The organism is Tsuneonella mangrovi, from assembly GCF_002269345.1.
Taxonomy (GTDB): Bacteria; Pseudomonadota; Alphaproteobacteria; order Sphingomonadales; family Sphingomonadaceae; genus Tsuneonella; species Tsuneonella mangrovi.
Genome location: NZ_CP022889.1, coordinates 1414014 through 2205000 on the forward strand (window position 1 = coordinate 1414014; position 790987 = coordinate 2205000).

The window sequence follows — 790987 nt, forward strand, 5'->3', positions numbered from 1 at the left end:
ACCGCTCTGCCATTTCACCAAGCGCGGCATTAATGCCGGAAACATGCAGCCAACTCACACCGGCGAGCGCCTCATCCCAGTTCCATGCGTCAGACTTGGCTTGCTGGAACGACGTGGCGTCGCGGTCATAAACAACTTGGCTGGGTCTTGCACCAGCGCCGCCAGTTACGAGATACAAGCCCAGCCGACCATGCAATCGCAGAATATGGCGAGTATCGACGCCCTGTTCTCGAAGCTTGCCGCAGACGCCATCACCAAGTGCATTGGGTGGCACTGCAGAGATCATCCTTGCTTCGTGACCAAGGCGGGCCAGCTGGCACATAACATTAGCTTCGGCACCACCGACATAGGTGCGCAGTTCAGGTGACTGAAATGGCAATTCGTGATTGGGAGGAGAAAGGCGCAGGAGAACCTCGCCGAACGCAGCCAGGGTCATGGCAGTGCTTCCGCAGAACGCAAAGCAGTAACATATTCCGCTGCTCGATTTCCAACTTTGCGCGCACCTGTCCCGGGCTTGTATAGCCCGGAGCCCAGACCAAAGCCGGCGGCACCGGCTGCTGTCCATGCTCCCATGCTTTCCGGATTGATCCCCCCCACTGGCAAGACAGGCAAGTCCGGCGGAAGAACAGTCTGGAGAGCACTAAGATACTCCGGGCGGACAACATCAGCGGGAAACAGCTTCAAACCGTTCGCGCCCGCGGCAATCGCATCGAACGCCTCTGTCGGACTCATGAAACCGGGGAGACAAGCCATATCGTTGGCCACCGCTTTGGAGATGACCGACACATCAACATTGGGGCTGACAACGAGCTGTCCGCCAACGTCACGGAGCGTTCCGATTGCCGATGCCGACGTCACCGTCCCTGCTCCGATCAAGGTCTCTGCCGGTAACGCCTTGACCAGCCGGGCGATGCTTTCGAACGGATTAGGCGAGTTCAGTGGCACCTCGATGATGCGGAATCCTGCCGCGAACAGCGCTTCGCCGATCGGAATAGCCTCGTCTGGCTTGATACCGCGAAGTATTGCGACGAGCGGACATACCTCAAGGGCTGCCTTGAGCTTCTTGTCGCTCATCTATCGTCCCCAAATCCAAAGGCCGACCTAGCAATCTCGCCAACCCCGGCCACGAGAGCTTCTCGTACTCCAAGTGGCACAACCTCGCCGCCAAGGGCGACGATCGCAGCACGATAGAGCGATGCGAGAATCTCGTCGGCGACGAGGCAGACCCTGCAATCTCCCATTAGCCGTCCGCGGACCTCAGCTCCGATAAGAAGGCCACTCGCATATGCAGAAGCACGCGCATTATCCCAGCCAAGCAACAACGTTCCAGCCCGGACACGAAATAGTTCGTTCAGCGCTTCGCTTTCTGCCGAATGCGCGACCCCTTGTTCGAAATACGAATTCGCCTCCACCTTGCCGCCGAGGGCCGCGGCCAGGACTGAATGCGATTTCAGCAAGCCAAACACTTCCCCCGTCATACTGGTCGCGAATTCCAGAATTTTTCCATCGACCAGCTTTGCCCACTTTGAATGTGTCCCCGGTTGGCAAAAGATAAATGGCGCCTCACTGCCAAGCAACTTGGCGGCACCAAAGAACTGGACCTCTTCTCCGCGCATCACATCGGGAGAGGTGCTGTCCGCCTGCGCGACACCTGGCACGATGGCGGTGCGCGGATCGATCCAGAATAGTTTGCCCGCTAGGCTGTCCTGGTTGACCGGGACAAAGCAATAGTCAGCTTCGATCCACCCAACGGTGGAGCCGACCATGCCAGAAAGGAGCATGGGCAGGTCACCAAGCTCGGCACGTATGCCGGCGACTACTCCCGCGAAATCGTCCTTCCCGAGATGAAGCGCGCCAGGCAATCCATTGAGCGAGCGCACGCACGCTCCATCACTTATGAGATAAGCCCGGCAATTTGACGTACCCCAATCGACTGCGATGAAACTAGAAGGGATCATTGTCCATAAGCTAGGTAGACGCTGCGCTTTTGCAGGTAGTTCTCTAGGCCGTATGGTCCGTCCTCGCCCCCCAGACCGCTGCGCTTGTGCCCATTGTGATAGCCGTGGAACGATCCGCTGATACCCTTGTTGACGAAGACCGTACCTGTCTCGAGTTCGTCGATCGCTCGGTTGATCGTGCCGTTGTCGTTCGTCCAGAGATATGCTGAAAGGCCGTCGTCGCGCTCGTTTACAATGTGAACCGCCTCATCGAAGTCCTCGATTGGCAGGATAGGGAGTACCGGACCGAAGATCTCATCGCGAATCAGCGGCATACTGGCGGAACTTCCCGAGATTACCGTCGGCTTATACCAGTATCCGTTCTCGAGGCCTTCGGGGCGGGCGGCTTCACCGCCAATTAGAACTTGGGCACCATGTACGCGTACCTCGTTGACCATGGCAGCAATCCGGTCGCGCGCGCCAGCAGTCGAGATCGGACCCATCCCAGGATTATCCATCGGATCGCCCAGCGTGATAGCTGCGACCCGCTTAAGCAATTTGTCCGTGAACTCAGCGACAATTCGCCGATCGATGAATGCCATTTCATTGCAAATGCAAACCTGACCGCTGTTGGCGAAACGGGCCACAGTTGCAGCCTCAACCGCAGCGTCAACATTGGCATCGGCCATAACGATGAACGGCGCCTTCCCGCCCAGCTCGAGAACCAGAGATGCGAGGTTCTCAGAGGCGAGCTTCGCTACGCGTTGTCCCGCCGCGATACTACCGGTGAGAGTTACCAGCCGCGTCCGCCGGTTGGACACGAGGCCGGCCCCGACGTTTGCGCCGTATCCGGTGACAAGGCTGACGACCCCCTTGGGGAGGCCAACTTCATCGACGAGGCGGCAGAATTCAGACGCAGTAACAGGTGTTGCCTCATGCGGCTTGATTACGACTGTATTGCCAGTGACCAATGCCGGACCGACCTTGCGACCAATCAGGGCCAGCGGGTAATTGTACGCGCACAGCGCTACGCAGACACCGTAAGGAACCTTGAAGGTCATCAGGCGTTCGTTCGGGTTGTCTGCCGGTAGGATGTCTCCTCGCAGCCACCGCGCCGAATGCGCAGCATACTTCATATAGCCGATCGTGTCGGCGACTTCGCCGAGCGCCTCTTTATAGGTCTTGCCCTGTTCCATCACGATCAGACGGGCGAAGTGTTCCATTTCGTCTTCGAGTTTGCGGTTCAGTGCTTCGAGGTATTTAGCTCTTTGCATCGGAGTCAGTGCCCGCCAGCCCCCGCCCGCGCGATCGCAAGCGGCCAACGCCTCTTCGCATTCCTCCACTCCACAATCCGGGACTTCGGCCCAGACGGCATCGCTCGCTGGATTGTGAACAGCGATACGACGCCCACTTGAGCCATCGACCCAGCGTCCATCAATATATGCACGAAAGAAGGCCGGTGAGTTCATAGTTGGTCCATTCGCAAGTCCATTCATCGCAATTGTCGAATGTTGACAACTTTGTCAAGGATCGGCGCAGGCTATTTAGCTCGACAGCAAACACGTTGGTCGATTGCTTCGACGGTTCGCCCAACAGCAGGCCAGCCAAACCAACCTAACCGTAGCCACCTTCAATTATTGTCAACATTTGACGATTGACAGTAATCGAAGGCGTGAACTATTGTGCTGCATGCGCTTCCCCGATCACGAAGCCAGCGAGATTGGGTTTTCAAGGTTCCTAGACGATGTGGCGCGGATGGCTCTTCGTCACTTTTGGCATGGCGGCCAACCGGATAGAGAGGCCCCGCGGGCCGTCTGCAATCTTGGTTGTTAAATCTTTAAAGACCGGAGAGTCCCAATGATCAGTACTGCGTCGAAAGATTCTGCCTCTGTCCCTAGCGAAATTCGACGACGGTTCGAAAGGGACGGATTTGTTGCACCTCTCCGCGCAATCGAGTCAGAAGAGGCGGCATCGATCCGAACCAGCCTTGCCGAACACGAGAACCGTCATGGTCCCTTGAGTCGAGAGCAGCATAACAATCCGCACCTACTATTCACCTGGGCCGATCGTCTTGTCAGGGACCCTCGAATAACTGACCGCGTTGCGGAGCTCTATGGCGAGGATCTGCTTGTCTGGGGCAGTACACTCTTCATCAAGCCGCCCCATCATCCCGGCTTCGTTTCCTGGCATCAGGACTCAACTTATTGGGGCCTAGATCCGGCGGACGTAGTTACAGCATGGGTCGCATTAAGTGACAGCCATGCCGACAATGGTGCCTTATGTGTCGTGCCAGGCAGTCATCTCCAGGAGCAATTGGCGCATCGCGATACCTTCGACCCCGACAATATGCTGTCGCGCGGACAAGAAATCTCGGTGGAAGTCCACGAGGACGAATCCCACTGCATAGAGCTTAACCCAGGTGAAATGTCGCTACATCATGTGCGCATGGTCCATGGATCAGGACCGAACACTTCCGACCGACCGCGCATCGGCTTTGCGATCCGCTACCTGCCGACCCGGGTTCGCCAGATCGGGGCCGTGAGGGACACGGCCACACTTGCGAGAGGAATTGATCGCTTTGAGAACTTCGACCCTGAAGTAGCACCGGAAAGCGATTTCGCCCCTGAAGCGGTCGTCTTCCATGACGAGGTCGAGGAGCGACTGAAAAAGATAATCCTGCAATAGCGCAGCATGGCAGCCTGCTTGATCACCTGGAAGACAACGCGCATCTTCCTAGCGTGCTTGCTGCTTACGGCAGCAATAGGAGGTGAAGCGTCACCTCAATCGGTAAGGCCACCTGCGCCACCGGTTGCAGCCAGTGCTTACTTCATCCACCTGCATAACGACCGGGTCGCATCCAACCCTCTGGTCCACTGGCACAACATTGGCCCAGGTATGTCAGGCTACAATGAGAAGCTCTGGCCGCACCCCTCCGACCCCGAAACCGTTCTGATGGGTCCAGACATGCACGTCAGCTACGGCACTTGGAACGGCGGGCAATCATGGCAAAGCCTCCAAGATGCCGATGGAACAGGCAATGATATGAAGCGCGTCATCGACGTGGACTTTTCGCGCCAGGACCCGGACTTCGGCATGGCCATCGATTGGAACGGCTGGGCCTATATCACACATGATCGTGGCCGAAGCTGGACCAAAGCAGCAGAACTAACTCCCGGCGCACAAGAGCTCGGCTATAATCCCTACGACCCCACCGCCTTTGCAAAGGGCTGGTATGACGAGCAACTCGGGACTCGGTTGTCGGCCATTGCGGTGGATCCAACGAACGACCGCACTTGGTATATCGGCCCAGGTAACTTCTTCGATGTGAAGGGCAACCACCGCTCCCGCGCACATCCGGCAGGCGAACCGGTGGCTTATGCGGACTATGGTTACATCCTCAAGAGCACTGACGGCGGAAAGTCCTGGCACAAGATAGACGAAGGCCTGCCGAAGGACCTTGATGTCGGAAAGATCATCGTCGACCGGTCAGACCCGGCCCATGTAGCGTTGCTAAGCAACCACGGCGTACTCCTTAGCAGTGACGGCGGTCTGACTTGGGACGGAAATGTGGCCGGCTTGCCCAGCAATCTACCTCGCGACCTAGTATCATCCACCGATCCCACGACTGGGCGGACCATCCTCTTCCTTGTCGACCAGACCGTGTTCGAGAGCAAGGGTCGCACGGTGCGCTCAAAAGGAGGCGTCTTTCGCAGCAACGATTTCGGACGAACCTGGTCCTCCGTTACCGGAGATCTGGCATTCGACCTTGCCAACATACATTATCCGCTGGAGGTCGCACGATACTACCGGACCATCGGTTACTGGTTCGGCATTACTGCAGATGCGGCGCGAACAAGCTGGCCGGATCTTCCGCATTCCATACTCCCCGTCTTCAATCGCATTGCAGTCAATCCTCGCAATCCTGAGGAAATCTACGTCACCTACAACAAGAAGCACGACTATACGTTCGGCCCCGGGGACGTGTGGCGCACCCTCGATGGGGGCCATCACTGGGAGGTCGTGGCACGCTACGGCAAATACTGGCGCAGTGGGAGGGACAACAGGTTCTGGCGCAAGCGAAACAACCCAGTCGGCGCCAATGTGACCTTCTCGCACTTGCAATCGATTCTCGACTCCGGCGCGGGATTGTCCGGGAACAGACTGCTTGAGATCGGCCCGACTGGCGATGTCTACATCAGCATCGACCAGCAAACCCTTCGCTCGCGGGATCGCGGCAGGAGCTGGCGGCAAATCGACGACGATGCGCTGGGAAACAGCGTCTGGATCGGGCGCGGCGACAGTGACCTTCCGGGGCGCGAGATGTTGCTGAACACCGGTGCCCCGAATAGACGGCTTTTTGCCAGCGGAGAGCACGGGATCTGGGAAACCGTGCCTCCGCCGGCCGGAAGATCGCTTGGCGAAGTCCCGGTTCGCCAAATCGAAGGTCAGGTACATGGCGATGGCATGACATCAATATCCACCATGGCTGTCGCACCAGGTAATCCCGATTCGATATACGCGCTCTCATGGCGGCAGGATCATGCAGGAAGGCTCAGACATACCACCGACGGTGGACGCAGCTGGAGAGACATCGCGACGATCTTCGAACCTTTGAGCCTACAGAGAATGTCGAAGAGGGAGCGACTCAGGGTCCAAGCCTTGGCGTCGAGCGGAAAGGGTCCGCCCGGACTGCTCCCTGCTCAGAATTCCCTGACGATCGATCAGCAGGATCCGCGCTTCATGTACTTCGTCAGCACACGGGATGCCGCATCCGAAGTCTACCGCGGCCCCCGCATGGCAAGCGCCAAGGCTGGATTTGGCTTCTATCGCTCGTCGGACGGCGGCCGACATTGGAAACTGACGGGCGCCGGCTTTCGCGAGGGTGCCAGCCTCCGACGGCTCATTGCAGATCCAGACCACCCCAGGATACTGTACATTGCCGCGAACGACGACAATGGCGGCCTTTACAAGTCGATGGATCGCGGAACGACATGGCACAAAGTTCCGCTTCCAGGTACCATAAGGGCTGTAAACTGCGTTTCCATCGACCGGCACTCCCATGCGATCTACGTCGCCACCGGACGTTATTATGCGGGCGGAATGGACGCGGGCGGCGTTTGGACAAGCGCAGATGATGGCGCGACATGGAATCGGATCTTCGCGGCACCCCTCGTTACACAGATTGCAACTTCGCCGATCGATCCTGATATCCTGCTCGTCACCGTTACAAGCCAGTTGACCCTAAAACGACGCTTTATGAATCCCGGCCTTTTTCTGTCTCTCGACAGAGGCAAGAGCTGGCGAAAAATCAACCTAGGGCTAGCCAACCACGACCAGATCGTCGATGCGCAACCTGACCCCTTCAACCGCAACGTGCTCTGGGCGGCGGGATGGGGTAGCGGATGGTACGTCGGCTACATCGGGGACCAGGAAGCGAAGGGGTGGCTTCCATCAGGCGGGTGACCTGGTGGTGTCTAGCGAATGTTAGCTTTCAACGCGTCAACCGCGCCCTTCGCGTCACCGCGTTTGATCGCCTCGAATATTGCGTCGTGCTCTTCGATTGATTGGGCTGGTGTCGACAGGCGTCGATAGTTCATTCGCATCCGCATGATCACCGGCTGCCACAGCGTGAGAAGGTCTTCGCCTCCCGCCGCGGAGATGATCACACGGTGGAATTCGATGTCGGCCTTTGTGATCTCCGCGAAGTCGTCGGATTTCAGGCATTGTGAGAGCTTGTCCAGAGCTTCCTCGAGCGCCGACAGCAACACCTCGCTCGGTGCCTTTGCGACCTTGTTAATCGCAAATGTCTCGATGGTCAGGCGCAGCTTGACCATCAATGCCTGAAGGTCAGGTGGCGCAACATCATTTACTGTCGTGCTCTTGTTGGCACGAGTGACCAGCAGCCCCTCTTTGGATAGCTCAAGCAGGACATCACGGATTCGGCCACGAGAAACACCAAAGCGCTGTGCAAGCACCTCTTCAGTCAGCTTCTGGTTCGGAGCCAGCTCACCAGAGATGATTTCTGAACGCAGAATCTGTGCGATTTGCTCCCTGACCCCGATCACCACCGATTGCGCCATCTACACCTTCCGCTCTTCATTGCTGCCAAACGAAACTCTCTCTAGCCGACCCACCAAGACGGCATAGGAGAAAATCCCCCCAAGTGCTACCAAACCGACGTATATCAGGCCGCGAGAAAAGTCGTGCCCATCGATCAGATAACCGATCACCACGGGCGTAACCACTGCTGATAGGCCGCCGATGAAATTGAACACTCCACCTACCAAACCCAACTGCTCCGGCGGGGCAAGAAGTGACACGAAGACCCAGCTTATTGATGCCATCCCGTTACCAAAAAAGCCGAGAGACATGAAGAAAAGGACTTGAAAATCGCTGGTTGCTATGAGCGACCCAAGAATGCCGGCCGACAGCGCAAGACCGACAAGGACCGGGCCCTTCCGCGCATTTCCTTCGCTCACTCCCCTTCGTACCATCCAATCCGACATGACGCCTGACAGGACAACACCTGCCAATGCGGCGATGAACGGGACAGATGCCGTGAACCCGATTTGGTCAAACGAGATTCCCCGGTCTTCGACAAGATAGGTGGGGAACCAAGTGAGGAAAAAAATGCTGACTGAACCAATGCAGAACTGACCGATGTATATGCCCCACAGCTTGCGATGACGGAATGCAGCGACCAGCTCTGACAAATCGAACCTTTCTCTGTGCCCACCTATCTCGCCATCCGGATCAATCGCCGCTCCACCGGCTCGAAGAGCAACAAGTTCTTCGTCTGAAACCCTCGGATCGCTGTCGGGATCGCGATAGAGCCAGCGGAACACTCCGGCCCAGACCAGACCAAGGGTCCCGGAGACATAGAATAGTGCACGCCAACCAAACGACGCCTGGAAAGCGACCAATATTGGCGCAAGAACGGCAAGCCCGAGAAACTGTCCGGACGTGTAAAAGCCGATCGCTCCAGCCCGCTCCGCCGAGGGAAACCAGGTCGTCGCGATACGGTTGTTTATCGGGTATGAGGGCGCTTCGAACAAACCTAGCATAGCACGGCAAACGATCAGCAACCCGATCGTGCCGGCGAAGCCCTGAAGGATCGTGACCACGGACCAGAGGGCAAGAAGTACAGGATAAAGTGTCCGCGCCCGCACCTTGTCGGCAAGAAAACCGCCGGGAATCTGACAGAGGGAATAGGTCCAGGCAAAGGCCGAAAAGACAAGTCCAGTTTCGACTTTCCCCAGCCCAAGATCGTTAGTCATTCCAATTGCCGCGATCGAAATATTGGTCCGGTCGAGATAATTGACCACCACTGTCACGAACAGCACGATCAGAATGGTGAAGCGGCGACTGGGCATCTTGCCTTACCAGTTCGTGTAGGAACCATCGGGCTTGTAGCGCCGCGGGGGTTCCCAAAAGGCGAACTGCGCCGCATTCAGCGCATCCTCGTCAACTTCTATTCCAAGCCCGGGTTCCTGCGGCAATTCGAAGCAAGTTCCACTTAGCACTGGTCGATTGGGGAACAGGCGATCGTAATCCCGCGTGTCAACACTGTATGGATCGACTTCCTGCCAAGCGAGGTTCGGTACGGCCGCTGACATGTGAATGGTCGCGGCCGTGCAAACCGGACCAAGCGGGTCATGCGGCATGATGTCAATGTAGTAAGCTTCCGCCATTGCGGCGATCTTCATCGCTTCGGTAAATCCGCCGACGTTGCAAATGTCGATCCGCGCGAAGTTGGTGAGTCCACTTTCGATGTAGGGCAGAAAATCCCACTTCGAAGCGAATTCCTCCCCAATTGCGAACGGCACTTCGCACATGGCTCGCAGTGCCTGGTAAGCGGCGGGCGACTGCTGTCGGATGGGCTCCTCAAGGAAATCGAGCGTGCCAGGAACGATGCGCTGGCAGAAGGAAGCGGCTTCGGCAACCTGCAGACGATGGTGGAAGTCGATCCCAAGTGCGAAACTGCTTCCATTTGCCTGACGGACTGCGCTGAGCGCATCGGCCGCTTCAGCCAGTGCTTTGCGCGGATCATAGGTCGAGGGCCCTGCGGCCGCCTCGCCCACTGTGGCGCGGATGCATTCCCACCCAAGCCTGCGGAGAGCGGTAACGTCCTCGACCAGCGCTTCACCATGCGCCGCGGTACTCGTAATGAAGCAAGGAATCCTATCCCGTTGGGCCCCACCGAGCAGCCTGTGTACCGGCACGCCGAGAGCCTTCCCCGCAATGTCCCACAATGCGATGTCAATTGCCGAGATCGCTGCCGTGATCGTGCGACCTCCCTCAAAGTACTGACTGCGATACATCTCCTGCCAGAGCGCACCGATGGAAGTCGGATCCTTGCCAATCAAGAATTCACGAAAATGGCCTATCATAGCGGCCACCGCCTGCTCACGTCCGGACAATCCGGATTCGCCCCAGCCGACGATTCCATCGTCGGTCTCTACCTTCACCAGGCAAAGATTGCGATGGCCCGCCCAAACGGCATAGGCAGTTATCGCAATTATCTTCATGCCCCATCCCCCGTGCAAATCTATTTCAGTTCATCATCGCGACAGAGCTGAGCAGCCATGCCATGGTCGGCAACCAGATCGGCGCCAGTTATTGCCTTCGAAGCGTCGGAGACCAGGAAGGCGGCTACTCCGCCGATCTCTCCGATCGTAGCAAAGGCGCTATCGGCATGCATCGCGTTGAAGCCGCGTTCAAGTTCGGGACTTGCGTTGATCACCTCTTGCACAGCTTCGGTACGGGTCAGTCCCGGGCTGAGTGTATTTGCCCGAATTCCCCGCTGGCCCAGACTCCACGCCATCGCGCGCGTCATCGCCGAAATCGCCCCTTTAGTTCCCGCGTACATTTCGTAACCCGCGACGCTGGAGACGGAATGGTTCGACGAGACGTTCACTACTGCCGAGCCGTGCGGCATCGCCGGAACGAGCGCCTGCGTGAGCAGGAAAATCGAACGCACGTTGGTAGACCAAAGCCGATCTAGGTCGGCGAGCGGGAACGTCAGAAAATCGCCTTCGATGGTAACGCCTGCATTGTTGATCAGGCCATGTACGGCGCCATAGCGCTCGATAGCTGCGTCAGCGAATGCGGAGATGCTCTCGGGCGACGAAATGTCGCAGACCATGAATTGAGCATCGTGACCCCGTCCGCGAAGTTCGGCCGCCTTGGCTTCCCCCTCATCGCTTCGCTGGCAGAAGAAGACGCGCGCACCTTTCTCGCAGCACGCCTGCGCGATACCCCAGCCTATTCCCGCACCGCCACCGGTAAGCACGATTGTCTTGCCAGCGAGTATGTCGCTGCCCGTCATGATGTTGCTTCTCCCTTTGCGGCCAGTTCGGCGGCAACGTCTTCAATCGATCGCCCACGTGTTTCCGGCAGCATCTTCCATAGTACGACCAGTCCGATGGTCACGCAGGTCGCATAAGTTCCGAACACCGAAGCGGCTCCGAATGTGACAAGCTGCCAAGGGAACAGCTGCTGCACGAAGTAGTTCACTATGCTGGTAATCAGCGCGCATGCCGGGATCGCAACGCCGCGGACGCCCGTCGGGAATATCTCTGACAGGATCACCCACAGTATTGGCCCGATTGAAAACTGGAACGCGGCAATGAACGCAGCGATTCCGAAAAGTACCAGCCCTATGTCCATCTTCGTGGCTGTCTTGAGCAATGCAGCTTCGTTGGCTTGAGCCACTTCAACACCGAGCGCTTGATTGAGCGCCTGCTTCAGTTGGACATCGCTGGCAAACTGTTTTCCGACAATTGGTCGCAATTCGGTCCTGTCGATCTGGACCGGAAGTTCGGCGACCTTGGCCGGATCAATCCGGTAGGTCGCATGGGCGAAGGCCCAAGAGCAAGCGACAAGACTGATCGCCGCGACTGCAAGACCGCCGAGTAGCATTGTGCGACGACCAATGCGGTCGATCAGCACCAGAGCCAGCGAGGTCGCGATGATGCTGAAAACCCCATTGATGACCGGCACGAGAAATGAAGCATCGACCCCAACACCGACCTGCTCGATCACGTAGGGCGCGTAAAACATAATCGCATTGATCCCGGTTGCCGGCTGAACCGCCGCGATCACCACGCCTATGATCGTCGCGCGCAGGATTTGTGGCGAGACCATCTGCGCAAGCTTGTGCGCAGTTGAACCCTGACCGTGCACAATATCGGTTTCCAACGTCTGCTCAATTTCGGCCAGTGCCGGTTCGACATTGTCTGAATCGATCAACCTCTCCAAGACTTTGCGGGCTTCCTCGGGGCGGCGCTGGAGCATCAGCCATCTCGGACTCTCGGGTATCCGCAATAGGAAGACCACCCACATGATCGATGGCGGAATTTGCACCCCCAACATCCATTGCCACGTGAAGCGGTCCATTCCCAGCACGTGCGCAATACTTGCATCGCTGCTGACCCAACCTTGGATGAAATAGTTGGCAAGGTAAGCGACGAACAGACCAAACACGATATTGAGCTGGTTGACCGCAACGAGCAACCCGCGCTTTGCCGGTGGAGCGATTTCGCCGATGTACATCGATGAGACTGACAACGATGCGAAGGCCAACCCGCCCAGGAACCGCGCCGCAACCAACTGGTAGATGTTTTGCGAAAGCACGGCGCAAGTTGCTGAGAGCAGGTAAAGCAAGGCAATGATTTGCAATGTCTTCCTGCGCCCTATGCGATCGCAGATCGTACCAGTCACGAGCAAGGCGAGCACCACGCCCAGCCCCGGCGAACTGACAGCATAGCCGTAACCGATGGCATCGGTATGGAGGCTCTCGATCACATAAGCCTTCGTCCCCGATACAAGCGCAGCATCGAGGCCAAAGACGAATCCGCCGAAGCAGACCATGATCGCCAGCAGAAGCGCGCGGCGGTTGGTCTCGACACGGTTGGCGCCCGGCTGCAAGCCGGTGGCGGCGGGGCCGGCCATGCTATTTGCCGTAGCGCCGCTGATAGAGGCCGTAGTTCACACGTTTGGCAGCCTCGACCATCTCTGGATACGGTCTGTCCGTGTTCGTAACCCAGCCCACATTGTAATTTTCGCCATCATATGCCCGTCCGGTGACGTTGTCGTCCACGTACTGGAACCAATGCGCCCCAACCATAACCGGATTGTCGATGACGCTGTTCATGTACTGCTCGTACATCCTCGCGCGATCTTTCTGGTCGGTCGCCTCGACGATACCTGGATGGTAAAGGCCAGTATCCGATGTCGACCCGATATGAAATTCCCCGATTATCGTCGGCTTGTCGAGCTTCGCAAGGAAGCCCCAGGCCTCAGGATGCATGACCTCCTTGTAGTTATTGAAACTCAGCACATCCGAGTGCTTGAGCGCTGCGCGGATAATCTCCTCCGGCATGCCCCACTGAGCCATGCGCACACCCATGTATAGATGATGCGGCATGACACGCTTCAATTCGCTGCTGACCGTAGCGAAATAGGTCTCGCCATAGTCACTCAACATTAGCGAGAGATCTTCTCTGGCGGCTTCGAGATCGGTCAGCTTTGCGCCAACTGCGAAGGCATCCCAACTGGCAAAGTGTGTCTTCCACTTGGCGTTGAGCGCTGCCACGGACTTGTAGCGTTGCTTAAGCATTACAGTGAAGTGCGCCTTCGCGGGGCTATCCTTGCTCGACTTCGAAAGAGCGTCCAGAATCAACCCATAGTGGGTCTGGAGGTTGTCATTTCGTCCCCAGCTCTTTTCGTTGTCGACAAAAACCCCGACGCACCATGGAGATCCTTGCACTTCCCGCGCGATTTCCTCGACGGTCAATCTTGCCCGGCGCTTAAATTCAGGATCGTAAACATCGGGCATGGGAGACCAGACATCTTCGCCTGTCGACAGCGTCTTGTAGTCACCGATAATCCAGCCGTTGGCGAAATAGGGAATACGGTCGCTCTGGTAAAACTTAGGATCAACCCAGTTTCCAAACGAAGTCATGCCCCAGTCGCGCATACGCTCGATGGTCACTTCACGCCACTTGGCCATGTAGTCCGCGCCATATCGACGCTCCAAATTGGCCTTGTAAAAGCTGTAAATCTCTCCGTGTTCCATGGCCCCGCGATGGGCCGAGCGACGGTATCCGTAAGCATCGCCGAGCGGATCATCGTAGGCTGGCAGCCATTCGAACATCGAGCGCCGAAGCGGCGAGGCCAAGAAACGGCTTTCGCGATATTGCGGCGCGACAGGAACGATGTCGATCGAATCCTCCGGCGTCAGCGCTTCTGGATCGGTCTTGCGCACGTCCGGGGCGGAAAAGTCGTAGCCCGTCATCGTGCCAAGATTGGCCATTCGGACGTTCGCCACCCCACTCGAGAAGAACAAATAGCCGTCTGGATCGACCAGCCACCATTTCCCCTTAACCTTTTCTGTTCGAAAATAGCCCGTAGCCTTTAGCTTAGGGCCATTCGCCCATCCCCCGAATCGCGACCTTCCTGGAGGCCCCTTGGAAGCTGCGAGCTCCGCCAGTTCCTTCTTGGCCGCAGCCAGCAACTCCGCATCAGAATGCACCTTAAGAGGATATTCCAGCTTGGCCGCCTGTCCGTATCGGTCGACCAGATCGGTCAGGAAAAACGGATCGGCCGGAGGATTTTTACGCAATCGAATATTGTCGATTAGAATCTCTCGGGCGCTCGGATTAGCGTGCGTCTCAAACGTAATCGATGTAAGTTGTGTCGGGTCGATTGTGCCCAGGTAGTTCCGCCCGAACAGTTTCGTGTCGCTCGTCTTCCAAGCTGGCGGAATCTCGCGCATGCCTGTTTCAACATTCGCTTCATAGCCCGAAAGAACGGCATACATGGTCTTGGTCTCGCCCGGACCGACCACTCCCATTCCCTGCCGAGACCTGCCGTCTGCCGCCCGCAAGCTGACAAAGATCTGGACCGAGACCTGACTCAGGTTCGTGACGTCAAATGCCAGGTTGGAATCACCAAGGCTATCTGCGCCAACTGGTCGGGAGACCGGAATCGTGATCGAATCTTCGTCGTGAGCGGAGAGGTGTACGTCGAGCACCCGCTTGCCCTGCGTCGCCTTACCAGAAGTGACGATCTGAGCAGAAGCGTTGGAAGAATGTATAGTCCCTGACGCGCCTTCGAAGCCGTCGACCAAGATCTCCTGCGCGTGAAGGGTGGCTGCACCTGACAGGATGGCGATCGCAAGAAGCGAGGCTGCGACACGAGGTTGGAAATACTTGTTCATGATCCTCTCTCACCTTTGTTTCGGCGACGTTGTCTGAATGAGTCAATAATGTCAACTGTCAACAATATGGACTAACCGAGGGTCAGGAGAATGCGACCCCGCGCGCGCTCGTCCTGATACGCAGCAGCAAGTCGTCCGCCGTGATGAAGAGCGTACTCCCATCTTCCCCAAAGCAACAATTCCCGGTCGCCCGGCCCGTCACTAGACGACCCAGAGGTTCTCCCTTTTCGGACAGGATCGCGATCCCGCCGGGGGCTGCAATAAACAGCGTGCCATCGCTGGCCACGTCCATGCCATCTGGCATCCCGGCGCTGCCATCATGCTGGAAGACCCGCATATCAAACCAACAATCGCCGTCACGTCGCCAACCATTTCCCTCCGCCGTGAATCGAACCACTCGCGGCCAGACCGGGTCGGAAATCGACACATAGAGGTGCCCGCCATCCGGTGAAATTCCAATGCCGTTTGGAAATTTGAGGCTGCCGTCGATGAGTTCGATTCGCCCATTACTAAGGCGCCGGTACACACCGCTCACCTTGCGCGGCGTTTCCGGGCGCGCCTTACCCTCCACGAAACCAAATGGTGGGTCGGTGAAATAAAGCGAACCGTCACGCCCCATGACAAGGTCGTTCGGACTGATGAAGGGATCACCCTCAGGCCCCCGAACAACAACCCTCGCCGGCCCGCCATCCGGATCGTAGGCCAGGATCGAGCGGCTATCCTGATCGCAAACAAGCAGCTCGTCCGACGATGAGGAATAAAGCAGACCATTGCTACCGGGCATGACGAAATCGGGCGCGCCGCCAGAACCGGCTGGTTCGCGCCACACACCAAGACCCAGGGCTTTGCTCCAATAATTGATGCGATTGTTCGGGATGTCGGAGAAATAGAGCCGTTCGCGCTTCTGGTCCCAAGTGGGGCCTTCAGCCCATTCGAATCCGCTCGCCAAGATCTCCATCGAAGCGCTGCTTGGAAGAATTTGCGCAAGTCGGTCATCGAATCTTTCGACCGAGACAGGGGGCAATCCACTCGGCGGAGCCGTCCGTGCATCCGCTCTTGCTATCGCCGGTAAATTGAAGGTGGCAGCGCCAAGCACGCCCCAGATCACCACCTCACGCCGGTTGAAAGTACAAGATTTCACCATTTTCAGAGTCCTCTCACCGCATGCTTGGAAGAGCATTGGTCGACAATCTGCAATATCATCTTGACGCAATTGTCAACATTCGACAATAAAGAAAGGCATGACCGATGTTTCAGATCCGGGGCGGGTGGCTCTCGATGCCAGGCAACAGAGCGCGGGAAGTCCGATCGTCGCGATCGAGCCGGCGCATTATCGTATCCCGCTCGATGAAGCGCTGGTCGATGCTGGCCATGGTCTGCATACCCATTTCGAGATCGTTACCTGCAGGATCGTCTGCGCCGACGGTGTCGAGGGCACGGGCTACACTTACACGGGCGGCCGCGGAGGCAGTGCCATCGCATCCATGCTGCGTGACACGCTTGCACCTTTACTCATAGGTCAGGGCTCCGCCGCACTCGAGGATCTTTGGCGGATCCAGCGTCGCGCAGTGCACTATCTCGGCCTCGGGGGCATTTCAGGATTCGCCGTCGCGGCGAGCGACATCGCGCTGTGGGACCTTCACTGCAAACGGGAGGGGCTGCCTCTTTGGAAGGCCACTGGCGGACATTCAGACCAAGTGGCCTGCTACCGCGGACTGATCGACCTAGGATACCCGGAAGACAAGCTCCTTGAAGCAGTCGCGAACGAAATGGCCAGCGGCCACGTCGGAGTTAAGCTCAAGGTTGGTCGACCAGACATCGCGCGTGATGTGAGACGCGTCCAAAGTGTGCGCGATCTCATAGGACCTGAAAAGGCGTTGATGGCTGACGCCAACTATTCATGGGAAGCCGACCAAGCCATCGCCTTCGCCAAAGGTGTCGAAGATTGCGGCCTGACCTGGTTCGAAGAACCGGTCGCACACGACAACTTTGCGGGATACGCGGCGGTCGCTGCCACGAGCGACATACCACTCGCTTCCGGCGAGAACCTGCGAACACTTGGAGAATTTCGTACCGCTATCGACTTTGCTCATTTGTCCTACTTGCAGCCTGATGCGTCCAACATCGCTGGCATTACAGGCTGGCTGCAAGTCGCTGACCTCGCTCGAGACAATAACCTACCAATTGCTTCGCACGGCATGCATGAACTTCATGTATCTCTCATGGCAGCCCAGCCGAACGCCTCCCTGCTCGAAGTCCATTCCTTTCCAATCGATGCTTACACCACCGCACCCTTGCGGGTTGAAAATGGGGTTGCACTTGCTCCTCACGAGCCAGGCATCGGCGTCAACTTCGACGCAGATCTGCTCCGCCCCCATCGGTGCGTCTAATTTCTGGAGTCCTCATGAAAAGCGCAGTCTACGTCGCCAAAGGCCATTTCGAAGTCGCGGAAGGCCGGCGACTCAACCCAGGAACCGGGGAAGTGACCGTAAAAGTCGGGTTTGTCGGTCTGTGCGGAACTGACTTGCACGTCTATCATGGACACATGGATCACCGCGTCTGCCCGCCCGGAATAATCGGGCATGAGATGTCGGGAGTGGTCGAAGCGATCGGCGACGAAGTCGAAGGATTTGCACCAGGCGAAAAGGTCGTCGTTCGACCACTGGACTACTGCGGAAAATGCCCGGCGTGCCTCGCCGGCCACTCACACATCTGCCACAACCTCAAGTTCATGGGCGTCGATACGACTGGGGCGTTGCAGTCCTATTGGACGGTCAAGGCTCGCACTCTTCACAAACTGCCAAACGGCATCGACCTGCGTCGCGGCGCCCTTGTCGAGCCGCTGGCGGTAGCGTGTCACGACGTCGCTCGTGCAAGGGTCGCCACCGGCGACAAGGTCGTCGTACTGGGAGGAGGCCCGATTGGCCAACTCATCGCACTGGTTGCGCGGGCGAAGGGTGCAGACGTTCTCGTTTCCGAACCCGCAGCCGTGCGACGCGAATATTCCGCCAAAGCCGGTCTCGCTTCGTTCGATCCTGCTTCTGGTGACCTCACAGCTCACGTTATGGACTGGACAAATGGCAAAGGCGCGGACGTAGTGTTCGAAGTCGCCGGAGTCCAGGCGACAGTGTCGACAATGACCGATATCGCCGCGGTCCGGGGACGGATTTGCGTGGTCGCAATCCACTCGTCCAAGCCACAGGTAGACCTGTTCCGCTTCTTCTGGCGCGAACTCGAACTTGTTGGCGCACGGGTTTACGAAGCCGTCGATTTTGACGATGCGATCGAGTTGATCGCGAACGGAGAAGTCGATGTCGACGCGTTGATCACCCAGGTACTGCCTATTGAGCAGGTTCAGCATGCCTTCGAAACGCTCGACAGCCCCGATCCCGGTATGAAGACATTGCTGGAGTGCAACCATTGAGCAGTCTGTTCCGTCTTTCCGACAAGGTCGCACTCGTTACAGGATGCAGGCGCGGCATCGGGATGGCGATGGCCATTGGCCTGGCCGAAGCGGGAGCCGACATCATCGGAGTCTCGGCGAATCTGGACCCGGACAACGACGACGTCGCCACAGCTGTCCGGGCGACCGGTCGCAGCTTCACAGGATACCGCTGCGACTTCGCGGATCGCACTGCGCTCAAGGCAATGATCGCCAATATCCTCAACGAGCACTCTTACATAGATATCCTCGTGAACAATGCCGGGACGATCCTGCGTGCACCGGCTGCGGACCACTCCGATGAATTTTGGGATGGGGTCATCGAAGTCAACCTGTCTGCCCAGTTTCTTCTCACGCGCGAGATCGGTCGCCGAATGATCGAGCACGGCTCTGGCAAGATCTTGTTCACCGCGTCGCTGCTGTCCTATCAAGGTGGCATCAACGTTCCAAGCTATGCCGCGAGCAAGGGCGGCATCCAGCAACTCACCATGGCATTTGCCAACGAGTGGGCATCCAAAGGGATCAATGTCAACGCGATTGCTCCGGGCTACATCTCAACCGACAACACCGAAGCCCTGCGAGCAGATCCCGCGCGCGCCGACGCAATCCTTTCTCGCATTCCGGCGGGTCGCTGGGGCGAGCCGGACGACTTCAAGGGGCCCGCGGTCTTCCTGGCCTCGAGCGCGTCCGATTATGTCAACGGGGCCACGTTGCTTGTCGATGGCGGTTGGATGGGTCGCTAGATTTCAGAAGTACCACTCTAGCGACGGAGGCTACTTAACCCTCGTGCCTAGGAAATCGTCGTCCCGTCCTGTGTGATCGTGACCGGCCATCCTGGAAACTGCCCGGTGCCGTCCCGAAGCAAGGCATTGCCCAGAAAGGTGAATGCGCTGAGCCGATAGGTGAGATTGAGGGTGTCGAACTCGACAAACCCGAACCCGCTCCCCTTTTGGTGCGCCTTAAGATACCGGTGCGGCTCGGTTCCCACTTTAGGATTGCCGACCGCGTATACGTAGACCGGATTGCCAAAGCAGTCGCTGTACTCGCCGGTGTTAGCCAAGCCATGAGCTGGGCGCTTTCCAACCGGAAGGCCAACCTTTTCCGGCAGCCACCACCGCGGCCAACCGGCAGCAATGGCGGGTGTGCAGAACGCCCAATTTCCGTCGTGCTGTTGCTCGACACCATACTGGACGAGGCTGGCCAAGTGGGTGTCGCCGCAGATGTGCAGCGCCTTGGCCTGCTGCATCAATCGGACGGCACGATTGCGCGCACTGTGCGGCCAGCCACTGCTGTCGAAGTCGCACTTGAGGTAGCGATCGGGTTCTGGCTGGTGGGTTGAGACGCAAGCAAACAGCGTCTGGCTCAATACAGCCTTAAGCCTATGGCCACGCCAGTCCGCGCCCCAGCGATCGAGGAATTCCTCCTGCCGCTTGCCGAGCAGATCAAGATCCGCCCGGTCATAAGCTGGGTTCACATAGGTTGGCGGCTCGTTCTGCCCCGTTTCCCCAACAATAATCCCAAGCTCCTCAGGGCCGGATTTCCATTGGCGATCGCCCAAGATTGCGAAGCCCACGCCGCCGAAAACCAGCTTAGTGTAATAAACACTGATGCCCTGCTTTGCTGGACTTGGGTCGACTGGGTCAGGCAGGTGCGCGACGTTGGTCCGGTGAATCGCGTTGATCACACGCGCGGGTTCTACATACCCCCCCGCCGCATCAGTCCGCCCAGTCGCGACCGCCGCTGGCGCCATTGGCGCGCCGCCCTCCCCCCAGAGGTTGCCCTGAAGAACATCGTGATCGTCGGGCAGGCAAACCGTAGGCGCATGTCGCATGGTCTCGCGAAACGCCCAACCGAACTGATAGAACTTGCGCAGGTAATTGAGGATTGCCCGATCCGCTGGAGCCCGGATGACCCCGAAACCTCCATGATCCTCGTAAATCTGGTCGCCAGAGAAGTAGAGCAGGTCCGGTTTCAGGGCGAGGAGGTTGTTGACCACCGGTTCATAGGGAAACGCATAGTCGTTTTGGCAGGTCAGCGCGGCCATCCGCAGCGTCTGGCCTGACGGGTTTGCCTTGATAGTCCCTTCGTAGACATCGGCTTCGAATCTCCCTTCGCGCAAGCGCTCGCGGTAGACGAGGCGATAGGGAACGTCTTCCTTTGCATCCCATCTGGGAACGCGGAACACGGCGACCCACGCATCGTGATCCAGTCGGCTCGAACCGAGCGACACCCAACGCCCGCCCCGTCTTACCTCAAGCTCAACCTCATTACTGTCCTGACTCCCCATCGGGCCGGTCAATACGCTCAGCTTTACGACGAAACCCTCTTCCGTTCGCGTATCGTCCAGCGTGTACATGGCCCAGAGGATCGGCCCGAAGCGCTGGGCGGGTGTGTCTAGGATGGCAGAGCCATCCAATTGCCACGACTTGAAGCGGTAACGAGACCCTTCTCCAGCTGCCGACACTTCCGACGCGTGCGAGAAGTTGCTGACGATCGCGATGTTTCCAATCACCTCGTCAGACGGAACCTCGCGGGAGATACTTCCCAATTTCTCGCCGGTGGTTCCTGACCTGACTGTTAGTACGAGAGTGTAGCTTCGCGCGCCTGGTTCGCCCGCCAATTCCAGCACGTAGTCGCCGGCCTGGCCTACACGAGGAAGCGGCTCGGAATCGGGGCCGAGCACAATCCGGCCGCGAAGGACGCCGGCATCTATCCCGTGCTGGACGAAGCAGTTGCTCCGATATTCGTTCAACTCGCTTTTCACACCGATGCGGATCGCCGCTCCCCCTTCGTTGGCCATGCCGCCGATCTGTTGGACACGGACAGAGGTCCAGAACGCCCCAGTGACATCGGTCAACTGGTGTCGCAGCGAGTGAATGCTTCTATTGCCTCCAGTGGAGCCGCATTCCGCCCACCCCTCTGAAATCATCCAGTCTTCCATGGGATTTGCCCAGAAGTCGCCTCCTAGCCAGACGCGATCATACCTTGACGACCAACCATCGACGAACCTCCCGGACATTGGTCGACCCGAAGGCGCGCCGGCCAATGCAACTCTCGAAGTGCCGGTAATGGCGGAAGTGGCCAAACCAGCTGCGGCGATCCGCAGGCCTTCGCGACGGGAAATGCCGCCTACCATGATGCGCTCGCGGCAAGATCTTGCAGGGAGTAGTGGCACGCACATACACTCTTACGATCAAACTGAGGGAGTGTGGATTGGTTGCTTTTCATGACGCCGTTCATTTTTGAGTTGATTCCCTATGCCTCCATCAATCCATAGTTGTCAATTGTCGACATTTATGCAAGTAGGCCGAATGGATGATCAGCCTGAGATTTTCGATCAGCGACGCTGCGAACTTGGCGAATCTCCCCTTTGGCACCCTGAACTTCAGACCCTGTTCTGGGTGGATATTCTGAGAAACGCGGTACTTTGGAACGGCCAGGTAGGCATCGGAGAAGCCATCTTCGAACGGCCCGTTTCGGCGTTGGCCCATGCAAATCGCGGCGACTTTGTAATGGCCGACGATGCCGGTCTGTTTCTCTGGTCGCACATCTCACAGGATACCTCTCCTATCGTCGCTCTTGAAGCAGACGTCACATCCAATCGTGCCAACGATGGTCGGGCCGACCCATGGGGCGGCTTCTGGATTGGCACCATGGATCGGGAAGCGAATGGCCCTACCGGCGCGATCTACCGCTGGTTCAAGGGTGACCTGCGCCGCATTGTCGATGCGATCACGATCCCGAACGGGCTTTGTTTCGACCGTGCACGGAATCGGGCATATTTCACCGACACTCCTACCCACCGGATTTTCAGGGTCGATTGCGATGACTCTGGCTGGCCGATCTCTGTGCCAAGAATCCACATCGATCTTGGCCCGGAGTCACTGTTAGTCGACGGTGCGGTGATTGACCGTCTAGGCAATATCCGTGCCGCTTGCTGGGATGCGAGCGTCGTCATCGCGGTTTCACCTGACGGAGAGCTAGTCGGCCGTCGGATCATGCCGACACAACGTCCGACAAGCGTCGTATTCGGTTCCAACAAGGAGAAGGAACTGTTTGTCACAACGGCTGCTATCGACTTACAAAATGATCTGTCGGCCGGAATGACATTGCACTGCAAAGATAAGATCGGTGGATTTTCCGAACCTCACGTCATCATCCCGTAGTCGTCGCAATCAGGATGCAGGTGGCCATTTGCAACAAGCGGGACCAACGTTCCTTACTTCTTCAGGTAGTGTGCCTGATATTTCTATTCGCCCATTTGTCAAACGATGGCACCAATAGTTGAATGACCAAGAGTGCGGTGATGTAAGCGATTGAAGCGCCCCAGAATATTGAGCGGAATGAGCCGGTTGCATCCAGCACAGTGCCAACCAGCAGCGCCATGAGCATGCCACCGATAGCTCCAATTGTCCCTCCAAACCCGGCTACCGACGCCGCTTGTTGGTTAGGGAACAGGTCTGACACGATTGTCAGTAGATTGGATGACCACGCCTGGTGGGCGGCCACTGCCAGACTAATAAGCAACACTGTGGTCCACAGGCCGGAAACGGCTGGGGCAATCGCCACAGGCAGCGCAGCGCAAGCGCATCCAAGCATGGTCAACTTGCGCGCGCGATCAACTGACCAACCTCGGGCGATCAAGGCGGATGATGACCAGCCACCGACGACGCTTCCCAAGTCGGCCAGAACATAAACCACGAGGAGTGGAAGGCCGAAATCGGCGACTTCGACGTGGTAATTCGTGTGCAGGAAGTCCGGCAGCCAGAAGAGAAAGAACCACCAGACCGGATCGGTCAGAAACTTCGCCAACGCGTAGGCCCATGCACCACGCGACTTTATCAACTCTCGGAAGGCGACGGGCGAAGGGGCTGGCAGGGCCCTCCCAACGGGCGCGCTCGTAGAGTGAAATGCGAACCAAAGGACGAGCCAGATCAATCCTGGTATGCCGGCAAAATAGAACGCCCAGCGCCAGCTAAAATGAGAAAGTATGATCGGCACAAGAAATGGGGCCACGATAGCACCGACGTTTGAGCCGGCATTGAACAGGCCGGTCGCGAACGCCCTTTGCCTTTGCGGGAACACTTCGGCCACCGTTTTGACCGCGGCAGGATAATTTCCGGCTTCGCTGAGCCCCAGTGCGAACCTTGCTGTCATGAAGCCCCCAACTGACGTCGTGAGGCCATGCGCCATGATCGCGAGGCTCCAAGCTCCGGTGGCTATAGCATATCCAATTCGCGTCCCTATCCGGTCGAGCAACCACCCGGCAGACGTCAGCCCAATGGCGTAAGCGGCCTGAAAGGCGAAAACGACGGCGCCGAAGTCTTTCTCCGACCAGCCAATCTGGTGGTCGAGGACCGGCTTGAGCACGCCGAGGAGTTGCCGGTCCATGTAGTTGATCGTGGTCGCAAAGAACACCAGCGCACAGATTCGCCAACGTGTACGCTGCTCCATAAATCCTGCACCCAAATTGCCACTCTCCATGACGCATGGCCTAGCATGCGTGATTAATGTCGACAATCGACATTTTGGCTTGTGTTGAGTCTCGAGATTTGCTTCGCAGTTCACAAGACACCGACAGATGGGCCGATTTCGGACCATCAGCTTGAGGTCTGACAATTGGAGGAACCGACGTTCAGCAAAGCTGCAGGGTTTCGAGATGTCGAGCTTCCACTGACGGAAGACCCATGAATGGTTCTGTAATTCTTATTAGTCAGGTGCGAGCAGGATGTTGTCGAGTAGCATGTCAAAAATGACCTTAGCGGGCCAACGATTGCCTGAGGTCCTAGAAGCGATGAGCTGCGTCTTTCTCCTGATCCAGGGCTTCGAATTCTGGAACCACAGCGCCATCGCCGAGTCGCCTGACGCAGTGCCTGATGAGCCGCGAGCGCTCCAGTCGCTGGATCACTCAGGGACAAACATGACCCCAGCTAATGCGACCCGGACGAACAATTCAGGCTCGTCACGCGCGAGCCCAGCCAAGGAGAGACTCCGAGAGACCTTCCACTTCGTCTCTCCTACCTTGTCCTCTACTTCAGCAGGGGCCATTTTCCTCTCTCCGTAACAAGAAAGTGGGGCCCGTTTGATGGATGAACCGACGCACGCCAAGGGAGTGATCGGATTGCTCTCGCCGGCCGAGAAAGCTGCTCTGAAGAGCCTGATCGCCGGTGAATCTTTGGTGGAGCTTGCTCGTCGCCGAGCCATCACGACCGAAGGAGCCTATGATCTCTCGAGTTCTATGAAGCTTAAGCTGGGCGTTACCCAAAACGCGGCGGCCGTTCGCATCGGGCTGATGGCTGGACTGACCTGACTTCCCCGTTAGGAGCGCCGCAGCACAGCCACACGAGAACGAATGGCCCACAAACCAACTATCTCGCTTGCACCAAGCAAAAACAGTTCTAGCGGACAGCCATGAACCTGGACGACCTCCTACATCGCTACTTCGCCTCGAGCGAACCTTCGAACCAGCCTGCCGATGTTCAGGCAGTAGGCATCGAAAAGATCCTCGTCGACTTCGGGCTCGAGCGCGATCGCGGCAAGCGCTTTGCCCTCTGGTGTCTGTTTCAGATGCTGGGTGCCGCGCCTGATCTCGATGTTGCGGTCGAAAATCCCGCCGATCGCGATGCCGCGCGCAACTTCATGGACCTGCTGGCGGCTAGCGAGGAGTAATATCTGCTCCAGTAGCCCGACTAGTAAGTTGGATTTGAGCGACCCAATGTGGGCCGGTAACGGAACGTCGGGTTCTTTCTGGTGATCAGCAAAAAGCAGCCAGACTCTACACATCAACCTGATCACCCTGGATCAAGATCGTCCAAATTGTTGAAGCTTGCGAGGAGATCGGCTCGGCGCACACGCTCAAGCGTTTCCTCAAAGTCCTCATTGGAGCTACCTGGCGGAATGTGATGCCGGATATCATCATAATGCTTGCGCGCCGCAACCCGCGATACCGAGCGGGTCAAATGGAGGCGAAGCGCCAAGCTTTCGGGGCTATCGCAGCCTTCACGCACTACCCCGCTAAGGGTGGCCAGGACAGAGGGTACGGGTCCATCGTCTCCAGCAGCTCGTTGCCGCGCCGCGAGCAAGCGCCCGGGAAGGCCAGCCAAGAATGCAAGATCCGGCACAAGTCGCGAGGCGAAATGACGCGCATTTTTGCACTGCTTGAGGTTCGCAGTGTTGCCGAGAAATGCCTTTTCAAGATCACACAACGGCATGCCGGACATCCAAACTGGCCAAAGTTTCCGCAACCACGACAGCGCGTGTTTCCCGCGTGCGATATCGTCGGTTAGGCTTCTGTAGGGAGCACCGAACATCTCTTCGAGGCTTTCCGGTCGCAACAGGTAAAGCAAAAGGCTCGGATGCTCGTCGAGCCAGTCGAGCAGCGCATGCACCACTTCGACAGACGTTCCTGAAAATGCTCCGGCATCTAAACGTTCAACGATTTGTCGAAGCAACACGATGGATAGTCCCGTTGCTCCAGACACCTGCTCGATCCAGTGGTCGGCGTCAGGAACGTCTTGCGCCGCACGCGCGGTGAGAGCTGATGCGATCCTACTGCTTAGCCAGTCAGCATCGCCAGCGACCATCGCGCGATACGCACTGAAGCTTCTATTGAGAAGCGCGGCGGCCGGATCGAGTTCGGCACCCGCAACCGCCAAGGGTAACTTGCTTATGAGATACGCTGACAGGCCAGTTTGGGTGACACCATCGTGGATGCGGTCGAGCACTATTTTCAGCGGGTCTTCGATGACGAGGCACTGATCGGCCTGCTCAAATATTGCTTGCAGCTCCATCCAGTGGCCGCTGATCTGATTGTTCTGATCATCGAAGTCGATCACTTTGCTAGGCACCAGCAAGACGAAGCCCTGCGAACCCTCGCCTGCTCGCCCGGCCCGCCCAGCGGCATTTAACAACTCATGGGCCTCAAGCTTTTGCATCTTGTCGGCTTGGGGGTCGAAGCGACTATCACCCGAGATGATGACCATTTCGCTCGGCAGGTTCATCCCCTGAGCAAGTGTAGAGGTTGCGAACAGCACCTTGATTCCGTCCGGACGACGAAACAGGCTCTCATGAAGTTCGCGTTCCTCACGGAGCAGCAGCGCGTGGTGGCTGGCCGCCCCTGTCCGAAGTGTACCGTCGGCTGCGAGTTTCATGAAGCAGTAGGCGGCTCCGCCCATCTCCTCTTCGGCAAGAGTGCGCCATTTTTGCTCTTCATCCGTGAGCACGATCTTGCCGGCGGCAAGACGGCTTGGGAATTTCTTTACGCAGCTTTCACAAAAGACGGTGGTCTGCACGAAAACCAACGTCTTCATGCCGGCACTGGCCGCGGCAGCTGCAATAGCGCCGCTGGTTTCATTACCATTTGGGGTCAGATACCAGTTGCCGCCTTGGGAACGACCGCTCGAAAGTAAGCTTGTATCGGACAGCAACTGGAGGAGCGCATAGTCGCTACGATCGGTTGTCGACCAGGTTTGAAGCAGACTGAAAAGTCCAAAGGGTTGCGCGAGGAGCGCATTCTTCACCCCGACCGGCGGGCTGTGGTGATCTGGATAGTCCAAGCGCGCTTGCGCGAGGATAGATTTGAGCGAAGCTATTTGCTCGGCAGGGTAAACGACACAGCCACGTACTTGCCTGGTCGGCTTCCAACTCAAGTCGAGTGTCAGGCACGAACGCCCCGTCAGATATGCGACCCAGCCGGCGATCTCTTCCGTGTTCTTCATCATTGCGGAGAGCAGCAGCAAGTCGGCGGCTGGCGCGATGCGCGTTAGGTTGAGAATAGCCAGCATCGCATCCAGCCCACGTCGGCTGTGATCATCCTCACGCGGATGAAGCAAATGGCATTCATCGAAGACAATAAGTCCGAGATCCGCGAATGCTTCGGGATCGACCGACAGCAGCATAAGACAGCGTTCTGGGGTCATGACGGTGACTTCGCCGAGCACGACGACATCTCCGATGCCAACGTCTTCATCAACATCGGCAAGAATACTGTAATCTTGAAAGGTTGCCTTGAGCGCGCGCTGGGTCTGCCCAACAAGGGCATGCGTTGGTGCAAGGAAAACGACCCGCTCCCCTCGCAGGAGGGAGGTGGCGATCTTAAGCTCCGCAAGCGTCGATTTTCCGCCGCCCGTCGGAAAGCTTATCGCCGAAGATACACCCTGCTCAAGATAACCCTTGTCAATTGCCTCGCGATGGTTTCGCCAAAGATAGGGCCGCTGCCGTGCCATGCGGCGAAGAACTTGCCACCACCCGTCATCATCGACGCCGCCGGGTGTTTGAATACGACTCAACGCGGTTCCTAGCAGGTCCCCCTCAAGACCAAGCAAGAGGTTCGCCAGGTGCAAAGGGCCGGGATAGAGACTGAACAGCGTCTCATCGACCAATCCCGCACCGGCGATCTCCTCGCTTGAGAGTTCGCGCACCTGCGCGAAAAGTGTGCTTGCCGGCACAACGCCCCCTGCCTCGGGAGGTACATCAACACGCAGACGTAGCTGCCGTGCGAGATTGGTGATGCCGCGCAGCAGCAGAAGGCGAAGCACGTCCAAGGCGCGAAAGCCGAGATCGTCGTCGTCGAGGTCGATCTCTGGCTCGTCGGTACTGAGAATCTCTCCGAGCCGGCCCTGTGCAAGACTGCGGATTGCGAGTAGCAGGGCGCGTTCGACAGGCCCAGCGTCAGCCGGAGGTGCAATGCGCTTGGCGGCTTCGGCCGCGTCGGCGTGCGCCTCCGCCAAAAGAAAAAGAAGCGTAGCGCAGACGTCAGGACTAACCACGGCCGTGTCGACTTGGCTTCTCGCTTCAGACGGCCTTAGCGCTAGCGAGACGGCTTGGTGTGCCGAAGCTGCGACGAACGCGGCCGAAGCGCGGTTCTCGCGGTTGGGAAGTAGTGCGGCATACGTTTCGTGAGCGGCAGCGATGCGACGAAGCTCGGCAACTGTAGCATGCAATTCGTTTTCGTCCGCTTCAGCAGACGAACCGCGTAAACGGATACGGGCCGATACGATGTCGGCGAAAGCCTCCGTTAGACGCTTCGGCAGGTTCTCCAGATCGAGGCCTTCTAGCGGAGGAGCACCACGGATCAGCGCTGAAGTGATCGGATCAAACATTGGCAATGATCTTGATTTGAGCGATCACACGCGCGGCGAAACTTGTCATCCAACTGCGCATTTCAGGGAGGTAGACGGTATCGGCTCGGCGGCGAACAACGTCCCCTGGCGCAGATTCATCGAACCCTTTGAATAAATTCGCGCGGGTGTCGGCTGTACTGTGGGTGTCGCCTATAGTTATGCTGACGCGGTAACGTCGAACTTCGTGCCAAAGCGTATTGGCGATGGCGGTGTCGATGTCGAATTCGGGATCGGCTGCAGCGCGCGCGTCGAGCATCCCGCTCACCTCTTGCGTTAGTTCGTTGAGTCGCTCCCCCTTCTCCAGTGCGATGATGCCTGGCCAGACATCATCCCGGATGGTGTCGCGAGCGTTGTCAGTAGCCTTGTCTTCGAAAACAATGACCGCTGTGACCACGGTGCCCGCAGCATTTAATTCAAGCTGCATCCCATCAAAGCCTTTGTCGGCTTTGCGGATATGCGGAATCCGCGTCAGCGAGGCAGAAGGCTGCTCATGCGCGGCGATCCATGAAATCGCTTGAAAGAGCCAGCCGTCACGGTGCCAGGGATCTTGGCCTTCTGTGAGAGTCAGCTGCTTGATGGCCGCGTTCGCTTGTTGCGCTGTGGCAGCGGGCCCTGGCACTGCTGCACCCGACAGAATCTTGGCAACATGTCGATATTGGCCGAGCACAATGCGCGCAACGCGCTCAGCCAGCAGGTCTTCATCCTCAATGGTCCATGCCCAGCCGTGGCAGAGTTGGCCATGATTCGTGGGGACAAGCGTTAGGGTCATGGAGCGCGCGACGGCCCTCCTCGACCGTTCTGACAAACCAAGACTAGCGATCCGATGCCGTTTAGAAAAGTGCTTCCCCTTCGCTCATCCGCAGGTGTTTGGAGGCATACTCAACAGCTTATACGCTATGGGGGAAGACATTTCGAAAAAACCAACGCCTCACGTGAGGGCGCGTAGTCGCCACCATAAATGGCCGGAGCAAATGGCAGCTCCTTGCATCGTTTCGAGTTCACTCGAATGACCGACTTTGGGGCGCAAAGCCGTCATTCCGTCCTGTCGTCACATTCCATTCGACTTCGCACGCGAACCGAGCATTGGTGTTCTCAAGCGATCGCCGGGAGAGTCCCGGCGATGATCCCCGAGGCATGGCGCTGACCGGGGCCTGGGGCAGTGAGGCGGCATGACGCCGTCTCCTGAACCAGGAGAACACCGATGACCGATCGGACCACCACGCCGGCGAAGGCCCGCAAGCCGCGCCGCATGGCCCGTGAGCCCAAGAACAATGCCGTCGACGCAGCCGAGCCTCATTCCGCCGTTGCCGCGATAGCGTCTGCAGCTCCGGAGAAGCGCCAGACCAAGACCGGCGTGCTCATCGACCTGCTGGGCCGCGAGGAAGGTGCTACGCTCGACCAGATGGTCGAAGCGACCGGCTGGCTTCCGCACACCACCCGCGCTGCACTGACGGGTCTCAGGAAGAAGGGACACGCTGTCGCCAGCGAGAAGATGGGCTGTACGCGCATGTACCGCATAGCGAAGGGTGCCTCGTGAAGCTCGACGAGAGGCTCGATCGGCTAACGGCGATGACACCGAGTGAAGTAAAGGCAGAGTGGCGCAGGGCGTTCGGCACCCCTGCGCCGCCAGCCTTCGGGATCGCGCTTACCACCCGCGCCATTGCCGCACGCTACCAGGAGCAGGCGCTGGGCGGGCTGACCCGCGCCGAGCTGCGCATGCTCGAGGTGCAGGCGCGCCGGAACGAACGCAAGCCGAAGACCGCACCAGTCGTGAAGCCCGGAACATGGCTCTCGCGCACCTGGCACGGCGAAGTCCACGAGGTCGTCGTGCTCGATGGTGCGTACGAGTACCGCGGATCGCGCTTTGCCTCGCTCAGCGCGATCGCGCGGGAGATAACCGGGGCCCACTGGTCGGGCCCGCGCTTCTTCGGGCTGCATAGCCCGAGGCTGGGTTCTCTGAAGGTCGACGCTGGTGCCTAGGCAGGGCCGCCCGATCCGCTGCGCGGTCTATACCCGCAAGTCGACCGATGAAGGTCTCGACAAGGCGTTCAACAGTCTCGATGCCCAGCGCGAGGCCTGTGCTGCCTACGTCATGAGCCAGCAGCACGAGGGATGGGTCCTGCTGCCCGATCTCTACGATGACGGCGGGTTCTCGGGCGGATCGATGGACCGGCCGGCGCTGCAGCAGCTCCTTGCAGACGTGAAGGCAGGCAGGATCGACGTGGTCGTGGTCTACAAGATCGACCGGTTGACCCGCAGCCTCGCGGACTTTGCCAAGATCGTCGATATCCTCGACGAGACAGACGCCTCGTTCGTCAGCGTGACGCAGGCGTTCTCGACCACCACCTCGATGGGACGCCTCACGCTCAATGTCCTGCTCTCGTTTGCCCAGTTCGAGCGCGAGGTTGGCGCCGAGCGGATCCGCGACAAGGTCGCAGCGAGCAAGGCCAAGGGCATGTGGATGGGCGGCGGTGTTCCGCTGGGATACGAGGCAAAGGACCGCAAGCTCATCGTAGTGCCGCAAGAGGCAGCGACTGTTCGGCTCATCATGGAGCGCTACCTCGAAGTGAGCTCGATCCGCTCGCTCGTCCATCAGCTCGAGGCCGAGGGTATCGTGAGCAAGCGGCGCACCTCGCGCAGCGGCCGAACATCGGGCGGGCATCCGTTCAGGCGCGGAGCACTGCTCTGGCTCCTGCGCAACCCGATCTACCTCGGCAAGATCAGGCACAAGGACAAGGTCTATCCTGGCCAGCACGAGGCCATCGTCAGCAGCGAGCTGTTCGATGCCGTGCAGGACAAGCTCGCAAGTCAGGCCTCAGAAGGATCGTCCGGCGGTCCCCATCGCCGCGTGGCCCTGCTTGCTGGAATGATCCGCGATGATCGGGGGAGAGCGATGTCCCCGGTGCACACCCGCAATCATGGACGGCGTTACACCTACTACGCTTCCAACATGAACGATGACCAGGGTGCGCCCGCGCTGCGGCTTCCTGCAGGCGAACTCGAGATGGCGACGCGGCAGGCCATTGCCCAGTGGATCGAGAGCCCTGCCAACCTGGCGAGCCTTGCGAGCGGGCTTGATGCCGATGAGAAGCAACGGCTGTTCAATACGGCATCCGGGATCGCCCGAACGGTATCTTCCGCACCGATCATCGAGGCACGCACCCAGTTCAAGCTACTCAAGCTGCAACTCACGGTGAGCAGCGAAGCGGCCAAGGTCAGCTTCGACGCATCTGCACTCCAGTCCGCGGCCGGCCTGAATGCGGAGCCGCAGCCGGTCGAGCTGGTCATCCCAACCCTGCACAGGAGCTATGGGCACGAGGCGCGTCTCAGGCTCGAACCGCCAGCCGGGACGACCACTGCAACCGATCGCGCGCTGGTCGAACTCATGGGACGCGCAATTGCTGCTCGCGACGAGCTGCTCGCGATGAACGAAGCCGAAGCCACCGCCACGCCCACCACCCGCCTGCGGCACCTGCAGCGCCTTGCCCGGCTCGCCTATCTCGATCCTGCGATCATCCGCTCGATCCTCGATGGATCGCAGCCCCGCGCCATGCAGGCACGCGAGCTGTGGCGGATGGCCGACCTGCCATTGAGCTGGGCCGATCAGCGCGCCCAGCTCGGGCTCGCCTCCGACTCCTGAAAACCACCCAGTAGGTCGCTTTCTGGCGCGCAGAGAAGCCGCGCCAGGTCTGCGGCGAATTGCGAGGTCACCTGGTCTCTCGACCTCTCTTCGGCGCGGCACACCTCCGCAAACCGCCGGAAATGCCGGAGGAATTTGCCGCAGCACAGGCGGGGCGCCGCTAGGAGGAATTTGAGGAGACTGCGTGGTGAAACGTACTTGGTTCGAAGTTTGACCTACTAATGTTGCTCAACCTGATAAGATACTGATCGGGAGACGGAACTAGTGGATTCGGCTCGTGCGAATGCCTGGCAGGCACGCGATGCGGAATGACGTGGAAGATACCGGAAGATCCACGGCTCTCACGATCTGATGATCAAGGCTGCGGATTGCGGAAAATGCCGCCTCACGAAATTCCTCAAATCCCTGCATCACCGAACTGGCAAATACCTTCATGTATCACGCTCCCTGTTCTTATGCAGGAGATAGGACTTGCTTGCCTTCGGCAGAAGACGCACAGTGCCTTACAGGTTGTGCACGCGCATGCTGCGGCCACCTGCACAAACATCCACCATCATGAGAAATGACTAGTAGGTCGCTTTTTTGCGCACAGAGAATCTGGCGGCAAAACCAGTCACTTTGGTAGGTCATTGTGTCTCTGAATCAAAGACATCGAGGCCAACGGAACCACCAAGTAGCGGAAAACTCGGCGACAAATCAGAGTGCGTGGGGTGAAAATTTACCCTTGTAAAACAAGGACTTATACGTGGTGAGCCCTGCTGGGTTCGAACCAGCGACCTACTGATTAAAAGTCAGTTGCTCTACCGACTGAGCTAAGGGCCCGACCACGAGGGCGTGCCCTAGCAGGGCGACGCAAAGGGTCAAGCGTCACGCGGGCGCGGGTGCTGAAGGCGCGCATTGAGCTGCTGCAGCGTCAATCCCGATATGGGGTCGCGCCAGCGCGGCGCAATGGCGGCGGCCGTGCCAAGCACGAAATCGCGCAGGCGGAACTGCGGGTGCGGAATGGTCAGCGAGGGCGAAAACCACGCGCCGCCGCTCCACAGAACGATATCGAGATCGAGCACCCGCGCACCCCAGCGCAGCCCGCGCTTGCGGCGACCGAATGTGCGCTCGGTTTCCCGGAATATCGCCATCAGCTGTTCGGGTCCGCGAACGGTTTCCACGACTGCCACCGCATTGGCGAAGCGGCGGCGCGAAGGACCCAGCGGCGCACTGTCGATCGTTGGGGAAAGCGAGACGAAAAGCAGCCCCAGGTCTTCGAGCATTTCCACCGCACCGGCGATCACCTGCCGCGGCAAGCCGTCGCGCGTGTTGCGCACGTTCGAACCAAGCGCGATCAGGTAGCGATGGGCGGTCAGATGTCCTCCGAGATCCGGCCATAGAGCTGCGGCCGGCGATCGCGGAAAAAGCCCATGCCTGCGCGATGCTTCGCCGCCTGCGCCAAGTCGATCGTCGCCACCAGTGCGCCTGTCTCGCCCGCGCCGAATTCCGCGACAAGATCGCCCCATTCGTCGGCGATGAAGCTGTGGCCGTAGAACGCCTGCCCGTCTTCGGTGCCGATCCGGTTGGCAGCGATCACCGGCATGCAGTTCGACACCGCATGGCCCTGCATCGCACGGCGCCACATCCGGCTGGTGTCGAGATCGGCGTCGTAGGGTTCGGAACCGATCGCGGTGGGATAGAACAGCAGCTCCGCCCCCATCAGCGCCATCACCCGCGCGGTTTCGGGGTACCATTGGTCCCAGCAGATGCCGACGCCGATGCGTGTCCCGCACACGTCCCACACCTTGAATCCGTCGTTGCCGGGCCGGAAGTAGTACTTTTCCTCGTAACCTGGCCCATCGGGGATGTGGCTCTTGCGATAGGTGCCCATGATCTCGCCGTCGGGACCGATCATCGCAAGGGTGTTGTAGTAGTGATGCCCATCGCGTTCGAAGAAGCTGGTCGGGATTGCTACACGGAGCTTCTTCGCGAGCGCCTGCATCGCGATAACCGAGGGATGCTTCATCGTCGGGCGGGCAAGCGCGAACAGCGCCTCGTCTTCGACCTTGCAGAAATAGGGGCCAGAGAACAGCTCGGGCGGGAGCACGATCTGCGCACCTTTGCCCGCCGCTTCCTCGACCAGCGCCGAGATAGCCGCGATGTTCGCCTGCTCGTCGCTTGACGAGAGATCGAGTTGCAGAGCGGACACGGTGACTTCAGCCATGTGCACGCCTTTATGCGGCCCCTTGCGCCAAGTCCATTGGCGCAAGGCGCGCGCGATCCTACATGGAAGGCGAACGAGGAGATTCTGATGAGTGAACAGGCGATCGTGGCGGGCGGGTGCTTCTGGTGCACCGAAGCGGTGTTCCGCGACGTGATCGGAGTGAGCGCGGTCGAAAGCGGGTATGTCGGCGGCAGCGTCGCCAACCCGACCTACAAGGAGGTTTGCAGCGGAGCCACCGGACACGCCGAAGCGATCCGGGTGACCTTCGATCCAAACACGATTTCGCTGCCCGAGATCTACGACGTGTTCCTCGGCACGCACGACCCGACCCAGCTCAATCGCCAGGGCAACGACATCGGCACGCAATACCGCAGTGCGATCTTCCCGCTCGGCGATGCGCAGCGTGACGAGGCCGCCGCTGCAATCGCCCGGTGGAACGCTGATCATCCCGGCCAGACAGCAGTGACCACGATCGAGGATCCGACCGAGTGGTACCCGGCCGAGGACTACCACCAGGAATACTGGGAAGGCGAAGGCCAGCGGAACCCCTATTGCCTGGCGGTGATTCCGCCCAAGCTGATGAAACTGCGCAAGAGCTTTGCAAGCAAAGTGAAGGGCTAAGGCCTCGTGCTTCGGGGGGACAGGGAAATGGCTGGCGTGCAAGACCAAACCCCGGGGGCGAACCGCGATCCGCTCGACGGGTGGAGCCTGCCCGCGTGGACTTATTCCGACCCCGAGTTCTTCGCGCTCGAGAAGGAGCGCGTGTTCGCCCCGTCGTGGCAGGTCGTATGCCACGAAAGCGACATTCCCAATGCCGGCGACTGGCGTTCGATCGAGATCGTCGGCGAAAGCGTGATCGTCGTGCGCCAGAAAGACGGCAGCTTGCGCGCCTTCGCCAACGTCTGTCGCCATCGCGGCTCACGGATCCTCGATGGCGACGGCGGCTGCGCGAAGAAGCTCGTGTGCCCCTACCACGCGTGGACCTACGAGCTTGACGGGCGGCTCACCGGCGTGCCCGATGCGGCGAGCTATGACGCGCTCGACCAGGCACAACACGGTCTCGCGCCAGTTGCACTCGATGTATGGCACGGGTTCGCGTTCGTGCGGCTGGTCGACGACGGACCTTCGGTCGCCGCGATGATGGCACCCTACGAGGAAATGGTCGCGCCCTATCGTTTCAGCGAGCTGCGCGCGCTCGGGCGGGTGACGCTGCGCCCGCGCCCGGTCAACTGGAAGAACATCGGCGACAACTACTCGGACGGACTGCATATCCAGGTGGCGCACCCCGGGCTCACCCGGCTGTTCGGCAAGAGCTACGGGGTAGAAGCCGAGCCCTATGTCGATCGGATGTGGGGCAACATGCAAGACCGCCCCTCGACCAATCGGTCAGAGCGCGCTTACCAGCAAATGTTGCCTGAATTGCCGCACCTGCCGCCGCAGAGCCAGCGCCAGTGGCTCTATTTCAAGCTGTGGCCCAACGTCGCGTTCGACATCTATCCCGACCAGGTCGATTTCATGCAATGGCTGCCACTGAGCCCGACCACCAGCGTGATCCGCGAAATCAGCTATGCCCTGCCCGACGATCGCCGGGAGATGCGCGCAGCGCGCTACCTTAACTGGCGGATCAACCGGCAGGTCAATGCCGAAGACACTGCGCTGATCGCGCGGGTCCAGCAGGGTATGGGTTCGCGCAGCTTTTCCGTCGGGCCGCTGTCCGACAAGGAAGTGTGCCTCAGGCACTTTTGCCACCGGATGCGCGAACTGATCCCGGCGGCGCGAGAGGAAACCGCACCCGGGTCCGGATGGAGCCAACGCGCGGGCTAAGTGCAATCAGCCCGTTCGCCACCGCGCGACAAAGAATCCGTCGAGACCACCTGCATCGCTGAGCATTCCCGGATCGGTGCGAAGCCAGCCTTCCGAGGTCGGCGCGAGGCCTGCCGGGAGTTCGTTCGCAAGGATCGGAACCGGTTCCAGCGCAACGTTCGCCGCTTGCTGCTCGCCTTCCTCGGGTTCGAGCGAGCAGGTCGCATAGACCAGCCTCCCGCCCGGGGCGAGCCAGCCGATGGCGCGCTCAAGCAAAGCGGCCTGCAACTCTGCCATCTCGGCAATCTGCGGGGCATGAATGCGGTGGATCACGTCGGGGTGGCGGCGGCAAGTGCCGGTGGCGGTGCACGGTGCGTCGAGCAGGATCGCCTCGTATGTCCGGCCCGGCTCCCACGTCAGCGCGTCGGCAGCGACGACTTCGGCGGTGAGCCCCGTGCGGTCGAGGTTCTCGACCAGCCGGTCGAGCCGCTTGGCGCTCTTGTCGATGCTAGTGACCCGCCACCCAGCTGCCGCCAGCTGGAGCGTCTTGCCCCCCGGCGCGGCGCACAGATCGAGCACGCTGCGGCCCTCTCCATGGCCGAGCAGGCGTGCGGGCAGCGACGCGGCGAAGTCCTGCACCCACCACGCGCCTTGCTCGAAACCGGGCAGCCGCTCGACCGCGCTGCCGCGTGCGAGGCGAACATGGCCGGGGGCGAGCGAAGTGCCGCCCAGTTCGACAGTCCAATGCTCGGTCTCGCTCCAATCGCGCAGTGCAAGGTCGAGCGGAGGCGGGGTAGCGAGTGCAGCAGCGATCCAGGCGGCTCGGCCGCCCCATCGCGCGGCAACTTCGGCGGGCAGGGTCGGCACGGCAGGCAAGGCCGCTTTCTGCTTCACCAGCGCAGAAAACACCCCGTGGGCCAGCCGCCGCGGTCCGCCGCTCAGCAATTCGAGCCCGGTGGCAATGACTGCGTGCGGCGGGGTCTCCAGCCGCAGCCACTGCGCCAGCATCATCCGCAGCACCGTGCGCGGTTTGGCGTCATCGGGTAGCCGCTGTTTCGTCGCACCGTCGATCATCGCATCGAGATCGAGCATCCAGCGCAAGCTCTCGCCGGCAATCGCCCGGGCGAACGCGCGGTCGCTCGGGGTCAGGCCCTTCGCTGCCGAGCGTTCGGCCAGGTCGAGCGTCTCGCCCCGGCGCAGCACTGCGTCGAGCATCCGGAGCGCGGCAGTGCGCGCAGGCAATCCCTGGACCTTGGCCATCGCAGCGCCCCTATCCGCGATTGCATCCGCTGGCCAGCGGGTCCATCTTGGACCCATGGCGAAGAAACCGACCAAGCGGCCCGAAAAATTCGTGAAGCCCGCGCACTGGACTGACGCGCCGCCGCCCAAGCCCAGGGCGGTCAAGGATGACGAACAGCTCAGCCCCACCCGCTATGGCGACTGGGTGAAGGACGGCATCGCGATCGATTTTTGAGGAGGGGTGGGGGTCTGCATCAAGGCCCCGGTTGGCAGCAGGCCAACCGCAAGGCCGAACGGCCGCCCGCAGGTGCCCCGCAGCGCAGAGGAGGGAACAGCACCGAGGATGCCCACCCGGATGGGTGGGCGGATATCAGAGAGCTTTGAATTCCACGTTCAATCCGTCCTTGGGCTTGGGGATCGGCCAGGCCTGCCAGTCGGGCGTGTACCCCTCGGCGATCTCGATGCGGTAGCGCTGGAGCAGCTGCGCCATCAGGATTTTCACTTGCATGTCGGCAAAGTGCAGCCCGAGGCACATGTGCGCGCCGCCGCCGAAAGGAACCCACGCGTACTTGTGGCGCGCCTTCTCCGCCTCGCGAGTGAAGCGCATCGGGTCGAACTTCTCCGGATCGTCCCAGTGCTCGGGCGAGTGGTGGACGAAATGGGTGTTGATCGACACCCCGGCGCCGGCGGGAATGGTATAGCCGCCAAACTCGAACGAACGCAGCGCGCGGCGCGGCGTGCTCGGCACCGGCGGGACGATCCGCAGCGCCTCCTTGAACGCCATTTCGGTGAGTTCCATCTTGCCGAGGTCGTCGTAGTCGAGCGGGCGCGGGTTGCCCTGCGCATCGGGTCCGCCGGTGACCGCAATCGCTTCCTGACGCAGCTTTTCCTGCCACTCGGGGTGCTTGGCGAGCAGCCAGATCAGCGTTGTCGCGCTCGAAGTAATGGTGTCGTGCGCGGCCATCATCAGGAAGTTCATGTGATCGACCACTTCGTCGACCGGCAACAGGCTGCCATCCTCGCGGGTCGCGGTGGCGAACTGGCTGAACATGTCCTGCCCGCCGCCTTCCTTGCGCCGCCGCTCGGTCTCCGCAGTGAAGTAGTCGACCAGGAACTTCCGCCCGTCGACCCCGCGCTTCATCATCGTGAAAGGCAGCGGAGAGCGCACCGGCGCGACCGAGGCCTGCACCATATCGACGAACGCAGCGTTGATCTTGTCGGCCTCGGGCCCCCACGGAATGCCGATGAAACTGTCCGCCGCAAGGTCGAGCGTGAGCGCCTTGATAGCCGGGTAGAATTTCATCGGACCGGCCCAGCGCTTCACCGTCTCGGCAATCCCGCGATTGAGCGATCCGGCATAGTGGCGCATCGGTTCGGGCTTGAAGGCAATCGACAGCGCGCGGCGATCGGCGCGGTGATGGTCGAAATCCATCAGCATCAGCCCGCGCGGGAACAACTGGTCGAGTATCGGGCCCCAGCCCTGCTCGGACGAGAACAGCTTCTCGCGGTCAAACAATACCAGCTCGTTGGCGTCAGCACCAACCAGCATCACCGCCCAGCCGCCAAACGCGCGGTTCTTGTAGACGGGCCCGTATTGCTCGACCATCGCGGTGTTGAACGCGTGCGGATCGGCCAGCATCTTGAAAGTGTTGCCGACCACCGGCCAGCCGCCGTCACCGGGAATATGCGCGAGATCGGCTTCGGTCAGTCGGTCTTCTGTCCAGTGCGTGGGCGTATGCGGCGTAGCCTCGGTAGCAGGCGGCGGGGCGGCGAGGGTGGCCATCGAATCCTTCTCCTTACTTACCGTAATGTAAGTAATTTGCGGGCCTAAATCCAGCCCGCCAATTCGCGCCTTACCAACGCTTCGAGCATGTCCATCCCCGGATCGCCCGCGTTGAGGCAGGACAGCGCAGCAAATTGCTCGCCGCCCGCTCGCTCGAATTGCTCACGGCCGCGGATCGCCAGTTCCTCGAGCGTTTCGAGGCAATCGGCAGAAAATCCCGGTGCCGCAATCGCGAGGCGCTTGGTGCCAGCCTTCGCTTCGGCTTCGAGCACCGCATCGGTCGCCGGCTCAAGCCACTTGGCACGGCCAAACCGGCTCTGGAACGTCGTGACGCAGCGCAGGCCCGGCCGGGCGAGCGCCTGCTCGAGCAGCCGCGCGGTTTTCTGGCACTGGCAATGGTAGGGATCGCCCAACTCAAGCGTGCGCGCGGGCATCCCGTGGAAACTCAGCAGTATCACTTCCGGCGCGAAATCCAGCGCATCGAGCTGCCTACCCAGATCCTTCACGAGCGCGTCGATGTAGAGCGGGTCGTCGTGATAGGCTGGCAAGGTCCGCAGCGCAGGTTGCCAACGCATTTTCCCCAGCGTTTCCGCAGCCTTGTCCACAACCGTCGCGGTCGTCGCGCCGCAGTATTGCGGATAGAGCGGCGCGAGCAGGATCCGTTCGCACCCGGCATCCTTGAGCCGGGCCATCTCTGCCTCGATCGAGGGATTGCCATAACGCATCGCCCAGCCGACCTGCACGCTATCGCCCAGCCGCGCCTGAAGTGCCGCAGCCTGGTCCGCTGTAATCACCGCCAGCGGCGAGCCGCGCTCGGTCCATACCTGGCGATAGGCGTGTGCGCTCTTCTTCGGGCGGGTGTTGAGGATGATCCCGCGCAAGATCGGTTGCCAGGCGATCGGAGGAATCTCGACCACGCGGCGATCGGACAGGAATTCGGCAAGGTAGCGTTTGACCGACTTGGGATCGGGCGCGTCGGGCGTGCCGAGATTGACCAGCAAGACACCGATACCGCCGGTCTTTACCGGCGGATGGTCGGGCGGGGGCGAAGGCGGGTTGATCATCATATCCCGTCGGAGATGAGGGGCAGGCGGCGCAGGCGCAACCCCGTCGCCGACTGCAGGGCGTTGGCGATCGCCGGAGCGGCCACGGCGACCCCGATCTCGCCGGGATCTGCCGGCAGCCCGTCAGCAGGAACGAACTCGACATCGACTTCGGGCGCGTCGACCAGCATCGGCAGTGACAGGTCGGCCAGCCGTCCGCTGACGGGCGCGCCGTTCTGGTAAGTGAAAGCGGCACCCGTCGCAGTGCCCAACCCGAACAGCAAGCCGCCTTCTATCTGTTGGCGCGCAATGTCGAGATTGACGATGCGGCCGAGGTCGACCGCTGCGGAAAGCTTGCTGACCTTCACTCCTCCGCCGCCTGCGCGCGCGGTGGCAACACAGGCGATCCGTGCGGTCGCTTCATCGTCCTTTCCGCTGCCGATGCGCCAGCAGGCGATGCCCTGCCCGCTCTCGTTAGCCCCGCCATCCCACTGCGCCATTCGTGCCGCGCGCTGGAGGCATTCCGCGAGACGCGGATCGTCGCCCAGCAACTCCATCCGGTAGGATAAGGGTTCGCGCGCGACGCGCTTGGCAAGCTCGTCCATGAAGCATTCGACCGCGAAGGCGAGATAGGCGTGGGCATTGCCGCGCATCCGCCCGCTTGGCAGGCCGACGTTCACCGGCACGTGGTCGATCGCGATATCGGGGATCGAATAGGGGACCAGCGCGCCTTCGAACGCCAGCGGGTCGGCGGTGGCATCGGTTACCCTCAGAGCCGCTTCGGCAGTGCGGTTGTCGAACAGTCGCTTGCCGAACTCGCGCACGGTCGCGGGCATCGCCACGCGCAGCCGCAAGCCTTGGGCGGAACCGTCTTCTTTCGCCGTCCAGCCGCTCGCGAGGCACGCCAGTGGCGCGCGTGGACGCCCGGCAACACCTTCTTGTCGCCGCGACCAGATCAGCTGGACCGGGCGACCGGCCGCTTGTGCCAACACCGCCGCTTCGATCGCCTGGTCGTGCTCCAAGCGGCGGTCGAAGCTGCCGCCGGCACCCATCGGGTAAACCACCACGTCGCGTTCGCTCAGGCCGACCGCTTTCGCCGCCGCGTGCCGCGCATGCTCGGGTGCCTGCGTCGCGAGCCACAGTTCAAGCTGCCCGTCCTCGAGCCGCGCGGTGGCACTTGCGGTTTCCAGCGTCGCCTGCGTCTGCGGCACGATGTCATAGCGATAGGTGCATGACGGGTCGCCGAGATGGTCGTCGCCATCGCCGCGCGTGAAGATTCGAACCGCCTCGCCCTTGGTCACCGCTTCTTCAAGCCGTTCGTCGATCGAATCGCTGCTTGGCCCACCGGACACTTTGAAGCGCGGCTTCATCAGCGTGAGCGCACGCTCTGCGGCCCACCACGTCTCGGCGAGCACCGCAACCCAGCTCGGATTCTGCACGACCTTGACGAGGCCTCGCACTTTGCGGGCTGCGTCCTTGTCGAACCCGGACAGCGTGGCATCGCCAGCCGGGGCGTGGCGGATTGCAGCGTAGACCATGTCCGGCAGGCGGATATCGCCGGCGAACAGGTAACTGCCATCGACCTTTGCCGGCAAGTCGAGCCGGGGATAGGGGATCGGCTGGTCCTGGTCCGCAGGGCCGGGCGCTTCGGCATAGGGCTGCGCACTGACAGGCGGCGGATCGGGCGGCGATTGGCGTGCAGCATCGGCGGCTAGTGCGGCGAACGACAAGTGCTTGCCGGCGTGGATTATGAACCCGTCGCGCGCCTCGCATTCCTCCCACGCGACGCCCCACCGCTCCGCCGCGACCATTGCCAGCATGGCTCGGGCAGAGGCGGCGGCATTACGCGCGGGACCTTCGAATGCCGCCAGCGAGAGCCCTTCGGCAGTGGCATTGAACGGTCCTTCCTGCGCGTAGCGGAGCGCCAGGACGCTGTCGGGCCGTTCGGCGAGACCGGGCATCACCGGCATCCACAGCGGTGCCCATTTCGCAGCCAGCGGCACGTTGGGATAGGCACCCGAGATCGGCGCTGGTTCGACTGCAACCTGCCGCCAGTCGGCACCGAGTTCGGCTGCGACCAGCTGCGGCAACAGGGTAGTAATGCCCTGTCCCATTTCGAGCTGCGGGACCGCCACGGTTACCACTCCGTCGCGCCCGATCTTGAGCCATGCGCCGAACGCCCATTCGTCACTCCCGGGCGAAAGCGGGGTCGAGAACTGGCGCGGCCACAAACCCCACGCGACGAGCAGTCCGCCCCCTGCGGCGGCACCTGCCAGCAATCCGCGGCGGGTGACCTGCATCGCTCAGCCCACCGCGACCGGCTGGCGCGCGTCGATCCATGCGCCGAGCTGCTGCGCGATAGCGGCGAAGGCCCCTGCTTGCGGCCCGTCAGCAGCTGCGGGCGGCTCTCCGCTGTCGCTGGCCATTCGGATTTCGCGCGCCAGAGGGATGCGGCCGAGGAACGCGATCCCTTCGGCCCTTGCTTCCTCCTCAACCCCGCCGACACCGAACGGATCGCTCGCTTCGCCGCAATGTGGGCAGACATACCCGGCCATGTTCTCGACCAGCCCGATCACCGGCACGCCGCCGGTTGCGAACAATTGCGCCGCGCGGCGCGCGTCGATCAGCGCGATATCCTGCGGCGTCGAGACGATCACCGCACCAGCGGGTTTGTGCTTTTGCAGCATGGTGATCTGCACGTCACCGGTACCAGGCGGCAGGTCCATCAGCAGCACCTCGACACCCGACCAGTCCGCCTCCATCAACTGGACCAGCGCGCCGCCCGCCATCGGCCCGCGCCATGCGACTGCACGGCCCGGTTCGACCAGGTGACCGATCGAGAGCATCTTTACCCCGAACTTGCTGTCGATCGGGATCAGTTGCTTGTCGCGCGCCTGCGGGCGCTGCCCCGCCGTGCCGAGCATCGTCGGCTGGCTCGGTCCATAGATATCGGCGTCGACCAGCCCGACCTTGCGTCCGGCCCGCGCCAGCGCAACCGCAAGATTGGCGGTCAAAGTCGACTTGCCGACACCGCCCTTGCCCGAGCCGATGGCGATGACGACCGGTCCCGCTGGCGGCTCCGGCCGATCGGCCATCAGCGCCACGCGGACATCCTTCACGCCATTGGCCTGCGACAGCACATCCTTGGCCGCGCGCTCGAGGTCGGCACATTCGCCCGCGCTCAGGCCCTCGGCATCGAGAACGCCCGTCGCAGTGCCATCGCGCAATGACAACGACCGCACCCGGTCGGCAATCGAAGCGGGAAGGAGGCGCTTGAGCGTGTCTTCGTCCATCTAGGCAATCCACTAGCAGCAAAATCGCAGCCGCCACCCCTGTTTTTCCCGCGATCCCCACCTATAAGAGAAGGCATGAAGATCACGGATGGGTTGGGACACATTTCAAACTGGGCTGCACACGGGCTGGCAATGGCCGGCAAGGGCAATCCCTGGGGCGGCACGTCTGGCGGCAGCGGAGATGGCTCCGATGACGGCAATGATAGCGGCGATGATAGTGGCGACGGCACGGACGGAGAAACTCCTGCCGACAAGCCGCGCGGCCCGCGCAACCCGTGGCTGCCAGGCGGCGGCGAGCCGCGCCGATCGGCTGGCATAGAAGACATCTTCCGCCATCGCGGCCCCGAGGGCCCGCGCCGCGGTGGTGGCGGCCCCGGCTTCCGCTTGCCCGATGCTCCGGGTGGCCGCAGCTGGTTCCCGCTCGCGGTACTGGCGATCATCGCCGTGTGGCTGGGCTTTTCGATGTTCCACCAGGTCGGCCCGAAGGAAGAAGGGATCGTCACCACGTTCGGCAAGTATAGCCGCACGCTGCAATCGGGCCTGAACTTCACTGCGCCGTGGCCATTCCAGGAAGTCTATGTCCAGAACGTCAGCGAAATCCGCATCGACAACATCCCCGAAGGAACCGGCCAGAAACTGATGCTGACTGGCGACCAGAACTTGGTCGACCTGAGCTATATCGTGCGCTGGAACATCAAGAACCTCGCGCAATACCGCTTCCAGCTCGACGATCCGGCGCAGACCGTGCGCGAAACTGCCGAGGCTGCGATGCGTGCTTCGGTCGGCGAACGCAAGCTCAACGATGTGGTTTCGGGCGCGGGCCGGGCGGATATCGAACAGGCCGTTAAGACCCGGATGCAGGACATCCTCAACTCCTACCGGGCGGGAGTGACGATCCAGGGCGTCGAAATCCGCAAGACCGACCCGCCCAAGGAAGTGGAGGATGCGTTCAAGAACGTGACCGCCGCGCAGCAGACGGCAGAAAGTTACGTCAACCAGGCCGAAGCGACCGCGCAGCAGGTGCTCGCACGCGCGCAGGGTGACGCGGTGGCGTTCGACAAGGTCTACGCACAGTACAAGCTTGCCCCCGAAGTCACCCGGCGCAGGATGTACTACGAAACAATGGAGCGCGTGTTGCGCGAAACCGACAAGACAATCGTCGCGGCTCCCAACGTGACGACTTATCTGCCGCTGCCCGAAATGCAGCGCGGTGCGAAGCAACAGGCGAGCACCCCGCCCGCCTCCGGCGACCAGCAGGCGGGAGGCCAGTGATGGAACAGATCTGGCAAACACACAAAGCGTCGATCATCGCCGTCGGGGTAGCGATCCTGGCGCTTCTGATGTGCTTCACGGTCGTCCCCGAGACTGAAGAGGCGGTCATCGTGCGCGCCGGGCGACCCGATCCCCAGGTGGTCAACCTCTACAAGCCGGACCAGCCGCTCAGCCATCCCGGCGCGGGGATCGTGTTCCGCATCCCGTTCTACGAGCGGTTGGTGCGGATCGACCGGCGGATACTCAACGTCGACATGGAACCGCAAACCGTGCTGTCGACCGACCAGCTGCGGCTGAACGTCGATGCCTATGCCCGTTACCGGATCATCGACCCGGTCAAGATGGTCCAGACCGCCGGAACGCTCGACACCGTCGAAACCCAGCTCTCGGCGATTCTAAGCTCGGTGGTGCGGCAGGAACTCGGCCGCCGCAGCTTCGCGTCGCTGCTCACTGCCGAACGCGGCACGACGATGCTCAACATCCGCAGGAAGCTCGATACCCAGGCGCGCGAATACGGCGCCAAAGTGATCGACGTGCGGATCAAGCGCGCCGACCTGCCCGACGGCACGCCGCTGCAATCGGCGTTCGACCGGATGCGGACCGCACGCGACCAGGAAGCCAAGACTATCCTCGCGCAGGGCCAGAAGAACGCCCAGATCATCCGTGCCGACGCCGATGCCAAGGCTGCCAAGATCTACGCCGACGCGTTCAACAAGGATCCAAAGTTCTACGATTTCTACCGCGCGATGCAGAGCTACGACACGGTCTTTTCCAACGGTGCGGAAGGATCGTCCGCGATCATCCTGGGCCCGGACAACGAATATCTGAAGCAGTTTCGCGGAAAACCCTGACGACGAGCGCCGTGTTCAAACACGGTTAAGCCCCGTCGGCGTGAGTACGCGCGCGGGGACACCGCGGACCCATCCCGCCTTTCGGGCGTTCGGGTTCGCAACGGACAAGAAGAGGAAGCAAAGGACGTGAAGCGCGTGCGATATTCATACGGACTTACTTCGGCGCTGCTGGTCGGCGGTGCCGCGATCTCGCTCATCACCGGTTACCCCGCCGGGGCGCAGGTTGCCCAGAACGACGACAGCCAGATCGCCAAGGTGGTGCCCCGCGCGGGTGCGCCCTCCGGGTTCGCGGACCTGACGGCCCAGCTCCAGCCTGCAGTGGTCAACATCTCGACCCGCCAGCGGATCCAGGTGCAGTCGCAGAACCCCTTCGCGGGCACCCCGTTCGAAGGCCTGTTCGGCACCCCGAACGGCGGCGGCCAGCCGCAGACCCGCGAAGCGCAGTCGCTCGGTTCCGGGTTCATTATCTCGGCAGACGGCTACGTGGTCACCAACAACCACGTCATCAGCCCCGAAGGCAACGGCCAGGTCGAGGAGATCACCGTCACCACTCCTGACGGGACGGATTACCCGGCAACGATCGTCGGCAAGGACGATGCGTCGGACCTCGCGGTGCTCAAGATCAAGGGCGACAAGCCGTTTCCGTTCGTCAAGTTCGGCGATTCGGCGAAGGCACGCCCGGGCGACTGGGTGATCGCGATCGGCAATCCGTTCGGGCTCGGCGGCACAGTGACTGCGGGGATCGTTTCGGCGGTCTATCGCGCGACCGGCTCGGGTTCGCCCTACGACCGTTACATCCAGACCGACGCGAGCATCAATCGCGGCAACTCGGGTGGCCCGTTGTTCGACATGCAGGGTAACGTGATCGGCATCAACAACGCGATCCTTTCGCCGTCGGGCGGCAGCGTCGGCATCGGCCTCGCCATTCCAGCCGATACCGCCGCGCCGATCGTCAAGAAGCTGATTTCGGGCGAGAAGATCGAGCGCGGCTACCTCGGCGTCCAGATCCAGCCGGTCACAGGCGACCTCGCCGATTCGCTCGGCCTGCCGCAGAATCGCGGCGAATTCGTCCAGGCGGTCGAGCCGGGCCAGCCGGCGGACAAGGCCGGCATCAAGCCGGGCGACATCGTGACCAAGGTGGGCGGCAAGGACGTGACCAACGACCAGACGCTGTCGTTCCTGGTCGCCAACATCAAGCCGGGCACGTCGGTTCCGGTCGAACTCTACCGCCAGGGCCAGCACCGCACCGTCAATGTCACGGTCGGTACCCGCCCGAGCGAGAAGGAACTCGCCCAATCGCAAATGTTCAACGGCGATGATGGCGATACGAACGACAACTCGTCCGCCCCCGCAACCAGCGAGGTTGTGACCAAGCATCTCGGCGTCCAGGTGACCCCGATCACTGCACGCATTGCCTCGCAGCTGGGCGTATCGCCCGATACCAAGGGCGTGGTCGTGCTCAGCCTCGACCCGAGTTCCGATGCGGCCCAGAAGGGCTTGCAACGCGGCGACATCATCCTCTCGGCGAATTACAAAGATATCTCAAGCGTGGCGGACCTGGAAGCGGTGGTCAGCCAGGCGATGAAGGACAAGCGCGAATCCGTGCTGCTTCGCGTACAACGTCGCGGCCGTCCGGCAATGTATATCGCATTCCGCCTGCAATAGGCAGCGCGTCAACTCTCGAAGAGCCCCGCCCGCACACCCGTGCCGGCGGGGCTTTTCATTTGTCCGCTTGAAAACCCGGACTGCAAGTGCGGTGGTTAGCCGCCGGGCTGGACCGTAACGGCGCGTGGCCCGGTTTGCTGCAACGTCGTGCGCGGGGGCGGTGCGGGCGACGCGCCCGGTCCCTTGCCGATCGCCCGATCGAGGAAATCGTCGCTTGCGGCCTGGCCATTGTCACCCGACGGCGGGTTGGGCGAATTGCGCGACGGCGCAGACTGTGCACCCGGTTCGCTGCCCGGCGGGAATGCCATCTGGCCCGGGGTTTCGGGTTTGTTGGGCTGGATCAGGTTGCCCTGCTCGTCGGTGTAATAATAGTCGCCGGGATTGCCGTCGTAGTAGTGCTCGTCGTCCGGCTCCTGCTGCCACTCGGGCAATTTGAGCTCGGTCTTGAACTGCTCCACCGGGCGGTCCTTGACTGCATAGTTCATGTAGTCGGCGAACGCCTTCGCAGGGGCCGATCCGCCGTGCAGGCCGGGCACCGGCTTGGCATCGTCGCGCCCCATCCACACCCCGGTGGTGATCCCGCTCGAAAAGCCGAGGAACCAGCCATCCTTGTTGAGGCTCGTGGTGCCGGTCTTACCCGCAACTGGGCGGCCGATCTGCGCAGCACGCGCGGTCCCCGTGGCCACGGTCGTCTGCAGCATGTCGGTCATCCCGGCAGCGACGTAGTCGGGGATCAGCTGTCCGAAGCGGCCCGGCTGGTGCTGGAACAGGACATCGCCCTTGGTGTCGGTGACCTTGACGATGCCGTACGGCTGGATCGCGAACCCGCCGTCCGAAATCTCCGCGAACGCCTGGGTCAGCTGTATCACCCGCACTTCCGATGAACCCAGCACCATCGCCGGATAGGTCGAGATCGGGGTGGTAATTCCGAACCGCCGCGCGACCGAAGCCACCGTGCCGAAGCCGACTTCGTTGCCCAATTGCGCGGCAACGGTGTTTTTCGAATAGGCAAATGCATCGCGCACGCTCATTTCGCCGGCGTACGAACCGCCCGCGTTGTGCGGCGACCAGCCGTCGATCGTCACCGGCACGTCCTTGACCCGGTCGTCGGGCGTGTACCCGGCCTCGAGCGCAGCGATGTAGACGAACAGCTTCCACGCCGAACCGGGCTGGCGCATCGCCTCGGTCGCACGGTTGTAGTTGCTGGTGACGTAGTCGGTCCCGCCGACCATCGCGAGGATCGCGCCATCGCGATCGAGCGAGACGAGCGCACCTTGCGCGCCCTTCGGCGCATTGGCCTTGATCGCTTGTGCCGCGGCATTCTGCATCCCCGGATCGAGTGTGGTCCAGACCTCGAGTGGCTCGGTCGTGTCGGGTACCATCACTTCGAGCTGCGGCAGGACCCAGTCGGTGAAGTAACGCACCGAATTCTCGTTGCTGTCCTTCTTGAGCTTGACTGTCGCCGGGTTGACCGCCGCCTCGCTGGCACTGATCCGGCCCTGTTCGCGCATCAGCGCCAGTACGACATTGGCGCGTTTGACCGCTGCATCAACGTCGGCGGTGGGCGAGAACCGGCTGGGAGCCTTGACCAGTCCGGCGATAATCGCCGCTTCGCCGACCGACAGGTGCGTCGCCGGGTGGCTGAAGAACTTGCGGCTGGCGGAATCGATACCGTAGGCGCCGCCGCCGAAATAGACCTTGTTGAGATAGAGCGCGAGGATCTGTTGCTTGGAGAACTTCATCTCCAGTGCCATCGCCAGCACCGCCTCGCGCACCTTGCGATCGAACGAGCGGTTCGAATTGAGGAACAGGTTGCGCGCAAGCTGCTGGGTGATCGTAGAGGTCGCCTGGATCCGCTTGTCGCCAGTCATCCACACGTAGATTGCACGCACCAGTCCGATCGGATCGACCCCGAAGTGCGAATAGAACCGCCGGTCCTCGACCGAGACCATCGCGTCCTTCATCACTTGCGGGATCTGGTCGGAGTTGAGCCACTGGCCATAGCTCGGCCCGAGTTCGATCAGCTCGCTACCGTCGCGGGCACGCACGACCACGGTCTGCCCCGGCTGGGTGGCTGCGAGCGAGTTGTAGCTGGGCAAGGACCGTTCGGCGAACACCACTGCCGCGCCCAGGAACAGCGCACCGATCAGCGCCAGCGCGCCGCCCCATATGACTAGCCGACGCAGCCACAGCCGCCAGCCGCTGCGGACACGCGCGCGCTTGCTTTGCTGGCTGCGTTGCTGATTCGCCGCCGCTGTGCGCCGGCTTCCCCGTTTCGCCATCTACTTACCTGGGACCCTCACCACCATTTGCAGAACCGTTGCATAGGCGAGTTGTAACCCGGCGTGAACGGGCACGGATTGACCGGCCAAGTTTCACGCATCGACCTTGGCGTAGTGCGATGGCGGCTGGATCACGTCCATCCGTTCGCTCAGCAGCGGGCGGAAGCTCGGCCGGCTCTTGAACACGGCATACCAGCTGCGCGCCTGGTCGTGACCCGCCCAATCGATCCCGCCGAGATAATCGGCGACGGAAACCTGCGCCGCCGCCGCGAGGTCAGCCAGGCTCATCGTCGGTCCGGCGAGCCAGGCACGGGTATCGACCAGCCAGTCGATATAATCGAGATGGCCGTGCGCGGCCTTCATCGCATCGCGCAGGATGCGCGAATCCGGAGGCTGTCGATGGACGATCCGCTTGAGCATCCGCTCGTGTAGCAACGGCCCAGTGACGTCGGCGTAAAAGTTCTCGTCGAACAGCGCGACCAGCCGGCGGATTTCCGCCCGGCCGGTGGCGGTGCCGTTGATCATCGGCGCCTTGTCGACCGTCTCCTCGAAATATTCGCAGATCGCCCGGCTATCGGCGATGACGATCTTCTTCTCGGGCTGCTCGATTACCGGTGTGCGCCCGGCAGCGTTGAGCTTCCAGAATTCGTCGCTCGCGTCCCACGGGTTCTCCCGCCACAATTCGTAGCCCACGCCCTTCTCGCTCAGCAACAGGCGGACCTTGCGGCTGAACGGGCACAAGGGGAATTGATAGAGGCGCCACATGCCGTCCGCTCATGCACCAGCGGCGCGCGAGCGTCCACCTGCAGCGAGTTGCCAGCACACGAAATTGTGGGTGATGCTGGCGCTCAACGGCACATCATAGGCCCGAGGCCTTGAGCAGGTCGAGGCACGGCGGCACGACCGTAGCGAAATCGGGGTCCTCGACGAGCTTCTGCGCCTGGGCCTTCATTAGCGCGGCGACCTGCTCCTGCGTCATGCCGGTCTCGTCCATCAGCTGGGCGGAGACTCGCACAAAGAAGTCCTTCCCGCGCTTGGCCATCGGCGGCCACTTCTTGCCGCCACCCGCGTTCTGGATTCCGGCGACGATCGCAAGTGCGGCAGAGCAGCGCACCGCCTCCTGCTGCTGCGGATTGAGTTGGACCGCCGGGGGTGGTGCCGATTCCTGTGCCATTGCCGGGGAAGCGAGGAACGAGACGGCAGCGAAAACGGTTGCGAGAATACGGGTCATGGCAAGCGTTCGTATTGCATTGTCTATGAACGTCAGCCGACTCCGCGCGCTAACGATCGAGACAACCGTTGCAATCGCCTGCACGAGACCCCATCGAAATGCCAACCCCGAATTGACCCGAACAGAGGATCCCCCATGACCGACTATCCTGCGCTCCACCTGTTGATCGGCGGCGAGAAGCTCTCGGGCGGTGGCCGCGACGCAATCGACGTGCTTGGCCCGGCCACCGGCGAGACCATCGGTACGCTGTCGAGCGCGACCACCGCCGATCTCGATGCCGCGCTCGACAACGCCGCGAAAGGCTTCCGCACCTGGCGCTCGACCCCGGCAGACAAGCGCGCGGCAATCCTGATGAAGGCAGCAGCCTTGATCAAGGAGCGCGCGGGCGAGATCGCGGTTGCGCTCACGCTCGAACAGGGCAAGCCACTCGCCGAAGCGAAGGGCGAAATAATCTATTCGGCGATGCTGCTCGAATTCTATGCCGGCGAGGTCAAGCGGACCTACGGTCGCACGATGGTCCGGCCCGAAGGCCAGCGGGTCGAGGTGCAGTACCACCCGATCGGCCCGGTCGCAGGCTTTTCCGCGTGGAACTTCCCCGCGCTCAACGTGATGCGCAAGATTGGCGGCGCGCTCGCGGCGGGCTGCTCGACAATCGTCAAGCCTTCCGAAGAGACGCCGGCCACCGGGATCGCGCTGGTCCAGGCACTGATCGACGCCGGCGTTCCTGGCGAAGCGGTGCAGTGCGTCTTCGGGGTGCCCGATACCGTCAGCCGCCACTTGCTTGGCTCGTCAATCATTCGCAAGCTGACCTTCACCGGTTCGACCGCGGTCGGCAAGCACCTCGCGCGGCTCGCGGCGGACGATCTCAAGGTGGCGACATTGGAGCTTGGCGGTCACGGGCCGGTGCTGGTGTTCGACGACGTCGATATCGACAAGACGCTCGATACGATGGTCGCCGCAAAGTACCGCAACGCCGGGCAGGTCTGCGTCAGCCCCACGCGGTTCCTTGTCCAGGAAGCGAGCTATGACAAGTTCCTCAGCGGTTTCATCGAGCGCGCAAAGGCGATCAAGGTCGGCAACGGGATGGATGCCGAAACGCAGATGGGCCCGATGGCAAGCGAACGGGGCCCCGACGGGATCGCTGCCAAGATCGCCGATGCGGTCGATCGCGGAGCGAAGCTCGGCGCCGGCGGCGAGAGGATCGGCAACCAGGGCTATTTCTATCAGCCCTCGGTGCTCTCCGAAGTGCCGACCGACGCCGTGATCATGAACGAGGAGCCGTTCGGTCCGATCGCCCTCATCAACCCGATGAAAGGCGAAGAGGACATGATCGCCGAGGCCAACCGCCTGCCCTACGGCCTTGCCGCATATGTCTGGACCAACGATCCCAAGCGGCGCCGCCACCTGACCGCCGAAATCGAGGCGGGAATGGTCGGGATCAACTCCGCGGTCGTAAGCACCGCCGATGCGCCGTTCGGCGGGGTCAAATGGTCGGGCTATGGCAGCGAGGACGGACGCGAAGGCGTGATGGCGTGCATGGTGCCCAAGACCGTCCACGAAAGCTGACGCCCGCTCGTCCATTCCGCTTGCGCCGCCTGAAACCGCGCGCCATCGTGCGCCCGACTCGCCAGGAGAAATGTCCGCCATGAAGACCCGCGCCGCCGTCGCCTTCGCTCCCAAGCAACCGCTCGAAATCGTCGAGCTCGACCTCGAGGGACCGAAGGATGGCGAAGTGCTGGTCGAGATCATGGCGACGGGCATCTGCCATACCGATGCCTACACATTGGACGGGTTCGATTCCGAGGGCATCTTCCCTTCGATCCTCGGCCACGAAGGGGCAGGGATCGTGCGCGAAGTGGGCGCGGGCGTTACCAGCGTAAAGCCGGGCGATCACGTGATCCCGCTCTACACCCCCGAGTGCCGCCAGTGCAAAATGTGCCTTTCCGGCAAGACCAACCTGTGCAGCGCGATCCGCGAAACGCAAGGCAAGGGGCTGATGCCCGACGGTACTTCGCGCTTCTCTTACAAAGGCGAGGCGATCTATCACTACATGGGCTGTTCGACGTTCTCGAACTTCACCGTGCTGCCCGAAATCGCCGTCGCCAAGATCCGTGATGACGCCCCGTTCGAGACCAGCTGTTACATCGGCTGCGGGGTCACCACCGGGGTCGGCGCGGTGGTTAACACCGCCAAGGTCAAGCCAGGCGATAATGTAGTGGTGTTCGGGCTCGGCGGGATCGGCCTCAACGTGATCCAGGGCGCGAAAATGGCTGGGGCCGACCGGATCGTCGGGGTCGACATCAACAATTCGAAGAAGGACTGGGGCGAGAAGTTCGGGATGACCGACTTCGTCAACCCAATGGAGACAAAAGACGTCGTCGCAAGCCTTGTCGAAATGCTCGATGGCGGTGCCGATTACAGCTTCGATTGCACCGGCAACACCGACGTGATGCGCCAGGCGCTCGAATGCTGCCACAAGGGCTGGGGCACCAGCGTGATCATCGGCGTGGCCGAAGCGGGCAAGGAGATTTCCACCCGTCCGTTCCAGCTGGTCACCGGGCGCAACTGGCGCGGCACCGCGTTCGGCGGCGCCAAGGGGCGCACCGATGTGCCCAAGATCGTCGACTGGTATATGTCAGGCAAGATCCAGATCGACCCGATGATCACCCATGTCCTGACACTTGAAGAGATCAACAAGGGGTTCGACCTGATGCACGCAGGCGAATCCATCCGTTCCGTGGTCGTGTACTGAAAAGAGAGGAATATCGTTAATGTACAGTCACATGATGGTCGGGTCGAACGACCTCGACCGATCCAAGAAGTTCTATGATGCCGTGTTCACCGCGATGGGCGGACGCGAAGGCATGGTCGATCCCAAGGGGCGGCTGGTCTACCTACATAACGGCGGTGTGTTTCTCGTCACCAAGCCGATCGACGGCGAGCCTGCAACATACGGCAACGGCTGCACTATCGGCTTTGCAATGACCCCCGAACAGGGCGATGCATGGCACGCAGCAGGCGTCGCCAATGGCGGCACCGCGATCGAAGACCCGCCGGGCGAACGCCCGGGCTCGGGAATGTATCTCGCTTACCTGCGCGACCCCGACGGCAACAAGCTCTGCGCGCTGCACCGCCTGGGCTGATGAATGCGCGACTGACCGCCAGCAGGACATATTGCCGGGGAGCCAACACATGATCCTCGGCGTGGTCCTCGCTGGCGGGCAGTCGACCCGCTTCGGCAGCGACAAGGCGCTCGCCGAAATCGACGGACGGACATTGCTTGACCTGGCGGTCGAGCGACTTTCGCGCTGGTGCGATCGCGTTGTCGTAGCGGGGCGCGAGGACGCCCCAGCACCCACCGTACCCGACTGGCCGCGCACTGGCATGGGGCCGCTGGGCGGATTGGCCGCCGCGCTGCACCTCGCCGCAAGCGAAGGCTATGAGACGGTCTTGAGCGTCGGTGTCGACAGCCTCGACCTGCCCGACGACTTGCCTCGACTTCTTTCGCCCGCCCCTGCAGTGCTGAGCGCCCAGCCGGTGGTGGGACTGTGGCCCGCCAATGCGGCACCAACGCTCGACACGATCCTGACAGGAAGCGGCAGCCACGCAATGAGGGCGCTCGCCGATGCACTCGGCGCAAGAGCGATCGAGCTCGTCGGCGAACCTGCCAACATCAATACCCCGGCAGACCTGGCCGAAGCGACCAAGCGCACATAACCGCTTGGTCGATATCGCAACAAAGACCCCGCCGGAAGCGCTCTGCTCCCGGCGGGGTCTTTGTTGGTCAGGCCTGCGAAGAACTCAGTCTTCGGCCTTGTCCTCGGTCTGCTCAAGGTAATCGCCCGCATCGGCGTCGGTGCCGTGGGTCTCGCCCTCGACCGCCGCTAAAGGCGCATCGCCCAAGTCGTCCATCGGATCGCGCTGCAGTTCCGCAGCGTGCTCTTCCTCGGCGGTGTTGGCGGCGATAATCGCTTCCTGCGCCTTCTTCCACTGCGCCCGCAGTGCGGCATCGCGACTGGAAGCGGTGACCCGCATGCGGTTCATGCCCGCACCCGTACCGGCCGGGATCAAGCGGCCGACGATCACGTTCTCCTTGAGGCCGATCAGCGAATCGCGCTTGCCTTCGACCGCCGCCTGCGTGAGCACGCGGGTGGTCTCCTGGAACGACGCGGCCGAGATGAACGAACGCGTCTGCAGGCTCGCCTTGGTGATCCCGAGCAGGATCGGCGTGCCGGTGGCGGGCTGCTTGCCCTTGCCGAGCTTGGCGTTGATCTCGTTCATTTCCTCGAGGTCGACCTGTTCGCCCGGCAGCAGCGTGGTGTCGCCACCGTCGGTAATCTCGACCTTTTGCAGCATCTGGCGAACGATCACCTCGATGTGCTTGTCGTTGATCTTCACGCCCTGCAACCGGTAGACTTCCTGGATCTCGTTCACGAGATACTCGGCCAGTGCCTCGACGCCCATGACCTCGAGGATGTCGTGGGGGTTCGGCGAGCCCGAGATGAGCGTGTCGCCCTTCTTCACGAAGTCGCCTTCCTGCACGTCGATCACCTTGGTCTTGGGGATCAGGTACTCGACGCTTTCACCTTCCTCGGGCACGATCGCGATCTTGCGCTTGGCCTTGTACTCGCGGACGAATTCGACCTTGCCGCTGATCTTGGCGATGACCGCATTGTCCTTCGGCATACGCGCTTCGAACAGCTCGGCCACCCGCGGAAGACCGCCGGTGATGTCGCGCGTCTTGGCCGCCTCGCGCGAAGCACGCGCAAGGATGTCACCGGCTTCGACGTGCTGGCCATCCTCGACCGACAGCGTGGTGCCCGGAGCCAGCATGTAACGCTGGGCTTCGGTTTCGCCATCGTCGGTCTGACCTTCGCCGAGCAAGGTCAGGCGCGGACGCAGGTCGTCCTTCTTCTTGCGGCCCGAGGTACGCAGCTCGGTCACGACGCGCTGGGCGATACCGGTGGTTTCGTCCACCCGCTCTTCCATCGTCTGTGTGTCGATTAGGTCCTGGTACTTCACGATGCCGCTGGTTTCGGTGATGATCGGCAGGGTGAACGGGTCCCACTCGGCCAGGCGATCGCCTTCCTTCACCTTGGCCCCATCCTTGAACATCAGGACGGTACCGTAAGGCACCTTGTGGATTTCGCGCTCGCGCCCTTCGGCGTCGATCACCGCCAGCTCGCCGTTGCGCGCCATCGACAGGATCTTGCCGCGCTTGTCGACGATCGTCGGCATGTCGCGGTATTCGACCTTGCCGTCGGAGATCGATTCGAGGTGGCTCGTTTCGTTGAGCTGCGCCGCGCCGCCGATGTGGAAGGTCCGCATCGTCAGCTGGGTGCCCGGCTCACCGATCGACTGCGCGGCGATCACGCCGACAGCCTCGCCGATGTTGACCGGCGTACCGCGTGCGAGGTCGCGACCATAGCAAGTCGCGCACACGCCCTGTTCGGCCTCGCAGATCAGCGGCGAACGGATCTTCGCAACCTGCACTTCGGCTTCCTCGATCGCCTTGACCATCGGCTCGTCGAGCAGCGTGCCTGCCTTGACGATGACTTCGCCGGTCTTGGCGTTGACGAGATCCTCGGCCACGGTGCGGCCAAGGATACGTTCGCCGAGCGATGCGATGACCGAACCGCCCTGCACGATCGCGCGCATTTCCAGCGCGTTGCTGGTCTTGCAGTCGTCCTCGACGATCACGCAGTCCTGCGACACATCGACCAGGCGGCGGGTCAGGTAACCCGAGTTTGCAGTCTTGAGCGCGGTGTCCGCGAGGCCCTTGCGGGCGCCGTGGGTCGAGTTGAAGTACTCAAGGACGGTCAGACCTTCCTTGAAGTTCGAGATGATCGGCTGCTCGATGATCTCACCCGACGGCTTGGCCATCAGGCCGCGCATCCCGGCGAGCTGCTTCATCTGCGCCGGCGAACCGCGCGCACCGGAGTGGCTCATCATGTAGATCGAGTTGATCTCCGCCTCGCGGCCGTCGTTGTCCTTCGGCCGGGCACGGATCTCGTCCATCATCGCGTCGGCCACCTGGTCGCCGCAACGGCTCCAGGCGTCGATCACCTTGTTGTACTTTTCCTGCTGGGTGATCAGGCCGTCCTGGTACTGCTGCTCGTAATCGGTGACGAGCGCCTTGGTCTGTTCGACCAGCTCGACTTTCGAGTCCGGGATGATCATGTCGTCCTTGCCGAACGAGATGCCCGCGCGGAACGCGTGGCGGAAGCCAAGGCTCATGATCGCGTCGGCGAACAGCACCGTGTCCTTCTGGCCGGTGTGGCGATAGACCTCGTCGATCACGTCGCCGATGTCCTTCTTGGTCAGCAGGCGGTTGATGACCTCGTAGGGCACCTTGTGGCTCTTCGGCAGGCATTCGCCGATGAGCATACGGCCCGGGGTAGTCTCGACCCGCTTCATGTACTCCTTGCCATCCTCGTCCGTCTGCGGAACGCGAGTGATGATCTTGGAGTGAAGCGTCACGCTCTTGGTGTGGAGCGCCTGGTGCACTTCGGCCATGTCGGCAAAGCGCGGTAGCTTCTCGATCTTCTCGCCGCCCTTTTCCTCGATGAACTCGGGGGTCTTCTCCTGCCGTTCCATCGACAGGTAGTAGAGACCCAGCACCATGTCCTGCGAAGGCACGATGATCGGCTTGCCGTTGGCGGGGCTGAGGATGTTGTTGGTGCTCATCATCAGCACGCGCGCTTCGAGCTGGGCTTCCAGCGACAGCGGCACGTGGACCGCCATCTGGTCACCGTCGAAGTCGGCGTTGAACGCCGAGCACACCAGCGGGTGTAGCTGGATCGCCTTGCCTTCGATCAGCACCGGCTCGAACGCCTGGATGCCCAAGCGGTGGAGCGTCGGCGCGCGGTTCAGCAGCACCGGGTGCTCGCGGATTACTTCATCCAGGATGTCCCAGACTTCCTTGCGCTCCTTCTCGACCCACTTCTTGGCCTGCTTGAGGGTCATCGACAGACCCTTGGCGTCGAGGCGCGCGTAGATGAACGGCTTGAACAGCTCGAGCGCCATCTTCTTCGGCAACCCGCACTGGTGCAGCTTGAGCTCCGGCCCGGTCACGATGACCGAACGGCCCGAGTAGTCGACGCGCTTGCCAAGCAGGTTCTGGCGGAAGCGACCCTGCTTGCCCTTGAGCATGTCGCTGAGCGACTTCAGCGGACGCTTGTTGGCACCGGTGATCACGCGGCCGCGGCGGCCGTTGTCGAACAGCGCATCGACCGCTTCCTGCAGCATGCGCTTTTCGTTGCGGACGATGATGTCCGGCGCGCGCAGCTCGATCAGGCGCTTCAGGCGATTGTTGCGGTTGATCACGCGGCGGTAGAGATCGTTTAGATCCGAGGTCGCGAACCGGCCGCCGTCGAGCGGGACCAGCGGGCGCAGTTCCGGCGGGATGACCGGGATCACCTCGAGGATCATCCATTCGGGGCGGTTGCCCGAATCGATGAAGCTTTCGACGACCTTGAGACGCTTGATGATCTTGGCAGGCTTGAGCTTGGACTTGGTGGTCGCCAGCTCTTCCATCAGGTCATCGCGTTCCTGCTCGAGGTCGAGGTCCATCAGCATGACCTTGACCGCTTCGGCACCGATCCCGGCGCTGAAGCTGTCCTCGCCGTATTCGTCCTGCGCTTCGAGCAGTTCGTCTTCGGTGAGCAGCTGGAACTTCTCGAGCGGGGTCAGGCCCGGCTCGGTGACGATGTAGCTCTCGAAGTAGAGCACGCGCTCGAGCTGCTTGAGCTGCATGTCGAGCAGCAGGCCGATGCGGCTCGGCAGCGACTTCAGGAACCAGATGTGCGCGACCGGCGCGGCGAGCTCGATGTGGCCCATGCGCTCACGCCGGACCTTGGTCACGGTCACCTCGACGCCGCACTTCTCGCAGACGACGCCCTTGTACTTCATGCGCTTGTACTTGCCGCACAGGCACTCGTAGTCCTTCACCGGACCGAAGATGCGCGCGCAGAACAGACCGTCACGTTCGGGCTTGAACGTGCGGTAGTTGATCGTCTCGGGCTTCTTGATCTCGCCGAACGACCAGCTGCGGATGCGCTCGGGCGAGGCGATGCCGATCTGGATCTGGTCGAACGTCTCGGGCTTGGCGAGCTGGTTGGTGAATTTGGTCAGTTCGTTCATTTTTCGGTCCCTCTGGGGGTGAAATTCGTACTTCGATCAGTTGCCGGTGGCTGGGAGTTGAACCCGCACCCCGTTTCCGGGGACCACTGGAGTGGTGCGTCTACCGTTCCGCCACACCGGCTCTGATCATTACTCCGCCGCAATGGCCGTCATGCCGTCGTCGTCCTCGTCCTCGCCGAGCGAGGAGAGTTCGACGTTGAGGCCGAGGCTGCGCATTTCCTTCACGAGCACGTTGAAGCTCTCCGGGATGCCGGCCTCGAAGGTGTCGTCGCCCTTGACGATCGCTTCGTAGACCTTCTGCCGGCCGACCACGTCGTCCGACTTCACGGTGAGCATTTCCTGCAGCGTGTAGGCGGCGCCGTAGGCCTGGAGCGCCCAGACCTCCATTTCGCCGAAGCGCTGGCCGCCGAACTGCGCCTTGCCGCCCAGCGGCTGCTGGGTGACGAGGCTGTACGGCCCGATCGAACGCGCGTGGATCTTGTCGTCGACGAGGTGGTGGAGCTTCAGCATGTAGATGTAGCCCACGGTCACCTTGCGGTCGAATGCCTCGCCGGTGCGGCCGTCGAACAGCGTGACCTGGCCTGAAGTGGGCAGGTTGGCCTTCTCAAGCATCGCCGACACGTCGCCTTCGCGCGCGCCGTCGAACACCGGGGTCCCGAACGGCACGCCGTTCTTGAGGTAGCCCGCCATCTCGACGATCTCTTCGGCCGAACGGCTGTCGATGTCGGCATGATACTGCTCGCCGTAGACGTCCTTCAGCTTCTCCACGACCGCGGTCGGCGCCTTGGCCGCCGTTGGATCGGGGTTGGCTTCGCGCCATTCATCGAGCGCCGCAGTGATCTGCTGACCGAGCCCGCGCGCGGCCATGCCGAGGTGGGTTTCGAAGATCTGCCCGACGTTCATGCGCGACGGCACGCCCAGTGGGTTGAGCACGATGTCGACCGGGGTGCCGTCCTCGAGGAACGGCATGTCCTCGGCGGGCAGGATCCGGCTGATGACGCCCTTGTTCCCGTGGCGGCCGGCCATCTTGTCGCCCGGCTGCAGCTTGCGCTTCACCGCGACGAACACCTTGACCATCTTGAGCACGCCCGGTGCCAGTTCGTCGCCCCGCTCGAGCTTCTCGCGGCGGTCTTCGAACTTTTCCTCGATGCCCTTCACGGCTTCATCGTACTGGGCCTTGATCGCTTCGAGCTGGCTCTGGCGGCCATCATCCGCAACCGCGAACTTGAACCATTCGAACCGGTCCACGCTCTCGAGCAACTCGTCGGTGATCTTGGTGCCCTTCTTGACGCCCTTGGGCGCGGCCGAAGCGGTCTGGCCGACCAGCATGTCCTTCAGGCGATTATAGGTCGCCCGGTTGAGGATCGCGCGTTCGTCCTGGCTGTCCTTGCGCAGGCGCTCGATTTCCTCGTTCTGGATCGCGCGGGTACGGTCGTCGACCTCGATGCCGTGGCGGTTGAACACCCGCACATCGACGATCGTGCCGCTGGTGCCCGGCGGCAGGCGGAGCGAGGTATCGCGCACGTCGCTGGCCTTTTCGCCGAAGATCGCGCGCAGCAGCTTCTCTTCCGGGGTCATCGGCGATTCACCCTTGGGGGTGATCTTGCCGACCAGGATATCGCCCGGGTGCACTTCGGCACCGATGTAGACGATGCCCGCCTCGTCGAGGTTGCGCAGCGCTTCCTCGCCGACGTTGGGAATGTCGCGGGTGATGTCTTCCGGCCCGAGCTTGGTGTCGCGGGCCATGACTTCGAATTCCTCGATATGGATCGAGGTGAACACGTCGTCCTTGACGATGCGTTCGGAGATCAGGATCGAGTCCTCGTAGTTGTAGCCGTTCCACGGCATGAACGCGACGAGGCTGTTGCGACCCAGCGCCAGTTCGCCGAGCTCGGTCGAGGGACCATCAGCGATGATGTCGCCGGCTTCGACCGTGTCGCCCACCTTCACCAGCGGGCGCTGGTTGATGCAGGTCGACTGGTTCGAACGCTCGAACTTCTGTAAGCGGTAGATATCGACGCCCGACTGGCCGGGTTCGACATCGCCGATCGCGCGGATCACGATGCGGGTCGCGTCGACCTGGTCGACCACGCCGCCGCGATTGGCGGTGATCGCCGCGCCCGAATCGCGGGCCACGGTCTCTTCCATGCCGGTTCCCACGAACGGCGCTTCGGCGCGAACCAGCGGCACCGCCTGGCGCTGCATGTTCGAACCCATCAGGGCGCGGTTCGCGTCGTCGTTCTCGAGGAACGGGATCAGCGAGGCTGCGACCGAAACCAGCTGCTTGGGGCTGACGTCCATCAGCGTGATCTGCTCGCGCGGGAGCATCACGAATTCGCCGCTTTCACGCGCCGAAATCAGCTCTTCCACGAAGCTGCCATCGGCGTTGGTTTCGGCAGACGCCTGCGCAACCGCGTGCTTCTGCTCTTCCATCGCCGAGAGGTAGACGACCTCGCCGGTCACCTTGCCGTCGATCACCTTGCGGTACGGCGTTTCGATGAAACCGTACTTGTTGACGCGGGCGAAAGTGCTGAGCGAGTTGATCAGGCCAATGTTCGGGCCTTCCGGCGTTTCGATCGGACAGATGCGGCCGTAGTGCGTCGGGTGAACGTCGCGGACTTCGAAGCCCGCACGCTCGCGGGTGAGGCCGCCCGGGCCGAGCGCCGACACGCGGCGCTTGTGGGTGACTTCCGACAGCGGGTTGGTCTGGTCCATGAACTGCGACAGCTGGCTGGAGCCGAAGAACTCGCGCACCGCAGCCACGGCGGGCTTGGCGTTGATCAGGTCGTTCGGCATCACGGTCGACACGTCGACCGAGCTCATGCGCTCCTTCACCGCGCGTTCCATGCGCAGCAGGCCGACGCGGTACTGGTTTTCCAGCAGTTCGCCGACCGAGCGGACACGGCGGTTACCGAGGTTGTCGATGTCGTCGACTTCGCCCTTGCCGTCCTTCAGGCCGACCAGTTCCTTGACCACTGCAAGGATATCTTCCTTGCGCAGCGTGGTCACGGTGTCTTCGGCGTCGAGGCCGAGGCGCATGTTGAGCTTCACGCGGCCGACGGCGGATAGGTCGTAGCGTTCGCCGTCGAAGAACAGGCCTTCGAACAGCGCTTCGGCGGTTTCCTTGGTCGGCGGCTCGCCCGGGCGCATCACCTTGTAGATCGCCTCGAGGCCTTCGTCGCGATTCTCGGCCTTGTCGACCTTGAGCGTGTTGCGGATCCACGGGCCGGTGTTGACGTCGTCGATGTCGAGCAGGACCAGCCGGTCGATGCCTGCGGCATCGAGCTTCTCTAGGTTCTCGGCATCGACTTCGTCGCCCGCTTCGATCCAGATGCGACCGGTCGATTCGTCGATCATGTCCTGCGAGGCAAAGCGGCCGAAGATTTCCTCGGTCGGGATCAGCAGGTCCTTGAGACCGTCCTTGGCTGCCTTGTTGGCCGCGCGCGGGCTGATCTTCTGGCCGGCCGGGAACACTTCCTCACCGGTCTTGGCATCGACCAGCGCGAAGGCCGGCTTCTGCCCGCGCCAGGCGTCGGCGACGAACGGGATCTTCCACCCGTCCTTGGCGCGTTCCCAGACTACCTTGTCGTAGAAGAAGTCGAGGATGCCTTCGCTGTCGAGGCCCAGCGCGTAGAGCAACGCAGTGACCGGCAGCTTGCGCTTGCGGTCGATACGGACGTTGACGATGTCCTTGGCGTCGAACTCGAAATCGAGCCAGCTGCCGCGGTAGGGGATCACCCGTGCGGCGAACAGCAGCTTGCCCGAAGAGTGGGTCTTGCCGCGGTCATGGTCGAACAGCACACCCGGCGAACGGTGCATCTGGCTGACGATGACACGCTCGGTGCCGTTGATGATGAAGGTGCCGTTCTCGGTCATGAGCGGCATGTCGCCCATGTAGACGTCCTGCTCCTTGATATCGAGGACCGAGCGGGTCTCGGTCTCGGTATCGACCTCGAACACGATCAGGCGCAGCGTCACCTTCATCGGGGCGGCGTAGGTGATGCCGCGCTGGCGGCATTCGGTGGTGTCGTACTTCGGCGGTTCAAGCTCGTAGTGCACGAAGTCGAGCTCGGCGGTGCCGGCGAAATCACGGATCGGGAACACCGAGCGCAGGGTCTTCTCGAGGCCGGAAACATACCCCGTCGACTTGTCCGAGCGGAGGAACTGTTCGTAGCTCTCGCGCTGGACCTCGATCAGGTTCGGCATCTGCACGACTTCGTGGATGTCGCCGAAGATCTTGCGGATGCGGCGCTTGGAGGTGCCGGTCTGCTTGCGGGCGGTCTTGGCCGGAGCCTTTGCCGCCGCCTGCTTCTTGGTGGTCGCCATAGGGGAATATTCGCCTTCGATTTGTGCCGCCTCCCCGAAAGGTGCGGCCGGATTGTCACTTCGCCTGCACGAGGAAGCAGCCAACCGGGACGCACGAAACCCGCAGCAAACGGCGCACTCCATCCCGGAGCGCTGCTGCAGGTCGTCGAAACGTCGCGATTATGGCTGTCGCCGCTTCCATCCTTGCCGGGCCTTCGCGCACAGGCCCCGCTTGCTCGAAGCGGTCGGTGTGAGCGCCATGTAGGAATCGTCCGCGCGCGAGTCAAGCGCTGCGTCCGGTTCGAATCGGGTGCAATCCGAGACAGCCGCATCCCACTCTCGCCGCGCGAGCGCCCGGCTCGATCAGAATTTCCGTTTTTCGATCAGCATCATATCGTTTTTCAATATTATTGATTGACAATATGGCCGACTCGGATTATTGAATATCGATATCAAGCTTATTGGAGAACGGAAAAATGACCCTCAAGACCAACCTTTTCGCAGCGGTGATCGCCATCGCGATGACCGCCCTGACCTTCCAGCAGCTGATCACGATCCCGGCCAGCGTGTCTGCCCCGGTGGTCACTCACCAGCTGCTCGCCTGAGCCACCCAGAAGGAGTGCATTCGATGAGCACCATTACCTCCGACCCGCTGCTCGCCGTGGCCAAGGGAATCCTCTATTTCATCCTTGGCGCGATCGGCATTGCCGGCGCCGGGGTCGCGATAGCCATCCCCGCCCTCGCGATCTTCAACGGCAAGGCTATTGCCCAGCTGACGCAGGCAGGCGCCCCCGGCTACACCGTCTGGCTTATCATGGCGCTACTCGCGATCGTCGTCGGCGTGCTCTATCTCGCATGGCGGTTCTTCGTGCACATGCTTCGCATCGTAAGGAGCGTCGAGGAAGGCGATCCGTTCGTCCCCGCCAATGCGGACCGGCTGACGTCGATGGCGTGGATCATGCTCGCCATCAATGTGGTCTCGATCCCGGTGGCGGCGCTCGGAGCCTATATCGCCAAGCTGGCCCATGACGCGTCGGTCAACATCGACGTCGGTGTCGGCGGCGGAGGTATCGTGCTGATCCTGACCCTGTTCGTGCTCGCCCGGGTGTTCCGCAAGGGCACCGAAATGCGCGCCGACCTGGAAGGAACGGTGTGATGGGCAACGAAACCGAAGGAAACAGGATCATGGTCAAACTCGACGACCTGCTGCACGAACGCCGCATGACCCTCACCGAACTGGCCGAGCGGGTGGGCCTCACCCTAGCCAACCTCTCGATCCTCAAGACCGGCAAGGCCAAGGCGATCCGCTTCTCTACCCTCGAGGCGATCTGCCGCGAACTGGAGTGCCAGCCGGGCGACCTGCTGGGGTACAACCCCGACTGAGGCTCTTCTTGACTTGCAGGCCAGAATCGCTAGAGGCCCGCCACTGACCGGCGGGCCTCGTGCCATTCGGTCGTCCGTCCGAGACAGTTGCTGGCCGGGATCTGCCCGACCTTAATTTGCAGCCTAGGCGGGGAACAGAGATTTACCGGGCGGTGCCGCAAGGCTCGCCCTTCGCGCTATCGGCGCACCTCCTTCCCTTGTCGATGGACTCGCCCGCTCGCGGATTTCCGTGGCGGACACGCATGAGCCGGTCGCGCGGCATTAGTCACGCGACCATAGTGAAGGAGTAAGGCATGGATCGTTCGCAAAAAGCCGACGCGGTCGCATCGCTGAACGAAGTCTTCAACGAGGTCGGCGTGGTGGTTGTCACCCGCAACCTCGGCATGACGGTGGGCCAGTCCACCGACCTGCGTGAGAAGATTCGTGACGCCGGTGCGTCGTACAAGGTCGCGAAGAACCGTCTCGCCAAGCTCGCCCTCAAGGGCACTCCCTACGAAGGGCTGGAAGAGTACCTCTCCGGCCCGACGGCGCTCGCCTGGTCGACCGACCCGGTGGCGGCAGCCAAGGCTGCGGTGGAGTACGCCAAGACCAACGACAAGCTTGAAATCGTCGGTGGTTCCATGGGTGGGCAGTTGCTCGACGAAGCCGGGGTCAAGGCGCTCGCCTCGATGCCCTCGCTCGACGAGCTGCGCGGCAAGCTGGTCGGTCTCATCAACGCCCCGGCGACCAAGATCGCCCAGGTCGTCAATGCACCGGCCGCCAAGCTCGCCCGCGTCTTCGGTGCCTATGGCGCCAAGGAAGCGGCGTAAGCGGTTTTCGTACTTTCGAACCAGACATCTGGGGCCACAAGGCCCCGCCACAATTTGGAGTAACCAATCATGGCCGATATCGCCAAGCTTGTTGAAGAACTGTCGAAGCTGACCGTCCTGGAAGCCGCTGAGCTTGCCAAGGCGCTCGAAGAAGAGTGGGGCGTTTCCGCTGCCGCTGCTGTTGCCGTTGCCGGCCCTGCCGGTGGTGGCGATGCTGCTGCCCCGGTCGAAGAGAAGGACGAATTCGACGTCATTCTCACCGGCGACGGTGGCAAGAAGATCCAGGTGATCAAGGAAGTCCGCGCCATCACCGGCCTGGGCCTGACCGAAGCCAAGGGTCTCGTCGAAGGCGCGCCGAAGCCGATCAAGGAAGGCGTGAACAAGGCGGAAGCCGAAGAGATCAAGGGCAAGATCGAAGCTGCCGGCGGTACCGTCGAGCTGAAGTAATCGATCTTCTCGATTTCGAGATCGCGAAGGGCGGTGCCGCAAGGTGCCGCCCTTTTCCTATCCGCCGCGGTGTTCAGGAGTCCCGGTTCGCCAGTCGCTGCTGCTGGCGGATCACCATCTCGCGCGCTGCACGGTAATCCCCTGCCTCAAGCTGCGCGTCGAGCCGTTCGGCATCGGTCTGGCGGTATTGATGCTCGGCTTCGTCGATGTTCTGCTGGCTGTCGCCGAGCGCATCGAGCGCGGCGCGGGCCATTGCGACTGCCGATTCCATCAATTCGCGCACGGCATAGTCGTGTGGCGCATCGCGCAAGTCGATCAACGTGCGCCGGTCGTACGCGCGCACGAACACCCGTGCTTGCGGGAACGCCTCGTGCACCGCTTCGAGCACACCCGCATCGAGTTGCTTTCCGTCGAGGCAGAAGCAGATGATCGTCGCTTCGCCGGCCCCGGCCTGTCGCAACAGGTCGATCCGTGTTCCGTCGCCGAAATAGACCTTTGAACCGAACTCGCCCGCAACGTCGATCATCTCGGTATCGGTGTCGATCAGCGTGACCGGGATGTCGCTGGCGATCAGCATCTGCGCCACGGTCTGTCCGAACCGGCCATAGCCGATCACCAGTGCGGTCGCGCCATCGGCGCGTGGCCCTTCACGCTCTTCCGTGCTGGCGGACGTACGACGCAGCGGCGCAGTGATCATCATGAGGAACGGCGTGGTCGCCATCGACAAGGTGACGACTGCGCCGAACAGGCTGGCCGCCTGCGGCTCGATCAGCAAGCCGTTTTGCGCCTGCGCGAACAGCACGAACCCGAATTCACCCCCCTGGCTCAGCAGCAGGCCAAGTGCGAGCGCGCTTCGCCACGGCATCTTCATGGCGAGACCGAGCCCGCCGATCACGATTGCCTTGGTCGCGATCAGCGCCAGCGCCATGCCGATCACGAACAGCGGCCGCTCTGCAATCGCCGAAAGATCGAGCATCATCCCGACCGAGAGGAAAAACAGCCCCAGCAGGATCGAGCGGAACGGCTCGATGTCGCTCTCCAACTCGTGGCGATAGGGCGTATCGGCCAGCATCACCCCGGCGATGAACGCCCCGAGCGCGGTCGACAGACCGAGTACTTCCATCAGCGCAGCGGATGCAATCACCGTGAACAACGCCGCGACTATGAACATCTCGCGTTCGCCGATCGAACCGATCAGGCGGAACAGCGGACGGATCAGAAAGCGGCCCGCTGCGATCAGTCCGGCAATCGCCGCGATCGTCATCAGCGCCAGCTGCCAGCCGGGAGGTCCTTCTTGCGAAGCCGGATTGCGGCTTAGCGCTGCGATCACCGTGATCAGCGGGATGATCGACAGGTCCTGGAACAGGAGGACCGAAAACGCGCGCTCGCCGAAGGGGGTCCTAAGACGCCCCGCCGATTGCAGCATCGGCAGGACCTGCGCGGTCGAACTGAGCGCCAGCGGCAGGCCCAGCGCCAGCGCTGCAGCCCATGTAAACGGAGTCGCCAGCCCGATGACAACGGTCAGTGCCAAACCGCACAGGACAACTTGCGCCAAGCCCAGTCCGAAAATTTCCCGCCTCAGCCGCATAAGCCGCGCAGGTGCCAACTCGAGCCCGACGACGAACAGCAGCAGCGTGATGCCGAAATCGGCAAACTGGATCTTGGTCTCGGCCCCACCGGCGAGCGCCAGCACTTGCGGGCCGACGACCGCCCCGGCCACGAGGTATCCCAGTGTCGCGCCAAGCCCGAGGCGGCGGAACAGCAGCACGAAGCCGAGCGCAAAGCCCAGCAGGACTAAGCCCTCGTACAGGTAGCCTGCCCCTCCCCCCTCGTGCATCGGCTCAGGTCACAGCGTCTTGAGGTAGTCGATGATCTGCTGGCGCTGAGCGGCGTTTTTCACGCCATAGAAGCTCATCTTGGTACCCGGCACGACCGTCATCGGGCTTTCGAGGAACTTGTCGAGCGAGGCATCGTCCCAGGTCAGGCCCGACTTCTTCATTGCATCGCTGAACCGGAAACCGGCGACTTCGCCCGCCTTTGTCCCGTAAATCCCTGCAAGTGACGGGCCGATCAACGTCTGGCCGGGCTTGGTCGAATGGCACGCTCGGCACTGCACGAATGCAGCCGGTGGTTTCCCGCCCGCGGCCACGGGATCGACCATCGCCGGCGGATCGGCGGTTGCAGCGGCGGGAGTAACCTCGGCGGCAGCCGTCGCCCCTGAATCGACCGACGCGGCGGAAACGGTCGAAGCGGCTGGCGCAGCGGAAGCTTCACCGGTGGCAGCGGTGGCTGTGTCGCTTGGAGACTTACCGCAAGCGGCCAGTGCAAGCGTAATGGCCAGGACTGAAAGGGTGGAGCGAATTCGGAGCATGGCAAGTTGTCCTTCGATCGTCGGGCTATGGTTGCCCCCCTTGCGCCCTCTCATACGCCGCCAGCCGAGCGCGTCAAAGGTGCAAGTTGAGCCGCAATCCGATCGTGTCGATGCCTGGGTTCTGCTCGCTATTGAACAGCCGCGCGTTCGAAATATGCACCCAGCTCGCCTCCACGGTCAGCCGCGGTGCAATGCGCGTACCGACAGCGATCTCGGGTTCGAACAGCACCCGGCTGCCGAGGTCGGTGCGATACCCGGTCGCCATGTCGACGCGGTACCCGGGCGCATCGTGGACCACCAGTCCGACGCCGGGGCGCACATAGATCAGGCCGACAGGAATCTTGCGGCTCACCCCGACACCGCCGAAATCGGTATTGCCGTCGAGGTTGACCGAACCGAATACATAGGGCTCGATCCGGAGCGGGCCGAGCACAGGGTCGAACCGGTAACCGAACTGTAGATCGGTCCCGCCTTCACCGGTTTCGAGCGTGAACGGGGTATCGACCGCGTGGGCGTAGACCCCGCCGTACACCTCCCCGGCGTGAGCCGGTGCGGCAAGGGGGACGAGGGCGAAAATCGCAGCTGCGGCAGCAATACAGGTCCTGATCATGCCGCAATCCTGCCTGTGACATGCTTGCCGCAAGCTTAAGCGATTCTTTCCGGCCGATCCGCTCCGCGCTTTCCCGGCGTGTCCGGCGCGCGTATCCGGGCCGGCTTTATGTCGCACACAGGAACCCTTGAGCGCTCTGGCGCATGGCGCAGCGAGATCGCTGCCACGCTGACGCTCGCCTGGCCTCTGGCGGCGGCGAACCTGCTGCAGATGCTGGTCTACGCGGTCGACGTGATCTTCGTCGCGCGGCTGGGCGAGCTGTCGCTCGGCGCGACCAGCCTGTCGATCGCGCTGTTCGGCACGGTCGCGTGGGCGCTGTCGGGGCTCACCGCGATGGTTTCGGCACTCATCGCCGCTGCGATCGGGCGCGGCACCGGGATCGTGCGCGAAGTGCGCCGCGCGACCCGCATGGCGCTCTGGCTAGCGGTCATGTTCGGCCTTGCGGTCACTGCGATGTGCCAGTTCGCCGAGCCGATCATGCTCGCCGCCGATCAGGAGCCGGAGATCGCCCGGCTGGCAGGCACTTTCCTGCCGCTGCTCGGCTGGGCTGCGGTGCCGATCCTGATCTCGAACGTCCTGCGCAGCTACGTCGCTGCGCTCGGCCGGCCGATCTTCGCCACGGTAATCATCGCGGGTGCGGTGCTGGTCGCCGTGCTCGGCAACTACACGTTCGTGTTCGGCCACTTCGGAGCGCCAGCGATGGGCATCCGCGGGTCGGCGCTAGCAGGCGTGATCACTTCGAGTTGTACTGCGCTGGCCTACGTGGTCGCAGTCCAGTCCGACCGGCGGCTTGCCCGGTTCCACATTTTCGGCCGGTTGTGGAGCCCCGACTGGCATTATTTCCGCACGCTGCTGATCCTCGGCGCGCCGGTGTTCGGCACGGTGCTCGCCGAAGCGGCGCTGTTCAACGGCGCGGCGTTCATGATGGGACTGATCGGCCCGGCAGAGCTTGCCGGACACACGATCGCGCTGCAGATCGCTGCTTTCGCGTTCCAGGTGCCGTTCGGCGTCGGGCAGGCGGCGACGATCCGCGTGGGCTACTATTACGGAGCGGGCGACCACGAGGGGATCCGCCGCGCAGGGACCAGCGCGATGCTGATCGGCGGCGGATTCATGACGATCACTGCATCTGCCATGCTGTTCGCGCCGCACACCCTCCTGCGGCTCTATATCGATCCCTATGCTCCCGCGAACCTCGCGATGGCGGCGTTCGCGGTACGCTTCATGACGGTCGCCGCCGGCTTCCAGCTGTTCGACGGGATGCAGGCAGTGACCGGCGGAGCGCTGCGCGGCTTGCAGGATACCCGGGTGCCGATGGCGATCGCGCTGATCGGATACTGGGTGCCGGGCCTCGGCGCGATGGTCTGGCTGGGATTCTATACGCCGCTTGCCGGGACCGGGATCTGGCTCGGCCTGCTGGTCGGGCTGGTGGCGGTTGCCGGATCGCTGTTCTTCCGCTGGACCCGGCGCGCCCGTTTCGGACTCCTGCCAAGGCGCGATACGGCGTAAAATTTCTTGCTCGCGCGGCCTTGACGGCCACCTGAACGCTGCACATATGCGCCCCGCTGGCACTCTCCATGCGGGAGTGCCAATCGCGATCATTTTACTCACGAGAGAGGTCACAGACATGGCATTCCGTCCGTTGCACGACCGCGTTCTTGTCCGGCGCATCGAAGCCGATTCCAAGACCGCCGGCGGCATCATCATTCCCGACAGCGCACAGGAAAAGCCGAGCGAGGGCGAAATCGTCGCCGTCGGTTCGGGCGCCCGCGCCGAAGATGGCAAGGTCACTCCGCTCGACGTCAAGGCGGGCGACCGCGTGCTCTTCGGCAAGTGGTCCGGCACCGAAGTCAAGATCGACGGCGAAGACCTGCTGATCATGAAGGAAAGCGACATCATGGGAGTGATTGGCTGAAGGCCGATCACGCACACCCCTGCGAAAGCAGGGGTCTCGTGCCGCTGAATTGAACATTCGAGGGGTCGCGTAGGCCCCATGCGATCCCAGCTTTCGCTGGGATGATGAAACAGGAGAAACGAAAATGGCAGCCAAGGACGTGAAATTCTCGCGCGACGCGCGTGAACGCATCCTCAAGGGCGTGGACATCCTCGCCGATGCAGTGAAGGTCACGCTCGGCCCCAAGGGCCGCAACGTCGTGATCGACAAGAGCTTCGGCGCACCGCGCATCACCAAGGACGGCGTTACCGTCGCCAAGGAAATCGAACTCAAGGACAAGTTCGAGAACATGGGCGCGCAGATGCTGCGCGAAGTCGCCAGCAAGACCAACGACCTCGCCGGTGACGGCACCACCACCGCCACGGTGCTGGGCCAGGCGATCGTGCGCGAAGGCATGAAGTCGGTCGCTGCGGGCATGAACCCGATGGACCTCAAGCGCGGCATCGACCTCGCGGTTACCAAGGTGGTCGAGAACCTCAAGGGCCGCAGCAAGGACGTGGCCGGTTCGGCGGAAATCGCCCAGGTCGGCATCATTTCGGCGAACGGCGACAAGGAAGTCGGCGAAAAGATCGCCGAAGCGATGGAGAAGGTCGGCAAGGAAGGCGTGATCACCGTCGAAGAGGCGAAGGGTCTCGAATTCGAGCTCGACACCGTCGAAGGTATGCAGTTCGATCGCGGCTACCTCAGCCCGTACTTCATCACCAACCCCGACAAGATGACCGTGGAGCTGGAGAACCCCTACATCCTGATCCACGAGAAGAAGCTGTCGAACCTGCAGTCGATGCTGCCGATCCTCGAAGCCGTGGTCCAGAGCGGTCGCCCGCTGCTGATCATCGCCGAGGACATCGAAGGCGAAGCGCTGGCGACCCTCGTGGTCAACAAGCTGCGCGGCGGCCTCAAGGTCGCAGCGGTCAAGGCGCCGGGCTTCGGCGATCGCCGCAAGGCGATGCTGCAGGACATCGCAATCCTGACGCAGGGCGAGATGGTTTCCGAAGATCTCGGCATCAAGCTCGAGAACGTTACGATCAGCATGCTCGGTGAAGCCAAGCGCGTCCAGATCGACAAGGACAACACCACCATCGTCGATGGCGCCGGTTCGGCCGACGACATCAAGGCCCGCGTCGGCGAAATCCGCGCGCAGATGGAAACCACCACCAGCGATTACGACAAGGAAAAGCTGCAGGAGCGCCTTGCAAAGCTCGCCGGCGGCGTTGCCGTGATCAAGGTCGGCGGTGCATCCGAAGTCGAAGTGAAGGAGCGCAAGGATCGCGTCGACGACGCTCTCCATGCGACCCGCGCTGCGGTCGAAGAAGGCATCGTCCCGGGCGGCGGCACTGCGCTGCTCTATGCCACCAAGGCGCTCGATGACCTCAACGGCGAGAACGACGACCAGACCCGCGGGATCGACATCGTCCGCCGCGCGCTTCAGGCGCCGGTGCGCCAGATCGCCGAGAACGCCGGCCATGACGGCGCGGTTGTCGCCGGCAAGCTTGTCGACGGCGGCGACGAGACCATGGGCTTCAACGCGGCAACCGACACCTACGAAAACCTCGTGAGTGCCGGCGTGATCGACCCGACCAAGGTCGTGCGCACCGCGCTGCAGGATGCGGCTTCTGTCGCCGGCCTGCTGATCACCACCGAAGCGGCGATCGCCGAGAAGCCGGAAGACAAGGCTGCCCCTGCAATGCCCGACATGGGCGGCATGGGGGGAATGGGCGGAATGGGCTTCTAAGCCCGAACTGCCTCACGGCCGAAACAACGACGGGCCCGGCGGGAGCGATCCTGCCGGGCCTTTCCTTTTACCGGCCCCGATTGGATCGCACGACCCCAAGATATTATAAGAATTGACATTTTTTTCAGACCCGTCACTCTCTGTCGCCGGGGGTATTGGGGCGATGGACGAAACCGGCAAACCACCGCGCGTCGTTGGCAAATTCGGCGCAACGCTGATGAGCATCAACGGAATGATCGGAGCGGGCATCTTCGCACTGCCAGCACTGCTCTATTCCACGGTCGGCAATTTCGCACCGTGGCTGTTCCTGATTTTCGGCGTGTTGTTTGGCTGTGGGACTTTGGTCGCCGCGCGCTTCGCGATGATGTTCCGCTCATCCGGTGCAGCGCAGCTGTGGACCCAAGTGGCATTCGGCCCGCTGGTCGGCTTTCTCGTCGGATGGCTACTGATCCTGGCGATGGCAGCGGGGCGCGCAGCGACGCTCTATGTGCTGGTCTCCTATCTTGCGGTGATTTTCCCGGCGATGGGCGATCCGGCAATGCGGGCGCTGACGCTCGCGGTACTGCTTGCAGCGCTGACAGCGATCACCACTTCGGGCATGAGCAAGAGTGTTGGCGGGTTAGCGGTGGGCACCGCGCTCAAGCTCGCTCCGATCGTACTTTTGTGTATGTTCGCCTTCGCCAGGGGCGGGATCGCCACCCATTTCGAGTTGCCGCAACTTGGAGAAGTGGGCAGCGTCGCGCTGTTGGTCTATTTTGCATATTCAGGCGTTGGCACAGCCACCAATTCGGCTGGCGAACTGAAAAATCCGCGCCGCGATCTGCCGGTGACAATGCTCGGTTCGCTGGCGGCGATCACGTTGTTCTACATGCTGGTTCAATGGGCCTACATCGCCGCAGGCGCTCCGCAAGGATCAGGCGACAAAACCCCGTTGGCGGCGGCTGCCGGTGCGGTGATGGGCAATTGGGGAAGCCTGCTCCTGAGCGTCGCGGCGATCTTCTCGATTGCGACGAATTCACTCAATTTCTTCATCGCTGCGCCGCGTGTGATTTATGGCATGGCCGACCGCGGCCTGCTGCCCGCCACTCTGACGCATGTTTCAACCCGCTTCGCCAGCCCTGACCGCGCAATCGCGCTGTTCGCGGTGCTGGTCGCGGCAATGCTGGGCAGCGGCGCCTTTACCTTCCTGGCCGAAGTCAACTCACTCGCCGGCACCCTGATCAGCGTGGTCTGTGTGCTCGCTTTCATCGTGTTGATGCACCGCGCCGAGAACGGCCATGACGGCCATATGGCGTGGTACTGGTGGGTGGTATTGGCCATCTTCAGCGCCTTTTGTTTCTACATCATCGCGCAAGCTCAGCTCAGCGCCTATTTGTTGCTCCTTGTGCTGCTGGTGCTTGGATACGGGCTTTATTATATCGCCCGCCGGGACGAAGTGATCGCGCCCGAGCCCGAATTCGACTAGGCGGCCATAGACACCCCCCTTGCCAGGCGCTTGTGAGCGACATCTCTCGCGCGTCCTCGACGAAGCCGACGCACTCGCCTGACGGGAATGGGATTGGGCGTGTCATACAACAGTGATACCGTTCACGCCCGGATACGAAGGAGAGGATTGATGCGAAACCAGCTCGCGATTGCGCTTGTTGCAGCTCTTTGCGGTTGCGCTTCGCTCCCGCCGGTCCAAACCGATCATCTCGCGCTGACGACCGACGAGTACCAGACCCTCATCGACGCCGCGCACAGACCTGCGGCAGACGTCGCGCGTGACGTCGATCGCAAGCCCGCCGAGCTGATGCAATTTGCCGAAATCCTGCCTGGCGAAAAGGTTGGCGACGAGATGATGGGCGGAGGATACCTGACCCGTGTCGAAGCGGCCGTGGTTGGGCCGAAGGGCCACGTCTATGCCTACCAGCCCGACGAATTCATCGCCTTCCGCGCGGCCTATGCCGACGATCAGAAGGCAATTGCCGCCGCCCTGGCGAATGTCACCGCTGTCAACGGCCCGCTTTTGGCGCAGCCATACCCGGTTCCGCTCGACACGATCATCACGGTGCAGAACTTCCACGATCTCTATCTCAAGGACCGGCCTCCCGGGACGCCCGAGAAGGTCGCCGCGAACATGTTTGCCGCGCTCAAGCCGGGCGGCACGCTGGTGGTGGTCGATCACCGGGCAAACCCGGGAGACACCAACTCTCCGAACGAGTTTCACCGGATAGAGAAGGATCGGGTCATCAAGGTCGTCGAAGCGGCGGGTTTCAAGCTCGATGCTGAAAGCGACATGTACGCCAATCCGCAGGATCCACACGATATCTCGGTGTTCAACAAGGCGATCCGGGGACACACCGACCAGTTCGCCCTGCGGTTTCGCAAGCCCGGCTAGCACCCGAATCCGGTGCAGCACCAAAGCATGATGTCGCGCGGAGGACACTTTTCATCGCCGCGCGCTTGCCGAAATCGTGCTCCACGTTAAGCCTGTGCAAACCATAAGGGAGTAACGCCGGGGGTCATGGGAATCGGATCGCACTTTGGCCGGTGGACGGCTGGCCTCGCATTGGGCTTCGGCCTCGCCTTCAGCACTGCCTTGCCGGCACATGCCAGCGGGGCGTCGAGCGTCGACCAGGCGTTCGACCAGATCCTCGGCACCGACATGCGCGCACCGCGCACGTTCGACCTCCAGTTCAATACTCCGCTCGAACAGCTCGTCGGCCAAATCGCCGATGGCTCCAAGGGACGGATCGGAGTGGCCGCGGTCGACCTTGCAACCGGCGAACAGGTCTCCGTGCTGGGTGACCAGCGCTTCCCGATGGCCAGCACCAGCAAGATCGCGATCGCCGCAACCTTCATGCAAGGGGTCGAGGATGGGCGCTGGACGCTCACAAGCGAATTCCCGATGATGGTTCCGGTCCGTTCGGAACCGTTTTCGTCGGCTGTCGCCCCGGTTCGGCCCGGCAGGTATTACCAAGCGGTCGACCTGATCGAGATGATGATCACGCGCTCGAACAACGAAGCAGCCGATGCCTTGCTCAAGGTGGTCGGCGGCCCCAAGGCGGTCAACGCCTGGGTCCACGCCCACGGGGTCGAGAATTTCCATATCGACCGCGATATCGCCACGCTGGTGCGCGATGATGGGGCAGTCGATCCGGCGAGCCACATCGAAACCCGCGATTCCGCCACGCCCAAGGCAATGGTGAAGCTGCTGACCGACCTCTACCAGGGCAAGGTGCTGAGCGATTCCAGCCGCCAGGTCATCCTCGGCGCGATGGAGCGCTGCCGCACCGGCGTGCGCCGGATCAAAGCGCTGCTGCCCGACGACGCGATCGTCGCGCACAAGACCGGATCGCTGCACAACACCTCGAGCGACATCGGCTTGGTCAAGGCACCCAACGGCCATACCATCGCGGTGGCGATCTATGTCACCGGGCAAGGCTCGCGGCTGGCTCGCGAATCCAAGATCGCACATATCGCGCTGACGCTTTATGACGGATACACCGGCGAAACCGACAGCGGTCGCCAGTATGCGTCTGCCAACTACTGAGCGACCGCGACGAAAACCGAATTTCGATTGGGCACGAAAAAAGGGCGGCACCTACCGGCACCGCCCTTGAACGTTTTAGCGGTTTGGCCGCCGAACGGCTGCTTACTGGGCAGCTGCGTCCGAAGCCATGTCCGAAGCGCCGTCCGAAGCGGTGTTGGCCATCGCGTCGGCATTGGCCGAGGTGTCAGCCATCGCCGAATCGGCGGTGGTGGCGGCAGCGTCCTGGGTCTTTTCCGAGCAGGCGGCGACCGAGAGGGCAGCACCGGCAACAGCGGCGGCGAGAAGAATCTTACGCATAATTCGATGTTCCTTTGAACAGCGTCATAACAATAGCTCGGCTCAAGGCCGTGCGGCTTGCGGGAATAATGGCCAAATTGTGGCGAAGCAAGCGGATTTGAACATTCCGGCCTGAATTTGGCCGCAATTTGCCTCGGAATTGCCGGATTCCTGCCATTCTCGAGCAAAGATTATTTCCGGCTGACCGGACACCCAAGCGCTGCTAGCAATCGGGTAATGGCAGACAAGCAGCACCTCTATCTCGTCGACGGATCGGCCTACATTTTCCGGGCCTATCACCGCCTGCCGCCGCTGACCGATCCGCAAGGGACACCGGTCGGTGCCGTCTACGGCTACACCACGATGCTGTGGAAGCTGGCCGACGACCTGCACAAGGCCGACGGCCCCACGCACCTCGCGGTCATTCTCGATGCGTCGGGCCACAGCTTCCGCAACGACCTCTACGACCAGTACAAGGCGAACCGCCCCGAGGCGCCGGAGGACTTGAAGCCGCAGTTCCCGCTGATCCGCGATGCCACCCGGGCATTCAGCCTGCCTTGCATTGAGGAGCAGGGTCTCGAGGCCGACGATCTTATCGCTAGCTACGCCAAGGAAGCGACCCGGCGCGGGTGGGATGTCACGATCGTCAGCTCGGACAAGGACCTGATGCAGCTGGTCGGTCGCTGCGCCGAACCGCACGACGGCATCGACGGCGGCTGCATCGACATGCTCGACACGATGAAGAACCAGCGGATCGAGATCCCCGAGGTGGTCGAGAAGTTCGGCGTGCCGCCAGAGCTCGTCGGCGACGTGCTGGCGCTGATGGGCGACAGCGCCGACAATATTCCCGGGATCTACGGTGTTGGGCCAAAGACCGCGACCAAGCTCATCCAGGAGCACGGCTCGCTGACCGCGGCGCTCGATGCCGCGCCCGATATGAAGCCCAGCAAGCTGCGCGAACGGCTGATCGAGGGCCGCGAAATGGCGGAGCTCAGCCGCGTGTTGGTGACGCTAAAGGACGATTGCGAACTGCCGCTGCCGCTCGATGCGTTCAAGCTGGACGCGGTGCCCAAGGAGCCGCTCGCAGCGTTTCTTGAGAAGCATGGCTTCACCAGCCTTTTGAGGCGCCTTGGCGATGGCCGTGGCAGCCCTGAACGCCGAACCGACCTCAACCCGGCGAAACAGGAAACTGCCGGAGCGCCGGCTACGCCCGACGGCAATCGCCAGCCTCTCCCCGACATGCCCCCGGTCGACCGTTCGGTCTATGCCTGCGTCCAGACCGAAGCGGCGCTGATGGACTGGGTCGAGCGTGCCTATGCCGCCCGGCTGGTGGCGGTCGATACCGAGACCAGCGCGCTCGACGCAATTTCGGCGGACCTCGTCGGGGTCAGTCTCGCGGTCGGGCCGAACGAGGCGTGCTACATCCCGCTGGGCCACGGCGGGACGGACATGTTCGCCGAAAAGCCCGAGCAAGTGCCGCTCGCCACCGCGGTCGCGCTGCTCAAGCCGCTGCTCGAGAGCGACGCGGTGCTCAAGGTCGGGCAGAACATCAAGTACGACCTCAACGTACTCGCGCGCCACGGCATCGCGGTCAGCCCGATCGAGGACACGATGATCGTCAGCTTCGCGCTCGACGCCGGGCGCGGGATGGAGGGGATCGGTGGCGGCCACGGAATGGACGAGCTGTCGGTCCGCCACCTCGGCCACACCCCGCTGGCGTTCAAGGACGTGTGCGGCACCGGCAAGAAAGCCATTCCTTTCGGCGAAGTACCGCTCGACCGCGCGACAGAATACGCCGCAGAGGATGCCGATGTTACTTGGCGGCTCTATAAGCACCTCAAGCCGCGCCTCGCAGCCGAGAGCGGGACGCGGATTTACGAGCGGGTCGACCGCCCGCTGATACCGGTGGTCGCGCAGATGGAGCGCGAAGGAATCAAGGTCGACCGGGCGGCACTCGCGCGATTGAGCGAGGAATTCGCCGCCCAGATCGGTATGCTCGAGAAGCAGGTCCACCAGCTGGCCGGCGAAGAGTTCACAGTCGGCAGCCCCAAGCAGCTGGGCGATATCCTGTTCGACAAGCTCGGCTACAAGGGCGGCAAGAAGGGCAAGAGCGGGCAATATTCGACCGACCAGTCGGTGCTCGAGAAGCTCGCTGGCGAGGGTGCGGAGATCGCCGAAAAGGTGCTCGAATGGCGCCAGTTGTCGAAGCTCAAAAGCACCTACACCGATGCGCTGCAGGCGGCGATCAATCCTGACACGGGCCGGGTGCATACCAGCTACAGTCTCGTCGGCGCGCAGACTGGGCGATTGAGCTCGACCGACCCGAACTTGCAGAATATCCCGATCCGCACCGAGATCGGCCGCCAGATCCGCGAAGCGTTCGTGGCCGAGGAAGGCAACGTCCTGCTGGCCGCCGACTATTCGCAGATCGAATTGCGGCTGGCAGCACACATGGCCGACGTGCCTTCGCTCAAGGAGGCATTCGCCGCCGGTGAAGACATCCACGCGCGCACGGCGCAGGAGATGTACGGCGAAGTTACCCGCGATACCCGCGCCGCAGCCAAGACGATCAACTTCGCCATCCTTTACGGCATCAGCCGCTGGGGGCTTGCGGGCCGGCTGGGGATCGAGCCCGACGAAGCGCAGGCGATGATCGACCGCTATTTCGAGCGCTTCCCCGGCATCCAGAAGTACATCGTCCACACGCTGGAGGGCGTTCGCGAGCGCGGCTATTCGGAGACATTGTTCGGCCGCAAGACGTGGTTTCCGCGGATCGATTCGAAGAACCAGGCAGAACGCCAGGGCAGCGAACGCGCGGCGATCAATGCCCCGATCCAGGGCACCAGCGCGGACATCATCAAGCGTGCGATGGCGCGGATGCTGCCTGCTCTCGCCGATGCCGGGCTGGGTCATGTGCGGATGCTGCTGCAGGTCCACGACGAACTGGTGTTCGAACTGCCCGAAGGCGACGTTGAGCGCGCCAGCCCGGTGATCGAACGGGTCATGGCCGAAGCCGCGCTGCCTGCAGTCAAGCTGACGGTCCCGCTGGGGATCGAAATCGGTACCGGCAAGAGCTGGGGGGCCGCGCACTGAGCGCGGTTGGCATCGAACTTGGCCCGACATAGGCTCGATCGATGAGCGAACCATCAGACGGGATGGCGATGGCCCGCGACGCCCTGCGTCGGTTTGTCCGCCAGTGGGGCAACCTGTTCGTGTTCGCAGTCATCGCCGCGGCGCTGATCGGGGCGGTCATGCTGATCTTCCAGACAGTCGAAGCCGAACGGCACGAGCGCGAACAGGTCCAGCGCACCAACCTCGTCCTGCTCCAGCTGCGCAACATCAGCCGGGCCGCGCTGAGCGCGGAGACCGGCCAGCGCGGCTACGTCATCACGCTCGACCGGCGTTACCTCGGCCCGTATCTCTCGGCCAAGGACACCTACCGCCCCGCGATCGCCCGTTTGCGCGAACTGCTCGGCCCCGGGATGACCCCGCGCCAGAGCGAACTGGTCGACCAGATCCAGACGCTTGCCGATGCCAAGTTCGCTGAAATGAACCAGACAGTGAAGCTGGTCGACACGCGCGACCTGCTGGGCGCGCGAGCGCTGATCCTGAGCGACGAAGGTCTCGAGTCGATGGGCCGCTTGAAGCTCGCGATCCGCGAGATGGAGGATATCGAGCAGCAGATCCTCAGCACTGCCACTGCCGACACCGCGCGCGCGGAAGGGCGCGTGATGCCGCTTCTCAGCGGCTTGCTGATCCTGCTCACGGTCGCGCTTGTGTTCGGCTACCTGCTGGTCGGCCGGACCGCGAAAGCCGAGGCCGAAGCGGCACAGGCTGCGGCGCTCGCCGAAGCACGCGACCGCGCGGACCTGCTCGCGCGCGAACTCAACCACCGAGTGAAGAACCTGTTCGCTGTGATCCTCGCGATCGTCCGGATGGGAGCGCGCAGCGCACCCGAAGCAAAACCGGTGACCGACGGGATTGCCGACCGGATCCACGCGTTGCTGACCGCACACGAAGTAACCCAGGGGCTGGGCGCAACCTCTGCCCCGCAGCTCCGCGAATTAGTCGAAACGACCGTCAAGCCATATCTCGCGAGCGACCGCGAAGCCCATCTGGACGGTGCGGCAATCGCACTCGACGCCCGCCAGGTGACACCGCTCGGCCTCGTCCTCCACGAACTGACGACAAACGCCGTGAAATACGGCTGTTGGGCGGTTGGGGGCCTGCTGACCGTGCGTTGGCACCTCGAAGACGGCGAAGTGCGCATCGCGTGGATCGAGCAGGGCATGGCCGACGATCAGCGCGCCGCGCGCGAGGCAGCCGCGTCGAACGAGCCCGAACGCAAAGGCTTCGGCAGCCTGCTGATCACCAGCGCCGCCCGGCAATTGGGCGGCAGCATCGAGCGCGACTTCGCCCCTTCCGGTCTTGAGGTGACAATTGCTTTCCCTGCCTCGAATTAGCGCATGATGTCTGCCAGGGCCCTTGCCACCACCGACCGGCATCCATAGGTCTCCCGCCATGTTCCGCGAACTCGACCTGACCCGATACACCCTCGACCTGCCTGCCTTGATCCATGCGGTCTCCTATGTCGTGCTGGCGGTCGCTGCCTCGTTGCTGATCCATTCTGCCGTATTTGCCTTGTTGAGGCGGATCGCCGCACGAACCGAAACCGGTGCGGACGATCTCGTTGTCGCAAAACTGCATGCCCCCAGTCGCTGGGCGATACTGGCGGTCGGGATTTCGCTGGTGGCGCAGGTCGATTCCTGGGTGGCCTACTTTTGGCTGGGCGTCAGCAAGTTCGTGGTCCCCGCGCTGCTCGGCTGGATGGCCTTCGCAATCGTCCGCGCATTCGCGCTCGTGCTCGATATTCGGGCGGAAGCGCAAGAGGAACTCGCCGCAGCGCGCAGCCAACGCACACGGATCGCGATCCTTTCGCGCACCGCCACCTTCATCATCGTGTTCATCACTGTCGGCCTGATGCTTCTGGGGATCCCCGGCGTGCGCCAGGTCGGGGTCACGCTGATGGCCTCTGCGGGCCTGGCCGCGCTGGCAGTGGGCGCGGCGGCACAGCCGGCTCTCAAGTCGCTCATCGCCGGCCTGCAGATGGCGATCACCGAGCCAGTGCGGATCGGCGATCTTGTGGTGGTCGACGGGTTCACCGGGCGGATCGAGGAAATCCGCATGAGCTTCGTGGTCGTGCGGATGTGGGACGAACGCGCCGCGATCGTGCCGACCAGTCGCCTGCTCGATACCAGCTTCGAAAACTGGTCACGCGTCAGCGAAAAACTGTCAGGGCCGGTTTTCCTGCACTTAGACCCGGCGACCGAGGTCGCGCCGATCCGCGCCGAGTTTGAGCGGTTCCTCGAGCAGCAACCCGAATGGGACCACCGCATGGGCACGCTGGTAATGACCGAAGCCCACCCCGAAAGCATCGAGCTACGGCTTGGCATGAGTTCCAACTCGATCGGCGACCTGTTCGCGCTGCGAAGCAGGGTTCGCGAACACATGCTCGACTGGCTACGGCGGGAAATGCCCGATGCGCTGCTGCGACACCGGCTGGAGGTCGAGGCGGCAAACGCCCGCGTGAGACCCTGATCCCGAGAGAATCCGGCTAGCGATCGCCTTCGGGCGGGCCGTGCTTGAACTCGCGGGTCGGCTCGAGCATTCCATCGGAGATAAAGCCGATCCTGGGATGCGCTTCGGCCGCGCGCTTCTTCAGCTCGCCGCGCATCTTCTGATATTCGGCTTCCATCTCCGCGCTGACCGTGGCGCGCGATTCCGCCAGCGCTTCGGCGAAGTCGGCCCCGGTAACGCTCTCGACTTCGCCGCCCGCACGTCGGAGCGCGTTGAGCCCCGCACGGCGTACGACATCTTCGAGATCGGCCCCGGTGAACCGGTCGGTCTTGCTCGCGATCGCGCCGAGGTCGACATCCTTCGCCAGCGGCATATTGCGCGCATGGATGCTCAGGATCCGTTCGCGGCCGGCCTTGTCGGGGGTGCCGACATAGACCAGCTCGTCGAACCGACCCGGACGCAAGAGTGCCGGATCGACCAGTGTTGGGCGGTTGGTCGCGCCGATCACGACGACCGACTGGAGTTCTTCCAGCCCATCCATCTCGGCCAGGATCGTGTTGACCACCCGGCCGGTGACCGCAGGCTCGCCCTGTCCGCTGCCGCGCGCCGGCACGAGGCTGTCGATTTCGTCGAGGAAGATCACACACGGGGCAACCGAACGGGCGCGCTGGAACATTCGCGCAATCTGTTGCTCGCTCTCGCCGTACCATTTCGACAACAGGTCGCTGGCCTTCATCGAAATGAAGTTGGCTTCCGACTCCTTGGCAACCGCCTTGGCGAGCAGGGTCTTGCCGGTGCCCGGCGGGCCGTAGAGCAGGAAGCCCTTGGCCGCGCGGATTCCCAGCCGGTGGAATGCCTCGGGGTTCCTGAGCGGCAGCTCGATCCCTTCCTTGAGCTGCTCGGTCGCCTTGGCGAGGCCGCCGATATCGCTCCAGCCAACGTTCGGCACCTGCACCATCACTTCGCGCATCGCGCTCGGCTGGACGCGCTTCAATGCGCTGAGGAAGTCGTCGCGCGTCACCAGCAGTTCTTCAAGTACCTCGGGCGGGATCGTGCGCTCGTCGAGGTCGAGCTTCGGCATGATCCGGCGAACCGATTCGATCGCCGCTTCGCGCGCGAGCGCCGCGATATCGGCCCCGACGAAGCCGTGCGTGGTGCGCGCGAGTTCGCCGAGATCGACCTTGTCGCCCAGCGGCATCCCGCGGGTGTGGATCGCGAGGATCTCACGGCGGCCCTTTTCGTCGGGCACTCCAAGCACGATCTCGCGGTCGAACCGTCCGGGCCGGCGCAGCGCTTCGTCGATCGCATCGGGGCGGTTGGTCGCTGCGATCACCACGATGTTGGCGCGCGCTTCGAGTCCGTCCATCAACGTAAGCAACTGGGCGACGAGGCGCTTTTCCGCTTCGCCGGAAACCCGGTCGCGCTTGGGCGCGATCGAATCGATCTCGTCGATGAAGATGATCGCCGGCGAGGCCTTGGCCGCTTCCTCGAACACTGCGCGCAAGTGCTTCTCGCTCTCGCCATAGCCCGACCCCATGATTTCCGGGCCGTTGATGATCAGGAAGTTTGCATCGCTTTCGTTGGCGACCGCTTGCGCCAGCCGGGTCTTGCCGGTTCCGGGCGGGCCGTGGAGCAGCACGCCTTTCGGCGGATCGACCCCCAGCCGGGTGAACAGTTCGGGATAGCGCAGCGGCAGCTCGACCATTTCGCGCAGCTGCTGGATCGTGTCGTCAATGCCGCCCACATCGTCGTAGTTGACCACCGCCCGGGCATCGCGCGGCTCTTCGTAAGCCGCGCGCAGTTCGACCTCGGTGTTTTCGTCGATGTGGACGATCCCCTTGGGGCTGGTCGATACCACGCTCAAGCGAATCTGGGTCAGGGCATAAGCCGGGGCGTTGAACATCCGGCGCACTTCGGGAGGCATGTTCTGGACCGGTTGCTGGCCGGTCGTGGCGACGATATCGCCGGCAACCAGCGGGCGCCTGAAGAAATTGCGTTGCAGCGCCTGCGTCGGCCCTTGCAAGCGCATCTCGCGCTGGGCAGGCGCGAACACGACGCGCGTGGCAGGGCGCGATTCGGCCGCCCGGATGGTGACATGTTCGCCCGAACCGATCTCGGCATTGCCGCGCTGGAGCCCGTCGAGCCGGACCACATCGAGCGTCTCGTCTTCCGGGAACGCCTGTGCGGCAACGGCGGCGGTCGCACGCTTGCCGACCACTTCGACCACGTCGCCTTCGGTTATGCCGAGCGCTTGGAACGCGGAGCGGGGCATCCGGGCGATCCCTTGCCCCGATTCCTCCTGCCGGGCCGCCGCGACCTGGAGCCTGACGGTTCGTTCCTGTGTCGCTGTGTCAGCTTCGGGCATCGCGGAAAGGCCTCCATCGCGTCATCGGTAGTGCTCCGAACTAGGGAGCGCTCGCTGATTTGCCAATGAACGAGGATCGATTAGGTGCCTCGCGCGCGCCCGGCGGGATTGGTCGCAAAGCCGGAGGCTCAAGAAAAAAGGGCTCGGAGGGGAAGCCCGCCGAGCCCTTGAAGTCTTGGGAGAGGATGCCTGAAAGGCACCTACACTGATGTCAGTAGGCAGCGATTTGTGCAAGTGCGAAATACTCATAGAGTGTTGCAAATACTGCAACTTAAATAGCAATACCTGTTTATAATCATGATTATATGACAACCGATCATACAACTCTCCCGCATCGAATCTCGAACGTTGCTGCGTCGCACAATCGATCGCCGCCGAATCTGCTGGCGCTAGGGAGCGGCGCGTGACAGGCCTGTGACCGCACGCTAAGGAACCGCCCCATGAACAAGCTCTACCCCGACGCTGCCGCCGCGCTCGACGGCATCCTCAAGAACGACATGGTGATCGCCAGCGGCGGCTTCGGCCTGTGCGGCATCCCTGAACGCTTGCTCGATGCAATCCGCGATTCGGGGGTCACCGGGTTGACCTTTGCCAGCAACAACGCCGGGATCGACAACGAGGGAATCGGCAAGCTGCTCCGCACCAAGCAGGTCAGCAAGATGATCAGTTCCTACGTCGGCGAGAACAAGGAGTTCGAACGCCAGTTCCTTTCCGGCGAACTCGAGGTCGAGTTTTGCCCCCAGGGCACGCTGGCCGAACGGATGCGCGCGGGCGGCGCGGGCATTCCGGGCTTTTACACCAAGACCGGCGTCGGTACGCAGGTTGCCGAAGGCAAGGAAACCAAGGTGTTCGACGGCGAGGAGTACGTGCTCGAGCGCGGGATCTTCGCCGATCTCGCTATCGTCAAGGCATGGAAGGCGGACGAAACCGGCAACCTCGTGTTCCGCAAGACCGCGCGCAACTTCAACCAGCCGGCGGCAACCTGCGGCAAGGTCTGCGTGGTCGAAGTGGAGGAGATCGTCCCCGCCGGATCGCTCGATCCCGACTGCATCCACCTGCCCGGGGTCTACGTCCAGCGGATGATCGTCGGCGCACCTTATGACAAGAAGATCGAGTTCCGCACCGTGCGCGAACGGGAATCGGCATGATCCGCAATTGGGCGAGGTTGTCGCTTGCCACTTTGGCCCTGACGGGGTGCGCGACCACGCCCGCCGCAGTACCCCCTGCACCGACAGCGCCAGTTGCCGCAAAGGCTGCCGCCATTGAAGGTGATTCACCCGCGCCCGCACGGATGCAGTGGCTCTACGGCTCGGCCGAAGGAGCGGCCGAATCGATCCAGGTCTATCACGCGATGGTCGATTACGTGCGGAGCGCTGTCGCCGACCGGCCGCACGATAGCGTCGTGCTGGCAAGCGACCCCGGCGACGGCCCAGCGCAGTTCGTGCCGTGCGGCGACAAGCCTTTCGCGGCGATCCTCGATGTCGACGAAACCGCCATACTCAACCTCGGTTACGAGGCGCTGCTCGCCGAAGGCAGGGCCAACCGGCAAAACCTGATCGCCTACCAGACGAGCGGGACCGACAAGGCAGCCCCCGTTCCCGGCGCGCTCTACGCGGTCAAGGCGATGCGGCAGATGGGCGTGAAGGTGATCTATAGCACCAACCGCGATGGTATTGCCGCCGCAGGCACCGCCCAAACGCTCGACAAGCTCGGGTTCGGTCCGGCAGTGCATGGCGATACGCTGTTCCTGCGCGGCGATGCCAGCAGCAATCCGGAAAAGGACGGTCGCCGCGAAACGCTGTCGCAGCGCTATTGCGTGGTCGCGATGGCGGGGGACCAGATGGGCGACTTTGCCGACCTGTTCAACGCCAAGGGACTCAACATCAAGACGCGGCGCAGCATGGCCGCGCATGGCTGGGCTGCGAAGATGTGGGGCAACGGCTGGTTCCTGCTCCCCAACCCGACCTATGGGCCGGGCCTGCGCGGGACGATGGACGAGGTGTTTCCGCCCGACAAGCGCTGGACGCCCGAAAGTATGGGCAACACAGCGGGCAAGTAATGCGATCGCGCTCGACAGCCCTCATTGGCCTTGTTGCAGGGTCGCTGCTGCTGTCGGGATGCGCAGCGGCGATGGTTCCGATCATCGCCGGAGGGGCCCTGGCCCGGACCAGCATGGACAAACATGACAAGCAGGACGCTGCGAACGCCCCGGCTACCACAGAACCAGCCGCGACATCACCCGCCACTGCAACACCAGCTGCGCCAAGCGATGCGCCGTCTCCAGTGCAAACAGCCATACCGGCGTCTTCGCCCGCGCAAGTCGCGCTGGCGGGCAAGCTCCGCCGCGACCAGGTGGAGATAGTCTCGGGCGGATTGCCGCCGCCAAGCGGAACCGCAGGCGGGATTTCCGATGGTGGCAGCATCGCCGACCCGATCGCGGCGTTCGCCGACTACGCCGACAAGGCCGGCACTGTCCCGCCGATTGGATACGAGCGCCACTCCGCCATGCTCGCAAACCCGGCCGCGCTCGACGGCAAGACCGCGGTCTGCTCGGTCCACCCGGCTGCGGTACTTGTCGACCTCGATCCGAAAGGCAGCACATTCGCCGTTCCAGAGCATCCGGCCGCCGCGCCGGGCCTTGCCACTGCACTCGCCCGCTTGCGCAACGATGGCATCACGGTCGGTTGGGCGTCCGGCGCGACAGCCGACAAGGCGGGCGCAATCTCCAGGGCCCTGGTCGCATCGGGGCTGGACCCTGACGGGAAAGACACTCTGGTGCTGCTGAGGTACCCCGACGACCGCAAGGAAACCCGGCGCCAGGACTTCGCCAAGCAGTACTGCGTGGTTGCGATTGCCGGCCAAGATCGCACCGATTTCGACGAACTCTATGCCTACCTCAAGGATCCGTCCGCCGCGCTGCCGCTGGAAAAGCTGGTCGGCAAGGGATGGTTCCTGATACCCCAACCGCTCAGTTGAAGGACGAATCGCATGCCCTGGACCCGAGATGAAATGGCCGCCCGCGCGGCGCGCGAACTGAAGGATGGCTATTACGTCAACCTGGGCATCGGTATCCCGACGCTGGTTGCCAACCATATCCCCGCAGGGATGCAGGTTACCTTGCAGAGCGAGAACGGGATGCTCGGCATCGGCCCATTCCCTTATGACGACGAAGTCGACGCGGACCTGATCAACGCGGGCAAGCAGACCATCAGCGAGCTGCCGCACAGCGCATACTTCGACAGCGCGCAGAGCTTTGCAATGATCCGCGGCGGGCATATCGACCTGACCGTGCTGGGCGCGATGGAAGTTGCCGAGAACGGCGACATCGCCAACTGGATGATCCCCGGCAAGATGATCAAGGGCATGGGCGGGGCGATGGACCTCGTCGCCGGGGTCAAGAAAATCATCGTGGTGATGGAGCACACCAGCAAGGCGGGCGATCCCAAGTTCATTCCGGCGTGCACCTTGCCGCTGACCGGCAAGAACGTTGTCGATATGATCATCACCGACCACGCGGTGTTCCACCGCGCCGATCACAGCAGCCCGTTCCGCCTGATCGAGCTGGCTCCCGGCGTAACGGCGGACGAAGTGGCGGCCAAGACGACAGCGCACTACGAAGTCGCGCTGCAACCGGCATGAACAACGCGGCCTGTCGCCTGACGGGGGCGGAGTTCCCGCTGTTCGCGTTCAGCCATTGCCGCGACGTGGTCGCCGCGGTGAGCAAGGCGGGCGGGTTCGGTGTGCTCGGCGCGACGCGGTTCAGCCCCGATCAGCTCGAGGAAGAGCTCGCGTGGATCGACGCCCATGTCGACGGCGCGCCTTATGGCGTCGACGTGCTGGTCCCCGAAACAATCGACCCGCGGGTCGCGGCGCTGCACGACAATGCCGAGCGCGCGGCGGCGATCGACCCGCAGTTCCAGGCTTTCGCTGCCGACCTGCTGGCGCAGTACGGAATCGACGCCGGACGCGAAGTACCCCAACTGCGCGAACGCATGGGGATCACGCCCGAAAACGGCCTCGCGTTGATGGAAGTGGCATTCCGCCACCCGATCCGCCTGATCGCCAATGCACTGGGGATCGCTCCGCCCGAGATGATCGCCGAAGGCCGCGCGCGCGGCGTACCGGTCGCAGCGCTCGTCGGGGCGAAGGAACACGCGCTGCGGCAGGCCGCAGCCGGGGTCGACATTATCGTCGCCCAAGGCGGCGAGGCCGGGGGGCACTGCGGCGAAGTTTCGACGCTGGTGCTGATCCCCGAAGTCGTCCGCGCGCTGCAGGCGGCAGGCCACGACACGCCGGTACTGGCGGCTGGCGGGATCATGACCGGCGGGCAGATGGCAGCGATGATGGCTGCGGGTGCGCAAGGCGCGTGGACCGGCTCGGTCTGGCTGGCGACGCCCGAAAGCGAGGCGAGCGACGCGTTCCGTTCGAAGATGGTCGCCGCGCGCAGCCGCGACACCGTGCGATCGCGCAGCCGGACCGGCAAACCCGCCCGCCAATTGAAGAGTGGCTGGCACGCGGCATGGGACGGCGACGGTAGCCCCGGCCCGCTGCCGATGCCGCTGATGGGCATGGTTTCCGAACCGGCGCTGGCGAAGATCGAGCGCGCGGTCGAGGCCGGCAACGAAGATGCGCGCGAACTGGTAACCTATTTCGTCGGGCAGGGTGTCGGCCTGGTCGACAGCGTGCGGCCGGCACGGGCAATCGTGCAGTCATTCCGCGAGGAATTCGTCGAAGCGGTGTCCGCACTCAACGCGGCATTCGAATAGGCGGCTTGCCGACGGCGCGATCGCGGCCTAGCTTCGGCATCATGTCGCGCCTTCGCCGACCATCCCCAGCGTTGGCGCTCACCCTGCTGACCGCGATCGGCACCATCGGGTTCGTTGACCGGATCGTCGTCAATGCGCTGGTCGAGCCGCTCAAGGCCGAATTCCACCTAGACGACACGCAGATCGGGTTGCTGGGCTTTGCCTATGCCGCGCTCAATATCCTGCTTGGGCTGTGGATCGCGCGGCTCGCGGAGAGGAAACGCAGGCTCTCGTTCACGGTCGTCGGCACGCTGCTGTGGTCGATAGCAGCGGCTTCGTGTGGACTGGTACAGAACTGGACGCAGTTGCTGCTGTCGCGGATCGCGGTCGGGGTCGGCGAAGCGGTCGGCCTGCCCGCCAACCAGTCGGTGGTGGCGGATTACTTCCCGCCCGAAAAGCGTGCCTCGGCGATGTCGGTCATGCTGCTCGCGCCGCCGCTCGGGATCTTCATCGGGCTCGCCGGTGGCGGCTACGTGGCGCAGCACTGGGGCTGGCGGGAGGCATTCTTCATCACCGCAGCACCGGGTGTAGTGCTGGCGCTACTGGTCTGGCTGTTCGTCAAGGAGCCGCCCCGCGGCCAGCATGACAAAGCCCACGACGACAACGTCCCTCCGATCGGCGCGGTCATCCGCCGGTTCGTCGAACTGCCTAGCGCGCGGCACCTGGTGGCCGGGTCGGTGCTCGCCTCGCTAGCCGGTTTCGGACTGAGCGCATTCTTCGCGGCGATGCTGATGCGCAGGTTCGGGATCTCGCTGGCCCACGCGGGGCTCTACGCGGGCCTGATCACCAGCTTGCCGGCGAGCCTGTCGGTCCTTTCGGGTGGCGCATTGGCAGACAAGCTCGCGCCGCGCTTCCCATCAGCCTATGCCTTGGTGCCGGGGATCAGCCTGGCGATAGGCGGGCCGCTCTATGCCTTCGCCGTGACTCGCAACGAGCTATGGCTGCTGATGGTACTGGTGGCGATCGCGGTCCTGCTGCAGTTCACCTATCTCGGGATGACCTTCGGCACCTTGCAGAACATGATGCACCCGAGAATGCGGGCAACCGCCAATGCACTGCTCAACATCATTTTCGGGTTCGCTGGGGGGATCGGCCCGGTGGTCGTCGGGGCCGCGAGCGATCGGCTGGCGGCAATGGGCATGCCCGCGGGCCACGCGCTATCGGTTGCAATGGCCTGGACAGCGATCGTCTATCTGTGGGCCGCGCTGCATTACCTGTGGGCCGCCCGCGACGTCGCCGCTGACCTGGCAATCGTGCGCGAAGGCCGGATTTAGCCGGAGGTCAGCTCACCGCTTCACGCAGGTCCGCCGCGAGATCGGTCCGCTCCCAAGGGAAGCTGTCGCCTTCCGCGGTGCGCCCGAAGTGCCCATAGGCGGCGGTGCGGCGATAGATCGGCTTGTTGAGCCCCAGCCCCTCGCGAATACCGCGCGGGGTCAGTCCGCCCAGCTTGCGCGCGGCGACTTCGCGAATTGCTTCCTCGAGCTTGTCGTCGGCAATCGTCCCGGTCCCGTGCGTATCGACATAGAGCGAGAGCGGCTCGGACACACCGATTGCATAAGCGACCTGGATCGTGCAGCGCTTCGCTAGTCCGGCGGCAACGACGTTCTTGGCGAGATAGCGGGTGACATAGGCTGCCGAGCGATCGACCTTGGTCGGGTCCTTGCCGCTGAACGCACCGCCGCCATGCGGGGCGGCCCCGCCGTAGGTATCGACGATGATCTTGCGCCCGGTGAGCCCGGCGTCGCCGTCGGGCCCCCCGATCTCGAACGAACCGGTCGGGTTGATGTGCCAATTGGTATCGTCGGAGACGAACCCTGCCGGCAGGATTTCGCCGACAACTTTCTTCACGTAGGCTTTAAGTTCGGCTTCCTGCTCACCCGCGTCGTAGCCTGCCGCGTGTTGGGTGCTGACCACCACCGCGGTACAGGCCACCGGCTTGCCATCGACATAGCGCAAAGTGACCTGGCTCTTGCTGTCGGGCTCGAGGAACGGCGCCGCGCCGCTCTTTCGGTCGATCGCCATCCGCTGGAGGATCTTGTGGCTATAGTCGATCGGTGCCGGCATCAGATCGGGCGTTTCGTCGCACGCAAAGCCGAACATGATGCCCTGGTCGCCCGCGCCTTCGTCCTTGTTGCCGCTGGCATCGACGCCTTGCGCGATATGGCTGCTCTGGCCGTGCAAGTAGTTCTCGAACTCCAGCGTTTCCCAGTGAAAGCCGGCTTGCTCGTAGCCGATATCCTTGATGACGTTGCGCACGGTTTGCTCGATTTCCTCGAGTGCGCCGTCTGCCCATGCACCATTCTCGTAAACGCCCTTGCAGCGGATCTCGCCCGCAAGCACCACGCGCTGGGTCGTGGTCAGCGTTTCGCACGCTACGCGCGCCTGGCTGTCCTTCGACAGGAACAGGTCAACGATAGCGTCGGAAACCTGGTCCGAAACCTTGTCGGGGTGCCCTTCGGACACGCTTTCGGACGTGAAGAGATAGTCGGCGCGCATGAATTTCCGATCCCGATATAAAGAGAGCTTTATGTCTCGATTTGAAGTGCGCGCAGGCCTAGCGATCCCTCCGCCGCATGGCAAGCAGCGAGAGGCCCAACAGGAGCAATGCCCAGCCGAGCGGAAGCAGGTTTCCGAGCCGGGCAAACAGCGTGGGCGGGAGCGGGAGTGGCACCTTGCCGTCGAGCCGCCCCGGCGCGTTGGCGGCAAGAACATGGCGCACGACGCCGTGTGCGTCGATCACCCCGCTGATCCCGGTGGTGGTCGCGCGCAGGATCGGCAGCCCTTCCTCGATCGCGCGCATCCGCGCCTGGGCGAAATGCTGCGGCGGGCCGAACTTGCCGAACCACCCATCGTTCGACGGGTTGAAGATATAGTCCGGGCGCACTTGCGGATCGACGACCTGGCCCGAGAAGGTGATCTCGTAGCAAATCTGCATCCCGGCCTTGCCGTAAGGCCCGAAGTCGAGCGTGCGCGGCCCGGGACCGGGAAGGAAATCGATCGCGCCCGCCACCAACCGACGCAGCCCGAGCGGTTCGAGCAGCCAGCGCATCGGCAAATATTCGCCGTAGGGCACCAGGTGCGCCTTGGCGTACGAGCCGACGATATCACCCTTGTCATCGAGCACGGTAACCACGTTGTAGGCACCAATCGCGTGTGCATCGGGCGTGCCCTTGTCGGCAATTTCGAGATTGACCGCGCCGGTCATCAGCAGGCTGCCCGGGCCGATCACCCGCGCGATCCGCTGGCGGGCATAGCGCGGGTCGCCGCCGGCTGTGGTCGCAAGGTAGTATTGCTCTGGATAGCCTTCGCGCAGGTAATCCGGCACACCCGATTCGGGCCACAGCACCAGCCTGCGTCCGTCATCATGCCGCGGCGCGGTCAGCGCAGCGAGCTTCTGGAACTGGCTTTCGTAGAGCGCCGGGTTGTCGAGCTCGCTCTGCGGAATGTCGGGCTGGACCAACGTGAAATCGACTGTGCCGGGGCGCGATGGCGGGCTAGGCAGGTACATCCCGATCGCCAGGAGCGCGAACACCGTCACGACGCGCCACCATGCGCGTGCGATGACCAGCCACGCAATCCCGCCCGCGACCAGCACCGCGAGGCCCGAGAGGCCATAGGTTCCCAGCCACGGCAGCAGTGCCGCGATCCCGGGGCGGGAGAACCCGCCAAGGAACACAAGGCCAAACGGGTCCCATGCATAGCCGGTGAACACCCAGCTCTTGAGCCATTCGGCAACGATCCAGCTACCGGCGAGGGCAAAGGCGACCGGCAGCGGGCGCTGTCCACCAATCGCGCGGGCCGCAGCGGCAGCGAGCGCCGGATAGACCGCGAGGTAAAGCGAGAGCAGCGGCACCGCGAGCCAGCCGAGCGCAGCTGGCATCGCCGCCTGGTAGGAAAACGCCGTAGCGATCCAGTTGTTGGCCAGCGAATAATGGGCAACACCGAACAGCCAGCCAATGGCCAGAGCACGACGCCAGCTGCTCGATTGGGCGACAAGCGCAGCAAGCGCAGCCATCCCGAGCAGTGCGAGAGGCCACAGGTCGAGCGGGGGGAAACCGAGCGCAGCGAGCAGCCCGGCACCGAGCGCCGCAATGCGCGGGTGGGTTGTCAGCCAGTGCGAAGCGCGTCGCACGGGAAGCTCGACGCGATCCACCGGCATTCTCCCGCTACCGGTCAGCCAACCGCCTTAAGGCTGTCGTCATCGTCATCTGCGGCCTTGCGGCGGCGGCGTGGTGCGGGCTTGCGCGGTGCTTCGTCGTCATCGTCGCTTGCACTGATCGACGGTGGCAGCGCGCTCGAATCGATTTCGCCGCCGCTGTCGCCGTCGTCATCGCGTTGGCGCGAGCGTCGGCCGGGGTTACGTTGGCTGCGGTTGCCGCGCACGAAAGGGTTATCCGACGGTTCGTATTCATTGCCGTCGTCTTCGCTCGAGTCGTCGCGATCATCGCCATCGCTCTCGCGATCGTCGCGCCGGTTGCGCTGGCGGCCCGAATTGCGGCCGCGCGACTGCTGGCGCTGGTCGCGATTGTCGAAATCGGTCTCGCCGTCGCTATCGTCACCGTCGTCGTTGTTGGCATCGCGGTCGTCGCGACTGCGGCCGCGCGCTTCGTCCTGGCGGGACTTGTTGTCGGCGATCACGCGGAAATAGTGGTCGGCGAACTGCAGGTAGTATTCGGCCTGCACGCGGTCGCCGTTGTGCTGGGCGTCCTGCGCAAGCTTCTTGTACTTGTCGAGCAGCTGCGGGGCATTGCCGCGCGCACGATTGTCGATGCGGTTCTGGTTGTTGCCGCCTTGCTGGCGATTACCGCGCCCGCGGCGACGGTTGTTATTGCGATTGTTGTTCAAGGAATCTCTCTTCCTTACCGTTGATCGACCCGGAGCAATCGTTTGCCGGGCGCTGATCGCATGACCCCTGTGGCCGCAACCGCCATTCGGTTTGCGGTGCCCCACCTGCACCTGTGCTCGGGCCCGATGCCCGGCTGGTTTGCAATTGTCGGAGCTAGGCCTGACCGGTTGCGAAACGCGCCGCTGACCGGAGACCTGAGGCAAGACGTAGTCGTGCGCGTAGCGTTTGCCAAGCCTTAAGTCAGAATCAATGCACGGTCGCGATTCGCCAGGTCCTTGCGCACCTGTACGGCAAAGCCCGATTCGCGAGCGATGGCGGCGACCGATTCCGCCTGATTTGCGCCGATTTCGAGTACCGCCACGCCGCCAGTCTCGAGCAGGCTTGACAGCTGCGGGACGAGGATCCGGTATTGGTCAAGACCATTGGGGCCTGCAAACAGAGCGCCTGCGGGTTCGAAATCGCGCACCGACGGATCGAGCGGAGCATCGTCCTCGACATAGGGCGGGTTGGCGATCACGAGATCGAAGGTGCCAAGGTCGTTTGCCCAGTGTGCTTGCGCCCAGTCGGCTTCGTGCAAATCGGCCCGTTCGCCAAGGCCCAATGCTGCGGCGTTCTCGCGGGCCACTGCGAGCGCCGCGGGCGCGCGGTCGATACCGACGCCTGACGCTTTGGGCCGCTCGGCAAGGATCGTTAGCAACAGTGCGCCGGAACCGGTGCCGCAATCGAGCACGCGGCGCGGCGCCGGGCAGGCTTCCAGCGCGGCCGCCACCACGGTCTCGCTGTCGCCGCGCGGGATCAGAACGTCGGGCGTGACCGTGAAACGCCGACCGTAGAATTCGGCGGAGCCAAGGATATAGGCGATCGGCTCGTGCGCCAGCCGACGGTCAAGCAACGCCTCAAAGCCCCCGGGCACCGGATCGCGCATATGGCGCAGCAACAGGTCCGAACGCGACACGCCCAGCGCGTGCGCCATCAGCAGTTCGGCATCGCTGCGCGCCCATTCGCCCTCAAGCTGCGCGGTGGCATCGCGCAGCGCTTCGGCAGCGGTGGTCACAACCTCACCCCGTTCGCCTCGAGCAGAGTCGAGAGGCGGTTGTGCGAACGTGTCTCGACTACGCTCGACACGAACGGATGAGCGATCCTCATTCTCCCAGCGCGGCGAGCCGCTTGGCTTGGTCCTCGGCGATCAGCGCATCGACCAGCTCGCCCAGGCCCGGCCCGGCGAGCACGTCGTCGAGCTTGTGCAGCGTCAGCCCGATGCGGTGGTCGGTCACCCGGCCTTGCGGGAAGTTGTAGGTGCGAATGCGCTCGGAACGGTCGCCGCTGCCGACCATCGCCTTGCGCGCTTCGGCCTCCGCGCCGTGGGCTTCCTCGCGTCGCTGCTCGTAGAGCCGCGCACGCAGCACCTGCATCGCCTTGTCGCGGTTGCGGTGCTGGCTGCGTTCGTCCTGCATCGCGACGACGATCCCGCTGGGAATATGCGTGATCCGCACCGCCGAATCGGTGGTGTTGACGTGCTGGCCGCCCGCGCCGCTTGAGCGGTAGATGTCGATCTTGAGGTCGTTGGGGTCGATCGTCATGTCGACCTCGTCGGGCTCGGGCAACACCGCGACGGTCGCGGCGGAGGTATGGATGCGCCCGCCGCTTTCGGTCACCGGCACGCGCTGCACGCGGTGGACGCCGCTTTCGAACTTGAGCTTTGCGAACACGCCGTTGCCGGTGACGTTGGCGACGACTTCCTTGAAGCCGCCGATATCGGACGCGCTGAGGCTGATCGTCTCGACCCGCCAGCCCTGCTCGGCGGCGAAGCGTTCGTACATCCGGAACAGGTCAGCCGCGAACAGCGCGGCTTCGTCGCCGCCGGTGCCGGCGCGGATTTCGAGCATCGCCGGTCGCGCGTCCGCCGCGTCGCGCGGCAGCATCGCGATTGCCAGCGCGCGCTCGACCGCTGGGAGTTCGTTGCGCAGGCGCATGATCTCTTCTTCGGTCAGCGCCTTCATTTCGGGATCGGAATCGTCGAGCGCTTCGAGTTCGGCCAATTCGGCCCGCATCGTGCGCGCCTGCTCCGCCGCGCGGGCGACCGGCTCGAGTTCGGCATAGTCCCGGCTCGCCTGGACGAACGCATCGCCCTCGAGCGTGCCCGACGCCATCCGCGCCTCGAGCTCGGAGAAGCGATGCGTGATCTGGTCGAGACGTTCGAGCGGGATGGTCATGGAGCGCGGGATGTCACGTTGAGATCGACCAACCCTGCCTTGACCAACTTCTGATGTGTGTCCCAGTCACACTTCACGATCATGTTGGGGAAGCCACTTTCTTCAATGACGTAGGAGATGATCGCCTCCGCACCGCTTTTCACCGCCTTGTCGAAGCGCTTTCGAGGGCTGCCGCTGGCAAAGATTTCGACGCTCACTCCGTTGGATCGAAATGTGGTGGCCGCCCACTGAGCAGCGACAAGCAAGCTTTCTGCTTCGACTACTAATGCGACCTCAAGCGGAGCGGCCTCTCGCTCCCCCACCAGCATCGCCAGCCGCTCGATCCCTGCGGCCCAACCGACCGCTGGGGTTGCCGGACCGCCAAGGCTCTCCATCAATCCGTCGTAGCGCCCGCCGCCGAGCACGGTGCTCTGGCTGCCGAGCGCGTTGGCTGCGGCCGAGCCTTCGTCGGGCACGAATTCGAACGCGGTGTGGCGGTAGTAGTCGAGCCCGCGCACGAGGCTTTCGGCGCGCGCCCACTTGACCCCCGCCGCATCGAGGCCGCTGGTCACGCTTTCGAAGAACGCCAGTGCTTCGTCCGACAGGAACGCGTCGATCTTCGGCGCATCGGCGACGAAGCGTCTATCGCGCGAGTCCTTGCTGTCGAGGATCCGTAGCGGGTTCTTTTCGAGCCGATCCTGCGAATCCTCGGAGAGGTCGCCCTTCACCGCGCGGAAGTGCTCGACCAGCGCCGTGCGCCATGCCTCGCGGCTGGCGACATCGCCCAGCGTGTTGAGCTGGAGCGTCACGCCCTCGATGCCGAGCTCCTTCAAGAGCTGGTCGGCCATCGCCAGCAGCTCCACATCCGCCTGCGGCTCGCCCGCGCCGATGATCTCCGCATCGAGCTGGTGAAACTGGCGATAGCGGCCCTTCTGCGGGCGCTCGTAGCGGAACAGCGGGCCGTGGGTCGCGACTTTGAGCGGCGCGTACTGCTGCCAGCCATCGGACAGGTAGGCGCGGGCGATCCCGGCGGTGAACTCGGGCCGCAGCGTGAGCGATTCCCCGCCGCGATCCTCGAACGAATACATTTCCTTCGAAACCACGTCGGTGGTCTCGCCGATCGCGCGGCTGAACACTTCGGTGCGTTCGAACACCGGCATTTCGACGCGGCGGAAGCGATAGAGCTTGCGCACGCGCTCGAACGTCTCGACCACGAACGCGAACGCTTCCGCGTCTGCGCCGAAAATATCCTGGGTGCCGCGAATGGCCTGGGGCGTCTTGGAACTCATGGGCTGGCGCGTTAGCGCGTTCGGTCGGCGGCGAAAAGACGCTCGTCGAACCGGTGCTTGAATCCGACGGATTGTTGAAGCATTGGAGCACCATGAAAAACCGGATCGCACTGCCGCTGGCAGCCCTCGCCCTTTCGCTCTCCACAACCCCCGCAATCGCCCAGACCGTTGAAAAGTCGCGGCCGGTCGCGGTGCAGCTCAACGATGCGACGCCGCTCCCGGCGGACACACCGTGGCCGGGCGGGACGATCAAGCTCAACATCGACGCAACCGATACGGTGCGCGGGCTCTACAAGGTGACAGAGACGATCCCGGTCCCTGCGGATACAACCAAGCTTACCTTGCTTTATCCCGAGTGGCTGCCCGGCAACCACGCCGCGCGCGGGCCGATCAACCTTCTCGCCAACATCTATTTCTACGCCGACGGCAAGCCGGTAACCTGGCTGCGCGACCCGCTCGACGTTTACGCCTTCCATCTCGACTTGCCGGCCGGCACCAAGGTGGTGACCGCCAAGTTCATCCACACCTCGCCGCTCGACCGCAGTCAGGGCCGGATTACGATGACGCAGGAAATGCTCAACCTGCAGTGGGAAAAGATGAGCCTCTATCCGGCGGGCCACTACACCCGGCGCATCGCGATCGACCCGACCGTGACCGTGCCCGATGGGTGGACGGTGTTCACTGCGCTCGACGGCAAGGCCCGCACCGGCAACACCGTGACCTGGTCGACCGTCGACTACGAGACATTGGTCGATTCGCCGATCTTTGCAGGCAAGTATGCCCAGAGCTGGGACGTCGGTAAGAACATCAAGCTCGACGTGATGGCCGACGAACCCAAGGATCTCGCGCTTGCGCCGCAGAACCTGCAGGCGTTCAAGAACCTCTACGCCCAGGCCGACGACCTGTTCGGCGCGCGGCACTTCGACCATTACGATACGCTGCTCGCGCTGACCGACCGGATGGGCGGCATCGGCCTCGAGCACCATCGCTCGAGCGAAAACCAGTTCGAGCCCAAGGCGTTTACCGACTGGGACAACATGGATTGGGACCACAACGTGGTCGCGCATGAGCTGGTCCATTCGTGGAACGGCAAGTACCGCCGCCCGGCCGACCTGTGGACGCCCGACTATCGCACCCCGATGCAGGATTCGCTGCTGTGGGTGTACGAAGGTCAGACCCAGTTCTGGGGCTACGTGCTCGCCGCCCGCTCGGGCATCCAGACCAAGGACACCGTTCTCGGCCAGTTTGCCCGCGCCGCCGCCTTTTACTCCGAGGGCCAGCCGGGCCGCAAATGGCGTTCGGTCGAAGACACGACCAACGATCCGATCGTCGACGGCCGCCGACCTCAGCCTTACCCCTCGCTGTCGCGCAACGAAGACTATTACGTCGAAGGCGCGCTGGTGTGGCTCGAGGCCGACCAGATCATCCGCAAGGGTACGGGCGGCAAGAAGGGTCTCGACGATTTCGCCAAGGTGTTCTTCGGGGTGCGCAATGGCGACTGGGGGATCAACACCTACACGTTCGATACGGTCGTAAACGACCTCAACCAGGTCTACCCCTACGACTGGGCGAAGTTTCTCAAGACCCGGCTTTATGAGCCCGGCCAGCCGGCCCCGCTCAACGGTATCGAAATGGCCGGCTACAAGCTGGTGTTCCACGACAAGCCCGACGCCTACCAGAAGGGGCTGATGGCCGCGCGCAAGTCGCTCGACCTGACCTATTCGCTGGGCATGTCGCTGGGCAAGGACGGCAATGTGAATTCGTCGCTGTGGGAAGGCCCGGCGTTCAAGGCGGGCATCGTCGATGGAGCGACAGTCGTTGCGGTCAACGGCCGCGACTACAGCGATGAGGTGATGAAGGACGCGATCACCGCGGCGGTGAACTCGAAGGATCCGATCGAGCTGCTCGTGAGACGCGGCGAGACGTTCTCGACGATCCCGATCGATTACCACGGTGGGCTGCGCTATCCGGTACTCGAGCCGGTCGGACCGGGCGAACAGGGCCTCGACAAGCTGCTCGCCCCGCGCGACTGACCACTCTCCGGCAAGGATTGGGCCGAAGCTCCGGATCTTCGGTCCAATCCCTCCGAATCATTGTTGCAGTGCAGCAATGGCCGCATTAGAGGCTGCCTCGAATCCCAGGCGCATGGCTGGGAGCGGGCTGGCACCGAGTGGAAAGCAGATGCAGATCGACAAGATTCCCGTGGGCGATAATCCGCCCGAAAGCCTCAATGTCATCATCGAGGTCCCCACCGGCGGCGAACCGGTCAAATACGAGTTCGACAAGGATAGCGGTGCGCTGTTCGTCGACCGGATCCTTCACACCCCGATGCGCTACCCGGCAAACTACGGCTTCGTGCCGCACACGCTTTCGCCCGACCGCGACCCGCTCGACGCGCTGGTGATTGCGCGCAGCCCGTTCATCCCGGGCTGTGTCGTGCGTGCCCGCCCGATCGGGGTGCTCAACCTCGAAGACGAGCACGGCGGCGACGAAAAGCTGATCTGCGTGCCGATCGACACAACCTTCCCGTATTATTCGGACGTTGCGGAAACGAAGGACCTGCCGTCGATCATCTTCCAGCAGATCGAGCACTTCTTCACCCACTACAAGGATCTCGAAGCCGAGAAGTGGGTCCGCATCGGCAATTGGGGCGATGCAGCGGATGCGCGGCGGATCGTGAGCGAAGCGATCGAACGCTATCAGACGAAGGCCTGAGCGTTCAGCCTCCCGCCACGGTCATCCCATCGATCCGGATAGTGGGCACGTTGATCGCGCGCCAGGTCTCCAGGTCGTTCGCAACGCGCATCCGGGAAAACATCTCGAGCAGGTTCCCGGCGATCGTGAATCCGGCGATCGGCCCGGTGATCTCGCCATTGACTATCCGCCTGCCCGCCGCGCCGCGACTGTAATCGCCCGTCACCGGATTGACTCCCTGGCCGATGAGGTAATCGATCAGCACCCCGTCGCGAATGTCGGAAATGAGGTCGGCGACATCGGTCTCGCTCGCGAGCAGGTCGAGATTGCTCGATCCGACCCCGGGCGATCCACCGATACCGCGGGTTGCGTTGCCGGTGAGGTCGAGCCCGAGCTGCGCAGCCGATGCGACGTTGGTCAGCCAGCCGGTGACCTGCCCGTTTTCGACCAAGGCCTTGCGCGCGGTCGGCACCCCTTCGCCGTCGAACGGCCGCGAGCGTTGGCCGCGCAGCTTGTGCGGATCCTCGACGATGCGGATATCGCTCGGGAACAGCATTTCCTTTTCGTGCCCGATCAGGAACGAGTGCTGGCGCGCGACTGCCGCACCCGACATCGCACCCACCAGGTGGCCGACGAGCGAACCGCCGACCCGCGGAGCGAACACCACCGGCATGGGTCCGCTGGCGATTGCCGCCGGATCGAGGCGCGCGACCGCGCGCTCGCCCGCCAGCCGACCGATCTCTTCCGGCGCAAGCAGGTCTTCGCGGTGGCGCATCGCGCGATAGGCGTAATCGCGCTGCATCGCTTCACCCGACCCGGCAATCACGCTCGCCGAAATTCCGAAGCTGGTCCCGCGATAGCTGGCGGCAAAGCCGTTACTGGTCGCCAGCGTGACTTGCGCTTCGCTTGCGCTCGCTCCCCCGCCTTCGGAATTGGTCACTCCCGCAACCGCACGCGCGGCATCTTCGGCAGCGAGGGCCATCTCGCGCAGTTCCTTGGGAGAGATCGACGATGGATCGACAAGCTCGAAATCGGCAGCCTCACCCTTCAGGAGGCGATCTGCCGGGGCCAGCCCGGCGTATTTGTCCTCGGGTGCGATCCGGGCCATCGCGACCGCCCTCTCGGCCAGCTCGTCGATCGCTGCCGGCGAAAGGTCGCTGCCCGATACGCTCGCGGTCCGCTGGCCGACAAACACCCTGAGTCCCGCCTCGGCGCTTTCGGACCGATCGACATCCTCGAGATTGCCGAGCCGCATCGAGATCGATTGCGACCGCGAAACGGTGTGCAACGCGTCCGCGTGGTCGGCGCCGTGGCGATGCGCGGCCTCGACGAGCGCTGCGGCAATGTCGAGGGCGGAATTGGTGGAAGGTGGAGCGATATTCATCGCTCCCGGCTAGGCGGAGTGCGTGCGGCGGGCAAGCCGGTGTTTTGAAAGCAACTCGTCAGTTGAGCGCGGAAAGCGCCTTGAACATTCCCGTAAGGAGGAACGGCAGGCCGATCGCCAGCGCCCACAGGAACATCTGGTCGCGGCGAAACGCCGGACTATAGGCCGGGTCGGCGGCATCCGCGTCGGAGATCTCCATCCAGCGGCCCTCGAACGCGCGGCAAGCGGGAATGATTGCAGCAACCAGCACGACCAGCGCGATATAAGGCAGCATCGACGCAGAGCCGCTCTTCAATGCGTGGACCGTCACGAAAATCTGCAGTCCGGTGTAAACCAGCAAGGCGTAGGCAACGTTGTTGCTCATGCTCTTGCGCCAGTCGAGCGCGGCTCCATGATGTGCTTCATGCTCTTGCGGCGCGGCGCGATCGATTGCCTTACGCATACCCGGCACTCTCCCCTGTCTCTCTCCACCGGAGAGTATTCCAGATCGAGCGCCTCGCGGCAAGAGCGCTAACCATCCGTTGCAAACGGCGCTTCGTCGAATACCATGCACGAATCTTGCCAATCTGGCGAAAACGGTCTTTTCAGGCGGCTTCGCGCTGCTACATGACTGTCACGATGGACCTGATGGAAAGCGACACCGCGATGCCCGCCGGGGCTGAACCTCCAATTTCGCAGGGCGGGCTCGAAGTGATTTCGATCGCCAAGAGCTACGACAAGCGCGCAGTGCTGACCGACATTTCGCTGCACGTTGCCAAAGGCGAAGTGCTTGGCCTGCTGGGCCCCAACGGCGCGGGCAAGACCACCTGCTTCTATTCGATCATGGGTCTGGTAAGGCCCGATGCGGGCCGCATCCTGATGGACGGCGAGGATGTGACCAAGCTGCCGATGTATCGCCGCGCGATCCTCGGGCTCGGCTACCTGCCGCAGGAAACCAGCATCTTTCGCGGCATGACCGTGGAGCAGAACATCGAATGCGTGCTCGAACTGGTCGAGCCGGATGCCGAAACGAGGGCCAGGGAACTCGACCGACTACTCGACGAATTCGGCCTCCAGCGCTTGCGCGATACGCCGGCAATGGCGCTGTCGGGCGGCGAACGGCGGCGGTGCGAGATCGCCCGCGCGCTGGCTGCAAAGCCCTCGATCATGCTGCTCGACGAACCGTTCGCGGGGATCGATCCGCTCTCGATCAGCGACATTCGCGACCTGGTGAAGGATCTCAAGGAGCGCGGCATCGGCGTGCTGATCACCGATCACAACGTGCGCGAGACGCTCGATATCGTCGATCGCGCGTGCATTATATACGGCGGGCAAGTGCTGTTCGCCGGTTCGCCCGAAGCGCTCGTCGCCGATGAAAACGTGCGACGGCTCTACCTCGGCGAAGGTTTCACGCTGTGACGACCGCGCCCTCGAAAGACTGACCGATGGCGCTGGGCCCGCGGCTCGACCTCAGGCAATCGCAATCGCTGGTGATGACGCCGCAGCTCCAGCAGGCGATCAAGCTGCTGGCGCTGTCGAACCTCGAACTCGAAGCCTTCATCGGCGAGGCGCTCGAAGCAAACCCGCTGCTCGAGGCGGGCGAGGTCCGCGCCGATGACGCCCCGATCGAACCACTGGAGGAAATGCCGCGCGAGCCTGGTGCCGATACGGTGTCGGAAGGCGAAGCGGCACTCGACATCGACCCGGCCGCGCTCGACCGCGATCGCGATACCGGCGACGGCGAGTGGGGCAGCTCGATCTCGCTTGGCGGTCTGGGCGAGGAAGGCCCGGGGATCGACGAGCGCGGCGCGAGCGAGGGCCCAAGCCTTGCCGAACATCTCCACAGCCAGATTGGCGCAGTAGCCCAGGACCAGCGCCAGGCGCTAATCGTCGGCGCGCTGGTCGACCAGCTCGACGAGGCGGGTTACCTTGCGACGCCGCTCGCGGAAATGGTGGCGATGCTGGATGCCCCGCTGGCCGAAGTTGAAGAGGCGCTGGCCGTGCTCCAGTCGCTCGACCCGACCGGGGTCGGCGCACGCACCTTGGGCGAATGTATCGCGCTGCAGGCGAAGGAAGCCGATCGCTACGATCCGTGCATGGCGCGGCTGATCGACAACCTCGACCTGCTCGCGCGCGGGGAAATCGCCCGGCTCAAGCGGATGTGCGATGTCGATGACGAAGACTTCGCCGACATGCTGACCGAACTGCGCGGCTACGATCCCAAACCCGGACTCGCGTTCGGCGAGGCGGGCGAAGCGGCGATCACTCCCGATGTGTTGATCGCTCCTGCCGCGAAGGGCGATGGCTGGGATATCCGATTGAACGAGGCAACCCTGCCGCGCGCGGTGGTCAACCGGCAATACTATCTCGAGCTGCGCGGCGGCTGTGCCGACAAGCAGTCGCGCGCGTGGCTGAGCGAACAACTGGCCGAAGCCAACTGGCTGATCAAGGCGCTCGACCAGCGCGCCCGGACGATCCTCAAGGTCGCCGCCGAGATCGTGAAGCAGCAGGAAGGATTTTTCCGCCACGGGGTGTCCGACTTGCGTCCGCTGACCCTGCGTACGGTGGCCGATGCGATCGAGATGCACGAAAGCACCGTTAGCCGGGTGACCAGCAACAAGTACCTCGCTTGCCCGCGCGGGACGTTCGAGCTCAAGTACTTCTTCACCAGTGGGGTCGGCAGTGCGGATGGAGAGGGCGCTTCGTCCGAAGCAGTCAAGGCGGCGATCAGGGAACTGATCGATGCCGAGGACCCGAAGAAGATCCTGTCCGACGATACGCTGGTGACCCTGCTCAAGGATCGCGGGTTCGACCTCGCACGGCGCACGGTGGCGAAGTATCGCGAGGCTATGGGCATCGGCAGCAGTGTCGAGCGACGGCGCGCCAAGAAGCTGGCCGGGTTGGGTCGGTGAAGTTAGGCTGCGGCCAACGGGAGAACGATTATGGCTGGGGACCTGGCTGAACGCCGCATCGCGGTGGTGCGCGATCACATGGCGCTCGAGTGCGTGCACAACTGGGACGCGGTGATCGCGACCTTCGACGGACACCCGCGCTACGAAATGGCGACCGGTCAGGTGTTCGACGGCGAAGAGGCCGTGCGCGGCTATTTCGCGGGTTCGCGCGCGGTGTTTCCCGACCAGGCCAACGAAGTGATCGCAATCGCCCACGCCGATAACACCGTGTTGGTCGAATTCTGGCTGACGGGCACACACCTGGGGGCGGTGCGGCTCGGCGATCGGACGATCGAGCCGACAGGCAAGACATTACGCGCACGAATGGCGGCAAGTTTCGAATTCGCGCCCGGCAGCGACCGGATACTGATCGAGCGACCATACTACGACCAGCTGGGAATGCTGCGCTCGATCGGCATCGCACCCTGAGCGCCGGTGTTGCGCGAAAGACTCATAACATTTTCAGCAAGGCGCTTTACCTGCTGTTAACCTTTCTCGTTCAGATGTTTTGTGGTTAATCGCAGGCAACACCTGTTTACACGGGGTTACCGCAAGAGTTCTGGGGCACAGGGGGGACCTACCCATGCGCGTATTGCTGATTGAGGACGAGCCGACCACCGCGAAGGCGATCGAGCTCATGCTCACGACGGAGGGATTCAACGTCTATGGCACCGACCTGGGCGAAGAGGGCCTCGATCTGGGCAAGCTGTATGATTACGACATCATCCTGCTCGACCTGAACCTGCCCGACATGCACGGGTACGACGTGCTCAAGAAGCTGCGCGTCGCCAAGGTGCAGACGCCGGTGCTGATCCTTTCGGGCATTTCCGAGATGGACAGCAAGATCCGCAGCTTCGGCTTTGGCGCCGACGACTACGTGACCAAGCCGTTCCATCGCGAAGAGCTGGTCGCCCGCATCCACGCCGTGGTGCGCCGTTCGAAGGGCCACAGCCAGTCGATCATCCGCACCGGCAAGCTGGCGGTGAACCTAGATGCCAAGACCGTCGAAGTCGACGGCGCGCGGGTCCACCTGACCGGCAAAGAATACGCGATGCTCGAGCTGCTTTCGCTGCGCAAGGGCACCACGCTGACCAAGGAAATGTTCCTCAACCACCTTTATGGCGGGATGGACGAACCCGAACTCAAGATCATCGACGTGTTCATCTGCAAGCTGCGCAAGAAATTGAGCCACGCATGCGGCGGTGACAACTACATCGAAACCGTGTGGGGCCGCGGCTACGTGCTGCGCGATCCGCAGGAAGAGGCCGAAGCGGCCTGATCACCCGAATACAACCCGCTCTTCTCCTCTAGGTCTTCGGAAGTGGGGGCGAACCGCCCGGTGCAGCGATGCTCCGGGCGGTTTTACTTTGGGTTGCGGACGTTCAGGTCATCGCCAGCAGCGTTAGCCGAGCCGGTTCGAACACTTCGATTACACCGTAGCTGCGCGCGATCAGGCCCTGCGCTTCGAGCGTCTTGAGCGCGGCGTTGGCGGTTGCCCGCGTGACCCCCAATAGATCGGCGATTTCCTGCTGGGTCACGCCGACCGTCCGCGGCTCGGACCCGCCACCGGCGAGGTTCGCCAGCAATCCCGCCGTGCGCGCAAACGACGTGCCGCTGCGCATCCCCGCTAGCAGGTCGAGCGTTTCCTGCAGTTGCGCCGCCATTCCGCCGAGCAGCGCGCGCATCGCCGAGGGGTTTTCCGCCAAGACCCGCTCGAACAAGGCGCTGCCTATGAAGCGCACCCGTGCCGGGCCGCGCGCGAGTGAATCGACGATCCGCGGACGGTTGGCGAGGATCGCCAGCTCGCCGTAGGAATCGCCCGGCCCGAGAAGTGCGACCGACCGGAATTCCCCGCTCCGGAGGAACTGGCCGACCGAAACGGTGCCTTCCTCGATCAGGCAGAACCCTTCCGATTCGGTGCCGCGCTGGTGGATCAACTGCCCGTCGGAAAACAATTGCGACGGGCTGCCCGCGCGCAGTTGCACCTGGATGTCAGGTGCCAGCGCTTCGAACATCATCGCCGCCAGCAGCGAGCGCAGCGGCGGGGACGGCGCAGCCTTGTCAGAAGAATGTTCGATATTTGACATTCTTCTTGTGCCGATAGCGGTATTCGGGCCCCAAGAAAAGGAGAGAGAGATGCCCCATTCGACCCTGGCCGTTGTCGCAATCTATCTCGGGTTCGCCTTGCTCGAACTCGTCGGCTCCAACCTGTTCGGCAAGCAGGAGCAGACCCGCGACGACGGGATCGTCGAGATTATCAGCATGACGATGCTGCTCGCGGTTACCCAGCCGGCAATCGTCGTGGCTGTTGCCGCGATCGCCGGAGCGGTCGCGCCGCAGTGGGCGGGAGCACTGGCCGGGATCAACGTGTTCGCGGCGATCGCGCTGTTCCTGGTGTGCGACGACATGACGCAATACTGGTGGCACCGCGCGAGCCATTCGTTCCACTGGCTCTACAACCTCCACCGCGCGCACCACAACGCGCGCTACATGTCGGTGCGGCTCGTTTACCGGAACAACATCATCTACTACGCGATGATGCCCGGCCTGTGGTTCGGCGGCCTGTTCATCTACCTCGGGCTCGGCTGGGCCTATGCCGGATACCTGGTGTTCAAGATGCTGGTGATCATCGGTGCGCACTCCGACGTTGCGTGGGACAAGCCGCTCTATCGCATCAAATGGTTGAGCCCCGTGATGTGGGTGGTCGAGCGGACCATCTCGACCCCGGCGACGCACCATGCCCACCACGGTCGCCATGCGTCCGACCCGGCAACCAACTACAAGGGCAACTACGGCAACCTGCTGTTCTTCTGGGACGTGCTGTTCGGCACCGCCAAGATCACCCGTACCTATCCGGAAAGTTACGGGGTTGAGAACCTTGCCCCCGCAACACTGGGCCAGCAGCTGCTGTGGCCGGTGTTCCCGGAGAACAAGGAAATGGACGAAGGCGCGCCGCAGCCGGTAGCCGCTGAAGCGACCGCCTGATCATTTTTCAACCAAAAGCCTGAGCGGTCGGGGTCAGACGATCCCGACCGCTTTGCCTGCCCGCTCGAACATACCGAGGATCGTCCCGACTTCCTCTTCGGAATGCTCGGCGCAGAGCGAGCAGCGCAGCAACGTCATGTTGGCAGGCGTTGCCGGGGGACGCGCCAGGTTCACGTAGAGCCCTTCGTGCAACAGCGCCTCCCACATCGCTGCGCCGCGTTCGAGATCGGGCATGATCACCGCCACGATCGCACTCTGAGGTTCCTTCGTGCCGAGCTCGAACCCGAGATCGGTCAGCCCCTTGTGGAGCCGCTTGGAATTCTCCCACAAATGCGCGCGCTTGTTGTGCCCGGTGCTCATCAACTTGCGGATGCTGGTCGCGGCAGTGGCCACAACGCTCGGCGGGAGCGAGGCGGTAAACACGTAGGGACGGCACACCAGCCGCATGATCTCGAACTTGGGGTGGTTCGAAACGCAGAACCCGCCGACCGTGCCGACGCTCTTCGAGAAAGTACCGATCACGAAATCGACATCGTCGAGACAGCCCTGGTCTTCGGCGACACCGCGACCGTTGGGGCCGATGAAGCCCATCGAGTGCGCTTCGTCGACCAGCACCATCGCGCCATGCTTCTTGGCGACCGCGATCATCTCCTTGAGCGGAGCAATGTCGCCGAGCATCGAATAGACGCCTTCGAGCACGACCAGCTTGCCCGCGCCCTCGGGAATACGGCCCAGCCGCTTGTCCATCGCTTCGATATCATTGTGCTTGAACGGCACGATTTCGGCATTGCCCATCGCGCAGCCGTCCCAGATCGAAGCGTGGCTATCGATATCGAGCACGACATAGTCGCCCTTGCCCGCGATCGTCGAAATGATCCCGAGGTTGGCCTGGTACCCGGTGGAAAACACCATCGCGTGGTCCATGCCGTAGAAGTCCTTGAGCGCGTCCTCGCACTCGCGGTGCCCCTGGTAAGTGCCGTTGAGCACGCGGCTGCCGGTGGTCCCCGAGCCGTATTCCTCGAGCGCCTTCTTGCCCGCTTCGATCACGTCGGGATCGAAGGTCATGCCCATGTAGTTGTAGGTGCCGAGCAGGATCGTGTCGCGCCCGTTGCAGATCGCGCGGGTGGGCGACAGCACCTTCTCCATCACCAGGTTGAAGGGATCTTCCAGCCCGGCATCGAGCAGGTCGGCACGCTGCTTGATCAGCGGGTCGAACTTGCTGAACAGGTCCGGCGTCTCGGCAGCTTCGCTCATTTGTTCTGCATCTCTGTTACTGCGTCGATCAGTTGGCCCCAGGTCTCGATTTCGGCCTGCTGGTTCATCGAGATGATGATGTCGAATTCGTCCTCGATCGCAGCGACGAAATCCATCACCGTGAGGCTGTCGAACTCGAGGTCACCGGCAAAGGTAGTGTCCTCGTCTAGCGTCACGCCCTTCTTGTTGAAGGGTTCGATCAGCGTGCGGATGCGGGCATCGACTTCGGCGCGATCCATCGGTGGGCCTTTCCAATATTCTTCAGGGCAGGGAATGCCTGCCAATTGCGTGGCGCTTGCCAAAGCGGTCCATCGCGCCGCTTGTCAAGCGGCAGCGGCATCGGTCACTAGCCGACCAGTTGGCGCACAGCCGCCATGAACGGCCCGATCGAGACCGGTTTGGCGAGGTAGCTGGCCGCACCTGCGTCGCGAATCTTTTCCTCGTCGCCTTTCCCCGCATAGGCGGTCACCGCCAGCACCGGCACGTCGCTCAATTGCCCGTCGCGGCCCATCGCCACGATCAGGTCGAGCCCCGAAACGTGCGGCAGCTGGATGTCCATGATCACCAGGTCCGGGTCGAACGCACGGGCGGAGTTGAGTACCAGTTCGCCGTCGGCCACCGGCTCGACCTCGAAGCCGCTGGCGCGCAACACGTCGCAGAACAATTTCCGGTTGAGGTCGTTGTCCTCGACAACGAGGATTCTCTTTGCCACTGGAATGGCTCCCTAAGCGTTTGACCAGCGCTTTATGGCCCAGCGAGGACTGACACAATCACTAGCCACCCGCCTACCCACGACCACCATTCCGGCGATGCCGACACGCTGGCCCTTTCCGCGCTCGGCTGGGTGCTATCCGACAGCCAGCGCGCCGAACGGTTGCTGGCGCTGACTGGGCTGACGCCGGAAGCGCTGCGCGACAACCTGACCGACAAGGCGACGCTGTCCGCCGTGCTCGGTTTCCTCGAATCGCACGAACCGGACCTGCTGCTCGCTGCCGACGCACTCAACGTCGCGCCTGAAGCGCTGGTAAGGGCAAATGCGGAGCTTTCGGCATGAGCCGCCCGTTGGTTATCTCCGATTGCGACGAAGTGCTGCTGCACATGATCGCCCATTTCAAGGCGTGGTTGGAGGAAGGGCAAGGTGTGACCTTCAACCTCGTCGGGAACAATTTCGCAAACGCGATGCGCTGGCAGGAAACCGGCGAGCCGGTGGGCGAGCGCGATATCTGGCGGCTGCTCGGCGGGTTTTTCGATACCGAAATGCACCGACAGGACCCGATCGAAGGCGCGATCAACGGGATCAACACTCTGGCGGAAAGCGCCGATGTCGTGATCCTCACCAACCTCAACGACGAACGCCAGCAACGCCGCGCCGAACAGCTCGCCGCCTATGGTGTGCACGCGCGGGTGTTCACCAACCAGGGGCCGAAAGGGCCTGCGCTGAAAGCGATCGTCGACGAATATGCACCCAGCCGTGCCGTATTTATCGACGACCTTGCACAGCACCACCAATCGGTCGCCGAAATCGTCCCCGGCGTGCGCCGCCTGCACCTGTGCGGCGAACCGATGCTGGCGCCGCATATCAATTGCGCCCACGAAGCGGGCCATGCCCACGCCCGGATCGACACTTGGGCGGAGGCATTGCCGTGGCTGCTCGACCAGCTGCACAATCACGATCAGGAGGAAGATGCATGAGCCACGAAGCCCGCCTAGCCGAACTGGGGATCACGCTGCCCAAACCGGCCGCGCCGGTGGCATCCTATGTCGCGGTGGTCGTTTCGAATGGATTGGCCCATGTCTCGGGCCAGTTGCCCTTCATCGACGGTGATCTCGCAAAGGGTCGCCTGGGCGAAAGCGTGACGGTCGAACAGGGCATGACGGCCGCGCGCGCCTGCGGACTGATGATCCTCGCCCAGCTCAAGGCCGCGCTCGGCTCGCTCGACCGGGTCGAGCGGGTGGTCAAGCTCGGCGCATTCGTCAATTCCACCCCCGATTTCGTCGACCAGCCCAAAGTCGCCAACGGTGCAAGCGACCTGATGGCCGAAGTGTTCGGCGATGCCGGCAAGCACGCGCGCGCGGCGGTTGGCGTGCCCGCGCTGCCGCTAGGGGCTGCGGTCGAGGTCGATGCGATTGTCGCTGTATCGGGCGCTTGACCGGCTGATCGTCCGTCAGCCCGATCCCGCGCGGGTCGGCTGGCTCCGGCAGTGGACTTATGCCCACCGGGGATTGCACGGCGAGACCGTCCCGGAAAACTCGCTGGCCGCAGCACGAGGCGCAATCGCCGCTGGGTTGGGCATCGAATGCGATATCCAGCGCAGCCGCGACGACTGGCCGATGGTGTTCCACGATTGGGAGCTATCCCGGCTGACCGGAGCGGACGGCGATACGGGAGACCTCACCAAAGAAGAGTTGCAGGGGCTACATTACACGCGAAGCGAGGAACGGCCCGCCACACTTGCTGAACTGCTCGAACTGGTCGCGGGACAGGTCCCGCTGCTGATCGAGATCAAGTCGAAGCGCGGCTACGATGTGATCCGGACCTGCCGCGAGGTCCGCGATGCCCTCACCGGCTACAAGGGCGACCATGCGGTGATGAGCTTCGATCCGCGGGTCGCCCGATGGCTGCGCCGCCATTCGCCCGGAACCGTCGCCGGACTGGTCATGCGCGAGGACAAGTACGGATATACCCAGAAGCCCTGGGAGCGGCACATGGCGCTCTGGCTCGCCCGGCCCGACTTCCTTGCCTACCACGTGGCAGCGCTGCCCAATCCGATGGTCGCGGATCTGCGCGAACGCGGCCTGCCGATCCTGACCTGGACGGTCAAGTCGCCGGATACGCGCGAAACCGCGCGCCGCTACGCAGATGCGTCGATCGCTGAGGGAGCAGGACTGGCGTGAGCGACAGCGATCTTAAGGCACGCATGGCCGGGTCGGTCGGGGAATTCAGCGCACAGCAGTGGGACAGCCTTACGGATGGCAGCAACCCGTTCGTCAGCCACGCATTCCTGACCGCGCTGGAGGATTCGGGAAGCGTCGGCGAAGGGACCGGCTGGCACCCTACCCCACTGGTGATCGAAGGCAGCGGAGAGCTGCTCGCGGCGCTTCCCGCCTACCTCAAGGGTCACAGCCAGGGCGAATACGTGTTCGACCATTCGTGGGCCGATGCCTACGAGCGGGCCGGCGGGCGATATTACCCCAAGCTTCAGGTCGCAGTGCCGTTTACCCCGGCCAGCGGGCCGCGCCTTCTGCTGCACAATACCGAGCTTGCCGCGCCGCTGCTGGGCTTTGCGGAGAAGTTCGCCGAAGCCAACCGGCTGTCGTCGATCCACGCAACGTTCCTCGAGCCCGAGCAGGTGCCGCTGTTCGAGGCGGCCGGATGGATGATCCGCAACGACATCCAGTATCACTGGGAAAATCGCGGATACGCCACGTTCGACGATTTCCTCGCCGCGCTTTCCAGCCGCAAACGCAAGGCGATCCGCAAGGAGCGCGCGGGCGCGCAGGAAGGGCTCGACATCCGGCAATTGCGCGGAGCCGACATCAAGCAGGAGCATTGGGACGCGTTCTGGCAATTCTACCAGGATACCGGCGCGCGCAAGTGGGGCCGCCCCTACCTGACCCGCGAAGCGTTCGAGCTGATCGGCGCGCGGCTGGGCGACCGGGTGCTGCTGGTGTTGGCCTTCGACGGCGGCAGGCCGATCGCAGGCGCACTCAATTTTATCGGGGGGAAGGCCCTCTACGGGCGGTACTGGGGGTGCGTCGAGGACAGGCGCTTCCTCCATTTCGAGCTGTGTTACTATCAGGCGATCGATGCGGCGATCGAGCTTGGCCTGGAGATGGTCGAGGCCGGGGCGCAAGGCCAGCACAAGCTGGCGCGCGGCTATGAACCGGTGGCGACTACCTCAGCGCACTGGATCAACGATCCCGGCTTTCGCGAAGCGGTGGCCGATTTCCTCGAACGCGAACGGGCCGGCGTGGCGCACGATCGCGACTGGCTGGGCGGTCATTCGCCCTTTCGAAAGGGTTAGGCCGGTTCAGGCGGCGCGGCGGGCATCCTGGCGGAGCCATTCGCGCGCGCGGCGCTGGGCTTCGGCGATCTCGCGAGCGGTCATCTCATCGGAAATGTCCGCGCGGCACCAGGACGCTTCTTCATGGCCACCGGCAGCGGCGAGGTTGAACCACTTGTGCGCTTCGACGAGATCACTCTCGACCCCGTGGCTACCGGTCGAGAACGCGACGCCGAGGTCGAAATAGGCCGACCTGTCGCCTTGCGCGGCGGCGGCGAGACATTGGGCCACCAGCAAATCGGCGGCTGCGGTATCCTTGGGCAGTTCGCTGCCGCCTTCGATCTTGCGCAGTTCCATTTCAATCGATCCCCCTGTTGCGGCGATCCCGTGTCGCCGACAGGCAGAGTTCAACCCTGTTATGGTCAACAAATGGTTAACAAGGCCGTCGAATTTCGGGACAGGCCCCTATTTTCGGTGGACGATCCGGGACACTTCGGGATTGCCGCTTGTGCCGATCCCAAGCGGCAACTATAGGCGCGCCAAAGCGAGCAGAACGGCGCCAGAAACCTGTGGGAAGGTGGATTGGTAAGGGGGTCGCCGGAGCGGCTGGTTGATCTGGTTAAGAGGACCGTTATGGCCACTTTGGCATCCAGCGATATCGATATTCTCGAACGGGCGAAGCGTGCCCTTGCCCCGGACTATGTTCCAAGCGAGGATGAGGAGTACATGTCCCCGTCGCAGCAGGATTATTTCCGGATGCTGCTGCTCGAATGGAAGCGCTCAATCCTCGCATCGTCGAGCGCAACCCTCCAGTCTCTCCAGGACGGTCCGCTGCGCGAACCCGACCTCAACGACCGGGCCTCGAGCGAGACCGACTGGAGCATCGAACTGCGCACCCGCGACCGCCAGCGCAAGCTGATCGCCAAGATCGATTCCGCATTGCGCCGGATAGAGGCTGGCGAATACGGATTTTGCGAGGTCACCGGCGATCCGATCGGCCTCAAGCGGCTGGTTGCCCGCCCGGTCGCGACAATGACCGTCGAAGCGCAGGAAGCGCACGAACGTCGCGAAAAAGTTTCGCGCGACGACTAGGCCTCACCGGGCGGGGTTCGCCCGGCGTTAGTCTTTTCGCAACGACCCGGCTTAAGCCTTCATTAGCGCGATCGGGACTATGTTCCGGACTACGGGCGGCGATCGTGCAGTGGCCGCCTCCGACACACGTTTGGACAAGGGAATGGTCAGCCGGATGGCAGGCGTCGATACCCGGAACATTGGGCGGGACAGCCTTCTTCTTACCGCCGAGGTTCGCCTCGAGGGCGAGGGCGACCCGGTACGCGTGAAGGTCCGCAACCTGTCGGCCGGCGGCATGATGGGCGAAGGCGACCTCAAGGTCGCGCGCGGTTCGCGCGTGGTCGTCGCGCTGCGCAACGTCGGCGAGATCGAAGGCAACGTCGCCTGGGTGCAGGGCAATCGCTTTGGCATCGCATTCAACGTGGAGATCGACCCCAAGGCCCCCCGCACAGCGGTTGCCGCGACCCCCAACGACATGGCGAGCCCGCGTTACACCCGGCCTGCCGGGATCGCTCCGCTCGGAGAAGCCGAAAAGCTCCGCAAGCTCTGAGCCGCGCGCAGGCTTCCGGGGATCGCATGAATCTTCCCCGCTGACGGCTGCCTTGCGAGGTGCTAGGCGTGCCCAATCCATGAGCCGCCGCGTTGCCTTCACACTCGCCGCCTGCACGCTTCCCGCCTTGTTGAGCGGATGCGGATCGTCGGGCAACCCGAACGAAGTGCAGATTGCCTTCATCGGCAGCCCGAAGCAGTTGGTCGAGAAGGGCCTGCGCCTTTCTCCGCCCGGCCAGCAGGTCCGCGCGGCGACCACCGCGGGGCTCGTCGCGCTCGATGCAAAGGGCGAAGTGGTGCCTGCGCTTGCCGAGCGGTGGATCGTGACCGAAGACGGGTTGAGCTACATTTTCCGGGTCCGCGATTCCGATTGGCCCGACGGAAAGCCACTCACCGCCGAACAGGTGCGCGATTCCCTCAAACTCACTTTACGGAAACTACGCGGGACATCGCTCGGCCTCGACCTGGCGTCGATCAGCGATATCCGCACGATGACCGGGCGGGTGATCGAGATCGACCTTTCCAGCCCGGTGCCCGACTTCCTCCAGTTGCTGACCCAGCCCGAGCTGGGCATCACCTACCGCGGGCAGGTAGCCGGTCCGATGGCCGTTTCGACCGCCCAATCGGACGGCGATGTGGTGCTCAAGCCCATGCCGCCCGAGAAGCGCGGGCTTCCTGCACAGCACAACTGGGAAAAATCGGTCCGCGAACTGCAGATTCGCGCCCTGCCCGCACGCGATGCGATGAAGGCATTCTATTCGGGCGATGTCGATGTCGTGTTCGACGGACGGCTGGCCGACCTGCCACTGGCCGACACCGGCCCATTGTCGCGCGGCACGGTTCGGATCGACGCCGCGATGGGCTTGTTCGGGCTTCGCGTCCTGCGCGACGACGGCCCGCTGGGCGACCCCGTCCGCCGCGAGGCACTGGCGATGGCAATCGACCGCCAGGGACTGCTTTCGCCATTCAACGTCGCCGGCTGGCTGCCGAGCACCCGGATCATCCCGGTTTCGTTGCTCGGCCCAGGGGCGAGCGAACGCTGGCCCAACCTCAGCCTTGAACAACGCCGGAATATTGCCCGCGAGCGCATCGCTGCGTGGACCCGGGCGGGCAATTCCGCCGATGTGCGGATCTCGCTCCCGGAAGGCCCGGGATCGCAGAAATTGTTCAATGAGTTGGCTAAATCGTGGGCGGCGATCGGCGTCACCGCGGAACTCGTCGCCCCCGGCAAGCAAGCCGACCTCGCGATGGTCGATGCGCTCGCGCGGTTCGGCGGGCCGCGCTGGTTCCTCGACCAGTTCAACTGCGGCGTGCGCAAACTGCTGTGTTCCCCCGAAGCCGACGCACTGGTGCGCGAAGCGGTGAACGAGGCCGATCCCGAAAAGCACCGCACCGACCTGCTCGAAGCCGAAACCCGCCTGATGGCCAACGAGGGCTTCATCCCGCTCGGAGCGCCGGTGCGCTGGTCGCTGGTGCGCGGCGATGTGCCCGGCTTTGCACCCAACCGCTGGGCTACCCATCCCTTGTTCCCGCTGGCGATCGACCCCAAATAGGGGCGATGATCGAACCGAACCCTTCGACCAGCCGCGTCCAGCGCATGCCGATCGACCTGCCGATCGGCAACGATCCGGCCTCGATCCGGCGGCGGCTGGAGGCGATGGAGCAGTTGCTCGAAAACGCCTTCGAGGTACCGGGCACGAAAATGCGCGTGGGGCTCGACGCAATCGTCGGATTGATCCCCGTGATCGGCGATCTCATCACTACCGCGATGGGCGCGTGGATCGTGTGGGAAGCGCGCAACCTCGGACTGCCCAAGTGGAAGCTGTGGCGCATGGCTGGCAACGTCGCGTTCGACACCGCGATCGGCGTGGTCCCGGTCGTCGGCGATGCGGCGGACTTCCTGTTCCGCTCGAACACCCGCAACCTGAAGATCGTCAAGCGCCATCTCGACAAGCATCACCCGGCGCAGCGCACGATCGAAGGCTAGCCGCCCGCGGGTAGTTTCAACCGCGACCGGTTTGCCCTAGAGGCGGGCGATGGCCCGCGACGTTACCTACACTTCGTACCTCGATCTCGACCGCATCCTGTCGGCCCAGCACCCTGCGTCGGGCGCGCACGACGAGATGCTGTTCATCATCGTCCACCAGGCCAGCGAGTTGTGGCTCAAGCTGTGCCTGCACGAGCTGTTCGCCGCGCGCGACCTGATCGTGGCCGACGACCTTCGCCCCGCGTTCAAGATGCTTGCCCGGGTCGCTCGCGCACAATCGCAGCTGATCGACAGCTGGGATGTGCTGAGCACGATGACCCCGCACGATTATTCGCAGGTCCGCCCGCACCTGGGGCATTCGAGCGGGTTCCAGTCGGCACAGTACCGGCTGATGGAATTCCTGCTCGGCGGGCGCAACGCGAAGATGGTGAAGCTGCACGAAGCGACGCCCGAAGTGGCAAAGGCATTGCGTGAGGAACTCGAACGCCCGAGCCTTTACGAGGAATCGGTCCGCCTGCTCGCCAAGCGCGGGTTCGCAATTCCCGAGGCGGTGCTGGTGCGCGATCACACCACGCTGTGGGAGCCATCGGGCGACGTCGAAGCCGCGTGGGCGGAGATCTATCGTCACCCGAACAAGTACTGGGACCTCTACGAGCTGGCCGAGAAACTGGTCGACCTCGAATACCATTTCCAGCGCTGGCGCTTCGGCCACTTGAAGACCGTCGAGCGGATTATCGGCTTCAAGCGCGGCACCGGCGGAACCGAAGGCGCGCCCTATCTCGAGGGGGTGCTCAAGCAGGCATTCTTCCCGGAACTGCTGAGCGTGCGGACGGCGATCTGATTGCTTCCTACTGTCCGCTGAAACGGACGCCTCATGGCGCTTGAAGCGGATGGGAGCGCGGCTTACATGCGATGCACTGCCACGGTTGGAGCAAATGACCATGCCCGGTTCGCTGAAGGATATGCTCGCGGAAGCCAACGAATGCGTGCCGAAGATTTCCGTCGATGAGGCGCAGCGCCTCGTCAGCGAAGAGGACGCATTGCTGGTCGATGTTCGCGACGCACCCGAACTGGCGGCGTCCGGCAAGCTCGCCGATGCCCTGAACGTCTCGCGCGGGATGCTGGAATTCAAGGCCGACAGTGCGAGCCCGTACCACGATCCCGAATTCCGGACCGATCGACCGATCGTCGTCTATTGTGCGTCGGGCGGGCGCTCGTGCCTGTCGGGCAAGGTGCTCAAGGACCTCGGCTATGCGCGTGTGTACAACCTGGGCGGGTTCAAGGACGCTGCCGAAACGGGTTTCCCGACGCAGGATTGCTGAGCCCGCGTCGCAAGGTGGCGCTGACATCCTGAAATCAAACGAGCCCCCCCCGGGGCTGGACACAAGACGCTCCAGGCGACAGTCTGCTCCTTGCATTCAGCAGGGGAGGCTCGATGTACCATCCAATTCCAACCGCGCTGATCGGCGCGCTCTTGCTTGCGGCCATCCCGGGCGCGAGCCAAGCTCAGGCCGAACCGTCCGGCCCAAGCGCGCAAGCCACCGACCGAACGCAGGCTGTCGTCGCTGAAATCACTGCACTCGAGGGGCAATGGTCCGACGCATTCGTGAACAAGGACATCGACTTCATCGAGCGGATCGTCGCGCCCGATTTCATGCTCGCCATCTTTGAAGGCCGACCGATCATCGTCCCGCGCAAATACTGGATGATGAACACTCGCAAGTGGGACATCCAGGCCTTCTCGGCGAAAGTGCTCGACGTTGCCGTGGCGGGAGACACCGCGGTTGCCACCGTCGAAGGCAGCTGGCAGGTGGCGGACGAAGGAAAACTGATCCGCGACGACAGTTTCTTCCTCACCGATACATGGGTGAAGAAAGGCGACAGCTGGCAAGTAATCCGCCGCCACTCGCAGACTACCGAGGATCGGATGGAGCGGGATTAATCGAGGCAAGCGGCAGGACCGGGGAGGATGGCGGACTGACCACGCAATGCAAGCAGTGAAAACCTGCAACCGTCGATCTATGCCACGCCCATCAACTTCGGCACCGTCGCGAACCACCAGCTTGAATTCCACAACATCCGGATGATCACGATCGAGATCGCCATCAGTCCCAGCCAGATGACATAGGCCCGGTGGATCCGGCGCAGGCGGACCATGTCCCAGACAAACATCGGCGTCACGATAAGGATGGGATACAGGTCGACCGTCAACGGGTCGTCGGGCAGGGTCGAGGGCAGCCAACCGATTCGCACAGTCGCCGCTGTCAGCAGGACCGTTGTTGCAAGGATCATCATGCGCTTGTGGAACGCGGGATCCTTCGATCGATAGTGCAACCCAAGCCCGATCAGGATCGGGAAGAGGATACCCGGCCTGATCAGGTAAAGGGTCGCCCTGTCATCGAAAATTGTCTCGGGCAGTATAACGCCAGGCGGCAAGTGCGGATGCGCTGCCAGTGCCTGCGCCAGATGTTCGGAATACATCGTGGGAACGAGCACGATTCCCGTCACTACGATCGCAGGAGCGAGAACTACTGCGATAACGCCAAGCTGCATGTGCCAACGCGGTTTGCCGGTCGCCATAAGGATCGTTTGCGCGAGCAGCAGCACGATCCATGCGCCCATCAACGCGGCATGAACATGAAGCACGATCGGGAGCGGGGGCCTCGCACCGGTTTCCACCGCGCGGACGAGCCTGATCGAATCCGGCACGAAGCCCGACAGCACTGTCGCGAGTATCAGCGACGCCATGAAGACCCAGATCCAGCGATCGACGAGTTGCGACACAGGTGTTTTACCGGAAGGCCGACGGATCGGCTCTTGTCCGGATTCCGAGATGCTGGTCATCGCGATTATGTCCCCTGCGCGCCTATAGCAGCAATCCGAGTTCGACGCTTGCTGCCTATTCCCGATGTCCGCAACCGGGTCGTTACCAGTCGGTCCGCTTTCGCACCTCGTGCTTCCAGTCAACTAGGTCCCCATCGGGTTCAAGGCCGCTTCTTGCACCTAAACTGCACTGCGTAACTGCCGCTGCGTGCGTTTCTTAGTTTTTGGTCGCTGTGACAAAGATCGCGCTGAGCGGCATTGATGCACCCAGTCGCTCATTCAAGACGTTTTCCATTCGTCCGCATACTGCCTCGGGATCGATTTCGCGCTCGAGCAATTCGTTGTGGAGCGGGTTGCCGTAGACAAGTCCCCTCGCAAACAACCCCGGATCGCTCAGGGTCTGAGTGTGGTGCTGGATTTCGACCTCGGAGTTTCCAAACCCCGCAAGGTCGAGCGCTTCCCTTATGGTATCTACGTCGTTGTAACTAAAAGGGACCTTGTAGAACGAAGGAGGGTTGTGAGGTACAAACTCAGCGCCGACTTCGTAAGCAATTTCTGCAAAGGGGTTCTCTGACCAACTGTTCCAGACGCTGAAGAGATATTTTCCACCTGGGTTCAGGACTCTGAGCACCTCTTCGTAGCTCGCCTGTCGATCGGGATAAAACATGATGCCGAACTGGCAGACCACTGCATCGAACTGGCTATCTTCGAAGGGTAGATCGCAAGCGTCAGCAGCCACAAATTCGAGTGCGCCAGCGCCCTCCAGCTTTTTGGCAGCGTAGTCGAGCATAGGCTGATTCAAGTCGGTTACGGTAATCGGGATGCCGGGCGCGAGTTTATCGCGAAGGCAACTGGTAACGATCCCTGTTCCGGCAGCAGTTTCAAGAACTGTCCCCGGGTTCAGTCTTGCGCTGCGCTTTGCCATTTGAAGTGCGTAAAAGTCGAAGATGAAAGGGCCCAAGCCTCGATCATAGTTCTCCGGCACATTGCCCGAGAAACGTTTCTCCAGTCCTGCCATCAGCAAATCCCCTCATCCAACGAGGGTTCCTATCATGGATGGCTTGCCCCGGCTAACTTCCGCTATCGGGTCGTTAGCGGAAGGACGGCTTTCAGCCTGACGTCACGAATGTAGCCGTTTCCCGATAACGCTGTCCTACATGCCGTCGGATCGCCATGCCGCGTGCATGGCCGTCGCTTGCATCCCGACCGGAAGATCCGCTCTCCAGAGCACCCACGCCAAGGCGGTTTTCTTGTTTCAGGACTGTGTTCCATGCGTTCCAGCCGTGGCTGGCGTGCGACGAACCGTTGCCCTTGCGGGGACCCGATCAGGCCTCCAGTTCGATGTCCCAGTAGAGCCAGTCGCGCCAGGTTTCGTGAAGGTAGCCGGGCGGGAAGGCCTTGCCGTGCTGGTGGAGCTGCCAGCTGGTCGGGCGGATCGGGCGAACCTGCAGGTGCATGTGCGCCTGTTGCGGGGTGCGCCCGCCTTTCTTGAGGTTGCACGGCGCGCAGGCGGTGGCGATGTTCTCCCACGTCGTCTTGCCGCCCATCCGGCGGGGCAGGACGTGGTCGAAGGTCAGGTCCTTCTCGCTGCCGCAATACTGGCAGGCGAAGCGGTCGCGCAGGAACAGGTTGAACCGGGTGAAGGCGGGAAACTCGCTCGGCTTCACGTATTGCCGCAGCGCGATCACGCTCGGGATCTTCATGTCGAGCGAAGGCGAATGGACCTCGCGGTCGTAGCACTCGACGATGTCCACCCGTTCGAGGAATACCGCCTTGATCGCGGTCTGCCACGGCCACAGGCTGAGCGGATAGTACGACAGCGGAGTGTAGTCCGCGTTGAGCACCAGCGCGGGGCACGAGCGCAAGTTGCGCGTCGGATCCTCGTCGGCGCTGCGAAAGCGCGCGGCCTTTTCGATCAGTTCGGCTTTGAACACTCTTGCGTGCCCTCCCTGATTGATCCGAAGGGAGCATTTGCCGATTCACGCGTCAAGACTGTTACAATCGCACAATCCACAGCAAGGGCTGCGTCTTTCTCCATTTGCGCCGAAGAGCGGTGTGGCTAGGCTGACGAGGATGGAAACCACCCGCTTCGCCCCCAGCCCGAACGGATCGCTGCACCTGGGCCATGCCTATTCGGCGATCGTCGCGCACGACCTTGCGGCCGAACGCGATGGACGGTTCCTGGTCCGGCTCGAAGATATCGACGGCGCACGCTCGCGCCCCGAGCTGGCGGAGGAGTTTGCCGCAGACCTCGCATGGCTGGGTCTCGAATGGACCGATGTTCCCGCGCAATCGACCCGGCTGGCGACCTACGCCGCTGCTGCCGAACGGCTCAAGGCAACGGGACTGCTCTATCCGTGCCAGTGCACCCGCGCCGAGATTGCCGCCGCCGCCACCGAACACGGCCCCGAAGGCCCGCTCTATCCCGGCACCTGCCGCGGGCGGCCGGTCGATCCCGAAGGCGCGGCATGGCGGCTCGACGTCAGCAAGGCGATCGCGCAAACCGGACCGCTCGAATGGATCGACGAGGTCGCCGGACCTCAGCACGCCCGGCCCGAACTGCTCGGCGATGTGGTGCTGGTGCGCAAAGATGCCCCGGCGAGCTACCACCTCGCCGCCACGCTCGACGATGCTGCCGACGGGGTGACGTTGGTGACCCGCGGGAAGGATCTATTCGCCGCGACCCACGTCCACCGGCTGCTCCAGGCGCTGCTCGGCCTTCCCGTTCCGCGCTGGCACCACCACGCGTTGCTGCTGGACGATAGCGGACAGAAGCTCGCCAAGCGGCGCGGATCGCCTTCGCTGGCCGATCGCCGGCACGCGGGGGATGACGGGCGGGCGCTGGCCGATGCGCTGCGATCGAACCGCTTCCCCGCTGGAATTTCGCTCGGCTAGCGCCTACATAAGCTCCATGAACGTCTTCCTCACCATCGTCCTCGTCGTCCTCATGGCGCTCGTCGTCATTTCGCTTGTGCGCGGGATCATCGCGTTCCTCAGGAGCACGCGCGAAGATATCGACCGCGGCGGCGATGGCACCGGTGCGACCGAGATGCAGCTGCTGCAGAACAAGATGATGTTCAACCGCGTGAAGTACCAGGCGCTGGCGATCCTGGTGATCATCATCATGCTGGGAATGTCGCGCGGCTGACCGGCGCGCACAGCGCCCGATGGTCAAGCTCAACAAGATCTACACCCGCACCGGTGACGATGGCACCACCGGCCTCGTCGATGGTTCGCGAACCGCCAAATCGTCCGCCCGGATGGAAGCGATCGGGACGGTCGACGAAGCGAACAGCGCGCTCGGGCTGGTCGCTGCGGAACTGGCGCAGAGCCACCACGCCGCAGCGGTCGCGCATGTCCAGAACGACCTGTTCGACCTCGGCGCGGACCTTGCGACGCCGGGTGACGACTTTGCACCGTCCGACATGGCCTTGCGGATGGTCGCGGCGCAGACCGACTGGCTCGAAGCGCAGATCGACGCTGCCACCGAACGGCTCGAACCGCTGACCAGCTTCGTCCTGCCAGGCGGAAGCGAAGCATCGGCGAAGGTCCACCTGGCGCGCGCAATCGTCCGCCGCGCGGAACGCACGATGGTGGTGCTGGCAGCCAGCGAGCCGGTCAACCCGGCGGCGCTGGCCTATATCAACCGCCTGTCGGACTACCTCTTCCAGCTCGCCCGCCTGCTCAATGACGACGGGCGCGCGGACGTAAAATGGGTTCCCGGCGCAAACCGCTAGCCAAGCCGCGCCGCGCCCGCTAACCCGCGCGCTTTGCTGCAAGTGCGAAGGGAAGTGCGGACATGATCACGATCGGCGTCATCGGAGCGGGTCAGATGGGTTCGGGCATCGCGCAAGTGGTCGCGCAGCACGGGATGAAGGTGCTGCTGTCCGATATCGATCTCGCCGCTGCCGAAAAGGGCAAGGCGGGCATCGACAAGGCGCTCGCCAAGCTGGTCGGGCGCGGCAAGCTCGAAGCCGCCGATGCCGAAGCCGCACTCTCGCGGATCGATCCGCTGGCAGACCTCGCACCGATGGCCGATGCGGCGTTCATCATCGAAGCGGCGACCGAACGCGCCGATATCAAGCGCGGCATCTTCGAAGCCGCCGGCAAGTTCCTGGCATCTGACGCGATCATGGCGAGCAACACCAGCTCGATCCCGATCACCCGGATGGCCAACTGGACGCCCGATCCGGCGCGGTTCATCGGACTGCACTTCTTCAATCCGGTACCCGTGATGGGCCTGATCGAAGTCATCCCGGGCCTCGCCACCGCACCCGACACCGTCGCCCGCACCCGCGAGCTTGCCAGGAACCTCGGCAAGGAAGTGGTCGAAGTGCAGGATGAACCGGGCTTCGTGGTCAACCGTATTCTCGTGCCGATGCTCAACGAAGCGGTGTTCGTGCTCGGGCAAGGCACCGCCAGTATCGAGGATATCGACAAGGGTTGCCGGATCGGCCTCAACCACCCGATGGGCCCGCTCGAGCTGGCCGATTTCGTCGGGCTCGACACCTGTCTCGAAATCATCCGGGTGCTTTACGAGACGACCGGCGACAGCAAGTATCGCCCCGCTCCGTTGCTGGTAAAATATGTCGAAGCCGGATGGGTCGGGCGCAAGGCCGGGCGCGGTTTCTACGATTATTCTGGCGAAGTTCCGGTCCCGACGCGCTGAACCGGAACGCTAGCTGAGGCCGATCGCCCCCGGCTTGAGGACCCACATCCCGACGATCAACACGATCGAACCGAAGATGACTGCGTAGGCGAGCAACCGGAACAGCATCGGCGATTCGCTATCGAGCATATGCGGGTGCAAGCGCTTGAGCGTCGCGGAAGTCCGCCGCTCGACGAAGTACGCCAGCACCGCCCCTGCAGCGATGAACACGGTCGCAATCGCGCGGGGAAGCCACCACGGCTCTAGATCGCCGAATACTGCGCGAAAGGCGAGTCCGATGCCGATCGCGGCAAACGACGTGCGAATCCAGCCGGCAAAGGTCCGCTCGACCGCCATGATGTTGCGGTCCTCGGCGAGATCGGTGCGTTCCTGCGCCAGCGAATTGTTGCTGTGCGGATCGTAGGTGTCAGGGGTTTCCGCCATTGGGCGGCAGGTTAGCACCATCAGGGGCCGGGGCAACGCTTGCATCGGGATTCTCGACCGGAGACTGTCCTTCGATGACGGTGCCTTCGTCATCGGTCATCGCATCGGGCGGCGTCGGATCGATCCCGGCAGTATCGTCGATCAGGTCGTCGTTGTCAGACCATTCGACGACAGTGCTGTCATCGCTCGGCGCGCTCGCATCGACATTCGCACCATCGCGCGGACCGGCCGCCAGACCGTCCACCGGTTGACTGGCGTCAGACGGCTTCTGCCCAGTGACAGCGCTGGCTACGCCGTCTCTGCCCATAAACGCAACGACCCCCGCCGCGAGAATCACGACGAAGAACAACGCTCCCCAGCGCTTGATGAAACTGTGCTCGGGCATCAGCGCAGGATAGGCGCCAAGCGTTAATGTTCGCTTTCGTCTGCCGTGCGCTTCAATTCGTACAGCAGATCAAGTGCTTCGCGCGGCGAAAGCGCGTCGACATCGACGCCTTGGAGGCGCTCGCGCAGCGGATCGTCGGGCTCACCCGGCTCCGATGCCGCAGCCGCGAACAAGGGCAGGTCGCCGAGGCCAACTGCCAGTCCACCGGTCTCGGCGCGGCCCTTCTCGAGCCGGTCGAGCACCGATTTGGCCCGCGCAACAACCTCTTTGGGAACTCCCGCCAGCCGCGCGACGGCGAGACCATAGCTGCGGTCCGCCGCACCTTCCGCCAGTTCGTGGAGCAGCACCAGCTCCCCCTTCCACTCGCGTGCGCGGACATGGTGCAAGCTCAGCGCATCGCAAGTCTCCGCCAGCCGCCCCAGTTCGTGGTAGTGGGTCGCGAACAGGCAGCGGCAACGGTTGGTTTCGTGGACTGCCTCGACCACCGCCCACGCCAGCGCCAACCCGTCGTAAGTCGACGTGCCGCGCCCGACTTCGTCGAGGATCACGAAACTGCGCTCGCTCGCCTGCGCGAGGATCGCGGCGGTTTCGACCATTTCGACCATGAACGTCGAGCGCCCGCGCGCGAGGTTGTCGCTCGCGCCGACCCGACTGAACAACCGGTCGCAAACGCCGATCGTCGCCGATGTGGCGGGCACGAACCCGCCGGCCTGCGCGAGCAGCACGATCAACGCATTCTGCCGAAGGAAGGTCGACTTGCCGCCCATGTTGGGGCCGCCGATCAGCCATAACCGGTCGTCGGGCGAAAGCGCGCAGTCGTTGGCCACGAACCGCTCGCCATTGGCAGCCAGTGCGGCCTCGACCACCGGATGCCGTCCGGCCTCGATCCTCAGCAATGGCTCGGCCACGATCTCCGGGCGCGCCCAGTCACCTTCCGCTGCGCGTTCGGCATGGCTGGCCGCAACATCGATCCGGGCAAGCGCAGCGGCGGTCGCGGCGATCGCCTCGCGCTCGGTATCGACGCGTTCCACCAGCAGCGCGAAGTGCGCTTCTTCGGCTGCGAGCGCATGGCCCCCGGCCTCTGCGATTCGGCTCGCTTCCTCGTGGAGGCTGAGCGAATTGAACCGCACTGCGCCGGCCATCGTCTGACGATGGGTGAAGCCGCTGTCGGGCGCCATCAACGCATCGCCATGCTTCGCAGGCACTTCAATGAAGTAGCCGAGCACGCCGTTGTGCTTGATCTTGAGCGCCGCGATCCCGGTTTCGTCGCGGTATTTCGCCTCGAGTGCAGCGATCGCACGGCGGGCATTGCCCGAAACCTGGCGCAGTTCGTCGAGCGCGGCGTCGTAGCCCTCAGCGATATATCCTCCACCGTGCCGTTCGGTCGGCGGCGAGGCGACCAGCGCGCGCTGCATCAGGTCGACCAAAGCGCCATGCCCGGCGAGACGCGGCAGCAGTTCATCGAGCAGCGCCGGGCGATCGGATTGGGACAAGAGGTAGTCGTGGATCGCCCGTGCTTCGGCGAGCCCGTCGCGCACCTGCCCGAGATCGCGCGGGCTGCCGCGCCCGGCGACGATCCGCCCAAGCGCGCGGCCGATATCGGGCAATCCGCGCAGCGCAGTGCGCAGGTCGTTGCGGAGCAACGGATCGCCGTGCAGCCAGCCGACCAGCGCCAGTCGCGCTTCGATCCGCGCCCGATCGGTCAGTGGCGAAGCGAGGTCTTCCGCCAGTTGCCGCGCCCCGGCCCCGGTCGAGCAGCGATCGATCGCAGCAACCAGCGACCCGGCGCGACTGCCTTGCTGCGACAGGAGGATCTCCAGGCTCGCGCGGGTCGCTTCATCCATTGCCAGCGTACTTCCACCCGCCCGCGCGACCGGAGGCAGCAACAGCGGCAGGGTTCCGCGCCCGACATGGTCGAGATAGCCGATCAAACCGCCTGCCGCCGCGAGCATCGCGCGGCTGAAATCGCCCAGTCCATCGAGTGTAGCGAGGCCGTGCACGGCACGCAGCCTTGCATCCCCTTCGTCGCTCGCAAACTGGTGTCGCCCGCGCGCGATTGCGCCATCGGGCGCGCCGTCCCAATCCTCGGGCACGACGACTTCGCTCGGGCCGAGCCGGGCAAGCACGGCTCCAAGTGCAGCGGGTCCGCAATCCTCCAGTTCCATCCGCCCGGTCGATATATCTACGCTGGCGACGCCGCAGGTCCCGCGCACTTCGCACACCGCGGCAAGCACGTTCGCACGGCGCGGCTCGAGCAAAGACTCTTCGGTCAGCGTACCTGCGGTGACGAACCGCACGATGTCGCGCCCGACCAGCGCTTTCGACACCGGCGTGCCTTCGCGCTTGGCGCGGGCCTTGGCTTCCTCGGGCGTTTCGACCTGCTCGGCAATAGCGACCCGGTGCCCGGCCTTGATCAGCCGCGCGAGGTATCCTTCGGCCGAATGGACCGGCACCCCGCACATCGGGATCGCTTCGCCGCCGTGCTCGCCCCGACTGGTCAATGCGATGTCGAGCGTCTGCGATGCCGCCTTGGCATCGTCGAAGAACAATTCGAAGAAATCGCCCATTCGGTAGAACAGCAAGCAATCGCCTGCCTCGGCCTTGAGCGCGAGGTACTGCTGCATCATCGGGGTGACTTTGGCCGCCATCGCGATGGGGTTAGCGGGAGGAGCGATGATTCGGAACGGGAGGTATCGGCGCTTTCCCCTGTTGCCGACGCGAGAGTTCCGTTAGGGCACGCGGGCATTCACACACGAAAGGTGCCGCTTTGGCCGACGACAAGCCCACTGCCTTTACCACCCGCGAGGCGCTGTTCTACCACGAGACGATCCGCCCGGGTAAGATCGAGATCATCGCGTCCAAGCCGATGGCCACCCAGCGCGACCTCAGCCTCGCCTATTCGCCCGGCGTTGCCGCGCCGGTGCAGGCGATTGCAGACGATCCTTCGAACGCTGCGAAATACACCGCTCGCTCGAACCTCGTGGCGGTGATTTCCAACGGCACCGCAATCCTCGGCATGGGGAACCTCGGTGCGCTCGCCTCGAAGCCGGTGATGGAAGGCAAGGCCGTGCTGTTCAAGCGCTTCGCCGATGTCGATTCGATCGATATCGAACTGGCGACCGAAGACCCCGACAAGTTCGTCGAGGCGGTCGCGTTGATGGAGCCGAGCTTCGGCGGCATCAACCTCGAGGATATCGCCGCTCCGGAATGCTTCGTGATTGAGCAGGCGCTGCGCGAGCGGATGAACATCCCGGTGATGCACGACGACCAGCACGGCACCGCGATCATCGCCGCTGCCGGCCTCATCAACGCACTTCACCTGACCGGTCGCGACATCAAGGACGTGAAGATGGTGGTCAACGGCGCGGGTGCTTCGGCGCTGGCCTGCACCGCGCTGATCAAGGCGCTCGGCGTTCCGGGCGACCAGGTGATCGTGTGCGACCGCTCGGGACCGATCTACCCGGGCCGCGAGAACGTCGACCAGTGGAAGAGCGCGCACGCCACCCAGACCAAGGCGCGTAGCCTCGAGGAAGCATTGGTGGGTGCCGACGTGTTCCTCGGCCTCTCGGCTGCCGGGGCGCTTAAGCCCGAATGGGTCGCCAAGATGGCGGACCAGCCGATCATCTTCGCGATGGCCAACCCGGACCCGGAGATCCTGCCGGAAGACGCCAAGGCTGTGCGGCCCGATGCGATCATCGCCACCGGGCGCAGCGACTATCCCAACCAGGTCAACAACGTGCTCGGCTTCCCGTTCATCTTCCGCGGAGCGCTCGATGTCCAGGCTACCGCGATCAACGAGGAAATGAAGGTCGCCGCCGCCGAAGCGATTGCCAGCCTCGCACGCGAAAGGGTGCCCGACGAAGTCGCCGCCGCCTATGGCGTCAACCACAAGTTCGGCACCGACTACATAATTCCCGCGCCGTTCGATCCGCGGTTGATGGAAGTTGTCTCCAGCGCGGTCGCGAAAGCGGCAATGGACTCGGGGGTCGCTAAGGCCCCGATCGCGGATTTCGACGCCTACCGCCTGTCGCTCAAGGCGCGGCTCAACCCGACTACCTCGGTCCTCACCAGGGTTTATGAAGACGCCAAGGCCGCGCCAAAGCGCGTGGTGTTTGCCGAAGCCGAGGAAGAGGTGGTGCTGCGCGCCGCGATCCAGTTCCGCGATTTCGGCTATGGCACGCCAATCCTGGTCGGGCGGACCAAGGCGATTGCCGACAAGATGCACATGCTCGGGGTGTCGGACCCGGGCAGTTTCGAAATCCAGAATTCGGCCGACAGCAAGCATGTGCCGGCGATGGTCGAATACCTCTACGAGCGGCTCAAGCGGCGCGGCCGGACCGAGCGCGACGTACGGCGGATGGTCAACCAGGAACGCAATATCTTCGCTGCGCTGCTGGTCGCGCTGGGACATGGCGATGCGATGATCTCGGGCCTCACCCGCCCGTTTGCGCAGACGATGCGCGAAGTGAGCCTCGTGCTGGATCCCAAGCCGGAATCGATCGCTTTCGGCATCCACCTGATGATCGGCAAGAACTACACCGTGTTCCTCGCTGACACGACGATCAATGAACGGCCGAGTGCCGAACAGTTGGCGCATATCGCCCGGGAAACCGCAGCGGTCGCGCGGCGCCTGGGCCACGAACCGCGCGTTGCGTTCCTGTCCTACTCGACATTCGGCAATCCCGAGGGTCGCTGGCTGGAGAACATTCGCGATGCGGTGCATATCCTCGACAGCGAAGGGGTCGACTTCGAATACGAAGGCGAAATGGCGCCCGATGCTGCACTCAATCCCAAAGTGATGGAACTCTATCCGTTCTCCCGCTTGTCGGCTCCGGCCAACGTGTTGGTGATGCCCGGCCTGCAATCGGCGAACTTGTCGGCCAAGATGCTGCGCGAGCTGGCCGGCGCGAGCACGATCGGGCCGATGCTGGTGGGTATGGAAAAGCCCGTCCAGATCGCCCCGATGACCGCAATCGCGCCCGATGTCCTGACACTTGCGGTGCTCGCCGCGGCCGGAGTGGTCGGCTAGGCAGGCACGGGCCATCCGCGAAGGCCCCTAAGGATATCTTTACATCGTTCGGGCAAAAGCGTTGCCTATGGCACGCAAATCTCGCCCCATGCTCGGAGTAAGGTCCGAAACGCCGCGCGCCGGCAATCGCCAGCCGGTGTCGCTCGTCGGCGAATGCAGCGTATCAGGGAGCGACCCGGTCGAGGTGACCGTGCTCGATCTCGATGCGCATGGCTGTAAGGTTCGCGGGTTGCCGCTGGGTGTCGGCAAGCATGACGATCTGGTGCTTGCCATCGGCCCTGTCGGGGCGATTCAGGCGCAATTGCGGTGGGTCAAGAGCATGATGGCCGGGCTCGTCTTTACCCGCCAGCTTTCCGCTGACGAGTTGACCCGCGCGCTAAGCGAAAGTCGGTCCTCAGGCGAAGCCCATTCTGTCCTCGCCTTTCGCCGCCGCGCCTGATCAGCGCCGCCGATAACGGAAATACCACACCTCATGGCCGAGCCTGCGGGCCTTGGCTTCGTAGCGCGTTTCGGGCCACCCGCCGGGCCTCTGCTGGAAGTCTTTCGGGCCTTCGCACAGCCATTCGAACTGGTGCGTGTGCCGCCGCATCACCATCAGCGCGTGACGCAGGTAGACCGGGTGATCGGTGCCAAATCGGAATTCGCCGCCGGGCTTGAGCTTTGCCGCGATCATGTCGAGCGGTCCGTCGTTCATCATCCGCCGCTTGGCATGGCGCGCTTTGGGCCACGGGTCGGGATGGAGCAGGTAGGCCATCGTCAACGCGCCGTCAGGGATCCGGCCAAGCACCTGCAACGCATCACCGTGCTGGATGCGAACATTGCGCAGCGCTCCGTCGCGCACGTGGGTAAGCGCCTGGGCAACGCCGTTGAGGAACGGCTCAGCGCCGATGAACCCGTGGTCGGGCAGCAGGTCGGCGCGATAGGCCAAGTGCTCGCCGCCGCCGAAGCCTATCTCGAAATGCAGCGGACAGTCGTGGCCGAACAGGCGTTCGGCGGTCACCTGTCCTTCCTCGGGCACTGCGATCTGCGGCAGGAGCGTATCGACGAGGTGCTGTTGCCCTGCGCGCAGCGGCTTACCCTGGCTGCGGCCATATAGCCGGTTGAGCGTCGTTGGATCGCCTTGCTTGTGCGCGGTCATCTGTCTCAGGTCGCCGGTGCGACGATTGCGGGCGGCGAAGTGCAAGCATCCTGCTTGGCCGATCCGCCGTCCGACAGGAACGTGATCGCCACGAACCCGCCGACCACCGCCACCACGAAGCCGATCGTCACTAGCCCGAGATACCGGTCGATGAACGCCTTGATAGGTGCACCGAACAGGCGGAACAACACGCCCACGATCATGAAACTGATCGAGCGGCTGACCACGCTCGCGAGGATAAACGGCACCAGCGCCATGTGGATGAAGCCGGCGGTGATCGTCAGCAGCTTGAACGGGATCGGGGTGGCACCCTTGATCATGATGATCTCGGCCCCGTATTCGCGCAGGTAACAGGCCGCGACCGGGAAACTTTCGGTCATCCCCAGCGCGGAGATGAGTTGCTGGCCCACCGTATCGTAGAGGGCGTAGCCGATCGCATATCCGAGCAGGCCGCCAGTGACCGATGCGAGCGTGGCGATCACCGCAAAGCGGATCGCCTTCTTCGGCTCTGCGAGGCACATCAGGCCGAGCAACGGGTGCGGCGGGACCGGGAAGAAGCTCGCTTCGACGAACGCGAACAACGCCAGCCACCATTCGGCATGTGGATGCCCCGCCTTCTCGATCGTCCAGTCGTAAAGCTTGCGCAGCATGGCCGCCTCGTCTCGCCCCCTTCGGAAATGCGTCGGGCGCGTGTAGGCGAGCGGGCACGGTGGCACAATCCACACGCAAAACTAACCTATTTGGTTTTTTATGTTGACATCGTCACGCTGTTCTGGCACATAAGTCGAACATCGCAACAGACCGATTCGAAGCGGGCGGCGCTCCCCAGCGGGAAAGCCGCCCGTTTTGCGTTGGACCGCGCGAGAAGTGGACGGGATCGACTGCATGACCAAGCCGCGCAAGAAACGCGCCCCGGCGCGCTGGAAGGCCAAGTTCCTCGATGCGCTGGCGGAAAGCTCCAACGTCACCGCTGCCGCGAAGAAAGCCGGGATCGACAAGAGCGTAGTCTACAAGACCCGCCGCAGCGACACCGATTTCAACCGCGACTGGCAACGTGCATTGGCCGAAGGCTACGACAACCTCGAGATGGACCTGCTCCACCGGTTGCGGATCGGCCAGCTCGAAGGCGGCAAGACCCAAGCGCGCCGCAAGTACGACAACGCCATCGCGTTCCGGCTGCTCATCGCGCACCGCGAGGCGGTCACCCGGCACCGCGCAATCCGCGCCGACGAGGACGAGGAAGCAGTGATTGCCTCGATCACCCGGAAGCTCGAGCTGATGCGCCAGCGCCAGCTCGCCGCCGCGGCCGACGACGCGGCATACGCTGCCAGGGCTGCCGCGAAGGAAGGCGATGAATAGCGCGCACCTGCGCGCGCTGCTCGAGGCCGAACCGGAGGAACGCGAAGCCGAAATCCGCGCGATGAGCAAGGCGGAACGCGAGACGATACGCTATCTCTGGAAGCTGTGGGCACGCCGCAACCAATTGCCGCCGCGCGGCGACTGGGACGTGTGGCTGATCTGCGCCGGGCGCGGCTTCGGCAAGACGCGCGCGGGCGCCGAATGGGTGCGGCAATATGCGCGGCACAACCCCGAAGCGCGGATCGCGCTGGTCGGGGCTTCGCTCGCCGAAGCACGCGGGGTGATGGTCGAAGGCGAGAGCGGGCTGCTTGCGATCGCCCCGCCCGACAAGGTGCCGCATTACGAGCCGTCAATCCGGCGGCTGACCTGGCCCAACGGCGCGCAGGCGTTCCTCTATTCGGCTGCCGAGCCGGAGAGCCTGCGCGGCCCGCAGCATCACGCCGCCTGGTGTGACGAGCTTGCCAAGTGGGATGCCGCTTCGGAGCGCGCGAGCCGTGCGTGGGACAACCTCGTGCTGGGAATGCGGCTGGGCGAGCACCCGCGCATCTGCGCCACGACCACCCCGCGCGCGGTGCCGCTGATGCAGGCGCTTGTCGCGCGCGAGGAAAGCGGCAAGGTCGCGGTCAGTCGCGGCACGACGAAAGACAACAAGGAACACCTGCCCGCGCGGTTCCTGCGCGAAATACGCGCCCAGTACGAAGGCACCGCGATCGGGCGGCAGGAGCTCGAGGGCGAACTGCTCGACGAAGTCGAAGGTGCGCTGTGGAGCCGGGCACTGCTCGAACGCTGCCGCGAAACCGCCCCTGCCGCCGAGTGGCAGCGGGTCGTGATCGGAGTCGATCCGCCCGCTTCGGCGCACGGCGACGCCTGCGGGATCGTGGTCTGCGCGCTCGGCGTGGACGGGATTGCAAGGGTGCTCGCCGATTGCTCGGTTGAGCGCCCGACGCCCGAACGCTGGGCCCGCGCGGTGGCCGCTGCGGCGCGCGCGTGGTCCGCCGACCGGGTGGTCGCCGAAGCGAACCAGGGCGGCGCAATGGTTTCAGCCGTGCTGCGCGCCGCCGATATCGCGCTGCCGCTCAAGCTGGTCCACGCTGCGCGCGGCAAGGTCGCCCGCGCCGAACCGGTCGCGGCGCTCTACGAAGCGGGCCGTGTGCGCCACGCAGGGCTGTTCGCGAAGCTGGAAGACGAGCTGTGCGGCCTGATGGCGGGCGGCACCTACGAGGGCCCGGGCCGCTCCCCCGACCGCGCCGACGCGCTGGTGTGGGCACTAAGCGAACTGATGTTGGGGAAGAAGGTAGGGCCGCGGGTGCGCACTCTGGGATAAACACACATCAGTCGGGTTCAATCGGAGCACCACGGGCGGATTGCTCCAACTCAGATCGCAACCTGGCGTCGATTCGTCGATTCAACGCCGGCTCTCTCAGCCATGCACGAAGGAACAGAACGAACCATGCGATCGCCCAAAATACCGGCATCCACGCATAGTAGATATAGACGCTCGGCTGGTAACCCGTTCGGGAGCCGAACTGGTCGGCGATGAATTGGAGCACCAACCGCAAGATCGGCTCGCACCAGCTGCGCCGGGAGAGCATCAGTAAGCCCAGCAATCCGAACCCGATCGTTCCGACGAGGCCGAAACCTAAAATTCCGGGGCGACTGCTTGATTGAGGCAATCTTAGTTTCATCAGACGGGTCGAGCCTCGGCGTAATCAGAGAGGAACTCGAGGATCCGCTCCAGTTCGGACTCGGAATTTCGCGTCCCGATCAAGTGCATCGCGACCGGCAAGATTATAAGCAGCGGGACAATAATTGAAAGAGCTCTCCAGTCGGCACCTGGCGCTAAGCCAGCTGGACTGAAAAGTAGTACCCAGAGGGCCAAAAAGAACACGAAGGACCAAATACCGAAAATGACCTTGACCCAGATCGGCGCACCAAAGCGCGCCCGGATTTCGGTGCTGCCAAGCCTCTCTTGAAGTCTGCCGAACAAGACGGGGCTGGCGTTGTACTGAAGATCCGAAGTGAAAAAGCCCAACCTGACAAATCCGAAATATGATCCGCCAATCACCTCGCAGAGACCGAACGGTCGATAGATTAAGCTGGCCGCCGCATTGATGCGCTTGCTGACTTCATCCGGCGAGAGCGGGGAGCGAAGCTCCAGTTTCCGGCCAACCAGGTACTCGCCGATGCGCATGACCGCTTGATGGCGGCATCCTGCTGAATTCGCAACCGAAAGGAACTCCATGTCCTTCTTCGAAAACCTCGCTTCCGCCTTCAAGGGCGGGGGCGACGCCCGTGTGCCTATAGCGCGCGGGTTTATCTCTCCGTGGGCGCTGGCCGTGGGCGACGGCGCACCGCCGCCTTACGAATACACCCGCAGCGTTCGCCGGGCCTATATCGAAAACCCGGTGGCGCAGCGCAGCGTGCGGCTGGTCGCCGAAGGCGTGGGCCGCGCGCCGCTGGCCGCGACCGACCCCGCGCTGGCGGCACTGGTCGGGGCGACGTCCGCCGGGCAGTCGCTGGTCGAAACGCTCGCCGCGCAGCTGCTGCTCCACGGCAACGGCTATGTCCAGGTGATGAAGGATGCGAGCGGCCGCCCGGTCGAACTGTTCGCGCTGCGGCCCGAGCGGGTGAGCGTGATGCCGGGGACGGACGGCTGGCCCGCTGCCTATCGCTACAAGCTTGGCGAGCGCACGATCGACATTACGCTGGAAGACGAGGCGGGCTGGCCCAACCTGATCCACCTCAAGGGCTATCACCCGGCGGACGACCACTACGGCGCGGGCTGCCTTTCCGCCGCCGAGCAGGCGGTGGCGATTCACAACGCGGCTTCGCTGTGGAACCGCGCGCTGCTCGAAAACGCTGCGCGACCTTCCGGCGCGCTGACCTTCGACGCAGGCGACGGCTCCCCTTTGAGCCCCGACCAGTTCGAGCGGCTGAAGGCAGAACTGACGCAGGCCTTTGCCGGCGCGGGCAACGCGGGCCGGCCGATGCTGCTCGAAGGCGGGCTCAAGTGGCAGAGCATGGCGCTTTCGCCGGCCGACATGGACTTCGCGACGCTCAAGGCCGCCGCCGCCCGCGACATCGCGCTCGCTTTCGGGGTGCCGCCGATGCTGCTCGGTCTGCCGGGCGACAACACTTACGCCAACTACCGCGAGGCCAACCGCGCGCTGTGGCGACTCACGCTGCTGCCGCTGGCGGGCAAGATCCTCGGCGGGCTGCAGGAAGGGCTCAACGTCTGGTTCCCCGATGCGCCGCTGGCGGTCGACCTGGACAAGGTTCCTGCTCTCGCAGAGGACCGCGAGAAGCTGTGGGCGCAAGTGAGCGCCGCGAGCTTCCTCAGCGACGCCGAGAAGCGCGCAATGCTCAACATCGGAGTGAAGCCATGACCCGCGAGGAAATGCTCGCCCGCCTGATCGCACAGGCCAATACGCAGGGCGGCGATCTGGTGACCTTGCGGGCGATTATCGAGGAAGCCAGCGAGATCGGCGCGGGCCGTGTGCTCGACCGGCTCGGCCTCGCCGACGAAGGCGCGCAGGACGACATCGACGAATTGCGGGAACTGCTCGGCGCGTGGCGCGATGCCAAGGCGAGCGCGTGGAAGGCGGCGATCGAATGGATCGTGCGCGGGGTGCTGGCGGGGCTGCTCGTGGCGATCGCGATGCGGCTCGGCGTAGCGGACCTGCTCAAGTGACCCCGGGTCCAGCCCGGGGCAGTGAGCCGCTCCGCTTCGCCGGATACGCCGCGCTGTTCAATCGGGCGGACGCGGCACGCGACACAATCGTGCCGGGAGCCTTCGCCCGCTCGTTGGCCGAGCGGCAAACGCCGCTGCCGCTCTACTGGCAACATCGGCCCGACCAACGGATCGGCTGGGTCGAGCAAGCCAGCGAAGATGCGCGCGGGCTGCGGGTGATCGCCGCGATCGACAACCCCGATGGACGCGCGGGCACGATGCTCGCCCGCCATGCGGTCAACGGCCTAAGCTTCGGCTACCGAGCGCGCGGCTTTCGCCATTCGCCCGGTGGCCGCGTGCTCGAGGATATCGAGATCTTAGAAGTCAGCCTCGTCACCCACCCGCTCCAGCATGGCGCGCGGGTCCACTTCGTCACTCCCTGACGCCCCCAAACTCCCCCCGAAGAAAGGTGAACTGCCCCATGGACAATGCGATTCCCCCTGCCGCCGACGCGGCGACTGCCGATACCCAGGCGGCTGACAGCTTCGATATCGTCGCTCGCCAGGACAAGACCGAAGCCGACGTGAAAGTGCTTCGTTCCGACGTCGATGAAGTAAAGGCCCGGCTCGACAAGGTCGGCCGCGCAGCGATCCGCCCGGCGATTGCCGGCGCGCCCGCCACCCCCGAGGTCAAGGGCTTCGTCGATGGCTACCTGCGCCGCGGCTCGACCGCCGAGGTCAAGTCGCTATCCGGCGCAGCGCCAGGTGACGGCGGCTATGCCGTCCCGCAGGAAATCGATGCAGCGATCGCCCGCGAGCTGACCGCGATCAGCCCGATCCGGGCAATCGCCCAAGTCGTGCAAACCGGCTCGGCGGGCTACCGCAAGCTCGTCTCCACCGGCGGCACCGCATCGGGCTGGGTCAGCGAAACCGCCGGTCGCCCCGAGACCGACACGCCGACATTTGCCGAGATCGCTCCGCCGAGCGGCGAACTCTACGCCAATCCGGCGGCGAGCCAGGCGATGCTTGACGATGCCGCGTTCGACCTCGAATCTTGGCTCGCGAGCGAGATCGCGATGGAATTCGCGCGGGCCGAAGGCGCCGCGTTCGTCGGCGGCAACGGCACGGACCAGCCGATGGGCTTCCTGTCCGCCCCGACCTCGCTGATCGGCGACGGCGCGCGGCCGTTCGGTACGGTGCAATATCTCGGCTCGGGCGACGCGGCGACCCTCGGCACCGAGCCCGAGACCCGGCTGATCGACCTGATCCATGCGCTGGGTTCGGGGCACCGCCAGGGTGCGAGCTGGGTAATGAACTCGGCGACGCTCGCCGAAGTTCGCAAGCTCAAGACCGCCGACGGCGCGTTCATGTGGCAGCCGGGCCTCGTCGAAAGCCAGCCCGACCGCCTGCTCGGCTACCCGGTGGTCGAGGCCGAGAACATGCCCGACATTGCCGGGGGCGCATTCCCGATCGCGTTCGGCAATTTCCGCGCCGGCTACCTGATCGCGGAACGCAGCGCGACGCAGATCCTGCGCGATCCGTTCACCAACAAGCCGTTCGTGCACTTCTACGCCACCAAGCGGGTCGGCGGCCAGGTGCTCGACAGCGCGGCGATCAAACTCCTCAAGATCGAGGCCTGATCGCCCGCACCCGCGTCGGCTCTTCCCCTGGCCGGCGCGGGTGCCCCCGCTTCTTTGACAATCCTCTGACCGGAGACCGCCGACATGCGGACAATCGTCATACCCGCGCCGCTCCCGGGCACGGCCGTCGACGACCTCAAGGCGTGGCTGGCGATCGGCTCGTCCGCCTACGACGGACAACTGACATCGCTGCTGCGGAGCGCGCTCGATACCTGCGAGGCTTTCACCGGCCTGATGCCGATCACCGCCCAATGCACCGAAATACTGCCGCTTTCCGGCGAATGGCAATCGCTGGTGACCCGCCCAGTGCAGTCGATCACTTCGGTCATTGCTGCACCCGTGACCGGTTCGAGCCAGGCGCTCGCCGCCAGTGACTACGAGGTCGATATAGATGCCGACGGCACGGGCCTCGTGCGCGTGCTGAACGGCGGCGATGCCACGCGCATCTTCGTGAGCTTTTCCGCCGGTGTATCGCCCGACTGGACGGTGATGCCGGAGCCTATCCGACAGGGGGTAATCCGCCTGGCAGCACACCACTGGCGCGAGCGCGAAGACGGCACTTCGGGCGCGCCGCCCGCTTCGGTCGCTGCACTGTGGCGCCCGTTCCGCCGGATGCGCCTCGCATGAAGACGAATGGCCTGATCGACGCTGCAACCAGCCCGAACCCGAACGCCTTTGTGGCCCGGCTGGCGGCCCAGGCTGGCCGGATTGCCAAGGCACGTGCCGAAATGGCGCTGCGCGAGCGTGGCCGCGACCCGCGTGCGTGGCGACAGGCCGGCTTGCTGTGGCCGTTGTTCGGAAAGGAGCGATAGATGGAATATGCCTTGCGCGCCGCGCTGCTCGACTGGCTCCGCTCCGGTCCAGCGCCGCTCGACACGCTGACCGCGGTCGAGGAGGAAGCCCCTGCCCGCACCACCGCGCCGTGGCTCGCCATCGCGACCAGCGCCAGCACCGACTGGAGCACCAAGGACGTGGCCGGACGCGAGGTCCGCATCGCGCTCGAGCTTCATACGCGAACCGACGATCCCGCTTCCGGCGAGTTGCTCGCCAGCGCAATCGGCGCACGTATCGAGAGCCTGCCGCGCGCGCAGAACACGTTCGAAGTCGCCACCATCCTGTTCCTGCGTACCCGCACCCAGCGCCGCGCGAACAATGCGCGCGCCACCCTGATCGAATATCGTTTCCGCTGCCTCGCAGCCTAACCGGAGTACACGCCCATGACCGCCCAGAACGGCGCAGCCTTCCTGCTCAAGATCGGTGACGGCGCCCAGCCGCCGACCTATTCGACCGTCGCCGGGATGCGCACCACGCAGATGTCGATCAACGGCGACACTGTGGTCGTCACACACAAGGACTCGGCAGGGTGGCGTGAGTTGCTGTCGGGCGCGGGTACCCGCTCCGTGACGGTTTCTGCGAGCGGCATCTTCCTCGGCAGCCAGGCCGAGAGCGACATCCGCGCCCAGGCGCTTGCGGGAACCATCACCGACTACCAACTGAGCTTCGAAGACGGCGCGAAACTGCAGGGCCGGTTTCTCGTTCAGCGGCTGGACTATGCCGGAGATTTCAATGGGGAGCGGACGTATACGCTCCAGCTCGAAAGCTCGGGCGCGGTGCTGCCCGCGTGAGCCAATTCAACATCGCCGTCACCGAACCACCCGCCAATCCGCTGCGCGGCGAAGCCTCGATCGAGATCGCCGGATCGTTGCGCCTGCTGCGCCCGACGTTCGCGGCGCTGGTCGGCGCAGAAGAAGAGCTCGGCCCGCTGTTTGCACTGGTCGAGCGAGCAGGAGACGGGCGGCTGGCGCTCGGCGAGATGGCAGCGCTGTTCTGGCATTGCCTGGCGGATCGCGATGGCCTGGCCCGCGCGGACGTGGGCGAGGCCATATCCCGACACGGCCTCGCCGCCTGTGCCAAGCCCCTGCGGGCATTGCTCGCGGCAATCCTGCAAGGGCAGCCGTGAGCGACCGCTTCGGCGCAGCAGCGATGACGCTGTGCCGTTTCGCCACCGTCGCCCTCGGCTGGCGACCGCACGAATTCTGGGCCGCGACGCCCGCCGAACTGGGTGTCTGTTTCGCCCCGCCCGATGGCTCCGCTGCCCCGCTGGGCAGGGCCGATCTCGAACGCCTGATGGAGAACAATCCCGATGGATGAAGTCGACCAGTTGCTGGTCGAAGTCCGCGCCAGCACGCAGGGCTTCGCCAGCGACATCACCCAGATGCGCGGCGCCTTCGATTCGACGCTGACCGACGGGTTTGCCAAGGCGGGCAACGTGCTCGAGACCGGCCTGCTCGGCGCAATCCGCAAGGGCAGCCTGGGTTTCGAGGATATGGGCCGGATCGCATTGCGGGTGGTCGACCAGATCGCTGCCCGGGCGCTCAAGGTCGGGTTCGACAACCTGTTCGGCAGCGTTTCCACGGGCGGCAACGCCAACATTGGCGGTTTGCTCGGCGGAGCACTCGGCGCGGTCTTTGGCCTGCCGGGACGGGCGACCGGGGGGCCGGTGTCTCCCGGGCGTGGCTACCTCGTGGGTGAAAACGGTCCGGAGCTGTTCGTCCCCACGACCGCGGGGCACATCAACGCCAATGGCACAAGCGGAGCTGCGCGCGACGTAAAGGTATCGATCAACCTGGCTGCCCCGCGGGGAACCACGGCGCCGGTCGCGCTCCAGCGGTCGAGCCGCCAGGTAGCCAGCGCCGTCGGTCGCGCCTTGCGGGAGGCCTGAGCCATGGCGTTCTGGCTCGCCCGCGAACGCAACGGGCAACAGACCGACTGGATCCAGCGGTTCGATCCGCGGTTCTGGACGGTCAACTTCCCGCGCCCGATGATGGCCTCGGTCGTCACCACCGCCGCCGATGCGCTGCGCGTGGATTGCGAATTTCAATACCAAGGCGAACTTGCCGGATTGATCTGGGCGAGCGAGGATACGCTCGACCATCCGTTGACCGCCTATGCGACCGACCGCGACTATTCGCGGACGACTCTGAGCTTTCGTTGGCGGAGCAGCGGGGTCATTCCGCTCGACGAGGTGAACGGACCGACGCTCACGGTCGAAGGACGCGATGCAGCGGGTACCGCCCGGACCTGGTACGTCCGCCTGTGGAACTATGCCACCGGCACCAACGAGGATGCCACGATCGTGCTGCCGTTCTCGCAGCTTGAGAGCGGCTGGTCCCTTCCCGGCGAACCGGTCCATCCCGCCGACATCGACCGGATGTTCATTTCGCTTGAGCCGCCGGGAAGTTTCGTTGGGAGCGGCCCTCCACCGGCAGTTCGGGTGAACGGCTGGGTCGAACTGAGCGAGATCGCCTGCGACGGCGAACGCGCGATGGCCGAAATCGGCGACGTCCTGCTGCCCCCTCACGGAGTAGGCATTGCCACTGCATACGACGATGCCTTCAACCAGACCCCGGCCCGCCTGCTGCGAACCGCGCGGGCGCTCGGCTATCGCGGCGAGTTGGTCCACTATGTCGGGATGAGCCACTTCTTCCGGCTCGGCTCCGACGGGCTTGCCTTGGCCGACGGAACGCTCTGCACTCCGGCCGAACAGTGGCACCAGAGCTTCTTTGCCAGTGCCGCCGCAATGGGATTCGAGCCGATCGTCTCGCTCAGCTTCGAATTGCTCGCCGATCATTGCCCTGACGCGTGGCAGCAACGCGCTGCAGGCGGCGAACCGGCCCGCACAGGTTGGGTGCCGCCTTCCGCGCTGCTCTCGCCTGCCAATTCCGCCGCTGTCGGCTGGTTGCAAGCGGTTGCAACGACTTTCGCAGCGCTTGCGGAGGCCGCCGGATTGCCGGTGCGCTTCCAAATCGGCGAGCCGTGGTGGTGGGTGATGTCCGACGGAAGGCCGTGCCTTTATGACGATGCCGCCAGCTACGCGTTCGGAGGTACTCCGCCGGTGATTGCCGATTTGCGCGAGACATTGGCACCCGACGAGCTCGACCTGCTCGACCAGGCCGGATCGCTGCTTTCAGCAGCAACCGATGCAATCGCACAAGCCGTCCGCACGCAAGTCCCCGGTGCCGAGATCCTGCTGCTGGTGTTTACCCCGACAGTGCTCGATCCCGCCATGCCCGAACTCAAGCGCGCCAACTTGCCGACCGATTGGGCCAGCCCCGCTTTCGACCGGCTGCAGGTCGAGGACTACGACTGGCTGACTTCCGGTGCTGAAGCTCTGCGCCGAAAGGCATATTCCGAAGTCGATGCACGCCTCGGCTACCCGCTCGCGAGCCAGGACTATCTCGCAGGGTTCGTGCTCGATCCGGCGAATGCCGATGCACTGTGGCCGCTGATCGACGCCGGACTCGACGAAGCATCTGCGCGCGGCGTCCCGCGGCGCTTCGTGTGGGCTCTGCCGCAGGTTTCGCGCGACGGCTACACCCGCCTCGCGCCTTCGCAGGAGGAACAGGTGCAAGCATTCGATGACGTGCTCTACCCGCTCGCGCTGGGCCGTGATGCCGGGGTCAGTCCCGAATTCTCTACTTCGGTTGCGGTCACCGCTTCGGGCCACGAGCGGCGCAATTCGTTGTGGACCGATGCACGGCTGCATTTCGATGTAGGCCCCGGCATTCGCTCGGAAACCGAACTGGGGGTCCTGATCGCGTTCTTCCGCGCCCGGCGCGGCGCGGCGCGCGGGTTCCGCTTGGCCGACCCGTTCGACTTCAGCTCGAGCGGGATGACGGGAACGCCGAGCGCGACCGACCAGCCGATCGGCACCGGCGACGGACTGACCGCCCGCTTCCAGCTAACCAAGAGCTATGGCGACGGAGCCGAGCCGCAGGTTCGCCCGATCACGCGGCCCCGCGCCGAATCGATCGCAGTCAGTATCGACGGGGTCGCGAGCTCGGCCTGGTCACTCGATCCGGGCGGATGGATAGTGTTCGCGGCTGCCCCTCCGACCGGGGCCGAAATCCGCGCCGGGTTCCTGTTCGACGTGCCGGTGCGCTTTGCCGAGGACCTGCTCAACGTAACCGGAGCGACCTTTGCCGCTGGCGATGCGCCGTCGGTCCCGCTGATCGAGATCCGCGAGGCGTCATGAGCCGGATATTCTTTTCGCAGGAACTTGAAGGCGTGGCGACCTTCTGGCGCATCCATCGGCGCGACGGCGTCACGCTCGGCTTCACCAGCCACGATCGCGACCTGACCTTCGGCGGGATCCGTCACCGCGCCGCGCCGGGAATGCTCCCTTCGGCGATCCGGCGCACCGCCGCACTCACCGGAGACAGCGCCGAAATGCAGGGCGCGCTGGCGCACGATTCGATCTCCGAAGAAGATCTCAAGGCCGGACTTTTCGACGCTGCGCAGGTCGAGGCCGGCGCAGTCGATTGGGAGACCGGCGAGCACGCAGTACTCTACTCCGGGACGATCGGCAGCGTTTCACAGGAAGCGGGCACGTTCTCGGCCGAGCTCAAATCCGCCAAGACGGCACTCGAAGTCGATGTCGTCCCGCGCACCAGCCCGACGTGCCGTGCGCCGTTCTGCGGCCCGGGGTGCGGGCTTTCGGCACCGCGCTTTACCCACGAAGCCCAGGTTATCGGTATCGACACACAGGCCAATCGGGTGCTCTTCGATGACCCCGCTCCATCACTGATGGCGGGCGGCTCGGTCCGCTGGATCGAAGGGCCCCACGTCGGCCTGGCGATGGACGTACTCGATGCCGACGCGACCGGTCTGCTGCTCGATTCGCGTCTCGATCCGGCCCTCGGCTCCGGCACCCGCACGGTGCTGCGCGAAGGCTGCGACCATACGCTCGCCACTTGTCACGCCCGGTTTGCCAACGCGGTCAATTTTCGCGGCGAGCCGTTCCTGCCGGGAAACGACCTGATCGCACGCTATCCGGTCGGGCGGTGAGTGCAGCCCAGGTCGCCACCAGCGCCGAAGCGCTGGTGGGCACCCCGTTCCGGCTGCATGGACGCGACCCGGCAACCGGGCTCGACTGCATCGGAGTAGTCGCGGCCGCGTTGGCGCGAGGTCACCGACCAGTGTCGGCCCCAACTGGCTACAGCCTGCGTAACCGATCGATCGTTAGCCAATTGGCTTTCGCTGAACGGGCTGGATTGGTCGAGGCGCAGGGGCAAATCGAACCCGGCGACATCGTTCTCGTCCGCCCCGGCCCGGCGCAACACCACTTGCTGGTCGCCGTCGCCGACGGAAGCTTCGTCCACGCCCATGCGGGATTGCGCCGGGTGGTCAGCACCCCGGCTCCCCTGGCCTGGCCGACCGTTCGCCACTGGCGCGTCGCGCCCTGAAAGCAAAACTAAGGAATCATGCCATGGCCACCTTGCTGCTCACAGCCGTTGGCACGATTGTCGGCGGACCGGTCGGCGGTGCGATCGGCGCGCTCGCCGGGCGTTCGCTCGACGCAGCGATTGTTGGTGGCGGGCATCGCGAAGGGCCGCGAGTCAAGGACCTGGCGGTTACCACTTCAAGTTACGGTCAGCCGATCCCGCGCCATTTCGGAACGATGCGAACCGCCGGAACGATCATCTGGTCGACCGAACTCAACGAAACCAGCGAGACAAGCGGCGGCGGCAAGGGGAAGCCTTCCACCACGACATACACTTATTCGATCTCGTTCGCAGTGGCGCTCGCCAGCCGGCCGATCGATGGCATCGGGCGCATCTGGGCCGATGGCAACTTGCTGCGCGGAGCCGCCGGCGATTTAAAAGCCGCAGGATCCCTGCGGGTCTATTCGGGATCGGGCGACCAGCAACCCGACCCATTGATGGTCTCCGCGCTTGGCCTGCAGTGTCCGGCGTTTCGCGACTGCGCCTACGTCGTGTTTGAAGACCTCTCGCTGGGCGATTTCGGAAATCGCATCCCGGCGCTGACATTCGAGGTCTTCGCCGGATCCGGCGCGTCGCTCCTGGCAGAACTGACTGCCCCCGCGAGCGCAAACCTGAACGTCGCGTCCCTGCTCACGCAGGTCGATGGATTCAGCGATGAAGGAGGGGATATTTCGACGACCCTCGACACGATCGATGCGCTCGTCCCGCTTTCCCTTACAGTCAATGATCGGCTGCTCACGCTATCCACTGCGGACAACTCCGGGCCAGTCCAGGCCGCACTCCCCCAGGCTGCGCTCGGATGGGACCAGACCGATTTCGGTAAACAATCCGGCGAAGCGCGCGACCGCAATGCCGGCCTTCCCAACCGGATTGACACCGTGCGCTACTACGACATCGCGCGCGATTTCCAGCCGGGCGTGCAGCGGGCGGGCGGACAAGCAAAGCCGGCACGCTCGCGAACCGTCGATTTTCCCGCGGCGCTCGCCGCCACCGACGCGCGTTCGCTGGCCGACGCAGCCGCTCGCCGAACAAGCTGGAAGCGCGAGACACTGCGCTGGCGTATCACCGAACTCGACCCGGCGCTGGTGCCCGGCGCGCTGGTGACGGTGCCCGGCGAGACCGACTTGTGGCGGATCGAGAGTTGGGAATGGCGTGAGCGGGGCATCGACCTTGGCCTGGTCCGCCAGCAACCATTGGCTGGACCGCAACCGGCATCGACCGACCCGGGAGCGCTACCTGCGCCGGCGGATTCCGAAGCTGCTCCAACGGTGATGCAGGTGTTCGAGACCCCGGCGTGGACCGCGTTGAGCAGCGACCAACCGCTGATGTTTGCCGCAACATCCGCCACATCGAGCGGCTGGAACGGCGCCGCCCTTTATCTCGATCGAAACGGTAGCCTCATCCCGCTCGGTGCGAGTGGGCGGCGACCCGCTGCAATAGGTGATTTGGCGACTTCATTGCCGCCATCACAAGCAGTCCGGTTCGAACCCGACGCCTCCCTTAAGGTGACCTTGTGCAGTTCGGACCTGGCGCTGGCCTCGAGCGATCTCGGCGGGCTCGCATTTGGAGCAAACCGCGTGCTGGTTGGCGGTGAGGTGCTCCAATACGCGATTGCCGAGAATCTGGGAAATGCCGTCTGGCGCTTGACCGGGCTCCTGCGCGGCCGCGGCGGGACCGAGCTTGCCGCCTTCGCCGGTCATCCCGCGGGTGAAGAATTTGCCTTGCTCGACGGCCGGCTTAACCCGCTCGACGGCTCGATTGTACCGTCGGATCCGGCCACCCGGATCGCGGCGATCGGCCTGGGTGATACCGATCCGGTCTACGCTGCGCTGGCCAACCCCGGGTTGAGCAGGATGCCGCCCAGCCCGGTTCACTCACAAGCCAAGACTGCGACTGACGGAAGCCGCTTGTTTTCGTGGGTCCGCCGCGCCCGCGGCAGCTGGGAGTGGCCAGACGGCATCGAAATCCCGCTCGTCGAGCAGGCTGAAACATATCAGGTCGGGGTCGGGCCTCTCGATGCCCCGGTTGCAAGCTGGGAGACGAACGTGCCGAGTCTTGTCCTCGACAGCGCAACGTGGAGCGACTTGCAGGTATCTGCATCGGGGGCAGCTGTGTGGGTCCGACAGATCGGCACGTGGGCCCGTTCTCCTTCACTCTTGCTCACTCATGTCGACTAGTTACCAAGGAAATCCCCTCCATGCCTGATCCGATCTCCTATACTTCGACCACGCCGCGTTATGCACTGCCTCTCCTTTACCCGGGGCAGTCACAGAAGGAAGCATTCGTCAACGCCGCGTTGGCCCTCGCCGACCTGTTGCTCCATCCCGCCATCCTCGGTGAAGCCACTGATCCTCCAGCATCGCCTGTTGAAGGTGAGACATGGCTGGTCGCTGCAAGCGCGACCGGTGCATGGGTGAACCACGACAACGATCTTGCATCGTTCCAGAGCGGCTCGTGGGCCTTTGCCAGCCCAAGCGATGGGCTGCAGCTTCTCGACCTCTCCACCGGGCAGATGGTTCGCTACCTGAATGGCTGGCAACGGCCGACTGCTCCCGCCAGTCCAGCAGGTGGCACGACAGTCGATAGCGAAGCCCGAACTGCGATCGCCGGGATGATCGATGCACTGAAAAACGCAGGGATTTTTGCCAGTGTATGATGGGAACTAATCGTGCTAGGGCGCGTTCGATTGTCACAAGGAGGGCTATAAATCCTGCATTTTTCGAGGTTGGGCCCCAAACCGATGCGTTATTGCAACAGTTTGGCTCAAAGCCCGCTTGCCCTCTCAAGAGGTAGAAGATAGGAATTAGGTTCTTCGGTGGCTCAAAATTCGCTGAAAAGGGGAATTGCATAATGCGGAAACTCGTCATCGGTATGGCGATGGCCTCTACGGCCCTTGCTGTGCCCGCGCTTGCACGAGACAATTCGTGGTACGTCGAAGTCGACGGCGGCCCGATGCTCGTGGAAGATATCCATTACAACATCGGTGGTGCGCAGGACCAAGCTATCTCGCACCAGAAAGCCGGATACGATTTCGGCGGTATCGTCGGATACGATTTCGGTTCGATCCGGCTGGAAGCCGAAGGTAGTTATCGCTCTGCCGACATCGACTCGCTGACCGTGGACGTGCTTGGTGTTCCCAACTCCGCGTACGGTACTCCCGGTCGCATCGGGATGATCCGCAGCACGCCGGGCCTCGCTGCGACGGGTAGCGCCAATGTCCTGAGCTTCATGGTCAACGGGCTCGCCGATTTCGGGCCGGACGATGGCATCCAGGGCTATGTCGGCGCCGGTGTGGGCGTTGCCCGGACCGAGATTAGCGGTCTCACCGTGCAGACCAGCAGCCCGGGTTACCTCAACGATTCGGACAGCGGCTGGGCTTGGCAGGTCCTTGCCGGCGTTCGCGCACCGATCTCGGATCACTGGGATGTCGGCCTGAAGTATCGCTTCTTCAACACCGACGGACTCCACTTGACCGATTCGATCGGGCGGGAGAACTACACCAAGTGGCGGTCGCACTCGCTGCTCGGCACGCTGACGTACAACTTCGGTGCGCCGCCGCCGCCCCCACCGCCGCCCCCACCGCCGCCGCCTCCGCCTCCGCCGCCTCCGCCGCCACCGCCGCCGCCGCCGCCGCCGCCGGCTCCGGTGTGCAACAAGGGCCCCTACATCGTGTTCTTCGAGTGGGATAAGTCGGACATTACGCCGGAAGCAGCAGCGATCCTTGACAATGCCGTGTCGGCTTACGCCAACTGCGGCAGCGCTTCGGTGATGCTTGCTGGCTATACCGACCGTTCGGGTACGGTGAAGTACAACCTTGGTCTTGCGGCTCGCCGCAACGACTCGGTCCGTGCTTACCTCTCGGGCCACGGCATCCCGGACGGCATGATCTCGAGCGAAGCCTTCGGCGAAGCGAACCCGCGGGTTCCGACTGCCGACGGTGTGCGCGAGCTTCAGAACCGTCGCGTGGAAATCACCTACGGTCCGGGTTCGGGCATGTAAGCCCGTTCCAGACGGACAAGATCAGGAGGGGCCGGAGCTATCCGGCCCCTCTTTTTGTGTTGTCCTGATTTGCAAGGAGCTCGGGACAACCAACTGCCTAGTAGAGCCGCACTTCTGACGACCTTGCGGGACGACGAAGCCCTTTGCAGCAAGCCTCAGGCCCAGAATTCTCCGCCGACGCTGACTCGCGCGTCAATTGCACAGATCTAAGAACCGCACTCTCTCAGGTACGATGATCGATCGACTGATCGGTGCGAAGGCCTCGCGCCGAACCAGGCATCAGCCAGCCGACGGCAAATTGCCGTAGCCCCGCGTCGCCACGGCAATGCCGGGCCGATTCAATTTATGCGACCAGGTCCTCTCCCGCAGCACGCGCGCGCTCGACCATCGTCCGCGCCGCTTCCGGCACGAGCCGAATTGCGAACACGAGGCAGACAAACCCGAACGGAACCGCAAGCAAGGTCGAACGCACACCGAGCGAGATGTCGCCTCCATGCGTCGCTGAAACCCAGCCAGCCATGAACGGTCCGACAGCGAGTCCAACGAGCGTTGTCGCAAGGAAGAAAGTGGCAGTCGCTACCCCACGCATCCGGGGGAGAACCAATGCCTGGCTCGTCGCAGCAGCAGCCCCGAGTGCCGTGGCGGCCAAGAACTGGCCCGATGCCGCCCCGATATAGAACACGAGCTTGTCAGGCGTAGTGTAGGTCATCCACAGGACCGGTAGCGGGGCGAGCAACCCGAACAGCACCACAAACAAACGCCCTGCCGGATAGCGGACGAACAGCCAATCAGCCGCGCGGCCGCCGGCGATGACTCCGAGGAATCCGGTGACTGCAGCCGATCCGCCGAGGATCATTCCCATCTCGGTCGCAGGTATCGAGAACCGCACCTCGCCATAGGGCGCAGCGAAGAACGAGCTGGCATACGACACGAACGAAACAATCCCGTATCCCAGGATCGTGGCGAGGAATGCCGGCGAGCCCCAAGTCAGATGAAACGTCGGCTTATCGCGCGAGCGCAGTCCGCACGCCCAGCTGAACACCGCGTAGTATCCGATTCCAAGCAGCAACCATTGGTCGGAAACCGCGTGAATGATCGAGCCAGGGCCGGCGTAGACCCAGTGGGTCAGCAGCACCGCAGCGGTGGCGAAGAAAGCAGCGCCAGCAAGGTTCACCAACAATGCCACCGGACCGCGGCGCATCGCGCCGATCACCGTGAGCGGCGGGATGATTTGCAGCAGTTCCTCGGTAAACCCGCGGAAAGGCTGCGGATCCTCCTTCGTCGGCAATCCGTCGATTGCCCCTCGGATCGGCTCGCGTAGGGTCAGAACCCAAGCGGCCAGTAACAAGCCCGGCAGGCCGACGCTGACGAAGGCCGCCTGCCAGCCAACCAGCCCGAGCGGCCCGCCGTGGGGATAGGCAGCGTCCCAGTGATCCTTGATGAAACCTCCGATCACCAGCGAAATGCCGCCGCCGAAATAGAGGCCCGAGGAATAGATCGCCAGCGCTGTCGCGCGCAGCCGCGCAGGGAACCAGTCGGAAATCAATGAATAGGCCGAGGGGCTGGCGGTCGCCTCTCCGACGCCAACGCCGATCCGCGCGACCGTCAGTGTGCCGCCGTTGCGAGCGAATCCGGACATCGCCGTCATCATCGACCAAAGCGCGAGCCCGATCGACATCAGCCGCACGCGCTTCCAGCTATCCGCCAGTTTCCCCAATGGAATCCCGAAAAGCGCGTAGAAGATCGCGAACGCAGTGCCGTAGAGGAATCCGAGGTACGCGTCGTCAACCCCGAGGTCGGCCTTGATGTCGTTGGCAAGGATCGAGAGGATCTGCCGGTCGACGAAGTTCAATACGTAGATCAGCACCAGGACGCCGAGCGCATACCAGCTGTAGGCCGGAACCTTCTGTTCGGCTGCGCTCGTGGCGCCGCCACCGTTCCCTTCGTTCAAATGACCTCTCCTGTCGGCCCGATTCAATCGGTTTTGTAGGTTACCCTATCTTCCAAACCGGCCTGCGCGAAGCCCTTTCGGCGCAAGCGGCAACTGTCGCATTCGCCGCACGCCAGCCCCTCCGACGTCGGGTCGTAGCACGACCACGAGAGCCCTGTGTCGAGGCCCAACCTCGCCGCCTCGCGAGCAATATCAGCCTTGGTCAAATGCTGTAGCGGCGCGTGGATCGCGAATGGCTTCCCTTCGACCCCGTCGCGCGTACCGAGCCGGGCGGTTTCGGCAAAGCTGGCGATGAATTCAGGGCGACAATCGGGATACCCCGAATAGTCGAGCGCATTGACCCCGATGAACACATCGTGCGCTCCCGCCGCTTCCGCGCAGGCGATTGTTAGCGACAGGAACACGAGGTTGCGCGCCGGGACATAGGTCACCGGTATGTCATCCCCGATCCCGGATTTGGGTACGTCGATCTCCGCAGTGAGCGCCGATCCACCGAACTTGCGCAGATCGAGCGGCATCACGACATGCTCGCGCGCGCCTAGCGCCGCGGCTATCCGGCCGGCCGACTCGATCTCCCGCCGATGCCGTTGGCCATAGTCGATCGTCAACGCATAGAGAGCGTAGCCCTGCTCGCGGGCGATCGCGGCCGACACCATCGAATCGAGCCCGCCCGACAGCAGGACGACTGCGAGCGGCTGGGCTGCATCTTTAGGCGAGGTCATCCGCGCGCGCTAGGCGATCCCGGCAGTCGGCACAATGGCCGCTGCTCAACCGCTTACGAGCATGAGCCGACCCGGCGCGCTTCGGCGAGGAATTCGAACGGCTGTCCGCCAGCGATACCCTGGCTGTCGACCTGGGCCAGCGTCGGGGTTTCCTGCCTGATATTGGTGCGGCCATAGCCATTGCCGCGGCAGGTGTACTGGACCGTCACTGCACTCGGTCCGTCCTCCACCACGAATCGGTTGCATGCCGCATCGCCATGCTTGAGTTGGATCAGTTCGCGACCGGTCTTGAGGCAGATGCGACGCGTTTCCCCGCTGTCCCGAAAGCGCACTTCCCACATCCCGGGTTTCAGTTTGTCGAGCATTGCCAGTGCTGGAGCCTGTGCGATCGCCGGCGCGAAGGCGAACGACAGCCCAAGGGCAGCGGCGATCATCGCCGATCGCTTACCGATTGTGCTCATCGCTCGTTTCAACGTTTGCTCCATGCCTCGAACTGCAAACAGGGCGCAGCTTTGCTACATTTGAACGGCATTGTCGGCCAAACGTTCTTTATGAACGATGAACCGTTATGCCGCGATCGGGAAAGCCCGCGAGCAAAACGCGCAATCGACCACGATCATACCGTCATCGTTGCGCATTTCGGCCCGTTCCTCTTCGGGGAACCGGGCAAGAACTTCCTCGTAGTGCTCCACCGAGCACCGGCAGCCCCGAGATATCTCTGCGCCGGGTTTGACCCGCACTTCGTCTTCTTCGTGAAACAATCGCCAGGCGAGCGCTTCCATCGACAGTGCCGGATCGAGCAGTTCGTCGTGCCGGATCGACCCGGCCATGACCGCAACGTGCTCCCACTCGGGATGGTCGTGGCGGACGTGGAGTCGCTCGCGCCCTTCCTCACCGTCGGGCAAGTGCTGGACCAGGAGGCCGGCTGCGGTCGTTTCCCCGCCAGAAGAACGCACGGCTACCCGAATCAGCGTCGGCACCTGCTCGGACTGGCTGAAATAGGTTTGGCAGGCTTCAGCAAGCGATTCGCCCTCGAGCGGAACGATGCCCTGGTAGCGGCCCTTGTCGCCGTCCATATCGAACGTGATTGCAAGATAGCCCTTGCCGAATAGCGCGTAGAGCGATGGGTTCGCGCCCAGCGATGCCAGCCGTTCGGCGTCGAAATCGACATATCCGCGCAAGTCCCCATCGCGATAGTCGCACACCAGCAGTCGCACGATGCCGCCTTCGGTCTGCGCCTGCATCGTGACCTGTCCGCTGCCCTTGTCGAGCAGGCCGCCAACCAGCGCCGCGACCACCAGCGCTTCGGCCAGCAAGTGGGTAATCGCGGGCGGATAATCGTGCGCGGCAAGGATTTCCTGCAGGACGCAGTCGAGCCTGACCACCCGCCCGCGCGCATTGCGCGAAGGGATGGTGAAGCCGAGCACACGCCCCGAATAGGTTTCGTCGGTGATGTCCATCGCGGCCAATATGGGAGCGATCGGCGTTGGTGCAATCGCCGCGCGCGAGGCCTCAGAGGAGCCCGAAGCACCACAGCAGCACGGACTTCTGCCCGTGGATGCGGTTTTCCGCTTCGTCGAACACTACCGACTGCGCGCTCTCGAACACCTCCTCGGTCACTTCCTCGCCGATATGCGCCGGCAGGCAATGGAGGAAGATCGCGTCGCTCTTCGCGCGGGCCATCAGCGCGGCATCGACCTGGTACGGCGCCATCGCCGCCAGCTTGTTATGCGCATGGTCCTGGCCCATCGAGACCCACGTATCGGTGACGATTACGTCGGCATCGTCGGCCGCCGTGCCGGCATCGTGGGTCAACGTCACGGTCGCCCCGCCGGCACGCGCCATTGCGATGAATTCCTCCTCCGGCTCGTAGCCCTGCGGTGTCGCGACCCGGACGTTGAACCCAAGCAGCCCGGCCGCCTCGAGGATCGAATGCAGCACATTGTTGCCATCGCCAAACCACGCCAGTTCGAGCCCTTTAAGGAACTTCCCGTGCTCCTCGATTGCCAGCAGGTCGGCAACGATCTGGCACGGGTGCGAGCGATCGGTCAGCCCATTGATCACCGGGACGCTGGCGTGCGCGGCCATTTCCTCGATCTTGGCGTGATCGTCGGTGCGGATCATGATCGCATCGACCATCCGGCTCAGCACACGCGCGGTATCGGCAACACTCTCGCCGCGCCCCAGTTGCATCGAGCCCGATTCCATCACCAAGGCGGTGCCGCCCAGTTGGCGCATCGCCATGTCGAAGCTGACCCGGGTGCGGGTCGAGTTCTTCTCGAAGATCATCGCCAGAACGCGGCCGGCAAGCGGCGCGTCGGTATCCGCCCGACCCTTGGGCCATTCCTTGCGCGCCGCCTTGCGTGCGTGCCCGTCTGCCAGCATCGCCGCGAGCGCTTCACTTCCCGCGTCGGAGAGGTCGAGTAAGTGCCGTTGGCCCATCACGCCCCGTCCGGAATCTGGTAGTCGGCAGCGCCCGCCGACAGCTTATCGAAGAACTCGTCGATTTCGGCATCGCCGACCACCAGCGGGGGCAGCACGCGCAGCGTATTGTCGCCTGCCGCCACGGTCAGCAAATGGTGATTGTCGCGCAAGTGGACGAAGAACGGACGGCTTTCGACTTTCATCTTGATGCCAAGCATCAGGCCCTTGCCGCGCACGAGCTCGAACAGGTCGGGATAGTTGCCGATGAACTGTTCGAGCCGGGCGCGGATCCGTTCGCCCTTCTCGCGCACTTCGGTGAGAAATTCATCGTTCGCGACGGCATCCATCACCGCCATTCCGGCGGCCATCGCCAGCGGGTTGCCGCCATAAGTCGAACCGTGGGTGCCGAACACCATGCCGCGTGCGGCCTTCTCGGTCGCAAGGCACGCGCCGAGCGGGAAGCCGCCGCCGATACCCTTGGCGGTAGCCATGATGTCGGGCTCGATACCGTACTGCTCGTAAGCGTAGAACGTGCCGCTGCGCGCGACGCCGCACTGTACTTCGTCGAGCACGAGCATCAGGTCGTGCTCGTCGGCCAGCTGGCGCAGCCCCTGCATGAATTCATCCGAAGCCGGGCGGATTCCACCCTCGCCCTGGATCGGTTCGACCAGGAATCCAGCGGTGTTCGGCCCCATCTGCGCCTTGGCGCTCTCGAGGTCGTCGAACTCGGCATATTTGAACCCGGCGAGCAGCGGCAGGAAGCCCTTGTGCATCTTCTCCTGGTTCGACGCGCTGATGGTCGCCATCGTCCGCCCGTGGAAGGCGTTCTTGAACGTGATCAGTTCGTACTTGTCGTCATTGCCGACGCTTTGGTGATAGGCGCGCGCGGTCTTGATCGCGGCTTCGACCGCTTCGGCACCCGAATTGGTGAAGAACACCGTATCAGCAAAGGTCATGTCGACCAGCCGCTGCGCCAGGGCCTCGCCCTGCGGGCTGCCGTAGAGGTTGGAAACGTGCATCAGCGTTTCGGCCTGCTTCTGGATCGCACCGATCAACCCTGCGTGGCTATGGCCCAGCAGGTTGACCGCGATCCCACTGGCGAAATCGAGGTAGCGGGTGCCGTCTTCGTCGATCAGATGGCAGTGCTCACCGCGCACGGGACGCACGCCGCACCGGGGATAGACGGGCATGAGCGGAGTGATCGACATCGGCATATTCCTTGACCAAGAGACGGGTAACGAGAAACGAAACGACAAATGGCGGCCCCGCATTGGAGCCGCCATTCGCACCGTTTAGGTAGTTGCGTCGCCGCGGTCAAACCACCGCGGTTTCGCCGGAGATCATTCCTGGACGGGCACCAGGTTGACCGCCGAATATTTCCCTCGTCGATCGACTTCGAGATCGAACTCGAAGCGCTCACCCTCGTTGATCGTCGACAGGCCCGAACGTTCGATCGCACTGATATGCACGAACGCATCCGGCTGGCCGTCGTCACGCACGAGGAAGCCGAAGCCCTTGGTGCCGTTGAAGAACTTGACCGTTCCGGTAGCCTTTTCGCCGGTCAGTTCGCGGCGCGGCTTTTCCACACGGCTCTCGACAGCAATTACGTCGCCAACGACCTGCAGGTCCTGCGCGGAAATCTTGCCGCCACGATCGACCAGGTTGAATTCCAGCTCCTGTCCTTCGGCGAGGCCCTCAAGGCCCGCGCGCTCGACTGCGCTGATGTGGACGAACACGTCCTCGCCGCCGCCATCCTGCGCGATGAAACCGAAGCCTTTCTGGCCGTTGAAGAACTTGACCGTGCCCTTGCCGGTGCCGACGACTTGCGGGGGCATGCGGTTGAAACCGCCACCGCCACCACCGCCGCCGCCTGAACGGCCGCCACCAAATCCGCCGCCGCGATTGCCGCCGCCGCCAAACCGGTCGCCACCGCCACCGCCACCGCCAAAACGATCGCCGCCACCGCCGAAACGGTCGCCGCCGCCGAAATTGTCGCGTGGGGGGAAACTGTCCTGACCGCCGCCAAAGGGATCGAAACCGTCTTCGCCAAATCCGTCGCGCTTGTCCCGGCCGCGGCGGCGCCCTCTATCATAACCCATAGTGTGAAACGTGCCTTCGTATTACTCGCCGCCCGGAATCCCTCCCCCAATCGGCGCGGGCGGTGCGCCACGGGCCGATGCGATTCGCGCCGTGGCACGATTCACACCGTTCAATCGGCGGCGGCATATAGCGCAAACCTGTGAGGTTAGCGAATTAATTCGCGGAATCGCTAGATGTGGCGTTTGCACTCGGGCGGCAGGCGGTTCCGGCGCTGGCTGTCGAGTTCGCTTGCCTCTCATCGTTCCGCGCGGCATGGCAGGCATCAAATGGAAATCTTGGCCCTCCTTTCCGATCCCGGCGCGTGGCTCGCGCTGCTGACCCTGATCGCGCTCGAAGTCGTACTGGGGATCGACAATCTGGTATTTATTGCCATTCTTTCCAACAAGTTGCCAGAAGAGCAGCAATCACGCGCGCGGCGCATCGGGCTCGCACTGGCGTTGATCATGCGGATCGCCCTGTTGCTGTTGATCGGCTGGCTGGTAACGCTGCAGGCCACATTGTTCGACCTCGGCCTGCACGGTGCGCCGGGGCCGCATGGTGAGGCCACCTTCGAAACCGCGTTTTCCGGACGCGACCTGATCCTGCTGGCCGGCGGACTGTTCCTTTTGTGGAAGGCGACCAAGGAAATTCACCACTCGATGTCGCCGGAAGACGAATCGGGCGACCTGCTCGACAAGTCTCCCGCGAAGGCAGTGGCGCAGCTGACATTCTCCAGCGCGATCGCGCAGATCATCGCGCTCGACCTGGTATTCTCGATCGATTCGATCCTGACGGCGGTGGGCATGACCGACGAGGTTGCGATCATGGTCGCTGCGGTGGTGATTACCGTCACAATCATGCTGTTCGCCGCCGATCCGCTCGCCCGGTTCATCGAGCGCAACCCGACGCTTGTTATGCTGGCGCTGGCGTTCCTGGTGATGATCGGCTTCGTACTGATTGCCGACGCGTTCGGGGTCCATGTGCCCAAGGGCTATATCTACGCGGCGATGGGATTTTCGGTCGCGGTAGAGATGCTCAACATTGCGCAGCGCAATCGCCGCATGAAAGGAAAGCGGGCATGAGCCAGTTTCGCCGCCTGTCCGACACGGTGCTTGCTAGCCCACAAATTTCGGTCGCCGACGTGTCGGCCGCACAAGCGCAAGGCGTCAGGCTGATCGTCAACAACCGGCCCGAGGGCGAAAGCGCGGACCAGGTTCCCGGCGCAATGATCGAAGCCGCCGCGCGCGCGGCGGGGATCGCCTATCTCGCGATTCCCGTGACTCATGCCGGGTTCAGCATGCCACAGGTCGAAGCAATGGCCGAGGCGCTGGCGGGGGCGGAAGGACCGGTGCTGGCGTATTGCCGATCGGGCACCCGATCGACCCTGCTGTGGGCGCTTGCACAGGCCAGCACGGGTGCCGAGCCCGGCGCGCTGTTCGCTGCGGCCGCTGAAGCGGGTTACGATCTTACGCCGATTTCTCCGGCGCTCGACGCCCTGGCGGCAGCGAACCGATAAATGGAAGCAAAGCTGATCCAGCTTGGCGCTTCGCTGCTGGCGATACTGGCGCTCGCCTGGATCGCCTATCGGCTCCACCTGGGCGGAGATGCCCGCATCCGCAACGAAGCCGACGCGCGGCGGCTGGCCGACGAAGCGGTGAGCGGTTTCGTGCCGGTCGACTTCGCTATCGACCGCGCAGGATATGCGGCGCTGCTGCGCGATGCAGCCGGGCGCGTGCTGCTGCTTCGCCGTCACGGCGCACACTTTGCGGGGCGACTGCTCGACGGGCACACCGCTTCGCGGCTCGACCAGCAGTTCCTGACTATCGGCACCAGTGACAAACGGTTCGGCAGCGTGACGCTCGACCTGGGGCCGCAGGCACAGGCTTGGGCAGCGAGCCTGCGGCGCGTATAGGATCTTCGCCATGCCCAGCTTCAACCCAGTCGATTACGCCGTGCCCGGATTCGTCCTGCTGGTTCTTGTCGAGATGGTCTGGGCGGCCAAGCAACGCCACGAAGCCTACGAGCCGCGCGACACCCTTACCAGCCTCGCGATGGGGCTCGGCAGCACGGTCGCCGGGGTGCTGACCGGCGGGGTCGTGATCGCGCTGTTCATGGCGCTATGGCAGTTTCGGCTATTCGATATCGGCTGGGCCTGGTGGGCCTGGCCGCTGTGCTTCGTGCTCGACGATTTCGCCTACTACCTGTTCCACCGCGCGGCACACCGGGTGCGCTGGTTCTGGGCCAGCCACGTCAACCACCATTCGAGCCAACACTACAACCTCTCGACCGCGCTGCGCCAGACGTGGACCGGGTTCTTCGCGGCAAACTTCCTGTTCCGCGCGCCGTTGGCGCTGATCGGGTTCCACCCGGGGATGATTGCGATCGTCGGCGGGTTCAACCTGATCTACCAGTTCTGGATCCACACCGAAGCGATCGGGCGGATGCCGCGCTGGTTCGAAGCAGTGATGAATACCCCGAGCCACCACCGGGTGCACCATGCGACCAACCCGCGCTATCTCGACCGCAATTATGCCGGGGTGTTCATCGTGTGGGACCGTATGCTCGGCACGTTCGAGCCCGAGGTGTTCCCGGAAGAAGGCGGCGAACCGATCCGCTATGGCATCGTCAAGCAGCTCGGCAGCTTCAACCTGCTGCACGCGGTGTTCCACGAATGGATCGCGATGCTGGCCGACCTGTGGCGCGCACCGTGGCGGCACAAGCTCGCATACCTGGTCAAACCGCCCGGGTGGAGCCACGATGGCAGCCGCGAGAGCTCGGACACGATCCGCGCGCGTTGGCGCGAACGGCAATCGCAAGCGCAAACCGTTTCATCGGAAAACCCGATTGCGGGCCATAGCGAAGCGGCCTAGCGAGATTCCTCGTTGCGCTATCGCCCATGTGGCGACTTGAGCGCCGAGAGGAGCAGGCAGGCATGGACGAATTCGACGTCATCGTGATTGGCGGCGGCAGCGGCGGCAGCGCCGTGGCCGGGCGGCTGGCGGAGGCGGGCAAGAGCGTGTGCCTGCTCGAGGCCGGTCCGCGCAACAACACGGTGATCATCAAGACGCCCGGCTTCATGCCGTTCATCCGCGACAAGTCGAACTATCGCTTCGAGACCGTACCGCAGAAGGGCCTGAATGGACGGATCGGCTACCAGCCGCGCGGACGCGGGCTCGGCGGATCGAGCGCGATCAACGCGATGGTCTATATCCGCGGCAACCGGTGGGACTACGACAACTGGGCCGCGCTCGGCTGCACCGGGTGGAGCTACGATGATGTGCTTCCCTACTTCAAGCGCGCCGAGCACAATGTGCGCGGGACCGACGATTTCCACGGCGCCAGCGGTCCGCTGTGGGTCAGCGACCAGCATTCGGTGAACCCGGGCAGTCGCGCCTTCATTGAAGCAGCAACCCAGCTCCAGCTGCCGCACAACCGCGACTTCAACGCCGAAAAGCAGGACGGCTTCGGGCTCTACCAGGTAACCCAGAAGGACGGCGAGCGCTGGTCCGCCGCGCGCGCCTATGTCGAACCGATGCGCTCCCACAGCAATCTCGACATCCGCATCGGCGTGACAGTGCAGCGGATCGAGATCGCCGACGGGCGTGCCAAGGGTGTGACATACACCGTTGGCGGCAAGGAGCGCACGCTCTCGGCGCGGGGCGGCGTGGTGCTGTCTGCCGGGGCGTTCAATTCGCCGCAGGTACTTATGCTGTCCGGCATCGGGCCGGCGGAGCACCTCAAGGACCACGGAATCGACGTGGTCGCAGATGTCGCTGCGGTCGGCTCGGACCTCCAGGATCACCCTGATTACGTTTCAAGCTGGTCGACCAAGAGCACCGACTTCTTCGGCACCAGCCTGAAGGGCACACTACGTATGGCCGGAGCGATTATCGAACACCGTCGCAAGCGTAGCGGACCGATGACGACGCCGTTTGCCGAGGCTGGGGGTTTCTGGAAGGTGATGGACGATGCCCCCGCACCCGACGTGCAATGGCATTTCGTCCCGGCGATGCTCGAGGACCATGGCCGCACACAAGTGAAGGGCCACGGGTTCTCGCTGCACGCGTGCGTCCTGCGTCCGGAAAGCCGCGGGACCGTGCGATTGCAATCGCGCGAGGCGAGCGATGCTCCGCTGATTGATCCCAATTTCCTCGACGAAGACCGCGATATCGCGGTGATGCGCGCTGGCGTGCGGCTATCGCACCGGATTGCCGCGGCCCCTGCGATGGCGGCCTACGATCCGCAGGACCGCCACCCGGTCGACATCGAGAATGACGACGCGCTCGACGACCTGATCCGCAGCCGCGCCGACACCGTCTATCACCCTGTCGGCACCTGCCGCATGGGGGGCGATGAGGCCAGCGTGGTCGATCCCACGCTCAAGGTGCGCGCGGTCGACGGATTATGGGTCGCCGATGCCTCGATCATGCCGCGGCTTGTCAGCGGCAACACCAACGCGCCCAGCATCATGATCGGCGAACGCTGTGCCGATTTCGTGAAGGCGGAATTAGCCTAGTCACTTCATTTCGTGCGCGCCTGCGCCGCCTCAGCAATTTTGCGACCCAAACAAAAAGGGGGCCGGAGCGGCTGGCTCCGGCCCTTGAAAGGCGTTGTTCGCAGGAGGAACATCTGATGGCGGGCCCGGGGGAGTAGGAGAGGAGAGAGGTCCCCCGGCCCCGCCAAACTGGTGATTAGTTGTAGGCGCGTTCTCCGTGTTCGCCGATGTCGAGACCTTCCTGCTCGACTTCGGGGGAGACCCGCAGCCCGGTGACTGCCTTGGCGATGTAGATCGCGATCGCGGTCCCGATGGCGGCGATAGCGATGGTCGCAACGACGGTCTGGAGCTGGATCCACACCTGGGCACCGATGCCGACCGATCCGTCGCCCGGACCGCCAAGCAGCGGCGAGTAGACGATGCCGGTGCCGATCGCGCCAACCATTCCGCCCACACCGTGGATGCCGAAGGTATCGAGAGCGTCATCGTAGCCGAGGGCGCCCTTGAGCTTGGAAACCGCGAAGTAGCAGATGATCGCGACGACGAAGCCGAGCACGATCGCGCCGAACGGACCCGAGTTACCGGCTGCCGGAGTGACCGCAACGAGACCGGCGATGATGCCCGAGCAGAAACCCAGGGCCGAACCCTTGTGGCCCATCAGGCGTTCCATCACCATCCAGCCGATGCCGGCCGCGGCGGTGGCAACAAAGGTATTGATCATTGCCAGACCGGCAGAGCCATTGGCTTCGAGCGCCGAACCGGCGTTGAAGCCGAACCAACCCACCCACAGCAGGCCGGTGCCCACGCTGGTCAGCGTCAGGCTGTGCGGCGGCATCGGCTCTTCGGGATAGCCCTTGCGCTTGCCGAGGATGATGCACGCGACCAGCGCCGAGACGCCCGAGTTGATGTGAACCACGGTACCACCGGCGAAGTCCAGGGCGCCAAGTTCGAGGAAGTGGCCGTTGCCCGCCCACACCATGTGCGCGATCGGGAAATAGACGATCGTCAGCCATACGACTGCGAAAACCATCACCGCCGAGAACTTGATGCGCTCGACAACCGAGCCCAACACAAGGGCCACGGTGATCGCGGCAAAGGTCATCTGGAAGCAGATGAACACGTATTCGCTGATCACTACGCCATCTGTGAATGTCGGCGCGGTGCTGTCTTGCGTCACTCCGTGAAGGAATGCCTTGCCGAACCCGGAGATGAAGCCATTACCGCCGTCACCAAAGGATTCGGTGTAGCCCCACATCACCCAGATGAGCATGGTCAGCGCGGCGACCGCGCCGACCTGTGTCATGACCGAGAGCATGTTCTTCGAACGGGCGAGGCCGCCGTAAAACAGGGCAAGACCCGGCACGATCATCATCAGCACGAGCAAGGTGGAAGTCATCATCCAGGCGTTGTTGCCCGGATCAGGCACAGGAGCGGCGGCAGCGGCCTCCTGCGCGAAAGCGGCGGTTGCGACGAGCATCGAGGCCCCGATGGCCCCCGCGCCGCACAGCAATTTGCGGATCATAGTCAAACCCCTCATGTCGATGAGCGCGCTCACAGCGCGGTGTCCCCGGTCTCGCCGGTGCGGATGCGCGTGGCCGATGCGAGATCGAGCACGAAGATCTTGCCGTCACCGATCGATTCGGTGCTGGCGACTTGCTGGATCGTCTCGACGACCTGCTCGGCGATCGCGTCGCTCGCAGCGATCTCCAGCTTCACTTTGGGAAGCATGTTGGTCGAGTACTCGGCCCCGCGATAGATTTCGGTCTGGCCCTTCTGGCGTCCGAAGCCCTTGACCTCGGTCACGGTCATGCCCGCGACACCGATCCCGGAGAGCGCTTCGCGCACCTCGTCGAGCTTGAACGGCTTGATTACGGCGATGATGAATTTCATCGATGCCCCCTTGCTGCTCACCGGATGAGCCCGGCGTTCGCTAGTGCAGCAAGAGGCGTGCCAGATCGTGGTTCATGCACGATTCCGGCGCATTAGCTCTTTGGTAAGGAAGATTTCGGTTCGGTTACTGCCCATAAAATAAGCTATTGCCTATTTTGCGGGCAGTACAAGCTCCGCCCAGACCGGAAGGTGGTCCGACGCCTGCGCGGCCAGTGCGCTATGGTGCACTCCGTGATCGAGCAAACGCCAGTCGTGCGAGGCGATGATCCGGTCGATCTGGGCGAGCGGCTGGCGGCTGGGGAAGCTGCGGCCGGGAACCAGCGACTGCCAATGCGGACCAAATTCGCGCATCGCCCCGGTCGCCTTGCCCCACTGATTGAAGTCACCCATCAGCACCGTCGGGCAATGCCCGTCGCAATCGCCCAAGTGATCGAGGATCGCACGCACCTGGTCGCGCCGCCGGAGACCGGACAGATCGAGATGCATCCCGACCACCCGTAGATGCTGCCCATCGACTGTGAAATCACCGCGCACCGCCCCGCGCGGTTCGAGCGTAGGCAGTTCGAGTGGATGCGCTTCGAGCAATTCGAAGCCGCGCCGCACCAGCAAGGCATTGCCGTGCCAACCTAGGCTGCGCGGCCTTCGCCCGACGGGAAGCGGGCGCCAGGGAGAGTCGTCCAAAGCGCTGCGCTCGATCACGCTGGCCCGCTCACCCAACCGGCGGTCGCATTCCTGCAATGCGATCACATCGGCATCGAGCTCGCGCAGGACAGCGATGATCCTCTCGCCATCGCGCCGCCCGTCGGTGCCGACAGCCTTGTGGATGTTGTAGCTGGCGAATTTGAGTCGCACGCCGCCGTTCGTTGTCAGCGCGCCTTAGCCACGAACTTCGCTGCTACCGAGGTATCGGTCGGTCGTGCGGATCGGCAGCCCGTCGATGCTGCGGTTGCGGCCCTGTTGCTTGGCCACCCAGGCATCGGGATCGGTCCGCGCGTGATGCTTCACCAGCGTATCGCGCTCGCGCTCGAACGCCATGAACGGAACGCCATAGCCGCAACTGGTCTGCACCGTCTCGACCGCGATCTCGAAGATCTGGCGAGTGCCGGGCAGGATCGTGAAATGCGCGGCCAGTTCGCCCCAGTCGGCATCTTGTGGAAGTACCGCGCGGCCCCGGCCATAAATCCGCAGGATCCGCGCGGGCTGGACGAAGTTGCACACCATCAGCGTAATCCGATCGCTGACCGCAAGGTGCGCATTGGTCTCGTTGCCGGAACCGGCAAGGTCGAGATAGCCGACCCGCTTGGGTCCGAGCACCCGCAGCGCATCGTAACCCTTGGGGCTGAGGTTGACCCGGCCATCCGGCGCAGCAGTTGCCACGAAGAACACCGGCTGCGCGGCGATCATCGCCACATGGTCATCGCTCAATGCGTCGTAGAAGTCGGCCATCGGCCGGCAGGTCTAGGCGCGAACGCCCGACCTGCCAAGCCTGTGCCGGGCCTCAGTCGAGCTTGTCGACCGCCGCCTTGACCTCCGCCCCGCGCGCTTCCTTGAGAGCGGCGCAGTTGCGGATACGTTCGATCGTTCGCTCCAGCGTCAGCGCGCCCGGGGTGTTAGCGAAGACCGGCCGGAAGGTCGCTGCAATCTCGTCAGCCTTTTCGGCCGAACAGAACCCGCCGAGCACCGAAGGTACGCCGCGCGCGAGGAAGATGCCGGACGTGCCCTTGAGCATTCCGGCGAGGTTCTTCGTCAGCCATTCGTAGCCGATGTCGCGGGTCTTTTCGTTTCGGGCGATCCCAAGCTTGAGGAAAAGCTTCTCGGTCTCGCGCATCCGCGGATCGTTGAAGTCGTTGAGCGCCCAGTTTGCGATATCCTTGTTGCCTGAATCGGCGATCGCACCGCCCGCCGCCGGGCGGAACATGGGATCGTCGCTGGCCACCGCCCGTTCGGCCAGGTCCTTCGCTGCCGGGAGGCCGCCCGCCTGGATGTAGGCATCGAGCGCATCGCTCAGGTAAGATGGATCGAGCGCTGCCTTGTCGCCACCCAGATACGCCTTGGCCGCCGCAACGAGCTTGGCATCGATTTCCTTGTCGTGTGCAAATACGAGACGCCCAACCATCCGCTGGCGGCGCTGCTGGACGTCCGGGTTTTCTTTCACGTAGGCACCGGCGCGCGGATCGAAGCCAAGCTTCGCCAGGTCCTGCCGGGCGATCGAGCCCATCCAGTTCCGCAGCTTGCCTTCCTCGGCTTCATCGAGCACGCCCGACGACTGCATCCATCCAAGACCACTGAATGCGGTTCCATACGCGAACGGGTCGGGATTCTTGGCAAGCTTCTCAGCCAGCGCGAACACCTGGGCAACACTGGCCCGGCCGGCGCGGAAGCTGGCATCGAGGCTGTCGGCGGTTGCCAGCGCCTCTGCCGAACCCAGGGTATCGGCGCTTGCGATAAGCTCGTTCCATTCAGCTTTCGGTAGCTCGAAGCGATAGTAACCGGTGCCGCCGGCATTGGGCATCAACGCCCCGCTGCCAGGCAATGCGAATGCCATACTCTTATCATTCAGCAGGTGGCACTCACGGTTATCCCCATGGCGCATGCACACCGGCACGCCCCAGGTCTCCGGATCGGATTCGACTCCGATCGCCCGGTAACGGCTCTGGCTTACCGTGTACTGGCCGTTCGATCCGGCAACGGTGATCAGCGGCACGCCTTGCTGGTCGGTGAAGCTCTGCATCGCCTGCGTGATTCGCGGGTCACCCGCCTGCTTCGCCATTGCGGAGAAGAAATCGGTGCTGGTTGCGTTGCCATAGCGATGTGCCGCCATGTACTTGCGGACGCCGTCGCGGAAATTGTTCTTGCCGAGGAACGCCGCAATCATCGAAACGACATGTCCGCCCTTGCCGTATGTAATCGTATCGAACGCCGAATCGACCTGGTCGTTGGTGTTGATCGCCTGGTGGATCGGACGGCCGACGGTAAGCTCGTCGGTATCCATCGCGCCGAACCCTTCGGCCAGAGCACCTTCGCCGATCTTGAGGTCCGGGCGCCATTCGCCGCCGATGGTGAAGCCCATCCAGTTGGCGAAGCTTTCGTTGAGCCAGATGTCGTCCCACCAAGTCGGCGTAACCATGTCGCCGAACCACTGGTGCGACAGCTCGTGCGCAACGACCATGCCGAATACCTGCTGCTGCCGGACCGGTGCATTCTTGTCGAGAATGATGATGTTGTCGTTGTAGAGGTCGGCCCCGGCATTCTCCATCGCTCCGCCCATCAGCGGCGAAGTGATCTGGTCAAGCTTGGGGAACGGGAACGCCTGCCCGAAATAAGCCTCCAGGTGCGCGACGATCGGCTTGGTATTATCGAGCGCGAACTGCATATTTTCGGCGTTGGTCTGGGGCGTGACGATCCGCAGCGGCAGCGGCTCGCTTCGCTCGGGCGTCGGCGGAACCTCGCCCTTGAGCACCGCGAACGGGCCCGACATCATTGCCACCAGGTAAGTGGGCAGCGGGAGGGTCGGCGCGAAGCGGTGGACCTGCCAACCGTCCTCGAGCGTGTTCGACACTTCCGGCGCGTTGCTCACCGCAGTTTCGCCGGGAGGGGTGCGGATCGTCAGCGTGAACGGCACTTTGTAGCCCGGTTGGTCGAAGCCGGGGAACGCAGCGCGGGCATCGATCGATTCGAACTGGCTCCAGCCGTACCATTTGCCACCGATCTGGGCGTGGAACAGGCCGCTGGCATTGCCTTGGTAACGGCCGGTGTAGGCAAATGAGAGCGTCGCTTTCCCGGCCGGCAGCTCGCCGTCGAACACGACGCGGGCGACGCCGGTCGGATCGAGGTCGTGCCAGGTGCCGGTGTAGGTCTTGCCGTCGACAGTCGCTGTGACCTTGCTCATCGTGAGATGGCGACCGTTGAGATCGATAAACGTCGTCGGCTTGGCGATCGTCACGTCGATATCGGTGTGGCCCGAAAAGCCATCCTTCGACGGATCGAAACTGGTGTCGATACGATAAGCCGAAGGCACCACGGCGTCGCTCAGCTTCCCGTGCGGAACCGGCGCGAGTGCAACGACCGCCGTATCGGCTGTATCTGCATCGGCGGCCCAAACCGAGGCGGGCTGGAACAACACAGCTCCGGCGAGCAGAGTGGCGGCGATCAATTTATGGCGCATGAAAATAGACCCCTGTCTTTGGCAACCTTCTATCGGCGGCGTTCAACCGCAAAGACTGCAAGGCAGCAAGCCATCGCTCGCCCGAACACGCAACGAATTCGACAAACGACATGCCAAAACCGTTTAGCGCATCAATCGCCAACACAGGCTTCGTAGCGATCGAACAACAGCTTATCCGTATCGTCAGGGAAGTCGCCGCTCGATAATCATACGACACTCGTCGAAATGTCTCGCCAGCCACCCGGGGCGAACGCTACTCACCCGCCCGCCTACACCAAGGGGGATTTTCACTGTATGTTTCGTTTCGGTCTTGCCATCACTACCAGCGCCTTGTTGCTTGCCGGTTGCGCCACGGTCCCTGTTGCCGATCATGTATCGGCCGCTCCGCCCGCGATGGCGGCGACCCCGCTTGCGGCCGACACCCCTTCCCAGCTTCCGCGCACCGCTGCGCCGAGCCACTATGCCATCCAGATCACACCCGATGCGAAGAACCTAACCTTTGCCGCCCAGTCGGCAGTAGACCTGTCGGTGTTCGAGCCGACCGACACGATCGTGCTCAACGCCCGCGACCTCAACATCACCGAGGCAAGGCTGGTCAAGGAAGGCGCGCAGGACGCGGTTCCCGTTTCGATCAGCCTCGACAAGGCGAGCCAGACCGTCACCTTCACAGCCGACAGGAAGATTGAACCGGGCAACTACACGCTCTCGACCACTTACACCGGCACGATCAATACGCAGGCCAACGGCCTGTTCGCGCTCGACTACCCCGACAAGCGCGATGGCAGCAAAAAGCGCGCGCTATTCACCCAGTTCGAAGCCCCCGATGCGCGCCGTTTCGTGCCGAGCTTCGACGAACCGAGCTACAAAGCGACCTTCGATCTCAGCGCGATCGTCCCGAGCGGCCTGATGGCGGTCAGCAACATGCCGATCGCCACGTCTGACGATCTTGGCGACGGCACCAAGAAAGTCACATTCGACACCAGCCCGAAAATGAGTAGCTACCTGCTGTTCTTCGGCTTGGGCGATTTCGAACGCGGCACCATGCCGGCTATGCCCGGTGTCGAAGCGGGGATCGTCGCACCAGCGGGAAGCGGCAGCCAGAAGGATTTCGCGCTGAAATCGCTCGCGCCTCTGATCCCATTCTATTCCGATTATTTTGGCCAGAAGTATCCCCTGCCCAAGATCGACAATATCGCGGGCCCCGGTCAGTCGCAGTTCTTCGGCGCAATGGAAAACTGGGGTGCGGTATTCACCTTCGAACGGATCCTGCTCGACGATCCCCGGATTACCAGCGCGGGCACTCGCCGCCGGATATACGAAACGCAGGCGCACGAAGTCGCTCACCAATGGTTCGGCGATCTCGTCACCATGGCGTGGTGGGACGACCTGTGGCTGAATGAAGGGTTCGCCAGCTGGATGGAAACGAAGGCGACCAATCACTTCCATCCCGAATGGTATCCGATGCTCGGCCGCGTCGGCGGGCGCGAAGCGGCGATGGGGCTCGACAGCTTCAAGACCACCCACCCGATCGTTCAAAAAATTCGCACCGTCGAACAGACCAACCAGGCATTCGACACGATCACTTACCAGAAAGGTGAAGCGGTCATCTCCATGCTGGAGGCCTATGCCACTCCGCAAGTGTGGCAAAAGGGGCTGCAGCGCTACATGGCGGAGCACAAGTACGCCAACGCCAGGACTGGCCAACTGTGGGCGGCGGTCGAGGAGGCAGGTGCGACCGGCCTTACCGGCATCGCCGAGGATTTTACCACCAAGCCCGGCGTGCCGCTGGTCGAAGTGACCGGCGAGACCTGCACCGACGGCAAGACGACGCTTGCGCTGTCCCAGAGCCAGTTCAGCAACGATGACCGGCAAGGTGTCGCCGCCAGCCCGCAAGGCTGGCGCATCCCGCTGTTCGTCTCGACCGTGGGTGGCGAACCCGTCCGCCAGGTGATGGATGGCAAGACCGCCACCGTCACTGTCGATGGATGCGGCGCGACGCTCGTGAATGCCGGACAGCTGGGCTACTATCGCACGCTCTACCCGGCCGCCATGCTCGCCACCCTCAAGGACGCGGTGCCGCAGATGAAGCCGATCGACCAGCTCGGCCTGATGCGCGACCAGCTCGCGCTGTCGTCCGCCGGATACCAGGCCTTTGCACCCTCGCTCGACCTGCTGCGCGCATTGCCGGGAGACGCCAACCCGGTGGTCGCGGCCAATGCGGTAGGGATATATGCGGGCATGTACGAAACACTCGACGGCGATGCGGCGGCACAGGCGAAGATCGCCGGCCTCGCTTCGAGCCAATTCGGCGCGCGCTTGCAGCAGCTTGGTTTCAGCCCCATCGCCGGGGAGCCACTGGTCGACGACAGCCTGCGCTCGACACTGATTTCCAACCTTGGGGCGATGGGCGACCAGAAGGTGGCCTCAGAAGCCAGCCGCCTGTTTGCTGAGCTACAGACCGACCCGACCGCGCTCGACGGGCCCCTCAAGACCACTTGGCTATCGATCATCGCGAAGAACGCTTCCGCCGACCAGTGGGAGCAAATCCTGAAACTGGCCCGCACTTCGAACAGCGCGGTCGAAAAGGCGACGTACTATTCGCTGCTGGGCAGGGCGAAGGACAAGGTACTGGCACAAAAGGCGCTAGACCTCGCGCTGACGAGCGAGCCAGGGGCGACAACCAGTGCCGGAATCATCGCTTCGGTGGCAGGCGAGAACCCCGACATGGCGGTCGATTTCTTCCTCGCCAACCAGGAGAAGATCAAGCCACTGGTCGACGATTCGGCTCGCGCACGATACTTTGCCCGACTGGCCAGCGGATCGAAGGATCCGGCGATGATCGGCAAACTGGAAAGCTACGTCAAGACGGTCACGCCAGACCAGGCCAAGCCGCTTGTGATGGTGATCGGCTTCCTCAAGCAGGCCGCAATCAGCCGCCCGCGCTCGATCGCTAGCATCAAGGAATGGCTGGCGACGCAATAAGCCACCGATTCAGACCGGAACCGAAGGCCCGACCCGGCCTGCGCAGCGGTCGGGCCTTTCGTACGGGGCCTCGCCCGGCCAGACAAGCAAGCGATTCAGCACGAACATTCCTCCGGACAAAACCGGGCAACGCCTGCGCAGACGTTGCATATGCGGGTCTCTGGCGATAGCGCTCAAGCTGGTTGATCGGATCGGGCCACCGGGTGCATGGCTTTCTCACGGGCAAGACCTGTCAGGTGGCGAGGACGATCACATCGAAACAGGGCTGATCAGTCGAAGACGGGGAGCGGAACATGACCGATAACGAACCGGCCGGAGAGGTCGACGTCACCAAGGCCTGGCAAGCGACGCAGGATCAGAAGGGCGCCGCCACACGGCTTCGCATCTTCGCCGCGATTGCCTGGGTGCTGGCCATCGGGGTCGAGATCGCCGGTATTGTCATGCTCAAACAGCACAAGTTCGACCACGGCAACATGGCACTGCTCATCGGCATCCTGGTGGTAATCGCGGTCTTCGCGATCGGCGGCAACCTGATGTGGAAGGCCGCCAACCGGCACGATCCTGCCAGCAAGGCCGAAGGGTTCCGGTTCTTCGTCCAGAACCAGCTGGGAGCGATCATCACCCTCATCGCATTCCTGCCGCTGATCGTGCTGATCTTCCTCGACAAGGACATGGACCCCAAGAACAAGAAGATCGCCGGGGGCGTCGGAGTCGTGCTGGCATTGCTGGCGACCGTAATCGGCGTCGATTTCAAGCCGCCGTCGGTCGAGCAGTACACGCAGGACATGAACGAATGCGCAGCGCAGATCAAATCGGGCCAACCGACCACTGCCTGTTCGCCTGCGGTCGCTGCGCAAGCAAAGGACATCGCCCGCGATTCACAAACCGTGGCCGATGCGACCAAGTCCGCGCAGAACCCGATGGGGCAAGACGTGGTCTATTGGATCGCGCCTGAAAACGGTGCCAAGACGTCCTCAATTCCGCACGTCTTCCATCTGTGCGCCGACGTAACCCCGCTCAAGGGCAAGACCGTAAATCACGGCTCGGTCACCGAGGCCTATGCGGAGAACGCGACCCGGATCACCAAGCAGATCCCGATGGAGCAGAAGCAATGCGGGCTCACTCCCGCGCAGTGAACCGACCTCTCGTCGTCCGGGATATTCGCTAACGGGCTGGCTGCAGCACCCCCTGACCTCGGGGAACGTAGTCGCCAGCCCCGGGCAGCACCCTCGACTTGCGCGCCGGAGCGGCTAAGGCAGGGCCGATGGGAGAGCGTAGCCCCTTCGTTTTGCTCGACGATGCCCGCGAAAGCGGTGCCGCCGACGCGCGCTACTTCGCCGCGCCATCGCGCGTGTTCGTGGCGCACCGGGCGAGCGAGGTCGCAGAGACGCTCGCCGCCGCAGATGCCGCGCGGATCGAGGGCGAGGGCACTTTGGCGGGTTACATCGCGTATGAGGCAGGGCTGGCGCTCGAACAACGACTGGTGCCACTGGCCGACAGACGCACCGGCGCAGCAGGTCCGCTGGTGTGGCTCGGCCTGTTCAGCGAAGGCGAGACGATCCCGGCAAGCGAAATGCCCGAATGGCTCGCTGCGCGTTCCGATGGCACCGCCAGCCTCGGCCCGCTCGACCCGCAAATCTCGCCGGGCGGATATGTCGCAGCGTTCGAAGCGCTCGAGGAAGCGATTCGTGCAGGCGACATCTACCAGGCGAACCTGACATTCCCGCTCGCCGGCAGCGTCCGCGGCGATCCGCTGGCGCTCTACGCTGCGCTGCGTTCGTCCGCCCGGGCCGGTTACGGCGGCGTAATTTTCGACGGACAGCACTGGCTACTCAGCCTGTCACCCGAATTGTTCGTATCGCTCAGGGACGGCACTGCGAAGGTCAAGCCGATGAAGGGCACCCGCCCGCGCGGCAGCGACGCAGCGAAGGACCGCGTGCTGGCCGAAGACCTCAGGACTTCGGTCAAGGACAAGGCCGAGAACCTGATGATCGTCGACCTGATGCGCAACGACCTCAGCCGCGTGGCGGAACCCGGGAGCGTCGCGGTCGATGCCCCGTTCGCAGTCGAAAGCTATCCGACGGTCCACCAGATGGTTTCGACGGTCCATGCCCGGCTCGCTCGCGGCAAAGGCGCGATGGACCTTGTCCGCGCGCTGTTTCCTTGCGGCTCGATCACCGGCGCGCCGAAGATCCGCGCGATGGAGCTGATCGACGCAGTCGAGCGCGACGCGCGCGGGGCGTATTGCGGGGCGATCGGGCGGATCGGGCCAGACGGCGATGCAGCATTCAACGTCGCGATCCGCACCTTGCGCCTGACCGAGATCGAGAACGGCCACGGCACCGCAGTGCTCGGTGTCGGCTCGGCAATTGTTGCCGACAGCGAAGCGATGCCCGAATGGCGAGAAAGCGTGCTGAAGGGCGATTTCGCGCGCCGCGAAGCGGGCGGCTTCGACCTGCTCGAAGCGATGCGGTTCGATCCCGAAGAGGGCATCCCGTTGCTCGAGCTGCACCTCGAACGGATCAAGGCGAGCGCGGCCGAACTGGGCTTTGCGTTTGACCGGCATGAAACCCGTAACCGCATCCAGGCGCTGTGTTTCGAGCTGGAGGCCCCGGCCAAACTGCGGTTGCGGCTCGCGCGCAGCGGTGCGACCGCGCTCGAAGCGCAGCCACTTGGCGACGCGGCGTTGCCGCGGCCGACGGTCTGCGCGGTACTTCCCCTGCCGGTCGGTGAAGTCGACTGGCGGCTGCGCCACAAGACCAGCGACCGGGGTTTCTACGAAGCGGCGCGCGAAGCGGCGCAAGCGGCAGGCGCGCACGAGGCACTGCTCATCCGCGACGACGGCCTGCTGACTGAAGCGTGCCATTCGAACCTGTTCGTCGAGCGTGACGGGATGCTGCTCACTCCTCCCGCCAGCCTCGGGTTGCTGCCCGGCGTACTGCGACGTTCGTTGATCGAGGAAGGCTCCGCACGGGAGTCGGAACTGACTATCGACGACCTGGCGAACGGGTTCCTGCTCGGCAATTCGGTGCGCGGACTGGTCCCGGCAAGGCTGCTGGCGTGATTCCGATCCTCTACGAAGACGGCGAAGCGTTGGTGATCGACAAGCCGGCGGGGCTACCGATCGAAACGCCGCGCGCGGGTGGCCCGGCATTGAGCGACCGGCTTGCGGAACTGCGGCTGGGCTTCCAGCGCGATCCGGTGCCGGTCCACCGGCTCGACACCGATACTTCGGGCTGTCTGCTGCTGGCTCGCAATCCCAAGGCGCTCAAGCGGTTCAACAAGGCGTTCGAAGACCGGTTGGTCGAAAAGCGCTACCTCGGCATTGTCGAAGGGACACCCAGCGGCGAAGAAGGCACGATCGAGCTGGCGCTCGCCAAGATCAGCTCGGCACAGGCCGGGTGGCGGATGATCCCGGCGAAGAAGGGCAAGCCCGCGATCACCCACTGGCGCGTGCTGGCGACAGCAGGCGGGGTGGCGCTGGTCGAGTTTCGCCCCGAGACCGGGCGGACCCACCAGATCAGGGTCCACGCCGCGTCCGGGCTCGGCACCCCGCTAGCGGGCGATCCGGTCTATGGCAGGCCGGGAACCGGCCCGCGCACGATGCTCCATGCCGCCGGGTTGACAGTGCCGCGCGATGGCAAGCCGCCGATCGTCGCAGTCTCTCCCTTGCCCAACGATTTCGCCCAGCTCGGCTTCGCGCATGAGTGACGCCGACGAAACCGTCGAGCGCGCGATGGCGCTGGTCGAGGAAAGCTTCATCGCCGGGACCGGGCCGGGCGGGCAGAACGTCAACAAGGTCGCGACCGCGGTGCAGCTGCGGCTCAACGTCTTTGCGCTCAAGCTGCAGCCGCAGGTCTTCGCCCGACTGAAGGCGCTGGCCGGGAGCCGGATGACCGCCAGTGGAGAGATCGTGCTCACCGCCCGCCGCTATCGCACGCAGGAAGCGAATCGCACCGACGCGCGCGAGCGGCTGGCGGACATGATCCGCAAGGCCCATGAAGCACCGCCTAAGCGGGCCAGGACCCGGCTCAACCGCGTGGGCAAGGAAGCCCGCATAAAAGCGAAGAAATCCCGCGGTGCGATCAAGGCTAACCGGGGGAAAGTCGACTGGTAGAGCGAAGGGCGCGAAAGCCCCTTGCAGCCTTGACTTTATCGCCCGTTTGCACCAATGGCCGCGCCGGACGGGCGGCGCACGTGTGCCGCCCTTGGTATTTATCGGGCCCACCCGGCCCTCTCGCACGCATCAGGACGCACACGCCATGGCGAAGCCCGCAACCGTCAAGATCCGGCTGGTCTCGACCGCCGACACCGGCTTCTTCTACGTTACCAAGAAGAACCCGCGCAACACGACCGAGAAGATGACCTTCCGCAAGTACGACCCGATTGCCAAGAAGCACGTCGAGTTCAAGGAAGCGAAGATCAAGTAAGCTGAACGCCCGGGGCCCTGCAGGTTCACGGGCAGTTCAACGCTCCGAGGTCAGCAAGCGGAGCATGACAATCTTGACCAAGTCTCGCACATTTTCCGCCCGGGCCGCCTTCGCAGGCGCGCTTGCGCTTGCCGTTCCGCTCGGCGCGGCGATTACCCTCGCACCTGCACCCGCCGCCGCCGCTTCGCCCGAGATGCTCGACACCGCGATCTCCGCGCTGCGTTCGATCTCGACGATGACTGCCGATTTCACCCAGACCGACGCAAAGGGGCAGACGGTATCCGGTGAAATGACCCTCAAGCGCCCCGGCAAGATCCGCTTCGAGTACGAAAAGAGCGCCAAGATGCTGATCGTTTCGACCGGCAAGTCGCTCTACCTGATCGACTACGCGGTGAACCAGGTCCAGCGCTGGCCAATCAAGAATTCGCCGCTTGGTGCGCTGCTCGATCCGGGCCGCGACGTCCAAAAGTACAGCACGCTCGTGCCCACCAGCACCAACGACGTGATCGGGGTCGAAGTACGCGACCCCAAGCATCCCGAATACGGAGTGATCACGCTCATCTTCCAACGCGATTCGACCGCTCCCGGCGGGTTCGAGCTGGTCAGTTGGGTAGCGCTCGATTCGCAAAATAACCGCACCACCGTGCGGCTGAAAAACCAGCGCTACGGCGTGGCCGTGCCTGACAGCACATTCAGGTTCAAGGACCCCCGCCGCTCGGGCCGTCGACCGTAGCCAACGCTTCGCCCGCAGGCCGTTCGCGCCCTGCGACAAGCCGGTACAAGGCGTTCATCCAGCGGAAAGCCGCGACGGCCTAGAACGGTCATCAGCAGGCTGGCTCGAGAGGGAGGTTTCCCCCCTGTTGCCCCCTCAATGGAAAGGCTGCCTGCCACAAGCGTGACGAACGCTCAAACGAACCCTCGTGCCAATGCCCCCGGCACGAGGGTTTTCGTTTGTCCTGGCGGATCGCGCGGCAGATCGCTTGCCGCCTGCGGGCTTCGCCCCTAAGTCCGCCCCATGCTGACTGTCGCCACCTGGAACATCAATTCCGTCCGCCTGCGCATAGATCAGGTCGTGCGGATGCTTTCCGAACAATCGCCCGACGTGCTGTGCCTGCAGGAAATCAAGTGCCAGGAGCAGCAGTTCCCGGCCAAGGTGCTGGCCGATCTGGGCTATGTCCATCAAGCGATCCACGGGCAAAAAGGCTATCACGGAGTCGCCACGGTAAGCCGGGTTCCGCTGTGCGAGTTTTCGCGGTTCGACTGGCAGGACAACGGCGAAGCGCGCCACGTCGGAGTCGAACTTACTGAAGGCGAAGGTGCCGGGCTGGTGATCGAGAACGTCTACATTCCGGCAGGAGGCGACATTCCCGACCGCGAGGCCAATCCCAAGTTCGGGCAGAAGCTCGATTTCCTCGATCGGATGACCCGCTGGTCGGAGCAGATCGACCGGCCGACTTTGCTGGTGGGCGATTTCAACATCGCCCCGCTCGAATGCGACGTCTACGATCACAAGGCCCTGCTCAAGGTGGTGAGCCACACCCCGATCGAAGTCGAAACGCTGGGGCGACTGCAAGACGCACACGGCTGGGTCGACCTTGGTCGCCAATTCATTCCCGCGCCGCAGCGCAATTACTCGTGGTGGTCCTATCGCAGTTATTGGCGACAGAAGGACCAGGGGCGGCGGCTCGATCATATGTGGGCCAGCCCTGAACTCGCACCCAAGGCGACCGCGCACCGCTTCGTCGAGGAAACCCGCAAGTGGGATCAGCCGAGCGATCATGTGCCGCTGATCACGGAGTTCGCGCTCTGACCGGCGACGCGCCTCGCCCCAGTGCGTCGCGACGCGCGGCGCAGGCGGTTGACGCGCTGCGCCATGGCTGGCCGATCGCGCTCCAAGGCGGACCGACTTTGCTGCCCGCTGAGACAGCGATTGCGTCGGGCGCCAGGTCGCGGCTCATGCTGATTTCCGCGGCCCGCGCAGCCACGCTCAAGCTCGCCAACCAGCGCGAGGCCGCCGAACCGCACGCGCCAGTGCTGATCCGCGCGGCGCAGGACTTCGACCTTGCCGCTGCGCGCGCGTTGGCCGACCCGGCGCTCGACCTCACCCACCCGCTGAAAGGTCCGTATCGCGCCGAACCGCTCGACTGGGCCGGGGCGGCACAGGTGGCGCTTGAGCTGGCGCGAGTTGCAGGGATCCTGCCGGCATACATGGTCGAAGCCGAGGATGCGGGGGAAGCGCAGCCGTTCGCCCCGGCAGACCTGGCCGCGCTGCTCGATCCGCAGCGCCTCTTCATCGCCAGCCGCGCGCGTCTGCCTATCTCGGCGAGCGAGAACGCAGAGATTGTCGCCTTTCGCAGCCCCGACGATATCCGCGAACACGTCGCACTGGTGATCGGGGAGCAGAGCAGCGACCGGGTGCCGCTGGTGCGGCTGCACTCCGAATGCCTGACGGGCGACGTGCTCGGCAGCCTCAAGTGCGATTGCGGCCCGCAACTCGACAGCGCGCTCGAGCAGATCGCTTCAGAAGCGCGCAATGGCGGGTGGGGCGTGCTGCTGTACCTGCGTCAGGAAGGTCGCGGGATCGGGCTTGTCAACAAGCTGCGTGCCTATCGCTTGCAGGACGAAGGGTTCGATACGATCGACGCCAACCGGCGACTCGGCCTACCCGACGAAGCGCGCGATTTTCCCGTCGCAGCCCGGATGCTCGACCTGCTGGGGGTGCGCGAATTGCGGCTCCTCACAAACAACCCGGCCAAGGTCGACGCGCTGCGCGAAGCGGGCGTGACCGTCACCGAGCGCGCGCCGCACCAGCTGCCCGACAACCCGCACAACGCCCGCTACCTTGCGACCAAGCGCGACCGCGCGGGGCATATCCTGCCATGAACCTGCTCGTCCGCACCGAACGGGCGGGCGACGAGGCCGACATTCGCGCGCTCACCGCTGCCGCGTTTGCCGACATGCCCCATAGCGGCGGGAGCGAACCGGCGATCATCGACGGCCTGCGTGCAAGCGGCGATCTGGCACTGTCGCTGGTCGCGGCGAGCGAGGCGGGCGAGATCGTCGGCCATATTGCGTTCTCGCCAGTGACGATCGAGGGCGGCGAAGTCGGCTGGTTCGGGCTTGGCCCGGTGTCTGCACGCCCCGACCTTCAAGGGCAGGGGATCGGCTCGCGTCTGATCGAGGCCGGGATCGATGAGATGCGGATGCGCGGTGCGCGGGGAATCGTGCTGGTCGGCGATCCACTATATTACGCGCGCTTCGGCTTTGTTCCGGACCCGCGCCTCGCTTACCCGCACCCGGGCGGCGAGTTCCTCCAGCGGCTTATCCTGAGCGGCGAGGGAACCGGGGGCGTAGTCCGATACGCTCCGGCATTCGGCTGACGGTCAGCGCTTTTCGAACGGCTTGATACCGTCGCCGAGCTTGTTGTCCTTTACCGTGATCGGATCGCCCGACCAGTCGGCCACGAATGCGCTCGACCGGGTGAGTCCCGGCACGAAGCGGGCATCGTTGCCCGCGACAAGCAGGCCGCCCGACGGATTGCCTTGGTTCTCTGCGCTCACCGCTATGAACGCGGAATAGTTTTCCTTGTCGCGGCCCTGCACGAACCAGTTGTTGGTGATCTGGCCGGTGGCGCCGTTGGGCAAATCGATCATGTAGTTGGTGGCATGGCCCGCCGAATCGTCGAAATCGCAGCTGGCGACTTCGATCCGCGCAGCTCGCGATTTCAGGTAGTGCCCGCCGGTGCCCCGTTCGAAGCGGGTGCGGGTGACCCGCAGATGGCCGTATTCGCCGACGTAGACCGAGTGCGCGCACCCGGCATCGTCGTCGCAGTTGCCGAGCCCGGAGAAGGTCGATTTGTCGATCACGATGGTCCCATTGGGATCGTCACCCGTGAGGATGCCCTGCTGGCTGTCGAGGAACCAGCTCTGCGCCACCGTCAGGTTGCCGCCCTCCAGCCGGATCCCCGCGCCGTTATGGTCGGGAACTGCGATATCGCGGAACACCAGGCCGGCAACGCGCGCCGACTGTCCGCCAAGGACCAGCGCCGCCTTGTCTTCGCATGCCTTGCCCGAAAGGACCGCCGTGCCCGGCTGGCTGGCGAGGTAAGTGATGTTGCCTGCCTCCTGCACGGCGCACTGCTTGTAAGTGCCCGGCGCAATCGCGATCGTGCCGCTGCCCGCACCGATCGCGTCCACTGCATCCTGCAACGAGCCGTAGCCCCGGCCGCTCTCGACCACCGTGAACGGTGCACTGGCATTCTGCGCGAACAGGGCTGCGGTCGGGATAGCGGCGATAGCGATCGCAGCGATCGCTCCGATCAGCAATATCGACGGGCGGCGCGGCACGCGGCAGGCGTAGTTTTCCATGCCACCCGGGCTACGCCGAATTGGTTAACGGGCGGCTAAGGCTAGGATGCCTGTGAGGCCCACGAACAGTGCGTGACCTCCGCCGTGCGCCAGCATCGCAGCGACGAGCCCGCGCCTTGCGAACAACCACCCGAACACCAGTGCCGGGATCGTGTTGCCTGCCATGACTGCCGCAAGCAACCATGCTGACGGATTGGGCACGACGGCAAACAGGAGGCCGAAGTGGCCCACAGCGAACAGCAGGGCCGAGACCAGGTTGGCGAACCAGAAGGCAGGCAGTCGGCCGAGACGTAGCTTGAGCAGCCCCAGCATGGTAAGCGACAGGACCCCGTAACGCGCGATGATTTCTTCAGCCAATCCTCCGTAGAACACCCGCGTTACAAGCGGCATCGGCAATTCGGTCACCTTCGGCGGCAATACACCCTCGGTAAGGCGCGCATATCCCAGCAAAACGCCAGCGCTGAGCACGGCACCAAGGCTCGCAGGAAGCGATGCGCGAAGCAATGGCTGCTTCCAGCCTCCCCCCTGAGCCAAACCGGCAAGCACCGGCGTTTCGAGGCCCACCTTTGGGGCAGCCCACCAGCCGGCGAGGGCAGCCAAAGCGACCAGCAAGCCTGGCTGGATCAGGAACACGGCGCGCGGAACGTCGATGCCCGGCGGGCCCAACCGTTCGAGCGGGACTGCGAGCAAAGAAGCGATGCCGACCACGCCGAGAGCGAGTACAAGCGCCAGCACACGCTTGTCGCGCGGAGTTAAAGGCCCTTGCTCCGCCATCGGCGCTACTCCCACTCGCCCCAGCGCCACCGCCAGCCGCCGCGCGTGCGCTTTTTCGAAATCGTCACGAGGGTCACGATCGCCGCGGCCATCCCGCCGAAGCGCAGGAACGGATCGAGCTCGCGCATCAGAGCGAGGCCGACGATCGCTCCGGCAAACGCAAGCAGGACCACCCAGCCCTGCCACGCGATCGGCAGGCCCGCGCCGTAGCCAAACCGCTTGGGCGCGAACCAGTCACCTTTCTCGAAGAACTTGTGCAACATCGGTCATTCCTCCTTCGGAGGGCGGCCCCGTCGCGGGGGCTTGGTGCGGGCGGGTTCGATTCCGCGCGCCTCGAGCGCTTCGCGCAGGAGCATTTCGATCTGGGCGTTGGCACTGCGCAGTTCGGCCGCCGCCAGGCGCTCGATCGCGGCGTGGACCGCCGGATCGAGGCGCAAGGCAAAGGCTTTCTTCATTGCAGCGGACATAACAAACGCGACTTACTGGTAGAGCGTTCCAGCGTTGACTACCGGCTGCGCCTCGCGCTCGCCGCATAACACGACCATCAGGTTCGAAACCATCGTCGCGCGGCGCTCGTCGTCGAGTTCGACGATGTCGTCCTCGGAGAGCTTGGCGAGCGCCATGTCGACCATGCTCACCGCGCCCATCACCAGCTTGGAGCGCGCGGCGATCACCGCCTCGGCCTGCTGGCGGCGGAGCATCGCTCCGGCGATCTCGGGCGCATAGGCGAGATGCGTGAGGCCGGCTTCGTCGACTACGATCCCGGCCACGTGGAGTCGCTCGTTCAACTCCACCCGCAGTTCGTGATTGACCACGTCGGGGCTGCCGCGCAGCGTCGTTTCCTCCGCCTCGAGGTCGTCATAGGGATGCCGTGCGCCGACGGTGCGAAGCCCGGCTTCGATCTGGATGTTCACGAACTCCTTGAAATCGTCGACATCGAACGCAGCCTGCGCGGTATCGGCGACCCGCCACACCACGTTGCACGCGATGTCGATCGGGTTGCCTTTCAGGTCGTTGATCTTGACCCGGTCCGAATGGACGTTGTGCGCACGGACCGAAATCTTCTTGCGCAGCATCCACGGCCAGATCCACCGCAGGCCCTCGGTGCGATCAGTGCCTGCGTAGGCGCCGAACAGCGTGATCACGACCGCCTGGTTGGGCTGGACCATGTAAAACCCGCCCGCGACCAGCAGCGCAACGAAGCCGGACAGCAGGATGCGGCCGACGAACAGGATCTTGACGATCTTCGCGGCACCGTATGGCGGCAAGCCGCCCGATACGAACCATAGCCCGAGCACGACCGCAGCCAGCAGTACCAGCAGCATGACGTAACCGTTGTAGGTTTTCGCCGGACCTTCCCGGCTGGTGTTCATTCCCTTGAGTTCGACAGACATGACGAATCGCTCCTCTGATATAAATATGATATCATATTTAATCCGTGCGGAGCCGAAGTCAATCGAAACCGGACTTTGCATTCGCAGCGGACCACGAAGCAATGCGGAGATGGCGGCGGCGAGACGTTGCCCGCGCAGGACATCGCGGCTAATCAGCACGGCATCCGGTCGCTGGTGGGAGCGATCCGTCAACTGGAGGACCAATCGTATGAAAAAATTCGCTCTCGCCGCCATCCCGCTGGTGCTCGCGCTCGCCGCGTGCGGCAAGTCCGAGGATGCCTCCACAGCTGCGCAAGCAGACTCGGTCGAGGCTCCTGCGGATCAGGCGATGGCCCAGGTCAGCGACGAGCCTAGCGCCGATGCCGCGGCAGCCGCCGAACCGTCCGACTCGGCGGAAGAAACCGCGGCACAAAAGTCTGCCGAAGCCGCCGGCGCGAGTGCCGCCGAAGTCGCTGCCCGTGCACAGGCCGCGGCGGCGGCCGCCAACGCCGCAACCTCAACGAACCCGGCAAACTAGGCAGCGAGAAGCGGACGCAACACCGCCCTTTCAGTGCCCTAACATTTCGTCCGCTTCCCCTTTTCGCTCGCTGCGCTATGGCATCGGCATGCGACACGCCGCCATTGCCACTGTCCTCGGCGCGACATTGCTGCTCGCCAGCTGCGGGCCGGGTGACAGCGATCCCGGCCCCGGCGGTGTTAGCGTGGGCGAGGCCAAGGCGCTCGACCAGGCCGCCGAAATGATCGAAGCTCGGCGCTTGCCGCCCGGCGCGCTCGCCAGCCCGTCCGACCAGCCGAGCGATTCCGCTCCGTCAGCAAACCCCGGAAATTGAAACCCGCCCGAGAGGAGAACACCATGAGCCAGCGCCGAGCCGCCATCGTCAGCCCCCTGCGCACCCCTGTTGGCAAGTTCCTCGGTTCGCTTGCCGCGCTCGATGCAGGCCAGCTTGGCGCTGCGATCCTCAAGGCGTTGATCGAACGCACCGGGATCGACCCGACGCGGGTCGACGATGTGGTCTTCAGCCAGGGCTACGGCAACGCCGAAGCCCCGGCGATCGGACATTGGGCCTGGCTCGCCGCTGGGTTGCCGCTCGAGGTCCCCGGCTACCAGCTCGACCGGCGCTGCGGATCGGGCCTGCAGGCGGTGGTCAACGCCGCCATGATGATCGAGGCGGGCCATGCCGACGTGGTCGTGGCGGGCGGATGCGAATCGATGTCCAATGTCGAGCACTACGCCACCGGGCTGCGAAGCGGAAAGAAGGCGGGCAACATCGAGTTGTGGGACCGCCTGACCCGCGGCCGGTTGATGAGCCAGCCGGTCGAACGCTTCGGCGTCATCAGCGGGATGATCGAGACTGCGGAGAACCTCGCCAACGACTACGGGATCACCCGCGAAGCCGCCGATGCATATGCCGTGCGCAGCCACCAGAACGCGGCGGCTGCGTGGGACGCGGGCAAGTTTGACGGGCATCTCGTCCCGCTCGAAGTGCCGCAGCGGCGCGGCGATCCGGCGGTGTTCGACCGCGACGAAGGCTTCCGCCCCGACGCGAGCATGGAATCGCTCGGCAAGCTGCGCGCGCTTGAAGGCGGGGTAGTGACGGCAGGCAATGCCAGCCAGCAGAACGACGCTGCGGCCGCCTGCCTGGTCGTGGCGGAAGACAAGCTGGATGAGCTAGGCCTCGAGCCGACGCTGTGGTTCTCCGGCTATGCCGCCGCCGGGTGCGATCCCAGCCGCATGGGTATCGGCCCGGTCCCGGCGGTCGAGCGGCTGTTCGCGCGCACCGGCAAGGGATGGGACGATATCGGGCTGGTCGAACTCAACGAGGCCTTCGCGCCGCAAGTGCTCGCAGTGCTCAAGGGCTGGGGCTGGTCGGATAGCGATAGCCGGATGGACATGCTCAACGTCAACGGGTCGGGCATTTCGCTGGGCCATCCGATCGGCGCGACCGGCGGGCGGATCCTCGCCGATATGGCCGCCGAGATGCACCGCCGCGAAGTGCGCTACGGCCTCGAGACGATGTGCATCGGCGGCGGGCAGGGCATAGCGGCGATATTCGAACGGGCCGCGTGATGGACCGTTGGGACGGCTGGATCGGCCGCGAACAGCGTGCCACCGATACGCTCGATCCCGCGCTGGCGCGGCGCTGGCTGGCGACATTCGACCTCTGCCAACCCGCAGATGGAGTCATGCCGCAAGGCATCCACCTGTGCCTGTGCACCCCGGAAGCACCAACCGGCGCCTTGGGCGACGACGGCCATCCATTGCGCGATGACAGCGCCGAAAGCTTCTTCCCGCCGATCCCCTTGCCCCGCCGGATGTGGGCGGCAAGCGAGATCGAGTTCCTTGCCCCGCTGCGGATCGGCGCGGCGATCGAACGAACCAGTCGGATAGTCTCGATCGCAGAAAAGGAGGGCAAGACCGGCAAACTGGGGTTCGTCGATGTCGAACACCTGACGATCGCTGACGGAGCGCCTGCGGTACGCGAGACGCAGACGCTGGTCTATCGCGATGCCGCCGCGCCCGATGCGCCGCTGCAACCAACAGTTGCGGGGGAAGGCGCATTCGATCCTTCGTCGTGGCAGGTCCACCGCGAACTGGTGCCTGATCCGCGCCTGCTGTTTCGCTATTCGGCGCTGACCTTCAACACCCACCGGATCCATTACGACGCGCCGTATGCCCGCGACATCGAGCGCTATCGCGGTCTGGTCGTGCACGGTCCGCTGATGGCGAGCTTGCTGTTGCAGCAGGCCGACACGGCGTTCAGCCCCAATGCGCTCGCGACATTCTCGTTCCGCGCGGTCAGCCCAGCAATCGCGAATGAACCACTGCACCTTGTCCTGCGCGAAGACGGCGGAGCGATCGAGCTGGGTACGTTTGCGTCAGATGGTCGACAGGTGCTGAAGGCTACGGCTACCCGCGCCTGAGCTGATCGGGGGCAATCAAGCCCCCGATTGCTTCCTATCAGTCGTCGCTGGGCGGTGAAGGAGGTGCAGGAGGTGCCGGGGGAGCGGGGGGCGCCGGAGGCGCATCGTCGCTCGTTTCGGTAGTGCCGCCGGTGCAGTGCAACTTGCCCGAACCCATCGACGAGACGGTGCAGGTGGCATTGCCCGCCACGGTCACATCGCCCGAACCCATGATGTTGGCCTTGACCTTGCCGTCGCTGGCGAACGATGCGCTGCCCGAACCGGCAACGTTGATTTCCGCGCTGTCGACCTTGAGCCCGGCCATGTCGGACGCGCCTGAGCCGAGTACATTGAGGTCGAGCGACTTGGCAGTGCCGGCAGCTTCGAACTTGCCTGATCCGGCAATCGTGACTTCGAGCGAATCTGCCGTAACGGTCTTGGCCTTGGCGGTGCCGCTACCGGCTATCGTCGCTTCGACCTTACCCGAAAGCGCGTCGGCTTCGATCGTGCCCGATCCGGCGACGACCAGCTTGTCGAGCGCCGGCAGCGTGACCGTCACGGTCGCTTTGCCGCCATCCTTCCAATTGCCCTTCTTGCGCATAACGCCGAGCGAATCGTCATCGAGCGTGAAGCGCAGCGCGTCGATCGCATCCTGATCGCCGCTGGTCTTGATCGTCAGCTTGTCACCCTTGTTGACGATCACCGTGTCGGGTCCGGCCAGCACGACCTCGTGCGGAGCCTTGCCGTCGATCTTCAGTTCGGAAAGCGGCACGCCCTCCTCGCCATTGATCGAAATGTGGCTGTCGCAGCCGGAAACGCCGAACGCCAGTGCCAGCGCGGCGATGGGCGCAACGCCCTTGAGAATCTTGTGAAGCATCTTTCAAGCCCTGTTCAGTTGCCTGAGTCCCGTATTGCCGATCTAATACAGCAATGACCCATTCGCAACCGTGCAAAGCAAAGGGGCCGCCCTTTCAGGCGGCCCCTGTCGATGCCGGTTCGACGTTCGTCGATCAGGCGTCTTCGGCGTTCTCGTAATACTGCGGCGCATGTTCGCGCAGCACGTCGAGGATCTTTTCGAGCGCGGTCGGCTCATCGGTCTTTTCCATCGCCGCGAGTTCACGCGCGAGGCGGCTCGAGGCCGCTTCAAAGATCTGACGCTCCGAATACGACTGCTCGGGCTGGTCGTCCGGACGGAACAGGTCGCGGGTCACTTCGGCGATCAGCACGATCTCTCCCGAGTTGATCTTCGCTTCGTATTCCTGCGCACGGCGGCTCCACATCGTCCGCTTGACCTTGGGCTTGCCCTTGAGCGTTTCCATCGCTTCCTTGAGCGTCTTGTCGCTCGACAGCTTGCGCATGCCGATCGATTCGACCTTGTTCACCGGAACTCGGAGAGTCATTTTCTCCTTTTCGAACCGGAGCACGTAGAGTTCGAGCTGCATCCCGGCGATTTCCTCGCTCTGCAGTTCGATCACACGGCCGACGCCGTGTTTGGGATAGACCACGTAATCGCCAACGTCGAAGGCGGGGGCCTGGCTTGCCATCAAAATTCCTTTCGTCGCGGCGCGGGAGAGCGGGGTGAACCGGTCAGTCGTCCTCTTTCGACCGGGCGATCAACGCTCGGCCGGATAGGTTTTCTGCCTGTTCGCTTGTTCGCTCGCGCCTTTCCTGCACTCGTCAAACCGCCGGAGAATCGATTAGAACCGGCGACTTGATCGATTATATAACACATTCGCAACAAAATTTCCACCCCGGCGCGATTGCAGGGCGGAATTGCAGGACTTGCGTGGTTAAGGCCGGATAACCAGGCTGCGAAAGATCAGTCGCCTTCGCCGGGTTCGGGCGAGAAATACTTCTCGAACTTACCCTCTTCGCCCTTGTGATCGTCGGCATCGGCGGGCGGCTCTTTCTGGCCGGTGATGTTGGGCCATTCGGCCGAATACTTGGTGTTGATCTCCAGCCACTGCTCGAGCCCGTCCTCGGTATCGGGCAGGATCGCTTCGGCGGGGCACTCGGGCTCGCACACGCCGCAATCGATGCATTCGCTGGGGTTGATCACTAGCATCGTTTCGCCTTCGTAGAAACAATCGACCGGGCAAACCTCGACGCAGTCGGTGTACTTGCACTTGATGCACGCGTCGGTGACGACGTAGGTCATGGATGCTGGCCCCTCTCAGGCAATGTGACTGTTTTTCGCGCTATCCCGCTTTGCTGCGTCGGGTCAAGCACCCGATAACAGCTTTGCGCTTCGGTGGCCGGACCACGGCGCGTCGGAAGCGTGTCGATCGCGACCACCTGCACCCCGCCGGGCAGCGGCAATGTCAGCGTATCGCCCGGTTCCACGTCCGCGCTGGCGCGCTGCACGCGCTGCCCGTTGCGGCGAATGTGCCCTCTTGCGACAAGCGCTTGGGCAATGCCTCGCGTCTTGACGAACCGCAGCTGCCACAGGAGCTTGTCGATCCGCATCGCCGCGAGGGCTACTTGCCGATCAGGTCCGCCAGCGCGGCGAACGCATTACCGGGCCTGGGCACAGCCGGTGCGGGCTTTTCGCGCCTCGGTCCCTTGGGGCGATTCCCGGTAGGCTTCCCCGCCTTTGCCTTGCTGCCATCCCACGAGGACCCCGCGTTTCGGTTCGCGCCGGGGTGCCACGACCAGCGATCTGGCGCGGGCGGCCCGAGCGCGCCCTCGGCCAGTTTGCGCCCTGACTGCCACTTGAACCCGGCAGCTCCCATCAGCCGCTTCCAGCTGTCCTCGGTCAGCCCGGTCGAGATCGCCAGCGCCGGATCGAGTACGAAGTACCTCCTCGCTGCTTTCGCCCGCGTCTCGTGCGCAGTGCGGAGTAACTTTTCGGCGACATCAACCCGCACCGCCTGTTCGCCCGCCGGGCGATAGCCCGCCGGCAAGCGTCTCCCGCCGGGTATAACCGAGCGCATCGCTTCCTCGAGCGCCCTGCGGTCCGCCCCGCTGGCGTGGAACGCGGCCCGTGCAGCGGGTTTGAGAAGCGCAGGCGCAAACACGTCTAGCGCGCCGAACACCACGCCAAGCTTGCGCAGGAACGGGCGCGATTCGCGCGGCAGGTGCTCGATCCCGGTCCGCTCGCGGGTGGCATAGCCATGCCCGTCGATCAGGTTGAGCAGGAGTGCGCGCGCTTCACTCCCGGCAGCCGGATCGCGCGATGCCGCCTCAAGCTTGGCCAGCGGTTCGAGCGGAGCAAGTTGCGCCGCCACCCATGCATTCAGCGCGGCCATGAATGCGCCCTTCTCCGGTTCGCTCAACGCCGTAACTTCACGCGTCGGTACGATCCGCGGACTCGTCGCCAGTTGGGCCGGTTCGAGGTGAGCAATGTCGCTGCCGTTCCAGCGCACCGCGCCTTCATCAAGCGTAACGCCTGCAAAGCCGCCTGCGGCCAGCGCCTGTGCGCGCTCGCCGAGCAAACGCGGCAAGGCCTTTTCAGCTGCCGACAGCAGCAAGCGGTGGTCCGCATGATTGGCACGGTGATCGACCACGAAGCGAAAACCCTCGACGCGCCCGATAGGCTCCTCTTCGACCGCAACCGTACCGTCTTCGGCGAGCGTGACCGGCAATAGCGCGGGATCTTGTCCGAGGTTCTTCATCAGGATCGCCGTCCTCCGGTTGACGAAGCGTTCTGTCAACCGTGCATGGAGTGCATCGGACAAACGCGCTTCGACCGAACGGGCGCGCGCCGCCATCTCGTCGCGCGCCAGCACCCAGTCGGGCCGCTGGCAGATGTAGGCCCAGCTGCGGATCGCCGCAATCCGCCCCTGGAGCGTGTCGATGTCGCCCTGCGTCCGGTCGAGATCGGCGATCCGCGCCGCGACGAAGTCCGCGCCGAGGTAGCCCCCGCGCAGGTCCCGCCACAAGCGCGCGACGAAGCGGGCATGGGTTTCCGGCCCGTGCTGGCGGAAATCGGGCAGGCGGCAGGCTTCCCACAACCGCCGCACCTGCCCGGGTACCTTGACGTCATTGACCGAACCATCCTCGGCCAGTCGCTTGAGTACCGCGAGGTCGGTCGCTTCGGGCGCGCGAACCAGTTCGGGTTCGGGCGGGACCGCTTCGAGGTCCTCGATCAGAGTCGCAATCGAATCGTAGCGCGGTTCGGGCTCGCGCCAGAACAGCTTCGTCAGCGGCGCGAAGCGATGCTCTTCGATCGCATAGACCTCTTCCTCGGTAAATTCCGGGCTTTGTCCTTGCCCGGCAAGCGTGCCGAACGTGCCGTCGCGGTGATGACGCCCAGCGCGTCCGGCGATCTGCGCCATCTCGGCAGCGATCAACCGCCGTTGGCGCTGTCCGTCGAACTTGGTGAGGCCCGCGAAAGCGACATGCGTGACATCGAGGTTGAGACCCATGCCGATTGCGTCGGTGGCAACGATGTAATCAACCTCGCCCGACTGGAACAGCGCGACCTGCTTGTTGCGGGTTTCCGGGCTGAGCGCGCCCATCACCACTGCCGCCCCGCCGCGAAACCGGCGCAGCATTTCGGCCACGGCGTAGACCTGTTCGGCCGAAAATGCGACGATCGCGCTGCGCGGCGGCAAGCGGCTCAGCTTGCGCGGGCTAATATGCGTGAGCGTGGAGAACCGCGGCCTTGTGACGATCTCCGCCTTGGGCACCAGTGCGCGCACTATCGGCTCGAGCGTCGATGCGCCAAGCAGCATGGTTTCTTCGCGCCCCCGCGTATTGAGCAGGTGATCGGTAAACACGTGCCCGCGCTCCCGGTCGGCGGCGAGCTGGGCCTCGTCGAGCGCAACAAATGCCAGCGGCCCGTTTGGGCCGCCTCCGCCGCGCGGCATCGCCTCCGCCGTACACAGGAAGTAACGCGCATCGGGCGGTTCGATGCGCTCCTCGCCGGTTATCAGGGCGACCGCCTTGTCGCCCCTTATCGCCACCACACGGTCGTAGACCTCGCGCGCCAGCAACCGCAGCGGGAAGCCGATCGCTCCGCTCGAATGGCCGCACATGCGCTCGATCGCCAAGTGCGTCTTGCCGGTATTGGTGGGCCCGAGGACCGCCTTGATCGTGGCATCGGTCACAATCGCAATCGTGGCACTGCGGGCCGCCTGCGGCAATGGTCTGGGCCGAGTTCCCACAGGCTGTCGCGCGTCCGACTCGGCCTGTCGCAACTTAAGCCGGAATTAACTTCAATCGGGCAGGAAAGTCAGGCAATCGGCTCGAAAGGGCCCGGGTCGCACGCACCCCGCGCGGCTCGGAATGGCGGAGGGCGCGGTGTTCACCACGCACGGACAGGATGCGGAGGGCCACGGCCCGGCCGACGGAGCGCCTTCATGGCGCACCGCGGCGCTGACGCATTCGCAGATCGTGCCCGATACGTCTTCCGCTATCCTGCGCCGGACCCGCAGTTTCGCCGAAAAATGGGATGCGCTTCGCCTGACCGCGAGCGAGCGGATCGAACGGATCGACCTCGCACCCGACCTTGCACTCAATATCGGCAGCCGCCGCTGGTTGCGCGGGTTTGCCACGTTCCTCGGACTATCGGCAGCGAGCCTTGCTTTCTGGCCCAGCTTCGCGCCGCTCGAAGCTGCCCCTGCAACCAATGTGACCGATCCGGTGCGCGACGAGTTTCGCAGCCAGATGATCATGCCGCTGGCATTGGGCGGGGACAGCGGGCGACACATGGGAGCGACCGCGTTCGTCACCCCGCTCCAGTCCGCCCCCGAGCGCCCGCAGATCGAGCTGCTCGCAACGCTCGCACAGGGCGACAGCTTCGGCCGGATGCTCCAGCGCGCGGGCGTCGGCAGCGCGGATGCCGCGCGGGTCGAAGACCTCGTCTCGCGCACGCTCCCGCTCAACCAAATCACCTCAGGCACCCAGTTCGATATCACGCTCGGCCGCCGCCCTGCCCCTGACAGCCCCCGCCCTCTCAGCGCACTCGATTTCCGCGCGCGGTTCGATCTCGCCCTGTCGATCGAACGCTCTCCGGAAGGCAATCTCTCGCTGGTCCGCAAGCCGATCAGGGTCGATGACACCCCGCTACGGATCCGTGGCAGGGTCGGCTCGAGCCTCTATCGCTCGATGCGCGCCGCCGGCGCTCCGGCAAGCGCGGTGCAGCAATACCTCAAGACACTGGGCGAACAGGTCAATCTCGACAGCGGGGTGCGTGCGTCCGACACGTTCGACATGATCGTCGACTATCAGCGCGCCGCCACCGGCGAACGGCAAGCGGGCAAGCTGATCTATGCCGGGCTCGACCGCGGCGGCAAGCCCAAGGTCGAACTGATGCGATGGGGCAGCGACGGACGGTACTATGAAGCGTCGGGCGTCGGCGAGCAGCGCGCCGGGCTGCTGCGCCCGGTGCCGGGAGAGATAACCTCCGGATACGGGATGCGCCGCCACCCGATCCTGGGGATCGTGCGGATGCACCGGGGGATCGATTTCCACGCCAGCTACGGCCAGCCGATCGAAGCAGTTGCCGACGGTCGGGTCGAATCGGCTGGGCGTGCCGGGGGCTGCGGCAACGCGGTCAAGTTGCGCCACGCCGCCGGGCTCGAAACCCGCTATTGTCATATGAGCCAGATGGTCGTTCGTCCGGGACAGAGCGTGCGCCGCGGGCAAGTGATCGGCTACGTCGGATCGACCGGCCTCGCGACCGGGCCACACCTGCACTACGAAATGTATCGCAACGGCCAGTCGATCAACCCGGCAAGCGTCAGCTATGTCACCCGCGCACTGCTTTCGGGCAAGGAGCTGCTGCAGTTCCGCTCCGTCCTCTCGCAGATCAAGGAAGTTGAACCCGGTGCCGCGCTCGCTCCGCTGACGCCTACGGCTGGGGAAGCGAAGTCTGCCGAACCCGAACGCGAGATCGACCGGCTCGATCAAGCAAACCGGCTCAAGGCAATCGGCGGCGGCAACTAACCACTGACGATTGCGCGCGCGGGCCGAATGCGGCATTGCGCTGCGCCATGACCGGTTCCTATCCCAACCTGCGGATGCGCCGCACCCGCGCCAGCGGCTGGAGCCGCGCGCTCCACCGCGAAACCGTGCTTACGTCCGCCGACCTGATCTGGCCGCTGTTCGTGACCGAAGGCAGCGGGGTGGAAGAGCCGATCGCCAGCTTGCCCGGGGTATCGCGCTGGTCGGTCGACGGCATTGCCAAGCGCGCAAAGGAAGCAGTCGAACTCGGAATTCCTTGCCTTGCGCTGTTTCCCAACACCCAACCCGAACGCCGCAGCGACGACGGGGCCGAAGCGCTCAACCCCGACAACCTGATGTGCCGCGCGATCAAGGCGATCAAGGACGCCTGCGGCAGCGACATCGGCGTGCTGACCGATGTTGCGCTCGATCCCTACACCAGCCACGGGCAAGACGGATTGCTCGACGACGACGGTTACGTCGTCAACGACGATACGGTGGCGGTGCTGGTCGACCAGGCCATCAACCAGGCCGAGGCCGGTGCCGACGTAATCGCGCCGAGCGACATGATGGACGGTCGCGTGCGCGCGATCCGCATGGCGCTGGAAATGAACAACCATCCCAACGTGCAGATCATGGCCTATTCGGCCAAGTACGCGTCCGCGTTCTACGGCCCGTTCCGCGATGCGGTGGGTTCGGGCGGCCTGCTCAAGGGCGACAAGAAGAGCTACCAGATGGATCCGGCCAACGGCGACGAAGCCATGCGCGAGATCGCGCTCGACATCGCCGAAGGGGCCGACAGTGTGATGGTCAAACCGGGCTTGCCGTATCTCGACATCGTCCGCCGGGCGAAAGAACGCTTCGCAGTGCCGGTGTTCGCCTACCAGGTGAGCGGGGAATACGCGATGATCGAAGCCGCGGCCGCTGCAGGCGCGGGTGACCGGGATGCGCTGGTGCTCGAAACGCTGATGGCGTTCAAGCGCGCCGGATGCTCGGGCGTGCTGACCTACCACGCTGCCCACGCCGCGCGACTGCTCGGTGGCTGACGCGATCATCGAGACTGAACGGCTGGTGCTGCGGCCGTTTTGCGATGCAGACCTGCCAGCCTGGATCGCACACATGAACACGCCCGAAGTTCGTGCGCACCTCGGCGGGGTCGATACGCCGGAAAAATGCGTCCAACGCTTCGAGCGGCAGCGCGACAGCTGGACCGACGAAAATGGCGGATGGCTCGCAATCGCCCGACGCGCCGATGGCGAGCTGCTCGGCAATTGCGGATTTTCGCCGATCGACACCGAGGCCGCGCCGGAAGAACTGCGCGGCGCATCCCAGATCGGCTGGGGGTTGCGCGCGGATTGCTGGGGCCGCGGCTACGCCACCGAAGCCGCCCTTGCGCTGCTGGGGCAGATGTTTACCCGCTGGAACCTGCCGGTGGTCTTTGCGCAGACGTCCGACGCCAATCGCGCGTCTTGGCGGGTGATGGAAAAGCTCGGAATGGAACGCCGCGCCGACCTCGACTACGACGATCCCGACTATCCGCCCGAAGAAAACCCGACTGTCGTCTATAGCTTGACGCGCGATACATGGGAGGCCGCGCGTGGCTGAATTCCGCCTCGAAACCGAACGCCTGGTAATGCGCGACTGGCGCGCTGAGGACTGGCCGCGCTTCTGGGAGCTGACCAACACGCCCGCAGTGATGCGCTGGCTCGGCGGGCTCGCCGATGACGAGGCCAAGGCCGGCGCGCAGCAGCGGGTCGAAGGCTATGCCCGCGACCATGGCCATACGTTCTGGCTGGTCGAACGTATGGCGGACGGCGGGCACCTATCGGGCGAGGTCATTGGCTTCTGCGGCCTCAAGCGGGCGAGCGCCACCAATTCGACGATCGAAGGCGAATTCGAAGTCGGCTGGCGTCTACGCGAGGACGCTTGGGGCCACGGCTATGCCAAGGAAGCGGCAATCGCATCGCTCGACGCCGCATTCGGGCAGTTCGAGGCTGAAGCGGTCTATGCCATTACCATCCTCGAAAACGAGGACAGCTGGGGCCTTATGGTCCGGCTCGGCATGGAACGCCGCGCAGACCTCGACTACGTCGATACCCGGTTCGACAAGCCGTGGTGCGACACGATCGTCTATGGCATCGCGCGCGCGCAATGGGAGAAGGGCGAATGAGTGCAAGCCGGCCGGGAGTGACGATCGTCCCGATCAACGGGAAGGCTCCGCAGATCGACGACAGCGCATGGATTGCGCCGGGCTGCTCGATCATCGGCGACGTCACCATCGGGGCGGATTCCTCCATCTGGTACAACTGCGTGCTGCGCGCCGACGTCAGCCGGATCGTGATCGGCGAGCGGACCAATGTGCAAGACGGCAGCGTGCTCCATTGCGATGGACCCAACCCGATCATGCCCGACGGCGCGCCGCTGATCATCGGAGACGACGTGTTGATCGGCCATATGGCAATGGTCCACGGGTGCCGGATCCACGATCGCGGGTTCGTCGGGCTCGGCGCGATCGCGATGAACAACGCGGTAATCGCTTCCGACGCGATGCTTGCCGCCGGTGCGATGCTGACCGAAGGCAAGCAGATGGGCGAGCGCGAACTGTGGGGCGGGCGGCCTGCACGCAAGATGCGCGACCTCGACGACGCGGCAGTCATGGGGATGCGGATGGGCGTTGCGCACTATGCCAACAACGCCAAGGTTCACGCCGAGGCTGTCACTGCAACACTCCGCGATGGCGCGGCCCAAAGCTGATCTCCCGCCTGCCGCAGCGATCCTTGCGCTGGTCGATGGCGAAGGGCGGCTGGCGCTGCGCGTCACGCCCGGTGCTCGCAGCGAAGGCATTGCGATCAGCGATGGGCAAGTGCAGGTGAAGGTGCGCGCCAAACCGACCGACGGCGCAGCCAACGATGCGGTGATCCGCCTGCTCGCCAAGGCACTGGCGATTGCACCTTCGCAAATCGAACTGCTGCGCGGTTCGACCTCTCGTGAAAAGCTGGTGCGGATCGCAGCCTAGCGCCGCAGTGCCTCGACCAGTCGGACGCGATTGGCACCGGATGACCCTGGCTGGATCGTCCGGCACCCGTTGCCGCTAAAACCCCAGCCTAGAGGACGAAGTCCGCTGCCTGAAGGTTGACCAGCCCGGCAAGATGGATCGCGAAATCCGCCGAGCCGTCGCCGTCGCGATCACCCTCGACATAGGTCTCGCCGCCAACCTGCACATAGTGCAACTCGCCCGACGTACCGCTGAACGCGCTGGCGCCGATGAAGGAGAAGGCGTTGTTGCCCGCCACCACCGTGCTCGCGTCGATCAGCGACAGGTCGATCAAGTCGAGACCCTGCTGGAAGTCGGTGATATAATCGGCGGTGGTCCGCAGGCCCGCGAAATCGTTGACGTTGAACACGAATGTATCCGAGCCGGCGCCCCCCGTCATGATATCGCGATCGCGCCCGCCATTGATGATATCGTCACCACCCTGGCCGTCGAGCACGTCCTGGCCGGTCCCGCCGAGCATGGTGTCGTTGCCGGCCCCGCCATAGATCGAGTCGGCTGCGTCCTGCCCGTTCAGCGTATCGTTGCCCGCCTCGCCATAGAGCACGTCAAGTCCGAGCCCACCATTGATGGTGTCGTCTCCGATACCGCCGTGAATCTCGTCGGAGCCGCCGTTGCCGTTGAGCGTATCGTTATCGGCGCCGCCATCGACGTAGTCATTACCCGCACCGGCTGTAACGGTATCGATGCCCGCTCCGCCGGTAATGGTGTCGTTGCCGCCGCCGCCGGTGAGACTGTCGTTGCCGTCCCCGCCGTCGATCGTGTCTGCACCGCCGAGACCGTCCACTGTGTCATCGCCGCCGGAGACTTGGATGACATTGCTCCCGGGCGTTCCTATGATGTTGTCAACATAGATGTTGCCAATATAGTTCTCGAAGTTCTCGTGCATGAAGCCGGTGCCGTATTGTGTGACGCCAGTTCGCATGTCGAGATCCACCGGTGCTTGCAGATCTGTCATGTCGATCGTGTCGATGCCAGCGCCGCCATCCGAGGTCGTGTACCAGGGGCCGACGATAACTACGGTGTCGTTGCCGTCTTCCCCATAGATGTCCGCACCATTCGCATAAGTTTTGATCGTATCGTTGCCAGACCCTGCATAGATCAAGTCGCCACCGGTTATGTGGACGATTTCGTCATCGCCACCACCGGCATAAACAATATCCTTGCCCGCGCCGCCTTCGATGTAGTTGTGTCCATCGTCGCCGAATAGCGTGTCGGCCTGCGCAGTGCCGATCACGCCTTCGATCGAGCTCAGTACATCGCCATCGGCATCACCGCCTGAAGCCGACTGCGAGGCAAGAAAGACCTGAACGGCGCTGGCATTGTCGGAATAGTCGACAATGTCGAACCCGTCGCCGCCATCGATGGTATCGGCCCCGGCTCCGCCATTCAGCGTGTCGTCGCCAGTCCCGCCCAACAGGCTGTCCCCGCCATCGCGTCCGTACAATGTGTCATTGCCGTCCCCGCCATCGAGCGTGTCGTTCCCGGTGCCGCCATCGAGCGTGTCGTCGCCCGCGCCGCCGAACAGGTTGTCGTCACCGCTGGCTCCCATAAGCAGGTCGTTGCCGTCGTTCCCGTGTGACGCAGTCTCGGAATCTTGCGCAAAGGTTTCTGCGCTATCCGCGTGATTGGTGACGGTGACGTTGACGAGAAATTGCTCGCCACCGTCAAACACACCGCCATCGCCCGTATCGGCCTCGCTGACCTGGATGTAATAGGTGCCTCCTCCGCCGACCGTATAGCTCAGATACGAATCGAGATTCGAAATGCTGCCAAGCCCGCCGAGGCTCGCGTTCGCGTTGTCGTTCGAGGCCAAGACGGTCGTGCCGTCGGTATCGTAGAGTGTGACGACCGTATCGGTCCCCGCCAGGGCCTGGTACCACGAGTCGACATCGATCGTGATCGTCTCGCCCGCACCAACAGCAACACTGGCCCAATAGGTCTGGCCAGCGGCGGCGGAAACGTAGTTGGTTTCGTGCGGAAGACTGTCGTCCCCGAACAGCGGATTTTCCGAAGCGGTCCACACGAGGTTGTTGTCAATGTTCAAGGCGCTGCCCTGTGACGTCCCCCAAGTCGAATAGAAATACCCCATGTCGCCAAGGACGACGTCATTGCCGCCATTGCCGTTCTGGTTCTGCGAACTGCGAACGAGAATGAAATCGTCGTCTGCAGTCCCGTCAGCAGGATCGCCGGTAAAAACAAGTGCCATGGTCGCTATTCTCCCCACCACAAAACTGAGAACAGCGCGAAGCGCGACCCGGCTTGGCTCTGATCGGCCAATTCCTTCGCGCTTGTTTGATGCACCGGACTATGGGCGCATGGCCGCGAGATGCAATGATAAATTGAACCGGAATTGAGTTTTGCAGCTCCAGTTCGAAAGAGGGCCGCTCAATTCGTTCCGGGCTGGCCGTTCACGTCCTTTGCGGCAGCAGCCTTCTTTTTTGCCGCAGCCTCCTTGGCCTTGCGTTTGGCGTCCTCCTGCACCTGCCAGGCAGCGATCGCCGGATCATAGCGCAGTACCTTGGCGTTCGGATCGAGGATCACGTGGCTGTCCGCGGAGGGCAATTCGAGCGAACCGTGCCCGTTCGCCATCGACACAGTCAGGGTCTTGTCGCCGACCTCGACTTCGACCGGCATAGCAAACGGTAACTTGGATTCTGTCTTCCAATCGAGCGACAATGTCTTGCCGGTGCGCGTCGCCTCGAGCCGTGGCAAAGCAGCAGTGCGGAAATAGGCATCGAAGAACCAACCCAGGTCGCGCCCTGTCTCCTGCTCGACGATCTTGCGGAAATCGGCGGTGCTGGCGACCTGGAGGTCGAAATTCCCCGGGCGCGGATCGGCACGACCGTAAACCAGCCGCCGGATCGATGTGAAGAACGCCTTGTCGCCGATCAGGTGGCGTAGCGTGTGCGCCACCCACGCGCCTTTGGTGTAAATATCCCCACCCCAGCCCGCTTCGCGATCTTCGTAAAGATTGCTCGAAACGAATTCCCGGGGCGCCAGCGGCACCTTCGACCTGATGCCCTTGCGCAGCTGCCACATCATCGCGGTGTAGGCCGCAGGTCCGTCTTTCCAGCCAAGATAGAGCGGCTGCATGTAAGTGCCGAGCCCTTCCTGCAACCACATATCGGCGGTCGTCTTGTTGCTCAGCTGGTTGGCGAACCATTCGTGGCTGAATTCGTGCTGCATCAGCTGGTCGTAACCCTCCGGCGCCAGCTCATACTTGTTGCCGTAGGCATTGATCGTCTGGTGCTCCATCCCCTTGTGCGGGGTCTCGACGATGCCGACTTTCTCGTTGCTCCACGGATAGGGGCCGATCGTGCTCTCGAAGAAATCGAGATAGGTTTCCATCTCGCGCACCAGCCGCTCGGCGCCTGCCTTGTGCCCGGGCAGGTACCAGAAGCGCACCGGCAGGGTGTTGCCGAAGCGGCTTTGGTAGTCGGCCTCCGCCAGCTCGTAGGGTCCGATCTGCAGCGAGATGCCGTAGTTGTTGGGTTTGCGCGCTCGCCACCGCCAGGTCGTCTTGCCGTTGGCGGTCTCGGATCCGAGCAGCAGCCCGTTCGAAGCATCGACCAGCCCTTCCGGGACAGTCACCGCCAGGTCGAGGGTGTCGACGCGCTTGGAGGGGTTGTCGAGGCACAGCCACCACAGGTCGCACCCCTCGAGCTGGTCGGTGGTGGAAATCCACGGCTTGCCCTGCTCGGTCTTGGCCCAGGTAAAGCCGCCGATCCACGGCGGGCGCGGGGCAACCCGCGGCGTCCCGCCATAGCTGATCGCAACCTTGGCGGTCTCGCCAGTAGCGAGCGACTTCGGCAGGTCGATCGAAACGAGGCCTTCCTTGCTCGACCAACTGGCTGCCGGCAGCACGACACCGTCCACTGTTACTTGCGAAATGGCCAGGCGGGGGTCGAGATCGAACTCGAACTTGGCCAACGGGCTGGCGGCGCGAATGGTATAGTCGGCTACCGCGCTGATCGTCTTGGCCTGCGGGTCGACATCGACCGCCAAAAGCAGGTGCGGCAAGTCCATCGCCTGCTGGGTCGCGTCAAGTGGAGCGCCACTCTCGGACGTGCGCGACGGCAGGTCGGCGTCGGGGCGTTCAGCAGCAAATGCAGCAGAGGCAGCCAATAGCAGGCTGCCTCCGGCAATTATCGTTGTAATCCTCATACGAGCGAGGATGGCACGATCAGCTGTCGCTGTCATCCTTGCTGTCGCTGGCCTTGGCGCCAGACTTCGGATCGGCCTTCTTGCGGGTTGCCGCAACCTTGCGCGGCTTGCGCTTGGGGCGGGCCTTCGGCGGAGCCGGGGTCAGCTCGAAGGCGGGCTTGCCGTCCTTGATGCTGACGTGGACCTCGCCGCCACCGGCCAGCTGGCCGAACAGCAGTTCTTCGGCGAGCGGCTGCTTGATCCGTTCCTGCAGCAACCGCGCCATCGGGCGCGCACCGTAGAGCTTGTCATAGCCGCGATCGGCCAGCCAGCTGCGCGCGTCGCTATCGAACTGGATGTGGACGTTCTGCTCGGCCAGCTGCAGTTCGAGCTGGATGATGAACTTGTCGACCACCCGCGCCACGGTTTCCTTGCCGAGGTAGGTGAACGGCACGATCGCATCGAGGCGGTTGCGGAATTCCGGGGTGAACATCTTCTTCACCGCCTCGTCGCCCGCGTCTTCCTTGCTGACATCGCCGAAGCCGATGCCCTGGCGCGCCATGTCGCTCGCCCCGGCATTGGTGGTCATGATCAGCACCACGTTGCGGAAATCGACCGTCTTGCCGTGGTGGTCGGTCAGGCGGCCGTTATCCATCACCTGCAGCAGGATGTTGAACAGGTCGGGGTGCGCTTTCTCGATCTCGTCGAGCAGAAGAACGCAATGCGGCTGCTGGTCGATCGCATCGGTCAGCAATCCGCCCTGGTCGTATCCGACGTAGCCCGGAGGCGCGCCGATCAGGCGGCTGACCGAGTGCCGCTCCATGTATTCGCTCATGTCGAAACGCTGGAGCGGGATGCCCATGATGCTGGCGAGCTGGCGAGCAACCTCGGTCTTGCCGACACCGGTCGGGCCCGAAAACAGGAAACTGCCGATCGGCTTGTCCGGATCGCGCAGACCCGCACGGCTGAGCTTCATCGCGGTCGACAGCTTGTGGACCGCCGCGTCCTGACCATAGACGACCTGTTTGAGGTCGCGCTCCAGGTGCTCGAGCGCCTTCTTGTCGTCCTTGCTGACCGACTTGGGCGGAATCCGCGCCATCGTCGCGATCACCGCTTCGATTTCCTTGGCGGTGATCTTCTTCTTGCGGCGGCTGGGCGGGACCAGCATCTGCATCGCGCCGACTTCGTCGATCACGTCGATCGCCTTGTCGGGCAGCTTGCGGTCGTTGATGTAGCGCGCGCTGAGCTCGACCGCGGTCTTGATCGCGTCGGGCGTGTACTTCACCCCGTGGTGATCCTCGAACGCCGAACGCAGGCCCTTGAGGATCTTGATGGTGTCCTCGACGGTCGGTTCGTTGACGTCGATCTTCTGGAACCGGCGCAGCAATGCGCGATCCTTTTCGAAGTGGTTGCGGAATTCCTTGTAAGTGGTCGAGCCGACGCAGCGGATCGTTCCGCCGCTAAGCGCGGGCTTGAGCAGGTTCGAAGCATCCATCGCCCCGCCACTTGTCGCGCCAGCACCGATCACCGTGTGGATCTCGTCGATGAACAGGATCGCATGGGGCATCTTTTCGAGTTCGGAGACGACCTGCTTCAGGCGTTCCTCGAAATCGCCGCGATAGCGCGTGCCCGCCAGCAACGCCCCCATGTCGAGCGAATAAATCACCGCTTCGAGCAGGACATCTGGGACGTCGCCTTCAACGATCTTGCGCGCGAGCCCCTCGGCGATGGCGGTCTTGCCGACGCCTGGATCGCCGACATAGAGCGGGTTGTTCTTGCTCCGGCGGCAGAGGATCTGGATCGTCCGGTCGACCTCCGGCCCGCGGCCGATCAGCGGATCGACCTTGCCTGCCTGCGCCTTGGCGTTGAGGTTGACGGTGAACTGGTCGAGCGCGGTTTCCTTCTTGGAACTGCCTTCGGTGCTCTTTTCCTCCGCCTGGCCCGATTCCTCGGAGCCTTGCGGCGGCTTGTTGCTGACCTCGCGCCCGCCCTTGCCGATGCCGTGGCTGATATAGCTGACCGCATCGAGGCGGCTCATGTCCTGCTGTTGCAGGAAATAGACTGCGTAGCTGTCTCGCTCGGAAAACAGCGCGACGAGCACGTTGGCACCAGTCACAGTGTCCTTGCCGCTCGACTGGACGTGGAGGATCGCGCGCTGGATCACCCGCTGGAAGCCCGCGGTGGGCTGCGGTTCGCTCGATTCGCCGACTTCGATCTGGCGGCATTCCTCGTCGAGATAGCGGCGAACCACGTCGCCGAGTTCGGCCAAGTCCACTCCGCATGCAGCCATCACCGCTGCGGCGTCCTCGTCGTCGATCAGCGCCAGCAGGAGATGCTCCAGCGTCGCGTATTCGTGACGCCGCTCGCGGGCAGCGTCGATCGCGGAGTGAAGGGTCCTCTCGAGGCTCTGGGCGAAACTGGGCATGCGACGTACTTTCGTGAGTAGGAACGACTATTCGTTCAAGGGAGAATATGAGCCATCATGGTTAACGCGGGTTTTACGAACTGAACGCGATGGCCGAACGGGGAGTTGAACCGAATATGGGGTTGCCCGGCAGGATTGCGAGGCACGCCGGTTCATGACGTGGGCTTTCCGAACAACGCATCGGCCGCGCTGCGATGCGCGGCGGCTTTGTCGCGATGCGCCCTGACCCGTCCAATCTCGGCTTCGAGCAGTGCGATGCGCTCGCTAAGCTCGTCCTGCGAATAAGGCGAAAGATCTTCGGCTGCGAGAAGGCTCGCTGCATCGCCCCGTGGGCGCGGCCGATCGTCGTCGTCCATGTCTGATCGGTTTCTTCGCAATGCAGCATGCTTGCTGTCAATGGGCCGCACGGCTATCCGCACAGGCGAGCCGCGCATGTATCCTCGATGCAACAGGGACAGACATGGTTGAAGCCTCCGCAGTGATGACCATCCCCCGGACTATGACCGCGATGGGGTTCGACGACCCCGGCGGGCCGGAGGTATTCCGTGCGGAGACGATCGACGTGCCGCAGCCCGGCCCGGGGAAAGTGCTGCTGAAAGTCGCCTACGCCGGGGTCAACCGGCCCGACGTGATCCAGCGGCAGGGCTTCTATCCCCCGCCACCCGGCGCATCGCCGATCCCGGGGCTGGAGGTTTCGGGCACGGTCGTCGCGGTGGGCGATGACGTGCCGCGCGAAATGATGGGCGCAGAGGTCTGCGCTCTGGTTTCCGGCGGTGGCTATGCCGAATATTGCCTCGCTCATGCAGGCCATTGCCTGCCGGTGTCGAGCGCGCTTTCGCTCAAGGAGGCAGCGGCGCTCCCCGAAACTCTGTTCACGGTGTGGTACAACGTGTTCGACCGCGGCTGGGCGAAGGAAGGTGACACGCTGCTGGTCCACGGCGGCACCAGCGGCATCGGCACGATGGCGATCATGCTCGGCAAGGCGTTTGACCTGACCGTCATCACGACTTGCGGATCGCCCGAAAAATGCGCCGCCGCGCTTGCTGTCGGGGCCGACCACGCGATCGACTACAAGGCGCAGGATTTCGTCGAAGCGGTCAAGGATCTGACCGACGGCAAAGGGGTGAACGTTGTGCTCGATATGGTTTCGGGCAGCTACGTTTCGCGCAATATCGATTGCCTTGCGCCCGACGGCCGCCACGTCACCATCGCTGTGCTCGGCGGGCTGCAGGCGGAGATTAACATGGCCAAGGTCATGGCCAAGCGGCTGTGCCTGACAGGTTCGACGCTCCGCCCGCGAACCGACGAATTCAAGGCGCTGCTGGCCGACGAGATTGCGCAAAACGCCTGGCCGCTGTTCGCCGACGGAACCTTGCGCCCGGTGATGGACGAAACCTTCCCGCTCTCCGAAGTATCCGCCGCCCACGCCCGGATGGAAGCGGGCGACCACATCGGCAAGATCGTGCTCGAGGTCGGCGGTGGATGAGGCGCTGACCCTCCACGAGGATCCGCGTAGCGGCAACTGCTACAAGATCCGCCTGACTGCCGCGCTGCTCGGCCTGCCGCTCGAGTGCAAGAAATACGACATTATGAAGGGCGAGACGCGGACCCCCGAATTCCTCGCCCAGGTCAACGCCAACGGGCGCATTCCGGTGCTGCAGGTGGGCGATCGGTTCCTGCCCGAAAGCAACGCGGCGTGCTGGTATCTCGCCGAAGACAGCGCGTTGATCCCCGGGGACCGTTGGGACCGCGCCGACATGCTGCGCTGGATGTTCTTCGAGCAGTACAACCACGAGCCCAACATCGCGACGCTGCGCTTCTGGCTCCGCTTCGTCGGCGAAGCGCACTTGTCCGAGCAGCAACGCGCGCAGATCATCGCCAAGCGGATCGCGGGCGAGGACGCACTGGCGCTGATGGACAGGCACCTGGAAGGGCGCGAATGGTTCGTCGGCGACAGCGTCACGCTCGCCGATATCGTGCTGTTCGCCTATACCCATGTCGCTGAGGAAGGTGCATTCCGGCTCGACGATCGCGCCAACGTGATGGCATGGATAAAGCGCATCAGGGCGCTCCCCGGGTTCGTGACAATGGAATGACACGGGCCGGACGAATTTCTCACGTCCGTAACCGGACTGATTCGATGGCGTAACATTCGCGTGGCATCCGCCTGACCAGCAAGGGACATTTGCTGCAGGAGCCCCGCGCGCATGACGACCGAGCCATTCGCCCCGGCAAGCGATCTCGCAGATCTTTCGAACATCGCCGATTTCAGGCCGCGCGCGCCCAAGGTGCCCGAGCCGGAAGCGATCGAGCGCAAGCGCTATCGCACGATCTGGATCAGCGACGTTCACCTGGGCACCAAAGGCTGCAACGCCGAGCTGCTGATCGACTTCCTCGACCATACCGACAGCGAGACGATGTACCTCGTCGGCGACATCATCGACGGCTGGCGCCTGAAAAAGAAGGTCTACTGGCCCGACGCGCACAACGACATCGTTTGGCGGGTGCTCAAGCGCGCCAAGCGCGGCACCCGGATCGTCTATATCCCCGGCAACCACGACGAGATGGTGCGCCAGTTTTCGGGGATGCATTTCGGCGGGGTAGAGATCCAGCGCGCGGCATTCCACACCACCGCCGACGGTCGGCGGCTGATGGTGCTTCACGGCGACGAGTTCGACGCAGTGATGCTCGCCCACCGCTGGCTCGCGTTCGTGGGCGACGCGCTTTACCACCTGGCGATGACGCTCAATCGCTGGGTCAACGCGGTCCGGCGCAAGCTAGACCTGCCCTATTGGTCATTGAGCAAGATGGCCAAGCACAAGGTCAAGAATGCGGTCGAATTCATCTCCAAGTACGAGGAAATCGTTGCCCGAGCTGCCGCCGAGCGCGGGGTCGACGGAGTGGTCTGCGGGCATATCCATACCGCCGAATTCCGCGAGTTCGCCCATGACGGTCGGTCCATCGAGTACTGGAACGACGGCGACTGGGTCGAAGGTTGCAACGCGCTGGTCGAACACTTCGACGGGCAGATGGAAATCCTCCATTGGCCCGACGAGATCGCTCGCCGCGAGGCCGAACGTAGCGGGCCCGACAGCGACAGCCCGAGGGCTGCGGCATGAACGTCGCCGCCGCCCGGATGATTCCAATCGAGGCCGAACCGCTGTGCGTCCCGCACCGGATAGCAGTGGTGACCGACGCGTGGCTGCCGCAGGTGAACGGAGTGGTCCGCACGCTGACCACGACCTGCGCGATGCTGGAGGAATGGGGTCACCAAGTCACGGTGATCTCGCCCGACCAGTATCGCTCGGTCCCTTGCCCGACCTACCCGGAGATTCGGCTGGCTCTGGCAATCCCCGGCGCGATCGGGCGGCGGCTTGCGAAACTCGCGCCCGATGCAGTGCATATCGCTACCGAAGGGCCGCTGGGACTGGCCGCGCGGCGGTTCTGCGTAAAGCACGGCGTGCCGTTCACAACCGCCTATCACACCCAATTCCCTGAATACGTTTCACGCCGGACAGGCATCCCGGCGCGATACTTCTGGCGCTACATCCGCTGGTTTCACGCACCCGCGCGGAGGATCATGGTAGCGACCGAATCGATCCGCGGCGAATTGCGCACGCAGGGCCTCACCCGGCTGCACCACTGGAGCCGCGGGGTCGACCTCGACTGCTTCAGCCCCGATGCGCCGGTGCCGCCCGAATTCGCCGACCTGCCAAGGCCAATCCAGCTCTACGTCGGCCGGGTCGCGGTGGAGAAGAACCTCGAAGCGTTCCTCGCACTCGATACGCCGGGCACCAAGGTCGTGGTGGGCGACGGGCCGGCAATGGCCGACTTGCGGCTGCGGTTCCCCGAAACGCGGTTCCTCGGGCGGCGCAGCGGACGCGAGCTTGCGGGATGCTACGCCGGGGCGGACGTGTTCGTATTTCCCAGCAAGACCGACACCTTCGGACTGGTTATAGTCGAAGCGCTCGCCTGCGGGACCCCGGTGGCCGCATATCCGGTCGCGGGGCCGCTCGACATCGTGACGGCGCACTGCGGCGCGCTGTCCGGATCGCTCGAGCGTGCGATAGCCGGGGCGCTGACCTGCTCGCGCGCGGACTGCGCCCGGGTCGGCGCGGGATACAGCTGGGAAGCGGCAACCGACCAGTTCCGTGCGGGGCTGGTTGCCTCGGGAGAAGTGCTCGCGGCCGTCTAAGCGCTTGCCGAACGGCATCGCATCGCCTAAATCGTCCCGGCAACGGCCGCTCCGCGAGGGGCGGCCCTTTACATTTTCAGGACGTTTATCATGGCCGACCAACCCACCCCGCTGATGCCCCACGCGACCGCCACCTGGCTGGTCGACAACACCGGCCTCTCGTTCGAACAGATCGCCGAATTCTGCGGTATCCACATCCTCGAGGTCCAGGCGATGGCCGACGACCTGGCGGGCGCGAAGTATACCGGACGCGACCCGGTGCATGCCGGCGAGCTGACCCAGGAAGAGATCGAGAAGGGTCAGGCCGATCCGAAGTACGCGCTCAAGATGCACAAGGCGCCGCTCGCGGTCAGCCGCACCAAGGGCCCGCGCTACACCCCGGTGTCAAAGCGGCAGGACAAGCCGGACGGCATCGCCTGGATCCTGCGCAACCACCCGGAAGTGACCGACGCGCAGATTTCCAAGCTGATCGGCACCACCCGCAACACCATCACCGCGATCCGCGAGCGCAGCCACTGGAACATCCAGAACATCGTCGCGAAGGACCCGGTGACGCTGGGCCTGTGTTCGCAGCGCGAGCTCGACGCAGTCGTCGCCAAGGCCGCGAAGAAGGCCGGGATCACCGACGAGGTAGCCTCCGACGAACGGCTCGGCAGCGACAAGGACGCGCTAATCTCCGAGCTGAAGGCCGAACGGGTCGCCGCTGCCAAAGCCGCGGTCGAGGCCGCACAGGAAGCCGAAGCCGAAGCCTGGCTCGAAGCGCGCCGTGCTGCCGAAGCGGGCGAAGAAGCTCCGGCTGCTCCAGCAGACGCGAGCGACAGCGACGCCTGATCTCTACCGGGCCCGCCATGCAGGCCCCGGTTTTCCTTGAATGAGCAGGTATTTGCGCGCATCCTGCTGACATGGATGTCAGTGGGCCGCACGGATACGCCGATCACCCGGCAGCGGATGATTACTGCCACCCGCGCCCGTGGGATGAAGACTTTCCAGCACTGACCGTTCCCGACCTGCTCGCCCGCGCGGCAGCGGCAAGCCCGCAAGCCCCGGCGGTCGATTTCATGGGTCGGACTTATTCATACGCTGCGATCCACACCGAAGCGTTGCGCTTCGCTGGGGGGCTGGCTGCGCGCGGGATCGGCAAGGGTCACCGGGTCGGGCTGTTCCTGCCCAACGTGCCGATCTATCTCTCGGCCTACTACGGCGCGATGATGGCCGGGGCGACAGTGGTCAACTTTTCCCCGCTCTATACGACGGAAGAACTGAGCGCGCAGGTCGCCGATTCGGGCACGCGGATGCTAGTGACGGTCGATGTCGCGAGCCTCTTGCCGACCGCGCTCGATGTGCTCGACAATTCGGACCTTGAAACGCTGGTGGTCGGCCGCCTCGGCGCGATGCTGCCATGGGCGAAGCGGATCGCGCTGAGCGTACTGGGGCGCAAGAGCCTCGCCAAGGTGCCGCAGCGCTCCGACCTCATCGCATGGGAAGACAGCCTCGGGATCGGCAGTGGCGACATGCCCGCGATCGCTCCCGATGACCTCGCGCTGCTGCAATACACCGGCGGCACCACCGGGCGGCCCAAGGGAGCGATGCTGAGTCACGCCAACTTGGCGACCAATGCGTTACAGGTCGACGCGATCGACCCGTTCGAAGGGCGCGACGTGATTATGGGCGTCCTGCCGCTGTTCCATGTCTTCGCCAACACTGCGGTGCTCAACCGCACGGTCGCCAATCGCGGGTGCATCGCGATGCTGCCGCGCTTTGATGCGGGACAGGCGCTCAAGACACTCGAACGGGTGCAGGCGACTTCGTTCCCCGGGGTGCCGACGATGTACCAGGCGCTGCTCGACCATCCGCGCATGGGCAAGACCGATTTCTCGTCGCTCAAGGTATGCATCTCTGGCGGGGCCCCACTCCCCGCTCCCGTGCGCGAGAAGTTCGAAGCCGCATCTGGCGCGCGACTGGTCGAGGGATACGGCCTGACCGAAAGCTCCGGCGTGGTCTCGGTCAATCCGTACGAAGGCAAGCGCAAGCCGGGCACGATCGGCCAGGTGATCCCGCGTACCCGGGTGGTGCTGCTCGACAAGGAAGATCCATCGCGGCTCGCGCCCGATGGCGAACCGGGTGAACTGGCGGTCAACGGGCCGCAAGTGATGCAAGGCTACTGGAACCGGCCCGACGCGGCGAAGGACGCCTTTGCCGAAATCGAAGGCGAGCGCTGGCTGCGCACCGGCGACGTCGCAGTGATCGAGGACGGCGGGTTCATCCGCATCGTCGACCGGATCAAGGACATGATCGCGGTCGGCGGCTTCAAGGTGTTCCCGAGCCAGGTCGAGGAAGTCCTGCTGCAGAACCCGGAGGTAAAGGAAGCGCTCGTGCTCGGCCTGCCCGATGCCTATCACGGCGAAATGCCGCACGCCTATGTCACGCTCGTTCCCGGCGCATCCGCCACCGGCAAGGAGCTCGCCAACTGGCTCAACGCCCGCGTCGGCAAGCACGAGCGGGTCACCGGCGTGGACGTGCGCGACAGCCTGCCGAAGACGATGATCGGCAAGCTCGACCGCAAGGCCCTCAAGGCCGAAGTGCTGGGACGCTAGCCGGAATCAGCCGGCGAGGTGCAGTTTGGGCTCGTCATCGCCGCCGACCTTCGGGGTGGCGGGCGTTGCAGCCGGTGCTGCCGTCGAGACCTTGCCGGGCACGCGATGGGCGAAACGCCCCTCGACCGTCGCACCCTGCTCGATCGTCAGCGTGTCGTAGTACACGTCGCCTTCGATCTTCGCGGTCTGCAGCACGACCAGTTCGCGCGCGGTGATCGATCCCGTCACGGTGCCGCCGATGCGGGCACTTTCGGCCTCGATCGCGCCTTGCACGTGGCTGCTCTCGCCCTGCACGAGGCTGGCGCAGGCGATATCGCCTTCGATCCGGCCGTCGAGATGCAGGTCGGCACTGGCCGAGATATCGCCCTTGATGGTGACGTCGCTGCCGATCACCGAAAAGGTCGATCCGCCGGAAGGTAGCTTAGCCATTTGTAGGTTCTCCGGTATCGTTGCGGCGGGCTTCTTTGAGAACATCGGGAGCCGTCTCCAGGAATGGGCGCGGATTGACCGCACGCCCGTTGATGCGCACTTCGAAATGCAGGTGCGGGCCGGTCGAGCGGCCGGTGCTGCCGATCGCACCGATCACTTCGCCCGCCTTGACCCGTTCGCCGACGTGCGCGTGGAACTTCGACATATGGGCATAGCGGGTGACGAGACCGTTGCCGTGGCTGATCTCGACGATGTTGCCATAGCCGCGAATCTGGCCGACGAAAATGACCTTGCCCTTTGCGGCGGCATAGATCGGCGCACCGCGCGGACCGCGGAAGTCGAGACCGGGATGGAATGCCGGGCGCCCGGTGAATGGATCGCGCCGCACGCCGTAGCTGGAAGTAACCATCTCGACCGACGCCGGAAGCACCTGCGGAATGCCCTGAAGTCCGCGCTCGAGCGCTTCCATCCGCGCGAGGCTGAGACCCAAGCGTTCGAAGCGGGGGTCGATCGATCCGTCGCTGCTGGTCGAAAGCGCCTCAAGCGGACCACCCATCGCCATGTGCTGTTCGGCCCGGACCATCGCCTTCGGGTCGAGCCCGAGCTTGCGGATCGCATCGGCCGCGCGGTTGGCGCGCATGTCGGCATAACGGGTCAGGCGTTCGACGAACGCGAGTTGCCGCGCTTCGATCCGCGCGAGAGCCCCGGCTTCGGGGATCGATGCGCTGACCTTGGAAACGGTCTTGGCCGCTTCGCTGCTCGAATCGGTAACCGTATCACCCTTCGTCTTCACGTCGGCCGGCAGCGAATCGACCATTTCCTCGAGGAAAGTCTGGCGACGCTTGAGGTCGCTCTCGACGGACTTGATGTTGTCGCGATACGCATCGACCCGCTCCTGCGCGGTGGCGACCCGCGCTTCGCGGTCGAGCAACGATGCGCGATCGGCCTGGGCGCGGTATTGGCTCCACGCCATCCCGGCGAGCGTCACACCCCACACCAGCAGCGCCCCGACGACCAGCGCGGCGGCGACCATCTGGATGCGCGAAGATACCTTGATAAAGCGGACCTGCCCCTGCGACCGCATGAAGAATTCGCGGTCCGGGAACATGGCGCGCAGGCGGTCAAGTTTTCCGCCGGCGGCAAATTGCATCGAAAACGACCCCCGTCTTCCGTCTGTTTGGTTGGCCGAGGTCGCTAGCAGAGGGTTCTTACCGAAGCGAATCCGGCCTCGTGATTCAGGGCGAGTCGAGCGAGTCCTGCGATGAATCGTTTCCCTAACATGGAATTAATTTTACTCTCGGTGAATCGACGTTGCGCGAGGCCATTTTTGCGATCGTGCAAAGGCCCCGCTGACTCGCCGCGCGCCGCCTGCTAGAGGCATCAATCATGGACATGACCACGACAACCAAGGATCCCGAAACGCTGGTTGCGGACCTGGCGCTTGCAGGGCGTGCGGCACAGGCGGAACTGGCGCGGATGGATGACGATGCGCGCGCTGCCGCGTTGCACGCTGCAGCTGCGGCAATCCGCGAGGATGAGGCGGAGATCCTGGCCGCGAACGCGCGCGACCTGGCGGCTGGCGAGCAGGCCGGGTTGAGCCCGGCGATGCTCGACCGGTTGAAGCTCGATGCAGCGCGTCTCGCCGGGGTTGCCGACGCAGTCGATGCGGTCGCGGACCTGCCGAGCCCGGTGGGCGAAGTGATCTCGCGGACAGAGCGCCCCAACGGGCTCGTGCTCGAACGCGTGCGGATCCCGATCGGGCTGATCGGGATCATCTACGAATCGCGCCCCAACGTAACCGCCGATGCCGCTGCCCTCTGCCTCAGGAGCGGCAATGCAGCGCTACTGCGTGGGGGCAGCGAAGCGGTTCATTCGAACCGAGCGATCGCCGCCGCCCTCGCGCGCGGCCTCGAAAGTGCCGGGGTGCCCGCTGCTGCCATCCAGCTGATGCCGACACAGGACCGCGCCGCGGTCGGCGCGATGCTCAAGGCCGCCGGAATGATCGACATGATCGTGCCGCGCGGCGGCAAGGGCCTGGTCGCGCGGGTGCAGGCCGATGCGCGCGTGCCCGTGCTCGCGCACCTCGATGGGCTGTGCCACACCTACGTCCATTCCGCCGCCGACCCGGCCAAGGCCCGCGCGCTGGCGGTCAACGCCAAGATGCGCCGCACCGGCATTTGCGGTGCGATGGAAACCTTGCTGATCGACGCCGACTTCGCCGATGCGGCTGGCGTGGTCAGCGACCTGCTCGAAACCGGATGCGAACTGCGTGGCGATGCCCGCGCGCAGCAGCTCGACCCGCGTATCAAGCCGGCAAGCGCCGAGGACTGGGACACCGAGTATCTCGACGCGATCCTGTCGGTGGCGATCGTCGACGATCTCGATGCCGCGATCGACCACATCGCCGCGCATGGATCGCACCATACCGATGCGATCGTGACCGAAGATACTGCCGCTGCCGAGCGCTTCCTCAACGAAGTCGATTCGGCGATCGTGATGCTCAACGCCTCCACCCAGTACGCCGACGGCGGCGAGTTCGGGCTGGGCGCGGAGATCGGCATTGCCACCGGGCGGCTTCACGCGCGCGGGCCGGTCGCGCTCGAAGGCCTCACCACCTACAAATGGCTGGTGCGGGGAACCGGGCAGGCGCGCCCCTAGTTGACCGCTGCGGGGGAGCGACGAGGAGATTTCACTATGCGTTACAACCGCCTCGGCTCGAGCGGGCTGATCGTTTCCGAACTGTGCCTTGGAGCGATGACCTTCGGGACCGATCCGGGCCGATTCGCCGCTGTCGCCGGGCTCGACCAGGCGGCCAGCACGGCGATGGTCAAGCAGGCGCTCGACGCCGGGATAAACTTCATCGACACCGCCAACGTCTATTCGCGCGGCCAGTCGGAACGGTTACTGGGCCAGGCCCTCAAGGATCTCGGCGTCAAGCGTTCGGATGTGGTCATCGCGACCAAGGCGATGGGCCCGATGGGCGATGGGCCGAACGATTCCGGCACCAGCCGCTATCACCTGATGGACCAGATCGATGCGAGCCTCGACCGGCTCGGGCTCGACCATGTCGACCTCTACCAAATCCACGGGTGGGACCGGCAGACCCCTATGGAAGAGGCGCTGCGTGCACTCGACGACATCGTGCGTTCGGGTCGGGCGCGTTACATCGGCGTTTCCAACTGGGCCGCGTGGCAGATCATGAAGGCATTGGGCATGTCCGAACGTTTGGGCCTCGCCAGCTTCGCTTCGCTCCAGGCCTATTACACCGTGGCCGGGCGCGACCTCGAACGCGAGATCGTGCCGATGCTGCAGAATGAAGGCGTGGGGCTGATGGTGTGGAGCCCGCTCGCCGGGGGACTGCTCTCCGGCAAATACACCCGCGGCGACGATGGCAGCAACCAGGGCGAAGGGCGCCGCGCGAGCTTCGATTTTCCGCCGGTCGACAAAGACCGCGCTTACGACGTGATCGACGTGATGAAGCGGATCGGAGAGAGCAAGGGCGCCAGCGTAGCGCAAGTCGCGCTCGCGTGGCTGCTCTACCAGCCGGCGGTATCGACAGTGATCGTCGGTGCGAAAAAGTCCGAGCAGCTGGCCGACAACATCGGTGCCTGCGATGTCGAACTGACCGCCGCCGAACTGGCCGAACTCGACAAGGCGAGCAGGCTGCCGCGCGAATACCCCGGGTGGATGTTCGCGATGCAGGGCGGCTATCGCGACGAACGCGTATCGCCTCGGCGGGAGCCCAAATAACGCATGGCAAGAGGTGCCGGTCCGCGCGTCGGCCTGCTCGGCGGCAGTTTCAATCCGGCGCACGCCGGGCACCGGCGGATCAGCCTGTTCGCAGCTCGCGCTCTCGGGCTCGACGAAGTCTGGTGGCTGGTCTCGCCCGGCAATCCGCTCAAACCCGCTAAGGGCATGGCACCGCTCAATGCGCGCCTGAAAGCGGCGCAAGCGATTGCCCGGCGCGCGCCAATTCGGGCCACAGCAATCGAGCGCGAATTCGGCACCCGCTACACGATTGAGACCGTGCGGGCGCTGTGCCAGCGCTATCCCAAGAGGCACTTCGTGTGGATGATGGGGGCGGACAACCTCGCGCAATTCGACCGGTGGAAAGGCTGGCGCGACATCGCGCGCACCTTGCCGATTGCGGTCATCGCCCGGCCCGGTTATGATGGCGCTGCCCTCGCGAGCCCCGCGATGGCCTGGCTGCGGCGCTTCCGGGTGCCTGCATCCAGCTTCAAGACAGCGGGCGAATGGAGAGTACCGGCCCTGGTAATGTTGCGTTTCGATCCCGATCCCACCTCCGCCACGGCGATCCGCCGGGATGAGCCGGACTGGGCTGCGCACTACGCCACTGCCGCTCCACGCGATGCGATCACTCACCGAATTGTCAGTGCGGAGGACAGTCCGCCCAGATGATGCGCGCCAACGAGCACGTTGCCGGTGAAACCGTGTCTTTCGCCCATCATCAAAGGAGCTTGTCCACCGCCTATGCATCAGGCGCAATCGCTGTCGGCTGCTGCCGACAAATCCCGGGGGGCCATGCCCAGCACTGACACTCCGGCCGACCGGCTGCACCGGCTGGTCCTCACCCAGCTCGACGACGACCAGGCACAGGAGATCGTTTCGATCCCGCTGGCCGGCAAATCGAGCATCGCCGATCACATGGTGATCGCATCGGGCCGCTCGACCCGCCAGGTCGCGGCGATGGCCCAGAAACTCGCCGAGAAGATCAAGCAGGAAGGCTTCGGAAACGCCCGCGTCGAAGGGCTGCCAACCGCGGATTGGGTCCTGATCGACGCCGGCGATGTGGTGGTCCACCTGTTCCGCCCGGAAGTGCGCAGCTTCTACAACCTCGAGCGGATGTGGGGCTTCGGCGACGACAAGGCCGCAGCGGCGGGAAGCGCGTAGTCTAATTTCCGCCGACCCATCCGGGCCGGCGTCCTCGGTGCTATTCCCTCCGCCCGGGCCAAACCCGGGCTGCGGGGCACCTGCGGGCGGCCGTTCGGCCTTGCGATCGACGCTTCGCCGATCGAACTGGAGCAACCCAAACGCTGTGATCAAACGCGCATTTACTGACTGGCGGTGTTCCGGGCTTGCGACCAGCAAGCCCGCAAGCGCGAACGCGCGTCGGCCGGCCAGGCCGAAAGCCAAGCGGGCCGGATGGCCCGCGCCCGGCGATTGAGGGCGCTAAAAAGATGCCTCTTCTCCACGTCATCGCCCGCGGAAAGATCGCCCGTTCGCCCGAGGCGGACCTCGTCGCGCGCTACTTGAAGCGGTTGGCGTGGCCGGTCAAACTGACCGAACTGCCGGAGGCGGGCGGCAAGGTGGGGGAGCCTCTCACACCGTGCCGCACAGTACTGCTCGACGAGCGCGGCAAGGGAGTTGATTCCGAAGCATTCGCTGAAATCCTCGGGCGGTGGCGCGATGACGGTGTGCGCGAGATCCGCTTCGTGCTGGGCGCTGCCGACGGGCATTCCGACGATGAGCGAGCCGAGGCCGACCTGTTGCTCAGTTTCGGCAAGCTGACCTGGCCGCACCTGCTTGCCCGGGCGATGCTGATGGAACAGCTTTACCGCGCGACCAGCATCCTTGCCGGGCACCCCTACCACCGCAGCGGATAATCGGGCATGAGGCCGCCTGCCATGTCGCCGCGCCGGATCATCGCCAGCCTTGTCATCGGATTGCTCGCGCTCAGCGGCTGGCTGGCATCGAGCGCCTTGGCCCAGCGCGCGCCGCAAACCTATACCTCGGTCAGCGAGACACGCTCCGCATTGGCGAAGGCCCAAGCCGACCAGCTTGCCGCAGCCGCCCGCGCCGAGAAGCTCGAACGCACAGCAAAGACCGCCAAGGCCGCAGCCTCCCGCACCCAGCAGGAAGCCGCTGCGCTTGCCGCCCGAATCCAGCAAGCCGAAGCGGGAATTTCCGCCGCCAAGGCCCGGATCGCCATAGCCGACCGCGAACGCGCCATGCTCGACAAACAGCTGAGCGAGCGGCGCGAGCCGCTGGTGCGCCTCACTGGCGCGCTGCAAAAAATGTCACTGCGCCCGCTGGTGTTCGCGGTCCTCAAGCCCGGCTCGCTGCGCGACACGGTGTATTTGCGCGCGGTGCTCGAAACCACGATCCCCGAAGTCCGCAAACGCACCGCTGCACTGCGCGGCGAAATCGCCCGGCGCGAGCGGATTGCCGCCGAAGCCGGGCAAGCGCTCGCCGCGCTCAAAGCGAACCAATCTACTCTCGATACCCGGCGCAAGCAGCTTGCCGCGCTCGAATCGCGTCAGCGGCTCGCTTCGCGCAAGGCGAGCGGCGACGCGGCGCGCGAAGCCGAACGCGCGCTGGCGCTGTCTGAAACCGCCCGCGATCTCGATGCGCTGGTCAGCCAGCTCGGCGAAGCTGGCGCGCTGCGCCAACAGCTGGCGGCGCTGCCGGGGCCGATCATGCGCCCGTCGGAGTCTGGAGCCGCTCCGTTGGTCGAACCGTCCGAAGCGGCGGACACCACAAGCGCCGTTCCGCGGGCGATGCAGTTCCAGCTTCCGGTTATCGGCCGCACCGTGACCGGGTTTGGCGAAGAGGGCGCAGACGGGCTGCGCGCCAACGGCATCTCGCTCTCCCCGGTCGATGGGGCGCAAGTGGTCGCTCCTGCAGCCGGGCGGGTGGCCTTCGCTGGGCCGTATCGCGGATTCGACCGGATCGTAATCATCGAGAGCGACGGCGGCTTCACCAGCCTGGTAACCGGACTTGCGCGGGTCGATGTGTCGGTCGGCGACCAATTGGTCGGCGGCGCGCCGTTGGGAGTCGCAGGGGCCGGGCATCCGGTAGTGACCTTCGAACTGCGCAAGGATGGTACACCGGTCAATCCGCTCGCGTATCTTCGCTAGCGCCGGTGTATTGCGATCCTCATCTGGCATTAAGGCCTGTGGCGCGATAACAAGGCGCTCGATCACCCGTTGGGAACGCTATTGCATATGAAATTTGCCGCAATCGTCCGCTCTGCCGCGTTGGTTACCGCGGTCGCCCTGATCCCGGCGACGACTGCGGGATTTGCCGAAGTCGACAGCCGCGTGAGTCCCGAATTCGCGAAGCTGTTCGCGGTCTACAACCGGATCAAGGCGAGCTACGTCGACCCGGTATCCGACCAGAAACTGGTGCGCGGCGCGATCGATGGGATGCTCGCCAGCCTCGATCCGCATTCGGCCTACCTCGACGGGTCCGATCTGCAGCGGCTCGAAACAATGATCGACGGCAACTATTCGGGCCTCGGGCTTTCGGTCGTGATGGACGATGGCGCAGTCAAGGTGGTTTCGCCGTTCAAGGGCAGCCCGGCCGACAAGGCGGGGATCAAGGCGGGCGACTACATCACGCACCTCAACGGCAAGCTGATCTACGGCGGAAGCCTCGACGACGCAGTCGCCGAAATGCGCGGGCCGACCGGCAGCAAGATCAATCTGACGATCTATCGCCCGGGCAGCGACGAGCCGTTCGACGTCACGGTGACCCGCGGCGTGATCGAGCTCGAGCCGGTAACTTCCAAGCTCGAGCCGGGCAACATCGGCTACATCTCGGTCAACGAGTTCTCGCGCGATGTCGGCAAGGACGTCTACACCGCCTACGAGAAGATGAAGGGCCAGGCCAAGGGTCGCCTCAATGGGCTGGTGCTCGACCTGCGGCGCAATCCCGGCGGCGCACTCGACGAGGCCGTTGCATTGTCCGACCTGTTCATTTCGAACGGCGTGATCGTCTCGCAGCGCGGTCGCGCGCCGGGCGAATCGGTCACTTATGATGCCGAAACGGTCTATCGCGGCGACATGGCGCAGGGCGTCCCGCTGATCGTGCTGATCGACGAAGGCTCGGCTTCGGCCAGCGAAATCGTCGCCGGCGCGCTGCAGGATCACCACCGCGCTATGATCATGGGCGAGCGCAGCTTCGGCAAGGGCAGCGTGCAAACCCTGCTACCGCTGGGCAAGGACGCCGCGCTCAAGCTGACGACTGCGCGATACTACACTCCGTCGGGCCATTCGGTGCAGGAAGGCGGGATCGAACCCGACGTAGTCGTGCCGCAGCTGTCCGATCCGGACATGGCCAAGCGCGAGAAAATGTCATTGCGCGAATCCGACCTGCGCGGCCACCTGGTCAACGAAGCGGCGCTGAAGGACAAGGATCTCGAGCAGGACAAGAAGGCCGATCCGCGCTTCCAGCAGACTGCATCAGAACTTAAGGCCAAGGGGATCGACGATTTCCAGCTGACCTACGCGCTCGACACCCTGCGCCGGACGCGCCCGGGCGCGATCGCGAGCAAGGACTGAACGAATGATCGCAAGTTCGCGTGAAAGCCGGGCACAGGCCCTGGTATTGCTGATTCCGGCAGCATTGCTGGGCGGTGCCTACATCGGGCAATACGTGTTCGGGCTCTACCCGTGCGAGATGTGCTGGTGGCAGCGCTACCCGCACTTCATCGCGTTGGGCCTCGCGCTGCTGTCGTTCGTCGCGCCCCCACGGCGCGTGTGGGTTGCGCTGGCAGCAGGCTCGATCATCGCGTCAGGCCTGATCGGCGCCTACCACGCCGGCGTCGAATACGGCTGGTGGGCTGGTGAGACGGCGTGCACCGCGGCGGCAATCGGTGGCGGCAACCCGCTCGATTCAATCATGAATGCGCCAATGATCCGCTGCGACGAAGTACAATGGAGCCTGTTCGGCATCTCGTTGGCGGGCTACAATTTCCTGATCTCCACATTCGGCGGTGCGCTGGCATTCTGGCTGCTCGGCCTGAAGAAGAAGACGGCATGACCAGGCCCGATACCGATCGGATGATCCGGGTCGATCAGGCCGGGGAATTCGGTGCGACCCGGATCTATGCCGGGCAGCTGGCGGTAATGGGCGATCGCGGACCCGATTCCGGCGAAATTTCCGCGATGGCTGCGCAGGAAGAAGGCCACCGCGCGCGATTCGACGCGCTGATGGCACAGCGCGGAGTGCGCCCGACGCTGCTCCAGCCGTTTTGGTCGGTTGCAGGGTTCGCGCTGGGTGCCGGGACCGCGCTGATCGGCCCCAAAGCGGCAATGGCGTGCACCGCCGCTATCGAGATCGAGATCGACCGGCACTACTCCGCGCAGCTCGACGAGCTCGAGGCCGATGGCAGCGATCCGGAACTTGCCGAAATAATCGCCGAGTTCCGTGACGACGAACGCGAGCATCGCGACACCGCATTGGAGCGCGGGGCAGAGCAGGCCCCGGCCTATCCTGTACTGTCCGGCGCGATCCGGCTCGGATGCCGACTTGCGATCCGGCTGGCCGAGCGTATCTAGTTCAGGAAGGCGCTGCCCAGGGGTCGGGGGGGGCGCTTCACAACCGGTTCAGTCGCCCTGTGATCTTTGCAGGGCCAACGCAATGGCTGGCCGCCGAAACGGCCGAAGGGGAATACCGATGACCACGATCCGATTGCTTGCGCTCCCTCTCCTCGCCGCATCGGCGCTGTGGGCGCTCCCCGCAGCAGCGCAGGACGCCACTTCGCCAGCAGGCACTCCAGCCGGAACGCCCGACGAAGGCTCCGTCAACATGGTCATCATCTACGGCCAGGACAAATGTCCGCAGTCGACCGAAGCCGAAATCACCGTCTGCGCAAGGCGGCCTGAAGGCGACCGTTATCGCATCCCACAGCCGCTGCGCGGATCGGACAGTCCGGAAAATACTTCGTGGACGCGGCGGGTCGAACAGCTCGAGACCGTCGGCAAGTTCGGCGCAATGTCGTGTTCGCCTATCGGCGCGGGCGGGTTCACCGGCTGCACCCAGGCGCTGGTCAACGCCGCCTATGCCGCCAAGCGCAACGGCAGCGACGTCAAGTTCAGCGAATTGATCGACAAGGCCCGGCAGGAGCGTCTGTCGACGATCGATGCGGATGCCGCCGCCGAACAGGCGCGGGTCGAGCAGATCGAGAAGGAATACATGGACCGGCTCAAGAAGGAGCGCGACGCCACCGCACCCGGCGAAAAGGGCCAGCCGGCCAGCGATCCTTCGCAGGACAACGGCGAACGCAAGACCGCCGACGTGCCCCCGCTGGCCAAGCCACCGGGTGAATGAACCGGGACCGGCCGCAAAAAGGCGCCGGGCCGCATAGGCTAATTTAAGCATTCGTGGTTAATGCGCGAGGCATGACCGCACCGCGCAAGATTCTCACAGTATTCGGGACCCGTCCCGAGGCGATCAAGCTGTTCCCGCTGGTCCATGCGCTCGACGCCGACCCGCGGTTCGTCTCGCGTGTAGCAGTGTCGGGGCAGCATCGCGGGATGCTCGACCAGGTGCTCCAAATCGCCGAAATCGCCCCGCACCACGACCTTGCGGTGATGCAACCCAACCAGACGCTCGACGCGCTCACCGCTAACCTGCTGCTCGGCCTCGGCAAGGTGATGGATGAAGAGAAACCCGACTGGGTGATCGTGCAAGGCGATACCGCCACGGCGATGGCGGGAGGACTGGCAGCCTATTACCGCCAGATCCCGGTCGCGCACGTCGAGGCGGGGCTCCGCAGCGGCAATATCTACCACCCATGGCCAGAGGAAGTGAACCGCAAGATCGTCGGCTCGTTCGCCGCGCTGCACCTGGCCCCGACGCAGACTGCCGCCGATGCGCTGCTGGCGGAGAACGCCGCAGCGGATACCGTCCACGTTACCGGCAACACCGTGATCGACGCGCTCCACTGGGTCACCGCCAAGATCGAGCGCGAGCCGCAGCTCGCGTCGGGGCTTGCCGCACTCGAAGCGCGGTTCGCGGGCAAGCGGATCATCGGCATGACCAGCCACCGGCGCGAGAATTTCGGCGAAGGCATGGAAGCGATCGCCAGCGCGGTGACCCGGCTCGCCGCACGAGACGATGTCGCGGTGATCTTCCCGGTCCACCTCAATCCCAACGTCCGCGCGGTGATGAACCAGCGGTTGGCGGGATACGACAACATCGCGCTGATCGAACCGCTCGACTACCCGCACTTCGCCCGCCTGCTGGCGATCGCGGACATCATGTTGACCGACAGCGGCGGGGTGCAGGAAGAGGCCCCCGCGCTCGGCAAGCCGGTGCTGGTCATGCGCGAGACGACCGAGCGGCCCGAAGGCGTTGCTGCTGGCACCGCAAAGCTCGTCGGAACCGATGCCGATGCCATCGTGCGCGAAACCGAGCGGCTGCTCGACGATGCTCAGGCTTACGAAGCGATGGCGCGGGCGCACAACCCGTTCGGCGATGGGCACGCCAGCCGGCGGATCGTCGAGTTGCTCGCGAGCGCCTGAACGGCGCGCGGGCTAAGTCTCAGGCCCGGCCGATACTGGTGTAGGCAAAGCCCATCGCACGCACGTCTTCCGGGCGGTAGATGTTGCGCAAGTCGACCATCACCGGCTTCTTGGCGAGTTGCTTGACGCGGGCAAGGTCGAGCGCGCGGAACGCGTCCCACTCGGTGACGATCGCAATCGTATCGGCGCCTTCGATCGCGGCATAGGGATCGCTGCACATCGTCACTTCGGGCATCAACGGCTTGGCCAGCTCCATCCCTTCAGGATCGTAGGCGGCGATTTCGACGCCCGCATCGCTCAATGCCTGGGCAATCGCGATGGCCGGCGAATCGCGCATGTCGTCGGTGTTCGGCTTGAACGTGAGGCCGAGCAGCGCGACCCGCTTGCCGCGCGCTGCTTCGGTTCCGCCGAGCGCTTCGATCACCTTGCGGCCCATCGCCCGCTTGCGGCTGTCGTTGACCTTGACCACCGCCTCGACGATCCGCACCGGACTGTCGAAGTCCTCCGCAGTCTTGAGCAGCGCGAGGGTATCTTTGGGGAAGCAGCTCCCTCCATAGCCGGGGCCGGCGTGGAGGAACTTGGCGCCGATGCGGTTGTCCATCCCGATCCCGCGCGACACGTCCTGTACGTCTGCACCGACCTTCTCGCACAGGTCGGCCATTTCGTTGATGAAGGTGATCTTGGTCGCGAGGAAGGCGTTGGCGGCGTACTTGATCAGCTCGCTCGACCGGCGGTTGACGAACAGGATCGGCGATTCGTTGAGGAACAGCGGGCGATAGACCTCGCTCATCACTTCGCGCCCGAAGTCGTCTTCCGCGCCGATCACGATCCGGTCGGGGCGTTTGAAGTCGCCGATAGCGGCGCCTTCGCGCAAGAACTCGGGGTTGGAGACCACTGCCACGCGGTGCTTGCAGCCGCTCTCGGCAATGATCCGCTCGACTTCGTCGCCGGTACCGACCGGCACGGTCGACTTGGTCACGACCACGGCATCGTTCGCGAGGCTCTCGCCGACTTCCTGCGCCACGGCATAAACGAAGCTGAGGTCCGCGTGCCCGTCACCCCGGCGACTCGGGGTGCCGACCGCGATGAAGATCGCCGCAGCATCCTTGATGCCCGCGGCAAGGTCGGTGGTGAATGACAGGCGACCTGCCTTGACGTTGGCATCGACCAGCGCATCGAGGCCCGGCTCGTAGATCGGCATCACCCCTTCGTGCAGGCGGTCGATCTTCGACTGGTCCTTGTCGATGCAGACCACGTCGTGCCCGAAGTCGGCAAAACAGGCCCCCGATACCAGCCCGACATAGCCCGAGCCGACCATTGCGATTTTCATGCGTAATTCCTCGAAACGCGTGGTGCGCGCCATCTAGGGCGCATGGCATTGCCGATCAACCGCAAGCGGCGATTAGAGGCCGTGGTAGTCCTTGTACCACGCGACGAAGGCGGGGAAGCCCTGCTCCACCGTCGTGGTAGGCGCAAAACCGATGTCGTGGGCGATCGCGTCAATATCTGCATAAGTGCGCAGCACGTCGCCCGGCTGCATTCCCAGCATCTCGACTTGCGCCTTTCGCCCGCACGCTTGCTCGATCACGCCGATGACCTTCATCAACTCTTCGGGCTGGTTGTTGCCGATGTTGTAGATCGTGTGCGGCGACACGCTGCCGCCCGGCTTGGCGGTGCCGTCATCTGCGGGCGGTGCGTCGAGACAAGCAAGCACGCCGCTGACAATATCGTCGATATAGGTGAAATCGCGCTGCATCCGGCCGTGATTGAACACCGGGATCGGTTCGCCCTTTAGGATCTTCGAAGTGAAGATCCACGGCATCATGTCGGGCCGCCCCCAGGGGCCGTAGACGGTAAAGAACCTGAGGCCGGTGAGCGGGATGCGATAGAGGTGCGCGTAGGTCTCGCTCATCAGCTCGTCGGCCTTCTTTGTCGCGGCGTAGAGCGAATATGGGTGGTCGACCCGGTCATCGACCGAGAACGGCACCTTGTCGTTGCCACCATAGACCGAGCTCGAGCTGGCATAGACCATGTGCCCGACCTCGCGCTGGCGGGCAAACTCGAGCAGGTTGAGGTGCCCGACTATGTTCGATTCGACATAGGCGTGCGGGTTTTCGAGCGAGTAACGCACCCCGGGCTGCGCGCCGAGGTGGACGATGCGCTCGAATTCCTCACCTTCGAGCGCGGCAGAAAGCGCGCCGCGATCGGCGAAGTCGACTTGCGTGAAGGCAAAATCGCCCTCCGCAGCTGAAACGCGCGCGATGCGATCGCGCTTGAGCGAAGCCGGGTAATAGTCGTTGAGGCTGTCGATCCCCAGCACGCTGTCGCCGCGCGCCGCTAGTGCCTCGCTGACGGCAGCGCCGATGAATCCAGCCGTGCCGGTCACCAGGATTCTCACGTGCCAGCTTCCTTTCCCATTGCGGCAACGCCCTTAGCCGAACCTTTCGCACCAAGCCGTTAAGCGCAAGCGCTTTCGCAGGCGCAACCCGTTCCTAAGCGCTCTCGGTAGCGGTGATTTTCGCAAGACCATCGTGCTTTAGGCGGGGCTTTATTGGCTTGCTTGCACCAAGGGGCACCGCTAAGCCGCCCGCTTGACGCACGGTAGCGGCCTGCGGCTGAATTGGGGCAAGATGGCATCGCGTCGCCGCACGGGGGGACCGAGCAAGCGAATGCGGGGAACTTTCCCCTTTCCTGAGCGCTTTGGTGCGGACGATCGGGAGGTATGACATCGTGGGTGGTAGTTCGGGGCGGCCGCGCCCCGCAATCGAATCCGTCGAGACCGGTGGCCGCTTCGAAGCCCTGGTGTTCGGCGTATTCCTGAAGCTGCTGGCGATCGACCGCCCTCGCAAGCGGCTGCTGGTGTGGGGCCTCGACCTGGTCGCCTGCACGATGGCGGTGTTCCTGGCGTTTTCGCTGCGCGTCGGCGCACTTTCGTTCCCGTTCGCGCCGCCGATGATCTTCCTCGGCGCTGCGGTGCCGCTGTTCACGGCCGTGTTCTACTGGCGTCACGTCTACCACAGCATCTTCCGCTATTCAGGGGGCCGCACGATCGCCCAGCTGGCAACTGCGGTGGCGATTTACTCGCTGCCGCTGCTGGTCGTGTTCCTGATCATCGGGATTCGCGAGATCCCGCGGACCGTGGCGTTCCTGCAGCCGATGATCTTCTTTTTGCTGGTGGCAGCGATCCGCATCGGCGCGCGCTACATCCTTACCGACCTGCTCAATGCGCGCGGGCGCGGCGGGAAGATGAAATACGTGCTGGTCTACGGCGCAGGCAACGCGGGCCAGCAGCTGGCGATGTCGTCGCGCCACGATCCCGGACTGTCGGTCATCGGCTTCCTCGACGACGACGCGCGGCTCGACGGGCAGCGGCTCGATGGGCTGCCGGTCTACCATAGCAGCGCGCTGGCAAAGCTGATCGAACGGGTCCACGTCGACATGATCCTGTTGGCGATGCCCAATACTTCACGCGCACGCCGGGCCGAAATCGTCAGCGAGCTGCGCCCGTTCCACGTCGAAGTAATGACCCTGCCCGACCTCGGCCAGCTGGTCGACGGCAAGGTCTCGGTCAGCGACTTGCGCCAGATCCAGATCGAGGATGTGCTGGGACGCGATGCAGTGCAGCCCAACGAACTGCTACTTTCGCGGACGGTCGTGGGCAAGGCGGTGATGGTCACCGGCGCCGGCGGTTCGATCGGAAGCGAGCTGTGCCGCCAGATCATTGCGCTGCGCCCCCGGATGCTGGTGCTGGTCGAAATGACCGAGCATGCGCTGTACCTGATCGAAGACGAGTTGCGCGCGTGGCTCGCGGCGAACGACCAGCAAATCGAGCTTGTCCCTGAGCTGCTGTCGGTCACCGATACCGATGGGGTTGAACGGATTTTCGCCCGCTATCGTCCGGACACGGTTTTCCACGCCGCCGCCTACAAGCACGTCCCGCTTGTCGAAGCGAACCCGCTCAACGGCCTTGGCAACAATGTGTTCGGAACGCTGGCGCTGGCTCGCGCCGCCCGCCATCACAAGGTTGGGCGGTTTATCCTGATCAGCACGGACAAGGCGGTGCGTCCAACCAACGTGATGGGCGCATCGAAGCGGATTTGCGAGCTGGTTCTCCAGGCGATCGCGGAGACGATAAAGCACGAAGGCAAAGGCGGCGAAGACGACGAGACAATTTTTTCGATGGTCCGTTTCGGAAACGTACTCGGTTCTAGCGGCTCGGTCGTCCCGCGCTTCCAGCAGCAGATCAAGGCGGGCGGACCGGTCACCCTGACGCATCGCGACGTGACCCGATACTTCATGACCATTCCCGAGGCCGCGCAGCTCGTCATGCAGGCGGGCGCGATGGCGACAGGTGGCGAGGTTTTCGTCCTCGACATGGGCGAACCGGTGCGGATTTTCGACCTTGCCCGAACGATGATCGAGCTCGCGGGATTGACCGTGCGTGACGAAGCACGGCCAGATGGCGATATCGAGATAGTCGAGATCGGGCTGCGCCCGGGCGAAAAGCTCTATGAAGAGCTGCTGATCGGCAACACCCGCGAGCCCACCCAGCATGCCAAGATCATGCGTTCGGCCGAGCATATGATCCCCGAGGCCGAACTCACTTCCAAGCTCGGGCAAATGCGTGAGGCCATTGCGGCCGGGCAGCGCGACACCGCCCTCGCGATCATGCGTAAGCTAGTGCCCGAATACGCCCCGGGTAATGCCAGCGGCGACGCGGCGGCGGCAGGTTGACGGAGAGCGCATGGCAAACGGCATAACTTCGCGTCGTCGGTCGCATCGCCCCAGCGGCTCACACGGCAGTTCGCGACATCGCAGCAAGGGCTCCTTCTTGCAGCGGCTGGGGGCGCCACGCGCGCGCTTCTGGGTTTTCGCGACCCTCGTCATCGGGGCGTTCCTGATGGGCGGAAGTGCCCGCCCGGACATTCAGTCGCTTGCTTTCCTGCGCCCGTTCGCGATCGCGCTGGGGGCCTATGCCCTGATCGTAATCGACCGCGAGACCGTGCGTCCGTTCGCTGTCCCACTGACGCTGCTCGCGCTACTCGCCATGGTAATGATCGGGCAGCTCATCCCGCTTCCGCACAGCCTGTGGAGCGGCCTGCCCGAGCGCGGGATCGTCGACCAGATCGGCACCACTATGGGGATGACGGATCTCGCCCGCCCGCTGTCGCTGGCACCCGAGAGGACAGTCAATGCCCTGATGTCGCTTTCCGTCCCGGCGGCTGCTTTGCTGCTCTATGCGGTGCAGGACCGCGCGTTCCGTAAGCGCGCGCTGTCGCTGTTCCTGATGGTTGCGATCGGCTCTGCATTGCTCGGGATGCTGCAGATATCCGGCGGAAGCGGCAGCGCGTTCTACACCTATCGCGTGGTCAACGATGGTTCGCCGGTCGGACTATTCGCTAACCGCAACCACCAGGGTGTGTTCCTTGCGTGCATGGTCTTGCTGTCGACCTGGTACATGACCGCGGTCGATCGCAAGGATGTGCGCGCGCCGATCCGATTGGCGTTCGGGGCAGGAACCTTCCTCCTGACCTTCGTACTGGTACTGGTGACCGGATCGCGAGCCGGATTGCTGGCTCTGGGGCTTACCGGCATCGCCAGCGCGTGGCTGCTATCGCACAGCGGCTTGATACCTCGCCAATTCCGCATTGCGCGGTGGCGGATCGACCGGAAGTATGTGTTGGCCGGACTAGCCACCGCGCTCGCGTTGGTGGTCGTTGCCGCCGTTATCCAGGCGCGCTCGCTGTCGATCGATCGGCTGGTCGATTCGATCGGGAGCGAGGACACCGCAGACCTGCGCGCACAACTTGTGCCAATCCTGTGGCACATGACCAAGAGCTTCCTGCCCTTCGGTTCGGGTTTCGGATCGTTCGAATACAGCTACCACCTGTTCGAACCTGTCAGCCTGCTCAGCCCCCGCTATCTCAACCAGGCGCACAACGACTGGGCACAATTTGCGATCGAGGGCGGGCTACCTGCACTACTGGTGCTGGCCGGGTTCATCGGTTGGCTGGGCGTTCGCTTGCGAGGGATCTGGCGTGCGCCGGACGGCCCGCTACGCGATCGCGGCCTTGCCGCCGGCTTTATCGTGCTGGTGATTGGCCTTGCCAGCGCGGTGGATTACCCGCTGCGAACCCCGGCAATGATGGCGTTCTTTGCGATTTTGGTTGCAGTCATCGCCGATTGCGGGTTCAGGCTGGCGCAAAGCGGACAGCGTTAAGTGCTTTACGCTGCATTTCATCACGCCTAGCATCGCGATAGTTTCAGGGATCAATACGAAAATCATGGCTTTACGCGGTTTATTGGCGCTGCTCCTCCTTGTGCTGACCGGATGTGCGGGGAATCCGCCACTCGGCGGTGGCAAGGACGTGGCGGTCGCCGACACGAACGGGCTTCCCGCACCTACCGCCGCGGACATGGTGTCCTCTGCCCGCGACTACCTCATCGGCCCGTTCGACAAGCTGCATATCGATGTGTTCGGGATAGAGGACCTCCAGCGCGACGTGCAGATCGATGCGGCGGGGCAGCTCTCGTATCCGTTGATCGGCGTAGTCCAGGCGGCCGGCCAGACACCGCAGCAGTTGGCCGCAACGATCGCCGACAAGCTGCGCGGCAAATATGTCCGCGACCCGCAAGTCACCGTCAACCTGACCGAAACCGTCAGCCAGGTGATCACCGTCGACGGCCAGGTCAACAAGCCGGGCCTTTACCCCGTCGTCGGCAAAATGACTCTCATGCGCGCGGTTGCCACGGCCGGCGGCGCAGACGAATACGCCAAGCTCGACGACGTGGTCGTATTCCGCAAGGTCGATGGCCAGCAGATGGTCGGTTTGTACAACCTTGAAGGGATCCGCCGCGGCAACTATGCCGATCCGGAAATTTATGCCAACGACGTGATTATCGTCAGCACCTCGCGCGCACGCCGCCTGTTCAAGGATATTCTCCAGGGCTCGTCGCTGATTACCACCCCGATAATCTTCGCGATCCGCACGCTCTGAGTCCCCGATCGATGACCAATCAAGTAGCCTATCCCGAAGGGTTCGACCCGGACTACGAATACCCCCCGATCGAGGAGTCGGTCGCGCACGGCAAGCCGCCACTGCTCGAAGCAGTATGGCGAGCGGTCGTCGCCAACCGGATATGGATCGCTGCGATCTTCGTCGGGTTCATCGCGCTTGGGCTGGTCGCAACGCTTCTCGCCACGCGGCAATACACCGCGGTGTCGCGGATCGAAATCAGCCGCCAGCAGGAGAACGTCACCAACGTCGCATCGGTCCAGCCGGACAATTTCGACAAGGACGAGGAATTCTACCAGACGCAGTATTCGCTGCTCGAGGCGCGCTCGCTGGCCGAACGGGTGGCGCGCGCGCTCAACCTCGCCAACGACGACAATTTCTTCGCCACGTTCAAGGTCGATCCCGACGATCTCCCGATTGCAGGCGAAGTTTCGACCACCGGACCGGCAAGCGGGGCACTGCTCGCAGCGCGGCTTGAACTGGCAACCGACATCCTGCTCAAGCATATCGAGATTTCGCCGGTGCGCGGATCGAGCCTGGTCGACGTCCAGTTCACCAGCCCGGACCGCGACCTGTCCGCGCGGGTCGCCAACACCTGGGTCCAGCAATATGTTGCCGGGACTCTCGACCGGCGGTTCAATTCGACCGAAGACGCCCGCAAGTTCCTTGAGGATCGGCTGGCGCAATTGCGCTCGCGGCTCGAGGAATCGGAACGCAACCTGGTCAATTATGCGGCCGACAAGCAGATTGTCACGCTATCGTCACGCACCGATGCGGACGGGCAGGTTTCCGACCAGAAGACAATGGTGTCGGCCGATCTCGAAGCCCTTAATGACGAACTGTCCGATGCCACTGCAGCACGCATCGCTGCCGAAAGCGTGATGCATCAAGGTGGCCCCGATGGCGACACGCTGACCAACGGCGCACTGGTGGCGCTGAGGACCAAGCGCGCCGATGTCGCCGCCCAGCGCGCACAATTGCTGACCCAGTTCGAGCCCCAGTATCCTGCAGTGATGGCTCTGACCTCACAGCTCGATTCACTCGACCAAGCGATCAAGACCGAACAGAACCGGGCAACGTCGGCCAAGGCCGATGCCTACAAGACAGCGCTTGATCGCGAAAACGAACTCAAGGCCCAGGTTGCCGAACTCAAGCAGCGTTTCCTGGTGCAGCAGAACGCGGCGATCCAGTACAACATCTTCCAGCGAGACGTGAATACCAATCGCGAACTCTACAACGGCCTGCTCCAGCGCTACAAGGAGATCGGCGTCGCCGGGGTTGGGGTAAACAACGTTTCGGTGGTCGACCAGGCAGATCCACCCAAGTCGCCGTCCAGCCCCAGCCTGCCGTTCAACCTCGCTCTTTCGCTGCTATTGGCCTCTTTGGTATCGTTCGGGGTCGTCTATGCCCGCGAGCAGATCGACCAAAGCCTGCGCGACCCGGACGATGTCCGCAAGACACTCGGCCTGGCCCAGCTCGGGCTCGTTCCCAACGTGGGAGACGACGATATCCTCGCCGATATCCGCGATCGCAAATCGATGGTGTCGGAGGCCTATTTCTCTATCGGGACCAACCTCACCTTCCTCACCAGCCACGGTGCGCCGCGGTCGATGCTGTTCACCAGCTCGCGCCCGAACGAGGGCAAGTCGACTTCGGCGTTCGCGCTGGCGGGCCAGTTTGCCCGCATGGGCAAGCGCACGCTGCTGATCGATGCCGATATGCGCAACCCGTCGGCGCATACCTTCCTCGGCATCCGCAACCACGAAGGTCTCAGCAACTTCCTCTCGGGTGATGACGACACGGCAAGACTCGCAAAGCAGACCGACATTCCCAACCTGTCGGTGATGACCGCCGGACCGCAGCCGCCGAATGCGGCCGAACTTCTGGCCGACGGCCGCCTGAAGACGCTCGCTCCGCTGATGCTCCAGCAGTTCGATCACGTGATCGTCGATGCGCCGCCGGTACTCGGTATAGCCGACGTTCCACTGCTTGCAGGCGCGGTTGAAGGCGTGATCTTCACGATCGAAGCCAACGGCGCCAAGATGCGCGCAATCCGCACTGCGCTCGACCGGATCCGTGCGGCCCACGGAACGATCTTCGGTGCGATCGTGACCAAGCTCGATTCGCGCAACGCATCATACGGCTATGGTTACGGCTACGGTTATGGCTACGGCTATGGGAACCAGCAGCCAGAGGAAGCCTGATGGACCGCGGGTCTGACGGCAATTCGCCCAGCCTCGGACGGACCTGGATTCGTGCCGGGGTCATCGTGCTCGGTGCGGCCGCGCTGGGCTGGTTCGCCAGTGTGCAGGCATTCGCGACGGCGATGGCCCAGTTCAATCCCGAACTGGCCTTTGCCGCCGCTCCCGGGAACGGCGAGGCCGCCGCTCATGAAGCGGAATTCCTGCTGACTCGGGCAACACTGGCCAATAATGGCCAGCCAACCCACGATGAAGCACGCGACGCGCTGGCAATCGCGCGTGCCAGCTTTGCGCGATCTCCGCTCGAAGTCATCGCCGTGCGCAGCGCCGGTATGGCGCGCGATGCGTTGGGCGACACCAAGATCGCTCGCGCGCTCATGCGCGAGGCCATCGGCCTGTCGGCGCGCGACACTGGTGCCAACCTGTGGCTCGTCAATGACTACGCCAAGCTCGACGACCTAAGCGGCGTGCTGCACCACTACGACCTGGCGCTGCGGACGAGTTCGAAGGCCGAAGACGTTCTCCTGCCAAAACTCGCGCAAACGCTGCAGTTGCCGCAGTTCATTGGGCCAATCGAAAAGCAGTTGGCGCAGAACCCGCCTTGGGCGACCCATTTCTGGTACACGGTGATCAATACACCCGACTCGCTCAAGAACGCTGCCACGCTGCGGATGGACCTCTACAAGGCCGGTGTTGCCATGCCGCAGGACCGGCTCGACCGGATGTTGGTCAACGGACTAGCCCGTAACAACGAATGGAACGAAGCGTTTACGCTCTATCGCCAGTTTGCTGGCAAGTCGGCACCACCGCTTGACCGCGTTGGGTCGGTCGATCTGTCCCGGGATCCGCAATTCCCGCCGGTCGAATGGGCATTCCCGACCAACGGCCTGCAATCGGGTGGGATCGATCCGGGAACCAGGCAAATGATCCTCACCGGCGGTTCGGGTTCGGTCGGGATTGGTGCCTATCGCGCGCTCAGGTTGAAACCGGGCAGATACGCATTCGACATGGCATTCGTGCCCGACCCGACCGGCGGCCAACGCCCCAACGTCGAAGCGCGCGTGGTCTGCGCGACGAGCGATTCCTCGAGCCCGGTCGCCGATTTCAAGGATACCGGGCAACCGACCGTTTCGGGTTCGTTCACAATCACCGGGGCATGCAGCGACTACCTGCTGCAACTGCGACTCAGCGTGCAGTCCGGTGGCGCAACCGATGTTGCCATCAACAAGCTGAGCCTGCAGCCAAGCTAGGCGCTCCATCGATCGCGGTGGACCGGACGAATCGATCGCCCGGACCATCCTCGACACCATGTGAGAGGTTACGGAAATGCTCTCGCGCAGGATATTCCTTGGAAGTGCATTGGCCTCCGGCGGTGCGGCCTATGCGATGATCACTGGCAATGTTGGCGCCGGTGCGTCGCAGGGCCTCGCTCCAGCCGACGACAGCGGACCTGCACTCAACGCCAAGCTCGCAGCACTGGCCGCTTCCGGCGGCGGGACCTTGCAACTTGGCGATGGGGTATACGGCACCCGCGTGCCGATCATCCTGCCCGGCGGCGTTACCATTGCGGGCACCGGAAAGACGATTGTCCGGGCGATCGCGCCGATTGGCAACGACGCGCTCAAACGCAGTCTTGTCGAAACACCCGACGGGCAGACCGGTTGCGGCATCCGCGACCTCACGCTCGACTGCGCGGGAAACGTTGCGATGGCGGCGTGGAACGCAACCGCGCCCGATACGCTGACTTGCGACGGAGTGACCATTATCGGATGGAAATACGGGCTCTACTTCGTCAGCTCCGATACCCGTCCGGCACAGAATATCTCTATCACCAACACTACTGTGCGCGATGGTGCCGGCGTGCAAATCTATCCCATCTTCGTTTCCTCCACCATAGGTGGACAGGCAGTCCGCAATGTTTCGATGGACGGGGTTACTGTCTTGGGGACGGGTGGGAGTTATTCCGCCGAGAACGCTGCCACAGCCGACCAGATCGCATTCCAGAACGTGCAGGGCTTTTCTCTGGCCAACATCGTTTCGCGCAACGGAGGGGAGAACGGCATCTCGATCGTGCGCGGATCGCGCGACGGGACCATGCGCAACGTGACCGTGACCGGCTCGGACGGGCATGGCCTGCAAATCGGCGGAGGGGGCGTGGTTGCCACAGTCGATAACCCGGCGGCCTTCCAGGCCGATACCCCGAGTCTGGGCATGACCAGCCACGGAGAAGCAAAGGTGCTGCGGGTTGTCGGCAACCAGGTCTGGCTAGGCGGGATCAAGCGACACCAGCTCCAGGTTGGCGAACGCTTGCTGGGCGCCTTTGGCGGAGCGAAAATTACCGCGCTCGAGTTCTGCCGCAATATTTCGCTCGATGGCTACGTCGCTGACGGCAACGGGCTCAACCGAGCTGGTATCCGGGGCGCATTTGCCGACCTCTACATCTCGCAGGCGGAAGACATCTCGCTGGCGGGTCTCGACTTGCGTTCACCAGCACCGACCTACCCGCTGCTGGTCAACAACAGCCGCGATGTCCCGTGCACGGTATCGACCGCGCAAGGCAGGATCGAAGCGCGTCGGACCGGTACGGTAACCTGTGCTTGACGTGCACGAGAGCGATCAGCCCGGAACCGCACCGGATGGCTGGGGTCGCGGACCGGGCGCGCGCTTACCGCGGGGCTCTCGGCGCATTTTGCGATAGACCGGACGGGCAAACACAACCCCGGGCAACAAGAGCAGCAGCAGGACCGACTCCAGCACAACCTGATACACATACGAGCCCAGCGACGTATTGAGCAGGATCGGCACCTTGGCGACGGCAAAGAACACCAGCAACGATAACCTGCGATATTCAAGCATCTTCTTCTCGGCAAGAAACACACCGACGAACATCGCAAAGCAGAACACCGCCCCCACCAGCGGACCGAACGAAAGTACCGCTTCGGACACCGCCCCCAAGGTTACGCCCGAGGTATCGACCCCGAACACTTCGGAGCTAACCATGCGACCGATGTCCTTGAAGTATATGGTGTGGTTCGGGTCGAAGGGCTCGACCAGGAAATTCAGGCTGAGGAAGTCGATCTGCCCTGCCACTCTCTGCCATTCGTAGACCGCTCCGACCTTGCTGATATTCATGAAGTACCGGGTGCTCATAACCTTATCGAGCCCGAACAGGATCGAATCGTAGAGCCCCATTCCCTGCTGGTTGCTCGCCCGGAAGATACCGATCGCAACCAGCGCGGCGGCAAACGGCGCAGCGTACATCACGAGCTTGCGGACGTTCAGGCGGCGGTAGAGCCAGGTCACGTAGATCAGCTCGAAACCGAGGACGAACAGCATCGCACGCTGCGAGAAGATCACCGAAATGACCAGCGTGACTAAGGCGAACCCGCCCACCATCACCAGGTACTTGCGGTGATGGGTCGAAAGGTAAGCCATGTAGCTCAAAGACACGAGCACGTGGCTGAACAGCGACGCCTTCAGTAAGATATACAGCAGGATACCCGAATCCGACGAGTCGAGATCGCGCTTGGCTGAAAGGTTCTGGGCGATTTCGCTGAAACCCAGGACATAGGCTCCAAGAACCGCTGCGACGACCGTCCCGGCCGCCACGAAGTAAAACGGCCAGGTCAACCGTACGACCCGATCGCGAAACTGCCGAGCGACCGGACGAAGCGGCACCAGCGCATGAGCCAGGAATGCCAGGATCAGGGCGATCGCGACCATCAGAGTGCCGTCGACCATGACCCGCACAGGATCGTATATCCCGAAATACTGGAAGCGCATTGCCGCCGGGGTGTAGGGGTCGCGATAAATCAGGACCAGGTACGGCAGGCGGATCGCAAGCTCGAATATCGACAGCGCAAAGATCAGCCACATGACCGGCGTGAACTGGTTGCTACGTTTCGGCATGTCGCTCCCAGACCGCGATGATCGCGAAGGCTGCCAAGCAGTAGACGAGGCAACTTGCGAAATACAGCGTGTAGATCGCCTCGAGCGACTGCCATCCGGCTACGCTCCGGACAACCAGGTAGATCGCCGCTACCGACGCTGCCTTCCACAGTGCGGCGGCGAGGTAATGGCGCCATGATCGCAATGCGAAGACGATCAGCGTCCCCAGCCGGTCAGCAACGATCGCAAGCACGAACAGCGCGACGGCCGCCGCCGATACCGACAAGAACGGAAACGCCAGCATGACCGCGCTGCTCCACAGGGCAGCCAGCACCCCGACGTATCCCAGCGTGCCGAGCGAGAACTGACCGGCGATCGCCGCGACTACCGGCGATTTGCCGTGCGCACCGGTCGAGTTGGCAAATAGCTCGCGAGTGCGCGTGCGATAGAGCGTCGCGAACAATAGCGAAAGCGGGCTGAGCAGAAGCAAGGTCAGTGCGCCGGAGCTGGCCAGTTCGAGGGAACGATGCACGCCGCTCAGGGCGTATTTGTCGACCTGGAACATCACTGCGCTGATCGCGAAAAATGCCAGCGAAGCGGTCCGGTCGATCCAACGGGACCGGTTCGCTTCATCGTCTGCGTGGCGACCTGCATCGTCAAGGTCACTGCGAAAGACGATCCGGTGCACCGCCAGCATTGCCAGCAGGTAAGCATAGGAACCCGCCGAAAAGGCCACCACCGGTCCCTCGCCGAGCAGGACCCAGGTCACCGCAATACGCACAACCGCCATCGCAAGCACCACGCCCGCCCAGTTCGAGGCATTGCCGGTGCGATGCTGGATCGACCCGGCGGCGGCGGTGGCATGGATCTGGCTGAACACTGTACTTGCTAGGATGACCGATTCAAACACGCTGAAATGGCGATCAGTCGCAAGTGCGATGATCGCGATCGAGGCGGCGAACTGCAAGCCTTCCTCGATCCAGGCGGAGGTTCGCGAGCGACGCTCGTCCTGGTAGATCGACAACAGGATCCGCTGCGCCATCACGGTCGATAGCGGCGAATAGAGCGCAAGGAACAGGAAGAACCCGGCGCGCGGCTCGACTCCTAAACCGCGCGCAATCAGCGAGACCGATACGAACGAGGCGACGAAACTTGCCGCCGTGTAAGAAGCAGACGCCAGCGTCCGCCGGGCGAGCGCCGTCAGGCGCGCAAGAGTTGGACGCGCCGTCAAAGGTATCCGAACTTGCGCATTGTAGTACCTTCGGCCGCCTCGATCAGCGCGATCGAGGCCGGATCGAGAGTATCCGCAAATCCGCCGACTTTCCCGCGCCGTATGAAGTTGCTTCCGCCCGCATCGCCTTCCGTTTCGCGGCGCGCGAGGATCGTCTCGATCGAATGTGTCTCGGCGACTTCCGCCAACCGGTCCGCAGCAGCCACGACCCCAACCCGTTCGAGCAATTGGGCCAACGTATCAGCCGGGTTCGAGCGGAAATCCTCATAACGGAAGATCGGCACGCCGCGCGCGCTGAAATGCTCGTAGAACGCATGCCACGAGAAGCGCGGGTAGATCGGCTGCGAGAGCTGGCGCGCTACGAAAGCCGCCAGCCGCTCGTGTTCGCTCGCGGCAGAATCGAAAACTTCCGAATGCGTCACCTCGACGATCTCGGAATTGAAGGGATCGTCTTCGAATACGGCATTCGAATGATGGAACAGCGATACGAACACGTCGCGCGGGTCGCGTACGATCACTGCGAGCGGGGAAACGCCGAGCGGCAGGCGGTGGTACTTGACGATGGCAGGGCCGGGCCGCGGGATTGCGTTGTCGTCGAACCGGTACCCGGTCACGTCGCGCAGCATCCGGCACACCCAGGTGCCGCCCGACTTGGGATACTCGTTGATGCTCAGCGTGCTGAACAGCAACGGATTGAGCTTTTGGTGCGCATAGCGCGCAGCGTGAAGCGGAACTCTCGACAGAAACACCATCTACCCGGGCACCAATCCCAATCCAGTCGCCAAGTCTAGCTGCGAGCGTGGCCGCGGTCGAACATTGCAGCGATCCGCTCGATAACTTCGCCTTGTTCAACTTCGCTCATGCTGGTGTCTGACGGCAGGCACAGCCCGGTCGCGAACAGCCGCTCGTCGAAACCGCTGCCAAAATAGCGAGTGCCGGCAAACAGCGGCTGGGTGTGCATCGGCTTCCACATCGGCCGCGATTCGATCTCGTGTTCGAGCAAGCCGGCGCGAATATCCTCACGGGTGATCCCGGCCTGCGCCGGGTCGACCGTCATCACCGATAGCCAGCGGGTCGAATGCGACCAGTTGGGTTCGGGCATGAAGGTGACCCCCGGATAGCTGCCAAGCGCATCCCGGTAGCGCTGGAAGATCGCCCGGCGTTGCTCCACCCGCTGGTCGAGCACGTCGAGCTGGCCGATCCCGATCGCCGCGGTCACGTTACCCATCCGGTAGTTGAAACCGTAGACCGAGTGTTCGTAATGCGGTGCCGGATCGCGCGCCTGGGTGGAGAGGAACCGTGCGCGCTCGATCCACTTGGAATCGCGCGAAACCAGCATCCCTCCTCCGCCGGTGGTGATGATCTTGTTCCCATTGAACGAGAGGATCGCCATGTCGCCGCCGGTTCCCGCCATCCGCTCACCGCACCGCGCCCCGGCGGACTCGGCGCTATCGACGATCAGCCGGACTCCGTATTGCGCCGCCAGCGGCTCGATCGCCGCTATGTCGCAGCTCTGCCCATAGAGGTCGGTCGGCACGATCGCCTTGGGCAGACGCCCCCCTTTTGCGGCATCGGCCAGCGCTTCGCCGAGCAGGTCGGGGTCGACCGTCCAACTGGTCGGCGAGAGGTCGAAGAATACCGGTGTCGCCTGCTCGTATAGGATCGGGAACACGCCCCCGGCAAAGGTCATCGAACTGACCCACACTTCGTCGCCCGGCCGCAGGTCCTGCATGTGGAGCGCCAGGTGCAGCGCTGCCGATCCGCTCGATAGGCCGGCGCAATGCACTCCGCCGCCGAGGTATTCCTCGAACTTGCGCTCGAACGCATCGAGCTGCGGCCCGAGCGGCGCGATGAAATTCGAAGCAAACGCCTCGGCCACATGGTCCTGCTCGGTGCCGCCCATGTGCGGTCGCGATAGCCAGATCCTCACGCGTTCGCTCCCGTATATCCGTGCCGTTCCAGAGTTTTTGCCATGTCCGGCAGCGCCTCGGCGATGGCCGCCTGCGCCTGCGGCGAACGGCTCCTGCCAACGCTGCCCGTGCGGATGCCAGAGGTTACCGCGGCAATTTCGCTGTCATCGGCGCTTACGCCGAGAAACGCCAGTATCTCTTTGAGTTTGCTGCGCGGATTTGCAACGAAATCCTCGTACCTCACCCGCAGCCAGCGATCGGCTGGCAGGGTCTGCAGGAACGCGTCGCTGCGATCGACACAGGCCGACCACTGGCGCGCGCAGATCCGCGCGAGCGGTAAGCCTTGATCGCTGGCGATCCCACGATAGCGCGGGCCCCACAAGCTCAGCCTGTCGCTCTTGCCGACAAGCTTCTTCGTCCGCGTCAGCGCGAACGCAGCCATGTAGAGCGGCAGGTCGAGCAGCGGGGTATTGCGCGCCTTGGCAAAGAAATAGTCGCCCGCATCGAGTTCGAGCTCTCCGCGCCAGCGCTTCATGGCGGACGGCACGACGTCGCGACCGTCCCGGACGATTTCGAGATAGCGCGCACCACCCGCTTCCCCGCCCAGCGCGGCATCGACGAACGGCAACCGCAAGCTGTTGGCACAGGTCTTCTCGACCACGAAACGGGTACCCGGATTGGCCCGCGCGACCTTGTCGAACGCGCGACGGATAGTCCGTTCGCCTGCAGGCGTTAGATCGGAAGGGGCGAGTTCGTCGTCGCGGCGAAAGAAATGCCCGTGTCGCCAGACCGGGTTGATCTCGTCACAGTCCCACGTCGCAAATCCGGGCAGCGCGGTGAGGCAGTCGCGCAGCATATTGGTGCCCGAGCGGCCAGCGCCGACAATCACCAGCGGAGTGTAGCGCGACGCGCTCATCGGGCCTCCTCTAGCCGCGCGAGGAGCGCAGCCCACTGGTCGAGCCGGGCCTGCGTGGACATCACCGTGTCGTAGTATTTCCTGGCCTGTTCGCGCATCGCGGGCAGCCTATCGCGCGCTGCCACCGCCTCGGCAAGCCGCGCGGCGATCGCTTTGCTGTCGCGTTCGCCGACAACGAACCCGATATCTTCCCGCACGATCATCCGCGCCAGCTCGCTCTCGGGTTCGATGATCGCAAGCAGCGGCACGCCAAGCCCAAGGTAGGTCAGAGTCTTCGATGGGTAGGCAACCCGGTAGATGTCGGGTTCGACAGAGATCAGCCCGAGGTCGTAGCGCGCGATTGCTTGCTGCGCTTCAGCGAACGGGCGGTGGTCGAGGAACCGGACCCGTTCCATCCCATGCGCTTGTGCCCGGAGCGAAGGCTTGGCCTTGCCGTCGCCCATCAGCTCGAACTCGATTCCTGCATCCGAACCCACCAACTCCATCGCTCCGACGACTTTGTCGAGCGCCTGGAACTGGCCGATATTACCCGCGAACCCGATACGGATCGGTGCCCCGGCGGCACGCTCGACGGGGGCAGGCGCTGTCTCGCCGCTGCCGTCAAAATCCTCAAGCATGAAGTTATTGACGATCTCGACCTTTGCACCGGGGGCCAGCCCCCGCGCGGTCTGCGCCATGTCGTCCGACAAAGTGACCAGCGCCGCCGCCCGGTTGCGGGTGTTTCGTTCGATCGGGGCGAGAAGGCGGCTGGCGAGCCCGCGCTCGGGCCACATCCCCATGAAGTTCGCAAGTTCGGGATAGAGGTCCTGGCAATGATAGAGCAGCCTTGCGCCGAACAACTGCGCCACGACGCGCCCGGCCCAGCCTTGCATCACCGGCGGGATCGTCGCGGTCCAGACGAGGTCGTAACGCTCGCCACCGAGACGCCGCAGCAGCGCTTTTCCGATCAGGCGGGGGACGAACGCCAACTTCCCGGCGAGCCGCACGAGGTCCGACCGGCGCGAGAACGGCAGCCGCCCCATCCGTTCGACCCGGATCCCGTCGAGCGTCTCGCGCGCCGGGGCATCGAGCGCAAAATCGCCGAGCTTGTAGCACGGCTTCTCGCACCACACCGTCACTTCGTGGCCCTCTGCAACAAGCCTCCGCCCGATCGAGCGCAGCATCGCCGCATAGGGCGGGCTGTCGGGCCAGAAATGACGGTAGAGGATGAGGATTTTCATTTCCCCGTCACCGTTCGCCAGATCAGCGAGATGTCCCCCGCGAGGCTCCAGTTATCCTGATAATCGCGATTGATCGCGACCTTGTCGGGCCAGATCACGCTGTCGTTGTAAGCCACCGGGTCGGCCTGCGCGGCAAGGATCGCTTCCTCGTCGCGGTACTTGAGCGTCGCCGGGCCGGTGATCCCGGGCCTGAGGTCGAGCACCTTGCGGTCTTCGCCTTCGAGCCGGTCGGCATAGCCGGGCACGTCGGGGCGCGGGCCGACGAAGCTCATCTCGCCCTTGAGCACGTTCCACAGCTGCGGCAGTTCGTCGATCTTCGAGCGGCGCAAGAATGCACCGAGCGGCGTGATCCGCGCATCGCCCGCCGTGGTGATGTGCGTCCCTGCGACCGCGCGCATGGTACGGATCTTGCGGATCGTGAACGGCTGTCCGCTCCGGCCGATGCGCTGCTGCGAGAAGATCCCGCTGGCTCCGGTGTCGCGCCGCGCGGCGATCGCCGCGACCACGATCACCGGCCAGGTGAATGCCAGCCCGGCTGCCGCGCCAACCATGTCGAACGCGCGCTTGATGGCTTCTTGCCTGCGGTTCATGGCCCTCGGTCGCTCAGATGTAATCGTGCATGCGAATCCCGTCCCACCCGTTCGACAGGCGGGCGGTGCCGACGATCAACTTCACGACCCGTTCGGAGGTGTTGAGGATGGCATAGTCTTCGGGCAGCGGGCAGCGCTCGCCCTTTGCCTGGCGTTCGGCGTGGATCGAAGTTACCAGGTCGACCGCTTCGCCGATGGTCCCGCTGTCGAGCCCGGTGACGACGATATTGCCGGTATCCATTGCTTCGGGACGCTCGATCGCGTCGCGCGGAGTGATCGCGGGAAAGTCGAGCATGCTCGATTCCTCGGCGATCGTGCCGCTGTCGCTGATCGCGCAGAACGCGTTCATCTGCAGGTTGTTGTAGTCGTGGAACCCGAACGGTTTCATGTCGCGAATGCGCGGATCGAGCTTGAGTCCATCCATCGCGTCGAGCCGCTTGCGGGTGCGCGGGTGGGTAGAGACGATCACCGGCATGTCGTGCCGCTCGGCCAGCGTGTTGAGCGCATTCGCGAGCTGCGCCAACCGTTCCTTGCTGTCGACGTTCTCCTCGCGGTGGAGCGAGACGATGAAATACTTGCCCTTTTCCAACCCGAGCCGGGCAAGCACGTCGGACCCTTCGATTTGCGCGCGGTAATGCTCGAGCACTTCGCGCATCGGCGATCCGGTGAGGTAGACGCGGCGGTGCTGCATTCCTTCGGACAATAGGTGCCGCCGGGCGTGCTCCGTATAGACGAGATTGAAGTCCGAGATGTGGTCGACCAGCCGCCGGTTGGTCTCTTCGGGCACGTTGCGGTCGAAGCTGCGGTTGCCTGCTTCCATGTGATAGACCGGGATCTTCATCCGCCGGGCCATGATCGCCGCGATCGCCGAGTTGGTGTCGCCCAGCACCAGCACTGCGTCGGGACGGTTGGCTTTCAGCTCCTTCTCGACCTCGACCAGGATCCCGCCGAGCACGGAGCCAAGGCTGGAGGTATCGACGCCGAGGAAATTGTCCGGCTGGCGCACCCCGAGATCGCTGAAGAACACCTCGTTGAGTTCGTAATCCCAGTTCTGCCCGGTGTGGACGATCCGGTGATCGACGTGCTCGTCGAGCCGCGCCATGACTCGCGACAGGCGGATGATCTCGGGCCGTGTGCCGAGAACGGTGGTGACCTTGAGCCTCGTCATTGTGGTGCCCCGGGATTGCCTGCAGCGGGCTTGCGGGCAGTAACCTGGATCCAGGCGCGATCGTCGCTCAATCGATCGACCCAGTCGGTCAGCCGCCACACCAGCCCCTTGATCCCCGATTGATAGCCGCTGGCGTTGGAAAATTCGAGCAGTCGCGGCGGCTTCGAATAGTCCTCGAGAATCTCGAACCCGACTTTGTCCATCATCCCGCGAAAAAACGCGCGATTGAACCCGAATCGCATATTCACGAAATTGCGCTGGATGAAGGAATTGCGTGAGAGCTTGCCCGGCCAAAGCCGTGCCATCAGCCCCGCAGCCTTGCGTAGCGAACTGTCGATGTTCTTGTAGTCGACCACGATGATCCCGCCCGGTTTGAGGACGCGCCGGCTCTCGGATAATGTGAAATATGGATCACGGTGGAGCATGAAATTGCCGAGGATCACGACGACGTCGAACGATTCCGCAGGAAGATCGACCGTGTCGAGCGTCCCGCGCACCGCGGCGATACCGTGCTTCCTTGTCAACCCTGCCACCATCGGGCTCGGATCGATCCCGATCAGGTTGTCCTTGCCGAACGCAGCGGCGAATTCGACCGTCGTGAACCCGTTGCCGCAGCCGACATCGAGCAACCGCGGTGGTGTCGGATCGTCCCGGTGCCGGGCAATCGCATCGGTAACATGGCGCGCCACCCCTTGACGTACCGATGCGTTGTCCTCCCAGTCGAAGTCGGGGTAGATATCGTCGGTGTCGGCATCGGCGATTTGCCAGGTCTCGACGAACAAGTGCATGTAGGCTTCACGATCGCCGATGTCGTCGATCCGCTTCTTGTCGAGCACTTCGTCGGCGATTTCGTTGACGTTGCTGTCGAATGTGATGCCGCATTTCAGGCACCGGCAATGACCGTAATCATGGCCGTTGAACCGGTCGAGCACCACACTGCTTGGCGCCCCACCGCTGCAAAGGTGGCATGCGGACGGGGTCGTGCACGTCTTCGGGCCGGACATGTCAGGTCTTTCCTTCAGCGGCTTCGGCGATCGGACCTACCGGATCGGCGTATGTGTCAGGATTGGCCGGGTCGAACAGCCGGTGCGCCCAGAAGAACGTGATCACCTCGCCCTCGCCACGGTTCTCGATATTGTGGGTATGCAGCGGCGGCATGTCGATCGCCGCTGGAGCGCCACCTGATACTTCGAACTCGTGGACCTCGTCGGTCAGCACCTTGCGGATGCGGATGGTAGCATCGCCGTGGACCACCAGGAACCGCTCCACCAAGTCGAAGTGGAAATGATCGCCGCGCTTCTGCCCGGGCAGGGTGGTCGAGAGAAAACTCTGCGCACAATTGCCGCCCTTCGCGCTCTCGAACAGCACGCCGCGCGGATCGGCATTGACCTTGAGCATGCGCGGGTAGTGCTGCGGATAACCGCCGGTGCGATAGGAATTGAACAGCGCGAGGTCGAACGGATCATCGAGATCGGGAAACACGTTGGCGGTATAGAGCGCGTGGAAACCGGAGAGCTTGTCGTAGAGTTCGGTAATCGCGGTATCGCGGCCTTCGGGCGCGAGCGTTCCGGCAGTGCCGTCGAGCACGGCATCGATCGCTATCTGCGCGGCGGCTCCAGCGTGGAGCAGCTGGACGCGTCCATCTGGGTTGATCGTCGGTTCTTCCCCCTGCCAGATCTGGTCGATCAGGGTGGCGGTGACGTTGTTGTAGTAGGGCCGCGCACACTCGCCGAAAATGTGCGGCAGCACCAGGTCGGTATAACGATCGGTGAACCCCGCCAGCACTTCGCCCGCAATCCGTTTCGACCGGCCATAGAACGTGTCGCGCGCGGCGTGGGTCGAATTGGCGTAGACGACATGCGGCCTCACGCCTGCTGTTTCGCACCCGGCCACCAACGCGCGGGAGATCGCGGGATTGCCCGCTTCGACCTCGTCTTCCGGGCCGCGGTTGACGCCGGCAAAGTGCAGCACTGCTTCGACCCCGTCGAGCGCTGCGGCGAGTCTGGCGGGATCGGCAAATGTCGCCCGGTCGATCGTCACCAGCTCGTGCGGCGGATCTTCCTTGCGGAAGCATGCAGCGCATGCGGTCGCGTGCAGCCGCGCCGACGCGTGCCAGCCGAGCAGGCCTTTCGCGCCGGTAACGGCAATCTTCACGCCCGCGCTTCCTTCCACGCGGCGAGTTCGGCCTCGACTTCGGGCAGGCTCAACAGCAGCGCCTTCACCCCGGCGACATCGAGCCGCTCGGCATTGTGCGAATGGAAATCTTCTTTCGCGGCGGTCGCTTGCTCGCCTTCGGAGAAATAGGCGTTGTAGTTGAGGTCGCGCTCGTCGAGCCGCAGCCGATAGTAGTCGCCGAGATCCTCGGCCGTCGTCAGCTCCTGCGCGCTGGCGAGCGTTTCGTAGAGCTTCTCGGCGTGCCGCCAGCCGATCACCTGCACTTCGTGGTTCGGCACTTCGAACAGCTCGATCAGCGCGGTCACGAGATCGGCGATGGTCGAAGCCGGGGCCTTCTTCACGAACAGGTCGCCCTGCCGCGCGTGTTCGAACGCAAAACGAACCAGCGCCACGCTGTCGCGCAGCGGCATCAGGAACCGGGTCATGTTGGGTTCGGTCACGGTGATCGGCTTGCCGGCCTTGATCTGCTGGATGAACAGCGGAATCACACTGCCGCGCGAATACATGACGTTGCCATAGCGCACGCAACTGACGGTGGTCGCGGCATCGCGCCCGATCTCGCGCGCCGCAGCCTGGGCGAGCTTTTCCATCATCGCTTTCGACATGCCCATCGCGTTGATCGGCATCACCGCCTTGTCGGTCGAAAGGCAGACGACGCTGGCGACCTTGTTGTCGATCGCCGAGCGAATGACGTTTTCGGAGCCGACGATGTTGGTCCGCACCGCTTCCAACGGGAAGAATTCGCAGCTCGGCACCTGCTTGAGCGCGGCGGCGTGGAACACCGCATCGACCCCGTGCATCGCACGGTTGACGCTGTCACGGTCGCGCACGTCGCCGATGTAATACCGCACCCGTGGATCGCCGAGCCGGTTGCGCAGCGCGTCCTGCTTTTCCTCGTCGCGGCTGAACACGCGGATCTCGCTCAAGCCCTGTTCGAGGAGGCCCGTCAGCATCGTCTTTCCGAACGAGCCGGTGCCGCCGGTAATGAGCACGGTTTGCAGGGATGAAGTCATTGCCAGCCAATCGAAATGCAGCTTGAAATTTCGTTCGCGGCTCTGCCGACTGCCCGCGGCGAGGTCAATGCCCGCGTTATCGCCTCGGTTCAGCCGAGTGCGATATCGGGCGCATCTTCCTGCTTCATGCCGACAGTGTGATAGCCTGAATCGACGTGGTGGGTTTCGCCAGTCACCCCCGATGAAAGGCTCGACAGCAGGTAAAGTGCCGCGCCGCCGACGTCGTCGATGGTGACGTTGCGGCGCAGCGGGGCGTTGTATTCGTTCCACCTGAGGATCAGGCGGAAGTCGCCGATACCCGACGCGGCCAGGGTCTTGATCGGGCCGGCACTGATCGCGTTGACGCGGATGCCGGCGGGTCCGAGATCGTTGGCGAGGTATTTGACGCTGGTTTCGAGCGCCGACTTGGCCACCCCCATGACATTGTAGTGCGGCACGACCTTTTCCGCGCCGTAGTAGGACAGCGTCAGCAGCGCCCCGCCTTCCGACATCATCGCCGAGGCGCGCTTGGCTACTGCGGTGAATGAATAGACCGAGATATTCATCGTCATCAGGAAATCGTCGAGCCCGACGTCGAAATATTTCCCGCGCAGTGCTTCCTTGTTGGTGAAGCCGATCGCATGGACCACGAAATCGATCGTCGGCCAGCGCTCCGCGAGCGTGGCGAAGGCAGCATCGAGGTTGGCCATATCGGAAACGTCGCAATCGATCAGGAAATCGCTGCCGAGCTGCGCCGCGAGCGGCTCGACCCGCTTCTTCAGCGCATCGCCCTGGTACGAAAACGCCAGTTCCGCGCCCTGAGCGTGCAGGGCCTGCGCGATCCCCCATGCCAGCGACTTGTCGTTGGCGAGGCCCATGATCAGCCCCCGCTTGCCCGCCATCAGCCCGGTCATCACGTTACCTCTTTCGCGTTGATCCCAATGTCGCGACGCTTCTCCTAAGCCGGATTAACGCGGCTTGAAAAGTGGCTTCGTCGATTTGCCGACAACGATCACACGTTGCCGAAGCACCCCGGGGCGAGCGGCACAAGTGGCTGCCCGTCGTAACGGAAGGCGCTTTCGAACTGCGCCAGCAAGGGCTGCGCAGCGTCCTTTGCGGACACGATCGGAGCGGCGCCGGGCCCCAGCCCGGGCCAGTCGATCGCGATATCCGGATCGTTCCACGCCAGCCCGCCCCCGGCTGCATCCGAATGGAATGCGGAGACTTTGTAAGCGACGTCGCAATCGGGCTCGAGCGTAAGGAAAGCGTGGCCGAACCCGGCTGGAATATAGAGCTGCGCGCCATTCTCGCGGCTCAGCTCAGCACCAACCCACTTGCCGAATGTCGGCGAACCGTCACGCAAGTCGACCGCGACATCGAAGATCCGTCCGTTTACGCACCGCACCAGCTTGGCCTGGGCATGCGGTGGGGCCTGGAAGTGGATTCCGCGCAGGGTGTGCCGCACAGCGGAGAAGGATTGGTTGTCCTGGACGAATGCATCCACGATGCCGCATTCGGCCAGAATGCGCTGGTTGTAGGTCTCTTCGAACCAGCCGCGCGCATCGCAGTGGCGGTCCGGGACCAGCAGGCGCACCGGGCCGCCCGCGTCAGCCATCTTCGGCATCCCTTTCGCCTGCGCCTGGCTTTTCGCCTTCTTCCTCGGGCGTTTCGGCAAGCGCGGCGTTGAGCTCCGCCCCGACCACCATCCCGAGCCCGACGAGGTAGAAGAAGAACAGCGAGATCATGATCCCCGCAAGGCTGCCGTAGGTCAGGTTGTAGGTGAAGAACCGGCGGATAATCGGCGGCAGCGCAATCGACACCGCGATCCACCACACCGTCGTCACCAGCGCGCCGGGCCATTTGGGATAGCGCCGCGTGCGATAGGCTGCCGGGGTCAGCGAATAGAACAGCATGTAGAGCGAGCCGTAGAGCCCGAATGCGGGCAACACGCGCGACAGCTGCAGGTCGGTGACCGCGGTGGACAGGCGCGGGAAATAAGCACCGATCACTTCCTCTGCGGTGCCGATCGCGACTTGCGCCAACAACGAGAGCATCAGCAGGACCACTGCCGCCATGATCATCCCGAACGCCAGCAGCCGCGATTGCCAGAACGCCAGCGTTGCCGGGGTGCCATAGGCGCGGCGCAGCAGGTCGCGAATGGTCTCGATCAGGCTCGAGACGGTCCACAGGCCGACCAGTCCTCCCAGCCACAGCAGCCACCCTGTACGTGCATCGACCACGTTATGCGCCACTGGGCCGATCACGTTGCCGACCATCGGCGGCAGGGCATAAAGCACCGCGTTGATCGAGGCAGCGCGCTCTCCGGGCTCGCCGACCAGCGCGAACAGTGCCGCGCCGAGTATGAAGAACGGGAAGATCGCAACCATTGCCATATAGGCAAGGTTGCCCGCGTGGATGAACCCGTCGTTATAGGTGCCCACCAGCACGCGCTTGGCGATTTCGAACGGGCGGGACCACGGGTGATCGCCCCGCTCGATCCGGCTGCGGATGCTCTCGGGGTGTTCGACCGCGTACCGCCGTCGCTCCTCGGGCGAAAGCGAATGGACCTCGCGTTCCTCGGGTTCGATATGCAACCGGTGCGGCATTGTCCCCCTTGAACGGCGAGCTTCCGGCGTATCTGCCGTCAGACCCCCAGGTCGGCGCGTGGATCGGACTGGTCCTGCCAGCCTTCGAGCCGCTTGGCCAGATCGGACAGGTCGTCGGGCAAGGCGATCTCGATATTGACCAGCTGGTTGCCGCGCTTGCCGTCCTTTTTCGAAAAGCCCTTGCCTCCAAGCCGCATTACAGTGCCGCCGCTGGTCCCGGGCTTGATGGTCAGCATCACCGGGCCGTCGACTGTCGGCACCTTCACCTTGGCTCCGTTGACGGCCTCGGAAAGGGTAATCGGCAGGTCGAGCCGGACGTTGTCTCCTTCACGGCGAAAGAACGGGTGGCTTTCGACCGAAATAGTCACCAGTCCATCGCCATTGCCGCCCGGCCCCGCTTCGCCTTTGCCCTTGAGGCGCATTTGCGTGCCGTCCTCGACCCCCGCAGGTAACTTGAGGTCGATCGTCTTGCCGTCGGCCAGCGTGATCCGCTGGTCGGCGCGGGTCGCGGCATCGACGAACGGAACTTTCAGGCGATAGGCGATATCCGCGCCCTTGCGCGGCGGGGGCGGGCGACGCTGCTGGCCACCGAAGCCGCCAAATCCGCCGCCCATGCCGCCGCGCGGCTGGCGCGCGCCGCCGCCAAACAGTCCTTCGAACAGGTCCGAAATATCGACGTCTTCCGCGCCGAATCCGCCACGGCCACCACCCATGTTGGGATTGAAGCCGCCGCCACCGAAGCCGCCGCTACGTGCGCCGCCGCCCATTCCCGCGAATGGATTGGTCGGATTGCCATCGGCATCGATCTCGCCACGGTCGAATTGGCCACGCTTGTCCGCATCGGACAGCAGGTCATATGCCTGCGTGACCTCGCTGAACCGCTCCGCGGCCTTCGGATTGTCCTTGTTGCGATCGGGATGGAGTTCCTTGGCGAGCTTGCGATAGGCGGACTTGATGTCCTTCTCGCTCGCGGAACGGGATACCCCGAGGGTCGCATAGGGATCGGCTGCCATGGCGTATTAGCTAGGTGGAGCAGTGCCCGCGCGCAAGACGGTTGCTTGCCGGGTACAGGCACGGCGGGGCTTTCCTACCGATTGAGGGCGCGATAGGGCTGACACAATGGAACTTCCGGATTCTTTCGCCTCGCGCACGACCGTCGGCATCCGCCGGGCGGTTTGCGACCCCGTTTTCTTGCCCAGGACCGTGTTCCATGTGTTCCATCGCGTGAGTTCCAGCCAATGAACGATGCCGTGAGCGAGATTCCCACCAGCGACCCGCTCGCCACGTTTGGCGCGTGGTTCGCCGAAGCGCGCGAAAGCGAACCGAACGATTCGAACGCGATGGCGCTCGCCACCGCGACGCCCGGCGGCTTGCCGTCGGTGCGCATGGTGCTGCTCAAGGAATGGGGGCCTGAAGGGTTCACCTTCTACACCAACGCCGAAAGCCGCAAGGGCGACGAAATCCGCGCCAACCCGCACGCCGCGCTGTTGTTTCACTGGAAGAGCCTGCGCCGCCAGGTCCGCATCGAAGGGCCGTTGAGCGAAGTTTTGCCTGCTCAAGCCGACGCCTATTTCCATTCGCGCCCATCGGTCAGCCAGATCGGCTCGGCAGCGTCCGACCAGTCGCGCCCGCTAGACGATCGCGCGACCTATCTTTCGAGGGTCGAACAGCTCCAGGCACAAGTCGGCGACGGCGAAGTGCCGCGCCCGTCACACTGGACCGGCTTCACGCTCGATCCGCAGCACATCGAGTTCTGGCTCGATCGGCCCAACCGGCTGCACGACCGGCGGCTGTTCACCCGCACGCCCGACGGCGGGTGGGAATCGGGTCTGCTTTACCCATGATGACCGCCGAACAGGAAGCCCGCGCGAAGCTGACCCGCAGCGCCGCGTTCGCCTCGATCTCGATGGCGCTGCTGCTCGGTGTGCTCAAGACATGGGCGGCGTGGAAGACCGGATCGACCGCTATGCTCGGCAGCCTTGCCGACACCACGCTCGACCTGATCGCCAGCATCGCCACTCTGGTTGGCGTATGGATCGCGGCCCAGCCGGCGGATGAGGATCACCGTTTCGGCCACGGCAAGGCGGAAGCGCTCGCGGCGATCTTCCAGGTCGTGCTGATCGTGATTTCGGCGCTGGGCATTGCGTACCGTGCGATCACGCACTTGCTGACAGGCGGGACGACGCAGGCCGCCGGCGACGGCATCATTGTCTCGACGCTCGCTATCCTAGGCACGTTTGCGTTGCTCGCGTGGCAGCGGCACGTCATCGCGCGCACCGGCAGCGTGGCGATCAAGACCGACAACGTGCATTACAAATCGGACCTGTTCCTCAACCTGTCGGTTATCGCCGCGCTGGTGCTCGACCAGTACCTCGGCCTCTCGATGGCCGATCCGCTGTTCGGACTGGGGATCGCGATTTGGCTGGCATGGGGGGCGTTGCGCGCTGCGAGCGAAGCGATCGACCACCTGATGGACCGCGAATGGCCCGAGGAACGGCGCGACGAATTCCTAGCCGTACTCGCCAAGCACCCCGACATTCGCGGCGTGCACGACTTGCGCACGCGGACCAGCGGGGCGGACGAATTCGTCCAGTTCCACATGGCGGTCGACCCCAACCTCAAGATCACCGAAGTCCACGACCTGATGGACGATGTCGAGGCCAGGCTTGAGAAGGACTTTCCCGGGGTCGAAGTGCTGATCCACCCCGATCCCGAAGGACTGGTGAACGAAGAAGGCACAGCGGCCGAAGAACTCCTGCCCGAAGCCAAGGAAAGGGCCCACCCGTGAAGCTTCCGTACTGGCACGTCGATGCCTTTTCCGACCGGCCGTTTGCCGGGAACCAGGCGGCGGTGATGCCGCTCGAGAGCTGGCTGCCCGATGCCACGCTGCAGGCGATCGGCGAAGAGAACAATTTCGCCGAGACCGCGTTCCTCGTGCGCGACGAAACCGGCGAGGCGGACTGGGAATTGCGTTGGTTCACGCCGGCCAGCGAAGTGCGATTGTGCGGCCATGCAACGCTCGCGAGCGGGCACGTCATGCTCGATCCGGCGAATGGTTTCGGCGGCAGCGACCGGGTGACCTTCCGCACGCGCAAGGCGGGCATCCTCGAGGTCAATCGCAGCGACGCGGGCTACGAGCTGGCGCTGCCGGCGATTGTAACCGAACCTTCGCCGTGGCCCGAAGCGGTCGCGCTGATCGGCGTGGAGCCGGCCGAAGTGTGGCGCAGCAATGACCGCTACGGGATTTACCTGTTCGCCAGCGAGGCCGAAGTTCGCGCGCTCGACCCGGACCTGCGCGGGCTGGGCGCACTGGGCGACGACCAGTTCATCTGCACCGCCCCGGGGACCCGCACCGACGTCGTAAGCCGGGTGTTCGTGCCAGGCGGCGGGGTCGACGAGGATTCGGTGACCGGCTCGGCCCATGCCGCGCTCACGCCGTTCTGGGCCGCGCGGCTGGGCCGCGAGAGCTTTTCCGCGCACCAGGCCTCGATGCGCGGCGGCGATGTCGCCTGTCGGCTCGATGGGGATCGCGCATGGCTCGGCGGGGCGTGCGTGACGGTGGTGGAGGGTAGCTTCTACTTGCCCGGATAGAGGTGGATCAGGTCCGCCATTTCGGGAAGTAGCGCCGCGCGCTCGTCGGCGTCCGACTGGCCGAGACGCACCACGGTCAGTTCGCGCGACGGATCGACGAGGATGTATTGCCCCATGTGGCCGATCGCGGCGAACAGATCGGCCGGGCCGCGCTCGGGGAACAGCGGATCCTCGCCGTCGTGCGCCGGGCGGTTGAGCCAGGTCTGCCCACCGTAGTTGGCGCTCTTCGGGCTTGGCGTGGTCATGAAATCGATCCACCGGCGGGGAACCAGCTGGCTGCCGCGATACGAGCCCTTGTTGCGCAGGAATTCGCCGAATTTCGCCCAGTCGCGCGCGGTGCCCTGGATCACGCTGCCACCGATCATCGTCCCGCTGGCGTCGAATTCGGGGACCATCGAGGTCATCCCCAGCGGGCCGAACAGGCGGCTCTGCAGGAAATCCGCCACCGCCTTGCGCCGCTGGTCGGGATCGCTCGAGCGGGTCAGGACCCGCGCGGCGATGTCGGCGAGGATGACTGTCGTGGAGCTGGAATATTCGAACTTCGTTCCCGGCTCGGCCTCGAGCGGTTGGCTCTCGGCAAAATCGGCCATGTCGTCGCGTCCATCGAGGAACAGCATCCGCACTTCGCTCGATTCGTACGGCGGGCTGCCACCTTCGGTGTGGCGCAATCCGCTGCGCATCTGCAGCAGTTCACGGAGGGTAATCTCGCCGCGCGGATCGCCCGGCCGCTGCCAGCGCGGCACCGGCGGCGCTTCGTCGAGCCGCAACCGCCCATCGGCCACCAGCATCCCAATCATCACCGCAGTGACCGTCTTGGCCATCGACCAGCTGATGAAGCGGGTATTCTTGTTGTATCCCGGTTCGTAGCGCTCGGCCGCGATGTAGCCGTCGTGCATCACTACCACCGCGCGGGTCTCGCCCACTTCGGGATCGGTGAACAGCCTGTCGACCGCACGGGCGAGCTGTTCGCGCGGGGCACCGGGGTTTTGCGCCACCGCTCGCATCGCTTCCTCGCTCACCGGAGGCGGCGCGGTGTCGCTCGCGCTGCCGCACCCGGCAAGGGCTGGCAGCAGGGCAAGCGAAGCGATAAGGGATGGCAGGCGGCGCATCGGTCGCACCGCTTCTGCATGGGGGATTCCCGCTTGGCAACGCCAAAAGCCCGTTCGACCAGATCCGCCAGCCTGCGCCACAGCAAGCTCGTCTGGATGGCTGCCGTCGCAGTGGTCTTGCTCGCGCTGTGGGCCGCGTTCGGATCGGTCGCGCTCGGCTATGCGCGGGCCGGTACCGCCTATGGCGCTCGGGTCGCGTGCTCGTGCCGCTACATCGCCGGACGCAGCCTCGATGATTGCCGGAAAGACAAGATCGCAGGAATGGAACTGGTGATGCTGTCGGATGACGACGCAGCGAAATCGGTCACCGCGCGCTTCCCGCTACTGGCCAGCGACACCGCCACGCTGCGGCCGGGATACGGCTGCGTGCTCAAGCCGTGGAATCACTGACCGACGAGCACGCTCGCCGTCGAATCGATCCACCCGCCGCCGACCACGCGATCCCCGGCATAGAGTACCGCGGCCTGTCCGGGCGCAACGCCGAACTCCGGCTCAGCGAAGCGGATCGTCGTGCTCGCCCCATCGCCCAGCGCTCCGTCGAGCGTGACCGGGACCGGCTTGGCGAGGCTGCGGACCTTGGCCGTGAGCGGGACATCCCCCGATAGCGACCCGATCCGGTTGGTTTCGACTAGCCGCGCTGACGAGACCGCCAGCATCGCCTTGGGCCCGACTTTCACTTGTGCGGCTTTCGCATCGAGCGCGACGACGTAGAGCGGTTCGGCCTGCCCGCCGATCTCGAGTCCGCGCCGCTGCCCAACGGTGAAATGGATAACGCCGCCATGCGCACCGAGCACTTCGCCGGTCGCCGCGTGCACGATCTTGCCGGGGCGAACGCCTTCGGGGCGCAGCTTGCTGACGATCCCGGCGTAGTTGCCGTCGGGAACGAAGCAGATGTCCTGGCTATCGGGCTTGGCTGCGACCCGCAAGCCCGCCGCTTCAGCCAGCTGGCGCACCTGGCTCTTGGGCAGTCCGCCCAATGGGAAGCGCAGGAATTCGAGCTGCTCCTCGGTGGTGCCGTAGAGGAAATACGACTGGTCGCGCGCCGGATCGAGCGCGCGGTGCAGCTCGGGACCCCTGACCCCGACCACCCGGCGAACGTAGTGTCCGGTGGCAAGGCAATCGGCCCCCAGCTCGCGTGCCATCCGCAGGAGGTCGGTGAACTTGGGCCCCATGTTGCAACGAATGCACGGCACCGGAGTGCGTCCTGAAAGATAGTCATCGGCAAAGCGCTCGACCACTTCTTCGCGAAACGCGCTCTCGTGATCGAACACGTAGTGTGCGATGCCCAGCCGGTCGGCCACCGCGCGCGCATCGCGGATGTCGTCGCCAGCGCAGCAGGCACCCTTGCGCCCGGTCGCCGCACCGTAATCGTAGAGCTGGAGCGTCACGCCGATCGTCTCTGCGCCGCTCGCTGCTGCCAGCGCGGCGACAACCGACGAATCGACCCCGCCCGACATCGCCACCACGATCCGGCAGTCGGTCGCCGCGCGCGGCAGGTCGAACAGCGCCGCAGCATCGGCTGCATCAAGTGGCAGGTCAGGGGCGAAAGGGGCGTTCATGACAATGTGCGGCGGCCCATACACGCGCTGTCCCCGCGAGGCCACCCGCGCGGTCGCATTCCGGTAACCCGTCCTAACCGGGCGTGAATGGCGGCTTTACCGGATGTTGACCGGTTGTCCCGTAAGAGCGCTCTCATGTTCGAAGCAACTCTTCCTGTCGCCGCGGAAAATGTGGGCGCCGAAGGTGCACCGCGCGCGTTCGATTGGGGCGAGCTCGTCGCCCGGATCAATGCCGCGCACGACGTGCACCTGCTGCTGCGTCCGCGCCACGCCAACAGGGTGCGCCACGCCAGTTTTGCCGCCCAGGCGAATAGGGAAGGTGCTGTTAACCTTGCTGCTTCAGCCGATGGCAAAGATGCCCCGGCAGAATGCATGCAGACCACAAACGATATGAATTTCGACCACCGAGGAACCCGATGATCGAGAACCAGAAAATCAGGCCAGCACAGGTAATCGGCCCGCTCGGCGAGCCGCTGACCCTTGCGGACTTGCCCAAGCCCGATACCAAGCGGTGGGTCGTGCGGCGCAAGGCCGAAGTGGTTGCCGCCGTAAACGGCGGGCTGCTGACCATCGACGAAGTTCTCGAGCGCTATGGCCTCACTCTCGAGGAATTCGCCTCGTGGCAACGTGCGGTCGATCGCTCGGGCATGCAGGGTCTCAGGGTCACCCGCATCCAGCACTATCGCGACCTCTACGAGCGCCAGCTCAAGTACTGATCGGCCGCCGTCGCAGCGGCCATCCAGCGGTAATCCTTCCAAAATCTGCTTCCGCAGCCTATCGTGGCTGCGGAGCGCTTCACCATTGCTTTCGCTGACTGAGGGTAACGGCGAACGAAGCGTCGAGAGAGGAGAACCTGCTTTATGGGTTGGATTGCAACAATCATTATCGGCGGAATCGCCGGATGGCTGGCCAGTATGGTGATGAACCGGGATGCATCGATGGGTGTCTTCCTGAACATCGTTGTCGGCGTGATCGGCGGCCTGATCGGCAGCTGGCTCGGCGGCATCGTCGGCTTCCTGACCACCGATGCCGGATGGATCATGTACCTGATTACGGCATTCGTCGGCGCGGTCGTGCTACTGGGGATCATCAATATGGTCCAGCGCGGTCGCGTCCGCTAGGCGCGGGCCGAACCTTCCGTAAATCGAGAGGGCGGTGCGGGCCTATCCGTGCCGCCCTTTTTCGTACGCCCCTCAGGCCGGGTGGAACACCATCGCCGCACCGTTCATGCAATAGCGTTTGCCGGTCGGCTTGGGGCCGTCGTTGAACACGTGACCCAGGTGCCCGCCGCAACGCGCGCACAGCACTTCGGTGCGCGGATAGCCGATCTTGTAATCGGTATCGGTCGCAATCGCGCCGGGTAGCGGCTTCCAGAAGCTCGGCCAGCCGGTGTGGCTGTCGTACTTGGTCTTCGAGGAATAAAGCGCATTGTCGCATCCGGCGCAGAAGTAGGTGCCCGGCTTGTAGAACTTGTCGAGCGGCGAGGAGAACGGGCGTTCGGTGCCGGCTTCACGCAGGATCCAGTATTGCGTCTTGGTCAGTTTCTTCCGCCAGGCGGCGTCGCTCATCGAAACCGGGAAGCTGCGCGCTTCTGCGCGGCTGCCGCACGCCGCAAGCGCGGGTAGCGCCGCTGTGACTCCCAGCCAGCCGAGCAATCGGCGGCGATCGGTCGCAGTTTCGATAGGCATGGCAAATCCCTTTCGGCCGAATTTCCTACTCTACCTATTACGCCAGGACCGCCCGAAAGGTTTCACCGGCATGCTCAAAAGTCGGTGATCTCGACCTCGAGCTTGCGGAAGCCGTGGACGAAATTGGCCCGCACGCGCACCACGTCGCCAGCCACGTGCACCCGCATCCGCCGCTTGTGCATCTCCTCGAGCAGGATGCGCAGTTGGAGTTCGGCCAGCCGGGCACCGACGCAGCGGTGGATGCCGTAGCCAAACGAGAGATGCCGGCGGGCATTCTCGCGGGTGATGTCGAGCTTGTCGGGGTTTTCGAACACCGTCTCGTCGCGGTTGGCCGAAAGATACCACAGGATCAGCTTTTCGCCCGCCTTGACCTGCTCGCCGAACAATTCGGTGTCTTCGGTCGCGGTGCGCCGCATGTGCGCCAGCGGGGTCTGGTAGCGGATGCATTCCTGCACCGCGTTGGGAATGAGGTCCGGGTTCTCCTCGAACAGCTTGCGCTGGTCGGGGAACTTGTCGAACGCGTGGACGATCCCGCTCATGGTGTTGCGCGTGGTATCGTTGCCGCCGACGATCAGCAGCACCAGGTTGCCCATGTATTCCTCGGGGCTCATCTGGTTCATCGCCGGAGAATGGATCATCATCGAGATGAGGTCGGGCGTGGGCTCCTTGTTCGCCCGCTCCATCCACAGCTGCGTGAAATAAGTCGCCATTTCGCGCAGGATACCTTGGCGCATCTCGTCGAGATCGCGGATCAGGCCGAGCTCGGTATCGCCCGCCCAGTCGGACCAGAAGGTCAGCAGGCGGCGATCCTCCCACGGGAAATCGAACAGGATTGCAAGCATCCCGGTGGTCAGCTCGATCGAGACCTTGTCGACCCAGTCGAACACCTCGCCGCGCGGCAGGGTATCGAGCAATTCGCCCGTGCGGTGGCGAATCTCGTCTTCCATGTCGGCCATGTTCGACGGAGTGAACTTGGGCGCGACGGTACGCCGCTGGCCGGTGTGCTTGGGGCGGTCCATCGCAATGAACATCGGCAGTTCGAACCGCTCGCGCCCAAGCTCCTCCAGCTGCTCGTCCGTCAGCCGGTCGAGGATAGTGATCGCGCCCTCGGACGAAAACAGTTCGGGCAGTGCCTCGATGTGCTGGATCGCCTTGTGCGTGACGACATTCCAATGGGCGCCGAACGGGCTGTTCTCGACCTTGTGCAGATCGCCCGCAGCGCGCATCGCGGCGAAGATCGGCTGCCAGCGATCCTCGACATAGATGTCGCTGCGACTGACGTCCCACTTCTCGGTATGCTCAGGCAGAGCCTGCGGGTTTTCCTTCAGCACCGCCTCGAGAACATCCACCGCGCGCGGTTCGGTCCGCCACTTGATCGGCTGTTCGGCTGCCTTGGTCGCCATCGCAATCTCTCCTGCTCGCGCGACTCCAATTCCGGTCGCATCGGTTGCGCTATATCCTGCGCTTACTTACCGTCGTGTCAATAGTCAGTTGCTTATTGCGACCGAAATTGCGCCCATTTCACCGCGCAGCGCGACGCAGCAGACCTTTGCGGACCTTGCCTTGCGGGCCGGACTTCATCGCCTTGCGGCGAAACAGCGCTGCACCGGCACGCACGAACAGCAGGACCCACAGCGCCTGCCAGCCCAGCGCGATCGCGTGGGGCCACAGCGCCGGCAACTGCGCCGCGCGGCCGATCATCGCATATGGCGAGCTGGGCGGGAGCAGGATCGCGAAAACCTCTGCCGGAGAACCGAGATCGGTGCTGGCATAAGTCGCGAGGAAATAGACACCGAGCTGGAGCATGGTCGCCGGCATCGACAGCGTCTGCACGTCGCGCACGGTTGGTGCCATCGCCCCGATCGTCAGGAATACCGAGCCGATCAACAAATACGACATCGAGAAATAGACGATGAACAGGCCAATGAAAATCGGCCAACCGACCGCCGGATCGGGGAAGGCGGGCAGTGCGCTGCCGCCCGCATAGAGGATCAACCCGACGATACTGCCCCACACCGCGATCCCGACGAGGCTGACCGCGAGCATCGCGAACAGCTTGCCCATGAACACCGCGTCCATCGGGATTGCCGCAGCAAGGATCTCGATGATCTTGTTCGCCTTTTCCTCGACCAGGTTGGACATTACCATGCCCGCGAGAAACACCGTCAGCAGGAACATCAGCGTCAGTCCGCCCGTAGCGGTCTTGCTCTGCGCGTTCTTGCGCGCGGCACCGCTGGTCGCAGTTGGGTCGAGCTTCACCGATGGGTAGGAAGCACCCTTGCCGCCCGCCTCGGCGGCAACCAGCGCGACCTTGCCGCCCCAAACCCGGATCAGCTGCGGGGTCCCGGTGAGCGCGGGCTTGGCGAGGGTCCCGGTGAGGACCGCGCCGAAATTCCGGTCGCTGCGTTCAAGGATGTGCGCCGGATCCGCCGCATCGGCATGTGGCAGGAGCACGAGGTCCGGCAAGTCGACCATTGGGTCGAGCCGGTCGCGCGCGTTGGCAAAGGCCCGTGCTTCTGCAGGGCTCAGTGCCACGCCAAGCTGCGGCGGATGGGCGTTTTGCGCTGCCTTTGCGCCAAGGGCTCCGGCCCCGCCCGAAATCGCCACCAGCAGGATCGGCCCGAGCAGGAAGAAGAAGAACGCCTTGGAAAACAGGATCGCGACAAAATCGCGGCGGGCGACGACCCACGCGGCGCGCGGGAGGGAAAGGCGGGCGGCGGGTTCGATCGCGCTCATCGTGCCTGCTCCGCGGGGCTGGCTTCCTCGAGCGCGCGCGCGGCAGCCTCGCCCGCGATGTGTACGAACGCATCGTGCAGCCCAGCACGTTCGATCGAGAGCGACAGGATCCCCGCTTCGCCTTCGATCAGCGCGCGCAGTAGCGGCTCGATTCCGCTGTCGGGGAGCGAGAAGAACCAATAGTCCCCCTCGCGCCGGGCATCGGCTGGTAGGGCATTGCGCCAGGCTCCCTCATGCGCGCGCGTCTCGAGCCGGACCTGCGCCGGAATCCGGTCGCGCGCGGCGTCGACGCTGCCCGCGTATGGCACTTTGCCCCCGGCGATAATCGCCACCCCTTCGCACAGGCGCTCGGCATGGGCGATGACGTGGGTCGAAAACAGCACTGTTGTCCCGTCTTCCGCCAGCGCGCGGATCATCCGCTCGAGCTTGCCCTGGTTGAGCGCATCGAGCCCGCTGAACGGTTCGTCGAGCACGACCAGTTTCGGGCGATGGACCAGCGTGCCGAGCAGCTGGACGGTCTGCGCCATGCCCTTCGAGAGCTGGCGGATCTGCCGGTCCGCTGCATGGCCCAGCCCGTTCTCCTCGAGCAGTTCGCGCCCGCGCGCCTTGGCCTCGGCCAGAGGCATTCCGCGCAGTGCACCGAGAAAGCCGATCGCGTCGACCGCTTTCATCGCCGGGTAAAGCCCGCGCTCTTCGGGCAGGTATCCGATCAGCCGGCCGATATCGTGCGGGCGCGAATGGCCGAACACCTTGCGCACGCCTTCGTCGGGATCGATGATCCCAAGCAACATCCGAAGCGTGGTGGTCTTGCCCGCACCGTTGGGGCCGAGCACGCCGTAGATCGCGCCTTCGCGCACGGTAATATCGACCCCGTCAACCGCTGTCGTCCCGTCGAACCGCTTGACCAGCCCGCGCGCCTCGATCGCCAGCGGGCGGGTGTCGCTGCCCGTTCCGGGTGCGGTTGCGGGCATTGCGCTTGGCGAGACGTCCATGGCGTGCGAGTTAACCGTGGTGCGTGAACGGGAGCAACCCCAAGTTTGGTAAACGGGCCGGAAATCATTGACCTTAAGGCGCGCACGATCGGCCGCGCGCGGGACGAAGGGTTCGTGGCGGTCGGCTTCGCTGCGGCTAGCAACGATCCGCTGCGCACGGCGCGCTTCGTTGAATGGCTTGGCGAGGGCTTCCACGGCACGATGGAGTGGATGGAGCGCCGCGCAGATCAGCGCCGTTCACCACAAGGGCTTTGGCCCGAGGCGCGCAGCGTGATCGCGCTGGGTATGAGCTACGCGCCCGAAGCCGATCCACTGGCACTCGAGAGCCAGCCCGACCGCGGGCGGATTTCCGTCTACGCCCAGGGCCGCGACTATCACGACACCGTCAAGAAGGCGCTCAAGCGGCTCGCCCGGTGGCTGGTGGCAGAAGCGCCCGGCGCCGAGGTCAAGGTGTTCGTCGATACCGCGCCGGTGATGGAAAAACCGCTCGGCGCGGCAGCCGGGCTGGGCTGGCAAGGCAAGCATACCAACCTCGTGAGCCGCATGCATGGCAGCTGGCTGTTCCTCGGCGCGATCTACACCACGCTGCCGTTTGTGCCCGATCCCCCGCACGAGGACCGCTGCGGATCGTGCTCGGCGTGCCATATTGCCTGCCCGACCGCCGCGTTCCCCGCGCCCTACCGGCTCGATGCGCGGCGGTGCATCTCATACCTCACGATCGAACACGCCGGGCCGATCCCCGAAGAATTCCGCAAGGCCATCGGCAACCGCATTTACGGCTGCGACGATTGTCTGGCGGTTTGCCCGTGGAACAAGTTTGCCGAGAGCGCCGCCGCCAACCGCGCGTTCCTTCCGCGGGCCGAACTTGTCGCGCCGCGCCTGTCGGAACTGCTGGCACTCGACGACGCAGGGTTTCGCGCGTTGTTCTCGGGCAGTCCGATCAAGCGCATCGGTCGCAACCGGTTCGTGCGTAACTGCCTGATCGCGGCGGGCAACAGCGGTGAGGCAGCGCTTGTGCCACAAGTGGGAAGCCTCACTGGCGATCCCGATCCGGTAGTCGCCGAAGCGGCGCGCTGGGCGCTAGCGCAGCTCCTTTAGCGGGACCTCCGCATTGGCCAGCAATGCAAGATCGGGAATTACGCGCTCCTCCACCAGCTTGCGTCCCTGCACGTAATCCTTGGTCGCATTGACGCAGTCGAGCGCGATGACCCGCCCCTCCTTGAGGTAGACGACCGAAAACTTCGCACCTGCCGGATCTCCACGCAGCACCGTGGCATCATGCCCGATCGACAGCCCGGCGGTTTGCAGCTTGAGGTCGTACTGGTTCGACCAGAACCACGGGAATGCCGCATATGGCTGCGGCTCGCCGGCGATCTCGCGCGCCACGGTAGTCGCCATATCGTTAGCGTTCTGGACCGATTCGAGCCGGATTACCGCTCCGTCGGCGAAGCGGTTGGCGTGCGCCGCGCAATCGCCGATCGCATAGACATCCTCGAGCGTGGTGCGGCAATACTCATCGACATCGACCCCGTTGGCGCCCGATGCGCCGGCCGCGATCAGCGGCCCGACCGCCGGGACGACGCCGATCCCGACCACCACCATGTCGCAATCGATCGTTTCGCCGTCGGCCAGCACGACCTTGCGCACCCAGCCGCCTTCGCCTTCGATCCGCGTGACCATTGCTTCGGTTCGCAGGTCGACACCGTGCGCGACATGCTGCTGCTGGTAGAAGGCCGAGAGATCCTCCCCGGCAACCCGGGCGAGGACGCGCGGCAATGCCTCGAGTACAGTGACCTGGCAACCGAGCTTGGTAAGCACCGCCGCCGCTTCGAGTCCGATATATCCGCCGCCCACGACTACGACCCGTTTTGCCCCGCTGTCGAGCTCTCCCATGATCCGGTCAACATCCGCCCGGTCGCGCACGGCATGGATCCCGTTGAGGTCCGAGCCAGGACACGACAGACGCCGCGGATCTCCGCCCGCCGACCAGATCAGCTTGCCGTACCCGACCTCGCTGCCATCGGCGAGCCGTACGGTATGCGCCACAGGGTCGACCGTCGTGACAACCGCGCCAAGCCGCAGGTTGACATCGCGCTCTTCCCAGAATTGCGGCGGCCTGATGTATATCCGCTCGAACGGCTTGTCGCGAGCGAGGTATTCCTTCGACAACGGCGGGCGTTCGTACGGCGGCTCCCGGTCTCGCCCGATGAGCATGATCGATCCGGTGAAGCCCTGGCTGCGCAGCGCAATCGCGGCCTGCGCTCCGCCATGCCCCGCACCGACGATGACGATGTCCGCACTCTCCATGCGGCCTGACTTGAGGCAAATCGCCCGCTCGTCAAGCAATCATGCTGCGCAAGGTCGACGAGCCGTGCCGCTTACCGCGCCAGAAGGTTGCGCGCCTGGCCGCCGATCTGCGCCAGCATGGCCGGAGCTACCGGCGAGTAATGCTGCGCACGGTCGATCATCGCCCGGAACTGCGAAACCGAGGTCGCATGTTCGTCGAGCCAGCGCCCGACCACCCCCGGCAAGTCGTCCGCAGCACCCTTGCGGCGCGAGAGGCGACGCAAGAGGTCGATGCGCATTTGCTGGAAATCGCGCGCCAGCCCGTCGACCAACAGGCGCTCCCATACGTCGGACGAATTCATCTGCGCGGCGGTGGTCTGCGCCCAGTCGATGCCCAACTCCTCGCCGATACGGGTGAAACCGCGGGTAAGGTCCGCCGGATCGATAGCGCTCTCGCGGGCGAGCTGCGCAATTCCGACCGAGCCGTCGAGATCGAACATGTGCGCCACTTCGGCAGCAAACTTGTCGGGGGCACCGGCATCGACAAAGGCCTGCCGTAACTTGCCCGATTGCGCCTTTGCCACGCCGGCCAAGAGCTGGTCGGCCGATTCGGACAGCAAGCGAACATTTTTGCCGAGGTCCTTGACGAGCGCATCGGGGGCAACCTGTCCGCCCGCTGTCCGCAGCACGTCGGAAATCAGGTTGCCGACCGCCGCACTCAAGCGATCGAACAACATCAGGCGGGCTGCTTCGGCCATCGATGCACGTTCGAGGCGACACCACAGGCCGCCCAGCTCGAACAAGCGCTCCGCAGCGACGAAAGCCGCCGCGACTTGCGCCAGCTCGACCCCTTCTTCCTCTGCCAGCTCGAACGGGTGGACCAGCCCGAGCCGGTTGACGATCCGGTTGGCGAGCTTGGTGGCGATGATCTCGCGCCGCAGGCGGTGGCCGCGGATATACTTGCCGAATTTACCCTGCATCGGCGCCGGGAACGCCTCGATCAGCATGCTCTCGAGCAGCGGATCGTCGGGCAGGTCGCTCGATTCGATCGCATCCTGCAGAGCCAGCTTAGCGGACGAAAGCAACACCGCCAGTTCGGGCCGGGTGAGGCCCACGCCCTCGCCCGCACGGCGGGAGAGAACGTCATTCGCGGCAAGCCCTTCGGTCTTTCGGTCGAGATATCCGCGCTCCTCGAGCGCTTCGATCAGCCGGACCTGCGCATTGACTGCCTGGCTGCCACCACTTTCGGCAATCGACAGCGCCAGCGCCTGCAAGCGGTTGTCCTCCAGCACCAGCTGCGCGACCTCGTCGGTCATTTCGACCAGCAGAGCATTGCGCTTGTCTTCCGAAAGGCGCCCGCCGCGCCGCGCGGCGGCCAGCGCAATCTTGATGTTGACCTCGTTGTCCGAGCAATCGACCCCGGCCGAATTGTCGATGAAGTCGGTGTTGATCCGTCCACCGGAGAGCGAAAAGGCGATCCGCCCGGCTTGCGTCGCGCCAAGGTTCGCGCCTTCGCCGATCACCCGTGCGCGCAGTTCGTCGGCATTGACCCGCAGGGCATCATTCGCCGGATCGCCGACTTGCGCGTTGTTTTCCTCCGGAGCCTTCACATAGGTACCGATCCCGCCGAACCACAGCAGGTCGACCGGGCTCTTGAGGATCGCTGAGATCAGCGCTTCGGGCTCGAGCTCGCTATCCTCGATATCGAGCGCCTTGCGGACCTGCCGCGACAGGGGGATCTTCTTGAGCGAGCGGGAAAAGACCCCGCCGCCCTTTGAAATCAGCGCTGGATCGTAGTCTTCCCAGCTCGACCGGGGGAGAGCGAACATCCGCTTGCGCTCCTTCCAGCTTGCCGCCGCGTCGGGATCGGGGTCGAGGAAGATGTGCCGATGGTCGAACGCCGCAACCAGCTGAAGCGACTTCGACAGCAGCATCCCGTTGCCGAACACGTCGCCCGACATGTCGCCGCAGCCGACCACGCGCACCGCGTCGGACTGCACATCGACGCCCATCTCGAGGAAATGTCGGGTGACCGACACCCACGCGCCGCGCGCGGTGATGCCCATCGCCTTGTGATCGTAGCCGTGCGAGCCGCCGCTGGCGAACGCGTCGTCGAGCCAGAAATCGCGGGATTCGGCGATCGCGTTGGCGACATCGGAAAAGGTCGCGGTGCCCTTGTCGGCGGCGACAACGAAGTACGGATCCTCGCCGTCGCGGATAACCACCGACTGCGGATGCACGACCTTGTCGTCCACCAGGTTGTCGGTCACCGACAGCAGGGTCCGGATGAAGATCTCGTAGCTCGCGCGGCCTTCCGCCGCCCAGGCTTCGCGGTCGCGCGCCGGGTCCGGCAATTGCTTGGGATAGAAACCGCCCTTCGCTCCGGTTGGCACGATGACCGCGTTCTTCACCCGCTGGGCCTTCATCAGTCCGAGGATTTCCGTGCGGAAATCGTCGCGCCGGTCGGACCAGCGCAGGCCACCACGAGCGATCGGTCCGGCGCGCAAGTGAATACCCTCCACCCGCCGCGAATAGACGAAGATTTCGCGCCACGGCACCGGTTTGGGGAGGCCCGGGACAAGGTGCGAATCGAGCTTGAAAGCCAACGCCTCGTGCGCGGCTGGGGCGAAAGCGTTGGTCCGCAGGATCGCCCCGATCAGCGCGTGATAGAGCCGCAGCAGGCGATCGTCGTTGATCGCGGCAACGCCGGCCAACCCGCGACGGATCGCCTCTTCGTGGCGTGTTGCGGCCTGCGCGCGATCGCCATCGAACAGCGGATCGTGCAACGCCGCGAACAGCGCAACCAATGCGCGGGTGACATCGGGCGCGCGGCGCAGCGCGTCGACCACGGTGTAGATCGTGTAGCCGATCCCCGCCTGCCGCAGGTAGCGATAGAACGCTCGCAACCAGTCGGCTTCGCGCGCCTCGATTGCGCTTGCGACGATCAGCCGGTTGAACGGATCATCCTCCGCCGCGCCATTCAAGACCGCCGCTATCGCGTCTTCGATCAGCGTACAGCGATCGAGCACCGACTCCGGAGTGACACCTTCGGGAATGCCGAGTGTGAAGTCGTGGATCGTGCCGAGCCGCCCTTCGTCGAGGAAGGTGGGCACTTCTTCCAGCACCCTGAACCCGAAATTCTCCAGCGCCGGGACCGCATCGGACAACGCCAGCGCGCCTTCAAACTGGCAAACCTTGAGCCGCAGCCGATCGGCGGGATCATCAGCCAGCCGGTACAGACGAGCGTCGCGCAGAGGTGCGCCCAACGACCCGAAATCTTCGTGATGTGCGACCAGCCGGCGCAACCGGCGGATGTCATGCGCCGCTTCGGCTGCGCCATACGCCGCCCGGTAGGCGCTCGGAAACGCCTCGGCAAAGCGTGCCGCAAGCGCCGCCGCGCGCGAACCTTCCTCTTCCTTGGCAAGTTCGCTCTCGACTGCTTCGCCCCACCCGCGCAGCATCGCCTGGATGCTCGCTTCGATCGCCCCCGCATCGTGCGTTCCCGCACCGGTCCGGTAATCGAGTACGAAGCGGATCATGGCGAGATTGCCGCCTTCGATCTGCAGGCTCCAGTCGAGCGCTTGAGCACCAGTCCCTTCTTCGAGCAATTGCTGGATCTGGGTGCGCACTTCGGTCGAGTGCATATCGCGCGGCAGCCAGACGAACGCGAACAGGTGACGGCTGAGCGGGGCCTCGACCAGCGCCAAGCGCGGACGCGGACGGTCGACCAGGCTCATCATCGTGGTCGCGACGCGTTCGATGTCGTCGTCGGAGAAACCGATCAGCAAATCGTGAGGAAGCGCGGTGAGCGCATGAACCAGCGCCTTGCCGGCATGGCCTGCGGGGTCGAACCCGAACTTCGCATTGAGTTCGAGCAGCTGGGTACGCAGACGCGGGACCGAACCGGGCGGTGTCGCCAGCGACGCGCTGGTCCACACACCCGCATGGATCGACAGCGCCGTGACCTTCCCGTCTTCGCGTATCGGCACGATAAACAAGTCGAGCGGAACCTTGCGGTGGACGTTCGACGCGCGGTTCGCCTTGATGATGAGCGGCACATGGGCACCGCTGTTTGCGGGATCGTCAAACCACGCGAATGCCCGGTCATACGAAGAGTCGGCCAGGATCGCCTTGGCGCTCTTGCGGCAAATGCCCAGCATCTGCGTGTGGGTTCCATCGCGTGACCGGTTGAGGTGGCCCAGCTGGGTCAGCATCCCGCTTTCGAGCCAGCGCAACAGCGCGGCGCCCTCGGCATCTTCGATCCGCGCTGCGTCGTCGAGCATCGCGGTGCGCATCTTCTGCCAGTCACCGACGGCAGCGCGGACATCCGCGAGAGTCGTGCGCAAATCCCTCTCAAGCTCGCGACGCTGGCGTGCATCCACCCGTGGGGTCTCGACGTAAATCATCGACTCGCGGCGAACATTCTCGCCATCCTTGCCGGGAAATTCCTTGAGGTTACCTCGCGCGCTGCGCTTCACCCTCACCACCGGGTGGACCAGCCGGTCGATCGACAGCCCGTGATCGGCGATCGTCGCCGCCACCGAATCGACCAGGAACGGCATATCGTCGTTGACCAGACCAATGCGCAGGAACCGGCGGCTGTCCGACACGGTCTGCAGAGAAATCACCGGCTCGCCGAAATCGCGCCGGGCAGCGGCATCGAGCAAGAACCGGGCGACCTGCTCCAGCCGGCCCTTCGCAAACGGTACATCCCCAGGCAGCAACGAGTCGCGAATGCGCGTGCTGAGCGCTTTCACGAGGGCGCTTCCCGATGCACGGCGATGGGGATTTTCAGCGGACGAATCAGCGGCTTCGGCGGCCATTCAGCATGCTCCGTCAGCCCGGGGCGTGGCGCGCGGGCCGTGTTATATTGTTGCCGCCTGAAGCAGCAATCTGGCGCCGATAGGCTTTTGCCGATGGTCCCGCAAGTCAGGACGTCGCCAGCCTTCCGAAACGCCTCTCCTCAATCTCCAATGCCTTACTACGCTTGGTCTCGCACCGGTGCCAATGGCAATCATGCGAACGCCTCCATGGTCAGTTCGAGCGAGCGAATGCGCGCTGCCGGATCGAAGGTTGCGCCCGATACGATGATTTCGTCCGCTTGGGTGCGTTCGACAAACGCGTCGATCGCCCCGCGCACCGTTACCGGCGAGCCAATTGCGCTCGCTTGCCCGATATGCGCGAGCAATGCCTGCGCCGGGGCGGGCAAGCCGTTGCGATACCCTTCCACTGGCGGGGGCAATTGCCCGGGATTGCCGGTGCGCAGCCGCACGAAGCTCTGTTGCTGTGAGCTGGCGACCAACTCGGCCTCTTTGTCCGTCTCGGCGGCAAACACCGTCATCGCGGCCATCGCGTGCGGCTTGTCGAGCCACTGCGACGGCTCGAACCGCTCGCGATAAAGCGCCAGTGCAGCGTCCAGGTGATCGGGGGCGAAGTGGCTGGCGAAAGCATAGGGCATGCCCAGCTTGGCGGCCAGTTGCGCGCCGAACAGGCTCGAGCCGAGCATCCACATCTCGACTTCGGCGCCGTAGCCTGGGGTCGCGCGGATCGGGAGCTCTGGCTCACCGGTCAACAGGGCGCGCAGTTCGACCACGTCATTGGGGAACATCTCTGCAGCGCGATGCAAGTCCTTGCGCAGCGCGTGCTGCAGTTCCGGCCCCGCTCCCGGAGCGCGGCCAAGCCCCAAGTCGACCCGCCCCGGAAACAGCGCGGACAGCGTCCCGAACTGCTCGGCGATAACGAACGGGTTGTGGTTGGGCAGCATGATCCCGCCCGCGCCGATACGGATCGACGACGTAGCGTTGCCTACGTGGGCCAGCACCACCGATGTTGCCCCGCCTGCGATCCCGGTCATCGCGTGATGTTCGGCAACCCAGAAGCGCTTGTAGCCCAGACGCTCGGCAGCCTGCGCCAGCGCGACCGATGCGGCATACGATTCGGCCAGTGTGCCGCCTTCGCGGACGGGAACCAGATCGAGCACGGAGAGAGGGATCATCGGGCACCTGCATCGAGCTGGGCGATATAGCCCTTCGCGGTTTTCGCCTGCGAACTATCGGGGGCCGAAGCAATCACCGACTTCCACGACCTGCGAGCAGCGTCGTCGTGGCCCGAAAGGACCGCGATCACCCCCGCTTCGAGACCGATCGCCGGATCGCTCGGATCGAGCGACGCGGCCTTCTCGATCTGCGCCTGCGCTTCCGAAAGCCGGTTCATCCTCCGCGACAGGGTTGCCGAGAGCAGCCACGCCTCTGGGCTGGCGGGCGTTTCTCCCCGCGCATTGGCGAGCGCGGCGGCCGCCTCAGCCTGTTTGCCGAGCGCAACCAGCGCGGTGGCCCTGTCGAGTTCGATCGCGCCGCGCAGTTCGGCCGTGGCGGGCTTGTCGGCCAATGCCGCATCGAGGTCGGCGAGCGCTTGCGACGGCTCGTTCGCCGCGAGCGCAACACTTCCGGCCAGCGCCCCCATCCGCGCACGAAATTCTGGGTCACTGACAGTGCTTCGGGCCGCCAGGAAGGCAGCGCGGGCAGCGTCCCATTGCCCGAGATTCGCGGTTGCGACGCCGAGGCAATGATTGCCCATCGCCTGCTGATCGCCGGTCGTGCGTGCGACCCATTTGGTCGCAATGTCGCGTGCCTTGGCGGGATCGCTCTGCGCGAGGTCGAGGCACACTTCGAGCGCAGTGTTCTGCCCCTTCACCACTGTTTCTGCCGTGCGCGGCGGAGGGCGATGGCGCATGTCGAGTTGTTGGACTGGATCGGGGGCTGCGGGCGCGCCGATGCCCACCTGGAGCATGAACGGGATGAGCAAGGGAAGCATGGACGGCCTTCAGATGGTGGCGACAGTGGCAAGCAGCAAGGCGATATCTTCCTCGCGCGACAGCCGGTGGTCGCCGTCCTTGACCAGAGTCACGTGAACGTCGCTCGAACGCAATACCCGCGCGAGCCGGACCGAGATGTCCCACGGCACGTCGGCATCGCGTTGCCCGTGAATCAGGCGAACCGGGCAATCGATCGCAATCTCGCCGGTGAGGCGCAGGCTCGCCTGCCCGTCGATCCAGAAGCCGGGATAGGTCGGAGTCGGCTCGGGACCGTAGGGATTGTCTTCGTAGACCGTCTCCCCGCGAGCGAGCTGGGTCTTGTCGGCTTCGGTCGTGCCCCATTCGGTGAAATCCGGCGCGGCGGCAATGCCGACGAGGCCGTGAAGACGGTGCCCGATCGCTTCAGCGACCAGCAGCATTAGCCAGCCGCCCATCGACGAGCCGACCAGCACCACCTGGCGGGACACGTAGGCATCGATCAGCGATGCGACCTCGTCGCGCCAGGTCGACAGCGTGCCGTCGGCGAAATCGCCGCTCGACCGGCCGCATCCCGAATAATCGAGCAGCAGGCACTCGCGCGCGTTTTCCTTGGCCCACTCGAACAGTGCGCTCGCCTTGCTACCGTCCATGTCGGACTTGTAGCCGGGAAGGAACACCAGCGCGGGGCCGCTGCCGCTGGAGTGGCGGAACGCGACCTTCCGCCCGTCGCCGAATTCGTGGAATCGGATATCGTCCATGTGGCTCCACATGACTCCTCGGGGCGGGCGGGGTCAATCGCGCAAGAAGATATCCTCGATCGGCTGGGCGAACAGGTCGGCGATGCGGAACGCGAGCGGGAGCGAGGGATCGTACTTGCCGGTCTCGATTGCATTGACCGACTGGCGCGATACCTCGAGCCGGTCGGCGAGGTCCTGCTGGCTCCAGTCGCGTTCGGCACGGAGGACCTTGAGGCGGTTCTTCACGCGCAATTCCCGGCACTGCCAAGCGTCAGCCGGTTGACCACCGAGCCGACGCCAAGCCCGAAGAACCAGATGATTCCCCACCAATAGGCAACAATATGCGCGACCAGCCCATATTGCTCGAGAAAGCCGTAGATCGTCGCCGCGGACAACGCGATGCCGGTCGCCACCAGCGCCTGCCGCACGACAAGCATGCGCATGAATTCGTCGGTTTCCTCGATCACCAGGCGACCAATCGCGACGAATACCGATGCGACCGCGAAGCCGGGCACGAGCGCCACGATCCACGCCGCAGGTCCATCGAGACCGCCGTGATCAATCAAGCGCTCCGCAGCGAACAGCGACAACAAGTAGATCGCCATCGCCACCGCAAGTCGAACGAGATAGCGGCGCTGCGCCGGGCTCTTGCGAGAAATCATCGCTCAGGCTCCCCCGCGCGATGCCGCCTGGCATCGACCGCGACCGAGATGCACCACGAACAGCGCCAACAGGACATAGAACACCGCATCGGCAGTATGATCGGCAACGCCAAGAGAACGACTGGCAAGTGCCCAGCCAAGCAAGGCGGCTGCCCAGACAAGGCCTTTGACGAGTTGGGACATGATTAGCTTCCTTTCCGATTTGTCATGCGTCCTTTACAGAACGATTCGTCGCTTTGTCAAGTGTCCACGACATTATGTCGCCGTACCTTTGCATCGCTGGCGTCTTACATTTGTCGCCTTGTGGTTCTATCGGCCGCGTATGACCGGTCGCCCATCACCTGCTCCGCCCGCTCCTTTCCCGCTGACCCGCCGTTCGTTTTTCGGCGCAGGAGCCGCCTCGCTCGGCGCGCTGGCAGCGTCTCCGCTCGCCGCACAGGACGCCTCGCGCGGCTTCACTCACGGGATCGCCAGCGGCGAACCCGCAGCGCATTCGGTGATGCTGTGGACCCGCTTCGTCGCTATCGAGCCGACGCTGGTTCGCTTCGAGGTTTCGGGAAGCGAGGACTTCGCTCGCATTGTCTCCGGCGGCGAGGTCGAAGCCGAGCTCAATCGCGACTGGTGCGCCAAAGCCGTCGCGACCGAACTCCAGCCTGGTACATGGTATTACTATCGTTTCGTCGCACCGGACGGATCGATGTCACCCGTGGGCCGCACCCGGACCCTTCCCGAAGGGCCGACCGATCGTTTCCGAATGGCGGTGTTTTCATGCTCGAACATGGGGTTCGGCTGGTTCAACGCCTACCGCCACGCCTGCGAGGCTGACGGGTTCGACCTCGCCGTCCACCTCGGCGACTATTTCTACGAATACAAATACGGCGAGTATCCGTCGCTCGCGAACGCGGTTGAAGGGCGCATCGCCGCGCCCCGTGAAGAGACGGTGCACCTCGCCGAATACCGCCTGCGCTATGCCAGTTATCGGCGCGATCCCGACCTTGCCCGGCTCCACCAGCTCTATCCCATGATTTCGATCTGGGACGATCACGAAAGCGCGGACAATTCGTGGAAGGGTGGCGCGGTAAACCACCAGCCCGACAGCGAGGGGCCGTGGGCGGTGCGCAAGGCGGCGGCGATGCGTGCGTATCGCGAATGGATGCCGGTGAGCGAGGCCAACTGGGCTCAATACCAGGTGGGCGACCTTGCCACGCTGTTCCGGCTCGAAACGCGGCTCACCGCGCGCGACAAGCAGCTCGATGTGGCGGCAGCCGTGAAAGGCGTGCCCGCCGACCGGCTCGGACAGGCGCTGGCGCAGTTCAAGACGCGCGAATGGGAGAACCCTGCGCGCGACATGATCGGGCCCTTTCAGCAGCAATGGCTGGCAACGGGAATGAAGGATTCGGTTGCTTCGGGCCGCAAATGGCAAGTGCTCGTGCAACAGGTGGTGATGGGCTCTCTCTTGCTGCCGCCGCAGATTGCGCAAGGGCTGCCGGCCAGTGCCCCGGAAGCGGTCCGCAAAGGCGTCGCTGCCGCGATGATGACTGCGAGGGCCGGGATCCCGTTCAACATGGATTCTTGGGATGGCTACCCTGCCGCCCGCACCCGGGTGCTTGGCGCGGCGAGAGAGGCCAACGCGAACCTGGTGGTCCTGTCGGGCGACAGCCACAACGCTTGGGCTTGTGAACTTCAGGGGGCAGGAATCGAATTCGCCGGACAGGCCGTCACTTCGCCCGGTTACGAATCGATCGTGACATGGAAGGCTCCCGACGAAATGGCGCGCGAACTGGTGGCGAGCAGCCCGGACCTCAAGTGGGCCGAAACCGCCAGCCGCGGATATATGGCCGTCGAACTAACGCCAGCGCGGGCCTCGTGCGAGTGGCGTTTCATGGACACTGTCCGCAAACGCTCGGACCGATTGGCGAAAACCCACACGATGGGCGCGGATTTCGGTGCGCGGACGTTTTCCGCGACTTGAGCCGTTAACCCGTTGATCCTATATCCGCCGCCGATGACACAACACCGTGCCCTCACGACTACGACTACTACCACCCCGGCGCGCCGGGGGCGGTTGGTCGCGGCCTAGCCACGGTCCACGTCGCTCCCGGGCCAAGGGTTCGGGCGGCACGGCGTCACCTCCCGAATCCAGACCAAATCAACCGATGCCTTTCGGTGCGCGCCAGCTTGTGCCATTGGCGCGCGATACCAACGGACGGACATGATGACGGAATTGCTCAAGATCGATCTCCCAGACGGCTCGGTGAAGGAAATGCCCGCCGGATCGACCCCCTATGATGTAGCCGCCGCGATCGGCCCCGGCCTTGCCAAGGCGGCGCTGGCCGCGCGGGTCGACGGCGAAGTGCGGGATCTCAATCGCCCGTTCGACGGCGATGCCAGCCTCGCGCTGATTACCGCACGCGACGAAGCGGACGCGCTCGAACTGGTTCGGCACGACTATGCCCACGTGCTGGCCGAAGCGGTCCAGTCGCTATGGCCGGGCACGCAAATCACTTTCGGCCCGGCGACCGACGACGGGTTCTACTACGACGTGAAAGCGCCCGACAGCCGTGAGCCGTTCTCGCTCGACGACCTGCCCGCGATCGAGGAAGAGATGCGGCGGATCATCAGGGCGGACAAGCCGCTGCGCCGCGAGGTGTGGAGCCGCCAGCAACTGATCGACAAGTGGCAGTCCGACGGCGAGAGCTTCAAAGCCGAATGGGCGCAGGAACTGCCCGAAGGCGAGGAACTCACAGTCTACTGGTCGGGTGACGACTGGCTCGACATGTGCCGCGGGCCGCACCTTGCCAGCACCGGCAAGCTCGATCCCGCCGCCTTCAAGCTGATGCGCGTCGCCGGGGCATACTGGCGCGGCGACCAGAACAACGCGCAGCTCACGCGCATCTACGGCACCGGCTGGCTCAACAAGAAGCAACTGGACGCGCACCTCCACCGGCTGGAGGAAGCCGCCAAGCGCGACCACCGCAAGCTCGGCCGCGAGATGGACCTGTTCCACTTGCAGGAAGAGGCGCATGGCAGCGTCTTCTGGCACCCCAAGGGCTACCTCATCTGGCGCGAGCTGGAGGCCTACATGCGCCGCAAGATCGACGGCGCGGGATACAAGGAGGTCAAAACCCCGCAGGTGATGGACGCGCGCCAGTGGGAACAGTCCGGCCACTGGGGCAAGTATCGCGAGAACATGTTCGTGATCCCCGACGAAGTGCCCAACACCGAAGACGAAGGTCCGCTGGTATCGGACGAGGCCGACTGGATGGCACTCAAGCCGATGAACTGCCCCGCGCACGTGCTGATCTTCCGCCAGGGCATCAAATCCTACCGCGACCTGCCGCTGCGGATCTACGAGAACGGCTGCTGCCACCGCAACGAGCCACACGGCGCGCTGCACGGGCTGATGCGTGTGCGCCAGTTCACGCAGGACGATGCACACATATTCTGCCGCGAAGACCAGATCGTCGAGGAAGCCCGCAAGTTCTGCGAACTGGCTGACGGGATATATCGCGATTTCGGTTTCGCCTATTCGGTCAAGCTCGCGCTGCGGCCCGACCAGCGTTATGGCTCCGACGCGGACTGGGACAAGGCCGAGGCCGAACTGCGCCAGGCGGTGGTCGATGCCGGTATGGCGAACGAGGAATACGGCTGGGAAGAGCTGCCCGGCGAAGGCGCGTTCTACGCCCCCAAGCTCGAATGGCACCTGACCGACGCGATCGGCCGCACCTGGCAGGTCGGCACGATCCAGTCCGACCGTGTGCTGCCCGAGCGGCTCGATGCAAGCTACGTCGGCGAGGATGGCGAGAAACACCGCCCGGTGATGCTCCACCGCGCGATCTTCGGCTCCTACGAACGCTTCATCGGCATCCTGATCGAGCATAACGCGGGGCGCCTGCCGGTGTGGCTCGCGCCGACGCAGGCGGTGGTCGCAACGATCGTCTCCGACGCAGACGACTACGCTGGCGATGTCCTCGCACAGCTCAAGGCCGCTGGAATCCGCACCGAAGGCGATCTTCGCAACGAGAAGATCAACTACAAGGTGCGCGAACACAGCCTCGCCAAGGTTCCGCACCTCCTGGTCGTCGGCAAGCGCGAGGCCGAGGAAGGCACTGTCGCGGTCCGCACGCTGGGCGAACAGCACCAGAAGGTGATGCCGTTGGCCGAAGCGATCGCGATGCTGCAGGCCGAAGCAACCCCGCCCGACCTGCGCTGAGCGGGCGCAGATGGAGCTTCTCGCCGGATTCACCGCCCTGCAGGTCGGCGCGGCGCTCGCGACCGCATTCGTCGCTGCGTTCATTCGCGGGTTGGCAGGGTTCGGCATGGCGATCTTGCTGGTACCCGTGCTGGCGCTGGCAGTGACGCCGATCGAGGCAGTGCTGCTCACCAATGGCGTGTCGGTGCTGATCGGGCTGAGCGATGCACGCATGATTATCCGCGATTCGGAACGGTCGGCACGGATGATCGCGGCATGGCTGGTATTGTCGGTCGCCCCGGGGTTATGGCTGCTGTCGATCACCCCACCCGACATCGCCCGTGTGCTGATCGCATTCGTTGCGTTGTCCGCGTTCGGGGCAATCCTGCTGCCGCAGCGCGCCGCCGATTTGCCTGGACACTTGCACACCGGCGCGACCGGGATCGCAACCGGCCTGCTGACCGGGTTCGCCGGTATGCCCGGTCCGCCGGTAGTGCCGTACTACGTTGGGCGGGCGATCCCGCGCCATACCGCCAAGGCTTCGATGTTGCTGGTGTTCACCATCGCGTCGTTCACCAGCATCGGATCCGGATTCGCGCTCGGGGTGCTCGAATGGCATTTCCTGGTGCTGTCGGCGCTGCTCTATCCGGCGGTGCTTGCGGGCAACTGGCTCGGCGCGAAGGCGTTCGGCAAGATCGACGACAAGTTGTGGCGCGGGTTCGTCGCGCTGCTGCTGGCAACTGCGGCCACCGTCTCTCTGATAAAGCTGCTTGGCTAGTTCAGAACGGGAGCGCGTGGCCGGCGGCGATCAGCGCGATCGCGCAGCCGCATACGATCGCCGTCCGCGCAGTTTCGACGGCGCCGACCTCAAAAGAGCGGGCGAGAGCGATTGCCTTGGCCATGCGCACATTGTGCGCGCCGAATCCTAATCGGGCGTTAAGCGAATCTATAGCCGGGGCATTTGCTGGCTGGCGCAGTGGAAGCCCCCACCTCCGCCGAGCACGGCATCGGCGGGCAAGCCGATCGTTTCGCGATCCGGGAACAGCGCCGCAATCGCTGCCACTCCGTCAGCGTCGTGAACCGATCCGAAAGTCGGCACGACGACGAGATGACTGGTGATCGCGAAGTTGGCGTAACTCGCCGGATCGACCGTTCCATCGCGCTCGAACCGTCCTGGTGACGGGATTTCGACCACTTCGACGCCGAACACCTCCGCGCGTGCCTTGGCGTCGGCATAGATGTGGGCGTTGAGATCATCTGCCCCGGTTGCGCACGGCACCGCGAGGCGGTTCGGGCCAACGAACCGGGCAAGATTATCGACGTGCCCGTCAGTATGATCGTTGATCAGCCCTTCACCGAGCCACAGCACGCGATCGAACCCGAGGTCGCGCGCCAACCGCGCCTCGATATCGGCGCGTGACAGCTGCGGGTTGCGATTGGGGTTGAGCAGGCACTGCTCGGTCGTCGCGACCAGTCCAGTGCCGTCGCCGTCGATCGCCCCGCCTTCGAGAATCCAGTCGCTCGTTACGACCGGCAACCCGGCATCTTTCGCCAGTTCGGCACCGACCTCACGATCGCCGTCCATCAGGTACTTGCCGCCCCAGCCATTGAACTTGCACCGCAGCGCCGACCCGTCGCCGCGCACCAGTGGGCCTGTATCGCGCAGCCAGACATCGCCATAGACACACCGTTCGAGCGTAACCGACGCGGAAACAAGCGACCGCGCGCGCGCTTCGTTCGCTTCGTCACGAACCAGCAGGCGTACTTTCTGCCCGCTTTCCGCCACCGCATTGGCGAGCGCGGCGATCTGTTCCTGCGCCGGCTCGAAACAGCCGACCCACTCCTCTGCGGCGTGGGGGAAGCCGATCCACAGCCAGTCCTGCGGGGCCCATTCGGGTGGCATCGTGATGAGCATGGCGGGCGTCCTGCAATGCCGCGAAGCGTCGCGCAAGTCTTGCCTCGCACCACGCGCAAGTGCAGGGCTGCGAGCGATGAGTGCGGACTGGTCTTCAGCCCTGGCGCGTGCGCGGGCACACGCCCCGTTCCTCGCCCATGCGTTGGAGCGACAGCCCGAACTGGCGGCATTGCTCGCGGCGGGCGACGGCGAAGCAGCACTCGCATTTGCCCGGTCGGTCGGCGAAGGCATTGCCGATACCGGCATTGCGCTGCGCCGCGAACGGCTGGCAATCGCGACGACGCTGGCAATCGGCGACTTGGCCGGGGCGTTCCCGCTGCTTCGGGTAACCGGCGAACTGTCGGCGCTGGCCGATCGGGCACTCGACCGGGCGATTTCCGCTGCGATCCGCATGCGCGTGCCCGACGCGCAACCGGCCGGGATGATCGCGCTGGCGCTGGGCAAGCACGGCGCAAACGAGCTCAACTACAGTTCCGACATCGATCCGATCCTGCTCTACGATCCCGCCAAGCTGCCGCGCCGCGAACGCGACGAACCGGGCGAGGCCGCCCAGCGCTACGCCCGCGAGATCGTCCGCCTGCTGAGCGAGAACACGCCCGAGGGATATGTCTTCCGGGTCGACCTGCGGCTACGCCCAGCCTCGGAAGTCAGCCCGTTGGCGATTCCCATCGATGCCGCGCTGACCCACTACGAAAGCTCCGCGCTGGCGTGGGAACGTGCTGCATTCATCCGGGCAAGGGCCTGTGCTGGCGACGTTGCGGCGGGAAAAGCATTCCTGGCGGCGATCCGCCCTTTCGTGTGGCGACGCAGCCTCGATTTCGGCGCGATCGTTGAAATCCGGCGGCTGACCGCGCGCATCCGGGCGAGCCACTCGGGACCGAAGTCGCCGCAGCCCGGGTTCAACGTCAAGCTGGGGCGCGGCGGGATCCGCGAGATCGAATTCTTCGCCCAGACCCACCAGCTAATCCATGGCGGACGCGATCCGTCGCTACGGCTTCGGGGCACGCGCGAAACGCTGGATGCACTGGCTGGCGCCGGGCTCATCGAAGCGAGTGATGCACGCATGCTCGGCGAGAACTACGACCGGCTCCGACGGGTCGAGCATCGCCTGCAGATGGTCGCCGACCAGCAGACCCATGTGCTGCCGGACGGCAAGGCGCTCGATAATGTCGCGCATCTCGACGGACTTCCTGACGGCGCGGCGCTGGTCGCGGAACTGACCGAGATCACCGGGGAGGTAGCAGCGCGATTTGACGCGTTGATCGCCGGCGACGAACCGGAACACTACGCGGTCCCGGCAACCGGCGACACTCTTGCGATCCGACTGGAAGCCCTCGGATTCGACCAGCCCACTCAACTCGCCGAGCGTATTGCAGGGTGGACCGATGGGCGTATCCGCGCGCTTCGCTCCGACGCGGCGCGCGCCGCTTTCGAGGCGCTGCTGCCCGCGCTGCTCGAGCGATTTGCCCAGGCCCCCGACCCGGTCCAGGCGCTGAACCGCTGGGAGCGGGTGCTGGCCGCAGCGCCGAGCGCGCTCAACCTGTTCCGGCTGCTCGAGGCCCGCCCGGCGCTGCTCGACCAGCTCGTTCGCATCCTCCTGCTCGCACCGCCGCTTGCCGAAGCGCTGGGGCGGCGGCCCGAATTGCTCGACACGCTTATCGACAAGTCCGCCCTCGACCTCCCGGGGAGCGTTGCCGAGATTGCCGCCAAGATGGCCCGGCGCGAAGTTGACGACGACTACGAACGCACACTCGACCGGATCCGCATCGTGACCGGCGAGCAGCGCTTTGCCCTGGGTTTACAGACCATCGCCGCGGTCCACGATCCACTAGAGATTTCGACGGCACTTGCGCGAACAGCCGAGGCAGCACTGCAGGTCGCGCAAGCAGCAGCCGAAGACGAATTTGCCCGGATTCACGGGCATGTTCCCGGGCGCGAACTGGTCGTGCTCGGGCTCGGCCGGTTCGGAGGCGGCGCGCTCACTCATGCCTCGGACCTCGACGTAATCTACCTGTTCTCGGGCGACTTCGAAGGCGAATCCGATGGCCCGCGCCCGATTGGGGTAACGCTCTATTTCAACCGACTGGCGCAACGGGTGAGCGCGGCACTGTCGGTCCCGACCGCCGAAGGGGCGCTCTACGACGTCGATACCCGGCTGCGCCCGCAAGGTGCGCAGGGGCCGCTGGCGGTCAGCTTCGACAGTTTCGCCAAGTACCAGCACGAAGATGCCTGGACGTGGGAGCACATGGCGCTCACCCGCGCCCGCCCGCTTACCGGGTCGGACGCAGCAAGGGCTGAATTGCAGGGCATTGTCGACAGTGTCGTGCAGCAGGAGCGCGATCCCGAAGTACTCAAGGCCGACGTGCTGCGGATGCGCGCCGAAATGGCCGCGCACAAACCGCCCAAGGGTCCACTCGACGCGAAACTGGCGCGCGGCGGACTGGTCGATCTCGAGTTCCTGATTCACTACCTGCAGCTGCGCGAGCGGATCGCGTTCACGCCGCGGTTGGGCGGTGCGGTGGACACGCTGGTCGAATCCGGACTGCTGCCCGCATCGCTGATCGAAGCGCGTCGCCTGATGACCCGGCTGCTGGTGGCAGGCAGGTTGCTCGCGCCCGATCTTGCCGAGCCCGGCCCCGATGCGGCCCAGGCCCTGGCCGAAGCGTGCGGCCAACCCGATTTCCCCGCGCTCTTGCGTTCGTTCGATGAGGCGCGGCAGGAAGTCGCCGCAGCATGGGCCGATTCGTTCGGCGAAAAACTGGAGACACACCCGAAATGAGCACCCCGCAAGTGGGCGACACGATGCCCGATATCGCGATGGAAACCCCCGATGGTGGCACCGTGAAGCCGTCCGATTTCAAGGGCCGCAAGGCAGTGATCTGGTTCTACCCGAAGGACAACACCCCCGGGTGCACCGTCGAGGCGAAGGATTTCTCCGCGCTGTCGAGCGAGTTCGAGAAGGCCGGGGTCGCCCTGCTCGGCGTGAGCAAGGATTCGCCCCAGAAACACCGCAACTTCATCGCCAAGCAGGGCCTGACCGCACCGCTCGCGACCGATGCAGAGGAGGGCGGGCTGTCCGACGCACTAGGCGTATGGGGCGAGAAGAAGAACTACGGGCGCACCTACATGGGCATGATCCGCAGCACCTACCTGCTCGATGCCGACGGCAGGATCGCACAGATCTGGAGCAAGGTGCGCGTGAAGGGCCACGCCGAGGAAGTGCTCGCGGCCGCCAAGGCGCTGTGAAAGCCGATCGCACCACCGTTTGCGAAGCGATCCGCGCCGCGCTGCTGACCGCAGACCCGCACGCGAAGGTCTTCGCCGCCCGCGAGGTAGCGCGCAACTGGCGGCGCGGGCGGCTGGCATTCGCGTTCGGACAGGCGATGCCCGATCGCCCTGCGCGACCGGCAGCGCCGGAGCTCCTGCCACCCAACCGGATGCCCAAGCGTGGACGCGGCGGGTCGGAGCGGGCGCGGATCGCGCTGTGGCACGCCCTCGCACATATCGAATTCGTCGCCATCGACCTGGCGCTCGACATGGCAGGGCGGTTCGGCGAAGAAATGGGGGCGGAGTTCGTCAGCGACTTTCTTGCCGTTGCCGCCGACGAAGCGATGCATTTCGCGCTACTTGATCGCAAGCTGCGTTCACTCGGTAGCCACTATGGGGCGTTGCCTGCGCATGACGGGCTATGGCAAGCGGCCGAAGATACCGCGCATGATGTCACTGCGCGGCTGGCGATTGTGCCGATGGTGCTGGAGGCACGCGGCCTTGACGTCACGCCGGCAACCCGCGACCGGGTGCGTGCTCATGGCGACGAGAACGGCGCGCGAATCCTCGAGCGAATCCTTGACGACGAGATTCGCCATGTGGCGATCGGGGCAAGGCATTTCGCAATAATCGCGAATAGGCGCGGGGAATCACCCGAAACCCTCTGGATTTCGCTGGTCAGGAAGCATTTCCGCGGCGGGCTTAAGCCTCCGTTCAACGACTCAGCGCGTTCGTCAGCCGGTTTATCGCTCCCCGCCTGCGCCGAACTTGCTTCGTAAAAGTTTCGCCGGTTTACTCACAATCGAAGAGACGGCGGGGGGTTCCGTATAGTCTCGAATAATTTTCGCGCAGCGGACGAACCGGTTCGTTGCAGGGCTCTTCGGGTAAGTTGCCGAGCGCCATGCGCCTGGCTGAAAAAGACAAGGACGGAACTCTTGGTCGCTATCAGCTTCGATCGCAAAGCCATGGCGGTGTGCGCCGCAGTTGGTGCTTTCTTCACGATGGGAATGAGCCCAGCGCTCGCCGCTTCCAGCGCGGCAGCAACCGATATCACTGCGCCAGTCCGCGAGGCCAAGGCTGCTTCGATTTCCGGCGGCGACGAGCAGTTCAAGCAGCTGTTCACTTCGTGGCAATCGCTCGACCAGAACGGCCCATCGGTTCCCCCGGTCACTAGCACCAGCGTCTCTATCCCGTCGCAAATGCCGGTCGACAGTGCGCGCACCACGAGCAATTTCGGGATGCGCGAGCATCCGGTGCTCGGCGGTCTACGCAAGCACAAGGGCATCGACCTCGCTGCCCCGGTGGGGACCCCTGTCCATGCAACCGCCGACGGCGTGGTCGAGCGAGCCGACCGCTTTTCCAGCTACGGACTATTTGTCGCAATCGACCACGGGGCGAACCTTGAAACCCGTTATGCGCACATGTCGCGGTTGGCGGTTGCCGAGGGCGAGCACGTCAAGAAAGGTGAAGTGATCGGCTACGTCGGCAGCACCGGTCGTTCGACCGGGCCGCACCTGCACTATGAAGTGCGGGTCGACGGGCAAGCGGTAAACCCCGCGCCCTACATGGTCGAAACCCCGGCGCAGCGCGGGATCCTGCTTGCCGCGCTCAACGATACCCCGCTCGACGACAACTGATCTGACCGCGAGGTCCGATTAAAAGGCGGCAGGGAGCGATCCCGCCGCCTTTTTGCTTGCCCGGTTGCTTTGTGCAACTAACCTGTGCCGCAAGGAACTCCGCCAAGCGGAGTCGCACAGGAGAGTTGCCGATGCACCCAGTCGTCCACGCACAGGAACGCGCCGATCGCCCCGCCATCATCATGGCCGGAAGCGGCGAGACCGTCACCTATGCCGAGATGGACGCCACAGCCAACCGCTTCGCGCACTGGCTCAGGGTCAACGGGTTCCAGAAAGGCGACGCCTTCGGGGTGCTGATGGAAAACAACGCGCTGTATCTCCAACTGGTCTGGGGGTCGCAGCGCGCGGGCACGATGATGGTGCCGATCTCGACGCGCCTGACTGCCCCGGAAGTCGCCTATATCCTGCAGGATTCGGGATCGCGTACGCTGATCACCACCGCCAAGTTTGCCGAAATCAGCGAAGCGCTGCGCAGCGAACTGCCGGACTGCAACCAAATGATCCTCGACGGCAGCGGTGCGGAGGATTTCGCCGACGCGCTGGCAGCTCAGCCCGCGACGCCCATCCCCGACCAGTATCCCGGCGCTTACATGCTCTACAGCTCGGGCACGACCGGGCGCCCCAAAGGGGTCAAGCCCGCCCCTCCGCCGAGCGACAACATTGCCGAGCCTACCGCCCTTGTCGGCCTTGCAGTGATGGGGGCGGGGATGCCCGCCGATGGCGAGATGGTCTACCTCTCGCCCGCGCCGCTCTATCATGCCGCGCCGCTGGCGTGGTGCACCACCGTCCACCGGCTGGGCGGGACGGTCGTCGTGATGGAGAAATTCACTCCCGAAGGCGCGTTGGCGGCAATCGAGAAACATAAAGTGACCGACAGCCAATGGGTCCCGACCCATTTCGTGCGCATGCTCAAACTCGATGAGCGGGAACGCACGCGCTACGACCTGTCGAGCCACCAATGCGCGATCCACGCTGCCGCGCCGTGCCCGGTTCCGGTCAAGCACGCGATGATCGAATGGTGGGGGCCGATCATCATCGAATATTACGCCGGATCCGAAGGCATCGGCATGACCATGATCGGCAGCAAGGACTGGCTCGCGCATCCTGGCAGCGTCGGTCGGGCGCTGCATGGCACGCTGCATGTGTGCGGCCCGGACGGCGAGGAACTGCCCGCCGGGTCAGACGGCCTGCTCTATTTCGAGAACGATATCCTGCCGACCTATCACAACGATCCGACCAAGACCGCCGAGGCGATGCACGCCAACGGCTGGATGACGCTGGGCGACATCGGCCATGTCGACGAAGACGGCTTCCTCTACCTCACCGACCGCAAGAGCCACATGATCATCTCGGGTGGGGTCAATATCTACCCGCAGGAAATCGAGAACCTGCTGGTGACACACGACAAGGTGATGGATGCAGCGGTGATCGGTGCGCCCGATCCCGATTTCGGCGAACGGGTGGTCGCGGTGGTCCAGCCGGTCGACATGGCGGACGCCGGTGAAGCGCTTGAGGCCGAGCTGCGCGAGTTCCTCGCCCCCAACCTTGCGCGCATCAAGATGCCCAAGCAGTTCGATTTCCGACCCGACCTGCCGCGCGAAGCCAACGGCAAGCTCTACAAGCGTGAACTGCGCGACGAATACGCCGCCAGGGCCGCCGGAGCACAGGGAGCCTGATCATGGCCAGCACCGCAACCCCGCTCGCATCGCCCGAAATCGCTCGCGAAGTGATCGACCCCAGATCATACGGAGAATGGGAGCACTTGCTCGATACTTTCGACTGGTTGCGCGAGAACCAGCCGGTCGCACGGATCGAGCCCGACGAGCCGGGCGTGTTCCCTCCGTTCTGGCTGCTCACCCGCTACGACGACGTGATGCGGGTATCGAAGGACAACGCGACTTTCCTCAACAACCCGCACACGGTTGTCTTCAGCCTGACCGACGGGATCGAGTTCGCCAAGGCGTTCACCGGCGGGAGCGAGCACATGGTCTCCAGCCTGGTGACCCTCGATGCGCCGATCCACATGAAATACCGCAAGCTGACGCAGGACTGGTTCATGCCAAAGAACCTGCACACGATCGAGCACGAAGTCCGCGCCATCGCAAAAGGCGCGGTGGATCGGTTGCTGGCGGCATCCGGAGACGGCAGCGAAACGGTCGATTTCTGCAAGCTGGTCGCTGCGCCCTATCCGCTCCATGTCGTCATGCAGATCCTTGGCGTGCCCGAGGAGGACGAGCCGCGAATGCTGATGCTTACCCAGCAGATGTTCGGTGGGCAGGACGAAGACCTCAACCAGTCGGGCATGAAGGATCTCAGCCCCGAAGTTATTACCCAGATCGTCGCCGGCGCAGTGAGGGACTTCGAGGCCTATTTCGCCAAGTTGACCGCCGAGAAGCGCGCGCACCCGACCGGCGATGTCGCGAGCACGATCGCCAACGCCACCATCGACGGCGAACCGCTGGGCGACCGTGACATGATGGGTTACTACATCATCGTCGCCGCCGCCGGGCACGATACCACCTCGGCGAGCACGGCAGGCGCGATGCTGGCGCTGGCGCAGGATCCGGACCAGTGGGCACGGGTCAAGGCCAACCGGTCATTGCTGGCAGGGATCGTCGAGGAAGCGATCCGCTGGACCAGCCCCGTGCAACACTTCATGCGCACCGCTGCCGAGGACACCGAAATTGCGGGCCAGCCGATCGCCAAGGGCGACTGGCTGATGATCAACTACGTCGCGGCCAACCATGACCCCGCACAATTCGACGATCCACGCCGGTTCGATGCCGCACGCAGCCCCAATCGCCACCTGGCGTTCGGCGCGGGCGCGCACCAGTGTCTCGGCCTCCACCTCGCGCGGCTGGAGATGCGCATTCTTTTCGAGGAACTGCTCGACCGGATCGAAACGGTCGAGCTCGCCGGCGAAGCGAAGCGTTCGAATTCGACCTTCGTCGGCGGGTTGAAGACGCTGCCGCTAAAGGTCTCGGCAGCCTGAAGGGAGGTCTCGCATGGCGACCGTAATCCTGCTCGTCCTCGCACTCTACGCGGTTCAGTTGTTCCTGCAGGAAACCACGCTCTACCGCTTCGACATGCGCGCAATCGTCGGCAATCGCGATCACATCCCCGAGCCGGGCGTGATTGCGGGGAGGCTGGGGCGCGCGAAAGACAACCTGCGCGAAGCCCTGCCCGCATTCATTGCGCTCGCGCTACTCTCGATGGTGCTGCGGGTCGACCAGGGGTTGGCCCTGAAAGGCGCGTGGCTGTTTCTCGTCGCCCGCGTACTCTACGTGCCAGCCTATGTCAGCGGCGTGATCCTGCTGCGCTCGGCGGTCTGGCTGGTCAGCCTCGCTGGTTTGGCAATGATGGTGAAGGCCATTATTCTGGGCGCGGGTTGAGGCGCCGCAGCCTCAGCTTTCGCCGAACAACTGGCGCTGGCTGAGCTCGATCTCTTCGGCATAGCGGCGGCGAGCGTATTTTTCGGTTACCACCCCGATCACCTTGCGGTTGGCATCGACCACCGCCAGTTCGTCGGCCGAATTGGCATCGAATATTCGCAGCACCTCGCCGATCTGCGTGGCCGGCGACAGCGCGACATCCTCCAGGGTGCTGATCGATGCAAGCCAGGCATCGGGCGCGACGTCTTCGCGGTGCGCGGTCGCGGTCGACACGATCCCGGCATATTGCCCCTGCTTGTCGACCAGGATCGCCTTGCTGGCCGAGCCGAGCGGCACGCGGCGACGAAATTCGCGCACTTTGGCGGTCTGGTCGATCGACACCCAGTCGCGCCGCATGACCCGCCCGGCGGTGAGCGAAATCGCCCAGCCGATATCGCGCGCACTGCGAACTGCCGATCCGCGCAAGTGCAGTCGCCAGGTCGAAAACGAATAGCCGAATGTTTCGCGCGTCGTCGCCGTCGAGAGGATCGCAGCAGTCAGGACAATGCCGGTAAGGGCAAAGTTATGCGTGATCTCCAGCGTCAACATCGCCAGCGTCATCGGCCCGCCGACGATCGACACGCTGAGACCGGCCATTCCCACAAGCGCCGAATCGACCGGATCGAGCGTAAAGCCGAGCCCCATGAGATTGACCGACTGGGCGAACAGCTGGCCGACCACCGAACCGAGGAAAAGCGATGCGAAGAACAGGCCTCCACGAAAACCGAAGCTAAGCGAAATGACCGACGCGGCAATCTTGCACACAACGATCACCAGCAAGACCGATATCGCGGGCAGCAGCAACAGATCGAGATGCAGCGCCCCGTGCCCCGAAGAAAGCGCTTGCGGAGAGATATAGGCGATCGGCATCAACAAAAGTCCACCTACCAGCGGCTTCCACCGGCCGAGCCATTTCATGCCCTGCACGGCCATCTCCGCGGCGGTCACCAGGCGCATGATCACGATGCCGAGCCCTGCGCAGAGCAGGCCGAGAACACCGTAGGCGATGTAATACTCGAACGTCAGCGGATGCGATGCGCTGGTCGCGATCAGGTAGGGTTCCACTCCCAACATCCGCGCAGCGACCGTCGCGGTGAGCGAAGCGGCAACGACCGGGGCAATCGCAGCCGGAACGTACGTGCCGATGACGATTTCGAACGCGTAGAACGCGCCGGTCAGCGGGGCACCGAATGCCGCTCCGATCGCTGCGCCGGCACCGGCGCCGAGCAGCGTGCGCAAGTCGTTGCGGCGCAAGTGCAGCCACTGGCCGACCACCGAGCCGAGTCCGCCGCCCATCTGCGCATAAGCCGCCTCGAGGCCGACCGACGCACCAGTGCCGTTCGACAGGATCGTCTGGAGCGCGACCACGAGGTTGTCGCGCCACGGGATGCGTCCGCCGTGAAGCGCATTCGCTTCGACTACGTCGATCGGTGCGCGGCGCCCGCGCAACAGGAAGGCGACCAGCACGAGCGAAAGCCCGCCCAGCGGCAAGGCAAGCAACCGCCAGGGATGCTCGATCGAAGCGAGTGCGCTGAGCCGGTTCTCTTCAATGCCGTAGAGGATGTGTTGCATCCCGTGAGCAAGGAACTGCTGTGTCAGCGTAAGCAGCCCTGCGCCGATGCCGACCAGTGCTGCAAGCGCAATGAAGGCAAGCTCGCTCTGGCGCAGGATGCGCCGCTGACGGACTGCCGCCACCGCCAGAATTCTAGCCAATTTTGCGCGGATCATTGCCCGACCATGTTTACGACCTGTCTTGTGCGACGCTCAAGACAGTGGTCGCGGCAAAAGATCAATACATATGCTGGCCGCCATTGATGCTCATCGTCGACCCGGTGACGAAGCCGCCCTCGTCGCTGGTCAGGAAGGCTACCCCGCGCGCGATCTCGCCGGCATGGCCAAGCCGGCCCACCGGGATCTTGGCGACGATCTTCTCCAGCACCGGTTCGGGCACGGCAGCGACCATGTCGGTGTCGATATAGCCCGGCGCGATCGCATTGACCGTCACCCCGAACCTTGCACCTTCCTGCGCCAGCGCCTTGGTGAAACCGTGGATCCCGCTCTTCGCCGCAGCATAGTTGACCTGGCCGTATTGCCCGGCCTGGCCGTTGATCGAACCGATGTTGACGATCCGGCCCCAGCCGCGCTCGCGCATCCCCGGGAAGCACGCCTTGGCCATATTGAAACACCCGCCGAGGTTGACCCGCATCACGTCGTTCCAGTCGTCGAAGCTCATCTTGTGCAGTGTGCCGTCACGGGTAATGCCCGCGTTGTTAACGACGATATCGATCTCGCCGACATCGGCGGCGACCTGCTTGCAGCCTTCGATACAGGCTTCGTGATCGCCCACGTCCCACTTGGCCACCTTGATGCCGTACTCGTCCGCAAAAGCCTGCGCTTTGGCATCGTTGCCTGCATAGTTGGCGACGACTGTCCGCCCCTGCGCCTTGAGCGCGAGGCTGATCGCCTCTCCGATACCCCGGGTTCCCCCGGTCACGATTGCAACGCGTGTCATAACTGATCCCCTGCCTCTTCAGGTTGTCCGGACTCTCCTGAAGCCTGATTAGGCCAAGCCATCGCGCGGGCAAAGCGAAACGCCGCGAAACGCGCGGCAATTCATACGAATTTACGGGAATTTCGTGCGAGGAAGAGCGGAATCCCGCTCGTGCGCGATCAGAAGCGGAACTGGGTCCCGACGTAGACCGCCTTGCTGTCCTGTACCGAATCGGTCAGCGGCGCGAGGCGATCGCGGTCCTGCTGCAGGCGCACGCCGGCGGTCACATTGAGGTTGCGCGACAGGCGGAACGCGCCGCCGAGATCGACGGTCTGCTGCCCCGCACCTTCGAGCGTGCGCGGCGCGCGACCGAGGTTGCTGTCCTGCTCGAGCGAAATGCGCGGCTGGAGACGGCCCGGCGCACTCTTTGCCCCTTCGCTCGGCTGGAAGCTGGCAAGATCGGGCATCTGGGCATCGGGCAAGTCGAGCTTGACCGTGTCGGGCTTGGCAAAGCTCTGGTAACCGCGCGCGATTCCGAGATTGTAGCGGGTCGGAGCGATGCTGGCGATCGATGTGCCGAGGCCCGCTTCGGCTTGCGCCGCAGCGATTGCGGAACGTACGGAAATTGCCCTGGCCGTCGAATCGTCGATTCGCACCGCCACCGTCATGGTCCGCGCATCGGGGCCGATCGAGCCGGCCGGCGTGAAGCGGATTGTCCGCCCGCGAGCCGCGACCTGCGCCGCCAGTTCGCGCGAAATTTCCGGGTCGCCATTGGCCGGTGTGAACGGGGCGATTGCCGCAAGCACTGAACGCGGCATGCTTGTTGCGGTTACCGCCAGCCCGGCGCTCGGGACCGCCAGCGCAATGGCAGAACCAGCCGCAAACAGGCGGGGCACGAACTTACGCACGCGCTGACCGATCCTTTGCGATGCGATGCTGGTGCCCTGCAACGCCACGACTGCCCGTCAACCTCCTGTTCGCCAGATGGCAGGCGAATCTATTGCCCCTTCCACCTGAACCCGACCTGACAACGACCGCTCGCAAACGCTAGCGACTCGAAGCCATGAAACAATATGCCAGACTTATGCCCCCCCGAGCAATATTTCCAATCGATTAGCATGCTTGAGACAAATTGGCCGCGCGAGTGTTGCACCCGGTCCACAAAACGCGCGGCTGCGGCCAATTCAGCCCGCGTTCACGGCCCGGCGGTGCATTTGCCGCGCGAGCACCTTGCCTGCCGGGGCCACGCGCTCTAGAGGCTCGCTTGGACACTTTCGAGGATAACCGACCCCCAATATGACCGTCACTTCGAACCGCCTCCGCATCGCCCGCGCCACGTTGGCTGTCGCCGCGATCGCTACGCTTGCCGCTTGCGGCGGCCATTCGCGGCCCAAGGCCGATCTCGCGGCCGCCAACGTTACGACCATCGGGGTCAATTCGTACCTCTGGCGCGCGGCGCTCGAAACGGTCAGCTTTGCGCCATTGCTTCAGGCCGACAGTTCGGGCGGCGTGATCGTTACCGACTGGTATTCGAACCCGCGCGACCCCAACGAGCGCGTGAAGGTCACTGTATCGATCCTCGACCAGGACCTGCGCGCCGATGCGCTGCGGGTCGCCGCCAGCCGCGAAGTGAAGCAGAACGGCACCTGGGTCGACGCCCCGGTGCAGGCCGCGACGGTGCAGCGCCTCGAGGATATAATCCTCACCAAGGCGCGCGACCTGCGCCGCCAGGCGATCGCGGGCTGACCGGAACGGAGTTTTTCCCATGACCGATCAGCGTTTCGATCCGTCTGCGGCGGACGGGCGCTGGCAGCGCGCCTGGGATGAAGCGGGCAACTTCACCGCCGACTCTGGCAGCAACAAGCCCAAGAGCTACGTGCTCGAGATGTTCCCCTATCCATCGGGGCGCATCCATATCGGCCATGTGCGCAACTACACGATGGGCGACGTTCTGGCGCGCTACAAGAAAATGCGCGGGCACGAAGTGCTCCACCCGATGGGGTGGGACGCATTCGGGATGCCGGCCGAGAACGCAGCGATGGAGAAGGGCGTCCACCCCGACGGCTGGACGCGGGCCAACATCGCCAACATGAAGGCGCAGCTGAAGCGCCTCGGCTTCGCGCTCGACTGGAGCCGCGAGCTCGCTACCTGCGACCCCGAATACTACGGCCACGAACAGGCGCTGTTCCTCAAGCTCTACGAAGCAGGGCTGGTCTACCGCAAGGAAAGCGAGGTCAACTGGGACCCGGTCGACATGACCGTGCTCGCCAACGAGCAGGTGATCGACGGCAAGGGTTGGCGCTCGGGCGCGGAGGTCGAAAAGCGCAAGCTTTCGCAGTGGTTCCTCAAGATCACCCAGTTCGCAGAAGATTTGCTCGACGGGTTGGCGGGTCTCGACAAATGGCCCGACAAGGTGCGCCTGATGCAGGAAAACTGGATCGGCAAGAGCCAGGGCCTGCAGTTTCGCTTTGCGTTGTCAGATGGCGGCGAGGTCGAGGCCTACACCACCCGGCCCGACACGATCTTCGGCGCCAGCTTCGTCGCGGTTGCGCCCGACCACCCGATCGCGCAGCAGGTTGCCGCAAGCAATTGCGATGCCGCCAAGTTCGTCGAACAGTGCAAGCGCGGCGCGACCACCGCAGCGGCACTCGAAACCGCCGAAAAACTCGGGTTCGACACCGGGATTGGTGCGCTGCACCCGTTCACCGGCAAATACCTGCCGGTGTTCATCGCCAACTTCGTCTTGATGGACTACGGCACCGGCGCGGTGATGGGCGTGCCGGGACACGACCAGCGCGACTTCGAATTCGCCACCAAGTACGAACTGCCGATCGAGCGCGTCGTCGCCAAGAGCCTCGAAGAGGCCGATGCGCCGTTCGTCGGCGAAGCCGAAGCGGGCGACGGGGTACTGGTCCATTCGGATTTCCTCGACGGGATGGGTGTGGCTGTCGCGATCGCCGCGGTCATCGCCCGCGCCGAGGCAGAAGGGTGGGGCGAAGGCCAGACCGTGTGGCGGCTGCGCGACTGGGGCGTTTCGCGCCAGCGTTACTGGGGCACGCCGATCCCGTTCATCCACTGCGATGCATGCGGGATCGTCCCGGTGCCGGAAAGCCAGCTGCCGGTCGAACTGCCCGAAGACGTCGACTTCCAGACGCCGGGCAACCCGCTAGAACGCCACCCGACGTGGAAGCACGTCGATTGCCCTCAGTGCGGCGGCAAGGCGACACGCGAAACCGACACGCTCGACACTTTCATCAATTCGAGCTGGTACTTCCTGCGCTTTGCCAGCCAGCCGGCGGACAAACCGTTCGACAAGGCCGAAGTCGCCAAGTGGTTGCCTGTCGAACAGTATATCGGCGGGATCGAGCACGCGATCCTGCACTTGCTCTACGCCCGCTTCTGGACCCGCGCGCTCCAGCATATCGGCATGCTCGATTTTGCCGAGCCGTTTGCCAGCCTGTTTACGCAGGGGATGGTGACGCACGAGACCTATTCGCGCCGAGAAGGCGATCGCGAAGTGTGGTTCGGGCCTGAAGAAGTCGAGCGCACAGGCAACGGCGCGACATTGAAGGCTGACGGCAAGCCGGTGACGGTCGGCAAGGTCGTGAAGATGTCGAAGTCGAAGAAGAACGTCGTCGACCCCGATGCGATCGTCGCCCAGTATGGCGCCGACGCAGTGCGCTGGTTCATGCTCAGCGACAGCCCGCCCGAACGCGACCTGCCGTGGTCGGAAGCCGGGATCGAAGGGTGCGGGCGGTTCGTCCAGCGATTGTGGCGAGTGGTTGCGAACGATCCCCAATGTGACGTCGACGCGCCGGCTAATCCTGGTCTCAAAAGACTGGCTCATCGCACGATCGCTGGTGTTGGCACCGATATCGAGGCGCTTCAGTTCAACAAGGCGGTCGCGAAGATCTATGAGTTCGTGAACGCCATCGAAAAGTCACACCCGTGTGCAGAGCAGATGGCCGCAATCGCGATCCTGCCGCGCCTCATTTCGCCGATGATGCCCCATCTGGCAGAATCGATGCGGGAAGTTCTGGGAGACCGAATTTCGTCGCAACTGGTTGCCGAATCGACTTGGCCTCCGGTTGATCCCGCTATGCTGGTCGATGACGAAGTGACCATCGCGGTGCAGGTCAAGGGCAAGCTGCGCGACACGCTGACCGTGGCCAAGGGTCTCGACAAGGCCGAGTTGGAGGCGCTTGCGCTCGCCAGCGAGAAAGTCCAGCGTTCGCTCGACGGAGCGGAAGTGCGCAAGGTGATCGTAGTGCCCGACAGGTTGGTCAACATCGTCGCATGACAGCGCTGGCGCGCCTCCTCGCCGCGGGAGCGCTGGCGATGGGCCTTTCGGCGTGCGGGTTGCAGCCGATGTACGCCGGGGGCGGCAGCGGCACTGTCGCGCGCGGGATGGCGGCAGTCGAAGTCCCGCCGATCGAAGGCCAATCGGGCTGGTTGATGCGCAATGCGCTGACCGATCGGCTCGATGCCGGCGGAAGCTCGACGCCGCGCTACAAACTGGTCGTCCGGCTCGACGATCAGCTCGAAGGGCTCGGCGTGCTGAGCGACGGCACGGTCGGCCGCGAACGCCGCACGCTGCGCGCGCGTTACCAGCTCGTCAGCCTCGATACGGGGCAGATCCTGCTTGACGCGACGTCGGGCTCGGACGCCGGTATCGACGTAGTGTCGAGCGAATACGCCACGATTGCCGCCGAACAAACCGCGCTCGAGAACCTGACCAAGGTCGTCGCCGACAAGATCGTTACGCAGGTCGCGCTCACCTTGCGCGAACAGAAGTGAAGGCGACCCAGCGCGACTTCGCCAGCATGGCCCCGCGTGCCGCCCGCAGCGCGCGCGTCTTCTTCTTCTGCGGGCCCGACGAAGCCGGCGCCAACGCCGCAGCGCAGCGCATCGCCGCGATGATCGAGAATCCGGGCGAACGGGTCGAACTGGCTGGCGGCGACCTGAGGCGCGACCCGGTCCTGCTCGACGACGAGGCCCGCTCGACTTCGCTGTTTGCGGGCAGTCGCCACATTTTCGTGCGCGCAACCGGCGACGAAGCGCACGACGCGGTTGCCAACCTGCTCGCCGCGATCGACGCGGGCGAGGGCGACCCTTGTGCCGTGCTGATCGTCGCAACTTCGGCGACCGACAAGGCGCGTACCGCCAAGCTGCTCGAGAAGCGAGACGATGCGCTGGTGGCAATGTTCTGGCCGCCAGACCTGGCGCAAGTGCGCGACGCAGTCCGCACGATGGGAGACGAAGCAGGCCTGCGCCTCAGCGGCCCGATGGCGGAGCGGATCGCGCGAGCCACCGGGCTCGACGTGCTGCTCGCCCAGTCGGAAGTCGCCAAGCTGGCGCTCTATCTCGACGCCACTCCCGAAGCACCCGCGACGGTCGATGCCGAAGCGCTCGATGCGGTGGGCGCGCGTACCGAGGAAGACGGGTTCATGCCGCTGGTCAACGCGGTCCTGTCAGGGAAGACGGCGCAGCTTGCAGGTGAACTTCACCGGATGCGCGAGCTTGGGCTCAACCCGGTCGGACTGCTGCTGGCGTTCGAACGCCGCGCTGCACAGCTTGCCCAGCTCGATGCGCGCATGGGTCCGGGCCAGAACCCGCGCAATTTCGTGCAGGGCGAAAGCAAGGCCCGGCGCGTGTTCTTCAAGGACGTGCCCGACCTGGCCGATCAGTTGTCGATCTGGCGCGGCAAGCGGCTCGACCGGCTGGTCGCGCGGCTGGTCGAACTGCACCGCGAACTGCTCGCGAACAATGCCGCCGGGGAAACCCTGCTGGCACAGGCACTTGCCGGGATTGCCATGACCGGACGCAAAGCCGCACACTAACCACTTCAATCGCCTGCGCAAATTGCCTAGGGTAAATCGGCACATAACCACAATGAGGATCGCCGCGGCATCGCCAAGCGGTGCCGCCAGAAAATGATGGACGCGGGAAGACCTGAGAGACAAGCTACGATCGCGGTTCCGATCGCATCGGTCGAGCGACGTCGCCTGCGGGCCTACATCGTGATCATGCTGGCCGATGTCGCGGCCATGTTTGGCGCATTTACGCTCGTCGGCATCGCCTATCTCGACTGGCAGCCGGTGCGGACTGCATTGGCGCAAGCGGACTTGCTGCTCCCGATCTACCTGACGCTGGCGCTGTATGAGCGCGCCTATTCACTCAAGGCGCTTGAGAATCTGGCATTCGCCATCCGCAGGGCTCTCATTGCGCTTGTCCTGGCAGCGATCCTGCTGCTGACGATCTGGTTCCTCGCCAAGTCGACCGCGGATTTCTCCCGCGTGGTCTCAGTGGGCGGCTTTGTCCTGACCGCGGCAGGGATCGTGACGATCCGGCTGGCAATGGCCCGTTGGGTCGCCGCCAAGTGGGGTGGACGGGCGTCAAATGTCCTGCTGATCGACGCCGGTGGCCCGCCAGCGAAGATCGACCACGCCCATCGGATCGATGCCGGGGCGCTTGGGTTGGCGCCCGATCGCGACGATCCGCACGCACTCGACCGCATCGGCCAGCTACTGTTGAATGTCGACCGGGTGATCGTCAGTTGCCCGTTGTCCGCGCGGCTCGACTGGGCGTTCGTGCTGCGTGCCGCCGGGGCGTGGGGGGAAATCGTGACTGACCAGGTCGCCGACCTCGAGCCGATCGGCCTCTCGGTCACACCCGAATGCACTGCGCTGGTCGTCTCCTCCGGCCCACTGGGCCTGCAGCAACGCGCGATCAAGCGCGCATTCGACCTGGCTCTGGCAATCACCCTGTTGCCGCTCTTGGCGGTGCCGATGATCGTGGTTGCCGCGCTCATCAAGCTTACCGACGGCGGGTCGGTCTTGTTCGTCCAGCAGCGGCTGGGTCGGCGCAATCGCTTCTTCGATTTGTACAAGTTTCGCTCGATGAAAGTGACCGCCAGCGGTGAAGACGGGAGCGTTTCGGCATCACGAGACGATGCCAGGGTCACCTGGATCGGGCGATTCATTCGCCGCACAAGCATCGACGAAGTGCCTCAACTTTTAAACGTGTTACGCGGCGATATGAGTATCGTCGGGCCGCGGCCGCACGCGCTCGGATCGCACGCGGGAGAAAAACTGTTCTGGGAAGTCGACCGCGCCTATTGGCAGCGCCATGCGCTCAAGCCGGGGATGACCGGCCTCGCCCAGGTGCGCGGCCTGCGCGGCGCGACGGACGCGGAAGCGGACCTTTCCGACAGGCTTACCGCTGATCTTGAATATATTCGCGGGTGGACGATCTGGCGCGACATGCTGATCGTCCTGCGCACCTTCAGGGTGCTCCTGCACCCACGCGCGTATTGACGCGAGGCTATTGATGCTCGGTCGAGTTGTCGCTCGTCTTGCTTTTCGGGACCGAAAACGATCCGGTCACCCGCCCGCCATCTGTAGAAGTATTTCCGCCGCCGACCGGCGCCGAACCGCTGGCATTACCATCGACACTCGAAACCCCGCTCCTCAGATCGATTACCAGCCGCCCGCCGCTCAGTGCATCGCTTCCCCGATTGAGCTGGACTCCGCCGGCCATCGTGATGATCTGCCGATCGAAATCGTATACTGCGACATCGCCACTGGCCCGCTCATTGCCACGCCTCACGGTAACCCCGCCAGTTGCCATGATCCGCTGGATCTTGAGCGATCCCTGATTGGTATAGTTGATGATCGTGCGCGCTGCGTGCAGCTCGAGCCCGGCCTGGGTGATGTCGACATTGCCGGTCAGCAGCACGCGGTTCTGCTTGTCCTGCAGTTCGATCCGGTCGGCCGCATAGTTCACCGGGGCATCCGAATTATGTCCGGCGATCGCTTGCGCACCGGCCTGGATGCCGGCCATCGCCACGCAAGTAAGCACGAATCCCAGCGTAGCGTGGCGTGCGGCGGTTAGCAGGTGCGGGGAAATACGGTCGTTCATGGTGTTGGCACCTCGAGTTTGCCGGGAATCATGCGCAGGCGCGCATTGCCGTCGAGCGTGATCGTGCGTTCGGCGAGGTTGGCGATGAGGCGGTCCGCCGAAAAAGTCCCGGCGGGAACTTCGCCCGAGACCCCGTCGTTGCCGACCAGGATTCGCTCGGGCAGGTTGAGCGAGACCCCGCTCGCGACGAGCTTGTAGCCATCGGCTGCGAACACCCGGATAGCACCGTCCACGGTGACGACTTCGCTGCGGATATCGTATTGCCCGGCGGGCGCGGAAATCTGCGCTGGACCGTCCGTCAGCAAGATGCGTCCGACGATCTGGCTCATCCGCACGATGCCTTCTTCGCTCGAACGCTGCACTGCACTCGCGGCAGTAAGCGAAAACGGCCGCCCGCGATTGTCCTGCCCGCGATACATCGCGTTGCTGAGCCGCAACCGCTCGTTGATCATCGCAACCTTGTTCTTGTCGAGCAGGAAGCTGACTTCGCCACGCGGGCTGAGCGGCGTGATAACCATCAGCGCCGCCACCATGCCCACCGCCATAGGGAGCGCCTTGCCCAGAAAAGTCACTAGCCGATCGTGCGATCCACCGGGCGCGGCGAAGTGCTGGCGCGCGTTGCGCAGCCGCTTGGCCTCGTCGGTCTCGATCTGCTCTTCGACTGTCATCCGTCCCGCACTCCGGGTAGTGCGCCCCTCATTCGTGACTGAAGATGTCCTTGTCCGCCCAACCGGCAATGTCGAGCCGCGCCCGGGTCGGCAGGAAGTCGAAGCACGCCTGGGCGATCTCACTGCGCCCTTCGCGATCGAGGCGTTCGGCGAGGACGTCGCGCAAGGCGTGGAGGTAGCGCACATCGGATGCCGCGTAGTCGCGCTGCGCTTCGCTCAGTTCGGGCGCGCCCCAGTCGCTCGATTGCTGCTGCTTGGAAATTTCGCCGCCGAGCAGCTCGGTGACGATGTTCTTGAGGCCGTGCCGATCGGTATAGGTCCGGGTCAGCTTGCTGGCGATCTTGGTGCAGAACACCGGCGCTGCCATGACGCCAAGATAGTATTCGATCGCTGCAAGATCGAATCGGGCGAAGTGATAGAGCTTGAGCCTTGCGGGATCGCCCAGCAGCGCCTTCAGGTTAGGCGCATCGTACGCACTGCCGACCTTGAAACGCACAAGATGCTCATCGCCGCTGCCATCGCTCAACTGCACCACGCAAAGCCGGTCGCGGTGAGTCACCAGGCCCATCGTCTCTGTATCGACTGCGATCGGCCCGCTTCCGGCCAAAACCCCGGCGGGCAGGTCTTCTTCATGGAAATGCACTGTCATCGTCGATGTCCTTAGGGCGATTGGGGATAGAGGGGAAGAGGCGCTGGCGAGCCAGTTCGTCGGGGCGTAGCGAACGGACATGGCGAGCGAAGAGATCCCTGACAGTTGGCAAGCCGCTCTCGAGCCGGTGCTCGCAACGCCGGAAGCGCGGCGGTTGGGCGGCTGGCTGCGAGCGGAAGAAGCCGCAGGCAAAGCGATCTACCCGCCGCGCGGCAGCAGGTTGCGGGCGCTCGAACTGACGCCGCTGGACAAGGTCAAGGTCGTGATCCTCGGGCAGGACCCGTATCATGGGCCGGGCCAGGCGATGGGGCTGTGCTTTGCCGTTCCGGACGGCGTACAGGTGCCGCCAAGCCTCGTGAACATCTACAAGGAACTCGAAAGCGATCTCGGAATCGCCCCGCCCGATTACGGCGACCTTTCCGCATGGGCGCGGCGCGGGGTCTTGCTGCTCAACAACAGCCTGACCGTAGAAGGCGGGAAGGCGGGCAGTCACGCCGGGCGCGGCTGGGACGCAATTACCGATGCCTGCGTGGCGGCGGTTGCGAAGCGCAGCGACCCCACCGTCTTCGTCCTGTGGGGCAGCCATGCCCAGGCCAAGGCAGCGCGGATCCCGGAATTGCAGGGCGATTCCCCGCACCTGGTCATCCGTAGCCCGCACCCGAGCCCGCTATCGGCCTATAGGGGGTTTTTCGGATCGAAACCGTTCAGCCGCACGAATGCATTTCTCGAACAAGCCGGGCGCGGTGCGATCGACTGGGATCCCGCGCACTAGCCGCCAGGCCCAGACAGTCAGGATTGCCGGTAGCGGGTCCGGTGCGTCGTGCCGAATTGGGGAGAAACACACGACGCACCGTCTGCCCGCAGTGCGGCCCGAAGGGCAGTTGCCAGTGCCCTAGGGGATGCAACTGCAACAATCATGTCATCCAATTGACCGACATCGCGTGCGGTGCAACCGTCGCAGCGCAGCACTCAGTGCGGGCGGCCCGGGTGCTTGCCGGTGACGACCAGTCCAAGTGCGAGTGCCTGGACCGCTGCCGAGGTGCGGTCGGCCACGCCCAGCTTGGCAAAGATCCGCTTGACGTAGACATCGACCGAACTCGCGGCGATATCGAGCAATTGCGCGATCACCGCATTGCTCTTCCCTTGGGCCAGGAGGTTGAGAACCTCGGTCTCCCGACCCGACAACTTGGGCATGTTCCCGGGGAATGGATCGGACAGGCGCAGGTAGCGCTGATAAGCAACCCGCGCAGACGTCTCGACCTTGAGCATCGTCGAAATATCGAACTGCGCACCCTCGAATGGCAGCCCGACACCGATAAACCCGCAGCGCGCGAACGGTCCGAAACACGGCACTGCGATGCCTCGTTCGAACCCGTGCCCTGCGCTTCGCGTCATGTAATCGCGTTCGTACGCCCGAAGCTTCGCGTCGCCAAGCTCGTCATGCCACTTGAATGCTCCGCGCCGCGTGATCGCGATGCTCGGCAAAGGATCGTTGAGATAGTCGCCCGCGCGATAGGCATCTTCCCATTCGATCGGAAAACCGCAGTTGACCATGTAACGACCGATACGAGGATCGGAAACGACTGGCGCAAGGAAGTAGGCTGCGCCAAACCCGAGGCTGCGAAACGCGTCGAGCGCGCGCGCGCGCACCTCCTCGGTCGTTGCGCCGGATTTGATGCGTTCGATGAGCGGCCAGAAGCCGTCGTCTTCCCCGTTCGCCATCTTGTCCTCCAGAAGCGGCAGATCGGCGACCTCGTTTGTCTGCGCACTATGCACCCAAATGAGGGCAGAGGGCAATCCGGACGGTTGCCAGACAAGGATAGCAAAAGGTTATCAGCGCCCTCGGGTCTTGCTGCCATTGATCGGGCGTGTAGGCTCGTGTCGATGACGGAAGACGAAGCCCGCGCTGCCTTGCTTGCCCGCCGCGAACAGCTGGCGCAGGAGGCGCGCATCAGCGCGGAAGGGCGAGCGCCCGTGACGCTGCAACAAGACAGCGTCGGGCGGCTTTCGCGGATGGACGCGATGCAGCAACAGGCGATGGCCCAAGCGCAGGATCGCCGCCGCAAGTCCGAAGCCGTGCGGATCGAAGCCGCGCTCATCCGTCTCAACGAGGGCGAATGGGGCTGGTGCGTTACGTGCGGAAACGAGATCGCCGAAAGACGGCTCGCCCACGATCCAAGCGTAGCGACCTGCGTGGCGTGTGCAGGAGGCGGGAATTGACCGCTTAGCGCGGCAGTTCGCTCGCGCCCATCAACGCTTCGTCGACCGCGCGCGCCGCCTGACGGCCTTCGCGGATCGCCCAGACCACCAGGCTCTGGCCGCGGCGCATGTCGCCGCAAGCAAACACGCCCTGCTCGCTGGTGGCATAATCCCGCGTATTTGCAGCGACATTGCCGCGCGGGTTGTATTCGACGCCCGCCTGCTCTAGCAGCCCCGCCTTCTTCGGGCCGAGGAAACCCATCGCCAGCAAGATCAGGTCTGCCGGAATGGTGAATTCGCTACCGGCGACTTCCTCCATTTTCCCGCCATTCCATTCGATGCGCACGCATTCGAGCCCGGTCACGGTATCGCCTTGACCGATCACACGCTTGGTCAGCACCGACCAGTCGCGCGCGACACCTTCCTCGTGGCTCGAGGAAGTGCGCAGCTTGAGCGGCCAGTCCGGCCAGGTCAGCAGCTTGTCTTCTTTTTCGGGCGGCTGCGGCATGATTTCCAGCTGGACGACGCTTTCCGCGCCCTGTCGGTTGGACGTGCCGACACAGTCGCTGCCGGTATCGCCACCGCCGATCACGACCACTTTCTTGCCGGTAGCGGTGAGCGAGCCGCGCGGAGCGGCGCGCACTTCGTCGTCGCCCGCGTTGCGCTTGTTCTGCTGGGTCAGGAACTCCATCGCCAGCCGCACTCCGGGCAGCTCTGCACCCGGGATCGCTAACGGCCGTGCATCTTCCGCCCCGCCCGCCAGAACCACTGCATCGAAGTTCTCCTTCAGCGACTTGAACGATACGTCGACCCCTACTTCGGTGCTGGTCCGGAAGCTGACGCCTTCGGCCTCCATCTGCACCGCGCGGCGGTTGATGAGATGCTTTTCCATCTTGAAGTCGGGAATGCCGTAACGCAGCAACCCGCCGACCCGGTCGCTCTTTTCGAACACCGTGACCGAATGGCCCGCCCGTGCCAGCTGCTGCGCGCAGGCGAGCCCGGCCGGGCCCGAGCCGACCACCGCGACCGACTTGCCTGTCTTGCGCTCGGGCACTTGCGGCGTGATCCAGCCTTCCTGCCATCCACGATCGACGATCGCGCATTCGATGCTCTTGATGGTCACCGGCTCGTCAGTGATGTTGAGCGTGCAGCTCGCTTCGCACGGCGCGGGGCAGATGCGCCCGGTGAATTCGGGGAAGTTGTTAGTCGAATGCAGCACTTCGAGTGCGTTCCGCCAATCGCCCTCGTAGGTCAGGTGGTTCCAGTCCGGGATCAGGTTGTTCACCGGACAGCCGTTGTGACAATACGGAATCCCGCAGTTCATGCACCGCGCCGCCTGCAGCCGCAGGTCCGGCTCGGCGTGCGGAATCACGAATTCCTTGTAGTGCTGCAGCCGCTCGGCCGGATCGGCATAAGTGCGATCCTGGCGCGCGTGTTCGAGGAAGCCAGTTTCCTTGCCCATTTCGTTCTCTCGCTGACCCTTATTCCGCCGCTTCCATCGCGGCTTCCTCGCGCTCGGCTTCGAGCTGCTTGAGCGCGCGGGCGTAGTCGCGCGGCATCACCTTGACGAACTTGCCAAGCGAGTTGTCCCAGTCGTCGAGGATCGCCGCAGCTTTCGCACTGCCGGTGTGCAACTTGTGCCGCTCGACCAGGATCCGCAGCCGCTCGGCATCGTGGCGCAGCGGATCGCCCAGTCCCATGTCCTCGACATTGCGCGGGCGTTGCTGCGGACGGCCGGTGCCGTCCTCTGCGTCACGCTCGGGGTTGATGCGCTCAAGATCGACCTGTGCCTGGTTGCACAGCTGCGCGAAATTGCCGCTCTCGTCATAGACATAGGCGATGCCGCCGCTCATCCCCGCGGCAAAGTTGCGCCCGGTCTTGCCAAGCACGCAGACGACCCCACCGGTCATGTATTCGCAACCGTGATCCCCACAGCCTTCCGAAACCGCGACAGCGCCCGAGTTGCGCACCGCAAACCGCTCGCCAGCGACGCCGTTGAAGAATGCTTCGCCCGCAATCGCGCCGTAGAGCACGGTGTTGCCCACAATGATGTTCTCGCCCGGATTGCGATCAACGCTCTCCGGCTGGCGAACGACGATCCGCCCGCCCGACAGCCCCTTGCCGACATAGTCGTTGGCATCGCCGGTCAGGTCGAGCGTAACCCCGTGCGCGAGCCACGCGCCGAAGCTCTGCCCGGCAACCCCAGTGAAATTCAGCCGCACCTGATCCTGGGCGAGGCCCGCATGGCCTTTTGCCTTGGCGATATGGCCCGAAAGCATCGCGCCGACCGACCGGTTGACGTTGCGAATCGCAAGGTCGGCCACCACCGTCTGGTTCTTGTCGAGCGCCGGCTGGCACAGTTCGATCAGCTTGCGATCGAGCGCCTCGTCGAGCTTGTGATCCTGCGTTTCGCTCCACGCGAGCGCATCTGCAGTGGCGGGCACGACCTGCTTGAGGATCCTGCTGAGGTCGACCCCGTGCGCCTTCCAGTGGCGCAGCGCGCGATGCATATCCAGGCGGTCGACCCGCCCGACCATTTCGCTGACGGTGCGGAAGCCCATCTCGGCCATGATCTGGCGAAGCTCTTCGGCGACGAAGAAGAAGTAGTTGATCACGTGTTCGGGCGTGCCGACAAACCGCTTGCGCAGCACCGGGTCTTGCGTCGCCACGCCCACCGGGCAGGTGTTGAGATGGCACTTGCGCATCATGATGCAGCCGGCTGCGATCAACGGCGCGGTGGCGAAACCGAATTCGTCCGCTCCGAGCAGCGCGCCGATCGCCACGTCGCGCCCGGTCCTGAGACCGCCATCGACTTGCACCGCAATGCGGGTGCGCAAATCGTTGAGCAACAGCGTCTGCTGGGTCTCGGCAAGGCCGATTTCCCATGGGGATCCAGCGTGAGTCAGGCTTGTCAGCGGAGATGCACCGGTGCCGCCATCGTAACCCGCGATGGTTACATGGTCCGCCTTGCACTTGGACACTCCCGCCGCGACGGTGCCGACACCGACTTCGCTCACCAGCTTGACCGAGATCCGCGCGTCCCCGTTCACGTTCTTGAGGTCGTGGATCAGCTGCGCGAGGTCTTCGATCGAATAGATGTCGTGGTGCGGCGGCGGGCTGATCAGGCCGACCCCCGGTGTGGCGTGACGGGTCTTGCCGATGATCTTGTCGACCTTGTGACCGGGCAGCTGGCCGCCTTCGCCAGGCTTCGCGCCTTGCGCCATCTTGATCTGGATATCGTCCGAATTGACGAGGTATTCAGCGGTTACCCCGAACCGCCCGCTGGCGACCTGCTTGATCGCCGAACGCATCGATTCTCCGTCATCTAGCGGTTTGAAGCGGCTCGGATCTTCGCCGCCTTCGCCGGTGTTCGACTTGCCGCCGATCCGGTTCATCGCGAGTGCCAGCGTGGTGTGCGCTTCCCAGCTGATCGAGCCGTAGCTCATCGCCCCGGTGGCGAAGCGCTTGACGATCTCGCTCGCCGGTTCGACCTCGTCGAGCGGCAGCGGCTCGTCAGCCTGCTTGAGTTCCATCAGCCCGCGGATCGTCAGCAGCCGTTCGTTCTGGTCGTTGATCGACTTCGCGAACGCATCGTAGCGTTCCTGCGAATTGCCGCGCACTGCGTGCTGGAGGTCCGCCACACTGGTCGGCGTCCAGGCGTGGTCTTCGCCGCGCAGGCGGAACTGGTAGATCCCGCCGACATCGAGCATGTTTTCGTAGATCGGGTTATGGCCATAGGCGATCGCATGACGGCGCACCGCTTCGCTGGCAATCTCCTTGATCCCGACGCCCTCGATCGTCGTCGCGGTGCGCGCGAAGTAGTTGTCGATGAACTCGCTCGACAGGCCGACGGCATCGAAAATCTGCGCGCCGCAATACGATTGGTAGGTCGAAATGCCCATTTTGGACATGACCTTGAGCATCCCCTTATTGACGCCCTTGATGTAATTCTTCTGGACTTCGGCAGGGTCAAGGTTGGGCAGCTTGTCGCTGCGAATTTGTTCGAGCGTTTCGAACGCCACGTAGGGGTTGATCGCTTCCGCACCATAGCCCGCGAGCGCGCAGAAATGATGCACTTCGCGTGCTTCGCCGGTCTCGATCACCAGCCCGGTCTGCATCCTGAGGCCCTGCCGCACGAGATGGTGGTGCACCGCCGATGTCGCCAGCAACGCGGGCATCGGGATCCGGTCAGGCCCTTGCGCCCGGTCTGACAGCACAAGGATGTTCTGGTCGGCCAGCACCGCTTCGGTTGCCGCCCAGCACATTTCCTTGATCGCCAGCTCGATCCCTTCGACCCCGGAGGCGGCATCCCAGGTGATGTCGATCGTCGAACAACGGAATGCGCCATCGAGCGCCGCCTCGACCGAGCGGATCTTGGCAAGATCCTTGTTTGTCAGGATCGGCTGCTCGACCTCGAGCCGCTTGTGCGTGCCCGCTTCGTGGCCGAGCAGGTTGGGGCGCGGGCCGATCATCGACAGCAGGCTCATCACCAGCTCTTCGCGGATCGGATCGATCGGCGGATTGGTGACTTGTGCGAAGTTCTGCTTGAAATAGTCGTAGAGCAAGCGCGGCTTGTCCGACAGCACCGCGAGCGGGGTGTCGGTGCCCATCGAGCCGATCGGATCGTCGCCATTGGCGGCCATCGGCTCGAGGAAACGCGAGACGTCTTCCTGCGTATAGCCGAACACCTGCTGGCGCTGGAGCAGGTCGCTGGCATCTTCTGGCACCGCCGAGAGCTCGGGCTCGATATGGTCGAGGTCGGCGAGCTTGTATTGCGCTGCGTCGAGCCATTCGGCGTACGGTTCGTCGGCTGCAAGCTGGGCTTTCAGCTCCTCGTCCTCGACGATCCGGCCTTGCTCGAGATCGACCAGCAACATCTTGCCCGGCTGTAAGCGCCATTTGCGAACGATATCCTCCTCCGCAAACGGCAGCACGCCGCTTTCCGAAGCGAGGCAGATGTAATCGTCCCTGGTCACGCAATAGCGCGCGGGGCGCAGGCCGTTGCGGTCAAGCGTCGCGCCGATCTGGCGACCGTCGGTGAAGCACACCGCCGCCGGGCCGTCCCACGGCTCCATCAGCGCTGCATGATATTCGTAAAACGCGCGGCGGGCCGGATCCATCAGCGGGTTCTTGGCCCACGCTTCGGGAATCAGCATCATCATCGCATGGGCAAGCGAATACCCGCCCAGCAGCAGCAGTTCGAGCGCGTTATCGAGGCACGCGGTGTCGCTCTGCCCGTGCGGGACGATCGGCCACAACTTGTCGAGGTCAGCGCCGAGCAGCGGCGATTCCATCGTCCGGCGGCGGGCGTTCATCCAGTTCACGTTGCCGCGAACGGTGTTGATCTCCCCGTTGTGCGCCATGAAACGATAGGGGTGCGCCAGTCGCCAGCTGGGGAACGTGTTGGTCGAAAAACGCTGGTGGACCAGCCCAAGCGCCGAAACGCAGTCTTCGTCGCGCAGGTCGTCGTAGAAACTGTCGACCTGCGTCGCGAGCAACAGCCCTTTGTAGACTATCGTGCGGCTCGAGAAGCTCGGGATGTAAAGCTCGGACAGGCCGGGCAGGTCGTGTTTGACCTCCAGCTTCTTGAGCGGGTTCTGTACCTGCTTGCGGATCACGATCAGCTTGCGCTCGAATGCGTCCTGGTCGGCGCAATTGTCTCCGCGCGCAATCACACATTGGCGCATGACGGGCATCGAAGCGACCACCGCTTCGCCCAGGCCATCGAGCGTGACCGGGACATCGCGCCAACCGACCAGCCGCTGGCCTTCCTTGGCGACGAATTTCTCGAAGCTCTCACGCACGAATTCGCGGGCCGCTTCGCCCTGCGGCATCATGCACATGGCCACGGCGTATTCGCCCTCGGACGGCAGGTCGTGGCGCTCAGCCTCAGCCCACTTGCGGAAGATCGGATCGGGAATCTGGATCAGGATCCCCGCGCCATCGCCCAGCAGCGGGTCAGCGCCTACCGCTCCGCGATGGTCGAGATTGGCGAGGATCTCCAGCGCCCGGGTGACGATCTCGTGCGTTTTCTTGCCCTTGATGTGGGCCAGCATGCCGACGCCGCAGGCGTCGTGCTCGTTGCGCGGATCGTAGAGGCCCTGAGGCGGCGGGTAGCCCATTCAATTCCAGTCCTGTCATGCGCCGTGAGCACCACCGGAGGCAGCGTTCGCGGCAATGAAGCGCGACTCGCAGCGCAATTTTGCGCAGCAAAGTTATCGCAAGTCTGCTCCATGCAGACAGGATCGGTTTTTTGCAACCGCGAAGGGTTTTGGAGCGGCTAAAGCCGGGCTTTAGTCGATCACGGCATCAATCAGGCAGCGCCGCTCATTTTCTGGAGCTTTTCCAACGCTTCACGCAGTCGCTTTTCGGTCTCGGCCGAATCCACCCGAGGTGCCGATGCCGCAGGAATATCGGCCGCCTGCTCGATCGCCTGCTCGGCCGCCGCGATGCGGTCCTCGGGGGCGTCGAACGGGCGGAAACCGGCGGGCCGGACAGATGCCTGCCCGATATCGCGTGGCTGGCTATCGGGCGTCGGTCCTGCCTGGCGTGTCCCTTGGCCAGGGAACACCACGATCGGCTCGACCGCAGCGCCATCCTCTGGCTCGTCCTCGATGCGCACCGTCTCGTGCGCAGGGTTGAACGGGCTCTTCATCGCCAGAAGCGAAGTGTAGCCGCTGTCATCGGCCTCTTCTTCGCCGTCTTCGCCCTCGCCGGTCATGTCGAATTGCTGCATCGACAGCAGTGTGGAGGGTATCTCTCCAAAACGCGATGACGCTGCAGCTACGGCAGTGTCATGACTTACGACGGGTCCGCGTGCGAACGTTGCGCTGAGATCGAGATCGGGCAGCGTGTCATCATCGTTGGTTTCGTCGATCGTCAGCGGGCGCAGCGCCTCCGGAACATACGGTGACGGCGCTTCGACGGAGGCCACAGGTGCAGCTGCATTTTCGGCTTCCGGGGCGGCGAACGGCGCGGAAACGGTGGATCCGTCCGGTTCTGCCTGGCGGAGAGGCGGCATCGTGAAAGCGATCGCTTCGCCGTGGTCGGTGTTTGCGGCTATCGGCGGAACCGTCACCGCAGCCATCCGGTGTTGCTCGAGCGCACGCGCAAAACGGGTCACAAGCCCTGAAATCGACAATTCGGCCAACGGTCGGTCGATATTCTCCGGCTCGGTTGGCACGAATTCTTGCGGCGCGGGTGCAGCGGCAGGCGGAGCGGCAAACGGCGCCGCTGAAGGAATTTCGGTCATAATCGTGGGACCTGTCGGCTGGGTCGATTGAGCTTCGTCCAGCGGCTGCGGCGCAGAAAACGGAGCGTCGGCGGCAGACTGGACGGCTGCCTGTTCGGGCTGGGCGAAAGGTGCACGGTCACCGGCAGGTTCGGGCCGGCGACTCATGGTCGAGGTACCAAACGGCTCGGGCTCCGGAAATGCCGCACGGCGGCCCGTATCGGACGCTGCATAGCCGGCATCGTTCCGAGTTGGCACGGCGCCCGGCGCGGAATCGAACGCTGCAAGGTCCAGTGTATCGTCTTCGCTCGGCGGCGTATCGCTGACAGGCGATGAGCCCGGGAGAGGCGCGTGATCGAGGAACTCGCTGCGCGCGCTCTCGTCGCTGAGCGACAACGCGCGGCGGCGGCCAGCTATAGGTTCGCGAGCCTCTTCGATCGGCGCGTCGAGACCTTCCTCGCCGAGTTCCTCGTGAGCGCTGATTGGACGTTTTGCGGGAGTCGAGGCAGCCTCTTTTCGGGACTTCGGTGCACGGCGTGGAGCCGGATGGCTGGTGCCCTGAGCGGCGACGACCTTGCGGGCGATGGCGATGCCGGCCACCACCCCTAATCCGCAAGCGACCAGCGCGATCACAATGCGCGCTGTCGCGCCAAGTGGCGGAGTGGCGCTCGCAAAGACATGCGAAATCCGGGTTACCGTTACAAGCTTGTCGAGCAGCGGTGCAGGCAGCACCATGCTGCCGATTCCGAACAGCGCAGCAAACCACAACGCGACGATCGCGGGAAACGCGGGATGCGCGCTGACCGGCGCTTTGGGCGTCGCATCTGTCTTGCTGGTGCGCTTCACCTGGTTACCCCATTCGTTGCAGGCATCCTATGTAGTCGCTTCTCACGCGACGGCACTCAGCCCGATTCCAGAGGCTTGGCTTATCAGGTGATGGTAAACGACTTGATAACGATGAACGTTCAGCGCCCAATCGTGATTGGCCGCGACCTCGGCGCGAGCGCGGGCTCGCTGGCACGGCCACCCTGACTGCGAATCGATCAAATCGGCGAGCGCGTCGGCGCAAGCGGCAGGGTCATCGGGAGTAAACAGCGATCCGGTCAATCCGTTAGCTATAAGCTCACGGTGTCCGCCAACATCGCTCGCGGCGACGATCCGCCCCTGGGCCATCGCCTCGAGCGGTTTGAGCGGCGTGACCAGTTCGGTCAGCCGGCTGGCCTTGCGCGGATAGGCGAGCACGTCGATCAGCGAGTAATATCGTTCGACTTCGGCGTGCGGCACACGACCGGTAAAGACGATCGTATCCGATGCGGGTGAGCTTGCGGCCTGTGCGCGAAGCGCATCGCCCATTGGTCCGCCGCCGACCAGCAGCAGGCGCGCGCCCGGATGCCGATCGATCAGGCGAGGCATCGCCGAGATCAGATCGTCGAGACCTTCGTAGTCGTAAAAACTGCCGATAAACCCGATCACCGGAGCATCGGCGGGAATGCCGAGCTCAGCACCCAGCCCATCGTCGCGCGGCGGCGGATCGCCGAAGAGACCCATATCCACCCCGTTGGGTGAGATTCCGATGCGTCCGCCATCGAAACCCCGCGCGACCAGGTCATCGCGTAGCCCGTTGCAAATGGTGAACACCGAATCGGCCTCTCCCACCACGCGGTTTTCGAGCGCGCGGGTGAGCCGATACTTGACCGAGCCGGCCCGGCCGGTGCCGTTGCCGACTGCGGCATCTTCCCAGAACGCGCGGATCTCGTAAACCACAGGGATTCCCAGCGCACGTCCCGCACGCACTGCGGCGAGCCCGCATAGCGCTGGCGAATGGGCATGGAGTACGTCGGGCCGCCAGTCTCGCCCGACTTCCATGATCGCGTCGGACAGGCGCGCAACTTCGCGCCATTCACGCACCCCCGCGGGCCCGCTCGCGGTTCCGGCGGTGCGATGAAACAGCAACCCGTCGGCCACTTCAGCGGCCGGACCATCGGCCAGGTGTCGCAGCCCGGTGATCCCGCGCACGTCGAGCCCGCTTGCCGCCTGGGCGGTCATGATCGCCCGCGTGCGGAAGGTATAGCCGCTGTGGAGCGGCAGCGAATGGTCAAGTACATGCAGCACGCGGGTCATAGGTCTACGTTTGTCGCACGATAGGCTTAACGCGCCGCTAACCGCGTGCTGCTAAATCGCTGCAAGATGGCCCGGGATCCGCCCCGGTCGCCGCACAGCAACGCCAAGGGCCGCAGAGGACCGCATGATCGACCTGTTCGCCCTCGCTCTGACGCACGCGCTGTTGCTGCTGATGGCGCTGCGGCTGATGGCGCGCGACGATCTCGACCGCGACCCTGACCCGCCCGCAAACCCCGCCAGCGAGAGCGACGCGCCGTGATCGATCTCGCGCTGTTCCTGTTCATAGTCGGCTTGCTGGTGCTGGGGCTCCGGCGTCCATTCGTCTGGGTGCTGCTGTATATCTACATCGACACCCTGATCCCGCAGGACATCGGCTATCGCCTGGTTGCAGCCCTGCCGGTTTCGCTGATCGCCTTTTGCGCGGCCTTTGGCGGCTGGCTGCTGATCGACAACAAGAAGGGCGCGCGCTTTGCGTTCCGCCAATGGTTGCTAGTCGCGCTGCTGGCTTATTGCGCATTTACCACGATGCACGCGGACTTTCCGCTCAATGCAATGGCGAAGTGGGACTGGGTCTGGAAGGCGCTGCTGTTCGCGATCTTCGTGCCGCTTACGCTCACCACCCGGCTACGCTTCGAGGCCGTGCTGCTGACGATGGTGCTGACCGCTGGAGCGATCATTATCGACGGCGGAATCAAGACCGCTACCGGCGGCGGCGGCTACGGGGTGCTCTATCTGTTCGTGAACGACAACACCGGGATGTACGAGAGTTCGACCATCGCCACGGTGGCGATCGCGCTGATCCCGACGATCCTGTGGTTCACCAAGCATGGCACGATCTTCAAACCCGACTGGCGCGTGAAGACTTTCGCGTTCGCACTGATCTTTGCCTGCCTGCTGATGCCGATCGGCACCGAGGCCCGCACCGGCCTGTTGTGCATTGCATTGCTGGGCGTGCTGATGCTGCGCGATGCAAAGCGGCGGTTCGTGTACATTTTCGCAGCCGGCCTGCTTGGGGTCGCGGCGCTCCCATTCGTGCCGCAAAGCTACTGGGCTCGCATGGGCACGATCGAAGATCACAACCAGGATCAGTCGGCCTCGACCCGCGTGGCGGTGTGGCAATGGACCCTGCAATATGCCAACCAGCATCCGCTGGGCGGCGGGTTCGACGCCTATCGCAGCAACTCGTTCACCTACAAGATGCCCGAACAGGAGGGCAGCGGGAACACCGTTGCGATCACCACCAAGCAGGTCACCGACAAGGCGCGCGCGTATCACTCGGCGGTGTTCGAGATGCTTGGGGAGCAGGGCTATCCGGGCCTCATCCTGTGGTTGTGGATCCATGCGCTGGGCCTGTGGCAGATGGAACGCATCAGGCGCCGATGGAAGGGGCGGACGGCCGAAGGCGAAACGTGGCAAGCGCCGCTCGCGGTCGCGCTTCAGTTCGGGCAGGCGATCTACCTGCTCGGCTCGCTGTTCCAGGGGATCGCTTACCAGCCGTTCATCCTCACGTTGGTGGGCGTGCAATGCGCGCTATGGAGCTATTGCAAGCGGACCGATTCGCAGAAACCGATGTCATTGCGCGAGATGCAGCGCCAGCGTCGCGAGCGTGCGGCCAGCCATGCCGTAACGGCAGGTGCAGGCGCGTTGCGCTAGGCCCGATCATGCGCCTATGAAGCCGCGAGCATACCACGGCTTCGAATGAGAGGAGAGGCGCATGACCCCGCAGGAAATCCAGGCCAAGGTCGGCGAAGTGATCGGCACCAGCGAATGGGTCGAAATGAGCCAGGACCGGATCAACCAGTTCGCCGATGCTACCGGCGATCACCAGTTCATCCATATCGATCCCGACAAGGCGAAGATGACTCCATTCGGCGGCACCATCGCCCACGGGTTCCTGACGCTGTCGATGATCCCCTATCTAGGCGCAAATTCCGACATGCCGCGGATCGATGGCGTGAAGATGGGCGTGAACTACGGGGGCAACAAGACCCGGTTCATCAGCCCTGTCCGTTCGGGCAAGCGCATTCGCGGCCACTGGAAGCTGGTCGAAATGATCGAAAAGCGGCCCGGCCAGTGGCAGCAGACTTCCGAGATTACCATCGAGATCGAAGGCGAGGACAAGCCTGCGCTGATCTGCGAATGGATCACCCAGCTGTTCGTCTAAAATCCTGACCTGCGCCCGCCAGAGCGGGCCGGTGCAATACCCCTACCAGGAGCAATTCCCATGTCTCGCGACGCAGTCATCGTTTCCACCGCCCGCACCCCGCTGACCAAGGCGGCGCGCGGTGCATTCAACAATACCACCGGGGCCACGCTGGGAGCGTGGTCGATCAAGGCCGCTGTCGAGCGTGCCGGCCTAGAGGGCGGCGAAATCGACGACGTGGTGATGGGCTGCGCCGCCCAGCAGGGTTCGACCGGTGGCAACGTCGCGCGCCTCGCCGCGCTGCGCGCTGGCCTGCCGGTCACCGTTCCGGCGATGACCATCGACCGCCAGTGCTCTTCGGGGCTGATGACCGTGGCGACCGCTGCCAAGCAGGTGATCACCGACAACATGGACATCTGCGTTGCGGGTGGCCTCGAAAGCATCTCGAAGGTCTCGGGCAGCGGCAAGATGTTCGTCGAGCCCGATCGCGAGTTGCTCGAAATGCATCCGCACATCTACATGCCGATGATCGGCACCGCAGAAGTGGTTGCCAAGCGCTACAACATCAGCCGCGAATACCAGGACGAATACTCGCTCCAGTCGCAGCAGCGCACCGCCGCCGCACAGGAAGCCGGCAAGTTCGACGACGAGATCGTCCCTTGCACCGCAACGATGGCGGTGATGGACAAGGAGACCAAGGAAGTCTCCTTCCACGAAGTCACTGCCGATCGCGACGACTGCAACCGCCCCAACACCACGCTCGAAGGGCTCGCCAGCCTCAAGCCGGTGATGGGCGAAGGGCATTGCGTCACCGCCGGCAACGCCAGCCAGCTCAGCGACGGTTCGTCGTCGTGCGTGGTAATGGAAGCCAAGGTCGCAGAGAAGCGCGGGCTCGAACCGCTCGGCCGCTATGTCGGCATGGCAGTGGCAGGTACCGAGCCCGACGAAATGGGCATCGGCCCGGTCTATGCGATCCCGAAGCTGCTTGACCGGTTCGGCCTCAAAATGGACGACATCGGCCTGTGGGAACTCAATGAAGCGTTCGCGGTGCAGGTGCTCTACTGCCGCGACAAGCTCGGCATCGACAACGACAAGCTCAACGTCAACGGCGGCTCGATCTCGATCGGCCACCCGTTCGGGATGACCGGGGCGCGCTGCACCGGCCACGCGCTGATCGAAGGCAAGCGTCGCGGAATCAAGTACGCCGTGGTGACGATGTGCATCGGCGGCGGCCAGGGCGCAGCAGGCTTGTTCGAGGTCTTTTGATGGGCCTGCCGCTTCGCTGCTTGAGGCTTGTTTTCTGATGGGCCTACCGCTTCGCTGCTCGAGGCCCGTCGCCTGATGCGCCTCACTGCTCCTCGGATCGAACCGCTCGACATGGAGCGGCTCGACGAGGAGCAGCGCGCGGTGCTTGCCCCATTTGCCGATCCTACGAACAAGGTCGGCGGCGGCCGAGTGCTCAACATCTTCCGCACGCTTGCCCGCTCGCCCAAGGCGCTAACCGGCTTCCTCGCGTGGGGCAACTACATCCTCTCGCGCCGCAACAGCCTGCCCGCGCGCGAACGCGAGATCGCGATCCTGCGCACCGGATGGCTATGCCGCTCGGGCTACGAGTTCGCGCAGCACCGCCGGATCGGGCTCGATTGCGGGCTCACTCCCGAGGAAATCGAGCGGATCAAGACCGGGCCGGATGCTTCCGGTTGGACGCCGCTTGAGGCGGCGATGCTGCGCGCGGCGGACGAGCTGGTGGCCGACCATTTCGTGTCCGAAGAAACGTGGAAGGCGCTGGCCGATCTCGGCGACCGCGGCCGGATGGACCTCGTCTTCACCGTCGGCCAATATACGCAGGTGTCGATGCTGCTGAACAGCTTCGGGGTCCAGTTGGAGGATGGCGACGACGCCGATCCCGACCTCGTTCCGCGCTGAGGCTGAGGCTGCGCCATTGGGGCTATGCCTGCCAAGCGCACAGCCCTAATGTCGCTGCGAATGCGGGAAGGGGCCGACTTTGGGAATAGCCGAAATTCTGGGTGTTGCCGCTTCGCTTAGCCTGCTCGCGGGCTGGCGGCTGTACCTGTGCATTTTCGCCACCGGAGTGGCGATGCGGTGGGGTTCGCTGCCGCTTCCCGAACACTTGGCCGGGCTCGACGTACTCGCCAACCCCTGGGTCATGGCGGTCGCGGGGATAGCCGCGCTCGCCGAATTGCTCGCTGACAAGATCGCTTGGCTCGATAGCGCGTGGGATGCAGTCCACACGCTGGTGCGGCCCGTCGGCGGTGCGCTGCTGGCGCTCGCGATCGTCGATCCGAGCGACCCGGCTACGCAAGCAATCGCCTTCATCCTCGGCGGAGCGGGAGCGTTCGCCAGCCATGCCAGCAAGGCCGGGACGCGGGCCGTGATCAACGCAAGCCCCGAGCCGGTGAGCAACCTCGCTGCGTCGCTGGCGGAAGATACCGTGGTCGGCAGCGCGCTGGTGATCGCACTTGCCTATCCCGCTGCGGCCGCCTTCGTCGCGGTGCTGCTCCTGGCGCTGGCGATCTACCTCGGCCTGTTGGCGCGACGGGTGATCCGGCGCTTGCTCGGCCGCAAGGGGCGCGGCGAACTCGCTTAGGCGACCTGCTTCAACGCCGGACGCGAATGCGCAGCGATAAATTCTTCCACCACTGGCGCGATCTTGGTCCGCCAACGGCTGCCATTGAAGATCCCGTAGTGCCCGGCGCCTTCGGCCATGAGGTAGCGCTTCTTTGTTGCCGGTAGGTTGGCAGCGAGGTCAAGCGCGGCCTTGGTCTGGCCAAGCCCGGAGATATCGTCGCGCTCGCCTTCGACCGCCAGCAGCGCGGTGTCGGTAATCGCGCCAAGGTCGATCACCCGCCCGCGATGCACGAATTCGCCATTGGGCAGCGAGTGCGTCTGGAACACCTCTTCGACGGTCTGGAGATAGAATTCAGCGGTCATGTCGCACACCGAACGGTATTCGTCGTAGAACGCCTTGGCCGCATCGGCGCTTTCTTCGTCGCCTGCGGTGAGGTGCTTGAACATATCGTAGTGGCTCATCAGGTGGCTGCCGAGGTTCATGCTCATGAAGCTGGCGAGTTGCATGAAGCCGGGATAGACCCGCCGCCCGTGGCCCGGGTAGCGCATCGGAACGGTCGCGATCACGGTGTGGCGGAACCACTCGATCGGGCGCTCCATCGCCAGGTCGTTGACCGTCGTCGGCGAGCAGCGCGTGTCGATCGGGCCGCCCATCATCGTCAGCGTGGCCGGGCGCGCCGGGTGCTTGGCAGCGCCCATCACCGCAGTGGCCGCGAAGGCGGGAACCGAAGGCTGGCACACTGCGATCATATGTGTGCCCGGACCGATGTATTCGAGATATTCGATCAGGTAGTCGATGTAGTCATCGAGATCGAATCGGCCGGCTTCATCGGGCACCATCTTCGCGTCGGCCCAGTCGGTAATGTAAACCTCGCTGCTCTCGAGCATCCGTTCGACGGTACCGCGCAGCAACGTGGCGTAGTGCCCGCTCATCGGAGCGACAATCAGTACCTTGGGCGAGCCGTCATCCAGCCCTGGGTGCGTGAAGCGGAGCAGGTCGCCGAACGGCTTGTGCATCACGATCGATTCGATCACCGGCCAACTGTCCTCACCAACGGTAACCGCATCGATCCCGAACTCGGGCTTGCCGCGCGACTGGGTGGCATGGGCGAATACTTCGAGCGCGCTGGCCATCGTCGGGCCGAGCCCGGTGTAGCCCATCGGCAGAACCGGGTTGCTCAGCAATTCCGACCCTATCGATGCCAATGCGCTCGCGCTGTTGAGCCACGCACGCTGCAGCTCGTAAGTGTAATAAAGCAAACCCGTTCCCCTGCTGTCGGTGGCGCTTTCTTATGTTTCTTGCGCCAATCGTGAAGCATCGTGCCTGCGTTCGCTCCATTGTGCAATGCACAATTTGGAGCACCTCTGCGAATTTCCGGGTCGGGCGGTGGATTTCGGGCAAGGTCGGCCCTATCTCCGGATCCTGATGGAGGAACCCCCGCTGGAAGCTGAGACCGAAGCCTCGCAAGAGGAGGTGGTCGGTCGGCGTCGCCGCAAGAAGCAGCGCGACCCTTTGGCCGCGCGTTCGATCCGCCCGCTGACGATGATCTGGAGCCAGGCGCTAGCCTATCCGGGCAGGGTGGCGTTGGCACTCGTCGCGCTGGTGATCACTGCGGGGGCGACGCTTGCGATCCCGGCATACTTCCGCCTCGTCATCGACGAAGGGTTTTCCAAAGGGAGCGATCTTGCTCCAATTGCGCACGCGTTTCGACTTCTTCTCCTCGTCGTCTGCGTCCTGGCACTCGGCACAGCTGCACGGTTTTACTTCGTATCGTGGCTTGGCGAACGCGTTGTCGCCGATATCCGATTGAAAGTGCAGAAAAATCTGCTCCGCCTGGCTCCCGGGTTCTACGAAGAAAACAGCCCCAAGGAAATCTCCAGCCGGATGACCAGCGACACCACGCTGATCGAGCAGGTTGTCGGCACCACTGTCTCGGTTGCGCTGCGCAATTCCCTGATGGCGATCGGCGGGACGATCTACCTCTTTTGGCTAGTACCCACCCTCACCATGTGGATGATGCTGGTGATCCCCGCCATCGTCATCCCGATCACCTATTTCGGACGCCGCCTGCGCAACGTCTCGCGGCACAGCCAGGACCGGGTGGCCGACATCGGCGCAATGGTCACTGAAGTGCTTGGCGCGATGAAGATTGTCCAGGCGTTCAACCAGGAAGACCGCGAGCGCGAGCGTTTTGCCGGGGCGGTGGAGCGTACGTTCGCCACAGCGCGGCGGCGGATCCTGATCCGCGCAGTGATGACCGCGATCATCATCCTGCTGGTGTTCGGATCGATCACCGCGCTGATGTGGCGCGGCGCGATCGGGGTCGCCAGCGGGGAGATTTCGGGAGGGACGATCGCCGCAGTGGTGATAACTGCGGGTCTCGTGGCGGGAGCGTTCGGTTCATTGACCGAGGTCTATGGCGACCTGCTGCGCGGCGCAGGTGCCGCTAGCCGCCTCGCCGAATTGCTCGACGAACAGCCGAGCATCGCGCCACCGGAACGGCCCGAAGCACTGCCGACCCCGGCGCGCGGCAGCCTGTCGTTCCGCAATGTCAGCTTCCGCTATCCCACGCGGCTCGAAACCGCTGCACTCCACGATTTTACGCTCGAGGTGCAGCCGGGCGAGACCGTCGCCATCGTCGGGCCGTCGGGCGCGGGCAAGTCGACGATCTTCCAGCTGGCCGAGCGGTTCTACGATCCGCAGGCTGGGACCATCCGGCTCGACGGCATCCCGCTGACCAGCGCCGACCCGGCCGATATCCGCGCGCGGATTGCATTCGTCCCGCAGGAGGGCGTGCTGTTTTCGGCGAATGCGCGCGACAACCTGCGTTACGGTGCATGGGGCGCGAGCGACGAGCAGATTTGGGAAGCGGCACGAGCAGCCAATGCCGAAGAGTTCCTGCGCGCCCTGCCGCGGGGGCTCGACACACACCTGGGCGAAAACGGCACCCAGCTTTCGGGAGGCCAGCGCCAGCGCATCGCGATTGCCCGGGCGATCCTGCGCCAGGCGCCGATCCTGCTGCTCGACGAAGCGACCAGCGCACTCGACGCCGAGAGCGAGCGGCTGGTGCAGGATGCGCTCGATCACTTGATGGCGGACCGCACCACGCTGGTCATCGCGCACCGCCTGGCCACCGTGCGCGCGGCGGACCGCATCGTGGTGATGGACCAGGGTCGCATCGTCGAGCAGGGCAGCCACGGGATGCTGGCCCAGAACGGCGGGCTTTACGCCCGGCTTGCAGAACTGCAATTCGGCGCGCACGCAGCTGCGTAAACCGGCGCGCAAGGCATTCGCTCTTCCGTTCGTTGCGAACTGGCAACTTGACTTGGCCAGCGCTTGCTCCAATGGGCCGAACCCATGGGTCTGATCATCACCGCCATCATCCTCGGTATCGTCGAGGGGCTGACCGAATTCCTGCCCGTCTCGTCGACCGGCCACCTGATCCTCACCACCGCATTGCTCGGTGCCGACCCGCAGCAATGGGCACTGTTCAACGTGGTGATCCAGCTCGGCGCGATCCTCGCAGTAATTTATCAGTATTGGGGCACGTTCTGGGCCGCGGGAATGGGCGTGTTGCGCGGCGAGAGCGAAGGTTTGCGGTTCGCCCGCAATATCCTGGTGGCGTTCCTGCCGTCGGCAGTGATCGGCCTCGCGCTGAAAGACTACATCGACATCATGCTCGCCAGCCCGATGATCGTGCCGTGGGCGTTGATCGTTGGCGGCATTGCGATCATTGCGATCGAGCGCTCGGTGAACCCGCAAGGGACGCAGGAAGTCGCCGACCTCAAGGTTTCGACCGTGCTCGGGATAGGGTTTGCCCAGTGTCTCGCGATGGTCCCCGGTGTCAGCCGATCGGGTGCAACGATCATGGGCGCGCTGGCCATGGGCGTTAACCGCAAGACGGCGGCGGAATTCTCGTTCTTCCTCGCAGTACCGACAATGATCGGCGCGACGTTCCTCGAACTGGTCACGAAACATAGCGAATTGTCTGCAGGTGCGACGCTGGTAGGCTGGCGTGAAATCGCAATCGGCTTCGTGGTCAGCTTCATTGTCGCGCTGTTCGTAATCCGGTTGTTCGTGGCCTATGTCAGCCGCCACGGATTCACTCCGTTCGCGTGGTACCGCATCGTGGTCGGGGCAGCCGCGATTGCCTGGCTGACGCTCGGCTGAGCGCATCCCGGCTTCGACCAGACTCCAACGGTTCGTCGCATTTTCGGAACCCTGCCCGCAATTTGCGCGTTAACGGGCGGTAAGAGTTCAACAGGGTTCGATCGCAATCATGGGTGTGCTGGTTTTGCTCGCAGTCGGTGCGGTCCTCGGTTGGCTGGCATCAATTCTCGCACGTGCTGACGATCAGGCAGGAATCCTGATCAACGTAGGTCTCGGGCTGATCGCTGCGCTGGTAATCGGCGACCTGGCCAACTCCGGCTCGATCCTGCTCGGCCTGACCCCGATGGCATTGGTGGCGGCATTCTGCGGCGCCATTGCCTTGCTCACCGGGTTCAACCTGCTACGCGATTCGATGAACGGGCGGGCGGGCTAGAGCTTCTACGTTGACGGGAGCGCGCGCCGATCTGTCGTTGCATTGTCGGGGGGATTTCACATGACCAAGCTTGCCATGCCGGTTGCAACGCTGGCTCTGGCGCTCTCCGCCTGTAGCGGAGGTGCAGCCGATGCAGACCGGTCGAGCAACAGTTCGCCGCAGGCGGCGCAAACGCCTTCGCCCGATGCGCACGAACTTGCCAACCACCAAGCTGAAGCAATGACTGCACAAGTCGAGAAGCAGACCGACGCGATGGCTACGCCGAACCCATCTGCTAGCGAAAATCCGGGAAAATAGCGCTGGCCAGACAGTCCGTCAGACCGGTTTCGCACCACTCCCGCGACCGCCGCGCAGAAGGTACTCCTGCGTTCCCCGGTTGAGCACGTCATCGACATCGATCACAGCCGAATTGGCATAAGTGAACGCGGGCGGCAGGTTCTGATAGAGCCGGTCGAAATCGCGCTCGACCGTCTGGCGATAGAGATCCTCGAAACTTTCGATCACGAAGTAAGTCGGCTGCAGGTCGCTGATGACGTAGTCGGTGCGCATCACCCGATCGACGTTGAGCATGATCCGGTTGGGGCTCCGCGCGGCGGTCGAAAACACGGCCTCGGTCGGCCCGGACAGGATCCCCGCACCGTAGGCGCGGACTTCGCCGTTCTCGAGGATCAGGCCGAATTCGACCGTGTACCAATAGAGCGCGCCCAGTGCCTTGAGCCGGTTGTAGCGCATCGCCTTCCATCCGGCGCGGCCGTATTCCTGCATGTAGTCGGCATAGACCGGATCGGCGAGCATCGGCACATGGCCGAACACGTCGTGGAATACGTCCGGCTCCTGGATGTAGTCGAAGGTCTCGCGCGAACGGATGAAATTCCCGGCAGGGAACCTGCGGTTGGCCAAGTGCCAGAAGAACACGTGGTCGGGGATCAGCATCGGTACGGGGACGACGCTCCACCCGGTCAGGTGGCCAAGCTCTTCCGAAAGTTCGTTGAAATCGGGAACGCCGTGGCTGCCGAGCGGGAGTTTCTGCAGGCCGGCAAGGAACGCCGCACTCGCATGTCCGGGCAGCACATCCATCTGCCGATCGTAGAGATCGTTCCAGATCGCGTGGTCTTGCGCCGAATAACGCGTCTGCGCGGGTTCGAGCCAGTCTTCGCCGACATGCGATGGCCGCTTGAGCGGCGCAGTAAAGACATCCGCCGGCATGTCAGGCAGACGGCTAAAGTCGTGATCGGGTTCTGCAATGCTGGCCATGGTTTCAATTGAAACCAATAGCACCGGTCGACGATTCTGACAATCCGAAATGGCCCACGCGGCCAGCAGGGGGACGAGGGCAAGTCAGCCGAACGGCGGCTCGCAGTGTCCTCGGCCTAGATTTGCCGCCAGATAAGGCAATGCATGCGACAAGATTGCGCAGTATATCGCCTGATTACAGAAAATTATGCAGACGCACGGCGAAGCCGGTCGTTGATTGCCGCACCGATCCCCTCATCCGGGATCGGCGCCACCGCCACCCGCGCCTTGGCCGACGAGGCTGCAGCGTGGAGGCAGGCATAGAGACGCGATGCTGCTTCGGGAAGGTCGCCGCTGCCTGACAGCATACAGTCGCCTGCAATCGCGCCGAAGCCGATCATGAACTCATCGGGTTCGGCAGCCCTTGCGCCAAGCCGCACCGGTTTTCCCGGGGAATAGTGCTGTGCAAGCTGGCCGGGCGCTTCGATCCGTGTTGCCTGCAATGGGCGCGGTGCGCCGAGCTGGTCGGCCAGAGTCTCCTCGGAGATCGGGCCTTGCCGCAAGAGTTGCCAGCCATTCTCGCGCAGCGCGACGATGGTCGATTCGAGCCCGCATTCGCTGTCCCCGCCATCAATCACCGCCGCGATCCGCCCGTCGAGGGCGGCGAGCACGTGCTCCGCACTGGTCGGACTGACCCCGCCGCTGCGATTGGCCGACGGTGCAGCGAGCGGGAGGCCACACTCCTGGAGAACCGCGCGAATCACCGGATGGGCGGGGCAACGCAGCGCGATCGTCGGCAGGCCGGCGGTCACCGCCGGTGCGATGCCGGCCCCGGCACGGAGGGGCAAAACCAGCGTGAGCGGCCCGGGCCAGAACCGCGCAGCAAGCGAACGCGCACGATCGTCGAACACCGCAAGGCCCTCCGCTGCGGCCAGTGACGACACGTGGACGATCAGCGGATTGAAATCGGGCCGTCCCTTCGCGCGATAGACCGCCGCGACCGCTTCCGCCCGGTCGGCGCGCGCGGCGAGTCCATAAACCGTCTCGGTTGGTAACGCGACCAGCTCATCCGCCGCGAGCAGCTCCGCCGCCCGCGCGATTCCCGCCGCGTCGGCGGCCAGCCGTTCCGTAGCGTTCTTGTCGCCCATCGGCAGGCGCTATAAGCACGCTCGCAGGAAAGCCCAAGGAGAACCCGCGTGTACACGCCCGCCACCGCCGACCAGTTGCTGGCCCTCTCGGTCAATACCGGGATCGACGAACTTGCCGCGCACGAGCGCTTTGCTGCGGCGGAACCCGACATGGTCTCCGCCATCGTCGAAGGAATCGGCGCGCTAGCGGCCGGCGAATGGGCCCCGACCAACCGGGTAGGCGACCTCGAAGGCGCACAACTGGAAAACGGCGTGGTCCGCTTGCCCGACGGATTTGCCGAGGCCTATTCCGACTACGTCGGGCAGGGCTGGAACGCGATTGCTGCACCTGCCGAATTCGGCGGGCAGGGATTGCCGTTCGCGCTTGCGACCAACGTGCTGGAAAACCTTGGCACTGCGAACATGGCGTTCACGCTGCTGCCGATCCTGTCGGTCGGCGCGGTCGAAGCGCTCTATCACCACGGCTCGGAAGCACAGAAGACGACATACCTGCCGAGGCTTGTCAGTGGCGCATGGTCGGGCACGATGAACCTGACCGAACCACAAGCCGGAAGTGACGTGGGCGCGCTGCGCACAACCGCGACCCCGATCGAGGATGGCGAGCATGCGGGCAAATATCGCATCAAGGGCACCAAGATATTCATCACCTGGGGCGAGCACGAACTGGTCGAGAACATCATCCACCTGGTGCTGGCGCGATTGCCCGGCGCGCCCGAGGGGAGCCGCGGCATCTCGCTGTTCGTCGTGCCCAAGTATTTCGTCAACGCCGACGGATCGCTGGGCGGGCGCAACGATCTCAAGTGCGTCAGCCTCGAGCACAAGCTCGGCATCAACGCCTCGCCCACCTGCGTGATGAGCTACGGCGACAACGACGAATGTATTGGCGAACTGGTCGGTGCGGAGAACCGCGGATTGATGGCAATGTTCACGATGATGAACAACGCGCGCATCAATGTCGGCAACCAGGGCGTGCAGATCGCCGAGCGCGCGACGCAGCAGGCGCTGAGGTATGCCAGCGAGCGAATTCAGTCGCCCCGCGCCGGTGTGGGCGGCAAGGAACCGGTCGCGATCATCGAGCACCCCGACGTGCGGCGGATGCTGCTGCGGATGAAAGCGCTGACCGAAGGTGCGCGCGCGCTGCTCTACTATACCGCGGGACAAGTCGACCGGGGAACTCTGGGCGACGAAGCTGCTCGGATGCGCGCCGAAGTCCTGGTTCCGCTGCTCAAGGCATGGGGCACTGACGTCGGCTGCGAAGTCGCAAGCATCGGGGTGCAAGTCCATGGCGGGATGGGCTTCGTCGAGGAGACTGGCGCCGCGCAGCACTATCGCGACGCGCGGATCGCCCCGATTTATGAAGGAACCAACGGGATCCAGGCGGCCGATCTCGTCACCCGCAAGCTCAGCCTCGACGGCGGCGCTGCGCTCGATAGCCTGTTGGCGGATATCGCTCGCGACAGTGAGGGCGAGCCGAACCTTGCTGCGCTGGCCGAAGATTGCCTAGCGGTTGCCGTATGGCTGCGCGATACCGCCAGCCTCGATGACCGGCTTGCCGGAAGCGTGCCGTTCACGACAATGTGTGCCGTAGCAGTCGCCGGATGGCAGCTCTCGCGCCAGGCACGGGCTGTCGCAGAAGGAGCCGCGCCTTCGCTCGCGAAGTCCAAGCCGGTCACCGCGCGGTTCTTCCTCGGTCACGTGGTGACCGAAGCGCTGGGGCTCAAGGTGTCTGCAACCGCCGGAGCGGGCCTGCTCTACGAACTCGACAGCGCGGCACTGGCGGGATGAGCGATCCGCTCGAACGGATCGCCGCCGCGCTCGAGCGGCTCGCGGCATCGCCGCAAGCGGAACCGGATTGGCATGCCGCGCCGGCCTATGTGTGGGACGGACAGTGCTCACGGCCGGTCGCCACTATCGCTGCGCCTTCGCTCGACCAACTCAAGGGTATCGACCGGCAAAAGGCGCAAGTGGCCGACAACGTTGCCCGGTTTGCACGCGGGGCCGCCGCGCACGACATGCTGCTGTGGGGCGCACGCGGGATGGGCAAGAGCGCGCTGATCCGCTCCGCTACAATCGCCGCGCAGAGCGACGATCCGCAGGCGGTCGCGCTGGTCCAAGTCGGTGCCGATGCACTCGCTTCGCTGCCCGCACTTTTCTCGCAACTGGCCAATGCCGGGCGCAACATGCTGGTCTATCTCGACGATCTCGGGTTCGACGGCGACCAAAGCGGACCGCGGCGGCTGCGCAGCTGGCTCGAAGGCGGGGTCGAGGCGAGGCCCGACAACGTCCGCCTTGCCGTCACTTCCAATCGCCGGGCAATCGTCGATCGGCATATGCGCGAACAGGACGACCCGATCAATCCGCGCGACGCGGTCGACGACATGCTCGCGCTCGCCGACCGGTTCGGCCTCTCGGTCGGGTTCCATGCCGCTTCGCAAGACGATTATCTCGCGATCGTGAGCGCCTATGCCGATCCGCTCGGGCTCGTATGGGAGCCCGCCGACGCACTCGAATGGGCCAAGCGTCGCGGTGCGTGCTCGGGCCGGACGGCGTGGCAATACGTGGTCGAACTGGCTGGTCGCGCAGGGAAGCCGCTCTAGCCGCGCCTGATCGGTCTCACTGGTTGACCACCCGCGCGTAGTCTCCACCGAACGTCGCTTCCTGGCCGCGCAGCTGGCGCAGCGGCGGCAGCGACGGCCCGGTCAGCGGCTTGATTTGCGAAGCGGGCTTCGCGCCCGGCGCAACCACCCGCCAAATGATCCCGGCAGTATCGTCGCTGACCAGCAACGAGCCGTCGTTCGCCCATTCGACCCAGGTCGGGCGACCTTGCGTCGTCTTGCCGTCCTTGGCGAGGAACCCGGAGAGGATCGGTTCGGGCTTGCCGACCGGATTGCCGTTCTTGTCGAACTTCACATAGACCACCTGGTATCCCGACATCGGCTCGCGATTCCACGATCCGTGCTCGGCGATGAAAGCGCCGGTCGAATACTTCGGCCCCATCATCGTGCCGCCACGGCTGAACTGCAATCCCAGCGCTGCGACGTGGGGCCCGAGTGCGAACTCGGGAATGCGGACATATTCGGGGTTGAACCATCCGGGTTGCGGCGCAGTCACGCGGTCGTCGAAATTGTTGCGCCAATAGACCCACGGCCAGCCATATTGCGCTCCGATCGGCACGTTGGTGAGATAATCGGGCACGAGGTCCGAACCGAGCATGTCGCGCTCGTTTACGACGGTCCACAACTCACCGGTCCACGGGCTGAAGGCCATCCCGTTGGGATTGCGCATCCCGGTGGCGAATTCGCGCGGAACTCCGCTCTTGATCGCGTATTGCCAGATCGTCGCACGGCCCTTCTCCGCCGCCATCCCGTCTTCGGCAATGTTGGTGGCCGAGCCGACCGCAATGTAGATGTACTTGCCGGTCGGATCGATCACGATGTTGCGCATCCAGTGATTGCCCCCGCCAGGCAGGTCCATCAGCGTCTTGGGTTTGCCTGGCAGCTTGGTGTCGCCCAGCTTGAACTGGAACGCGAGCAGCGCGTTGTGGTTGGCGACGTAAAGGGTGCCGTCCTGCCACGCCATGCCCGACGGCGAATCGAGCGCCGGGCTGGTCATGATGAAAGTCTTGTCCGCCTTGCCGTCTCCATTGGTGTCGCGCAGCAGCGCGATCTTGTTGGGCGACGGGACATTGGCTCCGGCCTTGTCGAGCAACCAGTTAGCGACGAGGCCTTCGAGCCCGCCGATCACCGAGGACGGCGGCCGGTTGGTCAGCGCGACCAATACGTCGCCATTGGGCAAAGTGCAGATCGTGCGCGGGTGGTCGAGCCCTTGGGCGAACCGGTTCACCGTCAAACCTTGCGCCGCGACCGGCGCGGTCCCATCCGGCCAGCCGACAGGCTTGGCGACACCGATCGTCGGGAAGGTTTGCGCCAGCGGCGTGGTAATCACCGGGTCGGTCCCGGTCGTGTCGGCAAACGGAATTTTCGCGACGTTGGGGGTCAGAAGCCAGGTAACGATGGCGGCGATCACGATCAGCCCGATCACCGTTCCGACGAGTATCTTGCGTCCAGTGCTCATGCCCGCGACGAATAGCGGCGCGCAATGCTTGCGGCAACGCCCGTTCGCGCTAAGTGCGGAAACACGATGTACGATTTCACTGCCGATCCCGCTCTCACCGAGCATGAGCGTTACCGCCAACTGATGGCAGCAGCTGATGCGCTGACTGCGGGTGAGCCCGATTCGATCGCCAACATGGCCAATCTAGCCGCCTTGTTGTGGGAGTTCGTTCCTCGCCTCAACTGGGCAGGCTTTTATCGCGTCATCGATGGCGAGCTCGTGCTCGGCCCGTTTGCCGGACGCCCGGCCTGCATACGCATCCCGTTTGGCCAAGGGGTGTGCGGCGCTGCGGCAGCGAGCGGAGAGACCCAGCTGGTCGAAGATGTCCATGCTTTCCCCGGACATATCGCGTGCGATGCCGCGAGCCGCTCGGAGCTGGTCGTGCCAGTAATCCGCAACGGCGCCGTCGTGGCGGTGATCGATCTCGATAGCCCCGAGCCGGCGCGTTTCGAGCAGGCCGATGCGCAGGGGATCGAGGCGCTCGCTGCGCTGCTGGCCGAACGAATTTGATTGGTAAAGGCCCGGAATTGCGCCACTTCCGGCCCGTTTCGGGACATGCCCGCTCGGAACGCTTGGGCGAGAGCGGCTGGAAATGCTAATTTTCCGTTAACGCGCAGGGATTCGCAGCCCGGCGCATCCTAATAGGGGAATTGCGCATGAACGTCCGTCGTTGCTCACTGGGGCTGTCGGTTGCTGCCGGAGCTTTTGCTGTCGCGAGCCCCGCGCTGGCCCAGCAGATGACCTACGAATACGCGCAGACCGCGCAAGCGACGCCGAACGTAGTCTACACCTCACAACCGGTGGTCCAGCCGCTTCCGGCTCCGGCCCCGGCGGCTCCTGCAGCTACAGGTGCGATGCCGCCGGCCCCGCCAGCACCTCCGGCGCCCCCCGCGGCCGCTTGGCACGACCAGCGGGGTCGGACCTACGAATACCGGACGGTCGAGACTGCAGGCACCTATCCGGCAGCAATGCCCGCGCCAGGTGGATTTACGATGGCTCCGCCCCCGCCGCCGCACTTCGACCGCGATGCCTGGCTCGACAATTGCCAGGATCGCTTGCGCGGCGTGAAGGAGAAGGATCGCGGGGGCGTGATCGGCGGCCTGCTCGGCGCGATCGCCGGCGGCGTCGCCGGTAACGAGATCGCCCACACCGGCGACAAGCTCGCCGGATCGCTCATCGGTGCAGGCGTTGGCGGTCTTGCCGGCGCCTTGATCGGAACGGCGATCGGTTCAGCCGGGCACCATGGCCGGCGCGACGAGTGCGCCGCCTACCTCGATCGCTACATGGCCCGTTACCCTGGCTATGCCTACGGCTATCCTGCATATGGATACGGCTACGGCTACGCATATCCCGCATACGGCTATTACATGCTGGTTCCGGTGATGATGCAGGTGCCACAGCGCAAGGTCGTGAACGAGTACGTTACCGAAGATTGGGTTGATGTGCCCGCACCGCACACGCATCAGCAGAAGATCTATCGCCCTGCGCCGAGGCCCACCAAGGTGATCAAATACACCAAGCAGGCAAAGCCGACAAAATATACCAAGGGCCGATAGGTCCGCTCGGCCGAAGCCTTCAGTCGGCCAACGCTTCGTCCGGGCGCGGAACAAAGTCGCGCCGCGCGACTTTTCGCTTGGGCTGGTCCGCAGCGCCATCCTTGACAGCGCCCGCTGCGACGACTGGTGCGTCCGGCCCGCCGACAATGGCGTGTGGCTGGCAGACCAGTGGCGGCTGGTCATCGTCGCCGAGCTCGCGGTGCGGAATGGCGACTTGGCACGACTTGGCCGGAACCCCGATGACCAGCCACTTGTCAGTTCCGGCAGCGTTGATCTCGACCATCCCGTTGTAGCCGACCATTGTGCGCTCACCGGATGGCTGCATCACTGCCGGCATACCGGCCGCGATCGGCTTGCCTGAAGTATCGACCACCTGGCGCATCACCGGACGGAAGTGAACCGCATCGAGCTCGACGAGCGCGACCGCCCTGCGCGGAACGACGATCAGGTGCTTGGTCTCTTTGACGATAGCATCGGCCGGCAGCTTGTCGGGATCGACATCGATCTTGATTGTCGCCTGCGAAGGAATGTTCTGGACCAGCAAGAGGCCGTTCTTGTCGGTCTTGCCGACCAGCAGGTTCTCGCGGGTGACCGGGATGCCTTCGACCTTGCCGGTCGTGCGGACCAGCGCATAGGAACCGCCCGAGCGGTTGCGGGCAAACACCGTCCCGCCGGCGACCAGCAGTGTGCCATGGGCATCGATGCGCCCCGCAAAGCTCCCGTCGACCTGCTCTATCTGACCATCCAGCATGATATTGCGGCTGCGCCAGGTCGCGCCGCCAGCAATCCGCTGCGAAGTGTCCGATCCGCTGACGTCCGCCCGATAGCCGATATCGCCGTCGTTCAGCGCATCCCGGTAGTAATTGAGCGACGCGTAGGGATGCTTGTCGTTGTAGCTTGCCTGGACTGCGCCGCGCTTCTGTCCGCCAAAGCTGATCGACAGCCCGATGGCAGCCGAATACCCGGTCCCAATCTCGGTACGGCGCATCCCACCGCCTGCAAATAGCGTAGCCCGCTTCGAAAGTTGCGTCCGCAGGTTCGCATTGAACACTTCGTTGAAGCGTTCAGGCACAGGTGGGCCGTAAACCGGGTTCGGAACGGCGCGATATTCCTGCCGTGCGTAGGAGAACTGGATCTCCGAATTGGTCGAGTAGTGATAGGAAACCTGGGCCGAATACTGGCGCGGGGGTCCCTGATCGCCCAGGTGCGCGGCGACATCACGATAATTTGACGTCGGAATGATCGCTCCGACCCGCCCGCTGAGCGTCCGGCCGACCGATTCGAGCGCTATATTGACCAAACCGCCACTTCCGACAGCGCCATCCTGGCTCGCGCGGCCCTCGATCGTCAGCATTGCGACGTTTGCAAGCACGACATCGGCGCGTGCGCCGACATTCGCGATGCCCGGCGACCATTCGCCACTGGCTTCGACCGTCAGATGCGACGAAAGCCCCCGCCTTATAAAGCCGGTGGCTGCAAATGGTCCGTAATCGTTGGAAACTTCGCCGTATCTTCGTCGGACGAAACCGGCATTCATCGCAAATCGCGTCGTTTTCGGCGCGAGCAGGGTTTGCGACATGTAGAATTTGGTCGTCTGGACGATTTCGCGACCCAATGCGTCTTGCATGATTACTGAGACTTCGCCGCGACCGGGCTGGGTCGGGATGTTCCGGACGGTAAATTCGCCCGGTTTGACTTTGCCGAGCTCGTATCGGCTGTCGGCCGTGAGCACATCTAGCGTGGTCGGCACCGCAACGTCTCCGCTGAACGCAGGCAACGGCGTCGTGACGAGATCGGGCCGCAGCCCGAAATCGCTTCCGACCTGGATGCCGCCAAGGCGTACTGCACGCTGCGTCTGGCTACCCGCGCTTACGAAATCACCCATTGTCGCGGCGATTCCCTTGTCCGCGATCGCAATCTGCGCACTGGTTGCCAGTCGAACGACCGCTGGTGAACCATTTTGCGGGTCGGTGGTCATCCTGACACTGGTGCCGAGCGCGAAATTTCCCCGCACGAGCGCGGCATCGAATAGCGCGCCGGCGCTCGATCCGTGGCTCCCCGCCGAAGCGGTCATGTCGTAGTCGATCCGCAGCGCCGTCAGCGGGCGGCTGTCTCCACTGCGATCTGATGGCACAGCAAAGTCCTTCAGATTGCTGCCGTCGGCTTTCTGGAACCGCTCGATCGTCAACCGCTGCCGCAGGCTGTCGAAGGAAAACTCGTAAATCTTCAGCGCCGACAATGGGATATACCCCGTTGCTCCGTCGGGAACCGGCAGTCCGGCGACCCGCGCGTCATCGGCATTGATCTTCATCGACTGGCCATGGCCTTGCAGGTCGACCATCCGGTTCTTGCGTTGGCCGTCGACGACGATCTCCGACAGGCCGGGGCCGGGCGCTTGCTGCACGCTTTGCGCAGTCACCCCCTTAGGCAGCGCAAAAGGATCCTCCTGCGCCTGCAGGGGTGCCCCCGCAAGCGCCGCAACAGCGACCAGGAGCGCTAGGAGAGGCCTAACCGCACGATGAGCGAGGCTGCGCATCGACCGTCCGGCCGTCCACATAGGCAGTGATCGTCACCGCACCGAGCGAACAGGCATTATCATCCGGCCAGGAAATCGTCGATTTACCCTGCACATAGCGCAGGATATTGTGTCCGAGCGCGACGGATTTCCCGTCCGCGGTCTTCACGTCGATCTTGATTATCCGTGCCGTCTGGCCACCGCTGTTGGTGACCGAGATCCCGTTCGGTCCGATCGTCCAGCCAAGCTCAGCAGGAGCGGCCGTATCGCGGTCGAGGAAAACGGGCAGGTTGAACCGGATCCGCGCCTCGGCGGTCCCGGCTTGGGCAAGCGTGGGGTCAGGCAATTGGTCCACGACCAGCCTGAAACGCTTCTCGCCCGGCGACGCGGGCGTTGTGCGCAATAGGCGCACAATCTGCGTTTCGCCGGCGGGAATGGATACGATCGACGGAGAAATGGTCAGGTCGGTGCTCGGAGCGTAGACATCTTCGCCGTTGACCTGCGACCAGGCGAACAGGCGCGTCTGGACCGGCACGGCCCGGGTCGATACATTCGCTATGAGCAAAGTGGCGCCGCGTTGGGCGTCCTGGATCTCGATCCTGAGAGGCGAGACGTTGAGCGCCGCGCCGGTTGCGGATTGTGCCGCAGCGGGCGTTTCAGCGCCGACGAGACCGAAGGTGAATGACCCGCACGCTGCGATCGCCACGAACGCGCGGAAGACAGCAGCTGTGCGGATCATTCAGGTCTCCATGGTGAGATCAGTAGTTGACGCTGACCACAACCGAATCGCTGTAGGTACCGGCAGGAACCGCCGCCTGGGCCGGAACGCGGCCGTAGAGCGTGATCGCCTGGTTGGTGCCATCGCCGACGCCGGTCGTACCCGCAGACGGGGTCCACGCGGTCGTGCGAGCCGAATCGCTGTAGATGTCGTAGCTAATCAGGTCGCCAGCAACCGACTTCAGCTCGCGCTGGGTCGTGGCACCTGCATTCGCGCCGTAGTCGACGAACACCGAGTAAGCGGCACCAGGGGTGCAGTTCACGGTCGTCGGCGAAGTCGAATCGATGGCGACGGCAAGCGAAGTCGTCGAACCGAAATCCAGCGGCTGCGCGGTCACGCTGCACGCCGTGGTAACGTTGAGCGAGACCTGAACGGTCCCGGTGGCTGTGCCCGCAAACGAAGGCGTGGCGGTAACGGCTGCGGCAGCAGCAACAAGAATAGCAATCTTACGCATGGTAATTGATCCCCTAAGTCCTGGCTAAGTAATGTGCCGGGTACTTCCATGGCGCAGAAAGCTTGCGAAACCCCTAATGGTTACGCAGGAATTCGTGCTTCGTTACGGGAACTTGCCTACGGTAATATGGTTAACACCGGGTAAAAGGTGCGGACGATTTTAACCACGCCAGGAGCGTGCATCTGGCTTACATTCTGTCGGATGGGCGTTCGAGCGAGGCTAACGGCTCAAAAGCTGAGGGTAATCGTGACGGTGTCGAGATAGACCGTCGGCAGCGCCTTGCCTGCCGGAACCCGGCCATAGAGCGTGTGGGTCACCGTACCGCTGGGAGGGATGGTGCCGGATTCCAGCGATCCGGGCGTTGCGCCCCATCGCTGGGTGCGCGCAGCATCTTGGTAAATGTCGTAGCTGACGTAGATGAATTTCAGATTCACCGCGGTTTGCGCGAGCATCCGGCGCTGGCCAGCTGCAGTCGCATTCTGCCCGTCGTCGATCGACACCGTGTAGGCGGTGCCCGGATTGCAAGTCACGTCGATCGTCGAGGATGCGTCAATCTGTTTGATGTTGGGCTTGGAGTTGCCGAACATCAGCGGATTGGTCTTGATCCCGCAACTCGTATTGACCTTGAGTGTAGCCGGAACCGAATTGGTCGTTTGTCCGGCATAGGCCGGGTTCGCTGCAGCCAGGCAGGCTGCAAACGCCGGAAATACAGCGATTTTCATCACGGATTTCACAGTGACCGGTCCCCTATCCGGCCGCTGTGTAACCAAAAATGCTTACCGGTATCCTAATCACCTTGGGATCGAACCGGCGATTGATCAGATATCGCCGCCCGTAAGCCTCTGACAAACAAGGTCGAGTTGGTCGAGTGTACGATATCGGATAGTCACTGTTCCTGCCCGCGGATCGGCGTCGGTCTTGATCCGAACCGACAGGCCGAGAAACTCCTCCAAATGACGCTGGACTGCAGCGATGTCGGCATCGTTAGTGCCAGGACGAGCCGCGCGGGCCTTGCGGCGTTCTCCCTCGCCAGCCGCCCCCGCGGCCCCCTTGCGCACAAGACGCTCGACCTCGCGAACGGACAGCTTGCCGTTAACCGCCTGCCGCGCAAGCGGGACGGCGTTTTCGTTGCCGATCAGCGCACGCGCATGGCCCATCGAAAGCTGTTCATCTTCAACAAGATCAAGCACTTCATCGGGCAGGAGCAGCAACCGTTGGAGATTCGCGACGTGGCTGCGCGATTTATCGACCAACTTGGCTATTTCGGCCTGGGTCATGCCTTCGAGATCGGCCAGCCGCTGGTAAGCCCTGCCCTCCTCTACCGGATTGAGATCCTCGCGCTGGACATTCTCGATCAGCGCCAGCGCCATTACTTCGCGCTCATCGAGATCGCGCACCAACGCGGGAATCTCGTGCAGTCTGGCTTTCTGCGCCGCACGCCAGCGGCGTTCACCCGCGACCAACTGGAAGCGCCCGCCGGCAAGCGGACGGACTATTACCGGCTGGATTACCCCGCGCTGGGCGATCGACTGGGCGAGCTGCTCAAGTGCTTCCTCGTCGAAGCGTTTACGGGGCTGGTTGGGCAGCGGTTCGATCGCCGACACGGGCAGGCTGGAAAGCCCCGAACCCGCTGTTTTTACGAGCGTTCCACCCTCGTCGGGTGTGCCGCCGGCGGCCAGTGGCTCCTCCCTCCGGGTTTCGCCGAGCAGGGCGCCCAGCCCCTTGCCGAGTTTCTTCTTCGTGTCACCCTTGGGGCGTTCCGGGATCGAGAAACGAATGGGGTCGGTCGGATCGCTCATGCGGCTTTCCTTTCGGCAGGGATGCGCCCGATCAGTTCGCGCGCAAGGGCGATATAGGCGCGGCTCCCGGGGCAATTGTGATCGTAGACAAGCGCCGGAAGTCCGTGGCTCGGCGCTTCGGACAAGCGGACGTTGCGAGGGATTACCGATTCGAACACCAGCGGCCCGAGGCAATCGCGCACGTCATCGGCCACCTGGTCGGTCAAGCGGTTGCGCCGGTCGAACATCGTCAGGACGATGCCGATGATTCCGAGATCGGGATTGAACCGGTTCTGGACCCGCTCGACCGTCTGCAAGAGCTGGCTCAGACCCTCGAGAGCGAAGAATTCGCACTGGAGAGGCACCAACAGAGTATCGGCTGCACCGAGTGCATTGAGCGTCAAGAGCCCCAGCGATGGCGGGCAGTCGATAAAGGCAATATCGTGGCCGTTGTGGCCAGCGAGGGCGGTCGACAACCGGGCAGTGCGATCCTCCACGGCGACCAGTTCGACCTCGGCTCCGCTCAGGTCCTGCGTCGCCGGGACGATGTCGAGCCCCGGGATGTTGGTCGGCTGGATGCACTCGGCCAGCGGTTGCCCCTCGACGACGAGGTCGTAGCTCGAATTGTCTCGATGCTCTCCGTCGACGCCCATCCCGGTGGAGGCATTTCCTTGCGGATCGAGGTCGATTAGCAAGGTTTTCCAGCCGGTTGCCGCCATCGCAGTAGCGATGTTGATCGCTGTCGTGGTCTTGCCCACCCCGCCCTTCTGGTTGGCTATGGCGATGGTGATCATTGCGGCAACGCCTCCTTGTTTCGACCCACGATAATTCCCGATTCCGGGTCGGTAAGCGAGGGTTCCACGTGGAACATCCGCCTCATCCCCCGCGGCAGGCCGGCTACTTCCTGCTCCGCCGAGCGCCCCTTGGGCAACAGCCACACGGTGTCGCTTGTGGAAAAGCGGCGGGATAAGCTGAGCAAACGCGGCATCGGAGCAAATGCGCGCGCCGATATGACACTCGCGGAGAATGTATCGAGGAGTTCGAGGCGTTTTCCCTCGATTCTACATCGCTCAAGTCCGAGCTTCACTACCATGCGAGTGAGCCACTCGATTCGCCTCTTGCGCGATTCGACCAACACCACGGGCCACTCCGGGCGCAAAATCGCGATCACGAGACCAGGAAACCCGGCTCCTGAACCCAGGTCGAGCCAAGGAGCATCCAGCGTTTCACGTGAAACATGATGGAGCAACTGTGCGCTATCGGCCAGATGCCGCTGCCACACCGAGTCGAGCGAGCGAGCGGCCACCAGGTTCTGGTGTGTATTTTCAACACACAGGCTGGCAACCAATTCCTCAAGCCGCTCGATCGCTCGGTTCGAGCCGAGTTCCTCTACAAATGTGCGAGCTTCGCCTTCCGAAGCGATCACGCCGCCGCCTCCACACGCCGGGCGTGGACCAGCAGCGCAGCGAGTGCCGCGGGGGTAATTCCGGGAATCCGACCGGCCGCAGCGAGATTTGCAGGCTTCGCGGCCGCGAGCCGCTCGACCATCTCGTTCGACAGGCCGGGTACAGCTTCGAACCGAAAGTCGGGCGCCAGTCGGACCGCTTCGCTCGCTCGCAAGTCGCGCAATTCCGCTTCCTGCCGCGCGAGATAGGGCGCGTAGGCAGCGTCTTCGGCAAGCTCGATCCCGGCCTCGTCGTCGGCAAAACCTTCGGGCAACCACGCCTTTAGCGATTGGCCGTCAAGGTCAGGGTGCGCCAACCATTCGGCCAGCGGCTTGCGTCCGGCGTCGCGTTTCACCGGAAGTCCCGCCTCGGCCAGCTCCACCGATGTCACTGGCACAGCGATTGCCGTGTTCCACGTGGAACGTCGATGCTCGCGCGCATCGAACCACACCTTTCGCTCTTCGCCGACACAACCGGTAGCAATCGCCAGTGGGGTCAATCGGGTGGTGGCATTGCTCGCGCGCAAGCGCAGCCGATACTCTGCTCGGGCCGTGAGCATGCGGTATGGCTCGCTCGCGCCGTGCAGAGTCAGGTCGTCGATCATCACGGCAATGTACGAATTCGCTCGGTCGAGCAAAGGCGCTTCACGCCCAAGAACGCTCGCCGCGGCATTCATCCCGGCAACGAGGCCTTGTGCAGCCGCTTCCTCATACCCGGTCGTGCCATTAATCTGTCCCGCGCAATAGAGGCCCGGGATCGCCTTGACTTGCAACCCGCCATCGAGTGCGCGTGGATCGATATGATCGTATTCGACCGCATATCCGGGGACGACCATCTCAACCTGCTCCAATCCTGCCATGGTGCGCAGGAAGGCGAGCTGGACGTCGGTCGGTAACGATGTGCTGATCCCGTTGGGGTAGACCAGGTGTGTTGCCAATCCCTCGGGCTCGAGGAATACCTGGTGCCCGTCACGGTCGCCGAAGCGGTGGATCTTGTCTTCGATCGAGGGGCAATAGCGAGGCCCCGCCGCCCCGATCGCCCCACTGAACAGAGGCGAACGGTGGAGGTTGGCGCGGATCAGGTCGTGCCCCGCGCTTGTCGTACGCGTGATCGCACAAGCGACCTGCGGGTTCGCGCGAGACCGGGTGAGCGGAGACATTGTCCACGCCTCTGCATCGGAAGGCTGTTCGTCCAACCGTGCCCAATCGATCGTGCGCCCGTCGAGGCGCGGGGGCGTCCCGGTCTTGAGCCGCGCCATCGGCAAGTCTGCCTCGCGCAGCTGCATAGCCAGCGCTTGCGCCGAATTCTCGCCAATCCGGCCACCTTCGAAGCGTTCCTCGCCCCGGAACAAGGTGCCGCCAAGAAAAGTCCCGGTGCACAGAATGACAGCTCGGGTTACCAGTTGTGTTCCGTCGCCAAGCCCGAGTCCTGCAATGCGTCCGCCATCCAAGAGCAAAGACGCCACTTCGCCAGCCACCACTGAAAGGTTGGCCTGCTTGCGAATGAATTGCTGGACCGCCCCCCTGAACAACATCCGATCGGCCTGGACGCGCGGACCCCAAACTGCACTCCCCTTCGAGCGATTGAGCATCCGGTAATGGATTGCGCCCGCATCGGCTGCTCGACCTATGATACCGTCGAACGCATCCACCTCGCGAACAAGGTGACCTTTCCCGAGACCGCCGATTGCCGGATTGCAGCTCATCGCCCCGATCGCGTCGGGATCGAATGTGACAAGTCCGACGCGCGCACCCATCCGTGCGGCTACGGCTGCCGCCTCTACGCCGGCGTGACCGCCGCCGACAACGAGGATGTCGAACGCTTCCATCGAAAGGCGCAGATAGGTGACCGACACAACCCGGTCAAAGCCTGATTAGTCGCAATGGTTGACCCGAGCGCCAATTCGCGATGTTTCACGTGGAACACGCCTATTTCCCGATACAGAAACGCCCAAAAAGCGCGTCGAGCATGTCTTCAGTGGTTGCGCGGCCGGTCAACCGATCGAACGCGACACGCGTCGCACGCAGACGCTCGGCCGTGATCAAGGGATCGCCCTCTATCGAAATACCCGACAACGCCGAATGGGCCTCCGTCATGATGTCATGCTGCCGCTTGCTCAGCGCGCCTTCTCCGGGTCTTGGCAAAGACTTTCTCGCAACATCAATCAGTTGATGCTTCAAGCTTTCAACTCCTGAACCATCGATGGCCGACACCCGTACCCGCGCATCGCGCTTGGTTGCCTTGCCGAGATCGGCCATCGTTTCGACTTCCCAAGACCCCACCGGGCCCTCACCTTCGGCACCGAGCCACAGCACCAGATCGGCTCGATCGAGTGCTGATCTGGCGCGATCGATCCCTTCGCGCTCGATCGCATCGTCGGTCGCCTCGTGCAGCCCGGCTGTATCGACCAGCGTGAACGCAATGCCCTCGAATGCGACTGATCGCTCGATGACATCGCGGGTAGTACCTGCGGTCGGAGAGGTTATCGCAGCTTCATTCTCAAGCAATACATTGAATAAGCTGGATTTTCCAACATTCGGCGGCCCTGCGAGTACCACCCTGAAGCCCTCTTTGAGCGGTTCGGCGCGCGGCCTTGCCAACCAGATGGCCAATTCTTCTTCCAAATCAGCGATTTGAGCAGAGAACTCTGGCGAAAGTCCGCCAACATCGTCTTCGTCACCAAAATCGAGCACCGCCTCCACTTGCGCGGAAAGGCGCAGTAGGCGTTCCCGCCAACCATCGATCGTACGCGACAACGCACCCGAAGCCATCGCCATCGCCGACCGGCGCTGCAGTTCCGTTTCGGCTTCGAGGAGATCGGCGAGTCCTTCGGCCTCGGCAAGATCGATCCGTCCATTCACGAACGCGCGCCGGGTGAACTCGCCCGCCTCGGCCCTGCGTAGCCCGATTCCCGCAAGTGCGCCTTCGATGGCGGCAACCACGGCTCGCCCACCGTGCAGGTGCAGCTCGACCGTATCTTCTCCGGTAGCGGTGCCCGGCCCCGGCAACCACAGCACCAACGCGCGGTCGAGCGGCGCACCCTCTCCGTCACGCAACTCCGTCGCCACGGCACGGCGCGGCTCCGGCACCCTGCCCGCCAACGCCTCAATTGATTCATGCGCACGAGCTCCGCTCACGCGGACGACCGCAATCGCTGCGGGCGGCGCTCCGCTCGACAAGGCAAAGATGGTGTCGCTCATCGCAGCTTGCGGCACCGCGCGCGGCGCGCCCTAATCCTTGCCGGCCTTGCTCGATCCGCCCTGCGCCTTGGTCGCGCCTTCGATGAAGTTCTGGAACAGCTTCAGGCCGACCTGCCCCATCGGGGCCATCTGGTTGGCATATTCCTGCAGCTTCTCGGTGCTTCCGACCCCCTTCATCGCCTTGGTCATCATGTCGACATAGACGTCGTTCGCCTTGCCGACATCGGGCAAGCCCATGAAGGACCGGGCCTCTTCGGGCGTACAATCGATTTCGATATGGACCTTCATCGCCGTTTCTCCGTTATGCAATGAAACCCATCTTGGCTTGTCGAACGGTATCCGCAAGCCCTACGCCGCATTCACGAGAGTTTGAACGGGAGAATCTGCATGACTTCGATGGTTTCCATTCCCACCCTGTCCGGAACCGACAGCTTCAACGCCTACGTCGCCCGTCCCGCTGGCGAGCCCACCGCTGCAATCATCGTCATCCAGGAGATATTCGGGGTCAATGCCGGGATCCAGCGCAAGTGCGACCTGCTGGCCGAGCAAGGCTACCTCGCGGTCGCGCCCGACCTGTTCTGGCGGCTCGAACCGGGCATCGAGCTCGATCCCGACATCGAACCCGAGTTCCACCGCGCGCTCGATCTTTTGGGCAAGTTCGACCAGGACCAGGGCATTCGCGATATCGAAGCGACGATCCACTGGGCGCGCGCTGAATCCGGCGGCAAGAAGGTCGGGGCAGTCGGATACTGTCTTGGCGGGCGGCTCGCCTATATGACCGCCGCGCGCACCGACATCAACGCCTCGGTCGGATACTACGCGGTCGGGATCCCGGACCTGCTGCGCGAGAGCCACGCAATCGCTCACCCGCTGATGCTGCATATCCCGACCGCCGACGGGTTCGTTCCGCCTGAAGCGCAAAAGGCGATGCACGAAGGGCTCGATCCGCTGCCGAAGGTCACCCTGTACGACTACGAAGGCCTCGACCACGGGTTTGCGACCCAGTTCGGCAATCGCCGCAACGATGCCGGTGCGACGCTCGCCGACGGCCGCACCGAAACATTCTTCAAGGAGCACCTCGCAGCATGATCTTCAGCGCTGCAACCCGCCATCACACCGAAAGCCTGTTCATGCGGATGCTCCCGCTCCTGCTGCTTGCCGCGTTAACGGCTGCTTTTGCTGCGGCCGGGGGCAAGTGGATGTGGGGTTTGATCCTGACGGTTCCCCTGCTGGCGGTCGCGCTGCTCGATTTCTTCCAGGACAAGCACTCGCTGCGCCGCAACTACCCGCTGCTCGCCCGGGTGCGCTGGGCGATGGAAGACCTGCGCCCGTTCGCGCGCGCCTACATCGTGGAAGGGGATCTCGAAGGCCGCCCGTTCAACCACGACCAGCGCGCGCTGGTCTACGCCCGGGCAAAGGACCAGCTCGACGATCACCCGTTCGGTACCGAGCTCGACGTCTATTCGGACGAGTACGAATGGCTCGCCCACTCGATCGTCCCCAACGAAAGCGCGCCCAAGGAATGGCGCGTGACGATCGGCAATGAACAATGCTCACAACCTTACGCGGCGGCGCTGCTCAACATCTCGGCGATGAGCTTCGGCTCGCTTTCGGCCAATGCGATCATGGCATTGAACAAGGGCGCGGCGCTCGGCAGGTTCTACCACGATACCGGCGAAGGCGGCCTGTCGAAGTATCACCGCAAGCACGGTGGCGACCTGGTATGGGAAATCGGCAGCGGATACTTCGGCTGCCGCGGCGACAGCGGCGGGTTCGACGAAGGTCTGTTCACCGAAACCGCCCGTCTCGACCAGGTCAAGATGGTCGAGATCAAGCTTAGCCAGGGCGCAAAGCCTGGCCATGGCGGTGTGCTGCCCGGGGTCAAGGTCAGCGAGGAAATCGCCGAAGCACGCCACGTCCCCGCTGGTAAGGACTGCGTTTCGCCCGCCGCGCATTCGATCTTCTCGACCCCGATCGAATTGCTCGAATGGGCCGCTCGTCTGCGAGATTTGTCAGGCGGCAAACCGGTCGGGGCGAAATTGTGTGTCGGCCAGCCACACGAAGTGTTCGCGATCATGAAAGCCATGCGCGAGACCGGCATCCGGCTCGATTTCATTGTCGTCGACGGGGCAGAAGGTGGCACCGGTGCGGCACCGGTCGAGCTATCGAACCGCGTAGGGATGCCACTGCGCGAAGGGCTGATCCTGGTGCGCAATGCGCTGATCGGCACGGGGCTGAAAGGCGCGGTCAAGCTCGGTGCATCGGGCAAGGTCCACTCCGGCGCAGGCCTCGCAATGAACCTCGGCCTCGGCGCGGACTGGTGTAATGCCGCGCGCGCAATGATGTTCTCGCTGGGGTGCGTGCAATCGATGCGCTGCCACGAGGATACCTGCCCCACCGGCATCGCAACGCAGGACAAGACCCGCCAGCGTGGACTGGTGGTCGAAGACAAGGCGGAAAGGGTCGCGCGGTTCCAGAAGGCGACACTCGAGGCGCTGCATACGATCGTCGTCGCGATGGGACTCGACAACCCGTGGCAGATCACCCCTGATCACATCAACGAGCGGCTCAACAGCGCCCGATCGCATGCGATCGACCGAATCTATGAATTCCTGCCCGAGGGAATCTTGTTGTCCGATCCGGACTCGACGCACTATGCCCGCTACTGGCATGCCGCACAGGCACACACGTTCCAGAGGAAATCATGAGCGCGAAAAAGGGACTCGAACGCTGGCACACGGTGCTGAAGGCAGGAAACAAACCCAAAGACCTGGCGGCGATCATCCGCGAAGACGCGGTGTTCCACTCACCGGTTGTCCATACCCCGCAAAAGGGTCGCGACATCGTCGTCGCATACCTTTCGGCTGCCGGCGTGGTGCTCAACGGGGATTCGTTCCGCTACGCCCGCGAACTGGTCGATGGCGATGAAGCGATGCTCGAATTCTACACCGAACTCGACGGCATCCAGATCAACGGCATCGACCTCATCCGCTTCGACGAAGACGGCATGATCGAGGATTTCAAGGTCATGGTCCGCCCGCTCAAGGCGATCAACAAGGTCTGGGAATTGATGGGCGCGCAGCTGGCGAAGGCATCAGCCTAGGCGCTCCTTAAGGAACGAAAGGCGCTGCTCCACGGGAACCAGAGGCAGGTCGACCGGATCGTAGCCATAGCGGCGCCATGCGGCGGTCACCGCCTTGTCGCTCGCAACCGCTTCTTCCCAGTTCTGGATACGCTGCGCGTCCTGCACATAGATCGCCGCCCATGCCGGCGCCCGCAGGATCGGCCCGGCATAGCGCAGTTGGCGACACGCATCGTCGACCGCCTTGGGTATCGACAGGCCCGACACATCGAGGAACCCGGCGACATCGGGAAACCCGCGGTCGAAAACGACTGGCCCACCCAGCTTGTGAGCGCGTTCGAATTCGTGTGCATGGGCGTCGAGCATCGCTTCGGCAAATCCGTGCGGATCCTCCTCGCGCAGCGCCATCCCGCCTGGCGCGGAGAGGATCTGCCGCGCCACTTCAGGCGAAGTGGCGAGACCAGCCGAACCGGCGGCTTCAAGCAGCGTGGACTTGCCCGCACCCGGGGCACCGGTAAGCACGGCATGTCGGATGCTTGGACGCGTCATCACCGCATTTAACCGATGAACGGCAAGGCAAGAACTTGCCGCCTCAAGTCGATAGCGGCTTCTTCGCCGATCTGCACGATCGGGACCACCAGGACCGACTGCCCGGAGATCGGAATCAGCATCCGTCCCAGCACCGTGCGGACTCGGCGAACGTCAACCCGCAGGTACAGCGTTTCGATTGCACTTGTGCGCACCAGCAGCCCGCGATCGGTTACGGCCAGAGTAAAGGCGGGCCGAGACATACCCCGAAGCACAGGTAACACCACGAAAAGCAGGACCGGCAAACCCAGCCCCATCCAAAGCAATGTCGAATCGGACCGTGCTTGGGATACGACGAGGGCCCCTGCGCAAACCAGCAGGATGCCCCAGTTCTTGATCAACGAACTGCGTTTGCCGACAATCAATTGTAAGGCCGTGGTCGCGATTACCAGATCGAGGGGTTTCAGCCGCAGGGGTCCGAATTCCCGTGCCATTGCAAGCCCCGATTACTGGTTCATCGTCGCGAAGAAGTCCTCGTTGGTCTTCGAATCCTTCATCTTGTCGAGCAGGAATTCCATCGCGTCGACGGTACCCATCTGCATCAGGATCCGGCGCAGGACCCACATCTTCGAGAGCTTGTCCTTCTCGACCAGCAGTTCTTCCTTGCGGGTGCCGGACTTGCCGACATCGAGCGCGGGGAAGATGCGCTTGTCGGCGACCTTGCGGTCGAGCACGATTTCGCTGTTGCCGGTCCCCTTGAACTCTTCGAAGATGACTTCGTCCATCCGGCTGCCGGTATCGATCAGCGCGGTCGCGATGATCGACAACGAACCACCTTCCTCGATGTTGCGCGCCGCGCCGAAGAACCGCTTCGGGCGCTGTAACGCGTTGGCATCGACACCGCCCGTCAGCACCTTGCCCGAACTCGGCACGACGGTGTTGTAGGCACGGCCAAGACGCGTAATCGAGTCGAGCAGGATAACTACGTCGCGCTTGTGCTCGACGAGCCGCTTGGCCTTCTCGATGACCATCTCGGCGACCTGGACGTGGCGCGTCGCGGGCTCGTCGAAGGTCGAGGAGATCACTTCGCCCTTCACGCTGCGCTGCATGTCGGTGACTTCCTCGGGCCGCTCGTCGACCAGCAGCACCAGCAGGAACACTTCGGGGTGGTTATCGGTGATTGCCTTGGCGATGTTCTGCAGCAGCACGGTCTTACCGGTACGCGGCGGCGCGACGATCAGCGCGCGCTGGCCCTTGCCCTGCGGGCTGATGATATCGATCACTCGCGCGCTCTTGTCCTTCACGGTCGGGTCAAGCGTGTCGAGCGACAGCTTCTCGTCCGGGTAGAGCGGCGTGAGGTTGTCGAAGTTGGTCCGGTGGCGGACCGCTTCGGGATCGTCGTAGTTGACCGAAGTCAGGCTGGTCAGTGCGAAGTAGCGCTCGCCCTCCTTTGGCGCGCGAATCTCGCCTTCAACGGTATCGCCGGTGCGCAGGCCCCATTTGCGGACTTGGTTGGGCGAGACGTAGATATCGTCCGGGCCGGCAAGGTAATTCGCTTCCGGGCTGCGGAGGAAACCGAAGCCGTCACTCAGCACTTCGATCGTGCCGATGCCCATGATCTTCTCGTCGTATTCCTCGTCTTCGGCGAGTTCGCGCAGGATCGAGAACAGCAGGTCCTGCCGCCGCATGGTGCTGGCGCCTTCGACGCCGAGTTCCTCGGCCATGCTGACAAGCTCGGCCGGTGCTTTCTTCTTGAGTTCTTTAAGGTGCATGGAATGATTCCAGTTGGGGATTTACACGGCCGGCCGGTCGTCTGGGCTTGGAGAAAGCAAAACCGGGGCGGATCGCGGGACTGCGAAGGGCCCTCAAGCCGGTTGGTGGAGCGGGGAATAGTCTGCGCGGAAGGTGCCGTCAATTCGCGCGTTGCGCGGTTCGTCGCATGCTCAGAAGGGTTTGACGACCACCAGGATCACGATCAGCGCAGCGAGCATTCCCGGCACTTCGTTGAACAGCCGCAACTGCTTGTCGGTCAGTCTGCGCTCCCCACGTGCCAGCTTCTTCGAGTAGCTGGCCATCCATCCATGATAGGCCGACAGCAGCAGCACCAGGAACAGCTTGGCGTGGAGCCATGGCGCGTTCCACAAGTGCTGGCTTGTCGCGAGCAGGATGCCAAGCACCCAGACCACGATGATCGAGGGATTGAGGATGATCTTGAGCAGCTTGCGCTCGCGATCAATCCACTTGGCGTCCTCCGCCGAGCCGACTTCGGTTTCCTGATGGTAGACGAAATAGCGCGGCAGCATGAAAAGCCCCGCCATCCAGAAGATCACGAAAATGATGTGACCGGCCTTCAGCCACAGGTACGTCATCGCCAGCGCGCCTTCCATGCCGCCCAAATAGGTAGCCTTGCCGCCATAGTCACCCCCTCCAGCCGCGAATCGTGGCTTTCAAGCGCTCGACGTGTTCGATCGGGGTCCTGCGGTCGATCCCATGTCCCAGGTTGAAGACGTGCGGACGTTCTGCGAATGCACGCAGGATTGCTTCTGCCCGGGCAACCAACGCATCGCCGCCGGCCAAGAGCAGCAACGGATCGAGGTTGCCCTGAACCGGCATTCCTTGCGGCAGTTCACGCGCGGCCCATACCGGGTCGATTGTCTCGTCAACTCCCACAGCATCGACACCGGTTTCGCTCGCATAGGCAGGCAGCTTCTCGCCCGCCCCTTTTGGAAAGCCGATCACCGGAACGCCAGGGCAACGCTCGTGGATCGCAACAGCAATCGCGGTGTTGGGAGCGATGACCCAACGCTCGAACTCGTCGGGAGCAAGACTGCCCGACCACGAATCGAACAGTTGCACCGCTTCGGCACCCGCCTCGATCTGTCCGACCAAGTATTCGACCGTCACTTGCGTAATGGTATCGATGATCGCCTGGAAACGCGCCGGATCGCGATATGCCAGCGCGCGCGTCTCGTGCTGGTCGCGGCTGCCTTCGCCGTTCACCATGTAGGTCGCAACGGTCCATGGGCTGCCAGCAAAGCCCAGCAACGTCGTTTCAGGCCCGAGAGCTGCCTTCACCTTGCCCACCGTCCTATAGATCGGCGCAAGACGCTCAGGCACCGCGACAAGCGACGACAGCGGATGTTCGGCCAGCCGCGGAGTCAGTTGCGGGCCCTCGCCGGCGAGAAATGCGAGCTGTTGCCCCATCGCGTAAGGAACGATCAGGATGTCAGAAAACAGGATCGCCCCGTCGAAACCGAACCGGCGGATCGGCTGGATCGTGACTTCCGCCGCTGCGTCGGTATCGTAGACCAATTCGAGGAACCCGCCCTTGTCGGCCCTCAATTCGCGATACTCGGGCAAGTAACGCCCCGCTTGGCGCATAAGCCACATGGGGACAGCGTCGGCACGCTGGCCGCGCAGGGTTTCAAGCAGGAGACCGGGCATCGATTCTCGGGTCCTATCCAATACAATTAAGATTCTTAAGTAAGATGATGGAGTCTGTTGGCCCTGTGGATTTCGGGGACAATCGCGCCCTGCCCGAATTCTCCCGCGATGAACAGGGTGAAGCGGTTCGCGAATCGCTGGTTTACCGCGTCAATGAATCGTTTTCCCCACTGTCCCCAGCCTGTCGAAAAGCCAACCAGAGTGTCCATAAAGTGCTGGGTGGAGGACTCGGACTGGGTATGGAATCGCGGGCCTTGCTTGTCCGCAGTCCTGTCCCGTGGTTTATGCTGGGGGTTGTCCACACGCCGCCGAGCCGATCCCGATGCCGCGACTCCACCTGCACTTGCTATCAGATTCCACCGGCGAAACGCTCGAAATGATCGCCAAGGCAGCCCTCGCGCAATTCGAGGACACCGATATCCAACGCCATTTCTGGCCTATGGTCCGCAGCCGCCAGCATCTCGACCGGATCGTGCCCGATCTCGCGGCCAACCCCGGGTTGGTGCTGTTCACGTTGGTCAATGTCGATACCCGCGCAAGGCTGGAGGAACATTGTCGGACGCTCGGGCTTCCCGCGGTCCCGGTGCTTGATGCAGTGACCGAAGCGCTTGAGGCGCAGCTCGGCCAGGAAGCGCATGGGCGGCCCGGGCGCCAGCACTCGATGGACGAGGCGTACTTCAAGCGTGTCGAAGCGATCCATTACACCATCGCGCACGACGACGGGATCGCGTGGGAGGATTGGGAACAGGCCGACATCATCCTTGCCGGGGTGTCGCGCAGTTCGAAAACCCCGACCAGCATCTATCTCGCCAACCGCGGCTACAAGGTCGCCAATATCCCGCTGGTGGTCGAAAGCCCGCCGCCCGATGCGCTGTTCCGGTTGCGCCATCCGATGGTCGTGGGCCTGACGACCGCACCCGAGCGACTGGTGCAGGTGCGCCGCAACCGCTTGCTTACCATCGCGGAAGGGCGCGAGAGCGATTACGTCGATGCCGAGCGAGTAAATGAAGAAGTGAAGTTCGCGCGGCGGATGTTCGCCGACAATGCCTGGCCCGTAATCGACGTGACACGCCGCTCAATCGAGGAAACCGCCGCAGCGGTGATCAAGCTCTACAACGAACGCGGCGCAAGAGCGAGCGAACCCGAAGACGGGCCCAAGCCGATATGACCCTGGTGCTTGCATCGAAGAGCGCCAGCCGCTGCGCGATGCTCGACGCTGCGGGCGTGGAATTCGATTCGATTCCCGCCGATGTCGACGAGCGGGCAATCGAAGATTCGCTTGAAACCTTGGATCCGGCGGAGATTGCCATTGCTTTGGCGCAGGCCAAGGCGCTGGTGGTCAGCCGCGCATGGCCTGACCGGTTAGTCCTGGGGAGCGATTCGCTGGTGAGCATCGACGGCGAGCGGTTCGACAAGCCCGCCAGCAGAATGGATGCTGCGCGGCACTTGCGGCGCTTTTCGGGCCAGACGATGGAACTCCACAGCGGTGCAGCGTTGTCGCGCGGCGGGAATGTCCTGTGGTCGGCTGGCGACGTTGCGCGGCTCAAGGTGCGTGATCTGTCGAACGAATTTATCGAAGCATACCTCGAGGCAGAATGGCCGGCGATTGCCGGATGCGTCGGCTGCTTCCGGATCGAGGCGCGTGGTGCGCAATTGTTCGAAACGATCGAAGGTGACCAGTTCACGGTGCTGGGCATGCCGTTGCTGGCAGTTCTCGGCGCGCTGCGCGTGCAAGGGGAGCTTCTGGCATGAAGCGCCCCTATGCCGAAGTGATCGGCAGCCCTATCGCCCAGTCGAAGTCGCCCGTGATCCACGGATTCTGGCTCGGAAAGACTGGAATCGCCGCCGATTACCGAGGGACATTGGTCGAAGCATCAGGATTGGCCGACTATCTTTCCTCTCGCCGGGTGGACCCGGATTGGCGTGGGTGCAACGTGACCATGCCGCACAAACTGTCGGCGCTCCCGCTGCTCGACCGGCTCGATCCGCTGGCTGCGAAGATCGGGGCGGTGAACACGATCGTCCCTGACGGCGGCGCGCTGGTCGGCTACAATACCGACGCGCCCGGTTTCCTCGAGCCACTGGCGGGGATGCTTCGTGAGACCCACTTTTTCCGCATGGCGCGGATTCTCGGGACCGGCGGTGCGGCGCGCGCAATCGTGGCTGCGCTGGCGGGCGAAGGGTTCACGCTGGTGCTTGCGGGCCGCAACCCGGACAAGGCGCGTGCCATGCTCGACGAGCTCGATCCGGGCGGTAAGCATCACGCGGTCGATATCGCGCATTTCGCCGATCCGACAGATTTTGCGTTCGACGACCGCGAAGGGTGTTGCGACCTTGTCGTCAACGCTTCGCCGCTTGGCATGCGCGGGCAGTCGCCGCTGGCGTTCGACTGGAGCCACGCTCCACCCGGATCAATCGCGTATGACATCGTGACCGATCCGGTCGATACGCAATTCCTTCAAGGCGCTCGAAGCACAGGACTTGCGACGATCGACGGGCTGGAAATGCTGGTCGGGCAGGCGGCGGTGGCCTTCCAACATTTCTTTGGCGTCGAGCCTCCGCGTGCATTCGATGCCGAACTGCGCGAAAGGCTTTTGGCATGAGCGCCGATGATTCGCCCGCTCGCAAGGCTCACGGGGGGCCGCTGGTCCTCGGCCTCACCGGTTCGATCGGGATGGGCAAATCGACTGTTGCAGCGATGTTCGAGGACTTGGGTGTGCCGGTGTTCGATGCCGACGCCTGCGTGCGCCGGATGCAAGGCCCCGACGGCGCCTTGCTGCCAGCTATCGAGGAGGCGTTCCCGGGATCGACCGGGCCCGAGGGGGTCCGGCGTGAGGCACTGGGGGCGCAAGTTTTCGGCGACAAGGATGCGCTCGCGCGGCTTGAAGCGATTGTCCACCCGGCAGTCGGGAAGGAACGCACTGCATTCCTCGCCAGCCATGCCGATGCGCCGCTGGTGGTGTTCGATATCCCGCTGCTGTTCGAAAAAGGCGGGGCGCAGGCAGTCGATGCCGTAGCAGTGGTTTCGGCACCCGCCGAAGCGCAGCGCGCCAGGGTTCTCGCTCGCCCAGGTATGACCGCGGAAAAGTTTGTTCGCATCCTCTCGCTGCAGGTTCCGGATGCTCAGAAGCGCGAGCGTGCGGACTATGTCATCGATACCGGCGCGAGCCTGGCCGAGACGCGCGCCCATGTCGCTCAGCTGGTTGCTGCACTGACAGGGAGCAATCGCTAGCCCATTCGCGAGTCGCAGGCTTGTCAGGCGGAGGTTTCGCGCCGATATAGATTGGTGATGCGCGAGATCGTGTTCGATACCGAGACTACTGGACTGGATCCCAAGACGGGCGATCGACTGGTCGAGATCGGATGCATCGAAATGGTCAATCGGGTCACTACCGGCGTGACATTCCACGCCTATTTCAATCCCGATCGCGACATGCCGGAGGCCGCCGAAGCGGTGCACGGGCTGTCGGCAGCATTCCTTTCGGACAAGCCGCGGTTCCACGAGCGCGCTGGCGAATTGCTCGAATTTCTCGGCGATGCGTCGTTGGTTGCGCACAACGCCAGTTTCGATTTCGGGTTCCTCAATGCCGAACTCGCGATCGCGGAATTGGAACCGGTCGGTCTCGACCGGATGGTCGACACGATCGCGATTGCCAAGCGGCGCCACCCCGGTGCCAAGCTGTCGCTCGATGCCCTGTGCACGCGCTACGGGATCGACCGGAGCCACCGCGTGAAGCACGGTGCGCTGCTCGATGCCGAACTGCTCGCGCAGCTCTACGTCGAGCTTACCGGCGGAAGACAGATCGGGCTCGAACTTGCTGCCGAAGCTGGCGACGAGACGGTGTTCGTTGCGTCGCCATCCCAGGCCAAGCGCGAGCGACCCTTTCGCGAGCCGCGCCCCCACAGCGCACCGGACCAAGAGCTCGCCCGCCACCGCGCGTTTATCGACCGGATTGAAGGAGCAATCTGGGCCGATCGCGCGTTAGGCAAATGAGTCGCACAACAAGCAGGAGATGACGTGACGATGGACATTCGGATCTCGGGCCACCAGGTCGAAACCGGCGCAGCACTGCAGGAGCATGTGGAAGATCGCTTGACCGGGATCGTCGACAAATATTTCAACCGCGCGATTTCCTCCAACGTTACATTCGGCAAGGCTCCGGCGGGTGCGTTCAGTTGCGACATCGTCACGCACGTGATGCAGGGCCTGATCCTCAAGGCGCACGGTGCCGCTCAGGACGCCCACCTCGCGGCCGATGCCGCCGCTGAAAAGATCGACAAGCAGCTGCGCCGGTACAAGCGGCGCCTGCAGGACCGTCACGAGCAATCACAATATGCCGCCGAGGAAGAAGAGGCCGCATACACGATTTTCGCGGCGCCCGCCGAGGACGCCGAAGACGATTCGAGTGGCGAGACCCCTATGATCATTGCCGAAACCACCGCCGATATCCCCGAAGCGAGCGTCGCCGACGCGGTGATGATGCTCGATTTGCGCGATACCAATGCGATGTTCTTCAAAAATGCTGGCACTGGACGGCACAATATGGTTTATCGCCGCCGCGATGGGTCGATCGGCTGGGTCGAACCGCGCTAGGCGCCACTTTTCCAAACAGGGGATGTGCGAGCCGCTTCGCCCCAATCTGGCGATCCTGGACGCGCTCCTGCGAGGCAGCGCGACGCGTGGGATTGAAAGCATTAGAACGAAGACGAAATTGCGATGGATGTGATTTACAAGCTGTTGCCTGAAGCCGTCTGGGTCGACGACCTGGCCGACAAGCGCGCGATTCTCGAAGCGATGGCGACACGGTTCGCCAAGGTATACGCGCTCGATCGCGTGACCGTGCTTGAGGGTCTCGAGGAGCGCGAGGCACTCGGCAGTACGGGATTTGGTCGCGCCGTTGCCCTGCCGCATGCGCGCATCGATGGACTCAGCCGACCCGTTGCTGCGCTGCTGAAACTGGAAAGTCCGGTCGATTTCGCATCTGCCGACAAACTGCCGGTCGACCTGGTTATCGGACTGCTTTCGCCGACCAATTCGGGGGCCACGCACTTGCACGCGCTTGCCGCCCTGTCGCGAATGGTGCGCGACGAGGACACCCATCGCGCGCTGTCCGAGGCGCAGGACACCGAAGCGCTCTATGCGCTGCTGACCAACGCCTCTGATCGTGACGCCGCCTGATAGTGCGGGTGGCGGCTCGGCAAGTGGTGCCGGCCTGCACCACCGCGCGCTCGAGCGGCTCTACGATGCGGCGCCGGTCAACCGGTTGTTCGACTCGCGGCTTGAGATCGTCGGCGATGGCGCTTCACGAATCGTGTTTTCAGTCGATGAGCGGGTATTCCATGCAGCCGGTGCGGCGCACGGGACGATCTATTTCAAGATGCTCGACGATGCGGCGTTCTATGCTGCGAACACCCGGGTGACCGACCGGTTCCTGCTGACGACCTCGTTCAACCTCCATTTCACCAAGCCTGTACGCGAGGGAGAGGTGATTGCAGAAGGACGCTGGATCAGCGGCCGCAAGCGCGTGCTGGTCGCCGAATCGCGGCTGGTCGATGCCGAAGGCGACGAAATCGGGCGCGGTACGGGCACATTCATGCGGTCGCGAATCCCGCTTTCAAGTCTGCCTGGTTACGCCGATCCGGCCTGATCTGTCGTGGACGAACGCCTGCCTGCACACCTCGAGGTTGCCGCCATTCGCCGACTTGCCGAAGGCTGCGGCGGCTTCGCAACCGTCCTCGCCAAAGGGGAACGCGATGCCGGAACGATCGTAATCGTTGTTATCGGAAGTGGTAAACCGGCAACACTCTTCGAACGGATGCCGCAACTCGACGGCACCAGGGCTTTCGTTGCAACGAAAGCGGAAGAAGCTGAAAAACAGAGAGAATTTTCCGAATACATTACCCGCAGGTCTTCTCGCGATCCCGATTTATGGATAATCGAGGCAGATGTCGCGGATCGGGACGAATTCATGAAATCATTGCCGCAATAGGTTGACTTCGCAGTTGCAGCAATTATGTGCGCCGCGACTTCTACGGGACGTAGGCGGCTTTGGTTGGCATAAGGTCGACAAGCTAGCGCGTAGACGGGGAGCAGCCGGCAGGCTTCGAACAGGACCCACTGTTCAACGCAAGTAACGCGAACGGGTCCCGGTCTGCGCCAGACTGCCTCACCGCTTAGACCGATGTGATCAATGCAGTTCAGACGAGCCACGCTCGCGGCGGTTGCCGCGGCGACAGCTGTTACTCTTTTTGCCGCCGGTGGGTCCGGCGCGTTCGCCCAGCCAGGCGAAGACCAACCCGAAGTTTCGCTTCCGCTGACCGCGGAAACCGTTCCCGCCCAATCCGAAGGTCCGATTTTCGTCTCGAATCCGGTTGTCCAGCCGGTCGACGAGCACGCGAGTGTCGATGCCGCGCCGAGCGACGCCACGTCGTTGCGCGAACTGGTGGACGACATGCCGACTCGCGAAGCGCTTACACCCGAGATGAAGTGTCTCGCCGGTGCGGTCTATTTCGAATCGCGCGGTGAACCGCTGGCCGGCCAGCTGGCTGTGGCCAAGGTCGTGATCAACCGTGCCGAATCAGACGCGTTCCCGTCGGACTATTGCGGCGTGGTGTTCCAGCGCGCGCAGTTCTCGTTCGTGCGTGGTGGCCAGATGCCGCACATCCGCAAGTCCTCGCCCGCATGGAAGCGTGCCAAGGCGATTGCCCGGATTGCCCACGAGGACCTGTGGCAGAGCAAGGCCGAAAACGCGCTCTACTTTCACACCCGTTCGGTCCATCCGCGCTGGAGCCGGACGCGCATCGCCGAAGCGACGATCAACTCGCACATTTTCTACCGCTGAGGCGGTAGCGAAGCAGATCAGCCAGCGACTTCGACCCACACGGGTGCGTGGTCGCTGGCTTTTTCGCGTCCGCGGTATTCCTTGTCGACGCCGGCGGCAGTCATCCGGTCGGCGAGTTCGGGGCTCAGCAGCATGTGGTCGATGCGAAAACCATGGTCGCGCGGCCACGCGCCGGCCTGGTAGTCCCAGTATGTCCACACCCCGCCACGTGGGTTGAGAGTATCGAGCGCATCGGTCCACCCGTCGCCGAGAAGGCGCGCATAGGCGTCGCGCGACTCGGACTGCATCAGCGCATCGCTCGCCATCGCCTTGGGCGACCATACGTCCTTGTCCTCGGGGATCACGTTGAAATCCCCGACTACCGCGCACGGAATTTCCAGCGCCCAAAGTGCCTGCATCCGCGCGCGCAGGCGCTCCATCCACGCGAGCTTGTAGTCGAACTTCGGCCCCGGCACCGGGTTGCCGTTGGGCAGGTAAAGGCACACCACCCGCACGCCGTTCACGTCCGCTTCGAGGTAGCGCGAGTGATCGTCATCGGGCTCGCCGGGCAAGGTGCGTTGTGCTTCGACCGGCGTGACCCCATCAGCGAGGATCGCAACGCCGTTGAATCCCTTCTGGCCGTGCCAGATCGCATGGTAGCCGATCTTTTCGAATTCGTGTGCCGGGAAGCCTTCGTCCTGGCTCTTGATTTCCTGCAGGCAGGCAACCGTCGGGCGGGTTTCCTCGAGCCACTCGAGCAGCCGAGGTAAACGCGCCTTGACGCCGTTGATGTTGAAGGATGCGATGCGCATCCGCGAGACTTTAGATGCCGAAGCTGGAACCGCAACCGCAACCGGAGGCGGCTTGCGGGTTTTCGACCTTGAAGGCCGCCCCGCCGAGCGATTCGACGAAGTCGACCGTGCTACCGGAAACGAGGTCGAGGCTCACCGGGTCGACCACCAGCTTGACGCCATCGGTCTCGCTCACCGAATCGTCGGTCTCCGCGCCTTCCGCGAGATCGAACTTGTACTGGAAGCCTGAGCAGCCACCACCTTCGACGGATAGCCGCAGGATCGCCGGCTTTGCCTGGCGCTGGGCGATCCACGCCACGCGCTTCGCGGCGGACGGGGTGAGGATGAGCTGCTCGGCCATGGCAACGATGTAGGATGCGCTCGGGCCTAGCTCAAGGCTCTAGGCCGCGTGGACAGATTCCCCACGGTCTCGCACCGTGGCTCGTGCGGAACTTATCCACGCGGCCTAGAGTCAGGCGGTCTGGATATAGGTGCGCATCGCTTCGGCTTCGGTGGCGATCGCATCGACTTGCGCCTTCACCAGGTCGCCGATCGAGATGAACCCGCACATCATCCCGTCCTGCACGACCGGCAAGTGACGGATGCGGCGGCGAGTCATCAGGCCGAGCGCTTCGTCAATCGACGTCGCAGGGTCAACCGTGATCGCAGGCGCGGTCATCACTTCTCCCACAGGCTTGCCGAGGCAGACCTCTCCGTCGCTCTCGAGCCGGTAGATCACGTCGCGTTCGGAAAAGATCCCGGCCACCGTGCCGCCGCGCATTACCGGCAGCGCGCCGATCCTGCGCCGGGCGAGGATCGACAGCGCCTCGCGCATCGGCATGTCCACATCGCATGTCAAAACGTCCGAACTCGCGCGGCCGGCGATCAGCTGGGCAATATCCATGCGCTCTCTCCCCTTTCCTGCATGTCACTCTCCTTCGACAGAATGCCACGATCCGGCGTGAAATGCCAGCAAGAGGCATTGCGCAACATGCCGACCAAGGCCATCTGGCGCGGGTGAACATTCCGGAATCCCCGCTCGACGATCCGGTCAACGCGGCGCACGCTTTCGCCCACTATCGTCGGATGATGAAGTGGATGGCGGCATTCACCGCGTTGGTCGTGGCGCTCGTGTTGGCCGGTTTCTGGCTGGTCGATGGCGCAACCTCGATCCACTTCTACATTGCGACCGGCCTCGGGATCGGCTTCACGATGATGCTGACCGGCGCTCTGATGGGGTTGCTGTTTCTCTCCAACGGGACCGGTCATGACGAATCGGTGGTCGACCCGCTTGCCGGTGAGGAGTGGCCGGGCAAACTCGGCGATCGCGACTAGCGCGGCTCAGCCCGCAATCGCAGCTCCTCGACCGGCTCGCCGCCGATCAGGTGCTGCTGGATGATCCGTTCGAGCGCGGACTCATCGCATGAGTGGTACCAGACGCCCTCGGGCCACACGACAGCGATCGGCCCTGCTTCGCAGATCTGCAGGCAGTCGGCCTTGGTGCGCTGAACGGTCTTGCCTGCGAGGCCGAGTTCCTTGAGGCGGCGTTTGAGGTACTTCCATGCCCGCTCGCCATCCTCGCGGCGGCAGCATTTCTGCTTATCGGACATTGCGCACAGGAAAATCTGTCGCTCGACCCGCTCGCCGCCGCTCTTGGAGAGCGCGGCGCGCGCCTTGGCAAGGTCAGCCGCGTTTGCCGGCAATCCGCGCGATCTCCGCCTTGACCAGCCGCTCGACCATCGCCGGCAGGTTCTTGTCGAGCCATTCGGCGAGCATCGGACGCAGCAGGTCGCGGGTCAGCTCTTCGAGCGAGGTTTCGCCTGAGCGCACGATCTGCGGCGGCCTGCCCGGTTCGGCGAGCATCGCCAGCGCGGCCAGGTTGTCGCGCATCGATCCGCGCACAGCTTCGGTGGTCAGGGGCGCGTCTTCCGGTTCGTCCGACTCGTCGTGTGCGGAATCCGTCGAGGCCTGCTCGACGAAATCGGCTGCTCCGAGATCGAGGACTTCGTCTTCCCGATCGTTATCTTCGAGATCGACACCGACTTGCGCAGCATCTGGTACGCCTGCGCTTTCCCGCCGCCGCCGCGCCTCGAGCGCGGCGTTGCGGTTGTCGCGCGCGATCACTTTCTTGATCGATTCGAGGATCTCCTCGACCGAAGCTTCACCGTCTTGTCGCATTGGCATGGTGCCCCCGGATACCTGCCTGAACCCTATTAACCCGTTCGAATCACTTGCCCGACGTGTCGGCTTGCGATTCGAGCGCAGGCGGAATCTCCGCTCCGGCGGCCGGGATGTCAACGGTCCGCGTCGATTGCGCGACCGGATCGGGATCGTGGGCCCAATCGGAGATCTTGTTCTTGACCCGATCGTAGTAGACCGCCGGATCGTAAAGCGGACCGTCGTCGCCCAGCCCAAGGTCGCGCGCTTCGGCATGGCCCATCGCCGCGAGCAACGAGAACCCGGCGACGTAGGCATTGCGTCGCGCGGTCACCAGCTGCGCACGCGCCTGGACCAGTTCCTGTTCGGCGTTGAGGATATCGAGGATCGTGCGGTTGCCGACCGAGTTCTCTGCCTTGACCCCTTCGAGGCTGAGCGATGCTGCCTTGATCGACTCTTCGCTGCTGGCGATGATCGCCTGTGCCGCCTGCCAGCTGGCATAGGCCGAGCGGACTTGCGAGATCACGCTGCGTTCGGCGCCGACTTCCTGCTCGAGCGCTTGCGATGCACGGGCCTGTGCCTGGCGTTGTTGTGCAGCTGGCCGCCCGCCCTGGTACAGCGGCAGGCTCAGCTGGACACCGGCCTGCACCGCGGTCGAGACTTGCGGGAAACTGACGCCCGGCTGGTCGCTCTTCAGCGAGCCGAGATAGTCGTTGTAAGTTCCGCTGGTGAACAGCGAGACCGTCGGCAGTCGACCGGCCCCGGCCGCCTTGATGTCGTAGCCGGCAGCGCGCGCCTGTTCGCGCGCTGCGACGAGGTCGGGGTTGTCCGAAAGCGCGGTCTTGACCGCTTCATCGACACTGTCGGGCATGCCCGGTAGCGGCGGTGGCGCTTCAAGGTTGTCGGGAGCCTTGCCGACGACTGCGATATAGTTCTCCCGCGCGGCGATCAGGTTGGACTGGGCGCTCTCGAGGTCGCTTTGCGCGGAGGAAAGGCGCGACTGCGATTGCGCAACGTCGGTTCGTGTAAGGTCGCCGATTTCGAACCGGTCGGAGGTCGACTTGAGGTTGACTGTCAAGACCTTGACCTGGTTCTTCGCCAGCGCGACGAGCGCTTCGGTGCGGATAACGTCCATGTATGCCGCAACGACTTGGCTGAACACCGAGGATTCGGTCCCGCGCAACCCTGCTTCTCCGGCCTGTACGCGGGTTTCGGCCGCCTTGATGCCGTTCTTGACCGCACCACCCGAATAGATCGGCACCGAGAGATTGAGGCTTCCGTTGAGGCTCCGCTTTGGGGCGATGAAGCTGGTCGAACTCGACTTGACGTATTCGATATACTGTCCGGTGGTTTCCAGCTTGGGGCGGGCAGACGACTTCTGGATCGGCACGCTTTCGTCGGTCGCGCGCTGTCCGGCGCGGGCACCTTCGAGTGTCGGGTTGGTGCGATAGGCTGCTTCGAGCGCATCGCGCAGCGTCTCGGCATGGGCCGGTCCGGCAATTACCACCGCTCCGGCGAGCAGCGCCGCTGTCTTGAGGGTATGCTTCATTGTCAGAAGCTCCAGCCCGCTACCTTGTCGAACTCGGCCAACCGGGGGATGCCGATCTCGGCCAGCGGCAGCAGCGCCACTGTGCCAGCAGCCTTGCGCCCCACCGCGAGCCGGGAGACGCCGCGGGACATCAGGCCGGTTACGACACGTCCATCGTCCGCCAGCCGCTTGGCCAGCACGTCCGGGAATTCCTCGATCGCCCCGTCGACCAGCAGCAGAGTGAAGTTGCCGCGCTTGCGCGACGCCGCCACCGCTTCGGCTGGAGAGACAACCTCGACCGAGGCCACCAGCGTCTCGAGCAGTGCGGGCAAGTACCCGCTGCCGCCATCGACCACCAGCGCCTTGTCCGAGGCAGCGGGCTTCGCTTCGGCCAGCATCCGCCCGTAGACCAGCGGTGCCGCCAGCATCCGCTCGTCGCCAAGCGCGATGGCGCGATCGATATATGCCGCCGCCTTGCTGTCGTCGGGGACAAAATCCTCGCGCGGGACAGCAGCCATGCGGGCGATGACCCACGGTTCGTTGACGCCGCTGGTGCGCAGCTGGCTATCGACCATCGCTTTGCGGGCAATGGCAAAATCGGGGGCAGGGCGGGTTGCAACGGTCATGCGAAGATTACCTGTGTAGCAAGTCTGGTGCGGCCGGGCCGGTTGGATCGCTCTTAGGCATAAAGCCCCTTGCAGGCCAAGCGCTTTGACGGCGTAGCGCGCACGCGCCTATCTGCCTGTTGCGATTCGATCAGCAGGAGTTTGGTTTCGATGAGTGACTTGGTGACGATCCGCGAAGACGATCTGATCGAGAGCGTCGCGGATGCGCTGCAGTATATCTCCTACTACCACCCGATGGACTATATCCGTGCGTTGGGCGAGGCCTACGAAGCGGAGCAAGGCGCGGCGGCGAAGGATGCGATCGCGCAGATACTCACCAACAGCCGGATGTGCGCCGAGGGCCATCGCCCGATCTGCCAGGACACCGGGATCGTCAATGTATTCGTGAAGTGGGGTCAGGAATGCCGCCTCGAATCCGATCGCAGCCTGCAGGAGGTGGTCGATGAAGGCGTGCGCCGCGCCTATGCCGATCCAGATAACACGCTGCGCGCCTCGGTGCTGGCTGATCCGGCGTTTACCCGCCGCAACACCCGCGACAACACCCCGTCGGTACTGTCGGTTGAAATGGTGCCGGGCAAGACGGTGTCGATCGATGTCGCCGCCAAGGGCGGCGGCAGCGAAGCCAAGTCCAAGTTCAAGATGATGAACCCGAGCGACAACATCGTCGACTGGGTGCTCGAGATGTTGCCGCAGATGGGAGCGGGCTGGTGTCCGCCGGGAATGCTGGGCATCGGTATCGGCGGCACGGCGGAACACTGCGTCAAGCTCGCCAAACAATCGCTGATGGACCCGATCGACATGGGCCAGCTGAAGGCGCGCGGGCCGCAGAATGACATCGAGGCACTGCGGATCGAGATCTTCGACAAGGTCAATGCCCAAGGTGTCGGCGCGCAAGGGCTGGGCGGGCTGGCAACCGTGCTCGACGTCAAGATCCTCGACTGGCCATGCCATGCCGCGAACAAGCCGGTGGCGATGATCCCCAACTGTGCCGCTACGCGCCACGCGCACTTCACGCTCGACGGCTCGGGGCCGAGCTTCCTCGAAAAGCCCGATCTGGCCGACTGGCCGCAAGTGGAATGGAAGCCGAGCGCGGAGGCAAAAAGGGTCGATCTCGATTCGCTGACTGCCGAGCAAGTGAAGAGCTGGCAGCAGGGCGACCGGCTCTTGCTCAACGGCAAGATGCTCACTGGTCGCGATGCCGCGCACAAACGGATCCAGGACATGCTCAGCCGCGGCGAAGAGCTCCCGGTGAGCTTCGAGGGACGCGTTATCTATTACGTCGGTCCGGTCGATCCGGTGCGTGACGAGATTGTCGGCCCGGCGGGGCCGACGACAGCCACGCGGATGGACAAGTTCATGCCGATGATGCTCGAGCACGGGCTTCTTGCCTGTGTTGGCAAGGCCGAACGCGGCCCTGCGGCGACCGAAGTGATCGCCGAGCACGAGAGCGCGTACCTGATGGCGGTTGGCGGTGCGGCCTACCTCGTCTCGCGCGCGATCAAGGAATCGCGAGTAGTTGCGTTCGAGGACCTTGGCATGGAAGCGATCTACGAATTTACCGTGCAGGATATGCCGGTGACGGTCGCGGTCGACGCTGCGGGGCACAACGTGCACCAGCTTGCACCGGCGCGATGGAAGGAAAGGATAGCGCGCGAGAACTTGCTGCCGACGGGCTGAATCGGGCCGAAGGCTCTCGACGAAACACCGATTCGGCTCGACACGGGTGCTGGCCCCGGGAGGCATGCTGGGGCACTAGGGGGGCGATAATGGCCGACGATACGACTCATTTGACGACGGATCCGCCGGTGCGGGTGCGGTTCCGGACGGTGCTGGCATCGATCGCCGGGCTGTGGGCGTGCTATTTTGTGCTCGCTTCGATCCGCGCCGCGATCGGGCTCGAACTGCAGGAAGAGCTGCTGTGGCGTCGCGGCCTGGTCACGTTGGCGGGAATCGGCATCACTTTGGTGCTGTGGCTCGCGCTGCGCATGTTCGACCGGCGCAGGCTAGCAGTCCAGGTGACCGCCGCGCTTATCCTCGCCATGCCGGCATCGGTGCTGATCGCCGAAGTTAACCAACTGGTGTTCGCCGGAGTACAGGAAAAGGTCGAGGAAGCGATGGCGGCCAAGCGCGGCTTCACCTTGCGCCGCGACAAGGATGGCAACGTGATTATCGAGGCACCCGCGCATATCGGGCAGGATGTCGATGGCCCGCTGGGTCCGGACTCGGTCGCATCGGGCCGCGTTGTGCTCCCTTCGAAGATGACCGACGACAGCCAGTGGATGCAGGTGCTCGAACTGGCTCTGGGGCGCTATTTCCTGCTGTTTGCCTGGGGGGCGCTCTATTTTGCACTGCTCGCGGTAGAGCGCGCGCGGATCGCTGAACGGCGCGAAGCCCGCTTCCGGAGTGCAGCGAAGGCGGCCGAGCTGCGTTCGCTGCGCTATCAGGTCAATCCGCATTTCCTGTTCAACGCGCTCAACTCGCTGTCGTCACTGGTGATGACCGGCAAGTCCGAACGTGCCGAAGAGATGATCCAGGAGCTGTCCAACTTCTATCGTCACAGCCTTGCCGATGAAGCGACCGTCGATGTCGAACTGGGCGAGGAGTTCGATCTCCAGCGACACTACCTGGCGGTCGAGCAGGTGCGATTCCCCAGCCGCCTCAAGGTAGCGGTAGACCTGCCGGGCGCGCTTGAACAAGTGCGCGTGCCGGGCATGATCCTCCAGCCACTGGTCGAAAATTCGGTCAAGTACGCCGTGGCTCCGGTCAACCGGCCGGTGACCATTTCGCTTGCCGCGAGGGTTGAATACGGCCGTCTGGTCTTGACCGTCAGCGATGATGGTCCCGGGGTACCGGCGGGCGGCAAGCCAGGGTTCGGGATCGGCCTTGCCAATGTGCGCGACCGGATCGAAGCCCGCTATGGGTCGGGCGCGGTAATCGAATCGGGCCCTGTCCCCGGGGGATACCGCACCGAGCTGCGGCTCCCGCTGGGGGAGGATGGATAGGCGCATGACGGACCGTCCCGAATTGCGCACCCTGATCGTCGATGACGAGCCGCTCGCAGTCGAGCGTATGCAGGTGATCTGCGCCAAGCTCGACGGGCTGAATGTGGTCGGGACCGCGAGCGACGGGGCGGCCGCGTTGCGGCTGGTCGATGCGCTATCGCCCGATCTTGTGCTGCTCGACATGACGATGCCGGAGGTTGACGGACTTTCGGTGGCGCGCAAGCTGGCCAAGGGCGCAGCGCGGCCGGCGATAATTTTCGTGACGGCGCACGAGCACTTCGCGGTAGAGGCGTTCGATCTCGATGCGGTCGATTACGTGCTCAAGCCGGTCACCCCCGCACGGCTCGGTCGGGCGATCGAGCGCGCATTTGCCCGGCATGAATCCACCCGCGAGAGCGCTAGCGAATGGCTTGACGAATTGTGGGTTCCGCATCGTTCGGAACTGCTGCGTATCGAAGTGGCGCAAGTTGGCCGGATCGATGCCGAACGCGACTATGTGCGCCTACACGTGGGCGGTGCCGAAGGCGGTCGCAGCTACCTGCTTCTGCAGACGATCGCCGGGCTCGAAGCGCGCCTCGATCCAGCGCAGTTCATCCGCATCCATCGTTCCACGATCCTTCGACGCGACCGCATCCGCGGTCTGCGGCACGATGGGCTGGGGGTGTGGTCGGTCGAGCTCGAGGACGGCGAGGCACTGCGCATTGGCCGGACCTACTTGCCGCAGGTCAAGGCGATGGCCGGGCGCTGAAGGGCGCGTCTCAATTCTCCAAATTGGCCGCTGCCAGGCATACAAAGGGCCCGAACCGGGGGGACTGGGTCCGGTTCGGGCCATCGGTTGTGCATGGCGAACCCGCATGCCCGCGGGCATGCGGGTTCAGCTGTTTGCGGCGTGCGCGCGTTGGGCAGAAGCGATCTGCAGTTTCGCCGAAGCGACCGCGTTGTCGTAGCACTCGACCTTTGGCGAATGCTGGATCCGCAGAGCGGGCAGTTGCTCCGTAACGTCGCAGACTTCGAGCGCGGCCCGGTGGATGCGATGTGCGAGAACATGCTGGCCCTCGGGCGAGGAAATATTGAGATCGGCATACGACACCGCGACCGTCTCGGCGAAGGCGGGGGAACCGGCCACAAGGCTGCCGGCAACGGCAAGTGCGATAAGGGGGGCTTTCATAGGGACTTCCTCTCTTCAATCTTGCGGACTGCTGCGCCGGATAGGGGGGTGACGAAGCCTTGCCGCAAGTCTTGGTGTAGGCCGTCGGCCGAATGCCTTCATCAAGGCCTCGACAATGCGCCACGATCTTCCGACCGCCGCTGCGGCGCAGCGACGGGCAGCAGAATTTCCCGGATGAATGGCGATTGCGGGCCGACGAACGGTGCGGCACAATCGCGTGCATGGCGCTGATAGCGATATTCCTTCTCGGAATCGGCAATTTCGCGATGCACAAGGCGGTACTCGAAAGCCATCACCCGTTGCTGGGCCGGATGCCGTGGTTCGTGCACATGCTTGGTGGGCGGGTGACGCTGGCGACCGAATTCCTCGTTTTGCTCGCGGCGATGACGCTGGCGGCGAACGGCTTGCCGTGGTTGGTGTGGGTCTATCTCGCCTATTCGGCGCTCAATGCATTCGCCGCCTGGCTGATCCTCTCTCGTCGCATCTGAAGGGCCCGCGCCTTTTCGCTCGACAGTGGCCCACTCGATCTGCTTGGTCCGCAAGCATGACCGACCGACCGCTGCTGTTCCACATTTCGGATATCCATTTCGGGCTGACGAATGGTTCGGCGCTGGCGTGGGTCACGCAGGAAGTTGCCGCTCGCAAGCCCGCCGCGGTGATCATCACCGGCGACCTGACGATGCGCGCGCGCCATAGCGAATATGCCGCAGCGCGCGACTGGATCGGGGCGCTCGATGCGCCGGTTGCGATCGATGTCGGCAATCATGACATGCCCTATTTCAACCCGGTCGAGCGCTTCTTCGATCCTTACCGACGGTTTCATGCGCTCCAGCACGCGGTGCAGCGGGAGCTGGAGCTGCCCGGGATCGCAGTGGTTCCGCTCAAGACCACCGCTCGGGCGCAGTTTCGGTTCAATTGGTCGAAGGGCTGGGTCACTCGCGCGGCGCTGGCCGAATGCCTTGCCCGGATCGATGCGCTGCCTGCGGGCACGCAAGTGCTGGTTTCGGCCCATCATCCGCTGGTCGAAGTCGGCACCCACGGCTCTGCGCTGACCCGCGGCGGCAACCGGGCATTGGCCGAGCTGGCAAAGCGCAAGGTGGCCGCCGTCCTCTCGGGCCATGTCCACGATCCGTTCGACCTGGTCCAGCAAACTGCCAATGGCCCGGTGCGGATGATCGGTGCGGGCACCTTGTCGCACCGACTGCGTTCGACACCGCAGAGCTTCAACGAGCTTTCCTTCGACGCTTCGGGGGGCCTGGAGGTCAAGGTGCGCAGCCTGCAGCATGTTCCAGGCGATGCAATGAAGGTTCGCGCTGTGCCTGACGATGCTTCTCCGCCGCACGACCCGGATGACCCGGTTGCGCCGATCGGCGCAGTGCCGGGTGAGAGGCGTAAGCTGTGACGGCAGGCTTCGAGGATAGTCGCTGGACTGGCGCACCCGACAGGATTCGAACCTGTGACCTCTGCCTTCGGAGGGCAGCGCTCTATCCAGCTGAGCTACGGGTGCAGGCCGGAAGGCGCGCCGCTTAGCATCGCCTCGGGCGGTGTGCCAGCCCCAATCGCGTATCGTTTTGCGGACATTAGCGATTTGGCAATTCCGATGCCGTAAGCAAATCGTGACATGAACGCGATGACCGACATCCAGGGAAGGCAACGTTTCGATCCGAGCACGATGCGCGGCTCGAATGTGATGAGCGTGCAATGGGCTGCGCTGCAGGATGCCGGCGCTGCTGTCGCTGCGTTGGCCGGCCTGACCGCCGAGCGGCCGACCGCGCAAGTTCGCAATTTCCCGGCACTCGTGCGCGACCTCGGCGGTTGGCGGCTCGAACTGGCGACACAAGGTGTTGCCGATCTTGCGGCAGTCATGCAGCCGGGCCTCAAGGCGTTGCTCGCGACGAGCGCGCGCGGCCAGGATCCGACGCCTGCTGCGCTTTGCCTCTGGCGCGAGTTCCGCGAAGCGCGCGCCGCATTGCTTGCGCTTGCGCCGGATACCGGTGCGATGGGGCCGCTGCGCAAGGCCTGATCACCGACGCTGCCGACGCGCGGGAAGTCCGTCGCGCTTGACGAAGTTCGCGTTCTGTTCCAATTTCGCCGAATGGTCGATTCACCATCAGTCGCGCTGACCGATGCATCCGCTCCGGACGCACTCGATGCGCTGGCCGTTGCACGCGGGATATGCCGCTTGTTTGCCCGCAACGATATCTGGTGCCTGGCGGAAATGCCGCTGCGCAATTCGCGCCGGGCAGACCTGATGGGGATCGACCCCAAGGGGCAAATCGTGATCGTCGAGATCAAGGTCAGCCGCGCGGACTTGCTGGGCGATGCCAAGTGGCCCGACTACCTCGATTTTTGCGACCGGTTCTACTGGGGATTGCCGCCCTCGATTGACCGCGCTGTCCTCGATAGCGCGGATTTCCGGCCTGATGCGTGCGGCGTTATCGTGGCCGATGATTACGATGCGGAAATCATTCGTCCGGCACCGACCTGCGCTCTGGCAGCTGCGCGCCGCAAGAAGGAAATCGAACGGCTGGCTCGAACTGCGCTGCGCCGTCACTTCGTTGCCGCCGACCCGCAGGGCGAAGTTTGGGGACAGCGGCCCGGCACGGGGCTTTAGTCGCCGCGCGACCTCGGGCATAAGCCGGGTCTACCATGGCGGTCGCGATCATCCTGTCCACACTGGCCATGACGGCAATCGTCGCCGTGCGATACCTCGCATTCAGCGGGCTGTTCGCGCTGGCCACCGCGCGGGTGCGACCGGGCCTTTATGCGGGGCAGGGTCGCCAGGTGCGCAGCGAGATCGGATGGTCGCTCGCTTCGGCGGCGATCTACGGAGTCCCGGCAGGCGTGCTGGCATGGGGCTGGCAGGCACACGGCTGGACCCGCGTCTATACGCACTGGGACGCGTATCCGCTGTGGTACCTCCCCATCGCGCCGCTGATCTACCTGCTTGCGCACGACACCTGGTTTTACTGGACCCATCGCCTGATGCATCGGCCCGCTTGGTTTCGCGCAATGCACGCTGTGCACCATGCCAGTCGTCCGCCCACTGCATGGGCGGCGATGAGTTTCCACCCCTACGAAGCGATCACCGGCGCGGTCGTGATCCCGGCGCTGGTGCTGCTGGTGCCGATCCACGTCGCGATGCTCGGCTTGGTGCTGCTGGTGATGACAGTGATGGGGGTCACCAACCACATGGGTTGGGAGATGTTTCCCCGCGGATTCGTTCATTCGCGGTTGGGGGATTGGCTGATAACTGCCAGCCATCACAATCGCCATCACGAGCAATATGCATGCAACTACGGGCTCTATTTTCGCTTCTGGGACCGGCTGTGCGGCACCGATCGGGGGCTTTCGCAGCCGTGATCGCCAGCCTTGCCTTTCTTGCCCCGTTGGCGGTTGCCGCGACGACCTCCGTACTTCCGGGGCCTTCGGTCAACATCGACATTACCGGGCTGCGCAATGCCAAGGGGCTGGTCCGGGTCTGCATGACGCGCGACGCCAAGGCATTCCCCGATTGCCGCAAGGATCCCGATTCTCGCCGGATGTCGCTCCCGGCAGCGGAGCCGCTTCGCTTTACGTTCACCGACGTCACCCGCGGCGAGTGGGCGATATCAGTGCTGCATGACGAGAATTCCAACGGCAAGGCGGACAGGACACTGATGATACCGCGCGAGGGGTTCGGATTTTCGCGCGATGCGCCGGTCAAATTCGGCCCACCGAAGTTTTCGGCTGCCGAATTTCCCGTCGGCGACAAGGATGTCACTCAGGCGATCCGTATCCGCTACATGCTCTGACGCGCCGCCGCGCTGATTACCTTAACGCGATCTTTACCACATATCGCCAGAACTGCCTCGACTGCATCATTTGAGGGGGCACGCCTGGGTTATGGACAACCTGCGCGGACAATTCGGATCCTTCGGGCACGATCACGACGACGAGCCTGACGATTATCCGGTCGACAGCGACGACACCGGCCGCGAACTGCCGCCCAGCCCGATCGGGCAGGACGAGCGGCGGATGCAGGTGCGCGCCTACAACCATTGGGCCAGCCTGCTCGCCGATCGCAACTATCCCGCGATTGAATCGCTGGCTCCGGAAACGCTCGACGACTTCGGACCCTATTCAGTCCTGCTCGATTTCGGCAATGGCATCGAGAATCCCGGAATCCGCTTCCTGGGCGAAAAGCTCGCCGAGGAGTGCGGGACGAGCCAGGACCTGGCGACACTCAACGACGTTCCCAGCCGGTCGCTGCTCAGCCGGATTACCGACCATTACATGCAGATCCTCGCCAACCAGGCCCCGATCGGATTCGAGGCCGAATTCGTCAACCAGCGCGGTGCGACGATTCTCTATCGCGGCATCCTGCTGCCCTATTCGAGCGACGACGAAACGATCGACTACATCTACGGCGTGATCAACTGGAAGGAGCTGGCCGACCAGCTCACCAGCGACGAGCTGCTGCTCGAGATCGACCAGGCCCTGATGGGCGAAGATGCATCGACCGACGCAACCGACGTGGTCGAGAGCGAAGCGAACGATCCGCTCGCTACGCCGATCCTGTCGCAGCACGTCCCGGCCATGCCTTCCGCGAGCAACGATGCCGACTTGCCGTCGCCATCGTTCGGATTGCTCGATGAAGATTCGGAAGATGCGGCCGAGACCTCGGAATACGACGAAGAAGACGAAGAGGACGACGAGCGCGACCTCTACGATGCGATCGAAGCCGGCGAAGACGAGGATGAAGACGACGGCCGTTTTGCCTCGCTTCTCTCGCTGGGCGGCGTGAACGTCGGCGAAGAGGACGAGTTTGCCGACGAAGAAGACGAGAACGAAGGCGATGCCGGTTTCTCGATCGGCGTGGACCCGTATGCTCCGCGCGACGAACAGCCCGCAAGGGAACCCGCCCCGACGCACAAGGCCAAGGTTCCGCTCGACCTGTCGGCGGCGATGGAAGTCGCCGATGATCCCGCGCCCGAGCTTGGCGGCCAGTTCGAAGAATCGGTTGACGAAGAGCCGTTCGAGCTTTCGGCGGAAGCAGAAGCTGAAATGCCGAGCGAAATCGAAGTCCGTTCGGATGAAGCCGCCCAGGAACAGTCAGAAGAGCGACCGGTCGAACCGCCGGTCCTCGCCGAGATTCAGGACGAAGAGGACGCTGCCACCGACGAGGTCGCCGAACAGGGAGCGTTCGAACTGACCGATGCGGTGTCCGACGAGGGGTCCGAGGAAGCCGAGCCGGTTGCCGCCGTCGAGAGCGATCCGAATGCCGGACTGTATGATTGCCTTGCCGAAGCGCGCGAACTCGCACAGGTCGCGAGCAGCAGCGAGGATCGCAGCCGCAAGGCCCTCTATGCCGCAGTCGGCCGGGCCTACGACGTCAGCCTGATCGCAGCCGCGCAGCCCGATGATTTTGCGGAACTTGTGGCCGACAGTGGCCTGACGATACAGGATCGCGCGCCGATGACCCCGGTGGTCAAGCTCGTGTTCGGCGCCGATTACGACAAGACCCGGCTGACCGAATACGCCGCTGTGCTCGCCCATGCGCATCGCAACGGTGTCGCGCGCGGCGAACTCGCAGGTTTCCTCGGTGCTGCCGAAGGCGGCCTCAAGGGCGTCGTCGAGGCCGAACGCCAGCTGCGCCGCGAGGAATCGGGCGTTCCGGCCAAGCGTGAAACCCCGCGCGAGGCGCTTGCCCGCAAGCTGCGCAAGATTGCCCCGCTCGGGTTCGAGGACATTGCCGAAGATGGCCCCGAATTCGCGCTGGTGATGATTCGCCGCGACGGCGCAGGCAATGTCGTTGTGCTCGGCGAAATCGCCGACGATGTGCCGATGGTCGAAAAGGCCGGGCGCAAGATCGTCGCTGCATCCAAGCGCTGAATTTCAAGGCAATTGGCCCGAACGGGCTGGCGATACGCGGCGCGCTGGTATAGCGCTGCGCGCCATGTCCCGATCGTCTGACCGCTACACCCATCGTGCACCTTTTCGTCCTTCGCAGGTCGCAATGCGATGAGCGGGAAGACCGGCTGCATGGGCATGATCTTCGGCGTATTCCTCGGGCTGGTCCTTGGTGGGTTCGGCCTGTGGCACTGGGCGGTCGCCAACAGCTCGGCCGGGTTGCTCGATCGGATCGATGCGGCATTTCCGCGCAGTCACGCCGTCGCGTTCCCGGTCCAGGCGCGTTACGCTCCCGATCCTGCGCAACGTGTTGAGCTGTGGGTGCCCGAAGGCACTCCTCCTTCCGGCGGCTGGCCGCTGGTTGCTTTCATCCACGGCGGGGGGTGGCATTCGGGCGCTCCGCAAGACTATCGCTTCGTCGCCCGGACGCTCGGTGAACACGGTTATGCGACCGCGCTGGTCGGATATCGTCTTGTCCCTCAAGGAAAATACCCGGCGATGCTGCAAGACAGTGCAGCCGGAATCGCGTGGATCCGCAGCGATGCCGGCAAGTACGGCGTGGATGCCAAGCGCTTTGCCTTGATGGGACATTCGGCCGGAGCCTACAACGTCTTGATGCTGGCGCTCGATCCTGAATGGCTCGCGAAGGCCGGCGTTCCGCAATCGGCGATCGAAGGTGTCGTCAGCCTCGCCGGGCCGACCGATTTCTACCCCTTCACGTCGGATTCGGCGCGAAACGCGTTCGGCGAGGCGCCAGATCCCAAGCGGACCCAGCCGATCACCTTCGCACGGGCAGACGCACCTCCTATCCTGCTTTTGCAGGGAGCAGCGGATGAAACCGTCCGCCCGAAAAACGCTCGCAATCTTGCGGCCGCGCTACGCGCAAAGGGCGGAGTGGTTGAGGAGCGTGAATTTGCCGGGATGAGCCATGCCGGCATTATCATGGCCCTGTCCAAGCCGTTTGCGCAGGGGGACAAGGTGCTCGATCCAATCCTTGCTTTCCTAGGGCGAGTTCGCGCCGACCATCCGGAGGGTTCGGCGCAAGCTTCAGTTCCGGTTCAGGCCGAAAACCGCTAGAATCCGCGTGCGATGCGCCGCTTCTACTTCCTGCATATGCGCCACATTGGTCGGCTGCTCGCTGCAGCGCTTGCGGTTTTGGCCGCGTTTTCGCTGGCGATCCAGCCCGCCGCTGCACAATCGATCCTGCGAGATGCCGAAACCGAGGCGCTGCTGCATGACCTGGCGACCCCGCTGATCAAGGCCGCCGGGCTCGACCCGGCCAACGTCAGCGTAGTGCTGGTCGGCGATCCGTCGATCAACGCGTTCGTCGCCGGTGGGCAGACGGTCTACATCAATTCCGGGTTGATCGGCGCGGCCGACAACGCGAACGAAGTGCAAGGGGTGATTGCGCACGAGCTGGGCCATATCACCGGCGGACACGTGATAGCGGCGAGCCAGGGATCGAAAGAAGCAACCGGAGTGACTATCCTGTCGCTGGTGTTGGCAGGCCTTGCGGCGGCGGCTGGGGCGGGCGACGCAGCGATGGGCGTGGCGATGGCCGGGCAACGTGCGGCGCTGGGCAAGTATCTTGCCTTCACCCGTGGGCAGGAAAGCGCGGCTGACGCAGCGGGCGCAACATTTCTCTCCAAGGCGGGAATCTCGGGCAAAGGCTCGATCGCGTTCTTCAAGAAGCTGCAGAACATGCAGTTTCGCTATGGCTATTCGCCCAAGCCCGATGACGAGTTCATCTCCACTCACCCGCTTACCGGCGACCGGATCGCCAACCTCGAGCAGGTCTACAAAGTCGATCCGGCTTGGAACACGCCCGAAGATCCCAAGCTCGAGGCGCGTTTCCAGCGAGTGAAGGCAAAACTCGAAGGCTACATCGACACTCCGCAGGAGACGCTGCGCGATTACCCGCCGAGCGATCAGTCGATCCCGGCGCATTACGCCCGCGCCTATGCCTATCACAAGGAAGCTCTGACCGATCAGGCGATCGCCGAGACCGATGCGCTGATCAAGGCCGAGCCCGACGATCCGTATTTCCTTGAGCTCGAAGGCCAGATCCTGCTCGAATCGGGCAAGCCCGCAGAGGCGATCCCGCCGCTGCGCAAGGCAACCCAGCTTTCGAACAACTCGCCTCTGATCGCCACGCTGTTCGGCCATGCGCTCATAGCGACCGAAGATCCCAGCCACTACGACGAGGCCGAACAGGTCCTGCGCTATGCCGTGGCGCGCGACCGCGATAACCCGTTCGCATGGTACCAGCTCGGAGTGGTCTACGCCGCCAAGGGCGATATGCCACGCGCCCGGCTGGCAAGTGCAGAGCAGCAATCGATGAACGGCCAGTACATGCAGGCCTTGCGCAGCGCGCAGGCGGCGCAGGCCGGACTGCCGGAAAATTCGCCCGACTGGATCCGGGCACAGGATATCGAGTTCGAAGCGCGCCAGGCGCTCGAGCAGAACAAGGGCCGCTCATAGCGGTTTTCGGGGGCCATGATGAACCGCTTGCTTTCCCTTATTCCCGCAGCGCTTGTCGCGCTGGTGTTCGGCTTTGTCGGTGCGTGGGGATATTCGCTCACCCCGCTGCAAGGCTCGGCTACCCGCGCCTGGCTGATGGATCATCCCGATGTCCTGAAGGACATGGCGCAGCGGTTGCAGGACCAGGAAAATGCCAAGCGGTTGGCGGGCATCCGTACCGACCTGACGACCCCGTTTCCCGGCGCGGTGCTCGGAAACCCGAAGGGAAGCGTTACGCTGGTCGAATTCAGCGATTACGGTTGCACGTTCTGCCGCCATTCGGTGCCCGACGTGCAGAACCTGATAGCCGCCAATCCCGACTTGCGGGTGGTTGTACGCGAATGGCCGATCTTCGAAGGCAGCGAAGCGGCGGCGCGGATGGCCTTGGCAGCGGCGAAGCAAGGCAAATATGCCGCGTTCCACGACGCCATGTTCTCCGGCGGCCCGCCCAGTCGCGACACGATCCTGGCGGCAGCGAAGAAGGCCGGGATCGACCTCAAGCAGGCCCAGATCGACGGGGGTTCTCCCGCCGCGACGCTCGAGCTGCAGAAGAATTACGCGCTAGCCCGCCAGATGGGCTTTGATGGCACACCGGCGTTCATCGCCGGGGATCGGGTCATTGCCGGCGCGCTGGGCGAGGCACAACTGGCCGATGCGATCGCTTCTGCACGCAATATGCGCCCGGCGGATTCGACCGAAGGGTGAGGGTCTTCCGCCGACCAGTCGCAGCGATTGCCGGCGCCCTGCTTGCCTTGCAGGTTGCTGCTCCCGCGCACGCCAGCCTGGCGCGCGACCGGGCGGATCTAGCCCAGCTCCAGGCCGAGGACCTGCGGCTGCAGGAGGTCGGCTGGAAACTTGTCACCGGCAATGCGCGGTTCTGCTCCGCACCCCATCCGGCGATCGGGCTGCTGCTCCAGGACATGGAGAACTACGCCGACCCCGCGCGGATGCGTGCTGCGACGGGTATTGCGGGTGATATCGCAGTCGAAGCGGCGATCCCGGGCTCGCCCGCGGCGCAGGCGGGGCTGGCCCCGAACGATGAAATCGTTGCGATCGACGATGCAAAGATGGCAGATCTTCCGCCAGCGGGGCCCAATGACTGGAAGCGGCTCAAGGGTCTGCACGACATGATCGATACCGACCTTGCGCGTGACGGGTCTGTGGCGATCGCCTGGCGCAGCACCAGCGATGGCAGCGCGCATTTGGCGCGTATCGTTGGTGTGCCTGCGTGTCGCAGCCGGTTCGAGCTGCTGCCGTCGAAGAGCAAGGCTGAGGCCGACGGCGAGCGGGTGCTGATCGGCAGCGGATTTTCCGCCACCGGTTATGTCGAGGATGAATTCGCCGCTGCGCTGGCGCACGAACTGGCGCACAACATCCTCCAGCACCGCGCATGGCTCGACACAGTCGGGCGCAAGATGAAGAACGTCCGCCTGACCGAGCGCGAAGCCGACCGGATGATGCCGTGGTTGCTCGCCAACGCGGGATACGATCCCAACGCCGCAGTACGCTTCTTCCAGCACTGGGGCCCGAAGCACGACGGATGGATCTTCCGCTCGCGCACGCACGACGGGTGGGATGAGCGGGCAAAGTTCGTTGCCGCCGAAATCCCCCGGATCGAGCAATTGATGACCGAAGACGGACAGGCCGACTGGCGGACACACTTTGTGCGCACCGTGCCCGCGCCGTGGCCAACAGATTAACGGTCCGGGCGCCACCTCCACTGCCAAATCTTGTCTGACGGGGCGGAGGGATTAGGTTATGACGCAACCATGGCGATGATGCTGCCACTCCGTCCGGCGCCGTTCTTCAAGAACAAGAACAGCGCATTCTGGTACCTGCAGTTTGCGGGCTGGGGCGGCGTGATGCTGCTGCGCGTGACATCCGCGCTGGCCAACGAGCAGTCGCTCGACCTGCTGCTGGTCATCATGGTCGAAATGCTCACCGGGTTCTCGATCAGCTTGATCCTGTCGGTGGTCTATCGCCAACTGATCCGCCGCCCGGCGGTGGTATCGTGGGGAGCGACGGCGCTTGTGCTGCTGCTCTCGGTGGCGACCTATGCGGCGATCGATTCGTGGCTGCAGGGAATCTACTACTCGGGCATTCGCGACTCGAGCTTTGTCCAGCGAATGGTTGCGCTCGCTTACCTCGACGGCACGCTGCTCGGCGCGTGGTCGGCGCTCTATTACGCGATCAACTTCTTCCTCCAGGTGGAAGAACAGGCCGATCGGCTCGAGCGGCTCGAGGCGCAGGCGACCAGCGCGCAGCTGGCGATGCTGCGCTACCAGCTCAACCCGCATTTCCTGTTCAACACGCTCAATTCGATTTCCACGCTGGTGTTGCTCAAGCAAACCGAGCCGGCCAACGCCATGCTCACCCGCCTTTCGGGCTTCCTGCGGCACACGCTGATATCCCAGCCGAGCGGCAAGGTGACGGTGGCGCAGGAAGTCGAGACGCTGCAACTCTACCTCGAGATAGAACGGATGCGGTTCGAGGAGCGGCTGCGGACTGCGTTCGAGGTCGAGCCCGAGGCAGCCAAGGCCTGCCTGCCGGCGATGCTGCTCCAGCCGCTGGTCGAAAACGCGATCAAATATGCCGTGAGCCCGCAAGAGGAGGGCGCGCAGATCAGCCTCACTGCGCAACTCGTCGGACAACGGCTGCGCGTGGCCGTGTCGGACACCGGCCCGGGCTTGCGCAACGCACGCCAGCGCGCCAGCTTGCCGATGGCGCTTGCGGGTGCCGGCAGGACCGTGTCGACCGGCGTGGGACTTGCCAACATCCGCGACCGGCTGGCCCAGGCTTATGGAGACGATCACCGCTTCGAGATCCGCAATCCACCCGAGGGCGGGTTTACCGTGATCATCGAGATACCCTATCAAACGGCTGCTGACGTAGCGGCCGAAACCCCGGCGGCGAAACCGGCAGCGATCCCGAGCGTTGCCGCTACGCCCACTTCCCCCTCGCGCGGACCTGCGCGCCCGATTGGAACCACACCGGCATGACCATCCGCACCCTTGTCGTCGACGATGAAAAACTCGCTATCCAGGGGCTGCAACTGCGGCTCGAAAAATTCGATGACGTCGAGATCATCGGCACGTGCGCTAACGGGCGCGAAGCGATCCGCGCGATCAAGACCGAGAAGCCCGACCTCGTGTTCCTCGACATCCAGATGCCGGGGTTCGACGGGTTTTCGGTGGTCAAGGGCGTGATGGAAATCGAGCCGCCGCTATTCGTGTTCGTCACCGCCTACGAAGAACACGCGATCCGCGCATTCGAAGCGAACGCGGTCAACTACCTGATGAAGCCGGTCGACGAGGACAAGCTCGCCGATACGATCGAGCGGGTACGCGTGCGGCTGGCGGAAAAGCGCAGCGCGGAGGATGCGGAGAAACTTCTGAGCGTGCTCAGCGAAGTCGCGCCCGAGGCGGCGGAGGAATTCGTCGATGATGATGGCAGCGAGAGCAGCGACCGGTTCGAGAAGCTGATCAACATCAAGGATCGCGGGCAGATCTTCCGCGTCGAGGTCGATTCGATCGAGCATATCGAGGCCGCGGGCGATTACATGTGCATCTACACCGGCGACAATTCGCTGATCCTGCGCGAAACGATGAAGGATCTCGAGCGGCGGCTCGACCCACGCACATTCCAGCGCGTCCATCGCTCGACGATCGTCAACCTGAACCAGGTCCGCCAGGTCCGCCCGCACACCAACGGTGAATGCTTCCTGGTGCTTGAGAGCGGCGCCGAAGTGAAGGTCAGCCGCAGCTACAGGGATGTAGTGGCCAGATTCGTACACTGATTTGCTTTTCGCGCGCCCATCCGGGCGGTCGTGCGGCCTTGCGGACCCGGCGGGTCCGTTTAGGAACGATCCGATGACACCATTCGCGCTCCCGGGTTTCGATATCGACGCCTTCGTGGCGGCCACCTTGGCTGAGGACCTCGGCGAGGGTCTTCCCGGTGGCGGGCATGACGTCACTTCGGAAAGTGTAATCCCAGCGGATGCGCGGTTTTCCGGAGTGATGGACAGCCGCGACGCGATCATCGTCGCGGGGTTGCCGGTGGCGGAGGCGTTTTTCCGCGCACTCGATCCCGAGATGGAAATCGAGATGCTGGTGGCGGAAGGAGAGGCGGTTGGTTCCGGCACCGACCTGATGCGGCTCGCTGGCAATGCCCGCGCGATGCTGACCGCCGAACGCAGCGCGCTCAACACTGTCCAGCACCTCTCGGGCATCGCCACGCTGGTCCGCGAATATGTCACTGCGATGGACAATCCCGACTGCACCCTTCTCGACACCCGCAAGACCATTCCCGGCTTGCGCCACCTCGAGAAATACGCAGTGCGGATGGGTGGCGGCAGCAACCACCGCATGGGTCTGTGGGACGCAGCGATGATCAAGGACAACCACGTACTCGTCGCCGGATCGGTCGGCGAAGCGGTGCGCCGCGCGGTCGATGCCGGAGTCACCGAGATCATCTGCGAGGTCGATCGGATCGACCAGATCGAACCGGCACTCGCGGCGGGCGCGACCCGCCTGCTGCTCGACAATATGGACCCCGCGACCTTGCGCGAAGCGGTCGCGCTGGTGGCAGGCCGTGTGCCGACCGAGGCGAGCGGCGGGATCAGCCTCGATACGATCAAGGCCAAGGCTGCGAGCGGGGTGGACTATGTATCGGTCGGCCGCCTGACCCAAAGCGCGCCCGCGGCGGATATCGGACTGGACTTCACTGCCCTGTGAGGGTGCTGATTGCCCTCGCCTTGCTGGCCTTGCCGGTGCCTGCCTTAGCCCAGGCCTACCAGTGCCGGGTGCCGCAATCGGTTTCGGTGCCGCAGGTTCATCCTGACGGGCCGACACGGCGGGTGCCGGTCGCAGGCTACACGCTGGCGCTCAGCTGGAGCCCCGAGTTTTGCAAGCCGCGCAAGTCGAGCGCGCGCGACGCGATGCAGTGTTCGGGCCGCAACGGGCTGTTCGGCCTGGTGGTGCATGGGCTGTGGCCGGAGGGGCGCGGGACGTGGCCTCAATGGTGCCCGACTCCGCGCAAACTCGCTCCATCCGAAGTACGGCGCAATCTGTGCATGATGCCCTCCGCGCGGGTGCAGGCGAACGAGTGGGCCAAGCACGGCGCATGCATGATCCGCACGCCGGAAGGATACTTCGAGGTCACTCGCATCCTGTGGGAGGGCTTGCGCAAGCCCGATCTCGACCGTCTCTCGCGTGACCCGGACCTAACCGCAGGCAAACTGCGCGATGCGTTTACCCTCGCCAATCCCGACTGGCCGCGCAGCGCAGTGGGGATCGTGCTCAACAGGCGCGGCTGGCTCCAGGAATTGCGGTTATGCTACGCGAAGGACTTCATGCCCACCACCTGCGACCGGCGGCGCTTCGGCCCGAACGACGCCGTGAAGGTGAAAATCTGGCGAGGGCTTTAGTCAACGCCGCTCGCGGAAGAATTCCCTCAGCAGTTCTCCAGCTTCGCCCTCGCCGATGCCGCTTACCACTTCGGGGCGGTGCAGGCAGCCCGGCTGGTCGAACACCCGCGCGCCGTGGGCGACCGCGCCGCCCTTGGGGTCTGGTGCACCGTATGTGACGCGGGCGATTCGCGCGTGGACGATCGCCCCGGCGCACATCGCGCACGGTTCCAGCGTTACGAACAGTTCGCACCCGGCCAGCCGCTCGTCGCCGAGCGCCCTGGCTGCGGCGCGAATCGCTGCGATCTCGGCATGGGCAGTGGGATCGTGGGTGGCGCGCGGTGCATTGCGACCTTCGCCGATCACCTTCCCGTCCTTGACCACCACCGCGCCGACCGGCACTTCGCCTGCCTCCGCAGCCTCGGCAGCGAGCGCGAGTGCGCGTTTCATCGGTTCGGGCAAAGGCCAGCGGGTCATGCGGCGAAGCGGTAGCGCGATGCTTGACGATTCGCGAGCCTCTCGCTATGCGCGCGCCTTTCCCGGACTACCGGCAACCATTTACGAACGAGATTGATCATGTCGCGCATCTGCGAACTGACCGGCAAGGGCCGCCAGGTCGGCCACAACGTGAGCCACGCCAACAACAAGACCAAGAAGGTCTTCCTGCCCAACCTGCAGAACGTCACGCTGATGAGCGAGAGGCTCGATCGCAGCTTCAAGTTCCGCGTGTCGACCCAGGGCCTGCGCTCGGTCGAGCACAACGGCGGGCTGGACAACTGGCTGCTCAAGACCAGCGACAGCAAGCTCAGCGCCCGCGCGCTGAAGGTGAAGCGCGAGCTGAAGAAAGCCGCAGCTGCCTGATTGCTGCCTCCCTCGATTGAGGGAGCGGATTTTGAAAAGGCGCGCGATGGGGCAGGCCCGTCGCGCGCCTTTCGCGTGTCAGGAGGCCGCCTGATCCGGCTGCCAGTGCAACTTGAGCAGCAGGGTGCGCTGGAGCACCAGCATCCGGTTGTCGTCGGAAATCAGCCACAACGTCACGCCCGGCCCCTGACCATCGGGCAGGATCGCCAGCCCTTCGTAATTGTCGGTAGGGAGCGGCGGTTGCAGTTTCGCCAGCACCCGGCCCTGCCACGGGGCATCGCGCGACAGCGTGCGCGGATCGTAGATCGCCAGCCGCCCGGTAAAATGCAGCAGCGGCAGGAAGTGCGTCTTGCGCATCAGCACCATCACCCGGCCATCGGGCAATTGCGCCATGTCGACCGGGCGATAGCCCTGCGGGGTGAGCATTGTCAGCTTCGTCGGGCGCACCCCGCTCACCGGATCGCCGGGAAACACCAGCAGCGTGTGGAGGTCGCCGTCGGCGGTGCGGCTGGAAATCGCTTCGGACGAAACGAGGAACCGCCCGTCGCCAAGTCGCACCATCCCTTCCGCGCCGGTGTTGTCGGGCCAGTTGCGCATCGCCGCGGGGCGGATGGCCTTCGCTTCCTTGCCGTCAAGGTCGAGCCGAGCGATCGCATTGATCCATTCGAACCCGCCCCAAATCTGCCCGGTGGTGGGATCGCGGGTAAGCGATTCGAGGTCGGACAGTCGCTTGTCGGCATAGTTGCGCGTCACCGGGTGGAACACGCCGCGCTCGCGCACCGGCTCTGCGCCGCCGGGCATCGCGAAGCGCAGCGTCCATCCGCGATCGGCGCCGGCGAACAGCGTCGTGCGGTCGAGCGCGAGTAGCGCCGAATACCCGCCGAACCAGAAATTGCCGCTGTCGACCCGCCATGCCCCTTCGACAGCGAATGGGCCGAGTGTTCTCTGTTCGAGCGGCAGCGGGGTCAGCGTGATGGTTGGCGAATGGTCGCGTTCGGGCTCGGGCGCGCGCAACCAGGTTCCCGAGGCAAGGGCGAGCACGACGACCACAATCGCCGCGAGGCGCCAGCGCCGCACGCGGAGTCGCACCCGGGCCAGCTTCACATTGGCGGCAGGAACAGCAGCGGATCGAGCCGCGCGTCGCGCCATTTGATCGACCAGTGCAAATGCGGGCCGGTCGCGCGCCCGGTCATCCCGATATAGCCGAGCAGTTGACCCTGCTTGACGTGATCGCCGACCTTTACAACCAGCTTAGAGGCGTGGAGGAACGCGCTGTTGAGTCCGTGCCCGTGGTCGATCATCAGCAGGTGGCCCTCAAGGCTGAACGGCTCGTCTTCTGCCGCGAGCACAACCACTCCGTCCGCTGGCGCGACGAACGGTGTGCCGCTCTCACCCGTCGCGATGTCGAGCCCGGTGTGATAGCTGCCCGGCACACCCTGGTAGATCCTCTGCGAGCCGAACCTGCCGGAAATGCGCCCCTTTACGGGCCAGATGAAATGTTGCTCCCATCCGTCGCTGGCGTGCTCTTCGGCGCGCGCAGCCTTGATCTGCGCCAGTTCGGGGAGGCGAATCGCCATGAATGCCGCGCTCGGCTCGCCCTTGTGCATCGGCACGTTGACCCGCTCGATCTGCCATTCGCGCGGTTTGACGGCCAGCGAATCGGAGACCGTCTGCCCGTCGGCGAGCGTCGCCGTCAGCGTCGCACTGGTGCCTGCATTGCGGTCGAACCCGGCGAAAAACCTGCCCTGCGAATCGAGCTTGAGCGGTTTTCCATCGAACGTCGCCGACACCGCTCCAGCCGGGGCCAGCCCGCGGATCCAGCCGCCCTGTTCGACATTGCCCTGGAAGCGGAACACTTCCGCACGGGCGGAGTTCGCGTCGGCTGGTGTCGAGGCATTGCTTTCTGCCGCCACTCCATTGCTTCCTGCGCACGCCGCCAGCAAGACGCCCGTCGCTGCAAGGCAGACCAGGATGGCCGGCTTCATTCGTCGAGCATGCGCCGGGTGGCTACCTCGGCGGTGGCGTAGGCCTCCTGCCGGGTGACGCTCCAGTAGCGCAATTCCTCGAGCGGGACGGGCACGCCGCTTACAGCGCACAGCACATACTTGCCCGGGCGCATGACGCGAAAGCCGTTGGGGCCATAGATCAACTGGGCGGCGGGATCGCCGGATTTCATCAACATGGCGTGCGTCTTAGCAAGTCAGCCCTCGCCGAACAAATCATCCTGCACCGGGCGTTGCCTGGGCGGGACGGGGCGAGGCTTCTGGCGCTTTGCCGTGGGTGGCGGTCCGTCGTTCGGGACAACGCCGAGCTCGCCATCCCGGAAGCGCAAGGTAAGCGCGTCCTCCTTCCGCGCCAGCGCCGCATCGGTCAGCGTCCGTCCGTCGGTGGTTGTGACCCTCGCATAGCCGCGTTGGAGCACCGCGTCGGGATCGAGCGAGGCCATCAGCCGGGCGGTGGCCTCGAGCCGGTCGCGCGCGCGATCGAGGCGTGACTTGAGCAGCGGGGCGGAGAGGCGTGCGCGGTCGGACTGGAGCCTGTCGCGTGCGTTCGCTGCCCGATCCGCCAGACCGCGCCGCAACCGCTCGGTGAGCTCGTCGAGCTTCTGCGCTTGCGGCTGGAGCAGCGCTTCGATCTTTGGCAGGCGGTCGGCGCGCGCGGCGAGCCGTTCGCGTCCGAGCGCGACGGGCCGCAGGATCGCGCGCTGTTGCCGCCCGGCAAAGTCGAGCAGCACCGCGGCAAGTTCGGCGCGGACGGGCACAGCGATTTCCGCCGCCGCGGTAGGGGTCGGCGCGCGGCGGTCGGCGGCGTAGTCGGCCAGCGTGGTATCGGTTTCGTGGCCCACCGCAGAAATAACCGGAATGGTACATTCTGATATTGCGCGAACCACAACTTCCTCATTGAAGCCCCACAGATCCTCGATCGAGCCGCCGCCGCGCGCAACGATCACGAGGTCGGGGCGCGGGACCTGCCCGCCCTCGGGCATGGCGGAGAATCCGCGCACCGCCGCAGCGACCTGCTCGGCCGAGCCTTTCCCCTGCACCAGCACGGGCCACACGATCACGTGGCTGGGGAAGCGATCCGCCAGCCGGTGCAGGATGTCGCGAATCACTGCACCTGTGGGGCTGGTGACCACCCCGATCGTGCGCGGCAGGAACAGGAGTGGCCGCTTGCGTTCGGGGGCGAACAGCCCTTCCGCGCCGAGCCGCTGGCGCAGCTTCTCGAGCAATGCGAGCAGCGCGCCTTCACCGGCCAGTTCGAGCCGGTCGATCACAATCTGGTATTTCGAGCGGCCGGGGTATGTCGTCAGCTTGCCGCTGGCGATTACTTCCAGCCCATCCTCGGGGGCGAACGCCAGCCGCTCGGCATTGCCGCGCCACATCACCCCGTCGATCACCGCCTTGTCGTCTTTCAGCGCGCAATAGAGATGCCCGCTGGCCGCGCGCTTCACGCCGGAAAGTTCGCCGCGTAGCCGCACGAATCCGAAACTTTCCTCTACCGTCCGCTTCAGCGCAGCGGAAAGTTCGCTGACCGAAAGCGGCTCGGCGTTGTCCCCGGCGCGCCCCTTCGCTACCAGCCCGCCAGCACCTTCATCTGAATCTTCGGGAGCGGCCATGAATATCCTTCTGCTGGGCGGTGGCGGACGCGAACATGCACTGGCGTGGAAGTTGGCCAAATCGCGGCTGCTCGCCGGGCGTGACGATACCCTCTACGCCGCGCCGGGCAACCCGGGGATTGCCGACCATGCCCAGTTGGTTGCACTCGATGCGAGCGATCATGGCGCAGTGATTGCGTTTTGCGACGGGCACGGTGTGGGCTTGGTGGTGGTCGGCCCGGAGGCTCCGCTGGTCGATGGCCTCGGCGATAGCTTGCGCGAAGCGGGCATTGCGGTGTTCGGCCCGAGCAAGGCGGCAGCCCAGCTCGAGGGCAGCAAGGGCTTCACCAAGGACCTGTGCCAGCGCGCCGGGATCCCGACCGCCGGATACGTGCGCGCCACTTCGCTCAACAACGCGCTTGCCGCGCTTGAAAACTTCAACCCTCCCTATGTGCTGAAAGCCGACGGCCTAGCGGCGGGCAAGGGTGTGGTGATCGCTGAAACCCGCACCGATGCCGAAGCGGCGCTGGCCGAGATGTTCGGCGGGCAGTTCGGCGAAGCCGGGGCCGAAGTCGTGATCGAGGAATTCATGACCGGCGAGGAAGCGAGCTTTTTTGCGCTAACCGACGGCGCAAGTGTGATGACGTTCGGCTCTGCCCAGGATCACAAGCGGGTTGGCGAAGGCGATACCGGGCCGAACACCGGCGGGATGGGCGCCTATTCGCCAGCCCGCATACTCGACCCGATCACCCGCGGGCAAGTGCTCGAACGGATCATCGCCCCTACCGTGCGCACCCTTGCCGATGAGGGAACTCCCTATTCGGGGGTACTTTTTGCTGGCCTGATGCTGACCGAACACGGCCCGAAGTTGATCGAATACAACTGCCGCTTCGGCGATCCCGAATGCCAGGTGCTGATGATGCGGCTCGAAGACGACCTCGGCGAACTGCTGCTGGCCTGCGCCGAGAACCGCCTCGGCACTATCCAGCGGGTTCACATGCGATCGGAAACTGCGCTCACGGTCGTGATGGCGGCCGAGGGCTATCCCGGCACGCCGCAAAAGGGCGGCGCGATTGACCTGGGCGAAGCAGAGGAAGACGGCGCGAAGGTGTTCCATGCCGGCACCGCGCTGAAGGATGGCCAGTTGGTCGCCAGCGGCGGGCGCGTGCTCAACGTAACCGCGCTGGGAGAAACCGTCACCGAGGCGGCCGCCGCGGCATACGGAGCGGTCGATGAGATTGAAGCCCCCAGCCTGTTCTGCCGTCGCGACATTGGTTGGCGGGAAATCGCCCGCGAAGCCGCTGCCAGATCGGGCAAGGCAAGCTAGCCGCTTGACCGCCGCCCGCCGCGGCCCCATCGCAAGCAGGCATGGCCGACGGACCTGATACAGCCCCAGCGCGCAGCGGCATGATGGCCACGGGCGGCACGCTCGCTCCGTTCGGATACCCGGCGTTCCGCGCAATCTGGATCGCCAACCTTGTTTCCAACCTCGGCTCTATGATCCAGGCGGTTGCGGCTGCGTGGTTGATGACCGACCTAACGAAATCGCACGTCCTGATCGCGCTGGTGCAGGCTTCGGCAACCTTGCCGATCATGGCGTTCGGGGTATTCGCCGGCGCAATCGCCGACAATTTCGACCGCCGCCGGGTGATGCTCGCGGCGCAGATCGGGATGCTGGTGGTGTCGGCGATCCTCACGTTCGTCAGCTGGGCCGGGGCGATCACACCATGGAGCTTGCTTGGTTTCACCCTGATGGTCGGGATCGGCACCGCGCTCAACGCACCTGCGTGGCAGGCATCGGTGCGTGCGCAAGTCGGACGGCGGGACCTGCCACAAGCGATCAGCCTCAACACGATCGCGTTCAACCTGGCGCGCAGCGTTGGGCCAGCGCTCGGCGGCTTGTTGATCTCGATCTGGAGCGTGACGCTGGCGTTCGGCCTCAATGCGCTCAGCTACACCTTGCTGATCGTGGTGCTCTTGCGGTGGAAACCGCAACTAAGCGCTCCCGCGCGTGAGCCGATGCTCGCTTCGATCGCGGCGGGGATTCGCTTCAGCGCCGGGTCGAGTCCCTTGCGCCGGGTGCTGCTGCGTGGCTTCTGCCTCGGCTTTGGATTCGCCGCCTATTCGGCGCTGCTGCCGGTAATCGTCCGCAATCGGCTCCACGGCAACGAGATCGATTATGGCCTGATGCTCGGCGCGTTCGGGATTGCTTCGATCGTGTCGGCACTGTTCGTCTCGAATCTGCGGCGCCGGATCGGATCGGAGGCGGTGGTCGGAGCCGGTACGCTGGCGTTCACCATCGGATACCTCATCCTGCTCAACGCCGCGACAATACCAATGGCCCTACCCGCCGCATTCGTCGCCGGGTCGGGTTGGGTGATGGCGCTGACCTCGATCAACGTCGCGGTCCAGATGCGCGCGCCGGAGAACATCCTCGGGCGCTGCATGTCGCTCTACCAGGCGATAACGTTCGGCGGGATGGCACTAGGCGCATGGAGTTGGGGCACGGTGTCGGAACACACTACCATACCGGTCACGTTGGCGCTTGCAGGAGGCTGGCTGATGACTTCACTGGTGATCCTGCGGCTGTTCGCCCCGATGCCGGTGCGCGGCGAAGGCGTGGCGGCGGAGTAGGGCCGGATTGCTTTGGCCCGCCCCATCTTGTGCGCGGGCTTCGGAGAGCTTTGATGCCTGCGCGGTGTCGTGCGTTAGAGGTCGCGAACTTACCATGGGGGCGATGCCATGATAATCCCGGTGCTTGTCGAGCGAGACATTCCAGAGGCTATTGCGTTTCATACCCGTGTGCTCGATTTCGAACTGGCCTTTGCCGCCCCGCCAGAGGCTCCCTTCTACGCCGTACTTCATAGAGGGAGCGACGAACTTCACCTGAATCTCTCGCCGGATGGGAGACGAGCTGGCGGTGCGTCGTTCATCGTTGTCTGCGAGAATGTTGACGCCTTGTTTGCCTCGTTTGTCGCTCGGGGCCTGTCGGTCCCGAAAAGAGCGAATTCACCGGCCCATGAAGGCCCGATTGATCAGAGCTGGGGCACGCGTGAATTCTATGTCGATGACCCCAGCGGCAACACTGTAGTATTCCAGCAGCGGTGACCGTCGGAAACTTGCTCAGCCCAGCTTTTCCGCCATCAACTGATTGAGGTCCGCCTCCGGGCGGGCACCGTAGTGGCTGATGATTTCGGCGGCTGCGATTGCACCGCGCCTGAGGCAGCGCTCGAGCGGCTCACCACGCACGTGGCCATAAAGGAACCCGGCCGCGAACAGATCGCCCGCCCCGGTCGTGTCGACCACTTCGTCGATCGGCTCGGCAGCGACTTCCGCGCGCACGCCATCAGCCACAGCCACCGCGCCATCGGCGCTTCGCGTCACGACCAGTGTCGGCACCTTGCCGTGGAGGGCGGCGATTCCGGCCTCGAAATCGTTGGCCCCGGTCAGCGCTTCGAGTTCGTGATGGTTGGCGAACAGGATGTCGATCAGTCCGTCCTCGATGAGCGCGCGGAAGTCGTCGCCGTGGCGGTCGATCACGAACACTTCTGACAAGGTGAAGGCCACCTTGCGGCCTGCCGCTCTCGCGGCCTCGATCGCGCGGCGCATCGCCGCGCGCGGCTCTTCCGGATCCCACAGGTAACCCTCGAGGTAGAGCACGCTCGCAGCCGCTACGGCTTCGTCGTCGAGTGAAGCAGGCGGGAGGAACTGGCTCGCGCCGAGGAACGTGTTCATCGTCCGCTGTGCGTCGGGCGTGACGAAGATCAGGCAACGCGCGGTTGGCGGGTCCTCGGCCCGCGGCGGGGTATCGAAATCGATCCCTACGGCGCGGATATCGTGCGCGAACACCGCGCCGAGCTGGTCGTCGGCCACCTGGCCGATAAAGGCGCATTGCGCGCCAAGCGCTGAGAGGCCAGCGAGCGTATTCGCCGCCGATCCGCCGGATATCTCGCGTGCCGGGCCCATCGCCTGGTACAGTCGCTCGGCTCCTTCGGCGTCCACCAGCGTCATCCCGCCCTTGTTGAGTTCGAGCTCTTCGATAAGCTCTTCGCTGCACGGGGCCATCACGTCGACGATAGCATTGCCGATCGCGATTACGTCGTAGCGGGGCTTGGTCATGGAATTCCTGCGATTGGGGAGAGAAGGGAGTAAGCGCTGCGCCTAGCCGCTGCGGGCGCTCACGCCAAGGCCGCAATGCGGCGGATTGACTTGCGGCAAAGGCTCGCCGAGACAACCCGGGAATGACGGGCGTTTTCCATGCATTTGCCATGGCCTTCGGGCAATTGGGCGACCGGTCGATCCTGTCGGTCCTCGCGCGATCGGTGGCGATCACCCTGGCTGCCTTCGTGCTGCTCGGGGTGGGCGCCTGGTATGGTTTTGCCGCTCTTCTGGCGCACTACGGCGTGGCGTGGAACGATACGCTGGGTGCACTGGGCGCCATCTTGCTGACGGCGCTCGGCGGATGGCTATTGTTCCGGCTGGTCGCACTCGCGGTCCTGCAATTCTTTGCCGACGACATCGTGAAGGCGGTCGAGGCACGGCACTATCCCGATGCCCTCGCGACCCGGCGCGACCTGCCATTTGCCGACGATCTTGCCAATTCGATGGGGGGTTTGCTTCGCGCCCTTGTCGCTAACCTCGTTGCGCTGCCATTCGCGCTCTTGCTGCTGGTGACAGGGGTGGGCACTGCGATCCTGTTCTGGGCGGTGAATGCGTGGCTGCTCGGCCGCGAGTTGACCGACATGGTCCGGCTCCGCCACCGGGCGTCGGCAGAGAGCGGTTTGCCGCTGCCCGGCTTGACGCGGTTCGCGCTGGGCGGAATTGTCGCAGCGCTCATGCTGGTGCCGTTCGCCAACCTGCTCGCTCCTGTGATCGGCGCGGCGACTGCCACCCATCTCGTCCATTCCCGCAAGACTGCCAGGTAAAAGCACACCGATGATCCGGGCGATCGCCCCTCTTGCCGCCACGTTCCTGCTCGCCGCATGCGGCGCAGCGGTGCCGACGCACATCAATTCGGCCTCCCCACCGCAGCGAAACAATCCGGCCCGCACGCCGAAGGTCACTTACACCCCGGCCACCCGTCCGCCGCCGCCTGCCGGGGACGGATTCGTGCCGCCGCAAGTGATGAGGTCCGCCGGGCTCGAAGGCGTGATCGGCGCGAACAAGGCCGCGCTCGAACGCGAATTCGGCACACCGCGGCTCGACGTGTGGGAAGGCGATGCGCGCAAGCTGCAGTTCTCCGGCGAGGCTTGCGTGCTCGACGTCTATCTCTACCCGCTAAAGCCGGGAGCGGAACCGACCGCTACCTATGTCGACGCGCGGCGCGCGAGTGATGGGCTCGACGTCGACCGGGCAGCATGCGTCAGAGCTCTCAAGCGATAGCGACCAGCGAGAGATAGCGGGACACTGCGCTTCCCGGGGGCGTCAGACCATAAAGCTTTCGCCGCACCCGCATGCGCCTTTCGCGTTGGGGTTGTCGAACACGAAACCGGCGGTGAAATCGTCTTCCGCCCAGTCCATCGTGCTGCCAACGAGGTAAAGTACGCTCGCCCCGTCGATGTAGAACGTGCCGCCGGGGGTTTCGATCTTTTCGTCGAACCCGGCTTCCTCGGTTACGTAGTCGACCGAGTAGGCCAGCCCCGAACAGCCCCTGCGCGGGGTCGACAGCTTGACGCCAATGGCATCGGCGGGCGCCTTGCTCATAAGCTCTGCCACCCGCGCTTCGGCAGCGGAGGTCAGCGTGACGGCGGCGGGCCGCTGGCGGAGAGTGCTCTTGGCTTCGGTCATGTGAGTTTCCTCTCCCAGAACTGGGCAGTCCCCATTGCGGGATCAAGGCCGTATTGCGCAAATCCCGCCTTGCGGTACGCGGCGATAGCCGGTTCGTTGCCCGACAGCACTTCGAGCGTGAGCTTGCACGCCCCGCGCGCCCGCGCCTCGGCTTCGACAGCGTCGAGCAGAGCGCGGCCGACGCCTTGCCCACGAAATTCGGCCAGCACCGCGATGTCGTGGATGTTGACGAGCGGACGGGCGGCAAACGTCGAAAACCCCATGAAGCAGTTGGCGAGCCCTGCCGGTTTGCCGCGCACCCGGGCGATCAGGCTGAATGCGCCGGACTGTTCGGCGAGCGCAGGCACAAGCTGCTCTCGCACTTCCTCGGCAAGCGGTTCGCCGCCACCCATCGGATCGCGCGCGTATGCGTCGAGCAGCGCGACGAGCGCTTCCGCATCCGAGCGGTCGTTGTAGTCGGCCTTTGCAACCGTCAGGTCAGGGGCGAGCGCGGTCACAGCATTCCCAGTTCGAGCCGGGCTTCGTCGGTCATCTTGTCGGGGCCCCACGGCGGATCCCACACCAGAACGACTTCGGCATCGCGCACGCCGGGCACGGTGGCGACGCGCAACTCGACTTCGCCGGGCATCGATTCGGCCACCGGGCAGTGCGGGGTGGTCAGCGTCATGGTGACGGTGGCATCGCCATCGTCGGTCACGTCGACCCCGTAGATCAGCCCGAGATCGTAGATATTGACCGGGATTTCCGGATCGAAAATTTCCTTCAGCGCGTCGACGATCGCTTCGTAGGTCTGCCCGCCTGGAGCGGCGGAGCTTGCGACCTGTGGCTTCTGTGCGAGGAACCCTTCGAGATAGTCGCGCTTGCGCTCAAGCTTCTCGGCGGGTGTCTCGCTCGCCGCATCCTCGACCCGGGCGCGCGGCGGGGTCTCGACCGCATCGACTTCCTCGACCGAGATCTTGCGTTCCTCGTTCATCCGAAAATCCTCCGTGTGCGCTCGATCCCTTTCAGGAGCGCATCGATATCGCTTTGATCGCTGTAGAGTCCGAAGCTCGCGCGCGCGGTGCCGGGCACGTCGTAGTAATGCATCAGCGGCTGGGCGCAGTGGTGCCCGGCGCGGATCGCGACGTTTTCCTCATCGAGGATCGTGCCAAGATCGTGCGGGTGCACGCCCTGCAGCTCGAAACTGACGATCCCCGCGCTGTCTTCAGGGCCAAACAGCCGCACGTCGTTCATCGGCTGCAGGGCATCGCGCAAAGTGCGCACCAGCGCCGCCTCATGGGCGTGGATTGCCTCGCGCCCGACCGCATCGACATAATCGCAAGCCGCAGCCATCCCGAGTGCTTCGACGATTGCGGGAGTGCCGGCCTCGAACCGTTCGGGCGGCGGGCCGAAAGTGGTCTTTTCAAAGGTCACCCGGTCGATCATGGCGCCGCCGCCCTGCCACGGAGGCATGGCATCCAGCAGTTCCGCCCGCCCCCACAGCGCGCCGATCCCGGTCGGGCCGTAGAGCTTGTGGCCCGAGAAAGCGTAAAAATCGCAGCCGATCTCGGCGACGTTCACTGGAAGGCGCGGCACCGCCTGGCACCCGTCGAGCAGCAGCTTCGCGCCCACGCTGTGCGCCAGCTCCGCCGCACGCTTCGCATCGAGCGTCGAGCCGAGCACGTTGGAAACGTGGGCAAACGCGACCATTGTGTGCTCGCCGGTCAGCATCGCTTCGGCAGCGTCGAGATCGATCTTCCCATCCTCGGTCAGCGGGCAGACGTCGACCTGCCACCCGGCGAGCTGCCAGGGCACGATGTTCGAATGGTGCTCGAGCTGGCTAAGCAGCACCCGGCCCTTTTCGGGATAGGAGTAGGCGACGAGGTTGATCGCTTCGGTCGCGCCGCGGGTAAACACGATCTCCGCCTCGCCCCCACCAACGAACGCCGCGACCCGGCGGCGCGCGGCCTCGTAAGCCTGGGTCATTTCCGCGCTGCGCGAATAGACCCCGCGATGAACCGTGGCGTAATCGACCCCGATCGCTTTGGTGACGGCATCGATCACGCATTGCGGCTTCTGCGCGGTGGCCGCCGTGTCGAGGTAGTGCCACGGCGCGCCGCTTGCAGTCACCAGCCCCGGGAAGTCCGCCTTGCGGGAGAGGATGGCGGCATCCATCACAGCGCCGCCTGTTCCAGGTGCGAGACCGTGCCTTCGAGCAGGCCTTCGCGCAGCTCGTCGTCTTCGACCGCAGCAAAGGCATCGGCGATGAACGCGCGCACCAGCAGCTTGCGCGCTGCCTGCGGCGGAAGCCCGCGTGCGGCCATGTAGAACGCCGCGGTTTCGTCGAGCGCGCCGATCGCTGCGCCGTGGGCGCACTTCACGTCGTCGGCGTAGATTTCGAGTTCGGGCTTGGCGTTGGCCGACGCGCCCTTCTCCAGCAGGATCGCCTTGAAGTTCTGCCCCGCGTCGGTCTTCTGCGCGTCGCGGACGACTTCGATCCGACCGAGGAAGTTGCCGGTCGCGTGGCCCCATTGCACTGCACGGACGACCTGGTTGCTGGTCGCACCCGGCTCGGCATGAATTACCCGGGTGACGAATTCCTGCACCTTGCTGTCGCCGCCCAGCGTCACGCCGCCGAATTCGAAATGCGCACCTTCGTCCAGCGTCACTTCGAGTTCGATCCGCAGGTACGGCCCGCCGACGATCGTCGCGAAATATTCGAACCGTCCGCCCTTGCCGACATGGACGCGGGTGCGGATCGCTGCACCGAGAGCGCTCGCTCCGTCGTCGAGACGGATATTGTCGCGCACCGTTTCGCCGGGCGGCACAGTGATCTCGCCCCATTCGGCCAAATAGGTCAGCGGCGCTTCGGCCAGGAACTTCGGATCGGCATAGCGCCAGTCCTCGTCCCGGTTGGTCGGACGCGTAAGGGTTGCGGCCTCAGGCATCGGCCATGACCTCGTCGTAGCCTTCGCGTTCCAGCTCGAGCGCCAGCTCGGGGCCACCACTCTTCACGATGCGGCCCTTGGCGAGGATGTGGACCCGGTCCGGCTTCACGTAGTCGAGCAGCCGCTGGTAGTGGGTGATCAGCAGCACGCCCTTTTCGGGTGCGCGCATGATCGCGTTGATCCCTTCGCCGACCACCCGCAGAGCGTCGATATCGAGCCCGCTGTCGGTTTCGTCGAGGATTGCCAGTTTCGGGTCGAGGATGCCCATCTGGACCATTTCGGCGCGCTTCTTCTCGCCGCCCGAAAAGCCGACGTTCACCTGCCGCTTGAGCATGTCCATGTCGAGCTTGAGGAGCCCGGCCTTCTCCTTCGCCAGCTTGAGAAACTCGCCGCCCGTCATCGGCTCCTGCCCGCGTGCGGCGCGCTGGGCATTGAGCGCCTCGCGCAGGAACTGGACGTTGGATACACCGGGAATTTCGACCGGGTACTGGAAGCCGAGGAACATGCCGGCAGCAGCGCGCTCGTGCGGCTCCATCGCCAGCAGGTCTTCGCCCATGAAGGTCACCGAACCGGCGGTCACTTCGTAGCCCGGGCGGCCGCCCAGGACATAGGCCAGCGTCGACTTGCCCGCGCCGTTGGGGCCCATGATCGCGTGCACTTCGCCCGCGTTCACGGTGAGGGTCAGGCCGTTCAGGATGGCCTTGCCGTCGATTTCAGCGTGGAGATCGGTGATTTGCAACATGGGTGGTCAGTTTCCGTAATTCTTGGCGGCGGGGCTGAGGTCGTCGATGATCTGCGCGGCTTGCTGGCGGGCCTGTTCGGGCGAAACGTCGGGCTTGCGTTCCTTCACCGCCGTAGCGATTGCGGCCTGGCGCTGCTGCTGGCAGCGGGCCGCCGCAGCGTTGTAGATCTGCAGCCGCGCCTGGTAGTCGCGGGTGTTCATGTCGGCGGGCAGGCCTTGCTCGAGGCACGCGAGATAGACCTTGATCTCGTCGTAGAAGTGGTTCGGCGCCATCGCCATCACGGCCAATGCTGCGATCATCGGGTGAGGCTCCTTTTCGCTGGGGACCTGCGCGGGGCGGAATTGGCGCGGTGCGCGCGGCGCGCGTCCTGCTTGTCGGCGATGCGCATCCGCATCCCGGCGGTGATCCGGGCCAGCACGGCGTCGATGTTGTCGAGGATATCTGCCGCCTTGATCCGCATCACCCGGATGCCGACCGATTCAAGGCTCTTGTCGCGGCGCTTGGCGAGCGCTTCGTCTTCGCCATCCTCGTCGATGTCGATCGCCATGCCGAGGTTGTGGCAGTTGAAATCGACGATCGCGCTGCCGACGACCGCGTGCCGGGTGAACTTGTAGCGGCCCATGTCGGCCTTGGCGAAGCGCTCGGCGAGCACCTTGTGCGCCTCGGATGAATGCCGCCGCAACTCGCGCGCGCGTTCGTGAAGCGCATCGAGCCGCTTCTCCGAGATCTCCCACCCGCGGCCCTTCTTCTTGAGCGCGGGGGCTGCATCGGCGGTCTCGTCGGGAGAGCGGATCTGGAGGGTCTTGCGGGTGGTCATCCGATCACGCCCCAATCTTCCGTCCCATCAACCCGGACGATAAAAAGATTGTCATATATCTTCTCGGGCCAGACTGCAGTGAATGTGGGTCCCTCTGCAAAGGATACACGCGCGCTGGATGGGACCTTGTCCAAATCAATTGAGGCAATGTGCTTGCCCACCAACGAAGTCAGTCCTGCGGGCGCATCAGCGTCTCGAAAGTCACCACTTTCATTGTCCAAGAGGATGTCGGCGGAAGAGGTCAGCGTGAAGCTGTCGTCCTCCTTCGTCAGCCCAAGCTGAAAATGAGCGACACCGAAACATACGCGGTCGACAAGAGCACCAACAATTTTATCTGCGAAACTCACCCCACGCTCCCTTCGAGCGAAATCGCCAGCAGCTTTTGCGCCTCCACCGCAAACTCCATCGGCAGTTCTTTCAGCACCTCTTTCGCGAAGCCGTTGACGATCAGCGCCACCGCAGCTTCCTGGTCGAGCCCGCGCTGCATCGCGTAGAACAGCCGGTCGTCGCTGATCTTGCTGGTGGTTGCCTCGTGCTCGATCTGCGCAGTGGGGTTCTTGACCTCGATGTAGGGCACGGTGTGCGCCCCGCAGGTATCGCCCAGCAGCAGGCTGTCGCACTGGGTGAAGTTGCGCACCCCGTCGGCATTGGCGGCGACGCGCACCAGCCCGCGATAGGTGTTGTTGGACACCCCGGCGCTGATCCCCTTGGAGATGATCGTGCTGCGGCTACCTTTGCCGTTGTGAACCATCTTGGTTCCCGTGTCGGCCTGTTGGTGGTTATTTGTAACCGCCACCGAGTAGAACTCGCCGACCGAATCCTGCCCGTTGAGCACGCACGAGGGGTATTTCCAGGTCACCGCACTGCCGGTTTCGACCTGCGTCCAGCTGACCTTGCTGCGCGCGCCCTGGCACAGCGCCCGCTTGGTCACGAAATTGTAGATCCCTCCCTTGCCCTCGGCATCGCCGGGGTACCAGTTCTGCACCGTCGAATACTTGATCTCGGCATCCTCGAGCGCGACCAGCTCGACTACGGCCGCGTGGAGCTGGTTCTCGTCGCGCATCGGCGCGGTGCACCCTTCGAGGTAGGACACGTAGCTGCCCTTCTCTGCCACGATCAGCGTGCGTTCGAACTGCCCGGTGTTTTCCGCGTTGATCCGGAAATATGTGGAAAGCTCCATCGGGCAGCGCACGCCTTCGGGGATGTAGACGAAGGTGCCGTCGGAAAAGACCGCGCTGTTCAATGTCGCGAAGAAGTTGTCGTGCTGCGGCACGACCTTGCCGAGCCACTTCTTCACAAGGTCCGGGTATTCGCGGATCGCTTCGCTGATCGAGCGGAAGATGACGCCCGCGCTTTCGAGTTCCTTGCGGAACGTCGTCGCCACCGAAACGCTGTCGAACACCGCATCGACCGCGACCTTGCGCGCACCTTTTACGCCGGCGAGCACTTCCTGTTCGGCGAGCGGAATGCCGAGCTTGTCGTAAGTCGCCTTGATGTCGGGATCGAGCTCATCGAGCGAGGCAAGCTCGGCCTTCTTCTTCGGCGCGGCGTAATAATACGCATCCTGGTAGTCGATCGCCGGGTAGCCGAGCTTGGCCCAGTTCGGCTCTTCCATCTCCTGCCACATGCGGAAGGCCTTGAGGCGCCATTCGAGCATCCATTCGGGCTCGCCCTTCTTGGCGGAGATGAACCGGACGGTGCTTTCGTCGAGGCCTTTGGGCGCGAACTCGGTGTCGATCTCGCTCGACCAGCCGAACTCGTAGTCGGCAGCTTTTGCTGCGGCCTCGCGCGCGTCCTTGTCCTGGATATTCACGTCGTCGGTCATGCGGGTTCCTGCATGGTGGCAAGCTGCGTCAGGGGGATGCCGGCCAGTGCGCCGCGCAGCGCCGCGCCGACCACCGGCCAGTGCGGGCGCACGCTGCAATCGTGATCGATCGCGCAATCATCGCCTTCGACGCACGCGGCGAGCGCGATCGGGCCTTCGACTGCCTCGACGATGTCTGCCAGAGTGATGGCCGCTGCGGGGCGTGCAAGTTGCAGCCCGCCGTGCGCCCCGCGAACCGAGCGCAGCAGCCCGGCAGCAGTCAAGCGACTGACCAGTTTGGCAACGGTCGGCGCGGGCAAGCCGGTCTCGGATGCGAGTTTGCCTGCCGATACGCGCCCGCCACCGCAATGGCGGGCGGCGGCGGTCATTGTGACAACGGCATAATCTGCAAGGTTGGACAGGCGCATAGCTTATTCGGACCGATTCGTTCCGAATTGCATCTAGTCGCCGTTGTCTCCCTTTTCAACCTTGTCCCAATCCTTGGGCAGCGGAGCGACCTTCGGCTCGATCTCGCGGAAATTGCGCACGTCGATCAGGCTTTCCAGGATCGGCGCGTCACCGCTGTTGAGCCGCGCCGGCGTGCGGCCGACGAATTCGCGGATCTCGCGGATCATGTGCGATTGGTCGTAAAAGTTCTCGAGCAGCCCGGCGACCTGAGAATCGGTGATGCCCGGCTGGTTGAGCAGGGCAACGACCCGCAGCGCGCGATACTGCCGCGCAAGCTGGCGCGGGGTCGAGCCGAAGTACCGGCTGACGAGGCGCTGTACCTGGCGCCGCGAATAGGTGCAGCGTTCGTAAAGCGCTTCGACCGGCGGGTTGAGCGATTCGCCAAGCCAGAGCGCGACATTCCTCAGCAGGCGCATATGCCCGGGGTCGAGCGGCTGGACCCGTTCGAGCAGGAATGGCGCGGCGAGCGCGACGAGGTCGCTCCCGTCGGTCTCGGGATTTGCGCGGTAAGCTGCCCGCACAGCCTCGCCAAGCGTAGCGATGCCGTCCCCCAACACCTCCACGGCATCGAGCAGGCGGTTGCCCCATTTGCCGGCGTCGAGCCCGGATATCGCTCCCCAACCGAGCGGAGAAAGAACCACTCCGAACACATGCAGCGGACCGGTGACCTCGACCGTCGCGGCCCTGCTCTGCGGGGTCAGCAAGTTCTGCCGCGTCGATGGATCGGAATTCCCGTCGTGGAAAGTCATCGTCCCCTGACCGTGGAGGAAAAGCATCAGCTGGCCGACCGCAGCGGGCTGGACGTCGCGAATATCGCGCTCTTCGCAACGGAAAAGGTAAAAGGTCGTGATGAACGGCGCGAGTGCTTCGGGCACTGTCAGGTACTCGAGTCGAATCAGGTCTTGCGAGGTAAGCTCTCGCTCGGCCGCGGCGCCGCGTTCCGATTCGTTTCTGGCGCTACCTGCCGGCCCGTGCATCGCCCGCGTCCCCGTTGATTGCGCCCGAATGCCCCCGGGCGTCGAATGCGACTGTGCTGCAAGTTCCTTTCAATACGGGAGGAATCGGCGGAATTGCAAGATATGCATACGAAATCGAACTTGTCCGCAGCATAAAAAAAGAGGCGGCCCCTGCCGAAGCCGGGACCGCCTGTTAAGTGGAGGAACTCCTTGCTTCGCAGCACAGAGCCCTTCGGGTCGCAAAATCTTGCTACACGATTCGGGCCTGCGTTCATTGTACGAAAGCGACGTTATGTGCGGCTTCGCGAAATTAATCGGACCCAAGACAGTGAATAGTTGTAACTTTTCTGAAACAGTCTTCGAGAAAAGTGTCCAGCCTCGACACACCTTGAGCGTGTCGCCATAGCGCTAAGCCGATGCTGTACCGCCTTTTCGCCCCTGCCCTGTTCGCGCTCGACGCCGAATCGGCTCACCACCTTTCGCTCGCTGCGCTGAAGCTCTCGCCCATGCGGACATGTGCGCAGCCCGGTGCGCTCGCGACCGAAGTCGCCGGGATCTCGTTCCCGAACCCGGTGGGAATCGCCGCCGGTTACGACAAGGACGCCGAAGTGCCCGACGCCTTGCTCGGGCTGGGCTTCGGGTTTGCAGAGGTCGGCTCGATCACTCCGCTGCCGCAATCTGGCAATCCGCTGCCCCGCCTGTTCCGCCTGGTCGAGGACCGCGCGGTGATCAACCGCATGGGGTTCAACAACGGCGGGATGGAGGCAGCGCGCAGCCGACTAGCCCGTCGGCACGGCCGGCCGGGGGTGGTCGGGATCAATATCGGGGCGAACAAGGATTCGCCCGACCGGATCGCTGACTATGCGACAATGACGCGCGCGATGGCTCCGCTCGCGAGCTACCTTGCAGTCAATATCTCCAGCCCCAACACCCCGGGCCTGCGCGCGCTGCAGGACGAAGGCGCCCTCACCGGTCTGCTCGATGCGGTGATTGCCGGGCGCGACGAAGCTTGCCCCGAAGGCGGGCCGCCGATCTTCCTCAAGGTCGCGCCCGATCTCGAGCCTACCGATATCGAGGCGATCGCACGCATCGCGCTCGACAAACGGCTCGGTGCGCTGATCGTGTCGAACACCACCGTTTCGCGGCCCCCGTTGAAATCACGCCATGCTGGCGAAACCGGCGGATTGTCGGGCGCCCCGCTTAAGGCATTGGCGCTCCAGCGACTTCGCGATTTCCGTTCCGCGACCGGCGGTGCAATCCCGCTGGTCGGGGTGGGCGGGATCGGCAACGCGGACGATGCTTGGGAGCGGATCCGCGCCGGAGCCAGCCTAGTCCAGCTTTACAGCGCGTTGGTCTACGAAGGGCCGGGTCTTGCCAGGCGTATCGTCACCGGGCTCGAGGCGCGGATGAAGGCGGAAGGCTTTTCCTCGATTGCCGAGGCGGTCGGAACCGGATAGCTCGTTGCGCTATGTTCAAGCGCTTCGTCACATCGCTCGCCATTCCACTCACCCTCGGGGCTTGCGCCACCGCGCCGTATCCCGAGATACGCGCCGTCCAGACCACGAATGCGACGCCCTATACGCGCGGAATCGTCAGTGCGGCGGACCCGCGCGCGGCGGCTGCCGGGGTCGAGATGTTGCGCAAGGGCGGTAGTGCGACCGACGCGGCGATCGCGATCATGCTGTCGTTGACCGTGGTCGAGCCGCAAAGCTCGGGGCTGGGCGGAGGCGGCTTCTACGTCCACACCGATCCGAACGGCAATCTCGACACGATCGACGGACGAGAGAAGGCACCGGCGGCAGCAACGCCCAACCGGTTCCTCAAGCCCGACGGCGAACCGATGGATTTCCGCACCGCGGTCGAGAGTGGGCTGAGCATCGGCGTCCCCGGCAGCTTGCGGGTTGCCGAAGAGGCGATGCGCAAACACGGCAAGCTGCCGTGGGCGACCGTTCTTGAACCGGCGATCCGGCTGGCGCGCGACGGGTTCCAGATCACCCCGCGGCTCTACAGCACGCTGCTCGAATCGAAGAGCACCGCCGGGCGCACGCCCGAAGGGCTGGCGCTGTTCTACCAGGCAGACGGCACCCCCAAGCCGATCGGCACGCTCGTTCGCAATCCCGCGCTCGCCGAGACCCTCCAGCAGATCGCGCTGCACGGGGCCGACTGGCTCTATACCGGCCAGAACGCGGAGGATCTCGCGCGCACGATTGCCAATGACACGCCGAGTGACGGCAAGATGACCGCCGCCGATATCGAAAGCTACAAAGTCGCAGACCGCCCGGCGGTGTGCGGCACATACCGCGCCTATCGCGTATGCGGCATGGCGCCGCCTTCATCGGGCGCGACCACCGTGCTGGCGATCCTCGGCGAACTCGAACCGTTCGACCTTGCCAAGCTCGGCCCCAAGTCGCCGACCTTCTGGCACCTGTTCGCCGAAGCGCAGCGGCTGGCCTACGCCGACCGCGAGCGATTCCTGGCCGATCCCGACTTTGTCCCGGTCCCGGTGAAGGAGCTGACAGATCACGCTTACCTGCTGAAACGCGGCGCGCTGATCAGCCCGACCAGCACGATGACCGACGTCGAACCCGGCCTGCCGCTCCCGCCGCCTGCGGGCAAGGGGCCGGCCGAGCACGGGACGTCGCACTTCGTCGTCGTCGACAAATGGGGCGATGCGGTCTCGTACACGTCGACCATCGAAAGCTCGTTCGGCTCGGGCGACATGTTCCGAGGGTTCTACCTCAATAACGAGCTGACCGATTTCAGCTTCGTCCCGCAGGAAAGCTGTGCCGACCGCAAGGGCGGGGGCAGCGAAGCGCGGATGGGCGATATCGCCGACGGCAAGCTGGAAATGGCGGTCGGGCACGATTGCCGCCCGGTGGCCAACCGTGTTGAGGGCGGCAAGCGGCCGCGCAGCTCGATGTCGCCGACGCTGGTGTTCTCGCCCGACGGCAAGCTTCTGATGGCTGTCGGCGCGGCGGGCGGGGCAACGATCCCGGTCCAGACCACCCGGGCGATCATCGGAGTGATCGACTTCCACTTGCCGGTCGACCAGGCGCTGGCATTGCCGATGCTGTTTTCGCCCGGCGGGCAAGTCGCGATCGAGCCGAATACCTGGCTGGCCGGATATGTCCCCGAGCTCGAAGCGCTCGGCCACAAGGACGTGAAGGTCCGTCAGCTGCCCTTGAAGGCCAATGCTGCGTTGCTGACCGCACAGGGCTGGACCGGGGCGGGCGATCCGCGCAGCGAAGGGGTCGCGATCCTCCAATAACCGCCTTGCCGCTACGGCAGTGGGCCCTTAAGCATTCCGCGAACGACAAGACAGCCTTGGGCTGCGTTGAAGCAGGAGCAGGTTAGCCTTGCAGCTGAACGACATCGATACCGCAAACAATCTCGTTGCCTTGTTCCTCGCGCGTGCCGATGCGCGCGGCGACACGCCGTTCCTGGGTGCCAAGCGCGGGGGCGAATGGGTCACGCAGAGCTGGCGCGAAGTGGCCGGGCAGGTCTGCCTGATCGCCGAGAACCTGCGCAAGCTGGGGTTGGAGCGGGGCGATCGGGTCGCACTTATCTCGGAAAACCGGCCCGAATGGTGCATCGCGGACCTTGCGATCATGGCGGCCGGGTGCGTGACAGTACCTGCCTACATCACCAATACCGAGCGCGATCACCAGCATATCCTCGATAACTCGGGCGCACGCGCGGCAATCGTGGCGACCGAAAAGCTTTCGGTCCCGCTAATCCCGGCGATCATGCGCACCGGCATCGTCGAGCACCTTATCGCGATTGATGGAGTGCGCGCTCACCAGGGCGGGCACTTCGCTGTGCACACCTGGGCGGCGATGCTCGAAGGCGATCCGGCAGCGGCGCGTGCGGCGGTCGAAGCACGGATCGCGGGGATTGGTCGCGAGGACACCGCGTGCATCATCTACACCAGTGGTACCGGCGGCGCGCCGCGCGGGGTGCTGCAGCACCACGGCGCGATCCTGTGCAATGTTGCCGGAGCAGCCGAAATCCTCGACAGCGATTTCGGGCTCGACGACGACGAACGGTTTCTCTCGTTCTTGCCGCTCAGCCATGCCTACGAGCATACCGGCGGCCAGTTCCTTCCGATCGGGGTCGGCGCGCAGATCTTCTATGCCGAAGGGCTGGAGAAGCTCGCTAGCAATATCGAGGAAACGCGGCCGACGATCATGGTCGTGGTCCCGCGCCTGTTCGAAGTGCTGCGCACGCGGATCATGAAGCAGGTCGAGAAGCAAGGCGGGCTCGCGCTGGGGATGATGCAGCGCGCATTGTCGCTCGGCGCGCGCAAGTCTGAAGGGCGCTATCGCTTGGGCGACAAGACGCTCAACTTGCTGCTTGAAAAGCTGCTGCGGCCGAAGATTCGCGCGCGCTTCGGTGGGCGGATCAAGGCGATGGTTTCGGGCGGTGCGCCGCTCAATCCTGAAGTCGGCACGTTCTTCGAAGCAATGGGGCTGACTATGCTCCAGGGCTACGGCCAGACCGAGGCAGGGCCGGTGATCAGTTGCAACCGCCCCGGTGCAGGGATCGCGATGCACACCGTCGGCCCGCCGATGAGGGGGGTGGATATCCGTATCGCCGAAGACGGCGAAATCCTCGTGCGCGGCGAACTGGTGATGCACGGATATTGGCAGAACAAGGCCGAGACCGAACGGACGTTGGTCGATGGTTGGCTTCACACCGGCGACATCGGTCATCTGGACGAGCAGGGCCGGATCGTCATCACGGACCGCAAGAAGGACATGATCGTCAACGACAAGGGCGACAACGTGGCACCGCAGAAGATCGAAGGGATGCTGACCCTGCAGCCCGAGATCGCGCAAGCGATGGTCAGCGGCGACAAGCGGCCCTATCTCGTCGGGCTGATCGTGCCCGATGCCGAATGGGCGCTCGAATGGGCAACCGAAAACGGCGAGAAGTTCGACTTCAGGGCACTGCAGGACTTCCCGCCGTTTCGCTCGGCTGTGCGCGAAGCGATCGACCGCACCAACAAGGAACTCTCGGTGATCGAAAAGGTCCGCCAATTCGCTTTCGCCGACGAGCCGTTCACGATCGAGAACGAGGAAATGACCCCCAGCATGAAGATCCGTCGCCACAAGATCCGCGAGCGGTATGGCGACCGGCTGGACGGGTTGTATCGGGGTTAGAGGGTGCGCAGGCGCGCAATACTTGACGCGTCGGCAACGATATTTGCGACTTGATCGGCTATCGATCGGCTGTCATTCGTCGCTTGCCGGAGCAGCTCTTCTCGTTCTTCCGGCGTCCACATCCGATCTGGTGTTACGTCATCCTTGTCGCGGGGTAACGTGCGCGTGACTACGATTTCGCGGCCGGACGAATCAATCAGACAGTGCAACGTGGCATGTGCGAGTAGATGCCGCATGGAGCGGTACGAACTCCAGCGGGCAATACGTCTTTCGAGCGCAAGAAACCGCTTGTTCTCCGAGGAAACCAGCCTTCTCCTGAGCTCATTCAGACTGGAGAGTGGGCCGCCCGTGATCGGGAGCTGTAATCCATGACACAGTTTGCCGAGCGCCTGTTCCGCTATGGCAAAATTGGTCAATACCCGTGCTAGCCATTCATATGGACAACGAGTGGCAGGGGCAGCCTCTCCAATCGATGCTACTTCCACCGAGTCAAGCTGCCTCTTTCTCGATAAATTCCGGATAGAAGCTCGGTGCGCGGTCGGACCAGCCCGGCGCGGTCGCGGCGGCTTCGCTCAGTGACTGGAGCAGCATCTTGCGCCGGCTCGGGCGGATTTGCGGCAGCGCGGCGGCGGCGCAGAATGCGCTCGGCAGCCACGGGCGCACGTCGGCCCCCAACAGTCGCTCGTAGAGAAAGCGGAACGACGAGAAGCAGTCGATCCGCTCCTGCGCGAGGTCGAATGCGGCGACGCGGGTCAGCTTGCCGATGAAGGCTTCGATATTCTCGAACCCGGTCTCGTTGGGGATCATGTCACGCAGCGCCTTGAGGTCCTGGTAGGCGACGTACTGGCTACGGATCGCGGCGTTCTCTTCGGCATCGCGCGCCCATAGCTTGAAGGCATCCTGCCGGCCCAGCCCGATATCTAGACTGCGGCGAATGTAGCGCTGTTCGGCCGGCGCGAAGCTGGCGAACTCGCGCATTTCGTTGATCGTCAGCGATGCAGTACCCGTCGTGGCCATTGCGGCACTCCCCTGTTGCAAGGGGAATGTCCGCCAAGATGGTTAATTTCGCGTTAGGAGGGTTTTAGTTTGTTTGGCCCCTCAAGCGCCGGGCGCGAGCCATCCGGCTCGCTTGGCTTCCGGCCTGACCGGCCGACGCCCGTTCGCGCTTGCGGGCTGCTGATTGCAGCCCGGACCATTCCAGGCCGCAAGAGCCTTGCACTCCCTCAAATCAACCCCGCCAGCGGCGAGCTGGGATCGGCATATTTGCGCGTCGCCATGCGTCCGGCGAGGTAGGCCTCGCGCCCGGCCTCCACCGCGAGCTTCATCGCGCGGGCCATGCGGATCGGGTCTTTCGCTTCGGCGATCGCGGTGTTCATCAGCACGCCATCGACGCCCAGCTCCATCGCGACGGCGGCATCGCTGGCGGTGCCGACGCCGGCATCGACCAGCACCGGCACGTTCGCGCCTTCGACGATCAGGCGGATCGTCACCTTGTTCTGTATGCCGAGCCCCGAGCCGATCGGTGCGCCTAGCGGCATCACTGCGACTGCACCGGCTTCTTCCAATTGCTTCGCGGCGATCGGGTCGTCGACGCAATAGACCATCGGCAGGAAGCCTTCCTTGGCCAGCACTTCGGTCGCCCGCAGCGTCTCGCGCATGTCGGGATAGAGCGTGCGCGCTTCGCCCAGCACTTCGAGCTTCACGAGGTCCCAGCCGCCCGCCTCCCGCGCCAGCCGCAGCGTGCGGATCGCGTCCTCGGCGGCGAAGCACCCGGCGGTGTTGGGCAGGTAAGTGACCTTCTTGGGGTCGATGAAGTCGGTCAGCATCGGTGCCTTCGGGTCGCTGACGTTGACCCGGCGCACCGCTACAGTGACGATCTCTGCGCCCGACGCTTCGAGTGCGGCAGCGTTCTGCGCGAAGTCCTTGTACTTGCCGGTGCCGACGATCAGGCGGCTACGGAATGTACGGCCTGCAACTGTCCAGCTGTCATCGCGAGGGCCATCTTCCTGTCCGCCGCCGACGAAGTGGACGATCTCAAGCGTATCGCCGTCCGCCAGCGTGGCCGCTTCCAGCGTCGAGCGGGGCACGATATCACCGTTGCGTTCGACCGCGACCTTCTCGGGTGCGAGTTCGAGCTCGCGCACCAGCGCGGCAATCGTAGGTGCGGATGTACGGCGGGACTCGCCGTTAACGGTCAGAGTGATCTGCGCAGTCATGCGCGCCAGATAGCGCACAACGGCACTGGCGCAAGTTGAGGATGTGACCAGTTGACACCAGCGCGACGCCGATGATCGTCAGCACGGCCTCTTCGGCCCCGTGCGGCATCGCCAGCGCGCCACCCATGAACGAGAGACCCGTCATCGCGGTAACGAACGGCAGCGGGCGGCGGTGGCGCAGAGCGCCGGAGCCGATCGCGACCGCTGCGATGATCATCGCGAGCGACAGCCCGACTTCGTGAATCGCCGGGTTCAGCAGGAACTGCCCGCCCAGGCCCAGCGCCGAAACCAGCACGAGGGTGGCAAGGCAATGCACCGCGCACAGCGCCGACAGCGCGACGCCGAAGCGGTCGATCCGCGCATGGATTGCGGCTCGAATCGAGGAAAGCGAAAGTGTGCTCATTGCTGCGGCCCATGTATGTAATACTGTAACGTTACGCAACCCCGGATTTCGCACGCGTTGACTTCGCGCTTGCGAATTGTGCTCGCCCGACGCAAAACCCGCGCGATATGGTCGCCGCCTCGCCTGCTCCTCCCGCATTCGCCGGGTCCGTGCCCACTGCGCCGAAGCCGCGGGCAATCGCGCGCTGGCTGCTGATCGTCGCTTCGCTGGTCGTGGCAATGGTCGTGGTTGGCGGGATTACCCGCCTTACCGAGTCGGGATTGTCGATCACGGTATGGGATCCGATCACCGGCGCGATTCCGCCGCTGACCCATGCGCAGTGGCAGACCGAATTCGCGCACTACCGGCAGATCGATCAGTATGCCGCGGTCCACGCCGGCATGACGCTCGACCAGTTCAAGTACATCTTTTTCTGGGAATATTCGCACCGATTGCTGGGCCGCCTTATTGGCATGGCATTTGCGCTGCCGCTGCTGTGGTTTGCCATCCGCAAGGAAATCCCGAGTGGTTACACTTGGAGGCTGGTTGCCTTGCTGGCCCTTGGCGGGCTGCAGGGGGCGTTCGGCTGGCTGATGGTCCGCTCGGGACTCCAGCCGGGGATGACCGAGGTCGCGCCTGGCTGGCTTGCGACGCACTTGCTGACCGCGTTGTTCACGCTTGCGGGTCTCGTCTGGACTGCGCTCGACCTTCTGGCGCTGGCGCGCGATCCCGCCTCGCGCCCGGCCCGCCTCAAGCCGATTGCGGCAATCACCGGCGCGGTGCTGTTCGTGCAGCTGCTCTACGGCGCGCTGATGGCGGGCCTCAGGGCGGGGCATGTCACTGACCAATGGCCGCTGATGAACGGCACGATATTTCCCGGGTCGACCCGAGACCACGCGGCCCTCACCGGATACCTGTTCAACGATCCGGCGGTGGTCCATTTCATCCACCGCTGGTGGGCGTGGGTTGCGGTCGGGTTCCTGATCGTGCTCGCCCGCAAGGTTAAGGCGAGCGGCGTCCGGCCCGCATCGATTGCGATCCACATCGCATTCGGCACTCAGATCCTGCTCGGCATTGCAGTCGTGTGGACTGGCGTGCCGATCTGGCTCGCAGCGCTTCACCAGCTGGTCGGCGCGCTACTTGTGGTCGCCACGGCGTGGGGTGCACATGCGGTCGGCCGGCAGCCGACTTTGCTTGCAGAGGAGGCGCAGTGAGCCAGCTGGACCGCCGCGCCGCGCTGCAATTGCTGTCGGCGGCCGCATTCACGGCGGTTCCTGCCGGTACAGCGGGTGCCTCGGTTCCCCGCATCGCGCCGCCGCAAGGCAAGCTGGCGCTCTCCCGCCGCCTGGTCCGCACCTTGGGGGATGGCGCCCGGATCGTAGTTTCACGGACGTGGCAGGTCACGTTCGCTCCGATTGCAACCGGATATCGTGTCGACGGAAGGCAGGTCTCGGTCACTGTCGATACCCCGCCCGGGCTCGCTGCCTTGGCGGCATTGGAACGGCAGCGCGACGAACGCGGCCTGTTTCCCATCCTGCTCGATCCCTCCGGGTTGATCGTCGAACACAACAAGTTCGTCGATTCGCCTGAGATAGATAGTGCGCTCGACCGGGTCCGCAGTGAGATCGATACCGAAGACATGTCTGCCAGGCTGCTTCTGGCAAAGCTCCAGTCGAGCGCGGAAACGATCGTCAGCCGGCTTCCGCGCGACCTGCTTGCTCCGCGCAGCGACGGATGGACCGAGCAACGTTCGCTGCCTCTGCCCGATGGCACTACGGGTGAAGTAACGGTCCGTTTCGTTGCCTCCCGCTCGCCCGACGGCCTGCTCGATCGTGCCGAGCGGACGGTCACCTCGACGGTCGGTTCGAGCAGCAGGATTTCAGCAGAACATTGGGCGCTCCAGTCAGCCTGAATATTCCACGCTGGTTGTGGCGGTATTATTTTACCTCTCTCGAAACCCGCAGAATTGCTTGACTTCGCGAGGTGAGATCGACAAATGCGCCGCTTCCGCGTGGGTGCCCGGCTTGGGATTCGCGCAGTGATGACATTCGAAGGAATCCAGCCATGAAGGCGCTCACCAAGACGACCCGGTCGATCAAGCCGGCCGAGGTCGAAAAGAAATGGCACCTGATCGATGCCGACGGCCTGGTAGTCGGTCGCCTCGCGACGATCGTTGCCAACATACTGCGCGGCAAGAACAAGCCCAGTTTCACCCCGCACGTCGACTGCGGCGATCACGTGATCGTGATCAACGCCGACAAGGTGAAGTTCACTGGCAAGAAGCTGACCGACAAGAAGTACTACAAGCACACCGGCTACGCTGGCGGCATCAAGGAAACCACACCGGCCAAGGTGCTGGAAGGCAAATTCCCCGAGCGCGTGCTCGAAAAGGCTGTCGAGCGGATGATCCCGCGCGGCCCGCTCGGCCGCCAGCAGATGAAGGCGCTGCACCTCTATGCCGGCACCGAACACCCGCATGACGGCCAGCAGCCCGAAGTGCTCGACGTCGCTTCGATGAACCGCAAGAACAAGGTTACCGCGTGATGGCTGACGAAAACAACACTGTGTCGGATCTCGCCGACCTCAAGGATATCGCCGGTGATGCGCCTGCCGCTGACGCGGAAGCGATCGCCCAGTCCCCCGAAGCGCCGCTGCGCGAGCAGGAGCTCGACCAGCATGGCCGCGCCTATGCCACCGGTCGCCGCAAGGATGCCGTGGCCCGCGTGTGGCTCAAGCCGGGTTCGGGCAAGATCACCGTCAACGGCCGCGATCAGGAAGTCTACTTCGCGCGTCCGACGCTGCGCCTGGTGATAAACCAGCCGTTCGGCGTGACCGATCGCACCGGCCAGTACGACATCGTTGCTACCGTTCGCGGTGGTGGCCTTTCGGGTCAGGCGGGTGCCGTCAAGCACGGTATCAGCCAGGCGCTGAGCAAGTACGAGCCGGCGCTGCGCAGCGCTATCAAGGCTGCCGGGTTCCTGACCCGCGACAGCCGCGTGGTCGAGCGCAAGAAGTACGGCCGCGCCAAGGCCCGCCGCAGCTTCCAGTTCTCGAAGCGCTAACGCTTCTTCCGGTATTCCGGATACGGCAAGGGCGGCTCCTTCAAGGGGGTCGCCCTTTTGCTATCGGAGGCAACGAGCCGGGCTTGCCGGTAGCGGTGGCGATCCGCAGGCCCTATGGGGGGCAGCGACAAGGGACCGACATCGCATGACCAAGCTCATCATCCAGATCCCGGCATTCAACGAGGCGGACCACTTGCCCGAGACGATCGCGTGCCTGCCGCGCGCGATCCCGGGGGTCGATACGATCGAATACCTCGTGATCGACGACGGCAGCCGCGACGGTACGTCGGAGGTCGCACGTTCGCTCGGCGTACACCATGTCGTGCGGCATCGCCGCAACCGCGGGCTGGCAGCAGCATTCCGCAGCGGAATCGAGGCAGCGCTGGCCGCAGGTGCCGACGTGATCGTCAACACCGATGCCGACAACCAATACGAAGGCGCGGATATCGCTGCGCTGGTCCAACCGATCCTCGACGGCAGCGCGGACGTGGTTATCGGCGATCGAGGGGTCGGCCAGAACGCGCATTTCGGCCCGCTCAAGCGCCTGCTCCAACGGCTCGGCAGCGCCACCGTGCGGCGCTTGTCGCGGGTGCAGGTCGACGATGCGGTGAGCGGATTCCGTGCAATGAGCCGTGAGGCGGCAGGGCGAATCTACGTCACCACCGAATTTTCATACACCACCGAGATGCTCATCCAGGCCGGGCGCAAGCGGATGGCGGTGACTTCGGTCCCTGTGCGAACCAATGGCCCAATTCGCCCGTCGCGGCTGTTCAGCTCGATCCCGCAGTTCATCGTCAATACCGGCACCACGATCCTGCGCGCCTATGCGCAGTACAATGCGCTGAAGATATTCGCGTTTGTCGGTGCGTTGCTTGGAGTGATCGGCGCAATTCCCGTGCTACGGTTCCTCTATTTCTTCCTGGACGGGAAGGGCGATGGCCACCTGCAATCGCTGGTGCTTGGAGTCGGGCTGCTGGTGCTGGGGTTCCTGTGTGTCATGCTCGGGATCCTCGCCGATCTCGTCAGTGCCAACCGCAAACTGCTCGAACAGCTTTCCAACCGCGTGCGGCGGATCGAAGACAATCTCGACGACTAGCCGAGCAATGCGTCGGCTAGTCGCGCCCACGACAAGCTGGCGCGCTGGCCAGCCAGCGCAGGTTGCATTGATCGGGCATTTTCGCGGGTGACTTTGGTCGCGAGCAGCGCGGCCAAGGCGTCGACATCGCCCGCTGGAAACAGCCACCCGGTCTCGCCGTCGCAAACCGCTTCGCGCAGACCCGGCACATCGCTGGCGATGACCGGACGCTCGTAATGCTGTGCTAACGCCAGTACGCCCGAACCGCTGGCTGCGCGGTAGGGTGCCACCAAAGCATCGCAGCGGGTGAACAATTCGGCGGTTTCGGCATCCGACTGGTAGCGCGGGATGATCTCGACCAGCGGTTCGATACCCAGTTGCGCAACTTGTCGGCGCACACCGTCGAGGCCAGACCAGAATTCGCCCGCAACGGTCAGCTTGACGTCGCGAAGCTCTCTCTTGGCAAGCGCATCGAGCAGCACATCCAGTCCCTTGTAGGGCCGCACCAGCCCGTAGAACAGCAGCTCCAGGCCCGCCCGACGGGGCAGGCTGCCGGTTGGCGCTGGATAGTCGTCGTAGAGCGGATGCGGACAGATCGCCGAGGGGAGAAGCGGCGCAATTCGGGCAATTTCTGCCGCGACAGGCGCATTGTGCGCGACGGCCCGGCCTGCCTGCATGACCTGCCAACCGAGCAGGCGGTTCTTCCATCTGGCGGCTTCGTGATCGCGCGCGTTGTGGACCATTGCCACCACTTCGATGCCGCGCTTGCGCAGGCTGCGGGATATCCACCCAAGCGCAGGAGCGACGAAGAATGTCCATGCGGGGACGATCGCGATGTCGGGCGCGAATTCGGCGATCTCCTTTGCGGTGCGTCCCCAGCTCAGCGGAAGGAGTGTGTCGATTGAGGTCGCAACGGCCACTCCAGCTGGAGGGGCCAGCGCCGGATCGACCTGCGCTTCACCAGGGAATAACCGCGCTGGGTATTGCCGGCTGAATGACCACGCCCGCACCTCCAGCCCTTTGCGCCCTGCCAACTCTGCCGCCAGCGCACAGGTATGCCGCGCGATCCCGCTGCGCAGTGGCGGCAGCGGGCCGACGATGGCTATGCGCTTGGGTTTGGTGTCGGGCATGGGGGAGTGCTTGAGGGCCGGGCCGTTGGAGACTAGGGGCGAAGTTCGCATTGGCAGGTAGCACCCGCGCTGCCGCTTCGACAGGGGATATCGCTTGACTGCCGCCGTCACGATTACCCTCACCCGCTATGCCGAACCCGATGCGCTGGTGGCCGAGGCGATCCGCCATGCTGTTGCGCAGGAAGGCGTCACCGGCGAAGTGCTGTTCATCGAACAGGACATGGGCGGCGGCATCACCGAAGCGATGTTCGCGGGCGGAAACCTCGCCTTCCGGATGATCCGCGGCGAACTTCGCGGCCTGTCGCACGCGCGCAACCTCGCGATGGACGAAGCGGCACATGGCAACCTCCTGTTCCTCGATGCCGATGCGATGGCCCGGCCCAACTGGGCCGCCCAGCTGGCGCGGGTTCTTGACGGCGACCCCAAGGTAGCAATCGTCGGCAGCCGGATCGTACCCGGCTGGCCCGGCGCGCCTCCGCTATGGGCGAAGGCGCGGGTAGTCGCTGACCAGTATTCGATGCTCGACCTGGGAAATGCCACACTCCCGTATCATCGCGTCGTCGGTGCAGCGTTCGGCGTCGATCTTGCCAAGCTGCCTCCGCACATGCGGTTCGATCCCACGCTCGGGCGGCGCGAAGGGAAGTTGTTCAGCGGCGAAGAGAGCGAGTTCTGCGCGCGTGCCGTCGCGGCGGGGCTGGAGATCCGCTATTGCGGCGCGGCGTGCGTGACGCACGTTGTTTCACCCGAACGCACCCGCCTGCCGTGGATTGCGCGGCGGCTGTTCTACGCCGGACACGGCCGAGCGGTGCTGGGCGGCGCGCCGGCACCTTCACGCAAGCCGGGGCTGGCTGACTGGCTGACGCTGCCGATTACCCTGCCGCCCTACGCGCTCGGCTGGCTCAAGGGTAAGCTCCTGGGCTAGGGGGCGGGCCGCTGCGCCTTCCAGCCCTTCAGTTCCAGGAACCGCACCGCCAGCGGCCCGAGCAGGTCGGGCGCAAGCCGCGCGAATGCGATGCCGAGCCGTGCTGCCTGCATTCCGCCACTGCGCAGGAACGCCTCTGCTATCATTCCCGCCGCGCGCCGTTTCGCCCAAAGCCCCACGCCGTCGAACGCAATTGCCGCGCGCATTCCGCTGATCGCTTCGGCAAGCAATGCTGCGTCGGGATCGCGCTGGCGGTAGAGCACGTCGATAAACCCACCGAGCCGCTTGTGCAGTGCTTCGGGATAGTGCGTAGAGACCTGCTCCCACGCGATGTTGCGTGCCGCAAGGTCTTGTTCGGCCAGCTTGCTGCTGGAGATGTTGTCCGGGTGCATCCGGTAGTGGACCAGCACCTCCTCCAGCACTGCTATCCTGCCCGCCTGGGCAAGCTTTCCGGCCAGCCGGAAATCCTGCGCGAAGCGAAAATCTTCAGCGTAGCGCACAGGCGTTCCGTCCGGCAGCAGGCGGCGATAGCAGAATCCTGGGTGGACCATCGGCATTCGCAGCCGCACGGTCCATCCGGCTACCCGCCAGTCCATCGGATTGCTGCGGATGAACCGCTGGCGACCCGCTTCGTCGATCGAGGCATAGCTGCAGCCGACCAGCAGGTGATCGGGATGCGCGTCGAGAAATGCGACCTGCTTCGCGAACCGTTCGGGCAAAGCAACGTCATCGGCGTCCATCCGGGCAACGATCGGCGCGCGTGCTTGCTCCAGTGCGCGGTTGGCGCTGGGGTAGGGGCCGAGGTTGCTTTCGTTGCGGATCACCCGCACCCGCGAATCGCGTGTGGCATAGTCGGCGAGAATCTGCGGGGTAGCGTCGCCGCTCGTGTCGTCGACCACCAGCAGCTCGAAATCCGCCATCGTCTGCGCCAGCATGCTGTCCATCGCTTCGCGCAAGTGCCGTTCGCCGTTGAACACGGTCATCACCACCGAAAGGCGCGGGGTTGCGGTCACGAAGGCGGGCTTTCTCGGCTGGGTGCGAATTGCGCCCGGCGATAGCCGTGTTCGCGGCGCTTGTCGCGTCCCTACGCTGCGCACTATGGCGGCATGGCATGGACGGGTGTTCGATCATCATGGCAAGTCGCAACGGAGCGGATACCTTGCCGCTGGCGCTTGGCGCGCTGGCTGCGATCATTCGGCCGGATTGTGAATTCGAATACTTGCTGGTGGACAACGCAAGCGATGACGCCACGCCGCACTTGCTGCAGGCGTTCGCGGATCAGCATGGCGGCGAAGTGCTGGCCGAGCCGGTGCCCGGCAAGTCGCACGCGCTCAACCGCGCATTGGAGCGGGCACGGGGCGAACTGCTGGTATTTCTCGACGATGACGCCATGCCTGCACCGGACTGGCTGCGCGCCTACGTGGCGGCGGCGGAGCGCGACCCGGGCATCGCAGTTTTTGCCGGTGGCGTGACGCCGCACTGGCTCGCTACGCCCCCCGAGTGGCTGGCTTCGCTGGCGGCAGAGGGCCGGGCCTGCGGTTGCACAGCTGGAGGGAGGCCGGCCGCACCAATCGACCCGATTGACGTCAAAGGCGGTAATTTCGCCATGCGCCGCAGCGCGCTGGGTTCGCTTCGCTTCGAAACCGGAAAGGTCAATTTCGGGTCCGGCGGTACGTCGACCGGCGGCGAAGACACCCGTTTCGTGAGCGCGCTGGCCGAACGCGGCAATGCGATTTCGTTCGTTCCCGATGCGACAGTCGGGCATGTGATCGCTCCGGACGAGATGCGGCTCGGACACCAGTTGGCGCGGTTTGCGCGGATCGGGCGCGGTGCGGCGCTAGTCGAGGGGCAGACATTGCCGGAGGCGGCGTTGGCGGCTTTGAAAGTGCCTGCATTCGCTGTGCGGGCGGCAATACGGTTCGTGCTGGCCGATCGGACCGGTGCCGCCGATGCATTGACGCGGGCAGCGATGAACTACGGGCGGCTGAGCCAAGGCCTGACGAAGCGCGCCCGATGAGCCGTTTTCACTCTGCCTTCAATCTTGCCAGGACGGCTGGTTCGCGTGCGCTGCGACCTAGTAATCAACCCGGCTATATCGGCTGGGTCGGCCATGCGAACCTTGGCGACGAGGCAATGGTCGAAGCAGCGGAGAGCCTGCTTGGTGGCAAGGTGGAGCCGATGGCGACCCCGCGGATCGAGCAAATCCTTGGCGGCACTCCGCTTGGCGGCAAACGTCGACACCCCCACGTGTTCCTCGGCGGCGGGACGCTGGTCAACGCGGGGTATATCGAGCTTGTCGAAACCTGCCTTGCACAAGGCTCGCGGTTGGCGACACTCGGTACCGGGGTCGGCAGCGCGGGATTCTCAGGTGGCGAAGCGGGGCTCGATCCGCGCTGGGTTGCTGTCCTCAACCGATTCGAGAGGGTCGGGGTGCGCGGACCGCGCTCGCTGGCGCGGCTGAAGGCGGCGGGGGTCGAGCAGGCGGAAGTGATCGGCGACCTTGCGCTGGCGCTCACACCCGATGCGCCGCTGGCAGACCCGACGGCGAAGACCGTGCTGGTCAACACCTGCGTGGGGCAAAGCCACGCAGATACCGAACGTCTGGCACGGTTCGATGTCGCGCTGGCAGAGGCGCTGGTCGACCTTGCAAAGTCGGGCTGGACGGCAATCCCGGTGGCGTTCCATGCCGACGACCTCGCGCCGATTGCAGCACTATTGGAGCGGGCGGGTCTGGCGAACGAACCGATCCGCCAGCCGCGCGACTTCGCCGCCTATTCGGCGCTTACCAACGGCGCGAGCCTGTCGATCAGCGTGCGGCTTCACGGCAGCGTGCTGGCCTCGATGTGCGGAGTGCCGAACCTGCTGCTCGCCTATCGCGACAAGTGCCGCGACTTCGCCGAATCGATCGGAGCGGAGGAGTGCGTGGTCGCATACGAAGCGTTCTCGCCGACGCGGTTCACCGCCCATCTCGATGCGGTTCTCGCTGATCGTGCGCAGCGCAGCCGTTCGCTGCACGCACGGTGTCTCGATTATCGCGCGAAGCTGCGCGCCTATGTCGCGGCGCTGCCCTGATCCTTCGCCAGCAAGCCGAGCAGCGAGGGGTCGATCCCCAGCTTTCGGCGGATCGCCCACAGCAGCACGACGTTCCACGTGACCGTCGCGGCAAGAATCCCGCAGGCGGCCGCCGTCGCGCCGTAGATAGGGATAAATGCAAAGCCGACCGCGACGTTGACCGCGAGGCCCGCCAGCTGCCCCGCAACCGCGGTCCCGGTCCGCCCGGCCATCGCGAACAGCGCGCCGAGCGGCCCGCAGGCAGCGTTGAACACTTGCGCCAGCGCGACGATCCACAGCAGCGGCGCGCTGGCGGTGAAGTCCTTGCCGAATACCAGCATCAGCCACGGGCCGGTCCCGGCAATAACCAGGCCCGCAACGAGCGTGATTGCCGTGGTGGTCCAGGTGAAGGTGCGGGTGATCGAACGAATCTGCGCATGTTCGCCGTGGTGCCACAGCTCGGCCATGCGCGGGGCATAGCGCATCGTTGCCGCCTGCACCGGCAATGCGAGCAGCGGCGCGAGTCGCGCGACCGGCTGGAACAATCCGGTCTCGCGCGGGCCGGCAAAGGCCGCAAGCAGCAGCGTATTGACTTCGCCTTGCAGCAATGCCGCTAACCCCAAGCCGAGGAACGGGATTGCGGCCAACGTCGCTTGCTTGCCGCCCATCCATTCGCCGGGGCGGGGCAGCGCCCGCGCCTCGCTGCGCCATTGCCAGACAGCGGCCGCCAGAACACCCGCGAAAGCCGCTCCACTGGCGGCAACGACATAGCTCGCTGGGGTGAACCTCACGCCGATCAGCGCGATCGCAATCATCGTCGCGACCATCGCCAGCGGGCGGAGAAACTCGCCCGGCACTTGCGCCATCGCGACCCGACCGAAGCCTTGCGCCCAACCGCGCATCAACGCGATCAGCGCGAGCGGCATCACCAGCACTCCGCCGAGGGCGAGCGGAATCCGCAGTTCGTCCTCGATCCTGAGTTCGGGCACGAGCGCCAGCGTGGCGAGCGCCGCGACGAGCAATGTCCCGACCAAGGTCACTGCAAGCGAAAACCGCAGGAACGCCGCAATGGCTCCCGGTTCGCCCGCAGCCGTGCGCGAAGGTATTTCGCGCACCGCCAACGGCCCAAATCCGAGCATCGCGATACCCGACAGGACCTGTGCCGCCGAAACCACCGTTGCGGTGATGCCGTAACCCGCCGGACCGAGCAGCCGCGCAGTGAGGATCGCTTGCACGAACAGCAGGACCATGCCCGAAAGGCGAATCCCCATGCTGAGGCCGCTGGCCCGCGCGATCGGTCCGGCGGCCAGTCGGCGCACTTCCTCGAGCCCGCGCATCCAGTTGTGCTTGACTGTCTTCACCCGATTGCCACAGGCCCCCGTTCACGCGCCCCGAGGCTTTAGAGAACCGCGAGACAGATGGCATCCCCTATCCGCATTCCCGGCAAATACTGGCTGTTGGCCGCACTGCTCGCCGCTTTCGCCGCCGCGACATTTGCGCTTTCGCCGGGGTTGTTCACGCTCGACGAGTATATCAACTATCTCGGCGCGCACGCGATGATGGGCACCGGGAGCTACGTGTTTGCCAATGGTGCGCCGGGCCTCGCGTCGTACCAGCTCACTCCGATGCTGATGGTCAATGGCCCGGAAGGCATCGTGCCGCAGTACCCGCCGGGGATGGCTGTGCTCGGCGCGCCGCTGCTGGCGGCATTCGGGACGCACGGGCTGATGCTGGTCAATGCGCTGGCAGCGGCGGTGACCGTCTGGCTGCTCTGTCGCATGGCGGCACGCCATTTTGGCGGGGCGAAGACCGGGGTGGTCGCCGCCCTTCTCCTGCTCGCTTCGACGTTCTTCCTCGAATACGCGTTTGCGGTCTGGCCGCACTCGGTAGAGACGATGTGCCTCCTCGGCGCAATGGCTTTGGTGTTCGATTGCCTTTCGAGCGACCACCCCGAAGTCGCCCGCGCACTTGCGATCGGCGCTCTGGTCGGGCTGGGGCAGATGTTTCGCGCGGACGCGGTGCTGGCGCTCCCGGCGATCGGGCTCGCGCTTTTCGTCTTCACTGCGCGGCCCTATTTGCGGCTGGCGTTGGTTGGCGCAGGGTTCGCGCCGTTCATGGCGCTGTCCTCATGGATCAACCATGCGAAGTTCGGGACATGGAGCCCGGTGTCGTACGGCCAGAGCGGTGGCGGGGATACAGCGCTTGGTTCGCATATCCTTGCGATCGCCGCGCTTGCCGTGCTGGCGCTGGCGCTGGTTGGCGTGCGGCTGGCATGGGCGCGGGCGGGCAATCGCAAGCCGATCGTGTGGGCCGGGGCCGTGCTGTTTGTCGTCGGGCTGGTGGCGGCGCACGGCTTTGTCGAGCGCTACCTGCACGGGTTCTGGGCGCTGGTGGTCGATGCAACGACGATTCACGACACGCGCTCCGCGCTTACTTCGATGCCTGACGGGACGGTGCTGTTCTGGGGGTACTGGAAGAAAGCGCTCGGCCAGTCGATGCCGTGGCTTGCGCTGCTGTTTGCCGCACCGTTTGGAAAAAAGGGCGTCGATCGCAAGATCGGCCTCACGGTCCTGATGCTGGCCGTAGTGTGGAGCCTGCCGTTCTTTCCCAAGGATTGGCACGGCGGACTGGGCAGCAACATGCGCTATTTCCTGCCGCTGGTACCGTTCGCCTGTGCATTGGCGGCTGCGTTGCTGGCCGACCTGTGGAGCGCGGCGCGGTTCCCCTTCGCGATCGCGGCGCTGGGGCTGGCGGTGGGGAGCTGTGGGCACTGGCAGTGGGTCGAATATGCCCCGTCGCGTCTCGGCGGAGCGAGCCAGATACTGCCGACCTGGCTGTTCCTGGCGATCTCCGCGCTGGCGTTTGCGTCGGGCATTGCCTGGCGCGGGCAGCGGTGGATCCGCACGGCGCTGCTGCTTGCGGCAACGACGGGAGTCGGCGCGGCGACGATGATTTCTTACAGCGACTTCTGGATCGCCCAGCACACCCGCGACCGCTCGGTCGAATTGGGCCGCGAATACGGCCAGATGCCGATGCGCTCGATCGCATATGTCCCGGGCCGGTTCATGATCGGCTGGGTCGCCCGGCCCGGCCACGTCGTTGCCCAGCGCGACCCGAGCAACGGCCGGTTCGACTATCGCCTGATCGGACAGGCGTTCGCGCATGGATATCGGGTGTTCGTATGGCCGGGCTACGTCACCCGCGCATTGCGCGAACGCCACGATTTGCAGCTCGTGCCGACAGGCTTTGGAAGTGGCCCTGCAGAACTGCTCGAGATCGTTCCGGCACCTGACAGACAGTGACCAGCACACACAAGCTGCGGGTTATGAAGACGCTATCGTTCTGCAGTGTCCTTGGCTAACGTCGCGGTCATGACAGGCGCTAGCGATCCTGCCGCACCTCGGCCGTGTCTCGGGGTCGGTGTGACCGGGCACCGGCTGGCCGGGCTCGAACCTGATAGCCTGCCGTCGCTGCGCGCGCGCATCATGGCGGTGCTCGAGCGGTTGGAGGCGACAGCGTCGCTCGAGAGCCCGCAATGCCTGCGGCTGGTTACCGGCCTGGCGCAAGGGGCGGATTCGATCGCTGCCGAATGCGCGCTGGAGCGCGGCTGGCGGCTCGATTCGGTGCTTCCTTTCCCGCGCGACGATTACGCCGAAGATCACCAGCCCGCAGAAGCCAATGCACGCTATCTTGCCAACCTCGCCGCGAGCGAGGCGGTCTACGAGCTTGGCGGGGTACGCGATGCCAACGGGATGAGCGGGGCAGCTTACGAGCGGGCCGGGCGCGTGGTGCTCGAACAGTGCGACATCCTGATCGCGGTGTGGGACGGCAAGCCGGCGCGAGGGCGCGGCGGATCGGCCCAGATCATCGCCGAAGCGGTCGCTGATGGCATCCCCGTTATCCATCTCGATTCGCACGCCGAAGGCGCGCCCAAGCTGCTGTGGAGCGGACTCGAAGAAGTCGACCTCGGCAGCCAGACGGTCGATAGCGTTGCGCGACTTGAGCTCGATGCGCTTCCTTCGGTGGTGACCCCGCTGCTCAGCGCGCCCGCCGACGCCGGTGAGCGCTCCATCGTCGGCCGCTTCGAGGCGGTCGGCGAACGGCGCTTGTCGCTCGCCGTGGCCTATCCGGTGCTGCTTGCCTTGTTCGGCGTGCGGCGATTGCGAAAGTCGGATTTCGACGGGCGACTCGACCTTGCCGGGAGCAGCGAGCAGATCGCCAGCCATTGCCGCGACGATGGACCTTTTTGCGGCCGGATGAACGGCATCCTGCTGCCGCGCTTTGCCGAATCGGATGCAGTTGCGCGGCGATCATCGCAGTTGTTTCGCAGCGCCTATGTCGGCAATTTCGGCTTCGCGGCTCTGGCGGTGTCGCTATCGCTGCTCGGGCTGGTCCTGCCGCACTCGTTCAAGCCGCTGCTGGTGTCGATCGAACTGGTGATCATCGCGCTGATCCTGATCCAGACGCGAACTGGCAACCGGGCGAACTGGCATGCGCTTTGGCTCGACAATCGCGCGCTCGCCGAGCGATTGCGTTGCCTGTCGATAGCGAGCCGCCTTGGGATTCTCGACTTGCGCGCCCACGCCAAGGAGACCGCCGAGTGGGTGGCGTGGTGTGTGCGCGCGACCGCGCGCGAAGTTGGCTTGCCGTCTGCCCATGTCGACGAGGCCTATCTTGGCAGGGTGCGCGAAGACCTTGTCGAGCTGATCGATGGCCAGACCGATTACATGCGAACCGATGCCAGCCGGATGCACCGGATGGATCACCGGCTACATCTGCTCGGCACCACTTTGTTCGGGCTGACCGCGCTTGCGTGCATATTCCTGCTGGGGATCAAGGCCGCCGGGATGGTAGAAAGCAACGTCGAGCACCTGGCCGATCGCGCGACGCTGATCGTGACGATCCTCACCGCCGCGTTGCCTGCGGTTGGGGCGGCGATCTACGGCATCCGGATGCAGAGCGATTTTGCCGGGATTGCGCAGCGCAACCAGGAGCTTGGTGAAGACCTTGCCGCATTGCGTCGGCTAATTGTGGCCGAGCCGCTCGATTTCGATATCCTCAACTTGCGCACACGCCGGGTCACCAGCCTACTGACAGCCGACCTGTCGGACTGGTTGCATACTTTCCACGCGCGCCCGCTGGCGCTGCCTGGTTGAAGCCCCAGCGGCTCAGTTGACCTGGCGTTCCTGCCCTTCCCAATAAGGTGCACGCAGTTCGCGGCGGAGGATTTTGCCCGAGGGGTTGCGTGGCAGCGCGTCGATGAAATCGACCGACTTGGGGCATTTGAACCCGGCGATCTTCGCTCGCGCGTGCGCGATCACGGTCGCTTCGTCGAGGTCCGACCCGGGCCGACGGACGATCACTGCCTTGACCGCTTCGCCCCACTTTGCATCGGGCACGCCGATCACTGCGACGTCGGCGATGTCTGGATGGCCGTAGATAGCGCTTTCGACCTCTGCCGGATAGACGTTCTCTCCGCCCGAGATGATCATGTCCTTGATGCGGTCCTGGATGAAGAGATAGCCCTCTTCGTCCATTATTCCCGCATCGCCGGTGCGTAGCCAGCCGTCATCGCTCAGCGCGCGCGCGGTCTCTTCGGGGCGATTCCAGTATCCGGCCATCGTGGTCGGCCCCTTGATCGCGATCTCGCCGATTTCGCCGGGCGGCAATGGATTGCCGTTCTCGTCTAGGATCTTGAGTTCGACCGAAGGAAGCGCTTTGCCGGCCGAGCGCATCACGTGTTCGCGGCCCGGCAGGTGGTCTTCGGGAGCGAGCGCGACGACCGTGCCGTAGGTCTCTGTCATCCCGTACATCTGCGCGAAATCGCACTTTAGCCGTTCGACCCCGCGCTTGAGCAAATCGAGCGGGATCGGGCTCGCGCCGTAGGCCATCCCCTCGAGGTTGGAGAAATCGGCATCCTGCGCGTCGGGGTGGTCGAGCATGATCTGGAGCGCAGCGGGCACCAGGAAGCACCACTTGGCCTTGTGGACCTGCACGTCGCGGATCAGCGCGGCGGGATCGAATTCGGTATGGATGATCGCCTGCTGGCCGCCGTTTACCGCTCCGGTAATGGTGCCGACCCCCGCGATATGGCCGAACGGCATCGCGTGGATCACCGATTCGCCCGGTTCGGAGGTGAACCACCCGATCCCCGAATCCTGCATGATCGGGCGTAGCACTGTCGCGTTGCGGTGGGTCAGCATCACCCCCTTGGGCATCCCCGTGGTGCCCGAGGTGTAGAGCTGCAGGAACACGTCGCCGGTTTCGACAGGTATCTTGACCGGCGCATCGGACTGCGCGTCGCGCCATGCGTCGAAGCGCTCGTCCATGATCACTCGCGGGCCGTCGTATTCCTGGCCCTCGAACAGCGGCTCGACGAACAGCGCCGCAGCCTCGCAATCCTTGAGGATGAAGGCGATTTCCGCCGGGGCGAGACGCCAGATGATCGGCACCAGCACCATGCCGGCGCGCGCCGCGCCCATCAGCAGTTCGCACGCGCGGTCGGCATTCTTGCCGAGATAGGCGATGCGGTCGCCCTTCTCGAAGCCCATTGCGGCAAGCCCGTTGGCTACTTGCGTCGCGTGGTGATCGTAGGTCTTCCAGTCGGTCGTGCGCCCTGCACAGCGCAGCGCGATTGCGTCGGGTGTGCCAGCGGCCCACTCACTCAGTGCGCTGCCGATGGTGCGCGAACGGTCGGGGTAATCCATCGCCTCTCCTTGGCCGCCCTCTGTCGTGGCGGATCAAGCCAAAGGTTGCCGATGAAAACCGGTTACTGCAAGGGGGTTTGCTCAGTCGAACCCGCGTTCGAGGAACCGCAGCGCACATCCGGCGAGCAGCGCCGCGCCGCGCGGCAGGGCTGCTTCGTCGACGACCATCCGCGGCGAGTGAATCGAGCAGGCATGGCGCCAGTCGTCATCGCCTTCGGCTGCGACGCCGAGGAAGAACATCGCCCCGGGGACTTCTTCCAGCAGGTAGGAAAAATCTTCCGCCCCCATGATCGGTGTGGGAAGGCCGATCCAGTGACCCGCGCCGAACAGCTCGCCGGTGACTTCGCTACCCAGTTTGACTGCACGCGGGTCGCAGATCGTTACCGGGAACCCCTGCTTCACGGTCACTTCGGCTTCGAGGCCATAGGCCTTGGCGGTCGCTTCGGCGGTTTCGGCGAGCAGGGCGTGCGCCTTTTCGCGGTGGTGCGGCGAAAGCGTGCGGATGGTGCCGCGCAGCGCCACTTCGTCGGCGATCACGTTGTGCGCGGTCCCGGCATGGATCATCGAGACCGTCACCACCACCGCATCGGCTGCGTTGAACCGGCGAGTGACCATCGCTTGCAGCGCAGTGACGATCGCGCAGGCCCCCGGCACCGGATCGTGGGTATCGTGCGGCATTGAGGCGTGCCCGCCGCGGCCCTTGACCACGATGTCGAACTGGTCGGCGGCTGCCATCAGCGGTCCGGCGCGTCCGGCGACCGCGCCGTGGCGTGCGTTGGGCATGATGTGCAGCGCGAACGCGGCCTCGGGCAACGGATCGATAAGCCCGTCGTCGAGCATGTGTCGCGCGCCGTGGAAGCCTTCCTCGCCCGGCTGGAACATGAACTGGATTTCGCCTGACAATTGATCGGCCTGGGCGGCGAGCAATTCGACCGCGCCGACCAGCATCGCGGTGTGGGTATCGTGCCCGCAGGCGTGCATCCGGCCGGGAATCGTCGAGGAAAAGTCGAGCCCGGTTTCCTCGTCCATCGGCAGTGCGTCCATGTCGCCGCGCAGCAGCACCCGCCTTCCCGGCTTGCCGCACTTGAGCGTAGCAACAGCGCCGGTGGTGTTCCCGCCCTCGCGCCAGGTCAGCGGCAGATGCGCCAGCGCGGCGCGAACCTTGGCCATCGTCTTGGGAGTTTCGAGCCCGAGTTCGGGTTCGGCATGGATGTCGCGGCGCAGCGCAACGATCTTGTCGGAGATCGCGCGGGCCGAGTCGAGCAGGTCTGGATGCAGCATGGTCAGCGGCTTACGCCATCCGGGCGGTGTGGAAAAGGCCCGCTCTCGCGCTTGTGGGGGCAATCAGGCGGGGTTAAGCGCGATTTGATAGGACGCACCCAGCCGCAAGGTCCGCCCATGCCTGCACCGTTGATTTCTCCCTCGATTCTGTCTGCCGACTTCGCCCGGCTGGGCGAGGAAGTGCGCGCTATCGACGAGGCTGGGTGTGACTGGATCCACGTCGACGTGATGGACGGGCATTATGTCCCCAATCTCACCATCGGCCCGGGCGTGGTAAAGGCGCTGCGTCCGCACACATCCAAGCCGTTCGATGTCCACCTGATGGTGAGCCCAGTCGATAACTGGCTCGAGGCGTTTGCCGATGCCGGGGCAGATATCATCACTGTCCATCCCGAGGCCGGGCCGCACGTCCATCGCACGGTTCAGGCCGTCAAGGCGCTCGGCAAGAAGGCTGGGGTCAGCCTCAATCCGGCAACCCCGGCCAAGATGCTCGACTACCTGATCGACGAGGTCGACCTGGTGTTGGTGATGAGCGTCAACCCCGGGTTCGGCGGGCAGAGCTTCATATCCAGCCAGCTGCGCAAGATCGAAGCGGTGCGCAAGATGATCGAAAAGTCCGGCCGCGCGATCCATCTCGAAGTCGACGGCGGGGTCGATGCGATCACTGCACGCCAGTGCGTCGATGCCGGAGCCGACGTGCTCGTCGCCGGATCCGCGACCTTCAAGGGCGGGCCGGAGCGTTACGCGGCGAATATCGCGGCGCTCAAGGGCGAGCAGGAGGCGATAGCCTGATGGCCGATGCGGCCACCGTCGAGACTCGCCGGGATACTGGTGCGGATGAGCCTGCGCTGCCGCTTGGCGACGGGTTCGAGGCCGATCTCGTTACCGCCAGGCAGCAGCCGGCCGAAGTGATCCAGCCTGGCCGTGCGCTGGTGCTGGCCGATTTCGCGCCGCCCCGGATCGGGGCGGGAGAGCGGCTGATCCGACTCGCGTACGGGCTCGGCGTATCGGGTTCGACGCTCACCTCACCGTTCCGCAAGCCTGCGCGCCCGCGCCTGCTGGCGACGGTCCACAGCCCGCTGGAGGGAGATCGCGCGGCGGGCATGGCGCTGCGTGCTGGGCACTTCCTGGTTCACGGAGTGAAAGCGCCGATCGGCCTGCTCGATTTCGGTCCGACTGCGCACCTGACCCAGCCGTTCGAACGCTGCGTCCACGGCTTCACCTGGTTGCGCGACCTTGCCGCCGCAGCACCGCGCGAACAGGTCGCGCCGACGGCAGAGCGGGTGTTCGCAGCATGGCTCGAAGCCAATCCGGCTCCCGGCAAGGGGGCGGCGTGGAATGTAGAACACTCTGGCTGGCGCTTGCTCGAATGGCTGGCGCACGCGCCGCTGATCCTCTCGAGCAGCGATTCGAAGGTTCGCGCCCGCAACCTCGAGGCGATCGAGGCGACCGCGCGCTGGCTCGATCGCAACATCGGCAACGCGAACGACCGGTTGGGCGAAGTCGCAGGCTGGTGCGCGATCGTCGCGGCAGGGCTGCTGCTCGCCGACGGCAAACCGCGCCGCCTGTTTGGCGAGGCCGGCCTGCTGCGCGCGCTTGGCGAACTGGTGGCGGAAGACGGCGGTGTGCTCAGTCGCAGCCCGCTGGCGCAGATCGATGCGATCATGCTGCTGACCGAGCTGCGCGCGTGCTACGCGGCGGTCAAGCGCGACCCGCCCGAAGCGCTCGATGCGATGCTCGCGCTGCTGGTGCCGCCGCTGCTCGGCCTGACCCATTCGGACGGGGGGCTTGGCTCGTGGCAAGGCGCGGGCGCGGTTTCTGCCGAGCGGATTTCGTCGCTGGTCGTGGCCAGCGGCGTGCGTACCCGTCCGCTCAAGTCAGTGCGCCAGTGGGGCTACCAGCGCGTCAGTGGCAACAAGTCGGTGCTGCTGTTCGATGCAGCGCCGCCGCCGCTCGCGCGCCACGCACGAATGGGATGTGCTTCGACGCTGGCGTTCGAGTTTTCCGCGCACGGCCAGCGGATCATGGTCAACTGCGGCGGTGCGGCGTTTGCCGGCGGGCAAGTGCCGAGCCGGATAGAACAGGGCTTGCGCGCGACCGCCGCGCATTCCACGCTCACTCTGGAAGATGCCAACTCCACTGCCGTTCTTTTGCACGGCAAGCTTGGAGCGGGCGTTACCGAGGTCGAAGTCGATCGCCGGACAATGGCGCTGGACAATGGCAAGGCCACTCGGATCGAAGCCAGCCACGATGGATATGCTGCGCGCTTCGGGCTCAATCATCGCCGCATCCTGATCATGCGCGACGACGGCAGCGAACTGCGCGGTGAGGACTTGCTGATTCCGGTCGGCAAGAAGGGCAAGCGCGGCAAGATCGGCTATGCCATCCGCTTCCATATCGGGCCGCGGATCGAACTCGGCCTGAGTGCGGACGGCAAGGGCGCGGGGCTGGCATTGCCCGACGGCAGCTATTGGCAGTTCCGCCTCGGTCAGGTAGCGGGCGACGCGAAGCTGGCGATCGAGGAAAGCCTGTGGGTCGATGGTGCAGGTCGTCCGCAGCCGATCCAGCAACTGGTGCTGCAAGGAATGACATCGCGCGGCGGAGGCACGTTCTCCTGGCTGCTCAAGAAAATGGGATGATTTTCACGTGACGGATGTAGCGATCGCTCGGGCACTTCTGTCGGTGTCCGACAAGGACGGACTTGCCGATCTCGGCGCGAAGCTGGCGAAGGGCGGGGTGGAGCTGGTCTCGACAGGCGGCACTGCGCGGGCCTTGCGCGAGGCCGGCCTGAACGTTCGCGACGTTTCCGACCTGACAGGTTTTCCCGAAATGATGGACGGACGGGTGAAGACGCTGCACCCGATGGTCCACGGCGGATTGCTCGCGGTGCGCGACGATCCCGACCACGCGGCGGCGATGGAAGCGCACGATATCGGTGCGATCGACCTCGTGGTGGTCAACCTCTACCCGTTCGTCGAAACGGTGAAGAGCGGGGCGGACCGCGACACGATCATCGAGAACATCGACATCGGCGGACCGAGCATGGTCCGCTCGGCAGCGAAGAACCACCGCTACGTGACGATCATCACCGATCCGGCCGATTACGACGAACTGCTGTCCGAACTTGCCGCCAACAATGGCGCGACGACGCTGGATTTCCGCAAGCGGATGGCGGCCAAGGCGTTTGCCGCCACGGCGGCATACGATGCAGCGATCAGCCAGTGGTTCGCCTATGCGGACCAGCAAGAGAAGTTCCCCGCGATGGTCAGCATGACCCGCGTGCTCGCAGGGCCGCTGCGCTACGGCGAAAACCCCCACCAGGACGCTGCGCTCTACTTGCCGGGCGGCCCGCATGTCGCTGGCTTGCCTCAGGCCGAACAGGTGCAGGGCAAGGCGCTCAGCTACAACAACTACAATGACGCCAATGCGGCGTTCGAACTCGCCGCCGAATTCCGCGGGCAGGACCCGGCGGTGGTTATCGTCAAGCACGCCAACCCGTGCGGCGTCGCCCAGCGCGGCACCCTGCTCGAGGCGTGGCACGACGCGCTGGCGTGCGACAGCGTGTCGGCGTTCGGCGGGATCGTCGCTACCAACGTCCCGCTCGACGGGCCGACGGCGGAGGCGATCTGCCAGATATTTACCGAAGTCGTCGTCGCTCCCGGCGCGGACGATGCGGCGAAGGCGGCATTTGCCAAGAAGAAGAACCTGCGGCTGCTGCTGACCGGCGATCTGCCCGATCCGCGCCGTCCGGGGCAGACGCTGGCGATCATCGCGGGCGGGATCCTCGTGCAGGATCGCGACAACGGCGCGATCTCGACGGACGATCTCAAGGTGGTGACCGAGCGCGCGCCGACCGAACAGGAACTCAAGGATTGCCTGTTCGCGTGGACCGTCGCGCGGCACGTCAAGTCGAACGCGATCGTCTACGCCAAGGACGGCGCGACTGCCGGGATCGGCGCGGGCCAGATGAACCGCCGCGACAGCTCGCGCATCGCCGCGATGAAGGCTGCCGAAGCGGCGGAGAAATACGGCTGGGGCCAAGCGAAGACGGTCGGAAGCGCGGTAGCGTCCGACGCGTTCTTCCCGTTTGCCGACGGCCTCCTTGCCGCCGCCGAAGCGGGCGCGACCGCAGTGATCCAGCCGGGCGGTTCGATCCGCGACGAGGAAGTGATTGCCGCGGCCAACGAAGCGGGCCTCGCGATGGTGTTCACCGGCATGCGGCATTTTCGGCATTGATTCGTTGCGCCCTCAAACGCCGGGCGCGAGCCATCCGGCTCGCTTGGCTTTCCTCGCATAAGCTCGGGCGCGCGTTCGCGCTTGCGGGCTGCTAGGCGCAGCCCGAACCATTCCCGCCATTGACCACCCCGCGAAAGTCCGATTGGCAACCAGCGCTTGAGGGTCGAAACAAGAAGGCTCAGAGGCGTGAGCGGAAAGCTAAAAGAAGCGCTTCTTCTCGCGCAGGATCGCACGGGCGCAGTTGTGCCCCGGCGCGCCGGTGACGCCGCCGCCGGGGTGGGTGCCCGATCCGCATAGCCACAGGCCTGGCACGGGGGTCTTGTAGCTGCCGACGCCGAGCGCCGGGCGGGCGGCCCACAGTTGGTCGAGGCTCATCCGCCCGTGGAAGATATCGCCGCGCCACAGCCCGAACTTGGCCTCGAGCGCGCGGGGTGTGTGGACCTGCCGATGAAGCACGAGCTGGCGGAAGCCGGGCGCGTGTGCCTCGAGCGTGTCGAACACCGCTTCGACCGCTTCGTTCTCGCGGCTCTCGGGCAAGTCGGGATCGATATGCTGGCAAAACAGGCTGGCGACATGCTGCCCGGGCGGGGCGAGGCTGTCGTCGACCATGCTCGGGATCAGCATCTCGACGATCGGTTGGCTGCTGAACCCGTTGGCGTGGGCATCACTCCACGCGCGGTCCATGTAGTCGAGGCTCGGCGCGACGATGATCCCGGCCCGAAGGTGCGTGTCGCCCGGCGGGGCATCGGTGAATTGCGGCAGGCCGGAAAGCGCCAGGTTCATCCGCAGCGAGCCCGAGCCGCCCTGGTATCCCGCCATCGCCCGCGCGAAATCCTCCGGCACCGCTTCGCGCGGCACCAGCCGGTCGAACAGCGGCTTGGGCCCGAGGTTGGCGATCACACGCTTGGCGCGGACTTCCTCGCCGTTCACAAGTCGGATGCCGACCGCGCGATCGCCTTCGACCAGCACCTGCTCGACCGGCGATCCGGTGGCGATCTCGCCGCCCGCTTCGCGCACGGCTTCGGCCATCAGTTGAGTGATCCGGCCCATCCCGCCGACGACATGGCCCCATGATCCCTTGTTGCCGTTAACCTCGCCGAACACGTGATGGAGCAGCACATAGGCGCTGCCCGGCGCATCGGGGCTGGCGTAGTTACCGACGGTCGCGTCGAACCCGAACGCGGCCTTGACCGGATCGCTTTCGAACCACTGGTCGAGCACTTCGCGCGCCGAGCGGGTGAACAGCGCCAGCACGTCGCGCTTGGCGGCGAGCGGCAGCTTGGCGACGTGGCGCGATTGCAGCGCGGCATCGATCAGACCGCGAAGTCCGCCGGTCGCGTCGGGCGGGATCCGCAGCGCAAGGTCGCGCAGAACGTCGGCGACAGTTTCGAGCATCGCAAAGTAGCCCGGCAGCGCCTCGGCATCGGCCTTCGAAAAGCGGACGAACTCGGCCTGGGTCGCTTCGAGCCCGCCGCCGAGAATCAAGTGGTCGCCGCCAAGCGGCAGGAAATTGGACACCGGGCGTTCGATCACGCGATAGCCGCGACGCTCCAGCCCCATGTCCCGAATGACCTTCGGCTGGAGCAAGCTGACCGTGTAGCTCGCGGTCGAGTTGCGGAATCCGGGTGCGAACTCTTCGGTCACCGCCGCTCCACCGACAATTTCGCGCGCTTCGACGCACTTCACCTTGAACCCGGCACGGGCGAGATAGAAGGCGCAGACCAATCCGTTGTGGCCCGCCCCGATGATCACTGCGTCGAGGATGTCCGCTCTCCCTGAACCCGGCGCAACGCCGCCATTAATCGCCTTGCAAGACCTGCCAGTGTAACCATCTGCGCGAAGCGAACGAAAGACAATCCACCATGCGCCTGTTTTCATCCGACCTCTATCGCAACTTCGCCATCGGCTTCGCGATCGGCGCGGTGATAGTGGCGGTGCATGCCGGGACAAATCCGCTCACCGACGCGGTGCCGCAGGCGCAGGCCGCGCCGCTCGTTATCCAGGCGCCGTGAAACGCGCGGCGCTCTCCCTCGCTCTGAGCGCCGTTGCTCTAGCGTCCTGCCAGCAGCCCGCGTTTGCCGGCGAAACCGTTTTCGATGCGCCCGCGGCCAAGCTGGTCGCGCACGAATCGCCGGGCCTCAAGACCGCTGTGTTCGATGGCGGATGTTTCTGGGGCGTCGAGGCGGTGTTCAGCCATGTGAAGGGCGTCACCAGCGCCGTCACCGGCTACCACGGTGGCAGCCAGGCCGACGCCAGCTATTCGCGCGTCAGCACTGGGCGCACCGGCCATGCCGAAGCGGTCAAAGTGACTTACGACCCTGCCAAGGTGCGCTACGACCAGCTGCTGCAGGTGTTCTTCTCGGTGGTGGCCGACCCGACGCTCAGGAACCGGCAAGGGCCCGACGTGGGGCCGCAATACCGCGCCGCGCTGGTGCCGATGAATGCCGAGCAGCGCGCGGTGGCCGCAGCCTACCTCAAGCAGATGCAGGCATCGGGCGTGTGGAAGCGGCCGATCGTCGCAGGCATCGAGCCCTACAAGGCATTCTACCCGGCTGAAAGCTACCACCAGGACTACGCCTTCAAGCATCCCGACTCGGGCTATATCCGGGCATGGGATGCGCCCAAGGTGACTGCCCTCAGCCGCATGTTCCCGCAGCTCTACAAGGCGCGCTATACCCAGGGTTGAGCGAGCTGTCTGGCATTGCCGGCTTTCGCGCATTACATGAGTGCGCATGGCGACCCATCATCATCACTCGCACCATGAGCATTCGGGCATCGCGTTGATCGATGCGGCGCGGGATGCACTGATCGAATCGGGCGAACAGTGGACCGATTTGCGCGCCGATGTATTCGGCGAGCTTGCGCGCTATGCGTCCCCGGCGTCGGCCTACGACATTGCGGACGGCGTTTCCGCCAAGCGTGGCAAGCGCATTGCGCCCAATTCGATTTACCGCATCCTCGACCTGTTCGTGGCCAACAACCTCGCGATGCGGGTCGAATCGAGCAATGCCTATCTCGCCAACTCGCACCCCGGGTGCCTGCATGACTGCATCTTCCTGGTGTGCGACGAATGCGGCGAAGCGACCCACCTCGATGACGATGCCGTGAGTGCGAAGGTGCGCGCTCTGGCCGAAGCCGCCAATTTCAAGCCCGATCGCCCGGTGATCGAAATTCGCGGGCTGTGCGCCAGCTGCCGTCCGAAGGCGTGACTTCTCGCTAGAGCGGTTTGCCCATGCGGATCAACGGCACGCGGTCCTCGACCCGCTCGATCGGTTCGTATCCCGCCACCTTGTAGAGCGGCTCGCCCGAAAGCGTCGCCATCAATTCGACCCGGTCGAAACCCGCCCTGCGCGCTTCGGCCTCGCATTGCTCCAGCACCGCCTTGCCAACCCCACGCCGGGCGAACGCCGGATCGGTGTACATCGCCCGGATGCGCGCGGCTTCGCTGGCCGGGTCGAGCAGTCGCGGCTCGCGCAAGTGCGTGCTGTGATCGCCGCCATAGAGGGTGGCGCGTTTGCTCCATCCGCCGCACCCGGCGACTTCGCCCTCGAGTTCGGCGATCCAGTAAGTCCGGTCCTTCACCAACTGGCGATCTAGCCCCATGACCTCGCGGCTGGCTTCGATCTGTTCGGGGTCGAGGAAACCCTTCTGCAAATGCGTGATTGCCCGGTCCATCAGCGCATCGAGCACCGGCAGGTCGGCTTCGGTCGCTACGCGCATCTTCGGCTTGCTCATCGCTCACCGCATAGCACCGTCGGCGATTGCAGTCCTCACGAGAATCGACAGCGAATTATTGTTCGGCTAAGCGCATTTGATGGCCGATAGTCCACCGACTCCCCTGCTCGATACCGTCAATACGCCCGTCGATCTGCGCAAGCTCGAAGCGGGCCAATTGCGCCAATTGGCGGACGAATTGCGCGCCGAAATGATCAGCGCAGTCGGCGCGACCGGCGGGCACCTGGGATCCGGGCTGGGCGTGGTCGAGCTGACCACCGCGATCCACTACGTGTTCAACACGCCGGACGACCGCCTGATCTGGGATGTCGGCCACCAGGCGTACCCGCACAAGATCCTCACCGGGAGGCGCGACCGAATCCGCACGCTGCGCCAGGGCGGCGGGCTCAGCGGGTTCACCAAGCGCAGCGAAAGCGAATACGATCCGTTCGGCGCGGCGCATTCCTCGACTTCGATCAGCGCGGCGCTCGGCTTTGCGGTGGCCAACAAGCTGTCCGACGCGCCGGGCAAGGCGATCGCGGTGATCGGCGATGGCGCGATGAGCGCCGGGATGGCCTACGAAGCGATGAACAACGCCGAACAGGCGGGCAACCGGCTGGTGGTGATCCTCAACGACAACGACATGTCGATTGCCCCGCCGGTCGGCGGGCTGAGCGCCTATCTCGCGCGGATGGTGTCTTCCAGCGAGTATCTCGGGTTGCGCAGCCTTGCCTCCAAACTGGCCAAGAAGCTCTCGCGCAGGGTCCATCACGGGCTCGAAAAGGCGGAGGAATACACCCGCGGGATGGTCACCGGCGGGACGTTGTTCGAGGAGCTGGGATTCTACTACGTGGGCCCGATCGACGGCCACAACCTCGACCACTTGATCCCGGTGCTGGAAAACGTGCGCGACAGCGAGCAGGGGCCGATCCTGGTCCATGTCGTGACGCAAAAGGGCAAGGGCTACGCCCCGGCCGAGAACAGCGCCGACAAGTACCACGGGGTCGCCAAGTTCGATGTCGTTACCGGCGAGCAGAAGAAGAGCGCGGGCGGTCCGCCCGCTTACCAGAACGTGTTCGGCGAAACGCTCGCCAAGCTGGCCGACAGCGACCAGCGGATATGTGCGATCACCGCCGCGATGCCGAGCGGCACCGGGGTCGACAAGTTTGCCAAGGCCCACCCGGACCGGGCGTTCGATGTCGGGATTGCCGAACAGCATGCGGTGACTTTCGCCGCCGGCCTGGCCGCGCAGGGAATGCGCCCGTTCGCGGCGATCTATTCCACGTTCCTCCAGCGTGCGTTCGACCAGGTGGTGCACGACGTGTGCATCCAGAACCTGCCGGTCCGCTTTGCGATCGACCGCGCGGGGCTGGTCGGGGCCGACGGGGCGACTCACGCCGGCTCGTTCGACATTACATACCTCGCCACGCTGCCAAACATGGTGGTGATGGCTGCGGCGGACGAGGCGGAACTGGTCCACATGACCTACACCGCCGCCGAATACGACGCCGGGCCGATCGCGTTCCGCTATCCGCGCGGCGCGGGGGCCGGGGTTGCGCTGCCCGATACGCCCGAACTGCTCGAAATCGGCAAGGGACGGATCGTCAAGGAGGGCAGCAAGATTGCGCTGCTCAGCCTCGGCACCCGGCTTGCCGAAGCGATGAAGGCAGCCGAACAGCTCGACGCCAAAGGTCTTCCGACCACGGTTGCCGACCTGCGCTTCGCCAAGCCGCTCGATACTGAGCTGATCGACAAGCTGATGCGCACGCATGAGGTCGTGGTGACGGTGGAAGAAGGCAGCATCGGCGGCCTCGGCGCCCACGTGCTGACACATGCCAGCGACGAAGGCCTGACCGATACCGGCCTGAAGATCCGCACGATGCGCTTGCCCGACCTGTTCCAGGACCAGGACGCGCCCGAAAAGCAGTACGATGAAGCCGGCCTCAACGCGCCGCAGATCGTCGATACGGTGCTGAAGGCGCTGCGCCACAACAGTGCCGGAATCGAGGAAGCGCGGGCCTAAGCCCGCTCAGGGCTTTGCGAACAACATCGCGATCGCGGCGGCCAGCTCGTCGTCACCGAGCGTAAGGCTTGCAGGGCCCATCGACAGTTCGGTGCGCGCGGCGGTTTCGCCTTCGACCGGCTTCAACGTGTTGAACAGCCAGATACCGGTTTCGCGCGCAACATGGTCGCGGGCGGCGAGCAAGTCGTCGACCTCGCCGGAGAGCTTCAAGTGGAACATACTCGTCTGCGGCGGGTCGGGCAGGGCGCTCGCCTGCGGGTGCGCGCTGAACATGGCGGCGACTTCACGGGCGCGCTCGACCAGCCGCGGCATCCGCTCGATGCAATCGGCAAGATGCAGTCGGGCCGAAATCACATTGCCCATCGCGGTATAGAGCGTGCCGCCTTGCCGCCGCTGCCAGATTGCGGCCTCCTCGATGAATTCACGCGGGCCGAGCAGCATGGCGCCGGGTAGCGCACCAACATCCTTGTAGAATGAGATGTAGACCGAATCGAACAGCGCGGCGATGTCGGCCAAGCTGCGGCCATAGGCCGGCGCGGCTTGCCATACTCTAGCACCGTCGAGGTGCAGCCGGATGTTCTCGGCGCGGCACAGATCGCTCAGCGTGACCAGTTCTTCCCACGACGGCAGCTGTCCGCCGATCTCACGCGCCGGCAGTTCGACCAGCAGGCTGGCGATGCCGGTTTCATGTGCTGCGCCGCCGGGTCCGATCAGCGCCTTCACGTCATTGGCGGTGGTCGGCCGATCTGCGTTACCGAGCAGGTGTGCGGTCAGGCCGTGCAGTTCGCGGACCCCATGCTCCTCGTGCAGTTCGAGGTGCGAGGTCGGATGGAACGCGGTCACCGGATTGCTTGCATGGTCGCTCCAGATGCGCAGCGCGATCGGCTGGGCCATGCAGCCCGAAGGCATGAAGCGCGCAGCGGGCATATCGAACAGTTCTGCGAGGTCGCCCTCGAACTCCTCGACCAGCGCGCCGGTGCCGTAGTTATCCGGCTGCACCCCGGCGACGAATTCCTCGCCCGAATCGTGCCGCCCGTTGGCGCGCAGCCATGTCGCTATGGCTTCGAACTCGTCTGCGGGGTTGAGCGGTCCGGCCCCATAGAGATGGCGGGAGGTCAGCCGCAGGCGGGTGCGTTCGGCTTCTAGGGCTTCGGTTTGGTCCATGCTCCGCCCATTGCGGACTGGCTGCGCCTATCGCAAGGGCTCTCGGGTCAGAACCAGCGCCAGATTCCTGCCGCGATGCCAGCGCCGGGCATATGCGCGAAGGTCACTGCCAGCCACAGCACCAGTCCAGCGAGCCACAGGCCCCACCCCGCGCTGAGCAGGTTGCCCCATTGCGGCCAGTAGCTGGTGCGCGCTTCCCAGCCCGCCCAGGCGTCGCCCAGCAAAGCTTCCTTCTTGCGATCCTGCATATGCGCACCAACCAGCGCAAGGAACGTGATCGCGACAGCCACTATCAGGGTGCGCACGTCCCACCACAGCACGATATGGGCGATGCCCCACAGCGCAAACCCCCACATCATCGGGTGGCGGGTAACCGCGAACGCACCTGTCGGAGCGCGGTCGATCGTGGTCGGAGCCTTGGGGTTGGGCATTGCCGGGTTCTTCACCAGCGAGCCGAGGAACAGTACCAGAGCGGGCAGCGTCAATACGGTCGCGACGATCCAGCCGATCTCGCCCGATCCCGGCAAGTCGCCTTCAGGTGCTGCGCGGAACTCCATGACCATCCATACAAACGTCGCCAAGGAAACCAGCGAATAGACCCCCATGAAACCGGTCTCGCCGACCGCGCCGACCAGCGGCGCGCGCAGCGGGTGCGACAGTGCGAAATGTGTGCCGACGAAGGCAATTGCAGCGGCGAGCAGCAAGGTGTTGGCAGGGTCCATCGGCGGTCTCCCGTGTGGGCGGAGGGCTGCGTCCGCTCCGTTCCCGGAAAGGTGCCACGTCGCACGATCGGCGGCAAGCGCGCGTTACTTCTCGCCGATTCCCGTGAGCTCGACCGTAAACAGCAGCGTCGCCCCGCCCGGAACCGGCCCCTTGCCCTTCGGCCCGTAGGCAAGCGCGGCGGGCGAGGCGATCTCGATCGTGTCGCCCACGCCCATCTGCGGGATCGCCTCCTGCCAGGCCGGAACCAGCGCGGCGAGAGGGAAAGTGACGGGTTTGCCTTCGGACGTATCGACCACCGTCCCGTCGGTGAGGCTGGCGGTGTAGCTCACGCTGACGATGTCGCTGGCGGTGGGGTGCGGGCCCGAGCCGTCGCCTGAGACGCGCTTCCACAGCAGCCCGCCGGGTAGCGCTTGCCATCCGGGTTGCGCCGCCCGCTCCGTGAGTGCCGCCTGCTGGCTCGCCGTCCACGCGCCGTCTTGCGCGCTATGCCCCAGCTCCACCGCGCGCAATGTGATGAATGCGAACACCGCTATGGCTGCCGCACCCACGGCAAGCAGCGCCGACCGGTCGATCATGTTTGCCTTCCTATCCCCTCGTCGCCGGATGCGCGCCAGGGGCCATCGGCTCGCCGACTTCGCCTTCGCCCTCGAGCGCGTCGGACACGTTGTCGTCGCGCAGTGTGTCGAGGTGCATCAGCTTCTTGACCAGCGGGCTTACCACCATCACCGCTATGCCCACGCCGACCGCGAGCAACCCGATCTGCCAGTACACGTCGAGCGCGCCCTGGCGAGTGATCGTGCCGTGATCGCCTTCACCCATGACCGAGCCGAGGAAGCCTGCGAAATAGTTGCCGCCCGCGGTGCCGAAGAACCACGCGGCCATCATCAGGCTGGCCATATGACGCACCGAGAGCCGGTTCATTGCCGAGAGGCCGACAGGGGAGAGGCACAGCTCGCCGGTGGTCGACAGCAGGTAGAACAGGAAGATGAAGACAACCGGCACCATTGCCGTGCCAACCGCTTCCGCGCCCCACACGAGGACCACGAAGGCGAGGCCCATCTGGACGATACCGAGACCCATCTTGGCCGGGGTCGAAGGCTCCCACCCGCGCTTGACGAGGAATTGCCACAACGCGGCGAACACCGGGCCGAGCAGGATGATGTAGATCGGGTTGATCGACTGGAACAGCGATGCGGGGACGCCCTGCCGGTCGACAAAGCGATCTGTGAACAGGTTGATCGAGCCGCCCGCCTGTTCGAACAGGCCCCAGAACACCGGCTGCAGCAGGATGAAGAAGATCATCGCGAATACCCGGTCGCGTGCGTTGTTTGGTGTCGAACGCGCTTCGAGAATGCAGGCTACAAAAATGGCAACGAGGCCTAGTATCCCTGCGCCAACAGCAATCGGACTTGTCGAACCCAGCCTGATCAGCAAGGCGACGCTCAAGAACAGGACTGCAACGCCACCATAGAAAATCGACTTCGACGATCCAGTGGGCAATAAACCTCTGTCGTCGGGAAGCCGATAAAGGGCTTCCCTGAGAACGTAGCTTAGAAGGGCGATCCCGGAAGCGAGCATCAGCCAGCCGACCACCGACTGGTACTGGATCAGCAGCCAGATCACCGCCACGCCGACGAACCCGGCGACATAGACGAACCATTCGAGGTTCATCCCGGCGATCTTTTGCTTGAGCCGGGCAGGCGCGGGCGGTTCGCCCTGGCCCATCAGCAGCGGCTTGCCGATCACGAATACCACGAGGCCCAGCAGCATGCCGAAGCCCGCCGCGCCGAAGCCGTAGGACCAGCCGATCGTCTCGCCGAGGTAACCCGCGATGATCGTGCCGATCGCCGCCCCGACGTTAATCCCGATGTAGAAGATCGTGTAGGCGCTGTCGCGGCGCACGTCGGTGCGCGGATAGAGCTGGCCGACGATGACCGAGATGTTCGCCTTGAGGAAGCCCGATCCGACAATGATAAAGCTCAGCGCCAGCCAGAACACGTTGATCGCCGGGTTGTTCTGGTAGCCGGCTGCGGCATCGCCCTCGAACGCCATGAAGAAGTGCCCCATGGTCAGCAGGATCGCGCCGAACAGCACCGCCTTGCGCTGGCCCAGGTAACGGTCTGCCAGCCAGCCGCCAAGCACCGGAGTGATATAGACGAGGCTGGTATAGGCGCCGTAGATGATCGTCGCGCTGCCGTCTGAATAGAGCCAGTGCTTGACGAGGTAGAGCGTCAGCAGCGCGCGCATCCCGTAGTAGGAAAAGCGCTCCCACATCTCGGCGAAGAACAGGACGTAAAGTCCTTTCGGATGGCCGGCGAATTCCGGCTCCTTGCGCGACACCGCGTAAGCTCCGATTGCCAGGAACACGATCAGCGCGACCGAGGCGATCGCGACGATCCAGTCGCTCTCGTCCCACAAACCCATTGGCTTCATTATGGAATCCCCAAAAGTCCTTGTGCCTGCCCGCAAGGGCAGTCTCTCCTCGCCGCGCACCCTAGCGAGAGAATCGTCCATGTGAAGAGCTAGTTTCAAGCGTAACCGGGGTTTCCCGCGTTTGAACGGCCGGCGCGTCGCGATACGAAGGTTGACGCGCAACGCTGTATTATGGCACTGATGCACCTTACATAAGGAAATGCTCATGAACCAGCAAAGTCGCCCGGTCTATCTCAAGCTGCGTGACCTGATCGCCGCAGCGATCATCGAAGGGCGCTATGCAGAGGGTGAAATGCTGCCGTCGGTCCGGGCGTTCGCGGCGGAGCAAGGTGCCAACCCGCTGACCGTTGCCAAGGCTTACCAGCAGTTCCAGGCTGATGGACTGGTCGAAGTGCAGCGCGGTGTAGGCATGTATGTCGTCGAGGGGGCGGCTGAGAAGCTGCGGCAGGCCGAACGCGATCGCTTCGTGACGCAGGAGTGGCCCGAGATTCATGCCCGGATTCACCGCCTCGGGCTCGATGCGCGTGAATTGCTGGCGTTCACAGATGGTTGAGTCGTTAGGCCACGGTTATCCGGCGATATCAAATTGTATATTTCGGCCAACTCGGCGTTGCGTCCACGAAGTTTAGCTGGCAGAATTATGACATCGAACGAGCTTGGGGTCGTCGATGGACATCGCAGGGTTGGCTATCGGGTTCGGTCGCACATGGTGGGCTGGTCGCGATCGGGAGGGAGTCTAGGTTGACATGATCAGATCCGAATTGCTGCAGGCAATGGCGAAGGACAATCCGGAGCTGCGTGCCGAAGAGGTCGAGCAGGTCGTCGATATCTTCTTCGACGAGATCGCCCAACGGCTGTCCGAAGGCGGGCGTGTGGAGTTGCGCGGTTTCGGCGCGTTCTCGACCCGCGATCGTGGGGCCCGCAAGGGCCGCAATCCGCGCACCGGCGAAGCGGTCGACGTTCCGGCCAAGAAGGTTCCGTACTTCAAGCCCGGCAAGGAAATGCGCCGCGTCATCAACGACGCCTGAGCAGCAGCGCCGACATCGCAAATTCCTTGACCAGCGGTGAGGCGTTTGCCGCGTGGCAATTGCGCCTGACCCGCTGTGTCGCTAGTCCCGCGCGGTCTGTGCGGGTGTGGCGGAATCGGTAGACGCCGGGGACTTAAAATCCCCTGACCTTCGGTCGTGCGGGTTCGAGTCCCGCCACCCGCACCAGCATTGGCCCAAGCCGCCGGCCTTGGTAAACGCTTGCCTAGGAATTCCCTCTTAACCCGATGGTAAGCGAGTCTCGACGACATTGCGCTTAGGAACGGGCTTGTAGATCCACGCGGATTGCAAGGGGAATGGGGTCGATGAACAGCAAGACTTGCGCCACTGATGCGGCTGCCGAGACAGATGCATGCGAGGAGCGCAAAGCACAGCGTTACACGCTGTTGATCCGCGCGGCCAAGCTTGTCTGCACGCAGGGCGAGTTCGTGTGCGTGATCCGCGATGTTTCCGACACCGGGGTCAGTCTGCGCACCTTTCATGCCATTCCCGATTGCGAGCCGTTGGTGCTCGAGCTGCAGACCGGCGAAAGCTATACGCTGGCAAAAGTCTGGCAGCGCGGCAACGAGGCCGGTTTCACCTTCGAAGCTTCGGTCGACGTGGACGCATTCGTCGCCGAAGTCGGGCAGTATCCCAAACGCCAGTTGCGCTTGCCGCTTTCGTTCCCGGTAGAACTCGACATCGGGACGCAGCGTATAAACGGGGAACTCCACAACCTGTCGCAGCAGGGCGCACGGATCACCTGCCCGTTGCGGCTGGCGATCGCCCAGCCGGTAAGGCTCGTCACCAATGCATTGCCGGAGGTTCGCGCCCGGGTGCGCTGGCGTAGCGAAGACGAATTCGGGATCGCGTTCGACGATACCTTTACCTTGCGCGACCTGGCGCTGATCGCAGCGCGGATCCAGTGCCCCGCGCTGCTGACCGAACCGGATTGCGCTGCCAGCCTGCGCAGTTGACGACGCAGCGCGGGCCCGGAGCGCACGAAATCTCCGGAAACCATCGCTGTTTCCGCCGTCCGTTTACCTTCTCCTAACCAATTTCCTTCACTCCCCGACAAGAACGCAAGACGGGGGGCTCAATGACAACTGCGGACACGCACGAGATCGAGGTAGACGTTGCCATTGTCGGCGCCGGGCCGGCAGGCCTGACGGCAGGTTACCTGCTGACCAAGGCCGGCAAGTCGGTCGCGATCATCGAGCAGGATGCGACCTATGTCGGCGGCATCAGCCGCACGGTCGAGCATGATGGCTACCGCTTCGATATCGGGGGGCACCGGTTCTTCTCGAAGAGCGCAGCTGTCGTCGACCTGTGGAACGAGATCCTGCCGGACGATTTCATCCAGCGCCCGCGAATGAGCCGCATCTATTACGAAGGCAAATTCTACAGCTATCCGCTGCGCGCGTTCGAGGCCTTGTGGAACCTCGGAATACTGCGCTCGAGTGCGTGTATGGCGAGCTATGCCTGGTCGAAGGTATTCCCCAAGCGCGATGTGAAAAGCTTCGAAGACTGGACCAGCAACCAGTTTGGCAAGAAGCTCTATTCGATCTTCTTCAAGACCTACACCGAGAAGGTGTGGGGAATGCCGTGCAACGAAATGAGCGCGGATTGGGCGGCCCAGCGGATCAAGGGTCTCAGCCTGTGGGGCGCGGTGATCGACGGGCTCAAGCGCAGCCTTGGCCTCAACAAGAAGCCCAACGACGGGCAGGCGGTGAAGACTCTGCTCGAAACCTTCCGCTACCCGCGGCTCGGCCCGGGCATGATGTGGGATGCTGCGCGCGACAAGATCGTTGCCAGCGGCAAGGGCCAGGTGCTGATGGGGCACGCAATGGACCAACTCGCGGCTGACGGGCAGGGCGGCTGGCGCCTCACCGCCAACGGACCCGAGGGCAAAGCCACAATCCGCGCGGCCCATGCGATTAGCTCCGCCCCGATGCGCCAGCTGGCGCGGCGCCTGCACCCGCTGCCCGAAAGCACGCTACAGGCGAGCGACCTCAAGTACCGCGATTTCCTGACCGTGGCGCTGATGGTCGAAGGCGAAGACCTGTTCCCCGACAACTGGATCTACATCCACGACAGCAAGGTGCAAGTCGGCCGCGTGCAGAACTTCCGCAGCTGGTCGCCCGAGATGGTGCCCGATGCGAACATGGCGTGCGTCGGCCTCGAGTATTTCTGCTTCGAAGGCGACGGGCTGTGGTCGATGGACGACGCCGACCTGGTCGCGCTGGCGACGAAGGAAATGGACATTCTCGGCCTACTCGATCCGGCGAAGGTCCGCGGCGGCACGGTGGTGCGCCAGGAAAAGGCCTACCCGGTTTACGACGAGACTTACGCCGAGAACGTCGAGGCGATGCGTAGCGAACTGGAGGCCAAGCATCCGACGCTGCACTTGGTCGGGCGCAACGGGATGCATCGCTACAACAACCAGGACCATGCGATGATGACCGCGATGCTGACGGTGGAGAATATCCTCGCCGGCAAGCGGCTCTACGATACCTGGTGCGTCAACGAAGATGCCGAATATCACGAAGCGGGCGACGAAGGCGCGGAAAAGGCGCTGCCCGCTCGCGAGACCACTGTCGCGCCGACCCCGGACCAGGCGGCTGCACTCGCATCGGTGCGCGACGTCCCCGAACGGATCAAGGACGGACGCGAGGCGGCGTGATGCGCATCTCCCGGCCAGCCGTTCTCCTGAAGGTATGAACCCGGCGATGGTTCAGGCGATTATCCGGATGTGTGACCAGCGCGTCGTCCGCTACGGCGCAGCGAGTGTGATCGCGCTCGGGATCGACATGGGCAGCTTCCTGCTGCTGCTGTCGCTCGGGATCGCCGCGACGATCGCCTCGGCGATCGGCTATTCGCTCGGTATCGTCGCCCATTGGCTCGTTTCGAGCCGTGCGGTGTTCACTGACAGCGTTGCCGAACGCGGGCCCGAACGCACCCGCCAGAAAGCGCTTTTCGTCGGTTCCGCCCTCCTCGGCCTGGGATTGACGACTGCGATCGTCGGGCTTGGCGGATTGGCCGGGTTCGATCCGCGCATCGCCAAGCTGGTGGCGATCGTCGCCAGTTTCGCGACCACCTGGCTGCTGCGCAACCACCTGATCTTCCGCGCACCCGGAATTCGGGCATGAGCGAACCGGTGCCTCACGGCCATGCCGGGCCGATGCCGCGCCAGCTCTATGGCCGGCTGGCGCTGGGGTGGCTGGCGGTGTGCGCACTGTTTATCCTCGCGAGCGCCGGGGCGATCGCCCACTGGCGTTTCCCCGATCCCGACGACACGCTTCGACTGGTCCAAGTGCGCGACCTGCTCGCGGGCCAAGGCTGGTACGATCTCGTCCAGCACCGTCTCGACGCGCCCGATGGCGGCGTGCCGATGCACTGGTCGCGGTTGGTCGATGTCCCGATAGCGCTGGCGATCCTCCTCGCCCGCCCGTTCCTCGGTGAAGGCGGCGCGGAAGGGTTCGCGCTGATCTTTGTGCCGCTGGTGACTTTCGGCGTCGCGATGGTCTTGCTTGCGCGCTTCGCTTGGCGCCACCTCGAACGCGACGACATTTTCTACGTCTGCGTGGCGTTCGCGATGTCGGTTCCGGTGATGGCGCAGCTCCGCCCGCTGCGGATCGACCATCACGGCTGGCAGATCGTCTGCGCGCTCGTTGCGGTCAATGCGCTGATGTCGCGAAGCCCGCGGATCGGCGGGTGGGTGGTCGGCGCTGCGCTCGCGACATGGCTGTCGATCTCGATCGAGGGCTTGCCCTTGGCCGCAGCGATCTGCGGCGTTGCCGCGCTGCGTTGGCTGCGCGAGGACGGCGAAAGCACCTGGTTCGTCGCGACCATACAAGGCCTCGGCGCAGCGAGCGTTATCCTGTTCGCCGCCACGCGCGGGACCGCCGACGTGATCGAACATTGCGACGCCATTTCGCCGATCCACGTGGGAATTTTCGTCGCCGGCGCGCTCGGCGCGACCGCGCTTGGTCGGTTGCGCAACCCGCCCGTCGCCGTGCGGCTCGCCGGACTGGGAGGCTTGGCAGCGATGGCGCTGGCGATACTGTGGCTGGTCGCCCCGCAATGCACCAGCGGGGCATTCATCGGGCTCGATCCGCTGGTCGACAAATACTGGTACGCCAATGTTACCGAAGGCCTGCCGATCTGGCGTCAGGACATCTCGACCGCTGCCGGGATCCTGGTCCCTGGAGTGATTTCGCTGTGGGCTACGCTGCAGTTGGCGCGTCTTTCGTCCGGTTCGGCCCGCCGCTGGTGGCAAGACTATGGCCTGATGCTGTTGGCCTCGTTCGCAATTGCCGTACTGGTGGCTCGCGCAGGCGCAGTGTTGGGGGCGCTCGCCGCCGTTCCGATCGGCTGGCAGGTGCGTCGCTGGCTGATCGCGCTGCGCAGCGTCCGCAATCCCGCCCGCCGCTCGTTCGCGCTCGCGAGCATCGCGGTGGCGCTGGTCCCGACCGCGCCGGTGACGCTGGTCGGGCTGGTCGTCCCCGCGCGCGCCTTCGCGGCGCTGGGCAGCGAGGATCCCGCACTCGCTCCCCCGAAGGTTTCGGACTGCGACCTCGCCCAAGGCGCGCGAGTGCTCGACAAGCTACCTCGTGGAGAAATTCTCTCGCCGCTCGATATCGCTCCGGAGTTGCTCTACCGCACCCGCCAGACCGTCATCGCCAGCGGCCACCACCGCGGTGCAAAGGCGATGCACGTGACGATTGCCACGTTCCTGGCGACACCAGATGATGCGCATGGCACATTGGTGCAACGCGGCACCCGCTACGTCGCGATCTGCCCCGATCTCAATGAACCCCAGCTCTATCGTGAAGGCAGCCCGCATGGCCTGATGGCCGATATCCTCGCGGACAAGGCACCGAAGTGGATGAACCCGGTGCGGGTGCGCGGTGACGGCAGCCTCGAAATCTGGCGAATCGAGAGCTGAGCACGCCTCATGACGCTCGTCGGGTGCCCATGTCGCCCGTCGAGTGGCCGATTGCCCGAACCGACACGCAAGTCTATGCGCCATTGGGAGGTCCGGCGCTTGCGCTAGGTGACCTATGCGTGTAACACACTCACGGGGCCGACAGGGCACAGCGAATGAACTATGAATCGACCGTCGCGCCCGAAAGCGGCGCGGTCATGACCCTAGGCGAACAGGAAGCGGCGGCCGAGCAGGCGCGTCGGCGTCGATTCGCGATCATCGCAGTCGTTGCCGCCGTCGTGCTGATGGCGCTGCTCTATTTCTTCATTCATCACGGAAGCGACGAGGCCGGCGAGCTTGCCGCGCCTCCCGCTGGCCAAGTGCCGGTGGTTTCTGTCGTCCAACCCGGGCACACGACGATCGACGGTGAAATCGAAGCGACCGGAACCTTGGCTGCCCGGCGCGAAATCCCGGTCAGCTCGGTTGGCGAAGGCGGCCGCGTCGTGTCGGTGCCGGTCGATGAAGGCGATTGGGTCCGCAAGGGGCAGGTCATGGTGGTGATCGACCGCTCGGTCCAGGTCCAGCAGGTTGCCGGTGCCCGCGCGCAGGTCGGTGTGATGCAGGCCAACCTCAACCTGGCGCAAGCCAATCTCGATCGCGGTCTCAAGCTGGTCGATCGCGGGTTCATTTCCAAGGCCGACATCGACCGGTTGACCTCGACCCGCGATTCGGCTGCAGCACAACTGCAGGCTTCGCGGGCTTCGCTCGCCGAATTGCAGGCCCGCACCGCGCGGCTCAACATTCTCGCGCCCGAAGGTGGCCTCGTACTGACGCGCAACGTCGAACCGGGCCAGACGGTGGGAGCAGGCGGTTCGCCGTTGTTCACGATCGCCAAGCACGGCGAGATGGAGCTCAATGCGATGCTCGGAGAGGAAGATCTCGCCAAGGTCCACGTCGGCTCTCTGGCCAAGGTCATCCCGGTCAGTAGCGGCCAGACGTTCAGCGGGCAGGTGTGGCAGATCGCCCCGACGATCGACGCGCAGTCGCGGCAGGGCGAGGCGCGCATTGCGCTGGCTTACGCTCCCGGCCTGCGTCCTGGCGGCTTCGCGTCCGCAACCCTCAGCAGCGGTACGGTTTCTGCACCGTTGCTGCCCGAATCGGCGATCATGACCGATACCAAGGGCAACTACGTGTTCGTGGTCGGCAAGGATGACAAGGTCCAGCGGCGCGCAGTGACGACCGGGCTGGTGACCGCCACCGGGATTGCCGTGACCAGCGGCCTCACCGGCTCCGAACGGATCGTCTTGCGGGCGGGCGGGTTCCTCAATCCCGGGGACAAGATCAAGCCCGAGCTGAGCAAGTAAGGCGCGGTCGATGGGGCTGCGTAACATATCCGCATGGTCGATCCGGAATCCGGTGATACCGATCGTCCTGTTCGCCGGCCTGTTGGTGGCCGGGTTCCTGTCGTTCTCGCGAATGGACATCACCAACATGCCGGACATCCAGTTCCCGGCAGTGATGGTGCAGGTCAGCCAGCCGGGTGCCGCCCCGACTGAGATCGAAACCCAGATCACCCAGAAGGTCGAGGCCGCGGTACGTTCGGTCAGCGGAGTCGAGGATATCAGTTCGACCGCGCGCGAAGGCTCCTCGCAGACGATCGTCAACTTCACTATCGGGACCGATCCCGACACCGCGACCAACGAGGTCAAGAACGCGGTCGACCAGATTCGCAGCGATCTGCCGAACGGCATCCTTGAGCCGCAGGTCCGCAAGCTGGAGATCAACGGCGGCGGGTTTATCGGAGTTTACTCCGCACAGGCCGACGACATGACGATGGAACAGCTCAGCTGGTTCGTCGACGACACTGTCGCCAAGAGCCTGCTGTCGATCGAAGGGATGGCATCCGTCACCCGCAACGGCGGCGTCGATCGCGAGATCCGCGTCGTGCTCGATCCGGCGCGGATGCAATCGCTGGGGGTTACCGCCAGTTCGCTCAACTCGGCGCTGCGGCAGATGAACATCAACGCCGCAGGCGGCAAGACCGAGATCGCCGGCTCGCGCCAGTCGGTCCGCGTGCTCGGCAATGCGCGCACTGCATACGACTTGCGCAATCTTCAGATCAATCTTGGCGGCGGGCGCACGGTCAAGCTGTCCGATGTCGCTTCGGTCTACGACGGGAATTCGGAGCAGACCCGAATCGGCAAGGTCAACGGGCGTCAGGTGGTATCGTTCTTCGCCCAGCGCGCGCGCAACGTGTCCGATGTGACAGTGCACGACGACTTGCTCGCCAAGCTCAAGCAGATCGAGGCCGACAACCCGGGAGTTCACTTTTCCGAACTGTTCACTCCAGTGGTCTATACCGAACAGCAATACACCAGTTCGATGGAAGCGCTGATCGAAGGCGCGATCCTCGCGATCGTGGTGGTGTTCCTGTTCCTGCGCGATTGGCGCGCAACCTTGATCAGCGCGATCGCGATCCCGCTGTCGGCGATCCCGACCTTCTGGTTCATGGACTTGCTGGGCTTCACGCTCAATTCGCTGTCGCTGCTGGCGTTGAGCCTGGTGGCGGGCGTCTTGGTCGATGACGCGATCGTCGAGATCGAGAATATCGTCAGACACTTGCGCATGGGCAAGAGCGCGTACCAGGCGTCGATCGACGCGGCTGACGAAATCGGGCTCGCGGTGGTAGCGACCACCTTCTCGATCGTCGCGGTGTTCCTGCCGGTCGGGCTGATGCCGGGTATCTCGGGTCAATTCTTCAAGGCGTTCGGGCTGACGGTCGTCGCCGCAGTGCTGATGAGCCTTGCGGTCGCCCGGATGATCACGCCGATGGTCGCGGCCTATTTCCTCAAGGCGCACGGCAAGGCCGCGCACGGCGAGGGTTGGCTGATGGACCGCTATATGTCGGTCCTGCGCTGGACGCTGCACAGCGCAAAGTCGGACGCGATGTTGGCCGGCATCGAGCGACAACCGGCGCGGTGGTGGTACTATCCGATCGTGCTGGTCGTTTCGATTGCGATCGCGGTGGTGGCTGTGATCGCCGGGATTTTCGTGTTCAAGATCCTCTCGGGAATCGGCATCCCGCTCATTCCGGCAGCGATGGTGGCTCCGTTCGCGATGCTGGGCGCGGGCATACTGGTCGCCAAGGGACTGACCTTCGTCCTCGGCACGATGGGTGCCTTTGGGCAGTACATGCACAATCTCGGGGCGCGGACCCGCGCGCGGATGCGAGACCACCGGCTCTATGCCTTCGGGCTGGGCATCTATGCCCTTGTCATGACGGTTTCGCTGTTTGCCGGGTTGCCGCAGCAGTTCCAGCCTTCGATCAACCAGGACACCAGCCAGGTGTCGGTCGAGATGGTGCCGGGAACGACGATCTGGGAAACCGAAAAGGTGGCCGACGAGGTCGCAGCGATTTTGCGCAAGCAGCCCGAGGTCGAGCGGGTGACCGAAGGTATCTCCGAAGGCAGCGCAACCCTGTATGTCTCACTCGTCCCGGCGAGCGAGCGCGACGATACCAGCGTCGAATTCGAGCGCCGGATGACCCCCACGCTCCAGAACATCGCCGACGCGCGCGTCAGCTTCCAGTCGCAGAACAGCGGTGGGGGCGGCAGCGGGCGCGACCTCACGGTGATGCTGTCGGGCAGCAACCCGGCATTGCTCGACAAAACGGCGCAGAAGCTCGTCGACGAGATGCGCGGGATCAAGGGCGTGGTCGCGCCGCGGATTGCGGCTGACCTCCAGCGGCCCGAACTGCTGATCGTGCCGCACTTCGACCTGGCCGCCCAGCTGGGTGTAACAACGGCAGCGCTGAGCCAGACGATCCGCATCGCCACGATGGGCGAGATCGACCAGAACGCGGCCAAGTTCTCACTCAGCGACCGGCAGGTACCGATCCGTGTGATCCTGCCCGAGAAATCGCGCCGCGACATCGCGACGATCGAAAACCTGCCTGTGCAGACCGCAAGCGGCGGCACCGTCCCGCTTTCGCGCGTGGCGGAAATCCGCTTCGGTGCGGGCCCGACCCAGATCCAGCGCTACAACCAGTCGCGCCGCGTGGTCGTCGGGGCCGATCTTGGCCCGGGAGCGGTCAAGGGGCCGGTCATGCAAGCGATCAATGCGCTCCCGGTAATGAAGAACCTGCCGGTCGGAGTTTCCAACAAGGCGGTTGGCCAGGACAAGTGGCAGGCCGAGATGATCCAGAATTTCATGGTCGCGGTGGTCAGCGGAATCCTGCTTGTCTTCGCGGTGCTGGTGCTGCTCTACCACCGCTTCGTGTCCCCGCTGGTCAACATGACATCTCTGCTGCTGGCCCCGCTCGGAGGCCTGCTGGCGTTGGCCCTCGTCGGGCAGCCGATTTCGATGCCGGTCTATATCGGCCTGTTGATGCTGCTGGGGATCGTCGCCAAGAACTCGATCCTGTTGATCGACTTCGCGATCGAGGAAATGGCGGCCGGGGTTCCCAAGCGGCAGGCGATCCTCGATGCGGGCCACAAGCGTGCGCAGCCGATCGTGATGACAACCGTCGCGATGACCGCGGGCATGGTTCCGACCGCGCTATCGCTATCGGGCGACGGAGCCTGGCGCGCGCCGATGGGCATGGTGGTGATCGGCGGCTTGTTGCTGTCGACGGTGCTCACGCTGGTGCTGATTCCGGCAGGGTTCAGCCTGGCTGACGGGTTCGAGAAGCGCCTTGGACCCTGGCTGCGCACTCGTTTGTTGACCTACACCCCGGGCGATGAACACCTGCCTCCCCACCGCGGTCGCGAACTCGACGAAGGCCTGCCTGCTGAGTGAGCGGTGAAACCCCGACTCCCCCCACGCGTTGGAAGCGCATGAGGGGCACAGTGGCCATACCCGATCGTGCGCGCGGAATGCGTCGCACCGCCACTGGCTTGCTGCTGGCGATGGCGGCGCTGTTCGTAGCCAGCGGGCAATTGCTCCATCTCAGCCCCGCGTGGGGATTTGTGCGGGCATTTGCCGAGGCGGCGATGGTCGGCGGGCTGGCTGACTGGTTCGCAGTGACCGCGCTGTTCCGCCGCCCGCTTGGCCTGCCGATCCCGCACACCGCGATCATCCCGGCGAACAAGGACCGCATCGCCGACACGATGGCGCAGTTCCTGCAGGACAATTTCATGACCCCTGTGGTGGTTGCGCGGCGCATGAGCGATATGAACCTGGCGCGTTCGTTGGGTGACTACCTCGCAGGGCCTGCGGACCGTGCCGGTGGCGGCGGTCGGATCCGGGCCGGCGCGGCGGAACTGTTCGCCGAATTTCTCGAATCGCTCGAGCCTGAGCGGCTCGGGACCGAAGTGCGTGGCGGGCTCAAGTCGCTCGCTGAACGGGTCGATGTGGCCCCGCTGCTCGGTCAGATGCTCGACGCCGCGATTGCCGATAAGCGCCACCTGCCGCTGATCGATTCGGCGATCCGCTGGACCGGGATCACGCTCGAAGCGAACGAGGAGATGGTTCGCCAGATCATCCACGAGCGCGCCAACGCAATCGTGCGCTGGACGGGTCTCGACGAACGGCTCGCCAACTCCGTGATCGACGGGCTCTACAAGCTGCTGGCGGAAGTTCTTGTCGAGCCCGATCACCCGATTCGTACCAAGCTCGACGAAGGCCTGGCGAAGCTCGCGGTCGACTTGCAGGAGGATGCCGAGCTGCGGGCGCGGGTGGAAAAGACCAAGCGCGACTTGCTCGACAACCCGGCGGTGGCGGCATGGTGGCTGGGGGTGTGGGAGCGGTTGCGTGCCTCGCTGATCCTCGCTGCACGCGATGGCGATGGTGGCCTGTCAGGGCAAATGGGCGAAACGCTCGCCGAACTCGGACGCAACCTGCAGGAAGACGTCCGCCTGCAAGCGCAGATCAACCGTTTCGCGCGCCGTACCGCAGTCGGCATCGCAAGCCGCTACGGCAGCCAGATCGTCCAGCTGGTGTCGGAAACGGTACGCCGGTGGGATGCGCGCACAGTTACCGACCGGATCGAAGGTGCCGTCGGCCGCGACCTCCAGTTCATCCGCATGAACGGCACGCTCGTGGGCGGGCTGGTCGGGCTCGCGATTTACACGTTGGATTGGTTCCTGTGATCAAGAGCGAAGTGCGCGCTCCGGTTGTGGTGACCGATCGGTTGGAGCTGTGGCTGCCGCGCCCCAGCGATGAAGCGGAAATGTTCGCGATCGTCTCGCATCCCGAGACGGGGCGCTTCCTGGGCCCGACGACGGTCCGCGCCGAACACGTCACCCGATTCCAGCGCGGGGCGGGCAGCTGGTTCCTGTGGGGCTATGGCTTTTTCATGGTTCGCTTGCGCGGCCAGCACGAAGTGATCGGCAATTGCGGCGTGTTCCGTTCGTATCGCGGGTTGGGCGAGGACATGGACGACAAGCCGGAAGCCGGGTGGATCTTCGCTGCCGGCCATGTCGGCAAGGGATACGCGACCGAGGCGATGCGCGCGGTGCTCGACTGGTTCGATGCCGAACATGGGTCGCAGGAGATCATGTGCATGATCGCCCCGGAAAATGCGCCATCACTGGGCGTTGCGCGCAAGCTGGGATTCGCACCGACGCGGCTGGCTACCTTGCCGGATGGCGACGAAGTGCAGCTGCTGCGACGGGAAGCGGCTATTAGCGTAGAACGAAACTAACCTGAGTCCCGTAAAACGAGGCTTGCCGTTCCCCATCCGCGCCGATTGCCGGTTCGAAACTGGCTCGGCGAGCCAAAATCTTGCAGGCGAGTTCCTTGTCCCAATTGTTTGACTCTGCGGTCATCGGAATCATCTGGCAATTCGTCGGCTTGCCGTTCGCATCAATCAATAGAATAAGGGTGAAGGTCGCCTTTGGACCTCCTCTGGGCAACTCGAGAGGATGCGCCGCAAAGAGCATCGGAATAACGTCCATTCTATTGGACCAGATTGGTCCTTTTCTCCGGACCTTTTGGGCTGCGACATCGACTCCAAAATGAGAAGCCAAATTCTCGGTACATTGATTCATCGCCTCAAAGGGCTTTTGCATATTTCCGAGGGAGAGACGAACTTCATTTCCGGAATTGGGTTCAAGGGCGAGCCAGTCGATCGAACGACCGATCTCAGATTTGAGATGAGGGATGCCTGCGACTGCTTGGCTTTGGGGCTCTTTTGACTGATCGTCGCCTTTCGCCCCGTCATCCTTGATCATCAGCGGTTCCGACTCTGTGACCTCAGGCCCTTGTGTCGAAAACCCTTTGCCGAAGTCTCCGAGGTCAAGCTTGGTGTAGCCCAACTGAGAGATTTTTGCTCCTGGACCGAATTGGAAGCGGACTTCTGCCCCGCTGGCGATGTTGCCGACCTTAGGTCCGCCGACCACCCACCTAAACGTCGAATCGGGATAGTACTGCTCGAGAAAGAAGACTGTCGGGTGGTCCTTGTCGCCGAACAGACGCGAAAGGCGACAGTGGGTCTCGGCGTAGTCGAGGCTCCAGGGGCTAACCGGTTCGAGCGTGGTCGGCTTTGTCCCCCCGTCGTCGCCCAACGCTGGCTGGGCGATCGCCGCCATCAGCAAAGCAAATAGAAAGCGCATCGCACACCCCTGACCTCTACTTCGAGGCCAAAGGGTGCCCGATCAAATGCGTGAAATCAAAGCTTTTCGGTGAGTTCCGGCACCGCCTTGAACAGGTCTGCCACGAGGCCAACGTCGGCGACCTGGAAGATCGGCGCATCTTCGTCCTTGTTGATCGCGATGATCGTCTTGGAGTCCTTCATGCCGGCAAGGTGCTGGATCGCGCCCGAAATGCCGATCGCGATGTAGACCTCCGGGGCGACGATCTTGCCGGTCTGGCCGACCTGGTAATCGTTGGGGACATAGCCCGCATCGACCGCCGCGCGGCTCGCGCCGACCGCTGCACCGAGCTTGTCGGCCAGCGGGAAGATGTATTCCTTGAAGGTCTCGGCGTCCTTCAGCGCGCGGCCGCCCGTCACGATGACCTTGGCGCTGGTGAGTTCGGGGCGCTCGCTCTTGGCGATTTCACTGCCGACGAAGCTGCTTGTGCCGGCATCGCCCGGTCCGCTGACGGCTTCCACGGTGCCGCTGCCGCCTTCGGGCGCAGCCTTCTCGAACGCGGTGCCGCGCACGGTGATGACCAGCTTGGGATCGCTCGATTCGACCGTGGCGATCGCATTGCCGGCGTAGATCGGGCGGGTGAAGGTCTTGTCGCCTTCGATCCCGATGATGTCGGACAGCTGCATCACGTCGATCATCGCGGCGACGCGCGGGGCGATGTTCTTGCCGGTGGTGGTGGCCGGCGCGAGGAACGCATCGTGGTGACCCATCAGGTCCGCCACCAGCGGCGCGACGTTTTCAGCCAGCTGGTGCGCGTAGGCCGGATCGTCGGCCAGGTGGACCTTGCCCACCCCGGCGATCTTGGCGGCGGCATCCGCCACCCCGGCACAGCCCGAGCCGGCGACCAGCAGGTGGACTTCGCCGAGCTTCGAAGCGGCGGTGACGGCCGACAACGTGGCGTCCTTCACCGAAGCGTTGTCATGTTCGACCAGAACGAGAGTTTTCATCGATTGGCGTCCTTGAATTGAGTGCTTGCGGTGACGGGATCAGGCGATCCCGAGGGCCTTGATCTTGGCGACCAGCTCGTCGACGTCGGCGACCTTCACGCCCGCCTGGCGGACCGGCGGTTCGGTAACCTTGAGCGTCTTGATGCGCGGTGCGGTGTCGACGCCGTAGTCGGCGGGGGCCTTGGTATCGAGCGGCTTGGACTTCGCCTTCATGATGTTCGGCAGCGAAGCGTAGCGCGGTTCGTTGAGGCGCAGGTCGGTGGTGACGATCGCGGGAAGCGCAAGCTTCACGGTTTCGAGACCGCCGTCGACTTCGCGCTTAACGGTCACCGAATCGCCGTCGACTTCGACGGTGTTGGCGAAGGTGCCTTGCGGACGGCCGAGCAGCGCGGCGAGCATCTGGCCGGTCTGGTTCGAATCGTCGTCGATCGCCTGCTTGCCGAGGATCACGAGACCTGGGGTCTCGGCCTCGACAATTGCCTTGAGGATCTTGGCGACTGCCAGCGGTTCGACCTCGTCATCCGTCTGCACCAGGATCGCGCGGTCTGCCCCCATCGCCAGCGCAGTGCGCAGCGTTTCGGTCGCCTTGGCCGGGCCGATCGAGACCGCAATCACTTCGTCGGCCTTGCCAGCTTCCTTGATTCGCAGCGCTTCCTCGACCGCGATTTCGTCGAACGGGTTCATGCTCATCTTGACGTTGGCGAGATCGACGCCGGTGCCGTCCGCCTTGACGCGCGGCTTCACGTTGTAGTCGATCACCCGCTTGACGGGGACGAGGATTTTCATCGCTTCTGTTCCTTCATTGAGGGCACGGCCTGAATTGCTCCGCGCCCTAACTCACCTTTACGTAAACGTCAAGCGTTGCTCAGGCAGCCTGCTTGACCTCGGCGACGATCTTCTTCGCGGCGTCGCCGAGATCGTCGGCGCTGACGATCGGCAGCCCCGAGTTGTTGAGGATGTCCTGGCCCTGCTGCACGTTGGTGCCTTCGAGGCGCACGACCAGCGGGACCGAAAGGTTCACGTCCTTCGCCGCCTGGACGATGCCGTTGGCGATCACGTCGCACTTCATGATCCCGCCGAAGATATTGACCAGGATACCCTCGACCGCCGGGTCCTTGAGGATGATCTTGAACGCTGCGGTCACCTTCTCGGTGGTGGCGCCGCCTCCCACGTCGAGGAAATTGGCCGGGAACGCGCCGTTGAGCTTGATGATGTCCATCGTCGCCATCGCGAGCCCCGCGCCGTTGACCATGCAGCCGATATTGCCGTCGAGCTTGATGTAGGCGAGGTCGTACTGGCTCGCTTCGACTTCGGCCGGGTCTTCTTCGGTCTCGTCGCGCATCGCCTCGACATCCTTGTGGCGGTAGAGCGCGTTCGAATCGAAGCTCATCTTGGTGTCGAGCACCAGCAGGTTGGCGGCCCCAGAAGAATCAGGCTTGGTTTCCACCAGGGGGTTGATCTCGAGCATGGCGCAGTCGAGTTCCATGAACGCGGTGTAGAGCTGCTTTGCCAGCTTCTGCGCCTGCTTGTTGAGGTCGCCCTTGAGCTTGAGCGCGAACGCCACCGCCCGGCCGTGGTGCGGCATGAAGCCCTGCGCCGGATCGATCGTGATGGTGGTGATCTTTTCGGGAGTATCGTGCGCGACCGCTTCGATATCCATCCCGCCTTCGGTGGACACGACCATCGCCACACGGCCCGAGCCGCGATCGACCAGCAGCGAGAGGTAGTATTCCTTGGCGATATCGACTCCGTCGGTGACGTAGAGCCGATTGACCTGCTTGCCTGCTTCGCCGGTCTGCACCGTGACGAGGGTGTTGCCGAGCATTTCCTCGGCATCCTGCTTCACGTCGTCGATCGACTTGGCAAGCCGGACGCCGCCCTTGGCATCGGCTCCCAATTCCTTGAACTTGCCCTTGCCGCGCCCGCCGGCGTGGATCTGCGCCTTGACGACATAAAGCGGCCCCGGAAGCTTCTTCGCGCCTTCGACAGCTTCCTCGATCGACATGGCCGGATAGCCCGTCGGGATGCCGATGCCGTACTTCGCCAGCAGTTCCTTGGCCTGGTATTCGTGGATGTTCATGGGGTGTCTGGTCCAATCGGGAATGGTCGGGATGGAGGTTTGTGCGCGCCTAAGCATGGATTCGTATGCTTGAAAAGGGTGCGGTGCAGCCCCAAAAGCGATAGGGTGATCGACACCGAGCGCTTAGGACAAATTGCCCGCGAAGCGGGGCGCATTGCCCATGATATGTGGCCTGGTGCCGGTCATTCGCTCGAAAGCTGGGAAAAGGACCCCGGCAATCCGGTTTCGGCAGCCGACATGGCGGTCGATTCGTTCCTCAAACGCGAGCTGTCTGCCTTGCTCCCCGCGGCAGGTTGGCTGAGCGAAGAAACCGCCGACGATCCCAAGCGGCTCGGCAAAGGATTGATCTGGCTGGTCGACCCTATCGACGGCACCCGCGACTTTATTCGCGGCAGGCCCGGATGGGCTGTTTCAATCGCGCTCATCAGCGAACATCGACCGCTGATCGGGGTGCTCGATGCCCCCGCGCGCGAAGAGCACTGGGTCGGCGTGGCCGGGCAGGGCAGCTGGCGCAACGACCGAAGGTTGGTCGCATCGACCCGCCGCGACTTCGCCGGCTCTCGCGTACCCGCCGATGCCGTGCCGAAAATCGATGCCGATCTCGTGATTGTCGACAAGCCCAATTCGATTGCTCTGCGCATGGCGATGGTCGCCGCAGACGAGGCAGATCTCGTCGCAACGCTTCGCTGGGGCTGGGAGTGGGACGTTGCCGCCGCCGCGCTTATCGCGCGCGAAGCGGGGGCAGCGGTGACCGACGCTTTCGGCAAGCCGCTCGGCTACAACAAGCGCGATCCACGCGCGTTCGGAGTGCTCGCGACATCGCCCGCCATCCACCGCGATGCGGTTGCGCGGTTGGCCGAGCGGGCCGCCGCCATTTCCGCGCAGCCGGACTAACGCCGAAACGACGAAGGCCGGCCCCTACGAGGACCGGCTTTCTCGATCGCTTCCTGGCAGCGCGGCCTATTGCCCTTGCTGCTGTTGCTGCGCCGCCTGGATATCCTGCTGGCTGATCGGGATCACCTTGATCTCGACCCGGCGGTTGAGCGGTTCGGCCACGCCGTCGCCGGTCTGCACCTTGAGGTGCGTCTCGCCGAAGCCCATCCAGCGGATGCGGCCCGAATTGACCCCGCGGCTGATGAGGTAGTTTGCAACCGCCTGCGCGCGCTGTTCGGACAATCGCTGGTTGGAGTCCGCCGAACCGACCGTATCGGTATAGCCGTACACGTCGATCAGGCTGTTGGGATACTGGATGAAATTCGCCGCTACCTTGTCGAGCACTTGCTGAAAGCCCGGGCTGATGTCGTAGCTGCCGGTCGCGAAGGTGACGCCGTCGGGCAGGTTGAGCAGGATCGCGGTGCCGTTGTCCGTCGGCGTGACGTCAACGCCCGAACCGGCGGTCTGGTCCTTCAGCTGCTTGATCTGCTGGTCCATCTTGTAGCCGACCACGCCGCCGATTGCGCCGCCGCCAACCGCGCCGACGATGCGGCCGGTCCTGCCGCCGATCAGCCCGCCGAGCAGGGCGCCTGCCGCGGCACCGCCGATGCCGCCGATAGCGGTGCGGGACACCTTCTGCTGGCCGGTGTTGGGATCGGTCACGCAGCCGGAAACAGCGACGAGCGAGAGCGCCGCGATCGCAGCGGTAAACTTGCGGGAGGTCTTCATTGGTGTCCCCTTCGGTATATATCGTGTTTGACTAACAGGTACTGCGATGGCGGGCAGGCCTCCCGCCACTGGCGCTCCCAACCCGCGCCGCAATATCCTTAACGGTATCTGCGCTCGCCCGTTCCCGCTGGCAAGCGCGAACAAATGTGCTAGCGCCACTAAAGTGACACCATTTCCCTGGACCGACCTGCTGATTATCGCCGGGCTGATCGTGCTCAACGGCCTGTTCGCCATGTCCGAACTGGCTATCGTTTCGGCCAAGACTACGCGGCTGCGCGCGGCAGCGGAAAAGGGCAGCCGCGGAGCGAGGACCGCGCTCGCGCTGGCGGCCGATCCGGGCAAGTTTCTTTCGACCGTGCAAACCGGGATAACGGTGATTGCGATCATCGCCGGCGCTTACTCGGGGTCGAGTCTCGGCGGACCGATGGCCGAACGGCTGGTGAGTCTCGGTGTACCGGCTGAATATGCGGCAGAGGCTGGCTTTGCGCTGGTCATCGCGCTCACCACCTACTTCAGCCTCGTAATCGGCGAGCTGGTTCCCAAGCAGCTGGCGCTGCGCGCGGCGGTCCCGATCGCGCTGGTCGCGGCCAAGCCGATGGCGCTGCTGGCGAAAGTCGCTGCGCCGGTCGTCTGGGTGCTCGACAAGAGCTCGGGCCTGATCATCGGCCTGCTGGGGGTGCGCCCCGGCGGACAGTCGAGCGTGACGGCGGAAGAGCTGCACATGATCTTCGCCGATGCGACCCGCTCGGGAGTTATCGAGGACGCCCAGCACCAGATCCTGGCAGGCGTGGTACGGCTGGCCGAGCGCCCCGTGCGCGAGCTGATGACCCCGCGGACCGAGATCGACTGGCTCGACATCGCCGCCAGCGAAGCCGAGATGCGCGAGACGATCGAGGCGAGTCCGCACTCGCTGCTGCCGGTGGCGGAAGGCTCGGTCGATAAGGTGCTCGGCGTCGTCAAGGTGCGCGAAGTGCTCGCCGCGATGGTCGCGGGTGAGCGGGTCGATCTCGCCGCGCTTCTGCGCAAGGCCGAAGTGATCCCGGACCAGCTCGACGCGATGGATGCGCTGCGGGTGTTGCAGCAGGGAGAAATCGCGATGGCGATGGTCCACGACGAATACGGTCACTTGGATGGGATCGTTACTCCGGTCGACCTGTTAACCGCGATCGTGGGCAATTTCGCGAGCGACCAGGACCTTGGGGAAGCGCCGACCATCGTCGAGCGCGAAGACGGCTCGCTGCTGGTGTCGGGTGCGTTACCCGCCGACCAGCTGGCCGACCGGCTGGGCATCGAATTTTCCGAAGACCGCGAATTCGCCACCGCAGCGGGCTATGCGCTGTCTATCCTCAAGAAGCTGCCCGAGGAAGGCGAGCATTTCCACGACCAGGGCTGGCGCTTCGAAGTCGTCGATATGGACGGGCGCAAGATCGATAAGCTCCTCGTCAGCGAGGAGGAATAGCGCGGGCAGCGCGAACGCTGACGCGCTCGCCGAACTGGATCAGCCTTGTCCCGGAATCACCGCTTGCGCAGTGGCGCCGTTACCTTGCGGGGCGGCGACGATATCCTGCGTCAGGCGGCCCTTGTAGACGGTGTGCGTGTCGGCATCGCCCACCGCCGTGCGGATTCCGGGATCGGCGGTGCCGGCATGGTCGAGCATCGAAGTCTCCACCGAGCTTCGCGGGGCCGGTCCGCCGAACAGCGCCTCGAGCGCCTTTTGCGAAGCGCTGTCCTCATCCGGGCGCGGCGCACCGGGCGAAGGCGGGACGAGGTTGAAATCGGGCGGAACCACCAGCGGCGCCTGGCGCTGCACGGCGAACTCGTCGGGACGCGCGCGGCCCATGATGCCGCTGCTGCCGCATCCGGCCAGCATGGCGCTCGCGCCGAGAACGATGGTGAAGGTGGCAATCTTGCGCATGGTAGTCAGCTCTCCACGGCCTCGCTGGCCGGTTCGGTTTCGCCCTTGTCGCTTGCGAACAGCGATCGGGCAAGGATTATCACGACGCCGATGGTAATCGCGGCATCGGCGATATTGAAGATCAGGAACGGGCGGAATGCCCCGAAATGCAGGTCGAGGAAATCGATCACGTAGCCGTAGTCGTAGCGGTCCTTGATATTGCCCATTGCCCCGCCGAGGATCATCGCCAGCCCGGCGATATCGGCCAGCTTGGTCTCGCGCAGCATCCAGACCGTGACGCCGACCGCGATCAGGGCGGTCACCCCCACCAGGATCCAGCGCATTTCCTGCGAATCGGCGGTGAACATGCCGAGCGAGACGCCGTAGTTGTGGGTCAGCGTGAAGTTGAAGATCGGCAGGAAGCTGATCGAATCGCCCAGCTGCATCTCGAGGCCATGCAGCACGTACGCTTTGAGCAACTGGTCGGCGACGAAGATCGCCAGCGCGATTAGCACCCCGATCAACCGGTTCCTGAGAGTCGGGCTCATGCTTCCGTGCCGTCCAGCTCGGATACGACACTCTCGCAGCGGCTGCACAGCTCGCCGTCTTCCGCCACTTCGGGCAGCAGGCGCCAGCAGCGGCCGCATTTGTGGTCGGTGGTGCGCGATACGGTCACCGCGCTGCCCTGCCCGCGCGCGACTGACGCAGTGATGAACAGTTCGGCGAGGTCGGCGTCGGTGAACCCTTCAGGCACGGAGCTGGCAGGCACGGTCACGTCGGCTTCGAGGCTGGAGCGGATCGTCTTGTCGCGGCGCAGCGGCTCGATCGCTTCGGTCACGTCCTCGCGCAAATCGCGCAAGGCAGCGAACCGCGCGGCGAGCGCGTCGTCCTGCCAGTCACCCGGCAGCGGGTGCCATTCGGTAAGGTGGACGCTGCCCCGGTCGGGGAAGCGGGTGGTCCACACTTCCTCGGCGGTGAACACCAGCACCGGCGCGGCGTAGCGGATCAGCGCCTGGAACAGGATATCGAGCACGGTGCGGTAAGCGCGCCGTTCGATTCCGTCAGGCGCATCGCAATAGAGCCTGTCCTTGCGAATATCGAAGAAGAACGCCGAGAGATCCTCGTTCGAAAAATCGATCAGCGCGCGGGTGTATTCGTTGAAGTCGTAGTCCGCGATCGCCTGCCGCAACTTGGTATCGAGCGCGAGCAGCCGGTCGAGCATATACCGCTCGAGCTCGGGCATTTCGCTCACATCGACCGCCTCGGCCTCGTAGTCGTACCCGTCTAGCGCGCCGAGGAGGTAGCGGAAGGTGTTGCGCAGCTTGCGGTACTGGTCGGCGACGCCCTTGAGGATCTCGTCGCCGATCCGGTGGTCCTCGGTGAAATCGACCGAGAGCGCCCACAGCCGGATGATGTCCGCGCCGTATTGCTCCATCACCTTCAGCGGATCGATGGTATTGCCGAGGCTCTTCGACATCTTGCGCCCGTCGCTCGCCATCGTGAATCCGTGGGTCAGGATCGCGTCGTAGGGCGCGCGACCGCGGGTGGCGCACGATTCGAGCAAGGAAGACTGGAACCAGCCACGGTGCTGGTCGCTGCCCTCAAGGTAGAGGTCGGCGGGCCACTGCATGTCCGGCCAGCGCCCGCTCTCGAGCACGAACGCGTGGGTGCAGCCCGAATCGAACCACACGTCGAGAATGTCGGTGACCATCTCGTAGTCGTGGGCGTCGTAGTCGGACCCAAGAAATTCGGCCTTGCGCGCTTCGTCCCACGCGTCGACGCCGTCCTGCCGCACGGCCTCGACCACGCGGGCGTTGACTTGCGGATCCTGCAGGTATTCGCCGGTCCCGTTCTTGACGAACAGCGTGATCGGCACGCCCCATGCGCGCTGGCGCGACAGCACCCAGTCGGGCCGTCCTTCGACCATCGAACCGATGCGGTTGCGGCCCTTTTCGGGCACGAAGCGGGTGGCGGCGATCGCTTCGAGCGCGACCTGTCGCAGCGTGCCGGTATGCTCGGGCGTACCGCCCTCGTTGTCCCACCGCTGTTCGGCGGCAGTTTCGGCGACTTCGACCATGCCGGGCTTGTCCATCGGCACGAACCACTGCGGGGTGCAGCGGAAGATCACCTTGGCTTTCGAACGCCACGAGTGCGGGTAAGAGTGCTGGTAGTCCTCGCTCGCGGCGAGCAGCGCGCCGGCTTCGCGCAGGTCCGCACAGATCGGGCCTTCGGGCGAATTGAACGGCTTGTTGATCACGCTGCGGCGGCGATCGTCATGCGCGCCAAGCCACGGCCAGTCGTCGCGATAGCGCCCGTCGGCCATCACCGCGAACTGCGGCTCGATTCCGTTCGCGCGGCACAGCTCGAAATCGTCCTCGCCGTGGTCGGGCGCCATGTGGACGAGGCCGGTGCCGCTGTCGGTGGTGACGAAATCGCCCGACAGGAAGGGGCGGGGTTTCGCGTAGAACCCGCCGAGATGGTGCATCGGGTGGCGGGCGATGGTGCCGGCGAGGTTTGACCCTCGAAAGTGCGTTTCCGCCGAATAGGGCATGACGTTGGCCAAAAAGCCCGCAGACCCTTCTAGTTTATCTAGATCTCTCTGGAGTCTCTGCTCGAACGACTCTCGCAGTGGCTGCGCGACCAGAAACGGCTTGTTGGCCCACCAAGGTGCATCGAAGCAAGGTCGTTCACCTTCACCTTCCCAGAAGGGCATTGCAACGCACAGCACATAATCAACCTCAGGCCCATAGGCGATCGCCTGGTTCACCGGGATCGTCCACGGCGTGGTCGTCCAGATCACCGCGTGCGCGCCGACCAGTTCGGGGATCGGGCTTTCGACGATCTCGAACGCCACGTCGATCTGGGTCGAGACGATATCCTCGTACTCGACCTCGGCTTCGGCCAGCGCGGTTTCTTCCACCGGGCTCCACATCACCGGCTTCGATCCGCGGTAGAGGTTGCCCGCTTCGGCGAACTTCATCAGCTCTGCCACGATCGTGGATTCGGCCTGGAAATCCATCGTCAGGTAAGGATGGTCCCAGTCGGCCATGATGCCGAGGCGCTTGAGCTGTTCGCGCTGGGTATCGACCCAGTGCTGCGCATAGGCGCGGCATTCGGCGCGGAATTCCTTGGCCGGGACCTGGTTCTTGTCCTGCTTCTTCTTGCGGTACTGCTCCTCGACCTTCCATTCGATCGGTAGGCCGTGGCAGTCCCACCCCGGCACGTAGGGCGCATCACGCCCGAGCAGGTTCTGCGTGCGGCAGACCATGTCCTTGAGCGTGTGGTTGAGCGCGTGGCCGATGTGCATGTCGCCGTTGGCGTATGGCGGGCCGTCGTGGAAGATGAACTTCTCGCGCCCGCGCCGGGCGTCGCGCAGCTGCTCGTAGAGCTTTTCGTCCCGCCAGCGCGCGGCAATGCCCGGCTCCTTCTGCGGAAGGCCGGCCTTCATGGGAAAATCGGTCTTCGGCAGGAAGACGGTGTCCCGGTAATCGCGTTTCGTGCTGTCGTCGCTCATCGTGGGCGCGCGCTTAGGGCCTCCCGCGCTTCGTCGCAATCCTTGTCCATCTGCGCGATCAGGTCATCAAGCGAATCGAACTTGGCTTCGGGCCGCAGGAAGCGGTGGAAACCGACTTCGATTTCCTGCCCGTAAAGGTCGCCCGAAAAGTCGAAGAAATACGGCTCGAGCAGCTCCTTTGGCGGATCGAACGTCGGGCGCACCCCGATGTTGGCCGCGCCGAGCAATTCCTGCCCGGTGGCGAGCACCTTGCCGGTGACGGCGTAGATCCCGAAGCGCGGGCGCAAGTAGCTTTCGATCGTCAGGTTGGCGGTCGGATAGCCGATTTCGCGTCCGCGTTTGTCGCCGTGGCCGACCACGCCGCGGATCGCGAACGGGCGAGTGAGCAGGCGGCTGGCGGTTTCACAGTCGCCTGCCTGCAGCGCCTCGCGCACGCGGCTGGAGGACACCGGCGCGCCGCTGTCCATCACTGGCGGCACCGCGCGCGCTTCGATCCCGCATTCCGCACCCAATTCGACCAGCCGCTGCCGGTTGCCCGCGCGGCCCTTGCCGAAGGTAAAGTCCTCACCCGTAACGACGCCAGCCGCCCCGAGCCGTTCGGCGAGCAGCACCTTCACGAAATCCTCCGCAGTGGTGTTCGCCAGCTCGGCGTCGAAGTGGAACACCAGCATCGCGGTGGCACCGGCGGCGAGGTAGAGTTCCTGCCGCTGCTCGAGCGTAGTCAGGCGGAACGGCGGCACGTCGGGTTTGAAGTAGCGCACCGGATGCGGATCGAACGTCGCGATGATCGAGGGGCGACCTTCGGCGTGCGCCCAGCGGATCGCTTCGCCCGCCACCGCCTGGTGGCCGAGGTGGAACCCGTCGAAGTTGCCGAGCGCAATCACCGCCCCGCGCAAAGGTTCGGGCAGCGGCTCGCGATGGTCGAGGAACCTCATATTGATCTGCTAGCTGTGGCGGCGACGTCCGCCAACCAATCAGAATGCAAAAGCATCCTGAGGAGGAGAAAATTGGTGCTTAGAAGATCGCCTAGTCAGCTTGGGCTTCTTTCCGACTTTCGAGCGATAGTTCTCAATGAGGCGGCTCCGTTTCGCCGCACGAGCTTCTGTGTCAGGGGCCCAGAGTTCATAAACGGCGAAGGCATAATCATCTTGGTCCGGCACCGCAGGGTATTTTGCTAACTCTACCCGATCCCACTTACGCAGGTCGGACAAGATGTCCTGCGACACGTAGGCATCGGCCTCTTCGACCTGGTGTTCCACGACAGTCACGAGATATCGGTCCACAAGCGGGGCAAATTGTGAATAGGTCAGGCCGCCTCCGATAACGAATGTGTCTTCACATCCGAACTCTTCCGCGATCACCAACGCCTCAGGGATAGAGAGAGCCAGTTTGCAATGATCAGTGGCTGGGAACAGCACATTGTTGTGAGATAAGACCACGTTGTCTCGCTTAGGAAGACACTTCGCACCGAGAGAGTCGAAGGTTTTCCGCCCCATAATCACACATGAGTCGATCGTGGTGGCTTTGAAGAACGCTAAGTCTGATCGCAGGCGCCAAGGAAGCGAATTTTTACATCCTATCGCGCCACGCAAATCCATTGCGACAATCGATGTAAAGTTTCCTGCCTGCCCGTGTCCCATACATGGTTTAGAGTCTAGTTTCCGGTCCGTTTCAAGTGAGTCTGAAATGCAACAGGTGGCACCCTCTTGGATATGAAGTTGATGACATGTGGACGCGTGTTGATATCTCTCTGAGCTAGCTGTACCATATCCGCGTGACGTGGCCCATCTTGCGCCCGTCACGCACCTCGCGCTTGCCATAAAGGTGCAGGTGCGCCTCGGGCTCGAACAGCACCTTCTGCGCCTTGAGCACGCTTTCACCGATCAGGTTGTCCATTTCGATCTGCGCGGCGATCGTTGAGGTATCGCCGAGCGGCAGCCCGCACACCGCGCGCACGTGGTTCTCGAACTGGCTGGTGGCCGCGCCTTCGATCGTCCAGTGGCCCGAATTGTGGACCCGCGGGGCCATCTCGTTGAACACCGGGCCGGTTGGCGTGGCGAAGAATTCGAGCGTCAGCACCCCGACGTAACGCAGCGCGTTGGCGACTTCGCGGGCCAGCGCGCGGGCTTCCCCGACTTGTGCGGTGACGATTTCGTTGGGCGGCCAGACCGATTGCGCCAGGATTCCTTCGGCGTGGCGGTTCTCGGTCGAATCCCAGAACCGCACCTCGCCGTCCTGCCCGCGCACGAGGATCACGGAGAACTCGGCGAGGAAATCGACGAACCCTTCGTAGACGCAAGTGACCTGCGGCAGGCGCAGCGATTCGGCTTCGTGCGCGCTGTCGAGCCGCCACTGGCCTTTCCCGTCGTAGCCGTCGCGGCGGGTCTTGAGGATGCCCGGCGCGCCGATCGTGTCGATCGCGCGGACAAGGTCGAGCTTTTCGGCCACCGGCAAGAACGGAGCGGGACGCCCGCCGAGTTCGTCGACGAAGCGCTTTTCCGCGAGCCGATCCTGCGCCACTTCGAGCGCGCGAACGCCGGGAAACAGCTTGGCTTCAAGCGGAGCGAGTGCGGCGGTCGGGATGTTCTCGAATTCGAGCGTGATGACGTCGCAATTGGCGGCGAAGCGTTCCATCGCGCGCGCATCGGACCACGGGGCGACGGTCGCTTCGGCGCTGACTTCGGCGGCCCCGCTGTCGCGTTCAGGGGTGAACACGTGGCAGCGATATCCGAGCTGTGCGGCAGACATCGCAATCATCCGGCCGAGCTGTCCTCCGCCGAGGATACCGATGGTCCCGCCTTGCTTGATCACCCCTGAGCGCCCCTCGATCCGTTCGTCACTGCGGGGTTTCGCCGACTGCCGCTGTGCGCGCAGCGCGCCACGCGACAAGCCGCTGGGAAAGTGCATCGTCGCCCAGCGCGAGGATCGATGCCGCGAGCAGCCCGGCGTTGGTCGCCCCGGCCTCGCCTATCGCCAGTGTCCCGGTCGGCACGCCGGCAGGCATCTGGACGATCGACAACAGCGAATCGAGTCCGCTAAGCGCTTTCGACTGCACCGGCACGCCGAGTACCGGCAGGTGGGTAAGCGCCGCCAGCATCCCCGGCAGGTGAGCCGCGCCGCCGGCACCGGCGATAATCACCTTGAAGCCCTGCTCGTGCGCGGTCTTGCCGAAGTCGTGCATCCGGTCGGGCGTGCGGTGCGCGGACACGATCCGTGCCTCGTGGCTCACGCCAAGCTCGCCGAGCACGTCGGCTGCGCTCTTCATCGTCGGCCAGTCGGACTGGCTGCCCATCACGATTGCGACGTCCGCCATGGCCTCAGCTGTCCTTCAGGTAGTAGCGTTCGCCGGGCACCATTGCGCCATCGAACTGGTAGATGATCGGTTGGCCGGTGGGGATTTCGAGCCCGGTGATTTCGTCGTCGGAAATCCCCGAAAGGTGCTTGACCAGCGCGCGCAGCGAGTTGCCATGCGCGGAGATGATCACCGTCTCGCCGCTGCTGAGCACGGGCAGGATCGCGCTTTCCCAATAGGGCAACACACGCTCGATGGTCAGCTTGAGGCTTTCGGTCGCCGGCACGTCGATCCCGGCATAGCGCGGGTCGGCAGACAGGTCGTAGTCGCTGCCCGCTTCCATCGGCGGGGGCGGGGTGTCGAAGCTGCGCCGCCAGATGTGAACCTGTTCGTCGCCGTGCTTCTCACGGGTTTCCTGCTTGTCGAGCCCGGTGAGCCCGCCGTAGTGCCGCTCGTTGAGGTGCCAGTCCTTGGTCTCGGGGATCCACAGCCGTTGGCACGCCTCGAGCGCGAGATGCAGCGTCTTGATCGCGCGGGTCTGGAGCGAAGTGAATGCGCGTGTCGGCAGCAGGCCCTTTTCCGCCAGCAATTCGCCTGCGGCGATCGCTTCGGCCACGCCATTTTCGGTCAGGTCGACGTCCCACCAACCGGTAAAGCGGTTCTCCAGGTTCCACTGGCTCTGGCCGTGGCGGACGAGGATCAGGGTCGGCAAGGTTCAGCGCTCCGTCGCAGGCGTTTTGGAGCACTCGCCCCTAGCGGGCATCGCCGTCCTTGGGAAGTGGGCGCTCGGCGCTTTCGATCGCCCGCCCCTGCGCCTTGCGACGGCGCAGGTTCTCGCGCAGCTTGGCGGCCAGGCGTACTTCGCGTGTCGGTTTGTCGGCTTGTCCGCTCATCGGAATCCCCTTGCCGCGCGGGGCAACGCTTGACAAGGGAGCGGGGCACTGTATGCGCGCCGCCTCTGGTGGATACGCTGCTGTAGCTCAGAGGTAGAGCACTCCCTTGGTAAGGGAGAGGCCGAGAGTTCAATTCTCTCCAGCAGCACCATCGCTTCCCTGCACTATCGAGCTTGGCGGGCAACGCTTGCGCCTATAGAGGGCGTTGCGATGCAATTCCTGTCCGACAACGCCGCGTCCGTTCACCCCGCCGTGTGGGAGGCGATGCGCGCGGCCGATGCGCCGGATTCACCCTACGATACCGACGCGCTGTCGCAACGGCTTGATGAAGCGTTTTCGGGAGTGTTCGGGCAAGAGGTCGCGGCGCTGTGGGTGGCGACCGGGACGGCAGCGAACTGCCTGGCGCTTGCAACGATGTGCCCTCCGCACGGGGGCGTGGTGTGCCACGAAGAAGCGCATATCGAAGTCGACGAGGGCGGCGCACCAGGGTTCTACCTCCACGGTGCGAAGCTGATGCTGGCGGCGGGCGAGGGCGCGAAGCTCACCCCCGGGGCCGTGCACGCGGTAATCGACCCGATTCGTGACGACGTGCACCAGGTCCAGCCGCACGCGCTGTCGGTGACGCAGGCGAGCGAATACGGGCGGTGCTACCAGCCGCAGGAGATCGCTGTGCTCGGGGCGCTGGCGAAACAGCGCGGGCTGCACTTCCATGTCGATGGCGCGCGGTTCGGCAACGCGGTGGCGTTCCTCGATTGTGCGCCGATCGATGCGGTGGGCGGGGCCGACGCATTGAGCTTCGGCAGCATCAAGAACGGGGCGATGAGCGCCGAGGCGATCGTGTTCTTCGATCCCGCGCTGGCGGATGTCGCGCGCTATCGCCGCAAGCGCGCCGGACACCTGCAATCGAAGGGCCGGTTCCTGGCCGCGCAGCTGCTCGCGATGCTCGATGGCGATTTGTGGCTGGCGAACGCCCGTGCGGCGAATGCGGCGGCAGCGGAAATCGCCGGCGTGTGCGGCGATCGGCTGATGCACCCTGTCGAAGCGAACGAGCTGTTCGTGACGCTCTCGCCCGCCGAACGCGAGGTGCTGCGCTTGCAGGGATTCGCGTTTTACGACTGGGGCGATGATGCCGCGCGCTTCGTCACCGCGTGGAACACCCGTTCGGAAGACGTATCGGCACTTGCGGAAGCGATTTCCGCACTGTGAGCGATACCTCCGCCCATTCATTCCTCAGCCCGCGAATCGCGCTGCCGTTCCTGCTGACGGCGCTGATCTGGGGCTCGACGTGGTACGTCATTCGTGGCCAGATCGATGGTGTGTCTGCGCATTGGGCGATTGCCTATCGCTTTGCGCTCGCGACACCGGGCATGTTCGTGCTTGCGAGGATCCTGCGCAAACCGCTGGCGATGCCTGGGCAGGCGCACCTGCTGGCGCTGGCGATGGGCCTGTTCCAGTTCAGCGGGAACTACACTTTTGTCTACTTGTCGGAGATGCACCTGACCTCGGGCATCGTCGCGCTGCTGATCGGGATGATGATGGTGCCCAACGCGGTGTTCGGTCATTTCCTGCTCGGCCAGCCAGTCACCCGCGGATTTGTCGGGGGCAGCGCCATCGCGCTCAGCGGAATCGCCTTGCTGCTGGTCAACGAGGCGCAGGTTGCTCCGCTTGAAGGGAGCGTAGTGCTCGGAGCGGTAATGGCGGTGATCGCAATGCTCTCCGCATCGTTTGCAAATGTGATCCAGGCCGGACCGGCCGGGAAAGACGTCGCGCTGCCAAGCCTCCTGGGGTGGGCGATGCTTTACGGAACGACGATCGACATATGTCTGGCGTTATTGCTCTCGGGTGCTCCGGTGTTCCCGCGCGATCCGCAATTCTGGACCGGGACCGCCTACCTTGCATTCGCCGGATCGGTGGTGACGTTCCCGCTTTATTATGCGTTGGTGCGCCAGCTCGGCGCTGGCCGCGCAGCCTACAACGGGGTGCTGGTGGTGGTTATCGCGATGGTCATCTCGACCGTCATGGAAGGCTACCACTGGACGGCCCTGGCGATTGCCGGGGCCTCGCTGGCGATGGTCGGACTGGTGATCGCGTTGCGGGCACGGCAGGCCGGCCCTCCGGGCGGTGATCAGCTGCCTTCAGTGCCTTCCGCTGCGAGGATGGCGGCGAGCCCCGAAGCGTAGTCGGGATAGCGCGGTTGCCAGCCGAGCACCCGCTTGGCCTTGCCGTTCGCAACCCGGCGGTTTTCAGAATAGAAGCTGCGCGCAGCGGGTGAGAGCCCTGCCTCGTCGAGCGACAGCAGGCGCGGCGGTTCGACGCCGAGCAGGCGGCACGCTTCCGCGGTGACTTCGGCGGCACTGGCCGGACAATCGTCGGCGAGATTGTAGGCACCAGCAGGTGCATCGAGCGCAGCGATTACTCCGCTGGCGATATCGTCGACATGGACACGGCTGAATACCTGGCCCGGCAGGTCGATCCGTGTGGCGTTCCCGGCGCGCACCCGGTCAAGCGGACTGCGCCCGGGGCCATAGATCCCCGGCAGACGGAACACCCGCGCGTCGCGCGCCAGCCATGCCGCATCGGCGTCGCTTCGGGCCGTGCGGCGTCCGGTCCCTGTGGGCGAGGATTCGTCGACCCACGCGCCCTGCGTATCACCGTATACGCCGGTCGAGGAGAGGTAGCCGAGCCAGTCATGGCCCAGCGCATCGCCGTATCGTTCCAGCACCGGATCGGCCTCGTCGGCAGGCGGGACGGAGGACAGGACGTGGCTTGCCCTGGACAGTGCATCGCGCATTGCGCGGTCATCGGCAAAATCGAGATTCCCGGCGCGTCCTGTCGCATCCACTTGCCAACCACTGGCATAAAGCAACCGGGCGATCCGCGATGCGGTGTAGCCCAGTCCGAAGATGACCATCCGCGCCATTTGGCCCTCTTCACCCAATCGGTTGGTGGACTGCAACCGCAAAGCGCCTACAAAGCGCCGCATGGATATCGCACGCACCCCCTCGAACCCCGATGGCAACCCCGAGATGGCCGATGCGCCTGCAGTGCCACCATTGATCCGTCGGCTGGACTATAAGCCCTATCCTTGGCTGGTGCCCGCAACGCGGCTGGAATTCGACCTCGGGATCGATGACACGCGGGTCACCACGACGCTCAGCGTAGCGCGCAACCCCGATGCCGAACCCAGCGATACGATCCGGCTGAATGGTGACGGGCTGACTGCCGAATCGATCACGGTCGATGGGCAAGCGGTCAACGACTGGTCGATGGACGGTGGCGACCTGGTGCTGCCGCTGACGGACGACGCGCACGAAATCACAATCGTCACGCACGTAAATCCCGCAGCCAATTCGCAGCTGATGGGTCTTTATGCCTCGAACGGGATGCTATGCACCCAGTGCGAAGCCGAAGGGTTCCGCCGTATCGCGTTCTTCCCCGACCGGCCCGACGTGCTGAGCACGTATACCGTCCGAATGGAGTGCGCGAAGGCGCAGTTCCCTGTCCTGCTCGCGAATGGCAACAACGTTGCGACCGGCGAAGGCGAGGCGGGGCGGCACTGGGCCGAGTGGCATGATCCGTGGCCCAAACCGAGCTATTTGTTCGCGCTGGTTGCAGGCGACCTAGTGGCGCGCAAGGACAGCTTCACCACCATGAACGGCCGAAAGGTCGAACTCGGGATCTGGGTTCGTAGCGAAGACCTGCCGCGCACCGAGCACGCGATGGAATCGCTCAAGAAGAGCATGAAGTGGGACGAGGAAACCTTCGGCCGCGAATACGACCTCGACGTGTTCAACATCGTCGCGGTGAGCGATTTCAACATGGGTGCGATGGAGAACAAGGGCCTCAACGTGTTCAACACGAAGTACGTGCTGGCCGACCCCGATACCGCGACTGACGGGGACTACGACGGCATCGAAGGGGTGATCGCGCACGAATACTTCCACAACTGGTCGGGCAACCGTGTGACTTGCCGCGACTGGTTCCAGCTCTCGTTGAAGGAAGGCTTCACCGTGCTGCGCGACCAGTTGTTCAGCCAGGACATGCAGGGCGAAGCGGTCAAGCGGATCGAAGATGTTCGCGTCCTTCGCTCAGTCCAGTTCCCGGAGGATTCGGGGCCGCTGGCGCACCCGATCCGGCCCGACAGTTTCCGCGAGATCAGCAACTTCTACACCGCCACGGTCTACAACAAGGGCGCCGAAGTACTGCGCATGATGCGCACGATGGCGGGCCCCAGGGCATTCCGGCAAGGGACCGACCTCTATTTCGACCGGCATGATGGCGAGGCGGCGACCTGCGAAGATTTCGTGTGCTCGATGGAAGACGGCGCGGGACTCGACCTCAAGCAGTTCCGCCTGTGGTATTCGCAGGCCGGCACGCCGAAAGTCGAAGTCTCGCTGGCCCACGAAGGCGAAACCGCCACGCTGCGCCTCAAGCAGACCGTCCCGCCGACACCCGACCAGCCCGCCAAGCAGCCGATGCCGATCCCGCTGTGGATTGCGCTGTTCGACCGCGACACCGGAAAGCACGGCGGCGAGCAGCTGGTGATCCTCTCGGATGCGGAGAAGACCATCGCGTTCGACGGCTTTGCCAAGCCGCCGGTCCTGTCGATCAATCGCGGTTTCTCCGCGCCGGTCTCGATCGAGCGCGAGGTTTCGACCGACGACCTCGTGTTCCTCGCTGCGAACGACGACGATCCGTTCGCCCGCTACGAGGCGATGCAGGACCTCGTCGTGGGCCACCTCGTTGCGCTGTGCAGCGGGTCGCTCGACGATACGGCGCGCGATGCGGGCCGCAATGCGATCGCCGGTGCGCTGAAGGCAGTGATCGCCGATGAAACCCTCGACGATTCGATGCGCGGCGAACTGATGATGCTGCCAAGCCAGACTTACCTCGCCGAGCAGTTCCTCGTCGCCGATCCGGGGAGGATCCACGCCGAACGCGAAGCCCTCAAGGCGGCGCTAGGCCAAGCGCTCGAAGGCGACCTCGTTGCATTGCATGGGCGCGCAAGCGCCCAACCTGCAACGCTCGACCACGCGGGCAAAGGCGCGCGCAAGGTGCAGACGCAGGCGCTGGTGTTCCTCGCTGCCGGCAATCCAGAACGTGCGGCGAAGATCGCCGCCGCGCAATACGATGCGGCTGAAACGATGACCTCGCGGCAGGGAGCGCTGATGGTCCTCGCCGGACTATCGAGCGCCGAACGGACCGGACGGCTGATCGATTTCTACAACCGCTATCGCGACAATGCGCTTGTGATCGACAAGTGGTTCGCGATCCAGGCCAGTTCGCTCCACCCCGATGCGATCGAGCACGTCAAGGCGCTCGCCGAACATCCCGACTTCAACTTGCGCAATCCGAATCGCGCGCGCAGCCTTTACATGGCGTTCGCGGGCAATCCGCATGCGTTCCATGCAGCGGACGGCGAGGGCTATCGGCTGGTAGCCGACCTGATCCTCGCGCTCGATCCGATCAACCCGCAGACCGCAGCGCGATTCGTGCCTCCGCTCGGTCGCTGGCGGCGGATCGAGCCGAAGCGGGCGGCGCTGATGCGCGCCGAGCTCGAGCGAATCGCCGCGACCGATGGCCTTTCGCGCGACACTTTCGAGCAGGTCACCCGTTCGCTGGGCTGAGGGCGTCTTGGTCGAAGCACTCACCAGCCCTGACCTGGAAGGTGTCCCGCACGGCTTCATGACCCGGCGCGGGGGCGTTTCGACCGGCGTCATTGCCGGGCTCAATTGCGGCTTCGGGGCGGATGACGATCCAGCCGCACTGGCGGAGAACCGCCGCCGCGCGGCAAACGCAGTGTTGCCGGGGGCGACTTTGGTCGGACTGCACCAGGTTCATTCCGCCGAAGTCGTCACGCTCGATAATTCTTGGGGCGACGATTCGCGTCCGCACGCCGATGGATTTGTCACGCGTCGGCACGGGGTGCTGCTGAGTATCCTTACCGCCGATTGCGCTCCGGTTCTGTTCGCTGACATGACGGCTGGCGTGATCGGTGCCGCGCATGCGGGATGGCGCGGCGCGCACAGCGGCGTGCTCGAAGCGACCGTCGAAGCGATGGAGGCGCTTGGCGCGGATCGTGGCCGGATTGCAGCGGCGATCGGGCCGTGCATCGCGCAGCCGAGCTACGAGGTCGATGAAGGCTTCCGCGCGCAGTTTGCCGAGGGCGACGAGCGGTTCTTCGCTCCCGCACGCGCCGGGCACTGGCAATTCGACTTGCCCGGATACGCGTTGGCCCGGCTCGAGGCGTGCGGAGTTGGCCGGGCAATGTGGCTGGGACTGGACACATACGCCGACGCGGACGCATTCTACTCATTCCGCCGGTCCACCCATCGCGGTGAACCGGACTATGGCCGCCAGTTGTCGCTGATCGGGCTCGACGCATCTGTCTAAAATTAGCCACAATGGCGGTTGGCAACCCGCGCAAGGGAAGCTACACGACTGGCCGAACCGGCACTTGCAGGCTGCCTGATGGTGGCGTGTGAGTGAACCGCGAAACAGGGACTAACCTTCTGGTCGCGGCCGGTCCGTTGAAATTAAAGCTTCGCGCGTCCTGCGCGGGGCGCTGCGTAAGGGCAAGGCACAGCTAATGGCTGACACGACTGGGGCTGCAACTCCCGACATCGCCGAATCCGGTGAAGACGGGGTCCGGCGGCGCGACTTCATCAATGTTGCGGCGGTGGCCGCTGCAGGTACCGGCGGCGTGATCGCGCTGCTGCCGCTGATCAGCCAGATGTCGCCGAGCGCGGACGTGCTGGCGGCCAGCACGACAGAAGTCGATATTTCGAAGATCGAAGCGGGTTCAGGCATTACCGCGCTGTTCCGCTCGCAGCCGCTGTTCGTGCGCAAGCTCACCCCGAAGGAAATCGCCGAGGCCGACGCCGTGCCGCTCAGTTCGCTGCGCGACCCGCAGACGCTCGAAGAGCGGACCAAGCCCGGCAAGACCGAATGGCTCATTACGATGGGCGTGTGCACCCACCTGGGGTGCACCCCGCAGGGCATCACGCCCGACCAGAACCGCGGTGAATACGGCGGCTATTTCTGCCCCTGCCACGGCTCGCAGTACGATACCGCCGCGCGGATCCGCAAAGGCCCCGCACCTAAGAACCTCGAGGTTCCCGATTACGCGTTCACTTCCGACTCTGTCGTGAAGGTCGGCTAAGGCACAAGAGAGAACGACGACGATGAGCTTTCCCTGGGCCAAGCAATACGAACCCAAGCACCCGTTCATGCGGTATCTGGACGAGAAGCTGCCGTTGCCGCGGCTTGTCTATTCCTCGATAGGCGGCGGCTACCCGGTTCCGCGCAATCTCAACTACATGTGGAATTTCGGCGTACTCGCCGGGTTCTGCCTCGTGTTGCAGATCGTCACCGGCGTGGTGCTGGCGATGCACTACCACTCGAGCGCGAACGAGGCCTTCGCTTCGACCGAGCACATCATGCGCGACATCAACTGGGGCTGGATGCTGCGCTATATGCACGCCAACGGCGCCAGCGCGTTCTTCGTGGTGGTCTACCTGCATATCTTCCGCGGGTTCTACTATTCGTCATACAAGGCCCCGCGCGAGCTGATCTGGCTACTCGGCGTGGTGATCTTCCTGCTGATGATGGCGACCGCGTTCATGGGCTACGTGTTGCCATGGGGCCAGATGAGCTTCTGGGGCGCGAAGGTGATCACCGGCCTGTTCGGGGCGATCCCGGTTGTCGGCGAATCGATCCAGATCTGGCTGCTCGGCGGCTACGCTCCGGGCGATGCCGCGCTCAACCGCTTCTTCTCGCTGCACTTCCTGCTGCCGTTCGTGATTGCCGCGGTGGTCATCCTCCACATCTGGGCGCTGCACATTCCGGGTTCGTCGAACCCGACCGGCGTCGAAGTGAAGGATGAAAGCGACACGATCCCGTTCCACCCGTATTACACGGCGAAGGACGGGTTCGGGCTCGGTGTGTTCCTCATCGCCTATTTCGCGATGGTGTTCTTCCTGCCGAACTATCTCGGCCACCCGGACAACTACATCGAGGCGAACCCGATCGCGACCCCGGCGCACATTGTGCCCGAATGGTATTTCTGGCCGTTCTACGCGATCCTGCGCGCGTTCACTGCGGACATCTTCTTCGGCCTGATCCCGGCCAAGCTGATGGGCGTGATGGCAATGTTCAGCTCGATCCTCCTGTGGTTCTTCCTGCCTTGGCTCGACAAGGGTCCGGTTCGATCGGGCCACTATCGCCCTCTGTTCCGTAAGTTCTTCTGGTTCGGGCTGATCCCGGCGATGGCGGTGCTGTTCTATTGCGGCGGCGCCCCGGCGGAAGAGCCCTATGTCATGCTCAGCCAGCTGGCGACGGCATACTATTTCCTCCACTTCCTCGTGATTCTGCCGATCGTTTCGATGGTCGAGAAGCCCGAGCCGCTGCCATATTCGATCACCGAGTCGGTGCTGGGCAGCGACACGGCGGCGCAACTCGGCGCCAGCGCCGAGACGACGAAGTAAGCGACAGGTTCAAGGGAAAGCGCAAATCATGGTTCGCCTTATCGGAATCTTCGCCGGCCTGTTCTTCAGCCTCTCTGTGCTGTGGGCCTTCGTCAACGGCGTGATCAACGTGGCCCCGGTGGTCAGCGAGTACGGCCAGTTTACCGAGCCGACCCCGGAACAGTTCTTCCACAAACACCCCGAGCCGCTCCACCTGCAGTCGGACGGGCCGTTCGGCACATGGGACTACGCCCAGCTGCAGCGCGGCTTCCAGGTTTACAAGGAAGTCTGCTCGGCGTGCCACAGCCTCAAGTTCGTTGCCTTCCGCGATCTGGCCGAACTCGGCTACTCCAAAGCGGAAGTGAAGGCGATCGCGGCCGGTTTCCAGGTGCCCGGCGTCGATCCGAACACCGGTGAAGCGACTACCCGCCCGGGCCTGCCGACCGATTACTTCCCGTCGCCCTATCCCAACGACGTTGCGGCCAAGGCGGCGAACAACAACGCGATCCCGCCGGATCTTTCGTTGATCGCCAAGGCGCGTCACGGCGGCCCGGCCTACATCCATGCGATCCTGACCGGGTTCGAGGACGAGCCGGCAGCACTCAAGAAGCAGTTCCCCGACTTCAAGGTGCCGCCGACCGGCCACTACAACCCGTACTTCGCAGCATTGGCGATCGCGATGCCGCCGCCGCTGGTTGCCGAAGGCCAGGTGACTTATGCCGAGGGCCAGCCCAAGCCGACCATCAACCAGATGGCGACGGACGTCTCGGCATTTCTCGAATGGACCGCCGAACCCAAGAAGGTGAAGCGCACCCAGACCGGCTGGCCGGTTCTCGGCTTCCTTCTGTTCGCGACGATCCTCGCGTACATGGCGAAGAACCAGGTGTGGGCGGCGATCAAGCCGAAGAAGAAAAAGCCCGCTGCCTGAGCGAGCCTTCGATGACCGGACACCAGCGCCCCTCCATCCCTGCGATGCGAGGGGCGCTTGATTCGAGGGGAATGCGATGACTCCCGCCGAGCTGCGCGGCCTCGTGCGTACGGTGCCCGATTTCCCCGAGCCGGGGATCATGTTCCGCGACATCACTACGCTGATTTCGCACGGCGAGGGCCTGCGCGCAGCAGTCGGTCACCTGGCCGAAGCGGCGCGCAACAACGGGGCCGAGGCAATAGCCGGAATGGAAGCGCGCGGGTTCATCTTCGGCGCCGCAGTGGCGATCGAGCTGGGGCTTGGATTCATCCCGGTGCGCAAGCCGGGCAAGTTGCCGGTGGAAACGATCGGGGTCGACTATGCGCTCGAGTACGGCACCGACCGGCTCGAGATCGATCCGGGCGCGATCCGCCCCGGGCAGCGGATTGCGATCGTCGACGACCTGATCGCGACCGGTGGCACCGCGCTTGCCGCCGCGAAGTTGCTGCGCCAAGCAGGAGCCGTTGTCGACCGCGCCCTGTTCGTGATCGACTTGCCCGACCTCGGCGGCGCTGCGCGGTTGCGCGAGGCGGGGGTCGAAGTCGACGCGCTGATCGATTTCGAGGGCGACTGAGCCGACATCACAAGACATGTTGACGAAGGCGCGATCGGCGTGGCAAGCGCCTGCGGCCCGAGCGGGTATAGCATAGTGGTAATGCTCCAGCCTTCCAAGCTGGCTAGAGGGGTTCGATTCCCCTTACCCGCTCCAATTCCCTACTTTTCGATCTGCGCGATACCATCCTCGACAGCGGCGCGTGAGATTTGTCCGAAATGGCCAATGGCAATTCGGCCCTTGGCATCGACAAACAATGAGACCGGCAAGCCGGATGCGCCAAGCGAACGCGCCAATCCGGCATCGCTGTCGAGCACGATGTGGTCTGGCGCAACATGGTTCTGAGCGAGGAAGCGAATAGCTGTCGCCTTGTCCTCCCCCTCGTTCACCAGCAGTATCGGAACAGCATTGTCCCTTGCCTGCGCCGCAAGCATCGGAAGTTCGCGGCGGCACGGCGGGCACCACGTTGCCCACAGGTTCAGCACATAGGGCTTTCCATGCAAGTCGGCGGGTGAAACCGGCTTCCCGGTGACATCGGTCAGGGCAGGCAACGCAGGCATTGGCTTGGGAGGCGGAGTGAGCAGAGCAATGCCCACGAACCATAACGCCGCTGCGAGCGCCAGAAGCGCGAGGCCCCGAAAGCGCAGTCGCGCGGGACGCAATCTCCAGGCAAGCACGGCGGACGCAGCGAGGAACCCGGCCCATGCGGCAAAGCCCCCTTCCCACAGGGCTATTGTCGAGGCGGGATCGGCAGCGAACGCGCCCACGTGTCCGAGGACATACGCCAACCGTGCCGCAGCCACCCCGAGGAGGAGCACTAAGGTGCTGGTCAAGGTCGCTCCGCCCGGCGAACGTCGTCCGGCCAACCAGTCGAGTGCAGCGACGAATGCGATCATCAGCCCGACGGCAAGCAGCCGATCACTGGCCAGCGCCAGTGGCCCGAGGTTCACAACTGGCGGCATGTCAAACCGCCATGTTGTCGATCAGCCGGGTCCCACCGATTCGCGCTGCGACGAGCAGGCGCATGGGACCCTCGCCAAGCGTTTCGAGCGGCTTCAGCGACACCGCATCGGCCAGTTCGGCATAGTCGACCGAGTCGAACCCGGCTTGCAGCAGGTGCGCTTCGAGCGCAGCGAGCGTCGCACCCACCGCGCTGCCGGCCTTGAGCGCCGCGATCGCATCGCGCATCGCCTGCGGCAGAGCAGCGGCATCGGCGCGCTCCTGCTGCGACAAATACTGGTTGCGGCTCGACAGCGCGAGCCCGTCCGCCTCGCGCACGGTGGGCACGCCAAGAATGCACTCGACTGAAGGCTGCGTCAGGTCGAGATCGCGCGCCATCGCGCGGATCACTGCCAGTTGCTGCCAGTCCTTCTCGCCGAACAGCGCGAAATCGGGCCGCACCTGGTTGAACAGCTTGCACACCACCGTCGCCACGCCATCGAAATGACCCGGCCGCGCCGCGCCGCAAAGCCCTTCGCTGACACCTGAAACCGAGATGTTGGTGGCGTAGCCCGCGGGATACATCTCATCGACCGTGGGGGCCCATAGCAGGTCGACCCCTTCGGCCACCAGCAAAGCGGAATCTTCCGCCATCCGGCGCGGATAGGCGTCAAGGTCCTCGTTGGGTCCGAACTGGGCCGGATTGACGAAGATCGACACCGCCACTGCATCGGCGCGGGTTTGCGCCTCGCGGACCAGCGACAGGTGCCCTTCGTGCAGCGCCCCCATCGTCGGCACCAGTGCGAGCGTGCGCCCTGCAGCGCGCAGTTCATCGACCGCTGTTCTCAACATCTTGCGCGTAGTCACGGTTTGCATGGGGTCGGTGCCTTGGATACTACCGGGTGATTGCTCGCCTGTGCCCTAGCGCGGCAAGGCGTTCGCAGACAATTGCAAGTTACAGGAACCATCGCTGTGCCGCACGCCGCCCCTCACCGCATAGTCTTCGCGAACGAGAAGGGCGGCACGGGCAAGTCGACCACGGCCGTGCATATCGCGGTGGCGCTGGCCTATCGCGGGGCGCGGGTGGCAGCGATCGACCTCGATCCGCGCCAGCGCACGCTCTACCGCTATTTCGAGAACCGCAAGGAAACCGCGGCGCGGCGCGGGATCGAGCTGCCGACTGCGCGCTTCGACGTGCTCGACAGCAGCGATCCGGCAGAGCTGGAGGCGAACGTTTCCGAAATCGGCGAAGGCGTCGACTTCGTGGTGTTCGACACTCCCGGACGCGACGATCCGCTCGCCCGCCATGCAGCGACCGAGGCCGATACGCTGGTGACGCCGCTCAACGACAGCTTCGTCGATTTCGACCTGATCGGACAGGTCGATGCCGAGACCTTCAAGGTCCGGCGGCTATCGTTCTACGCCGAGCTGATCTGGGAGGCGCGGATCAAGCGCGGCCGCGCCCAGCTCGAGCAGGGGCGGCGCGAAATGGACTGGGTGGTGGTGCGCAACCGCACCGGCCACATAGAGGCGCGCAACATGGCCCGCATCGAACAGGCGCTGAAGGAACTCTCGAAGCGAGTCGGTTTCCGCGTGGCGCAAGGCCTCTCGGAACGCGTGATCTATCGCGAGCTGTTCCCCTCGGGGCTGACCTTGCTCGACAAGGGGCACCTGGGCGAACTTGGCACCAGCCATCTGGTGGCGCGGCAGGAACTGCGCGAACTGGTCGCCTCGCTCAACCTGCCGATGCCCGCAAAGCGCGAACCCGAACTGGCGTTTGCCTGACGCTGCTGGCAGTAAGGCGTCATGATCCGCCTGCTGCTCGTTGCCGCAATCCTGTCATTTGCCTGCCGCATGATCCTGGGGCGATGGCCGTGGTACTATCTGGGTGAGCAACCGACGCGGCAGCAGGCGCTGTTTCGTGCGCGCAAGCTGCTCGGGGTGTCGGCAGATGCCGGGCACACGCAGATCATCGAAGCCCATCGAAGGCTGATCGCAGTGGTGCATCCCGATCGCGGGGGGACCAGCGAGCAGGTCCACGAAGCCAATGCCGCACGCGACCTGCTGCTGGCCGAACTGCCCGACCGGGCAAGCTAAGGAAGGGTGTAAAGTGAGCCACACGTTCGATCCCACCGTGCTTCGCGAATACGACATTCGCGGGATCATCGGCGAAACGCTTGGGCCCGACGATGCCCGCGCGATCGGGCGCGGGTTCGCCACGATGCTGCGGCAGGCGGGCGGCAAGAAGGTTGCGGTGGGTTACGATGGGCGGGTCAGTTCGCCGATGCTCGAATCGGCGCTGATCGAAGGGCTGACCGCGAGCGGGTGCGACGTGGTGCGGATCGGCCTCGCAGCGACCCCGATGCTCTACTACGCCGAAGCGTCAGCTGAAGATGTGCATGGCGGCATTCAGATAACTGGCAGCCACAATCCCGCCAATTACAATGGCTTCAAGATGGTATTCATGGGACGGCCGTTCTTTGGCGAGGATATCCTTGCGATCGGCCGTCTTGCTGCCAGCGGGCATTGGCGCGACGGGACCGGCGAGGTCGAGAGCCGCGAGGTGCTCGAGCCCTATATCGAGCGCCTGCTCGACGGGCTCTCCGGGATTGGCGACGATCGGCTGTCTGCTCTTCGGATCGGCTGGGACGCGGGCAACGGTGCGGCTGGCCCCGCGCTCGAGGCGCTTGCCGCCCGGCTCCCGGGGGAGCACCACCTTCTCTACACCGAGGTCGACGGTTCGTTTCCCAATCATCATCCCGATCCAACTGTCCCGGCCAACCTTGAGGATTTGCAAAGGCTCGTCTCCGCAAAGTCCCTCGATTTCGGAGTGGCTTTCGATGGCGACGGCGACCGGATCGGAGCGATCGACGGTGAAGGCCGGGTGATCTGGGGCGACCAGCTGTTGATGATCTACGCCGAAGACCTGCTTGCAAGGCGTCCCGGCGCGACGGTGATCGCCGATGTGAAGGCGAGCCGCTCACTGTTCGACCATGTTGCGAAGCACGGCGGCAAGCCGGTGATGTGGAAGACCGGGCACAGCCTGATTAAATCCAAAATGAAGGAAGTTTCCGCGCCGCTCGCCGGCGAAATGAGCGGACACGTGTTTTTCGCCGACGAATACTACGGTTACGACGACGCACTCTACGCGGCGATCAGACTGATCGCGGCTTCGGCGCGGCTGGGCAAATCGGTCACGCAGTTGCGCGGAGAAATGCCGGCGATGGTCAACACGCCCGAGATGCGCTTCCAGGTCGACGAGACCCGCAAGTTTGCCGCGATCGATGAGGTCAAGGCGCGGTTGGCGAACAGCGATGCCCAGGTCGACGGGACCGACGGGGTGCGGGTCACCACCGACGACGGTTGGTGGCTGCTGCGCGCATCGAACACACAGGACGTACTCGTCGCGCGGGCCGAAAGCGACGATCAGGCCGGGCTCGACCGGTTGGTGGCGCAGATCGACGAACAGCTGAAGCTGTCCGGTCTCGAACGCGGAGCGCAAGCCGGGCACTGAGCACGGGCGAATTGGGGAGAAAGACATGTTTCGCAAGGCGATGATCGCAATGGGCGCAGCTTCGCTTGTTCTGGCCGCGCAACCGCTGCGGGCGCAGGATTCGACTGCAACAGCCGACGAAGCCAAGTCGCCCGAGAAAGCGATGGAAATGCTCGGGGCGATGTTCAAGGCGGAGCCGCTCACGCCTGAACAGGAAGCCCGCGTGCCGCTCGCGCAGCAAGTGGTCGACAAGATGATCCCGCCCGGGACCTATGGCGAGGTCATGGGATCGATGTTCAACAAGATCCTCGGGCCGATCATGAGCAAGATCGAGCAGCCTTCGAGCGCCGAGGTCGCTAGGCAGATTGGCGCGATGGGTTCGGACCTCGCGCTCGACAAGCAGCAGGCGGCAGAGGCTTCTGCATTGCTCGACCCGGCGTGGCAGGAGCGCCGCAAGGTGCAGATGGATGCCATCCAGGGTGCGCTGACAAAGGCCATGTCGGCGATCGAACCGACAATGCGCAAGGCCATGGCCGAGGTCTACGCCGCCGATTTCGATTCCGCGCAGCTGACCGATATCGGGGCGTTCTTCTCGACCGAAAGCGGACAGGCCTTCGCCCGCAAGTCGATGACGATCGCGAGCGACCCGCGCTTCCTCAGCGCGATGATGAAGTCGCTGCCGCAAATGCTCGGCTCGTTTGCCAGCATGGAGCAGGAAGTGAAAGCGGCGACTGCCAAGTTGCCGCCGATGCGGACCTGGAACGACCTGTCCGCTGCGGATCGGGCACGACTGTCGGAATTGACTGGTCTCAGCCAAGCGAAGCTCAAGGCCGGCATGGAGACGGCGGACGAGGATCGCGCGGCGAAAAGCGCAGCGGGACAATCCGACGGCAACGACAACTAGGCGTGTTTTCGAACGAGCGCGTTTACCTGGGGCACTGAAATAAAACGCATATTAGCTCTGTTGCATATTTCGCACCGGGGGCTGGCGTTTTTTGCAGTTGCGAAATGAACTTGTGCAATGCACAAATAGCCTGCCTTTCAGGCATCCTCTCCCAGACTTTACGGCCCGGCTGGATTTCCAGTCGGGCCTTTTTCTTGGCCGCGCCCGCAAGCCCGATTGGGCTGGAGGTTTCGCCGTTGCCATGCTTTTCCTGCAGGAATGGCGCAGACCGATCCGCTCCCTCCCGAACTGGCCGACTGGTTTTCGGCGCGTGGCTGGCGGGTGCGGCGACACCAGGCCGAGATGCTCGCGGCGAGCGATTCCGGCCAGCACGCGCTGCTGGTGGCCGACACCGGGGCCGGCAAGACGCTTGCCGGGTTCGTGCCCACGTTGGCGGATTTTTGTCCTTCGCGATTGGGCGGGTCGGCACCGCCGGAAGGAATCCACACGCTCTACGTCTCGCCCTTGAAGGCGCTGGCGCATGACGTCCAGCGCAACCTCGTTGCGCCGATCGAAGAGATCGGCCTGCCGATCAGGGTTGAAACGCGAAGCGGCGATACGCCATCCGATCGCAAAAAGCGCCAGCGCGTCCGTCCGCCGCATGTCCTGCTGACCACGCCCGAATCGCTCTCGCTTTTGCTGAGTTACCCCGACAGCTTCACGCTGTTCGCCGGGCTTAGGCGGGTGGTGATCGACGAGGTCCATGCGTTCGCGACCGGCAAACGCGGTGACCTGCTGGCGCTTGCTCTCACCCGGCTACAAGCGATCGCGCCGCAGATGCAGCGCGCGGCGCTTTCCGCCACGGTTGCGGATCAGGAGGGCTTCCGTGCATGGCTCGCGCCGTGGGGCGATCTCGACAGCGTGACGCTGGTGGAAGGCGAGAGGGGTGCGGCACCCGAGGTCGAGATCCTCCTGCCGATCGAGGAGCGGGTACCGTGGGGCGGGCACGCGGGTCGTTGGGCGATACCGCAACTCTACGAGCAAATCCGCCGCAACCGCACCACACTGGTGTTCACCAACACGCGCTTCCTCGCCGAATACGTGTTCGAGCTTCTGTGGGATGCGAACGAGGACAACCTGCCGATCGGGATCCACCACGGGTCGCTCAGCAAGGAGGCGCGGCGCAAGGTCGAAGGGGCAATGGCGAGGGGTGAACTGCGCGCGCTGGTCGCGACTGCCAGCCTCGATCTGGGGGTCGATTGGGGCGACATCGACTGCGTGGTGCAGATGGGAGCGCCGAAGGGATCGAGCCGCCTGCTGCAGCGGATCGGGCGCGCCAATCACCGGCTGGACCAGCCCAGCCGCGCGATCCTCGTGCCCGGCAACCGGTTCGAATTCCTCGAAGCGACTGCTGCGAAGGATGCGGTCGACAACGGTCAGCGCGATGGCGAGGATTTCCGCCCCGGCGGGCTCGACGTGCTCGCCCAGCATGTGATGGCCTGTGCCTGCGCTGGACCGTTCGGGGAAGATGCGCTGCTGGCGGAAGTGCGCTCGAGCCTTCCCTATTCATCGATCGATGCGGAGGGCTGGCAGCGTGTGCTGAACTTCGTGGCAACCGGCGGCTATGCACTGAAGGCCTACGACAAATTCCACCGGATCGTGCGCGAGCCGGCGAACGAGAGTGGCGAAGCGCGGTGGCGATTGGCGCACCCCGAGCACGCCACGCGCCACCGGATGAATGCCGGGATCATCGTCGATTCGGAAATGATCGATGTCCGCTTTCGCAACGGAAGGTCGCTCGGCAAGGTCGAGGAGCGGTTCGCCGCCGCCTTGCGACCGGGCGATACCTTCCGGTTTGCCGGGATGACACTCGAGGTCGAACAGCTAAGGGACATGGAACTGCAGGTACGTGCGGGCAAGACTGCGGCAACGATCCCGAGTTACACGGGCTTGCGGCTGCCGTTTACCACGCACCTTGCCGGACGCGTGCAGGAAATGCTGGTTGATCGGGCAAGCTGGGGGCGGTTCCCCGACGACGTGCGCGAATGGCTCGAAGTGCAGGACTGGCGGAGCAAGATGCCGGGGCCCGGAAAACTCCTGGTCGAGAGTTTCCCGCACGCGAAGAAGCATTACAGCGTCTACTATACGTTCGAAGGGTGGAATGCGAACCAGAGCCTGGGGATGCTTATCACCCGGCGGATGGAGGAGCGAGGGCTGGCTCCCGGCGGGTTCATCGCCAACGACTATTCGCTGGCCGTCTGGGGCCTTCGCCCGGTGGCCGATCCCGCGCCGCTGCTCTCGGCGGATATTCTCGCGCATGAATTCGTCGACTGGGTGACCGAATCGCACTTGCTGCGCCGGGCGTTTCGCGAAGTCGCAGTAATCTCCGGGTTGGTCGAACGCCAGCATCCGGGCAAGCGCAAGACTGGCAGGCAGGTGACGTTCTCGACCGACCTGATCTACGACGTGCTGCGCAAGTATGAGCCCGAGCACGTCCTCCTCGAAGCGGCGTGGGCCGACGCCCGTGCGCGGCTGACCGACGTGTCACGGCTTGCCGACCTGCTCGACCGGGCGGTGGATCAACTGGTCCATGTCGAGCTCGATCGGGTGAGCCCGCTGGCGGTTCCGGTGATGACGATGATCGGGCGAGAGAGCCTGCCGCAAGGCTCGATCGACGAAGAGCTGCTGCTGGAAGCGGAAACCCTTGCCGCAGCCGCAATGCGGATCGAGCCTCAGGTCGAAGGCGACGAGTCCGATTGAGCGGGATCGATCCACCGCGCCATGCCGAGCGACTTTGGCGCTACCGATTCAAATCCGTATTGCGCGTAGAGGTGTTGCGCATCGCCGTCGGCGACCAGGCTTACATAGGCGCGTGAGGGTATGCGCTCTGCGAGGGCCCCCATCAGCGCCGCCATGATCCGTTTGCCTAAGCCGCGGCCCTGGAATTCGGGCAGGACCGCGATATCGACGACCTGGAAAAACAACCCGCCGTCGCCGATCACCCGCCCCATCCCGATCGCCTCACCGTTGGCGCGAACCAAAACCGCTTCGATGGTACCCGCAAGTCCTGCCGCGGCCGCCTCGGGAGTGAAGGGGCTCAGACCAGCCTCGTGCCTGAGGCGGAGGTAATCCGCGACAGAGGGCATTTCGCGGCTGATGCTTGTGTGATTCGACATACAGCTAGTTAGCCTGTGAGTGGCCTTACGAACCATGCAAAAGGGGCGGATCGCTCCGCCCCTCTATCAGTTTGCCACAAGGCCCTTCAGCGTACAGTTACTTGCCGAATGACCGATACTTTTCGTTGCCGACAAAGCCGAACTTGGTCACGCCCGATGCCTTGATGATGTTGAGCACCCGCACCGAGAGGTCGTAGCTCGCCTGTGCATCAGGCTCGTACTGCAGTTCGGGCGCGGGATCGATGGCCTTGGTCGCCTCGAGGTTGCGCACCAACTCGCTTCCATCGATCTGGGTGCCGTTCCACAGGATCAGGTTGTCCGGCGTCAGCACGATCTTGTTCTTGATCGGCTGGATCATGTTGGGCGGCGGTGGGTTCGGATTGGGTGCCGGCAGGTCGATGTTGACCGAGTGGGTCGCCACCGGGATCGTGATAATGAACATGATAAGCAGGACGAGCATGACGTCGATAAGCGGCGTCGTGTTCATCTCCATCATCGGCGAACCGTCGTCCTTGCCGCCTGACATTGCCATGAGAAATTACTCCTGAATTACGTGTCGCCAGCCCGATCAGCCGTTGGGATCGACCGGGTTGGAGATGAAGCCGACGGTGGGGTAACCGGCCGCCTGCACGTTGTAGATCGTGCCGGCAATGCAGCGCCACGGGGCGTTGACGTCACCGCGAATCTGGACCTGCGGAATCTCGTCCGGGTTCTTCATCATCTCGGCCGGGCCGCCCACGCGCTTCACGATCGCGTCGAGCCGCTTGAAAGCGTCGTCGTAAAGCTCCTGCGAGGTCACCGGGGTCAGGTTGTTGAAGTAGACCCGGCATTCGCCGTTGCGCGAAGCGCCCTGGTAGCCTTTCTGGCCAGCGCTGAGTCCATTGTCGTCGGTCGTGGTCACAGTAAGCAGCAGGTTGTCGACCTTGTTCTTGGACTCGGTCGAAACCATGATCGGAATGTGCAGCTTGTCGATCGTCTGGATCGCGACCGGGACCGCGATCAGGAAGATGATCAGGAGCACCAGCATCACGTCCACGAGCGGCGTGGTGTTGATGTCCGACATCGGTGTTTCGGCACCGCCTCCGCCTGTCGAAATCGCCATGGAATTCTATCCTATCTCAAAACTTCGCGCACGGGTGTGGCAACCGTGTGACCGAACAGAATGCTCGGCCACACGGATGAAGACATCAGTTCTTGGGCGGAACGCCACCGGCGGGCTTCGCCGGGGCAGCCTTGGCTGGCGCACTGGCGATGGCCGGCTTGACGGCACCCTTCGAGTTGATGTTGGCGAGGATATCGGTCGAGAAGCCCGACATCATCTCGGCGATCCGCTTGTTGCGGCTCTGCAGCCAGTTGTAGGCGAGCACCGCAGGAACCGCGACGAGCAGACCGATCGCGGTCATGATCAGCGCTTCACCGACCGGGCCCGCGACCTTGTCGATCGAGGCCGAACCGGCAAGGCCGATCGCGATCAGCGCGCGGTAGATGCCGATAACCGTACCGAGCAGGCCGACGAACGGAGCGGTCGCGCCGACGGTCGCGAGGAACGGCAGGCCGCCAGCGAGCTTCGAGTTGATAGAGGCTTCCGAACGCGCCAGCGTGCCGTGCAGCCAGTCGTGGGCTTCGAGGCTATCGGTCATCTTGCCGTGCTGGTCTTCCGCAGCGAGGCCGTCATCGACCACCTGGCGCCACGCGCTGTTCTTGGGCAGCTTGGCGGCACCTTCCTTGAGGTTGGGCGCACGCCAGAAGGTGGTGCGGACGGTCTTGTACTGGTTGAAGATCTTCTGCTGCTCGAACCACTTGGTGAACAGGATGTAGAACGATCCGACCGACATGATCACCAGCACGCTGAAGATCGAGTAGGCGATCAGCCCGCCCTGCTGGAGGGCCTCGAGGAAGCCGAACTGGGTCTTGGGTGCGGCGCCCTCAGCGGCGGCGGCAAGAATTTGGATAATCATAGCGAGTAGTCCTCTTCAGAACGATAGTTGTATCTTGGCGTCGCTGCGGAAATCAGTCCGGCAGCACGTAGCGAATCGATTGGCTGGTTGTCGACGAAACAGGATCGCCGGCATCGTTGAGCGCGGGATTGTAGCGTGCGTAGCGCTGCATGCCGCGACAGGCAGCGTCGTCGAGCGAGCTCGAACCGGAACTGCGAATCACATTACAGCCCTGGACGCGTCCATCCGCACCGATGGTGATCTGCATCGTCACCGTCCCCGATTCATTGCGGCGGAGCGCAGCCGACGGATAGTCGCCTTGGATACGAGCAGCCCACCGTTGGAGGTTGTCCGGCGATGCGCCACGGGCCCGCGAAGGCGGTGCCGGTGGTGCCGGCGGAGGCACGCGCAGCACGGGCGGTGCCGGCGGCGGGATCGTCGGCTGAGTCTGGATCGGCGGCGGGGCCGGCGCAATGTTGATTGGCGGCGGCGGGGCAACGATCGGCGGCGGCGGATTATCCTGCTTCGGCGGTGGCGGAGGTGGTTTCTTCTCCGGCGGCGGCTCCTTGATATCGACCGTCGTCACGCGCTCGATCGCCTTCTTGACCGCCGAATAGGCGAGCCCGGTGACCAATGCGTAGCCGAGAGCGATATGGATGAGCGCAACGATGATAATCGCGACAATTCTGCTGCCGCTCATCTGTTGGTCAGCGTAGGCCATTCAGTCGCATCACTCCATAGTCTCAGGCCGGACTAGGTCCGGCAAAAACACGATTGGCAACGCGGGCAGAGCCTGCGCCCAATCAATTCATAGCTGTCCACCCTGCAGGACACCTGGTGCGATGCCCTGTCTCGGCCTCCGGATCCCCGAAGATCCGGAACAGCCAGCCGGGTTTGTTGTTGAGTATCCTCTCCCGGTCTGACCGGACCTTTAGCTATCTAGGCTCCCCCAAGCAAACCCTTTATCGGTTCACCCCGGATTCAGCGCTTCTCGTCTGCAACGCGTGGCATTCGATCCAGTTTCCGGCCTCGGCTACGCGGGTCGATTTGGAGGAACCGATGATTCGACCGATCCGTCCGTTTGTCAGGCGAATGACTCCGCTTGCGGTAATCGCGACCAGCCTTCTTCCGGCGGTCCATCCGGTTGTCGCTCAGGATCAGGTAAGCGGATTTGCGAGTGAGCCCACGCTGACTTACGCCGACTTGGCGGACTTGTCGGACGCCGCTTCCGAGGTGGTTCACGTGCGGGTTAGCGGTCAGATTGCCCTGCCTCCCGAGCGCGCGCCGAGCGTCGCGCCGGGGATGGTTCGACTGTATGTCGAGGCCGACACGTTGGCGCTCATTTCAGGCAGCGCGCCGCTTGGCGAATCGGTCAAGTACCTCGTCGATGTTCCGCTCGATCCGCGCGGCAAGGCACCCAAGCTGAAGAAGCGTGAGTTCATCCTGTTCGCGCGTGCCGTGCCGGGCCGCCCCGACGAGTTGCAACTGGTCGGGCCGGGTGCGCAGCAGCCGTGGACGCCAGACCTTGAAGCCCGCCTGCGCCCGATCCTTACGGCGATGGCGGCTACCGACGCGCCGCCGGTCGTTACCGGGGTTCGCGACGTCCTGGCAGTGCCCGGAAACCTTGTAGGCGAATCCGAAACCCAGATGTTCCTTTCGACCCAGAGCGGCGACCCGGTTTCGATTTCGATTGTCCGGCGTCCCGGGATGGCCCCTGTCTGGGGCGTTTCCTATTCGGAGATCGTCGACCAGGCAGCGCGCCCGCCGCAGCGTGATACGTTGGCGTGGTATCGCTTGGCCTGCTTCCTGCCGCAGCAGTTGCCCGGTGCAGCCAACCTAACCCGCGATGCGACATCGCGCCAGCTGGCGGTAGCCGACTATGCCTTCGTGATCCGGCAACTCGGGCCGTGCGAACGCACACTCGCTACCCGCTGAGGCTGGCGGGTCGATAGTTTCTCTATCTTGGCCCTGCGGTGATGCCTCGCCTAGAGCGCGCCACATGACTACCGCGAATCAGGAGTAGACGACGGACATGGCCGAACCGCTGCGGATTGCGCTTGCCGGGTTGGGGACCGTTGGCGCGGGCGTGATTCGCCTGTTGGAGGCCAATGCCGCGTTGATTACGGCGCGCGCTGGTCGCCGGTTGCAGGTTGTCGCGGTCAGTGCCCGCGATCGAGACAAGGATCGCGGGGTAGATCTGTCGGCGTTCGACTGGTGCGACGACATGACCGCAATGGCCTCCCGCAGCGATGTGGAGGCGGTGGTCGAGCTGGTCGGCGGTGCCGACGGGCCCGCGCTGACGCTCGCCCGCAACGCGATCCGCGAAGGCAAGGCGCTAGTGACGGCGAACAAGGCGATGATCGCTCACCACGGCCTGTCGCTTGCCGAATCGGCCGAAGCCGCAGGTATCCCGCTCAAGTTCGAGGCAGCGGTTGCCGGCGGTATCCCGGTGATCAAGGGCTTGCGCGAAGGCGCGGCGGCCAACGCCATCGAAAGCGTGCAGGGAATCCTCAACGGTACGTGCAATTTCATTCTCTCGACGATGGAAGATACCGGTGCCGATTTTGCCGATGTGCTGGCCGAAGCCCAGGCGCGCGGGTTTGCGGAAGCGGACCCGACGTTCGACATCGAAGGGATCGACGCCGCGCACAAGCTCGCGATCCTGGCCGCGATCGCGTTCGGCGCGCGGCTCGACTTTGCGCAAGTCGCTTCCGAAGGAATCAGCCGCGTCCGGGCAGCCGATATTGCCCGCGCCGACGATCTCGGGTTCGTGATCCGCCTGGTCGGAACGGCGGATATCGAGGGCAACGGCGATGGGTCGGTCCGCCTGCTCCAGCGGGTCCGTCCGTGCCTCGTTCCCGAAGGTCATCCTCTGGCGCACGTTGACGGCCCGACCAACGCAGTTGTCGCCGAAGGCAATTTCTCCGGCCGCTTGCTGTTCCAGGGTGCAGGGGCGGGGGATGGACCGACCGCCAGCGCCGTGGTTGCCGACTTGATCGATATCGCGCGCGGCGAAGCGGGCCCGGCATTCTCGGTCCCGGTCGGCGAACTCGCACCGCTCGAACCTGCCGATGCCGGCGAGCGTAGCGGACGCAATTATATTCGTTTCACGGTGGCTGACCGGCCTGGCGTTCTGGCGGAAATCACCGCCGCAATGCGCGACGCGGGCGTTTCGATCGAAAGCCTGATCCAGCAGGGCCGCGAGGAAGAGGGTGGCGAAGTGCTGGTGGCGATGGTGGTCCACGAGGGGCCCGAGCGCTGCGTTACCGAAGCGCTACGCTTGCTCGAAGGGTCGGAGAGCCTGACTGCCCGGCCGTTGGTGATGCCTATCCTGGCTGCCTAGTGGCGGGCTGCCCGGCAGGCGCGGGAGCTCGATCCGGACCGGTCTTCGCTGTATCCGCTTCGGTGCCGCCAGGGCCCTCGCCTTTCCGAGCAGAATCGCTCTTGGGCTTTGGCTTGACGGGCGGTCCTTCGTACCCGGTCGGGGCCAGCCCGTGTGCTACGCGGTCGGCGTCTGATCCGGGCGGCGCTTCGGGGATCGCCTTGAGGTCGATCAGCTTGGGCATCGGCGGCGGGCATGGCGGGACGAAGCATCCGCGCGCGACCACCGGCCCGGGATAGTGCGGTGCGAGATCGGGCGCGCGCGGAATATCATCTTTCGCCCCGGCCCCGGTCGGATCGAGCTCGGCGCTCGATTTGACGCGGAATTGGCTCTGGTCCTCGACTTGCGCGCACACCACGATCGGGCTGCCGGGCTTCGGCGTTGGACAGGCCTTTTGCGACTGCGGTGTCGGCGGGCCGTAGGCCTGCTTGGCGGTCTCGATCGCTTGCTTCGCGGTGACGTTTTGCTGCGCGGCTGGCACGGCCACCGCGTTGTCCTGCGCAGCTGCGGGCGCGGCTGCGATCAGCGCAAGGAGGACAACCGGCATCGCGCTGCTCGACAATCGCGGGCTCCTTGGGCTACCGGGCGCCAAACCTCGCTTCCGGGACTGAATTGGCCATGAACAAGACGAAACCTTCCGCATCCCACGTTCTCGACCGCGTTCTCGTACTCGAGATGGTCCGGGTGACCGAAGCCGCAGCGATCGCCGCCAGCAAGCTGGTCGGGCGAGGCGACGAGAAGGCAGCTGATGCTGCAGCGGTCGAAGCGATGCGGAAGGCATTCGACGAGCTCTACATGGACGGCACCGTCGTGATCGGCGAGGGCGAGCGCGACGAAGCGCCGATGCTTTATATCGGTGAAAAGGTCGGTGGTGCACCGGGCCGGGGCCCGAAGATCGATATCGCGCTCGACCCGCTCGAGGGCACAACGATCACCGCCAAGGCCGGACCCAACGCGCTGGCGGTGCTGGCCGCGGCCGAGGAAGGCTGCCTGCTCAACGCGCCCGATACCTATATGGACAAGCTCGCGGTCGGCCCCGGCTATCCCGAAGGCATCATCGACCTCGCCAAGAGCCCGACCGAGAACGTCAAGGCGGTTGCTGCCGCCAAGGGCGTGGAGCCAGGTGACATTATCGTGTGCGTGCTCGACCGTCCGCGCCACGGAGAACTCATCGCCGAACTGCGCAGCCTGGGATGCGGCGTAGTGCTGATCGGCGACGGCGATGTCGCAGGCGTGATCGCAGTGACCGATCCGGATACCACTATTGATATGTACATGGGCCAGGGCGGTGCCCCGGAAGGTGTGCTGGCAGCTGCGGCGCTGCGCTGCGTCGGCGGTCAGTTCAACGGCCGGCTGGTATTCCGCAACGACGACGAAAAAGCGCGGGCCCGCAAGTGGGGCATCGCCGACAAGGACTTCGACCGGATCTACAAGCTTGAAGAGCTCGCGCGTGGCGATTGCATTTTTGCCGCCACCGGGGTCACCGACGGCTCGTTGCTCGACGGGGTCAAGCGCCTGCGCGGCGGGAAGATGACGACAGAAAGCGTAGTGATGCGCGCCAGCAGCGGCACCGTGCGGTGGATCAAGGGCGAGCATCGCATCTAGGTTGCGCCCCGCCTGTCCAAAACCTGCGGCGACCCCTGTTGCAATCGCGTGACTCGCGGCTAAGCCCGCATTGACCGATTCTGCCTCACGTATATTCGAGGGAACGACGATGAAGATCATGTCCGGCAATTCGAACCTCCCGCTCGCCCGGGCGATTGCAGGTTACCTCGAAATGCCGCTGACCGACGCCAGCGTCCGCCGCTTCGCCGACGAGGAAGTGTTCGTCGAAATCCACGAGAACGTGCGTGGCGAGGATGTCTTCCTGATCCAGTCGACCGGCTTTCCGGCGAACGACAACCTGATGGAACTGCTGATCTGCATCGATGCGCTCAAGCGCGCGTCGGCAAGCCGGATTACTGCAGTGGTCCCCTATTTCGGGTATGCCCGGCAGGATCGCAAACCCGGGCCGCGCACACCGATCAGCGCCAAGCTGGTCGCCAACCTGATCACCGAAGCCGGTGCCGATCGCGTGCTTTCGGTCGACCTCCATGCAGGTCAGATCCAGGGTTTCTTCGATATCCCGACCGATAACCTGTTCGCCGCCCCGGTGATGGCTGCCGATATCCAGGCGCGATACGGCGATCGCGAGCTGATGGTCGTCAGCCCCGACGTTGGCGGCGTTGTGCGCGCCCGTGCGCTGGCCAAGCGGCTCGACAACGCGCCGCTCGCCATCGTCGACAAGCGGCGTGACCGGCCGGGCGAATCCGAAGTGATGAACATCATCGGCGACGTCTCGGGCCGCCACTGCATCCTGATTGACGACATCGTCGATTCGGGCGGGACGCTGTGCAATGCGGCGCAGGCTCTTCTTGATGGCGGCGCAAAGTCGGTCGCGGCCTATATCACCCACGGCGTATTGTCGGGTGGTGCTGTGGCCCGGGTCGATGGGTCTGCGCTTGAGGAACTGGTCATCACCGACACGATCCGGGCGACCGATGCGGCAAGCGATTCCAAGCGCATCCGGTTCCTGACGATTGCGCCGTTGATCGGCGAGGCCGTACGCCGGATTGCCGACGAAAGTTCGGTCTCCAGCCTGTTCGACTGACGTGGCGCTGGCCGACGATCTCGCGCTCGCCAACCGGCTTGCCGATGCGGCTGGTGCAGCGATCCGCCCCTATTGGCGCGGTGCGATCGGGCTTGAAGCGAAGGATGACGCATCTCCGGTAACGTTAGCCGACCGCGCGGCGGAAGAGGCAATGCGGCGGATCCTTGCCGCCGAGGTCCCGCGCGATGGCATCCAGGGCGAGGAGTTCGGTATCGAGCGTGAAGGTGCGTCGCGCCGCTGGGTGCTCGATCCGATCGACGGGACCAACAGCTTCGTCGCCGGACGACCCATTTTCGGCACACTGATTGCGCTGCTTGAAGGCGGGTTCCCGGTCCTGGGCGTGATCGACCAACCGATCCTCGGCGAACGCTGGGTCGGCGCAACCGGCCAGCAGACCACCTTCAACGGCCAACCGGCACAGTCCCGGGCGTGTCGCGAACTGTCGGATGCACTGCTCGCCACGACCAGCCCGAGCCTGTTCGACGATCACGCGGCCGAGCATTTCATGGCGCTGGCGGGAAAGACGGCGCATCGGCGGATGGTGTGGGGTGGCGATTGCTACAACTATGGCCTGCTCGCGAGCGGCCAGATCGACCTGGTTTGCGAGGCGGGGCTCAAGTTGCACGATTTCGCCGCGCTGGTGCCAGTGGTCGAAGGGGCTGGCGGGACTATGGCAGATTGGAACGGCGAGCCGCTCCACGCGGGCAGCGACGGGCACGTGATCGCGCTGGGCGATCCGGCACGGCTGGATGACGTGGTGGAAGCGCTGGCCTGCGGACACTAAGCTGCTCAGGCATTAGGTAAATCCTAAGCCGGGCGCGTTAACCGTGCCCGATGGCGACTCGCGCACTCGATACGGATGCAACCGCTTCGCCGCGCCCGCGCGGGCTGTGGGCGCGCCTGTTTGCATATGCGCCGGTCGCGATCGTGTTTTTCGTTTCGGCGATCGAACTGGCGCTGGCCGACCGCAAGTACGGGCTGTTTACTGGCGGCTTCGGGATGTCGCGTGCGATCGAGAGCTTCGGCCAGCGCGCCGAATTCCTGCTCGCCTACGGTCTTGCGCAGGCCGTTGTCGGACTTGCCGGCTGGCTGCTTGCGCTGCGACTTACTCGCAAGCGCCCCGCATGGGCGCCGACGCTTCTGTTTGCGATGATCAACGGGCTCGGGTTCTGCATGGTCCTCGCCGCGCAGTACCAGTTACATTCGTATTTCTCAGACGCGATCAGCTTTGCGCTCATCCGGCAGCTCGGCGGGGGGAGCCTCTACGATGCGTTCCTGTTCGGGCTGAGCGAGATCGCGCTCGCGGCGGCATGCCTGCTCGGCGTCATCGTTGCCTGCTGGATCGCCTGGCGAATTGCGCTGCGCGTCTTGCCGCCGGGGATGGAGCGACCCAGCCCTCCGCGCACGGCAGTGCTGGTCGCGGTCGGCGTGGCATTCGTCACTGTCGCATGGTTTGTCGGCCGCTCGGGCGACAACGCCGCCTATGGCCTCGAGCGCACGATTGCCTGGAGCGCGCTCGACGGCGCGCTCGATTACGCGACAGATTTCGACCGCGACGGTTACGGCATGTTCGGAATCCAGCACGATGCCGCACCGTTCGACCCGGCGCGCCACCCGCTCGCGCTCGACATCCCGGGCAACGGTATCGATGAAGACGGGTATGGCGGCGACCTCCACCTCGTCCCCGTCGGCATGCCGCTGGGGCCGCAGGTGTTCACTCGCAAGCGGCCCAATGTCGTGGTGGTGGTGTTCGAGTCGACCCGCGGCGACGTGATCGGCAAGCGCGTGAATGGCAAGCTCGTCGCCCCCAACCTCGATGCGCTCGCCCGCAACGGCAGCATGGTCTACCCGTCCTACAGCCACGTTGCGTTCACCACCGAAAGCCTCAAGTCGATCTTCTCCGGCGCGTTGGTGCCGCATGTCGGCGACCCGTCGATGTTCCGCGATTTCAAGGCGAGCGGCTATCGCATCGGGGTTTTCTCGGGGCAGGCGGAGGATTTCGGCGACATCTCGAAAACCGTCGGGATGAAAGCCAACGCCGATGTGTTCTTCGATGCGGAGAAGCTGAAGAACCAGCGCGCGTTCGATTTCGCGGCCAAGGGCAGCCTGCTGGTCGACGAAAGTCACTTGCTCAAGGCGTTCGACGATACCTTCGGCAAGGAAGACTGGAAGAAGACCCCTCACTTTGCCTATTTCAATTTCCAGTCGGCGCACTTCCCGTATGACCATCCCGGGGTCGCCCGCCGGATCGATCCGCACCCGCTTCCGCGCGACGAGATCGATGAAGCCAATGCCAAGCAGGTACGCGAAACCTATTGGAATGCGGTCGCCAATTCAGACTACTGGCTCGGGCAGTTGATTGCCCGGCTCAAGGCCAAGGGCGTGTGGGACAACACGATCCTGGTCGTATCGGGCGATCACGGCGAAGACCTGTTCGAAGACGGATTCCTCGGCCACGGCCACGTGCTCAACACGCACCAGTTCGCCACCGTGTTTGTCGGCAACCGGCCCGGGATGATGCCCAAGGGTCCGATCGCGCTCGACGATTATCGCGGCATTATCACTGCTGCGATCCGGGGCGAAACGCCTCCTGTCGAAAAGGTCGCGCCTTTCATGCACATCGGCCCGATCGATACTCCGACCACGATCGGCCTTGCAGGCAAAGGTATGGAGCTGACGACATTGCGGCTCGATACTGGCGAGGCGTGCCTCGTGGAGCAGCACCACTGCGGCCCGATCGGCACGTTTTCCGGCAAGAACAAGCAACGGATCGACGCGGTCATCGCGCGCTGGGGATCGGAGCGTTGGCGCGAACGCCAACGGCTCGGGACTGCCCCTAAACTCTCCTCCTGAAGAGGGTATGATGCACCTCCACGGCCGCTCCATTTGACTGGGGTTCGCCGTTTGTGGCCAATGTGACGGGCCGGTCATCAATCCGACACGCAGTTGAAGCCTTCCGGGCGCATGGCGCTCTCGGCGACGGCAATCGTCGTCGATTCCGTCGACTCTCAGGGAAGGCTCTCCTCACATGTACATGCCCAAGTTTTCCGCCCCGCTCGCACTCGTCGCAGCGGCAGGCCTCGTCACCGCCGCCAACGCTGCGGTCACCGGTGCCGGCTCGACCTTCATCTATCCGGTGCTCACCAAATGGACCGCCGACTACGTGAAGATGGGCGGCGAGGCGATCAACTACCAGTCGATCGGTTCGGGCGGTGGTATCGCGCAGATCAAGGCCGGCACGGTCGATTTCGGCGCGACCGACAAGCCGCTCGACCCGAGCGAACTGTCTGCTGCAGGCCTCGCGCAGTTCCCGCTGGTGATTGGCGGCATCGTCCCGGTTGTCAACGTCCCCGGCCTCAAGCCCGGCCAGCTTCACCTGACCGGCCCGGTGCTGGCCGACATCTACGCTGGCAAGATCACTAAGTGGAACGATCCGGCGATCGTGAAGCTCAACCCGCGCCTCAAGCTGCCCTCTTCGAACCTGACGGTAGTTCACCGTTCGGACGGTTCGGGCACCACGTTCAACTTCACGCACTACCTCGGCCAGGTGAGCCCGGCCTGGAAAAGCTCGGTCGGCGAAGGCACCTCGGTCAGCTGGCCGGCCGGCGTCGGCGGCAAGGGCAACGCGGGCGTTGCTGCTTACGTCAAGCAGATTCCCGGTTCGATCGGCTACGTCGAATACGCCTACGTCCTGCAGAGCAAGATGACCTACGCTCTGATCCAGAACAAGGCAGGCAAGTATGTGCTGCCGAACAAGGCCTCGTTCCAGGCTGCAGCGGCAACCGCCGACTGGGGCAGTGCACAGGACTTCGACCTCGTGATGACCAACGCACCGGGTGCGGCGGCCTATCCGATCACCGCGACCACCTTCGTGCTGATGTACAAGAACCCGAAGAACCCCGCTTCCTCGGCGAAGGCGCTCAAATTCTTCCGCTGGGCGCTGGAAAAGGGCCAGGGCCAGGCAGTGGCGCTGGACTACGTTCCGCTGCCGGCTTCGCTGGTGAAGAACATCGAAGTCTACTGGTCGAAGAACATCAAGTAACTTGCCTCACCGGCGACTTGCCGGAAGCAAGAATTTGCGATGGGCCCGTGCCGTTGGTGCGGGCCCATTCTCTTTGTTCCCTGAGAGAGCTCAGTCTTCGAGCGATCCGGACAGCGAGGGTTGTTCGGTCGCTCCCGCAGTCCAGCCGAACAGGCGTTCGGCCAGGGTCCACGCGGCAAGACCGCCGATGAGCTGCGCGGCAATGAAGGGGCCAGCATCGATCGGTGCGATCCCCGAAAACGTGTCGGACAGCGTCCGGGCGATCGTGACCGCCGGGTTGGCGAACGAGGTCGATGCGGTGAACCAGTAACCCGCGGTAATGACCAGCGCGACTGCGATCGGGACCGCTTGCGGCCGCGCGCGCAGCGTGCCGATGATCGTGAACACCAGCGCGAAAGTCGCTACGCATTCGGACAGGAACTGGCCGGTCCCGAACCGGACGTGGGCCGAAAGCTGGACGAGCGGCAGTTCGAACATCGCGTGCGCGAGCAATGTCCCGAGCACGCCTCCGATAACCTGCACTGCACAGAACGCAGCTGCGTCGCTCCAGCGAATCTCGCGGCGTAGGGCGAAGACCGCACTGACCACCGGGTTGAAATGTGCGCCCGAAACCGGGCCGAGTACGGTGATGAGAACGAACAGGATCGCCCCGGTCGCGACGGTGTTGGCGAGCAGGGCGACACCCATGTTCCCGGCCGAGAGGCCTTCGGCCATGATCCCCGAGCCGACGACCGCTGCGACCAGCAGGCCCGTGCCAAGCGCTTCCGCTGCCAGGCGTTGCGAAAGCGAGTAGCTCACTCGGCAGTGTCTCTGCGCGCGTCGACTACCAGTTCGCCGTCTTCCTTGCGGAATTCGCTGTGCTGGGGCGGCAGGATCTCCAGCACGACTTCGGACGGGCGACACAGGCGCACGCCCTCCGGCGTGACCACGATCGGGCGATTGATCAGGATCGGGTGCGCCATCATCGCGTCGATCAGCTCTTCGTCCTGCAGCGACGGGTCGTCGAGCCCCAGTTCGGCGAACGGGGTGCCCTTTTCGCGCAGGAGCGCGCGCGGGGGGATCCCCATCCGGTCGATCAACGAAACCAGCATTGCGCGGCTCGGCGGGGTCTTGAGATATTCGATCACGTGCGGCTCGATCCCCGCATTGCGGATCAACCCCAGCGTATTGCGCGACGTCCCGCATTCGGGATTGTGGTAGATGATCGTGTCCATCGTCAGGGCTGATAATGCCGCTTGGCAGTCGGCGCTACGGCAATTTGGCGGTCGCCGGGCCGGGCAGGCGGGCAGCCAGTCGAGCGGCGCTGCTGCATTGGGCGACTTCATCGAGGCAGCGTCCGTCAAGCTTCGGCGTGGCGATCCCGGCGACGGCAGCGAGCGTCGGGGCGATATCGACCGTTTCGATCGGGTGAGCGATGGTTTCGGCCTTCACGCCCGGCCACCAGAACAGGATCGGCACCTGCCGGTCATAGTCCCACGGTGAGCCGTGTCCGGCGATCGCGTCGGTCGGCGAAAGCGGCATGTACGGCGTCGTGAATTCGTTGAGCACTACGAAGATATCGCCGCTGCGCTGCGGATCGTAGCTCTCGTGGGCCCGCTCGGCCATCGTCAGCTTGTCAACCGGGGTTCCGGGCGGCGGCACGGCAGCGGCGATCTGCGCGCTAGTGAAGACCTGCCGCACTTCCGGGCGCTGCTGGAGCCAGGCGACCGCCGCGTCCCTGATCTTGGCGTGGAAGGCTTTCCCGCCCGGGGCGTTGATCCACAGCTCCTGCGGGCTTTTCGCTTCGATCGGGTCGTAATCGATCCCGAGCGCTTGCTGGAGGTGCGTTCCGAGGTCGAACAGGAACTGGCGGCCGTCGAGGCGATGCGCGGGGAGCCCTTCCTGCAGCCGCCGCTCGGTCGCATCGAGCGAGCCGTGGTCTGCGGTGAGGGCCACGACGTATGGCACACCGAGCGCGTCGAGCTTTGCGAAGAACGCGGCCAGCTCGCCGTCCAGCGCGTGGAGGTTGGCGCACATCTCCGGCCCGCCCTTGCCGTAGCGATGGCCGACATAGTCGGTGCTCGACAGGCTGACCGCGAGCAGGTCGGTTGCCTGCCGCTGGCCCAGCTTCTGGCTGTCGATCAGGTGCTCGGCCAGTTCCAGCGTTGCCCGGTCGATCAGCGGCGATGCCATCAGCTGGTCGCGAAACGCATCGGTCCGCAGGAATGCGGGGTTCCGCTCGACGCCTTGCGATTCGGCGGGCGGCATCTGGCCCGAAAGTTCGATATGCCCGAAATGCTCCGGACGTTCGAGCGCGCTACAGTCTGCCGGAAGCGCGGCTGGCCAGAATTTCGGCGGATTGTGCTGCCAGCGCGCGAGCAAGTCGGCATTGAACTGGCTGACCTGGCTAGCAAGTGCGGGCGGTACCGGATCGGCAAACGGCGAACTGGTGAAACCGGGCCGGTATCCCCACCAGAACTCGCCGTCGGCATCGTGCCCGCCGAGCATGATCGCCGCGCGGTCCTTGCCCGAAATCGAAATCACCCTCGCACCCGGCTCTGCCGACTTGAGCCATGCACCCAGGGTGCTGGCCTTCAGGTTCTGCGGCCCGCGCGCAAACGGGTTCTCGCCTTTCACCGCTACGCAATAGGTCCACGCGCCGTTCGAGCGATCGAACCAGGTGTTCGATATGATCCCGGTTGACGACGGATGGCGGCCGGTCAGCACTGTCGAGTGGCCGGGGCAGGTCTCGGTCGCGCCGTGGCTCTGGTAGCCGTCGACATAGGCGACACCGTCGGATAGCTGCTTGAAACCGCCGGTGAAAACTGGGCGGTACTGGTCGAACAGGTCGGCCGCGAACTGGTCGACAACCAGCGTTACGATCAGCTTGGGCTTTTCGGGAGCCTTGGCGGCGGCGGGCGTGGTGACGGCGGCGACAAGCAGCGCAAGCGCGGTTCGGACAGGTTTGATCATGTCTGGTGCGATACGCGCGCCAGATGTCAGGGCGTTGACGATTGCGTTACGAGATTGTGTCGCTTGTCTGGCAAGCCCGGGACAGACAACGAGATTGCCCGATCAACGCTTGCCATTTGCCGCCTCCCCAGCTAGGGGCGCGCCCTTCACCGACACGTGATTCATGTGCCGGCCTGGCCAACAAGGGCTGCCAGGGCTGGTCCGACGTGTCCCTGCAAAGGAGACGAAAATGCCCAAGATGAAGACCAAGAGCGGTGTGAAGAAGCGCTTCAAGATCACCGCCAGCGGCAAGGTCAAGCATGGGGTCGCCGGCAAGCGTCACCGCCTGATCAGCCACAATGCGAAGTACATCCGCCAGAACCGCGGCACCACTGTGATCTCCGACGCCGATGCGAAGACGATCAAGAAGTGGGCCCCTTACGGCCTCGACTGAGCCGGGTAGCAACAGGAGTATTTCGAGATGGCACGTATCAAACGGGGTGTGACCACCCGCGCCAAGCACAAGCGGCTGCTCAACCAGGCCAAGGGCTATCGCGGTCGCCGCAAGAACACCATTCGCGTCGCTCGCCAGGCGGTCGAAAAAGCCGGGCAGTACGCCTACCGCGACCGCAAGGTGAAGAAGCGCAACTTCCGTGCGCTGTGGATCCAGCGGATTAACGCCGCGGTGCGCGCCGAAGGCCTCACCTATTCGCAGTTCATGCACGGCGCGAAGCTTGCCGGCATCGAGCTCGACCGGAAGGTCATGGCGGACCTCGCGATGAACGAAGGCGCGGCCTTCGGTTCGATCATTGCGGAGGCGAAGAAGGCGCTCGGCTAAGCCGAAACCTTTCGACGGTTACGAATTGCAGGGGCGCTGCGGGCAACGGCTTGCAGCGCCCTTTGCATGTTCATCCTTAGAGTGCATCGTCCACGCCAGAAACCGAAGTCTCGCATTCGCGTCAAAAATTGACTAGATAAAGCTTGAGGGCGGGTTCAATCCATTCCGCCAACGGGGGCAACGGGTCGTGCAGCGTGACTGCGAAATCGATGTGCGCTTTTTCGCGCCGCCGGCCGAGTTCGACGGCTGCTTTACCACGTTCTATCGCGTTACCTTCACAGTGCCGGGCGGCGACCGGGTAGAGGACTACCTCCAGCCCGAATGGGCCAACCTCAGGGTATTTTCGGGTGACCTGCCGGTCTCGGAAATGGTCGAGGGCGCGCGTATCGTCGATTCCCGCTTTACCGCGACCGGCCCGAGTTCACGCCCGGTGCGCTTCGAAATGGGCACTACGCGCATGTGGGGGGTCGGCTTGTTCCCGCTCGGATGGGCGCGTTTCGTGCGGTTGCAGGCGTCCGACCACGCCAACCAGCTGTACGACGGTGAAACGAACCCGGCCTTCGCGCGATTCGCACCGCTGCTCGAAGTGATGGGCGATGTGCCCGACGACGAAGCCGAATTCGCGCGGCTGATCGAATTCTTCCGTTCGATCGACACGCCAACGCCAGAAGCGGACATCATTCGTGCGGTGCATGCCGCGATCGTCGATACGGACGTTTCCAGCGTTGGCGAGATTGCCGAACGTGCCGGGATTTCCATTCGTGCGCTTGAGAGAATTTGCCGCAAGCATTTCGGGTTCCCGCCCAAGCTACTGCTCCGTAGGCAGAGATTCATGCGCAGTTTGGCTGCATTTATGTTGGCAGGAGAGGGCAGCTGGAAAGCTGCGATTGATGAACACTATCACGACCACGCCCACTTCACGCGCGAATTTCGGGCATTCATGCACATGACGCCGAGCGAATATGCAGCCCTGCCGCACCCTGTGCTCGGTGCTTTCATGGCGGAGCGCGAGCGGGTGTGGGGGTCGCCCGCGCAGACCCTCGATAAGCCCAAACGGGATTAGCCCCCCAGCCTCCTTGCGCCTGCGAAGCCATTCCCTGTATGAAACGTGCGGGGTCAATCAAGGGGTCGCCCAATCGATCGCACGGGACCAAGCAGCAACAGTGTTGCGGTGCGCTTCGCGTTGCCGAACGCGCGGTTGCGCCCATACGTTACGACTTACTATTTGACCGAAGTCGCCCCGCTCGAGGGAGGAATCGTCGAGGATTACCTCCATCCAGAATGGGCCAACGTTCGCTTTAGCGACGGGGGCAGCATGTCAGGATCGATCGGTCCGGGCGAACTGTCAGACACCGGGGCGCTTGTCGCGACCGGCCCGACCAGCCATGCCACCCGGTTCCGGATCGGGCCGGGGCGATACTGGGGCATCGGGTTTTTGCCGCTCGGTTGGGCGCGATTCGCGAACTGCGCTGCCGCCGATCGTGCGGACCGGTTTACCGACGCGCTGGAAGATGAAGCGTTCGCTGCGTTTCGACCGCTGGGAAGCGGAGTTTTCGGTGCCGAGCCGGATTTTGCCACCGAAGTCGATCGGATCGATAGCATAATGCTCGGGTTGCTCGAGCGACCTGCGCAAGACGAGGAGCGGATTTTGGCGATCCACGCCGCATTGGTCGATCCCGAAGTGCAGACAGTCGCCGCGCTTGCTGACAGAACGGGCCTTACCCCGCGATCGGTCGAGCGTATCGCACGCCAGGCGTTCGGCTTTCCGCCAAAGTTGCTTTTGCGCCGCCAGCGATTCTTGCGCAGCCTGGCCGAGTTCATGCTCGACCCTTCGCTCAATTGGCTCGACACGATGGACACGCAATATTTCGACCAAGCGCACTTCATTCGCGACTTCCACCGCTTCATGGACATGGCGCCGACCGCCTATCGCGCGTTGCCCCATCCGATCCTTGGTGCGGCGGCGCTCGCCCGTGCTGCGGCCGCGGGAGCTCCAATGCAGGTGCTTCACCAGCCGGAAGGCGGTGAACCTGCCGAATAATGGCAGGCATTGCCAGTTATCGGCCATAACCCTAGTGGCACTTGCGCAATGACCGATACCGACGAATCCCGACTGGCCGAGACTCTGGCCGCAATCCGCGAAGCGGGCGATGCCGCTGCGCTCGAGACGCAGCGCGTGGCCGCGCTTGGCAAGCAGGGCTGGGTCAGCCTGCTGATGAAGACTCTGGGGCAGATGACCCCTGATCAGCGCCAATCCGAAGGCCCGCGGATCCAGGGCATCCGCGCGCAGGTTTCCGACGCGATTGCCGAGCGAAAGGCGGCGCTCGACGCCGCCGCGCTCGAGGCGCAATTGGCGAATGAAACGCTCGACCTGACACTACCTGCCCCCGAGGCACCGCGCGGTTCGATCCACCCGGTGAGCCAAGTGATGGACGAGCTGGCGGAAATCTTCGCCGACATGGGCTTCTCGGTCGCTACCGGCCCTGAAATCGAGGACGACTGGCACAACTTCACGGCGCTCAACATGGACGAATCCCATCCAGCGCGGGCGATGCACGACACCTTCTATTTCCCCGACCGCGACGCACAGGGAAACCGGATGCTGTTGCGCACGCATACCTCACCGGTGCAGATCCGCTCGATGGTAGAGCAGGGCGCGCCTTTGCGGATTATCGCGCCCGGTCGAGTCTATCGCAGCGACAGCGACGCCACGCATACTCCGATGTTCCACCAGGTCGAAGGGCTGGTGGTCGACAAGGGCATTCACCTTGGCCACCTCAAGTGGACGCTCGAAACCTTCCTCAAGGCGTTCTTCGAGCGCGATGACATCGTTTTGCGGCTGCGCCCGAGCTACTTCCCGTTCACCGAACCATCGGTGGAGGTCGATGTCGGCTGGCAGGACGTGAACGGCCGCCGCGTATTGGGCGGCGATGGCGACGCGCCGGGTCACGGATGGATGGAACTGCTGGGGTCAGGGATCGTCAATCGGCGGGTGATCGAGTTCGCCGGACTCGATCCCGACGTGTGGCAGGGCTTCGCGTTCGGCGTTGGTGTCGACCGGCTTGCCATGCTCAAATATGCGATGGACGATTTGCGTGCGTTCTTCGACGGCGACCAGCGCTGGCTCGACCATTACGGCTTCTCGCCATTCGACCAGCCGACGCTTTCGGGTGGGGTTGGGGCAAGGGACTCGGGAGCGCGCGCATGAAGTTCTCGCTCGAATGGCTGAAGACGTTCCTCGATACCGAAGCGAATGCGGCGCAAATCGCTGCGAAGCTCAACGCGATCGGGCTCGAGGTCGAAGGGCTTGAAGATCCGGCCGAGCGGCTGGCGGGCTTCCGCGTAGCCGAAGTGCTGACCGCCGCGCCGCATCCCGATGCCGACAAGCTGCAAGTGCTTACGGTCAGCATCGGAGATGGCGATCCGCTGCAGGTCGTCTGCGGCGCGCCAAACGCCCGTGCGGGGATGAAAGGCGTGCTGGGCCTGCCCGGAGCGGTGGTCCCGGCCAATGGCATGGAACTCAGGAAGAGCGCGATCCGCGGCGTCGAATCGAACGGCATGATGTGCTCGGTGCGCGAGCTCGAACTGGGCGACGAGCACGACGGGATCATCGAACTGCCCGAGGATGCGCCGGTCGGGACCAGCTTTGCCGACTATCACAACACGTCACCGGTGTTCGATGTCGCGATCACCCCCAACCGACCCGATTGCATGGGCGTGGAAGGCATCGCGCGCGACCTGGCGGCGGCAGGAATGGGCACGTTCAAGCCTTATCGCGTCGATCCGGTTGCCGGGGTTTTCCCATGCCCGGTCGAAATCCGCACCGACGATTCTGAAGGCTGTCCTGCGTTCTATGGCCGGGTGATCCGTGGCGTGACGAACGGTAGCAGCCCTGAGTGGATGCAGCGCCGCCTGATCGCTGCGGGGCAGCGTCCGATCAGCGCGCTGGTGGACATCACCAACTACCTGATGCTCGCATTTGGTCGCCCGGCGCACGCTTACGACCTGGCGAAGCTCAACGGCGCGGTCGTGGCCCGACGCGCGAAGCCGGGCGAGCAGGTGCTGGCGCTCAACGAGAAGACTTACACGCTCGACGATAGCATGACCGTGATCGCCGACGACGCGGGGGTGCACGATATCGCGGGCATCATGGGCGGCGAGCATTCGGGCTGCTCGGAGGCGACCACCGATGTCCTGCTCGAGATCGCCTATTTCGATCCGGAGCGGATTGGGCAGACCGGGCGCGCGCTGGGGCTTTCGAGCGATGCCCGCACGCGGTTCGAGCGGGGGGTCGATCCCGCTTTCCTCGATCCGGGGCTGGACCTGCTGACCGACATGATCGTGCGGTTCTGTGGTGGGGAAGCGAGTGAGGTCGTCCGCGCGGGCTCTCCCCCATCGAACAAGAAGAAACTGGATTTCGAACCGGTGCTGGTCGAACGGATCGGCGGCGTTGCCGTGCCCGAAGACGAGCAGCTGGCGATCCTTGCCGCGCTGGGCTTTACCGCGACGCGGACCCAGTTCGGCGACGGCAAGATGACCTGGCACATCGAAGTGCCATTGCGCCGCCACGATATCGAAGGCTCCGCCGACCTGGTCGAGGAAGTCGTCCGCATCTACGGACTCGACAACATTGCCTCTGCACCATTGCCGCGCGCCGATGGCGTTGCGCGACCGACCGCCACACCGGAGCAGGTACGCGAACGCAGGGTGCGCCGCGCCGCTGCCGCGCGCGGGCTGTCCGAAGCGGTGACGTGGTCGTTCCTGCCGGAAGCCGATGCTGACCATTTCGTGGACGGGAACGGCGGGCTGTGGGTGCTCGAAAACCCGATCAGCGAAGACATGAAGGCAATGCGCCCGTCGCTGATTCCCGGTTTGCTCGCTGCCGCCAAACGCAATGCCGCCCGCGGGGTGGACAGTTCCCGCCTGTTCGAGATCGGGCGTCGCTATTTCCGGGGCGAAGGCGGGGCGAGCGATGAGCGTGCAACGCTCGGCGTTCTGCTTGCCGGCGAGAAGACCCAGCGCGGCTGGGCAACCGGAAAGGCCGCCGCCTTCGATGCGTTCGACGCAAAGGCCGATGCGCTCGCCCTGCTCGAAGCTGCCGGTGCGCCGGTCGCGAACCTGCAAGTGATGGGTGAAGCGGGGCGACAGTTCCATCCCGGCCAGTCGGGAACCTTGCGCCTGGGGCCGAAGAACGTGCTCGCCCGGTTCGGCGCGCTTCATCCCAAGACACTCGAAGCGTTCGATATCGATGGCCCGGTAATGGCGGTCGAGCTGTTCCTCGATGCGATTCCCGAGCGCAAGAATGCCGGGTTCGCCCGCACGCCTTACGCGCCGCCTGCTTTGCAGCCGGTGACGCGCGACTTCGCGTTCCTCGTCGATGCCACGCTGTCAGCCGGCGATCTCGCACGCACGGTCAAGAATGCCGACAAGGCCAACATCGTTTCCACCCGGGTGTTCGATGTGTTCGCCGGAAATGGTGTGCCCGAAGGCAGGAAGTCGGTTGCGGTCGAAGTGGTGCTACAGCCGAGCGACAAGACCTATACCGACGCTGAGATCAAGGCGATTTCGGACAGGATCGTCGCTGCAGCAGCCAAGCACGGTGCGGAGTTGAGAGCATGAAAACCGCCTTCGTAACCGGAGCAACCGCCGGTATCGGCGAAGCCACTGTGCGCGCATTGGTTGCTAGCGGCTGGCGCTGCATTGCGACGGGGCGTCGCCAAGAGCGGCTCGAAGCGCTGGTTGCGGAGCTCGGTGCGGACAAAGTCCACCCGGCGGTATTTGATGTGCGCGACAGCGCAGCGATGGACGCGGCGATTGCCGCACTGCCTGCGGAGTTCGCGGGCGTAGACCTGTTGGTGAACAACGCCGGTCTGGCCAAGGGCCTGTCGCCCGCACAAGAGGCGGACCTCGCCGACTGGCAGGTGATGATCGACACCAATGTGACCGCTATGGTGGTGCTGACCCGCAAGCTGCTGCCCACGCTGGTTGCGCGCAAGGGCGCGATCATCGCGATCGGATCGGTTGCCGGGAGCTACATCTACCCCGGTGGCAATGTCTATGCGGGAAGCAAGGCGTTTGCGAACCACTTCACCCTTGCGCTGCGCGCCGACCTGCACGGCACCGGCGTGCGCGTGACCAGCATCGAGCCGGGCATGGTCGAGACCGAGTTCACGCTGGTGCGCACGGGCAGCCAGGAAGCTTCGGACAAGCTCTATTCCGGGGCCGACCCAATGACCGGCGAGGACATTGCCAATACCATCCGCTGGATCGCCGAACTTCCGCTGCATCTCAACATCAACCGCCTCGAGTTGATGCCGGTGAGCCAGGATTTCGCCGGCTTCCGCGTGGCGCGCGACTGACCCACCCGATCTTCAGATGACTTCCAATCGCCGTACTTTCGCGATCATTTCGCACCCCGACGCGGGCAAGACCACGCTGACCGAGAAGCTGCTGCTGACCGGTGGCGCGATCCACCTGGCGGGCGAGGTCAAGGCGCGTGGGCAGGCGCGCCGGGCGCGCTCGGACTGGATGAAGATCGAGCAGCAGCGCGGCATTTCGGTGACGAGTTCGGTGATGACCTTCGAGAAGGACGGGATCACCTTCAACCTGCTCGATACACCGGGGCACGAGGACTTTTCCGAAGACACCTATCGCACGCTGACTGCGGTCGACAGCGCAGTGATGGTGATCGACGCGGCGAAGGGCATCGAGCCGCAGACCCGCAAGCTGTTCGAGGTCTGCCGCTTGCGGAGCGTGCCGATCATCACGTTCGTCAACAAGGTTGATCGCGAAGGGCGCCCGGTGTTCGAGCTGCTCGACGAGATCGCCGACATGCTCGCGCTTGATGTCTCGCCGCAAGGCTATCCGGTGGGGATGGGCGGCCAGTTCCAAGGGGTGCTCGATTTCGCGAGCGGCGCGGTCGCGCGGCCCGAAGGACCGAGCAAGGAATTCCTGGGCAAGCGCGATCCCGATCCGGCGCTGCCTGATGAAGTGGCCGAGAACGTCGAACTGGCGCAAATCGGCTATCCCGAATTCGATCTAGAAGCATATCGCAACGGTGACCTGACGCCGGTCTATTTCGGCTCGGCGCTCAAGAACTTCGGGGTCGACGAACTGATCGACGCGATCGCCAAGTTCGCCCCGCCGCCGCGCCCGCAGCCCGCTGGCGAAGAGCAGATCAGCCCCGAGCGCGATGAAGTGACCGGGTTCATTTTCAAGGTCCAGGCCAACATGGACCCCAACCACCGCGACCGGATTGCGTTCATGCGGCAGGTTTCGGGCACCTTCAAACGCGGCATGAAGCTGACCCCGAGCGGGCTCGGCAAGCCGATCGCGGTGCATTCGCCGATCCTGTTTTTTGCGCAGGACCGTGAGATCGCCGATACCGCCGAGGCAGGCGACATTATCGGCATTCCCAACCACGGCACGCTGCGGGTGGGCGATACACTGAGCGAAAAGAACCAGGTGCGCTTTACCGGCCTGCCCAACTTCGCGCCCGAAATCCTGCGCCGCGTGGTACTCAAGGATCCGACCAAGACCAAGCAATTGCGAACGGCACTAGACGACCTGTCCGAAGAGGGCGTGATCCAGGTATTCTATCCGGAGATCGGCGGGCAGTGGATTGTGGGTGTGGTTGGGCAGTTGCAGCTCGACGTGCTGGTTTCGCGGCTATCGGCGGAGTATAAGGTCGAGGCCATGTTGGAAGCCGCCCCGTTTGCCACCGCGCGCTGGCTCAAGGGCAGCGCCGAGGCGCTCAAGGGATTTGCCGATTTCAACCGCGCGAACCTTGCCAAGGACCGCGACGGAGACATGGTATTCATGGCCAAGAGCCCGTGGGACGTCAGCTACCAGGCCGAAAAGAACCCCGAGCTGACGTTTTCCGCCACCAAGGAGCGGTAAGCGGGTGCGTTAGCCGATTGGCAATCGCAACTCCGCTTGCAGCCCGCCCTCCGGTCTGTTTGCCAGGACAAGTTGCCCGCCGTGCTGCTCGGCGATCGCGCGGGCGAGCGTAAGGCCGAGGCCCGCCCCGCCGGTCTCGCGGTTGCGGCTCGCTTCCCCGCGCGTGAACGGCTCGAGCATGGCGGCGATCCGTTCGGGCGGGATGCCCGGGCCGTCGTCGGTCACGCGCAACACCGACTCGTTGCCGTCTCGCACAACCGCAACTTCCGCGCCGCCGCCGTAGCGCACCGCGTTGGACACGAGGTTGCGCAGCGCCCGCCGCGCCCAGGTGACGTGGACCGGCCCGACCACTCGCTTGCCTTCGGCCAGTGTGACCGGCTCGCCCATGTCCTCGAACTCCTCGACCACGGCCGCGGCAAGCGCGGACAGGTCGGTGCGTTCGGGCGACTCGCTTGCCCGGCCGACACGGGCCAGTGAGAGAATGTCGTCGAGCGAACGGGTGATGTCCTCGATCCCCGCAGCCATTCGGGCGCGTTCGGCCTCGTCCTCGACCGATTCGATCCGCACTCGCAGCGCAGCAAGCGGTGTCTTGAGGTCGTGCCCGATCGCGCCGAGCATCACGTCCTTTTCGTCGAGCATCGCGACGATGCGTGCTTCCATCGCATTGTGCGCGGCGATCAGGCGGCGCAAATCGTCGGGCCCGCGCGGTTCGAACTGGCCATCGGTGTCCTGTGTGCGGGAGAAGCGCTCGAGCCGGTTGGTCAGCGCCGCGAGCGGATTGGTAATCCGCCGCAGCAGCAATGCGAGAATCCCTACGAGCACTAGGTAGAGAACGATCGTCTGCACCACGAGTGTTCCAAGCGCCCGGTTGTCTGTTGCGGGCACGAACACCCGCGCGACGCGCCATTGTCCGGTCTGCGCATCGTGAAGCCCGGCAACGATCAACTTGCCGCCGCGGGTATCGAGCAGCGGACCGGCCACTCGGGCGAACGCCGGATCGGATTGCGGTTGCCGCGCGACTACCACGAGATCGGCAATGCTCGCTTCATCGTCGCTGAGGATTTCGCGTAGTGCTGCCGCACGTGAGGAATCCGAAGTTTCACCCGGTAACAGCGGCGAGCGATCCTTGACCTCCAGCCGCAGCGCGCGCGGCAGGCGGATGTCACGTCGCTCGCGGAAATGCGGCGGTGGCCGCCGCATCATCATGTGTTCGCGGAGTTGAGGGGAGGGAGCCTCCAGCCGGAAGGCCAGCGAATGGAGGATTGCAGATTCGCGGCGTTCCTCGGCTGCGCGATAGAGCAGCACGGCCGAAATCGTCTGCGCGATCAGCAGCGCCACCGCTACCGCCAGCAGCACCTGGCCGAGCAAGCTGCGGGGCCACGGACGGGTCAAGTCGCAGGCCCTGCGGCGATCCGGCGCACATCGGCGGCGAAACGGTAACCGCCGCCGCGCACGGTCTGGATGAAGTGCGGGTTGCGGCTGTCGGCCTCGATCTTGCGGCGAAGGCGGCTGACCTGGTTATCGACAGCGCGGTCGAACAGGTGGGCTTCGCGCCCCTGCACCATGTCGAGCAACCTATCGCGGTCGAGTACCTGGCGAGGATGGTCGAGGAACGAGACCAGCAGCCGGAACTCGGCAGTCGAGATCGGAACGGTAGTGCCTTCGGGGTCGGTCAGGCGCCGCTTGAGCGGATCGAGCAGCCAGCCCTCGAACTCATAGGATGCATCTTCTTCCACGTTTGTGGCCCGCTGCGAACGGCGCAGCACGGAGCGGATGCGCGCCACCAGCTCGCGCGGTTCGAACGGCTTCACGACGTAATCGTCGGCCCCGATTTCGAGTCCGACGATGCGGTCGGTCGCTTCGCCCCTGGCGGTGAGCAGGATGACCGGCAGGTCCTTCGCTTCGACCAGGTGGCGGCAGAGTGACAACCCGTCTTCGCCCGGCATCATGATGTCGAGCAACGCAAGGTGCGGCTTCTCTTCGAGCAAAACGCTACGCGCTGCGGCAGCGTTGTCCGCCTCGCGTACCGAAAAACCCTGGCGCTCGAGATAGGCTGCCAAAGGCTCACGCAAGGTCGGCTCGTCGTCGACCAGCAGGATCCGGATCGGGTTGGGCTCGTTCATGGACATACTGGTGCGCACGACGGGGCGCGCCGGTCAAGCGCGCCCCTTGCGATTGGCAGGCCGTTGCCTCAGTTTTCCGGCGGAGGCGGCGGAGCCTGGTGCTCAGCGCGCATCTGCTCCCACTTGGCCTTCATCGCATCGTGAGCTGCCTGACGTTCGGCCGCAGTGACGGTGCCGTCGTGGTTGGCATCCATCTGGTCGAAGTGCTTGAGCGCGGCAGCCTCGAATTCGGCCTTGGTGATGGCACCATCGCCATTGGTGTCGGCGCGCCGAAGCATCATCCGCATCATGTCGCCGCGGTCGCCGCGCATCCCGCGATGGTGCCCGCGCTTGCCCTGGCGTTCGCCGCGCATGTCGCCGTCGCGATGCGGCGGACCGGCAGCTTCGAACTCGTCCTTGCTGATCACGCCGTCGTGATTGGTGTCGATCCGGTCGAACATCTTTGCCTTCATGGCTTCGCGGTCGGCGGCATCGATCTTGCCGTCACCGTTCACATCCATCTTGGCGAACATCTTGTCGGCCATGGCGGTCGCCTGGGCGCGGGTCATGTCGCCGGACGGCATCATACCGGGCGCGGCATAGGCGATTCCGGCAAGGCCGGCGGTAGCCAGCGTGGCCGCTGCGATCGTTAGTGTCAGTTTGCGCATCGTTTTTCCCTCTTGCAGTCAATCGGATGAGCCGCGGGGCACCCTGCTCGGGGAAGAAGGGGGAGGAACCGTCTCGGGTACCACCGCAGCTCGTGACTGCCGTTCTAGGGCGCAGATGTCGCACGCGTATCCCGCGATTCCGCAAAAGTGTCGCAGATTGTATCACCAGGGGCCGCCCGTTCAGCGGAGCGCAAGCCTATCGGGCGGGCCGATCGGGGTCAGCCCTGCACCATGCAGAAGGCGTTGAGCTTGTTGCCGTCGCGATCGCGGAAATAGGTGGCGTAGAAGGTATTGCCGTTCTCGTCCGGCTCTCCGCGCGGCCCCGGCGCACCTTCGTCGCTGCCGCCGTTAGCCATCGCGATATCGTAGAGCCGCTTGACCTGGTCGGGATCCTTCGCTTCGAGCGCGACCATCGTGCCGTTGCCGACTGTCGCGGTGTTGCCGTCATACGGCTTGGTTAGCGCAACCCCCGCGCCGCCGCCCCATTCGCCCCAAGCGATAAAGGTGTCGAAGTCCATCATCCGCCCGACGCCCATCTCCTTCGCCAGCGCGTCGTAGAACGGGGCATTGCCCTCAAGATCGTTGGTGCCGAGTGTAACGTAGCCGATCATCGCTGTTCTCCCATGCGAATCGATGAGAGAACATTATAGGAACATAGCTGTGTCTACAAGGGCTGGCAGGCATGCTCCAGCCAAGCCAGCACATCGCCCGACAGTTGCGGCGCAAGGATAGCACGGACCTTTGCGTGATAGGCGTTCCACCACTCGATCTCGTCTGAGGTCAGCAGAGAGGTATCGACCAGCGTCCGGTCGATCGGGGCGAACGTCAGCGTTTCGAACCCGAAGAACGTGCCTTCCGCGTTCGCGATGTCCTTTTCGACCACCAGCACGAGGTTTTCGATGCGGATGCCGTAGGCGCCTTCCTTGTAGTATCCCGGCTCGTTCGACAGGATCATGCCCGCCATCAGCGGCTGGTCGCTGCCCGCCTGTGCACCGCCTACTTTGGCGATCCGCTGCGGGCCTTCGTGGACCATCAGGAAGCTGCCGACACCGTGCCCGGTGCCGTGGGCATAATCGACCCCGCCGGCCCACAGGAACTGGCGGGCGAAGCTGTCGAGCGCGCCGCCCGGAGTGCCTTCGGGGAATACCGCCCTGTCGATTGCGATGTGGCCCTTGAGGACGCGGGTGAAGCGGTCCTTTTCCTCGGCCGATGGCTCACCCGGGCCGATCCACACCGTGCGGGTGATGTCGGTGGTCCCGTCGATGTACTGCCCGCCTGAATCGCACAGGAAGATGCTGCCCGGTGCGATCGGCAGGTTGCTGTCCTCATCGACCCGGTAGTGCGGCAGCGCCGCATGAGGGCCGGCGGCGCTGATCGTGTCGAACGACAGGTCGCGCAGGATATCGCTCTCGTCACGGAACTTGCGGAGCTGCGCCGCAACGGAAAGCTCGTCGAGCTGGCCCTTGGGGCCTTCGACGCTGAGCCAGTGGAGGAACTTGGCGATCGCTGCGCCATCGCGCGCCTGCGCGTCGCGCTGGCCCTGCTGCTCGACCGGGTTCTTGACCGCACGCGGCAGGATCGTCGGATCGCGCGTTGCGACCGCCTTCGCACCCCCGGCTTCAAGCGCTTGGTAGATCGCTGCGACGCCATAGCTAGGATCGACCGCAACAGTCTGCCCATTCATCTCGCCGAGTGCGCCTTCGAACGCGCTGCGCGGACGGATGGTAACTGCGTTACCGAGATGCTGGGTGAGTTCGGGTGTTACCTTCTCTTGGGCAATAAACAGGTCTGCGGTGCCGTCGGCGTGGGCGATGACGTAGGATAGCGCCACCGGGGTCCGTTCGACATCGCTGCCGCGGATGTTGAGCAGCCACGCAACCGAATCGAGCGCGCTGATCACCGCCGCATCGTAGCCTTCGGCTTTGAGCCAGTCGGCGACTTCGGCGCGCTTGTCGGCGCTCGAACGACCCGAGAGCGCATCGTCGTGGACGATTGCAGGGGCGAGAGAAGGTTCAGGGCGATCGGCCCACACTGCGTCGATCGGGTTGCCGTCGACTGCGACCAGCTCGCCACGATGCCTCCTCAGCGCGTCCGATGTAGCGTCGACCCAGCCCTTCGAATGGAGCCACGCGTCGTAGCCGATCCTGGCTCCTTCGGGCGCGTTTTCGCTGAGCCACTTTGCCGGGCTGGTCGCCGGGACCGACTGGTATTCGAACAGCTTGCCGTCAACCTGTTCGCGGACCTGCACGGTGTAGCGCCCGTCGACGAAGATCGCTGCCTTGTCCTTCAGCACGACCACGGTGCCGGCCGAACCGCCGAAACCGGTCAGCCACGCCAGCCGCTGGGCATAGCCGCCGATGTATTCGCTCATGTGCTCGTCAGAGATCGGCACGACGAATCCGTCGAGCCCGCGCTTTTCCAGTTCGGTACGCAGGGCGGCTAGGCGGGCTTCGTGGGTCTGCATCAGCATGGTTGCGGTCCTTTCGCATCCCACATAGTGGCAAGGGATGGATCATGCCACCGTCGATAGCGAAACCGCCGCCCCTCCGGTCGCCGCCAGGAAACCGTCCAGCGTTACGCACCACGGGATAACCGTCACCGACGATTACGCCTGGTTGCGTGATCCCGGTTACCCCGATGTGAAGGACAAGGAGGTGCTTGAGCACCTGGCAGCGGAGAACGCGTGGTTCGCAGCGCAGATGGCCGTGCAGCAAGGCCGGATCGATGCGCTGTTCAAGGAAATGCGCGCGCGCATCAAGGAAGCCGACAAGTCGGTGCCGCAGAAGGATGGCGACTACCTCTACTGGATCGAGTTCGAGGAAGGCGCCGAATACAAGAAATGGTGGCGCAGGCCGGTTGCAGGCGGAACCGACCAGCTGATCCTCGACGAAGTCGCGCTGGCAGAGGGAAAGGACTATTTCCGGCTCGGTGCGATCTCGGTCTCCAGCGATGGCAAAAAGCTCGCCTATTCGATCGACGACAACGGGTCAGAGCGATTCACCGCGCGGATCAAGGACCTCGCGACCGGCAAGCTGCTGGCGGACGAGATCCCCGGTACGCTTTCCTCGCTGGTGTGGGTCGCGGGCGACAAGGGCCTCGTCTATTCGCTCGCCAACGAGCAGTGGCGTACCGACAACGCCCGGTTGCACTGGCTCGGACAGCCACTGAGCGACGATGTCGAACTCTACCACGAGGATGACGATGGATTCCGTGTCGGCGCAGGGCTTTCAGCCAACGAGAAATGGCTGATAATCTCGACCAGCGATCACGAGACCAGCGAAGTGCGGCTGGTTCCTGCCTCCGACCCGCTCGCCGAACCGATCCTCGTCAAAGCGCGCCAGAAGGGCGTCGAATACGAAGTCGATGAACGGAGCGGCGTGCTTTACGTGCTCGCCAACGACACCCACGAGAATTTCCGCCTCGCGACCGCGCCGCTCGACCGCCCCGGCGATTGGACCACTCTGATCGAGGGATCGGATGCGTTCTACCTCACCGGGTTCGACCTATTCCGCGATTTCTACGTCGTCGAGGGGCGCGAGGGCGGGCTCGATACGATCGCTGTGCGCTATTACGACGATCCGGGCCGCGTCGAGCCGATCGCGTTTCCCGAAGCGAGCTATTCCGCCGGGCTAGGCGACAATCCCGAATGGGCGATGGATCGCTTGCGGGTTGGCTACCAGTCGATGGTCAGCCCTTCGACCGTTTACGATTACCATGTCGCCGAGCGGCGGCTGGAAGTGCTCAAGGTGCAGGAAATCCCCTCGGGCTACGACGCCGAACTCTACGCCACCGAGCGGCTGGAGATCCCCGCGCGCGACGGCACGCCGATCCCGGTGTCGATCGTCTATCGCAAGGATCGCGCGTCCCCTGGCCCGCTGCATCTCTACGGTTACGGTGCCTATGGCATCGCGATCCCGCCGGGCTTTTCGACGACCCGCTTCAGCCTCGTCGATCGCGGGTTCGCCTATGCCATTGCGCACATCCGCGGCGGGGATGACCTCGGCCGTGCGTGGTACAAGGGCGGCAAGCTTGAACAGCGCACCAACACCTTCACCGATTTCGTCGACGTGGCGAAAGGGCTGGTCGAGCGCGGCTACACCGAGGCCGGGCGGATCAGCATTTCCGGCGGTTCGGCGGGCGGCGAGCTGATGGGGGCGGTGGTCAATTCCGACCCCGAACTGTGGGGCGCAGTGGTGGCGCACGTGCCGTTCGTCGACGTGCTCAACACGATGCTCGACGCGTCACTGCCGCTCACGCCGGGTGAATGGCCCGAATGGGGCAACCCGATCGAGGACCGCGCGGCGTTCGAGCTGATTGCCAGCTACAGCCCCTACGAAAATGTGCGCGCGCAGGCCTATCCGCCGATCATGGTGACTGCCGGGCTCAACGATCCACGTGTGACCTATTGGGAACCCGCCAAGTGGGTCGCCCGCCTGCGCGAACTCAAGACCGACGAAAACCTGCTGATCTTCAAGACCAACATGGGCGCGGGGCACGGCGGCAAGTCTGGCCGGTTCGAGAGCTTGCACGAAACCGCCGAAGAGTTCGCTTTCATTCTGTGGCAGTTGGGGGTTGAGGGTTGAGCAAGAAACACTCCAAGATCTTTACCGCACTGCCCGAGCACATCGACGAGCTGGGCCACGTCAACAACGCGGTGTGGCTGCAATGGGTGCAGGATATCGCGACCGAGCACTGGAACGCAGTGGCCGATCCAGGCCACATCGCACGCTATATCTGGGTCGTGACCCGGCACGAGATCGATTACCGCGGAAACGTCTCCGTAGGAGAAAGCGTGACCGCCGAAACCTTCATCCCCGAAGCCCCGCGCGGCGCGCAGTTCGACCGCTGCGTCGAGTTCCACGATGCAAGCGGCAAGCGGATCGTCGCTGCGCGCAGCACCTGGGCAATGATCGACCGCGAGAGCGGGCGGCTGGTGCGCATCCAGCCCGAGGTCGCCGCCCCGTTCATGGGCTAGTTTGGCTGCGGCGCATTTGGCCGCTTGCGCACATCGGGGCCTGTTGCTAGAGGCGCCCGCCTACCGGGGGCCCGCTTGCGGCCCCGTTTCTCATGATGTGCGGTCGTGGCGGAATTGGTAGACGCGCAACGTTGAGGTCGTTGTGGGCGAAAGCCCGTGGAAGTTCGAGTCTTCTCGACCGCACCACACAGTCCTGAGTACCCCCTAAAGCCGGCTGATGCGTCGAGCTGCCGCCAGAAATGCCGCAGTTCGACGTCCGCTTTTCCATTCAGAGCTATTGAGACCAGGCAGTCGGCTTCCGACCTTTTTGTGAAGAGGCTTTCGGTATGGTGCGTCTCGTCAGCTTATGAACACCCACGAGCTCCTTCCAATGTCCGGTGTGGGGTAGAAAGCTGACGGTCCGCTATCGTTCACCAACTGACAAAAGAAGTGAGACCGCCCGCGACGACCATGCGAACTGGTGTGCGAGACCAACTTTCCTTCAATAACGGAGTAAGCACTTTTTGCGTCTTATGGAGCGCTTCATCTCTAAATATGAAAATTGAGAGAATCGATCCATTTAAAGTTGAGCAATGACAGACCGGAATTATCTCTTCGATGCTACTCGTGGGATCGCTGCACTGCTCGTAGTTGCCTATCATCTCGGAAACTTTGGTTATCAGATTGCGCCATCCGGGTTTCTAGCTGTTGATGTATTCTTTCTGCTCAGCGGCTTCGTAATCGCACAGGCATACGAAAAACGTCTCAGCGCTGGATTGTCTGGCGGCCGGTTCCTGCTGATGCGCGCCATCCGCCTTTATCCGCTAATCTTCGCTGGTCTCTTTCTCGGTCTATTCAAGGCAATATGCATTTCCGCCCTTCATAAGAATGGCGATTATTCATTATATTCAATTGTTGAGTCGGCTCCATTTAATTTTCTTCTACTCCCTTCTCCACCAAGCGTTGGAGTACTAGTACCGTTAAATGTCTCAACATTATTTCCGCTAAACGTTGTAACGTGGTCTCTATTTTTCGAAATTATTGCAAATATTGTTTTTGCCTTTTGGGCCTATAGGGCATCAAAGTTAGATCTTATTCTAACTATTACGCTCTTTGCAATCGTGACCACCAGTGTTGCGCTTAGCCATTCAACAATGAAAATCGGTTGGGATTGGGCAACATTCACAGGCGGTCTCGGGCGGGTGGGATTTAGCTTCACTCTTGGTTGCCTGATGCGACGATTGATGGACAAGCGTGCCAGGCGAAGCAGCTATTGGGCGGCGCTTCCAATGCTTGCCCTTATCATCATGCTGACCTTCAAGCCTCACGACGAGTGGGCCACGATAGTATGGATATTTGAAGCAATAATTGTCAGCCCAGCTATTATTGCAGCCTGTTATTATGTAGAAGTGCCTACTAAATTCCGCAATTTAGCATCTTTCCTTGGAGATATATCATATCCGATATATGCTATACATTTCCCTTTGCTAACGTTTATTATGTTTCCGCTGGAAAAGGTTGGAATTCCATTTCTAATGCGTCCCATTATAATATTTCCATGCCTGATTTTAATTGCTTATGTTGTTGCGCGTTTCTTTGATGCGCCTGTAAGGCGTCGACTTTCCGAAAAATGGAAGTTGAGAGAAAGCGCAGCACCAATGTTCCTGGATCGGAGATAGCCTACCTTCGGCCCGCATGTATTCGTAATTCCAACTCCATTTCGGTCATCGAGACGGGTAAGCAATGGAGGATAGCTACCGGCCTGGCCTCAGACCTCGGCAGAATAAGCACGAAGGTCCGAAAAATCGGCGCAATGCGGACATTCAATTCTAAGACGCTGAACGTCGATCATCGGGTCGTTAGCAGACAGTCTGCAAAGGATAGACGTTGCGCCATTCAACTAGGTCGCGATTGGGGTGGAAAGCGGACGTTCCCGACGCGTTCCGCAATGTCGTGCTTCTCCTTTGGAAGCGCGTATACAAAATAGCCCCTGGCTATCCCGCTCGAAATGCAAATCGTTGACGGGGCGGAGCGTCCCAGCATAAATTACTAGCGGGTCGGGACAGATTGATTAGCGCGATCTTTGCAGGTCTGGGTGTCTAGGCTTGGCAAGTGCTGCTTCCGTCCATTCCTTCGTTTCGCCCGTCAGATACCTGTGCACCGCCCTGAGTGTCACCCTGATGTCGTCAAACATGGTCGTGGTCCAAAACAAGACTGCAAACGTCGCCGAATAGAATGCTGACTTGCCCCATGGTTTTGAAGTCAGAACGGGATCTTCGGGCAAAATTTTGGGTACGGTGCGGGTGGCCAAGGCTGTCATACTTATGCCGATTAATGCTCCTGCGATTGTATCGCTTGGATAGTGAAGACCAACGTAGATGCGCGGAAGGCAAAGAATGAAGATCGCCCAAAGCAATGCGATTGCCCCGAACCAGCGAGAGGTCAACCAGAGACCATAGGCCAGGGAAAAACCCACGGCTGCTGTATCGCTAGGAAAGCTACTCCAGTCCTGGAGCGCGTCATCCTGCATTCCAAACGGTCTAATCAAATCTAAGTCAGGCGTATAGATTGGACGGGGGATATGGGGCATCATGTCTTGCAGGATGCGCGACACGATTATGGCCAAGAACATTCCGACTAACGTAGAGAATAACTTTTCCCTGCGTTTACGTGTTTCTACTTTTGGAGCGCTCAAGAACCACAGCCACACAATGCAGATTGCAAATGGAAGCAGTCTTACTGAATTTAGCATCGCAAACTTGGTCATGGCGAGATCGAGAAATAGCCAATGCCCAGCAAGGCCATTTATTGCGTGCAGCGCTGCCAAATTCCAATCGTGCATAGCCCCCTCCGCAAGATAGATAGCGGCCTCTGATTACGTGAATGTAATATTGCCGGGAAGTGTGGAAAAAGGGGTACGCAGGCTGCGATCGATCCCCCTCGGCTTTGACAAATTGAGTCGGAAGCAGCTCGCAGCCTGAAAGCATTTTATGCCCATAAATGGGCGGGTTGAGGACTGTCGGGTTTTGGCAGCTGAAACCTTATCAGTCTTGAGTTCACGGGCCATCCGGCACCCTCGCCGCATCGCGGTTGTCTCGGTCATGGGTGCTTCTCCGTATCATAGCGGCATCATTGCTGCCCGACCACCCAAGGCCCCTCCGATTGCGCCGGACAGGGCAGCGGCCGATTCCATCGTCCGCGATTTACAAGAAGAGCAATGCTCCGAGTGAGATTGAAGTCGAACGGAATTTTGACCGATAAGACAATCACCTTCAGCCGAATCTTGGCCTACTGGATCAAATCACTTTTTCGGAATATGCAGTCGTGATTGTTGATTGATGATAAACCTAAAGCCACGTCATACACTCCCGCCTTGGGGTAAATGAGATCGCAAAGATTTTCTCCGCAATCTCGCTATGTTTGGCGCTTTCAGCGGGACCTTGTGCTTCGCAAAGTGCGAACATCGGGCCACCGCTTGCCTTGTGTCATTTCGACTTGTGGTGGTCGGACGAATTCAATTCGTTGAGCATCGGAAAATGGCGTTTGGAAGATAAGCGTTGGACCGCGCATACGCCTTGGGCTGGCGATTTCGGCGCTGCCCGGTTCACCGACCCCGGACCGAACTCGCCGTTTTCGATTCACGACGGCAAGCTGTTGATTACAGCGCGGCGTAATCAAGCAGGCAAGTGGACCTCGGGCTTGATCGCTGCTGCAGACGAAACTGGGGCAGGCACGGGCCTGCGCTACGGGTATTTTGAGGCAAGAATGCGAATGACGCCTGGGCCCGGAACCTGGCCTGCGTTCTGGCTCTCCAGCCTAAAATCGCGCAGCGATCCGCGACCCAGCGTCGAATTCGACGGATTGGAATATTACGGGCACGATCCGTCAGCCTATCAGGCGGCCTGGCACGTCCACTATAAGCCCCCTAACGAGGCCGAGACTCGGGGCCAACTACAGCGCATACCGATCGATTCAGGGGCCTTCACGCAAGGCTTCCATACGATCGGGATAGACGTCTCCCCTAAGACGGTGACCTATTACTTCGATCGCAAACCGGTGTGGCAACACGTCACTCCGCCAGAGCTGGACACACCGCTGTTTCCGTTAGTCAATCTGGCACTGGGATCGGGTTATCCGATAGATCGAACGCCCAATCCGTCGGTGCTCGCAGTCGACTACGTTCGCATTTACAAGCCGAAGACTGGCCCGCTACCGGTAGGGTGCGCCGCTTCCCAGAAGTCAGACGCTGAAACGGCGACGGATCAGAGCGGCCGCTAGATCGTGAGGCGCGAACAGCGTCGCGAGTGACCATAGAAGAGCGAGAATGCGCTTCTGCGGACTTTCGAAGCCGCCTGCTAAAATCGATCGCACACAATCGTAAAGCATCGAAGGGCGGGTATCGCCAGGAAAGGGGTGAGAATGCGGGTCCGTCCGCAGCGATGCGATCCGCAATTGCAGCAGGTGCCACCCGAGGCGCAGGCAATCGGGTTCGGGGCCCGTAACGCCTGCTTCCTCGCAGATTCTCTCAGCGCTGCGCTGACGCAGCATCGCCCGCCCGACTTCGCGTCCGAACCGTTTGCGATCGGCGAACAGGTCGCTGTCATTGCTGCCATGCTGACGATAGAGCGCGAGTGGCTGTGCGATGGTCAAAACGTCGCCGAGAAACGGAGCGAGCGCGAGGCAGGTGGAATCTGTCGATCCATCGTGCTCGGGCCCGAGCGGGAACAATCGGTCGAGAAACTGCCGTGAATAGGCATTCCCGGAGCCCGGCGGAGTGGGATATTCGCTGGTTTTGGCGGCCCACTTCCGGATGGCCGCGGGGGCGGGTGCGTGACTGATCGGCGGGACCAACGATCCGAGCGGCCTCTCTTCGGCATCGACCCGTTCCATCAGCACCTGCACTTTGCTCAGCCCGTGTTGCCACTCTTGGGCCACGGCGCGGGCAAAGTGCGGATCGACGACATCATCGGCATCGAGAAATACAACAACATCGCCGGTTGAGTGAGCAAATCCCGCATTATTGGCTATTCGTTGTCCCGAATTTGGCTGGAATATCGCAGTGATCTGTTCGCCATAAGCATCAATCACCGATTTCGAATCGTCGGTCGAACCGTCGTCGACCACGATGACCTCGATATCCTCCCAATCCTGCCCAAGTGCGCTGTCGATTGCCCGCGTCAGGAAGCGGCCATAGTTGAAGTTTGCGATGACGAAGCTGAACCGCAATTGGTCCGTCTGGAGCTTTCTCGGCGGGTTTTTGCGCGTCTCCAACATCTTGCCGCCAATCTATTGTCGGTTTTGCGGCGGGCCATTGCGGAAACGGACTAGCACTTTCGGGTAGCGAACGGAGTCGATCGACCCAAACCATCCGAAAGGGTTGCCACTACGTCGGATTGGTCAGTCGATACGCCCTTTGACAACTGGCACCGAAGTGCATTCACAGCGATTCTGCAAGTCACTGGCAAACGCACGAGGGGTGAACAACGGTGACGCGGCCGCACGACCATCGCATCCCACTGGAGGATGGCACGGCAGCGAAGCCATACTGGACGGCGGTGAAGCGCGGCTTCGTTCCGATGGCGATAGCTTTGACCCCGATGGCGATTGTCACTTTGTCGCTGGCGCAAGCCATTCCGACCCGAACTGGGGCGAGTTATGGTCTCGTTGCCGCGCCGCCCACTCATTCCCGTTTCCGGACAGTTGCCGGTCCTGCGGTGCCGAAGCCAACTGATGTCGAGCTGACGGCGACCAGCGATGCGGGGGATCCGTACGCCAAGGGTACGTCAGCTGCACCGGGCAAGCTGGTGGCAGCTGTTCCTTACATGTTTCAGGGTTCGGCAAGCGCGCGGGAATACGCGGTTAGCTGCCTGGCAGCCGCGGCATGGTACGAAGGAGGCAGCGACGCAGAAAGCCAGCGATCGGTAATCCAGGTCGTGATAAATCGGATGCGTCGTCCGGCTTACCCGAAGACCGCTTGCGGCGTTATATTTCAGGGATCGGATCGGCAAACCGGTTGCCAGTTCACCTTTACCTGCGACGGTTCGCTCGATCGCCGACATCCATCTCAGAAGGCTTGGGAGGCTGCGCGCCTTTTGGCGCAGGCTGCGCTCGATGGCGCGGTCGACGAGGAAGTAGCGCAGGCTACGCACTTTCATGCCGACTATGTTTCGCCATACTGGGCGGCGAATCTTGTGTTGCTGACAAGTGTCGGGCGGCATCTGTTCTATCGCAATCCGCGAGCACATGAACGACTCGTCGTACAACCCATTGGTGGGGATGCCGACGATCGACAGTTTATGACGAAGATCTACGACAATGCGGCCGATCAAAAGGTGAAGGGTCTGGCCCAGATCGAACCCGCACAAGTGGCCGATGCCAGTATTGCACAAATGCCCGCGTTGCAGGGCGTGACCGTATCCGGGATCATCCAGGCTGCAGGGGGCGGCAACACCAAATCGTTCGTCCAGGCATTTGATCCGGGTCAGCCCGCTGGGCGCTGGGCAGTATCGGCTCTCGGACGTTGCGGATCGATACCCGGGTGCTCGGTTTTCGGATACGTGTCCGCAGATCAAGCCGCAAAGAATAGCTTAGTCCCGCCGGGCCGGCGTGATCGGCCGGCGTTTCTCTATGCAAATGACGTGTATTCAAACGCCAAGTTGGTCCTGTGGGACTGCAGCCGCTTCCAGCGGCCCAGTGCCTCGCAGTGCCTGCCTGTAGGCGTTGCCGCCTATCACCAACTCAGTAATCGATTATCCGATTAGCCAATTCCAAGACGGGTCGCAGACCTTGAATTTGATTTTAGTTCCATCCTGTCAATTAGACATAGAGACTTCGGACGCGACCATGGGAAAGAAGAAAGAAAAGAAGAGGAAGCAGAGAGATGCAGTGGAAGAACGTCCGAGTCCCGAGGTGCAGGCTCAAAATCTCTACGAGTTACTGATGGAAGGCGACCGCCCTCATTTTACCGACTTCATCGCGGTTAGCGAAACGATGATGAAGGGCTATTCGCGCTTCATCGATCTAGGGTTGCCGCGCCACACCATTGCCCTCGCAATGCTTGGTGGCGCGCTCAACCTCTATGACATGTTCGATATGCGCCCCGAGCTGCCCGAATTGCTCCGTAGCATTGCCGACCGGATCGAGAACGGATCGGAACCCAACTGAGCATGGACCCGCATCCCGTACCAATTGAACCAGCCGAAGGAGACGCATTTTGAGAGTGTGGGTCGCAGTTGCAACTGTTGGCCGAGCGGAGATACTGCGCGAATCCATTGGCTGGCTCGATCGACAGGTCAGACGGCCGGACGGCATTCTAGTTGTCGGTAGTTGCGCTGAAGATGTCGCCGGACTGGATGAGGCGTGTCCCGACGTGCAAATCGCATTGTCGGACAAGGGGTTGTGCAAGCAGCGCAATGCGGCGCTTGCGCGTATTCGCGACGAGGCGGACGCCCTGGTGTTCTTTGATGACGATTTCGTTGCCGATCGGAATTACCTAGAACAGGTCGAGCAAATCTTCGCGGACAACCCCCAAGTTGTCGGCCTGACAGGCGAACTGCTTGCCGATGGTGCACGAACCGGGGAGCTCGATTTCAGCCAAGCGCTGGATATACTGGTGGAGGACGCGGACCAAGCGTCGGTGGCGCAGGCCGAATGCACTAGTTTGTACGGCTGCAATATGGTGATCCGCATGTCTGCTGCCCGCAATTTGACGTTCGACGAGACGCTGCCTCTCTACGGTTGGCAGGAAGACGTTGATTTCACGACCCAGCTCGGCCGACGCGGCGCGATGTGGTGCACTGCGCGACTGACCGGTATTCATTTAGGAGTCCGCAGTGGGCGCCAGTCTGGCGTAAAGCTTGGATACTCGCAGGTTGCCAATGTCGTCTATCTGCTGCGTAAGGGCACGATCGGGCGCTGGCACGGGATTTCGCTGATGGGACGCAACTTCATTGCCAACGCGGTCAGGAGCTTCCTGCCCGAGCGTGAGATCGACCGTCGCGGGCGGCTGGCGGGCAATTTGATGGCGGCTGCCGATTGCCTGCGCGGGCGGGTTTCGCCGCAACGGATCGAAAGCCTCTAGTCGCGACGAATGGCGTGCCTGCTGTCCCCGATCTCCTTGTAAACGGTCGTTTCCTGACGCGCGACCCGACGGGTGTTGATCGTGTCGCAACCGAGCTCGTGCGAGCCTTGGCGCGGAACCGCAGCAACACGGCTTTTCGGATCGATGTAGCGCTGCCTGCCAGTGATCGTAGCGACGATGAGGTTCGCACGGCGCTCGAGCTCGGCGAGGATAGTCGTGTGTTCCGTTCACGGCTATCCGGTTATGCGTGGGAGCAGGGTGTGCTACCGCGGATTGCGCCGGACCATGTCTTGCTGAGCTTGTGCAACATCGGTCCCGTCGCGCGTCGTCGACAACTGGTGATGATCCACGATGCGCAGGTTTTCGACGTGCCAAAATCCTATTCGCGCGCCTTTCGCCTTGGCTATCAGGCAATCCTGCCGTTATTGGCGCGCCGTGTCCGTTGGCTGGCGACAGTGTCGTCCTATTCACGCGAACGATTGGCAGCCAACGGAATCGGTGCCGGACGATCGATTGCGGTGGTGCCCAACGGGGTTGACCATCTGGATGCCGTTTGCGCCACCCCTGACGCGGTGCGCCAGCATGGTCTCCATCCAGGCGGATACTTTCTCGTTGTCGGCAGTGCCGCGCCGCACAAGAATCTGGCAATGTTGAGCCGTGCCAATGCCATGCGGTCAAACCCGGGAATGCCGATTGCCGTCGTAGGCGAGGAAAATCCGGCGATCTTCGGCCATTCGGACGGTCGCGCACGGAATGACTTCGTATCACTTGGGCGAATCAGCGACGCCGAACTGAAGGGTCTTTATCGGCAAGCGCGGGCGCTGTTGTTCCCTTCGGTGACGGAGGGGTTTGGCCTGCCTGCCTTGGAAGCAATGCGCTGCGGCGTCGCAGTGATCGCCTCCGACGGCGGTGCAATACCTGAGGCCTGCGGCGACGCGGCGCTGTATTGCCGGCCTAGTGATCATGTTGCCTGGGCTGCTGCGATGGATCGCCTGGCGACCGATACGACCCTTGCAGCAGAGCTTGTCGATAAAGGGCAAGCACAGGCAGCGCATTTCACCTGGGATTCCAGTGCACGCCGCTTGCTGGACATTCTCTCTGCGAATTGATTTGTCCACGCAGCCTAAGGCGCTGCAATTAAGTGCATAAATTTGATCATGATATTGTCGCCTTATGAGGGCTCATGAACCCGGGCTTCCTGAGTTCGGGGGAATTATTGCTGTTCCATCGATAATCCGGGTCTTTCCGACTATTTCATCGATCGTGGGCGGGTGAAACGGGCCCAGCAGAAGCGAATCGTGATCGTCAACGTCCGTCAGTAGATTGGCATCTTGCAGAATCGGCAGTGGTTGCGTCGATCCGCGCTGGATCAAATAGACGTTCGCTCGCGTGGAAATTGCCAATTTCCCGTTCGGTGTGCTTGGGATCGGAGGGTTATACCCGGTTCCCCAGTTGGCCGATTGCGGTGTGGCCGAAGAAATGCCGATTATCGGAAACGGGCATGAGCTTCGGCGCAATTCGAGCGAACACGCCTCCTTTGCCGCGACAGCTTCCGGCCCACTTGTTACGATAAGCACGCCATTGGGGTCATGGGCCATGGTAGTGATTGCGCTGCGCCAGTCTTCCCATAGATAATCAGAATGCCTCGCGAGGTTGACTAGAAGCAAAAACGTGATGCCAACTGTTGAAACAACGTAAGCTTGATTTTTTTTAATGCTGCCAATGGCAGCGGCCGACAGCGTAATTGGAAACAAGCTCATCCACAGTAAAGTTCTATCTATTATTATATTTTGCTTAAAGCTGACTGCTAGATACGTGATGACGCTGACGGCCAAGCAGGTCATAATGAATTTTGTTGCGACGTTTGAGCGAGTGCGAATAATGCCGATCATTGCCAATAAGAGAACTATGAATGCAGTTCCTGTGGACCGGCGACCAAGAAGCGTACTGCTAAAAAGTAATTTTAAATACTCAAGTATCCCGGGGCGATGCATCCATGCGAGGAGGCTGTTTGGGGTCTTTGTCTGCAGGTACGTTATATAGATCCACCATGCCGCACAGACAAATATTGCGGTATCGGTTGCTATAAGGATAGCGAAACGTCTGCCGCTTGCTGGGCGGAATCGTTTGTCAACCAGCATTAGGCTCAGCGTCGCGATCGCGGGCCAAAACAGAGCGGTAGTGTGGAGATAAATGGCCGTAGCGGCGCCAGCGCCATAGGCAATCCATGCAAATGTCGGCTCTCGCTCGACTGGCGCATTCGCAGTGATAATTCTCAGCAAGCCAGCGAACGATACAGACAGTGCCAGAAACAAGAAGCTGTAGGTGCGCACTTGCACCGCATAATCGATCTGCTGCGCGGACACTGCGACCATTAGTGCGGCAGCCAGTGCGGCTTTCTTTCCGTAGATTGGTTTGATGCCGAAAAACAAGGCTGGAGCAGCGAGGGCACTTGCGACAATTGACGGGAAGCGGAGCATTGTCGCTCCGCTCATAGGCCCGACAAGGGCCATCCATCCATGTAGTATAGAATAGAAGAGCGGAGGATTGGTTTCTCGTACCATCCATTCGCTCCACAATTGGCTCAGTGGCAAAGATCCGAAGAAAACTGACGCGTATTCATCAAACCAAAACGAATGGCTGGAGAAATATAAACGTAAGGCAAGCGCAAATATGAAAATACCAGATAATACCAAATATATTATCTTTCTGTTATCATATCGAAGGTTATGCAATACGCTATTATGAGCCACTTCATATCCCTTAGAGATAATTTGTTTGTAAGTAATTCAAGGTGATTGATCTTAACATTCTTATCGTGTGGAATTATATTATTATTTCTCCAATCAGTTTTCGAACTGAGCGCAGATTTCCGAATCCGTCTGCGTGACTTGCTTTATGAAGGTGGCCCACTGGATATGTTGGGACCCCGGTGAATGGAGAGACCCGGTCCAGCCGATCTCCTCTGCTGAAGTAGCCACTCAAAATTCTCGCGCGTATAAACCTGAGCCCTGATGTCGTGCCCCGCCCCGCGCAATTCCTTGTAGCGCGCAAGCGCGCCAACCTTGCGCAAGCTTGCTGCCAATTCACGGCTGTTGGCGACGGGCGTAGTGGTGTCGGCGCTTCCGTGAAAGAAACGAATTGGCAGCTTCCTGACCCTGTCCATCGCGCGCGGGTCACCCGCTCCATTCAGGATCAAGGCCGCAGCGAACAGATGCGGGTAATATGTTAGGGCGTCCCAGCTCCCCTCTCCGCCCATCGACATCCCAGTCAGGTAGATACGCGACGGGTCGGCGTGATATTTGCGGGAGACATCTCGCAGCAAGTCGATCGCTGTCTTGATATTCTCGCTTTCAGGGATCACGCGTTGGTCGAAATTGGTGAAGGGTGGGTCGAAGCTGGGATAGTTCACCCAGTGAGTGCGGATGCCCGCCTGTGGGGCGAGGACCATGACCGGCTCAATCCCCTGCAAAGTGTCGGAGAGCAGATATTGCACGCTTTCATCGAGCTGGCCGAGATTGTCGTCGCCACGGCCAGGACCGCCATGGAGAACCAGAATTATCGGCAAGCGCTTTGGGCTTCCACCGGCGCCGGGCGGGACATACAACCGCCAAGGCATTACGTTGCCTGAGACAGGATCGGTAAATACGCCTGCCACCATGCGCGAAGCGAGCGAACGCTGCCTGCTTGTTTTCTCTATCTTGTGGATGACCGGTTTGAAGGCGACGAGGCACGCCGCTGCCGCAACAGCCAGGGCTGCACTCACGGCGAGAAGCGGTAATTTCTTGCTCAACGATTTGCTCACGACGTGATCGATCAAAACAGCTTACCGGCAACTATCGGTTGGCAGCCGTCGGCGTCAGAACTCGCGCCTGAGGGGCAAACTCCTGCCGTTCATGTCCTTGCTCCTCGCCAAGCCCAAGTGCATCGCCGACAATCCTTGCCAATGCCTTTGCCTTTTCGCCCAGAAACATTTCGAGGTGGCCGGCCATCATGATGCGGACATCGACATCGCCTTCGGAAAACTCGCCCCACCCTCGTTCAACAATCTCCATCCCGTCACCGTAGGTGGCTTTAGTGGGCAACGGGCGCCTGACAAAAATAAGCGGAGCGCGCAGCCGATATTGGGGCCGGTAAATTCGATTTGCTTCCCACAATCGAGGAAATACTTCCTCCATTCCATGGTCCGGAATAATGTCCCAATTGGACATTGCGAATTTCAGTTCCCCCGCGAAAAGCCGATCGCCGGAGCGCACAGCTTTCTTTGCGGCGGCAAAACCGCGGGTCAAAATATCGCGCCAGCTCTTGGAACGAATGACCCGCAGCCGGTCTAGGAACTTCGATGCGAGCTTCTGCTTCGGGGGAAAGCCCGGGGCCGGCATGTCCATCGATATGAACCCGAGCAAGGGCTTGTTCAGGCTCTCAAGCTGTCGGGCAATTTCGAAGGCGACGCGCGCGCCCATAGAATAGCCGCTGGCGATGACAGGACCCTCAGGGCAAATATTCTCAAGCTCGGCAACATACTTCGCGGCGATAGCCTCGAAGGTCGTCGGCAGTTCGTCGATATCGTCCACTCCGAACGGCTTGAGGCCGTAAACAGTCGCTTCGAAAGGCAGAGCCCGAGCAAAATTCAGGAACGAGAAAACGTGCCCGCCAGCGCCGGCAACCAGAAGCAAGACGGGTGATCCTGGCGCGCCCCTTCTAAGAGGTACGAAGACTGTGTTCACAGGGGTGAAGTGCTGGTTGATGGCTTCCGCAATGCGCTGGATTGTCGGTGCCTGTAGGAGGACATCCGGCGAGAATGAGTATCCAAACTGCGCCCTTATCCGCACCATTAGACTTGCTGCGGACAGTGAGGTGCCACCGAGATCCTGAAAGGAGTCGGTTATGCTGACCTTGTCGATTGCGAGAATCTCCATCCACATATGTGCCAAGATCTTCTCGGTCTCATTCCCTGGCGCCACGTAATCGCTGCCCACCGCTTCCAGGTCGGGAAGATATGTCGGATCAGGCAACGCCTTCCGGTCCACTTTGCCATTTGGCGTGAGAGGAAGTGTTTCCAGCCCCATGTAGGACGATGGAATCATGTAATCTGGCATACGTTCGCGCGCGAACGAACGAAGCGCATCGACGTCAATCGTCTCGCCCGTGCTGGCGAGCAGATAGGCCACAAGACGTTTTTCGCCCCCCTTGTCATTCCGCGCCACCACCACGCATTGCTTGACGGCCGGATGAGCTTCAAGATGGGTTTCGATGTCACCCAGCTCTATGCGGAATCCGCGCAGTTTGACCTGGTTGTCGATGCGACCGAGGAAGCGGATATCGCCGCTTGCCTGCCGCACGACGAGATCGCCGGTTCGGTACAGGCGTTCTCCCGGCGCGAAAGGATGGTCGATGAACTTCTCGCGGGTCATCTCGTCCAGAGCGAAGTAGCCGCGGGCAAGCCCGTCGCCGCCAATGAGCAACTCACCCGGAACACCGACGGGCTGCAGCTCCAGATCCGGGCTGCAAATCAGGAAGGATGTATTCGCAATCGGATAGCCGAGATTGATGGCGTCCTCCTGCGCCCTAACTCGGCGGACCGAGGACCAGATGGTGGTCTCAGTCGGTCCATACAGGTTCCAGACTTCGCACCCGGTAGCAACAAGCTGGCCTGCCAATTCCAGCGACATCGCTTCACCGCCACACAGCACCTTGATCGGCGGATCACCACGCCAGCCCTGATCCAGCAACATGCGCCAGGTCACTGGCGTGGCCTGCATGATCGTGGTGCCTGTCTCTTCCATGCTGGCGAGCAACAACTCGGGATCGAGTGCGAGCTTCTGGGACTTGATCACCACCTGCGCACCGCAGATGAGCGGCAAGAAGAGCTCGAGCGCAGCGATGTCGAAGCAAATCGTAGTCAGGCTGTGCAATACGTCGCTGCGCCCGATGCCGGGTTCGTGCCGCATCGATTCCAGGAAATTCACGAGACCGCGGCGGACGACCTGCACCCCTTTGGGTCGGCCGGTAGAACCGGAGGTATATATTACATAGGCAAGATCATCGAGGCTGCCGGTCGGCGGCTGATCCGAGGCGTCTCCCTCCTCCAGACGCGGATCGTTTGCTTCTAGCAGGACGGTTTCCGCTTCAACAGGTCCAAGCCGATCCACCACTCCGGGCTGGGAGATACAGACTTTGGCGCGGGAATTTTCCACCATGTAGTGAAGGCGATCGACCGGGAAGGTGGGGTCCAGCGGGACGTATGCTCCCCCCGTTTTCATGACTGCGAGCAATGCGACCACGAGATCGGGGGAACGCTCCATGCAAACAGCGACGAGTTCGCCGGGCCCAACGCCCATTCCGCGAAGTCGCGCCGCCATTCGGTTGGCGCGAGCATTCAGCGCGGCGTAAGTTAGCGCAACGTTCTCGCCGATCACGGCGGGTGCATCTGGCGTGACTGCCGCCTGTTGTTCCACGAGTTGGTGCGGATGCAACTCCGGGAATTGCGTGGCGGGTGGATTCCAGTCATGCAGCAGGGCTTCCCGCTCAGCGGCGTCGAGCATGTCGAGCATTGCCACCGGTATGTCGGGATTTTCGATCGCCCTGCCCATCAACGCGATATAGTGAGCTGCTATCCGTTCGGCGCTGGCGTGCTCAAACAGATCGCTGCTGTATTCGAGCGTCCCCGACATGCGCTCGCCTTCCTCAAGCATGGACAGCGTGAGGTCGTACTTGGAGCCCCCCGTATGGAGCGGGACCCGAGAGAGCCTGAGGCCCGGGATTTCCCAGCGGCTGTGGGTATTGTTGCGATGAATGAACAGGTGTTGGAAGAGCGGTGCATCGGCGCGTGAGCGCGGGAACTCGAGTTCTGCAACAAGATCTTCAAAGGGAAGCTCGTCATTGCTGAACGCATCGATAGTCACCTGCCGCATTTGCGCCAGCAGCCCCCGGAAGGTGAGGCCCGGTGTGAAACGCGCCCGCAAGACAAGATTGTTGATGAAGAGGCCAATCATGTCCTCCGTCTCGGCCAGGTACCGTCGCCCGGTTGGCGTGCCGATGAGGATGTCATCCTGCTGCGAATAGCGATGCAACAACATTTGCCAGCAAGCCATCAACGCCATGAAAGTCGTCGCCGATTCCGCTCTTGCAAAATCCGCAATCGCATTCGCCAGGTCGGAGGGTACCTGGAAAGCGACCTGCCCGCCCTTCAGCGAAGGCATATCCGGGCGCAAATGGTCGCCCGGTACCTGCAGCGGTTCCGGCAGGTTGGCCAGTTGCTGCTTCCAGTAGGCAATCTGGGACTCCAGTTGGCTGTTGCTTGCCCGCTCGCGCTCCCAAACTGCATAGTCGGCAAACTGGTGCGCGAGTGGTGCCAAGGGAGATTGCGCTTCCCCGCTCGCAAAGGCGGAATACAGCGCGCCGAGTTCACGGAAGAAGATGCCGGAGGACCAGATATTGTCGTAAACGATGTGGTTGAACACCAACACCAGGATCGCGCTTTCCGGCCCCAGGCGCAGCAAGGCGCTCTGGAACAGGGGCCCGCGCTCCAGATCATGCTGGTGTTGCAGCAACTGCTTGGCCCGTGCCTGCCAGCGTGCCTCCTGCTCATCGGTCGGCAGGTCGCTAAGATCAATAACGTCCAGCGGCATTGGCGCCGCCGGGAGCACTTCCTGCCAAGGTTCCCGTTCGCCCTGCGGGAAGCGTGTGCGCAGCACTTCATGGCGCTCGACGATTTCGCTTAGCGCCCGCTCCAGCGCGGCTACGTCCAGCGACCCGTCGAGGCGCACGGTGTTGCTGATATTGTAGGCCGAATTGCCTTTGCTCAGCATATCGACAAGCCACATCCGGCGCTGCGCCAGACTCACGGGCTGGCGATCTAATCGCGGAGCAGTCGATAGACGTGGCGTGATACCGGCGACACGCGAATCGGCGTCGCGGATGATTTCGGCGATCGCTTTGAAATCGGGCGCTTCAAACACCTGGCGCATATCAAGCCGAACGCCAAAGCGGTGTTGTACGCGGGCGATCAACCGGGTGGCTGATAGAGAATGGCCGCCAAGGTCGAAGAAGTTATGGTTGGTTCCGACGTCGCCCGCGCGCAGCAAGTCACTGGCGATTTCCAGCAAGCCGAGTTCCACGTCATCGACCGCAGGCACCGGAATGTCGTTCTGCAGCAAATTTCCCGGCAAGGGCGCGGGCAAAGCCAGTCGGTCGACCTTGTTGTTCGGCGTCCGCGGCATGGCGTCGAGCCTGACAAAGATCGTCGGTGTCATGTAATACGGAAGGCGGCGTTGCAGCCGCTGGCGCAGACTTCGAACGCTGAAGTTCTCGGCACCTGCCTCAGTCACCAGATAGGCAACCAGTTGTTGCTCATCGCCTATCTCGCGGGCAACCACTGCCGCCTCGCTTATACCAGGATGGTCGTGCAAGGCGGTTTCGACTTCGCCGACCTCGACGCGGAATCCGCGGATCTTGACCTGGAAATCCTTGCGACCGCGGTGCTGCAACAGCCCGTCGGCCCGCAGTTCACCCATGTCGCCTGTGCGATAAGTGCGTAGTTGGGAATCGTCCGGCGCGGCTTCGAACACCTTGGCCGTTGCTTCTGCATTGTTCCAATAGCCCAGCGCCAGATACGGGCTGCGCACGGTAATTTCACCGATCTCGCCAACGCCGACGGGCTGGCCATCATCGCCCCGCAGCACGATCTCCATCCCCTCGACCGGGTAGCCGATCGGGACTGTGGCGTCGTCCAGCTCGGTCTTTGGACCGATATAGAAGTAGCGGATCGTACCTGTCTCGGTCGAGCCGAGGCCGGTATAGAATTCGACCTGGTGCCCAAAGACTTCGCGAGCCAATTCCACGTCGGAGGTCAGCACGCGCTCGCCGCCGAAGACAGCAAGTCTTACGCGAAGCGCCGCCGATCCGCGGGGATAACTGGCAGCGAACTGCCGGAACACCGAAGCGACCGAGTGATAGATAGTGATGCGATGATCCGCGAGCCATTCGCCGAGTGCATCCACGCCGCGTTCGCGGAAGTCATATGGGAACAGCGCGGCCCCGTTCAGCAGCGCGCCGAAAATGCAATAGACCGATCCCATGACGCTGCACGAATAGAACAGGGTCATGCGATCCTCGACGGTGACCCGCTGCAGCCGGGTCCGCCGCATACAACCATGCAACGTGTTGCGCTGGTTCTGCATCACCCCCTTGGGCTTGCCGGTCGAACCGGAGGTGTAGACGATATAGGCCAGCGCGTCCGGCGAGATGTCGATTTCCGGATTGTGATCCGACCCGGCCGGCAACGTATCGATATTGATCACGCGCGCGTTGCCCGCGGAGAGGTTCTCCGCCATCTCCAAGTTGCGCGAGTTGGTGACCACCACCGTCGCTTGCGAGTCTTCGACGATGTATGTGTTGCGGCTCTCAGGGAATGCCGGATCGACTGGGACATAGGCGTGCCCAGCTTTCAGCACGCCAATGATTGCAGCAACGCATGTGGATCCGTTCTCTATGCAGACGATCACTCGCCCGGCAGCGTCAGAGTGCAGCGTATGGGCCAGCCGATTTGCGAGCCGATTGAGTTCCTCATATGTCAGAGAAAGCTGTTCGTCGCTGACCGCCAACCGATGCGGCGTGCGCTCGACTTGCTGCTCGAAACATTCGGCAATCGATTGCTCGATGTCCATCAATGCGGCCGGTTCGGCGAGATCAGCAGCGAAGCGCGTCGGGACCGCATCGACAGTGTATCCGTCGATGGCCTGATCGATCATCCGAGAGGCGGTCGGCCTCCTTTCGGACCGTTCCCCCATTCTATCTCGCTCGCCTTTCGATATGGAACCGTAAATCCCAGCCACGATTGAGTCGTCTACCTCCCGATCCTGTTTGTAGCGCTTGCGCGGGTGATCGCCTCTAACGCCACTGCATCTGCGGCAAGCCCGATGGCAGCCCAAGACTGAACTCTATGTCGGCGAACCGTAAGGCGAAATTACCAATCAGAAGGGGGCATCGCGCGCTGGGCGGTGGCCAACTAACCCAAGTGGGTAGGCCCTCGTTACGCCCTATGCCCGATTGTGCTTGGCGAGCGGTTTGCGAGACTTGCGCCGAGATGCTCATCGGCACACGACATTGCGCGGCTTTGCCACTTGTCCCCGGTGCTCTGCCGGTTGGACACAATTCGCCGGATACGGTGGAGACTACTGGAACGGCGGAGCGGTTCGGGTTCCAGACAATCTGTGAGGTTCCCGCTGGGTATGCCGCTTCTTGGGCCGTTCGGGCGACGAGCGGTCAATCGTTTCGGACTCGGATTCTGCGCGATCCGGCGCAAGTGACAGGCATTTTGCCACCGGAGGGCGAGGTTTGGCTGGCGCTTGCGGTTCCGGACGATTCGATGCGGGAAATGCTGTCGGCATTATCGGACGAAGAAGCCGAGCGCATTGCGCGGTTTCGTCATGCGCCTGACCGTTGGAGCTTTTTTTCCGCACATGGACTGCTGCGTAGCTACATGGCTGCTATGCTGGATTGCGCCCCACAAGACTTGCGCTTCAGCGGTGAAGGCAAGGCAGGCAAGCCATTGCTGGACCCTGAATTTGCGGCGCGGCAGCCCGAGCTGGAATTCAACATGAGCCATACGCGGGGGTTCGTCGCAGCAGCATTCGCAAGTTCGCCAATCGGGGTTGATGTCGAGCGGGTATGTCCAATCCCCGAAATGCGCGATCTCATTGCCGATCTGATGCACCCAGTGGCGCTCAGCGCTTTCGATGCCGAAACCGACGCAGGCCGTCAGACTGCGCTGTTCTTTCGCTATTGGACGTTGAGCGAGGCATTCCTCAAAGCCACAGGGGAAGGCTTGACCGAAACGACGCGGGATCTTGCGTTCAATGCTACGGGTACGCCGCGATTGCGCGCGGCGGCAGGAGGGGACGCGCCGGAAATCTGGCACTTTGGACATGTATCGGACGGGTGCGAGGACTGGCTGCGCGCTCCAACTCCGAATGCGGCAATCGGGCAATGACGGGAACGCCCATCGCGCGCGGCGGGTCGGTGCGCAAACAGGTTGCCGCAGGTGCCGCGACGCTCACGGTCGCACGGATGCTGTCGCGCGGTTTCGACATGATCACACTGATCATCCTCGCGCGCCACCTGACACCGGCGGATTTCGGGCTGGTTGCGATTGCGCTTTCAATCGTACAGATCGCCGAAGCCGTGCTCGACCTGCCGACCGGCAGCGCGCTCCTGCAGCTGCCTTCGGTAACGCGGCATCACCTCAATACGACCTTCACGCTCAATCTGCTGCGCGGACTGGCGTTGATGGGCTTTCTGTGCGCCGTCTCCTATCCGGCATCCTTGTTTTTTGGCGATCCGCGGCTCGTCGGACTGATCTGTGCGCTCTCGCTTGCACCTGCTTTGCGCGGCGTGCGCAGTCCGAAGATGGAGCTGCTGTACAAACGATTGCGGTTCCGTCCCGATGCGACCGCAGAGATTGTCGGTAAGGCTGCCGCACTCTCGATTGCTGTGCTCCTTGCGCTGGAAACCGGGAGTTATTGGGCGATAGCCGCGGGCACAATCGCGAGCCCGCTGTTATACATGGCGACGACGTACGTGTTGGCTCCGGCTCGACCTCGCCTCAGTTTGCGCCACTGGCGTGCATTCCATCGTTATCTCGGTTGGTCGATGGGCGCTCAGGCGATGAGTGCAATAAATTGGCAGGCCGATCGCTTTGTGCTGGGCAAACTGGCCGCGCAGGCAACGGTGGGCCTGTTTACCACGGGGCGCGATCTTGCCTGGACAGCGAGCAAGATCATTTTCGGATCGCTCCTGCGACCATTGCTGGCGGCGTTGTCGCGCTCCAATGCGGACCTGGCACGCCAGCGGGCGGTCTATCGGCAGACGATTGCCACGGTCTTGTCGATCGGTTTGCCGGTCGCGTGCGGGCAGGCATTGCTCGGGCCGGAGATCGTGCGGCTGATCCTCGGTCCGAAATGGCTGTCTACCACGATCGTGTTTCAGGCGGTGTCACTGGCGCTCATCCCGGGATTCTATACTGGCCTTACGACGTCTTTGCTGTTTGCGAATGGGAAACCCGAACTCATTTTCAGCCGCAATATGTGGGATTTGTGTTTCCGTATTCCGGTGACAGTGGGGTGCATCGTCTGGCTGGGCTGGAAGGGGGCAGCCGTCGCTCTGCTCGCAGCGGACCTGTTCCTCGCAACGCTGTGTTTGCAGGTGGTCAAACGGACCATCGGCATTGGGATAGGGGACCAGCTGGCGCAGGCATTGCGCGGCAGCGTCAGCGTAGCGGCGATGATCGTCGTGTTTCTGGCTTTCCGGGAGGTACTGCCGCCGGCCGAAAGCGCGCTTGGTGCCGCAGGTATCATCGCTCTGATGGTCCCCGTTGCGGCTGTGGTCTACGCCTTTGTTCATCTGCTTGTTTGGCGGTTGAGCGGCCGACCGGAAGGAATCGAGCAACTAGGCCTGCATCTTGCTGGATCACTCGCGGCCCGCTTCCTTGCCGGCTCGAGCGATGGACGCAGCATGACGGCAAGCGAGCGATGAGGGGGACTTTCGAAGTCGTTGCGGTGGCGCTCGAGCCGCGCGAGCGGATGGAACGCTTCGCGGGCTACTACCTGTCGCAAGGGGCTAGCCGGGTCTCGATCTATTTCGATCGTGACGAGCGCCATGATTTCGCTGATCCGCGTATTACGTTTCGTCCATGCTGCGCCGATTTCTGGCGGGACCTGACCGGCGACAAGCCGGAGAGCGTGGAACTACGCCAGCGGGCGATCTACCGCATGGCCTATGGCCAATGTGAAGCGGACTGGTGCCTGTTCGTCGATCTCGACGAGTTCGTCTCAGGTGCCATGCGGCTCGATCGGTTTTTTGCGCAGGTCCCGGAGGAATCCCCCAGCGTCCGGTTCGAGACGGCAGAGGCGGTGTTCGGTCCCGGCGACGAAATCGCGATGGCGTATGGTGCAACGCACTTTCGCACACCAATTGCACGACTGGCGGCGCCGGTCCTGGCACGGGTACTTTATGGCCCGCTCGCCAGTCACTACTCACGCGGATTGCTCGGTCATTCGCGTGGCAAGCAGGCACTACGCAAAGGCCTGAAGGATCCGCAGATTGGAATCCACGATACGGTCATCACGGGACGACGGATCGGATCGTTCGCCCTAAGCCGCGCGGCGGGGCTGTGGCTAGCGCACTACGACGCGATCGATTTCTCGCATTGGGAAGACAAGTTTGCACGGCGGTTGGCAAGGCAGGACGCGCATGAGATGGGCGTCAAGCGCGAACGACAAATCGCCCGATTTGCGGAGTGTTCGACCTTGCGCGACCGCGAAGATCTGTTTCGCCGGTTCTATTCATTGAATGGCTGGCAGGCGAGGTTGCTCAAGATGCTGGGCTTGCTGCATCGAGATCCGCATCCGACGGGCGAGAATCCAGCGGCCGATCATATCGCAAGGGCCGGTTTGTCGTCCTAGTCCGCGTGGACAAATTCCGCACGAGCCACGGTTCGACGTTCAGTGTGTCCGGATCGCCCGCGACTCATGGGTTAGGCGAGGGGCTTCGATCGACGCTTCCGTATCTTCGAGTGGGCCGTCATCGGTGCGCCGCTTGCGCGGTCGAAGTGCGATTGCAGCGCCTGAAAATAGCGCGAAAGCCACCCCAGGGTCCGGCTTGGGAGCGGACACAGAATTGGGGATCTGCATAAGAAGTGCGGAAGCGGCAAAGGCGCCGCCGACGCTCAATTCGGCCAGGCGAACACCTCCGTAAGTGGATCTGCGCAGCGGCTGGAACACCCGAAAGAAATAGAGCATCATCGACACCGTGCCGACGATACCCGTCGCTCCCAGGACCGCGGTTAGGAAACTGGACGAGCGGAAGCTGCCCGGCCCGATCCCGACACCGTAGGATGCCTTGAATGCATCCCATCCCTGTACCGCCCAGAACAGCCGTTGTTGCGCCGATTCCGAGCCTGGTTTGTCGACCGTCATCGAGCGGACGACGTCGAGGAATTGCAGTGGCAGGGCGGGGATCGACAGCAACAGGATTGCAAGCATGACCGCAATGCCCAGCGTCGCCGCGCCGAACTGCACCAACCGAATTGCGTTGGCCGTGCCCGGCAGCACGATCGCCCTCCCGACAAACCAAACGAAGTAGCCGGCGAGTCCGACGTAGGCGGTTGACGATGTGCTAAAGAACAGCGCCGTTGCAAGCATTAACGCCACTGGCCCGGTCGCTTGCGGGCGGATGGAACGGTACCACAGCTCGGCATTGAGCACGAACCAGGTGAAACCAAACCCGGCATATGCGGAGGCTTCGGGCATCAGACCGCGCATCCGTACGAAACCCTGATACGACTGGTTGAGTTGAGCATAGTTGCCGTTGCGGAACAGGTCGAAGAAGGCGTGGAGCGGGGTGCCATGCGCGGCAAGCACTGCGAGCCCGAGTATCACGTGAAGCCAGCCTACCGCTATTGCCGCGCTGATCAGGGTCTCTGTTCCGCCGCGGCAATAGCGATTGAAGACGAACGAGCTGCATGCGGCCAGCAGTGTACCCAACAGGTAGAACGCCGAAGTGAAGTTCTGTGAGCTGGGTCCGAGGAGCGTGGTGGCAAACAGGTCCGCCGAAGGAAGGGGCTGTAACGGGGCTACCTGCATGGATCCGGCGAAAATCCGGGGGCCGAGATAGGCCAGAACGACACCATAGACGACATAGACCACTAGCCAAAGATTGGCCCGTATCGCTTCGGGGATCACATTCAGGTAGCCGGCTGACGGTGCGAGCATACGCAGCAACACGAATAGTAAGGCGACCTGCATCGGGGGTATCGAGGAACCGCCGAGCGCAGGCAGCAGGATCGCCGCCGAGCCGCCGAACAAGCCCGAGATAACCAGCATTACGAAGGCGCTGCGCAGTGAACCCGCCAGCAGGATTGCCAGTCCTATGGCAATCTCGATCGCGCCGATGAAGGTCAGTTGCATGGAGCGGCTATCCCAACATCCCGCCTACGAATTCGCGGAACTTGCGGTCGAACACCTCGGGCGCAAAGTGGCGTGCCCGGGCGACCGAATCCGCCGGATCGAAGTGATGCTCGAATGCGTCGAACCTCTCGATGGCAGCTTGCAAGGTCTCGGGCTCCTGCCGATCGAAGAACAGCCCCGTGCTTTGATCGACCACGCTGTCGAGTATGCCGCCGCGCCCGAAGCCGATTACCGGGCGACCCGCAGCCATCGCTTCGACCGGCGTAATGCCGAAGTCTTCTTCCGCAGTCATAACGAAGGCCCGCGCCTGTGCGTATGTCCTGCGCAACGAAGCAAAATCCATTCGTTCGACGAACCGTATGTTGGGCTTCGCCTTCGCGCGAAGGCGTTTGGTCATCGGGCCGGTGCCGACCATCAGAAGGGGCAGGCCGTTCGCATTGAATGCATCGACTGCAATGTCGGGGCGCTTGTAGGAAACCATCTGGCCGACCCACAGAAATTCCTCGCCGACTTCTTGTGTCGGTTCGAACTGCGCGACTTCGACCGGCGGATGGATCACGTCAGCTTCGCGCCGCCAGACCTTGCGGATTCGTTGCTGAATGAATTTGGAGTTGGCCGCGAAGCCGTCGACCAGTGCGGAGGAGGTCACGTCCCACTTGCGCATCCGGTGATAAAGCGGTGGCATCGCGAGGCGGGCAATGGGGTTCGCTGCGCTTTTGTAGCCGTGGTAGTGATCCCACAGGTAACGCATCGGCGAATGACAATAGCAAACGTGGGTGCTGCCCGGGTCGGTGATCACGCCTTTGGCCGGCCCGGACTCGCTGCTGATTACCAAATCGTAGCCGCTGAGGTCGAGCTCCTCCAGCGCCATTGGCATCAGAGGAAGGTAGTATTGGTAAAGCCTCTTCGAAAATGGGAGCTGGGCGATGAAGGTCGTCGAGACCCTGGCATTGCGAATACGCGCCGACATACGCTCGCGGTCGTAGACGTGACAAAACAGATCGGCGCCGGGATAAAGGCCCAGCATCCGGTCGATTACCCGCTCGCCCCCACGCATCGTCAACAGCCAATAGTGGACGATCGCCACCCGCGGCTCGGAGAAGGGCCGGATCGCGCGCAGGACGGCCGGAGCAGCGATCCGGCTCACCTCCATCAGGAATAGTACTCGCTGTACTGGCTGTAATAGTAATCAGGATCGTTTTCACCGAAGTGCGCGCGGCGGCGCATGTCGATCTTGTTGAGGACGATTCCGACCACGTTGACGAGGTCGCTCGGCAGCCGCTTCAGTGCGGCTTTCGCCGCTGCCTTCGGCGTCTTGCGCCACTTCACCGCGAAGATCACGGAATCGGCAACCTGGGCCATTTTGCGGGTTGCTGCGATCGGCAGAACCGGCGGCAGGTCGAGGATGATCCGATCGAAGCGTTCGCGCAATTGGGCGATGAGCTGTTCGAATGGCTCCCCGGTCAGCAAGCCCTCGGGCTCTTCGTCGCTCGGGCTGATCGGCAGGATGCAGAATACGTAGTCGTCCGATATGTTCTTGACCTCGAGTGGAGCGGCGCCGCTTAGGACCTCGACGAGGCCTGATTGTTCCGCCTTCACGCCTAACAGTTTGCTGATACCGCGCCGCCGCAGGTCACAATCGATCAGGATCGTGCGATAGCCAAGCTTGGCCGAGGTATGTGCAAGACAGCAAGAAATCACCGTCTTGCCTTCTCCTGGCAACGCGGAGGTGATCGCCACTACCTTGTCATTGCTAGTCGTGAACTGGGTCAGAGCAGCGGATAATGCACGGAATGACTCGGCGAATACCGATTTAGGATTGTCCTGGATCTCGGCAATCGCGTGCGGGCTCGTCGAATCGCTTTTGTCGAGCAGGGGGATCGACCCGAGGAAGCGTTCGCCGAATGCGCCCTCGATTTCGTCGGACCGACGAATTCCCTGATCGAGCGCTTCAGCTACGTATGATGCCATCAAGCCAAGGCCCAACCCTATTATCATTGCAAGAGCTAGGTTCAGCTTCAGGTTGGGGCTGATCGGCTCGATCGGCACGGTCGCTTGAGTGACGACCTTCGCATCAGGTTGCTCCGTCCCTTCGGATGCAAGCAGTTGCTTGTAGCTGTTGAGATAAGTTTCGTAGATGCTTTGGGAAGCGGCTGCCTTGCGTTCGAGATCGCTCAAGCCAACCATTGCGGCGTTGTTTTGCGACAGCTTCTGCTTGGCGTTGCCAAGGCTGCCCGAGAGCGAAGCGAGGCGTTGCTGCGACACTTCCTGCTTGGCCCGCAGGTTGGAGATTACTCTCCCAATCTCGTCCTGAATCTGGGTTTGGATTTCCTTCAGTTTGCTGCGCGCACGGATCAACTGCGGATGGTTGGGGCCATATCGCGAGGAGAGGTCCGCTACGTCGGCTGCCGCCAACGACTCCTGATCGCGAAGCGAAGATATTACCGGCGAGTTCAATGCCGCGCCGACATCGTCTCCGGTTGAGCCCGATCTCAATTGCGACAGCGCAGTGTTGAGCATCGCGGTGTCTTCCGCTGCCGATGCGCGGGCCGTGGCGACTTGTTGTTCGTAGTTCGAGATCTCCTGCTCGGTCAGCGAAGTGCCTGACGTACTCAGCAGGTTGTTGCGGATGCGATATTGCTGAAGAGCCTCGGTGTCCTGCTGGGCTTGGTCGCGCAGCGACCCGAGCCGCTGTTCGAGCGTCGCGCGCGCTTCGCGGTTGCGCTGCTGGTCTTCGCCCAGGCCCCAATTCGAGTACTGTTTGGCGAATTCGTTGACGATCCGTGCCGCCTGCTGAGGGTCGTGCGCATCGTAAGTGATTTCCAGCGCATAGCTCTCGCCGCTGCGGTAGGCCGCAACGTTGTGGCGCAACGTGCTTTCAATTTCCTGCTGCTGCGTCGGGCTCTTGCCGTCGAAAAGCCCGATTGCTTTGGCAACCCGGATTGTCATGTCCCTCGAAGTGATGATCTCGACCTGAGTTTCGACCAGTTCGTTGCTGACTACTGCGCGCCCAGCGGGTGACGGAGCCGCTCCGTTTACAGCGTCGGTTCCCTTGTCGAGAACCACCGTTGCTTCGGCTCGGTAGGTCTTGGGCAGCAGCAATGAAACGCCGAGCCCCACAAGTCCGGTCACCAAAGCAATGCCGAGAATGAGAGGGTACCAGCGCCTGAAGAAATTGACCGTTTCGGCAAGATCCAGCCGGTCGTCCTCCCGCCTCAGCCCATCGATCCTGGCAACATCGCTGCCGTGGTCGTGCGCACGAACGAGTGCCTGCGAAGCGTTCATGTTCGCGCTCCTTCTGCTTCGCACATTGCTGGTATGACAGCGAGGTGGTCGAACGGGCGGTTCACACCGCGATCCTCACGCCGATCCCAGCCGAAAAGCCACCGTAGTTGCGCCCACCGTCTTGCGATCGATAGCCGGCCTGCGCAGTCAGCCCTACGCGATCATTGAGTCGATAGCGCGCGCTCACTCCGACCCGATAATATTGGTCGCTTCGGACGATTCCGCGATAATCCTCTGTTACTGCGGCAGCCTCGGCACCCACCAACATCCGGTCGCCCATCGAGTGCTGGACCCCCGCGATATACTGTGTGCGGAAAATCGCTGCTGTATCGAATCTCGGGCTGGGATCGACGTCACGGCGGACTTCCGCGCGAACAGCCCAGTCGCGCCGCGGAATCCAGTTGGCGCTGAGGCGGTAGTTGAGCGCCTTGACAGGGGTGAAGGCAGGATCGTCGAAGTCTTGTTGCAGGTAGCCAGCACCAGCCTCGATATCGATCATGGCGCTCGGCTGGAACTGCACGCCTGCGAGAATGGAATAGCCGTGCGAATTGCGCTGGGCACCGACCGTCGTGCGATAGTCGACCTGGCTTAATCCGCCTTCGATGAAGGTGGAGTAGCCTTCGTGCAGCCGATAACGAGCGCGTAGGCTGACGCTGCGTAAGGTGACGTCGCGGTCGCTGAGATCTATCGGCAAGCCGCCGACGCTCGCATCGTCATACGAGAGCGTTGTAATCCGTCCGCGCGCGGTGAGCCCCAGGATGCCTCGATCGCGCGCGACCTCGACGCCAACGTAGCGGCGGTGATAGGTCACAGGTTTGTCGGTCAGGAACTGGTCCCCGGCGGTGCCGCGCTGTTCGTATCCGCGTGCTGCACCCGCCTCTGGCCTCACGGTAACAAGACCGGCGAGATCGAGCCGCGACTTGAGATCGACGTAATACGCTTCGGCATTTTCTGCGGAATTGTTCGCGTAGCGCTTGATGTCCGCGCCGGCATCCAGCTCGATCGAATGGCGCGTGAAATCGGAATCCAGCACCAGCGATGGCCTGATATGGCCGATTGCGTCCGAGCGCTTGCTGGATTCGACGTTGTAGATGTTCGAATCGAAATCGATTGTCGTTTCGACCGCCGGATAAAGTATGAATCCCGGAGTAATTCGAACTCCATCGCCGTGTTCGGGCACGAACAGGTCGACGGGAGTCAGGTCGGGATTGACAGTTTGCGCGACCGCAGGTCGTGACGCGATCGACGCGACGATAAACAATCCCATCGAGCGGACCCAACGGGCCTTTGCGACTGTTCGTCGGGCACCCTTAAGGCGGATGACCGAGGGCTTCGGCAGGTCGGTGTGTGCGGCTGGCTGGACCACGAACCGCACGACGGGGACGAGGTCCGAACAGAGCCGCCACATCGGGAACCGTCGCGCGCGAGGCCGGTTACACTTAGGAATGGGCCTGTTCATCGCGCTTCAACTGCGCGATAAGGGCAGGAACCCTGAATTGGGTTAGAGATAAAACGACAATCTTCGGGTAGCGAGGCGATGTTCGAATCCAAGATACGCAAGGACCCGGGTTTTGTGCGCCCCCGTCGGGGTTTTGCCTCGGGAGCACTCGTCGCAGTGCCGATTGCCATGCTCTTGTGGGGCCTGATAATTTGGGCAATCCTCTGATAATAAGTGGGTTGATCCATCAGATTGACCCTTTCGCGAAAATCACTGCGGGCACAGTTGCGATTAGAATATAGGCGTCGAGCGCGACGCATTGACGACGTACATAAGTGACGTCAGCCGCCACGCGGCGACGATAAGTAGTCTCGCTCCGCCCGGTAACTTGCCAGAGGCCGGTGAGGCCCGGCCGGACGCTGAGATAATGTCCGGCGTAGCGGCCGTAGAAGGCAAGCTCGCTAGTAGTGATTGGCCTCGGGCCTACCAGGCTCATGTCTCCACGCAGTACGTTGAACAGTTGGGGCAGTTCATCGAGGCTGGAGACCCGCAAGAACTTGCCAAGCTTCGATACTCGCGGATCGTCTTCCAGTTTGTGCGAGCGGGTCCAAGCGTCTTGAAGTTCAGGACTCAGGCGCAAAAGTTCGTCCAGAAGCTTGTCAGCGTTCACCCGCATCGTGCGGAACTTGAGGCATCCGAACTCTTTGCCGTCCTTGCCGACACGCTGGTGGACGAACAACGCCGGCCCGGGATCGAAGATTTTGATTGCAATCGCGACCAGCAACATGACCGGTGCGAAAAAGACGATCATCACGATTGAAAGAAGTATGTCGGCAGCGCGAAGGACGGAGCTGCGCGGCCGAAACGGTAACTTGGCCCTCCGAATGCGAGCAGATTCGATGAGCGAGAGCTCGTGCTCGTCTATTGTTGGTAGCGACAAGCGCGCGAAGACTGACGGATCGGCTTTTGACCCGACGTCCAACTCAGCTTTGCCGTGCGCCGTACCCTCCATGAGATTCATTGCGATTTGTCCACCGTTGCGGAAGGTCCAGAACGACTGGCGGCCGTGGTTTCCCCGTTTCGCGCCAATAAGGAACTTGCCAGAGTGACCAATCAGCTCAATCGGGCATTGGGTGTAATGCTGAGCTATCCCGACGAGCTATCGTTCGGGCGGTCGGAGAAACTTTCTGCCACTTCGTGATAATTCCGCTCGTGGCCTGCTCCGTCTAAGGTCCAATTTTGTGCGGGAAAGGCCTGCGTGCTGCGGAGGTTAGTGATTCGAGATGTCCATGGTTTTCTGGCGGCGTATCGAAAGCTCATTGTCGATCGTTTTGATCGCACTTTCGGGGCTATTCTTTTTGGCGGTTCCCGCAAGTGCACGAGACCGGATCGATACTGTTACCGTGCAGGCGCTCAATTCCCAGCTCAGTGGCGGCTATCGTGTGGCATCGGGCGACAAATTGCGAGTGACGGTGTTCGATGAACCCAACCTCAGCGGCGACTATGAGGTGGGCGTCGAAGGCAACCTGAGCATCCCTCTAATTGAATCGATTCGTGCAGCGGGTCAAACGACTTCTCAATTGAAGCAGCAAATCGCCGACAAGCTTGAATCAGGCGGATACGTGCTTTCGCCCAGGGTCTCGGTCGAAATCCTTGAACACCGTCCATTCTACATTCTGGGGGAAGTAAAGCAGCCGGGCGAATACCCTTACTCGGGCGATCTGACGTTTGAGCAAGCGGTGGCCAAGGCGGGGGGATTCACACCGCGAGCGAATACGAAGGTGATCTACCTCAAGCGGCAGGGCGAAAGCGAAAAGATTCGCGTGCGGCTCGATACTGATTTGCCGCTCAAGATTTCGCCTGGCGACACGATTGTCGTCCGCGAGGCGTTCTTCTGACCCCAAGAAGCCCGCGTCTTGTTAGCTGAAATGTCCCAAAATTGTGCATTTGCGAACATTTTCTTGAGTGAATCGGGCAAAGGAGTTAACTCTTAATTAATCCTGTTCGCTGTGAGTCGCGGCCGCCTTCTCCTCCTCGGGGAAAGTAAAAAAATGAAGCCTGGCGAAACAGTTGGCCATATCTTCAGGATTTTATCTATGCCGGAATCGGTTTGCCTCATTTCCTCTAATGACCTGTCAAGAGAGGGTCTCAACGCGATACTGTTGCGGGAGGGCTTTGAGGTAATATACTCCGATAGCGATCTCAGTTCATTTCGTGCGGGTAATATAAGTACACCTCTCATTTTCATTATCGATCTTGACACCAAACGCGATCTATTGGCCGCAGTTCAGTCGATAACGAGCAATTATGCCTCTGCATACGTTGCCGTGTTGGCCGACGAGTTCGATTTCGAATGTACGCTCAACTGCTATAAGGCAGGTGCTCGCGGTTACATCGTCAAATCTACAAGTTCGAAGCCGCTGATCACTGCCATGCAGTTGATCGCACTGGGCGAACGTTATTTCCCTTCCGAAGTTCTCGAAGTTCTCCAAGGCGAAGGTTTTAGCCGCTCGCGTGAAGCGAGCGTGGAGGAAGTCCTCGCCGATGCGAAGCTCTCACCGCGCGAACTGGACGTATTGTGCTGCCTTATGGCCGGCTATCCGAACAAGGTCATCGCGCGCCAGCTCGATGTTTGTGAGGCGACAATCAAAGTGCATGTCAAGGCGATCTTGCGCAAACTCAATGTCAACAATCGCACTCAGGCGGCAATCTGGGCGAACTCGCACAATCTTCCAGAGGTAGGCGGTGCGACAGTGAAGTGATTTGGGCAGACTTGGACGGGCCCGTAGCGAGACAGCGCTCTCGTTCGAGATCTGAGTGAAAGGACAGGAAGTGGCTTCACGATCCGACAACGCGTTTTCCCTGCGTCGCTCGAATGAAGCCTTGTTCCGGATCTCAATCGGCGGTGAACAGGAGCGTCGCCGCCAGTATGCGCCGCAGGTCCATTACGGGTTCGACACGGAGAACTTCCAGGAATCCGCGCGCAAATTGTGGCTGACGTTGGCCAGGCGCGAGCAAATTCCCGCCCTCGAAGCCTGCGTTTCCAATGTCCTTCCGATCTATCGTGTGCACGGCGTCCTGATCGAGATTGGGGACGGCGCTTACCTTTCGCGGATCTCGCACCTCGGCCTCGCGGTGGCGCGCATGCATGGGGTGGACCGGGCAATCGAAACGATGGCGGATGCGCCGCTCGATTCGATCATGGCGCGGTTGCCGGCATTTTTCGCGACCTTACGTCAATCCGCGCGACCGGTCTCGTTCAACGATCTTGCGGCGGTAGGTTCGGCAGGAGGGACGACCTTCGACGGCATTCTGTTGCCTTTTGCGGATGGTAGTGGGCGGTTGACCCATGCGTATGCGATTATCTCCGAAAGGGAGAGGCCTATGACAAACGAGGAAGGTGTTCTCGAACTCACAGCTGACTTGGTCGCCGAAGGAAAACGTCTTCAGGCGCACAACGATGTGCTTGACCTGAGCCTGGACCAAGTCGAGCGGGAAGCAAAACGCGTCGTTGCAGAAACTACTGCAACGACCATAGATCGCTCAGTCTCCTTGAGCGCGGTACTCGTCAGGGCACGTGAATTCGCGCGCTTGGCTCACGTTGCGGAAGGTCGCTCGCGCGATGCCTTGTATGAAGCGCTCGGCCATGCTTACGACTTTGCCCTTGAATCGGAGAAAAATGCTGCCGAATTTGCACGGCTGCTCGAAGAGACGGGGCTGACGCGGCAGGATCGGGCCCCAATGACGCCGATCGTCAAGCTCGTGTTCGGAAAGGACTGCGATCCGACCCGAGTTACCGAGTACGCCGCGGTTCTGAGCTACGCGCAGGCGAGTGGCATCGCAGCCGACGAGCTTCCCACGTGCCTCAGGCAAACTGCCGGTGGCATAAAGGGAATAGTCACCGAAATGCGGCGGCTCCGGCGACACCATTCGGGCAGACCCGAAAGCAGGAGGCCAATTCGAACGACAACTGCCCGCAAGCTGCGTGCGCTTGCTTCGAGACCGATCAGTTCGATCGAGCTTTCCGACCAGGAGTACGGGGCAGTGTTGGTGCGGCGAGAGGCGGATGGATCGACGGTTGTTATCGGAGAGCTCAGCCCGACCTCGCCCCTTCTCGAACGTATCGGCAAAGAGGTCTTGGAAGGGAACTAGGTGACTTAATTCGGGCACTGGAACGAGGCATAAAGACCGGATTTCAAAGCGAGGATGTGGCCGCTCTTCCATGGTTCCATGTTCCAGATGAATCAGAAGCGTACGAGGCTGCTCTGGTCACTACCAATTGACGCAATCGAACTGCGAACCTGTCACTTCCTGAGTCCCGGATTGCCTCGATCTGACAAGCCCATTCGTCGCGGACTGCGTCGCGCACCAGACAGTCCTGATCAGTCTTCGAGAATTCCTTCTCGAGCTTGAGAGACCCAAGAGTGGATTGCTCTGCAGCCGGGGCGCAAAGCTGCGTGATTCCAGGTAAAAGCAGTTTCGCGAACCGGTTCGGTCCGGGGCGGCCAGGAATCGAGGTTGTATTATGGCATTTATAGTGCCATTTTATTCCGGACTGGAGGATGCATGGCCAAGAAACTCGCAATTGCGATCGCGGCGCTTGTCGCGTTGTTGATCGCCGCGGCATTTGTGTTCCAAGCGCAGATCGGGATGGCCTTGTTCGACCATTTCGCGCGCGAGCGGATCGACCGCGATGCCCTGCGTGGATTGCCCGATGGCCTGTCGGTCGGGCTTTGCGGCACCGGGTCTCCCTTGCCCAACCCTGACCGGGCCGGGCCGTGCAACGTCGTGATCGCCGGTAAGCAGATCTTCGTCGTCGATATCGGTGAAGGAGGCGCGCGCAACCTTACGCTGATGGGGGTCGACGCGTCGAAGATCGAAGCGGTGTTCCTCACCCACCTGCATTCGGACCATATCGACGGGCTCGGTCCGCTCGCACTGTTTCACTGGACGCGCGGGGGTTCGACCGTTCCGCTCGCGGTATACGGACCCACCGGGGTCGACGAAGTGGTGGCTGGCTTCAACGAAGCCTATGCGATCGATGCTGGATACCGCACCGCGCACCACGGCCCGATGGTCGCACCGCCGGGTGGCAGCGGTTCGACCGCACACCCGTTCGCGATGGATGGCAACAGCGAAGTGGTCTACAGAGGCGGCGGGCTTGTTGTCACTGCGTTCAAGGTCGATCATGGCCCGGTGAAGCCCGCAGTCGGCTATCGCTTCGACTACAAGGGGCGCTCGCTGTGCATCAGTGGCGATACGCGCAAGACCGCCAACCTCCCGCGCGTATGCAACGGAGTCGATGTGCTGGTTCACGAAGCGCTTCAGCCGAAGATGGTCAGGGATATGGGGCGGATCATGGCGCGACAGGACGATGTTCGCGGTGCGAAGATCATGCTCGATATCCTGAGCTACCACTCGACGCCCATTGATGCGGCGGATAGCGCGCAGGAAGCAGGGGCGCATATGCTGGTGCTGTCTCACCTGATCCCGCCGTTGCCGAGCAAGTATCTCTACCCTTCGTTCCTGGGGGATGCGCGCAAGCACTTCGATGGCCCGCTGGTGGTCGGCGAAGACGGGATGCTGTTCACGATGCCAGCGGGCAGCAAGGCCATCGAACAATCGAGGCTGATGTAAGTATGCAGGACCGTTACACACTCTACGGCGCGCTCGCTTCGCCATATTCGATGAAGATGCGAGCGGTGTTGCGCTATCGCCGCATTCCCCACATCTGGTCGCACGGGCGCCATGCTCAGCAGGTCGCTCGCGACAATGTGCGGGCACCGGTGATCCCCGTGCTCGAGTATCCCGACGGCACCTTCGCCAACGATTCGACGCCGCTGATCTACGATCTCGAGGCACGCCACGCCGATCGTTCGATCGTGCCAGCGGATCCGGGCAATGCCTTTATCGCTCTCCTGATCGAGGACTTTGCCGACGAATGGCTGACCAAGGCGATGTTCGGCTATCGCTGGCTCGAGGACACCGACCAGGTCCAGATGAGCGAATGGCTGGCGTTGGACGCGTTCAAGGGCGGGGGTGCGGAGCGAACAGGGGCCTACGCCCGCGAATTTCGCGAGCGGCAGGTCGGCCGGATGGCGCTGGTGGGCTGCACGCGCGAGAATTTCGCGCTGATCGAACAATCGACGCGGCGCGTATTGCAGGCCCTCGAAGCCCAGGTCGCGAACCGACACTTCCTGTTCGGTACGCGCCCGTCGCTCGCCGAGTTCGGACTTTTCGGCCAGCTTTCGCAATTGGGAGTCGATCCGACCCCGCAGGCGATCATGCGCGCCGAATTCCCTAACACCTACCGGTGGCTGCTGCATATCGACGACGCTTCCGGCATCGAGGGCGAATGGGACCGCGCGGATACTCCGCCCAACGCTGCGACATTGGCGCTGTTGGCCGAGATCGGGCGCGTCTACGTACCGTTCCTGCTCGCGAACGCCGCAGCTCTCGAAGCTGGGGAGCCTACGTTCCGGTTCGAGGTAGATGGAATGCCGTACGAGCAGGGTCCGTTCAAATACCAGGTCAAATGCCTTGTCGACCTGCGCACCCGTTACTCGGCGTTGTCAGCTGATGCCCGTGAAAGGATCGATCCGGTGCTCGAAGCGACAGGGTGCGGAGCGCTGTTCGGCTAGGTCGGCTTAGGACAATTTTGCGCTGGTACGGATGTTGAGCTGCCCCGCGAGCCCGGCGCTGCGATGAACCGCGATCTCCTGGTATTCGGGCGAAGTCATCATATCGCGAAACGCCTCAAGCGATGGATACTCGACGAGCGCGACCATATCCCAGTTGTTTTCCACATCACCCAGTAACAGCCCCGTCACCGCTCCAGCGAAGATCGAGCGCCCACCATGCTTTTCGATGAGCTTGCTCACCCCGGCCGCATAGCGTGCATACGCGGCCGCCCCGGTCAGCCCGGGCTCGCGGCCATCGGGATAGACGGCCTGTTCCTTGAACGTCAGCAGGTTGACCATCACGAACGGCCCTGCCTCCTCAGCTGCAAAGAACTCCTCGATCTGCGCTGCGGTGGGGATTACCTGGTTGACGACTTGCATCGGTTGCTCCTCAATTTTCGATGAAGGCGATGATCGCTCGCGAGAGCGGTCCGGGGCAGTCTTCCTGCAGGAAATGGCCGCCACCCTCGATGGTGACGTGATCGACACCCTGCGCACCGGGAATACGTTGCTGGAATGCCGCTTCTCCGCCCTTAGTGACCGGGTCGCCGTCGCTGAACGCCGTCAGCACCGGGCGGTCGAACCTCTCGAGCACTTTCCACGCCCGATCGTTCGCCTCGCGATCGGATTGCTGATGCGGGAGCAATGGGACGAGCGACGGAAATTTTCGCGCACCGGCGATGTAGCGGTCGTCCGGAAATGGCGCAGTATAGCCGCGTAGGATCTCCTCATCCTCGATACCCGAAAGCATTTCGAATACCTGCCGGACCGAGAAGTCCGGACACTCGGCCGCGTACTTGACCCAGAACAGGAATGCACCGGGCGAACCGGCTTCGAACTGGCTGCGCACCATCGCTGCATCGGGCACCGGGATGCCGGGGTAAAGCGATCCCAGCATCTGCGACAGTTCGGGCGACACGGTTGTGCTCGAGGGAAGGCCGGTATTGGCTACCACCAGCCGCGCGAAGCGGTCGACGTTGTCGGCGACCACCCGCAATCCGATCAACCCGCCCCAGTCCTGGCAGACCAGTGTCACGTCGGAGATGTCGAGCGTCCGGAACCACTGGTTCATCCAGTCGACGTGTGCCTGGTAGGTATAGTCGTCGGTGCTCGTCGGTTTGTCCGATTTGCCGAAACCGATCAGGTCGGGCGCGATCACCCGCAGGCCCGCATCGACCAGCAATGGGATCATCTTGCGATAGAGGTAAGACCACGAGGGCTGGCCATGCATGCACAGCACGATCGGCCCATCGCGTGGACCCTCGTCCAGGTAATGGACCCTGAGCGCCGTGCCGTCGTTGGCGGCGACGTCCACATAGTGCGGCGTGAAGTCGTAGCCCGACAGGTTCTCGAACCGGTCATCCGGGGTTCGCACAAACTCCATAGCGCATCCTCTCGCGATTTATATTGGCACTATAAGTGCCATATTATGCGAGTCAAGCGGGAATCGGGCGGGATCGGTGCCCCGCGAATACGCCAAGGAGCAACACGGCTAACTCCCGATCTGGTCGAGGATGTCGCGCAGCAGTTGCTTGATCACATCCACGGTTTCGCGGGCGGACAGTTCTTCGTCATGGCGGAACAGCCGCCAACTGCCGAAGCTCGTCGCGAGCAGGATCGAGCGTGCCCGGTCGCTATCACTCCGGATATGATCGGGCAGGATGCGTTCGAGGTTCGCGCGTTCCTGTTCGATCATCCGGCGGTAGGTTTCCATCAGGACCGGAGAACTGAACCGCTGGATACTGCTGGCAATCCGGAACGGCGCGATTTCCTCGTAGACCGAGGCGCGTCGTTCGATCAGTTCGAACAACTGCTCGCGCCAGTCGTTCGATTGGAACGGGGCCTGGATGACAGGCGCATAGGCCTGCCACAGGATCTCGTTCATTTCGCGGTAGATCGATTCCTTGTCGTCGAAATGGCGGAACACCGTTCGCAGCCCGACGCCGGCGCGCTCGGCGACATTGGCCGCGCTGGGGTTGATGTTCCCGCCGGCGATGAGGTCCATCATCGCCTCGATGATCCTGCGCCGGCTCGAGCGGCTGCGCTCGCGCCTCCCGTCGGGATGCGGTCCGTTACCTTCGATTGCCTTGCCCACTGCCGCCGGACGCCGCCCCATGATCACTCCGCTTTTCCTGTCCTGTCCGCAATGGCGACCTTCGCGCGCAATTGCCAGCCCGTGGAACCGGGCCTCTTCAGTTGGGCCAGTAGATATATTCGTCGCCCTTCTCGAATCGCTCGGCCATCGTCTTGTCGACCATCACCGGCATATCGACCGTGCTCGGATAGAGCGGAGGCTTGCGCCCGCGCTGATGGGCGTCGAGCAGCGCTTGCAGCTCGGCCCGCTTGGCCGGATTCTTCTCGGCGAGGTTGACCCGTTCGGTCGGATCGGTTGCGAGGTCGTAAAGCCACGCCTTGTGCTGCAGCCCGTCGACCTGCAGCTTCCAGCCGCCTTTGCGTACAACCTGGTAATAGCCGCTGTTCCAGAATAGCGGCGCGTCGGGCCGCTCGAACTTACCGACCCCGGTCATCAGTGGCAGCAGGTTGCGCCCGTCGATCGTGACACCCTTGGGGAGCTCAGCACCGGTTGCAGTTGCCAGCGTCGGCATCAGGTCGACGTGGCTCACCGGTGCCGCGATCCGGGTGCCGGGTGCAATCCGCGCAGGCCAGCGAGCGAACAGCGGCACGCGGATCCCGCCTTCGAAGAAATTGATCTTGAACCCGCGATACTGCGCGTTGACGCCGGGCAATCCGATGTATCCGGCACCGCCGTTATCGCTCGAGATCACTACCAGCGTGTTCTTGTCGAGCCCGTCTTTCTTGAGCTCGGCCATAATCCGGCCCACGCTGCGATCGAGCGATCGCACCATCGCTGCGTAGACCCGCAGCCGGTGCGGCTTGATGTCGCCAACCGCGTTATAGTCCTCTCTTGTCGCCTGTAACGGCGTGTGCACGCCCCAATGCGCGAGATAGAGGAAGAACGGCCGGTTGCGGTTGGCCCGGATCACCTTGATCGACTGGTCGGTCCAGTAGTCGGCCAGATACCCGCCCGGCTTGAATCGCGGCCCGCCATTGTACGAGGTCGAAAAACGCATCGCCGCCCACATGAAACGATCGATTGGGTCGAATTCGGTGGGCGCGTTGACGACATCGGGATCGTCCACCGGCAAATGCAGGCCGCTGTCCATCAGCAGGCTTTCGTCGAAGCCCTGGTCGTTGGGGCTCGATCCGTGCTCGCGGCCCAAATGCCACTTGCCGATATGAACCGTGTGATAGCCGTGCGCTTTTAGCACCTCGGCGATCGTCACTTCGCTGCCTGGCAGGCCCTGGTCCGCGAATGGCGGGGCTTTCGCGTCGGCTTCCGCATTGTAGATGATCGGTGGCATGTCGGGCCGGATCTTCTTTGAGACCATCGTCACCAGCCGTGCCATTCCGGGCGGTGTCGGGGTGTATTCGAAGCCGGTCCGCGTCGAGTAACGCCCGGTCAGTATTTCTGCGCGCGAGGGGGCGCAGGTCGCATTCCCGGCATACGCCTGGGTAAAGGTCGCGCCTTGCGCCGCCAGCCGATCGATGTTGGGCGTCGGCACGCGTCCTCCGGCAACCCCACCACCGAAGGTCGAGAGATCGTTGATCCCGAGATCGTCGAACAGGATGAATACGATATTGGGCGGCCGCTTGTCGGAGGGGAGGGCGGGCTTGGCCGGGCCTTGCTGCCAGGCGACCGGATGGTTGGGTGCGACCGGCTGGCTGTTCGCCTTGTAGTGGACATAGGCCAACGCGAGTTCGACCCGGTTGCTGTACGCGAGGCCGCCAAGACCCATGGCGGCTGCGGCCGAACCCAATGCCCACTTGTGCCAGCGCTTCATTGCCTGCCCCTCATCCCGCGATTGCCGGGAAGCTTAACTGCCGCCTCGTCGCAGACCATCGCTCATATCGACGGATAAATATTGGCATATAGAATGCCATAATATCTGTCAATGTAGTCGAGCCCGCGGGGACTTCGGGCGCGGCATGCAAGCCCTGGTGTAGGTCGGCTTAGGCGGTCCCGCGGGAAACCGGGATGCTCGCGCCGGTGATTGCCCGGGCTTCGTCCGACGCGAGGAAGGCAATGACCCTGGCGATTTCGCGCGGCTGCACCCAGCTCGAGAAATCCGCATCGGGCATGTCGGCGCGGTTGGTCGGGGTGTCGATGATGGTCGGCAGGATAGCATTGACCGTCACGTCCTTGCCAGCCAACTCGGCAGCGAGGCTCTCGGTGAGCCGCGCGACGCCCGCTTTCGATGCAGCGTAGGCGCCCATCCCGGCATCGGCGTTCGCGGCGGCACCTGCGCCGATGTTGACGATCGCTGCGCCCGGCTGTCCTGCCAGCGTATCGAGCGCGACCTTGCACATCGTGACTGCCGTCAGCGTGTTCATGCGGAACATCCGCTCCCACGTCCCGGGCCCGCCATCGCTGAGCTTTTCCCACACGAACCCGCCGGCGATATTGACCAACGCGTTCGGCTTGCCGATTTCGGCAAGGACCTTCTGCCAGGCTGCTTCCGCGATCTCCTGGTTGGTCAGGTCGAGCCCCCCGAAATACCCTTCCTCGTCCTTGGGAGCCGGGGCGTAGTCGATCCGCGCGACCTTCCAGCCGAGATCGGCAAAGTGATCGGAAACTGCCGAACCGAGAATCCCGAAAGCCCCGGTAATTGCGACGATCTTCTGGTCCATTTCTATCCGTGTCCTATGCTCGGGCAGCAGGTTGGCTCGCCAGCGTACCGCGACCGATCACTTGCGCCTGGATTTCCCCTGCACCTTCGAAGATGTTGAGGATCCGCGCATCGCACAGCACCCGGCTGATCTCGTATTCGAGCGCGTAGCCGTTGCCGCCGTGGATTTGCAACGCGTTGTCGGCATTGGCCCACGCCACACGCGCGGCGAGCAGCTTGGCCATGCCCGCCTCGATATCGCAGCGCTCGCCCTTATCCTTGTGGCGCGCTGCCGAATAGGTCAGTTCGCGCGCCATGACGAGTTCGGCAACCATCAGCGCCAGCTTGTCCGACACGCGCGGGAAAGCGAGCAGGTTCTTGCCGAACTGCTTGCGCTCGAGCGCGTACTTGAGACCGAGGTCGAACGCGTTCCAGCCGACCCCGATCGCCCGCGCGGCGGTCTGGATGCGCGCGCCCTCGAAGGTGCGCATCAGCTGCTTGAAGCCCTGCCCTTCCGCTCCGCCAAGAAGGCCATCCCCGGCGACCGCGAAGCCATCGAAGCCAATCGCGTATTCCTTCATCCCGCGATAGCCGAGCACTTCGATCTCGCTGCCGTCGATGCCCTCGTCGGGGAACGGATCGGCGTCGGTCCCGCGGGTCTTCTCCGCGAGCAGCATCGACAAGCCGCCATAGCCTGGCGTGCCCGGATCGGTGCGCACGAGTACTGTCATCAGGTCGGCGCGGGCGGCGTGGGTGATCCAGTTCTTTGCCCCGTCGATTCGCCACGATCCGTCACCTTGTCGCGTCGCACGTGTGCGGACCGATGCGAGGTCAGATCCGGTATCGGGCTCGGTGAAGACCGCGGTCGGGAGAATCGATCCGTCGGCGAGCCTGGGCAGGAATTTGGCTTTCTGCTCGGGCGTGCCGTTCTCGCCGATCAGTTCGCCGGCGATCTCCGAGCGGGTGCCGAGCGAGCCTGCGCAAATCCACCCGCGCGAAAGCTCTTCGGAGACAAGGCACATCGCCGTCTTGCCGAGGCCCAGCCCGCCGAATTCTTCCGCGATGCACACCCCGAATACGCCAAGCTCCGCCATCTCTTGCACGACTTCGATCGGAATCAACGCATCGGCGAGATGCCATGCATGCGCGTTGGGGGCGATACGATCGGCGGTGAAGGCACGGAATTGCTCGCGGATCAGGTCGAGCGTTTCATCGTCGAACGTTTCGTCAGGCAACGCCCCTTCGGCTAGGAGCGTGGCCAGGCGCGCGCGGTTTGCGGCGGTATTACCGTCAGCGAGCAAGCGAGCGACGGCGGGCGTGTCCCCGAGCGCGTCGGCGGCGGCTTCGATCCCCAGTTCACCCGGCCGGACGTATTCGTTCTGGCTCATCGGCACCGCACTGACGAGCTGGCTGAGGTATTCGCCGAAACCGATCCGGAGAACCAGTTCCTCGACATCGCCGAAGCGCCCGGCCGTGTGCGAACGAGCAGCCCAGTCGGCGCACGATTCGAGCGCCGCGACAGTGGTCCCGATCCAGGCATAGCCATGCACGACCCGCTGGTGCTTTTCGACCAGCGTGGCTTCGGGCTTCCCGGACGGCGCAACAATCTCGGCGGTCGTGCAACGTGCCGCCTCGGCATACCCGCGGGCTGCGCCGCAAGCGTCTTGTGCCAGTGAAATCCAGTCGGTCATCATTCTCCAGCCTTGATCGATTGCCCCAGCTTGCTGCGGCGGCGCAACCATAGGCACTGCCAGACAGACTGCACCTGATAGATAAGCCAGACGCAACGCGTAAGCAGCCCGATGGCGCGAGGCAAGCGGTCCGCTTTCAAGATGGCCCGTAGGTCGAGCTGGTACTGGATTGATGCGCCAGATACGCCTAGGGGCTGGGGCGAGAGTCGCACAAGCAACACCCGGATTTCCCCATGAACCCAATCGAAAAGCGCGCTGCCATATCGCTGGCAGGCGTGTTTTCCGTCCGCCTGCTCGGCCTTTTCATGGTCTACCCGATCTTTGCCGACTATGCACGCCACCTGCCCGGCGCATCCGCATCGACGATCGGCCTCGCGCTCGGCATCTACGGCCTCAGTCAGGGGCTGTTGCAGATCCCGTTCGGACTCGCTTCGGATCGGGTCGGACGCAAGCGGATGATCGTCCTTGGCCTGATCCTGTTCGCCATCGGCAGCGTAATTGCGGCCAATGCCGGCTCGATCTGGGGAATGGTGCTGGGCCGGGTGATCCAGGGCGCAGGCGCAGTCGGATCGGTGATCCTTGCGCTGGTTGCCGACCTTACCTCGGAAGAAAGCCGGACCAAGGCGATGGCAACTGTCGGTATCACTATCGGGTTCTCGTTCATGGTGGCAGTAGTCGCCGGACCGATCTTCGCCAGTCGGCTTGGCCTGTCGGGCATATTCTGGCTGATGGCGGGGCTGGCGCTGGTAGGCATTGCGATCACTCTGTTCGTGGTCCCCACGCCCCCGGTATCGGGTGTCCATCACCGCGACGCCGAAGCGGTGCCGGCGCTGCTCGGCAGCATGTTGCGCAATCCTGACCTGCTGCGGCTCGACTTCAGTATCTTCGCGCTCCACGCCATCCTGACTTCGAGCTTCCTCGTCATGCCGACCCTGCTCGATAGTGCACTCGGGATCACCACCCACGGCCAGTGGATGGTCTATTTGCCGGTGTTCGCTATCTCGGTGGTGGTTATGATCCCGGCGATCATCGTTGCCGAGAAGCATCGCAAGATGAAACAGGTGGTGGTCGCTTCGGTCGCGGCGATGGCCGCTTCGCAAGCCGCACTATTCTTCGATGCGGCCAACGCGATCGCCCTGCTCGCCGCGGTGACGATTTTCTTCGTCGGGTTCAACATCATGGAAGCGAGCCTGCCGTCGCTGGTGACCAAGACCGCGCCTGCCGGGGCCAAGGGCACTGCCAGCGGGATCTATTCGAGCTCGCAGTTCATCGGGATCTTCTTCGGCGGGCTGGCAGGAGGGTGGGCGCACCACGGATATGGCGACACGGGCGTGTTCGCGCTCTCGACTGCGATCGGGGTGGTTTGGCTGGTGGTAATGGCGACCATGCGCGAGCCGCGCTATCTTTCTTCGCGCTTGGTAAAGGTGGGCCCGGGCGTCGCTGCCGATACGCTGGCCGGTCGGTTGCGCGAAGTGCCAGGAGTGGCCGAAGCAACCGTTGTCGCCGAGGAAGGCGTCGCCTATCTCAAGGTCGATTCGCGCACCTACGATCCTGCAGCGGCAGAGGCGCTGGCGCTGTCCGCCTAGACCGCTGAACTAAAGCGGCGCGGGGAGTGCTGGCGAAATCGGTCGAACAGTGCGGCTATAGTGCGCGCGTAGGGCAGTCCTTGCGGCGGGATCGAGAGGATTTCACCTTCGACCCGGGCCAGGCCGCGGGCCGTAAACGGTTCGAGCGCATCGGCAACTTCGCCCATGAGGCGACCGGGCACTCGCGTGTGCCCAGCGCACAGCAATTGCTCGATGAGCTTGCCGCGCAATTGGTCGTCCGTAGAACGCCGGACCCCGCGATCGGCAGCGAGCCTGCCTTGCGATGCGATCATTCGGTACCGCCCGCTGTTCTTCTCGTTCTGCGCCAGCAGGCCGGGAAACGCGCTGATCGCGGAGCTGCCGAGCCCGATCAGACTTGTCGCGTGATCGTCGGTAAAGCCCTGGAAGTTTCGGCGCAGCGTCCCGCCGCGCGCGGCCTTCGCCAGCGGGTCGTCGATAGTGGCGAAATGGTCGAACCCGACCGGAACATAGCTGCGCGAAGAGAGGAAGCCATACCCGAGCTGCGCCATCGCAAAGCGTTCATCCTGGGCGGGCATGTTGCTCGCATCGATTGCCCGCTGGCGCGGCACGATATGCGGGACGTGGGCATAGCCGAACAACGCGATCCGGTCCGCTCCCAATTCGCACGTACGCACAAGCGTCTGTTCAAGATCGCCCTGGGACTGGCCGGGCAGGCCGTACATCAGGTCGAAGTTGAGCGATGACACGCCCGCTTTGCGGAGCAGGTTGACCGCATCGGCGATCAACGCATCGGATTGCACCCGGCCGATCGTTTGTTGGCAGTGCGGGGCAAACGTCTGGACGCCGAGGCTGGCCCGCTCGATCCCGATCCGACCGATCGCTTCGCCCCAGTCGGCGCTGAGCGTGCGCGGGTCGAGTTCGATCGAGATAACCGGGTCGGTCAAGCCGAAGGCGATGTACAGAGTATCGATCAGGCGGATGAAATCGACCGGTGCGATGGCGTTGGGGCTCCCTCCGCCGAATGCGATCCGCCTGACCCGTGCCTCGCGGGGAAGAAGCAAGGCGACCTGCGCGATTTCGTGATGCAGCGCCGCGAGGTAGGACTCGAGCCGCTGGCGCCGCCCGGCAGCGCCGGTATTGCACCCGCAATAGAAGCAGATCTTCTCGCAAAACGGGATGTGGACGTAGAGCGAAACGTCGCCTTCGACCGTCTCGAGCGCGTGGTGATAGGCATCCGGCTCGATCGCACCGAATTCGGCAGCGGTCGGGTAGCTGGTGTAGCGCGGAACCGGTGTCGCCAGCAGGTCGGGATGGTAGGACCACATGCCAGCGCCATGCGCGCCCTTCAGGAATGCGTCATTGCGCTCGATCAATTCGCTGCGCATCGTTCGTCTCCCCGTCATTTTCATCGTCGATCAGGATCCGCTGCGCGGCCCCGTCGAGATCTTCAAACTGCCCGTCGCGCATCGCCCAGAAGAACATCGCTAGCCCGAACGCGCCCATCGCGAGCGCAATCGGGATCAGGAACAGGAGGCCGGTCATCGCGCCGACCTCGCGAGCCGCAGCGAATTGGCGACGACAATCAGCGAACTGAGCGACATCGCGATCGCTGCAATCAGCGGCGTGACGAGGCCTGCCAGCGCCAGCGGGACGGCGAGCAGGTTGTAGCCGAGCGCGAGCGCGAAATTCTGCTTCACGATCTGCATTGTCGCCCGTGCAACCGTGATCGCCAGCGCGACCGGGGCAAGTCGCTCACCGATGAACACCGCGTCGGCAGCCTGCTGGCTCAGGTCGCTCGCGGTACCCGGCGCGATCGAAGCGTGCGCGGCGGCGAGGGCGGGGCCGTCGTTGAGCCCGTCGCCCACCATCAACGGTCGGTGACCTTGCGTTTGCAGGGTGCGCAATTCGGCGAGTTTCTCGGTCGGGGTCATCCCGCCTTGCCCCACGATGCCGAGTTCGCGTGCGACATGCTCGACAGCTTCGGCCCGGTCGCCCGAAAGGACATGCGATTGCACGCCGTCGCGGGCAAGCCTGGCCAGGGTTTCGGCGGCGTCGGCGCGCAATGGATCCTCGAAATGGATGATGCAATCGCGCCTGCCGATCGAGAGCCGCGTCGCAAGCGTTGCTTCGGTCGTGTCCGGCCTGCCGAGCGAGACCGGCACTCCGTTCCAGATGCCGGAAACTCCCGTGCCGCTCTGTTCGCGAATGTCGCTGATCTCGCTCGGCTTAGCGCCCGCCGTGCGCAGGCTGGTGGCAAGCCCCCGGCTGAGCGGGTGGCGGCTCTGTTGGGCAAGGCCAAGCGCTACGGCTCTCGATTGTTCGTCGAGGTCGGCGATGTCCGCGCGCGGCTCGCCGAGCGTCAGCGTGCCGGTCTTGTCGAACACAGCCACGTCGATTTCCGCGAGGCGTTCGAGCGCGCTGCCGTCCTTGACCAGCAGTCCCTTGCGGATGAGCGCACCCGAAGCGACGACTTGCGCTGCCGGCACGGCCAGTCCGATCGCGCAGGGGCAGGTGATGATCAGCACGCTGATCGCGATCACCAGTGCATGGTACCAGCCTGCGCCAGCGATCATCCATCCGACAAACGCCGCCAGCGCCAGGGTATGGACAGCAGGCGCATAGATCCGCGCAGCGCGGTCGGCGATGCGGACATAGCGGCTGCGCGATTGGCCCGCTTCGTCCATCAGCCGTGCGATCTCGGCGATGGCGGTATCGTCCTGCGTGGCGGTGATCTCGACGCGAAGCGGCCCATCGAGCGCGACAGTGCCGGCATGCACCTGGTCGCCGGGGACAACTTGTTCGGGGGCGCTTTCCCCGGTCAGCATCGAGCGGTCGATCGCGCCGGTACCTTCGAGCACGGTCCCGTCTGCCGCCAGCGCTTCGCCTGCCGCCAGGATCATGATCATGCCCGGCGCGAGGTCTTCGGCGGCGATCCGCTTGGTGGAGCCGTCGGGCTGGACCACGCTGGCGCTCTTGCCCATCCGCTGGAGCAGTGCGCCGATCCCGGCACGGGTGCGGTTGCGCATGGTCGCGTCGAGCGCTCTGCCGGCAAGCAGGAAGAACAACAGCATGACCGCACCGTCGAAATAGGCGTGCGGCCCCCCGGTCAGCGTTTCGTAGAACGACAGCCCGGTTGCGAGCAGCACCCCGATCGAAATCGGCACGTCCATGTTGGTGCGGCCATAGCGCAGCGCCATTGCCGCGCTGGAGAAGAACGGGCGCCCGGCATAGGCGATCACCGGCAATGCGATCAGCGCGGAGAGCCAATGAAACATCTCGCGGGTAACGACATCGGCCCCGGCCCAGACGCTGACCGACAGCAGCATGATGTTCATCATGCCGAACCCGGCCACCGCCAGTGCGCGCAGCAGCATCCGCGCATCCTTGTCGTCTTCAGCGAGCGGGTTGGCCGATACCGGCTGCGCTTCGAAGCCCAGCCGCAGCAAGGCATCGACGATCTTGTCGTCGCTGAGCCGAGCATCGTGGCGCACTGCGACCCGCTTGGCCGAGAAGTTCACCCGGGCCGCTTCGACGCCCTCGAGTTCGCTCAGCCCGCGCTCGATCTTGGCGATGCAGCCCGCGCAACGGATCGAGGGGACAGTGAACCGGCTGTCGGACAGGCCGGCCTCCTTCCCAACGTCGATCGGCGCGATGGCGTTCATCCCAGCGACCTTTCGATAACCTTGTGCTTGCCGCCCGATCGCAAGGTCGCGCGGATCAGCCAGCGTCCCTCGGGCAGCCGGTCACGGCTGACAAACCGCCCGTTGCCGTCCTGCTCGAGCGTCCAGTACTGCAAGCCCACCTTGCCCAGTGGGTGTTGCAGTTCGGCGGTAACCGAGAGATCGCCCGGGGTGCCCGCAGTCGTCACTTCAAGCCGACCCTTGCCGTCGCGCATGATCTGCGCGTTCCAGCCCAGCGCATCTTCTGCGCGGGCCTCAGCAAGCCACTTGTTGTAATGTTGGCTGGCGACGTAGGAATTTTCTACCACGAGGCCACCGAACCCCTCGATCGCTTGCGTGGCCATATAGAAATTGACCGCCATCACCGTGCCGAAGAAGCACACCAGGATGCCGGTCATGTGCCAGCCGGTGAAATTGCGCTTCATCGTTCGCCTCCGGGCGTTGTAAACAGGGTTTCGACGCGTGCACTTTCGGGCTGCTTGCCTGTGGTTCTTACCGTGAACGCAAAATCCTGCTGCGGGGTCGCATTGGGCGCGACGACATATGCGCGCACGGTGCTGGTCTCGTCGGCAGGCACGGTCACGGTCTGGCTACGCGCGGCCTGGTCACGGCCGATACTGTCGGTCCACATCACCGCACCGGATAGCCCGTCGATCGCGATCGTCATCCCTCGCGGCTGGCTTACCATGTTTCGCAGCTTGAGCGTATAGGCGTTGCGGATCGAACCGTCGCTCATCAGCATGAATGGCGGGTTGCGATCGGGCGCCGCACTGATGGCGACGTGATTGCGCGCGCCGAGCAGGAACAACAGGCCCAGCCCGATGCCGCCCCACAACATGAAATAGGCAATCGTGCGTGGTCTTAGCAGCGCCTTCCATGCCGGGCGGGCGGGTTCGCCGGCCGCTTCGCGCTTGGCATCTTCCAGCGTGATATAGTCGATCAACCCGCGCGGCCTTCCGATTTCGGCCATCGTGCGGTCGCAGGCGTCGATGCACAGCGCGCAAGTGATGCAGCCGATCTGCGGGCCGTTACGGATGTCGATCCCGGTCGGGCAGACCGCGACGCATTGCAGGCAATCGACGCAATCGCCAAATTGGTCGGGATTGCGCTGGGCTTTCTTGAGGCTGCCACGCGGCTCCCCGCGCCAGTCCTTGTATGTCACCGTGAGCGACTTTTCGTCCATCATCGCGCTCTGGATGCGCGGCCACGGGCACATGTAGACACACACCTGCTCGCGCATGAACCCGCCCAGCGTGACCGTCGTCAGAGTCAGCACGACGACCGTGATGTAGGCGACCGGAGCCGCCTCTCCGCGCCAGAAGTCGTGGACCAGCGTCGGAGCGTCGGCGAAATACATGATCCACGCGCCGCCGGTCCAGAACCCGATCACGACGTAGATCGTCCACTTGAACGCTCGCCGCATCACCTTTCCCCAGGTCCAAGGTGCAGCGTCGAGCTTCATGCGGGCGTTGCGATCGCCGTCGACGAACCGGTCGACGTGCTGGAACACGTCGGTCCACACGGTCTGCGGGCAGGAATAGCCGCACCATGCCCGGCCCACGGCACTGGTTACCAGGAACAGCCCGATACCGGCCATGATCAGCAACCCAGCGACGAAGTAGAACTCCTGCGGCCAGATCTCGATGCCGAACATGTAGAACCGGCGATGGGCAAGATCGACGAGCACCGCCTGGTTGGGCGCGTAAGGCCCCCTGTCCCAGCGGATCCACGGGGTCACGTAGTAGATCGTCAGCGTCACGAACATGACGAACCACTTGAACCTCCGGAACGGCCCGTCGATCCGCTTGTTGTGAACCGCGCGGCGCGCCTCGTAGAGCTTCTCGGGCGGGTCCTGGCGAGGGGGTTCGCTTCGGCCGGTGCGTGCTTGTCCGATCGCTACTACTTTGGCTTCACTGCTGGACATCGTCCACCGTCGCAGCCGGTTGCTGCTGTTCGGGAGCGAAGTCTTCCCCGCCGCCGAGCGAGTGGACGTAGGCCGCCAGCATCTTGATCGTGACCGGATCGAGCTTCTTGTCCCATGCCGGCATTACGCCCATGTGCGGCTTGACGACCTGCTTCTCGATCGCCGCGCGGCTACCGCCGTAGAGCCAGATCGCGTCGTTCAGGCGCGGTGCGCCGACCTGACGATCGCCGCCACCGTTCGCGCCGTGACAGATCGCACAGTTTTCCGCGAATAGCTTTGCGCCGGCCGCGCTGTCGGGCGCCTTGTGGCTGAGCGCCTGCACATGCTGTGCGAGGGCGTCGAGCTCGGCTGCGGTAAACATCCCCTCGAACGGCGGCATCGCGCTGTTGCGGGTCGCGTCGTCGCCCGGTTGGCGGATGCCGTGAGTGATCGTGGTCTGGATCGCCTTGAGGTCACCGCCCCACAGCCAGTCGTCGTCGTTGAGGTTGGGGTAGTGACCGACAACTCCGCCACCGCCCGATCCGTGGCACTGCACACAGTTGACCTTGAACGCGGCGGCACCACCGGCGACCGCCTGCTGCATCAGGTCGGGATGATCGGGCAGTTGCTCGATCGGGATTTGTGCAAGCTGCTCGCGTAGCGCCGTGCGGCTCTGCTCGGCCGCCTTCATGTCCTTGGCCAGCTGTCCCCGGCTGGTCCAGCCGAGTTCGCCTTCGGTCGCGCGATTGAGCATCGGCAGCGCGGGATAAGCGATGACGTAGCCGATTGCGAACACGATCGTCAGGTAGAAGGTCCACAGCCACCACCGCGGCAGCGGGGTATCGAGTTCCTCGATCCCGTCCCACTCGTGGCCGACGGTCTGGGTGCCAGTGAGTTGGTCGACGTGCTTATTGGCCATCGGCTTCGTCCTCGAAGATCATGGTGGCGGCTGCGTTGTTTTGTTGCTTCGCGCCCGGCCGGAACGGCCACAGGCAGAGCGTGACGAAGATGCCCAGCATCACGACCAGCCCGATCCCGTCGGCAAAGTGGCGCAAGGTGTCGTAAGTGCTCACCGGCCCTTCTCCTGCGCGAGTTTCTCCTGTGCAGCGGCGCTGTTCACATCGACCAGCGTGCCGAGCATCTGCAGGTAGGCGACCAGCGCGTCCATCTCGGTCAGCCGCTCGGGATTGCCATCGAAGTCGCGGATCTGCGCCTTGGGATAGCGCTTCTCCAGATCGCCCGGATCGGCGTTCGGATCGGCCTGCGCCTTCAAGTCCGCTTCGGCCATCGCGATATCCTTGTCGGTGTAGGGAACCCCGACGTCGCGCAACGCCTTGAGCGAGCCCGCCGGGTCCGCGTGCAGGTCGGTTTCAGCGAGGAAGCCGTACTTCGGCATGATGCTTTCCGGCACTACGCTGCGCGGATCGGTCAGGTGCTGGACGTGCCATTCGTCAGAATAGCGCCCACCTACGCGGGCAAGATCCGGCCCGGTGCGCTTCGACCCCCACTGGAACGGGTGATCGTACATGCTCTCTGCCGCCAGAGAGTAGTGACCATAGCGCTCCACCTCGTCGCGGAACGGGCGGATCATCTGGCTGTGGCAGACGTAGCACCCCTCGCGGATGTAGATGTCGCGCCCGGCCTGCTCGAGTGGGGTGTAAGGCCGCATCCCGTCCACCTTCTCGATCGTGTTGTCGATCCAGAACAGCGGAGCGATTTCCACGATCCCGCCGATCGCGACCGTGATAAGGGTGCCCAGTGCGAGCAGGGTGATGTTGCGTTCGAGCCGCTTGTGGCCAGTCGGCTTTTCGTCAGCGATTGCATCGGTCATGGTCGGTCACTCACTCGGCCGGGACCGCTTGGGGCAGCGGGCGATCGGCGGTTTCGTTGTAGGGGGTCTCGGTCATCGGCGCTTCATCGCGCACCCGACCTGCGAGGGTCTGCCACACATTCCAGATCATGATCAGGAAGCCGGTGAGGTACATCGCCCCGCCCACGGCGCGCATCACGTACATCGGATGCACCGCGGCGACGGTATCGACGAAGCTGTTCACGAGGTAGCCGTTCGCGCCGTATTCGCGCCACATCAGGCCCTGGGTGATGCCCGCCACCCACATGCTCGCGGCGTAGAACACGATGCCGATGGTCGCGAGCCAGAAGTGCCAGTTGACCATTCGCAGGCTGTACAGGCGCTTGCGCTTCCACAGCCGCGGGGCGAGGTAATACATGCACGCGAACGTGATCATGCCGTTCCAGCCCAGTGCACCGGAGTGGACGTGGCCGATGGTCCAGTCGGTGTAGTGGCTGAGACTATTGACCGACTTGATGCTCATGACCGGCCCTTCGAACGTGCTCATGCCGTAGAACGCCAGCGCCATCACCATCATGCGGATAATCGGATCGGTGCGGATCTTGTCCCACGCACCGTTGAGCGTCATCAGTCCGTTGATCATCCCGCCCCAGCTGGGCATCCACAGCATTACCGAGAACACCATGCCGAGCGTCTGCGCCCAGTCGGGCAGCGCGGTGTAGTGCAGGTGGTGGGGACCGGCCCAGATGTAGAGGAAGATCAGCGACCAGAAGTGGATGATCGACAGGCGGTACGAATACACCGGTCGCTCGGCCTGCTTGGGTACGAAGTAATACATCATTCCCAGGAACCCGGCGGTGAGGAAGAACCCGACCGCGTTGTGGCCGTACCACCACTGGGTCAGCGCATCCTGCACCCCGGCAAAGGCGCTGTAGCTCTTCGAGCCGAGGAAGCTGATCGGAACCGCCAGGTTGTTGACCACATGCAGCATCGCCACAGTGACGATGAATGCGAGGTAGAACCAGTTCGCCACATAGATGTGCGGTTCGTGACGGCGCACGATCGTGCCGACGAATACTGCGAGATAGGCCAGCCACACGATCGTCAGCCACAGGTCGACGTACCATTCGGGCTCGGCGTATTCCTTCGACTGGGTAATCCCCATCAGGTAGCCGGTCGCTGCCAGCACGATGAACAGCTGGTAGCCCCAGAACACGAACCGGGCGAGCGAAGGGAACGCCAGCCGCGTCCTGCAAGTGCGCTGGACGACGTAGAAACTGGTCGCGAGCAGGGCATTGCCGCCGAAGGCAAAGATCACTGCGCTGGTGTGCAACGGGCGGACGCGCCCGAAGTTGAGGTAGGGCTCCACGTTGAGTTGCGGGAACGCAAGCTGGAGTGCGATGAACAGGCCAGCGAGGAAGCCCGCCAGACCCCAGAACATCGTCGCGAGCACAGCCCAGCGGACCGGGTCGTCGTCATAGCGCGACGCGTCGTCGGGCACCTTGAAAAACCGGTTGATCCGCGATGCCGGGTCGAACCGCGCGGCCGACATCCACACCAGTACGAACGCGATGAACGCGATGAGGCCCGCATGGACCGCAAACCCGAAATCGTGCGCTTCCGCAGTCACGGCCAAGGCGACCACCATCACCCCGAACCACAGCCCGGCCCAGCCGAGAGCCTTCTCCGCCTGCATGAAATTACCCTCCTGTTTCACGCCGACTATCGGCGCGAAGGAGGCGAATCATTGATCCAGCGCAAATTAGCGGCAGCGCTGCCCGGTGCAGCCTGAATTTGCCGCTATTCCGCCAATTCCGCCAGCTTCGCGCGATCGCGAATGACGATCTGTCGGCGCGAAGGCAGTTCGATCAATCCGTCGCTCTTCATCCGGGTCATCTGGCGGCTGACGGTTTCGATCGTCAGGCCGAGCACGTCAGCTATTTGCTGGCGCGATAGCGGGAGCGTGAATTGGTCGGGAGATTCTGTTGAATCGTGGCATCCCGCTGGAGCAAGCCGCTCGGACATTTCGAGCAGGAAGCTGGCCAATTTCTGTTCCGCGCTCATCCGCCCGAGCAGGAGCATCCATCGCCGTGTCCGGTCGAGCTCCGCGAGGGTCCGTTCGAGCAGCTTGTGCTCGAGCCGTGGGTGTTCGCGCGCGAAGCGATCGAAATCGGACCTGCGGAAGACGCATACCATCGCATCGGTAAGCGCTTCGACGCCGTATGGAGTCGTTTCGCCGAACGGACGCCCGAGGAAGTCCGACGGATAGACCAAGCCGAGGATCTGTTCGCGTCCATCGGCGAGCTGGTTGGACAGCTTGAGCACGCCCTCGACCACGTTGGCGACCAGCACCGCTTCGTCGCCTTCCCACAGCAGTTGCTCGCCGGGATCCAGGCGTCGCCTCCGCCCGATAGCGTTGAGCACCTTCAGTTCGTCGCTGTCGAGATCTGCGCAGATCGCACGATTGCGTACGGCACATGCCGCGCAAAAGTTCGCAGGTAGATCTGTGGCGGGGAGATCCATCACCTGAGAGGTAATGCGTTCGGCGTCTCAGGTCTATATTGGTCCCGCAAGTCGGTCCCTAGGGGCGACATTCGCGCAACACTTCGCGTCCCTTGCAAGTGAAGCCCGCCCAGCCTCCATAAGCCCTCGATCTATGCGCTCCCGACGAGAATTGGTTCGATCGCCTTGAGATCGTCAGGGGAATCGACGTCGCGCAAGCTGTCGACACTCGGCGGAGCGAGCGCTGCCGCCGCGACTCGGCTAGCAAGCGTCGCGGCTCCGCGTGCGGGGGGGAGCGAGCGAAGAAGGGCGAATTCGGCTGCAGGAAACGCTGCCGGGACGCCCGGCTTGCCATCGGCATGCAGTGTGAATGCGGCGCCTTCCATCGTTGCAAGCCGCACGAGATGGTCAGGCTCGACCAGCGGCATATCGGCGAGGGCAATGACCAGCCGGTCGCAGCCTTCCGCGGCGGCCACCGCGGCATGGATCGAAGTGCCAATGCCAAGGTCTGCATCGGGATTCTCGGTTATCGTCCACCCGTTGAGCGTTGCCGAAAAGGCGGGCCTGTCGGGCGGCACGACCAACAGGCGCATGGAAAAGCCGGCCGCCTCAGCAGCATCGGTCGCCCATCGCCCCAACGGCTTGCCGCAGAGCAATGCGTCGAGCTTTTTCCCGCCGAACCGCGTGCCCGCCCCACCGGCAAGCACTGCGATCGCCACGCTGTCAGGCAGGCTCGGCATGGAGCTTGTCGTATTCGCCCGCGATTTCGGCGAGGACGGAGAGTGCCAGCGTTTCCGGGTCGCGGCACGAATCGATGCAGCCGATCGGGCCGCGAATGCGGGCCAGTTGGCTTTCCTCGATCCCCTCGGCAAGCAGTCGCGCGGCACGGGCTTCGCGCGCGACGAATCCACCCTGCGCGCCGATGTAGAACCCGTCGCCTTGGAGTGCGTGGCGCAGGATGGCGGCTTCCCATTCGTGGTCGTGGAACAGCAGGACCGTGGCGGTCCAGCGGTCGGGCGGCGCGATCGGCGGAGCCGCACCGAGCGCCAGTGTGTTCTTGGCGACCACACGCACGGCAATTCCCGCCGCACGGGCAACCTGCACCAGCGCCGCAAGTTCGGGCCCGTCGCCGATCGCATCGATCGCGAGCCCGGGGATATAGCGGCGCCGTGCCAAAACCGAATTGGTCGGCAGTTCGAGCATCGCCGGTCGCCGTGTCGACAACGCCTCCATCGCGGCGCGACAGGCGGCCTGATCGGGCGCAGGATCGAGCAGGATATCGAGCCCTCCGCCGCATGGCAGGCGAAAGTCGATCAATGGCGAGCCCTGCCCGTATCGCCGTACTTCGGGTTCGCGCATCGCGGCAACGTCGCTCGCCAGCTGGTGTTCGAGACAGCCGTCGGCAAGCGATCCGGTGAGAGTTCCGTCGGGCAACACCGCGAGCTGCGCCCCGATGCGGCGGGAGAATGCCCCGTCGATCCCGACGATGGTGCACAGTCCGCCGCCGCTTTCTGCCACGGCGGCAAGCGCAGCATGGTCCGAAGGAACTGTCATGCCCGCCAGCGCGCGAGCTCATCCGCGCCGTCGACAATGGGTCCGCTTGTCCCAACGGGCTCGACACCGCCGTCGGTCAGGAAGTCGATCATCTCGCTGTCGTCTCCGGGCACGTTGGCGAGCGTGCGCGTGCCTTCAGGAGTCAATGCCACGATCACACCGTTCTTCGGCGACCCATCGCGGTTGTAGAACACCGTGTAGGTCTCGATCGTCGCTGCCCCGCGATATTCCTCGTCGATGGGGGGGACGGGCCCGCGCGCTTCATCGGCCTGCGCCTGCACGTCGAAATCCTGCGGGAAGCGCGCGGCGGGTAGCGGCTCGGCCGAAATCGCAATCGCATGATGATGGGTCGCATAACCGCCATTGGCATAGAGGAACCCGGTCCCGCCGCCGCTGCGCAGCTTATCGACCATGCACGCGAGCGGGTGGGCCATGTAGTTGCCGATCGGTCCGCCGCCGAAGGTAAGCCCGCCGAACACTGTAATGTCGCGCTCTTCCGGCCAGCCGAGCACGCGTCGCGCCATTTTCGGCACGCATGGGAAGCACGAATAGAGCTCGACATGATCGAGATCGTCCACCGTCAGCCGGTTGAACGACAGTGCATGGGTAATCGCAGCCGACATGCTCGATGACGCATAATATTTGTCGCGTTTGAGGATGTTCATCGGGGCATGGGCGGCCGCCCCCATGCCGACGTAGATCAGGCGATCTTCGGGCACTCCGCGCCGCCGGGCTTCGGCAAGGCTGGTGACGAGAAATCCAGCGCCCTGGTTAACGCTGGAATTGGCGACCTGCAACTTGGTGTAGGGAAATGCGATCGGGCGGTTGCCGGGGCCCGCCGCGACGATTTCCTCGGCAGTCCGAGGCTCGTGCAACCATGCCGAAGGCGTGCGCGCGGCAACCTCTGACATCCCCGCCCAGATCTCGCCGCTCTCCCGCTGCGCTTCTGCCAACGTCTGGCCGACATGCGCACGATAGGCATTCTCGATCAGCGGATAGATTTCGATCGGGATCACAAGACCATAGGATGGGCCATAACCGACAATTCGGCGATGGGTGGCATTGCGCAGTGCATCGTGCTCTTTCGCCTGCGCAGCGGCGCGTCCTGCAGCTGTGCGCAGCGCTTCGCCGCCGGTCACCGCGCACACCAGCGATTCGCCGCGGGCGATCCGGTTGGCGGCTTCGTTGAGCAGCAATATCGGGCTGTCGCCGCTCGGAGTTGCAGTCTGGAACGAGTGCGCAGGAACTGCTCCGATGCCTTCCGCGACCCGCGCGGTTGCCGGGTTGAGTTCGGGGAAGGAAAGCTGGCTCACCACGGCCAGCGAATCGACGTCGGCCAGCCAGCCGCCGCCGGCATGTTGGTCGGCCGCCTTGAGCGCGGCGACCATCAGGCCAACCGAATCGAGACCTGCAAAAGGATCGCCGGGCCGGTCCTCGACCTGTCCGACGCCAACTATAACCGGAATTGCTTCATCCATCGCGTGCGACCCTTGCCATGCAGCGGCGCGCACGCAACCCCTTTCCAAGCGACCGCGTGCCGACTAGCCAAATGGTTATGCGCGACCTGCTCGTCATCGGCGGAGGGATCAACGGTGTCGGGATCGCCCGCGACGCCGCCGGTCGCGGCATGGCGGTCACGCTGGTCGAGAAGGACGACCTTGCCTCGCACACTTCTTCGGCCAGCACCAAGTTGATCCACGGCGGGCTGCGTTACCTCGAAAACTACGAGTTCCGTTTGGTCCGCGAATCGTTGCGCGAGCGCGAAGTCATGCTGCGGATCGCGCCGCACCTGGTGCGTCCGATGCGGTTCGTGCTGCCATACGAGGACGGCTTGCGCCCGGCCTGGATGCTGCGCCTTGGGCTGTTCCTTTACGATCACATCGGCGGCAACCGCAGTTTGCCAGGCAGCTCTTCGGTCGATCTCACTGCACCGCCGCTCGGCGGGATCCTGCGCGATAGCCTGACGCGCGGCTTCGCCTATTCGGACTGCTGGGTCGACGATGCACGGCTTGTCGTGCTCACCGCGATGGATGCAGCCGAGCGCGGTGCGGAAATTCGTTTGCACACCCGCTGCACCGCGCTCGAGCGGGTCGGCGATCACTGGCGAGCGACGCTGGAAACCGCTGCTGGGACCGAGACCATCGATGCCCGCGCCGTGGCCAACGCTGCCGGTCCGTGGGTCGACGATGTTGCGGACCTTGCGACGGCGGGACGCGCGCAGGATCACTTGCGGTTGGTCAAAGGCAGCCACATTGCTGTGCCGCGCATATACGATGGCGCGCAGGCCTACCTGTTCCAGAACCGCGACGGGAGGATCGTGTTTGCGATTCCCTACGAGCGCGATTTCACCCTGATAGGGACGACCGACAAGCTGTTTACCGGTGATCGCAACAAGGTTGCGATTTCCGAGGAAGAGACCGACTACCTGTGCGCTGCGGCGGGCGAATATTTCCGCCAACCCGTCACGCCCGAACAGGTCCGGTGGAGCTACGCCGGAATCCGCCCGCTCTACGACGATCATGCGGCCAAGAACGCGACCGTAACGCGCGATTACCGCTTCGAGATCGACGCCCCCGACCGTGGCGCTCCGCTGCTCAGCGTGTTCGGCGGCAAGATCACGACCTACCGCAAGCTGGCCGAACACGCGCTGGCGCGCCTCGCGCGACACATAGATGTTCCTGGCCGCGAATGGACGGCAGGCGCAGCGTTGCCCGGCGGCGATCTGCCGGGCGGTGACTTCGCGGCCTTTCTTGCGGACGTAAGGAGCCGCTGGCCGTGGCTCGGCGAGGACCGGTCGCTGCGAATGGCGCACGCCTACGGCTGGCGGCTCGCGCAGGTCCTGGGCGATGCGGCAAGCGCCGCCGATCTGGGGCGCGACTTCGGTGCGGGTTTCACTGAAGCGGAGTTGCGCTATCTCGTCGAACGCGAATGGGCGCAAAGCACCGAAGATGTGCTGATGCGGCGGAGCAAACTGGGCCTGCATATGGACGAAGGCCAACGAATGGCCGTTGAAAGCGCGCTCGATCAGATGGCTTGATTGCAATTGAAACTAGGTGCAGGGGCGCGCCGAATTACCTAGTGAGTCCGCCAATGAACCAGCCGCTCGACCGCCTGCAACTCCGCAAAGCCTACCGGCAGGAAGAAGACGCTTGCGTCGCCGAGCGCTTGCGCCAGGCAGCGCCCGCGCAAGCGGTCCACGGTGAAGCAGCGGCTTTGGCGGTCAAGCTCGTCGAAGGGGCTCGGCGGCACAAGGCGAGCGGGATCGACGCTTTCCTGCAAACCTTCGGCCTCGCGACCGAGGAAGGCGTAGCGTTGATGTGCCTCGCCGAAGCGCTGCTGCGGGTGCCCGATGCCGGCACCGCGGACGCGCTGATCAAGGACAAGATCGGCGATATCGACTGGGGCGAGCACCTCGGCGAATCGAGCTCGACTTTCGTCAATGCCGCGACCTTCTCGCTCATGCTCACCGGCGAAGTGCTCGAGCAGCCCGAGCTGCACCAGAAGGGCATGGGCGCGACGCTCAAGCGGACGGTCGGGCGACTGGGAGAACCGGTCATCCGCAAGGCCACATTGCAGGCCATGAAGATCCTCGGCGGCCAGTTCGTGTTCGGGCGGACGATTGGCGAAGCCTTGAAGCGCGCTACTCCGGCGCGGGCGCGAGGCGAAACGCACTCGTTCGATATGCTTGGCGAAGGCGCTATGACCTTCGCTGACGCCGAGCGCTATCTCCAGTCCTACGAACGCGCGATCGAGCGGCTGGCGAAAGAAGCCAAAGGCGGGGTGGCTGCATCGCCGGGTATTTCGGTCAAGCTGTCCGCGCTCTACCCGCGCTACGATTTCCTCCACGCAGAGGCTGCGACCAAGGCGCTGGTTCCGATGCTGCGCGCGTTGGCCGAGAAGGCGCGCGATGCCGACATCCACTTCACGATCGACGCCGAAGAGGCCGAGCGGCTCGAATTGAGTCTCGATATCATCGAAGCGTTGGTTGCTGACGACACCTTGTTTACTCGCCCCGACGGCAGCAGCTGGAGCGGATTCGGACTTGCGATACAGGCCTACCAGAAGCGCGGCTATCACGTTTGCGACTGGGTGGTGCGGCTCGCGCGTCATCACGGGCGGCGATTGTTCGTGCGGCTGGTCAAGGGCGCCTATTGGGACACCGAGATCAAGCTCAGCCAGGTCGGCGGATACAGCGACTACCCGGTGTTCACCCGCAAGGTCTCGACCGACGTCTCCTACCTTGCTTGCGCGGCGCGGCTGTTCGAGGCACCGGACGCGATCTACCCTGCGTTCGCGACGCACAACGCCTACACGATCGGTGCGATCAAGGCCCTTTCTCAAGGTCGCGAATTCGAGTTCCAGCGCCTCCACGGGATGGGCGAAGAAGTCTACGCTGAACTCGGCAAGCTGGAAGGGCGCGTGCGTACCCCCGTGCGGGTCTATGCCCCGGTCGGGGTACACAAGGACCTGCTGGCCTATCTCGTGCGCCGCTTGCTTGAGAACGGTGCGAACTCCAGCTTCGTCAACCGGATGGCCGATGCCGAAGTGCCGGCGATCGAACTGGCGGGCGACCCGGTGGCCGAACTCGCGGCGCTCGAACCCAAGCGCGAACCGGCGATTGCGCTTCCCGCGGATATCTTCCCCGGTCGCCGCAACAGCACAGGGGTCGATCTTGCGGATCCGCTGGTGCGCGAACCGCTGCTCAAGCGGCTGGCCGCGCTCGATGCACGCCACTGGGATGCCGGACCGACCTTCCCGGCCCGCGACGCCGGGGAAGTTGCCCCGATCACCTCGCCGCAAGACCTCACCCACGAAGTCGGCACCCGGCGCGATTCGACCGAGGCCGAAGTGCGCGTGGCGATCGGGCTGGCAGCGGAGGTCCAGCATGGCTGGAACGCGCTCGGCGGTGAAAAGCGCGCGCTGCTCCTCGAAGCAGCCGCCGACGCTTTCGAGGATCATACCGACGAGGTCCTGAGCCTGTGCCAGCGCGAAGCGGGCAAGACGCTGGTCGATGCCGTGCTCGAACTGCGCGAAGCGGTCGATTTCCTGCGCTATTACGCCAGCGAAGCGCGGCGTTTGTTCGCCGCCCCGCTGATCCTGCCGGGGCCGACGGGCGAGGAGAACCGCTTGAGCCTTGCTGGGCGCGGGGTGTTCGCGACGATCAGCCCGTGGAACTTCCCGCTGGCGATCTTCATTGGCCCTGCGGCGGCAGCGCTGGCTGCAGGCAATACTGTGGTTGCCAAGCCGGCGGAACAGACCCCGCTGATCGCTGCGTTGGCAGTGAAGCTGTGCCACCAGGCGGGCATTCCCGAGCAGGTGTTCCAGCTGTTGCCCGGTGCGGGCGATGTCGGGCAGTTCATTACCTCGGACCCGCGGCTCGCCGGGGTCGCGTTCACCGGATCGACCGAGACCGCGCAGGCGATCAACCGCAGCCTTGCCGCGCGCGAAGGGCCGATCGCGACATTTATCGCCGAGACCGGCGGGCAAAACGCGATGATCGTGGACAGTTCGGCGCTGCCCGAGCAGGTCACCCGCGATGTCGTGGCGAGCGCGTTCCAGAGCGCGGGCCAAAGGTGCAGCGCACTGCGCACGCTCTACATCCAGGACGACGTCGCCGATGAAATGCTGGCGATGATCCGCGGTGCGTTCGAGGCATTGGTGATCGGCGATCCGGAAAGCCTCGCGACAGATGTCGGGCCGGTGATCGACCCCGACGCCAAGGCTGCGCTCGAACGCCACGTCGCGCGCCGCAAGAAGGGCGGACAGACCGTGTGGCGCAGGAAACTACCGAGGGGAGCCGCCGCAGGATGTTACGTGGCCCCGACGATCATCGAGATTCCCTCGATCCTCGACTTGAAGCGCGAAAACTTCGGGCCGGTGCTCCATGTCGTGCGTTTCAAGGCGAACGAGCTCGAGCAGGTCGTCGCAGACATCAACGCCACCGGCTACGGTTTGACACTGGGTCTCCACAGCCGGATCGCCGCAACCCGGCGGACGGTCGAACGGCTGGCGAGCGTCGGCAACTTCTACGTCAATCGCAACCAGATCGGCGCGGTGGTCGAAAGCCAACCGTTCGGCGGCGAGGGAATGAGCGGCACCGGCCCGAAGGCGGGCGGGCCGCACTACGTCGCCCGGTTCGCGACCGAGCGGGTGGTGTGCATCGATACGACCGCTGCGGGTGGTAACGCGTCGCTGCTGGCGGGAGGTTAGGCCCAGTCAGGCCAAAGGAGCGGGCACTGGACTCCTCAGCCCTCGACCCAGCTTTGTATGACAGCCTTGCGAATTGCGCGGAACGGAACAGCGGGGTTCATGTCGGTGTTGAACAGCGCCGCCAAGGTCACGCGGGGTTCGGTCCAGGTCTGCAGTAAACTGCTGAAGCCCGAGATGAAGCCGTAATGCATGATGTTCGGTTGCGGCTCGCTCGACCCTGAGACCAGCAGTCCGCAGGCGTATTCGGTATCGCCGTAAACGGCATCGTCTGGCGAATGGCGGTTCGCGCTCGACAGCCTTCCGTCGCGCAAACGACCCGGGGCAAGCATCAGCTCGGTGTAATGTCTGTCGAACAAGGCGTTGTGCAGCAGCAGGTGGTGCCACCGGCAAAGGTCGCCCACCGTCGAGCGCATGGCGCCCGCACCCCCGGCCTGCGAGGGATCGAGATAGTCGCCGTGTACGAACGCGGGCTCATCCTCACCGGTGGCGTTGTATCCCGAGGCCCGGCCGGGCACTACGTCCTTCGCGTCGTCCATGGCAGTTTTGTTAAGACCTAGCGGATTGAACACCAGATCGGTCATGGCCCTTGCCAGGGGTTTGCCCGTTACCTGTTCAATTACCGCACCTAGGACGATGTAGTTGGCATTGCTGTAAAGCCATGCGGTGCCTGGCGCAAAGTCGAACGGATCGGACTGCGCAGCGATCTGTGCCGCCAGTTCGACCTGCGTATGTTCGGGCGTGGCAACGACCGATGGCTCTTTGTCCTCGTCGCTGTGCAGACCGGCAGTCTGATGCATGAGTTCGAGCAAGGTGAATGGGGCGAGGTGGACGAAATCCGGAAGATAGCCCGACACCGGCGCGTCAAGATCGACCTTGCCGAGAGCGGCAAGCCTAATCGCGGCGGCCGCGGCGAATTGCTTCGTCAACGATCCGATACGCAAGATGCTGTTGGCGGTCATTGGAGTGGCGGTTTCGAAATTGGCCCGCCCGTACCCGCGCGCCAACACCGTCTGTTCTGCGTGCGTCACGCAGATCGTGGCGCCCGCGACAGAGCGCTGCGTCAGGGCTTCGGACAGAGCAGCTTCGATCCCGTCGTCTGGCTTCGTTGTGCCGGCGAGCCTCTGTCCGCCTGCGGGCATGGATCGGGCCAGCGCGGGGGCGATCATGGTGCCGGCGGTCGATGCCATCATGGACCTGCGAGACATCAAGATCACGGCGCTCTCCGTCATTTGACACAATCTCGCGCTCATTACTGCAAGCCCAAAGCGTTGCAAGTGAAGCCATGACCAATTCGATTGGAACGCGAGTGGGGATAAGCGCACGGCGGACTTGCCCGCGTCGGGGATGTCGGGAATCACCGGGAAATGGCGATTCTTTCCGATAGATGGATCCGCGAGACTGCCCAGTCGCGCGGCATGATCGAACCCTTCGTCGAGGCCCAGCGGCGCGACGGGTGCATTTCCTATGGCCTGTCGTCGTACGGCTACGACGCGCGGGTGGCGGACGAGTTCAAGATCTTCACCAATGTCGATTCGGCGGTGGTCGATCCGAAAGATTTCGCGGCCAACAGCTTTGTCGACCGCAAGACCGATGTTTGCGTGATCCCGCCCAATTCGTTCGCGCTTGCCCGCACGGTCGAATATTTCCGAGTGCCGGAAGACGTGCTGGTGATTTGCCTCGGCAAGAGCACCTATGCCCGCTGCGGGATCATCGTGAACGTCACTCCGCTCGAACCGGGATGGGAAGGGCACGTGACGCTCGAATTCTCCAATACCACGCCGCTTCCGGCCAAGATCTACGCCAACGAAGGCGCGTGCCAGTTCCTGTTCCTCCAAGGCAACGAGCGGTGCGAGACGAGCTACAAAGACCGGGCGGGCAAATACATGGGCCAGCGCGGCGTGACGCTCCCGAAGCTTTAAGGCTTCCGATGCCGTAGCGGCTTTGACTCCGGCGCACCGCCGGCGCATGCCTTGCTTCGCAAGAGGAGAGCATCGATGGCCGACAATCCCCGCGAATTCGACATCATCGTCTATGGCGCTACCGGCTACACCGGCCGGCTCGTCGCCGAGCATTTCGTGCGCGAATACGGCGGCAAGCCCGAAGCCCCCAAATGGGCGATGGCAGGCCGCAGCGAAGCGAAGCTGGCGGAAGTGCGCGACCTGATCGGCGCTCCGGCGGATACCCCGTTGGTGGTTGCCGATGCCAGCGATCCGGCCAGTCTGACTGCGATGTGCGAGCGCACGCGCGTGGTACTGACCACGGTCGGCCCCTACCAGCTCTACGGCGATGAACTGGTTGCGGCCTGCGTGGCGACCGGGACTGATTATGCCGACCTGTGTGGCGAACCGGTGTGGATGCGCCAGAAGATTGACCAGCACCACGAAGCCGCCAAGGCCAGCGGCGCGCGCATCTGCTTCTCGTCCGGGTTCGATTCGATCCCCTTCGATCTCGGCGTGCTGATGACCCAGAAGGAGGCGAGGGCACGTTTCGGCAAGCCTGCACCCAGGATCAAGTGCCGGGTGCGCTCGATGGTCGGCGGCGCGTCGGGTGGCACAGTCGCCAGCCTTACCGAGACGATGAAAACGGTCGCCAAGCACCCCAGCCTGTTCGGCATCCTGCGCAGCTCGTTCGGCCTGACGCCGGGGTTCGAGGGGCCGGACCAGCCTTCGGGCATGATCCCGGCTTACGAAGACAAGTTCGGCAAATGGGCGGCGCCGTTCGTGATGGCACCGATCAACACCAAGAACGTCCACCGCACCAATTTCTTGCTTGGACATCCCTATGGCGAAGACTTCGTCTACGACGAGATGGTGCTGACCAGTCCCGGCGATGCCGGTAAGGCGGCGGCGAGGGCAGTCGCGGAGACGATGAAGAACCCGTTCGGTGCAAAGCCTCCCAAGCCGGGCGAAGGGCCGACCCCGGAAGAACGCGAAAACGGCTCTTACGACGTGGTGTTCCTTGCCGAAATGCCCGACCGGCAGGACCTGCGCTACGCGGTCAAAGGCAAGTACGACCCGGGTTACGGGTCGACCAGCCGGATGCTTGGCGAAACCGGGATGGCGCTGTTGTCGTGCACCGCGCCGGGTGGGGTCGGCACGCCCGGCGCGTTCCTTGGCGAAGCGTTGGTCGAACGGCTCCGCGAGCACGCGGAGCTGACGTTCGGGCCGGAGGCCTAGCTCCCTCTAGATGCGATCAGAAGCTCACCCGGACGCTCGCTGAAATGTCGCGTCCGGGCTGCGGGGTGTAATCCTTCGTCAGGCTGGTCGCGAGGCGTCCTGTGACGTTGAAGATATTGTCCGCCTTGAGCAGTACGGTAACGTTGTTGTCGCCCTGCAGCGGACGCCACGTCAGTTCGGCATTTACGAAGGTATAGCCGTCGGTCGGGGTTTCGTTGGGTGCGACTTTGTCCTGCCGTCCGAACCACGCGACTTCGCCGCGCAAGCTGACCCTACCTGCATCCGCCTGCAGCGCGCCGAACAACGACAGCGGTGGGATCAGCGGGACATTGGTGTCGTTGGTCAATTTTGCGCGCACGTAGGAAGCGCGGGTCTCCGCCTTCAGCGCGAAACTGTCGGACTGCACCAGCGGCACGTCGAACTCGCCCTCGAAGCCCGAGTAATTCGCATCGCCCTGCGCGAACTGGTAGAGCGGTGCGCCGCCGATCGTGAGGCCGGTGTTGTACTGGTAGATGTAATCCTGGAAGTGGTCGTAGAACCCGGTAAGGCTGACGCGGGCTTCGCCAATCGTGCCGCGCGCGAACAGCTCGCCGCCGACCGCCTTCTCGGGCACCAGCGAAGCGTCTCCTCGCTCGTAGGTTTGCGTGGCATCGTGATAGCCGTCGATGAACAGTTCTTCGGGGCTGGGCGAACGGGCCACACGGTTGAGGTTGGCCCCGAGCTCCAATCCGTCTGTGACTAAGTAGCTGAGACCCAACGCGCCCGAAAACGAGCCGTAGCTCTTGTGTTCGCCGATGTCGGGCGCGGCGATACTCGCGTGCTCATAGCGTCCTGCGACTTGCATCTGCAGCCCACCGAGCGGCACTTGCTGCATCGCGAACACGGCGAACTGGCTGAGCAGGTTGCGCGGCAACAGCGGGTCGCCGATCGTGTCGAGGTGGCGCGAGGTATACTGCACCCCGAGCGAGCCGGACCAGCCCGAGCGCTCGGCTTCCACGAGTTCGCTGCGAGCCTCCAGCCCTTCGACGTTGAAGGTCGTGCCGATATTCGGGCCGTCGTATTCGGAATGGGTATAGTGGCTGAAGGCGACGCGGCTGTTGAGCTTGCTGAACAGCCCGTCACCCAGCGCAAGGTCGGCACGCAGGTCGCCGCGCCATTGCCTCAGGCCGATATGGCCCGGTTCTCCGCCGACATCGCCCGGGCGATTGGGAACGCCATAATATGTGTCATAGTAGCTGAGCGAGGCACCCATGTTGCTGTCGCCCTGGAAGAACGCAATGCCGCCGGTGATGTCGTAGGTGCTGGTGCCGCTGTCGGGAAGTGAGCCGCTCTGGTCTGCCTGGCCGCGAAGGGCAGCGGCCAGTGCCGGGTCAGTGGCTTGAGCGGCATCGGCTTGGGCCAGCAGGCTTGCGCGCAGCGGCTCCGCAACAGTGTAGCCAGGCACGCTGACATCGCCGCTCCGGTGATACGATCCGTCAAGATGCGCCGCGAACCCTCCGCCGATCGGCGCATCGAGCGACAGTGCGCTTTCGCGCATGTCGGCAGCGTTTCCCGCACCCAGAAGGGCGTCGATATGGATCGGTTCGTCGGGCAGGCGGTTGGGAATGCGCTTGTCGATCACGTTGACCGCGCCGCCGATCGCCTGGCTGCCGTAGAGAAGCACTGCCGGCCCGCGCAGCACGTCGATCCGTTCGGCGTTGAACGGGTCGATCGCCACCGCGTGGTCGTCCGACACGTTCGATGCGTCGATCGATCCGATCCCGTCGATCAGCAGCTTGACCCGACTTCCCGAGAATCCGCGCAGCACGGGCCGCGAGGCCCCCGGCGCAAACCCGCTCATCGAAACCCCGGGCTGGCTCTCGAGCACCTCGCCAATTTGGCCCGCGAGACTGCGCTGGAGTGCGACACCCTGCACCACGGAAGTCCCTGCGAGCGTATCGAGCTTCGGAAGCCCCGCACCGGTGACGACGATTTCCTTTGAGTGATAGTCATCGTCGGGCGCATCGCTAGCGGGGGCGGCGGGTTTGGACGCTTCGTGCTTCTTCGGCGGGGGGATCGATCGATCCTGCGCGAAGGCGGGCGCGGTCGATGCGAGGGCAGTCGCGGCGAGCAGGGAGGTAAATGCGACACGCGCCGCTGAATGATATATAGTCACGCGGCGCGAGATACTGCCTCTTCCAGCGATGGCAAGGCATTATTGCAGGTGCGAACGACCAATCGCATTTGCGAGACGACGAACTGCGACGAGCAATTCGGGCCTGACGCAGACCGGTCGGTCGTACGGCGTGTTCGCAAATCCGGAAAAATGGAGCGGGCGAGGCGATTCGAACGCCCGACCCCAACCTTGGCAAGGAGCGCCTCTTACGATTTTCCCGGGGTCTAGACAGTTTTCCCGGATCGAAAAACATTAGGTTCCCTGAGACTTACACGCTACTCCCGCTCTCGGAGGGTTCGGCGCGGTTCGGCGCGGACCGCTTCCCGGTATCCCTAGCGGTATCCCGGGATACGAGAAGGAGCACGGAATGGCAGATAGGAAGAAGAGGGAGCCGATGGAGCGCAAGCGGCTCGCCAACACGGATATTGATGGCCTCAAGCCGTTCAAGGACCGCCGTCGGGAGATAATCGACACGGGCTGCGACGGGCTCCGGCTCCGTATCACGACCAGCGGCAAGCGAAGCTGGTCAGTGGTCTATCGGGTCGCTGGTCAGGCAACCGGAGAGAAGGGCCTGCCCAAGAAGGGGCCGCCCCGGCGCGTGACGCTCGGCTCGACCGAGATGCCGTACAAGGTCGCCCGGCGGAAGGCCCTCGAGGTCATCGAGATGGCAGCGGAGGGTGGGGACTACATCGAGAAGCGCAGCGAGGAGGCCTCCGGCCGTTCCGCTCGCTCGGTCGAGGCGCTCATCGACCGCTTCATTGATGAGTACGCGAAACGCAAGGGCCGGGAAGAGCTCGCCCGGCAATGGCTCAAGAAGCCCGAGGTCAAGAAGTGGCACGGAAAGGAGCTCGCCCAGATCGCCCGCGCCGACATTCACCTCCTACTCGACCGCGTTGCTGTGGGCCGGGGAAAGGCCGCCGCAATCGAGATGCGGAAGCACCTGAGCAAGCTCTTCCATTGGGCGGTGGACCGGCAACTCATTTCCTCCAATCCGATAACACGGCTGGACCGGGACGAGGTGTATGTCGAGCGGGACCGCGTGTTGTCGCTGGACGAGCTACGGCGCGTCTGGGACGCCTGCGGCGACGAGAAGGGCGAGGATATGTGCTACCCCTTCGGTCCGCTCTACCGCATGATAATCCTGACCGGCGCGCGCCGGGCCGAGATCGCGGAGATGGAGCGAGGTTGGCGGAAGGAAGTCAAGCTCGACATGGACGATGAGGAGACAGTGCCGGCCATCGTAATCCCGCCGTCGAAGCACAAGAGCCGTCGCGGCCACACCATCTACCTATCGCCGCCCGCCGTCGCTGTCCTCGACAGCATCCCGGACCTCGGGGGCAAGTACCTGTTCTCCTCGACCGCCGGAAAGACCCCGGTGAGCGGATACTCGAAGGGCAAAGCTCGGCTAGATCGCATCCTCGCAGATCGAGCGGAGAAGGATGAGCTCGAGCCGATGGAGCATTGGACCGTCCACGACATTCGCCGGTCGGTCGCAACCGGCATGGCCGAGATGGGCGTGCCGGGCGAGCATATCGAACATGTGCTTGGGCATTCGGTCGAGAAGCTCCGCCGGACCTACAACAAGCACACCTACGCCTCTGAGGTGCGCGAGGCGCTGTTACGGTGGGGAGCGCTTTGGGCATGACGTTGGAAGAGGCTAGGAAAGCCGCGCGTTATGCTTTCGCTGAGGCCCGAGCGAATGAGGCAGAGGGTCGGAAGTTTAGCGAAGCACGCCGGGAGGCTCGCCATGCCCAGACCCCAGCACGGTTGGAGGGTATACGCGCAAAAGACCCGGACCTTGCTGACCTTATCGAGCAAGACCTTCAATGGTTGGCGCAAACAACACGGGGCTTCGCGGAATGGCCTTTCTCGGAGAAGATTGCCTACTGGTATTGGCTGTTCACCATCGACCACGATCTCATGCCCGAGCCATTCAATGAGTTCCTTACTCGAAGAGAAAAGGGCTTGAAGCGCGAGCCGAGCGATTGGGGGAAGGACCCGGGTCTGAAATCTCGCCGGGGCCACACGTCACAATGGCAGGGGCTTCGGGCGGCTGCCTTCATCCTACTTGATTGGCACGAAACGAAGATGGGTAAGACTGCCACGATAAAATGGCTGGCAGACGAGCTCGCCCTTATCGAACCGAATGTCAGCAATGCCCCAGCCAGTGGTCAGAGCATCGGCAAGGACCTAGCCGCCAAGTTTCGCCATTGGTGGCTGGACGAAAAGGAACCTCGTACCGAATTGGGTAAATCCCCTCGCCCCTCATAATCGGCGAATACCCTCCCGAACCGCAGCGAACCGCCGGAGATAAGGAGGACCACATGGCCGACCAGGCACCCACCGAAGTACGCGCCGATGATGCGCCGGAGCAGGACGAGGAGGAGCAGCGCTCGTCCATCTATATGCTCTGGCCCGAGGTGATGTGCGAGAGCACGCTCAGCAAGACCGTGATCCAGCGCTTGATGAAGCGCGGCAAGTTCCCCTTCCCCGTCCAGCTATCGCCAAATCGCGTCGCTTGGGTCCGCAGCGAGATCGAGGAGTGGGTCGAGGCGAAGAAGCGCGAACGCGTCTTCGAGGTTGAGGCCGCCTGAGTGACGGGCCGCCCGGCCTGAAGCCGCAAGTCGGACGGCCCTAACCATCACCTTGGCTTGGAAAGGGAGACTTTCCGTGAATGAGTATAGTGTCCCCGACTCCGGGGACGAAGGCCTAAGCGTTGAAAACGAGTTTCTCGAAGCGAAGCTCGGGGAAGCCATCGACCACCTCAAGTGGCTCCGGCCGGACGGCCCGTGGACCCTGACGGCCATCTTCCCGGACGGCGGCCCCACCAAGACAGAGACCTTCGGCCCCGAGACCGAGGAGCAGTGCCTGCGCTGGCTCGAGGACCGGACCTCTGAGGGCATGAACCTATATTTCATGGTCAATCCGGCGCGTAGCAAGCTGCGCTCCAAGGCCAAGAAGGAGGACGTGGAGGACCTCGCTTGGCTCCATGTGGATTTGGACCCGAGGAAGAAGCCAGACAGTGACAGGTCTGAGCCTGTTGAGTGGTTCAAGAAGGAACGCGAGCGTGTGCTCGGGGCTTTGCGCGACTTCACCCCGCCTCCTTCGCTCATCATCGACAGCGGGGGCGGCCTTCAGGGCTTCTGGAGGCTCGAGGAGCCGCTGTACATCGGCGGCAACAAGAGCGCGGCCGAGGAGGCGGAGGCCTACAACCAGCAGCTTGAAATCATGCTCGGTGGCGACGCTTGTCACAATTGCGATCGCATCATGCGGCTTCCCGGGACGATCAACCGGCCCAACAAGAAGAAGAGAGCTACTGGCCGCGTCCCCCGGGTGGCAGCGGTTCTCGAGCGCCATGATGACGAAGAACACATCTATGGTTTGGGCATCTTCACTCCAGCCCCTCGGGTCCAGAGCGATGACGGCGGCTTGGTGGCTCCGACCGTGAAGATCAGTGGCAATCTTCCGCGCCTGAAGGACCTCGATGAGCTGCCGGAAGCGGTAACGCCGCGCACCAAGATGCTCATCGTGCAAGGCGATGATCCAGACGACCAGTTGCGCTACGATTCGCGGTCTGAAGTCACGTTTGCGGTATGCTGCGAGCTCGTCAGGGCCGGATGCGATGATGATATGATTGCGGCTGTAATAACTGATCCCGACTTTGGCATCGCAGCCCATACTCTCGCCCAGAAGCGGTACATGGAATATGCCGCTCGGCAAATTCGGCGCGCACGCGAGGAGGTCGAAGAACCGATGCTCCGTAAGCTGAATGAGCGCCACGCGGTGATCAGCGACATCGGCGGCAAGTGCCGCGTGGTTGGCGAAGTATTAGATCGCAATCTTGCCAGACCGCGCACACGCATCTCGAAGCAGAGCTTTGAGGACTTCCGCAACCGTTACATGAACATCAAGGTCCAGACCGGGGTAAACAAGGACAATAGTCCGAGTTACACACCGGCCGGAAAGTGGTGGCTCGAGCATCCGATGCGTCGCCAGTATGAGACCATTGTTTTCGCTCCCGGCAGAGAAGTCCCTGAGGCCTACAACTTGTGGCAGGGCTTCGCGTGTGAGGCCTTGCCAGGTGATGCACACGAGCCCTTTCTCAAGCACCTGAGAGACAACGTCTGTAAGGGTGACGACGACCATTTCCAGTATCTCATTCGATGGATGGCGCGCGCAGTTCAAAACCCGGGCGAGCAGGGCCATGTCGCTGTTGTGCTTCGCGGCGGGCGCGGCACGGGCAAGGGCTCAGTGGCGCAGATATTCGGTTCGCTGTGGGGTCGGCATTTTCTGCACATCAGCAGCGCGAAGCATCTGGTGGGCCAATTCAACGCACACCTGCGCGATTGTGTTGTCCTATTCGCTGACGAGGCTTTCTATGCAGGCGACAAACAGCACGAAAGCACCCTGAAAACGCTCGTGACAGAGGATACGCTCATCGTCGAGGGGAAGGGCATAGATGCTGAGGTTGCGCCGAATTACGTGCACCTCTTTATGGCATCGAACGATGACTGGGTAGTGCCTGCCGGGGCAGACGAAAGGCGCTACTTCATTCTCGACGTTGGCGACGGGAAGAAGCAGGACAAGGCCTACTTCCGCGCGCTGCATCAAGCGATGAATCAGGGTGGCCAGGAAGCGCTGCTCCATTACCTGATGACGATGGACCTGTCCGAATATGAGGTCCGGGAGATACCGCAAACCGACGCCCTGCGTGACCAGAAAGAACAAAGTCTGAAGCCGCAGGAAGAATGGTGGCTCGATGTTTTGAGAAGCGGGGTCATTCCGGGAAAAGTCGAACTGGAGAAGGTGAAGATCGACGGAAGCGATGAAGCACCTGAAAAGCATGGTAGGTTTCGCCGCTCTCTCGGTACATATGAACGGCCCGGCTTGTTCGATCTGATGCGGCTGGGGGCACCCGCTTTGAAGGCATCTGATCCATCGCTAGGTCGCTTCCTCCGCAAGCAGGGCTTTCAACCGGGCCTGATTCAGTCGGGTGGCACGACCGCGCGAGGGTGGCTATTTCCAGCAAATCTATCTGAGGCACGAGCAGCTTGGATCCAGCGGTATGGCGGGGACTGGGGTTTCGATGACCGCTCGGAATGGGTCAAATCGGACCATTAGTCGCTTCGGATCGGACAGTCGGATTTCAGATTGTATCCGACTGTGTGGAAATCTTCTCGATTCATGGCCTTAGGAGCATCGCAGTCGGATCGTCGCGATAGTCGGACACTTCTGGTTCGGAGATGCGCGAAGGCCAAAAGGGACCACCGTGCACTTAGCGGGACTTGGTCGAAAATTTCCGACTAATCCGATTATCCGACTGGATCGAAGAAAAGAACAATAGAGAGAGGCGGTTAGCGCAGTCGGATTACCAGTCGGATAGTCGCTTGCCGAGGCTAGTTTGTGGCTTCTACCTGTTTGGGCTTCCGCCGCCTGCCGTTGCCGCCGTTCGGCCTACGCGCGCGGGCGCGAGATCGCTAATGCCGGAGCCGGGGCCTAACCTAGGGGAGGTCCGGGTCGAGCTTGCCGCTTCCCATACCCCGCTGGGCTTTGTCTTACCCACCGCCTCAGCGGGGATACCGCTAGGGCTACCCTCGCTTGCAGCGGAGCAACCTTGAACTTCGCTAGTTACTCCGCCCGAGGCGGCATCAACCCGGCCTCGCGCATCATCTCATGCAACTCCTCTATGCGGGCGTTTGAGATGTCGTCCGCTGACCTAATAACATTCAATTTTGTCTCGAGATTTTCTATTACCCGGTCGCGGCCTTCTGGCGTCTGAAGGTCATCCATCACCTCAGCAAAGAAGCCGTGAATTAGCCGGTTCCTCGCTTCCAGCGCCTCGCCGAGCGTCTCAGCAATCTCATCGGCCATGCCCGGCACAAGAGCCTTCAATTCGCCGATAATCTGGCCGAGCGTTCTTCGGTCAAGCTTGTCCATGAATTCCTGAGCGAGCCTGCGATGCTCTTCCTCGTCTTCATCAAACCGCCCGTTCGTGATGGTCTTCATGGTGATAACTAATGTGCCGACTGTTAGCTCGAACATCTGCGCCTTGAAGGCGACCCTTCCAAAAAGATCGAATACGTCTTCTTCAGTCGCCAAAGCATTGCTTCCGTCTAAAACTAGCGGGGACACTAGCACCGCACATTCTCCTTTCGTACCGAATTAGCGAAATCGCCACGGCCGCCCGGCTGTGGCTTCCTCCGTCTGTGATGAACAGAAGGAGGATCACATGAATAACGACCAGCAGATGGCCGCCCGGCTAGGCCGCTTCGAGGATTGGACTGAGGGCGAGATCGCTTACATGATCAGAGAGCTCGGCAGCGGGATGTGCCGGGACAAGACAGAGCGCTTCGAGGGCTATTGGGGAGCGTTCACCGCGCTCAAGGTCGCCAATGTGTTCACCTCTCACGGCGACACACCGATGGCAAATGAGTTGGCGGTTGCATGGATAGGTGCGCTCGCCGCCTACGCGCTTAATTCGACCTATTGGGGAAATGAGGTGGCGCCTGCGGGCCCGGCAGACTGCGAAGCGGAGTACAAGACCATCGTCTGCGCTCTGACGATGATCGAGCACGCTGCTCGTCCCATTCAGTACGCTCATGGCCTCCACGACCTGCACCTCAGCGTGAGGGGGGCTCTTGAACTCCCTTAGGTCATTGTAGCTGGGGTCAGCTTCCACTCTTCGCTGGCTCCAGCTGCCGTGGCCGAGGTCAAGGCTCTCCGCTCGGGTTTCCGAGCCTCTGCCAGGCCTCTTCGTACTCGGGAATCGCGTAGTGTTTCGGCTCCAGCCAATGAGACACTACTCCGGTTGCGTTGACAGTTCGGGTAGCAAGCCGCCGAACCTCCTCCATTGTGAGGATGTAGCAAATGGGCGTATCAGAGTTGGCCCGTAGGGTTATCACCCACCATGGGGACCGGAGGTTGTCGAGCGAACTTCCAAGTGGAACAGCTGAGCGCTTCGACAGGGCCTTCGACTGTATGGGCAGGACAGTGGCCTCGTCATCGCTGGCCGCATAAAGGTCTGCGCCTCGGGCGTTTCTCACTGTTGGCATAACATGCCATCCACGCCGGGCGAGTTCCCGGGCAACGTGGTACAGCCCCGAGTTGCCAGTCAATTGATGGCGCACACCCCCCCCTTTTTAAGCCTGAGAAATCGTCAACGGGGTCAATCAGTCACTCGATGCCTCTTCGGATTCTTCGATCCGAAGGCCTGCCTCTGCCGTAGTGAAGTAATAGTCTACCTTGCCGATTGGAGCAGCGTCAAAATGTCGTCTAGCGAACCTGATCCGCATAGCTTCATCCCACTCCAAATCATCAAGCTTGGTGGTACTCTTGGTTTCGCGGACCAAATACAATCGCTCTTGTCCGTCATCATCATAGACAATTGCCCAATCGGGGGAGTACTCGCCGACCGGAGTTCGAACCTTGAACCGCCGCGGCAATTTGGTGAACATCTTCACATGGTCGGAGTTGTTTTCGAGCTTCTTGGCAAAGTCTCTCTCGACATGGCTGTCGTAGATGACGTGATCAAAAAGGTTTGAACCACCAGCTGGCGCCTCAACCACCCCTTGAGAAGGATCGATGCCTGCTCGGGCTGGCTGAGGGTGTAATTCCTCAGAGCTCAAAAACACCACCTCAGCGTCCCACCAATCTTTCTCATCATCGGGCTCGTATTCAACATGCTTCACCATTTCTTCTATGGTCACCGTCCGTATCGCGTTTGCCACGATACGAGCCCACCCCTCCGGGTCATCCAACGCTCGATCTTGCAACTTTGTGGGTACCGCTTCGACAATAGCGGCGATTGTCGGACGGGTCAGAAAGAGCGGAAATTTCGCTGATAGAAGTTGATCCTCTATCAAGCGCACAATGTTCGGCAGTCGAGTTCCATCGATGACGATGGCAGTGCCAGCGCTTTCCGCAACCTCGGTGTCCGAGGTGATCACCTTGCCTTCGTCGTCATAGATGAGTTCGCCGGAGTGGATTATGTTCGACCGCTTGGCGAGAAACTTGATGTCGTCGAGTGCTTCAGCCTCACTGACCGCCGCTGGCAAAATGGAAGCATCGATACTCACCCGATATCTCGCTCTGAAGCGTATTCGCTTCCACAGCTCTTTGAACTCTGGGCTTAGGAACACCTCCTCACGCCGCTTCACCACAACGGTATTGTCTGCGTTATCAGGCTCTGGGCCGTCGCTAGAGCCCGATCCAGCGTATTCCTTATTCAACCCCTCGCGGAATTCGCTAAAAGTCTCGTCAACCACAAGTGTCAGGCGACAGATGGAAGGATCGGTCACACGCTGACCGGTTTCATCAACGGGCAGGCGCAGGCCTCGCCCAATTTGCTGGCGCCTCTCCACCTCAGATCCACTATGTCGCAAGAAACAAACTTGGAAGACGTTTGGGTTGTCCCAACCCTCTTTGAGCGCTGAATGGGAGAAGATGAACGCGCGAGGATTTTCCTTTGTCAGGATCAGTTCTTTGTTTGCGATAATCTCGTCGTAGGCACGTGCCTGTTGCTCTTGAGCATCTTTCGACGCCCCAACAGCATCCTTGAAAATGCCGGTTTTCGTTGAAGGGAAGTAATGAACCCTCAAAGTAGCCGGGTCGGGACACTCATCCGCGCTGAACCCTGCCCTTGCCCATTCTTCACGATACATTTTATCGAACATCCCCGGCAGGACGGGCTTCGGCGTATCATCGCTCGGCCAATAATCTGCAACTCGTTCAACGAAGAAGAGGCTCAGGACCTTAACATCGTAGCCAGCGTCATCGATCTGAGACTGCCGCTGAATGTGCGCACGGATCGAGTGGCGAATTTGATCTTGCCAAACTGATCCTCGGTCAACCCCAGTTTCCTCGCCAACAGAAATCGAGGTGCCATTCTCAAAAATGATACGGTCCGGATTCCTTTCGAAGCGGTCCACCACCATCCCGCGATACTGGCTCAACTCTCCCGAGACATCGAAAAGGTCGTCGCCATTTTGCAAGACCGCATCGACCCGCTCGATCCCTCTGGCGCTAGCCTCATCGATCATCACTTCGGCGAATAATCGCCTTGCCTTTGAGCGGATACGGTCAACTCGAAGATAGGCTTTGCCAGAAGCCCCGGCTGCGACGCCTTTCACTGAAACGCGCTTTACCAAACCGAGCTCGGTGGCAGCTTTTGGACCCAGCCGGTGAACTAGATTGAACTTCTCGGCGTGGGTTGCGCTGTAGCGAAGCACGACCAGTGGATTGAGTGTAGCGATCGCCTTCTTCCGCAAGGGCGTTTTGAAATTTTGCGGCTCATCGACAATCACAACCGGCCGAAGCTTAGAAATCGAAGCCATCCCATTCTCGGTGTCACCCCAGAGTTGCGGCTGCTCTGCCTCCTGATAGATGACCGCTGACTTCGGCTTATCGATAGATTGAACGCTCGCGACTAGGAACTGAACTGTGCTGCTTGGTTCTATAAAATCATCGACCGCAGGGCCCTCGCCAAGGACGCCCCAGCTGAATTGCAGAGATGGGAATTTCGCGCGGAAATGTTCTTCGGTTTGCTCGAAGGTCTTGATCACCCCCGCTCTAATGGCGACCGAATGGGCAAGGATCACAAATTTCCGTAGGCCGTGGGATTGGGCGAGTTGCAGCGCAGTAGCAATATATACATAGGTTTTGCCCGTCCCGGTCTCCATTTCTACCGAGAAGTTGGGGAAGGACCGGGACTGCCCTTGCAAATCATCTTCGATCTCAAGCAGCTCTAGTTCGGTTTGCTTGTCGACTCCCTCTTCACGCCCTGTCACGATGGCAAGCCGAGCAGAGAGAGCATCATAGTCGAGCGCATATTTTTGATGACCGTCTGCGCCAGCAGCTTGACCGACTAAACCTCCCTGGGGAGGGGTTAAAGTACCCTCGAATAGGTCGGCAACGGCTGCGATTGCCGCAGCCTGATGAACTTGGTCCTCAAAGCGAAATTTCACGAGGTATCCGCTCCAACAAGACGAGATTTTTTTGCATACGGGGCGCAAGGGACAGTGTCGTGGAATCGTCCACCTTGTCACCTCGCAAGATAAGAGTGTCGCTCTTCCGAAGACCAAGCTGGTCTGCCGTCTCTGATGAAAAGGCGCCTAAGCAAACAAATAAACGCCCACTCTCTTTCTCGTCTTCTTGTACAAACTCAAAGACTTCAACACCTCCAACATTGTGCATGGTCAGCTGGGAACCCAATCTCACTCCAGCGGCCTTCAGCACTAACTCCCAAGCGACGGCTAAATCATCGGCGCCTTCCACCACCGGTGGAGCATTTGCACCGTCCACAATTCCTTTGATGTATGATTGACCGGTCATCTCACTACGCGCCATGAAATGATTCTCTACTGTGAGCGACGATGGTCGTGCGCGAAAAATGCGGAACCCGAGTTCTTCATTTATCGCCTTAGCAGCCCGTCGGAGGCGCTCAGCAGTGATCTCAAAAATGGTTGTGTATCCAGCTTCAACTGCGTTCTTTCCAGATTCCTCAGACTCATCTGGTTCTTCTGGAGCTTGTACCAACACCCAATTGCGGGCCTTCCCGTCACGAGCATTTTGCTCCCAGACGGCTTGTCCGGTCGACCCCGAACCTGCAAAGAAGTCGATAATGAGATCCCCCTCGTCAGTCAGCGACTGGAATAGTCTGCTTAGAACTGCCGTAGATTTTGGATCGTCAAAAACTTTGGCTTCCATGAGGCTGTCTAGTGCGGAGGAAGCGCCACTCCGGTCCTGATAGAACGTCGAAGGAGGCGCCCACTCCTCTTGCTCATGAAGATACTTCTTAATGCGGATTCGTTTGGCCCTGCCGGTCGGGTAAATCAGCTTACCCTCCGCGTCTAAGCGCTGCATAGTCGGCAGCTCATACCTCCATCCATTGTCGGGTGGTTTGTGGCCCTTAAAATCATAAACGAGGTTCTCTCGGTAGTTCGGACTCGAACTGTTATCAGAAGTCCACACGCCACCGGCATCGATAAAATTATAATGCGAGTGGGCTTTGGAAGGATTTCCTTCCGGCAGACTATCATACCACTCCCGGAGCTCGTCTTTCGCAGATTCGAAGTCTTCGCCATGCTTGTCCAAAAGCTCCCGCTCCTTGGCGTAGACAACCTCAAGTCCGGTTTTGCGCTCTCTCCAGACTGTGTTCAATTCCTTGAGATGCTGCCGGTCTCGTGCATAAATAAGAATGTAATCCTGCCCCCCGGCCGTCAGCTTGGCGTCACCTTTTCGCCCGCCTTGCCACGTCATCATGTCGACGAAGTTTTCGGCCCCAAAGACTGCATCCAGAAGCAGGCGCAGGTGATGTAATTCGTTGTTGTCGATTGAAGCTAAAAACACGCCATCTCTGCGCAATAGATGCCTCGCCACCACCAAGCGAGGGAACATCATAGTCAGCCACGGCGCATGCTTTTTACCGCCCTTTTCAATCTTGCTGACATTGGCCTGACCCTGATCATCCAACTGCCCGCTTTCACGAAGGTAATCCGCCTCAGAAATTGCAAACTTGTCGTTATAGGTGAAAGTCTTGCCAGTATTATACGGTGGATCGACATAGATGAGCTTGGCCTTCCCACGGTACCCCGCTTTGAGGACCTTAAGGACTTGAAGGTTATCGCCCTCAATCAAGATGTCTCTTGCCGATGCCCAGTTTAGCGAAGCCTTTTCGTCTGGGATCAAAGTAGCTGTGGTGGCTGCACGAGCTTCGGCTCTAGCATTTTCGATGCCAGGCCATGTGAACGCAAATGACGCGGCATCCCCATCTGCAGCGCCTAAAGCAGCTAGAAGCTGCGGAGCGTCCAGCTCCCCATCCGGAAACGCGGAAGGCACAAGATCACGGATATGCCCTAGCAGCTCTTCAAGTGCGTCTTGGGTTGGCTCGGACGTTACGTTTGAAATTTCAGCCATAGACCCTTCGAAAGATAAAATTGCCCAGCCGACCTCAGCCAGCCGCACCAAAGCCAAGCCACCCCCAAAGCAGAAATCACTTCGGACAGAAACGAGGCTTCGACACCAAGATTGCTCCCGCTCGACATGACAACCAATTGCTCAAAATGGCAATCATGCGGGCGGCTTGTTCCACAAGCGCAGCCCAGCGGAACCCCTTGATTCCAGCCATAGCTTCATTGCGAGCAAGCCGCCTCGTCGCAGCACCAAACTACAATTTCTACTCAAACTACTATTGAGTAGTTGACAGGAGTGGAGTGGTTCGAGCATATGGCTGTGTCGGCCACACGAATCACGGAGTAAGGATGATGGAAACGACCACGATTGAGATTGATTTTGATATTCATAAAATGATTGAGGGAGAGCGCAGGAGCTTTTCCGAGAAGCCCTACATAGCATTGCGGCGCCTTTTGAATTTGCCGGAGATCGAAGAAAAGGATCAAACCACAAGGGTTTCTAGTTCGGGCAGGGCTTGGGAAGAGGATGGCGTGACGATCCCGCACGGGTCACTTGCCAGAATGGAATATGCCCGAGGCACTCAGAAGTACGAGGGACAGTTCCTTGACGGTCACCTCGTGGTCAACGGCGTGGAATATACATCGCTTTCCGCCGCTGCGAGCGCTTTGGCAAAGACGAAGAATGGCGGGAGTCCGAATCTGAACGGCTGGAATTACTGGGAAGTCCAGCTGCCCGGCAGTGACCGTTGGGAAATGATGGAACACAAGCGCCGGAAGGCGAAGGGCAAGGCAATCTTCTAGTATGATGAACAGTTTTCGAGCTGAGGCTCCGGAAGTGAGCGACTAATTGCCGACACTTCCGGAGCCATTCTTTTATCAATAGTCGGCCGTTCGCTCGGCAACGGTCGCCAGCTATCGTCGGACAATGAGATTGACCGACCGCCGCAAGAGGCTCTTCCTCGGAGAGCTTGCCCGCCACGGCATCCTCGTCCGTGCTGCGAGGGCTGCCAGCCCGCGCGCCAGCAGCCGGTACGGTGCGAAGCAGACTTTCCTCGACGAGCGCGACCGCGACCCCGAGTTTGCGGCACAGTGGCAGGAAGCGGTGGAGGCGGCCGAGGCTAGTATCGAGGCCGAGATTTACCGGCGCGCGCAGGAGGGATGGGAGGAGCCCATCTTCGGCGGCCGCCACAAGGAAAAGATCGTCGGCACTGTCCGCAAGTATTCGGACCGCCTGCTCGAGCTTCGCGCCCGGGCGATGCTCCCCGCCTATCGGGAGACGCACGGCATAGCAGTAAACAAGCAGGTGACGCACACGGTCGATGCCGGGGTGCTGGGTGATGCCGTGGCGAAGGTCGCCTTGCAGATGGCTGCAAACCTTAGCCCGAAGCTTCCGGCTCCGGCCCGGGTGATCGACAATGGGTAGGGACAGCGCCCTCGACCTCCTCGCCTTTGCCGTGGCCTATCGGCTTATGAACGCGGCCGAGCGCCGCGCGCTTCGCATCTCTGCGCTGTTCGAGCTGGGGGAGAAGGCCCCCACCAGCCCTGAGCTTGCCGTCCTGTGGGATGAGGACCGCCTGATACGCGGGGAACGCGAGCCCGCCAGCGTCTATGACCGCTGGGTGTTAATGAAGGCCCGGGACGAGGCCGAGCGGCCCGCCTTCGACGAACAATTCTGGCGAATGCGCCGCAGCGACCTCGAAGGCGCTGGCTTCGAGCCGAATGAAGCGCGAGACGTGATCGCGTCGGTGCGCGCGTCCTTGGGCAACAGCCCCGGAAAGAAAGGAGACGACAATGGGACTATTCAAGAAGCAGCATGAGACCGCAGAGCAGAGCGGGTTGCTCGAGCGGCTTAACGAGCTCGCGCAAGAGCGGGTCGAGGCAGCCGAACGCGTCGATCAGGCCATTACTGAGATCGAGACAGCAATCGAAGGGCTGCTCGCCGCAGACAACGCCTTCTTTTCCGAAGTGCGTTCATCCGGTGCGTCGGATCATGGAACCGGCGGCCACCTTCGGCGGGTTATTCGAACCTTGCTGATGGGCCAGATGCAAGTCGCAGCGCCGAAGTTCGTCCGGTACCTCGGCATTCCATTCGTACCTGCCCGAGCGCAAGGCTCGATACGCGAGGCAGTTCAGCGAACGTCGGCCCACAACCTCACCGACCTAATACCGCGCGAGGAGACCGCAGCATGAAAAAGATGATTATCCGCGACATGACCGTGAACGAGATTTCGACCGTGGACGTGCCCGCCGTGAAGGGCGCGACCGCCGTTATCCTGAAGAGCGGCTCGGTCGCCATCCGCAAGAACGCAGCCGAGATCGCCGCCGGACAAGCCGAGCCGCTCTTTAAGGCCGCAGACTATGCCGATGCGATAATGGTCCGCGCTGGCGAGATCGCGCAGCAGACCGGCGTGACCGTGAGCAAGGCCCTCCTCGACCACTCCGGCACTGACCCGGTGATTATAGAGCTGGCGAAGGGCGAGCGCGCGGCCGAGATGGCGGCGATGCGCTCGAAGCAGTCCGCCGTGTTCGAGAAGAGCGCACAATGGAGCTGACCGAGGAGGCGGTCCTGGACCACTATATGGCCCGCTTCGAAGAAACGACGCGGAGGGCGCACACCGTGGCGCTCTCCGCAGCCATCGCCACAGTGAAGGACCGATGGCCCACCCTCGAGCTCGTCCGGCGCGTCTCGAACATCTACAGCGTGGCGGTCGAGGAGCTCGGTGCGTACTTCGGGCTTATTCGCCAGCCCGGGGACCGGGAGGTCTGGGTGGACGTGTTCCGCTCGCCCGACAACCAGCATCTCGTCCGCGACACGATGAACGTGAGCCAGCGCCGGGCCTACGGAACGATGCTGGCGATGCTCGAGGTGGCTTAGCCATGGGCTGGCCGAATTACCTTCCGTCTCCCAATCGCCGCCGCGACGTGCACGGTGAGCCGATCGAGACGGTGAGCCGGCCTTGCCTCCGGTGCCGAAAGCCCTTCGAGAGCGAGGGACCGCACAACCGGCTGTGCGGTCCGTGCGGGAACCGAGCGAGCGATGCGAGCCCTTTGGCGGTGTGACTAAGAAAGCTCGACACTCTTACCCTTGTAGTCTCGCCATAGTCCAAGTCGCTTTATTCGGTACTCGACCAGTTGGGTCGAAGTACCGAAGTGTGCGGCAATTTCTGCGGCGGCAGCCTTTTGTTGAACCATGGTTCGCACGGCCTCGCGAGGTAATAGGCTCGCCGAAGCGAGGAAGTACGCATCGTGTTCTTCAGCCGTGTCATATGTGCGTCCATATGCCCCAGCGATCTTCGCAATTTTGACAAGCTTATGTCCGAGAAGGATGTGCCAATATTCCTCAAGCAAGGTCACGCGTTGTCGCTCGACAGTATGCGTGTCGTTTAAGAGCACGACCCATCGGTCCTGTGCCGAATTGAGTGGAACGCTCATGGCCGACCACTCAGCGCTCGACGCTCCCGATAGCCGTTGCCGTTCTGGGCGGCTCAGGCACTCCGATTGGGTAAGGAATTCGACAGTGACACCCGCGACACGAAGACCAAGCGAATTGAGCGCCGACTGATCGTCAAGCCCGAGGTCTGACCGGAAATCCTCTGCGATGCGCTCGAGCTCTTCTTTCGATAGCTCGACGGGATCATCGAACTCGTCTTCCTCCGAAAAATTGGGTTCGTTCTCGCGATACTGCTCTCTAAGACACGCCGCCGCCGAAAGTAGGGTCTGAACGGTCTGAGAGCTGGTCCCTTTAGCCGCTCGGAAGTGCACGAATGCGACTTCCTCGAACTCGAGGCCCTCATCGTGGGCGTCGGGACCGAGCCATTCCAGAAGCCTGATCTTCGTATTGTTATCAGGCGAGCCTTCGCCTCTGTTGATCCTTGCGAGCGTCGAAAAACTTACGCCGACGATCTTGGAGAGCGCGCGAACACTTAGGCCCTCGCGCCCCATCTTTCCCTTAACTGCTTCTACAAGCTTTTTATCGAAGTCCGTCATCTCCACCTGTGCGAATTGCACGCCTTGACACGGCGCGGCCTGATCCATCATTGTGTGCTGGTGACACAGATTCGCACATCCGATTCGGAAAGGGAAGCCCTGATTGATGAGGGGGTGCTTTCTGCGTTGCGGCTAATCGGCGTGGCCTTGGATGAACGTCGTATCGTTAGGGTTAAGAATCAGGGCCTTGTTGTCCTCGATACCGAGCCCGCCACAACTCAAGAAGTGGACCCAATTGATGAACAACAATCGCAACGACCCGCAGCCGGGACGCGGCAACGGACCGCCCGACGGAAAGGGCCGCCCCGACGACAAGGGGCCACCTCCGGATCGCGGTCGTCCGGTGCGGGATCACGGCTCGGCAGCCTCGTCTCCCGCTACGAACGGCAGCTAGGTGATGTCGAGGAAGCCTATCCCGGTAGTAAGCTCCTCCCCGACGAAGACGGACTTTGGCTCTTCGCCCCTAGCCTGATCTTGGAAGGCCTCGGGCGGAGAGCCATTTTTCTTATCGCACTCCCCGACGACCCAAAGGTCGAGCCGCGCGGCTGGGCATTTTGGGAAGAACGGGGGGAGCTGCGCTGGATCGGACCGAAGCACACAAATCTCTTCGACGGCTCAGTCTGCGCTTACGCTAATGCCAAAGACCATATGTGGTATCCGGGCGACGACCTCAGAGCCCTACTTGACCTCTATTCAGTTTGGGCCGTCCGCCATCTGCATCTTGAGTTGCTCGGGCAATGGGCGGGCCGCCAGTACGCATTGCTCGATCAGAACGGGCGACCCGACCCCTACTATCGTCTTACCCAGATTGATCCGAAGGAGCTTTGCACCTGTTCGTCAGGTAGGCGCTATGGTCAGTGCTGCATGCCAAGCGACCTGCGTGTCGGCATTCTTGCTGCGAAGGTATATTTCGAGCGGCGGCACGGCGGACGCGGGATCGGCGAGAGGAAACCACCCAAGGGAGTCGTAGCATTTCTGAACGGCGAAGGGCCCGCGCCTAGCCTGATCGAATGCCACGAACCTTTACGAGCCCTGCGCGCAAAGGCTCGGGCACGTCGAAGAAGGACATGGGGGTAGCCATACCGCCCGGTATCCCGAGCGGTATCCCTGAGGAACCGCCTGATCGACCCTAAGTCTCGAAAGTCTTGGAAATAATGGAGCGGGCGAGGCGATTCGAACGCCCGACCCCAACCTTGGCAAGGTTGTGCTCTACCCCTGAGCTACGCCCGCTCACTTGGCGTGGCCGGAAGCATGCGTGTTCCGACCGGGGAGGCGCGCGATTAGCAGCGGGTCGGCAGGCTCGCAAGGGGAAAATTGGGCGCCGTCCACGATCCACGTGCAGCGGGCAGATTCCGCTTCACATTACGCCGCAAGCGCCCACATTGGGCGCGAACACATTTGCATTCCTGACATTCTGAGGGGACCGATACGTGGCCAGCATGGGGCTCAATCTCGACGAACAGAAGGCGGTCGACCGCTTCCGCAAGACGGTCGTCGAACCGTCGATGAGCAAACTCGTCATCGTCGACTTCTGGGCCGAGTGGTGCGGGCCGTGCAAGGCGCTCGCGCCGGTGCTCGAGAAGGTCTGCGGCGAATACGCCGACAAGGGCGTGGTGCTCGCCAAGATCAACGTCGACGAAGAGCAGTTCATCGCTGCGCAGTTCCAGGTGCGCTCGATCCCGACGGTCTACGCGATGTTCCAGGGCCAGCCGGTCGCCGACCTGACCAATGCCCGCAGCGAATCCCAATTGAAGCAAATGCTCGACCAGCTGCTTGGCCAGCTGCCGATCGAGGCTGGTGCGGAAGGTGGCAATGGCCAAGGCGCGCCTGACGTTGGGCAGTTCGTGGCAATGGCCGAGGACGTGCTGGCCGAAGGCGACGCCGAGCGCGCTGCCGGGATATTCGCGCAGGTCGCCGAGATGGCTCCCGACAATGCACCCGCCCAGGCCGGCCTGATCCGCGCGCTGGTCGCCGCAGGCAAAGTCGACGAAGCGCAGCAGGTCGCGACTGCGCTCGATCCGAACATGGCCGAAGACCCTGCCGTCAAGACCGCCATGTCCGCGCTCGAACTCGCCGGAACGCAAGTCGACGAAAGCGAGCTTGCCAAGCTACGCGACGCCGCCACCGCCGACCCGTCCGACATGGATGCGCAGCTGGCCTACGCCGAGGCAGCTTATGCCGCGCACGATCGCGATACGGCCGCCGATACCCTGCTAGCGATGATCGCGACCGACCGCGAATGGAACGGCGGTGCGGCGCGAGCGAAGCTGCTACAGATATTCGAAGCGGTAGGGCTGGAAGACCCGTGGGTCGTCGCCACTCGCCGCCGCCTGTCGAAGATCCTGTTCGGATAAGTATGGCGACGCGGCTTTCCATCTTCCCCTTGCCGGGTGCGATCCTGTTCCCCGGATTGCACTTGCCGCTGCATATTTTCGAGCCGCGGTATCGGGCACTGGTGGGCGACGCGCTGGCGCGCGACCGACGGATCGCAATGATCCAGCCGCAACGTGCCGAAGAAGGCGCACCGCTGTTCGCGGTGGGCTGCGTCGGAAAGATCGACGAAGTCGAAGCGCTCGACGATGGCCGCTACAACATCATACTTCAGGGCGAGACGCGGTATCGCATCGTACGCGAGCTCGAAGTCACAACCCCGTTCCGCCAAGTCGAAGCCGAACCGATCGCAGAGGACGACGACGCTGCACTTTCGAGCATCGAACGCGCCGGGTTCGAACTGGAGGCGCGGCGGTTTGCCGACGCGCAGGGCTATTCGGTTGACTGGGACTCGGTTGCGCGGCTCGACGATCGATCGTTGATCGACGGAGTCAGCCAGATCGCTCCGTTCGACTTCGCCGCCAAGCAGGCGCTGCTCGAAGCGCCCACGCTGCAAGCGCGTTGCGAGCTCCTGGTCCAGTTGATGCAGTTCTTCGGGCGCAGCGACCCTGACGAGGACAGGGTCACCTTGCAGTAAGGGCCTAGAGCCCGAACGCTTTACGCACCCCGTCGATCACGTACTGCGCAGCCAATGCGGCAAGCAGCACGCCGAGCAGGCGGGTGATGACCGATTCCACTTTCGAGCCGAACACCCGCATCAGCGGCCCGGCGGCGAGCAGTGCCGCGAGGGTGAGCGCCATCACCACCAATAATGCCGCGAGGACGACCAGCGCCCCTTCGGTGCCAGGCGCCTTGCTGGTCAGCAGCATGACGCTGGCGATTGCCCCCGGTCCGGCGAGCATCGGCATAGCCATCGGAAACACCGAAACATCCTCGATCTCGGGCGTCGCCATGACCTTTTCCGCGCGGTCTTCGCGCCGCTGGGTGCGTTTCTCGAACACCATGTCGAGCGCGATGACAAACAGCATGATCCCGCCCGCGATGCGAAATGCATCGAGCTCGATATGCAGCGCGCCCAGCAGGGCCTGCCCGAACAAAGCGAACACCAGCAGGATCGCCAGCGCAATCACACAGGCGCGGATCGCCATCGATCGGCTCTGCGCCGGGCTCGCGCCCTTGGTGAGGCCGGCATAGATCGGCGCGCAACCCGGCGGGTCGATCACCACGAACAGCGTCACGAACGCCGAAAGGAACAGTTCGGTCAGCATCGCGTCAGTTCGATCCCTGCGGCGGCACGGTCACATTGACAGCCAGCCTTGGCTCGCTCGTGCCTGAGGTCCAGACCTTGAAGCTGCGGGTGCCGTTGTCGATCGAATAGGTCCAGGCGAGCGAGTGGTCGGTCGAGAAGTACATATCGCTTGCGTTTGCCGGGGCGGCGGGCGGAGCCTTGCATTCGGCCACCCTGGCATCGATCATCTCGGGCGCGACCGGCTGCCTGCCGGCAGCCCAGCCGAAATCGAACAGGTAGCGATAGTCGCCCTGCTTGCGGCGCTGCCACACGGTGTAGCCTTCGCCGCTTGGGCCGCCGTCGGGATAGGCGAACGCGATGTGGCTGACCGCGATCGAACCGTCGCAGCTCGACCACACCGCGAGCGGATTCCACGTCACTGCCTTGGCCGGATCACTCTTGCCACTGAGCCACTTCTTCGCTTCGACCGGGCCGGTGCTGAAAAACAGCACCGCGTCCTTCGCAGCGAACTTGCGGAATGCGGTCCACTGGCCCTGTTCCTGCGCCGCGCGGGCGAACGCGAGCTCAGCGGCGACCACTGCGCCGGGGTTGGCGACCGGCCTCAATCCTTCCCGAAACCTGCCGTTACCGGCACAGCCGGCCAGCAAAGTCGCCGCCGAAAGCACGGCGATTCCGGCAAGTCTCGATAAAGAGCGCATCAGATAGCCCCTTTCGCCAGCGCTATCGCTTCATGGCGGTATGCCGCCACGAGGGCATTGCGCAGTAGTACCGCGATCGTCATCGGGCCGACCCCGCCCGGCACCGGGGTGATCGCTCCGGCGACCTCGACTGCTTCGGCGAATGCTACATCGCCGACCAGCCGCCCCTTATCCTTGCCCGGTTCGGGCGGCAGGCGATTGATACCGACGTCGATGACGGTCGCGCCGGGCTTGATCCAGTCGCCCTTGACCATTCCCGGTCGACCGACCGCTGCGACCACGATGTCCGCCCGCCGTACGACTGCGGGCAGGTCCTTCGTGCGGCTGTGCGCGACCGTGACGGTGGCGTTGGCATTGGTCAGCAGCTGCGCCATCGGACGCCCGACCAGTTGCGAGCGGCCGATCACCACCGCATCCTTGCCCGACAGGTCGCCCAGCCGGTCTTCGAGCATCATCATGCAGCCGAAAGGGGTGCACGGGAACAGCCCGTCCTGCTGGTTGGCGAGCCGCGCGATATTGGTATCGGTCAGCCCGTCGACGTCCTTGTCGGGATCGATCAGTGCGATAACCGCCTTGTCGTCGAGATGCGCGGGGAGCGGCAACTGGACGAGGATTCCGTCGACCGCCGGATCGGCGTTGAGCGACTTGACCAGGGCTTCCAGCGCGTCTTGCGTCGTGCTTCCTGGCAGCTTGTGCTCGAAACTCGCCATCCCCGCCGCAATGGTCGCCTTGCCTTTCGAGGCGACGTAGACCTGGCTCGCCGGGTCGTCGCCGACCAGAACCACTGCGAGGCCCGCCTTGCGACCCGACTTGGCTTCGAATTCGGTGGCGAGGACTCCGACACGTTCGCGCAAGTTCGCGGCAAACGCCTTCCCGTCGATGATCTGTGCGGTCACATGTAGGCCCCGGAAAGCGAGATCAGGATCCGCTGGGCCGCCCACAGCAGGAAGATCAGCACCATCGGCGAAAAGTCGATCGCGCCGGTATCGGGCATCATCCGCCGGATCGGCCGCAGGATCGGCTCGAACAGCCGCGAGATCGAGTCTTCGACCGCGACCAGGAAATGGTTGTCGCGCCCGACCACGTTGAAAGCGAACAGCAAGCCGATGATGAACCAGATGATGACCAGCATGTTCACCGTCGAGATGAGCATGGAGAGAATCCCGATAATCGCGTCCATCGTTACCTCTTGATTTGCGACCCTGCAGCTTTAGCCGACCGTTATGGGGTGTATCAACCGGGCAATACGCATCGCCCCTTCCTAATCCGCGCTGATCAGCGTGCCCGCACCGCGGGCGGTGAAGAATTCGAGCAGCATCGCATGCGGCACCCGCCCGTCGAGCACCACCGCCGCTTCGCAGCCCGCCTCCACCGCGTGCACGCAGGTGTCGAGCTTGGGGATCATCCCGCCATGAATCGTGCCGTCCTCCTTGAGGCGGACGATGTCCGCGGGTTTGAGGTCGGTCAGCAGTTTGCCTTCGTTATCGAGAACCCCTGGCACGTCGGTCAGCAGGAACAGCCGCGCCGCACCCAGCGCCGCCGCGATCGCGCCCGCCATCGTGTCGGCGTTGATGTTGTAGGTGTGCCCGTCCTCGCCCGCACCGATCGGGGCGATCACGGGGATCATCCCGGCGGCGACCGCAGTGTCGATCAGCTTGGTATCGACCTTGGCCGGTTCGCCGACGAAGCCGAGGTCGACCGCCTGTTCGATATTGCTTTCCGGGTCCTTGGTCGTGCGCTGGACCTTGGTCGCAGTGACCAGCCCGCCGTCCTTGCCGGAAATGCCCAGCGCCTTGCCGCCTGCTTGCGCAATCCAGCTCACCAGTTCCTTGTTGATTGCACCCGAGAGGACCATTTCGGCGACTTCCGCAGTCGCCTTGTCGGTTACCCTGAGACCATCGACGAACGTGCTTTCGACGCCCAGCTTCTTGAGCATCGCGCCGATCTGCGGGCCGCCGCCGTGGACCACCACCGGGTTGATGCCGACCGCCTTGAGCAGCACGATGTCCTCGGCGAAATCGCGCGCGGCCTCCGGATCGCCCATCGCGTGGCCGCCGTACTTCACCACGAAGGTGCGACCGGCGTAGCGCTGCAGGTAAGGCAGCGCCTCGATCAGCACTTCTGCCTTGGCGAGCATCGTCTTGTCGCTGCTGGCGCTCATCACGCATCGGTCCTTGCTGTCCGCGAACGCGCCGCCCCTAGCGGCTGCGGGGGCGCAAGGGAAGGCGGATTGGCGTCAGGCGCTGCCAACCAGTTCGGCTTCGAGCGAAGCGAAGTCGGCGTGGCCGGTCACCGGTTCGACCCGCTCGGCCCACATGGCGTCGATCTGCTCGACGACCGAAGGCGGCAGATCCTTGCCGCTGCTGCCGACCTGGTGGACCTTGGTCGAATCGAACTCGCTGATCCCCAGGCGCTGCTCCATCGCATCGCACATCATCTTGTCGTTGAACTTGTCCTTGTGGGCATACATGAATTCGCGCTCGGTGTGCGCCTCGACCATCGCCGCAAGTTCGTCGGTCAGCTCGATCCCGAGGAAGTCCGCCATCCGCCGGATCATCGCCGGGCGGTTCTTCGCTGCCCAGTGATAGGGGGCCAGCAGCGTATCGGGTTCATTCCGCCGGGCATACCAGCTCAACAGGTGGGTGAAGTAGTCGCAGCCACCCGGTCCGCCGAGCATCCACAGCGGGAAGAAATCTTCCAGCGACATCGCCCCGCGTTCGAGCAGGTAGCCTTCGAAAAAGCGGTGGAACGAGCGATAGGTTTCGTGCGGGTCGCGCAGCGTCACGATGTAGCGCATTCCTGCAGGCAGGCGTTCGTATTCGCGGTGGGACTTGAACCCGCGCGGAGCGGCGCGCTGCTCCACCGTCATGTCGAAATCGCACATCATCGCGGAATCTTCCCACGGCGTCATCCGGCTGATGTCGTCGAAGTCCATATCGCCCCGGCCGGTCGCCGCGCCCATCCGCAGCTGGTGGAACATCTGCTGCATCATCGTCGTGCCGCTCTTGGCCCACGAAGAGATGAACACGTCGCCTTCCTGCGGCGCGTAGGGCTTGAAGTCGACCGGCTCGAACGCGTGCAGCGCCTCCAGGTTCTGGCCCAATTCTTCCATGTTGCGCGCCCGGCGCCCGATACCAACCGTCATGCAGCGTTCCCTCCCTGCGCGGCCCAATGGGGGTCTTGCATGGGCGGTCCCGGCTGGCAAGGGGCACCCTGGCCCGCGGTGCCGCGGCGTCAGCCGTGCGAGGACTTGTCGAGCGCCCAGGGGTTGTAGTGCTTGTGCACCGCCTGGGCCGTCGTGTGCTGCTGGTTCGCGGTATCGGGCGAGGGAACCGAGCAGTACGCGGTCATCAGAACGCCAGCGGCCCACCACAGGGCCTTCCACCGGCTCCGGAAGACGTTCTGGTATTTGTTCAACATGTCCCGAGTCTTACGCCGACAAGGTTAACGATTGGCTTCAGCTTTTTGCCTTCCGCTCGCCCATCCGGGCGAGCGTCCTCGGTGCTGTTCCCTACGCTACGCTACGGGGCACCTGCGGGCGGCCATTCGGCCTTGCGGGCTGCTGGTCGCAGCCCGTTCCCCTCATTCCGGCGGCGTGTTGGGCGTGGGCGAGGGCGCGGCTTCGGGGACGTTGGTCATCGCGGTGTCGGGCACCTTCACCGGCACCGCGTCGCTGCCCTTGTCGGTCACCTGCAGCTGGCCGCCGCCCTGGTCGGTAACCCCGGCCTCGTAGGTCGGCTTGTCGGACTTGCCGCACGCGCCTAGCGCGAGCGCGCCTGCCAGCACGATCGCACCGGCGGCCTTGGTGGGGGTGAGACGGTTCATCGGCGATCTCCTTCGCTTGGTGCTGGCGGGTGCGGCGATTGTCTCACCTTGCGCGGGGCGGGGCAAGGGGAGGCGGCACCGGGCGCAGCGCCATCCGCACGGTCCTCGCCTTCGTGGAACGCATATCCCGGGTTTGAATCGTGTGACTTTGCGCACGGATCGGCCATGTCGCCCGCCGCGCGGCCAAGCTGGGCGAGGTGCTGGAGGAGCGCGGAATTGTCCGGTTTACGGGCGATCGCGACCAATTTCCCGGCGTGCATGTGGACCTGGACCAGCCCGGCGTGGAAGCGATAGGCGGCCGGCAACCCTGTGGCTTTCGCGCTGGACGGGTCGACCGCGATGTGCGGCCTGCCCAGCGCCGCATCCCACGCCGCGGCAAACCCCGCCGCGCCGGGGCGCTTGCGCAAGCGATAAGCGCTCTCCCGCCCCATCCCGACCCGCCGGCAGGTTTCGACGACACTGCGCGTCTCGGCCAGCACCCCGATGAACCACGCCTGCCGCTGCACCGTCCACCCGTCTCTGCGCGGGGCGACGGGGACGGGATGGAACATCGGAATGCGGCGCCGGACGAGCGGCGCAGTGCGGGGCGGCGGTGCGGGCCAGTGCTTCATTGGGCAGGATGGAGCAGGGTTGGGGGTGTGTAGGAAAGTGTTATTGAGGTCCGAATTATTCCAACGACGCTTCCACGATACGAGTTTCAGTCTCGCACGTATGGCAAAAGGCGAAGTCGTAGATCGCACCGAGCGTCCAATCCTGTGCCACCTCGTCCCAATCCGCCCAAGCATCACGCGAAACCAACGGCGAGCCGCAGGTTCCGCAAATCATTCGCACTTTCTTCTCGCCGGCCATCGGCGCATGATGGCATGGAATCAGCGTGAGGAAAGTCGTGGCGGGGGCAAATGGGTCCGAAGCGGTTGAGATTGCTGTGCGCCGTCTAGCCGCACGCCACGGAAGCGCGTTGTTCACTCGCCAACAGATGATCGACGAAGAACTCGGGCGGATCGTTAACGAGACCGGTTCACGCGGTGCGACGCCCGACATGACTTTGAGCCGCGAATTGCAACAATTGCGCGACAAGGGCGGAATCGAGTTCCTCGGGGCGGGAAACTACCGACTGCTTGATGCTCCAGTGATCCTGCCGACCGTGAGTCCAAGCAAGTGCGTGTTCGTGATCGGCTCGCACTCGATCTACGACGACGAGCCGGATCGGTTCTATCGCTTTCCGCAGCGCTGGCTCAACGCAGCGGCGCGCTCGGTCGGACAATGGATTGTCTACCAAGAGCCGCGCCGCGCGGGTCCGCGCGGTTACTATGCCGTGGCGTGCGTCGAGGAGATCGTGCGCGATCCTGCGAATGCCGAGATGTATCTCGCGCTGATCGTGCCGGGCAGTTACCTTGAGTTCGGGCGCGACGTTCCATTTCAAGTCGATGGAAAGGCGATCGAAAGCGGGTTGCTCGATGGGAATCGCCTCAACAACGGGCGCGCTATACAGTCGATCCGCCCCATCGGGGATGATGACTTCAACGCCATCCTCGCGCTCGGCTTAGTCGATGAGGACGATCTCTTGCCGCGCGAGGATGAACCGGCTCAGACATCGAAGACTCTTCACGAACCGCAACAGGAATGGCTTGGTCCCGTCGATCGGGCCACTGTGCTAACAGAGCGCAAAGTACGCGACCGGCAGTTTCGCCTTCGCGTGCTCGACGCCTACGATTGCCGTTGCGCGCTGACGGGCACGCGGTTCATTAACGGCGGCGGCAGAGCTGAGGCCCAAGCGGCGCACATTATGAGCGTAGGCGAAGGTGGCCCCGACAGCGTCGCCAACGGCATCGCCCTATCGGGTACCGTGCACTGGATGTTCGACCGAGGGTTAGTCGCATTGAGCGATGAAGGTGAAATCCTGCTCTCGCGGAAAATCAACGACGTCGAAAGCGTGACTCGTCTCTTGCACTCCGACGGACGCGCCCGATTCCCCGCTGAAACGAATGTGCGGCCCGATCCAAGGTATCTAGCTTGGCATCGAGCCTGGCATGGGATTGCAGCCTAGTCGGAACGCTACAGGGTGAAACAATTCACTCCGCCGCGACGCTCCCGTCGCCCGCAGCGTCGTCGCCGAACAGCCCCGGGCCGTCGCCTTCGCCGTCGCCTTCGTTCGCGGCCGAGCCCTTGGCCTTCTGGCGCTTGTCGAAGCTGGCCCACACGTCGTTCCAGTTGCCCTTCGTCGCGGCCTTCGAATATTCGGTCGCGCGGGTTTCGAAGAAGTTGGCGTGCTCCACCCCGTTCAGCAGCGGGGCGAGCCACGGCAGCGGGTGATCGTCGATCATGAACTGCTTCTTCAGGCCCAGCTGCTCCAGCCGCCAGTCGGCGATGTAGCGGATATACTTCTTGATCTCGTTGGCGGTCATCCCGCTCACCGGCCCCTGCTCGAACGCCAGGTCGATGAAGTTGTCCTCCAGCCGCACGGTCTTCATGCAGCAATCGAGGATGTCTTCCTTCACCGCCTTGGTCAGGCAGTCGCGTTCCTTGGTGAAGGCGTGGAACAGGCGGGTGATGCCTTCGCAGTGCAGGCTCTCGTCGCGCACGCTCCAGCTGACGATCTGGCCCATGCCCTTCATCTTGTTGAAGCGCGGGAAGTTCATCAGCATCGCGAAGCTGGCGAACAGCTGCACCCCTTCGGTGAAGCCGCCGAACATCGCCAGCGTGCGGGCGATATCCTGATCGGTGTCGACGCCGAATTCCTGCAGGTAATCGTGCTTGGCCTTCATCTCCTCGTATTCGAGGAACATGCCGTATTCGCTTTCGGGCATCCCGATCGTGTCGAGCAGGTGCGAATAGGCGGCGATGTGCACCGTCTCCATGTTGGAGAACGCGGTGAGCATCATCTTGATCTCGGTCGGCTTGAACACGCGGCCGTATTTCTCGTGGTAGCAATCCTGCACTTCCACGTCGGCCTGGGTGAAGAAGCGGAAGATTTGCGTCAGCAGGTTGCGCTCGTGATCGGACAGCTTCTGCGCCCAGTCGCGGCAATCCTCGCCCAGCGGCACTTCCTCGGGCAGCCAGTGCACCTGCTGCTGCCGCTTCCAGAACTCGTAGGCCCACGGGTATTCGAACGGCTTGTAGGTCTTGCGGGCTTCGAGAAGGGACATCTGGTGGCTCCGTGCGTTGCGAAGCCCCATATCTAGCGTGAGGCGCCGCGAATGTGAATCGTCTTGTTGCGCAAACCGGGCCCATTTCCCGGTCATTGAGTCCCGCCGGCAACAGGCCCCCCGAGGCCGACTCCGACTCGCGCGCGAACCGTTAGAATACGGCGGCTTAGCGTGCCCGCGAAACGCACGGGCCGAGCGCGCGGGGGATAACTTCGCTGGTACCGAAAAGGCCCCGTCCGGGTGGGGGGACGGGGCCTTCGTTGGACAGGCAGGGGAAGCTGCCAGTCGCTCGCGCTATGCCGTTACTGGCAGGCGAGACACTCGTCGTAGTCGGTGCTCGGCAGCTCGTACTTGGCTGCTTCGGCGGTGTTGTCGGCTTCGACCCCGCCGGCGAACCCGGCGCGCTGCACGGACTTCGAACGCAGGTAGTAAAGGCTCTTGATGCCCTTCTCCCACGCCTGGAAGTGGAGCATCGCCAGGTCCCACTTGTCGACGTCGGCGGGGATGAACAGGTTGAGGCTTTGCGCCTGGTCGATGAACGGGGTGCGGTCGGCGGCGAATTCGAGCAGCCAGCGCTGGTCGATCTCGAAGCTGGTCTTGTAAACCGCCTTTTCCTCCGGCGTCAGGAAGTCGAGGTGCTGGACCGAACCGCCCTTCTCGAGGATCGAGTTCCACACGTTGGTGGAGTTCTTGCTCTTCGTATCGAGCAGCTTTTCGAGATACGGGTTCTTGACGATGAAGCTGCCCGACAGCGTCTTGTGGGTGTAGATGTTGGCCGGGATCGGCTCGATGCAGGCGCTGGTGCCGCCGCAGATGATGCTGATCGAGGCGGTCGGCGCGATCGCCATCTTGCAGCTGAACCGCTCCATCGCGCCGGCGTCCTCGGCATCGGGGCACGCGCCGCGCTCTTCCGCCAGCACCATGCTCGCTTCCTCGGCCTTGGCGGAAACGTGCTTGAACATCTTGAGGTTCCACACCTTCGCCATCGGGCTTTCGAAGCCGATGCCCTTGGACTGCAGGAACGAGTGGAAGCCCATCACGCCCATGCCGACCGAGCGTTCGCGCGCGGCGGAATACTTGGCCCGCGCCATCTCGTCGGGTGCGCGGTCGATGTAGTCCTGCAGCACGTTGTCGAGGAACCGCATCACGTCTTCGATGAAGCGCTTGTCCTCGTGCCACTGGTCCCACGTCTCGAGGTTGAGCGACGAGAGGCAGCACACCGCGGTGCGATCGTTGCCGAGGTGGTCGCGGCCGGTCGGCAGGGTGATCTCGCTGCACAGGTTCGAAGTCGAGACCTTGAGGCCCAGCTCGCGGTGGTGCTTGGGCATCATCCGATTCACCGTGTCGGAGAACACGATGTACGGCTCGCCGGTGGCAAGGCGGGTTTCGACCAGCTTCTGGAACAGGCTGCGCGCATCGACGCTGCCGCGGACTTCGCCGGTCTTGGGGCTGGTGAGGTTCCATTCCTCGCCCGCGCGCACCGCTTCCATGAAGGCATCGGACAGCAGCACCCCGTGGTGCAGGTTGAGCGCCTTGCGGTTGAAGTCGCCCGACGGCTTGCGGATCTCGAGGAACTCCTCGATCTCGGGGTGGCTGATGTCGATGTAGCACGCCGCCGAGCCGCGCCGCAGCGAGCCCTGCGAAATCGCCAGCGTCAGGCTGTCCATCACGCGCACGAACGGGATGATCCCGCTGGTCTTGCCGTTGAGGCCGACCGGCTCGCCGATCCCGCGGACCTGGCCCCAGTAGGTGCCGATGCCGCCGCCGCGCGAGGCGAGCCAGACGTTCTCGTTCCACGTGCCGACGATGCCTTCGAGGCTGTCTTCGACCGAGTTGAGGTAGCAGCTGATCGGCAGGCCGCGGCTGGTGCCGCCGTTCGACAGCACCGGGGTCGCCGGCATGAACCACAGGCGGCTGATGTAGTCATACAGGCGCTGGGCGTGCTCTTCGTCGTCGGCATAGGCATCGGCGACGCGGGCGAACAGGTCCTGGTAGCTTTCGCCGGGCAGGAGGTAGCGGTCTTCGAGCGTTTCCTTGCCGAATTCGGTCAGCAGCGCATCGCGCGACGCATCGGTGACGACATTGAAGCGCCGATCGTGGATCGTCTTGCTGTCGCTCGCGGGCTTGGCGGCAGCCTTGGCCACCGCAGCAACGGCTTCGGCCATCGCTTCTGCCGCCTTGTCGGCCACCAGTTCCTCGCTGCCCCGATCCGCCTGCGCCATACTCACCGCCGCTTTCTTCTTCTGCTTTGCGGGGGTCTCGTTCCGGCCTGTTACCGTGTCCCCGGCTTCGTGTTCGAGACCCATTTCCGCACCGTCCCCGTTCCTGAATTCCATCGGTCCCCCGTCCTCGTTCCGGACCGGGCCGATCCTGCCCGGTGTTCCGCTTTCGTTCGAATCGGCGGGCAAGCGCCCTACCTAGCATTTCGCGGTTCGCGTGGGGACAAAACTTATCCCCAGCCGGTCACCAGAAACCTCCCTCGGGTGCCTGGTCGCAAGGCCGAATCATCCCTCGCCACGCGTGAAAGCGTGACGGGCTGAACAACTAGGTCTTGTGGGTCCCCCGACCGACGAACCACTGGCGATAGTGAATCAGCCGCGATTCATGCGCAAGAGGGTGAATCGTCGATTAACCCTTTCGCCGCCGTCGATTCGATCGTGTGTTACACTTTCAATACACCGCGACGCGCCGGATTTCCTAGGCTGGCGGGGAGCGCAAGAGTCAAAATCGAATTTTGAAAAAAATTTATCGGCTGGCGGTTTTCCACGACTGATTGAATCAATCGAATCCGGGGCTGAAATTTTGCTGCGTTCAGGCCGCCCGGCGAGCAACGCCTTGCCGAACGCGTGGCCGACTCGGCAGCGACTCGGTTCAGGCCGAACCGGCGTGATCGGCGATCAGGCCGGCCAGCTCTTCGACCAACGGAACCGGCAGGTCGTGACCCATCCCGGGGATGGTCGCGATCCGGGCACCGGGAATCGCGTCGGCGGTATCGATCCCGCCTTCCACCGGGACCAGCGGATCGTCTTCGCCATGGATCACCAGCGTCGGTGCCGAGACCGACTTCAGCCGCTGGCGGCGGTCGCCGTCGGCTATGATCGCGGCCATCTGCCGGGGGAAGCCGCTGGGATAGAAGCTGCGCCGGATGTTGGCGCGAACCTTGTCGCGCACCACGCTCTCCTCGGCGCGGTAGGCCGGGCTGCCGATCGCGCGCGCGACCATGATGCCGTGTTCGACCAGCACTTCCTCGTCCATCGAGGACGGACGGGTGGTGAGCGCCTTGAACGCCTCCCTGGTCGCTGCCGGCAGCTTGGGATTGCCGGTGGTCGACATGATCGACACCAGGCTGGCGGTGCGTGTCGGGTGCTCGACTGCGATCAGCTGCGAAATCATCCCGCCCATGCTCGCGCCGACGATGTGCGCCTGCTCGATCCCCAGCGCATCGAGCAACCCGACCCCGTCTGCCGCCATGTCGGACAGGGCGTAGGGCACGCGCGGCTTGAACCCGAGCCGATACAGCAAGATCAGCTTGAGCATCGAAGGGGTCTTGGAACCCTCCATCTTCTGGCTAAGCCCGATGTCGCGGTTGTCGTAGCGGATCACACGAAAGCCGCGCTCGACGAGGGCGTCTACCAGTTCGATCGGCCAAAGGGTCAACTGGGCGCCAAGGCCCATCACCAGCAGGATTACGGGATCGTCAGGGTTGCCGTAGTCTTCGTATTCCAGCTCGATCCCGTTTGCCTGTATGCGTGCCATTGCGGCCCTTTCCGTTGCCTTCCGACCAGACCGCCTATCTGCCGAACCGCGCGCATGCTGCCAAGATGTTCGAACAATTTGCTGCAAGCGCGAAAAAGGATTGGACGCGCTGGCGCAGCCAACGCATCATCGTCGCTGCCCGGAAGACCGGGCCTCGGTATGGGACATATCTATGGCAACGCTTGCGGCAGGGCCGGGCGAGAGCGCCGAGCTGTTCGGGCACCCACGCGGCCTGACCGTCCTGGCCACTACCGAAATGTGGGAGCGCTTCTCGTTCTACGGGATGCAGGCGCTGCTGATGCTCTACATGACCAAGTACCTGTTGCTGCCCGAACACGCGCGAGGCGTGATCGGATTGGCGAGCTATCGCGCGGGGCTCGAGGCGGTGGTTGGCAAGCTCGACGACGTTGCTTTCGCCGGGCAGACCTACGGCATCTATTCGGGGATGATCTACCTCACCCCGATCATCGGCGCGTGGCTGGGCGACCGGGTGCTGGGGCGCACGCGCACGATCACGATCGGCTGCCTGATCATGGCGGCGGGTCATCTCGCGATGGCGAGCGAGCAACTGTTCCTCGGTGCGCTCACCTTGCTGGTGATCGGTTCGGGCTGCGTAATCGGCAACATGGCGGCGCAGGTCGGGCTGCTCTATTCGCCGGAGGACCAGCGCCGAACACGGGGGTTCGGGATCTACCTCATCACACTCAACGTCGGTGCGCTGATCGCTCCGCTGATCATCGGCACGCTGGGGGAGGATTATTCGTGGCACTGGGGGTTCGGCGCGGCGGGGATCGGCATGCTGATCGGGCTTGCCACTTACCTTGCGGGACGACGCCATATGCCGCCCGACAGCCTCACTGCGCGTACGGCGGCCAGCAAGCAGAAGGTCAAGCTCACGCGCAGCGACTGGCACCGGATCGGCGTGATCCTGCTGCTGCTGTTCGTCCCCTACGTGCTCTATTTCACCGCCACCAACCAGTCGTATTCGATCATGTACGTCTGGGCCGACACGCAGGTCGATCGCAATATCCTCGGGTTCGAGATGCCGGTCACCTGGATCGGTATTTTCGACGGGCTCGCAACGATCTGCGGGGTGTGGCTGGGCAACCGGCTGTCGCTCGCGCTCGAACGCAAGCGCGGGCGCGACCTGGGGGATGTCGCCAAGATCGGGATGGGGATTGCAGGTGTGGCGCTGGCGTGGCTGTTCGCGGTTGCCATCGCCCGCCTGCCGGTCACTCCGCTGGGCCTGTGGCTCACGTTCTTCATGCTGCAGGACTTCAGCTATGGCGCGCTGATAGAGCCGCCGATCCAGGCGCTCGTCACGCGCGATTCACCACAGTCGGTCGTGTCGATGATGATGGCGATGTACAAGGCGGCGACCGCGGTGTCCTATTTCCTCGCCGGATGGATGGACCGCTTCTACGAACCGCTCGGCGCGAGCGGTTTCTTCCTGCTTACGGCGGGCATGACCGCCATCGGCGCAGTGATCATGTTTGGCGGTTTCCGCTGGTGGGTCCATCATCTGGGCCCGGTGGAGGAGAAGATGGAAGGCGTTTCGCCTTAGGCCATGCAGACTAGGGCACCAGCACCGTGTCCTCGGGCACTTCGAGCGTTTCCTGATAGTCGAGCGTGTAGTGCAGTCCGCGGCTCTCGTGGCGTTTGAGCGCGCTGGTCACGATCAGGTCGGCGCACTGGTGCAGGTTCCTGAGCTCGATCAGGTCGGTGGTGACGCGAAACGAGCCGTAATAATCCTCGATCTCCTGCGCGAGCGTAGCGATGCGATGCGCCGCGCGCTCGAGCCGCTTGGTGGTGCGCACGATGCCGACGTAGTTCCACATGAACCGGCGGATCTCGGTCCAGTTCTGCTTGATGACGACTTCCTCGTCGGAATCGGTCACCCGGCTGGCGTCCCACTCGCGGATCGGCGGCGGGTCGTCCATCTCGTCCCACACCGACAGGATGTCGCGTGCGGCGGCTTCGCCGAATACGAAGCATTCGAGCAGCGAGTTGGAAGCTAGCCGGTTCGCGCCATGCAGCCCGCTTTCGGTCACTTCGCCCGCCGCCCACAGCCCGGGCAGGTCGGTGCGCGCGTCGAGCCCGATCAGCACCCCGCCGCAAGTATAGTGCTGCGCGGGCACGACCGGGATCGGCTCCTTGGTCATGTCGATCCCGAGGTTGATCAGCTTGTCGTAGATCGTCGGGAAATGATGCTTCACGAAATCGGGCGGCTGGTGGCTGATGTCCAGGTGGACATAGTCGAGGCCGTAGCGCTTGATCTGATCGTCGTTGGCGCGGGCGACGATATCGCGTGGGGCAAGCTCCATCCGCTCGGGGTCGTAACGCTCCATGTAGCGCTCGCCGGTGACCGGATTGTACAGCCGCCCGCCTTCGCCGCGCACCGCCTCGGTGATGAGGAAGTTCTTGACCTCGAGGTTGTAGAGGCAGGTCGGGTGGAATTGCATCATCTCCATGTTGGAGACCCGCGCCCCGGCGCGCCACGCCATCGCGATCCCGTCGCCGGTCGCGCCGCGCGGCGCGGTGGAGAACAGGTAGCAGCGCCCCGCGCCGCCGGTCGCCAGCACCGTTGCGCGGGCGACATGCGCTTCGACTTCGCCGGTCTCCTGGTCGAGCGCGTAGACGCCCCATACCCGCCCCGAGCCCGAATACTTCTCTCCATTGCGCCCGGTGATCAGGTCGATGCACGCGCGCCCGGGTAGCAGGGTGATGTTGGGGTTGGCCTCTGCCGCCTTGAGCAGCGCCTCCTGCACCGCCCAGCCGGTGGCATCGTCGACATGGACGATCCGGCGGTGGCTGTGGCCGCCCTCGCGGGTCAGGTGCAAGTCGCCGCTTTCGCGGTTGAACGGCACGCCCAGCTCGCACAGCCGGTTGATCGCCTTGGGCGCACGCTCGATCACGAACTCGACAGTCGCCCGGTCGTTGAGGCCTGCGCCTGCAACCATCGTGTCGCGAATGTGGTTCTCGAAGGTGTCGCCCGCATCGAGGACAGCCGCGATCCCGCCCTGCGCCCACGCGGTGCTGCCGCCGGTGAGGGTGCCCTTGGCAAGCACCAGCACGCGCTTGTCCTGTGCCAGCGCCAGCGCAGCGGTGAGCCCGGCAGCGCCCGAGCCGATTACGATCACGTCGTGGGTCGCAGTCATCGGCGCGTCATGGCCGAAGGCTAACCGTGCGGCAAGCTGTCGCGTGTCCTCGGGCAACCTGCCCAAAGTGTGTCATTGGGGGAAATATGCGACTTCGGTCGCCCGATCTTGCAACCAAACCCTCGCTGGTTCGTTGTGGAGTCCGGGGAGGCAAACGACTAAGGTAAAGAGATAATATAAAGGGATCGCAATGAGTCTGCTCGGTCGCGCCAAGTGCCTCGCCAACCACCACGAACCCGATCGCCACCGGGTCCACCAGACGCCTTTCGGGATGTCCGGGCACTGTCGCCATTGCGGCGCCGAAATCGTGCGTTACGGGTTTCACGACTGGCGTCGCGGTTCGTTCGAGAATGCCGAGGCGCCGCAATAGGTGCGGCGAGTGGCTGCTAGCCCGCGCCGGTGAGCTGGACGAATACGTCCTCGAGATCGGCTTCGCGCGTGGTCACGTCTTCGATCGCGTAGCCGTGCTGCTGGATTAGCGCGAGCACCTGCCCCGCGCTGGTCGCGTCGCGATCGTAGGTCACGTCGAGCCGGCGGGGTTCGACGATTTCCGACTTGAGGAACGCAGGCTCCTGCACCGGGCCGGCAAGGTCCTTGTCGACCGTCACCGACACGATCTTCTCGCGCGCCATCCCGACCAGTTCGCGGGTCGGCTTGTCGGCGATCAGTTCGCCGTGGTTGATGATCGCGATCCGGTCGCACAGCTGCTCGGCCTCTTCGAGGTAGTGAGTGGTCAACACCACCGTCACCCCTTCCTTGTTGAGCCCGGTGACGAGCTCCCACAGCTGGCGGCGCAGCTCGACGTCGACGCCCGCGGTCGGTTCGTCGAGCACGAGGATCGGCGGCGAGTGGACCATCGCCTTGGCGACCAGCAGGCGGCGCTTCATCCCGCCCGACAGCGTGCGGGCATAGGCATTGCGCTTGTCCGACAAGCGGACCGCCGCGAGCAGTTCCTCGCTGCGCCGGTCGCGCTTGGGAATGCCGTAGAACCCGGCCTGGTTCTCCAGCACCTCGAACGGGGTGAAGAACGGGTCGAACACGATTTCCTGCGGCACGATGCCGATCGCCCGCTTGGCGTTGCGCGCATCGCGGTCGATGTCGAAGCCCCAGATCTCCGCGCTGCCGCTGGTCTTCATCACCAGTCCGGCGAGGATGTTGATGAGGGTCGACTTGCCCGCGCCGTTGGGGCCGAGCAGGCCGAAGATCTGCCCTTGCGGCACATCGAAGCTCACGCCCTTGAGCGCCAGCTTGCCTTCTTCGCCCTTCTCCCCGGCGTAGCGTTTGACCATGTTGTCGATGCGGATCGCGGGCGGGGTGCTCATGCCATGTGCCCTAGTGTGCATTCGCCCTGCGCGTAAAGAGGGCATGGAGCGGATCGGCGATTGCATGGCCGCTTGCACTCGATTATCGGACCCTTCCCATGAGCATTCCGCCCCCCGAAGTCACCCTGACCGACGAACACCGCGTCGCTTGCGACGGCGCCGGAGCGATCCGCCCGGGGCCGGGCTACACGCCTTCCGCGCTCGGCCACCCGCGCGTGTGGCTGGAGATCGACGAGCATGGCTATGTCGATTGCGGATATTGCGACCGCCGCTTCGTGCTGCGCGGCGGCCCGGCTGACGGGGTCGACCAGGCGAGCCTGCCGGACATTTCCGAGGGCGGCGATCCGGGGCATCGGTAATCGGCGCTTCCACCGCGCGGCGTGACTCCCTATCTGTCATCGCATGACGGATACGCTCGACCCGCAAACCCTGCTCTACAGCGACAAGCTCACCCCCGACGAAGCCCGCGCGCTCGCGGCGGAAACGCTCAAGGCGTGCGACGATGGCGAGCTCTACTTGCAGTTCACTGCGTCCGAAGCCTTCGTGTTCGACGACGGGCGGCTGAAAACGGCCGACTATTCGCGCGATTCGGGGTTCGGGCTGCGCGGGGTATCGGGCGAAATGACCGGGTTCGCCCATGCCAACGAGATCAGCGCCGCTGCAATCCGGCGGGCGGGCGAGACGCTGAGCCTGCTCGATCCGGCGAGGGGCAAGCGCGCCGCGCCGCCCCAGCGCAGCAACCGCCACCTCTACACCGATGCAAGCCCGCTTGAGGCGATCCCGTTCGAGGAGAAGGTCCGCCTGCTCGAGAAGATCGACGCGGTTGCGCGGGCCAAGGATCCGCGCGTCCGGCAAGTCACTGCAAGCCTTTCAGCCAGCTGGAGCGCGGTCGAGATCGTGCGCCCTGACGGGTTCGTGGCGCGCGACCTGCGCCCGCTGGTGCGGCTCAACGTCGGCGTCGTCGCCGAAGCGAACGGGCGGCGCGAAAGCGGCCACTTCGGGATGGGCGGGCGCTATCTCTACGGTCCGCTGTTCGAAGAGGCGCAGTGGAGCCGCGCGATCGACGAAGCGGTGGCGCAGGCACTGGTCAATCTCGAGAGCGTACCCGCCCCGGCGGGCGTGATGACCGTACTGCTCGGCCCCGGCTGGCCCGGGGTGCTGCTGCACGAAGCGGTCGGCCACGGGCTCGAAGGCGATTTCAACCGCAAGGGCACCAGCACGTTTTCGGGCCGGATCGGCGAGCGCGTTGCGGCGCCTGGCGTAACCGTGGTCGATGATGGCGCGATGACGGACCGGCGCGGCTCGCTCACCATCGACGACGAAGGCACTCCGACGCAGGAGACCGTGCTGATCGAGGACGGCATCCTCAAGGGCTACATGCAGGACCGGCTCAACGCCCGGCTGATGGGGGTCGAACCGACCGGCAACGGCCGCCGCGAAAGCTACCAGCATGCGCCGATGCCGCGGATGACCAACACCTTCATGCGTGCCGGTAACGACGATCCGGGCGAACTGCTCGGACGGGTCAAGAACGGGATCTTCGCCAAGGCGTTTGGCGGCGGGCAGGTCGATATCGTCTCGGGCAAGTTCACGTTCAGCTGCACCGAGGCGTACCTGGTCGAGAACGGCAAGCTCGGCGCGCCGATCAAGGGCGCGACGCTGATCGGCGACGGGCCGAGCGTGCTGACCCGCGTGACCGGGATCGGCAACGACCTCGCGCTCGACGAAGGCGTCGGGGTGTGCGGCAAGGCGGGGCAGTCGATCCCCGCCGGGGTCGGGCAGCCCACGCTGCTGGTCGACGGGCTGACCGTCGGGGGAACCGCTTAGGGTCAGTGCGGGTTAATCCGATGTGTGATAGGCACACACGAGAAGGGGTGAAACCAAGGAGACTTGCGATGAACAGGATTGGTCTCGCCATTGCTGCCCTTGCCGGTATGTCGCTTTTGGCCGGGCCGGCCGTGGCGAAGGACAAGGTCACCGGCCAGCAGAAGCTGGAAAAGCTGCTCGAAGGGCGCACCGCCGGCAAGCCGAAGGATTGCATCAGCCGGTTCGACCAGAACGACATGCAGATGATTGACGATACCGCGTTGGTCTATGGTCGCGGGAAGACGATCTGGGTCAACGTTCCGGCGAATCCCGAAAACCTCGACAGCAGCGATATCATGGTGACCCACCCATGGGGCTCGCAGCTGTGCCGGCTCGACCGCGTCAACATGATCGATCAGACCGGCCATTTCTATGCCGGGCCGGTCTTCCTCGGGAAGTTCGTGCCCTACACACGCGACTGACCGATAGATGGCGCTGGCGCCTCGTGGCTGGGATGCCGCACTGCTGCACTTCTGGTTCCACGAGTTGACCCCGCGTGACTGGTGGGGCGGTTCGCCCGCGCTCGATGCGCGGATCGCGCACCGGTTCGGCGAAACGCTGGCGATGCTTGCGGGGCGTCCGGCGAGCGAGTTCCTCGGCAATCGGCTGACCGCGCGCGCTGCGATCCTGCTGTTCGACCAGGTCCCGCGCAATATCCATCGCGGGACCCCCCGCGCATTCGCGACCGACCCGCTCGCACGCGCCATCGCCAGTGCGGCGATTGCGCGCGGATTTGGCCAGGGTCTCATGCAGCACGAACGCGCGTTCCTCGCCATGCCGCTGATGCACAGCGAAGCGATCGCCGACCAGCGCGCGAGCCTCGCTTGGTTCCGCACGATCCCGGGCAACTTCGGTTTCGCCCGCGCGCATTACCGGATGGTCGCGCGGTTCGGGCGTTTTCCCCACCGCAACGCGATCCTCTCCCGGCGCAGTTCGCCGGCCGAAGAGCGCGCGATCGCGGCGGGTAACGTCTGGTAGTGCCTAGCTGCCCAGCTGGCCGCGGATCGCCCCGGCGGGGAATTCGGCGGTGTGGACGTTGACGTAGAAGTCCTGCGGGTTGCCGTCGATGCGGTTCTTGGCCCACGCACTTCCGTCTTCGCAGCCCTTCCACTCGCCGGTGGCGGACGCATGCAGCGGGAACACCGGCGCGCCGTCGGCCCCTGCGGCACCCATGTGGACGTGTGCGGCCTTGATCGGCCCGATGTTCTTGATGTCCTGAAGATCCCAGCAGACTTTGCCGTAGCCATCGGAGATCGTGATCGTGGCGGTGCCCGATCCGTCGGGGTCGCCGCCCTTGGTCTCGTTCGCACCTGACAGGGTGGCGTGATAGACGGTTTCTGCGGTGCTAACCGCCGATGCCGCATCGGACGGGGAGTCGGACGCCGTCGCGGCCGGGGCTTGCGTCTCGCCCTTGCTGGCGGAGCAGCCGGCCAGCGCCAGCGCCCCCGCGGCGGCCACGATCGCGATCGCGGATGTCTTCATGGTCATGTCTCACTCCTGTTGCTCATGCGCGACACGCGCAGTTTCCCGGTGCCAACGGGGCAAGGCAGCAATTCGTTCCGGACCCGCGCTTCACAGATCGATCGTGCGGATCGGCGGGATCACCAACCACCACCATAGTGCGCCTGCCACCGATATCCCCGCTGCGAGCGCGAATGCGAGACCATAGGAGCCGAGCTGGTCGACTATCACCCCGGTTGCGATCGGCCCGACAATACCCGAGGCATTGCCGAAGGCGTTCTGGATGCCGACCCAGCCGCCCGCCGCGCGCGGACCGGCGAACATCTGCGCCACCGCAAAGAGGTTGACCGAAAGTAGCCCAACCCCAATTCCGGCGATCACCAGCCATGTGCCCAACTGCGCGGTGCCGTGGGCAAACCAGATCCCGGCAATCGCGACCCCGGCAATTGCCTGCCCCGCCGCCATCAGCCAACGTCGCACCCGGCCCTCGTTCACGCCAAGCTTGACCGCCATGTCCGACAGCCGTCCCGAAACCAGCGCCGATATGCCCTGCGACGTGAAGCTGAGCGTGGTCAGCAGCGTCATCTCGGCAATCGAGTAGCCGAGCGACTTGGTCAGGTAGAGCGGCAGCCAGACGAGCAGGAAGTAGAAGCCGTAGCTCGACAAGAAGTGCGCTACCCCCATCAGCCACAGGGTGGGAATGGCGAACAGGCGCTTCATCGGCACCGGATCGACCAACGGGGTCGTCACCTTTTCGGAACGCAGCGGGGCGGAAGCGAAGTGCCACGGCACCAGCCACAGCAGCGTGATAACCCCGAAAACCCAGAAAATCTCCCGCCAGCCCGCTACCTCGAGGATCAGGCCGCCGGTCAGCACTCCTACCGCCGGGCCGAACGCCAGTGCCACGCCGACCAGTGCGTTGGCGCTGCCGCGATGGTGGGGCGGGACTTCGCTGGCGAATATCTTGGAACTGCCGGGGAAGGCGATGCTCTCGCCCAGGCCGAGCAGCAGGCGCAGCCCGATCAGCATCGCCAGCCCCGAGACGAACCCGGTGAGCAGGGTCGCCACGGCCCACAGTGCGATCCCGGCGGCGAACATCCGGTAGACGCAGAACCGGTCGCACAGCCAGCCGACTAACAGGCACACCGGGGCATAGACCCAGAAGAATGCCGATACGGCGAAGCCGAACCCGGTCGCCGACAGGCCCAGCTCCTGCTTCATCAGCGGAGCGGCGACCCCGATCGCCCCGCGATCGACATAGTTGAGCAACACCGACAGCCCGACGAGCGCGACGACCCAGAAGATCCGAATTCCCGACGCGCGCGGTTCCGCTGCGGTAGTTGCCATTGGCCGTTTCCCCCTCAGATGCCGCTGGCTATCATGCAAACGCCTGCGTTCCAAAGCGGATTTTAGGACCGCTGGTGACCGGTCGGATCGCAAAATTATTGCAACAACCAGCCGAACGCCTGCCGCAGGTAGGCCTCGCCGTCGCGGCGGACGATCTCGCCGTGCGCCATGACGATGTGCTGCGGCTTTCCGGCGAGGATCTGTGTCAGCTTGGCCCGCGCGCTGTCGCGGTTGCGGAAAGTCGCGCGCAGTTCGAGCGGCGCGTAGCCCCACCCTTCGATGATCTTCCACAACCGGGCGATCGGCCTTTGCCACCACGACCAGTGCGAGCGAATGAAAGCCTCGCTGAAGTTTTCGCTCAGGTCGGTGAGAATCACGGTTCCCGAAGCGAGATGGACGAAATCGACCTCGTCGAGAAAGCGCGAGTTGGCGAAATGGTATTGGTCGATCTGTCCGGCCCATTCGGGCGGGGCGCCATCGCCAAGCACGCCATCGAAAGCGATGTCCTGCCGCTTGTCGATCAGCGACTGCGGTGCCCACACCTTTGCCTCGGGCCATCGTTCGATCCATTGCGGCAGGAACAGGTGGTGGATCTTGTTGGGCGCGACCAGGTGCCGAACCGGGCCGATCGCATCGACTTCGGCTGCCAGGTCATCGTCGACCGCGATTGGCGACCAGACCCACAGGCCGCCGTCGGCAAGGCGGATGACCACCATCCTCGTCGAATATGGAAACGAATAGAAATCGACCACCGGGCCTTCGAAGACCCGGATGTCGGGGGCAAGCACTTCCATCGGGCAGGCCTCGCTCTCATTCGATCATGCGCGGTTGCCGGGTAGCCTAGCAAAAGCCCTCTCGGATGTCGCGATCGGACACTCTCCGCCACCCACTTGTCGCAATTCCGAATCTAGGGTAAGCACCCTAACCGAGGATGAGGAAAGGCAAACAGACATGGCAAGTGCTGCAGAACTGAAAGTGAAGCCGGCTGAGATCGAGCCGATCGATATGTCGCGCAAGGAGCTTTACGCCGAAGATCGCTGGCAGGAACCGTTCCGCAAGCTGCGCAAGCACGCGCCGATCCAGTGGGTGCCGGAAAGCGATTTCGGCCCGTACTGGTCGGTGTCCACCTACAAGCCGATCCAGCATATCGAGGCGCTGCCCAAGCTGTTTTCGTCGCATTGGGAGAAAGGCGGGATCGCCATTTCCGGCAATCCCGAGATCTTCGAGAAGTACAACATGCGCGAACCGATGTTCATCGCGATGGACCCGCCGCAGCATACCGGGCCGCGGCGCGCCGTTGCGCCGAGCTTCGGCCCGTCTGAAGTTGCCGAGATGAAGGCAGAAGTGCAGCAACGCACCGCCGAGTTGCTCGACAGCCTGCCGATTGGCGAAACCTTCGACTGGGTGCCGAAGGTGTCGATCGAACTGACCACCGGGATGCTCGCCAAGCTGTTCGATTTCCCGTGGGAGGAACGCCACAAGTTGACTGAATGGTCGGACTATGGTGGCGACGTGGAGCTGATCAAGAACCCGGACACGATCGAAGTCCGCCTCGCCAAGATGCAGGAAATGGGCGCCGCCTTTGCCGCCCTGTGGCAGCAACGCATCGCCAACCCGGGCAAGGACTTGGTCAGCGTGATGCTCCAGTCCGAAGCCATGAAGGACATGCCGCCCGAAGAATTCATCGGCAACCTGATCCTGCTGATCGTTGGCGGCAACGACACCACCCGCAACTCGATGTCGGCCTACGCTTACGGCCTCAGCAAGTTCCCGGAGGAACGCGCCAAGCTGGAGGCCGACCCGTCGTTGATCCCCAACGCGGTGCAGGAACTGATCCGCTGGCAAACCCCGCTGTCGCACATGCGACGCACGGTCACCGAAGACACCGACATGTTCGGCCCGCTGATGAAGAAGGACGACATGGTGGTGATGTGGTACCTTTCGGCCAACCGCGACGAGGAAGTGTTCGAAGATGGCGAAGCGATCAAGGTCGATCGCCCCAACGCGCGGCGGCACCTCAGCTTCGGTTACGGCATCCATCGCTGCGTCGGCGCGCGGGTGGCCGAGCTGCAGCTCAATACGCTGCTGGAGGAGATGGCCAAGCGCCGTTTGCGGGTGAACGTGGTCGGTGAACCGGTGCGGGTCCCGGCGTGCTTCGTGCACGGCTACAAGTCATTGCCGGTGCAGCTGTCGCACTACTGATGCGCACAAGGGATCGCATCGTTGCCACCGCGCTGCAGTCGTTCAACCGGGACGGCTACGGCACGGTGACGACCGCTGCTTTGGCGCAGGATTGCGGAATCGCCGAAGGCAACCTGTGGTATCACTTCAAGACCAAGCGCGACTTGCTGACCGCAATCGGCGAGCGGTTTGCGAAACGGGTCGAGCAACGTCTTGCGCTGCGCCCAGACCCGGCCGACCCGGTCGGCTCGTACTGCCGGATGCTCGGAGGGTTGATGCAGGAACTGCGCGACTATCGCTTCCTCTACCGCGACCAGCCGTCGTACGGCGAACACGTCGAACCGATCGCCACCAACGTGGCCGACTGGCTCCACCGCACGATGGACAATATCGCGCTGCACCTGGCGGCGATGCGCGAGGGCGGGGCGCTGCGCTGGCCGGAAGAGGGCCTCCACACGCTCGCCACCAACGCGACGATCATTCTGCGCTACGGCCTCGAACACCATGCCGAGCTGGGCGAGCCGGAAGGTGCGGTGCGCAAGACCTTGCTGCAACACCTGACGCTGTTCGAAAGCGGGCTCGACAGCGCCGCGCGCGAGCGGATCAGGGGCGCGATCGAGCGGATCGAGGAGCGGGTGGCCGAGGCGGCCTAGCTATCGGTCGCGGTGGCGGCTCCGCATCGGAGTTCGCATTTCATCGAGATCGATCACGATATCGGCAGGCTCGTCGGCGATCATACTGCGGGTGATTCGCTCGTAGTGCGCCACGAAACGCGACAGCTGCTGCCGATCCATTGCGGGGCTTGCCAGATCGCCTTCCTGTTCGGCGCGCCACCGCTCGACGATTTCGAACCCCGGTGCGCGAAGGAATAACTGCAAATCCACGCGCGCGAACAACGCCGCATAATCGCCAGCGAGGCGATCGTTGACCCAGCGCCGCCAGGTCCCGTCCGGATCTTCATTGTGCTCGAGCGCATTGACCGGCTGTGCGAGGTCGGTAGGGGCTTGCGGCTGTGCGCCGATACACCAGCCCTCGAGCAGCACGACATTGAAGGGCGGCAGCAACGCAACCGGATCGGCGCGATCGTCGCGCGCCTTGTCGAACCTCGGCATCTTGACCTGCCCCTCTCCGGCGGTCAGCGCATCGAGCGTTTGCTGCAGCAGCGCGACATCGTGGGTGCCCGGCACCCCGCGTGTGGCCAGCAGCGGATGGACTTCCCGCGCGAGCGCCAGTCGCTCGGCGCGGGTGAGGTAGAAATCGTCGAGTGCGAGGACAGCGGCGCGAAGCCCTTCTTTGCCAAGCAGCGAGGCGAGGCGTGCAGCCATCGTCGTCTTGCCCGATCCCTGCGCACCGGCGAGCCCGATGACAACCGTGCGACCAAGGCTGGCATGGCATTCGGCAATGGCGATTGCGACCGCCCGGTCAACCTCATGCCATTTCGGCGATACCGATTTCATCAGGTCGCCCGTCGAGCCAGACGGCGCGTAGCGCGGGCCGGGTGCCCGATTATTCCCACTCGATCGTGCCGGGCGGCTTCGACGTATAGTCGTAGACCACCCGGTTGATGCCCTGCACTTCGTTGACGATGCGGGTCGCGCAGCCGGTGAGGAACGCCGCGTCAAATGGATACACGTCGGCCGTCATTCCGTCGGTGCTGGTCACCGCGCGCAAGCCGCAGACGCTGTCGTAGGTGCGATAATCGCCCATCACGCCCACGGTTTTGACCGGCAACAGCACCGCGAAAGCCTGCCAGATTGCGTCGTAAAGCCCCGCCTTGCGGATTTCGTCGAGGTAGATCGCATCGGCCTTGCGCAGGATGTCGCAGCGATCCTTGGTGACTTCGCCTGGGATGCGGATCGCGAGGCCCGGGCCGGGGAAGGGGTGGCGGCCGACGAACAGATCGTTGAGGCCGAGCTCGCGGCCCAATGCGCGGACCTCGTCCTTGAACAGCTCACGCAGCGGCTCGACCAGCTTCATGTTCATCCGCTCGGGCAGCCCGCCGACGTTATGGTGGCTCTTGATCGTGACGCTCGGCCCGCCGGTGAATGAAACGCTTTCGATCACGTCGGGGTAGAGCGTGCCTTGCGCGAGGAAATCCGCCCCGCCGAGCTTGTTCGCCTCTTCCTCGAACACCGCGATGAATTCGCCGCCGATGAACTTGCGCTTCTTTTCAGGGTCGGTGACCCCGGCGAGGCCCTTCATGAAGCGCTCTTCGGCATCGACCACCACCAGCGGGATGTTGTAATGGTCGCGAAACAGGCTCTCGACCTGCTCGCGCTCGTTGAGGCGCAGCAGCCCGTGGTCGACGAACACGCAGGTCAGCTGGTCGCCGATCGCTTCGTGGATCAGGATCGCCGCGACCGAGCTGTCGACCCCGCCCGAAAGGCCGCAGATCACTTTTCCATCGCCGACCTGCTGGCGGATTTCGGCGACCTTGGTCTCGCGATAGTGCGCCATCGTCCAGTCGCCGGCGAGGCCGCAGACGTGATGGACGAAGTTGGCGATCAACTTGCCGCCGTCGGGGGTATGCACCACCTCGGGGTGGAACTGGGTGCCGTAGAACTTGCGTGCCTCGTCGGCGATCACCGCGAATGGTGCGCCGTCGCTGGTGGCGACGATCTCGAACCCGGGGGCGAACTGAGTGACCTTGTCGCCGTGGCTCATCCATACCTGGTGGCGCTCGCCGACATCCCACAGCCCGTCGAACAGCGCGCACGGCTTGGTGACGGTGATGTAGGCCCGGCCGAATTCGCCGTCCCATTCGCCGTCCTTGCCCGGTTCGACCCGCCCGCCGAGTTGGTGGCTCATCACTTGCTGGCCGTAACAGATGCCGAGGATCGGCAGCCCCGCTTCGAACAGCATCTGCGGTGCGCGCGGAGATCCTTCTTCGGGCACCCCGGCGGGAGAGCCGGAGAGGATGATCCCCTTGGGCTTCAGTCGGGCAAAGGCTTCCTCCGCCTGGTTGAACGGAGCGATCTCGGAATAGACCCCGGCCTCGCGGACGCGGCGGGCGATCAGCTGGGTCACCTGGCTGCCGAAGTCGACGATGAGGATGGAATCGGGGAGGGAGGACTGGTCCATGCGCCGGTGCGTTAAGCGCGGCGGCGCATAAGGTCCAGCGGATCGAATGCAGGTTTCCACGCGTGCGCTGAATCTCTGCTCATGCCCCCGGATCGGTAGCAACGCCGCTGCAATGGCCCGGTCGGATCGAGCGGCATCCGGGGAAGACCTTCGATTACGCTGACGCGCGCGATGCAACTGTGCAGTTTCGCGCAAGTCGCGCGACAAGCGTCGGGCCTAATGGCATGATAAAAAGAGATATATGCCCTGATCCGGTGGATTTTTGCGATTGCAAATCATGCAAGTATGTTGCTCTATACGCAACATCAGGCGCTTTTTTCGCATTTGTCTCTGCGTTAGCCGCCGCCTATCTGCGCTCTCGAGCCGGGCTGAGGTTGTCCTCTCCCCCCCTTGATGCCCAGCCCGGTCAATAAATCGGCTTGCAACCGCGTCCCCCCCAAGGGTTGCCAGTCGTAATCGCCACCGCACACAGAGGCGGCACGGCGAAAAGAAGCGGAGCGGCGACAACCCTCCCCCCTTGTAGGTCGCCGCTCCGCTTTCACTTTCCCGAAATTGCTAGCTACGCGATCTCGATCGCCGAGGCCCGTTCGCGGAGCTCGGTCTTGAGCAGCTTGCCGATGTGGCTGCGCGGCATTTCGTCGATCGCCAGCAGGCGCGAAAGCCGCTGGGTCTTGCCGAGCGTGGCGTTGACGTCGGCCATGATCGCATCGAGCGCGCTTTCGGCGACGCCGTCTGCGAGCCGCACGAAGCCGACCGGGGTCTCGCCCCAGCGGCGGCTTTCGACACCGACCACCGCGGCTTCCGCCACCCGCGGATCGGTCTCAAGCGCGGCCTCCAGGTCGCTGGGATAGATGTTGAACCCGCCCGAGATGATCATGTCCTTCGCTCGGCCGACCAGCTCGACGAACCCTTCGGTGTCGATCCGCCCGATGTCGCCCATCCGCTGCCAGGTTTCGCCGGTCGCGGGATCGGTCCAGTATCCGTCGCGCGTCTTGCCCGGCTGGTTCTTGTAACCGCTCATCATCGTGCCGCTGCGGCCGACCAGGTTGCCGGGTGTGCCGGGAGCCACGGGGTTGTCTTCGTCGTCGAGCACCATGAGCTCGCTTCCGGGGGCGGGGCGGCCGACGGTGTGCAGCTTTTCGGGAAATTCGTGGCACGCAAGCAGGCAGACGACGCCGCCTTCGGTCATCGAATAGATTTCCGTCAGCGCGCCGGGCATCCGGTCGAGCACCTGCCGTTTGAGTTCTGCGGAGAACGGTGCGGAGGTGCAGTACTTGAGCTTCATCGCCGACAGGTCGAATTCGTCGAACGCCGGCTCGTCCATCAGCCGTTGGTATTGCACCGGGACCAGCATCGTCACGTTGCTGCGATCGGCAGATGCGTATTCGAGCCAGCGCACGGTGTTGAACTTGCCCATCACCCGCACCGTCCCGCCCGACAGCAGCGGCGGCAGGAACGCGACCATCGTGGTATTCGAATAGAGCGGGGTCGAGGCGATCGAGACCGCTTCCAGCCCTTGCGCGGCAAAGCTCGATGCGGTGCTGGCGAACTGGCGCCAGCGCATCAGGTGCGAATGGACGATGCCCTTGGGGATGCCGGTGGTGCCGCTCGAATAGATGATGTTGAACGGGTCTTTCTCGTCCGGCTCGAACGGAGCGGCCCGGGTGCCCGTCGGGGCCATCCACGCGTCGAGCTCTTCGTCGAGCACGATGTGGTCGAGTCCGGGCATGAAATCGCTGCCCAGTTCGGCCAGCTTCGCCCTGTCGATGAACAGGTGCCGTGCCCCACTGTCGGATGCCATACCTGCGAGCTGTTCGGCACTGGCGCTGGTGGTTAGCGGGGCGGCCACCCCGCCTGCGCGCACCGCAGCGAGGAACACCAGCGCGTAAGCGATGCTCGAATAGCCGAGGATCGCGACCGATTGCCCGCGTTCGAGCCCGGTTTCCTGCAACCTTGCAGCGATCCGTTCGACCCGGTCGCCGAGTTCGCCCCAGGCCAGCTCGCCGTTCTCGTCGCGCAGGGCAGGCTTGTCGGGCTGCACGGCGGCCCAGTCCGCGATCACTTGCGGGAACGAGCTGAACGGTTCGGCCAGCCGTGCGCCGATCGCTTCGGCGCTCAAATCAGTACTCATGGATTGGCCAGCTCCTTGACCAGTGCATAAAGATAGTCGCGCGCGGTGTAGACCGCCTTGACCTCGACCCGCTCGTTCAGGCCATGGACGCCGTTGCCATCAGGGTCGCCCCAGATGCTCGGCACCCCGTAAGTCGGGATGCCCGCGCCGCCGGTATAGACCCCGTCGGTCGCCCCGGTGGACATCGTCGGCACGACCGGCACGCCGGGGAAGTACTTCGCGGCGAGCTTCTCCATCGGCCCGATCAGCGTGGGATCGAGAGGCGGGTTTACCGCAAGCGGCTTGCCTTCGCGGCGATAGGTGATCGCAACGCCGGGATCGTCGATCAATTTCGTCAGCGTGTCCTTGACCTCGGCCGGGGTGTGGCCCGGGAAGATCCGGCAATTGACGTTGGCGGTGACGTGTTGCGGCAGCGCGTTCACCGCGTGCCCGCCTTCGATCATCGTCGCAACGCAGGTCGTGCGCAGCATCGAATGGAGCGCCTTGTCCTTGTTGACCACCGCCATCGCCTCGGCATCGTCGAGGTTCTTGGTCAGCGCGACCATTGCCTTGCCGATCGCATCGGGCCGCATCGCCCCGGCCTTGGTGAAGAACGCGCGGGTGGTGTCGTTGAACTCGGCCGGGAATTCATAGCCGCGCACTCTCTCGAGAGCGTCGGCCATTTCGTATAGCGCGTTGTCGGGCTTGGGTTGCGAGCTGTGCCCGCCCGGGTTGGTGGTCGTCAGGGTGTAATCCTGGTAGATCTTTTCGCCGACCTGGATCGTCTCGACCAGCAGGTGTCCCTTGCCGTCGGTACGCCCGCCACCGCCTTCGTTCAAGGCGAATGCGGCGTCGATCAGCGGCAGCTTGTTGGCTGCAAGGTACTCGGCGCCGTTGAACGCGGTATCGGTCTCCTCGCCGCAAGTCAGCGCCATCTTGACGGTGCGTTCGGGTTTGTACCCGGCCTGTGCGAAGCGGATCAGAGTGTCCGCCCAGACCGAAGCCATGTATTTGTCGTCGATCGTGCCGCGCGCGTAGTAGTAGCCGCCTTCCTCGATCAGCTTGAACGGGTCGCGCACCCAGTCGGAACGCTTGGCGTTGACCACGTCGATATGCGCCAGCAGCAACATCGGTTCGAGCGTTTTCGAAGTTCCGGGATAGACCACCACGATCCCGCCCTCCTTGGGGTGGTCGGGGACAGAGAACAGCGTGATCGCGTCCTTTGGGATGCCCGCGGCCTCCATCCGGGTGGCGATCTGCTGCGCCGCGATGGTGCAATCGCCGCTGGCGATGCTGGTGTCGGTCTCGACCAGTTCCTTGTAAAGTCCGAAGAATTGCTGCTGATCGGGGCGCAGCGGACCCATCTGCCCGGTCGGCACCTGCGCCGCGACCGGCGCCGCGGCCATCGCGGCGGCTGCCGCAGCAAGAATCGAACCCTTCATTGCGTCTCTCTCCCGGTATTTTGCCGCCCCAATTCAGCAGGTTTGACCTGTGGATGGAAGGGGTCTGTGCGGCTTCCTAATCCGGCCTTCGGTTCCTATATACTGGTCATGGACGAGAACACCGCAAACACCCCCGGAAACGAGCCGAAAAAAGGCGAATACGGCGCAGACTCTATCAAGGTCCTCAAGGGCCTCGATGCAGTGCGCAAGCGGCCCGGGATGTATATCGGCGATACCGACGATGGATCGGGCCTTCACCACATGGTGTTCGAGGTGTCCGACAACGCGATCGACGAAGCGCTCGCGGGGCACTGCGACCTGGTGCTGATCGAGCTCAACGCCGATGGTTCGGTTTCGGTCGAAGACAACGGCCGCGGCATCCCGGTCGGGATGCACAAGGAAGAGGGCGTTTCGGCGGCCGAGGTCATCATGACCCAGCTCCACGCGGGCGGCAAGTTCGAGAACACGTCCGACGACAACGCCTACAAAGTGTCGGGCGGGCTTCACGGCGTGGGCGTCTCGGTGGTCAACGCGCTCTCCGAATGGCTCGAGCTGACCATCTGGCGTGACGGTAAGGAGCACTGGATGCGCTTCGAGCACGGCGACGCGGTCGGCGCGCTCAAGATCGTCGGCGATGCCCCGCCGGTTGCCAGCAACGGCGACGAAAGCGGGCTCAAGAAGGGCACCCGCGTGACCTTCATGGCCAGCACCGAGACGTTCAAGAACGTCACCGAGTTCGATTTCGAAAAACTCGAACACCGCTATCGCGAGCTGGCATTCCTCAATTCGGGCGTGCGCATCCTGCTGCGCGATAATCGGGGCGAAGAGCCGCTCGAGCACGACCTGTTCTACGAAGGCGGGATCGCTGCGTTCGTGAAGTACCTCGATCGCAACAAACAGCCGCTGGTGCCCGAGCCGATCTCGGTCAGCGCGGACAAGGACGGCATCGCCATCGACGTCGCGCTGCAGTGGAACGATTCGTACTACGAAAACGTGCTCTGCTTCACCAACAACATCCCCCAGCGCGACGGCGGCACGCACCTCGCCGCGTTCCGCGCCGCGCTCACCCGCACGCTCAACAACTATGCCAGCGCGTCGGGCCTGATGAAGAAGGAAAAGGTCTCCCTTTCGGGCGAAGACATGCGCGAAGGGCTGACCGGGATCGTTTCGGTCAAGCTGCCCGACCCAAAGTTTTCGAGCCAGACGAAGGACAAGCTGGTCAGCTCCGAAGTGCGTCAGCCGCTCGAAAGCCTGATGGGCGAGAAGATGACCGAGTGGCTGGAGGAAAACCCGGCCGACGCCAAGGCCATCGTCCAGAAAATCATCGATGCCGCCGCTGCCCGCGAGGCCGCGCGCAAGGCCCGTGAAATGAGCCGCAAGGGCGCGATGAGCGTCGCCAGCCTGCCCGGCAAGCTCAGCGACTGCCGCGAACGCGATCCCGCGCTGTGCGAGCTGTTCCTGGTCGAGGGCGATTCGGCGGGCGGATCGGCCAAGTCGGGGCGCGACAGCAAGTATCAGGCGATCCTTCCCTTGCGCGGCAAGATCCTCAATGTCGAGCGTGCACGGTTCGACCGGATCATTTCGTCGCGTGAAGTCGGCACGCTGATCCAGGCGATGGGCACGGGCCTGCGCGACGAGTTCAACCTCGAGAAGCTGCGCTATCACAAGATCGTGATCATGACCGACGCGGACGTCGACGGCGCGCATATCCGCACGCTGCTACTCACCTTCTTCCACCGCCAGATGCCCGAGATCGTCAAGGCCGGGCACCTGTTCATCGCCCAGCCGCCGCTGTTCAAGGTGAGCAAGGGCCGCAGCGAGGTCTACCTGAAAGACCAGGGCGCGCTCGATCGCTACCTCGTCGACGCCGGGCTCGCGGGCCGGGTGCTGGAGACGCGCGGCGGCGCGCGCTCGGGCGAGGACCTGCGCACGCTGGTCGAACACGCCTTGCGGCTGCGCAACCTGCTGGCGTTCATTCCGCGCAAGTACGATTCGGGGGTGATCGAACAGCTGGCGTTGGCAGGGGCGCTTGCGCCAGGGCTCGACCGGGCCGCCCGCCAGGCCGCTCTGGAGCAGGCTGAACACCGATTGGGAATGGGTGATCCCGAAGGCAAGTGGTCGGCCGAGCTGCTCGAAAGCGGCGCAGTCCACGTCTCCCGGCTGTGGCGCGGCGTAACCGATGTCCACGCAATCGACGCCAAGTTCCTCGACAGCGCGGAAGCGCGCAAGCTCGACCGGCTGGCTTCGGAACAGGCCGATGCGTTTACCGAACCCGCCCAGCTGGTCCGTAGCGGTGCCGAACCGGAACCCGAAACGGGTGACGACAGCGAAGGCGAGGACGAAGCGATCGTCGCCCGCGAGGGCGCGATCACCCGGCCGACCGAATTGCTCGATGCAGTGCTTGTCGCCGGGCGCAAGGGCCTGTCGATCAGCCGCTACAAGGGGCTGGGCGAGATGAACGCGGAACAGCTATGGGAGACCACGCTCGACCCGGAAAACCGCGCGCTGCTGCAGGTCAAGGTCGAGGATGCCGACGTCACCGACGAGATCTTCACCCGGCTGATGGGCGATGTCGTCGAACCGCGACGGGAGTTCATCCAGGACAACGCGCTCAACGTAGCCAACCTCGACGTGTAGGCGGCTGCGGGTTCCCGCAATCCACCGCAAATTGACTTGAACCGGCATCCGCGAGGGTGCATCGCGCGGGCTATGTTTCGTCAATTGCTCGCGATTCCGCTCGCGCTCGGCCTCGCGGCTTGCGCAACCGTCCCCCCGCACACCGCCAGCGCGCCGCCGCCCGACCAGCCGGTGACGGTGCGGATCGTCGGGATCAACGATTTCCACGGCAACCTCGAGCCGCTGAAGCGCCCGCTCGACCTGACGGACGGGCACGGCGGCGAGCAGACCGTCTATGCCGGCGGTGCGGCGTGGTTCGCCTCGGCGGTCGAGAAGACCCGCGCGCAAAACAAGGATTCGATGGTCATCGCTGCGGGTGACCTGATCAGCGCCAGCCCGCTGATCAGCTCGCTGTTCCTCGACGAGCCGACCATCGGGGTGATGAACCGCATCGGGCTCGAATACAGCGCGGTCGGCAACCACGAATTCGATCGCGGGTGGAAGGAATTGAAGCGCCTGCAGATGGGCGGCTGCGAGAAGAACACGCTGCGCCAGCCGTGCGCGGTCGAAAACCCGTACAAGGGGGCGCAGTTCGAATACCTCGCGGCCAATGTAGAAATGCCCGACGGTTCGACGCTGTTTCCGGCTTACGCGATCAAACGCTTTGGAAGCGGCCCCGACGCAATTGCCATCGGAGTGATCGGGCTGACCTTGCGCGATACCGCCAACATCGTTTCGCCGACGGGTGTGAAGGGCCTGACCTTCACCGACGAGGCGACGGCGATCAACAAGGCGGTCGCGACGCTTGAGACCAAGGACGTCGACGCGATCGTCGTCGCGATCCACCAGGGCCTGGTGCCCGAACCGGGTGCCGACTTTACCGGCTGCGGCGCGATCTCGGGCGGATTGCGGCCGATCCTCGAACGGCTCGACCCGCGGGTGAACCTGGTGATATCCGGGCACACCCACCGCAATTACGTGTGCAACTTCGCGACGGTCGATCCCTCGCGCCCGTTCATTGTCAGCCAGGCCGGCTACGGCGGGACCGAGATCACCGACATCGCGATGACGATCGACCCGGCCAAGCGCACCGTTCTGTCGATTACCGCGAAGAACATTCCGGTCCAGAGCCCCAGCCCGGCCGCCGGGCCGGAGCGCCCGCTCGACCCGAATTTCGCCGCTTTCTCGCCCGATCCGAAGATTGCGGCATATGTCGCCCAGTACGCGGCTGCCGCGCGCGACGTCACCAATCGTCCGGTCGGCAAGGTTTCAGGACCGGCGCTCAAGCGCGGCTACGAAAATCCGCTCGGCGACCTGATTGCCGACGCACAGCTCGCCGCGACGAAGGATGCAGGGGCGCAGGTGGCGTTCATGAACCCAGGCGGGATCCGCTCCGACTTGATGCCCGCAGCCGACGGTTCGGTGACCTTCGGCGATATCTATGCCGTGCAGCCGTTCGGCAACACGCTGGTGACCGAGAACCTGACCGGCAAACAACTGCTTGCCATGCTCGAGCAGCAATACGCCAATCCCGACGGGACCGAACTGGCCAACGTGATGTCGGTATCGAAGGGTTTCACCATGACGCTCGATCCGTCGAAACCGATCGGGCAGCGGGTGGTCAGCGCGGCGCTAGGCGGCGAGCCGATCGATCCGGCGGCGACCTACCGGGTAACCATGAATTCGTTCCTTGCCAGCGGGGGCGACGGGTTCACGGTGTTCGAGCAGGGCACCGATCCGGTGGTCGGTCCGCTCGACGTCGACGCGATGGAAGCCTACCTCGAAACACCCGACGGCAAAGCGCGTCAGCTGCCCGCTGGCGGGCGAGTGACTGTGCTCGGCCAGTAAGCGCCCTGGGGGTCAGGCCGCGCTGATCCGGGTGACCCCGGCAGCGCCGCGATCTTCGCCAGAAAGCCCGTCGAACAGCGTATCGACGATCGTTGCGAGCTTGGCCTCGCTCAAACGGTCATCGAGGTACACCAGAGTTTCGGGCATCGTGTAGACATGCACCATCTGGTTGATGAGCGAGAGAGCTTCGTCGATCTGCAAACCGGGGAACGCGCCATCGGCCTGTGCCTGTGCGATCAGTTCGCAAAGGTAGTGGTCGGCAAGGTCGACATAGCTTTCGACCCGCGTGAAGTGGTTCGCGCCGAGTTCGCACTTGGTCTCGAAAGCTGCCGGGTTTTCCCGGTAGCGCGAGCGGGTCAGCCGGAACCGGCGGACGTAGAATTCGAACATCTTGCGCTTGGGCGGAAGGTCGGTTGCGAGCACTTCCTCCATGATCTTGATGTGGTCGGCGTACCATTCCTCGAGGATCGCATCGACCAGCTCGATATCTTCGGCAAAGTGTGCCTCGACCCGCGCCCGCGGCACACCGGCGGCACTGGCGACCTGTCCGATCGAGACGGCCTCGCCGCGCTCTTCGACCAGCCGTTCGGCTACCGCCACCAGGCGCGCACGCTCGTCACCGTGACTGAGGTCGATTGAGTTCACCGTAGGCTCCCGTCGGTCTTCCTGCGGCCCAATCTAGGGATTGCAGGGCGAGCCGTGAAGACCCCCGCGGGAGTTTCGTTCAGCGTTTGCGCGGCGGCCAGGGGATGAACCCGCTGGTTCGCTCGACATAGGCGGCGTAGTCCGGGCGCTTGCGGACCAATCCGGCTTCGAGCAGCGGCTTGCCCGACCAGCGGGTGAGCGTGAATGTCAGGAACAGCGGCCCGACGACGGTCCACGCCGCGACCGTCCAGCTGACCGATGCTGCCACCAGCCAGATGCCCCACCATGCGCAGGCATCGCCGAAATAGTTGGGGTGGCGGGTATAGCGCCAAAGTCCGCTGTCGAGCACCTTGCCGGCATTGGCGGGATCGGCGCGGAAGCGAACCAGCTGCAGGTCGCCGACCCACTCGAAATAGATGCCGACGAGGAAAAGCGCGATCCCGGCCAGTGCGAGCGATGGCACGTCGGGGCGATCGCCGGCCGCGATGATTCCCGCCTGCGCGGGCGAGGATACGAGGAACAGAAGCACAGCCTGCCCAAGCCAGACTTTGGTCAGCGCGGCAAACGCGAAGCGCCCCTTCTCGCGGTCTTTGCGCAGGATCCGTTCGTAGCGCGGATCCTGCCCTTCGCGGTGCCAGCGGCGATAGAGGTAGATGCCGAGGCGGAAGCCCCATGCGCAGGTCATCGCCAGCAGGATCGTGGCAAGCGCGCTATCGTGGCTGCCGGGGCCATGGAGCCAGCTGGCGATTGCCATCAGCGCCATGCCCGTGCCCCAGAAGCTGTCGACGAACGAAACATCGCCGATGCGCACCGAAATCGCCCACAAGACCAGCACTATTGCAACGAGGATCGCCGCATTGATCATCAGCAGGTGGATCATTCGCCTCCCTCCCTTACCAGTCGCTCGGCCTGCGCTTCGAGCACCTTGAAGCGTTCGTAGTCGGGTAGTTTCGAGCGCATGAAGTGCGCGATTTCAAGCAGAGTCTCGCCGAGGCTGCCCTTGGGCCAGATTGGCGGGCCGAAACCCAGCACCATCCGTTCGTTGCACACCCACGCCGGCACGATCGGCACATTGGCTGCGCGGGCGATATGGTAGAAACCCGATTTCCAGCTGCCGTCGGTGGTGCGCGAACCTTCCGCTGCGATCACCAGTGCGAGCTTGTCGCGCTTTGCGAATACTTCCGCCACCTGGTCGACGTAGTTGGCGCGCTTGGTCCGGTCGATCGGAATCCCGCCCATGTCGAACATGAAACGGCGCATGATGCCCTTGAACAGCGTGTGCTTGCCCATGAAGTTCGGCTCGATGCCTTCCTCGGCGGTCGCGCCGATGAAAAACACGAAATCCCAGTTCGAGGTGTGCGGTGCCCCGGCGATGACGAACTTGGGCAAGTCGGGCAGGTGCCCGTCGATCTTCCAGCCTTTCCAGCGATAGAGCGCCATGATGATCCGCCGCACGATGCGCGAGGCGATCGTTCGCTTGCGTGGCGACTGTGTCGGCAAATCCCTCTCTCCCCGAAGCGGGGCTTCGCACGAGCCTGCCGCGCAGGCAAGCGCGAGAGGGCGTTACATCCGAAAAACCCCGAAGGCGGGGCGCTCGGCGATCGGCGCTTCGAGCGTCGCGGCGAACGCGAGGCCGAGCACGTCGCGGGTCTGCACCGGGTCCACCACTCCGTCGTCCCACAGCCGCGCGGTGGCGTAGTAGGGATTGCCTTCGTCTTCGTACTTCTGGCGGATCGGGGCCTTGAACGCCTCGGCTTCTTCCGGCGTCCATTTGTCCGCGTCGCGGTGGACGGTCGCAAGGACCGATGCGGCCTGCTCGCCGCCCATCACACTGATGCGCGCATTGGGCCAGGTGAACAGGAAGCGCGGGCTATAGGCACGGCCCGCCATCCCGTAATTGCCCGCGCCGAAGCTGCCGCCGATCACCACGGTGATCTTGGGAACGGTGGCGGTAGCAACCGCGGTCACCAGCTTCGCGCCGTGTTTGGCGATCCCTTCCGCCTCGTACTTGCCGCCAACCATGAAGCCCGAGATGTTCTGCAGGAACAGCAGTGGGATACGGCGCTGGCAGGCAAGCTCGATGAAATGTGCGCCCTTCTGCGCGCTTTCGGAAAACAGCACGCCGTTGTTGGCGAGGATCGCCACCGGTATCCCCCAGATGTGCGCGAAGCCGCACACCAGCGTGGAGCCGTAGTGCGCCTTGAACTCGTGGAACTCGCTGCCGTCGACGATCCGGGCGATCACTTCGTGCACGTCATAGGGTGCGCGCACGTCTTCGGGGATGAGGGCGTAGAGGTCTTCGGGGTCGAACTTTGGCGGGCGCGGTTCGCGCAGATCGATGTCTTTCGCAGCGCCGGTGTTCGCGCCGAGATGCGACACGATGTCGCGCACGATGGTGAGCGCGTGTTCGTCGTTTTCGGCCAGGTGGTCGACCACGCCCGATTTCTTCGCGTGCAGGTCGCCCCCGCCCAGATCCTCGGCGCTGATTTCTTCGCCCGTCGCGGCCTTCACCAGCGGCGGACCGGCAAGGAAGATCGTCCCCTGCTCGCGCACAATCACCGTCTCGTCGGACATCGCGGGCACGTAAGCACCGCCCGCAGTGCAGCTGCCCATAACGCAGGCGATCTGCGGGATGCCGAGCGCGGACATGTTCGCCTGGTTGAAGAAGATTCGCCCGAAGTGCTCGCGGTCGGGGAATACCTCGGCCTGGTAGGGCAGGTTCGCGCCGCCGCTATCGACCAGGTAGATGCACGGCAGACGGTTCTCCTGCGCGATCTCCTGCGCGCGCAGGTGCTTCTTGACCGTCATCGGGTAGTAGCTGCCACCCTTCACCGTGGGATCGTTGCACACGATCATCGCCTGCCGGCCTGAGACACGCCCGATCCCGGCGATCATCGAAGCGCCGTTGACGTCGCCCTCGTACATGCCCGTAGCGGCGAGCTGGCCGATCTCGAGGAACGGCGAGCCCGGATCGAGCAGCCGCTCGACCCGATCGCGCGGGAGCAACTTGCCGCGCGAAACGTGCCTCTCGCGATGCTTCTCCGGCCCGCCAAGCGCGGCTTCGGCAACCCGTGCGCGCAACTCGTCCGCAAGGCACTTGTTGTGCGCGAACCGCGCCTTTGCTTGCGGATCTTCGCGGTCGAGTTTGGAGGTGAGGACGGGTGCAGTCATACTTGGCGCCTCAACGCTTCTTCACGAACTCGGCGCGCAGGACGAGGCCCTTGATACCGGGATACTTGCAGTCGATCTCTTGCGGATCGCCCGTGAGGCGGATCGACTTGATCAGCGTGCCCTGCTTGAGCGTCTGGCCCGCGCCCTTGACCTCCAGGTCCTTGATCAGCGTCACCTGGTCGCCATCCGACAGCAGGTTGCCGACCGCGTCGCGGACTTCGACCTTGTCCTCTTCGGCTTGCCGCGCGGCCAGTTCGGAAGCCGGCATCCATTCGCCGGTCACTTCGTCGTAAACGTATTCTTCGTCGTCGCTCATCCCGCTGCTCCGATCAACTCGCGACCGATCAGCATCCGGCGGATCTCGTTGGTCCCCGCACCGATGTCGAGCAGTTTGGCGTCACGCAGGTAACGCTCCACCGGCCAGTCCTTGGTATAGCCCGCTCCGCCCAGCGCCTGCACCGCTTCGGCGGCGACCTTGAACGCGTTCTCGCTCGCCAGCAGGATCGTGCCCGCTGCGTCGAACCGGGTGGTCTGGCCTGCGTCGCACGCCTTGGCGACGGCGTAGGTGTAGGCGCGCGCCGATTGCAGCGCGACATACATGTCCGCGACCTTGGCCTGCATCAGCTGGAAAGAGCCGATCGGTTTGCCGAACTGCTTGCGCTCGCGCAGGTAGGGGATGACGGTGTCGAGGCAGGCCTGCATAATCCCGAGCTGAAGGCCCGCGAGCACCACGCGCTCGTAATCCAATCCGCTCATCAGCACGCCGACCCCGCCGTTGAGTGGCCCCATCACGTTTTCTTCGGGGACTTCGCAATCGTCGAACACCAGCTCGGCGGTGGGGCTGCCGCGCATTCCCATCTTGTCGATCTTCTGCCCGATGGAAAAGCCGGGCATGTCCTTCTCGATCAGGAACGCGGTGATCCCGCGCGATCCGGCGTGGCCGTCGGTCTTGGCATAGACCACCAGCGTATCGGCACATGTCGCGTTGGTGATCCAGAACTTGGTGCCGTTGAGCACGAAACCGCCTTGCACCGCGTCGGCCTTGAGCTTCATCGAAACAACGTCCGAGCCTGCGCTGGCCTCGCTCATGGCGAGCGAACCGACGTGCTCGCCGCTGATCAACTTGGGCAGGTATTTCGCCTTCTGCTCGTCGTTGCCCCAGCGGCGGATCTGGTTGACGCACAGGTTCGAATGCGCGCCGTAGCTGAGGCCGATGCTGGCGCTTGCGCGGCTGACTTCCTCGACCGCGATCACGTGTTCGAGATAGCCGAGGCCAAGCCCGCCCCATTCTTCTTCCACGGTAATCCCGTGGAGGCCCAGATCGCCCATTGCGGTCCAGAGTTCGTCGCGCGGGAACCAGTCGTCGCGGTCGGCCTTCTCGGCCAGCGGAGCAATCTGCTCGTCGGCAAACCGACTGACGCTTTCGCGGATCATTTCGGCCGCTTCGCCGAGCTGGAAATCGAAATCGGGGGTTGCGCGCAAAAGTTCTCTCCTGTTGCCGCGCCGCATAGCCGAGGGATGGTTGCAAAGGCAATCAAAGCCGCAGGGTCGCAATGCGCCGTCAACGCGGCTAGGCTCGCCAGCGATGGCCGATCCGGCGGACATGCTCAGCTTCGTTGGCGTGACGAAGCGCTTCGGCGCGGTGACGGCGGTCGATGACGTGTCGCTGTCTGTCCCGCGCGGGCAGTTCGTCGCGCTGGTCGGCGAGTCCGGATCGGGCAAGTCCACCTTGCTGCGTACGGTCAACCGCCTGGTCGAGCCCGATGCCGGCCATGTCGCGATCGAGGGCGCGGATGTGCTTGCCGGGCCGGCGCCCGCGCTGCGCCGCCGGATCGGTTACGTGTTCCAGTCGATCGGGCTGTTCCCGCATATGGATGTCGCGGCCAATATCGGCATCGGTGCACGGCTGGCGGGCGAACCGATGCGGCGCGAGCGGGTCCACGAGTTGCTCGAACTGGTCGGGCTGGAGCGCGAGCATGCCTTGCGAATGCCGTCCGAGCTTTCGGGCGGGCAACGCCAGCGGGTCGGGGTCGCCCGCGCGCTCGCGGTCCAGCCGGAACTGCTGCTGATGGACGAGCCGTTCGGCGCGCTCGATCCGGTGACCCGCGATGCGCTGGGTAACCGCGTACGCGACTTGCATCGCGAGCTGGGGCTGACAACGGTGATGGTCACGCACGACATGGCCGAAGCGCTGCTGCTTGCCGACCGGGTGCTGGTGATGGACGCAGGGCGGGTGGTCGCCGATGAGACTCCGCGTGCCTTGCTCAAAGGGGCGGGCGGCGCAGAAGCGCAGCAGCTCGTTGCGGTTCCGCGCGCGCAGGCCGATGCGATCGAAGCGATGGCGGGCGACGCGTGACGGGGATTATCTCGATCATCGCCGGGCTGGGCGACAAATTCGCGGCACACGTGCTGTTGTCCGCATCCGCGCTGGCGCTGGGCATTCTCGTTGCCTTGCCGCTGGCGGTGTGGGCGAGCCGGTCGCCTGCGGTCGCGCGCATCACGCTCGGTATCGCCAGCCTCGTGCAGACGATCCCTGCGCTGGCGCTGCTGGCGCTGTTCTTCCCGATCCTGCTCTCGCTCAGGGTCGTGTTCGGCGAAGCCTTGCCGACGCTCGGGTTCCTGCCCGCATTGCTCGCACTGGCACTCTATGCGGTGTTGCCGATCCTGCGCAATGCAGTGACCGCGCGGGCGGAGATGGAAGCCGGCGTGCTCGAAGCGGCCGACGCGGTAGGGATGTCCGGCTGGCAGAAGCTGCGGCTGGTCGAAGCGCCGCTCGCTGCGCCTTACATCATGGGTGGAATCCGCACTGCTGCGGTGTGGACGATCGGTGCCGCCACGCTGTCGACCACGGTCGGCCAGCCCGGCCTCGGCGATCCGATCTTCGCCGGGTTGCAGACGCAGAACTGGCCGCTGGTGCTGGCCGGGTGCATCGCCGCTGCGGGGCTGGCGATGGCCGCCGATTTCACGCTCGCGCTGGTTGAACGGGGGCTTTCCGAGCGCCGCCCGTGGCTGCGCCGGATCGGGTTCGGGATCATCGCACTGGGGGTGGCCGGGGCGCTGTGGCCTGCGTTCGTGCGCAATGCCGACGATACCGTCGTTATCGGTGCGAAGGGGTTTTCCGAACAATACATCCTCGCCCGGCTGGTCGGGCAGCAACTCGAAAAGGCAGGTTACAGCGTTGCCTATCGCGACGGGATGGGCTCGGCGATCGTCCAGAGCGCGATCGAGAGCGGGCAGATCGACATTTCGCTCGATTATACCGGAACAATTTGGGCCAACCAGCTCAAGCGCACCGACAATGTGCCGCGCGACCGGATGCTGGCCATCATCGCGAAGTGGGAAGGCACGCGCGGGGTCGATGTGCTCGGGCGGCTCGGGTTCGAAAACGCCTACGCGCTGGCGATGCGCGGGCAGCAGGCAAGGGCGCTGCACATCGAAACGCTGAGCGATCTTGCGCGCATCTCGCCGCGCCTGACGATTGGCGGGGACCCGGAATTCTTCGAACGGCCCGAATGGAAATCGGTCGAAACCGCCTATGGCATGCGCTTTGCGCGCGAGCGCAACTTCGCTCCGACCTTCATGTACGACGCACTGCAATCGGGCGAAGCCGACGTGATCAGCGCCTATACCTCCGACGGGCGGATCGCGGCCGACCACCTGGCGGTGCTGGCCGACCCCAAGCACGCATTGCCCAATTACGATGCGATCCTGCTGCTCTCGCAGCGCCGCGCGGGCGACAAGCGCCTGTCGGGCGCGCTCAAACCGCTCCTCGGCAAGATCGACGTGGCAACGATGCGGCAGGCCAACTTCATGGTCGATCGACCCGACGACAAGAAGACCCCGGCCGAGGCCGCGCACTGGCTGGAGCGGCAGATCGGGCTCGGCGGAAACTAGGCCGCGCGGCTAGTCCTCGCTGCCGAACCCGACGCCCTGCGGCCAGCGCTGCGATGCAAGCCCCATGACCTTGAACAGCTGGCCCATCTGGTCGTCGGCAATCAGCCGGTCGCGTGCGGCCTCCAGTTCCTGGCGGTAGTGCGGCGCGCGATAGGCGAGGTTTTCCGCGCGGGTCTCGATCCCCAGCGAGCGCAGCCAGTCGCCTTGCGTTTCGGTGCCGAGCCACCGCGCATCGCGTGACTGCGCGACCCGCGCAAGGGTGGCGAAATCGACCAGCGCGGTAAGATCGGCTTCGCCCGGAGCGCTGAGCGGATCGACGCTCTTGTGCGCTTTCACCGCTTGCAGCGTGGTGCCGGCGCGCCCGTCGGCATGGCCATAGTCGATCAGCAAGGCCGCCCCATCCTGCAAGGCGAGCCGGCCGGCGATTTCGTAGACGATCGCGGCAGCGGCGGGGCAAGTCTCGATGATCGTGCCTTCGCTCGCTTCGTGCCGGTCGGGCGGGACTGCGCTGTCCATCGGCTGGCTCCCGCTGACGAAGGTGAGGTTTTCATCGGCATCGAGCCCGACCATCCGTTCGCGCCAGCCGTCGGCAGTGCGGACCAGTTGGCGCACCGGGAGAGCATCGAGGAATTCGTTCGCCACCAGCAGCATCGGCCCATCGTCGGGCACCGTGCTGAGGTCGTCGTGGAACTCGGCATCGGGCACGGCATCGTATTGGAGCTTTCGCAGCGAAGGCGAGGTTTCGACGAAGTGGACGAAAGGCTCGAGGCCGTAGCGCTTCATGGTCCGCAGCGCGTCCTTGGCGAGAGTGCCGCGTCCCGGTCCGAGCTCGACATAGTGCGGCGGTTCGATCCGCCCGGCGCGGATCCACATATCCGCCAGCCATAGCCCGATCAGCTCGCCGAACATCTGGCTTATTTCGGGTGCCGTTATGAAGTCGCCCGCTGTGCCCAGCGGATCGCGCCCGGCATAATAGCGCGCGTTGCTCTCGGCCATGAAGTGCGCGACGCTGATCGGCCCCGAGGTGCGGATCAGGCGGCGGAATATGTCCGCCAGGCTCAGCTGCTCTTCGCCGCTCATGCCGGATCCGTGTCGCTGGCCTCCCCGGATTGCGAGGCGGCGGGCGCGGGTTTGCTCGGCGCACCGAGCGAGGGCCGGACAAGCGCGCGGACCACCATCCCGATGCCGATCAGGATCAGCGGGATCGTCAGCCACTGGCCCATGCTCAGGCCGGTACGCTCGGCGAACGCCAGCAGCTGCGGGTCGGGCTCGCGGAAGAATTCGACCGTGAAGCGCGCTGCGGCGATGCCCGCGGTGAATACGCCGACCATCAGCCCCGGGCGCCAGCGTGCGCGGGTCTTCCAGAACAGCGGCAGCATGATGATGATCATCAGCAGCCCTTCGAGCGCTGCCTCATAGAGCTGGCTGGGGTAACGCGGGATATCGCCGCCGCCGGGGAAGATCATCGCGAACGGGGTTCCCGGAGGGGCAGGGCGGCCCCACAGCTCGCCGTTGATGAAGTTGGCGATGCGCCCGAACATCATCCCGAACGGCACGTTGACCGCGATGTAGTCGGCCACCCGGATGAAGCTCAGCTGGTTGCGCCAGCAGACCCAGCCGATCGCCAGCAAAACGCCGATCACCCCGCCGTGGAAGCTCATCCCCCCGTCCCACAGCCGCAGCAGGTCCCAGCTGGGGAACTGACCGGGAGTAAAGTGCGTGAACATGCTCGGCTCGTCGCTGGTTCCGCCGGTGTAGAACGCGGCGTACCCCAGCCGCCCGCCGATAATGATGCCGAGCGTGCAGTAGAAAAACAGGTCGTCGGCATGACGCTGGGCCAGCGGCGCGCCGGGCGCCTTGATCATTTTCGAGATGTGCCAGTATCCCAACAGGATGCCGGCGAGGTAGGCGAGCGAATAGAAGCGCAGTTCGAAGAAGCCGAGGTTGATGCCCCGATGCAGGCCGAGGTCTGCGAAATGGATCACGTGGGGCGCTTCGGCCAGTAGTGACAGCAGCACGTTTGGTCCTTACCTAAGGCGCATACGGAGTGGGTGCGCCGATTTGCGCGCGCTTGTGGCATAGCCTGCGCTCCGGCGAAACCCCGTGCGAGCCCCCGCACGGGAAGTAACGATAAATGGAGAGGATTTCCCGCCAATGGCCACCGAGCTCGACAAGTCACTTGATGCGATCATGGACCAGCTGACCGCCCCCGGCGCGCCGGCGGAGACGGTCCCCTTCGAGCGCAACGGCGTGGCTATGCCGATGCTCAAGAACGCTCCCCCGAGCCTGGTGCATTATTTCGCGCATTACTGCGCCGAACATGCCGAGGCTGATTTCCTGGTTGACGGCGATGTCCGGCTGACCTTTGCCGAGACATGGGATGCTGCGCTGCAGGTAGCCGCCGGCCTCATGGCCCGCCACGGCGTTGCCCGCGGCGACAGGGTGGGGATTGCGGCACGCAATTCGTCGAACTGGATTGTCGCCTACATGGGCATCCTCGCGGCGGGTGGTTGCGCGACGCTGCTCAACGGGTTTTCGAGCGGTGACGAACTGGCGGACCAGATCGAGCTGGTCGGATGCAAGCTGCTGCTCGCCGATGCCCAGCGCGCCAAGCGGCTCGAGGGGCATCCGCACGGCGCGAAAATCGTGCTGTTCGAGCACGACAGCGTGCCTGCCGACGGGCTGTCCGAAATCTGGGGCGATCCGGCAGGCGCTCAGCTGCCAGACGTCGGCCCGGACGATTATGCCACGGTGCTCTACACGTCGGGTTCGACCGGCAAGTCGAAAGGCGCGTGGTCGGATCATCGCGGGGTGGTCCACGGCGCGCTCAGCTATGCGATGCAGACCCTGATGGCATTTACCTACCTCGATTCGGGCGGCAACGCGCCGACCTCGCAGGCCTGTGCGCTAGTCGCGGTGCCGCTGTTCCACGTAACCGGTGAAGTGCCGGTGTTCCTCCAGAGCTTCGCGCTGGGCCGCAAGCTGGTGATGATGCCGCGCTGGAACGCGGGCGAGGCGTTGCGGCTGATGGACCAGGAGAAGGTGAGCTACTTCGCCGGGGTCCCGCTGATGAGCTACGAGATCGCGACCCATCCCGACCGCGCGCAGTACGACATCAGTTCGTGCACCGGGTTCGCCGCAGGCGGCGCGCCGCGCCCGGTAGAGCACGTAACCAAGATCCGTGACGCGTTCCCCGACGGGTTCCCGCTGCTCGGCTATGGTCTCACCGAAACCAACGGCGTGGGCTGCGCGAACTTCAACGAAAACTATCTCGCCAAGCCGTCGAGCACCGGCAAGCCGAGCCGCCCGCTGGTCGATCTTGCGATCCTCGACGACGATGGCAACGCTTTGTCGCAAGGCGCGGTGGGTGAAGTCTCGATCCGCTCGGTCTGCAACTTCGTGGGCTACTGGAACAACGACGAAGCGACCCGCGCCGCGTTCACCGACACGATGTATTTCCGCACTGGCGATCTCGGCAAGCTCGACGAGGATGGCTACCTCTATATCGTCGACCGCAAGAAGGACATCATCATCCGTGGCGGCGAAAACATTACCTGTATCGAGGTCGAGGAAGCGATCTACGCGCATGACGCGGTTGCCGAATGCTCGGTGTTCGGCCTGCCCGACGAGCGGATGGGCGAAGTCCCGGCGGCGGTCTATTTCCTCAAGCCCCATCACGCCCTGAGCGCAGCGGACCTGCGCGAATTCCTGCTTGGCAGCATCGCGTCTTTCAAGGTGCCGCTCGAAGAGCACATCTGGATTTCCGACGAAGCGCTGCCGCGGCTCGGCACGCAAAAGATCGACAAGCGCACCCTGCGGGCGAAATATACCGAGAAGGTCGCCGCCGCTTGAACGGATACCGCATTCCCAGCCAGCGATCGATCATCGATCGTCGCGCGCTTGCCGGAAAGATCGCCGATCTGGCTGAGGCCGACGGAGCCGCCAAGGCGCGGCCCGCGATCGTGGCGGCGCTGCGCGACGCGTTGGCGAGCGGCCGCGAGGAGCTTGGTCGCAGGCTGGAGGAAAAACCCTCCGCCGGGCACGAGATTACCGCCGGCTATGCGTTTCTCGTCGACCAGTTGCTGCGCACGATCCACGACCACGTGGTGGCGGATGTTTACCCGGCAGCCAACCGCTCGACCGGCGAACGGCTGACCGTAGTGGCGGTCGGTGGCTACGGCCGTGCGGAGATGGCCCCGCATTCGGATGTCGACATCGCCTTTCTCACCCCGTCGCGCAACACCCCGTGGTGCGAGCAGGTGATCGAAGCGATGCTCTATTACCTATGGGACCTGGCGTTGAAGGTCGGCCATTCGAGCCGCTCGGTCGACGACATGGTGCGCATGGCCAGGGGCGACCTGACGATCCGTACGGCATTGCTCGAAGGGCGCTACGTCTGGGGCGACCAGGACCTCTACGACGAAGCGTCGCAACGCTTCGCCGACGATGTCGTCAAGGGCACCGAGCGCCAGTTCGTCGCCGAGAAGCTGGAAGAGCGCAACGCGCGGCACGTGCGGATGGGGGATAGCCGCTACGTCGTCGAGCCTAACGTCAAAGACGGCAAGGGCGGGCTGCGCGACCTGCAGACGCTCTACTGGATCGGCAAATACATCCACAAGGTCCGCACCGCCTCGGAGCTGGTCGATGTCGGGCTGTTCACCGCGGCCGAATACCGCAGCTTCCGTCGCGCTGAAGGCTTCATGCTGGCGGTGCGATGCCACTTGCACACGATCACCGGGCGCGCCGAAGACCGGCTGACGTTCGACTTGCAGCGGCAGGTTGCGCAGCGGATGCATTTCGCCGACCGGCCCGGAAAAAGCGCGGTCGAACGGTTCATGCAGTTCTACTTCCTGCAGGCCAAGCGGGTCGGCAGCCTGACCGGTGTGTTCCTCGCCCACATTGACGAGCAGTTTGCCAAGAGCCGCGCCCGCAAGGGATTGCTGGCAAATTTCAAGCCGCGTGCGCGTTCGCTCAAGGGCTTCCGCGTGTTCGGCGGCAGCATCGCCGCGCCGAGCGACGAATGGTTCAGGAACGATCCGGTACGGCTGGTCGAGATCTTCCAGCTGGCCGAGGCGAACGAGCTGGAAGTCCACCCCGAAACGATGCGGCAGGCGGCGCGCGATTCGGGGCTGATCAAGTCAGGCATCAGAAACGATCCACGCGCCAACGCGCTGTTCCTCGACCTGCTGACCGGGCGCAACAATCCCGAGATGGTCCTGCGATGGATGAACGAAGCGGGCGTGCTCGGCCGGTTCGTGCCCGATTTCGGACGGGTCAATGCGCAGATGCAGTTCGACATGTACCACCACTACACCGTCGATGAGCACACGATCCGCGCGATCGGACTGCTCAGCCGGATCGAGAAGGGCGAGCTCGTTGCCGACCATCCGCGCTCGACGCGGCTGATCCACGAAGTCGCCAGCCGCCGGGTCGCATACGTTGCGGCGCTGCTGCACGATATCGCCAAGGGGCGCGGCGGCGACCATTCGGTGCTCGGCGGCGAAGTAGCCGAAGAATTGTGTCCGCGCTTCGGGCTGGACGAAGGCGAAACCGCGCTCGTCGCGTGGCTCGTGCGCCAGCACCTGCTGATGAGCCGCACCGCGCAGAAACGCGACCTGACCGACCCCAAGACGATCGAGGATTTCGTCGCCGAAGTGCAGAGCCTCGAGCGACTCAAGCACCTGCTGGTGCTGACGGCGGTCGATATCCGCGCGGTCGGGCCGGGAACGTGGAACAGCTGGAAGGGCCAGTTGCTGGGCGAGCTTTACGATGCCGCTGAAGAGCGCCTGCGGCTCGGTCACATGCGGCATGGCCGCGCCGAGCGGGTGAAGGCCAAGAAGGAAGCCGTTGCCGAGCTACTGGGTCACAAGAAAGGTTTCCTGCGGCTTTACGGCGACCGGTTCGACGATGCCTACTGGATCGCCGAGCCTGAAGACATCATCGCAATCAACGTGGAGCATTACGTCGCCGCCCACGAAGCGCAGGACAACCTGTCGATCCATTGCGAGGTCGACGAAGCGCGCGGGGCGACGCTGGTAACGGTGATCGCCGCCGACCACCCGGGGCTATTCTACCGCATCGCCGGGGGAATCCACCTCGCCGGTGCGAACATCATCGACGCGCGCATCCACACCACCAAGACGGGGTGGGCGGTCGACAACTTCCTGGTGCAGGACAACCACCGCCGCCCGTTTTCGGAGGAACGCCAACTCCAGCGCATCAAGCAGTCGATCGGCGATGCGCTGGCCAACCGGATCAGCCTGGTGCCGCAACTTGCGAAGCAGCCGCTGGTCCACAGCCGCGCCAAGGCGTTCGATGTGCGGCCGGTGGTGCTGTTCGACAACCAGGCCTCGGGCCGGTTCACGGTGATCGAAGTCAACGCGCGCGACCGCGTGGCGCTGCTCAACCGGCTGGCCCGCGCGCTGTTCGAATGCAGCCTGGTGGTGCAGTCCGCCCACATTACCCACTACGGCGAACGCGCGGCGGATACCTTCTACGTGACCGACCTGACCGGCGGGAAAGTGACTGCGCCCGCCAAGCTCAAGGTGATCGAAGCGGCGCTGCTCGATGCCGCGAGCGACGAACGGCAGGCTGAGCTGGAAGGGGTTTGAAACGAGGGTCGGCTAGAGTTGGAAGGCGGTCATTGAACCTATTTGACGCGCGCGCCGTCAAGAAAAGGTCTCTGCGTCAATATCAACGAACTCGTTGGAGCGAATTGCCCACGCCCCTCTAAGCCCGTTGGCTAGACCCGCAAAAATCGCGGCATAGAAGAAAATCCAGCCAACATTGGTGGTGCCGCCTGCGACCTTCATAAATACCTCTAATGCAAAAAGCAGAAGTGCCAAGGTGCCCCATATAAGGCCCTTCTCTCGCTTGAACCGCCAAGCAGCGATCAGCACGATGGTCAACTCGACCAAAACTCCAAAGATTGCTCCAGTCATTTGAGTGACCGCTTCGCCGGACGACGGGTTCTTGGCGGCAAGCATTATGAAGACAATTCCAAGGACATTCATCGCCGCAAAAGCAAGACAGGCATAGAAGCCTCCGTTCAGGGCCTTCTTAGCTCCTTCGTATTCGCTTACGTCGGGAAACCACTGAGACATGACTTACACCCTCAAAGAACAGAGTCTAAACCAAATCTCGGTTCAATATACAATCGGATTCCAATTGTTGGGGACGCGGGAAACAGATTTGGCTTGCGCTAAGGGACCGTTGGCAGCCGACCCTACTCCCTCCCCCCGAACAGCGCTGTGCCCACTCGCACGTGCGTCGCGCCGAGCATGATCGCCGTCTCGTAGTCGCTGCTCATCCCCATGCTGCGACCTTCCAGCCCATTATCGCCCGCCAGCTTGTCGAGCAGGGCGAAGAACGGGGCGGGTTCGATCCCGAACGGGGGCACGCACATCAGCCCGGCCAATGGTATGTCCGCATCGCGCACCTGCTTGAGCAGCGCGGGCAATTCGGCGATCGGGCAACCGCCTTTCTGCGCTTCCTCGCCGATATCGACCTGCACGAAGCACGGCACTTGGCGGCCGACCTTGTCGCACGCCTTGGCGAGCGCTGTCACCAGGCTTGGCCGGTCGAGCGAATGGATGCAGTCGAACAGCGCCACTGCGTCTTCCGCCTTGTTCGATTGCAGCTGACCGACCAAGTGGAGCTGTACGCCCGGACACCGCTCGCGCAGCGCGGGCCACTTCGCCTGCGCTTCCTGCACGCGGTTTTCGCCGAACACCCGCTGGCCTTGATCGAGCAACGGCACGATCGCTTCGGCCGGGTGCGTCTTGCTCACCGCGACCAGCGTGACGTCGCTCACTTCGCGGCGGGCCACCTTGCACGCACGGGCGATTTGGTCGTGGACGAGTTGCAGCGGGGAGGGTGGGTTTTCCATCGCGCTGCGCTATAGCGGGCTTGTGACGACACGCCAGACCCAGTTGCCCGACCTGTGGCTCCTGTCCGATGCGCGCAACGAGGATTCGCTCGACCGCGCGATCGCTGCACTGCCGCCGGGTTCAGCGTTCGTCTATCGTCACTACCACCTCGATCCTGCGACTCGCCGTGCACGGTGGGATGCACTGCTGCCGCGCCTGCGGGCAGGCGGACACCTTGCAATCCTGTCGGGCAGCGACGACGAGGCGCAGGGCTGGGGTGCCGACGGCTCCTACGGCCCGCCCGAAGCGATCGGCGAGGCGCCGCAGCTGCTCCGCATCGCCGCGGTGCACGACGCGATCGAGATCGCTCACGCCAATGCCGCCGGGGCCGATGCGGTGATGCTCAGCCCGGTTTTCCCCACGCGCACCCACCCCGACCGCGAAGCGCTGGGGCCGGAACGCTTCCATGCGCTCTCTGCACTTGCGGAAATGCCGGTGATCGCGCTTGGCGGGATGGATTACGAGCGGGCCCGCGAAATCGGCTGGAACCGCTGGGCGGCGATCGACGGGTTGGCGCTCAAGGAACCGGGCTGAGCGCTTGGCTGCTGGCGCTATAGCGCGCGCGGAGCCAGCCCTGAGCCGGACGCTCGATCAGCCGATAGGTGATCCACGACGCCAGCAGGCTCGCGGCCAGCACCAGCGCAAACCGGGCGAACGGTGGCGCGTTGGCGGCGATGTGCAGCCGCTCGACCAGGAAGATGATCGGTGCGTGCAACAGGTACAGGCTGAACGAGATTGCGCCGAGCCAGCGCAGCGAGGGAGCGGCGAGCGCCGCCATCGGTCCGGCTCCGGCGCAGCTCGCCCACAGCAACATCGGCATCGCCAGGATCACGAACGGGTCGAGGAACGGTTCGGGTGAATGCCACCCTAGCGCTGCACGCAAATCGGGCGGAAGCAGCAGCGCCATAGCCAAGGCAACCAAACCAAGCGCCATTGCCGGTGACCCGGATAGCGATGCCGGCATTCGGTTCCGCGCGCCGTCGTCGAGCAAGTGCCTGAGCGCTGCACCGATCAGGAAGAAGTGCAGCCACAGGAACACGTAACCGACGCCCCATGCGCTCCCTGCCCATAAGTATGCCGAAACGATTGCGGCCAGCGAAAGCAGCAGGACGAGCGGCCAGATATGTCCGCGCGCCTGTGCCCGCCACACCGCGAGGAAGATCAGGTAGCACTGCACCTCGACCGGGACCGACCACAACACTCCGTCACCGCGCAGCAGCAGCAGGTTGAACGCCGCGCGGTGCCAGTTGACGATGCCGTAGAACCCCGCCCCGATCGTCGCCAGCAGCGCGACCGAGACAACCACCACCACATAGAACATCGGCAGCACACGGCTGCCGCGGGCGACCAGGTATTGTGAAATTTCGCCGCGGTTGAACGGCTTGCCGAAGCAGACGTGCGCCATCAGGAACCCGCTCAGCGTGAAGAACACCCCCACGCTGACATGACCGAAGCCGCCGCCCAGCACCGCGGGAAGGAACCCGGCATTGGCGCTGTGCGAAACGAGCACCGCCAGCGCCGCCAGCCCGCGCAGGCCGTCGAGCGTCGGTATCGTCCTGGGCAGAGGTCGGTACATAATTCTCCCGTCGTGGCCATTGCTTAGCGTAACCGCGCGAAGCGGTAACCCCGCAGATTCTTGACGGCGAGTCCTCGGCAAGCGATGATGCGTGCGGACGCAATTCGGGATCGACACGATAATGGCTTCACGCGCATCCGCTAAGGCGCCCCAGGCAGATTGGCGCGCGGCGTTCCGTCGCAGCCTGCGCCGCGCAAGCGAGATGGCGGGTGCCGCTGTGCTGTTCGCCGGGATGATTTTCCTCGGGCTGGCGATGGCCAGCTACACCCAGACCGACCCGAGCCTGTCTACCGCTGCCGCAGGCACCGACATCCGCAACTGGATGGGGCTGTGGGGCGCATGGGTGTCGGAACGGGTCTATTTCCTGTTCGGCTGGTCGGGTGTGCTGCTGTTACCGCTGCTCTATGTCGGCGCGCGGGCGCTATGGCGCGATGTCGAAGACGACGAGATCGATACCGAGACCCGCTGGTGGCGCCCGTTCGGCCTGCTGCTGCTGGCAATGGCGCTGATCGGGACGGTCCTCGCGCTGACATTCGACGGGCCGCGCGGATCGTTGCCCGCGTCGATGGGCGGGATCACCGGGTTGCTCGGTGCCGGTGCGGTACGCGGGATCGCGCACCGCTTTCCCGATGCATCGCAGGGATGGATCATCCTTACCGCTGCGCTCGCTGCGCTTGCCGGAGGCATCGGCCTTGCCGCGCGGGTGTTCGCACTCGACTGGGCGGCGTTGCTGACGCTGCCGCGCTTCCTCAAGCGCACCCCGAAGCTTGCCGAGGGTACGGTCGTGATCCCGCGCCGGCGCAACGACAAGGTCGCCAAGGGCCGGGTCGAACCGGACGACGACCCGCAGATCGCCGAGCGGCGCGCGCCGCAGATCGTCGATCCCACCGCACCGCCGCAGCGCGCGAAGCCGAAGGGCAAGAAAGCGCAGAAGGACCTGTTCGCCGACTACGAGCTGCCCAGCCTCGAGTTGCTGTCCGAAATGCCCGAAAACACCGCGCCCAAGCTCGACAAGCTGGCGCTCGAGCGCAATGCGCGACTGCTCGAGACCGTGCTCGACGACTTCAACGTGAAGGGCGAGATTACCGCCGTGCGCACCGGCCCGGTGGTGACGATGTACGAGCTAGAGCCGGCCCCCGGCATCAAGGCCAGCCGGGTTATCGGCCTTGCCGAAGACATTGCCCGCAACATGAGCGCGATCAGCGCACGCGTGTCCTCGATCCCCGGCAAGACGGTGATGGGGATCGAATTGCCCAACGCCGACCGGCAGATGGTCTCGTTCAAGGAACTCGCCGCGTGCGATGCGTTCGTCAACGCCCGCGGCTCCCTGCCGATCATCCTCGGCAAGGACATCGCGGGCGAGCCGATCATCGCCGACCTTGCCGCGATGCCGCACCTTCTGGTTGCTGGGACCACCGGCTCGGGCAAGTCGGTCGGGCTCAACTGCATCCTGCTGAGCCTGCTCTATCGTTTCACGCCCGACGAATGCCGCCTGATCCTGATCGATCCGAAGATACTCGAACTCAAGAGCTATGACGATATCCCGCACCTGCTGAGCCAGGTGGTGACCGAGCCGCACAAGTCGGTCCGCGCGCTCAAGTGGGCGGTCGAGGAAATGGAGCGCCGCTACCGGATGATGAGCAGCATCGGTGCGCGCAACCTTGGGGGTTTCAACGAACGCGTGCGCGCGGCGAAGGCCAAGGGCAAACCGCTCGGTCGCCGGGTGCAGACCGGGTTCGATCCCGAGACTGGCGAGGAACTGTTCGAGGAAGAGCAGCTCGATTACGAAACGCTGCCGCAGATAGTCCTGATCGTCGACGAACTGGCGGACCTGATGGTGACCGTCGGCAAGGAAATCGAGGTGCTGATCCAGCGGCTCGCGCAAAAGAGCCGTGCGGCCGGGATACACCTGATCATGGCCACCCAGCGGCCGTCGGTCGACGTCATCACCGGAGTGATCAAGGCCAACCTGCCGACCCGCATCGCGTTCAATGTCACCAGCCGGATCGACAGCCGCACGATCCTCGGTGAACAGGGCGCCGAACAGCTGCTCGGCAAGGGTGACATGCTCTACAAGCCCAGTACCGGCGCTCTGTTGCGCGTCCACGGGCCGTTCGTGTCGGACGAGGAAGTCGATGCGGTGGCCGAGCATTGGCGCGGGCAGGGCCAGCCCGAATACGTCGATGCCGTGACCGAGGAACCCGAAGACGGCGGCGGTTTCAGTTTCGACGACGAATTCACTGCGTCGGACAACCCCGAAGAGCGCAAGTATCGCCAGGCGTGCCAGATCGTGTTCGAAAACCAGAAAGCCTCGGGCAGCTGGCTCCAGCGCCAGATGGGGGTGGGATACAACACCGCCGCCAAGTGGATCGAGCGGATGGAGGAAGACGGCCTCGTCGGCCCGGCCAACCATGTCGGACGGCGCGACATCTATCGTGACCGCGACGGGAACCCGCTCTGACCCCTTTTACCCCTGATTATCGATCGGGCCTATCCAAAGATTTCAGCCAATTGACAGTTGCAGATCTCGCGATCTGTTACGCAACTGCAACATTCTGCGGAATTCTGGCCACATCTCGGATTGCAACTTGCAACCAAAGGGGGCTGAAACGTAACTTGATTGCCTCAGCTATAAAATGAGGTGTTCAATAATGTCACGACGGACCATGCATATGCTCGGCGCTGCCGGCATCGCACTCGCCGCTTCGGTGATCGCACAACCGGCTCTCGCGCAGGATGCGAGCAGCGATACTTCCACGACTTCGGCAGATACTTCGACGCAGGACCAGATCGTCGTGATCGGCACCCGCCGTACCGACCGTACGGTGACCGACTCCGCATCGCCGGTCGACGTGATCGGGGCTAGCGACCTGGTCGCCCAGCCGACCGCCAGCATGATCGATGCAGTCAAGAACGTGGTCCCCTCGTTCTTCGTCGGCCAGAACACCATTTCGGACGCTTCGACCTTCGTGCGTTCGGCCTCGCTGCGCGGCCTCCCGGGCGACGAAGTGCTGGTGATGATCAACGGCAAGCGCTTCAACCGTTCGGCGCTGGTCCAGGTTTACGCCGGTGGCGACACCGCGCTATCGTTCGGCTCGCAAGGTCCGGACATTTCCTCGATCCCCTCGCTGGCAATCTCCAACCTGCAGGTTCTGCGCGAAGGCGCGACTGCGCAATACGGTTCGGACGCGATTGCGGGCGTGCTCAACTTCGGCCTACGCAAGAAGGCCGGCCTCGAAATGCAGGCGCGTTACGGCCAGTATTACGACAACGGTGACGGCAAGAGCTACATGATCGCCGCCAATGTCGGCTTCAACCTCGGTAGCCGCGGGTTCCTCAACGTCACCGGCGAATACGACGACGACGGCCAGACCAGCCGCGGCGTCCAGCGCGCGACGGCAGTCGATTTCGCGGCCAACAACCCCGGTCTCGCAGACCAGTTGCCCAATTATCCGGGGCCGGTGCAGATCTGGGGCTCCTCGCCGGTGCATGGCTACAAGCTGATGCTCAACAGCGAGTACGACCTGACCGACGGTGTCACGTTCTACATGTTCGGCAACTACGCCTACAAGAAAGCGGACGAGAGCTTCAACTACCGCGAAGCGCAACCGTGGACCGCCGAACGCTACAACGGCACGACCACCTCGATCGCTTCGGGCAACTCGAACTCCGCCTTCCGTCACGACGTCTACCTGACGCCGTGCCCGACCGGCAACGCAACCTGTCCGACGGGCGGTTTCGTCAAGGACACCAACGTCTACAACTTCGCGACTCTCTATCCGGCGGGCTTTACTCCGCGCTTTATCGGTGAGACGCGCGAGGCTTATGGCACGGTGGGCCTGAAAGGCGAATCGGGTAACTTCACCTGGGATCTTTCGGGTACCGCGGCGCGCAACTCGCTCAAGCTGTCGATGAACAGCTCGCTCGCTCCGTCGTTCGGGCCGGACAGCCAGACGAGCTTCCAGTTCGGCACGCTGATCCAGACCGAGACCGACGGCAACCTCGACCTGACCTACGCGATCGATGCTGGCCTCTACAGCCCGCTGACGCTGTCGGCCGGTGCCGAGTACCGGCGCGAGTCCTACGAAGCGACCGCAGGTGACCTCCAGTCGTATGCGCCGGGTCCCTATTCGGTGCAGGATCTCTACACCGAGACGTCTCCGGGTGTTTACGCCTATGATAGCACGGTCACCATGCCTCCGGGCGCGAGCGGCTACGGCGGCACCAGCCCGGCTTCTGCGGGTAGCTATTCGCAGAACAGCTACGGTGGCTACCTCGGCCTCGAAGGCGACCTGACCGAGAACCTAACCTTTGGTCTCGCCGGTCGTTTCGAGCACTACGATACGTTTGGCGATTCGACCGTGGGCAAGGTCAATGCCCTGTATCACCTGACCCCGGAACTTGCTGTTCGCGCCACTTACGGTACGGGCTTCCATGCTCCTTCGCCGGGCCAGAACAACGTGCAGATCCTGACGACCTCGTTCGAACAGGGTAACCAGGTGCAAACCGGTACGTACCCGGTCACCAGTGCGATCGCGCAGTACTACGGCGCGAAGACGCTGAGTCCGGAGAAGTCGACCAACTTCGGCTTCGGCTTCGTGATCAATCCGAGCAGTGCCTTCACGATGACGATCGACGCCTATTCGATCAAGGTGAAGAACCGCATCGGCGTGTCGGATACGTTCCACGTCTCGGCTGCCGACCTCATCGCCCAGCCGGCGCTTTCTGCGGTCGGACTCGGCGGTGCAGTCCAGTACTTCACCAACGGCTTCGATACGAAGACCGTCGGTGTCGACCTGGTGAGCACCTACAAGACCGATCTCATGGGCGGTCCGCTGGCGCTGACGTTAGCCTACAACTACAACAAGAGCACGGTGACCAGCTACGACCCGACCGTGATCGGGCCGACCCAGCTGATCGACATCCAGTACCTCGCACCGAACCATCGTGCGAACTTCGCGGCCAACTGGCAGATGGGCAATTTCACGTTCAACCTGCGTGAAAGCTACTACGGTGTGTGGCGCGATTCGAACGACTACCCGATCCGTGCGGGTAACGTTTCGTCGGGTGCGCTCATCGATGGCCAGCACTTCGGTGCGAAGTTCCTGACCGATATCGATGTGAGCTACACCTTCGCCGATCAATACACGCTGACGGTCGGGGCGAACAACCTGTTCAACATCAAGCCCGACCCGATCATGGCGACGGTCAACAACCCGATCTACACCGCCACCGGCGGTCTCGGGAACGGTTCGGTCTACCCGCGTTCGGGCGGTCCGTTCGGGTTCAACGGCGGGTTCTGGTACGTCAAGCTCGGCGTGAAGTACTGATCCCTTCGGGACGTTACGCGAAAGGCCCGGTCGACCACAGGTCGGCCGGGCTTTTTCGTTTTAGTTCCCCTACGACCGCTCGGGCAGCGGCCAGTCGACCCGGTCGAGTTTGAGCTGGTCCGAGCCGCGCCAGTACCACCCGCTGCCGTGCGCGCGCCCGACGAGGTCCATTGCCGGGGCATCGATCCGCAGCTTGCCGTCTTCGTCGCCAACGAACCGGTCGTCGATATGGGTAGCGAGGACTTCGCCGAGCACGATCCCGCCGCCTGGATGGGTTTCGATGTATTGCCACAGGCGGCATTCGTAGCCGACAGGGGCATCGGCGATCAGTGGCGGGGCAACCAGCGAAGAAGGCGTGGTCGACAGGCCCGCGGCCGCCAGCTCGTCTTCCCCGGACGGCGCGGCAGCAGCGGTATCGACCATCGCGCGCGCCTGCGCATGCGATACCAGCGAGACCGTGAACTCGCCTGCCGCGCGGATGTTGCGCAGCGAATCTTTCTCGCGCTCACCCTTGCGGATCGTGTCCGAGCCAATACCGATCGCCAGTAGCGGCGGGGTTCCGCCCATCGCGTTGAAGAACGAATAGGGCGCGGCATTCACTCGCCCCTGATCGTCGATCGTCGTCACCCACGCGATCGGGCGCGGATGCACGGTGTTGACCAGCAGCTTGTAACGGGTTGCGTGGTCGAGCTCGTTCATGGTGAACTGCATGGGTCGATTGGCCTCCTGTTTTGCAGCCATGTGGGGCGCGGCGGTCTGGCTGGCAAGCGACACATGGCAAGACCCCCGCCGGCATTGCTGCCGACGGGGGGCCTGAATAGCAGTCCGGTCCTTGGCTGAAGGGCCGGCGCCGATTGCGGTGTATTACCAGCGGAAGCGGCTGTAGATGCCGAACTCGTCGCGGGTCGCCTGGCCGGAGCCAAGGTGGCCGATGGCGATGCCGTCGTCGCCGCTGTCACGCTTGTAGACCAGCGCGATGTCGACGATCTTCGCCGGGCTGTATTCGACGCCGACGTTGAAGTAGTGGTTGACCTGCAGCGGAGCGAGCTCCTTGTTCGGCTTCACCCAGTCGTAGCGACCGAACACGCCCCACTTGTCGACTGGCTGGATCGACGCGAAGATCGAGTAGCCTTCCGAGGAGATGTCCATCGTCGGCGAAATCGCGCCGGTCACGTTGTTCCAGTTGGTGGCGTGGAAGTATTCGCCGCCGATCGTGAACGGAACTGCGGAAACCTTGCCCTTGTAGGCCAGCAGCGCGTCGAAGCGGTTGGCGGTCTTCAGGTTGGTGGTCGTGCCATCATCCTTGCCGAGCTTGCCGGTATGACCGCCAATCGCTGCGTTGAAGCCGTGATAGCTCAGCGCCAGGCGGCCTTCGAGGTCGATCGACTTGGTCATCTTGATGGTCTTGTAGCCGGCGCCATTGGTCGCCGAGACCTGGTAGTTGACGAGCCCGTCGGCCAGCTTGCCTTGCACGTGAACGCCCCAGTCCGACGAAGTGCCGAACTTGTCGAGGTCGGTCAGCGTGTTCTCGATGTAGCGGTGGCCATAGATTCCCTCGACATAAGGGATCCACGGCATGTCGGTCGCACCGAGGCGGACGTCCAGCGCCTTGCTGAAGTTGGCGCGGAGGTAGGCCTTCTTGACGTAGAGTTGCGCGCCCGAGCCGTTGGCCGAAGTCACGTCGGTGGTGATGTTGCCCGACAGCACGTCGTTGAACTTGTGGTCGATGCCGACATAGAAACGCTTGAACTCGAAGCCGCCGCCCTTCTGGACGTTGTTGCCGGCGGCATCGTCGGCGCTGATCGTGCTCATGTTGAAATACATGCGGCCCGAGATCTTGGTGTCTGCAGCCCAGCTGGCCGAACCGAGATCGGCCTTGCTGGCCTTGGCTGCGGTAGCCGTCTCGTTGGCTGCAGCGGCGGTGGTGGCCGCCTGGTTGGCCGCAGTCGCCGCGGCGTCCGCCTGCGACTTCGTGGCGTCGAGCTGCGACTGAAGCGCATCGATGCGCGCTGCCATCGCCTGCATCTGCGCCCGCATCTGGGCGATTTCAGCCTCAGCCGATGTGGCGTCCTGCGCCTGGGCGGGCATTGCCCAGCCAACTGCGATGGCGATTGCGATCGCCGATCCACTGACCTTCTTCAACATTGGAGTAGTGTCCCTCATGACATCAGGTTTTCTCTGACGCGCCGCCTGTATGGTCCTAATGTGACTCCTGTATGACGGTATCCACATGTTCGAGCGGACTGGGTGCGAACAGGGTTTTTCGGATCGTGCTTGCCCGACGTTGGTTGCAATTGTAACGGGACGCGCAAGAAGGAGATCGCCCGATGCGCATTGGCTGCCCGAAGGAAATCAAGGACAACGAATTTCGCGTGGGGCTGACCCCTGAAAGCGCGCGCGAACTCGTCGCCCACGGCCACGAAGTATGGATGGAAACCGGTGCCGGGCTGGGCATCGGAGCCGATGACGACGAGTACGTCGCGGCGGGCGCGGTTATCAAGCCTGGGCCCGAGCCGATTTTCGCCGAGTGTGAAATGGTCGTGAAGGTCAAGGAGCCGCAAGCGGTCGAGCGCGCGCGGCTGCGCAAGGACCAGGTGCTCTATACCTATCTTCACCTCGCGCCCGACCCGGCGCAGACCGCCGATCTCGTCAAGTCGGGCGTGACCGCGATCGCTTACGAGACTGTCACTGGTCCGGGCGGCACCTTGCCGCTGCTCAAGCCGATGAGCCAGGTTGCGGGGCGGATGAGCATCCAGGCCGGTGCCAACGCGCTCGAAAAAGTGCATGGCGGGCGCGGCGTTCTGCTGGGCGGCGTTCCGGGCGTGCTGCCGGGCAAGGTCGTGGTAATCGGCGGCGGCGTGGTCGGCTTCAACGCGGCGCAGATGGCCGTGGGGCTGGGCGCTGACACCACGATTCTCGACCGCGACCCCGAAGTGCTCGAGCGTTTGGGGATCCACTTCGAAAGCCGCGCCAAGACGCGCTTTTCGAACAAGGCCAACCTCCACGAGGCGGTGTGCGAAGCCGATCTTGTGATCGGCGCGGTACTGGTTCCCGGTGCGGCCGCTCCCAAGCTGGTGACGCGCGACATGTTGAAGGACATGCGTCCCGGCGCGGTGCTGGTCGACGTCGCGATCGACCAGGGCGGGTGTTTCGAAACCAGCCATGCGACGACCCATTCCGATCCGACCTACATCGTCGACGGGATCGTTCATTACTGCGTGGCCAATATGCCCGGCGCGGTCGCCCGCACGAGCACCTATGCGCTCAACAACGTGACCCTGCCGCACGCGCTCACCATTGCGCGACTCGGCTGGAAGGAAGCGATGCGGCAGAACCCGCACCTTGCTGCCGGACTCAACGTTCATGCCGGCAACGTGACCTACAAGGCGGTCGCCGACGAGCTGGGCTACGACTACGTGCCGGTATCGGAATTGCTCGGCGCGTAACCGCGCGCCGCCCTGTCCGCGGTCAGCTGGGCTTCCAGCCGATCTCGGCGAACTTGGCGGACTTGGGAATGTCGGTCACCGCTTCGTTGATCGCGACCGATTCGCCCGGCGCGAGCGACTTCTTGGGTGGGGGGACTTCCCAGCTGTAGACGATCCGGTCGCGGGCATCACGCAGCACGATCAGGATCGAAGGGACGCTGACCGTCGTGCGGCCGATATTCTTGACTGTGCCGCTCGCGCCGAAAAACTCGGTGCCGTTGGGCAACACGCGCCGTTCCTGCTTGCTGGCGGGGAAATCGAGCACCAGGTCGGGTTTGCCCATGGCAAAAGTCGGGCGGCTCACCGGCACCCAGTCGGGCAGCCCCCAGTAACTGACCGCACCGACGGTGCCGATCGCGCAGACCGCGAATACCGCCGCTGCTGCGGTCCAAAGCTTGAGCGCGTTGCGCCGCCGCCGGAACGGTGGCTCGTAATCGAATTGCGAGACCTCTTCCGCCTCGGCGTATGCATCAGGGTCGGGCGCGGTGGAAGCTTCGACCACAGTCGGGGTTGCCGGTGCGGCGAACTCGGGAGGGGGAGGCGCGACCTCTTCCTCGGGCGGCTCCGACCGGCTTTCGACGTGGGGTTCGTCCGACCGGACCGAAAATCCGGTTGCCGGTTTCTCGGCGGGATCGGTCTCGGCATCCGACCCGGCATCGGACTGCGGTTCCGGTTCGCGCTCTGTGACAGCCGTTTCGGCTTCGGTTTCGGCGCTTTGTGCCTCCGGGGCCTGATCCGGAGCCGCCGCAGATGCCGTCGGAGGTGCCGCCGCTGGCTCGGCTGCAAGTTGGGGTCCTTCCTGGAACCAACTGGTCCGGCACTTGGCACAGCGAACCGTCCGCCCTTCGATCCCGATGGCGGTATCCGGCACGACATAGCGGGTCGCGCAGGCGGGGCAGGCTATAATCATCCAGACTGATTCTTAGGGATACCTCTTGCGCACAACAATAGCAGGCAGTTGCAGACACGTGTCGCAGGTGGCTTTTTTCCACATCGAAGGGCCGCTATAGCCTCGCAACCGATGGCGTGCGCTCCGAATTTTCCCCTGTTAACAGGCCGGCCCGAACTGGACCCGCGATGACCGAGGGGCCGCAGGATATCGTCACGTTCGACAATGTCGGGCTGCGCTACGGCACCGATCGCGAAGTGCTCAGCGACGTTTCCTTCACGCTGCATCCGGGCAGCTTCTACTTCCTCACCGGGGCGAGCGGTGCGGGCAAGACCTCGCTGCTCAAGCTGCTCTACCTCGCCCAGCGCCAGTCGCGCGGAGTGATTCGCCTGTTCGGGACCGACACGATCACACTCCCGCGCGACCGCTTGCCGGCATTCCGTCGCCGGCTCGGCGTGGTGTTCCAGAACTTCCGGCTGGTCCCGCACCTCTCCGCGTTCGACAACGTCGCCTTGCCGCTGAGAGTTTCGGGCGTGCGCGAGGCCGATCTCGCCAAACCGGTGGCCGACATGCTCGAGTGGGTCGGCCTTTCGCACCGCACCGAAGCCAAGCCGGCGACGCTTTCGGGCGGCGAGCAGCAGCGCGTGGCTATCGCTCGTGCGGTGATCGGGCGGCCCGACATGCTGGTGGCCGACGAGCCGACAGGCAACGTCGACCCCGACATGGCGCTCAAGCTGCTGCGACTGTTCGAAGCGCTCAACCGGCTGGGCACGACCGTTGTGGTCGCGACGCACGATGTCCACCTGCTGCGCAAGGTGTCCGATTCGCTGATCATGCGGCTCGACAAGGGGCGTTTGAGCGATCCCACGGGCGCGCTGCGCTACCCCCCGCGGCGCGAACCACGTGCCGGGATGCTGCCATGAGCGTCGACCAGCCACCCGCGGTCAAGCGCACCACTGCGCGCGGCCTCACCCGTTTCGGCGGCGAACGCGCAGCGGCCCTGGTGCCGCAAACGCGGCTTGCTGGTCCGATGCCGTGGGTGATCGCGATCATGGTCGCGCTGACCGTCGTCGCGGCAGCGGGCAGTCTTGCGCTGAGCAACATCGCCGGTGTTGCGCAAGGCCAGCTTGCGGGCGCTGCGACGGTACAGATCCTCGCCGCCCAACCGACGGAAAAGGCGCGTCAGGCTGACCGCGCGGAGCAGGCGCTGGCCGAGCTGCCCGATGTCGCCGGCCTTCGGAGAGTGCCGCAGGGCGAGCTCGACAAGCTGCTTGAACCATGGCTCGGCAGCGGGACGAGCGGCGACGAGGCGGTGCCGGTCCCGGCGCTGATCGATGTGCAGCTGCGCGGTCCGGCCGATGTGGCAACGCTCGACCGGCTACGCTCCGCACTGGCAAGCGCAGCGCCGCAGGCCCGCGTCGATGCCCAGTCCGAATGGCTCGGCCCGGTATTCTCGGCGATTGCTGCGTTGCAATGGCTCGCGATCGCGTTGATTGCCTTGCTGGCGTTGGCGAGCGCGGCGGCGGTGTGGCTCGCGGCGCGGAGCGCGCTCGGCAACAATCGCGAAACGATCGAGATCGTCCACCTGCTCGGCGGGACCGACGGGCAGATCGCGCGGATATTCCAGCGCTCGGTGGGATTCGATGCCGCAGCGGGCGGTACGGTCGGGCTCGCGCTGGGCCTGGTCGCGATCTGGGTGCTGGGGAGCCGCTTTTCGGCGCTCGATTCTGGGCTCGTGGCAGGTGGCGGACTGGGAACGCTCGACTGGCTCGCGATCGCCGCGATCCCGCTTGCTGGCGTGGCCATTGCAATGGTTACTGCGCGGATCACGGTGCTGACTGCGCTCAGGAAGATGCTCTAATGATTCGCCTGATCGCCGCTGTGCTGGCCGCCTGGATGATCGGCTTCGTCGTTTTCGCGCTGTCACTACCACAGCCGCTCGCGGGCACCACGACCGATGCGATCATCGTTCCCACCGGTTCGGCCGGGCGGATCGAGCGTGGGCTCGACGTGCTCGAACACAAGCGGGCGAAAGCGATGCTGGTGACCGGGGTCGACCGCGAAGTCACTCGGGGCGAATTCGCTGCGCAATACCATGTCCCGGCGCACCTGATGAAGTGCTGCGTGACGCTCGGGTTCGAGGCGGTCGATACCCGCAGCAACGCCAACGAAGCGGCGGCATGGATCGCGCATCACGGCTATCGTCGGGTCCGGCTAGTGACCGCCGACTGGCATATGCGGCGCGCCGCGGGGGAGCTGTCCGCGGCCCTGCCGCACGGCGTAACGATGTTTCAGGATGCAGTGACGACCACGCCGTCGCTGCGAAACCTGTTCCTCGAATACAACAAGCTGCTGGCCAGCTGGCTGGCGCGGTTGCTGCACCTGTAAACCGGTGGATGCGATGACGGTTTTGCGTAGCCTATTGTTCTATTTGGTATTTTACGTCGGCTCTGTGTTCTACATACTGGCAGCCCTGTTGGAACTAGCGTTCGGTCACCAGCGGTTCCGGGCAGCGGTGCGCCGGTGGTCGCTATTTCACCGGACATGCGCGCGCAGGCTCCTCGGCATTTCGGTGGCAATCGAAGGCGATCCCCGGCCGATCGAGGGCTCGGTGATCTACGCGATCAAGCACGAAAGCTTCTTCGAGGCGATCGACCTCTCGGCATTGCTCGACCAGCCGGGCGTATTCGCCAAGGAGGAGCTGTTCCGGATTCCCGTTTGGGGCCCGCTCGGCAAGATCTACGGGCTGGTGCCGGTGGCGCGCAGGCGTGGGGCAAGTACCTTGCGCAAGATGCTGGCGGCTGCCGCGCGCCTGACGGGCGAAGGCCGTCCGCTGGCGATTTTTCCGGAAGGAACCCGGGTGCCGCACGGCACGCATGCCCCGCTGCAATCGGGCTTTGCCGGACTCTACAAGATGTTGAAGCTGCCGGTGATCCCGGTATCGGTCGATAGCGGCCCGCTCTATCACCGAAGGTGGAAACGCAGCGGCACGCTGACCTATCGCTTCGGAGAGCCGATCCCGCCGGGATTGCCGCGCGAAGAGATCGAGGCGCGGGTGCTCGCAGCGATCAACGCGCCAAGCTGATCAGTGATCGCTGCGCCCAAAGTCGGGGCGGGCATCGTCCTGCCCCTGTTCGATGATCGAGCGGCGGATCGCGCGGGTGCGCGTGAACAGGTCGAACAGCGCCTGCCCGTCTTCGCGCCGGATCGCGCGCTGGAGCGCGGTCAGGTCCTCGGTGAAGCGCCCGAGCATTTCGAGCACCGCTTCGCGGTTGGTCAGGAACACGTCGCGCCACATCGTCGGGTCGCTTGCGGCGATGCGGGTGAAGTCGCGGAAACCGCCGGCCGAATACTTGATCACTTCGCTGCGAGTAACATCCTCGAGGTCGGAAGCGGTGCCGACGATGGTGTAGGCAATGAGATGCGGGATATGGCTGGTGACGGCCAGCACCAGGTCGTGGTGCGCGGCGTCCATCGTCTCGACCTTCGCGCCGAGCGCTTCCCAGAAGGCGGAGAGCTTTGCCACTGCTTCCGCGTCGGCTCCGTCCGGCGGGGTCAGGATGCACCAGCGATGGTGGAACAGCGATGAGAAGCCCGCATCGGGCCCGCTGCGCTCGGTCCCGGCCACCGGGTGCGCGGGGATCACGACGTTGCTCGGCAGCGCTTCGGAGAGTGCCTGCGACACCGCGGCCTTCGACGAGCCGACGTCGCTGATCACTGCGCCTGCCGGGATTGCGTCGGCCACTTCGCGTGCAGCCGCGCCAATCGCACCGACAGGCACGCAGAAGATCACCAGGTCGGCATCCGCCACTGCTTCCGCTCCGGTTTCGCACACCGTGCCGACCAGACCGCGCTCGGCGGCTCGCTCGCGCGTGGCCGGATCGGCGTCGTAGCCGGTGGTGGTGACCCCGGGCAGGTGCTCGCGCACCGCAAGGCCGACCGATCCGCCGAGCAGCCCCAGCCCGATGATGGCGACGCGTTCGAAGGTCATCCGGCTTGCTCCGCTGCTTTGCGAATAGCGGTTGCTACGGCGTCCATATCGTCTCGCGTCCCGATCGTTATCCGCAACGCGTGCGGCAGGTCCTGCCCCGGCAAGTGGCGTACCGCGTAACCCGCTGCGAAGATCGCATCCATCGCCGCTTCGGCGGACAGCGCGCCTTCGAACAGTACCAGCACGAAATTGGTCTCGCTCGGCAGGATGCGGATGCCGTGGTTGCCAAGCGCATCCATCGCTGCGGCGAAGTTGGTGCGCGCAGCGGCGTTTTCGGCGCGGCAATGGGCGACCCATTCCGCATCGCCGATCGCGGCCAGCGCGGCGGCCTGTCCGTGGCTGGTGACGTTGAACGCACCGCGCAACCGGTTGATCATGTCAACCAGCGGCGGTGCACCGGTCGCCCAGCCGACCCGCTCCCCGGCAATGCCATAGGCCTTGGAGAAGGTCCGCATCACGACGACGTTGGCATGGCATTGGGCTAGCTCGAAACCACCGTCGTCGACGCCCTCGGGCAGGAATTCCGCATAGGCCTGGTCCAGCACCAGCAGGACCTCGCTCGGCAAACCTGCGTGGAGCCGCGCGACTTCGCTGGCGGGAAGCCAGGTGCCGACCGGGTTGTTCGGATTGTCGAGCAGCACGACCTTGGTGCGTTCGGTCACCGCGGCGAGCAGGTTGTCGACCGATGCGGCATAGTCGTCGTCAGCGCCCATTACCGGGGTCGCACCGACCTTGTGCGCCAGCAGCGGGTAGAGCGAGAACGAAAACCGCGAGAACAGCACTTCGTCGCCGATCCCGGCATAAGCCTGCACTGCGCAGTGAAGAAGTTCGCCCGAGCCGGTGCCGCACACGATCCGCGCCGGGTCGATCCCGTGCTTCGCGCCGATCGCGGCGCGCAGGGCGTTCGCGTCGGGATCGGGGTAGTTGTTGGGCGAAGCGACTTTGCCCAACGCCGCAAGCACTGCCGGGCTGCAGCCTAGCGGGTTTTCGTTGGCCGACAGCTTGACCAGCGGCTTGCCGTCACCGCCGGCGGATTTGCCGGGGACATAGGCATGGATGCTCTCGATCCACGGCTTGGGGGCGGGGCTATCGTCCATCGTGGGGCGGCGCATAGCGCGTGTTGCCGGCAAAACGAACAAATTCTGCCTTTGTCCGCCCAGTGGCAGGGTTGTGGCAGGATTGTTGACTTGGGCGCGCGTTGACCCCAAGCGGCGCGCTCTATGGCGCCCACCATTGCCTCGCACGCGATCACGCTCCCCGATCCCTTGCCGCTTGACAGCGGGCAGGTGCTCGAAGGCGTGCAGATCGCTTACGAGACTTACGGCGAGCTCGCGGCCGACAAGGGCAATGCGATCCTTCTGTGCCATGCGCTGACCGGCGACCAGTATGTCGCCAGTCCGCATCCGATTACTGGCAAGCCCGGTTGGTGGGAGCGCATGGTGGGGCCGGGCAAGCCGATCGATACGAGCCGCTACCAGGTGATCTGCGCGAACGTGATCGGCAGCTGCATGGGCTCGACCGGTCCGGCGAGCGACGCAGCGGACGGTAAGCCTTACGCGATGCGCTTCCCGGTCATCACGATCCGCGACATGGTGCGCGGGCTGGTCGGGTTGCTCGATGTGCTCGGGATCGAGCGATTGCACGCCGTGGTCGGTGGATCAATGGGCGGGATGCAGGCGCTCAGTCTTGCGGCGAACTGGCCTCAGCGCGCCGAGCGGGTGCTGGCGATCGCCTCGACCAGCCGCCATTCGGCGCAGAACATCGCGTTCCACGAGCTCGGGCGGCAAGCGATCATGGCCGATCCGAACTGGCAGGGCGGCGACTATTACGGCAGCGATGCCGCGCCCGACGCCGGGTTGGCCGTCGCCCGGATGGCCGCGCATATCACTTACCTTTCCGAGGACGGACTGACCGACAAGTTTGGCCGCAACCTGCAGGATCGCCCGGATGGATCGAAGGGGGCCAAGAGCTTCGGGTTCGATGCCGACTTCCAGGTCGAAAGCTATCTGCGGTATCAGGGCAGCGGGTTCACCCAGCGGTTCGATGCCAACAGCTACCTCTACATCACCCGGGCGATGGATTACTTCGACCTGGCCGAAGAGCACGGCGGGCGGCTGGCCGATGCCTTTACCGGATCGAGCGCGCGGTTCTGCTTGGTCAGCTTCGACAGCGACTGGCTCTATCCCACGGCGGAAAGCCGCCACGTGGTTCACGCGCTCAATGCAGCGGGCGCGGCGGTGAGCTTTGTCGAGCTGAGCGCGCCGTTCGGGCATGACAGTTTCCTGCTCGAAGTCCCCGCGCTCGACCGCGTGATCAAGGGATTCATCGAATGACCGCGCTGCGCCCCGATCTTGCGGTGATCGCTTGCCATGTCGCTCCGGGAAGCCGGGTGCTCGATGTCGGCTGCGGCGAAGGCGAGCTGATGGACGTGCTGCGGTCCGACAGCGGCTGCGACGCGCGCGGCATGGAGATTGATCCGGTGCTGGTCGAACGCTGCGTGGCCAAGGGCCTTAGCGTGGTGCAGGGCGATGCCGACCGCGACCTCGCCGAATATCCCGACAAGGCGTTCGACTATGCGATCCTCAGCCAGACGCTGCAGACCGCAGCGCGGCCCGACCGAATGCTCGACGAACTGCTGCGCGTCGGACGCCGGGCGTTCGTCTCGTTCCCCAACTTCGCGCATTGGCGCACGCGTGCGGCGCTGATGTTCGGTGGGCGGATGCCGGTGACGCGCAGCATCCCGGTGAGCTGGTACGAGACGCAGAACATCCACCACGTAACGGTCAAGGATTTCCGCGATCTCGTGCGTGCCAAGGGTGTGACGGTCGAGCAGGAGTGGTTCTTTGCTGGTGACCGCCAAATCGGCTCCGCGAGCGCCAACTTGCGCGCCGAATACGCCGTGTTCGAGGTAAGCCGATGACCACCGTGACCCGTTTCGCCCCTGCGCCGACCGGGCGCTTGCACGTCGGCAATATCCGCACCGCGCTGCACAACTGGCTGCTGGCAAAGAAAGCGGGCGGGCGGTTCCTGCTGCGGATCGACGACACCGATGCCGAACGCAGCCGTGAGGAATACGTCGAAGCGATCCGTGCGGACCTCGCGTGGCTGGGGCTCGATCCCGATGGCGAGGAGCGCCAGTCGGAGCGGCTCGACCATTACCAGCGGGCGTTCGAGGCATTGCAGGCTGCCGGGCGGATCTATCCCGCCTACGAGACCGCGCAGGAACTCGAGCTCAAGCGCAAGGTTGCGCTGGGGCGCGGGCTGCCACCGATCTACGACCGCGCCGCACTCGAGCTCGGCGATGCAGAGCGGGCGGCGAAAGAAGCGCAGGGGATCGCGCCGCACTGGCGCTTCAAGCTCGATCACGATGAACCGATCGAATGGGACGATGGCGTTCGTGGGGTGCAGAAATTCGATCCCGCGCAGCTCTCCGATCCGGTGATCCGCCGGGCCGACGGGTCGTGGCTCTACATGCTTCCGAGCGCGGTCGACGATATCGAGTTGGGCGTGACCGATGTCCTGCGCGGCGAAGATCATGTGAGCAACACTGCCGTTCAAATACAGATATTTACCGCACTTTATGCTGCACTAGGTGAGGCGCAGCAAATTGCGCAGCATTTGCCGCGTTTCGCGCACGAGGCGCTGCTGGTCGGGAGCGAAGGCAAGCTCTCCAAGCGGCTCGGCTCGCTGGGCTGCGACGCGTTTCGCGAACGCGGGATCGAGCCGCAGGCGCTGGTTGCGCTGCTGGCGCGGCTGGGCACTTCGCAGCCGGTCGAACCGATCTCCGACCGTCAGGCGCTGGTCGATACCTTCGACCTTGCCACTTTCGGTCGCGCCCCGGCGCATTTCGACGATGCCGACTTGGAGCGGATCAACGCGGCGATCGTTCACCAGCTCGAATTCGCCGCGGTGCAGCACAGGCTGCCCGAGGGGATCGACGAGGCCGGGTGGCACGCGATCCGGCCGAACCTGTCGCATATCGGTGAGGCTGCCGAATGGTGGCGGCTGGTGACCGGCCCGGTCGATGTGCCCGACCTGTCGGATGATGACCGGGCCTACCTCGCGCAGGCCGCCGGTGCGCTCGACTTTGCCGCTGCCGATCCGTGGCACGCCCTGACCAATGCGCTCAAGCAGGCGACGGGCCGCAAGGGCAAGGCGCTGTTCCTGCCGCTGCGCCAGGCGCTGACGGGCATGGACCACGGCCCCGACATGAAGGAACTCTTGCCGCTGATCGGCGAAAGCGAAGCGCGCAAGCGGCTCGAGGCGGCCGCAGGCTGAATGCGTGGGTGTTATTCGTTGCGGGTAGCGATCCACGTTCCGGCGATCACCAGGATCGCGATCGAGATGTAGTACCACGGCTCGCCGAGCGTCGCGTAGGTCACTACTGCCCCGGTCGCCATCGCGCCGATCGCCATCGTCTTGGCGCGGCGGCTGATCGCGCGACGTTCGGTCCAGTCGCGGACCTGCGGGCCCCATGTCGGATGGTCGAGGATCTTGCGCTCCCACTCGGGGTTAGAGCGGGCGAAGAAATAGACCGCCAGCAGCAGGAACGGCACTGTCGGCATGATCGGCAGAACAGCCCCGATCGCGCCGAGCAGGACCATGAACAGGCCGAGGCCGAAATAGAGGTGCCGCACGGGTCAGCCGCTGGCGATGCGCGCCGCGTGCTGCTTCACAAGCGCGATCATGTTGGGCACGCCCTGCGTCCGGTTGGAACTGAGCTGGTTTTTGAGGTCGAACGGCTCGAGTGCGGCGGTCACGTCCATCGCGGCGACCTCGCTTGCGGGCAGGCCTTCTACTGCGGAGACCACCAACGCGACGATCCCCTTGGTGATCGCGGCGTTGCTGTCGGCGAGGAAATGCAGCTTGTCGGCATCGCCGGTGGGATAGACCCACACCAGCGCCGAACAGCCGCGCACCAGCGTCGCGTCGGTCTTGAGCGCGGCGGGCATCGGCTCGAGCTCGCGCCCCAGTTCGATCAGCAGGCGGTAACGTTCGTCGGCATCGAGGAAGTCGTATTCCTCGGCAATGTCGGAAAGGGTGCGCATGGTGGGGGAGGTAGGGCGCGAGGCCGGGAAACGAAAGGGCGAATGCTCAGCCCGCGATCCCGCCCGGGCGGGTGAGGACGTAGTAGATCACGTAGAACCACCCGAAGAATCCCTGGATCATCGCCCAGATGATCGATTTGTGCAGGCTCCACGAAATCGCGATGGCGAGTGCGCTGCCGAAACCGATCCCGGCTTCGGTAACCCGGACCGAATGGCTCACAGGTCCACCCCGCTGGCGATCGCTTCGAGCTTGCGGATGCGCTCCTTGAGATCGGAAATCTCGATCCGCGCGGCACCCATCGCGTTGCCGCCGTCCGGCTCGGCAGGTGTACGGTGAACGGTGCCACCGCGTTCAAGCTCGTGCTCCTTCAGTGACAGCCAGCCTTGCCAGCCCCGCAGCGCCACGAAGGCCACGATCGCGACGGCGATCAGGGCGGCGGCGGAAACGATGATCTGTTCGCTCATGACAGGAATATCTCCCTAAACGTGTGCGTCAGCGGTCGCGCAGCGCCTCGATCTCGTCCGCAACGCGGCGCGATTCGAGGGCGTTGGTGGAATTGGCTTCGGTAGTGATGCGTTCGAGCACCCGGACGCGCTCGCGCAGGTCTTCGACCTCGTGGCGCAGGGCAACCTTTTCAGCATCGTCCTGCGGCGCGATGTGGTGCATCCGCCTGCCGACACTGGTGTTGTAGCGGACGATCCGCATCACGGTAAACGCGATGATCGCGGCGATCGCGACGACGGCGGAAAAGAAGCTCATTGCATATGTTCCTTGTCGCTCAGGCGATTGATTTCGTGGGTCAACTGGTAGCCGCTGTCGGTGACGATCCGCTCGACGGTTGCCAGGCGATCCTTCATCGAGCCGAGTTCGGCGCGAAGCTGTGCATTCTCCTGCGTGACCAGCCGGACTCGCTCGTCAGCATCCGCCGTGTTGGTGGGGCGCAGCGGCTGGCCCCACATGCTTTGCAGCGGGTAGCCATTGCGGATTTTCATCTTTGTGGTGTGGACCCAGCCGAAAATTCCGGCCACCGACACCACCACCGCAGCGGCCAGCGCAACGATGATCAGGATGAAGATTTCTTCGGGCATCACACGCGTTCCCGATTCTGCAATTGATCGAGTTGGACACCGCTGCCTTCGTCGACCCGGCGCTGGTCGCGCAACGCCTCGATCTGGGTGGCGACGTCGTAGCCCTTGTCGGTCACGATGCGTTCGAGCACGCGGACACGGTCTTCGAGTTGCTGCACCTTGCTTGAGTACTGCGCGGCCTTCTCCGCGGTTTGCTCCGCAGTAGTGGTCACCTGCATCTCGGCGATCTTTTGTTGGTGCCTGGTCCAGATCGCCAGCATCGGAATGCCGAACACCATTAGAACCGAGACCATGCCAATCAGGTCACCCATCGCTCAATACCCCTTCCCTTGACGGCCTATTCGACCGGCTCGCGCTGGCCCATCCGGTCGTCGATGCGCTGCTGGTCGCGCAGTGCCTCGATCTGGGTGGCGACGTCGTAGCCTTTGTCGGTCACAATGCGCTCGAGCACGCGAACGCGCTGTTCGAGGTCGGCATTGTGGTTTGCATAGAGCGCCGACTTCTCTGCCGCCGCCTGGCTGGTTCGGTCGAGCTTGCGTTCCTCCAGCCGGTTGCGCTGCTTGAGCCAGATCACCCCAAGGATGAAGGCAAAGACCATTGCGGTCTGAACAATGTCACCAAAATCGTGCATCCGTTCGTTCCTTCGCTAAAGTGTTCAGCGCAGCCGTTCGATTTCGGCGGATAGGCGCGGGTTGCTGGATACGTAGTAGTTTTCGACGTCGGCCAAGCGGCGGTCGATATCGCGGAACCGGCCACGGATCTCGCGCGCGGTGCGCTTGGGGCTTTGCCGCACGCGCTGCCAGTACTTGGTCTCTTCCTGGTCGACGTAAAGCTCGGGCGGCTTCTTGTTCAGCAACAGGCCGGCGATGAAGTACCCGGGAAGGGTGATGCCCGATAGCGGGGTGAACAGCGAGGCGATCATCCCCAACCGGACCCACAGGATGTTGACTCCGGTGTAGTCGGCGATCCCGGCGCAGACGCCCATCAGCTTGGCGTTCTGCTTGTCGCGATAGAGCATGGTGCGGGGCGAATTCACGAGCGGGCTCCTTTCTTCTCGGCCATCATGCGCTCGAGCTCTTCGAGCGGAGCGTTATCGACTTCGCGATCGTGCATCAGGCGTGCAGGGCGGAAGTCGGCGTTGTCGCTGGCGACGAGGCGCTCGACCGTATCCATCCGTTCGTCGAGCCGCTTGGCGAGGCTGTAGAGTTCCTCCAGCAGCGCCTCGTCGTCGGTGGTGATGGTCGCGGCGGTCTTCCACCGTGTGATGTAGTGGAGCACGATCCACGGAATGGCGATGAAGCAGGCCGCGACGAAAAATCCATCGAGATCCATTGTTTATTCCCCCTTCGTCTTGGCTTTGTCGTCGTTGCCGCCCTTGCCGAGCGCGCGTTTCATCTCTTCGAGTTCCTCGTCGATCTTGTCGCTGCCCGCGAGGGCGGCGATTTCGTCGGCGAGGGTCGGCTTGCCGGAACTGTCGGCGATGCTCAGTGCATCGGCACGGCCTTCGGCGTAGTCGACCCGGCGTTCGAGCTGGTCGAACCGGGCGAGCGCGTCGTCGGTCCGCTCGTTGGTCATCAGGCTGCGCAGCTTGACGCGGTTCTCCGCGCTTTCGAGCCGCGCGGCGATCGCCGTCTGGCGGCTGCGGGCCTCGCGCAGGCGGACCTGCAACTTGTGGATGTCCTGCTCGTAGGCGCGCAGCGCGTCGTCGAGCACGCCGATTTCCTGCTTGAGCTGGTCGGACAGGTCGGCGGCCTTCTTCTTTTCCACCAGCGCAGCGCGGGCGAGGTCTTCGCGATCCTTGCTCAGCGCCAGCTGCGCCTTTTCCGCCCAGTCGGCCTGGAGCCGGTCGAGTTTGACGGTGTTGCGGTGCATCTCCTTCTGGTCGGCGATCGTGCGTGCGGCGCTCGCGCGGACTTCGACCAGCGTCTCCTCCATCTCGAGGATGATCATGCGGATCATCTTGGCCGGGTCGTCGGCCTTGTCGAGCATGTCGTTGAAGTTGGCCGCGATGATATCCCGGGTGCGGCTGAAGATGCCCATGAAAGCGACTCCGTAGTTGGCGAGGTCCCGCTCGGGGCGGGTGGACTGGGTGGGGGTGGGGCTGCGGCGCAGGCGCTCGACCTCCTCCTCGATCCGACTCAGGCGCGGGGCGCCATCGTCGGATGAGGGGCGGGCCGGAGCGCTGTCGGAACGGGGGGACTCGGTCCCGTCCGACGTCGGGGGCGCGCGCTCCGGCCCAAGGGGATCAGGCGGGGTGGACTGGTTCACGCCAGGACCACTGCGCTGACAGGGGCTTCCGCGGCGTGCGCCGGGGTGGCCTGCAGCTGGCTGGAAAGGGCGACGAGCGCGGTCATCGCCATCACGCTGGCGACGGCGGCCTGGCCCAGCTTGGTGCGAAGGAAACGGCGGTCGAACATCTCTACAAACTCCCATTGGATTACGTTCACCTATCAGCAAGCCGCGTGCCAAACCGGAAAACATATTAAAATACAGAGACATGATGTTTTTCGACGAACGACATGTTGGTTTGGATTGCCAAGAATCGGGAATATCCACTATTCATTGGTAAATGGAGCGCGAGAACCAGTTCATTGGCCAGTCCGGCGCCTTCCTCGATGCGGTCGAGCGGACCAGTCGTGCCGCGCCGATGCAGCGCCCCGTGCTGGTGATCGGCGAGCGCGGGACGGGCAAGGAACTGATCGCCGAACGTCTGCATCGTCTCTCCAACCGGTGGGACGAGCCGCTCGTCACGATGAACTGCGCGGCGCTTCCCGAAACGCTGATCGAGGCCGAACTGTTCGGCCACGAAGCCGGTGCGTTCACCGGTGCTACCAGAGCGCGCGCCGGAAGGTTCGAGGAAGCCGACAAGGGGACGTTATTTCTCGACGAACTGGGTAGCCTGTCGATGCAGGCGCAGGAACGGCTGCTCCGCGCGGTCGAATACGGCGAGGTTACCCGGATCGGATCGAATCGCCCCCTGCGGGTCGATGTGCGGATCGTCGCCGCCACCAACGAGGACCTGCCCGGCCTCGCCGCGCAGGGAAAATTCCGCTCCGACCTGCTCGACCGGCTGAGTTTCGAGGTCATCACTCTGCCGCCGTTGCGGGTGCGCGAAGGTGATATCGGCGTGCTCGCCGAATACTTCGGGCGGCGCATGGCATCGGAACTGCGGTGGGAGAACTGGCCCGGCTTTGCCGACCACGTTTGGGACCAGATGGAAAACCATCCCTGGCCGGGCAACGTGCGCGAGCTGCGCAACGTGGTCGAGCGGGCAGTCTATCGCTGGGACGATCCGGAAAGCCCGATCGGGCATATCGTGTTCGATCCGTTCGACAGCCCTTGGAAGCCGTCACCGCCGGCCACCCGCACTGCCGGAGAGCGCGAAGCGGGGGCGGCAGCCCCGTCCACGCCCCGTGCGCCCGATCTCGATGCGGTCGATGATTTGCGCGCCGCGGTCGAAGCGCACGAGCGGCAGATCGTCGAACATGCGCTGGGTCGCCATCGCTGGAACCAGCGACAGACCGCCAAGGCGCTGGGGCTGACGTATGACCAGCTGCGGCACTGCATAAAGAAGCACGGGCTGACCGACGACGGCTAGGCGCGCATTCGCGCTTGCCTTTCGTCCGGCGCGCGCCTATCTGCCCCTCATCCCGACATTGTCGCGACACTGGAGGGGCTGGCGCCGCGAGGGGCCGGCCACGAACGGCTTGAGCCATCCAGCTGTCACTTCGATGCCGGATATGGAGATTTGATGGCCGATATCGCGCGCCTTGTCGAACTGATCGAACCCGAAGCCAAGGCGCTCGGCTTCGAACTCGTGCGCGTGAAGATGATGCCGTCCGAAGCCGGCGACGGCGGGCAGGCGCTGCAGGTCATGGCGGAAGATCCCGCCACCGGCCAGTTGGTGATCGATCAGTGCGCAGCGCTGAGCCGCCGCGTGTCCGACGTGATCGACGCGCGCGAGGAAGCCGGCGAAGTGCTGGTCGAGGGTGCCTATCACCTCGAAGTTAGCTCACCCGGAGTCGACCGCCCGCTGACCCGGTCGAAGGACTTCAGCGAGTGGGCCGGACACGAAGCGAAGATCAGCATGGCCAAGGGCTGGGACGGCCAGCGATCATTGCGCGGGCTGCTTGTCGGCATCGCCGGTGACAATGTCACCATCGAAGACCGCAAGGCGGGCGAAGTGACCGTCCCGCTTGCACAAATTCATTCCGCGCAGCTCGTCCTCACCGACGCGCTGATTGCAGCCACCCAACCGATCGACGCCAGCGGCGCCGAAGAAGTATTCGAAACAGAGGAAGACTGACGACAATGGCCAGCGCAATTTCCGCCAACAAGGCCGAGCTGCTCGCGATCGCCAACGCGGTCGCTTCGGAGAAGATGATCGACAAAGCGATCGTCATCGAAGCGATGGAAGAGGCGATCCAGAAGAGCGCCCGCAACCGCTACGGCGCGGAGAACGACATTCGCGCCAAACTCGACCCGCAGACCGGCGACCTGCGCCTGTGGCGCGTCGTCGAAGTGGTCGAGGAAGTCGAGGACTACTTCAAGCAGGTCAATCTGGAGCAGGCGCAGAAGCTCGAGCCGGGTTCGCAACTGGGCGACTTCATCGTCGATCCGCTGCCGCCGGTCGACTTGGGTCGGATCGATGCGCAAAGCGCCAAGCAGGTGATCTTCCAGAAGGTCCGCGATGCCGAGCGCGAGCGCCAGTTCGAGGAATTCAAGGATCGCGCGGGCGAAGTCATCACCGGGGTGATCAAGTCGGTCGAATTCGGCCATGTGATCGTAAACCTTGGCCGCGCCGAAGGCGTGATCCGCCGCGACCAGCAGATCCCGCGCGAGGCCGCCCGCGTGGGTGAGCGCGTCCGCGCGCTGATCACCAAGGTGGAACGCAACAATCGCGGGCCGCAGATCTTCCTCAGCCGTGCGCACCCCGATTTCATGCGCAAGCTGTTCGCGCAGGAAGTGCCCGAAATCTACGACGGCATCATCGAGATCAAGGCCGCTGCCCGCGATCCGGGCAGTCGCGCCAAGATCGGCGTGATCAGCCGCGATTCGAGCATCGACCCGGTCGGCGCGTGCGTCGGCATGAAGGGCAGCCGTGTGCAGGCGGTGGTGCAGGAACTCCAGGGCGAGAAGATCGACATCATTCCGTGGAGCGAAGACACCGCGACTTTCGTGGTCAACGCGCTCCAGCCGGCCACTGTCAGCCGCGTCGTGCTCGACGAGGAAGACGGGCGGATCGAAGTCGTCGTGCCTGACGACCAGCTCAGCCTCGCGATCGGTCGCCGCGGCCAGAACGTGCGCCTCGCCAGCCAGCTGACCGGTCACCAGATCGACATCATGACCGAGGAAGAAGCCTCCGAGAAGCGCAGCAAGGAATTCGCCGAGCGCTCGAAGATGTTCGAGGAAGAACTCGACGTCGACGAAACGCTCAGCCAGCTGCTCGTCGCCGAGGGCTTCACCGAGCTCGAGGAAGTTGCCTACGTCCAGCTCGACGAATTGGCGACGATCGAAGGCTTCGACGAGGAACTCGCCGAAGAACTCCAGAGCCGTGCAATCGAAGCGCTTGAAAGGCACGAAGCTGCTGCGCGCACCGAACGCCGCGAACTGGGTGTGGAGGACGACCTCGCAGAGATTCCGCACTTGACAGAGGCGATGCTCGTCACGCTCGGAAAGGCGGGGATCAAGACGCTCGACGATCTCGCCGACCTCGCGACCGACGAACTCATCGCCAAGAAGCGCGAAGCGCCGCGCCGCCGCCAGTCGGCCACCGCCGACGGCCCGCCGATGCGCCGCGATCGCCAGCAGCGCCCCGAAGACAAGGGCGGCGTGCTGGGCGAATACGGCTTGAGCGAAGAGCAGGGCAACGAGATCATCATGGCTGCCCGCGCGCACTGGTTCGAGGACGAGGAAGAGGCGCCTGCCGCTTCCACCGACGGACCCGACACCCAGGAGGCCGCCGATGCGGACTCCCCACAATGAGCGCCTGACGCCCGACATCGCTGATGCCGCACAGGGCAAGGCCGCCAAGGCCCTGCCCGAGCGGCGCTGCATCCTCTCCGGGGAGACCGACGCGCGCGACAAGCTCGTGCGGCTGGCGATCTCGCCCGACGGTGTCGTGCTGCCCGATCCGCTGGCCAAGGCCCCCGGCCGCGGCGCGTGGATCGGGGTCGACCGAGCCGAACTCGAAGCGGCGATGGCTGCCGGGAAAGGCGGCGGCCGCCTCAAGGGCGCGCTTGCCCGCGCGTTCAAGGGCGCGGCGCTTTCGGTTCCCGACGACCTGTCGCAGCGGGTGGAGGATGCCCTGACGCGCACATTGCTCGACCGGTTGGGTCTCGAAATGCGCGCCGGCTACCTTATCTTGGGTTCGGACCGGATCGCAGAGACGGCCCGGGCCGGGGCCATCGACCTGCTGCTGCACGCTGCCGACGCCAGCTCTGACGGTAGCCGCAAGCTCGACCAGGCATGGCGGGTCGGGCGCGAACGCGAAGGCTCGGGCGAAACCGGGGTGACCTTGCCTCTGGACCGGGCGGCGCTGTCTGTGGCATTGGGCCGCGACAATGTCGTCCACATGGCGCTCGCCGATCCCGGCGCGGCCGCGCGGGTCTCCTTGGCCCTCGAGCGCCTGATGCATTTCCTTGGCGGCGAGAAAGCCGCGCCGAATGGCGGAGCACCGGGGGACCGGCAAACCGCGACGACCGATTGAATTTGAAGGACGAAACGAGTTTTATGAGCGATAGCAACGACACCCCGCGCACCCGCAAACCGCTTGGCCTCAAGCGGTCGGTGGACGCAGGCGAGGTCAAGCAGACCTTCAGCCACGGCCGCACCAACAAGGTGGCGGTCGAGGTCAAGCGCCGCCGCAAGCTCGTCAAGCCCGGCGAGGAAGCGGCTGCCCCGCCTCCGCCGCCGCCCCCTCCGCCGCCTGCAGCCGAGGAGCCCAAGCCCAAGGCTGCGCCGAAAAAGCCGGCAGCGCCCAAGGAAACCCCGCAGGAGCGGGTTGCCCGCCTGCAACGCGAAGCCGAGGAAGAACGGCTGCGGCTGGCTGAAGAGGCCCGCAAGCGCGACGAGCAGGACGCCCGCAAGCGCGAGGAAGACGAGAAGCGTCGCGCTGAAGCCAATCGCGAAGCGGAAGAAGAAGCCGAACGCCAGGCAGCCGAAGAGGCCAAGCGCGCGGCGGAAGCACCGGCCGAAGCGGACGATACCGGCGACGCCGAGAGCGGCGGAGCCGCACCGTCTCCGCGCCGGTTCACTCCGGTTGCCCGCCCCGAGCCCAAGCGCCCGGCGGAAAAGGAAGCCAAGAAGAAGGACGACAAGCGTTCGCGCGGCGATGATCGCGGCGAGCGCACCGACAAGCGCCGCTCGGGCAAACTGACCGTTACCAAGGCGCTCAACGAAGACGAAGGCCGTCGTGCGCGCAGCCTCGCTGCCTTGAAGCGCGCCCGCGAACGCGAACGGCGTGCCCAGGGCGGCCCGCAGCAGAAGCGCGAGAAGCAGGTCCGCGACGTGATCGTGCCAGAGGCAATCACGGTGCAGGAACTCGCCAACCGCATGGCCGAGAAGGGCGCGGACCTGGTGAAGGCGCTGTTCAACATGGGCATGATGGTCACCGTCAACCAGACGATCGACCAGGACACCGCCGAGCTGCTGGTCGAGGAATTCGGCCACAACATCGAGCGTGTTTCCGAAAGCGATGTCGACATCAACACCACCGAGGACACCGATCCGGAAGAGACGTTGAAGCCGCGTCCGCCGGTGGTGACGATCATGGGCCACGTCGACCACGGCAAGACGAGCCTGCTCGACGCGCTGCGCGGGACCGACGTAGTGAAGGGCGAGGCCGGCGGCATCACCCAGCACATCGGTGCCTACCAGATCACCACCAAGGGCGGCGAAAAGATCACTTTCCTCGATACCCCGGGCCACGCCGCGTTCACCGAAATGCGCGCCCGCGGTGCCAATGTGACCGACATCGTGGTGCTGGTCGTGGCGGGTGACGACGGGATCATGCCGCAGACGATCGAGGCGATCAATCACACCAAGGCGGCCGGCGTTCCGATGATCGTTGCGATCACCAAGAGCGACGCTGGCGAATACAATGCACAGAAGATCCGCGAACGCCTGCTCGAGCACGAAGTCATCGTCGAATCGATGAGCGGCGAGGTGCAGGACGTGGAAGTCTCGGCCAAGACCGGGGCGGGCCTCGACGAACTGATCGAGAAGATCACGCTGCAGGCCGAACTGCTCGAACTCAAGGCGCGGCCCGACCGTGACGCCGAGGCGACGGTGATCGAGGCTCAGCTCGACAAGGGCCGCGGCCCGGTTGCGACCGTGCTCGTCACGCGCGGTACATTGAAGCGCGGCGACACGTTCGTCGTCGGAACCGAGAGCGGCCGCGTGCGCGCGCTGATCGACGACAAGGGCAAGCAGATCAAGGAAGCCGGCCCGTCGATGCCGGTCGAAGTACTCGGCCTCGGTGGCGTTCCAGGTGCGGGCGACCAGTTGACCGTGGTCGAAAACGAACAGCGCGCCCGTGAAGTCGCCCAGTATCGCCAGGAAAAGGCGACCGAGAAGCGCACCGCGCTGGCCCCCACCAGCTTCGACACGATGTTCAACAACCTCCAGTCGAACGTCATCGAGTATCCGGTGGTGGTAAAGGCTGACGTGCAGGGTTCGGTCGAAGCGATCGTCAATGCGCTTCACAGCATCTCGAACGACGAGATCAAGGTGCGCGTGCTCAATGCGGGAGTCGGTGCGATCACCGAAAGCGACGTGACACTGGCGGCGGCCAGCAAGGCTCCGATCATCGGCTTCAACGTGCGCCCCAACCCGAAGGCGCGCGACCTCGTGAAACGCGATGGGGTGCGGATGATGTACTACGACGTCATCTATCACCTGACCGAGGAAGTCGCGAAGGAGATGGCGGGCGAGCTCGGGCCGGAGCGGATCGAGCATGTCGTGGGCCGGGCCGAGGTCAAGCAGGTGTTCCCCGCAGGCAAGCGCGACAAGGCGGCCGGGCTGCTGGTCGAGGAGGGCGTCATCCGCAAGGGGCTGCACGCGCGGCTTACCCGCGATGACGTCATCGTTTCGGCGACCACCATCGCATCGCTGCGGCGTTTCAAGGACGACGTGGACGAAGTCCGCGCAGGCCTCGAATGCGGCGTGGTCCTCGAGGACACCAACGACATCAAGCCGGGCGACCAGCTCGAGGTGTTCGAGGTCGAGGAGCGTGAGCGCACGCTGTGACACTGGAGAAGGACGCCCTCGGCCACGCTCATGCCGAGCTGATGGGCGTCGAATTCGACAGCTTCGACCGGGAGCGTGAGGAAGTCACGTTGCGCTTCCACGCGCCGGACAGTTTCATCACCCCACGAGGCAGTGTGCAGGGCGGGCTGATCGCCGGGTTCCTTGATGAGTTGATGGGCTGGGCGCACGTCTGGGCGACCGACCAGGCCGAGGCACCGCTCTACCTTGAAATCAGCATGACCCTGCTCAAACCAGTCCCTGCCGGACCACTGTTCGGCAAGGGCCGCGTCGTGCGGCGCGGCAAGCGGGTGATCTTCCTGGAGGGCGAGCTGTTCGATCCCACGGGCAACTTGCTTGCCCGGTCGACCAGCACCGCGATCCCCACGCCGCGTCCGGTTGCAGATCGATGACACGCTACGTCGCCCTGCTCGGATCGATCAATGTCGGCGGGAACCGGCTGAAGATGGCCGATCTGCGCGAGGCGCTCGAGCGCGAAGATTTCGAAAGCGTGGAAACGGTGGTCGCCAGTGGCAATGTGCTGTTCGACCACGACGAGCGGCCTTCGGATGGGCTGGCCGAGAAGCTCGCCTGGGTCGTCGGTGACCGGTTCGGCATCGATACATTCGCTGCCGTGCGCACGAAGACCGAACTGGAGCAGGTGCTGGCGGAAAGTCCGTTCGCCGGAGCTAGCGAAGACAAGCTCGTGCATGTCCACTTCCTCGCCGGCCAGCCGACGCGCGCTCAGTTCGATCGCCTGGTTGCCGATCATGCCGGGCGCGGGTCCGAAAAGCTTGCGCCGGGCACCCGCGCGTTGCACATCGATTTTACGGACGGCGTGGCGGGCAGCAAGCTGACAAGCACCTTCATCGAGCGTCGGCTCGGCTACAAGGGAACGGCGCGCAACTTCCGTTCGATCGCAAGGATAATCGAGAAGTTCGCCTGATGGCCCGCAATCAGTCCACTCCCGAGCAGCAATCGGTCCGCGTCCTGAAAGTGGGCGAGCGGGTGCGGCATATCCTCAGCGAGCTGCTCGCCCGCGGCGAAGCGCACGACGATGTGCTGACGGCGCATTCGGTCTCGGTCACCGAAGTGCGGATGACGCCGGACCTCCGCAACGCCATCGCCTATGTCAAGCCGCTGCTCGGGATCGACGAGACCGACGTGCTCAAGGCGCTGCGCACCAACACCGCGTTCTTCCAGCGCGAAGTTGCCAAGCGGCTCGGCCTCAAGTTCGCGCCCAAGCTGCAGTTCCGCCCCGACGAGAGCTTTGACGAAGCCGACCGGATCGAGAAGCTGCTCAGCGACCCGCGCGTTACGCGCGACCTCGACGACGCATGAGCAACGAGGCCGATTGGCAGTTGCGGACCTTTCGCACAGGCGACATGGGATTGATCACCGCCCGCCAGTCGATCCTCTACGGTGAAGGCTATGGCTGGGGTCGGTCGATGGAGGCGCTGATCGGCGAGATATCCAGCGCGTTCCTGCGCAATTTCAAGGATGGTCGCGAGCAATGCTGGATCGCCGAGCGCGACGGCCAGATGCTAGGCGCAGTCTTCCTCGTCGAGGACGATGCCGAAACCGCGCGCCTGCGCCTGCTCCATGTCGAACCCGAAGCGCGCGGGATGGGCATTGGCAGCGCGCTGGTCCATCAGTGCACGGACTTTGCCCGTGAGGCGGGTTACCACCGGATCGTGCTCTGGACCCACGCAGTGCTGCACAGCGCGCGGCGGCTTTACGCTGCGGAAGGATACGTGCTCACGGGCAGCGAAACCCATGACGATTTCGGCAAGCCCGAAGTCAGCGAACACTGGCTGCTCGAACTCGCCTAACCGGTGCGGTCAGGCACCATCCGTGCCTTGATCGTGATATCGACATTGCGCCCTACGATCAGCGAATAGGCAGTCATCCCGAATTCTCGCCGGTCGATCGTGGTGGTTGCAGTGAACGAAATCGGCTCGGCTCCCTGCATGTCCTTCGGAGGACGATCGAACGCCACGGATAACGTCTCGGGCCGGGTAACTCCGCGTGCGGTGAGGGTGCCCGATACTTGCGCTTCGCGGGGACTTGTCAGCTTCATGCTGTCGCCGACGAAACGGATCGTGGAATACTTGTCGACCCAGAAAAACTTGTCGCTCTTGAGCCGCTTGAGCGTGACCGAATCGCCTGCAATCAGGGCCCGTGCATCGAGCGTAACGTCGAGTTTGATGTCCCGTGGATCACCGGGCACCAACGAGATGCTGCCGCTCATCTTGGGAAACCCGGCGTCCTTGTGGCCGAGGAAGAAGAACGCCACTCGCGCGGAGACGTCGCTCCCTTCGGGATCGAGCGAATAGTGATGCGAAACCGGCGTCGCCGCAATCAGCAGCAGGGCCGGCAACACGGCGATGGAACGCAAACTGGATCTCCCCGATGCATACTGACGGCGACAAACCTGCGGATTGTGCGCTGCCATGCTTCCTTCCAATGACCGAACGGGCCTATGCGTTCCCTGAATGGCCAAGCTCTATTTCTATTATGCGAGCATGAACGCAGGCAAGAGCAGCACGCTGCTGCAGGCTGCGTTCAACTATGGCGAGCGCGATATGCGAGTCAGCCTGTGGACGGCTGCGATCGATGACCGGCCCGGGTTCGGCGCGATTTCCAGCCGGATCGGCCTCGCCAGCGATGCGCACCGGTTCCAGGCGGACACCGACATCGCCGGGCGGGTGCTTGAGGAACACGAGGAGGCCGAACTTGCCTGCGTGCTGGTCGACGAAGCACAGTTCCTCACAAGGGAGCAGGTCTGGCAACTCGCCGGACTGGCCGACCGGCACGGCATCCCGGTGGTGTGCTACGGCCTGCGGACCGATTTCCAGGGCGAGCTGTTCCCCGGTTCGGCTGCTCTGCTCGGGATTGCCGATGCACTCGTCGAGCTCAAGGCGGTGTGCCACTGCGGGCGCAAGGCGACGATGAACTTGCGGGTCGATGCCAGCGGTAAGGCGGTGAAGCAGGGCGCGCAGACCGAGATCGGCGGCAACGACCGCTATGTCGCGCTGTGCCGCAAGCATTTCACTCAGGCGCTGCAATGACCGACGACCGGCTCTATGTTGCGCTGAGCAGCGGAGACCTGAAGCTGGTCCCTCTCGCCGAGGAACATCGCGAGCCGTTGCGGAAAGCCTGCGCCGAAGACCGGGAGATCTGGCAGATCTACGGCAATTCCTATCTTGGCGATGCGTTCGATGCGAATTTCGACCGCCTGGTCGGCAATCTCGATCGCCGTGGATACGCCATAGTCGAAAATGGCGTGCTCGTCGGGATGACTGCATGGCTGGCCTACGGCGAGCCGGGCTGGTCGATCGAAATCGGCAACACCTATTATATCCCTTCGAAGCGCGGCACCGGGCTGAACCGGCGGGTTAAGGCACTGATGCTCGATCATGCCTTCGCGTGCGGGCTGATGCGGGTCGTGTTCAAGGTCGATGCGGTCAACGCCCGGTCGCGCGCGGCGGTGCTCAAGCTCGGCTGCACAGAGGAAGGCACGATGCGCCGCGAACGTGTCACGTGGAACGGACGGGTGCGCGATACCGTGATCTTTTCAGTCCTTGCCGACGAATGGGCTGGTTGAGCGGGGAAAGGCACCCTATCTCCTGCCCATGTCCGATACTCTCCAGCTCGCTATCCTGCTGATTCCCTGCCTGATCGTGTCGATCGTGTTCCACGAGGTCGCGCACGGCTACTCGGCGCTACTGCTCGGCGATCCGACCGCGCAGGAGCGACGGCGGCTGTCGCTTAACCCGCTGCGCCACGTCGACCCGGTGGGCACGCTGCTGGTGCCCGGCGCGCTGGCGCTGTTCGGCGGGCCGGTATTCGGCTGGGCCAAGCCCGTTCCGGTCAACTTCCGCCGCCTGTCAAACCCGCGCGTCGGCATGATGCTGGTCGCGGCGGCTGGTCCGATGACGAATTTCGTATTGGCGGCGGTCGGTGCGGTGCTGCTGGGGCTCTATGCCGGCTCTTTCGGCCTTGCTGCGGCTGGCCCGGGTGCATGGTTCCCGACGATGATGCAGCTGTTCATCACGATCAACGTGTTCCTCGGCCTGTTCAACCTGCTGCCGCTGCCGCCGTTCGATGGATCGCACATCGTCGAAGGGCTGCTGCCGCGCTCGCTGGCGGCGCAATATGGCCAACTGCGCCAATTCGGGATGTTCCTGTTCGTTGCGCTGATCGCGGCAACCTGGGCGTTTCCACAATATGGCATTATCGAACACGTGGTCGGTCCGCCGGTGAACTGGGCGCTCGGGCACTACCTCGCGCTGGCGCAGGCGGTGGCCGGAAGGTGAACGGCGCGAAGCCCGCCCCCAACGGCTGGCTGATCCTCGACAAGCCGCGCGGCCTTGGCTCGACCCAGGCGGTCGGGGCGGTCAAGCGCAACTTGCGCACCGGCGGATATGCCGGGACCAAGGTCGGCCACGGCGGCACGCTCGATCCGCTGGCCGAGGGAGTACTTCCGATTGCGCTGGGCGAAGCAACCAAGCTCGCCGGGCGGATGCTCGATAGCGACAAGATCTACGAATTCACGATCCAGTTCGGTGAACAGACCGATACCCTCGATGCCGAGGGCGAGGTTGTCGCGACAAGTCCATCATTTCCTTCACTGGAACAAGTCGAGGGTATCCTCCGACACTTCATCGGACCGATCCGACAGGTTCCCCCGAAATATTCCGCCCTGAAGATTGATGGACGGCGCGCATATGACCTCGCCCGGGCAGGCGAAGAAGTTGCCCTTGAAGCGCGGCAGGTAACCATACATTCGCTTAAGTATATTGGGTGCGTGGTGGAGGATGTGGAGAGCAGGGTCAGACGCAAGGAGCCGTCAGACCTCGGCGAGCGGATCGTCGAAAATCTCAACCGCAATGTCGCAAAGCGATGGCTTCGATCCATCTCTCTCCGGGCAAACGTCAGCAAGGGCACTTACATCCGCTCGCTTGCACGCGATATCGCGCACGCCCTTGGAACGGTCGGCCACGTCACCTATCTCAGGCGCACCAAGGCCGGGCCGTTCAGCCAATCCCAAGCGATTTCGCTGGACTTGCTCGAGGAAATCGGTAAGGGCGCGGCGCTTGAAGACCATCTCCTGCCGTTGGAGGCGGGGCTGGACGGTATCCCGGCCCACGATCTCGATCCGGAAAGCGCGCAGGCGGTCCGCCAGGGCCGGGTCCTTTCCGGAATGCCCCATCCCGACGGGCTCCTGTTTGTGCGATCAGCCGGCGTGCCGGTCGCGTTGATGGAAGTCTCGCAGGGGACGGCGAAAGTCGTCAGGGGATTCAATTATCCCGATACCGCGGAGTAAGAGAATGTCGGTTACCGCCGAAGCAAAGACGAAGATCATCAAGGACAACGCCCAGACCAAGGGCGATACCGGTTCGCCGGAAGTGCAGGTCGCTATCCTGACCGAGCGCATCCGCAACCTGACCGAACACTTCAAGGACCACCATAAGGACAATCACTCGCGTCGCGGACTTCTGATGATGGTCAACAAGCGCCGTAGCCTGCTCGCCTATCTCAAGAAGAAAGACGTCGAGCGGTACAACGCGCTGATCGCGAAGCTGGGTCTCCGCAAGTGACGTGATGCTTCGGCCCGCCATCGGCGGGCCGTTTAGCATCGCGACATCCCGGACTTGATCCGGGATCTCGTGCCGTTCGAGCCGAGATCGAAATCAAGCGATCCCAGCTTTCGCTGGGATGACGATTGAGAGTTTTGGCATCCTTCGCAATCCGGCGAGGGGGCCCGGGGTCAAGCAAGGCCCCTTACCGGACCGGGACGGCTTACCCGGAATATGAGAGGCCCCATGACGCAATGTGGCGCATGGGTCAGAAGGAAAATCAATGTTCGACACGAAAACTGTATCGCTGGAGTGGGGCGGAAAGACCCTCACTCTGGAAACGGGCCGTATTGCCCGCCAGGCCGATGGCGCGGTGCTCGCGACCTACGGCGAAACCGTAGTGCTGTGCGCCGTTACCGCCGCCAAGAGCGTCAAGGAAGGCCAGGACTTCTTCCCGCTCACCGTGCACTACCAGGAAAAATTCTCGTCGGCCGGGCGCATACCGGGCGGCTTCTTCAAGCGCGAACGTGGCGCGACCGAGAAGGAAACGCTCACAAGCCGCCTGATCGACCGCCCCGTGCGGCCGCTGTTCCCTGAAGGGTTCTACAACGAAATCAACGTGATCGCGCAGGTCTTCAGCTATGATGGGGAGACCGAGCCCGATATCGTGGCGATGATCGCCGCGTCGGCCGCGCTGACCATCTCGGGCGTTCCGTTCATGGGCCCGATCGGCGCGGCACGCGTCGGCTTCAAGGATGGCGAATACATCCTCAATCCGAAGCAGAACACTGCGCTGGCGGAAGACGGCAAGCTCGACCTCGTGGTCGCCGCGACGCAGGACGCGGTGATGATGGTCGAATCCGAGGCCAAGGAACTGACCGAGGAAGAGATGCTCGGTGCGGTGATGTTCGCGCATGACAGCATCAAGCCGGTTATCGGTGCGATCGTCGAGCTGGCCGAAAAGGCCGCGAAGGATCCGTGGGAAGTTGCCGCGCAAGACGGCAACGCCGACATGAAGGCCGCAATCAAGGCGATGATCGGTGACGATATCGCCAAGGCCTACAAGCTGACCGACAAGTCGGCTCGCTCGGACGCGCTCAACGCGGCGCGCGAGACGGTCAAGGCGCACTACGCGTCGGACGAGTTCGACGGCCAGCAGCGGATGACTGCGATCAAGCTGACCAAGAAGCTCGAAGCCGAAATCGTCCGTGGTGCCATCATCAAGGACGGCACCCGTATCGACGGTCGCAAACTCGATCAGGTCCGCCCGATCGAAGCGATGGTCGGCGTTCTGCCGCGCGCTCACGGTTCGTCGCTGTTCACCCGCGGCGAAACGCAGGCGCTTTGCTCGACCACTCTCGGCACCAAGGATGCCGAGCAGATGATCGACAGCCTCGAGGGGCTCAGCTACGAGCGCTTCATGCTGCACTACAACTTCCCGCCCTATTCGGTCGGTGAAGTGGGCCGCTTCGGTGCGCCGTCGCGTCGCGATGTCGGCCACGGCAAGCTCGCGTGGCGTGCGCTGCACAACGTGCTGCCGAGCCACGACGACTTCCCGTACACGATCCGCGTGCTGTCGGATATCACCGAGTCGAACGGCTCGAGCTCGATGGCGACCGTCTGCGGCGGCTGCCTTTCGATGATGGACGCAGGCGTTCCGATCGAGCGCCCGGTGTCGGGCATTGCGATGGGCCTGATCCTCGAAGGCAAGGACTTTGCGGTCCTCAGCGACATCCTGGGCGATGAAGATCACCTGGGCGACATGGACTTCAAGGTGGCAGGCACCGAAGCGGGCATCACCAGCCTGCAGATGGACATCAAGATCGCCGGCATCACCAAGGAGATCATGGAAAAGGCGCTCGATCAGGCCAAGGCCGGCCGTGCGCACATCCTCGGCGAAATGCACAAGGCACTGGGTTCGGCCCGTACCGAAGTCAGCAAGCACGCTCCGCGCATCGAGACGATCCAGATCGACAAGTCGAAGATCCGTGACGTCATCGGCACCGGCGGCAAGGTGATCCGCGAGATCGTCGCCGAGACCGGCGCCAAGGTCGACATCGACGACGAAGGCGTGATCAAGATCTCCTCGTCCGACCTCGACCAGATCGAAGCCGCCAAGAAGTGGATCCTCGGCATCGTCGAGGAACCCGAAATCGGCAAGATCTACAACGGCAAGGTCGTCAACATCGTCGACTTCGGTGCGTTCGTGAACTTCATGGGTGGCAAGGACGGCCTCGTCCACGTTTCCGAAATGAAGAACGAGCGCGTCGAGAAGCCGACCGACGTCGTGTCGGAAGGCCAGGAAGTGAAGGTCAAGGTCCTCGAGATCGACAATCGCGGCAAGGTCCGCCTGTCGATGCGCGTGGTCGACCAGGAAACCGGCGAAGAGCTGGAAGACACCCGTCCGCCGCGCGAACCGCGCGGTGACCGTGGCCCGCGCGGCGGCGGCGACCGTCGCGGCGGTCGTGGTGGCGATCGTGATCGCGGTCCGCGCCGCGATCGTGGCGGGCGCGACGGCGGCAACGACGGGGGCGGTGAAGCCCACGTGCCGGACTTCCTGAAGGACTGATCCTTCGAGCCAATCACGAATGGGGCCGTGGAGAGCGATCTCTGCGGCCCCTTTCCTTTTGACGGGTCGCTCCCCGGCGTTCACAGGAGCGCGCGATGATACCCCGCGAACACATTGCCACCGCTCGGATCCCCGGCGGAGACACGCTCGAGCTGGTGCGCCACGGGCGCGACTATGTCGTGATGCTCGGCCGCAACGAACTGATGGGCACGCGAATGCAGTTCAGCGAAGAGCAGCTGGCTCAGTTGACGCTCGAACGGCTCGCGACCGACGCGCCGCGCGTGTTGATCGGCGGCTATGGTCTCGGCTTTACGCTGCGCGCCGCGCTGCGATTGATGGGGCCGGATGGCTCGGTCATCGTGGCGGAGGTCGTGCCCGAGATCCTCGATTGGGCGCGCGGGCCAATGGCCGGGCTGACCGGCGACAGCCTCTCCGACCCCCGCGCACGGATCGAGCTGTGCGACGTCGCGGCGTTGATCGACGACGCGATGGACGGCACCTCGCCGCCGTATGACGCGATCCTGCTCGACGTCGACAACGGGCCCGACGGGATCGTGCGCGACGGTAACGAGCGGCTCTATACCCGAACAGGGATCGGCCGCGCGCGCGACGCGCTGGCGCCGGGAGGGGTGCTGGCGGTGTGGTCCGCTGCGCCCGACCCGAAATTCGCGCGCCGGCTGAAGGATGCCGGGTTCGATGTCGAGGAGAGGACCGTGCGTGCGCGGCCCAACAACAAGGGGCCGCGCCACACGATCTGGTTTGCGCGGCGGCGCTAGGCCAGGATGCGCGCGCGACCCATGAAGTCGCGCTTGCCAAGCGGCACGCCCTTCATGCGCAGGATGTCGTAGAACGTCGTCGCGTGGAAATAGAGGTTGGGCTGGGAGAAGCTCATCAGGAAATTCTGCCCCGTGAATTCCATCAGCCGCTTGCCGCCCAGGACGAACGCGACAGTCTTGTCTGCAACCGCTTCGAGTTCTTCGGGCGTGACGTTGGCAAGGGCATCGAGGGTCGTAGCCACTTCCTCGCGCATCGCGTCCCAGCTGTCTGCGATCTTGGTGAAGTCGGGAGAGAACTCGCCGGTCGGCAGCAGGCTGATGACGTAGGCCGAATGCACCCAGCAGCTGCGGATGTGCCACGGCAGGTTCCACATATCGTCGATCAGCCGCAGCCCGAGCATTTCCTCTTCGGTGATCCCGTGCTCATTGGCGTAGGCCTCGCCCTTGTCGATCATGCCGGGCAACGCGCCGACGGCTTGCTGGCAGTTGGGAACGAAGGCTTCGTAAAGCGAGAGTGCCATGAGATGATCCCTTGTAGTGGTCTGTCAGTCGACTGCTATCGCAGTGCGTTGCATACTGCAACTTAAGTATCGTCGCTGTAGCAAAGAAGAAGGCCGCACCCTCGATCAGGGGCGGCCCTCTGCAAATAGCCGGAATGCGTCCCGATCGTCAGCGGACTCGCGGGCCGCCGAACGGCAAAGGCGGCGGGGGGCGGCGGGCACCGCGCGGCAGCTGTGCCTGGTAGGCCCGGCCGCAGTGTTCGACGCAATAAGGGAAGCCCGGGTTTACCGCTTCGCCGCAGAAGTGGAAGTCCGGCTCGCCCGGATGCCCCATCGGCCAGCGGCACACCCGGTCGTTGAGGTCGAGCAGGCTGGTCTTGTCGGCGATTTCGGGGCTCGGCTTGGCGGGCACCAAGCGGCGCGGCGGCGCGGGCGGAATCGGTGCCTGCTGGTCGCCGGGGCCCTGGCGCAGGAACCCGCCGGGGCCGACCGAGACGATCTTTGGCAGCTCGGGCGTCGGGTTGGGGAGCGGCTGCGACGGCGTGGCGCTGGCAGCCGACGGAGCCGGGCTCGCCGCTTTTTCCGAAGCCGTGCGTGGAGCAGCCGGCCTGGCGGGCGGAGGCGACGCCTTCTTGGTTGCTGGAGCCTTTGCAGCAGGCGCGGCCTTGGCTTTCTTCTTCTTCGGCTTCTCCTCGTGCGCCTTGACGGGAGAAGGGCGCGACTTGAGGCCAAGGCGGTGGGCCTTGCCGATCACCGCGTTGCGGCTCACACCGCCCAGTTCGTCGGCGATCTGGCTCGCGGTCGATCCGCTTTCCCACATCTTCTTCAGCGTCGCGATACGTTCGTCGGTCCAGCTCATCGGGTGCAATCAATTCCTGTTCGTCGGGCTTGCGCGCTTGCCAGCCGGAAAGCTTGGCCCTAGTCGCAAGGCATATGGCCGATCAAGCCCGTAGTCTCGAATCCGATCCAGCAGTCCCTCTCGATTCCGGCATCGGGCCGGGGTCGCATTTTTCGCCGCGCGGGAAGCCGGTAATTAACGGGATCAACGGGATCGGCCTGTGGAGCCTCTATATTAAGGAGGTTCGCCGGTTTCTCAAGGTGCAGACCCAGACAGTGTGGGCCCCGGCGGTCACTACGCTGCTGTTCCTGGTGATCTTCACCGTGGCGATGGGCCGTTCCGACCGGATGATCCTCGGCGTCCATTTCGCCACCTTCGTCGCCCCTGGCCTGATCGTGATGGGGATGATGCAGAACGCGTTTGCCAACTCGAGCTTCAGCCTGCTGGCAGGCAAGATCCAGGGCACGATCATCGACCTGCTGATGCCGCCGCTGTCGTATGGTGAGCTGATGGCGGGGATCGTCGCTGCGGCAGTTACCCGTTCGATCATGGTCGGCGGGGCGCTGGGGCTGGCGATGGAGTTCTACCCGGGGGTCGACCTTTCGATGGCGCATCCTTGGGCGGTGGTGTGGTTCGGGCTGATGGGCGCGATCATGCTTTCGCTGTTCGGCCTCGTCACTTCGATCTGGGCGGAAAAGTTCGATCACGCAGCAGCGGTGACCAACTTCGTAATTGCTCCGCTCAGCCTGCTCTCAGGCACGTTCTACGTGATCAGCAACCTCGCCCCGCACTTCCAGGCGATCAGCCGGATGAACCCGTTCTTCTACGTGATCTCTGGCTTCCGGTTCGGGTTCCTCGGCCAGAGCGACATCGGCAACACCAACATGGCGGTGGTGCATTCGGCGATCGGGATGGGGGTGCTCAACGTGGTGATCGCGCTGATCGTTTATGCGGTGCTGCGGTCGGGCTGGAAGCTCAAGAGCTAGGCGAGCCACACAGGCGCGGCCTTAGTGGGTCAGCCCGCGCCGCATCCGATAGCGACCGCCGGCAAAATCCTCGAATAGTTCGTGGACCTGCGGGTGGTCGACTGGCCCGCCCTCGGCATCGCTCAACAGGTTCTGCTGGCTGACGTAGGCGACGTAGGACGAATCCTCGTTCTCCGCGAGCAGGTGGTAGTACGGCTGGTCGCGCCGCGGCCGCATCGCTTCGGGGATCGATTGGTACCATTCCTCGGAATTGGCGAACACCGGGTCGATATCGAACACCACCCCGCGGAAATCGAACATCTTATGGCGCACGACTTCGCCGATCGCGAAGCGTGCACGCACGTGGCGCGGCATTTCGATCGTGCGACCGGCCTGGGGGGAAAAGAACTGAGAGCGATCCATCTACCATATGAATATAGGCTGCGGTTTCGGGCAGGCAAGACTTGGCCGATCGGCGGTCCCCGGCAATCGCGCGCAAGGGGACTTGGCAAGAGCGCGGCGCTCGGCTAGGCGGCGCCTTCGCTTCGGCCGGGCCCGCGCGCCCAACCACCGGCATTTAACGCGGAGAGGTGGCAGAGAGGTCGAATGCGCCGCACTCGAAATGCGGTATACGGGCAACCGTATCGTGGGTTCGAATCCCACCCTCTCCGCCAGCCGGTTCCCCCAATGCCAGCCACACCTGATGCTGGTGCCGATCCTCGCGAGTTCGCGAGGCCGGCCGCATTGCATGCCTAGCGGTTCAATCAGTGTTGTTCCGTTCGCGCAGCCCCCAAAATGAGGCCATCGACGATCAATCAGGCAGAGTTGCGAATGGGCATTCTCGACACGTTCCGTCTCGACGGCGAAGTTGCAGTGGTTACCGGAGCCGGCAAGGGAATCGGGCGAGCCATCGCGCTGGGTCTTGCGGAGGCCGGCGCCGACGTAGCGATCGCGTCGCGCACGCAGGCCGACCTCGACGCCGTCGCGAAGGAGATCGAGGTGCGCGGTCGGCGTGCGCTGCCGCTGGCCACCGATGCCACCTCGATGGAAGCGCTCGAGGCTCTCGCGGAGAAAACCGTCGGCCAATTCGGCAAGCTGACGATCTGGGTCAACAACGCTGGCGGTATCCCCGACGCTACGCCGCGTTATCTCACGCGCACACCGGAGGAGAATTTCGATGCGCAGATCGCGCTGAACCTCAAGGCGGTGTGGATGGGATCGACAGTGGCGGCGCGCCGGATGGCGAACGGGGGTGGCGCCATCGTCAACATTTCATCGCGGTCGTCGTTCGGCCCCCAGGTCAAGAATGGTCCGTATGGCGCAGCGAAGGCCGCGGTAAACAGCCTGACCCAGACGCTGGCGGTCGAAGTCGCCCCGGGCGTGAGAGTGAACGCGGTCGCTCCCGGGCCGATCCCGACCGAGAACTTCGATGACTGCATGGGCACCGACACTGAGGAAAAACGCGAGAACCTGCGCAAGATGATAAGGATCCCGCTCGGCAGATACGGCAAGCCCGAAGATATCGCTGCGGCAGTGGTCTACATGGCCTCGCCCGCAGCGAGCTGGGTCACCGGCCAGTGCCTGTTCGTGACCGGTGGACTGTGAAGGTGGCGGTGCGCACGGCCTCCTAACCCATTAGTCGGCCATCCATTTTTCGAGATTTTCGTGGAAATAGCGCACGCGGCGCTCCTGCCACGCAAGATAGTCTCGCTTGTATCCGCGCGAATGGAGACCGCGTTGCTGATGCTCCCAGACGGCAACGTCCTGGTCGATTCCCGGCCCGGTCGATACCTCCCCGAACTTCCCCTTCTCGTAGGGTGCGGGCACCGACACATCGACCCATTCCGACATGCTGTAGGAGTAGTAGCGATCGGTCCCTTCGGGAAACAGCGTCAGGTACCACATGTCGAAATAGCACTTCTCCGGATCGCTTTCGTGCGGGCGCGCGCGCAGCCAGATGTTGCCGTCGGGCTTGAGGCTGAACGACAGGTTCGGGAAGATCGTGTAATGCCAGTGATCGGTGAGCTGCTCGTCGGTGTAGGTCGAGAAATCGTATCCCTTTTCAGCACCCTTCTCGCGCTTGACCCGCTGCAGCACCGCCCGGATATCGCCGGTCTTGCCGCCGCGAAACTGGTCCGGGTCGATGTCCCAGAACTTCAGTTCCTCGGCCATCATCTGGAGCGTTTCGTTTTCTCCCCCGCGCAGCATCTTTGTCGGTCCCGCGCCGGGCATGAACATCCGTGCGTGACCTTCGGGATAGAGATCGAACTGGCAATGGTGATGCGAGTATTCCATCACGAACTTGGTTTGCGGATGCACGAACGGGACGTGGTAGCTCTCGTTGAAATTGTCCTGCACCAGCTTCCAGTTGAAGTTGCCTTCGATCGTTACCCAATGCGTGCGCACCATGCGTTCCATCGGGTAGGTGTCGATCTGGTCGGCAATCGGACCGAGAAACTGGCGCAGCGGCGGCGCATCTTCATCCATGTTGATCCACACAAAGCCCGCCCAGACTTCGCATTTGACGGGAACGAGGTTGAGCTTTCCGCACGGTGAGCCCTGGATGAAATCCGCCTCGTCGGGCACGGTCTTCAGAGTGCCGGCGAGCTCGTAGGCCCAACCGTGATAGGGGCAGGTCAGCCTGCGCGATCCGGCGTTGCCTGCCACTCCCGTGACAAGCGGCATCCCGCGGTGCTGGCAGACATTGTAGAACGCACGGATCTTGCCATCGTCACCGCGAATGCAGACGATCGATTCGGTTCGGAATTCGGCGGTGAGCCAGTCTCCTGTTTCTCGAAGCTGCGCGGTCACCCCTGCGATCTGCCAGGTCTTGGTCCAGACCTTGTCCCATTCGCGGTCCGCCCATGCTTTCGAAAAATAGCGTTCGGGGGTGATCGGGGTGTGCCGGAATTCCGGATCCTTGAGCTTGGACATGTCGGCAAGACCGGTCGCCTTGTGCGCGATCTCTTCGGCTGGAGTGCCCATGATGTTCCTCGCCAATGCAGCTTTTCACGAACTTTGACAGAAGCGCGGGGGAAATGCTCTTCCCTAAAATGTCGATACGAAGGGCCGGACCGTTCGCCGGGGCGACCCGCGAACCTAGCACTTTGGCGAATGGCCACGCTTCGGTACGAAACCCTAGAGGCTTGCATAGTCGCGCGTGCACTGTTCCCGGCGCAAATGCGGCTGCACGATCCGCGGGAACACGATCGAGAGAGGACCGGATGCAACTAAGTCGCGAAGCACTCTTGCAGGCATATCGCCGCATGAAAATCATTCGGGAGTTCGAGGAGCGGCTGCACAACGAGATCGCGACCGGCGAAATCGCCGGCTTCACCCACCTTTACGGCGGGCAGGAAGCGGTGGCAGTCGGCGTGTGCGAACATCTCGATAATGACGACAAGATCGTCTCGACCCACCGCGGTCACGGGCATTGCCTGGCCAAGGGTTGCGAGGTCGAAGGGATGATGAAGGAAATCTGGGGCAGCAGCGAAGGCCTGTGCAAAGGCAAGGGCGGCTCGATGCATATCGCTGACGTCGACCAGGGAATGCTGGGGGCGAACGGTATCGTCGGCGCGGGTGCCCCGATTGCAGTTGGCGCGGCGCTGGCCGCCAAGCTCGATGGCAAGGGCAAGGTGGCGATCACCTTCTCGGGCGACGGCGCTTGCAACCAGGGCACCACGTTCGAAGCGATGAACCTCGCGGTCGTGACCAAGGCCCCATGCATTTTCCTGTTCGAGAACAACCACTATTCCGAACACACCGGATTCCGCTACGCGGTCGGCACCAAGGACGATATCGCCAGCCGCGCCGAAGCGTTCGGGATGAAAGTCTGGCGCGGCGATGGGACCGACTTCTTCGATGTGTTCGACACGATGCGCGAAGTGCTCGACTACGTCCGCGCCGGAAACGGTCCAGCAGCCGTCGAGTTCGATACCGAGCGGTTCTTCGGTCACTTCGAAGGCGACCCGCAGCGCTATCGCGGCAAGGGCGAGCTCGAGCGCATCCGCAAGGAGCGCGACTGCCTGACGAAATTCCGCGAAAGCGTGACCGGAGCTTCACTGCTCGAGGCATCCGAGCTCGATGCTATCGACCAGGAAGTGCTCGACCAGATCGATAACTCCGTCGATGCAGCCCGCAGCGCTGCCCGACCAACCGCCGATGACGTCACGACCGACGTCTACGTGGCCTATTGAGCGGGAGGAGCACGCTGTGACCAAGATGATGTATCGCGACGCGATCCGTTCGACGATCTTCGAAGCGATGGAACAGGACGACAGCGTCGTCGTCCTCGGTGAAGACGTGGTCGGCGGGATGGGCACCGATGGCGGTCCGGAAGCGATCGGCGGGATCTGGTCGACCTCGACCGGCTTCTACGATGCGTTCGGGGCCGACCGGGTGATCGACACGCCGATTTCGGAAAGCGCGATCGTCGGTGCGGCCGGCGGGTTGGCGCTGGCCGGCAAGCGTCCGGTGGCCGAGCTGATGTTCGCCGACTTCATCGGCGTGAGCCTTGACCAGATCTGGAACCAGATCGCCAAGTTCCGCTATATGTTCGGCGGCAAAAGCACCTGTCCGGCGATCATCCGCATGGCTTACGGTGCAGGCTTCAACGCCGGGGCGCAGCACAGCCAGTCGGTCCATCATATCCTCGCGTCGATGCCGGGCCTCAAGGTCGTGATGCCGGCCACCCCGGCAGACGCGCGCGGCTTGCTGCGCGAAGCCTTGCGGGGCCAGGACCCGGTCATCTTCATGGAGCACAAGATGCTCTATGGCATGGAAGGCGAAGTTCCCGACGGCGACTACACCGTGCCGTTCGGCCACGCACGGCTCGCCCGTGCGGGCGATGACGTGACGCTGGTCGCGACGGGCCTGATGGTCAGCCGCTGCGAACAGGTGGCCGACAAGCTCGCCGAAGAAGGAATAGGGTGCGACGTGCTCGACCTGCGCACGGTCAGCCCGATGGACGAGGAAGCAATCCTCGATTCGGTCGAGCAGACCGGCCGCCTGGTCGTGGTCGACGAAGCGCCCCCGCGCTGCAACCTGGCGACGGACGTCTCCGCGATCGTGGCGCAAAAGGCGTTCGCGTCTTTGAAAGCACCGATCGAGATGGTCAGCGCCCCGCATTCGCCGGTTCCGTTCGCGCTCGAACTCGAACAGGCATACCTGCCGTCGGTCGATCGGATCGAACAGGCGGTCCGCAAGGTCACCGGGTGGCAGTGAGGCAAGCGCTATGAGCAAGCTACGCCCGCTATGCATGCCCAAATGGGGCATCGAGATGACCGAAGGCACCGTGGCCGAATGGATGGTGTCCGACGGCCAACAGGTCGCCAAGGGTGACGTCCTGTGCCTCATCGAAACCAACAAGATCACCAACGAAGTCGAGGCCGAGCGCGACGGTTTCGTGCTCCGCATCGTCGAGCCTGCGGGTGAAGATGCGCGCCCTGTCGGGACGCTGCTGGCAGTGATCGGCGACACTGCTGCGGAGGAGGACGAAGTGTCCTCGTTCATCGCGGGATTTGTTCCCTCGGAGAGCTCGGGAGCCAAGGCCGCTTCGTCCGGCAAGAGTGCCAAGACGAAAGCGCCCGCCAAGGTGCCGACGAACCTGGCCATCAGCCCGAAGGCGCTCGAACTCGCGACGGCGCATGAAGTCGATCTATCGACTGTCGAAGGCAGCGGGCGGGCAGGCCGGATTACGTTCCAGGACGTGCATCGCCAGGTGAACCTGCCAGCCGCACCCCAGTTCAAGGGCCCGGCAGATCTTCCAGCGGAGGACTACGTGATTTTCGCAACCCCTCTCGCCCGTCGAATTGCGCACGCCCACGGGGTCGATCTTGCCGCCGTCGCCGGAACCGGTTCGCGCGGACGGATTTCCAAGAGCGACGTGCTCGCCAGTTTGTCCAAGACTCCGAGTGCTGGATCGCCGTTCGAAGTGGTCGGCAACCGCCCGCAGGTCGAGCCGTTCGACAAGATTCGCAAGGTTGTCGCGCGTCGCCTGACCGAAGCGAAGCGCGACATTCCTCACTTCTACCTGCGCATCTCGGTGCGGGCGGACGCACTGCTGGCCTTCCGCAAGACGGCCAACCTCGTGCTGTCCAGCAAAGCCAGCGTGAACGATTACATCGTCTTCGCAGCCGGCAAGGCCTTGGCCCGCCACCCGGAGGTCAACGTGCAGGTGCACGGCGAAGAGATTCACCGCTTCCCGCACGCCGACATCGCGGTCGCGGTCGCTTCCGATAAAGGACTGGTCACGCCGATCGTGCGCCAGGTCGATCGGATGCGCATCGACCAGCTGGCCGATGCCAGCGCGGCCTTGATCGACAAGGCGCGCCAGGGCCGCCTGTCCTACGAAGACCTCGATGGGGGGACCTTCACAGTTTCCAATCTCGGGATGTACGGGATCGAGGCGTTCGACGCGGTGATCAATCCGCCGCAGGGCGCTATCCTGGCGGTCGGCGCAGCCACCGAAGTTCCGTGCAGGCGAGATGACGGGTCGGTCGGCTTCGAACAATGCATCGCGCTGACGCTGTCGGTCGATCATCGGGCAATCGACGGTGCCCAGGCCGCGCAGTTCCTTGCGACGCTCAAGGGTTATCTCGAAGCTCCGGACACCCTCTTCGCCTGACAATCGATAGCTGCGGGTCGACCGCAAAGCACCAACTTCTCGAATGTTCAGACAACTGCGCCCGCGACTTTCGTCGCGGGCGCCGGTCTTGTCCGTCGGCAGGGAGAGGCCTGCCGGGGACTAGATCAGTATTTGAACGATGCCTGCAGGAATACCTGGCGGCCCCGGTTTTCGCTGAGGATCACGTCGTCGCCAGGCGGGATCCCGAACGGGTTGGCGCCTGGCAGGAACGGCCGCCCGCCTGAGGAGAGCACATAGAGCTTGTTGGCGATATTGTTGCCGATCAGCGCCAGTTTCCACCGGCCGTCCGGCGAACCGACTGAAACGGTTGCGTCGAACGTTGCGAAGCTGTCCTGCTTGTAATCGGTGAGCGATTGCTGGGCAGTGAAATAGCTTCCGCTGTAGGTCACGTTGCCGCTCAGGCCGAACTCGACGGTATCGGTTATCGGAGTGCGATAATCGAACGCAATGTTCCCGGAGAAGGTCGGTGCCCGCGCTGCGTGACGGCCGTTCAGGTCCTGACCTGTATCGGTGATGAAGGTCTTCGAGAACTTCGCATCGAGCAGCGAGAGGTTGCCATTCAGGTTGAAGCCATCGAGCGGGGTAATCCAGCTCCAGGAGACGTCGATGCCCTTGGTGGTCAGTTCGCCGGCGTTGAGGGTGGCATACTGGATCGCGACGGGATCGAAGTTCTGCACCTGCAGATTCTTGAACACGTAGTAGTAGGCAGTGCCATTCAACGTAACCCTGCGGTCGTCCAACTGAGACTTGAAACCGACTTCTCCGCCGATCGCCCGTTCCGACTGGAACTTGAGACCGTCGGCGACGGCCGCGGCCACAACCGGGTCGGGGCTTCCGAGCCCGGTGAGGGACGAGGTCGGCAAGGCCGAGTTGTCGATACCGCCAGACTTGAAGCCCGACTTGAACGAAGCAAACACGTTGAGATCCGGGGTGAACTCATACTTCAAGGTCACTTCCGGCGACCAATTGCTGTCCGAGAAGTTGATCGGCGGCGAATGGTATCCCGTCGATACGAACAGTGGGTTGGCAGCGAGAATCGCACTCATATAAGGAACGGAGATCCGGCTGACCTTCGTTTCCTTCGTGTAGCGAACACCGCCGGACAACTCGAGCTGGGAAGTGAGATCGAGCTTGGCGCTGCCGAACACCGCCCAGGCTTCGCCCTTGGTGATCTGGTCCTTGCGGTAGTCGTACGTGTAGCCCGTGACCGGATCGGGGGTGATGAGCCCGATATTCACGGCGTTCTGGGCGGTGCTCAGACCGTTCTTGCGCCATTCATAGAACGCACCGAGCATGAAATTGAACATGCCCGAATAGTCGCTCGCAAGCCGCAATTCCTGAGTGTATTGTTTGAGCCAGTTGCGCGGATCGCTCGAACCCACACCCATCGGGACGCCCGGGCCGTTGACTGCGGCCAGGGCCGGCGCGATGGCGGAAAGCGGAATGCCCAGTGGAGTATAAGCCGGCCCGACGCCGCCGTAGCTATAGTTGTCGACATCGATCGCGTTGAGGTCGACGATGCCCGTGGTCGAAGTGATCGACAGGTGGTCGGTCACGTCCATGTTCATCAGCAAGCGTCCGAACCACAGGTCGGTCTGGCCGAACGGAACCCCGTTATAACCACGAGCGATCGAAGGCTTCGGAACCGAACCGGCCAGCGGAGGCGCGGTATCCGGAAGGAAGAATTTTCCATCGAACGCGTTACAGTTGTAACCTGCGGGAATGACGACAGAGAATGGCACACCCCCGCCACCGAGCAAGACGATCGGGTCAGCGATGCCGTTCTTGCCGCAATAGAGATCAGACCGGGCGATAGCGCCGTCGTTCTCGTTGCGCAGATACTGGACCTTCAGGTTGGCATGGAAGCCCGCGACCGGCTTCCAGTCGAATGTCAACCTGCCGATGAAGTTCCGCAACCCGCGGTTCTTGTTGACCGCCGGAGTGTCGGCCTGGAGCGGTACATACTCCTTCACGTCATTGTAATAGGCGGCGGCACGAATTCCCAACGTGTCAGTTAGGGGCCCGGAAATATATCCCTGCCCAGTCCATCCCTTTTCCTGGAATTCGTATGATGCGGTGCCACCTACCTCCCAGTCGGGGGTCGGATCGGCGGTGCGCACGGAAAAGACGCCGGCGGTTGCGCTCTTGCCGAAGTAAAGCGACTGGGGGCCCTTCAGGACGTCGACTTGCTTGACGTCGAAAAACGCGGCCTGGACCATGCGCATCGTGCTGATCTGTACGCCGTCATAATCGAACGCGACCGCCGAATCGAATGCGGCGGAAATGTTCGAAGAGCCAATGCCGCGAAGCGAAATCTGCCCGCCCGAACCCGAGCCGCCGACCTGCACATTGAGGGTCGGCACGCGGTCCGAGACGTTCTGGACGTCGGTCATCGCGTAGTTCTTGAGTGTGCCCCCACCGATGGTGGCAATGGTGACAGGCGTATCCTGCAGCGTCTCGGCCTGCTTGCGCGCCATCACGATAATTTCGTTGCCGTTCGCGATCGGTTGATTGGCGTTTTGCTTGTCAGTGCCGGATTTGGTCTGCGACGTGTCGGACGACGCATCCTGCGCATGCGCAGACTGGGCCGCGGCAACCATTGCCAGCCCACCGGCCGAACAGAGCAGAATGCGGTAAAGGGTCCTCGACTTGCCGACGCCAGTCAGAATCTCACTCATTGTCATCCTCCCAGACTGGTCGCAGCGACCACTCGGTCGTGCGCCGTGCGAGACGTCTTTATGCGCCCGCTTGCTAGTCTGGGTCTTACGCAGCTATCGGGCTAACGACATTTAGCAAAAGCGATAGTCGGTTAGCGGGCTGTAGTTAGCCCACTGATATATAGACGTTATTCAGCTGCGACTGAAGCCTCGGTACGCATCTGTTCGATACGCGGATCGTTCGGCCAAACCCAATCGCTGTCGATCACTTGCTCCACCGCGAGCCCTTCGGGAATGTTGTCTTCGCCCACCAACCGGTCGCAGTGTTGGTGGAAGGCATAGATCCGTGCTTCCTGGTAGCTGAGCGGGACGCTGCGAAAGCCCTGGCTCTCCATCGACTTCTGGATCGCTTCGCCGAACTGCGTGTCTTCCAGGATGATCTTGCACATCTTGCGACCGTTGGCGCTGGCCGGGTCGGGTTCGGTCCACAGGTCCGGGACCGGGCCATCGCCCCAATCGGGGGCCATAGTGATCAGTTCGAGCCGCGTCGTCCCAATGCCAGTTGGCCAGAACAGCAGCGGCGGGATGAAAAAGTCCGACAGCGGGGAGACCCAGTTCGGGAACACCGAATAGCTTTGCGTAGCAGTCCGCCCGAGCTCGCCGACCGTGTCGATCCGTTGCCATTCGGGCGGCATGGAGTTGGCCCGGTCGGCCTGGCGATCGGCGGTCTCGGGTGCCGGAGCGAGCATCCGCGAGTGGCCGTTGGGATAGAAGTGGTTCACATTGCGTTTGGCATCGACGATCGGCGCTACGGTTTCGGGATGGATGAAGGGCACATGGTAAACCTCCATGTTGGCCTCCATCGCCACCTTCCAGTTGCAATTCAGATCGAAGCTGTAACGGGCAGCGAGCCGAACGTTCTCGAACTGGAACTCGGCCCATTCGTCGGCCAGCGGGCCAAGCCACTCGCGAAGCGGCAATGCATCGTCGTCGAAATTGACGAAGACGAGCTTGCCGAACATCTCGCAGCGAACCGGGATCAGCCCGCGGCATGTCAGGTCGAGATCGGCGAAGTCCTGGCGTTCGGGAACCCCGACCAGCGAGCCGTCGGTCTTGTAGGTCCAGTGGTGGTAGGCGCAAATCAGTCGAGGTGATTTGCCGCGATCTTCGGTGACGACCGGCGCGCCGCGGTGGCGGCAGGTGTTGTAGAACGCCCGGACCTCGCCATCCATGCCATGCACGATGACGATCGGGTCCCCGGCATTGTGCCAGCGCATGAAGCTGCCCGGATCGGGAATCTCGTCGAGGTGTGCAGCGAACAGCCAGCTCTTGCGAAAGACGTGTTCCTGCTCGAGCGCATAAAGCTCTTCATTGGTGTAGCGATCGGCTGGCAAGTCCGGCAGCTTGGGAAATCCCGCAGGCGGCGCGGTGCGCCGCGCTTCCCATTCCATCAACGCCTTGAGCGTGGCGATCTCTTCGGGCGGCATGGTCATGAGCAGGAAGTTACTCCGCCAAGCCGTGCCCTGGAACTGCCATTAGTCGCAGTACGCGGTCCTCGCGCTTTTGACGGTATGGCAGGTTCGCTCCGCGGGCTAGTCAGGTTGGAGAACACCTGAAGGAGAGCGGATGATGGCAGGACGTGTCGCAGGCAAGGTAGCGATGGTGACAGGCGGTGCGATGGGCCTCGGAAAGGCCGATTGCGAGCGTCTTGCCGAAGAGGGCGCGAAGATCGTCGTGACCGATATTGACTCTGAGAAAGGTGAGGCCGTCGCAAAGGCGCTGGGTGGCCATTTTTTCGAGCACGACGTCCGCGACGAAGCGCGCTGGAAAGCGATCCTGGCCGAAGTCGAGAAGCTCCACGGCGGGCTCGACATCCTCGTCAATAACGCTGGCAATGTCATCTTCGAGCCGATCGAACAGTGTTCGCTCGATCACTTCCGCCTGCACCTCGATATCCACGTAGTCGGCACGTTCCTGGGGTGCAAATATGCCATCCCGCTCATGACTGGTCGGGCCGAGAAGATCGGAGGAGGGGGTTCGTCGATCGTCAACATGGCCTCCACCGCCGCGCTGATGGGCTATCCGGTGATCCCGGCCTACACCGCCGCGAAGGGCGCAATCGCTTCGATGACCCGTTCGATCGCCATGCACTGCCAGGACGAAAGCTTCGGCATCCGCTGCAACGCGCTTGCGCCCGGCGGGATCGAGACTCCGATGGTGCAAGCGGTTTCGGGCCGGCAAGGGGAAGCGCCGATGGCCATCCCCGACGGCCCGTTGCCAGCTGATGCACTCGGAGCGCCGCGCGATGTCGCGAACTGCGTGCTGTTCCTCGCGTCCGACGAAGCCCGGTTCCTCAACGGCCTGGTAATACCGGTCGACAACGGCCTCGATGCCCGCCCGCATCACTGATCGGGCAGGCGGTACCGGCCGCTACCGGTACTACGTCCTCGGCCTGTTGATGCTGACCTCGCTGCTCAGCGTCGCCGACCGGTTGGTGTTCTCGATCCTGATCGAGGACATCAAAGCGACTTTCCATTTCAGCGATACCGAACTGGGCCTGCTGGGAGGAATTGCCTTTACCGCGACCTATGTCCTCGCCGGCTTTCCTGCCGCGCGTCTTGCCGATCGCTCGGTGCGCAAGTCGATCATTGCAGGAGCGATATTCGTGTGGAGCGGGATGACCGCGCTGTGCGGGATAGCGATCGGGTTCTGGACGTTGTTCTTCGCGCGGACCGGTGTCGGCGTCGGCGAAGGGTGCAGCGGCCCGGCATCGCAGTCGCTCCTCGCCGACTATTTCCGCAAGGAGGAACTTGCCCGCGCGATGGGCTTCCTGACTATCGGCGCGACGACCGGGACAGTTACCGGGTTGATGGCGGGCGGCCTGATGGCGCAGTACTTCGGATGGCGTGTGGCGTTCATGGCGATGGCCGTGCCGGGCGTGCTGCTTTCGGCGCTGCTCTATTTCACCGTGCTCGAGCCGCCACGCGGGCGATACGCTGCCGCCGGGGCGCAAGTCGTGCAGCAACCGCTTGGCGAAACATTTCTGGCGCTGGTCCGGAACAAGGTTTTCATGGGCTACGCGGCCGGCTTCGCGATCCAGATCATGATCGGATACGCGATGGCGTTCTGGATGGCGCCAGTGATGCTTCGCAGCTTCTCGGTCTCGGTCGGCGATGTCGCGTTCTACCTCGGGCTCGCCTACCTTGCCGGCGGCATTCCGGGCCCGATCATGGGGGGCTACATGACCGACTGGTTGACCCGCCATGACGAGCGCTGGCGGGCGTGGCTGCCCGGCATCGTCAGCCTGCTGGCGATCGTGCCGCTGTGGCTCAGCCTCGTTGCTGGCGAGTTCTGGTGGTTCCTCGGATTGTTCGCGCTATCCTATGGCATATTCGTATCGAGCCAAGCGCCGATCCTGTCGGGGATCCAGGCGGCGGTGGAGCCGGGCCAGCGCGGGTTCTCGGTTGCAATCGCGCTGTTCTTCAACAACCTGGTCGGCCAGGCGTTCGGCCTCGGCGTGATCGGCTGGCTGAGCGATCGGCTGGCAGCTGTCCATGGGACCGCCTCCCTCGGGATGGCGGTGCTGGCGGTGGCGCTCGGCGCGGCAGTCGTGGCCATGGCGATCTTCGCGTGGACCGCGCACCAAATCAAAGCTGCTGCCATTTTTGCTGATTAACGCTCCACGGCCCTTGGTCTAACCCGAAGACAGGAAACCAACACGACGAGGAGCGAGCGGATGGACTTGGGACTGAAGGGCAAGAAGGTCATCATGAACGGCGGTGCCCACGGCCTCGGCCTTGCATCGCTCAAGCATTTTGCCGCCGAAGGCGCGGATGTCGCTTTTTTCAGCCGCAAGCAGGACAAGATCGATGCGGCCAAGGCGGCGATCGCCGAAGCGAGCGGGGGTAGCGGCAAGGTTTTTGCCGAGACCTTCGACATGGTCGGCAACCTCGATGGCTACCGCGCATGGTTGGCCAAGGCTGCCGACGAACTGGGCGGGTGCGACATCTTCATCCACATGGCGAGTTCCTCCGGTACCGGCGGGACGGGCGACTGGCAGCAGGGCCTCGACATCGACATCATGGGCGCAGTGATCGGGGTCGAGGTGCTCACTCCGCATCTCGAAGCATCTGGCAGCGGCTCGATCGTGTTCATGTCCTCGACCGCAGCGCTCGAGACGTTCGTTGCGCCGCAGGCGTTCAACGCACTCAAGGCGGCGCTGATCACCCATGCCTCGCAGCTCAGCCAGGCACTCGCGCCCAAGGGTATCCGCGTGAACACCGTGTCGCCCGGTGCGATCCATTATTCCGACGGCAACTGGGAAACGATCAAGCAGCACATGCCTGCGCTCTACGAAGCCACCCTTGCGAAGATGCCGATGGGCCGCTTCGGCGAACCGGACGAAGTCGGCAAGGCGGTGGTGTTCGTTGCGAGCCCGGCGTGCCCGTATATGACCGGCGCCAACGTCGTGATCGATGGCGGCTTTACCCAACGAGTGCAATTTTGAGTCCCGCTTCGGCCGCCGACGCGCGGCTGCGCGAGCCGGTCCCGACAGACGCGATCGACCGCGCGACGCTGCGCGACATCTTCTCGCGCACGATGAAGGTCAACCGCACCGACGAGAAGTTTCGCTCGCTGCTCATCCAGGGAAAGGTCGCGGTGATGTACTATTGCGTCCGCGGGCAGGAACTGGTCTCCGCGGCAGCGATGGCGAACCTGACCGACGACGACTATGTCGTTTGCACCTATCGCGGGCAGGGAGAGCAAACCGCCAAGGGCATCCCGCCCGAACTATGGTGGGCCGAATGCCTCGGCAAGGCCACCGGCACCTGCAAGGGCAAGGGCGGGACGATGCACATCACCTATCCTGCCAAGGGAATCATGGTCACGACGGGGGTCGTCGGCTCTGGTCTGCCGATTGCCAATGGGCTGGCGATGGCGAGCCAGAACAACGGCGACGGGCGGGTGACGCTGGTCAGCTTCGGTGACGGTGCGGCGAATATCGGAGGCTTCCACGAAGCATTGAACATGGCGCAGCTCTACCAGTTGCCGGTTGTATTCCTTTGCCAGAACAACCGCTATGGCGAGCATACAGCGTTCGCCGACCATACCGACAGCACATGCATTGCCGACCGCGCAGCCGGATACGGGATGCGCTCGATGCACGTTGACGGCAACGATGTGCACCAGGTTTACAATGCCGTGAAACACGCGGTCGACCTTGCACGCCAGGGCAAAGGGCCGACGCTGGTCGAAGCGATGTGCTATCGCATGATGGGGCATTTCTTCGGGGCCGATTTCTCCTACATGCCGCCCGAGCACATCGCGGAGATGAAGGCAGAAGACCCGCTACCCAAGCTGCGCAAGGTGATGCTTGACCACCAGTTCACCAAAGAGGAACTCGATGGCATCGTGAGCGAGATTGATGTCGAGATCGATGCGGCGGTCGAAAAGGCGCTTGCAGCCGACCCTCCCGATGCCAGTGAACTGGCGATCGACGTGCTCGAAAGCGAGGCCGGCTGATGGGCCAGATCACCATGACACAGGCGCTCAACCAGGCGCTCGACGAAGCGATGGCCGAAGACGAAGGCGTGTTCTGCCTCGGCGAAGATGTCGGCGCGAAGCAGGGTGGCGGGGTGTTCAAGGTCACTAGCGGGCTGACCGAGAAATACGGCGAACACCGCGTCCGTGCGACACCGATTTCCGAGACCGCGATAATCGGTGCGGCGGTGGGTGCGGCATTGGCCGGCCAGCGCCCGGTCGCAGAGATCATGCTGATGAATTTCGTCGGCGTGTGCATGGACCAGATCGTCAACCATGCCGCCAAGCTTCGCTTCATGTCGGGTGGGCAGACCAGCGTCCCGCTGGTGATCCGCACGACCACAGGCGTTGGCGTGGGGTTCGGCGGGCAGCATTCCGATATGCTGGAAGCGTGGTTCGCGCACGTTGCCGGGATCCGCGTAGTGACCCCGTCCAACGCGGCCGATGCCAAGGGCCTGCTGCGCTCGGCGATCGACAGCAACGACCCGGTGCTCTTCATCGAGAATATCCTGTGTTACGGCTTGACCTCGGAAGACCCGGGCAAGGGATACCGCGTCCCGCTCGGCAAGGCAGCGATTGCTCGCGAAGGATCGGACGTTTCGCTGATCACTTACGGCCGGACGGTGCTGGATGCACTGGCCGTCGCCGAAGATCTGGCTGCAGAAGGCATCTCGGTCGAAGTCGTCGACCTCAGGACGATCGCGCCGTACGACGAGGAGACCGTGCTGGCATCGGTTCGCAAGACGGGCCGGGCGATCACCCTGCACGAAGCGGTCCGGCCATACGGTACCGGCGCGGAAATGGCCGCGACGATCCACGAGAAGCTGTGGGGCGAGCTCAAGGCTCCGGTTCTGCGGATCGGCGGGACCTTCTCGCCCGTGCCGTTCGCAACCGTGCTCGAACAGGCGTGGATTCCGACCAAGGAAGAGATCGTCGCCGCGATCCGCCAGAGCGTCGGGAAGGTCTGAGATGGCAGCCGAGATTCGCGTCCCCAAGCTGGGCATGAGCGCCACAGAGATTACGATTGCCGAATGGATGCACGGCGATGGCGAAAGGGTCGAACGCGGCGAAGTTATCTACCTGGCGGAAACCGACAAGACGACGACCGAAATCGAGGCCCAGGCATCGGGCATCATCCGGCAAACGGGCGTGGAAGGCACCGCTTATCCGGTCGGCGCGCTGATCGGCACCATCGAAGAGGATTGAGCACGTGTCCGATGAGCCCAAACCTGCCGAATTGCTCGCTGAAATCTATGCCATGGCGGGGGCGCAGGATTGGGGCGGGGTGGCGCAACGCTGCACTCCCGATTTCACGGTCTATGAAGCAGATTGCCTGCCGTTCGGTGGCGAATGGACCGGGTCCGATGCCCTGCAACGCGTAGCGGCGGCAATGTATGGGACGTGGCAGGAAGCGTCGGTCGACATTCACGAGATCGTCGGGGGCGATGAGTGGGCGGTGGTCGTGCTGACCCTTACGATGACCTCTAAACGTACCGGCAAGACCTTTTCGCAAACGGTCAACGAAGCGGGACGGTTCGAGAATGGCCTGCTCAAGGAACTGCGCATCCACTATTTCGATGCCGCAGAGGTTGCCGCCGAGGCGTGACCGTCAGGTCGGCTGGGTCCAGTCCCAGCGCCTGAGCCAATCGCGCATCGGGGTCGGTTCGACATCCAGCAGTTTGCGGGTCTCCGCCGGGTCGACGATCAGCGGGCTTTCCGGCTGCTCGTTGTAGAAGCGGTAGAACTTGGCCATCCCGTCATAGATGCTGTGCGGCTCGACTTCGCGCGAGCCGGTCACCAGCTCGCTCATCCTCGCGGCGAACTCGTCGGGCGTGATCGATACGAACTTGATCGGCTTGCCGGTTGCTTCGCTCAATCGCTCTGCCACTTCGTCGCCAACGAGTGCTTCAGGTCCGCCTACCGGCACGTGCTTGCCGTCCGCTGCATCAGTACCGAGTGCAGCGACCATGTAGGCCGCGACATCATCGAGGCAGACCCAGCTGATCTTGAGGTCAGGCGCGGCTGAATAGGCGAATATCCCGCGGTTGACGATCGACGGCTTGCTCCACACGCGGATCATGTTGTTCATGAACACCACCGGCTCGATAAAGACGCAGGTGATGCCGGTTTCTTCCAGCGATCGTTCGATGTCGCGCCGCCCGTCGTGCGCACTGAGGTCGAGATCGCGGTCTGCGACGAAGCAGCTGGTGTTGAACACGATCTTCTTGAGGCCGGTGGCCTTTGCGGCTTGCGCGATGTTCCGGCCGAACGACGCGGCGACCTCACGGTCGAACTCGAACGGCAAGTGCATCGCCAGCGCGTCCTGCCCTGCAAATGCCGCCTCCAGCGATGCGGCATCGGTGATATCGGCCATCTTCCACGGCAGGTCGGGAAATGGGCTGTCGGCAAGCGCATCGGCGCGGCGAACACCGGCGGTTACCTGGTAGCCGGCATCGAGCAGGCGGGTCACCAGCGGGATACCCTGGTCCGCCGGAGCGCCCAGCACAAAGACGTTCTCGATGGTCATGTTGCCCTCAGCCCGGCAGTTCGCCGTTGATGTACTTCATCAGCGTGTTCTGGAAATGCCGCACCCGGCTGTCCTGGTAGGCGCCGAGTTCCATCACTCCGTTGGCAGAGGCCTTCATGCCCGTCTGGACGTGCGGAAGGTTGGCCATGTCCTGATCGAACACGTTGGCGAGCGCTTCGCCCATTACATCGTTTGCCCAGGCGAACGGCTCGTCGTCCGGGATCACCAGCTTTTCGACCGCGCGCGGACGCTTTTCGCCCTTGGGCTTGGGCATCAGCACCCGGATTTCCATTGTGCACCAGTCGGGCGTGTCGCCCGGCAGCCAGCGATAGAGCAGGGTCGGGATGTAGCCGATCCACGGCGAGAAATTGGGAAAGATGTTGTAGGTGAAGTTGTCGAGCATCTCGGCATCGGACTTGTCGGAATAATCGTAGCCGTACTGCTTCTTGAACCCTTCGCGGTTGGCTTCCGCCAGCATCTTGCGCGCGTGGAACGGATCGTCGGTATCGGCATCGGCATCGCTCTTCCCGGCGCTGAACCGCCGGTTGGTCTGCGAATCGCTACCGCCCGAAAACTCGTTCATCTTGTCGAGGATGTACTGCTGGTCCTTGCCGGTGATGTGCGGCGAAAGGACGCCCGACGGAGTGATCGCCCGGTTGAAGAAGTCGCCGTAGAGATCGTAGCGGGAATTCGCATCGCCGAGGAACGGCAGCAGTTGCGGGTGCGTGGTCACCGAATGCCATGCTTCCATGAAGGCTTCGGCGGTCGCCTTCCAGTTGGCCGGGATACGCTTCGAAACCCACATTGCGGTGAAGCGATCTTCCATGTCGTAGCGTTCGTACTGCTTCAGGACCGGTCCGACCCAATCGACGAATTCGGGGATCGAGTCGTTCTCCGTGATCATCACGAAGCCCTGCCAGATGTTCACGCGAACCTCGGGCAGGCTCATGTCCTTGCCTTCAAGGTGCTTGAAATCCCAAGCGCAGGGGATTTCCTTCAGGCTGCCGTCGTTGGCCCAGGTGAAACCGTGAAAGGCGCAGCGCAACTGGGTCGACTTGCCCGATTTGGTCCGCAGCTTGCGTCCGCGATGGAGGCAGACGTTGTAGAACGCGCGCACGCTGCCATCGCGCTGGCGGATCAGCAGGAACGATTTGTCGTTGATCTCGAATACGACTGTGTCGCCGGGTTCCGGCATTTCGTCTTCGCGCGCGGCGAACAGCCAGACGTTGGGCCACATCTTCTCGCGTTCGAGCTTGGCAAACTCTTCGCTGATGTACGGCGCGATCGGCAAAGGGTCGTTCGAGAGCGGGATCGAGGATTCTTCGAACAGGTAATCCGGCACGTGGCGGGTGTCCGCTTCAAGCATTTCGGTATAGCTGGTGCCGGGGCAGCGATCATCGCGATCGATCTTGGTCGTTTCGTTCATCGGAGGCCGTCTCTACTCACACTTTGCACAGTATCGTCGTGCAGGATGATTGCACATCGTAGCACCGAGGTATCCTAGCGTAACTGTGAGGTAGCGGACGAAATGACACAGCCAATCGGCGGGATCACCCGGCTCGGCCCGGTCATGCAGCTGGCTTTCGTGCCGAGCGATTTCGATGCAGCGATCGACCACTGGACCAAAGCGATGGGCGTAGGCCCCTTCTTCATGATGGAAAATATCGCTCTGGAAGACATGCGATACCGCGGCGAACCGACCGACGCGGTTTTCAGCCTTGCGCTGGCCTATTGGGGTGATGTCCAGATCGAACTGATCCGGCCGGAAAACGACGCTCCGTCGATCTACTCCGGTGAATACGGGGTGCGTGACCGACTGCACCACACCTGCTTGCTGCTGGACGACATCGCCGACGCCTATGCCGCCTGCAAGGAATACGGCGCCGAAGTGCTGGTCGAAGCAAAAGTAGGCGACAGCGGGGCGGTGATCTACGCCGATCCGGGCGGCGGGCCGGGCCATCTCGTGGAAATGCTCCAGACCCAGCCAGGCACGCACGAACTATTCGCGATGATCAAGCAGGCCGGGATCGGCTGGGACGGGAGCGACCCGGTCCGCAAGTTAGGCTGAACTGCAGGCCTATTCGCTGGCGCCGAGATAGCCGAGCTGACCGGCCTTGAAGATTGCCTGCGCCCGGTTGACCGCGTCGAGCTTCTCGCCTGCCCGATGGATATGATAGCGGATCGTCGCATGGCTGCGGCCGAGGATCATGCTGATTTCCATGTCCGTCTTGCCGATCGCCGCCCAGCGCAGGCATTCGACTTCGCGTTTCGACAGCACGCAGTTGGTCGGGATCCACCGCTTGGTTCGCATCGCCTGGACATATCCGGCCATGAACCGCTTCATAACCACCCCGAGCAACGCTCCGTGTTCGGCAAATTCCCGGGACAGGTCCGTCTTCTTGGTATCGATGGGGACGAAGCTGTTGGCTGAAATCTGTCCGAAAGGCAGGTGTACCGGGATCACGATTGCAGCCTCGCAAAGCGCGCGCTTGGAAAAATCGTGCACGTCGAGTTCTTCGAGATACGGATTGCGCCACATCCCGAAAAAGCCTTCTGCGTTGGCCCAGAACGGCTCGCTCTCGTAGCGGCAGGCACGCGGCAGCGGCGAATGGAGCGCCAGGCGATGGTCTTCCCACCAGCGCTTGCCGTCTTCGACCCAGCCGAAGATGTCGGCATTGAGGATCGTGCCGTCGGCATCGATCATCGGTTCCTTTGAGGAGATATCGTCGCAGGTGCAAACCCGCAGGCCGCGTTCCTCGCCAATGTCGCGCAGGGCCACCGCTGCATCGTGGATGTCTTCAACGCAGCGCACCGTTACCGCTTCCAGCAGCTCGCCAATCGGCTCCCGGCCGCGCGGTTGGCGCAGTTCTACGACATCAGCTCCCATAGAGGGAGTGTCTGCCTTTTTGTTCGATTCGACAAGGGGGTGGATGTTTTGGCGCAACATGATGAATCCCGATCGATTTGTGGTGTGGTTTTGTGTTGGCACTTTGGTTCGCGTCAGGCTGTCCGTTCCGACTTGTCCTGCTGGTTGGAGGCCTTGATAAGGTCGCGCATCTGCTGCCACTGCTCGTCGCCGAGCGGAGACAGCGCCTGCCAGAAATTGCCTGCGTTGGCCTGGTAACCCGCGCCGTCGATCGCAATCGTCTGGCCATTCACGTATTCCGCACCGGGTCCCATCAGGAAAGCTGCGAGGTTCACCAGTTCGTGCATCTCGCCATGGCGTCCCATCGGGTTGGAGTTCGATTGCGAATTGTCGCCGCGCCCCTGCGGAGCGAGCCGGGCGGACATCCCCTTGGTCGGAAAGAGGCCAGGGGCGATCGCATTGAACCGCAGGCCATAACGTGCCCATTCGGTGGCAAGGCTTTGCGTCATTGCGTTGATCCCGGCCTTCGACATGGCCGAGGGCACCGTGAAGGCGGAGCCGTTCCATACCCATGTCGTGAGGATCGAAAGGAAGTTGCCGCGCCGCTTCTCGGCAATCAGCCGCTTGCCGACATTGTGGGTCATGTAGAACGTCCCGCGAAACACGATGTCCGCGATCGCGTTGAACCCGTTGATCGACAGGTCCTCGGTCCGGCTGATGAAGTTGCCGGCGGCGTTGTTGACCAACCCGGTGAGCGCGCCTTTCTGCCAGATCGTATCGAGCATCGCATCGATCGCTTCAGGATCGCGAATGTCGCAGCCGTGGCCGGTGATTGTCCCGCCATGGAGCGCCTTCAGCTCCTCGGCCGTTTCCTGGAGCTTTCCTTCGCGCCGGCCGCAGATGTGGACCGTCGCGCCCAGCTTTAGGAAGCCTTCGGCCATTTCCCGGCCAAGCCCGGTGCCGCCCCCGGTGACGAGGATCGTCTCGTCAGCAAGCAAGCCGTCGCGAAACATGATCTTGGATGCGTCCATGCGCGCGTTTCTCTCCCGTTGAAGCTGCGCTCAGAGCCCGAGGACGGACTTGGCGATGATGTTCTTCTGCACCTCGTCCGATCCGCCGAAGATGGTGGAGGCACGGTTGTTGAGATAGCGGCCCATCGCAATCTGGGCGGCTTCCGAGCCGATCGGGGCAGGTGCCGAATTGCCGTAGAGCGGCCGTTCGAGCGGCAACTGGAGCGCATCGTAGCCAAGCAGTTCGAGCCTTAGTTCGTCGACCTTCTGGCCTAAGTTGGAACCGAGCATCTTGGTCAGCGAGGTTTGCGGCCCGGGCGCGCGCCCGTTGGCAAGATCGGCAAGTATCCGCAGCTCGGTTACCTCGAGCGCCTCGGCTTCGAGCTTGAGCATGGCAAGCTTTTCGCGAAATGCAGCATGGCCGCCAATTGCCCCGTTAACGCCCGATGGCTGGCTATCGGCAATTGCACCGAGTTCAGTGATATTCTGGAGCAGCCTCGGGGCAAAACACGATCCGCCGCGCTCGTTTTCGAGCAGGTACTTGGCGATCGTCCAGCCTTGCCCTTCAGCACCGATCAGGTTGCTGGCCGAAGTCCGCGCGTCGCTGAAGAACACCTGGTTGACCTCATGATCGCCCGACATGGAGACGATCGGGGAAACTTCGACGCCTTCCTGATCCATCGGGATCAGCAGGAACGAGATGCCCTGCTGCTTGCGGCCGCTGTTGTCAGTCCGCACGAGCGCAAAAATCCAGTTCGCGTAGTGCGCCTGCGTGGTCCAGATTTTCGAGCCATTGACGATGTACTCGTCACCTTCGCGCCGGGCGGTTGTCTTGAGGCTGGCAAGGTCCGAGCCCGAACCGGGCTCCGAATAGCCCTGACACCAGAAATCGTCCGCGTTCAGGATACCCGGCAGGAAGCGTGCCTTCTGTTCGGGCGTGCCGAACGCGCAGATGACCGGCCCGACCAGCCGCAATCCCATGATCGAGAGGGCAGGCGCACCGGCGATGGCGCACTCCTTCTCGAAGATGAATTTCTGCGTCGGCGTCCAGCCGGTGCCGCCGTCTTCCTTGGGCCAGTGATAGGCGACCCAGCCTTGCTGGTTGAGGATCCGGTGCCATTCGAGGCCGATTTCCGGCTCGACGAATACGCCGGGGGTCTTGCGTCCGCCTTCGCGCAGGCGCTCGGGCAGGCTTTCGCTGATGAACGCGCGGACCTCTTCCCGGAAGGCCAGGTCCGCAGGCGAAAAATCCATATCCATCGTTTAGCTTTCTTCCCGCATCGCCCAGGCGATGCCCCGGCGTAGCATGTCGTAGTAGACTTCGTAATTCCACGCGCAGCGTTCCGGGTGTGGGTAGAAGTCCTGCATCCCCGGCAGGTCATAGTGTCCCCGGCAATGCCCCAGTGCGTTGTAGACGATCCGCCCTTCGCCGATATCGCGCGTGTAGACGATCGGCACCACCGCGTCGTTCCATTCGGCATCGACGAATCCGGTGGCTTCGCCGGAAAACTTCGTCTGGCACAGGATGTCGATCGGGGCGCTGGTGTTCGACAGGTAGAGCTCGTCGACAACCTCGAAATCCTCGATCCCGCGAGTCAGTTCGTGGTTGTGGTTGACCACTTCGACCGTAAACGGCCCGATCGGGGGGTGTGCCTTGAACTGGGTTCCGAGCATTTCCATCACGTCGGGCCGATCGTCGGGTGCGTCGACGAGGCCACTTTCAGTGAACACGAGGATCGAATTGGTGCCGTGGAGCGCGAGCCACTTGCCGCCTGCTTCCAGCCACGCCCTGATCGCCTTCGCCTCTTGCGGGCTAGGCATAAGGTCGCAGGTGTAGGTGATCAGGAACCGGCAAGCGTCGAGGCGCGCGGTATCGGCATAGTCGCACGCGACCGTAGTGCGGATCTCGGGATGGTCCGCGAGCAGTTTGAGGATCTCGAGCCGCGCGTAGTCGATGTCGTGGTATTTGCCTGCAGCAACGAAGTGTGCGTCGATCCGCTTGGCGGGTTGGTCACCCATGCGTAAGCCCCTCAATCCCTGATCGCGCCGCCGCCGTCGACCGTGAAATCGACGCCCGTCGTGAAGCTCGCTTCATCGCTGGCAAGGAATACCACTGCGCGGGCGACTTCCTCCGGTTCGCCGATACGGTTCATCGGATGCGTCGCGGCAAAGTTGGTCTCGATGTTCTCCGGCGTGTCCATGCCCGAGTACTTGTAGCGGTTGTACATCGGGGTGCGAATGGCACCAGGGTGGACGGTGTTTGCACGCACCGGGACCCCACGCGCCGCGCAGTCGAGCGCGATCGATTTGGTCAGCGCGGTCACACCGGCCTTGGTCGCGCTGTAAGCGGCGACGAACGCGGCGGGCCGCAGTGCAATCATCGACCCGATGTTGACGATGGCACACGGTTCCCCGCTGGCTTCCATCACCGGCAATGCAGCGCGGCAGCCATAGAACGGGCCATTGAGATTGATGTCGACGGTCCGTTCCCACGTATCGAGCGTGCCGTCGACGACATTACCGGGTTCGGAAATACCGGCGATGTTGCACAGCACGGTGATCTTGCCGAACCGGTCGACCGTTGCCTTGACCGCTTCGTGCCAGCGATCGAGATTGCGCACGTCGAGCTCGAAGGCGTCGGCATTGCTGCCCAGTTCCTCGGCCAGCGCCTTGGCCTTGTCGATCTGCACATCGCAAAGCATCACGCTGCCGCCCTCGGCGACGATCAGCCGCCCGACCGCAGCGCCGATGCCTTCAGCGCCCCCGGTGACCAGAGCTACCTTGCCTGTCATTCGTCCCATTGCGTTTCCTTATCTCTGCAGGATTGCCACGCCCGACAGGCCCGGCGCGCCATAGACATGGCTGTAGGCTGTCTTGGGATTGTTGGGCACTTGCCGTTCGCCGCCGCGACCGCGCAGCTGGACGACGTTTTCGTAGACCTGGCGCAGGCCCGAGGCACCGATCGGTTCGCCGCACGCGAGGCATCCGCCGTCGGTGTTCACAGGCAGCTTGCCATTGATCTCGGTGCGGCCTTCGGCCAGCCACTGTTCCTGCTCGCCGTCTTTGCAGAAACCGTTTTCCGCCATGTGCATGATCTCGGCTCCGGACTCGGTGTCCTGCAGCTGTGCTACGTCGATGTCTTCGGGGCCGATGCCGGCCTGTTCGAAAGCCGCCTTCGAGGCGAGCACGGTCGGCTTGCCGCCTTCCTTCACGCTGATCCCGGCCTGGAACACCTCGAAGCTGTCCGGTGGCCGCGTGCGGACCGCGACGCTGGCGATCTTCACTCCGTCCGCCCCCAGTTCGCGCATCTTCTTCTCGCTTGCGAGGATCAGCGCGACCCCGCCTTCTGCTGGCGAGCAGAACATGTATTTGGTCAGCGGATCGTTGATCATCGGGGCGTTCATGATCGTCTCGATGTCGATCGGGCTGCGTCGCCACGCGTGGTCGGCCAGCGACCCGTTGCGAAAAGCCTTTTCCGCCACCCGCCCGAGTGTCAGGCGCGAAATCCCGTGCAACTGCATGTAGCGCTGGATCTTGAGCGCGAAGAACTGCGTGGTCAGCATCATCCCGGTCTGGCCATACCATTCTGGCAGGCCATACGACTTGGGATCGGCGTTGAATGCACCGCGCGGGTGCTTGTCGAACCCGGTGGCAAGCGCGAGGTCGTAGGCCTCCGAGGCGATCGCCATCTGCGCCGAGGCCAGCGCGCTGCCGCCGGTGGCACAGCCGTTGGCGACGTTCACGAACGGCAGGCTGGTGAGGCCGAGTTCATTGACCATCACGTCGGCCGAGCCCGCCGCTGCCGATCCGCCATAGGCGCATTCGATGTCGGGCCAATCGAGGCCGGCATCGGCGAGCGCTTCGCGAACCGCGTATACACCCTGTTCACGCCCTGAGCGCGAGTCTGTCCTGCCGAAGGGATGGATCCCCGCACCGATGATATAAACGTCTCTCATGAGTTCTTGTCCGGCCTGAAGGCGAATGTGCTGTGGCGATCGTTGAACGGGACGATGCAGAATTCCATCGGCATGCCGAGGCTGAGGTCGTCCAGCGTGGCGTCGACGATCCGGGTTTCGACGATCACTTTGCCCGGGATTTCGACGTATCCGAGAAGGTAGGGTTCGAAGTCCTGCGGGCCTTCACCCGGGCCTTCGTAGGGCGTCTTGGGCCGGAACTCCTGACTGGTCCAAGACCATAGGGTGCCCTTGCGCGGCAGCGGGTAGGGAGTCACGTCCTTTGCAGCATCGCCGACCGGCATCGGGAATACGATCTCGCCCGAGGGCAATTGCCCGGCGATCAGGCGCGGCTCGGGCTCGTCGGTCCACAGGTCCTCGGCAATCGGTTCGAGCGCGGTCATCAGGCAGCCCTTGCATAGTGGGAGAGTTCTTCGGCGCGGCCGCCGAAGAGCTTTTCGAGAAGGAGCAGGCGCTTGAACGCATGGCCGATCGCCAGCTCGTCGGTAATGCCCATGCCGCCGTGCATCTGGACCGCCTCGCGTCCGATTTTCAGCGCGACCTCGGAAATGAACGCCTTGGCACCCGAGACCTGGGCAGCCCATACGTTAGTGTCCTGATCGTCCGCGAGCACGACGCGCCACAGCATCGAGCGTGCCTGTTCGAGCGAGGCATAGCATTCGACCATGCGATGCTGCAGCGCCTGGAAGCTGCCGATCGGCACGCCAAACTGCTCGCGCTCTTTGGTATAGGCGACGGTATCGTCGAACAGCCGCTGGGCGAGGCCAACCATCTCGGCAGACGCCAGCACCCGAACCAACGTGATCGTCTGCCCGAACCGGTCGGCCGCGATCGCCAGTCGTGCATCGGCCGGAACTGCTGTCGCGTGGAAACGCAGCTCGACCGCAACGCTGCCATCGACCAGGCGGTATGGCTGGATGTCGAGGCCCGAAGCATCGGCGGGCACCAGGAAATACGCCGTTTCGCCAGCGCATGCGGCCGAAACGATGAACGCATCGGCGATCGCTCCGCCCAGGACGAAGGTCTTTTCGCCCGACAGCCGGAACCCGTTGCCATCGGCAATCGCCTTCGTGGCGGAGGGAGTGAGGCTGTAGCGCATCGCGCGCTCGGCGAGCGCCGCGGCGACCACCTTCGATCCGTCGATAACCGACGGCAGAAGTTCCTTGTCGCCTGCGTTGGCCAGCGACCTGGCCGGGAGGAAGCCGTTCTCGAGCCAGGGATCGGCGCTGATGGTGCGACCGAGGGTCTCGCCCACGACCGCGAGATCGCCCAGCGAACTGCCCATGCCACCGCAATCCTCGGGAACGCACGAACCGATCAGTCCCAGGCCGGCAAGAGAACGCCAACGCTCAAGATCGTATCCGTGCGCGCTCTCGCGCAGGCGGTGACGTGCAGCCGTATCGAAGGTTCCGACGAATTTTTCGACCGTACTTCGAAACAGCTGCTGATCGTCTGACAGGTCAAAATTCATGCGGCGCGCCTGAAGCGGATCGGCAACCGGGTGACGCCGCGCAGGAGCACGTTCGGTAGCACCTTTATGCCGTCCTCATCGGCCACTTCGAAGCCGTCGAGCCGTTCCAGCAACTCGTCGAACGCGACGAACATCTCCTTGCGGCTGAGCATGTTGCCGACGCACATGTGTGGCCCTTTGCCGAAGGCGATATGGGCGCGGGCATTGGTGCGTTCGACGTCGAACTTGTCAGGGTTTTCGAACTTGCTCGGATCGCGATTGGCCGAAGCGTAGCGCAACTGGAGCATCGCCCCAGCCGGGATCGAAACCCCGCCAAGTTCGGTATCTTCCTTGACCAGACGCCACATGCCGGCGCTCGGCGTTTCGTACCGAAGCGCCTCTTCGACCATGTTCTGGATCAGCTTGGGGTTGCGCCCTCCGGCAGCCGCCTTGGCCTTCTCCATCTGGTCGGGGTTCCGGATCAGTTGCAGCAGGCACCCGGCCAGAGTCGACGTGGTGGTTTCGTTTCCTGCGACCATGAATTGCTGCATGATCGAAATGATCTCTTCGTCGGTCAGCGGCGTTTCGCCTTCGACCCGGGCTTCGACCAGGTCCGTCAGCAGGTCGTCGCCGCCGTTGGCGCGGCGGTCGTCGATCAGTCCCTTCATATATTTCTGGTATTCCACAAAGCTACGCGCGCACTCGAGTTCGCGCTCGCGGTCTACCAATTGGCTGAACCGGTCGACGGCGGCGTCCGACCAGTACTTTACCTGTCTCGGATCGTTATCGAGCCCGATTTGCTGGGCGATCATCGCTACCGGCAGTGGAATTGCGAACTCCTCGACGAAATCGCATTCACCTTTGTCAGCCATCGCCTCGATGAGTTCTATCGACTTGGCGCGCATGTCCGCCTCGATTGCGTTCACGCGTGGAGCCGAAAACGCAAGGTTGACGAGCTTGCGGTTGCGGGTGTGGACCGGCGAGTCGGCAGTGAGCAAGGTCGGCGGGTTGTCCCATCCTTCTGCCAGGATCGCCTGGATCTCCTCGTCGTCGGCACCCATCAATGAGCCGAAGTCGTTGGAGAAGATGTCCGGCTTGGCGGTCGCTTCTGAGCACAGGTCGTACGACAGCACGAGGTAGGTGTTCATTTCGGGGAAATGGCGGATGGCAAGACCTTCCGCGTGCGCCGCCCGGTAATAGTCGAACGGATTGGTCAACGTCTCCGGGACGAAGAAATTCGCTTGATCGATCGGCTTGTTCAAGTGGGCGCTCCCATCGGCACTTTCATTTCTGTTTTAGCCTGCCGACCGCTGTGCGCGATGCGTGAATTTGTTAGGTTTTGGGCGGGCTCGCGACGAATTCGAGCGCATTGGCAAGAATCTTCAGGACGGCAGGATTTTCATAGGCAGCGGGCCCGTCGCCGAACTGCAGATAGATCAGCGGCGCGGCAATTGCCCTGCTGGCCCACGCAACGAGGTTGCTGCCCTCGTCATGGTCCCAACCTTCGTTGGAAAACATCTTTCCGGCCACCGCGAGTTTCGCCGAATAGAAGTTGTCGCGGGTAAAGCTGTGCCGTGCCCGGACAAGCGGTTCGACATCGCCCTCAAAGATTTCTGCCAGGTACAGCTCGTCGCACATCTCGAACTGGTCGGGTAATCCGTCGGTGACGGGGTGCTGAGCGACCACTTCCGCCGTGTATTCGACGTCGTGGCGATACCCGGAATCGGGCTTTGCAACGCCGCGGACGGTACCGGGCGTGTAGAGGAAGCGACCGCCGATCCACTCACTCCATTCGGGCCATGCGGCCCAGCCGGCGATCGCATGATGCATGGCAACCGCACCGCGGCCGCTGGTAAAACGGGCGCGCAAGCGCTCGCGAAATTCAGGCGACGGCGGCCTGGCGATGGCGACGCCCGTATCGAAGTCGTAGCCCGGCATATCATAAAACAGAACGGCGTCCGCGCTGTCGATCGCACCTTCGGCAACCGCCTGCTCGGCCTCCGGGTGATGCAGGTGCGTGATCGACCAGTCGCCGAGCCTGCCCAATAGCGCATCGAACGCATCTTCGTCGAACGGATGCCCACCGGTCAGGACTGCAAGCGAGCGGGTCATCAGGCGATCTTGAGGATCATCTTGCCCTGGTTACTGCCGCTGAACAGCCGCATGAATGCGCCGTAGGCGTTTTCGATTCCCTCATCGATATGTTCGTCGATTACGATCCGTCCTTCGCTCGCCCATTTGCCCATTTGCTCGGCGCCCTCGGGAAACCTTGCGACATAGTCGGCTACCAGCAACCCGGTGATCGAGGCTCGCTTGACGATCAGCTGCCACAAGTTTCGCGCACCCACGCGATCGGTCGAATTGTACTCGCTGATCAGACCGCAAAGCCCGACGCGCGCGTGCATATTGAGCGAGTTGAGCCCCGCATCGAGGATGACCCCGCCAACGTTTTCGAAGATCACGTCGACACCGTCGGGCGCAGCTTCGGCGATTGCAGCGGTGAGTGCTTCCTCGTCCTTGCCGCGATAGTCGATGGCAGCGTCGAAACCGTAGCGCTCGGTCAACCGGCGACATTTTTCGGGATCGCCGGCGATGCCGACCGCGCGACAGCCGCGGATCTTTGCAAGCTGGCCGACGATAGAGCCGACCGCCCCGGCCGCACCGGTCACGAGCACCGTGCCATCCTCCCTCGGCTTGCAGACCTCGAACAGACCGAAATAGGCGGTCATCCCGACCGCGCCGAACAGCGAAAGATAGTTGGTGACCGAGGGCACCACCTGCGGATCGATCGGCTGGGTAAAGCCGCCGACCGCGCCCACCGAATAGTCCTCGATCGCATTGAGCCCCATTACCCACTGGCCGGGTTCGAATCCTTCGGCCTTGCTTTCGGCCACGACGCCGATGGTGCTGGCGCGGACCGGATCGCCGAGCGGGATCGGCGGCATGTAGCTTTCTGCATCGTCCATCCACCCGCGCATCGCCGGATCGAGCGAAGCGTAGTGGTTGCGGATCAGGAACTGGCCTTCACCGATCCCGGGCACCGGCTCGGTGACCAGCTCGAAATCCTCGGGCACGGGCTCGCCGTTCGGGCGACGACGAAGGACGAAGCGCCGGTTCTCGCTCATGCCGCTGCTACCTTTACCGGGATGGCGCTTTGCAGCGCCTGGCCAGTGATCGGATCGAAATCCACTTCATCGCTGGTCAACCGATTGGTCGAACCGCCGATCTCGCGCACATTGTGCTTGCCCGCTTCGCTGTCGCCATAGGCGTGCGCCATCGAAACGAGGCCTCGGCGCACCTTGTCGCTTGCCTTGGCTACACCGTGGATCGTGGCGTGGGGGCTGGAAATCTCGACGATCTCGCCATCGGCGATGCCAAGCTCTGCCATGTCTTCCGGATTGATATAGGCCGGGTTGGTCGTAGTCTTGGCCTGCAAGGCCTTGAGCGGGTGCCCGATCGAATTGAACCGGGTCTTGGACCGGCGGGAAATCAGCTTGAAGGCAAACCCCTCGCTTGCCGGCCGGTCTTTGCCGTATTCGGTCAGGTGGTGCGGCATATCGCCGATCGTCAGATTGAATCGGTGTGTCTCGTTCTCGTCGGGTGGACCGACGATGGGGTGAAGGGCGTCGTAAACCACCGCCTCTCCCGCCTTCGAATCCTGGCGGACCTGGCTGGGCGGGACCATGCAGCCAGCGGTCATCAGGTCGAGGAACGTCTGCTTGTCGGGGCATTTTTCCATCGGGACTTCACCACCCGCCAACGTCAGTGTCAGGCCGAGATGCTTGGCGAGGTGCCACATCATCTCGTATTCGTCGATCGTATCGCCGGGCGCTTCCGCCAGCGCTTCGGTGTAGCGGGCATAAGGGCGCTCGTGCCACCATTCGGACAAGCTGGTGATGTCTTCCCGCTCGAGGCACTGCTTGGGGGCGAGCACGACATCGGCCCTTTTGGCGCTGGCCGACATCCACGGATCGACCTGGACGAACAATTCGAGATCGTCGAGCGCGCGGCGCATCTTCATCTGGTTGGGGAAGGCGATCTCGGGATTGCCGCCGACCGAAATCAGCGCTCGTACCTGCCCTTCGCCGGGGGTGAGGATTTCGTCGGCGAGGACGTTGCACGGCATCTCGAAGCCGAGCACGCCGAGCCCGCGGAAGCGCGATTTGGCGAAACCTTCGCCGAACATCGGCGTCGGCGGTGCGACTTGCGCCCTGCGCGGCGTTTGGACGGTATAGACCCCTGGAATACTGGCCTTTTCGCCCTCCTGCGTGAACCGTGCGCAAAGGATATTGAGTGCGCTCACGAGGTATTCGGTCAGCGTACCGTTGCCGGCCATTTCCGGCCCGGTTCCGGTTACCGCACAACCCTTTTCCGCCTTCGCGAACATCCGCGCTGCGGCAACCAGGCTGTCCTTCTCCACCCCCGCCCGTTCCGCGGCAACAGCGGGTGTGAACGGCGCAACCGCCTCGGCCAGCTGCTCGAAGCCATCGACATGGGCCGACACGAAATTGCGGTCGTAGAGCTGTTCTTCGATAATGACGTTGAGCATTCCCGCGAGCAGCGCAGGGTCCTCGCCCGGCTTCACAGGCAAGTAAATGTCAGCCAGTGCGCCCGCATCGCTGACGCGCGGATCGGCGACGATCAGCTTCATGCCTGCGGCCTTGCGGTCGCGAATCCGCCGCGAGGGCGAAAACGGCGGCACGCCGCCTGCGGGCGAATAATGTGAGACCATCGGGTTGTTGCCGATGAGGAACGTGACGTCGGCTTCGGAGAACGTGTTCGTCCCGCCCATCCATTTGCCGTAGCGCGCGGTGGTGAAGACCTTGGCCGGCTGGTCGAGCGTCACGCTGGTGTAGTAGTTGCGGGTGCCGATTGCCTGGCACAGCGCCAGCGCGGCGGCCATCCCGGCACTGTTCTGGAAACCCCCGGAGCCAAAGAAGAGAGCCACCGAGTGTGGTCCGTGCTTTGCGATAATGTCTTTCAGCTTGTCGCCGACGAAGGCGAGCGCTTCGTCCATCGGGGTCTCGACGAATTCCCCGTCGCGTCGCACCAGGCTGTGCACCAGCCGGTCGGGACTGTTGTGGGATTCGGGCAGCTGCCGCCCCTTGACGCAGGTGTAACCACCGAATTCGGGATCGTCGGGATCGCCCCGAACCGAGATGACCTTGCCGTTCTCGACCTCGGCGATCATCGCACAGTTGGCGTGACAGAAGCGGCAGAATGTCTTGTGTGTGCTCACGGCCATGCGCGGACTCCTTCAGTCATCGCAAATTAGCAGCCGGAGCGGAGCGAGCGACTGGCACTTTTGCCCGTGGTCGCCGCGCTTGGGGGCAGGGCATATGCTGCAGCCACTGCACAGGAGACCGACAATGCCGACAGCCACCCGCCAGTTCCTGCTCAACGCCCATCCGCGCGGCAGGGGGATCGAAGATGGCGACTTCAAGCTGGTCGAGACCGAGATCGCCGATCCGGGCGCGGGCGAAGTGCTCCTCAAGACCCGGTGGCTCGGGTTCGATCCGGCGCAGAAGGGCTGGATGGAAAACATCGCCGACTATGTCGCCCCGATGGAGATCGGCGATGTGATGCGGGGCAGCGCGATCAGCGAAGTGATCGCCAGCAACAATCCGAAATTTTCAACCGGCGATCTCGTGATGGGTTCGACCGGGTGGACCGAACATCACCTTTCCGATGGCGCGGAGCTTACCAAGATCGAGACCAGCCTTTCTCCCACGACGATGCTCTCGGTTCTCGGGACGACCGGGCTCACCGCCTATTGCGGGCTGTTCAAGGTGGGCCGGCCGATGGCGGGTGATACCGTGCTGGTTTCCGGCGCTGCAGGGGCGACCGGATCGGTCGTCGGCCAGCTGGCCAAGATCGCCGGGTGCCGTGCAGTCGGTATCGCCGGAGGGCCGGAAAAATGCGAGTGGCTGGTCAAGGAAGCCGGCTACGACGCAGCGATCGACTACAAGGCGGACAATGTCCGGCGCCAGATCAAGGAGCACTGCCCACGCGGCGCGGACGTGGTTTACGACAACGTCGGCGGAGCGATCCTCGACGATATGCTCGCCAACATCGCGACCGGTGCGCGGGTGGTCATCTGCGGCGGGATCAGCCGATACGAAACCGGCAACCTGCCGGCCGGGCCGAAGAACTACTTCAACCTGATCTTCCGCCGTGCCAGCATGGCCGGGTTCATCGTGATCGACTGGACAAGCGAATTCCCTGCAATCCGCAAGCGGCTGGAAGGCTTCGTGAAGGAAGGCAAGCTCGCTTACCAGGAAGACATCCAGCACGGTTTCGAAAACGCGCCGGCGACGCTCAAGCGCCTGTTTACCGGCGCCAACCGCGGCAAGCAGTTGCTCGAGCTTTAATCCGCGATCAGACGTCGAAGCTGGGAGTCGCCTGTCCGTCCGGACCGTAAACCGGCGCTTCGGCGGATACGCGGTATTTTGCGCTGACCGCGCCGGTGATCCCGAAATTGCCGATGTGGTCGCGCATCCCGGCATATGCAGGTCCGGCAAAGTGGCTGGCGAGGGCTTCCTCGCTGGTCCATTCCTCGAACACATTCACGCGGGCCGGGTCGTTGCCGTCCGCGCTCCAGTCGTAGCGCAGGCAGCCGGGTTGCTCGAGCGCGGCGTCGATCCACTTCTTGCCCGAAGTGAGCGCTTCGGCCCGGCGCGCCGGATCGACGTCGATCTGCGCGGAAATTACTACCTTGGCCATTCTCACTCTCCCTTGGGGTTGTATTCGGCGACGATGCGGAACGCACGGTGGGTGAACTGCCACTGGCCGTCGATCTTCGCCAATCGATCTTCGTACATCCCGCCCACGGCGCGGGTGACACCGTCCTTCATGTGGAGGAATTCCTGTGTCTGGACGCGCGCGGTGGCAGTGTCGCCGGTGACGGCGATCATGCACGGCACGCAGTGGAAGCTGACCGCCTCGATCCCGCTCATGGCCTGTTCCCAGAACGCGACGATTGCATCGCGACCGGCAAATGTCTGCCCGAAGAAGTCCCACGTAGCGTCTTCGGCCCACACGGTACCCCACGTCGCGGCATCGCTGCGCACTACGCCGTCGGCATATACCCCGTTGAGCTCGGTGATTTCCTGTCGGTCGGCCAGCGGTCCTGAAAACATCGCGCCTCTCCTTCGTTTGTCTGTTGCACGCCCTATCGCCCGTCCGGCGCGCGTCCGACAATCGTTACTTTTGCCAAGGGCGCTGCGCCGCAGAAGGCGCTACCCCTGACTGCCACGAGGACTAGAGGAGCGAGAGCGATGGGCAGGCTGGAAGGCAAAACCGCGGTAATCCTGGGGGCGGCATCGAAGGACAACATGGGCCAGACCATCGCCCGGAAGTTCGCCCGCGAAGGCGCGAAAGTGATGGTCGCCGGCCGCAAGGAAGCCGCGCTGAAGGAATGCGCCGAGGAGATCGGCGGCGTCTATGCACTCTGCGATATCACCAGCCGCGACCAGGTGATGGCGCTTGCCAGCAAGGCGGCTGCAGAACTCGGGCGGGTCGATGCCGCGATCAATACCACTGGCTGGGGCCTCCTCAAGCCACTCCTCGAGACCACCGAAGAGGAACTCGACGCGATCGTCGCGCTCCAGTTCAAGGGCGTGCACTTCTTCCTGGAAGCGTTCGTGAAGCAGATGATGGAGCAGGATCCGCCGGGAGGCTCGATCATCTCGACCTCGTCGGCTACCACCAAGGCGCTGATCAACAATCACGCCGCCTATATCGGCACCAAGTCGGGCTCGGAGGCGCTGATCCGCTGCGTTGCCAACGACTACGGGCAGTACGGCATCCGGGCGAACACGATCTCGCCCGCGTTCACGCATTCTCCGATGACCGAGCAGTCGTTTGCCGTGCCGGGCCTGGTCGATGCCTTCCTGCCGCGTTACCCGCTCGGTCGGCTCAATACGTCAGAGGACGTGGCCAACGCTGCGCTCTGGCTATGCAGCGATGAGTGTTTCCTTACCGGCGAGAACATCCAGGCGAACGGCGGGCTGCAATTGCGCGGCAATCCGCAGGCGCGCGACATCGAGGCAGCCGTAGGCGCGGCAATGGCGAAGCAGGGGGCCTAGCCCGCAGATCAATACTGCGCGGTTCCCCCGTCGACGCTGAGCATTGCCCCGGTGATCCCGGCACCTTCCTTGGAGGCTAGGAGCACAGCAACAGCGGCGATTTCCTCCACCTTGTTGGGGCGCTTGATTGCCGATTCGCTGGCGAACAGCTCGATCATCTCGTCCAGCTCCATGCCCATCGCCTTGGCTGTCTCGGGGCCGTTGGTGCGGATGATGTCGGTGATGACGATCCCGGGGCAAATTGCGTTGACCGTGACGCCCTGGGCGCCGACTTCACGGGCAACCGACTTGGTCAGGCCATTGACGGCATGCTTGGCCGCTGAATAGGCGGTCAGCACGGGCTTGCCATGCTTGCCCTCCATCGAGCTGATGTTGATGATCCGCCCGTCCTTTTTCTCGAGCATTGTCGGTAGCGCGCGGCGGCACGCCCAGAACGTGGAATAGACGTTCCATTTCATGGCGTCGTCGAAAGTCTTGTCGCTCAACGCAACGAGCGGTTGGAGGTCGCCCGCACCGCCGGCGTTGTTGACCAGGATATCGAGTGTTCCGAAATGTTCGATCGTCTTGTCGACAAAACCTTCGACATCGTCCTGGCTCATCGCATCACCGGCGATAAAGATCGCCCGGTCTCCCGCACCGATTTCCTCAAGCACCTTTGCTGCCTTCTCGGCATTTCGTGCCATCAGCGCGACTTTGGCGCCTTCCGCGAGGAAGGCCTCGGCAATTCCGCGACCGATCCCTGCAGTGCCACCCGTGATCGCTGCAACTTTTCCTTCGAGGCGCATGGCCGTCTCCCTTCCAGCGCAAGGATAGCGCCGCGCAATTCGGTTCTCCCACCGCCAAAATGAAGGGTTGTACCTAAAGCGGCCAAAGCGGCTTAGTCGCGATCATGGAAGAGACCGACGTAATCGTGCTGGGAACCGGTGCTGCCGGGATGACTGCCGCACTCGCAGCGCACGAGGGTGGGGCAAGGGTCAGGCTGATCGAGCGCGGCGAGCGGGTCGGCGGGACAAGCGCGGTGTCGGGCGGGGTGATCTGGATCGCCGGCAATCCGGCGATGCGCGAGGCGGGCATGGCCGACAGCCGGGAAGAGGCGCTGGCCTACTTCAGGGCGCTTGAGCACGGTGACCTCGTCGACGATACTCTGGAGGCTTTTGTCGACAATGGACCGGGGGCGCTTGCATTCCTGACTGGTGCAGGGGCACTCAGCGTTTCGCTGCTGCCCGGCTACCCCGACTATTACCTCGATCGGCCGGGGGCCAAGCCCGAAGGTGGCCGCGCGCTCGACCACGACCTGTTCAGCCTCAAGGAATTGGGCAACTGGGCCGGCCGGATTTTCGCAATCGAAGACCTGAAGCCGATGATGCTGCGCGAGACCCCGCTGGGTGGCGGGACCGGTGTCGTGCCACCCGAAGAGATGCAGCGGCGTATCGCCAACGACGAGCGAGGGTTCGGCCAGGCGATGGTCGGGCGGATGCTCAAGGCATGCCTCAAACGCGGGATCGAACCCGAGTTCGGCGTCGAGACCGAGCGTCTAATGGTCGAAGATGGCCGAGTGGTGGGCATTGCCGGATCGCAGGGCGGCAAGCCGTTCGAGCTCCGGGCGAAGCGCGGTGTCGTGATCGCAACCGGCGGGTTCGAGTGGGATGCGGACCTCAAGCAGACATTCCTGCGCGGCCCCGTCGACGCACCCGCTTCCCCGCCGACGGCGATTGGTACGGGTTTGCGGTTGGCGATGCGCGTCGGGGCAAAACTGGGAAACATGACCAGCGCATGGTGGGCACCTACGCTGGCGCCTTCAACCGCGCGCTGGGCCTCGGGCGAGCAGCGCGCCTCGCCGCTGCTGATCGAGCGGACCGTGCCGCATTCGCTGATGGTCAATCGCAAGGGCAAACGGTTCTGCAACGAAGCGGCGAACTATTCTGCGCTCGCCGGGGCGTTCCACGAATTCGATCCGCAGAGCTACGACTACGAGAACCTGCCGGCCTGGCTGGTTTTCGATGCCCAGTATCGAGCGCGCTATCCCATCGACACGGTGATGCCGGGCGATCCCTTGCCCGAGTGGGTTACCGAAGCAGCGAGCCTCGCGGAGCTGGCGGCAAAGATCGGCGTGCCCGTGGTCGCCCTTTCCGCCACAGTGGCGCGGTTCAACGAGTATGCGGCCAAGGGCGAAGATCCGGACTTCGCGCGCGGGACCAGCGCCTACGATCACTTTTATGGTGATCGCTCGCGCGAAGGCACCGCAACGACGCTCGGCGTGGTGGACCAGGCACCGTTCTACGCAGTGGAAGTCCATATGGGACTGCTCGGCACCAACGGCGGGCCGCGCACCGACGGCGAGGCGCGCATCCTCGACCATGCGGGCCAGCCGATCCCGGGCCTGTTCGGAGGAGGCAACGCGATCGCATCGCCCACCGGGGGAATCTACGCCGGGGCCGGGGGCACGCTAGGTCCGGCGATCACCTTCGGATACATCGCCGGGCGCAGCGCGGGCCGTGCGGCCGCCTAGCGACGCTTCGGTTCGAATTCGATATGCAGTTCTTTCAGGCTGCGCAGCAGGAAATGCGGGTGGTAGCCGAAATCGTTCTTGCCCTCGGCGAACCACATATCTTCGAACCGGTCGATCACGGCAGTAAAGCCCCAGGTCAGCTCGCGCCTCGCCAATGGCGCGCCGAGGCAGTGGTGGACGCCTGAACCGAAGCCCATGTGACTGCCCGCCTTGGGCCGCTCGAGGTCGAGCTTCTCAGGGCATTCAAACTGGCGCTCGTCGCGGTTGGCAGCAGCGAACCGCACGTTGACCATCGCGCCTGCCGGGATCGTGGTTCCGCCCAGTTCGACGTCTTGGGCAACGAACCGCATCAGGCTCTGCACCGGCGTTTCGAGCCGGACGACTTCCTCGACGAAAGTCTTCATGTAGCGCTCCGGATCGCTCTTGAGCTGGTGCCACACATCCTTGTTTTCGATGAGAAGCTTCATCCCCGCCGCCAGCGCATTGGTGGTCGTTTCGCTGCCGCCGACGAAAGTATCTGCCATCATTTCCGCGTGGAGCTCGTTGTCGGTGAGCGTACGGCCCCAGTCTTCGATCACGGTGTTGACCAGCACGCTGATTAGCGACTCGTCGGGGTGCTGACGCAGCCGCTCGAAGATCGGCTGGAAATAGTGCTGCGCTTCGATCTCGCGATCGACCATCTCCAGGTGGCGGTCCTCGGGCAGCATGAACGAGATGCGGTGGAAGAACGCTTCGGTCCAGCTCTTGATGCGCCAGATATCCTCGCGCCGCGCGCCCATCTGCTCGCCGATGATGTAGAGTGGCAACGGGATGCAGAACTGGCTGACCCATTCGCATTTCCCGTCGGCAACGAACCCGTCGATCAGTTCGTAGGCTAGTTGTTCGACTTTGGGGTCGATTTCCTTGATGCGACCGGGCTTGAACGCTTCGTTGAACATTGCCCGCATTTGCTTATGTTCGGGATCGTCGCGCCCGTTGAGCGTCGCGGCCGGAAGCCAGCCTTTCTCTTCGAAGCGCCCTGCTACTTTGCGCCCGCGCTCGGCGTCTGCGGCAGAAGCGCGAAAGAGCCCCTCGGCGGCCGAGCTGGGAAATGCCTTCGGATCGAGCAGCACCCGGCGCACGTCTTCGTAGCGGGTCACGACGAAGATGTCGGTTCCTTCGATCCGGTGGACCGGATCTTCGTCGCGCAACACGCGATAGGCTTCGAACGGGCATTGCTGCACCGTCGGGTCAAACAGGTTCACGTCGGCTTTGCTGGCCAAGCCTCACTCCTGAAAATGCGAATGGACGGCCGTGAGGCTGCTCTCATAGGATTGCGAGGACAATTGGCGAAAAAGGTGGGTGCGATGGACGCGGCGGTGCAGGAATTGTTGGACCGGAAGGCGATCGGCGATGTCGTCGCCCGCTACGCGCGCACGCTCGATTGGCTCGACGATGACGGGCAGGCGAGCTGTTATTGGCCCGATGCCGAGCTCGACTACGGTTTCTACAAAGGCCCGGCGGCAGAATTCTTGCCAGTGGTCATGGCGACCGAGCGCGCGTCGGATCGGCGCTGGCATATGCTCGGCGGTTTGATCGTCAAATTTGCTTCGGCAGATGCCGCGATGAGCGAATGCTACGGGATTTTCGCTGGAGCGACGCGTCAGGACGACGGCTCGCTGGCGGGTCACCTCTACGGCGGGCGCTATCTCGACGAATGGCAAAAGCGCGCGGGCGAATGGCGCATTTCCAAACGGCTCTACATTTTGGACTGGCGCCAACGGCTCGAGGACCAGCCCGAATTTGCCCCTGATCCTGCCTTGCCACTGCCGACTCTCAAGATCGATGCCAGCGGCCATCCGCTCTACCGCCCGATGTGATCGCTCCTCGGCAGGCGGCCTGTTTCGATCAGTTGAGTTTGCGGATCGGATCTTTGCCATCCCAGTGCCGTGCTGCATCGGCGACCATTTCGTAAAAATCGGTAAGTCCGTCAGACGGTTCGTAGAGCTCGATCATATGCCCCAGGGAACCGCGCGCATCGACAAACGCGTAGCGCGTGCCAGTCGCGGTTTCGCTCAACTGGGCGAGCGGCATGCCATTCTCGGAGCAGTGGGCGATCGCAGGATCGAGCCGCGAGACGAAGCTGGCGACATGATGGAAGCCGAAGTGGCCGGAGCCCTGCGGGTAGAGATCGTGGAAGGCACTCGGATCGTCGCCGTGCTGCTGGACGAACTCGATCATCTTGTCGCCCCACTGCCCGTAGGCCGAGGTGTGATCGTGGACCACGCGCCGACCGCGATGCTCGCTCCAGACGAGCGGGACGTGATCGAACACGAAGAACGGTCCAGATCCGAAGGCGGCATTGTGGGCAAGCGCGGCTGCGCGTGCGTCTTCGACGTAGTAGGCGACCTGGCACGGCTTGAGCGGTGCCCACAGCATCTCAGTTGACCGCCCGGTCCTTGCCCTTCCAGTAGGGCGCGCGCAGCTCGCGGCGAAGGATCTTGCCTGAGGGATTGCGCGGAAGCGCTTCGATGAAGTCGACCGATTTCGGGCATTTGTAGCCAGCGATGTGTTCGCGGGCGTGGGCGATCACTTCGGCTTCGGTTAGGTCCTGCCCTTCCTTGACCACGACACAGGCCTTGACCGCCTCGCCCCATTTTTCATCGGGAACGCCGATCACGGCGACGTCTGCCACCTTGGGGTGCGAGAACACGGCGTTTTCGACCTCTGCCGGATAGACGTTTTCGCCGCCGGAGATGATCATGTCTTTCACCCGGTCGTGGATATAGAGGTAGCCGTCTTCGTCGATGTAACCGGCATCGCCGGTTCGCAGCCATCCGTCGCTGTCGATCGTCTCGGCGGTGGCTTCGGGCTTGTTCCAGTAACAGCGCATGTTCTTGGCACTGCGGGTGGCAATCTCGCCGACCTCGTTGGGGCCGACTTCGTTGCCGCCGGTATCGATGATCTTGATTTCGACGCCGGGCAGCGGGGTACCGACCGATCGCATTTTCGGGCTGCCGTTGGGATCGTGGTCGGAGGGCTCGAGCGTGACGATCGTACCGCTCGTCTCGGTCATTCCGTACATCTGAACGAAACCGCAGCCGAACCGGGCCATCGCCGCTTTCATCAGTTCGAGCGGGATCGGCGAAGCGCCGTAGGTGATGTATTTGAGGCGGCTGAAATCGACTTCGCTTACCCGCGGGTGGTTGAGCATAATCTGGATGGCGGCAGGCACCATGAAGATCTTCGAGATATTGTAGTTCTCGATCAGGTCGAGCGCCTTGGTCGGATCGTATTCCGGCAGGACGATCGAACAAGTGCCGTTGATGATCGTGCCAAGCCCGGTCCCGGTCCCGCTGATGTGGAAGCACGGCATCGCCAGCAGCGTCACTTCACCCGGCACGCTCTCCTGCCATTCGCGCAGCTCGACGCCCTGGTTGCGGTTGTCGCGGGAGGATAACAGCGAGGCATGGGTCATCACTGCGCCCTTGGGCTTGCCAGTGGTGCCGGAAGTATAGAGCTGTAGCGCGTCGTCGGTTCCGGCGAGCGGGATCTTCAGGTCGCTGCCCGCGAAGCCGTCGCGCCACTGGCGATAGTCGACTTGGGCGTCCGGCGCGTCGATGCCGATCACCGCGGCAAGGTTGGGGAGCCCGCCTGCGACCTTGCCGGCCATGTCGCTGAAGCCTTCGCCCACGAACAGCGCGCCGGCCTGGCTATCCTCGAGAATGTAGGCAACCTCGGGCGGGGCGAGCCGCCAATTCACCGGGGTCATGACGGCACCGATCTTGGCCGCCGCCAGCAGGACTTCGAAATAGAGCGGGTGGTTCTTGCCGAGGTAGGCGATTCGGTCGCCTTTGCCGATGCCAAGCGATGCCAGGCCATTAGCTGTCCGGTTGCTGCCTTCGTCGAGCTCGGCGAAGGTCAGTTCTTCGTCGCCGAAAGTGAATGCAACTGCATCGGGCGTTGCCTCCGCGTGGGCTCGCACGACATCGCCCAAGGTATGGGCATTGACGGCGGGATCGACGGTCTCGGCAACTTGCTCGGTCATAAACTACCTGATTTACGGATCGGACGAGGTGGGGCCATTGGCATAATTCATAGCGCGAAAGATCGTTGGGCCGCCCTATGATAGCAAACCGCAGCACGGGAGAGGATCGTTGAGCGCATTCCAGCCACCGGAAGGGTTCAAGCCAGCCCGTTTCAGCCCCGGTTTCCTCGACCACGGCGGGCCGTACTGGCTCAAGTCTGAGGGCGATCACACGCTGGTCGGGCTCAGGATCGAGCAGCACCATATCAATTACCAGGACGCGGCCCACGGGGGGGTGCTGACGACGTTCGCCGATGTCGCGTTGTCGTTCCAGGCGTTCAATTCCTCGAAACCGCCGCTGCCAACGGTCACGATTGCCTTGACGACCCACTTTGTCGGTCCGGCAAGGCTGGGCGATTGGATCGTAGCCGATGCGCGGATCGACCGGATCGGAAACCGCACCGCTTATGCCAGCGGACGGATTGTGCGCGGCCAGGACTTGCTGGCAACGATGACGGGCGTGTTTTCGGTGCTGCGGCGCTAGGAGCCGCGCCAACGCGCGACCACTGGCGTCGCGGGGTCGCGCTCGTCGTGATAGCCGCACGCTCCTTCGGGCATATTGACCAGCTCGGCAGCGCCGATCTCGCGGAATTCGCGCCAATCGTAGAGGCCCTTGCGGCTGGCGATGCGCCACTCGCCATCGCGCTTCTCGAGCCTGTCGACATAGCGACCCGCCACGATTGCTGCGTAGGTCTCGCCGCGGTCGGGAAACACTTCGGGCAAGGGATACCCGGCAGGCACGATGTGCATTGCAGTCATGTAGGTTTCGCTGTGCGCGGCCCCTTCGCCCGCTTCGGCAATGAGCATCTGGCCGAGCTGGTGCTGCGTTGCAATGCATGGATCGATGATCGCGCGCGCCTGTGCGAGAAAATCGCGCCAGCCGCCCCCGACCGGACCAAACGCAAACGTCGCATCATCGTGGAATATCCGCTCCATCAAATCCCAGCTGCGGCGATCGACCGCGTGCGCATAGGCTGCGAGCACGTCCCTGATTTCGTCCTTGTCCGCGAGCGTCAACGTCATGGCCGGTCCTTTCGCTGTCCAGGCGATAGCCCATCGTGCCAACTGCTTCGGCTATCAAATTCGTCGAGCGCGGGCACCCTGTCGATGGTCTAGCCTCGGGCAAACACAGACGAACAGGAGAGAGCCAGTGGCGTTGATTACGGTGTTCGGAGCGAGCGGTCGGCAAGGCATGGCGCAAGTGCGCCAGGCGCTCAAGGCAGGCTACGACGTGCGTGCCCTGTCGCGCCAGCCGGATCCCTTCGCGGGTTTCGATATCGAAGGGATCGACAAGGTCGAAATCCGCCCGGTCGATCTCTACGATACCGACAGCTACCATGATGCGCTCGAAGGGAGCGACTACGTGTTCTACACGCATCCCCTCCAAGCGCGCGCCGATCGCGCGGTGCTGGTGGGGCAGGTCGGTGCCGAAGCTGCCAAGCTGGGGGTGAAGCGGGTCGTCTGGAACACCTCGAGCTGGATCCCCGACAAACCGGGCGAGGCCCACACCTATGCCGGGAACACCGCCGGGATCAACGCGCTGTGGCGCTCCGGTGCGCCGGGCACGGTGTTCGGCTCGGTGCTGTTCATGGACAACCTGCTGACCAACTGGGCGCGTCCGTTCATCGTCAACGAAGGACGCTACGTTTATCCGCACAACCCCGAACTGCAGGCCAACTGGATCAGCCTCGACGACGTCGCGAAGTTCATGCTCGCCTCGCTAGAGCGGCCCGACATGGAGGGTGCCTGGCTCAACATCGGCGGGCCGGAAAGGCTAATCGGCAAGCAGGTCGCGCAGATCCTGAGCGATAGTTTCGGAAAGCCGATCGCCTACGCCCCCTGCACTCCGGCAGAATTCGGTCGCTACCTCGTCGATGCAGCCGGAGACGGCATGCCCGAAGAGGAAAAGGAGCCCTTCGCAGCAGGGATCGCGGCGTTCTATGAATACAACAACACCGCTCCAACGAGGCCGTTCGAGGTCGAAATGGACCACGTGTACGAACGGTTTCCCGAACTTGAGGGCGAACTCGAACCGATGCGCGATTGGGTCGATCGGCAGGACTGGAGCGAAAGCAACCACCGGCCCGCGTTCGGCTAGTCCCGGACGATCGCGCGAGAGACCCGCCGCAGGAATGCGGCGGGTTCTTGCTATTCGGCAGCTTCGGGAATGCTTTCCTGCGCGAAGATGTCGACCAGTTCTGCGTCGCTAGCATTAGCCAGCTTTTCGACCCACTGGTGGAAGACCTGCCCGCCACGTTCATTGCGGCCGAACAGCACTTCCTTGAGCAGTCCGCTCTGCAGCGCCTCGTGCTGGCGCTTGCCGGTCTTGTAGTCTTCGTCGCGCACGACGATCTCGAGGAAGTCGAACTGCTCGTGCGCAGCCTTGATCTTCTCTTCGTCGTCCGGTTCGTGCTCCATCACGTAGAACTGGGTGGTGTAGCTCTCGCCCACCGTATCGCCGGGGAACAGCTGGCTGATCATCGCCCCGCGCAGTCCGCCGCCATAGAAGCTGGCGATCGAGATATGCGGGAAGATCGTCCACACACCCTGGACGAGCACTTCGTAAGACAGGTCTTCGTCGGCCACTTCGGTCAGGTCGATCTTCATGTCGTCCTCGCCCGAGACCTTGATCGCAAATTGTGACGGGGTCGACAGGCGCTGGTGCGGGCCGAACGCGAAGTAGTTGGCGCGATTGTAGAAATCGGCCCCGAAGGTGTTCGCATGGAGCACCGGTAGGTGGTAGAAATCGAGATAGCCGTCGTATGCGGTCTTCCAGTTCGGGCCGCTGAGCGTGCGCTGGCTGAACAAGTGCCAACTTTCGAACCCGAACGCTTCGAGCAGGTCGTCGTAGCCGCACAAGTAGTCGGCGATGTCGAGCTTCGAATTGGGATCGAGCGTCACCCAGATCAGTCCGGCCTTCTCGTATACCGGAAAGTGCGTGAGGCAGTGTGCGGCCTTGTCGATCGCGCCGAAATCCTGCGGGCTGGCGACGCCGATCAATGCGCCGTCGTTCTTGAAGGTCCAGCCGTGATAACCGCAAGTGAACCGCGAAGCGTTGCCCGTGCCGCTGGCGATCGGGTTGCCCCGGTGGCTACACATATTGAGCATTGCAGCCACGGTGCCGTCCTTTTGACGGGTCAGCAGCAGCGGGACGCCGCAAATGTCCATCGCCTTGTAGTCGCCCGGGTTTGGCAGTTCGCATGAGGGGGCCACCATCAGCGGCAAGCGGCGGAAAATCTGCTTCTTCTCGCGCTCGAAAATCTCTGGATCGGTATAGCTCGATGCCGGAATCCTGACCACCTCGTCGGCTAACTCCATCGAGTCCTTGCGGCCATATTCGATCAGCGACCGGGTCATTTCGATAAGCTGGCTGCGCGGCATTTGCCTTCCTTTCCTCGCTGCGGCACCGGCAGAGTCGGATCCCGCTCTTTGAGGTCGATTGTCAGCCGCGCGCGTAGAGGAAACAATTGTCAATTTTGGGTGGGGCGCTAACGAAAATGGCACTTGCCGCTACCGGGCCCGCCAATAGGCATAAGGCCAACCAATCCAGCCCCGGAGGCAACCATCGCTACCACCAACCGCTACGTCGTCATTCGGCAGCGCCCGAAAGGAAATCCGGCAGTCGAGGACTTCTCGATCGAGGAGGAATCGATCGATGCTGTGCCGCCCGGGCATGTCGTTGTGCGTGCCGACACGCTGTCAATCGATGCCTGGATCCGTACGACGCTTGATGATGGAGGTTTCCACGAGGAAGGCGACCTCGGCAGCACTGTTCGCGCTTTCGGCATCGGTGAAGTGATCGAGAGTGCGAGCGATGACCTGGCGGCTGGCGACTGGGTTTACGGGATGCTCTGTGCGCAAACGCATCCTGTTGTGCCGGCAAGCGAACTGACCAAGCTGGACCTTGCGCCGGGGATCGAGCCGTCGGCCTACATCGGCCCGCTGGGCCTGACCACCGGCCTGACGGCCTGGGTCGGCTTGATCGCTGTGGGCGAGGTGGAGGAAGGGGATACTGTCCTCGTGTCCGGCGCGGCCGGGGCGGTCGGGTCATGCGTTGTGCAACTGGCCAAGGCGCGTGGGGCCAAGGCGATCGGCATTGCCGGAGGTCCGGCCAAGTGCGCGTACGTCGTCGACGAACTCGGCGCGGATGCCGCGATCGATTACAAGCACGAGGATGTTGCCGCCCGGCTCGCCGAGCTCGCACCGGAGGGTATCGACGTATTCTTCGACAATGTCGGCGGAGAGATCCTCGATGCTGCACTCGACAATCTTGCGCCCGCAGGAGCACGAGTGGTGATCTGCGGAGCGATTTCGCAGTACCAGGACCTCAACAACGTGCAGGGTCCGAAGCTTTACCTGCGGCTTGCCGAGCGCAACGCATCGATGCGTGGTTTCGTGGTCAGCCACCACGCCGCCCGCTTTGGCGAAGCAAACCAGGAAATTGCCGAGCTTATCCGCAGCGGCAAGCTGGCGTTACGCGAGCATGTGGTCGAGCCGATCGACAATTTCCCCCAGGCCCTGCTGATGCTGTTCACCGGCGGAAACACCGGTAACCTCGTCGTGAGGCCATAAGGGCCCGGCTATTCGCCGAGCGCCTGCCTGCCGAGTTCGATCGCCCCGGTGATCCCGGCATCGTCGCCCAGGCCGGGCGCGACGATGTAGCGCTCGAGTCCGTCGTCAAGGCGCGGATCGACGATGTAGCCGGCCAGCTGGCGTTCGCATTGTCGCCGCACTGAAGCGATCAAGCCCGGCGCGTGCATCACGCCGCCTCCGAATATCAGCCGGTCGGGCATGTGCAGCAGGACCAGCGCTGCCGCCAGGTGGGCGATATAGCTGCCGATCAGTTCGACCGCGTCCTCCCGGTTATCGACCTGGTCGAGGCTTGCCCCCCAGCGATCGGCGATCGCCGGCCCGGAGGCGAGCCCCTCGAGGCAATCTGCGTGAAACGGGCATTTGCCGGGATAAGGATCGCGCGCCAGGTCGCGCGGCGGGCGTATGTGGCCGCTCTCGTAGTGCGAAAAGCCCATCAGCGAGCGGCCGTCCCTGACCAGCCCGGTGCCGATTCCGGTGCCGATGGTGGTATAGGCGAGCGTGCCGCAGCCCTGGCCTGCGCCGCTGTGCCATTCGCCGAGCGCTGCACCGTTGACATCGGTATCGACTGTGATCGGTGCGCCAAACCCAGCCAGCGCATCGTGGAACCGCGCGCCCGACCAGCCCGGCTTGGGGGTGGTCGTGAAGGTACCGTATGCGGACGATGCGGGATCGATGTCGATCGGCCCGAAGCTTGCGATCCCGAAGCTCGCGATCGGCCCGTGCGCCCCGGTTGCCTGGTCAAAGAATTCCCGCATCGCAGCGAAGGTAACAGCCGGGACCGTTGTTGGAACGCGCGTCCGCGCGAGGATATCCCCGCTCGACCGCGCCAGTGCGAGGATGAACTTCGTCCCCCCGGCCTCGACGGCCCCGATCAGTTTTTCGCCCATGCCCCTGGGTAGGGTTGCAAGCTCGCAGTTGCAATCGGTCGCTGCGCCAGCCGAGCGTTGCAGTCAGCGGTGCGCGTTACATGGACAGCTTCACGCCCGCCCACACCGTTCGCGGCGCGCCGAGGTCGATCGAACCGCCCTGGTTGCGGGTGAGGATCGTGGCATCGGTCAGGTTCTCGCCGCGCAGGATGAGCGCAAAGTGGTCCGTCAAAGGGACTTGCACGTAGGCATCGAGCGTGGTCGCTGCCGGGAGTACGTCGGTTTGAAGGTCGTCTTCATACTGCGCGCCGATATACCGGACAGTGGCGGCGAGCCGCCAATGCGGCCCAGGTTGCCAGCTGAGCGTGCCGCTTGCGGCCCACTCGGGGGTCTGGGCGGGGCGCATCCCGTCGAGCGCGGCGGCAAAGCCGCTGCCGCGTGCTACTGCGTCGGTATAGGCGAGCGAGCCGTCGAACCCGAAACTGCCGAGCGAGAGTTGTGCCGTGGCTTCGATTCCGCGTGCATGGATCGCGTCGATGTTCTGCCGTTGGCGCAGGTTGGTCGCGATGGTGACATTGGCGATCGCATCTTTCACCCGGTTATCGAATGCTGTCAGCGTGAACTTGACCGCACTGCTCGGCGCGAAGTCGATCCCCGCTTCGTAGCCGACGAGGCGTTCGTTCCTGAGGTCCGGATTGGCCTCGGTCGTGACCGGGAACACCACGAACGGGCGGTAGAGTTCGTTGAGGGTCGGCAGTCTTAGTCCGGTATACGCAGCAGTTCGTATGGCCAGGCCGCCTCCCACGTGCAGCAGCGCGCCGCCGCGATACGATCCCTCCCAACCCGAGCGGTCGGGATAGCGCGAGTCCTGCACCAAGGACGTGTCCGGCGCGCGCGCGATATAGAAGCCGTTGCGGATCGTGTAGCGGTCGGTCCGAGCACCGGCGGTCAGGGTCAGCGGGCCGAGCGACCAGTCGTCCTCGATGAAAAGGCCGAGATCGGTGTTGGTGCCGCCCGCGTTGCGCCGCTGGGTGATCATCCCCGAGAATGCGCTGATCGCATCTTCGTAGAGCTGGCCCGACGAACGGCGGTAATCCGTGCCGAGCCGCAAGACATGGCCGCCGCCAACCGGCGGGCGCAGTTCGAGCTTGCCGCCGATCCCGGTCGCAGGCGTGTTGCTCTGATCGAGCACGGGAGTGAAGCGCGAGGAGCTGATGACGACGTTTGTGAAGTTGCGCGCCTGGATATAGGCGAGCGCATCGAATTGCCATTTGCCGCGACCGACCAGTCGCACGCTGGCATCCTGCCCCTCCATCGAGTTGTCTGCCCCGGCGAAGCGCAATGTGCGATCGTCGTGGAAGGCAAGCCCGCGCGCCTGCAGCTCGACCGTGTCGGAAAGCGGCGCGACCCCGCGCAACTGGACCGACCAGCTGTCGTATCTGGCGCGCACGCTGGCCGGCACCCGCTGGTCGAGCGGCGTGGTCCAGAAGCCCATCCCGCGATCCCATCGGCCGGACACGGTAGCGAAGCCCGCGCCAAGCTGCGGAGCGATGGTGGCGGCCAGTTCGGTCTCGCCGCGATCGTCGACCAGCGCCTGCCCGCTTGCAGGCCCGAGCGTTTGCGCATCGGCGCTGGTAAGCTCGATCGTTCCGGCGAGGGCCCCGGCGCCGAACGGGCCCGAACCGCCGCCGCGAGTGACTCGTGCGCTGGCGAGCCGCTCGGGCGCGATCGCGCTCAAGGGAACATAGCCGAAGAACGGGTCGCTCATCGGCACTCCGTCGAGCAGCACCAACGCCCGGCTGGTCGCGTTGCCACCAAGTGCGCGCAGGGTCACGCCTTGCGCGCTGGGATTGGCCGAGCGGCTGTCCGACCGGCGAAACTGTTGGAACCCGGCGATCGAAGACAGGGCGTCTTCGATCCGGCCAGAGCCTAAGTCGTTGAGCTGGCTGCGGGTGAGCACTTGCGTGTCGTATGCAGGACTGGCCGGCGTGGTCGGTAGTCCGAGGCCGGTCACCACGATGACTTGTTCGCGAGCCGGCTTTCCGGTTTCGGATGGCTTTGCCGGGTCGCTCACCGCCTGGGCATGCGCCGCCAACGGGAACAGGATACAAGCCGAGACGGAAGCGGTCAGCCGAGATATCGTCGGTCGAATCGTCTTGTTCCCATTCGTTTCGCGCGAATTGGCGGTGGCTACCGCAGCCCCGACACCGAAGTCCACTGCGGACGGTGGACCATTCGGCCGGGCGAAGGAACCCCGGTCAGGCGAGATCTCGTGCACAGTAGGAAAAATTTCCCCACTCATGGATTAGACTGCGACGACGAGCCGTTTCCTTCGCAGAGCATCGCTTTTGATGCACGACAGCAGAAGGGATTCCGACCGATGAAACTATCCATTGCCGCCGCCGCCCTGGCGCTAGCTACCGCCCATGTCGCCAGCGCTGCGGTCCCGCAGATGTACGAACAGCAAGTGGCCCAACAGGAAGAGAAGATGATCTTCGCCAAGCCGATCGCGGGCATCGAGAACAAGTACTGGTTCCACTACCGCGTCAAGGTTGTCGCCGCGCGCAAGGACCTGGTGAGCGACCTTGGCCGCGCCGACGACATCAAGGATCGCCGGCACGCCTGGGACGAATACAACACCCGCCTGCAGAAGCAGCGCATGTGGTACATTACCAAGATGGCCCGGAAGGGGTATCGCAGCGATCCTGCAAATCTCGGCTAGAGGCGCCGAACTGCCACCACTCACGAAACAATGACGGAGCCGGATATTTCCGGCTCCGTTCGTTTGTGCGGTCACCGAAGGTTGATCAGTCGACCTGCCAGCCGTCTGCTCTCGCGGCCTGCTCTTCTTCCGCGTCGAGCGCTGGTCCCTTCGCCATTTCCTGGGCCCGGGCGAGCAGCTTGGCGTCGGCTTCGCCCGCCTGCGCGAACTGCGTGCCCGGCGATACCGAGCCTGACGCAGTATCGACCAGCCGCCAACCGCCGGGGCTCCGGCAAGCGATCCCGCTTTGCCCAGTCGAACGGAACACCCGGCAATACTGCCCGCCTTTGTCCTCGAAGCTGAGCAGTATCTTCGTCGGTGCGTCTGCGGGTTGGTCGGCCACCAGCTGTGTGTCGAGCGCGGTGGCCAGCCGGGTATCGGCATAACCGCTCGCCGGTCCGCCGCCGCGCGGAACGAAAATCGCCAGTGCGAGCGCTGCCGCCGCTGCCGGGGCAACGAGATAGGTCCAGCGCGGGATCCGGTGCTGCGCCTCGCGGCGCGTGCGTGCTGCGGCGAAATCGACCACTTCGGCGGCTGGCGGCATTGCATCGCCCTTTACCGCCCTCACCAGTCGGTCTGGCACCGGCTGGTCGACGATCGGCGCAAAATGGGCGCCCAGCTGCTCGCGCAACCGGCGGTGGCGTTCGACCTCGCGTTCAAGGTCAGGATCGGCGGCGACCATCGCTGCGACTTCCGATTCGCGCGCACCCGTCAGCTCGCCGTCGGCGAATGCGGCCAGTTCTTCCGGCGTCGGTTTCATCGGGCCTCTCCTTCGAGGATCGCCAGCAGGGCATCGCGGCCGCGCACCAGCCGCGAATTGAGCGTGCCAACCGGGCAATCGACGATTTCCGCCGCTTCGCGATAGGCGTAGCCTTCGACCATCACCAGCAGTACTGCCTCGCGCTGCTCGGGCGGCAATTGAGCCAGCGCACGATCGACGTTCGATAGTTCGACGGTGGCCTCCTGTCCGCCGTCAGCGCCAATTGCCAGGCCTGCTTCCTCGGAGACAAAAGTCTCGCTCCGTCGGCTGCTCGCGCGGGCTTCATCGATGCGAATGTTGCGCATGATCCGGTACATCCAGCTGTCGAGCCGGGTGCCTTCCTGCCACTTGTCGCGGTTGGTCAGCGCACGCTCGATCGTCATCTGGCAAAGATCGTCCCCGTCGGCGGGATTGCCCGCAAGCCCGATCGCGAAGCGTCGCAATCGAGGCAGCAGGGCCAGCACACCGTCTTCGAAGGATTTGCTCAGGGTCCTTGCCTTCCGTGGATTAAACGGATGCCGCCACCCGTTTCATCCACGCTTAATACGATTTTTCCGATAGGGACCAACCATGCGTTTGTTTGCAACCGTCATTTTGGCCGGAGCCCTGTCGCTGGCTGCCCCGGCAAGCGCACAGGTCGTGCTGCCCGGCGTGCCGCTGCCCAACGTGGGCGATACGGTCGGCCAAGTGACTGGCCAAGTCGAAGGGGTGGTTGGCGAAGCAGACCTTGTGACAGGACGAATCGCCCGTAAACTCGAACGCGCGCGCCTCTCCCGCATCACCGATCTTGTCCGCGCGCACCCCGATGCGATCGCTCTCGATGCTTCCGGCAACCCGGCCCGCAAGGGGGTGCTGTTGGCGATGGGTGCCGACAGCGCTTCGCTGGCCGCTGCAGCTGGAGCAGGCTTTGCCGTGATCGGCCACGAGCAGATCGCGGGTCTTGACCTCGAGGTCACCCGACTTTCCGTGCCAGGCGGCATGGAACTTGCTGACGCCGAACGTGCGCTAAAGCAGCTGCTGCCTGACGCGAGCGTGAGCGCGGACGTGCTCTATGCCCAGGCGGGAAGATCGATTGCCGGCAACGGCAAGGGTGCGCCAAATTCGCCAACTATCGATACACCGGTCGGGATGATCGACGGCGCTCCGGGCGCTGCAATAAAGGTCGCGGCGGTCCGCGGATTCGCAAGCGGCGGCGGCACGCCCAGCGATCATGGCAGCGAAGTGGCCGGTCTGCTCGCGGGGCAAGGCGTCGCCACCATCCGCGTTGCAGATGTATACGGCACCGACCCTGCAGGCGGAAGCGCGCTCGCGATTGCGCGCGGGCTTGGCTGGCTGGTGCAGACGGGCAGCAAGGTTATCTCGATCAGTCTTGTCGGGCCGCGCAATCCGGTGTTCGAACGCGCAATAGGTGCAGTGCAGCGCAACGGCGTGGCGGTCGTCGCTGCGGTCGGCAACGACGGTCCGGCGGCACCGCCAGCCTATCCGGCATCTTATCCCGGCGTAGTCGCGGTGAGCGCAGTCGACCGGCATGATCGCGGACTGATCGAAGCGGGCCGCGCGCTCCATCTCGACTACGTCGCGCCGGGAGCGGGAATTCGCGCGCCCGATGCCCGCGGCCTTTGGGGCAAGGTACGCGGCACTTCGTTTGCCACCCCATTGGTCGCTGCCCGGATCGCTGCCGCTCTCGGTGCGACCGCAAAATGGCGTCCGATCCTCGATCGCGAAGCACTCGATCTCGGTCCGCGCGGTCCGGACAAGACCTATGGCCGCGGTCTCGTGTGCGGCAATTGCGCGCGCTGAAAATTTTTACCGGTCGCATGGATTAAGCGCGGCGCGCCACTCGTTCTTTCCTTGAGCAGGACGGCAGACCCGACCTGCTGAACCATGAAGGAAAGGACCAGACATGAACAAGCTTCTCATCGCCGCTTCGGCACTCGCATTCGTGGCCATCCCCGCACATGCCCAGTTGCTGGGTGGCGCCGGCGGACTCGGCGGAGTCGTCGGCGGGACGCTCGGCGGAGCCGGGTCGATCGGCCAGACCACCGATCCGATCACCGGCACCATCGGCAATGCCGTACAGGGTCGCGCAGCGACGCACGGCAGCCAGCACGTCAACGCCCGAAAGGGCAGTGCTTCGGCGAGCCGCAGCGCCAATGCGTCGGGCGGAGCGTCGACCGACAGCCTGCTCAACTCGCCGATCGTACCGATGGGCACCAGCGCGAACGGTTCCGGCAATGCCTCCGGCAAGGGTAATGCCAACGCCAGCCTGATCGGCACCGACGCAGTCGGCGGCATGGCCAGCAGCACCGCCGGGTCGGCGCGCAGCCTGGCGTCGCGTGCGGCCGGCAAGGCCAACGGTGCAACCGGGACCGTGTTGGGAACCGCCGGCTCGGCTGCCGGGATGGCGCGCGCTGCGGGCAGCGGTTCGGGCAATGGCGCAAGTACCGGTTCGGCGAATTCGGCGAGCTCCGGCAACGGCGCGGACAACGCTTTTGCGGTTCCGCTCGCGGCAGCTGGGAGCGCAGCAGCGGCGGGCACGGGGGCATTCTCCGTCGCCCCCGGAATGCCGGTGATGTCCCCCAGCGGCCAGAAGCTCGGCAAGGTGCGCCAGGTCGTGGCGAACAACCAGGGCCAGGTGCAGCAGGTGGTCGTCGAGGGCCGCAAGGGCACACAGACGATCCCGGCGAAGAGTCTCGCCGCGAACGGCAGCGGTGCATTGGTGGCGAAGGGGAAAGGGTCGGCTTCGGCCAACTGATTCAGGCGTCAGCAAGAAAGCTCCGGTCAGCGCTGCTGGCCGGGGCTTTCCTCTATGCATCATGCAAGCCTTGTTGCGGCAGCCGACCGGGCGCTGTGGATAGATTCCCGGGACGCTTGCCGAATTTGTCACGAAACGGTCACAGAAACCCTGTTGAAGCGCCCCGATCGCAATGGGGCGAGTCATGGGGATTCCCAAGGAGTATACGCGTGAACAAATTCATGATCGGTGCAGTGGCTGGTGCATTCCTGCTGGCCGGCTGCCAGGGCAAGACGACGGGTGAAGCAGCGGGCGGCGACGCCGGTGCGGCCACCCAGATTACCGGCGCGGGTTCGACCTTCGTCTATCCGGTGCTGTCGGCCTGGTCGGCTGACTATTCGAAGGAAACCGGCACCAAGATCAACTACCAGTCGATCGGCTCGGGTGGCGGCATCAGCCAGATCAAGGCCGGCACGGTGGACTTCGGCGCGACCGACAAGCCGCTCGATCCCAAGGAGCTGGCCGAGTCGGGTCTCGCGCAGTTCCCGGTCATCGTCGGCGGCGTTGTTGCGGTGGTGAACATTGACGGGATCGACAAGGGCAAGCTCAAGCTGACCGGTCCGCTGCTCGCCGACATCTACCTCGGCAAGGTTTCGAAGTGGGACGATCCGGCGATCGTGAAGCTCAACCCGGGCCTCAAGCTGCCCGACGCCAAGATCACCGCAGTCCACCGTTCGGACGGTTCGGGCACGACCTTCAACTTCACCTATTACCTGAGCCAGGTCAGCCCTGCGTGGAAGGCCGGTCCGGGTGCCGACAAGTCGGTCAACTGGAACGGCGGCGTCGGCGGGAAGGGCAACGAGGGCGTTGCTGCTTACGTCAACCAGATCAAGAACTCGATCGGTTATGTCGAATACGCCTACGTCCTGCAGAACAACATGGCCTGGGCCTATGTGCAGAACGCAGCCGGCAACTATGTCGCGCCGAGCGCCGACAGCTTCAAGGCGGCCGCTGCCAGCGCCGATTGGACCAAAACCAAGGACTTCTACCTGGTGATGACCAATGCGCCGGGCGATCAGGCGTACCCGATCACCGCGTCGACTTTCGTGCTGATGCCGCGCGAACCGAAGAACCAGGCTGCCAGCGATGCTGCACTGAAGTTCTTCAAGTGGTCGCTCGAAAATGGTCAGCCGCAGGCCGACAAGCTTGACTATGTCCCGCTTCCCGCCACACTGGTGAAGCAGATCGAAGACTACATGCAAGCGAACATCAAGTGACATCAGAACCTGGTTCCCCGGTCTCGCTCGACGAGCGAGCCGGGGACAACGGCCGGGGGGAAACCGTTTCCTCCCGTTCGCAAATTGCTGAAGTTTCGTCGGCCAGGTCGCACAGCGGCCTGGCCGAACGGCTGTTTCATTGGGTCACCGGTGGCGCTGCGTGGCTCGTGCTGCTGATCCTGCTGGCGGTCGCCTATTCGATGGCTTCGGGCGGGGCGCTTGCTTTCAAGACCTTCGGATTCGGCTTCATCACCAGTACCAGTTGGGATGTGCCCAACGGACAGTTCGGGGCTCTGGTCGCGATCTACGGCACTCTCGTCACATCGGCGATCGCGCTGATTATCGCCGTTCCGATCAGTATCGGCATTGCTTTGTTCCTGACCGAGATTGCCCCGGTGTGGGCGCGCCAGCCGATCGCGGTTGCCATCGAGCTGCTCGCAGCTGTGCCCAGCATTATCTACGGCATGTGGGGCCTGTTCATGTTTGCGCCGTTCATGGCCAGCCATGTCGAGCCATGGATCAACGATCACCTCGGTGTTTTGCCTGTCGTAGGCCCGCTGTTCACCGGTCCGCCTATCGGCATCGGGATGCTGACCGCCGGGATCGTACTGGGGATCATGGTCATCCCGTTCATCGCATCGGTCGCGCGCGATGTGTTCAACGCGGTGCCACCCACGCTGATCGAATCGGCGGTGGCGCTGGGTGCGACGCGGTGGGAGCGGCTGTGGAATGTGACCTTGCCGTATACCCGTTCGGCAATCGTCGGGGCGATCTTCCTCGGGCTCGGGCGCGCATTGGGAGAGACGATGGCGGTGACCTTCGTGCTCGGCAACGCGCATGACTTGTCCGCATCTCTGCTCATGCCCAGCAATTCGATCGCAGCGGCGATCGCCAACGAATTCACCGAGGCCGATACCGAGCTCTACCGCAGCTCGCTGGTTGCACTTGCCTTCCTGCTGTTTATCGTGACCTTCATCGTGCTGAGCCTCGCCAAGTTGATGCTGGCGCGTGTCGAACGCACCATGGGTAGGACCAACTGACGTGAACTGGGTTCTTTTCCGCAGGCAACTCGCCGATCGGATTGCGTTCGTCGGCGCGGCGCTTGCGACCGTGTTCGGCCTGGTTTTCCTGTTCTGGATCCTGTGGACGACATTTTCGAACGGCGTCGAGGCGATCGGCCCGAAGCTGTTCACCGAGATGACCCCGCCGCCGGGAGCAGACGGCGGCTTGCTCAATGCGCTGTACGGCAGTGCGGTCATGATCGTGGTGGCGATCGTGGTTGGCACTCCGATTGGGTTGTGCGCTGGCACCTACCTCGCCGAGCATGGACGCAACACCAAGCTCGCGGCGGCGGTGCGCTTCGTGAACGACATCCTGCTGAGCGCCCCCTCGATCGTGCTTGGCTTGTTTATCTACGAACTGATCGTGGTCCCGATGCGGCATTTTTCCGGTCTTGCCGGTGGCCTGGCGCTGGCGCTGATCCTGGTCCCAGTGGTCGTGCGCACCAGCGACGAAGCGCTGCGCCTGATCCCCGACCGGATGCGCGAAGCGGCGTTTGCGCTCGGCCTGCCGCGCTGGAAAGTCAGCCTGCAGGTGCTGTTCAGCGCGGCGATGAGCGGGATTGTCACCGGGATACTGCTCGGAGTGGCGCGAATCAGCGGCGAGACCGCGCCGCTTCTCTTCACAGCGCTCAACAACCAGTTCTGGAGCTCGGATCTCAACGGACCGTTGGCAAACCTGCCGGTTGTCATATTCCAGTATGCAATGAGCCCTTACGATAGCTGGCATTCGCTGGCATGGGCGGGGGCACTGATTCTCACAGTGTTCGTCCTAGCCCTCAACATTACCGTTCGCCTGTTCGCGCGCCGGAGAGCATTCAAATGATCAACCTCGACGCGCGAAGCAAGGATGCGGCGCAGGACGCTTCCGCTCCGAAACCGATTCTGCGTGAAACGAAGATCGACATTCGCGGTCTCGATTTCTTCTATGGCAAAAGCCAGGCGCTGCGCGGCGTGACCCTGCCGATCCCGGAAATGGCAGTTACCGCGATTATCGGCCCGTCGGGCTGCGGCAAGTCGACCTTGCTGCGGACAATCAACCGGATTTACGAGCTCTATCCCGAGCAGCGCGCCGAGGGGGAAATCATCCTCGATGGGCAAAACATCCTCGGCAAGGTCGACATGGCCGACCTGCGACGCCGGGTCGGTATGGTGTTCCAGAAGCCGACTCCGTTCGCCAGCTCGATCCGCGCCAACGTCGGATTCGCACTGTCGTATTACCAGAAGCTCTCGAAGTCCGAACTCGACGACCGGATCGAGGATGCGCTGAAGCAGGCAGCTCTGTGGGACGAAGTCAGCGACAAGCTCGACCAGAGCGCGCTGTCGCTATCGGGCGGCCAGCAGCAGCGGCTGTGCATCGCGCGCACGATCGCAGTGAAGCCCGATGTGGTCTTGTTCGACGAGCCGACATCCGCGCTCGACCCGATCTCGACCGCCCGGATCGAGGAACTGCTGCACGAACTGCGAGGCAAGTTCACGATCGTGATCGTCACCCACAACATGCAGCAGGCTGCGCGCGTTTCGGACAAGACGGCGTTCTTCCACTTGGGTGAGCTGATCGAGTTCGACGATACGCTGCGGATTTTCACCAACCCTGCGAAGCCCAAGACGCAGGACTACATCACCGGCCGCTACGGCTGACGAACCGGGTCAAACCCCGCCGGGCGGAACCGTGTCCTGGCGTTCGATCGACAGCTTGTGTTCGCGATATGCGATGATCAGCCCGGCGGCAACGATCAGCGGCGCGCCGATCCAGGTCGACGCGGGCGGCAGGCTGGCGAACACCAGCCAGCCGAATAGCGTGGCCCAAATCAGCCCCGAGTAATCCATCACGATCACGCTCGAGACGGCCCCAAGCCGCAGGGCCGAGGTGAGCAGGAATTGTCCGAGAATTCCAGAGAGGCCCAGGCCCAAAAGGAGCGACCACTGGTAGCTCGTGTGGTGCCATTGCCCGACAAACGGCAGGAACAGCACCAGGACCGGCAGCGTGAACAACGCGAAGTAGAACACGATGATGATCGGTTCGTCGGTGCGGCTGAGGTCGCGGATCTGGATCGAGATCATCGCGATCATGAACGCGGCACCGAGCGCCACGGCGGCGCCGAACAGCGGAACGTGGCTATGCCCCGGCTGGGTCATGACGACTACTCCGGCAAAGCCGAGCGCCACTGCTGCCCAGCGGTACCTGCCGACCGTCTCCTTCAGCACCATTGCCGACAGGATCACTGCCCAGATCGCCGAAGTGAAGTTGAATGTTGTCGCTTCGGCCAGCGGCAGCAGCGTAACTGCACCAAAGTTGAGGAACATGCCGAGCAGCCCGTAGATCGCACGCTTGGCATGGACCTTCGGCCGGTGCGTCACGAGGCGTCGGGGCTGGCCCCTGAGGAGAAAAAATCCGGCGACGATCGGGACGGTCGGCAGCTGCCGCCAGAACAGGATTTCTGCAAGGTGCATCCCGCTCTGGCTGGCGAGTTTGACCAGCACCAGCATTATCGCGAGCGTGAATGCCGCGCCAAGGCGGACGACCAGTGCAAGGACCGGTCTCTGCCGGGGCGGATCTGTCGACACCGCAGCCACGGTAAGCGTTCGCGCTGGCGAGACAAGCGCGATGTGATGGCACTCGGATTCCACACAGCGATGCCTGTGCGAACGAATCGCGATCGAGAGCCGGCATCTGTCATCCAGCAGTGCGCCTTGCCGTGCGTTTGTGCATATTTCATCCACAGGCGATGGATAGGTATGCACCTTGACCAAGTGAACGTTCTCATCTAAGGGAACGTTCACTCAGGTTAGTCTGCGCCACGAGAGCGTGGGTCTTAGGGAGGGATTTCAATGAGGGCTTTGCGTAGTAACGCGTTGGGTAAGCTTATGCTCGGCGCGTCGGTTCTTGCGATTGGTTCGGTGGCACAACCGGCCCTGGCGCAATCGACTCAGGGCAACAATCAGTCGAGCGACAGCAGCAAGGCTGCGTCGGATTCGACTGCGACGCCGGTCGATGATGTCATCGTTGTCTCGGGTATCCGGGCCAGCTTGCGCGAATCGATGAACATCAAGCGCGACGCGGTCGGCGTGGTCGATGCGATTTCCGCTGAAGACATCGGCAAGTTCCCCGATACCAACCTCGCCGAATCGCTCCAGCGCATCACCGGCGTCTCGATCGATCGGTCGTCCGGTGAGGGTTCAAAGGTTACCGTGCGAGGCTTCGGGCCGGAATTCAACCTCGTACTGCTTAACGGGCGTCAGATGCCTGCATCCAGCCTGGGCGATTGTTGCTCGGCACCGGCATCGCGTAGCTTCGACTTTGCCAACCTTGCGTCCGAAGGCGTGGCTGCGGTCGAAGTTTACAAGTCCGGCCGTGCTTCGCTCCCGACCGGTGGCATCGGTTCGGTGATCAACATCATTACTCCGCGCCCGCTCGACAATGAAGGCATGCACGGCAGCCTGTCGGCCAAGCTGACCGTCGACCACACCTTCTCCGGCACCAAGCCGACGCCTGAATTCTCTGGCATTTTCAGCGACACCTTTGCTGATGGCAAGGTCGGCATCCTCGTCGACGGCAACTATTCCAAGCGCAAAGCGAGTCTAGCGGGTTTCAGTGCCGGCTGGCGCGAAGGTTATCTCGGATCGGAGAACAATTGGGGGTCACTGCCGGTCGATGCGAACGACTGGCGCGTGCTCTATGTGAACCCGAACCTGCTCAATCAGATCGACAATCGTCCTGGACCTAACGACATTTATCAGGTCACGCAGAATGCGGGCTATGACTTTACGAACATCAGCCGTGAGCGCATCAATGGTCAGGCGGTATTGCAGCTCCGTCCAGTGGATTCGCTGACCGCGACCTTCGATTACACGTTCTCGCAGTATACTCTCGATGCACGTACCAATAGCATTGGTGTGTGGTTCAACCATGTGAATACTTCGAGTTCATGGACCGATGGTCCAGTCGCCGGACCGAACTTCTACGCTGAACATTTTGGTGCCGGTGAAAACAAGGATCTCGCGATCACTGGTGCTGTCGCGGCCAACCGCAACATCAACCGGTCACTGGGCGGCAACCTGAAATGGCAAGGGGACAGCGGTCTTCGCTTTGAACTCGATGCACATCATTCTACTGCAGAGAGCAAGCCGACAACTCCCTATGGCAGCAACATTGCTGTCGGAAGCGCCATTTACGGGATCGAAGATCAAAAGGTCGACTTCACCCATGCGATGCCGGTGATTTCCGTTTCGATGTATCCGGGCTCGGAAATCAATGTCGGCAATATTAGACCGGCAGGTAACGCGTTCCGAAATGGCTATATGCGCGACCGGATCGATGAAGTGACCTTCAGGGGAGGATATGATTTCGATTCGGATTTCATCGAAAGCCTCGATTTTGGTGCAACTTACACGGACAATTCGGTTCGTTCAGCGTACGGGGTGATTCAGAACGACACTTGGGGAGGCACTCTTTCGGCGGCTAATACTCCCGACAACCTCTTCACCATGACCAACTTGCCCAAAGATCTCTCGGGCATGGAGGGTTCGAACGATCCATCGATTATTCCTAATTATTTCCAAGTCGACACGGTTGGCTTGATCAATCTGCTCGAGAACCAGTTGGGCATCTGCAGCTCGCCGATTACTGGAACGGCCGAGGCCGCCGGCAGCTGCTTGGCTAAGTATACAACCGACCGGCACATTGATGAGAAGACGACGGCGTTCTACGCCCAGTCGACACACAAGTTTGACGTCGGCACCGTCGGCGTTAATTTGCGCTTAGGCTTGCGCTATGAAAAGACCGACATCGACGCGACGACTATTCAGCCGTTGCCAATCGCGACTTTGTGGACTGGTGATAACGAGATTTCGATACGGTACAGCCCGACCGAAACCCGCTCTGAATTCCTGAGTGGCAAGTACGATTATTGGCTACCGGCGATCGACCTCGATATCAAGCCGACAAGCGATGTGGTTTTGCGTGCATCGTATAGCCATACGATCACCCGACCTGATTACGGAAGCATGCAGAGTGGTCTCGAACTTGCATCGCCCATTCGCGTCGATGGTAGCACTGCGGGTGTCGGCAATCCGAACCTCCTTCCTTACTTGTCGAAGAACCTCGATCTGTCGGCAGAATGGTATTATGGCCCCTCCAGCTACCTGTCGATCGGCTTCTTCAACAAGAATGTCAGCAACTTCATCACGTCGATTAACTACAACCAGTCAGCCTACGGCCTCACTAACCCGGCACAAGGCCCGCGCGTCGCCGCTGCACGAGCAGTGCTTGGCCAGAACGCATCTTACACCGACATTAGGGCCTGGATTAGTCAGAACTATCCGAATGCCTTGGATCCTACGACTGGTGCGATTATGGGCCAGCCTGATGATCCGTTGGTCAACTTCCTGACTTCCGAAAAGATCAACAGCGATCAGACAGCGCGTCTTTGGGGTTGGGAGTTTGCCGTACAGCACAGCTTCTGGGATACCGGTTTCGGCGCACTTCTGAATTACACGATCGTTAAGAGCGATACGAGCTACGACAACGCGCTACGCTACACAATCCCGCAGTTCGCGGTGACTGGTGTCAGTAACAGCGCGAACGCCGTGCTATTCTACGATAAGAACGGCCTCCAAGCTCGTATCGCTTATAACTGGCGTGACGGATTCTTGTCTGGTTACGGCTCAGATCCTTTTTACATCCAACCTTATGGCCAGTGGGATGCCAGCGCGAGCTACGACTTCGGCAACGGTGTGTCGGTGTTTGTCGATGGAATCAACATAACCAATGCCGACCGGCGCGGGCATATGCGAAGCGACCAGAACGTCTACTTCGCGCAGCCAGGCTACGCTCGTTACTCGGCAGGCGTCCGCTTCAAGTTCTGAGGCACGCTTCCGGACGGGAGCGTAAGGTGGGGAGCCGTGCAGGTCGATTGCGCGGCTCCCTATCTCGTTGGTCCGGGATTGTTTAGGCTTGCAAGATCATGTCCGGACGAATCGCCAATGTTGTCGTCGTCGGTGGGGGGACCGCGGGCTGGCTTTCCGCCTGCTACCTTGCGGCTGCTCGACCCGATCTGTCGATCACGCTGGTCGAATCGCCCGACATCGCGACGATCGGTGTGGGCGAGGGCACCTGGCCGACGATGCGAGAAACCTTGTCGGCGATCGGAATTGGTGAAGCGGAATTCCTTCGCGAATGCGATGCGTCGTTCAAGCAGGGTTCGCGCTTCGACGGGTGGGTAAACGGCGATCCGCCGGACCGCTACTATCATCCCTTCTCAGCGCCGCCCGCAGTGGACGTGGCCGACCTGCTTTGCGCTTGGAACAAAGCGACAGAAGGGCGGTCTTTCGCTGAAGCGATGACCCCGCAATTGGCCGCGTGCGAGCGCGACCTCGCGCCGCGCCAGCGCGCCATGCCCGACTATACCGGGGCGCTCAATTACGCTTACCACCTCGATGCCGGGAAGTTTGCGGGCCTCCTCGCCCGGCATGGGACAAAGCGGCTCGGGATCTCCCGCTTCGCTGATACCGTCACAGCGGTGAAGCCCGGCGATGACCGCACGATTGCTTCGCTCTCGCTGAAGAGCGGCAAAGAACTTGCCGGCGACCTGTTTATCGACTGCACGGGCCAGGCCGCGCTGCTGATTGGTGGCCACTTCGGCGCGGAGTGGATCGATCGCTCCGACGTGTCGTTCAATGACCGGGCGATTGCCGCGCAAGTGCCGGTCCCGCCCGACAGCGCGATTGCCTCGCAGACGGTTGGCACTGCCCATGAGGCCGGTTGGCTGTGGGATATTGCCTTGCCGCAACGCCGCGGGATCGGCTGCGTTTACAGTTCGCGGTTCATGGGCGACGAAGAGGCCGAGCGGGTGCTACGCGAATATATCGGCCGCGCCATGCCCGGTAGCGAACCGGACACCATTTCCGTCCGCAATCTGGCATTCCCGACCGGCTATCGCGAGCATTTCTGGATCGGCAACTGTGTCGCGATTGGCCAGTCGGCGGGATTCATCGAGCCGCTCGAAGCATCGGCGATCGTCATGGTTGAGCTGTCGGTGCGGGCACTTGCCGCCAACTTCCCGGCAACGCGCGGGTCACTGGCGTTTCACGCCAAGCGGTTCAACGACTTGTTCCAATATCGCTGGGAGCGGATCGTCGATTTCCTCAAGCTGCATTATGTGCTCAGCGAGCGGACCGAGCCCTACTGGACCGCACACCGTGATCCGGCGACGATCCCGCCGCGCTTGGCGAAACTGCTCGAGCTATGGCGGGACCAGCCGCCTTCGGCATGGGACTTTCCCCAGGTCGATGAAGTGTTCCCCGCCGCTAGCCACCAGTTCGTACTCTATGGCATGGGCTTCCCGGCTCCCGCCAGCGTAGCACCTGCTGGCGCGCTCGGAGTGGCTGACGAGCAGCTTCGGCAGGTCGCTCAGCGGGCCCGGTCGCTGGCCTCGGTGCTGCCTGGGAACCGAACCTACTTTGCGGCTTCCGCCGCACCTTCGCTGGCCAGCGCGGCGACATGACAGGACAACGCACGACGATGAGCAACCACCAGATCCTCAATCCGGCAGACCATGGCGGCCTGCGGATCAATACCGAAGCCGGAACCGACATGGGCGATGCGGTGATGGCGAGCCTTGCGGTTCCCGCCGAGTTCCGGCGTCTGGCGTGCGAGTACCCGATCCTGTTTCGCCACGATTTGCAGTCCGATACCTTCTCGTCGCTTGCGCTGTTCGGTTTCGAGGACGGCGAGAACCTGTTTCTTGACGGGCGGGCATGGGATGCGAGCATCAAGCCACTGGCGATGGCGATCCAGCCCTTTTTGGTCGGGCGCGGACCCGATGACGCAGACACGGTGCAAGTGCATATCGACATGGGCAGCCCGCGTATCTCGGCCACCGGCGAAGGTGTCCGCGTGTTCGATGACGCTGGCCAGCCGACCCCCTATGCCGAACAGATCATCGAGATGCTTGGCGCGCTCGATCAGGGCTATCGCGCCAGCTCCGCGTTTTTCGCCGCGCTCGACCGTTACGAACTGCTCGAGCCGTTTTCGATGGACGTCACGCTCGAAAACGGGATGCAGCATCGCCTGGTCGGCTACCACATGGTCGATGAAGCCAAGGTCGCATCGCTCGAACCCGGCGCACTGGCGGAACTGCACGCGGCCGGTCATCTGGCACCTTTGTTCATGGCGATGGCATCGCTGGGCAACCTTGGCAAACTGGTCCGGCGAAAGAACCGGCGGGTCAATGGCTGATATTTCTCCCAACCTCCTGGCCGATCTGCCGAAAGTCGCCGAGGAGCAAGTCGCTCCGGGCGAGCTCGACGCGCGGCTGAAGGGAGCGCGGGAACCGTTTGTGATCCGAGGGCTGGCGGCGGATTGGCCGCTGGTCCGTGCGGGACTTGAGAACAGTGCAGCGGCGCGGGACTATCTTGTCGCTCACGGGCGAGACCGGCAGTTCCCGGTCAACATCGGCCAACCCGGCGGTGGCGACCGGCTGTTCTACGACCATGCGATGAAGATCAACTTCCGGATGGCGACAGGCCCGCTGGACGCGATCCTCGATGGGATTGGTGCGAACGAGGACAAGCCCGACGCGCCGGTAATCTATCTCTCGTCGATCGACATGGGCGACTATTTCGATGGTTTGCGCGAAGCCAACAATCTCCCCTTGGGGGATCGCAAGCCGATCGAGAGCATCTGGATCGGCACGCGCACGCGGATTGCAGCGCACAACGACGTGCCCGATAACGTGGCGGTGTGCGCTGTCGGTCGGCGCCGGTTCACACTGTTCCCGCCCGAGCAGATGGCCAATCTCTATCCCGGACCGCTCGAGAGCACTCCGGCAGGCAGGCCGGTCAGCATGGTCGACCTGCGCGATCCCGATTTCGAGGCATACCCCCGCGCTCGCGCGGCGCTGGCCGCTGCGCAGATTGCCGAGCTCGAGCCGGGCGATGCGGTGTTCGTGCCCTCGCTCTGGTGGCATCACGTCGAGGGCCTTTCGCCGTTCAACATCCTGGTCAATTACTGGTGGCGTGACGTGCCGGGGTTTCTCGGCAAGCCCGAAGACGCGCTGTTTCACGCAATCCTGGCAATCAGGGACCTGCCCGAAGCCGACAAGGCCCAGTGGGAAGCGATTTTCGATCATTACGTGTTTCACAATTCGCCCGAGGTGATGAGCCACCTTCCGGCGGGCGCGCGCGGCATTCTTGCGCCGCTGACGTCGGAGACGGCTGGACAGATCCGGGCCAAATTGCTGCGAGGGCTTTCGCGATGAAGAAGGACACTATGACCAAGACGGGCAAGCAGCGGATCGTGATTGCCGGTGGCGGGACCGCTGGCTGGATGACCGCCGCACTGCTCGCCGACACGATGGGTCACGTGATCGACCTGACGCTGGTGGAATCCGATGCGATCGGCACGATCGGCGTTGGCGAAAGCACAATCCCGCCGATGGTCCTGTTCAACCGACTGCTCGACATTCCCGAAGCCGATTTCATGCGCGCGAGCCAGGCGACCTTCAAGCTCGGCATCATGTTCGAGAATTGGAAGGATGTCGGCGAGAAATACTTCCACTCGTTCGGGACGGTGGGCAAGGATCACTGGTCGGCCGGGTTCCAGCATTTCTGGATGCACGGGCTGACCAAGGGCCATGACCAGCCGTTCGAAGAATATTGCCTCGAGCTCAAGGCGGCGCTGGCAGGCAAGTTCGCGCACTTGCCCGACGAACGATTGAACTACGCCTATCAGCTCGATTCGGCACTTTACGCCAAGTACCTGCGCAAGAAGGCGGAAGCAGCCGGCACTACCCGGATCGAGGGCCGCATCGGGCGCGTCGAACTCGACTCGGAGAGCGGAGATATTGCCGCGCTTATTCTCGATGGAGACCGGCGGATCGAAGGCGACCTGTTTGTCGACTGCACCGGCTTCCGCGCGCTTCTTATCGAAGGGGCTCTGCACGCCGGGTTCGACGACTGGACACATTACCTGCCGTGCGATTCGGCGATCGCGATCCAGACTTCGAGCGTACGCGCGCCGGTGCCCTATACCCGGGCGATTGCGCACGATGCGGGCTGGCAATGGCGGATCCCGCTCCAACACCGGCAGGGCAATGGTATCGTCTATTGCAGCCGCTACCTCGACAAGGACACGGCACTCGAGCGGCTGCTCGGTTCGATCGAAGGCGACAAGCTGACCGAACCCAACGTGATCCGCTACACCACCGGGGTCCGGCGCCATCAGTGGCTGCGCAATTGTGTCGCGATCGGGCTGTCGGGCGGATTCATGGAGCCACTCGAATCGACCAGCATTCACTTGATCCAGCGCGCTGCGCTCAAGCTCATGCGGATGCTTCCGGCTGGAAAAGTGAGCCCGCGCGACGTGGCCGAGTTCAACGAGCAGCAATTCACTGAAATGGAGCAGATAAGGGATTTCCTGATCCTCCATTACAAGGCGACCGAGCGCCGCGACAGCGCGTTCTGGAGGCACTGCGCGACAATGGACATCCCCGACTCTCTCGCCCAGAAAATCGAGTTGTTCCGCGAGACCGGGCGGGTGTTCCGCAAGAACGACGAGCTGTTTGCCGAGACCAGCTGGTTGCAAGTGATGATGGGGCAGGGGATCGTGCCCCAGACATACCACCCGGTTGCTGCGAAGTTGCGCGATGAGGAACTGGAGCGATTCTTGCGCAGCATTCGCGAAGGCGTCGCCAAGACCGTTGCAGGCCTGCCCGATCACCAATCGTACATCCAGCGCTATTGCGCGGCAGCTGAGGCGCAGGCGGCGTGAGAAGCCGGATGGTGGTTCAAGTGGTGCCGACCCATCCGGCCCGCCCGGGCAATTGCGCATTGCTCGGTTTAAACGCTAATTGCGATTTCAAAGGGGGGATCTAGCGGATGGCCAGGCGCCGCCAAGCTGTGACGATCAAACACGTGGCTGCCGATGCGGGGGTGTCGTTGCAGACTGTCAGTCGCGTGATCAACAAGGAGCCAAGCGTTCGCCCCGAGATGAAGCAACGCGTCCAGCGCTCGATCGATAAGCTTGGATATGTGCCTTCGATCGCCGCGCAGCGGATGAGCGGTTCGCGTTCGTACCTGATCCTGGCGGTGAACGATCGTGAGCGCACGATCGCCGACTGGACAGCACGGCAAGGCGCAGACTGGGTCGACCAGATGTTGCTGGGCGGGATGCTCAAGTGCGCCGAACACGGCTATCGCATGCTGTTTGAACTGGTCGATACCCACGACGACCACGTCGAACGGGAGCTGGCGACCGCGATTGCGGCGCTGCAGCCCGATGGCTTGATCCTGACGCCGCCACACTCCGACAATCCCAGGATTGTCGAATTCATGGCCAAGCAGAACATCCCGTTCGTCCGGATCGGCTCACACGATACCGACTGCGGGATCGCGATTTCGATGGACGACGAGGGATCTGCGCGGCTGGCAGCCCGCTACCTCGTCGATCGCGGGCACAGCCAGATCGGGTTCATCGCCGGTTCGCCTGAATACCAGCTCAGCGAATGGCGCGTGGCTGGCTGGCGCGCAGTAATGGCCGAAGCGGGGTTCGCAACCGAAGGATTGCTGGCGCAGGGCGACTTCAGCTACCAATCCGGTCTCGCTGCGGCCAGGCAACTGCTCGATCGAGCCGAGAGACCTACTGCAATCATTGCATCGAACGACCAGATGTCGCTCGCGACGCTCGAAGTTGCGCGCGAGCGCGGGCTGGACATTCCGGGCGACCTGTCGATCATAAGTTTCGACAACACCCCGCTGGTGCACTTCACCCAGCCGCCGCTCACTGCGATCGACCAGCCGATTGCTGAAACCGCTTCGCGGGCGGTCGATCTGATTATCGCGGCCCAAAAAAGTGCGGAGTTGCCTGCTACACCGGTGGTCGTAAGCGGCAGCCTTGTCGAACGTGGCTCGGTCGCCGATCTCGCCTGACGGGGCAGTTGATCGGGCGGACAGCGACCGCCGGCTGGGGCGGTTCATTGCCCTGTACGGCCTTGCCTGGGCCGGTGGAGCGATTTCCTACACCCCGTTCCTGACGATCCTGCTCCCGGTCATCGTTGTTCGGCTGTCCCCCCAAGGCGGAGCGGTCAGCTGGCTGGCCTACATCACCTTTACCGGTGCCATTACCGCCAGCTTTGCCAATATCGCGTTCGGCTACTTGAGCGATCGAACCCGCAATCGGCGTGGCTGGATCGCGGCCGGCCTAGCATTGTCATGCGTTTCGTTGATGACATTCTCGCGGATCGACAGCCTGCCGGGCCTGCTGGCGTTGATCGTGGTCTGGCAAACCGGCCTCAACATGATGCTCGGCCCGCTCGGTGCCTTGGCGGGGGATTGCGTGCCCGATCGCCGCAAGGGTGTGCTTGGCGGGATCTTGGCATTTGCGCCCGCGCTCGGCGCAGTGTCGGGCGCGTTGGTGACGTTGAATGGCCTTGCAAGTGGAGACCAGCGGCTGGCGATCGTCGCTTGCCTTGCAGCGGTGTGCGTTGTACCGATCCTGCTGGTTCCGATAAGGCCGTTGGTCGAAGCGATGCCTTCAGTTGCGGGACCAAATTCGTTTGACGAAGATGATCGCCAATTTGTCGGGGTTCCCGAGCGCTGGATTGTCATCCGCATGTGGCTTGCACGGCTGAGTCTGCAAGTTTCCGAAGCGGCGCTGTTTGCCTACATTTACCTGTGGTTCCGGTCGATCGATCCGGGAACGACCGACAACCGCGCGGCGACCATCTTCAGCACTGCGCTGCTGGTATCGGCACCGCTCGCGTTGTTGGTCGGACGCTGGTCGGACCGCGTTGGCCGCCCTTTTCTCGCGCTTGCAATTTGCGCTGGCCTGGCGAGCGCCGGACTCCTGACGATGGCGCTTGCCAGTACCCTGCCTCTCGCGATCGCCGGCTACCTGCTTTTCGGAGTTGCAAGCGCGATCTTCCTCGCGCTGCATACTGCACAGACACTGCGCATCCTCCCGCAACCCAAGCGGCGCGGGCGCGATCTGGGCCTGTTCAACCTGACCAATACCGTGCCTTCGCTTGTCATGCCGGCGCTGACGCTCGCGCTCGTCCCGACGTTCGGGTTTTCGAGCTTGTTCGTCCTGCTCGCGGTGTTGGCAAGCCTTTCTGCCGCGCTTCTTTTCTCGATTTCCCAGCCTGAATGAGAGCCACGCTTGATTTTGCTGCGGGCCCATGCCAAGAAATTATGAGAACGTTCACATAGAACGTGAATGGGAGAGGGATTGATGAAAATTGCAGGCTCGATTGCTGCGCTGGCGCTGCTCGTTTCCGGGTGCGCGACAACCGGCTCGACAGTGCCTGCCGACGGGCCGATCGCTCAGGCGGCGGCGACTTCGACTCCGCAATCGGCCGAGCAGCGCGCCGACGCGCTGCTCGCGCGCATGTCGGTGGAAAGCAAAGTCGCGCAACTGGTGATGCCCGATATCCTGTCGATCACGCCGCAGGACGTGAAGGCTTATCGTTTCGGCACGATCCTCAACGGCGGCAATTCGGGCCCGGGCGGCAACGACCTCGCTCCGGCACCCGAATGGTTGAAGCTTGCAGACCAGATGTGGGAAGCCTCGACCGCGCCGCGCTCGGACAACGAGCCGGTAATCCCCTTGCTGTGGGCGACCGATGCCGTGCACGGGAACAGCAACATTCCCGGTGCGACGGTGTTCCCACAGAACATCGGGCTTGGAGCAACCCACGATCCCGATTTGGTCAGGCGGATTGGGCGGGCGACCGCTGCCGAAGTCGCGGTGACCGGGATGGACTGGGCGTTCGCGCCGACGATTGCCGTTGTGACCGACGATCGTTGGGGCAGGACCTACGAAAGCTATGGCGATGATCCCAAGCTGGTGGGGGAACTTGGCGCGGCATTGATCGAGGGCCTGCAGGGCAAGAAGGGATCGCCCGAATTTCTCGACCAGCATCACGTGCTCGCTACCGCGAAGCACTTCTTTGGCGATGGCGGGACCGGCGGCAAGGACACTGGCGACACGCGCGGCGATCTCGCCACGCTCGAGAAGATCCACGCGGCCCCTTACCGACCGGCAATCGCTGCCGGGGTCGAGAGCGTCATGGCGAGTTTCTCGTCGATTAATGGCGTGCGAATGCACGGGAACAAGGCGCTGCTCACCGGGTTGCTGCGTAACCAGATGCACTTTACCGGTGTCGTGGTGGGCGATTGGAACGGTCATGCCACGATTCCCGGATGCACCAACACAGACTGTCCGCAAGCTCTGCTCGCGGGGCTCGATATCTACATGGTGCCCGAAGACTGGAAGGGCCTCTACAACAGCCTCGTGCGCGAGGTGAAGGATGGCACGATCCCACAGGCGCGGCTCGATGAAGCGGTGCGCCGGGTGCTGATGATGAAGCTCGCCTACCACGCGTTCGACAAGCCCAAACCCTCGGCGCGCGCACTTGGCGGAAAGTGGGACCAGCTTGGCTCTCCCGCCCACCGGGCAATCGCACGCGAAGCGGTGCGCAAGTCGCTGGTGCTGCTCAAGAACGATGGTGTGCTGCCGATCAAGGGAAGCGCCAACATCCTCGTTGCGGGAACTGCGGCTGACAACGTGCCCCAGCAGGCAGGCGGCTGGTCGATCTCGTGGCAGGGCGGCGGCACCCTGACCAATGCCGACTTTGCCGGGTCGACCTCGATCTTTGCCGGAATTTCCGAAGCCATGAAGAGCGAAGGCGGCAGCGCGCAGCTTTCGGCCGACGGCAGCTACACCACGAAGCCCGACCTGGCGGTGGTCGTGTTCGGTGAAGAGCCTTACGCCGAATACGTCGGCGACCGCGAGGATCTCGCTTTCCGCGGCAAGCAAGGCCTGGCCCTGTTGCGCAAGTTCAAGGCCGAAGGCGTCCCGACCGTGGCCGTATTCCTGTCGGGTCGGCCGATGTGGGTCGCGCGCGAAATGGACTTGGCCGATGCATTCGTCGCGGCGTGGCTTCCGGGCAGCGAAGGCGAAGGCGTGGCCGACGTGCTGGTTGGCGACAAGGCAGGTGCGCCACGTTACGACTTCGCCGGGCGCCTGTCGTTTGCCTGGCCGGCAGGGTGTGCACCGCATGGCCCCTTGCTGTTCAGCGAAGGCCAGGGCGGGAGCTACACGGCTGCACCGCAGCCGGCTGCAGCGCCACAAGAGACGTGCGCGTTGCTCGACCGTAGCTTCGACAAGGGTCTCAAGCTGTTCGACCGCAGGCTCGGTGAAGGGATTTTCGCTTCTGCCACCGATGCAGCCGGCACCGCACAGCTCACCAATCTCACCGGCAGCAGCCCGGCAGGCGATGTCAAGGTGAGCGCATTCGATCACAAGGCGCAGGAAGACGCGCGCCGCTTGGCCTGGTCGGGCAAAGGTAGCCTCTCGATCGGTTGGGGCAAGGCACTGCTACCCAAGGGCGGCGCGTTGATGATGACGGTCAACGTCACCTCGCGTCCGACTGGCCCGGTCACGCTGGCACCGGTGGGCGCCGGAAACGCCGTCGACCTGACTTCGAGCTTCGACCTTGCTTCGGGCAAGGACTGGCGCACGATCCAGGTTCCGATCGCATGCTTTGCGGCTGACGGGACGAGCGGCCTCACACTCGCAGCTCCGGCAGGTTACTCGTTCGAACTGACCTCGCTCGGGATAGTGTCGCTCGCCAGCAATGCCGGGTGCAAAGGGCCGTTCTGATCCTGCAATAGGTTGCGAGCTTTGGCAGCCGCGCTTCGGCGCAGCGAGCAAGGCGCTCGTGCGCAAGGTGGCGGAGACGGAGTCCGCCTAACTATCAGCCAGATGCGGTCGCATCAGTTCTCTAATACCCTGAAAATAAGCGGTGGAAATGGGTATCTGCCCCATGACCTGTTCGCATCTGTTCGATTGCGTTCCCATAAAACCGTGATAGTATTGGGGAACGGTTATGGGAACGGATGATGGATAGGCTTCGATGAGTATCAATGCGCTTACCGCTGATCAGATTGGGCTGATGTGTCGTCAGGTTGATGAGTTGGTCGATGCAGGGGTGAGTCTCAACTTGGCCATTCGCACCTTAGAGACCGCCGTCGATACAACTGCCAAGCACCTGATCCTTGGCAACGCTAGCCCGCATAGCGCAGATCAGGTCCCAAAGAAGCAGTGGTCAGTTGCTGCTAGGGCTGCCCATTGCGAAGACCCGCGACGCCCACCGAAAGAATATCTGCGTGTGGAGCACGGAACACCTCGCAGGGCATTCACGAGGCTTGTGCTCGATGCCTATCGCTTGGGCGAACTCAATCAATCGAAGTTCGAAAGTTTGGTGGAAAGATACTGGAAAGTCGCTGTCGTCACATTGGAAGAGGACGCACGTTTAATGCGATCGCAGATGATGGACACGCCAGATCAGCGTTGGGCAGCAGCTGGAATTAAGTTCTGATGCCAAAGAAACTCGTCAATGCGCTAACCTCTTTGGCAGTGAAGAACGCCAAGCCGGGACGCCATGCAGACGGTGGCGGCCTGCATTTGCTGGTCAAACCGAGCGGGGCGCGCTCCTGGGTCTATCGTTTCATGCTGGACGGAAAGTCTCGCGACGTTGGCTTGGGTGCGGCTGGTCCCGACGGAATATCACTTGCCGATGCCCGCGACGCCCGCGATGCGCTACGCCTCAAGGTCAAGGCGGGCATTGATCCGCTCGAAGAGCGCGCTCAGGAAGCCGCTGAGGCGCAAGCGGCTGCTCAGGCTGCCAAGGTGGCCGGAACCACGTTCAAAGACGTTGCTGCGGCCTATATCGCCGCCAATCAGGATAGCTGGCGCAACCCCAAGCATCGCCAGCAATGGAAGAACACACTCGCCACCTATGTCTATCCGGTAATTGGCGACATGCCGGTGGCCGAGGTCGAGACGGCGCATGTGCTCAAAATCCTCGAGCCGATCTGGAAAGGGAAAGCCGAGACCGCCAGCCGCATTCGCGGACGGATCGAAACCGTGCTCGATGCCGCCAAGGCGCGTGGCTATCGGCAAGGGGAGAACCCTGCGCGCTGGCGCGGGCACCTTGCGCAAATCCTGCCAGCTCGCACCCGGCTATCGCGCGGGCATCACAAGGCGCTGCCGTTTGAGGACATTCCGACCGTCATTGCCGCACTCCGCGCGCGTGAGGCTGTCGCGGCGCTGGCACTGGAGTTTACGATCCTCACCGCTGCTCGCTCGGGCGAAGCTATCGGTGCGACTTGGGCGGAGGTCGATCTGGACAAGGCAATCTGGACGATCCCAGCCGACCGCATGAAGGCCGCGAAAGAGCATCGCGTCCCACTGTCACCGCGCGCGGTTGAGATACTGGAGAGCATGAAGCCTCTTAACACAGGCGGGAAACAGGCTGCACCGCTGTTCCCCGGCGCAAAGGGCGGCAAGCTATCGGGCATGGCCATGGCAATGCTGATGCGCCGCATGAAGGTTGACGCAACCGTGCACGGCTTCCGATCGGGCTTTCGCGATTGGGCGGCCGAACGCACCGGATATGCCCATGAGGTTGCCGAAATGGCGCTGGCCCACACGATCGAAAACAAGGTTGAGCGGGCCTATCGGCGCGGCGATCTGCTCGACAAGCGGCGGCGGCTCATGGATGATTGGGCCACCTATTGCGCCAGCGACGGCGCGGCTGGTGAAAAGGTGACGCCGATCAGAAAAGCAGACGTTGCGTAAGGTCCGCTATGGGGTGGTTAGCGGTCATCCGAGATTCTCGATTGAACGACCTTTCCTGGTCCGAATGCGGACCGTCGGCTTTTCATTCACAGGCTAGGAAGGCCGACAATCTCCAACGGCCCACCTCTGAACGTTTCGGGTAAACGCTGTTTACACGACGCGACCAGGAATTGCCGTTATATTCACACCACACCAAACCGGAGTCACGTCCATGCCTCGCCGATCCAACCTGCTTGCCGTCCTTGCCCTTCTTTCGAGCAGTACGATAACGGCCCAGGAAATAGCAGACTCGGCAGACTCGGCAGACTCGGCAGACTCGGCAGACTCGGCAGAGTTCGACATGATCGCTTTCGAGGTCAAGAGTTGGGGAGCCCCTGCGAACCGCTGGCAGTATGGACCCAACTACGGTGGCGTTTGGGTCGAGGTAATTTCAGAGCCAACCGATCGATTGGGCAGCTACACTCTCGCCTTTCATCCGATAGCCGCCAATCGAGATCGGTATTTAATGCTCGAGGCTATCGTGGATCGGCTTCCTGCAGAAATCCCCGTGTTTGAAGGTTGCAAACGGAAGATGACGGATATGCCTTACGGCACACTCCGGCTGACAAGGGGGGCAGTTACCAAGGAGATTGCATGGAAATCAGGATGCATGGATGACGAGTACGTCCAGTTCATGGACACGTTGAAGGAAGCCGACCGTATGGTTACAGATTGGGGGAAAATGGCTCCGGCCTCAAGGACAGAGGAACATCGCATCGAGTAGCCGTCGTTATCGAATGAACTTTTCTCTAATCGCCTTATTTCAATGCTAGTTGGTCGAGCGAGATGAAGTGGCCAAAGCTTGCGAAGGTTTGCGGCGTTGCTGCTGCAATCCCATGGATTGTGGTGCAAAGCAGACCTGCGAGCGAACGTCCGCAATCGGGTCATTATCTGACCAGCCGCTTCTGGGCGTTGAACTGAGCGACTTCCAAGTCGAAAATGGGGTGGAAAGCGGACATTGTCCTAGGCCGGAGCGGAGTCGCTTTAGGCCCCTCCCTATGAACACGGCTGGGATACTGCTACCGCTTCCCCTTCTCAACGTCTCCTAGAATTACGACGAACTTGGACAGAGGATGAAGTTTCCCTGCTATCCTGAATATCTTCGGCATGCCCTGCGTACGCCCTCATTTACCCCCAACGATGGACATCAAAGCGGCCCGAGGCTCTACCTCTAGCTCGAAGAGACTTCCGACTTCGACTTACCGCGCTGCAAACGGCTTCGATACTGCGATGGGCATTCGCCGAACCAACTCTTGAAAGCGCGGGAAAAGCTGGAAACGTCCGCATACCCCGTATCTCGTGCAATGACCTGCAACGGCAATCCAGGATTCACTATCAGCCTTGAAATTTGGCTCATCCTTAGGTCGTCCACAATCTCTTGATATTTTATGTCCGCTTCAGACAGACGCCGGCAGAGGGTCCGAACTGAAATATTCTCGCGCAAAGCAATTTCCTTGAGCCGGGGTACGCGATTTTCTCTTTCGATTATTGACTTCACACAGGAACGAATTTTGTTCGGAAAATCTGACTCATGCAATCGCTTTTCTAGCAATCCCAAATCTGCAAGCGCCAATCGCCATAAGCTTTCTTCAAAGTCAAAATTTCTCCTCTGCTCCCAATGCTTCGGGTAGATTATACCGTTATTTCTCGCTCCGAATTCGATTTGGGCACCCAACTCTGACTCCATGATAAAACCGGATTCATCCTTCGAAAGCGTCAGGAATATCTGCATTTGGCTTAGATCATCGACTAGGAAACCTTGGATCATTCGGCTGAAGAGGATCACTCGGATTGCCGAATAGAATCCCAGAATTCCTCCGATATCAATTTGCTCTACTATCTGAATTTTTACCCTATATTGATCAACGGATCGATAGATTTTGACGCATGGATTGGTCGCAGACAAAAGCGTCACTAAACTTCTGCTCGCTTCTTCGAGAGTTGGCGCATTCCTCACGATCAGAGCTGCGTCGGGGCCCGTCACCAGGCGCTTGCTCTTGAGAGTTCGATCGATCAGTTCTCCGCTCTTGCCGTGTTCAAGAATGTTTGCAGTGATAACAAGACCATCGCGGTACGTTGTTTTGTGCGGAACACCGCAACTGAGATCGACGTCCGTTCCCTCAAAGTACCAATCCGGCCAACCAAGCCACTCGCCAAAAGGGCCAAGAACCCCGATCCATGTTTGTAGCGTAGCCTTGCCGCCCAATTCTTGCGCAGCCTTCAGTGCTTGCTCGACATGTGTTCCCACAGCCAACCTCTTCCCGTTATAGGGTCCACCGGACGCCCATCTCGCTCAAGCCAACATTCCTAGTTGAGAGTGCCACGAATCTCCCATGACGCCAATTCCCTGGCGTAACGCTCTGACAAAAATCTAAAAATACAGAATAATCTATGGTCCTCCAAGGATTGGCTGAAGGCTAGGAGTTGTATTGGGCCTGCCGTCCCCTTTTGCACGCTCCGCTTTCCGTGCAGGCGGCACGATGCGTCTGATCGCTAGCGAGCCTACAATCTTGCCCGCACTGCAATTCTAATGGCTTCGGTAGTTGTCTTTGCGCCAAGGCGCTCGATCATATTGCTGCGGTGAAGCTTGATTGTCCGTTCTGCCAGGCCGAGTTCAAAAGCAATCTGCTTTGCTGGCAAACCCCGAGCGATTCCTGAAAGTACTTGCTTCTGCCTTTTTGTCAGTAACTTAACGAGACGCCGAGCGCGCTCTTCCCTCATTTGAACAAATTGGTCTTTTGCATCGGGTGGCCGAAACTGGTGGCCGATAAAGCCAACTAGAGTTTGGTCTTCGTCGAAGATTGGCGCAATCATAACGGAATTCAGGAAGGGCGTTCCATCCTTGCGGTAATTCAACAGCTCAACGACGACTGGACTTTCTGACCTTATTGCTTCGTGAAGGATTCGGACGGACTCAGCGTCTGTTTCCGGACCCTGAAGAAAACGACAGTTGCGACCTATGACCTCCTGTCGCCCGTAACCCGTAAGTTCGAGAAACGGATCGTTGCAAAGCACTATCGGATTGTCCGGCTCGCGTGCGTCAGTAATAATTATTGACGCATGGTCAGTTGCCGCCAATTCCTTGAATGCGTCGATTGCTCCCACCTCTAAGCCCCTTCTCAGACGTGCCCTAAGGTGCAGGGAGTTTTCGCGCTGGGGCTCTAACTTGTCCATATGAAAATGGCGCCATGGAGTTAACAGATTCTGCCAGACCAAAACCCCATTTCGGAAGTTGCGAGCCGAAGCTGGCCATGTATCAAGAACCAGCTCAACACACTTTGCACTCCAAGCTCGATCCTTTGCACTTGAATGCCTTCGAGTGTCATCAAAAGGCCCTATGAGGAAGTGACAAATAGTTCTTGGCGTCGACCTAGTTCCCGGGCTCGGGCGAATTGAGTGTCACTTCGGATTGCGGGAAGGGAATTACGATGCCCCGCTCGCTGAAGCGCTTCAGGATCTCGACATAGATTTCCGACTTGGCCGACAGCGTCGCACCGACATCGTCGATGAAGCAATAAAGGCGTAGCAGGACTGCGCTGTCTCCCAACTCCTCCATCACTACCTTGGGCGGCGGATCCTGGACAGTCCGCTCATGGTCATCGGCGATCTTGTAAAGTGTATCAAAAGCCGCGCTTATGTCCGACCCGTAAGCGATACCGACGGCGCATTCGATCCGGGTTATTATGTCGGTGAGAGTCCTGTTGCGGACCGCCCCGGCGATCAGTTCGGAATTGGGAATGATGACATCGTCGTGATCGAACGACTGGATGCGGGTGGCGCGCACCGAAATTTTTCTGACGATTCCTGCGTAATCTCCGACCACGATTGAATCGCCTTCCTTGATGGGACGTTCGATAAGCATGATGATTCCGCTAAGGAAGTTTGCGACGACCGATTGCATGCCGAATCCTATACCGACAGATAGCGCACCAAACACGATCGCCAGGTTCGAAAGATCGAGACCAGCCGCCCCCACTGCTCCAATGAAGGACAGGATCACGCCAAGATAGCCGACACCCGTTACCACTGCGCTGCGGGTCCCGTCGTCCAAATCGATTCTGGCAAGCAACGCCGTTTGCAGGATCCGCTGGACCCAGCGGGTGAGAACGTAGCCGATTACAAAAACGGAAACGAAGATCACCACCGTACCGAATGAGACGGTCACACCACCGACGGTCACGCCATCACGCAGTAAGGAAAGCAGGTCGAGAATTTCTGCAGGTCTGATGCCCCAGACGATCGCAATCATTGGAGCTGCGACGACGGAAAAGCAGAAAAACAGGCAGACTTGCAGGGCCAACAGCTCCCGTAGGTCCCGTCCTGTTCCGTCGAACAAAAATGCGCGTAGTAATTTAACGATCCTTGAAAAAATGACCGCTAGGATCGCCAAGATTAGGAGCGACTTGATCACCGGAAGGATAGCCCAGCGCGCCAGCTCGGCAAAACCGATGCTGGCGAGCATGAATGCAATGACGGCCGAAAGCCTCATCACTTTGGTGATGAGCTGGCCCCAATCGATCCGTCGGTTAACGAAAGTCTGCTCATTCTGGAGCAGCTCGGCCTCGGGCGGCTTCTCCGACTCCTCGCGGTTTCTCTCGATGGTCGTGGCGAGGAAGTATACCGACGCCGAAATAAGCGCGATCACCAAGAATGGACCCACGCCGCTCGCAGCCATAGAATAGGGCGCGTTCTCCTCGGCATTCTCGACAAGGCTTTCCAGCCCGATGGCAAGCCCCAGAAGAAGGACGAGCCAGACTGCCCGGTGTGCACCCTGCGCCTTGATATGGACGAACCGCAGGCGGGGATAGTGCGGTGCAAACAGCGTCAGGCCAAGCCAATGCGCAAGAATTATCGGAGCGCCGATGATCAGGATTGCCAAGGGCATCTTTCCGAAGGCAGGAAGCACGCCAATAAGGACCAGGGTGCCGAGGGAAACCACTGCGAGTCCGAGCAACGCTATCGTGACGCCGAAAAAATCCTTGGCAATTGCCCACAGAATGAACTTGCGCTCATCGACGGCATCCTGAGCGCGCGCACTCAACCGCCTGCCCACGGCTCGGCGCACAATCGTGACGATTAACATCCCAAAAATGAGCAGCGCCAGACTAAGGGTCGTCAGGGTCGCCTTGCTCTCGCTTGGCACGCGCGGTTGCTCTGTCTTCGTACCGACGAAGAGTTCGCCGATCTTCCTTTCCGTCTCCGCTACGAAGGCTACCCAAGCTTGGGGCCACAAGGGCGATCTGGCCCGTGTAGTTAGCTTGGTTCTGTTGAGCGCGGCGATGCGCGAATCGAAATTTGCAATGAGCGCCACAGAACGCAGGTAAACGTCTTCGTACCTGCGCACTGGGGCCTGAAGCTCATAGAGTTCCTGCTCAAGGTCCCTCCTTCGCTCGGCAATGAAAGGACTGTCACCCGTTTCGGGCGGTGGCCCCATCAGTTTCAGCTTCCCTGCCACGATTGTGGCTTCGAAAGGTTGTTCCTTGGTGGCCGCGAGCGCAGCATCGCGTTGGATCGCCAGTGTCGCGCGTTGCTTCTCAAGCGTGTCGATGCGCTCCTGAATGTTCCCGGCAAGCGGACGAGCAAGCAGCATTTGCGCTTGTTCGATGTTTGCGGTCCAACTGGCGATCCGGTCGGTCTGTGTCTGCGCGAAGCTGCTGCCGGACAACAACATAACCGCAAGCGCAAGACCTATGACCCAGCGGACGAAGCTTTGCGACAATCGGCGCGCCTGATTGGAAGAAGCCGTTGTGCTATTCGACATTCAAACTTTCTCTCGAGCTAACGACACCTAGCGAAGGACGCCGATACAAGATGGCAAAGCAGGAACAATGTGACGCGCATCAGCGAGGCCCGCCGCGGTCGTTTCATGCAAGCCTGCGACAGAAAGGCCGCGCCGCGCAGCCTACCCCGCGGCCTACCAGGTATTCACCCGCTTCTCCGGCGGCAGCCACATCGGGTCGCCTTCCTTGATCCCGAACGCCTTGTAGAACTCGTCGAAGTGCTGCAGCGCGGCCACCGCGCGATAGACGTTTGGCGGATGGTTCGAGCTCTCAGCGACGTTGATCATGTATGCCTCGGTCGCGTTCTCGGCCCACAATTGGGTCCAGCCGATGAAGCAGCGCTGCGCCTGGGTGTACCCGTCGATCTTCTTGTTTTCGTCCGGGTGATCCTTCAGATAGTTCATCAGCGCAGTGTAGGCGAGCTTGATACCGCCAACGTCAGCCATATTCTCGCCCACCCAGTAAGCACCGTTTCCAGCATGACCGGGAGCAAGTTCGGTGCTGTTGGTCTGGTCGATCAGCTTTTGTGCCTCCGCAGCGAAAGTGGCGGCGTCTTCCTGCGCCCACCAGTTGCGCAGATTGCCGTTGGCATCGAATTGGCGCCCGCCACTGTCGAAGCCGTGCGTCGTTTCATGCCCGATAATCGCTCCGAAACGGCAAAAGCGAATCGCGGGGTCGGCATCCGGTTCGAACGTAGGAGCCTCTGATATCGCCGCAGTAACCGTGAAGCCGTTCTGGAATAGGCCGTACGCCGCATTCATCACTACCGGCAGGGTGCTCTTGCCGTTGAAGTCATCGTTCTTCACTGGTCCGCCGAACTTGGCAAGATCGCGGTCCATTTCGAACTTCACCAGAGCCATCGCGTTGGCGACCGGATCATCTGCCACGATCGTCACGCCGGAATAATCGATCCACTCGTCGGGATAGCCGACCTTGTTATCGAAGGCTTTGAGCTTGGCCATGGCTTCGGCCTTGGTCTCCTCCGACAGCCAGTCGCGGGTCGGGATGCGTTGTTCCATTGCCGCAAGAATGTAGTCGATCATCTCCTTGGTCTTTGTTCGCGTGTCCTCGTCGTAATAGGAGTCGACATAAAGTTGGCTCAGCGGCTGTCCAAGACCGCCTTTGACCTGTTCGATGGCGCGCTCTTCAAGCGGCTGCAGCGTGGCCACGCCGGTAAAAGCCTCGTTCAGGGCGCGTCTAGGTTCGTCGAAGTCGGGGGACAGGATTTCGGAATAATGCTCGATCAAGCGATACTTGGCGTAATCCTTAAAATCCTGCAGCGGCCGGTCCTCGAGCATCTTCGAGACGGCTTTGAAATACTCCGGCTCAAGCGTTACGACATTCTCGGGAACCGGCAGTCCGACATCCTTGATGTAGGCCGCTGCATCGACCTGCGGGAGCAGAGCCTGCGCTTCTGCCAGCGTCATGGGATTGTTGAGCCGCTTGAAATCTCGCTTGTCCGCCGGTGAGAGCTGGGCCTTGTCCAGCTCGGTCTCGATATCGAGGACAAGCTTGGCCACACGCTCGGCCTCCGCACTGTCGTACCCCGCGACCTCGAGCGTATCCTTGACATATTTTCTGTAGGCTTCACGACGCGGCGACCCGTCCGGCGAACGATAGACGTCACGTTCATATTCGAGCGCTGTCGATCCGGGTGCGGCCATGATCACATAGCGCGAGCTGTCATCGAGACCGGCATTTTGAGCAAACGCGAAAAGGAATGGGATAGCGTTCACTCTCAGCATTTCGGCCGAAAGTGCGGTTATGTCATCGACCGATTTCACGGCATCGACCTTGGCAAGCTCGCCTTCGAGCGGTTTCATGCCTGCTGCCCGCCTGCCATTGAGGTCCATATAGGCTTTGTAGTAGTCGCCCACCAATTGCGTCGGACTGCCCTTCTCCGCGTCGGGAGCCTCGGCGACAGCCTTTGTGATGATTGCCGTAAGTTGGTCGCGGATAATCTGGCTTTGCGTTTCGACAAAGCTGTAGGATGCCTTGTCCTCCGGCCGCGCTACACGCTTGAGCCAGCCGCCAGCGGCAAAATGATAGAAATCCTTCCGCGGATTGACGCTCTGGTCCATGTTATCGACTGAGAAAGCGAGCTCGTCGGGCCCGGCAGAAATCGTCTCTGCATTGGCGGCCTTGTCGCAGCTTGGCAGTGTGATGGCCAACACGAGCGCGGAAGCAGATGTGATGATCGGCACGCGCACCGCGCGTCGCTGCTTGCCTGTTTGACGGATTTTCACGGCGTCGGATCTCATCACGATTTGTTCTCCCCAGTTCACTAATTCCTTGCATCAATGGGCGCACTCGCAACCGCCACGTGGTCGTCGGTTGCATTTCCTGGAAGTCCCCTCTTGCCATCGAGATATTCATGATCTCCCTTGGAGTTCATACCTGTCCAAAAGGGCAGGTAGATTGCTGAATTGGCAAATGCAGCATGGACATGCGATCCGGGGGAGGCGCACGACCGTCCTATCCATTCCCTGCCCGCCCAAGAGTGGCTGGCAGGGATTTTTTGGGATCTATCGTCCAGGAATGCGGGGCCTCGAGCGAATGGCCATGACCGATTTTGCAAATTTGGGTCAAAGCGATCTTGATGCGAAAGGCCGTTTCGCCTGTGATGAGTCGAGCAACCTGCCCAAAAGGACATATAGGAAGCTCGGGGCAGTGGTGGCAGCGTCCTTCCAAGGGCGCTTCATCAATCAACTTTTGCCACCGAGCACAATTCGATCTCTGGTTGATGATCGCCCGCCTAATTCGGGGTCGCATCGAAGAGAACATTTACCAACTTGGGGGAGTTTCAATGCGATCGAATCTCGTTTCCAAGGCCGCACTTGTGCTGGCCGTTACTTCGTTGACTGTCGTTCCAGCTCTTGCTCAGAAGGCCGATCAGCTAACCTACATTAACGGCCTCGATCCGGCCCGCGCGGAAGGCGCACTGAAAGCACACGGTTTCGAGTACGCCGACAGCAACACCAACGACATGGGCTACACTTATTCCTACTGGTGGAACGCCCAAAACAAGAACTGCGTCCAGGTCGAAGCCTACAACGGCAAAGTCGGGACGGTCACCGACGCGACCGACAAGGAGTGCAAGCATGGTGGTATCAGCACCGGCGCAGCAGTGGGCATTGCGGCCGGTGCTGCGATCCTTGGGGCGATACTGCTGTCGAAGGGAAAGAAGGACCAGCCCGCCAGTAATGTGGCGCAGCCAGCTTCGTTCGCCGATCTCAAGGGTGCGCGCGCCGCGGGAGGCATGACCACGCTCGAGCAGCGCGGCTTCACCCAGGTGGACAATTTCACTTCGGGCACCACGCGCTATTCGATCCAATGGCGCCCGCAGTCGCGCCAGTGCGTGCAGGTGACCATGGCAAATGGCCGGTTCACCGACCTACGCGATATCGGCAGGCATCCAAAGTGCAACGGTACCGGTTACTCGAATGGCAACGGATACGCTGCTCCCGCCGCCTTCGCCGATCTCAAGGGTGCGCGCGCCGCGGGAGGCATGACCACGCTCGAGCAGCGCGGCTTCACCCAGGTGGACAATTTCACTTCGGGCACCACGCGCTATTCGATCCAATGGCGCCCGCAGTCGCGCCAGTGCGTGCAGGTGACAATTGCCAACGGTCACTTCGATGACCTCCGGGACATCGGTAGCCATCCGAAATGCCGTTGAGCGATGGGGGAGCAAGTGCGATGCGTTTGACGATCCTCGTGTCGGGTGCGCTCGCGCTCGGCCTTTCCGCCTGCAGTTCGGCGGGGCAGGGCAATGCTGCCGCGCAACCGAGCGATAACGCCTCTTCGCAGGCGGCGGCGATCCCCGAGAAGCTTGCCCCGTTTGGCGATGGGTATCCCGCCGCGGGTGACCCATGTCGCAAGCTGGGCGAAAGCGCGGCGACCTCCAACTACCTCGACGATAGCGCGATCCTCGTCGGCTGTCCGAGCGAGGCCGCGGCGAAGGCGGTTGGCGGCAAGGTCGTCGGTAACGTCGACGGGATCCGGCTGGTCAGCATTCCGATGGGCGATGCCAACGTGGGGATGGTCTCCCCGGTGGGCGAGAACGGTCCACCGCCCCCGCCCGACACCACCAGCATTGATGTCAAGGTTCCCGGCACGGACTACAATGCCACTGCGCAGATTCCGTGCGGATTCAAAGGCATGCCACCTACCGGCAGTTGCTTCGCCGGGGTCAAGCGCAAGTGGGGCGAAGACGGCACCACGCTGGTCGAAGTGACGAAGCCCGACGGGATGAAGCGCGCGCTGTTCTTCAAGGGCACCACCCCCTACGGGGCAGACAGCGCGCAGGCGGACGGCTCCGCCGGGTGGGACTTCAAGGTGAGCCGCAAAGGCGATGAAGTGACGATCAAATTCGGGCCGGAAACCTACGTGGTGGTCGACGCGCTGGTCGAAGGCGGTTGAAGCCAAGAGAGCAGATGAAGTGAGGGTTTGTCACCTTAGTACTGCTCTGCGGCAGAGCCGATGATTCTCCAAATAATTACCTGAAAATGACGCCTCGGCATTCACAAACAGCGCTACCCCGTAATCAACCTGTACTAAAGGACAGGTAGACTTCTTGAGATTAAAATGCGGAATTGATGTGCGACCCGAGGGCGAAACACGTCCTTCAACTTCCCTGCCCGCCCCCAACCGGTGGGCAGGGTTTTTTTGAGAATCTTGGTCTGAAGCGTTCAGAGATTCGAGCGAATGGCAAAATCCGTTGAAGCCTATTTGGATAATCGCGGGAACCTGCACTTGTCCCCCAGCAGCGCCATCATCGCCGATTTGGCCATGGCCCTAGGCAGAGTTGGCGATGAGGGCGGGATGACAGAAGGCGTTGCTCGTCTGATCTTGGAAAAGCGAGCGGAAATCGAACAGGCCTTCGCCGACATTGATTCGCTCCATCATCATAAACCAATCGAGATTGCGCCTGAAAGTCTCTCAAACATCGAAGTTCTGGATTTGGAGAGAAAGAGGATCGGCGAAAGCTAGAGACGCGGGGACTTAAGCGTATGTCCGCAATCAGGTCGTTAGCGGAATGTCCGCTTTTTTCGCACCCCAAGTGTTCTTAAAGGTCCGCCAACTGGTTGTTCGGCAAATAATGTACAGCCAAAACACGCGGGATTCGCGCTTTGAGAAACGATGAGAGGAGACACGTAGTGCGGTGGGCTGACTTCATGGTAATGAGTGCTGTAACTTTGGCTGGTTTACCCACATTGGCCAGCGCCCAATCGATTGCCAACAATTCAGAGCGGTCTGCGCGTTTTAATCTCGACCAAGGCAACGACTTTTATGCCGCCTGCAAAACCAGCGATGATTTTAACCGCAATGTTTGCGTAATTTATTTGCAGGGTTTTTTTGCTGGACAGAAAGCAAGCTGGGCGGATCAGGCGATAGAACCAGAGTTTGGCAATCAGCCTTATTGCCTTCCCCCTCATGGGACCTTGCCGCAATATTTGGATGTCGTCATCAAGTTCATGGAAGATGAACCTGATATACGCAATTTCCCCTCTGGGACACTCATCGAGGGAGCCTTTCTTCGAGCTTATCCCTGCAAGAAGAATTAGTAGCGAACGGACCAATTGCTGACTTGATTGACAGTATTAGACTCATACTAGAGCAACCACTGCTAGGGGCACCTCTCTCGAGAGACCGCAATCGGCAGTGATTTTTGGCAAGAGAAGCAGCAGAGTTCGGGTCGCCTGCAGAATGGCGGCTTTCGTCGGTCCCGGCGAATATGAGGATGGCTTCTGAGTACAGCTGGAAAGATGCAACATGAGGCCATAGATTGCGGGCGGGGATAGGCAGGCCAGCCGACAAGCGCGCATCCCACGCGCTTCCCCGCTTAACCTTGGGAACCGCCTGGGAGGCGGACTCAATGGCAGATCCTAAGAACCTTGGAATCGCAGTTACCCAAGCAAAGCGCCTCAACGACTGCTATTTCCAACTTTCAGCCCTTCTAGAAAAACTCCCCTCAATCGAAGGAGATGAAGCACTTTGGTATAATCGCCCTTCAATCCACCCTGGCAGTGAACAAGGCCGCGAGTGGGCGCATCGCCTTAACAGTCGGAACGTTGCCGAGTCTCTTATTCGATCCGCGCTATCGGCTGGAAGCTTGCCGGTATGGGTCCGTCGCAATGATGGTGAATGCCAAGTCGACAAATATGCACTTAAGGAATTGGGCCATCGAACAATAAGAGCCGGTGCCTATCTCCCCTTCAACGATCATGACAGCGATCTGCGTGACCGCCCACTTTGGATAAAGTGCTCAGACTGGCGATCATTTTTAGCGCAGGTGTTACAGAGTCGGTACAGCGAAGATCAACTTGTCGATATAATGCGAGTGCCTCTGACAAGCGAGGCCAGCGGCAGTTGCAGTTCGGCAGTCACCTCCACGGCAAAAGTCGAAAGTGAATGTCGGGACTGGCTGCTTAGTGAATTCGCCGCTGATCCCGACAGGCAGCGCACAAAGGCCGATTTTAAGTCAGCGGCGCTAGCACGGTTTTCAGGTCGGTTGTCACAGCGTGGCTTTATTCGGGCGTGGGACGCGGTTGCAGGCCAAGCGGGGAGGTCGAAGCCGGGCCGTAAATCATAGCGGCGTATCGATACGCCAGTAATTCGTGACGGCTATTGCGGAGCATCCGTCCGTGCAAGTCTTGCCTCATTCAATAGCGAACGAGGCAACCCATGCAGACCGATCAGCTAACCCCTCTCAAACTCGCCTACAGCATCAAGGAAGCCTGTAAGGCGTCCAGTTTGGGGCGCACCACCATCTATTCGCACATTGCGGCGGGCCGCTTGATCGCACGGCGTATCGGCGGTCGCACTGTCATCCCGGCAGAAAGCCTGCACGCACTTATCTCAGGGGAGGAATGAGCCATGCCCCAGATAAGCGAAACCCCGCACGGTGGCGGGGCATCGCGCAATCAACTTAGCGGCTGGTTGCAAGATGTTCCTACTCCCCAAACCACAGCAGAGCAACATCTGCCTGCCCTCATCGCCAGTCATCTGGGCGGGGGATTCCTTGCCAAATTTGCGACGGGAGATGAGCAGTGAGCGACCTTGCCTTCCATGTCCGACAGTTCGTGCCAGCTGCCGAAGGAACCGAACTTGAAAAACGGATCGCGCTGTTGAGCGCACGCGATTATGCCAGCGGGCTCCTTGGGCAGGTGCTCGGCGACCTAGCCTACAATTACGCTCATGACGCCCACGCAATCGCGGGCACGTTCGTCTTTGCAGATGTGCCACCTCTACGACTGGAGCTTGCGGTAAAGTGCTGCAGGCATCTGGTGATGGCCGCCTTCCTTGCCGATCACCTCGAAGACGAGGGGACTGGTTCATGACTGGTCTCTCCTATTCCCTGCACCCACCGGAGTTGCTGGACGAAGTGCATGGCTTCTATTGTCGCTTTGTCGCCTTCCCATCGCCTCATGCGGCCGTCGCCTGCACTCTTTGGGTGGCACACACGCATGTAATGGATGCCTGGGAAAGCACGCCTCGGCTCGCCTTTCTCTCCCCGGAGCCGGGAAGTGGCAAAAGCCGCGCACTGGAGATCACCGAACTCCTCGTCCCGCGTCCCGTCGCGGCGATCAACGTTACACCGGCTTACCTATTCAGGAAGGTTGCCGACCCTGAAGGCCGCCCCACGATCCTTCATGACGAGGTGGACACTGTGTTCGGGCCCAAGGTTCGGCGCGATGTCGAAGAGACGCGAGGCTTGCTCAATGCAGGTCATCGCAAGGGTGCCGTTACCGGGCGCTGCAGGGTGGTCGGAAAGACTGTCGAAACCGAAGAGATCGAGGCCTATTGCGCCGTCGCTCTCGCTGGGCTTGGAGACCTTCCCGATACCGTCGCAAGCCGGGCAGTGATTATCCCCATGCGGCGTCGCGCACCCGACGAGCGGGTCGAATCTTTCCGACGCAGAGACCATGGCTCAGCTGGTCAGACGTTGGGTCAACGGCTGACGGAATGGACCTCGAAAATCGCGGAACAGCTTGCCCGCGCCAGACCATTGATGCCTGAGGGCGTCGAAGACCGGGCAGCCGACGTATGGGAGCCATTGATTGCGATTGCCGATGCAGCTGGCGGAGAGTGGCCAAGGCTGGCGCGTGATGCGGCATCATATTTCGTGGCGGAGGCCAGGGAAACTCCAGCCACGTTGGGTGTGCGGCTGCTGAGTGACATACGGGCCGCATTTGGCGAGTCAGAGCAAATGACCACATCCGACTTGCTCTACGTTCTGAATGATCTCGAAGAGGCCCCTTGGGGCGACCTGCGCGGAAAGCCGGTCGACAGCCGCAGGCTCGCTCGAATGCTCAAACCCTACGGCGCCAGTCCGCGCGACATCCGAACCGAGCGCAGTGTTGCCAAAGGATACAAGCGAGAAGACTTGTGGGATGCCTGGAAGCGCTATCTCTCTCCGCTCACCCCAGAAGGCGCGACAAGCGCTACATCCGCGACGAATGGGCCACAAATGCACCCTGAACGCTCAAATGTAGCGGCTGTCGCGGATGTAGCGGACTTTGGGCGGAGCAGAGTGAATGTCTGCTGCGAGCGCACACACGAAGGCCTAGCTCCGTTTCCACTGCCGGAGGAGGCCAGATGAGCAAGTCACGCAAGAAAGAGGGTGGTGACAATACTCTCAAGGTGACTGAGGTAACGGGTGAAGATCGTGAGAAGATACTGGCAAGGCTCGCGCTCAACCCCGGGGTCCGACACGCATCCATTGCTTCATCGTTTGCCTCACCGATTTTCGGTAAGGTGCATGAGCCATCGATCATGCATGACACCGATGTACTAATGGACGCGATGGCCCAAGCCATAAAAGGCGACAAGGCCTTCGCCAGCGAATTGCTAGCGGCTCAGGCATTGGCACTCGATTCCATTTTCACGGAACTGGCGCGAAGGTCGGGCGCGAACTTGGGTGAGTATATCGATGCCGCTGACCGCTACATGCGGCTGGCGCTCAAGGCTCAGACGAACTGTCGTGCGACCTTGGAGGCACTCGCTAAGCTGCACCAGCCGCGGGAGCAGACCGTCAAGCATGTTCACGTCAACGAAGGCGGGCAAGCCGTCGTCGCGGATCATATCCACCAACACCAGGGGGATGGGAAAAATGAAAAAACAGGCGAACAATCCCATGCAACCGGAACGGCTGGCAGCGGCTCCCCGATGCTTGGCCAGGACTCGGAAGGGGTCGGAGTGCCAGTCGCCAGCCGTGAAGGGCCGGAAGCGTTGCAGGATGCACGGCGGGACGAATCCCGGCGCGCCTAAGGGCAATCGTAACGCTTGGAAGCATGGTGCGAGTTCTAGCGCTGCCGAAGCTGCGGCCCGCTATTTGAAGGAGCTCGCTCGCCTTGTCCGGTAAGTGGATTTACGCCTAGCTCTGTTGAGGTGCGCAAGCGGCTCACTTTTAGGGGAGCGTTTTTGGGAACATGACGCATTTCTTGACAAAATATCAATTAAATCAAGGAAATGTGGCGGAGACGGAGGGATTCGAACCCTCGATACCCCGATAGAGGTATGGCTCCTTAGCAGGGAGCTGGTTTCAGCCACTCACCCACGTCTCCGGATCGCGGCTTGCGAGCGGCGGCCTATAGCGAGGGGCGCAATGGGCGGCAAGGGGCGCGAAGCACTCAATTTTCGCTCCATCGACAAGGGGAAGGACGGACTCGGTTCACCGCAAATCGGATTCGCTTCGTCGCCGGTTCATTGCCGCTTCAGCCGCCAGGGACTCTCTTGCGCACCGGACGTATTCGCGAGGGACGAAAGGGGCGCCATGACCCGGACTTTGAACGCACTCAATCGCGCACTGGTCGCCTTTGCCGCCGCCGCGACAATGATCGCCACGCCGGTGCTGGCGCAAGCGATCCAGTCGGTCGATCCCAACACGACGGTCGATTCCGATCTCGAGAAGCCGGGCGAACCGGCTCCTTACGCGAGCCCCACTTCGACCCCCACGCCAGCTGCCACGCAGGCGCAGGCGGCGACTGCGGCACCGACCGACACACCGAGCGACAATAGCCAGGTCGCCCCGGAGTGGGCCAACCCGGCGGTCACGTCCAGCAATCCCTCGACCGCGGCAAGCCAGGCGGTCGACAAGCCCGCTGCCGCTGCCGCGCAAGGCGACACCTACAAGGAGGACGACCTGATCGGTGCCGCGCAGGGCGTGTTCGGCAAGGGCGCCGAAGGTTTGGCGAAGATGATCAAGAACATCCTCGCCAAACAGGGCGAGCCCAACGCCTATATCGTCGGCCGCGAAGCGGGCGCGGCGCTCGGTATCGGGCTGCGTTATGGTTCGGGCACGCTTTATCACAAGATCGAGGGCAAGATGCCGGTCTACTGGACCGGCCCGTCGATCGGGTTCGATGCGGGGGCGAACGCGGGCAGTACTTTCGTGCTGGTCTACAACCTCTACGACACGGCGGATCTCTACAAGCGCTTCCCGGCGGCCGAAGGGCAGGCCTATGTCGTCGGCGGGCTGACCGCGTCGTACATGCGGCGCGGCGATGTCGTGATCATCCCGATCCGTATGGGCGCGGGGCTGCGGCTGGGGGTCAATGCGGGCTACATGAAGTTCTCGCACAAGCAGCGCTGGTTGCCGTTCTAGGTTCGGCCCAAGAAAAAGTGCACGCCTGAGGCACCAACCGCGCGGGTTTGCGGTTGCGACCAGCTTTGCAAGGAGTATGGGGGCGAACGTCATGCTAGACCGCCTCCAAGCCCAATCGCCCGACGCGTTGCTCGCGTTGATCAAGCTCCACGCTGCCGACCCGCGGCCCGACAAGATCGACCTCGGCGTCGGCGTCTATCGCACGGGGCAGGGCGACACGCCGGTATTCGGCGCGATCAAGGCGGCGGAACGCAAGCTCGTCGAAGAACAGGATTCGAAATCGTATCTCGGTCCCGAAGGCGACATGGGTTTCGTTGAAGCGCTGATGCCCTACATCTTCGGCGCTGCGGACCCTTCGCTGGGTGGCCGCGTACAGGGCATGCAGACCCCCGGTGGAACCGGCGCAGTGCGGCTGGCGGTTGCGCTGGCCAAGGCGGCGGGCGTCGAGCAGGTCCACATGGGCACGCCGAGCTGGCCGAACCACGCGCAGATCCTTGCGGACCTGCCGCTTGCGATGGCCGCGTTCGACCACGCCAACGATGACGGCACGGCCAACCTCGATGCCGCGCTTGCTGCGATCGCGGGCGCGCAGGATGGCGACGCGATCCTGCTTCACGGGTGCTGCCACAACCCGACCGGGATCGACTACACGCCCCAGCAGTGGGACGCGATCGCGGCGGCGCTGGCTTCCAGCAGGGCGCTGCCGATAGTCGACCTTGCCTACCACGGCCTCGGCCACGGGATGGAGGAAGACGTCTACGGCCTGCGTGCAGTGTTGGCTGCCGTACCCGAGGCGCTTGTGGCCTATAGCTGCGACAAGAACTTCGGGCTCTACCGCGACCGCGTCGGCGCGTTCTTCGTGGTTGCCAGCGAAGGCAGCCAGCTCCCCGCGATAATGTCGAACGCCAACGCGCTCGCGCGTGCCAACTGGTCGATGCCGCCCGACCACGGCGGCGCAGCAGCACGGCTGGTGCTCTCCGACCCGAAACTGACCGCGCAATGGCAGGACGAGCTCGACACGATGCGCCAGCGGATGCGCCAGGTCCGCCAACGGCTGGCAGAAGCGGGCAGTGCCGGCTCGGTCGATCTCACGCCGCTCGGCATCCAAAACGGGCTGTTCTCGATCCTGCCGCTGAGCAAGGAGCAGATCGGCAAGCTGCGCGAGGATCACGGGATCTACATGGCCGGTTCCGGCCGGATCAATGTGGCAGGGCTGACGATGGGCAATATTGACAAGTTCATCGCGGCCGTGGCCGACGTCTCCGCCTGATCGGCCGCCTACGTCCATCGCCGGGTGGAACGCTCTCCACCACTTTGATTGGTGTGACTTTCGCTGCGCTTGCCGAGGGTGAGCAGGCCATTCTGCACCGGATCGATGTGGCTTTCGGAAATTGCGAAAGCCACAGATCGAATAGTCCGGTTCCGAAGATCGCGCGGTCGGGTTCGGCATCGCCCACTGTAAGACAGAATTCGTCGCTGTAGGAAAGACGATGGGCCCGCCGGATCGGGCCTGCGTTTTCGCGCCGGAGAGGCGTGCCTTGCCAATCGCTGTTGCCCGAGCGCCGTGCACCGTGCGAAAGTGGCGTGCAATCAGCAGGAGAGGGGCAAACCATGAAACATGCCATCCGCACGGGCATCGCACTCATCGCGATCTGCAGCGCATCCGCCGTCGCTCAGGCGCAGCCACCCGAGGGCATTCCCGCCGCGATCTACACCGACCCTCCGCACGATGCAGCGCATCCGGCACGGCTGGAGGTGCTGCATATCCCGAGCGGGGTCGAGACGATCTACGGCCTTGCCTACCTCGCGGTGGGCGCGGGAACCCACCCCACGGTGGTGCTGTGCCACGGATGGCCGGGGAACGAGAAAAACCTCGATCTGGCCCAAGCGATGCGGCGCGACGGGTGGAACGTGGTGACGTTCAACTATCGCGGCAGCTGGGGTAGCCCGGGGACGTTTTCTTTCGCGCAGAACCCGGAAGATGCCAAGGCCGTGCTCGCCTATCTACGCGATCCGGAGAATGCGGCAAAGCTCGGCATCGACACCTCGAAGATGGTCCTGATGGGTCACAGCATGGGCGGTTGGGTGACCGCCGAGGTCGCCAGCGAAGACACGCAGCTCGCTGGCGCAGTGCTGATTTCGGCGGCCAACATGGGGCTGGCGGGAAAGCTGCCTTATCGCGAACTCTATGCCGTTTCGGCGGGCAATGCGGAGACCCTGTCCGGGGCAACCGCCCAGAGCATGTCCGACGAACTCAAGGCGCATAGCGACGACTACGACCTGATGAACAAGGTGGACGGCCTGACGCGGGCGCCGCTGCTGGTGCTGACCGCCGACGACGGGCTGGCGGCCAGCGCCGATGCGCTCGTTGCGGCGATTCGCAAGGCCGGCGGGACGCAAGTGACGGTGAGCCATGCGGCCACCGACCATAGCTGGTCGGATCACCGGATCGATCTCGAAAGCCGGATCATCAACTGGCTCGACGCGCTGAAGTAGCCCGCGCGCGCCGTTCCTATAGCGCGACGAACGGCTCGCCAGCGCCTGTTTTGCTGAGCAGTCCAGGCTCGAACGCCACCACGTGCGACAGCTCCGGGCGCGAACGCGAGGAGTAGAGCATCGCTTGCGCACCTGCCTGACGGGCCGCGTCGGAAAACACCCAGGTCGGCGAAGGCAATCCGCTCTCGCGAATGTCCTGCCAGACGATCGAGGCTTCGGGCGTGCCGCGAATATCGGCGACCCTGTCCGCTTCGAGCCGCATCGGCACGAGCACCCTCGAAACGCCGTCGCCGAGGTATCGCCTGATCGCCACGCCTGCGCCTTCCGCACTCAGCGAAGCGTAGATCGCGAACTCGCCATCATGGTGGAACCGGCCCTCGGGCGATGTCACGGGTATTTCGGGAGTCGCGGCGTAGTGAACGGAGATCAGTCGCCAGACCGGGCCCGAGAATGACGATAGCTGGTTCAACGGCTGCAAGGCTAACCCCGCAGGCTCTCCAGCCGCTGAAGGTAACGCGCAACGGTATCGATCTCGAGGTTGACTTCCTGTCCCTGCGCCAGTTCGCCCAGCGTCGTCACCTCGGCGGTGTGCGGGATGATGTTCAGCCCGAAATGCACCGAGCCGTTGGCATGGTCTTCCACCGAATTGACTGTCAGCGAGACCCCGCTGACCGTGATCGATCCCTTGGGCGCGATGAACGGGGCGAGCTCTCGCGGCGCGATGATCATCACCCGCATCGAATCGCCTTCCGGCTCCCAATGCGCGATGGTGCCGACCGCATCGACATGGCCGGTCACTATGTGGCCGCCAAGTTCGTCGCCGACCTTTAGTGCCGGTTCGAGATTGAGCCGCTCGCCTACGCGCCACTTGTCGCTTGCGGTGCAGGCGATGGTTTCCGCCGAAACGTCGACCGCGAACCATGCCTTGCCCGGTTCGCCGCCGCGCTCGACCACCGTCAGGCAGACGCCCGAACAGGCGATCGATGCGCCGATGGCGATCTTCGCCGGATCCCACGGGCACGAAATGCGCAGCCGCAGGTCGCCGCGTTGCTCGACGCTTTCGACAGTGCCGATGGCGGTGACGATCCCGGTGAACATGGCGGCTCCCTCAGCTGCTTCGCGTGCGGCGATAGGCGGTGAACGTGTCGCTGCCAAGCTGGCAGGTTTCGCGACGTTGCCAGCGGCCGTGCGCGGCATCGAGGCTAGCGGGGCCGAGGCTGCCGATTGCACGCAGTCCGTCGCCGATCACGATCGGCGCGCGGTAGAGTTCGATCCGGTCGACCAGGTCGGCAGACAGGAACGCAGCAGCGGTTTGCGCGCCGCCCTCGACGTAGAGATATTGCACGCCCGACATGTCCCCGATGGCCGCTGGGCTGGCAATCGCCTGCGCGCCTTCGGGCGCTGCCCCGCGCGTAAGTACCCAGCGCTCGGGGCTGCGGTCCTCGATACCGGGCAGGCGGACGTCGAGCCGGGGCGAATCGCCGCGCCAGGTTCCGCCGCCGACGAGGATCGCATCGGCCAGCGCGCGGCGCGAATGGACGTGCGCGCGGGCGGCTTCCCCGGTGATCCACTGCGAAGTTCCGTCGGCCAGAGCGATGCACCCGTCGAGCGACATCGCCAGCTTGAGCGTGACGTGCGGGCGACCGTGTCGCGCACGCATGAGGTATCCCGCGAGGCTCGCTTCAGCCTCGGGAGACGCGACGGTTTCGGCGTCAATCCCTGCGCTCCGCAGGCGGTCAATTCCTTCGCCGGCTGTGCGCGGGTCGGGATCGGCTACGCCGACCACGATACGCGCCGGCTGCGCCTCGGCCAGCAGGTCGGCGCAAGCCGGGCCGCGCTCGCTCCGGTGAGCGCACGGTTCGAGGGTGACGTAGACAGTGCTTCCGCGCGCTGCGTCTCCGGCTGCGGCGAGTGCCATCGCTTCGGCGTGGGGGCGGCCTCCGGCCTGGGTCCAGCCGCGCCCGACCACCGCGCCGCGCTGCACGATAACGCAGCCGACCGCCGGGTTGGGGCGGCTGAGTGGGCGACCGCGCGCAGCCAGCCGCGCGGCAGCGGCCAGCCATGCGCGGTCAGTTGGCGGCATCGGGTGCGGGCTGTTGCGATGGCATGCCCATTTCCTTGAGCAGTTGTTCGCGCTGCTTTGCCTTCTCCGCATCGACCTTGGCCTGTTCGGCGTCGATCTTCTTCTGCATCGCGTCGACATCGACCCCGGTGGCGCGGCCGAGCGCGGCGTAAAGATCCTTGCGGCGCTGTGTTTGCGCGGCTTCCATCGCGTCGATCTTGTCCTGCCGCTTTTGCGCGGCGATGTTCGATGCTTCGATCTCGGCATCGGTGCGGCCGGGCGCGAAAGTCGAGATCCAGATCACTTCAGGCTTGGGATTGGTGCCGACGACATGGAACTTGGCGAACTGCCAGATCATCGTAGCGCTGATTGCCATGGCGAGCAGCAGCACGCCGAGCTTGATGCGGATGCGCGCGAAAATGAACAGCGCCACCGCAACCGAGGCAAACCCCAGCAGGATCAGCGTTGCGAGAAGATTCGGCCGCTGCGCGTTACCGCTTAGCAGGTAGAACAACGATGCCGTTGTCAGCGCCGCCCCTGCAAGCATTGGCCAGCGATAGGGGTTGGGCCGTGAGAACTCGGTCCAGAAATCGGCGATGCCGGGGCCGGGATTGAGGTGTTTGAGTACCCGCATGGGCGGCAAGATAGGGCCTCGGCGCGCCGAGCGCTAGCCGAACGTGGCGTAGAGCGTGCGCCCGTGCGCCTTGATCCACCCGTCGGCGGCGGCGATGTCGCTATCGAAGATCTCCGCGAGCGCGGCATGGAACGCCGGGCTGTGGTCGAAATGCAGGCAATGCGCGACTTCGTGCGCGACGACCGAGCGGCGCACATGGTCGGGTGCCTGCACCAGTCGCCAGTTGATCCGCACGGTGCCGCCGGTCGAACAGCTGCCCCAGCGCCGTCGTGCGCGGCTCAGCGCCAGCTTCGGGGTCTCGATCCCGGCGCGCTCCGCATAGAACGCCAGGTCATCTTCGAGCAGCCGCAGCGCTTCTCCTTCGAGCCAGCGCTGGAGCCGCGATGCGAGGTTCTCGAGCGGGCCGCCGATGGTCAGCGTTTGGCCGTCGTGCCGGGCCTTGCGCGGGGCATCGGCGCGCCAGTCGATCGCCAGCGGATTGCCGCGATAGCTGAGCGTACCACCCGGTTCGGGCGGGCAGCGCTCGGGCACCTTGGCGAGCTGCTGGTTCAGCCATTCGGTGCGGGCATGGACGAACGCGAGCGCCTCCGCAGTCCGGCACCAACCGGGCAATGTCAGCCGCACGGCGTTGCCGTCAGGCGCGAGCCGCATGGTCAGGCGGCGGGCCCGGCGGTTGCGGGTAATTTCGATCGGCAGGGTACGACCACCGATCGTGACTTCGGCATCGCTGGGCGCGGCGCGGAGCCAGTCGATCATCGCGCAGCCTCTGCTTCGGTATCGGGTTCGCCGTCGAGCCAGTCCACCACGTGGTGTTCGAGCGGACCGGCTTCGACCTCGCTCACTACGCGTCCTGCAACGCCCGGCCCACGCGTGTGGACTGCATTCCGGTCGCCGCTCAGCAAGTAGTGCCATCCGGCCAGCGGCCGTCCTTCGGCGCGGCGGCGATAGGCGCACGACACGGGCAGCCAGCCGATCGCGTTGACCAGTTTCGGGGTCAAGCGCAGGCAATCGGGCACGAACGTGCGGCGATTGCGATAATCGCTGCACCGCGCGGTCTCGATATCGAGCAGCTTGCAGCACACGTTGGTGTGCTCGATCGCGCCGGTCGCTTCGTCCTCGAGCTTGTGCAGGCAGCACCGGCCGCAGCCGTCGCACAACGCTTCCCACTCCTCGCGGCTGAGCTCAGCCAGCGGCAGTTCCCAGAAGCGCTCCCTCAACGCACCCACTTGGCCAACTCGGCGGCGACGGCATCGGGGCCCTTGTCCGTCGGCAAGGTCGCAATCGGCTTCCCATCCGGCCCGAACAGGTAAGTGATCCGCGAATGGTTGACGAGGTAGGCGCCGTCGCCTTCGTCCTTGCCCTTCTGGTAGTAGACCTTGAATTCCTTGGCGGTCCTGGCGATTGCCTCCGCCGATCCGGTCAGCCCAACGATGTCGGGGCTAAACGCGGCGGTGAACTGGCCAATTTTTTCCGGCGTATCGCGGGCAGGGTCGACCGTGACGAATACCTGCTGGACCTTCTCGCCAAGGTCGGGGTGCTGCTTCTTGAATTCGGCGATGCCCTGTGCAGTGCGCGACACGTCGACAGGGCAGACATCGGGGCAGAAAGTGTATCCGAAATAGATCGCGACGAACTTGCCGTGGAAACTCGCCCATGTCCTGCTCTTGCCGTGCTGGTCGGTAAGCGTGAACGGCCCGCCGATTGCCGCGCCGGCCAACGGTGCGTCGGCGAGCGGTGTCTGCGGAGCGGAATGGCATCCGGCCAATGAGAGGGTAGCGGCGAGGGCGAGCGACATTATGATTTTACGCGGCATGGTGCGACGGTTCATGGTCTGCTAACCCGCCCCGAGCAAGGGCATTCGTGCCGATTTCGACGACCGGTTTGCTAACGGAGACAGGAACCGATGCCACGCGCCATTCTGCGCTACCTGGGACTGATGCTTGCCGCGGCAATGATGCTGGGAGCCAATCCCGCCGCCGCCCAGCGGTTCAGCGATGGTTATCTGTTCCTCAAGGCGGTGAAGGACCGCGATGGAAACAAGGCGACGGCGCTGATTCAGGATCCGGGAAGCACCGTGATCAATGCGCGCGACCAGATGACCGGCGACAGCGCGCTGTTCATCGTCGTCGAGCGGAAAGATGGCCTGTGGTTGCGCTTCCTGCTCGATCGCGGCGCCGATCCCAACCTTGCGAACTACGCCGGTGCAACGCCTTTGACCCGGGCGGTGAACCTGGGCTGGGTCGACGGCGTCGAGCGGCTGGCGAAAGCCGGGGCGCAGGTCAACGTCAACAACGATACCGGCGAGACTCCGCTAATCACTGCCGTGCACCAGCGCGATGTTCCGATGATCAGGGTGCTGCTTCAATACGGGGCGGACGCCGACCGAACCGATAACTCGGGCCGCTCGGCGCGCGACTATGCCAAGCTGATGGGGGCGTCTGCCGGAATCGAGGACGTGATCGAAACCGCCGAGGCGGCGCGCGGCGGGGCTGCTTCGAATACTTACGGTCCGGGGCAATGACCGACAATTCGCCTGCCGACGACTTCACGCTCGACGAGCTGGCATTGCTGCTGGCCCCCGCGGTTGCCGATGCGGCAGCGTTCGACGGCTGGAGCGAAGCTGCGATCGAAACTGCGGCCGATGCCTGCAAGGTCGATCGCGACGTGGCGCGGCTGGCGTTCCCGGGCGGCGCGATGGACATGATCGCTGCATGGATCGCGACGATCGATGCTTCGATGGAGGCCGCGCTTCCGCCCGAGAAGCTCGGCAAGATGAAGGTCCGCGAGAAAATCGCTGCGCTCGTCCTCGCACGGCTGGATGCGATTGCCGGCAAGGAAGAATCGCTCCGGCGTGCAATGGCGATCATGGCGATGCCGCAAAGCGCGCTGCGGGCTACCCGGCTGGGCTGGAACAGTGCGGACCGGATGTGGCGCATGGCGGGCGATACCGCGACCGACTACAACCACTATACCAAGCGCGCGATCCTCGGGTCGATTTACGCTGCGACTCTGGCGGTGTTCGTCAACGACGAAAGCGAAGGCAAGGCGGATACGCGCGCTTTCCTCGACCGGCGAATCGAAGGCGTGATGCGCTTCGAGAAGGCCAAGGCGCGGCTGCTCAAGGGCGACGACGAGCGGTTCAGTCCGGCGCGGTTTCTCGGGCGCCTGCGCTATCCGGCGAAGTAGCAATTGCACGATGAGCCGCAATTCGACGTTCTTCTATTGATAATCAGTTGCAACTAGCTTCTCGATCTGGCAGCAGCCCGCGCGTGACTCTCGAAGACCTCCAGCTTGGCGAAAAAGCCCGGATCGTATCGGTCGACTGGGGCAGGCTCGCGCCTGAAGAAGGCACGCGGCTGCGGGCATTGGGGATCGACGAAGGCGCGCGAGTCGCGCTCGCCCATCGCGGGGTTTTCGGCGGGCACGATCCGCTGGCGGTCACCGTCGGGCGCATGACCATCGCGGTGCGCCGCGTTCACGCCGCAGCGATGGAGGTCGAACCGGCATGACCGCTCCGCGCACAGCCGCTCTCGTCGGCAACCCCAATTCGGGCAAGAGTGCGCTGTTCAATGCGCTGACCGGTGCGCGCCAGAAGATCGCCAATTACCCGGGCGTGACCGTTGAACGGAAGGCCGGGCGGATCGTGCTGCCGAGCGGCGAGCCGGTCGAGCTAATCGACTTGCCCGGCGCCTATTCGTTCGAGCCGACCAGCCCGGACGAAGAAGTGACCCGCAAAGTCGTCCACGGCGAATTCGAAGCCGAAGCAATGCCTCAAGTGCTGGTGGTGGTGCTCGACGCAGCCAACCTCGAGCAGCACCTCGTGTTCGCGCAGGAAGTGATCGCGCTGGGCAGGCCGACGGTCGTCGCGCTCAACATGGTCGACCTCGCCAAGCGCGACGGGCTGGTGCTCGATCCGGAGGCCTTGTCGTCCGCGCTCGGCGTGCCGGTGGTGCCGACGGTGGCGGTGCGGCGTCGCGGTATCGCTGAATTGCTCGTGGCGATTGCCGACGCCGAAGCGCATGTAACCGATGGTGCGCCGCACGCGCAGCCTCACCTGACGTTGCCAGAACGGCGCCTTGCCGCGCACAACATCGCCCAAGCCGCGATCCTGTCGGAAACCACGCAGCACCGGCTCCACGCAGGGCTCGATAAGGTGCTGCTCCATCCGTGGCTGGGCCCGGTGATCCTGTTCGCATTCCTGTTCGTGATGTTCCAGGCGGTGTTCGCGTGGGCGACCCCGTTCGCCGACGCGCTCGACGCGGGGGTGAACCTGCTGTCGGGCTGGGTCGTAGCGAATTTCCCTGCCGGGTTCCTGCGCGACCTTGTCACGCAAGGGGTGCTGGCCGGCGTCGGCTCGGTGATCGTGTTCCTGCCGCAGATCGTGATCCTGTTTGCGTTCATCCTGTCGATGGAAGCAAGCGGCTACATGGCGCGTGCAGCGTTCCTGATGGACCGGCTGATGCAAGGCGTGGGGCTTTCGGGCCGCAGCTTCATCCCGCTGCTTTCCAGCTTTGCCTGCGCGATCCCCGGGATCATGGCGACCCGTTCGATCGCCGATCCCAAGGATCGCCTGACCACGATCCTGATCGCGCCGATGATGACCTGTTCGGCGCGGCTGCCGGTCTATGCGGTGATCATTGCCGCGTTCATTCCGCATCGCACCGTAGGCGCCGGGATCGGATTGCAGGGGCTGGTGCTGTTTGCGCTCTACGTTTCCGGGATCATCGGTGCGATGGCGGTGGCACTGGTGCTGCGCCGGTCGGTGACCAAGGGCACCGCGAGCGGTTTCATCATGGAACTGCCGCGCTACCAGATGCCGCACCTCAAGGACCTGGCGATCGGATTGTGGCAGCGGGCGTGGGTGTTCCTGCGCCGCGCGGGCACGATCATCTTCTCGGTCACCGTTGTGCTGTGGCTGCTGCTCAGCTTCCCCAGGGCCGCGCCGGGCGAGAGCCAGGTCGATGCTTCGATCGCCGGGCACCTGTCGAACGGGCTGGCAGTGGTGGTGAAGCCGATCGGCTTCAATCGCGAAATCGCGCTGGCACTGATCCCGGCGATGGCGGCGCGCGAAGTGGCGGTCAGCTCGCTCGCGACGACTTACGCAGTCGATGCGCCCGACGATGCCCACATGGAGGCGGGACTGGCGACGCAGCTTGCTGCCAAGTGGAGCCTGCCGACCGCGCTCGCGTTTCTTGCGTGGTTCGTGTTCGCCCCGCAGTGCCTTTCGACCATTGCTGTCGTCCGGCGCGAGACGAATGGGTGGAAATGGCCCTTGTTCATGTTGGCATACCTCTTCGCGCTTGCTTATGTTTTTGCCGGCCTGACCTTCTGGCTGGCGACAGCGGCGGGCCTCTAGCCGGCTATCGGGCAAAACCCTATTTACGCTGTTGCCGAGCAGGCCGGCGGGAGCCTACCTGTTCGCGGGAATCACTTATTGGAGCGCGATGGCGCTCGGACTTTAGCGAACGAAGGGATGCGACGATGGCCGGCTCACTCAACAAGGTAATGCTGATCGGCAACCTCGGCGCGGATCCGGAGATCCGCAGCTTCCAGAACGGCGGCAAAGTCTGCAACCTGCGGATCGCGACCAGCGAGACGTGGAAGGATCGCGACGGCCAGCGCCAGGAACGCACCGAATGGCACACCGTGGCGATCTTCTCCGAAGGGCTCGTCAACGTTTGCGAGAACTACCTGCGGAAGGGCAGCAAGGTCTATGTTGAGGGCCAGCTGCAGACCCGCAAGTGGCAAGACCAGTCGGGCAACGATCGCTATTCGACCGAGATCGTTCTGCGCGGCTTCAATGGCACGCTGACGATGCTCGACGGTGCGCCGGGTGGCGGCGGCCAGCGCGGCGGCGGTGGCGGCGGCGACTGGAACCGTGGCGGTTCGAGCGGAGGCTCGGGTGGCGGCGGTGGCGGCTGGAACCAGGGTGGCGGATCGTCAAGTGGCGGTTCGGGCGGCGGCTCGAACTACGACGACCTCGAAGACGATATCCCGTTCTGATCTTGCGCGGGGTCAGTCCCGCTTCAATCCCTTGAGCAAGTCCGCCAGCGGGCCGTCGCGCGGCTCGTCGTCGGCCTCGATCCCGGCTTCGGCGCGCGCCGCATCGGCATTCGGCCCTTCGGCATAGGGATCGATCGCGAGCGAGAGACTTTGTGCGACCGCTTCGCCCAAATCGATTGTCTCGCCGTTGAATTCGATCTCGTCGAGGTCGTCTTCGTCGAGTTCGACTTCCTCGTCGGGCTGGGCTGCGCTGGCCGTTGGCGGGACGAACCGCACAGTGAAAGGCTCTTCGATGCGGACCGGGAAATTGTCGCCCGCCACCGCGCAGGTCTGGACAAGATCGGCGGTGATCGTGCCGATTACGTCCACCGCTGCGCCATCGGGGGCGAAACGGGCAGTCGCCTCGAGCGAATCGATAGCCGCCACCCCGAATCGTTTGGCCAACGCCGATCGCTCCCCGGCATCGGCCGTGACCGCCATTTCCTCCGGCGGATGCGGGCGGACCTTGACCGGTCGGCTGAATTCCGGCGCGGTAGCGTCGTTCATGCCGCGATCTCGCCTGAGCAGAGCAAATTGGCGGAGGTTCTTTCCAGCCGTTCGGAAAATGCGCGCAGCCCGTTGGCGATAACCGCCGGATCTGCCCCTTCGCGCAAAGTAACGTTGCGGCGCACGGCATCTGCCAGCGTGGCGTTGTCACCTGCAAGCCCCGCCTTGTAGGCTGCCATCCGCCCACCGGTCGCGCCCATGAGCTTGCCGATCCGTTTGCCGACGACCACGTCGTTGATCCCGAATTCGCGCAGTTGCCCGTCCATGTCGTGAACGAACAATTCGGTCAGCAGCGCGGTGTCGGGCACCAGTTCACTGTCTTTTTCCATGTGGATCAGCACCAGCGAATAGATCGCGGAGACCATGTCGAACCGGCCCGAGACGGTGTCCTCCGCTCCGCCACTGGTGTACCAGGAGGGGCGGCGCGCTTCGGCGACGATCGCGTTCCACAGCGGGCGCAGCGCCTCGCGCGGATCGGGCTGGCGGGCGAACAGGCGGGACAGGATGCTCATCGCGAGCCATTTCGGCGACATTCAGCGGCAATTCAACCGTGCTTGTGCACCGCGCGTGATTGCCAGCGCGGGTGCATCGCCCTAAGGCACACTCAAACCAGTTCGCGCGCGGTGATGTGGCGGGCGAAGCGACAAGAGGGATTTCGATGACGGCAGTACGGACGATCGCGGCGGGCGTGGCGATGGCGGCGGCGCTGGGCCTTGCGGGCTGCGCGTCGATCAAGAACCACCGGGGCTATATCGTCGACCAGACACTGACCAATTCGATCGCGCCGGGCATCGACAATCAGGAATCGGTCCAGCAGACGCTGGGCGACCCGAGCTTCAAGAGCGAGTGGGGCCAGCCGACGTGGTACTATGTGTCGAGCCTGACCGCCCGCAAGCCTTTCGTCCGGCCCAAGATAACCGAAGAGTCGGTTTTGGCGGTGAAGTTCGATTCGGCGGGGAACGTCGCTTCGGTTGATCGGACCGGGATCGACAAGGTGGTCTATCTCCACCCCGATGGTGACGCGACGCCGACGCTGGGCCGTAACCGCGGGTTCCTCGAGGACCTGTTCGGCAACATCGGCCAGGTCGGTACGGGCGCAGGTGCCGGGGGTGGCGCTGGCGGTGGGGGTGGCCAGGGGCCGAACGGCAGCTAGTTTGGCTTGAAGCCAGCGATGCCGCGCCCATATCGCGCAGCATGAGCGAAAGAAACGATTCGCACGGGCTGACCCCGTGGCACGGCACCACCATCATCGGCGTCAAACGCGGCGGCAAGACCGTCGTCGCGGGCGACGGGCAGGTCTCGATGGGCAACACGGTGATGAAGCCCAACGCGAAAAAGGTCCGGCGGATCGGCAAAGACGGCAAGGTTATCGCCGGTTTCGCCGGGGCGACCGCAGATGCCTTCACCCTGTTCGAGCGGCTCGAAAAGAAGCTCGAGCAATATTCCGGCCAGCTGATGCGTGCCGCGGTCGAGCTCGCCAAGGATTGGCGGACCGACAAGTACTTGCGCAACCTCGAAGCGCTGATGATCGTTGCCGATACCGAAGTGCTGCTGGTGTTGACCGGCAATGGCGACGTGCTCGAACCCGAAGGCGGGATCGCCGCAATCGGTTCGGGCGGCAATTTCGCGCTCTCGGCGGCTCGTGCTTTGTCCGACTATGAGGACGATCCCGAAAAGATCGCTCGCCGCGCAATGGCGGTTGCTGCGGAAGTATGCGTCTTCACCAACGACCAGGTCACGCTGGAAACGGTCTGAACACAATGGATAACCTGACCCCCAAAGCCATCGTCGAGGCGCTCGACGCGCACATCATCGGCCAGACGGATGCCAAGCGCGCGGTGGCCGTTGCCTTGCGCAACCGCTGGCGGCGCCAGCGGCTGTCGCCCGAGCTGCGCGACGAAGTGACACCCAAGAATATCCTGATGATCGGGCCGACCGGCTGCGGCAAGACCGAGATCAGCCGCCGCTTGGCGAAGCTTGCCGAAGCGCCGTTCGTGAAGGTCGAAGCGACCAAGTTCACCGAAGTCGGCTATGTCGGCCGCGACGTCGAGCAGATTGCCCGCGACCTGGTCGAGGAAGCGATCCGGCTGGAGAAGGACCGCCGCCGCGAAGCGGTGCGCGAGGCGGCGAGCAAGGCGGCGATGGACCGGCTGCTCAACGCGCTCGTGGGTGACAGCGCCAGCGAAGCGACCCGCGAGAGTTTCCGCCAGCGGATAGTCGACAACGCGATGAACGATGTCGAAGTCGAGGTGGAGGTCGAGGAAGCACCGCAGATGCCGTTCGATCTTGGCGGGATGGGCGGCAATGTCGGGATGATCAACCTGTCCGACATGTTCGGCAAGGCGATGGGCAAGACCCCGACCAAGCGCCGCAAGCTCAAGGTTCCCGATGCATGGGACAAGCTGGTCGACGAAGAGGCCGAAAAGCGCATGGACCAGGACGATGTCGCCCGGGTCGCGCTCGAGAACGCCGAATCCAACGGCATCGTGTTCCTTGACGAGGTCGACAAGATTGCCGTCAGCGATGTGCGCGGCGGGTCGGTCAGCCGCGAAGGGGTGCAGCGCGACCTGCTGCCGCTGATCGAAGGCACCACCGTCTCGACCAAGTACGGGCCGATGAAGACCGACCATGTGCTGTTCATCGCCAGCGGTGCGTTCCATGTCGCCAAGCCGAGCGACATGCTGCCCGAACTGCAGGGCCGCCTGCCGATCCGGGTCGAACTGCGCGCGCTTACCGAAGAGGACTTCGTGCGAATCCTCAGCGAGACCCGCGCGAACCTGGTGGCGCAATACAAGGCGCTACTCGGCACCGAGGATGTTACGCTCGAACTCGGCGATGATGCCATCGCGGAGATCGCCCGGATTGCCGCGCAAGTGAACGAAAGCGTCGAGAATATCGGTGCCCGCCGCTTGCAGACGGTGATGGAGAAGCTGCTCGAAGAGCTCAGCTTCGAGGCCGAGGACCACAAGGGCGAAACGGTGACGATCGATGCTGCCTACGTGCGCGAGCGGCTTGCGAGCCTCGCGGGCGACACCGACCTCAGCAAGTATATCCTCTGATGGCCGGGACGGTCCGCGATACGGCAGCGATGATCACTAGCATGGATCCCCGGCTCGACGATCAGCGCTGGTGCTTCGTTTCGGTCACCCCCGATCGCGCGCCCGAACTGCTCGGCTCCGCACTTGCCACGTTCCGCGAGGACGAAGGCGTTTCCGCGATCGTGCCTGCGCACATGGGCAGCGAAGGCGACCCGGTGATGGCGCGGATAACGCTGATGGTGCATTCCGACCTTGAGGGATACGGGCTGACGGCCGCGGTTTCGGGCGCGCTGGCCGAAGCGCAGATCGCCTGCAACATGGTCGCTGCGCTGCACCACGACCACGCATTTGTGCCTGTCGAAAGGGCCCAGGAAGCGCTCGCGATCCTGCGGGAACTGCAGGGGCAGGCGTAGGATCCCCACCGTCAGCGTTCCAAATTGCCAAGGCGTGGCTTGAGGCGTGGCGCGCCTGACCGTAAGGCTGGGTCGATGACCGGTTCACCCGCCGCTGCACCAGCTGGATACGATCCGCGCCTGATGGCGGCGGCGGCGGCGCTCAATGCCAACGATCTCGCACGCGCCGAGCCGCTGCTGCGCGAATACCTCAAGCAGGACCCGTTCGACGTGTTCGCGATCCGGATGCTGGCTGAACTGGCTGGACGGATTGGGCGGATGCGCGATGCCGAAACGCTGCTGCGCCGCGCGCTCGAGCTTGCGCCCGACTTTACGGCCGCGCGCTCGAACCTCGCGCTGGTGCTCTATCGCACTGGCCGCCCGGTCGAGGCGATGGAAGAGCTCGACCAGGTGCGCCGCGAAGAGCCCGACGAGATGGCCTATGCCAACCTGCGCGCCGCCGCGCTGGGCGGGGTGGGCGAATTCGACGAGGCGCTGGCGCTCTACCAACGCGTGCTGGACGAACGCCCGGCCCATCCCAAGGTGTGGATGAGCTATGGCCACATGCTCAAGACGGTCGGGAGGCTCGACGACAGCATCGCCGCCTATCGCCGCGCGATCGATTTGCGGCCCGAACTGGGCGAGGTCTGGTGGAGCCTCGCCAACCTCAAGACCTACAGCTTCGACGATGCCGACCTCGCCGCGATGGAAGCGATGCTGGCGCGCGACGACCTGTCGCAAGAGGATCGCTTCCACTTCGATTTCGCGCTCGGCAAGGCGCGCGAGGATCGCGGCGAAGCCGATGCGGCGTTCGCCCACTACCTCGCGGGCAACGGCCTGCGGCGTGAGTTGCTGCACTACGATGTGAGCGAGAACACCGCGCGGATCGACCGAATGATCGCGCAAGCCACGCCCGGCCTGTTTGCCGCACACGAAGGCGATGGATGCGATGCGCCCGACCCGATCTTTATCCTCGGGATGCCGCGCGCGGGATCGACCCTGATCGAGCAGATCCTGTCGAGCCATTCGCAGGTCGAAGGCACCAGCGAACTGCAGGACATTCCCGAGCTGGCGCGCCAACTCGACGAGTATCCCGACAGGCTGGGCGACCTGTCGGCACAGCAACTTCGCGAGACCGGCGAGAGTTATCTCAAGCGGACCCGCATCTACCGGCGCACCGCGAAGCCGTTGTTCATCGACAAGCTGCCGAACAACTGGATGCACACAGCGCTGATCCACCTGGCATTGCCCAATGCGAAGATCATCGACGCGCGGCGCCACCCGCTGGGATGCTGTTTCTCCAATTTCAAGCAGCACTTCGCGCGCGGGCAGAGCTTTTCCTATGACCTGTCCGACCTTGGCACCTATTACCGCAACTATGTGCGACTGATGGCACACATCGATGCGGTGTTGCCGGGACGGGTCCACCGGGTGATCTACGAAGACATGGTGGAGGACACCGAAGGGGAAGTGCGCCGCCTGCTCGACTATTGCGGCCTGCCGTTCGAGGAAGCCTGCCTCGAGTTCCATCGCACCGAGCGCGCCGTCCGCACCGCCAGTTCGGAGCAGGTGCGCCAGCCGATCTACCGCGGCGCGACGACTGCGTTCGAGCAGTTCGAACCCTATCTCGATCCGCTGGTCGCCGCGTTGGGTCCGGCACTGGAAGGATGGCGCACCGCGCCATAATCGTTGCATTATTATCACGAAGCGGACGCATTCGTAATTTCCTTGCACCTGTAACTTGACGCTGGCCTGTCTCACTTTGCAGTGGAGGTCGGATAGTGGTCATAAATGGAGGTCGGCGTGCGTAGTTCCTTTGGTAGATCGACTGCCTTCATCCTGCTCGCTTCGACTTCGGTCCTCGCGACACCTGCACTGGCGCAATCGACGACGCCGGCAAAGACCCCTGCCGCGACCGACAACGTCGACGCCAACGAGATCATCGTCACCGCCCAGAAGCGCAGCCAGAGCTTGCAGGACGTGCCGATCAGCATCCAGGCACTGACCGGCACCAGCCTCAAGGATCACCAGGTCGCCGATTTTTCGGACTACGCGGCCCTGCTGCCCAGCGTCAGCTACCAGTCGTACGGACCCGGCCAGTCGCAGATCTATTTCCGCGGTGTTTCGAGTGGTGCGAATGCCAACGGCAGCCACAGCGGGCCGCAGCCGACCAGCGCCATGTATGTCGACGAAGTGCCGCTGACGACGATCGGCGGCGCGCCCGACATGCACGTTTACGACGTTGCGCGGGTCGAGGCGCTGTCCGGGCCGCAAGGCACCCTCTACGGCGCGAGCTCGCTGTCGGGCACCTTGCGCGTCATTACCAACCAGCCGAACCCCAACCGCTTCGAAGCCAGCTTCGACGCGACCGGCACGACCCTCGCGAAGGGCGCCAATTCGTCGGGCGGGACGATCGAAGGAATGATCAACGTCCCGCTGAGCGAGCGGATCGCGCTGCGCACCAGCATGTTCTACGAGCGCGATGGCGGCTACATCAGCAACACGCTCGGCACCCGCAGCTACGATGCGTATGATATCAACGGCAATCCGGTCACTTTGACCTACACCAACGCCAAGTACGTCAAGAAGAACTTCAACGACGTCGAGACCTGGGGCGGCCGCGCCGCGCTCGGCATCGACCTCGACGACAACTGGACGGTGACGCCGAGCATCATCTACCAGAACCAGACCTCGCACGGGACGTTCCTGTTCGATCCCAAGGTCGGTGACCTGCAGGTGCACGATTTCACGCCGGATTACGGCACCGACGAATGGTACCAGGCCGCGCTGACCATCAAGGGCAAGATCGGCAGCTGGGACCTGACCTATGCCGGCGGCTATTTCGAACGCCAGACCGATCTGACGCAGGATTATTCGTACTACACGGTGTCCTACGTCGATAACTACGGGCCGTCGTATGCGAGTTACTACGATGGCAACGGCAACAACGTCGATCCCACGCAAGTCTATCGCGGGATCGACAAGTATTCCAAGCTGTCGCAGGAAGTGCGCATTTCCTCTCCATCGGAGAACCGCTGGCACCTGATCGCCGGGCTGTTCTACGAGCGCCAGACCGACAAGATCCATGCGGACTATATCGTGCCTGGATTCACCGACAGCCTGCTCGGGCCGCCGGTGCCCAAGTGCGGCGACGATATCTTCTGCACCCGTGTCTATCGCGTGGACCGCGACTACGCCGCGTTTGCTGACGGGTCGTACGACATCCTCGACAACCTGACGCTCGACGCCGGCATCCGTTATTTCAAGACCAAGAACTCGCTCGGCGGCTTCTCCGGATTTGCCGGAACGGTATCGAGTGCGAGCTGTACGCCGACTGCGGCGAGCGACCCGGTGCCGTGTACGCTGTTCGACTTCACGACCAAGGATTCGGGCGAGACGCACAAGGTCAGCCTGACCTGGAAGATGACACCCGACGCGATGCTCTACGGCACCTATTCTACCGGCTATCGCCCGGGGGGCATCAATCGCCGCGCCGGTGTGCCGCCTTACAGGCCGGACACACTCAGCAACTACGAAATCGGCGTGAAGACCCAGTGGCTCGACCGGCACCTCACGATCAACCTGACCGCGTTCCAGGAAGAATGGCACGACATCCAGTTTGGCCTGGCCGCATTCGGTTCGAACGGCGTCATCAGCACCTACAATGCGGGTAACGCGCGCATCAAGGGCCTGGAAGGCGACTTCAGCCTGCGCATGTCCGGGTTCAGCCTTTCGGGCAGCGCGACGTATATCGACGCATACCTGACAACTCCTTTCTGCCAGATCGACACCAACGGCCTGCCGAACTGCACCGATCCCAATTACATCGCGACGCCGGCCGGTACCAAGCTGCCGACCCAGCCGGACTTCAAGGGCAACCTGACTGCGCGCTACGATTTCCCGGTCGGCTCTGCGAATGCGTTTGTCCAGGGCACCCTCAACCACCAGTCCGGAACGCGGTCCTATCTCACGGTGGATCCGTACAGTGGCGGCGAAGTCCTGCCCAACACGCAGGGCTTTACGTCGGCGGACTTCTCGCTGGGGATGAACTACGGCACCTGGAAGTGGTCGCTGTTCCTGACCAACGCGTTCGACGAGCGCGGCGTGCTCAGCCTCAACACGGTCTGCGTACCGAGCCTGTGCGGCGCCTATGCGCGGGCCTACCCGATCAAGCCGCGCACGCTCGGGTTGTCGATCGGCTACAAGTACTGACGCAATCGGGCCGTTTGCGGATCATTCCGCCGCTTCGGCCTGTTCGTCGCTTTCGGCCTGCTGGCGCGTCCACATTTCGGCGTAAAGTCCCCCGCGTCCAAGCAATTCCGCGTGATGGCCCTGTTCGGCCAACCGACCTTGGTCGAGCACCAGGATCGTGTCGGCATCGGCGATAGTCGACAGGCGGTGCGCGATCGACAGCGTGGTGCGGCGCTCAGCGACGGTGCGCAGCGTCTTGAGAATTTCCTGCTCGGTGCGCGTGTCGAGGGCGCTGGTCGCTTCGTCGAGCAGCAGGATCGGCGGGTCCTTTACCAGCGTGCGGGCAATCGCGACCCGCTGTTTCTCGCCGCCCGAAAGCTTGAGCCCGCGCTCACCGACTTCGGTATCGTAACCCTGTGGCAGGCGGTTGATGAAGTCCGCGATCGCCGCTCCCTTTGCTGCCGCCTCGACATCGCGCATGTTCGCGTCGTCGCGGCCGTAGGCGATGTTGTAGCCGATGGTATCGTTGAACAGCACGCTGTCCTGCGGGACGATCCCGATCGCCGCGCGCAGCGATTGCTGCGTCACTTGCGCGATGTCCTGCCCGTCGATCAGGATGCGGCCGCGCCACGGGTCGTAAAAGCGGAACAGCAGGCGTGCGATGGTGCTCTTGCCCGCGCCTGACGGGCCGACCAGCGCGACGCGCATGCCCGCTTCGACTTCGAAGCTGAGGCCATGGAGGATCGTGCGGTCCTCGTCATAGCCGAACCACACGTCCTCGAACGCCAGGCTGGGGCGCCGCACGACAAGCGCCGGTGCGCCCGGCGCGTCCTTCACTTCCACGTCGGTATCGATCAGCGCGAACATCGCCGCCATGTCGATCAGCCCCTGGCGGATCGTGCGATAGACCATTCCGAGCATGTCGAGCGGGCGGAACAGCTGGGTCAGCTGCGCCTGCACGAACACCAGTTGCCCCGCGCTGTATTTGCCCTGCCACCAGCCGTAGACGGTCAGCGCCATCGCGCCGGCCATGAGGAGGTTGGTGACCAGCGCTTGCGCGATATTGAGCAGGCCGAGGCTGTTCTCGCTTTTGACGGCAGCGTTTGCGTAAGCGCTCGTCGCTTCGGCATAGCGGCACTGCTCGCGCTGCTCGGCACCAAAGTATTTCACGGTCTCGTAATTGAGCAGCGAATCGACGGCACGCGCCAGCGCGTGCCCGTCGAGCCGGTTCATTTCCGCCCGCAGCTTGTTGCGCCATTCGGTTATCGTGCGGGTCAGCCAGATATAGGCGACGATCGACAAGGCAGTCGCGCCGACCAGCCCCCAGCCGAATTCGAAATAGAAGATCACCGCGATCACCGCGAGCTGCAGCACCGTGGGGGCGATGTTGAACAGCATGAAGTAGAGCATCGTGTCGATGCTCTTGGTGCCGCGCTCGATCGTCTTGGTGACTTCGCCGGTGCGGCGCGAGAGGTGGAAGCGCAGCGAGAGCAGGTGCAGCCGCTCGAACACGTTTTCGGCCAGCGCGCGGGTTGCGTCCTGTCCGACTCGCTCGAACACGATGTTGCGCAGGTTGTTGAACGCGACCGAGCCGAAACGCCCGGCGGCATAAGCGAGCACGGTCAGCATCGCCAATTGCATGACCCGGGGCCCTGTCACGTTCATTGCGTCGACCGCCCACTTGAGCAGGAACGGCAGGCCCAGCTGAGTGCCGGTGGTGGCAAGGATCAGCACTACGGCCGCAATAATGCGCCAGCGCAGCTCGGGCTTTTCGCGCGGCCACAAATACGGGATGAACCGCTTCAGCGTGGCCCAACCGTCGTAATCGGCGGTTGCGGAGGAGCTGTTTTCTGGTGGCATCACCTCCATTTGGAGGCGATCGGGAGATTACGCAACGGGCACCACAATGGGCGCGAGCGATCAAAGGTGCGACATGACCTCGGTCCCGCGCGGCATGTCGAACAGCACCTTGCGTTCGGCGAAGTCGATCGCCACCCGGTCGAACAGGCGCAGGTTTTCCATTCCGAGCACGAGTGCAGGGCGATTGGCCAGGCCGAGTGCTGCGAATGTCGGGGCATCCACGAACATGATCGGCACGTTAGTGAGCGACATCTCGCCGACGGTGATCTTGCCGACCGTGCCCTGGTCTCCCCAGATCTTCGCGCCCATCACATCGCTTGCGGCGATTTCCCTCTGCTTGCGGGAATGCAGGCGCCGTTGCAGCGCTTTATTGGCGATCGTCGATTGCGATCCGGTGTCGATGATTATCGACGTTCGGACTCCATCGACCAACGCATCGGTTATCACCAGACGACCGAGCTTGCGGCGCGCGCGGACGATGATCTCGTAGCCAATGTTTCCGCCAAGCTGTTTGGCATTCGCGACTTCGATCGTGTCCTTCCGGAAGTCGATCAGCACTCGCAAATCCTGCAGGCTGTCGAGGCCAAGGATGCCGTCGGCACCGATATGCTGTTCCTCGAGGAGGGGTACGTGAAGGGCATCGAACACATGGTCGGCGAATTTCAGCCCATCGAGGCGCACCAGCTCGACCTGCTTGGTGCTGGCCATCCCGACGACGATCGCTGTCCCGAGCGACGGCAATTTGAGCTGGTCGCGCAATTCGGGCGTTACGACGGTCGCCTGCGCCCCGGTGTCTACCATGAACTGGAATGGGCCCTGGCCCTCGATCGTCACCGGCACCGTCATGCGCATATAGGGATCGCGCTCGGCCGACACCATTACCTGCTCGCCGGGCTCGGTGGGTTGCACCAGTGGGCCTGGATCGATTCGTTCCGTGGTGGCAGCACCCGAAGTTGCTGCGGCAAGCAACAGCCCTGCTGCGAACGCTAGCGGATGGGCCATGGTCCTCTCCTTTTCCAGGATGGAGAATACCACAGATTGCCCGGTCGCTCTAGGACACCGGTCGGGACCGGTAACGTGTTCATCGAACGCCGACGGATGCCGCGCAGCATCAGGCGGCGGCGATTTTCCGCTGCATCACGAACTCGGTGATCTCGCCCAGCAGCGGGCGTGCGATTACCAGCAGCGTAGCAAGGTAAGCGATCGCGCCGGTTGCTGCGAGCAGGGCGAGCGCGGCGGGTGCAGGCATCGCGGGCAGGTGCGCACGGACCGCCAGAACGGCGGCGGCCATGGCCGCGGTCGCGAGAATCGCAGGCGTCCATGCCTCGATCAAGGACCGCCAGGTTACTCCGATCTGCGGCAGGGT

Annotated in this window: 761 protein-coding genes and 10 tRNA genes (2 of these 771 only partly in view); 413 read left to right on the top strand and 358 right to left on the bottom strand. The window is 63.5% G+C overall.

Annotated features, from left to right (window positions below):
- The 4 genes in view from CJO11_RS06940 to CJO11_RS06955 are tightly spaced (each overlapping or abutting the next) and all read right to left on the bottom strand, a layout consistent with a single transcriptional unit that may run on beyond the window.
- Positions 1-436, bottom strand: the start of a protein-coding gene (locus tag CJO11_RS06940) for a sugar kinase (protein ID WP_095012060.1). It extends 569 nt beyond the left edge of the window; only the first 436 of its 1005 coding nucleotides appear in the window; the start codon lies at positions 434-436; its stop codon lies off the left edge, out of view.
- Positions 433-1074 (bottom strand): 2-dehydro-3-deoxy-6-phosphogalactonate aldolase, encoded by a 642-nt coding sequence (locus tag CJO11_RS06945; protein WP_095012061.1) that lies wholly within the window; start codon positions 1072-1074, stop codon positions 433-435. Before CJO11_RS06945 ends, CJO11_RS06940 begins: the two co-directional genes overlap by 4 nt.
- On the bottom strand, positions 1071-1958 hold the full coding sequence (locus tag CJO11_RS06950; protein WP_095012062.1) for a 2-dehydro-3-deoxygalactonokinase: 888 nt from the start codon (positions 1956-1958) through the stop codon (positions 1071-1073). The genes CJO11_RS06945 and CJO11_RS06950 overlap by 4 nt, the downstream gene beginning before the upstream one ends.
- Positions 1955-3406, bottom strand: a complete 1452-nt coding sequence (locus tag CJO11_RS06955) for an aldehyde dehydrogenase family protein (RefSeq protein ID WP_095012063.1) — start codon at positions 3404-3406, stop codon at positions 1955-1957. Before CJO11_RS06955 ends, CJO11_RS06950 begins: the two co-directional genes overlap by 4 nt.
- Positions 3407-3794: 388 nt before the next feature.
- Between CJO11_RS06955 and CJO11_RS06960 the strand changes: the two genes are divergently transcribed.
- Positions 3795-4622 (top strand): phytanoyl-CoA dioxygenase family protein, encoded by an 828-nt coding sequence (locus tag CJO11_RS06960; RefSeq protein ID WP_095012064.1) that lies wholly within the window; start codon positions 3795-3797, stop codon positions 4620-4622.
- 279 nt (positions 4623-4901) lie between these two features.
- Positions 4902-7400 carry a hypothetical protein gene (locus CJO11_RS06965; protein WP_169829157.1) on the top strand — a complete coding sequence of 833 codons (2499 nt, stop codon included), beginning with the start codon at positions 4902-4904 and terminating at the stop codon, positions 7398-7400.
- A gap of 11 nt (positions 7401-7411) precedes the next feature.
- Here CJO11_RS06965 and CJO11_RS06970 read toward each other — a convergent pair whose 3' ends face one another.
- The 7 genes from CJO11_RS06970 to CJO11_RS07000 form a co-directional block, all read right to left on the bottom strand.
- Positions 7412-8017: a GntR family transcriptional regulator gene (locus CJO11_RS06970; protein WP_095012066.1), complete on the bottom strand. Its 606-nt coding sequence runs from the start codon at positions 8015-8017 to the stop codon at positions 7412-7414.
- Positions 8018-9310, bottom strand: a complete 1293-nt coding sequence (locus CJO11_RS06975) for an MFS transporter (RefSeq protein ID WP_095012067.1) — start codon at positions 9308-9310, stop codon at positions 8018-8020.
- Positions 9311-9316: 6 nt separating this feature from the next.
- The gene (locus tag CJO11_RS06980; RefSeq protein ID WP_095012068.1) at positions 9317-10465 is read right to left on the bottom strand and encodes a mandelate racemase/muconate lactonizing enzyme family protein; all 1149 of its coding nucleotides are present in this window, start codon (positions 10463-10465) and stop codon (positions 9317-9319) included.
- A gap of 20 nt (positions 10466-10485) precedes the next feature.
- The gene (locus CJO11_RS06985) at positions 10486-11265 is read right to left on the bottom strand and encodes an SDR family oxidoreductase (protein WP_095012069.1); all 780 of its coding nucleotides are present in this window, start codon (positions 11263-11265) and stop codon (positions 10486-10488) included.
- Entirely contained in the window at positions 11262-12890 is a 1629-nt protein-coding gene (locus CJO11_RS06990) for an MFS transporter (RefSeq protein WP_095012070.1), read from the bottom strand. Before CJO11_RS06990 ends, CJO11_RS06985 begins: the two co-directional genes overlap by 4 nt.
- A 1-nt stretch (position 12891) precedes the next feature.
- Positions 12892-15159 (bottom strand): agarase, encoded by a 2268-nt coding sequence (locus CJO11_RS06995; RefSeq protein ID WP_095012071.1) that lies wholly within the window; start codon positions 15157-15159, stop codon positions 12892-12894.
- A gap of 82 nt (positions 15160-15241) precedes the next feature.
- Entirely contained in the window at positions 15242-16339 is a 1098-nt protein-coding gene (locus CJO11_RS07000) for an SMP-30/gluconolactonase/LRE family protein (RefSeq protein WP_095012072.1), read from the bottom strand.
- A 61-nt stretch (positions 16340-16400) separates the two neighbouring features.
- Between CJO11_RS07000 and CJO11_RS07005 the strand changes: the two genes are divergently transcribed.
- From CJO11_RS07005 to CJO11_RS07015, 3 genes are read left to right on the top strand one after another with little or no spacing between them, the layout of a single operon-like run.
- Complete coding sequence (locus tag CJO11_RS07005; protein ID WP_095012073.1) at positions 16401-17549, top strand: mandelate racemase/muconate lactonizing enzyme family protein; 1149 nt, start codon at positions 16401-16403, stop codon at positions 17547-17549.
- 14 nt (positions 17550-17563) lie between these two features.
- Positions 17564-18583, top strand: coding sequence for a zinc-dependent alcohol dehydrogenase (locus CJO11_RS07010; RefSeq protein WP_095012074.1), 1020 nt, complete (start codon positions 17564-17566; stop codon positions 18581-18583).
- A complete protein-coding gene (locus CJO11_RS07015; RefSeq protein ID WP_095012075.1) occupies positions 18571-19344 on the top strand; it encodes an SDR family oxidoreductase in 774 nt (257 codons plus the stop codon). The genes CJO11_RS07010 and CJO11_RS07015 overlap by 13 nt, the downstream gene beginning before the upstream one ends.
- Before the next feature lie 47 nt (positions 19345-19391).
- Here the strand turns inward: CJO11_RS07015 and CJO11_RS07020 are convergent, their stop codons facing one another.
- A complete protein-coding gene (locus CJO11_RS07020; RefSeq protein ID WP_205651041.1) occupies positions 19392-21458 on the bottom strand; it encodes an alkaline phosphatase D family protein in 2067 nt (688 codons plus the stop codon).
- A 454-nt stretch (positions 21459-21912) separates the two neighbouring features.
- On the opposite strand from CJO11_RS07020, the gene CJO11_RS07025 reads away from it, so the two are divergent.
- Positions 21913-22767 (top strand): SMP-30/gluconolactonase/LRE family protein, encoded by an 855-nt coding sequence (locus CJO11_RS07025; protein WP_169829158.1) that lies wholly within the window; start codon positions 21913-21915, stop codon positions 22765-22767.
- A gap of 61 nt (positions 22768-22828) precedes the next feature.
- On the opposite strand, the gene CJO11_RS07030 is transcribed toward CJO11_RS07025, so the two are convergent.
- Complete coding sequence (locus CJO11_RS07030; RefSeq protein ID WP_095012078.1) at positions 22829-24085, bottom strand: MFS transporter; 1257 nt, start codon at positions 24083-24085, stop codon at positions 22829-22831.
- 601 nt (positions 24086-24686) lie between these two features.
- On the opposite strand from CJO11_RS07030, the gene CJO11_RS07035 reads away from it, so the two are divergent.
- Both CJO11_RS07035 and CJO11_RS07040 read left to right on the top strand, forming a co-directional pair.
- The gene (locus CJO11_RS07035) at positions 24687-24911 is read left to right on the top strand and encodes a hypothetical protein (protein WP_095012079.1); all 225 of its coding nucleotides are present in this window, start codon (positions 24687-24689) and stop codon (positions 24909-24911) included.
- A gap of 101 nt (positions 24912-25012) precedes the next feature.
- Entirely contained in the window at positions 25013-25270 is a 258-nt protein-coding gene (locus CJO11_RS07040; RefSeq protein ID WP_095012080.1) for a hypothetical protein, read from the top strand.
- Positions 25271-25392: 122 nt separating this feature from the next.
- On the opposite strand, the gene CJO11_RS07045 is transcribed toward CJO11_RS07040, so the two are convergent.
- Both CJO11_RS07045 and CJO11_RS07050 read right to left on the bottom strand, forming a co-directional pair.
- The gene (locus CJO11_RS07045) at positions 25393-28701 is read right to left on the bottom strand and encodes a DEAD/DEAH box helicase (RefSeq protein WP_095012081.1); all 3309 of its coding nucleotides are present in this window, start codon (positions 28699-28701) and stop codon (positions 25393-25395) included.
- Entirely contained in the window at positions 28694-29491 is a 798-nt protein-coding gene (locus CJO11_RS07050) for a hypothetical protein (protein ID WP_095012082.1), read from the bottom strand. The genes CJO11_RS07045 and CJO11_RS07050 overlap by 8 nt, the downstream gene beginning before the upstream one ends.
- Before the next feature lie 432 nt (positions 29492-29923).
- Here CJO11_RS07050 and CJO11_RS07055 point away from each other — a divergent pair, with 432 nt between their 5' ends.
- From CJO11_RS07055 to CJO11_RS07065, 3 genes are read left to right on the top strand one after another with little or no spacing between them, the layout of a single operon-like run.
- Positions 29924-30259: a DUF3489 domain-containing protein gene (locus tag CJO11_RS07055; protein WP_095012083.1), complete on the top strand. Its 336-nt coding sequence runs from the start codon at positions 29924-29926 to the stop codon at positions 30257-30259.
- Positions 30256-30702: a DUF2924 domain-containing protein gene (locus CJO11_RS07060; protein ID WP_205651042.1), complete on the top strand. Its 447-nt coding sequence runs from the start codon at positions 30256-30258 to the stop codon at positions 30700-30702. Before CJO11_RS07055 ends, CJO11_RS07060 begins: the two co-directional genes overlap by 4 nt.
- Positions 30695-32362, top strand: a complete 1668-nt coding sequence (locus tag CJO11_RS07065; RefSeq protein ID WP_240504342.1) for a recombinase family protein — start codon at positions 30695-30697, stop codon at positions 32360-32362. Before CJO11_RS07060 ends, CJO11_RS07065 begins: the two co-directional genes overlap by 8 nt.
- Before the next feature lie 261 nt (positions 32363-32623).
- Here CJO11_RS07065 and CJO11_RS13180 read toward each other — a convergent pair whose 3' ends face one another.
- The 4 genes from CJO11_RS13180 to aguB form a co-directional block, all read right to left on the bottom strand.
- Positions 32624-32797, bottom strand: coding sequence for a DUF4062 domain-containing protein (locus CJO11_RS13180; RefSeq protein ID WP_150124993.1), 174 nt, complete (start codon positions 32795-32797; stop codon positions 32624-32626).
- Positions 32798-33108: 311 nt separating this feature from the next.
- Positions 33109-33184 (bottom strand) — tRNA-Lys (locus CJO11_RS07070).
- A 38-nt stretch (positions 33185-33222) separates the two neighbouring features.
- Entirely contained in the window at positions 33223-33720 is a 498-nt protein-coding gene (gene folK, locus CJO11_RS07075) for a 2-amino-4-hydroxy-6-hydroxymethyldihydropteridine diphosphokinase (RefSeq protein WP_095013269.1), read from the bottom strand.
- Positions 33717-34568 (bottom strand): N-carbamoylputrescine amidase, encoded by an 852-nt coding sequence (aguB, locus tag CJO11_RS07080; protein ID WP_095012084.1) that lies wholly within the window; start codon positions 34566-34568, stop codon positions 33717-33719. The genes folK and aguB overlap by 4 nt, the downstream gene beginning before the upstream one ends.
- 87 nt (positions 34569-34655) lie before the next feature.
- Between aguB and msrA (CJO11_RS07085) the strand changes: the two genes are divergently transcribed.
- Together msrA (CJO11_RS07085) and CJO11_RS07090 are read left to right on the top strand one after the other, a co-directional pair.
- Positions 34656-35189: a peptide-methionine (S)-S-oxide reductase MsrA gene (gene msrA, locus CJO11_RS07085; RefSeq protein WP_095013270.1), complete on the top strand. Its 534-nt coding sequence runs from the start codon at positions 34656-34658 to the stop codon at positions 35187-35189.
- 36 nt (positions 35190-35225) lie between these two features.
- Positions 35226-36392, top strand: coding sequence for an aromatic ring-hydroxylating oxygenase subunit alpha (locus CJO11_RS07090; RefSeq protein WP_420823132.1), 1167 nt, complete (start codon positions 35226-35228; stop codon positions 36390-36392).
- Positions 36393-36398: 6 nt separating this feature from the next.
- Here CJO11_RS07090 and CJO11_RS07095 read toward each other — a convergent pair whose 3' ends face one another.
- Positions 36399-37631: an RsmB/NOP family class I SAM-dependent RNA methyltransferase gene (locus CJO11_RS07095; RefSeq protein WP_095012086.1), complete on the bottom strand. Its 1233-nt coding sequence runs from the start codon at positions 37629-37631 to the stop codon at positions 36399-36401.
- Between the two features lie 55 nt (positions 37632-37686).
- On the opposite strand from CJO11_RS07095, the gene CJO11_RS07100 reads away from it, so the two are divergent.
- A complete protein-coding gene (locus CJO11_RS07100; protein ID WP_095012087.1) occupies positions 37687-37845 on the top strand; it encodes a DUF1674 domain-containing protein in 159 nt (52 codons plus the stop codon).
- 135 nt (positions 37846-37980) lie between these two features.
- On the opposite strand, the gene CJO11_RS07105 is transcribed toward CJO11_RS07100, so the two are convergent.
- From CJO11_RS07105 to CJO11_RS07120, 4 genes are read right to left on the bottom strand one after another with little or no spacing between them, the layout of a single operon-like run.
- Positions 37981-39393 (bottom strand): cytochrome P450, encoded by a 1413-nt coding sequence (locus CJO11_RS07105; RefSeq protein WP_095012088.1) that lies wholly within the window; start codon positions 39391-39393, stop codon positions 37981-37983.
- A gap of 44 nt (positions 39394-39437) precedes the next feature.
- Positions 39438-40460 (bottom strand): ferrochelatase, encoded by a 1023-nt coding sequence (hemH, locus tag CJO11_RS07110; protein ID WP_095012089.1) that lies wholly within the window; start codon positions 40458-40460, stop codon positions 39438-39440.
- Positions 40457-42736 (bottom strand): xanthine dehydrogenase family protein molybdopterin-binding subunit, encoded by a 2280-nt coding sequence (locus tag CJO11_RS07115; RefSeq protein WP_095012090.1) that lies wholly within the window; start codon positions 42734-42736, stop codon positions 40457-40459. Before CJO11_RS07115 ends, hemH begins: the two co-directional genes overlap by 4 nt.
- Before the next feature lie 3 nt (positions 42737-42739).
- Entirely contained in the window at positions 42740-43531 is a 792-nt protein-coding gene (locus CJO11_RS07120; protein ID WP_240504601.1) for an Mrp/NBP35 family ATP-binding protein, read from the bottom strand.
- A gap of 273 nt (positions 43532-43804) precedes the next feature.
- On the opposite strand from CJO11_RS07120, the gene hflK reads away from it, so the two are divergent.
- From hflK to CJO11_RS07135, 3 genes are all read left to right on the top strand, one after another.
- On the top strand, positions 43805-45001 hold the full coding sequence (gene hflK, locus CJO11_RS07125) for an FtsH protease activity modulator HflK (protein WP_240504344.1): 1197 nt from the start codon (positions 43805-43807) through the stop codon (positions 44999-45001).
- Positions 45001-45852, top strand: a complete 852-nt coding sequence (gene hflC, locus CJO11_RS07130; protein WP_095012092.1) for a protease modulator HflC — start codon at positions 45001-45003, stop codon at positions 45850-45852. Before hflK ends, hflC begins: the two co-directional genes overlap by 1 nt.
- Before the next feature lie 135 nt (positions 45853-45987).
- Positions 45988-47517: a Do family serine endopeptidase gene (locus CJO11_RS07135; protein ID WP_205651123.1), complete on the top strand. Its 1530-nt coding sequence runs from the start codon at positions 45988-45990 to the stop codon at positions 47515-47517.
- 95 nt (positions 47518-47612) lie between these two features.
- Here the strand turns inward: CJO11_RS07135 and CJO11_RS07140 are convergent, their stop codons facing one another.
- From CJO11_RS07140 to CJO11_RS07150, 3 genes are all read right to left on the bottom strand, one after another.
- Positions 47613-49799, bottom strand: coding sequence for a transglycosylase domain-containing protein (locus CJO11_RS07140; protein WP_095012093.1), 2187 nt, complete (start codon positions 49797-49799; stop codon positions 47613-47615).
- Between the two features lie 93 nt (positions 49800-49892).
- Entirely contained in the window at positions 49893-50564 is a 672-nt protein-coding gene (locus CJO11_RS07145; RefSeq protein ID WP_095012094.1) for a glutathione S-transferase family protein, read from the bottom strand.
- A 94-nt stretch (positions 50565-50658) separates the two neighbouring features.
- Positions 50659-51030, bottom strand: coding sequence for a hypothetical protein (locus CJO11_RS07150; protein ID WP_095012095.1), 372 nt, complete (start codon positions 51028-51030; stop codon positions 50659-50661).
- A 135-nt stretch (positions 51031-51165) separates the two neighbouring features.
- On the opposite strand from CJO11_RS07150, the gene CJO11_RS07155 reads away from it, so the two are divergent.
- The 4 genes from CJO11_RS07155 (at position 51166) to mobA (ending at position 54747) form a co-directional block, all read left to right on the top strand.
- Complete coding sequence (locus CJO11_RS07155) at positions 51166-52596, top strand: NAD-dependent succinate-semialdehyde dehydrogenase (RefSeq protein WP_095012096.1); 1431 nt, start codon at positions 51166-51168, stop codon at positions 52594-52596.
- A 79-nt stretch (positions 52597-52675) separates the two neighbouring features.
- On the top strand, positions 52676-53782 hold the full coding sequence (locus tag CJO11_RS07160; protein WP_095012097.1) for an S-(hydroxymethyl)glutathione dehydrogenase/class III alcohol dehydrogenase: 1107 nt from the start codon (positions 52676-52678) through the stop codon (positions 53780-53782).
- Between the two features lie 19 nt (positions 53783-53801).
- Positions 53802-54173: a VOC family protein gene (locus tag CJO11_RS07165; protein ID WP_095012098.1), complete on the top strand. Its 372-nt coding sequence runs from the start codon at positions 53802-53804 to the stop codon at positions 54171-54173.
- Positions 54174-54222: 49 nt separating this feature from the next.
- Positions 54223-54747, top strand: a complete 525-nt coding sequence (mobA, locus tag CJO11_RS07170; RefSeq protein ID WP_095012099.1) for a molybdenum cofactor guanylyltransferase — start codon at positions 54223-54225, stop codon at positions 54745-54747.
- Positions 54748-54831: 84 nt separating this feature from the next.
- Here mobA and rpoC read toward each other — a convergent pair whose 3' ends face one another.
- From rpoC to rpoB, 3 genes are all read right to left on the bottom strand, one after another.
- Positions 54832-59172, bottom strand: coding sequence for a DNA-directed RNA polymerase subunit beta' (gene rpoC, locus CJO11_RS07175; protein ID WP_095012100.1), 4341 nt, complete (start codon positions 59170-59172; stop codon positions 54832-54834).
- Between the two features lie 41 nt (positions 59173-59213).
- Positions 59214-59293, bottom strand: a tRNA-OTHER gene (locus tag CJO11_RS07180).
- 8 nt (positions 59294-59301) lie between these two features.
- On the bottom strand, positions 59302-63498 hold the full coding sequence (rpoB, locus tag CJO11_RS07185) for a DNA-directed RNA polymerase subunit beta (protein ID WP_095012101.1): 4197 nt from the start codon (positions 63496-63498) through the stop codon (positions 59302-59304).
- 455 nt (positions 63499-63953) lie between these two features.
- Between rpoB and CJO11_RS13440 the strand changes: the two genes are divergently transcribed.
- From CJO11_RS13440 to rplL, 5 genes are all read left to right on the top strand, one after another.
- The gene (locus CJO11_RS13440) at positions 63954-64082 is read left to right on the top strand and encodes a hypothetical protein (RefSeq protein WP_276270512.1); all 129 of its coding nucleotides are present in this window, start codon (positions 63954-63956) and stop codon (positions 64080-64082) included.
- A 23-nt stretch (positions 64083-64105) separates the two neighbouring features.
- Positions 64106-64633, top strand: a complete 528-nt coding sequence (locus tag CJO11_RS07190; RefSeq protein ID WP_095012102.1) for a DUF2975 domain-containing protein — start codon at positions 64106-64108, stop codon at positions 64631-64633.
- Positions 64633-64860 carry a helix-turn-helix domain-containing protein gene (locus tag CJO11_RS07195; protein ID WP_095012103.1) on the top strand — a complete coding sequence of 76 codons (228 nt, stop codon included), beginning with the start codon at positions 64633-64635 and terminating at the stop codon, positions 64858-64860. The genes CJO11_RS07190 and CJO11_RS07195 overlap by 1 nt, the downstream gene beginning before the upstream one ends.
- Positions 64861-65153: 293 nt before the next feature.
- Positions 65154-65669, top strand: coding sequence for a 50S ribosomal protein L10 (gene rplJ / locus CJO11_RS07200; RefSeq protein ID WP_095012104.1), 516 nt, complete (start codon positions 65154-65156; stop codon positions 65667-65669).
- Between the two features lie 69 nt (positions 65670-65738).
- Positions 65739-66116 (top strand): 50S ribosomal protein L7/L12, encoded by a 378-nt coding sequence (gene rplL, locus CJO11_RS07205; RefSeq protein WP_095012105.1) that lies wholly within the window; start codon positions 65739-65741, stop codon positions 66114-66116.
- Between the two features lie 73 nt (positions 66117-66189).
- On the opposite strand, the gene CJO11_RS07210 is transcribed toward rplL, so the two are convergent.
- The 3 genes from CJO11_RS07210 to CJO11_RS07220 all read right to left on the bottom strand — a co-directional run bounded on the left by CJO11_RS07210 (position 66190) and on the right by CJO11_RS07220 (position 69097).
- Complete coding sequence (locus tag CJO11_RS07210) at positions 66190-67953, bottom strand: cation:proton antiporter domain-containing protein (protein ID WP_095012106.1); 1764 nt, start codon at positions 67951-67953, stop codon at positions 66190-66192.
- 9 nt (positions 67954-67962) lie between these two features.
- Positions 67963-68487: a c-type cytochrome gene (locus CJO11_RS07215; protein WP_095013273.1), complete on the bottom strand. Its 525-nt coding sequence runs from the start codon at positions 68485-68487 to the stop codon at positions 67963-67965.
- Positions 68488-68560: 73 nt separating this feature from the next.
- Positions 68561-69097 carry an acyloxyacyl hydrolase gene (locus CJO11_RS07220; protein WP_095012107.1) on the bottom strand — a complete coding sequence of 179 codons (537 nt, stop codon included), beginning with the start codon at positions 69095-69097 and terminating at the stop codon, positions 68561-68563.
- A 108-nt stretch (positions 69098-69205) separates the two neighbouring features.
- On the opposite strand from CJO11_RS07220, the gene CJO11_RS07225 reads away from it, so the two are divergent.
- The 6 genes from CJO11_RS07225 to CJO11_RS07250 all read left to right on the top strand — a co-directional run bounded on the left by CJO11_RS07225 (position 69206) and on the right by CJO11_RS07250 (position 76318).
- Positions 69206-70606 (top strand): MATE family efflux transporter, encoded by a 1401-nt coding sequence (locus CJO11_RS07225; protein ID WP_095012108.1) that lies wholly within the window; start codon positions 69206-69208, stop codon positions 70604-70606.
- A gap of 118 nt (positions 70607-70724) precedes the next feature.
- Positions 70725-71012 carry a co-chaperone GroES gene (gene groES, locus CJO11_RS07230; RefSeq protein WP_095012109.1) on the top strand — a complete coding sequence of 96 codons (288 nt, stop codon included), beginning with the start codon at positions 70725-70727 and terminating at the stop codon, positions 71010-71012.
- A 124-nt stretch (positions 71013-71136) separates the two neighbouring features.
- A complete protein-coding gene (groL, locus tag CJO11_RS07235; RefSeq protein WP_095012110.1) occupies positions 71137-72783 on the top strand; it encodes a chaperonin GroEL in 1647 nt (548 codons plus the stop codon).
- Positions 72784-72946: 163 nt separating this feature from the next.
- Positions 72947-74248, top strand: a complete 1302-nt coding sequence (locus CJO11_RS07240) for an APC family permease (RefSeq protein ID WP_095012111.1) — start codon at positions 72947-72949, stop codon at positions 74246-74248.
- Positions 74249-74398: 150 nt separating this feature from the next.
- Entirely contained in the window at positions 74399-75163 is a 765-nt protein-coding gene (locus CJO11_RS07245; protein WP_095012112.1) for a class I SAM-dependent methyltransferase, read from the top strand.
- A gap of 126 nt (positions 75164-75289) precedes the next feature.
- Entirely contained in the window at positions 75290-76318 is a 1029-nt protein-coding gene (locus CJO11_RS07250; RefSeq protein WP_095012113.1) for a serine hydrolase, read from the top strand.
- Positions 76319-76420: 102 nt separating this feature from the next.
- Here the strand turns inward: CJO11_RS07250 and CJO11_RS07255 are convergent, their stop codons facing one another.
- Positions 76421-76615 (bottom strand): hypothetical protein, encoded by a 195-nt coding sequence (locus tag CJO11_RS07255; protein WP_095012114.1) that lies wholly within the window; start codon positions 76613-76615, stop codon positions 76421-76423.
- 216 nt (positions 76616-76831) lie between these two features.
- Between CJO11_RS07255 and polA the strand changes: the two genes are divergently transcribed.
- From polA to CJO11_RS07270, 3 genes are read left to right on the top strand one after another with little or no spacing between them, the layout of a single operon-like run.
- Positions 76832-79687, top strand: a complete 2856-nt coding sequence (gene polA / locus CJO11_RS07260) for a DNA polymerase I (protein ID WP_095012115.1) — start codon at positions 76832-76834, stop codon at positions 79685-79687.
- 41 nt (positions 79688-79728) lie between these two features.
- Positions 79729-81057 (top strand): sensor histidine kinase, encoded by a 1329-nt coding sequence (locus CJO11_RS07265; RefSeq protein ID WP_240504345.1) that lies wholly within the window; start codon positions 79729-79731, stop codon positions 81055-81057.
- 58 nt (positions 81058-81115) lie between these two features.
- Positions 81116-82192, top strand: a complete 1077-nt coding sequence (locus tag CJO11_RS07270; protein ID WP_095012116.1) for a mechanosensitive ion channel family protein — start codon at positions 81116-81118, stop codon at positions 82190-82192.
- A gap of 16 nt (positions 82193-82208) precedes the next feature.
- Here CJO11_RS07270 and CJO11_RS07275 read toward each other — a convergent pair whose 3' ends face one another.
- Entirely contained in the window at positions 82209-84536 is a 2328-nt protein-coding gene (locus CJO11_RS07275; RefSeq protein WP_095012117.1) for a CDC48 family AAA ATPase, read from the bottom strand.
- Between the two features lie 440 nt (positions 84537-84976).
- Between CJO11_RS07275 and CJO11_RS07280 the strand changes: the two genes are divergently transcribed.
- From CJO11_RS07280 to CJO11_RS07305, 6 genes are all read left to right on the top strand, one after another.
- Positions 84977-85684 (top strand): CoA transferase subunit A, encoded by a 708-nt coding sequence (locus tag CJO11_RS07280; protein ID WP_095012118.1) that lies wholly within the window; start codon positions 84977-84979, stop codon positions 85682-85684.
- Positions 85685-85827: 143 nt separating this feature from the next.
- Positions 85828-86595 (top strand): HAD family acid phosphatase, encoded by a 768-nt coding sequence (locus tag CJO11_RS07285; RefSeq protein ID WP_240504346.1) that lies wholly within the window; start codon positions 85828-85830, stop codon positions 86593-86595.
- Positions 86596-86819: 224 nt separating this feature from the next.
- Positions 86820-87512 carry an HAD family hydrolase gene (locus CJO11_RS07290; protein ID WP_150124994.1) on the top strand — a complete coding sequence of 231 codons (693 nt, stop codon included), beginning with the start codon at positions 86820-86822 and terminating at the stop codon, positions 87510-87512.
- A gap of 12 nt (positions 87513-87524) precedes the next feature.
- Positions 87525-88175 carry a CoA transferase subunit B gene (locus CJO11_RS07295; protein WP_095012121.1) on the top strand — a complete coding sequence of 217 codons (651 nt, stop codon included), beginning with the start codon at positions 87525-87527 and terminating at the stop codon, positions 88173-88175.
- A complete protein-coding gene (locus tag CJO11_RS07300; RefSeq protein WP_095012122.1) occupies positions 88172-89302 on the top strand; it encodes an NAD(P)H-dependent flavin oxidoreductase in 1131 nt (376 codons plus the stop codon). The genes CJO11_RS07295 and CJO11_RS07300 overlap by 4 nt, the downstream gene beginning before the upstream one ends.
- 41 nt (positions 89303-89343) lie before the next feature.
- A complete protein-coding gene (locus CJO11_RS07305; RefSeq protein WP_095012123.1) occupies positions 89344-90615 on the top strand; it encodes a spinster family MFS transporter in 1272 nt (423 codons plus the stop codon).
- 7 nt (positions 90616-90622) lie between these two features.
- Here CJO11_RS07305 and metK read toward each other — a convergent pair whose 3' ends face one another.
- The 6 genes from metK to hisS form a co-directional block, all read right to left on the bottom strand.
- On the bottom strand, positions 90623-91837 hold the full coding sequence (gene metK, locus CJO11_RS07310) for a methionine adenosyltransferase (protein WP_095012124.1): 1215 nt from the start codon (positions 91835-91837) through the stop codon (positions 90623-90625).
- 58 nt (positions 91838-91895) lie between these two features.
- Positions 91896-93500, bottom strand: coding sequence for an apolipoprotein N-acyltransferase (gene lnt, locus CJO11_RS07315; RefSeq protein ID WP_095012125.1), 1605 nt, complete (start codon positions 93498-93500; stop codon positions 91896-91898).
- Between the two features lie 14 nt (positions 93501-93514).
- Complete coding sequence (locus CJO11_RS07320) at positions 93515-94186, bottom strand: DUF4167 domain-containing protein (protein ID WP_095012126.1); 672 nt, start codon at positions 94184-94186, stop codon at positions 93515-93517.
- Positions 94187-94422: 236 nt separating this feature from the next.
- The gene (gene prmC, locus CJO11_RS07325; protein ID WP_095012127.1) at positions 94423-95241 is read right to left on the bottom strand and encodes a peptide chain release factor N(5)-glutamine methyltransferase; all 819 of its coding nucleotides are present in this window, start codon (positions 95239-95241) and stop codon (positions 94423-94425) included.
- A gap of 88 nt (positions 95242-95329) precedes the next feature.
- Positions 95330-96400, bottom strand: a complete 1071-nt coding sequence (prfA, locus tag CJO11_RS07330; protein ID WP_095012128.1) for a peptide chain release factor 1 — start codon at positions 96398-96400, stop codon at positions 95330-95332.
- Positions 96397-97668, bottom strand: a complete 1272-nt coding sequence (gene hisS / locus CJO11_RS07335) for a histidine--tRNA ligase (RefSeq protein WP_095012129.1) — start codon at positions 97666-97668, stop codon at positions 96397-96399. Before hisS ends, prfA begins: the two co-directional genes overlap by 4 nt.
- A gap of 92 nt (positions 97669-97760) precedes the next feature.
- On the opposite strand from hisS, the gene CJO11_RS07340 reads away from it, so the two are divergent.
- Both CJO11_RS07340 and ppa read left to right on the top strand, forming a co-directional pair.
- A complete protein-coding gene (locus CJO11_RS07340; RefSeq protein WP_095012130.1) occupies positions 97761-99701 on the top strand; it encodes a M61 family metallopeptidase in 1941 nt (646 codons plus the stop codon).
- A 148-nt stretch (positions 99702-99849) separates the two neighbouring features.
- Positions 99850-100383: an inorganic diphosphatase gene (ppa, locus tag CJO11_RS07345; protein ID WP_095013275.1), complete on the top strand. Its 534-nt coding sequence runs from the start codon at positions 99850-99852 to the stop codon at positions 100381-100383.
- Positions 100384-100387: 4 nt separating this feature from the next.
- Here the strand turns inward: ppa and CJO11_RS07350 are convergent, their stop codons facing one another.
- The gene (locus CJO11_RS07350) at positions 100388-101746 is read right to left on the bottom strand and encodes a TldD/PmbA family protein (RefSeq protein WP_095012131.1); all 1359 of its coding nucleotides are present in this window, start codon (positions 101744-101746) and stop codon (positions 100388-100390) included.
- A gap of 58 nt (positions 101747-101804) precedes the next feature.
- Entirely contained in the window at positions 101805-102188 is a 384-nt protein-coding gene (locus CJO11_RS07355) for a hypothetical protein (RefSeq protein WP_095012132.1), read from the bottom strand.
- Positions 102189-102352: 164 nt separating this feature from the next.
- Between CJO11_RS07355 and lptB the strand changes: the two genes are divergently transcribed.
- From lptB to ctrA, 4 genes are all read left to right on the top strand, one after another.
- Entirely contained in the window at positions 102353-103144 is a 792-nt protein-coding gene (gene lptB / locus CJO11_RS07360; RefSeq protein ID WP_095012133.1) for an LPS export ABC transporter ATP-binding protein, read from the top strand.
- Between the two features lie 26 nt (positions 103145-103170).
- A complete protein-coding gene (gene rpoN, locus CJO11_RS07365) occupies positions 103171-104637 on the top strand; it encodes an RNA polymerase factor sigma-54 (protein WP_095012134.1) in 1467 nt (488 codons plus the stop codon).
- Between the two features lie 30 nt (positions 104638-104667).
- Complete coding sequence (locus CJO11_RS07370; RefSeq protein ID WP_095012135.1) at positions 104668-105105, top strand: ester cyclase; 438 nt, start codon at positions 104668-104670, stop codon at positions 105103-105105.
- Positions 105106-105259: 154 nt separating this feature from the next.
- A complete protein-coding gene (ctrA, locus tag CJO11_RS07375; protein ID WP_095012136.1) occupies positions 105260-105955 on the top strand; it encodes a response regulator transcription factor CtrA in 696 nt (231 codons plus the stop codon).
- 103 nt (positions 105956-106058) lie between these two features.
- On the opposite strand, the gene CJO11_RS07380 is transcribed toward ctrA, so the two are convergent.
- Positions 106059-106763 (bottom strand): Crp/Fnr family transcriptional regulator, encoded by a 705-nt coding sequence (locus CJO11_RS07380; protein WP_095012137.1) that lies wholly within the window; start codon positions 106761-106763, stop codon positions 106059-106061.
- 49 nt (positions 106764-106812) lie between these two features.
- Between CJO11_RS07380 and CJO11_RS07385 the strand changes: the two genes are divergently transcribed.
- The gene (locus tag CJO11_RS07385) at positions 106813-107661 is read left to right on the top strand and encodes a sterol desaturase family protein (RefSeq protein ID WP_095012138.1); all 849 of its coding nucleotides are present in this window, start codon (positions 106813-106815) and stop codon (positions 107659-107661) included.
- 33 nt (positions 107662-107694) lie between these two features.
- Here the strand turns inward: CJO11_RS07385 and spt are convergent, their stop codons facing one another.
- From spt to CJO11_RS07400, 3 genes are all read right to left on the bottom strand, one after another.
- The gene (spt, locus tag CJO11_RS07390; protein ID WP_095012139.1) at positions 107695-108915 is read right to left on the bottom strand and encodes a serine palmitoyltransferase; all 1221 of its coding nucleotides are present in this window, start codon (positions 108913-108915) and stop codon (positions 107695-107697) included.
- Complete coding sequence (locus CJO11_RS07395) at positions 108912-109154, bottom strand: acyl carrier protein (RefSeq protein ID WP_095012140.1); 243 nt, start codon at positions 109152-109154, stop codon at positions 108912-108914. Before CJO11_RS07395 ends, spt begins: the two co-directional genes overlap by 4 nt.
- A gap of 107 nt (positions 109155-109261) precedes the next feature.
- Entirely contained in the window at positions 109262-109627 is a 366-nt protein-coding gene (locus CJO11_RS07400; RefSeq protein WP_095012141.1) for a response regulator, read from the bottom strand.
- 108 nt (positions 109628-109735) lie between these two features.
- Here CJO11_RS07400 and CJO11_RS07405 point away from each other — a divergent pair, with 108 nt between their 5' ends.
- The 5 genes from CJO11_RS07405 to CJO11_RS07425 are packed head-to-tail and all read left to right on the top strand — an operon-like array spanning position 109736 to position 112940.
- The gene (locus CJO11_RS07405; protein ID WP_095012142.1) at positions 109736-109969 is read left to right on the top strand and encodes a DUF3572 family protein; all 234 of its coding nucleotides are present in this window, start codon (positions 109736-109738) and stop codon (positions 109967-109969) included.
- Positions 109966-110607: a hypothetical protein gene (locus CJO11_RS07410; protein WP_095012143.1), complete on the top strand. Its 642-nt coding sequence runs from the start codon at positions 109966-109968 to the stop codon at positions 110605-110607. The genes CJO11_RS07405 and CJO11_RS07410 overlap by 4 nt, the downstream gene beginning before the upstream one ends.
- Complete coding sequence (locus CJO11_RS07415) at positions 110604-111065, top strand: RidA family protein (protein WP_095012144.1); 462 nt, start codon at positions 110604-110606, stop codon at positions 111063-111065. Before CJO11_RS07410 ends, CJO11_RS07415 begins: the two co-directional genes overlap by 4 nt.
- Positions 111037-111810: a glycerophosphodiester phosphodiesterase family protein gene (locus CJO11_RS07420; RefSeq protein ID WP_095012145.1), complete on the top strand. Its 774-nt coding sequence runs from the start codon at positions 111037-111039 to the stop codon at positions 111808-111810. Before CJO11_RS07415 ends, CJO11_RS07420 begins: the two co-directional genes overlap by 29 nt.
- Before the next feature lie 23 nt (positions 111811-111833).
- Positions 111834-112940, top strand: coding sequence for a GNAT family N-acetyltransferase (locus CJO11_RS07425; protein WP_095013276.1), 1107 nt, complete (start codon positions 111834-111836; stop codon positions 112938-112940).
- A gap of 6 nt (positions 112941-112946) precedes the next feature.
- On the opposite strand, the gene CJO11_RS07430 is transcribed toward CJO11_RS07425, so the two are convergent.
- Complete coding sequence (locus CJO11_RS07430; protein WP_095012146.1) at positions 112947-113276, bottom strand: SEL1-like repeat protein; 330 nt, start codon at positions 113274-113276, stop codon at positions 112947-112949.
- A gap of 276 nt (positions 113277-113552) precedes the next feature.
- Between CJO11_RS07430 and dksA the strand changes: the two genes are divergently transcribed.
- From dksA to CJO11_RS07465, 7 genes are all read left to right on the top strand, one after another.
- The gene (gene dksA, locus CJO11_RS07435) at positions 113553-114011 is read left to right on the top strand and encodes an RNA polymerase-binding protein DksA (protein WP_095012147.1); all 459 of its coding nucleotides are present in this window, start codon (positions 113553-113555) and stop codon (positions 114009-114011) included.
- A gap of 79 nt (positions 114012-114090) precedes the next feature.
- The gene (locus tag CJO11_RS07440; protein WP_240504348.1) at positions 114091-114540 is read left to right on the top strand and encodes a PilZ domain-containing protein; all 450 of its coding nucleotides are present in this window, start codon (positions 114091-114093) and stop codon (positions 114538-114540) included.
- A gap of 79 nt (positions 114541-114619) precedes the next feature.
- Entirely contained in the window at positions 114620-116092 is a 1473-nt protein-coding gene (locus CJO11_RS07445) for an ABC transporter substrate-binding protein (RefSeq protein WP_095012148.1), read from the top strand.
- A gap of 5 nt (positions 116093-116097) precedes the next feature.
- Complete coding sequence (locus tag CJO11_RS07450; protein WP_095012149.1) at positions 116098-116526, top strand: DUF4112 domain-containing protein; 429 nt, start codon at positions 116098-116100, stop codon at positions 116524-116526.
- Positions 116527-116575: 49 nt separating this feature from the next.
- Positions 116576-117367 (top strand): tryptophan 2,3-dioxygenase, encoded by a 792-nt coding sequence (locus CJO11_RS07455; protein ID WP_095012150.1) that lies wholly within the window; start codon positions 116576-116578, stop codon positions 117365-117367.
- A gap of 100 nt (positions 117368-117467) precedes the next feature.
- Entirely contained in the window at positions 117468-117848 is a 381-nt protein-coding gene (locus CJO11_RS07460; RefSeq protein ID WP_095013278.1) for a rhodanese-like domain-containing protein, read from the top strand.
- Positions 117849-117961: 113 nt separating this feature from the next.
- Positions 117962-118468, top strand: a complete 507-nt coding sequence (locus CJO11_RS07465; RefSeq protein ID WP_095012151.1) for a nuclear transport factor 2 family protein — start codon at positions 117962-117964, stop codon at positions 118466-118468.
- Between the two features lie 77 nt (positions 118469-118545).
- Here CJO11_RS07465 and CJO11_RS07470 read toward each other — a convergent pair whose 3' ends face one another.
- The 3 genes from CJO11_RS07470 to CJO11_RS07480 form a co-directional block, all read right to left on the bottom strand.
- Positions 118546-119370 (bottom strand): hypothetical protein, encoded by an 825-nt coding sequence (locus tag CJO11_RS07470; RefSeq protein WP_205651044.1) that lies wholly within the window; start codon positions 119368-119370, stop codon positions 118546-118548.
- Between the two features lie 196 nt (positions 119371-119566).
- The gene (locus CJO11_RS07475; protein ID WP_095012152.1) at positions 119567-120367 is read right to left on the bottom strand and encodes a class I SAM-dependent methyltransferase; all 801 of its coding nucleotides are present in this window, start codon (positions 120365-120367) and stop codon (positions 119567-119569) included.
- Between the two features lie 307 nt (positions 120368-120674).
- Complete coding sequence (locus CJO11_RS07480; RefSeq protein WP_240504603.1) at positions 120675-121265, bottom strand: HNH endonuclease; 591 nt, start codon at positions 121263-121265, stop codon at positions 120675-120677.
- Between the two features lie 157 nt (positions 121266-121422).
- Here CJO11_RS07480 and gluQRS point away from each other — a divergent pair, with 157 nt between their 5' ends.
- The 4 genes from gluQRS to CJO11_RS07500 all read left to right on the top strand — a co-directional run bounded on the left by gluQRS (position 121423) and on the right by CJO11_RS07500 (position 124018).
- Positions 121423-122244, top strand: coding sequence for a tRNA glutamyl-Q(34) synthetase GluQRS (gene gluQRS / locus CJO11_RS07485; RefSeq protein ID WP_095012154.1), 822 nt, complete (start codon positions 121423-121425; stop codon positions 122242-122244).
- Positions 122245-122260: 16 nt separating this feature from the next.
- Positions 122261-122497 carry an HIG1 domain-containing protein gene (locus CJO11_RS07490; RefSeq protein WP_095012155.1) on the top strand — a complete coding sequence of 79 codons (237 nt, stop codon included), beginning with the start codon at positions 122261-122263 and terminating at the stop codon, positions 122495-122497.
- A 19-nt stretch (positions 122498-122516) separates the two neighbouring features.
- Positions 122517-123086 (top strand): cob(I)yrinic acid a,c-diamide adenosyltransferase, encoded by a 570-nt coding sequence (locus CJO11_RS07495; protein WP_095012156.1) that lies wholly within the window; start codon positions 122517-122519, stop codon positions 123084-123086.
- A gap of 62 nt (positions 123087-123148) precedes the next feature.
- Entirely contained in the window at positions 123149-124018 is an 870-nt protein-coding gene (locus CJO11_RS07500; RefSeq protein WP_095012157.1) for a 3-hydroxyacyl-CoA dehydrogenase family protein, read from the top strand.
- A 9-nt stretch (positions 124019-124027) separates the two neighbouring features.
- Here CJO11_RS07500 and CJO11_RS07505 read toward each other — a convergent pair whose 3' ends face one another.
- The 3 genes from CJO11_RS07505 to mutS are packed head-to-tail and all read right to left on the bottom strand — an operon-like array spanning position 124028 to position 127474.
- Positions 124028-124441, bottom strand: coding sequence for a YidH family protein (locus tag CJO11_RS07505; protein ID WP_095012158.1), 414 nt, complete (start codon positions 124439-124441; stop codon positions 124028-124030).
- Entirely contained in the window at positions 124425-124826 is a 402-nt protein-coding gene (locus CJO11_RS07510) for a hypothetical protein (protein WP_095012159.1), read from the bottom strand. The genes CJO11_RS07505 and CJO11_RS07510 overlap by 17 nt, the downstream gene beginning before the upstream one ends.
- Before the next feature lie 23 nt (positions 124827-124849).
- Positions 124850-127474 carry a DNA mismatch repair protein MutS gene (gene mutS, locus CJO11_RS07515; RefSeq protein WP_095012160.1) on the bottom strand — a complete coding sequence of 875 codons (2625 nt, stop codon included), beginning with the start codon at positions 127472-127474 and terminating at the stop codon, positions 124850-124852.
- 119 nt (positions 127475-127593) lie between these two features.
- Between mutS and CJO11_RS07520 the strand changes: the two genes are divergently transcribed.
- Together CJO11_RS07520 and CJO11_RS07525 are read left to right on the top strand one after the other, a co-directional pair.
- Entirely contained in the window at positions 127594-129855 is a 2262-nt protein-coding gene (locus tag CJO11_RS07520) for an NADP-dependent malic enzyme (protein ID WP_095012161.1), read from the top strand.
- A gap of 67 nt (positions 129856-129922) precedes the next feature.
- Complete coding sequence (locus tag CJO11_RS07525; RefSeq protein ID WP_150124995.1) at positions 129923-130294, top strand: hypothetical protein; 372 nt, start codon at positions 129923-129925, stop codon at positions 130292-130294.
- Here the strand turns inward: CJO11_RS07525 and trmB are convergent, their stop codons facing one another.
- Positions 130295-130993, bottom strand: coding sequence for a tRNA (guanine(46)-N(7))-methyltransferase TrmB (gene trmB / locus CJO11_RS07530; protein ID WP_095012163.1), 699 nt, complete (start codon positions 130991-130993; stop codon positions 130295-130297). It lies immediately after the preceding gene.
- Between the two features lie 5 nt (positions 130994-130998).
- On the bottom strand, positions 130999-131643 hold the full coding sequence (locus CJO11_RS07535; RefSeq protein WP_095012164.1) for a YqaA family protein: 645 nt from the start codon (positions 131641-131643) through the stop codon (positions 130999-131001).
- Between the two features lie 235 nt (positions 131644-131878).
- Between CJO11_RS07535 and CJO11_RS07540 the strand changes: the two genes are divergently transcribed.
- On the top strand, positions 131879-132352 hold the full coding sequence (locus CJO11_RS07540) for a hypothetical protein (RefSeq protein WP_095013280.1): 474 nt from the start codon (positions 131879-131881) through the stop codon (positions 132350-132352).
- On the top strand, positions 132345-133676 hold the full coding sequence (locus CJO11_RS07545) for a DNA-packaging protein (protein ID WP_095012165.1): 1332 nt from the start codon (positions 132345-132347) through the stop codon (positions 133674-133676). Before CJO11_RS07540 ends, CJO11_RS07545 begins: the two co-directional genes overlap by 8 nt.
- 7 nt (positions 133677-133683) lie before the next feature.
- Here the strand turns inward: CJO11_RS07545 and CJO11_RS07550 are convergent, their stop codons facing one another.
- Together CJO11_RS07550 and CJO11_RS07555 are read right to left on the bottom strand one after the other, a co-directional pair.
- A complete protein-coding gene (locus tag CJO11_RS07550) occupies positions 133684-134037 on the bottom strand; it encodes a hypothetical protein (RefSeq protein WP_150124996.1) in 354 nt (117 codons plus the stop codon).
- On the bottom strand, positions 134037-134594 hold the full coding sequence (locus CJO11_RS07555; protein ID WP_150124997.1) for a hypothetical protein: 558 nt from the start codon (positions 134592-134594) through the stop codon (positions 134037-134039). Before CJO11_RS07555 ends, CJO11_RS07550 begins: the two co-directional genes overlap by 1 nt.
- Here CJO11_RS07555 and CJO11_RS07560 point away from each other — a divergent pair.
- The 17 genes from CJO11_RS07560 to CJO11_RS07640 all read left to right on the top strand — a co-directional run bounded on the left by CJO11_RS07560 (position 134593) and on the right by CJO11_RS07640 (position 147944).
- Positions 134593-135738 (top strand): phage portal protein, encoded by a 1146-nt coding sequence (locus CJO11_RS07560; protein ID WP_095012168.1) that lies wholly within the window; start codon positions 134593-134595, stop codon positions 135736-135738. The two genes, CJO11_RS07555 and CJO11_RS07560, sit on opposite strands and share 2 nt — an antisense overlap.
- The gene (locus CJO11_RS07565; RefSeq protein WP_095012169.1) at positions 135735-136043 is read left to right on the top strand and encodes a DUF6127 family protein; all 309 of its coding nucleotides are present in this window, start codon (positions 135735-135737) and stop codon (positions 136041-136043) included. The genes CJO11_RS07560 and CJO11_RS07565 overlap by 4 nt, the downstream gene beginning before the upstream one ends.
- Positions 136040-136465, top strand: a complete 426-nt coding sequence (locus CJO11_RS07570) for an HK97 family phage prohead protease (RefSeq protein WP_240504349.1) — start codon at positions 136040-136042, stop codon at positions 136463-136465. The genes CJO11_RS07565 and CJO11_RS07570 overlap by 4 nt, the downstream gene beginning before the upstream one ends.
- A 38-nt stretch (positions 136466-136503) precedes the next feature.
- Positions 136504-137661, top strand: a complete 1158-nt coding sequence (locus CJO11_RS07575) for a phage major capsid protein (RefSeq protein ID WP_095012170.1) — start codon at positions 136504-136506, stop codon at positions 137659-137661.
- An 84-nt stretch (positions 137662-137745) separates the two neighbouring features.
- On the top strand, positions 137746-138288 hold the full coding sequence (locus CJO11_RS07580; RefSeq protein ID WP_095012171.1) for a head-tail connector protein: 543 nt from the start codon (positions 137746-137748) through the stop codon (positions 138286-138288).
- Positions 138285-138473 (top strand): hypothetical protein, encoded by a 189-nt coding sequence (locus CJO11_RS07585; protein ID WP_095012172.1) that lies wholly within the window; start codon positions 138285-138287, stop codon positions 138471-138473. The genes CJO11_RS07580 and CJO11_RS07585 overlap by 4 nt, the downstream gene beginning before the upstream one ends.
- Positions 138474-138863, top strand: coding sequence for a DUF3168 domain-containing protein (locus CJO11_RS07590; protein ID WP_095012173.1), 390 nt, complete (start codon positions 138474-138476; stop codon positions 138861-138863).
- Positions 138864-138878: 15 nt separating this feature from the next.
- Complete coding sequence (locus tag CJO11_RS07595) at positions 138879-139286, top strand: phage major tail protein, TP901-1 family (RefSeq protein WP_095012174.1); 408 nt, start codon at positions 138879-138881, stop codon at positions 139284-139286.
- Positions 139283-139621 (top strand): gene transfer agent family protein, encoded by a 339-nt coding sequence (locus CJO11_RS07600; RefSeq protein WP_240504350.1) that lies wholly within the window; start codon positions 139283-139285, stop codon positions 139619-139621. The genes CJO11_RS07595 and CJO11_RS07600 overlap by 4 nt, the downstream gene beginning before the upstream one ends.
- The gene (locus CJO11_RS07605; protein WP_240504351.1) at positions 139618-139812 is read left to right on the top strand and encodes a phage tail assembly chaperone; all 195 of its coding nucleotides are present in this window, start codon (positions 139618-139620) and stop codon (positions 139810-139812) included. The genes CJO11_RS07600 and CJO11_RS07605 overlap by 4 nt, the downstream gene beginning before the upstream one ends.
- A complete protein-coding gene (locus CJO11_RS07610; protein ID WP_095012175.1) occupies positions 139805-140383 on the top strand; it encodes a tail tape measure protein in 579 nt (192 codons plus the stop codon). Before CJO11_RS07605 ends, CJO11_RS07610 begins: the two co-directional genes overlap by 8 nt.
- A gap of 3 nt (positions 140384-140386) precedes the next feature.
- Complete coding sequence (locus CJO11_RS07615) at positions 140387-142696, top strand: DUF2460 domain-containing protein (protein WP_095012176.1); 2310 nt, start codon at positions 140387-140389, stop codon at positions 142694-142696.
- Positions 142693-143508, top strand: coding sequence for a DUF2163 domain-containing protein (locus CJO11_RS07620; RefSeq protein ID WP_095012177.1), 816 nt, complete (start codon positions 142693-142695; stop codon positions 143506-143508). Before CJO11_RS07615 ends, CJO11_RS07620 begins: the two co-directional genes overlap by 4 nt.
- Positions 143505-143906, top strand: coding sequence for an NlpC/P60 family protein (locus tag CJO11_RS07625; protein ID WP_095012178.1), 402 nt, complete (start codon positions 143505-143507; stop codon positions 143904-143906). The genes CJO11_RS07620 and CJO11_RS07625 overlap by 4 nt, the downstream gene beginning before the upstream one ends.
- A gap of 23 nt (positions 143907-143929) precedes the next feature.
- Positions 143930-146122: a phage tail protein gene (locus CJO11_RS07630; protein WP_095012179.1), complete on the top strand. Its 2193-nt coding sequence runs from the start codon at positions 143930-143932 to the stop codon at positions 146120-146122.
- A gap of 20 nt (positions 146123-146142) precedes the next feature.
- Positions 146143-146601, top strand: coding sequence for a DUF2793 domain-containing protein (locus tag CJO11_RS07635; protein WP_095012180.1), 459 nt, complete (start codon positions 146143-146145; stop codon positions 146599-146601).
- A 194-nt stretch (positions 146602-146795) separates the two neighbouring features.
- Positions 146796-147944 carry an OmpA family protein gene (locus CJO11_RS07640; protein WP_095012181.1) on the top strand — a complete coding sequence of 383 codons (1149 nt, stop codon included), beginning with the start codon at positions 146796-146798 and terminating at the stop codon, positions 147942-147944.
- Between the two features lie 343 nt (positions 147945-148287).
- Here CJO11_RS07640 and CJO11_RS07645 read toward each other — a convergent pair whose 3' ends face one another.
- The 7 genes from CJO11_RS07645 to CJO11_RS13445 all read right to left on the bottom strand — a co-directional run bounded on the left by CJO11_RS07645 (position 148288) and on the right by CJO11_RS13445 (position 155140).
- Positions 148288-149895: a spinster family MFS transporter gene (locus CJO11_RS07645; protein ID WP_095012182.1), complete on the bottom strand. Its 1608-nt coding sequence runs from the start codon at positions 149893-149895 to the stop codon at positions 148288-148290.
- A gap of 23 nt (positions 149896-149918) precedes the next feature.
- Positions 149919-150617 (bottom strand): 7-cyano-7-deazaguanine synthase QueC, encoded by a 699-nt coding sequence (queC, locus tag CJO11_RS07650; protein WP_095012183.1) that lies wholly within the window; start codon positions 150615-150617, stop codon positions 149919-149921.
- Positions 150618-150670: 53 nt separating this feature from the next.
- A complete protein-coding gene (locus CJO11_RS07655; protein ID WP_240504354.1) occupies positions 150671-151078 on the bottom strand; it encodes a DUF3617 domain-containing protein in 408 nt (135 codons plus the stop codon).
- Positions 151079-151183: 105 nt separating this feature from the next.
- The gene (gene hslO / locus CJO11_RS07660; RefSeq protein WP_095012185.1) at positions 151184-152077 is read right to left on the bottom strand and encodes an Hsp33 family molecular chaperone HslO; all 894 of its coding nucleotides are present in this window, start codon (positions 152075-152077) and stop codon (positions 151184-151186) included.
- 52 nt (positions 152078-152129) lie between these two features.
- Positions 152130-153059 (bottom strand): ornithine carbamoyltransferase, encoded by a 930-nt coding sequence (argF, locus tag CJO11_RS07665; protein WP_095012186.1) that lies wholly within the window; start codon positions 153057-153059, stop codon positions 152130-152132.
- On the bottom strand, positions 153059-154249 hold the full coding sequence (locus tag CJO11_RS07670; RefSeq protein ID WP_095013284.1) for an aspartate aminotransferase family protein: 1191 nt from the start codon (positions 154247-154249) through the stop codon (positions 153059-153061). The genes argF and CJO11_RS07670 overlap by 1 nt, the downstream gene beginning before the upstream one ends.
- Positions 154250-154381: 132 nt before the next feature.
- Entirely contained in the window at positions 154382-155140 is a 759-nt protein-coding gene (locus tag CJO11_RS13445) for a cold-shock protein (protein WP_095012187.1), read from the bottom strand.
- Between the two features lie 267 nt (positions 155141-155407).
- Between CJO11_RS13445 and CJO11_RS07680 the strand changes: the two genes are divergently transcribed.
- The 5 genes from CJO11_RS07680 to CJO11_RS07700 all read left to right on the top strand — a co-directional run bounded on the left by CJO11_RS07680 (position 155408) and on the right by CJO11_RS07700 (position 159636).
- Positions 155408-156202, top strand: a complete 795-nt coding sequence (locus tag CJO11_RS07680; protein WP_095012188.1) for a TerC family protein — start codon at positions 155408-155410, stop codon at positions 156200-156202.
- On the top strand, positions 156199-156636 hold the full coding sequence (locus tag CJO11_RS07685) for a protein tyrosine phosphatase family protein (RefSeq protein ID WP_095012189.1): 438 nt from the start codon (positions 156199-156201) through the stop codon (positions 156634-156636). The genes CJO11_RS07680 and CJO11_RS07685 overlap by 4 nt, the downstream gene beginning before the upstream one ends.
- Positions 156637-157032, top strand: coding sequence for an NUDIX hydrolase (locus tag CJO11_RS07690; protein ID WP_095012190.1), 396 nt, complete (start codon positions 156637-156639; stop codon positions 157030-157032).
- Positions 157033-157042: 10 nt separating this feature from the next.
- Entirely contained in the window at positions 157043-157990 is a 948-nt protein-coding gene (locus tag CJO11_RS07695; RefSeq protein WP_095012191.1) for a sterol desaturase family protein, read from the top strand.
- A gap of 62 nt (positions 157991-158052) precedes the next feature.
- A complete protein-coding gene (locus tag CJO11_RS07700) occupies positions 158053-159636 on the top strand; it encodes a GMC family oxidoreductase (protein ID WP_095012192.1) in 1584 nt (527 codons plus the stop codon).
- A 175-nt stretch (positions 159637-159811) separates the two neighbouring features.
- Here CJO11_RS07700 and CJO11_RS07705 read toward each other — a convergent pair whose 3' ends face one another.
- The 5 genes from CJO11_RS07705 to CJO11_RS07725 form a co-directional block, all read right to left on the bottom strand.
- A complete protein-coding gene (locus tag CJO11_RS07705) occupies positions 159812-161137 on the bottom strand; it encodes an ammonium transporter (RefSeq protein WP_205651045.1) in 1326 nt (441 codons plus the stop codon).
- A 29-nt stretch (positions 161138-161166) separates the two neighbouring features.
- A complete protein-coding gene (locus CJO11_RS07710) occupies positions 161167-161505 on the bottom strand; it encodes a P-II family nitrogen regulator (protein ID WP_095013286.1) in 339 nt (112 codons plus the stop codon).
- A 150-nt stretch (positions 161506-161655) separates the two neighbouring features.
- Positions 161656-162357, bottom strand: a complete 702-nt coding sequence (locus tag CJO11_RS07715) for an endonuclease/exonuclease/phosphatase family protein (protein ID WP_095012193.1) — start codon at positions 162355-162357, stop codon at positions 161656-161658.
- A gap of 24 nt (positions 162358-162381) precedes the next feature.
- Positions 162382-162951, bottom strand: coding sequence for a pyridoxamine 5'-phosphate oxidase family protein (locus CJO11_RS07720; protein ID WP_095012194.1), 570 nt, complete (start codon positions 162949-162951; stop codon positions 162382-162384).
- Between the two features lie 52 nt (positions 162952-163003).
- Positions 163004-165658 carry a M1 family metallopeptidase gene (locus tag CJO11_RS07725; RefSeq protein ID WP_240504355.1) on the bottom strand — a complete coding sequence of 885 codons (2655 nt, stop codon included), beginning with the start codon at positions 165656-165658 and terminating at the stop codon, positions 163004-163006.
- A 306-nt stretch (positions 165659-165964) separates the two neighbouring features.
- On the opposite strand from CJO11_RS07725, the gene CJO11_RS07730 reads away from it, so the two are divergent.
- From CJO11_RS07730 to CJO11_RS07775, 10 genes are all read left to right on the top strand, one after another.
- A complete protein-coding gene (locus tag CJO11_RS07730; RefSeq protein ID WP_240504357.1) occupies positions 165965-168652 on the top strand; it encodes a M1 family metallopeptidase in 2688 nt (895 codons plus the stop codon).
- Between the two features lie 293 nt (positions 168653-168945).
- Positions 168946-169788: a hypothetical protein gene (locus CJO11_RS07735; RefSeq protein ID WP_095012195.1), complete on the top strand. Its 843-nt coding sequence runs from the start codon at positions 168946-168948 to the stop codon at positions 169786-169788.
- A 128-nt stretch (positions 169789-169916) separates the two neighbouring features.
- Entirely contained in the window at positions 169917-171716 is a 1800-nt protein-coding gene (pabB, locus tag CJO11_RS07740) for an aminodeoxychorismate synthase component I (RefSeq protein ID WP_095012196.1), read from the top strand.
- On the top strand, positions 171713-172363 hold the full coding sequence (locus CJO11_RS07745; protein ID WP_095012197.1) for an RluA family pseudouridine synthase: 651 nt from the start codon (positions 171713-171715) through the stop codon (positions 172361-172363). Before pabB ends, CJO11_RS07745 begins: the two co-directional genes overlap by 4 nt.
- Positions 172356-172769, top strand: coding sequence for an alternative ribosome rescue aminoacyl-tRNA hydrolase ArfB (gene arfB / locus CJO11_RS07750; protein ID WP_095012198.1), 414 nt, complete (start codon positions 172356-172358; stop codon positions 172767-172769). Before CJO11_RS07745 ends, arfB begins: the two co-directional genes overlap by 8 nt.
- A 145-nt stretch (positions 172770-172914) precedes the next feature.
- Complete coding sequence (rpmG, locus tag CJO11_RS07755) at positions 172915-173082, top strand: 50S ribosomal protein L33 (RefSeq protein ID WP_095012199.1); 168 nt, start codon at positions 172915-172917, stop codon at positions 173080-173082.
- Positions 173083-173146: 64 nt separating this feature from the next.
- The gene (locus CJO11_RS07760) at positions 173147-173815 is read left to right on the top strand and encodes a LolA family protein (protein WP_095012200.1); all 669 of its coding nucleotides are present in this window, start codon (positions 173147-173149) and stop codon (positions 173813-173815) included.
- Positions 173816-174097: 282 nt separating this feature from the next.
- Complete coding sequence (locus CJO11_RS07765; RefSeq protein WP_095013289.1) at positions 174098-174892, top strand: exodeoxyribonuclease III; 795 nt, start codon at positions 174098-174100, stop codon at positions 174890-174892.
- Positions 174841-175965, top strand: coding sequence for a GTP cyclohydrolase II (gene ribA, locus CJO11_RS07770; RefSeq protein WP_095012201.1), 1125 nt, complete (start codon positions 174841-174843; stop codon positions 175963-175965). The genes CJO11_RS07765 and ribA overlap by 52 nt, the downstream gene beginning before the upstream one ends.
- Positions 175962-176462 (top strand): GNAT family N-acetyltransferase, encoded by a 501-nt coding sequence (locus CJO11_RS07775; protein ID WP_095012202.1) that lies wholly within the window; start codon positions 175962-175964, stop codon positions 176460-176462. Before ribA ends, CJO11_RS07775 begins: the two co-directional genes overlap by 4 nt.
- Positions 176463-176465: 3 nt before the next feature.
- Here the strand turns inward: CJO11_RS07775 and CJO11_RS07780 are convergent, their stop codons facing one another.
- From CJO11_RS07780 to CJO11_RS07800, 5 genes are read right to left on the bottom strand one after another with little or no spacing between them, the layout of a single operon-like run.
- The gene (locus CJO11_RS07780) at positions 176466-177449 is read right to left on the bottom strand and encodes a right-handed parallel beta-helix repeat-containing protein (RefSeq protein WP_095012203.1); all 984 of its coding nucleotides are present in this window, start codon (positions 177447-177449) and stop codon (positions 176466-176468) included.
- A gap of 24 nt (positions 177450-177473) precedes the next feature.
- Positions 177474-178223: a CPBP family glutamic-type intramembrane protease gene (locus tag CJO11_RS07785; RefSeq protein WP_150124998.1), complete on the bottom strand. Its 750-nt coding sequence runs from the start codon at positions 178221-178223 to the stop codon at positions 177474-177476.
- Between the two features lie 5 nt (positions 178224-178228).
- Entirely contained in the window at positions 178229-178486 is a 258-nt protein-coding gene (locus CJO11_RS07790) for a hypothetical protein (protein WP_095012205.1), read from the bottom strand.
- A gap of 3 nt (positions 178487-178489) precedes the next feature.
- Positions 178490-178690: a type II toxin-antitoxin system antitoxin gene (locus CJO11_RS07795; protein WP_095012206.1), complete on the bottom strand. Its 201-nt coding sequence runs from the start codon at positions 178688-178690 to the stop codon at positions 178490-178492.
- Positions 178691-178702: 12 nt separating this feature from the next.
- The gene (locus tag CJO11_RS07800; protein WP_095012207.1) at positions 178703-179617 is read right to left on the bottom strand and encodes an SPFH domain-containing protein; all 915 of its coding nucleotides are present in this window, start codon (positions 179615-179617) and stop codon (positions 178703-178705) included.
- 208 nt (positions 179618-179825) lie between these two features.
- On the opposite strand from CJO11_RS07800, the gene CJO11_RS07805 reads away from it, so the two are divergent.
- From CJO11_RS07805 to CJO11_RS07820, 4 genes are all read left to right on the top strand, one after another.
- Complete coding sequence (locus CJO11_RS07805) at positions 179826-180134, top strand: hypothetical protein (RefSeq protein WP_095012208.1); 309 nt, start codon at positions 179826-179828, stop codon at positions 180132-180134.
- A gap of 88 nt (positions 180135-180222) precedes the next feature.
- Entirely contained in the window at positions 180223-180447 is a 225-nt protein-coding gene (locus tag CJO11_RS07810; protein WP_095012209.1) for a hypothetical protein, read from the top strand.
- 23 nt (positions 180448-180470) lie between these two features.
- Complete coding sequence (locus CJO11_RS07815; RefSeq protein ID WP_095012210.1) at positions 180471-181685, top strand: acetyl-CoA C-acetyltransferase; 1215 nt, start codon at positions 180471-180473, stop codon at positions 181683-181685.
- Positions 181685-182539 carry an HTD2 family dehydratase gene (locus CJO11_RS07820; RefSeq protein WP_095012211.1) on the top strand — a complete coding sequence of 285 codons (855 nt, stop codon included), beginning with the start codon at positions 181685-181687 and terminating at the stop codon, positions 182537-182539. The genes CJO11_RS07815 and CJO11_RS07820 overlap by 1 nt, the downstream gene beginning before the upstream one ends.
- A 37-nt stretch (positions 182540-182576) precedes the next feature.
- Here CJO11_RS07820 and CJO11_RS07825 read toward each other — a convergent pair whose 3' ends face one another.
- The 5 genes from CJO11_RS07825 to CJO11_RS07845 all read right to left on the bottom strand — a co-directional run bounded on the left by CJO11_RS07825 (position 182577) and on the right by CJO11_RS07845 (position 187569).
- Positions 182577-183395 carry a head GIN domain-containing protein gene (locus CJO11_RS07825; RefSeq protein WP_095012212.1) on the bottom strand — a complete coding sequence of 273 codons (819 nt, stop codon included), beginning with the start codon at positions 183393-183395 and terminating at the stop codon, positions 182577-182579.
- Between the two features lie 133 nt (positions 183396-183528).
- Positions 183529-184062 carry a CarD family transcriptional regulator gene (locus CJO11_RS07830; protein WP_095012213.1) on the bottom strand — a complete coding sequence of 178 codons (534 nt, stop codon included), beginning with the start codon at positions 184060-184062 and terminating at the stop codon, positions 183529-183531.
- 275 nt (positions 184063-184337) lie between these two features.
- Complete coding sequence (gene fdxA / locus CJO11_RS07835; RefSeq protein WP_095012214.1) at positions 184338-184676, bottom strand: ferredoxin FdxA; 339 nt, start codon at positions 184674-184676, stop codon at positions 184338-184340.
- Positions 184673-184984: an RNA-binding S4 domain-containing protein gene (locus tag CJO11_RS07840; protein WP_095012215.1), complete on the bottom strand. Its 312-nt coding sequence runs from the start codon at positions 184982-184984 to the stop codon at positions 184673-184675. Before CJO11_RS07840 ends, fdxA begins: the two co-directional genes overlap by 4 nt.
- Before the next feature lie 11 nt (positions 184985-184995).
- Positions 184996-187569, bottom strand: coding sequence for a helicase-related protein (locus CJO11_RS07845; protein WP_095012216.1), 2574 nt, complete (start codon positions 187567-187569; stop codon positions 184996-184998).
- Between the two features lie 193 nt (positions 187570-187762).
- On the opposite strand from CJO11_RS07845, the gene CJO11_RS07850 reads away from it, so the two are divergent.
- The 6 genes from CJO11_RS07850 to CJO11_RS07875 are packed head-to-tail and all read left to right on the top strand — an operon-like array spanning position 187763 to position 192422.
- Entirely contained in the window at positions 187763-189409 is a 1647-nt protein-coding gene (locus CJO11_RS07850; RefSeq protein WP_240504358.1) for a M23 family metallopeptidase, read from the top strand.
- A 47-nt stretch (positions 189410-189456) separates the two neighbouring features.
- Positions 189457-190452 (top strand): porphobilinogen synthase, encoded by a 996-nt coding sequence (gene hemB / locus CJO11_RS07855; RefSeq protein WP_095012218.1) that lies wholly within the window; start codon positions 189457-189459, stop codon positions 190450-190452.
- The gene (locus tag CJO11_RS07860) at positions 190445-191011 is read left to right on the top strand and encodes a GNAT family N-acetyltransferase (RefSeq protein WP_169829159.1); all 567 of its coding nucleotides are present in this window, start codon (positions 190445-190447) and stop codon (positions 191009-191011) included. The genes hemB and CJO11_RS07860 overlap by 8 nt, the downstream gene beginning before the upstream one ends.
- On the top strand, positions 191004-191576 hold the full coding sequence (locus CJO11_RS07865; RefSeq protein WP_095012220.1) for a GNAT family N-acetyltransferase: 573 nt from the start codon (positions 191004-191006) through the stop codon (positions 191574-191576). Before CJO11_RS07860 ends, CJO11_RS07865 begins: the two co-directional genes overlap by 8 nt.
- The gene (locus tag CJO11_RS07870) at positions 191573-192160 is read left to right on the top strand and encodes a gamma carbonic anhydrase family protein (RefSeq protein ID WP_095012221.1); all 588 of its coding nucleotides are present in this window, start codon (positions 191573-191575) and stop codon (positions 192158-192160) included. The genes CJO11_RS07865 and CJO11_RS07870 overlap by 4 nt, the downstream gene beginning before the upstream one ends.
- Positions 192141-192422 carry a DUF167 domain-containing protein gene (locus CJO11_RS07875; RefSeq protein ID WP_095012222.1) on the top strand — a complete coding sequence of 94 codons (282 nt, stop codon included), beginning with the start codon at positions 192141-192143 and terminating at the stop codon, positions 192420-192422. Before CJO11_RS07870 ends, CJO11_RS07875 begins: the two co-directional genes overlap by 20 nt.
- Positions 192423-192510: 88 nt before the next feature.
- Here CJO11_RS07875 and CJO11_RS13450 read toward each other — a convergent pair whose 3' ends face one another.
- The 4 genes from CJO11_RS13450 to CJO11_RS07895 all read right to left on the bottom strand — a co-directional run bounded on the left by CJO11_RS13450 (position 192511) and on the right by CJO11_RS07895 (position 199385).
- Positions 192511-194667 carry a calcium-binding protein gene (locus CJO11_RS13450; RefSeq protein WP_150124999.1) on the bottom strand — a complete coding sequence of 719 codons (2157 nt, stop codon included), beginning with the start codon at positions 194665-194667 and terminating at the stop codon, positions 192511-192513.
- Between the two features lie 179 nt (positions 194668-194846).
- Positions 194847-196586 carry a M1 family metallopeptidase gene (locus tag CJO11_RS07885; protein ID WP_169829160.1) on the bottom strand — a complete coding sequence of 580 codons (1740 nt, stop codon included), beginning with the start codon at positions 196584-196586 and terminating at the stop codon, positions 194847-194849.
- 58 nt (positions 196587-196644) lie between these two features.
- Positions 196645-199029, bottom strand: a complete 2385-nt coding sequence (gene clpA / locus CJO11_RS07890) for an ATP-dependent Clp protease ATP-binding subunit ClpA (RefSeq protein WP_095012224.1) — start codon at positions 199027-199029, stop codon at positions 196645-196647.
- A 152-nt stretch (positions 199030-199181) separates the two neighbouring features.
- The gene (locus tag CJO11_RS07895) at positions 199182-199385 is read right to left on the bottom strand and encodes a DUF1192 domain-containing protein (RefSeq protein ID WP_095012225.1); all 204 of its coding nucleotides are present in this window, start codon (positions 199383-199385) and stop codon (positions 199182-199184) included.
- A 104-nt stretch (positions 199386-199489) separates the two neighbouring features.
- Between CJO11_RS07895 and CJO11_RS07900 the strand changes: the two genes are divergently transcribed.
- The 6 genes from CJO11_RS07900 to CJO11_RS07925 all read left to right on the top strand — a co-directional run bounded on the left by CJO11_RS07900 (position 199490) and on the right by CJO11_RS07925 (position 205818).
- Positions 199490-200515: an NAD(P)H-quinone oxidoreductase gene (locus tag CJO11_RS07900; protein ID WP_240504361.1), complete on the top strand. Its 1026-nt coding sequence runs from the start codon at positions 199490-199492 to the stop codon at positions 200513-200515.
- Positions 200508-201125, top strand: coding sequence for a glutathione S-transferase family protein (locus CJO11_RS07905; RefSeq protein ID WP_095012226.1), 618 nt, complete (start codon positions 200508-200510; stop codon positions 201123-201125). The genes CJO11_RS07900 and CJO11_RS07905 overlap by 8 nt, the downstream gene beginning before the upstream one ends.
- A gap of 111 nt (positions 201126-201236) precedes the next feature.
- Positions 201237-202148: a UDP-2,3-diacylglucosamine diphosphatase gene (locus tag CJO11_RS07910; RefSeq protein WP_095012227.1), complete on the top strand. Its 912-nt coding sequence runs from the start codon at positions 201237-201239 to the stop codon at positions 202146-202148.
- Complete coding sequence (locus CJO11_RS07915; RefSeq protein ID WP_095012228.1) at positions 202145-203224, top strand: glycosyltransferase family 4 protein; 1080 nt, start codon at positions 202145-202147, stop codon at positions 203222-203224. Before CJO11_RS07910 ends, CJO11_RS07915 begins: the two co-directional genes overlap by 4 nt.
- A 90-nt stretch (positions 203225-203314) precedes the next feature.
- Complete coding sequence (locus tag CJO11_RS07920) at positions 203315-204055, top strand: DUF1013 domain-containing protein (RefSeq protein WP_095012229.1); 741 nt, start codon at positions 203315-203317, stop codon at positions 204053-204055.
- Positions 204056-204126: 71 nt separating this feature from the next.
- Positions 204127-205818 carry a long-chain-fatty-acid--CoA ligase gene (locus CJO11_RS07925; RefSeq protein ID WP_095012230.1) on the top strand — a complete coding sequence of 564 codons (1692 nt, stop codon included), beginning with the start codon at positions 204127-204129 and terminating at the stop codon, positions 205816-205818.
- A 6-nt stretch (positions 205819-205824) separates the two neighbouring features.
- On the opposite strand, the gene CJO11_RS07930 is transcribed toward CJO11_RS07925, so the two are convergent.
- A complete protein-coding gene (locus CJO11_RS07930; RefSeq protein WP_205651046.1) occupies positions 205825-206247 on the bottom strand; it encodes a bactofilin family protein in 423 nt (140 codons plus the stop codon).
- On the bottom strand, positions 206240-207355 hold the full coding sequence (locus CJO11_RS07935; protein WP_240504363.1) for a peptidoglycan DD-metalloendopeptidase family protein: 1116 nt from the start codon (positions 207353-207355) through the stop codon (positions 206240-206242). The genes CJO11_RS07930 and CJO11_RS07935 overlap by 8 nt, the downstream gene beginning before the upstream one ends.
- A gap of 284 nt (positions 207356-207639) precedes the next feature.
- On the opposite strand from CJO11_RS07935, the gene CJO11_RS07940 reads away from it, so the two are divergent.
- From CJO11_RS07940 to wecB (CJO11_RS07990), 11 genes are all read left to right on the top strand, one after another.
- Positions 207640-208905, top strand: coding sequence for a glutamate-5-semialdehyde dehydrogenase (locus tag CJO11_RS07940; RefSeq protein WP_420823133.1), 1266 nt, complete (start codon positions 207640-207642; stop codon positions 208903-208905).
- Positions 208906-208941: 36 nt separating this feature from the next.
- Complete coding sequence (locus tag CJO11_RS07945; RefSeq protein ID WP_095012234.1) at positions 208942-209997, top strand: aldo/keto reductase; 1056 nt, start codon at positions 208942-208944, stop codon at positions 209995-209997.
- A gap of 3 nt (positions 209998-210000) precedes the next feature.
- Positions 210001-210666, top strand: a complete 666-nt coding sequence (locus tag CJO11_RS07950) for a nicotinate-nucleotide adenylyltransferase (RefSeq protein ID WP_095012235.1) — start codon at positions 210001-210003, stop codon at positions 210664-210666.
- Positions 210667-210789: 123 nt separating this feature from the next.
- Entirely contained in the window at positions 210790-211158 is a 369-nt protein-coding gene (gene rsfS, locus CJO11_RS07955; protein ID WP_095013291.1) for a ribosome silencing factor, read from the top strand.
- 287 nt (positions 211159-211445) lie between these two features.
- Positions 211446-211871, top strand: a complete 426-nt coding sequence (locus CJO11_RS07960; protein ID WP_095012236.1) for a 23S rRNA (pseudouridine(1915)-N(3))-methyltransferase RlmH — start codon at positions 211446-211448, stop codon at positions 211869-211871.
- A gap of 6 nt (positions 211872-211877) precedes the next feature.
- Complete coding sequence (locus CJO11_RS07965) at positions 211878-213125, top strand: murein hydrolase activator EnvC family protein (protein ID WP_240504364.1); 1248 nt, start codon at positions 211878-211880, stop codon at positions 213123-213125.
- Between the two features lie 87 nt (positions 213126-213212).
- Positions 213213-214550, top strand: a complete 1338-nt coding sequence (locus tag CJO11_RS07970) for a S41 family peptidase (RefSeq protein WP_095012237.1) — start codon at positions 213213-213215, stop codon at positions 214548-214550.
- Between the two features lie 4 nt (positions 214551-214554).
- Positions 214555-215031, top strand: a complete 477-nt coding sequence (locus tag CJO11_RS07975) for a disulfide bond formation protein B (protein ID WP_095012238.1) — start codon at positions 214555-214557, stop codon at positions 215029-215031.
- Positions 215028-215549 carry a demethoxyubiquinone hydroxylase family protein gene (locus CJO11_RS07980; RefSeq protein ID WP_095012239.1) on the top strand — a complete coding sequence of 174 codons (522 nt, stop codon included), beginning with the start codon at positions 215028-215030 and terminating at the stop codon, positions 215547-215549. Before CJO11_RS07975 ends, CJO11_RS07980 begins: the two co-directional genes overlap by 4 nt.
- A 118-nt stretch (positions 215550-215667) precedes the next feature.
- On the top strand, positions 215668-216321 hold the full coding sequence (locus tag CJO11_RS07985) for a hypothetical protein (RefSeq protein ID WP_205651048.1): 654 nt from the start codon (positions 215668-215670) through the stop codon (positions 216319-216321).
- A 71-nt stretch (positions 216322-216392) separates the two neighbouring features.
- On the top strand, positions 216393-217517 hold the full coding sequence (wecB, locus tag CJO11_RS07990; RefSeq protein WP_095012240.1) for a non-hydrolyzing UDP-N-acetylglucosamine 2-epimerase: 1125 nt from the start codon (positions 216393-216395) through the stop codon (positions 217515-217517).
- A gap of 19 nt (positions 217518-217536) precedes the next feature.
- Here the strand turns inward: wecB (CJO11_RS07990) and CJO11_RS07995 are convergent, their stop codons facing one another.
- Positions 217537-218847 (bottom strand): UDP-glucose dehydrogenase family protein, encoded by a 1311-nt coding sequence (locus CJO11_RS07995; protein WP_095013293.1) that lies wholly within the window; start codon positions 218845-218847, stop codon positions 217537-217539.
- 72 nt (positions 218848-218919) lie between these two features.
- Positions 218920-219915, bottom strand: a complete 996-nt coding sequence (locus CJO11_RS08000) for an NAD-dependent epimerase/dehydratase family protein (RefSeq protein ID WP_095012241.1) — start codon at positions 219913-219915, stop codon at positions 218920-218922.
- A 332-nt stretch (positions 219916-220247) separates the two neighbouring features.
- On the opposite strand from CJO11_RS08000, the gene CJO11_RS08005 reads away from it, so the two are divergent.
- The 6 genes from CJO11_RS08005 to CJO11_RS08030 all read left to right on the top strand — a co-directional run bounded on the left by CJO11_RS08005 (position 220248) and on the right by CJO11_RS08030 (position 229335).
- On the top strand, positions 220248-222251 hold the full coding sequence (locus CJO11_RS08005; protein WP_240504365.1) for a polysaccharide biosynthesis protein: 2004 nt from the start codon (positions 220248-220250) through the stop codon (positions 222249-222251).
- Positions 222252-222348: 97 nt separating this feature from the next.
- Positions 222349-223737, top strand: a complete 1389-nt coding sequence (locus CJO11_RS08010; protein WP_169829161.1) for an O-antigen ligase family protein — start codon at positions 222349-222351, stop codon at positions 223735-223737.
- An 82-nt stretch (positions 223738-223819) separates the two neighbouring features.
- A complete protein-coding gene (locus tag CJO11_RS08015) occupies positions 223820-224515 on the top strand; it encodes a polysaccharide biosynthesis/export family protein (RefSeq protein WP_240504366.1) in 696 nt (231 codons plus the stop codon).
- Between the two features lie 11 nt (positions 224516-224526).
- The gene (locus CJO11_RS08020) at positions 224527-226737 is read left to right on the top strand and encodes a GumC family protein (protein ID WP_095012243.1); all 2211 of its coding nucleotides are present in this window, start codon (positions 224527-224529) and stop codon (positions 226735-226737) included.
- Entirely contained in the window at positions 226737-227984 is a 1248-nt protein-coding gene (locus tag CJO11_RS08025; RefSeq protein ID WP_095012244.1) for a hypothetical protein, read from the top strand. The genes CJO11_RS08020 and CJO11_RS08025 overlap by 1 nt, the downstream gene beginning before the upstream one ends.
- A gap of 136 nt (positions 227985-228120) precedes the next feature.
- Complete coding sequence (locus CJO11_RS08030; protein WP_150125001.1) at positions 228121-229335, top strand: hypothetical protein; 1215 nt, start codon at positions 228121-228123, stop codon at positions 229333-229335.
- A 15-nt stretch (positions 229336-229350) separates the two neighbouring features.
- On the opposite strand, the gene CJO11_RS08035 is transcribed toward CJO11_RS08030, so the two are convergent.
- From CJO11_RS08035 to CJO11_RS08105, 15 genes are all read right to left on the bottom strand, one after another.
- A complete protein-coding gene (locus CJO11_RS08035; RefSeq protein ID WP_095012246.1) occupies positions 229351-230643 on the bottom strand; it encodes a hypothetical protein in 1293 nt (430 codons plus the stop codon).
- Entirely contained in the window at positions 230630-231853 is a 1224-nt protein-coding gene (locus tag CJO11_RS08040) for a hypothetical protein (protein WP_095012247.1), read from the bottom strand. The genes CJO11_RS08035 and CJO11_RS08040 overlap by 14 nt, the downstream gene beginning before the upstream one ends.
- Positions 231850-232605: a sulfotransferase domain-containing protein gene (locus CJO11_RS08045; protein WP_095012248.1), complete on the bottom strand. Its 756-nt coding sequence runs from the start codon at positions 232603-232605 to the stop codon at positions 231850-231852. Before CJO11_RS08045 ends, CJO11_RS08040 begins: the two co-directional genes overlap by 4 nt.
- Positions 232606-232640: 35 nt before the next feature.
- Positions 232641-233783 carry a DegT/DnrJ/EryC1/StrS family aminotransferase gene (locus CJO11_RS08050; RefSeq protein ID WP_276270513.1) on the bottom strand — a complete coding sequence of 381 codons (1143 nt, stop codon included), beginning with the start codon at positions 233781-233783 and terminating at the stop codon, positions 232641-232643.
- A complete protein-coding gene (locus tag CJO11_RS08055; protein WP_095012250.1) occupies positions 233780-234679 on the bottom strand; it encodes a sulfotransferase family protein in 900 nt (299 codons plus the stop codon). The genes CJO11_RS08050 and CJO11_RS08055 overlap by 4 nt, the downstream gene beginning before the upstream one ends.
- A complete protein-coding gene (locus CJO11_RS08060) occupies positions 234676-235899 on the bottom strand; it encodes a glycosyltransferase family 4 protein (protein ID WP_095012251.1) in 1224 nt (407 codons plus the stop codon). Before CJO11_RS08060 ends, CJO11_RS08055 begins: the two co-directional genes overlap by 4 nt.
- A complete protein-coding gene (locus tag CJO11_RS08065; protein ID WP_095012252.1) occupies positions 235896-236489 on the bottom strand; it encodes a sugar transferase in 594 nt (197 codons plus the stop codon). Before CJO11_RS08065 ends, CJO11_RS08060 begins: the two co-directional genes overlap by 4 nt.
- 13 nt (positions 236490-236502) lie before the next feature.
- Positions 236503-237657, bottom strand: a complete 1155-nt coding sequence (wecB, locus tag CJO11_RS08070) for a non-hydrolyzing UDP-N-acetylglucosamine 2-epimerase (protein ID WP_095012253.1) — start codon at positions 237655-237657, stop codon at positions 236503-236505.
- Positions 237654-238589: a class I SAM-dependent methyltransferase gene (locus CJO11_RS08075; protein ID WP_205651049.1), complete on the bottom strand. Its 936-nt coding sequence runs from the start codon at positions 238587-238589 to the stop codon at positions 237654-237656. Before CJO11_RS08075 ends, wecB (CJO11_RS08070) begins: the two co-directional genes overlap by 4 nt.
- A gap of 73 nt (positions 238590-238662) precedes the next feature.
- Positions 238663-239811, bottom strand: coding sequence for a polysaccharide biosynthesis C-terminal domain-containing protein (locus CJO11_RS08080; RefSeq protein ID WP_095013296.1), 1149 nt, complete (start codon positions 239809-239811; stop codon positions 238663-238665).
- Positions 239808-240845: an SDR family NAD(P)-dependent oxidoreductase gene (locus tag CJO11_RS08085; RefSeq protein WP_095012255.1), complete on the bottom strand. Its 1038-nt coding sequence runs from the start codon at positions 240843-240845 to the stop codon at positions 239808-239810. Before CJO11_RS08085 ends, CJO11_RS08080 begins: the two co-directional genes overlap by 4 nt.
- Positions 240846-240934: 89 nt before the next feature.
- Positions 240935-241738, bottom strand: coding sequence for an enoyl-ACP reductase FabI (gene fabI / locus CJO11_RS08090; RefSeq protein ID WP_095012256.1), 804 nt, complete (start codon positions 241736-241738; stop codon positions 240935-240937).
- A 98-nt stretch (positions 241739-241836) separates the two neighbouring features.
- Positions 241837-242439 carry a dTDP-4-dehydrorhamnose 3,5-epimerase gene (gene rfbC / locus CJO11_RS08095; protein ID WP_095013297.1) on the bottom strand — a complete coding sequence of 201 codons (603 nt, stop codon included), beginning with the start codon at positions 242437-242439 and terminating at the stop codon, positions 241837-241839.
- Complete coding sequence (locus CJO11_RS08100) at positions 242432-243430, bottom strand: YihY/virulence factor BrkB family protein (protein ID WP_095012257.1); 999 nt, start codon at positions 243428-243430, stop codon at positions 242432-242434. Before CJO11_RS08100 ends, rfbC begins: the two co-directional genes overlap by 8 nt.
- A 38-nt stretch (positions 243431-243468) precedes the next feature.
- Positions 243469-244443, bottom strand: coding sequence for a DnaJ C-terminal domain-containing protein (locus CJO11_RS08105; RefSeq protein WP_095012258.1), 975 nt, complete (start codon positions 244441-244443; stop codon positions 243469-243471).
- A gap of 225 nt (positions 244444-244668) precedes the next feature.
- Here CJO11_RS08105 and pdxH point away from each other — a divergent pair, with 225 nt between their 5' ends.
- The 3 genes from pdxH to CJO11_RS08120 are packed head-to-tail and all read left to right on the top strand — an operon-like array spanning position 244669 to position 247021.
- On the top strand, positions 244669-245274 hold the full coding sequence (pdxH, locus tag CJO11_RS08110; protein ID WP_095012259.1) for a pyridoxamine 5'-phosphate oxidase: 606 nt from the start codon (positions 244669-244671) through the stop codon (positions 245272-245274).
- Positions 245271-246218 (top strand): cation diffusion facilitator family transporter, encoded by a 948-nt coding sequence (locus CJO11_RS08115; protein WP_420823134.1) that lies wholly within the window; start codon positions 245271-245273, stop codon positions 246216-246218. The genes pdxH and CJO11_RS08115 overlap by 4 nt, the downstream gene beginning before the upstream one ends.
- Positions 246215-247021, top strand: coding sequence for a PhzF family phenazine biosynthesis protein (locus tag CJO11_RS08120; protein ID WP_095012261.1), 807 nt, complete (start codon positions 246215-246217; stop codon positions 247019-247021). The genes CJO11_RS08115 and CJO11_RS08120 overlap by 4 nt, the downstream gene beginning before the upstream one ends.
- Here CJO11_RS08120 and CJO11_RS08125 read toward each other — a convergent pair.
- Positions 247006-248130: a serine hydrolase domain-containing protein gene (locus CJO11_RS08125; RefSeq protein WP_095012262.1), complete on the bottom strand. Its 1125-nt coding sequence runs from the start codon at positions 248128-248130 to the stop codon at positions 247006-247008. The two genes, CJO11_RS08120 and CJO11_RS08125, sit on opposite strands and share 16 nt — an antisense overlap.
- Positions 248131-248163: 33 nt before the next feature.
- On the opposite strand from CJO11_RS08125, the gene CJO11_RS08130 reads away from it, so the two are divergent.
- Positions 248164-248520, top strand: a complete 357-nt coding sequence (locus CJO11_RS08130) for a hypothetical protein (RefSeq protein ID WP_338064628.1) — start codon at positions 248164-248166, stop codon at positions 248518-248520.
- Here the strand turns inward: CJO11_RS08130 and mnmA are convergent.
- On the bottom strand, positions 248514-249689 hold the full coding sequence (mnmA, locus tag CJO11_RS08135; protein WP_095012263.1) for a tRNA 2-thiouridine(34) synthase MnmA: 1176 nt from the start codon (positions 249687-249689) through the stop codon (positions 248514-248516). The genes CJO11_RS08130 and mnmA overlap by 7 nt on opposite strands.
- Positions 249690-249824: 135 nt before the next feature.
- Here mnmA and CJO11_RS08140 point away from each other — a divergent pair, with 135 nt between their 5' ends.
- From CJO11_RS08140 to CJO11_RS08150, 3 genes are all read left to right on the top strand, one after another.
- Positions 249825-250109, top strand: a complete 285-nt coding sequence (locus CJO11_RS08140) for a hypothetical protein (RefSeq protein ID WP_095012264.1) — start codon at positions 249825-249827, stop codon at positions 250107-250109.
- Complete coding sequence (gene sciP, locus CJO11_RS08145; RefSeq protein ID WP_095012265.1) at positions 250106-250405, top strand: CtrA inhibitor SciP; 300 nt, start codon at positions 250106-250108, stop codon at positions 250403-250405. Before CJO11_RS08140 ends, sciP begins: the two co-directional genes overlap by 4 nt.
- A gap of 144 nt (positions 250406-250549) precedes the next feature.
- Positions 250550-250810, top strand: a complete 261-nt coding sequence (locus CJO11_RS08150; protein WP_095012266.1) for a GlsB/YeaQ/YmgE family stress response membrane protein — start codon at positions 250550-250552, stop codon at positions 250808-250810.
- 72 nt (positions 250811-250882) lie between these two features.
- On the opposite strand, the gene msrB is transcribed toward CJO11_RS08150, so the two are convergent.
- The 4 genes from msrB to CJO11_RS08170 form a co-directional block, all read right to left on the bottom strand.
- A complete protein-coding gene (msrB, locus tag CJO11_RS08155; RefSeq protein WP_095012267.1) occupies positions 250883-251377 on the bottom strand; it encodes a peptide-methionine (R)-S-oxide reductase MsrB in 495 nt (164 codons plus the stop codon).
- A gap of 74 nt (positions 251378-251451) precedes the next feature.
- Positions 251452-252780, bottom strand: coding sequence for a cytochrome P450 (locus CJO11_RS08160; protein ID WP_095012268.1), 1329 nt, complete (start codon positions 252778-252780; stop codon positions 251452-251454).
- Positions 252781-252898: 118 nt separating this feature from the next.
- Entirely contained in the window at positions 252899-254113 is a 1215-nt protein-coding gene (locus CJO11_RS08165) for an ABC transporter permease (protein ID WP_095012269.1), read from the bottom strand.
- Positions 254110-255105 carry an ABC transporter ATP-binding protein gene (locus CJO11_RS08170; RefSeq protein ID WP_420823135.1) on the bottom strand — a complete coding sequence of 332 codons (996 nt, stop codon included), beginning with the start codon at positions 255103-255105 and terminating at the stop codon, positions 254110-254112. The genes CJO11_RS08165 and CJO11_RS08170 overlap by 4 nt, the downstream gene beginning before the upstream one ends.
- A 45-nt stretch (positions 255106-255150) precedes the next feature.
- Between CJO11_RS08170 and queG the strand changes: the two genes are divergently transcribed.
- Entirely contained in the window at positions 255151-256203 is a 1053-nt protein-coding gene (gene queG, locus CJO11_RS08175) for a tRNA epoxyqueuosine(34) reductase QueG (RefSeq protein WP_240504371.1), read from the top strand.
- On the opposite strand, the gene CJO11_RS08180 is transcribed toward queG, so the two are convergent.
- The 8 genes from CJO11_RS08180 to CJO11_RS08215 all read right to left on the bottom strand — a co-directional run bounded on the left by CJO11_RS08180 (position 256186) and on the right by CJO11_RS08215 (position 265766).
- On the bottom strand, positions 256186-257412 hold the full coding sequence (locus tag CJO11_RS08180) for an NAD(P)/FAD-dependent oxidoreductase (protein WP_095012270.1): 1227 nt from the start codon (positions 257410-257412) through the stop codon (positions 256186-256188). The genes queG and CJO11_RS08180 overlap by 18 nt on opposite strands.
- Positions 257413-257483: 71 nt before the next feature.
- The gene (locus tag CJO11_RS08185) at positions 257484-262214 is read right to left on the bottom strand and encodes an NAD-glutamate dehydrogenase domain-containing protein (protein WP_095012271.1); all 4731 of its coding nucleotides are present in this window, start codon (positions 262212-262214) and stop codon (positions 257484-257486) included.
- A gap of 191 nt (positions 262215-262405) precedes the next feature.
- Positions 262406-263386, bottom strand: coding sequence for an LLM class flavin-dependent oxidoreductase (locus CJO11_RS08190; protein WP_095012272.1), 981 nt, complete (start codon positions 263384-263386; stop codon positions 262406-262408).
- The gene (locus CJO11_RS08195; protein ID WP_095012273.1) at positions 263383-264204 is read right to left on the bottom strand and encodes a tetratricopeptide repeat protein; all 822 of its coding nucleotides are present in this window, start codon (positions 264202-264204) and stop codon (positions 263383-263385) included. The genes CJO11_RS08190 and CJO11_RS08195 overlap by 4 nt, the downstream gene beginning before the upstream one ends.
- A gap of 9 nt (positions 264205-264213) precedes the next feature.
- Entirely contained in the window at positions 264214-264942 is a 729-nt protein-coding gene (locus CJO11_RS08200) for an alpha/beta fold hydrolase (RefSeq protein WP_095012274.1), read from the bottom strand.
- Positions 264943-264975: 33 nt separating this feature from the next.
- A complete protein-coding gene (locus CJO11_RS08205) occupies positions 264976-265167 on the bottom strand; it encodes a helix-turn-helix transcriptional regulator (protein WP_095012275.1) in 192 nt (63 codons plus the stop codon).
- Positions 265164-265583 (bottom strand): hypothetical protein, encoded by a 420-nt coding sequence (locus tag CJO11_RS08210; RefSeq protein ID WP_095012276.1) that lies wholly within the window; start codon positions 265581-265583, stop codon positions 265164-265166. The genes CJO11_RS08205 and CJO11_RS08210 overlap by 4 nt, the downstream gene beginning before the upstream one ends.
- A 3-nt stretch (positions 265584-265586) precedes the next feature.
- Positions 265587-265766 carry a hypothetical protein gene (locus CJO11_RS08215; RefSeq protein WP_095012277.1) on the bottom strand — a complete coding sequence of 60 codons (180 nt, stop codon included), beginning with the start codon at positions 265764-265766 and terminating at the stop codon, positions 265587-265589.
- A gap of 139 nt (positions 265767-265905) precedes the next feature.
- Here CJO11_RS08215 and CJO11_RS08220 point away from each other — a divergent pair, with 139 nt between their 5' ends.
- The 3 genes from CJO11_RS08220 (at position 265906) to CJO11_RS08230 (ending at position 270553) form a co-directional block, all read left to right on the top strand.
- Positions 265906-267555, top strand: coding sequence for an alkaline phosphatase D family protein (locus CJO11_RS08220; RefSeq protein ID WP_095013301.1), 1650 nt, complete (start codon positions 265906-265908; stop codon positions 267553-267555).
- 243 nt (positions 267556-267798) lie between these two features.
- A complete protein-coding gene (thrS, locus tag CJO11_RS08225; RefSeq protein WP_095013302.1) occupies positions 267799-269796 on the top strand; it encodes a threonine--tRNA ligase in 1998 nt (665 codons plus the stop codon).
- A gap of 10 nt (positions 269797-269806) precedes the next feature.
- Positions 269807-270553 carry a sulfite exporter TauE/SafE family protein gene (locus CJO11_RS08230; RefSeq protein WP_095012278.1) on the top strand — a complete coding sequence of 249 codons (747 nt, stop codon included), beginning with the start codon at positions 269807-269809 and terminating at the stop codon, positions 270551-270553.
- 1 nt (position 270554) lies between these two features.
- Here CJO11_RS08230 and CJO11_RS13455 read toward each other — a convergent pair whose 3' ends face one another.
- Both CJO11_RS13455 and CJO11_RS08235 read right to left on the bottom strand, forming a co-directional pair.
- Positions 270555-270677, bottom strand: coding sequence for a hypothetical protein (locus CJO11_RS13455; protein ID WP_276270514.1), 123 nt, complete (start codon positions 270675-270677; stop codon positions 270555-270557).
- 44 nt (positions 270678-270721) lie between these two features.
- Complete coding sequence (locus tag CJO11_RS08235) at positions 270722-271690, bottom strand: agmatine deiminase family protein (protein ID WP_095012279.1); 969 nt, start codon at positions 271688-271690, stop codon at positions 270722-270724.
- Between the two features lie 76 nt (positions 271691-271766).
- Here CJO11_RS08235 and CJO11_RS08240 point away from each other — a divergent pair, with 76 nt between their 5' ends.
- The 7 genes from CJO11_RS08240 (at position 271767) to CJO11_RS08270 (ending at position 279986) form a co-directional block, all read left to right on the top strand.
- Positions 271767-274469: a bifunctional [glutamine synthetase] adenylyltransferase/[glutamine synthetase]-adenylyl-L-tyrosine phosphorylase gene (locus CJO11_RS08240; protein WP_095012280.1), complete on the top strand. Its 2703-nt coding sequence runs from the start codon at positions 271767-271769 to the stop codon at positions 274467-274469.
- Positions 274466-274936: a peroxiredoxin gene (locus tag CJO11_RS08245; protein WP_095012281.1), complete on the top strand. Its 471-nt coding sequence runs from the start codon at positions 274466-274468 to the stop codon at positions 274934-274936. The genes CJO11_RS08240 and CJO11_RS08245 overlap by 4 nt, the downstream gene beginning before the upstream one ends.
- Positions 274933-275736, top strand: coding sequence for a ferritin-like domain-containing protein (locus CJO11_RS08250; RefSeq protein ID WP_095012282.1), 804 nt, complete (start codon positions 274933-274935; stop codon positions 275734-275736). The genes CJO11_RS08245 and CJO11_RS08250 overlap by 4 nt, the downstream gene beginning before the upstream one ends.
- Positions 275737-275958: 222 nt before the next feature.
- The gene (locus CJO11_RS08255) at positions 275959-276594 is read left to right on the top strand and encodes a M23 family metallopeptidase (protein ID WP_338064629.1); all 636 of its coding nucleotides are present in this window, start codon (positions 275959-275961) and stop codon (positions 276592-276594) included.
- Positions 276595-276725: 131 nt separating this feature from the next.
- Complete coding sequence (locus CJO11_RS08260; RefSeq protein ID WP_205651050.1) at positions 276726-278270, top strand: acyl-CoA synthetase; 1545 nt, start codon at positions 276726-276728, stop codon at positions 278268-278270.
- A 2-nt stretch (positions 278271-278272) separates the two neighbouring features.
- Complete coding sequence (locus tag CJO11_RS08265; protein ID WP_095012284.1) at positions 278273-279586, top strand: cytochrome P450; 1314 nt, start codon at positions 278273-278275, stop codon at positions 279584-279586.
- 13 nt (positions 279587-279599) lie between these two features.
- The gene (locus tag CJO11_RS08270) at positions 279600-279986 is read left to right on the top strand and encodes an MAPEG family protein (protein WP_095012285.1); all 387 of its coding nucleotides are present in this window, start codon (positions 279600-279602) and stop codon (positions 279984-279986) included.
- Positions 279987-279998: 12 nt separating this feature from the next.
- Here CJO11_RS08270 and CJO11_RS08275 read toward each other — a convergent pair whose 3' ends face one another.
- From CJO11_RS08275 to CJO11_RS08285, 3 genes are all read right to left on the bottom strand, one after another.
- On the bottom strand, positions 279999-281753 hold the full coding sequence (locus tag CJO11_RS08275) for a chloride channel protein (RefSeq protein ID WP_095012286.1): 1755 nt from the start codon (positions 281751-281753) through the stop codon (positions 279999-280001).
- Positions 281754-281814: 61 nt separating this feature from the next.
- Entirely contained in the window at positions 281815-282537 is a 723-nt protein-coding gene (gene phbB, locus CJO11_RS08280; protein WP_095012287.1) for an acetoacetyl-CoA reductase, read from the bottom strand.
- 158 nt (positions 282538-282695) lie between these two features.
- Positions 282696-283424, bottom strand: a complete 729-nt coding sequence (locus tag CJO11_RS08285) for a hypothetical protein (RefSeq protein ID WP_240504378.1) — start codon at positions 283422-283424, stop codon at positions 282696-282698.
- Positions 283425-283812: 388 nt separating this feature from the next.
- Between CJO11_RS08285 and CJO11_RS08290 the strand changes: the two genes are divergently transcribed.
- The 5 genes from CJO11_RS08290 (at position 283813) to CJO11_RS08310 (ending at position 289832) form a co-directional block, all read left to right on the top strand.
- Positions 283813-284262, top strand: a complete 450-nt coding sequence (locus CJO11_RS08290) for a DUF3576 domain-containing protein (RefSeq protein WP_095012288.1) — start codon at positions 283813-283815, stop codon at positions 284260-284262.
- 19 nt (positions 284263-284281) lie between these two features.
- Positions 284282-286816 (top strand): leucine--tRNA ligase, encoded by a 2535-nt coding sequence (gene leuS, locus CJO11_RS08295; protein WP_095012289.1) that lies wholly within the window; start codon positions 284282-284284, stop codon positions 286814-286816.
- Positions 286813-287313: an LPS assembly lipoprotein LptE gene (gene lptE / locus CJO11_RS08300; RefSeq protein WP_240504380.1), complete on the top strand. Its 501-nt coding sequence runs from the start codon at positions 286813-286815 to the stop codon at positions 287311-287313. Before leuS ends, lptE begins: the two co-directional genes overlap by 4 nt.
- Positions 287310-288356: a DNA polymerase III subunit delta gene (holA, locus tag CJO11_RS08305; RefSeq protein WP_095012290.1), complete on the top strand. Its 1047-nt coding sequence runs from the start codon at positions 287310-287312 to the stop codon at positions 288354-288356. Before lptE ends, holA begins: the two co-directional genes overlap by 4 nt.
- Positions 288357-288449: 93 nt before the next feature.
- Positions 288450-289832: a sugar transferase gene (locus CJO11_RS08310; RefSeq protein WP_095012291.1), complete on the top strand. Its 1383-nt coding sequence runs from the start codon at positions 288450-288452 to the stop codon at positions 289830-289832.
- A 7-nt stretch (positions 289833-289839) separates the two neighbouring features.
- On the opposite strand, the gene CJO11_RS08315 is transcribed toward CJO11_RS08310, so the two are convergent.
- Genes CJO11_RS08315 through CJO11_RS08325 form a run of 3 tightly spaced genes read right to left on the bottom strand, consistent with a single transcriptional unit; the run spans position 289840 to position 291753 of the window.
- Positions 289840-290436, bottom strand: a complete 597-nt coding sequence (locus CJO11_RS08315; RefSeq protein WP_095012292.1) for an LptA/OstA family protein — start codon at positions 290434-290436, stop codon at positions 289840-289842.
- A complete protein-coding gene (gene lptC, locus CJO11_RS08320; protein ID WP_095012293.1) occupies positions 290433-291104 on the bottom strand; it encodes an LPS export ABC transporter periplasmic protein LptC in 672 nt (223 codons plus the stop codon). Before lptC ends, CJO11_RS08315 begins: the two co-directional genes overlap by 4 nt.
- A 28-nt stretch (positions 291105-291132) precedes the next feature.
- Complete coding sequence (locus CJO11_RS08325; protein WP_095012294.1) at positions 291133-291753, bottom strand: ribonuclease D; 621 nt, start codon at positions 291751-291753, stop codon at positions 291133-291135.
- A gap of 79 nt (positions 291754-291832) precedes the next feature.
- Here CJO11_RS08325 and ung point away from each other — a divergent pair, with 79 nt between their 5' ends.
- Positions 291833-292525, top strand: a complete 693-nt coding sequence (gene ung, locus CJO11_RS08330) for a uracil-DNA glycosylase (RefSeq protein ID WP_095012295.1) — start codon at positions 291833-291835, stop codon at positions 292523-292525.
- A 197-nt stretch (positions 292526-292722) separates the two neighbouring features.
- On the opposite strand, the gene CJO11_RS08335 is transcribed toward ung, so the two are convergent.
- Positions 292723-293529 (bottom strand): helix-turn-helix transcriptional regulator, encoded by an 807-nt coding sequence (locus tag CJO11_RS08335; RefSeq protein WP_095012296.1) that lies wholly within the window; start codon positions 293527-293529, stop codon positions 292723-292725.
- Between the two features lie 108 nt (positions 293530-293637).
- Between CJO11_RS08335 and CJO11_RS08340 the strand changes: the two genes are divergently transcribed.
- The gene (locus tag CJO11_RS08340; RefSeq protein WP_095012297.1) at positions 293638-293973 is read left to right on the top strand and encodes a TraR/DksA family transcriptional regulator; all 336 of its coding nucleotides are present in this window, start codon (positions 293638-293640) and stop codon (positions 293971-293973) included.
- A gap of 4 nt (positions 293974-293977) precedes the next feature.
- Here CJO11_RS08340 and CJO11_RS08345 read toward each other — a convergent pair whose 3' ends face one another.
- The 4 genes from CJO11_RS08345 to CJO11_RS08360 all read right to left on the bottom strand — a co-directional run bounded on the left by CJO11_RS08345 (position 293978) and on the right by CJO11_RS08360 (position 303304).
- On the bottom strand, positions 293978-295414 hold the full coding sequence (locus CJO11_RS08345) for a glutamate synthase subunit beta (RefSeq protein WP_095012298.1): 1437 nt from the start codon (positions 295412-295414) through the stop codon (positions 293978-293980).
- Positions 295415-295433: 19 nt separating this feature from the next.
- Positions 295434-300074, bottom strand: a complete 4641-nt coding sequence (gene gltB / locus CJO11_RS08350) for a glutamate synthase large subunit (RefSeq protein ID WP_095012299.1) — start codon at positions 300072-300074, stop codon at positions 295434-295436.
- Positions 300075-300265: 191 nt separating this feature from the next.
- Positions 300266-302029, bottom strand: coding sequence for a hypothetical protein (locus CJO11_RS08355; RefSeq protein ID WP_095012300.1), 1764 nt, complete (start codon positions 302027-302029; stop codon positions 300266-300268).
- Between the two features lie 42 nt (positions 302030-302071).
- Positions 302072-303304, bottom strand: coding sequence for a TIGR04063 family PEP-CTERM/XrtA system glycosyltransferase (locus CJO11_RS08360; protein ID WP_095012301.1), 1233 nt, complete (start codon positions 303302-303304; stop codon positions 302072-302074).
- Between the two features lie 124 nt (positions 303305-303428).
- On the opposite strand from CJO11_RS08360, the gene CJO11_RS13460 reads away from it, so the two are divergent.
- From CJO11_RS13460 to CJO11_RS08385, 6 genes are all read left to right on the top strand, one after another.
- Entirely contained in the window at positions 303429-303563 is a 135-nt protein-coding gene (locus CJO11_RS13460) for a hypothetical protein (protein ID WP_276270515.1), read from the top strand.
- A complete protein-coding gene (locus tag CJO11_RS08365) occupies positions 303560-304957 on the top strand; it encodes a DUF5935 domain-containing protein (RefSeq protein ID WP_095012302.1) in 1398 nt (465 codons plus the stop codon). Before CJO11_RS13460 ends, CJO11_RS08365 begins: the two co-directional genes overlap by 4 nt.
- 61 nt (positions 304958-305018) lie before the next feature.
- Positions 305019-305468 carry a MaoC family dehydratase gene (locus CJO11_RS08370; protein WP_095012303.1) on the top strand — a complete coding sequence of 150 codons (450 nt, stop codon included), beginning with the start codon at positions 305019-305021 and terminating at the stop codon, positions 305466-305468.
- 60 nt (positions 305469-305528) lie between these two features.
- Complete coding sequence (locus tag CJO11_RS08375; RefSeq protein WP_095012304.1) at positions 305529-306713, top strand: acetyl-CoA C-acyltransferase; 1185 nt, start codon at positions 305529-305531, stop codon at positions 306711-306713.
- A gap of 75 nt (positions 306714-306788) precedes the next feature.
- Positions 306789-307373 (top strand): carboxymuconolactone decarboxylase family protein, encoded by a 585-nt coding sequence (locus CJO11_RS08380; RefSeq protein ID WP_095013306.1) that lies wholly within the window; start codon positions 306789-306791, stop codon positions 307371-307373.
- Positions 307374-307452: 79 nt separating this feature from the next.
- Positions 307453-308055 (top strand): DUF4126 domain-containing protein, encoded by a 603-nt coding sequence (locus CJO11_RS08385; protein WP_095012305.1) that lies wholly within the window; start codon positions 307453-307455, stop codon positions 308053-308055.
- Here CJO11_RS08385 and CJO11_RS08390 read toward each other — a convergent pair.
- Positions 308052-309296, bottom strand: coding sequence for a polyhydroxyalkanoate depolymerase (locus CJO11_RS08390; RefSeq protein WP_095012306.1), 1245 nt, complete (start codon positions 309294-309296; stop codon positions 308052-308054). The two genes, CJO11_RS08385 and CJO11_RS08390, sit on opposite strands and share 4 nt — an antisense overlap.
- A gap of 166 nt (positions 309297-309462) precedes the next feature.
- Between CJO11_RS08390 and CJO11_RS08395 the strand changes: the two genes are divergently transcribed.
- The 4 genes from CJO11_RS08395 (at position 309463) to CJO11_RS08410 (ending at position 312877) form a co-directional block, all read left to right on the top strand.
- Positions 309463-311310 carry an ABC transporter transmembrane domain-containing protein gene (locus tag CJO11_RS08395; protein WP_095013307.1) on the top strand — a complete coding sequence of 616 codons (1848 nt, stop codon included), beginning with the start codon at positions 309463-309465 and terminating at the stop codon, positions 311308-311310.
- Between the two features lie 84 nt (positions 311311-311394).
- Positions 311395-312207: an undecaprenyl-diphosphate phosphatase gene (locus CJO11_RS08400; protein ID WP_095012307.1), complete on the top strand. Its 813-nt coding sequence runs from the start codon at positions 311395-311397 to the stop codon at positions 312205-312207.
- 109 nt (positions 312208-312316) lie between these two features.
- Positions 312317-312580, top strand: coding sequence for a GlsB/YeaQ/YmgE family stress response membrane protein (locus CJO11_RS08405; RefSeq protein ID WP_095012308.1), 264 nt, complete (start codon positions 312317-312319; stop codon positions 312578-312580).
- Between the two features lie 60 nt (positions 312581-312640).
- Complete coding sequence (locus tag CJO11_RS08410) at positions 312641-312877, top strand: hypothetical protein (protein WP_095012309.1); 237 nt, start codon at positions 312641-312643, stop codon at positions 312875-312877.
- Between the two features lie 18 nt (positions 312878-312895).
- Here CJO11_RS08410 and phhA read toward each other — a convergent pair whose 3' ends face one another.
- Positions 312896-313786 carry a phenylalanine 4-monooxygenase gene (phhA, locus tag CJO11_RS08415; RefSeq protein ID WP_095012310.1) on the bottom strand — a complete coding sequence of 297 codons (891 nt, stop codon included), beginning with the start codon at positions 313784-313786 and terminating at the stop codon, positions 312896-312898.
- Positions 313787-314019: 233 nt separating this feature from the next.
- The gene (locus CJO11_RS08420; RefSeq protein WP_095012311.1) at positions 314020-314961 is read right to left on the bottom strand and encodes an L-threonylcarbamoyladenylate synthase; all 942 of its coding nucleotides are present in this window, start codon (positions 314959-314961) and stop codon (positions 314020-314022) included.
- Positions 314962-315009: 48 nt separating this feature from the next.
- On the opposite strand from CJO11_RS08420, the gene CJO11_RS08425 reads away from it, so the two are divergent.
- Positions 315010-316746 carry an acyl-CoA dehydrogenase family protein gene (locus tag CJO11_RS08425; protein ID WP_240504382.1) on the top strand — a complete coding sequence of 579 codons (1737 nt, stop codon included), beginning with the start codon at positions 315010-315012 and terminating at the stop codon, positions 316744-316746.
- Positions 316743-317558: an ATP-binding protein gene (locus CJO11_RS08430; protein WP_095012312.1), complete on the top strand. Its 816-nt coding sequence runs from the start codon at positions 316743-316745 to the stop codon at positions 317556-317558. Before CJO11_RS08425 ends, CJO11_RS08430 begins: the two co-directional genes overlap by 4 nt.
- A 16-nt stretch (positions 317559-317574) precedes the next feature.
- Here the strand turns inward: CJO11_RS08430 and CJO11_RS08435 are convergent, their stop codons facing one another.
- Entirely contained in the window at positions 317575-319035 is a 1461-nt protein-coding gene (locus CJO11_RS08435; RefSeq protein WP_095012313.1) for a PQQ-dependent sugar dehydrogenase, read from the bottom strand.
- Positions 319036-319101: 66 nt separating this feature from the next.
- Between CJO11_RS08435 and CJO11_RS08440 the strand changes: the two genes are divergently transcribed.
- Together CJO11_RS08440 and CJO11_RS08445 are read left to right on the top strand one after the other, a co-directional pair.
- A complete protein-coding gene (locus tag CJO11_RS08440) occupies positions 319102-319584 on the top strand; it encodes a GAF domain-containing protein (RefSeq protein WP_095012314.1) in 483 nt (160 codons plus the stop codon).
- A gap of 146 nt (positions 319585-319730) precedes the next feature.
- The gene (locus CJO11_RS08445; RefSeq protein ID WP_095012315.1) at positions 319731-320630 is read left to right on the top strand and encodes a hypothetical protein; all 900 of its coding nucleotides are present in this window, start codon (positions 319731-319733) and stop codon (positions 320628-320630) included.
- 19 nt (positions 320631-320649) lie between these two features.
- On the opposite strand, the gene CJO11_RS08450 is transcribed toward CJO11_RS08445, so the two are convergent.
- The 10 genes from CJO11_RS08450 to CJO11_RS08495 form a co-directional block, all read right to left on the bottom strand.
- Entirely contained in the window at positions 320650-323049 is a 2400-nt protein-coding gene (locus tag CJO11_RS08450) for a fimbria/pilus outer membrane usher protein (RefSeq protein WP_169829162.1), read from the bottom strand.
- Between the two features lie 88 nt (positions 323050-323137).
- A complete protein-coding gene (locus tag CJO11_RS08455) occupies positions 323138-323884 on the bottom strand; it encodes a fimbrial biogenesis chaperone (protein ID WP_095012317.1) in 747 nt (248 codons plus the stop codon).
- Between the two features lie 19 nt (positions 323885-323903).
- A complete protein-coding gene (locus tag CJO11_RS08460) occupies positions 323904-324377 on the bottom strand; it encodes a Csu type fimbrial protein (RefSeq protein WP_095012318.1) in 474 nt (157 codons plus the stop codon).
- A 227-nt stretch (positions 324378-324604) separates the two neighbouring features.
- Entirely contained in the window at positions 324605-325099 is a 495-nt protein-coding gene (locus CJO11_RS08465; protein ID WP_150125003.1) for a Csu type fimbrial protein, read from the bottom strand.
- A 96-nt stretch (positions 325100-325195) separates the two neighbouring features.
- Positions 325196-326176, bottom strand: a complete 981-nt coding sequence (locus CJO11_RS08470) for a ParB/RepB/Spo0J family partition protein (RefSeq protein ID WP_095012320.1) — start codon at positions 326174-326176, stop codon at positions 325196-325198.
- Entirely contained in the window at positions 326173-326949 is a 777-nt protein-coding gene (locus tag CJO11_RS08475) for a ParA family protein (RefSeq protein WP_095012321.1), read from the bottom strand. Before CJO11_RS08475 ends, CJO11_RS08470 begins: the two co-directional genes overlap by 4 nt.
- Positions 326946-327581 carry a 16S rRNA (guanine(527)-N(7))-methyltransferase RsmG gene (rsmG, locus tag CJO11_RS08480; protein WP_095012322.1) on the bottom strand — a complete coding sequence of 212 codons (636 nt, stop codon included), beginning with the start codon at positions 327579-327581 and terminating at the stop codon, positions 326946-326948. Before rsmG ends, CJO11_RS08475 begins: the two co-directional genes overlap by 4 nt.
- Positions 327578-329428, bottom strand: a complete 1851-nt coding sequence (gene mnmG, locus CJO11_RS08485; RefSeq protein ID WP_095013309.1) for a tRNA uridine-5-carboxymethylaminomethyl(34) synthesis enzyme MnmG — start codon at positions 329426-329428, stop codon at positions 327578-327580. The genes rsmG and mnmG overlap by 4 nt, the downstream gene beginning before the upstream one ends.
- 100 nt (positions 329429-329528) lie before the next feature.
- Positions 329529-330800, bottom strand: a complete 1272-nt coding sequence (mnmE, locus tag CJO11_RS08490; RefSeq protein ID WP_095013310.1) for a tRNA uridine-5-carboxymethylaminomethyl(34) synthesis GTPase MnmE — start codon at positions 330798-330800, stop codon at positions 329529-329531.
- A 30-nt stretch (positions 330801-330830) separates the two neighbouring features.
- Positions 330831-331088, bottom strand: a complete 258-nt coding sequence (locus tag CJO11_RS08495) for a DUF6489 family protein (RefSeq protein WP_095012323.1) — start codon at positions 331086-331088, stop codon at positions 330831-330833.
- Between the two features lie 99 nt (positions 331089-331187).
- Between CJO11_RS08495 and CJO11_RS08500 the strand changes: the two genes are divergently transcribed.
- From CJO11_RS08500 to CJO11_RS08510, 3 genes are read left to right on the top strand one after another with little or no spacing between them, the layout of a single operon-like run.
- Positions 331188-331889 carry a dienelactone hydrolase family protein gene (locus CJO11_RS08500; RefSeq protein WP_095012324.1) on the top strand — a complete coding sequence of 234 codons (702 nt, stop codon included), beginning with the start codon at positions 331188-331190 and terminating at the stop codon, positions 331887-331889.
- Positions 331886-333508, top strand: a complete 1623-nt coding sequence (locus CJO11_RS08505) for an FMN-binding glutamate synthase family protein (RefSeq protein WP_240504383.1) — start codon at positions 331886-331888, stop codon at positions 333506-333508. Before CJO11_RS08500 ends, CJO11_RS08505 begins: the two co-directional genes overlap by 4 nt.
- The gene (locus CJO11_RS08510) at positions 333505-333903 is read left to right on the top strand and encodes a nuclear transport factor 2 family protein (protein WP_095012325.1); all 399 of its coding nucleotides are present in this window, start codon (positions 333505-333507) and stop codon (positions 333901-333903) included. The genes CJO11_RS08505 and CJO11_RS08510 overlap by 4 nt, the downstream gene beginning before the upstream one ends.
- Here CJO11_RS08510 and CJO11_RS08515 read toward each other — a convergent pair.
- The 5 genes from CJO11_RS08515 to hemE all read right to left on the bottom strand — a co-directional run bounded on the left by CJO11_RS08515 (position 333895) and on the right by hemE (position 337854).
- Positions 333895-334431, bottom strand: coding sequence for an AAA family ATPase (locus CJO11_RS08515; protein WP_240504609.1), 537 nt, complete (start codon positions 334429-334431; stop codon positions 333895-333897). The genes CJO11_RS08510 and CJO11_RS08515 overlap by 9 nt on opposite strands.
- Before the next feature lie 8 nt (positions 334432-334439).
- Positions 334440-334673: a hypothetical protein gene (locus CJO11_RS13330; RefSeq protein ID WP_205651051.1), complete on the bottom strand. Its 234-nt coding sequence runs from the start codon at positions 334671-334673 to the stop codon at positions 334440-334442.
- A 243-nt stretch (positions 334674-334916) separates the two neighbouring features.
- The gene (rho, locus tag CJO11_RS08525; protein ID WP_095012327.1) at positions 334917-336182 is read right to left on the bottom strand and encodes a transcription termination factor Rho; all 1266 of its coding nucleotides are present in this window, start codon (positions 336180-336182) and stop codon (positions 334917-334919) included.
- 171 nt (positions 336183-336353) lie between these two features.
- The gene (locus tag CJO11_RS08530) at positions 336354-336797 is read right to left on the bottom strand and encodes a CopD family protein (RefSeq protein WP_095012328.1); all 444 of its coding nucleotides are present in this window, start codon (positions 336795-336797) and stop codon (positions 336354-336356) included.
- Between the two features lie 31 nt (positions 336798-336828).
- Positions 336829-337854, bottom strand: coding sequence for a uroporphyrinogen decarboxylase (gene hemE, locus CJO11_RS08535; RefSeq protein WP_095012329.1), 1026 nt, complete (start codon positions 337852-337854; stop codon positions 336829-336831).
- Between the two features lie 322 nt (positions 337855-338176).
- On the opposite strand from hemE, the gene CJO11_RS08540 reads away from it, so the two are divergent.
- The 10 genes from CJO11_RS08540 (at position 338177) to CJO11_RS08585 (ending at position 344696) form a co-directional block, all read left to right on the top strand.
- Entirely contained in the window at positions 338177-339022 is an 846-nt protein-coding gene (locus CJO11_RS08540) for a pyruvate, water dikinase regulatory protein (RefSeq protein ID WP_095012330.1), read from the top strand.
- The gene (locus CJO11_RS08545) at positions 339019-339606 is read left to right on the top strand and encodes a Maf family protein (protein ID WP_095012331.1); all 588 of its coding nucleotides are present in this window, start codon (positions 339019-339021) and stop codon (positions 339604-339606) included. The genes CJO11_RS08540 and CJO11_RS08545 overlap by 4 nt, the downstream gene beginning before the upstream one ends.
- On the top strand, positions 339603-340457 hold the full coding sequence (locus tag CJO11_RS08550; RefSeq protein ID WP_095012332.1) for a shikimate dehydrogenase family protein: 855 nt from the start codon (positions 339603-339605) through the stop codon (positions 340455-340457). The genes CJO11_RS08545 and CJO11_RS08550 overlap by 4 nt, the downstream gene beginning before the upstream one ends.
- Complete coding sequence (coaE, locus tag CJO11_RS08555; protein ID WP_095012333.1) at positions 340454-341086, top strand: dephospho-CoA kinase; 633 nt, start codon at positions 340454-340456, stop codon at positions 341084-341086. The genes CJO11_RS08550 and coaE overlap by 4 nt, the downstream gene beginning before the upstream one ends.
- Positions 341087-341143: 57 nt before the next feature.
- Positions 341144-341848 (top strand): DNA polymerase III subunit epsilon, encoded by a 705-nt coding sequence (gene dnaQ / locus CJO11_RS08560; RefSeq protein ID WP_095012334.1) that lies wholly within the window; start codon positions 341144-341146, stop codon positions 341846-341848.
- A gap of 30 nt (positions 341849-341878) precedes the next feature.
- Positions 341879-342448 (top strand): ribosome hibernation-promoting factor, HPF/YfiA family, encoded by a 570-nt coding sequence (gene hpf / locus CJO11_RS08565; protein ID WP_095012335.1) that lies wholly within the window; start codon positions 341879-341881, stop codon positions 342446-342448.
- A 123-nt stretch (positions 342449-342571) separates the two neighbouring features.
- The gene (locus tag CJO11_RS08570; RefSeq protein ID WP_095012336.1) at positions 342572-343033 is read left to right on the top strand and encodes a PTS sugar transporter subunit IIA; all 462 of its coding nucleotides are present in this window, start codon (positions 342572-342574) and stop codon (positions 343031-343033) included.
- Positions 343020-343502: a PaaI family thioesterase gene (locus CJO11_RS08575; RefSeq protein WP_095012337.1), complete on the top strand. Its 483-nt coding sequence runs from the start codon at positions 343020-343022 to the stop codon at positions 343500-343502. The genes CJO11_RS08570 and CJO11_RS08575 overlap by 14 nt, the downstream gene beginning before the upstream one ends.
- Positions 343503-343508: 6 nt before the next feature.
- The gene (locus CJO11_RS08580; protein WP_095012338.1) at positions 343509-343844 is read left to right on the top strand and encodes a DUF1491 family protein; all 336 of its coding nucleotides are present in this window, start codon (positions 343509-343511) and stop codon (positions 343842-343844) included.
- A gap of 201 nt (positions 343845-344045) precedes the next feature.
- Positions 344046-344696: a cell wall hydrolase gene (locus tag CJO11_RS08585; protein ID WP_095012339.1), complete on the top strand. Its 651-nt coding sequence runs from the start codon at positions 344046-344048 to the stop codon at positions 344694-344696.
- A 17-nt stretch (positions 344697-344713) separates the two neighbouring features.
- Here CJO11_RS08585 and xth read toward each other — a convergent pair whose 3' ends face one another.
- The 3 genes from xth to CJO11_RS08600 form a co-directional block, all read right to left on the bottom strand.
- Positions 344714-345487 carry an exodeoxyribonuclease III gene (xth, locus tag CJO11_RS08590; protein WP_095012340.1) on the bottom strand — a complete coding sequence of 258 codons (774 nt, stop codon included), beginning with the start codon at positions 345485-345487 and terminating at the stop codon, positions 344714-344716.
- A gap of 10 nt (positions 345488-345497) precedes the next feature.
- The gene (locus CJO11_RS08595; RefSeq protein ID WP_095012341.1) at positions 345498-345827 is read right to left on the bottom strand and encodes a HesB/IscA family protein; all 330 of its coding nucleotides are present in this window, start codon (positions 345825-345827) and stop codon (positions 345498-345500) included.
- A gap of 111 nt (positions 345828-345938) precedes the next feature.
- Complete coding sequence (locus CJO11_RS08600; RefSeq protein WP_095012342.1) at positions 345939-346370, bottom strand: CBS domain-containing protein; 432 nt, start codon at positions 346368-346370, stop codon at positions 345939-345941.
- Between the two features lie 113 nt (positions 346371-346483).
- On the opposite strand from CJO11_RS08600, the gene CJO11_RS08605 reads away from it, so the two are divergent.
- Positions 346484-346801, top strand: coding sequence for a hypothetical protein (locus tag CJO11_RS08605; RefSeq protein WP_240504386.1), 318 nt, complete (start codon positions 346484-346486; stop codon positions 346799-346801).
- Here CJO11_RS08605 and CJO11_RS08610 read toward each other — a convergent pair.
- Genes CJO11_RS08610 through CJO11_RS08625 form a run of 4 tightly spaced genes read right to left on the bottom strand, consistent with a single transcriptional unit; the run spans position 346798 to position 349777 of the window.
- Complete coding sequence (locus CJO11_RS08610; RefSeq protein WP_095012344.1) at positions 346798-347169, bottom strand: (2Fe-2S) ferredoxin domain-containing protein; 372 nt, start codon at positions 347167-347169, stop codon at positions 346798-346800. The two genes, CJO11_RS08605 and CJO11_RS08610, sit on opposite strands and share 4 nt — an antisense overlap.
- Entirely contained in the window at positions 347150-347644 is a 495-nt protein-coding gene (locus tag CJO11_RS08615) for a DUF2497 domain-containing protein (protein ID WP_095012345.1), read from the bottom strand. The genes CJO11_RS08610 and CJO11_RS08615 overlap by 20 nt, the downstream gene beginning before the upstream one ends.
- Positions 347645-347693: 49 nt before the next feature.
- On the bottom strand, positions 347694-349172 hold the full coding sequence (locus CJO11_RS08620; RefSeq protein WP_095012346.1) for a TolC family outer membrane protein: 1479 nt from the start codon (positions 349170-349172) through the stop codon (positions 347694-347696).
- A gap of 2 nt (positions 349173-349174) precedes the next feature.
- Entirely contained in the window at positions 349175-349777 is a 603-nt protein-coding gene (locus CJO11_RS08625; RefSeq protein ID WP_240504387.1) for a protein-L-isoaspartate O-methyltransferase family protein, read from the bottom strand.
- Positions 349778-349927: 150 nt separating this feature from the next.
- On the opposite strand from CJO11_RS08625, the gene CJO11_RS08630 reads away from it, so the two are divergent.
- The 3 genes from CJO11_RS08630 to CJO11_RS08640 all read left to right on the top strand — a co-directional run bounded on the left by CJO11_RS08630 (position 349928) and on the right by CJO11_RS08640 (position 353527).
- Positions 349928-351454, top strand: a complete 1527-nt coding sequence (locus tag CJO11_RS08630) for a fumarate hydratase (RefSeq protein ID WP_095012347.1) — start codon at positions 349928-349930, stop codon at positions 351452-351454.
- Between the two features lie 89 nt (positions 351455-351543).
- On the top strand, positions 351544-352779 hold the full coding sequence (locus CJO11_RS08635; RefSeq protein ID WP_095012348.1) for a sensor histidine kinase: 1236 nt from the start codon (positions 351544-351546) through the stop codon (positions 352777-352779).
- A 4-nt stretch (positions 352780-352783) separates the two neighbouring features.
- Positions 352784-353527 carry a LytR/AlgR family response regulator transcription factor gene (locus CJO11_RS08640; RefSeq protein ID WP_095012349.1) on the top strand — a complete coding sequence of 248 codons (744 nt, stop codon included), beginning with the start codon at positions 352784-352786 and terminating at the stop codon, positions 353525-353527.
- Between the two features lie 126 nt (positions 353528-353653).
- Here CJO11_RS08640 and CJO11_RS08645 read toward each other — a convergent pair whose 3' ends face one another.
- Entirely contained in the window at positions 353654-353947 is a 294-nt protein-coding gene (locus CJO11_RS08645) for a UrcA family protein (protein ID WP_095012350.1), read from the bottom strand.
- 221 nt (positions 353948-354168) lie between these two features.
- Here CJO11_RS08645 and CJO11_RS08650 point away from each other — a divergent pair, with 221 nt between their 5' ends.
- Positions 354169-354435 carry a hypothetical protein gene (locus tag CJO11_RS08650; protein ID WP_095012351.1) on the top strand — a complete coding sequence of 89 codons (267 nt, stop codon included), beginning with the start codon at positions 354169-354171 and terminating at the stop codon, positions 354433-354435.
- Positions 354436-354491: 56 nt separating this feature from the next.
- Positions 354492-355349, top strand: a complete 858-nt coding sequence (locus CJO11_RS08655; RefSeq protein ID WP_095012352.1) for a metallophosphoesterase family protein — start codon at positions 354492-354494, stop codon at positions 355347-355349.
- 28 nt (positions 355350-355377) lie between these two features.
- Here CJO11_RS08655 and CJO11_RS08660 read toward each other — a convergent pair.
- A tRNA-Arg gene (locus CJO11_RS08660) sits at positions 355378-355454 on the bottom strand.
- 114 nt (positions 355455-355568) lie between these two features.
- Here CJO11_RS08660 and CJO11_RS08665 point away from each other — a divergent pair.
- From CJO11_RS08665 to CJO11_RS08725, 13 genes are all read left to right on the top strand, one after another.
- Complete coding sequence (locus CJO11_RS08665) at positions 355569-355970, top strand: hypothetical protein (protein ID WP_240504388.1); 402 nt, start codon at positions 355569-355571, stop codon at positions 355968-355970.
- Between the two features lie 72 nt (positions 355971-356042).
- Positions 356043-356561, top strand: coding sequence for an MmcB family DNA repair protein (locus CJO11_RS08670; protein ID WP_095012353.1), 519 nt, complete (start codon positions 356043-356045; stop codon positions 356559-356561).
- 35 nt (positions 356562-356596) lie between these two features.
- Positions 356597-357310: a sterol desaturase family protein gene (locus tag CJO11_RS08675; protein ID WP_095012354.1), complete on the top strand. Its 714-nt coding sequence runs from the start codon at positions 356597-356599 to the stop codon at positions 357308-357310.
- 26 nt (positions 357311-357336) lie between these two features.
- Positions 357337-357741 (top strand): DUF2141 domain-containing protein, encoded by a 405-nt coding sequence (locus tag CJO11_RS08680; protein ID WP_240504389.1) that lies wholly within the window; start codon positions 357337-357339, stop codon positions 357739-357741.
- Positions 357742-357832: 91 nt separating this feature from the next.
- Entirely contained in the window at positions 357833-359821 is a 1989-nt protein-coding gene (locus tag CJO11_RS13485) for a PAS domain-containing protein (RefSeq protein ID WP_420823136.1), read from the top strand.
- 129 nt (positions 359822-359950) lie between these two features.
- Complete coding sequence (locus tag CJO11_RS08690; RefSeq protein ID WP_095012356.1) at positions 359951-360916, top strand: alpha/beta hydrolase; 966 nt, start codon at positions 359951-359953, stop codon at positions 360914-360916.
- 12 nt (positions 360917-360928) lie between these two features.
- Positions 360929-362320, top strand: coding sequence for a M48 family metalloprotease (locus tag CJO11_RS08695; protein WP_240504391.1), 1392 nt, complete (start codon positions 360929-360931; stop codon positions 362318-362320).
- Positions 362321-362335: 15 nt separating this feature from the next.
- On the top strand, positions 362336-363064 hold the full coding sequence (locus CJO11_RS08700; protein ID WP_240504392.1) for a DsbA family protein: 729 nt from the start codon (positions 362336-362338) through the stop codon (positions 363062-363064).
- Positions 363061-364059: a PDZ domain-containing protein gene (locus CJO11_RS08705; RefSeq protein WP_240504393.1), complete on the top strand. Its 999-nt coding sequence runs from the start codon at positions 363061-363063 to the stop codon at positions 364057-364059. Before CJO11_RS08700 ends, CJO11_RS08705 begins: the two co-directional genes overlap by 4 nt.
- 69 nt (positions 364060-364128) lie before the next feature.
- Positions 364129-365358, top strand: a complete 1230-nt coding sequence (locus tag CJO11_RS08710) for a sensor histidine kinase (protein ID WP_095012357.1) — start codon at positions 364129-364131, stop codon at positions 365356-365358.
- Entirely contained in the window at positions 365355-366155 is an 801-nt protein-coding gene (locus CJO11_RS08715; protein ID WP_095012358.1) for a LytR/AlgR family response regulator transcription factor, read from the top strand. Before CJO11_RS08710 ends, CJO11_RS08715 begins: the two co-directional genes overlap by 4 nt.
- A gap of 73 nt (positions 366156-366228) precedes the next feature.
- Positions 366229-367092, top strand: coding sequence for a carboxylating nicotinate-nucleotide diphosphorylase (nadC, locus tag CJO11_RS08720; RefSeq protein WP_095012359.1), 864 nt, complete (start codon positions 366229-366231; stop codon positions 367090-367092).
- Positions 367093-367094: 2 nt separating this feature from the next.
- Positions 367095-367784: a ribonuclease T2 family protein gene (locus CJO11_RS08725; RefSeq protein ID WP_240504395.1), complete on the top strand. Its 690-nt coding sequence runs from the start codon at positions 367095-367097 to the stop codon at positions 367782-367784.
- Here the strand turns inward: CJO11_RS08725 and tadA are convergent, their stop codons facing one another.
- Positions 367785-368240 (bottom strand): tRNA adenosine(34) deaminase TadA, encoded by a 456-nt coding sequence (tadA, locus tag CJO11_RS08730; RefSeq protein WP_095012360.1) that lies wholly within the window; start codon positions 368238-368240, stop codon positions 367785-367787. It abuts the gene before it with no gap.
- A 99-nt stretch (positions 368241-368339) separates the two neighbouring features.
- Between tadA and rpmB the strand changes: the two genes are divergently transcribed.
- Positions 368340-368624, top strand: coding sequence for a 50S ribosomal protein L28 (gene rpmB / locus CJO11_RS08735; RefSeq protein ID WP_095012361.1), 285 nt, complete (start codon positions 368340-368342; stop codon positions 368622-368624).
- Between the two features lie 78 nt (positions 368625-368702).
- Here the strand turns inward: rpmB and CJO11_RS08740 are convergent, their stop codons facing one another.
- The 4 genes from CJO11_RS08740 to xseA are packed head-to-tail and all read right to left on the bottom strand — an operon-like array spanning position 368703 to position 372240.
- Entirely contained in the window at positions 368703-369773 is a 1071-nt protein-coding gene (locus tag CJO11_RS08740; protein ID WP_095012362.1) for an esterase-like activity of phytase family protein, read from the bottom strand.
- Complete coding sequence (locus CJO11_RS08745) at positions 369725-370609, bottom strand: M23 family metallopeptidase (protein ID WP_095012363.1); 885 nt, start codon at positions 370607-370609, stop codon at positions 369725-369727. Before CJO11_RS08745 ends, CJO11_RS08740 begins: the two co-directional genes overlap by 49 nt.
- Positions 370606-370806, bottom strand: coding sequence for a DUF2093 domain-containing protein (locus tag CJO11_RS08750; RefSeq protein WP_095012364.1), 201 nt, complete (start codon positions 370804-370806; stop codon positions 370606-370608). The genes CJO11_RS08745 and CJO11_RS08750 overlap by 4 nt, the downstream gene beginning before the upstream one ends.
- 18 nt (positions 370807-370824) lie before the next feature.
- Entirely contained in the window at positions 370825-372240 is a 1416-nt protein-coding gene (gene xseA, locus CJO11_RS08755; RefSeq protein WP_095012365.1) for an exodeoxyribonuclease VII large subunit, read from the bottom strand.
- On the opposite strand from xseA, the gene purD reads away from it, so the two are divergent.
- From purD to CJO11_RS08770, 3 genes are all read left to right on the top strand, one after another.
- Positions 372239-373546, top strand: a complete 1308-nt coding sequence (gene purD / locus CJO11_RS08760) for a phosphoribosylamine--glycine ligase (RefSeq protein ID WP_095012366.1) — start codon at positions 372239-372241, stop codon at positions 373544-373546. The genes xseA and purD overlap by 2 nt on opposite strands.
- Positions 373547-373587: 41 nt before the next feature.
- Positions 373588-374853, top strand: coding sequence for an MFS transporter (locus CJO11_RS08765; protein ID WP_095012367.1), 1266 nt, complete (start codon positions 373588-373590; stop codon positions 374851-374853).
- A gap of 108 nt (positions 374854-374961) precedes the next feature.
- Positions 374962-375327 (top strand): bleomycin resistance protein, encoded by a 366-nt coding sequence (locus CJO11_RS08770; RefSeq protein WP_095012368.1) that lies wholly within the window; start codon positions 374962-374964, stop codon positions 375325-375327.
- Between the two features lie 15 nt (positions 375328-375342).
- Here the strand turns inward: CJO11_RS08770 and CJO11_RS08775 are convergent, their stop codons facing one another.
- Entirely contained in the window at positions 375343-376338 is a 996-nt protein-coding gene (locus CJO11_RS08775; RefSeq protein WP_095012369.1) for an adenosine kinase, read from the bottom strand.
- A gap of 122 nt (positions 376339-376460) precedes the next feature.
- On the opposite strand from CJO11_RS08775, the gene CJO11_RS08780 reads away from it, so the two are divergent.
- The gene (locus tag CJO11_RS08780) at positions 376461-377144 is read left to right on the top strand and encodes an EI24 domain-containing protein (protein ID WP_095012370.1); all 684 of its coding nucleotides are present in this window, start codon (positions 376461-376463) and stop codon (positions 377142-377144) included.
- A 10-nt stretch (positions 377145-377154) separates the two neighbouring features.
- Positions 377155-377601 (top strand): hypothetical protein, encoded by a 447-nt coding sequence (locus tag CJO11_RS13410; protein WP_240504398.1) that lies wholly within the window; start codon positions 377155-377157, stop codon positions 377599-377601.
- Positions 377602-377643: 42 nt separating this feature from the next.
- Here the strand turns inward: CJO11_RS13410 and CJO11_RS08790 are convergent, their stop codons facing one another.
- From CJO11_RS08790 to CJO11_RS08845, 12 genes are read right to left on the bottom strand one after another with little or no spacing between them, the layout of a single operon-like run.
- Entirely contained in the window at positions 377644-378006 is a 363-nt protein-coding gene (locus tag CJO11_RS08790; protein ID WP_095012371.1) for a HesB/IscA family protein, read from the bottom strand.
- Positions 378003-378503, bottom strand: coding sequence for a GNAT family N-acetyltransferase (locus tag CJO11_RS08795; RefSeq protein ID WP_240504400.1), 501 nt, complete (start codon positions 378501-378503; stop codon positions 378003-378005). Before CJO11_RS08795 ends, CJO11_RS08790 begins: the two co-directional genes overlap by 4 nt.
- Positions 378500-378979, bottom strand: coding sequence for an SUF system Fe-S cluster assembly protein (locus CJO11_RS08800; RefSeq protein ID WP_095012372.1), 480 nt, complete (start codon positions 378977-378979; stop codon positions 378500-378502). The genes CJO11_RS08795 and CJO11_RS08800 overlap by 4 nt, the downstream gene beginning before the upstream one ends.
- On the bottom strand, positions 378976-380160 hold the full coding sequence (locus tag CJO11_RS08805; RefSeq protein ID WP_205651052.1) for an aminotransferase class V-fold PLP-dependent enzyme: 1185 nt from the start codon (positions 380158-380160) through the stop codon (positions 378976-378978). Before CJO11_RS08805 ends, CJO11_RS08800 begins: the two co-directional genes overlap by 4 nt.
- Positions 380160-380933 carry a SufD family Fe-S cluster assembly protein gene (locus CJO11_RS08810; protein ID WP_095012374.1) on the bottom strand — a complete coding sequence of 258 codons (774 nt, stop codon included), beginning with the start codon at positions 380931-380933 and terminating at the stop codon, positions 380160-380162. The genes CJO11_RS08805 and CJO11_RS08810 overlap by 1 nt, the downstream gene beginning before the upstream one ends.
- Entirely contained in the window at positions 380926-381675 is a 750-nt protein-coding gene (sufC, locus tag CJO11_RS08815; RefSeq protein WP_095012375.1) for a Fe-S cluster assembly ATPase SufC, read from the bottom strand. The genes CJO11_RS08810 and sufC overlap by 8 nt, the downstream gene beginning before the upstream one ends.
- Positions 381676-381681: 6 nt before the next feature.
- Positions 381682-381975 carry a hypothetical protein gene (locus CJO11_RS08820; RefSeq protein WP_150125004.1) on the bottom strand — a complete coding sequence of 98 codons (294 nt, stop codon included), beginning with the start codon at positions 381973-381975 and terminating at the stop codon, positions 381682-381684.
- Positions 381972-382493 carry an endonuclease domain-containing protein gene (locus tag CJO11_RS08825; RefSeq protein ID WP_095012377.1) on the bottom strand — a complete coding sequence of 174 codons (522 nt, stop codon included), beginning with the start codon at positions 382491-382493 and terminating at the stop codon, positions 381972-381974. Before CJO11_RS08825 ends, CJO11_RS08820 begins: the two co-directional genes overlap by 4 nt.
- Positions 382490-382840: a hypothetical protein gene (locus CJO11_RS08830; RefSeq protein ID WP_095012378.1), complete on the bottom strand. Its 351-nt coding sequence runs from the start codon at positions 382838-382840 to the stop codon at positions 382490-382492. The genes CJO11_RS08825 and CJO11_RS08830 overlap by 4 nt, the downstream gene beginning before the upstream one ends.
- A complete protein-coding gene (sufB, locus tag CJO11_RS08835; RefSeq protein WP_095012379.1) occupies positions 382837-384318 on the bottom strand; it encodes a Fe-S cluster assembly protein SufB in 1482 nt (493 codons plus the stop codon). Before sufB ends, CJO11_RS08830 begins: the two co-directional genes overlap by 4 nt.
- Positions 384315-384725 (bottom strand): RrF2 family transcriptional regulator, encoded by a 411-nt coding sequence (locus tag CJO11_RS08840; protein WP_095012380.1) that lies wholly within the window; start codon positions 384723-384725, stop codon positions 384315-384317. Before CJO11_RS08840 ends, sufB begins: the two co-directional genes overlap by 4 nt.
- Before the next feature lie 33 nt (positions 384726-384758).
- Positions 384759-385640 carry a helix-turn-helix domain-containing protein gene (locus tag CJO11_RS08845; protein ID WP_169829163.1) on the bottom strand — a complete coding sequence of 294 codons (882 nt, stop codon included), beginning with the start codon at positions 385638-385640 and terminating at the stop codon, positions 384759-384761.
- A gap of 497 nt (positions 385641-386137) precedes the next feature.
- On the opposite strand from CJO11_RS08845, the gene CJO11_RS08850 reads away from it, so the two are divergent.
- The 3 genes from CJO11_RS08850 (at position 386138) to CJO11_RS08860 (ending at position 390883) form a co-directional block, all read left to right on the top strand.
- Entirely contained in the window at positions 386138-387178 is a 1041-nt protein-coding gene (locus CJO11_RS08850; RefSeq protein ID WP_095012382.1) for a quinone-dependent dihydroorotate dehydrogenase, read from the top strand.
- 11 nt (positions 387179-387189) lie between these two features.
- Positions 387190-388989, top strand: coding sequence for a gamma-glutamyltransferase (ggt, locus tag CJO11_RS08855; protein ID WP_095012383.1), 1800 nt, complete (start codon positions 387190-387192; stop codon positions 388987-388989).
- Positions 388990-389077: 88 nt separating this feature from the next.
- The gene (locus tag CJO11_RS08860; protein ID WP_095012384.1) at positions 389078-390883 is read left to right on the top strand and encodes an AMP-dependent synthetase/ligase; all 1806 of its coding nucleotides are present in this window, start codon (positions 389078-389080) and stop codon (positions 390881-390883) included.
- On the opposite strand, the gene CJO11_RS13190 is transcribed toward CJO11_RS08860, so the two are convergent.
- The 4 genes from CJO11_RS13190 to CJO11_RS08880 all read right to left on the bottom strand — a co-directional run bounded on the left by CJO11_RS13190 (position 390880) and on the right by CJO11_RS08880 (position 393502).
- Positions 390880-391299, bottom strand: a complete 420-nt coding sequence (locus CJO11_RS13190) for a hypothetical protein (RefSeq protein WP_150125005.1) — start codon at positions 391297-391299, stop codon at positions 390880-390882. The genes CJO11_RS08860 and CJO11_RS13190 overlap by 4 nt on opposite strands.
- Positions 391300-391372: 73 nt before the next feature.
- Positions 391373-391900, bottom strand: a complete 528-nt coding sequence (locus tag CJO11_RS08870; RefSeq protein WP_095012386.1) for a hypothetical protein — start codon at positions 391898-391900, stop codon at positions 391373-391375.
- 206 nt (positions 391901-392106) lie between these two features.
- Complete coding sequence (gene thiS, locus CJO11_RS08875; protein ID WP_095012387.1) at positions 392107-393099, bottom strand: sulfur carrier protein ThiS; 993 nt, start codon at positions 393097-393099, stop codon at positions 392107-392109.
- Complete coding sequence (locus CJO11_RS08880) at positions 393071-393502, bottom strand: MerC domain-containing protein (RefSeq protein ID WP_095012388.1); 432 nt, start codon at positions 393500-393502, stop codon at positions 393071-393073. Before CJO11_RS08880 ends, thiS begins: the two co-directional genes overlap by 29 nt.
- A 107-nt stretch (positions 393503-393609) precedes the next feature.
- On the opposite strand from CJO11_RS08880, the gene CJO11_RS08885 reads away from it, so the two are divergent.
- The 5 genes from CJO11_RS08885 (at position 393610) to CJO11_RS08905 (ending at position 397639) form a co-directional block, all read left to right on the top strand.
- A complete protein-coding gene (locus tag CJO11_RS08885; RefSeq protein WP_095012389.1) occupies positions 393610-394695 on the top strand; it encodes a COX15/CtaA family protein in 1086 nt (361 codons plus the stop codon).
- The gene (locus tag CJO11_RS08890) at positions 394692-395393 is read left to right on the top strand and encodes a hypothetical protein (RefSeq protein WP_095012390.1); all 702 of its coding nucleotides are present in this window, start codon (positions 394692-394694) and stop codon (positions 395391-395393) included. The genes CJO11_RS08885 and CJO11_RS08890 overlap by 4 nt, the downstream gene beginning before the upstream one ends.
- 152 nt (positions 395394-395545) lie before the next feature.
- On the top strand, positions 395546-396025 hold the full coding sequence (rplM, locus tag CJO11_RS08895; RefSeq protein WP_095012391.1) for a 50S ribosomal protein L13: 480 nt from the start codon (positions 395546-395548) through the stop codon (positions 396023-396025).
- Positions 396025-396543, top strand: a complete 519-nt coding sequence (rpsI, locus tag CJO11_RS08900; RefSeq protein ID WP_095012392.1) for a 30S ribosomal protein S9 — start codon at positions 396025-396027, stop codon at positions 396541-396543. The genes rplM and rpsI overlap by 1 nt, the downstream gene beginning before the upstream one ends.
- 145 nt (positions 396544-396688) lie before the next feature.
- Entirely contained in the window at positions 396689-397639 is a 951-nt protein-coding gene (locus tag CJO11_RS08905) for a glycosyltransferase family 2 protein (protein WP_095012393.1), read from the top strand.
- Here CJO11_RS08905 and CJO11_RS08910 read toward each other — a convergent pair.
- Complete coding sequence (locus CJO11_RS08910) at positions 397636-398748, bottom strand: glycosyltransferase (RefSeq protein ID WP_169829164.1); 1113 nt, start codon at positions 398746-398748, stop codon at positions 397636-397638. The two genes, CJO11_RS08905 and CJO11_RS08910, sit on opposite strands and share 4 nt — an antisense overlap.
- Positions 398749-398842: 94 nt before the next feature.
- Here CJO11_RS08910 and CJO11_RS08915 point away from each other — a divergent pair, with 94 nt between their 5' ends.
- A complete protein-coding gene (locus CJO11_RS08915) occupies positions 398843-399670 on the top strand; it encodes a glycosyltransferase family 2 protein (protein ID WP_095012395.1) in 828 nt (275 codons plus the stop codon).
- On the opposite strand, the gene CJO11_RS08920 is transcribed toward CJO11_RS08915, so the two are convergent.
- Positions 399667-400683: a glycosyltransferase family 2 protein gene (locus CJO11_RS08920; RefSeq protein WP_095012396.1), complete on the bottom strand. Its 1017-nt coding sequence runs from the start codon at positions 400681-400683 to the stop codon at positions 399667-399669. The genes CJO11_RS08915 and CJO11_RS08920 overlap by 4 nt on opposite strands.
- 98 nt (positions 400684-400781) lie before the next feature.
- Here CJO11_RS08920 and CJO11_RS08925 point away from each other — a divergent pair, with 98 nt between their 5' ends.
- Together CJO11_RS08925 and CJO11_RS08930 are read left to right on the top strand one after the other, a co-directional pair.
- Positions 400782-401687, top strand: a complete 906-nt coding sequence (locus tag CJO11_RS08925) for a glycosyltransferase family 2 protein (RefSeq protein WP_095012397.1) — start codon at positions 400782-400784, stop codon at positions 401685-401687.
- A complete protein-coding gene (locus tag CJO11_RS08930) occupies positions 401684-402742 on the top strand; it encodes a polysaccharide pyruvyl transferase family protein (RefSeq protein WP_095012398.1) in 1059 nt (352 codons plus the stop codon). Before CJO11_RS08925 ends, CJO11_RS08930 begins: the two co-directional genes overlap by 4 nt.
- On the opposite strand, the gene CJO11_RS08935 is transcribed toward CJO11_RS08930, so the two are convergent.
- Positions 402721-404082, bottom strand: coding sequence for a lipopolysaccharide biosynthesis protein (locus CJO11_RS08935; RefSeq protein WP_095012399.1), 1362 nt, complete (start codon positions 404080-404082; stop codon positions 402721-402723). The genes CJO11_RS08930 and CJO11_RS08935 overlap by 22 nt on opposite strands.
- A gap of 57 nt (positions 404083-404139) precedes the next feature.
- Between CJO11_RS08935 and CJO11_RS08940 the strand changes: the two genes are divergently transcribed.
- Positions 404140-406023 (top strand): ArnT family glycosyltransferase, encoded by a 1884-nt coding sequence (locus CJO11_RS08940; protein WP_095012400.1) that lies wholly within the window; start codon positions 404140-404142, stop codon positions 406021-406023.
- A gap of 69 nt (positions 406024-406092) precedes the next feature.
- The gene (locus tag CJO11_RS08945; protein ID WP_150125007.1) at positions 406093-407877 is read left to right on the top strand and encodes a hypothetical protein; all 1785 of its coding nucleotides are present in this window, start codon (positions 406093-406095) and stop codon (positions 407875-407877) included.
- Positions 407878-407889: 12 nt separating this feature from the next.
- Here CJO11_RS08945 and CJO11_RS08950 read toward each other — a convergent pair whose 3' ends face one another.
- Both CJO11_RS08950 and CJO11_RS08955 read right to left on the bottom strand, forming a co-directional pair.
- Entirely contained in the window at positions 407890-409428 is a 1539-nt protein-coding gene (locus CJO11_RS08950; RefSeq protein ID WP_095012402.1) for a long-chain-fatty-acid--CoA ligase, read from the bottom strand.
- Between the two features lie 81 nt (positions 409429-409509).
- On the bottom strand, positions 409510-410709 hold the full coding sequence (locus tag CJO11_RS08955) for a M20 metallopeptidase family protein (protein ID WP_095012403.1): 1200 nt from the start codon (positions 410707-410709) through the stop codon (positions 409510-409512).
- 117 nt (positions 410710-410826) lie between these two features.
- Here CJO11_RS08955 and rpe point away from each other — a divergent pair, with 117 nt between their 5' ends.
- From rpe to purH, 3 genes are read left to right on the top strand one after another with little or no spacing between them, the layout of a single operon-like run.
- Positions 410827-411501 carry a ribulose-phosphate 3-epimerase gene (rpe, locus tag CJO11_RS08960; RefSeq protein WP_095012404.1) on the top strand — a complete coding sequence of 225 codons (675 nt, stop codon included), beginning with the start codon at positions 410827-410829 and terminating at the stop codon, positions 411499-411501.
- Positions 411501-413348: a heparinase II/III family protein gene (locus tag CJO11_RS08965; protein ID WP_095012405.1), complete on the top strand. Its 1848-nt coding sequence runs from the start codon at positions 411501-411503 to the stop codon at positions 413346-413348. Before rpe ends, CJO11_RS08965 begins: the two co-directional genes overlap by 1 nt.
- Before the next feature lie 7 nt (positions 413349-413355).
- Positions 413356-414945, top strand: a complete 1590-nt coding sequence (gene purH, locus CJO11_RS08970) for a bifunctional phosphoribosylaminoimidazolecarboxamide formyltransferase/IMP cyclohydrolase (protein ID WP_095012406.1) — start codon at positions 413356-413358, stop codon at positions 414943-414945.
- A 198-nt stretch (positions 414946-415143) separates the two neighbouring features.
- Here purH and CJO11_RS08975 read toward each other — a convergent pair whose 3' ends face one another.
- Positions 415144-416823 carry a phytoene desaturase family protein gene (locus CJO11_RS08975; protein ID WP_095012407.1) on the bottom strand — a complete coding sequence of 560 codons (1680 nt, stop codon included), beginning with the start codon at positions 416821-416823 and terminating at the stop codon, positions 415144-415146.
- Here CJO11_RS08975 and CJO11_RS13285 point away from each other — a divergent pair.
- Genes CJO11_RS13285 through CJO11_RS08985 form a run of 3 tightly spaced genes read left to right on the top strand, consistent with a single transcriptional unit; the run spans position 416808 to position 418154 of the window.
- Positions 416808-416957, top strand: a complete 150-nt coding sequence (locus CJO11_RS13285; protein ID WP_169829165.1) for a hypothetical protein — start codon at positions 416808-416810, stop codon at positions 416955-416957. The genes CJO11_RS08975 and CJO11_RS13285 overlap by 16 nt on opposite strands.
- Complete coding sequence (gene msrA, locus CJO11_RS08980; RefSeq protein ID WP_095012408.1) at positions 416954-417631, top strand: peptide-methionine (S)-S-oxide reductase MsrA; 678 nt, start codon at positions 416954-416956, stop codon at positions 417629-417631. Before CJO11_RS13285 ends, msrA (CJO11_RS08980) begins: the two co-directional genes overlap by 4 nt.
- Positions 417632-417677: 46 nt before the next feature.
- Positions 417678-418154: a Fur family transcriptional regulator gene (locus CJO11_RS08985; RefSeq protein ID WP_095012409.1), complete on the top strand. Its 477-nt coding sequence runs from the start codon at positions 417678-417680 to the stop codon at positions 418152-418154.
- Between the two features lie 7 nt (positions 418155-418161).
- On the opposite strand, the gene CJO11_RS08990 is transcribed toward CJO11_RS08985, so the two are convergent.
- On the bottom strand, positions 418162-418680 hold the full coding sequence (locus CJO11_RS08990) for a GNAT family N-acetyltransferase (RefSeq protein ID WP_095012410.1): 519 nt from the start codon (positions 418678-418680) through the stop codon (positions 418162-418164).
- 79 nt (positions 418681-418759) lie between these two features.
- Between CJO11_RS08990 and dxs the strand changes: the two genes are divergently transcribed.
- Positions 418760-420682, top strand: a complete 1923-nt coding sequence (gene dxs / locus CJO11_RS08995) for a 1-deoxy-D-xylulose-5-phosphate synthase (RefSeq protein WP_095012411.1) — start codon at positions 418760-418762, stop codon at positions 420680-420682.
- Positions 420683-420688: 6 nt separating this feature from the next.
- Here dxs and CJO11_RS09000 read toward each other — a convergent pair whose 3' ends face one another.
- The 4 genes from CJO11_RS09000 to CJO11_RS09015 form a co-directional block, all read right to left on the bottom strand.
- The gene (locus CJO11_RS09000; RefSeq protein WP_095012412.1) at positions 420689-421846 is read right to left on the bottom strand and encodes a threonine aldolase family protein; all 1158 of its coding nucleotides are present in this window, start codon (positions 421844-421846) and stop codon (positions 420689-420691) included.
- A 47-nt stretch (positions 421847-421893) separates the two neighbouring features.
- Complete coding sequence (locus CJO11_RS09005; protein ID WP_095012413.1) at positions 421894-422568, bottom strand: NnrU family protein; 675 nt, start codon at positions 422566-422568, stop codon at positions 421894-421896.
- 84 nt (positions 422569-422652) lie between these two features.
- Positions 422653-423144 (bottom strand): FKBP-type peptidyl-prolyl cis-trans isomerase, encoded by a 492-nt coding sequence (locus tag CJO11_RS09010; RefSeq protein WP_095012414.1) that lies wholly within the window; start codon positions 423142-423144, stop codon positions 422653-422655.
- A gap of 10 nt (positions 423145-423154) precedes the next feature.
- A complete protein-coding gene (locus CJO11_RS09015; RefSeq protein ID WP_095012415.1) occupies positions 423155-425002 on the bottom strand; it encodes a peptide MFS transporter in 1848 nt (615 codons plus the stop codon).
- Between the two features lie 205 nt (positions 425003-425207).
- Here CJO11_RS09015 and CJO11_RS09020 point away from each other — a divergent pair, with 205 nt between their 5' ends.
- From CJO11_RS09020 to CJO11_RS09070, 11 genes are all read left to right on the top strand, one after another.
- The gene (locus CJO11_RS09020) at positions 425208-425555 is read left to right on the top strand and encodes a GntR family transcriptional regulator (protein ID WP_095012416.1); all 348 of its coding nucleotides are present in this window, start codon (positions 425208-425210) and stop codon (positions 425553-425555) included.
- Positions 425556-425748: 193 nt separating this feature from the next.
- On the top strand, positions 425749-426030 hold the full coding sequence (locus CJO11_RS09025) for an integration host factor subunit beta (RefSeq protein ID WP_095012417.1): 282 nt from the start codon (positions 425749-425751) through the stop codon (positions 426028-426030).
- A 100-nt stretch (positions 426031-426130) separates the two neighbouring features.
- Positions 426131-426216 (top strand) — tRNA-Leu (locus tag CJO11_RS09030).
- Between the two features lie 137 nt (positions 426217-426353).
- Entirely contained in the window at positions 426354-427004 is a 651-nt protein-coding gene (locus tag CJO11_RS09035; protein WP_095013320.1) for a PilZ domain-containing protein, read from the top strand.
- A 122-nt stretch (positions 427005-427126) separates the two neighbouring features.
- Positions 427127-428710, top strand: coding sequence for an NAD(P)/FAD-dependent oxidoreductase (locus CJO11_RS09040; protein WP_095012418.1), 1584 nt, complete (start codon positions 427127-427129; stop codon positions 428708-428710).
- Between the two features lie 46 nt (positions 428711-428756).
- The gene (locus CJO11_RS09045; protein WP_095013321.1) at positions 428757-429176 is read left to right on the top strand and encodes a GtrA family protein; all 420 of its coding nucleotides are present in this window, start codon (positions 428757-428759) and stop codon (positions 429174-429176) included.
- Positions 429173-430975, top strand: coding sequence for a hypothetical protein (locus CJO11_RS09050; protein WP_095012419.1), 1803 nt, complete (start codon positions 429173-429175; stop codon positions 430973-430975). The genes CJO11_RS09045 and CJO11_RS09050 overlap by 4 nt, the downstream gene beginning before the upstream one ends.
- Before the next feature lie 155 nt (positions 430976-431130).
- A complete protein-coding gene (locus CJO11_RS09055) occupies positions 431131-432318 on the top strand; it encodes an efflux RND transporter periplasmic adaptor subunit (RefSeq protein ID WP_095012420.1) in 1188 nt (395 codons plus the stop codon).
- A 10-nt stretch (positions 432319-432328) separates the two neighbouring features.
- Positions 432329-435751 carry an efflux RND transporter permease subunit gene (locus tag CJO11_RS09060; protein WP_095012421.1) on the top strand — a complete coding sequence of 1141 codons (3423 nt, stop codon included), beginning with the start codon at positions 432329-432331 and terminating at the stop codon, positions 435749-435751.
- Positions 435752-435789: 38 nt separating this feature from the next.
- Positions 435790-437043, top strand: a complete 1254-nt coding sequence (locus CJO11_RS09065) for a DUF445 domain-containing protein (protein WP_240504402.1) — start codon at positions 435790-435792, stop codon at positions 437041-437043.
- The gene (locus tag CJO11_RS09070; protein WP_240504403.1) at positions 437040-437597 is read left to right on the top strand and encodes a GNAT family N-acetyltransferase; all 558 of its coding nucleotides are present in this window, start codon (positions 437040-437042) and stop codon (positions 437595-437597) included. The genes CJO11_RS09065 and CJO11_RS09070 overlap by 4 nt, the downstream gene beginning before the upstream one ends.
- Here the strand turns inward: CJO11_RS09070 and CJO11_RS09075 are convergent.
- The 4 genes from CJO11_RS09075 to sucC all read right to left on the bottom strand — a co-directional run bounded on the left by CJO11_RS09075 (position 437578) and on the right by sucC (position 441573).
- Positions 437578-438507 carry a hypothetical protein gene (locus tag CJO11_RS09075; protein ID WP_095012423.1) on the bottom strand — a complete coding sequence of 310 codons (930 nt, stop codon included), beginning with the start codon at positions 438505-438507 and terminating at the stop codon, positions 437578-437580. The genes CJO11_RS09070 and CJO11_RS09075 overlap by 20 nt on opposite strands.
- Before the next feature lie 56 nt (positions 438508-438563).
- Positions 438564-439493, bottom strand: a complete 930-nt coding sequence (locus CJO11_RS09080) for an electron transfer flavoprotein subunit alpha/FixB family protein (RefSeq protein ID WP_095012424.1) — start codon at positions 439491-439493, stop codon at positions 438564-438566.
- A gap of 39 nt (positions 439494-439532) precedes the next feature.
- Positions 439533-440279 (bottom strand): electron transfer flavoprotein subunit beta/FixA family protein, encoded by a 747-nt coding sequence (locus tag CJO11_RS09085; RefSeq protein ID WP_095012425.1) that lies wholly within the window; start codon positions 440277-440279, stop codon positions 439533-439535.
- 79 nt (positions 440280-440358) lie between these two features.
- The gene (gene sucC / locus CJO11_RS09090; RefSeq protein WP_095012426.1) at positions 440359-441573 is read right to left on the bottom strand and encodes an ADP-forming succinate--CoA ligase subunit beta; all 1215 of its coding nucleotides are present in this window, start codon (positions 441571-441573) and stop codon (positions 440359-440361) included.
- 105 nt (positions 441574-441678) lie between these two features.
- Here sucC and CJO11_RS09095 point away from each other — a divergent pair, with 105 nt between their 5' ends.
- The gene (locus tag CJO11_RS09095; RefSeq protein ID WP_095012427.1) at positions 441679-442467 is read left to right on the top strand and encodes a 3'(2'),5'-bisphosphate nucleotidase CysQ; all 789 of its coding nucleotides are present in this window, start codon (positions 441679-441681) and stop codon (positions 442465-442467) included.
- A 66-nt stretch (positions 442468-442533) separates the two neighbouring features.
- Here the strand turns inward: CJO11_RS09095 and CJO11_RS09100 are convergent, their stop codons facing one another.
- The gene (locus tag CJO11_RS09100; RefSeq protein ID WP_095012428.1) at positions 442534-443235 is read right to left on the bottom strand and encodes a YiaD family glycine zipper/OmpA-like lipoprotein; all 702 of its coding nucleotides are present in this window, start codon (positions 443233-443235) and stop codon (positions 442534-442536) included.
- Positions 443236-443398: 163 nt separating this feature from the next.
- On the opposite strand from CJO11_RS09100, the gene CJO11_RS09105 reads away from it, so the two are divergent.
- The gene (locus tag CJO11_RS09105; RefSeq protein ID WP_095012429.1) at positions 443399-444694 is read left to right on the top strand and encodes a hemolysin family protein; all 1296 of its coding nucleotides are present in this window, start codon (positions 443399-443401) and stop codon (positions 444692-444694) included.
- Positions 444695-444733: 39 nt separating this feature from the next.
- On the opposite strand, the gene CJO11_RS09110 is transcribed toward CJO11_RS09105, so the two are convergent.
- The 9 genes from CJO11_RS09110 to CJO11_RS13290 form a co-directional block, all read right to left on the bottom strand.
- The gene (locus tag CJO11_RS09110) at positions 444734-445150 is read right to left on the bottom strand and encodes a DUF3035 domain-containing protein (protein WP_095012430.1); all 417 of its coding nucleotides are present in this window, start codon (positions 445148-445150) and stop codon (positions 444734-444736) included.
- A 5-nt stretch (positions 445151-445155) separates the two neighbouring features.
- Complete coding sequence (lspA, locus tag CJO11_RS09115; protein ID WP_095012431.1) at positions 445156-445677, bottom strand: signal peptidase II; 522 nt, start codon at positions 445675-445677, stop codon at positions 445156-445158.
- Positions 445674-448643, bottom strand: a complete 2970-nt coding sequence (gene ileS / locus CJO11_RS09120; protein ID WP_095012432.1) for an isoleucine--tRNA ligase — start codon at positions 448641-448643, stop codon at positions 445674-445676. The genes lspA and ileS overlap by 4 nt, the downstream gene beginning before the upstream one ends.
- On the bottom strand, positions 448640-449578 hold the full coding sequence (locus tag CJO11_RS09125) for a bifunctional riboflavin kinase/FAD synthetase (RefSeq protein ID WP_095012433.1): 939 nt from the start codon (positions 449576-449578) through the stop codon (positions 448640-448642). Before CJO11_RS09125 ends, ileS begins: the two co-directional genes overlap by 4 nt.
- Before the next feature lie 39 nt (positions 449579-449617).
- On the bottom strand, positions 449618-450283 hold the full coding sequence (locus tag CJO11_RS09130) for a dihydrofolate reductase (protein ID WP_169829166.1): 666 nt from the start codon (positions 450281-450283) through the stop codon (positions 449618-449620).
- 115 nt (positions 450284-450398) lie between these two features.
- Positions 450399-451454 carry a 5-(carboxyamino)imidazole ribonucleotide synthase gene (locus CJO11_RS09135; RefSeq protein WP_095012435.1) on the bottom strand — a complete coding sequence of 352 codons (1056 nt, stop codon included), beginning with the start codon at positions 451452-451454 and terminating at the stop codon, positions 450399-450401.
- Between the two features lie 25 nt (positions 451455-451479).
- Positions 451480-451956 carry a 5-(carboxyamino)imidazole ribonucleotide mutase gene (purE, locus tag CJO11_RS09140; protein ID WP_169829167.1) on the bottom strand — a complete coding sequence of 159 codons (477 nt, stop codon included), beginning with the start codon at positions 451954-451956 and terminating at the stop codon, positions 451480-451482.
- A 4-nt stretch (positions 451957-451960) separates the two neighbouring features.
- Positions 451961-452647 (bottom strand): 2,3-diphosphoglycerate-dependent phosphoglycerate mutase, encoded by a 687-nt coding sequence (gene gpmA, locus CJO11_RS09145; RefSeq protein ID WP_095012436.1) that lies wholly within the window; start codon positions 452645-452647, stop codon positions 451961-451963.
- 40 nt (positions 452648-452687) lie between these two features.
- Positions 452688-452828 (bottom strand): hypothetical protein, encoded by a 141-nt coding sequence (locus CJO11_RS13290; protein WP_169829168.1) that lies wholly within the window; start codon positions 452826-452828, stop codon positions 452688-452690.
- A gap of 76 nt (positions 452829-452904) precedes the next feature.
- Here CJO11_RS13290 and CJO11_RS09150 point away from each other — a divergent pair.
- The 3 genes from CJO11_RS09150 to CJO11_RS09160 all read left to right on the top strand — a co-directional run bounded on the left by CJO11_RS09150 (position 452905) and on the right by CJO11_RS09160 (position 455008).
- Positions 452905-452979 (top strand) — tRNA-Thr (locus CJO11_RS09150).
- 59 nt (positions 452980-453038) lie between these two features.
- Positions 453039-454034 (top strand): threonine aldolase family protein, encoded by a 996-nt coding sequence (locus CJO11_RS09155; RefSeq protein WP_095012437.1) that lies wholly within the window; start codon positions 453039-453041, stop codon positions 454032-454034.
- On the top strand, positions 454031-455008 hold the full coding sequence (locus CJO11_RS09160) for a DMT family transporter (protein ID WP_095012438.1): 978 nt from the start codon (positions 454031-454033) through the stop codon (positions 455006-455008). Before CJO11_RS09155 ends, CJO11_RS09160 begins: the two co-directional genes overlap by 4 nt.
- On the opposite strand, the gene CJO11_RS09165 is transcribed toward CJO11_RS09160, so the two are convergent.
- Positions 454954-455748 (bottom strand): Rossmann-fold NAD(P)-binding domain-containing protein, encoded by a 795-nt coding sequence (locus tag CJO11_RS09165; protein ID WP_095012439.1) that lies wholly within the window; start codon positions 455746-455748, stop codon positions 454954-454956. The genes CJO11_RS09160 and CJO11_RS09165 overlap by 55 nt on opposite strands.
- Positions 455749-455809: 61 nt before the next feature.
- Between CJO11_RS09165 and pepN the strand changes: the two genes are divergently transcribed.
- The 7 genes from pepN (at position 455810) to CJO11_RS09200 (ending at position 462969) form a co-directional block, all read left to right on the top strand.
- Positions 455810-458455 carry an aminopeptidase N gene (gene pepN, locus CJO11_RS09170; protein ID WP_095012440.1) on the top strand — a complete coding sequence of 882 codons (2646 nt, stop codon included), beginning with the start codon at positions 455810-455812 and terminating at the stop codon, positions 458453-458455.
- 58 nt (positions 458456-458513) lie between these two features.
- Positions 458514-459221, top strand: a complete 708-nt coding sequence (pgeF, locus tag CJO11_RS09175) for a peptidoglycan editing factor PgeF (RefSeq protein WP_240504612.1) — start codon at positions 458514-458516, stop codon at positions 459219-459221.
- Between the two features lie 196 nt (positions 459222-459417).
- Positions 459418-459990, top strand: a complete 573-nt coding sequence (petA, locus tag CJO11_RS09180; RefSeq protein WP_169829169.1) for a ubiquinol-cytochrome c reductase iron-sulfur subunit — start codon at positions 459418-459420, stop codon at positions 459988-459990.
- A gap of 22 nt (positions 459991-460012) precedes the next feature.
- A complete protein-coding gene (locus tag CJO11_RS09185) occupies positions 460013-461314 on the top strand; it encodes a cytochrome b (RefSeq protein WP_095012442.1) in 1302 nt (433 codons plus the stop codon).
- 28 nt (positions 461315-461342) lie between these two features.
- Positions 461343-462221: a cytochrome c1 gene (locus tag CJO11_RS09190; RefSeq protein WP_095012443.1), complete on the top strand. Its 879-nt coding sequence runs from the start codon at positions 461343-461345 to the stop codon at positions 462219-462221.
- Positions 462222-462297: 76 nt separating this feature from the next.
- Positions 462298-462834, top strand: coding sequence for an adenine phosphoribosyltransferase (locus tag CJO11_RS09195; protein WP_095012444.1), 537 nt, complete (start codon positions 462298-462300; stop codon positions 462832-462834).
- A gap of 61 nt (positions 462835-462895) precedes the next feature.
- A tRNA-Gly gene (locus tag CJO11_RS09200) sits at positions 462896-462969 on the top strand.
- Positions 462970-462974: 5 nt separating this feature from the next.
- Here the strand turns inward: CJO11_RS09200 and CJO11_RS09205 are convergent.
- Both CJO11_RS09205 and panC read right to left on the bottom strand, forming a co-directional pair.
- Entirely contained in the window at positions 462975-463775 is an 801-nt protein-coding gene (locus CJO11_RS09205; RefSeq protein ID WP_095012445.1) for a TlpA disulfide reductase family protein, read from the bottom strand.
- Position 463776: 1 nt separating this feature from the next.
- Positions 463777-464628, bottom strand: coding sequence for a pantoate--beta-alanine ligase (panC, locus tag CJO11_RS09210; RefSeq protein WP_095012446.1), 852 nt, complete (start codon positions 464626-464628; stop codon positions 463777-463779).
- A gap of 96 nt (positions 464629-464724) precedes the next feature.
- On the opposite strand from panC, the gene CJO11_RS09215 reads away from it, so the two are divergent.
- The 5 genes from CJO11_RS09215 (at position 464725) to CJO11_RS09235 (ending at position 470888) form a co-directional block, all read left to right on the top strand.
- Positions 464725-465537, top strand: coding sequence for a division plane positioning ATPase MipZ (locus CJO11_RS09215; protein ID WP_095012447.1), 813 nt, complete (start codon positions 464725-464727; stop codon positions 465535-465537).
- A gap of 21 nt (positions 465538-465558) precedes the next feature.
- Complete coding sequence (locus tag CJO11_RS09220) at positions 465559-465849, top strand: J domain-containing protein (RefSeq protein ID WP_095012448.1); 291 nt, start codon at positions 465559-465561, stop codon at positions 465847-465849.
- Between the two features lie 13 nt (positions 465850-465862).
- A complete protein-coding gene (gene pgmG / locus CJO11_RS09225) occupies positions 465863-467266 on the top strand; it encodes a phosphoglucomutase/phosphomannomutase PgmG (RefSeq protein ID WP_095012449.1) in 1404 nt (467 codons plus the stop codon).
- Between the two features lie 25 nt (positions 467267-467291).
- Positions 467292-468149, top strand: coding sequence for a DUF2059 domain-containing protein (locus CJO11_RS09230; protein WP_095012450.1), 858 nt, complete (start codon positions 467292-467294; stop codon positions 468147-468149).
- A 258-nt stretch (positions 468150-468407) separates the two neighbouring features.
- The gene (locus tag CJO11_RS09235; protein ID WP_095012451.1) at positions 468408-470888 is read left to right on the top strand and encodes a ligase-associated DNA damage response DEXH box helicase; all 2481 of its coding nucleotides are present in this window, start codon (positions 468408-468410) and stop codon (positions 470886-470888) included.
- On the opposite strand, the gene CJO11_RS09240 is transcribed toward CJO11_RS09235, so the two are convergent.
- The 5 genes from CJO11_RS09240 to CJO11_RS09260 all read right to left on the bottom strand — a co-directional run bounded on the left by CJO11_RS09240 (position 470861) and on the right by CJO11_RS09260 (position 473941).
- Positions 470861-471304 (bottom strand): GNAT family N-acetyltransferase, encoded by a 444-nt coding sequence (locus CJO11_RS09240; protein WP_095012452.1) that lies wholly within the window; start codon positions 471302-471304, stop codon positions 470861-470863. The two genes, CJO11_RS09235 and CJO11_RS09240, sit on opposite strands and share 28 nt — an antisense overlap.
- Before the next feature lie 97 nt (positions 471305-471401).
- A complete protein-coding gene (locus CJO11_RS09245) occupies positions 471402-471836 on the bottom strand; it encodes an ExbD/TolR family protein (protein WP_095012453.1) in 435 nt (144 codons plus the stop codon).
- Between the two features lie 36 nt (positions 471837-471872).
- Positions 471873-472406 carry an ExbD/TolR family protein gene (locus tag CJO11_RS09250; protein ID WP_205651053.1) on the bottom strand — a complete coding sequence of 178 codons (534 nt, stop codon included), beginning with the start codon at positions 472404-472406 and terminating at the stop codon, positions 471873-471875.
- Positions 472407-472491: 85 nt separating this feature from the next.
- On the bottom strand, positions 472492-473262 hold the full coding sequence (locus CJO11_RS09255) for a MotA/TolQ/ExbB proton channel family protein (RefSeq protein WP_095012454.1): 771 nt from the start codon (positions 473260-473262) through the stop codon (positions 472492-472494).
- A 52-nt stretch (positions 473263-473314) separates the two neighbouring features.
- A complete protein-coding gene (locus CJO11_RS09260; RefSeq protein WP_240504405.1) occupies positions 473315-473941 on the bottom strand; it encodes an energy transducer TonB in 627 nt (208 codons plus the stop codon).
- 359 nt (positions 473942-474300) lie between these two features.
- On the opposite strand from CJO11_RS09260, the gene CJO11_RS09265 reads away from it, so the two are divergent.
- Together CJO11_RS09265 and CJO11_RS09270 are read left to right on the top strand one after the other, a co-directional pair.
- A complete protein-coding gene (locus CJO11_RS09265) occupies positions 474301-475176 on the top strand; it encodes a hypothetical protein (RefSeq protein WP_240504407.1) in 876 nt (291 codons plus the stop codon).
- A gap of 97 nt (positions 475177-475273) precedes the next feature.
- Positions 475274-476584, top strand: a complete 1311-nt coding sequence (locus tag CJO11_RS09270; protein ID WP_095012457.1) for a homoserine dehydrogenase — start codon at positions 475274-475276, stop codon at positions 476582-476584.
- Here the strand turns inward: CJO11_RS09270 and CJO11_RS09275 are convergent.
- Entirely contained in the window at positions 476568-477185 is a 618-nt protein-coding gene (locus CJO11_RS09275) for a hypothetical protein (protein WP_095012458.1), read from the bottom strand. The two genes, CJO11_RS09270 and CJO11_RS09275, sit on opposite strands and share 17 nt — an antisense overlap.
- A 56-nt stretch (positions 477186-477241) precedes the next feature.
- On the opposite strand from CJO11_RS09275, the gene glpX reads away from it, so the two are divergent.
- The 5 genes from glpX (at position 477242) to pstS (CJO11_RS09300) (ending at position 483315) form a co-directional block, all read left to right on the top strand.
- On the top strand, positions 477242-478228 hold the full coding sequence (gene glpX, locus CJO11_RS09280; protein WP_095012459.1) for a class II fructose-bisphosphatase: 987 nt from the start codon (positions 477242-477244) through the stop codon (positions 478226-478228).
- A gap of 109 nt (positions 478229-478337) precedes the next feature.
- A complete protein-coding gene (locus CJO11_RS09285; protein WP_095012460.1) occupies positions 478338-479273 on the top strand; it encodes a ribose-phosphate pyrophosphokinase in 936 nt (311 codons plus the stop codon).
- A 1-nt stretch (position 479274) separates the two neighbouring features.
- The gene (gene hisN, locus CJO11_RS09290) at positions 479275-480057 is read left to right on the top strand and encodes a histidinol-phosphatase (RefSeq protein WP_095012461.1); all 783 of its coding nucleotides are present in this window, start codon (positions 479275-479277) and stop codon (positions 480055-480057) included.
- 50 nt (positions 480058-480107) lie between these two features.
- Positions 480108-482126, top strand: coding sequence for an LTA synthase family protein (locus CJO11_RS09295; RefSeq protein WP_095012462.1), 2019 nt, complete (start codon positions 480108-480110; stop codon positions 482124-482126).
- A 181-nt stretch (positions 482127-482307) separates the two neighbouring features.
- Positions 482308-483315, top strand: coding sequence for a phosphate ABC transporter substrate-binding protein PstS (gene pstS, locus CJO11_RS09300; RefSeq protein WP_205651054.1), 1008 nt, complete (start codon positions 482308-482310; stop codon positions 483313-483315).
- A gap of 90 nt (positions 483316-483405) precedes the next feature.
- Here the strand turns inward: pstS (CJO11_RS09300) and CJO11_RS09305 are convergent, their stop codons facing one another.
- The 3 genes from CJO11_RS09305 to CJO11_RS09315 are packed head-to-tail and all read right to left on the bottom strand — an operon-like array spanning position 483406 to position 486267.
- Complete coding sequence (locus CJO11_RS09305; protein ID WP_095012464.1) at positions 483406-484113, bottom strand: aquaporin; 708 nt, start codon at positions 484111-484113, stop codon at positions 483406-483408.
- A complete protein-coding gene (gene arsC, locus CJO11_RS09310; RefSeq protein ID WP_095012465.1) occupies positions 484110-484529 on the bottom strand; it encodes an arsenate reductase (glutaredoxin) in 420 nt (139 codons plus the stop codon). The genes CJO11_RS09305 and arsC overlap by 4 nt, the downstream gene beginning before the upstream one ends.
- Before the next feature lie 34 nt (positions 484530-484563).
- Positions 484564-486267 carry an alkaline phosphatase family protein gene (locus CJO11_RS09315; protein WP_095012466.1) on the bottom strand — a complete coding sequence of 568 codons (1704 nt, stop codon included), beginning with the start codon at positions 486265-486267 and terminating at the stop codon, positions 484564-484566.
- A 229-nt stretch (positions 486268-486496) separates the two neighbouring features.
- Here CJO11_RS09315 and rpmI point away from each other — a divergent pair, with 229 nt between their 5' ends.
- From rpmI to CJO11_RS09355, 8 genes are all read left to right on the top strand, one after another.
- The gene (gene rpmI, locus CJO11_RS09320) at positions 486497-486700 is read left to right on the top strand and encodes a 50S ribosomal protein L35 (RefSeq protein ID WP_095012467.1); all 204 of its coding nucleotides are present in this window, start codon (positions 486497-486499) and stop codon (positions 486698-486700) included.
- A gap of 27 nt (positions 486701-486727) precedes the next feature.
- Positions 486728-487084: a 50S ribosomal protein L20 gene (rplT, locus tag CJO11_RS09325; protein ID WP_095012468.1), complete on the top strand. Its 357-nt coding sequence runs from the start codon at positions 486728-486730 to the stop codon at positions 487082-487084.
- A gap of 187 nt (positions 487085-487271) precedes the next feature.
- Positions 487272-488147 (top strand): helix-turn-helix domain-containing protein, encoded by an 876-nt coding sequence (locus tag CJO11_RS09330; protein ID WP_240504409.1) that lies wholly within the window; start codon positions 487272-487274, stop codon positions 488145-488147.
- Between the two features lie 135 nt (positions 488148-488282).
- On the top strand, positions 488283-489125 hold the full coding sequence (locus CJO11_RS09335; protein WP_240504410.1) for a helix-turn-helix domain-containing protein: 843 nt from the start codon (positions 488283-488285) through the stop codon (positions 489123-489125).
- Positions 489126-489173: 48 nt separating this feature from the next.
- A complete protein-coding gene (pheS, locus tag CJO11_RS09340; protein WP_095012469.1) occupies positions 489174-490292 on the top strand; it encodes a phenylalanine--tRNA ligase subunit alpha in 1119 nt (372 codons plus the stop codon).
- Entirely contained in the window at positions 490289-492703 is a 2415-nt protein-coding gene (pheT, locus tag CJO11_RS09345) for a phenylalanine--tRNA ligase subunit beta (protein ID WP_095012470.1), read from the top strand. The genes pheS and pheT overlap by 4 nt, the downstream gene beginning before the upstream one ends.
- Positions 492700-493443 (top strand): SDR family NAD(P)-dependent oxidoreductase, encoded by a 744-nt coding sequence (locus CJO11_RS09350; protein ID WP_095012471.1) that lies wholly within the window; start codon positions 492700-492702, stop codon positions 493441-493443. The genes pheT and CJO11_RS09350 overlap by 4 nt, the downstream gene beginning before the upstream one ends.
- 16 nt (positions 493444-493459) lie before the next feature.
- On the top strand, positions 493460-494983 hold the full coding sequence (locus CJO11_RS09355; RefSeq protein WP_095012472.1) for a peptide chain release factor 3: 1524 nt from the start codon (positions 493460-493462) through the stop codon (positions 494981-494983).
- Between the two features lie 9 nt (positions 494984-494992).
- On the opposite strand, the gene CJO11_RS09360 is transcribed toward CJO11_RS09355, so the two are convergent.
- From CJO11_RS09360 to CJO11_RS09380, 5 genes are all read right to left on the bottom strand, one after another.
- Entirely contained in the window at positions 494993-496375 is a 1383-nt protein-coding gene (locus tag CJO11_RS09360) for a sensor histidine kinase (protein WP_095012473.1), read from the bottom strand.
- Positions 496372-497106 (bottom strand): response regulator, encoded by a 735-nt coding sequence (locus CJO11_RS09365; RefSeq protein ID WP_095012474.1) that lies wholly within the window; start codon positions 497104-497106, stop codon positions 496372-496374. The genes CJO11_RS09360 and CJO11_RS09365 overlap by 4 nt, the downstream gene beginning before the upstream one ends.
- 68 nt (positions 497107-497174) lie before the next feature.
- Positions 497175-497753 carry an EF-hand domain-containing protein gene (locus CJO11_RS09370; RefSeq protein ID WP_095012475.1) on the bottom strand — a complete coding sequence of 193 codons (579 nt, stop codon included), beginning with the start codon at positions 497751-497753 and terminating at the stop codon, positions 497175-497177.
- A gap of 218 nt (positions 497754-497971) precedes the next feature.
- Complete coding sequence (locus CJO11_RS09375; RefSeq protein ID WP_095012476.1) at positions 497972-498364, bottom strand: VOC family protein; 393 nt, start codon at positions 498362-498364, stop codon at positions 497972-497974.
- Between the two features lie 53 nt (positions 498365-498417).
- Entirely contained in the window at positions 498418-500223 is a 1806-nt protein-coding gene (locus tag CJO11_RS09380; protein ID WP_095012477.1) for an aminopeptidase P family protein, read from the bottom strand.
- A gap of 37 nt (positions 500224-500260) precedes the next feature.
- On the opposite strand from CJO11_RS09380, the gene CJO11_RS09385 reads away from it, so the two are divergent.
- The 4 genes from CJO11_RS09385 (at position 500261) to CJO11_RS09400 (ending at position 504386) form a co-directional block, all read left to right on the top strand.
- The gene (locus CJO11_RS09385; protein ID WP_095012478.1) at positions 500261-502336 is read left to right on the top strand and encodes a S9 family peptidase; all 2076 of its coding nucleotides are present in this window, start codon (positions 500261-500263) and stop codon (positions 502334-502336) included.
- Positions 502333-502728 (top strand): acyl-CoA thioesterase, encoded by a 396-nt coding sequence (locus CJO11_RS09390; protein ID WP_095012479.1) that lies wholly within the window; start codon positions 502333-502335, stop codon positions 502726-502728. The genes CJO11_RS09385 and CJO11_RS09390 overlap by 4 nt, the downstream gene beginning before the upstream one ends.
- A gap of 99 nt (positions 502729-502827) precedes the next feature.
- Positions 502828-502914, top strand: a tRNA-Leu gene (locus tag CJO11_RS09395).
- Positions 502915-503300: 386 nt separating this feature from the next.
- On the top strand, positions 503301-504386 hold the full coding sequence (locus CJO11_RS09400; RefSeq protein ID WP_095012480.1) for an acyltransferase family protein: 1086 nt from the start codon (positions 503301-503303) through the stop codon (positions 504384-504386).
- Between the two features lie 392 nt (positions 504387-504778).
- On the opposite strand, the gene CJO11_RS09405 is transcribed toward CJO11_RS09400, so the two are convergent.
- Entirely contained in the window at positions 504779-505549 is a 771-nt protein-coding gene (locus CJO11_RS09405) for a phosphatase PAP2 family protein (RefSeq protein ID WP_095012481.1), read from the bottom strand.
- A gap of 680 nt (positions 505550-506229) precedes the next feature.
- Here CJO11_RS09405 and CJO11_RS09410 point away from each other — a divergent pair.
- Positions 506230-506985 carry a glycoside hydrolase family 16 protein gene (locus CJO11_RS09410; RefSeq protein WP_205651055.1) on the top strand — a complete coding sequence of 252 codons (756 nt, stop codon included), beginning with the start codon at positions 506230-506232 and terminating at the stop codon, positions 506983-506985.
- On the opposite strand, the gene CJO11_RS09415 is transcribed toward CJO11_RS09410, so the two are convergent.
- Positions 506947-507981 (bottom strand): glycosyltransferase family 2 protein, encoded by a 1035-nt coding sequence (locus tag CJO11_RS09415; protein WP_095012483.1) that lies wholly within the window; start codon positions 507979-507981, stop codon positions 506947-506949. The genes CJO11_RS09410 and CJO11_RS09415 overlap by 39 nt on opposite strands.
- Before the next feature lie 212 nt (positions 507982-508193).
- On the opposite strand from CJO11_RS09415, the gene CJO11_RS09420 reads away from it, so the two are divergent.
- From CJO11_RS09420 to CJO11_RS09435, 4 genes are all read left to right on the top strand, one after another.
- Positions 508194-509468, top strand: a complete 1275-nt coding sequence (locus CJO11_RS09420) for a cell wall hydrolase (protein ID WP_095012484.1) — start codon at positions 508194-508196, stop codon at positions 509466-509468.
- An 82-nt stretch (positions 509469-509550) separates the two neighbouring features.
- Positions 509551-509871 (top strand): hypothetical protein, encoded by a 321-nt coding sequence (locus CJO11_RS09425; RefSeq protein WP_150125009.1) that lies wholly within the window; start codon positions 509551-509553, stop codon positions 509869-509871.
- 55 nt (positions 509872-509926) lie between these two features.
- Positions 509927-510787: a glycosyltransferase family 2 protein gene (locus CJO11_RS09430; protein WP_240504412.1), complete on the top strand. Its 861-nt coding sequence runs from the start codon at positions 509927-509929 to the stop codon at positions 510785-510787.
- Between the two features lie 107 nt (positions 510788-510894).
- Positions 510895-511896: a glycosyltransferase family 4 protein gene (locus tag CJO11_RS09435; RefSeq protein ID WP_169829170.1), complete on the top strand. Its 1002-nt coding sequence runs from the start codon at positions 510895-510897 to the stop codon at positions 511894-511896.
- 72 nt (positions 511897-511968) lie between these two features.
- On the opposite strand, the gene CJO11_RS09440 is transcribed toward CJO11_RS09435, so the two are convergent.
- The 3 genes from CJO11_RS09440 to CJO11_RS09450 all read right to left on the bottom strand — a co-directional run bounded on the left by CJO11_RS09440 (position 511969) and on the right by CJO11_RS09450 (position 520539).
- The gene (locus tag CJO11_RS09440) at positions 511969-513540 is read right to left on the bottom strand and encodes a glycosyltransferase family 39 protein (RefSeq protein ID WP_150125010.1); all 1572 of its coding nucleotides are present in this window, start codon (positions 513538-513540) and stop codon (positions 511969-511971) included.
- A 143-nt stretch (positions 513541-513683) separates the two neighbouring features.
- Positions 513684-514607, bottom strand: a complete 924-nt coding sequence (locus tag CJO11_RS09445; protein ID WP_095012489.1) for a carboxylesterase family protein — start codon at positions 514605-514607, stop codon at positions 513684-513686.
- 16 nt (positions 514608-514623) lie between these two features.
- On the bottom strand, positions 514624-520539 hold the full coding sequence (locus CJO11_RS09450; RefSeq protein ID WP_169829171.1) for a non-ribosomal peptide synthetase: 5916 nt from the start codon (positions 520537-520539) through the stop codon (positions 514624-514626).
- 335 nt (positions 520540-520874) lie between these two features.
- On the opposite strand from CJO11_RS09450, the gene CJO11_RS09455 reads away from it, so the two are divergent.
- Genes CJO11_RS09455 through CJO11_RS09465 form a run of 3 tightly spaced genes read left to right on the top strand, consistent with a single transcriptional unit; the run spans position 520875 to position 524250 of the window.
- The gene (locus tag CJO11_RS09455; RefSeq protein WP_169829172.1) at positions 520875-521780 is read left to right on the top strand and encodes a 4'-phosphopantetheinyl transferase family protein; all 906 of its coding nucleotides are present in this window, start codon (positions 520875-520877) and stop codon (positions 521778-521780) included.
- Positions 521777-523321, top strand: coding sequence for a lipopolysaccharide biosynthesis protein (locus tag CJO11_RS09460; RefSeq protein ID WP_095012492.1), 1545 nt, complete (start codon positions 521777-521779; stop codon positions 523319-523321). Before CJO11_RS09455 ends, CJO11_RS09460 begins: the two co-directional genes overlap by 4 nt.
- Positions 523318-524250: a glycosyltransferase family 2 protein gene (locus CJO11_RS09465; protein WP_095012493.1), complete on the top strand. Its 933-nt coding sequence runs from the start codon at positions 523318-523320 to the stop codon at positions 524248-524250. The genes CJO11_RS09460 and CJO11_RS09465 overlap by 4 nt, the downstream gene beginning before the upstream one ends.
- Before the next feature lie 39 nt (positions 524251-524289).
- On the opposite strand, the gene CJO11_RS09470 is transcribed toward CJO11_RS09465, so the two are convergent.
- The 5 genes from CJO11_RS09470 to CJO11_RS09490 form a co-directional block, all read right to left on the bottom strand.
- Positions 524290-525753, bottom strand: a complete 1464-nt coding sequence (locus CJO11_RS09470; protein ID WP_095012494.1) for a glycoside hydrolase — start codon at positions 525751-525753, stop codon at positions 524290-524292.
- A gap of 7 nt (positions 525754-525760) precedes the next feature.
- The gene (locus CJO11_RS09475; protein ID WP_240504413.1) at positions 525761-526900 is read right to left on the bottom strand and encodes a glycosyltransferase; all 1140 of its coding nucleotides are present in this window, start codon (positions 526898-526900) and stop codon (positions 525761-525763) included.
- Positions 526901-526905: 5 nt separating this feature from the next.
- Positions 526906-529038 (bottom strand): GumC family protein, encoded by a 2133-nt coding sequence (locus CJO11_RS09480; protein WP_095012496.1) that lies wholly within the window; start codon positions 529036-529038, stop codon positions 526906-526908.
- Between the two features lie 61 nt (positions 529039-529099).
- The gene (locus tag CJO11_RS09485; protein ID WP_169829174.1) at positions 529100-530446 is read right to left on the bottom strand and encodes an outer membrane beta-barrel protein; all 1347 of its coding nucleotides are present in this window, start codon (positions 530444-530446) and stop codon (positions 529100-529102) included.
- A 277-nt stretch (positions 530447-530723) separates the two neighbouring features.
- Positions 530724-531497 carry a sugar transferase gene (locus tag CJO11_RS09490; protein WP_240504414.1) on the bottom strand — a complete coding sequence of 258 codons (774 nt, stop codon included), beginning with the start codon at positions 531495-531497 and terminating at the stop codon, positions 530724-530726.
- Positions 531498-531759: 262 nt separating this feature from the next.
- On the opposite strand from CJO11_RS09490, the gene CJO11_RS09495 reads away from it, so the two are divergent.
- From CJO11_RS09495 to CJO11_RS09515, 5 genes are all read left to right on the top strand, one after another.
- On the top strand, positions 531760-532374 hold the full coding sequence (locus tag CJO11_RS09495) for a polysaccharide biosynthesis/export family protein (RefSeq protein ID WP_240504416.1): 615 nt from the start codon (positions 531760-531762) through the stop codon (positions 532372-532374).
- 153 nt (positions 532375-532527) lie between these two features.
- Positions 532528-533238, top strand: a complete 711-nt coding sequence (locus tag CJO11_RS09500; RefSeq protein WP_095012498.1) for a response regulator transcription factor — start codon at positions 532528-532530, stop codon at positions 533236-533238.
- 55 nt (positions 533239-533293) lie between these two features.
- The gene (locus CJO11_RS09505) at positions 533294-534628 is read left to right on the top strand and encodes a hypothetical protein (RefSeq protein WP_150125011.1); all 1335 of its coding nucleotides are present in this window, start codon (positions 533294-533296) and stop codon (positions 534626-534628) included.
- Positions 534629-535042: 414 nt separating this feature from the next.
- A complete protein-coding gene (locus CJO11_RS09510) occupies positions 535043-536113 on the top strand; it encodes an MBL fold metallo-hydrolase (protein WP_095012500.1) in 1071 nt (356 codons plus the stop codon).
- A gap of 2 nt (positions 536114-536115) precedes the next feature.
- On the top strand, positions 536116-537117 hold the full coding sequence (locus CJO11_RS09515; protein ID WP_095012501.1) for a glutathione S-transferase: 1002 nt from the start codon (positions 536116-536118) through the stop codon (positions 537115-537117).
- 6 nt (positions 537118-537123) lie between these two features.
- On the opposite strand, the gene CJO11_RS09520 is transcribed toward CJO11_RS09515, so the two are convergent.
- From CJO11_RS09520 to CJO11_RS09545, 6 genes are all read right to left on the bottom strand, one after another.
- A complete protein-coding gene (locus CJO11_RS09520; RefSeq protein WP_095012502.1) occupies positions 537124-537537 on the bottom strand; it encodes a DUF1330 domain-containing protein in 414 nt (137 codons plus the stop codon).
- Between the two features lie 10 nt (positions 537538-537547).
- Positions 537548-538540, bottom strand: coding sequence for a haloalkane dehalogenase (locus CJO11_RS09525; RefSeq protein WP_095012503.1), 993 nt, complete (start codon positions 538538-538540; stop codon positions 537548-537550).
- 108 nt (positions 538541-538648) lie between these two features.
- Complete coding sequence (locus tag CJO11_RS09530) at positions 538649-539272, bottom strand: TetR/AcrR family transcriptional regulator (RefSeq protein WP_095012504.1); 624 nt, start codon at positions 539270-539272, stop codon at positions 538649-538651.
- A 76-nt stretch (positions 539273-539348) separates the two neighbouring features.
- Entirely contained in the window at positions 539349-541019 is a 1671-nt protein-coding gene (locus CJO11_RS09535; protein WP_095012505.1) for a sulfatase, read from the bottom strand.
- 169 nt (positions 541020-541188) lie between these two features.
- Positions 541189-541866: an SDR family NAD(P)-dependent oxidoreductase gene (locus tag CJO11_RS09540; RefSeq protein ID WP_095012506.1), complete on the bottom strand. Its 678-nt coding sequence runs from the start codon at positions 541864-541866 to the stop codon at positions 541189-541191.
- Positions 541867-541879: 13 nt separating this feature from the next.
- A complete protein-coding gene (locus CJO11_RS09545) occupies positions 541880-543535 on the bottom strand; it encodes an acyl-CoA dehydrogenase family protein (protein WP_095012507.1) in 1656 nt (551 codons plus the stop codon).
- Positions 543536-543768: 233 nt separating this feature from the next.
- Here CJO11_RS09545 and CJO11_RS09555 point away from each other — a divergent pair, with 233 nt between their 5' ends.
- On the top strand, positions 543769-545121 hold the full coding sequence (locus CJO11_RS09555; RefSeq protein ID WP_095012509.1) for an MFS transporter: 1353 nt from the start codon (positions 543769-543771) through the stop codon (positions 545119-545121).
- Here the strand turns inward: CJO11_RS09555 and hemN are convergent.
- The 13 genes from hemN to CJO11_RS09620 form a co-directional block, all read right to left on the bottom strand.
- Positions 545118-546428, bottom strand: a complete 1311-nt coding sequence (gene hemN, locus CJO11_RS09560) for an oxygen-independent coproporphyrinogen III oxidase (RefSeq protein ID WP_095013330.1) — start codon at positions 546426-546428, stop codon at positions 545118-545120. The genes CJO11_RS09555 and hemN overlap by 4 nt on opposite strands.
- Before the next feature lie 31 nt (positions 546429-546459).
- A complete protein-coding gene (gene ccoS / locus CJO11_RS09565) occupies positions 546460-546645 on the bottom strand; it encodes a cbb3-type cytochrome oxidase assembly protein CcoS (protein WP_095012510.1) in 186 nt (61 codons plus the stop codon).
- Positions 546642-548765, bottom strand: coding sequence for a heavy metal translocating P-type ATPase (locus tag CJO11_RS09570; protein ID WP_095012511.1), 2124 nt, complete (start codon positions 548763-548765; stop codon positions 546642-546644). The genes ccoS and CJO11_RS09570 overlap by 4 nt, the downstream gene beginning before the upstream one ends.
- On the bottom strand, positions 548762-549208 hold the full coding sequence (locus tag CJO11_RS09575) for a FixH family protein (protein WP_095012512.1): 447 nt from the start codon (positions 549206-549208) through the stop codon (positions 548762-548764). The genes CJO11_RS09570 and CJO11_RS09575 overlap by 4 nt, the downstream gene beginning before the upstream one ends.
- On the bottom strand, positions 549205-550707 hold the full coding sequence (gene ccoG / locus CJO11_RS09580) for a cytochrome c oxidase accessory protein CcoG (protein WP_095012513.1): 1503 nt from the start codon (positions 550705-550707) through the stop codon (positions 549205-549207). The genes CJO11_RS09575 and ccoG overlap by 4 nt, the downstream gene beginning before the upstream one ends.
- Entirely contained in the window at positions 550694-551605 is a 912-nt protein-coding gene (ccoP, locus tag CJO11_RS09585) for a cytochrome-c oxidase, cbb3-type subunit III (RefSeq protein WP_095012514.1), read from the bottom strand. The genes ccoG and ccoP overlap by 14 nt, the downstream gene beginning before the upstream one ends.
- Complete coding sequence (locus CJO11_RS09590; protein ID WP_095012515.1) at positions 551595-551759, bottom strand: cbb3-type cytochrome c oxidase subunit 3; 165 nt, start codon at positions 551757-551759, stop codon at positions 551595-551597. The genes ccoP and CJO11_RS09590 overlap by 11 nt, the downstream gene beginning before the upstream one ends.
- Positions 551756-552517, bottom strand: a complete 762-nt coding sequence (gene ccoO / locus CJO11_RS09595) for a cytochrome-c oxidase, cbb3-type subunit II (protein WP_095012516.1) — start codon at positions 552515-552517, stop codon at positions 551756-551758. The genes CJO11_RS09590 and ccoO overlap by 4 nt, the downstream gene beginning before the upstream one ends.
- A 10-nt stretch (positions 552518-552527) precedes the next feature.
- Entirely contained in the window at positions 552528-554192 is a 1665-nt protein-coding gene (ccoN, locus tag CJO11_RS09600; protein ID WP_095012517.1) for a cytochrome-c oxidase, cbb3-type subunit I, read from the bottom strand.
- Between the two features lie 104 nt (positions 554193-554296).
- On the bottom strand, positions 554297-555019 hold the full coding sequence (locus CJO11_RS09605; RefSeq protein WP_095012518.1) for a Crp/Fnr family transcriptional regulator: 723 nt from the start codon (positions 555017-555019) through the stop codon (positions 554297-554299).
- Between the two features lie 131 nt (positions 555020-555150).
- Positions 555151-555738 carry a nucleotidyltransferase family protein gene (locus tag CJO11_RS09610; protein ID WP_095012519.1) on the bottom strand — a complete coding sequence of 196 codons (588 nt, stop codon included), beginning with the start codon at positions 555736-555738 and terminating at the stop codon, positions 555151-555153.
- Positions 555722-556552 (bottom strand): XdhC family protein, encoded by an 831-nt coding sequence (locus tag CJO11_RS09615; RefSeq protein ID WP_095012520.1) that lies wholly within the window; start codon positions 556550-556552, stop codon positions 555722-555724. Before CJO11_RS09615 ends, CJO11_RS09610 begins: the two co-directional genes overlap by 17 nt.
- Positions 556549-558030, bottom strand: coding sequence for an acetyl-CoA acetyltransferase (locus CJO11_RS09620; protein WP_095012521.1), 1482 nt, complete (start codon positions 558028-558030; stop codon positions 556549-556551). The genes CJO11_RS09615 and CJO11_RS09620 overlap by 4 nt, the downstream gene beginning before the upstream one ends.
- A gap of 77 nt (positions 558031-558107) precedes the next feature.
- Between CJO11_RS09620 and glpD the strand changes: the two genes are divergently transcribed.
- Both glpD and putA read left to right on the top strand, forming a co-directional pair.
- Positions 558108-559589: a glycerol-3-phosphate dehydrogenase gene (gene glpD / locus CJO11_RS09625; protein WP_205651056.1), complete on the top strand. Its 1482-nt coding sequence runs from the start codon at positions 558108-558110 to the stop codon at positions 559587-559589.
- Positions 559590-559642: 53 nt separating this feature from the next.
- Positions 559643-562762: a bifunctional proline dehydrogenase/L-glutamate gamma-semialdehyde dehydrogenase PutA gene (putA, locus tag CJO11_RS09630; protein ID WP_095012522.1), complete on the top strand. Its 3120-nt coding sequence runs from the start codon at positions 559643-559645 to the stop codon at positions 562760-562762.
- Positions 562763-562797: 35 nt separating this feature from the next.
- On the opposite strand, the gene CJO11_RS09635 is transcribed toward putA, so the two are convergent.
- The gene (locus CJO11_RS09635; RefSeq protein WP_169829175.1) at positions 562798-563952 is read right to left on the bottom strand and encodes a serine hydrolase domain-containing protein; all 1155 of its coding nucleotides are present in this window, start codon (positions 563950-563952) and stop codon (positions 562798-562800) included.
- A 174-nt stretch (positions 563953-564126) separates the two neighbouring features.
- On the opposite strand from CJO11_RS09635, the gene dcd reads away from it, so the two are divergent.
- Both dcd and CJO11_RS09645 read left to right on the top strand, forming a co-directional pair.
- Positions 564127-564681, top strand: a complete 555-nt coding sequence (gene dcd / locus CJO11_RS09640) for a dCTP deaminase (RefSeq protein ID WP_095012524.1) — start codon at positions 564127-564129, stop codon at positions 564679-564681.
- A gap of 75 nt (positions 564682-564756) precedes the next feature.
- Positions 564757-565938, top strand: a complete 1182-nt coding sequence (locus tag CJO11_RS09645) for a saccharopine dehydrogenase family protein (RefSeq protein WP_095012525.1) — start codon at positions 564757-564759, stop codon at positions 565936-565938.
- Positions 565939-565954: 16 nt separating this feature from the next.
- Here the strand turns inward: CJO11_RS09645 and CJO11_RS09650 are convergent, their stop codons facing one another.
- Positions 565955-568093, bottom strand: a complete 2139-nt coding sequence (locus tag CJO11_RS09650; protein ID WP_095012526.1) for a TonB-dependent receptor — start codon at positions 568091-568093, stop codon at positions 565955-565957.
- A gap of 367 nt (positions 568094-568460) precedes the next feature.
- On the opposite strand from CJO11_RS09650, the gene CJO11_RS09655 reads away from it, so the two are divergent.
- The 4 genes from CJO11_RS09655 to CJO11_RS09670 all read left to right on the top strand — a co-directional run bounded on the left by CJO11_RS09655 (position 568461) and on the right by CJO11_RS09670 (position 573214).
- Positions 568461-569738 carry a tyrosine-type recombinase/integrase gene (locus CJO11_RS09655; protein WP_095012527.1) on the top strand — a complete coding sequence of 426 codons (1278 nt, stop codon included), beginning with the start codon at positions 568461-568463 and terminating at the stop codon, positions 569736-569738.
- On the top strand, positions 569735-570364 hold the full coding sequence (locus CJO11_RS09660; protein ID WP_095012528.1) for a hypothetical protein: 630 nt from the start codon (positions 569735-569737) through the stop codon (positions 570362-570364). The genes CJO11_RS09655 and CJO11_RS09660 overlap by 4 nt, the downstream gene beginning before the upstream one ends.
- A 53-nt stretch (positions 570365-570417) precedes the next feature.
- On the top strand, positions 570418-570687 hold the full coding sequence (locus tag CJO11_RS09665) for a helix-turn-helix transcriptional regulator (protein ID WP_095012529.1): 270 nt from the start codon (positions 570418-570420) through the stop codon (positions 570685-570687).
- A 76-nt stretch (positions 570688-570763) separates the two neighbouring features.
- Positions 570764-573214, top strand: a complete 2451-nt coding sequence (locus CJO11_RS09670; RefSeq protein WP_169829176.1) for a DUF5906 domain-containing protein — start codon at positions 570764-570766, stop codon at positions 573212-573214.
- 507 nt (positions 573215-573721) lie between these two features.
- Here the strand turns inward: CJO11_RS09670 and CJO11_RS09675 are convergent.
- Positions 573722-574192: a hypothetical protein gene (locus CJO11_RS09675; RefSeq protein WP_150125013.1), complete on the bottom strand. Its 471-nt coding sequence runs from the start codon at positions 574190-574192 to the stop codon at positions 573722-573724.
- 130 nt (positions 574193-574322) lie between these two features.
- Between CJO11_RS09675 and CJO11_RS09680 the strand changes: the two genes are divergently transcribed.
- A complete protein-coding gene (locus CJO11_RS09680; protein ID WP_150125014.1) occupies positions 574323-574745 on the top strand; it encodes a hypothetical protein in 423 nt (140 codons plus the stop codon).
- Positions 574746-575262: 517 nt separating this feature from the next.
- Here CJO11_RS09680 and CJO11_RS09690 read toward each other — a convergent pair.
- Positions 575263-578055 carry a restriction endonuclease gene (locus CJO11_RS09690; protein ID WP_169829177.1) on the bottom strand — a complete coding sequence of 931 codons (2793 nt, stop codon included), beginning with the start codon at positions 578053-578055 and terminating at the stop codon, positions 575263-575265.
- Positions 578039-580054, bottom strand: a complete 2016-nt coding sequence (locus CJO11_RS09695; protein WP_240504613.1) for a site-specific DNA-methyltransferase — start codon at positions 580052-580054, stop codon at positions 578039-578041. Before CJO11_RS09695 ends, CJO11_RS09690 begins: the two co-directional genes overlap by 17 nt.
- Positions 580055-580350: 296 nt before the next feature.
- On the opposite strand from CJO11_RS09695, the gene CJO11_RS09700 reads away from it, so the two are divergent.
- From CJO11_RS09700 to CJO11_RS09725, 6 genes are all read left to right on the top strand, one after another.
- The gene (locus CJO11_RS09700; RefSeq protein ID WP_095012534.1) at positions 580351-580803 is read left to right on the top strand and encodes a hypothetical protein; all 453 of its coding nucleotides are present in this window, start codon (positions 580351-580353) and stop codon (positions 580801-580803) included.
- 124 nt (positions 580804-580927) lie between these two features.
- A complete protein-coding gene (locus CJO11_RS09705) occupies positions 580928-581425 on the top strand; it encodes a hypothetical protein (RefSeq protein ID WP_095012535.1) in 498 nt (165 codons plus the stop codon).
- Positions 581418-581819 (top strand): hypothetical protein, encoded by a 402-nt coding sequence (locus CJO11_RS09710; protein ID WP_095012536.1) that lies wholly within the window; start codon positions 581418-581420, stop codon positions 581817-581819. Before CJO11_RS09705 ends, CJO11_RS09710 begins: the two co-directional genes overlap by 8 nt.
- A complete protein-coding gene (locus tag CJO11_RS09715) occupies positions 581794-582192 on the top strand; it encodes a hypothetical protein (protein WP_095012537.1) in 399 nt (132 codons plus the stop codon). The genes CJO11_RS09710 and CJO11_RS09715 overlap by 26 nt, the downstream gene beginning before the upstream one ends.
- Complete coding sequence (locus CJO11_RS09720; protein WP_095012538.1) at positions 582189-582554, top strand: hypothetical protein; 366 nt, start codon at positions 582189-582191, stop codon at positions 582552-582554. The genes CJO11_RS09715 and CJO11_RS09720 overlap by 4 nt, the downstream gene beginning before the upstream one ends.
- Positions 582545-582877 carry a hypothetical protein gene (locus CJO11_RS09725; RefSeq protein ID WP_095012539.1) on the top strand — a complete coding sequence of 111 codons (333 nt, stop codon included), beginning with the start codon at positions 582545-582547 and terminating at the stop codon, positions 582875-582877. The genes CJO11_RS09720 and CJO11_RS09725 overlap by 10 nt, the downstream gene beginning before the upstream one ends.
- Before the next feature lie 185 nt (positions 582878-583062).
- Here CJO11_RS09725 and CJO11_RS09730 read toward each other — a convergent pair whose 3' ends face one another.
- The gene (locus CJO11_RS09730) at positions 583063-584040 is read right to left on the bottom strand and encodes an XRE family transcriptional regulator (RefSeq protein ID WP_095012540.1); all 978 of its coding nucleotides are present in this window, start codon (positions 584038-584040) and stop codon (positions 583063-583065) included.
- Positions 584041-584049: 9 nt separating this feature from the next.
- Here CJO11_RS09730 and CJO11_RS09735 point away from each other — a divergent pair, with 9 nt between their 5' ends.
- Complete coding sequence (locus CJO11_RS09735) at positions 584050-585066, top strand: SEC-C metal-binding domain-containing protein (RefSeq protein ID WP_150125015.1); 1017 nt, start codon at positions 584050-584052, stop codon at positions 585064-585066.
- 78 nt (positions 585067-585144) lie between these two features.
- Here the strand turns inward: CJO11_RS09735 and CJO11_RS09740 are convergent.
- A tRNA-Gly gene (locus CJO11_RS09740) sits at positions 585145-585219 on the bottom strand.
- Positions 585220-585428: 209 nt separating this feature from the next.
- Between CJO11_RS09740 and trxA the strand changes: the two genes are divergently transcribed.
- Both trxA and CJO11_RS09750 read left to right on the top strand, forming a co-directional pair.
- The gene (gene trxA / locus CJO11_RS09745) at positions 585429-586343 is read left to right on the top strand and encodes a thioredoxin (protein WP_095012542.1); all 915 of its coding nucleotides are present in this window, start codon (positions 585429-585431) and stop codon (positions 586341-586343) included.
- A 2-nt stretch (positions 586344-586345) separates the two neighbouring features.
- Positions 586346-586957: an LON peptidase substrate-binding domain-containing protein gene (locus CJO11_RS09750; protein ID WP_095012543.1), complete on the top strand. Its 612-nt coding sequence runs from the start codon at positions 586346-586348 to the stop codon at positions 586955-586957.
- 4 nt (positions 586958-586961) lie between these two features.
- Here CJO11_RS09750 and CJO11_RS09755 read toward each other — a convergent pair whose 3' ends face one another.
- The 9 genes from CJO11_RS09755 to CJO11_RS09800 form a co-directional block, all read right to left on the bottom strand.
- Positions 586962-587585 (bottom strand): MarC family protein, encoded by a 624-nt coding sequence (locus tag CJO11_RS09755; protein WP_095013334.1) that lies wholly within the window; start codon positions 587583-587585, stop codon positions 586962-586964.
- Between the two features lie 7 nt (positions 587586-587592).
- Positions 587593-588267 (bottom strand): hypothetical protein, encoded by a 675-nt coding sequence (locus CJO11_RS09760; protein WP_150125016.1) that lies wholly within the window; start codon positions 588265-588267, stop codon positions 587593-587595.
- On the bottom strand, positions 588267-589163 hold the full coding sequence (folD, locus tag CJO11_RS09765) for a bifunctional methylenetetrahydrofolate dehydrogenase/methenyltetrahydrofolate cyclohydrolase FolD (protein WP_095012545.1): 897 nt from the start codon (positions 589161-589163) through the stop codon (positions 588267-588269). The genes CJO11_RS09760 and folD overlap by 1 nt, the downstream gene beginning before the upstream one ends.
- Entirely contained in the window at positions 589160-589447 is a 288-nt protein-coding gene (locus tag CJO11_RS09770; protein ID WP_095012546.1) for a YggT family protein, read from the bottom strand. Before CJO11_RS09770 ends, folD begins: the two co-directional genes overlap by 4 nt.
- Positions 589448-589528: 81 nt before the next feature.
- Complete coding sequence (gene argB, locus CJO11_RS09775) at positions 589529-590428, bottom strand: acetylglutamate kinase (RefSeq protein ID WP_095012547.1); 900 nt, start codon at positions 590426-590428, stop codon at positions 589529-589531.
- A gap of 75 nt (positions 590429-590503) precedes the next feature.
- Positions 590504-591412: a sulfotransferase domain-containing protein gene (locus CJO11_RS09780; RefSeq protein WP_095012548.1), complete on the bottom strand. Its 909-nt coding sequence runs from the start codon at positions 591410-591412 to the stop codon at positions 590504-590506.
- 437 nt (positions 591413-591849) lie between these two features.
- Positions 591850-592092 carry a hypothetical protein gene (locus CJO11_RS09790; RefSeq protein WP_240504419.1) on the bottom strand — a complete coding sequence of 81 codons (243 nt, stop codon included), beginning with the start codon at positions 592090-592092 and terminating at the stop codon, positions 591850-591852.
- Positions 592089-592703, bottom strand: coding sequence for a hypothetical protein (locus CJO11_RS09795; protein ID WP_095012550.1), 615 nt, complete (start codon positions 592701-592703; stop codon positions 592089-592091). Before CJO11_RS09795 ends, CJO11_RS09790 begins: the two co-directional genes overlap by 4 nt.
- A gap of 55 nt (positions 592704-592758) precedes the next feature.
- Positions 592759-592941: a hypothetical protein gene (locus CJO11_RS09800; RefSeq protein ID WP_095012551.1), complete on the bottom strand. Its 183-nt coding sequence runs from the start codon at positions 592939-592941 to the stop codon at positions 592759-592761.
- Positions 592942-593050: 109 nt separating this feature from the next.
- Between CJO11_RS09800 and CJO11_RS09805 the strand changes: the two genes are divergently transcribed.
- A complete protein-coding gene (locus CJO11_RS09805) occupies positions 593051-594139 on the top strand; it encodes an HNH endonuclease (protein WP_240504421.1) in 1089 nt (362 codons plus the stop codon).
- 25 nt (positions 594140-594164) lie between these two features.
- Here CJO11_RS09805 and CJO11_RS09810 read toward each other — a convergent pair whose 3' ends face one another.
- The 3 genes from CJO11_RS09810 to CJO11_RS09820 all read right to left on the bottom strand — a co-directional run bounded on the left by CJO11_RS09810 (position 594165) and on the right by CJO11_RS09820 (position 598994).
- Complete coding sequence (locus CJO11_RS09810; protein WP_095013337.1) at positions 594165-595238, bottom strand: ribonucleotide-diphosphate reductase subunit beta; 1074 nt, start codon at positions 595236-595238, stop codon at positions 594165-594167.
- 302 nt (positions 595239-595540) lie between these two features.
- Complete coding sequence (locus CJO11_RS09815; protein WP_420823151.1) at positions 595541-597544, bottom strand: ribonucleoside-diphosphate reductase subunit alpha; 2004 nt, start codon at positions 597542-597544, stop codon at positions 595541-595543.
- Positions 597545-598109: 565 nt separating this feature from the next.
- Positions 598110-598994, bottom strand: coding sequence for an alpha/beta fold hydrolase (locus CJO11_RS09820; RefSeq protein WP_095012552.1), 885 nt, complete (start codon positions 598992-598994; stop codon positions 598110-598112).
- A 172-nt stretch (positions 598995-599166) separates the two neighbouring features.
- On the opposite strand from CJO11_RS09820, the gene CJO11_RS09825 reads away from it, so the two are divergent.
- Positions 599167-600558, top strand: coding sequence for a peptide MFS transporter (locus CJO11_RS09825; RefSeq protein WP_169829178.1), 1392 nt, complete (start codon positions 599167-599169; stop codon positions 600556-600558).
- A gap of 10 nt (positions 600559-600568) precedes the next feature.
- On the opposite strand, the gene nadB is transcribed toward CJO11_RS09825, so the two are convergent.
- On the bottom strand, positions 600569-602152 hold the full coding sequence (gene nadB / locus CJO11_RS09830; protein WP_095012554.1) for an L-aspartate oxidase: 1584 nt from the start codon (positions 602150-602152) through the stop codon (positions 600569-600571).
- A gap of 190 nt (positions 602153-602342) precedes the next feature.
- Here nadB and CJO11_RS09835 point away from each other — a divergent pair, with 190 nt between their 5' ends.
- A complete protein-coding gene (locus CJO11_RS09835; RefSeq protein ID WP_095012555.1) occupies positions 602343-602522 on the top strand; it encodes a hypothetical protein in 180 nt (59 codons plus the stop codon).
- Between the two features lie 16 nt (positions 602523-602538).
- Here the strand turns inward: CJO11_RS09835 and CJO11_RS09840 are convergent, their stop codons facing one another.
- Positions 602539-603474: an ABC transporter ATP-binding protein gene (locus CJO11_RS09840; RefSeq protein WP_095012556.1), complete on the bottom strand. Its 936-nt coding sequence runs from the start codon at positions 603472-603474 to the stop codon at positions 602539-602541.
- 98 nt (positions 603475-603572) lie between these two features.
- Here CJO11_RS09840 and CJO11_RS09845 point away from each other — a divergent pair, with 98 nt between their 5' ends.
- From CJO11_RS09845 to CJO11_RS09860, 4 genes are all read left to right on the top strand, one after another.
- Positions 603573-603833, top strand: coding sequence for a zinc-finger domain-containing protein (locus tag CJO11_RS09845; RefSeq protein ID WP_095012557.1), 261 nt, complete (start codon positions 603573-603575; stop codon positions 603831-603833).
- A gap of 43 nt (positions 603834-603876) precedes the next feature.
- Entirely contained in the window at positions 603877-605301 is a 1425-nt protein-coding gene (gene tldD / locus CJO11_RS09850; RefSeq protein WP_095012558.1) for a metalloprotease TldD, read from the top strand.
- A 68-nt stretch (positions 605302-605369) separates the two neighbouring features.
- A complete protein-coding gene (locus CJO11_RS09855) occupies positions 605370-605762 on the top strand; it encodes a hypothetical protein (protein ID WP_095012559.1) in 393 nt (130 codons plus the stop codon).
- Between the two features lie 7 nt (positions 605763-605769).
- Complete coding sequence (locus tag CJO11_RS09860) at positions 605770-606318, top strand: DUF924 family protein (RefSeq protein ID WP_095012560.1); 549 nt, start codon at positions 605770-605772, stop codon at positions 606316-606318.
- Positions 606319-606321: 3 nt separating this feature from the next.
- Here the strand turns inward: CJO11_RS09860 and CJO11_RS09865 are convergent, their stop codons facing one another.
- The 3 genes from CJO11_RS09865 to CJO11_RS09875 form a co-directional block, all read right to left on the bottom strand.
- On the bottom strand, positions 606322-606828 hold the full coding sequence (locus CJO11_RS09865) for a CHRD domain-containing protein (RefSeq protein WP_240504425.1): 507 nt from the start codon (positions 606826-606828) through the stop codon (positions 606322-606324).
- An 84-nt stretch (positions 606829-606912) separates the two neighbouring features.
- Positions 606913-608148: an MFS transporter gene (locus CJO11_RS09870; protein WP_095012561.1), complete on the bottom strand. Its 1236-nt coding sequence runs from the start codon at positions 608146-608148 to the stop codon at positions 606913-606915.
- A gap of 95 nt (positions 608149-608243) precedes the next feature.
- Positions 608244-608942, bottom strand: coding sequence for a DUF4336 domain-containing protein (locus tag CJO11_RS09875; RefSeq protein ID WP_095012562.1), 699 nt, complete (start codon positions 608940-608942; stop codon positions 608244-608246).
- 157 nt (positions 608943-609099) lie between these two features.
- Between CJO11_RS09875 and CJO11_RS09880 the strand changes: the two genes are divergently transcribed.
- Both CJO11_RS09880 and CJO11_RS09885 read left to right on the top strand, forming a co-directional pair.
- Entirely contained in the window at positions 609100-610350 is a 1251-nt protein-coding gene (locus CJO11_RS09880) for a cytochrome P450 (RefSeq protein ID WP_095012563.1), read from the top strand.
- Positions 610350-610982 carry a TetR/AcrR family transcriptional regulator gene (locus tag CJO11_RS09885; protein WP_095012564.1) on the top strand — a complete coding sequence of 211 codons (633 nt, stop codon included), beginning with the start codon at positions 610350-610352 and terminating at the stop codon, positions 610980-610982. The genes CJO11_RS09880 and CJO11_RS09885 overlap by 1 nt, the downstream gene beginning before the upstream one ends.
- Here CJO11_RS09885 and CJO11_RS09890 read toward each other — a convergent pair whose 3' ends face one another.
- From CJO11_RS09890 to CJO11_RS09905, 4 genes are all read right to left on the bottom strand, one after another.
- Positions 610983-611786: a kinase gene (locus tag CJO11_RS09890; protein ID WP_095012565.1), complete on the bottom strand. Its 804-nt coding sequence runs from the start codon at positions 611784-611786 to the stop codon at positions 610983-610985.
- A gap of 49 nt (positions 611787-611835) precedes the next feature.
- Positions 611836-613410, bottom strand: coding sequence for a glutamine-hydrolyzing GMP synthase (guaA, locus tag CJO11_RS09895; RefSeq protein ID WP_095012566.1), 1575 nt, complete (start codon positions 613408-613410; stop codon positions 611836-611838).
- Positions 613411-613969: 559 nt separating this feature from the next.
- Positions 613970-615541 carry a class I adenylate-forming enzyme family protein gene (locus tag CJO11_RS09900; RefSeq protein WP_095012567.1) on the bottom strand — a complete coding sequence of 524 codons (1572 nt, stop codon included), beginning with the start codon at positions 615539-615541 and terminating at the stop codon, positions 613970-613972.
- Complete coding sequence (locus CJO11_RS09905; protein WP_095012568.1) at positions 615538-616962, bottom strand: M20/M25/M40 family metallo-hydrolase; 1425 nt, start codon at positions 616960-616962, stop codon at positions 615538-615540. Before CJO11_RS09905 ends, CJO11_RS09900 begins: the two co-directional genes overlap by 4 nt.
- A gap of 108 nt (positions 616963-617070) precedes the next feature.
- Here CJO11_RS09905 and gyrB point away from each other — a divergent pair, with 108 nt between their 5' ends.
- A complete protein-coding gene (gene gyrB / locus CJO11_RS09910; RefSeq protein ID WP_095012569.1) occupies positions 617071-619599 on the top strand; it encodes a DNA topoisomerase (ATP-hydrolyzing) subunit B in 2529 nt (842 codons plus the stop codon).
- A gap of 72 nt (positions 619600-619671) precedes the next feature.
- Positions 619672-621426, top strand: a complete 1755-nt coding sequence (locus CJO11_RS09915; protein ID WP_095012570.1) for a bifunctional metallophosphatase/5'-nucleotidase — start codon at positions 619672-619674, stop codon at positions 621424-621426.
- A 12-nt stretch (positions 621427-621438) separates the two neighbouring features.
- Here CJO11_RS09915 and CJO11_RS09920 read toward each other — a convergent pair whose 3' ends face one another.
- From CJO11_RS09920 to CJO11_RS09945, 6 genes are all read right to left on the bottom strand, one after another.
- Positions 621439-622071, bottom strand: a complete 633-nt coding sequence (locus CJO11_RS09920) for a TetR/AcrR family transcriptional regulator (RefSeq protein WP_095012571.1) — start codon at positions 622069-622071, stop codon at positions 621439-621441.
- A 79-nt stretch (positions 622072-622150) separates the two neighbouring features.
- Positions 622151-622951, bottom strand: a complete 801-nt coding sequence (locus tag CJO11_RS09925) for a DUF1295 domain-containing protein (protein ID WP_095012572.1) — start codon at positions 622949-622951, stop codon at positions 622151-622153.
- Entirely contained in the window at positions 622948-623571 is a 624-nt protein-coding gene (locus tag CJO11_RS09930; RefSeq protein ID WP_240504427.1) for a 1-acyl-sn-glycerol-3-phosphate acyltransferase, read from the bottom strand. The genes CJO11_RS09925 and CJO11_RS09930 overlap by 4 nt, the downstream gene beginning before the upstream one ends.
- A gap of 63 nt (positions 623572-623634) precedes the next feature.
- Positions 623635-625242: a carboxyl transferase domain-containing protein gene (locus tag CJO11_RS09935; RefSeq protein WP_095012574.1), complete on the bottom strand. Its 1608-nt coding sequence runs from the start codon at positions 625240-625242 to the stop codon at positions 623635-623637.
- Positions 625243-625252: 10 nt separating this feature from the next.
- A complete protein-coding gene (locus CJO11_RS09940; RefSeq protein WP_095012575.1) occupies positions 625253-625558 on the bottom strand; it encodes an alkylphosphonate utilization protein in 306 nt (101 codons plus the stop codon).
- Positions 625555-626724 carry an isovaleryl-CoA dehydrogenase gene (locus tag CJO11_RS09945; RefSeq protein ID WP_095013340.1) on the bottom strand — a complete coding sequence of 390 codons (1170 nt, stop codon included), beginning with the start codon at positions 626722-626724 and terminating at the stop codon, positions 625555-625557. The genes CJO11_RS09940 and CJO11_RS09945 overlap by 4 nt, the downstream gene beginning before the upstream one ends.
- A 103-nt stretch (positions 626725-626827) precedes the next feature.
- On the opposite strand from CJO11_RS09945, the gene CJO11_RS09950 reads away from it, so the two are divergent.
- On the top strand, positions 626828-627598 hold the full coding sequence (locus CJO11_RS09950; RefSeq protein WP_095012576.1) for an ATP-binding cassette domain-containing protein: 771 nt from the start codon (positions 626828-626830) through the stop codon (positions 627596-627598).
- The gene (locus CJO11_RS09955; protein ID WP_095012577.1) at positions 627595-629136 is read left to right on the top strand and encodes an ABC transporter permease/substrate-binding protein; all 1542 of its coding nucleotides are present in this window, start codon (positions 627595-627597) and stop codon (positions 629134-629136) included. Before CJO11_RS09950 ends, CJO11_RS09955 begins: the two co-directional genes overlap by 4 nt.
- A 9-nt stretch (positions 629137-629145) precedes the next feature.
- Here the strand turns inward: CJO11_RS09955 and CJO11_RS09960 are convergent, their stop codons facing one another.
- Complete coding sequence (locus CJO11_RS09960; RefSeq protein WP_095012578.1) at positions 629146-630216, bottom strand: class I SAM-dependent methyltransferase; 1071 nt, start codon at positions 630214-630216, stop codon at positions 629146-629148.
- On the bottom strand, positions 630213-631151 hold the full coding sequence (lgt, locus tag CJO11_RS09965) for a prolipoprotein diacylglyceryl transferase (RefSeq protein WP_095013341.1): 939 nt from the start codon (positions 631149-631151) through the stop codon (positions 630213-630215). Before lgt ends, CJO11_RS09960 begins: the two co-directional genes overlap by 4 nt.
- A 139-nt stretch (positions 631152-631290) precedes the next feature.
- Between lgt and CJO11_RS09970 the strand changes: the two genes are divergently transcribed.
- Both CJO11_RS09970 and CJO11_RS09975 read left to right on the top strand, forming a co-directional pair.
- Positions 631291-632988, top strand: coding sequence for a class I adenylate-forming enzyme family protein (locus CJO11_RS09970; RefSeq protein ID WP_095012579.1), 1698 nt, complete (start codon positions 631291-631293; stop codon positions 632986-632988).
- Entirely contained in the window at positions 632985-635747 is a 2763-nt protein-coding gene (locus tag CJO11_RS09975; RefSeq protein ID WP_095012580.1) for a [protein-PII] uridylyltransferase, read from the top strand. The genes CJO11_RS09970 and CJO11_RS09975 overlap by 4 nt, the downstream gene beginning before the upstream one ends.
- Positions 635748-635804: 57 nt before the next feature.
- Here the strand turns inward: CJO11_RS09975 and CJO11_RS09980 are convergent, their stop codons facing one another.
- Positions 635805-636239: a hypothetical protein gene (locus CJO11_RS09980; RefSeq protein WP_095012581.1), complete on the bottom strand. Its 435-nt coding sequence runs from the start codon at positions 636237-636239 to the stop codon at positions 635805-635807.
- A gap of 122 nt (positions 636240-636361) precedes the next feature.
- Complete coding sequence (locus CJO11_RS09985; protein ID WP_095013342.1) at positions 636362-637024, bottom strand: YggS family pyridoxal phosphate-dependent enzyme; 663 nt, start codon at positions 637022-637024, stop codon at positions 636362-636364.
- 22 nt (positions 637025-637046) lie between these two features.
- On the opposite strand from CJO11_RS09985, the gene CJO11_RS09990 reads away from it, so the two are divergent.
- Positions 637047-637598, top strand: a complete 552-nt coding sequence (locus CJO11_RS09990; protein WP_240504428.1) for a thiamine phosphate synthase — start codon at positions 637047-637049, stop codon at positions 637596-637598.
- On the opposite strand, the gene CJO11_RS09995 is transcribed toward CJO11_RS09990, so the two are convergent.
- The gene (locus CJO11_RS09995; protein WP_095012582.1) at positions 637582-638640 is read right to left on the bottom strand and encodes an acyltransferase family protein; all 1059 of its coding nucleotides are present in this window, start codon (positions 638638-638640) and stop codon (positions 637582-637584) included. The two genes, CJO11_RS09990 and CJO11_RS09995, sit on opposite strands and share 17 nt — an antisense overlap.
- Positions 638641-638761: 121 nt before the next feature.
- Between CJO11_RS09995 and CJO11_RS10000 the strand changes: the two genes are divergently transcribed.
- Positions 638762-641101 carry a DNA translocase FtsK gene (locus tag CJO11_RS10000; RefSeq protein WP_095013344.1) on the top strand — a complete coding sequence of 780 codons (2340 nt, stop codon included), beginning with the start codon at positions 638762-638764 and terminating at the stop codon, positions 641099-641101.
- 190 nt (positions 641102-641291) lie between these two features.
- Positions 641292-643970 carry a TonB-dependent receptor plug domain-containing protein gene (locus tag CJO11_RS10005; RefSeq protein WP_240504430.1) on the top strand — a complete coding sequence of 893 codons (2679 nt, stop codon included), beginning with the start codon at positions 641292-641294 and terminating at the stop codon, positions 643968-643970.
- A 69-nt stretch (positions 643971-644039) separates the two neighbouring features.
- On the opposite strand, the gene CJO11_RS10010 is transcribed toward CJO11_RS10005, so the two are convergent.
- Both CJO11_RS10010 and CJO11_RS10015 read right to left on the bottom strand, forming a co-directional pair.
- Positions 644040-644711 carry a flavin reductase family protein gene (locus CJO11_RS10010; protein WP_205651059.1) on the bottom strand — a complete coding sequence of 224 codons (672 nt, stop codon included), beginning with the start codon at positions 644709-644711 and terminating at the stop codon, positions 644040-644042.
- Positions 644712-644834: 123 nt separating this feature from the next.
- Positions 644835-646115, bottom strand: coding sequence for a hypothetical protein (locus CJO11_RS10015; RefSeq protein ID WP_095012584.1), 1281 nt, complete (start codon positions 646113-646115; stop codon positions 644835-644837).
- Positions 646116-646297: 182 nt separating this feature from the next.
- Here CJO11_RS10015 and ald point away from each other — a divergent pair, with 182 nt between their 5' ends.
- Complete coding sequence (gene ald / locus CJO11_RS10020; RefSeq protein WP_095012585.1) at positions 646298-647416, top strand: alanine dehydrogenase; 1119 nt, start codon at positions 646298-646300, stop codon at positions 647414-647416.
- Between the two features lie 22 nt (positions 647417-647438).
- On the opposite strand, the gene CJO11_RS10025 is transcribed toward ald, so the two are convergent.
- The gene (locus CJO11_RS10025; protein WP_095012586.1) at positions 647439-648365 is read right to left on the bottom strand and encodes an MJ0042-type zinc finger domain-containing protein; all 927 of its coding nucleotides are present in this window, start codon (positions 648363-648365) and stop codon (positions 647439-647441) included.
- 167 nt (positions 648366-648532) lie between these two features.
- Here CJO11_RS10025 and ftsE point away from each other — a divergent pair, with 167 nt between their 5' ends.
- From ftsE to CJO11_RS10045, 4 genes are all read left to right on the top strand, one after another.
- On the top strand, positions 648533-649267 hold the full coding sequence (gene ftsE / locus CJO11_RS10030) for a cell division ATP-binding protein FtsE (RefSeq protein ID WP_095012587.1): 735 nt from the start codon (positions 648533-648535) through the stop codon (positions 649265-649267).
- A complete protein-coding gene (locus CJO11_RS10035) occupies positions 649264-650205 on the top strand; it encodes a cell division protein FtsX (RefSeq protein WP_095012588.1) in 942 nt (313 codons plus the stop codon). Before ftsE ends, CJO11_RS10035 begins: the two co-directional genes overlap by 4 nt.
- The gene (locus tag CJO11_RS10040) at positions 650205-650732 is read left to right on the top strand and encodes a YdcF family protein (protein ID WP_095012589.1); all 528 of its coding nucleotides are present in this window, start codon (positions 650205-650207) and stop codon (positions 650730-650732) included. Before CJO11_RS10035 ends, CJO11_RS10040 begins: the two co-directional genes overlap by 1 nt.
- 184 nt (positions 650733-650916) lie before the next feature.
- Positions 650917-651429 (top strand): lysophospholipid acyltransferase family protein, encoded by a 513-nt coding sequence (locus CJO11_RS10045; RefSeq protein WP_338064634.1) that lies wholly within the window; start codon positions 650917-650919, stop codon positions 651427-651429.
- On the opposite strand, the gene CJO11_RS10050 is transcribed toward CJO11_RS10045, so the two are convergent.
- On the bottom strand, positions 651430-652335 hold the full coding sequence (locus CJO11_RS10050; protein ID WP_095012590.1) for a prephenate/arogenate dehydrogenase family protein: 906 nt from the start codon (positions 652333-652335) through the stop codon (positions 651430-651432).
- A complete protein-coding gene (locus CJO11_RS10055; protein WP_240504435.1) occupies positions 652332-653447 on the bottom strand; it encodes a pyridoxal phosphate-dependent aminotransferase in 1116 nt (371 codons plus the stop codon). The genes CJO11_RS10050 and CJO11_RS10055 overlap by 4 nt, the downstream gene beginning before the upstream one ends.
- A 108-nt stretch (positions 653448-653555) precedes the next feature.
- Here CJO11_RS10055 and metX point away from each other — a divergent pair, with 108 nt between their 5' ends.
- Genes metX through CJO11_RS10070 form a run of 3 tightly spaced genes read left to right on the top strand, consistent with a single transcriptional unit; the run spans position 653556 to position 656613 of the window.
- Positions 653556-654668, top strand: a complete 1113-nt coding sequence (gene metX, locus CJO11_RS10060) for a homoserine O-acetyltransferase MetX (RefSeq protein ID WP_095012592.1) — start codon at positions 653556-653558, stop codon at positions 654666-654668.
- Positions 654665-655255 carry a methionine biosynthesis protein MetW gene (gene metW, locus CJO11_RS10065; protein ID WP_095012593.1) on the top strand — a complete coding sequence of 197 codons (591 nt, stop codon included), beginning with the start codon at positions 654665-654667 and terminating at the stop codon, positions 655253-655255. The genes metX and metW overlap by 4 nt, the downstream gene beginning before the upstream one ends.
- Positions 655252-656613: a glutamate--tRNA ligase gene (locus CJO11_RS10070; protein ID WP_095012594.1), complete on the top strand. Its 1362-nt coding sequence runs from the start codon at positions 655252-655254 to the stop codon at positions 656611-656613. The genes metW and CJO11_RS10070 overlap by 4 nt, the downstream gene beginning before the upstream one ends.
- Before the next feature lie 11 nt (positions 656614-656624).
- Here the strand turns inward: CJO11_RS10070 and CJO11_RS10075 are convergent, their stop codons facing one another.
- From CJO11_RS10075 to CJO11_RS13195, 12 genes are all read right to left on the bottom strand, one after another.
- Complete coding sequence (locus CJO11_RS10075) at positions 656625-656972, bottom strand: YbaN family protein (RefSeq protein ID WP_095012595.1); 348 nt, start codon at positions 656970-656972, stop codon at positions 656625-656627.
- A gap of 3 nt (positions 656973-656975) precedes the next feature.
- Positions 656976-657383, bottom strand: coding sequence for a SufE family protein (locus CJO11_RS10080; RefSeq protein ID WP_095012596.1), 408 nt, complete (start codon positions 657381-657383; stop codon positions 656976-656978).
- 46 nt (positions 657384-657429) lie between these two features.
- A complete protein-coding gene (locus CJO11_RS13295; protein WP_169829179.1) occupies positions 657430-657603 on the bottom strand; it encodes a hypothetical protein in 174 nt (57 codons plus the stop codon).
- Entirely contained in the window at positions 657600-657848 is a 249-nt protein-coding gene (locus CJO11_RS10085; RefSeq protein ID WP_095012597.1) for a hypothetical protein, read from the bottom strand. Before CJO11_RS10085 ends, CJO11_RS13295 begins: the two co-directional genes overlap by 4 nt.
- A gap of 28 nt (positions 657849-657876) precedes the next feature.
- Positions 657877-658143: a hypothetical protein gene (locus CJO11_RS10090; protein ID WP_095012598.1), complete on the bottom strand. Its 267-nt coding sequence runs from the start codon at positions 658141-658143 to the stop codon at positions 657877-657879.
- Positions 658140-658472 (bottom strand): hypothetical protein, encoded by a 333-nt coding sequence (locus tag CJO11_RS10095; protein ID WP_095012599.1) that lies wholly within the window; start codon positions 658470-658472, stop codon positions 658140-658142. Before CJO11_RS10095 ends, CJO11_RS10090 begins: the two co-directional genes overlap by 4 nt.
- Positions 658472-658783, bottom strand: a complete 312-nt coding sequence (locus CJO11_RS10100) for a hypothetical protein (RefSeq protein ID WP_205651060.1) — start codon at positions 658781-658783, stop codon at positions 658472-658474. The genes CJO11_RS10095 and CJO11_RS10100 overlap by 1 nt, the downstream gene beginning before the upstream one ends.
- A gap of 26 nt (positions 658784-658809) precedes the next feature.
- Positions 658810-659103, bottom strand: coding sequence for a hypothetical protein (locus tag CJO11_RS10105; protein WP_240504437.1), 294 nt, complete (start codon positions 659101-659103; stop codon positions 658810-658812).
- Between the two features lie 24 nt (positions 659104-659127).
- Entirely contained in the window at positions 659128-659508 is a 381-nt protein-coding gene (pspC, locus tag CJO11_RS10110; RefSeq protein ID WP_095012600.1) for an envelope stress response membrane protein PspC, read from the bottom strand.
- Complete coding sequence (pspB, locus tag CJO11_RS10115; protein ID WP_095012601.1) at positions 659505-659804, bottom strand: envelope stress response membrane protein PspB; 300 nt, start codon at positions 659802-659804, stop codon at positions 659505-659507. Before pspB ends, pspC begins: the two co-directional genes overlap by 4 nt.
- A gap of 3 nt (positions 659805-659807) precedes the next feature.
- Positions 659808-660512 (bottom strand): phage shock protein PspA, encoded by a 705-nt coding sequence (gene pspA / locus CJO11_RS10120; RefSeq protein ID WP_095012602.1) that lies wholly within the window; start codon positions 660510-660512, stop codon positions 659808-659810.
- A 224-nt stretch (positions 660513-660736) separates the two neighbouring features.
- Positions 660737-660919, bottom strand: coding sequence for a hypothetical protein (locus tag CJO11_RS13195; RefSeq protein ID WP_150125017.1), 183 nt, complete (start codon positions 660917-660919; stop codon positions 660737-660739).
- A 122-nt stretch (positions 660920-661041) separates the two neighbouring features.
- Here CJO11_RS13195 and pspF point away from each other — a divergent pair, with 122 nt between their 5' ends.
- The 9 genes from pspF (at position 661042) to CJO11_RS10165 (ending at position 669550) form a co-directional block, all read left to right on the top strand.
- Positions 661042-662070: a phage shock protein operon transcriptional activator gene (gene pspF, locus CJO11_RS10125; protein ID WP_095012603.1), complete on the top strand. Its 1029-nt coding sequence runs from the start codon at positions 661042-661044 to the stop codon at positions 662068-662070.
- A gap of 153 nt (positions 662071-662223) precedes the next feature.
- Positions 662224-662778 carry a ribosome maturation protein RimP gene (gene rimP, locus CJO11_RS10130; RefSeq protein WP_095012604.1) on the top strand — a complete coding sequence of 185 codons (555 nt, stop codon included), beginning with the start codon at positions 662224-662226 and terminating at the stop codon, positions 662776-662778.
- Positions 662779-662783: 5 nt separating this feature from the next.
- Positions 662784-664457 (top strand): transcription termination factor NusA, encoded by a 1674-nt coding sequence (gene nusA / locus CJO11_RS10135; RefSeq protein ID WP_095012605.1) that lies wholly within the window; start codon positions 662784-662786, stop codon positions 664455-664457.
- A complete protein-coding gene (locus CJO11_RS10140) occupies positions 664438-665181 on the top strand; it encodes a DUF448 domain-containing protein (protein WP_095012606.1) in 744 nt (247 codons plus the stop codon). Before nusA ends, CJO11_RS10140 begins: the two co-directional genes overlap by 20 nt.
- A gap of 23 nt (positions 665182-665204) precedes the next feature.
- A complete protein-coding gene (gene infB / locus CJO11_RS10145; RefSeq protein ID WP_095012607.1) occupies positions 665205-667721 on the top strand; it encodes a translation initiation factor IF-2 in 2517 nt (838 codons plus the stop codon).
- Positions 667718-668131, top strand: a complete 414-nt coding sequence (locus tag CJO11_RS10150) for a PaaI family thioesterase (protein ID WP_338064635.1) — start codon at positions 667718-667720, stop codon at positions 668129-668131. The genes infB and CJO11_RS10150 overlap by 4 nt, the downstream gene beginning before the upstream one ends.
- Positions 668128-668664, top strand: a complete 537-nt coding sequence (locus CJO11_RS10155; protein WP_095012608.1) for a DUF1697 domain-containing protein — start codon at positions 668128-668130, stop codon at positions 668662-668664. The genes CJO11_RS10150 and CJO11_RS10155 overlap by 4 nt, the downstream gene beginning before the upstream one ends.
- Complete coding sequence (rbfA, locus tag CJO11_RS10160; protein ID WP_095012609.1) at positions 668664-669059, top strand: 30S ribosome-binding factor RbfA; 396 nt, start codon at positions 668664-668666, stop codon at positions 669057-669059. Before CJO11_RS10155 ends, rbfA begins: the two co-directional genes overlap by 1 nt.
- Positions 669056-669550, top strand: a complete 495-nt coding sequence (locus CJO11_RS10165) for a GNAT family N-acetyltransferase (RefSeq protein ID WP_095012610.1) — start codon at positions 669056-669058, stop codon at positions 669548-669550. Before rbfA ends, CJO11_RS10165 begins: the two co-directional genes overlap by 4 nt.
- On the opposite strand, the gene CJO11_RS10170 is transcribed toward CJO11_RS10165, so the two are convergent.
- Positions 669547-670116 carry a YceI family protein gene (locus tag CJO11_RS10170; RefSeq protein ID WP_240504438.1) on the bottom strand — a complete coding sequence of 190 codons (570 nt, stop codon included), beginning with the start codon at positions 670114-670116 and terminating at the stop codon, positions 669547-669549. The genes CJO11_RS10165 and CJO11_RS10170 overlap by 4 nt on opposite strands.
- Before the next feature lie 97 nt (positions 670117-670213).
- Here CJO11_RS10170 and CJO11_RS10175 point away from each other — a divergent pair, with 97 nt between their 5' ends.
- The 7 genes from CJO11_RS10175 to CJO11_RS10205 all read left to right on the top strand — a co-directional run bounded on the left by CJO11_RS10175 (position 670214) and on the right by CJO11_RS10205 (position 676645).
- Positions 670214-670789 carry a thymidine kinase gene (locus CJO11_RS10175; protein ID WP_095012612.1) on the top strand — a complete coding sequence of 192 codons (576 nt, stop codon included), beginning with the start codon at positions 670214-670216 and terminating at the stop codon, positions 670787-670789.
- Positions 670786-671325, top strand: coding sequence for a GNAT family N-acetyltransferase (locus CJO11_RS10180; protein ID WP_095012613.1), 540 nt, complete (start codon positions 670786-670788; stop codon positions 671323-671325). The genes CJO11_RS10175 and CJO11_RS10180 overlap by 4 nt, the downstream gene beginning before the upstream one ends.
- Positions 671326-671353: 28 nt before the next feature.
- Positions 671354-672037 carry a site-2 protease family protein gene (locus tag CJO11_RS10185; RefSeq protein ID WP_095012614.1) on the top strand — a complete coding sequence of 228 codons (684 nt, stop codon included), beginning with the start codon at positions 671354-671356 and terminating at the stop codon, positions 672035-672037.
- Positions 672034-673047, top strand: coding sequence for a tRNA pseudouridine(55) synthase TruB (gene truB, locus CJO11_RS10190; RefSeq protein WP_095012615.1), 1014 nt, complete (start codon positions 672034-672036; stop codon positions 673045-673047). The genes CJO11_RS10185 and truB overlap by 4 nt, the downstream gene beginning before the upstream one ends.
- A 4-nt stretch (positions 673048-673051) precedes the next feature.
- Positions 673052-673321, top strand: a complete 270-nt coding sequence (rpsO, locus tag CJO11_RS10195; RefSeq protein WP_095012616.1) for a 30S ribosomal protein S15 — start codon at positions 673052-673054, stop codon at positions 673319-673321.
- Between the two features lie 262 nt (positions 673322-673583).
- On the top strand, positions 673584-675869 hold the full coding sequence (gene pnp, locus CJO11_RS10200) for a polyribonucleotide nucleotidyltransferase (protein ID WP_095012617.1): 2286 nt from the start codon (positions 673584-673586) through the stop codon (positions 675867-675869).
- Positions 675870-675964: 95 nt separating this feature from the next.
- The gene (locus CJO11_RS10205) at positions 675965-676645 is read left to right on the top strand and encodes a spermidine synthase family protein (protein WP_095012618.1); all 681 of its coding nucleotides are present in this window, start codon (positions 675965-675967) and stop codon (positions 676643-676645) included.
- Here the strand turns inward: CJO11_RS10205 and CJO11_RS10210 are convergent.
- Both CJO11_RS10210 and CJO11_RS10215 read right to left on the bottom strand, forming a co-directional pair.
- Positions 676642-677166: a DUF1993 domain-containing protein gene (locus tag CJO11_RS10210; protein ID WP_095012619.1), complete on the bottom strand. Its 525-nt coding sequence runs from the start codon at positions 677164-677166 to the stop codon at positions 676642-676644. The two genes, CJO11_RS10205 and CJO11_RS10210, sit on opposite strands and share 4 nt — an antisense overlap.
- A gap of 148 nt (positions 677167-677314) precedes the next feature.
- On the bottom strand, positions 677315-678004 hold the full coding sequence (locus CJO11_RS10215; RefSeq protein WP_095012620.1) for a GcrA family cell cycle regulator: 690 nt from the start codon (positions 678002-678004) through the stop codon (positions 677315-677317).
- A 74-nt stretch (positions 678005-678078) separates the two neighbouring features.
- On the opposite strand from CJO11_RS10215, the gene CJO11_RS10220 reads away from it, so the two are divergent.
- Complete coding sequence (locus CJO11_RS10220; protein WP_095012621.1) at positions 678079-678969, top strand: ABC transporter permease; 891 nt, start codon at positions 678079-678081, stop codon at positions 678967-678969.
- Between the two features lie 21 nt (positions 678970-678990).
- Here the strand turns inward: CJO11_RS10220 and hspQ are convergent, their stop codons facing one another.
- Entirely contained in the window at positions 678991-679371 is a 381-nt protein-coding gene (hspQ, locus tag CJO11_RS10225) for a heat shock protein HspQ (RefSeq protein WP_095012622.1), read from the bottom strand.
- A gap of 161 nt (positions 679372-679532) precedes the next feature.
- On the opposite strand from hspQ, the gene CJO11_RS10230 reads away from it, so the two are divergent.
- Positions 679533-679622: transfer RNA gene (locus CJO11_RS10230), tRNA-Ser, on the top strand.
- A 121-nt stretch (positions 679623-679743) separates the two neighbouring features.
- Positions 679744-680553, top strand: coding sequence for an SDR family NAD(P)-dependent oxidoreductase (locus CJO11_RS10235; protein WP_205651061.1), 810 nt, complete (start codon positions 679744-679746; stop codon positions 680551-680553).
- Between the two features lie 30 nt (positions 680554-680583).
- On the opposite strand, the gene CJO11_RS10240 is transcribed toward CJO11_RS10235, so the two are convergent.
- Positions 680584-681933 (bottom strand): aromatic ring-hydroxylating oxygenase subunit alpha, encoded by a 1350-nt coding sequence (locus CJO11_RS10240; protein WP_095012624.1) that lies wholly within the window; start codon positions 681931-681933, stop codon positions 680584-680586.
- A 239-nt stretch (positions 681934-682172) separates the two neighbouring features.
- Between CJO11_RS10240 and CJO11_RS10245 the strand changes: the two genes are divergently transcribed.
- The 3 genes from CJO11_RS10245 to CJO11_RS10255 are packed head-to-tail and all read left to right on the top strand — an operon-like array spanning position 682173 to position 685573.
- On the top strand, positions 682173-683144 hold the full coding sequence (locus CJO11_RS10245) for a thiamine pyrophosphate-dependent dehydrogenase E1 component subunit alpha (RefSeq protein ID WP_095012625.1): 972 nt from the start codon (positions 682173-682175) through the stop codon (positions 683142-683144).
- A gap of 16 nt (positions 683145-683160) precedes the next feature.
- Entirely contained in the window at positions 683161-684171 is a 1011-nt protein-coding gene (locus tag CJO11_RS10250; protein ID WP_095012626.1) for an alpha-ketoacid dehydrogenase subunit beta, read from the top strand.
- Between the two features lie 10 nt (positions 684172-684181).
- Positions 684182-685573 carry a 2-oxo acid dehydrogenase subunit E2 gene (locus CJO11_RS10255; protein WP_095012627.1) on the top strand — a complete coding sequence of 464 codons (1392 nt, stop codon included), beginning with the start codon at positions 684182-684184 and terminating at the stop codon, positions 685571-685573.
- 125 nt (positions 685574-685698) lie between these two features.
- On the opposite strand, the gene CJO11_RS10260 is transcribed toward CJO11_RS10255, so the two are convergent.
- The gene (locus CJO11_RS10260; RefSeq protein WP_169829180.1) at positions 685699-688272 is read right to left on the bottom strand and encodes a TonB-dependent receptor; all 2574 of its coding nucleotides are present in this window, start codon (positions 688270-688272) and stop codon (positions 685699-685701) included.
- 167 nt (positions 688273-688439) lie between these two features.
- Positions 688440-689744 (bottom strand): aromatic ring-hydroxylating oxygenase subunit alpha, encoded by a 1305-nt coding sequence (locus CJO11_RS10265; RefSeq protein ID WP_240504441.1) that lies wholly within the window; start codon positions 689742-689744, stop codon positions 688440-688442.
- A 133-nt stretch (positions 689745-689877) separates the two neighbouring features.
- Here CJO11_RS10265 and CJO11_RS10270 point away from each other — a divergent pair, with 133 nt between their 5' ends.
- Genes CJO11_RS10270 through CJO11_RS10300 form a run of 7 tightly spaced genes read left to right on the top strand, consistent with a single transcriptional unit; the run spans position 689878 to position 695398 of the window.
- Positions 689878-690660, top strand: a complete 783-nt coding sequence (locus CJO11_RS10270) for an SDR family oxidoreductase (RefSeq protein WP_338064636.1) — start codon at positions 689878-689880, stop codon at positions 690658-690660.
- A complete protein-coding gene (locus CJO11_RS10275) occupies positions 690641-691927 on the top strand; it encodes a spinster family MFS transporter (protein WP_095012629.1) in 1287 nt (428 codons plus the stop codon). Before CJO11_RS10270 ends, CJO11_RS10275 begins: the two co-directional genes overlap by 20 nt.
- Positions 691928-691987: 60 nt before the next feature.
- Positions 691988-692758, top strand: a complete 771-nt coding sequence (locus tag CJO11_RS10280) for an SDR family NAD(P)-dependent oxidoreductase (protein ID WP_095012630.1) — start codon at positions 691988-691990, stop codon at positions 692756-692758.
- Complete coding sequence (locus CJO11_RS10285; protein ID WP_240504443.1) at positions 692755-693774, top strand: thiamine pyrophosphate-dependent dehydrogenase E1 component subunit alpha; 1020 nt, start codon at positions 692755-692757, stop codon at positions 693772-693774. The genes CJO11_RS10280 and CJO11_RS10285 overlap by 4 nt, the downstream gene beginning before the upstream one ends.
- The gene (locus CJO11_RS10290) at positions 693774-694760 is read left to right on the top strand and encodes an alpha-ketoacid dehydrogenase subunit beta (RefSeq protein WP_095012631.1); all 987 of its coding nucleotides are present in this window, start codon (positions 693774-693776) and stop codon (positions 694758-694760) included. Before CJO11_RS10285 ends, CJO11_RS10290 begins: the two co-directional genes overlap by 1 nt.
- Position 694761: 1 nt before the next feature.
- Positions 694762-694998 carry a biotin/lipoyl-containing protein gene (locus tag CJO11_RS10295; RefSeq protein ID WP_095012632.1) on the top strand — a complete coding sequence of 79 codons (237 nt, stop codon included), beginning with the start codon at positions 694762-694764 and terminating at the stop codon, positions 694996-694998.
- A 4-nt stretch (positions 694999-695002) separates the two neighbouring features.
- On the top strand, positions 695003-695398 hold the full coding sequence (locus tag CJO11_RS10300; RefSeq protein WP_095012633.1) for a nuclear transport factor 2 family protein: 396 nt from the start codon (positions 695003-695005) through the stop codon (positions 695396-695398).
- Positions 695399-695401: 3 nt separating this feature from the next.
- Here the strand turns inward: CJO11_RS10300 and CJO11_RS10305 are convergent, their stop codons facing one another.
- On the bottom strand, positions 695402-696319 hold the full coding sequence (locus CJO11_RS10305; RefSeq protein WP_095012634.1) for an SDR family oxidoreductase: 918 nt from the start codon (positions 696317-696319) through the stop codon (positions 695402-695404).
- A 7-nt stretch (positions 696320-696326) separates the two neighbouring features.
- Positions 696327-697745: an aromatic ring-hydroxylating oxygenase subunit alpha gene (locus tag CJO11_RS10310; RefSeq protein ID WP_095012635.1), complete on the bottom strand. Its 1419-nt coding sequence runs from the start codon at positions 697743-697745 to the stop codon at positions 696327-696329.
- Between the two features lie 102 nt (positions 697746-697847).
- Between CJO11_RS10310 and CJO11_RS10315 the strand changes: the two genes are divergently transcribed.
- Positions 697848-698387 (top strand): VOC family protein, encoded by a 540-nt coding sequence (locus tag CJO11_RS10315; RefSeq protein ID WP_095012636.1) that lies wholly within the window; start codon positions 697848-697850, stop codon positions 698385-698387.
- Between the two features lie 9 nt (positions 698388-698396).
- Here the strand turns inward: CJO11_RS10315 and CJO11_RS10320 are convergent, their stop codons facing one another.
- From CJO11_RS10320 to CJO11_RS10375, 12 genes are all read right to left on the bottom strand, one after another.
- Positions 698397-699206 (bottom strand): helix-turn-helix transcriptional regulator, encoded by an 810-nt coding sequence (locus CJO11_RS10320; RefSeq protein ID WP_095012637.1) that lies wholly within the window; start codon positions 699204-699206, stop codon positions 698397-698399.
- A gap of 113 nt (positions 699207-699319) precedes the next feature.
- Positions 699320-700216, bottom strand: coding sequence for an SDR family oxidoreductase (locus CJO11_RS10325; protein WP_095012638.1), 897 nt, complete (start codon positions 700214-700216; stop codon positions 699320-699322).
- 30 nt (positions 700217-700246) lie between these two features.
- On the bottom strand, positions 700247-701455 hold the full coding sequence (locus tag CJO11_RS10330; protein ID WP_095012639.1) for an acyl-CoA dehydrogenase family protein: 1209 nt from the start codon (positions 701453-701455) through the stop codon (positions 700247-700249).
- Positions 701456-701458: 3 nt separating this feature from the next.
- Positions 701459-702214: a ThuA domain-containing protein gene (locus CJO11_RS10335; protein WP_205651062.1), complete on the bottom strand. Its 756-nt coding sequence runs from the start codon at positions 702212-702214 to the stop codon at positions 701459-701461.
- 11 nt (positions 702215-702225) lie between these two features.
- Entirely contained in the window at positions 702226-702996 is a 771-nt protein-coding gene (locus CJO11_RS10340) for an SDR family NAD(P)-dependent oxidoreductase (RefSeq protein WP_240504447.1), read from the bottom strand.
- A 9-nt stretch (positions 702997-703005) separates the two neighbouring features.
- Positions 703006-704151 carry a thiolase family protein gene (locus CJO11_RS10345; RefSeq protein WP_095012641.1) on the bottom strand — a complete coding sequence of 382 codons (1146 nt, stop codon included), beginning with the start codon at positions 704149-704151 and terminating at the stop codon, positions 703006-703008.
- On the bottom strand, positions 704148-704552 hold the full coding sequence (locus CJO11_RS10350; RefSeq protein WP_095012642.1) for a Zn-ribbon domain-containing OB-fold protein: 405 nt from the start codon (positions 704550-704552) through the stop codon (positions 704148-704150). The genes CJO11_RS10345 and CJO11_RS10350 overlap by 4 nt, the downstream gene beginning before the upstream one ends.
- On the bottom strand, positions 704552-705640 hold the full coding sequence (locus CJO11_RS10355; protein WP_095012643.1) for an acyl-CoA dehydrogenase family protein: 1089 nt from the start codon (positions 705638-705640) through the stop codon (positions 704552-704554). The genes CJO11_RS10350 and CJO11_RS10355 overlap by 1 nt, the downstream gene beginning before the upstream one ends.
- Complete coding sequence (locus CJO11_RS10360) at positions 705637-706881, bottom strand: cytochrome P450 (RefSeq protein WP_095012644.1); 1245 nt, start codon at positions 706879-706881, stop codon at positions 705637-705639. The genes CJO11_RS10355 and CJO11_RS10360 overlap by 4 nt, the downstream gene beginning before the upstream one ends.
- A gap of 70 nt (positions 706882-706951) precedes the next feature.
- Positions 706952-707731 (bottom strand): ThuA domain-containing protein, encoded by a 780-nt coding sequence (locus CJO11_RS10365; RefSeq protein WP_095012645.1) that lies wholly within the window; start codon positions 707729-707731, stop codon positions 706952-706954.
- A complete protein-coding gene (locus tag CJO11_RS10370; protein WP_095012646.1) occupies positions 707731-708744 on the bottom strand; it encodes an NADP-dependent oxidoreductase in 1014 nt (337 codons plus the stop codon). The genes CJO11_RS10365 and CJO11_RS10370 overlap by 1 nt, the downstream gene beginning before the upstream one ends.
- Positions 708741-710864: a molybdopterin-containing oxidoreductase family protein gene (locus CJO11_RS10375; protein ID WP_095012647.1), complete on the bottom strand. Its 2124-nt coding sequence runs from the start codon at positions 710862-710864 to the stop codon at positions 708741-708743. Before CJO11_RS10375 ends, CJO11_RS10370 begins: the two co-directional genes overlap by 4 nt.
- Positions 710865-710988: 124 nt before the next feature.
- Here CJO11_RS10375 and CJO11_RS10380 point away from each other — a divergent pair, with 124 nt between their 5' ends.
- A complete protein-coding gene (locus CJO11_RS10380; RefSeq protein WP_095012648.1) occupies positions 710989-711990 on the top strand; it encodes an NADP-dependent oxidoreductase in 1002 nt (333 codons plus the stop codon).
- Positions 711991-711997: 7 nt separating this feature from the next.
- Here the strand turns inward: CJO11_RS10380 and CJO11_RS10385 are convergent, their stop codons facing one another.
- Both CJO11_RS10385 and CJO11_RS10390 read right to left on the bottom strand, forming a co-directional pair.
- Positions 711998-712342, bottom strand: a complete 345-nt coding sequence (locus CJO11_RS10385; RefSeq protein WP_095012649.1) for a putative quinol monooxygenase — start codon at positions 712340-712342, stop codon at positions 711998-712000.
- Between the two features lie 2 nt (positions 712343-712344).
- Positions 712345-712758, bottom strand: coding sequence for a nuclear transport factor 2 family protein (locus CJO11_RS10390; RefSeq protein ID WP_095012650.1), 414 nt, complete (start codon positions 712756-712758; stop codon positions 712345-712347).
- Between the two features lie 138 nt (positions 712759-712896).
- On the opposite strand from CJO11_RS10390, the gene CJO11_RS10395 reads away from it, so the two are divergent.
- Positions 712897-713706 (top strand): SDR family NAD(P)-dependent oxidoreductase, encoded by an 810-nt coding sequence (locus CJO11_RS10395; RefSeq protein ID WP_095012651.1) that lies wholly within the window; start codon positions 712897-712899, stop codon positions 713704-713706.
- An 8-nt stretch (positions 713707-713714) separates the two neighbouring features.
- On the opposite strand, the gene CJO11_RS10400 is transcribed toward CJO11_RS10395, so the two are convergent.
- Positions 713715-714491 carry an SDR family NAD(P)-dependent oxidoreductase gene (locus CJO11_RS10400; protein ID WP_095012652.1) on the bottom strand — a complete coding sequence of 259 codons (777 nt, stop codon included), beginning with the start codon at positions 714489-714491 and terminating at the stop codon, positions 713715-713717.
- A gap of 104 nt (positions 714492-714595) precedes the next feature.
- Here CJO11_RS10400 and CJO11_RS10405 point away from each other — a divergent pair, with 104 nt between their 5' ends.
- On the top strand, positions 714596-716215 hold the full coding sequence (locus CJO11_RS10405; protein ID WP_095012653.1) for an FAD-dependent oxidoreductase: 1620 nt from the start codon (positions 714596-714598) through the stop codon (positions 716213-716215).
- Here the strand turns inward: CJO11_RS10405 and CJO11_RS10410 are convergent.
- Positions 716212-717477 carry a cytochrome P450 gene (locus CJO11_RS10410; protein WP_095012654.1) on the bottom strand — a complete coding sequence of 422 codons (1266 nt, stop codon included), beginning with the start codon at positions 717475-717477 and terminating at the stop codon, positions 716212-716214. The two genes, CJO11_RS10405 and CJO11_RS10410, sit on opposite strands and share 4 nt — an antisense overlap.
- 63 nt (positions 717478-717540) lie before the next feature.
- Here CJO11_RS10410 and CJO11_RS10415 point away from each other — a divergent pair, with 63 nt between their 5' ends.
- Complete coding sequence (locus tag CJO11_RS10415) at positions 717541-718074, top strand: nuclear transport factor 2 family protein (RefSeq protein WP_169829181.1); 534 nt, start codon at positions 717541-717543, stop codon at positions 718072-718074.
- 28 nt (positions 718075-718102) lie between these two features.
- Here the strand turns inward: CJO11_RS10415 and CJO11_RS10420 are convergent, their stop codons facing one another.
- Positions 718103-718633: a VOC family protein gene (locus CJO11_RS10420; RefSeq protein WP_095012656.1), complete on the bottom strand. Its 531-nt coding sequence runs from the start codon at positions 718631-718633 to the stop codon at positions 718103-718105.
- A 1-nt stretch (position 718634) separates the two neighbouring features.
- Positions 718635-720242, bottom strand: coding sequence for a fatty acid--CoA ligase (locus CJO11_RS10425; RefSeq protein ID WP_095012657.1), 1608 nt, complete (start codon positions 720240-720242; stop codon positions 718635-718637).
- Positions 720243-720351: 109 nt separating this feature from the next.
- Here CJO11_RS10425 and CJO11_RS10430 point away from each other — a divergent pair, with 109 nt between their 5' ends.
- A complete protein-coding gene (locus CJO11_RS10430) occupies positions 720352-720765 on the top strand; it encodes a PaaI family thioesterase (RefSeq protein ID WP_169829182.1) in 414 nt (137 codons plus the stop codon).
- On the opposite strand, the gene CJO11_RS10435 is transcribed toward CJO11_RS10430, so the two are convergent.
- The gene (locus CJO11_RS10435) at positions 720762-721304 is read right to left on the bottom strand and encodes a nuclear transport factor 2 family protein (RefSeq protein ID WP_095012659.1); all 543 of its coding nucleotides are present in this window, start codon (positions 721302-721304) and stop codon (positions 720762-720764) included. The genes CJO11_RS10430 and CJO11_RS10435 overlap by 4 nt on opposite strands.
- Before the next feature lie 127 nt (positions 721305-721431).
- Between CJO11_RS10435 and CJO11_RS10440 the strand changes: the two genes are divergently transcribed.
- On the top strand, positions 721432-722379 hold the full coding sequence (locus CJO11_RS10440) for an SDR family oxidoreductase (RefSeq protein ID WP_169829183.1): 948 nt from the start codon (positions 721432-721434) through the stop codon (positions 722377-722379).
- 50 nt (positions 722380-722429) lie between these two features.
- Here CJO11_RS10440 and CJO11_RS10445 read toward each other — a convergent pair whose 3' ends face one another.
- Complete coding sequence (locus CJO11_RS10445) at positions 722430-723662, bottom strand: aromatic ring-hydroxylating oxygenase subunit alpha (protein WP_095012661.1); 1233 nt, start codon at positions 723660-723662, stop codon at positions 722430-722432.
- Between the two features lie 123 nt (positions 723663-723785).
- Between CJO11_RS10445 and CJO11_RS10450 the strand changes: the two genes are divergently transcribed.
- The gene (locus CJO11_RS10450) at positions 723786-724853 is read left to right on the top strand and encodes an NADP-dependent oxidoreductase (RefSeq protein WP_095012662.1); all 1068 of its coding nucleotides are present in this window, start codon (positions 723786-723788) and stop codon (positions 724851-724853) included.
- A gap of 8 nt (positions 724854-724861) precedes the next feature.
- Here CJO11_RS10450 and CJO11_RS10455 read toward each other — a convergent pair whose 3' ends face one another.
- Positions 724862-725761, bottom strand: a complete 900-nt coding sequence (locus CJO11_RS10455) for an ROK family protein (protein ID WP_095012663.1) — start codon at positions 725759-725761, stop codon at positions 724862-724864.
- Positions 725762-725837: 76 nt separating this feature from the next.
- Positions 725838-727814, bottom strand: coding sequence for a TonB-dependent receptor plug domain-containing protein (locus CJO11_RS10460; RefSeq protein ID WP_240504451.1), 1977 nt, complete (start codon positions 727812-727814; stop codon positions 725838-725840).
- Positions 727815-728120: 306 nt separating this feature from the next.
- Between CJO11_RS10460 and CJO11_RS10465 the strand changes: the two genes are divergently transcribed.
- On the top strand, positions 728121-728462 hold the full coding sequence (locus CJO11_RS10465) for a hypothetical protein (protein ID WP_095012665.1): 342 nt from the start codon (positions 728121-728123) through the stop codon (positions 728460-728462).
- Between the two features lie 85 nt (positions 728463-728547).
- On the opposite strand, the gene CJO11_RS10470 is transcribed toward CJO11_RS10465, so the two are convergent.
- Both CJO11_RS10470 and CJO11_RS10475 read right to left on the bottom strand, forming a co-directional pair.
- Positions 728548-729261 (bottom strand): anti-sigma factor family protein, encoded by a 714-nt coding sequence (locus CJO11_RS10470; RefSeq protein WP_095012666.1) that lies wholly within the window; start codon positions 729259-729261, stop codon positions 728548-728550.
- Complete coding sequence (locus tag CJO11_RS10475) at positions 729258-729704, bottom strand: RNA polymerase sigma factor (protein ID WP_338064638.1); 447 nt, start codon at positions 729702-729704, stop codon at positions 729258-729260. The genes CJO11_RS10470 and CJO11_RS10475 overlap by 4 nt, the downstream gene beginning before the upstream one ends.
- A gap of 127 nt (positions 729705-729831) precedes the next feature.
- Between CJO11_RS10475 and CJO11_RS10480 the strand changes: the two genes are divergently transcribed.
- The 6 genes from CJO11_RS10480 to pstB all read left to right on the top strand — a co-directional run bounded on the left by CJO11_RS10480 (position 729832) and on the right by pstB (position 735971).
- Positions 729832-731061 carry a S8 family serine peptidase gene (locus tag CJO11_RS10480; RefSeq protein ID WP_095012668.1) on the top strand — a complete coding sequence of 410 codons (1230 nt, stop codon included), beginning with the start codon at positions 729832-729834 and terminating at the stop codon, positions 731059-731061.
- A 103-nt stretch (positions 731062-731164) separates the two neighbouring features.
- Positions 731165-732016 carry a hypothetical protein gene (locus tag CJO11_RS10485; RefSeq protein ID WP_095012669.1) on the top strand — a complete coding sequence of 284 codons (852 nt, stop codon included), beginning with the start codon at positions 731165-731167 and terminating at the stop codon, positions 732014-732016.
- A gap of 209 nt (positions 732017-732225) precedes the next feature.
- Positions 732226-733272, top strand: a complete 1047-nt coding sequence (pstS, locus tag CJO11_RS10490) for a phosphate ABC transporter substrate-binding protein PstS (protein WP_205651063.1) — start codon at positions 732226-732228, stop codon at positions 733270-733272.
- Entirely contained in the window at positions 733269-734312 is a 1044-nt protein-coding gene (gene pstC, locus CJO11_RS10495) for a phosphate ABC transporter permease subunit PstC (protein ID WP_205651064.1), read from the top strand. The genes pstS (CJO11_RS10490) and pstC overlap by 4 nt, the downstream gene beginning before the upstream one ends.
- Before the next feature lies 1 nt (position 734313).
- Entirely contained in the window at positions 734314-735156 is an 843-nt protein-coding gene (gene pstA, locus CJO11_RS10500) for a phosphate ABC transporter permease PstA (protein WP_095012670.1), read from the top strand.
- Positions 735153-735971 carry a phosphate ABC transporter ATP-binding protein PstB gene (pstB, locus tag CJO11_RS10505; RefSeq protein ID WP_095012671.1) on the top strand — a complete coding sequence of 273 codons (819 nt, stop codon included), beginning with the start codon at positions 735153-735155 and terminating at the stop codon, positions 735969-735971. Before pstA ends, pstB begins: the two co-directional genes overlap by 4 nt.
- A gap of 9 nt (positions 735972-735980) precedes the next feature.
- Here pstB and CJO11_RS10510 read toward each other — a convergent pair whose 3' ends face one another.
- Complete coding sequence (locus CJO11_RS10510; protein WP_240504453.1) at positions 735981-736898, bottom strand: DMT family transporter; 918 nt, start codon at positions 736896-736898, stop codon at positions 735981-735983.
- 264 nt (positions 736899-737162) lie between these two features.
- On the opposite strand from CJO11_RS10510, the gene CJO11_RS10515 reads away from it, so the two are divergent.
- From CJO11_RS10515 to CJO11_RS10565, 11 genes are all read left to right on the top strand, one after another.
- Positions 737163-740198, top strand: a complete 3036-nt coding sequence (locus CJO11_RS10515) for a TonB-dependent receptor (RefSeq protein WP_095012672.1) — start codon at positions 737163-737165, stop codon at positions 740196-740198.
- 98 nt (positions 740199-740296) lie between these two features.
- On the top strand, positions 740297-741835 hold the full coding sequence (locus tag CJO11_RS10520; RefSeq protein WP_095012673.1) for a tryptophan halogenase family protein: 1539 nt from the start codon (positions 740297-740299) through the stop codon (positions 741833-741835).
- The gene (locus tag CJO11_RS10525) at positions 741832-742569 is read left to right on the top strand and encodes a SapC family protein (RefSeq protein ID WP_240504455.1); all 738 of its coding nucleotides are present in this window, start codon (positions 741832-741834) and stop codon (positions 742567-742569) included. The genes CJO11_RS10520 and CJO11_RS10525 overlap by 4 nt, the downstream gene beginning before the upstream one ends.
- Positions 742562-743590 carry a cupin-like domain-containing protein gene (locus tag CJO11_RS10530; RefSeq protein ID WP_095012674.1) on the top strand — a complete coding sequence of 343 codons (1029 nt, stop codon included), beginning with the start codon at positions 742562-742564 and terminating at the stop codon, positions 743588-743590. The genes CJO11_RS10525 and CJO11_RS10530 overlap by 8 nt, the downstream gene beginning before the upstream one ends.
- Complete coding sequence (locus CJO11_RS10535; RefSeq protein ID WP_240504457.1) at positions 743587-745101, top strand: tryptophan halogenase family protein; 1515 nt, start codon at positions 743587-743589, stop codon at positions 745099-745101. Before CJO11_RS10530 ends, CJO11_RS10535 begins: the two co-directional genes overlap by 4 nt.
- A gap of 107 nt (positions 745102-745208) precedes the next feature.
- Positions 745209-746258, top strand: coding sequence for a LacI family DNA-binding transcriptional regulator (locus CJO11_RS10540; RefSeq protein WP_095012675.1), 1050 nt, complete (start codon positions 745209-745211; stop codon positions 746256-746258).
- Positions 746233-747477, top strand: coding sequence for an MFS transporter (locus tag CJO11_RS10545; protein ID WP_338064662.1), 1245 nt, complete (start codon positions 746233-746235; stop codon positions 747475-747477). The genes CJO11_RS10540 and CJO11_RS10545 overlap by 26 nt, the downstream gene beginning before the upstream one ends.
- 81 nt (positions 747478-747558) lie before the next feature.
- Positions 747559-749991 (top strand): glycoside hydrolase family 3 protein, encoded by a 2433-nt coding sequence (locus tag CJO11_RS10550; RefSeq protein ID WP_240504464.1) that lies wholly within the window; start codon positions 747559-747561, stop codon positions 749989-749991.
- A gap of 253 nt (positions 749992-750244) precedes the next feature.
- Entirely contained in the window at positions 750245-750709 is a 465-nt protein-coding gene (locus tag CJO11_RS10555; RefSeq protein ID WP_095012677.1) for a hypothetical protein, read from the top strand.
- A complete protein-coding gene (locus tag CJO11_RS10560) occupies positions 750709-751971 on the top strand; it encodes a tyrosine-type recombinase/integrase (protein ID WP_095012678.1) in 1263 nt (420 codons plus the stop codon). Before CJO11_RS10555 ends, CJO11_RS10560 begins: the two co-directional genes overlap by 1 nt.
- Before the next feature lie 340 nt (positions 751972-752311).
- On the top strand, positions 752312-752734 hold the full coding sequence (locus tag CJO11_RS10565; protein ID WP_150125018.1) for a hypothetical protein: 423 nt from the start codon (positions 752312-752314) through the stop codon (positions 752732-752734).
- Positions 752735-753181: 447 nt separating this feature from the next.
- Here the strand turns inward: CJO11_RS10565 and CJO11_RS10570 are convergent, their stop codons facing one another.
- From CJO11_RS10570 to CJO11_RS10585, 4 genes are all read right to left on the bottom strand, one after another.
- On the bottom strand, positions 753182-754258 hold the full coding sequence (locus CJO11_RS10570) for a helix-turn-helix transcriptional regulator (RefSeq protein WP_095012680.1): 1077 nt from the start codon (positions 754256-754258) through the stop codon (positions 753182-753184).
- Positions 754259-754512: 254 nt separating this feature from the next.
- Complete coding sequence (locus tag CJO11_RS10575) at positions 754513-755115, bottom strand: PAS domain-containing protein (RefSeq protein WP_240504465.1); 603 nt, start codon at positions 755113-755115, stop codon at positions 754513-754515.
- Between the two features lie 265 nt (positions 755116-755380).
- Positions 755381-757771: a mechanosensitive ion channel family protein gene (locus CJO11_RS10580; RefSeq protein WP_095012682.1), complete on the bottom strand. Its 2391-nt coding sequence runs from the start codon at positions 757769-757771 to the stop codon at positions 755381-755383.
- Positions 757772-757924: 153 nt separating this feature from the next.
- Positions 757925-760051, bottom strand: coding sequence for a M13 family metallopeptidase (locus CJO11_RS10585; RefSeq protein ID WP_150125019.1), 2127 nt, complete (start codon positions 760049-760051; stop codon positions 757925-757927).
- 482 nt (positions 760052-760533) lie between these two features.
- Here CJO11_RS10585 and CJO11_RS10590 point away from each other — a divergent pair, with 482 nt between their 5' ends.
- The 9 genes from CJO11_RS10590 to CJO11_RS13490 all read left to right on the top strand — a co-directional run bounded on the left by CJO11_RS10590 (position 760534) and on the right by CJO11_RS13490 (position 767157).
- Positions 760534-761469: a hypothetical protein gene (locus CJO11_RS10590; RefSeq protein ID WP_240504616.1), complete on the top strand. Its 936-nt coding sequence runs from the start codon at positions 760534-760536 to the stop codon at positions 761467-761469.
- A 20-nt stretch (positions 761470-761489) separates the two neighbouring features.
- Positions 761490-762212, top strand: a complete 723-nt coding sequence (locus tag CJO11_RS10595; RefSeq protein ID WP_095012685.1) for a hypothetical protein — start codon at positions 761490-761492, stop codon at positions 762210-762212.
- Positions 762213-762497: 285 nt separating this feature from the next.
- Entirely contained in the window at positions 762498-762782 is a 285-nt protein-coding gene (locus CJO11_RS10600) for a hypothetical protein (protein ID WP_240504466.1), read from the top strand.
- Positions 762783-762949: 167 nt separating this feature from the next.
- The gene (locus CJO11_RS13200; RefSeq protein ID WP_169829184.1) at positions 762950-763357 is read left to right on the top strand and encodes a Rap1a/Tai family immunity protein; all 408 of its coding nucleotides are present in this window, start codon (positions 762950-762952) and stop codon (positions 763355-763357) included.
- A 1120-nt stretch (positions 763358-764477) separates the two neighbouring features.
- Positions 764478-764666 (top strand): helix-turn-helix domain-containing protein, encoded by a 189-nt coding sequence (locus CJO11_RS10615; protein ID WP_095012688.1) that lies wholly within the window; start codon positions 764478-764480, stop codon positions 764664-764666.
- A 176-nt stretch (positions 764667-764842) separates the two neighbouring features.
- Positions 764843-765133 carry a hypothetical protein gene (locus CJO11_RS10620; protein ID WP_095012689.1) on the top strand — a complete coding sequence of 97 codons (291 nt, stop codon included), beginning with the start codon at positions 764843-764845 and terminating at the stop codon, positions 765131-765133.
- Positions 765130-766395, top strand: a complete 1266-nt coding sequence (locus CJO11_RS10625) for a DUF3631 domain-containing protein (protein ID WP_095012690.1) — start codon at positions 765130-765132, stop codon at positions 766393-766395. Before CJO11_RS10620 ends, CJO11_RS10625 begins: the two co-directional genes overlap by 4 nt.
- Complete coding sequence (locus tag CJO11_RS13300) at positions 766392-767063, top strand: hypothetical protein (protein ID WP_169829185.1); 672 nt, start codon at positions 766392-766394, stop codon at positions 767061-767063. The genes CJO11_RS10625 and CJO11_RS13300 overlap by 4 nt, the downstream gene beginning before the upstream one ends.
- Positions 767008-767157 carry a hypothetical protein gene (locus tag CJO11_RS13490; protein WP_420823137.1) on the top strand — a complete coding sequence of 50 codons (150 nt, stop codon included), beginning with the start codon at positions 767008-767010 and terminating at the stop codon, positions 767155-767157. The genes CJO11_RS13300 and CJO11_RS13490 overlap by 56 nt, the downstream gene beginning before the upstream one ends.
- A 110-nt stretch (positions 767158-767267) precedes the next feature.
- Here CJO11_RS13490 and CJO11_RS10640 read toward each other — a convergent pair.
- Positions 767268-767359: transfer RNA gene (locus CJO11_RS10640), tRNA-Ser, on the bottom strand.
- A gap of 209 nt (positions 767360-767568) precedes the next feature.
- Between CJO11_RS10640 and CJO11_RS10645 the strand changes: the two genes are divergently transcribed.
- From CJO11_RS10645 to CJO11_RS10655, 3 genes are all read left to right on the top strand, one after another.
- Positions 767569-768399: a DUF1134 domain-containing protein gene (locus tag CJO11_RS10645; protein WP_095013360.1), complete on the top strand. Its 831-nt coding sequence runs from the start codon at positions 767569-767571 to the stop codon at positions 768397-768399.
- A gap of 91 nt (positions 768400-768490) precedes the next feature.
- Positions 768491-769669 (top strand): amino acid aminotransferase, encoded by a 1179-nt coding sequence (locus tag CJO11_RS10650; RefSeq protein WP_095013361.1) that lies wholly within the window; start codon positions 768491-768493, stop codon positions 769667-769669.
- Positions 769670-770010: 341 nt separating this feature from the next.
- Positions 770011-770895, top strand: coding sequence for an alpha/beta hydrolase family protein (locus CJO11_RS10655; protein WP_095012693.1), 885 nt, complete (start codon positions 770011-770013; stop codon positions 770893-770895).
- Positions 770896-770911: 16 nt separating this feature from the next.
- Here CJO11_RS10655 and CJO11_RS10660 read toward each other — a convergent pair whose 3' ends face one another.
- The 7 genes from CJO11_RS10660 to CJO11_RS10690 are packed head-to-tail and all read right to left on the bottom strand — an operon-like array spanning position 770912 to position 775404.
- The gene (locus CJO11_RS10660) at positions 770912-771373 is read right to left on the bottom strand and encodes an RES family NAD+ phosphorylase (RefSeq protein WP_205651065.1); all 462 of its coding nucleotides are present in this window, start codon (positions 771371-771373) and stop codon (positions 770912-770914) included.
- A gap of 2 nt (positions 771374-771375) precedes the next feature.
- Positions 771376-771993, bottom strand: coding sequence for a riboflavin synthase (locus tag CJO11_RS10665; protein WP_095012695.1), 618 nt, complete (start codon positions 771991-771993; stop codon positions 771376-771378).
- A 10-nt stretch (positions 771994-772003) separates the two neighbouring features.
- Positions 772004-772978, bottom strand: a complete 975-nt coding sequence (ribD, locus tag CJO11_RS10670; protein ID WP_095012696.1) for a bifunctional diaminohydroxyphosphoribosylaminopyrimidine deaminase/5-amino-6-(5-phosphoribosylamino)uracil reductase RibD — start codon at positions 772976-772978, stop codon at positions 772004-772006.
- Positions 772965-773591, bottom strand: a complete 627-nt coding sequence (locus tag CJO11_RS10675; protein ID WP_095012697.1) for a hypothetical protein — start codon at positions 773589-773591, stop codon at positions 772965-772967. The genes ribD and CJO11_RS10675 overlap by 14 nt, the downstream gene beginning before the upstream one ends.
- 33 nt (positions 773592-773624) lie before the next feature.
- Positions 773625-774347 carry a M48 family metallopeptidase gene (locus CJO11_RS10680; protein WP_095012698.1) on the bottom strand — a complete coding sequence of 241 codons (723 nt, stop codon included), beginning with the start codon at positions 774345-774347 and terminating at the stop codon, positions 773625-773627.
- Positions 774344-774817 (bottom strand): YcgN family cysteine cluster protein, encoded by a 474-nt coding sequence (locus CJO11_RS10685; protein WP_095012699.1) that lies wholly within the window; start codon positions 774815-774817, stop codon positions 774344-774346. Before CJO11_RS10685 ends, CJO11_RS10680 begins: the two co-directional genes overlap by 4 nt.
- Entirely contained in the window at positions 774805-775404 is a 600-nt protein-coding gene (locus CJO11_RS10690; RefSeq protein ID WP_240504468.1) for an SCO family protein, read from the bottom strand. The genes CJO11_RS10685 and CJO11_RS10690 overlap by 13 nt, the downstream gene beginning before the upstream one ends.
- A 90-nt stretch (positions 775405-775494) precedes the next feature.
- Between CJO11_RS10690 and CJO11_RS10695 the strand changes: the two genes are divergently transcribed.
- The 5 genes from CJO11_RS10695 (at position 775495) to ssb (ending at position 779594) form a co-directional block, all read left to right on the top strand.
- A complete protein-coding gene (locus tag CJO11_RS10695) occupies positions 775495-776112 on the top strand; it encodes an ankyrin repeat domain-containing protein (RefSeq protein WP_095012701.1) in 618 nt (205 codons plus the stop codon).
- A complete protein-coding gene (locus CJO11_RS10700; protein ID WP_095012702.1) occupies positions 776109-776777 on the top strand; it encodes a COQ9 family protein in 669 nt (222 codons plus the stop codon). Before CJO11_RS10695 ends, CJO11_RS10700 begins: the two co-directional genes overlap by 4 nt.
- An 83-nt stretch (positions 776778-776860) precedes the next feature.
- On the top strand, positions 776861-777100 hold the full coding sequence (locus CJO11_RS10705) for a FeoA family protein (RefSeq protein ID WP_095012703.1): 240 nt from the start codon (positions 776861-776863) through the stop codon (positions 777098-777100).
- The gene (gene feoB, locus CJO11_RS10710) at positions 777097-778947 is read left to right on the top strand and encodes a ferrous iron transporter B (RefSeq protein WP_095012704.1); all 1851 of its coding nucleotides are present in this window, start codon (positions 777097-777099) and stop codon (positions 778945-778947) included. The genes CJO11_RS10705 and feoB overlap by 4 nt, the downstream gene beginning before the upstream one ends.
- Positions 778948-779072: 125 nt before the next feature.
- Complete coding sequence (gene ssb / locus CJO11_RS10715) at positions 779073-779594, top strand: single-stranded DNA-binding protein (protein WP_095012705.1); 522 nt, start codon at positions 779073-779075, stop codon at positions 779592-779594.
- 12 nt (positions 779595-779606) lie between these two features.
- Here ssb and CJO11_RS10720 read toward each other — a convergent pair whose 3' ends face one another.
- Both CJO11_RS10720 and CJO11_RS10725 read right to left on the bottom strand, forming a co-directional pair.
- Complete coding sequence (locus CJO11_RS10720; RefSeq protein ID WP_095012706.1) at positions 779607-780140, bottom strand: YceD family protein; 534 nt, start codon at positions 780138-780140, stop codon at positions 779607-779609.
- Positions 780137-780652 (bottom strand): ubiquinol-cytochrome C chaperone family protein, encoded by a 516-nt coding sequence (locus tag CJO11_RS10725; RefSeq protein WP_095013362.1) that lies wholly within the window; start codon positions 780650-780652, stop codon positions 780137-780139. Before CJO11_RS10725 ends, CJO11_RS10720 begins: the two co-directional genes overlap by 4 nt.
- Positions 780653-780798: 146 nt before the next feature.
- Here CJO11_RS10725 and CJO11_RS10730 point away from each other — a divergent pair, with 146 nt between their 5' ends.
- The 6 genes from CJO11_RS10730 to CJO11_RS10755 all read left to right on the top strand — a co-directional run bounded on the left by CJO11_RS10730 (position 780799) and on the right by CJO11_RS10755 (position 787782).
- Positions 780799-781293 carry an outer membrane protein assembly factor BamE gene (locus tag CJO11_RS10730; protein ID WP_095012707.1) on the top strand — a complete coding sequence of 165 codons (495 nt, stop codon included), beginning with the start codon at positions 780799-780801 and terminating at the stop codon, positions 781291-781293.
- A gap of 41 nt (positions 781294-781334) precedes the next feature.
- Complete coding sequence (gene hslV / locus CJO11_RS10735) at positions 781335-781895, top strand: ATP-dependent protease subunit HslV (RefSeq protein WP_095012708.1); 561 nt, start codon at positions 781335-781337, stop codon at positions 781893-781895.
- 5 nt (positions 781896-781900) lie between these two features.
- Positions 781901-783199, top strand: a complete 1299-nt coding sequence (gene hslU / locus CJO11_RS10740; protein WP_095012709.1) for an ATP-dependent protease ATPase subunit HslU — start codon at positions 781901-781903, stop codon at positions 783197-783199.
- Positions 783199-783591 (top strand): ACT domain-containing protein, encoded by a 393-nt coding sequence (locus CJO11_RS10745; RefSeq protein ID WP_095012710.1) that lies wholly within the window; start codon positions 783199-783201, stop codon positions 783589-783591. The genes hslU and CJO11_RS10745 overlap by 1 nt, the downstream gene beginning before the upstream one ends.
- A gap of 75 nt (positions 783592-783666) precedes the next feature.
- The gene (locus CJO11_RS10750; protein ID WP_240504469.1) at positions 783667-785256 is read left to right on the top strand and encodes a tetratricopeptide repeat-containing sulfotransferase family protein; all 1590 of its coding nucleotides are present in this window, start codon (positions 783667-783669) and stop codon (positions 785254-785256) included.
- Positions 785257-785373: 117 nt separating this feature from the next.
- Positions 785374-787782, top strand: a complete 2409-nt coding sequence (locus CJO11_RS10755; RefSeq protein ID WP_338064639.1) for a TonB-dependent receptor — start codon at positions 785374-785376, stop codon at positions 787780-787782.
- Between the two features lie 21 nt (positions 787783-787803).
- Here the strand turns inward: CJO11_RS10755 and CJO11_RS10760 are convergent, their stop codons facing one another.
- From CJO11_RS10760 to CJO11_RS10770, 3 genes are all read right to left on the bottom strand, one after another.
- Positions 787804-789621, bottom strand: a complete 1818-nt coding sequence (locus CJO11_RS10760) for an ABCB family ABC transporter ATP-binding protein/permease (protein ID WP_095013364.1) — start codon at positions 789619-789621, stop codon at positions 787804-787806.
- A 60-nt stretch (positions 789622-789681) separates the two neighbouring features.
- Positions 789682-790623: a retroviral-like aspartic protease family protein gene (locus tag CJO11_RS10765; protein ID WP_095012712.1), complete on the bottom strand. Its 942-nt coding sequence runs from the start codon at positions 790621-790623 to the stop codon at positions 789682-789684.
- A 109-nt stretch (positions 790624-790732) separates the two neighbouring features.
- A protein-coding gene (locus tag CJO11_RS10770) for a lipopolysaccharide biosynthesis protein (RefSeq protein WP_240504470.1) crosses the window boundary here: on the bottom strand, positions 790733-790987 show its final stretch. It continues 1245 nt past the right edge of the window; 255 of the gene's 1500 nt are visible here — the last part of the coding sequence; the start codon falls outside the window, past its right edge; the stop codon is at positions 790733-790735.

Excerpts from the sequence above, each read along its gene's own strand:
- CJO11_RS06945 (WP_095012061.1), bottom strand. The coding sequence starts at position 1,074 with ATGAGCGACAAGAAGCTCAAGGCAGCCCTTGAGGTATGTCCGCTCGTC.
- CJO11_RS06950 (WP_095012062.1), bottom strand. The coding sequence starts at position 1,958 with ATGATCCCTTCTAGTTTCATCGCAGTCGATTGGGGTACGTCAAATTGC.
- CJO11_RS06955 (WP_095012063.1), bottom strand. The coding sequence starts at position 3,406 with ATGAACTCACCGGCCTTCTTTCGTGCATATATTGATGGACGCTGGGTC.
- CJO11_RS06960 (WP_095012064.1), top strand. The coding sequence starts at position 3,795 with ATGATCAGTACTGCGTCGAAAGATTCTGCCTCTGTCCCTAGCGAAATT.
- CJO11_RS06965 (WP_169829157.1), top strand. The coding sequence starts at position 4,902 with ATGCACGTCAGCTACGGCACTTGGAACGGCGGGCAATCATGGCAAAGC.
- CJO11_RS06970 (WP_095012066.1), bottom strand. The coding sequence starts at position 8,017 with ATGGCGCAATCGGTGGTGATCGGGGTCAGGGAGCAAATCGCACAGATT.
- CJO11_RS06975 (WP_095012067.1), bottom strand. The coding sequence starts at position 9,310 with ATGCCCAGTCGCCGCTTCACCATTCTGATCGTGCTGTTCGTGACAGTG.
- CJO11_RS06980 (WP_095012068.1), bottom strand. The coding sequence starts at position 10,465 with ATGAAGATAATTGCGATAACTGCCTATGCCGTTTGGGCGGGCCATCGC.
- CJO11_RS06985 (WP_095012069.1), bottom strand. The coding sequence starts at position 11,265 with ATGACGGGCAGCGACATACTCGCTGGCAAGACAATCGTGCTTACCGGT.
- CJO11_RS06990 (WP_095012070.1), bottom strand. The coding sequence starts at position 12,890 with ATGGCCGGCCCCGCCGCCACCGGCTTGCAGCCGGGCGCCAACCGTGTC.
- CJO11_RS06995 (WP_095012071.1), bottom strand. The coding sequence starts at position 15,159 with ATGAACAAGTATTTCCAACCTCGTGTCGCAGCCTCGCTTCTTGCGATC.
- CJO11_RS07000 (WP_095012072.1), bottom strand. The coding sequence starts at position 16,339 with ATGCTCTTCCAAGCATGCGGTGAGAGGACTCTGAAAATGGTGAAATCT.
- CJO11_RS07005 (WP_095012073.1), top strand. The coding sequence starts at position 16,401 with ATGACCGATGTTTCAGATCCGGGGCGGGTGGCTCTCGATGCCAGGCAA.
- CJO11_RS07010 (WP_095012074.1), top strand. The coding sequence starts at position 17,564 with ATGAAAAGCGCAGTCTACGTCGCCAAAGGCCATTTCGAAGTCGCGGAA.
- CJO11_RS07025 (WP_169829158.1), top strand. The coding sequence starts at position 21,913 with ATGGATGATCAGCCTGAGATTTTCGATCAGCGACGCTGCGAACTTGGC.
- CJO11_RS07030 (WP_095012078.1), bottom strand. The coding sequence starts at position 24,085 with ATGGAGAGTGGCAATTTGGGTGCAGGATTTATGGAGCAGCGTACACGT.
- CJO11_RS07035 (WP_095012079.1), top strand. The coding sequence starts at position 24,687 with ATGGATGAACCGACGCACGCCAAGGGAGTGATCGGATTGCTCTCGCCG.
- CJO11_RS07040 (WP_095012080.1), top strand. The coding sequence starts at position 25,013 with ATGAACCTGGACGACCTCCTACATCGCTACTTCGCCTCGAGCGAACCT.
- CJO11_RS07045 (WP_095012081.1), bottom strand. The coding sequence starts at position 28,701 with ATGTTTGATCCGATCACTTCAGCGCTGATCCGTGGTGCTCCTCCGCTA.
- CJO11_RS07050 (WP_095012082.1), bottom strand. The coding sequence starts at position 29,491 with ATGACCCTAACGCTTGTCCCCACGAATCATGGCCAACTCTGCCACGGC.
- CJO11_RS07055 (WP_095012083.1), top strand. The coding sequence starts at position 29,924 with ATGACCGATCGGACCACCACGCCGGCGAAGGCCCGCAAGCCGCGCCGC.
- CJO11_RS13180 (WP_150124993.1), bottom strand. The coding sequence starts at position 32,797 with ATGAAGGTATTTGCCAGTTCGGTGATGCAGGGATTTGAGGAATTTCGT.
- aguB (WP_095012084.1), bottom strand. The coding sequence starts at position 34,568 with ATGGCTGAAGTCACCGTGTCCGCTCTGCAACTCGATCTCTCGTCAAGC.
- msrA (WP_095013270.1), top strand. The coding sequence starts at position 34,656 with ATGAGTGAACAGGCGATCGTGGCGGGCGGGTGCTTCTGGTGCACCGAA.
- CJO11_RS07095 (WP_095012086.1), bottom strand. The coding sequence starts at position 37,631 with ATGGCCAAGGTCCAGGGATTGCCTGCGCGCACTGCCGCGCTCCGGATG.
- CJO11_RS07100 (WP_095012087.1), top strand. The coding sequence starts at position 37,687 with ATGGCGAAGAAACCGACCAAGCGGCCCGAAAAATTCGTGAAGCCCGCG.
- CJO11_RS07105 (WP_095012088.1), bottom strand. The coding sequence starts at position 39,393 with ATGGCCACCCTCGCCGCCCCGCCGCCTGCTACCGAGGCTACGCCGCAT.
- hemH (WP_095012089.1), bottom strand. The coding sequence starts at position 40,460 with ATGATGATCAACCCGCCTTCGCCCCCGCCCGACCATCCGCCGGTAAAG.
- CJO11_RS07115 (WP_095012090.1), bottom strand. The coding sequence starts at position 42,736 with ATGCAGGTCACCCGCCGCGGATTGCTGGCAGGTGCCGCCGCAGGGGGC.
- CJO11_RS07120 (WP_240504601.1), bottom strand. The coding sequence starts at position 43,531 with ATGGCCGATCGGCCGGAGCCGCCAGCGGGACCGGTCGTCATCGCCATC.
- hflK (WP_240504344.1), top strand. The coding sequence starts at position 43,805 with ATGAAGATCACGGATGGGTTGGGACACATTTCAAACTGGGCTGCACAC.
- hflC (WP_095012092.1), top strand. The coding sequence starts at position 45,001 with ATGGAACAGATCTGGCAAACACACAAAGCGTCGATCATCGCCGTCGGG.
- CJO11_RS07140 (WP_095012093.1), bottom strand. The coding sequence starts at position 49,799 with ATGGCGAAACGGGGAAGCCGGCGCACAGCGGCGGCGAATCAGCAACGC.
- CJO11_RS07145 (WP_095012094.1), bottom strand. The coding sequence starts at position 50,564 with ATGTGGCGCCTCTATCAATTCCCCTTGTGCCCGTTCAGCCGCAAGGTC.
- CJO11_RS07150 (WP_095012095.1), bottom strand. The coding sequence starts at position 51,030 with ATGACCCGTATTCTCGCAACCGTTTTCGCTGCCGTCTCGTTCCTCGCT.
- CJO11_RS07155 (WP_095012096.1), top strand. The coding sequence starts at position 51,166 with ATGACCGACTATCCTGCGCTCCACCTGTTGATCGGCGGCGAGAAGCTC.
- CJO11_RS07160 (WP_095012097.1), top strand. The coding sequence starts at position 52,676 with ATGAAGACCCGCGCCGCCGTCGCCTTCGCTCCCAAGCAACCGCTCGAA.
- CJO11_RS07165 (WP_095012098.1), top strand. The coding sequence starts at position 53,802 with ATGTACAGTCACATGATGGTCGGGTCGAACGACCTCGACCGATCCAAG.
- mobA (WP_095012099.1), top strand. The coding sequence starts at position 54,223 with ATGATCCTCGGCGTGGTCCTCGCTGGCGGGCAGTCGACCCGCTTCGGC.
- rpoC (WP_095012100.1), bottom strand. The coding sequence starts at position 59,172 with ATGAACGAACTGACCAAATTCACCAACCAGCTCGCCAAGCCCGAGACG.
- rpoB (WP_095012101.1), bottom strand. The coding sequence starts at position 63,498 with ATGGCGACCACCAAGAAGCAGGCGGCGGCAAAGGCTCCGGCCAAGACC.
- CJO11_RS13440 (WP_276270512.1), top strand. The coding sequence starts at position 63,954 with ATGACCCTCAAGACCAACCTTTTCGCAGCGGTGATCGCCATCGCGATG.
- CJO11_RS07190 (WP_095012102.1), top strand. The coding sequence starts at position 64,106 with ATGAGCACCATTACCTCCGACCCGCTGCTCGCCGTGGCCAAGGGAATC.
- CJO11_RS07195 (WP_095012103.1), top strand. The coding sequence starts at position 64,633 with ATGGGCAACGAAACCGAAGGAAACAGGATCATGGTCAAACTCGACGAC.
- rplJ (WP_095012104.1), top strand. The coding sequence starts at position 65,154 with ATGGATCGTTCGCAAAAAGCCGACGCGGTCGCATCGCTGAACGAAGTC.
- rplL (WP_095012105.1), top strand. The coding sequence starts at position 65,739 with ATGGCCGATATCGCCAAGCTTGTTGAAGAACTGTCGAAGCTGACCGTC.
- CJO11_RS07210 (WP_095012106.1), bottom strand. The coding sequence starts at position 67,953 with ATGCACGAGGGGGGAGGGGCAGGCTACCTGTACGAGGGCTTAGTCCTG.
- CJO11_RS07215 (WP_095013273.1), bottom strand. The coding sequence starts at position 68,487 with ATGCTCCGAATTCGCTCCACCCTTTCAGTCCTGGCCATTACGCTTGCA.
- CJO11_RS07220 (WP_095012107.1), bottom strand. The coding sequence starts at position 69,097 with ATGATCAGGACCTGTATTGCTGCCGCAGCTGCGATTTTCGCCCTCGTC.
- CJO11_RS07225 (WP_095012108.1), top strand. The coding sequence starts at position 69,206 with ATGTCGCACACAGGAACCCTTGAGCGCTCTGGCGCATGGCGCAGCGAG.
- groES (WP_095012109.1), top strand. The coding sequence starts at position 70,725 with ATGGCATTCCGTCCGTTGCACGACCGCGTTCTTGTCCGGCGCATCGAA.
- groL (WP_095012110.1), top strand. The coding sequence starts at position 71,137 with ATGGCAGCCAAGGACGTGAAATTCTCGCGCGACGCGCGTGAACGCATC.
- CJO11_RS07240 (WP_095012111.1), top strand. The coding sequence starts at position 72,947 with ATGGACGAAACCGGCAAACCACCGCGCGTCGTTGGCAAATTCGGCGCA.
- CJO11_RS07245 (WP_095012112.1), top strand. The coding sequence starts at position 74,399 with ATGCGAAACCAGCTCGCGATTGCGCTTGTTGCAGCTCTTTGCGGTTGC.
- CJO11_RS07250 (WP_095012113.1), top strand. The coding sequence starts at position 75,290 with ATGGGAATCGGATCGCACTTTGGCCGGTGGACGGCTGGCCTCGCATTG.
- CJO11_RS07255 (WP_095012114.1), bottom strand. The coding sequence starts at position 76,615 with ATGCGTAAGATTCTTCTCGCCGCCGCTGTTGCCGGTGCTGCCCTCTCG.
- polA (WP_095012115.1), top strand. The coding sequence starts at position 76,832 with ATGGCAGACAAGCAGCACCTCTATCTCGTCGACGGATCGGCCTACATT.
- CJO11_RS07265 (WP_240504345.1), top strand. The coding sequence starts at position 79,729 with ATGAGCGAACCATCAGACGGGATGGCGATGGCCCGCGACGCCCTGCGT.
- CJO11_RS07270 (WP_095012116.1), top strand. The coding sequence starts at position 81,116 with ATGTTCCGCGAACTCGACCTGACCCGATACACCCTCGACCTGCCTGCC.
- CJO11_RS07275 (WP_095012117.1), bottom strand. The coding sequence starts at position 84,536 with ATGCCCGAAGCTGACACAGCGACACAGGAACGAACCGTCAGGCTCCAG.
- CJO11_RS07280 (WP_095012118.1), top strand. The coding sequence starts at position 84,977 with ATGAACAAGCTCTACCCCGACGCTGCCGCCGCGCTCGACGGCATCCTC.
- CJO11_RS07285 (WP_240504346.1), top strand. The coding sequence starts at position 85,828 with ATGCAGTGGCTCTACGGCTCGGCCGAAGGAGCGGCCGAATCGATCCAG.
- CJO11_RS07295 (WP_095012121.1), top strand. The coding sequence starts at position 87,525 with ATGCCCTGGACCCGAGATGAAATGGCCGCCCGCGCGGCGCGCGAACTG.
- CJO11_RS07300 (WP_095012122.1), top strand. The coding sequence starts at position 88,172 with ATGAACAACGCGGCCTGTCGCCTGACGGGGGCGGAGTTCCCGCTGTTC.
- CJO11_RS07305 (WP_095012123.1), top strand. The coding sequence starts at position 89,344 with ATGTCGCGCCTTCGCCGACCATCCCCAGCGTTGGCGCTCACCCTGCTG.
- metK (WP_095012124.1), bottom strand. The coding sequence starts at position 91,837 with ATGCGCGCCGACTATCTCTTCACGTCCGAAAGCGTGTCCGAAGGGCAC.
- lnt (WP_095012125.1), bottom strand. The coding sequence starts at position 93,500 with ATGCCGGTGGATCGCGTCGAGCTTCCCGTGCGACGCGCTTCGCACTGG.
- prfA (WP_095012128.1), bottom strand. The coding sequence starts at position 96,400 with ATGACCATCCCGCTCGAACGTCTCGACCAGATCACGCATCGCTTCTCC.
- hisS (WP_095012129.1), bottom strand. The coding sequence starts at position 97,668 with ATGAGTTCCAAGACGCCCCAGGCCATTCGCGGCACCCAGGATATTTTC.
- CJO11_RS07340 (WP_095012130.1), top strand. The coding sequence starts at position 97,761 with ATGAAAAACCGGATCGCACTGCCGCTGGCAGCCCTCGCCCTTTCGCTC.
- ppa (WP_095013275.1), top strand. The coding sequence starts at position 99,850 with ATGCAGATCGACAAGATTCCCGTGGGCGATAATCCGCCCGAAAGCCTC.
- CJO11_RS07350 (WP_095012131.1), bottom strand. The coding sequence starts at position 101,746 with ATGAATATCGCTCCACCTTCCACCAATTCCGCCCTCGACATTGCCGCA.
- CJO11_RS07355 (WP_095012132.1), bottom strand. The coding sequence starts at position 102,188 with ATGCGTAAGGCAATCGATCGCGCCGCGCCGCAAGAGCATGAAGCACAT.
- lptB (WP_095012133.1), top strand. The coding sequence starts at position 102,353 with ATGACTGTCACGATGGACCTGATGGAAAGCGACACCGCGATGCCCGCC.
- rpoN (WP_095012134.1), top strand. The coding sequence starts at position 103,171 with ATGGCGCTGGGCCCGCGGCTCGACCTCAGGCAATCGCAATCGCTGGTG.
- CJO11_RS07370 (WP_095012135.1), top strand. The coding sequence starts at position 104,668 with ATGGCTGGGGACCTGGCTGAACGCCGCATCGCGGTGGTGCGCGATCAC.
- ctrA (WP_095012136.1), top strand. The coding sequence starts at position 105,260 with ATGCGCGTATTGCTGATTGAGGACGAGCCGACCACCGCGAAGGCGATC.
- CJO11_RS07380 (WP_095012137.1), bottom strand. The coding sequence starts at position 106,763 with ATGTCAAATATCGAACATTCTTCTGACAAGGCTGCGCCGTCCCCGCCG.
- CJO11_RS07385 (WP_095012138.1), top strand. The coding sequence starts at position 106,813 with ATGCCCCATTCGACCCTGGCCGTTGTCGCAATCTATCTCGGGTTCGCC.
- spt (WP_095012139.1), bottom strand. The coding sequence starts at position 108,915 with ATGAGCGAAGCTGCCGAGACGCCGGACCTGTTCAGCAAGTTCGACCCG.
- CJO11_RS07395 (WP_095012140.1), bottom strand. The coding sequence starts at position 109,154 with ATGGATCGCGCCGAAGTCGATGCCCGCATCCGCACGCTGATCGAACCC.
- CJO11_RS07410 (WP_095012143.1), top strand. The coding sequence starts at position 109,966 with ATGAGCCGCCCGTTGGTTATCTCCGATTGCGACGAAGTGCTGCTGCAC.
- CJO11_RS07415 (WP_095012144.1), top strand. The coding sequence starts at position 110,604 with ATGAGCCACGAAGCCCGCCTAGCCGAACTGGGGATCACGCTGCCCAAA.
- CJO11_RS07420 (WP_095012145.1), top strand. The coding sequence starts at position 111,037 with ATGCGATTGTCGCTGTATCGGGCGCTTGACCGGCTGATCGTCCGTCAG.
- CJO11_RS07425 (WP_095013276.1), top strand. The coding sequence starts at position 111,834 with ATGGCCGGGTCGGTCGGGGAATTCAGCGCACAGCAGTGGGACAGCCTT.
- CJO11_RS07430 (WP_095012146.1), bottom strand. The coding sequence starts at position 113,276 with ATGGAACTGCGCAAGATCGAAGGCGGCAGCGAACTGCCCAAGGATACC.
- dksA (WP_095012147.1), top strand. The coding sequence starts at position 113,553 with ATGGCCACTTTGGCATCCAGCGATATCGATATTCTCGAACGGGCGAAG.
- CJO11_RS07440 (WP_240504348.1), top strand. The coding sequence starts at position 114,091 with ATGTTCCGGACTACGGGCGGCGATCGTGCAGTGGCCGCCTCCGACACA.
- CJO11_RS07445 (WP_095012148.1), top strand. The coding sequence starts at position 114,620 with ATGAGCCGCCGCGTTGCCTTCACACTCGCCGCCTGCACGCTTCCCGCC.
- CJO11_RS07450 (WP_095012149.1), top strand. The coding sequence starts at position 116,098 with ATGATCGAACCGAACCCTTCGACCAGCCGCGTCCAGCGCATGCCGATC.
- CJO11_RS07455 (WP_095012150.1), top strand. The coding sequence starts at position 116,576 with ATGGCCCGCGACGTTACCTACACTTCGTACCTCGATCTCGACCGCATC.
- CJO11_RS07460 (WP_095013278.1), top strand. The coding sequence starts at position 117,468 with ATGCCCGGTTCGCTGAAGGATATGCTCGCGGAAGCCAACGAATGCGTG.
- CJO11_RS07465 (WP_095012151.1), top strand. The coding sequence starts at position 117,962 with ATGTACCATCCAATTCCAACCGCGCTGATCGGCGCGCTCTTGCTTGCG.
- CJO11_RS07470 (WP_205651044.1), bottom strand. The coding sequence starts at position 119,370 with ATGACCAGCATCTCGGAATCCGGACAAGAGCCGATCCGTCGGCCTTCC.
- CJO11_RS07475 (WP_095012152.1), bottom strand. The coding sequence starts at position 120,367 with ATGGCAGGACTGGAGAAACGTTTCTCGGGCAATGTGCCGGAGAACTAT.
- gluQRS (WP_095012154.1), top strand. The coding sequence starts at position 121,423 with ATGGAAACCACCCGCTTCGCCCCCAGCCCGAACGGATCGCTGCACCTG.
- CJO11_RS07490 (WP_095012155.1), top strand. The coding sequence starts at position 122,261 with ATGAACGTCTTCCTCACCATCGTCCTCGTCGTCCTCATGGCGCTCGTC.
- CJO11_RS07495 (WP_095012156.1), top strand. The coding sequence starts at position 122,517 with ATGGTCAAGCTCAACAAGATCTACACCCGCACCGGTGACGATGGCACC.
- CJO11_RS07500 (WP_095012157.1), top strand. The coding sequence starts at position 123,149 with ATGATCACGATCGGCGTCATCGGAGCGGGTCAGATGGGTTCGGGCATC.
- CJO11_RS07505 (WP_095012158.1), bottom strand. The coding sequence starts at position 124,441 with ATGGCGGAAACCCCTGACACCTACGATCCGCACAGCAACAATTCGCTG.
- CJO11_RS07510 (WP_095012159.1), bottom strand. The coding sequence starts at position 124,826 with ATGCCCGAGCACAGTTTCATCAAGCGCTGGGGAGCGTTGTTCTTCGTC.
- mutS (WP_095012160.1), bottom strand. The coding sequence starts at position 127,474 with ATGGCGGCCAAAGTCACCCCGATGATGCAGCAGTACCTCGCGCTCAAG.
- CJO11_RS07525 (WP_150124995.1), top strand. The coding sequence starts at position 129,923 with ATGGCACGCAAATCTCGCCCCATGCTCGGAGTAAGGTCCGAAACGCCG.
- trmB (WP_095012163.1), bottom strand. The coding sequence starts at position 130,993 with ATGACCGCGCACAAGCAAGGCGATCCAACGACGCTCAACCGGCTATAT.
- CJO11_RS07535 (WP_095012164.1), bottom strand. The coding sequence starts at position 131,643 with ATGCTGCGCAAGCTTTACGACTGGACGATCGAGAAGGCGGGGCATCCA.
- CJO11_RS07540 (WP_095013280.1), top strand. The coding sequence starts at position 131,879 with ATGACCAAGCCGCGCAAGAAACGCGCCCCGGCGCGCTGGAAGGCCAAG.
- CJO11_RS07545 (WP_095012165.1), top strand. The coding sequence starts at position 132,345 with ATGAATAGCGCGCACCTGCGCGCGCTGCTCGAGGCCGAACCGGAGGAA.
- CJO11_RS07550 (WP_150124996.1), bottom strand. The coding sequence starts at position 134,037 with ATGAAACTAAGATTGCCTCAATCAAGCAGTCGCCCCGGAATTTTAGGT.
- CJO11_RS07560 (WP_095012168.1), top strand. The coding sequence starts at position 134,593 with ATGTCCTTCTTCGAAAACCTCGCTTCCGCCTTCAAGGGCGGGGGCGAC.
- CJO11_RS07555 (WP_150124997.1), bottom strand. The coding sequence starts at position 134,594 with ATGGAGTTCCTTTCGGTTGCGAATTCAGCAGGATGCCGCCATCAAGCG.
- CJO11_RS07565 (WP_095012169.1), top strand. The coding sequence starts at position 135,735 with ATGACCCGCGAGGAAATGCTCGCCCGCCTGATCGCACAGGCCAATACG.
- CJO11_RS07575 (WP_095012170.1), top strand. The coding sequence starts at position 136,504 with ATGGACAATGCGATTCCCCCTGCCGCCGACGCGGCGACTGCCGATACC.
- CJO11_RS07580 (WP_095012171.1), top strand. The coding sequence starts at position 137,746 with ATGCGGACAATCGTCATACCCGCGCCGCTCCCGGGCACGGCCGTCGAC.
- CJO11_RS07585 (WP_095012172.1), top strand. The coding sequence starts at position 138,285 with ATGAAGACGAATGGCCTGATCGACGCTGCAACCAGCCCGAACCCGAAC.
- CJO11_RS07590 (WP_095012173.1), top strand. The coding sequence starts at position 138,474 with ATGGAATATGCCTTGCGCGCCGCGCTGCTCGACTGGCTCCGCTCCGGT.
- CJO11_RS07595 (WP_095012174.1), top strand. The coding sequence starts at position 138,879 with ATGACCGCCCAGAACGGCGCAGCCTTCCTGCTCAAGATCGGTGACGGC.
- CJO11_RS07610 (WP_095012175.1), top strand. The coding sequence starts at position 139,805 with ATGGATGAAGTCGACCAGTTGCTGGTCGAAGTCCGCGCCAGCACGCAG.
- CJO11_RS07615 (WP_095012176.1), top strand. The coding sequence starts at position 140,387 with ATGGCGTTCTGGCTCGCCCGCGAACGCAACGGGCAACAGACCGACTGG.
- CJO11_RS07620 (WP_095012177.1), top strand. The coding sequence starts at position 142,693 with ATGAGCCGGATATTCTTTTCGCAGGAACTTGAAGGCGTGGCGACCTTC.
- CJO11_RS07630 (WP_095012179.1), top strand. The coding sequence starts at position 143,930 with ATGGCCACCTTGCTGCTCACAGCCGTTGGCACGATTGTCGGCGGACCG.
- CJO11_RS07635 (WP_095012180.1), top strand. The coding sequence starts at position 146,143 with ATGCCTGATCCGATCTCCTATACTTCGACCACGCCGCGTTATGCACTG.
- CJO11_RS07640 (WP_095012181.1), top strand. The coding sequence starts at position 146,796 with ATGCGGAAACTCGTCATCGGTATGGCGATGGCCTCTACGGCCCTTGCT.
- queC (WP_095012183.1), bottom strand. The coding sequence starts at position 150,617 with ATGACCTCGCCTAAAGATGCAGCCCAGCCGCTCGCAGTCGTCCTGCTG.
- CJO11_RS07655 (WP_240504354.1), bottom strand. The coding sequence starts at position 151,078 with ATGAGCACAATCGGTAAGCGATCGGCGATGATCGCCGCTGCCCTTGGG.
- hslO (WP_095012185.1), bottom strand. The coding sequence starts at position 152,077 with ATGGACATCACCGACGAAACCTATTCGGGGCGTGTGCTCGGCTTCACC.
- argF (WP_095012186.1), bottom strand. The coding sequence starts at position 153,059 with ATGGGCCAACGGCACTTACTCGACCTCTCCGACGCGGGAAGTGAAGCG.
- CJO11_RS07670 (WP_095013284.1), bottom strand. The coding sequence starts at position 154,249 with ATGTCGATCACTCCGCTCATGCCCGTCTATCCCCGGTGCGGCGTGCGT.
- CJO11_RS13445 (WP_095012187.1), bottom strand. The coding sequence starts at position 155,140 with ATGGGTTATGATAGAGGGCGCCGCCGCGGCCGGGACAAGCGCGACGGA.
- CJO11_RS07680 (WP_095012188.1), top strand. The coding sequence starts at position 155,408 with ATGGAAATCTTGGCCCTCCTTTCCGATCCCGGCGCGTGGCTCGCGCTG.
- CJO11_RS07685 (WP_095012189.1), top strand. The coding sequence starts at position 156,199 with ATGAGCCAGTTTCGCCGCCTGTCCGACACGGTGCTTGCTAGCCCACAA.
- CJO11_RS07690 (WP_095012190.1), top strand. The coding sequence starts at position 156,637 with ATGGAAGCAAAGCTGATCCAGCTTGGCGCTTCGCTGCTGGCGATACTG.
- CJO11_RS07695 (WP_095012191.1), top strand. The coding sequence starts at position 157,043 with ATGCCCAGCTTCAACCCAGTCGATTACGCCGTGCCCGGATTCGTCCTG.
- CJO11_RS07700 (WP_095012192.1), top strand. The coding sequence starts at position 158,053 with ATGGACGAATTCGACGTCATCGTGATTGGCGGCGGCAGCGGCGGCAGC.
- CJO11_RS07705 (WP_205651045.1), bottom strand. The coding sequence starts at position 161,137 with ATGATCCGCAAATTGCTGTGCGGCGCGGGGGCCATCGGGGCCTCGATG.
- CJO11_RS07710 (WP_095013286.1), bottom strand. The coding sequence starts at position 161,505 with ATGAAATTCATCATCGCCGTAATCAAGCCGTTCAAGCTCGACGAGGTG.
- CJO11_RS07720 (WP_095012194.1), bottom strand. The coding sequence starts at position 162,951 with ATGGCCGACTTCTACGACGCATTGAGCGATGACCATGTGGCGATGATC.
- CJO11_RS07730 (WP_240504357.1), top strand. The coding sequence starts at position 165,965 with ATGTTTCGTTTCGGTCTTGCCATCACTACCAGCGCCTTGTTGCTTGCC.
- CJO11_RS07735 (WP_095012195.1), top strand. The coding sequence starts at position 168,946 with ATGACCGATAACGAACCGGCCGGAGAGGTCGACGTCACCAAGGCCTGG.
- pabB (WP_095012196.1), top strand. The coding sequence starts at position 169,917 with ATGGGAGAGCGTAGCCCCTTCGTTTTGCTCGACGATGCCCGCGAAAGC.
- arfB (WP_095012198.1), top strand. The coding sequence starts at position 172,356 with ATGAGTGACGCCGACGAAACCGTCGAGCGCGCGATGGCGCTGGTCGAG.
- rpmG (WP_095012199.1), top strand. The coding sequence starts at position 172,915 with ATGGCGAAGCCCGCAACCGTCAAGATCCGGCTGGTCTCGACCGCCGAC.
- CJO11_RS07760 (WP_095012200.1), top strand. The coding sequence starts at position 173,147 with ATGACAATCTTGACCAAGTCTCGCACATTTTCCGCCCGGGCCGCCTTC.
- CJO11_RS07765 (WP_095013289.1), top strand. The coding sequence starts at position 174,098 with ATGCTGACTGTCGCCACCTGGAACATCAATTCCGTCCGCCTGCGCATA.
- CJO11_RS07775 (WP_095012202.1), top strand. The coding sequence starts at position 175,962 with ATGAACCTGCTCGTCCGCACCGAACGGGCGGGCGACGAGGCCGACATT.
- CJO11_RS07780 (WP_095012203.1), bottom strand. The coding sequence starts at position 177,449 with ATGGAAAACTACGCCTGCCGCGTGCCGCGCCGCCCGTCGATATTGCTG.
- CJO11_RS07785 (WP_150124998.1), bottom strand. The coding sequence starts at position 178,223 with ATGGCGGAGCAAGGGCCTTTAACTCCGCGCGACAAGCGTGTGCTGGCG.
- CJO11_RS07790 (WP_095012205.1), bottom strand. The coding sequence starts at position 178,486 with ATGTTGCACAAGTTCTTCGAGAAAGGTGACTGGTTCGCGCCCAAGCGG.
- CJO11_RS07795 (WP_095012206.1), bottom strand. The coding sequence starts at position 178,690 with ATGTCCGCTGCAATGAAGAAAGCCTTTGCCTTGCGCCTCGATCCGGCG.
- CJO11_RS07800 (WP_095012207.1), bottom strand. The coding sequence starts at position 179,617 with ATGTCTGTCGAACTCAAGGGAATGAACACCAGCCGGGAAGGTCCGGCG.
- CJO11_RS07805 (WP_095012208.1), top strand. The coding sequence starts at position 179,826 with ATGAAAAAATTCGCTCTCGCCGCCATCCCGCTGGTGCTCGCGCTCGCC.
- CJO11_RS07810 (WP_095012209.1), top strand. The coding sequence starts at position 180,223 with ATGCGACACGCCGCCATTGCCACTGTCCTCGGCGCGACATTGCTGCTC.
- CJO11_RS07815 (WP_095012210.1), top strand. The coding sequence starts at position 180,471 with ATGAGCCAGCGCCGAGCCGCCATCGTCAGCCCCCTGCGCACCCCTGTT.
- CJO11_RS07820 (WP_095012211.1), top strand. The coding sequence starts at position 181,685 with ATGGACCGTTGGGACGGCTGGATCGGCCGCGAACAGCGTGCCACCGAT.
- CJO11_RS07825 (WP_095012212.1), bottom strand. The coding sequence starts at position 183,395 with ATGCTTCACAAGATTCTCAAGGGCGTTGCGCCCATCGCCGCGCTGGCA.
- CJO11_RS07830 (WP_095012213.1), bottom strand. The coding sequence starts at position 184,062 with ATGGCAAGCCAGGCCCCCGCCTTCGACGTTGGCGATTACGTGGTCTAT.
- fdxA (WP_095012214.1), bottom strand. The coding sequence starts at position 184,676 with ATGACCTACGTCGTCACCGACGCGTGCATCAAGTGCAAGTACACCGAC.
- CJO11_RS07840 (WP_095012215.1), bottom strand. The coding sequence starts at position 184,984 with ATGCGGATCGACAAGCTCCTGTGGCAGCTGCGGTTCGTCAAGACGCGA.
- hemB (WP_095012218.1), top strand. The coding sequence starts at position 189,457 with ATGACCGGTTCCTATCCCAACCTGCGGATGCGCCGCACCCGCGCCAGC.
- CJO11_RS07870 (WP_095012221.1), top strand. The coding sequence starts at position 191,573 with ATGAGTGCAAGCCGGCCGGGAGTGACGATCGTCCCGATCAACGGGAAG.
- CJO11_RS07875 (WP_095012222.1), top strand. The coding sequence starts at position 192,141 with ATGGCGCGGCCCAAAGCTGATCTCCCGCCTGCCGCAGCGATCCTTGCG.
- CJO11_RS13450 (WP_150124999.1), bottom strand. The coding sequence starts at position 194,667 with ATGGCACTTGTTTTTACCGGCGATCCTGCTGACGGGACTGCAGACGAC.
- clpA (WP_095012224.1), bottom strand. The coding sequence starts at position 199,029 with ATGCCCAGTTTCGCCCAGAGCCTCGAGAGGACCCTTCACTCCGCGATC.
- CJO11_RS07895 (WP_095012225.1), bottom strand. The coding sequence starts at position 199,385 with ATGGACGACGACGATCGGCCGCGCCCACGGGGCGATGCAGCGAGCCTT.
- CJO11_RS07900 (WP_240504361.1), top strand. The coding sequence starts at position 199,490 with ATGGTTGAAGCCTCCGCAGTGATGACCATCCCCCGGACTATGACCGCG.
- CJO11_RS07910 (WP_095012227.1), top strand. The coding sequence starts at position 201,237 with ATGACGACCGAGCCATTCGCCCCGGCAAGCGATCTCGCAGATCTTTCG.
- CJO11_RS07915 (WP_095012228.1), top strand. The coding sequence starts at position 202,145 with ATGAACGTCGCCGCCGCCCGGATGATTCCAATCGAGGCCGAACCGCTG.
- CJO11_RS07920 (WP_095012229.1), top strand. The coding sequence starts at position 203,315 with ATGGCCGACCAACCCACCCCGCTGATGCCCCACGCGACCGCCACCTGG.
- CJO11_RS07925 (WP_095012230.1), top strand. The coding sequence starts at position 204,127 with ATGGATGTCAGTGGGCCGCACGGATACGCCGATCACCCGGCAGCGGAT.
- CJO11_RS07930 (WP_205651046.1), bottom strand. The coding sequence starts at position 206,247 with ATGGCTAAGCTACCTTCCGGCGGATCGACCTTTTCGGTGATCGGCAGC.
- CJO11_RS07935 (WP_240504363.1), bottom strand. The coding sequence starts at position 207,355 with ATGTTCCCGGACCGCGAATTCTTCATGCGGTCGCAGGGGCAGGTCCGC.
- CJO11_RS07940 (WP_420823133.1), top strand. The coding sequence starts at position 207,640 with ATGACCACGACAACCAAGGATCCCGAAACGCTGGTTGCGGACCTGGCG.
- CJO11_RS07945 (WP_095012234.1), top strand. The coding sequence starts at position 208,942 with ATGCGTTACAACCGCCTCGGCTCGAGCGGGCTGATCGTTTCCGAACTG.
- CJO11_RS07950 (WP_095012235.1), top strand. The coding sequence starts at position 210,001 with ATGGCAAGAGGTGCCGGTCCGCGCGTCGGCCTGCTCGGCGGCAGTTTC.
- rsfS (WP_095013291.1), top strand. The coding sequence starts at position 210,790 with ATGCCCAGCACTGACACTCCGGCCGACCGGCTGCACCGGCTGGTCCTC.
- CJO11_RS07960 (WP_095012236.1), top strand. The coding sequence starts at position 211,446 with ATGCCTCTTCTCCACGTCATCGCCCGCGGAAAGATCGCCCGTTCGCCC.
- CJO11_RS07965 (WP_240504364.1), top strand. The coding sequence starts at position 211,878 with ATGAGGCCGCCTGCCATGTCGCCGCGCCGGATCATCGCCAGCCTTGTC.
- CJO11_RS07970 (WP_095012237.1), top strand. The coding sequence starts at position 213,213 with ATGAAATTTGCCGCAATCGTCCGCTCTGCCGCGTTGGTTACCGCGGTC.
- CJO11_RS07975 (WP_095012238.1), top strand. The coding sequence starts at position 214,555 with ATGATCGCAAGTTCGCGTGAAAGCCGGGCACAGGCCCTGGTATTGCTG.
- CJO11_RS07980 (WP_095012239.1), top strand. The coding sequence starts at position 215,028 with ATGACCAGGCCCGATACCGATCGGATGATCCGGGTCGATCAGGCCGGG.
- CJO11_RS07985 (WP_205651048.1), top strand. The coding sequence starts at position 215,668 with ATGACCACGATCCGATTGCTTGCGCTCCCTCTCCTCGCCGCATCGGCG.
- wecB (WP_095012240.1), top strand. The coding sequence starts at position 216,393 with ATGACCGCACCGCGCAAGATTCTCACAGTATTCGGGACCCGTCCCGAG.
- CJO11_RS07995 (WP_095013293.1), bottom strand. The coding sequence starts at position 218,847 with ATGAAAATCGCAATGGTCGGCTCGGGCTATGTCGGGCTGGTATCGGGG.
- CJO11_RS08020 (WP_095012243.1), top strand. The coding sequence starts at position 224,527 with ATGACCAATCAAGTAGCCTATCCCGAAGGGTTCGACCCGGACTACGAA.
- CJO11_RS08025 (WP_095012244.1), top strand. The coding sequence starts at position 226,737 with ATGGACCGCGGGTCTGACGGCAATTCGCCCAGCCTCGGACGGACCTGG.
- CJO11_RS08030 (WP_150125001.1), top strand. The coding sequence starts at position 228,121 with ATGATCACTGGCAATGTTGGCGCCGGTGCGTCGCAGGGCCTCGCTCCA.
- CJO11_RS08035 (WP_095012246.1), bottom strand. The coding sequence starts at position 230,643 with ATGCCGAAACGTAGCAACCAGTTCACGCCGGTCATGTGGCTGATCTTT.
- CJO11_RS08045 (WP_095012248.1), bottom strand. The coding sequence starts at position 232,605 with ATGGTGTTTCTGTCGAGAGTTCCGCTTCACGCTGCGCGCTATGCGCAC.
- CJO11_RS08055 (WP_095012250.1), bottom strand. The coding sequence starts at position 234,679 with ATGAGCGCGTCGCGCTACACTCCGCTGGTGATTGTCGGCGCTGGCCGC.
- CJO11_RS08060 (WP_095012251.1), bottom strand. The coding sequence starts at position 235,899 with ATGAAAATCCTCATCCTCTACCGTCATTTCTGGCCCGACAGCCCGCCC.
- CJO11_RS08065 (WP_095012252.1), bottom strand. The coding sequence starts at position 236,489 with ATGAACCGCAGGCAAGAAGCCATCAAGCGCGCGTTCGACATGGTTGGC.
- wecB (WP_095012253.1), bottom strand. The coding sequence starts at position 237,657 with ATGACGAGGCTCAAGGTCACCACCGTTCTCGGCACACGGCCCGAGATC.
- CJO11_RS08085 (WP_095012255.1), bottom strand. The coding sequence starts at position 240,845 with ATGACTTCATCCCTGCAAACCGTGCTCATTACCGGCGGCACCGGCTCG.
- fabI (WP_095012256.1), bottom strand. The coding sequence starts at position 241,738 with ATGACCGGGCTGATGGCGGGCAAGCGGGGGCTGATCATGGGCCTCGCC.
- rfbC (WP_095013297.1), bottom strand. The coding sequence starts at position 242,439 with ATGGCTGACGCGGGCGGCCCGGTGCGCCTGCTGGTCCCGGACCGCCAC.
- CJO11_RS08100 (WP_095012257.1), bottom strand. The coding sequence starts at position 243,430 with ATGCCGCACCGGTTGCATATCGAACCCGAGGAACGCGAGGTCCATTCG.
- CJO11_RS08105 (WP_095012258.1), bottom strand. The coding sequence starts at position 244,443 with ATGGCAGCCGATCCCTATGCGACCCTCGGGGTATCCCGTTCCGCGAGC.
- pdxH (WP_095012259.1), top strand. The coding sequence starts at position 244,669 with ATGAACGATGCCGTGAGCGAGATTCCCACCAGCGACCCGCTCGCCACG.
- CJO11_RS08115 (WP_420823134.1), top strand. The coding sequence starts at position 245,271 with ATGATGACCGCCGAACAGGAAGCCCGCGCGAAGCTGACCCGCAGCGCC.
- CJO11_RS08125 (WP_095012262.1), bottom strand. The coding sequence starts at position 248,130 with ATGCGCCGCCTGCCATCCCTTATCGCTTCGCTTGCCCTGCTGCCAGCC.
- mnmA (WP_095012263.1), bottom strand. The coding sequence starts at position 249,689 with ATGAACGCCCCTTTCGCCCCTGACCTGCCACTTGATGCAGCCGATGCT.
- CJO11_RS08140 (WP_095012264.1), top strand. The coding sequence starts at position 249,825 with ATGTTCGAAGCAACTCTTCCTGTCGCCGCGGAAAATGTGGGCGCCGAA.
- sciP (WP_095012265.1), top strand. The coding sequence starts at position 250,106 with ATGATCGAGAACCAGAAAATCAGGCCAGCACAGGTAATCGGCCCGCTC.
- CJO11_RS08150 (WP_095012266.1), top strand. The coding sequence starts at position 250,550 with ATGGGTTGGATTGCAACAATCATTATCGGCGGAATCGCCGGATGGCTG.
- msrB (WP_095012267.1), bottom strand. The coding sequence starts at position 251,377 with ATGCCTATCGAAACTGCGACCGATCGCCGCCGATTGCTCGGCTGGCTG.
- CJO11_RS08160 (WP_095012268.1), bottom strand. The coding sequence starts at position 252,780 with ATGGCGACCAAGGCAGCCGAACAGCCGATCAAGTGGCGGACCGAACCG.
- CJO11_RS08165 (WP_095012269.1), bottom strand. The coding sequence starts at position 254,113 with ATGAGCGCGATCGAACCCGCCGCCCGCCTTTCCCTCCCGCGCGCCGCG.
- CJO11_RS08170 (WP_420823135.1), bottom strand. The coding sequence starts at position 255,105 with ATGGACGTCTCGCCAAGCGCAATGCCCGCAACCGCACCCGGAACGGGC.
- CJO11_RS08180 (WP_095012270.1), bottom strand. The coding sequence starts at position 257,412 with ATGGAGAGTGCGGACATCGTCATCGTCGGTGCGGGGCATGGCGGAGCG.
- CJO11_RS08185 (WP_095012271.1), bottom strand. The coding sequence starts at position 262,214 with ATGGCCGCCGAAGCCGCTGATTCGTCCGCTGAAAATCCCCATCGCCGT.
- CJO11_RS08190 (WP_095012272.1), bottom strand. The coding sequence starts at position 263,386 with ATGATCCCTCTCTCCGTGCTCGATCTGGTTCCCGTCCGCGAAGGCGGC.
- CJO11_RS08195 (WP_095012273.1), bottom strand. The coding sequence starts at position 264,204 with ATGCTTCCCTTGCTCATCCCGTTCATGCTCCAGGTGGGCATCGGCGCG.
- CJO11_RS08200 (WP_095012274.1), bottom strand. The coding sequence starts at position 264,942 with ATGGACGATATCCGATTCCACGAATTCGGCGACGGGCGGAAGGTCGCG.
- CJO11_RS08210 (WP_095012276.1), bottom strand. The coding sequence starts at position 265,583 with ATGATTTCTCGCAAGAGCCCGGCGCAGCGCCGCTATCTCGTTCGACTT.
- CJO11_RS08215 (WP_095012277.1), bottom strand. The coding sequence starts at position 265,766 with ATGTCCCAACTCGTCAAAGGCCTTGTCTGGGCAGCCGCCTTGCTTGGC.
- CJO11_RS08220 (WP_095013301.1), top strand. The coding sequence starts at position 265,906 with ATGACCGGTCGCCCATCACCTGCTCCGCCCGCTCCTTTCCCGCTGACC.
- thrS (WP_095013302.1), top strand. The coding sequence starts at position 267,799 with ATGACGGAATTGCTCAAGATCGATCTCCCAGACGGCTCGGTGAAGGAA.
- CJO11_RS08230 (WP_095012278.1), top strand. The coding sequence starts at position 269,807 with ATGGAGCTTCTCGCCGGATTCACCGCCCTGCAGGTCGGCGCGGCGCTC.
- CJO11_RS13455 (WP_276270514.1), bottom strand. The coding sequence starts at position 270,677 with ATGGCCAAGGCAATCGCTCTCGCCCGCTCTTTTGAGGTCGGCGCCGTC.
- CJO11_RS08235 (WP_095012279.1), bottom strand. The coding sequence starts at position 271,690 with ATGCTCATCACGATGCCACCCGAATGGGCCCCGCAGGACTGGCTGTGG.
- CJO11_RS08240 (WP_095012280.1), top strand. The coding sequence starts at position 271,767 with ATGAGTGCGGACTGGTCTTCAGCCCTGGCGCGTGCGCGGGCACACGCC.
- CJO11_RS08245 (WP_095012281.1), top strand. The coding sequence starts at position 274,466 with ATGAGCACCCCGCAAGTGGGCGACACGATGCCCGATATCGCGATGGAA.
- CJO11_RS08255 (WP_338064629.1), top strand. The coding sequence starts at position 275,959 with ATGGGAATGAGCCCAGCGCTCGCCGCTTCCAGCGCGGCAGCAACCGAT.
- CJO11_RS08260 (WP_205651050.1), top strand. The coding sequence starts at position 276,726 with ATGCACCCAGTCGTCCACGCACAGGAACGCGCCGATCGCCCCGCCATC.
- CJO11_RS08265 (WP_095012284.1), top strand. The coding sequence starts at position 278,273 with ATGGCCAGCACCGCAACCCCGCTCGCATCGCCCGAAATCGCTCGCGAA.
- CJO11_RS08270 (WP_095012285.1), top strand. The coding sequence starts at position 279,600 with ATGGCGACCGTAATCCTGCTCGTCCTCGCACTCTACGCGGTTCAGTTG.
- CJO11_RS08275 (WP_095012286.1), bottom strand. The coding sequence starts at position 281,753 with ATGATCCGCGCAAAATTGGCTAGAATTCTGGCGGTGGCGGCAGTCCGT.
- phbB (WP_095012287.1), bottom strand. The coding sequence starts at position 282,537 with ATGACACGCGTTGCAATCGTGACCGGGGGAACCCGGGGTATCGGAGAG.
- CJO11_RS08290 (WP_095012288.1), top strand. The coding sequence starts at position 283,813 with ATGACCGTCACTTCGAACCGCCTCCGCATCGCCCGCGCCACGTTGGCT.
- leuS (WP_095012289.1), top strand. The coding sequence starts at position 284,282 with ATGACCGATCAGCGTTTCGATCCGTCTGCGGCGGACGGGCGCTGGCAG.
- lptE (WP_240504380.1), top strand. The coding sequence starts at position 286,813 with ATGACAGCGCTGGCGCGCCTCCTCGCCGCGGGAGCGCTGGCGATGGGC.
- CJO11_RS08310 (WP_095012291.1), top strand. The coding sequence starts at position 288,450 with ATGATGGACGCGGGAAGACCTGAGAGACAAGCTACGATCGCGGTTCCG.
- CJO11_RS08315 (WP_095012292.1), bottom strand. The coding sequence starts at position 290,436 with ATGAACGACCGTATTTCCCCGCACCTGCTAACCGCCGCACGCCACGCT.
- lptC (WP_095012293.1), bottom strand. The coding sequence starts at position 291,104 with ATGACAGTCGAAGAGCAGATCGAGACCGACGAGGCCAAGCGGCTGCGC.
- CJO11_RS08325 (WP_095012294.1), bottom strand. The coding sequence starts at position 291,753 with ATGACAGTGCATTTCCATGAAGAAGACCTGCCCGCCGGGGTTTTGGCC.
- ung (WP_095012295.1), top strand. The coding sequence starts at position 291,833 with ATGGCGAGCGAAGAGATCCCTGACAGTTGGCAAGCCGCTCTCGAGCCG.
- CJO11_RS08340 (WP_095012297.1), top strand. The coding sequence starts at position 293,638 with ATGACGGAAGACGAAGCCCGCGCTGCCTTGCTTGCCCGCCGCGAACAG.
- CJO11_RS08345 (WP_095012298.1), bottom strand. The coding sequence starts at position 295,414 with ATGGGCAAGGAAACTGGCTTCCTCGAACACGCGCGCCAGGATCGCACT.
- gltB (WP_095012299.1), bottom strand. The coding sequence starts at position 300,074 with ATGGGCTACCCGCCGCCTCAGGGCCTCTACGATCCGCGCAACGAGCAC.
- CJO11_RS08360 (WP_095012301.1), bottom strand. The coding sequence starts at position 303,304 with ATGACCCGCGTGCTGCATGTACTTGACCATTCGCTGCCGCTCCACAGC.
- CJO11_RS13460 (WP_276270515.1), top strand. The coding sequence starts at position 303,429 with ATGATCGACCTGTTCGCCCTCGCTCTGACGCACGCGCTGTTGCTGCTG.
- CJO11_RS08370 (WP_095012303.1), top strand. The coding sequence starts at position 305,019 with ATGACCCCGCAGGAAATCCAGGCCAAGGTCGGCGAAGTGATCGGCACC.
- CJO11_RS08375 (WP_095012304.1), top strand. The coding sequence starts at position 305,529 with ATGTCTCGCGACGCAGTCATCGTTTCCACCGCCCGCACCCCGCTGACC.
- CJO11_RS08380 (WP_095013306.1), top strand. The coding sequence starts at position 306,789 with ATGCGCCTCACTGCTCCTCGGATCGAACCGCTCGACATGGAGCGGCTC.
- CJO11_RS08395 (WP_095013307.1), top strand. The coding sequence starts at position 309,463 with ATGGAGGAACCCCCGCTGGAAGCTGAGACCGAAGCCTCGCAAGAGGAG.
- CJO11_RS08400 (WP_095012307.1), top strand. The coding sequence starts at position 311,395 with ATGGGTCTGATCATCACCGCCATCATCCTCGGTATCGTCGAGGGGCTG.
- CJO11_RS08405 (WP_095012308.1), top strand. The coding sequence starts at position 312,317 with ATGGGTGTGCTGGTTTTGCTCGCAGTCGGTGCGGTCCTCGGTTGGCTG.
- CJO11_RS08410 (WP_095012309.1), top strand. The coding sequence starts at position 312,641 with ATGACCAAGCTTGCCATGCCGGTTGCAACGCTGGCTCTGGCGCTCTCC.
- phhA (WP_095012310.1), bottom strand. The coding sequence starts at position 313,786 with ATGCCGGCGGATGTCTTTACTGCGCCGCTCAAGCGGCCATCGCATGTC.
- CJO11_RS08420 (WP_095012311.1), bottom strand. The coding sequence starts at position 314,961 with ATGGGCGACAAGAACGCTACGGAACGGCTGGCCGCCGACGCGGCGGGA.
- CJO11_RS08430 (WP_095012312.1), top strand. The coding sequence starts at position 316,743 with ATGAGCGATCCGCTCGAACGGATCGCCGCCGCGCTCGAGCGGCTCGCG.
- CJO11_RS08435 (WP_095012313.1), bottom strand. The coding sequence starts at position 319,035 with ATGAGCACTGGACGCAAGATACTCGTCGGAACGGTGATCGGGCTGATC.
- CJO11_RS08440 (WP_095012314.1), top strand. The coding sequence starts at position 319,102 with ATGTACGATTTCACTGCCGATCCCGCTCTCACCGAGCATGAGCGTTAC.
- CJO11_RS08445 (WP_095012315.1), top strand. The coding sequence starts at position 319,731 with ATGAACGTCCGTCGTTGCTCACTGGGGCTGTCGGTTGCTGCCGGAGCT.
- CJO11_RS08455 (WP_095012317.1), bottom strand. The coding sequence starts at position 323,884 with ATGATCCGCACAGCTGCTGTCTTCCGCGCGTTCGTGGCGATCGCAGCG.
- CJO11_RS08460 (WP_095012318.1), bottom strand. The coding sequence starts at position 324,377 with ATGCGTAAGATTGCTATTCTTGTTGCTGCTGCCGCAGCCGTTACCGCC.
- CJO11_RS08465 (WP_150125003.1), bottom strand. The coding sequence starts at position 325,099 with ATGAAAATCGCTGTATTTCCGGCGTTTGCAGCCTGCCTGGCTGCAGCG.
- CJO11_RS08470 (WP_095012320.1), bottom strand. The coding sequence starts at position 326,176 with ATGAGCGATCCGACCGACCCCATTCGTTTCTCGATCCCGGAACGCCCC.
- CJO11_RS08475 (WP_095012321.1), bottom strand. The coding sequence starts at position 326,949 with ATGATCACCATCGCCATAGCCAACCAGAAGGGCGGGGTGGGCAAGACC.
- mnmG (WP_095013309.1), bottom strand. The coding sequence starts at position 329,428 with ATGGAAGCGTTCGACATCCTCGTTGTCGGCGGCGGTCACGCCGGCGTA.
- mnmE (WP_095013310.1), bottom strand. The coding sequence starts at position 330,800 with ATGAGCGACACCATCTTTGCCTTGTCGAGCGGAGCGCCGCCCGCAGCG.
- CJO11_RS08495 (WP_095012323.1), bottom strand. The coding sequence starts at position 331,088 with ATGAAGGTCCATATCGAAATCGATTGTACGCCCGAAGAGGCCCGGTCC.
- CJO11_RS08500 (WP_095012324.1), top strand. The coding sequence starts at position 331,188 with ATGACTTCGATGGTTTCCATTCCCACCCTGTCCGGAACCGACAGCTTC.
- CJO11_RS08505 (WP_240504383.1), top strand. The coding sequence starts at position 331,886 with ATGATCTTCAGCGCTGCAACCCGCCATCACACCGAAAGCCTGTTCATG.
- CJO11_RS08510 (WP_095012325.1), top strand. The coding sequence starts at position 333,505 with ATGAGCGCGAAAAAGGGACTCGAACGCTGGCACACGGTGCTGAAGGCA.
- CJO11_RS08515 (WP_240504609.1), bottom strand. The coding sequence starts at position 334,431 with ATGACGCGTCCAAGCATCCGACATGCCGTGCTTACCGGTGCCCCGGGT.
- CJO11_RS13330 (WP_205651051.1), bottom strand. The coding sequence starts at position 334,673 with ATGTCTCGGCCCGCCTTTACTCTGGCCGTAACCGATCGCGGGCTGCTG.
- rho (WP_095012327.1), bottom strand. The coding sequence starts at position 336,182 with ATGCACCTTAAAGAACTCAAGAAGAAAGCACCGGCCGAGCTTGTCAGC.
- CJO11_RS08530 (WP_095012328.1), bottom strand. The coding sequence starts at position 336,797 with ATGGAAGGCGCGCTGGCGATGACGTACCTGTGGCTGAAGGCCGGTCAC.
- hemE (WP_095012329.1), bottom strand. The coding sequence starts at position 337,854 with ATGCCCGGTCTCCTGCTTGAAACCCTGCGCGGCCAGCGTGCCGACGCT.
- CJO11_RS08540 (WP_095012330.1), top strand. The coding sequence starts at position 338,177 with ATGCCGCGACTCCACCTGCACTTGCTATCAGATTCCACCGGCGAAACG.
- CJO11_RS08545 (WP_095012331.1), top strand. The coding sequence starts at position 339,019 with ATGACCCTGGTGCTTGCATCGAAGAGCGCCAGCCGCTGCGCGATGCTC.
- CJO11_RS08550 (WP_095012332.1), top strand. The coding sequence starts at position 339,603 with ATGAAGCGCCCCTATGCCGAAGTGATCGGCAGCCCTATCGCCCAGTCG.
- coaE (WP_095012333.1), top strand. The coding sequence starts at position 340,454 with ATGAGCGCCGATGATTCGCCCGCTCGCAAGGCTCACGGGGGGCCGCTG.
- dnaQ (WP_095012334.1), top strand. The coding sequence starts at position 341,144 with ATGCGCGAGATCGTGTTCGATACCGAGACTACTGGACTGGATCCCAAG.
- hpf (WP_095012335.1), top strand. The coding sequence starts at position 341,879 with ATGGACATTCGGATCTCGGGCCACCAGGTCGAAACCGGCGCAGCACTG.
- CJO11_RS08570 (WP_095012336.1), top strand. The coding sequence starts at position 342,572 with ATGGATGTGATTTACAAGCTGTTGCCTGAAGCCGTCTGGGTCGACGAC.
- CJO11_RS08585 (WP_095012339.1), top strand. The coding sequence starts at position 344,046 with ATGCAGTTCAGACGAGCCACGCTCGCGGCGGTTGCCGCGGCGACAGCT.
- xth (WP_095012340.1), bottom strand. The coding sequence starts at position 345,487 with ATGCGCATCGCATCCTTCAACATCAACGGCGTCAAGGCGCGTTTACCT.
- CJO11_RS08595 (WP_095012341.1), bottom strand. The coding sequence starts at position 345,827 with ATGGCCGAGCAGCTCATCCTCACCCCGTCCGCCGCGAAGCGCGTGGCG.
- CJO11_RS08600 (WP_095012342.1), bottom strand. The coding sequence starts at position 346,370 with ATGGATATTGCCCAGCTGATCGCCGGCCGCGCGAGTTCGGACGTTTTG.
- CJO11_RS08615 (WP_095012345.1), bottom strand. The coding sequence starts at position 347,644 with ATGCGACAAGACGGTGAAGCTTCGGTCGAGGAGATCCTCGAATCGATC.
- CJO11_RS08620 (WP_095012346.1), bottom strand. The coding sequence starts at position 349,172 with ATGAAGCATACCCTCAAGACAGCGGCGCTGCTCGCCGGAGCGGTGGTA.
- CJO11_RS08625 (WP_240504387.1), bottom strand. The coding sequence starts at position 349,777 with ATGACCGTTGCAACCCGCCCTGCCCCCGATTTTGCCATTGCCCGCAAA.
- CJO11_RS08630 (WP_095012347.1), top strand. The coding sequence starts at position 349,928 with ATGAGTGACTTGGTGACGATCCGCGAAGACGATCTGATCGAGAGCGTC.
- CJO11_RS08635 (WP_095012348.1), top strand. The coding sequence starts at position 351,544 with ATGGCCGACGATACGACTCATTTGACGACGGATCCGCCGGTGCGGGTG.
- CJO11_RS08640 (WP_095012349.1), top strand. The coding sequence starts at position 352,784 with ATGACGGACCGTCCCGAATTGCGCACCCTGATCGTCGATGACGAGCCG.
- CJO11_RS08645 (WP_095012350.1), bottom strand. The coding sequence starts at position 353,947 with ATGAAAGCCCCCCTTATCGCACTTGCCGTTGCCGGCAGCCTTGTGGCC.
- CJO11_RS08650 (WP_095012351.1), top strand. The coding sequence starts at position 354,169 with ATGGCGCTGATAGCGATATTCCTTCTCGGAATCGGCAATTTCGCGATG.
- CJO11_RS08655 (WP_095012352.1), top strand. The coding sequence starts at position 354,492 with ATGACCGACCGACCGCTGCTGTTCCACATTTCGGATATCCATTTCGGG.
- CJO11_RS08665 (WP_240504388.1), top strand. The coding sequence starts at position 355,569 with ATGAACGCGATGACCGACATCCAGGGAAGGCAACGTTTCGATCCGAGC.
- CJO11_RS08670 (WP_095012353.1), top strand. The coding sequence starts at position 356,043 with ATGGTCGATTCACCATCAGTCGCGCTGACCGATGCATCCGCTCCGGAC.
- CJO11_RS08675 (WP_095012354.1), top strand. The coding sequence starts at position 356,597 with ATGGCGGTCGCGATCATCCTGTCCACACTGGCCATGACGGCAATCGTC.
- CJO11_RS13485 (WP_420823136.1), top strand. The coding sequence starts at position 357,833 with ATGGACAACCTGCGCGGACAATTCGGATCCTTCGGGCACGATCACGAC.
- CJO11_RS08690 (WP_095012356.1), top strand. The coding sequence starts at position 359,951 with ATGAGCGGGAAGACCGGCTGCATGGGCATGATCTTCGGCGTATTCCTC.
- CJO11_RS08695 (WP_240504391.1), top strand. The coding sequence starts at position 360,929 with ATGCGCCGCTTCTACTTCCTGCATATGCGCCACATTGGTCGGCTGCTC.
- CJO11_RS08700 (WP_240504392.1), top strand. The coding sequence starts at position 362,336 with ATGATGAACCGCTTGCTTTCCCTTATTCCCGCAGCGCTTGTCGCGCTG.
- CJO11_RS08710 (WP_095012357.1), top strand. The coding sequence starts at position 364,129 with ATGGCGATGATGCTGCCACTCCGTCCGGCGCCGTTCTTCAAGAACAAG.
- CJO11_RS08715 (WP_095012358.1), top strand. The coding sequence starts at position 365,355 with ATGACCATCCGCACCCTTGTCGTCGACGATGAAAAACTCGCTATCCAG.
- nadC (WP_095012359.1), top strand. The coding sequence starts at position 366,229 with ATGACACCATTCGCGCTCCCGGGTTTCGATATCGACGCCTTCGTGGCG.
- tadA (WP_095012360.1), bottom strand. The coding sequence starts at position 368,240 with ATGACCCGCTGGCCTTTGCCCGAACCGATGAAACGCGCACTCGCGCTC.
- rpmB (WP_095012361.1), top strand. The coding sequence starts at position 368,340 with ATGTCGCGCATCTGCGAACTGACCGGCAAGGGCCGCCAGGTCGGCCAC.
- CJO11_RS08740 (WP_095012362.1), bottom strand. The coding sequence starts at position 369,773 with ATGGCGCGACGCGCGGCTCGATCCGCTGCTGTTCCTGCCGCCAATGTG.
- CJO11_RS08745 (WP_095012363.1), bottom strand. The coding sequence starts at position 370,609 with ATGAAGCCGGCCATCCTGGTCTGCCTTGCAGCGACGGGCGTCTTGCTG.
- CJO11_RS08750 (WP_095012364.1), bottom strand. The coding sequence starts at position 370,806 with ATGTTGATGAAATCCGGCGATCCCGCCGCCCAGTTGATCTATGGCCCC.
- purD (WP_095012366.1), top strand. The coding sequence starts at position 372,239 with ATGAATATCCTTCTGCTGGGCGGTGGCGGACGCGAACATGCACTGGCG.
- xseA (WP_095012365.1), bottom strand. The coding sequence starts at position 372,240 with ATGGCCGCTCCCGAAGATTCAGATGAAGGTGCTGGCGGGCTGGTAGCG.
- CJO11_RS08765 (WP_095012367.1), top strand. The coding sequence starts at position 373,588 with ATGGCCGACGGACCTGATACAGCCCCAGCGCGCAGCGGCATGATGGCC.
- CJO11_RS08770 (WP_095012368.1), top strand. The coding sequence starts at position 374,962 with ATGATAATCCCGGTGCTTGTCGAGCGAGACATTCCAGAGGCTATTGCG.
- CJO11_RS08775 (WP_095012369.1), bottom strand. The coding sequence starts at position 376,338 with ATGACCAAGCCCCGCTACGACGTAATCGCGATCGGCAATGCTATCGTC.
- CJO11_RS08780 (WP_095012370.1), top strand. The coding sequence starts at position 376,461 with ATGACGGGCGTTTTCCATGCATTTGCCATGGCCTTCGGGCAATTGGGC.
- CJO11_RS13410 (WP_240504398.1), top strand. The coding sequence starts at position 377,155 with ATGATCCGGGCGATCGCCCCTCTTGCCGCCACGTTCCTGCTCGCCGCA.
- CJO11_RS08790 (WP_095012371.1), bottom strand. The coding sequence starts at position 378,006 with ATGACCGAAGCCAAGAGCACTCTCCGCCAGCGGCCCGCCGCCGTCACG.
- CJO11_RS08800 (WP_095012372.1), bottom strand. The coding sequence starts at position 378,979 with ATGAACGAGGAACGCAAGATCTCGGTCGAGGAAGTCGATGCGGTCGAG.
- CJO11_RS08805 (WP_205651052.1), bottom strand. The coding sequence starts at position 380,160 with ATGGATGCCGCCATCCTCTCCCGCAAGGCGGACTTCCCGGGGCTGGTG.
- CJO11_RS08810 (WP_095012374.1), bottom strand. The coding sequence starts at position 380,933 with ATGCCTGAGGCCGCAACCCTTACGCGTCCGACCAACCGGGACGAGGAC.
- sufC (WP_095012375.1), bottom strand. The coding sequence starts at position 381,675 with ATGTTGCAAATCACCGATCTCCACGCTGAAATCGACGGCAAGGCCATC.
- CJO11_RS08820 (WP_150125004.1), bottom strand. The coding sequence starts at position 381,975 with ATGATCGCAGCATTGGCCGTGATGGCGATGGCGCCGAACCACTTCTAC.
- CJO11_RS08825 (WP_095012377.1), bottom strand. The coding sequence starts at position 382,493 with ATGACCACCCGCAAGACCCTCCAGATCCGCTCTCCCGACGAGACCGCC.
- sufB (WP_095012379.1), bottom strand. The coding sequence starts at position 384,318 with ATGACCGACGACGTGAATATCCAGGACAAGGACGCGCGCGAGGCCGCA.
- CJO11_RS08840 (WP_095012380.1), bottom strand. The coding sequence starts at position 384,725 with ATGCGCCTGTCCAACCTTGCAGATTATGCCGTTGTCACAATGACCGCC.
- CJO11_RS08850 (WP_095012382.1), top strand. The coding sequence starts at position 386,138 with ATGCTGTACCGCCTTTTCGCCCCTGCCCTGTTCGCGCTCGACGCCGAA.
- ggt (WP_095012383.1), top strand. The coding sequence starts at position 387,190 with ATGTTCAAGCGCTTCGTCACATCGCTCGCCATTCCACTCACCCTCGGG.
- CJO11_RS08870 (WP_095012386.1), bottom strand. The coding sequence starts at position 391,900 with ATGGCCACGACGGGTACTGCATCGCTGACGATCAACGAAATGCGCGAG.
- thiS (WP_095012387.1), bottom strand. The coding sequence starts at position 393,099 with ATGACTGCGCAGATCACTCTGACCGTTAACGGCGAGTCCCGCCGTACA.
- CJO11_RS08880 (WP_095012388.1), bottom strand. The coding sequence starts at position 393,502 with ATGAGCACACTTTCGCTTTCCTCGATTCGAGCCGCAATCCATGCGCGG.
- CJO11_RS08885 (WP_095012389.1), top strand. The coding sequence starts at position 393,610 with ATGGTCGCCGCCTCGCCTGCTCCTCCCGCATTCGCCGGGTCCGTGCCC.
- rplM (WP_095012391.1), top strand. The coding sequence starts at position 395,546 with ATGAAGGCGCTCACCAAGACGACCCGGTCGATCAAGCCGGCCGAGGTC.
- rpsI (WP_095012392.1), top strand. The coding sequence starts at position 396,025 with ATGGCTGACGAAAACAACACTGTGTCGGATCTCGCCGACCTCAAGGAT.
- CJO11_RS08905 (WP_095012393.1), top strand. The coding sequence starts at position 396,689 with ATGACCAAGCTCATCATCCAGATCCCGGCATTCAACGAGGCGGACCAC.
- CJO11_RS08910 (WP_169829164.1), bottom strand. The coding sequence starts at position 398,748 with ATGCCCGACACCAAACCCAAGCGCATAGCCATCGTCGGCCCGCTGCCG.
- CJO11_RS08925 (WP_095012397.1), top strand. The coding sequence starts at position 400,782 with ATGGACGGGTGTTCGATCATCATGGCAAGTCGCAACGGAGCGGATACC.
- CJO11_RS08930 (WP_095012398.1), top strand. The coding sequence starts at position 401,684 with ATGAGCCGTTTTCACTCTGCCTTCAATCTTGCCAGGACGGCTGGTTCG.
- CJO11_RS08940 (WP_095012400.1), top strand. The coding sequence starts at position 404,140 with ATGGCATCCCCTATCCGCATTCCCGGCAAATACTGGCTGTTGGCCGCA.
- CJO11_RS08945 (WP_150125007.1), top strand. The coding sequence starts at position 406,093 with ATGACAGGCGCTAGCGATCCTGCCGCACCTCGGCCGTGTCTCGGGGTC.
- CJO11_RS08950 (WP_095012402.1), bottom strand. The coding sequence starts at position 409,428 with ATGGATTACCCCGACCGTTCGCGCACCATCGGCAGCGCACTGAGTGAG.
- CJO11_RS08955 (WP_095012403.1), bottom strand. The coding sequence starts at position 410,709 with ATGCTGCATCCAGACCTGCTCGACTCGGCCCGCGCGATCTCCGACAAG.
- rpe (WP_095012404.1), top strand. The coding sequence starts at position 410,827 with ATGCCTGCACCGTTGATTTCTCCCTCGATTCTGTCTGCCGACTTCGCC.
- CJO11_RS08965 (WP_095012405.1), top strand. The coding sequence starts at position 411,501 with ATGGCCGATGCGGCCACCGTCGAGACTCGCCGGGATACTGGTGCGGAT.
- CJO11_RS13285 (WP_169829165.1), top strand. The coding sequence starts at position 416,808 with ATGCGCCTGTTTTCATCCGACCTCTATCGCAACTTCGCCATCGGCTTC.
- CJO11_RS08975 (WP_095012407.1), bottom strand. The coding sequence starts at position 416,823 with ATGAAAACAGGCGCATGGTGGATTGTCTTTCGTTCGCTTCGCGCAGAT.
- CJO11_RS08985 (WP_095012409.1), top strand. The coding sequence starts at position 417,678 with ATGGCGACCCATCATCATCACTCGCACCATGAGCATTCGGGCATCGCG.
- CJO11_RS08990 (WP_095012410.1), bottom strand. The coding sequence starts at position 418,680 with ATGAGCAAGCCGAAGATGCGCGTAGCGACCGAAGCCGACCTGCCGGTG.
- dxs (WP_095012411.1), top strand. The coding sequence starts at position 418,760 with ATGGCCGATAGTCCACCGACTCCCCTGCTCGATACCGTCAATACGCCC.
- CJO11_RS09000 (WP_095012412.1), bottom strand. The coding sequence starts at position 421,846 with ATGGACCAAACCGAAGCCCTAGAAGCCGAACGCACCCGCCTGCGGCTG.
- CJO11_RS09005 (WP_095012413.1), bottom strand. The coding sequence starts at position 422,568 with ATGGACCCTGCCAACACCTTGCTGCTCGCCGCTGCAATTGCCTTCGTC.
- CJO11_RS09010 (WP_095012414.1), bottom strand. The coding sequence starts at position 423,144 with ATGATCGACCGGTCGGCGCTGCTTGCCGTGGGTGCGGCAGCCATAGCG.
- CJO11_RS09015 (WP_095012415.1), bottom strand. The coding sequence starts at position 425,002 with ATGAAGCCAATGGGTTTGTGGGACGAGAGCGACTGGATCGTCGCGATC.
- CJO11_RS09020 (WP_095012416.1), top strand. The coding sequence starts at position 425,208 with ATGAACCAGCAAAGTCGCCCGGTCTATCTCAAGCTGCGTGACCTGATC.
- CJO11_RS09025 (WP_095012417.1), top strand. The coding sequence starts at position 425,749 with ATGATCAGATCCGAATTGCTGCAGGCAATGGCGAAGGACAATCCGGAG.
- CJO11_RS09035 (WP_095013320.1), top strand. The coding sequence starts at position 426,354 with ATGAACAGCAAGACTTGCGCCACTGATGCGGCTGCCGAGACAGATGCA.
- CJO11_RS09040 (WP_095012418.1), top strand. The coding sequence starts at position 427,127 with ATGACAACTGCGGACACGCACGAGATCGAGGTAGACGTTGCCATTGTC.
- CJO11_RS09045 (WP_095013321.1), top strand. The coding sequence starts at position 428,757 with ATGGTTCAGGCGATTATCCGGATGTGTGACCAGCGCGTCGTCCGCTAC.
- CJO11_RS09050 (WP_095012419.1), top strand. The coding sequence starts at position 429,173 with ATGAGCGAACCGGTGCCTCACGGCCATGCCGGGCCGATGCCGCGCCAG.
- CJO11_RS09055 (WP_095012420.1), top strand. The coding sequence starts at position 431,131 with ATGAACTATGAATCGACCGTCGCGCCCGAAAGCGGCGCGGTCATGACC.
- CJO11_RS09060 (WP_095012421.1), top strand. The coding sequence starts at position 432,329 with ATGGGGCTGCGTAACATATCCGCATGGTCGATCCGGAATCCGGTGATA.
- CJO11_RS09065 (WP_240504402.1), top strand. The coding sequence starts at position 435,790 with ATGAGGGGCACAGTGGCCATACCCGATCGTGCGCGCGGAATGCGTCGC.
- CJO11_RS09075 (WP_095012423.1), bottom strand. The coding sequence starts at position 438,507 with ATGCGCTTTCTATTTGCTTTGCTGATGGCGGCGATCGCCCAGCCAGCG.
- CJO11_RS09080 (WP_095012424.1), bottom strand. The coding sequence starts at position 439,493 with ATGAAAACTCTCGTTCTGGTCGAACATGACAACGCTTCGGTGAAGGAC.
- CJO11_RS09085 (WP_095012425.1), bottom strand. The coding sequence starts at position 440,279 with ATGAAAATCCTCGTCCCCGTCAAGCGGGTGATCGACTACAACGTGAAG.
- sucC (WP_095012426.1), bottom strand. The coding sequence starts at position 441,573 with ATGAACATCCACGAATACCAGGCCAAGGAACTGCTGGCGAAGTACGGC.
- CJO11_RS09100 (WP_095012428.1), bottom strand. The coding sequence starts at position 443,235 with ATGAAGACCTCCCGCAAGTTTACCGCTGCGATCGCGGCGCTCTCGCTC.
- CJO11_RS09110 (WP_095012430.1), bottom strand. The coding sequence starts at position 445,150 with ATGCGCAAGATTGCCACCTTCACCATCGTTCTCGGCGCGAGCGCCATG.
- lspA (WP_095012431.1), bottom strand. The coding sequence starts at position 445,677 with ATGAGCCCGACTCTCAGGAACCGGTTGATCGGGGTGCTAATCGCGCTG.
- ileS (WP_095012432.1), bottom strand. The coding sequence starts at position 448,643 with ATGAGCGACGACAGCACGAAACGCGATTACCGGGACACCGTCTTCCTG.
- CJO11_RS09125 (WP_095012433.1), bottom strand. The coding sequence starts at position 449,578 with ATGAGGTTCCTCGACCATCGCGAGCCGCTGCCCGAACCTTTGCGCGGG.
- CJO11_RS09130 (WP_169829166.1), bottom strand. The coding sequence starts at position 450,283 with ATGGGACACGGGCAGGCAGGAAACTTTACATCGATTGTCGCAATGGAT.
- purE (WP_169829167.1), bottom strand. The coding sequence starts at position 451,956 with ATGGCGGACGTCGCAATCGTGATGGGCAGCCAGTCCGACTGGCCGACG.
- CJO11_RS13290 (WP_169829168.1), bottom strand. The coding sequence starts at position 452,828 with ATGAGCGGACAAGCCGACAAACCGACACGCGAAGTACGCCTGGCCGCC.
- CJO11_RS09155 (WP_095012437.1), top strand. The coding sequence starts at position 453,039 with ATGCAATTCCTGTCCGACAACGCCGCGTCCGTTCACCCCGCCGTGTGG.
- CJO11_RS09165 (WP_095012439.1), bottom strand. The coding sequence starts at position 455,748 with ATGGCGCGGATGGTCATCTTCGGACTGGGCTACACCGCATCGCGGATC.
- pepN (WP_095012440.1), top strand. The coding sequence starts at position 455,810 with ATGGATATCGCACGCACCCCCTCGAACCCCGATGGCAACCCCGAGATG.
- pgeF (WP_240504612.1), top strand. The coding sequence starts at position 458,514 with ATGACCCGGCGCGGGGGCGTTTCGACCGGCGTCATTGCCGGGCTCAAT.
- petA (WP_169829169.1), top strand. The coding sequence starts at position 459,418 with ATGGCTGACACGACTGGGGCTGCAACTCCCGACATCGCCGAATCCGGT.
- CJO11_RS09185 (WP_095012442.1), top strand. The coding sequence starts at position 460,013 with ATGAGCTTTCCCTGGGCCAAGCAATACGAACCCAAGCACCCGTTCATG.
- CJO11_RS09190 (WP_095012443.1), top strand. The coding sequence starts at position 461,343 with ATGGTTCGCCTTATCGGAATCTTCGCCGGCCTGTTCTTCAGCCTCTCT.
- CJO11_RS09195 (WP_095012444.1), top strand. The coding sequence starts at position 462,298 with ATGACTCCCGCCGAGCTGCGCGGCCTCGTGCGTACGGTGCCCGATTTC.
- CJO11_RS09205 (WP_095012445.1), bottom strand. The coding sequence starts at position 463,775 with ATGCCGCCAGTTGTGAACCTCGGGCCACTGGCGCTGGCCAGTGATCGG.
- panC (WP_095012446.1), bottom strand. The coding sequence starts at position 464,628 with ATGCAAACCGTGACTACGCGCAAGATGTTGAGAACAGCGGTCGATGAA.
- CJO11_RS09220 (WP_095012448.1), top strand. The coding sequence starts at position 465,559 with ATGATCCGCCTGCTGCTCGTTGCCGCAATCCTGTCATTTGCCTGCCGC.
- CJO11_RS09230 (WP_095012450.1), top strand. The coding sequence starts at position 467,292 with ATGTTTCGCAAGGCGATGATCGCAATGGGCGCAGCTTCGCTTGTTCTG.
- CJO11_RS09235 (WP_095012451.1), top strand. The coding sequence starts at position 468,408 with ATGGCGCAGACCGATCCGCTCCCTCCCGAACTGGCCGACTGGTTTTCG.
- CJO11_RS09240 (WP_095012452.1), bottom strand. The coding sequence starts at position 471,304 with ATGTCGAATCACACAAGCATCAGCCGCGAAATGCCCTCTGTCGCGGAT.
- CJO11_RS09245 (WP_095012453.1), bottom strand. The coding sequence starts at position 471,836 with ATGGCAATGTCAGGCGGCAAGGACGACGGTTCGCCGATGATGGAGATG.
- CJO11_RS09250 (WP_205651053.1), bottom strand. The coding sequence starts at position 472,406 with ATGGCGATTTCGACAGGCGGAGGCGGTGCCGAAACACCGATGTCGGAC.
- CJO11_RS09255 (WP_095012454.1), bottom strand. The coding sequence starts at position 473,262 with ATGATTATCCAAATTCTTGCCGCCGCCGCTGAGGGCGCCGCACCCAAG.
- CJO11_RS09260 (WP_240504405.1), bottom strand. The coding sequence starts at position 473,941 with ATGAGCGGCAGCAGAATTGTCGCGATTATCATCGTTGCGCTCATCCAT.
- CJO11_RS09265 (WP_240504407.1), top strand. The coding sequence starts at position 474,301 with ATGATTCGACCGATCCGTCCGTTTGTCAGGCGAATGACTCCGCTTGCG.
- CJO11_RS09270 (WP_095012457.1), top strand. The coding sequence starts at position 475,274 with ATGGCCGAACCGCTGCGGATTGCGCTTGCCGGGTTGGGGACCGTTGGC.
- glpX (WP_095012459.1), top strand. The coding sequence starts at position 477,242 with ATGAACAAGACGAAACCTTCCGCATCCCACGTTCTCGACCGCGTTCTC.
- CJO11_RS09285 (WP_095012460.1), top strand. The coding sequence starts at position 478,338 with ATGAAGATCATGTCCGGCAATTCGAACCTCCCGCTCGCCCGGGCGATT.
- CJO11_RS09295 (WP_095012462.1), top strand. The coding sequence starts at position 480,108 with ATGGCGACTCGCGCACTCGATACGGATGCAACCGCTTCGCCGCGCCCG.
- pstS (WP_205651054.1), top strand. The coding sequence starts at position 482,308 with ATGCCCAAGTTTTCCGCCCCGCTCGCACTCGTCGCAGCGGCAGGCCTC.
- arsC (WP_095012465.1), bottom strand. The coding sequence starts at position 484,529 with ATGGACACGATCATCTACCACAATCCCGAATGCGGGACGTCGCGCAAT.
- CJO11_RS09315 (WP_095012466.1), bottom strand. The coding sequence starts at position 486,267 with ATGATCAAACCTGTCCGAACCGCGCTTGCGCTGCTTGTCGCCGCCGTC.
- rpmI (WP_095012467.1), top strand. The coding sequence starts at position 486,497 with ATGCCCAAGATGAAGACCAAGAGCGGTGTGAAGAAGCGCTTCAAGATC.
- rplT (WP_095012468.1), top strand. The coding sequence starts at position 486,728 with ATGGCACGTATCAAACGGGGTGTGACCACCCGCGCCAAGCACAAGCGG.
- pheS (WP_095012469.1), top strand. The coding sequence starts at position 489,174 with ATGACCGATACCGACGAATCCCGACTGGCCGAGACTCTGGCCGCAATC.
- pheT (WP_095012470.1), top strand. The coding sequence starts at position 490,289 with ATGAAGTTCTCGCTCGAATGGCTGAAGACGTTCCTCGATACCGAAGCG.
- CJO11_RS09350 (WP_095012471.1), top strand. The coding sequence starts at position 492,700 with ATGAAAACCGCCTTCGTAACCGGAGCAACCGCCGGTATCGGCGAAGCC.
- CJO11_RS09355 (WP_095012472.1), top strand. The coding sequence starts at position 493,460 with ATGACTTCCAATCGCCGTACTTTCGCGATCATTTCGCACCCCGACGCG.
- CJO11_RS09365 (WP_095012474.1), bottom strand. The coding sequence starts at position 497,106 with ATGAACGAGCCCAACCCGATCCGGATCCTGCTGGTCGACGACGAGCCG.
- CJO11_RS09370 (WP_095012475.1), bottom strand. The coding sequence starts at position 497,753 with ATGCGCAAACTGACACTAACGATCGCAGCGGCCACGCTGGCTACCGCC.
- CJO11_RS09375 (WP_095012476.1), bottom strand. The coding sequence starts at position 498,364 with ATGATCGGCTACGTTACACTCGGCACCAACGATCTTGAGGGCAATGCC.
- CJO11_RS09380 (WP_095012477.1), bottom strand. The coding sequence starts at position 500,223 with ATGCTGATGCAGACCCACGAAGCCCGCCTAGCCGCCCTGCGTACCGAA.
- CJO11_RS09385 (WP_095012478.1), top strand. The coding sequence starts at position 500,261 with ATGGATCATGCCACCGTCGATAGCGAAACCGCCGCCCCTCCGGTCGCC.
- CJO11_RS09400 (WP_095012480.1), top strand. The coding sequence starts at position 503,301 with ATGACAGACCGGAATTATCTCTTCGATGCTACTCGTGGGATCGCTGCA.
- CJO11_RS09405 (WP_095012481.1), bottom strand. The coding sequence starts at position 505,549 with ATGCACGATTGGAATTTGGCAGCGCTGCACGCAATAAATGGCCTTGCT.
- CJO11_RS09415 (WP_095012483.1), bottom strand. The coding sequence starts at position 507,981 with ATGTTGGAGACGCGCAAAAACCCGCCGAGAAAGCTCCAGACGGACCAA.
- CJO11_RS09425 (WP_150125009.1), top strand. The coding sequence starts at position 509,551 with ATGGGAAAGAAGAAAGAAAAGAAGAGGAAGCAGAGAGATGCAGTGGAA.
- CJO11_RS09450 (WP_169829171.1), bottom strand. The coding sequence starts at position 520,539 with ATGATCGATCAGGCCATCGACGGATACACTGTCGATGCGGTCCCGACG.
- CJO11_RS09455 (WP_169829172.1), top strand. The coding sequence starts at position 520,875 with ATGCTCATCGGCACACGACATTGCGCGGCTTTGCCACTTGTCCCCGGT.
- CJO11_RS09460 (WP_095012492.1), top strand. The coding sequence starts at position 521,777 with ATGACGGGAACGCCCATCGCGCGCGGCGGGTCGGTGCGCAAACAGGTT.
- CJO11_RS09465 (WP_095012493.1), top strand. The coding sequence starts at position 523,318 with ATGAGGGGGACTTTCGAAGTCGTTGCGGTGGCGCTCGAGCCGCGCGAG.
- CJO11_RS09470 (WP_095012494.1), bottom strand. The coding sequence starts at position 525,753 with ATGCAACTGACCTTCATCGGCGCGATCGAGATTGCCATAGGACTGGCA.
- CJO11_RS09480 (WP_095012496.1), bottom strand. The coding sequence starts at position 529,038 with ATGAACGCTTCGCAGGCACTCGTTCGTGCGCACGACCACGGCAGCGAT.
- CJO11_RS09485 (WP_169829174.1), bottom strand. The coding sequence starts at position 530,446 with ATGTGGCGGCTCTGTTCGGACCTCGTCCCCGTCGTGCGGTTCGTGGTC.
- CJO11_RS09490 (WP_240504414.1), bottom strand. The coding sequence starts at position 531,497 with ATGAATCTCATGGAGGGTACGGCGCACGGCAAAGCTGAGTTGGACGTC.
- CJO11_RS09495 (WP_240504416.1), top strand. The coding sequence starts at position 531,760 with ATGTCCATGGTTTTCTGGCGGCGTATCGAAAGCTCATTGTCGATCGTT.
- CJO11_RS09500 (WP_095012498.1), top strand. The coding sequence starts at position 532,528 with ATGAAGCCTGGCGAAACAGTTGGCCATATCTTCAGGATTTTATCTATG.
- CJO11_RS09510 (WP_095012500.1), top strand. The coding sequence starts at position 535,043 with ATGGCCAAGAAACTCGCAATTGCGATCGCGGCGCTTGTCGCGTTGTTG.
- CJO11_RS09515 (WP_095012501.1), top strand. The coding sequence starts at position 536,116 with ATGCAGGACCGTTACACACTCTACGGCGCGCTCGCTTCGCCATATTCG.
- CJO11_RS09520 (WP_095012502.1), bottom strand. The coding sequence starts at position 537,537 with ATGCAAGTCGTCAACCAGGTAATCCCCACCGCAGCGCAGATCGAGGAG.
- CJO11_RS09525 (WP_095012503.1), bottom strand. The coding sequence starts at position 538,540 with ATGGAGTTTGTGCGAACCCCGGATGACCGGTTCGAGAACCTGTCGGGC.
- CJO11_RS09530 (WP_095012504.1), bottom strand. The coding sequence starts at position 539,272 with ATGGGGCGGCGTCCGGCGGCAGTGGGCAAGGCAATCGAAGGTAACGGA.
- CJO11_RS09535 (WP_095012505.1), bottom strand. The coding sequence starts at position 541,019 with ATGAAGCGCTGGCACAAGTGGGCATTGGGTTCGGCCGCAGCCGCCATG.
- CJO11_RS09540 (WP_095012506.1), bottom strand. The coding sequence starts at position 541,866 with ATGGACCAGAAGATCGTCGCAATTACCGGGGCTTTCGGGATTCTCGGT.
- CJO11_RS09545 (WP_095012507.1), bottom strand. The coding sequence starts at position 543,535 with ATGACCGACTGGATTTCACTGGCACAAGACGCTTGCGGCGCAGCCCGC.
- CJO11_RS09555 (WP_095012509.1), top strand. The coding sequence starts at position 543,769 with ATGAACCCAATCGAAAAGCGCGCTGCCATATCGCTGGCAGGCGTGTTT.
- hemN (WP_095013330.1), bottom strand. The coding sequence starts at position 546,428 with ATGTGGTCCTACCATCCCGACCTGCTGGCGACACCGGTTCCGCGCTAC.
- ccoS (WP_095012510.1), bottom strand. The coding sequence starts at position 546,645 with ATGACCGGCCTCCTGTTCCTGATCCCGATTGCGCTCGCGATGGGCGCG.
- CJO11_RS09570 (WP_095012511.1), bottom strand. The coding sequence starts at position 548,765 with ATGAACGCCATCGCGCCGATCGACGTTGGGAAGGAGGCCGGCCTGTCC.
- CJO11_RS09575 (WP_095012512.1), bottom strand. The coding sequence starts at position 549,208 with ATGAAGCGCAATTTCACCGGCTGGCACATGACCGGCATCCTGGTGTGC.
- ccoG (WP_095012513.1), bottom strand. The coding sequence starts at position 550,707 with ATGTCCAGCAGTGAAGCCAAAGTAGTAGCGATCGGACAAGCACGCACC.
- ccoP (WP_095012514.1), bottom strand. The coding sequence starts at position 551,605 with ATGGCCAATAAGCACGTCGACCAACTCACTGGCACCCAGACCGTCGGC.
- ccoO (WP_095012516.1), bottom strand. The coding sequence starts at position 552,517 with ATGACCGATGCAATCGCTGACGAAAAGCCGACTGGCCACAAGCGGCTC.
- ccoN (WP_095012517.1), bottom strand. The coding sequence starts at position 554,192 with ATGCAGGCGGAGAAGGCTCTCGGCTGGGCCGGGCTGTGGTTCGGGGTG.
- CJO11_RS09605 (WP_095012518.1), bottom strand. The coding sequence starts at position 555,019 with ATGGATCTCCCCGCCACAGATCTACCTGCGAACTTTTGCGCGGCATGT.
- CJO11_RS09610 (WP_095012519.1), bottom strand. The coding sequence starts at position 555,738 with ATGCCGAGCCTGCCTGACAGCGTGGCGATCGCAGTGCTTGCCGGTGGG.
- CJO11_RS09615 (WP_095012520.1), bottom strand. The coding sequence starts at position 556,552 with ATGACAGTTCCTTCGGACCATGCTGCGCTTGCCGCCGTGGCAGAAAGC.
- CJO11_RS09620 (WP_095012521.1), bottom strand. The coding sequence starts at position 558,030 with ATGGATGAAGCAATTCCGGTTATAGTTGGCGTCGGACAGGTCGAGGAC.
- glpD (WP_205651056.1), top strand. The coding sequence starts at position 558,108 with ATGCGCGACCTGCTCGTCATCGGCGGAGGGATCAACGGTGTCGGGATC.
- putA (WP_095012522.1), top strand. The coding sequence starts at position 559,643 with ATGAACCAGCCGCTCGACCGCCTGCAACTCCGCAAAGCCTACCGGCAG.
- CJO11_RS09635 (WP_169829175.1), bottom strand. The coding sequence starts at position 563,952 with ATGATGGCATCGACCGCCGGCACCATGATCGCCCCCGCGCTGGCCCGA.
- dcd (WP_095012524.1), top strand. The coding sequence starts at position 564,127 with ATGGCGATTCTTTCCGATAGATGGATCCGCGAGACTGCCCAGTCGCGC.
- CJO11_RS09645 (WP_095012525.1), top strand. The coding sequence starts at position 564,757 with ATGGCCGACAATCCCCGCGAATTCGACATCATCGTCTATGGCGCTACC.
- CJO11_RS09655 (WP_095012527.1), top strand. The coding sequence starts at position 568,461 with ATGGCAGATAGGAAGAAGAGGGAGCCGATGGAGCGCAAGCGGCTCGCC.
- CJO11_RS09660 (WP_095012528.1), top strand. The coding sequence starts at position 569,735 with ATGACGTTGGAAGAGGCTAGGAAAGCCGCGCGTTATGCTTTCGCTGAG.
- CJO11_RS09665 (WP_095012529.1), top strand. The coding sequence starts at position 570,418 with ATGGCCGACCAGGCACCCACCGAAGTACGCGCCGATGATGCGCCGGAG.
- CJO11_RS09680 (WP_150125014.1), top strand. The coding sequence starts at position 574,323 with ATGAATAACGACCAGCAGATGGCCGCCCGGCTAGGCCGCTTCGAGGAT.
- CJO11_RS09700 (WP_095012534.1), top strand. The coding sequence starts at position 580,351 with ATGATGGAAACGACCACGATTGAGATTGATTTTGATATTCATAAAATG.
- CJO11_RS09705 (WP_095012535.1), top strand. The coding sequence starts at position 580,928 with ATGAGATTGACCGACCGCCGCAAGAGGCTCTTCCTCGGAGAGCTTGCC.
- CJO11_RS09710 (WP_095012536.1), top strand. The coding sequence starts at position 581,418 with ATGGGTAGGGACAGCGCCCTCGACCTCCTCGCCTTTGCCGTGGCCTAT.
- CJO11_RS09715 (WP_095012537.1), top strand. The coding sequence starts at position 581,794 with ATGGGACTATTCAAGAAGCAGCATGAGACCGCAGAGCAGAGCGGGTTG.
- CJO11_RS09720 (WP_095012538.1), top strand. The coding sequence starts at position 582,189 with ATGAAAAAGATGATTATCCGCGACATGACCGTGAACGAGATTTCGACC.
- CJO11_RS09725 (WP_095012539.1), top strand. The coding sequence starts at position 582,545 with ATGGAGCTGACCGAGGAGGCGGTCCTGGACCACTATATGGCCCGCTTC.
- CJO11_RS09730 (WP_095012540.1), bottom strand. The coding sequence starts at position 584,040 with ATGATGGATCAGGCCGCGCCGTGTCAAGGCGTGCAATTCGCACAGGTG.
- trxA (WP_095012542.1), top strand. The coding sequence starts at position 585,429 with ATGGGGCTCAATCTCGACGAACAGAAGGCGGTCGACCGCTTCCGCAAG.
- CJO11_RS09750 (WP_095012543.1), top strand. The coding sequence starts at position 586,346 with ATGGCGACGCGGCTTTCCATCTTCCCCTTGCCGGGTGCGATCCTGTTC.
- CJO11_RS09760 (WP_150125016.1), bottom strand. The coding sequence starts at position 588,267 with ATGCGCTCTTTATCGAGACTTGCCGGAATCGCCGTGCTTTCGGCGGCG.
- CJO11_RS09770 (WP_095012546.1), bottom strand. The coding sequence starts at position 589,447 with ATGGACGCGATTATCGGGATTCTCTCCATGCTCATCTCGACGGTGAAC.
- argB (WP_095012547.1), bottom strand. The coding sequence starts at position 590,428 with ATGAGCGCCAGCAGCGACAAGACGATGCTCGCCAAGGCAGAAGTGCTG.
- CJO11_RS09780 (WP_095012548.1), bottom strand. The coding sequence starts at position 591,412 with ATGACGGTTGGTATCGGGCGCCGGGCGCGCAACATGGAAGAATTGGGC.
- CJO11_RS09790 (WP_240504419.1), bottom strand. The coding sequence starts at position 592,092 with ATGAACCGTCTCACCCCCACCAAGGCCGCCGGTGCGATCGTGCTGGCA.
- CJO11_RS09795 (WP_095012550.1), bottom strand. The coding sequence starts at position 592,703 with ATGAAGCACTGGCCCGCACCGCCGCCCCGCACTGCGCCGCTCGTCCGG.
- CJO11_RS09800 (WP_095012551.1), bottom strand. The coding sequence starts at position 592,941 with ATGGCCGGCGAGAAGAAAGTGCGAATGATTTGCGGAACCTGCGGCTCG.
- CJO11_RS09810 (WP_095013337.1), bottom strand. The coding sequence starts at position 595,238 with ATGTCCCTTCTCGAAGCCCGCAAGACCTACAAGCCGTTCGAATACCCG.
- CJO11_RS09815 (WP_420823151.1), bottom strand. The coding sequence starts at position 597,544 with ATGGGTCTCGAACACGAAGCCGGGGACACGGTAACAGGCCGGAACGAG.
- CJO11_RS09820 (WP_095012552.1), bottom strand. The coding sequence starts at position 598,994 with ATGGCACGCATACAGGCAAACGGGATCGAGCTGGAATACGAAGACTAC.
- CJO11_RS09825 (WP_169829178.1), top strand. The coding sequence starts at position 599,167 with ATGGCAACGCTTGCGGCAGGGCCGGGCGAGAGCGCCGAGCTGTTCGGG.
- nadB (WP_095012554.1), bottom strand. The coding sequence starts at position 602,152 with ATGACTGCGACCCACGACGTGATCGTAATCGGCTCGGGCGCTGCCGGG.
- CJO11_RS09835 (WP_095012555.1), top strand. The coding sequence starts at position 602,343 with ATGAGTCTGCTCGGTCGCGCCAAGTGCCTCGCCAACCACCACGAACCC.
- CJO11_RS09840 (WP_095012556.1), bottom strand. The coding sequence starts at position 603,474 with ATGAGCACCCCGCCCGCGATCCGCATCGACAACATGGTCAAACGCTAC.
- CJO11_RS09845 (WP_095012557.1), top strand. The coding sequence starts at position 603,573 with ATGAGCATTCCGCCCCCCGAAGTCACCCTGACCGACGAACACCGCGTC.
- tldD (WP_095012558.1), top strand. The coding sequence starts at position 603,877 with ATGACGGATACGCTCGACCCGCAAACCCTGCTCTACAGCGACAAGCTC.
- CJO11_RS09855 (WP_095012559.1), top strand. The coding sequence starts at position 605,370 with ATGAACAGGATTGGTCTCGCCATTGCTGCCCTTGCCGGTATGTCGCTT.
- CJO11_RS09860 (WP_095012560.1), top strand. The coding sequence starts at position 605,770 with ATGGCGCTGGCGCCTCGTGGCTGGGATGCCGCACTGCTGCACTTCTGG.
- CJO11_RS09865 (WP_240504425.1), bottom strand. The coding sequence starts at position 606,828 with ATGACCATGAAGACATCCGCGATCGCGATCGTGGCCGCCGCGGGGGCG.
- CJO11_RS09870 (WP_095012561.1), bottom strand. The coding sequence starts at position 608,148 with ATGGCAACTACCGCAGCGGAACCGCGCGCGTCGGGAATTCGGATCTTC.
- CJO11_RS09875 (WP_095012562.1), bottom strand. The coding sequence starts at position 608,942 with ATGGAAGTGCTTGCCCCCGACATCCGGGTCTTCGAAGGCCCGGTGGTC.
- CJO11_RS09880 (WP_095012563.1), top strand. The coding sequence starts at position 609,100 with ATGGCAAGTGCTGCAGAACTGAAAGTGAAGCCGGCTGAGATCGAGCCG.
- CJO11_RS09885 (WP_095012564.1), top strand. The coding sequence starts at position 610,350 with ATGCGCACAAGGGATCGCATCGTTGCCACCGCGCTGCAGTCGTTCAAC.
- CJO11_RS09890 (WP_095012565.1), bottom strand. The coding sequence starts at position 611,786 with ATGAAATCGGTATCGCCGAAATGGCATGAGGTTGACCGGGCGGTCGCA.
- guaA (WP_095012566.1), bottom strand. The coding sequence starts at position 613,410 with ATGGACCAGTCCTCCCTCCCCGATTCCATCCTCATCGTCGACTTCGGC.
- CJO11_RS09900 (WP_095012567.1), bottom strand. The coding sequence starts at position 615,541 with ATGAGTACTGATTTGAGCGCCGAAGCGATCGGCGCACGGCTGGCCGAA.
- CJO11_RS09905 (WP_095012568.1), bottom strand. The coding sequence starts at position 616,962 with ATGAAGGGTTCGATTCTTGCTGCGGCAGCCGCCGCGATGGCCGCGGCG.
- gyrB (WP_095012569.1), top strand. The coding sequence starts at position 617,071 with ATGGACGAGAACACCGCAAACACCCCCGGAAACGAGCCGAAAAAAGGC.
- CJO11_RS09915 (WP_095012570.1), top strand. The coding sequence starts at position 619,672 with ATGTTTCGTCAATTGCTCGCGATTCCGCTCGCGCTCGGCCTCGCGGCT.
- CJO11_RS09925 (WP_095012572.1), bottom strand. The coding sequence starts at position 622,951 with ATGATCCACCTGCTGATGATCAATGCGGCGATCCTCGTTGCAATAGTG.
- CJO11_RS09935 (WP_095012574.1), bottom strand. The coding sequence starts at position 625,242 with ATGACTGCACCCGTCCTCACCTCCAAACTCGACCGCGAAGATCCGCAA.
- CJO11_RS09940 (WP_095012575.1), bottom strand. The coding sequence starts at position 625,558 with ATGAGCGACGACGAAGAATACGTTTACGACGAAGTGACCGGCGAATGG.
- CJO11_RS09950 (WP_095012576.1), top strand. The coding sequence starts at position 626,828 with ATGGCCGATCCGGCGGACATGCTCAGCTTCGTTGGCGTGACGAAGCGC.
- CJO11_RS09960 (WP_095012578.1), bottom strand. The coding sequence starts at position 630,216 with ATGAGCGGCGAAGAGCAGCTGAGCCTGGCGGACATATTCCGCCGCCTG.
- CJO11_RS09970 (WP_095012579.1), top strand. The coding sequence starts at position 631,291 with ATGGCCACCGAGCTCGACAAGTCACTTGATGCGATCATGGACCAGCTG.
- CJO11_RS09980 (WP_095012581.1), bottom strand. The coding sequence starts at position 636,239 with ATGTCTCAGTGGTTTCCCGACGTAAGCGAATACGAAGGAGCTAAGAAG.
- CJO11_RS09985 (WP_095013342.1), bottom strand. The coding sequence starts at position 637,024 with ATGGAAAACCCACCCTCCCCGCTGCAACTCGTCCACGACCAAATCGCC.
- CJO11_RS09995 (WP_095012582.1), bottom strand. The coding sequence starts at position 638,640 with ATGTACCGACCTCTGCCCAGGACGATACCGACGCTCGACGGCCTGCGC.
- CJO11_RS10000 (WP_095013344.1), top strand. The coding sequence starts at position 638,762 with ATGGCTTCACGCGCATCCGCTAAGGCGCCCCAGGCAGATTGGCGCGCG.
- CJO11_RS10005 (WP_240504430.1), top strand. The coding sequence starts at position 641,292 with ATGTCACGACGGACCATGCATATGCTCGGCGCTGCCGGCATCGCACTC.
- CJO11_RS10010 (WP_205651059.1), bottom strand. The coding sequence starts at position 644,711 with ATGGCTGCAAAACAGGAGGCCAATCGACCCATGCAGTTCACCATGAAC.
- CJO11_RS10015 (WP_095012584.1), bottom strand. The coding sequence starts at position 646,115 with ATGTTGAAGAAGGTCAGTGGATCGGCGATCGCAATCGCCATCGCAGTT.
- ald (WP_095012585.1), top strand. The coding sequence starts at position 646,298 with ATGCGCATTGGCTGCCCGAAGGAAATCAAGGACAACGAATTTCGCGTG.
- CJO11_RS10025 (WP_095012586.1), bottom strand. The coding sequence starts at position 648,365 with ATGATTATAGCCTGCCCCGCCTGCGCGACCCGCTATGTCGTGCCGGAT.
- ftsE (WP_095012587.1), top strand. The coding sequence starts at position 648,533 with ATGACCGAGGGGCCGCAGGATATCGTCACGTTCGACAATGTCGGGCTG.
- CJO11_RS10035 (WP_095012588.1), top strand. The coding sequence starts at position 649,264 with ATGAGCGTCGACCAGCCACCCGCGGTCAAGCGCACCACTGCGCGCGGC.
- CJO11_RS10040 (WP_095012589.1), top strand. The coding sequence starts at position 650,205 with ATGATTCGCCTGATCGCCGCTGTGCTGGCCGCCTGGATGATCGGCTTC.
- CJO11_RS10050 (WP_095012590.1), bottom strand. The coding sequence starts at position 652,335 with ATGACCTTCGAACGCGTCGCCATCATCGGGCTGGGGCTGCTCGGCGGA.
- CJO11_RS10055 (WP_240504435.1), bottom strand. The coding sequence starts at position 653,447 with ATGCGCCGCCCCACGATGGACGATAGCCCCGCCCCCAAGCCGTGGATC.
- metX (WP_095012592.1), top strand. The coding sequence starts at position 653,556 with ATGGCGCCCACCATTGCCTCGCACGCGATCACGCTCCCCGATCCCTTG.
- metW (WP_095012593.1), top strand. The coding sequence starts at position 654,665 with ATGACCGCGCTGCGCCCCGATCTTGCGGTGATCGCTTGCCATGTCGCT.
- CJO11_RS10070 (WP_095012594.1), top strand. The coding sequence starts at position 655,252 with ATGACCACCGTGACCCGTTTCGCCCCTGCGCCGACCGGGCGCTTGCAC.
- CJO11_RS10080 (WP_095012596.1), bottom strand. The coding sequence starts at position 657,383 with ATGCGCACCCTTTCCGACATTGCCGAGGAATACGACTTCCTCGATGCC.
- CJO11_RS10085 (WP_095012597.1), bottom strand. The coding sequence starts at position 657,848 with ATGAGCGAACAGATCATCGTTTCCGCCGCCGCCCTGATCGCCGTCGCG.
- CJO11_RS10090 (WP_095012598.1), bottom strand. The coding sequence starts at position 658,143 with ATGAGCTTCTTTTCCGCCGTCGTCGCGATCGCCGCGATCATCGCGTTT.
- CJO11_RS10095 (WP_095012599.1), bottom strand. The coding sequence starts at position 658,472 with ATGCCCGAAGAAATCTTCATCCTGATCATCGTTGCGCTGGCCGCTGCG.
- CJO11_RS10100 (WP_205651060.1), bottom strand. The coding sequence starts at position 658,783 with ATGGGTGACCTGATTGGCATGGTCTCGGTTCTAATGGTGTTCGGCATT.
- CJO11_RS10105 (WP_240504437.1), bottom strand. The coding sequence starts at position 659,103 with ATGCACGATTTTGGTGACATTGTTCAGACCGCAATGGTCTTTGCCTTC.
- pspB (WP_095012601.1), bottom strand. The coding sequence starts at position 659,804 with ATGGATCTCGATGGATTTTTCGTCGCGGCCTGCTTCATCGCCATTCCG.
- pspA (WP_095012602.1), bottom strand. The coding sequence starts at position 660,512 with ATGGGCATCTTCAGCCGCACCCGGGATATCATCGCGGCCAACTTCAAC.
- pspF (WP_095012603.1), top strand. The coding sequence starts at position 661,042 with ATGGAGCGCGAGAACCAGTTCATTGGCCAGTCCGGCGCCTTCCTCGAT.
- rimP (WP_095012604.1), top strand. The coding sequence starts at position 662,224 with ATGGCCGATATCGCGCGCCTTGTCGAACTGATCGAACCCGAAGCCAAG.
- nusA (WP_095012605.1), top strand. The coding sequence starts at position 662,784 with ATGGCCAGCGCAATTTCCGCCAACAAGGCCGAGCTGCTCGCGATCGCC.
- CJO11_RS10140 (WP_095012606.1), top strand. The coding sequence starts at position 664,438 with ATGCGGACTCCCCACAATGAGCGCCTGACGCCCGACATCGCTGATGCC.
- infB (WP_095012607.1), top strand. The coding sequence starts at position 665,205 with ATGAGCGATAGCAACGACACCCCGCGCACCCGCAAACCGCTTGGCCTC.
- CJO11_RS10155 (WP_095012608.1), top strand. The coding sequence starts at position 668,128 with ATGACACGCTACGTCGCCCTGCTCGGATCGATCAATGTCGGCGGGAAC.
- rbfA (WP_095012609.1), top strand. The coding sequence starts at position 668,664 with ATGGCCCGCAATCAGTCCACTCCCGAGCAGCAATCGGTCCGCGTCCTG.
- CJO11_RS10165 (WP_095012610.1), top strand. The coding sequence starts at position 669,056 with ATGAGCAACGAGGCCGATTGGCAGTTGCGGACCTTTCGCACAGGCGAC.
- CJO11_RS10175 (WP_095012612.1), top strand. The coding sequence starts at position 670,214 with ATGGCCAAGCTCTATTTCTATTATGCGAGCATGAACGCAGGCAAGAGC.
- CJO11_RS10180 (WP_095012613.1), top strand. The coding sequence starts at position 670,786 with ATGACCGACGACCGGCTCTATGTTGCGCTGAGCAGCGGAGACCTGAAG.
- CJO11_RS10185 (WP_095012614.1), top strand. The coding sequence starts at position 671,354 with ATGTCCGATACTCTCCAGCTCGCTATCCTGCTGATTCCCTGCCTGATC.
- rpsO (WP_095012616.1), top strand. The coding sequence starts at position 673,052 with ATGTCGGTTACCGCCGAAGCAAAGACGAAGATCATCAAGGACAACGCC.
- pnp (WP_095012617.1), top strand. The coding sequence starts at position 673,584 with ATGTTCGACACGAAAACTGTATCGCTGGAGTGGGGCGGAAAGACCCTC.
- CJO11_RS10205 (WP_095012618.1), top strand. The coding sequence starts at position 675,965 with ATGATACCCCGCGAACACATTGCCACCGCTCGGATCCCCGGCGGAGAC.
- CJO11_RS10210 (WP_095012619.1), bottom strand. The coding sequence starts at position 677,166 with ATGGCACTCTCGCTTTACGAAGCCTTCGTTCCCAACTGCCAGCAAGCC.
- CJO11_RS10215 (WP_095012620.1), bottom strand. The coding sequence starts at position 678,004 with ATGAGCTGGACCGACGAACGTATCGCGACGCTGAAGAAGATGTGGGAA.
- CJO11_RS10220 (WP_095012621.1), top strand. The coding sequence starts at position 678,079 with ATGGCCGATCAAGCCCGTAGTCTCGAATCCGATCCAGCAGTCCCTCTC.
- hspQ (WP_095012622.1), bottom strand. The coding sequence starts at position 679,371 with ATGGATCGCTCTCAGTTCTTTTCCCCCCAGGCCGGTCGCACGATCGAA.
- CJO11_RS10235 (WP_205651061.1), top strand. The coding sequence starts at position 679,744 with ATGAGGCCATCGACGATCAATCAGGCAGAGTTGCGAATGGGCATTCTC.
- CJO11_RS10240 (WP_095012624.1), bottom strand. The coding sequence starts at position 681,933 with ATGGGCACTCCAGCCGAAGAGATCGCGCACAAGGCGACCGGTCTTGCC.
- CJO11_RS10245 (WP_095012625.1), top strand. The coding sequence starts at position 682,173 with ATGCAACTAAGTCGCGAAGCACTCTTGCAGGCATATCGCCGCATGAAA.
- CJO11_RS10255 (WP_095012627.1), top strand. The coding sequence starts at position 684,182 with ATGAGCAAGCTACGCCCGCTATGCATGCCCAAATGGGGCATCGAGATG.
- CJO11_RS10260 (WP_169829180.1), bottom strand. The coding sequence starts at position 688,272 with ATGAGTGAGATTCTGACTGGCGTCGGCAAGTCGAGGACCCTTTACCGC.
- CJO11_RS10265 (WP_240504441.1), bottom strand. The coding sequence starts at position 689,744 with ATGACCATGCCGCCCGAAGAGATCGCCACGCTCAAGGCGTTGATGGAA.
- CJO11_RS10270 (WP_338064636.1), top strand. The coding sequence starts at position 689,878 with ATGATGGCAGGACGTGTCGCAGGCAAGGTAGCGATGGTGACAGGCGGT.
- CJO11_RS10275 (WP_095012629.1), top strand. The coding sequence starts at position 690,641 with ATGCCCGCCCGCATCACTGATCGGGCAGGCGGTACCGGCCGCTACCGG.
- CJO11_RS10280 (WP_095012630.1), top strand. The coding sequence starts at position 691,988 with ATGGACTTGGGACTGAAGGGCAAGAAGGTCATCATGAACGGCGGTGCC.
- CJO11_RS10290 (WP_095012631.1), top strand. The coding sequence starts at position 693,774 with ATGGGCCAGATCACCATGACACAGGCGCTCAACCAGGCGCTCGACGAA.
- CJO11_RS10295 (WP_095012632.1), top strand. The coding sequence starts at position 694,762 with ATGGCAGCCGAGATTCGCGTCCCCAAGCTGGGCATGAGCGCCACAGAG.
- CJO11_RS10305 (WP_095012634.1), bottom strand. The coding sequence starts at position 696,319 with ATGACCATCGAGAACGTCTTTGTGCTGGGCGCTCCGGCGGACCAGGGT.
- CJO11_RS10310 (WP_095012635.1), bottom strand. The coding sequence starts at position 697,745 with ATGAACGAAACGACCAAGATCGATCGCGATGATCGCTGCCCCGGCACC.
- CJO11_RS10315 (WP_095012636.1), top strand. The coding sequence starts at position 697,848 with ATGACACAGCCAATCGGCGGGATCACCCGGCTCGGCCCGGTCATGCAG.
- CJO11_RS10320 (WP_095012637.1), bottom strand. The coding sequence starts at position 699,206 with ATGGGAGCTGATGTCGTAGAACTGCGCCAACCGCGCGGCCGGGAGCCG.
- CJO11_RS10325 (WP_095012638.1), bottom strand. The coding sequence starts at position 700,216 with ATGGACGCATCCAAGATCATGTTTCGCGACGGCTTGCTTGCTGACGAG.
- CJO11_RS10330 (WP_095012639.1), bottom strand. The coding sequence starts at position 701,455 with ATGGATATGGATTTTTCGCCTGCGGACCTGGCCTTCCGGGAAGAGGTC.
- CJO11_RS10335 (WP_205651062.1), bottom strand. The coding sequence starts at position 702,214 with ATGGGTGACCAACCCGCCAAGCGGATCGACGCACACTTCGTTGCTGCA.
- CJO11_RS10340 (WP_240504447.1), bottom strand. The coding sequence starts at position 702,996 with ATGGGACGAATGACAGGCAAGGTAGCTCTGGTCACCGGGGGCGCTGAA.
- CJO11_RS10345 (WP_095012641.1), bottom strand. The coding sequence starts at position 704,151 with ATGAGAGACGTTTATATCATCGGTGCGGGGATCCATCCCTTCGGCAGG.
- CJO11_RS10350 (WP_095012642.1), bottom strand. The coding sequence starts at position 704,552 with ATGACCGCGCTCGAACCGATTGCCGAGGACCTGTGGACCGACGAGCCC.
- CJO11_RS10355 (WP_095012643.1), bottom strand. The coding sequence starts at position 705,640 with ATGAATTTTGACCTGTCAGACGATCAGCAGCTGTTTCGAAGTACGGTC.
- CJO11_RS10365 (WP_095012645.1), bottom strand. The coding sequence starts at position 707,731 with ATGACCCGCTCGCTTGCAGTCCTGACCGGTGGGCATCCGTTCGACGAA.
- CJO11_RS10370 (WP_095012646.1), bottom strand. The coding sequence starts at position 708,744 with ATGAGCGAGAACCGGCGCTTCGTCCTTCGTCGTCGCCCGAACGGCGAG.
- CJO11_RS10375 (WP_095012647.1), bottom strand. The coding sequence starts at position 710,864 with ATGGCCGTGAGCACACACAAGACATTCTGCCGCTTCTGTCACGCCAAC.
- CJO11_RS10380 (WP_095012648.1), top strand. The coding sequence starts at position 710,989 with ATGCCGACAGCCACCCGCCAGTTCCTGCTCAACGCCCATCCGCGCGGC.
- CJO11_RS10385 (WP_095012649.1), bottom strand. The coding sequence starts at position 712,342 with ATGGCCAAGGTAGTAATTTCCGCGCAGATCGACGTCGATCCGGCGCGC.
- CJO11_RS10390 (WP_095012650.1), bottom strand. The coding sequence starts at position 712,758 with ATGTTTTCAGGACCGCTGGCCGACCGACAGGAAATCACCGAGCTCAAC.
- CJO11_RS10395 (WP_095012651.1), top strand. The coding sequence starts at position 712,897 with ATGGGCAGGCTGGAAGGCAAAACCGCGGTAATCCTGGGGGCGGCATCG.
- CJO11_RS10400 (WP_095012652.1), bottom strand. The coding sequence starts at position 714,491 with ATGCGCCTCGAAGGAAAAGTTGCAGCGATCACGGGTGGCACTGCAGGG.
- CJO11_RS10405 (WP_095012653.1), top strand. The coding sequence starts at position 714,596 with ATGGAAGAGACCGACGTAATCGTGCTGGGAACCGGTGCTGCCGGGATG.
- CJO11_RS10420 (WP_095012656.1), bottom strand. The coding sequence starts at position 718,633 with ATGCTGTGGGCACCGCTCAAGCCGTGCCAGGTCGCCTACTACGTCGAA.
- CJO11_RS10425 (WP_095012657.1), bottom strand. The coding sequence starts at position 720,242 with ATGACCGAGCAAGTTGCCGAGACCGTCGATCCCGCCGTCAATGCCCAT.
- CJO11_RS10435 (WP_095012659.1), bottom strand. The coding sequence starts at position 721,304 with ATGACGTTGACGCTCGCGGACAAGGACGAAATCAGGGACGTGCTCGCA.
- CJO11_RS10445 (WP_095012661.1), bottom strand. The coding sequence starts at position 723,662 with ATGCCGCGCAGCCAGCTTATCGAAATGACCCGGTCGCTGATCGAATAT.
- CJO11_RS10455 (WP_095012663.1), bottom strand. The coding sequence starts at position 725,761 with ATGGGCGAAAAACTGATCGGGGCCGTCGAGGCCGGGGGGACGAAGTTC.
- CJO11_RS10465 (WP_095012665.1), top strand. The coding sequence starts at position 728,121 with ATGAAACTATCCATTGCCGCCGCCGCCCTGGCGCTAGCTACCGCCCAT.
- CJO11_RS10470 (WP_095012666.1), bottom strand. The coding sequence starts at position 729,261 with ATGAAACCGACGCCGGAAGAACTGGCCGCATTCGCCGACGGCGAGCTG.
- CJO11_RS10480 (WP_095012668.1), top strand. The coding sequence starts at position 729,832 with ATGCGTTTGTTTGCAACCGTCATTTTGGCCGGAGCCCTGTCGCTGGCT.
- CJO11_RS10485 (WP_095012669.1), top strand. The coding sequence starts at position 731,165 with ATGAACAAGCTTCTCATCGCCGCTTCGGCACTCGCATTCGTGGCCATC.
- pstB (WP_095012671.1), top strand. The coding sequence starts at position 735,153 with ATGATCAACCTCGACGCGCGAAGCAAGGATGCGGCGCAGGACGCTTCC.
- CJO11_RS10515 (WP_095012672.1), top strand. The coding sequence starts at position 737,163 with ATGAGGGCTTTGCGTAGTAACGCGTTGGGTAAGCTTATGCTCGGCGCG.
- CJO11_RS10520 (WP_095012673.1), top strand. The coding sequence starts at position 740,297 with ATGTCCGGACGAATCGCCAATGTTGTCGTCGTCGGTGGGGGGACCGCG.
- CJO11_RS10525 (WP_240504455.1), top strand. The coding sequence starts at position 741,832 with ATGACAGGACAACGCACGACGATGAGCAACCACCAGATCCTCAATCCG.
- CJO11_RS10530 (WP_095012674.1), top strand. The coding sequence starts at position 742,562 with ATGGCTGATATTTCTCCCAACCTCCTGGCCGATCTGCCGAAAGTCGCC.
- CJO11_RS10535 (WP_240504457.1), top strand. The coding sequence starts at position 743,587 with ATGAAGAAGGACACTATGACCAAGACGGGCAAGCAGCGGATCGTGATT.
- CJO11_RS10540 (WP_095012675.1), top strand. The coding sequence starts at position 745,209 with ATGGCCAGGCGCCGCCAAGCTGTGACGATCAAACACGTGGCTGCCGAT.
- CJO11_RS10550 (WP_240504464.1), top strand. The coding sequence starts at position 747,559 with ATGAAAATTGCAGGCTCGATTGCTGCGCTGGCGCTGCTCGTTTCCGGG.
- CJO11_RS10555 (WP_095012677.1), top strand. The coding sequence starts at position 750,245 with ATGAGTATCAATGCGCTTACCGCTGATCAGATTGGGCTGATGTGTCGT.
- CJO11_RS10560 (WP_095012678.1), top strand. The coding sequence starts at position 750,709 with ATGCCAAAGAAACTCGTCAATGCGCTAACCTCTTTGGCAGTGAAGAAC.
- CJO11_RS10565 (WP_150125018.1), top strand. The coding sequence starts at position 752,312 with ATGATCGCTTTCGAGGTCAAGAGTTGGGGAGCCCCTGCGAACCGCTGG.
- CJO11_RS10580 (WP_095012682.1), bottom strand. The coding sequence starts at position 757,771 with ATGTCGAATAGCACAACGGCTTCTTCCAATCAGGCGCGCCGATTGTCG.
- CJO11_RS10585 (WP_150125019.1), bottom strand. The coding sequence starts at position 760,051 with ATGAGATCCGACGCCGTGAAAATCCGTCAAACAGGCAAGCAGCGACGC.
- CJO11_RS10590 (WP_240504616.1), top strand. The coding sequence starts at position 760,534 with ATGATCGCCCGCCTAATTCGGGGTCGCATCGAAGAGAACATTTACCAA.
- CJO11_RS10595 (WP_095012685.1), top strand. The coding sequence starts at position 761,490 with ATGCGTTTGACGATCCTCGTGTCGGGTGCGCTCGCGCTCGGCCTTTCC.
- CJO11_RS10600 (WP_240504466.1), top strand. The coding sequence starts at position 762,498 with ATGGCAAAATCCGTTGAAGCCTATTTGGATAATCGCGGGAACCTGCAC.
- CJO11_RS10615 (WP_095012688.1), top strand. The coding sequence starts at position 764,478 with ATGCAGACCGATCAGCTAACCCCTCTCAAACTCGCCTACAGCATCAAG.
- CJO11_RS10625 (WP_095012690.1), top strand. The coding sequence starts at position 765,130 with ATGACTGGTCTCTCCTATTCCCTGCACCCACCGGAGTTGCTGGACGAA.
- CJO11_RS13300 (WP_169829185.1), top strand. The coding sequence starts at position 766,392 with ATGAGCAAGTCACGCAAGAAAGAGGGTGGTGACAATACTCTCAAGGTG.
- CJO11_RS10645 (WP_095013360.1), top strand. The coding sequence starts at position 767,569 with ATGACCCGGACTTTGAACGCACTCAATCGCGCACTGGTCGCCTTTGCC.
- CJO11_RS10650 (WP_095013361.1), top strand. The coding sequence starts at position 768,491 with ATGCTAGACCGCCTCCAAGCCCAATCGCCCGACGCGTTGCTCGCGTTG.
- CJO11_RS10655 (WP_095012693.1), top strand. The coding sequence starts at position 770,011 with ATGAAACATGCCATCCGCACGGGCATCGCACTCATCGCGATCTGCAGC.
- CJO11_RS10665 (WP_095012695.1), bottom strand. The coding sequence starts at position 771,993 with ATGTTCACCGGGATCGTCACCGCCATCGGCACTGTCGAAAGCGTCGAG.
- ribD (WP_095012696.1), bottom strand. The coding sequence starts at position 772,978 with ATGCCGCCAACTGACCGCGCATGGCTGGCCGCTGCCGCGCGGCTGGCT.
- CJO11_RS10675 (WP_095012697.1), bottom strand. The coding sequence starts at position 773,591 with ATGCGGGTACTCAAACACCTCAATCCCGGCCCCGGCATCGCCGATTTC.
- CJO11_RS10680 (WP_095012698.1), bottom strand. The coding sequence starts at position 774,347 with ATGATCGACTGGCTCCGCGCCGCGCCCAGCGATGCCGAAGTCACGATC.
- CJO11_RS10690 (WP_240504468.1), bottom strand. The coding sequence starts at position 775,404 with ATGCCGCGTAAAATCATAATGTCGCTCGCCCTCGCCGCTACCCTCTCA.
- CJO11_RS10695 (WP_095012701.1), top strand. The coding sequence starts at position 775,495 with ATGCCACGCGCCATTCTGCGCTACCTGGGACTGATGCTTGCCGCGGCA.
- CJO11_RS10700 (WP_095012702.1), top strand. The coding sequence starts at position 776,109 with ATGACCGACAATTCGCCTGCCGACGACTTCACGCTCGACGAGCTGGCA.
- feoB (WP_095012704.1), top strand. The coding sequence starts at position 777,097 with ATGACCGCTCCGCGCACAGCCGCTCTCGTCGGCAACCCCAATTCGGGC.
- ssb (WP_095012705.1), top strand. The coding sequence starts at position 779,073 with ATGGCCGGCTCACTCAACAAGGTAATGCTGATCGGCAACCTCGGCGCG.
- CJO11_RS10720 (WP_095012706.1), bottom strand. The coding sequence starts at position 780,140 with ATGAACGACGCTACCGCGCCGGAATTCAGCCGACCGGTCAAGGTCCGC.
- CJO11_RS10725 (WP_095013362.1), bottom strand. The coding sequence starts at position 780,652 with ATGAGCATCCTGTCCCGCCTGTTCGCCCGCCAGCCCGATCCGCGCGAG.
- CJO11_RS10730 (WP_095012707.1), top strand. The coding sequence starts at position 780,799 with ATGACGGCAGTACGGACGATCGCGGCGGGCGTGGCGATGGCGGCGGCG.
- hslV (WP_095012708.1), top strand. The coding sequence starts at position 781,335 with ATGAGCGAAAGAAACGATTCGCACGGGCTGACCCCGTGGCACGGCACC.
- hslU (WP_095012709.1), top strand. The coding sequence starts at position 781,901 with ATGGATAACCTGACCCCCAAAGCCATCGTCGAGGCGCTCGACGCGCAC.
- CJO11_RS10745 (WP_095012710.1), top strand. The coding sequence starts at position 783,199 with ATGGCCGGGACGGTCCGCGATACGGCAGCGATGATCACTAGCATGGAT.
- CJO11_RS10750 (WP_240504469.1), top strand. The coding sequence starts at position 783,667 with ATGACCGGTTCACCCGCCGCTGCACCAGCTGGATACGATCCGCGCCTG.
- CJO11_RS10760 (WP_095013364.1), bottom strand. The coding sequence starts at position 789,621 with ATGCCACCAGAAAACAGCTCCTCCGCAACCGCCGATTACGACGGTTGG.
- CJO11_RS10765 (WP_095012712.1), bottom strand. The coding sequence starts at position 790,623 with ATGGCCCATCCGCTAGCGTTCGCAGCAGGGCTGTTGCTTGCCGCAGCA.